The 922,746-nt window shown below is 70.1% G+C and carries 755 protein-coding genes, 9 tRNA genes, 1 other RNA gene and 7 pseudogenes (2 of these 772 running past the window's edge); 370 read left to right on the top strand and 402 right to left on the bottom strand.

Annotation, left to right across the window (positions count from 1 at the left end; translation table 11 throughout):
* From OWM54_RS02170 to OWM54_RS02185, 4 genes are all read right to left on the bottom strand, one after another.
* Window positions 1–1,205: the 5' portion of a hypothetical protein gene (locus tag OWM54_RS02170; protein WP_223751566.1), read on the bottom strand. 286 nt of this gene lie to the left of the window's left edge; only the first 1,205 of its 1,491 coding nucleotides appear in the window; the start codon lies at window positions 1,203–1,205; its stop codon lies off the left edge, out of view.
* 165 nt (window positions 1,206–1,370) lie between these two features.
* Window positions 1,371–5,252, bottom strand: a complete 3,882-nt coding sequence (locus tag OWM54_RS02175; protein WP_267696502.1) for a serine/threonine-protein kinase — start codon at window positions 5,250–5,252, stop codon at window positions 1,371–1,373.
* Between the two features lie 13 nt (window positions 5,253–5,265).
* Window positions 5,266–7,137 carry an OPT family oligopeptide transporter gene (locus OWM54_RS02180; protein ID WP_267696503.1) on the bottom strand — a complete coding sequence of 624 codons (1,872 nt, stop codon included), beginning with the start codon at window positions 7,135–7,137 and terminating at the stop codon, window positions 5,266–5,268.
* An 84-nt stretch (window positions 7,138–7,221) separates the two neighbouring features.
* Window positions 7,222–7,971, bottom strand: a complete 750-nt coding sequence (locus OWM54_RS02185; RefSeq protein ID WP_223751563.1) for a MerR family transcriptional regulator — start codon at window positions 7,969–7,971, stop codon at window positions 7,222–7,224.
* A 54-nt stretch (window positions 7,972–8,025) separates the two neighbouring features.
* Here OWM54_RS02185 and OWM54_RS02190 point away from each other — a divergent pair, with 54 nt between their 5' ends.
* Window positions 8,026–8,535: a GyrI-like domain-containing protein gene (locus OWM54_RS02190; RefSeq protein ID WP_223751562.1), complete on the top strand. Its 510-nt coding sequence runs from the start codon at window positions 8,026–8,028 to the stop codon at window positions 8,533–8,535.
* Window positions 8,536–8,594: 59 nt separating this feature from the next.
* A complete protein-coding gene (locus OWM54_RS02195; RefSeq protein WP_267696504.1) occupies window positions 8,595–9,971 on the top strand; it encodes a hypothetical protein in 1,377 nt (458 codons plus the stop codon).
* An 11-nt stretch (window positions 9,972–9,982) separates the two neighbouring features.
* Here the strand turns inward: OWM54_RS02195 and OWM54_RS02200 are convergent, their stop codons facing one another.
* The 29 genes from OWM54_RS02200 to OWM54_RS02340 all read right to left on the bottom strand — a co-directional run bounded on the left by OWM54_RS02200 (window position 9,983) and on the right by OWM54_RS02340 (window position 35,288).
* Window positions 9,983–10,987, bottom strand: a complete 1,005-nt coding sequence (locus OWM54_RS02200; protein ID WP_267696505.1) for a carbohydrate kinase family protein — start codon at window positions 10,985–10,987, stop codon at window positions 9,983–9,985.
* A gap of 34 nt (window positions 10,988–11,021) precedes the next feature.
* Window positions 11,022–11,756 (bottom strand): DNA repair protein RecO, encoded by a 735-nt coding sequence (gene recO / locus OWM54_RS02205; protein ID WP_141326210.1) that lies wholly within the window; start codon window positions 11,754–11,756, stop codon window positions 11,022–11,024.
* Window positions 11,757–11,764: 8 nt separating this feature from the next.
* Window positions 11,765–12,151, bottom strand: coding sequence for a helix-turn-helix domain-containing protein (locus OWM54_RS02210; protein WP_223751559.1), 387 nt, complete (start codon window positions 12,149–12,151; stop codon window positions 11,765–11,767).
* Window positions 12,152–12,173: 22 nt separating this feature from the next.
* Window positions 12,174–12,935 (bottom strand): social motility TPR repeat lipoprotein Tgl, encoded by a 762-nt coding sequence (gene tgl / locus OWM54_RS02215; protein WP_141326208.1) that lies wholly within the window; start codon window positions 12,933–12,935, stop codon window positions 12,174–12,176.
* A gap of 33 nt (window positions 12,936–12,968) precedes the next feature.
* On the bottom strand, window positions 12,969–13,433 hold the full coding sequence (locus tag OWM54_RS02220) for a hypothetical protein (RefSeq protein ID WP_046713319.1): 465 nt from the start codon (window positions 13,431–13,433) through the stop codon (window positions 12,969–12,971).
* Window positions 13,434–13,458: 25 nt separating this feature from the next.
* Window positions 13,459–14,187 (bottom strand): hypothetical protein, encoded by a 729-nt coding sequence (locus OWM54_RS02225; protein WP_267696506.1) that lies wholly within the window; start codon window positions 14,185–14,187, stop codon window positions 13,459–13,461.
* Window positions 14,188–14,316: 129 nt separating this feature from the next.
* Window positions 14,317–15,057, bottom strand: a complete 741-nt coding sequence (locus tag OWM54_RS02230; protein WP_141326206.1) for a lytic transglycosylase domain-containing protein — start codon at window positions 15,055–15,057, stop codon at window positions 14,317–14,319.
* A complete protein-coding gene (locus tag OWM54_RS02235; RefSeq protein WP_141326205.1) occupies window positions 15,054–15,404 on the bottom strand; it encodes a phasin family protein in 351 nt (116 codons plus the stop codon). Before OWM54_RS02235 ends, OWM54_RS02230 begins: the two co-directional genes overlap by 4 nt.
* 171 nt (window positions 15,405–15,575) lie before the next feature.
* Window positions 15,576–16,067 carry a hypothetical protein gene (locus OWM54_RS02240; protein ID WP_223751556.1) on the bottom strand — a complete coding sequence of 164 codons (492 nt, stop codon included), beginning with the start codon at window positions 16,065–16,067 and terminating at the stop codon, window positions 15,576–15,578.
* Window positions 16,068–16,285: 218 nt separating this feature from the next.
* Complete coding sequence (rpoC, locus tag OWM54_RS02245) at window positions 16,286–20,500, bottom strand: DNA-directed RNA polymerase subunit beta' (RefSeq protein ID WP_141326203.1); 4,215 nt, start codon at window positions 20,498–20,500, stop codon at window positions 16,286–16,288.
* Between the two features lie 133 nt (window positions 20,501–20,633).
* The gene (rpoB, locus tag OWM54_RS02250) at window positions 20,634–24,863 is read right to left on the bottom strand and encodes a DNA-directed RNA polymerase subunit beta (protein WP_223751555.1); all 4,230 of its coding nucleotides are present in this window, start codon (window positions 24,861–24,863) and stop codon (window positions 20,634–20,636) included.
* A 178-nt stretch (window positions 24,864–25,041) separates the two neighbouring features.
* A complete protein-coding gene (gene rplL, locus OWM54_RS02255; protein WP_046713313.1) occupies window positions 25,042–25,413 on the bottom strand; it encodes a 50S ribosomal protein L7/L12 in 372 nt (123 codons plus the stop codon).
* Between the two features lie 99 nt (window positions 25,414–25,512).
* Window positions 25,513–26,034 carry a 50S ribosomal protein L10 gene (rplJ, locus tag OWM54_RS02260; RefSeq protein WP_141326200.1) on the bottom strand — a complete coding sequence of 174 codons (522 nt, stop codon included), beginning with the start codon at window positions 26,032–26,034 and terminating at the stop codon, window positions 25,513–25,515.
* A gap of 387 nt (window positions 26,035–26,421) precedes the next feature.
* The gene (gene rplA / locus OWM54_RS02265; protein ID WP_267696507.1) at window positions 26,422–27,132 is read right to left on the bottom strand and encodes a 50S ribosomal protein L1; all 711 of its coding nucleotides are present in this window, start codon (window positions 27,130–27,132) and stop codon (window positions 26,422–26,424) included.
* A gap of 34 nt (window positions 27,133–27,166) precedes the next feature.
* Entirely contained in the window at window positions 27,167–27,613 is a 447-nt protein-coding gene (gene rplK, locus OWM54_RS02270) for a 50S ribosomal protein L11 (protein WP_015349101.1), read from the bottom strand.
* A 134-nt stretch (window positions 27,614–27,747) separates the two neighbouring features.
* On the bottom strand, window positions 27,748–28,290 hold the full coding sequence (gene nusG, locus OWM54_RS02275; RefSeq protein ID WP_046713309.1) for a transcription termination/antitermination protein NusG: 543 nt from the start codon (window positions 28,288–28,290) through the stop codon (window positions 27,748–27,750).
* Window positions 28,290–28,733 (bottom strand): preprotein translocase subunit SecE, encoded by a 444-nt coding sequence (gene secE / locus OWM54_RS02280; RefSeq protein WP_223751553.1) that lies wholly within the window; start codon window positions 28,731–28,733, stop codon window positions 28,290–28,292. Before secE ends, nusG begins: the two co-directional genes overlap by 1 nt.
* Window positions 28,734–28,834: 101 nt before the next feature.
* Window positions 28,835–28,910 (bottom strand) — tRNA-Trp (locus OWM54_RS02285).
* Window positions 28,911–28,933: 23 nt separating this feature from the next.
* Entirely contained in the window at window positions 28,934–29,098 is a 165-nt protein-coding gene (gene rpmG / locus OWM54_RS02290) for a 50S ribosomal protein L33 (RefSeq protein ID WP_015349099.1), read from the bottom strand.
* 101 nt (window positions 29,099–29,199) lie between these two features.
* Entirely contained in the window at window positions 29,200–30,390 is a 1,191-nt protein-coding gene (tuf, locus tag OWM54_RS02295) for an elongation factor Tu (protein ID WP_267696508.1), read from the bottom strand.
* 17 nt (window positions 30,391–30,407) lie between these two features.
* Window positions 30,408–30,483, bottom strand: a tRNA-Thr gene (locus OWM54_RS02300).
* Between the two features lie 26 nt (window positions 30,484–30,509).
* Window positions 30,510–30,585, bottom strand: a tRNA-Gly gene (locus tag OWM54_RS02305).
* Between the two features lie 9 nt (window positions 30,586–30,594).
* Window positions 30,595–30,678, bottom strand: a tRNA-Tyr gene (locus OWM54_RS02310).
* A gap of 76 nt (window positions 30,679–30,754) precedes the next feature.
* Window positions 30,755–30,827: transfer RNA gene (locus OWM54_RS02315), tRNA-Thr, on the bottom strand.
* A 128-nt stretch (window positions 30,828–30,955) separates the two neighbouring features.
* Window positions 30,956–31,762, bottom strand: a complete 807-nt coding sequence (rlmB, locus tag OWM54_RS02320; RefSeq protein ID WP_223751716.1) for a 23S rRNA (guanosine(2251)-2'-O)-methyltransferase RlmB — start codon at window positions 31,760–31,762, stop codon at window positions 30,956–30,958.
* 5 nt (window positions 31,763–31,767) lie between these two features.
* Window positions 31,768–32,217, bottom strand: coding sequence for a hypothetical protein (locus OWM54_RS02325; RefSeq protein ID WP_267696509.1), 450 nt, complete (start codon window positions 32,215–32,217; stop codon window positions 31,768–31,770).
* A 63-nt stretch (window positions 32,218–32,280) separates the two neighbouring features.
* Window positions 32,281–33,276 carry an ATP-grasp domain-containing protein gene (locus OWM54_RS02330; RefSeq protein WP_223751718.1) on the bottom strand — a complete coding sequence of 332 codons (996 nt, stop codon included), beginning with the start codon at window positions 33,274–33,276 and terminating at the stop codon, window positions 32,281–32,283.
* 84 nt (window positions 33,277–33,360) lie between these two features.
* The gene (gene cglB / locus OWM54_RS02335; protein ID WP_223751719.1) at window positions 33,361–34,644 is read right to left on the bottom strand and encodes an adventurous gliding motility lipoprotein CglB; all 1,284 of its coding nucleotides are present in this window, start codon (window positions 34,642–34,644) and stop codon (window positions 33,361–33,363) included.
* A 251-nt stretch (window positions 34,645–34,895) separates the two neighbouring features.
* Entirely contained in the window at window positions 34,896–35,288 is a 393-nt protein-coding gene (locus OWM54_RS02340) for a hypothetical protein (protein WP_223784642.1), read from the bottom strand.
* A gap of 87 nt (window positions 35,289–35,375) precedes the next feature.
* On the opposite strand from OWM54_RS02340, the gene OWM54_RS02345 reads away from it, so the two are divergent.
* The 4 genes from OWM54_RS02345 to hrpB all read left to right on the top strand — a co-directional run bounded on the left by OWM54_RS02345 (window position 35,376) and on the right by hrpB (window position 41,362).
* Window positions 35,376–36,014: a HEAT repeat domain-containing protein gene (locus OWM54_RS02345; RefSeq protein ID WP_223751721.1), complete on the top strand. Its 639-nt coding sequence runs from the start codon at window positions 35,376–35,378 to the stop codon at window positions 36,012–36,014.
* 34 nt (window positions 36,015–36,048) lie between these two features.
* A complete protein-coding gene (locus tag OWM54_RS02350) occupies window positions 36,049–36,753 on the top strand; it encodes an HAD family hydrolase (RefSeq protein ID WP_267696510.1) in 705 nt (234 codons plus the stop codon).
* A gap of 71 nt (window positions 36,754–36,824) precedes the next feature.
* A complete protein-coding gene (locus OWM54_RS02355) occupies window positions 36,825–38,492 on the top strand; it encodes a hypothetical protein (protein WP_267696511.1) in 1,668 nt (555 codons plus the stop codon).
* A gap of 305 nt (window positions 38,493–38,797) precedes the next feature.
* On the top strand, window positions 38,798–41,362 hold the full coding sequence (hrpB, locus tag OWM54_RS02360) for an ATP-dependent helicase HrpB (protein WP_223784645.1): 2,565 nt from the start codon (window positions 38,798–38,800) through the stop codon (window positions 41,360–41,362).
* Between the two features lie 12 nt (window positions 41,363–41,374).
* Here hrpB and OWM54_RS02365 read toward each other — a convergent pair whose 3' ends face one another.
* Window positions 41,375–41,851, bottom strand: coding sequence for a GNAT family N-acetyltransferase (locus tag OWM54_RS02365; protein WP_141332227.1), 477 nt, complete (start codon window positions 41,849–41,851; stop codon window positions 41,375–41,377).
* Between the two features lie 78 nt (window positions 41,852–41,929).
* On the opposite strand from OWM54_RS02365, the gene OWM54_RS02370 reads away from it, so the two are divergent.
* The 3 genes from OWM54_RS02370 to OWM54_RS02380 all read left to right on the top strand — a co-directional run bounded on the left by OWM54_RS02370 (window position 41,930) and on the right by OWM54_RS02380 (window position 45,098).
* A complete protein-coding gene (locus OWM54_RS02370; RefSeq protein WP_223751725.1) occupies window positions 41,930–43,099 on the top strand; it encodes an MFS transporter in 1,170 nt (389 codons plus the stop codon).
* 14 nt (window positions 43,100–43,113) lie between these two features.
* Window positions 43,114–44,166, top strand: a complete 1,053-nt coding sequence (locus tag OWM54_RS02375) for a hypothetical protein (protein ID WP_141332229.1) — start codon at window positions 43,114–43,116, stop codon at window positions 44,164–44,166.
* A gap of 122 nt (window positions 44,167–44,288) precedes the next feature.
* Window positions 44,289–45,098: a hypothetical protein gene (locus tag OWM54_RS02380; protein WP_267696512.1), complete on the top strand. Its 810-nt coding sequence runs from the start codon at window positions 44,289–44,291 to the stop codon at window positions 45,096–45,098.
* Window positions 45,099–45,188: 90 nt separating this feature from the next.
* Here OWM54_RS02380 and fdxA read toward each other — a convergent pair whose 3' ends face one another.
* The 4 genes from fdxA to OWM54_RS02400 all read right to left on the bottom strand — a co-directional run bounded on the left by fdxA (window position 45,189) and on the right by OWM54_RS02400 (window position 48,397).
* Complete coding sequence (gene fdxA / locus OWM54_RS02385; protein WP_223751727.1) at window positions 45,189–45,524, bottom strand: ferredoxin FdxA; 336 nt, start codon at window positions 45,522–45,524, stop codon at window positions 45,189–45,191.
* A 108-nt stretch (window positions 45,525–45,632) separates the two neighbouring features.
* Window positions 45,633–46,721, bottom strand: coding sequence for an aspartate-semialdehyde dehydrogenase (gene asd, locus OWM54_RS02390; protein WP_267696513.1), 1,089 nt, complete (start codon window positions 46,719–46,721; stop codon window positions 45,633–45,635).
* 73 nt (window positions 46,722–46,794) lie between these two features.
* Window positions 46,795–47,148: a rhodanese-like domain-containing protein gene (locus OWM54_RS02395; RefSeq protein ID WP_223751729.1), complete on the bottom strand. Its 354-nt coding sequence runs from the start codon at window positions 47,146–47,148 to the stop codon at window positions 46,795–46,797.
* 97 nt (window positions 47,149–47,245) lie between these two features.
* Window positions 47,246–48,397 carry an acyl-CoA dehydrogenase family protein gene (locus tag OWM54_RS02400; protein ID WP_267696514.1) on the bottom strand — a complete coding sequence of 384 codons (1,152 nt, stop codon included), beginning with the start codon at window positions 48,395–48,397 and terminating at the stop codon, window positions 47,246–47,248.
* A 160-nt stretch (window positions 48,398–48,557) separates the two neighbouring features.
* Here OWM54_RS02400 and OWM54_RS02405 point away from each other — a divergent pair.
* Window positions 48,558–48,629 (top strand) — tRNA-Cys (locus tag OWM54_RS02405).
* A gap of 98 nt (window positions 48,630–48,727) precedes the next feature.
* On the opposite strand, the gene OWM54_RS02410 is transcribed toward OWM54_RS02405, so the two are convergent.
* Window positions 48,728–50,380, bottom strand: a complete 1,653-nt coding sequence (locus tag OWM54_RS02410) for a right-handed parallel beta-helix repeat-containing protein (RefSeq protein WP_267696515.1) — start codon at window positions 50,378–50,380, stop codon at window positions 48,728–48,730.
* A 120-nt stretch (window positions 50,381–50,500) separates the two neighbouring features.
* Here OWM54_RS02410 and OWM54_RS02415 point away from each other — a divergent pair, with 120 nt between their 5' ends.
* The 3 genes from OWM54_RS02415 to OWM54_RS02425 all read left to right on the top strand — a co-directional run bounded on the left by OWM54_RS02415 (window position 50,501) and on the right by OWM54_RS02425 (window position 54,650).
* Window positions 50,501–52,282, top strand: a complete 1,782-nt coding sequence (locus OWM54_RS02415; RefSeq protein WP_267696516.1) for a SpoIID/LytB domain-containing protein — start codon at window positions 50,501–50,503, stop codon at window positions 52,280–52,282.
* Between the two features lie 121 nt (window positions 52,283–52,403).
* Entirely contained in the window at window positions 52,404–53,648 is a 1,245-nt protein-coding gene (locus tag OWM54_RS02420; protein ID WP_223751733.1) for an energy transducer TonB, read from the top strand.
* Between the two features lie 63 nt (window positions 53,649–53,711).
* On the top strand, window positions 53,712–54,650 hold the full coding sequence (locus OWM54_RS02425) for a cation diffusion facilitator family transporter (RefSeq protein ID WP_223751734.1): 939 nt from the start codon (window positions 53,712–53,714) through the stop codon (window positions 54,648–54,650).
* A gap of 83 nt (window positions 54,651–54,733) precedes the next feature.
* Here OWM54_RS02425 and gcvP read toward each other — a convergent pair whose 3' ends face one another.
* From gcvP to gcvT, 3 genes are all read right to left on the bottom strand, one after another.
* On the bottom strand, window positions 54,734–57,643 hold the full coding sequence (gcvP, locus tag OWM54_RS02430) for an aminomethyl-transferring glycine dehydrogenase (RefSeq protein ID WP_267696517.1): 2,910 nt from the start codon (window positions 57,641–57,643) through the stop codon (window positions 54,734–54,736).
* 88 nt (window positions 57,644–57,731) lie between these two features.
* Complete coding sequence (gene gcvH, locus OWM54_RS02435) at window positions 57,732–58,124, bottom strand: glycine cleavage system protein GcvH (protein WP_267696518.1); 393 nt, start codon at window positions 58,122–58,124, stop codon at window positions 57,732–57,734.
* A gap of 30 nt (window positions 58,125–58,154) precedes the next feature.
* Window positions 58,155–59,240 (bottom strand): glycine cleavage system aminomethyltransferase GcvT, encoded by a 1,086-nt coding sequence (gene gcvT, locus OWM54_RS02440; protein ID WP_223784651.1) that lies wholly within the window; start codon window positions 59,238–59,240, stop codon window positions 58,155–58,157.
* Between the two features lie 95 nt (window positions 59,241–59,335).
* On the opposite strand from gcvT, the gene metF reads away from it, so the two are divergent.
* The 4 genes from metF (at window position 59,336) to OWM54_RS02460 (ending at window position 62,043) form a co-directional block, all read left to right on the top strand.
* Window positions 59,336–60,208, top strand: coding sequence for a methylenetetrahydrofolate reductase [NAD(P)H] (metF, locus tag OWM54_RS02445; protein ID WP_223751738.1), 873 nt, complete (start codon window positions 59,336–59,338; stop codon window positions 60,206–60,208).
* On the top strand, window positions 60,205–60,627 hold the full coding sequence (locus OWM54_RS02450; RefSeq protein WP_223751739.1) for a hypothetical protein: 423 nt from the start codon (window positions 60,205–60,207) through the stop codon (window positions 60,625–60,627). The genes metF and OWM54_RS02450 overlap by 4 nt, the downstream gene beginning before the upstream one ends.
* A gap of 177 nt (window positions 60,628–60,804) precedes the next feature.
* Entirely contained in the window at window positions 60,805–61,356 is a 552-nt protein-coding gene (locus tag OWM54_RS02455) for a hypothetical protein (RefSeq protein ID WP_267696519.1), read from the top strand.
* 174 nt (window positions 61,357–61,530) lie between these two features.
* Entirely contained in the window at window positions 61,531–62,043 is a 513-nt protein-coding gene (locus OWM54_RS02460; protein ID WP_267696520.1) for a hypothetical protein, read from the top strand.
* A gap of 9 nt (window positions 62,044–62,052) precedes the next feature.
* Here OWM54_RS02460 and OWM54_RS02465 read toward each other — a convergent pair whose 3' ends face one another.
* Complete coding sequence (locus OWM54_RS02465; RefSeq protein ID WP_267696521.1) at window positions 62,053–63,498, bottom strand: sensor histidine kinase; 1,446 nt, start codon at window positions 63,496–63,498, stop codon at window positions 62,053–62,055.
* A gap of 494 nt (window positions 63,499–63,992) precedes the next feature.
* Window positions 63,993–64,949, bottom strand: a complete 957-nt coding sequence (locus tag OWM54_RS02470) for an ADP-ribosylglycohydrolase family protein (protein WP_267696522.1) — start codon at window positions 64,947–64,949, stop codon at window positions 63,993–63,995.
* Between the two features lie 270 nt (window positions 64,950–65,219).
* Between OWM54_RS02470 and OWM54_RS02475 the strand changes: the two genes are divergently transcribed.
* The 3 genes from OWM54_RS02475 (at window position 65,220) to OWM54_RS02485 (ending at window position 68,122) form a co-directional block, all read left to right on the top strand.
* Window positions 65,220–66,428 (top strand): OmpA family protein, encoded by a 1,209-nt coding sequence (locus OWM54_RS02475; RefSeq protein ID WP_267696523.1) that lies wholly within the window; start codon window positions 65,220–65,222, stop codon window positions 66,426–66,428.
* 406 nt (window positions 66,429–66,834) lie between these two features.
* On the top strand, window positions 66,835–67,455 hold the full coding sequence (locus OWM54_RS02480; RefSeq protein WP_046713278.1) for a TIGR02265 family protein: 621 nt from the start codon (window positions 66,835–66,837) through the stop codon (window positions 67,453–67,455).
* A gap of 31 nt (window positions 67,456–67,486) precedes the next feature.
* Window positions 67,487–68,122 (top strand): TIGR02265 family protein, encoded by a 636-nt coding sequence (locus OWM54_RS02485; protein ID WP_223751745.1) that lies wholly within the window; start codon window positions 67,487–67,489, stop codon window positions 68,120–68,122.
* Window positions 68,123–68,144: 22 nt separating this feature from the next.
* Here the strand turns inward: OWM54_RS02485 and OWM54_RS02490 are convergent, their stop codons facing one another.
* Window positions 68,145–69,260, bottom strand: a complete 1,116-nt coding sequence (locus tag OWM54_RS02490) for an esterase/lipase family protein (RefSeq protein WP_267696524.1) — start codon at window positions 69,258–69,260, stop codon at window positions 68,145–68,147.
* A gap of 315 nt (window positions 69,261–69,575) precedes the next feature.
* Entirely contained in the window at window positions 69,576–70,439 is an 864-nt protein-coding gene (folD, locus tag OWM54_RS02495; RefSeq protein ID WP_223784657.1) for a bifunctional methylenetetrahydrofolate dehydrogenase/methenyltetrahydrofolate cyclohydrolase FolD, read from the bottom strand.
* A gap of 82 nt (window positions 70,440–70,521) precedes the next feature.
* Here folD and OWM54_RS02500 point away from each other — a divergent pair, with 82 nt between their 5' ends.
* The 4 genes from OWM54_RS02500 to OWM54_RS02515 are packed head-to-tail and all read left to right on the top strand — an operon-like array spanning window position 70,522 to window position 74,260.
* Window positions 70,522–71,316, top strand: a complete 795-nt coding sequence (locus OWM54_RS02500) for a TerB family tellurite resistance protein (protein ID WP_324289039.1) — start codon at window positions 70,522–70,524, stop codon at window positions 71,314–71,316.
* Window positions 71,317–71,361: 45 nt separating this feature from the next.
* Window positions 71,362–72,096, top strand: coding sequence for a Smr/MutS family protein (locus tag OWM54_RS02505; protein WP_223751749.1), 735 nt, complete (start codon window positions 71,362–71,364; stop codon window positions 72,094–72,096).
* A gap of 46 nt (window positions 72,097–72,142) precedes the next feature.
* Window positions 72,143–73,138 (top strand): hypothetical protein, encoded by a 996-nt coding sequence (locus OWM54_RS02510; RefSeq protein ID WP_046713272.1) that lies wholly within the window; start codon window positions 72,143–72,145, stop codon window positions 73,136–73,138.
* 9 nt (window positions 73,139–73,147) lie between these two features.
* Window positions 73,148–74,260, top strand: coding sequence for a quinone-dependent dihydroorotate dehydrogenase (locus OWM54_RS02515; protein ID WP_223751750.1), 1,113 nt, complete (start codon window positions 73,148–73,150; stop codon window positions 74,258–74,260).
* A 131-nt stretch (window positions 74,261–74,391) separates the two neighbouring features.
* Here the strand turns inward: OWM54_RS02515 and OWM54_RS02520 are convergent, their stop codons facing one another.
* The 6 genes from OWM54_RS02520 to OWM54_RS02545 form a co-directional block, all read right to left on the bottom strand.
* Window positions 74,392–75,078 (bottom strand): DUF4097 family beta strand repeat-containing protein, encoded by a 687-nt coding sequence (locus tag OWM54_RS02520; protein WP_267696525.1) that lies wholly within the window; start codon window positions 75,076–75,078, stop codon window positions 74,392–74,394.
* 106 nt (window positions 75,079–75,184) lie between these two features.
* The gene (gene exoK, locus OWM54_RS02525) at window positions 75,185–76,333 is read right to left on the bottom strand and encodes a spore coat polysaccharide biosynthesis glycosyltransferase ExoK (RefSeq protein ID WP_223751752.1); all 1,149 of its coding nucleotides are present in this window, start codon (window positions 76,331–76,333) and stop codon (window positions 75,185–75,187) included.
* A complete protein-coding gene (gene exoJ, locus OWM54_RS02530) occupies window positions 76,323–77,609 on the bottom strand; it encodes a spore coat polysaccharide polymerase ExoJ (RefSeq protein ID WP_223751753.1) in 1,287 nt (428 codons plus the stop codon). The genes exoK and exoJ overlap by 11 nt, the downstream gene beginning before the upstream one ends.
* A gap of 150 nt (window positions 77,610–77,759) precedes the next feature.
* Entirely contained in the window at window positions 77,760–79,427 is a 1,668-nt protein-coding gene (locus tag OWM54_RS02535; RefSeq protein ID WP_223784659.1) for a DUF6178 family protein, read from the bottom strand.
* A 72-nt stretch (window positions 79,428–79,499) separates the two neighbouring features.
* Window positions 79,500–80,147 carry a ribosome biogenesis GTP-binding protein YihA/YsxC gene (yihA, locus tag OWM54_RS02540; RefSeq protein ID WP_141332450.1) on the bottom strand — a complete coding sequence of 216 codons (648 nt, stop codon included), beginning with the start codon at window positions 80,145–80,147 and terminating at the stop codon, window positions 79,500–79,502.
* 7 nt (window positions 80,148–80,154) lie between these two features.
* Complete coding sequence (locus OWM54_RS02545; RefSeq protein WP_141332449.1) at window positions 80,155–80,661, bottom strand: cytochrome c3 family protein; 507 nt, start codon at window positions 80,659–80,661, stop codon at window positions 80,155–80,157.
* A 133-nt stretch (window positions 80,662–80,794) separates the two neighbouring features.
* On the opposite strand from OWM54_RS02545, the gene OWM54_RS02550 reads away from it, so the two are divergent.
* The 6 genes from OWM54_RS02550 to OWM54_RS02575 are packed head-to-tail and all read left to right on the top strand — an operon-like array spanning window position 80,795 to window position 84,504.
* Window positions 80,795–81,259: a hypothetical protein gene (locus OWM54_RS02550; protein WP_223751755.1), complete on the top strand. Its 465-nt coding sequence runs from the start codon at window positions 80,795–80,797 to the stop codon at window positions 81,257–81,259.
* Window positions 81,260–81,269: 10 nt separating this feature from the next.
* Window positions 81,270–81,866, top strand: a complete 597-nt coding sequence (gene coaE, locus OWM54_RS02555) for a dephospho-CoA kinase (protein ID WP_223784660.1) — start codon at window positions 81,270–81,272, stop codon at window positions 81,864–81,866.
* A 23-nt stretch (window positions 81,867–81,889) separates the two neighbouring features.
* Complete coding sequence (locus OWM54_RS02560; RefSeq protein WP_194869521.1) at window positions 81,890–83,020, top strand: SDR family oxidoreductase; 1,131 nt, start codon at window positions 81,890–81,892, stop codon at window positions 83,018–83,020.
* Window positions 83,021–83,067: 47 nt separating this feature from the next.
* On the top strand, window positions 83,068–83,463 hold the full coding sequence (locus OWM54_RS02565) for a MaoC/PaaZ C-terminal domain-containing protein (protein ID WP_141332446.1): 396 nt from the start codon (window positions 83,068–83,070) through the stop codon (window positions 83,461–83,463).
* A gap of 6 nt (window positions 83,464–83,469) precedes the next feature.
* A complete protein-coding gene (locus tag OWM54_RS02570; protein WP_141332445.1) occupies window positions 83,470–83,952 on the top strand; it encodes an FAS1-like dehydratase domain-containing protein in 483 nt (160 codons plus the stop codon).
* Between the two features lie 15 nt (window positions 83,953–83,967).
* Entirely contained in the window at window positions 83,968–84,504 is a 537-nt protein-coding gene (locus OWM54_RS02575) for an AAA family ATPase (protein ID WP_267696526.1), read from the top strand.
* 33 nt (window positions 84,505–84,537) lie between these two features.
* Here the strand turns inward: OWM54_RS02575 and OWM54_RS02580 are convergent, their stop codons facing one another.
* The 9 genes from OWM54_RS02580 to OWM54_RS02620 all read right to left on the bottom strand — a co-directional run bounded on the left by OWM54_RS02580 (window position 84,538) and on the right by OWM54_RS02620 (window position 96,042).
* Complete coding sequence (locus tag OWM54_RS02580; protein ID WP_267696527.1) at window positions 84,538–85,239, bottom strand: bleomycin resistance protein; 702 nt, start codon at window positions 85,237–85,239, stop codon at window positions 84,538–84,540.
* A gap of 122 nt (window positions 85,240–85,361) precedes the next feature.
* Entirely contained in the window at window positions 85,362–86,180 is an 819-nt protein-coding gene (locus OWM54_RS02585; RefSeq protein WP_223784663.1) for a tetratricopeptide repeat protein, read from the bottom strand.
* Entirely contained in the window at window positions 86,181–88,022 is a 1,842-nt protein-coding gene (gene dnaK / locus OWM54_RS02590; protein WP_141329672.1) for a molecular chaperone DnaK, read from the bottom strand. It abuts the gene before it with no gap.
* A 20-nt stretch (window positions 88,023–88,042) separates the two neighbouring features.
* The gene (locus OWM54_RS02595) at window positions 88,043–89,401 is read right to left on the bottom strand and encodes a J domain-containing protein (protein ID WP_267696528.1); all 1,359 of its coding nucleotides are present in this window, start codon (window positions 89,399–89,401) and stop codon (window positions 88,043–88,045) included.
* A 111-nt stretch (window positions 89,402–89,512) separates the two neighbouring features.
* Window positions 89,513–90,748 carry an aspartate aminotransferase family protein gene (locus OWM54_RS02600; RefSeq protein WP_046713256.1) on the bottom strand — a complete coding sequence of 412 codons (1,236 nt, stop codon included), beginning with the start codon at window positions 90,746–90,748 and terminating at the stop codon, window positions 89,513–89,515.
* Window positions 90,749–90,794: 46 nt separating this feature from the next.
* Window positions 90,795–92,201, bottom strand: coding sequence for an ATP-dependent protease ATPase subunit HslU (gene hslU, locus OWM54_RS02605; protein WP_267696529.1), 1,407 nt, complete (start codon window positions 92,199–92,201; stop codon window positions 90,795–90,797).
* Between the two features lie 10 nt (window positions 92,202–92,211).
* Complete coding sequence (gene hslV, locus OWM54_RS02610; protein ID WP_223751764.1) at window positions 92,212–92,739, bottom strand: ATP-dependent protease subunit HslV; 528 nt, start codon at window positions 92,737–92,739, stop codon at window positions 92,212–92,214.
* A gap of 72 nt (window positions 92,740–92,811) precedes the next feature.
* A complete protein-coding gene (locus OWM54_RS02615) occupies window positions 92,812–93,714 on the bottom strand; it encodes a tyrosine recombinase XerC (protein WP_223751765.1) in 903 nt (300 codons plus the stop codon).
* A 60-nt stretch (window positions 93,715–93,774) separates the two neighbouring features.
* Complete coding sequence (locus tag OWM54_RS02620; RefSeq protein WP_267696530.1) at window positions 93,775–96,042, bottom strand: kinesin; 2,268 nt, start codon at window positions 96,040–96,042, stop codon at window positions 93,775–93,777.
* A 194-nt stretch (window positions 96,043–96,236) separates the two neighbouring features.
* Between OWM54_RS02620 and OWM54_RS02625 the strand changes: the two genes are divergently transcribed.
* Window positions 96,237–96,548 carry a hypothetical protein gene (locus tag OWM54_RS02625; protein ID WP_267696531.1) on the top strand — a complete coding sequence of 104 codons (312 nt, stop codon included), beginning with the start codon at window positions 96,237–96,239 and terminating at the stop codon, window positions 96,546–96,548.
* 18 nt (window positions 96,549–96,566) lie between these two features.
* Here OWM54_RS02625 and OWM54_RS02630 read toward each other — a convergent pair whose 3' ends face one another.
* Window positions 96,567–98,225, bottom strand: coding sequence for a gliding motility protein (locus OWM54_RS02630; RefSeq protein ID WP_267696532.1), 1,659 nt, complete (start codon window positions 98,223–98,225; stop codon window positions 96,567–96,569).
* A complete protein-coding gene (gene trmFO / locus OWM54_RS02635; RefSeq protein WP_223751769.1) occupies window positions 98,222–99,595 on the bottom strand; it encodes a methylenetetrahydrofolate--tRNA-(uracil(54)-C(5))-methyltransferase (FADH(2)-oxidizing) TrmFO in 1,374 nt (457 codons plus the stop codon). Before trmFO ends, OWM54_RS02630 begins: the two co-directional genes overlap by 4 nt.
* 286 nt (window positions 99,596–99,881) lie before the next feature.
* Between trmFO and OWM54_RS02640 the strand changes: the two genes are divergently transcribed.
* Complete coding sequence (locus OWM54_RS02640) at window positions 99,882–100,268, top strand: TraR/DksA family transcriptional regulator (protein WP_141329652.1); 387 nt, start codon at window positions 99,882–99,884, stop codon at window positions 100,266–100,268.
* Window positions 100,269–100,325: 57 nt separating this feature from the next.
* Here OWM54_RS02640 and OWM54_RS02645 read toward each other — a convergent pair whose 3' ends face one another.
* The 8 genes from OWM54_RS02645 to pgeF all read right to left on the bottom strand — a co-directional run bounded on the left by OWM54_RS02645 (window position 100,326) and on the right by pgeF (window position 109,094).
* Window positions 100,326–100,907, bottom strand: coding sequence for an ExbD/TolR family protein (locus tag OWM54_RS02645; RefSeq protein ID WP_267696533.1), 582 nt, complete (start codon window positions 100,905–100,907; stop codon window positions 100,326–100,328).
* 3 nt (window positions 100,908–100,910) lie between these two features.
* Window positions 100,911–101,432, bottom strand: a complete 522-nt coding sequence (locus OWM54_RS02650) for an ExbD/TolR family protein (RefSeq protein WP_074957437.1) — start codon at window positions 101,430–101,432, stop codon at window positions 100,911–100,913.
* A 20-nt stretch (window positions 101,433–101,452) separates the two neighbouring features.
* A complete protein-coding gene (locus tag OWM54_RS02655; RefSeq protein ID WP_223784669.1) occupies window positions 101,453–102,193 on the bottom strand; it encodes a MotA/TolQ/ExbB proton channel family protein in 741 nt (246 codons plus the stop codon).
* A gap of 75 nt (window positions 102,194–102,268) precedes the next feature.
* Complete coding sequence (gene topA, locus OWM54_RS02670; RefSeq protein WP_223751771.1) at window positions 102,269–104,845, bottom strand: type I DNA topoisomerase; 2,577 nt, start codon at window positions 104,843–104,845, stop codon at window positions 102,269–102,271.
* An 11-nt stretch (window positions 104,846–104,856) separates the two neighbouring features.
* The gene (locus tag OWM54_RS02675; RefSeq protein ID WP_267696534.1) at window positions 104,857–105,978 is read right to left on the bottom strand and encodes a DNA-processing protein DprA; all 1,122 of its coding nucleotides are present in this window, start codon (window positions 105,976–105,978) and stop codon (window positions 104,857–104,859) included.
* A gap of 135 nt (window positions 105,979–106,113) precedes the next feature.
* Window positions 106,114–107,346 carry a LysM peptidoglycan-binding domain-containing protein gene (locus OWM54_RS02680; RefSeq protein ID WP_194869556.1) on the bottom strand — a complete coding sequence of 411 codons (1,233 nt, stop codon included), beginning with the start codon at window positions 107,344–107,346 and terminating at the stop codon, window positions 106,114–106,116.
* Between the two features lie 26 nt (window positions 107,347–107,372).
* Complete coding sequence (locus tag OWM54_RS02685; protein ID WP_141332706.1) at window positions 107,373–108,245, bottom strand: tetratricopeptide repeat protein; 873 nt, start codon at window positions 108,243–108,245, stop codon at window positions 107,373–107,375.
* Window positions 108,246–108,329: 84 nt separating this feature from the next.
* Window positions 108,330–109,094 (bottom strand): peptidoglycan editing factor PgeF, encoded by a 765-nt coding sequence (pgeF, locus tag OWM54_RS02690; protein WP_267696536.1) that lies wholly within the window; start codon window positions 109,092–109,094, stop codon window positions 108,330–108,332.
* A 192-nt stretch (window positions 109,095–109,286) separates the two neighbouring features.
* On the opposite strand from pgeF, the gene OWM54_RS02695 reads away from it, so the two are divergent.
* Entirely contained in the window at window positions 109,287–111,212 is a 1,926-nt protein-coding gene (locus tag OWM54_RS02695; protein WP_267696537.1) for a sensor domain-containing diguanylate cyclase, read from the top strand.
* A 20-nt stretch (window positions 111,213–111,232) separates the two neighbouring features.
* Here the strand turns inward: OWM54_RS02695 and OWM54_RS02700 are convergent, their stop codons facing one another.
* The 4 genes from OWM54_RS02700 to OWM54_RS02715 all read right to left on the bottom strand — a co-directional run bounded on the left by OWM54_RS02700 (window position 111,233) and on the right by OWM54_RS02715 (window position 117,473).
* The gene (locus tag OWM54_RS02700) at window positions 111,233–111,826 is read right to left on the bottom strand and encodes an SGNH/GDSL hydrolase family protein (RefSeq protein WP_267696538.1); all 594 of its coding nucleotides are present in this window, start codon (window positions 111,824–111,826) and stop codon (window positions 111,233–111,235) included.
* A 16-nt stretch (window positions 111,827–111,842) separates the two neighbouring features.
* Window positions 111,843–113,300 carry a trypsin-like peptidase domain-containing protein gene (locus OWM54_RS02705; protein WP_267696539.1) on the bottom strand — a complete coding sequence of 486 codons (1,458 nt, stop codon included), beginning with the start codon at window positions 113,298–113,300 and terminating at the stop codon, window positions 111,843–111,845.
* A gap of 77 nt (window positions 113,301–113,377) precedes the next feature.
* Window positions 113,378–114,967, bottom strand: a complete 1,590-nt coding sequence (locus OWM54_RS02710; RefSeq protein ID WP_267696540.1) for a glycoside hydrolase family 57 protein — start codon at window positions 114,965–114,967, stop codon at window positions 113,378–113,380.
* 25 nt (window positions 114,968–114,992) lie between these two features.
* Window positions 114,993–117,473 carry a DUF4912 domain-containing protein gene (locus OWM54_RS02715; protein WP_267696541.1) on the bottom strand — a complete coding sequence of 827 codons (2,481 nt, stop codon included), beginning with the start codon at window positions 117,471–117,473 and terminating at the stop codon, window positions 114,993–114,995.
* Between the two features lie 133 nt (window positions 117,474–117,606).
* Here OWM54_RS02715 and OWM54_RS02720 point away from each other — a divergent pair, with 133 nt between their 5' ends.
* Both OWM54_RS02720 and OWM54_RS02725 read left to right on the top strand, forming a co-directional pair.
* Window positions 117,607–121,386, top strand: coding sequence for a glycosyltransferase (locus OWM54_RS02720; protein ID WP_267696542.1), 3,780 nt, complete (start codon window positions 117,607–117,609; stop codon window positions 121,384–121,386).
* A gap of 99 nt (window positions 121,387–121,485) precedes the next feature.
* Entirely contained in the window at window positions 121,486–125,985 is a 4,500-nt protein-coding gene (locus tag OWM54_RS02725; protein WP_223750047.1) for a response regulator, read from the top strand.
* A 164-nt stretch (window positions 125,986–126,149) separates the two neighbouring features.
* Here the strand turns inward: OWM54_RS02725 and OWM54_RS02730 are convergent, their stop codons facing one another.
* Window positions 126,150–126,356 (bottom strand): hypothetical protein, encoded by a 207-nt coding sequence (locus OWM54_RS02730; protein ID WP_223750048.1) that lies wholly within the window; start codon window positions 126,354–126,356, stop codon window positions 126,150–126,152.
* A 211-nt stretch (window positions 126,357–126,567) separates the two neighbouring features.
* Between OWM54_RS02730 and OWM54_RS02735 the strand changes: the two genes are divergently transcribed.
* The 8 genes from OWM54_RS02735 (at window position 126,568) to OWM54_RS02770 (ending at window position 136,696) form a co-directional block, all read left to right on the top strand.
* Window positions 126,568–127,506: an AAA family ATPase gene (locus OWM54_RS02735; protein ID WP_141322822.1), complete on the top strand. Its 939-nt coding sequence runs from the start codon at window positions 126,568–126,570 to the stop codon at window positions 127,504–127,506.
* Between the two features lie 93 nt (window positions 127,507–127,599).
* On the top strand, window positions 127,600–129,015 hold the full coding sequence (locus OWM54_RS02740) for a patatin-like phospholipase family protein (RefSeq protein ID WP_223750049.1): 1,416 nt from the start codon (window positions 127,600–127,602) through the stop codon (window positions 129,013–129,015).
* A gap of 93 nt (window positions 129,016–129,108) precedes the next feature.
* The gene (locus OWM54_RS02745) at window positions 129,109–130,056 is read left to right on the top strand and encodes a branched-chain amino acid transaminase (RefSeq protein ID WP_267696543.1); all 948 of its coding nucleotides are present in this window, start codon (window positions 129,109–129,111) and stop codon (window positions 130,054–130,056) included.
* A 153-nt stretch (window positions 130,057–130,209) separates the two neighbouring features.
* Window positions 130,210–131,547: an AAA family ATPase gene (locus OWM54_RS02750; RefSeq protein WP_141322819.1), complete on the top strand. Its 1,338-nt coding sequence runs from the start codon at window positions 130,210–130,212 to the stop codon at window positions 131,545–131,547.
* 114 nt (window positions 131,548–131,661) lie between these two features.
* Window positions 131,662–132,504 carry a Fic family protein gene (locus OWM54_RS02755; protein ID WP_141322818.1) on the top strand — a complete coding sequence of 281 codons (843 nt, stop codon included), beginning with the start codon at window positions 131,662–131,664 and terminating at the stop codon, window positions 132,502–132,504.
* A 219-nt stretch (window positions 132,505–132,723) separates the two neighbouring features.
* On the top strand, window positions 132,724–133,845 hold the full coding sequence (locus OWM54_RS02760; protein ID WP_223784676.1) for a DHH family phosphoesterase: 1,122 nt from the start codon (window positions 132,724–132,726) through the stop codon (window positions 133,843–133,845).
* The gene (locus OWM54_RS02765; RefSeq protein WP_267696544.1) at window positions 133,842–134,987 is read left to right on the top strand and encodes a cysteine desulfurase family protein; all 1,146 of its coding nucleotides are present in this window, start codon (window positions 133,842–133,844) and stop codon (window positions 134,985–134,987) included. The genes OWM54_RS02760 and OWM54_RS02765 overlap by 4 nt, the downstream gene beginning before the upstream one ends.
* 179 nt (window positions 134,988–135,166) lie before the next feature.
* Window positions 135,167–136,696, top strand: coding sequence for a right-handed parallel beta-helix repeat-containing protein (locus tag OWM54_RS02770; RefSeq protein WP_267696545.1), 1,530 nt, complete (start codon window positions 135,167–135,169; stop codon window positions 136,694–136,696).
* A gap of 36 nt (window positions 136,697–136,732) precedes the next feature.
* Here OWM54_RS02770 and OWM54_RS02775 read toward each other — a convergent pair whose 3' ends face one another.
* From OWM54_RS02775 to OWM54_RS02785, 3 genes are all read right to left on the bottom strand, one after another.
* Window positions 136,733–136,915 carry a hypothetical protein gene (locus tag OWM54_RS02775; protein WP_223750054.1) on the bottom strand — a complete coding sequence of 61 codons (183 nt, stop codon included), beginning with the start codon at window positions 136,913–136,915 and terminating at the stop codon, window positions 136,733–136,735.
* Between the two features lie 120 nt (window positions 136,916–137,035).
* On the bottom strand, window positions 137,036–138,019 hold the full coding sequence (locus tag OWM54_RS02780) for a serine/threonine-protein kinase (RefSeq protein ID WP_223750055.1): 984 nt from the start codon (window positions 138,017–138,019) through the stop codon (window positions 137,036–137,038).
* Entirely contained in the window at window positions 138,016–138,948 is a 933-nt protein-coding gene (locus tag OWM54_RS02785; RefSeq protein ID WP_141322812.1) for a tetratricopeptide repeat protein, read from the bottom strand. The genes OWM54_RS02780 and OWM54_RS02785 overlap by 4 nt, the downstream gene beginning before the upstream one ends.
* A gap of 196 nt (window positions 138,949–139,144) precedes the next feature.
* On the opposite strand from OWM54_RS02785, the gene ssrS reads away from it, so the two are divergent.
* From ssrS to OWM54_RS02810, 5 genes are all read left to right on the top strand, one after another.
* A non-coding RNA gene (gene ssrS / locus OWM54_RS02790) (6S RNA) lies at window positions 139,145–139,340 on the top strand.
* Window positions 139,341–139,359: 19 nt separating this feature from the next.
* On the top strand, window positions 139,360–139,986 hold the full coding sequence (locus tag OWM54_RS02795; RefSeq protein WP_141322811.1) for a 5-formyltetrahydrofolate cyclo-ligase: 627 nt from the start codon (window positions 139,360–139,362) through the stop codon (window positions 139,984–139,986).
* Entirely contained in the window at window positions 139,983–140,774 is a 792-nt protein-coding gene (locus OWM54_RS02800) for a TIGR00282 family metallophosphoesterase (protein WP_141322810.1), read from the top strand. The genes OWM54_RS02795 and OWM54_RS02800 overlap by 4 nt, the downstream gene beginning before the upstream one ends.
* A gap of 59 nt (window positions 140,775–140,833) precedes the next feature.
* Window positions 140,834–142,096: a tyrosine--tRNA ligase gene (gene tyrS, locus OWM54_RS02805; protein ID WP_223750057.1), complete on the top strand. Its 1,263-nt coding sequence runs from the start codon at window positions 140,834–140,836 to the stop codon at window positions 142,094–142,096.
* 100 nt (window positions 142,097–142,196) lie between these two features.
* On the top strand, window positions 142,197–143,333 hold the full coding sequence (locus OWM54_RS02810; RefSeq protein WP_267696547.1) for a hypothetical protein: 1,137 nt from the start codon (window positions 142,197–142,199) through the stop codon (window positions 143,331–143,333).
* 327 nt (window positions 143,334–143,660) lie between these two features.
* Here the strand turns inward: OWM54_RS02810 and OWM54_RS02815 are convergent, their stop codons facing one another.
* Genes OWM54_RS02815 through OWM54_RS02825 form a run of 3 tightly spaced genes read right to left on the bottom strand, consistent with a single transcriptional unit; the run spans window position 143,661 to window position 151,862 of the window.
* Entirely contained in the window at window positions 143,661–145,055 is a 1,395-nt protein-coding gene (locus tag OWM54_RS02815) for a hypothetical protein (RefSeq protein ID WP_267696548.1), read from the bottom strand.
* Between the two features lie 56 nt (window positions 145,056–145,111).
* Window positions 145,112–151,165: an alpha-2-macroglobulin family protein gene (locus OWM54_RS02820; RefSeq protein ID WP_267696549.1), complete on the bottom strand. Its 6,054-nt coding sequence runs from the start codon at window positions 151,163–151,165 to the stop codon at window positions 145,112–145,114.
* Window positions 151,166–151,214: 49 nt separating this feature from the next.
* Window positions 151,215–151,862, bottom strand: coding sequence for an RlmE family RNA methyltransferase (locus OWM54_RS02825; RefSeq protein WP_267696550.1), 648 nt, complete (start codon window positions 151,860–151,862; stop codon window positions 151,215–151,217).
* Between the two features lie 52 nt (window positions 151,863–151,914).
* Between OWM54_RS02825 and OWM54_RS02830 the strand changes: the two genes are divergently transcribed.
* From OWM54_RS02830 to OWM54_RS02840, 3 genes are read left to right on the top strand one after another with little or no spacing between them, the layout of a single operon-like run.
* The gene (locus OWM54_RS02830; protein WP_267696551.1) at window positions 151,915–152,355 is read left to right on the top strand and encodes a hypothetical protein; all 441 of its coding nucleotides are present in this window, start codon (window positions 151,915–151,917) and stop codon (window positions 152,353–152,355) included.
* 60 nt (window positions 152,356–152,415) lie between these two features.
* On the top strand, window positions 152,416–152,703 hold the full coding sequence (locus OWM54_RS02835) for a hypothetical protein (RefSeq protein ID WP_046713217.1): 288 nt from the start codon (window positions 152,416–152,418) through the stop codon (window positions 152,701–152,703).
* A gap of 36 nt (window positions 152,704–152,739) precedes the next feature.
* A complete protein-coding gene (locus OWM54_RS02840) occupies window positions 152,740–153,036 on the top strand; it encodes a hypothetical protein (RefSeq protein ID WP_223750063.1) in 297 nt (98 codons plus the stop codon).
* Window positions 153,037–153,094: 58 nt separating this feature from the next.
* Here OWM54_RS02840 and OWM54_RS02845 read toward each other — a convergent pair whose 3' ends face one another.
* The gene (locus OWM54_RS02845) at window positions 153,095–154,234 is read right to left on the bottom strand and encodes an acyl-CoA dehydrogenase family protein (RefSeq protein ID WP_141322803.1); all 1,140 of its coding nucleotides are present in this window, start codon (window positions 154,232–154,234) and stop codon (window positions 153,095–153,097) included.
* Between the two features lie 350 nt (window positions 154,235–154,584).
* Here OWM54_RS02845 and OWM54_RS02850 point away from each other — a divergent pair, with 350 nt between their 5' ends.
* The 4 genes from OWM54_RS02850 to OWM54_RS02865 are packed head-to-tail and all read left to right on the top strand — an operon-like array spanning window position 154,585 to window position 160,607.
* Window positions 154,585–155,670, top strand: coding sequence for an efflux RND transporter periplasmic adaptor subunit (locus OWM54_RS02850; RefSeq protein WP_255653572.1), 1,086 nt, complete (start codon window positions 154,585–154,587; stop codon window positions 155,668–155,670).
* A 41-nt stretch (window positions 155,671–155,711) separates the two neighbouring features.
* Window positions 155,712–158,858 carry an efflux RND transporter permease subunit gene (locus OWM54_RS02855; RefSeq protein WP_223784683.1) on the top strand — a complete coding sequence of 1,049 codons (3,147 nt, stop codon included), beginning with the start codon at window positions 155,712–155,714 and terminating at the stop codon, window positions 158,856–158,858.
* The gene (locus OWM54_RS02860; RefSeq protein WP_141322801.1) at window positions 158,858–159,427 is read left to right on the top strand and encodes a MarR family winged helix-turn-helix transcriptional regulator; all 570 of its coding nucleotides are present in this window, start codon (window positions 158,858–158,860) and stop codon (window positions 159,425–159,427) included. The genes OWM54_RS02855 and OWM54_RS02860 overlap by 1 nt, the downstream gene beginning before the upstream one ends.
* Window position 159,428: 1 nt before the next feature.
* Window positions 159,429–160,607, top strand: coding sequence for a hypothetical protein (locus tag OWM54_RS02865; protein WP_267696552.1), 1,179 nt, complete (start codon window positions 159,429–159,431; stop codon window positions 160,605–160,607).
* Here OWM54_RS02865 and OWM54_RS02870 read toward each other — a convergent pair.
* From OWM54_RS02870 to OWM54_RS02880, 3 genes are all read right to left on the bottom strand, one after another.
* Window positions 160,573–161,742: a CaiB/BaiF CoA transferase family protein gene (locus tag OWM54_RS02870; protein WP_267696553.1), complete on the bottom strand. Its 1,170-nt coding sequence runs from the start codon at window positions 161,740–161,742 to the stop codon at window positions 160,573–160,575. The two genes, OWM54_RS02865 and OWM54_RS02870, sit on opposite strands and share 35 nt — an antisense overlap.
* Window positions 161,743–161,837: 95 nt before the next feature.
* On the bottom strand, window positions 161,838–162,167 hold the full coding sequence (locus OWM54_RS02875) for an SCP2 sterol-binding domain-containing protein (RefSeq protein WP_223750067.1): 330 nt from the start codon (window positions 162,165–162,167) through the stop codon (window positions 161,838–161,840).
* A 98-nt stretch (window positions 162,168–162,265) separates the two neighbouring features.
* Window positions 162,266–162,634 carry a response regulator gene (locus OWM54_RS02880; protein ID WP_174816746.1) on the bottom strand — a complete coding sequence of 123 codons (369 nt, stop codon included), beginning with the start codon at window positions 162,632–162,634 and terminating at the stop codon, window positions 162,266–162,268.
* Window positions 162,635–162,858: 224 nt separating this feature from the next.
* On the opposite strand from OWM54_RS02880, the gene OWM54_RS02885 reads away from it, so the two are divergent.
* Entirely contained in the window at window positions 162,859–163,863 is a 1,005-nt protein-coding gene (locus OWM54_RS02885) for a sensor histidine kinase (protein ID WP_223750068.1), read from the top strand.
* An 88-nt stretch (window positions 163,864–163,951) separates the two neighbouring features.
* The gene (tatA, locus tag OWM54_RS02890) at window positions 163,952–164,176 is read left to right on the top strand and encodes a twin-arginine translocase TatA/TatE family subunit (protein WP_223750069.1); all 225 of its coding nucleotides are present in this window, start codon (window positions 163,952–163,954) and stop codon (window positions 164,174–164,176) included.
* Between the two features lie 133 nt (window positions 164,177–164,309).
* Here tatA and OWM54_RS02895 read toward each other — a convergent pair whose 3' ends face one another.
* The 6 genes from OWM54_RS02895 to OWM54_RS02920 form a co-directional block, all read right to left on the bottom strand.
* Complete coding sequence (locus OWM54_RS02895; RefSeq protein ID WP_141322796.1) at window positions 164,310–166,178, bottom strand: AMP-dependent synthetase/ligase; 1,869 nt, start codon at window positions 166,176–166,178, stop codon at window positions 164,310–164,312.
* On the bottom strand, window positions 166,175–166,915 hold the full coding sequence (locus tag OWM54_RS02900; RefSeq protein WP_267696554.1) for a tetratricopeptide repeat protein: 741 nt from the start codon (window positions 166,913–166,915) through the stop codon (window positions 166,175–166,177). The genes OWM54_RS02895 and OWM54_RS02900 overlap by 4 nt, the downstream gene beginning before the upstream one ends.
* Window positions 166,916–167,065: 150 nt before the next feature.
* Window positions 167,066–167,803 (bottom strand): sigma-70 family RNA polymerase sigma factor, encoded by a 738-nt coding sequence (locus OWM54_RS02905; protein WP_046713205.1) that lies wholly within the window; start codon window positions 167,801–167,803, stop codon window positions 167,066–167,068.
* A 226-nt stretch (window positions 167,804–168,029) separates the two neighbouring features.
* The gene (locus OWM54_RS02910) at window positions 168,030–169,454 is read right to left on the bottom strand and encodes an FAD-binding oxidoreductase (protein WP_267696555.1); all 1,425 of its coding nucleotides are present in this window, start codon (window positions 169,452–169,454) and stop codon (window positions 168,030–168,032) included.
* Window positions 169,451–170,008, bottom strand: coding sequence for a GTP cyclohydrolase I (gene folE, locus OWM54_RS02915; protein ID WP_046713204.1), 558 nt, complete (start codon window positions 170,006–170,008; stop codon window positions 169,451–169,453). The genes OWM54_RS02910 and folE overlap by 4 nt, the downstream gene beginning before the upstream one ends.
* A gap of 106 nt (window positions 170,009–170,114) precedes the next feature.
* Window positions 170,115–170,474 (bottom strand): Rieske (2Fe-2S) protein, encoded by a 360-nt coding sequence (locus tag OWM54_RS02920; protein ID WP_267696556.1) that lies wholly within the window; start codon window positions 170,472–170,474, stop codon window positions 170,115–170,117.
* A 128-nt stretch (window positions 170,475–170,602) separates the two neighbouring features.
* Here OWM54_RS02920 and OWM54_RS02925 point away from each other — a divergent pair, with 128 nt between their 5' ends.
* The 7 genes from OWM54_RS02925 (at window position 170,603) to OWM54_RS02955 (ending at window position 177,546) form a co-directional block, all read left to right on the top strand.
* A complete protein-coding gene (locus tag OWM54_RS02925; RefSeq protein ID WP_267696557.1) occupies window positions 170,603–171,028 on the top strand; it encodes a hypothetical protein in 426 nt (141 codons plus the stop codon).
* Window positions 171,029–171,109: 81 nt separating this feature from the next.
* Entirely contained in the window at window positions 171,110–172,480 is a 1,371-nt protein-coding gene (locus OWM54_RS02930) for a zinc-regulated TonB-dependent outer membrane receptor (protein WP_267696558.1), read from the top strand.
* A 25-nt stretch (window positions 172,481–172,505) separates the two neighbouring features.
* Window positions 172,506–173,432 (top strand): metal ABC transporter substrate-binding protein, encoded by a 927-nt coding sequence (locus OWM54_RS02935; protein ID WP_267696559.1) that lies wholly within the window; start codon window positions 172,506–172,508, stop codon window positions 173,430–173,432.
* A 4-nt stretch (window positions 173,433–173,436) separates the two neighbouring features.
* Window positions 173,437–174,282 carry a hypothetical protein gene (locus OWM54_RS02940; protein WP_223750077.1) on the top strand — a complete coding sequence of 282 codons (846 nt, stop codon included), beginning with the start codon at window positions 173,437–173,439 and terminating at the stop codon, window positions 174,280–174,282.
* Window positions 174,269–175,090: a metal ABC transporter ATP-binding protein gene (locus OWM54_RS02945; protein WP_267696560.1), complete on the top strand. Its 822-nt coding sequence runs from the start codon at window positions 174,269–174,271 to the stop codon at window positions 175,088–175,090. The genes OWM54_RS02940 and OWM54_RS02945 overlap by 14 nt, the downstream gene beginning before the upstream one ends.
* Window positions 175,071–175,946: a metal ABC transporter permease gene (locus OWM54_RS02950; protein WP_267696561.1), complete on the top strand. Its 876-nt coding sequence runs from the start codon at window positions 175,071–175,073 to the stop codon at window positions 175,944–175,946. Before OWM54_RS02945 ends, OWM54_RS02950 begins: the two co-directional genes overlap by 20 nt.
* A 103-nt stretch (window positions 175,947–176,049) precedes the next feature.
* Complete coding sequence (locus OWM54_RS02955; RefSeq protein ID WP_267696562.1) at window positions 176,050–177,546, top strand: hypothetical protein; 1,497 nt, start codon at window positions 176,050–176,052, stop codon at window positions 177,544–177,546.
* Between the two features lie 3 nt (window positions 177,547–177,549).
* Here the strand turns inward: OWM54_RS02955 and OWM54_RS02960 are convergent, their stop codons facing one another.
* From OWM54_RS02960 to OWM54_RS02990, 7 genes are all read right to left on the bottom strand, one after another.
* The gene (locus OWM54_RS02960) at window positions 177,550–178,098 is read right to left on the bottom strand and encodes an isochorismatase family protein (protein WP_267696563.1); all 549 of its coding nucleotides are present in this window, start codon (window positions 178,096–178,098) and stop codon (window positions 177,550–177,552) included.
* 63 nt (window positions 178,099–178,161) lie between these two features.
* A complete protein-coding gene (locus OWM54_RS02965; protein WP_267696564.1) occupies window positions 178,162–178,590 on the bottom strand; it encodes a MerC domain-containing protein in 429 nt (142 codons plus the stop codon).
* Window positions 178,587–180,311 carry a hypothetical protein gene (locus OWM54_RS02970; protein ID WP_267696565.1) on the bottom strand — a complete coding sequence of 575 codons (1,725 nt, stop codon included), beginning with the start codon at window positions 180,309–180,311 and terminating at the stop codon, window positions 178,587–178,589. Before OWM54_RS02970 ends, OWM54_RS02965 begins: the two co-directional genes overlap by 4 nt.
* Complete coding sequence (locus OWM54_RS02975; protein ID WP_267696566.1) at window positions 180,283–180,924, bottom strand: hypothetical protein; 642 nt, start codon at window positions 180,922–180,924, stop codon at window positions 180,283–180,285. Before OWM54_RS02975 ends, OWM54_RS02970 begins: the two co-directional genes overlap by 29 nt.
* Before the next feature lie 14 nt (window positions 180,925–180,938).
* Window positions 180,939–181,322: a hypothetical protein gene (locus OWM54_RS02980; RefSeq protein WP_223750084.1), complete on the bottom strand. Its 384-nt coding sequence runs from the start codon at window positions 181,320–181,322 to the stop codon at window positions 180,939–180,941.
* Between the two features lie 96 nt (window positions 181,323–181,418).
* Window positions 181,419–181,910 carry a hypothetical protein gene (locus OWM54_RS02985; protein WP_267696567.1) on the bottom strand — a complete coding sequence of 164 codons (492 nt, stop codon included), beginning with the start codon at window positions 181,908–181,910 and terminating at the stop codon, window positions 181,419–181,421.
* Between the two features lie 299 nt (window positions 181,911–182,209).
* Window positions 182,210–182,644, bottom strand: coding sequence for a hypothetical protein (locus tag OWM54_RS02990; protein WP_046713191.1), 435 nt, complete (start codon window positions 182,642–182,644; stop codon window positions 182,210–182,212).
* 224 nt (window positions 182,645–182,868) lie between these two features.
* Here OWM54_RS02990 and OWM54_RS02995 point away from each other — a divergent pair, with 224 nt between their 5' ends.
* The 3 genes from OWM54_RS02995 to OWM54_RS03005 all read left to right on the top strand — a co-directional run bounded on the left by OWM54_RS02995 (window position 182,869) and on the right by OWM54_RS03005 (window position 186,442).
* Complete coding sequence (locus tag OWM54_RS02995) at window positions 182,869–184,341, top strand: hypothetical protein (RefSeq protein ID WP_267696568.1); 1,473 nt, start codon at window positions 182,869–182,871, stop codon at window positions 184,339–184,341.
* A 99-nt stretch (window positions 184,342–184,440) separates the two neighbouring features.
* Window positions 184,441–185,151: a Bax inhibitor-1/YccA family protein gene (locus OWM54_RS03000; RefSeq protein ID WP_046713189.1), complete on the top strand. Its 711-nt coding sequence runs from the start codon at window positions 184,441–184,443 to the stop codon at window positions 185,149–185,151.
* Window positions 185,152–185,290: 139 nt separating this feature from the next.
* Window positions 185,291–186,442 (top strand): lytic polysaccharide monooxygenase, encoded by a 1,152-nt coding sequence (locus OWM54_RS03005; RefSeq protein WP_267696569.1) that lies wholly within the window; start codon window positions 185,291–185,293, stop codon window positions 186,440–186,442.
* A gap of 76 nt (window positions 186,443–186,518) precedes the next feature.
* Here the strand turns inward: OWM54_RS03005 and OWM54_RS03010 are convergent, their stop codons facing one another.
* Window positions 186,519–186,860: a (2Fe-2S) ferredoxin domain-containing protein gene (locus OWM54_RS03010; protein WP_223750089.1), complete on the bottom strand. Its 342-nt coding sequence runs from the start codon at window positions 186,858–186,860 to the stop codon at window positions 186,519–186,521.
* 604 nt (window positions 186,861–187,464) lie between these two features.
* Here OWM54_RS03010 and OWM54_RS03015 point away from each other — a divergent pair.
* Window positions 187,465–190,254 (top strand): vitamin B12-dependent ribonucleotide reductase, encoded by a 2,790-nt coding sequence (locus tag OWM54_RS03015; RefSeq protein ID WP_267696570.1) that lies wholly within the window; start codon window positions 187,465–187,467, stop codon window positions 190,252–190,254.
* Between the two features lie 174 nt (window positions 190,255–190,428).
* On the opposite strand, the gene OWM54_RS03020 is transcribed toward OWM54_RS03015, so the two are convergent.
* A complete protein-coding gene (locus OWM54_RS03020; RefSeq protein ID WP_267696571.1) occupies window positions 190,429–196,002 on the bottom strand; it encodes a hypothetical protein in 5,574 nt (1,857 codons plus the stop codon).
* Window positions 196,003–196,337: 335 nt separating this feature from the next.
* Here OWM54_RS03020 and OWM54_RS03025 point away from each other — a divergent pair, with 335 nt between their 5' ends.
* Window positions 196,338–198,278 carry a serine protease gene (locus OWM54_RS03025; protein WP_267696572.1) on the top strand — a complete coding sequence of 647 codons (1,941 nt, stop codon included), beginning with the start codon at window positions 196,338–196,340 and terminating at the stop codon, window positions 198,276–198,278.
* A 97-nt stretch (window positions 198,279–198,375) separates the two neighbouring features.
* On the opposite strand, the gene OWM54_RS03030 is transcribed toward OWM54_RS03025, so the two are convergent.
* Together OWM54_RS03030 and OWM54_RS03035 are read right to left on the bottom strand one after the other, a co-directional pair.
* Entirely contained in the window at window positions 198,376–199,770 is a 1,395-nt protein-coding gene (locus tag OWM54_RS03030) for an undecaprenyl-phosphate glucose phosphotransferase (protein WP_223750093.1), read from the bottom strand.
* A gap of 218 nt (window positions 199,771–199,988) precedes the next feature.
* The gene (locus OWM54_RS03035; RefSeq protein WP_267696573.1) at window positions 199,989–201,131 is read right to left on the bottom strand and encodes a glycosyltransferase; all 1,143 of its coding nucleotides are present in this window, start codon (window positions 201,129–201,131) and stop codon (window positions 199,989–199,991) included.
* A gap of 82 nt (window positions 201,132–201,213) precedes the next feature.
* Between OWM54_RS03035 and OWM54_RS03040 the strand changes: the two genes are divergently transcribed.
* A complete protein-coding gene (locus tag OWM54_RS03040) occupies window positions 201,214–202,329 on the top strand; it encodes a glycosyltransferase family 4 protein (RefSeq protein WP_420715309.1) in 1,116 nt (371 codons plus the stop codon).
* Between the two features lie 162 nt (window positions 202,330–202,491).
* On the opposite strand, the gene OWM54_RS03045 is transcribed toward OWM54_RS03040, so the two are convergent.
* The 13 genes from OWM54_RS03045 to pssA all read right to left on the bottom strand — a co-directional run bounded on the left by OWM54_RS03045 (window position 202,492) and on the right by pssA (window position 222,439).
* Window positions 202,492–203,796: an O-antigen ligase family protein gene (locus tag OWM54_RS03045; RefSeq protein WP_324289040.1), complete on the bottom strand. Its 1,305-nt coding sequence runs from the start codon at window positions 203,794–203,796 to the stop codon at window positions 202,492–202,494.
* Window positions 203,797–203,809: 13 nt separating this feature from the next.
* Complete coding sequence (locus OWM54_RS03050) at window positions 203,810–204,925, bottom strand: LptF/LptG family permease (RefSeq protein ID WP_223750096.1); 1,116 nt, start codon at window positions 204,923–204,925, stop codon at window positions 203,810–203,812.
* Window positions 204,922–206,031 carry an LptF/LptG family permease gene (locus OWM54_RS03055; RefSeq protein ID WP_223750097.1) on the bottom strand — a complete coding sequence of 370 codons (1,110 nt, stop codon included), beginning with the start codon at window positions 206,029–206,031 and terminating at the stop codon, window positions 204,922–204,924. Before OWM54_RS03055 ends, OWM54_RS03050 begins: the two co-directional genes overlap by 4 nt.
* Window positions 206,028–207,293, bottom strand: coding sequence for a phosphoribosylamine--glycine ligase (gene purD / locus OWM54_RS03060; protein ID WP_267696575.1), 1,266 nt, complete (start codon window positions 207,291–207,293; stop codon window positions 206,028–206,030). The genes OWM54_RS03055 and purD overlap by 4 nt, the downstream gene beginning before the upstream one ends.
* Window position 207,294: 1 nt before the next feature.
* On the bottom strand, window positions 207,295–210,129 hold the full coding sequence (locus OWM54_RS03065; RefSeq protein ID WP_267696576.1) for a zinc-ribbon domain-containing protein: 2,835 nt from the start codon (window positions 210,127–210,129) through the stop codon (window positions 207,295–207,297).
* Between the two features lie 3 nt (window positions 210,130–210,132).
* Window positions 210,133–211,677 carry a bifunctional phosphoribosylaminoimidazolecarboxamide formyltransferase/IMP cyclohydrolase gene (gene purH, locus OWM54_RS03070; protein ID WP_223750100.1) on the bottom strand — a complete coding sequence of 515 codons (1,545 nt, stop codon included), beginning with the start codon at window positions 211,675–211,677 and terminating at the stop codon, window positions 210,133–210,135.
* Between the two features lie 104 nt (window positions 211,678–211,781).
* Entirely contained in the window at window positions 211,782–212,273 is a 492-nt protein-coding gene (locus OWM54_RS03075) for a sigma factor-like helix-turn-helix DNA-binding protein (RefSeq protein ID WP_141322767.1), read from the bottom strand.
* 55 nt (window positions 212,274–212,328) lie between these two features.
* A complete protein-coding gene (locus OWM54_RS03080) occupies window positions 212,329–212,853 on the bottom strand; it encodes a MerR family transcriptional regulator (protein WP_223750101.1) in 525 nt (174 codons plus the stop codon).
* A gap of 378 nt (window positions 212,854–213,231) precedes the next feature.
* Window positions 213,232–215,496, bottom strand: a complete 2,265-nt coding sequence (locus OWM54_RS03085) for a serine/threonine protein kinase (protein ID WP_267696577.1) — start codon at window positions 215,494–215,496, stop codon at window positions 213,232–213,234.
* A 22-nt stretch (window positions 215,497–215,518) separates the two neighbouring features.
* Window positions 215,519–217,990: a serine/threonine-protein kinase gene (locus tag OWM54_RS03090; RefSeq protein WP_223784699.1), complete on the bottom strand. Its 2,472-nt coding sequence runs from the start codon at window positions 217,988–217,990 to the stop codon at window positions 215,519–215,521.
* A 147-nt stretch (window positions 217,991–218,137) separates the two neighbouring features.
* Window positions 218,138–218,482: a hypothetical protein gene (locus OWM54_RS03095; protein ID WP_046713170.1), complete on the bottom strand. Its 345-nt coding sequence runs from the start codon at window positions 218,480–218,482 to the stop codon at window positions 218,138–218,140.
* 197 nt (window positions 218,483–218,679) lie between these two features.
* On the bottom strand, window positions 218,680–221,631 hold the full coding sequence (locus OWM54_RS03100) for a choice-of-anchor D domain-containing protein (RefSeq protein ID WP_267696578.1): 2,952 nt from the start codon (window positions 221,629–221,631) through the stop codon (window positions 218,680–218,682).
* A gap of 163 nt (window positions 221,632–221,794) precedes the next feature.
* Window positions 221,795–222,439: a CDP-diacylglycerol--serine O-phosphatidyltransferase gene (gene pssA, locus OWM54_RS03105; RefSeq protein ID WP_267696579.1), complete on the bottom strand. Its 645-nt coding sequence runs from the start codon at window positions 222,437–222,439 to the stop codon at window positions 221,795–221,797.
* A 154-nt stretch (window positions 222,440–222,593) separates the two neighbouring features.
* Between pssA and OWM54_RS03110 the strand changes: the two genes are divergently transcribed.
* Both OWM54_RS03110 and OWM54_RS03115 read left to right on the top strand, forming a co-directional pair.
* Window positions 222,594–225,110 carry a penicillin acylase family protein gene (locus OWM54_RS03110; RefSeq protein WP_267696580.1) on the top strand — a complete coding sequence of 839 codons (2,517 nt, stop codon included), beginning with the start codon at window positions 222,594–222,596 and terminating at the stop codon, window positions 225,108–225,110.
* A gap of 374 nt (window positions 225,111–225,484) precedes the next feature.
* Window positions 225,485–225,934 carry a DofA protein gene (locus OWM54_RS03115; protein WP_141322761.1) on the top strand — a complete coding sequence of 150 codons (450 nt, stop codon included), beginning with the start codon at window positions 225,485–225,487 and terminating at the stop codon, window positions 225,932–225,934.
* A 27-nt stretch (window positions 225,935–225,961) separates the two neighbouring features.
* On the opposite strand, the gene OWM54_RS03120 is transcribed toward OWM54_RS03115, so the two are convergent.
* Window positions 225,962–226,780, bottom strand: coding sequence for a ThiF family adenylyltransferase (locus tag OWM54_RS03120; RefSeq protein WP_223750107.1), 819 nt, complete (start codon window positions 226,778–226,780; stop codon window positions 225,962–225,964).
* A 497-nt stretch (window positions 226,781–227,277) separates the two neighbouring features.
* On the opposite strand from OWM54_RS03120, the gene OWM54_RS03125 reads away from it, so the two are divergent.
* Window positions 227,278–228,636 carry a hypothetical protein gene (locus tag OWM54_RS03125; RefSeq protein ID WP_223750108.1) on the top strand — a complete coding sequence of 453 codons (1,359 nt, stop codon included), beginning with the start codon at window positions 227,278–227,280 and terminating at the stop codon, window positions 228,634–228,636.
* 10 nt (window positions 228,637–228,646) lie between these two features.
* On the opposite strand, the gene OWM54_RS03130 is transcribed toward OWM54_RS03125, so the two are convergent.
* Together OWM54_RS03130 and OWM54_RS03135 are read right to left on the bottom strand one after the other, a co-directional pair.
* Window positions 228,647–230,434: a sigma 54-interacting transcriptional regulator gene (locus OWM54_RS03130; protein WP_223750109.1), complete on the bottom strand. Its 1,788-nt coding sequence runs from the start codon at window positions 230,432–230,434 to the stop codon at window positions 228,647–228,649.
* Window positions 230,435–230,566: 132 nt separating this feature from the next.
* The gene (locus OWM54_RS03135) at window positions 230,567–231,172 is read right to left on the bottom strand and encodes a GNAT family N-acetyltransferase (protein WP_267696581.1); all 606 of its coding nucleotides are present in this window, start codon (window positions 231,170–231,172) and stop codon (window positions 230,567–230,569) included.
* 460 nt (window positions 231,173–231,632) lie between these two features.
* Here OWM54_RS03135 and OWM54_RS03140 point away from each other — a divergent pair, with 460 nt between their 5' ends.
* From OWM54_RS03140 to OWM54_RS03180, 9 genes are read left to right on the top strand one after another with little or no spacing between them, the layout of a single operon-like run.
* A complete protein-coding gene (locus OWM54_RS03140) occupies window positions 231,633–232,337 on the top strand; it encodes a hypothetical protein (protein ID WP_267696582.1) in 705 nt (234 codons plus the stop codon).
* Between the two features lie 3 nt (window positions 232,338–232,340).
* On the top strand, window positions 232,341–233,135 hold the full coding sequence (locus OWM54_RS03145) for a DUF4126 domain-containing protein (RefSeq protein ID WP_267696583.1): 795 nt from the start codon (window positions 232,341–232,343) through the stop codon (window positions 233,133–233,135).
* Window positions 233,136–233,159: 24 nt separating this feature from the next.
* Complete coding sequence (locus OWM54_RS03150) at window positions 233,160–233,786, top strand: 4Fe-4S single cluster domain-containing protein (RefSeq protein ID WP_267696584.1); 627 nt, start codon at window positions 233,160–233,162, stop codon at window positions 233,784–233,786.
* The gene (locus OWM54_RS03155) at window positions 233,783–234,868 is read left to right on the top strand and encodes a hypothetical protein (protein ID WP_267696585.1); all 1,086 of its coding nucleotides are present in this window, start codon (window positions 233,783–233,785) and stop codon (window positions 234,866–234,868) included. Before OWM54_RS03150 ends, OWM54_RS03155 begins: the two co-directional genes overlap by 4 nt.
* Window positions 234,865–235,431, top strand: a complete 567-nt coding sequence (locus OWM54_RS03160; protein WP_223750115.1) for a hypothetical protein — start codon at window positions 234,865–234,867, stop codon at window positions 235,429–235,431. The genes OWM54_RS03155 and OWM54_RS03160 overlap by 4 nt, the downstream gene beginning before the upstream one ends.
* The gene (locus OWM54_RS03165; RefSeq protein WP_267696586.1) at window positions 235,428–237,545 is read left to right on the top strand and encodes an AAA family ATPase; all 2,118 of its coding nucleotides are present in this window, start codon (window positions 235,428–235,430) and stop codon (window positions 237,543–237,545) included. The genes OWM54_RS03160 and OWM54_RS03165 overlap by 4 nt, the downstream gene beginning before the upstream one ends.
* A complete protein-coding gene (locus OWM54_RS03170) occupies window positions 237,538–237,804 on the top strand; it encodes a hypothetical protein (RefSeq protein ID WP_046713159.1) in 267 nt (88 codons plus the stop codon). Before OWM54_RS03165 ends, OWM54_RS03170 begins: the two co-directional genes overlap by 8 nt.
* Complete coding sequence (locus OWM54_RS03175; protein WP_267696587.1) at window positions 237,804–241,070, top strand: hypothetical protein; 3,267 nt, start codon at window positions 237,804–237,806, stop codon at window positions 241,068–241,070. Before OWM54_RS03170 ends, OWM54_RS03175 begins: the two co-directional genes overlap by 1 nt.
* Window positions 241,067–242,113 carry an AAA family ATPase gene (locus OWM54_RS03180; protein ID WP_267696588.1) on the top strand — a complete coding sequence of 349 codons (1,047 nt, stop codon included), beginning with the start codon at window positions 241,067–241,069 and terminating at the stop codon, window positions 242,111–242,113. Before OWM54_RS03175 ends, OWM54_RS03180 begins: the two co-directional genes overlap by 4 nt.
* A 48-nt stretch (window positions 242,114–242,161) precedes the next feature.
* Here OWM54_RS03180 and OWM54_RS03185 read toward each other — a convergent pair whose 3' ends face one another.
* Entirely contained in the window at window positions 242,162–243,634 is a 1,473-nt protein-coding gene (locus tag OWM54_RS03185) for a hypothetical protein (RefSeq protein WP_223784711.1), read from the bottom strand.
* A 204-nt stretch (window positions 243,635–243,838) separates the two neighbouring features.
* Here OWM54_RS03185 and OWM54_RS03190 point away from each other — a divergent pair, with 204 nt between their 5' ends.
* The 5 genes from OWM54_RS03190 (at window position 243,839) to OWM54_RS03210 (ending at window position 250,738) form a co-directional block, all read left to right on the top strand.
* A complete protein-coding gene (locus tag OWM54_RS03190; protein WP_267696589.1) occupies window positions 243,839–245,329 on the top strand; it encodes a hypothetical protein in 1,491 nt (496 codons plus the stop codon).
* Between the two features lie 43 nt (window positions 245,330–245,372).
* The gene (locus OWM54_RS03195) at window positions 245,373–246,731 is read left to right on the top strand and encodes a WGR domain-containing protein (protein WP_267696590.1); all 1,359 of its coding nucleotides are present in this window, start codon (window positions 245,373–245,375) and stop codon (window positions 246,729–246,731) included.
* Between the two features lie 7 nt (window positions 246,732–246,738).
* Window positions 246,739–247,890, top strand: coding sequence for an STM4014 family protein (locus OWM54_RS03200; RefSeq protein WP_267696591.1), 1,152 nt, complete (start codon window positions 246,739–246,741; stop codon window positions 247,888–247,890).
* A gap of 94 nt (window positions 247,891–247,984) precedes the next feature.
* Entirely contained in the window at window positions 247,985–249,193 is a 1,209-nt protein-coding gene (locus tag OWM54_RS03205) for a hypothetical protein (protein WP_267696592.1), read from the top strand.
* A gap of 210 nt (window positions 249,194–249,403) precedes the next feature.
* A complete protein-coding gene (locus OWM54_RS03210) occupies window positions 249,404–250,738 on the top strand; it encodes a reverse transcriptase family protein (protein ID WP_267696593.1) in 1,335 nt (444 codons plus the stop codon).
* A 56-nt stretch (window positions 250,739–250,794) separates the two neighbouring features.
* On the opposite strand, the gene OWM54_RS03215 is transcribed toward OWM54_RS03210, so the two are convergent.
* From OWM54_RS03215 to OWM54_RS43335, 12 genes and pseudogenes are all read right to left on the bottom strand, one after another.
* Entirely contained in the window at window positions 250,795–253,941 is a 3,147-nt protein-coding gene (locus OWM54_RS03215; protein ID WP_267696594.1) for an efflux RND transporter permease subunit, read from the bottom strand.
* A gap of 12 nt (window positions 253,942–253,953) precedes the next feature.
* Window positions 253,954–255,117, bottom strand: coding sequence for an efflux RND transporter periplasmic adaptor subunit (locus OWM54_RS03220; RefSeq protein WP_324289041.1), 1,164 nt, complete (start codon window positions 255,115–255,117; stop codon window positions 253,954–253,956).
* A gap of 361 nt (window positions 255,118–255,478) precedes the next feature.
* A complete protein-coding gene (locus tag OWM54_RS03225; protein ID WP_223750125.1) occupies window positions 255,479–256,396 on the bottom strand; it encodes an alpha/beta hydrolase-fold protein in 918 nt (305 codons plus the stop codon).
* Window positions 256,397–256,630: 234 nt separating this feature from the next.
* Window positions 256,631–257,515 (bottom strand): STM4011 family radical SAM protein, encoded by an 885-nt coding sequence (locus tag OWM54_RS03230; RefSeq protein ID WP_267696595.1) that lies wholly within the window; start codon window positions 257,513–257,515, stop codon window positions 256,631–256,633.
* Window positions 257,512–258,828, bottom strand: coding sequence for an STM4012 family radical SAM protein (locus OWM54_RS03235; RefSeq protein ID WP_267701082.1), 1,317 nt, complete (start codon window positions 258,826–258,828; stop codon window positions 257,512–257,514). The genes OWM54_RS03230 and OWM54_RS03235 overlap by 4 nt, the downstream gene beginning before the upstream one ends.
* Before the next feature lie 11 nt (window positions 258,829–258,839).
* Window positions 258,840–259,634 carry an STM4013/SEN3800 family hydrolase gene (locus OWM54_RS03240; RefSeq protein ID WP_267696596.1) on the bottom strand — a complete coding sequence of 265 codons (795 nt, stop codon included), beginning with the start codon at window positions 259,632–259,634 and terminating at the stop codon, window positions 258,840–258,842.
* Window positions 259,625–260,380 (bottom strand): HAD family hydrolase, encoded by a 756-nt coding sequence (locus OWM54_RS03245; RefSeq protein WP_267696597.1) that lies wholly within the window; start codon window positions 260,378–260,380, stop codon window positions 259,625–259,627. Before OWM54_RS03245 ends, OWM54_RS03240 begins: the two co-directional genes overlap by 10 nt.
* 42 nt (window positions 260,381–260,422) lie before the next feature.
* Entirely contained in the window at window positions 260,423–261,568 is a 1,146-nt protein-coding gene (locus tag OWM54_RS03250) for an LOG family protein (RefSeq protein ID WP_223750129.1), read from the bottom strand.
* Between the two features lie 37 nt (window positions 261,569–261,605).
* Window positions 261,606–262,565, bottom strand: coding sequence for a L,D-transpeptidase family protein (locus tag OWM54_RS03255; RefSeq protein WP_267696598.1), 960 nt, complete (start codon window positions 262,563–262,565; stop codon window positions 261,606–261,608).
* A gap of 47 nt (window positions 262,566–262,612) precedes the next feature.
* Entirely contained in the window at window positions 262,613–263,608 is a 996-nt protein-coding gene (locus OWM54_RS43325; RefSeq protein ID WP_370640413.1) for a tetratricopeptide repeat protein, read from the bottom strand.
* A 551-nt stretch (window positions 263,609–264,159) separates the two neighbouring features.
* A complete protein-coding gene (locus OWM54_RS43330) occupies window positions 264,160–264,243 on the bottom strand; it encodes an SWIM zinc finger family protein (RefSeq protein ID WP_223750207.1) in 84 nt (27 codons plus the stop codon).
* Window positions 264,239–265,063, bottom strand: a pseudogene (locus OWM54_RS43335) (ATP-binding protein); the annotation flags it as partial. The gene OWM54_RS43330 and the pseudogene OWM54_RS43335, both read right to left, overlap by 5 nt.
* Window positions 265,064–265,300: 237 nt before the next feature.
* On the opposite strand from OWM54_RS43335, the gene OWM54_RS03265 reads away from it, so the two are divergent.
* The 5 genes from OWM54_RS03265 to OWM54_RS03285 all read left to right on the top strand — a co-directional run bounded on the left by OWM54_RS03265 (window position 265,301) and on the right by OWM54_RS03285 (window position 270,334).
* Window positions 265,301–266,545 (top strand): heparin lyase I family protein, encoded by a 1,245-nt coding sequence (locus tag OWM54_RS03265; protein ID WP_223784719.1) that lies wholly within the window; start codon window positions 265,301–265,303, stop codon window positions 266,543–266,545.
* A 92-nt stretch (window positions 266,546–266,637) separates the two neighbouring features.
* The gene (locus OWM54_RS03270) at window positions 266,638–266,955 is read left to right on the top strand and encodes an antibiotic biosynthesis monooxygenase (protein ID WP_141327140.1); all 318 of its coding nucleotides are present in this window, start codon (window positions 266,638–266,640) and stop codon (window positions 266,953–266,955) included.
* Window positions 266,952–268,127, top strand: coding sequence for an iron-containing alcohol dehydrogenase (locus tag OWM54_RS03275; protein WP_420715311.1), 1,176 nt, complete (start codon window positions 266,952–266,954; stop codon window positions 268,125–268,127). The genes OWM54_RS03270 and OWM54_RS03275 overlap by 4 nt, the downstream gene beginning before the upstream one ends.
* Before the next feature lie 24 nt (window positions 268,128–268,151).
* A complete protein-coding gene (locus OWM54_RS03280; RefSeq protein WP_141327136.1) occupies window positions 268,152–268,889 on the top strand; it encodes a dienelactone hydrolase family protein in 738 nt (245 codons plus the stop codon).
* 287 nt (window positions 268,890–269,176) lie between these two features.
* Window positions 269,177–270,334 (top strand): hypothetical protein, encoded by a 1,158-nt coding sequence (locus tag OWM54_RS03285; RefSeq protein ID WP_267696601.1) that lies wholly within the window; start codon window positions 269,177–269,179, stop codon window positions 270,332–270,334.
* Here the strand turns inward: OWM54_RS03285 and OWM54_RS03290 are convergent.
* Complete coding sequence (locus OWM54_RS03290; RefSeq protein WP_223750134.1) at window positions 270,322–271,851, bottom strand: pyridoxal phosphate-dependent decarboxylase family protein; 1,530 nt, start codon at window positions 271,849–271,851, stop codon at window positions 270,322–270,324. The genes OWM54_RS03285 and OWM54_RS03290 overlap by 13 nt on opposite strands.
* 17 nt (window positions 271,852–271,868) lie before the next feature.
* Entirely contained in the window at window positions 271,869–273,467 is a 1,599-nt protein-coding gene (locus OWM54_RS03295) for a xylulokinase (protein ID WP_223750135.1), read from the bottom strand.
* A 169-nt stretch (window positions 273,468–273,636) separates the two neighbouring features.
* Between OWM54_RS03295 and OWM54_RS03300 the strand changes: the two genes are divergently transcribed.
* Window positions 273,637–275,133, top strand: coding sequence for an ArnT family glycosyltransferase (locus OWM54_RS03300; protein ID WP_223750136.1), 1,497 nt, complete (start codon window positions 273,637–273,639; stop codon window positions 275,131–275,133).
* A gap of 260 nt (window positions 275,134–275,393) precedes the next feature.
* Window positions 275,394–278,996 carry an endopeptidase gene (locus tag OWM54_RS03305; protein WP_223784726.1) on the top strand — a complete coding sequence of 1,201 codons (3,603 nt, stop codon included), beginning with the start codon at window positions 275,394–275,396 and terminating at the stop codon, window positions 278,994–278,996.
* A 110-nt stretch (window positions 278,997–279,106) separates the two neighbouring features.
* Here the strand turns inward: OWM54_RS03305 and OWM54_RS03310 are convergent, their stop codons facing one another.
* Window positions 279,107–280,279 (bottom strand): AI-2E family transporter, encoded by a 1,173-nt coding sequence (locus OWM54_RS03310; RefSeq protein ID WP_223784727.1) that lies wholly within the window; start codon window positions 280,277–280,279, stop codon window positions 279,107–279,109.
* Window positions 280,280–280,587: 308 nt separating this feature from the next.
* On the opposite strand from OWM54_RS03310, the gene OWM54_RS03315 reads away from it, so the two are divergent.
* On the top strand, window positions 280,588–280,917 hold the full coding sequence (locus tag OWM54_RS03315) for a hypothetical protein (RefSeq protein ID WP_267696602.1): 330 nt from the start codon (window positions 280,588–280,590) through the stop codon (window positions 280,915–280,917).
* 111 nt (window positions 280,918–281,028) lie between these two features.
* Complete coding sequence (locus tag OWM54_RS03320; protein WP_223750140.1) at window positions 281,029–281,451, top strand: cupin domain-containing protein; 423 nt, start codon at window positions 281,029–281,031, stop codon at window positions 281,449–281,451.
* 25 nt (window positions 281,452–281,476) lie between these two features.
* Here OWM54_RS03320 and OWM54_RS03325 read toward each other — a convergent pair whose 3' ends face one another.
* The 3 genes from OWM54_RS03325 to OWM54_RS03335 are packed head-to-tail and all read right to left on the bottom strand — an operon-like array spanning window position 281,477 to window position 286,452.
* Window positions 281,477–284,038 carry a polynucleotide kinase-phosphatase gene (locus OWM54_RS03325; protein ID WP_267696603.1) on the bottom strand — a complete coding sequence of 854 codons (2,562 nt, stop codon included), beginning with the start codon at window positions 284,036–284,038 and terminating at the stop codon, window positions 281,477–281,479.
* The gene (locus OWM54_RS03330) at window positions 284,035–285,438 is read right to left on the bottom strand and encodes a 3' terminal RNA ribose 2'-O-methyltransferase Hen1 (RefSeq protein ID WP_223750142.1); all 1,404 of its coding nucleotides are present in this window, start codon (window positions 285,436–285,438) and stop codon (window positions 284,035–284,037) included. The genes OWM54_RS03325 and OWM54_RS03330 overlap by 4 nt, the downstream gene beginning before the upstream one ends.
* Window positions 285,439–286,452 (bottom strand): hypothetical protein, encoded by a 1,014-nt coding sequence (locus OWM54_RS03335; RefSeq protein ID WP_267696604.1) that lies wholly within the window; start codon window positions 286,450–286,452, stop codon window positions 285,439–285,441.
* A gap of 174 nt (window positions 286,453–286,626) precedes the next feature.
* Between OWM54_RS03335 and OWM54_RS03340 the strand changes: the two genes are divergently transcribed.
* The 3 genes from OWM54_RS03340 to OWM54_RS03350 all read left to right on the top strand — a co-directional run bounded on the left by OWM54_RS03340 (window position 286,627) and on the right by OWM54_RS03350 (window position 292,024).
* The gene (locus OWM54_RS03340; RefSeq protein WP_267696605.1) at window positions 286,627–288,819 is read left to right on the top strand and encodes a lamin tail domain-containing protein; all 2,193 of its coding nucleotides are present in this window, start codon (window positions 286,627–286,629) and stop codon (window positions 288,817–288,819) included.
* An 84-nt stretch (window positions 288,820–288,903) separates the two neighbouring features.
* Window positions 288,904–290,187: a P1 family peptidase gene (locus tag OWM54_RS03345; protein WP_267696606.1), complete on the top strand. Its 1,284-nt coding sequence runs from the start codon at window positions 288,904–288,906 to the stop codon at window positions 290,185–290,187.
* 136 nt (window positions 290,188–290,323) lie between these two features.
* Entirely contained in the window at window positions 290,324–292,024 is a 1,701-nt protein-coding gene (locus OWM54_RS03350; protein WP_267696607.1) for a hypothetical protein, read from the top strand.
* An 11-nt stretch (window positions 292,025–292,035) separates the two neighbouring features.
* Here the strand turns inward: OWM54_RS03350 and OWM54_RS03355 are convergent, their stop codons facing one another.
* The 3 genes from OWM54_RS03355 to OWM54_RS03365 all read right to left on the bottom strand — a co-directional run bounded on the left by OWM54_RS03355 (window position 292,036) and on the right by OWM54_RS03365 (window position 298,889).
* The gene (locus OWM54_RS03355; protein ID WP_267701083.1) at window positions 292,036–293,793 is read right to left on the bottom strand and encodes a DUF885 domain-containing protein; all 1,758 of its coding nucleotides are present in this window, start codon (window positions 293,791–293,793) and stop codon (window positions 292,036–292,038) included.
* Between the two features lie 35 nt (window positions 293,794–293,828).
* Window positions 293,829–296,783 carry a DEAD/DEAH box helicase gene (locus tag OWM54_RS03360; protein ID WP_267696608.1) on the bottom strand — a complete coding sequence of 985 codons (2,955 nt, stop codon included), beginning with the start codon at window positions 296,781–296,783 and terminating at the stop codon, window positions 293,829–293,831.
* 69 nt (window positions 296,784–296,852) lie between these two features.
* A complete protein-coding gene (locus OWM54_RS03365) occupies window positions 296,853–298,889 on the bottom strand; it encodes a membrane dipeptidase (protein WP_223750209.1) in 2,037 nt (678 codons plus the stop codon).
* A 271-nt stretch (window positions 298,890–299,160) separates the two neighbouring features.
* Between OWM54_RS03365 and OWM54_RS03370 the strand changes: the two genes are divergently transcribed.
* The gene (locus tag OWM54_RS03370; protein ID WP_267696609.1) at window positions 299,161–300,621 is read left to right on the top strand and encodes an amidase; all 1,461 of its coding nucleotides are present in this window, start codon (window positions 299,161–299,163) and stop codon (window positions 300,619–300,621) included.
* Between the two features lie 179 nt (window positions 300,622–300,800).
* On the opposite strand, the gene OWM54_RS03375 is transcribed toward OWM54_RS03370, so the two are convergent.
* The 12 genes from OWM54_RS03375 to OWM54_RS03430 all read right to left on the bottom strand — a co-directional run bounded on the left by OWM54_RS03375 (window position 300,801) and on the right by OWM54_RS03430 (window position 311,815).
* Window positions 300,801–301,283 carry a hypothetical protein gene (locus OWM54_RS03375; protein ID WP_267696610.1) on the bottom strand — a complete coding sequence of 161 codons (483 nt, stop codon included), beginning with the start codon at window positions 301,281–301,283 and terminating at the stop codon, window positions 300,801–300,803.
* Between the two features lie 12 nt (window positions 301,284–301,295).
* Complete coding sequence (locus OWM54_RS03380) at window positions 301,296–301,754, bottom strand: hypothetical protein (protein ID WP_223784736.1); 459 nt, start codon at window positions 301,752–301,754, stop codon at window positions 301,296–301,298.
* Entirely contained in the window at window positions 301,726–302,187 is a 462-nt protein-coding gene (locus OWM54_RS03385; protein WP_223750150.1) for a hypothetical protein, read from the bottom strand. The genes OWM54_RS03380 and OWM54_RS03385 overlap by 29 nt, the downstream gene beginning before the upstream one ends.
* A gap of 9 nt (window positions 302,188–302,196) precedes the next feature.
* Complete coding sequence (locus OWM54_RS03390) at window positions 302,197–302,631, bottom strand: acyl-CoA thioesterase (protein ID WP_223750151.1); 435 nt, start codon at window positions 302,629–302,631, stop codon at window positions 302,197–302,199.
* 16 nt (window positions 302,632–302,647) lie between these two features.
* The gene (locus OWM54_RS03395) at window positions 302,648–303,967 is read right to left on the bottom strand and encodes a hydroxyacid-oxoacid transhydrogenase (RefSeq protein WP_223750152.1); all 1,320 of its coding nucleotides are present in this window, start codon (window positions 303,965–303,967) and stop codon (window positions 302,648–302,650) included.
* 66 nt (window positions 303,968–304,033) lie between these two features.
* A complete protein-coding gene (locus tag OWM54_RS03400) occupies window positions 304,034–304,975 on the bottom strand; it encodes a serine hydrolase (protein ID WP_223750153.1) in 942 nt (313 codons plus the stop codon).
* The gene (locus OWM54_RS03405; RefSeq protein ID WP_267696611.1) at window positions 304,975–305,505 is read right to left on the bottom strand and encodes a hypothetical protein; all 531 of its coding nucleotides are present in this window, start codon (window positions 305,503–305,505) and stop codon (window positions 304,975–304,977) included. Before OWM54_RS03405 ends, OWM54_RS03400 begins: the two co-directional genes overlap by 1 nt.
* Before the next feature lie 21 nt (window positions 305,506–305,526).
* Window positions 305,527–307,386, bottom strand: a complete 1,860-nt coding sequence (locus OWM54_RS03410; RefSeq protein WP_267696612.1) for a hypothetical protein — start codon at window positions 307,384–307,386, stop codon at window positions 305,527–305,529.
* A gap of 4 nt (window positions 307,387–307,390) precedes the next feature.
* A complete protein-coding gene (locus OWM54_RS03415) occupies window positions 307,391–308,143 on the bottom strand; it encodes a protein phosphatase 2C domain-containing protein (RefSeq protein ID WP_267696613.1) in 753 nt (250 codons plus the stop codon).
* 2 nt (window positions 308,144–308,145) lie between these two features.
* Window positions 308,146–308,985, bottom strand: a complete 840-nt coding sequence (locus OWM54_RS03420) for a vWA domain-containing protein (protein WP_267696614.1) — start codon at window positions 308,983–308,985, stop codon at window positions 308,146–308,148.
* Window positions 308,986–309,110: 125 nt separating this feature from the next.
* A complete protein-coding gene (locus tag OWM54_RS03425; protein WP_267696615.1) occupies window positions 309,111–310,313 on the bottom strand; it encodes a M20/M25/M40 family metallo-hydrolase in 1,203 nt (400 codons plus the stop codon).
* A 272-nt stretch (window positions 310,314–310,585) separates the two neighbouring features.
* On the bottom strand, window positions 310,586–311,815 hold the full coding sequence (locus tag OWM54_RS03430) for a mechanosensitive ion channel family protein (protein ID WP_223750158.1): 1,230 nt from the start codon (window positions 311,813–311,815) through the stop codon (window positions 310,586–310,588).
* 263 nt (window positions 311,816–312,078) lie between these two features.
* Here OWM54_RS03430 and OWM54_RS03435 point away from each other — a divergent pair, with 263 nt between their 5' ends.
* Window positions 312,079–313,305, top strand: a complete 1,227-nt coding sequence (locus OWM54_RS03435; RefSeq protein ID WP_267696616.1) for an endonuclease/exonuclease/phosphatase family protein — start codon at window positions 312,079–312,081, stop codon at window positions 313,303–313,305.
* A gap of 7 nt (window positions 313,306–313,312) precedes the next feature.
* On the opposite strand, the gene OWM54_RS03440 is transcribed toward OWM54_RS03435, so the two are convergent.
* Genes OWM54_RS03440 through OWM54_RS03450 form a run of 3 tightly spaced genes read right to left on the bottom strand, consistent with a single transcriptional unit; the run spans window position 313,313 to window position 316,746 of the window.
* Entirely contained in the window at window positions 313,313–313,627 is a 315-nt protein-coding gene (locus OWM54_RS03440) for a hypothetical protein (protein ID WP_267696617.1), read from the bottom strand.
* Between the two features lie 31 nt (window positions 313,628–313,658).
* Window positions 313,659–315,107, bottom strand: a complete 1,449-nt coding sequence (locus tag OWM54_RS03445; RefSeq protein WP_267696618.1) for an aldehyde dehydrogenase family protein — start codon at window positions 315,105–315,107, stop codon at window positions 313,659–313,661.
* The gene (locus tag OWM54_RS03450; RefSeq protein ID WP_074957532.1) at window positions 315,097–316,746 is read right to left on the bottom strand and encodes an acetolactate synthase large subunit; all 1,650 of its coding nucleotides are present in this window, start codon (window positions 316,744–316,746) and stop codon (window positions 315,097–315,099) included. Before OWM54_RS03450 ends, OWM54_RS03445 begins: the two co-directional genes overlap by 11 nt.
* Before the next feature lie 104 nt (window positions 316,747–316,850).
* Here OWM54_RS03450 and OWM54_RS03455 point away from each other — a divergent pair, with 104 nt between their 5' ends.
* The 3 genes from OWM54_RS03455 (at window position 316,851) to OWM54_RS03465 (ending at window position 319,114) form a co-directional block, all read left to right on the top strand.
* The gene (locus tag OWM54_RS03455; RefSeq protein ID WP_267696619.1) at window positions 316,851–317,735 is read left to right on the top strand and encodes a LysR substrate-binding domain-containing protein; all 885 of its coding nucleotides are present in this window, start codon (window positions 316,851–316,853) and stop codon (window positions 317,733–317,735) included.
* 132 nt (window positions 317,736–317,867) lie between these two features.
* The gene (locus OWM54_RS03460) at window positions 317,868–318,263 is read left to right on the top strand and encodes a VOC family protein (RefSeq protein ID WP_223750164.1); all 396 of its coding nucleotides are present in this window, start codon (window positions 317,868–317,870) and stop codon (window positions 318,261–318,263) included.
* A 53-nt stretch (window positions 318,264–318,316) separates the two neighbouring features.
* On the top strand, window positions 318,317–319,114 hold the full coding sequence (locus OWM54_RS03465; protein WP_267696620.1) for a phytanoyl-CoA dioxygenase family protein: 798 nt from the start codon (window positions 318,317–318,319) through the stop codon (window positions 319,112–319,114).
* A gap of 217 nt (window positions 319,115–319,331) precedes the next feature.
* On the opposite strand, the gene OWM54_RS03470 is transcribed toward OWM54_RS03465, so the two are convergent.
* Entirely contained in the window at window positions 319,332–320,027 is a 696-nt protein-coding gene (locus OWM54_RS03470) for a sigma-70 family RNA polymerase sigma factor (protein ID WP_141325817.1), read from the bottom strand.
* 38 nt (window positions 320,028–320,065) lie between these two features.
* Between OWM54_RS03470 and OWM54_RS03475 the strand changes: the two genes are divergently transcribed.
* A complete protein-coding gene (locus OWM54_RS03475) occupies window positions 320,066–322,990 on the top strand; it encodes a tetratricopeptide repeat protein (RefSeq protein ID WP_267696621.1) in 2,925 nt (974 codons plus the stop codon).
* Entirely contained in the window at window positions 322,974–323,543 is a 570-nt protein-coding gene (locus OWM54_RS03480) for a GNAT family N-acetyltransferase (protein ID WP_223784751.1), read from the top strand. Before OWM54_RS03475 ends, OWM54_RS03480 begins: the two co-directional genes overlap by 17 nt.
* A 6-nt stretch (window positions 323,544–323,549) precedes the next feature.
* On the opposite strand, the gene OWM54_RS03485 is transcribed toward OWM54_RS03480, so the two are convergent.
* Window positions 323,550–323,894 carry a hypothetical protein gene (locus tag OWM54_RS03485; protein WP_267696622.1) on the bottom strand — a complete coding sequence of 115 codons (345 nt, stop codon included), beginning with the start codon at window positions 323,892–323,894 and terminating at the stop codon, window positions 323,550–323,552.
* A 713-nt stretch (window positions 323,895–324,607) separates the two neighbouring features.
* Between OWM54_RS03485 and OWM54_RS03490 the strand changes: the two genes are divergently transcribed.
* From OWM54_RS03490 to OWM54_RS03585, 20 genes are all read left to right on the top strand, one after another.
* On the top strand, window positions 324,608–325,339 hold the full coding sequence (locus OWM54_RS03490) for a beta-ketoacyl synthase chain length factor (protein ID WP_267696623.1): 732 nt from the start codon (window positions 324,608–324,610) through the stop codon (window positions 325,337–325,339).
* Window positions 325,332–326,111 carry a lysophospholipid acyltransferase family protein gene (locus tag OWM54_RS03495; protein WP_267696624.1) on the top strand — a complete coding sequence of 260 codons (780 nt, stop codon included), beginning with the start codon at window positions 325,332–325,334 and terminating at the stop codon, window positions 326,109–326,111. The genes OWM54_RS03490 and OWM54_RS03495 overlap by 8 nt, the downstream gene beginning before the upstream one ends.
* Window positions 326,098–326,358 carry a phosphopantetheine-binding protein gene (locus tag OWM54_RS03500; RefSeq protein WP_046713101.1) on the top strand — a complete coding sequence of 87 codons (261 nt, stop codon included), beginning with the start codon at window positions 326,098–326,100 and terminating at the stop codon, window positions 326,356–326,358. The genes OWM54_RS03495 and OWM54_RS03500 overlap by 14 nt, the downstream gene beginning before the upstream one ends.
* 29 nt (window positions 326,359–326,387) lie before the next feature.
* Window positions 326,388–326,654: an acyl carrier protein gene (locus OWM54_RS03505; protein ID WP_223750172.1), complete on the top strand. Its 267-nt coding sequence runs from the start codon at window positions 326,388–326,390 to the stop codon at window positions 326,652–326,654.
* Window positions 326,651–327,202 (top strand): hypothetical protein, encoded by a 552-nt coding sequence (locus OWM54_RS03510; protein WP_267696625.1) that lies wholly within the window; start codon window positions 326,651–326,653, stop codon window positions 327,200–327,202. Before OWM54_RS03505 ends, OWM54_RS03510 begins: the two co-directional genes overlap by 4 nt.
* Window positions 327,195–328,889: an AMP-binding protein gene (locus OWM54_RS03515; RefSeq protein ID WP_267696626.1), complete on the top strand. Its 1,695-nt coding sequence runs from the start codon at window positions 327,195–327,197 to the stop codon at window positions 328,887–328,889. The genes OWM54_RS03510 and OWM54_RS03515 overlap by 8 nt, the downstream gene beginning before the upstream one ends.
* Window positions 328,886–329,623 carry a glycosyltransferase family 2 protein gene (locus OWM54_RS03520; protein WP_267696627.1) on the top strand — a complete coding sequence of 246 codons (738 nt, stop codon included), beginning with the start codon at window positions 328,886–328,888 and terminating at the stop codon, window positions 329,621–329,623. The genes OWM54_RS03515 and OWM54_RS03520 overlap by 4 nt, the downstream gene beginning before the upstream one ends.
* Window positions 329,620–330,564, top strand: coding sequence for an acyltransferase (locus tag OWM54_RS03525; RefSeq protein WP_223750176.1), 945 nt, complete (start codon window positions 329,620–329,622; stop codon window positions 330,562–330,564). The genes OWM54_RS03520 and OWM54_RS03525 overlap by 4 nt, the downstream gene beginning before the upstream one ends.
* The gene (locus OWM54_RS03530) at window positions 330,539–332,095 is read left to right on the top strand and encodes an HAL/PAL/TAL family ammonia-lyase (protein WP_267696628.1); all 1,557 of its coding nucleotides are present in this window, start codon (window positions 330,539–330,541) and stop codon (window positions 332,093–332,095) included. Before OWM54_RS03525 ends, OWM54_RS03530 begins: the two co-directional genes overlap by 26 nt.
* A complete protein-coding gene (locus OWM54_RS03535) occupies window positions 332,085–332,504 on the top strand; it encodes an acyl-CoA thioesterase (protein WP_046713096.1) in 420 nt (139 codons plus the stop codon). Before OWM54_RS03530 ends, OWM54_RS03535 begins: the two co-directional genes overlap by 11 nt.
* The gene (locus tag OWM54_RS03540) at window positions 332,501–333,109 is read left to right on the top strand and encodes a LolA family protein (protein WP_267696629.1); all 609 of its coding nucleotides are present in this window, start codon (window positions 332,501–332,503) and stop codon (window positions 333,107–333,109) included. The genes OWM54_RS03535 and OWM54_RS03540 overlap by 4 nt, the downstream gene beginning before the upstream one ends.
* Complete coding sequence (locus OWM54_RS03545; RefSeq protein WP_267696630.1) at window positions 333,099–335,396, top strand: MMPL family transporter; 2,298 nt, start codon at window positions 333,099–333,101, stop codon at window positions 335,394–335,396. Before OWM54_RS03540 ends, OWM54_RS03545 begins: the two co-directional genes overlap by 11 nt.
* Window positions 335,393–336,622 (top strand): NAD(P)/FAD-dependent oxidoreductase, encoded by a 1,230-nt coding sequence (locus OWM54_RS03550; protein ID WP_267696631.1) that lies wholly within the window; start codon window positions 335,393–335,395, stop codon window positions 336,620–336,622. The genes OWM54_RS03545 and OWM54_RS03550 overlap by 4 nt, the downstream gene beginning before the upstream one ends.
* A complete protein-coding gene (locus tag OWM54_RS03555) occupies window positions 336,610–337,176 on the top strand; it encodes a DUF3261 domain-containing protein (protein WP_223750181.1) in 567 nt (188 codons plus the stop codon). Before OWM54_RS03550 ends, OWM54_RS03555 begins: the two co-directional genes overlap by 13 nt.
* A gap of 4 nt (window positions 337,177–337,180) precedes the next feature.
* On the top strand, window positions 337,181–338,359 hold the full coding sequence (locus tag OWM54_RS03560) for a beta-ketoacyl-ACP synthase (RefSeq protein WP_267696632.1): 1,179 nt from the start codon (window positions 337,181–337,183) through the stop codon (window positions 338,357–338,359).
* Window positions 338,359–338,823 (top strand): 3-hydroxylacyl-ACP dehydratase, encoded by a 465-nt coding sequence (locus OWM54_RS03565; RefSeq protein WP_141325833.1) that lies wholly within the window; start codon window positions 338,359–338,361, stop codon window positions 338,821–338,823. Before OWM54_RS03560 ends, OWM54_RS03565 begins: the two co-directional genes overlap by 1 nt.
* A complete protein-coding gene (gene fabG, locus OWM54_RS03570) occupies window positions 338,816–339,547 on the top strand; it encodes a 3-oxoacyl-ACP reductase FabG (RefSeq protein ID WP_267696633.1) in 732 nt (243 codons plus the stop codon). The genes OWM54_RS03565 and fabG overlap by 8 nt, the downstream gene beginning before the upstream one ends.
* Window positions 339,544–340,782, top strand: coding sequence for a beta-ketoacyl-ACP synthase (locus OWM54_RS03575; protein WP_141325835.1), 1,239 nt, complete (start codon window positions 339,544–339,546; stop codon window positions 340,780–340,782). The genes fabG and OWM54_RS03575 overlap by 4 nt, the downstream gene beginning before the upstream one ends.
* A gap of 11 nt (window positions 340,783–340,793) precedes the next feature.
* On the top strand, window positions 340,794–341,237 hold the full coding sequence (locus OWM54_RS03580) for an excinuclease ATPase subunit (RefSeq protein WP_223750184.1): 444 nt from the start codon (window positions 340,794–340,796) through the stop codon (window positions 341,235–341,237).
* Between the two features lie 102 nt (window positions 341,238–341,339).
* Window positions 341,340–343,112, top strand: a complete 1,773-nt coding sequence (locus OWM54_RS03585; RefSeq protein WP_267696634.1) for a serine/threonine-protein kinase — start codon at window positions 341,340–341,342, stop codon at window positions 343,110–343,112.
* A 210-nt stretch (window positions 343,113–343,322) separates the two neighbouring features.
* On the opposite strand, the gene OWM54_RS03590 is transcribed toward OWM54_RS03585, so the two are convergent.
* The 5 genes from OWM54_RS03590 to OWM54_RS03610 form a co-directional block, all read right to left on the bottom strand.
* Window positions 343,323–344,135: a DUF429 domain-containing protein gene (locus OWM54_RS03590; protein ID WP_267696635.1), complete on the bottom strand. Its 813-nt coding sequence runs from the start codon at window positions 344,133–344,135 to the stop codon at window positions 343,323–343,325.
* Window positions 344,136–344,171: 36 nt separating this feature from the next.
* Window positions 344,172–344,579 carry a hypothetical protein gene (locus OWM54_RS03595; protein WP_267696636.1) on the bottom strand — a complete coding sequence of 136 codons (408 nt, stop codon included), beginning with the start codon at window positions 344,577–344,579 and terminating at the stop codon, window positions 344,172–344,174.
* Window positions 344,580–344,663: 84 nt separating this feature from the next.
* Window positions 344,664–345,266: a TetR/AcrR family transcriptional regulator gene (locus OWM54_RS03600; protein WP_223750188.1), complete on the bottom strand. Its 603-nt coding sequence runs from the start codon at window positions 345,264–345,266 to the stop codon at window positions 344,664–344,666.
* Window positions 345,267–345,375: 109 nt separating this feature from the next.
* Entirely contained in the window at window positions 345,376–345,861 is a 486-nt protein-coding gene (locus tag OWM54_RS03605) for a hypothetical protein (RefSeq protein ID WP_267696637.1), read from the bottom strand.
* A gap of 36 nt (window positions 345,862–345,897) precedes the next feature.
* Complete coding sequence (locus OWM54_RS03610) at window positions 345,898–346,599, bottom strand: DUF6585 family protein (RefSeq protein ID WP_223750190.1); 702 nt, start codon at window positions 346,597–346,599, stop codon at window positions 345,898–345,900.
* 399 nt (window positions 346,600–346,998) lie between these two features.
* Here OWM54_RS03610 and OWM54_RS03615 point away from each other — a divergent pair, with 399 nt between their 5' ends.
* The 5 genes from OWM54_RS03615 (at window position 346,999) to OWM54_RS03635 (ending at window position 350,691) form a co-directional block, all read left to right on the top strand.
* Complete coding sequence (locus OWM54_RS03615; protein ID WP_223785978.1) at window positions 346,999–347,727, top strand: hypothetical protein; 729 nt, start codon at window positions 346,999–347,001, stop codon at window positions 347,725–347,727.
* A 38-nt stretch (window positions 347,728–347,765) separates the two neighbouring features.
* A complete protein-coding gene (locus OWM54_RS03620) occupies window positions 347,766–349,376 on the top strand; it encodes a sigma-54 dependent transcriptional regulator (RefSeq protein ID WP_324289043.1) in 1,611 nt (536 codons plus the stop codon).
* A gap of 60 nt (window positions 349,377–349,436) precedes the next feature.
* The gene (locus OWM54_RS03625) at window positions 349,437–349,781 is read left to right on the top strand and encodes a hypothetical protein (protein WP_223750192.1); all 345 of its coding nucleotides are present in this window, start codon (window positions 349,437–349,439) and stop codon (window positions 349,779–349,781) included.
* 130 nt (window positions 349,782–349,911) lie between these two features.
* Window positions 349,912–350,232: a hypothetical protein gene (locus tag OWM54_RS03630; RefSeq protein WP_267696638.1), complete on the top strand. Its 321-nt coding sequence runs from the start codon at window positions 349,912–349,914 to the stop codon at window positions 350,230–350,232.
* Between the two features lie 72 nt (window positions 350,233–350,304).
* Entirely contained in the window at window positions 350,305–350,691 is a 387-nt protein-coding gene (locus OWM54_RS03635) for a hypothetical protein (protein WP_267696639.1), read from the top strand.
* Here OWM54_RS03635 and OWM54_RS03640 read toward each other — a convergent pair.
* Together OWM54_RS03640 and OWM54_RS03645 are read right to left on the bottom strand one after the other, a co-directional pair.
* Window positions 350,681–354,316: a serine/threonine-protein kinase gene (locus OWM54_RS03640; protein ID WP_267696640.1), complete on the bottom strand. Its 3,636-nt coding sequence runs from the start codon at window positions 354,314–354,316 to the stop codon at window positions 350,681–350,683. The two genes, OWM54_RS03635 and OWM54_RS03640, sit on opposite strands and share 11 nt — an antisense overlap.
* 507 nt (window positions 354,317–354,823) lie before the next feature.
* Entirely contained in the window at window positions 354,824–356,236 is a 1,413-nt protein-coding gene (locus tag OWM54_RS03645) for a serine hydrolase domain-containing protein (protein WP_267696641.1), read from the bottom strand.
* Between the two features lie 130 nt (window positions 356,237–356,366).
* Between OWM54_RS03645 and OWM54_RS03650 the strand changes: the two genes are divergently transcribed.
* Window positions 356,367–356,588, top strand: a complete 222-nt coding sequence (locus OWM54_RS03650; RefSeq protein WP_223785983.1) for a hypothetical protein — start codon at window positions 356,367–356,369, stop codon at window positions 356,586–356,588.
* A gap of 8 nt (window positions 356,589–356,596) precedes the next feature.
* On the opposite strand, the gene OWM54_RS03655 is transcribed toward OWM54_RS03650, so the two are convergent.
* Both OWM54_RS03655 and OWM54_RS03660 read right to left on the bottom strand, forming a co-directional pair.
* The gene (locus OWM54_RS03655; RefSeq protein ID WP_223785984.1) at window positions 356,597–357,034 is read right to left on the bottom strand and encodes a hypothetical protein; all 438 of its coding nucleotides are present in this window, start codon (window positions 357,032–357,034) and stop codon (window positions 356,597–356,599) included.
* Between the two features lie 458 nt (window positions 357,035–357,492).
* Window positions 357,493–357,822 carry a hypothetical protein gene (locus OWM54_RS03660; protein ID WP_223785985.1) on the bottom strand — a complete coding sequence of 110 codons (330 nt, stop codon included), beginning with the start codon at window positions 357,820–357,822 and terminating at the stop codon, window positions 357,493–357,495.
* A gap of 596 nt (window positions 357,823–358,418) precedes the next feature.
* Here OWM54_RS03660 and OWM54_RS03665 point away from each other — a divergent pair.
* Complete coding sequence (locus tag OWM54_RS03665; RefSeq protein WP_267696642.1) at window positions 358,419–360,797, top strand: Ig-like domain-containing protein; 2,379 nt, start codon at window positions 358,419–358,421, stop codon at window positions 360,795–360,797.
* A gap of 358 nt (window positions 360,798–361,155) precedes the next feature.
* Here OWM54_RS03665 and OWM54_RS03670 read toward each other — a convergent pair whose 3' ends face one another.
* Window positions 361,156–361,773 (bottom strand): S41 family peptidase, encoded by a 618-nt coding sequence (locus tag OWM54_RS03670; RefSeq protein ID WP_324289044.1) that lies wholly within the window; start codon window positions 361,771–361,773, stop codon window positions 361,156–361,158.
* Window positions 361,774–362,405: 632 nt separating this feature from the next.
* Between OWM54_RS03670 and OWM54_RS03675 the strand changes: the two genes are divergently transcribed.
* Complete coding sequence (locus tag OWM54_RS03675) at window positions 362,406–362,543, top strand: hypothetical protein (RefSeq protein WP_223785987.1); 138 nt, start codon at window positions 362,406–362,408, stop codon at window positions 362,541–362,543.
* Between the two features lie 381 nt (window positions 362,544–362,924).
* Complete coding sequence (locus OWM54_RS03680; RefSeq protein WP_267696644.1) at window positions 362,925–363,317, top strand: hypothetical protein; 393 nt, start codon at window positions 362,925–362,927, stop codon at window positions 363,315–363,317.
* Here OWM54_RS03680 and OWM54_RS43340 read toward each other — a convergent pair.
* Window positions 363,279–363,581, bottom strand: a complete 303-nt coding sequence (locus OWM54_RS43340) for a transposase family protein (protein ID WP_420715312.1) — start codon at window positions 363,579–363,581, stop codon at window positions 363,279–363,281. The genes OWM54_RS03680 and OWM54_RS43340 overlap by 39 nt on opposite strands.
* 822 nt (window positions 363,582–364,403) lie before the next feature.
* Between OWM54_RS43340 and OWM54_RS03685 the strand changes: the two genes are divergently transcribed.
* Window positions 364,404–365,216, top strand: a complete 813-nt coding sequence (locus OWM54_RS03685) for a hypothetical protein (protein WP_267696645.1) — start codon at window positions 364,404–364,406, stop codon at window positions 365,214–365,216.
* A 229-nt stretch (window positions 365,217–365,445) separates the two neighbouring features.
* Here OWM54_RS03685 and OWM54_RS03690 read toward each other — a convergent pair whose 3' ends face one another.
* Window positions 365,446–366,936 carry a hypothetical protein gene (locus tag OWM54_RS03690; protein WP_267696646.1) on the bottom strand — a complete coding sequence of 497 codons (1,491 nt, stop codon included), beginning with the start codon at window positions 366,934–366,936 and terminating at the stop codon, window positions 365,446–365,448.
* The gene (locus tag OWM54_RS03695) at window positions 366,933–367,982 is read right to left on the bottom strand and encodes a protein kinase domain-containing protein (protein ID WP_267696647.1); all 1,050 of its coding nucleotides are present in this window, start codon (window positions 367,980–367,982) and stop codon (window positions 366,933–366,935) included. The genes OWM54_RS03690 and OWM54_RS03695 overlap by 4 nt, the downstream gene beginning before the upstream one ends.
* A gap of 112 nt (window positions 367,983–368,094) precedes the next feature.
* On the opposite strand from OWM54_RS03695, the gene OWM54_RS03700 reads away from it, so the two are divergent.
* The 5 genes and pseudogenes from OWM54_RS03700 to istA all read left to right on the top strand — a co-directional run.
* Entirely contained in the window at window positions 368,095–368,499 is a 405-nt protein-coding gene (locus tag OWM54_RS03700) for a transposase (protein ID WP_267696648.1), read from the top strand.
* A 729-nt stretch (window positions 368,500–369,228) separates the two neighbouring features.
* A complete protein-coding gene (gene tnpA / locus OWM54_RS03705) occupies window positions 369,229–369,564 on the top strand; it encodes an IS66 family insertion sequence element accessory protein TnpA (protein ID WP_267696649.1) in 336 nt (111 codons plus the stop codon).
* Window positions 369,564–369,875, top strand: a pseudogene (tnpB, locus tag OWM54_RS43345) (IS66 family insertion sequence element accessory protein TnpB); the annotation flags it as partial. The gene tnpA and the pseudogene tnpB, both read left to right, overlap by 1 nt.
* 86 nt (window positions 369,876–369,961) lie before the next feature.
* Window positions 369,962–371,440 (top strand): IS66 family transposase, encoded by a 1,479-nt coding sequence (gene tnpC / locus OWM54_RS03710; RefSeq protein WP_267696650.1) that lies wholly within the window; start codon window positions 369,962–369,964, stop codon window positions 371,438–371,440.
* A pseudogene (istA, locus tag OWM54_RS03715) lies at window positions 371,415–372,449 on the top strand (IS21 family transposase); the annotation flags it as partial. The gene tnpC and the pseudogene istA, both read left to right, overlap by 26 nt.
* A 21-nt stretch (window positions 372,450–372,470) precedes the next feature.
* Here istA and OWM54_RS03720 read toward each other — a convergent pair.
* Window positions 372,471–372,935 (bottom strand): annotated as a pseudogene (locus OWM54_RS03720) (transposase); the annotation flags it as partial.
* Between OWM54_RS03720 and OWM54_RS43350 the strand changes: the two are divergent.
* The 3 genes and pseudogenes from OWM54_RS43350 to OWM54_RS03730 all read left to right on the top strand — a co-directional run.
* Window positions 372,918–373,343: pseudogene (locus OWM54_RS43350) on the top strand (ATP-binding protein); the annotation flags it as partial. The pseudogenes OWM54_RS03720 and OWM54_RS43350 overlap by 18 nt on opposite strands.
* 31 nt (window positions 373,344–373,374) lie before the next feature.
* A complete protein-coding gene (locus tag OWM54_RS43210) occupies window positions 373,375–373,635 on the top strand; it encodes an ATP-binding protein (protein ID WP_324289045.1) in 261 nt (86 codons plus the stop codon).
* An 82-nt stretch (window positions 373,636–373,717) separates the two neighbouring features.
* Window positions 373,718–374,184: pseudogene (locus OWM54_RS03730) on the top strand (IS3 family transposase); the annotation flags it as partial.
* A 227-nt stretch (window positions 374,185–374,411) separates the two neighbouring features.
* On the opposite strand, the gene OWM54_RS03735 reads toward OWM54_RS03730, so the two are convergent.
* The 6 genes from OWM54_RS03735 to OWM54_RS03760 all read right to left on the bottom strand — a co-directional run bounded on the left by OWM54_RS03735 (window position 374,412) and on the right by OWM54_RS03760 (window position 381,113).
* Window positions 374,412–374,493: transfer RNA gene (locus OWM54_RS03735), tRNA-Leu, on the bottom strand.
* An 88-nt stretch (window positions 374,494–374,581) separates the two neighbouring features.
* Complete coding sequence (gene secG, locus OWM54_RS03740) at window positions 374,582–374,998, bottom strand: preprotein translocase subunit SecG (protein ID WP_046713064.1); 417 nt, start codon at window positions 374,996–374,998, stop codon at window positions 374,582–374,584.
* Between the two features lie 87 nt (window positions 374,999–375,085).
* Complete coding sequence (tpiA, locus tag OWM54_RS03745) at window positions 375,086–375,859, bottom strand: triose-phosphate isomerase (protein ID WP_046713063.1); 774 nt, start codon at window positions 375,857–375,859, stop codon at window positions 375,086–375,088.
* Between the two features lie 57 nt (window positions 375,860–375,916).
* Window positions 375,917–377,104 carry a phosphoglycerate kinase gene (locus OWM54_RS03750; RefSeq protein WP_223746901.1) on the bottom strand — a complete coding sequence of 396 codons (1,188 nt, stop codon included), beginning with the start codon at window positions 377,102–377,104 and terminating at the stop codon, window positions 375,917–375,919.
* Between the two features lie 27 nt (window positions 377,105–377,131).
* The gene (gene gap / locus OWM54_RS03755; protein ID WP_141323170.1) at window positions 377,132–378,142 is read right to left on the bottom strand and encodes a type I glyceraldehyde-3-phosphate dehydrogenase; all 1,011 of its coding nucleotides are present in this window, start codon (window positions 378,140–378,142) and stop codon (window positions 377,132–377,134) included.
* Window positions 378,143–378,245: 103 nt separating this feature from the next.
* Entirely contained in the window at window positions 378,246–381,113 is a 2,868-nt protein-coding gene (locus tag OWM54_RS03760) for an N-acetylmuramoyl-L-alanine amidase (protein WP_267696651.1), read from the bottom strand.
* Window positions 381,114–381,191: 78 nt separating this feature from the next.
* Here OWM54_RS03760 and OWM54_RS03765 point away from each other — a divergent pair, with 78 nt between their 5' ends.
* Window positions 381,192–381,875 carry a diacylglycerol kinase family protein gene (locus tag OWM54_RS03765; RefSeq protein ID WP_141323168.1) on the top strand — a complete coding sequence of 228 codons (684 nt, stop codon included), beginning with the start codon at window positions 381,192–381,194 and terminating at the stop codon, window positions 381,873–381,875.
* 107 nt (window positions 381,876–381,982) lie between these two features.
* On the opposite strand, the gene OWM54_RS03770 is transcribed toward OWM54_RS03765, so the two are convergent.
* Complete coding sequence (locus OWM54_RS03770) at window positions 381,983–382,186, bottom strand: hypothetical protein (protein ID WP_174816750.1); 204 nt, start codon at window positions 382,184–382,186, stop codon at window positions 381,983–381,985.
* A gap of 331 nt (window positions 382,187–382,517) precedes the next feature.
* On the opposite strand from OWM54_RS03770, the gene OWM54_RS03775 reads away from it, so the two are divergent.
* From OWM54_RS03775 to OWM54_RS03795, 5 genes are all read left to right on the top strand, one after another.
* Window positions 382,518–384,113, top strand: a complete 1,596-nt coding sequence (locus OWM54_RS03775; RefSeq protein WP_267701085.1) for an NAD(P)/FAD-dependent oxidoreductase — start codon at window positions 382,518–382,520, stop codon at window positions 384,111–384,113.
* 33 nt (window positions 384,114–384,146) lie between these two features.
* Complete coding sequence (locus OWM54_RS03780; protein WP_141323166.1) at window positions 384,147–384,515, top strand: hypothetical protein; 369 nt, start codon at window positions 384,147–384,149, stop codon at window positions 384,513–384,515.
* A gap of 113 nt (window positions 384,516–384,628) precedes the next feature.
* Window positions 384,629–385,768: a class I SAM-dependent rRNA methyltransferase gene (locus tag OWM54_RS03785; RefSeq protein ID WP_223746898.1), complete on the top strand. Its 1,140-nt coding sequence runs from the start codon at window positions 384,629–384,631 to the stop codon at window positions 385,766–385,768.
* A 50-nt stretch (window positions 385,769–385,818) separates the two neighbouring features.
* The gene (locus tag OWM54_RS03790) at window positions 385,819–387,336 is read left to right on the top strand and encodes a 3'-5' exoribonuclease YhaM family protein (RefSeq protein WP_267696652.1); all 1,518 of its coding nucleotides are present in this window, start codon (window positions 385,819–385,821) and stop codon (window positions 387,334–387,336) included.
* A gap of 6 nt (window positions 387,337–387,342) precedes the next feature.
* On the top strand, window positions 387,343–389,298 hold the full coding sequence (locus tag OWM54_RS03795) for an HD domain-containing phosphohydrolase (RefSeq protein ID WP_267696653.1): 1,956 nt from the start codon (window positions 387,343–387,345) through the stop codon (window positions 389,296–389,298).
* Here the strand turns inward: OWM54_RS03795 and OWM54_RS03800 are convergent.
* The 3 genes from OWM54_RS03800 to metG form a co-directional block, all read right to left on the bottom strand.
* Window positions 389,285–390,061 carry a TatD family hydrolase gene (locus OWM54_RS03800; protein WP_046713053.1) on the bottom strand — a complete coding sequence of 259 codons (777 nt, stop codon included), beginning with the start codon at window positions 390,059–390,061 and terminating at the stop codon, window positions 389,285–389,287. The two genes, OWM54_RS03795 and OWM54_RS03800, sit on opposite strands and share 14 nt — an antisense overlap.
* Entirely contained in the window at window positions 390,058–391,032 is a 975-nt protein-coding gene (locus OWM54_RS03805; protein WP_223746894.1) for a HEAT repeat domain-containing protein, read from the bottom strand. Before OWM54_RS03805 ends, OWM54_RS03800 begins: the two co-directional genes overlap by 4 nt.
* Window positions 391,033–391,123: 91 nt before the next feature.
* Entirely contained in the window at window positions 391,124–393,238 is a 2,115-nt protein-coding gene (gene metG, locus OWM54_RS03810; RefSeq protein WP_267696654.1) for a methionine--tRNA ligase, read from the bottom strand.
* A gap of 114 nt (window positions 393,239–393,352) precedes the next feature.
* Here metG and OWM54_RS03815 point away from each other — a divergent pair, with 114 nt between their 5' ends.
* Window positions 393,353–394,162 carry an NRDE family protein gene (locus OWM54_RS03815; protein WP_267696655.1) on the top strand — a complete coding sequence of 270 codons (810 nt, stop codon included), beginning with the start codon at window positions 393,353–393,355 and terminating at the stop codon, window positions 394,160–394,162.
* Here OWM54_RS03815 and OWM54_RS03820 read toward each other — a convergent pair.
* The 4 genes from OWM54_RS03820 to holB form a co-directional block, all read right to left on the bottom strand.
* Window positions 394,122–394,673 (bottom strand): AraC family ligand binding domain-containing protein, encoded by a 552-nt coding sequence (locus OWM54_RS03820; RefSeq protein ID WP_223746891.1) that lies wholly within the window; start codon window positions 394,671–394,673, stop codon window positions 394,122–394,124. The genes OWM54_RS03815 and OWM54_RS03820 overlap by 41 nt on opposite strands.
* A 101-nt stretch (window positions 394,674–394,774) precedes the next feature.
* Entirely contained in the window at window positions 394,775–395,236 is a 462-nt protein-coding gene (locus OWM54_RS03825) for a hypothetical protein (RefSeq protein WP_248541594.1), read from the bottom strand.
* A 62-nt stretch (window positions 395,237–395,298) separates the two neighbouring features.
* Window positions 395,299–396,615 carry a DNA polymerase III subunit delta gene (gene holA, locus OWM54_RS03830; protein WP_141323157.1) on the bottom strand — a complete coding sequence of 439 codons (1,317 nt, stop codon included), beginning with the start codon at window positions 396,613–396,615 and terminating at the stop codon, window positions 395,299–395,301.
* Entirely contained in the window at window positions 396,612–397,646 is a 1,035-nt protein-coding gene (gene holB / locus OWM54_RS03835; protein ID WP_223746890.1) for a DNA polymerase III subunit delta', read from the bottom strand. Before holB ends, holA begins: the two co-directional genes overlap by 4 nt.
* Before the next feature lie 82 nt (window positions 397,647–397,728).
* On the opposite strand from holB, the gene OWM54_RS03840 reads away from it, so the two are divergent.
* The 10 genes from OWM54_RS03840 to nadE all read left to right on the top strand — a co-directional run bounded on the left by OWM54_RS03840 (window position 397,729) and on the right by nadE (window position 409,932).
* Window positions 397,729–399,225 carry a mechanosensitive ion channel family protein gene (locus OWM54_RS03840; protein ID WP_267696656.1) on the top strand — a complete coding sequence of 499 codons (1,497 nt, stop codon included), beginning with the start codon at window positions 397,729–397,731 and terminating at the stop codon, window positions 399,223–399,225.
* Window positions 399,226–399,393: 168 nt separating this feature from the next.
* Window positions 399,394–400,074, top strand: coding sequence for a hypothetical protein (locus OWM54_RS03845; RefSeq protein ID WP_141323154.1), 681 nt, complete (start codon window positions 399,394–399,396; stop codon window positions 400,072–400,074).
* Window positions 400,075–400,222: 148 nt separating this feature from the next.
* A complete protein-coding gene (locus OWM54_RS03850) occupies window positions 400,223–402,628 on the top strand; it encodes an ABC transporter permease (protein ID WP_267696657.1) in 2,406 nt (801 codons plus the stop codon).
* A gap of 187 nt (window positions 402,629–402,815) precedes the next feature.
* Window positions 402,816–403,679, top strand: coding sequence for a hypothetical protein (locus OWM54_RS03855; RefSeq protein WP_223746886.1), 864 nt, complete (start codon window positions 402,816–402,818; stop codon window positions 403,677–403,679).
* Window positions 403,680–403,725: 46 nt separating this feature from the next.
* Window positions 403,726–404,229: an acyltransferase gene (locus tag OWM54_RS03860; protein ID WP_223746885.1), complete on the top strand. Its 504-nt coding sequence runs from the start codon at window positions 403,726–403,728 to the stop codon at window positions 404,227–404,229.
* Window positions 404,226–404,816, top strand: a complete 591-nt coding sequence (locus OWM54_RS03865; protein WP_141323150.1) for an acyltransferase — start codon at window positions 404,226–404,228, stop codon at window positions 404,814–404,816. The genes OWM54_RS03860 and OWM54_RS03865 overlap by 4 nt, the downstream gene beginning before the upstream one ends.
* Window positions 404,817–404,907: 91 nt before the next feature.
* On the top strand, window positions 404,908–405,162 hold the full coding sequence (locus OWM54_RS03870; RefSeq protein WP_141323149.1) for an acyl carrier protein: 255 nt from the start codon (window positions 404,908–404,910) through the stop codon (window positions 405,160–405,162).
* An 11-nt stretch (window positions 405,163–405,173) separates the two neighbouring features.
* On the top strand, window positions 405,174–407,141 hold the full coding sequence (gene asnB, locus OWM54_RS03875) for an asparagine synthase (glutamine-hydrolyzing) (protein ID WP_267696658.1): 1,968 nt from the start codon (window positions 405,174–405,176) through the stop codon (window positions 407,139–407,141).
* A gap of 195 nt (window positions 407,142–407,336) precedes the next feature.
* Window positions 407,337–408,914 carry a class I adenylate-forming enzyme family protein gene (locus OWM54_RS03880; protein WP_267696659.1) on the top strand — a complete coding sequence of 526 codons (1,578 nt, stop codon included), beginning with the start codon at window positions 407,337–407,339 and terminating at the stop codon, window positions 408,912–408,914.
* A gap of 22 nt (window positions 408,915–408,936) precedes the next feature.
* Entirely contained in the window at window positions 408,937–409,932 is a 996-nt protein-coding gene (nadE, locus tag OWM54_RS03885) for an NAD(+) synthase (RefSeq protein WP_046713037.1), read from the top strand.
* Window positions 409,933–409,997: 65 nt separating this feature from the next.
* Here nadE and OWM54_RS03890 read toward each other — a convergent pair whose 3' ends face one another.
* Complete coding sequence (locus OWM54_RS03890; RefSeq protein WP_267696660.1) at window positions 409,998–410,990, bottom strand: hypothetical protein; 993 nt, start codon at window positions 410,988–410,990, stop codon at window positions 409,998–410,000.
* A 168-nt stretch (window positions 410,991–411,158) separates the two neighbouring features.
* On the opposite strand from OWM54_RS03890, the gene OWM54_RS03895 reads away from it, so the two are divergent.
* The 3 genes from OWM54_RS03895 (at window position 411,159) to OWM54_RS03905 (ending at window position 413,791) form a co-directional block, all read left to right on the top strand.
* Window positions 411,159–412,604: a C39 family peptidase gene (locus OWM54_RS03895; RefSeq protein ID WP_141323144.1), complete on the top strand. Its 1,446-nt coding sequence runs from the start codon at window positions 411,159–411,161 to the stop codon at window positions 412,602–412,604.
* A gap of 100 nt (window positions 412,605–412,704) precedes the next feature.
* Window positions 412,705–412,911, top strand: coding sequence for a hypothetical protein (locus tag OWM54_RS03900; protein ID WP_046713034.1), 207 nt, complete (start codon window positions 412,705–412,707; stop codon window positions 412,909–412,911).
* Between the two features lie 124 nt (window positions 412,912–413,035).
* Entirely contained in the window at window positions 413,036–413,791 is a 756-nt protein-coding gene (locus tag OWM54_RS03905; protein ID WP_267696661.1) for a hypothetical protein, read from the top strand.
* Between the two features lie 963 nt (window positions 413,792–414,754).
* Here the strand turns inward: OWM54_RS03905 and OWM54_RS03910 are convergent.
* Window positions 414,755–419,680, bottom strand: coding sequence for a myxosortase-dependent M36 family metallopeptidase (locus OWM54_RS03910; RefSeq protein ID WP_267696662.1), 4,926 nt, complete (start codon window positions 419,678–419,680; stop codon window positions 414,755–414,757).
* Between the two features lie 228 nt (window positions 419,681–419,908).
* Complete coding sequence (locus tag OWM54_RS03915; protein ID WP_267696663.1) at window positions 419,909–420,649, bottom strand: pyridoxal-phosphate dependent enzyme; 741 nt, start codon at window positions 420,647–420,649, stop codon at window positions 419,909–419,911.
* A 230-nt stretch (window positions 420,650–420,879) separates the two neighbouring features.
* On the opposite strand from OWM54_RS03915, the gene OWM54_RS03920 reads away from it, so the two are divergent.
* The 3 genes from OWM54_RS03920 to OWM54_RS03930 all read left to right on the top strand — a co-directional run bounded on the left by OWM54_RS03920 (window position 420,880) and on the right by OWM54_RS03930 (window position 424,344).
* Entirely contained in the window at window positions 420,880–422,709 is a 1,830-nt protein-coding gene (locus OWM54_RS03920) for a sensor histidine kinase (protein ID WP_223782935.1), read from the top strand.
* Window positions 422,706–423,422 carry a response regulator transcription factor gene (locus OWM54_RS03925; RefSeq protein WP_223746875.1) on the top strand — a complete coding sequence of 239 codons (717 nt, stop codon included), beginning with the start codon at window positions 422,706–422,708 and terminating at the stop codon, window positions 423,420–423,422. The genes OWM54_RS03920 and OWM54_RS03925 overlap by 4 nt, the downstream gene beginning before the upstream one ends.
* Window positions 423,423–423,588: 166 nt before the next feature.
* Window positions 423,589–424,344, top strand: a complete 756-nt coding sequence (locus OWM54_RS03930; RefSeq protein WP_267696664.1) for an energy transducer TonB — start codon at window positions 423,589–423,591, stop codon at window positions 424,342–424,344.
* 15 nt (window positions 424,345–424,359) lie between these two features.
* Here the strand turns inward: OWM54_RS03930 and OWM54_RS03935 are convergent, their stop codons facing one another.
* Window positions 424,360–425,478 carry a tetratricopeptide repeat protein gene (locus OWM54_RS03935; RefSeq protein WP_267696665.1) on the bottom strand — a complete coding sequence of 373 codons (1,119 nt, stop codon included), beginning with the start codon at window positions 425,476–425,478 and terminating at the stop codon, window positions 424,360–424,362.
* Window positions 425,479–425,698: 220 nt separating this feature from the next.
* Here OWM54_RS03935 and OWM54_RS03940 point away from each other — a divergent pair, with 220 nt between their 5' ends.
* Window positions 425,699–427,186: a phytoene desaturase family protein gene (locus OWM54_RS03940; RefSeq protein ID WP_267696666.1), complete on the top strand. Its 1,488-nt coding sequence runs from the start codon at window positions 425,699–425,701 to the stop codon at window positions 427,184–427,186.
* A gap of 10 nt (window positions 427,187–427,196) precedes the next feature.
* On the opposite strand, the gene OWM54_RS03945 is transcribed toward OWM54_RS03940, so the two are convergent.
* The 7 genes from OWM54_RS03945 to OWM54_RS03975 form a co-directional block, all read right to left on the bottom strand.
* Window positions 427,197–428,351 (bottom strand): hypothetical protein, encoded by a 1,155-nt coding sequence (locus OWM54_RS03945; RefSeq protein WP_267696667.1) that lies wholly within the window; start codon window positions 428,349–428,351, stop codon window positions 427,197–427,199.
* Window positions 428,348–430,240, bottom strand: coding sequence for a hybrid sensor histidine kinase/response regulator (locus tag OWM54_RS03950; protein WP_267696668.1), 1,893 nt, complete (start codon window positions 430,238–430,240; stop codon window positions 428,348–428,350). The genes OWM54_RS03945 and OWM54_RS03950 overlap by 4 nt, the downstream gene beginning before the upstream one ends.
* 94 nt (window positions 430,241–430,334) lie before the next feature.
* Window positions 430,335–431,315, bottom strand: coding sequence for a TIGR02757 family protein (locus OWM54_RS03955; protein ID WP_223746869.1), 981 nt, complete (start codon window positions 431,313–431,315; stop codon window positions 430,335–430,337).
* 130 nt (window positions 431,316–431,445) lie between these two features.
* Complete coding sequence (locus OWM54_RS03960) at window positions 431,446–433,479, bottom strand: M20/M25/M40 family metallo-hydrolase (protein ID WP_267696669.1); 2,034 nt, start codon at window positions 433,477–433,479, stop codon at window positions 431,446–431,448.
* A 177-nt stretch (window positions 433,480–433,656) separates the two neighbouring features.
* Complete coding sequence (locus OWM54_RS03965; RefSeq protein ID WP_223746923.1) at window positions 433,657–434,124, bottom strand: MogA/MoaB family molybdenum cofactor biosynthesis protein; 468 nt, start codon at window positions 434,122–434,124, stop codon at window positions 433,657–433,659.
* On the bottom strand, window positions 434,100–434,492 hold the full coding sequence (locus tag OWM54_RS03970; RefSeq protein ID WP_267696670.1) for a hypothetical protein: 393 nt from the start codon (window positions 434,490–434,492) through the stop codon (window positions 434,100–434,102). Before OWM54_RS03970 ends, OWM54_RS03965 begins: the two co-directional genes overlap by 25 nt.
* A gap of 162 nt (window positions 434,493–434,654) precedes the next feature.
* The gene (locus OWM54_RS03975) at window positions 434,655–434,972 is read right to left on the bottom strand and encodes a Rieske (2Fe-2S) protein (RefSeq protein WP_141329915.1); all 318 of its coding nucleotides are present in this window, start codon (window positions 434,970–434,972) and stop codon (window positions 434,655–434,657) included.
* Window positions 434,973–435,050: 78 nt separating this feature from the next.
* On the opposite strand from OWM54_RS03975, the gene polX reads away from it, so the two are divergent.
* The 4 genes from polX (at window position 435,051) to OWM54_RS03995 (ending at window position 440,546) form a co-directional block, all read left to right on the top strand.
* Window positions 435,051–436,793, top strand: coding sequence for a DNA polymerase/3'-5' exonuclease PolX (polX, locus tag OWM54_RS03980; RefSeq protein WP_267696671.1), 1,743 nt, complete (start codon window positions 435,051–435,053; stop codon window positions 436,791–436,793).
* Window positions 436,794–436,812: 19 nt separating this feature from the next.
* Window positions 436,813–437,436 carry a serine protease gene (locus OWM54_RS03985; protein ID WP_223746866.1) on the top strand — a complete coding sequence of 208 codons (624 nt, stop codon included), beginning with the start codon at window positions 436,813–436,815 and terminating at the stop codon, window positions 437,434–437,436.
* Entirely contained in the window at window positions 437,433–438,161 is a 729-nt protein-coding gene (mrtX, locus tag OWM54_RS03990; RefSeq protein ID WP_223746865.1) for a myxosortase MrtX, read from the top strand. The genes OWM54_RS03985 and mrtX overlap by 4 nt, the downstream gene beginning before the upstream one ends.
* A gap of 288 nt (window positions 438,162–438,449) precedes the next feature.
* The gene (locus tag OWM54_RS03995) at window positions 438,450–440,546 is read left to right on the top strand and encodes a M4 family metallopeptidase (protein ID WP_223746864.1); all 2,097 of its coding nucleotides are present in this window, start codon (window positions 438,450–438,452) and stop codon (window positions 440,544–440,546) included.
* Here the strand turns inward: OWM54_RS03995 and OWM54_RS04000 are convergent.
* The 7 genes from OWM54_RS04000 to OWM54_RS04030 form a co-directional block, all read right to left on the bottom strand.
* A complete protein-coding gene (locus OWM54_RS04000) occupies window positions 440,543–441,952 on the bottom strand; it encodes a S28 family serine protease (RefSeq protein ID WP_267696672.1) in 1,410 nt (469 codons plus the stop codon). The genes OWM54_RS03995 and OWM54_RS04000 overlap by 4 nt on opposite strands.
* A gap of 93 nt (window positions 441,953–442,045) precedes the next feature.
* Window positions 442,046–442,384, bottom strand: coding sequence for a DUF1330 domain-containing protein (locus OWM54_RS04005; RefSeq protein ID WP_141329927.1), 339 nt, complete (start codon window positions 442,382–442,384; stop codon window positions 442,046–442,048).
* 24 nt (window positions 442,385–442,408) lie between these two features.
* On the bottom strand, window positions 442,409–444,157 hold the full coding sequence (locus OWM54_RS04010) for a GYF domain-containing protein (protein ID WP_267696673.1): 1,749 nt from the start codon (window positions 444,155–444,157) through the stop codon (window positions 442,409–442,411).
* 212 nt (window positions 444,158–444,369) lie between these two features.
* Window positions 444,370–444,630, bottom strand: a complete 261-nt coding sequence (locus OWM54_RS04015; protein WP_223746860.1) for a hypothetical protein — start codon at window positions 444,628–444,630, stop codon at window positions 444,370–444,372.
* 13 nt (window positions 444,631–444,643) lie between these two features.
* Entirely contained in the window at window positions 444,644–446,059 is a 1,416-nt protein-coding gene (locus OWM54_RS04020; protein ID WP_267696674.1) for an NAD(P)(+) transhydrogenase (Re/Si-specific) subunit beta, read from the bottom strand.
* A complete protein-coding gene (locus tag OWM54_RS04025) occupies window positions 446,056–446,349 on the bottom strand; it encodes an NAD(P) transhydrogenase subunit alpha (protein ID WP_046713014.1) in 294 nt (97 codons plus the stop codon). Before OWM54_RS04025 ends, OWM54_RS04020 begins: the two co-directional genes overlap by 4 nt.
* A 1-nt stretch (window position 446,350) precedes the next feature.
* The gene (locus tag OWM54_RS04030; protein ID WP_267701086.1) at window positions 446,351–447,490 is read right to left on the bottom strand and encodes a Re/Si-specific NAD(P)(+) transhydrogenase subunit alpha; all 1,140 of its coding nucleotides are present in this window, start codon (window positions 447,488–447,490) and stop codon (window positions 446,351–446,353) included.
* Between the two features lie 265 nt (window positions 447,491–447,755).
* Here OWM54_RS04030 and OWM54_RS04035 point away from each other — a divergent pair, with 265 nt between their 5' ends.
* From OWM54_RS04035 to OWM54_RS04115, 17 genes are all read left to right on the top strand, one after another.
* Entirely contained in the window at window positions 447,756–449,477 is a 1,722-nt protein-coding gene (locus OWM54_RS04035; protein ID WP_267696675.1) for an AMP-binding protein, read from the top strand.
* 183 nt (window positions 449,478–449,660) lie between these two features.
* A complete protein-coding gene (locus tag OWM54_RS04040) occupies window positions 449,661–450,047 on the top strand; it encodes a DUF4280 domain-containing protein (RefSeq protein WP_223746858.1) in 387 nt (128 codons plus the stop codon).
* The gene (locus tag OWM54_RS04045; protein ID WP_267696676.1) at window positions 450,040–451,089 is read left to right on the top strand and encodes a type VI secretion system protein IglI family protein; all 1,050 of its coding nucleotides are present in this window, start codon (window positions 450,040–450,042) and stop codon (window positions 451,087–451,089) included. The genes OWM54_RS04040 and OWM54_RS04045 overlap by 8 nt, the downstream gene beginning before the upstream one ends.
* Before the next feature lie 4 nt (window positions 451,090–451,093).
* On the top strand, window positions 451,094–451,987 hold the full coding sequence (locus tag OWM54_RS04050) for a hypothetical protein (protein WP_223782948.1): 894 nt from the start codon (window positions 451,094–451,096) through the stop codon (window positions 451,985–451,987).
* A 63-nt stretch (window positions 451,988–452,050) separates the two neighbouring features.
* Entirely contained in the window at window positions 452,051–452,641 is a 591-nt protein-coding gene (gene tssB / locus OWM54_RS04055) for a type VI secretion system contractile sheath small subunit (protein WP_141325432.1), read from the top strand.
* Between the two features lie 46 nt (window positions 452,642–452,687).
* A complete protein-coding gene (gene tssC, locus OWM54_RS04060; protein WP_141325434.1) occupies window positions 452,688–454,178 on the top strand; it encodes a type VI secretion system contractile sheath large subunit in 1,491 nt (496 codons plus the stop codon).
* A gap of 54 nt (window positions 454,179–454,232) precedes the next feature.
* Window positions 454,233–454,811 (top strand): hypothetical protein, encoded by a 579-nt coding sequence (locus OWM54_RS04065; RefSeq protein WP_248541569.1) that lies wholly within the window; start codon window positions 454,233–454,235, stop codon window positions 454,809–454,811.
* 23 nt (window positions 454,812–454,834) lie between these two features.
* Window positions 454,835–456,085 carry a type VI secretion system baseplate subunit TssK gene (gene tssK / locus OWM54_RS04070; protein ID WP_248541568.1) on the top strand — a complete coding sequence of 417 codons (1,251 nt, stop codon included), beginning with the start codon at window positions 454,835–454,837 and terminating at the stop codon, window positions 456,083–456,085.
* A 1-nt stretch (window position 456,086) separates the two neighbouring features.
* Complete coding sequence (gene tssE, locus OWM54_RS04075; protein ID WP_141325439.1) at window positions 456,087–456,488, top strand: type VI secretion system baseplate subunit TssE; 402 nt, start codon at window positions 456,087–456,089, stop codon at window positions 456,486–456,488.
* Window positions 456,485–458,134 (top strand): hypothetical protein, encoded by a 1,650-nt coding sequence (locus tag OWM54_RS04080; RefSeq protein ID WP_267696677.1) that lies wholly within the window; start codon window positions 456,485–456,487, stop codon window positions 458,132–458,134. The genes tssE and OWM54_RS04080 overlap by 4 nt, the downstream gene beginning before the upstream one ends.
* Before the next feature lie 24 nt (window positions 458,135–458,158).
* Window positions 458,159–458,761 (top strand): hypothetical protein, encoded by a 603-nt coding sequence (locus OWM54_RS04085; RefSeq protein ID WP_046713003.1) that lies wholly within the window; start codon window positions 458,159–458,161, stop codon window positions 458,759–458,761.
* 13 nt (window positions 458,762–458,774) lie between these two features.
* Window positions 458,775–460,421 carry a type VI secretion system baseplate subunit TssF gene (locus OWM54_RS04090; RefSeq protein ID WP_141325443.1) on the top strand — a complete coding sequence of 549 codons (1,647 nt, stop codon included), beginning with the start codon at window positions 458,775–458,777 and terminating at the stop codon, window positions 460,419–460,421.
* 5 nt (window positions 460,422–460,426) lie between these two features.
* Entirely contained in the window at window positions 460,427–461,059 is a 633-nt protein-coding gene (locus OWM54_RS04095) for a DotU family type IV/VI secretion system protein (protein WP_223746849.1), read from the top strand.
* 7 nt (window positions 461,060–461,066) lie between these two features.
* Entirely contained in the window at window positions 461,067–461,375 is a 309-nt protein-coding gene (locus tag OWM54_RS04100; protein ID WP_223746848.1) for a hypothetical protein, read from the top strand.
* Window positions 461,376–461,379: 4 nt separating this feature from the next.
* Window positions 461,380–465,255 carry a type VI secretion IcmF C-terminal domain-containing protein gene (locus OWM54_RS04105; RefSeq protein WP_223746847.1) on the top strand — a complete coding sequence of 1,292 codons (3,876 nt, stop codon included), beginning with the start codon at window positions 461,380–461,382 and terminating at the stop codon, window positions 465,253–465,255.
* The gene (locus OWM54_RS04110) at window positions 465,252–465,773 is read left to right on the top strand and encodes a hypothetical protein (protein WP_046712999.1); all 522 of its coding nucleotides are present in this window, start codon (window positions 465,252–465,254) and stop codon (window positions 465,771–465,773) included. The genes OWM54_RS04105 and OWM54_RS04110 overlap by 4 nt, the downstream gene beginning before the upstream one ends.
* Before the next feature lie 102 nt (window positions 465,774–465,875).
* A complete protein-coding gene (locus OWM54_RS04115) occupies window positions 465,876–467,129 on the top strand; it encodes a hypothetical protein (protein WP_267696678.1) in 1,254 nt (417 codons plus the stop codon).
* 48 nt (window positions 467,130–467,177) lie between these two features.
* On the opposite strand, the gene OWM54_RS04120 is transcribed toward OWM54_RS04115, so the two are convergent.
* A complete protein-coding gene (locus OWM54_RS04120; RefSeq protein ID WP_267696679.1) occupies window positions 467,178–468,827 on the bottom strand; it encodes a hypothetical protein in 1,650 nt (549 codons plus the stop codon).
* Between the two features lie 46 nt (window positions 468,828–468,873).
* Window positions 468,874–470,118: a hypothetical protein gene (locus OWM54_RS04125; protein ID WP_267696680.1), complete on the bottom strand. Its 1,245-nt coding sequence runs from the start codon at window positions 470,116–470,118 to the stop codon at window positions 468,874–468,876.
* A 918-nt stretch (window positions 470,119–471,036) separates the two neighbouring features.
* Here OWM54_RS04125 and OWM54_RS04130 point away from each other — a divergent pair.
* Both OWM54_RS04130 and OWM54_RS04135 read left to right on the top strand, forming a co-directional pair.
* Window positions 471,037–472,482, top strand: a complete 1,446-nt coding sequence (locus tag OWM54_RS04130; protein WP_267696681.1) for an OmpA family protein — start codon at window positions 471,037–471,039, stop codon at window positions 472,480–472,482.
* Window positions 472,479–480,398 carry an Ig-like domain-containing protein gene (locus OWM54_RS04135; RefSeq protein WP_267696682.1) on the top strand — a complete coding sequence of 2,640 codons (7,920 nt, stop codon included), beginning with the start codon at window positions 472,479–472,481 and terminating at the stop codon, window positions 480,396–480,398. The genes OWM54_RS04130 and OWM54_RS04135 overlap by 4 nt, the downstream gene beginning before the upstream one ends.
* Before the next feature lie 56 nt (window positions 480,399–480,454).
* On the opposite strand, the gene OWM54_RS04140 is transcribed toward OWM54_RS04135, so the two are convergent.
* From OWM54_RS04140 to OWM54_RS04175, 8 genes are all read right to left on the bottom strand, one after another.
* A complete protein-coding gene (locus OWM54_RS04140; RefSeq protein ID WP_223746841.1) occupies window positions 480,455–481,090 on the bottom strand; it encodes a hypothetical protein in 636 nt (211 codons plus the stop codon).
* Window positions 481,091–481,246: 156 nt separating this feature from the next.
* The gene (locus tag OWM54_RS04145; RefSeq protein ID WP_223746840.1) at window positions 481,247–481,669 is read right to left on the bottom strand and encodes a hypothetical protein; all 423 of its coding nucleotides are present in this window, start codon (window positions 481,667–481,669) and stop codon (window positions 481,247–481,249) included.
* Between the two features lie 30 nt (window positions 481,670–481,699).
* Window positions 481,700–482,371, bottom strand: a complete 672-nt coding sequence (locus OWM54_RS04150) for an STAS domain-containing protein (protein ID WP_223746839.1) — start codon at window positions 482,369–482,371, stop codon at window positions 481,700–481,702.
* A 21-nt stretch (window positions 482,372–482,392) separates the two neighbouring features.
* Window positions 482,393–482,881 (bottom strand): STAS domain-containing protein, encoded by a 489-nt coding sequence (locus OWM54_RS04155; protein ID WP_223782960.1) that lies wholly within the window; start codon window positions 482,879–482,881, stop codon window positions 482,393–482,395.
* Window positions 482,878–483,453: a SpoIIE family protein phosphatase gene (locus tag OWM54_RS04160; RefSeq protein ID WP_223746837.1), complete on the bottom strand. Its 576-nt coding sequence runs from the start codon at window positions 483,451–483,453 to the stop codon at window positions 482,878–482,880. The genes OWM54_RS04155 and OWM54_RS04160 overlap by 4 nt, the downstream gene beginning before the upstream one ends.
* Window positions 483,444–484,133 carry an ATP-binding protein gene (locus OWM54_RS04165; protein ID WP_267701087.1) on the bottom strand — a complete coding sequence of 230 codons (690 nt, stop codon included), beginning with the start codon at window positions 484,131–484,133 and terminating at the stop codon, window positions 483,444–483,446. Before OWM54_RS04165 ends, OWM54_RS04160 begins: the two co-directional genes overlap by 10 nt.
* Window positions 484,130–484,510, bottom strand: coding sequence for an ATP-binding protein (locus tag OWM54_RS04170; protein WP_267696683.1), 381 nt, complete (start codon window positions 484,508–484,510; stop codon window positions 484,130–484,132). Before OWM54_RS04170 ends, OWM54_RS04165 begins: the two co-directional genes overlap by 4 nt.
* Window positions 484,511–484,860: 350 nt before the next feature.
* Window positions 484,861–485,697 carry a class II glutamine amidotransferase gene (locus OWM54_RS04175; protein WP_223746835.1) on the bottom strand — a complete coding sequence of 279 codons (837 nt, stop codon included), beginning with the start codon at window positions 485,695–485,697 and terminating at the stop codon, window positions 484,861–484,863.
* Window positions 485,698–485,897: 200 nt separating this feature from the next.
* Here OWM54_RS04175 and dnaK (OWM54_RS04180) point away from each other — a divergent pair, with 200 nt between their 5' ends.
* The 3 genes from dnaK (OWM54_RS04180) to OWM54_RS04190 all read left to right on the top strand — a co-directional run bounded on the left by dnaK (OWM54_RS04180) (window position 485,898) and on the right by OWM54_RS04190 (window position 490,538).
* Window positions 485,898–487,505, top strand: a complete 1,608-nt coding sequence (gene dnaK / locus OWM54_RS04180; RefSeq protein ID WP_046712988.1) for a molecular chaperone DnaK — start codon at window positions 485,898–485,900, stop codon at window positions 487,503–487,505.
* 1,257 nt (window positions 487,506–488,762) lie between these two features.
* Window positions 488,763–489,749, top strand: a complete 987-nt coding sequence (locus tag OWM54_RS04185; protein ID WP_267696684.1) for a J domain-containing protein — start codon at window positions 488,763–488,765, stop codon at window positions 489,747–489,749.
* 21 nt (window positions 489,750–489,770) lie between these two features.
* Window positions 489,771–490,538, top strand: a complete 768-nt coding sequence (locus OWM54_RS04190; protein ID WP_267696685.1) for a CvpA family protein — start codon at window positions 489,771–489,773, stop codon at window positions 490,536–490,538.
* On the opposite strand, the gene clpX is transcribed toward OWM54_RS04190, so the two are convergent.
* Window positions 490,528–491,604 (bottom strand): ATP-dependent Clp protease ATP-binding subunit ClpX, encoded by a 1,077-nt coding sequence (gene clpX / locus OWM54_RS04195; protein WP_267696686.1) that lies wholly within the window; start codon window positions 491,602–491,604, stop codon window positions 490,528–490,530. The genes OWM54_RS04190 and clpX overlap by 11 nt on opposite strands.
* Before the next feature lie 227 nt (window positions 491,605–491,831).
* Here clpX and speA point away from each other — a divergent pair, with 227 nt between their 5' ends.
* Complete coding sequence (gene speA / locus OWM54_RS04200) at window positions 491,832–493,838, top strand: biosynthetic arginine decarboxylase (protein WP_046712985.1); 2,007 nt, start codon at window positions 491,832–491,834, stop codon at window positions 493,836–493,838.
* A 79-nt stretch (window positions 493,839–493,917) separates the two neighbouring features.
* Here the strand turns inward: speA and OWM54_RS04205 are convergent, their stop codons facing one another.
* The 4 genes from OWM54_RS04205 to OWM54_RS04220 all read right to left on the bottom strand — a co-directional run bounded on the left by OWM54_RS04205 (window position 493,918) and on the right by OWM54_RS04220 (window position 495,829).
* Window positions 493,918–494,445: a hypothetical protein gene (locus OWM54_RS04205; RefSeq protein WP_223746832.1), complete on the bottom strand. Its 528-nt coding sequence runs from the start codon at window positions 494,443–494,445 to the stop codon at window positions 493,918–493,920.
* A gap of 105 nt (window positions 494,446–494,550) precedes the next feature.
* Entirely contained in the window at window positions 494,551–494,985 is a 435-nt protein-coding gene (locus tag OWM54_RS04210; RefSeq protein WP_223746831.1) for an OsmC family protein, read from the bottom strand.
* Between the two features lie 91 nt (window positions 494,986–495,076).
* Entirely contained in the window at window positions 495,077–495,346 is a 270-nt protein-coding gene (locus tag OWM54_RS04215; RefSeq protein ID WP_223746830.1) for a hypothetical protein, read from the bottom strand.
* Between the two features lie 12 nt (window positions 495,347–495,358).
* Window positions 495,359–495,829, bottom strand: a complete 471-nt coding sequence (locus OWM54_RS04220; RefSeq protein ID WP_223746829.1) for an RrF2 family transcriptional regulator — start codon at window positions 495,827–495,829, stop codon at window positions 495,359–495,361.
* An 82-nt stretch (window positions 495,830–495,911) separates the two neighbouring features.
* Here OWM54_RS04220 and OWM54_RS04225 point away from each other — a divergent pair, with 82 nt between their 5' ends.
* From OWM54_RS04225 to OWM54_RS04235, 3 genes are all read left to right on the top strand, one after another.
* Window positions 495,912–496,730, top strand: a complete 819-nt coding sequence (locus OWM54_RS04225; protein ID WP_046712980.1) for a PHP domain-containing protein — start codon at window positions 495,912–495,914, stop codon at window positions 496,728–496,730.
* Window positions 496,731–496,863: 133 nt separating this feature from the next.
* Entirely contained in the window at window positions 496,864–498,531 is a 1,668-nt protein-coding gene (locus OWM54_RS04230; RefSeq protein WP_267696687.1) for an arylsulfatase, read from the top strand.
* A 122-nt stretch (window positions 498,532–498,653) separates the two neighbouring features.
* On the top strand, window positions 498,654–498,878 hold the full coding sequence (locus OWM54_RS04235) for an amphi-Trp domain-containing protein (RefSeq protein ID WP_046712978.1): 225 nt from the start codon (window positions 498,654–498,656) through the stop codon (window positions 498,876–498,878).
* 3 nt (window positions 498,879–498,881) lie between these two features.
* Here OWM54_RS04235 and OWM54_RS04240 read toward each other — a convergent pair whose 3' ends face one another.
* Window positions 498,882–500,447, bottom strand: a complete 1,566-nt coding sequence (locus tag OWM54_RS04240) for a methyl-accepting chemotaxis protein (protein ID WP_267696688.1) — start codon at window positions 500,445–500,447, stop codon at window positions 498,882–498,884.
* A gap of 248 nt (window positions 500,448–500,695) precedes the next feature.
* Here OWM54_RS04240 and OWM54_RS04245 point away from each other — a divergent pair, with 248 nt between their 5' ends.
* Window positions 500,696–501,067, top strand: coding sequence for an NADH-quinone oxidoreductase subunit A (locus OWM54_RS04245; RefSeq protein WP_046712976.1), 372 nt, complete (start codon window positions 500,696–500,698; stop codon window positions 501,065–501,067).
* 6 nt (window positions 501,068–501,073) lie between these two features.
* Window positions 501,074–501,637 carry an NADH-quinone oxidoreductase subunit B gene (locus OWM54_RS04250; RefSeq protein WP_046712975.1) on the top strand — a complete coding sequence of 188 codons (564 nt, stop codon included), beginning with the start codon at window positions 501,074–501,076 and terminating at the stop codon, window positions 501,635–501,637.
* An 83-nt stretch (window positions 501,638–501,720) separates the two neighbouring features.
* Here OWM54_RS04250 and OWM54_RS04255 read toward each other — a convergent pair whose 3' ends face one another.
* Both OWM54_RS04255 and OWM54_RS04260 read right to left on the bottom strand, forming a co-directional pair.
* Window positions 501,721–502,197 (bottom strand): PaaI family thioesterase, encoded by a 477-nt coding sequence (locus tag OWM54_RS04255; RefSeq protein ID WP_141326249.1) that lies wholly within the window; start codon window positions 502,195–502,197, stop codon window positions 501,721–501,723.
* Complete coding sequence (locus tag OWM54_RS04260) at window positions 502,079–504,217, bottom strand: sulfatase-like hydrolase/transferase (RefSeq protein ID WP_267696689.1); 2,139 nt, start codon at window positions 504,215–504,217, stop codon at window positions 502,079–502,081. The genes OWM54_RS04255 and OWM54_RS04260 overlap by 119 nt, the downstream gene beginning before the upstream one ends.
* A gap of 124 nt (window positions 504,218–504,341) precedes the next feature.
* On the opposite strand from OWM54_RS04260, the gene OWM54_RS04265 reads away from it, so the two are divergent.
* The 7 genes from OWM54_RS04265 to OWM54_RS04295 all read left to right on the top strand — a co-directional run bounded on the left by OWM54_RS04265 (window position 504,342) and on the right by OWM54_RS04295 (window position 512,280).
* Complete coding sequence (locus OWM54_RS04265; RefSeq protein ID WP_324289050.1) at window positions 504,342–505,574, top strand: adenylate/guanylate cyclase domain-containing protein; 1,233 nt, start codon at window positions 504,342–504,344, stop codon at window positions 505,572–505,574.
* Between the two features lie 180 nt (window positions 505,575–505,754).
* Window positions 505,755–506,273: an NADH-quinone oxidoreductase subunit C gene (locus tag OWM54_RS04270; protein ID WP_223746920.1), complete on the top strand. Its 519-nt coding sequence runs from the start codon at window positions 505,755–505,757 to the stop codon at window positions 506,271–506,273.
* 10 nt (window positions 506,274–506,283) lie between these two features.
* Entirely contained in the window at window positions 506,284–507,543 is a 1,260-nt protein-coding gene (nuoD, locus tag OWM54_RS04275) for an NADH dehydrogenase (quinone) subunit D (RefSeq protein ID WP_223746825.1), read from the top strand.
* Window positions 507,540–509,426: a 2Fe-2S iron-sulfur cluster-binding protein gene (locus OWM54_RS04280; protein ID WP_223746824.1), complete on the top strand. Its 1,887-nt coding sequence runs from the start codon at window positions 507,540–507,542 to the stop codon at window positions 509,424–509,426. The genes nuoD and OWM54_RS04280 overlap by 4 nt, the downstream gene beginning before the upstream one ends.
* A 2-nt stretch (window positions 509,427–509,428) precedes the next feature.
* On the top strand, window positions 509,429–510,853 hold the full coding sequence (locus tag OWM54_RS04285; protein ID WP_223746823.1) for a complex I subunit 1/NuoH family protein: 1,425 nt from the start codon (window positions 509,429–509,431) through the stop codon (window positions 510,851–510,853).
* A 29-nt stretch (window positions 510,854–510,882) separates the two neighbouring features.
* Window positions 510,883–511,662: a NuoI/complex I 23 kDa subunit family protein gene (locus tag OWM54_RS04290; RefSeq protein ID WP_141326255.1), complete on the top strand. Its 780-nt coding sequence runs from the start codon at window positions 510,883–510,885 to the stop codon at window positions 511,660–511,662.
* A 249-nt stretch (window positions 511,663–511,911) separates the two neighbouring features.
* Window positions 511,912–512,280 carry a (2Fe-2S) ferredoxin domain-containing protein gene (locus OWM54_RS04295; protein WP_074957626.1) on the top strand — a complete coding sequence of 123 codons (369 nt, stop codon included), beginning with the start codon at window positions 511,912–511,914 and terminating at the stop codon, window positions 512,278–512,280.
* A gap of 15 nt (window positions 512,281–512,295) precedes the next feature.
* Here OWM54_RS04295 and OWM54_RS04300 read toward each other — a convergent pair whose 3' ends face one another.
* The gene (locus OWM54_RS04300; RefSeq protein ID WP_267701089.1) at window positions 512,296–514,833 is read right to left on the bottom strand and encodes an adenylate/guanylate cyclase domain-containing protein; all 2,538 of its coding nucleotides are present in this window, start codon (window positions 514,831–514,833) and stop codon (window positions 512,296–512,298) included.
* Between the two features lie 167 nt (window positions 514,834–515,000).
* Here OWM54_RS04300 and OWM54_RS04305 point away from each other — a divergent pair, with 167 nt between their 5' ends.
* From OWM54_RS04305 to OWM54_RS04315, 3 genes are all read left to right on the top strand, one after another.
* Window positions 515,001–515,870 (top strand): hypothetical protein, encoded by an 870-nt coding sequence (locus OWM54_RS04305; protein WP_267696691.1) that lies wholly within the window; start codon window positions 515,001–515,003, stop codon window positions 515,868–515,870.
* Window positions 515,871–516,594: 724 nt separating this feature from the next.
* Window positions 516,595–517,614 carry a ParA family protein gene (locus OWM54_RS04310; protein ID WP_324289051.1) on the top strand — a complete coding sequence of 340 codons (1,020 nt, stop codon included), beginning with the start codon at window positions 516,595–516,597 and terminating at the stop codon, window positions 517,612–517,614.
* On the top strand, window positions 517,611–518,357 hold the full coding sequence (locus OWM54_RS04315) for a hypothetical protein (RefSeq protein WP_267696692.1): 747 nt from the start codon (window positions 517,611–517,613) through the stop codon (window positions 518,355–518,357). Before OWM54_RS04310 ends, OWM54_RS04315 begins: the two co-directional genes overlap by 4 nt.
* A 119-nt stretch (window positions 518,358–518,476) precedes the next feature.
* On the opposite strand, the gene OWM54_RS04320 is transcribed toward OWM54_RS04315, so the two are convergent.
* The 8 genes from OWM54_RS04320 to OWM54_RS04355 form a co-directional block, all read right to left on the bottom strand.
* A complete protein-coding gene (locus OWM54_RS04320) occupies window positions 518,477–519,370 on the bottom strand; it encodes a hypothetical protein (RefSeq protein WP_267696693.1) in 894 nt (297 codons plus the stop codon).
* A gap of 199 nt (window positions 519,371–519,569) precedes the next feature.
* Window positions 519,570–519,863 carry a YtxH domain-containing protein gene (locus tag OWM54_RS04325; RefSeq protein WP_223746819.1) on the bottom strand — a complete coding sequence of 98 codons (294 nt, stop codon included), beginning with the start codon at window positions 519,861–519,863 and terminating at the stop codon, window positions 519,570–519,572.
* A gap of 46 nt (window positions 519,864–519,909) precedes the next feature.
* Window positions 519,910–520,362, bottom strand: coding sequence for a hypothetical protein (locus OWM54_RS04330; protein ID WP_046712965.1), 453 nt, complete (start codon window positions 520,360–520,362; stop codon window positions 519,910–519,912).
* 35 nt (window positions 520,363–520,397) lie between these two features.
* Entirely contained in the window at window positions 520,398–520,598 is a 201-nt protein-coding gene (locus OWM54_RS04335) for a hypothetical protein (protein WP_046712964.1), read from the bottom strand.
* 60 nt (window positions 520,599–520,658) lie between these two features.
* Window positions 520,659–520,880: a DUF3618 domain-containing protein gene (locus OWM54_RS04340; protein ID WP_046712963.1), complete on the bottom strand. Its 222-nt coding sequence runs from the start codon at window positions 520,878–520,880 to the stop codon at window positions 520,659–520,661.
* Complete coding sequence (locus OWM54_RS04345) at window positions 520,870–521,331, bottom strand: phage holin family protein (RefSeq protein ID WP_267696694.1); 462 nt, start codon at window positions 521,329–521,331, stop codon at window positions 520,870–520,872. Before OWM54_RS04345 ends, OWM54_RS04340 begins: the two co-directional genes overlap by 11 nt.
* Before the next feature lie 140 nt (window positions 521,332–521,471).
* Window positions 521,472–522,239 (bottom strand): endonuclease/exonuclease/phosphatase family protein, encoded by a 768-nt coding sequence (locus OWM54_RS04350; RefSeq protein ID WP_223746815.1) that lies wholly within the window; start codon window positions 522,237–522,239, stop codon window positions 521,472–521,474.
* Between the two features lie 10 nt (window positions 522,240–522,249).
* Window positions 522,250–522,795, bottom strand: coding sequence for a hypothetical protein (locus tag OWM54_RS04355; RefSeq protein ID WP_267696695.1), 546 nt, complete (start codon window positions 522,793–522,795; stop codon window positions 522,250–522,252).
* A 306-nt stretch (window positions 522,796–523,101) separates the two neighbouring features.
* Here OWM54_RS04355 and OWM54_RS04360 point away from each other — a divergent pair, with 306 nt between their 5' ends.
* A complete protein-coding gene (locus OWM54_RS04360) occupies window positions 523,102–524,091 on the top strand; it encodes a M23 family metallopeptidase (protein WP_223746814.1) in 990 nt (329 codons plus the stop codon).
* 10 nt (window positions 524,092–524,101) lie between these two features.
* Here OWM54_RS04360 and OWM54_RS04365 read toward each other — a convergent pair whose 3' ends face one another.
* The 11 genes from OWM54_RS04365 to OWM54_RS04415 all read right to left on the bottom strand — a co-directional run bounded on the left by OWM54_RS04365 (window position 524,102) and on the right by OWM54_RS04415 (window position 537,032).
* Complete coding sequence (locus OWM54_RS04365; RefSeq protein WP_141329842.1) at window positions 524,102–524,896, bottom strand: enoyl-CoA hydratase/isomerase family protein; 795 nt, start codon at window positions 524,894–524,896, stop codon at window positions 524,102–524,104.
* On the bottom strand, window positions 524,833–525,546 hold the full coding sequence (locus OWM54_RS04370) for a TetR/AcrR family transcriptional regulator (RefSeq protein WP_223746813.1): 714 nt from the start codon (window positions 525,544–525,546) through the stop codon (window positions 524,833–524,835). Before OWM54_RS04370 ends, OWM54_RS04365 begins: the two co-directional genes overlap by 64 nt.
* A 107-nt stretch (window positions 525,547–525,653) precedes the next feature.
* Window positions 525,654–527,105 (bottom strand): hypothetical protein, encoded by a 1,452-nt coding sequence (locus OWM54_RS04375; RefSeq protein ID WP_228557133.1) that lies wholly within the window; start codon window positions 527,103–527,105, stop codon window positions 525,654–525,656.
* Between the two features lie 245 nt (window positions 527,106–527,350).
* Window positions 527,351–527,701, bottom strand: a complete 351-nt coding sequence (locus tag OWM54_RS04380) for a helix-turn-helix domain-containing protein (RefSeq protein ID WP_141329836.1) — start codon at window positions 527,699–527,701, stop codon at window positions 527,351–527,353.
* Between the two features lie 58 nt (window positions 527,702–527,759).
* Entirely contained in the window at window positions 527,760–530,417 is a 2,658-nt protein-coding gene (locus tag OWM54_RS04385; RefSeq protein WP_267696696.1) for an LPS-assembly protein LptD, read from the bottom strand.
* A gap of 46 nt (window positions 530,418–530,463) precedes the next feature.
* Window positions 530,464–531,837 carry an AMIN domain-containing protein gene (locus OWM54_RS04390; protein WP_267696697.1) on the bottom strand — a complete coding sequence of 458 codons (1,374 nt, stop codon included), beginning with the start codon at window positions 531,835–531,837 and terminating at the stop codon, window positions 530,464–530,466.
* Between the two features lie 90 nt (window positions 531,838–531,927).
* On the bottom strand, window positions 531,928–533,202 hold the full coding sequence (locus OWM54_RS04395) for an alpha/beta hydrolase (protein ID WP_141329830.1): 1,275 nt from the start codon (window positions 533,200–533,202) through the stop codon (window positions 531,928–531,930).
* A gap of 174 nt (window positions 533,203–533,376) precedes the next feature.
* Entirely contained in the window at window positions 533,377–534,660 is a 1,284-nt protein-coding gene (locus OWM54_RS04400; RefSeq protein ID WP_267696698.1) for a bifunctional folylpolyglutamate synthase/dihydrofolate synthase, read from the bottom strand.
* A gap of 25 nt (window positions 534,661–534,685) precedes the next feature.
* Complete coding sequence (gene accD / locus OWM54_RS04405) at window positions 534,686–535,537, bottom strand: acetyl-CoA carboxylase, carboxyltransferase subunit beta (RefSeq protein WP_223746808.1); 852 nt, start codon at window positions 535,535–535,537, stop codon at window positions 534,686–534,688.
* 81 nt (window positions 535,538–535,618) lie between these two features.
* Window positions 535,619–536,374, bottom strand: a complete 756-nt coding sequence (locus tag OWM54_RS04410; protein ID WP_141329826.1) for an MBL fold metallo-hydrolase — start codon at window positions 536,372–536,374, stop codon at window positions 535,619–535,621.
* 1 nt (window position 536,375) lies between these two features.
* Window positions 536,376–537,032: a Crp/Fnr family transcriptional regulator gene (locus OWM54_RS04415; RefSeq protein WP_267701091.1), complete on the bottom strand. Its 657-nt coding sequence runs from the start codon at window positions 537,030–537,032 to the stop codon at window positions 536,376–536,378.
* A 152-nt stretch (window positions 537,033–537,184) separates the two neighbouring features.
* Between OWM54_RS04415 and purM the strand changes: the two genes are divergently transcribed.
* From purM to OWM54_RS04430, 3 genes are read left to right on the top strand one after another with little or no spacing between them, the layout of a single operon-like run.
* Window positions 537,185–538,222, top strand: a complete 1,038-nt coding sequence (purM, locus tag OWM54_RS04420; protein ID WP_267696699.1) for a phosphoribosylformylglycinamidine cyclo-ligase — start codon at window positions 537,185–537,187, stop codon at window positions 538,220–538,222.
* The gene (gene purN, locus OWM54_RS04425; RefSeq protein ID WP_267696700.1) at window positions 538,219–538,884 is read left to right on the top strand and encodes a phosphoribosylglycinamide formyltransferase; all 666 of its coding nucleotides are present in this window, start codon (window positions 538,219–538,221) and stop codon (window positions 538,882–538,884) included. The genes purM and purN overlap by 4 nt, the downstream gene beginning before the upstream one ends.
* Entirely contained in the window at window positions 538,881–539,504 is a 624-nt protein-coding gene (locus OWM54_RS04430; RefSeq protein WP_223782978.1) for a DUF523 domain-containing protein, read from the top strand. The genes purN and OWM54_RS04430 overlap by 4 nt, the downstream gene beginning before the upstream one ends.
* 230 nt (window positions 539,505–539,734) lie before the next feature.
* Here OWM54_RS04430 and OWM54_RS04435 read toward each other — a convergent pair whose 3' ends face one another.
* Window positions 539,735–540,208, bottom strand: coding sequence for a MarR family winged helix-turn-helix transcriptional regulator (locus tag OWM54_RS04435; protein ID WP_223746804.1), 474 nt, complete (start codon window positions 540,206–540,208; stop codon window positions 539,735–539,737).
* 95 nt (window positions 540,209–540,303) lie between these two features.
* Here OWM54_RS04435 and OWM54_RS04440 point away from each other — a divergent pair, with 95 nt between their 5' ends.
* Window positions 540,304–541,113, top strand: coding sequence for an alpha/beta fold hydrolase (locus tag OWM54_RS04440; RefSeq protein WP_267696701.1), 810 nt, complete (start codon window positions 540,304–540,306; stop codon window positions 541,111–541,113).
* Window positions 541,114–541,117: 4 nt separating this feature from the next.
* Here OWM54_RS04440 and OWM54_RS04445 read toward each other — a convergent pair whose 3' ends face one another.
* Window positions 541,118–542,197 (bottom strand): enoyl-CoA hydratase/isomerase family protein, encoded by a 1,080-nt coding sequence (locus OWM54_RS04445; protein ID WP_267696702.1) that lies wholly within the window; start codon window positions 542,195–542,197, stop codon window positions 541,118–541,120.
* Window positions 542,198–542,282: 85 nt separating this feature from the next.
* Here OWM54_RS04445 and OWM54_RS04450 point away from each other — a divergent pair, with 85 nt between their 5' ends.
* From OWM54_RS04450 to OWM54_RS04480, 7 genes are all read left to right on the top strand, one after another.
* Complete coding sequence (locus tag OWM54_RS04450; RefSeq protein ID WP_267696703.1) at window positions 542,283–542,969, top strand: HAD family hydrolase; 687 nt, start codon at window positions 542,283–542,285, stop codon at window positions 542,967–542,969.
* Between the two features lie 76 nt (window positions 542,970–543,045).
* On the top strand, window positions 543,046–544,569 hold the full coding sequence (locus OWM54_RS04455; RefSeq protein ID WP_267696704.1) for an NAD(P)-binding protein: 1,524 nt from the start codon (window positions 543,046–543,048) through the stop codon (window positions 544,567–544,569).
* A 105-nt stretch (window positions 544,570–544,674) separates the two neighbouring features.
* Entirely contained in the window at window positions 544,675–544,866 is a 192-nt protein-coding gene (gene rpmB, locus OWM54_RS04460; RefSeq protein WP_043403428.1) for a 50S ribosomal protein L28, read from the top strand.
* Window positions 544,867–544,882: 16 nt separating this feature from the next.
* Window positions 544,883–545,857 carry an N-acetylmuramic acid 6-phosphate etherase gene (locus OWM54_RS04465; protein ID WP_267696705.1) on the top strand — a complete coding sequence of 325 codons (975 nt, stop codon included), beginning with the start codon at window positions 544,883–544,885 and terminating at the stop codon, window positions 545,855–545,857.
* 10 nt (window positions 545,858–545,867) lie between these two features.
* Window positions 545,868–546,830 carry an anhydro-N-acetylmuramic acid kinase gene (locus tag OWM54_RS04470; RefSeq protein ID WP_267696706.1) on the top strand — a complete coding sequence of 321 codons (963 nt, stop codon included), beginning with the start codon at window positions 545,868–545,870 and terminating at the stop codon, window positions 546,828–546,830.
* On the top strand, window positions 546,728–547,021 hold the full coding sequence (locus OWM54_RS04475; protein ID WP_267696707.1) for an anhydro-N-acetylmuramic acid kinase: 294 nt from the start codon (window positions 546,728–546,730) through the stop codon (window positions 547,019–547,021). The genes OWM54_RS04470 and OWM54_RS04475 overlap by 103 nt, the downstream gene beginning before the upstream one ends.
* Entirely contained in the window at window positions 547,018–548,217 is a 1,200-nt protein-coding gene (locus OWM54_RS04480) for a GTP-binding protein (RefSeq protein WP_223746797.1), read from the top strand. Before OWM54_RS04475 ends, OWM54_RS04480 begins: the two co-directional genes overlap by 4 nt.
* Window positions 548,218–548,238: 21 nt before the next feature.
* On the opposite strand, the gene OWM54_RS04485 is transcribed toward OWM54_RS04480, so the two are convergent.
* Window positions 548,239–549,324, bottom strand: a complete 1,086-nt coding sequence (locus OWM54_RS04485; RefSeq protein ID WP_141332905.1) for a DUF4388 domain-containing protein — start codon at window positions 549,322–549,324, stop codon at window positions 548,239–548,241.
* Between the two features lie 32 nt (window positions 549,325–549,356).
* Here OWM54_RS04485 and OWM54_RS04490 point away from each other — a divergent pair, with 32 nt between their 5' ends.
* From OWM54_RS04490 to OWM54_RS04500, 3 genes are all read left to right on the top strand, one after another.
* Entirely contained in the window at window positions 549,357–550,292 is a 936-nt protein-coding gene (locus OWM54_RS04490; protein WP_267696708.1) for a metalloenzyme, read from the top strand.
* 68 nt (window positions 550,293–550,360) lie between these two features.
* Complete coding sequence (locus tag OWM54_RS04495) at window positions 550,361–551,239, top strand: hypothetical protein (protein WP_267696709.1); 879 nt, start codon at window positions 550,361–550,363, stop codon at window positions 551,237–551,239.
* 145 nt (window positions 551,240–551,384) lie between these two features.
* Complete coding sequence (locus OWM54_RS04500) at window positions 551,385–553,241, top strand: hybrid sensor histidine kinase/response regulator (RefSeq protein WP_267696710.1); 1,857 nt, start codon at window positions 551,385–551,387, stop codon at window positions 553,239–553,241.
* Window positions 553,242–553,252: 11 nt separating this feature from the next.
* On the opposite strand, the gene OWM54_RS04505 is transcribed toward OWM54_RS04500, so the two are convergent.
* From OWM54_RS04505 to OWM54_RS04520, 4 genes are all read right to left on the bottom strand, one after another.
* Window positions 553,253–554,182: an OmpA family protein gene (locus OWM54_RS04505; protein ID WP_267696711.1), complete on the bottom strand. Its 930-nt coding sequence runs from the start codon at window positions 554,180–554,182 to the stop codon at window positions 553,253–553,255.
* Window positions 554,183–554,299: 117 nt separating this feature from the next.
* Window positions 554,300–555,985, bottom strand: a complete 1,686-nt coding sequence (locus OWM54_RS04510) for a TldD/PmbA family protein (RefSeq protein WP_267696712.1) — start codon at window positions 555,983–555,985, stop codon at window positions 554,300–554,302.
* Between the two features lie 174 nt (window positions 555,986–556,159).
* Window positions 556,160–557,479 carry a nucleotide sugar dehydrogenase gene (locus tag OWM54_RS04515; protein ID WP_305070650.1) on the bottom strand — a complete coding sequence of 440 codons (1,320 nt, stop codon included), beginning with the start codon at window positions 557,477–557,479 and terminating at the stop codon, window positions 556,160–556,162.
* A 67-nt stretch (window positions 557,480–557,546) separates the two neighbouring features.
* Window positions 557,547–559,622 carry an alginate lyase family protein gene (locus OWM54_RS04520; RefSeq protein WP_267696713.1) on the bottom strand — a complete coding sequence of 692 codons (2,076 nt, stop codon included), beginning with the start codon at window positions 559,620–559,622 and terminating at the stop codon, window positions 557,547–557,549.
* Between the two features lie 204 nt (window positions 559,623–559,826).
* Here OWM54_RS04520 and OWM54_RS04525 point away from each other — a divergent pair, with 204 nt between their 5' ends.
* The gene (locus tag OWM54_RS04525; RefSeq protein ID WP_267696714.1) at window positions 559,827–560,837 is read left to right on the top strand and encodes a histidine kinase dimerization/phospho-acceptor domain-containing protein; all 1,011 of its coding nucleotides are present in this window, start codon (window positions 559,827–559,829) and stop codon (window positions 560,835–560,837) included.
* Window positions 560,838–561,032: 195 nt separating this feature from the next.
* On the opposite strand, the gene OWM54_RS04530 is transcribed toward OWM54_RS04525, so the two are convergent.
* Genes OWM54_RS04530 through OWM54_RS04555 form a run of 6 tightly spaced genes read right to left on the bottom strand, consistent with a single transcriptional unit; the run spans window position 561,033 to window position 568,206 of the window.
* Window positions 561,033–563,579, bottom strand: a complete 2,547-nt coding sequence (locus OWM54_RS04530; RefSeq protein WP_267696715.1) for a hybrid sensor histidine kinase/response regulator — start codon at window positions 563,577–563,579, stop codon at window positions 561,033–561,035.
* A 9-nt stretch (window positions 563,580–563,588) separates the two neighbouring features.
* On the bottom strand, window positions 563,589–564,149 hold the full coding sequence (locus OWM54_RS04535; protein WP_141323265.1) for a chemotaxis protein CheW: 561 nt from the start codon (window positions 564,147–564,149) through the stop codon (window positions 563,589–563,591).
* 7 nt (window positions 564,150–564,156) lie between these two features.
* Complete coding sequence (locus tag OWM54_RS04540) at window positions 564,157–564,564, bottom strand: response regulator (protein ID WP_141323264.1); 408 nt, start codon at window positions 564,562–564,564, stop codon at window positions 564,157–564,159.
* A complete protein-coding gene (locus tag OWM54_RS04545) occupies window positions 564,561–566,165 on the bottom strand; it encodes a methyl-accepting chemotaxis protein (protein WP_370640331.1) in 1,605 nt (534 codons plus the stop codon). Before OWM54_RS04545 ends, OWM54_RS04540 begins: the two co-directional genes overlap by 4 nt.
* A 29-nt stretch (window positions 566,166–566,194) precedes the next feature.
* Window positions 566,195–567,646 carry a CheR family methyltransferase gene (locus OWM54_RS04550; RefSeq protein WP_223746788.1) on the bottom strand — a complete coding sequence of 484 codons (1,452 nt, stop codon included), beginning with the start codon at window positions 567,644–567,646 and terminating at the stop codon, window positions 566,195–566,197.
* The gene (locus OWM54_RS04555; RefSeq protein ID WP_074957366.1) at window positions 567,643–568,206 is read right to left on the bottom strand and encodes a chemotaxis protein CheW; all 564 of its coding nucleotides are present in this window, start codon (window positions 568,204–568,206) and stop codon (window positions 567,643–567,645) included. Before OWM54_RS04555 ends, OWM54_RS04550 begins: the two co-directional genes overlap by 4 nt.
* A gap of 246 nt (window positions 568,207–568,452) precedes the next feature.
* Here OWM54_RS04555 and OWM54_RS04560 point away from each other — a divergent pair, with 246 nt between their 5' ends.
* Window positions 568,453–570,495 carry a protein kinase domain-containing protein gene (locus OWM54_RS04560; RefSeq protein ID WP_267696716.1) on the top strand — a complete coding sequence of 681 codons (2,043 nt, stop codon included), beginning with the start codon at window positions 568,453–568,455 and terminating at the stop codon, window positions 570,493–570,495.
* 74 nt (window positions 570,496–570,569) lie between these two features.
* On the opposite strand, the gene OWM54_RS04565 is transcribed toward OWM54_RS04560, so the two are convergent.
* From OWM54_RS04565 to OWM54_RS04575, 3 genes are read right to left on the bottom strand one after another with little or no spacing between them, the layout of a single operon-like run.
* Entirely contained in the window at window positions 570,570–571,475 is a 906-nt protein-coding gene (locus OWM54_RS04565) for a myxosortase-dependent metalloprotease, MXAN_2677/MXAN_2678 family (RefSeq protein ID WP_267696717.1), read from the bottom strand.
* Entirely contained in the window at window positions 571,472–572,371 is a 900-nt protein-coding gene (locus OWM54_RS04570) for a myxosortase-dependent metalloprotease, MXAN_2677/MXAN_2678 family (protein WP_223746785.1), read from the bottom strand. The genes OWM54_RS04565 and OWM54_RS04570 overlap by 4 nt, the downstream gene beginning before the upstream one ends.
* Entirely contained in the window at window positions 572,368–572,934 is a 567-nt protein-coding gene (locus OWM54_RS04575; protein WP_223746784.1) for a hypothetical protein, read from the bottom strand. Before OWM54_RS04575 ends, OWM54_RS04570 begins: the two co-directional genes overlap by 4 nt.
* 89 nt (window positions 572,935–573,023) lie before the next feature.
* Between OWM54_RS04575 and gltX the strand changes: the two genes are divergently transcribed.
* The 5 genes from gltX (at window position 573,024) to OWM54_RS04600 (ending at window position 575,996) form a co-directional block, all read left to right on the top strand.
* On the top strand, window positions 573,024–574,463 hold the full coding sequence (gene gltX / locus OWM54_RS04580; protein ID WP_267696718.1) for a glutamate--tRNA ligase: 1,440 nt from the start codon (window positions 573,024–573,026) through the stop codon (window positions 574,461–574,463).
* Between the two features lie 77 nt (window positions 574,464–574,540).
* On the top strand, window positions 574,541–574,927 hold the full coding sequence (locus tag OWM54_RS04585; RefSeq protein ID WP_223746782.1) for a hypothetical protein: 387 nt from the start codon (window positions 574,541–574,543) through the stop codon (window positions 574,925–574,927).
* A 76-nt stretch (window positions 574,928–575,003) separates the two neighbouring features.
* Window positions 575,004–575,074: transfer RNA gene (locus OWM54_RS04590), tRNA-Gln, on the top strand.
* Window positions 575,075–575,184: 110 nt separating this feature from the next.
* A tRNA-Glu gene (locus OWM54_RS04595) sits at window positions 575,185–575,256 on the top strand.
* 59 nt (window positions 575,257–575,315) lie between these two features.
* Window positions 575,316–575,996, top strand: coding sequence for a DUF2625 family protein (locus OWM54_RS04600; RefSeq protein WP_267696719.1), 681 nt, complete (start codon window positions 575,316–575,318; stop codon window positions 575,994–575,996).
* A 9-nt stretch (window positions 575,997–576,005) separates the two neighbouring features.
* Here OWM54_RS04600 and OWM54_RS04605 read toward each other — a convergent pair whose 3' ends face one another.
* Window positions 576,006–576,977: a response regulator gene (locus OWM54_RS04605; RefSeq protein ID WP_194869019.1), complete on the bottom strand. Its 972-nt coding sequence runs from the start codon at window positions 576,975–576,977 to the stop codon at window positions 576,006–576,008.
* Window positions 576,978–577,035: 58 nt separating this feature from the next.
* Between OWM54_RS04605 and OWM54_RS04610 the strand changes: the two genes are divergently transcribed.
* Window positions 577,036–577,632: a hypothetical protein gene (locus tag OWM54_RS04610; RefSeq protein WP_141323249.1), complete on the top strand. Its 597-nt coding sequence runs from the start codon at window positions 577,036–577,038 to the stop codon at window positions 577,630–577,632.
* Here OWM54_RS04610 and OWM54_RS04615 read toward each other — a convergent pair.
* Window positions 577,604–578,761 carry a sensor histidine kinase gene (locus OWM54_RS04615; protein WP_141323248.1) on the bottom strand — a complete coding sequence of 386 codons (1,158 nt, stop codon included), beginning with the start codon at window positions 578,759–578,761 and terminating at the stop codon, window positions 577,604–577,606. The genes OWM54_RS04610 and OWM54_RS04615 overlap by 29 nt on opposite strands.
* A 238-nt stretch (window positions 578,762–578,999) precedes the next feature.
* Window positions 579,000–579,302, bottom strand: a complete 303-nt coding sequence (locus tag OWM54_RS04620) for a DUF2795 domain-containing protein (protein ID WP_223746780.1) — start codon at window positions 579,300–579,302, stop codon at window positions 579,000–579,002.
* A 178-nt stretch (window positions 579,303–579,480) separates the two neighbouring features.
* On the opposite strand from OWM54_RS04620, the gene OWM54_RS04625 reads away from it, so the two are divergent.
* Complete coding sequence (locus OWM54_RS04625) at window positions 579,481–579,726, top strand: hypothetical protein (RefSeq protein ID WP_223782999.1); 246 nt, start codon at window positions 579,481–579,483, stop codon at window positions 579,724–579,726.
* Window positions 579,727–579,796: 70 nt separating this feature from the next.
* Here the strand turns inward: OWM54_RS04625 and OWM54_RS04630 are convergent, their stop codons facing one another.
* The 8 genes and pseudogenes from OWM54_RS04630 to OWM54_RS04665 form a co-directional block, all read right to left on the bottom strand.
* A complete protein-coding gene (locus tag OWM54_RS04630) occupies window positions 579,797–581,422 on the bottom strand; it encodes a pyruvate dehydrogenase complex dihydrolipoamide acetyltransferase (RefSeq protein WP_267696720.1) in 1,626 nt (541 codons plus the stop codon).
* 5 nt (window positions 581,423–581,427) lie between these two features.
* A pseudogene (locus tag OWM54_RS04635) lies at window positions 581,428–582,423 on the bottom strand (pyruvate dehydrogenase complex E1 component subunit beta); the annotation flags it as partial.
* Window positions 582,424–582,465: 42 nt separating this feature from the next.
* The gene (pdhA, locus tag OWM54_RS04640) at window positions 582,466–583,590 is read right to left on the bottom strand and encodes a pyruvate dehydrogenase (acetyl-transferring) E1 component subunit alpha (protein WP_223746916.1); all 1,125 of its coding nucleotides are present in this window, start codon (window positions 583,588–583,590) and stop codon (window positions 582,466–582,468) included.
* Window positions 583,591–583,724: 134 nt separating this feature from the next.
* The gene (locus OWM54_RS04645; RefSeq protein WP_267696721.1) at window positions 583,725–584,471 is read right to left on the bottom strand and encodes a hypothetical protein; all 747 of its coding nucleotides are present in this window, start codon (window positions 584,469–584,471) and stop codon (window positions 583,725–583,727) included.
* 55 nt (window positions 584,472–584,526) lie between these two features.
* Window positions 584,527–585,663, bottom strand: a complete 1,137-nt coding sequence (locus OWM54_RS04650; RefSeq protein ID WP_267696722.1) for a hypothetical protein — start codon at window positions 585,661–585,663, stop codon at window positions 584,527–584,529.
* Window positions 585,618–586,091: a hypothetical protein gene (locus OWM54_RS04655; RefSeq protein WP_267696723.1), complete on the bottom strand. Its 474-nt coding sequence runs from the start codon at window positions 586,089–586,091 to the stop codon at window positions 585,618–585,620. Before OWM54_RS04655 ends, OWM54_RS04650 begins: the two co-directional genes overlap by 46 nt.
* A gap of 72 nt (window positions 586,092–586,163) precedes the next feature.
* Window positions 586,164–587,624, bottom strand: a complete 1,461-nt coding sequence (locus tag OWM54_RS04660) for an MFS transporter (protein ID WP_223746776.1) — start codon at window positions 587,622–587,624, stop codon at window positions 586,164–586,166.
* Window positions 587,625–587,699: 75 nt separating this feature from the next.
* Window positions 587,700–588,380 carry an NUDIX hydrolase gene (locus OWM54_RS04665; RefSeq protein ID WP_141323239.1) on the bottom strand — a complete coding sequence of 227 codons (681 nt, stop codon included), beginning with the start codon at window positions 588,378–588,380 and terminating at the stop codon, window positions 587,700–587,702.
* Between the two features lie 141 nt (window positions 588,381–588,521).
* Here OWM54_RS04665 and OWM54_RS04670 point away from each other — a divergent pair, with 141 nt between their 5' ends.
* The 4 genes from OWM54_RS04670 (at window position 588,522) to OWM54_RS04685 (ending at window position 595,831) form a co-directional block, all read left to right on the top strand.
* Window positions 588,522–591,035 (top strand): bifunctional metallophosphatase/5'-nucleotidase, encoded by a 2,514-nt coding sequence (locus OWM54_RS04670; RefSeq protein WP_267696724.1) that lies wholly within the window; start codon window positions 588,522–588,524, stop codon window positions 591,033–591,035.
* Complete coding sequence (locus OWM54_RS04675) at window positions 591,032–593,038, top strand: hypothetical protein (RefSeq protein ID WP_223783006.1); 2,007 nt, start codon at window positions 591,032–591,034, stop codon at window positions 593,036–593,038. The genes OWM54_RS04670 and OWM54_RS04675 overlap by 4 nt, the downstream gene beginning before the upstream one ends.
* Before the next feature lie 79 nt (window positions 593,039–593,117).
* On the top strand, window positions 593,118–594,650 hold the full coding sequence (locus OWM54_RS04680; RefSeq protein ID WP_141323235.1) for a hypothetical protein: 1,533 nt from the start codon (window positions 593,118–593,120) through the stop codon (window positions 594,648–594,650).
* A 620-nt stretch (window positions 594,651–595,270) separates the two neighbouring features.
* Window positions 595,271–595,831: a DDE-type integrase/transposase/recombinase gene (locus tag OWM54_RS04685; RefSeq protein WP_267696725.1), complete on the top strand. Its 561-nt coding sequence runs from the start codon at window positions 595,271–595,273 to the stop codon at window positions 595,829–595,831.
* A 233-nt stretch (window positions 595,832–596,064) separates the two neighbouring features.
* Here OWM54_RS04685 and OWM54_RS04690 read toward each other — a convergent pair whose 3' ends face one another.
* The 3 genes from OWM54_RS04690 to OWM54_RS04700 all read right to left on the bottom strand — a co-directional run bounded on the left by OWM54_RS04690 (window position 596,065) and on the right by OWM54_RS04700 (window position 604,439).
* Window positions 596,065–596,355 (bottom strand): hypothetical protein, encoded by a 291-nt coding sequence (locus OWM54_RS04690; RefSeq protein ID WP_267696726.1) that lies wholly within the window; start codon window positions 596,353–596,355, stop codon window positions 596,065–596,067.
* A 9-nt stretch (window positions 596,356–596,364) separates the two neighbouring features.
* Window positions 596,365–603,468 (bottom strand): polymorphic toxin-type HINT domain-containing protein, encoded by a 7,104-nt coding sequence (locus tag OWM54_RS04695; protein ID WP_267696727.1) that lies wholly within the window; start codon window positions 603,466–603,468, stop codon window positions 596,365–596,367.
* A 113-nt stretch (window positions 603,469–603,581) separates the two neighbouring features.
* A complete protein-coding gene (locus tag OWM54_RS04700) occupies window positions 603,582–604,439 on the bottom strand; it encodes a hypothetical protein (RefSeq protein WP_267696728.1) in 858 nt (285 codons plus the stop codon).
* A 568-nt stretch (window positions 604,440–605,007) separates the two neighbouring features.
* On the opposite strand from OWM54_RS04700, the gene OWM54_RS04705 reads away from it, so the two are divergent.
* On the top strand, window positions 605,008–606,453 hold the full coding sequence (locus OWM54_RS04705) for a hypothetical protein (protein ID WP_267696729.1): 1,446 nt from the start codon (window positions 605,008–605,010) through the stop codon (window positions 606,451–606,453).
* Window positions 606,454–606,505: 52 nt separating this feature from the next.
* Here OWM54_RS04705 and OWM54_RS04710 read toward each other — a convergent pair whose 3' ends face one another.
* The 7 genes from OWM54_RS04710 to OWM54_RS04740 all read right to left on the bottom strand — a co-directional run bounded on the left by OWM54_RS04710 (window position 606,506) and on the right by OWM54_RS04740 (window position 614,532).
* Window positions 606,506–608,350 carry a GspE/PulE family protein gene (locus OWM54_RS04710; protein ID WP_223746769.1) on the bottom strand — a complete coding sequence of 615 codons (1,845 nt, stop codon included), beginning with the start codon at window positions 608,348–608,350 and terminating at the stop codon, window positions 606,506–606,508.
* Window positions 608,335–610,131, bottom strand: a complete 1,797-nt coding sequence (locus tag OWM54_RS04715) for an adhesin (protein ID WP_267696730.1) — start codon at window positions 610,129–610,131, stop codon at window positions 608,335–608,337. Before OWM54_RS04715 ends, OWM54_RS04710 begins: the two co-directional genes overlap by 16 nt.
* Before the next feature lie 118 nt (window positions 610,132–610,249).
* A complete protein-coding gene (locus tag OWM54_RS04720; protein ID WP_267696731.1) occupies window positions 610,250–610,984 on the bottom strand; it encodes a uroporphyrinogen-III synthase in 735 nt (244 codons plus the stop codon).
* A gap of 42 nt (window positions 610,985–611,026) precedes the next feature.
* Window positions 611,027–611,968 (bottom strand): hydroxymethylbilane synthase, encoded by a 942-nt coding sequence (hemC, locus tag OWM54_RS04725; RefSeq protein WP_267696732.1) that lies wholly within the window; start codon window positions 611,966–611,968, stop codon window positions 611,027–611,029.
* The gene (gene hemA / locus OWM54_RS04730; RefSeq protein ID WP_223746766.1) at window positions 611,965–613,299 is read right to left on the bottom strand and encodes a glutamyl-tRNA reductase; all 1,335 of its coding nucleotides are present in this window, start codon (window positions 613,297–613,299) and stop codon (window positions 611,965–611,967) included. Before hemA ends, hemC begins: the two co-directional genes overlap by 4 nt.
* Before the next feature lie 2 nt (window positions 613,300–613,301).
* Window positions 613,302–614,117 carry a cytochrome C assembly family protein gene (locus tag OWM54_RS04735; RefSeq protein ID WP_141323221.1) on the bottom strand — a complete coding sequence of 272 codons (816 nt, stop codon included), beginning with the start codon at window positions 614,115–614,117 and terminating at the stop codon, window positions 613,302–613,304.
* Window positions 614,118–614,151: 34 nt separating this feature from the next.
* A complete protein-coding gene (locus OWM54_RS04740; protein WP_194869015.1) occupies window positions 614,152–614,532 on the bottom strand; it encodes a hypothetical protein in 381 nt (126 codons plus the stop codon).
* A 179-nt stretch (window positions 614,533–614,711) separates the two neighbouring features.
* Between OWM54_RS04740 and trxA (OWM54_RS04745) the strand changes: the two genes are divergently transcribed.
* Together trxA (OWM54_RS04745) and OWM54_RS04750 are read left to right on the top strand one after the other, a co-directional pair.
* Complete coding sequence (trxA, locus tag OWM54_RS04745; protein ID WP_223746765.1) at window positions 614,712–615,041, top strand: thioredoxin; 330 nt, start codon at window positions 614,712–614,714, stop codon at window positions 615,039–615,041.
* A 471-nt stretch (window positions 615,042–615,512) separates the two neighbouring features.
* Entirely contained in the window at window positions 615,513–615,842 is a 330-nt protein-coding gene (locus tag OWM54_RS04750; protein ID WP_046712903.1) for a hypothetical protein, read from the top strand.
* A 116-nt stretch (window positions 615,843–615,958) separates the two neighbouring features.
* Here the strand turns inward: OWM54_RS04750 and OWM54_RS04755 are convergent, their stop codons facing one another.
* From OWM54_RS04755 to mreC, 5 genes are all read right to left on the bottom strand, one after another.
* On the bottom strand, window positions 615,959–616,645 hold the full coding sequence (locus tag OWM54_RS04755) for a PilZ domain-containing protein (RefSeq protein ID WP_267696733.1): 687 nt from the start codon (window positions 616,643–616,645) through the stop codon (window positions 615,959–615,961).
* A gap of 137 nt (window positions 616,646–616,782) precedes the next feature.
* Complete coding sequence (gene rodA / locus OWM54_RS04760) at window positions 616,783–617,934, bottom strand: rod shape-determining protein RodA (RefSeq protein WP_267696734.1); 1,152 nt, start codon at window positions 617,932–617,934, stop codon at window positions 616,783–616,785.
* The gene (gene mrdA, locus OWM54_RS04765) at window positions 617,918–619,957 is read right to left on the bottom strand and encodes a penicillin-binding protein 2 (protein WP_267696735.1); all 2,040 of its coding nucleotides are present in this window, start codon (window positions 619,955–619,957) and stop codon (window positions 617,918–617,920) included. The genes rodA and mrdA overlap by 17 nt, the downstream gene beginning before the upstream one ends.
* Window positions 619,954–620,454: a hypothetical protein gene (locus OWM54_RS04770; protein WP_141323212.1), complete on the bottom strand. Its 501-nt coding sequence runs from the start codon at window positions 620,452–620,454 to the stop codon at window positions 619,954–619,956. The genes mrdA and OWM54_RS04770 overlap by 4 nt, the downstream gene beginning before the upstream one ends.
* Entirely contained in the window at window positions 620,451–621,311 is an 861-nt protein-coding gene (gene mreC, locus OWM54_RS04775) for a rod shape-determining protein MreC (RefSeq protein ID WP_141323211.1), read from the bottom strand. Before mreC ends, OWM54_RS04770 begins: the two co-directional genes overlap by 4 nt.
* A 218-nt stretch (window positions 621,312–621,529) precedes the next feature.
* Between mreC and OWM54_RS04780 the strand changes: the two genes are divergently transcribed.
* A complete protein-coding gene (locus OWM54_RS04780) occupies window positions 621,530–623,098 on the top strand; it encodes a peptidylprolyl isomerase (protein ID WP_174816718.1) in 1,569 nt (522 codons plus the stop codon).
* A gap of 83 nt (window positions 623,099–623,181) precedes the next feature.
* On the opposite strand, the gene OWM54_RS04785 is transcribed toward OWM54_RS04780, so the two are convergent.
* A complete protein-coding gene (locus tag OWM54_RS04785; protein WP_141323208.1) occupies window positions 623,182–624,276 on the bottom strand; it encodes a sensor domain-containing diguanylate cyclase in 1,095 nt (364 codons plus the stop codon).
* Between the two features lie 50 nt (window positions 624,277–624,326).
* Here OWM54_RS04785 and OWM54_RS04790 point away from each other — a divergent pair, with 50 nt between their 5' ends.
* Together OWM54_RS04790 and OWM54_RS04795 are read left to right on the top strand one after the other, a co-directional pair.
* Window positions 624,327–624,926 (top strand): Maf family protein, encoded by a 600-nt coding sequence (locus OWM54_RS04790; protein WP_223783014.1) that lies wholly within the window; start codon window positions 624,327–624,329, stop codon window positions 624,924–624,926.
* A complete protein-coding gene (locus OWM54_RS04795) occupies window positions 624,923–625,594 on the top strand; it encodes a YggS family pyridoxal phosphate-dependent enzyme (RefSeq protein ID WP_267696736.1) in 672 nt (223 codons plus the stop codon). The genes OWM54_RS04790 and OWM54_RS04795 overlap by 4 nt, the downstream gene beginning before the upstream one ends.
* A gap of 15 nt (window positions 625,595–625,609) precedes the next feature.
* On the opposite strand, the gene OWM54_RS04800 is transcribed toward OWM54_RS04795, so the two are convergent.
* Window positions 625,610–625,819 (bottom strand): hypothetical protein, encoded by a 210-nt coding sequence (locus OWM54_RS04800; protein ID WP_141323204.1) that lies wholly within the window; start codon window positions 625,817–625,819, stop codon window positions 625,610–625,612.
* A gap of 330 nt (window positions 625,820–626,149) precedes the next feature.
* Here OWM54_RS04800 and OWM54_RS04805 point away from each other — a divergent pair, with 330 nt between their 5' ends.
* The 6 genes from OWM54_RS04805 (at window position 626,150) to OWM54_RS04830 (ending at window position 633,731) form a co-directional block, all read left to right on the top strand.
* Window positions 626,150–626,956, top strand: a complete 807-nt coding sequence (locus OWM54_RS04805; protein ID WP_223746759.1) for a DUF3108 domain-containing protein — start codon at window positions 626,150–626,152, stop codon at window positions 626,954–626,956.
* A gap of 25 nt (window positions 626,957–626,981) precedes the next feature.
* Window positions 626,982–628,673 carry a DUF4091 domain-containing protein gene (locus OWM54_RS04810; RefSeq protein ID WP_267696737.1) on the top strand — a complete coding sequence of 564 codons (1,692 nt, stop codon included), beginning with the start codon at window positions 626,982–626,984 and terminating at the stop codon, window positions 628,671–628,673.
* Window positions 628,674–628,695: 22 nt separating this feature from the next.
* Window positions 628,696–629,610: a DUF3108 domain-containing protein gene (locus OWM54_RS04815; RefSeq protein WP_223783017.1), complete on the top strand. Its 915-nt coding sequence runs from the start codon at window positions 628,696–628,698 to the stop codon at window positions 629,608–629,610.
* 136 nt (window positions 629,611–629,746) lie between these two features.
* A complete protein-coding gene (locus OWM54_RS04820; protein WP_223783018.1) occupies window positions 629,747–631,219 on the top strand; it encodes a hypothetical protein in 1,473 nt (490 codons plus the stop codon).
* Window positions 631,220–631,262: 43 nt separating this feature from the next.
* Window positions 631,263–632,366 carry an imelysin family protein gene (locus OWM54_RS04825; protein WP_223783019.1) on the top strand — a complete coding sequence of 368 codons (1,104 nt, stop codon included), beginning with the start codon at window positions 631,263–631,265 and terminating at the stop codon, window positions 632,364–632,366.
* Window positions 632,367–632,393: 27 nt separating this feature from the next.
* Complete coding sequence (locus OWM54_RS04830; RefSeq protein ID WP_267696738.1) at window positions 632,394–633,731, top strand: di-heme oxidoredictase family protein; 1,338 nt, start codon at window positions 632,394–632,396, stop codon at window positions 633,729–633,731.
* A gap of 32 nt (window positions 633,732–633,763) precedes the next feature.
* Here OWM54_RS04830 and OWM54_RS04835 read toward each other — a convergent pair whose 3' ends face one another.
* Window positions 633,764–634,657 (bottom strand): LysR family transcriptional regulator, encoded by an 894-nt coding sequence (locus tag OWM54_RS04835; protein ID WP_223783020.1) that lies wholly within the window; start codon window positions 634,655–634,657, stop codon window positions 633,764–633,766.
* Window positions 634,658–634,765: 108 nt separating this feature from the next.
* On the opposite strand from OWM54_RS04835, the gene OWM54_RS04840 reads away from it, so the two are divergent.
* Window positions 634,766–635,665, top strand: a complete 900-nt coding sequence (locus OWM54_RS04840) for an SDR family oxidoreductase (RefSeq protein WP_267696739.1) — start codon at window positions 634,766–634,768, stop codon at window positions 635,663–635,665.
* A 64-nt stretch (window positions 635,666–635,729) separates the two neighbouring features.
* Window positions 635,730–636,092, top strand: coding sequence for a hypothetical protein (locus tag OWM54_RS04845; RefSeq protein ID WP_174816719.1), 363 nt, complete (start codon window positions 635,730–635,732; stop codon window positions 636,090–636,092).
* Between the two features lie 153 nt (window positions 636,093–636,245).
* Here the strand turns inward: OWM54_RS04845 and OWM54_RS04850 are convergent, their stop codons facing one another.
* The 6 genes from OWM54_RS04850 to cysS all read right to left on the bottom strand — a co-directional run bounded on the left by OWM54_RS04850 (window position 636,246) and on the right by cysS (window position 645,813).
* Entirely contained in the window at window positions 636,246–637,733 is a 1,488-nt protein-coding gene (locus OWM54_RS04850; RefSeq protein ID WP_267696740.1) for a hypothetical protein, read from the bottom strand.
* A 71-nt stretch (window positions 637,734–637,804) separates the two neighbouring features.
* Complete coding sequence (locus OWM54_RS04855; protein ID WP_046712884.1) at window positions 637,805–638,323, bottom strand: DUF507 family protein; 519 nt, start codon at window positions 638,321–638,323, stop codon at window positions 637,805–637,807.
* Between the two features lie 136 nt (window positions 638,324–638,459).
* Window positions 638,460–640,400, bottom strand: coding sequence for an excinuclease ABC subunit UvrC (gene uvrC, locus OWM54_RS04860; protein ID WP_141325214.1), 1,941 nt, complete (start codon window positions 640,398–640,400; stop codon window positions 638,460–638,462).
* Between the two features lie 12 nt (window positions 640,401–640,412).
* Window positions 640,413–642,515 carry an excinuclease ABC subunit UvrB gene (gene uvrB, locus OWM54_RS04865; RefSeq protein WP_267696741.1) on the bottom strand — a complete coding sequence of 701 codons (2,103 nt, stop codon included), beginning with the start codon at window positions 642,513–642,515 and terminating at the stop codon, window positions 640,413–640,415.
* 83 nt (window positions 642,516–642,598) lie between these two features.
* The gene (locus tag OWM54_RS04870) at window positions 642,599–644,296 is read right to left on the bottom strand and encodes a M28 family peptidase (protein ID WP_223746747.1); all 1,698 of its coding nucleotides are present in this window, start codon (window positions 644,294–644,296) and stop codon (window positions 642,599–642,601) included.
* Between the two features lie 44 nt (window positions 644,297–644,340).
* Entirely contained in the window at window positions 644,341–645,813 is a 1,473-nt protein-coding gene (cysS, locus tag OWM54_RS04875; RefSeq protein WP_370640330.1) for a cysteine--tRNA ligase, read from the bottom strand.
* A 192-nt stretch (window positions 645,814–646,005) separates the two neighbouring features.
* On the opposite strand from cysS, the gene OWM54_RS04880 reads away from it, so the two are divergent.
* Window positions 646,006–647,841 carry an FHA domain-containing protein gene (locus OWM54_RS04880; protein ID WP_267696742.1) on the top strand — a complete coding sequence of 612 codons (1,836 nt, stop codon included), beginning with the start codon at window positions 646,006–646,008 and terminating at the stop codon, window positions 647,839–647,841.
* Here OWM54_RS04880 and OWM54_RS04885 read toward each other — a convergent pair.
* Both OWM54_RS04885 and OWM54_RS04890 read right to left on the bottom strand, forming a co-directional pair.
* Window positions 647,804–648,469 (bottom strand): hypothetical protein, encoded by a 666-nt coding sequence (locus OWM54_RS04885; protein ID WP_223783027.1) that lies wholly within the window; start codon window positions 648,467–648,469, stop codon window positions 647,804–647,806. The genes OWM54_RS04880 and OWM54_RS04885 overlap by 38 nt on opposite strands.
* Window positions 648,470–648,541: 72 nt before the next feature.
* On the bottom strand, window positions 648,542–649,036 hold the full coding sequence (locus OWM54_RS04890) for a CarD family transcriptional regulator (protein WP_013939202.1): 495 nt from the start codon (window positions 649,034–649,036) through the stop codon (window positions 648,542–648,544).
* A gap of 191 nt (window positions 649,037–649,227) precedes the next feature.
* Here OWM54_RS04890 and OWM54_RS04895 point away from each other — a divergent pair, with 191 nt between their 5' ends.
* A complete protein-coding gene (locus tag OWM54_RS04895; RefSeq protein WP_267696743.1) occupies window positions 649,228–651,687 on the top strand; it encodes a DNA internalization-related competence protein ComEC/Rec2 in 2,460 nt (819 codons plus the stop codon).
* 4 nt (window positions 651,688–651,691) lie between these two features.
* On the top strand, window positions 651,692–651,946 hold the full coding sequence (locus OWM54_RS04900; RefSeq protein WP_141325209.1) for a hypothetical protein: 255 nt from the start codon (window positions 651,692–651,694) through the stop codon (window positions 651,944–651,946).
* 18 nt (window positions 651,947–651,964) lie between these two features.
* Here the strand turns inward: OWM54_RS04900 and OWM54_RS04905 are convergent, their stop codons facing one another.
* The gene (locus tag OWM54_RS04905) at window positions 651,965–653,161 is read right to left on the bottom strand and encodes a carbohydrate-binding family 9-like protein (RefSeq protein ID WP_267696744.1); all 1,197 of its coding nucleotides are present in this window, start codon (window positions 653,159–653,161) and stop codon (window positions 651,965–651,967) included.
* A gap of 152 nt (window positions 653,162–653,313) precedes the next feature.
* On the opposite strand from OWM54_RS04905, the gene OWM54_RS04910 reads away from it, so the two are divergent.
* The 4 genes from OWM54_RS04910 to OWM54_RS04925 all read left to right on the top strand — a co-directional run bounded on the left by OWM54_RS04910 (window position 653,314) and on the right by OWM54_RS04925 (window position 656,410).
* Complete coding sequence (locus OWM54_RS04910; protein ID WP_267696745.1) at window positions 653,314–653,922, top strand: LppP/LprE family lipoprotein; 609 nt, start codon at window positions 653,314–653,316, stop codon at window positions 653,920–653,922.
* A 19-nt stretch (window positions 653,923–653,941) separates the two neighbouring features.
* The gene (locus tag OWM54_RS04915) at window positions 653,942–654,655 is read left to right on the top strand and encodes a hypothetical protein (protein WP_223746740.1); all 714 of its coding nucleotides are present in this window, start codon (window positions 653,942–653,944) and stop codon (window positions 654,653–654,655) included.
* A 64-nt stretch (window positions 654,656–654,719) separates the two neighbouring features.
* Complete coding sequence (locus OWM54_RS04920) at window positions 654,720–655,475, top strand: YqjF family protein (protein ID WP_223746739.1); 756 nt, start codon at window positions 654,720–654,722, stop codon at window positions 655,473–655,475.
* Between the two features lie 110 nt (window positions 655,476–655,585).
* The gene (locus OWM54_RS04925; protein ID WP_223746738.1) at window positions 655,586–656,410 is read left to right on the top strand and encodes an FHA domain-containing protein; all 825 of its coding nucleotides are present in this window, start codon (window positions 655,586–655,588) and stop codon (window positions 656,408–656,410) included.
* Between the two features lie 4 nt (window positions 656,411–656,414).
* On the opposite strand, the gene OWM54_RS04930 is transcribed toward OWM54_RS04925, so the two are convergent.
* The 7 genes from OWM54_RS04930 to OWM54_RS04960 all read right to left on the bottom strand — a co-directional run bounded on the left by OWM54_RS04930 (window position 656,415) and on the right by OWM54_RS04960 (window position 668,891).
* On the bottom strand, window positions 656,415–656,846 hold the full coding sequence (locus OWM54_RS04930) for a PH domain-containing protein (protein ID WP_141325203.1): 432 nt from the start codon (window positions 656,844–656,846) through the stop codon (window positions 656,415–656,417).
* Window positions 656,847–656,909: 63 nt separating this feature from the next.
* Window positions 656,910–658,535 carry a tetratricopeptide repeat protein gene (locus tag OWM54_RS04935; protein WP_324289180.1) on the bottom strand — a complete coding sequence of 542 codons (1,626 nt, stop codon included), beginning with the start codon at window positions 658,533–658,535 and terminating at the stop codon, window positions 656,910–656,912.
* Window positions 658,536–658,639: 104 nt separating this feature from the next.
* Window positions 658,640–659,950: an adenylosuccinate synthase gene (locus tag OWM54_RS04940; RefSeq protein ID WP_046712872.1), complete on the bottom strand. Its 1,311-nt coding sequence runs from the start codon at window positions 659,948–659,950 to the stop codon at window positions 658,640–658,642.
* A gap of 12 nt (window positions 659,951–659,962) precedes the next feature.
* The gene (locus tag OWM54_RS04945; protein WP_267696747.1) at window positions 659,963–663,628 is read right to left on the bottom strand and encodes a UvrD-helicase domain-containing protein; all 3,666 of its coding nucleotides are present in this window, start codon (window positions 663,626–663,628) and stop codon (window positions 659,963–659,965) included.
* On the bottom strand, window positions 663,625–666,864 hold the full coding sequence (locus OWM54_RS04950; protein WP_267696748.1) for a PD-(D/E)XK nuclease family protein: 3,240 nt from the start codon (window positions 666,862–666,864) through the stop codon (window positions 663,625–663,627). The genes OWM54_RS04945 and OWM54_RS04950 overlap by 4 nt, the downstream gene beginning before the upstream one ends.
* Before the next feature lie 195 nt (window positions 666,865–667,059).
* Window positions 667,060–667,863: a GNAT family N-acetyltransferase gene (locus OWM54_RS04955; RefSeq protein ID WP_267696749.1), complete on the bottom strand. Its 804-nt coding sequence runs from the start codon at window positions 667,861–667,863 to the stop codon at window positions 667,060–667,062.
* Between the two features lie 32 nt (window positions 667,864–667,895).
* Complete coding sequence (locus OWM54_RS04960; protein ID WP_267696750.1) at window positions 667,896–668,891, bottom strand: LysR family transcriptional regulator; 996 nt, start codon at window positions 668,889–668,891, stop codon at window positions 667,896–667,898.
* Window positions 668,892–668,999: 108 nt separating this feature from the next.
* On the opposite strand from OWM54_RS04960, the gene OWM54_RS04965 reads away from it, so the two are divergent.
* Window positions 669,000–670,061 carry an SMP-30/gluconolactonase/LRE family protein gene (locus OWM54_RS04965; protein WP_267696751.1) on the top strand — a complete coding sequence of 354 codons (1,062 nt, stop codon included), beginning with the start codon at window positions 669,000–669,002 and terminating at the stop codon, window positions 670,059–670,061.
* Between the two features lie 47 nt (window positions 670,062–670,108).
* Here OWM54_RS04965 and OWM54_RS04970 read toward each other — a convergent pair whose 3' ends face one another.
* Both OWM54_RS04970 and trxA (OWM54_RS04975) read right to left on the bottom strand, forming a co-directional pair.
* A complete protein-coding gene (locus OWM54_RS04970; protein ID WP_267696752.1) occupies window positions 670,109–671,698 on the bottom strand; it encodes an FHA domain-containing protein in 1,590 nt (529 codons plus the stop codon).
* Between the two features lie 3 nt (window positions 671,699–671,701).
* On the bottom strand, window positions 671,702–674,008 hold the full coding sequence (gene trxA, locus OWM54_RS04975; RefSeq protein ID WP_267696753.1) for a thioredoxin: 2,307 nt from the start codon (window positions 674,006–674,008) through the stop codon (window positions 671,702–671,704).
* Window positions 674,009–674,080: 72 nt separating this feature from the next.
* On the opposite strand from trxA (OWM54_RS04975), the gene OWM54_RS04980 reads away from it, so the two are divergent.
* Together OWM54_RS04980 and OWM54_RS04985 are read left to right on the top strand one after the other, a co-directional pair.
* Window positions 674,081–674,998 (top strand): phosphatase PAP2 family protein, encoded by a 918-nt coding sequence (locus OWM54_RS04980; RefSeq protein WP_267696754.1) that lies wholly within the window; start codon window positions 674,081–674,083, stop codon window positions 674,996–674,998.
* Window positions 674,999–675,042: 44 nt separating this feature from the next.
* Window positions 675,043–676,221 (top strand): dienelactone hydrolase family protein, encoded by a 1,179-nt coding sequence (locus OWM54_RS04985; RefSeq protein ID WP_267696755.1) that lies wholly within the window; start codon window positions 675,043–675,045, stop codon window positions 676,219–676,221.
* A gap of 6 nt (window positions 676,222–676,227) precedes the next feature.
* Here OWM54_RS04985 and OWM54_RS04990 read toward each other — a convergent pair whose 3' ends face one another.
* The 3 genes from OWM54_RS04990 to OWM54_RS05000 all read right to left on the bottom strand — a co-directional run bounded on the left by OWM54_RS04990 (window position 676,228) and on the right by OWM54_RS05000 (window position 681,460).
* Entirely contained in the window at window positions 676,228–677,139 is a 912-nt protein-coding gene (locus OWM54_RS04990; RefSeq protein WP_223746915.1) for a metallophosphoesterase, read from the bottom strand.
* A gap of 194 nt (window positions 677,140–677,333) precedes the next feature.
* On the bottom strand, window positions 677,334–680,279 hold the full coding sequence (locus OWM54_RS04995; protein ID WP_267696756.1) for a choice-of-anchor D domain-containing protein: 2,946 nt from the start codon (window positions 680,277–680,279) through the stop codon (window positions 677,334–677,336).
* Between the two features lie 275 nt (window positions 680,280–680,554).
* On the bottom strand, window positions 680,555–681,460 hold the full coding sequence (locus tag OWM54_RS05000) for a DMT family transporter (protein WP_267696757.1): 906 nt from the start codon (window positions 681,458–681,460) through the stop codon (window positions 680,555–680,557).
* Between the two features lie 181 nt (window positions 681,461–681,641).
* Here OWM54_RS05000 and uvrA point away from each other — a divergent pair, with 181 nt between their 5' ends.
* Together uvrA and OWM54_RS05010 are read left to right on the top strand one after the other, a co-directional pair.
* Complete coding sequence (uvrA, locus tag OWM54_RS05005; protein ID WP_267696758.1) at window positions 681,642–684,542, top strand: excinuclease ABC subunit UvrA; 2,901 nt, start codon at window positions 681,642–681,644, stop codon at window positions 684,540–684,542.
* 474 nt (window positions 684,543–685,016) lie between these two features.
* Window positions 685,017–686,465, top strand: a complete 1,449-nt coding sequence (locus OWM54_RS05010) for a POT family MFS transporter (protein ID WP_223746724.1) — start codon at window positions 685,017–685,019, stop codon at window positions 686,463–686,465.
* Between the two features lie 117 nt (window positions 686,466–686,582).
* Here the strand turns inward: OWM54_RS05010 and OWM54_RS05015 are convergent, their stop codons facing one another.
* The 4 genes from OWM54_RS05015 to OWM54_RS05030 all read right to left on the bottom strand — a co-directional run bounded on the left by OWM54_RS05015 (window position 686,583) and on the right by OWM54_RS05030 (window position 694,272).
* Window positions 686,583–687,977, bottom strand: coding sequence for a peptide MFS transporter (locus OWM54_RS05015; protein ID WP_223746723.1), 1,395 nt, complete (start codon window positions 687,975–687,977; stop codon window positions 686,583–686,585).
* 177 nt (window positions 687,978–688,154) lie between these two features.
* Window positions 688,155–691,073 carry an ATP-binding protein gene (locus OWM54_RS05020; protein ID WP_255652796.1) on the bottom strand — a complete coding sequence of 973 codons (2,919 nt, stop codon included), beginning with the start codon at window positions 691,071–691,073 and terminating at the stop codon, window positions 688,155–688,157.
* A complete protein-coding gene (locus tag OWM54_RS05025) occupies window positions 691,070–691,858 on the bottom strand; it encodes a methyltransferase domain-containing protein (RefSeq protein ID WP_194869298.1) in 789 nt (262 codons plus the stop codon). The genes OWM54_RS05020 and OWM54_RS05025 overlap by 4 nt, the downstream gene beginning before the upstream one ends.
* Window positions 691,849–694,272: a PilZ domain-containing protein gene (locus OWM54_RS05030; protein ID WP_223746722.1), complete on the bottom strand. Its 2,424-nt coding sequence runs from the start codon at window positions 694,270–694,272 to the stop codon at window positions 691,849–691,851. The genes OWM54_RS05025 and OWM54_RS05030 overlap by 10 nt, the downstream gene beginning before the upstream one ends.
* Before the next feature lie 369 nt (window positions 694,273–694,641).
* On the opposite strand from OWM54_RS05030, the gene nadA reads away from it, so the two are divergent.
* The 3 genes from nadA (at window position 694,642) to OWM54_RS05045 (ending at window position 697,071) form a co-directional block, all read left to right on the top strand.
* On the top strand, window positions 694,642–695,574 hold the full coding sequence (nadA, locus tag OWM54_RS05035; protein WP_046712852.1) for a quinolinate synthase NadA: 933 nt from the start codon (window positions 694,642–694,644) through the stop codon (window positions 695,572–695,574).
* A 77-nt stretch (window positions 695,575–695,651) separates the two neighbouring features.
* Window positions 695,652–696,251, top strand: a complete 600-nt coding sequence (locus OWM54_RS05040) for a hypothetical protein (protein ID WP_046712851.1) — start codon at window positions 695,652–695,654, stop codon at window positions 696,249–696,251.
* Between the two features lie 7 nt (window positions 696,252–696,258).
* Window positions 696,259–697,071, top strand: coding sequence for a class I SAM-dependent methyltransferase (locus tag OWM54_RS05045; RefSeq protein WP_267696759.1), 813 nt, complete (start codon window positions 696,259–696,261; stop codon window positions 697,069–697,071).
* On the opposite strand, the gene OWM54_RS05050 is transcribed toward OWM54_RS05045, so the two are convergent.
* Complete coding sequence (locus OWM54_RS05050; protein WP_223746720.1) at window positions 697,064–697,450, bottom strand: metallothionein; 387 nt, start codon at window positions 697,448–697,450, stop codon at window positions 697,064–697,066. The two genes, OWM54_RS05045 and OWM54_RS05050, sit on opposite strands and share 8 nt — an antisense overlap.
* A gap of 172 nt (window positions 697,451–697,622) precedes the next feature.
* Here OWM54_RS05050 and OWM54_RS05055 point away from each other — a divergent pair, with 172 nt between their 5' ends.
* Together OWM54_RS05055 and OWM54_RS05060 are read left to right on the top strand one after the other, a co-directional pair.
* Entirely contained in the window at window positions 697,623–699,188 is a 1,566-nt protein-coding gene (locus OWM54_RS05055) for a hypothetical protein (RefSeq protein WP_267696760.1), read from the top strand.
* Window positions 699,189–699,648: 460 nt separating this feature from the next.
* The gene (locus OWM54_RS05060) at window positions 699,649–700,872 is read left to right on the top strand and encodes a hypothetical protein (protein WP_267696761.1); all 1,224 of its coding nucleotides are present in this window, start codon (window positions 699,649–699,651) and stop codon (window positions 700,870–700,872) included.
* A gap of 22 nt (window positions 700,873–700,894) precedes the next feature.
* On the opposite strand, the gene OWM54_RS05065 is transcribed toward OWM54_RS05060, so the two are convergent.
* From OWM54_RS05065 to OWM54_RS05075, 3 genes are all read right to left on the bottom strand, one after another.
* Complete coding sequence (locus OWM54_RS05065; protein WP_141332795.1) at window positions 700,895–701,701, bottom strand: hypothetical protein; 807 nt, start codon at window positions 701,699–701,701, stop codon at window positions 700,895–700,897.
* Between the two features lie 156 nt (window positions 701,702–701,857).
* Complete coding sequence (locus OWM54_RS05070) at window positions 701,858–704,596, bottom strand: protein kinase domain-containing protein (RefSeq protein WP_267696762.1); 2,739 nt, start codon at window positions 704,594–704,596, stop codon at window positions 701,858–701,860.
* A 204-nt stretch (window positions 704,597–704,800) separates the two neighbouring features.
* Window positions 704,801–705,880, bottom strand: coding sequence for a hypothetical protein (locus OWM54_RS05075; RefSeq protein ID WP_141332796.1), 1,080 nt, complete (start codon window positions 705,878–705,880; stop codon window positions 704,801–704,803).
* A gap of 150 nt (window positions 705,881–706,030) precedes the next feature.
* On the opposite strand from OWM54_RS05075, the gene OWM54_RS05080 reads away from it, so the two are divergent.
* Genes OWM54_RS05080 through OWM54_RS05090 form a run of 3 tightly spaced genes read left to right on the top strand, consistent with a single transcriptional unit; the run spans window position 706,031 to window position 708,193 of the window.
* On the top strand, window positions 706,031–706,849 hold the full coding sequence (locus OWM54_RS05080; RefSeq protein WP_223746716.1) for a glycerophosphodiester phosphodiesterase: 819 nt from the start codon (window positions 706,031–706,033) through the stop codon (window positions 706,847–706,849).
* 11 nt (window positions 706,850–706,860) lie between these two features.
* Complete coding sequence (locus tag OWM54_RS05085; RefSeq protein ID WP_223746715.1) at window positions 706,861–707,619, top strand: deoxynucleoside kinase; 759 nt, start codon at window positions 706,861–706,863, stop codon at window positions 707,617–707,619.
* 55 nt (window positions 707,620–707,674) lie between these two features.
* Window positions 707,675–708,193, top strand: a complete 519-nt coding sequence (locus OWM54_RS05090) for an acyl-CoA thioesterase (protein ID WP_046712842.1) — start codon at window positions 707,675–707,677, stop codon at window positions 708,191–708,193.
* Window positions 708,194–708,280: 87 nt separating this feature from the next.
* On the opposite strand, the gene OWM54_RS05095 is transcribed toward OWM54_RS05090, so the two are convergent.
* On the bottom strand, window positions 708,281–708,670 hold the full coding sequence (locus OWM54_RS05095; RefSeq protein ID WP_223746714.1) for a HesB/IscA family protein: 390 nt from the start codon (window positions 708,668–708,670) through the stop codon (window positions 708,281–708,283).
* A 134-nt stretch (window positions 708,671–708,804) separates the two neighbouring features.
* Here OWM54_RS05095 and moeB point away from each other — a divergent pair, with 134 nt between their 5' ends.
* Window positions 708,805–709,965, top strand: coding sequence for a molybdopterin-synthase adenylyltransferase MoeB (gene moeB / locus OWM54_RS05100; RefSeq protein ID WP_223783050.1), 1,161 nt, complete (start codon window positions 708,805–708,807; stop codon window positions 709,963–709,965).
* Window positions 709,966–709,973: 8 nt separating this feature from the next.
* Window positions 709,974–710,306, top strand: coding sequence for a rhodanese-like domain-containing protein (locus tag OWM54_RS05105; RefSeq protein ID WP_223746712.1), 333 nt, complete (start codon window positions 709,974–709,976; stop codon window positions 710,304–710,306).
* Between the two features lie 27 nt (window positions 710,307–710,333).
* Here the strand turns inward: OWM54_RS05105 and OWM54_RS05110 are convergent, their stop codons facing one another.
* Window positions 710,334–712,658, bottom strand: a complete 2,325-nt coding sequence (locus OWM54_RS05110; RefSeq protein WP_267696763.1) for a serine/threonine-protein kinase — start codon at window positions 712,656–712,658, stop codon at window positions 710,334–710,336.
* A gap of 91 nt (window positions 712,659–712,749) precedes the next feature.
* Here OWM54_RS05110 and OWM54_RS05115 point away from each other — a divergent pair, with 91 nt between their 5' ends.
* The 14 genes from OWM54_RS05115 to OWM54_RS05180 all read left to right on the top strand — a co-directional run bounded on the left by OWM54_RS05115 (window position 712,750) and on the right by OWM54_RS05180 (window position 728,405).
* Entirely contained in the window at window positions 712,750–713,391 is a 642-nt protein-coding gene (locus tag OWM54_RS05115) for a hypothetical protein (protein ID WP_267696764.1), read from the top strand.
* Between the two features lie 312 nt (window positions 713,392–713,703).
* Window positions 713,704–714,933: a hypothetical protein gene (locus tag OWM54_RS05120; RefSeq protein ID WP_420715314.1), complete on the top strand. Its 1,230-nt coding sequence runs from the start codon at window positions 713,704–713,706 to the stop codon at window positions 714,931–714,933.
* 15 nt (window positions 714,934–714,948) lie between these two features.
* Window positions 714,949–715,662 carry a VTC domain-containing protein gene (locus OWM54_RS05125; RefSeq protein ID WP_267696766.1) on the top strand — a complete coding sequence of 238 codons (714 nt, stop codon included), beginning with the start codon at window positions 714,949–714,951 and terminating at the stop codon, window positions 715,660–715,662.
* 5 nt (window positions 715,663–715,667) lie between these two features.
* Window positions 715,668–717,380 (top strand): dTMP kinase, encoded by a 1,713-nt coding sequence (gene tmk / locus OWM54_RS05130; protein WP_267696767.1) that lies wholly within the window; start codon window positions 715,668–715,670, stop codon window positions 717,378–717,380.
* Window positions 717,381–717,395: 15 nt separating this feature from the next.
* The gene (locus OWM54_RS05135) at window positions 717,396–718,100 is read left to right on the top strand and encodes a DUF4956 domain-containing protein (protein ID WP_223746706.1); all 705 of its coding nucleotides are present in this window, start codon (window positions 717,396–717,398) and stop codon (window positions 718,098–718,100) included.
* Window positions 718,097–718,879, top strand: a complete 783-nt coding sequence (locus tag OWM54_RS05140) for a hypothetical protein (RefSeq protein WP_223746705.1) — start codon at window positions 718,097–718,099, stop codon at window positions 718,877–718,879. Before OWM54_RS05135 ends, OWM54_RS05140 begins: the two co-directional genes overlap by 4 nt.
* A gap of 132 nt (window positions 718,880–719,011) precedes the next feature.
* Complete coding sequence (locus OWM54_RS05145; protein WP_267696768.1) at window positions 719,012–720,637, top strand: metallophosphoesterase; 1,626 nt, start codon at window positions 719,012–719,014, stop codon at window positions 720,635–720,637.
* 133 nt (window positions 720,638–720,770) lie between these two features.
* A complete protein-coding gene (locus OWM54_RS05150) occupies window positions 720,771–722,204 on the top strand; it encodes an RsmB/NOP family class I SAM-dependent RNA methyltransferase (protein ID WP_223746703.1) in 1,434 nt (477 codons plus the stop codon).
* A gap of 25 nt (window positions 722,205–722,229) precedes the next feature.
* The gene (locus OWM54_RS05155; RefSeq protein WP_267696769.1) at window positions 722,230–724,008 is read left to right on the top strand and encodes a M61 family metallopeptidase; all 1,779 of its coding nucleotides are present in this window, start codon (window positions 722,230–722,232) and stop codon (window positions 724,006–724,008) included.
* Window positions 724,009–724,020: 12 nt separating this feature from the next.
* Window positions 724,021–725,472, top strand: coding sequence for a hypothetical protein (locus OWM54_RS05160; protein WP_267696770.1), 1,452 nt, complete (start codon window positions 724,021–724,023; stop codon window positions 725,470–725,472).
* Window positions 725,473–725,537: 65 nt separating this feature from the next.
* Window positions 725,538–725,906, top strand: a complete 369-nt coding sequence (locus tag OWM54_RS05165) for a carboxypeptidase-like regulatory domain-containing protein (protein WP_223746700.1) — start codon at window positions 725,538–725,540, stop codon at window positions 725,904–725,906.
* A gap of 282 nt (window positions 725,907–726,188) precedes the next feature.
* Window positions 726,189–727,073 carry a ribonuclease HII gene (locus OWM54_RS05170; protein WP_223746699.1) on the top strand — a complete coding sequence of 295 codons (885 nt, stop codon included), beginning with the start codon at window positions 726,189–726,191 and terminating at the stop codon, window positions 727,071–727,073.
* The gene (locus OWM54_RS05175) at window positions 727,070–727,705 is read left to right on the top strand and encodes a hypothetical protein (RefSeq protein WP_267696771.1); all 636 of its coding nucleotides are present in this window, start codon (window positions 727,070–727,072) and stop codon (window positions 727,703–727,705) included. Before OWM54_RS05170 ends, OWM54_RS05175 begins: the two co-directional genes overlap by 4 nt.
* A 61-nt stretch (window positions 727,706–727,766) precedes the next feature.
* On the top strand, window positions 727,767–728,405 hold the full coding sequence (locus OWM54_RS05180; RefSeq protein WP_223783054.1) for a histidine phosphatase family protein: 639 nt from the start codon (window positions 727,767–727,769) through the stop codon (window positions 728,403–728,405).
* A gap of 268 nt (window positions 728,406–728,673) precedes the next feature.
* On the opposite strand, the gene OWM54_RS05185 is transcribed toward OWM54_RS05180, so the two are convergent.
* The 3 genes from OWM54_RS05185 to OWM54_RS05195 all read right to left on the bottom strand — a co-directional run bounded on the left by OWM54_RS05185 (window position 728,674) and on the right by OWM54_RS05195 (window position 732,805).
* The gene (locus OWM54_RS05185) at window positions 728,674–730,029 is read right to left on the bottom strand and encodes an aminotransferase class I/II-fold pyridoxal phosphate-dependent enzyme (protein ID WP_223746697.1); all 1,356 of its coding nucleotides are present in this window, start codon (window positions 730,027–730,029) and stop codon (window positions 728,674–728,676) included.
* A 273-nt stretch (window positions 730,030–730,302) separates the two neighbouring features.
* Complete coding sequence (gene acs / locus OWM54_RS05190; RefSeq protein WP_267696772.1) at window positions 730,303–732,258, bottom strand: acetate--CoA ligase; 1,956 nt, start codon at window positions 732,256–732,258, stop codon at window positions 730,303–730,305.
* Window positions 732,259–732,325: 67 nt separating this feature from the next.
* Window positions 732,326–732,805: a hypothetical protein gene (locus OWM54_RS05195; RefSeq protein ID WP_223746695.1), complete on the bottom strand. Its 480-nt coding sequence runs from the start codon at window positions 732,803–732,805 to the stop codon at window positions 732,326–732,328.
* A 70-nt stretch (window positions 732,806–732,875) separates the two neighbouring features.
* Here OWM54_RS05195 and OWM54_RS05200 point away from each other — a divergent pair, with 70 nt between their 5' ends.
* The 3 genes from OWM54_RS05200 (at window position 732,876) to OWM54_RS05210 (ending at window position 735,846) form a co-directional block, all read left to right on the top strand.
* Window positions 732,876–733,298: an NUDIX domain-containing protein gene (locus OWM54_RS05200; RefSeq protein ID WP_223746694.1), complete on the top strand. Its 423-nt coding sequence runs from the start codon at window positions 732,876–732,878 to the stop codon at window positions 733,296–733,298.
* A 15-nt stretch (window positions 733,299–733,313) separates the two neighbouring features.
* On the top strand, window positions 733,314–735,032 hold the full coding sequence (locus OWM54_RS05205) for a M50 family metallopeptidase (RefSeq protein ID WP_267696773.1): 1,719 nt from the start codon (window positions 733,314–733,316) through the stop codon (window positions 735,030–735,032).
* 130 nt (window positions 735,033–735,162) lie between these two features.
* A complete protein-coding gene (locus tag OWM54_RS05210; protein WP_267696775.1) occupies window positions 735,163–735,846 on the top strand; it encodes a hypothetical protein in 684 nt (227 codons plus the stop codon).
* An 8-nt stretch (window positions 735,847–735,854) separates the two neighbouring features.
* Here the strand turns inward: OWM54_RS05210 and moaD are convergent, their stop codons facing one another.
* From moaD to OWM54_RS05265, 11 genes are all read right to left on the bottom strand, one after another.
* Window positions 735,855–736,529: a molybdopterin converting factor subunit 1 gene (gene moaD / locus OWM54_RS05215; RefSeq protein ID WP_267696777.1), complete on the bottom strand. Its 675-nt coding sequence runs from the start codon at window positions 736,527–736,529 to the stop codon at window positions 735,855–735,857.
* Window positions 736,526–738,388, bottom strand: coding sequence for a PKD domain-containing protein (locus tag OWM54_RS05220; protein WP_267696778.1), 1,863 nt, complete (start codon window positions 738,386–738,388; stop codon window positions 736,526–736,528). Before OWM54_RS05220 ends, moaD begins: the two co-directional genes overlap by 4 nt.
* 6 nt (window positions 738,389–738,394) lie before the next feature.
* Window positions 738,395–739,123 (bottom strand): MXAN_2562 family outer membrane beta-barrel protein, encoded by a 729-nt coding sequence (locus OWM54_RS05225; protein ID WP_223746690.1) that lies wholly within the window; start codon window positions 739,121–739,123, stop codon window positions 738,395–738,397.
* Complete coding sequence (locus tag OWM54_RS05230; protein ID WP_255652794.1) at window positions 739,120–740,016, bottom strand: MXAN_2561 family MXYO-CTERM-anchored protein; 897 nt, start codon at window positions 740,014–740,016, stop codon at window positions 739,120–739,122. The genes OWM54_RS05225 and OWM54_RS05230 overlap by 4 nt, the downstream gene beginning before the upstream one ends.
* Before the next feature lie 125 nt (window positions 740,017–740,141).
* Complete coding sequence (locus OWM54_RS05235; RefSeq protein ID WP_223746688.1) at window positions 740,142–741,170, bottom strand: aspartate-semialdehyde dehydrogenase; 1,029 nt, start codon at window positions 741,168–741,170, stop codon at window positions 740,142–740,144.
* Window positions 741,171–741,230: 60 nt separating this feature from the next.
* Window positions 741,231–741,965, bottom strand: coding sequence for a tRNA (adenosine(37)-N6)-threonylcarbamoyltransferase complex dimerization subunit type 1 TsaB (gene tsaB / locus OWM54_RS05240; protein WP_248541446.1), 735 nt, complete (start codon window positions 741,963–741,965; stop codon window positions 741,231–741,233).
* Between the two features lie 9 nt (window positions 741,966–741,974).
* Complete coding sequence (locus OWM54_RS05245) at window positions 741,975–742,466, bottom strand: septal ring lytic transglycosylase RlpA family protein (RefSeq protein WP_141326585.1); 492 nt, start codon at window positions 742,464–742,466, stop codon at window positions 741,975–741,977.
* A gap of 7 nt (window positions 742,467–742,473) precedes the next feature.
* Window positions 742,474–744,114, bottom strand: a complete 1,641-nt coding sequence (gene rseP / locus OWM54_RS05250; protein WP_141326587.1) for an RIP metalloprotease RseP — start codon at window positions 744,112–744,114, stop codon at window positions 742,474–742,476.
* 84 nt (window positions 744,115–744,198) lie between these two features.
* Window positions 744,199–745,029: a phosphatidate cytidylyltransferase gene (locus tag OWM54_RS05255; RefSeq protein ID WP_267696779.1), complete on the bottom strand. Its 831-nt coding sequence runs from the start codon at window positions 745,027–745,029 to the stop codon at window positions 744,199–744,201.
* A complete protein-coding gene (locus tag OWM54_RS05260) occupies window positions 745,026–745,817 on the bottom strand; it encodes an isoprenyl transferase (protein WP_223746684.1) in 792 nt (263 codons plus the stop codon). Before OWM54_RS05260 ends, OWM54_RS05255 begins: the two co-directional genes overlap by 4 nt.
* A gap of 154 nt (window positions 745,818–745,971) precedes the next feature.
* Window positions 745,972–746,931, bottom strand: a complete 960-nt coding sequence (locus OWM54_RS05265) for an SDR family oxidoreductase (protein WP_267696780.1) — start codon at window positions 746,929–746,931, stop codon at window positions 745,972–745,974.
* Window positions 746,932–747,047: 116 nt separating this feature from the next.
* On the opposite strand from OWM54_RS05265, the gene OWM54_RS05270 reads away from it, so the two are divergent.
* On the top strand, window positions 747,048–748,019 hold the full coding sequence (locus OWM54_RS05270) for a helix-turn-helix transcriptional regulator (RefSeq protein WP_267696781.1): 972 nt from the start codon (window positions 747,048–747,050) through the stop codon (window positions 748,017–748,019).
* 243 nt (window positions 748,020–748,262) lie between these two features.
* Window positions 748,263–748,868, top strand: coding sequence for a putative metal-binding motif-containing protein (locus OWM54_RS05275; protein WP_223746681.1), 606 nt, complete (start codon window positions 748,263–748,265; stop codon window positions 748,866–748,868).
* A gap of 34 nt (window positions 748,869–748,902) precedes the next feature.
* Here the strand turns inward: OWM54_RS05275 and OWM54_RS05280 are convergent, their stop codons facing one another.
* A complete protein-coding gene (locus tag OWM54_RS05280) occupies window positions 748,903–750,975 on the bottom strand; it encodes a serine/threonine protein kinase (RefSeq protein WP_267696782.1) in 2,073 nt (690 codons plus the stop codon).
* A 130-nt stretch (window positions 750,976–751,105) separates the two neighbouring features.
* Here OWM54_RS05280 and OWM54_RS05285 point away from each other — a divergent pair, with 130 nt between their 5' ends.
* Together OWM54_RS05285 and OWM54_RS05290 are read left to right on the top strand one after the other, a co-directional pair.
* Window positions 751,106–752,233, top strand: a complete 1,128-nt coding sequence (locus OWM54_RS05285; RefSeq protein ID WP_267696783.1) for a serine/threonine-protein kinase — start codon at window positions 751,106–751,108, stop codon at window positions 752,231–752,233.
* Entirely contained in the window at window positions 752,230–753,204 is a 975-nt protein-coding gene (locus OWM54_RS05290; protein ID WP_141332995.1) for an RluA family pseudouridine synthase, read from the top strand. Before OWM54_RS05285 ends, OWM54_RS05290 begins: the two co-directional genes overlap by 4 nt.
* Here the strand turns inward: OWM54_RS05290 and OWM54_RS05295 are convergent.
* Both OWM54_RS05295 and OWM54_RS05300 read right to left on the bottom strand, forming a co-directional pair.
* Window positions 753,185–754,861: a serine/threonine-protein kinase gene (locus OWM54_RS05295; RefSeq protein WP_267696784.1), complete on the bottom strand. Its 1,677-nt coding sequence runs from the start codon at window positions 754,859–754,861 to the stop codon at window positions 753,185–753,187. The genes OWM54_RS05290 and OWM54_RS05295 overlap by 20 nt on opposite strands.
* A 147-nt stretch (window positions 754,862–755,008) precedes the next feature.
* Window positions 755,009–755,422, bottom strand: coding sequence for a secondary thiamine-phosphate synthase enzyme YjbQ (locus tag OWM54_RS05300; RefSeq protein ID WP_223746677.1), 414 nt, complete (start codon window positions 755,420–755,422; stop codon window positions 755,009–755,011).
* 333 nt (window positions 755,423–755,755) lie between these two features.
* On the opposite strand from OWM54_RS05300, the gene OWM54_RS05305 reads away from it, so the two are divergent.
* Entirely contained in the window at window positions 755,756–756,763 is a 1,008-nt protein-coding gene (locus OWM54_RS05305) for a terpene synthase family protein (RefSeq protein ID WP_267696785.1), read from the top strand.
* Between the two features lie 169 nt (window positions 756,764–756,932).
* Here the strand turns inward: OWM54_RS05305 and OWM54_RS05310 are convergent, their stop codons facing one another.
* Window positions 756,933–757,229 (bottom strand): hypothetical protein, encoded by a 297-nt coding sequence (locus tag OWM54_RS05310; protein ID WP_267696786.1) that lies wholly within the window; start codon window positions 757,227–757,229, stop codon window positions 756,933–756,935.
* A gap of 117 nt (window positions 757,230–757,346) precedes the next feature.
* The gene (locus OWM54_RS05315; RefSeq protein ID WP_267696787.1) at window positions 757,347–757,949 is read right to left on the bottom strand and encodes a hypothetical protein; all 603 of its coding nucleotides are present in this window, start codon (window positions 757,947–757,949) and stop codon (window positions 757,347–757,349) included.
* A 458-nt stretch (window positions 757,950–758,407) separates the two neighbouring features.
* On the opposite strand from OWM54_RS05315, the gene rpsD reads away from it, so the two are divergent.
* Window positions 758,408–759,040: a 30S ribosomal protein S4 gene (rpsD, locus tag OWM54_RS05320; protein ID WP_223746673.1), complete on the top strand. Its 633-nt coding sequence runs from the start codon at window positions 758,408–758,410 to the stop codon at window positions 759,038–759,040.
* A 58-nt stretch (window positions 759,041–759,098) separates the two neighbouring features.
* Here rpsD and OWM54_RS05325 read toward each other — a convergent pair whose 3' ends face one another.
* Together OWM54_RS05325 and OWM54_RS05330 are read right to left on the bottom strand one after the other, a co-directional pair.
* Window positions 759,099–759,728 (bottom strand): HAD hydrolase-like protein, encoded by a 630-nt coding sequence (locus tag OWM54_RS05325; RefSeq protein WP_267696788.1) that lies wholly within the window; start codon window positions 759,726–759,728, stop codon window positions 759,099–759,101.
* Between the two features lie 64 nt (window positions 759,729–759,792).
* Window positions 759,793–760,713: a LysR family transcriptional regulator gene (locus OWM54_RS05330; RefSeq protein WP_267696789.1), complete on the bottom strand. Its 921-nt coding sequence runs from the start codon at window positions 760,711–760,713 to the stop codon at window positions 759,793–759,795.
* An 81-nt stretch (window positions 760,714–760,794) separates the two neighbouring features.
* On the opposite strand from OWM54_RS05330, the gene OWM54_RS05335 reads away from it, so the two are divergent.
* Both OWM54_RS05335 and dinB read left to right on the top strand, forming a co-directional pair.
* Window positions 760,795–761,778: an aldo/keto reductase gene (locus OWM54_RS05335; RefSeq protein ID WP_267696790.1), complete on the top strand. Its 984-nt coding sequence runs from the start codon at window positions 760,795–760,797 to the stop codon at window positions 761,776–761,778.
* A 58-nt stretch (window positions 761,779–761,836) separates the two neighbouring features.
* On the top strand, window positions 761,837–763,045 hold the full coding sequence (gene dinB / locus OWM54_RS05340) for a DNA polymerase IV (protein ID WP_267696791.1): 1,209 nt from the start codon (window positions 761,837–761,839) through the stop codon (window positions 763,043–763,045).
* Window positions 763,046–763,054: 9 nt separating this feature from the next.
* On the opposite strand, the gene OWM54_RS05345 is transcribed toward dinB, so the two are convergent.
* The 8 genes from OWM54_RS05345 to OWM54_RS05380 form a co-directional block, all read right to left on the bottom strand.
* A complete protein-coding gene (locus OWM54_RS05345; protein ID WP_267696792.1) occupies window positions 763,055–763,987 on the bottom strand; it encodes a DMT family transporter in 933 nt (310 codons plus the stop codon).
* The gene (gene pcnB / locus OWM54_RS05350; RefSeq protein ID WP_223746667.1) at window positions 763,984–765,696 is read right to left on the bottom strand and encodes a polynucleotide adenylyltransferase PcnB; all 1,713 of its coding nucleotides are present in this window, start codon (window positions 765,694–765,696) and stop codon (window positions 763,984–763,986) included. Before pcnB ends, OWM54_RS05345 begins: the two co-directional genes overlap by 4 nt.
* 512 nt (window positions 765,697–766,208) lie before the next feature.
* Complete coding sequence (locus OWM54_RS05355; RefSeq protein WP_046712794.1) at window positions 766,209–767,258, bottom strand: phosphatase domain-containing protein; 1,050 nt, start codon at window positions 767,256–767,258, stop codon at window positions 766,209–766,211.
* Window positions 767,255–768,301, bottom strand: a complete 1,047-nt coding sequence (gene plsX, locus OWM54_RS05360; protein WP_194869621.1) for a phosphate acyltransferase PlsX — start codon at window positions 768,299–768,301, stop codon at window positions 767,255–767,257. The genes OWM54_RS05355 and plsX overlap by 4 nt, the downstream gene beginning before the upstream one ends.
* 1 nt (window position 768,302) lies before the next feature.
* Window positions 768,303–769,583, bottom strand: a complete 1,281-nt coding sequence (locus OWM54_RS05365; RefSeq protein ID WP_223746666.1) for an MFS transporter — start codon at window positions 769,581–769,583, stop codon at window positions 768,303–768,305.
* A 115-nt stretch (window positions 769,584–769,698) separates the two neighbouring features.
* A complete protein-coding gene (gene gltC, locus OWM54_RS05370; protein ID WP_420715317.1) occupies window positions 769,699–771,747 on the bottom strand; it encodes an adventurous gliding motility protein GltC in 2,049 nt (682 codons plus the stop codon).
* Window positions 771,744–772,526 (bottom strand): outer membrane beta-barrel domain-containing protein, encoded by a 783-nt coding sequence (locus OWM54_RS05375; RefSeq protein WP_267696793.1) that lies wholly within the window; start codon window positions 772,524–772,526, stop codon window positions 771,744–771,746. Before OWM54_RS05375 ends, gltC begins: the two co-directional genes overlap by 4 nt.
* Window positions 772,523–773,347 carry an outer membrane beta-barrel domain-containing protein gene (locus OWM54_RS05380; RefSeq protein WP_141333108.1) on the bottom strand — a complete coding sequence of 275 codons (825 nt, stop codon included), beginning with the start codon at window positions 773,345–773,347 and terminating at the stop codon, window positions 772,523–772,525. Before OWM54_RS05380 ends, OWM54_RS05375 begins: the two co-directional genes overlap by 4 nt.
* Before the next feature lie 264 nt (window positions 773,348–773,611).
* Between OWM54_RS05380 and cglC the strand changes: the two genes are divergently transcribed.
* The gene (cglC, locus tag OWM54_RS05385; RefSeq protein ID WP_141332137.1) at window positions 773,612–774,145 is read left to right on the top strand and encodes an adventurous gliding motility lipoprotein CglC; all 534 of its coding nucleotides are present in this window, start codon (window positions 773,612–773,614) and stop codon (window positions 774,143–774,145) included.
* An 87-nt stretch (window positions 774,146–774,232) separates the two neighbouring features.
* Window positions 774,233–775,648: a vWA domain-containing protein gene (locus tag OWM54_RS05390; protein ID WP_223746664.1), complete on the top strand. Its 1,416-nt coding sequence runs from the start codon at window positions 774,233–774,235 to the stop codon at window positions 775,646–775,648.
* Window positions 775,649–775,740: 92 nt separating this feature from the next.
* On the opposite strand, the gene OWM54_RS05395 is transcribed toward OWM54_RS05390, so the two are convergent.
* Complete coding sequence (locus OWM54_RS05395) at window positions 775,741–776,955, bottom strand: hypothetical protein (RefSeq protein ID WP_267696794.1); 1,215 nt, start codon at window positions 776,953–776,955, stop codon at window positions 775,741–775,743.
* A 210-nt stretch (window positions 776,956–777,165) separates the two neighbouring features.
* On the opposite strand from OWM54_RS05395, the gene purE reads away from it, so the two are divergent.
* The 3 genes from purE to ybaK are packed head-to-tail and all read left to right on the top strand — an operon-like array spanning window position 777,166 to window position 779,283.
* Window positions 777,166–777,663, top strand: a complete 498-nt coding sequence (gene purE / locus OWM54_RS05400) for a 5-(carboxyamino)imidazole ribonucleotide mutase (RefSeq protein ID WP_046712787.1) — start codon at window positions 777,166–777,168, stop codon at window positions 777,661–777,663.
* On the top strand, window positions 777,660–778,802 hold the full coding sequence (gene purK / locus OWM54_RS05405) for a 5-(carboxyamino)imidazole ribonucleotide synthase (RefSeq protein WP_223783070.1): 1,143 nt from the start codon (window positions 777,660–777,662) through the stop codon (window positions 778,800–778,802). Before purE ends, purK begins: the two co-directional genes overlap by 4 nt.
* Before the next feature lie 4 nt (window positions 778,803–778,806).
* Entirely contained in the window at window positions 778,807–779,283 is a 477-nt protein-coding gene (gene ybaK, locus OWM54_RS05410) for a Cys-tRNA(Pro) deacylase (protein WP_223746661.1), read from the top strand.
* 13 nt (window positions 779,284–779,296) lie between these two features.
* On the opposite strand, the gene OWM54_RS05415 is transcribed toward ybaK, so the two are convergent.
* The gene (locus OWM54_RS05415; protein WP_174816724.1) at window positions 779,297–780,325 is read right to left on the bottom strand and encodes a zinc-binding dehydrogenase; all 1,029 of its coding nucleotides are present in this window, start codon (window positions 780,323–780,325) and stop codon (window positions 779,297–779,299) included.
* 73 nt (window positions 780,326–780,398) lie between these two features.
* Between OWM54_RS05415 and OWM54_RS05420 the strand changes: the two genes are divergently transcribed.
* Complete coding sequence (locus tag OWM54_RS05420; RefSeq protein ID WP_267696795.1) at window positions 780,399–781,604, top strand: hypothetical protein; 1,206 nt, start codon at window positions 780,399–780,401, stop codon at window positions 781,602–781,604.
* A 135-nt stretch (window positions 781,605–781,739) separates the two neighbouring features.
* Window positions 781,740–782,942, top strand: a complete 1,203-nt coding sequence (locus OWM54_RS05425; RefSeq protein WP_223783071.1) for an EAL domain-containing protein — start codon at window positions 781,740–781,742, stop codon at window positions 782,940–782,942.
* Between the two features lie 281 nt (window positions 782,943–783,223).
* Here the strand turns inward: OWM54_RS05425 and OWM54_RS05430 are convergent, their stop codons facing one another.
* From OWM54_RS05430 to plpQ, 4 genes are all read right to left on the bottom strand, one after another.
* On the bottom strand, window positions 783,224–784,894 hold the full coding sequence (locus OWM54_RS05430) for a hypothetical protein (RefSeq protein WP_267696796.1): 1,671 nt from the start codon (window positions 784,892–784,894) through the stop codon (window positions 783,224–783,226).
* 30 nt (window positions 784,895–784,924) lie between these two features.
* Window positions 784,925–787,273, bottom strand: a complete 2,349-nt coding sequence (locus OWM54_RS05435) for a PhoX family protein (protein WP_267696797.1) — start codon at window positions 787,271–787,273, stop codon at window positions 784,925–784,927.
* A 155-nt stretch (window positions 787,274–787,428) separates the two neighbouring features.
* A complete protein-coding gene (locus OWM54_RS05440; protein ID WP_267696798.1) occupies window positions 787,429–787,983 on the bottom strand; it encodes a DUF192 domain-containing protein in 555 nt (184 codons plus the stop codon).
* Window positions 787,980–788,381 (bottom strand): motility regulator PlpA, encoded by a 402-nt coding sequence (gene plpQ, locus OWM54_RS05445; RefSeq protein ID WP_046712779.1) that lies wholly within the window; start codon window positions 788,379–788,381, stop codon window positions 787,980–787,982. The genes OWM54_RS05440 and plpQ overlap by 4 nt, the downstream gene beginning before the upstream one ends.
* Window positions 788,382–788,406: 25 nt before the next feature.
* On the opposite strand from plpQ, the gene OWM54_RS05450 reads away from it, so the two are divergent.
* The 3 genes from OWM54_RS05450 to OWM54_RS05460 all read left to right on the top strand — a co-directional run bounded on the left by OWM54_RS05450 (window position 788,407) and on the right by OWM54_RS05460 (window position 791,900).
* The gene (locus tag OWM54_RS05450; protein WP_267696799.1) at window positions 788,407–790,767 is read left to right on the top strand and encodes a hypothetical protein; all 2,361 of its coding nucleotides are present in this window, start codon (window positions 788,407–788,409) and stop codon (window positions 790,765–790,767) included.
* Window positions 790,768–790,832: 65 nt separating this feature from the next.
* On the top strand, window positions 790,833–791,360 hold the full coding sequence (locus OWM54_RS05455; RefSeq protein WP_223746654.1) for a hypothetical protein: 528 nt from the start codon (window positions 790,833–790,835) through the stop codon (window positions 791,358–791,360).
* A gap of 72 nt (window positions 791,361–791,432) precedes the next feature.
* Window positions 791,433–791,900 (top strand): nuclear transport factor 2 family protein, encoded by a 468-nt coding sequence (locus OWM54_RS05460; protein WP_141332359.1) that lies wholly within the window; start codon window positions 791,433–791,435, stop codon window positions 791,898–791,900.
* A 4-nt stretch (window positions 791,901–791,904) separates the two neighbouring features.
* On the opposite strand, the gene OWM54_RS05465 is transcribed toward OWM54_RS05460, so the two are convergent.
* A complete protein-coding gene (locus OWM54_RS05465) occupies window positions 791,905–792,876 on the bottom strand; it encodes a homoserine kinase (protein ID WP_267696800.1) in 972 nt (323 codons plus the stop codon).
* Between the two features lie 92 nt (window positions 792,877–792,968).
* Here OWM54_RS05465 and OWM54_RS05470 point away from each other — a divergent pair, with 92 nt between their 5' ends.
* Complete coding sequence (locus OWM54_RS05470; protein ID WP_267696801.1) at window positions 792,969–794,549, top strand: tetratricopeptide repeat protein; 1,581 nt, start codon at window positions 792,969–792,971, stop codon at window positions 794,547–794,549.
* An 18-nt stretch (window positions 794,550–794,567) separates the two neighbouring features.
* Here the strand turns inward: OWM54_RS05470 and OWM54_RS05475 are convergent, their stop codons facing one another.
* From OWM54_RS05475 to OWM54_RS05485, 3 genes are read right to left on the bottom strand one after another with little or no spacing between them, the layout of a single operon-like run.
* Window positions 794,568–795,062: a hypothetical protein gene (locus tag OWM54_RS05475; protein ID WP_046712773.1), complete on the bottom strand. Its 495-nt coding sequence runs from the start codon at window positions 795,060–795,062 to the stop codon at window positions 794,568–794,570.
* Between the two features lie 7 nt (window positions 795,063–795,069).
* A complete protein-coding gene (locus OWM54_RS05480) occupies window positions 795,070–796,401 on the bottom strand; it encodes a cyclic nucleotide-binding domain-containing protein (protein ID WP_223746651.1) in 1,332 nt (443 codons plus the stop codon).
* A gap of 37 nt (window positions 796,402–796,438) precedes the next feature.
* Window positions 796,439–798,457 (bottom strand): FHA domain-containing protein, encoded by a 2,019-nt coding sequence (locus OWM54_RS05485; protein WP_223746650.1) that lies wholly within the window; start codon window positions 798,455–798,457, stop codon window positions 796,439–796,441.
* A gap of 254 nt (window positions 798,458–798,711) precedes the next feature.
* Here OWM54_RS05485 and OWM54_RS05490 point away from each other — a divergent pair, with 254 nt between their 5' ends.
* The 20 genes from OWM54_RS05490 to OWM54_RS05585 all read left to right on the top strand — a co-directional run bounded on the left by OWM54_RS05490 (window position 798,712) and on the right by OWM54_RS05585 (window position 821,417).
* The gene (locus OWM54_RS05490) at window positions 798,712–800,190 is read left to right on the top strand and encodes a TldD/PmbA family protein (protein WP_267696802.1); all 1,479 of its coding nucleotides are present in this window, start codon (window positions 798,712–798,714) and stop codon (window positions 800,188–800,190) included.
* 18 nt (window positions 800,191–800,208) lie between these two features.
* The gene (locus tag OWM54_RS05495; RefSeq protein ID WP_267696803.1) at window positions 800,209–801,555 is read left to right on the top strand and encodes a TldD/PmbA family protein; all 1,347 of its coding nucleotides are present in this window, start codon (window positions 800,209–800,211) and stop codon (window positions 801,553–801,555) included.
* A gap of 125 nt (window positions 801,556–801,680) precedes the next feature.
* A complete protein-coding gene (locus OWM54_RS05500) occupies window positions 801,681–802,691 on the top strand; it encodes a ParB N-terminal domain-containing protein (RefSeq protein ID WP_223746647.1) in 1,011 nt (336 codons plus the stop codon).
* A 33-nt stretch (window positions 802,692–802,724) separates the two neighbouring features.
* Window positions 802,725–804,116: a sigma-54-dependent transcriptional regulator gene (locus OWM54_RS05505; protein ID WP_141323066.1), complete on the top strand. Its 1,392-nt coding sequence runs from the start codon at window positions 802,725–802,727 to the stop codon at window positions 804,114–804,116.
* Window positions 804,117–804,311: 195 nt separating this feature from the next.
* Window positions 804,312–805,214, top strand: coding sequence for a type II secretion system protein GspC (gene gspC, locus OWM54_RS05510; RefSeq protein ID WP_046712766.1), 903 nt, complete (start codon window positions 804,312–804,314; stop codon window positions 805,212–805,214).
* A gap of 24 nt (window positions 805,215–805,238) precedes the next feature.
* Window positions 805,239–807,851, top strand: coding sequence for a type II secretion system secretin GspD (gene gspD / locus OWM54_RS05515; protein ID WP_223746646.1), 2,613 nt, complete (start codon window positions 805,239–805,241; stop codon window positions 807,849–807,851).
* Between the two features lie 5 nt (window positions 807,852–807,856).
* Window positions 807,857–809,671, top strand: coding sequence for a type II secretion system ATPase GspE (gspE, locus tag OWM54_RS05520; protein WP_223746645.1), 1,815 nt, complete (start codon window positions 807,857–807,859; stop codon window positions 809,669–809,671).
* Window positions 809,672–809,711: 40 nt separating this feature from the next.
* Entirely contained in the window at window positions 809,712–810,968 is a 1,257-nt protein-coding gene (gspF, locus tag OWM54_RS05525; RefSeq protein ID WP_223746644.1) for a type II secretion system inner membrane protein GspF, read from the top strand.
* Window positions 810,969–810,980: 12 nt separating this feature from the next.
* Window positions 810,981–811,136, top strand: coding sequence for a hypothetical protein (locus OWM54_RS05530; RefSeq protein ID WP_170300454.1), 156 nt, complete (start codon window positions 810,981–810,983; stop codon window positions 811,134–811,136).
* Window positions 811,137–811,194: 58 nt separating this feature from the next.
* Complete coding sequence (gene gspG / locus OWM54_RS05535; protein WP_267696804.1) at window positions 811,195–811,623, top strand: type II secretion system major pseudopilin GspG; 429 nt, start codon at window positions 811,195–811,197, stop codon at window positions 811,621–811,623.
* Window positions 811,624–811,660: 37 nt separating this feature from the next.
* Window positions 811,661–812,107 (top strand): type II secretion system protein GspG, encoded by a 447-nt coding sequence (locus OWM54_RS05540; RefSeq protein WP_267696805.1) that lies wholly within the window; start codon window positions 811,661–811,663, stop codon window positions 812,105–812,107.
* A complete protein-coding gene (locus tag OWM54_RS05545; protein WP_223783085.1) occupies window positions 812,104–812,832 on the top strand; it encodes a prepilin-type N-terminal cleavage/methylation domain-containing protein in 729 nt (242 codons plus the stop codon). Before OWM54_RS05540 ends, OWM54_RS05545 begins: the two co-directional genes overlap by 4 nt.
* The gene (locus OWM54_RS05550; RefSeq protein ID WP_267696806.1) at window positions 812,829–813,743 is read left to right on the top strand and encodes a type IV pilus modification PilV family protein; all 915 of its coding nucleotides are present in this window, start codon (window positions 812,829–812,831) and stop codon (window positions 813,741–813,743) included. Before OWM54_RS05545 ends, OWM54_RS05550 begins: the two co-directional genes overlap by 4 nt.
* Window positions 813,740–814,411 (top strand): type II secretion system protein GspJ, encoded by a 672-nt coding sequence (locus tag OWM54_RS05555; protein WP_223783086.1) that lies wholly within the window; start codon window positions 813,740–813,742, stop codon window positions 814,409–814,411. Before OWM54_RS05550 ends, OWM54_RS05555 begins: the two co-directional genes overlap by 4 nt.
* On the top strand, window positions 814,411–815,796 hold the full coding sequence (locus OWM54_RS05560) for a general secretion pathway protein GspK (protein ID WP_223746638.1): 1,386 nt from the start codon (window positions 814,411–814,413) through the stop codon (window positions 815,794–815,796). Before OWM54_RS05555 ends, OWM54_RS05560 begins: the two co-directional genes overlap by 1 nt.
* 1 nt (window position 815,797) lies before the next feature.
* A complete protein-coding gene (gene pilM / locus OWM54_RS05565) occupies window positions 815,798–817,402 on the top strand; it encodes a pilus assembly protein PilM (protein WP_223746637.1) in 1,605 nt (534 codons plus the stop codon).
* 2 nt (window positions 817,403–817,404) lie between these two features.
* Entirely contained in the window at window positions 817,405–817,959 is a 555-nt protein-coding gene (gene gspM, locus OWM54_RS05570) for a type II secretion system protein GspM (RefSeq protein ID WP_223746636.1), read from the top strand.
* Between the two features lie 4 nt (window positions 817,960–817,963).
* Complete coding sequence (gspN, locus tag OWM54_RS05575) at window positions 817,964–818,935, top strand: type II secretion system protein GspN (protein ID WP_046712754.1); 972 nt, start codon at window positions 817,964–817,966, stop codon at window positions 818,933–818,935.
* A gap of 93 nt (window positions 818,936–819,028) precedes the next feature.
* Window positions 819,029–820,669: a sigma 54-interacting transcriptional regulator gene (locus tag OWM54_RS05580; RefSeq protein ID WP_267696812.1), complete on the top strand. Its 1,641-nt coding sequence runs from the start codon at window positions 819,029–819,031 to the stop codon at window positions 820,667–820,669.
* A 238-nt stretch (window positions 820,670–820,907) separates the two neighbouring features.
* Window positions 820,908–821,417 (top strand): RNA polymerase sigma factor, encoded by a 510-nt coding sequence (locus tag OWM54_RS05585; RefSeq protein WP_141323075.1) that lies wholly within the window; start codon window positions 820,908–820,910, stop codon window positions 821,415–821,417.
* 5 nt (window positions 821,418–821,422) lie between these two features.
* On the opposite strand, the gene OWM54_RS05590 is transcribed toward OWM54_RS05585, so the two are convergent.
* Both OWM54_RS05590 and OWM54_RS05595 read right to left on the bottom strand, forming a co-directional pair.
* Window positions 821,423–822,085, bottom strand: a complete 663-nt coding sequence (locus OWM54_RS05590) for a high-potential iron-sulfur protein (protein WP_223746633.1) — start codon at window positions 822,083–822,085, stop codon at window positions 821,423–821,425.
* Window positions 822,085–824,262, bottom strand: a complete 2,178-nt coding sequence (locus tag OWM54_RS05595; RefSeq protein ID WP_267696813.1) for a S46 family peptidase — start codon at window positions 824,260–824,262, stop codon at window positions 822,085–822,087. The genes OWM54_RS05590 and OWM54_RS05595 overlap by 1 nt, the downstream gene beginning before the upstream one ends.
* 140 nt (window positions 824,263–824,402) lie before the next feature.
* Here OWM54_RS05595 and OWM54_RS05600 point away from each other — a divergent pair, with 140 nt between their 5' ends.
* Window positions 824,403–825,140 (top strand): M50 family metallopeptidase, encoded by a 738-nt coding sequence (locus OWM54_RS05600; protein WP_046712749.1) that lies wholly within the window; start codon window positions 824,403–824,405, stop codon window positions 825,138–825,140.
* Between the two features lie 140 nt (window positions 825,141–825,280).
* The gene (locus tag OWM54_RS05605) at window positions 825,281–825,544 is read left to right on the top strand and encodes a hypothetical protein (RefSeq protein WP_267696815.1); all 264 of its coding nucleotides are present in this window, start codon (window positions 825,281–825,283) and stop codon (window positions 825,542–825,544) included.
* Window positions 825,545–825,653: 109 nt separating this feature from the next.
* Here the strand turns inward: OWM54_RS05605 and OWM54_RS05610 are convergent, their stop codons facing one another.
* The gene (locus OWM54_RS05610; protein ID WP_267696816.1) at window positions 825,654–826,580 is read right to left on the bottom strand and encodes a hypothetical protein; all 927 of its coding nucleotides are present in this window, start codon (window positions 826,578–826,580) and stop codon (window positions 825,654–825,656) included.
* Window positions 826,581–826,766: 186 nt separating this feature from the next.
* Between OWM54_RS05610 and OWM54_RS05615 the strand changes: the two genes are divergently transcribed.
* Entirely contained in the window at window positions 826,767–827,663 is an 897-nt protein-coding gene (locus OWM54_RS05615) for a PHB depolymerase family esterase (RefSeq protein ID WP_267696817.1), read from the top strand.
* Window positions 827,664–827,717: 54 nt separating this feature from the next.
* On the opposite strand, the gene OWM54_RS05620 is transcribed toward OWM54_RS05615, so the two are convergent.
* Window positions 827,718–828,374, bottom strand: coding sequence for an MBL fold metallo-hydrolase (locus OWM54_RS05620; RefSeq protein WP_141323050.1), 657 nt, complete (start codon window positions 828,372–828,374; stop codon window positions 827,718–827,720).
* Window positions 828,375–828,470: 96 nt separating this feature from the next.
* Here OWM54_RS05620 and OWM54_RS05625 point away from each other — a divergent pair, with 96 nt between their 5' ends.
* The 18 genes from OWM54_RS05625 to OWM54_RS05710 all read left to right on the top strand — a co-directional run bounded on the left by OWM54_RS05625 (window position 828,471) and on the right by OWM54_RS05710 (window position 853,691).
* Window positions 828,471–829,142 carry a hypothetical protein gene (locus tag OWM54_RS05625; protein ID WP_223746630.1) on the top strand — a complete coding sequence of 224 codons (672 nt, stop codon included), beginning with the start codon at window positions 828,471–828,473 and terminating at the stop codon, window positions 829,140–829,142.
* A 211-nt stretch (window positions 829,143–829,353) separates the two neighbouring features.
* The gene (locus OWM54_RS05630; RefSeq protein WP_267696818.1) at window positions 829,354–829,869 is read left to right on the top strand and encodes a TlpA family protein disulfide reductase; all 516 of its coding nucleotides are present in this window, start codon (window positions 829,354–829,356) and stop codon (window positions 829,867–829,869) included.
* Between the two features lie 35 nt (window positions 829,870–829,904).
* Window positions 829,905–830,210, top strand: coding sequence for a hypothetical protein (locus OWM54_RS05635; RefSeq protein ID WP_248541408.1), 306 nt, complete (start codon window positions 829,905–829,907; stop codon window positions 830,208–830,210).
* A 159-nt stretch (window positions 830,211–830,369) separates the two neighbouring features.
* On the top strand, window positions 830,370–830,642 hold the full coding sequence (locus OWM54_RS05640; RefSeq protein ID WP_267696819.1) for a hypothetical protein: 273 nt from the start codon (window positions 830,370–830,372) through the stop codon (window positions 830,640–830,642).
* Window positions 830,643–832,187 carry an efflux RND transporter periplasmic adaptor subunit gene (locus OWM54_RS05645; protein ID WP_267696821.1) on the top strand — a complete coding sequence of 515 codons (1,545 nt, stop codon included), beginning with the start codon at window positions 830,643–830,645 and terminating at the stop codon, window positions 832,185–832,187.
* A 3-nt stretch (window positions 832,188–832,190) separates the two neighbouring features.
* Window positions 832,191–835,325, top strand: coding sequence for an efflux RND transporter permease subunit (locus OWM54_RS05650; protein WP_267696823.1), 3,135 nt, complete (start codon window positions 832,191–832,193; stop codon window positions 835,323–835,325).
* Window positions 835,326–835,700: 375 nt separating this feature from the next.
* Window positions 835,701–838,073 (top strand): DNA gyrase/topoisomerase IV subunit A, encoded by a 2,373-nt coding sequence (locus OWM54_RS05655; protein WP_267696825.1) that lies wholly within the window; start codon window positions 835,701–835,703, stop codon window positions 838,071–838,073.
* Between the two features lie 12 nt (window positions 838,074–838,085).
* Window positions 838,086–840,017, top strand: coding sequence for a DNA gyrase/topoisomerase IV subunit B (locus OWM54_RS05660; RefSeq protein WP_223746623.1), 1,932 nt, complete (start codon window positions 838,086–838,088; stop codon window positions 840,015–840,017).
* A gap of 104 nt (window positions 840,018–840,121) precedes the next feature.
* Window positions 840,122–841,645, top strand: coding sequence for a PEGA domain-containing protein (locus OWM54_RS05665; protein WP_267696827.1), 1,524 nt, complete (start codon window positions 840,122–840,124; stop codon window positions 841,643–841,645).
* Between the two features lie 56 nt (window positions 841,646–841,701).
* The gene (locus OWM54_RS05670) at window positions 841,702–842,913 is read left to right on the top strand and encodes a PEGA domain-containing protein (RefSeq protein ID WP_267696829.1); all 1,212 of its coding nucleotides are present in this window, start codon (window positions 841,702–841,704) and stop codon (window positions 842,911–842,913) included.
* Between the two features lie 48 nt (window positions 842,914–842,961).
* A complete protein-coding gene (sppA, locus tag OWM54_RS05675) occupies window positions 842,962–845,439 on the top strand; it encodes a signal peptide peptidase SppA (protein WP_267696831.1) in 2,478 nt (825 codons plus the stop codon).
* A gap of 262 nt (window positions 845,440–845,701) precedes the next feature.
* Window positions 845,702–847,264: a transcription termination factor Rho gene (gene rho, locus OWM54_RS05680; RefSeq protein ID WP_267696832.1), complete on the top strand. Its 1,563-nt coding sequence runs from the start codon at window positions 845,702–845,704 to the stop codon at window positions 847,262–847,264.
* A gap of 51 nt (window positions 847,265–847,315) precedes the next feature.
* Window positions 847,316–847,585 (top strand): hypothetical protein, encoded by a 270-nt coding sequence (locus tag OWM54_RS05685; RefSeq protein ID WP_141323038.1) that lies wholly within the window; start codon window positions 847,316–847,318, stop codon window positions 847,583–847,585.
* A gap of 3 nt (window positions 847,586–847,588) precedes the next feature.
* A complete protein-coding gene (locus tag OWM54_RS05690) occupies window positions 847,589–849,472 on the top strand; it encodes a DUF4129 domain-containing protein (RefSeq protein ID WP_267696833.1) in 1,884 nt (627 codons plus the stop codon).
* Between the two features lie 89 nt (window positions 849,473–849,561).
* Window positions 849,562–850,845, top strand: coding sequence for a DUF4350 domain-containing protein (locus tag OWM54_RS05695; protein ID WP_267696834.1), 1,284 nt, complete (start codon window positions 849,562–849,564; stop codon window positions 850,843–850,845).
* On the top strand, window positions 850,842–851,840 hold the full coding sequence (locus OWM54_RS05700; protein WP_267696836.1) for an AAA family ATPase: 999 nt from the start codon (window positions 850,842–850,844) through the stop codon (window positions 851,838–851,840). Before OWM54_RS05695 ends, OWM54_RS05700 begins: the two co-directional genes overlap by 4 nt.
* On the top strand, window positions 851,837–853,144 hold the full coding sequence (locus OWM54_RS05705) for a DUF58 domain-containing protein (protein ID WP_267696838.1): 1,308 nt from the start codon (window positions 851,837–851,839) through the stop codon (window positions 853,142–853,144). The genes OWM54_RS05700 and OWM54_RS05705 overlap by 4 nt, the downstream gene beginning before the upstream one ends.
* Before the next feature lie 7 nt (window positions 853,145–853,151).
* A complete protein-coding gene (locus OWM54_RS05710) occupies window positions 853,152–853,691 on the top strand; it encodes a GNAT family N-acetyltransferase (RefSeq protein ID WP_223746614.1) in 540 nt (179 codons plus the stop codon).
* On the opposite strand, the gene OWM54_RS05715 is transcribed toward OWM54_RS05710, so the two are convergent.
* Together OWM54_RS05715 and OWM54_RS05720 are read right to left on the bottom strand one after the other, a co-directional pair.
* Entirely contained in the window at window positions 853,648–854,088 is a 441-nt protein-coding gene (locus OWM54_RS05715) for an inorganic diphosphatase (protein ID WP_267696839.1), read from the bottom strand. The two genes, OWM54_RS05710 and OWM54_RS05715, sit on opposite strands and share 44 nt — an antisense overlap.
* A 39-nt stretch (window positions 854,089–854,127) precedes the next feature.
* Window positions 854,128–855,144, bottom strand: coding sequence for a stage II sporulation protein M (locus OWM54_RS05720; protein WP_267696841.1), 1,017 nt, complete (start codon window positions 855,142–855,144; stop codon window positions 854,128–854,130).
* Window positions 855,145–855,276: 132 nt separating this feature from the next.
* Here OWM54_RS05720 and OWM54_RS05725 point away from each other — a divergent pair, with 132 nt between their 5' ends.
* The gene (locus tag OWM54_RS05725) at window positions 855,277–856,728 is read left to right on the top strand and encodes a hypothetical protein (protein ID WP_223746611.1); all 1,452 of its coding nucleotides are present in this window, start codon (window positions 855,277–855,279) and stop codon (window positions 856,726–856,728) included.
* Window positions 856,729–856,842: 114 nt separating this feature from the next.
* Here the strand turns inward: OWM54_RS05725 and OWM54_RS05730 are convergent, their stop codons facing one another.
* Window positions 856,843–858,402 (bottom strand): bifunctional metallophosphatase/5'-nucleotidase, encoded by a 1,560-nt coding sequence (locus OWM54_RS05730; protein ID WP_223746610.1) that lies wholly within the window; start codon window positions 858,400–858,402, stop codon window positions 856,843–856,845.
* A gap of 204 nt (window positions 858,403–858,606) precedes the next feature.
* Between OWM54_RS05730 and OWM54_RS05735 the strand changes: the two genes are divergently transcribed.
* A complete protein-coding gene (locus tag OWM54_RS05735) occupies window positions 858,607–860,391 on the top strand; it encodes a hypothetical protein (protein WP_267696843.1) in 1,785 nt (594 codons plus the stop codon).
* A 252-nt stretch (window positions 860,392–860,643) separates the two neighbouring features.
* On the opposite strand, the gene OWM54_RS05740 is transcribed toward OWM54_RS05735, so the two are convergent.
* Window positions 860,644–863,772, bottom strand: coding sequence for a cyclic nucleotide-binding domain-containing protein (locus OWM54_RS05740; protein WP_267696845.1), 3,129 nt, complete (start codon window positions 863,770–863,772; stop codon window positions 860,644–860,646).
* A 151-nt stretch (window positions 863,773–863,923) separates the two neighbouring features.
* Between OWM54_RS05740 and OWM54_RS05745 the strand changes: the two genes are divergently transcribed.
* Window positions 863,924–864,727, top strand: a complete 804-nt coding sequence (locus OWM54_RS05745) for an RDD family protein (RefSeq protein ID WP_267696847.1) — start codon at window positions 863,924–863,926, stop codon at window positions 864,725–864,727.
* Here the strand turns inward: OWM54_RS05745 and OWM54_RS05750 are convergent.
* Window positions 864,724–865,242: an outer membrane beta-barrel protein gene (locus OWM54_RS05750; protein WP_223746608.1), complete on the bottom strand. Its 519-nt coding sequence runs from the start codon at window positions 865,240–865,242 to the stop codon at window positions 864,724–864,726. The two genes, OWM54_RS05745 and OWM54_RS05750, sit on opposite strands and share 4 nt — an antisense overlap.
* A gap of 100 nt (window positions 865,243–865,342) precedes the next feature.
* Between OWM54_RS05750 and OWM54_RS05755 the strand changes: the two genes are divergently transcribed.
* On the top strand, window positions 865,343–866,404 hold the full coding sequence (locus OWM54_RS05755; protein ID WP_194868999.1) for a tetratricopeptide repeat protein: 1,062 nt from the start codon (window positions 865,343–865,345) through the stop codon (window positions 866,402–866,404).
* Between the two features lie 34 nt (window positions 866,405–866,438).
* Window positions 866,439–867,488, top strand: coding sequence for an FHA domain-containing protein (locus OWM54_RS05760; protein ID WP_267696849.1), 1,050 nt, complete (start codon window positions 866,439–866,441; stop codon window positions 867,486–867,488).
* A gap of 54 nt (window positions 867,489–867,542) precedes the next feature.
* Here OWM54_RS05760 and OWM54_RS05765 read toward each other — a convergent pair whose 3' ends face one another.
* From OWM54_RS05765 to OWM54_RS05900, 28 genes are all read right to left on the bottom strand, one after another.
* On the bottom strand, window positions 867,543–868,064 hold the full coding sequence (locus OWM54_RS05765) for a tetratricopeptide repeat protein (RefSeq protein WP_370640324.1): 522 nt from the start codon (window positions 868,062–868,064) through the stop codon (window positions 867,543–867,545).
* 44 nt (window positions 868,065–868,108) lie between these two features.
* Entirely contained in the window at window positions 868,109–869,191 is a 1,083-nt protein-coding gene (locus OWM54_RS05770; RefSeq protein ID WP_223746604.1) for a DUF1521 domain-containing protein, read from the bottom strand.
* Window positions 869,192–869,353: 162 nt separating this feature from the next.
* Window positions 869,354–871,477, bottom strand: a complete 2,124-nt coding sequence (sctV, locus tag OWM54_RS05775; RefSeq protein WP_223746603.1) for a type III secretion system export apparatus subunit SctV — start codon at window positions 871,475–871,477, stop codon at window positions 869,354–869,356.
* A gap of 97 nt (window positions 871,478–871,574) precedes the next feature.
* On the bottom strand, window positions 871,575–872,057 hold the full coding sequence (locus OWM54_RS05780; RefSeq protein ID WP_223746602.1) for a tetratricopeptide repeat protein: 483 nt from the start codon (window positions 872,055–872,057) through the stop codon (window positions 871,575–871,577).
* Window positions 872,058–872,145: 88 nt separating this feature from the next.
* Window positions 872,146–872,604, bottom strand: a complete 459-nt coding sequence (locus tag OWM54_RS05785; RefSeq protein ID WP_223746601.1) for a hypothetical protein — start codon at window positions 872,602–872,604, stop codon at window positions 872,146–872,148.
* Between the two features lie 164 nt (window positions 872,605–872,768).
* Window positions 872,769–872,984, bottom strand: coding sequence for a hypothetical protein (locus OWM54_RS05790; protein WP_223746600.1), 216 nt, complete (start codon window positions 872,982–872,984; stop codon window positions 872,769–872,771).
* A gap of 155 nt (window positions 872,985–873,139) precedes the next feature.
* A complete protein-coding gene (locus tag OWM54_RS05795; RefSeq protein ID WP_223746599.1) occupies window positions 873,140–873,733 on the bottom strand; it encodes a hypothetical protein in 594 nt (197 codons plus the stop codon).
* Window positions 873,734–873,855: 122 nt separating this feature from the next.
* Window positions 873,856–874,320 (bottom strand): SycD/LcrH family type III secretion system chaperone, encoded by a 465-nt coding sequence (locus OWM54_RS05800; RefSeq protein WP_074957228.1) that lies wholly within the window; start codon window positions 874,318–874,320, stop codon window positions 873,856–873,858.
* A gap of 4 nt (window positions 874,321–874,324) precedes the next feature.
* Entirely contained in the window at window positions 874,325–874,804 is a 480-nt protein-coding gene (locus OWM54_RS05805) for a hypothetical protein (RefSeq protein ID WP_141323022.1), read from the bottom strand.
* A 53-nt stretch (window positions 874,805–874,857) separates the two neighbouring features.
* Complete coding sequence (locus OWM54_RS05810) at window positions 874,858–875,139, bottom strand: EscU/YscU/HrcU family type III secretion system export apparatus switch protein (RefSeq protein WP_141323021.1); 282 nt, start codon at window positions 875,137–875,139, stop codon at window positions 874,858–874,860.
* 46 nt (window positions 875,140–875,185) lie between these two features.
* Entirely contained in the window at window positions 875,186–876,268 is a 1,083-nt protein-coding gene (gene sctU, locus OWM54_RS05815) for a type III secretion system export apparatus subunit SctU (RefSeq protein ID WP_267696851.1), read from the bottom strand.
* Between the two features lie 22 nt (window positions 876,269–876,290).
* Window positions 876,291–877,109, bottom strand: coding sequence for a flagellar biosynthetic protein FliR (locus OWM54_RS05820; RefSeq protein WP_046712712.1), 819 nt, complete (start codon window positions 877,107–877,109; stop codon window positions 876,291–876,293).
* Window positions 877,106–877,369 carry a flagellar biosynthesis protein FliQ gene (gene fliQ / locus OWM54_RS05825; protein WP_223746596.1) on the bottom strand — a complete coding sequence of 88 codons (264 nt, stop codon included), beginning with the start codon at window positions 877,367–877,369 and terminating at the stop codon, window positions 877,106–877,108. Before fliQ ends, OWM54_RS05820 begins: the two co-directional genes overlap by 4 nt.
* 13 nt (window positions 877,370–877,382) lie before the next feature.
* Complete coding sequence (gene sctR, locus OWM54_RS05830) at window positions 877,383–878,210, bottom strand: type III secretion system export apparatus subunit SctR (protein WP_223746595.1); 828 nt, start codon at window positions 878,208–878,210, stop codon at window positions 877,383–877,385.
* A 13-nt stretch (window positions 878,211–878,223) separates the two neighbouring features.
* A complete protein-coding gene (locus OWM54_RS05835) occupies window positions 878,224–878,877 on the bottom strand; it encodes a FliO/MopB family protein (RefSeq protein ID WP_267696852.1) in 654 nt (217 codons plus the stop codon).
* A gap of 86 nt (window positions 878,878–878,963) precedes the next feature.
* Window positions 878,964–880,388, bottom strand: a complete 1,425-nt coding sequence (gene sctQ / locus OWM54_RS05840; RefSeq protein ID WP_267696853.1) for a type III secretion system cytoplasmic ring protein SctQ — start codon at window positions 880,386–880,388, stop codon at window positions 878,964–878,966.
* Entirely contained in the window at window positions 880,385–881,281 is an 897-nt protein-coding gene (locus OWM54_RS05845; protein WP_267696854.1) for a flagellar hook-length control protein FliK, read from the bottom strand. Before OWM54_RS05845 ends, sctQ begins: the two co-directional genes overlap by 4 nt.
* Before the next feature lie 33 nt (window positions 881,282–881,314).
* Window positions 881,315–881,803 (bottom strand): flagellar assembly protein FliH, encoded by a 489-nt coding sequence (locus OWM54_RS05850; RefSeq protein ID WP_046712706.1) that lies wholly within the window; start codon window positions 881,801–881,803, stop codon window positions 881,315–881,317.
* A gap of 86 nt (window positions 881,804–881,889) precedes the next feature.
* Window positions 881,890–883,203 carry a type III secretion system ATPase SctN gene (sctN, locus tag OWM54_RS05855; RefSeq protein ID WP_141323014.1) on the bottom strand — a complete coding sequence of 438 codons (1,314 nt, stop codon included), beginning with the start codon at window positions 883,201–883,203 and terminating at the stop codon, window positions 881,890–881,892.
* 25 nt (window positions 883,204–883,228) lie between these two features.
* Window positions 883,229–883,903, bottom strand: a complete 675-nt coding sequence (locus OWM54_RS05860; protein WP_141323013.1) for a FliH/SctL family protein — start codon at window positions 883,901–883,903, stop codon at window positions 883,229–883,231.
* 24 nt (window positions 883,904–883,927) lie between these two features.
* Complete coding sequence (locus OWM54_RS05865) at window positions 883,928–886,306, bottom strand: hypothetical protein (RefSeq protein WP_267696855.1); 2,379 nt, start codon at window positions 886,304–886,306, stop codon at window positions 883,928–883,930.
* A 76-nt stretch (window positions 886,307–886,382) separates the two neighbouring features.
* Window positions 886,383–887,198 carry a type III secretion protein gene (locus OWM54_RS05870; protein ID WP_141333049.1) on the bottom strand — a complete coding sequence of 272 codons (816 nt, stop codon included), beginning with the start codon at window positions 887,196–887,198 and terminating at the stop codon, window positions 886,383–886,385.
* A gap of 103 nt (window positions 887,199–887,301) precedes the next feature.
* Entirely contained in the window at window positions 887,302–887,853 is a 552-nt protein-coding gene (locus OWM54_RS05875; RefSeq protein WP_223746590.1) for an ATP-dependent helicase HrpB, read from the bottom strand.
* Window positions 887,735–888,571 carry a sigma-70 family RNA polymerase sigma factor gene (locus OWM54_RS05880; protein ID WP_223746589.1) on the bottom strand — a complete coding sequence of 279 codons (837 nt, stop codon included), beginning with the start codon at window positions 888,569–888,571 and terminating at the stop codon, window positions 887,735–887,737. Before OWM54_RS05880 ends, OWM54_RS05875 begins: the two co-directional genes overlap by 119 nt.
* A 7-nt stretch (window positions 888,572–888,578) precedes the next feature.
* Window positions 888,579–888,971, bottom strand: a complete 393-nt coding sequence (locus OWM54_RS05885; protein ID WP_223746588.1) for a hypothetical protein — start codon at window positions 888,969–888,971, stop codon at window positions 888,579–888,581.
* Window positions 888,972–888,990: 19 nt separating this feature from the next.
* On the bottom strand, window positions 888,991–889,425 hold the full coding sequence (locus OWM54_RS05890; RefSeq protein WP_046712699.1) for a tetratricopeptide repeat protein: 435 nt from the start codon (window positions 889,423–889,425) through the stop codon (window positions 888,991–888,993).
* Between the two features lie 92 nt (window positions 889,426–889,517).
* Window positions 889,518–890,087: a hypothetical protein gene (locus tag OWM54_RS05895; protein ID WP_223746587.1), complete on the bottom strand. Its 570-nt coding sequence runs from the start codon at window positions 890,085–890,087 to the stop codon at window positions 889,518–889,520.
* Between the two features lie 135 nt (window positions 890,088–890,222).
* Window positions 890,223–890,504, bottom strand: a complete 282-nt coding sequence (locus tag OWM54_RS05900; RefSeq protein WP_046712697.1) for a hypothetical protein — start codon at window positions 890,502–890,504, stop codon at window positions 890,223–890,225.
* Window positions 890,505–890,779: 275 nt separating this feature from the next.
* Between OWM54_RS05900 and OWM54_RS05905 the strand changes: the two genes are divergently transcribed.
* The 8 genes from OWM54_RS05905 (at window position 890,780) to OWM54_RS05940 (ending at window position 900,324) form a co-directional block, all read left to right on the top strand.
* Window positions 890,780–891,412 carry a hypothetical protein gene (locus OWM54_RS05905; RefSeq protein WP_223783104.1) on the top strand — a complete coding sequence of 211 codons (633 nt, stop codon included), beginning with the start codon at window positions 890,780–890,782 and terminating at the stop codon, window positions 891,410–891,412.
* 235 nt (window positions 891,413–891,647) lie between these two features.
* Window positions 891,648–892,148 (top strand): GbsR/MarR family transcriptional regulator, encoded by a 501-nt coding sequence (locus tag OWM54_RS05910; protein ID WP_223746585.1) that lies wholly within the window; start codon window positions 891,648–891,650, stop codon window positions 892,146–892,148.
* The gene (locus OWM54_RS05915; protein WP_141330673.1) at window positions 892,145–892,894 is read left to right on the top strand and encodes an ABC transporter ATP-binding protein; all 750 of its coding nucleotides are present in this window, start codon (window positions 892,145–892,147) and stop codon (window positions 892,892–892,894) included. Before OWM54_RS05910 ends, OWM54_RS05915 begins: the two co-directional genes overlap by 4 nt.
* 1 nt (window position 892,895) lies before the next feature.
* A complete protein-coding gene (locus OWM54_RS05920; RefSeq protein WP_223746584.1) occupies window positions 892,896–895,004 on the top strand; it encodes an ABC transporter permease in 2,109 nt (702 codons plus the stop codon).
* Window positions 895,005–895,007: 3 nt separating this feature from the next.
* Window positions 895,008–896,309, top strand: a complete 1,302-nt coding sequence (locus OWM54_RS05925) for an ABC transporter permease (protein ID WP_223746583.1) — start codon at window positions 895,008–895,010, stop codon at window positions 896,307–896,309.
* A gap of 5 nt (window positions 896,310–896,314) precedes the next feature.
* Window positions 896,315–897,097 carry an outer membrane lipoprotein-sorting protein gene (locus OWM54_RS05930; protein WP_141330679.1) on the top strand — a complete coding sequence of 261 codons (783 nt, stop codon included), beginning with the start codon at window positions 896,315–896,317 and terminating at the stop codon, window positions 897,095–897,097.
* A complete protein-coding gene (locus tag OWM54_RS05935) occupies window positions 897,094–898,737 on the top strand; it encodes a hypothetical protein (protein WP_223746582.1) in 1,644 nt (547 codons plus the stop codon). Before OWM54_RS05930 ends, OWM54_RS05935 begins: the two co-directional genes overlap by 4 nt.
* Window positions 898,738–898,902: 165 nt before the next feature.
* Window positions 898,903–900,324: a hypothetical protein gene (locus tag OWM54_RS05940; protein WP_267696856.1), complete on the top strand. Its 1,422-nt coding sequence runs from the start codon at window positions 898,903–898,905 to the stop codon at window positions 900,322–900,324.
* A 71-nt stretch (window positions 900,325–900,395) separates the two neighbouring features.
* Here the strand turns inward: OWM54_RS05940 and OWM54_RS05945 are convergent, their stop codons facing one another.
* Window positions 900,396–901,847, bottom strand: coding sequence for an LVIVD repeat-containing protein (locus OWM54_RS05945; RefSeq protein ID WP_267696857.1), 1,452 nt, complete (start codon window positions 901,845–901,847; stop codon window positions 900,396–900,398).
* 188 nt (window positions 901,848–902,035) lie between these two features.
* Between OWM54_RS05945 and OWM54_RS05950 the strand changes: the two genes are divergently transcribed.
* The gene (locus tag OWM54_RS05950) at window positions 902,036–905,587 is read left to right on the top strand and encodes a tolB protein precursor protein (RefSeq protein WP_267696858.1); all 3,552 of its coding nucleotides are present in this window, start codon (window positions 902,036–902,038) and stop codon (window positions 905,585–905,587) included.
* Window positions 905,588–905,638: 51 nt separating this feature from the next.
* On the opposite strand, the gene OWM54_RS05955 is transcribed toward OWM54_RS05950, so the two are convergent.
* Entirely contained in the window at window positions 905,639–906,106 is a 468-nt protein-coding gene (locus OWM54_RS05955; RefSeq protein ID WP_223746578.1) for a YgaP family membrane protein, read from the bottom strand.
* Window positions 906,107–906,446: 340 nt separating this feature from the next.
* Here OWM54_RS05955 and OWM54_RS05960 point away from each other — a divergent pair, with 340 nt between their 5' ends.
* Window positions 906,447–908,237, top strand: coding sequence for a CotH kinase family protein (locus OWM54_RS05960; protein WP_223746577.1), 1,791 nt, complete (start codon window positions 906,447–906,449; stop codon window positions 908,235–908,237).
* 24 nt (window positions 908,238–908,261) lie between these two features.
* Here OWM54_RS05960 and pbpC read toward each other — a convergent pair whose 3' ends face one another.
* Together pbpC and OWM54_RS05970 are read right to left on the bottom strand one after the other, a co-directional pair.
* Window positions 908,262–910,634, bottom strand: coding sequence for a penicillin-binding protein 1C (gene pbpC, locus OWM54_RS05965; RefSeq protein ID WP_267696859.1), 2,373 nt, complete (start codon window positions 910,632–910,634; stop codon window positions 908,262–908,264).
* Between the two features lies 1 nt (window position 910,635).
* Window positions 910,636–916,389: an alpha-2-macroglobulin family protein gene (locus OWM54_RS05970; RefSeq protein WP_267696860.1), complete on the bottom strand. Its 5,754-nt coding sequence runs from the start codon at window positions 916,387–916,389 to the stop codon at window positions 910,636–910,638.
* A 251-nt stretch (window positions 916,390–916,640) separates the two neighbouring features.
* On the opposite strand from OWM54_RS05970, the gene OWM54_RS05975 reads away from it, so the two are divergent.
* Complete coding sequence (locus OWM54_RS05975) at window positions 916,641–917,354, top strand: RNA methyltransferase (protein ID WP_141330634.1); 714 nt, start codon at window positions 916,641–916,643, stop codon at window positions 917,352–917,354.
* Here the strand turns inward: OWM54_RS05975 and OWM54_RS05980 are convergent.
* Together OWM54_RS05980 and OWM54_RS05985 are read right to left on the bottom strand one after the other, a co-directional pair.
* A complete protein-coding gene (locus tag OWM54_RS05980) occupies window positions 917,351–917,593 on the bottom strand; it encodes a hypothetical protein (protein ID WP_141330632.1) in 243 nt (80 codons plus the stop codon). The genes OWM54_RS05975 and OWM54_RS05980 overlap by 4 nt on opposite strands.
* Before the next feature lie 116 nt (window positions 917,594–917,709).
* The gene (locus tag OWM54_RS05985; RefSeq protein WP_267696861.1) at window positions 917,710–918,693 is read right to left on the bottom strand and encodes a DUF1028 domain-containing protein; all 984 of its coding nucleotides are present in this window, start codon (window positions 918,691–918,693) and stop codon (window positions 917,710–917,712) included.
* A 131-nt stretch (window positions 918,694–918,824) separates the two neighbouring features.
* Between OWM54_RS05985 and OWM54_RS05990 the strand changes: the two genes are divergently transcribed.
* From OWM54_RS05990 to OWM54_RS06000, 3 genes are all read left to right on the top strand, one after another.
* A complete protein-coding gene (locus tag OWM54_RS05990) occupies window positions 918,825–919,037 on the top strand; it encodes a hypothetical protein (RefSeq protein ID WP_267696862.1) in 213 nt (70 codons plus the stop codon).
* Between the two features lie 136 nt (window positions 919,038–919,173).
* Window positions 919,174–920,817, top strand: a complete 1,644-nt coding sequence (locus OWM54_RS05995) for a sensor histidine kinase (RefSeq protein WP_267696863.1) — start codon at window positions 919,174–919,176, stop codon at window positions 920,815–920,817.
* Window positions 920,814–921,743 (top strand): response regulator, encoded by a 930-nt coding sequence (locus tag OWM54_RS06000; RefSeq protein WP_141330626.1) that lies wholly within the window; start codon window positions 920,814–920,816, stop codon window positions 921,741–921,743. Before OWM54_RS05995 ends, OWM54_RS06000 begins: the two co-directional genes overlap by 4 nt.
* Window positions 921,744–921,769: 26 nt before the next feature.
* On the opposite strand, the gene OWM54_RS06005 is transcribed toward OWM54_RS06000, so the two are convergent.
* Both OWM54_RS06005 and OWM54_RS06010 read right to left on the bottom strand, forming a co-directional pair.
* Window positions 921,770–922,099, bottom strand: coding sequence for a YnfA family protein (locus tag OWM54_RS06005; RefSeq protein WP_223783114.1), 330 nt, complete (start codon window positions 922,097–922,099; stop codon window positions 921,770–921,772).
* Between the two features lie 90 nt (window positions 922,100–922,189).
* Window positions 922,190–922,746, bottom strand: partial view of an alpha/beta fold hydrolase gene (locus tag OWM54_RS06010; protein ID WP_267696864.1) — the 3' portion only. The gene runs 448 nt beyond the window's last position; 557 of the gene's 1,005 nt are visible here — the last part of the coding sequence; its start codon lies beyond the right edge, outside the window — the gene reads right to left on this strand; its stop codon occupies window positions 922,190–922,192.

The raw sequence follows: 922,746 nt of genomic DNA on the forward strand, positions 1-922,746 counted from the left end.
GCCGCGCCGTTGCTCCACTGCGGGTCGTAACAGGAGTACATCCGCTTGTAGATGGCACCATCCACCACCGCGTCATCTCCCACCACGCGATAGCGCGTGATGTCGCCCTGGCGGACCTCCTCCACGTACACCTGCGTGGCCAGCGCCTTCGAGTCGAAGATGTTGCCGTAGAAGGCGCCCTCGCGAACGCCGAAGACCTCGGCCTCCGCCAGCGGATACGCCGCCAGCTCGGAGGAGTCCGCGGCCACGCTCGCGACGCCGCTGTCGTTGCTGTCATACGGCGCCGTCATCACGCTGAAGTATCCCTCCGCCGGGCAGGTGAAGCCGACCACCGGCCCCGTGCCGGAGCAGCTGGACTCCGACTCGCCGAGCGCCGTGTCGCTGGCGGAGCCACAGCCCACCACGCCCGAGCAGACCCGCAGCGCCATGCGCCCGCCGGTCGAGGCCCCCAGCGTCGGCCCCGGGCAGGAGACGGCGCCGCCCGCCCCGACCCAGACCTGCGAGCCGGGCAGACAGGAGCCGATACCGTCCGGCGTCCACCCGCAGTCGCGCTGCGCGCCCGTCTCGCCCTCATGGCAGCCCTCGAAGCTCGGCAGCTTCGTCGCCGTGGTCGGGTCGTACTCCGCCGGCCGCGACACCGGCTCCAGGTAGAAGATGCTCGGGTTGCCGGAGACCTCGCCGCGGATGGACAGCTCCACGCGGCGGCCGAACGCGTTGTTGCGCGCCAGCAGGCACGCGGAGACGCGGTTGAGGCAATCGGGCGTCGGGGCCGACGTCAGCCACGACGTACACAGGCCCGCCTTGCCCTGCCACAGGTTGGCGCCCGGCGTCGGCCCGCGAGGGTTGTAGTACCAGAGCACCTGGTTGGGCCCCAGCGCGCAGCTCACCAGGTAGCTCATGAACGTCTGGGCATCCGGATCATGCAGCTGCTTGCGGATGTACGCGTCCCCTCCCGATGCGCTGAACAGGTCCTGCAGCTTCTGCGTCGCCAACATCCGGTTGGCCAGCGCGTTGGTGGAGAGGGCGTTGAGGACCAGCGCATCCGTGGACAGCGAGTTCGCGATGCGAATCTCCGCCCGGCTCTCCCCGACGTCGGACGTCGGGGCGTCGGCGACGGGCACGCTGCTCCCTCCCCCACAGCCGGCCAGGGCCAACAACAGCAAGGACACGACACCCGACGGGGCGCGACGGACAGTGACACCCATGGACGCTCCTCCAGTGAAAAACATGAAATTGGAGAAATACCCCCCCACTGAAGCACGCTCCAGGCCAGCCGCGCCGCCCGTCACCTTGCCGGCGGGAAACCACCCTGGGAGGTCGTCCGCTGTAGCGTGGGAGGTCACTCCCCGGCGGGTTTGTGACGTCCCGCGCTACACCCGCCCCACCGTGTCGCGCAGGGCCTCCCAGCGGGTCCGCCAGAGCGGAGCGGAGGCGATGGCGCTCTCGGCGCGGGTCAGCCACGTGCGGGCTTCGTCCGGGAGGTTGGAGCGGAAGGCGGAGTGGGCGGCCTGGAGCAGCAGCTCCGCCTTCTCGTCGGGAGAGGCCAGCTCGCGGGCCTCGTCCTCCAGCGCCGTCCATGCGGGCGACTCATGCACTCCGCCTCCGCGCTCGGCCTCGCGCACCTGGAGCTCCACCAGCTTGCGCATGACGGCGGTGGGCGGCAGCGAGGCGGGCGGGCAATGGAACTCAATCCAGCGCAGCTGGCGGGACGCCTCCTCCCAATCGCCGAGCGCCACGCCGATGCGCGCGAGCAGCAGCGCGTCCACGGGCACCGGATGTTCGAGGAAGAAGCGCACGCCGAGCTCATGGGCCCGGCGCGCCAACGGGAGCGCCTCCTGCAGGCGCCCCTGCATGTAGAGCACCTCGGCGAGGTTGAAGGTGGACCAGCGCTCCACCTGCGCGTGTCCCAGCTCGCGTCCCAGGCCCATCGCGCGCCGCAGGTCCTCCTCCATCCTCGCCACATCGCCCTGCCCCAGCCACAGGAGCACGCGGTTGATGAGCGTGGCGGCCAGGTGCAGCGCGTCGCCCGCGGCCTCGCAGCGGGCCAGGGCCTCCTCGAAGCGCGACGCGGCCTCCTCCGTGCGCTCGAGGAACGTCAGCGACGAGCCCAGCATGGTGAGGGCCACCACCAGGGTCTCGTGCTCCCTGGCGCGCTCGGCGCCCTCGATGACGGAGTCGAGGATGCGGGCCGCATTGCCCCACTCCCCCTGGCGCACGTGCAACCGTCCTCGGGCCAGGGTGCAGCGCAGGGACAGGCGCGGGTCGTCGAGCTGCTCGATGCGCTCCAGCGCCTCGCGAGCACAGAGCGTCGAGCCCTCCACGTCCTCCATCCAGTCGCGCGCGGTGGCCTCCTCCAGGAGCAGGTCCACGCACAGGGCCTTGTCGCCGCGGACCTCCGCCAGGGCGCGCGCGGCGGCCAGGTCACCGAGCCCTTCGTGGAAGCGCTGGAGGCGATGGCGCACGCGTCCTCGTCCCGCGAGGGCCCGTGCCCGCTGCTCGGAGTCGCGGTCCGGCAGCAGCGCGAGCGCGCGGGTGTAGAGCTGCTCGGCCTCCACGGAGCGGTGCGCGCGGCGTGACTCCTCGGCCAACACGAGGAACGCGGTGGCGGCCTCGTCGTGCGCGCCGCAGGCCGCGGCGTGGAGGGCGCGACGATGACGTTCGACGGGTGAATCCCCGGTGGTCGCCAGTCGCGCGGCGGCATGCAGCGCACGCCGAGTCACCGGAGGCAGGAGCGCTTCGATGGACTCGCGCAGCAAGGGGTGACGGAACGCGAAGCGGCCCAGGCCCACGGGCCTGAGGAGCCCCGCGCGCGCCAGACGCTGCAGGCCCGCGCCCGCGTCCAGGGAGGTGGCCATGCCCACGCCCTCCTCCGCGGGCCCGAGGTGTCGCAAGGCCGCGTCCACGCGCTCGACCTCCAGCTCCGTGCCGAGCACCGCGCACAGTCGCGCGAGCCCGCCGTACGCATCCGGCAGTCCATCCAGCGCGCGACTGGCGAGCCGCTGGAAGAGCGGCGTCACGGACACGTCGAGCAGCGCGTCCGGGGCGATGTACCAACCGCCCCCGGGCGAGGCCCTCAGCGCGCCCGCGGTCCGCAGGGCCACGGCCAGCTCGACGAGCGACAGCGGCACGCCCTGGGCCAGCTGCTCCAATCGCGCGAGCACCGGCTCCGGGATGTGCTCGGCGGGACGCAGCAGGTGCAGCATCAGCGCGCGACTGGCCTCGGGAGGCAACGGCGGCAGGACATGTCGAGCGGCGCTCGCGCTGCGCTCGCCCAGGTGGGGCCGCAGGCCGAGCAGCGCCGGTCGAGCGACGACGCAGACCCAGAGCGGCGCGGACGCGCCCGTGAGCGTGGCGACCTCCAGCGCGTCGAGCGTCGTCGGGTCCGCCAGGTGCGCATCATCCAGCAGCAGCACCCGGGGCAGCTCGCGAGCACGGTGACGAAGCGCTTCGGCGAGCCAGCGCGCCGCCGCGTGACGTGCGTCCGCGAGCGGGACGCCGCTGGTCCTGGGAGACTCGGGCAGCGGCGAGGGCCCGTCGACGAGAGCGGCGCGCAGGGTCTCGAGCAGCGCCTCCGGCGAGCGGACGTCCGGAGCCGTGGCGCGCAAGCGGATGACCTGGGCCTGGCCGCTCGACTCCAACCGCGCGGCGAGCGCTTCGATGACGCGCGACTTGCCGAGCCCCACGTCCGCGGTGACGACCGAGAAGCCCGGGACGCTCTCCGAGAGGCTGCGGAACGCCTCCTTCGCCAGGGACTCCAGCAGGTCCTCGCGGCCGAAGAGCGGAGGCGGTTCGGAGGAGGCGCTGGACGCCGCGCTGTCGAGCAGTCTCAGCCGCCCCACGTCCGAGGTGGAGTCCAGGAGGCTCGCGGTGTCGCGGCCCACGGCCTCGGTGGCGCTGGAGTCCAGGCGCGCTGCCGCGGCCTCCGTGACGCGCGTCTCACCGGGCACCCATGTCTGCGGCCACCAGTCCGCGGGCGAGTCCAGCGCGGCCCCCGCCAATCGCAACGTGGACGCACCGACGCGCACGTGCAGCTCCGCCAGATGGAGCACGGCCGAGGCCTCCGACTCCTCGAGCAGCTTCCTCGCGGCGAGCGCGCCCGCGCGCACGTTCGCCTCGGCGGTGAGCGACTCCGCGAAGGCGATGACGTAGCCACCGGGCCTCACGCGCGCGATGAGCCCTCCGCGCGGTTCGATGGCGGCCTTCACCGCGTCCAACGCCAGCGGTGTGTGGAGCCCGAGCAGTGCCACCTGCCGAGGGCCCGCGCCCGACGAGAGCGGCTGCTGCGGGGACACGGCCTCGCCCGGCGCGACGGGGCCGAGCGCGGTGGTGGCGCGACATGCGGCGTCGAAGGCCGCGAGCACGTCGGGGGCCCTGGCGAAGCGCTCCAGCGGCGACTTGGCCAGACAGGAGCGGAGGACATCGTCGAGCGCGGCGGGGACCTCCGCGCGCTCGGAGACCTTCGGCGGGCGCAGGCTGACGTGTCCGTGGCGGATCTGCTCCGGGCTGCCGACGAAGGGCGGCGCGCCCGTGAGCAGCTCGAAGAGGACGATGCCCAGCGAGTAGATGTCGGCGGGCGTGCTGGCCAGACGCGCGTCCAGACACTGCTCCGGAGCCATGTACAACGGCGTGCCCAGCCGCTGCCCCGCGGGCGTCACTCCGGGCGGGAGCGCGTCCGCGTCGTCCGGGTCCTCGAGGTCGTGGAAGCGCGCGAGCCCCAGGTCGAGGAGGCTCAGCGCGCCACCCTCGCGCAGGAAGATGTTCTCCGGCTTGAGGTCGCGGTGCGCCACGCCTGCCGCGTGCATGTGCTCCAGCGCCGAGCACAAGCCACGGAGCAGCTCCCGCACGCGCGGCAGCGACGCGGCGCCTGTGCCCGGCAGCGCCGCCATCCACGCCGCGAGCGTCTGCCCGTGCAGGTGCTCCATCACCAGGAACGGTCGTCCGCGCGCGACGCCGTGCTCCAGCAGCTCCGGGACGATGGGAGCCCCCACGCGCCGCAGCGCCGCGGCCTCGCGCGCGAAGCGCTCGTGATGCGGCCCATGCCCGACCTTGAGCGCCACCTCGCGACCGTCCGAGTCGCGATACGCGGTGAACACCTGCGAGAAGCCACCACGCCCCAGCGGCGCGGCGCCGCGCACGCCCGGCACGTCCGTGAGCGTCAGTGTCCCGGCGAGCGAGCCGCCTGGAACACTCGCGCCGTGCACGGGACAAGCCGCGCCCGGAGCAAGGCGACGGTGACAGTTCAGGCAGCGCATCGGTGAGGAGACGCTACCAGAGCGACTGCGACAGGACGATGGCGACGCCCACCAGCCCCTCGCCCGCGATGCAGCCCGCCGCGAGCGTCACCACCCGCCCTTCGGCTGTCGTGGATTTCACGTAGCTCACGACTCCGGAGATGACGCCGCCCAGGAAGAAACCGAGCGCGTACGACGCGGGCAGCAGACAAGCCAACCCCATGCCCAGGGGCGAAGGTATCCACCGGCCCCACCGTGCGGGGAGCAGTCGCTCGGCGAGCACGAGGAGCGCCGCCAGGAGCGAGGCCCACCCGACCGCGGCGCGGGTCATCGGCGGCAGGCTGTCGAGGCCCGAGGCGAGGATGCGCGCGACACCCGCCGTGCTGAAGACACCGGGTGCGGGGAAGCGCTCGCCGCCCAGCGCCTCCGCGTTCGGCACGAGCAGGAAGAACAGCGGAACCACCGCGAGCGCGCCGATGCCCGAGCCGATCAACTGCGCGAGGAACAAGCGACGGGGGTGGGCCCCCAGCAGGTGTCCCGTCTTCAAGTCGGTGAGCAGGTCCGCGGACGACGACGCCGTGTTCACGGTGATGCCCGCCGTGGCGAGGTTGGCCTGCACCTGGTTCGGCAGCAGCACCCCGTACGTCACCTGCGTCACCTGCCCCAGGGCGCCCACCGGCGTCGAGTCCGTCTCGCCGGTGACGCGACAGGAGATGAGGCACAGCGCGAAGGACATCGCCACGGCGAGCGCTCCGTGCGCCACGGGAACCCCGAAGCCGACGTACGCCACGGCGACGGACGCGGGCGTCAGCACGACGAGCCCCGTGAGCAACCAGCTTCGCGGAACCTGCAGCGCATCCACCGGATGCGGCCTTCCGGGCGTTCGGGAGAGGACACCGCGGAGGGCACGACCCACGACACGGCCCTGGAGCAGGAAGTGCAGCAGCGAGCCGACGACGAGCGCGGCGGTGCCGGGCCACAGGCTCCACTCGAGGTAGCTCCCCTCCTTCGCGTCGACCACGCCCGAGGCGAACACGCGGGGCGCGACGACGCCGTGGATGAGCACCGCGCCCAGCAGCATCGACGTCGTGATGCGCGGCCCCAGCAGCACGCCGGCGCCGATGGGCAGCAGGCTCAGCTCCAGTCCGAAGCCCAGGCGCTCCAGGGTGAGTCCACGCCAGGTCCCCGGCAAGGGCACGGAGACAGGCAGCTTCCCCCACGCATCGCGTGCCAGCGTGACGAGTCCGGAGAAGAGCCCGCCACCGCCGAGCAGTCGCAACCGGGAGGACGCCTCCGAATCCGTGCCATGCATGGCGCGGATGGTGGTCGCCGCGGCGGTGCCTGAAGCGAAGGGCAGCTGCTCATGGTCCACGAGCTGTCGCTTGAAGGGCACGGCGAACAGGACACCGAGCGCGGACAGGAAGAAGGTCCACGCGAGCAGCATCGGCCCTGAGGGATGGTGTCCGGTGACGACGAGCCACGCGCCCTGCACGGACACGAGCGCGCCACCGGTGGCATAGCCCGCGGCCGAGGCGACCGCCTGCGCGTTACACGTCTCCAGCGGAGACAGCGGCGCGCCCGCGACGCCGGGCACCAGGCGCCGGAACAATCCATGGGCGCCCTGCGCGAGCAGCACGGCGGTGATGGCGACACCGAAGACGATGCCCGTCTTGAGGCCGACGTAGAGGTTGGTGGCACAGGTGACCAGACCGATGGCCGCGCCCAACAGCACAGAGCGCAGCGTGAGCTGCGGCAGTCGGTCTCCCTGGTACACATGCTCCAGCCAGTACGAATCCGTCGCCTCGGGCGAGTCCCCTGGGATGCTCAGCAGGGTCAATGACGCGGCGGACGGCGAGAGCGGAGGCGCCGTTGCCTCGGGCGATGCTTGAGGGGGGGACAAGGCCATGGGCCTCTCCATCTTTCCACCCCGCCCTCTTCCGCACGAGCCCCTCCCGTCGCTTCCAGGTGGACACGCGGTGACCGGGAGGCTTCAGCGACGCTGCACGGCCAACATGAGCAGGTAGCGGTCCGGCGTTCCGGGAAGGTAACGCTCCAGGTGGAGAGCGCCTGGACGGAAGCCCAGCTCGTCGAGGAAGCGGAACACGCGGTGCGCGGCCACGTCGTCGCGCAGGCCGCACTCCAAGGTGGCGAAGAGCGTGGGCGGGACCTCCTGACGCCGCGCCCCCGCGGGAGTCCGCCTGCTCGCCTTGATGCGGAACCCGACCTCCCCCGACAGCGTCCCATCCTGGGAGTCGAGCGTCCTCACATAGCCACCGGTGAGCACCGGCACGCCCCGTTGCTGGAGGGCCCGCTTCCTGGAGGCCACCTCGGCGCGGAACGGGAGCGGCGCCTCGTCCGCGCTCGCGGGAAACCAGACAAGGACGGAAGGCTCGTTCCAGTGCTCCAGATGCAGCGGGGGGCGCTCGGGTGTCAAACCGCGCAGGTACTGGTTCGCGACCTGGAGCGAGAGCAGCCTCGCGGCCATCTCCTGGCGCCATGAGGACAGCATCGCCTCTCTCGCGCGGACGTCCTTGCGGAGGAAGTCGCGGATGGCGCGCAGGGGGATGCCCGCGGCGCGAAGGCTCCCGAGGAAGCGCGCCTCCGCGACCTGCTTGGGCGAATACGCGCGATAGCCATTCTCCTGTCGCCCGGCGGGGACGAGCAGGCCCTTGCGCTCGTAGAAGCGCAGGGCGCTCGCGGAGATGCCACAGCGTTCGGAGAACTGGGAAATCGACAGCATGCGACGACATTCTCCTGGAGCTTCAACCAGGTTCAAGGTGCAGGGTATGGCCGCATGAACATCTCCATCGTCTCCCTGGGTGGGCTGTGCCTGGTCGGCCTCAAGGTCGTGGGGCGCCGCAGCGAGCTGAGCCACCGCGTCCCCCTGGCGTGGCTCGAGCTCGTCGCGCGCCTGGGCTCCATTCCCAACGCCGTGAATCCGGACGTGCTCTACGGCGTGTTCCCGGAGAGCGACCACCTGAAGGAGAGCGTCGACGGTGTCTACACGTACAGCGTCTGCGTCCAGGTCCGTCACCTCGGCTCCGTTCCCGAAGGGATGGACGGTCGGGAGCTCCCTCCGCGCGAGTACGCCTTGGCGACGGCGCTGGGCGAGGCATCCGCCATCGACGCGGCGTACATGGGGCTCGCGCAGTGGGAGACGGCGCAAGAGCGGAAGACGGATGTGGGAGCGGACTGTCTGGAGCGCTACGAGCGTCGCCGACAGTGGGTGACGCCCCCCTACGAGCGCTTCGACTACGACATCCTGCGGCCCTTGCTCGCCAGCAAGTCGCCCAGGAATGGGTGAGCGTCGAGCCTGGACACGCTGGCTTGCCTCGTGCGGAAGCGCTTTCCTAGCCTGTCCGCATGAGCTCGACATTCAGACCTTCATCCTCCCTGTTGCTGTTGAGCCTGGTGCCGGCCTGCGGTGCGCCGGGCGAGTCGGAGGTGACGGAGCGCTTACCCGTCGGACAACGGGAGCTGCTCGGAGCGAGTGAGCTTGTGCCGGCCCCCTGGACCTCCACGTACGGAGGCATCGAGGGCTTCGGGGACGTGGCGGTGCAGTCGAGCGGACAGGTGGCGTTCGTGGCCACGTCGTCGTGGGACATCCTCGTGGCGCGGTTCGACCCGAGCGGTCAGCCCCTCTGGGCGAGGCGCTTCGGTGACGAGAACTACCAGCAGGCCACGGGCCTCGCGGTGGATGGCGCGGGCAACATCGTCATCACGGGGGATTACTGGGGCTCGCTCGACTTCGGTGGAGGTCCCCTGCCCTGCCGTGGTGAGCCGGGCGTCCCGAGCGCGTTCCTGGCGAAGTTCGACGCGCAGGGCACGCACGTCTGGAGCCGCTGCTTCGGGGACGGCGGACAGCAGCAGACGGGCTCGCTCGTCACGGCGAGCAACGGCGACGTGCTGGTGAGCGGATACTTCGAGCGCTTCATCGACTACGGCACCGGACCGATACCCGGGACGGGTGCGCTGAATCAGTTCGTCGCGAGGCTCGCCGGAGACACCGGTGCCCTCGTCTGGCACAGCCAATACGAAGCGGGCACGGCCACCGCGCTCACGTCGTTGGCGCTGGATGCCCAGGACAACCTCTACCTCAGCAGCGGCTTCCTGGACGTGCTGTCGGTCGCCGGCATGCCCTGGCTCACGACGCCGGGCTTCAACGTCTACGTGATGAAGCTGGACGCGCATGGCCTGCCCCTCTGGGCGAAGGGCTACGGCGAGCTGCGGAGCCAGACGCTCTGGCGGCTGGCCGCGGACCCTCAGGGCCAGGTCGTCGCGACGGGCGCATTCATCGGCACGGTGAACCATGGCGGCGGACCGCTCTTCAGCGCGGACGGTGACGTGTTCGTCTCCGCGTTCGACGGTGATGGCAACAACCGCTGGAGCCGGAGCTTCGGCGGGGCCGGGTTCGACTGGGCCTACGACGTGGACGTCGACCCCCTGGGCAGCCCCGTGGTGACGGGCACGTTCACCAGCCGCATCGACTTCGGTGACGGGCCCCTGACGAGCGCGGGAGGCGATGATGTCTACGTGGTGAAGCTCGGTCGTGACGGCGAGACGTGGTGGAGCCGAGGCTTCGGCGATCTGCGCAACCAGTCCGCGATGCGCGTCGCCACGGCGGGCCGACGGGATGTCGTCCTGTGGGGACGGCTGCTCGGCACGTTGGACTTCGGCTCGGGTCCGGTGACGGGGATGTCGCCCACGGACTCGTTCCTGACGCGCGTCTCGCCGGAGTAGACGCGAACCGCTCAGCGAGCGTCAGGTCGGGAGGGCCACACCGAGGAGAGCTCCTCCGCGCGTGGCAGGCCCTCCACCGCGCCGGGCTTCTCGACGACCCGCGCCCCCACGGCGCACGCGAAGGTCGCCAGCACCACCAGCTCCTCGCGCGTGGCGGACTCCAGCGCACGGGTGCCGCCGTACCAGCGCACCAGCCCGTGCAGGAGCCCCGCGACGAAGCCATCCCCCGCGCCCGTGGTGTCGACCACCCGGGTTCGAGGCGCCGGCACGTGGACGTCCTCGCCCTTCCAGCGAAACAGCGCGCCCCGCTCGCCGAGCGTCACCACCGGCAGCCTCACGCCCATGCCGGACAGTCGCGTGAGCGCCTCCTGGGGGGACTCCGTGCCGGTGACGAAGCCGATCTCCTCCTCGGACAGCTTCACCACGGTGCACAGCGGCAGCATCCGCGCGAGCAGCGTCTTGAGCTGCGTGGGGTCCTCCCACGCGTGCAGCCGCAGGTTCGGATCACAGCTGACGATGCGGTCCGCCTCGCGCGCCAGGCCGAGCATCCGCACCGTCGCCAGTTGGGCATCCTCACGCTGCAGGGAGTTGGAGCCGCAGTGCACCGCGCGGGCGCGCAGCAGGAAGTCCGCGTCCACGTCGGTCTGCCCCAGGAGGAACTCCGCGGAGCGGGTGCGGAAGAAGGTGAAGCTGCGCTCCCCTTTCGCATCCAGGGAGATGAACACCAGGCCGGTGCGCGCCTCCGTCGTCTGTCGCAGGTGGCTCACGTCCACGCCCTCGCGGGACAGGCTGTCCTTGAGGAAGTGGCCGAACTCGTCCGAGCCCACCACGCCGAGCATCGCCGGCTTCAGCCCCAGCCTCGCCAGCCCCACGGAGACGTTGGCGGGAGAGCCACCGGGACACGGGTGCCACGCGGGCACGTCGCGCACGAGCTTGCCCTGCTCGGAGGGAAGGAAGTCCACCAGCGTCTCACCGAAGCACACCACGTCCAGCGGCGACTCCTGCCCCTCGCTCATGTGACCTCTCTCGTGTGACGGCTTCGGACCCGCGTCAGTCCAGCCCCACCTGGGCCATGAAGTCCACGCTCTTGAGGCGTCGTCCCAGGTGGTGGGCGATGAAGACGTTGAGCAGTCCGCGCGCGCGGGCACGAAGGTCCGCGGGAAGCGGCGTGCGGGCCCCTTCCTGGAGCGCTCGCAGCCCGGACAGCAGCGCGGACGGGACGAGCACCGCCTCCCGAGCACGGGCGCTGCACGGCTCGCACACCGCGCCCCCGTGCGCCTGGTCGAACCGGGGCCGCTCACCGGGCGCTCCGCCACACAGCGAGCACGCATCGAAGCGTGGCATCAGGCCCGCGTGGGCCAGCGCCGCCAGCTCGAAGGCCAGGAGCGACGTGGGCCCCGCCTCCTTCGCATCCAGGCGGCCCAGGTAGCCCTCCAGCAGGATGAAGAGCTCCGGGTGCGGTTCGTGGTCGCGCGTCAGCTCGCGGCACAGCTCCACCGCGTACAGGGCCCGGGCGATGAGCGACAGGTCCTCGCGCGCGGCGTAGTACCCGGCGACGATGTCCGTGGAGTCCAGCCGCACCGTGGAGCCGCGCGTCTCGACGATGTGCACGCGCAGCCGCATGAACGGCTCCAGCGCGCCCGCGAAGCGCCGCTTGCTCTTGCGCGCCCCCGCGGCGAAGGCCGTCAGCTTCCCATGCTCGCGCGTCAGCAGCGTGACGAGCCGGTCCGACTCGCCGTAGTCCACGGTGGACAGCACGAGCGCATCGTCGTCGTAGCGCTCCATGGCGTCATTCAACGCGCGAGCGGAGAAGGAAGCTTCCCGCTCAGCACGAGGAACACGTAGAGGCCCAGCGCCAGGGCCACCAGGAGGACGGACAGCCCCACGTAGGCCCGCTTGCGGCGCTCCTGCTCCAGCTGCGCGGGCGACGGCGCCGGCACCGAGCGGTCCACCTCCTCGTACCGGAGGATGGCCTCCTCGGGGGACAGGCCAATCACCTGGGCGTAGGCCTTGATGTAGTTCACCACGAAGATGCGCGAGGGCAGCCGCTCCACCTGCCCTGCCTCGAGCGCGGCGATGAGCGTCGGGGGAATCTTGGTCTCTCGCGCGACATCCTCGCGAGACATGCCTCGAAGCTCCCGCTGCTGGCTGAGGTACTTGCCGAAGTCGACGTGGTCCACGGTGCGCCCAGATAGCAGAAGACTAGAGCTTTTCGAGCAGCCTTCGGCAGTCGTCCTTCAGCTCCTGTTCTCCCGCCTTCGCCTTGGCCTCGCAAGTGGAGAAGGCCTGCCGGGCCCCTTCCGCCTGCCCCTGCTTCGCCAGACACACGCCCTCGCGCATGTGGGCATCGGCCGCGTCCGGGCAGTTCTCGCGGTAGCGGGAGAAGTTACGGCACGACTCGTCCAGCTTGCCCGTCTCGTCGAAGATGATGCCCAGGTTGCGGTAGCCCATGCAGAAGCCGGGGTTGGTCGTCACCGCCGCCTTGAGGCTCCCCACGGCCCGCTGCGTGTCGCCCTTCTTGTAGAAGGCCCAGCCCATGTTGCCCTGCGCGATGTACGGCGTCACGTAGAGCATGTCGTTGAGGACCTGCTCGTACAGCTTGATGGCCTCGTCGTAGCGCCCCTGGTCCAGGTGCACGTTGGCCAGGTTCGTGCGGGCCTCGGAGAAGGTGGGACGCACCTTCAACGCGCGCTCGTAGTGGCCAATGGCCTCGGCCGGGCGCGCGAAGACGAGGTGCAGCAGGATGCCGATGGCGTTGTTCGCCTCCGGATAGTCGGGATCACTCTCCAGCGACACCTGCAGCTCGCGCAGCGCGTCCTGGACGTGGCCTTGCTGCTGGGCCTGGAGCGCCAGGTCGTAGTGGATCTCCGCCTTGCGGCGCTCCTTCTCCGTGGGGACATGGGCACAGCCGGCGAGCGCGAGCACGAGCGCGAGTGGGCGGAACGCGGAGGCGAAGCGGAGCATGGGGCGGTTCTCGACGACGGGGGTGAGCAAGACTCAGAAGGCCGCGAGGAAGCGGCCCAGGGTGGTGGTGACGTTCTTCTTCTCTTCGGCGCGAGCCTTCACCGCGGGCACCAGCGTGGGGTCCTTGAAGAAGACCGGCAGCGTCTTGAGCCACTCGTCCTGCTGCTCCGGGGGCTGACCGCGCCAGTTGGCGTCATCCATCATGAAGCCGAGCGACTCGACGAAGGCGAGCGCGTCCGACTCGTCCTCGCGGTACTCGTCCGCCGTCGTGTTGCGGCGGCCGGACAGGTACACCGCGCAATCCTCGGCCTCCGCCAGGTAGAGGTACACGAAGACGGCCGCGCCCTGCCCTCCGCGCAGCCCCACGACGAACGCCTGCGCCGGCCCGGCCTGCTTGCCGGGGATGGCCACGTGCGGCGTGTTGAGCGAGGTGTGCAGCGCGAGGATCTGCTCGCGCGTCGCGGGAAGGCCGCGGTAGCGCTCATCCAGGTTGAACACGTCGTGTCTCCGAGAGTCTCGCCCCTCAGCGCGTGGTGAGGGTGAACTCCTGCGTGAGGTCCTTCGACTCCGCCGCCGACGTCTGGAAGCGGATGAGCGGGTTGTCGATCATCACGTTGCCACCGCCCTCGTTGCCCTCGCCAATGATGACCCGGAACAGGTGCTTGGGCGAATCGCTGCGCTTGGAACCGGTGGAAATCTTCCGGGCCATCAGCATCACCTGGTTCGCCCCGGGCTTGAGGTGCTGGGTGATGTCCGCGACCACCTGGTCCTCGTTGCCGCGCAGCTTCCGCAGCCACCGGGAGTTCACGTACACGTCGATGTCGTACTCCGTCATCCCGGGCACCGTCTGCTCCGTCACCAGCCAGTAGCGCTGGGTGATGCGCGTCGGCTGGGTGGCCGTGGCCACCGCCGGCTGGGCCGAGGCCATCCCCGCCGTGGGTACCGCCTGCGCCGCCGGAGCCGCCGTGGCGGCGCCACCCGCGGGCACGGCCTGCGCGACGCTCGGCGTGGGGACCGCGGCCTGGGCGGGAGCCGCCGGAGCGGGCGTCGTCACCGTCGAGACGCGGTAGCCCGCCGCCTCGATGTGGACGTTGCCGGACTCGTCGATGCGGACGGTGGCCTTCTCGAACTTCTGGTTGGTGACGCCGTCGATCAACACGCCGTTGAGATAGACGGAACCCGCCAGGGTGCTCAGCGGGGCCAGCGCCACCAGGGTGGCGACGAGCGCCGCGCGCGAAAAGGGACGATGCATGGGTTCACTCCTCGGAATCTTCAACAGTCCCGGGCACTTGCAACGCTTAGCGCACCCTGGGGACCGGGACAAGGCGCACATGCCTCCGCTTGGAGCGGCCATGGCGCGGCGAGATTCACACGGGGTGTATCAAGGCGTGGGGACGGCGTCCGCCTCGCGCTGGGCGAGCGCCCAGTCTCCGCCCAGGCCATGGCCCTCGCGGAAGCGGCGGAAGTCGCGCCGGACGGCCCGGGGGTAGCGCCGGAAGCGGTCCAGTTCGCCCTGCTTGATGGCATTGCGGATGCGGGTGGGGCCGGCGTTGTAGGCCATCAGCGCCAGCTCCAGGTCGCCGCCGAAGCGGTCCTGCAGCGAGCGCAGGTAGCGGATGCCCAGCCGCACGCACAGCGCCGTGTCGGCCGTCACCTCTTCCCGGGAGAGGCGAAGGCCCTCCTTCTCCGCCAGGAAGTGGAGCGTGCTGGGCTTGATCTGCATCAGCCCCCGCGCGCCCTTCTCGGACACCGCCTCCTCGGCGAAGTCCGACTCCACGTCGATGAGGGCCAGCACCAGGAGCGGATCATACCCCGCCGTCCGGGCCTCCTCGGCGATGGCGTTGCCGAGCTGCCGGCGCAGGGTGAGGCCCAGGCCCGGAGCGCGCCGCGCGAGCACGAGGTCGATGAGGGACGCCTCCGGAGAGGGGCTCTCGGCGACCACGCGCTCGGACAGGACAGGCTGGACCGAGCGCTCCTCCAGCAGCGGCACCAGCCGCGCGGACACGACGAGCGCCACCCCCGCCAGCAGGGGGAGTCGGGAACAGCCTGAGCTCAGAGCGTGGAGAGATTCGAAGAAACGCGTCGCGAACGACCTCCCGCCCGTGGGGGCGGGAGAAGTCACTTGCGTTGCTCCAGGGCCTGGATGCGCTCGGCCACGCGCTCCAACCGGGAGCCGAACGCCTGGAGCTCCTCGCGACGGGGCAGCTTCATCCTGGTGAGGGCCGTGCGAACCCGGTCCTCCACGTTGTGCTCCAGATCCCTACGGTGGCCGGCCAGGCGGTCCGAGAAGGCCTGGGCCTGGCGCTTCACCTCGTCCTGGCTCCAGCCGGCCACGGACGCCACCTTCTGCACCGCGCGGGAGGCCTCCTCTTCGGCCGTGCTGACCGCGAGGAGCGCCTGACTCCAGATGCGCTCAAAAGTTTCCGCGACAGGGTTCTTCTCTCGGGGGGCCTCGGGCTTGTTGTCCAATGGGTCTCTCCGGGAGGGGGTGTACCAGACCCGTGGGCCTGGAACAGTCGAACGGACCTGCCACGTAATCACACCCCCGGGGTGAAGGAAACGAGAACGAGCCCCCTCCCCTGCCTCATGTCCACTCGTGGAGTGGGAAGGGGGCACCATGCGTCAACCACGCATCGCTGTTCAGGCGCGGGGAGAGGAGTCCGTGCCCTTCGAGGCACCCGAGCGTCGGATGGGCTTCAAGAGCGAGTCCACCTTGCGCGACAGCTTGGACAGCTCCTTGTTGAGCTCCTGCAGCTGGGACTGGCTGGCCACGCCCACCGCGCCCACCACCTTGGTCTGCAGCCCGTCCAGGCGCTTCTTCAGCTCGGCGCCGGCCGCGTCCACCTTCTTGCCCAGCTCCTTCACGCGCGGGTCCGTCAGCAGCTCACCGGCCTGGAACTTGGTCCACAGGGCCTGGGCCTCCTTCGTGGCCTCCTGGCGGCGGGCGTCCAGCGCCTTCACCACCTTGCCCGCCTCACCCTCCAGCTCCTCGATGCGCTTCTGCGCCTGCGCGAGCTGGGCCTTGAGAAAGACCTCCACGTTGGAGAAACCGCTCTTCGCCGCCTCGGCGCTCGCGTCCACCGCGGGGGTCGTCTCCTCGTGCTTCGTCTCCGCCTGCTTCGTCGTGGCCATGTGTCGTCCTCCCCTTTTCACCCGGCATCGCCGGGCAGTAACCCAGTGAGTCAAAAACTCTCCGCGCAAAACATAACGCGGCGCGCCATGACCGTCAAGGACGACGTCCCGGAAAGCCCGACTAACTGGGTCTGAAAATGAAACCGCCGCCCCGGCACGAAGACCGGAGCGGCGGGAGGACTGCACCCAGGCTCGCCCGAGGGGCGGCCTGGCGAGCGCTAGGCGGCGCCCGTCGTCTGGGTGCCTTCCGGACGGGGAGCCGGAGCGGACAGGGGCCCACCATCGCCGTGGGCACCGGCCAGCGCGGCCTCCATCTCGTTGACCTCGTCGGTCGGGCTCTCCACCTCGATGTCGAGGTGCTTGTAGTTCGGCAGACCCGTACCGGCGGGGATGAGCCGACCCATGATGACGTTCTCCTTGAGGCCGCGCAGGTAGTCCACCTTGCCGTTGATGGCGGCCTCGGTGAGCACCTTGGTGGTCTCCTGGAAGGAGGACGCCGAGATGAACGACTCGGTGGAGAGCGAGGCCTTGGTGATGCCGAGCAGCAGCGGCTCACCCACGGCCGGGCGCTTGCCCTCGGCCATGATCTTCTCGTTCTCCTCCTCGAACACCCACTTCTCCACCTGCTCGTCGACCAGGAAGTTGGTGTCGCCCACATCCGTGACGCGCACCCGGCGCAGCATCTGCCGGACGATGGTCTCGATGTGCTTGTCGTTAATCTTCACGCCCTGGAGGCGGTAGACCTCCTGCACTTCGTCCACTAGGTAGCGCGCGAGCTCCTTCTCGCCCAGGACCTTGAGGATGTCGTGCGGGTTGGCCGCGCCGTCCATCATCGCCTCGCCGGCCTTCACGCGGTCGCCGGAGTGGACGCTGATGTTCTTGCCCTTGGAGATCAAATACTCCTTGGCCAGGTCCGTGCGCTGCTCGCCGTTCACCTCGGGGGTGATGATGAGCTTGCGCTTGCCCTTGGTGTCCTTGCCGAACGACACCACGCCGTCGATCTCCGCGATGGCCGCGGCATCCTTCGGCTTGCGCGCCTCGAACAGCTCGGCCACGCGGGGCAGACCGCCCGTGATGTCCTTCGTCTTGGTCGTCTCGCGCGGCACCTTGGCGATGACCTCGCCCGGGTGGATCTCATCGCCGTCGTTGACGGTGATGATGGAGCCCTGCGGCAGGAAGTAGCTCGCCGGGTTGCGGGACGAGGGCAGGTCCTTCGTGTTGCCCTGGGCGTCGCGGATGGAGACGCGCGGACGCGCCTCCGGGTCCTTCGACTCGATGACCGTCTTGCGCGACAGACCCGTCACTTCGTCCAGGGTCTCGGACATCGTCACGCCCTCGATGATGTCCTCGTAGCGCACGGTACCGCCCACCTCGGTGAGCAGCGGGATGGCGAACGGATCCCACTCCGCCAGCAGCGTGCTCGCCTCGATGCGCTGGCCTTCCTTCACCAGGATGCGGGCGCCGTAGATGACCTGGTAGCGCTCGCGCTCGCGGCCGGAGTCGTCGACGACGACCAGCTCGCCGTTGCGGTTCATCGCCACGAGCGTGCCGTCCGTCTTCTGCACCGTGATGAGGCCCGCGAACTTCACGCTACCGGCGTACCGGTTCTCCAGGCTGGACTGCTCCGCGCGCCGCGTCGCCGCGCCACCGATGTGGAACGTGCGCATCGTCAGCTGCGTACCCGGCTCACCGATGGACTGCGCCGCGATGACACCCACGGCCTCGCCCACGGACACCTTGCGGCCACGCGCCAGGTCACGGCCGTAGCACTCCACGCAGATGCCGCGCTTGGCCTGGCACGTGAGCACCGAGCGGATCTTCACCTTGTCCAGGCCGCTGTTCTCGATGCGGCGGACGCGGTCCTCGTCGATCTCCTCGTTGGCGCGCACCAGCACCTCGCCCGTGACGGGGTCGAGGATGTCGTCCAGGGCCACGCGGCCCAGGATGCGCTCGCCGAGCGGCTCGATGATCTCACCACCCTCGACCAGGGCCCCGATGAACAGACCGTCCATGGTGCCGCAGTCGTACTCGTTGATGATGGCGTCCTGCGCCACGTCAACGAGACGGCGGGTGAGGTAACCGGAGTTGGCCGTCTTGAGCGCCGTGTCCGCCAGACCCTTGCGGGCGCCGTGCGTGGAGATGAAGTACTGGAGCACCGAGAGACCCTCGCGGAAGTTCGCGGTGATGGGCGTCTCGATGATTTCGCCGGACGGCTTCGCCATCAGTCCGCGCATACCGGCGAGCTGACGGATCTGCTGGGCGCTACCACGCGCGCCCGAGTCGGCCATGATGTAGATGGGGTTGAACGACGGCTGCTTGCGCGACTCCCGCTTGCCGTCCTTCTCCCGCGAGGCCTCCTCCTGGGAGATCTGCTGCATCATCTCCTGGGCGACCTTCTCCGTCACCTCGGCCCAGATATCGATGACCTTGTTGTAGCGCTCGCCGTCGGTGATGAGACCCTCGAGGTACTGGTTCTCGATCTCCGACACCTCCTTGCCCGCGTAGTCCAGGAACTCCTGCTTCTTCGCGGGGATGATCATGTCCTTCAGCGCGATGGAGATACCGGCGCGCGTGGCGTTGAAGTAGCCGAGGCTGCGGATGCGGTCCGCGAGCAGCACCGTCTCCTTCTCACCCGTCAGGCGGTAGCAGAGGTCGATGAGGCCGCCGAGCGACTTCTTGTCGAGCACCTTGTTGATGGCGTCGAAGCCCACGCGGCGGGGAACCACCTCCCACAGCAGGACACGGCCGACGGTGGTCTCCTTGCGCTTGCCGTCGATGCGGCAGACCACCTTCGCCTGCAGGTGCACCTCGCCGTGGTCGTACGCGGCGCGGACCTCGTCGGGCGAGCTGAACACGCGGCCCTCGCCGTTGGCGAACTCGCGGGCTCGGGTCATGTAGTAGATGCCGAGCACCATGTCCTGCGTCGGGACGATGATGGGCTTGCCGTTCGCGGGGCTGAGGATGTTGTTCGTCGACATCATCAGCACGCGGGCCTCCATCTGAGCCTCGATGGAGAGCGGCACGTGCACGGCCATCTGGTCACCGTCGAAGTCGGCGTTGAACGCCGCGCAGACGAGCGGGTGCAGCTGGATGGCCTTGCCCTCGATGAGCACGGGCTCGAAGGCCTGCATGCCCAGGCGGTGCAGCGTGGGCGCGCGGTTGAGGAGCACCGGGTGCTCGCGGATGACGTCCTCGAGGATGTCCCAGACCTCGGGACGCTCCTTCTCCACCATCTTCTTGGCCGACTTGATGGTGGTGACGTAGCCCTTCTCTTCGAGCTTGTTGTAGATGAACGGCTTGAACAGCTCGAGCGCCATGATCTTCGGCAGGCCGCACTGGTGCAGGCGCAGCTCGGGACCGACGACGATGACGGAGCGGCCCGAGTAGTCCACGCGCTTGCCGAGCAGGTTCTGGCGGAACCGGCCCTGCTTGCCCTTGAGCATGTCGGACAGCGACTTGAGCGGGCGCTTGTTGGGGCCCGTGATCGTCTTGCCGCGGCGGCCGTTGTCGAACAGCGCGTCGACGGCCTCCTGCAGCATCCGCTTCTCGTTGCGGATGATGATGTCCGGAGCGTTGAGCTCCTGCAGGCGCTTGAGACGGTTGTTGCGGTTGATGACGCGGCGGTACAGGTCGTTCAGGTCGGAGGTCGCGAAGCGGCCACCGTCGAGGGGAACGAGCGGGCGCAGGTCCGGCGGGATGACCGGAATCACGTCCAGCATCATCCACTCGGGCTTGTTGCCGGAGACGCGGAACGCCTCGGCCACCTTCAGGCGCTTGGCGTACTTCTTCCGCTTCGCCTCGCTGGTGGTCTCGCGCATGTCCTTGCGCAGCGCCTCGGACAGCTTCTCCACGTCCAGGCCCTTGAGCATCTCGCGGACGGCCTCGCCGCCCATGCCCGTGGTGAAGGAGTCCTCACCGTGCTCCTGGTAGAGCCGGTGCATCTTCTCCTCGCTGATGAGCTCACCGGCCTGCAGCGGCGTCGACTTGGGGTCGAGGACGATGTAGCTCTCGCAGTAGAGGACCTTCTCCAGCTCCTTGAGCGTGATGTCGAGCAGGTTGCCGATGCGGCTGGGCAGCGACTTGAGGAACCAGATGTGGGCCACCGGCGTGGCCAGGGTGATGTGACCCAGGCGCTCGCGGCGGACCTTCGACTGGATGACCTCCACGCCACACTTCTCACACACCACGCCACGGTGCTTCATGCGCTTGTACTTGCCGCAGTTGCACTCGTAGTCCTTCACCGGCCCGAAGATGCGGGCGCAGAACAGGCCGTCACGCTCCGGCTTGAACGTGCGGTAGTTGATGGTCTCGGGCTTCTTCACCTCACCGTGCGACCACTGGCGGATCTTGTCGGGCGACGCCAGCGCGATGCGAATGGCGTTGAACGACAACGGGTCCTTCGGCTTCTCGAAGAAGTTGAAAATGTCCTTCACGTTGCCTCCGAAATCTCGTGAGGCGTCCCCCGTGGGGAACGCCAGCTGATTCGGGCCCCCGCCCCGGACCCGGCCGCGCCCACCCCCTCACGGGGTGGCGGGCGGCCGGTCAGGCGGGCGCGCCGGCTCTAACTCAGGCCTCGGTCCCGGTCTTGCGCTCCTCGCCGTCACCGCCGCCGAGGAAGTCGCCGCCGAAGCTGCGCTGCCGCTCCGGGGGGGCGCTCTCGAGCAGCTCGACGTCCAGCGCGAGCGACTGGAGCTCCTTGAGGAGCACGTTGAACGACTCGGGCAGGCCGCTCTCCAGGACGTTGTCGCCCTTGACGATGGCCTCGTACATGCGCGTGCGGCCCACCACGTCGTCCGACTTGACGGTGAGGAACTCCTGCAGCGTGTACGCCGCGCCGTAGGCCTCCATCGCCCAGACTTCCATCTCGCCCAGACGCTGACCGCCGAACTGCGCCTTGCCGCCCAGCGGCTGCTGGGTGACCAGGGAGTAGGGCCCGATGGAACGCGCGTGGATCTTCTCGTCCACCAGGTGGTGCAGCTTGAGCATGTACATCACGCCCACGGTGACGTTCTGGTCGAACGGCTCACCCGTGCGGCCGTCGAAGAGCACCATCTGGCCCGTGCGGGGCAGCTTGCCCTCGTCGAGCAGCTGGTGGATCTCCAGCTCCTGGGCGCCGTCGAACACCGGCGTCGCCACGTGGATGCCGCGCTTGGAGCGACGGCACAGCTGGCGGATCTCCTCCTCGTCCAGCTTGTCGAGGAACGCCGCGAACGGGGTCTCCGCGCCGTAGATGACCTTGAGGCGCTCCTTGATGGCCTCCGCGCCCCAGTTGTCCTCCACGTAGCGCTGCAGCGCCTCGCCGGTGCCCTTGGCGGCCCAGCCCAGGTGCGTCTCGAGGATCTGCCCGATGTTCATGCGGCTGGGAACGCCGAGCGGGTTGAGGACGATGTCCACCGGACGGCCGTCCTCCAGGTACGGCATGTCCTCCTCGGGGAGGATGCGGGACACGACGCCCTTGTTTCCGTGGCGGCCGGCCATCTTGTCGCCCACGGCCAGCTTGCGCTTGATGGCGACGTACACCTTCACCATCTTGATGACGCCCGGAGGCAGCTCGTCGCCCTTCTTGATGCGGGCGATCTTCTCGCCGAAGGCCAGCTTCACGGCCTCCTTCGTCTCCTCCAGGTTGCGCAGGATGTCGCGCACGCGGGAGTCGAGCGGGTCACCGACGGAGATCTCACCCCAGTACTTGTAGGGCACCGTGGCCAGCAGCGCGTCGTCGAGGATGTCCCCCTTCTTCAGGAGGATCTTCCCCTTGTCGTCCACGAGCTTGCCCTGGACCTCCTTGCCGCGGACCAGCGCGCGGATGCGGCCGATGGCGCTGTCCTGGAGGACCTTGATCTCGTCGTTCTGGTCCTTGAGGAGCTTCGCCTCCTCCATGGACTCGATCTGCTTGGCGCGCTCGTCCTTCTCCACGCCCTTGCGGCTGAACACCTTGGCGTTGATGACGGTGCCCACCACGCCCGGGGGCACGCGCAGGGAGCTGTCGCGCACGTCGCCGGCCTTCTCGCCGAAGATGGCTCGCAGGAGCTTCTCTTCGGGAGACAGCTGGGTCTCGCCCTTCGGGGTGATCTTGCCCACCAGCACGTCGCCCGGCTTCACCTCGGCGCCGATGCGGATGATGCCGGACTCGTCGAGGTCCTTGAGGGCCTCCTCACCCACGTTCGGGATGTCGCGGGTGATCTCCTCCTTGCCCAGCTTGGTGTCGCGCGCGATGCACTCGAACTCCTCGATGTGGATCGACGTGAAGACGTCGTCCTTGAGGATGCGCTCGCTGATGAGGATGGAGTCCTCGAAGTTGTAGCCCTGCCACGGCATGAACGCGACGACCACGTTCTGCCCCAGCGCCAGCTCGCCCGTCTCGGTGGCCGGGCCGTCGGCGATGACGTCACCCTTCCGGACCTTGTCGCCCTTGCTGATGATGGGCTTCTGGTTGAGGCAGGTGTTCTGGTTGGAGCGCTGGTACTTGAGCAGGTTGTAGATGTCGACCTCGCTCGACACGTCGCTCAGCGAGGCCGGCACGTCCGCCTTCACCACGATGCGGCCGGCGTCCACGCTCTCCACCGTGCCGTCACGGCGCGCGACACACGTCACGCCCGAGTCGCGCGCGACGATGGCCTCGATGCCCGTGCCCACCAGCGGAGCGCTGGTGCGCAGCAGCGGAACCGCCTGGCGCTGCATGTTCGAGCCCATGAGGGCGCGGTTGGCGTCGTCGTTCTCCAGGAACGGGATGAGCGACGCGGCCACCGACACCAGCTGGTTCGGCGACACGTCCATCAGGTCCACGTCCTCGGCGCGCGCCTGGACGAACTCACCGCCGCGGCGGCTGGACACGAGCGCGTTGACGAACTTGCCCTTCTTGTCCGTCTCCGCGTTCGCCTGCGCGATGGTGTGCTTCTCCTCCTCGAGCGCCGAGTAGAAGGCCACGTCCGTCGTCACCACGCCGGCGTCGACCTTGCGGTACGGCGTCTCCACGAAGCCGAACTCGTTGACGCGCGCGTAGGTTGACAAGGACGCGATGAGGCCGATGTTCGGACCTTCCGGCGTCTCGATGGGGCAGATGCGGCCGTAGTGCGTCGGGTGGACGTCGCGGACCTCGAAGCCCGCGCGCTCACGCGTGAGGCCGCCGGGCCCGAGCGCGGACAGACGACGCTTGTGCGTGACCTCGGACAGGGGGTTCGTCTGGTCCATGAACTGCGACAGCTGGCTGGACCCGAAGAACTCCTTGATGACCGCGGTGACGGGCTTGGCGTTGATGAGGTCGTGCGGCATGAGCGTCTCGATCTCCTGGAGGCTCATGCGCTCCTTGATCGCCCGCTCCATGCGAACCAGACCGATGCGGTACTGGTTCTCGAGCAGCTCGCCCACCGCGCGCACGCGCCGGTTGCCAAGGTGGTCGATGTCGTCGATGGTGCCCTTGCCGTTCTTCAGATCGATCAGGTAGCGGATCACCTCGAGGATGTCCCGCTTGGTGAGGATCTGCCCGTCGAGCGGCTCCTCGAGGCCGAACTTGAAGTTCAGCTTGAGGCGCCCCACCTTGGACAGGTCGTAGCGCTCGGGGTTGAAGAACAGGTTCGTGAACAGGTTGATGGCCGTCTCGGGCGTCGGCGGATCGCCAGGACGCAGACGACGGTAGATCTCCATGATGGACTGCTCGGGCGTCTCGAGCTTGTCCAACATGAGCGTCTCACGCAGGTAGGGACCCACGTTGAGGTTGTCGATGAAGAGGACCTTGAACTCCTTGATGTTGCGCTTGAGGAGCTCGTCCACCTTCTCCTGCGAGACTTCCTCGTTGCACTCGAGGATGACCTCGCCGGTGTTCTCGTCCACCACGTCGTACGCGGACACCTTCGTGAAGAGCTCGTCCGCGTCGATGGGGAGCGTCTTCATCTTCGCCGCCTCGAGCTTCTTGATGGCGACGCGGGTGAACTTGCGGTTCTTCTTGACGATCAGCTCACCCGTCTTCGTCTTGATGTCGCGGGTGGCGCGCTGGCCCGGGAGCAGCTCCAGCTCGACGCTCTTCTCGAAGTCCGTCGCGCTCTGGAGGTAGATGGTCTCCGTGGCGTAGTAGTAGTTGAGGATCTCCTCGGTGGAACCCTTGAACTCCAGCGGGTTCTTCTTCGCGGTGTCGCTGACGGCGCCCAGGGCGCGGATGAGCACCGTGGCGGGCAGCTTGCGACGCCGGTCGATGCGCACGTACAGCAGGTCCTTGTGGTCGAACTCGAAGTCGATCCACGAACCGCGGTAGGGGATGATGCGGGCGTTGTAGAGCAGCTTGCCCGACGAGTGGCTCTTGCCCTTGTCGTGGTCGAAGAACGCGCCCGGGCTGCGGTGCAGCTGGCTGACGACCACGCGCTCCGTGCCGTTGATGATGAAGGTGCCGTTCTGGGTCATCAGCGGGATTTCCCCGAAGTAGACCTCCTGCTCCTTCACGTCGCGGATGGACTGCGCGCCGGTCTCCTCATCCTTGTCCCACACCACCAGGCGAACGACGACCTTGATGGGGGCGGAATAGGTCATGCCACGCTGGTGGCACTCATCGACGTCGTACTTCGGCTTCTCCAGGTGGTAGCTGACGAACTCCAGCGACGACGTCTCGTTGAAATCCCGAATCGGGAAAACCGAGTTGAAGACACCCTGAAGGCCGATGTCCTCACGCTTCTCCGGGGCGATATCGGCCTGGAGGAACTTCTCGTAGGACTGCTTCTGGATGTTGATAAGATTGGGAATGTCGATGATCTTCGCGATCTTCGCGAAGGTCTTCCGCACGCGGAAATTGTTCTGGATCTGCGTCGGCATTCTGGCTCCGGGGACGGCTGCTCGGGCGGGGCAAACTTCAGTAACGCGCGGCGGCGCCGGGAAATTTGCAACGGTCAAATGGGCAAAGCCGGCAGCCCCCCTACTGGGAGCGCCGGCCTGCTCATCCGGTCAGGAGGCTGCTTGGAAATTCCCGGAAACCAAGCAGCCCCTGTACGACTTACTTGATGTCGACGGTGGCGCCAGCGGCAACGAGCTGGTCCTTGATCTTCTTGGCGTCGTCCTTGTTGACGCCCTCCTTGACCGTCTTGGGCGCGCCCTCGACCAGGTCCTTGGCCTCCTTCAGGCCCAGGCCGGTGATCGCGCGGATCTCCTTGATGACGTTGATCTTGTTGGCGCCGGCGTTCGACAGCACCACCGTGAACTCCGTCTTCTCCTCGACCGGGGCGGCGGCCACGGCGGCGGGGCCGGCGGCAACGGCAACGGCGGCGGCGGAGACGCCCCACTTCTCCTCGAGGGCCTTCACCAGGTTGGCGGCCTCGATGATGGTCAGGCCGGAGAGCTGCTCAACGATTGCATTCAGGTCAGCCATGGAACTCGTCCTTCTGGGTTTGACTAACGGCCTGCGTCCCCGTGGGAGCTGTGGCCGTCAAGGTTGGTGTAGAAAAACTTCTCGGATGAATCAGGAAAACTAACCCTGCGCCTTGTCCGCGTGGGCCTGAACGACCCGCGCGAGCTGGGAACCCGGGGCGGCAATCGTCCGAACCAGCTTGCCAGCCGGCTGGTTGAGCATGCCGAGCAGCTGCGCCCGGAGCTCGTTGAGACCCGGCAGCTTCGCCAGCTGCTTGACGCCGTTGACGTCGACCTTGCGGCCGTCGACCACGGCGGTGCGGATCTTGATCTTGTCCTCGAGGTCCTTCGTGAACTCGGTCAGGATCTTCGCCGGGGCCACCACGTCGCCGTAGCTCAGGCACAGAGCCACCGGACCCGTGAAGTCATCAGCGATGACAGCCACGTCCGTGCCCTGCGCGGCACGGCGCGCCAGCGTGTTCTTGATGACCTTGTACTCGACGCCGCCCTCGCGGAACTTCTTGCGCAGCTTCGTCACCGTCTCCACATCCACCTTGGAGAACTCCGCGACGATGGCCGACTTGGTCCGCGAGAACTTCTCGTGGAGCTCCTTGATCATCTCCTCCTTCTCGCTCTTCAGCACTTTGACTCACCTCCTTCTTGGCCCGTCTTCCGACGGGCGTGATGCCTGGGCCAAAGTGGCAGAGCGAGAGGAGCCTCCGAGAGACACCACACCGCACCTCCAGTCTCGGCAGGGCTGGCCTTGCGGCCGTTTGAACCCGACAGAGGAAGCCACGCCCCGACCGGTTGTCCGGTTCCCAACGGGGCACTTCTCCTCTGACCGGGTCCCTGCTGTCATGAACCAGGTCGAAGCGCACGCCTCATGACGTGGCGCTCCAATTGCAAAAGCCGGGGGCCTATACCCCCGGCTTCGGCAAAGATCCAGAACTTTCGAACCTGAGACGTCAGGCAGGCGGCAGCTCTGACTCCCCCACTGCGGGGAAGTGAGCACCGCCCGCCTGCTGGCCGCCTAGCGGTGGCGGGCCAGAATCTCCTGGGTATCGATCTTGATGCCCGGGCCCATCGTGGTGGAGATGGCGATGCCCTTCAGGTACACGCCCTTGGCGGTGGCCGGCTTGAGCTTCATCACCAGGTCCAGCAGCGCGTTGAAGTTGCCCTCGAGCTTGTCCACCGAGAAGGAGGACTTGCCCATCTTCGCGTGGACGATGCCGGCCTTCTCCGCGCGGAAGTCGACCTTACCGCCCTTGGCGTCGCGGATGGCCTTGGCCACGTCCATGGTCACCGTGCCGACCTTCGGGTTCGGCATGAGGCCACGAGGACCGAGCACCTTACCGAGGCGACCCACGATACCCATCATGTCCGGGGTGGCGATGACGGTGTCGAAGTCGAGGAAGCCCTCCTCGATGCGCTTCTGGAGGTCCTCCGCGCCGACGATGTCCGCGCCCGCGTTGCCAGCCTCGGTGGCGCGCTCGCCCTTGGCGAACACGGCCACGCGCACGGTGGCGCCCGTACCGTTCGGGAGGACCACGGCGCCACGGACCATCTGGTCCGCGTGCTTCGGGTCCACACCCAGGTTGATGGCCACGTCGACCGTCTGGTCGTACTTCGACGCGCGCGCATCCACCGTCTTCTTCAGCAGCGCGAAACCCTCGGCCACCGTGTAACGCTTCTCGCGGTCCACCAGCGCGGCGGCCGCCCGGAACTTCTTCCCATTAGCCATGACAGAAATCCTCGTCCGTGAGTGGGGCGGCGGCCTAGCCGACGACGTCGATGCCCATGGAGCGCGCGGTGCCAGCAATGGTGTTCATGCAGGCCTCGAGCGACGCGGCGGTGGTGTCCTGAATCTTCTTCTTGGCGATCTCCTCGAGCTGCGCGCGGGTGATCTGCCCCACCTTCTCCTTGCCAGGCTTCTTCGCTCCCGAGCCCTTCTTCTTCTCGGTGTGCAGGCCCGCCGCCTTCTTGATGAGGACGGCCGCCGGAGGCGTCTTGAGGATGAACGTGAAGGAGCGGTCCTGATAGACGGTGATGATCACCGGGATGATCAGCCCCTCCTTGGCCTCCGCCTGCGTCTTCGCGTTGAACTGCTTGCAGAACTCCATGATGTTCACGCCCTGCTGACCGAGCGCGGGGCCGATCGGCGGGGCGGGGTTCGCCTTGCCGGCGGGAATCTGCAGCTTGACCTGACCTGTGACCTTCTTCATCGGCTGACAACTGCCTTTCGAGGGGGTGGTCCAGACGGGCCTCCAGACGGGGAGGCTCTCCCACCCATGGGACCGCGTCCTGACGGACGCGGAAGTACCGCGAGGCGCGCTCTATCCGAGTCGCCCGCGAAAAACTAGCCGGTGGTCTTCTCCACCTGCATGAAGTCCAGCTCCACGGGGGTGGCGCGACCGAAGATGCTCACGAGCACCTTCACGCGACCCTTCTCCGCGTTGACCTCTTCCACCGTGCCGTTGAAGTTGGCGAACGGGCCGTCCACCACACGCACCGTGTCGCCGTCGTCGAACTGCACCTTGGGCTTGGGCTTGAGCGTGCCCTCGGAGATCTGCGACGTGAGGTTCGCGACCTCCTTCTCCGAGATGGGCCGCGGCTGCTCGTTCTGCCCCGTCCCCGGGAAGCCGGTGATCTTCGGCGTGTTCTTCACCAGGTGGAGCGTCCGGTCGTTCAGCTCCATCTGCACGAAGATGTAGCCAGGGAAGAACTTGCGGCGAGAGGTCTTCTTCTCGCCCTTCACCATCTCCACGACCTGCTCCATGGGGATGAGGATCTCACCGAACTGGTCCTGGAGCCCCTCGAGGCGGATCTTCTCCTCCAGGCTCTTCTTCGCCTGGTTCTCGAAGTTCGAGTAGGTGTGGACCACGAACCATTTCATCGCCATTACAGCTTCCCCCACAGGGACGGCAGCCACTCCACCATCAAGTTGTATGCGACGGTGTCGATGCAGAAGAGCAGCACCGCGGCCACGAGCGAGGCGACGACCACGGCCACGGTCGACGTCCGGGTCTCCGGCCAGGTAGGCCAGGACACCTTCATCAGCTCGGACGCGACCTCCATGGAGAGGGTGTGCGTCTTGGGGTGGAAGTAGCCGGCCAGTGCGAGGCCCACGGCCGCCAGGTAGCCCACGAGCGTGGACACCTTCCAGTCCAACCCCTCGACGAGCACCGCATCGGGCCATCCGAAGCTGGCCCACAGCGCTCCGAACAAGCGCTCCAGGAACAGCGCCAGGATGATGCCGGCGAGGAGGTAGAAGATGACCACGAGCCGCTTCGGATCCATCGCCGAGCGGTTAGCCTGCTGGCTGGCCTCTGATGCCGTCGCCATGGTGCCTCACGAGGTACTGCGAAAGCGAAATTTCACGAACTGCGGAAACACAGGAACCCCCGGTACCTCCAGGTACCGGGGGCCCCGCTCCCACTGAGACTTGGCAGGCCAGGAGGGATTCGAACCCCCAACACGCGGATTTGGAGACCGCTGCTCTACCGTTGGAGCTACTGGCCTAGAATCTCTCAGGAACTACCGACCTAGACCTTACCTTCCTTGTGGTCCGTATGCTTGCGGCATCGCGAGCAGAACTTGCTCAGCTCGAGCTTGTCCTGGCTCTTCCGCTTGTTCTTCGTGGTCGTATAGTTCCGCTCCTTGCACACCGTGCACTCGAGCGAAATGATGGAACGATTGCCCTTCGGCATGGCCTACCTCTTCAGACACGGAAGGGGAAGGTTACCATCAGGCACCTTCCCCTCGGAATCCGGTGTTTGGGGCCAGGGAGCTTGAAAGCTCCCCGGGCGGGTTACTCGATGACTTCCGCCACGACGCCAGCGCCCACCGTGCGGCCACCCTCGCGAACGGCGAAGCGCAGCTCCTTCTCCATCGCGACAGGGGTGATCAGCTCCACCTCGATCGCGATGTTGTCGCCCGGCATCACCATCTCCACGTTCTCCGGCAGCTTCACCGTTCCCGTCACGTCCGTCGTGCGGAAGTAGAACTGGGGACGGTAGCCCTTGAAGAACGGGGTGTGGCGACCACCCTCTTCCTTCGACAGCACGTAGATCTGCGCCTTGAACTTGGTGTGCGGCGTGATGCTGCCAGGCTTGGCAATCACCTGCCCACGCTCCATGTCCTCACGCTTCAGGCCGCGGACCAGCGCGCCGATGTTGTCGCCCGCCATGCCCTCGTCCAGCAGCTTGCGGAACATCTCCACGCCCGTGACCACGGTCTTCTGCGTCGGGCGCAGGCCGACGACCTCGACCTCCTCGCCGACCTTGATCTTGCCACGCTCCACGCGGCCCGTCGCCACCGTTCCACGGCCGGCGATGGAGAACACGTCCTCCACCGGCATCAGGAAGGGCTTGTCCGTCGCGCGCTGCGGCGTCGGGATGTAGCTGTCCACCGCCGCCATCAGCTTCAGGATGGCCGGCTCGCCGATGTCGCTCGTGTCACCCTCGAGCGCCTTCACCGCGGAGCCCGGGATGATGGGGATGGTGTCGCCGGGGAACTCGTACTTCTTCAGGAGGTCACGCACCTCCATCTCCACCAGCTCGCGCAGCTCCGGGTCGTCCAGCAGGTCCACCTTGTTCAGGAAGACCACGATGTACGGAACACCGACCTGGCGCGCCAGCAGGATGTGCTCACGCGTCTGGGGCATCGGGCCGTCCGCCGCCGACACCACCAGAATCGCGCCGTCCATCTGCGCCGCGCCCGTGATCATGTTCTTCACGTAGTCGGCGTGGCCCGGACAGTCGACGTGCGCGTAGTGACGGTTCGCCGTCTGGTACTCCACGTGCGCCGTCGAAATCGTGATGCCGCGCTCGCGCTCTTCCGGCGCCTTGTCGATCTGGTCGTACGCCAGGAACGTGGCGCCGCCCGTCTTCGCCAGCACCTTCGTGATGGCCGCCGTCAGCGACGTCTTGCCGTGGTCCACGTGTCCGATCGTGCCGATGTTCACGTGGGGCTTGTTACGCTCGAACTTCTCCTTGGCCATGACACTCCTCTAAAAAATGGAGCCCTGAACCAGGATTGAACTGGTGACCTCATCCTTACCAAGGATGCGCTCTGCCAACTGAGCTATCAGGGCTTGGCGATGCTATGAACTACAACGTTTGGAGCGGGAAATGGGATTCGAACCCACGACATTCAGCTTGGAAGGCTGACGCTCTACCAACTGAGCTATTCCCGCAATGCCGAGTGGAGGGAGATGGATTCGAACCATCGAAGGCGTAGAGCCGGCAGATTTACAGTCTGCTCCCTTTGGCCGCTTGGGTATCCCTCCAGAATTTTGAACCACCGACTTCAACTGCCCCCCGCACTGCTCGTCCCGGGCCCTCATCCGCGGCCCCGTCCTGCTTGGCCGGCGGCGGGACTTGAACCCGCGACCTACTGATTACAAATCAGTTGCTCTACCGACTGAGCTACACCGGCACTCATCGGCTCCTGCCCTACCCTACCTGCACCGAAGCCGTCAACCACCCGACTCCGATGTGCGAGGCGCGCCCTTTTAGAAGTCCCCATCACCCAAGTCAAGGAGATTGATCCCGGGTTCAGACCGACTAACGGGAGGAGCTGCTCCCCCGCTGGCGGGCGACCTCGTATAGCAGAATGCCGGCCGAAACGGACGCATTGAGTGAACCGACCTGACCCGCCATGGGAATCCGCAGGCGGTGGTCGCAGTGCTTGAGCACACCCTCCCTCACCCCTCCCCCCTCGGCGCCCACGACGAGGGCCAGGGGGCCGTCCAGCCGGGCGCTCCACATGGGCTCGGTCGCGTCCACGTCGGCCGCGGCCACCCAGAGCCCTGCCTCCTTCAGTTGCTCCAGGGCGCGCGAGATGTTCACCACCCGGGCGATGAGGCAGTGCTCCACCGCTCCGGCGGACGCCTTGGCCACCGTCCCCGTCACCTGGACGGCCCGGTCCTTGGCGATGACCACCCCATGGGCCCCGAGCGCATGGGCCGACCGGATGATGGCCCCCAGGTTGTGCGGATCCTGGATGCCGTCGAGCACGACCACGAGCGCGGGCCGCTTGCTGGCCTGGGCCGCGTCGAGGAGGTCCTCGAGTTCCGCGTACTTGAAGCCCCGGAGCTCCAGCACCACGCCCTGGTGCACGCCGCCGTCGGCCATCACGGCCAGCCGCTCGCGCGACACCTTCTCGACGCGGACGCCCGCGTCCCGGGCGCGGCTGAGCAGCTCCCCCGCGGCCTTGGCCGCGAGCTGTCCCTCCACGATGAACAACCGCTCGACCTCATCCGGCCGGGCCCGCAGGGCCTCGAGGACCGGATTCACCCCATAGACGTGCCGCGCGGAGGAATCTCCCCCCTCGCGCTCGCCTCGACCACCTCGGGAGGAACGCTCACGCATGGGGACTAGAGGACCTCGACAGGGACGGAGAGGGTCTTCTGCTGACGCGCGCAGATCTTCTCCGTGCAGATGAAGAAGACGAGCTTGGCGTCCACCGAGCCCTTGCCCGCGGCGACCGCGGTGAAGGGGACCTCGAAGCGGGGGTCGGCGAACTCCTGACCCGCGGCCTTCTTGGAGACCGAGTCCTCGCGGCCCAGCTTCTCCTTGGCCACGGTGAGCTGGGTGCCCTTCACGTCCAGCTTCAGCGGGGCCTCCTCGGAGACATGCGCGCCGGACTTCGTCTTCACCGAGACCACGAACACGCCCTTCTCTCCCGCCTTCACCTGGGAGGAGGAGCCGTCGGTGGACACGTCATAGAGGCTGGCGGGGTCCACCTCGTTCGCGGACGCCGGGGCCGCCCAGACGCAGGCCACCAGCAGGGCGGCGACGGAGGTGACGCTTCGGATGTGCGACATGGCTGGGTCTCCTGGATGCGGGGGTTGCGTATCACGCCTCGACGTGAGGTGCCGGGATTCTGTTCACGCGCCCTCCGAGCCGCTCCGCGGCGCACGGCTCGCGCGCTTCTTGCGCGGTGATGGGACGAGGGCACTCGCGAGCGGGCTCGGTGGGAGCAGGTCCGGCATCGACACAGGCTCCGCGCCCGCGACCAGCTCCTCGGCCCGGATGATGATGGGGGTGGCCAGGTCCATGCCCGTCACCGCCTCCATCTCCGGCAGCGCGGGAGAGCTGTTCACCTCGAAGACCTTGGACTGGCCCTGGACGTCCAGGAGGTCCACGGCCGCGACCTCCAGGCCCACCAGCCGGGTGGCCTTCTCCGCCGTGGCCCGCTGCCCCGGGGACAGGTCCATCTCCTCCAGACGCGCGCCCTTGATGAGCGTGTGGGCGAGCCGGCCCGGGCGAGGACGCCTGCGGACGGCCGCGATCGCCCTGCCGCCCACCACCAGCACGCGCACATCCTGGCTGGTGCTCTTCACGTACTCCTGCATCACCAGGTTGTGCCCCAGGCCCAGCACCGCCTCGAGCGCGGCCTCCAGGGACTGGAGGCTCTCGCACACCATCACCCCGTGCTTCTCCTGCCCCTGCAGCAGCTTCACCAGGACGGGGACACCGCCCACCAGGCCCACCATCTCCTTGAGCTGGGCGGCGTCGCGCGCCATCACCGTGGCGGGGATGTCGATGCCGTGCGCGGACAACAGCTGCAGCGAGCGCATCTTGCTGCGCGACTGCGCGATGGCCTGCGCGTGGTTCACCAGCGGCACGCCGTGGAGCGCGAACTGGTTCACCACCGCCAGGCCATAGGTGTTGATGGACTGGGCGATGCGCGGCAGCACCACGTCGGTGGGCGCCAGCTTCTTGCGGTCGTAATAGAGGGTGGCGCTTCCCCCTCCATCCAGGTGCATCTGCACCCGGAGAGGGTTGAGAACGCGGAGCTGATGCCCCCTCGCGCGCCCCGCCTCGACAAGACGTCGGGTGGACGGAATGGAAGCGGAGCGCGAGAGAAGGGTGACTTTCATGGGCAGGGGCGGCAACCGGGCCGGAGGCGGACGGGACCTATAATCCCCACCACCCCCGGGGTAAAGCCGCCCCCGGCCGCCTGCTCAGCGCTGACGGATGGCGCGGATCTCGATCTTGATGGGATCTTCCGGGCGCGAGTTCTTGATGCGGTCGCACGTGGCGCCGTTGAAGAGCACACCTTCGTCCGTGAGGCTCCACGTCCCATCACCCGCCTGGAGCCGCTCTTCCTCGACGTACACGACGATGAGCTGGGGGTTGGACGGCAGCTGCGGGCCCTTCAGGGGGATCAGGCACGGCTCGGGGTTGATGACTTCCTTGCTGATGCGCTCGAGCGCCGCCGCGAGCTCCTCTTGGTTGCCCGCCTGGTAGAAGGTCCGGCTGCACAGGCCTGTCGCCGCGATGCAGGTGTCATTGGCGCCGCACGCCGTCGGGTCATCCGCGCAGGAGCGGGCGAAGCCACCCGCCGCGGCCATGGCCTGCAGCACCGCGGTGCCCTCGCCCGTCGCGGTCTCCGCGCCGAAGCCGATGACGATGGTCGTCACGCCTGCGGCCTTCAACTCCTGAACCGCCGTCACGGAGGCGTTCGTGTCCAGGCAGCCGCGCCGCTCGAAGGCGGTGCCCGCCGTGGAGCAACCGGTGGCGGAGATGGTGCACTTGCACTGGGCCGGGTTCTCCGCACCGGAGTACTCATTGGCCTCATTGCAGTTGGGCAGACCATCCGTCAGCAGGATGACGAAGTTCTTGCGGTCCGGGTCCTTCAACGCCTCCAGGCTTCCGACGAACCGGAGGCTGCCACTGGTGGGCGTGCCGCCGATGGGCTGCCCCGTGCCGAAGTTGGGGATGCCCTGGAGGATGGCGTTGATGGAGTTGGCGTGCTCGAGCAGCGAGCCGTCGTCCTCGACTGCGGGAAGGTCCTTGCGCACGGACGTCGCCGAGGCCTTGGTGCACGCCTCGACGCCCGAGTTGCCCGTGGCCTCCGGGTAGGTCGTCAGGCCGAAGCGCACGAACGGACCGCTGGTCGCGAGGAACTGGGGGACGGCGGCCTGGAGATCCGTCCAGCGCGTGGGGCACGTGTCCGTGGGGCACGCCAGCGACTGGCCGCACACCACCAGGTTGCCCTGGTTGTTGCGCACCATGCAGGTGGGCTCGCTCGGATTCACCGGCAGCGTCATGGAGCCGGAGACGTCCACCAACAGCATGATGTTGGGCTTGCTCGACAGGGCCGAGATGGTCTCCTCGACCGTCGTCTGCGCGATGGCGAGCGGCTCCACCGGCTCGAAGTCGTAGGACTGACAGCCCGTGACGACGCCTGCGAGGGCGCCCAGAGCAAGGGCGCTCAGGCTCAGGAGGTTCAACTTGGCGCGCATAGGTGATGAATTCCTTCTGCTTCTATGGGGGGACGCGGAGCTCCGCGCGGCCGGGCTCTTCAGGGGGACGGCTTGGGCGCAAGAGTAACGCGTGACTCCCCCTGGAGGCTACAGCCTCAAGAGGAGGGGTCCGAGGGTTCGGATGAGACTGCGAGGTTACAGCAGGAGCCGACGCGCCTCGTCGACAGGCGCACACCCGGAGCGGAGCAGACGACATTGTCGCCTGCCTGGCGCGCCTCGGGGTGGAGTGGCTAGAGCGACAGCGTGCGGGCGCCCTGCGTGAGGCGCCAGAGGGAGGCGAGCCCCATCACCTCGTCCAGGGCGCCACTCAGTGCCTCCGGCGGGTAGCCACACAGGCGCACCGTGGTGTCGCAGGCGATCAACCTCGCCCCCAGCGCCCTCGCCTCCTCCAGCATCTTCGCGGGGGCCAGCACGCCCAGCCTCTCACCTCGCGCGTGCTCCTCCCGCTCGCGCTCGCCGTCGGGGTGACCGAAGGTTCCGTCCACCCAGGCACGGAGGGCATCGAAGGCGAGGACGAAGTAGACCTCGTCCCCCATGGCCACCGCGGTGATGCCCATGGAGGCGGCCTGGAACGCCGGCTCATACGTGGCGTGCTGCAGAAAGAAGAAGACCCGTCCAGCCATCGACGAAGCACCTTACCGGGGTTCGAGTCCGGGCGGGCAAAAGGCGTATAACCCTGGACCTCCCCCCTCCCCTCGCCGAGGCGCCCCATGTCGACCCCGACCTCGCCGCCCCCCTCCACCTTCGCTCCTCGCGCCACGCGGGGACGACGATGGCGCGCCCTCGTGCTCGGCGCCGGACTGCTGGCCACCTCCGCTGGCTCCGCGCTGGCCTACTCCCGGGGCGCTGGCGAGCCTCCTCCCACGGCCACTCCTCCTCGCGACCTGCGCGCGCAGGTGGAGTCCCTGCTCGATGCCTCCCAGGGCACACCGCGCGACGAGCAACTCCGACGGCTCGGGCCTCAGGCCGTGCCTGTCCTCAGCTCGCTGGTGATGGATGGCTCCGCGCCCTCGACGCGACGGGCCCGGGCCGTGGCCTCGCTGGCATTGGTGGACCCGACGCAGAGCGCGCACTCCATCCAGGAGGTGCTGGAGGACGCACGCGCTCCCGCGGACGTTCGCGCGAGCGCCGCGGGAGCCCTGGCGCGCTGCCTGGGAATCGACGCCATTCCTTCGCTCTCCGCCCGCCTCACGGACCAGCAGGAGCCCGTGCGGGAGGCCGTCGCCCTGGCGCTCGGACGGCTCGGCGGACAGCAGGTCCGACAGGCACTCGAGGAGCGACTCCCCTTGGAGGAGCGTCCCCTCGTGCGAGAGGCGCTCCAGCGCGGCCTCAGCCTCGCGGAGCCGTGACTCGGCGCTCGCCTCGGCCCGAGCCTTCCGTTAGATGGGGTCCATGCGTCCCACGGTCCTCCTGTTCGATATCGACGGCACCCTCATCACCACTGGCGGCGCGGGCCGCCGCGCCATGGACCGTGCCTTCGAGCAGCTCCACGGCCGCCGCGATGCGTGCGACTCGTTCCCCATGTCCGGCATGACCGACCGGGGCATCGTCCGGAAGGCCCTGCGCGTCATCGGCGTCGAGGACACCGAAGCGGCCATCGACGCGGGCATCGCCGCCTACCTCACGCACCTGGCGGACGAGGTGCGGAAGGTCGATGCGCAGCGCTACCTCGTCTACCCCGGCATGCGAGAGGCCGTGCAGGCGGCGCGTGGCCTCGAGGGCTTCGCGGTGGGACTGGGGACCGGCAACGTGCGCGAGGGCGCTCGCGTGAAGCTGGAGCGCGTCGGCATCCATGACCAGTTCGCCTTCGGTGGCTTCGGCTGCGACCACGAGGACCGCGTGGAGCTCATCCGCCGGGGCGCGGAGGCGGGCGCGGCGCTGCTCGGGGTGCCTCGCGACGAGTGCCGGGTGGTCATCATCGGCGACACCCCCAAGGACGTCGACGCGGCCCTGGGCATCGGCGCCGAGTGCATCGGCGTGGGGACCGGGACCTTCACCGCCGAGGCCCTGTTGAAGGCCGGCGCTCACGCGGCCTTCGCCGACTTCTCGCACCGCGACGCCCTTCCGACCCTGCTCGGCCGAAGCTGAGGCCCCCGCCCGCGCTCGGAGCCGAGCCCGGGCTGTGGTATCTCCCGCCGCCCTTCCGAGGAGCCCGCCGCATGTCATCCACGCTCGAGTCCTATGAGCTCATCCGCTTCGCCGAGGCCTTCGAGGCACGGCTCGCCACCGCGGGGGAGATGCTCGCTGGCCGCCCCGGCCTCGATGCCGAGAAGAGCTGGCTGGCCACCGCCCTGGAGCTGGTGCGCACCACCCGCGCTCCCGCCGCTGGGGTCGTCGACCGGGTGAAGGACCTGCCCGAGCTCGATGAGGCCCGCGAGGAGTTCGCCTTCCACCAGCAAGGCCTGTGGGTCGATGCGCTGGAGAAGCTGCACGCGGGCATCACCTTCACCGCGAGCAGCCGCGCCCCCGTCATCGAGGCGCTCTTCCCCCACCTCAAGTTCGCGCAGCTCCGCCGCGCCCCCCGGGACACCATCTTCGAGTACGCGACCTCCTACGACCGTCGCACCCGCAGCGCCTACGTCACGCGCATCTTCGCTCGCGACGACTTCGCGCTCGTCCGGCCCGTGATGGAGCAGGTGGCCACGGCGCACGCCGCCTGGCGCTCCAGTCATGAGCCCGCGCCGCTGTCCCCGGAACAGGAGGCGGTGCTGCGCGAGGAACTGGTCAACCTCGGCCGCAAGCTGGAAGTGGCGCTGCGCCAGGCGCGTCTTCTCTCCGAGGCCGCGCTCGTTCCCGTGCCCAGCGTCCATGAGGCCGCGGCGCTCGGACTCAAGCCCAAGCGCCGCGCGGGACGCGGTCTCGCTCCGTCCGACGAGGGACTCGGCGCGCTCGACCTCGAGCCCTCGGACTCCATGGAGCCCACCGAGGCTGAGCTCGCCGAGGTCGCCGCGCTCGACTCTCCTCTCGAGGAGGGTGACGCGCCGCCCGCAGCTCCGCTCGAGACATCCGGGGTGGAGCAGCCGGCTCTCGATGAGCCCACCGAGGCGATGGAGGGAGACTCCGCGGACCTCGCCACCTCGTACGATGCGGACTCCGCCACTGTTGACAACGACGTGGCAGATACAACCGAGAATACCGATGGGGGCTCCGAGGAACACGTGAACGGGCGCGCCACGGCCGCCGTCATGACGGCCCCTATCGCGACAGGCGCGCATGCAACGGCGGAGGAGCCCCGCGTGAAGGCGGGTCGCGGACCCCGACGTCCTTCGGGTACGGCCGAAACCGGCGCGGCCACCACCCGCGCTGCGTCGACGCCGGGTGTCCATCTGGGTGTGGCCGACGCGGGGGCAGATGCGCCTCCCGTCGCTTCGACACAGGACGCTCGGCATGGTGCGACCACCCACTCGGGCTCCACTGAGGACACGGCCTCTGTTTCGATGGGTTCCGAGGAAGCGGCTTCAAGCCCGAGCGATGGAGCGGCTTCTTCCGAAGGGCCTCGCGGCTCGACGGGACGTGGACGGAGGCGTGAGGGCGGAACGAACCTGACGGCGAATGACAGCGCGGGTTCGGGCGACACAGGCACCTCGGCTCCACGCGGCCGGCGAGGCACAGGCGCATCCCCGGGCGCCCCATCCGGTTCCGGAGAGGACACGGGTGGCACTCCTCGTGGCCGGAAGCGTGAGTCGAGCGACGACACCGAGGCCTCCCAGGAGCACCGCACTCGCGGTGCCCGAGACTCCGAGGCGGCTCGGGCGCAGGCCCCTTCCGTGCGGAAGAAGCGAAACGCGACGTCACCTTCCGGCGGGGCGGGCAGCGAGACACCGTGAGCGAGCCTCCGCGCGCGTTGAGCGGAGACCGGACATGACGGATGCCGACCGCCCCTTCCAGCGGGCTTCTCCACATTGGCGAGGCCCGTTCACCCATGCGAGCCCAAGGCGTGCGCGAGAGCACACCGGCCAGGATGGATGCCGCCCTTCCGTACTGCGAGCCGCACGCGCCATCGTGCGGCGCCCCGTGAGCGAGCCCCGGCTCGCGCCTGAATGGATGCCGCCCTTCCCCACTGCGTGCCGCACGCGCCATTGTGCGACGCCCCGTGAGCGAGCCCCGGCTCGCCCCTGAGAGGACACCCGCCATGGCGGATGCCACCCTTCCCATCGACCCGCTCCTCCCGGAGATCGTCTCCACGCTGCGCGGCGCTCGCTCGCTCGTGCTCGAAGCACCTCCCGGCGCGGGCAAGACGACCCGAGTCCCCCGCGCCCTGCTCGAAGCCGGTCTCGGCGCGGGCAAGGAGATCGTCGTCCTCCAGCCGCGCCGACTGCCCACCCGGCTCGCCGCCCAGCGTGTCTCCGAGGAGCTCGGCGAGCGCGTGGGAGAAACTGTCGGCTACCAGGTCCGCTTCGAGGATGTCCGCAGCGCGAAGACGCGCATGTCCTTCGTCACCGAGGGCGTCCTCGGCCGACGCCTCCTCTCCGACCCCACCCTCCGCGACGTCGGCATCGTCGTGCTCGATGAGTTCCACGAGCGCCACCTGTCCGCCGACATCTCCCTCGCGATGCTCCGTCGACTCCAGGAGACGCGTCGCCCGGACCTCAAGCTCGTCGTCATGTCCGCGACCCTGGAGGCCGAACCCGTCCGGGCGTACCTCGGAGGTTGTCCCTCTCTTCGCTCCCAGGGACGCCGCTTCGACGTGAGCGTCGAATACCTCCCGACTCCCGATGACCGGCACCTGGACCAGCAGGTCCTCTCCGGCATCAAGCGCCTGTTCACCCAGGGCGTCGACGGCGATGTGCTCGTCTTCCTCCCCGGCGCCGGAGAGATCCGCCGCACCCGCGACGCCTGCGCCGAGTTCGCCGAACGCCACGACACCGACGTCCTCCCCCTCCACGGCGACCTGTCCCCCGCGGAGCAGGACCGCGCCGTGCGCAGGAGCTCGCGCCGGAAGATCATCCTCTCCACCAACGTGGCCGAGACCTCCGTCACCATCGACGGCGTCGCCGTGGTCATCGACACGGGCCTCGCGCGCGTGGCCAGCCACTCGCCCTGGTCAGGACTCCCCACGCTCAAGCTGTCCAAGGTCAGCCGCGCCTCCGCCGTCCAGCGCGCAGGCCGCGCCGGCCGCACCCGCGCCGGGCACTGCCTTCGCCTCTACACCCAGCACGACTTCGACGGTCGCCCGGAACAGGACGCGCCCGAGATCCGCCGCATGGACCTGGCGGAGACCATCCTGTCCCTTCGCGCCTCCGGCGTGACCGACCTGACCGCCTTCCCCTTCTTCGAGCCACCTCCCACCGCCTCGCTCGACGCGGCGGAGACGCTGCTGCGTCGCCTCGGCGCGGTGGATGCCAAGGGGGCCGTCACCGACGTGGGCCAGCGCCTCCTGCGCTTCCCTGTCCACCCGCGCCAGGCTCGCATCATCGTCGAAGGCGAGCGACGCGGTGTCGGCGCCGACGCGGCCACCCTCGCGGCCCTCATGGGCGAGCGCGACATCCGCCGCGAGGCTCGCGCCAACCTCGGGGGTGGCCAGCGCGCCGCCGCCGTCGTCAGTGGCCCCTCGGATCTGCTCGAGCTCCTCGAACGCTTCCGCGAAGCCGAGCGCTCCAACTTCTCCTCCGGACGCCTCCACTCCCTCTCGCTCGAACAGGGCGCGGTGCAGTCCGTGGACCGCGTGCAGAAGCAGCTCCGCCGCGCCGTGCGAAGCCAGGGCGAGCGCCCGCACCGACCCGAGGACGTGGAACAGGCCCTCATGCTCAGCGTCCTCGCGGGCTACCCGGACCGCGTCGCGCGACGTCGTCGACCCCGCGCGCCCGAGCTGCTGCTCTTCGGCGGCGGCACCGCGTCCCTCTCCGAGCTGAGCGTCGTCCAGGACGCGGACCTGATGGTCGCCGCGGACGCGGAGGAGCGCCCCGGCCGCGGCGCCGTGGTGCGACTGGCCAGCGCCGTGGAGCCCGAGTGGCTGCTGGACCTCTACCCGGAGACGCTCGAGGAGGTGGACACCCTCCAGTGGAACGCCGAGGCGCGCCGCGTGGAGCGCCTCACCCGCCTGTCCTACGGCAACCTCGTCCTCGAGGAGACCCGAACGCCCGCGCCCGCCTCCGAGGCCACCGCGCGCGTCCTCGTCGAAGCCGCGCTCGCCGCCGGCCCCGGCCGCTTCGCCGAGCCCGAGGCGCTGGAGCAATGGCGCACCCGCGTGGCCCTGCTCGCCCAGGCCTTCCCCGAGGCGAAGTTCCCCACCGTCGACGACACCTTCCTGCGCGATGCGCTCGCGTCCCTGTGCTCGGACGCGCGCAGCTTCAAGGACCTGGAGGGCGTCTCGCTGCTCGACGCGCTCTACGCGCGCCTCACCTCGGAACAGCAGCGACTGCTCGCCACACACGCTCCCGAGCGCGTCACCCTCCCGGGCGGCCGGGGCGTCAAGGTGAACTACGAGCCGGGCAAGCCGCCCTGGGTGGAGTCACGGCTCCAGGACTTCTTCGGGATGGCGCAGGGGCCCAGCGTGTGCGCGGGCCGCGTGCCGCTGGTGCTGCACCTGCTCGCGCCCAACATGCGCGCCGTGCAGGTGACGACCGACCTGGCGGGTTTCTGGGAGCGACACTACCCGGCGCTGCGCAAGGAGCTGGGGCGCAAGTACCCGCGCCACTCCTGGCCGGAGGACCCCAGGCACGCACAGCCTCCCGCGCCCCGTCCTCCGCGCCGCTGAAACCACGGCCACCTAGAAGCGCTTGCGCATCTCCAGGTGGTCGATGCCGCCCTCGAGGAACACGGTGCCCACCTCGGTGTAGCCGTGCTTCTTGTAGAACTCGAGCGCGTAGAGCTGCGCGTGCAGCATGATGCCCTTGACCCCGCGGCGGACCGCTTCCGCCTCCAGGGTCGTCAAAAGCAGCGAGCCCACGCGGGCCTTGCGATGCGCCTGCAGCACCGCCATGCGCCCCACCTGCCCCCAGGGGCCCTGCTCGCCCTCGGGCGCTTGAGGCAACATCACCAGCCGCCCCGTGCCGATGGCGTGGCCTCCCTGGTGGGCGATGATGTGGTACGCGTTCGCGTCCTCGGCATCGCGCTCGATGCCCTCGGGGACGTGCTGCTCCTCGATGAACACCACCTCGCGGATGGCGAGCGCCTGCATGAGCTCCGCCTCGTCCCGGATCTGGGCGACGGTGACGGGCGCGGAAATGTCCGTGGAACTGGCCATGTCGAGGGCAAGGTACACAAAAGGCAGCGAGGTCAACAGGCGGAAAAGCACCCGGACATGTCAAGGTCCCAACCGTCCATGAGCCCCCGCCCCGTCGCCAGCCGCCTGCCGCTGGCGGGCTTCTACTTCCTCTACTTCGCCGCGGTGGGCATCGTCCTCCCGTTCCTGCCCGCCTGGTTCAAGTCGCTGTCGCTGTCCGCGACGCAGGTGGGGCTGCTCCTGTGCCTCAGCCCCTTGGCCTCCCTGCTCGTTCCGCCGATGTGGGGCCACCTCGCCGACCGCACCGGCCGTGCGTCCCGGGTCCTCACCGTGCTGGCGCTCGGCGCGGCGCTCGCCTTCGCGCTCGTGGGCCGCGCGCGGACCTTCGACACGCTCGTGCCGGCCATGGCGCTGTACGCGTGCTTCGTCTGCGCCTTCACGCCCCTCATGGACAGCCTCACCCTGCACCATGTCGCGCGCACCGGGGACAGCTTCGCGCACGTGCGGCTTTTCGGCTCCGTGGGGTTCATCACCTCGACGGTGCTCTTCGGCTGGCTCGTCACGGGCGTGAACGAGTGGGTGGTCCTGGTCCCGCTCGCGCTGCTGTCCGCGCTCGTGCCCTGGAGCTTCACCCTGCGGGACACCGCCGCGCCCAGCCGGGGCCTGAGCCCGCTGGCGGGCCTGGCGCTCCTGAGACACCCGGACCTGCGCTGGCTGCTCGCCGCCACCAGCCTGCATTGGATGGCGTGCGCGCCCTTCCACGGGACCTTCTCCATCCACGTCATGTCGCTGGGCCTGTCGCCCGCGGTGGTCGGCACGGTGGCGGGCATCGGCGTCATCGCGGAGGTGGCGGTGATGGCGTTCTACTCGCGCGTGGCCAAGGACACCGCGCCGCGCGTCGTGCTGGCCGTGGCCTTCGTCGCGAGCGCGGTGCGCTGGGGCGGCATGGCCCTGGTGTCGTCCCCCGAGGGCATGGTGCTGATAGCGCCCTTGCACGGGATGACCTTCGGTGCGTTCTACGTGGCCAGCGTGGCGTTCCTGTCGCGACGCGTGCCCCCGGAGCTGCGCGCGTCCGGGCAGGCGCTGTTCGCGGCGTTCACCTTCGGACTCGGCGGACTGGTGGGCTACCTGTCGTCGGGAGTGGGCTACGACTGGCTCGGCGGCCACCGGCTCTTCGCGGTGGCAGGCGTGGTGGAGCTGGTCGCCGCGGGCCTGGTCCTGCGGGCGTCCGCCGTGCCCGCCCCACTCTCCACGACGAGCCCGGGATGATAGGCTGCCGGGTGATGCGTACCGCCCGACTGCTCGTCCTCGCCCTGGGGCTGCTGGCCAGCCCCGCACTCGCCCAGCCCGAGTTCTTCTTCGGCACCGGAGAGGCTCCCGTCTTCCGCGAGGAGGCCATCGACAAACGCTTCCTGCGCACGCGCCTGTTCCAGGCCCTGGACCAGGGCACCGCCGACGCCAACTGCGCGCAGGTGGTGGGCGCGTACCTGACGCTGCTCGGCGAGGTGGGCACGCAGTTCCACAAGCGCGACGAGAACTTCATGCTGGATCCGGCGCTCGTGCAGGCGCTGAACACCCAGCTGGTGACGGACCGCTTCCCGGGCAACAGCTACTTCGTCACCATGGTGCGACGGGTGCTCATCGACAAGCAGCTGCGCCCCGACTGGTTGAAGACGGCCGAGTCGCTCGTCCCCTACTACCCGGCCATCGACATGGCACGGCTGCGCTTCCTCGCCGACGGCACGAAGCCGGTGGACAGCTTCCTGCTCACGCTGCCGGTGCTGCGAGAGCGGTACAAGGAGGAGGTCCAGCGGGTGAACTCGGTGGCCGTCTCCACCGCCGAGGCCCTGTTCCGCGACAACTACCTGGACCACGAGCTGGCGTTCAGCGGCCTGGAGCTGGTGGACGTGAAGCTGGAGAAGCCCAAGAAGAAGAAGCTCAAGAAGGGCGAGGAGCCGGAGCCGGAGCGCATGGTGGCCCGCCTCATCTGGACGGAGCCCGAGCCCGCGCCGACGGCGACCTACGAGTTCCAGTTCGGCAAGCCGCGCAAGCGCGAGCGCGTGGAGGTCGTCGCCATCCTCCAGGACAAGCAGTACGTGGACCTCAACAAGCTGCTCAAGGGCAACACCGTCCTCGTGAGGGGTCGCTTCTGGGAGTACAAGAAGGGCCTGTCGTCCATCGAGCTGCGCGACGCGCTCCTCTTCCAGGAGCGGGACTGGGCGCGCATCGGCGGGCTCGTGGAGCCCATGGCGCTGGCCTCCTGTCCCCTGGCTGTCAACGACCTGACCGGCATCGCACCGGTGCAGCCCGGAGCGTTCGGCTCGAAGCCGCGCTGAAGGCCCATCCCACGCCAGAGCCTGGACCTCCATCGGCTGGGACGGTGACGCCACCGTCCCATGGGGAGCCTTTTGGCATGACCGCTGCTTCGTGTCGCCCCCGCACTCCAGCGAGGGATGACATGAAGGTCGACACCGACGCCTCCACCGACAGCGGTACCTCCACCCGACGGCCCGCCGACGGCGAGCGCTTCCAGCGAGCCCTCCAGGAGTCCGCTTCCCGCCGCCCCTCGGCCCCCCCGCCCCGGCCCGCGCCCGGCGAGCCCAGGGCCTCTCCAGGCGTAAAGGCGCGCCCGCCGAGCCTCCCGCTCGGAGCCCGGAGCCTCGCCACCGTCCGGACCACCACCACCGTGCTCTCGACCTCCCGCGGGGTGCTGGCCAGTCCCGAGCGGCTGGGCATGGTCCGACAGGCGATGCACGTCGAGTCCCACCGGCTGGGTGCGGTGCGGAGTGAAGCGCAGGTCCTGAATCAGGAGCGGACCGAGCAGCGCCTCACGGAGCTCGTCGTCCGGGAGGTCTCCCGTCAGGCGGCGCAGCTCCCCACGACGCCCGGGTCGAGCACTCCCAGGACCGAGCCCGTCCCCGTGGACAACCCACGGCTGGTCCCTACCCAGGAGGGCCCGCTTCCGGAGGCGCGGCAGTTGGCCCCGGCGTCGACGGGAGCAAGCCCACCCGAGCCACCGAGCCGCGTGGAGTCGACCCTGGAGGTCATCGAGCGCATCGAGGTCCTGGTGAAGTCACAGCGCCCCGCGCTGAGCCTCAGCGTCCGAGGCAGCCTGCACGCCACGGTGGAGGTGGAGCGGACGGGTCCCCGTGAAGTCTCGCTGCGCATCCAGGGCCACCAGGGGCCCGTCCCCGACACGGAGCTCACCCGACTGCGCGAGGCCCTGGAGGCACGCGGGCTCCGGCTGCGTTCGCTGAGCGCGGGCTGAATGAGGCGCCCCGCAATGGCGAAGGCCCTCGCGCCGGAAACAAGCGGGAGGGCCTTCTCGAGACTCACGGGCGCGACAGGCGCCAGCGGACTACTTGCCGGGCGCGTCACTCAGGAGGGAGCGCTTGTCCTCCTTGTCCTTGTACTCCTCGGCCTCGGGGAGGGACGTCTTCTTCTCCGCGATGTTGGGCCACTTGGACGAGAAGTCCGCGTTCAGCGCCTTGTAGTCCTTCCACTTCGCGGGGAGCTCGGTCTCCGGGAAGATGGCCTTGGTGGGGCACACGGGCTCGCACGCGCCACAGTCGATGCACTCGTCCGGGTGGATGACCAGGAAGTTCGCACCCTCGTAGAAACAGTTGACCGGGCAGACCTCGACACAGTCTGTGTACTTGCACTTGATGCAAGGGTCCGCGACGACGTAGGCCATGAAAGCTCTCCTCTAGAAATCTTCAGCGCGTCCGTGGGCGCGCAGACTAATGGTTCGTTACAGGGATGGCACCCTGAATTTGTGCCATCGGTCCGACGCGCGGCGGTGTCAGCCGAGCAACCCCTGGGCCCGCAGCTGCTCGGCCACCAGGATGGACCCACGCGCCGCTCCCATCTTCGTATTGTGGGAGACGAGCACGTACTTGAAGCCGTTCTCCAGGACACCATCCTCGCGCACGCGTCCGACGGTGGTGGCCATGCCTCCATGGGTCTCCCGGTCCAACCGGGGCTGAGGACGGAACGGGTCGTCCAGCACCTCGATCCACCGGGGGGGCGAGGACGGCAGGTCACGGGCCACCTCGGCGCCGCGCCACTCGCGCATCGCCTGGGTGACTTCAGCCACCGTGGCCTTGGTGCCCAGCGAGACGAAGACGGACTCGGTGTGGCCCTCCATCACGGCCACGCGGGTGCAGGTGCAGGAGACCCGGAGGTCGTGGGGCGTGAGGGCGGAGCCGTCCTGGCCCAACGCGCCGAGGATCTTCTTCGTCTCCACCTCGACCTTGTGCTCCTCCTTGGGGATGTAGGGGATGACGTTGTCGAGGATGTCCATGCCGATGACGCCCGGCGAGCGGCCGGCGCCGGACATGGCCTGCAGGCTGGTCATCAGCACGGCCTTCACACCGAAGCGCTCGACGAGCGGCGCGAGCGTCACGGCCAGGCCCGTCGTCGTGCAGTTGGGGCTGGGGACTATGAAGCCCTTCCAGCCGCGGCGGCGCTGCTGCTCGCGCACGAGCGGCGCGTGCGAGGCGTTGACGGGCGGGATGAGCAGCGGGACGTCGTCCTCGTAGCGGAAGGCGCTCGCGGCGGAGAAGACGGGGATGTCCCGGGCCAGCCGGGGCTCCAGCTCACGCGCGACGTCCGCCTCCACGGCGGAGAAGACCAGGTCGTAGTCCTGGGCCTGGAGCGCGTCGCCGCTGACCACCTGCATGCGGGCGATTTCAGGCGAGAGCGGCTCGGAGACGAACCACGCCGTCATGCCGTTGGCCGTGCGCAGGGCGTCCCCGTAGGATTTGCCCGCCGAGCGAGGCGACGCGGCCAGGCCGGTCAGCTCGATGAAGGGGTGGTTCCTGAGGGCGGCGATGAACTGCTGCCCCGCGAGTCCGGTGGCGCCGATGAGGGCGGCACGAAGCTTGGCCATGGGAACGGTTCTCCAAGGGAGGAAGTCCGCCGCTCCATACACCCTTTGACGACGCACCGCATCCAGGAGAAACCTAACGATGCAGGCCCGCCACCTGGGCCCGGACGTGACGCTCGGTGGGATAGCCCCCGCGAATCCAGGCGGGGAGGCCTCCGTCGAGGCAGACGGCCTTGCGCCCGTGCATGCGCAGCAGGCGACAGACGCGGCGCACATCCGAGCCGTCCGGCGCGCCGCCACAGAGGACGATGAGCTCGTCGTCGGGCAGCATCCGGTGGTCCCGGGCCACCTCCGTGGGCAACATCCTCAGGGCACCGGGGATGTGCAAGTCGTGGTGCTCCCAGTCGAAGGGGGCCCGGCAGTCGATGACGAGCAGCTCGTCATCTCCCAGCCGCAGGTACAGCTCGGTACACAGGATGGTGGGCTCCACCAACACCTCCGCGGGGGCTCTCCGGTCTCAACCCGGGGCCCCCGGGGCCTCTTCCGTCCCGCCTGGTCGCCTGCCCCTCCCCCACGTCCCGAACGGCCTACAGGCCGAGCTGCTTGGCGATGATTTCGTTCATCACCTCGCTGGCGCCGCCGCCGATGGGCCCCAGGCGGGCGTCGCGCCAGTGACGCTGGATGTCGTACTCCATCATGTAGCCGGCGCCGCCGTGGAGCTGCAGGCACTCGTCCGCGACGCGGCACGCCGTCTCGGTGGCCACCTTCTTGGCCATGGAGGTCTGGGCGACGGCCCACTCCCCCGCCGCGTGCAGCCGGAGCGCGTGGTAGGTGAGCTGGCGCGCGCACTCGCGGGCGGTGAACAGGTCCGCCAGCTTGTGCCGCACCACCTGCATCTGGCTGAGCGACTGGCCGAAGGCGCGGCGCGACTTCACGTGCTCGACGACGCGCTCCAGCATGTCCTCCATGGCGCCCACCGCGCCCAGCGCGAGCGACAGGCGCTCCCACTGGAAGTTGCCCATGATCTGCGAGAAGCCCTGGTCCTCCACCCCCAGCAGGTTCTCCGCGGGGATCCGGCAGTCCTCGAAGAACAGCTCGGCGGTGTCCGAGGCGCGCCAGCCCAGCTTCTTGAGCTTGCGGCTCACCGTGAAGCCCGGCGTGTCCTTCTCCACCACCAGCATGGACAGGCCCTTGTGGCCCCTGGAGGGGTCCGTCTTCACGGCCAGGACGATGAAGTCCGCGCGCACGCCGTTGGTGATGTACGTCTTGGAGCCGTTGACGACGTAGTGCGCCCCGTCACGGCGCGCGGTGGTGCGCAGCCCCGCGACGTCCGAGCCGGCGTCCGGCTCCGTGATTCCGAGCGCGCCGATCTTCTCGCCGCGAATCGCGGGGGCGAGCCACCGGCGCTTCTGCGCGTCCGTGCCGAACAGGTGCAGCGGTCCGGTGGAGATGGTGAACTGGGCGCCCAGGCCCGCGGACACCCCACCCGAGCCGCAGCGGCCCAGCTCCTCCAGGAGCACCGCCTCGTAGAGCACGCCGGCGTCCGTGCCGCCGTACGCCTCCGGGTACTTCAGGCCCAGGAAGCCCAGCTCGCCGAAGCGCGCGAAGAGCTCCCGGGGGAACTCCTCCGCCTCCTCCCAGCGCGCCACGTGGGGGAGGATCTCCTTCTCCACCACCGCCCTCACCGTACGGCGAAAGGCCTCGTGCTCCTCCTGGTACACCCCATGCCCATGCAGCATCACGCGACTCCTCGGTCGTCTCGAGCACGCGACGTCCACCCGAGGCGGACATCACCGTTTCCGCGCGAATCGTACCGTCACGTCAGGACCCGGGGGCCGGTTCCGTTGATTCCTTGACCGGGTGGTGGCTGGCTGCGTATAAACCCGGCCCCAAGTCGTCGGCGCCATAGCCAAGTGGTAAGGCAAAGGTCTGCAAAACCTTCATTCCCCGGTTCGAATCCGGGTGGCGCCTCATAGACAAGGCCCGATGCGGAGAGTCGCTCCGCATCGGGCCTTTTCATTTCCGGGCGTCAGGTGCGCCCTCCCCCGCGGAGCAGGCCGTCGGCCGGGTCAGCAGCCCATCTCGACGGCGCCGATGTCGGGGGCGCCGCCGCAGAACGGCAGGCCCACGTCGACGCCCCGGTCCACGGCCTGGGGACCGGGACCGAAGGCCTCGCCCAGGTCGGCGGAGCCGCTGGAGGACGACGCGTCCCCGGTGGTGGCGAGGAACTGCTCGGTCCCCACCATGGCGCCCTGGCTCTTGAACTGGCCGCTGGCCGCGAAGAGGTTGTTGCCCAGCTTCAGGCCCGGCGCCTGACCGCCCAGGTCCACGGCGACGGAGCCATCCAGGATGTTGTTCTGCACCACCGCGGACTGGGTGGGGCCGCCGGTGCCGTGGCCGATGATGAGGCCGGTCGTCGTGCCGGTGACGGTGTTGTTCACCACCACGGTGCCCTGGGAGTTCTCCAGGCGGATGCCGGTGCCCTCGCCGCCGTTGGCGTTGGAGATGCCGTGCACGCGGTTGCGGCGCACGACGATGCCGGAGGGCACGGGGCCCTCGTGGTTGCCACCCACGGAGATGCCCTTGGCGCCGTCGTAGATTTCATTGTCCTCCACCAGCACGTTGCTCGCGGAGTAGTGGATGACGACGACGTCCCCCTTCGCGGTGCTCGAGGGGCGGAACTGGTGCATGCGGTTGTTGCGGATGACCACGCCGTAGCAGGTCTTGATGTCCACCGCGTTCTCACGGTTGGCGTAGAAGTGGTTGTTCTCCACGACGAGGCCATCCGCGGGCGGCAGCGAGCTGAAGCCCTCCGGCCCCAGGCACTGCACGGAGTCGCCCGAGTTCGAGTGGATGTCGTTGTTGCGCACGGTGATGTCCTTGGACGTGGGCTGCACGACGACGCCGTGCGAGTCCTGGTTGCCCGTCGTCTTCAGGAAGTCGTGGATGTGGTTGTTCTCGATGATGGCGCCCGTGGCCTTGTTGAAGGTCGTCACGGCCGCGCCGCCGCCGCCGTGGTGCAGGTGGGAGTTCACCAGCATGGAGCCGGTGACGTCGCCCTCGAAGGTGACACCGAAGATGGGCTGGCGCTGCACGTCCAGCTCGAACCCGTCGATGACCCAGTGCGGCTGACGCACCTGCACCATGCCGCCGCTGCCGGGGCCCGGGACGATGCGCGGGCTGCCCTCGCCCTGCAGCGTGATCTTCGCGCCCTCGGTGCCCGCCTTCGCGTTGGCGCCGATGATGACGCGCTCGGCGTAGGTGCCGGCCTGCACGCGGATGACCTCACCGGGGCCCGCGAGGCTCACGGCCCTGGTGATGGTCTTCAGCGGCTGCGCGGCGCTGCCGTCCCCGTTGTCGTCGCCCGAGGGGCTCACCACCCACTCGCGGGTGAAGGACTGCGCGGACGCGGAGGCGGGCGCGAGCCCGTTCGCCTGGATGCCCGGCTGCGGCGAGGGCGTGGCGATGACGGCGTGGTCCGCATGGTCCGGCAACGCCTCCACGGGAGTCCCCGCCACGGGCTGCACGCCGATGGCCGGCAGGCTGCCCGTCGTGGGCTGCGACGCGGGCGCGCGCGTCGTGGAGACGCCAGGGATGTTCGGCGTGGGAACGAAGGCATCCAGGCCCGCTGCGTGAGCGGTCGTACCGAGCATGAGCAGGCTGGTGGCCACGGCGGCCACGGGAGTCTTCAGCTTCAGGAAGTTGCCTTTGGAAATTCGCATGAGCAGGACCAACGCGAGACGCGCCGCGTTCTATTCGCCACAGGACAAGTGGACCCGGACGGGCTCACGGGCGTCCGGTCCGTGACACGCCCCGGACTGACGGGTACGGTGTCGCCCCCCGTGCGCACCGCCGTCCCGCTCCTGCTCTCCGCCCTGCTGCTCGCCACCTGCGCGAGCCCCAAGCCGCCGTCCCGAACCACCACCCCGGTGGACGGGCGAGCGGACGAGCGCCAGGAGGTGCCCGTCGACGCGGGCACGCAGCCGCCCGTGGACGCAGGGGTCGCGGACGCGGGCGAGGAGCCCCCTGCTCCCGCGCCGCTCCCGGACGCGCTGTCGCAGGGCATCCCCGGTCCGGGAGAGCTCAAGCGCCTGGACTTCCGAGGCGGAGAGCCCCGGCTGCCCATCCGCCTCATGGAGGGCCGGCGCGAGGCGACGTTCTCGCCCCGAGGGCGGATGCGGATGCGCTTCGGCGGGCCGGAGGACAAGGTGCTGGACGCGGCGGCGGGCACGCGGTGGACGGTGCGCGTGACGCAGGCGGAGGCCGCGGTGCTGTCCGCGCGGGTGCAGCTGAGCGAGCACCGCTTCGCGGACAAGGAGGGTCTGGCCGCGGCGCAGGAGGAGTGGAAGGCGCGAGGCCTCGCGGTGCGCACGCACGTGCTGGGCGCGGTGTACGGCATCGCGGGCAAGGTCATCGACAACCGGCGCACGCTGCTGCTCGTCGACGAGACGCTCACGCCCGAGGAGGCGGCGGCGCGACAGGCGGAGCTGTTGCGCACGTTCGGCGTGCGCACGACGCTGTTCGAGGAGGCGAAGACGCCGGGGCGCGGCATCCTCGAGGTGCGCGACGAGTCCGGCGCGGTGGTGGGGCTGGCGCAGGACCGGCTGGACACGGAGACGCCGGACGGCGCGGGCTTCGACGTGCGCCAGGTGGAGTTCGGCGTGGGCTACGACTTCCACGGCTTCGAGGACCGCACGTTCCGGGGCTCGCTCCAGTTCGCCGTGGACCGCGCGGGCCTGCTCGCGGTGGTCAACGTGGTGCCCCTGGAGGACCTGCTCAAGGGCCTGGTGCCGGCGGAGATCTTCGCGCGCGCCCACTCGGAGGCGCTCAAGGCCCAGGCCGTCACCGCGCGCGGCGAGGTGCTCGCGAAGGTGGGCATCAAGCACCTGGCGGACCCGTACCTGCTCTGCTCGGAGCAGCACTGCGCGGTGTACCGGGGACGCACGGGAGAGGCGGCCAGCACCACCGCCGCGGTGGAGGCCACCCGGGGCGAGGCGCTCTTCAGCGCGGAGGGCCGGCTGGTGGACTCCGTCTACAGCGCGGTGTGCGGCGGCCACACGGAGGACAACGACATCGTCTGGGGCGGCCCTCCGGACCCGAGTCTCCGGGGACGTCCGGACATCCTCGTGCCGGTGGCCTCGGGCCCCTCCCCTTCCCGCCTGGCCGCGTGGCTGGCCACGTCGGAGGTCGGGGCCGCCTGCCGGCTCTCCAGCTTCGCGCAGCCGAGCAAGTTCCGCTGGGAGAAGCGCTTCACGGCGGCCCAGGTGGACGCGCTGGTGGCCCGGCTGGGCGTGGGCCGCGTGCAGGCGATGGAGCTGACCGAGCGGGGCGTGTCCGGCCGGGCGCGGGTGCTGACGCTGTCCGGGGACAAGGGGGCCACGCAGGTGCGTGGAGAGCTGAACATCCGCAGGCTCTTCGGGATGCTCAACAGCAGCATGGCCCTGGTGGACGCCGAGCGGGACGCCGAGGGCCGGCCCACCCACTGGCTTTTCCGTGGCGGCGGCTGGGGCCACGGAGTAGGGATGTGTCAGACTGGCGCCATCGGCCGAGCCGAGGCCGGACATCGCTACCAGGACATCCTCCGCCACTACTTCAATGGTGCTGAAGTCGCCCCCATCTACTGAGCTCGAAAAAGGGGCGCGCGCGGGGAACCGTGCACGTTTCGCGAATGTCCCTCCCAGTCCACCTGTTCTGCCGCGAACGGGACGGGACTAGGCAGCGGGCCCGGAGGTTTATCATCGCGCCGTGAGCACGGGTTCTTCTCCCACAGACTGGCGCCGCAAGCGGCGGCGAGGCTCTCCGTGGCGCTTGGTCGCCGCGGTGGTGCTCGCCCTGCTGGTGCACGGCGGCTACCTGGCCGTCGTCCTGTTCACCGGGACACTCCCGGTGACGCCCCGTGAGCGCAAGGCCGTCACCCGCCCTCCCACCTCCGTGGCCGTCCGGCCGATGACGGAATCCCAGTGGGCGAAGAACCGGGGCCAGGCGAACACCAAGACGCAGCCCAACCTGTCCAGCCGGCCGCGCGTCGAGGAGAAGAAGCCCGAGGAGAAGAAGCCGGAGACGCGCCCCCAGGGACAGGTGGTGGACCTGGCGCCGGGCAACGAGCAGGAGGCCCCGGACGCCAAGTACCTGGCCGAGCACAACAACCGCGTCGACAAGGAGACGCGGGCCCGCGAGCAGACGCCCTTCTACCGCAACGCCATGCCCCAGCGCACCGCGCCCCAGAAGCAGGACGGCGCGGACGTGGAGCCCACGGCGCCGCGCATCGCCGGCAACAACGGCATGGGCAACGATGATCGGCCCCTGGCCGAGGGCGGACAGAAGTTCGCGTTCGAGATCCCCGACATCCACAAGAAGAACGAGGTGAAGGTGAAGTCGGACCCCACCTCGCCGGGTGGCGTCGCGGTGAACAACCAGACCGAGAGCGACGAGCTGACGGGCAACTCGAAGCGGCTGCGCATCCAGCCCGGCACGGGCGGAGAGGAAGAAGGCTCCGCGGGGCGCGTGGGCTCGCCGGGAATCGCCGCGCTGATGCCCTCGCGCGCGGCCATGGACAAGGTGCTGGGCGCCGCGCCCAATGACCACCTGAAGGACGTGGAGGAGGGCGACGGCACCCTGCTCAACTCGCGCGAGTGGAAGTACGCCAGCTTCTTCAACCGCGTGAAGCAGAGCGTGGGCATGCACTGGAACCCGAACGAGTCGCTGCGCCGCAGGGACCCGACGGGCCGCACGTACTCCGGTCGCGACAGGCACACGCTGTTGGAGATCACCCTCGACGAGAAGGGCCGCATCACCGACATCCAGGTGGAGAAGAGCAGCGGCCTGGACTTCCTGGACATGGAGGCGGTGTCCTCGTTCCAGCGCGCGCAGCCCTTCCCCAACCCGCCGCCAGGCCTGTTGGGTGACGACTCCCGGGTGCGCTTCTCCTTCGGGTTCTTCCTGGAGATGGGCGGCGGGCCCCGCATGCGGTTGTTCCGCCAACCCAACTGACGTCGCGCGGAACACGCGGCAGGTCCTCGCGCCCGAGCGCGGTTCTGGTTACGGTGCCGCGCCGTGGACACGACCCTCGCCGACCGGAGCGCCGCGCTCCAGCAACGCAGCCAGCGCATCCGCGGGGTGCTGCTCGCCATCCTCGCGGCCAACTGGGTGGTGGCGGGCGCGAAGCTCGTCTTCGGCCTGCTGAGCCAGTCCGCCGCGGTGACGGCCGACGGCCTGCACTCCTTCATCGACGGCGGCTCCAACGTGCTGGGGCTGGTCGCCATGGGCGTGGCCTCTCGGCCCGCGGACGCGGACCATCCCTACGGACACGGCAAGTTCGAGGCGCTCGCGTCGCTGGGCATCGGCGCGATGATTGGCATCGGCATGTTGGAGCTGGGGCGCATGGCGCTCGACTCGCTCCTGCATGACGTGCACGCGCAGGTGACGCCCGCCATGGCGGTGGTGATGGGGCTGACGCTCGTGGTCAACATCACGGTGACGCGCGTGGAGAGCCACTACGGGCGCAAGTACCAGAGCAGCCTGTTGATGGCGGACGCGAGCCACACGATGTCCGACGTCTACGTCTCGCTGGCGGTGCTCGCGTCGCTGGGGCTGGTGGCGCTGGGCTACCCGAAGGCGGACGGCATCATCGCGCTGGGCGTCATGGTCTTCGTCGCGTGGGTGGCCTACGGCATCGTCCGGCAGGCGGTGGGCATCCTCTCCGACACGGCGCGGTTGGACCCCGCGCAGGTGGCGCAGCACACCATGGGCGTGGCGGGCGTGCGCAGCTGCCGCGACGTGCGCAGCCGGGGCATGGAGGAGAGCGTCTACGTCGACCTGAAGATCGAGGTCGACCCGAACCTCACCACCGCCCAGGCCCACGAGGTGGCGGACCGCGTGGAGCGCACGCTGCACACCGCGTATCCCCAGGTGGTGGACGTGGTGGTGCACGTGGAGCCCGAGCACGACGGCGCCTCGGCACACGCGCGGGCCCCGGCCACCGAGTCCCACTGAAGCCAGTCCCCGCAACGACAAGGGCCGCCTCCCGCTGAGGGAGACGGCCCTTCGGTGTCACGCTCGAGCCCCGAGGGCCCGCGTCAGGCGACGGCGGGCTTGGGCTCCGGCGTCATGTAGTCCTCGATGGGCGGGCACGAGCACACGAGCTTGCGGTCCCCGAGCACGTTGTTGAGGCGGCCCACGGACGGCCAGAACTTGTTCTCGCGCACCCACGCCGCCGGGAACACGGCGAGCTCGCGCGAGTACGGACGGTTCCACTCCGGCCCGGTGATGACGCGAGCGGTGTGGGGCGCGTTCTTCAGGACGTTGTTGTCCTTGGGCATGCGCCCCTCCTCCACGTCGCGAATCTCCTGGCGGATGGCGATCATCGCGTCGCAGAAGCGGTCCAGCTCCGCGCGGGACTCGCTCTCCGTCGGTTCGATCATCAGCGTGCCGGCCACGGGGAAGGACACCGTCGGCGCGTGGAAGCCGTAGTCCATCAACCGCTTGGCCACGTCCTCCACCTCGACGCCGGAGGTCTTCTTCAGCGGGCGCAGGTCGACGATGCACTCGTGCGCCACCCTGCCCCGCTTGCCGCGGTACAGCACCGGGAAGTGCGGCTGGAGCCGCTCGGCGATGTAGTTGGCGTTGAGGATGGCCAGCTTCGTGGCGCGGGTGAGGCCCTCGCCGCCCATCATCGAGATGTAGACCCAGGAGATGAGCAGGATGCTCGCGCTGCCCCACGGGGCCGCGGAGATGGCGCCGATGCCGTCCGAGCCGCCCGTCTGGATGACCGGGTGCCCCGGCAGGTGCTTGACCAGGTGGCTGGCCACGCAGATGGGCCCCATGCCCGGGCCGCCGCCGCCGTGCGGGATGCAGAACGTCTTGTGCAGGTTGATGTGGCAGACGTCCGCACCGACGAGGCCCGGCGCGGTGAGCCCCACCTGCGCGTTGAGGTTGGCGCCGTCCATGTAAACCTGGCCGCCGCGCTCGTGGATGATGGAGCAGATCTCCTTGATCTCCTCCTCGAACACGCCGTGCGTGGACGGGTACGTCACCATCAGCGCCGCCAGCTTGTCCTTGTGCTCCTCGGCGCGGGCGCGCAGGTCCGCCACGTCGATGTTGCCGTTCTCATCGCACTTCGTGACGACGACCTTGTAGCCGGCCATCACGGCGGAGGCTGGGTTGGTGCCGTGCGCGGAGGACGGGATGAGGCACACGTCGCGGTGCCCCTGGCCCCGGCCCTGGTGGTACGCGCGGATGACCAGGAGGCCCGCGTACTCGCCCTGGCTGCCGGCGTTGGGCTGCAGCGAGCAGCCCGCGAAGCCGGTGATGGCGGAGAGCATCTGCTCCAGCTGCTCGAAGATGACCTTGTAGCCGGCCGCCTGCGAGGTGGGCGCGAACGGGTGCAGCCGGCCGAACTGCGGCCACGTCACCGGAATCATCTCCGCGGTGGCGTTGAGCTTCATGGTGCAGCTGCCCAGCGGAATCATCGAGTGCGTCAAGGACAGGTCCTTGGCCTCGAGCCGCCGGATGTAGCGCAGCATCTCCGTCTCGGAGTGGTAGCTGTTGAAGACGCTGTGCGTGAGGAACTCGCTCCGGCGGCGCAGCTCCGGGGAGATGGAGCTCTCCACGTTGGCGCCCACGTCGTCCAGCGACGGCACCTGGGAGGCCTTGCCCGCGCCGGTGGCGAAGGCGGTGAGGATGGCCTCCACGTCGGACGCGCGCGTCGTCTCGTCCAGGGCCACGCCCAGGGTCTTCTCGTCGATGCGGCGGAAGTTCATCCGCGCGGACTCCGCCGCCGCCAGCACCGCGCGCACCTGCGGCGCCGTCAGCTCCACGCACAGCGTGTCGAAGTACTGCTCGTGCCGCGTCTTCAGGCCCAGCTTCGCCAGGCCCCGCGCCAGCACCACCGTCAGCCCGTGTACGCGCTCGGCGATGGCCTTGAGCCCCTTGGGCCCGTGGTAGACGGCGTACATGCTGGCGATGACGGCCAGCAGCACCTGCGCGGTGCAGATGTTGCTCGTCGCCTTCTCGCGGCGGATGTGCTGCTCGCGCGTCTGCAGCGCCATGCGCAGCGCGCGCCGGCCCTGCGCGTCCTCGGACACGCCGATGAGCCGGCCCGGCATCACGCGGGTGTACGCGTTCTTCGTCGCGAAGTAGCCCGCGTGCGGACCGCCGTACCCCATGGGCACGCCGAAGCGCTGCGCGCTGCCCACCGCCACGTCCGCGCCGAACTCGCCCGGGGGCGTCAACAGCGTGAGGCTGAGCAGGTCCGCGGCGACGATGAGCAGGCCGCCCGCGGCGTGAACCTTCTCGCCGAACGCGCGGTAGTCCACCACCGCGCCGTCCGTGGCCGGGTACTGCACCAGCGCGCCCACGTACTTCTTCGCCGTCAGGTCCACCGTGCGGTGGTCGCCGACGACGATTTCGACGCCCAGCGGCTCGGCGCGGGTGCGCACCACGTCCACCGTCTGCGGGTGGCACGCCTCGGAGATGAAGAAGGCGACGCCCGCGTCCTCCCCCTTGACGTGCAGGGCCAGCGACATGGCCTCGGCGGCGGCGGTGCCCTCGTCGAGCAGCGACGCGTTGGCGACCTCCAGCCCCGTCAGGTCCATCACCACCGTCTGGAAGTTGAGCAGCGCCTCCAGCCGACCCTGGGCGATCTCCGCCTGGTAGGGCGTGTACTGCGTGTACCAGCCCGGGTTCTGGAAGATGTTGCGCAGGATGACGTTGGGCGTGTGCGTGTCGTGGTAGCCCATGCCGATGTAGGACCGGAACACCTGGTTCTTCGCGGCGATGGTCTCCAGCTGCGCGAGCAGCTCGTGCTCTCCGCGCGCCTGCCCCAGCCGCAGCGGCTCCTTGGAGCGGATGGCCGGGGGCACGGTCTGGTCGATGAAGGCATCGAGCGAGTCCACGCCCAGCGCGGACAGCATCTGCTTCAGCTCCTGCTCATCCGGACCGATGTGCCGGCCGGCGAACGACTCCTGGTACTTCCAGTTCAGGGACATGGCGGTGGTGACTCGCTGGCGACTCGAAGACATCCGAGTCGGAAAATTCGAGGACCGTCACTAACAACGGCCGCTCGGCGTTTCCCTCTCAGGCGTTCTTGAGCAGCTCGGCGTAGGCGGCGGCGTCCAGCAGCTCGCCCAGCTGGCTGCTGTCCGAGAGCTCGAGCTCGATGATCCACCCCTCACCGTAGGGGTCCTCATTGAGCGTCTCGGGGCTCGCGGTGAGCTCCTCGTTCACCTTGGTGATGGTGCCGGACAGGGGGCTGAACAGCTCGGAGACGGCCTTCACGGACTCGACGGTGCCGAAGGGCTTGCCCTTCTCCAGCTTGGCGCCTGACTTGGGCAGCTCCACGTAGACGACGTCACCCAGGGTGCTCTGGGCGTGGTGGGTGATGCCCACCACCACCTTGTTGCCCTCGATACGGGCCCACTCGTGCTCTGCGGTGTACTTCAGGTCGCCGGGAATGTTCGCGTCGGACATGGGGTGCTCCTGCCAGGGGGCGGGAAGGGTTCAGGACTTCTTGAGGAAGGGCGTCTTGACGACGACGGCGGGCACGGCGCGGCCGCGGATCTCCACGTCGAACGTGGAGCCTTCGGCGGACAGCTCCGTGGGGACGTAGCCGATGCCGATGGGCTTCTTCACCGTGGGGCCCATGGTGCCGCTGGTGGTCTCGCCCACCAGGGTGCCGTCCTTCTTGATGGGGTAGCCGTGGCGGGGGATGCCGGCGCCGGTCAGCTCGAAGCCCACCAGCTTGCGCTTCACGCCCGCGGCCTTCTGGGCCACCAGCGCGTCCTTGCCGATGAAGCCGCCCGCCTTGTCCAGCTTGACGATCCACCCCAGGCCCGCCTCCAGCGCGGTGTGGGCATCGTCGATGTCGTTGCCGTAGAGGGCGTACTTCATCTCCGTGCGCAGGCTGTCGCGCGCGCCCAGGCCGCAGGGCTTGACGCCGTCCTGCTGGCCTTCCGTGAGCAGCGCGCTCCACAGGGCCGCCGCGTCACCCGGAGCGCAGTACAGCTCGAAGCCGTCCTCGCCCGTGTAGCCGGTGCGGGAGATGATGGCGGGCTTGCCGGCGACCTCGCCCTCGGCGAAGCGGTAGGTGCCCACCTTGGACACGTCCGTCTTCGTCAGCCGCTGCACCAGGCCCACCGCCTTGGGGCCCTGCACGGCGATCTGCGCGTACTCGTCGCCCCGGTCCACGGGGGTGACGCCGCGCGCGTGCTCCTTCATCCACGCGAAGTCCTTCTCGCGGTTGCTGGCGTTGACGCAGATGAGGATGCGCTCGGGGCTGAAGCGGTAGGCGACGACGTCGTCGACGAAGCCTCCCTGCTCGTTGAGCAGGCCCGCATAGACCGCCTGGCCGTCCGCGATGCGGGCGAGGTCATTGGAGATGAGGCCGTTGACCGTCTCCAGCGCGCCCGGGCCTTTGAACTCCACCTCGCCCATGTGCGACACGTCGAAGAGGCCGACGGCGTTGCGCACCGCCTCATGCTCGGCGATGACAGAGGAATACTGCACGGGCATGTCCCAGCCCGCGAAGTCGACCATCCGAGCGCCCAGCGCGCGGTGGGCCTCGTTGAGCGGCGTACGCCGGGTCATCGGCTTCTCCTGAAGGGGGGATGAAAACGGCGCGGACTATAGCCGCGCACCTTCGCCGATCAAGGCCGACGCGGAACGTCTACACTGGGTCCGACATGAAGATTCGTAATCGGTTGAATCCGTCCAACCCTTGCTTCTCCTTCGAGTTCTTCCCCCCGAAGACGGACGAGGGGGTGGCCAACCTGCTCCGGACGCTGGAGGACCTGGCGCCCCTGGAGCCGGGGTTCGTGTCCGTCACGTACGGCGCCGGCGGCAGCACCCGCGACAGGACGCTGGAGCTGGTCAGCCGCATCAAGCAGCAGACGGGCATCGAGGCGATGGCCCACCTGACGTGCGTGGGGCACACCCGGGAGGAGCTGCGGGACGTGCTCCAGCGCCTGGCCGACGCGAAGCTGGACAACGTGCTGGTGCTGCGCGGGGACCCGCCCCAGGGCCAGACGACCTTCCAGCCCACCGAGGGCGGCTTCTCCTATGCGTCGGAGCTGGTGCGATTCATCCGAGAAGAGGATTTCAACTTCTGCCTGGGGGGCGCGTGCTATCCGGAGGGCCACGTGGAGACGGCCTCCCGTGACGACGACCTGCGTCATCTGAAGGCGAAGGTCGACGCGGGGCTGGACTTCGTCGTGACGCAGCTGTTCTTCGACAACGCGTTCTACTTCGACTTCGTGGAGCGGGCCCGCCGCGCGGGCATCAACATCCCCATCGTCCCCGGCATCATGCCCATCACCAACTACGAGCAGGTGCAGCGCTTCACGCGCATGTGCGGAGCCACGGTGCCCATGCGCCTGGGGCTCCAGTTGGAGCGGGTGAAGGACCAGCCGGAGGCGCTGGTGCAGCTGGGCGTGGCGCACGCGACGGTGCAGTGCATGGAGCTGCTGTCGCGCGGCGTGCCCGGCATCCACTTCTATACGCTCAACAAGTCCCCGGCGACGCGGATGATCGTGAGCGCCCTTCGAGCCCATCTATGAGCGGTCCTGGTCTCCATCTTCCCCCCGATGATCCCCGCTACAAGGTCGTGGAGATCATCCGGGCCCCGGCCTTCTTCCTGCTGTGCACCGGGGTGCTGAACGTCTTCTTCAACCTGGCGGGCTTCGTGCTGGCCGCGATGCACGTGACGTCGCCGCTGGTGCCAGCGGGCGCACCCGCGACGACGCTGGAGCTGAGCTGGTCACTGGCGCTGATGCTGGTGGTGGGCATCCTGTGCGGCGTGCTCTCCGCGTGGGGCGCGATGAGCGCGATGAACCTCAAGGGCTACGGGCTGGCCACGGTGGGCGGAATCACGGCGCTCTACATCCTGTCGCCCGCGTGTGTCGTCGGCGTGCCGGTGGCCATCTGGATGCTCTTCACGCTGCGCCGCGAGGGCGTGCGTGAGGCGTTCCGGAGCTGACGGACGGCGCGCGCAAGGGGCACGGAGGAGCCGACAGTCATCCGGCACCCGTGGTCCGGGTGATGGGGACCGGGTGGGGCAGCACTCATTCGGAGCCCCGATGACCGGCCCATCCAGCGTGTCGGCCCGGGGTGCTGGACCGGATGCACCGTCCAGCCCAGTCCTCACGGAGCCGTCATGTCGCCGCGTCACCTGCTGTCCATCCTTCCCGCGCTGCTCGCCGCCGTCCTGCTGCACGCCGCCCCCGCCTCCGCCCAGGTCCAGCTCACGGACATCACCTGCAAGGGGACCGTGAAGCAGACGTGGACGCCGGGGTTGAAGGTGCTGCCCGCGGACGTGCGCTACACGAACGACACGGACTTCACCGAGTGCACGTCGGCGTCCACCGGCATCACCTCCGGGAGGATCCGCGTCGACGAGACGTTCAACAACAGCTGCCTGGCCAATATCGAGCGGGTCGAGGCGGTCATCGAGTGGAGCGACGGGAGCAGGTCCACCGTCTCGCTGCTGGGCATCGGCGTGAACGTCGTGGGCAACCTGCAGATCTTCACCTCGCTCGGCCGGGTGACGTCGGGTCAGTTCGAGGGCGGCCTGGTGTCCCTCACCAACGCGTTCGCCGCCCGGGACTTCCTGCCGTGCCTGACCCCCATGGGCCTGAGGGCACTGCAGGGCAGGACGGCCCTCATCATCAACACGCCGTCACTGCCGCTGCCGCTGCCCCAGCCTTGACGCGGCGGACCGCGCGAGCTTCCGCGCGGCCGATTCCCGACAGGCGCATGGGACCGAAAGGCGGACTGGTGACGCTCCCGGAGGGGCACCACTCATCCGGCGTCCCCGCACCGCCACTGGCGAGCGAGGCACGGACGGCTCACCCCGAGCCGTCCGTTTCCACGGAGCCGACCCATGCCCTCGAAACTCCTCCCCGTCCTCCTGGCCCCGCTCGTCCTCTTCACCCCACCCGCCCGGGCGCAGGTGGGCATGACGGACCTGACGTGCACCGGCGCCGCCTATCAGGCGTGGGACCCGGGCCTGCGGCTGTCGAACCGGGACGTCACCTACTCGAACGAGACGACCTACGAGCGCTGCTCCTCGAGCGATCCGCTCGTCACCTCGGGCAGGCTGGTGGCGCTGGCCCGGCACACCACCAGCTGCGCGTCCAACCTGGGCCCCCTCCAGGCCACCGTGACGTGGGACGACGGCTCCATGTCCACCTTCTCCGTCCAGGGCGCGGGCATCCACAACATCGACGGGACGCGCGCCTACGTGTCCATCGGCATGGTGACGGAGGGCCGCTTCCAGGGCGACGCGGTGGTGATGACCCACGCGCTCTCCACCATGGACCTGGCGCCGTGCCTGTACTCGGGCCTCCACTCGCTGTCGGGCCCGACGACGCTGCGGCTCACCCGGCTGTTCTGAGCCGGGCCGTCACGACGGACAGGCGACACCGCTCGCAGCCTGCGTCCCGGGCAGGCTGACCGTGAAGACGCTGCCCTCCCCCTCGCGGCTCTCCACCCGGAGCGTGCCGCCGTGCTGCCGGAGGGTGGAGGACACCACCGTCAGGCCCAGGCCGGTGCCGTGCTCCTTGGTGGTGAAGAGCGGCTCGAAGATGCGCTCCAGCACGCTCGCCGGAATCCCATCCCCATTGTCGGCCACGCGGATGTGGAAGGCGCGCCCGGTGGCCATCTCCGCGGAGACCTCCACCCTGCCCTCGCGCCCTTGCGGCATGGCCTCCACCGCGTTCTGCACCAGGTTGATGAGCACCTTGCGCAAGAGCTCGCGGTCCACCCAGGGCGGCTCCAGGCCCACGGACACGTGGTTGACCACGTGCACGGCCTCGCGCGCGGGCACCAGGTCGATGACCTCCTCCACCAGCCCATGCAGCGAGCACGGCTGGAGCACCAGCGGCCTGTCACGCACCAGCTCCAGCATCTCCGACGTGAGGCTGGCGCAGACGGACAGCTCCCGCTCGATGATGCCCAGGAAGCGCTGGATCCGCTCGTCTTCCTGCGCGCCACTCACGCTGCGCAGCCGCCGCACCACCGCCGCGTTCGCCGTGCGCGCCGCGGCCAGGGGGTTTCGCAGCTCGTGGCTCACCGTCGCGGTGAGCTGCCCCACCGTCGCGAGCTTCTCCATCCGGGCCACCCGCTCCCGCGAGTCGCGCAGCTCCCGGCCACTGTTCTCCACCAGGCGCACGCGCTCCTGCCGCTCGCGCTCACACGCCCGCTCCAGCAACACCTGCCGCTCCGCGACGCGCGTCATCTCGCGCACCGCGCCCTGACACGCGAGCACCAGCACCGCATCCACCAGCCCCACCCAGAACGTCAGCTCCAGCGCGCCCCACGTCGGCCCGCCCGCGAACGCGGCCCCAGGCTCCGGCCAGCCGATGCTGCGCGCCACGTGCACCACCACCGCCGTCACCCCCGCCGTCACCAGCACGCGGGTGTCCCGGTAGAAGCTCAGGAGCGCCAGCGAGCCGAAGACATGGAAGTACGTCTCCAGCCTCCCACCCGACAGGTGCACGAGCAGCACGGACCACAGCACCTGCGACACCGCCATCACCTGCCGCGTCACCACCGCGCCCGGCCGCAGGAACGCCAGCGTCACCGGGATGATGGACAGGGGCCCGCCCAACAACACCGCCCCCCAGAAGGGCTGGGGCGACAGGTGCGGCTCCGGCCCCCAGGAGGGCATGGACGTCACCCACGCGAGGCCGAGCGCGAAGAGCCACTGGCCCACCATCAGCCCCAGGCACAGCCGGTCCGCGCGGGCCCGCACCGCGGCCAGGTACTCCGCCACCACCGCTCGCACACGCGCCGCCATCGCCCCATCGGACGACAGCGAGGCCAGCCGCCCGGACTCCGTCGTCGGCACGGTGGGACTCGAGCGGGACTCCCGCTTGCCCGCATGAGCCGACGTCGCCCGGCCCACGAGCGATTCCACTTCAAGATTGGTCGCCATCCTCAGGCTCACCCCGGCCGTACTGGCCCCTCAGGATCCGCGCCATCTTAACGCGACGCACCTATCCAGCAATACAGTTATTTCCACTTAGACCGGTTGTGGTACCGACGACATCTTCGTCGCGCTCCAGGACCAGCCGACACCCTGGCTGCAATGACAGGCATTGTACCCAGGTACAATTCCAAAGCCAGACGTCCACACATCCACACAATCCCGTTTTGAATCGAGTTGCAGGAAATCACCCGGGTCATATCATCCGCGCGTGGTGCTGGCGTAAGGACCCGGCTCGAAGCCTGTCGGAGTCAGAAGGGCGATTCCAACCCGGGCCCGAGGTCCCGCCGACGGCTGGCGTTGGTTCAGGGCTCCGCTCCGCCCCCGGGGGGGTGGGCGGAGTGGAGCCCGTGGTTTCACTGCGCCGAGGGGCTCGCGTGGTGCGCCAGCAGCTTGCGCAGCAGCGGCGCCACCAGCTCGGTGCCCCGCATGGCCGAGCGCCAGCGCGAAGGAATCGCCCCCACGCCCCCGAGCACGCCCGCGATTCCGCCGGCCACCGCGGCCGTGGTGTCGGTGTCGTGGCCCAGGCGGATGGCACCGCGGACCACGCCTTCAAAGTCACCGCCCGTGGCCACGCAGTCGCGCGCCGAGCGCAGGCAGTCCACCACGTAGCCGGTGCCGTGGCCCGGCATGTCCTCGGCGCCGAGCGGGAGGATGGCGCCGTCCAGCTCCTCGCGGGCCTCGCTGCCCGGTGGGTACAGCGCGCGCATGCCCGACACGGCCTCGGCCCAGGGACGCGCGGCGCCCTCCAGCGCACGGCGGGCCCAAAGACAGTACAGGGCGCAACACACGCGAGCGCGCACGTGGCCATGTGTCACCAGGGACTGGTGCATCGCGTCCGAGGCGAGCTGGGCGTCACTGCCCCGGTGCCACAGGGCCAGCGGCAGCACGCGCATCAAGGAGCCGTTGCCGTTGTCCTGGACGCCCGAGGGGCCGGCGCTCGTGGCGGGGGCGCCGGCGCGAAACATCGCCAGGGCCCGGTCCGTCTGGATGCCCACGTCGAAGACCTGCCCGTCCACGGCCAGGTAGCCCCACTCGCGCCAGTTCACCAGCCGCCGGCCCAGGTCGTCCAGGTCCAGGTGGCCCTTGAAGAGCAACGAGTCCAGCAGGCACAGCGCATGGGCGCCGTCGTCCGACCACGTCCCCGCCAGCACGCCCGGGTGCGCGCGGTGGAAGCCCGCGGGCGGCTCCAGCTCGATGTCGCGCGCCGGGGGAATCGCCTCCGGAGCGTGGAACTCATAGGGCACCCCCAGGGCATCTCCCACGAGCAACCCCCAGAGCCCGCCCTCCAGCCGCTCCTCACGCGATGGCACGCTCGTCCTCCCTCGAACCGACAGGAGGCGACGCTCCCGCCGAGCCCTCCCGGCGTCAAGCCCCGCCAGCGGCCTGGCTGGACGCATGCGGCCGGACGGGCGGAGGCCTCCGCGCCCGAGCGCGACATCGGGGCGATGTGCCCTGGCGACGCGCTCCGCACCTTCGTTCCCTGAAGAGTCGTTCGCACCGGAGCCCGGAGCTCCATGCCGTCCGAGAGCGACTCCCCGCACCGGGGCGACTGGTGCCGAACGAAGCGGAGGAGAAATCACATGTTCAACCTCATCGACATGGTGCGTGAGCGTTTCACGGGCAACGTGATGCAGAAGATGGGGTCCTCGCTGGGTGAGGACCCGATGTCGCTGGGCCGGGCCCTGCCGGGCGCCATCGCCGCGATTGGCGGGAGCGTGGCGGAGCGGGGCTCCACCGAGGGCGGCGCGCAGCGGCTCTTGTCCCAGCTCAACGAAGGCGGCTTCACGGGGCCCAACGCGGGCAACGAGGACATCTTCGCGCCGGACATGGCCGAGCGCGGACAGGGCATGCTCAGCGGGCTGTTCGGCGACAAGCTGGGCGCCGTCTCCAGCGCGCTGGGCCGCACGGGCGGCTTCAGCAACAGCAGGTCCGCCACGGGGATGATGGCCATGGTGGCGCCCATGGTGATGGGGGTCATCGGCAAGCACGTGCGCGACAACCGCATGGGCGCCTCCGGCCTGTCGCAGCTGTTGGGCGGCCAGCGATCCCTGCTCGCGGCGGCGATGCCCGCGGGCCTGGGCAGCATCCTGGGCATGGGCGGCGCGGGGCCCCGCGTCGTCGAGGAGGTCCAGGAGGCGCGCTCCATCCCCACGGTGGAGACGGTGCGCCGGCAGCAGCCCATCGAGCGGATGCCCGTGCACCATGACGAGCCCAAGAAGCGCAACCTGGGCTGGGTCATCCCGGTGGCGCTGCTCGCGCTCCTGGCCGGGTGGTTCCTCACCCGCTCGCGGCGCGACGAGCCCCGCCGGCAGCAGGCCAGCGTCACCCAGCCGGCGCCGCGCCAGCAGACGGACACCGGCGTGGGCGGCGCGGGCACCGCGGGCATGAGCACGCCCACCATCGCCCGGGACGCGCAGACGATGCGCCAGGCCATCGAGGGGGGCGCGAAGAGCTTCGTGCTCGCCGGCGTGGGCTTCGAGGAGGGCTCCGCGCGCCTGACGCCGCAGAGCGACGCGAGCGTGGGGCAGCTGGCCTCCGTGCTGCGCGAGAAGCCCAACGCGCGCGTGCGCATCGAGGGGCACACCGACTCCACCGGCGACGCGAACGTGAACCGGCAGCTGGCCCAGCAGCGCGCGGAGGCGGTGCGCTCGGCGCTCGTCGCGGACGGCATCTCCGCCAACCGCTTGGACGTGGCCGCCGTGGGCTCCGGGCAGCCGGTGGCGTCCAACGACACGGCGCAGGGGCGCGACATGAACCGCCGCATCGAGGTCCAGGTCCTGAGCCGCTGAAGCGCCCTCCCCTCCCTGGGCATCCAGGCCCCTCGCGCGAGCCCTCGCGCGGGGGGCTTGTCGCATCGCGGCGTCCGCCCTGGATGCCTTTTCCATGCGACACGCCCCGTCAGGCCCCGTTTCCTCCAGGCGTGGTCCTCGAGGAACGACCAGAAAACGCCAGAACGCCCCCGGCCCGCAGCGCGGGCTGTGCATTGGCCGTCACCTCGCGCCAAGGCCGTCCCCACGTGTCGCGCCCTCGCGCTCCGTCTGGAGGCGCCCTCAACTGTCCCCACAAGGACAGCGCACACCGACTCGCGTCGCAGCCAGGCGGGCTTTCCAGGCTACGCGGTTTGCCTCACTTTCAAGGGGAGGCAGCCCGGGCGCGAAGTGGCGCGGGTCGCGAGTTCCATGACGGGGGGAGTCCATGACTGTGATTGCGTTCCGGAGCCGGGAGAGGGAGGTCCTGGACCCTGGCTGTGAGCTGGAGCGCCGGCTGGGGCTGGCCGCGAGCGAGGACCGCGCGCGCGGCATGTTCTTCCTGGGCGTGCTGGACGTGGTGCGGCGCGAGGCGGGTGAGACGCAGGCGGCGCGATGTCTGGCGGCGTCCGGGGAGCGGCGCTTCGTGCCGTTCTTCCTCTACCCCGTCAGCGCGTTCCTGCGGATGTCCTTCGCGGCGGCGGAGATCCTGGCGCCAAGGTTGGGAGGCTTCGAGACGGCGATGCGCATCATCGGCGCGCAGGCCACCCATGACTTCCTGGACTCGGTGGTGGGGCGCAGCTTCCTGATGCTGGCGGCGGGAGATCCGCGTCGGCTCGTGAACAACCTGCCGTCGGGCTACCGCACGGCCGTCACGTACGGCGAGCGCCATGTCACGTGGAAGGGCCACCAGGAGGGCTGCATCAACGTGTTCAGGGACTTCATGCCGCACACCTACCACGAGGGGGTGTTGCTGGCGGTGTTGCAGGCGGTGGGCACGCGGGTGGCGCGGGTGCGTGGACGACCGCTGAGCCTCCTGGATTGCGAGTACGTCGTGTCCTGGGCGTAGGAAGCGACGCAATCTCATCCGGGACATGGACGTGAGCACGCAATCGGAAGAGGCGGCGCAGGCGGGCTCCGAGCCCGGCAGGGTGGTGGATCCGCTCACGCAGCTCGCGCGGAGGCTGGCCTCGGCCACCGCCCAGGACAAGACGCGGGGCATGTTCTTCCTGGGCACGCTGGACGTGGTGCGCGCCATCGCCGGCGAGGCGACGCGGGAGCGCTGCGCGCGGGCCTCGAAGGAGCGCAGGTTCGTCCCGTTCTTCCTCTACCCCGTCAATGACTTCCTGCGGCTGACGTACTGCGCGGCGGGGTTGCTCGCGCCCCGGCTGGGGGGCTTCGACGCGGCGATGAAGACCCTGGGCGAGAAGGCCACGAAGGACTTCCTGGAGTCCGCGGTGGGCCGCACGCTCTTGAGCGTGGCCAATGGCTCACCGCGGAGGCTGGTGGACAACATGCCGTGGGGTTACGCGGCGTCCGTCAGCTACGGGAAGCGGACCGTGTCATGGAGCAGCGAGCGCGAGGGGTGCCTGCACGTGCGTGGGGACTTCATGCCGCCGCCGTATCACCACGGCGTGCTGAGGGCGGCGCTCGAGGCCCTCGGCGCGCGACACGTGCGCATCGAGGGCCGCGAGCTGGAGCTGCTCGACTGTGATTACTCGTTGTCCTGGGAGTGAGGCGCCACGCGCACGGCGGCGGTCACTCGTTCTGGCTGATGTACTGGATGATGGCCGCGTAGAACGAGCGCTCGCTGAAGAGGTCCGGCCCGAAGCCCACGACATCCAGGTGGTCCTGGTCGATGACGCTGGACAGGGACGTCATCTGCGCGGGGCCCGGCGCGTTCAGGTCCGTGACGGGGCCGAGGGACGCATCCACGGTGACGGCGCCCAGGCCCAGCAGGTTCTCGGTGTAGCGCAGGCGCGGGCCCATCTGCTGCGAGTTGATGCCGACGACGCCGTCGTCATCGCGCTCGTCGCGGATGCCGTCGCCCTGCCCCGCGGCGCCGTCATTGTCGCAGTCATCCACGCAGTACTCATCCCCGTCGATGTCATAGACGGTCTTCTGGACGAGCAGGAAGACGGGGCTGACGTCCAACCCCGCCTGCGCGGTCATCAACGACGCGTAGTGGGACGCGTAGCGCGGGTCCATGGGGTGGTTCTGGTTGAACGCCTTCGCGCCGGTGGTGACGCCGTCATTGGCGTCGTAGTCGTCGTAGACGAGCTGCTTGAGGGCCGCGAAGCCGTCATTGCCCGCCTCGTAGATGATGTTCCCGTAGACCGCCGCCAGGATGTTGGCCAGCTCCGTCACGGTGGGGTTCAGGTCCAGCACGAACTTCGCCACGGGCGAGCCCCGATGCGGCGAGGAGACGCTCACCAGGACATCCACCACGGGCCGTCCCCGCCGCTCGGCGAGCACCCGCGCCGCCTTGCGCGCGTCGATTCCGCCCTGCGAGTGACCGATGAGGTTCACCCGCGCCGCGCCCGTCGTCGCCAGCACGCCCTCGATGTCGGACGCCAGGTCCAGCCCGCGGACATCCGAGTTGTGGAAGGCCAGGACCTGCGCGGCGAAGGCCTTCTGTCCGGGATTCAGGAAGGGATTGCAGGCCAGCTCCAGCAGCTCGTCACAGGCGTCTCCCACGAAGCTGCCCAGCTCGTCCCCGAAGTAGTCGAGCACCAGCAGCTTGTCGAACCCGGCAAGGCCATGCGCGAAGACCACCGGATGTTGCGTGCGCTGTGCGCGCTGGGCCCACGCCGTCTGCGGCCCCGCGATGAACCAGACACAGGCCAGCAGTCCCACGCTTCGAATGACATTCATGTCGCGACTCCATGCCCGCGGCACTCGCCGGGCGCAACGCCATGCGGGCATCCCCCTTTCCCGCACGGCTCGTGTCCGGCCCGCTGAAACCAGGCAGGGGCCCGCCGACGGTCAAGGTGCGGCGCGAGACGACGGGCCAGGGTGGCCCGGGCGGAGGACTCGCCGGTGAGCGTCTGTCTTTCTTACGAGGGAGCCGCCGACGGCGCGGGCATGGGCGCCAGCGACGTCCTGAAACACACACACCCGCCATGATGCCTCACGGAGGCGTTCACTCCGTGAGTCTGTCAATGGGAGAAAAGGACAACCACCGTCGGTTCAAGCCGAGGAAGGGCCCCCGCCACGCACCGCGGCCTCGAGCGTGTTGCGGATGAGCATGGCGATGGTCATGGGCCCCACGCCGCCGGGCACGGGGGTGATGAACGACGCGCGCTCGGCGGCGGCCTGGAACTCCACGTCCCCCACCAGCTTGCCGTCCTCCTCCTTGCGGTTCATCCCCACGTCGATGACGACGGCGCCGGGCTTGATCCACGCGCCCTTCACCAGCTCCCGCACGCCCGCGGCCACCACGAGGATGTCCGCGCGGGACACCTCGGAAGGCAGGTCACTCTTGCTGTGGCACAGGGTGACGGTGGCGTTGCGCTGCAGGAGCATCAGCGCCATGGGCTTGCCCACGATGTTGCTGCGCCCCACCACCACCGCGCGCTTGCCGGAGGGCTCGCAGCCGATCTCCTCCAACAGGCGCATCACCCCCAGCGGCGTGCACGCGCGCGTCGCGGGACGGCCCAGCACCAGGTTGCCCGCGTTGAGGGGATGGAAGCCGTCCACGTCCTTCTCCGGCCGCACCGCGGAGATGATGACATCCGGGTCGATGTGCCGGGGCAGGGGCAGCTGCACCAGGACGCCGTGCACGGCGGGGTCCTCGTTGAGGCGACGCACCAGCGCGAGCAATTCGTCCTGGGAGACGGTGGAGTCGCGGTGGTGCTCCCAGGAGCGGAAGCCCACCTCCTCGGCCGCCTTCTTCTTGCCGGTGACGTACGTCTTGGACGCGGGGTCCTCCCCTACCCGCACCACCGCGAGCCCGGGGACCAGGCCCTGCTCCGCCTTGAGGCGGTCCACCTCCGCCTTCACCTCCGCCCGGACGCGCGCCGCCACTGCCTTGCCATCGATCAACTGGGCCATAGGTCACCCCACTCTATGAGAGACTCCCCGGCGAGCAGGGAGGTAAACGGCGGCCATGGGCTCAGGAAAAGTGCTGGGGGCGATGATAGGTCTCATGGTCGGGCTGCTCATCGGCAGTCCCTGGGCCATCATCCTGCTCGGTGTCGTCGGCGGCGTCGTCGGCCACCGCTTCGACGAGATGAACGCCCTGCCCGCCGAGTCCCCCGACGCGCTCGCGGACTTCCCACCCCTGGCCCACCCGGGCTTCAGCGCCCCCAACGCGCCACTCGACGCGCGCTCCGTGCAGGAGGAGGCCGACGCCCACCTCACCCGCAGCCTGTGCGCGCTCTTCGTCGAGGTGGCCCGCGCCGACGGGGAGGTGCGGCGCGAGGAGGTGAAGGAGATCCGCCGCTACTTCGAGGAGGTCCTCAAGTACGGCCCGGACTCTCTCGACTTCGTGCGCGGCCGCCTCAAGGACTTCATCGCCGTGCCGCCCGACCTGGAGGACGCCGCGGCCGCCTGCCAGGAGGCCCTGCCGTCACTCGAGCGGCGGCGCCTGCTGGACGCGCTGTACGAGCTGTCGCTGGTGGACGGGGCGCTGCAGCGCTCCGAGCGCGAGGTGCTCGCCCGCGTGGGCGACGCGCTGGGCCTGTCCGCCGACGAGCAGCGCGCCATCGCCGCGCTGCACCTGGGGGACGCCTCGGCCCACTACGAGGCGCTCGGGCTGTCCTCCGGCGCCACGGACTCCGAGGTGAAGAGCGCCTTCCGCCGGCTCGCGGCCGAGCTGCACCCGGACAAGCATGCCCACCTGAAGGGCGAGGACGCCGACGAGGTGGCCCGCCGCTTCCAGGAGGTCCGCGACGCCTACGAGGAAATCCGACGCCTGCGCGGCCTGTAGCCCTGGGTTACAACCCGCGCGAGCGACTCGAAGAGAAAGCCCCCCATGAGCCAGCACCGCAAGCCGCCCCCGCCCAAGAAGAAGGAAGAGGCCTTCCACAACAACCCCTTCAAGAGCGCCATCAAGGGCATCCAGGAGCAGGAGAAGAAGGAGAAGGAGGCCCAGGCCCGCGCGGCGGAGGAGGCTCGCAAGCAGAAGGCGCCCCCGCCCGCCGCCCCCGCGCGCAAGAGCCAGGCCGCGCACGAGAGCCCCGAGGACGAGGCGTCCCTCTTCTTCTCCGCCATGGACGGCGTGGCGCAGATCACCCACCGCGGCGAGCCCCCCAAGTCCAACCCCCGCCTGCCGGAGCTGGTGGACGAGAACGCGGAGGCGCTCGCGGAGCTGAGCGAGCTGGTCGCCGGCGGCCCGGGCGAGTTCGACATCGCCGAGGTGGGCGAGCACATCGAGGGCCTGGGGCCCGGCGTCGACCGCAACCTGCTGCGCTCGCTCCGGCGCGGGGACTTCTCCATCCAGGGGCAGCTGGACTTGCACGGCATGACGCAGCTGGAGGCCCGCGCCGCGCTGGAGCGTTTCCTGTCCGACAGCCGCCGCGCCCGCCGCCGCTGCGTGCTGGTGGTCCACGGCCGCGGTTTGCACTCCAAGCAACAGCTGCCGGTGTTGAAGGAGCTGCTCAAGGCGTGGCTCGCGCAGAAGCGCATCAACGCGGCGGTGCTGGCGTTCTGCACCGCACGTCCGCAAGACGGTGGGACGGGGGCGCTGTACCTGCTGCTGCGCAGGTGACGGCCGTATCCTTTACGCGCGCCCGGCACTGTGCATACATGCCGCCATGGCACGCGAACTGATCGACCTGCACATCCACGTGGGCGGCTCGGTGGCCCCCCACATCCTCTGGTCCATCGCCCATCAGCAAGGCTTCAAGCTCCCCGTCAAGACGTACTTCGACTTCGTGGAGCTCATCACCTCCCGTCCGGGCAAGGTGGGCAGCCTGGATGACTACCTGAAGATCCTCCACACCTGGACGGAGAAGATCCAGTCGTCGCCGAGCGCGATCGAACGCTCCGTCTACGAGATCATCGGCAAGGAGTACCGCGGCAGCCGGGTGACGCAGATCGAGCTGCGCTTCAACCCGATGAAGCGCAACCTGCACTCGGAGCTGGACCTGGACCACATCATCCACGCCGCGCTGCGCGGCATGGACCGGGCGGTGCTCGAGTACGGCGTGAAGGTGGGCTTCATCTTCTGCCTGGCGCGCGAGTTCGACCACCGGCTCAACAGCATCCTCGTGGACAAGGCCATCAAGTACCGCACGCGCGGCGTGTACGGCATCGACCTGGCCGGCACGGAGACGAACGCGATGGAGCTCAAGCCGGAGGTGGTGGCCCAGTACGAGGACCTCTTCGGCCGGGCGCGCAAGGCGGGCCTGAAGTGCACGGTGCACACGGGTGAGACGAAGGGCACGGGCGCCGAGGGCGTCATGTCCGTGGTGGACAAGCTCAAGCCGCACCGCATCGGCCATGGCATCCGCGCGGCCTATGACGAGAACGCGATGAAGGTGCTGCGCGAGCAGGACATCGTCCTGGAGCTGTGCCCCACCTCCAACCTGCACACCAAGGCGGTGGAGGGCATCGAGGAGCTGCGCCACATCGTCCGGACGTTCTGGGACCGCAAGGTGAAGTTCACCATCAACACCGACGGCCCCTACCTGCTCGAGACGGACATGCGCCGGGAGATCGAGCTCATCGAGAGCCACGGCATCCTCACGCCGGAGCAGGTGGACCAGACGCTGGCGTGGGCGCGCCAGGCGTCGTTCATCCCGGGCTGAGCAGCGAGCATGTACGGACTGACTCGCTCGCTGCTCTTCAAGCTGGACGCCGAACGCGCGCACCGGCTGGGGCTCTGGGGCCTGCGCCAGCTGGGGCACTCGCGCGACCTGTGCGAGTCCCTGCGGGAGCGGGCGCTGGAGGGCGTGCCGGCCTCGCTCGCGGTGGAGGTCGCCGGGCTGCGCTTCGCCCACCCGGTGGCCCTGGCCGCGGGCCTGGACAAGGACGCGGAGGCGGTGGACGGCCTGTTCGCCTGCGGCTTCTCCGCCGTGGAGGTGGGCACCGTCACCCCCCGCCCCCAGCCCGGCAACCCGACGCCCCGCCTGTTCCGCCTGCCGGAGCACCAGGCCGTCATCAACCGCATGGGCTTCAACAACCACGGCGCCGCCGTGGCCGCCCAGCACCTGCGCGCGCGCACCTGGCACCCCGGCCCCGTGGGCGTGAACCTGGGCAAGAACAAGGACACGCCGCTGGAGCGCGCGGTGGAGGACTACGTCGCGTGCGTGGACGCGCTCGGGCCCCTGGGAGACTACGTGGTGGTCAACGCGTCGTCCCCCAACACGCCGGGCCTGCGCAAGCTGCAGGAGCCGGAGGTGCTGTCGGCGCTCCTGGGCACGGTGCGGGCGCGGCTGGACACCGTGGCGCCGGGCAAGCCGCTGTTCCTCAAGATCGCCCCGGACCTGACGCCCGAGGCGGTGGACGAGGTGGTGGACGTGGCGCTGGCCCAGAAGCTCGCCGGCCTCATCGCCACCAACACCACGGTGGCCCGGCCCTTCGAGCACCCGCTCGCGAAGGAGGCCGGCGGCCTGTCCGGCGCGCCCGTGCGTGAGGCCTCCAACGCCGTCATCGCGCGCGCGTACCAGCGCTCGGGCGGGAAGCTGCCCATCATCGGCGTGGGCGGCGTCTTCACCGCGGCGGACGTGTTCCAGAAGCTGCGCGCGGGCGCGTCCCTGGTGCAGGTCTACACGGGCTTCATCTACGAGGGGCCGGGCATGGTGCGGGGGCTTCTGCCCACGCTGGCCCAGATGCTCGAGAGGGATGGGTACCAGAGCGTCGCCCAGTTGGTGGGCGCGGATCACCGCGGAGACCCGGGCACCGTCCAGGGCGACGACGACGCGCCCTGAAACACGAAGGGCCCCTCGCTCCGCCATGGGAGGACGAGGGGCCCCGCGTAAAAAAGTGAGCGCTCGCCGGCGCCTTGGAGTTTCACCGGCGAGCGCCCCGGGCCGTCTGACTTGGAGACGGGCCTCGAAAGCTATTCCTGGACGGTCAGCGAGCCTCCGACAGTGCTCACTTCCACCGTGTGGGTGCCCGCGCCATAGGTCTTCTTCTTCGACCCGAGGCTGACAGAGCTCCCGTTGAAACTGCCCCCCACGGAACTGAATTCCACCCGCGCGTCCGCTCGCTCCGGCAGCTTCAGCCGGACGTTGCCCGACACCGTGCTGACCTCCGTGTCCTCGAGCTTCCGGGGAGCCAGTACCACCTCCCCTTCAACGCTGCTCACCGACAAACGTCGCTCCGAGCCGTTCACTTCCACACGGCCGTTGACGGTGGAGTGCTTCTGCGGGCCCGTCACCCCCTTCACCACCACCCCCGCGTTCACCACCGACACTTCCAGCTCCGACGCCTTCGGCACCTTCACCACGAAGCGCATCGCCCCCGCCGTGCCCTTGCACGACTGCCACCGCTCCTCGCAGGGGCCGCAGCACGCCCTCGCCCGCACCTCGTCACCCTCCTGGGTGACCTCGACATCCATCCGAGGACCAGAATCTCCGGGATTTTCCGGAACAGCCTCGATTACCACACTATTCCCGTCTACCGCATCTACGCGAACGGCGCCATTAACATTGGACAGGTGAACCTGAGGGGTTCCGTCCGTGTCGAACTTCCAGGTCTGGGTCGCCGGCGCGGCGGCGAGGATGGCCAGGAGGGGCAGCAACATGGCGGGTGCTCCGAGGTAGGGTAGGTCCACCCCACCCTACGGAGGAGCCGGCCCCCCATTGCCGGCGAACGACGCGAAGTATCCACGGCGGTCTGACATTCCCTGGCTAGTGGCCGTGTACCACCCGTTGATACAGCGCGTCATGGAGGCGGATCAGCCGCTCCAGGGACAGCTCGCGGGCGACGAAGTCCCGGGCGGAGCGGCCCATGCGACGGGCCTTCTCGGGGTCCGAGAGGAGCTGGCTGATGGCCTGGGCGAGCTGGGCGGGGCGCTCGGGCGGGACGACGAGCCCGCGCTCGCCATCGCGCACCAGGTCGGTGTTGCCGCCCACGCGTGTCACGACCATGGGCAGGCCCGCGGCCATGCCCTCCATGACGGCGTTGGACATGCCCTCGGCGCTGGAGCACAGCACGCCCACGGTGGCGCGAGACAGGATGGCGGCCACGTCCGTGCGGTGACGCAGGAAGTGGACGGTGTCGGAGACGCCCAGCTCCGCGGCCAGCTTCTCCAGGCCCTTCCTGCGGGGGCCGTCGCCCACGAGGAAGGCATGCAGCGGCGTGCCGCCGTGGTGGAGCATGGCCAGGGCGAGCAGCAGGTCCTCCTGGCGCTTCACCGGGTGGTTCATGTTGGCCACGTGCACGAGCACCGGCGCGTCACCGGTGTCCGGCAGCGGCGCCTTGAGGCCCTCGCGCATGCGCGCATCGAAGCGGGCCAGGTCCAGGCCGTTGTGGATGACGGACACGCGGGAGGCGGACAGGCCCTCCTCCTCCACCAGCATGCGCCGGATGGCCTCCGCGTTGGCCACCACGTGGTCCGCCATGGCCGTCAGCCGCGAGTGCACGGCGCGCCGGGCGGTGCCCTGCCAGTGGGACAAGTCCAACCGGCCGACGATGACCTTCACGCCGGCGAGCTTCGCGGCGGGCACGGCGATGAGCGTGGAGTAGAAGTCGTGCACGTGGACCAGGTCCACGCGGTTGGACTTCAGCCACCGGGCCATGCGCATCACCTGGTACGCGGTGTTCGGCTGCGCGACGGAGCCCTTGAGCGGGAAGCTCTCCGCGGTGTGGCCCAGCTTCCACACCGCGCCCATCAGCGGCCCCGCGTCCTCGAGCACGGCGACCTGGAGCTGGTAGCTGGGGGGCAGGCCCCGGAGCAGCTCCAGCACCTGCACCTCCGTCCCGCCGATGTGGAACGAGCGGGTGAACTGCACCAGGCGCATGGGCCTGGCCCCCATCATCACCTCTTCACGCCGCATGTCCCGACCCCTCCCACGCCCCCACCGGTGCGGCGGACGAGCGCCCCTCTGGCACACCCAGCGACTCCTTGGCCTCCTCCGCCCGGGCGATGCGGTGCGCGGCGGCCGCCAGGCCGAAGAGCACGTAGCAGTGCGCGGACAGGATGTAGCCGGAGAACAAGTCACACACGAGATAGCCGGCCACCGAGGCCGACAGCGCTCGCGCCATCCACCCCATCGTGCGGCTGGCCGACGCGGCGAAGGCCCCGCCCGACGCGCCTCCCGCGAACACCAGGAAGAAGGCCAGGCCCACCCAGCCCAGCTCTCCGATGACGTCCAGGAAGATGTTGTGCGCCACGTACGCGCGCGTCGCCTCCGGAGGCGCGTACTCCGCCCACGCGTAGCGGAAGCTGCCCGCGCCCACGCCCAACAGCGGCTTGTCCAGGCTCATGCGGCTGGCCACCTGCCACGCGTAGACGCGGCCCATGGCGGACGCGTCCTCGTGGAAGGCCGCCACCGTCTCGTTGCGCGCCCAGAAGCTCTCCGGCGCGAACACCACCAGGCCCACCACGAAGAGCGAGCCCACGACGATGGCCTGGATGCGGCGCTTCTCACGGAAGGCCCACAGGCCCATCGCCACGGTCAGGCCGATGAAGCCACCGCGCGAGTGCGACAGGACGATGGCCACCACCGCCAGCACCGCCGCCACCAGACAGGCAATCCGCCACACCCAGGCGCTGCCCTTGCGGGCCACGAAGGCCACCGCCAGCGGCACCACCAGCACCAGGTTCATGGCCATGTGGTTCGGGTCCGCGTACACGCCCACCCAGCGCGCGCGGAAGCCCTCCACCAGGTCCTCCCCCACCATGTACCAGTTGATGACGCCGATGGACGTCACCACGGAGGCCAGCACCATGGCGCCGCACACGACGACCAGCCGCTTGCCGCTGGTGATGACGTTGACGAGCGTCAGGTAGATGGCCGTCAGCTTCAAGAGCTCGATGCCCGTGTAGCGCGCGACCTCCGCGTTCACCGCCCACGACACGGACAGGACCGCCAGCGAGGAGAAGCCGATGAGCGCCCACCCTCGCGCTCCGTCCAGGTAGAGCGGCTCGCCGCGCCCCAACCTGCGAATCAACATCAAACCCGCCGCCACCACCGACGTCATCAGCGCCAGCCGCAGCGGCGCCATGGCCGGAATCCATTCGCCCGGCACCGCGTACATCACCGCGGCGAAAGCGGTCAGCGAATAGAAGGCCCACACGTCACGGCGCTGCCCCTGCTCTCCCGGCACCATGTCCCTCCTCCTCTGGCAGTCACGCGCGTACACCTCCGCGTGGGGCTGCCTGAAAGCAGAGGGCGTGCCAGGAGTCGGGCTCGCAACCGCCTGGATCTCCACGGGCCCGGAGGGCCTCCGGCGCCCGGAGACCCTCCCAGGCTGAAAAAGCTACGGGACCGGGCCGCTCTCCATCGGGAGCACTTCGGAGGCCACGGGGCTCCACGTCGTGTCCTCGAGCCACGCCGCGCCCAGCTCCTCCAGCAGCTTCGCGAGCGTCACGCCCACCATGCGGCGCAGCTCCTCGCGGGCCGTCTGGGGCACCGCGCCCTCCAGCCCCGCCAGCGCGCGTTCAGCCGCGGACGCATGCAGCCGGGGCGCCTGCGGGGTGCCCTCGAAGAGACGGGCGCCCAGCTCCGCCCCACGGCCCAGGGGCACGGGGCGCGCTTCCGCCCGGCCGTCCAGGATGGCCATGGCCACCACGGCGGCGAACAGGCGCGGGACGCCCAGCGACTCGAGCGGCGCGCCGAAGCGGGCCACGGCCTGGCGCGCCGCCTCGGGCGTCCCGCCCAGCACCCCGCGCAGCACGTCCACCTGCGCCTCCGCGCGCGTGAGCACCGCCTCGCTGGCGGAAATCTCCCGCAGGGAGCGGAAGGGCACGGGCTCCGCGCCCTCCACCTTCAGCGCGCGACGGGGGCGCTTGCGGCGCAGGGCCTCCAGCGCGGCGGCCTCCTCCGGCAGCACCAGCAGCACGCCGTCCACCACGGCGCCGGGAGACTTCGCCAGCCGGTCCGCGCGGTACTTGAGCTGGAGCGTCAGCGTGAAGCCCGTCTGGAAGACGCGCCTGAGGGGCACGTCGCGCAGCACCTCCGTCGCCTGCGAGGGGTCCGCGCCCGTCAGGTACTCCAGGCCGAGCGACAGGGAGTCGCGCGTCATCTCCCCCACGCGGCGCACGGCGTCCAGGTCGCCCGGGTCCTCCAGCTCCGCGACCAGCGCCGCGTTGGCGACGCCGGCGAGCTCGTCCTCGGCGTTCTGCCGCTCCAGCGTCGTCAGGCCCCGGAAGGACGCATCGAGGTAGTCCACGTGGCCCTGCGAAGCGGCCAGCGCGCTGGTGACGAGGGGCTTCTTCGGCGCGGCCAGGTCCACGCGACTGAAGAGCGCCACCGCGTCCTCCAGCGACGGGAAGCCCATGTCCACCAGGCGCCCCCTGCGGAACTGGAAGGCCGTCTCCTCCAGCTCACCAGGAATCTCCCAGCGCACGGCCTCCAGCAGGCGCACGGCCTCGAAGGGGTTCTCCGCGATGAGGTCGTTGACGAGCGCGCGCACGGCGGACATCTCCACGCCCTCGGCGGTGATCTCCACCAGGTAGCGCCCCTCGGGCGTCTCCAGCGTCACGCCCTGCGGGTTGACGTCCGGGTTCTCCTCCCGGTCATGCAGCACGACGAACTCGCGCAGCACCAGCTCCAGCACCTCCAGGTCCAGCGCGTGCAGCTTGCGCAGGTACTCGGCGGTGTCGTCGAAGCCGCCGCGCGCGGCGCGCAGCCACGTGAGCGCGGCGTGCGGGTCCACCTTGTCGCGCTTCCACGCGCCCAGGTCCACGAAGGCGCGGAACTGCGCGGGGGACGCGAGCTGTACCAGCTCCGTCGCGTCCGCCAGGCCCACCTCCTGGATGGTGAGGTAGAGGCTCTCCGGAGGCAGCGCGCGCACCACCGCGCCCGCATCCGCGCCCTCCAGCAGCGCTTCCATCCGCCGCCGGGGCGACAGCCCCATCAACCGCTGCTGCAGCTCGCGCAAGGCGAGCTGCGAATCCCTGCCATTTCCCTTGCCGTTCTCGGACACGGCGGCGTGCCTACCACAGGGCCCCTCCCACCGGGAGGGGAACCCCGCCCAAGCGGCCACTACCCGATGGAGTCAGTCCGGGTCCTGGGCGGCTTCCGCGCGCACCCTCGAGGCGCGGCCGAAGGTGTCCAGCAGCGCGCCCCAGACCTCGTCCACGCCCCGCCGCTCCGTGGAGGAGAAGGGCAGCACCGCCTCCAGCGGCAGGTCCATCAGCTTCGCCAGCTCCTGGAGCCGGGGGCGCGTCTTCGCCTTGGTGAGGCGGTCGATCTTGGTGGCGACCACCATCACCTTGCGCTTGTGGGCCTGGAGGTAGTCGAGCGTGGCCAGGTCGTCCGGCGTGGGACCCACCTCCGCGTCGATGATGCTCACCACGACCTCCAGGCGGTGCCGCTTCTCCAGGTAGGTGGTGATCATCTTCTCCCACTGGGCCTTGTCCGTCTTGCTGGCGCGGGCGAAGCCGTAGCCGGGCAGATCGCACAGGCGCACCTGGTAGCGGGCGGTGCCGCGCTCCAGGTCCACGTCGAAGAAGTTGAGCGTGCGCGTGCGTCCGGGGGTGTTCGACACGCGCACCAGCTTCTTGCGGTGGGTGAGCGTGTTGATCATGGAGGACTTGCCCACGTTGGAGCGGCCCACGAAGGCCACCTCCGCGGTGTGCCCCTGCGGATAGCCCTTGGGCTCCACGGCGGTGATGACGAAGCGGGCGTCGAGAATCTTGATCACGTTGCGGCTATTTCTTCGCGGTGGCGGGAGGAGGCGTCGCCGGGGTCGCCTCGGTCCGGGCGGCCCTGCGGGCGCGCTCGGCGGACCAATGGTCGATGGCCTTCAGCGACTCCTTGAAATCGAACGGCCGCAGGGAGGGCGAGGAGGCGTCATGGCAGGAGCGGCACTGCTTCTCGGATGGGTCCACCAGCCCCACCAGCCGCGCCAGCTCCGGGTCCTTCATCACGTACTCCGGCGAGTAGTACTGCCCCCCACCGTGACATGTCTCACAGCTCACACTCGCCTGCGTCTGGGCCACCTGATCCGGCGAGTGGCATGACAGGCAGCGGCCGTCCTTCTGCTGCTGCTCGGACAGGGAGCTCACGGCCCGGGCGTGCTTGGACTGCATCCACGCCTCGTAGGCCTCCGGGTGGCAGCCCTTGCAGCTGTCAGCGCCGACGAAATCAGCCGCCCCCGCCACGCCGCAGAGGGCCAGCAGGAGGACGGGCAGGAGCCGGATGCCAGGAGCGCGCATGACCTCGCGAAGTAACACTCCCCCCCGGACGGGGCAAGGCGTCTCGTGGTTGAATGCCAGCGGGAATCGTCCGTTGAAAAGAGAGGGCAGCGCTTGAGCCCCGCCCGCCCTTTCCATTAGGGAGGATGTCGTGATGAGGACCTTGATTGCGCTCGCCGTGGTGGCCGTCTCCCTTCCCGCTGTCGCCAAGCCCTGGCAGGGCGTGGAGCCCGGCGTCACGAAGAAGGACGAGGTGGTCAAGAAGTTCGGTGAGCCCTCGCGCACCGTGAGCCAGGACGGCAAGGAGACCATCGCCTACCTGGGCAAGGAGGCCATCAAGGGCACCAGCCAGGCACAGTTCAAGGTGGATGCCGGCGGGGTCATCGAGCGCATCGACGTGTTCCCCGGGCCCATCATCGACAAGGAGACCATCGAGACGAGCTACGGCCCCGCGTGCCCCTCGGGTCCGGTGCCCTCGGCGCCCTGCTACCAGCGCAAGCTGACGGACGACTTCCGCACCTACTTCCTCTACCCCAAGCTGGGGCTGGCCATCTTCTTCAACGAGGACGGCAAGACGGTGCAGTCGCTCACGTTCACCACGCAGAAGGCCGCGAAGTAGGTCCGCGCCCGTGCACGTCTTCGGGCTGACGGGCGGCATCTCCTCCGGCAAGAGCACCGTCACCCGGATGCTGCGGGAGCTGGGCGCGGAGGTGCTCGACGCGGACGTGCTCGCCCGCGAGGTGGTGGAGCCGGGCACCCCGGGGCTGGCCGCCATCGCCGAGCGCTTCCCCGGCGTGGTGGGCCCGGACGGCCGGCTGGACCGGGCGAAGCTGGGCGCGCGCGTCTTCGGGAACGACGAGGAGCGCGCCGCCCTCAACGCCATCACCCACCCCCGGGTGCGGGAGGCCTTCCTCGAGAAGGTCCAGGCCCTGGAGGCCCGGGGCGTCACCCGGGTGGTCTACGACGTCCCGCTGCTCGTGGAGTCCGGGATGCACGCCTGGATGGAGGGCACGGCGGTGGTGTGGGTGCCCCGGGACGTGCAGAAGGCGCGGCTGATGGCGCGCGACGGGCTGGACGCGGCGGCGGCGGAGGCGCGGCTGGCCTCCCAGCTCCCCCTGGACGACAAGCGGGCGGTGGCCACGTGGGTCATCGACAACAGCGGGGATCTGACGTCCACCCGGGAGCAGGTGGAGTCGGTCTGGCGCGCCATGCTCGCGCGCGGCTGACGGGCGAGTATGCTGCGCGCGCAATGAGCGAGACGCGCAAGAAGGCCGGCGGCGGGACGTACTTCATCACCGGCTACCCCGGGTTCATCGGCAAGCGGCTGGTGGAGCACATCGCCCGGGAGGACCCCAAGGGCCACGTGTACGCGCTGGTCCAGCCCAAGGCGCTGAAGGAGGCCCAGAAGCACGCCTCCAAGCTGAAGGGCGCCACCGTGGAGCTGCTCACCGGCGACGTGGTGGACATGCACCTGGGCCTGTCGGGCGAGGAGTACCAGCGCCTGTGCGAGCGGGTGACGGACATCTTCCACCTGGCCGCCGTCGCGCAGCTGGGCGTGCCCAAGGACACCGCATGGCGCGTCAACGTGGACGGCACGCGCAACATGCTGGAGCTGGCGCGCGACTGCGAGCACCTGGCGCGCTTCAACCACTTCTCCACCTGCTACGTGTCCGGAGACCGGCTGGGCGTCATCGCCGAGGACGAGCTGGACCGGGGCCAGGGCTTCAGGAACCCGTACGAGGAGACCAAGTTCCAGGCCGAGCGGCTGGTGACGCGCGCGGGGGCGACGCTGCCCGTGACGGTGTACCGGCCCTCCAGCGTGGTGGGCGACTCGCGCACGGGGGAGATCGACAAGTTCGAGGGGCCCTACTACCTGGGCATCCTGCTGGTGACGTCGCCGCTCGTCGTGCCGCTGCCCCTGCCGGGCAACGGCGTGGCGCCGCTGAACGTGGTGCCGGTGGACTTCGTGGTGGAGGCGGTGTGGCGGCTGTCGAAGGACCCTCGCGCGGCGGGGCGCACCTTCCACCTGGTGGACCCGAATCCCATGAGCGCGCGGCGCGTGTACGAGCTCATCGCGGAGAAGGCGAACAAGAAGCTGCCGCGCTTCAACCTGTCCGCGCGCGCCGCCGACGTGATGCTGCGGCTGCCGGTGCTGGAGAAGCTGGCGCGTCCGCAGCGCGCGGCCATCAGCTACGTGAACCACCTGGCCATCTACAACTGCCACAACACGCTGGAGCTGCTCGATGGCTCGGGGGTGCGCTGCCCTCCCCTGTCGTCGTATCTGGACCAGCTGGTGGCGTACGTGCGGGAGCAGTACCGCAAGCGCCGCGAGGGCTCCGAGGTGGAGGACCCGCTGGACCAGGGCACCGCGACGGGGTGAGTTCGTGGGCTGGGCGTGGGGCCGGCCGTGCTAGACAAGACGGCCTCATGGCACGCACGTTCCAGGTAGGCGACACCTTCACGCATGTCCGCGAGTGCGACCTGTACCGGCCGATCTACTACGCGGGCGCATCCGGGGACTTCAATCCCATCCACATCGACCCGGAGGTCGGCAAGGTGGCCGGCCTGGGGGGCGTCATCCTCCAGGGGTTGTGCACCCTGGGCTGGGCGGTGGAGGCCGTGGCGGTCTTCGTGGGAGACCCGGGCCGCATCCGCAGGGTGAAGGTGCGCTTCTCGCGCCCCGTGCGCCCCGAGGACACCGTGACGTTCGAGGGCAAGGTGACGTCCATCGAGGGCGACCGGATGGTCACCGAAGTCACCGCCACCAATCAGCGCGGCGAGGCCGTCCTCAAGGGCGCCGTCGTCGAAGCCTCCCTGGGATAGACCACCATGGCCATCGACAAGCGCTTCATCGGCCGGGAATACGGCCCGTACACGTACACGATTGGCGCGGAGAAGCTGCGCGAGTTCGCGCTGGCGCTCGGCGGCGCGCACCCGGCCGCGGGCACGCCGGGCGAGGCTCCCGCGCACGTCAGTCCCCTCCTCCACGACGAGCAGGCCGCGAAGGCGGGGCCGTATGGGGATTTGATTGCGTTCCCCAGCTTCGCCGTCGTCTTCGCCATCCGGCCCTTCGGCTCGGCGGTGGCGGACCCGGAGCTGGGCGTGAATCTGCTGATGCTGGTGCATGGCGAGCAGGAGCTGGAGTTCCTGGACGTCATGCGTCCGGGCGATGTGATGACCACCACGGGCCGCATCGCGAACATCTATGAGAAGGCGGGCATGGAGTTCGTCGTCGTCACCAGCGAGTCGCGCAACCAGCGCGGCGACGTGGTGGTGAAGGGCACCTGGACCGCCGTCATCCGCGGTTCGTAGTCCCCCGCTCGCGCCATGAGGATCGCCTTCTGCGGTACCCATCGCGCGGGCAAGTCGACGCTCCTCGAGGAGCTGGCGGAGCTGCTGCCCTCTTCCTACGTGACGGTGGATGAGCCGTACCACCAGCTGGAGGAAGAGGGGCACGAGTTCGCGCAGCCCCCGTCCCTGGAGGACTTCGAGGCGCAGCTGGTTCGCTCCCTCGAGAACCTGGCGGAGGAGGACGGGCGCGACGTGTTGTTCGACCGGTGCCCCGTGGACTTCCTCGGCTACCTGCGGGCCCACGAGGACGGTGACGCGTTCGACCTGGACGCGTGGCTGCCGCGGGTGCGCGAGGCCCTGCGCAAGCTCGACCTGGTGGTGTTCGTCGGCATCGAGTCGCCGGATCGGATCGCGCTCTCCGCCTCGGAGGACGCGGAGCTGCGGCAAGCCGTGGATGAGACGTTGAAGGAGCTGCTCCTCGACGACCCGCATGGGCTCGGCGTGGCGGTGCTCGAAGTCGAGGGGAGTCCGAGGACACGCGCGAAGCAGATCCTCGAGCACCTCTCACGGTAACGAGGCGCCCGCCGCGGACCATGGGCTGACGGCTCAGACTCGGAGGAGGCGCTCCAGGGACTCACGCTCGTCCTGCAGGGAGCCCCGCTCCGGCTTCGACAAGGTCAGGGAGTCCAGCTCTCGCAGCAGGGACTTCGCCCTCGGCGCGTCGTCCAGCACCACGGCCAACTCAGCGCGCGCCAGGCATGCGCGTGCCCGCTCCACCCCCGTCCCGCCGTCGGGCTTCTTCAGCGCGACATCGAGGACCTTGGCCGCGGAGGCATCGTCGTTCTTGAAGTCGCGCAAGCGGCGCGCGGTCTTCAGCGCCTTGGCCAGGGCGGACTGGGGCTCCTGCCCGTCATCCCCGTGGCCCGAGGGCTCGTCACGACGGATGAAGATGACCGAGTTCCCAGAGGGGTCGACGATGGTGAAGCGCGACTGCCCCGTCCGCATCCGGGTGATTCGGGGGACGCCACGCAGCGGCAGCTTTCCGTACTGCTCGCGCAAGGCGCTCGCGAAGTGCTCGTGCAGACGTTCGACCTCGTCCACGATGATGAGACAGGTGCTGAAGGCCGTCGCCGGGTCCAGGCCCTTCAGGCCGAAGAAGTGGAGATGAGCGCCCCCTCGTCGGGCCGCCGCGTAGGGATTCGGCGTGCGCTGCTGGTACGTCACGTCGAAGCCCAGCAAGCCGTAGAACGCGAGCGTCGACTCCAGTTCCACACAGGGCAACGCCGGGATGCTGGCATCCGCGTGCATGGCAGGTACTCCTCTTCAACGGCGGTCCTGGAAAGCCGCACGACAAGACAGGAACCTGTCATCCAGACAGCCAGCTGTCAATCAGGCCAGGCAGAATGAAGGTGCGGCAGCCGAATCGGGACTCAGGCGGCGGCGATGACGCCTTCGTCGAGGAGCTGCGCGAGGATGCGGGCGGTATCCAGCCGCGTCATCCCCGACAGTGAGAACAGGTCCTCGAACGTCACGGCGCCGTCGATCTGCGCGAGCACGAAGCCCGCGCGGTGGTCCAGGCTGAGCCAGATGATGTCGTCGGCCTGGAGCCGGACGCGAGGCACCCGCCCCAGGTCTCCGAGCTTCGACTCCAGCATCGCCATCAGCATCCGCTCGCTGCGCGCCCGCAGCGCCTCGACGCGAGGGTCTCCGGGCGCCAGCTCCTGCGCCTTGAACAGCAGATCCACCGCGCCCGAGTGGTCATCCAGCTCCAGCAGGTCCGCCGCCCCGCGCAGCAGCCGCTCCAGCTCGCTCTCCGTGGCGGGGACGCCGTACTCGTCCGTCTCGCCTTCGGGGATGCCGTACTCCTGCGTCGTGGACTCGTCGCGCGCGAGCAACTCCAGCACGTCGCTCCCCGGAGTGGGCTCGTCGACGTCGGGAATCAGCACGCTGGGAGAGCGCTCCTCGTCCTCCTCGTCCAGCGGCCCGCCCTCCCCTTCCGCCCACGCCCCCCAGTCACCCTCCAGCGACGCCAACGGCGTGCCGCGCGTCCCCGCATCCAACGGCCCCGGCGAGAACGGTGAGCTCTTCCCTGGCGAGGCCTCCAGCGAGGCGAGGCAATCCCGCGCGCGGACGTTCTGCGGGTCCAGCTCCAGCGCCCGCTCGAAGAGCTTCTGCGCGCCCTGGGCATCGCCGCTCAGGCGCAGCCACAGTCCGGCCTCGACGAGCTGGTTGGCGCGCTGGCTGCCCATCTATCGCCCCACACCGCCACGCGCGGAGCCCTTGAGCTGCGCCAGACACCCGGCGAGCAGCTCACACGCCCGGCCCAGCGCGGCCACGTCCTCGTTGGCGCGGACCTGGCGCGCGTGCTCCAGCACCTGCTCGGCCCGAGGCACCGCGTCCGGCGTCAGCCCACCACCGCCCGGCAACAGCCTCGCCCGCGTCAGCGCGTCCATGACGTCGCGCGCGAGCGTGTCCAGCTCCACGCGCTTGACCTTCAGCTCCTCGGAGATGCGCGCGGCCATGAGGTAGCCGCGCTGCTCGTCCATGATGCGCTTGAGCTCCTCCTCGGTGAGGCCGCTGGACGCGGTGACGGTGATGGACTGGCGCAGCCCCGTCTCCCTGTCGCGCGCGGAGACGGACACGATGCCCTCCGCGTTGATGTCGAACGTCACCTCGATCTCCACCTGCCCGCGGAGCGCCTCACGCAGGCCGGTGAGGACGAACTCGCCCAACAGCTCGTTCTGGTGCGCCAGCTCGTGCTCGCCCTGGAGCACCATGATCTTCACCAGCCGCTGGAAGTCCTTCGACGTCGCGAAGACCTCCGTGGCGGACGTGGGCACCGTGGTGTTCTTCGGGATGATGCGCCGCACGAAGCCCCCGGCGATGGCCACGCCCAGGCTCTGGGGCGTGACGTCCAGGAGCAGCAGCTCGCTCTCCTGCGCCACCAGCGCGTGCGCCTGCACCGCCGCGCCCAGGGCCACGACCTCCTCGGGGTGCACGCCCTTGCACGGCTCGCGGCGGAAGTAGCCGCGCACCGCCTCCACCACCTTCGGCATGCGCGACATGCCGCCGACCAGGATGACCTCCTTCAGCTCCGACGCGCGCACCCCCGCCTCGCCCAGCACCTCCGTGGTGATGCCCACCACGCGCTCGGCCAGGTCCGCCGTCAGGTCCTCCAGCTTCTCTCGCGACAGCGCCGCCTGCAGGTGCAGCGCCGCGCCTCCACCCGGGGGCGTGCTGATGAACGGCAGGTTGATCTGCGCCTCGCGCACGCTGGACAGCTCGACCTTCGCCTTCTCCGCCGCGTCCTTGAGCCGCTGCAACGCCATGCGGTCCTTGCGCAGGTCGATGCCGTGCTCCTTCGCGAAGCCGAAGACGAGCCACTCGATGATGCGGTTGTCCCAGTCCTCGCCGCCCAGGTACGTGTCGCCGCCCGTCCCCACCACGTCGAAGACGCCCTGGTTGATCTCCAGCACCGACACGTCGAACGTGCCGCCGCCCAGGTCCAACACCGCCACGCGGCCGTTCACCGTGCGGCTGAAGCCGTACGCCAGCGCCGCCGCCGTGGGCTCGTTGATGATGCGCAGCACGTCCAGCCCGGCGATGCGGCCCGCGTCCTTCGTCGCCTGGCGCTGGGCGTCGTTGAAGTACGCCGGCACCGTGACCACGGCCTTCGTCACCGGCCTGCCGAAGTGCGCCTCCGCGTCCGCCTTCAGCTCCTGGAGGATCATCGCGCTGATCTCCGGGACGGACAGGTCCTTGCCCCCCATCCGGATGCGCAAATCGTCGTGCTGTCCGACGACCACCTCGTAGGGCAGCGAGCGCAGCGCGTCCTGCACCTCGTGCGAGGAGAACTTCCGGCCGATGAGCCGCTTGGCGGCGTACACCGTCTCCTGCGGGTTGGTGATGGCCTGGCGCTTGGCGATGCCGCCCACCAGGCGCTTGCCGTTCTTCGACACCGCCACCACCGACGGCGTCAGCGCCATGCCGGTGCGGTTCTTGATGACGATGGGCTGCCCGTCCTGGACGGTCGCGACGATGCTGTTCGTCGTGCCCAGGTCGATGCCAATGAGAGGTTCGGACTCAGCCATGGGTGAGCGTGCTCATCCTACTAGAACGTCCAGCGCAGCTTCTTGAGCGCCGCCTTGGCCTCGGCGTTGTCGGGGTCCAGCTTCGCCGCGTCCTCGAAGACCCGCTTGGCCTGCTTCTTGGCCCCTGACTCCATCAGCACCCGTCCCAACAACACCTGGTGCTCCACACGCCCCGGCAGGAGGTCCACGGCGCGCTGCGCCAGGACGCGCACCTCTCCGACATCCTGGCCCTGCTGAAGCCCCAGCTTCGCCGAGCGGAAGGCCGCCTCGGCGCTCTGGTTGTCCAGCGAGAAGGCGAGCCGGTACGCCGCGAGCGCCCCGACGTCGTCCCCGTGCTGCTCCAGCTCCCGCCCCCGCGTCACCTCGACGGAGGCCCGCTGCTCGTCGTGACGGCGGCGCGCCTCCACCAGCAGCGTCGCCACCTCGCGGTTCTTCGGGTCCATCGTCTGGACCTGGTGGAAGTCCTGGTACGCGCGCTCCCAGTCCCCTCGGGCCACGGCCGCCTTGCCCCGGGCCACCAGCTCCGTCAGGCGCACGTTCTTGGCCATGTACGGGTGACGGGCGAGCCGGGCCTGTCGCTCGGCGCGCCGGGCCTCCGACTCCGCGTCGTTCACCGGTGGCGGTGCGGGCGCGCGCGGCGGCGGCGGCGCGGGCCGGGCCATGCGCAGGGGCGAGGGCGCGGGCGGAGGCGTGAGGCCAATGGGCGTCAGCTCCGTGGCCGGATACGAGGCCGCGGCTGGAGCCGGCGAGGAGGCCACGGGCGGCGGTGTCGAGGGAGCCGAGGCGGCGGCGGAGGCCTGTGCGAGCGCCGGGTTCGCCTTGAGGTACGCGTCGCGCTTGTCCTGCTGGCTGAGGACGTTGTGGGCGTCGGTGAGCTTGCGGAAGATGCGCTCCATCCGCGCGCGGAAGCTGCCCAGGTTCTTGCCGAAGTAGCGGTCCGGGTGGAAGCGGCGCGACGCGTTGTAATACGCCTGCTTCACCTCGGTGGCGGGAGCGCCCGGACGCAGGCCGAGGACGGCGAAGTAGTCCAGGCCGTCCAGCGCGCGCTCCAGGTCGATGATCTCCTTCTTGCGCTCCGGCTCGAGGTCCACCTCCTCGGCCATCGCCGCGTCCACGGCGGGCGCCGGCTGGTTTCGCTGCACCACGCGCGCCGGGACGATGGCGCCCTTGGCGCGCAGCGCCAGCAGCACGGCGATGGTGCGCGCCTCACCCAGGGTGGAACGTGACAGCACCTGGTCGATGCGCTCCACCCTGCCGACGAGCGACAACACGCCCGCCTCCTCCGGCGAGAGCTGGAGGCGAGCGAGGTCCAGGTTGGGCACGGTGGCGATGTGGTCCGTCCGGGCCCCCAGGCCGACAATCGTGTTTGACGCGCTCACAGGACGGTCCGCTGAAGGGTTGCCGAATGGAACAGCCTAGGTTTGGGGGACGCGGGGCGTCAAACACCCAGTGTCCCCCAACCCGCGGCTCCGGCCGAGGGGAGGCCGCCCTCAGAGGGCGGTCAGCACCCGCTCGATGATGGCCAGGCTCTGGTCCAGCTCCTCCCGGCTGATGGTGAACGGAGGGGCGAAGCGCACGGTCCGCTCCCCCGCGGCGTTGCCGAGCACCCCCGCCTCGCGCAGCTTGCCGAGCACCTGGGGCGCGTCGCGGTCCATCTCCAGGCCCACCAGCAGGCCCTGGCCCCGGACCTCCACCACGCGGCCCGCGGGCAGCCGGGACTGGATGCCCCGCAGCTTCTCCAGGAAGTACGCCCCCTTGGAGTTCACCTCGTCGAGGAAGCCCGGCTGGCGGATGACCTTCAGCACCGCGTTGGCGGCGGCGGCGGCCACCAGGTTGCCACCGAAGGTGGACCCGTGGCTGCCGGGCACCATGCTCGCGCCCACGTCGTCGCGGCACAGCATGGCGCCGATGGGCAGGCCGTTGCCCAGCGCCTTGGCCATGCTGATGGCGTCCGGGAGGATGCCGTCGCGCATGAAGCCGAACGGGATGCCCGTGCGCCCCATGCCCGTCTGGATTTCATCCACCAGCAACAGCAGGCCCTTCTCGTCGCACAGCGCCCGCAGGCCCTTGAGGAAGCCCGCGGGAGCCTGACGCACCCCGCCCTCGCCCTGGACGGGCTCCACCAGGATGGCGGCCGTGGTGGGCTTCACCGCGGCGCGCACCGCGTCCAGGTCCCCGTAGGGCACGTGGTGGAAGCCCGCGGGCAGCGGCTCGAAGCCCGCGTGGTACTTCGGCTGTCCGGTGGCCGTGACGGTGGCCAGGGTGCGGCCGTGGAAGCTGCGCTCGAAGGTGATGACCTCGAAGCGCTCCGGCGTGCCCCGGTCCTTCATCACCTTGCGGGCCAGCTTCAGCAGGGCCTCGTTCGCCTCCGCGCCCGAGTTGCAGAAGAACGCGCGCGACAGGCCGCTCCACTCGCACAGCTGCGCCGCCAGGTCGATCTGCGGCTGCGAGTAGAACGCGTTGGAGACGTGCCACAGGGTGTCCAGCTGCGCGTGCGCCGCCGCCACCACGTCCGGGTGACAGTGCCCGAGCGCGCACGTGGCCACGCCCCCGATGAGGTCCAGGTACTCCCGCCCATCCGCGTCCCACACGCGCGTACCCTGCCCACGTGCCAGGACGATGGGCTGCTGCTTGTAGTTCTGCAGCAGGTGGTGGCGGGCCTTCTGGATGAGGGTGTCGTTGGAGCTGGGGGCGGCCGAGGGCACGGGTTGCGGCAAGGGAGTCAACCTTCCTTGTGGTGAGGGCACTGCGGTGTGCGCGCCATATAGCGCGCTAGAGGATGTAGCGCGACAGGTCCTCGTCCTGGACGATGGCGCCCAGCCGCTCGCGCACATAATTGCCGTCCACCTGGAAGTCCCGGGGGCCCAGCTCGCTGGCGGAGAAGGAGACCTCGTCGAGCAGCCGCTCGAGCACGGTGTGCAGGCGGCGAGCGCCGATGTTCTGCGTGCGCTCGTTCGCCTGCTGGGCGATGCGCGCCAGCTCCGTCACCGCGTCGTCCGTGAAGGACAGGCGCACGCCCTCGGTGGAGAGCAGCGCGGTGTACTGGCGCAAGAGGGAGTTCTTCGGCTCGCGCAGGATTCGGATGAGGTCGTCGCCGGAGAGCGGCTCCAGCTCCACGCGGATGGGGAAGCGGCCCTGCAGCTCCGGGATGAGGTCGCTGGGCTTGGAGACGTGGAAGGCGCCCGCGGCGATGAAGAGCATGTGGTCCGTCTTCACCATGCCGTACTTGGTGTTGACGGTGGAGCCCTCGACGATGGGGAGGATGTCGCGCTGCACGCCCTCGCGCGAGACGTCCGGGCCTCCCCCGCCCTTGCCGCCGCCGTCGCGGCTGGCGATCTTGTCGATCTCGTCGATGAACACGATGCCGCTCGACTCGGCGCGCACCACCGCCTCGCGCTGGACGCGGTCCGGGTCCACCAGCTTCTGGGCCTCCTCCTGACGCAGGAACTGGAGCGCCTCCGGCACGCGCACCCGACGCCTGCGCGTCTTGCTCATGCCGGGCATGTTCTTGAAGAGGTCCTGCAGGTTGACGCCGATCTCCTCCATGCCCTGGCCGGAGAAGCCGCGCATGAAGGTGGGCGCGCTGTCGCTCGTCTCCACCTCCACGAACTGGTCATCCAGCGTGCCCGCGCGCAGCTGGGCGCGCAGCTTCTCGCGCTCGTGGTCGCCCAGGCGCTGGGGCGCGGGCTGCGCAGGCGGCGGCGCGAAGCCGAACGGCGGCGGCGAGGACGGCGTGCGCGGCGCGCCGTTGTTCTGGAGCAGCTCCATCAGCCGGTCCTCGGCGAGCTCCTCCGCGCGGGGGCGGACCTTCTCCGTCTCCTCCTCGCGCACCAGGCCGATGGCGGCCTCGACGAGGTCGCGGATCATCGACTCCACGTCGCGGCCCACGTAGCCCACCTCCGTGAACTTGGAGGCCTCCACCTTGACGAACGGCGCCTGCGCCAGCTTCGCGAGCCGGCGGGCGATCTCCGTCTTCCCCACGCCGGTGGGGCCGATCATGATGATGTTCTTCGGGTGGATCTCGTCGCGCAGGTCGTCGGAGACCTGCTGGCGGCGCCAGCGGTTGCGCAGGGCGATGGCCACCGCGCGCTTGGCGGCGTTCTGCCCGACGATGTAGCGGTCCAGCTCGCCCACCACCTCGCGAGGCGTGAAGGCGGACGTCTTGCGCGATTCGGCCACGGGGAGGCTCCTAGAGCTCTTCGATGGAGATGTTGGAGTTGGTGTAGATGTCGATTTCGCCCGCGATGGAGAGCGACTGCTGCGCCACCTCGCGAGCGGTCAGCTGCGTGTGGGCCATCAGCGCCCGGGCGGCGGCGAACGCGTAGGGGCCTCCGCTGCCCACCGCGGCGATGCCGTGGTCCGGCTCGATGACGTCCCCGGCGCCGGACAGGATGAACGTCTTGTCCTTGTCCGCGACGACGAGCAGCGCCTCCAGCCGGCGCAGGAAGCGGTCCGTGCGCCAGTCCTTGCCCAGCTCGACGCAGGCGCGCGCCATGTTCTTCTGGTGCTCCTTGAGCTTGCCCTCGAAGCGCTCGAACAGGGTGAAGGCATCGGCGGTGCTGCCCGCGAACCCGGCGAGGACCTGCCCCTCGCCCAGCTTGCGGACCTTCTTCGCCGTGTTCTTCATCACCGTCTTTTCGAGCGAGACCTGACCGTCGCTGGCGATGGCGACCTTTCCGTCGCGTCGCACACAGAGGATGGTGGTGCCGTGGAACATGGAGCGGGTTTAACAAGCCGCGCCCCGCGTTTCCAAGGAACACCGCCCGCCTGTCCGCTCCCGCACCGTTTCTCAGGCGCGGGGGTGGGCGGCGTCGTAGACCTGCTGGAGCTGCTCCCAGCTGACGTGGGTATACCGCTGCGTGGTGGACAGGCTCGCGTGGCCCAGCAGCTCCTGGATGCTGCGGATGTCCGCGCCCCCACCGAGCAGGTGCGTGGCGAACGAGTGACGCAACGCGTGCGGACTCACCTTGCGCGCCAGCGCGCACTTGAGCACGTGCTGGTCCAGGTGTCGGCGGATGCTCCGAGGCGTCAGCCGGCCGCCGCGGAAGTTGAGGAAGATGGCCTCCGGCGCCTGCCCCGGCCTGGGCTCCGCGAGCAGCTCACCCCGGCGCGCCAGGTACGCCTCCAGCGAGCGGATGGCCTGCGCGTTGACGGGCACCAGGCGCTCCTTGCTGCCCTTGCCCATGACCCGGACGATGCGGCCGCTCCGGTCCACGGCGAGCAGGTCCAGGTCACACAGCTCGCTGATGCGCAGCCCGCCGCCGTAGAGCATCTCCAGGATGGCCTTGTCGCGCAGGCCGAGCACGGACTTCAAGTCGTGCACGTCGAGCAGCGCGAAGACCTCCTCCACCGGCAGCACCTTGGGGAGCGCCTTGGGCAGTTTCGGGCTCTTCACCAGCTTGGCGGGGCTGGCGGGCAAGAGCTTCTGGCGCACCAGGTACTTGTAGAAGGACTTGATGGAGGCCAGGCGCCGCGCGCGGCTGGCGGGCGCGTGGTCCACGCTCAGGGTGCCCAGGTAGCCGCGAATCGCCGCGTGCGTGCCGGCGAGCAGGGACGACTTCATCCGCTCGACCAGGTAGCGCTCGTAGTCCACCAGGTCGACCAGGTAGTTGCGCACCGTGTGCGGGGACGAGCCCTTCTCGTCCTCCAGGTGGACCCGGAACTTCTCCAAGAGCGGCGACAGGTTCGTCATGGCGAGGTCGAGCGTAGGGGGCCCGGAGAGCCTCGCAAGATTCCGGGCCCCACGAAACCCCTACTTCGTCGGCACGGCCGGGGCGGTGGGCACGACGACCGGCGCGACGGGAGGCGTGGGCAGCAGCGCCACGCACGTGGCGTCCGACAGCCAGGCCTTCTGGCACATCCAGGTGAGGATGGGGTTGCGCACCTGCCAGAGCAGGATGAACAGCACCAGCGCCGCGAGCCCCAGGCGGGACCACCAGGACAGCCCCTCCTGCTCGCCATCCTCGTCCTGCTGGGCGAGCAGCGCCGGGCGGACCATGTCTCGGTGGTCCACCCGCGCGCCCTTGGGCAGCCGGGGCCGGCGCGTCACCAGCGTGGACAGCCCGCGCGTGAGCATCAGCCGATCATTGAGCGCCCAGCCGGAGCCCTCCAGCAGCAGCGCCAGGTTGCGCCGACGCAGCTTCAGCCAGCCGAGCAGCCCCGCCGGCGCCATCACCGCGATGGCGATGAGCGACGCGGCCGTGATGACGTCCCCCAGCGTCAGGGACTTCACCTGCGAGACGATGAACGCGAACGAGGAGCCGAGCGCCGCGGCCGCGATGCTGCCGGCCGCGATGACCCCCGCGAGCCCGCCAGGCGCCGCCGCGGGAGCGGGAGCGGGCGCCGCCGTGGCCGGAGCCGGGGGCGCGGTGGGGGATGGGGCCGCGGCCACCGTCTTCGCGTAGCCCTCCTCCAGCGTCGCGTCGAAGGTCTTCTCGCCCGCGGTGGCCATGCCCTCCACCTTGCTGGTGATGAAGCCGGCCATGCGCGTGAAGGGCATGGTCATCGACTCCCACAGCGACACGGGCTGACGGATGACGTGCGTGACCGTGGCGTCGTGCTCCTGGTTGTCCACGTCGTAGAAGACGCCGCGCTTGCCCACGACGAGGTCGGTGCTGCGGCCGCGCGTGACGGGCACCGCCACCTCGTAGCCGGGCGTGCCGTCCTTGGGCGCGACCATCACGTAGAGGATGCACGTGGTGCCCTGGCTCGTCAGCGCGGCGTGCTCGGCGCGGTTCTTGGCGAGCACCGACAGCGTGTACTTGCGCCCGCCGAGGATGAGCGTCCCGCGCTCCATCAGCGCCGGGGCCTTGGGCAGGTACAGGTTGGGCATGCTGATGAAGTTGTTGGCGAACACCAGCAGCCATCGCTGGTAGAGCACCAGTCGCTCCAGCTCGATGATGGACGCGAGCGTGGGCGCCAGCGCGAGGTCCGCCTGGCTCGCGGCGTCGAGCGCATCCACGTCCGCGAGCGACACCGTCTCCAGCGAGCCGGCCAGCTTGTGCAGGGGGCTCGCGTCGCGCGTCGCGAACCACGCGAGCACCGCGTCCGCCTTCGCCACCAGCTCGCGCCACGCCGTGTCCGTCAGGCGCTCCGGGTCCCCCGTCAGCGGCGCCGCGACGTCGCGACGGAACGCCTGGAGCTGCTCGTACGCGGGGCCGCGCAAGAGGCGCGACCACTCGAGCACACCCGCCGCGTCGGGAGGAGCAATCGGCAGGTCGCCCGCGGCCTTGCCCAGCGCGGCCGTGTCACCGAGCACGCCCTCCACCCGCTCCGCGCGCAGCCGCAGGGCCGCCGCCGCCTCGGGCTGCGCGGCGACGAGCCGGCACTGCAGGAAGTACGCGTCCAGGAGCGGCGCCACCTCGCGGATGCGCTTCGCGCGCGCCTCGCTCTCCTCGCCCCAGACGAAGACGTCGCCGCGCTTGCCCAGGTGCGTGAGCAGCGCCTGACGCTCGTCGCGGAAGCGCTGGAGCATGGGCTTGTCGACGCCCGCCTCCCCCGCGCGGTTCTTCACCTCGGGGAAGGACGCCATGATGTCGCGGGCGAGCGGACGCAGGGACTCCGGCAGCCGATCCGGGGCGATGATGCCGTCGCCGTTCTGCCCCGCCTTGCGCAGCGCCTCGTCGCTGGCGCGGACCTGGGCCAGGGAGATTCGGCCCGTGTCCGCCGCGCCCACGGTGCGCAGGATCATCTCCGCCGCGCTCCGCAGCGGGGCCCCCTCCGAGGACAGCGCGTTGAGCTCCAGCACGTCGCTGCTCGCGTCCGCGCCGCGCCGGTCCTTCAGGTGTCGCGCGGCCCAGTCCACCGCGCTGCGGACCTCCGCCACGCGGACTCGGCCATTGCCATCCGTGTCGAGGAACTTGAGGAAGGCCGGGTCACAGCTCAAGCCCTCCAAAGGGCACGCCGTGGCAATCCACTGCGTCTCGGGGATGCGCGAGGCCTCCACGAGCACGTCGAAGGTGGGGATGTCGACCTGGAGCGAGCCGCCATAGCGGCGATACGTGAGCGGAGTCGAAGTCATGCGCGCCGCGGACCTAAGCACACCCGAGGACCCTCGGGCGACACCGAGCGAGGGGCTCCTGGGTTGTCATCCCGGACCCGGTGTCTGCGGGCCAGGACGACGGCGCGGGCCAAGCCATCGGAACGACGTGCCTCCCGCTGGCGAGGCCCCTGCACCCGTCGGCGGCACACCGCTTCACCTCCGCGAGGGAGCCGATGCACACCGCCGCCACCACCGAGTACGACGACCGTTTCCACCTGAGCCGCAAGCGCTACTTCCAGCTGCTCGCGCTCTCCAGTCTCTGGTTCACGGTGAACAACACCCCACTGCTGCCCGTGGGGTTCTTCTTCGCGCTGCGCTTCGTGGGCGCCAACTACGAGACGACCTTCTTCCACTCGCTGCGCACCGGCCACAAGGTGGTGCTCGCATGCCTGGGCGTGGCGCTCTTCTCCGTGCTCGCCTTCGGCCCGCACGCGGGCTTCAGCATCGGGGACGGAGGCGTGAGCTTCCAGCTCACGCTCCGGTGAGTCCCGAGGTCCTCCGGGTCAGGGCAGCGCGCTCACGCTGTAGACGCCCGCCTTGGGCCCCTGCGCGATGATATAGACGGCGCGCGAGTCCTCCTTGCCGCCGAAGTACACGGGCACCTGGACGCCCTGGTCCAGCGGCTTTCGCGCCTGCGTCTTCGCGTCGTACACGGCGATGTCGTACGTGTCCGAGTCCATGCGGGCGTACGTGGCCAGCACGCGCTTGCCATCCGTGGACAGCTTGTAGCTGAAGATGCCCTGGAGCCACGTCTGCGGCTCGGCCTTCTGGGGCAGCTCCAGCGCCTTGAAGTCACACGCGCGGCCGTTGCGGATGCAGTTCGAGCGGAACACCACCTGGCCGTTGCCCGGCATGAAGCCGTAGCCGAACACGCCCCGGTGCACCTTCTCCGCCTTCTCCGCGCCCAGCGGATAGAGCATCAGGTCCACCGAGTACTCGGGCTTGAGGAAGCGCGAGAGGAACGCAACGTAGCGCGCGTCCGAGCCCCACACGAAGTTGGGCACCCGGTCCCCCACCCGCTTGGGCGCGCCGTCCGGCAGCGACGCCACCGCCATCAACCCCGCGCGCGCCGTCACGTCGTACTTGTCCAGGAAGCCCACCGCCTGCGAGTCCGGCGAGAAGGCGAAGGTCTCCACGCGCTCGCCCACCTTGCGGCCCGGGCCGCCCGCCGCGGGGCCCACGTACAAGTCTCCCGGCACGTCCGGCTTGCCGTTCTCCGAGCGCGCCAGCCACTTGCCGTCCGGAGAGAAGCCGAACGACTGCGACGCGACGGCCAGCCGCTTCGGCTTCTCCGCGGGCAGCTCCGCCAGGTAGAGGTCATAGAGCCCGCGCACGGACTCGCTGCGCACCTGGAAGGCCACGCGCTGGCCATCCGGCGACACCGAGTAGTCGCCCACCTGGTCCGCCAGCTTGCGCGGCGCGGCCTCCGGCTTGTCCACGGTGACGACCGCCAGTCCGCCCGCCGCGGACAGCCGCCGCTTGAACAGGAGCGCCTTGCCGTCGGCGGTGAACTGCGCCGTGCTCACCTCGGCCGCCACGTCGACGAAGGGCCCCGCGGGCAGCGGCCCCAGCTTCAGCTTGCCGCCGTCGACGAACGCCACCTTCGTTCCATCCGGCGAGGGCAGCATGTAGCTGACCGCCGTGCCGAGCACCGCCGGCTCCGCCTTCGCGTCGTCGAGCGTCGCCACGTTGAGCGTGCCCGACTGCGAGGCCGGGTTGTAGCCGGTGAGGTACAGCGCGTAGCGCGAGTCGGCCGAGAACAAGAGCCCGCCCGGCACGTTCGTCACGCTGTCGCCCAGCTTGCGAGGCTCCCCTCCCTCCACCGGCACCACGCGCAGCTCGCCCAGCAGCATCTGCGGCGGCACGCCGTCCAGCCGGGGCTTCTGCCCGTTCATCAGGTACGTGGCGAAGCGCCCATCCGACGTGAGCCGCAGGTCCGCCGCGCGGCCCGCGTCCAGCAGCAGCCCCTGCCCCGCGCCCGTCGGAGCCCGCCCGGTGGGGCTCGGCGCGGCCGGCGCGCTCGGCGCCGCCGCCGAGGGCGTCGCGGCCGACGGGCTCCCCGCCGGCTTCGCGTCCTCGCTCTTCTTGCATCCGCCGCCAGCCACCACGAGCGAGGCGACCAGCCCCGCGCCCAGAAGTCGTCCCAGCCTCGGCCGAATCATGCGCTCCTCTGCTCCTCGTGCTCCGGGGCGCCCGATGCCGGGACACCCGCGTGTGGCAGCCACGCCGCCAGGTCCGTCCTCGCGCGGGCCGAATACGCCACCCGCTTCTCCGCCTTCTTCATCCGCCCCGTCAGCGGCGGGAAGAGGCCGAAGATGATGTTGGAGGGCTGATGCGGGTAGTCCGGCGGGTGCGCTTCGCCCGTCACATGCCGGAACAGCGCGCCCAGCGCCGTCGTCGCCGGGGGCGGAACCCACGGCTTGCCGCTCAGCCGCGCATGCAGCGCCAGCGCCACCAGATAGCCGCACGCCGCGCTCTCCACGTACCCCTCCACGCCCGACACCTGCCCCGCGAAGAACACCCGGGGCTCGCTCTTGAGCGACAGGTCGCTCGACAACAGGCGCGGCGAGTCGATGAACGTGTTGCGGTGGATCTGCCCCATCCGCAGGAAGTCCGCGTTCTGCAGGCCCGGGATGCAGGTGGTGAAGATGCGCTTCTGCTCACCCCACGTCAGGCGCGTCTGGAAGCCCACCATGTTCCACGCCGTGCCCGCGCGGTCCTCCATGCGCAGCTGCACCACGGCATGGGGCTCCTTGCCCGTGCGCGGGTCCCTCAGCCCCACCGGCTTCATCGGCCCGTAGGCCAGCGTGTCGTCGCCGCGTTCCGCCATCACCTCGATGGGCAGACAGCCTTCGAAGTATTTCGGTTCCTCGAAACTGTGCGGAACCACCTTCTGGCCCGCCTTCAGCTCCGCGATGAACCGGTAGTACTCCTCGCGGTTCATCGGCAGGTTCAGGTAGTCGTCCCCGCCGCCCTTGCCATAGCGGCTCTGCCGGAAGGCCACCGTCAGGTCGATGGAGTCCGCCGACAGGATGGGGGCGATGGAGTCGTAGAAATAGAGCTTCTGCCCCACGTGCCGCTCCAGCTCGCGCGTCAGGGCGTCGGACGTCAGCGGCCCGGTGGCCACCACCACGGGGCCCTCCTCGGGCAGCGTCTCCACCTCGCCCGCCACCAGCTCCACGCCGCCGGAGTTCCTCAGCGCCTGGGTGATGGCCTGGGAGAACCCCTCGCGCTCCACCGCCAGCGCGTCGCCCGCGGGCACCCGGTGCGCATCCGCGCTCGACAGCACCACCGAGCCCAAATCCCGCAGCTCCGCGTGCAGCAGGCCGATGGCGCTCTCCGGGTTGTCCGAGCGCAGCGAGTTGCTGCACACCAGCTCCGCGAGCGAATCCGACTTGTGCGCTGGCGAGCGCTTGTGGGGCTTCATCTCGCGCAGCACCACCGGCACGCCCCTGCGGGCGAGCTGGTACGCGCACTCCGTGCCCGCGAGACCGCCGCCAATCACCGTCACCCGCTGCTTCACGTCCGACATCCGCGTCCTCCCGGGAGCGCCCACGCGCGCGTGCCCGTCAGCCAACAGTTAGCAGGACTGGCACGCCCTGTCCCGACCGTGAATCCACGAGCGTCAACCCGTCGTCGGGGACAGGCCGCCGTGTCCGCCCGCCCGCCCCCCGAGCCACCTTTGCCCCCCGTTGGAAGGCGCGGTTTCCGCACCTGGGTTGCACCCCTACGTTTCTCGCGTTCGTCGCTCGGGGCCGCGTGCTTCCGAGCGAGCGCAAGACGCACTCGAAGCAGCATCCACGAAGACGAGGCCCATCATGAGCCGAGCCCAAGACTTGCTGAGGGTACGCGAGATACTCCAGCGCCGCAGGCGGGAAATCCTCACCACGAGCGACGGCGCGCACCGCGAGCTGACGGCGCTCAAGGAGCAGGAGCGCGACCCCGAATACGAGGAGCAGGCCCAGTCGGAGCTGGCGGACTACACCCTGTCCAGCCTGATGGAGGCCCAGCGGCGTGAAATCATGCTCATCGACGCCGCGCTGCGGCGCATGGACATGGGCGTCTTCGGCGAGTGCGTGGACTGCGGCCAGGAGATCTCCAAGGAGCGCCTGGAGGCCCTGCCCTTCGCCATCCGCTGCGAGGAGGACGCCACCGCGCACGAGCAGGAGATGCGCGGCGGCCACTACGCCACGCCGTCCCTCTAGGCGACGCGGGACACGGACACGGGCCGGGCGCTCCCTGACTCACGCCAGGGGGCGCCTTCAGTCTCCGTCCTTCGTGAGGACGACGAAGCGGTAGTTCTCCAGCTCGTTCTGTCCCGCCGTGTAGAGCACGCTCAGGAGCATGTCGTACGGCACCTTGCGGTCCGCGATGACGGACAGCTCCTGGCTGAAGGGCGCCTGCGGATTGCGCTCCGCGATGTACTTGAGCTTCTCCACTTCCTTCTTCAGCCGCGCGTCGAGCGGGAGCACCAGCCGGCCCTGGAGGGCCTCGGCCGGGAGCTGACCGTTCACCAGCCGCAGCACCTCGCGCTCGCCCACGAGGATGCTCTTGGGGGTGATCGTGACGGCCACCGTGTCCCGGGGCGTCGCGCGCGTGGTGGACACGGGGGGACGCACGTCCTCGGACGCCGTCACCGCCGCGGAGGACGAGGCGAAGGACTTGAGCAGGAACACCAGGAGGATGGTCATCATGTCCATCATCGCGGTGATGTTCAGCTCCTTGATCTCCCCCGCCGCCTCGCGCTCCTTGCGCTTCTTGCGCGCCAGGGCCCGGCGGTAGCGCAGCCGCGCGAGGGCCTCCTCGTCGACGACCTCCGGCACGTGCGGCAGCGTCTCGGCCATGGCTCAGGTCCCCGCCAGCGTGACGTCGGGGAACAGCAGGCGGCGCTGCGCGCCCTGCTCCTCGCGGATGGCGTCCATCGTCTGGATGAGCGCGTCGTAGGGGATGTCCGCGTCCGCGCCGACGATGACCTTGGTCTCCTTGGGGAACTCCGACTTGATCTTCACCATCCACGCGTTGAGCGCGGCGTAGTCGAAGTCACCGTCGGCGCGGGTGGGCACCGTGGGCGCCCCGGCCTCGCCGAGGATGGCGTTCTCGCTGCTGACGAAGTGACCCTTGCGCGAGATGAGCACCGACAAGGTCAGCTTCGGCTCGTCGCTCGCCGACTCCTGCGTCATGCCCGCCGACGGAGGGCCGTACGCCGGCGCGCTCACGTTCAGGATGCCGAACGAGGCCAGGCCGGTGATCGACAGCAGCATGAAGATGATGAGGTTCATGAGGATGTCGAGGTACGGGACGACGTTCAGCTCGCCCGACTCCTCTTCCTCGCGGACCTTCAGCTTGCGGCGGGAGTAGTAGAACGCCATGGACGCGCGCTCCGCCCGCGCTACGACGCGCGAGCCTCGAGCTCCGTCGCCGCCGGGTCCACGCCGCCGCGCCGCGACAGCAGGTTCTCCAGCTTCAGCGCGTGCAGCTCCAGGCTCTCCACCATGCCCTTGGCGTACGACGTCAGGAACAGGTGGAACACGATGCACAGCACCGCGATGGAGAGCGCGAAGGCCGTGTTGTTCATCGCCTTGGAGATGCCCTCCGACAGGAGCACCTGCTTCTGCTCCGCCGGCACATTGCCCAGCGCCTGGAAGGTCCCGATGAGGCCGAAGATGGTGCCCACCAGGCCCACCAGCGTGGCGATGTTCGCCAGGGACCACAGCCAGGGGATGCGCTTCGTCACGTGCGGGCTGTACTCGACGATGGCCTCCTCCACGCCCTTGGCCACCTCGATCTCACCCCGGTTGGCGTTCACCAGCCCCGCGCGGATGACCTTCGCCAGCGGCGCGTTGGGCGCCATGGCGCAGACCTTCACCGCCCGGTCCAGGTTGCCGCTGCGCACCAGCTTGGAGATCTGCTCCATGAAGGGCGCGGGGTTCAGGTTGTAGCGGAACACCAGCGTGACGATGCGCTCGGTGGCCACCGCCAGCGCGCACGCCAGCCAGAACAGGTTCACGAACATGAACGGACCGCCATCCTTGAAGAACTTGATGACGGAGTCCGTGACACCCAGCTTGCCGGCGTCCGCGGCCGCGAGGCTCGCGTTGACCAGCCACTCGCTGACCACCGAGGAAATCATTGGCCGGGTTGTAGGGCGGGCCCGCCGAAGCTGTCAAGCCACGGACGGGCCAGCCCCCTGTAAACACTTGGGTTTTCAGGCAGCCGAGCTGGTCCCCGGGTCCGTGGGGACGCCCGGCTGCTCCGCGACCTCCCGCCGGTAGTCGCACTCCTTGTTGGGGCAGGAGATGTACGCCCCGTCCCGCTTGGAGAACTTCTGCAGCAGGTACGGCGAGGCGCACTGGGGGCAGGACTCGGCGAGCGGCCGGTCCCAGGCGGCGAAGCGGCAGTCGGGGTAGCGGTTGCAGCCGAAGAAGATCTTCCCCCGGCCGCTGCGGCGCTCCGTCAGGTAGCCCTGCTTGCACTCCGGGCAGTTGACGCCGATGGAGATGGGCTTGGAGGTCTTGCAGTCCGGGTAGCCCGAGCACGCCATGAAGCGCCCGAAGCGGCCGCGCTTGATGACCATGGGCTTGCCGCACTTCTCGCACAGCTCGTCCGTCGTCTCCTCCTCGACGATGACGATCTTCCCCTCGGCGTCCCGCTTGAAGTCCTTGGTGTTCTTGCAGTCGGGGTAGTTCGAACAGGCGAGGAAGTGCCCCATCTTTCCGAACTTGATGACGAAGTGGTTGCCGCACTTCTCACAGGCGATGTCGGTCTTGATCTCCTCGCGCTTGACGTCGCGCATCTCCGCCTTCGCCTTCTCGAGCGTGTCCTTGAAGGGCCCGTAGAAGTCGCGCAGCACCGCCACCCACTTTGCGCCGCCCTCGGAGATCTGATCGAGCTTCTCCTCCATCGTCGCCGTGAAGGTGACGTCCAGCTCGTGGGGGAAGTGCTTGACGAGCATCTCGTTCGTCATCTGCCCCAGGTCCGTGGGCCGGAAGCGGCTCTCCAGCTTCTCCACGTACTTCTTGTCCTGGATGGTGGAGAGGATGGCCGCGTACGTGGACGGCCGGCCGATGCCCTTCTCCTCCAGCTCCTTCACCAGCGTGGCCTCGCTGAAGCGCGGGGGCGGCTGGGTGAAGTGCTGCTCGTGCACGAGCTTCTGCAGCCCCAGCTTGTCGCCGTCGTTGAGCACCGGCAGGTCGCCCACCGCGTCGGCGCCGTCCGCGCTCTCGTCACCGGCGGCCTTGGCCTTCTCCTTCTCCGCCTCCTCCTCCGGCGTCAGGCCCGCGCCGTACACCGCGAGGTAGCCGGGGAACTTCAGCGTGCTGCCGGAGGCGCGGAACGTGGCCCGGCCCGCGGCGATGTCCGCGCTCGTCTGGTCGTACACGGCGGGCTTCATCTGGCACGCCACGAACCGGTTCCAGATGAGCTCGTAGAGCCGGAACATGTCCTGCTCGTCCATCGCGTCGAAGAACGGGCGCACCCGCTCCGGCGGGTACTCCAGCGACGTGGGGCGGATGGCCTCGTGGGCGTCCTGCGCGCTCTTGCGCGACTTGTAGACCACCGGCTCCTCGGGCAGGTACTCCGCGCCGTACTTCGTGCCGATCATCTCCCGCACCTGCTTCACGGCGTCGTCCGACAGACGCGTGGAGTCCGTGCGCATGTACGTGATGAGCGCCGTCTGGCCCTCCTCGCCGAGGGGCACGCCCTCGTAGAGCTTCTGGGCCAGCGTCATCGTCTTCTTCGCGGTGAAGGACAGCCGGTTGGCCGCCTCCTGCTGGAGCTTGGACGTGATGAAGGGCGCGGGCGCGTTGCGGCGGCGCTCGCGGCGGTCCACCTTGGCCACGTTGAAGGCGGCGCCCTGCAGCTCGGCGACGAGCGCCTCCGTGTTGACGCGGTCCTTCAGCTCCACCTTCTTGCCGTCCACCTTGGACAGCTTGGCCTTGAACGGCGGCGGGCCGGACGGGCCCTCCAGGAGCGCGTCCAGCGTCCAGTACTCCTCGGGGACGAAGGCCTTGATCTCCGCCTCGCGCTCCACGATGAGCCGCACCGCCACCGACTGCACGCGGCCGGCGGACAGGCCCCGGCGGATCTTCTGCCAGAGCAGCGGGGAGATCTGATAGCCCACCAGACGGTCCAGGATGCGGCGCGTCTGCTGCGAGTCGTAGTTGTCCTGGTTCAGCTCGCGCGGCTGGGCGATGGCTTCCTGGATGGCCTTCTTGGTGATTTCGTTGAAGGTCACCCGCATCGCGTCCGGGTGCGCCAGCTCTTCCTTGATGTGCCACGCAATGGCCTCGCCCTCGCGGTCGGGGTCCGTGGCCAGGAAGACCTTGTCGGCGGACTTCGCCATCTTCTTCAGCTCGTTGAGCACCTTCTCCTTGCCCTTGATGACCTCGTACTCGGGCTGGAAGTCGTGCTCGACGTCGACGCCGATCTTGCTCTTGGGCAGGTCCTTCACGTGCCCCACGGAGGCCTTCACCGTGTAGCCGGAGCCCAGGTACTTCTTGATGGTCTTCGCCTTCGCGGGCGACTCCACGACGACCAGGTAGTGCGGCCCCTTGCCGCGAGGCGTGGCCTCCTCCTCCGCATCCGCCTCCACGGAGGGCAGCGCGTCGTCGTCACCCTTCTTCGTCGCGCGCCGACGGGCGGCCGTCTTCTTCGCCGCGGCCTTCTTGGCCGCAGGCTTCTTCTTGGCGGCGGTGCGACCGGCCGCCTTGCCGGCTGCCTTGCGGGGCGCCTTCTCCTCGGTCGCCTCGGTCTCTTCCGCCTTCTTCTTCGTCCGCGTGGCCATGACTCTCCTACCTAGAGCTTCTCGTACAACCTGCCCGGGTGCTGGAGGACCAGCCCCGTCATCTCCAGCTCCACCAGCGCGCTCACCAGCGCGGCCGGCGTGAGGGTGCTCCCGGCCAGCACCTCGTCGAACGTCCGGGGAATCCGGTCCAACACCGCATAGGCCCCGCGTGCTTCCGCGGAGAGCCGGGCCCAGCAATCCTCCCTGCCCGGCGCCACCATCCACCCAGGGTCAACACCCACCGCCCGCCAGACGTCCTTCACGTCCAGGCACGCGCTCGCGTGGCCCTCTCGCAACAGCGCGTTGCAGCCCGCCGCCCCCTCCTGCCGCACGTCCCCGGGCATCGCGAGGACGGGCCGTCCCTGCGCCCGCCCCGCCCGGGCCGTGTACAGACTCCCCGACTCCGCCCCCGCCCTCACCACCAGGACCGCATCCGATGCGCCGGAGATGAGGCGGTTGCGCCGGGGGAACGTCGTGGTGCTCGCCCGGACCCCAGGCGGCAGCTCGCTGAAGAACACCCCACCCCGCTCCAGGAAGTGGGGCAGCAGGCGGGCCTGCGCCGGGTCCAACGCGTCCAGCGCCGACCCCAGGAACGCCCAGGTCTCCCCTCCCGCATCCAGCGCGCCCCAGTGACACGCCCGGTCCACGCCCGCCGCCGCTCCGGAGACCACCCCCACCCCGCCCTCGGCCACCTGACGGGCCAGCGAGCGGGCGAACGGCAGGAAGCCCTGGTCCGGACGCCGGCTGCCCACCATCGCCACCCGCCGGCGCGGGGGGCCCGGCTGGCCCCGGAAGAACAGCAGCGGCGGCGCGTCCTCCACGTCCCGCAGCCGCTCCGGGTAGGCCCGCTCGTCGGCGAACGCCACCCGCGTGCCGCTCGTCCGACACAGCTCCAGGAGTCGCTCCGCCACGGCCGGCAGCCCCGCCACCGCCGCCAGCCTCTGGCGGACCTGTGGGGAAACCGGCGCGTCGGACACCCAGTCCCGTACAGGAGTCGAGGCCAGGGGCGCCAGGCGACCGTCGGCGAACGCGCGCAGGGCGACCAGCGTCCTCGGCCCCAGGCCGGGAACGGCCCAGAGCGCCAGGCACGCCTGCTGCTCCGCCGTGAGGCTGTCCGTCTCAGCGTCCGCCATACCAACCCCCACTCGAGACCCACCTATATAGAAGATGGGTCCCCTGGGAGGGGCGCGACACATAAACACCGGGCCGCCACCGGTCAAGCACTCAACCCCTCCGGCGTGGAGGGGGATGCACTTTTCCTGCCGGACTCAGCGGCTGGCGCTGGTCGCCGGCGCGGCGCCGCTCGGACGCATGAGCGCGCGATCTCCCGTGGAGACCTCTTCCAGGGAGTTCATCATGAGGCAGTTGTTCGTGCGCTCCTTCACCTCGGTCACCATGCACGTGCCGATGCGCTCCCAGGGCAGCGCCTTGTCCGCCTCCGACTGGGCCGGCACGACCTTCTTGCCCAGCACCGCGCGCGCCGGATCCCCCTGGCGCAGGATGACGAAGGTGTTGCCCAGCTGCACGCCGTCCGCGCTGCCCTTGTCCAGGACGATGGTGTTGTGCTCGCCCAGGAGCGTCAGGTACGGCACCAGCGAGGTGATGACCGTGGCGTTGAGGTCCTTGGAGTTCGTGTTCGGACGCGGGGCCACGCGCTCGGTGAGCTTCTCGCCGTAGGGGCCCACCAGGAAGCCGCGCTCGATGCCGTCCCAGGTGTCGACGATCTGCGCCGTCACCAGGCCCTTGTCCACGCGCACCACGCGCAGCGTGCCCGCGAAGTCCGTCAGGTAGCCCAGCTTGGCGCCCGTGCGCGGGTGGTGCACCGCCTGCGTGGTGTGGAACACGACGTAGCGGTCGCCCACCTTCGCGTCCGCCTTGCGCTTGAAGCGCACGTAGACGTTGTCCGGGAAGGACAGCATGTGCGCGCCGTTGGGCGAGCCCTCGATGCGGCCCGCCTCGTCCAGCTCACGCGGCGTCACGAAGCCCTGCGTCGTCACGGGGCGCGACGAGGACACGTCGTAGCCGATCTTCCCCGTCACGGTGACGGTGTTGTCGGCGAGCTCCGTGGGCGCGACCACGTCCCCGGGGTCCTGCTCGGTCTCCACGCGCTGGGGGACCTCCTCGCCGGAGCCGAAGAAGCGCACCTGGTTGCCCGGGTAGATCCAATGCGGGTTGGCGATCTCCGGGTTGTAGGACCAGACCTTCGGCCAGTACCAGGGGCTGTCCAGGTAGCGCTGGGACAGGTCCCACAGCGTGTCGCCCTCCTGCACCGTGTGGACGGTGCCCGGCGCGCTCTCGCGGCCCCTGGGCGCGCCCGGGGGCAGCTGCACGGTGGTGCCGCCGGAAGGAGGCTCGGGGGCCTCGTCCATGACGTCGGCGCCTTCAGTCTCTCCGCCAGCCTCCGTGTCGTCCTGCTCGCCACCCTCCTGCTGCGCGAGCGCGCTCCAGGCGGGGGCGACGGCGAGGCTCAACATCAGCGAGGTGAGGATCCGGGAGCGCATCGCACGACTTCCTTTCGATGAAGACTTCACTGCGAGAGCGCGGCGAGCCGCTGCTCCGCCTGCGTGGCGGCGGCCGTCCCCGGGAACTGGGTGACGACGCGCGTGTAGAGAGCCCGGGCATCCGCGGCCTGGTTGAGCCGCACCCGACACTCGGCGAGCCGGAGCATGCCGTCCAACACGGCGTCCCCGGCGGGATAGGTGGCGATCAGCCGCTCGAACGTGCTGGCGGCGTCCTTGAAGTCGTTGAGCCCCATCTGCCCCAGCCCGCTGAAGTACAGCGCGTTGTCCGCGCGCGGGTGGCGGGGGTTCTCCTCGGAGAAGCGGCGCAGGCGCTGCACGCCCCCCTCCACGTTGCCGGTGCGCAGCATGGACACGTACTTCTCGTAGTCCGCGTCGAGCACGTCCGGGTCCGGCTGGTCCGCGGGGTCCTCGCCCCGCGTGCTCACCATGGTGGCGCCGCCCGAGGAGGAGATGGAGGCCACGGGCGCGGAGTCCTCGCCCACCGGGCTGATGAACATCTCCATCTGCTCGGAGTCCGGCTCCACCACCGCCACCTGCGTGTTCAGCCTGGGCGCGGGCTCGAAGCGCGGCTTGAGCTTCACCACGGACAGCTCCGGCGTGGACATCAGCGCCCCACCCGACTCCACCGCCGTGACGGGCACCGTCGCGGAGGAAGCGGGCCGGGCGGCGCTGGGAGCCGTGCGCGCGCGGTCCACCGCGGCGTGGGCCTCCAGGCGCTCCAACCGCTCCACCAGCCGGGACTGCGACTCACGCAGCGCGCGCACCTCGGCCGTCAGCGCCCCGACGTCCGCCTGGGAGGCGGCGTTGTTGGCACAGGCGCACAGCGCGCACAGCGGCGCGGCGACGAGCAGGCGGAAGATGACGGAGCGCGCGAGCACGGGCCTCGATGGACGCAAGGGAATTCCCCCGCGAGGATAGGAAGGCACGTCCAAGAGCGTCAAGAAAACGGCCGGAAGCCGCCCCTAGAACCGGTTCACCACCAGGTTCAGGTGCCGTCCGGTGCGCCCCGCGTCACGGCGGTGGGAGAAGAACCGCGAGGGCTCGCACGCGGTACAGGCCTGTAGCACGTCCACGTGCTCCGGCCGCAGCCCCGCGCCCACCAGCGACCTCCGCACCGCCCGGCTCAGGTCCAGCCGGACGCGGCCAGAGCGTTCCACCTCCACGACGTCCGCGCCGAAGCGCTGCGTGAAGCGCTGCCCCAGCTCCCGCGACACCTCGTAGCAGCAGCGCTGGATGGAAGGCCCCACCGCCGCGAGCAGCCGCTCCGGCCGGGCCCCCCGCGCCACCAGCGCCTCCACGGCGCGCGCGCTGATGAGCAGGTCCGTCCCCTTCCACCCCGAGTGGATCGCCGCCACGCGCCGCCCGTCCGGGTCCACCAACACCACCGGCACACAGTCCGCCGTCCCCACCGCCACCCAGGTGCCAGGGACTTGCGTCCACAGCGCGTCCGCCTCGCCCTCCACCGGCCGCAGGGCTTCATCCACCTGCTCGACGCGCGCCTCCAGCACCACGTCGCCATGCACTTGTGACACGCGGGACAGCGCGCCCAGCGGAGCCCCCGCCGCGCCCGCGAGCCGGCGCAGGTTCTCCTCCACCTTCTCGCGCGCGTCTCCGGTGGAGAAGCCCAGGTTCAGCGAGGAGAACGGGCCTTCGGACACTCCCCCCGCGCGCGTCGCGAAGCCGTGAGGGACTGGCAGGAGTCGGGACGTCAGCAACTCAATCGACATGGGGAAGCCTCTTCTAACCTCCCCTCCCCGCGCGACGCACGCGGACGTCGGCTCGCGCCAGCCGGATGCGCCAACGGAATGATAAATTTCCCATGGAAGTACGTTTGACAGTCCGCGTCAGCCCATTGACAATTCCGCGGACTCTTCGTGAAACGAGTGTCGTCTTTTCGAACGAAGTGACGCGAACGCGCCATGCCCCTGGGTCCCGACACCGTAGGCCGGAAGCTCCTCTGGAGCATCGCTCTGCCGGGCCTGGTGGTGGCGCTGCTGGGGGTCGGTCACTTCTGGCGCGAGGCCCGGGTGGCGGTGCAGGACGCCACGCAGGTGGAGTCGCTCGCGCTCGCGGAGTTCGTCGCCTCCACCTTCATGCTGCCGCAGCCTCCTGGCGCCCCGGCGCACGGGGCGGTGACGGAGGTGCTGCACTCGGACACGCGGCTGTTCCGCTCGGTCGAGGACGTGCGCGTGCTGACGGCGGACGGCATCATCCGCTGGTCTCGCAACCCGTCCGAGGTGGGCACCAGGCACCGCGAGGCCGCCAGGCTCACCCGCCCCGGGCCGGAGACGGCGCGCTCGGCGGACGGCGTCACGGAGGTGGTGCGCCCCCTGGGCGGACCGGAGTGCGGCGGCTGTCACACGCGCGGCGAGGTCCCTGGTGAGAGCGTGCTGCAGATGCGGATGTTGGAGCCCGCGCTGCACCAGCAGCTCACGCACGTGTTCGGCGGCGCGCTGGCGTCCATGGCGCTGTTCGCCATCCTGCTCGCGCTGGTCATCGCGCTCTCGCTGCACTTCAACCTCACGCGGCCGCTGCGTCGGCTGAGCGCGGCGATGGGGCGCGCGGAGGCCGGAGACCTGCTGGTGCGCGCGGACGTGCGCGGCACGGATGAAATCGCCCGGCTGGGCGCCGCCTTCAACCAGATGCTCGCGCGGCTCACCGCCATGAAGGCGGAGGAGATCGACACCCACCGAGATCTGGAGCTGGTGAAGGAGAAGCTCGCGCTCAAGGACGAGCTCGAGGACCGCCTGCGGGAGCTGTCGCTGCTGTTCGACATCACCCGCTCGCTCAACGACACGCTGGAGCTGGACGAGCTGCTCGACGGCGTCACCCGGCTGGTGGTGGAGCGGCTGCAGATCCCCGAGTTCTCCATCATGCTCCTCAACCCGGAGGGCGCGCTGGAGGTGCGGCAGGCGTGGCCGGAGCACCGTGGCTCCGAGGGCCTCACCTTCGCCCTGGGCGAGGGCGCGTGTGGACGCGCGGCGCAGACGCACAAGGCGGTGTACCTGCCGGACGTGGCGGACCCGACGAGCATCTTCGCGCGCCGCGGGCTGTCGGCGGACGCGCTGAACACGGGCGCGCTGCTGGCGGTGCCCATGGTGCACGCGGGCACGCTCCTGGGCGTGGTGAACTTCCAGCGGCCGCACATCGCCAGCTTCTCCGCAGGCGAAATCGAGCTGCTCACCGCCGTGGCGGACATCGCCGCGGCCGCGGTGAAGAACGCGCGGCTGCACGCGGAGACGGTGAAGCTCACCATGACGGACCCGCTGACAGGGGTCCCCAACCGGCGCCACCTGTTCCAGCGCATGGAGCTGGAGCTGGCGCGGGCGCAGCGCTTCGGCACGCCGCTGGCGCTGCTCATGGTGGACGTGGACCACTTCAAGCGCCTCAATGACCTGGCGGGCCACCGCGTGGGTGACGAGACGCTCCGCCGCGTCTGCGACATCCTGCGCACGCGCGTGCGCAAGGTGGACACGCTGGCGCGCTACGGCGGCGAGGAGTTCGTCCTGCTGCTGCCACAGACCACCAAGCAGGACGCCATGGACGTGGCGGAGAAGCTGCGGCGCGCGGTGGCGGAGCACCTGGTGCTCTCGCAGCCGGGGCTGCCCGGAGGACACGTCACCGTCTCCGTCGGCGTGGCCCACTTCCCCAGCGACGCCTCCACGCAGGAGGGCCTGGTCGACAGCGCGGACGCGGCCCTCTATTGCAGCAAGCGCACGGGCCGCAACCGCAGCACGGCGTTCGAGGTGGGGATGGAGATCCACCCCGGCCGTGAGCGCGGCCCCCACGCGCCTCCCGCGGAGGCCGCCGCGTCGACGCCTCCCGGTGGCGTGGCCAAGGCCTGAAACCGGGGTACCCCACCGCTTCAGCGCGATACGAGCGTGCGCACCGTGGGCAGCATCAGGTCCGCCCACTCCTCGTACCCCTCCTCCGAGGGATGGAACCCGTCCTGCGAGAAGAAGTGCGCCGAGCGCGGGAACATCTCACGGCTGGCCGAGTGCAGGTCCACCAGGTGCAGCCCCTCCGCGCGCGCCACCTCGGCGATGGCGGCGTTGAAGGGCTCGATGCGGCCCTCGTAGAGGGTGCTCGGCACCATCCGCGCAATCGGCGCCAGCGCCATGTCCGCGATGTTCACCAGCACGAGCGGCGCACCGGTCTGCTTGAGCCTGCGAGCGATCCGCTCCAGGTCCTCGCGGAAGTCCTCCAGCGCGGTGCCGCGCCAGAGGTCGTTGGTGCCCACGCCCAGGGTCACCAGCGTCGGCTGCGCGGCCACCGCCGCCTTGACCTGGCCGGTGAAGACATCCCGGATGCGCGCGCCGCTGACGCCCAGGTTCGTCAAGCCGAGTGACAGGCCATCACGGCGCAACCGCGAGGCGAGGCGCTCCGGATAGCCCCCTCCCCGCGTCGCGCCCACGCCCACCGCCGTGCTGTCTCCGAGCGAGACGTAGTTGACGCTCATGTGCGCCATCCCCCCGCTACGGCACGCGCAGCGCGCGCAGCAGGCGGCCACCACCCGGCCCCGTCACGCGCAGCAGCAGCGTGCTGCCCGCAGGCGCGGCGCGAATCACCTTGGCCAGGTCATCCGCCCGGGCCACCGGCTTGCGATTGACCTCCACCACCAGCATGCCCGCCTCGAGCTGCGCGCGGTCCGCGGGAGAGCCAGGCACCACGTCGGTGATGAGCGCGCCCTGGCGGTCCGTGAAGCCCGCCTGCTGCGCCGTGCGCGCATCCAGGTTCTGCAGGCTGACGCCCACGCGGCGGGAGCTCTCCTGCGACTCGTCCCCCTCCTGCTTGCGAGCGGCCACGCCCTCCAGGTCCGGCCGCGTGCCGAGCGTCACCTTCACGTCCTGCTTCTTGCCCTCGCGGAACACCGTCAGCGTGGACGTGCTGCCCGGCCGCTTGAGCGCCACCGTGCGCGTGAGCTGGCCGCTGGACGTCACCTGCTGCCCGTCGATGGCGGTGACGACGTCGTCGGACTTCAGCCCCGCCTTCGCCGCGGGAGAGCCCGGGTTCACCTGCGTGAGGATGGCGCCCTCGGTGACGGGCAGCTTGAGCGCGCCCGCCAGGTCGCGCGTCAAATCCTGGATGCCGACGCCCAGCCACGCGCGCGTGACAGAGCCGTCCTTCTCCAGCTGCGGCACCAGCGCCTTCACCAGGTTGCTGGGCACCGCGAAGCCGATGCCGGTGCCACCGCCGACGATGGCCGTGTTGATGCCGACGACCTCGCCCTTCATGTTGAACAGCGGACCACCGGAGTTGCCCGGGTTGATGGCGGCATCCGTCTGGAGGAACTCGTCGTACTGGCTCGCGCCGATGTCGCGGGCGCGCGCCGAGACGATGCCCAGGCTGACGCTGGAGGCCAGGCCGAACGGGTTGCCGATGGCGACCACCCAGTCCCCCACGCGCAGCGCGTCCGAGTCGCCCAGCTTCACCGTGGGCAGCCCCTCCACCTTGTCCTTGAGCTTCACCAGCGCGACGTCCGTCAGCGGATCCCTGCCCACCACGGTGCCGGCGAACGAGCGCCCGTCATCCAGGCGCACGGTGATGGAGACGGCGCCCTCCACCACGTGGTTGTTCGTGAGGACGATGCCCGTCGGCTCGATGATGAACCCCGAGCCCGCGCCCTGGCGCAGCGGCTCCCGCCCGCCCCTCCCGCCGCCGAAGAAGCGGTCGAAGAGCGGGTTGTCATCCATGCCACCGCCCATGCCCCGGGGACCGCCGCCCCCGCGCGCCTGCACGTCCACGTTGACGACGGCGGACTTCACCGACTCCACCAGCGGGGCCAGCGACGGCAGCGCCTGCGCCTCCCGCGTCGCGGGCTGGAGGTTGCCCGGCGCGGTCTGCGCCGGAGCCTGGGCCCAGGAGACCGACGGGACGGCGAGCAGGAGCGCGCCGACCAGGGCCCTGCGGAACATGACGGGAGAACGGTTCATATGCACCCCAAGCTAAAGCCGAAATGCGGTCCCGCAAGCGAAACGGCCTGTGGGCGGTCATCCAGCGGAACGTGGTGTCAGCCGGGCTGGTAGAGGCGGTAGTCCAGCTCCGGGAAGACGTTGTCGCGCGCCTCCAGCCCGGTGAGCCAGGGCTCGTCCAGGGTACCCGCGCGCAGCTCGTCGTGCAGGCGGAGGAAGTGGCGCACGTGCTCCTGGGTGCGGCGCTTGGCGTAGTCCACCATGGTGCCCGTCTTCATGATGAAGGCCCAGTCGGAGCTCTGGGCGAGCAGCAGCTCGCGAGCGGCCTGGTTGAGCGCGCGGCGCTGCGAATCGGTGGCCTCCGGGAAGTCCCGGGCCAGCTCCACCATCTTCCGAGCGCAGTGGTTCAGGTGGCGGTAGACCCAGTCGTTGCTGTCGTCCAGCCACATGTGCGCGTAGCCGCCCGCGCCCCACGAGGACATCGGCGGCGTGGCCACCTGGTTCTCGGGGTGGTCTCGCAGGTCGTCCGCCGGCGTCACCAGGTCGAAGGTGGACCGGGCGCGCGCGGCCTGACGGATGAAGGACTCGAGGAACCACGGCCCCTCGAACCACCAGTGGCCGAAGAGCTCCGCGTCGTACGGGGCCACCACCACGGGCTTGCGGCCCCCGAGCCGCGAGGCGAGGTACTCGAGCTGCCGCTGCCGGTTGAAGAGGAAGTTGCCGGCGTGGACCTCGGCGCGTGCGCGGGCTCGCGCGGGGTCATAGGGCTGCTTGTCGTTCGTCTTGCCGGTGATGCGGTAGTACTTGAAGCCCGTGTTCTTCCGGTCCCCCGTGGGTTGGATGTACGGGCGGATGTAGTCCAGCTCCAGGTCCCAGCCGATGTCCCGGTAGAACTCGCGGTACTCGGGGTCGCCGGGGTAGCCGTACTCGGAGCTCCAGACCTGCTGACTGCTCTCGGGGTCTCTCGCGTACGCGGCGACGCCGGCCTCGGTGAAGATGGGCGCGTAGGGCCCGTGGAGCGGGCGCGGCGTGGCGTCCGTGAGGCCGTGCGTGTCGACGAAGAAGTACCGGATGCGCTCGGCGGCGAGCACGCGCTCCAGGCCCGGGAAGTAGCCGCACTCGGCCAGCCAGATGCCCGCGGGGTCCTTCCCGAAGTTCTGCCGGTAGTGGTTGGCGGCGACCGACACCTGCGCGCGCACGGCCTCGGGCACCTGCTGCATCAGCGGCAGGAAGCCGTGGGTCGCGTTGCACGTGAGGATGTCCAGGTGGCCCGCGTCCTGGAGTCGGCGGAACGCGGAGACGAGGTCTCCCCGGTAGCGGTCATGGAAGGCGCGGCGCAGCGACTCGAAGTGGTCGCGATGGAAGCGCGCCAGGGGACCGAAGGTGGCGTCGGTCCTCGTGCGATGGACCTCGCGCTCGCCCAGCTCACACAGCTGCTCGAGCTTCCTCGCGTAGCGCTTCATCAACAGCTCGTCGCGCAGCATGGTGACGAGCGTGGGCGACAGCGTCATCGCCAGGCGGAACGGGACTCCATCCTCCGCCAGGGAATCGAACGCGAGCAGCAGCGGGAGGTAGGTCTCGGAGATGGCCTCGTAGAGCCAGTCCTCCTCGAGGAAGTCCTCGTGCTCGGGATGACGGACGAACGGCAGGTGCGCGTGGAGGACGAGAGAAAGGGAGCCCAGGCTCATGGTCGGTCGGGAGGTCCGTGGAGGTTCACGAGCGGCCGCCGCCCGAGGGCGGCTTCCGATGCGAGGGCTCGTTCGAGACAGCGGGTGGAGGACTCCTGACCTCCAGGACGCGCTCGGAGGCGGCGCGGTCCCTGGCGTCCGACGACCCGGAAGGCGCGTCGAAGAAGCCCGACACGGGGATGACCGACGCGGGCTCGTCGTGTCGCGGCGGCGCGGGCTCGCGAGTCTCTCGTGGGCGTGCCTCGAAGTAGCCGGACTCCGGCGAGGTGGGCGTCCCTGCGCCGGGGAGCTCTCGGGTACCCCGTGGCGCCTCGCTGTTCGCCGGTGTGGCCGCACCAGACACCCCAGGGCCCTGGTGAAGGTCCGGGCCCTCGCGCGAGGACGTGTCCCCATAGCGCAGGTCCGAGGCCTCGAAGGCTCGCGGGCTGGGCTCGACGTGGCGGGACGCCGCCACATCGCCATGACGGGGCCCCGCAACGACCACGGGCGACGCGAGGGGCATGAAGTCCGAGCTGGTCAGCGCGCGTGGAGGTGACACGAGGTACTGCCAGCCCGCGGCGTCGCTGTAGGCCCAATCCGATGCACCCGAGGCTCTCGGAGGTGACTCCAGATAGCGCCAGCCGGACGCTCCGGGGACGTGCGCGGAGGCATCGAAGTACCGCATGTCCGACGCGCCCGGAGCGCGCGGGGGCGATTCAAAGTATCTCCGGTCGGACGGCGACGGTGGCGCGGTGCCACCCGCGACGTCGATGTAGCGCATGTCCGATGCGCCAGGAGCTCGACCGACCTCCAGATACGCATACGTGGGGCGAGGACCTTCGACGGGTGGACGGGCGCCTTCGAGCCTGCCCACCGAGGGCGACTGATATCGCTGGTCCGAAGCCCCCGGAGCCCGCGGCGGCCCCACTTCGAGATACACGAGCGTGCGCGGCGCGGGAGGCGCGAGGGGCGGCTGCTCCGCGTAGCGCATGTCCGAGGCCCCGGCCATCCGAGCCTGGGCTTCGAGGTAGCGCTGCGAGGCGACGTAACGCTGATCCGAGGCTCCCGGCGCGCGTCCGATGCCGGCGAGGTGCGGGCCCGAGGATTCACCTGGAAGCACACCCTCGACGTCGAAGCGCTCGCGGTGGACGACGGGGATGTCCTTCATCCCCGCGCTTCCTGGCAGCTCCACGCGATGCCACGTGACGTACTCGCGCTCCTCCACCGGAGGCACCTGGCGCCTGGGAACGGGAGGCGCCTCGGGCTCCACGGGGACCGGGCGACGCATGAACCGCACGGAGGTGTCGGTCGACACGCCCGCCGGAGGAAGTGCAACCCGGTTGCTGGAACCACCGATTCTACGCGAACGACCATCGCGCCCGAGGAAGTGTGCCTCGATGCGGTACAGACGTCCGGAGGGCAGCCCGTGGATGTAGTAACCGCGCGTCTCGAGCACGCAGTCGAGCTCGCGCACGAGCGCGTCTCCGTCGAAGACCCGCAGCACGGCGCGAGGGGAATCGAGGTCACGCATCGCGCGCGTCCGCGTCGCGGCGCTGAAGTCCCAGAGCGCGAAGAGCGTGTTCGGGTCTCTCGCGAGCAGCAACACCGTGTCGTCCTGGTACTCGGAGGGCAGCGCATCCCGCGCGGAAGTGTGTCCCTCGCCTCGCTCCGCGGACACGGGCGGGTGCTCGACCTTCTCCTGGAGGTGATGACGTCGGGCCTCGCTCTCGCCAGCGACACGGGCGACGAAGAAGCCTTCGATGACCGGCTCCGCGCGATGCTGCTCGACGGGAGCAGGTGCGGGCGGCGTCGCCTGGGATGACTCGGGGGCGCCCATCGGCGCCGAAGGCGTGGGTGCCGAGCCCTCGGCCTCCGCCCTCGCGGGTTCACGAGGCGCTCGAGGCTTGGGCGGAAAGTTCACCACCTGCGCGGGCCGCGCCGAGGGAGGACTGCCGGGCTTCTCGGAGGCGCGCTTCGCGGCCACGCGCTTGGGTGCGGACACCCTCCCCTGCTCCGAGGGCTCCTCCGCCCGGGAACGACCTGGCTTCGGCTTCGACTCGGCGGGCGCCTTCGCCACCGTCACCGGGGACGCCCGAGTCGCCCGCTTCGAGGCCAGCGCGTCCTTCGTGGCGCCACCGAGAGACGTCGGGGCCTTGGCCTTGGCGGACACGGCCGGGGCCTTCGACGCGGCGGTCTTCATCAGGGGCGCCGCCTTCGTGGGGGGCCGGGCCCTGGCGGTCTTGGACGCCGGCGCTGGAGCCTTGGCCGCGGCGGCCTTCACCGGCGGAGCGGGTCGGGTCGCGATTTTCGCCGGGACCGGAGTTTTTTCAGCCGGGGCCTTCTTCGCGGCGGCCTTCTTCCCGGGAATCCTGATGCCCGCCAGCCGGGCGAGCTTCGCCAGCGCGGGCACGAAGGCGGCCAGGGCGGCGATCAACTCTTCCTTCTTGAGCTTGCTGTATCCGCTCCCCAGGTGCTTCCGAGCCAGCTCTCGCAGGGAGCCGACGGTGACGCTCTTGAGGTCGTCCATAGGCACCGTTCGCCTTTAGGTCGCTGGCACTGGAGGGTCAACGTGCCAGCATTGCTTGTGTTCGTCGCCCGACCCCCTCAGCTTCTCATCAACCGATGACACCCACGATGCGGCTGGGTATTCTGCCCCCGCTTTGAGCGACCTGCCCAGACTGCTCCTGTGCAGCTTCGACGTCATCCCCGGCCCATCCGGCTCGTCACGCCGTTTGACCGAGTACCTCAAGGCGTTGCCCGACCGCTTCTCTGTGGTGGTGCTATCGGCGAAGACGCCTGACCACTCCCATATCGAGAAGTACCAGGGCGCTCGGCTGCTGCGCGTGCCGGTAGGCTCGGGGGACCTCGCCTCGCGAATCCAGGCCTTCGAGCGGGCCGTCCGGCGCCAGCTCGAGAGCGAGGACTATGCGCTCGCCCACTTCACGGACCCCTTCGGGGGCTACGCGTTGTGCGAGCTCAAGGGGGACTACGGCTACCGCCTCATCTACGAGGCGCAGACCTTCCCGTCCCAGGAGCTGCGCTACACGCACCCGCAGACGGAGGGCGACCGGCGCTTCCTGTCGAAGGTCCGCAGGCAGGAGCTGTTCTGCCTGATGAACGCGGACCGCATCATCACCGGCTCCGAGACGACGCGCTCGTACATCCAGTCCCTCGGCGCGAGCGAGGACCTCATCCGTGTCGTGCGCGCCCCCGTGGACCTGGGGCCCTTCTCGCCCGACGTGCTGGGCGCTCCGGATGGGGAGCCGCTGCGGCTGATGTACCTGGGCAGTCACGTGGGCTGGCAGGGGCTGCCCACGCTGCTGCGCGCGGTGGCGCTGGCGGCGAAGCAGGTGGAGGTGCGGCTGACGCTCGTGGGCGCGCAGCACCCGGACTGGCAGCCGCACCTGGACGAGCTGGTGAAGGAGCTCGGCCTGAAGGACCAGGTGGAGTTCCAGCCGCCGGTGCACCACGACGACGTGGCGAAGGTGCTGGCGCTGGCGGACGTGGGAGTGCTGGCGCTCGACGATGTGGAGCGCAACCGGCTGCAGGGCGGACCGCTGGCGAAGGTGTCCGAGTACTGCGCCGCGGGCCGGCCCATCATCGCCGCCGACCTGCCGGTGTGCCGCGAGCTCATCCCGGCGGACGCGGCGGTGTTCTTCCCCGTCGGCGACAGCCAGGCGATGGCGGCCCGCATCGTCGAGCTGGCGCGCGACGTTCCTCGGCGAATCGAGCTGGGGCAGCGGGCGCGGGAGCACGCCGAGTCGGCGCTCGACGCGGGGGTCATCCGCGGGCAGCTGCTGGATATCTACGACTCGCTGTTGGACAAGCGCTCGGTCCCCGTGTCGGGCCGGAGCGAGGATGACCTGCCCGCGGCGACGATGGTGACGGGCACGCCGACCAGCCGGCTCGCGTCGCTGCTGCCGCCCGACAGCGGGCGCATCAAGATTCCGCAGCCGGCGAAGCGAGACCCCGTCGAGGAGAAGCCCGCCGAGCCCCCGTCCGAGGTGGCCGCCGAGGAGCCCCCCGTGGTGATGGGGATGGTGCTCGAGGACGGGTTCGATACGCGGCTCATCAAGACGGAGCCGGACGCGCGACCCATCGAGCCTCCCGTCGTCATGGGGCTGCCGCTGCGTGAGCGCGCCGCACAGACGTCGACTCCGGGCGCAGCTTCGTCGACCTCGGCCCCGACGACTTCCGAGCCCACGCCGGTGACGGCGCAGGGCATCCCTCCGGATCCGACACCGGTCACGCCCCGTCGCACGACGGAGCCCGAGGAGCCGGAGCAGGACGCGCCTGAAGCCTCACCTCGTCGCGAGGATGCACGCGAGGAGGACGCGGCGGAGGAGCGGCTGTCGAAGGTCCCGCCGCATGGGACGCCCCGGCTTGGCGATGAGCCACCGGCGCCGACGCCCGTGGAGTCACAATCGGCGAGGTTCCCGGGCGAGTCGCGCGAGGAACCGGGCGGGAAGGAGGCCCGTGATGAGCGCGCCGAGGAGCCTCCGTCGCCGACGCCCGTGGTTCGCGCGCCGGCTCCGCTTCCGATGGATGAGCCGCCGTCCCCCACGCCCATCATCCGCATGCCGGCCTCGTTGAAGGATGACCGGGGCGCGATGGCGCGGGACGGGGGGCCGTATTCCAACGGCCGCCATTCGACGCGGGAGGAGCCGCCCTCGCCGACGCCGGTGGTCCGGGCGCCGGCGCCGCTGCCGTTCGACGAGCCGCCCTCGCCCACCCCCATCGTCAAGGCGCCCGCGCCGCTGCCGTTCGACGAGCCGCCCTCGCCCACGCCCATTGTTCGCAGCCCTCTCGCCTCGCGAGCGGAGGACGACGCACCAGCACCGACTCCGATCATCCCCGCGCGCTCGGTGCTCGCGAGTCGGAGCACGTCCGCACGGGTCGAGACACCGTCGCGTCGGATGGCGCCGCTCACTCCGCAGACGAAGGGCTCACCCGACGGAGACCGCGGATCGACGCGAGTCGACTCAGAGCGTCCGTCGGTTCGTGGTGCGCCCGTACCGGATCCGGAGCGTCCCGCGGGGCGCGCGGGCGCGACAACTGACTCCGAGCCCCCCTCGGTTCGCGGCACGCCACTCCTCGACGCGGAGCGCCCCAACGGGCGCGCGGGGGTGGATTCCGAACGTCCCTCCGTCCGAGGCACTCTCGCGCCCGAACCCGAGCGTCCCTCTGCGCGGGGTATGCCCGCGCCTGAACCCGAGCGTCCCTCCGGGCGTACACCCTCCGTCACGGATGAGCGTCCCTCCGCGCGGGGCACGCCGGCTCCTGAACCCGAGCGTCCCTCCGGGCGTACACCCTCCATCACGGATGAGCGTCCCTCCGCGCGAGGCACGCCGGCTCCTGAACCCGAGCGTCCCAACGGACGCACGGGTGTGGACTCGGAGCGCCCCTCCGTCCGAGGCACCCCCGTCCCCGACCCGGAACGGCCCTCCGGGCGCACTCCGACGGTCCCCGAGCCCGAACGGGCCTCCGTGCGCGTCCCGAATCCCGACTCGGAGCGGCCCTCGGTCCGAAGCGCCCTGCCGGAGCTGACCGCTCGCGGTCACTCCACGGACCCGGATCGCAACACCCCGCGCCCCTCCGGCATCGTCGAACCGGAACGTCCTCGCACGGGTGAGACGGATCGGCTCCCGCCGCTCGTCCGTCCTAGCCCGCCGCCCGACCTCTCGCGCAGCGGATCACGCGGCAGCGCGCTCGACCCGGATCGCCCTCCGCCCATCCTCACCCCGGGAGCCGGCACCCCTTCCGTCGGAAAGTCCTCCCTGCTGGGCGACCTGCCGCCGCCCGACACCGACCGAGGACCTCCCGTCCTCAGCCCCTCCAGCGACGCCGACCGGCCCCCCTCCCTCCCCCCTCGCGCCACCAGCGCCCCGCCGCCCGTTCCCCGGCAGCGGCCGCCGCGCCTCTTGTCCATCGACGGGCCCCCTCGACTGGAGCCCGTCGACACCTCCGCGTCCCGCCCCGGCCTGCCCGCCATCAGGTCCCCCGAAGCCGAGGACGAACCGGAGGAGATCTCCGAGGACGAGGCCCACGCCATCGAGGATGGCGAGGAGGCGGGCCCCACTCCGCCCCACTCGCGCCCACGTCTGGACGATGAACCGGACGAAATCAGCAGCGACGAGGTCGAGGACGCCGAGGTCTCCGCCAGCAGCGCCGCCCAGCTCGTCGACGACGAGGACGACCTCCAGGAAGCCGACGCGGACCCCATCCCCGACGAGGACGAGGGCCCCCCGCCCGAGCCGCTCTCCTCGACGCTGAACCCCTGGTTCGCCCAGCTCGCCCACGGCTACTGTCCACCGGAAGGCACTCAGTTCGCGCGCCACACGCCCCCCACCACCTTCCCGGGGCGGGACGACGACGCGGATCCATCCCGAACGCCCTCCGCCCCCCGTGCACCAGGCGTCGTTCGCGGCAAGAGCTCGTGAAGCAGCCAACCGAGCACCCTCCGGAAAGTTTCCAAGCGTCGCTCCCGCCCAGTAGGATGTCGCGGTTTTCACTGCACTTTTTACGGGTGAAAGGGCTTCATGGAGCGCCGCGTCCTCATCGTTGAAAGCCAGAACGACTTCGCCCTCAGCATGGCGACCGTGCTCAAGAGCGCGGGTTACCAGACCGCCATGGCGGCGACCGCGACGGATGCGCAGCGCGAGCTGGAGAAGCGCCGACCGGATCTCGTCGTCCTTCGGGCCGAGCTTCCGGATCAATCCGGTTTCACGCTGTGCGGGCAGATCAAGAAGGGCAAGTGGGGCCAGAACCTCAAGGTCCTGCTCCTCTCCTCCGACACGGGCGTCGAGGGCCTCACGCAGCACCGGCAGACGCCGGGCGCCGCGGACGGCTACCTCGTCATCCCCTTCGAGATGGGGGAGCTGGCCACGATGAGCACGGGCATCATGCCGCCGGGCCAGGACGAGTCGGACGCCTCGCTCGACGCCGCGCTCGCCGGTAACGCGCCGCGCGAGGCGCCGCCCCCCATGCCAGGCATCCGAACCAACGCCGGCGGTCCGCCCAAGCTCCCCAAGCGCGAGCGCCGCAGCGCGATGACCGAGGAGGACCGTGCCTTCCTGGACCGCGCCTTCCAGTCCATCGCCGACCGCAAGGCGGAGCTGCTCGCCGAGTCGCGTCAGCTCAAGCGCCCGCCCCCGCGCCGCGAGCTGATGGGCACGCCGGAGGGGAAGATCCAGATCCTCCGCGACGAGCTCAAGACGCGCGAGGCCCAGCTGGCCCGCCTCTCCGAGATCTGGAGCGTGCGCGAGCGCGAGCTGCTCTCCGGCGAGGACCGCCTCCACGAGAAGGACGTGGAGCTGCAGGGCCTCAAGATGCAGGTGGACGATCTGCTGCGGCGCTTCAACGAGGCCCAGCAGGCGATGCTCCAGAAGGAGCGCGAGCACGGCGCCACCGTCGACGACCTGCTGCTGCAGAAGTTCTCCTCGGAGAAGGACCTCATCGAGGTCGTCGCCTCCAAGGAGAAGGACATCAACCTGCTGCGCAAGGAGGTCCACAACCGCGACGACGACCTCGCGCGGCGGGGCGCCGAGCTGGAGCACCTGCGCGGCGAATACGAGAAGCTCGACAAGCACCTCAACGTCGTCACGTTGGAGTTCGAGGTCAAGGAGCAGAAGCTCCAGGACAGCGTGCGCGCGCACGAGGCCGAAGAGGCCCGGCTGGGCAAGCGCGGTGACGACTTCGAGGCGGAGCTGGGCCGCACCATCAGCGAGCGCGACCAGCGCTACGCCGAGCTGGACGGCGAGATTCAGGCCCTCCAGGAGCGGCTGCAGCAGACCGAGCAGGAGCGCGACTCCACCGTGCGCGGCCTGGAGACGCGCGCCGCCTCCGCCGAGGAGCACGGCGCCCGCGCCGACGCGGAGATCACCCGGCTGAACGCGGAGCGCGACGCGCTCGAGGCGAGGCTCAGCCAGCAGGTGGCGGATCTCGAGACGGACCTCGCGCGCACCACCGGCGAGCGGGATCAGCTCCGGCTGGACAAGGACGCCCAGGAGGCGGAGCTCAGCCAGCGCATCGAGGACCGCGACGCCAAGATCTCGGCGTTGGACCGCGAGCTGTCGGAGACCATCGCCCGCAACGAGCGCACCGAGGCGGACCTCAACTCCAGCATCCAGCAGCAGTTGGAGCGCATCGGCGAGCTGGAGGGCGAGGTCGAGGCCGTCAAGGCCCACCTGGCCGACCGCGAGGCCGAGCTCACCGGTGAGCTGCAGGCGCTCACCGAGGCGAAGAACGCGCTGGAGGAGGACCTCACCGGCCGCCTGGAGGCGCTGCGCGTCGCCAAGGACGCGCTGGAGGAGGACCTCACCCGCCAGCTCGAAGAGGTCCGCGCCGCCAAGGCGGAGCAGGAGGCCGACCTCACAGGTCAAATCCAGGCCCTCACCTCGCAGCTCGAGGCGGCCCAGAACCAGGGCGAGCAGCTCCAGGCCCGCGTCGCGTCCCTCGAGGACACCGTCGCCCAGCGCGAGTCCACCATCGAGGGACTCCAGGGTGATGTCGCCACGCGCGACCAGCGCATCTCCGAGCTGACCGGAGACCTGGAGGCCACCAGCCAGACGCTGGCGCAGACGCAGGGCACGCTCGCGCAGACCGAGCAGCAGCTCGCGGACACGCAGGGCACCCTCGCCTCCACCGAGCAGTCGCTGTCCGAGACGCGCGGCGAGCTGGAGGCCACCAGCCAGTCGCTGTCCGAGACGCAGACGCGCCTGGCCCAGACGGAGGAGGCGCTGTCCTCCACGCGCGGGGAGCTGGACGCCACCAGCCAGACGCTCGCGCAGACGCAGGACACCCTCTCCCGCACCGAGCAGCAGCTCGCGGACACGCAGAACACGCTCGCCACCACGGAGCAGTCGCTCTCCGAGACGCGCGGCGAGCTGGACGCCACCAGCCAGACGCTGGCGCAGACCCAAGGGACGCTCGCTCAGACCGAGCAGCAGCTCACGCAGACCGAACAGCAGCTCGCGCAGACCCAGGGGACGCTCGCCAACACGGAGCAGTCGCTCTCCGAGACGCGCGGGGAGCTGGATGCGACGAGCCAGACGCTGGCGCAGACCCAGGACACGCTGGCGCGCACCGAGCAGCAGCTGGCGCAGACACAAGGCACGCTCTCCCAGACCGAGGGCAGCCTGGCCGAGACGCGCGGCGAGCTGGAGGCCACCAGCCAGACGCTCACCCAGACGCAGAACACGCTGGAGGAGACGCGCGACGAGCTGGGCACCACCACCGCGCAGCGGGATCAGCTCAAGCTGGAGCTGGACGAGACGCGCGCCGTGCTCCAGGAGACGCAGGCCTCGCTGTCCCGGACCACGGGCGAGAGGAACCAGCGCATCGCCGAGCTCCAGGCCCTGGGCGAGGCCAAGGACGCGCTGGAGCAGCTGCTCACCGGCCAGATTGGCCAGCTGCGCGGCGAACTGTCTGAGACGCTGGGCAACTACGAGGCCGAGCGCGCCGCGCACGAGAAGCTCGCCGCCGAGACGAGCGCCACCATCGAGGCGCTCACCGGCGAGCGTGACGGGCTGCGCTCGGAGCTGGAGGCCACCAGCCAGACGCTGGAACAGGTGCAGGGCCAGCTCGCCGCCACCCGCGACGCCCTGTCGCGCGAGCAGCAGGCGCACACCACCAGCCGTCAGCAGGCGGCCAGCACCCAGTCCGCGCTGGAGGGCGAGCTCAACGAGGCGCGCAACCAGGCGGAGGAGCTGGGCGAGCAGCTCACCATCACCAAGCACGAGCTGGGCGCCCGCGTCGCGGACGTCACCCAGCTCACCGCGCAGCTCGCCCAGGTGGAGGACACCCGCGCGAACCTCAAGGAGCGCCTGGACACCCTCACCGAGGAGTCCCAGCGCCGCGAGGAGCTGCTCCAGAACGACCTGGCCACCAAGGGCAAGGAGCTCTCGGACACGCTGCGCAAGCTCACCCAGGTGACGCAGGAGAAGATGCGTCAGGCCGAGGTGCTCAACCGCGAGGTCGCCACCCGCACCGAGCAGGTCAAGGCCCTGGAGACCAAGCTCCAGACGCAGGCCACCGACGCCAAGCGCCACGCGGACGGGCTCGGCCAGCAGATGGCCGGCCTGAACAACCAGCTGGAGCTGGCGAAGAAGGCGCTCGGCGAGCGCGAGGAGCAGCTGCGCGCGGCGGGCACCAGCCACCAGAAGCTGACCCAGGAGCGCGACGGCCTGGCAGGACAGCTCCAGCAGGCGCAGGCGGCCCAGGCTCAAGCGGCCCAGGCCTGGCAGCAGGAGCGCGCCGAGGCGAAGCGCGCGTCCGACGAGCTGGCGGCGAAGCTGGCCAAGGCCGAGCAGCGCATCGCCCAGCTCACCCAGGAGGCCCAGGCGAAGGCGGCCGACGCGGACGCCAAGGCCAAGGACCTGCAGGCCCAGCTCGCCACCCGCACCAAGAAGGTGCAGGACCTGGAGCTGGCGGTGGAGAACGCGCAGGGCGCCAAGGCCCGCGCGGAGAAGGACCTGGCCGCCAAGGTGGCCGCCGCCGAGGGCAAGGCCAACGAGGCCGCCGCCCGCCTCGCCACCGCCCAGAAGGAGCGCAAGGACCTGGAGGCCCGCCAGCTGCGCGAAATCGAGGAGCTCAACACCAAGCAGAAGGCGGAGCTCGAGCGGCGCGAGGCCATCAAGACGCAGGAGGTCACCCGCCTGCAGCAGTCCGTCCAGGAGAAGAGCAAGGCGCTCAAGGTCGCCGAGCTGGAGCTGGCTCGCTACAAGAGCAAGGCCCCCGCCGCCACGCCCGCCCCCGTCGCCGCCAAGGCCGCCAAGGCCCCGGCGCCCGTCGAGGACGACGACCTGGCCACCCGGCCTCAGCTCAACCAGGTCATCCCCGCGGCCGCGGCCCCCGCTCCCGCCAAGGCCGCCAAGGCCGCCGCGAAGCCCGCCGCCGCGAAGAAGGCCGCTCCCGCCCCCGCCCCGCTGGGTGGCGACGAGTCGGAGCCCACGGACCGCACCATGGTCATCCAGCTGCCCACCCAGGCCGCCAAGGAGGATGACGACTGGACGGCCCTGGTGGACGAGCTGGACAAGTAGCGGGCCTGGGGCCGCCTCACGTGGGGCGGCCCCGCCGGCTTCCCGTCACCCTGGCTGTCTGGAGTCCCGGCATCCGCCGGAAGGCCGGCGGTCCGCCGACCCGGAGGGCTTCGGGAGCGACTCGCCTGGAGCCGCGACATCCGTGCCCTACCTGGGTGAAAAACTCAGAGGACGGCGCGCGCGTCGCGCACCAGCTCCTTGAAGTGCAGTGAGGCGAGGACGTCGCGGAGGGAGGCCTCACGGCCCACGCTGTGCGCCTGCGCCTGCGCCTCGCGCCAGCGGGCCATCAGCGTCCGCAGCGTGATGTACGCCAGCAGCAGCGGGAAGCCTCCCGGCAACAGGAGCACCGCCACCGCCATCACCATCCTCATCCACGCCCACACCATGACCACGGACCTCGCTGCTTTCCCTTCGTGAGTTGCGCCACTGAGATGCACGGTGCGTGCCCACGGTGCGCAAATAATTTCCCTCCCTTTTCCGCAGGGTTGGGGACCAGCGGGGCAAGAGAGCCGCGACGTGGGGGTGAGGATCCTGGCATTTTTGCCGCAGTCGCCTGAAAGGCCCTCGGTTAAGTTCCGCCGCGTGAGCACCCCAGAGACGGCCAAGGTCCGCGGATTCGACAGCGTCGCGGACGCAGAGAAGCAGCTCGAGCAGGTGGGATACCTGCCTTCACCGGAGATCGCCACCGCGGCCTTCCTGGCGGACCGGATGGACAAGCCCATCCTGGTGGAGGGCCCCGCGGGCGTGGGCAAGACGGAGCTGGCGCGCGCCATGGCCGCCGCGCTGGGCCGCGAGCTCATCCGGCTCCAGTGCTACGAGGGCCTGGACGAGGCCAAGGCGCTCTACGAGTGGGAGTACGCCAAGCAGCTGCTCTACACCCAGCTGCTCAAGGACAAGATTGGGGAGATGGTGGAGGGCACCCAGTCGCTGGCGGAGGCCGCGGACCGGCTGGCGTCCGGCGACGCGGTGTTCTTCTCCGAGCGCTTCCTGTTGCCCCGCCCCATCCTGCGCGCGCAGCTCTCCGAGCGCCCCGCCCTGCTGCTGGTGGACGAGATCGACAAGGCGGACCCGGAGTTCGAGGCCTTCCTGCTGGAGGTCCTCTCCGACAACGCCGTCACGATTCCGGAGCTGGGCACGTTCCGGGCGAAGCACATCCCGCGCGTGCTGCTCACGTCCAACGCCGCGCGCGAGCTGTCGGACGCGCTCAAGCGCCGCTGCCTGCACCTGCACATCGACTTCCCGGACCGCGAGCGCGAGCTGCGCATCGTCCGCTCCCGGCTGCCCCAGGTGCCGCAGGTGCTCGCCGAGCAGGTGGTGGAGGCCGTCGCCGCCATCCGCGCGCTGGACTTGAAGAAGGCTCCCTCCATCAGCGAGACGCTGGACTGGGCGCAGAGCCTGGTGCTGCTCAACGCGGACCAGCTCACCTCGGACGTGGTGGCCTCCACGCTCAACCTCGTCCTCAAGTACGAAGGCGACATCGAGAAGGCGCGCGCCAACCTGCCGCAGATCGCCCAGGCGTGAGGTGCGTCGGGACACCCGGCTCCGCGTGAGCCGGGGCATCCGTCCACCGGTGTATGCTCGGGCGGCCCGCTCTCCTCGAGGCCCTGGCCGCTCGTGCTCCTGAAGGAACGCTTCCAGATCAACCGCCCGCTCGAGCAGCAGGAGCTGACGCTCGTGCGCGCGTGCGTGGACGGCCCCGGCCTGCTCGACGCGCGCGAGGAAGCCGTGCTGCGCACCGCCCTGTCGCTCGCGAAGCTCTACAAGGTCCAGCACGGCGGCCTCGACGTGGGCGTGGGCGCGCAGCTCACCCCTTTCCGTGAGGAGGTGGAGCGGCGGCTCGGCCCGGTGCTGAACGGCGCGAGGCCTCCCACGAGGGACAGGCTGGTGCCGCACGTGAGGGACTTGCGCGAGCACGCGGCCCGCGCGCGCGATGGAGTCCTCGCGCGACTGCGGGGACGTGTACCGCCCGAGGCGCTGGACCGGGAGCTGCGGCACAAGGAGCTCGTCATGGTGACGGGCGGCGGAGGCGGCACCGCCTTCGTGTACCTGGGCGTGATGAGCCTGCTGGCCGAGCACGCGCTGGAGCCCCGGCTGCTCGCGGGCGCGTCGATGGGCGCGGTGCTCGCACTGATGCGCTCGCGCATGGCGCGCTTCGACCCCACGGAGATGATCAACATCGTCCGGGGCCTGTCCTTCCGGAAGCTCTTCCGCTTCATCTCCACGGAGAGCCGCTACGGCCTGCCCGCCGCGCTGCGGCTGTTCCTGCGCGCGGGCCTGGGCCGCTTCTTCGGCGCGGGCCCCGAGGGCAGCGGCATGCGGCTCAAGGACCTCCCCGTCCCCACGCTCATCGCCGTGGGCGGCATCCGTCGGGGCATGCTCCCCAGGCCGCTCGAGTATTACGAGCGCCTGCTCGGCACCAGCCCCCTGGGGCTGCTCGACCCCGTGGGGGTCGCGCGCCGCATCCAGGCCGCCATGGGCGCCATGGCCGAGCTCTTCACGCGCCCCGAAATCACGATGCGCCTGCACCTGGGCGCCGACGACGCGAGCGGCGAGTTCGACGCGCTCGACGCCGCGGGCTTCTCCTCCGCCCTGCCCGGCGTCATCCACTACGACGTGCTGCGCGAGGACCCGCGCATGCACTCGCTGCTCGACGGGCTGATGGCGCACCACGGCATCGCGCGCTTCATCGACGGCGGCCTCGTCGACAACCTCCCCGCCAAGGCCGCCTGGAAGGCCGTGGCCAAGGGGCGCATCGGCACGCGCAACACCTTCATCCTCGCGCTGGACGGCTTCGCGCCGCGACTCGCCACGCCCTTCTGGCTGCCGCTGCAGCGGCTCGCGGCGATGACGGTGGCGCCCAACCTGCCCTACGCGCATCACATCAAGCGCTTCCCTCGCACGCTCTCACCGCTCGACGTCGTGCCCTCCGTGGAGCTCGCCTCCAAGGCCCTCCACTTCGGCCGCAAGGCCATGGCGGACGACCTGCCGTGGCTCCGACGCATGCTGACCCCCTTGCCCGCCGTGCTCTGAATTCCGGGGAACGGCTTTCACGCTTTGACCTCATAGCGTGTGGTGGCTAGAAGGGCGGGGCAGTTCCACTTTTCAGGGCGAAGGAACCCCCGCATGAGCTCCACCTCGACCAGCGTATTGCGTGCCGACCAGATCTGGCTCGACGGCAAATTGGTGAAATGGGACGAGGGCCATGTCCATGTGATGACGCACGCCCTCCACTATGGGCTGGGCGCGTTCGAGGGCATCCGCGCGTACCGCACGCATGATGGCCGCCTGGCGGTGTTCCGCCTGCGTGAGCACATCCGCCGGCTGCTCGACTCGGCGCACATCATCATGCTGAAGATTCCGTACTCCGAGGACGAGCTGGTCGAGGCGTGCCTGGACGTGCTGCGCAAGCAGAAGGACCTGTTCGCCAACGGCGCGTACCTGAGGCCGGTGGCCTTCATGGGCGACGGCGCCATGGGCCTGGGCGCCGTCAACCCCACCCGCGTCGCCGTGACGGCGTGGGATTGGGGCGCGTACCTGGGCGACAAGGGCATCCGCGAGGGCATCCGCGCCAAGGTGAGCTCCTTCACCCGCATGCACGTCAACGTGAACATGGTGCGCGGCAAGATCTCGGGCCAGTACGTCAACTCCATCCTCGCCAAGCGCGAGGCGGTGCTCGGCGGCTATGACGAGGCCATCCTCCTGGACATCAGCGGCTTCGTGGCCGAGGCGTCCGGCGAGAACATCTTCATGGTGAACAAGAAGGGCGTCATCAAGACGCCGCCCCTGTCCTCGCCCATCCTCGACGGCATCACCCGCGACACCGTGCTGAAGATCTTGCGCGACAGCGGCCGCGAAGTGGACGAGGTCACCTTCACCCGCGACGCGCTCTACATCTGCAACGAGATCTTCTTCACGGGCACCGCCGCGGAAATCACCCCGGTGCGCGAGGTGGACGACCGCATGGTCGGCACCGGCAAGCCCGGCCCCATCGGCACCTTCGTGCAGGAGACGTACTTCCGCACCGTCCGGGGCCAGGAGCCGCGCTACGCCGAGTGGCTCACCTACGTCTGACGCTCCACCCGTCCGGCTCCCGGCGCCCCTGACGGCCCGGGAGCCCGACGTCCCTTCCTCCACCCGAGGGCCCCGACGCCCCGGTGACGGAAGACCCTCCCCCCCATCGTCGCCTGCCCTCCACCCACCGGATTGGGCTAGAAAGGGCCCCCGATGGCACCCGCCGGCCCCGCATACGACGACAATCCATTCAAGCTAGAGAACCCGTCCATCCTGGACATCGCCCCGGCCGAGCCGAAGACGGTGGAGGAGACGGGGCTCAAGATGGGCCTGCTCGCGGACATCGCGCTCAAGTTCCTCTACTACTCCGGTACGGGCACCGGCATGGGCATCGCCGACGAGATGCGGCTGCCGTGGCCGGGCGTCATCGAGCACGTGGTGGATTTCCTCGCCACGGAGAAGCTGGTGGACCTGCGGGGTGGCAAGGGCTTCGGCCGCGCCTCGGTGGAGTTCATCCTCACGGAGAAGGGCCGCGAGTACGCGCGCGACGCGCTCACCCGCACCACCTACGTGGGCCCCGCCCCCGTCCCCATCGAGCAGTACAACGCGCTCATCACCAGCCAGACCGAGGAGACGCCCGTCGTCAGCCAGGAGGAGCTGGTGATGGCGCTCAGCCACCTCACCGTGCCCGCGGAGCTGATGGACAAGCTGGGCCCGGCGGTGAACTCCGGCCGCTCGCTCTTCCTCTACGGCCCGCCCGGCAACGGCAAGACGAGCCTGGCCGAGGCCGTCTCCCACATGTTCGGCGGCGAGGTGTACGTCCCGCACTGCCTGGAGATCGGCAATCAGATCATCCAGGTGCATGACCACCTCATCCACACCCCCGTCCCGCTGGAGCTGGGCCGCGACACCTCCGGCCGCCGGCAGACCTTCGAGATGGACAACCGGTGGATGCTCTGCCGCAGACCCGCCGTCGTCGTCGGCGGCGAGCTCACGCTGGAGACGCTCGACCTCATCTACTCGGAGAGCACCCGCTTCTACGAGGCCCCGTTCCAGGTGAAGGCCAACGGCGGCATGCTCCTCATCGACGACTTCGGCCGCCAGAAGGTCCACCCCACGGACCTGCTCAACCGGTGGATCGTCCCCCTCGAGAAGCGCGTCGACTTCCTTACCCTGCATACCGGGAAGAAGTTCGAAATCCCGTTTGATCAGCTTCTCGTGTTTTCAACGAATCTTGATCCGAAGGAGCTGGTGGACGAGGCCTTCCTGCGGCGCATCAAGTACAAGATTGAGGTCACGAATCCGGACGAGGAGTCCTACCGGGAGATCTTCCGCCGGGTGTGCGAGGCGGCGGGAATCCCCTATGTGGACCAGGCCGTCACGTACCTCATCGAGCACTACTACAAGCCGCGGACCATGCAGCTGCGCGCCTGTCACCCCCGGGACCTGGTGGGACTCATCAAGGACGCGGCGCGCTACCGGCAGATCCCGCCCGCCCTCTCCAAGGACCTGCTCGACCAGGCGTGCGAGGTCTTCCTCGTCAATCTCTAACGGAATTCGTTGTTACAACCGTGCGGAATTTCTAGAATCCGCATGCCGTTGTATCGCTCGGCCGCACGCTATGGCCACTCTTGGGTGGCTCGGCGCAAGAAGGAGCCGCAGTCCGTGAAGGAACGCTACCAGGACATCGACGAGAAGAACGAGGCGCTGCGCGATTACCTCGAGATCTTCAAGGACAAGCAGCAGGCGCGTGACTTCCTCGAGCAGTTCGAGATGTCGTGGATCTACCACGACGCCGCGTTGGAAGGCGTGGTCTACACCCACCAGGAGCTGAAGGCCGCGCTGTATCCGCAACGCGCGAGCGCCGAGGCCTCGATGATTCCGGTGGTGCTCGAGATCCGCAACCACAAGGCCGTCTGCGACTTCATCCGCGAGGAAGCCGCGGGCGCCAAGAAGCAGGCGCAGATCACCCTCACCACCATCAAGCGGATGCACGACCTCTTCCTCGGGAACACCCCCGAGGCGCTGGCCGAGCGCGCGCGCATGGAGCGACGGGAGCGCACCGAGAAGGAGCTCGCCAAGGAGCGTGAGCGCTCGGGGCTGCGCAAGGACATGCCGCTGCACCGCACGTACTTCCACGACATCCACCAGCCCGCGAAGATCCAGCCCGCGCTGGAGAAGCTGGTGGACTACACGGCCAGCGCGGAGTTCCGCGAGTTCCACCCCATCAAGCAGGCCGCCACGGTGCAGCACATGTTCCTGCAGATCTTCCCCTTCACCGAGCACAGCGGGAAGGTGGGGCGCATGTGCAGCAACCTCATCCTGTTGCGCAACAACTACATGCCCGCGGTCATCCACTCCATCGATCGGCAGCGCTATTACGAGTGCTTCCGCGGCCCGGCGGCGCAGTTCCGCACGGTGCTGATGGACGCGATGGAGAACTCGCTCGACAACGGCGTGAAGTACTTCCGGGACCTGGGCCGCAAGTACAAGGCCATCAACAACTAGGTCCCCTCCCGCCAGGAAGACCAGGCCCCCTCCGGCCGGCAAGGCCCGCCGCCGGAAGGGCGGGCCTCCGCACCCGGGGCAGGAAGGCGTCCGGGCACCCGGTCTTCCGCCCCCGCGTGAACGTCGGCCGGGGCATCTGCAACTTTGGTGTGCGGCAGACACCCCGCACCCGCCGGCCCCTCGAAACCGGGAGCCGGAGGAAGTAAAGAAGACCACTCCATGCCCGTGACACAGTCCTTCAACAGCCGCCGTGCCCAGGGAGCCTCGGGGGGCGAGCTGACGGAGCCTCCGCCACCGCGACTGGCCCTGCTGTCGGCGCGGGACAAGCTGGAGCGGCTGCTCGAGGTGGCCAAGGGCCATCGCAAGGCGCTCATCCTCACCCACGACAACCCGGATCCGGACTCGCTGGCCGCCGCGGTGGCGCTCGCCCAACTGCTCGAGCGCCGGGCGAACCTGGAGGCCCAGGTGGGCTACGGGGGCATCATCGGCCGGGCGGAGAACATCGCCTTCGTGAAGGTGCTGCGGCTGCCCGTCTCGCACGTGTCGCAGCTGGACTTCGACGAGTACGACCTCTTCGGGCTGGTGGACACGCAGCCCAAGGTGGGCAACCACTCGCTGCCCGCGCGCATGGAGGCGCACCTGGTGGTGGACCACCATCCGCTGCGTGAGGAGAGCCTGGCCTCGCCGTTCGCGGACGTGGGCGGCGACTTCGGCGCCACGTCCACCATGCTGGTGGAGTACCTGCGCGCCGCGCGCGTGGAGCCCTCGGTGGAGGTGGCCACCGCGCTGTTCTACGGCATCAAGGCGGACACGCGCGACCTGGGCCGCGAGACGACTCAGACGGACATCGACAGCTACCTGTGGCTGTTCCCGCGCATGGACAAGTCGATGCTCGCGCAGATCGAGCACCCGGAGCTGCCGGCGCGCTACTTCCAGCTGTACCACACGGCCTTCGAGCGGGCGAAGGTGTACGGCACCGCCATCGTCACCGACCTGGAGGAGGTCTACTCCCCGGACATGGTGGCCGAGGTCGCCGAGCGGCTGATGTTCCTCGAGGGCACCAAGTGGTCGCTGGCCTTCGGCACGTACCGCAACCAGCTCTACTTCAGCCTGCGCGTGAAGGACCGGCGGATGAACGCGGGCCGGCTCATCCGGGAGATCTTCGAGGACTACGGCGGCTCGTCCGGCGGCCACGGCAGCATGGCGGGCGCGCGGCTGCCGTTGTCGGGCAAGGCGGCGCAGCGCAAGGCGCTCAAGCGCGAGCTGGTGAACCGCTTCCTCGATGCCTTCGGCGTCGCCGACGAGCGGCCCGTGTCGCTGCTGTCCGCGCAGGACTCGTGATCTACTGGGACCACAACGCCGCCGCGCCCGTGCGCGCGGAGGTGGCCTCGCTGCTCGCGCGCGCCTTCTCGCAAGGGGGCCACGGCAACGCCTCCAGCGTGCACGCGGCCGGCCGCGAGGCCCGCGCCAGGCTGGATGCCGCCCGGGCCCGGGTGGCGCGGGTGCTGGGCTGCGAGCCGAAGGAAGTCTGCTTCACCGCCTCCGGCAGCGAGGCGGACGCGCTCGCGCTGGTGGGCGCCTTCCACGCGCGTCCCGTGGCGGAGCGACGCCGCGTGGTGACGTCCTCGGTGGAGCACCCCGCCCTGCTCGGCGCGGTGGCGCGGCTGGAGCAAGAGGGCGCGCAGGTGGTGCGGGTGGCGCCGGGCGCGGACGGGCGGGTGCGTGAGGAGGACCTGCTCGCGGCGCTGACGCCGGACACCGCGCTGTGCTCGCTGATGTGGGCCAACAACGAGACGGGCGTGGTGCAGCCCGCGGCGGAGCTCTCGCGCGCGTGTCGCAAGCAGGGCGTGCTCTTCCACACGGACGCGGTGCAGGCGGCGGGCAAGGTGCCGCTGTCGTTGCGCGAGGTGGACGCGGACCTCCTGTCCCTGTCCGCGCACAAGTTCGGCGGCCCCTCGGGGGTCGGCGTGCTGGTGGTGCGCAAGGGCGTGGACGTGCGGGCCCTCACGCCGGGACACCAGGAGGGGGGCCGGCGCGGAGGGACGCAGAACATCCCGCATGCGGAAGCCCTCGCGCTCGCGCTGGAGCTGGCCGCGAGCGAGCAGCCCCAGGTGGCCTCGCGCGTCGGCGCGCTGAGAGACGCCTTCGAGCAGGCGGTGCTCGCGCAGGTGCCGGGCGTGGTGGTCAATGGCGCGGGCGCGCCGCGCGTGCCCAACACCAGCAACCTGCGCTTCGAGGGGGTCGAGGGCGAGGCGCTGCTCATCGCGTTGGACCTCGAGGGCATCTGCGTGTCGATGGGCGCCGCGTGTGCCTCCGGAACGCTGACGCCCTCGCATGTGCTCCGGGCCATGGGCCTGTCGGCGGCCGAGGCCCAAGGCAGCCTGCGCTTCAGCCTGGGCTCCGAGACACGCGAGGAGGACGTGCGACAGGTCGTCGACGCCCTGCGTCGTCACGTCCCCACCGTCAGGGCGCTCTCGGGCTGAAGCCGGCGTGGCCCGGCGTGCTTGCAGGGTGCAAGGCGCGATTGACGCGGCCGCCCATCACGCGCGCGAGCATCCGGCGTTGAATGCCCCATCCCCCCTGGGGTGCATGGACCTTGAACATGCCCGCTCCGGTGGAAACCATTCTTTCCGCTGCCGATGCACGGGGGGAACACATGGGGATGGGCTCAGGGGGGAAGCAGTGGCTGACGCATCGACTCGCGGTGCTCGCGGGTGCGCTCGCGCTCGCGTGCGCGCCGGGCTCGGGACAGGAGGGCGCCTCGCCGACGGAGGACGTCACGCGGGCCGCGAGCGCGCCGACGCCGCTGTGGGACGAGGACGCGATGCCGCTCGAGGCCGCGAGTGCTTTTAGAGATCGCTGCCCGGGGCCGGAGGCGGCGCTCGGCGCCACGCTCCACGTCGCGAACCTGGGACCTCGGGATGCCGAGGCGCCGCTCGGCTCTCGCGCCAATCCCTTCACCACCATCATGGCGGCGGTGAGGGAGGCACAGCCAGGGAACATCATCCAGGTCCACGCGGGCATCTATCCGGAGCAGGTCGCCATCACGCCGCTGAAGGCGCGCGCCGGCACGGCCTCCGCGCCCATCGTGCTGCGAGGTGAGCGCGCCGCGCGCCCCATCATCGTCCCCTCCGCCACCGACGTGGGCAGCCTGGTGATGCTGAGCCAGCCCTATTGGGTGGTCGAGTTCGTCGAGGTCGACGTGCGCGAGCGGCCCTCGTTCGCGGCGTTGTTCGAGAACGACACCACCTGCACGCAGCTCACCGATTCGGTGCTCCACGGCGGGCGCGCGGGAGGTGGCGTGGTCGTCAGCGACGCCTCACGGCTGCTCATCTCCGGCAACAAGGTGCATGACTTCTCGCGATGGGGTCAGGACTCCCACGCCGTCGTGGTGAAGGGGGCGTCGCGCGAGGTCTTCATCGTGGGGAACGATCTGCATGACGCCTCGGGAGACGCCGTGCAGTGCCAGCCCAACGAGGGCCGCCCCTCCGCGCTCTTCATCGAGGGGAACCAGATGCACGACTGCGGGGAGAACGGCATCGACGTGAAGGCGTGTGACGACCTGGCCATCCAGGGCAACGTGTTCTTCCGCTTCCCGAACCTGGAGCGCTTCCCCTGGCAGGCGACGACGTCGGCGGCGGAGGCGGTGCTGGTGCACGAGGACGCCACGAACATCCGCATCATCGGCAACGCCATCTTCCTGGCGGGGAGGGGCATCTCCATCGGCGGCCTCTCCCCCGTGGACAATCCCGTCGACGTGCTGGTGAAGGGCAACGTGGTGACGGACATCTTCAACTTCGCGAACCGGGCCAATGGCCAGGGCATCCGCATCGTGCGGGCGCACCGGGTGCGGGTGCTCGACAACATCATCGAGCGGACGGAGGACTCGGGGCTGCGGCTCGCCGCGGACGAGCCGCTCGTCGTCACGGACCTGCAGGTCTACGGCAACACGCTGCGCGACATGACGAGCTTCGTGAAGCTGGGACGCGACACCGCCCGCCCCGGACTGCGGATGGACCGCAATCGCTACGAGGGGACGGACGGCAAGTTCAGCGCCTTCGGACTCCTCTCCATCGGCACCTTCACCACCTGGCAGAACCGGCTGGCCCCCTTCAACCTGGAACAGGGCTCCTCGCTCATCACCGCCGAGCCCGACGATGGGCAATCACCGCCCATGGTCGGCGAGGAGTGACACGTCGCCCGCGGCGCGGTGAGCGGCGCCTGGGCGCTACCACGGTTGATCGGGCAGCGACTTCTCGCGCACCTCTTCGTCCGGCTGGCCGTAGCCCGGCATCCCGTCCTCGCGAGGCTCCTCGGGCCGGGCGGGCAGCCGCTCGGGCTGCTCCTCACGCGTCTTGCGCTCGGGGGCGGACTCTTCGGGCTTCGGCGGCGGGGGCTTCTGGGTGGCCATGGCGGTCCTCGCGAGGGGGCGCCGCGCGCACCTTGGCGCGGCATGCGAGGAGGTTCGTCATCCCCGCGCCCTCGTGGGACTGCCAGCGCCGAGGCGACAGCGGGGCGCGTGGCCGCTCCCCTACTCCGTGCCCGAGGAAGGCGGGGGCACCACCACCGCGGGCATGATGTCGCTGGCGCCGAACAGCCCGCGCACCACCGCGGCGATGGCCAGCGGCGTCCCCACGCGCTCGTCGTAATGCGGCGCGAGCGCCTGGGCGAAGGACTCCGCCGTGGTGAACCGGTCCTCGGGGCGCTCGGAGAAGGCGCGCCGCACGACGTCCTCGAGCGCCTCGGGAACCTCCGGACGCAGCTCGCGCAGCGGCCGGTACGCGCGGGAGCGGATGGCCTGGAAGACCTCGTCCGGCGTGGCGCCCGTGAAGGGGCGCTCCAGGGTGAGCAGCTCGTAGAGCACCACCGTCGCCGCCCACAGGTCCGCCTCCGGGCTCACCTCGCCCAGCAGCGACTCCGGGGAGAGGTAGTACGGCTTGCCCAGCACCTCCCCCTCCTGGAGCTTGCCGTCCACGAGCACGCGCGAGACGCCGAAGTCCCCCAGCTTGATCTCCCCCACGCGGGAGATGAACAGGTTCGACGGGGACACGTCGCAGTGGACGATGCCCAGCGGCTCGCCCTGCGCGCCGGTGGCGGAGTGCGCGTACGCCAGCGCCTCCAGCAGCACCTTGCCCAGGTACACCGCGAAGTCGAGCGGCAGGGGGATGCCTCGCACCTTGCAGCGGCGGAGGATCTGCCCCAGGTCCCGCCCGTCCACCAGCTCCATGACGATGAAGTAGATGCCCTCCAGCTCACCGGCATCCAACACCGTCACGATGTTCGGGTGGTGCAGCTGCTTGGACAGCTGCGCCTCGCGCGAGAACAACGTCACCGAGTCCGGGTCCGCCGTCAGCGCCGGCAAGAGCCGCTTGAGCGCGACGGTCCACCCCTCGCGCGGGCCCGACAGCACCCGCGCGCGGTACACCTCCGCCATGCCGCCCTTGCCGAGCACGGAGAGGATTTCATAGGGGCCGAAGACCCGCTGGGCTTTCGGAGGCGAAGGCGTCTGGCTCACGGGCTCGAGCTTCCGGCTCCCGCCGACTCGCGGCCCGGCGCGCGCTTGCGATTCTTCACCGTCTTCTGCACCTGCTCGATGTCCGCGGCGAGCGCCCGCACCAGCACCGCCTCCCAGGGCTTCGGACTCTCCGGCGCCCAGTTCAGCTCCAGCGCCCGGCGCAGCAGCGGCACCACGCGCCCCTTGAAGCCCTGCTGCTCCGCCGCGTACGCCTGCCACGCGTAGACATCCGGCCGCGACGGAGGCACCGGGCGGATCCGCTCCAGGTACTCCACCGCCCGGACGGCGTTGCCCGAGCCCAGGTTGCTGGCGGCCATGCCCACCAGCGCGTCGATGTCCTTGTTGTCCTCGGCCAGCGCCGCCTCGAAGCGCGCCCGGGCCATGTCCCACTTGCCGTTCGCCAGCAGGTTCTGCCCCAGCTCCACCGGCCGGGTCCCCAGGGGCTGGGGCCGCGCCGCCGCGGCCTCCTTCGCCGGCGCCAGGGACGCCTCCACCTCATCGGGGGGCGCCGCGGGCACCTCCTCCTCGCGCTCCACCGGCTCCGCCCCCCGGACTCCGCGCAGCGTCAGCACCGAGTCCTTCAACCCGGGCGAGTGACACTTGGGCGGCAGCCGGAAGTGCGCGCTGAGCACCAGCGAGTTGGGGTTGTAGACGGCCAGCGCCGTGAAGGGCCTCACCCCCACGCAGTCCGGCGGGGGGCCCTCCAGGCAGAGCTGCACCGTGGCCACCAGGACGTTGCCCTGGAACTCTCCGGACAGGACTTCCGTGCCAGGGGCGAACTTGCAGCCACCTCCGGACCCGGCGGACAAGCCCACCAGGCGCTCGCCTTCCATGTGCAGGTCCACCTGCCCGTAGGTATCCCCCTGGTAGGGGCCTGCGAGCTTCGGTCCCGCCCAGGCGAGGCCGGAGGCGACGGAAAGAGCCGTCACGAGTCCCTTGTTTAGAAGCGAGGGCGGCATGTGCGGGGTGTGGGGGACTGCCATCATAGGGGGCCTGCGCCCGCCTTGTAAACGCGCGAGGATGCCTTGACCTCGCGGCTTCCCATCCTTATCATTTCAAAAGGTGGTCGCGAGTTTTCGCTGTAATTTCGGGACCTTGGTGGCACTGTAGCTTTGTTTCAAGGGCTGTCCCCTGCGGGGCGCGTGATGCCCAGCAGAAATTCGAACCGATACGTCCATTCCGGGGTCCGTTTCGGTCGCCATGTGCAAGCCCTCCCTCCTCACGGGGGATGAGGGAAGCCTGCGGCGGCATGATTTCGGTTCCCACCTGGCTTTTGAGGGTTCAATGGACGCTGGGCACACGGCCATGCGGCGGGGGACTTTTTCTGCGGAGCGGCGGCGGTGAGCGAGACGGTGGTGGAAGAGGCGGCGGCGGCGAGGAAGCAGACGCTGCGGGATGAGTTGACGGCGCGCCGCAAGGCGATGACGCCCGATCTCATCGATACGCGGGGTCTCAAGGTCCAATCTCGATTCCTGGCGACGAAGTATTACGAGAAGGCGCGGTACGTGGCGCTCTACGCCCCCATCAAGGGCGAGGTCCCCACGCAGGACATCCTCAAGGCGGCGCTGCAGGACGGGAAGATCGTCTGCTACCCGCTCTCCCATGTGCACGGGCGGATCCTCTCCTTCCGGGCCATCAAGTCCGAGCTGGAGCTGGAGCCCGGGCGACTGGGCGTGAGGGAGCCGACGAACGCGTCGGATCTCATCGCGGTGGAGCAGATCGACCTGTTCGTGGTGCCAGGACTGGGCTTCACGGAGGACGGCAAGCGGCTGGGGCGCGGAGGCGGCTACTACGACGCCACCCTGCGCGCGGCGAGTCCCCGGAGCCGGCGCGTGGGACTGGCCTTCAAGGAGCAGCTCGTGTCGGTGCTGCCCACGACGGGTGACGACGTGGACATGGACCTCGTGGTGACCGAGTCCGAGGTCCACCGCGGCCTGCATCGCGAGCCAGAGTTCCTGGATACGTGAAGGTCCTCTTCATGGGAGACGTGGTGGGTCGTCCGGGGCTTCAAGCCGTCCGCGCCCTCCTGCCACGCCTGAAGGCCACCCATGGCATCGAAGTGACCATCGCCAACGCGGAGAACAGCGACCAGGGTGCCGGCATCTCTCCGGAGACGGCCGACACCCTGCTGTCCGCGGGCGTGGACCTGCTCACGAGCGGCAACCACTTCTGGTCCAAGAAATCCATCATCCCCTGGGTGACGGCGCGGCCGGACAAGCTGCTCCGGCCCGCCAACTATCCCAAGGACACCCCGGGCAAGGGCCATGGCCTGGTGACGCTCCCGGACGGGCGCGCGCTGGGTGTCATCAACCTGGAGGGTCGCGTCTTCATGCGTCCCCACGACAACCCCTTCGAGGTGGTGCTGGGGTTGGTGGAGGAGCTGAAGGCGCGCACGCCGTGCGTCCTCGTGGACATGCACTGCGAGGCCTCCAGCGAGAAGAACGCCATGGGGGCGCACCTGGACGGGCGGGTGTCCGTCGTGGTGGGCACGCACACGCACGTGCAGACGGCGGACGAGCGAATCCTCCCCGGCGGCACGGCCTTCATCACCGACGTGGGCATGTGTGGCCCGCTCGACTCCGTCATCGGGATGAAGAAGGAGCAGTCGCTGGCGCGGTTCCTGGGGCAGAAGCACGCGCCCTATGAAGTGGCCGAGCGGCTCGTCTACCTGCAGGGCGTGGTGGTGGACATCGACGACGCCACCGGCCGCGGCCGGAGCATCGAGCGCGTGCGCGTCCACCTGCCGGGTACCTGAACTTCCGGAAGCGGAAGGCTCGCGTGCAGGGCGGGGGTTTCGGTTATGGTCCGCCGGCCATGAATCAGGACGCACTGCGCAAGGCGACCCCCGAGGAGCAGTTCGAAGAAGTCACCCGCGGCACGGTGGACCTCCACTCGCCCGAGGACCTGAAGAAGAAGCTCCAGTATTCGTATGACTCGGGCAAGCCGCTGGTCATCAAGGCGGGGTTCGACCCGAGCCGGCCGGACCTGCACCTGGGCCACTCGCTGCTGCTCACGCGCATGCGGCGCTTCCAGGACTTCGGCCACTCGGTGGTGTTCCTCATCGGCGACTTCACGGCGCTGATTGGAGACCCCACGGGGCGCAACGCCACGCGCCCGGCGCTCACCCGCGACGAGGTGAAGGCGAACGCGGAGACGTACAAGCAGCAGGTCTTCAAGGTGCTGGACGCGGACAAGACGACGGTCCGCTTCAACTCCGAGTGGCTCGACAAGCTCGGCACCGAGGGGATGATCCGCCTGGCGTCGCGCTACTCGCTGCAGCGCATGCTGGAGCGCGACGACTTCAAGAAGCGCCACCGGGACAACGTCTCCATCGCCATCCACGAGCTGCTCTACCCGCTGCTGCAGGGCTACGACTCCGTGGCGCTGAAGTCGGACGTGGAGCTGGGCGCGACGGACCAGCTCTTCAACCTGCTGGTGGGCCGGCAGCTCATGCGCGAGGAGAGCATGGCCCCGCAGGTCATCATGACGGGCCCCATCCTCGAGGGCCTGGGCGCCCGCCTCATCGACGGGAAGATCGTCGGCGACAAGATGTCCAAGAGCCTGGACAACTACGTGGGCGTCAGCGAGCCGGCGGACACCATGTTCGGCAAGCTGATGAGCATCACCGACGACCTGATGTGGCGCTACTACGAGCTGCTCTCGTCGAAGACGCTCAAGGAGGTCACCGAGCTGAAGGCCAAGGTGGCCAGCGGCGAGGTGCACCCCAAGGCCGCGAAGGTGGCCTTCGCCCGGGAGATGACGGCGCGCTTCCACGACGAGGAGGCGGGCCGCAAGGCGGAGGAGGACTTCGAGAAGCGCTTCGCGAAGAAAGAGCTGTCCGCGGACGCGCTGCCCCAGGTGGACGTGTCGCTGGGCGGCGCGCCGACGCTGCCGCTGACGAAGGTGCTGGCCGAGGCGAAGCTGGTGGCGTCCTCGACCGAGGGCCGGAAGATGCTGGCCCAGGGCGGCGTGCGGGTGAACGGCGAGAAGGCCACGGACCCGAAGGCGGAGCTGTCCGCCGGCGAGTACACGCTCCAGGTGGGCAAGCTGAAGGCGGCGCGCGTCAAGCTGGCGTGAATTCCCTCCGGGGGTGGTGCGTCCCTGGTGGCCGAGGAGTGGCCCGTCCCGTCCCTCGTGTCGAGGGGCGGGGTGGGATTGGGATACAGTCCCGCGCACCATGCGTCTTTCCGCCGCCCTGAGCCTCGGTCTGCTGCTGAGCGCCCTCCCCGCCCTCGCGGGCCCGGGCGCGTTCGTCTCCGAGTCCTCCGTCGACGCGGTGGAGCAGCCCGAGTCCTCCCGCGTCGTCTTCACCGTCGAGGCTGGGAAGACGTATCCGTTGCTCAAGAAGGGCGGCCCTGCCCGGGCGTGGTGCAAGCTGCGGGGCCCCTCCGCCGAGGGCTGGGTGCTGTGCGAGGGCGCCGAGGAGTCCGCGGCCCCTTCAGCCCCGAGCGCGGCCACGCTGGCGGCGGCGGACCGGGCGGAGGCCTCCGAGCGCGCACGCAGTCGTGAGAAGCAGTTGGCGGAGCGAGAGGAGGAGAGTCGCGCGCCTGTCGTCGTCACCGCGCCGAGCGCCGAGGCTCCCCGGTATGCCGCCGAGACGAAGCCCGCCGTGTCGTGGAAGCCGGCCTCGGGCTGCGCCACGACGTGCTCGCGAGAGCCGCTGTTCGCCAGGCCCCCTCCCCTGTCGGCGATGGACCGGGAGGTGTTGGATTTGTGCCCCGCGCGGCCGGACGTGAGCGTGAGCGCGGCGGACGTGCGGCGCTTCGTCGCCCGGCACTACGACGACTCGCGGCTCCAGACGGCGCTGTCCGCTGCGGGGCGCCCTGGAAACCGGCAGGCGAACATCGACTGGCTGACGAGCCTGTGGGTGAGCACGGGGCCGCGCAACGCCTTCACGCACGTGTTCTGTGGGGACGACTGGCAGCGCGGTCCCATTGGCGGGCTGCACTTCCTGCCGCGCTACGCCCAGCTCGAGGCGGAGGGACGCATCTGCTACGGCGGCCCGGTGCGCGGAGGTTCCGCGAAGACGAAGGAGCAGTACCTCATCCGCTTCCAGGGCGTGGCCCCGTGGTCTTGTGGCGAGAAGCGCGTGGGCGGGTTCACCGACTCGCAGGACGCGGTGGGCCTGATGTCGATCGGGACGCGGGCCTTCGCGCGCTGCTGCGCTCGGGATGGGGCGAAGAAGGAAGGTGGCGTGTACGCAGCGAAGGACCTGGGCAACACGCGCTGGCAGATCTGGTGCGGCACGCGCAACGGCACCTACGGCATCGCGACGCTGCACCCCACGGACAACGCCGCCACCTGCGGCGAGTAGCCGCTTGGCAGCACCGAAGGCTTCGCCACACGCCCCCCACCGACAACGCCGCCGCCTGCGGCGAGGAGCCGCTCCGTTCGCGGACCACCTCGAGAGGCACACGATGTGCCTCATGGCGCCACTCCGCCATCCCACGGACCACGCCGCCTCCCGCGGTGAGTAGCCGCTCAGCTCGCGGACTGCCTCGACAGGCACGCGACTCATGGGGCCACTTCAGCAGTCGCACGCCCCCTGGTCACCACGGCCCCCCTCAGGGACGCGGAAGCTCGCGCCTGGACGGACCAGGCGGCCACCGCCGCGAGGTCGATGACGTCCCCGACAGTGCCCTCAGGGCGCGACGTACTCGCGTGGCCGGTAGCCCAGCCGGGTGACCTCGAGCTGCCCGTGCGCGAGCGGGTCCTGGAACACGCAGACCAGGTCGGTCCTGTCCTCGCAGGCCGAGGGCACCATCCACTTGGTGATGCGCTGGATGAGCTCGTCGGTCATCGTCCTGTCCGCGAAGCGCTCGTAGCGGACATGGATGAAGCGCGACAGCGCCAGAGGAGCCATCCACGACGTCGTCGCCACGGTGATGGGGAAGATGTCCACGCCGAAGCTGTCCACCTGGAGCCACGGCGTCGCGTTGTGTGGGAAGGGGCGCGTCGGGAGCACGCCGCTGTTCACGTACACATCGACGTCCTCGCGCGCGGGCCACCCTTCCAGCTTCGATGTGTCCCCTCGCCCCGACTCATCGAGTCCTGACTCGAGCGTCGTGAAGAAGCCCACGCGAAGCCGGTTCGGGTACTCCGCCGACGGGTAGTCGTAGGGGTAATCCAGCGGGTCCGTGGCGTCGATCGCCGCCTGCGCGGTGAAGACGCCGGGGGTCGCGAAGAGCACCTGCGCGATGGGGGCGTAGGCGGCCAGCTTCGCGCGGAGGACCTCCACTCCCGGCGCCTCTCCCGAGCAGTACCGGGGCCAGGCGCGCCGCAGGGAGTCGACCGTCTCGCCCAGGCTCAGGTTCACGAAGCGGACGCCATGTCGCTCGATGACGCCCCGCAGCCCCGTGGCCGCGCGCTGAGCCCTGCCCCTCAGTCGCTCCAGGGCGCCCGGCTCACCCGTGGGCTCGCAGAACTCCGAGCGCGACAGTTCATACAGGCCCGGATGGTCCATCACGACGATGGGCTGCCGGGGATTGGCCTCCACCAACAGGGAGAACACCGTGCTGCCGTGTCCCACGCTCTGTCGACCCTGCTCGGGATAGTGGGCCCGCAGCGGCTCCGCCAGCGCGCGCAACGCCTCGGCCGGGATGAAGTCCTCGGTGGCGAACGTGGTCAGTGCCTCGTGGAACCTGGGGGGAACCAGCCACCCCGGGTCCGCCGCAACGACGTCACCGCCCTCCAGCGCCCGGTAGTACCCGAGGAGTCGATTGCGATAGCGTAGCGCCCTCGCGGGCAACGTCGGGAAGTCGTCGACGATGAGCAATGCTTCGCCCGTGCTGTCCTTCATGGCGAAGTCGCGCGTCGGCGCGAACGGCACCGTCACGCGGGGACAGCCGCGGGTGTCCTCCCCCTGGTAGCACGTATCCGAGAGGATCTCCGTCCTCAGGGCCTCCAGTCGCGCGGCGCGCTCGGGTGACAGCCGGTACTCGGGCGCGGGCCTCTCCGCACCACCGTCGGAGCACGCCAAACCGAGACACAGCAGCAGCCACCCACCCGACCGACACAGACCGCGCGACAAGGACATGACGACACTCGCTCCCAGGGGACCCGGGCCCGCCCGGCCCGGGCCCTGGAGCGAGCCTACTTCGCGGCCCCCACCGTGATCACCGCTCCCGACGAGTACGCGGTGAACTCCGGCGCGTACATGGACTGCACGGTGGCGGGCCCCACGCGGAACGTCCCCGCCATGTTGGCGCGCAGCCGGTATTTGAAGGTGTATTCACCCGCGGGCAGCCACTCGAAGAAGAAGTTCGAGCCGGAGTCCCGCGTCTCCTCGTACCAGACGATGCCCAGGTCCCACCGGTGCCGCGACTGCGCGTTCTCCGGCTCCAGGCCCGCCGCGCGCGGATCCCTCAGGTGGACGTACTCCGCCGCGTGCCTGGTGCGCAGCGACAGCTGCACCTCCACCTCGTCACCCGGGGCAATCATCGCCCCTTCCTTCAGCGGCTGGAGCACCACCTGCTTGCCCTCGCGCTCGCGACGGAAGTAGCGCCGCGACACCTGGAAGAAGTCACCCCGGTCCTCGTCCGGCAGCTTCTCCGTGGAGAAGTGCCACGTGGCCGACGCGAAGGCGAAGCCCTGGGTCGTCTTCTCCACCACCACGCTGCTCATGGTCTCCGGCTGGAGCTCCGGCCCGGGCACCACGACCTGGTTCTTCTTCCCCGTGTACGCGTCCGGCGCGAACTCCATCCGCACCACGCGCGGGCCCACCGTCACCTTCGCGTCCTCGCGGATGCCCAGCGCACCCTCGGCCTCCAGGTACTTCACCAGCGCGTAGAGCGCCTCGGCCGTGGCCCGCGTGGACTTCCAGTGGTTGAGCTTCTTGTCGAGCAGCAGCCACTGCACCAGTCCCTCGCGTCGGGAGTCCTTGGGCCGCAGCTCCGTCAGCGTGCGCAGCGCGAAGGCGTGCGTCTCCGTGGTGTCGTTGTACCAGAGCCAGCTGCGGTCCTCGGGGGCCCAGTACGTGCCCAGCTCCTCGCTCGTCTTCGCCGAGTCCATCACGCTGTCCCAGACCTTCAGCGCGTCCGGGTTGCGCCCGGCGCGCTTGAGCGTCAGGGCCAGGTAGCCCTTCAGGTACGGCGAGTGCTTCTTCCAGTGCGTGAAGCTGAAGGCGAGCATCGCCTTGCGCTCGTCCTCGGTCAGCGCGTCGCCCGTGTAGCTCGCGTTCGGATAGTTGGACGCCACGTAGTTGAGGAAGGTGAGGAACTCCCAGCCCACCCCCTTCTTCATCAGCTTCTCGGAGTACTCCTCGCGGTAATGCCGGGCCACGTACTCCCAGGCACGGCTCGTCATGTCCGCCGGGACCTCCACGCCGTACTCCATGGCGCGCGACAGGCCGTGCAGGATGTAGAGCGTCATGTACGGCGACGGCGGGCCACCCGGCCACCAGGGGAAGCCGCCGCTGGACGTCTGCGCCTTGCGCAGCTTCGCCATCGCCGAGTCCCGCTCCGCCCGAGCCACCTTCGGGTCCAGCACCTTCACCAGGCCCGCGTTGCCCTCGCGGCCGCCCTTGGCCAGCTCGAGCCAGGGCGTCTCCTCCAGGGCCATCTTCCGGTTGGGGTCCACCGCGTCCCAGGTCTCGAACTGGGTCTCCCGCTGGCTCATCTCCTTCGCCATCTTCGCGACGGCCGGGTACTTGTCGTAGAGGCTGCCCAGGATGCCGGAGGACACGAAGCGGTTGAGCGTCTGCTCCGAGCACTCGTAGGGGTAGTCCACCAGGTAAGGCAGCGCCTGGAGCGCGGAGTAGAAGAGCTGCGTGTCCACCGTGACGACGAGCTGCTCGTTCACCCGCGTGGAATCTCCACCCTTCTTCAAGTCGTCGAAGCGCATCGTCTTCGAGCCCGGGCCCTTGAGCGTCACGAAGCGCGACTGCGCCAGGTGCACGCGGCCGGGAAGCACGGGCAAGGGCCGCAGCTCTCCGTCGCTCAAATCCCCGGAGCGGGCCTCCACGCGGAAGGCCACCTGGCCCACGCGCGTCGGCGTGGTGAGCGGGAAGCGCAGGCTGGTCCCCCGCCCCGCCGCCACCGTGAAGGCCTGCGACGCGTTCTTCACGCCGAACTCCGACAGCAGGCTCTTGCGAGTATCCGGGTCGACGATGTCCAGCGTGAGCGTGCCCTGCTTCTGCTGCTCGGAGGCGTTGTTCACCACCACCTCCAGCACCGCGCGGTCTCCCTCGCGCAGGAAGCGCGGCACGTACGGCCGCACCATGAGTTCCTTGATGCTGCGCGTGGTGCGCTGGGCCGAGCCCCCCTTCAAGTCCCTCGTGAGGCCGTGGACCCAGACATTCCAGGCCGTCACCGAGTCGGGCACCGTGAACTCCAACGACGCGGACCCGTCGTTGCCCGTGATGAGGTGCGGCACCCAGAACGCCGTCTCCGCGAAGTTGGAGCGCAGCCCGCTGGACGGCGCCTCGGCCTGACCGCCGCCCGGGTTGGGCTTCTCGGCCTTCGCCTTCTGCTCCATCGGCGGCGCCGGAGGCGGCGGAGGAGGAGGAGCCCCCGGAGCATCCTGCTCGCGCATCACCCTCGACTCGTTCCGGACCATCTCCGGAGCCGCCGCGGACGGACTGGCGACACCCCCGAAGCTCATGCGCGAGGACCGGTGCCGACGCCCGGGTCCTCCCACGCCGTAGCCGTCATCGAACCGCAGCCGGTCCGACGAAGGCTGCGTCCACGAGGAGAACTCGCCGTAACCCTGTGACACCAGCCACTGGGCATGCGACATGGACAGCGAGGTCCCCAGCTCCACCGCCGTCGCGCGGTTGGGATAGAGGCTGGAGGCGCTCGGCGGCGAGTGCGGCGCGAACAGGTCCAGCGACTGGTCGTACATATACGCGAGCAGCTCCGCGGCGCCCGCCTCCACCTTCGCGCCCTTCGGGCCCTTCACCGTCACGCGCCAGGTCTCCTTCGCGCCGGGGCGGATCTTGTCGCGGAACGTGGAGAACTCCAGCTGCAGCTCCTTGTTGTCCCACGGGACGAAGACGTGCTCGGTGAAGCGCACGAACTGCCAGTCACGCACGGCCACGAGCACCGCGGTGAAGCCGCCGCGCATCGCCTCCGTCACCGGAATCTCCACCACCGACGCGCCCTCGCCCGCCACCAGCGCCTTGCGCAGGATGCGCGTGTCTCCCTGGTACAGGTCCAACACCAGCGGCTGTCCCTCGAAGCCGGACGTGGCCAGCAGCCGCGCCTTCTCGCCCACGCGCACCGAGGACCGCTCCACCACCAGCGCCGCGGCGAGCTCGGCCGGCGACTTCGTTCCGGCCACCAGCAGCTCGCGCGCCACGGTGAAGGTCTGCCCGAAGGCGTCCTTCGTCTCGTAGTGCAGCCGATAGGCGCCCGCCTCGAGCGCGGGCAGCGTCACCTTGGCCACGCCGTCCTGACCGTGCTGGACACTGCCCTTGGCGCGCTCCGCGCCATCCGCCCAACGGGCCAGCACCGATTCGGGCTTGTAGTCCTGCGCCCAGCGCGGCTGGAGCGCGTCCCCCGGCGTGGGCGAAGGCGCGGCGGCGGGGTCTTCCTTCAGGTTCGGCGGCGTGGGAATCGGCTCGTCCGCCGGCAGCAGCGGCTGCGCGGGCTGCTTGAGCGCCACCAGGCGCCAGCGTCCCTCACCGGGCTGCGGCGCGCCGTCCAGCGTGGAGCGGACCAGCCGCACCTCCGACCTCGCGCCCTGGGACAGGAAGCCCGTGTCCGTCTCCACGCGGCCCTCCACCGCGACGAAGCCCAGGCGGAACGCCCGCTCCGCCGAGCGCGTCTCGCCGCCCTCGTCGGTGGCATCCGCCTCCACGCGGTAGCGCCACGTCAGCCCGGGCGTGCTCGCGGAGCGCTCGTCCGCCTCCGGCGTGAACGTGATGTCGAAGCCGCCGTCCTCCTTCACCGACGACGAGCCCGCGGCGACCAGCTGCCGCTGCTGCGAGATGAAGCGCGTGTCGTACCACCACCACCAGGGCAGCACCGGCTCGCGGTACGCGCGCCAGCGCACCGTGCCGGACGCCACGGGCAGCCCGAAGTAGTAGCGCGCTTCGCCCTTGAAGGTCGCCGGCCGGTTGAGCCGCATCGGCGAGTCCGGGTCCTTCAGCGTCACCTCGAAGGTCGGCCGCTTGTACTCCTCCACGCGCACCGCCGCGCTGCCACCCGACTCGACCTGGACCTGCCACGCGCCCAGCAGCCGGCCCGTGGGAATGGTGAACTCGCCCGCCGCCGAGCCGAAGTCGTTCGTGCGGACCTCCTTCGACGCGACCTCCTGGTAGTTCGGGTCCATCAGCCGCACCTTCACCGAGGTGTGCGGCATCGTCTCGTAGCGCGACTGGCTCGTCTGTCCGCTGTACGCCACCACCTTCCACTGCAGCTTCTGCAGCGGCCGGTAGACGCTGCGGTCCGTGAAGACGAGCGACGACACGACCTGCTGCGGCTCCGAGAAGGGATAGAAGTTCACCCCGTTGAGCAGCATCAGCGCGGACTTACCCTCGCCCAGCACCACGATGTAGCTCTGGTAGTTCTGGCCCTTGGGCGCGTCGAACGACACCTCGCCCTGGGCATTGCTCTTCGCCCGGGCCACGGTGCGCGGGCCCTGGCGGTAGTCCATCTGGACCAGACGCACGGCCACGTCCGGCGCGGCGACGCCCGTGTCGCCCTTCACGATGCGCGCGTCCACGCCCCGGCCGCGGATGTTGCGGGTGATGGCCACCCACGGCGTCACCGACAGGAACGACGCCTGGATGCGGTTGCCCTTCTCACGAAAGTCCTCCCGCGCGGACGCGACGATGACGTACGTGCCCACGTCCTTCAGCGGCGGCGTGACGAAGGTGCGGTGCGGCTGGAAGTCGGGCGTGGCGGGCAGCTGCGTGGTCCACGTGGCCACGGGCTTCGTGCTCCGGACGAGGCGCAGGAGCGCGTCCCCGTACGGCAGCAGGTTGTAGTCGTCGATCTTCTTCAGCCGCGCCTCGACATCCAGCGGGTACGCCCGGAAGTGGAGCGCCGGCACGTTGCGGTGCGTGACCTCCACCGAGCGACGGTTCGCGCCGTCCGACTGCATGGAGACGACACGGAAGTCCGGCGCCTCCAGCGACTCCACCAGCGTCCGGCACCGCGAGGCGCCCAGCGACTTGGGGAACGCCGCCATGCCCGCCTTGCCGAGCGCGTGCGCCCGCACCGCGTGGCCCGCCGCGTTCTCCTGCTCCGCCAGGAGCCCCTGCCCCATGGACCACCAGGGCACGTCCTTGAACCCCGCCAGGTGCGCGGTCAGGTGCTCGCGGATGCGCGCGCGGTCCTCCGCGTCGGTGATGTGCTGATGCAGGACCTCGTAGCGACGCAGCCGCGCCTCCAGCGCCGCCTCGCGCCGTCCGCCCGCGCGGTGCCAGGACTCCAGATCCCCCAGCACCGCGGCCACCTTCACCAGCGGGTGGATGTTCGGGTCCGTCAGGTCCACCACCGGCGTGCCCTCCAGCAGCGAGCGCAGGTCCAGCTTGAAGACCTCGTTGGCCTGCTCGGGCAACCAGTGCGTGCTGTCGGCGAGCAGCTCCACGCGCAGGTACGTGACGGCGTCGCGCAGCGTGGGCCGGATGCCTTCCGGGTACGTGTTCAGCTGCAGGTACTCGGACAGCGCCTTCACCGGCTCCTGGCCCAGCGCCTGCCGCTGCTTCCAGAGGTCCTCGTACGCGCGCTGCGCCTCGGTGATGAGCTGCGAGTACGTCCACGCCTTCAGGTCCACCGGCCCCGAGGACGCCACCTGCTCGCGCTGCCGGACCTCCCAGCTGTAGACGCGCGCGTACGTGACGAGCGAGTTGGCGTAGTAGAGGTTCAGCGCGGCGCGAGACAGCTGCCCCTTGGGCCAGGGCTCCTCGCGCAGGAAGCGCACCGCCGTCTCGTACCCGTGCAGCGCCCTGCGCAGGCGCACCGTGCGGAGCAGCGCGCGCGTCCACTCGGCCTCGTCCTGACCTTCACGCGCCTTGATGAGCCGGGCCTCCGCGCCCTTCGCGGCGGCCTCGTACTGCTGATTCGACTCCAGCGCGTCGATGTCCTTCCACGAGGGAGGCGCCTTCGCCGCCGCGGCGCCGAGCGCGGGCGGGGCGAAGAGCAGCAGGGACACGAACAACAGCGCGACAGTGGATGCCCAGGTGCGGAGGGTGTGGTGCATGGTCGGCACTCTAGACACAGGTGGCCGCCCCACCGTTCCACAATGCGGATCAACTCGCGGGGGGCGTCCCCTCCGACGGCGCCTTGCGGCGCAGCCCCACCAGGTAGACCTCCATGCTGGCGCCGCGCGTCGCCTCGGGGCGCACCACCTTCACCTCCTCGAAGAGGGCGCGCACCTGGTCGCGGAAGTCCTCGAAGTCGCCCCCCATGAACACCTTCGCCACGAAGGACGAGCCGGGCCGGCCCCGCTTCTGGGCCAGCTCCAGCGCCTTGCCCGCCAGCCGCAGGCTGCGCGCCTCATCCGTGGCCTTGATGCCGCTCGTCTTGGGCGCCATGTCGGAGATGACCGCGTCGAAGAGGCCGTCATGCAGCGCGGTGAGCTTCGCGTCGAAGTCGTCCGCGAGCACGTCCAGCACCGCCGTGCGCACGTGCCGCTGGGTGAAGGGACGGATGGCGACGATGTCCACGCCAATCACCTGCCCCGTGCCTCCCACCGCGTCCGCGAGGATCTGGAGGAACCCTCCAGGCGCGGCCCCCAGGTCCAGCACCACATGGCCCTTCTTCACCATGGGGAAGCGTTTGATGAGCTCGTCGACCTTGAAGGCGGACCTCGCTCGGAGGCCCTCCTGCTTGGCTTTCTGGAAATAGTGGTCTTTAGGACGGTAGGGCTTGCCCATGTCAGGGGGGCTCCCTACCATCCGCTACTGTCTTCGGGAAGCCGGGGCAGGCGTGGGTGTCGAGGCCCGCGCAATGGCGATTCCGGAGGACGAGGCGATGGGCACCCGGAGCTTGACGCTGGCGCTGTGCTTCACCCTGCTCTCCTCGGGCGGGGCGGTCTACTGCTACACCCGGGCGGATGCGCTCCAGGTGCAGGGGCAGTGGCTGATGGAGCGCGGCACCGCCCAGGCCCAGGAGTACGCCCAGCGGCTGGACGACAAGGCCGCCGCCGCCCAGCTCAAGACGTTCTCCGAGCGCCGCGGGGTGATGGAGAAGGCGCACCTGTGGGAGCGCGGGATGATGCTGGCCGTGCTGGCCGCCGCCCTGTCCCTGGTGGGTGCCTACGTGCTGTTCCTCCTCAAGCGCCTGGATGACCAGCTCCTGGATGCCCTCGGGGAGCTGCGCCCCTCCGCGCCGACCTCGCCCGCTCCCTCGGAGCGCACGCCGGCGCTCGTGTCCAGCCTCCAACGGTAGGCCTCCCGGCCGTCACGCCACGCTGGCAGAATGTCCCCCTGCTCTTTCGCGGAGGTGGTCATGGCCGGCTGTGCGCACTGTGGACACACGCTCGACATCATCGCCAACCAGGTCGGCCGCAGCGACACGTGTCCGAAGTGTGACGAGGACGTGCGCTCGTGCCGCAACTGCCGGCACTACGACGCGAGCTTCGCCAAGGAGTGCAAGGAGCCCTTCGCGGAGGTGCCCTCCGACAAGGACGGCGCCAACTTCTGCGAGCTGTTCCAGATTGGCGAGGGCGGCCTGCACGCGAAGGCGAGCCGCGACGCGCTCATGAGCGCCGCCGAGGCCCTGTTCCGCAAGCGATGAAACGCCCCACGGCGGGCCCGTGATAGACGCTCGGGCATGAACCGAAAGCTCATCGGACTGCTCGCGCTGCTCGTGCTCCCCGGCTGCGTCACCGTCGCCGCCACCACCGCCGCCGTGCCCAAGGAGCGGGCCACGGAGTGCGTGAAGATCTGCACCGACCTGGACATGGAGTTGGGCGCGTTGGTCATCATCCGCAACTCCGCGGGGTGCGTGTGCTCCCCCAAGGGCAAGCCGGCGACCCCCGAGGACATGGGCGCGGCGGCGGCGGGAGCGGTGCTCGACGACGAGCAGCAGAGCGGCACCTACGCCTCGCAGCAGGGCGGCGTCCGCTGAAGGAGCACGCCCGGGCGGACCGGACACCACCGTCCGCCCGAGCCGTGCTCACGGCCTCCTAGAAGCCGTAGAGCTTGGAGATGATCTCCTTCATCACCTCGGAGGTGCCGCCGCCGATGGTGATGAGGCGCACGTCGCGCCACATGCGGGCGACGGGCGTCTCCTCCACGTAGCCCATGCCGCCGTAGAACTGCTGGGCGTCGTAGGCCACACGCTGGGCCAGGTCGCCCGCGAACAGCTTCGCCATGGAGATCTCCTTCACCGGGTTCTCCTTCCGGTCGAAGAGGTCCACCGCGTGGTACGTCAGCCGCCTGGCCGCCTCGATGGCCGTCAGGTGCTCCACGAACTTGTGGCGCCACACCTGGAACTTCATCAGCGGCCGGCCGAACGCCTCGCGCTCGTTGCCGTACTGGATGGCGTCCTCCATCATCCGCTCCATGCCGGCCACCGCGGTGATGGCGCCCACCAGGCGCTCGCCCTGGAAGTTCGTCATGATGTGGTAGAAGCCCTCGTTCTCCTCCCCCAGCACGTAGCGCGCGGGGATGCGGCAGTCCTCGAAGTACAGGACGGCCGTGTCCGAGGACAGGTTGCCCACCTTGTCGAGCTTCTTGGAGACGCCGAAGCCCTTCACGTCCGTGGGGAACGTCACCAAAGAAATGCCGCCGTAGCCGGCCTCACCCGTGCGCACCGCCAGCGTGATGAAGTCCGCGCGCGTGCCGTTGGTGATCCACATCTTCGAGCCGTTGATGACGTAGTCGTCGCCGTCCCTGCGCGCCGTCGTCTTGAGGCTCGCCACGTCCGAGCCGCAGCCCGGCTCGCTCACGCCCAGCGCGGCGATCTTCTCGCCCTTGAGCGCCGGCTCCAGGAACTCCTTCTTCTGCTCGTCGGTGCCGATCTCGTTGATGATGGGCGTGGCCATCTGGCTCTGCACCAGGAGCGCCATGTTCACGCCCGCGTTCTTGCTGTAGCTGAGCTCCTCGCAGAACGCCGTGACGTACCAGTAGTCCAGTCCACTGCCGCCGAAGCGTGGATCATGGTTGATGCCGAGGAAGCCCAGCTCCGCGCACTTCTTGAACAGCTCGCGCGGGAAGATGCCGGCCCGGTCCCACTCCAGCCCGTACGGCGCCATCTCCTTGTCGACGAAGGCTCGCACCGTCCTGCGAAACGCCTCGTGCTCCTCGGTGAACGGGTTCGGCATGCACGCTCCTCCCTGGAGAAATCCGGGGGGTACCTCGGGGGATTGATTCGCGAATCAATACGCAGCCCCGTCCGGTGGGCAACACCCGTGACGCAACCGGCAAGGTGACGCAGTGAGCCAACCCGCTCGCCCTCCGGGGCAGGTCCCGCAGAAAGTCCTGCTTGCCCGGTAAGCGGGCGTTAGGTAGGCGCGGCAGGAGATAGTCCGCATCACGGAGTATCCCCTTGACAGACAGTTCAGTCTCTGTAGTTTCTGGGGCGCAGACTTTCCATGGCATCAAGCCGGAGCAGCGACCTGGAGGAGTCCAGGTCACGCGAGCCGGCAGGAGCAGGACGATCGTGATTCGACGCATGTGGATGGCCGCGGTGCTGGCGGCGGTGATTTCGACGGGCTGCGGCAAGGGTGGAGCCCAGCCGACCCTGCCCCAGCAGACGGGCCCGGCGGCGATGGGCGTGAAGGCGATTGCGCCCGCCACGGAGCTGGAGGCCAGCGTGACGCGCGTCACCGGTCAGGTCCGCTCCAAGCAGGAGGCGACGCTCAGCCCGCAGGCCAGCGGCACCATCGCGAAGATGCTGGTGAAGGTGGGCGACAAGGTGAAGAAGGGCCAGGCGCTGGCGGTGCTGGACACCTCCAACATCCTCATCGGCGTGGAGCAGGCGCGCGCGGTGAAGGCGGCGGCGGAGGCCGGGCTGCAGCTGGCGACGAACAACCTGGAGCGCACCCGCAAGGTGGCCGAGGGTGGCGGCATCGCGGCGGCCGGCCTGGACCAGGCGGAGATCGGCCAGAAGCAGGCGGCGGCCCAGGCGGCCCAGGCCACGGCGGCGCTGCGCATGGCAGAGGAGAACCTGCGCGACATGACCATCGTCGCCCCGTTCGATGGTGTCATCACGGCCCGGCTCAAGAACCTGGGTGACTCGGTGGCCATGACGCCGCCCACCGCGGTGTTCACCCTGGTGGACACCACGGGCCTGGAGGTCCGCGCGCTCGTGCCCGAGTCCGTCGTGGACAAGGTCAAGCCCGGCGTGAAGACGCACGGCACGGTGAGCCCCAGCGGCATGCGCTTCGAGGTGCAGGTGGCCACGGTGGGCGCGGTGGTGGACGCCACCAACCGCACCGTGGAGGTGCTGGCGGACGTGGTGGGTGAGACGACCAACCCCCTGCGCCCCGGCGCGCTGGTGGACCTGGACTTCTCCAACGTCGCGGAGCAGGCGGACGACAAGGGCCTGTTCCTGCCGACGCAGGCCGTCTCCGCGCGAGGCCAGGACGGCTTCGTGTGGGTGGTGCAGGACGGCACCGTGCGCAAGCGCGACGTGCGCGTGGAGCGCGTGCTCCCCGGCTACGTGCGCGTCCTCCAGGGACTCAGCGCGGACGAGCGCGTGCTCGCCGACTCCTCCCTGGACGTGAAGGAGGGCACGGCCGTCCGCGTGGTGCAGTGACGCCCTGCCCTTCCCCTTCGAGACTTATAGGGAGCTGCTGAATGAGCCCACTCAAGACATTCATTTCACGACCCATCTTCACCGCCATGTTGATGATGGCGGTGGTCGTGTTCGGCATCAACGCGTACCCGCGCATCGGCGTGGACCAGTTCCCGGACGTCGACTTCCCCGTCGTCACGGTGACGACGGTGCTGCCCGGCGCGGACCCGGAGACCATCGAGAAGAACGTCAGTGATCCGCTGGAAGAGGCGCTCAACACGCTCAACGGCGTGGAGCAGCTTCGCTCCATCAACATGGAGAGCGTGTCGCAGATCGTCGTGCGCTTCACGCTGGACACGGCGGTCGACGTGGCGGCGCAGGACGTGCGTGATCGCGTCCAGGCGACGCTGAGCAAGCTGCCGAACGAAATCGAGACGCCCGTCGTCGAGAAGTTCGACATCGGCGCGGCGCCCATCGTCACCCTGTCGCTGTCCGGCGCGCTGCCCATCCAGGAGCTGACGCGGACGGCCGAGGACATCGTCAAGCCGGCGCTGCAGCGTCAGCCGGGCGTGGGCAGCATCGACGTGACGGGTGGCCGGGAGCGTGAAATCCAGCTCGTGGTGGACCCGGACCGCCTGCGCGGCTTCGGCATGGCCATCAGCGACGTGAGCCAGGCGGTCAAGGCGCAGAGCCTGGACATGCCGGGTGGTCGCACCATGGACTCGGGCCGCGAGCGCGTGCTGCGCCTGACGTCCGAGGCCAAGAGCGTGGACGACATCCGCAACATCATCCTCACCAACACCAACGGCGCGCCGGTGCGCGTGCGTGACGTGGCGGACGTGGTGGACGGCCCGGAGGAGGCGCGCGGCGCGGCGAAGAACGGCGACCGGAGCGCGGTGGCGCTCATCGTGCGCAAGCAGTCCGGCTCCAACACGGTGCAGGTGGCCGAGCTCATCAAGGAGTCGCTGGCGGACATCAACAAGCAGCTGCCCGAGGGCATCCTCATCGAGACGGTGTCGGACAACTCGCGGTTCATCCGCTCGTCCATCGCGTCGGTGCAGTTCGACCTGGTGCTCGGCGGTGTGCTCGCCGTGCTCATCGTGCTGGTGTTCCTGCGCAACCTGAACTCGACCATCGTCGCCGCGATTGCCCTGCCGGTGTCCATCGTCGGCACGTTCGCCGTGATGGCCGCGCTGGGCTTCACGTTCAACATGATCACCATGCTGGCGCTGACGCTCTCCATCGGTCTGCTCATCGACGACGCCATCGTGGTCATCGAGAACATCGTGCGTCACATGGAGGAGGGTAAGTCCCCCATGCAGGCGGCCATGGACGGCGCCGGGCAGATCGCCGTCGCGGTGCTCGCGGTGACGCTGGCCATCGTGGCGGTGTTCATCCCCGTGGCCTTCATGGACGGCATGATGGGCAAGTTCTTCTACCAGTTCGGCGTCACGGTGGCGGTGGCCACGCTCATCTCCTACGCCGTGTCCATGACGCTCACGCCGATGATGTCGTCGCGCCTGCTTCGTCACCACGGCCAGCCGACGGGCATCTCCGCGAAGGTGGAGAAGGTGCTGGTGGGCATGGAGACCGGCTACCGCAACCTGCTGGCCGGCATCCTGCGTCGCCGGGCGCTGACGCTGGTCATCGCGGTGGGCGTGCTCTTCGCCACCTTCGCGATGGCGCGCTTCCTGAAGTTCACGTTCATCCCCGAGCAGGACAACGGCAACATCAAGATGACGGTGGAGCTGCCCATCGGCTCGACGCTGCAGGAGACGCAGGCGGAGCTGGACCGGCTCGACGCCGTCATCCGGCCGTTGCCGGGCATCGCCTCCACCTTCGCCACCGCCGGTGGCGGCGTTCAGGAGGAGGTGCACAAGGGTGAGCTGCTCATCAACCTGGTGAACGTGAAGCTGCGCGGCTACACGCAGGGCGAGCTCAAGACGTACCTGCGCCAGAACATCAAGGCGCCTCCTGGCGTCCACCTCGCGGTGCAGGACATCTCGCCGGTGGCCGGTGGCGGCTCGCGCACGCAGGCGGTGCAGTTCAACCTGCGCGGCGACAACTGGCAGCAGCTCATCGAGACCGCCGACAAGGTGAAGGCGGCCATGGCCAAGAACCCGGGCCTGGTGGACGTCGACTCCACGTACCGCTCGGGCAAGCCGCAGTACGACGTGGAGGTGGACCGCGAGCGCGCCGCCGCCCTCGGCGTGCCGGCCGCGTCCCTGGGCGCCACGCTGCGTGCCTTCCTCGGCCGCGACAAGTTCATGGACTACCGCGAGGGGGGCGAGACGTACGAGGTGAAGCTGAGCCTGCCGCCCTCCACGCTGGCGTCCGCGGACTCGCTGGGCAAGCTCACGGTGCGCTCGCCGAGCGGCCAGCTGGTGGAGCTGCGCAACCTGGCGAAGATCACCCCGGCCGACGGTCCGGTGCAGATCGACCGCGAGGCGCAGAAGCGGCAGATCACCCTGCTGGCCAACCTGGCCAGCGGCTACCAGCTCTCCGAGGCCATCGCGTTCATGAACACGACGGCGCAGGAGCTGGCGCCCGCGGGCGTCATCCACGACTTCGAGGGCAACGCGAAGGAGCTCGGCAAGGCGGTGACGGCGTTCGTCTCCGCGCTGCTGCTCGGCATCATCCTCGTGTACATGATTCTCGCGGCCCAGTTCGAGAGCCTGGTCCACCCGTTCACCATCATGCTGTCCCTGCCCTTCGCCTTCATCGGCGCCATCGGCGCGCTGCTCATCACCGGGCAGGCCATGTCCATGTTCGCCCTCATCGGCGTCATCATGCTCATGGGTCTGGTGGTGAAGAACGGCATCCTCCTGGTGGACTTCACGCTGCAGCTTCGTGAGGAGGGCAAGTCGGCCACGGAGGCGCTGCTCGGCGCCGCCCCGGTGCGTCTGCGTCCCATCCTCATGACCACCATCGCGATGATCGCCGGCATGGTGCCGGTGGCCATCGCCCGCGGCGACGGCGCCGAGACGCGCGCGCCCATGGCCATCACCATCATCGGCGGTCTCATCACCTCCACGGTGCTGACGCTGGCCGTGGTGCCGGTGGTGTACTCGCTGCTGGATCAGCTCACGGAGAAGTTCAAGCGCAAGAAGGGCCCGGGCTCCGCTCCGGACCACGGCACGCCGCACGCCGTGGACCCGCACAGCGGCAAGCCCGCGGTGGCCGCCGCCGCGCGAGTGGAGACGGCCTGATGCGAGTGCCGGCCAACAGACCGGCCCTCCGCGTGCAGCCGACGGGCGCGGGCGAGGAGGAGCTGGAGTCCACCGAGGATTCGGGCGCGGCCTACGAGGCGCCCCCCGAGGAGGACACCTCCACGCCCGCGTCGCGGCGGCTGCACGACCTCATCATCCAGCTCGGGCGCTACCGCTCGTTGAGGGATCCGCTGCACGGAATCTGCGAGAGCAACCAGCTCACCCCCACGCAGATCCACGTGCTGATGTGGCTGGGCAACGACGGCCCCACGCACGTGGGCGTCCTGGCCCAGCGGGTCGGAATCACGAAGAAGACCATCACCGGCGTGGTGGACCGGCTGGAGGACATGAAGATGGTGGAGCGCACGAGGGACGCCGAGGACCGGCGCGCCGTCGTCGCGCAGCTCACCCCGGAGGGCGTCAAGCTCTTCACCCTCATCAGCCGCAGCGTGGACCAGGGGCTGCGGCGGATGCTGGACCTGCTTCCCCCCGATGACCAGGAGGCCCTCTTCGGCCTCCTGGAGCGGGTGCTGAAGCGGCTCGGGACCACGCCCGAGCAGGCCATCTAGGATGGACGAGCGCGCGTCGGTGGCGACCTCCGCCCGACGCGCGCTCCGTCTCCTGGCGTGCATCCCCTGTCTCCTCTTCACCCCGCAGGTTCGAGCCGAGCCCTCGCCGCTCGCGCGTGAGCTGGCGTCCAGGTGCCGTGCGTGGGCCTCGGATGCACGGGCTCCGTGGGCGCTCGCGCATGGCATGGCGCTGGACGGGCGTGCGTTCCGCGCGGCGGATGGACGGCTCGCCGCCGAGGTCGTGGTGGCGGACTTCCTGCGCCAGGCGCCCGCGCGAGAGCAGACCGCGGCGAGCCGGGCGGACGTCTACTTCGAGTCGTTCACGTCCGACGGCACACCGGTGGAGCCGCACCCCGCGCTCCAGGTGAAGACGCTGCTCGCCTCCGGGTTGCCCTTGTCACAGCGCTTCAAGACGGACTGGGGCGAGGTGACGCTGCGGGAGTTGGTGGAGGACGTGAAGCGCGACTTCCGCATGGCGCAGGTGGAGTCCGGTGAGAGCGCGTGGATGTTGGAGGCGCTCTCGCTGAGCTCGCGGCCCGGGGATTCGTTCCGTGACTCGACGGGGCAGCGGGTGCGCGTGGATGAGGTGATGACCCGTGCGCTCACGGCGCTGGAGACGGCGAACGCGGAGCTGGCCGAGGGGATGAAGGCGAAGCGGCCCGAGGTGCCCAAGCGGGGCCAGGGCATCTACGCGCATCCGTGTGGCGGGCTGCACTACTTCCAGGCCGTGGCCGGCTGGGCGCGGCATGCCTCGGTGCGCACGGCATGGAGACAACGGCTCGCGGCCCAGGTGAACGTGCTGCTGTATCGGCTGGATTCGGAGACGCGGCAGTACGAGACCGCGTGGGCCTCGGCGCCCGCGGAGCGCGAGCGCGTCCTCGCGCAGATGCTGAAGTTCCAGGGGCATCTGCTGGAAACCCTCGGGCGATTGAGGGAGGACACGGGCTGGCGCCCTACCCCCGCACAGCAGCAGACGGTGGAGCGGGCACGCCGGTACCTGGAGAACACGGTGCGCCGGATGGACCAGACGGGCCTGCTCGCCGCCCCCGCGGCGGTGGCCGGGCGCGACCCGCAGCTCGCGCTCGACCTGGTGGGCGATACCTGTCACGCCGCTCGAGGAGAGTCCTTCTGGAGCCCCCGAGAGCTCACACGCCCAGCCGCGCCATCTCCTCCTCGGTGAAGCCCGCCTCCGAGAGCACCTCGCGCGAGTGCTGTCCCAACCCGGGCGGCTCGCGCAGCGGCGTGGGCCCCATGCGCAGCGGCGTCAGCAGGTGCGTCACCTTGCCCAGCCTGGAGTCCTCCGCCTCGACGAAGAGCCCCCGGGCACGCAGCTGCGCGTCCTTCAGCACGTCGTCCCCTTCGGCCACCGGCTCCACGCACAGGTCCGAGCCGGCGAACCGCTCCGCCCAGTGCGCCAGCGGCTTCGAGGCGAACAGCTTCGTCAGCTCCGCCTTCACCCGCGCGCCCGCCTCCCCTGGCGCGTACGCGTCCTCCATCAGGTCCGGCCGCTCCAGCCGCTCGCACACGCCCGAGAAGAACTTGGGCTCCAGCGCGCCCACCGCCAGCCACCGGTCGTCCGCCGTGCGGTACAGGCCGTAGCACGCATACCCGCCGTTGAGCGCCTCGCGCCCGCGCTCCAGGGGCGCGCCCTGCTCACCCATGAAGAGCCGCGCCGCCAGGTGCATGTGCAGGAACGCCGTGGCCCCGTCCGTCATCGACACGTCCACGAACCGGCCCAGCCCCGTGCGCTCGCGCTCGTACAGCGCGGCCAGGATGCCCACCAGCGCGAAGAGGCTGCCGCCACCGATGTCGCCCATCTGCACGCCCGGGAACGCCGGCGCACCGCCCGCCTCGCCGCCGTAACCCAGAAGCCCCGCCCGGGCGATGTAGTTCAGGTCATGCCCCGCCTTGAGCCGGTCCGGCCCCGTCTGGCCGTACCCGGAGATGGAGCAGAAGACGAGCCGGGGGTTCTCCGCGCGCAGCACCGCCTCCCCCACGCCCAGCTTGTCCATGCCCCCCGGACGGAAGCTCTCCACCAGCACGTCGTGCGTGCGCGCGAGCTTCTTGAGCGCCTCACGCCCCTCGGGCGTCTTGAGGTTCAACGTCAACGAGCGCTTGTTCCGGTTGAGCCCGTAGAACAGCGCCCCCACGTCGTCACGCGACGGCGGCATCGCCCGGACGTAGTCACCGCCCTCCGGCTCCTCCACCTTCACCACCGTGGCACCCAGGTCCGCCAGCACCAGCGTGGCGTAGGGACCGGGCAACAGGCGCGACAGGTCCAACACGCGCAAACCCTTCAGCGGCAACGTCGACATGGGAGTCTCTCCAGGAGGTGCTCGGGGGCCCGAAACGACACGCGGCGCGCTCCCGAGGACGGGGGCGCGCCGCACATGACTCACTCAAACGGCCATCAGCCCAGGATCTTCGCCAGCTTCATCGCGAGACCCATGTCCATGGGCTTGAACTTCAGCTTGCCCTGCATGGCCGCCATCTGGGGGTTGAGCGTCTTGTTCTTGATCTTCACGAAGTCGTCGTTGCTCACGAGGATGGTCATCTTCGACGCACCTTCGTGGCCGGCGGAGACCCAGCCCTCGGACTTGGTCAGGTCCAGCGTCCACTTCCCGCCACCCTCACCGGAGACGTCGAAGTGGATGATGGCGTTGACCTCCTTCGCCAGCTCCGGCTTCGCCGTGAGCTTCTGCGGAATCTCGGTCTCGATGATTTCCTTCGCGGTCGTCATGGGGCGCTCCTTGGCCTGGTCGTTGATTGGAGAATCAAGACGGGGGGACCGTAATGTCGCCCCCCTGGCAGGTCAAGGCATCAGATGCGCCGTGTTCATCACGCGCTGGTCGTGTTCGCGGCCGACGAGGGCAGTGAGCGGCGCACCATGTTGAGCAGATCATTGAGCTCGAACGGCTTGGCCAGGTGCCCCACCGCGCCGATGTCCTGGGCCTTGCTGCCCACGTTGCGGTCCGCGCTGAGGACGATGATGGGGATTTCCGCGTGCGTCGTGGGCCGCTGGCGCATGCGCTGGGCGAACTCCCACCCGTCCATCACCGGCATCATCAAGTCCAGCAGGATGAGGTGGGGGGGCTCCGGCTCGAGGCGCTCCAGGGCCTCCTTGCCGTTGCGCGCGCGGCGGATGACGAAGCCCTCGGCCTCGAGGATTTCGGAGAGGGCTTCGAGGATGTCCGGATCATCGTCCACGACGAGGACGACGGGGGCACCATCAGGCTGTGTGTTAGGCGGAGTCAGGGCAGTCTCCCTCGGTGCGACGCTGGGGATTCTTCCACCATCCTCCCACCCGGCGGCGCAACAAAAACGCGCTCCCCGCACGCGACGGGGGTGCACGTTGCAAAACCGACAGTCACGCCCCACCCTTTCCGTGACCTGCTGGACGGGAGGTGGAAAACGTGAGGAGCCCAGGGGAGATGGGAGCTGGCAGCACGGCGGAAGCGCCTGGCCTCGTCCTCGTCCCCACGCAGGGGCCCCCGCGCCTGCTGGGCGGCCTGCTGCTCGAGCATCTGGGCCTCCAGGCGCTGCCCGGGGACGTGAGCTCCCTGGACGCCCTGCTGGGCGCCGCCGGCTTCCAGCGCCGCATGGGGGACGCGCGCCTCTGGGAGAAGGACGACGACCACGTCCTGCTCGCGGGCGAGGAGTCCCTGGGCGACGGGGGGCGCCTGTTCTGGACCTTCCCCGTGGCGTGGGACGAGGCCGACAACCGCCGGCGGGTGCGCTACCTGGGCATGGCGTCCCACGACCTGCGCGGCTCGCTGGCCAACATCCGCTCCTATGCCGCGCTGCTGCTCAACGGCCGCTCGCCGCTGGAGCCCAAGGTGCAGCGCGGGCTGGAGACCATCCTGCGCAACGCGGACCGCTCGCTGTCCTTCTCGCAGGACTTCTTCGACTCCAGCCGCGCCGACCTGGGCTCGCTCGCCTGCGAGCCGGAGCGCCAGCCCCTGTTGCCCCTGCTGGACGCGGCGGTGGAGCGGCAGCGCGCGGCGGCCACCGCCGCCAACGTGGCGCTCGTGCTGGACCTGGACCCGAGCGAGGCCCAGCCCGAGGTGAGCGTGGACGGCGCCCGCATCCAGCACGCCCTGGAGGCCTTCATCCTCTACCAGCTCTCCCGCGCCCAGCCCGGCGAGGTCATCCACCTGCGCATCCATCCCGGCGCGCCCCGGGTGCGGGTGGAGGTGCGCCGCGAGGGGGTGCCCCTGTCGGACGAGGACGCCTCGGCGGTGTTCCGGCGCGAGGAGCGGGCCTTCCGGGAGAAGAAGCTGGAGGATCCGCTGCGCATCTACCTGGCCCGCCAGGAGGTGGAGGCGCACGGGGGGAGCGTGGGGGTGGAGACGGATCCGTCCGGCAGCTCCCTCTTCATCACCCTGACGGCGGTGCCGGGGGCCACGCTCGCAGAGGCAGCGGCCCTCCAGGCATGACACGTCCGCTCTTGCTGGCGGTCCAAGGCGCCCCCCGGTATGCTCCGCCCGTTTTCACGAAGGAGCCGTGATGCTGGGGCTGAAGCCGATGGAACTTCTTCTCATCCTGTTTGTGCTGCTGCTCCTCTTCGGGGCCACGCGGCTGCCGCAGCTCGGCTCGTCCCTGGGCAGCGCGATTCGCAACTTCAAGCGCGGCTTCGGCGGCGAGGAGGACGCGGGGACGCCCGGCGCCGACAAGAAGGGCGGCAACCTGGCCAGCGGCGGCAACGTGGACAAGGACGTGAAGTCCTCGTCCCCCAGCAGCCACGCCTGAGCCCCGCTTCCTGAAGCACCCTTGAAGCGCGACGCCCGCTCCACCCCTCCTCAAGGGGCCGAGCGGGCGTTGACGTTTCCACCGGCCAGCCGGGCCCCCGGTCGACCGCACCGGGGGCGAGCGGCCTTGAGCGCTACTCGACGACGGCCACGTTGTCGTACATGGCGTCGATCTGCGCCTTGTACTTCTGGCTGCACACCTTGCGCTTCACCTTGAGGGTGGGCGTCAGCTCGCCGGACTCCTGGGTGAAGTCGGCGGACATGATGGTGAAGCGCTTGATGGTGGCGTACGGCGGCGAGTCCGCGTTCACCTTGTCCAGCACCGCCTTCACGGCCGCGTGGACCTCGGGGCGCTTGGCGTTCTCCGCGTAGCTGCCCACCGGGGCGCCCTTCTCCTCCAGCAGCTTCTTCGCCGTGTCCTCGCCCACGGTGATGAGCGCCACCAGGTACGGGCGCTTGTCGCCGTACACCATGGCCTGGCTGAGGATGGGGAAGGTCTTGAGCGTGTTCTCGATGTTCTGCGGCGCCACGTTCTTGCCGCCCGCGGTGACGATGATGTCCTTCTTGCGGTCGGTGATGCGCAGGTAGCCGTCCGAGTCCAGCTCACCGATGTCCCCGGTGTGGAACCAGCCGTCCGCCTCCAGGACCTCGGCCGTGGCCGTGTCGTTCTTGTAGTAGCCCTTCATGATGCAGGGGCCACGGGCGAGCACCTCGCCGTCGGAGGCGATCTTCACCTCGGTGCCCGGCATGGCGGGGCCCACGGTGCCGATCTTGATCTTGTTCGGGCGGTTCGCGTTGGTGGGCGCGGCCGTCTCCGTCAGGCCGTAGCCCTCCACCACCTTGAAGCCGAGCAGGTCGAAGAAGTAGCCGATCTTCCGCGACAGCGGCGCGCCGCCGGAGACGAACAGGCGCATGTTGCCGCCCAGCTTCTCGTCCAGCGTGCCGCGCACCTTGGTGAACACCAGCTTCTTGGCCAGGGTGAACGCCAGGCCGTCGTAGTCGCGGCCCTGCTGCTTCGCCTCGACGTACTCGTCGAACAGCTTGAAGGCCCAGCGCGCCATCCGGCCCTTGAGGCCCGGGGCCGACGTGCCGTTGGACACCACCGTGTTGTAGACCTTCTCGAACACGCGCGGCACCGACGGCAGCACCGTGGGGCGCGTCTCCACGATGTTCGCCATCAGCTTGTCCACCGACTCCGCGATGATGAGCCGGAAGCCCATGGACAACCACGCCGCCTTCACCACCTGCGCGAACACGTGCGCCAGCGGCAGGAACAGCATGACCGCGTCGCTGGGCTCCATCATCCCGATGGCCTGCACCGCGTGCGCCTGGTACGTCCAGTTGCCGTGCGTGAGGATGGCGCCCTTCGGGTCACCCGTGGTGCCCGAGGTGTAGATGAGACAGTTGGTGTCCTCGGACTTCACCGAGGCCACCCGCTCCTCGAAGGACGCCGGGTTGGCCTGGTGCGCCTCGCGGCCCTGGGCCATCACGTCCGCCAGCGCGACCTCCTGGCCGCCCGCCACGGCGCCCTCGAAGACGATGACCTTCTGGACGGTGGGGCACTCGGCCAGCTTCTGCCGCACGCGCGTCAGGCGGCCCGCCTGCTTGGCATCCTTCTCGTCATTGTCCACGAAGACGAAGGACGTCTCCGAGTGCTTGATGACGTAGCGGAACTCGTCCGGGAGGTTGGACGAATAGATGGGGACGGTGATGGCCTGCGCCGCCGTGATCGCCAGGTCCGCGACGATCCACATGAGGCTGGTGTTGGCGAACAGCGCCACCCGGTCCCCGGGCTTCACGCCCTGCGCCACCAGGCCCGCGGACAACGCCTTCACGTCGTCCAGCACCTGCCCGAAACTCACGTCCTGCCAGCGGCCGTCCTTCTTGTGCGTCACACCCGCCTTGGAGGCGTTCTGCGCGCGCTGGATCAGCAACTGGACCAGGTTTCCCTCCTGCGCTCCGGCCGCCGAAGCCGAAGGTCCTACCTGATTCTCTGCTCTCACTTGAGCTCCTCCTCGATGTCGGCTTCGACCTTCTTCGCCCACTCCTGGATGCGCCGTCCCTCCGAGGGGTCGTACGCGACGCTGCCCTGCTTCACCTTCTGGATGGCGTTGCGCGCCTCCTTCGCCTTGTCGTCCCTGAGGAGCGTCTCGGCCAGGAAGTAGTATGCGCGCAACATCTCCGGATGCTGCTGGATGGCCTTCTCGTAATACTCGGCCGACTTCTTGAGGTCCCGCTTGGGCCAGGGCAGCTCGTAGTAGTAGCGCCCCTTGGCCAGCAGCGGCGCGGCGCCGTAGAAGCCGGAGTCCAGCTTGATGGCCGCGTCGAGCCGCTCGTTGAACTTGCCTTCAAGGCCCTCGCCCAGCGCCTTCATCACCCCCACTGCTTGAGAGTAGGCGCCAATCCCCGCCGCCGCGAAGTAGTGGCCTTCCACGCGGTTGGGGGCCAGCTTGACGGCCTTCTCCGCCACGTCCCACGTCTGCCGGCCGAGCACCTTCTTGAGCTTCTCGCTCGCGGCCCCGTCCGCCTGCCACTGGAGCTGTCGCGCCTGGCGCCACACCAGCTCGAAGTCGTCCGGCGTCACCGACAGCGCCGCCTTGAGCTCGGCCTCCAGCGCCTTGCCACCCTCCGCCTCGCCACGTCGCTCATGCAGGGCATCCAGCCGAGCGAGCAATTCCGGCTCCGCCGCCCGTGCCGAAACCGCCACGAACGAGCACAAGGCGAATAAAATCAAGCGCATGGCGGGTGGGCTTAGCACGCACGCTCGGTTGCACGCAAACGACCAGGACCGACTTTTCCACCAAACAGAAGGGGCGGGTCCAGCCAGGGTAGAAGACCCCGCCAGTCCCGCCCCATTCGAGCGCCTCCCCAGGTGGGGAAGCGAGGTGGCTCAGGCCACGTCCTGCAGGGCCTGCTCCTCGTTCTCGTTGAACGCCGAGAGGTAGCGCTCGAGGAACGTCTTCGTCTTGAGCTCCACCTGGCGCACGCGCTCGCGCGACACGCCCCAGCGCTGCCCCAGCTCCTCCAGCGTCAGCGGCTTGTCCTGCGTCAGCCGCTCCGTGAGGATGTCCCAGCCCAGGTCGCCGATGCGCTTGCGCACCTTGGTGAGCGCGTCCTGGATTTCGGTGTCCTGCTCGTTCGACAGGAACACGTCCTGGGGCGACGGCCCGTTGTCCTCCAGCCGGTCCAGGAAGGTCGTCTCGCCTTCCTCGTCGATGGAGGCGTCGAGCGAGAAGTCCACCATGCTGCCCCGCTCGGCCTCGCCGCCGCGCACCTGGCTGCGGTTGTCCTTCAGATAGCGGGTGATGTAGGCGCGAATCCACCACACCGCGTACGTCGCGAAGCGCACGTTCTTCTTCGGATCGAAATGCTCGATTGCCTTCATCAGGCCGACGTTGCCTTCCTGGACGAGGTCATCCAGGCGAGCGCCGCGATTGGCGAACTTCTTCGCGACGGCGACAACGAAAGCCAGGTTGGAGGTGGCGAGCGTCTGCCTCGCCGACTCGTCGCCCTTGCGAGCGCGCCGAGCCAGCTCGTACTCCTGCTCGCGAGTCAGTTGCTGGTGTCCCCCCAGCTGACGCAGGTATTGCGACAGGCCCTCCGCCGCAAACTTCGTCGAGTTGGCCATGATTTCCCGTCCTCCGTTCGATGCCGGACGCGCCGTCCCCGCCGACTCGCGTCCACCTGTCTCTAGGACGCCCAACGAGCGAAAGGGTTTCTCATTCCATCGCCGAAAGTCGTTTCGACTGTCGAACTTCGCCCTCACGCGGACGCAAGGCTTGCGCTTCCGCTGACTTGCAAGGTCGAGAAGCACCGACTCCCACGGCGATGGCCGCGACGCGGCCACTCACTCATCAACGTTTGAGCGCGGGGAAGATTTTCTCGGGATTGAGCAGCCCTGATGGGTCGAAGAAGGCCTTGAGCCGCCGCTGCAATTCCAGCAGCGCTGGCTGCTGTTCGAGCGCGAGAAATTCCCGCTTCGCGAGGCCCACACCATGCTCGCCTGTGATCGTCCCGCCCAGCTCCACCGTCATCAACAACATGCGGCGCAGCGCCTCATCCACCAGCGGGCGTTGATGCGGGCCTTCATAGAGGATGTTGGCGTGGAGGTTCCCATCGCCCGCATGGCCATACGTGGCCACGGTGAGGCCCAGCTGGGCGCCCATCGCCTTCAAGCGCTCGATGACCTCGGGGATTCTCGAACGTGGGACGACGATGTCCTCGGAGACCTTGCGCGGCTTGAGCGCGCGGAGCGCGGGGGAGATGACCCGACGCACGGCCCACAGTTTCTCGCGTTGGGAATCATCCTGCGCGACGAGTGTTTGGCTGGCTCCCTGCTGTGCGCAGATGTCGCCGAGGCGTGACAGCTCCTCCAACAAACCCTCTGCGCCGTGGCCATCGACCTCGGCGATGAGGGCCGCGCCCGCGCCGGGTGGGAACTGGAAGCCGCGTCCGTCCACCGCGCGCAGGGCCACGTCGTCGATGAGCTCCAGGCATCGGGGCAACAGGCCCGCCGCGAGCACGGCCGACACCGCGCGGGCCGCGTCCAGCACCGACGGAAAGACGACCAGGGCGGTCAGCACTTTTCGTGGGAGCGGAATGAGCTGGAGGGTGATTTCGGTGGCCACGCCCAGCGTGCCCTCGGAGCCGACGAAGAGGCCCACCAGGTCGTAGCCGGCCACGCCCTTGATGGTGCGCCGCCCCACCTTGACGACCTCGCCGTCCGGGAGCACCCACTCCAGGCCGATGACGTAGTCGCGCGTGACGCCGTACTTCAGCGCGCGCGGGCCGCCCGCGTTCTCCGCGACGTTGCCGCCCAGCGTGCACGACTCCCAGGAGTTGGGGTCCGGTGGATAGAAGAGCCCCACGGCCTCCACGGCCTTCATCAGGTCGCCCGTCACCACGCCGGGCTCCACCACCGCGGTGAGGTCCTCCACGGAGATGGAGCGGATGCGGTTCATGCGCTCCAGGCTCACCGCCACGCCGCCGCACAGGGGCAGCGAGCCACCACTCTTGCCCGTGCGCGCGCCACACGGCGTGTAGGGGACTCCGTGCGCCACGCAGGCCTTGAAGATGGCGGAGACCTGCGCGGTGTCCTCGGGGAACACGACGACATCCGGAGGGAAGATGCCGCTGTCGGACTCGTCCCGCGCGTAGGCGGCGAGCGTGGCCTCGTCGCGCTTCAGCTGCCCGGCGGCGAGCACCCGCGAGAGCGCCTCGCACACGCGCTCCACCCGCTCGGGCTCCACGCGGTCCGGCCGCGCGGACACGTCACTCATCGCCGCGCCCCGAGCCGCGCCCACAGCTCGCGTCGCAGCGCACCGTCGCTGCGCAGCTCGCCTTCATAGGCCTCCGCGTGGGTGATGGCGTCGCGCTGCTGGGGACCGCGCATGCGCAGGCACGCCTGCTCCGCCTCGATGATGCACGCGGTGGCGGGGCTGCCCAGCTCACGGGCCAGGGAGCCCGCGACCTCGCGCGCCAGGTCCTCCTGGAGGATGAGCCGGTGCGCGAAGCAGTCCACCAGCGCGGACAGGCCGCCGAAGCCCGCCACGTGCTTGCCCGGGACGTACGCCACATGCGCGACGCCCGTCACCGGCAACAGGTGGTGCGGACACATGGAATGGAAGCGCAGGCCCGTCACCACCACCAGCTCACGCGACGAGCCGCGCGGCGCGGAGAACGTCTTGCCCAGCACCTCACCGGGCGTCTGGGCATAGCCGTCCAGGAACTCGCGGCTCCAGGCGTCGGCCACGCGCTTGGGGGTGTCCACCAGGTTCTCGTCATCCATCGGCAGGCCGGCGGCCCGGAGGAAGGCCTCCACCGCGCTCGCCATGGCGACGGGGTCTGGCACGCTGGCGAAGGACCTGGAGGCAGGGACTCCGCGGGGACGGACTTTGGACGAGCTCACGGGGCAAGGACTCCTGCGGGGGTGCGGGCGCTCAACGGCCGGGCACCCTATCCGATGCGGCGATGAGGATCTCCCCACCTCGCACGAGCACGTCGTAGATGCGAACCTTCGCGTCCGGGCGCCAGGGGCACAGCCCCGTGCGGACATCGAATGGCCAGGCGTGCAGGGGACAGTGCAGCAGCGTCCCCTCCAGATCTCCCTCATGGAGCGAGCCGCCACGGTGGGGACAGGTGTCCTCCAGCGCGTGCACCTGCCCGTCGACCCGCACCAGGGCCACCCGGGTGTCTCCCACCTGGACCACGGCGCGACCGCGTGCGTCCAACGCGGTGAGCCGCGCCACCGGAATGAAGCGTCCGTCCGGTTGTCCTTCCTCCATCCAGGTCTCTCCCATGCCCTGTCCCACCAGGGCCTTCCCGCGTGAATGCGGTGACACGAGTATGCGTCCCACCACCGTGCTAGCCTGCCTTGACTCTCCCGGGGGCCGTCAGTAGAGCACCCGGGCCTCCCCCCTTCCCGCCGATGACCCAGCGCGCCCATACCTTCGCCCGCGGCACCGCGACGCTGTTGGTCGTGCTGTGGGCGTTGCAGCCGCTGGGGACCCTGCTCCACGCCCGGGACGCGCACGCGCACCGCTTCTGTCCCGAGCACCAGACCTTCGAGGAGACGGCCAAGGGCACGGGTGCCATCCAGGCCCGGCTCGCCCCGGAGAAGCTGGCGCAGCTGACCGCCGTTCCTCCCTCGGGCACGGACTCCAACCGGCCGACCCACGAGACGTGCCCCATCCTCACGTCGAGCTCGCGCGACGAGGGGTGGTTCGTCGCGCCCTCCTCGTGGGTCCTCGCGCGGCTCGTGGTGAGCCGTCCCGCCACCGCGCCGCCCCACGTCACCCCTCCCCTCTCCGTCCTCGACACCGCGCCCAAGTCCTCGCCGCCCGCGCACGCCTGAGTCGCGTCCGCAGTGAGCTTGCAGGTCCTGTGCTGTGGGGCGCCACGCGCACGCGTGCGTCCCGTCCGAGGAGCATCACCGGTGTCATCCGTTCCACGTCGTCCGCACGGCGCGCTTTTCGCCGTGTCCCTCTCCGTCCTGTTGTCCACGGCCACGGCCGCGGCGCAGGAGCTTTCCCCACCCTCTCCCGATGCGGGCGTCCCCGCGTCGGACGCGCCCACCGCCGAGCCCGACGCCGGCCCTTCCTCCGACCTGCCCGCCGGCCTGACGCCGGAGGAGATGGCTCAAATCGAGAAGGCCTTCGGCGGCGACACGCAGCAGGGCGTGCCCGCCAGCACCTCCGCCGCGCCGGATGCCACACCCGGCGGGGGCTTTCCGCTGTCCATCCCTGGCGCGAGCAGCGGCACCAACTTCCTGGACATGAGCTTCATCCTGGATGTGGCCGCGGCGGCCTTCACGTCCAAGGAGCCGCTGCAGGGCGGCGCGCATGACCCCACGCGCAACGGCTTCAACCTGCAGCAGTTGGAGCTGTCCATCGGCTCGGTGGTGGACCCGTACTTCCGCTTCGACGCGAACATCGTCTACAGCCAGTTCGGCGTCGAAATCGAGGAGGCCTACGGCACCACGCTGGCGCTCCCCGCGAGCCTCCAGGTGCGCGCGGGTCAGTTCCTCACCCGCTTCGGCCGGCTCAACGCCACGCACCCGCACGCGTGGGACTTCGTGGACCAGCCCTTCGCGATGAGCCGCGTCTTCGGCGGCGAGGGCAACCGGGGCCTGGGCGTGGAGCTGTCGTGGCTCACGCCACTGCCCTGGTTCGTCGAGGTGACGGGCAGCCTCACCGACGCCACCGGCGAGGCCACCGCGCGCAGCTTCCTGGCGTCCTCGGGCGACCGCGTGTTGTCGCCGTTGGACCTGCAGGCCACGGGCGTCGTGAAGCAGTTCTTCCCGCTGTCGGACGACCTGTCCTTCATGTGGGGTCTGTCCGGCGCCACGGGCCCCAACCCCACCGGCTACCGCAACCGCACGGACATCTTCGGCACCGACCTGTACCTGCGCTACCGCCCGATCACGGAGGCGAGCAACACGCTGGTGTCGCTGCAGGTGGAGGCGCTCTACCGACGCAGGCAGGTGCCCGGCGACGTGCTGACGGACTTCAACTCCTACGCCCAGCTCGCGTGGCGCTTCTCACAGCGGTGGGCCACCGCCGCGCGCTACGAGCTGGGGACCGCGGCCAAGGGTGAGGACGGCCAGGTGGCCGTGGACCCGTTGGACCCGGAGTGGACGAAGCGTCGCGACCGCGTCTCGGTGAACCTCACCTTCTGGCCCACCGAGTTCTCCCGCCTCCGCTTCCAGGCCGCGCGTGACAACGCACGGTGGCGCGACGAGGCGGACTACTCGGCGTTCCTCGCCCTCGAACTGGTCACGGGTGCCCATGGCGCCCATGCGTTCTGAACCTCTTTCACGGGAGCCCTTCCCCATGCGTTCTCTTCGATTCGTCGCGGCCCTGTGCGCCGCCCTCTGTGTGCTCGCCGCCGCCCCCGCGCTCGCGGCCGTCAATGTCGTCACCACCCTGCCGGACCTCGCCGCGCTGACCAAGGCGGTGGGCGGAGACCTGGTCAAGGTGCAGTCCATGGCGCTCGGGACGCAGGACCCGCACCGCGTCGACGCCAAGCCCAGCCTCGCGCTCGCGCTGCGCAACGCGGACCTGCTCGTCTGCGTGGGACTGGACCTGGAGGTGGGCTGGCTGCCGAACCTCCAGACCGGCTCGCGCAACCCGCGCATCCAGCAGGGCAACCCGGGCTTCCTCAACGCCTCGCAGTTCGTGCGGCTGCTCGAGGTGCCCCCCACCAAGGTGGACCGCAGCGAGGGCGACGTGCACCCCGGCGGCAACCCCCACTACCTCTACGACCCGAGGCAGGGCGCGGCCGTGGCGCGCGGAATCGCCGAGCGGCTGGCCCAGCTCGACTCCAAGAACGCGGCCACCTACCGCGCCAACGCGGCGAAGCTGACGGCGGACCTGGATGCGGCGCGCGTGGAGTGGGAGAAGCGGCTGGCGGGCCTGAAGGGCGCGCCCGTGGTCGCCTTCCACCGGACGACGGCGTACCTAGCGGACTGGCTCGGCTTCGACGCCATCGCGTTCCTGGAGCCCAAGCCGGGCATCCCGCCCAACCCGTCGCACGTGGCCGGCGTGCTGGTGCTCGCGCGTCAGCGCAAGGCGCGCATGGTGCTCATCGAGAGCTACTACAACGACCGCGAGGCGAAGATGCTCGCCGGCATGATTCCGGCGCCGCTCGTCGTCCTCCACGGCGGCACGGACTTCCGCGCGGGCGAGACGTACCTCCAGCACATCAACGAGATGGTGGGCAACCTGGAGAAGGGCCTCAACGCCGGGAAGGGGGGCTGACGCCATGAAGCTTGGACGACTGCTTCCCCTGTTGTTGCTGTCCGGCTGCGCGCTGGACGCGGGCGAGGGCTTCGCCGTGCTCGAGCCCACCGTCCACGCGACGTATGTCCCGGCGGTCTCGCGCGACGCGGGCAATGGCTTCCAGCGCCTCGCGTCGGACTACCAGCTGCGACTGGACTCGGCCGCGCTGGGCGTCTCGCATGTCGAGCTGGTGGGTGGCTCGGGCGGTGGTGGGCCGACGACGTTCGACCCCGCCAATCCGCCTCCGGGTTATTCGCTGTGCCACAACGGCCACTGTCACAGCGACAGCGGCGCGCTCGTGGACTACGAGGACATCGAGGCGGAGCTGGGCGGCGGCGCGTCCTCGTCCGTGGTGGCCGCGCTGCACGTGGATGGCACGCTGGACCTGCTGACGTCGGCGGCGACGCCGGTGGAGTGCGAGCCGGACTGCGAGCTGCCTCGCACCGCGCTGTCCCGCGGCGTCTGGGAGGTGACGGCCGTCACGCTGACGGGCGTCGTGCGCGACTCGCGCGCCAGCCCCAGACTCCAGGAGGTGCCCTTCCGGCTCACGCTCGAGTCCACGGGCGGCGAGGAGGCCGAGCCGCTGTTCACCGTGACGGGGGACGTGGACGTCCCGTCGGACCGGGAGCACAAGCCGCGCGTGAAGCTGGACCTGTCGCTCGCGGTGCCGCCGAGCATCTTCGACACGGTGGACTGGGCCCAGGTGACGCCCGGCGCGGACGGCGTGCTGGACCTGGGCACGGCCGCGAACGAGGCGACCCGCAAGGCGCTGCTCGCGGAGCTGGCGGAGCTGACACCCCAGGCGGAGGTCCGACGTGAAGACCGATGAGCCCGTGCCCTCCGAGGGCACCGCGCACGCCGTGTCGCCGACCTTCACCGTGGGCGAGCCGCTGCTCACCTGCACGGAGCTGGTCATCGGCTACAACGACAAGGCCATGCTGCCGCCCATCAACATGGTCATCCGCCGCGGCCAGTTCATCGCCGTCGTCGGTCGCAACGGCTCCGGCAAGAGCACCTGGTTCAAGACGCTGCTGGGCATGCTCGAGCCGGTGTCGGGCACCATCTCCCGGAGCCATCCGACGATGCGCAGCGCGTACGTGCCGCAGACGTCCAGCATCGACTCCATCCTCCCACTGCGGGCGCGGGAGCTGACGGCTTGGGGCCGGCTGCGCGGGTGGAGCTTCTTGTGGCCCTTCGCGCGCAAGTCGGAGCGCGACGCGGTGGAGGTGGCGCTGGAGACGGCGGGCGCGAAGGCCATCGCCAACAAGCCCTACCGCGAGCTGTCCGAGGGACAGAAGCAGCGCACGCTGCTGGCCCGCCTCATCGCCACCGAGGCGGACCTGGTGCTGCTGGACGAGCCCACCGCCGCGATGGACGCCGTCGCCGAGCGCGAGACGATGCAGCGGCTGTGCTCGCTCGCGCGTGAGCGGGGCCTGGGCGTGGTGGTGGTGTGCCACGACCTGGAGGTCGCCGCCGAGCACGCGGACGTGCTGCTCTTCGTGGACCGGGAGACCTCCGCCTTCGTCGTGGGCGACGCGCGCACCGTGTTCTGCCACCCCGCCTTCCGTCGTCAGTACGGCGACGAGTACTGCCACCGCGCTCCCGAGGGACCCCACCGTGGACCCGATGCTCGCTGAACCCTCCCAGTGGCAGCAGTTCGTCGAGGGGTTCGAGCTGTTCAGAGACCCGCTCCTGTGCGCGCTCCTGGCCGGGGGCGTGCTGGGCTTCCTGAGCGTCTACGTCGTGCTCCGGCGCATGGTGTTCGTCAGCGCCGCGGTGGCCCAGTCCGCCGGCCTGGGCGTGGCGCTCGCGTTCTATGCGGGCATCCACCTGGGCTTCGAGGTGGAGCCCGTCATCGGCGCCACCGCGCTCGCCCTGCTCGCGACGATGCTGCTCATGATGGACCCCACGCGGCTGCGCCTGACGCGTGAGAGCCTGCTGGGCATGGCCTATGCCCTGTCCGGCGGCGCGGCCATCCTCGTGGGAGACCGCATCGCCCAGGAGTCTCACGACATCCAGGGCATCCTCTTCGGCACCGCCGTGCTGGTGACCCCCGAGCAACTGCGCACCGTGGCCGTCGCGGGCATCGCGGTGATGACGCTCCACCTGTGGTGGTATCGAGGCATCACCTTCGCGAGCTTCGACCGCATCGGCGCGCTGGTGCAGGGGCTGCCGGTGCGCCTGCTCGACGGCGTGCTGATGGTGTCCATCGGCGTCATGGTGGGCGTGTGCGCGCGGGCCCTGGGCGCCCTGCCCGTGTTCGCGTTCTCCACGCTGTCCGCCATCGCCGCGCTGATGTTGGACCTGCGGCTGCCGTGGACCTTCGTCGTGGCGACGCTCGCGGGCATCGTCTCCGGCGTGGGTGGCTACATGTTCGCCTACTTCTTCGACTTCCCGGTGGGCGGCTCGCAGACGGTGGTCGCCGCGCTCCTGGTCGGCGTGGCCATGGGTGCACGCGCACTCATCCAGCTCGTTCTGCGCAGAGCCAGTTGAAACCCGTGCGTGCCGGGTGAGGGGTATCCCCCGGCGCGCAGATATGCACCCGCGCGAAGGCCGTTCCCCGTTCATCCCAGCGATGAATGACGCGAGGTTGCACATGGAGCCGCGAAGCGGGTGGTGGTGTCTCGTCTGGCTGCTGTTCGTGGGGTGCGCCCATGCCCCCCGCTCCGGGGAGCCTGACACGCCGAAGTTCGAGCACGTCTTCCAGAAACCCCTGGAGGAGGCGCTGGCCGTCACGCGGGAGCTGCTCGCCAACCGCGGCATGACCTTCGAACAGACGGAGGACCCGCACCAGCTGCTCACCACCTGGGAGGTCCGTGACTCCATGCGGACGGCGAACAACACCTATACCCGCTATCTGGTGACGGGCATCGCCGTGGGTCCGCGCCAGTCCGTGGTCCGCGTATTCAAGTCGACCTTCCAGTCGTCCGGGAACGACGCCAGTCGCGGCGACCACTGGTGGAAGATTCTCTGGGAGCGCGCGGAGATGGACATTCAGAGCCCTGCCCAGTTCCAGACCGGCCTCCAGCGTGCCATGCCGCGCAGAGGCGGCCCCATCGAGCTGCGCAACGCGCTCAAGGGGACCCGAGACCTGGACCTGGAGAAGGAGCTGACGCTGCGGCTGGAGTCCGGCCCGTCGCTGGAGGTGGTGAGCGGGAACGTGAAGGAGGACCCGCGTCCACCGGCTCCCGTGCGCGACTCGGACTTCTATCTCACGCGCTGGAAGGAGGACGGCGTGAAGGAGGGCCCCTGCGCAGAGACGATGCGAGGGCTGCATGAGCTCCTGGCTCCGGGGCTCACACTGCTGGTGGGCGAGCAGCTGGGCTCACGCGAGGCGCCCGCAGTCGTGGGCGAGCTGGTGTGTCAGGTGGCCGAGCTGGGGCTGCCCGTCGCGCTGGGCGTGTCCATCCCTCGCAAGGAGCAGGAGCGGCTGGACCGCTACCTCGCGAGCCCCGGTGCGCCGGCGGACCAGGACGCGCTGCTCGAGGGGCGCTTCTGGCATCGGCCCTATCAGGACGGCCGCAGCAGCCGGGCCATCCTGGACCTCATCGACCGCGTGCGCGCGATGCGGTTCGCGGGGCTCGCGGTGTCGCTGGTGGCGTATGACACGGACCTGAAGGGCGGCAGCGAGCGGGACCAGGCGCAGGCGGACCTCTGGAATCGTCGCAGGCAGGCGCTCAAGGACGAGGTGCAGGTGGTCCTCGCGGGCAACACGCACACGCGCACCGTCGCGGGCACGCCGTGGGACAAGGCCTTCACGCCCATGGCCCACCTGCTGAAGGCCTCGCGGCTCGTCGTGCTGGAGATGAGCTACGCGCAGGGCACGCGGTGGGGGTGTGACCTGGACCGCGCCGGGAAGATCCAGTGCGGCTTCGTCGGCGCGACGCCCAGCGGACGCGTGGCGGCGCGGCCGGGCCTGTCGCCCCACATCACCCTGTTCGAGGCACCCACGCCCGAGGGCACACATGGACTGCTCTACGTGGGCGAGCTGTCGCCGTCGCTCCCGGCCATCTCGCCCCACAAGGAAGCACCGCCGCCCACGAACATCCGGCCGCCTCGGCCGATGCGCGACGACAAGCCGCCCATGTTCTAGGCGTCAGCGGACCGCGGTGGAGATAGCCTTGAACTCGGGCGTGCCCGCGCGCCCGAGCACGTCGAACAAGGCAGTCTCCACCGTCGCCACCACGGCGCCCGCGTCGCGGCACAGCTCCAGCCCCACCCGGCGGTCCTCCGTCGAGCGCGACAGCAGCGCGTCCGCCAGCAGCACGGGCAGCAGCCCCTTCTGCGCCAGGTCCCTCGCCGTCTGGAAGACGCAGATGTGCGTCTCCATTCCCGCGATGAGCACCTGCTTGCGCTCACCCAGCTGCGCGAGCACGTCCGGCACCGCGGCGCTGAACTCGAGCTTCTCCACGGCCTTGTAGCTCTTCAGGAACATCTTCAGGAGCGAGTGCGTGGGCCCCAGCCCCTGCGGGTATTGCTCCGTGACGATGATGGGCAGCCCCAGCGCGCGGGCCCCCTGGATGGCCGCGTTGGTGCGCGCGAGCATCCGGTCCAGTGCGTCGCGCTCCATGGCCGCGCACAGGCGCTCCTGGACATCGACGATGAGCAGCGCGGTCTGGTCCTGCGTGAGACGGAAGGTGGCCATGCCCCCTCCTCGCGCGAATGGCGCGGGGCCGTCAAGCGCGAGGCACGGTGGACGCCCGACGCCTCACGCTTCGGCGCGGGCCGCTTCGGGCGGACAACACTCGCGGCACAGCGTCCGGTTGCGACCATGCGCCACGGCCAACAGCACGCCGCCGCCCACGGTGAGTCCCACCTCCCACGCCTCGTCCGCGCCCTCGGGCACCAGGAAGGCCCCGGCGCCGAGCAACCCGAGCCCTCCCACCGCGAGCACCGGCACCCACGCGCGGCGATGCAGCCGCCACCCCGGGAGGAAGGCCGCGAGCGCTCCGAGCAACGCCAACGCCAGCAGCCCGCGGTGAGCCCCCTCCCCGCCCAGCCACCCCACCAGCGCCGCGGGCAACAGCCCGAGCACCGCGGGGAGCACCAGGCAATGCACGACACACAACGCGGAGAGCAGCTGTCCCACGCCATCCCAGCGCGAGGGCGCGACGGCGCTCCGTTCAAGAGAGCTCAACAGGACACCTTCTCCAGGGAACGGAAGTCGGGAGGAACCGGGGGCGGCGCCTCCGCCGTGTGGACCAGTCGCAGGATGCGCCCGCGGCCGGAGATGTACGTGCGCGCGCGCCGCAGCTCCGGCAGGTGCTCGTCCGCGTCACGCCACCGCTCCAGGAAGCGCTCGAAGTCCTGCACCGCGAGCACCCGCTCCCCCATCGCCACGTGCGTCTCCGCCAGGAGCAGCCGGTAGTGGCCACACGCGGGGCGCTCCTCCACCAGCGCGCGCGCCAGCTCCAGCGCCTTCTGCTCGCGCTCGCCGCGCAGCCGCGCCCGGGCCAGCGTCTCCCGCGCGGGGCGGGAGAAGGCCGAGGGCCCCGCGGTCCGCAGCCGCCGCTCCATGCGCCACGCGCGCACCAGCGTGGCCTCGGCGCGGCCACCATCACCCCGGCGTGACTCCAGCGCGCCGCGCAGCTCCTGCTCGGCCACCTCCACGACGCGGGCGACATCGCGCGGACACAGCTGCCGTCCCTCGGCGCGGCGCAGCTCGGACAGGGGCGCGTGCAGCAGCGCGAGCGCATCACACGCGCGCTCCACCTCCGAGAGTCGGCCGGCATCCATCGCGTTGATGCCGCGCGTGTACAGGCGCAGGCCATCGCGCAGGCCCCGCTCGGCCGCGGAGAGCTCGCCCGAAAGCTCCAGGGGCACGTCCGCCGCCGCGCGGCAGAAGCCGAAGCGCAGGTGCGTGGACACCAGCGTGGACGCCGCGAACAGGAGCGCCTGGGGCTCGGCGCCCGCGGACTCCACGCGCTGACGCAGCCGCCGCGCCCACGTCTGCGCGTCACTGTACTGCCCCGCCTCCGCGCAGCCCTGGCTGAGCAGTCGCATGGCCAGCTCCGCGCACGGCGCGAAGGACGCGGGCAGCGACTCCGCCGCCAGGTACGCGTCATCCGTCTCCACGACGGCCTCCAGCACCCGATAGGCCGCGTCCGTCTCCCCCAGCCGGCTCAGCAACCGCCCCGACGCCAGCAGCGCGGGGCTCGCTCCAGGCGCGAGCCGGGGCAGTCGCAGCGCGCTCTCGTGCGCCGCTTCGGGGCGGGAGCTCGGCAGCGTCGCGCACACCCAGGCGAAGTGGACGCCCACGTGGTCCGGACTCGTGCGCATCAAGTCCCGCAACATCGCCTGCGCGTAGGGCTGGCCCTGTCCAGGGCGGCCGTCCGGCTCGTAGCCGTCCACGAGGAAGCCCGCGAGCAGCAGCTTCGCCTCGACGTCCTCGGGATAGCGGTCGATGAGGCTCTCCATCTCGCGGATGAAGGCATGGCGACCGTTGGCGGGCCCCTTGTCCGACAGCAGGCTGGCCGCGACGATGTAGCGCTGCTCCAGGTCCGGCAGGCCCTCGCTCAGCGCGAGCGCGCGGGCCATGGCCTCGGCGCGAGCGGCCGCGAAGCGCGCTCCCGGCCCGCGCGTCAGGGCCAGGCCCCACCACGCCATGGCCAGCTCCGGGTCGTGCCGCGCCGCCTCCGCGAAGGCGCGGCGGGCCTCCGAGCCCCAGCCCAGGTGCAGGAGGCTCAAGCCCTGGTCGAACCAGGCCTGCGCCAGCGGCACACGCGTGCTCACCTTCAGGTGCGAGGCGCCCAGTCCCTCGCGCAGCCGGGGACGCGGAAGCGCCTCGTCCGCGACGTCCTCCCAGGCGGCCTGGACGTAGACGGATGGCTCATCGTTGCGCAGCAGTCGCGACAGCATGATGTCCTCCCAGTGCCCCGGCATCCGAGGCGCCACAGGCTTCGAATTCACAACCCAGTGAGCGAATGCGCGCGCCGAGCCGCCACCACGCGGCGGCCAGCGCTTCCGGCGGAACCGGAGACGCCTTGCGCCGCGACGCGACGCACGCACGCCTCCAGTCCAGTCCCACTTCCCGCAGCACCCAGTCCTCGTGCCCGGCCAACCACTCGGCGAGCTCCACCAGACACTGGTGGACCTCCCGCCGCTCTCCGACGGTGGCCGGAGCCCGCGAGGGGCCCAGCTCACTCGCCTGGAAGGCCGGACGCGCCGGCGCGTGCTCGAGCCAGCGAGGGGCGAAGCCGTCCCGTGGGACGAAGACGGCCTGACCGCACTCGCACAGCGCACCGAAGCCCCAGAGCGACAGCCTTCCGCCGTGCGCCAGCGCGACGGAGTAGGCGCTCTGCCCCTCCACGCCCTCGGGCCGCTCGTGACGCGTGAGCCCTCGACGCAAGAGGAGGTTCCCCTCCGGGCAGCGCACATCCTGTCCGAGACACCACATGGTGACGTCGAACAGGCGGTCCGCGTCCCGGAGGACGTCGCGAGGAAGCAGCTGAAGGGCCTCGGTTCCAGACATGGGGTCTCCGGGGCTCAGCTCGCGGACTTCTTCGCGGGGGCGCCGGAGCGGATGGCCGTGTCACCGAACAGGGCCTTGGAGTCCACCGCCGCGCCGCCCTTCTTCGACAGCACCGCGTTGATGGCCCGCACCAGCTTTCCGCGCACCTTGCGGGGCAACGGCTTGTCCTCGAGCGCAGCCTGGAGCTGCTGCGAGCTCACACCCCGGCCGCTCTTCGGCTTGGCGAGCGACAGCTCCGTGTAGCTCTTGCCCTGCGTCTCCTTGTCCCGCCGCTTCGAGGTCCGCTTGCGCGCGAGCGCGCGGCCATCACTCCCCTGCGCCTCCAGCTGACGGGACAGGCGCAGCAACGCGTCGGAGGCAATCTGCTTCTCGGTCAGGAACTGCTGAAAGGTACCCATGGTCTTCTCTCCAGGAGGGGCCGGCCGGAAGGCCGACCCCGGATTCGGTTGAGGCAGGACACGAGGCCCCTCGCGAGGCCCCGGACACGCGGCCGGCTAGTGCTCGTGGCCCTCGTGCGACGCCTCCTCGATGACGAGGTTCACGGACGCGGCGGTGGTGGGGCCGAAGGTGAAGGTGAACGTGCCGACGGACAGCGGGACGACGTGGCGACCCTTGATGTCGGTGCAGGACTCGGAGCTCTTGGCGCTCTCCTCGATCTCCACCGCCGCGCCGCTGGCGTCGGTGATGACCACCGGCACGTCCGCGCTCAGGTAGAGGACGTAGTCGGTGGCCTCCGCCGCGGCGAACGACACCGAGCCCCGACGGCCGCCCGCGCCATCCACCAGCGAGATGTCGTAGCGGCGGTGGTCGTTCGACACGGAGGGCGGCGTGCCCGTCAGCGTGGCGTTGACGGCCGTGGACGGGCCCTCGGCCAGGTGCTCGCACCCCTCGACATCGACGTCCTCTTCGTGCGGCTCGTCGTCACCGCAGGCGGTGGTCAGGAGCGCGGTGGACATCAGGAGGGCGGCCAGAAGCTTCTTGTTCATGTGTGTAGCTCCACGTGGATGGACTGCGGATACCCAGCCACCAACGCCGCCACGGACCCCACCCGCGAGGGCAGAGCCAAGACAGACATGGGCGACAGGGTGGGAATCGCGCGAACCGTGCGCGACACGGGGGGCGAGAGCGTGCACGCAGGGGAAACGAGTCATCCGGCGGCGCGTCGCGCGACGTCTGACGCGGGGCTCCGAATTCCGGAGCCGGACGTCAGGTGTCGACCACGGACCGCGGCCTTCTCACGGCATGGCTGTGCCGGGAGCGAGGGACGCGCACCCTGGGTGCTGACTCAGGCGCGAGGCGGAGAGGCCTTGGGGGCCAGGTGCAGACGGGCCACGGGCTCCGCGTGGAAGCGGAACACGGCCAGCGCCGGCGAGGAACGGGTGGGCACCCGGGTGATGACCGGGGTGACCTCTGTCGGAGGAGGACCCTCGCGACGGATCAACGTGTGGACGCAGTGGGCCTCGGAGCCGTGGCCCGCAGGAGCGTCGTCACGAGAAGTCAGCCGGACGTCGTCGAAGGACTCCTCGGCGACGGGGGCGGTGTGCGAGCCCCCCTCCTCCACGTGGACCACCTCACCGTGCTCCAGACACGTGGCGTGCTGGACCATGGCGAAGTGGAGCACCGTCCCCATGTACGCCAGCGCACACACAGCCGCGAGCGGCAGCGCCAGGAGGCGCGACCGGACGAGACGCGAGGGCAGCGAGTGGAGGGAGCGGCTCACGGTGATAGGGATTCCAGCGTTGAACGCAACGCGGTTGTAAGCCAGACGGAGCGCGCGTGCAAGTCACACGAGCGAGTCCGTGGCGCGCGCGGGCCCCGCTGCTTGTTGGCGCGCGCGCCGTGAGGGGCCGTGCAGGCGGCGCGCCGATGGACCGGTGAGCCTGTCCGCGCATAGGTTCGCCGCCCCGGGCAGGCCCCGGCATCTCGAGAAGGACAGAAACACCCGTGCAAGAGCTCATCGACGTGCTGCGACATCAGGCGCGCCACTTCGCGCCCGAACTCGCGCAGCTCGCGTACAAGCGCGGACTGGCCGTCACCCAGTCGGACGGCACCACGCGCCCCATCCCCATCACCGCGACGCCCGTCATCCTCGACGCCGCGGAGATCCGCCGCCGCGCGGAGCTGTCCGCGCACCTGGCCTCCGCCACGGTGAAGATGGCGCGCGCGTGGCTCGCCGCGCCCGACGCCGAGCTCCTGCTGGCCTCGCTCTCCCCGCTCGAGCGCGCGCTCGCGGAGCGCACCTGGCCCCAGGCGGTGCGGCTGGCCACCACGCGCGTGGACTACTTCGTCTCCGGCGGAAAGCCGTGGGCGCTGGAGGTCAACGCGACCATTCCAGCCATGCAGGGCTACTCGGACATCGCGGCCCGCACGTTCATCGAGGTGGTGGCGCGCCACTTCCGCTATCCGGAGAAGGCGCTGTCCTCGCTGCTCACGCTCAACGGCAGCAACGCGCTGGCGCTCTATCGCTCGCTGTTGGACGGGTACGCCGCCGAGCGCCCTGGCCGGTTCCCGGACACGGTGGCGCTGCTGTGCCGCCGCAACGACGCGCAGATTTCAGAGCTGCGGTGGCTGTGCGAGCGCTTCCGGGAGTTCGGCGCCGACGCGGACATCGTGCACCCGGATGAGGTGTCCGGTGATGCGACGTTCGAGGCGCGCGGCAAGAAGTACGACCTGGTCTACCGCCACCTCTTCGTGCGGCGGCTGGAGCAGCAGCCCTCGCCGTGGGTCGAGGACTTCCTCGCCACGGTGCCCGGCAAGAAGGCCGTGTTCCTCAACCCGCCCGCGTCGCAGGTCGAGGTGAAGTCCACCTTCGCGCGCCTGTCGCAGGCGCTGGCGGAGCCCGAGCTCGCCGAGGCCGCGGGGCTCACCCCCACGGAGCTGGAGGCCATCCGCGCCTCCGTTCCCTGGACGCGGCTGTTCCGCGCGGGCCCGACGACGGGGCCGGATGGGACGAAGCTGGACGACGTGGTGGCGGAGGTGGCGCGCAACCCCGCCCGCTTCGTGCTCAAGCGGGCGTGGGACTACGGCGGCAAGGCCGTGTTCCTCGGCCGCTCGGCGGGCACGGTGCCGTACACCGAGCGCGTGACGGCGGCGTATGGCGAGCCCCTGGGCTGGCCGGAGCTGTGCGCACGCGCGGCGAGCGACCCGACGGGCGGCGGCTTCGTGGTGCAGGAGATCGTCGACTCTCCCCCCGAGGACCACCTGCTGGTGGAGCCGCATGGGACGGTGCTGCCCACGTCGTTCTTCGTGGACTACTCGGCCTACGCGTCCGTGGGGCTGGCGAAGCAGCCCGCCTGGGGCGGCGTGTGCCGGGGCTCCATGGCGGAAATCGTGAATATCGTGGGCGGCGGCGGCGTGCTGCCCCTCATCACCACCGAGGTCGCCTCGAAGCTTTTGCTCGCGTGGAAGGCGATTTAAGGAAGGGCCTCAGCCAGGGTCCGCGCACGCCCGGGTCGAAGACGCTATAAGCAGTGGCGCCGCCGGGGCGGGTCCCCGGCGCGAAAGGATACGATTCAAATGGCCTGGGAAACTTCCGGATGGCAGACGGCCGAGAGCGACTCGGTCAACTCCGTCCTGGTGCAGGAGTCGAAGCGCGCGTTCATGACGCGCGTGCATGGTTGGATGTTCGCGGGGCTGCTGCTCACGGGCGTGATGGCCATGGTGACGCTGAGCAACGAGGCGCTCCTGCGCACGGTGCTCGAGTGGCGGTTCGGGTTCATGATCGCGCAGTTGGGCGCGGTGTTCGCGCTGTCGTTCCTGGCGCCCCGCCTGTCGGGCCCGGCGGCCGCGGCCCTGTTCCTGGGCTACTCCGCGCTCACGGGGATGACGTTCTCCATCCTCTTCCTCGTCTACACGGCGGGCAGCATCGCGCAGGCGTTCTTCCTGACGGCGGGCGTCTATGGCGCCATGGCGCTGTACGGCACGGTGACCAAGAAGGACCTGAGCGCCTGGGGCACGTTCCTCTTCATGGGCCTCATCGGCGTGGTGCTGGCCGGCCTGGTCAACCTCTTCATGCGCAGTGACATGATGTCGTTCGTCATCGCGTGCGCGTCGGTCCTCGTGTTCGCGGGTCTGACGGCGTACGACACGCAGAAGCTGCGGGAGATGCACGCCAACACCGGCTACAGCAGCGCGGCCACGGTGAGCATCGTCGGCGCGCTGACCTTGTACCTGGACTTCATCAACCTGTTCCTCGCCATCCTCCGGTTGCTCGGCCGCCGTCGGTAGTCAGGCAGGCGACAACCCTCCGTTCGCGACGAGCGGCGGCACGGCCCATGTGGGCACGTGTCGCCGCTTTTTTATTGGGGCGTGTTTGACCCGATTGCCGGCCCTCCCTGCTCCATCCGTGGGCACAGGAGGAAACCCCATGCAGAGGTCTCTCGCATCATCCCTCGTCGCGCTGTCCCTGTTGTCCTCGAGCCTGGCGTCCGCGCACGGCTCCATGGAGGTGCCGCTCAGCCGCGTCTACAGCTGCTTCAAGGAAGGACCGGAGACGCCCAAGTCCGCGGCGTGCAAGGCCGCCATCCAGAGTGGCGGCACCCAGGCGCTCTATGACTGGAACGGTGTCCGGCAAGGCAACGCCAACGGCCGCCACCGCGAGCTCATCGCGGACGGCAAGCTGTGCAGCGCGGCCAACGAGAGCCACCGGGGCCTGGACCTGGCGCGCACGGACTGGCCCGCGACGCTCATCTCGCCGGACGCGAACAGCCGCTTCGACTTCGTCTTCCACGCGACGGCGGTGCACGCGACCGCGTACTTCCACCTCTACGTCACGAAGGAGGGCTACAACCCCGCGCTGCCGCTGAAGTGGTCGGACCTGGAGGCCTCGCCCTTCTGCACGCTGACGGCGCCGTCCGCCCCGCAGAACAACCGCTATCGATTCACCTGTCCGTTCCCCCAGGGGCGCACCGGCCAGCACGTCATCTACGCCATCTGGCAGCGCTCCGACAGCCCGGAGGCCTTCTACGCGTGCACCGACGTGAAGTTCAGCAACACGCCCCCGCCCCCCACCACGTGGAAGGAGCTGGGCGCGGTGCAGGCGCGCGAGGACCTGGCCGCGCAGAGCAAGGTGACGCTGCGCCTGTTCGACAGCGGCGGTCGTGACGCGGAGACGCACCCGCTGACGCTCTCCGCCGCGACGCCCGCGGCCACGTGGATCTACCAGCTGGCCCAGCAGGTGAACGCCACCTCCAGCCGGGTGCAGGTGGGTGAGCTCCAGACGAACGGCACCGTGCGGCCGGCCAACAGCGCCACCGCGAACCGCGTCTACTCGCGCGAGGCGAGCGACTCGTTCCAGCTCGACATCGAGAAGCCCACGGGCGGCGGCGGGGACCCGGCGCAGTATAAGTATCCCAATGGCATCGACAGCTACGTGGCGGGGACGCTGGTCGAGGGGACCAACGGCAGCATCTACCGGTGCAAGCCCTTCCCCTACTCCGGCTGGTGCAAGGGCTCCGCGCCGTACTACGCGCCCGGCACGGGCAGCCACTGGAGCGACGCGTGGGAGTTCGTGCGCTGAAGGAGCGCTCGAGGTCGGTCCCGACGCGATGACGCAGTGGATGGGCGGGGGGGTGCCGGGGGCCAGGTGCCTTGCGTCAGCTCCCCGCTTTCTCCTTGCGGGAGAACGGCATCAGCAGCCGCTCCACGGGGCGGCCGTTCATCAGGTGCTCCTCGACGATCTCGCGCACGTCCTCCACCTTCACGCCCGCGTACCAGGAGCCCTCCGGGTAGATGACGACGGACACGCCGAAGGCGCAGGTGTCCAGGCACCCCGCGGCGTTGGCGCGCATGCGGCCCTTCACCCCGCGCTTGTCGAGCTCCTCCTTGAACGCGGCGCGCACCTCCTCCGCGCCCTTGGTGGCGCAACACCCCTTGGGGTGTCCGTCCGGTCGACGGTTGGTGCAGACGAAAACGTGGCGCTGGAAGGGAGGAGGCATGCTGGCCTCCTAACGCGCCGGATGTCCGAAATCGACCCCCTCCTGGCCACCCGGCGACGGGACTGTCGAGCGGCGGGCGCGCGGATCATCGTCCCCACTTGTGGCATCGCGGATCCCATGCACAGACTTTCAGCAAACGTCCCCCAGTGATCACGCCCGTTTGCATCGGAGTGACGATACATGTCTCGCACGCTGTTATCCGTCAAGGTAGAGCCTGGCTTGCGGTGCCGGCGCCAAGGGTCTAGATCCGCCCTTGCACGCCCTCCGAGCTACAGGTTGCTACGTCCTCTGCCCGCACGGACGGCAGCGGGATAGAGCCCATTTAGTTGTGTGTGCGACAAGGCGCAGCACTACCAATGGGGTCTGAGCTGTTCCTTGATCAGCCGAGGCGAAGCGCGTATTGATCCCGGCCGCCCGGTCCTCGGCCGGGCAATCTCCACAACGGAAGTCCGGGGCCAGCTGCCCCCCACGCACCGCTCGCGAGCCTGATCCAGTGCCGCTCACGCCTGTCCGCGTGACGTCCCTGGAACCTCCGGAATCTCGCGCGTTTAGCGTTGCGCAAAATTTTGCATTCCAACTCAGAGTGAACCCGGAGGGTGGCGACATGGAGAAGGAACTGAGTTCGAAGGCCCTGATCAACGGCAAGGAGCGCCGTGCGGCACGCAGCAAGCCGAAGGGGGTTTCGACGGGGCTGGGCCTGGAGCGCTACTTCACGACGCCGGGCGTGGACCCCGCGGACGAGCTGGCGTGGGAGTACCGCAGCGCGAGCATCACCGGTGAGGACGGCAAGGCCGTCTTCGAGCAGAAGAACATCGAGGTCCCCCGCTCCTGGTCGATGCTGGCCACCAACGTCGTCGCCTCGAAGTATTTCCGCGGCACGCCGGGCACGCCCGAGCGCGAGACGAGCGTGCGCAAGCTGGTGGCGCGCGTGGTGGACACCCTCACCCGCTGGGGCGTGGAGGGCGGCTACTTCGCCACGGACGTGGACAAGGAGACCTTCCACGCCGAGCTGACGCACCTGCTCCTGCGCCAGAAGGCCTCGTTCAACTCCCCCGTCTGGTTCAACGTCGGCGTGGAGGCGCAGCCCCAGTGCTCGGCGTGCTTCATCAACAGCGTGGATGACTCCATGGAGTCCATCCTCACGCTGGCCCGTACGGAGGGCATGCTCTTCAAGTACGGCAGCGGCACCGGCAGCAACCTCTCCACCATCCGGGGCAGCAAGGAGCTGCTCGCGGGCGGAGGCACCGCGTCCGGCCCGGTGTCGTTCATGCGCGGCTTCGACGCCTTCGCCGGCGTCATCAAGAGCGGCGGCAAGACGCGCCGCGCGGCGAAGATGGTCATCCTCAACGCGGACCACCCGGACGTGCTCGAGTTCATCCGCTGCAAGTCCGCCGAGGAGAAGAAGGCCTGGGCCCTCATCGAGGCCGGGTATGACCCGTCCTTCAACGGTGAGGCCTATGCCTCGGTGTTCTTCCAGAACTCCAACAACTCCGTGCGCGTCACCGACGACTTCATGAAGGCCGTCGTCTCGGATGGCCCCTGGCAGACGCGCGCCGTGCGCGACGGCTCTCCCCTGGACACCTACCGGGCGCGCGACGTGTTCCGCGAGATCGCCGAGGCCGCGCACCTGTGCGGTGACCCGGGCATGCAGTTCGACACCACCGTCAACGGCTGGCACACGTGCTCGACCACCGCGCGCATCAACGCGTCGAATCCGTGCTCCGAGTACATGTTCCTGGACGATTCGGCGTGCAACCTGGCGTCGCTGAACCTGATGCACTTCCGCGACATCGCGGGTGACTTCGACGTGGCCGCCTTCAAGCACGCCGTCGACGTCATGCTCATGGCGCAGGAGATCATCGTCGGCTTCTCGCGCTACCCCACCGAGCGCATCGCCAAGAACAGCCACGACTACCGGCCGTTGGGGCTGGGCTTCGCGAACCTGGGCGCGCTGCTGATGGCGTCGGGCCTGCCGTATGACTCGGATGCGGGCCGCAACTACGCGGCCGCCATCACCTCGCTGATGTGCGGCGAGGCCTACGCGATGAGCGCGCGACTGGCCGAGAAGCAGGGCCCCTTCGCCGGCTACGCGAAGAACGCCGAGCCCATGCTCGGTGTCATCCGCAAGCACCGCAAGGCCGCCTACAGCGTCCCCCAGGCGGGCGTCACGGCCGACCTGCACGCCGCGCAGAAGGCCGCGTGGGACTCGGCGCTCGCCCTCGGTGAGGTCCATGGATTCCGCAACAGCCAGGTCACCGTGCTCGCCCCCACCGGCACCATCGGCTTCATGATGGACTGCGACACCACCGGCATCGAGCCCGACATCGCGCTCATCAAGTACAAGAAGCTGGTCGGCGGCGGGATGCTGAAGATCGTCAACCAGACGGTGCCGCAGGCGCTCGAGAAGCTGGGCTACCCCCAGACGCAGGCCCAGGACATCGTCGCCGCCCTGGACAAGGCCGACACCATCGAGGGCGCTCCCCACCTCAAGCCCGAGCACCTTTCCGTCTTCGACTGCGCCTTCAAGCCCGCCAACGGCTCTCGCAGCATCCACTGGATGGGCCACATCCAGATGATGGAGGCCTGCCAGCCCTTCCTCTCCGGCGCCATCTCCAAGACCGTCAACATGCCCTCGGACTCCACCGTGGAGGACATCGAGAAGGCGTACATGGAGTCGTGGAAGCGCGGCCTGAAGGCCGTCGCCGTCTACCGCGATGGTTGCAAGCGCACCCAGCCGCTCAACACGTCGAAGGCCGGCGTGAAGGACACGCGCAAGGCCGAGGCGGCCCCCGTGGTGGAGCCGGCCGTGAAGCCGGAGCCTCGCGCGGTGCGCCGTCGCCTGCCGGACGAGCGCCGCTCCATCACCCACAAGTTCTCGATTGGCGGCCACGAGGGCTACCTCACGGTCGGCATGTACGAGGATGGCTCGCCGGGCGAGCTGTTCATCGTCATGGCGAAGGAGGGCTCGGTGGTCAGCGGGTTGATGGACAGCTTCGCCACCAGCATCTCCCTGGCGCTCCAGTACGGCGTCCCGCTGAAGGTCATGGTGGACAAGCTGAGCCACACCCGCTTCGAGCCGAGCGGCTTCACGGGCAACCCCGCCATCCCCATCGCCAAGTCCATCACCGACTACATCTTCCGGTGGCTCGAGCTGAAGTTCCTGCCGAGCGAGGACCTGGTGGAGGACGCGGTCCTGTCTCCCGCGGAGGGCGCGTCCAAGCAGCCCGCCCTGCCCGCCCAGGCGGCCTCGTTGTCGCTCCCGTCGACGAACACGCGCACGACGTGGCTCAACCAGGCGGATGCCCCGCCCTGCCACACCTGCGGCGCCATCATGGTCCGCAGTGGCGCTTGCTATAAGTGCGGCAACTGCGGCGCGACCAGCGGCTGCAGCTGAACCTCACGCGATGAGCTGAAGCACTCGAGGGCTCCGGAGCGCTGCTTCCGGGGCCCTCGCTGTTCTCGCGCTCGCGGCGGCGGCCACGCGGGTGGCGCGGTACGCCCGCCGTGCTCACTTGGGGCGCGAGGTCCGTGGATGCGGGACCTCGCGCGGGAGCGGACGATGCGTGGCTCAGTCCGCCCGGGTCGCGGGCAGCCGGTCGTAGACCTCCGAGGCCTTCGCGGACACTCGCGTCAGCTCGTCGAGCGTCGTGGTGGCCACCTGCGCGCCTCCCGAATCCGCGACGACGAACGCCACGGGACGCCCACGGGCGCGGATGGGGACGACGAGCAGGTGTGACGTGGGCCCACCGAGCGCGGCGAAGATGGCCTCGTCCTGGACGCAGGACGGAGCATCGAAGCTGCTGGGCCCCAGCTGGCCGAGCGCGGACACGAGCAGCGACGGGGCCTCCAGGTCCACCTTGAGCGAGGCCACCGCGGGGCTGTCACTCCCCGGCCCCCATGCATGGCCGACGCGCACGAGCCCGAAGCTCTCCCCGAGCAGGAAGGCTCGCTGGAATCGACCCGCGCAGTAGGCGATCAACACCTTGCCGAGCACGCCTTGTGAGCCGACGTCATCGAGCGCCGTGAGGACCTGGTCCGCGGAGACCCTGGGGCCGTCGGGGCTCGCGTCTGGAGTGGACTCGTCCGCGGCGGCCAGCAGCGTCGTCAGTGCCTCCGAGGGAGCACGGGCCTGGGGCTGCCAGGGCTGCTGGATGAAGTCCCAGGCGGAGGCGAGGGGAAGCTCCGTGGTGGCGCCCGCTGGCGCCGCCGGACGAGCGTTGCCCTCGAGGTCCACCGCGCGGTCCTCCCACGTGTTCTCCGCGGAGAGACCGATGGTTCCGTTGCCTTCGGCCCCCTGCCACCCGACGAACTCCCACGTGGACGCGAGCTGCATCGGCGCATCGTCCGCCGCTGGAAGTTCGTCCAACTCGATGGCCGCGCGGCGCAGCGGGACGGGCCTGGGGGGCGGCGCCGAGGGCGTGGGCTCCGCGTCGGGCACCTGGGGCTCGCGCAGGGCAATCACCTCGGCGCCCGAGTGGGGACTGGGTGACGGTGGAGCCACGGGAGCCGAAGCCACGGTCGCGGAGCCGGAGGACTCACCGTGGGATGCGAGCATCGTGCCCGCGGCCTCGAGGGTCAGGGTCTCCCCCACGTCGCCCTCGACGGGCACGGAGGACGACGCACCCGAGTCAATCGCGGAGGCTGGCGTGTCCTGGGCAACCGGGCTCGCGTCACCGAGCGTTGCCTTCATGAGCTTCCAGTGTTCGACCGACGGCGCTTCCGTGCTGTCGGATGCGGCGGCGCCCGAGTGCTCGGCCTCGGGGACCTCCGGTGACGACGGGACCTCGGAGTAAGGCTTCACCTCGGTTTCGTCGAGGTAGGCCACCGCGGAGGACGACTGGACCTCGGGAGCGCTCGACGTCTCCGCGTTGCGCGTCTCTGTCGCGTCGTTCGATAGCGCGGCGGTCTGGAGCGCTCGTGCAGCCGACCCGGTGGTCGATGTGAGAGGCACCTCAGGCGCTGCGCTGTCATCGGACTGCGCGGAGATGGAAGGGGCATCAACGCTCGGCTCGAGCGTGGAGACCTCGCTGGAAGACCGCGCGACGGTTTGGGACGACTCGTCGACAGCTCGGCGCTCTTCCGGCGTGGTCCTCGCCTCTCGCGCGGCAGGCTCCACATCCACGGAAGCCCCCGTGACCTTCGACTCCGGCTGCGCGACATCACCCCAGTCATCAAGCGGGCTCGCGTCCTGGCCGGTGATGCGGCCGTCCGCCCCGGAGACACCCTCCGCCAAGGGACGCGCGGAAGGCGCACGGTCGGAAGCCGCGGCGCTCGAATCGACCTCGACCGTCTGGAGCGAACTGCCCTGTGCTGTCTGCGATTCGACCGCGAACGGCGCGGAGGCAATCACCGAGGCGAGGGCCACGTCCGAAACCGTCTCGACATCAGCTGGTGCGGCCCCGTCCAGCGTCGGCACATCGGAGCCCGTGGTGGACGGCGCCACCACCGCGCCCTCCCCGACTTCTTCAGGAGTGGAGAGCCGAACCGCCTCGGCATCCTCGGACGACGATGCGGCTGCGTCCTTGTCCGCGGGAGCGACGTGTTCCTCCAGTTGGGCAGGGACCGGCACATCGGTCGTCGCAGCCGCGCCCTCTCCTTCGAGCGGGTGGGCCGCGCGCGACGTGGCACCGGCCTCATGCGATGAGGCGGGCTCGACCCCATCGACCTGCGCGTTATCACGTGCCTCGATGCGTTCGTCCGCCACACCGGGTTGCGCGAGGTGCGTCTGCGCTCCGCTCAACGGCTCGGGGTGCTTGGCGACGGTCTCGTGCGAGGCGACTTCGCCGCTCGGCGCAGGCTCAGTTCGAGCACCCGCGTCACCCTCACTCCACGGTGACCCGGAGACGTCGGACGTCGTGGCCTGCGGCGACTTCTCCGCGGCACGTTCCCCAGGAGGGAGCTCCTCCTCGGACACGTCCCCCCGTGTCGGGTCGCTCGCGGCTTCGACGTTCAGCGCTGGAGCCGAGCCCGCTGCCGTCGGAGGACTCGCTGCTGCGGCCGCATCGTCCAGCCCCTGCGTGTTCGACGACGCGAGCCCCGCCACTTGCGCAGGTCCATCGTCGAGAGCACCGAGCGCCGCTGGAGAGACGTCACGTGCGTCTGTCTCGCGAACCGACGAGACCTCGGAGGCATCCGCGGCCTTCGCCGGCCCATCGTCGAGAGCGCTGTGCCCCGCTTGAGGGACCCCAGGTGCTCCACCCTCACGAACCGCGGAGACCTCGGAGCCATCCGAGGCTTGCGCCTGACTGCCTTCGCGAGCGCTGAGCACCTCGCTGGAGACTTCGAGCGCGCCTCCATCGAGGACCGCTCCGGCCACGGAGGCATCCGGGCCCGAAGCGGACTGGCTGTCCTCCGTGGAGAGAATCTCCGGACCCGACTCAGACTCCACGCGCGCATCGAGCGCGCTCGGAGGAGCCTGCGAGACATCGCCGACCGAAGGCGTTGCGGGTCCGATGCTCGACGGAACGGAGCTGGCGGCGGCGTGCGGTGGCGCTCCTCTTGGCGCCATCCCCGGAGGTTGTGGCGCGGCGATTCCCTTCATGCCCGGAGGCGGCTGCTGCCCCATCGACGGACGCGGCGCTGCACCGCCCACGTCGGGAGTCATGCCGCCCATGGGCTGGGGCGGACGCACCGTTCCTGGAGGCGGTGGCGCTCCGGGTCCTCCGGACATCGAGGGAGGTCGTCCCCCTTGCATTCCGGGAGGCATCGCACCGTGCGGTGGTCCGGGGACCGTGGGGAAGCCCGTTCCCGAGGGAGGGCGCGCACCCGACATGCCTGGAGGCACGGGGCCTTGTGGGGCCCCCATGCTCGGCATGCCCGGGTTCGAAGGACGCGTCCCCACGACCCCCGGAGGCACCGGCCCCTGCGGTCCCGGACCGCCCGCTCCCAGCGGAGGACGAGGTCCCATCCCAGGAGGCACGGGCCCGGGCACCGTGGGAACTCCCGTACGCGACGGAGGCCGTGCCCCCGTCATCCCAGGAGGCACGGGCCCCGACGGAGGCCGAGCGTTCATCATCCCAGGAGGTGCGGAGCCAGGCCCCCCCATCGACCCCGGAGCAGGCGCGGCCCCAGGCATCGGCGGCGCCCCTGGTCCCGGAGGCGGCCCGCCCACGCCCTGCGCGGGTCTCGCCACCATTCCAGGCGGCAGCCCCTGACCTCCCGCTCCGGGTCCGCCCGGAACAGGAGGCCCTCCCTGAACGGAAGGCATGCCGCTGCTCGACGGAGGCCGGGCCCCCATCGTTCCAGGGGGCCCACCAGGTCCACCAGCGACAGGTCCACCTCCAGGCGCCCTGGGCGGGACAGCCCCCTGCACCGAGGGCACTCCACTGCTCGAGGGAGGACGCGCGCTTGGCATCCCAGGCGGCCCCACGGGGCCCGGTCCACCCGGCATCCCAGGAGGCACAGGGCCAGGAACCACGGCCATGCCCGCGCTCGACGGAGGTCTCGCTCCGCTCATCCCTGGAGGAACAGGTCCCTGCGCACCGGACACGACGGGAATCCCCACCCCCGACGGCCGGGCACTCGCGAGCCCCGGCGGGACAGCCCCTGGGCCCCCCGGCGCGCCGGTGTTCGGAGGAGGCCTTGCGCCTGGCGCGGCGGCCGGTCCCCATCCCGGTGACGCAGGCGGCTTCGCGCCTTGAGGCGCCGCGGACGGAGCCACCACCGGAGCGCCCAGGCCCGGCTGCGGCCGCGCTCCCGGTCCCGCCACGGGCCCCAAAGGCACCGCCCCCTGCGTCGCCACGGCCGGCTCGGCAATGCCACCCGCGGCAGCGGACGGCCGCGCCGCAGCCCCCATCCCCGAAGGAATCCCACCCTGCGGTCCCGAGGCAGCGGCCTCCACGACTCCACCGGGAGCAGACGGCGGTCGCGCGGCCATCGCCGGAGACACCGGCGCCTGCGGCTCCACGGGTGCGCCTCCGGCTCCAGGTCCACGAACCGGAGGCAGCCCCGCGCCACCAGGCCCCGCCGCCCGGGCCAACCCCGGAGGTTGGACCGGAGACCACTGCCCCGCGGACTGTCGCGACACCATGCCCGGCGGTTGAGCGGATTGTCCCCCCTGTCCCTCGGGGTTGCCGGCGAGCACCGGGCTCCTCGGGGCGGGAGTCTCCACCACCTCCTCCATCACCCCTTCGAGCACCTCCTCGGTGTCCACCACATCGAGCTCCTCGGTGGGCTCGATTTCCTCCGCCGCCTCGAACTCCTCCTCGGGTTCGATCTCCTCCGCCTCCTCAATCGGCGCGGGAGGAATCGCCGGAGGCAGCCGAGGCGGCTCCGCCGGCGCGAGCCGAGGCGGAGGCCCCGACGGCCGAGCCCCTCGCGCCGCGTCCACGGACGCCAACTGGGGCGGCCCCGGAGGCCGGGCCGACGCCGCGGGCCCCAGCACCGGTGGCCCGGACTTCGTCACCACCGCCGCGGGCGCCTCCGACGCATCCCCCAGCAGCCCCCCCGTTGGCGCCAGCACCGGGCTCGCTCCCGTCCACGGCGTCTCTTCCGTCGTCGCGTCGTCAGAGTCGTCACTCAGGAACTGCCCGGGCGCCAATCCACCGAACATCCCCTCCGTCCCCGGAGCGGCCCGCACGGGCGCGGGCGGGGGCGGAGACTCGGGCTGCTCCACCACCCCGCCCCGCGTCTGCACGGGCGGGGCCGCGGGACGAGGCGGCGGCGCCGGAGCCAACCGCCGGGCCGTCGCCATGCTCAACGAGCGCGACTCGCGCCGGATGCCATAGCGCTGGGCCTGGTAGTGGAACAGCCGCAGCTCGGGCGTGATGTGCGGGAGGATTCGCAGGCCCGTGATGAACCCCAGCGCGTCCGTGTGCTGGATTTCGAAGGGGCTCGCCATGGCCACCCTCAGCCGGCGCCCCTCCTGTCCCAGCGGGAAGGCCAGGTGCTTCTCCGCGAGCGCCGCCGGAAGCAACGTGAGCGTCGCGTCCGTGACGGCCTCGAAGTCGGCCTCCTGCGCCACCGGGTAGCGGGTCTGCTCCCCCAGCACCATCGCCAGGGTGTCGATGTCCAGCATCTCCAGCTCGACGAGGATGGAGCCCAGCCGCCCACCGTAGATGAGCTGTGCCTTCAGGGCTTCGTCGAGCTGCGCCTGCGAGAGGAGGCCCTTGCGGACCAGGATTGCTCCGAGCTTTTCGGCCATGCCCCCCGGAGTCTAGACGGCTTCGCCCCACACCGGACCGGCCCCCGTGCGCCCTCGCGTCATTTCGCCCAGGTCCGCGGGTACCTCGCACACAACCCGGCGGCAACAATCGCGCTCCGTGTGAAATCAGACGGGCGCCCAACCTGCCTGCCCTCCCCCCGAGACAGTGTCAGTTCCGCGTCCAGGACCCTTGCTCCCGGCAAACGCCGCCAGGCCCACATCCCATCGCCTTGTTGCAACCGGGTACTCAACTGCGAGTCGGGGTCCTACGTGACTGCCGCTATAACGGTGCGTGCAGCCCACGCTGCGAAGTCCCATCCCCTGCAGGAGAACCGATGAAACGATTCCAGCTCGCAGGTCTCGTCGCCGCGCTGTCGCTCAGCGCGCCGGCGGCGCTGGCCTCGGCGCCCGTGTGTGAGGCGACCGTGTCGCCCGCCTCCCAGCGCGCCACGAAGGTCGGCGAAGACGTGCACCGGCGTTTCGAGTCGGCCCATCCCTACGCCACCCCGGAGCTGCGCACACGAAGCGGTCCGCTCCACACCGACGTCATCACCCACCCGGGCGCCGCGTACATCGCCGCGCACTTCGAGCGGCTGGAACTCGCGGAAGGCGACTTCGTCGTGGTGCGCGCCCCGGACGGCTCGCGCTCCAAGCGCTACGACAACCGCCACCCGGGCGCGCGCGACGGCTTCTGGGCCCTGCACATCCCCGGCGACACGGCCATCATCGAGCTGCACAGCGCCGACCACCCCGGCCGCCAGGGCATCCTGAACCAGTACGGCTACAGCATCGACCGGTTCGCGCGCGGCTACACCAACCAGGAGATGGGCTTCACCTCCGAGCTGAACAAGGCCGTCTGTGGCGCGGACGACTCGCGCTGGGCGCCCTGTTACGCCGCCAGCGACCCCACCCTCTATGGCCGCGCCCGCCCCGTGGCGCGCCTGCTCATCGGCGGCTCCAGCGCGTGCACCGGTTGGCTCGTGGGCAGCCAGGGTCACGTCATGACGAACCAGCACTGCATCGCCACCGCGAGCGACGCGCAGAACACCGACTTCGAGTTCATGGCGGAGGGCGCCAGCTGCGCCACGAGCTGCGGCAGCTGGTTCGGCTGCCCCGGCCACGTCATCTCCGGCGGCACCCTGGTCCAGGCGGACGCGCCCCGTGACTACGCGCTGGTACGGCTGGCGGTGAATCCCACCAACAGCTTCGGCTACCTCCAGCTTCGCGGCTCGGGCGCGGTGGTGAACGAGCGCATCTACGTCCCGCAGCACCCCGCCGGGTACGGGAAGAAGATCGCCGTCGCCTCCACGGATTCGTCCGACGCGTCCGGCTTCGCGGAGATCTACAGCCTCAACGAGCCGGCCTGCCAGTCCGGCGGCCCCAACGACGTGGGCTACTTCGCGGACACGCAGGGCGGCTCCTCGGGCTCGCCCGTGATTGGCCACGGCGACCACCTGGTGGTGTCACTGCACCACTGCGCCAACTGCCCCAACCGCGGCGTGCCCATCCAGGCCGTCATCAGCCATCTGGGCGCGAACCTGCCCACGTGCGCCCTGCCCGCCGCCGGCTGCCCCAACTCCAACGGCGACGGCACGCCGCCCCCGGAGGAGCCGCCTCCGCCGGCCAACTCCTTCGTGTACACGGCCTCCAACACCAGCGACGCCCAGCAGAACACGACCAACAAGCGCATCGCCCTCACCGCCGGCCAGACGCTCACCGTGGCCACCTGCGGCCTGACGGGCGCGAAGACGTCCGGGGACACCTTCCTGCGCCTGCACAACCCGTCCGGCACCTCCGTGGCCGCCAACGACGACGCCTGCGGCGGACGGGGCTCCAGCATCACCCACACCGCCACCGCCACCGGCGAGTACGAGGTGCGCGCGGGCTGCTACGCGAGCGGGAGCTGCGGCGGCACCGTGGTGTGGGAGGTCTCCGGCGGAGGCAATCCCCCCACGCCCCCCACCTCCGGCACCTTCCAGTACAACGGGACGAACACCGACAGCGCCCAGCGCAACACCACCAACCGGGACGTCGTCGTCACCGCGGGCAAGACGCTCCTGGTCGCCACCTGCGGCCTGCCGAACACGTCCTTCAGCGGGGACACCTTCCTGCGCCTCTACGGCAACGGGGCGCAGGTCGCGGCGAACGATGACGCGTGCGGGGGCCGGGGCTCCAGCGTGAGCTACACCGCCACCGCCAACGGCACGGTCCAGATTCGCGCGGGCTGCTACACCAGCGGGACGTGCAGCGGCACGGTGGTCTGGAACCTCCAGTAGCGCGGGTTGGGCTCCACGGTGCGTCGGGCCCTCGGAATTCCACGGCCCGGCGCGGGCGGGGGCCTCGGATTTCCGAGGCCCGCTCGCCCTCCCGACGTCAGTAGGCGTTCTTCGAGAGGAAGCCGCCGAGCGCGGTGCGCACGAGGATCTTCAGGTCCATCAGGAGCGACCAGTTCTCGATGTAGTACAGGTCGTACTCGATGCGCTTCTCGATGCACGTCTGGCCGCGCAGGCCGTTGATCTGCGCCCAGCCGGTGATGCCCGCCTTCACCTTGTGCCGCAGGTGGTAGCGCGGAATCTGGCGCTTGAACTCCTCGATGAAGACGGGGCGCTCGGGGCGAGGGCCCACGAGGCTCATGTCCCCCGTCAGCACGTTGAAGAACTGCGGCAGCTCATCCAGCGAGTACTTGCGCAGGAACGTGCCGATGACGGTGCGGCGCGGGTCGTCCTTGCGCGCCATCATCGCCCCGGAGTGCTCGGCGTCCACGCGCATGGTGCGGAACTTGAGGATGGAGAAGGTGCGCCCGTCCATCCCCATGCGCTCCTGGCGATAGAGCACCGGCCCGCGGCTGGTCAGCCGCACGGCGATCGCGGTGGCCAGGATGAGCGGCGAGGTGGCGAGGATGGCCAGGAGCGAGAAGAGGATGTCGAACGCCCGCTTGGCCACCCGGCTCCAGCCCTCCATCGGGTCGCCCTGCAGCCGGATGATGGGCAGGCCGCCGAACTCCTCCAGGCCGCCATACAGGGTGATGTACTGGTAGAGGTCCGGGACGACGCGGACGTCCACGGTGCGCAGCGCCAGCTGCTCCATGAGCTGCTTGACGTGGGCCTGCTCCTGCAGCGGCAGCGCGAGGATGACCTGGTCCACCGGGTGCGCGTCCAGCACGCGCTCCACGTCGCCCACGTGGCCAATCACGCGCACGCCGTTGACGTACTGGCCCACCTTCTCCGGCCGCAGCGACAGAAGGCCCGTCACCCGGAAGCCCAGCTCCTTGTGGACCTCCACCGTCTCCACCACGCGCTGCCCCAGCTCCCCCGCGCCGATGACGAGGATGGACTTCAGGTTGTGGCCCCGCCGGCGCACCTCGCTGAGCACGTAGCGGAACGCCAGCCGGCTGCACGTGACCAGCACGAAGGCGTAGACGACGAAGATGACCAGCGTCAGGCGCGAGTAGCGCTCGCGCACGAAGTAGGTCACCGCCACCAGGATGAGCGTCGCGGTGATGGTGGACTTGAAGACCTCGAACACCTCACCGGTGTTCGTCCGGGAGCGGATGGCCGCGTACAGCCGCGACTGCTTGAAGGTCACCGGGAAGATGACCAGCAGCATCAGCAGGAAGACGAACGAGTCCTCCCAGGGAGGGATGCCCTCCGTGACGGGGACGATGCCCGAGAACCGCGTGGCGTACGCCAAGGCGAACGCCAGCGCGAGCATCACCATGTCCGCGACAACCTTGATGGACGTGTAGAAGCGCTGGAGACGACTGAACACGCCTGGACTCCTGTAACCTGGTCAACGGGGCGCCACCCCACTGCAAGACTCGCACCCTGGTCCGACGAGCACGCGCCCTGCCCGACTCCCTCTGACGAGACGGCCTCCTAACACGGAAAAACGCGTGAAACCAATGGGTTACCTCCACCCCGGCTGGACAATGGTGGGCAGAGGACACAGCCCGTCGATGAAAGACGGAGGTGGGGATGACAGCCGCGTCACACCGCCGTGGCGCGGGTTGTGGATTTCGTCGACAGGCTGAGGAGCGACTCCACTTCGCGGAGCATCGCCTGCTGGAAGGAGGCGCGGCTGAAGCGCTCGGCCTGCGAGCGGGCCTCTCGGGGACTGAAGCTCGCTTCCCAGGAATCGAAGCGGCGGACGGCCTCCGACAACGACGCGGGTGTCTGTTCTGAAAAGAACAGTCCGGTGCGGCTGTTCACCGTCTCCAACGCGCCGCCCTTGGCGAAGGCGATGACGGGGCGGCCGGTGGCCTGGGCCTCCAGCGGGGTGATGCCGAAGTCCTCCTCGGGCGTGAAGATGAGGGCGCGGGCGTCCCGGTACAAGGACGGCAGGGCGTCATCGGAGACGTTGCCCAGGAAGCGGATGTTCGGCGGCGGAGCGCCGGAGGTGAGCCGCGCGGCCTCCTGGCCGGTGCCGACCACCCAGAGGGGAACGCCCAGCTCGCGGAAGGCCTCGAGCGCGATGTCCAGCCGCTTGTAGGGCGCGAAGGCGCCGAGCCACAGGAAGTATCCGCCGCGTCCCCCGCCCTCCAGCGGCGACCGGGTGAAGCGCTCCAGGTCCACCGGGGGATGCACGACGGTGGCCTCGCGCCCCCAGAAGCGCTGGAGCTTGCCGGCGACGTGGTGGCTGTTGGCCACGAAGCGGTCCACGCGCGCCGCCGAGGCGCGGTCCCAGCGCCGCAGCCAGGGCCGCACCGCGTGCGCCGCCGCGCGCACGGGCAGCCGGGCGCGGCCGGGGCCGAAGTAGTCGTCGAACAAATCCCACATGTACCGCATGGGCGCGTGCACGTAGCTCAGGTGCGGCACCCCCGCGGGCGCGCGCAGGCCCTTGGCCACGCAGTGGCTGGAGGACAGCACCAGGTCGTAGTGCCCCTGGAGGCGCAGCGACTCGATGGCCCGGGGCATCAGGGGCAGCAGGTGCCGGTAGCGGCCGTGGACGCCGGGGATGTGCTGGAGGAACGAGGTGAAGATGCGCCGGGACTCGATGGCGGGGGACTGGGTGCCCGGCTGGTGGATGAGGGTGTAGATGTCCGCGTCGGGCAGTGCTTCGCAGAGCGCGTCGAGCACGCGCTCTCCCCCGCGGTGGGTGACCAACCAATCGTGGACCAGGGCGACCTTCACGAGGGCGGCTTCTAGCACCCCCCATGCCGTGCACGGCCAGCAACATGAAGCAGGTGGCTGCCTGCCCCCACGAGGGCCGCGCGTGTGGTACGCGGGAAGCGTGGCTCAAGTCCTCCTCGACCTGCGCATGGTGCGCGGCCGGCTGCATGGAATCGCTCGCTACGCGCTGGAGCTGGCGCGACGTGTGCCGCTCCTCGCGCCGGACCTGCGCTTCTCCGCGCTGGTGCCACCCGAGGGGCTCCCCTCGGACCTGGGGGTGCTCGCGCCCCGGATCCCGCTGCACCGCTCGCTCGCGGGCTTCCTCTCGCCGGTGGAGCAGGCCGCGCTGGCGGCGGAGCTGACGAAGCTGTCACCGGACGTCTTCCACGCCACGTCGTTCTCGCTGCCGCTGTTCTGGCGCGGTCCGCTGGTCGCCACGCTGCATGATGCCAACCACGTCGCGCTCGCCCGCGAGTACACGCCGGCGCAGGCGCTCTACTACCGGCTGGTGGTGGGTCCTCGCGCGAGGCGGGCCTCGGCGCTGGTGACGGTGTCCGAGTTCTCCCGGGAGGAGCTGGCGCGGCACCTGGGGCTGTCGCCCTATCGGCTGCAGGTGATCCACAACGGCGTGGACCCGAGCTTCCAGCCGCCGTCCCCGGTGGAGGCCCGCGCGTTCCGCGAGCGGCACGAGCTGCCCGCGCGCTACGTGGCCGCGGTGGGCAACGCGAAGCGGTTCAAGAACCTGGAGCTGCTGCGCCACTTCGCCGCGGACCTGCCGGTGCCCATCGTCCTGCTGGCCGGCAAGGGCGCGGTGGCGCACGAGCTGGGGCTGCACGAGAACGTCCTGGACCTCGAGGAGCTGCCCGAGTCTCAGATGCCGCTGTTCTATGGCGCCGCGGCGGCGCTGCTGTTGCCCTCGAAGTACGAGGGCTTCGGGCTGCCCGCGCTCGAGGCGATGGCGACCGGGTGCCCGGTGCTCGCGGCGGACGCGACGGCGCTGCCCGAGGTGGTGGGGGGCGCCGCGTTGAGGCTGCCTCCGGATGACCCGCACGCCTGGCGCGAGGCGACGCTGCGAGTCCTGCGCGACGATGCGCTGCGCGCGGAGTTGATGGAGCTGGGACGCGAGCGCGCCGCGCGCTTCACCTGGGACGAGTGTGCTCGGCGCACCGTCGCCGTGTACCGGCGTGTCCTCGAGAACCGCGCGCCCTCCGCCACCTGAGGAGTCGACCGACGTCACGCCTGCACGTCGCATCCCGCGGGCGGCGACACCTGTTCCTCACGCGGCCTCGAAGCAATTCATGGCGCGAGCCATGGAAAAGCCCTGACACGCGACGACGCGCCAGGCCGAGGCAGGGCGGCGACACGCAACGCCGCTCGGACCTCACTCGCGCGCGGCGGGCGCCGGCGCGGCGGGCCGACGTGGCGCCGCGCCGCGAAGCACCCCGCTCCCCTCGCACAGCCCCAGTCCCCACACGAGCGCGAACGACAGGTGCACGCTGGAGTGGAACGGCAGGTAGTGCACGAGCGCGAGGATGTGGAAGCCCACGAACGAGAGCAGCGCGCCGGTGGCCGCGATCGACCCCGCGCGGTGTCGACGGATGAGCGCCCAGCCCAACAGGCCGTGCACCGTGAGCATCAACACCAGCCCCACCAGCCCCGTCTCGGCCCACACCGTGAGCCAGAGGTTGTGCGAGTCCGTGGCCAGCAGGTCCGTGATGCCCGACTCGTCCTGCCGCGCGAGCACCGCCGCCTTGTGGTTGCCGAAGCCCACGCCCACCCAGGGGTGGTCCTGGACGAGGCTCCAACCCACCGTCATCGCCAGCTCGCGCTCGCCGCCGTAGATGTTGTCCGCCGCCTTCCCCAGGCGCGCGCGCCACGCGGGAGACGCAAGCACGACGACAATCAATCCGGCGATGAGACCCAGCCCCACCCTGCGCGCCAGGCCGCTCACGAGCAGCAGCAGCGCCACCACGCTCACCATCAACGCCGCGCCGAGCGCCGCGCGCGCGAACGCGTTGTAGATGGACACCAACATGCCCAGCACCACCACGCCCGCCATCAGCCGACGGCGCGCGACCTCGGAGCCTCCGAGGATGGCCAGCGCGGGCCCCAGCGCGGCGATGGCGCCGTGCGCGAAGCGCAACCGGTGGAAGAAGATACCGCCCGCCGCGTAGCGCGGTGAGGCCTCCGTGCCGAAGTTCTCGTGCAGCCGGGCCAGGTTCAGCTTCAGGAACGCGGGGGGCTCCCAGGGCCAGCGCACGCGGTTCTGGAAGACGCCCAGGCCCGCCGCGAACAACCACCCGCCCAACACCGTCCCGGCAAGCGCCAACCAGGGCACCCCCACCGAGCCCACGCACGCCACCGCCGCGCCCGCCACCGCGTCGAGCACCTGCCCGTAGCGGGAGCTCCGCGGCCACGCCGCCGCCGCGCCCGTCATGAGCGCGAGCGCGGGCGACACCACCTGCCACGCGCACAAGGCCACGCTCGCCAGGACATACGCGCGCACGTCCCTGGCGAGCACGAGCCTCCGCTTCGCCAACAGCACCAGCGAGAGCAGCACCGCGGCGGACGCGGCCACCTGCAGCACGACCTCCGCCAGCACGAGTCCCACGGCCCAGGCGAGCAGCACTCCGGCCACGACGCGACGAAGAAGAATCTCCAGCCGGGGCTGGGAGGGTTGGTCCATGAGGGGGTTCACGCTATCTCACGGCGAGCCAACGACGGGGCACGTGAAGAAACCCCTCCCGACGGAGCCAGAGCGCGGCGGCCACCAGCACGAGGATGACGGGGGGTGTCCACGCCGCCACCGGGGGTGACAGGCGCTCCGTCAGCACCAACGTGCGGCACACCATCATCAGGCCCCACATGCCCACCGCCACGAGCAGGCCCTCGACGATGGCGGCGGTGAGGTGGCCCTTGCGGCTGTTTCGCAGCGCCAGCCCCACCCCCAGCAGCGCGGCCGGCAGCGCCGCCAGCGGATAGGCGAAGCGGTTGTGCAGCGCGAGCTCGAACTGCTTGGTGGCGAGCCCCACCTCGCGCCGCGCGACGATCTGCTCGCGCAGCTCCCGCACGCGCATCTGCTCCGGACGGCCCGGGCGGATGCGGAAGGCCGAGGCGGCGATGCCCAGCTCGTACTCCGCGCTCTCCAGGCTCTTCACCGCCGTGTCCTGCTCCCCGCTGAACGTGCGCTCCACCACGCCCGTCAGTCGCCAGCGGTTGCCGTCCAGCCACTCCATGCGCGCCGCGTCCAGTCGGCTTCGCAGCTCGAACTCGCGCGACAGGGTGAAGATGGACACATCCTGGAAGCCCTCCTGCGCGCTGCCCGCGCGGAGGAAGAAGATGCGGTCCCCTCGGCGGAACCACTGCTTCGGCGTGTAGTAGAAGCGCCAGTCCCCCCAGCGGTTGAAGCGCTGGGTGGTGATTTCGTCCACGCGGCGCCCGGCGTGCGTCGCCACGACCTCGTCGAAGACCACCAGGCCCGAGCAGGCCAACAGGCCGAACGCCAGCACCGGCATGTACAGCGCGGAGGGGCCGAAGGTCAGCGCGCGGATGGCCGTCACCTCCCCCTGCTTGCGCAGCGCGGACACCGTGGTGCCCGCGGCCAACAGCAGCGCGGCCGGCCCCAGCTGCTGGACGGCCATCAGCGCCTTGTAGCCGTAGAGCTTCGCCGCGTCCGTCACCCAGCCCGGGCCCGTGTACGTCTTCGCCCGGTCCACGAAGTCCACCACCACGAACACGAGCACCAGGCCGCCGAGGATTCCCAGCGCGAAGCGCACGTACGTCCGCAGCACATAGCCGAAGAGCGTCAGTCTCACCGGACCGTCCCCGAGCGGCTCACCCGATACAGGGCCACCGCCCCCACCACCATGAACACGACGTTGGCCAGCTGTCCCGCGAGCGCCGCCGGCAGCTTGCCCTGCTGTCCCAGCTGCTCGAAGGCCCGGCTGAGCAGGTAGTACAGGACGTAGCCACCCAGCGTCAGCAGGTAGCCCCACGCGCGGCCCGCCTGTCGCCGACCGATGGCCAGCGGCGTGCCCAGCAGCGCGAACGCGATGGGCGCCAGCGCGCCCCCCAATCGGCTGTGCAGCGCCATCCGGAAGCCTCGCGCGTCGCCGCCCTGCGCCTCCGCCTCGCTCGCCGCCTGCATCAACTCCACCGGCGTCAGCTCCTCCTTCGCGGAGGTGAAGCGGCCCCGCTTGCCCATGGACGCACCCACGCCCACGCTGATCTCCGCGCCATCGAAGTGGATGACGCTGTAGTCCTCGCTCGCGCGCCCGGAGCGGTGCACCTCGCCGTCCTCCAGCGCGAAGCGCAGCACCTCGCCGCTGTTGGACGTGCCCACCTGTCCGCGATGCGCCAGCACGAGCAGGGGCGAGCTCGCCTCGCGGTCATCGTGCAGCAGCACGTTCGTCCACTTGCCGTCCGCGGACACCTTCTCCGCGTACAGCGTCAGGTCACTCAGGTCCTCGTAGAAGGTCCCCGACTTCACGTCGCCCACGACGTTCTTGCGGATGACCTCGCTCACCAGCTCCTTCACGCCGGTGAGCCCCCACGGCTGCGCGGTGGAGGTGATGAGCAGCATGAGCGCGCTGAGCGCCACCGCGATGCCCATGGGCGCCGCGAGCAGCCGCGAGGGCCCCACGCCCAACGCCTGGAGCGCCGTCAGCTCGCGGTCCTCGCCCAGCCGCCCCAGCCCCAGCAGGATGGCCAGCAGGAAGGCGATGGGCAGCGCCATCATCAGGAAGTGCGGCGTCAGGTACGCCACCAGCCGGCCCAGGTCCGTCAGCGTCACGGACGAACCCAAGAGCACGTCCGTGCCCCGCAGGAACTGCATCACGAAGAGCAGCAGGAACATGAAGGCCACCCAGACACCGAGCGGCACCAGCAGCTCCTTGAGCAGATAACGCGAGATGCGCGTCACGGCGTCGCCTTCAGCCCCTTCGCGCCGATATCACGACGGAAGTGCATGCCCTCGAAGCGGACCGCCTCCACCGCCGCGTAGGCGCGCTCCCGCGCCCGCGCCAGGTCCTCGCCCCGGGCGCACACCGTCAGCACGCGTCCGCCACTGGTCACCAGCGCCCCACCCCGCTCCTCCGCGCCCGCGATGAACACCAACGCGTCCGCCGGCACCGCGTCCACCCCGTCGATGCGCTGCCCCTTGCGCGGGGACTCGGGATAACCCTCCGCCGCCACCACCACGCCCACCGAAGCGCCGGACGCGGCCACCAGCGGCCTCGACTCCAGCTGCCCCCGCGCGCACGCATCCACCAGCGGCAGCAGGTCCTCCCCCAGCTGCATCATCAACACCTGCGTCTCCGGGTCTCCGAAGCGCGCGTTGAACTCCAGCACCTTGGGGCCGCTCCGCGTGAGCATCAGCCCCGCGTACAGCACGCCCCGGAACGCAAGCCCGCGCCGACGCAGCACCGCCAGCGTGGGCGCGATGACGCTCTCGCCCACCTCCGCCAGCTGCCGCGCGTCCAGGAAGGGCGCCGGGCTGTAGGCCCCCATGCCGCCCGTGTTCGGACCGGTGTCGCCATCCCCCACGCGCTTGTGGTCCTGTGACAGGGGCAGCATCACGTAGCGCTCGCCGTCGCAGAGCGCCATGGCGGAGACCTCCTCGCCCTCGAGCAGCTCCTCCAGCACCATGCGCTGACCCGACGAGCCCAGGGCCGCCACGGCCCGCACCGCCTCGCGCGCGGCCTCCACGTCATGCGCGACGATGACGCCCTTGCCCGCGGCCAGCCCGTCCGCCTTGACGACGATGCGGCCCTGCGCCACCGCGTAGGCCTCCGCCTCCGCCGCGTCCGTGAAGGTCCGGAAGGCCGCCGTGGGCACGCCCGCCTCGGCCATGATCTCCTTGGCGAAGGCCTTGGAGCCCTCGATGAGCGCGGCGCCCGCCACCGGTCCGAAGCAGGCGATGCCCGCCTTCGCCAGCGCGTCCGCCACCCCCGCCACCAGCGGCGCCTCCGGCCCCACCACCACCAGGTCCACCGACTCGCGCTTCGCCAGCGCCACCACCTCGTCCGGCGAGTCCGCCTTCACCGGCACGTTCGTGGCCAGCTTCGCGGTGCCCGGGTTGCCCGGGGCACACCACAGCCGCGTCAGGCGCGGGCTCTGCGACAGCTTCCACGCCAGCGCGTGCTCACGGCCTCCGGAACCCAGCAACAGGACCTTCACATCCACCTCATCTGTCCAACAGGTAGAGCATCCGTTTGGCGGGGAGGTACTCGGGGTCCAACCCCACCACGCTCACGAGTTCCTTGCGCGCCTCGGCTCGCCGCTGCGTGGACTCCAGCTCCGCCAGCCGCACCCTCGCGGACCAGAGCGTGGGAGACAACCCCAGCGCATCCCGCAGCGCGCGCTTGGCGGGCTCCACCTGACGGCCCTCCGCCAGCGCCCAGCCATGCGCCAGGTGCGCCACCGGGTGCTGCCGCCCCGCCGACACCGCGCGCGCCGACAGCGCCCGCGCCTCCGTGGTGTTGCCCTTGCGCGAGGCGATGAGCGAGCGGTACGCCAGCGCGTCCGCGTTGTTCGCGTCCGACTCCAGCACGTCGCGCAGGTGCCGGTCCGCCGCGTCCAGATCCCCCTGGTGGAAGCGCAGGACGCCCTCGTAGAGGGAGGGGCCGGGGTCATCGGGGTTCTGCGCGAGCGCGAGGATGGTGCCCTCCACGCCCCTCACCGTCTCCGCGGGCCGCAGCCAGAAGCGCGTGCTCACGGGCCGGGGCTCCAGCCGCAGCGGGTCCGCCGCCAGGGCCTGCTTCAGCACCCGGAACGCCTCCGTGCTCCGCTTCGCCGCGGCCTCGGCCACGCCCGCCAGCAACTGCGCGTCCAGCCGCCGCGCATCCAGGCTCGTCGCCGTCTGGAAGCGCTCCAGGGCCTCCAGGGGCTTCTTCTCCACGAGCAGCAGGCGGCCCTCCAGCACCGCCTCCAGCGCGCGGTCCTCGAGCCGACCCTTGATGCCGTCCAGGTGCTTGCGCGCCCTCGCCGCGTCGCGCTGCTCCAGCGCCACCAGGAAGACCTGCAGGTGCGCCTCGGGCAGCTCCTTCGCCAGGCCCAGCGCCTCTTCCGCGGCCTTCACGCCCGCTTCGCTGTTGCCCGCGGCGCGCTCGGCGGCGGCCAGGTGCACGAGCACCTGCGCCACGTCGCGGTGGTCATGTCGCTCGCGCGTCTTCAACAGCGCCCGCAGCTCTCGCACGCCCGCGGCGGCATTGCCCTCCGCCTGATAGCGCAGCACCGCGAGCGGCAGCAGCGCCCGCAGCTCCCCGGGGTCCGCCTTCACGCGCGCCTCGTACAGCTTGCGCGCCTCCTGCGGCTCACCGACCTCCTGGTAGATGCGTGACGTGGCCGCCAGGCTGTCCCAGTCCCGGGGGTCCGCCGTCAGGCGCTTGCGCAGCGTCTCCAGCGCGAGCTTGTACTCACCCGCGGACTCGTGCGCGAGCGCCCGGTAGTACTGGATGCGCTTGAGGTCCGGAGCGAGCTTCTGCGCCATGCCGAACTGCTGGTCCGCCAGCCCCCCGGACGACGACAGGTAGACGCGGCCCATCACCAGATGCGCCTCCGCCTTCTGCGCATCCGTCGCCTTCGCGTGCGCCAGCGACTCCTCCGCCAGCACCCGGGCCCGCTCACGCGGCGCGCTCTGCCGCGAGCGCGTCAGCAACAGGTTCGCCTCCGCCAGGAGCAGTTGGGGCACGCGCCCAGCGCGCGACTGGGCGGCCTCGACCAGCTCGCTCGCCTCCTTGAAGGCCCCGTCATCCAACCCCGCGCCGCGCCCCAGCGCGAGCGACTGGACATAGCCCGCGATGGCCTCGTCGCTGCGAGGGTCCAGCAACAACGCCTGCTGGAAGGACTCCTCGGCCTCCGTGTACGCGGAGCGCTCCTCGCGGGCCAGCTGCCGCCGGCCGTCCTCGAGTCGCTGCGCGCTCGTGCCCTCCAGCTCCAGGTACTTCAGCTTCCAGCGCGGGAGCACCGTCTGGATGACCTCGGGGATGGGCGCCACGACGGGCGTCGCGGCCGCCTGCCGCGCCTCTTCCTGATGCTGCAGGTAGAAGTAGCCGCCCACCCCCGCGCCACCGAGCACGAGCACCAGCCCGCCCACCAATCCCCAGCGCCCCCCACCGCCCGACGAGCCCTGCTTCTGCGCGGAGCCCGAGCGCACGTTGGACGGCGGACGCGCCGCGGCGCGCTTGCCACTGCGCGGCTCCGCGCCCAGCTCCGGCGCGGGCGGGCCCCGCATCGAGCTCACGTCGTCCCGCATGCTCTGCCCCAGCGAGGCGTCCACCCCACCTTCCTCGGGCGCGGTGAGCGGGGGCAGGAAGTCCATGCTTCCCGGAGCGGCGACGGGCGCGGCCGACTTGGGCGCACTGCCCGCGGACTCGCGCTGACGGCACGCATCACAGATGCCGAGCGCCTGGTCGAACGGGTCGACGAGCGGCTTGTTGCAGGTGCGGCACCCCATCGTCGCCGGCTTCGGCGCGGCGGCAGCGGCGGGCGGAGGCGCGGCGGGACGCGGCGGCGCCACGGAGACAGGCACCGCGCCGGGCTCCGAGGAGATGCGAGCCACGGGCGCGGGCGGCGAGGTGGGCGCGGGCCCCAGGAAGTCGAGCAGCGGATCCGCTCCCGCCGAGGGCGCCGGCGCGGGCCCGCCCAGGTCGGCGAACGGGTCCACCGGCGGCGCGCTGCTCGGCGAGGGCTCCGGCATCGCACCGAAGTCTCCGAACAGGTCGGCCTCCGGCGCCGCGGCCTTCGCGGGCCGGGCCGGAGCGGCGGGCGCCTGCGCGGGCGTCGGCGCCGGGGCGCCGAAGTCACCGAACAGGTCATCCGCGGGAGGCGGCGCGGAGGAAGCGGGCGCCGCGGGACGTGACGGGGCCGCTGGCGCGTCCTGTGAAGGCGCGGCCGAGGGATCCCGCCGGACGAGCTGCAGGTTGCGGCAGCGGGGACATTGCGCGCGGACGCCCTTTGCCGTGATCAGTCGATCATCGATGGCATAGGCGGCGGCGCATTTCTGGCAGACGATGCGCATGAGTCAGTGCCGGAAGTGTCGCACTCCGGTCACCACCATGGCCATCCCATGTTCGTCCGCGGCGGCGATGACCTCCGCATCCCGAACAGAGCCGCCCGGCTGGATGACGCAGGTCGCACCCGCCCGGGCCGCCTCGTCCAGGCCGTCCCGGAAGGGGAAGAAGGCGTCCGAGGCCACGGCGCTCCCCTGGAGGGCCGCTCCGCCGCGCTGCATCGCGATTCGGACCGAGTCCACCCGGTTCGTCTGTCCGCCGCCCTGCGCCAACAGCTGGCTGCCCGAGGCGAAGACGATGGCGTTGCTCTTGACGTGCTTGCACACCTTCCAGGCGAAGCGCAGGGCGCGCTCCTCGTCCGGTGTGGGGGCCCGCTTGGACACCACCTTCCACCCCAGCTCCGGCTCCACCGCGTCCCGGTCCATCAGCAGCAGGCCTCCGGACACGCTCCGGCCGTCCAGTTGGGCCCTTGGCCGCGCGGTCGGAGACGCGAGCGCCGCGCCCGCCTCCAAGAGCCGCAGGTTCTTCTTGGCCGCCAGCACCTGCAGCGCCGCCTGCGAGTACGAGGGGGCGATGACCGCCTCCAGGAACGTCTCCGCCATCGCCTGCGCGGTGGCCTCGTCCACCTCGCGGTTGAACGCCACGATGCCGCCGAACGCGGAGGTCTCATCCACCGCCCGCGCCGTGCGGTACGCCTTCACCAGCGCGTCATCCACCGCCACGCCGCACGGCGTGTTGTGCTTGATGATGACCGCGGCGGGCCGCTCGGCGAACTCGAGCGCCAGGCCCAGCGCCGCGTCCAGGTCCAGGATGTTGTTGTACGAGAGCTCCTTGCCCTGGAGCACCTTGGCGAAGCCCACCGTCGGCTCCGAGGGCGCCGAGTGCTCGCGGTAGAAAGCACCGCGCTGGTGCGGGTTCTCCCCGTAGCGAAGGTCCTGCGCCTTCTTGAACGACAGCGACAGCTCTCCGGGGAAGGGCTCGCTTGCCTGCGCGGACAGCCACGCGGAGATGGACGCGTCGTAGGCCGCCGTGTGCGCGAACGCCTTGCGCATCAGCTTGCGCCGCGTCGCCTCGCCCACCGCCTTGTGCTGCTCCAGCTCCGCGAGCACCGACGGATAGTCGTCCGGGTCCACCACCACGGCCACGTGGCGGAAGTTCTTCGCGGAGGCGCGCACCATCGCCGGCCCGCCGATATCAATCTGCTCGATGACGTCCGCCTCCGCCGCGCCCGACGCCACCGTCTGACGGAACGGATACAGGTTCACCGCGACCAGGGAGATGGGCTCGATGCCGTGCGCCTTCATCTCCTCGCGGTCCGCCTCCAGCTCCAGGCGGCCGAGGATGCCGCCGTGGATGCGCGGGTGGAGCGTCTTCACGCGGCCGCCGAGAATCTCGGGACTCTGCGTGTGCTCGGACACCTGGGAGGCGGGGATGCCGGCGCCCTTGAGCGCCTCCAAGGTTCCCCCCGTCGACAGCAACCGGAACCCCAGGTGAACCAGCCCCTGGGCGAAGGGAACCAGACCGCGCTTATCGGAAACGCTGAGGAGTGCCAGCACGTGTGCGCCTCGGTGTGCGGGAAGCGGCGGTACTAGCAACCACCCCCTGGGGTGTCAACGCAACACGTCGGCGCGACGTTGGCGGCACCAGGCCGCCGGTCGATTCAGGGCTTGCGGGCCGAGACAGGAGGCTCGGCCTCGGTGGCCTCGCGCAGCTTCATCAGCCCGCGCGTCTCCACCTGGCGGATGCGCTCACGGGTGAGGTTCATGATCTCCCCCACCTCCTCGAGCGTGATGCCGCCCTTCTCCGCCACGTCCAGGGCGCAGGTGTGCTCCAGCTCCCAGATCTCCTTGTCCGGGAAGTTGAGCTTGATGGACCCCGTCTCCGGGTTCACGTCCAGATACAGGTTGTGCTTGCAGGAGACGAACATGCACGGACGCGGTCCGTTCACGCAGTCCGCGCGCGTGCGCGGCCGGGTGTCGTCCATCTGCTTGAGCAGGTCCGCCTCTTCCGGGTCCACCTGCCCGGTGAGCCGACGGCGGCGCAAATCACGCGCCATCTCCTTGCGCGACATCGTCTTGGACCGTCGGCGCTCCTGCGCCAGGTCCTCTTGCGCCTGGTCTCCGCCCTCCTCCACTTGCTTCACTTCCGACATGTCCCCTCCACGTGAGGCCAGTCTAACCGGGTCCACCGGTTGCAGGGCCGGCATCTTATTGCGAACTCATCGTTTCGTCTTCGCGTGCGGTCACCGCGCTGCCCAGCCGGGCCACGTCCCGGACCAGATCCTGCGCTCTTTGCCGCAGCGTTGCCAACTCCGCCTCGAGCGAACGTCGATGCTCCCCCCCGAAGGCGCGCTCTCCCAACTCCTCCTGGAGCCCATCCAATAGACCGCCGAGGTCGCGTTCCACCTGGTCGATGTGGTTGCGGTGGAAGACGAAGGACTTCTTGATGTCCTCCAGGGTGTGCCCCTCCGCCATCATCTTCTTGATGACATTGATCCGGCGCACCGCTTCCACGGGGTAGAGCCCCAGGCTCCCCTGGTGCTTCCCCTTCCGCCCCACCCGGCGACTCCTCGGTAGCAACCCCGCCTGGACGTACTTGCGGAAGGTCGCCTCCGACAGCCTCACGCCCCTCGGACGAAAGATTTCAAGGATGGCGCTCGCGGGCAGACCGCCCGCGTTCTCGCGCTCGATCCGAGCAATCTCGTCGGGAGCCAACAGGTCCATCGGTTCCATTGAATATAAGCCACTCAGTAGAGGACACTGAGTGCCAGAAACGACCATTCGGTGTCAAGGCAGACCGCTACAGGGCTGTTGTGCTGTCGGCCTGTTCACGCTTTCGAGAAAGACGGCGAGTGCGCCCGCGCCCGAGCGGACGGCGCTTCGAACGGAGTGCTCGCGGACCCGGAGGACCCCTCGGTTTTCCACGAGGCGACGCGCGACGCGGGGTGACGGGAGACCCGGCGTGCGACTCGGACGCGGAGTGATGCGGACGAAGCGGGGCTCCGTCACGCGTGGCGCGAGGGCGGAACGGGGATGCAGTCGGGCCGGGTCAGCTCACGGCGCGCGGCGCAGACGACGCGATGCTTCGGGGGGCGACGTCGCCGCGGAGGTTCAACGACCGCGCGGCGGTCGGAACTCTCGCGTCACCGTGCCGCCCGCGGAGAGGGTGATGACGAAGAGCTTCTCGCCCGCGGGATGATGGAAGAGCAGCTTGTAGGTGCCCGGCGCGAGCTTGAAGGTCGCTCGGCCGGAGACTTCGCCCAGCTTCCGTCCGTCGAGGAAGACCGTGGCATACGGCGTGGCCCGGACGAGCAGCGTGCCCGTGCTCGCGGGGACCTGCGACGAGGGCTCGGGGACGGAGTCTCCTCCCTTCGAGGGAGGCGGTCCCGCCGCGAGCACCTCCTCGCGCTTCATCCCCTCGACCTCGGCCTCTGAATCGGCGGACGAGGGCTCCACCACCGGGCTCGCGGCGTCACCGGTCTCCACGTCGGCCTTCGGCGCGGTGGGAGCCTGCCCCGTGCCACCCCGCGCGCTGAACTCGCTCGGCGCGGGAACGGCCTCGGGCGGAGTCTTCACCGCGGAGGTGGAAGGGGTCTGCGTGCCCGTCGGCACCGGGTTCCATCGGTCCTGGGTCACCACGATGGCGGACACGAGCAGCGACAGGCCCAGGCTGCCGACGAGCAGCCACGTCCTCGGTCGCCGCGACTTCGAGGTCGAAGCGCTGCCCGGCGAGGAATCGGTGACGGTGGGGACCTCACTGCCCGACAGGGACTGTGGCCCCCCTGCCCGCGCATCGGGCACCGCGACGTGGTTCCCGTCCGTCGAGGTCCGCGCACGGCCCTGGCTCGCGTCTCGTTGCGCCCAGGCTCCCGAGTCTCCCTCACCGACGGGCTCCGGAGCACCCTCCGGCCGGGGCGAGGATGTCGCCGCCCCCCCGGACACGTCGGAGACCGCGTCGTCATGCTCCGCGAGTGAGTCCCGTCGCGAGACAGCGGCCACGTCGCCCGGACGGCTCGGCGTCCGAGCGGGCACCGCCGACACGCCGGAGGTCTCCTTCTCGAGCGGCAACGCAACCGAGGGGGTCCCCTCCGGGCGGCTCGGGCGCACCGAGGCCAGCGGCGCGGCCACGGGAGGAAGCGAAGACGGCGTGGGCCTGCGAGGCACCGGCGACGACGCCACCGCCGGCAGCGGCATCATCGGCGTGGCCATGGGCGGCAACGGGACGAGCGGCGCCTCCATCACGGCCTCGTCGCGCCGGGGCAGCACGAAGGTGGACGCGTCGAAGTCCTCGTCGGGCGAGGACGGCGCCCCACCCGTCCGCCCCGGCCTCATCACCGCGGTGGGCTCCCTGCGCGACGGAGCCAGCGGCGCGACGTCCTCGTCGTCACCCTCGGGCCCCTGCTCGCCCGGCAGCACCTGCGTGCGCTCCTGCACCGCGGGCAGCGCCATGGTGGGCGTCGTGGGGAACAGCCGCCGCAGGAAGCCCGCCAGGTCCGTGTCATCCACGGAGCGGGCGTGCCGCAACACGCACTGCGCCAGGGCGCGCTCCAGCTCTCCCGCCGTCTGGAACCGCGCGGCCGGCTCCCTCTCCAGCGCGCGCATCACCACCGCGTCCAGCTCCTCGGGCACCTCCGGGTTGAGCCGCGCCGGGGGCGGGATGACGCTGTGCTGCACCGCCCGCAGCACCGCCAGCTCTGAGTCCCCGTCGAACAGCCGCCCGCCCGTCAGCATCTCCCACAGCACCACGCCCAGCGCGAACAGGTCCGTTCGCGAGTCCACGTCCTCGCCCCGCGACTGCTCCGGGGACATGTACGCGAACTTGCCCTTGAGCATCCCCGGCTGCGTGAGCTTCTTGCCCGCCTTGGCGATGCCGAAGTCCGTCAGCTTCACCGCGCCGTCGTACGAGAGCAGCACGTTGTGCGGCGTCACGTCGCGGTGCACCAGGTCCAGCGGGTGCCCGTTCACCTTCAGCCGGTGCGCGTAGTGCAGCCCCCGGGCGACCTCCGCGCCGATGTGCGCCACCAGCACCGGCGGCATCGGCTCCATCAGCTCCTTGCACTTGCGCCGCAGCTCCCACAGCGAGCAGCCGCGCACGTACTCCATCGCCAGGTAGTACGTGTCCTCGTGCTTGTCGAAGTCGAAGATCTGCACCACGTTCGCGTGGTTGAGCCGCGAGGCCAGCCGGGCCTCCGCGATGAACATCCCCACGAACTCCGGGTCGCTCGCCAGGAACGCGCGCACCCGCTTGATGACCACTTCCTTCTCGAAGCCCTCCGCGCCCCGGGCGGTGCAGAGGTAGATCTCCGCCATCCCGCCCTCCGCGAGCTTGCGGCGGACGACATACTTGCCGATCTGCGTACCGGCGAGGAGCGTCAAGGGAGCTTCCGGAGCATGTGCGCTATTCGAACTTCACGCTCACGACGTTCAGGTCGATGGGCTTCACTTCGATACGTCGACTGAGCGTCTTCTTGAGGTCGGGATTGAAGAATTTGCAGTCATAGCTGCCAACGCGCAGCTCTACCGCCTCGAAGGGCGTCTCGCCCAGCTTCTTCCCTCCACACGTCACCTCGGCCCACGGCCTGACGGCGAAGCGCACCTTCGCCATCCGCGTCTCCGCGCGGACCTCCTGCCGGGGCGGACGAGGCGGCGTCACCACCGGGGCCACCCTCGCCTCAGGCTGCAGCGTGAAGCGCTCCACCTGCTCCGGCCCCGAGCCCACCGTCACGGTGCGCTCCAGCGGGTGGTGCTTCGCGGCCTCCACCCGGACGGCCAGCGCCACGCCCGGCGCGGACTCCACCACCAGCGGCGCCGCACCCTGCTGGCGCCCATCCACGTACACGAGCGCCTGCGCGGGCTGCGCCTCCAGCCGCAGGCGGACCTTCTGGGCGACCTGCGCGGGAGGCGCCTCCACGGGCGCCTGCTCCGGCTCGGCCACGGGCTTCTTCTCCGCCGGCGCCACCGACACCAGCTTCAGCACGCCCAGCGGCAAAGGCCCCGAGGCCTGCACCTCCAGCTCCGTCCTCAGCTCCTGGTAGCCCTCCAGGGACACCACGAGCGCGTAGCGCCCCTCGGGCATCCCCGGCAGCGTCAGCGGCGTGCGCTCGGGCAACTCGCGCCCGTCGAACACCACCCGCGCGCCCGCGGGCTCGGTCTCCAGCCGCGCCTGCACCGGCGCCGACTCGCCCGGCTTCATCCACGCCCACAGCAGCACCAGCACCACCAGCCCCAACCCCACCGCGGGGATCCACCAGCCCAGCCGTGACGTGGTCGCCTGCGACACCTCGCCCGTGCGCGCCGCGCCCTTCTTGCGCCCCGGCCGCGACATGCCCAGCGACAAGGTGGGCGCGTCCTCCTCCTGCTCCTCATCCTCCTCACGCGGCACTGGCAGCGCCAGGCGGGAGGGCCTCGAGGGTGACGCCACCTCCGGCAGCGCCAGGCGGGAGGGCCGCGACGGCGTCGACGCCAGCTCCGGCATCGCCAGCGTGGGCGCGTCCTCCTCCACGTGGTGGCCGTGGTGCACGACGACGGGCACGGCCCGCGTCGGCGGCCTGCCCTCGGGCTTGGGCTCGGTGGCCGCCTTCACGTCCGTCAGCGTGGCCCGGGACGCCGCGCGCCCGTCCATCGTCGGCGCGTCCTCCTCCACCCGCGGCGCCGCCGGCACCGCGCCCAGCCCCGAGCGCGACGCCCGCTCCGGCGCGGACGACGACTCCAACGCCCGGCGCTGGCCCGTCAGCCGGCCCGCCGGTGACTCCAGCTCGATGCGCCCCGTGTTCCGCGTCTGCCCGCGAGGCCTGAGCGCCGCCGTCTCTCCCTCGGGCGCCACCGCCGAGCGCGACAACGACGGCCGCAGCCCGCTCCTGCGCGGGCCCTGCTCCTGGCGCCCGGAGCCCGACGCGGGGTCGGAGTCCTCCATCGGCACCTCGCCCGAGCGCGCCTCCGACGCCAGCCGCTCCGCGTAGATGTCCTTCATGTACACGGCGACGTGCGCCGTGGACGAGGGCAGCCGGTTCGCGCTCAGCCAGTCCTCGAGCGCCAGTTGCAGGTGGACCGCCTCCTGGTAGCGGTCCACCGGGTCCTTCGCGAGCGCCTTGAGGACGATGGCGTCCAGGTCCTGCGGCACCCGGGGGTTCACCTGCGAGGGCGGCAGCACCTTGCACTCGGCCACCGCCGCCAGCGTCTGGATGTCGCTGGGGCGCTTGAACAGGCGCGTGCAGGTGAGCAGCTCGTACAGCACCACGCCCAAGGCGAAGATGTCCGCCCGGCAGTCCACGCGCTGACCCGCGGCCTGCTCCGGCGACATGTACGAATACTTCCCCTTCAGCACGCCCGAGCGCGTGACGGTGGCCTGGTCCGCCGCCTTGGCGATACCGAAGTCCACCACCTTCACCCCACCCTCGAACGTCACCAGGATGTTCTGCGGGGACACGTCGCGGTGGACGATGCCCAGGGGCCGCCCCGTCGACGGGTCCGTGCGCTTGTGCGCGTAGTCCAGGCCCGAGCACGCCTCGATGAGGATGCGGCACACCAGCGGCACCGGCACCGGCTGCCCCATCGCCTCCGACTGCTTCCAGATGCGCCGCAGGTCGTCGCCGTGGATGTACTCCATGGCGATGAAGAACGAGTCGTCCTGCGCGCCCAGGTCGAAGATCTGCACCACGTTCGCGTGGTTCAGCCTCGCGGCGATGCGTGCCTCGTCCAGGAACATCTTGACGAAGTCGTCGTTCTCCGCGAGGTGCGGGAGGATCCGCTTCACCACCACCAGCTTCTCGAAGCCCTCCGGGCCCTGCTGGCGCGCGAGATAAAGCTGCGCCATCCCGCCCATGGCGAGTCGCTTCAGGAGCTGGTACCTGCCATACGTTTCAATGGTCACGGCGACCTGACCGGCACTCCCACAGGGATACCCACGGCCCGTGGCCTACCGGAATCCGGGCGCGGCGAAGTCCCGAGCGTAAGCCCACACGACAGGGGGGTCAAACCCTTGTAGGCATGGCGGAACCGGTTAATCGCGGCCCGCGCGCTACCGCCGGGCCACCCGGACCTCGCGCGTCTCGCGCATCAGCGCCTCCAGCTCGTCCAGGTGCCGCTTGAGCACCGGCATCAGCACCGGCGCCCGGTCCACCCGGTCGAACAGGTCCAGGACCCGGTCCACCTTGCGCTCGATTTCCTGGGCTCGCGCCGGAGAGATGCGGCGCAGGAGCAGGTCGGCGCCGGCCTCCATCAGGGCGCGGGCGACGGCATCCCGGGAAGCGAGCGGCTCCTCCTTGCGGCGGCCCTCGCCCTGGATGACCCGCAGGCCCGGCGAGCGCGCCGCGCTGGGGCGGGCCGGGCTCGTCGTCTTGGTTCCTTCGGAGTCTGGGGACATCACCGGGTGCCTCCTCGGCGGGAGCGGGTACGACCTCAGGGTACACACCGTGAGGAGCGCTCCAATTTTCTGGTCATCCGCACAGGCGGAAGCAGACCTGTAGCACCCGGGACCGACATGAACGTCGAGGGCCGGATGACCGGCCCTTCGACTGGCTCACACCTCCTGTCTGGAAGCCCCCGCCCGCGCCCGCCTGCTCACCCGGCGTCGCACGAGCGGCGGTAGCTGATGGACACCTTGGCGCCCGGCGCCGGCACGTTGGTGAAGACCACGCTGTTGGTGGGCGCGTCGTAGCGCCAGCCCGTCGTCACCGGGGCGCCGTTGACCGTCACCGTCACGCTGCCCGGCTCCGGCGAGTCGCTCAGCGGGAAGCGGTCCTGGGCGGAGAAGGCCTTGTTGGCCACCGCGGACAGGAGCGGGCCGTAGTTGGCCGCGCAGACGTTCATCACCTCGCCGCCGGTGCGCGCGGTGGCCTCCGCGTAGCGCGTGCCCGTGCCGCCCGCGGTGCCGCACGCCGTCGCCGTGGGGGCGATGGCGTAGAACGTCGCGCGCTGGGGCTGGTTCTGCCCCTTGAGCTGCTGGGCCCACGCCACGTAGGTGTCCACCGCGTCCGGCGAGTGATCATCCTCGTCGCCCACGAACACCACCACCAGGGCGGCCGCGTCGCGCAGGAAGCCCAGGTTGCCGTCGCGCGGCAGGGACGTGCGCGGATCATCCGCGTTGTTCACCAGGGGCGGCGACAGCGCCCGCCGCATCGCCTCGAAGCCCTGCTCCACCTGGGCGCACTGCCCCACCTGCACGTTCTGCTGCAGCAGCGTCGTCAGGTTCGGCGTGTTCTGGGTGAGGATGCGCGGCCGGGCGTTGTCCGCCGGGAAGAAGCGGCCGGCCTCGCCCCCCTGGGCGCCGCCCGGGCACGCGTTGGAGACGCTGGTGATGCCCGTCGTCGTGACGGCCACGTGCAGGTCCACCTGCTTGGCCAGCGCCGCGTCCACGAAGGACGGAATCGCCGACACGAGCCGCGGGTGCTCCTCCACCATGGACGCGGTGTTGTCCACGACGAAGAGCACGTCCACCTTGCTCACGTCCTGCTGGGTGAAGTGGTCCGTCTTGTCCGTGCGCTTGGAGGACTCGCCGATGAGCGGCACCAGCAGCGGCGCGGCCAGGTCGTCGGAGCTCACGAACAGGGGCGACAGGTTCATGCCGTACACCTGCGCGGTGTAGTCCAGGTCCACCGTGAAGGCCTCGCCCGGCTGCAGCGTGAAGGGCAGCGGCGTGGGCACGCCGCTCACGGAGAACTCGCCGTCCGTGGTGCCCGGGCCAATCCACACGTTGGACACCGACACGGGCATGGTGCACGCGTTGAGGTAGTTCACCTCGCGCGGCTCGGGCGGACAGTCGCGCCGCGCCACGCCCCAGTCCACGTACCAGGGCGACGGGATGAGGCACGTCGCCTGCGCGTTGGCGATGAGCGGCACCAGCACCACCGGGTTGGCCGGCTCCATCTGCTCCACCTGCAGCGTGCCCGCGAAGGTGCCGCCGGTGACGGGCATCTGCACCGCCACCTGGAAGCTGAACCAGTCGCCCGGGTAGATGATGACGCCGAACAGGTCCCCACCCGGCATGCGGAACACGCCGCCGTCGCTGTCGCGCAGCTGGATGTTCTTCACCGGGCACAGGTCACGCCCCTTGTTCTCCAGCTTCACGCCCAGCACCGCGCCCCGCCCCGGCGGCACCGTGCCGAAGTCCAGCGCCATGGGAGTGATCGCCAGCTCGCAGGGCGCGTGCGCCAGGGCCGTGCCGCGGAAGTCCATCTGCACCGTGGCCGCGGAGTACGCGTTCGTCGTCATCACCAGCACGCCCGACGCGGAGCCCGTGCGCGTGGGCTCGTAGAAGACGGGGATGTTGATCTCCTGCCCCGGCTGCAGCGTGTGCGGCATGGCCAAGGGCGTGTGGTTGAACTGCGCTGGTCCCGAGGGGTCCGGCTGCCAGGTGAGCGACTCCAGCGTGAGCGCGCCCGCGTTGGACGAGCCGCAGTTCTTCACGTTGACCATGACGCGCGTCTTGGAGCCCAACGGCTGCATGCCGAAGTCGTGCGTCACCGGCGACACGCACAGCTCCGCCGCGCCGCCGAAGCCCTTGAGCTTCACGTCCGTCGTCGGGTGGCGCTTGCTCACCACGTGGTAGCGCGCCATGTCCTCCGCGGGCCCCATGTGGCCGGGGCTGTAGCGCACCTGGAACCCGCGCACCTCGCCGGGCTGGAGCACCAGCGGGAAGCCCGTGTTCGCCTGCGAATAGGACAGGTCCAGCCCGTCCAGCGTGAGCTGGTTCACCGTCATGGGCTCGGTGCTGATGTTGCGGATGCGCGACTCGCGGAAGGCCTCGCGGTCCACCGGCACCGCGGCGAAGTCGAGGACCGGGGGCTCGGCCACCACCGCCTGCTCCAGCGACTCGGCCGCCACCAGCACCGGCACGTCCGCGCAGCCCCGGCACGGCGTGAGCGCCAGCGCCACCTGCTTGCGGCCCACCTTCACCGGGTTGAACTGGATGGGCAGCTCCACCTTGGCGCCCGGCTCCACCACCACGGACTTCGCCACGAACTCGTCCTTGTCCGCGCCGACCAGCCGGGGCGTCACCTCCACCGCCAGCTCCGTGGGGTTCTCCAGCGACAGCGCCAGCGTCTTGCTGGAGTCCGCCTCGATGCGCCCGAAGTCCAGCGAGCGCGGCGACACCCGCGCCCACGCGTCCACGCCCGAGCCCGTCAGCGGGATGCGCAAGAGCGGCTCGATGCGCGTGTCCGAGCGCACCACCAGCATCGCCGGCTGCCCACCCTCCTTCGTCGGCGCGAAGCGCACCTTCAGCGACGCCGCGCTCCCAGGCACCAGGCTGTGGGGCACGTCGCTGGTGAACTCCGCCCGGTAGGCGCCTTCCGGCCCCTCCACCCAGACCTCGTTCACGTCCACCGGCGCACGTCCCACGTTGCGCAGGGAGATCTCCGTCTCGCGCGCGTCGTAGAGCGCCACCTTCTGGAAATCCATCCCGCCCGGGGTCGCCGTCAACCGCCCGTCCGCGAGCGTCGAGCGCTCGCGATCCGCGCACCCCGCAACCAGCCCCAACACCGCGAGGGCCCAAATGCCCCAGCGCCCCGTCATGGCTTCCACCCCTTCCCCGCGCCCATCGCCCTGTGCCGCTTGCTTGCCGCCAGTGAGGCAGCCGAGCGGACCCGATGGCGAAACTAGGCACCCACCCAGGGGCGGGCAACCACCCACGAGGGCCAATCCCGGTGTCAGGGGGGCCTACGACGTCCGGTTTCCCTCAAATCTTCGGGATGCGCAGCGTCTTGGAGATCATCGCGCTGCCGCTGGCCGCGTACAGCAGCACCAACGGGTGCAGCACCAGCGGCCCCACCTCCCAGGTGCCGCCCAACAGCGCATCGCCGATGCGGCCCATGTAGGTGGCCACCGCCAGCACCATCACCAGGGCCAGGCTGGTGGGGATGGGCGTGCCCTCGAAGTACTTCACCTTCCCCGTCGGGTCGGCCAGCTCCGCCGACGTGACGTTGAAGCGCGCCAGCCGGCTGATGCCGCACGCCACGAAGTACAGCAGCACCGCCACGTCCAGCGCCCCGCGCATCCCCACCGCGAACGCCAGCGCCGCCGGCGCCATCCCGAAGGAGATGACGTCCGCCAGCGAGTCCAGGTCCGCGCCCAGCGGCGACTTCTTGAAGCGCCACCGGGCGATGCGTCCATCCAGGAAGTCCATCACCAGCGCCAGGGGCATCAGCGCGAAGGCCACCCACATCCAATGCACCTGCCCCGTCGCCAGGTACTGCATCGCGGCGAGGATGGTCCCCGCTCCCGCGAAGCCGTTGCCCAGCGTCACGAAGTCGGCGAGCACGAAGGTGCGGATCATCGAGAAGTGGCGGCGCGGGCGGCGGGCTCGCGGCTGCTCGGTCGTCATATGCGCGCTCTCCTAGCACAGTGAACCCTCACTGCCGGTCCCTCGCTGTCGTGTTTCATGCCGCGGTGCGTCTGAGTTCAGGCTCTCAGGAATCGTCGAGTTCGAGAAAACTTTTGACGGCTGAATCAGCCCCTTCCTACGCTCGACGACTGCCATGCATCCAAACCCAACCGTGTCCTCCCCGCGAGGGGCGTCCTGGAAGTCCGGGCGCTCTCGCTGGCACCTCACCCTTTTCGCCGGCGTGAGCCTGGCGCTCGCCACCGCCTGTGGTGAGGATGATGACGGCAAGCCCACCCCGCCAGCGCCGGAGGAGCCCGCGAAGTACGAGGCCACCATCCGCCGCACCGCGCATGGCATCCCCCACATCATCGCGGATGACCTGGGCAGCCTGTCCTATGGCCAGGGCTTCGCCTTCGCCAAGGACCACGTCTGCATCCTGTCGGATCAGATCCTCAAGGTCCGCGGCGAGCGCGCCCGCTACCTGGGCGCGGGCCCGGGCAACACGTACGCGGGCAGCGACTTCGGCTACCGGGTGCTGGCGCTGGACAAGAAGGCGGAGGCCGCCTTCCCCAAGCTGCCCACGGACGTGCAGGAGATGTTCAACGGCTACGTGGCGGGCTTCAACCGCTACGTGAAGGAGACGCCGCCGGACAAGCTCCCCGCGCCCTGCACGAACGCGCCCTGGGTCAAGCCCATCAGCGCGGTGGACCTGCTGGCCTATGACATCAGCGTCGGCCTCGCTGGCAGCAGCTACCAGCTCATCCTCGCCATCGCCGCGGCCACGCCCCCCATCCCGGGCGCCGGCAGCGAGGGCCGCCCCGCCCCCGGCAGCTTCAAGGTGGAGCGCCCCGAGTGGAGCAGCGTGGGCAGCAACGGCTGGGCCATCGGCGCGGACCGCTCGGCGTCCGGCCACGGCATGGTGGTGGCCAACCCCCACTTCCCCTGGGAGGGTGAGCTCAAGCTGTGGGAGAGCCAGCTGACCGTCCCCGGCCAGCTCAACGTCTACGGCGTGGGCCTGCTCGGCGTGCCCGCGGTGCTCATCGGCTTCAACGAGCACGTGGCCTGGACGCACACGTTCTCCTCCGGCCAGCGCATGACGCTCTACGGGCTGCAGCTCGTCCCCGGCAACCCCACCCGCTACAAGTACGGCACCGAGGAGCGGGACATGGTGGCCCAGGACATCACCATCCTGGTGAAGCTGCCCGAAGGCTCGCTCACGCACATCACGCAGCGCTTCTACAGCAGCCACTACGGCCCCGTCATCGTCATCCCCGGCACCGCGCCGTGGACCGCGCAGTCGGTGCTCACCTACCGCGACGCCAACCTGGACAACACCCAGCTGGTCAGCCAGTTCGTGGGGATGAACCGGGCCAAGAGCCTGGAGGAGTTCCAGAACGTCTACGCCACCGTCCAGGGCATCCCCTGGGTCAACACCATGGCCGCCGACCGCGCGGGCAACGTCTGGTACACCGACGCGACGCCCACCCCCAACCTGTCGCCCGTCGCCATCGGCACCTGGCGCGCGGCCTCCGCCGGCGCGGCCCCGACGACGGCCGCCATCTGGAACAGCATGGGCCTGGTGCTGCTCGACGGCAGCAACCCGGAGAACGAGTGGCGTGACGCCGAGGGCGCGCGCGGCCCCGGCCTGGTCCCCTTCAGCGGCGTGCCCAAGCTCGCCCGCCGCGACTTCGTCTTCAACGCCAACGACAGCTACTGGCTGGCGAACCCGAACCAGCCGCTCACGGGCTTCTCCCCCATGCACGGCCTGGAGAACGTGGGCCAGACGCCGCGCACGCGCATCAACGCCAAGCTCCTGATGGAGGAGAACGGCGCGTCGGGCGCGGACAACAAGTTCACCGTGGCGGAGCTGGAGAACGCCATCCTCAGCAACCGGGGCATGGTCTCCGAGCTGCTCAAGGACCAGGTGGTGGCGCGCTGCACGGGCGTGACGACGGTGCAGTACAACACCACGCAGATCGACATCCGCGCGGGCTGCGCGGCGCTCACGGCCTGGGACGGCCTGTTCAACGCGGACAGCCGCGGCGCGGCGCTGTTCCGCGAGTTCTCCGGTCACCACACCATGGGCACGCTGTCCAACGGTGGCACCCTGTTCGCGGTGCCCTTCAACGCCGCGGAGCCCCTGGCCACGCCGCACACGCTGGCGGCCGCTCCCGCGACGGGCTCGGACCCGGTGCTGCTCGCCCTGGCCGCGGCCGTCTACCGGCTGCAGGTCGCCGGCATCCCCGTGGACGCGCCGCTGGGTGAGTCGCAGTACTCCACCCGCGTGGACGGCAAGAAGATCCCCATCCACGGCGGCGGCAGCTACGACGGCACGGCGAACATCGTGTCGTGGGGCACGCTCAAGTCCACCACGCCGGACTCCGACTACAGCGCGGTGCGCGGCAGCACGGTCATCAACTCCCGGACCAACCTCACCGACCAGGGCTACGTCATCAACAACGGCAGCAGCTTCATCATGGCCATGGGCTTCACCGACACGGGCGTCGAGGGCCGCGCGGTGCTGACCTACAGCGAGTCCAGCGACAAGAGCTCGCCGTACTACGCCGACCAGACGGAGCTGTTCTCCAACAAGCAGTGGCGCAACATCGTCTTCACCGAGGAGGCCATCAACGCCGCCAAGGTCGAGGAGACGAAGATCTCCGGCAACTAGCCCCAAGCCGTCCGGGCGCTCGCTCCTCGCGTGAGGCAGCGCCCCCTTGAAGCACCCGAGGCCCCTGCCCTTCCACGGCGGGGGCCTTCTTTTTTCAGGTGCGTGGGGGACACCGCCCCGCACCTTCCCGGGCCGGCCCTCGGAAGCCCGCAGTCCACCACGCGACAGCGGCGGGGGCGCGGGCAACCTCGGGACGACACTCGGCGAGACGCGGGGACGAGCCCCGTGTCCAGCGGGTGATGCCCGCCCTCGTGGGCGGCTGGCGTCACGGCGGGGCGAACCCAGGATGCGCGGGCAGACCGCCCGGCACCGCCAGCAGCACGCGGTGAAACGGCCCCGGGGGCACCGGTACTGCGAAGGAGCGGAAGTGCACCATGACGACGACACCCGTCTTCAAGACAGCCATCATCGACAGGGTCTTCTTCTTGCGGTGGGAGTCCCCTCCCGACCCACAGGACATCCAGCGCGTGTTCCAGCAGATGCGCGACGCCCACGCGAGGCCCGAGCCACCCCTGGTGCTGGTGGCGAGCCTGTCCTCCAGGTCCGCGGTCCCCAACAGCGAGCAGCGCTCGAACCTGTCCGCGTTCCAGTCGGATGCGCGGCCGCTGTTCACGGAGATCCACGCCATCGTCGAGGGCAATGACCTGCAGTACAACCTCCAGCGCGTCATCATCGCCGGCATCAACATCGTCACGCGCACCTACGACAAGACGCTCCAGCGCGTGCACCAGCGCGCCGAACAGGTGGCGCCGCTGCTCTCCGACACCCTGGGCGTGGACGGGCCCCGGGTCATCGAGGAGGCCAAAAGGCGCGGCGTGGTGTGAGCCACCTGCACGCGCGTCGGCCCGCACTCACGCGGGCTGGCGCGCGGGCTCCTCGCTCCGGGGCCTCGCGCGGGCCTTGACGTAGCGGTGGTCGAAGAGGTCCACGTAGAGGTACTCCGGCCACGACACCATGGTGTGGGCGCCGAGCATCACCCCCCGCATCAGCTCGCTCACCATCATCCCCGCCGCGGTGGTGGCCCCCACGACACAGGTGGGCGCGGGCCCCTTGCCCGCGAAGCACGCCTCCATGGCGGCCTGATGCAGGTAGTCGCCCAGATGCGGGATGATGGCCGGCAGGTCCACGCGGCCATCCGGAAGGATGTACAGCTCCTCGTACAGCGGGGCATCCGGTTGGAAGACATGCAACGCCGCCCCGAACCCCAGCATCAACCCCGTCATCGCCGGGACGCCGCGCTCGCGGCACGCCTTGTGGAGGGCCTGCTTGGCGCGCGCGCCCGCGATGTCGATGACCTCCACCACGTAGTCCACCGGCGGCAGCACCTGGGTGCCCGCCAGCACGTCGGTGACGTTGTCCTCGGTGATGCCCTCGTGGACCAGCCGCAGGCGCAGGTCCGGGTGGATGTCCAGGCACATGCGCCCCACCACGTCCACCTTGGACGCGCCGAGCGTGCTCTCGAAGCACCCCACCTGCCGGTTCATGTTGTGGACCTCGTAGGTGTCGAAGTCGGCGAGCGTCAGGCACCCCACGCCCAGCCGCGCCAGGTCCACCGCGCACTGGCCTCCGGCCCCTCCCACCCCGGCGACGAGGACGTGCGTGCGGGCCAGACGCGCCATCACCTCGGCGCTCACCACTCCCAGATTGCGCTCGAAACGGGGCTCCACCATGACGCCTCCCCTTTCTTTCCCGGGAGCGTCGAGGTGTGCGTGCGACGTGTCGCCCTCGCGTCATCCCAGGGCCCGTCGATGTGGTCCTCGTCCCCCGCTCCCGGGAGGGGCTGGCGGCCCGGGATGTTCACCAGTCCGCCTCCCCCGGGGACGGTGTCCGGCGCACGGCACTCGGCACGTCCGACAGCCTCAGCCATCCGCCCCGCGCCACACCCGTGATGTGCCTGCTTCAGTCGTGAAGCGGGGTCTTTCCCACCGCACCCGCCAGGGCATGTCAGACGGTTGCTTCACAGTGGACACCAGGCGTGAAGTCCAGGGATAGGAGACACTCCGCGAGTTTCGTGTGTTCAAACTCTGGCGTGGATTCTGCTCAGCGGGTGACACGGCACGGAGGAGCCAGGACACCGACGCGCGGCCTCCTCCGAACCCCTCTTCTTCGATTCGAGGTCCCTATGCGTTTGAGGTTCAGCCTTCTTGTCTGTCTGACATTCTTGTCATTGGGTTGTGGGAATTCCGAGCCGCCCGCCACGCCGGAGGCGCTGCGGGACAGCGCGACGGAGGCGCTCGCGACGAACGGCTCCGAGCTGTTGGGTGTGGCGGGCCCCGCCACCGCGCGGCACGCGACGCGCGAGGTGCTCTTCGGAGACCTGGCGCACTACCGCTTCGAGCTCCAGGTGGGGCCCGGTGAGCATGACGTGGTGACGGTGCACCGCGTGGTGCGGGAGAACGCGCCCTGGTGGCCCGCACGGACGCAGCGGGCGGTGTTCATGCTGCACGGCGACGCGTGGGGTTTCGACGCCGCGTTCCTGTCGAGCGTGGGCTCCGCGCACGTGCCGCGCGAGCAGTCCATCGCCGCGTACCTGGCGGAGGAGGGCGTGGACGTGTGGGGCATGGACATGCGGTGGGTGGGCGTGCCCGCCGGTCAGCAGGACTTCTCCTTCATGGCCGGGTGGAACCTGGGCACGCATGCGAAGGACCTGGGCGCCAGCATCCTCCTGGCCAAGGCGCTGCGGCTGACGAATGGAAGCCTGGGCTCGCTGCACCTGCTCGCCTGGAGCCGCGGCGCCATGGTCGCGTATGCCTATCTGAACGACGAGGCGCGGCTGCCCAGGGGGCTGCGCCAGGTGGATGGGTTCATCCCCGTGGACATGGTGATGCGGCATGCCCCGCAGAACGCGGAGCAGCGGGCCTGGGCGTGCGGGCGTCACGCGGCGATGAAGGCCCGGCGGGACTCGGGCATCTACGAGGGTGGGCTGCTCGGCGCGGCGCCGGGAATCACGCTGCAGGCCATCGGCCAGCTCGCGGCCCTGGCGCCGTCGGCGCCGTCCCCGCTCTTGCCGGATGATGTCTTCGGCCCCGGCACGGGTCGGCCCACCAACCGCCGGGCGGCCATCGTCTCCGCCGCGGCCACGGGCGCGCTGCTCAAGCCGCTGGAGCCGCTCGCCCCGGGCTACCACCTGCTGGCGGGCAAGGCGGACGAGACGGGACTGCCGGGCAGCCTGACGTACACGTCCGAGGCCTACCTCTACGAGTACGCCCAGCGCGCGGCGCCCTACCAGAGCCTCAACGAGGTGGTGGAGTCGGATGCGTGGACGTGCGGGCTGGAGGTGCCCTACGACGACCGGCTGAGCCAGGTGAAGCTGCCCGTGCTGTACGTGGGCGCGGGCGGCGGCGTGGGTGAGTACGGGGTGTTCTCCACGTCGCTCCTGGGGAGCAACGACGTGGTGTCCCTCATCGTGAGGGACCACCCGGTGGCCGAGCGCGCGCTCGACTTCGGTCACGCGGACCTGTTCCTCGCGGCCAGCGCCCGTCAGCGGGTGTGGCGTCCCATCCTCCAGTGGGTGCGCGCCCACTGACGCCCGGACGTCAGTCCTGCTTCCACAGGCCGTGGCGCCGGGCCCGGCGGCCCAGCGTCACCGGGTCCATGCCCAGCGCCATGGCCGCGCGTCGGAGCACCCCGCCGTGGCGCTCGAGCGCCTCGCGGATGAGCTCACGCTCCACCCGCTCCAGTCGCGCGCGCAAGGAGCCGTCTCCCGCCAGTTCGTTCCGGGGCGGGGACGCGGACGCCAGGCTCGGCGGCAACAGCCGGCGCGACACCACCTCCCCCGGCCGCGACAGCAGCACGGCGCGCTCCAGCACGTTGCGCAGCTCGCGCACGTTGCCCGGCCACGGGTAGGCCCGCAGCATGTCCTCCACCTCCTGGGACATGCCGCTGGCCGAGCGGCGCAGGGTGCGGTTGAACAGGCCCAGGAAGTAGCGCGCCAGCTCCGGGATGTCCTCGGGCCGCTCGCGCAAGGGCGGGATGTCGATGGTGAAGCTGTTGAGCCGGTAGAACAGGTCCGCGCGGAAGCGCCCCGCGCGCACCTCCTCGCCCAGGTCCTTGTTGCTCGCGGCCAGCACCCGCACGTCCACGTGGCGCACCTGGGTGCCGCCCACCGGACGCACGTCGCCCGTCTCCAACACACGCAGGAGCTTCGCCTGCAGGTTGGGGGTGGTGTTCTCGATCTCATCCAGGAAGATGGTGCCGCCGTTGGCCAGGACGAACAGGCCCGGGTGGTCCGCCACCGCGCCGGTGAAGGCGCCCTTCACGTGGCCGAACAGCTCGCTCTCCAGCAGCGTCTCCGTGAGCGCGCCGCAGTCCTGGATGACCAGCGGGGCCTCGCCGCGCCCGCTGAGGCGGTGGACGATGCGCGAGAGCACCTCCTTGCCCGTGCCCGTCTCGCCCTGCAGCAGGACCGCCACGCGGTGCGGAGCGACCAGCCGCACCATCTCCATCACCCGCTGCATGGCGGCGCTGCGCAGGCCCACCTCCTCCTCACCCCGTGCCCCCGACACCGAGGGCAGGGCCTGCGACAGCGCGCGCTCACGCAGGAGGTTGCGCTCGAGCTCCAGCGCCATGCGCCACTGTTCGGTGCGCACGCCCCGCTCGCGGCCTGCCTGGAGCACGGCTTGGAGCACGGCCTCGGGAGGGGGAGACTCACCGAGCGCGCGGAAGACGAGCCCCGCGTTGAACAGGGCCACCAGTCGCTCGGGCGCGGCGGGCGCGCAGTAGATGATGCGCGAGGTCAGGTCGGAGGGTGGCCCCGCGGAGGACAGGTCCACGTCCTCGGCCGGCGTGCCCAGCCCCGCGACCAACGACAGCGCGCGCTCCTCGTCACGGCCGCAGACCAGCAGCGCCGCCGCGTCGCCACGGGCCAGGAGCGCCTGGGCCTCCTCGGCGCTCGACGCGAAGTGTGGCACCGCCTGGCCCTCGAGCGCTGCCCGCACGTCCTGGGCCTCCTCGTCGCTGGCGAACGCCACCACCACGTGGAGCCGCGCGGTGGCCAGATAGCGCGCCAGCTTCACCCCGTCCGAGTCCTCGAAGGCGTGGAAGAAGACGCCGAGCGCCGTCACCGGGCCGCCCGTCTCGTGCCGCCAGCGCACGTCGCCCCGGGCGCGGATGTGCTCGCCCGAGTCCGGCAGGGAGAAGGACAGCTCCACGGACTCGCCCTCGCACGGGCCTTCCTGCGGGCCGCGCGGCGTGGCGATGAGGCCGATGCCGGTCTCGCTGATGTTGACGGCCCAGCACCCAGGGAGCGCGGGCTGCGTCACCACCTTCACGTACAACGGCTTGCGTTCGCTTCGAGGGGCGTAGGCGGACACAGGCCGCGTCATGACGCCCGCAGTCTACTTCACGGATGAAGCCTTGCTGGGAAATTGCGGCGGCAGGGGAAAGACAATGTCGCCGTCCGGTCGTCGAGGGGCGGTGCGGGCGAGCCCGGTGGCGGGGTGAGGGTGGAAGCCGACTCAGGGCCGCTCGGGGTGGAGCAGCAGGCCCATGAGGAGGTCGTCGACCCAGACGCCCTCCTCGGTGCGGAGGAAGTCACGGCGCGTGCCCTCGAGGACGAAACCGAACGAGCGATACAGGGCCTGGGCGCGAGGGTTGTCGCCCCGGACCTGGAGCTCCACGCGGTGGATTCTGTCGCCGTTCACGTCGCGATGGGCGCGCAGCCACGCGAGCAGGTGATGCATCAGCGCGCGACCCACGCCCAGGCCCTGGGCGTCGGGGTGGACGCCGATGCCGAGCACGCCGCCGTGGCGCAGCATCCGGTAGCTCGGCCTCAGGAAGGAGGCCTCGCCCAGGAGCGCGCCTCCGGGTGCGGTGGCGACGAGTGGGAACGCGGTGCCGTCCTGACGGTGGAGCCCCCCGGCCTCACGTCGGGCGGTGAAGGCGGCCGCGTCCGCGGGCAGCTCGTCCGGCAGCTTCACCAGCCCCTCGCGAGCCTGGACGACGGCGCGCTCCAGTTCGAACAACGCGGGTCCATCCTCGGGCGTCGCCTCCCGGATGAGACAGGGACGACCCTCCTTCAGCGACAGCGACACGGGCGAAAAGCGCATCGGTGCATCCTTCATCGAGCAAGACTCCAGGGGGAGAGAAGACAGGGGGTCGCCTCACTCGGCAAGAGCACCCTCTCGAAAAGAGGCATGGCCATGGGATGACGAGATGACCGAGGGCACTTCTTCAAGCGCGACGACCGGAGAGACAGTCGACATGGGCTGGAGAGATAGCGCAGGCCCCCTTCAGCAGGAGCAGCCGCCGGGGGAGCATCGACCTGGAATGGCGAGGCAACAGGGCCGCCCCTCGTTCCGCACGCTCCACCCATGGAACGCCCCTCCTTCGACGAGAGCGCCGCTGATGACGAGCCTGTCGACACGGGCTGGCGAGACGGCAGGAAGGCCCCTCCCTCAGTGAGCACGCTCCCGGTAACGGACCTGTCGACATGGGAGGTCGCGACGGGGTGCGGAGACCGGACCTGACTCGCTCGCGGGTTCGGGGCATGATGCGCGCACGCAGATGAGGGGGAGTCCCATCTTGACGATGACCACCACCGCGAGCCCTCGCGGCGAGGAACACGAGCTCGCGCTGCTGCTCGGCGGACGCTGTCGGCGCTGCGCCGAGCGGATTCCGGGAGGCACCGCGCTGCGCGGCCGCCCCTGCCCTCGCTGTGCCGAGGCCACGCTGCCCAGCCCCGAGGACCGGGAGGTGCTCCACCAGCTCGCCACCCAGCGCGCCACGGTGCGCCTGAGCGTCGCGGTGGTGGGCGTCGCCGCAGCGGCCCTGGTGGCCAGCTGGGTGCCGCTGCTCACGTCGTGCCTCCTGGTCGCCGCGCTCGTGTGGCTTCGCGTGACGCTGGTGACCCCCGCGCTCCAGCTCCTCTCGCTCCAGCGCAAGCTCGTCGCACGCTGGACGCTGCGGCTGGCCGCGGGCTGCTTCGTGGCGCTGTCCGTCCTCCTGCTGGAGCTCCTGACGCTGGTGCCCGGCCTGGGCGCGCTGGCGAAGGTGGCGCTGAGCGCGGGACAGGTCGCCGTGGCGGGGCTCTTCGCGCGTCGCTACCTGGCGTGGCAGACCGGACGCGAAGCCCGGGGCGTGCCCGTCGCCTGGTGGGAGCTGGGGCTGCTCGTAGCGTGGATGCTCCTGCTACTCGCCTTCACCACGGCGTCGGTGCTGCTGGTGCTCTACGTGCTCCAGTCCCTGGGGTTCGTGAAGGAGTTCCTCGTCATGCCGGTGGGAGGCTGAGCGATGCTCACGTACGCCCTCGTCTCGCAGGCCATCGGCCTGAGCGGTGCTTCGGGGACTCGCGCGGGAGGCAGCCTGCTGCTGCTCGCGCTGGCCGCGCATGCGCAGTACCTCACGCTGCCTCCTGAGCTGACGTGGCTCGCCACGCCGCAGGCGCTCGGCGCCATGGTGGCCCTGCTCGCGTTCGAGATGTACACGCAGCGCGACAGCGACCTGCGCATGGTGCTCGGCCTCGCGCAGTTCGCGTTGAGCGCGGGCAGCGGCGCCACGGTGGCGCTCGCCTCCGTGGGCGTGGGCACCGAGAATCTCCCGCCCTGGGCCGTGGGCGCGGTGGGCGCCTTCGTCGCCGTGTCCACGCTGTCGCTGCGCCAGTGGCTGCACACGCGCGTGGACCAACTGGAGACGGAGGTCCTGCGCCCCCGGAAGTGGCTCCTGCGCATCGAGGACTGCTTCGGACTGGGACTCGCGGCGGTCGCCATCCTCTGGGCCCCGCTCGCCCTGGTGCTCGTCCTGCTGTTCACCCTGGCCTGCGCCGTGGCCGGCTGGTTCGCCTACCGGCTGGAGGCACGTGGCCGGCGCCCCTGCCCCGCCGGCTGTGGCGCGCGCATCCGACAGGAGGCCTCGCGCTGTCCGAAGTGTCACGCGGATGTGCCCGTCGCTCGGACGCTGGACCTGCGGCTCGCGGGCCGGATGCGGGACGCGCTCCAGAACGCGCTGGGCGCCGGGACTTCCGGTGTTTCCCACGCGGACCCGAGCGTCCGGCGCGGCGGCGGCAAGCTCCCCTCCCGACTGGGGTGATGCGCGGCCCGCGCCGTTCCTGGCATGCTGCGCCCCTCCGCCATGTCCTCGAGCCCGGACACGTCCTCGACCGGCCCGGTGCTCCGGGTCGCCCAGCAGGTTCCTCGCACCGAGGCGGAGGGCCCTGGCCGCCGCTTCGCGCTCTGGGTCCAGGGCTGTCCGCTGCGCTGCCCCGGCTGCTGCAATCCGGAGATGTTCGCGATGGAGCGCGGCACCGTCGTCACGGTGGAAGCCATGGCGGCCCGGGTGCTCGCGACGCCCGGCATCGAGGGCCTCACGATCCTGGGCGGTGAGCCCTTCTCCCAAGCAGACGCCGTGGCGGAGCTGTGTGAGCGCGTCCGCGCCGGCGGGCTCAGCACCCTCGTCTTCACCGGCTACACGCTGGCCGAGCTGAAGGCGCAGGGCCGCCCCGGAGTCGAGCGCCTGCTCGCCTCGCTGGACCTGCTGGTGGATGGGCGCTACGAGAAGGACCAGCCGGAGACGCGCCGGCGGTGGATCGGCTCTCGCAACCAGGTCATGCACTTCCTCACCCCGCGCTACGTCCCGGAGGACCCGACGTTCACCGCGCCGAACACGGCCGAGGTCCATCTCATCGAGGGGCGCATCATCGTCAACGGCTGGCCCGACCTCGCGGACCGACTGCGCCCATGACGCGCGTCTCGCCCTCCGAGCACCGGCTGCTCACGCTCGCGCGCGCCATCCTGGGCCAGGGCCCCTACGTGGCCGTGGAGGACTTGTTCCGGGGCAGTCACGTCTGCCCTCCCCAGCTCGGCCCCGCGGCGCTCTCCGCGCTGAGGGATTTGCTGTCCAAGGGCGCCGTGCTCGCCCTCGCGCGAATGGGCGGGGGTCGCAAGCGCCGTCACCTGCCCTCCACCTCCGGAACGACGCGGCTCTGGGAGCGACACCCGCCCCGCCCGCTCCACTTCTCCGCGCTCTGCTTCCACACCCTGCGCTGGCTGGTGGAGCAGCCGCTCACCGTCCCCGACCACCGCCCCCTGGACGTCGACGCGCCCCCGACACTCGCGGATGAGTTGCTCCTGTACCTGTGCTGCCGGATGCTCGCGGGGACCTCCTGCGCGCCGGCGCTGGGCAAGGAGCCACAGTTCCGCCGCTCCGCCCTGTGCCGGCTCGGGTTCCCCGACGTGTTCGCCTCCGTGTCCGATTCGCTCTCGGCCGACGACTTCGCGCCGCTGCTCGCCGAGGGTGGCTGGCTCCTGGAGGCCGTCCAGGACGAGCTGGCCCTGCGCTGGCGGAAGATGGAGGAGTCCAAGAGCCGGCGAATCGAACCCCGGGAGCTCGTCGAGCTGGGGGCCTCGCAGACGCGGGTGCTGGACGCCTTCTTCGATGCGCTGGACCGCGCGCGCCGAAGAGACCTCGCGAGCTTCCTGCTGGACGCGCTGCGCCCCCTCGTGGACCAGCCCGCGGCCCGCTGGGTGGCCCACCTGTCGCCGCGCGCGCCGCTGGGCGCGAAGGTCGAGGCACGCCGTGGCGCTGGCGCGGGATTGCGTGCCCTGGCCCGACTGGCGCGGTGGGACCAGGAGCACCGCGCGGTGCGCTTCTTCGACGATGACCACGATGACGCCCAGCTGCTGCTCTCCGAGTGGTCCTCTTTCGGCGACGCGGGCTTCCGGCTCGCGGCGGACCGGGAGCGAGAGCTGGGCTCGGACCTGATGGTTTCCTCCGAGGTCCCCGAGGACGGGGCCTCTTCGACTTTCACCGGGAGCGCCCCATGAGCCGCGCCTATCGCATCTCCGTCTCCGAGTCCCTCAACCGCATCGTCCACGCCGACGACGGCGTGTGCTCCAAGCTGGAGCTGTTGCCGCTGCTGTCGCGCGAGGAGACGGCGGGCCTGCTCGCCGCGGACCTCGCCGCGCGAGGCTTCGTCCAGGAAGGCGACGTGGCGGTGCGCACGGAGGCGGACGGCGTGCGCGTGGCCGTGGACGTCACCACCGGCGAGGTCAGCGTCACGCTCGCGGCCCAGCAGGAGGTGGAGCTGACGGCCGTGGGCGAGGTCCTCACCAATGCCCCCTCCGGCACCGAGGCCACGCAGAAGCTCGCCCGGGAGAAGGCACGCGCGAAGCTGGAGGACCGCGCCCAGGACGCCACGGAGGCGCTGCGCGAGGAGGTCACTCGCAAGCTGGAGGGCCGCCTGCGCGACCTCAAGGCGGAGCTGGACGCCATCTCCAACAAGGTGACGGCGGAGGCGCTCAAGGTGCGCGCCTCCCAGCTCGGCACGGTGGAGGAGATCCACGAGGACGCGGCGACGGGCTCGCTCACCATCAAGGTCCGCGTATGAGCCAGCGCATCCCCGAGGACTCGCTCCCCACGGAGCTGACGCCGTTCCAGGCGGTCGAGGCCGCGTACCCCGCGGAGCTGGAGCGCACGCGCGAGGCGCTCCTGCGCGGCCTTCCCGTCATGGTGGAGGCGGACAAGGAGCTGACGCCCTACTTCTACAAGTGCCTGCGAGACAGGCTGAAGAAGGACGGCAAGCAGTTCCTCTATCTGGACGGGCGCGCCGCCGCGGAGCCGCCTCCGGGCATGCCCGCGCCCAGCATGATGGCCACGCTCATCAGCCAGTTGCGGGACGCGGTGCGCGGCGCGGTGCGAGAGCGCATCGTCGTGCTGCCGCACCTCGACCTGCTCACCACCAGCAGCGGAGGGCTCACCTCCGAGGCACGCGAGGTGATTCCGCTGCTCTACGAGAACCCGGAGATGGTCTGGGTCGGCTTCAAGGACCCGTCCTTCCCGCTGCCTCGGGTCATCGAGAACCTGTTCCCGCACAAGGAGACCCTCCTCGGCGTGAGCCGCGAGCGGCTGCGCCACCTGGTCACCCAGCGCGAGTGCCGCAAGTTCGGCCGGGGCCTCCAGCCCTACGTGCTCTACAAGCACGTGTCCGGAGTGAACGCCGTCCGCCTGCGTCGGCTGCTCGGCGCCATCACCGGCGAGGACTATCCGAGCGACGCGCGGCCCGCGTACGCGCAGCTCCGCTCGGCCACGCTGAGCGGCTCGCTGAACGTGCCGGACCTGGACCTGCGGGCGGACATCGGCGGCTACACGCAGGTGAAGGACCGCCTCCAGCGCGAAATCCTCGACGTGCTCGCGCACAAGGACACGCTGTCGGACCCGGAGGCGGTGAAGCGTGTCGAGGGGCTGCTCCCGCGCGGGATGATCTTCTGGGGCCCGCCGGGCACGGGCAAGACGCTCTTCGCCAAGGCCATGGCGTCCTCGCTGGGCGCGGCGGTGCTCGTGGTGAGCGGCCCGGAGCTCAAGAGCCGCTGGGTGGGCGAGAGCGAGGAGAACCTCCGGCAGATCTTCGTCCGGGCCCGGCAGGCGGCGCCGAGCATCATCATCTTCGACGAGCTGGACTCGTTCGCCTCCGCGCGTGGGACCTATACGGGCTCCGGCGTGGAGCACTCGATGGTGAACCAGCTGCTCACGGAGATGGACGGCTTTCGCAAGGAGGAGCTCGTCTTCGTGGTGGGCACCACCAACTTCGTGGAGTCGCTGGACCCCGCGCTCCTGCGGCCGGGGCGCTTCGAGTTCCAGCTGTGCATCCCCTACCCCAACAACACGGACCGCCGGGCCATCCTGTCCATCTACAACGAGAAGCTGGCCCTGGGCATGACCGAGCGCGCGCTGGACTACGCGGTGAAGCGCACCGGAGACCGCGTCGAGGGCACGGGCACGCGCTTCTCCGGTGACCACATCCAGGCGCTGTGCCGCGCGCTCGCGCGACGCCGGCTGCGTGAAGGGGCCCAGCTGCCCACCGAGCCCGTGGACGTCGAGCGCGCCCTCACCGACTACCTGGACCGGCCCGCGCTCACGCCCACCGAGGAGCGCGTCGTCGCCACGCACGAGGCCGGCCACGCGGTGTGCGCGCTGTTCTGCCCCAGCGCTCCCGCCATCGACCGCATCAGCATCCGCGGTGACCTGGCGGGCACGCTCGGCTTCGTGCAGTACGCGGACCCCGCGCATCGCCACGTCGTCACCCGGGGGCAGCTGCTCGACAGCATCTGCATGCTCTTCGGCGGACGCGAGGCGGAGGCGCTGCTGCTCGAGGACCTGTCCATCGGCAGCGCGCATGATCTGGAGCGCGCAACGGAGATCGCCCGCGAGCTGGTGGAGGAATTGGGCATGGGCGGCGACGGCCTGCCCGTGCGCCGCTTCGACGCGCCGGGCAGGAACGCGGACCGACACGCGCTCTCCGATGCGACGCGCGGCACGCTGGAGGCGGCCACCCTGGAGGTGCTCGAGGTGCAGCGGGCCCGGGCGCGCGACATCCTGCGCCGCGAGAAGCCCCGCCTCGTCGCGCTGCGGGATTTGCTCCTGGAGCGCAAGGTGTTGGACCGCGAGGCATTCGTCCACCTGGCGCCCGAGGCGGCGCCCAAGAAGGAGCCGGCCCATGGCTAGTCTCATCCTCCGCCTGCTCGTCAATCCCCAGACGGGCCGCAAGGACGTCGTCATCCAGTACGAGAGCGACTCCGACGCGCTGCCCATGGAGCACGAGGACGAGCACCGCCGCCTCGTGGACCAGCTCATCGCCGGGGGCGCGTTGAAGGCGTCGGAGCTGGGCCAGGTCATCGTCCAGCGCGACACGCCGTCCGGCCAGGCCGCGAACCCCGAGTCCACGTCCGACGGCAACGCCGAGAAGGTGAGCCAGAAGGCCTGATGTCCACGCTCGTCTTTCCCACCCGGGAAGCGCTCCACCTCGCGCTGACCTCCCGGCTCGTCCCTCCCGAAGTCCAGGCCGCGCCGGCCCATCACCACACCCGCGCCGAGGGCCCGCTCTTCGTCACGCCCCACGCGCCGCTGCCGAAGGCCGCGCTCGCGGAGCTGGCCGCGTTCGGCGTCCGCGTCGACGCGAAGGCCCCTCGCGGTGAGGCCATGGTGCGCTGCTGGGCGGAGCTGCTGCCCACCCACCGCGTCCCGCTGGAGGGCGTGCTCCCCGGCACGGTGATGTTCCTGCCCACCGACGCGGACGGGCTGCTCGCGCTCGCGGGTGAGCTGCTGCGCCTGGGATGCGACCGACAGGAGCTCTGCTTCGCGAAGGGCGAGGCGGGCTCGCGGGCGCTGCTGCGCGCGGTGGCGCCTCCGTACTTCACGCTCACGGGCGCCCTCGACCGCGCGGGCGGGCTGCGCGCCTTCGTCCCCGCCGTCCCGGGTCAGACGTCCGTCTGGGTGGAGCTGGGGCATGTGCATCCGCTGGCGCGAACGCTCCAGCCCGCCGCCGGCAACGTGCTGCTCATCCCGGGCGAGGGCGCGTGGCTGACGGCCGCGGATGGCCCCTGGCTGGACCTGTACCAGCTCACGGACTTGCGGCTCCCGGAGCCCGCGCGGGCCTGGGAGCCCCTGCCCGCGCCCGGCCGGCTGTCCGTCCCGCTGCGCCTCACCCGCGCCGCGCGCACCGAGGCCGCGAGCCTCTGGGTGCTGCGAGAGAACGCCGTGGCCCAGGTGGAGTCACTCGTCCACACGCTGCCCGAGCCCGTGCTCGCGCAGCTCCGCTTCGCGGTGACGGGTCCACCGGACGCGCCCTGCATCATCCTGCGCGCGCGCGCCGGCCGGGAGCGACCTCCGGAGCTGGGCCTGTCCGCGCTGGCCTATGCGCCGCTGCCGCAGGTCGCGGAGCTGTACCTGCCGTGCGACGGACTGCTGGAGCCGCCCGTGCGCAAGGAGCGGCTGCGCGCGCTGCTCGTCCCCACGCCGGAGACGGTGACGTGGCTGCACCCCACGGGGGACGGAGGCTTCCGCGCCGAGCGCATCTGCGAGAAGGCCTTCCAGCCGCTCGAGACCTGGGTGGACTACGTGGTGGACGCGAGCGCCGTCGCGCTGGAGCCCTGGATGAAGGGCGCGACGTTCGACTTCGACGCCATCGAGCTCGCCGACGGGGAGTGGATTCCCGGCACCTCGCGCGCCCCGTCCGCGGAGAAGAAGCCCAAGGACGCGCAGCCCTCGCGGACGGAGCGCCGCGCCCATGACACCGCCGGGCCCGAGCCCGTCGCGGAGCCCTCGCGCAAGGCCTCGAAGAAGGCGGCCACGAAGGCCCCGAGCGCGCCGCTCGTCCCCCTCGCGCCCGAGCGACAGGGCGCGGCGGCCGAGGCGCTCGCCCGCGCGGAGAAGGACTTCCTCGCGCTGGACGTCCCGGCCGATGCCCCCGAGCGACAGGCGCTGTGGGTGCGCATGGCGGAGCTGCAGGTGCAGCTCGGACGCGCTCGCGAGGCGACCCTGTGCTGGACCCGCGCGCTGTGGAGCGCGACGGGCGATGAGGCCACCGAGCTGGCCGAGCGCTGGGCCCGCGCCGAGACTCGCAATGGCCAGCCCCCCGAGCAGCTGTTGACCCGGGACACGCCGTCGGAGGACGACGTCCGCGGCCTCGCGAGCGCGCTCGTGCACGCGGCGCGCGCATCGGGCGGGGCGACCTTCAGCGACGTCCCGACGGTCCAGCGCTGGCTGGACAAGCACGACACCGCGCTCGACGTGCGCACGCTGTGGCTGTCCCGCGCGGCGCTGGACAAGCTCGCGGGGGGAGATCCGCTGAGCCTCGCGAAGGCGGGAGACCGGGTGCAGGAGATGCTCCAGCGCGGCCTCTCCCTGTCGCGCGACGTGCCGCTCTTCCTGCGCGGAGGCACGGACGCGGCGCTGCTGCCCCGGCTGGCGACGCACCTGACGACGCTCCTGGACCGCTTCGAGCGCACCACGCGCCGACGCTCGTCGGTGGAAGCCCCCACCGCGCTCACCCAGGCCTATGTCCGCCTCGTCTTCGCCTGCGGCCTCGCACGGGTGGGCCAGCCGGAGCACGCGCGCACGCTGGTGGAGGCGGCCACGGCGGCGCTCTCCAAGTCGGACCCCATCCACGGCTTCCTCGTCCGGGCGTACGGCGCGCGCGTGACGCAGGCCATGGAGGGCGAGCCCCTGGAGACGCCGCTCCCCGCGGACATCGCCGCGGAGCTCAACGCGCTGGTCACCTTCCAGCGGTACAAGGTGGACCGGCTGCGCCAGGGCTCCGGACTGCTGGAGCCCAGCGAGCGACTGGACCCGGCGCGCGCCTTCGGACGCGGGACGCGCGACCTGCGTGGTGAGGAGTTCGCCGCGCTGCGAGACATCCGCGACCCGGAGGTCGTCGACCACGAGGTGCGCCAGCTCGTCCAGCGCGCCACCGGGGCGAAGCTGAACGCGGCCGAACGACAGCGGCTCATCGGCGGGCTGCTGGAGACGCTGCCCCGGCTCCCGATGGCGCGCGCGCTGCCGTTGATGGACTCGCTCGTGTCCGCGGTGGACACGCTGCCGGGCGAGGTGCAGGCGCGGCTGCTCGGAGACGCGCTCGCGCTGGCGGCGCTCTTCGGCCGGGTGGACCGCGCCACCACCTTCGCGGGACGCCTGCGCACCGTGCTGGCGGGCCTGCCGCCCGACTCCCACGCGTGGAGCGCGGGCATCCTGGAGGCGAGCCTGCGCGGTCTGCGTCGGGTGGGCCTGACGCGCGAGGCGGGCGACCTGGTGGAGGCGACGCGCGGCCTGCTGACGCAGCCCAAGACGCCGGTGGCCGCGCGACTCGGCGTCGCGTCCGGCATGGCCTTCGTCGGCCGCATGCAGGAGGCGCTGCCCGTGTTCGACGCCGCGTTCGAGGCGCTCGATGCGCTGAAGGGCACGCTCCCGGAGCGGCTGGCGCTGATGCGCAGCCTCGCGGGAGCGCTGTCCCATGCGCCCGCGGACCTGGCGCTGTCGGGCCTGGCGCGCCTGTCCGAGGTGCTGCCCCTGGTGACGGACAGCTACAACACCAACAGCCACTTCTGCCTCTCGGTGGTGGAGCTGGCGGACATGCTGGTGCTGGGACACGTGGAAGTGGCGCGCGGCTCGGGTGAGCGCGCGCGTGGTTGGTTGGATGAGGATGAGTTCCTGGTGCGACGACGCATCCATCAGGAGTTGGAGGAGCGTCTATGAGCAGTGTTCCCCGGCGTGAGGAGCCCGCCGCCGACCCCATCTCCGCGCTGACGTTCGATGCGCTGTCGCGCGAGGCCCAGGGGCTGAGAGACCGACTCAACCGCTTCCGTCAGGCGCTGGGGCGGCACTTCGTGGGCAAGCAGACCCTGGTGGACTTGATGACGGTGGCGGCGGTGGCCCAGGAGCCGCTGCTGCTCGTGGGCCCTCCGGGCACGGCCAAGTCGGACCTGGTGCTCAAGTTCCGCGAGGCGCTGCGCATCCCCTCCGAGGACTACTTCGAGTACCTGCTGACGCGCTTCACCGAGCCGTCGGAGGTGCTGGGCCCCATCGACATCAACCTGCTGCGACAGGGGCGCTACATCCGGCGCGAGGGCGGCAAGCTGCCCACCGCCCGGCTCGTCTTCCTGGACGAGGTCTTCAAGGCGAGCTCCGCCATCCTCAACGCGCTGCTCACGGTCATCAACGAGCGCAAGTTCTACCAGGACGGCGCGCCGCAGCCGGTGCGCCTCAAGGTGCTCTTCGCCGCCACCAACGAGCTGCCCGAGCACGCGGAGCTGGGCGCGCTCAAGGACCGCTTCTGCCTCAAGGCCGCGTGCCGGCCAGTGCAGGACCGCTACTTCCTGGAGCTGCTCGACTCGGGCCTGGAATCGCAGACGAACCGGGAGCTGAACCAGAAGCCCTGGGCGGAGGGGCACGCCACGCTGGAGGACGTGCTCAAGGCGCACCGCTACCTGACGCTGATGATGGGCCGCAAGGAGGCCGGGCCGGATGGACGCGAGCTGAGAGACCGCGACCTGTTCTTCCGCGACGAGCTCTTGCGTGAGTTCCGCCGCGTGGTGCAGACGCTGACGCGCGAGGACGGCGTGTTCATCAGCGACCGCAAGCTCGTGAAGCTCTACCGGCTCCTGCGCACGCGCGCGTGGATCTTCCACGGCGGCGCGGTGGAGCGGCAGGACCTCCAGCTCCTCTCCTACCTGGGAGAGACGCGAGAGGAGATCGACCTGCTCGAGGAGAAGGTGCCCCGGCTGCTCGGCCTGACGTGAGCACGGCGGGAGCGGAAGGCGCCCTGCCCTCCGCTCCCGTCCCTTCGGCTACGGCGTGCAGCTCACGTTCGAGGGCATGGCCCAGAGCTGGTGGTAGCCCGTGTCATCCCTCGCGCCGAAGTAGATGCGGTTGCCCACCCGGGCGAACGCGGTCGCCAGATGCGTGCGCGACGGGCTCGTGGTGATTTCGGACGAGGTCTCGTCGGTGCCGTAGGACACCCACGGCACCGCGAAGGAGCCCTCGCCGCCCGCGGTGAACACCACCCCGCCATTGTCCGCGGCGATGAGCGGAGACCAGTACTCGTCGGAGGTGCTCAGCGCCGCGGGAACCCGCCGCGTCGTCGCGGCCGTCCCCTGCGTCACCCACAGCCACACCCTGCGCGGCGCCGGACCCGACGTCCCGATGGCGACGGAGAAGTAGAGCGTGTCCCCCGAACGCACGACGCCCTGGACGTAGGTCCCCGCATCCGGGTCATTCCCCCATGGGTTCTCCAACTGGGTGACGTTCGCCTTCCCGCCCCCCGCCAGCGACACGCTGGAGAGCGTCATGATGGGCAGGTAGGCGCTGTCCACCAGGTACACCGAGCCGCCCAGCGAGCCGAGCATCAGCATGCGCTTGCCGAAGGTCTCCAGCCGCACCGTTCCCGCGGCCGTCCCGTCCGTCTTCCAGACCTCCGTGTTGCCGCCATCCAGCAGGGTGAACAGCCCCACGGCGCCATCCTGCGTGGTGCCCACGTCCATCACGGGGACCTGTCCGGCATCCAGCTTCTTGACGAAGACCGTTCCGCCCGCGGTGCCATCCGTGCGCCACAGCGACGTGCCGTCCGTCGCATTGGACATGAAGAAGAAGTGCGCGCTCGTGGTCCGCACGTATCTCTCAGACAGCGTGCTCAGCACGCCCAGGTTCACCTCCATCCGCGTGCCGGGCTCCGTGCCATCCGTGCGCCACAGCTCCACCTGCGTCCGGGGCGGCGTGAGCACCTGCCGGGTGCGGAAGAACGACGCGCTGTTGCCCCACACGGAGACCTGCGACATCGCCGTGCCCTCCGGCCCGGGTGTCACGTCCTTCAGCAGCCGCGTGCCAACCTCCGTCCCGTCCGACACCCACGGCTCGCGGCCCGACTCCGGCGTGTAGACGGTGAACAGCAGCTTGTCGCCGAGCGGCGCCCGGGTGGACAACGCGCGCTCGGGCCACATCGCGGAGAAGGCGCGGACCTGCACGGTGCTGCCCTCGGTGCCCTGCGTGCGCCACAGCACGGAGGCGCCGTCGGGGTAGTTCACGGTGAAGTACGTCGTGCCCTGCACGCCCAGGAAGCCGAAGGGCGACAGCCCCGCGAACGGCGGAGGCTCGGGCGTCCCTGGGGGAATGACGACCTTCACCCGCTGCGCGCCACCGGTCGGGCATGACGGTGCCAGCAGCGGCGCTTCCGCCGTGCTCACGGGACTCTCCGCCCTCGCCTCCGGTCCTCCGCAGCCCAGGGCCCCCAGCAACATCACCGCCCAGCCAGACTTCGCGCGCATGTGGCCTCCTCTCCCGCGAGGGAGCAAGGAAGCGAGGGTGGGAACCGACCCTGGGCTGGACAACTGCCCCGAAGTCGCAGGGGCCTGTCCGCGTCGAGACAGGGACCGCTCCTCCGGTCCCCTGCCGAAACCACGGCGCCTGGGCGCCGCGCACCGACACGCCCCTGCATCCGCCCCCAGCGGGAAGTGATACATGGTGGACGCATGGGAGTCCCCGAGCCGCGAGCCCCCCAGGACCTGGAACGCTGGTTGTGCGCGGGGCTCTGCCTCTCACGGCAGGAGGGGCTCGACGCGGAGGCGCTCGCCGCGAGCATCCCCGGGCTGAGGGCCATGCTCGAGGAGGCCCCCACGCTCCCGCCGCCCGCGCTCATCGCCGACCTGGGGCGGCTCGTCTCGGGGCAACCTCCCGCACCCTCCCTCCCCATCCCGGACACCCTGCCCCGCCTGCGCGACGCCGTGCGGGCCTACGACGACCACGTCCTCGCGCGCCTGGCCGCCGAGCCCACCCTGGAGGCCGTGTCCGCCGCGCTGGCCCGCGTGCCCCAGGCCCTGCGGCCCAAGGGCCTGGCCTTCCTCGTCGGCCGCGTGCTCACGCGCATGGGCTTCACCTCGGGCACGCCCGTCAGCCCCGCGCTGGCGCGGCGCATCCTCGAGAAGCCACCGGGTGAACTGTTGCAATCGGGATACGGCGCCCTGCGCGAGCGGGACTCCGCGCTCGAGTCGCTCGCCCGGGGCTACGAGGCGCTGGCCACCGGGGCGCGTCGCGCCAGCGCCCTGCTCGGCGACGCCGAGGTCTTCACGCTGGAGAACCTGGAGCACCTGAAGGGCAAGGCACAGCGCCTGGCGTTGGAGCAGGCCGTGGAGGCCGCCGAGTCCCTGTCGCGCACGCTGCCGCCGCGTCTGCGCGCGCGCGCCGTCTCGCAGGGCCCCGCGCCCACCGCGCTGGAGGACGAGGCCGCGTTCCCGCAAGGAGGCTTCTCGTCGGTCTCCAACGTGGGCAGCCTGGAGAACCTGGTCACCTCCGAGCTCGTCTACATGGAGGACGAGCCCACGCTCGACTTGTTCGACGTGCGCTACGTCGAGGGCGAGCTGCTCTACTACACGCGCGACGAGAGCCTCGCGGTGCGCCGCCGTCGGGTGCTCGTGTTCCTGCTGCCCGTGAGCCTCGCGGACGCGCGCGTGAAGGACAGCGGCGTGAGCTGGCAGCGCGCCGTGCTGGCCCTGGGGCTGGTGCTCTGCCTGGTGCGGCGGCTCTCCGTGTGGCTCGGAGACCAGGACCTGCGCTTCCAGGTCGCCTTCCCCTGGGAGGGACAGGGCCCCCACCCGCTCGAGGCCGAGCGCGGCTTGTGCGAGCTGCTCCTGCGCGAGTGGCGCGCCCGCGGCACGGTTGAGATTCTCACGCCGCGAGACAATGAGCAGGTGTTGGAGCAGGTGCGCGTCGACGCGAAGCGGGCACGCGTGGACGTGCTGTGGCTCGACGCGGTCCGTCAGTCGCCGCTCGACACGCGCGGGTTGCCCACGCACGTGAGCGTGCACCGGGTGGACCTGAGCGGACCGAGCCCCCGGGTGCAGACGTCTCGACCGGGTGTCCCCGCGCAGGGAATTCCGGAAGACGGGCGGGAAGGGCGCGCGCCCGAGACGCCCTGGGAAGCCTGGATGGGCGCGACGCTTGAGCTTGCGCGAGGGCTTCTCTAGCTTCCGGTCGGACGCGCCACGCTCGGCGCAGGAGAGGACGGCCATGCCGCGGTACGAGTTCAAGGAAGGCAGCTCCAGCAAGTTCTGGGAGATCAAGCTCGAGGGCGACTCCTTCACCACGCGTTGGGGCCGCATCGGCACCGACGGCCAGGAGAAGACGCAGTCGTTCGACTCCGACGAGAAGGCCCAGAAGGAGTACGACAAGCTCGTCCGTGAGAAGGAGAAGAAGGGCTACGAGCTGGTGGGCGACGGCGAGGGCGGCGACGACGACGACGAGGGCGAGGCCGTCGAGGGCAAGTCGAACCCGGAGCTCGAGGCCGCCATCCAGAAGGACCCGGACAACGTCGACGCGTACCTCGTCTATGGCGACTGGCTCCAGGCTCAGGGCGACCCGCGCGGCGAGCTCATCGCGCTGCAGCACGCGCTCTCCAAGGCGTCCGGCGCCGAGGCCACCGCGCTCAAGAAGCAGGTGTCCGCGCACATCAAGAAGCACAAGGCACTGCTGCTCGGCGCCATGGCGAAGGGTTGGAGCGACGAGGAGATCACCCTCGAGTGGCACCTGGGCTTCATCCGCTCGGCGCGCCTGGGCCGCAAGGAGTACGACTCCGAGTTCGACGTGGGCGAGGGCGTCAAGACGCTGCTGACGCACCCGTCGGGGCGCTTCCTGCGCTCGCTCGCGGTGGGCATCGTCGACGCCTCGGATGGCGAGAACAGCTACGAGCCCGTCCTGGAGGCCCTGCAGGAGGCGCCCCCCAAGGGGCTCGAGCACCTGTTCCTGGGCGACTTCGAGTACCCGGACGAGACCGAGATCTCCTGGTCCTACGTGAACGACGTCTCGGCGCTCTACAAGCTGGTGCCGAACCTGCGCTCGCTGCGGCTGCGCGGCGCGGGCGCGGACCTGGGCGACATCGACCTGCCGGAGCTGCGCGAGTTCACCATCGAGACGGGCGGCCTGCCGCTGGGCGCGGTGAAGTCCATCGCCAGCGCGAAGTGGCCCAAGCTGGAGAAGCTGGAGGTGTGGTTCGGCCAGGACAGCTACGGCGCCGAGGGCGGCGTGGCGGACATCCAGCCCATCCTCGACGGCAAGGGCCTGTCGAACCTCAAGGTGCTGGGCCTGCGCAACTCGGAGTTCACCAATGACCTGGTCAAGGTGCTGCCGACCGCGAAGGTGCTCCCCCAGCTTGAGAAGCTGGACCTGTCCATGGGCTGTCTGACGGACGAGGGCGCGAAGACGCTCGCGGAGAACGCGGCGGCCTTCAAGCACCTCAAGCACCTGGACCTGACGGAGAACACGCTCACCGACGCGGGGGCGAAGCTGGTGGCGAAGCTCGCCGGCACCGTGGCCGCGGGCAACCAGCGCGATTACGACCCCGAGTACCACTACGCCGCGGTGGGCGAGTAGTCCTCCCATGTCCGCGTTGCCCGGCTTCATCGTCATCGGCAACGCGGAGAACCGGCGCGTCTCGCTGTTCCAGGACGCGCTGGACCGTCAGGGCCTGCCGCCCGCGAAGGTGGTGCCCTGGCGGGAGCTGCTGGAGTCCCCTGCCCGCCTCGCCGAGCTCCCCGACACGGACGCGTTCGTCCGCATCGACGCCGCGGGCGAGAGCTGGGAGGTGGAGAAGGGCCTGTTGAAGCGGGGCTACGAGGACGCGCTCGCGCACGGGGGACAGGTGCTCACCCCCGATGAGGTCGACGCGCTCGTCGAGGACCACGGGCGCATCCTCGCCCCCCGGCAGGGACACCTCGGCTTCCTGCGCGTCCTCTCGGAATTGGAGGCCGTGTTCCGCGAGCGCCCGTCGTGGCGGGTGCTCCAGTCGCCCGCGAGCATCCGGGACTTGTTCGACAAGCGCGTCACCTCGCGCCACTACGCCGCGCTGGGCGTGCCCGTGCCGGAGCCCCTGGACGGGGTGACGGACGTGGCATCGCTGCGCGAGCGCATGGACGAGGAGGGCTGGCGCGAGGTGTTCGTGAAGGTGTCCTGCGGCTCGTCCGCGTCGTGCCTGGGCATCTTCCGGCGACTTCGCGGCCACGAGTCGCTGGTGACCACCGTCGAGCAGTCGCCGAGGGGCTGGTTCAACACGCTCAAGGTGCGCCGCATCCGCGAGCCGGAGCCGCTGGAGCAGGTGCTCGGCTTCCTCTTGCGCGAGGGCTCGCAGGTGGAGCGCTCGATTCCGAAGGCGCGGCTGGGCGGAGACCTCTTCGACTGTCGGGTGCTGGCGGTGCGCGGCGAGCCCGCGTTCATCGTGGTGCGCCAGAGCCGGCTGCCCATCACCAACCTGCACCTGGGCGGCTGGCGCGGAGAGCTGGAGGAGTTGGAGGCGGCGGTACCCCGGAACGAATGGGACGCGGCGATGGAGAGCTGCCGCCAGGTGGCGGGCGCCCATGACTGCCTGCACGTCGGCATCGACCTCATGTTCGAGGAGTACTTCACCGGGCACCGCGTGCTGGAGGCGAATGCCTTCGGTGACCTGCTGCCCGGCCTGAAGCGCGATGGCCTCACCGTGTACGAGTGGGAGATTCGCGAGGCCCTGCGGGCCGCTGGCTTCGACGTGCCCGCCTGACACCTCCGTCGCAAAGACAGGCACGGACGCGAAAGAGCGGTTTATCCGCCTCACCGGGCCTAGAGTGCGAACCTTTCTCGAGGAAGGTTCCGCCATGAATTGGAAAGCGTCACTCGGTGCGTTGCTCTTCACGTTGACGGCCTGCTCGGAGTCTCCGGACCCGACGCCCACGCCGCCCCGGCCGATGAAGGCCGTGTTGTTCCCGTACATCCCGGACACGGTGGGGGACGGCTTCGCGAGCCTCGCGGCGCGGCTCGAAGCGGACTTCGAGCGGGAGCACTCGGACATCGACCTGGACATCGTGTTCGATGCCAACCTGGATGTGTATGACCTGGATGATGGCGGCACGCTGAACCAGCTGCTCGGCTCGGGCCCCTCGGCGGCGCAGGTGGTGGAGGTGGACACGCTCATCCTGGGCTCACTGGTGTCGAAGGGCTGGATTCAGCCGGTGACGCCGGCGGCGGGCACGGTGCATCCGGCGGCCGAGGAGGCGGTGCGCATCTCCGGCACCAGCTACGGCATGCCCACGTACCTGTGCACCTACGTGGTGTACTCGCACAGCACGAACATCCGCTCCGCCACGAATGGCGCGACGCTGGTGGACATCCTGCGAGAGGTCTCTCCTGGCAAGCGGCCGCTGGCGGCGAACTTCGACGGGAGCTGGACGCTGCCCTCCTCGTACATCGACGCGTGGGGAGACACGCACCCGGCGGACGCCCTGCCCGGCGCGCTGTCGTTGCCGCTGGATGCGACGACGCTGACCCCGTTCGAGACCGTGGTGGACAGCTGCGCGATGGAGCCCGGCGTCAACCCGTGCCTGGATGGGACGTACGCGGACAACACGGCGGCGGAGGAGGCGTTCGCCACGGAGCAGGCCAACGGGTTCATGGGCTACACCGAGCGCCTGGTGCCCATCCTGAAGGCCCGGCCGGGGATGGCGTTGCCGGACGTCGTCTCGGTGCCGCTGGGTGGCGGCTCGGCGCCCACCGTGTTCGTGGACGCGCTGGTGGTCAACGCGGGCTGCACGGGCACGTGCGCGGAGGACGCGAAGGCGCTCACCTCGTTCCTGGGGAGTCCCGAGGTGCGCGGCCTCATCGCCTTCAGCGGCGAGGGACCGCAGGGCACCCTGCCCCGCTACCTGCTCCAGGCCAACCGCGCCTTCTACCAGCAGGAGCCCGCGCGCTCGGACCCGATGTACCGCAAGTTCGAGCCGCTCATCCACGGCGCGCGGCCCTTCCCCAGCCAGGGCTTCCCGGAGAACCGCAAGGCGATGCAAGCCGCCCTGTTGGAGGCGTTGAAGTAGTAGGGTCCGCCTCGCCATGCGGCGGCTCGGAAACCCAGCGCGTAGACGGTCCGTGGTGACACGGCCCTCTGCATCTCCGGGGTACCCCCGGGGACTCTTCATGAGGAACACACTCCCACGCGAGGCCGGTATCGCGGCGAGCCGCGAGTCTGGCCACGCCGGACGGGACAGGTGGGCCCGAGCCGCCGCATGGCACCCGGAGGCCCGGACGTGAGCACGCGCCACCCCGTGGCGGCGGCGCTCGCGTCCGCGTTCCTCGCGGGCCCCTGGACTCGAGCGGGACTGAGGGAACGAGGCGCCCATGTCGTGAGCGGCCGCCCGCGCTGGCTCGTGCCCGTCGTCCGCGGCATCCTGAGGTACTTTCCTCGCCCGCCCCACGCCCGCATCGAGCTGCTCACCGAGCTGCTCGCCACCCGCCCAGCGCTCATCCGCGCCTGCGGCAACAGCGCCGAGCCCATCCGCATCCACCATTGGCTGGACGCGGAGCCTCAGATGGGCCGGCGGCCCTGGCCCGTTCCCGAGCTGACGACGCAGGCAGCCCTCGCGGAGTGGCTCGGGGTGACGGATGCGCAGCTCGGCTGGCTCGTGGATGGCTCGGGCTTCGAGCGCACGTCGCGTCCCGGCCAGTGGCGACGCTATCGCTACTTCTGGATTCCCAAGCGCACGGGAGGCAAGCGGCTCCTGGAGCAGCCAGGGCTGGACCTCGCGCGACTTCAGCGCAAGGTGCTGCACGACATCCTGGACGTCATCCCTCCCCACGCGGCTGCTCGCGGATTCGTCCGGGGTCTTGGGGTGAAGGACTTCGCGGAGCCGCACGTGGGCCGGGCCGTGGTGGTGCGCGTGGACCTGGAGGACTTCTTCCACGCGGTGCGGCCCGCGCAGGTGTGGGGCGTGTTCCGGACCGCCGGCTATCCCGATGGCGTCGTCAACGCGCTCGCCGGGCTCTGCACCAATCGGACGCCGGGCGCCGTCGTTGAACAGGCACGCCGGGCCGAGAGCGCACAGGAGCTTGACGCCTGCTGGCGACTGTCGCGCAGGCTCTCCGCGAGACACCTCCCGCAAGGAGCGCCCACGTCACCAGCGCTCGCGAACCTCGCGGCGTATCGACTCGATGTCCGCCTGTCCGCGCTCGCGGCGACGCTGGGCGCCCGGTACACGCGCTACGCGGATGACCTGGCCTTCTCCGGTGACGAAGCCCTGGCGCGACGCGTGCGCAGGCTGCTCGCGTGCGTGACGCGCATCATCCGCGAGGAGGGCTTCACCGTGCGCCAGGGGAAGACGCGCGTGATGCACCAGGGCCAGCAGCAGCGGCTCGCGGGCGTCGTGGTGAACGCGCACCCCACCGTCCCTCGCGAGGACTACGAGCGCCTGAAGGCCGTGCTGCACCTGTGCCGCACACGCGGCCCCGAGAGCCAGAACACCGAGCAGCATCCCGACTTCCGCGCGCACCTGCTCGGGAGGATTGCCTGGGTGGAGCATCTGCACCCGGCGCGAGGAGCCCGCTTGAGGGCCACCTTCGAGCGCATCACCTGGGCGTCGGAATGAAAAGAGGCCGCCGACAACGCGCCGGCGGCCTCTTCGGGCTTCACGTCGTCCCAGGCTCAGGACGTCGCGTGTGAGTCATCCACGGGAGCCGAGGACTCCGTCTTGCGTCGGGTGAACAGGCGCTGCACCACGACGAAGAACAGCGGCACGAAGAAGATTCCGAGCAACGTGCCCACCAGCATGCCGCCGAGCACGCCCGTGCCGATGGCCCGCTGAGCACCGGCGCCCGCGCCCGAGGCGATGGCCAGCGGCACCACGCCGAAGCCGAACGCCAGCGACGTCATCAGGATGGGCCGCAGACGCGCACGCACCGCGAGCAGCGTGGCCTCCACCAGCTCCATGCCCTTCTCGACGTTCTCCTTCGCGAACTCCACGATGAGGATGGCGTTCTTGCTCGACAACCCCACCGTGGTCAGCATGGCCACCTGGAAGTAGACGTCGCGGTCCATGCCTCGCATGAAGCTGCCCAGCACCGTGCCGAGGATGCCCAGCGGCGCCACCAGCAGCACCGCCGTCGGGATGGTCCAGCTCTCGTACATGGCCGCCAGACACAGGAACACCAGGAGCAGCGACAGCGTGTACAAGAGCGGCGTCTGCGAGCCCGCCTGCCGCTCCTGATACGACTGGCCCGTCCACTCCAGGCTGAAGCCCGGCGGCAGCTGCGCCACCATCTGCTCCACCGCGGCCATGGCATCGCCGGAGCTCACTCCGGGCGCCGCCTCACCGGTCAACTCCATGGCCGACACGCCGTTGAAGCGCTCGAGCCGGGGAGAACCCGAGCCCCACCGCACGCTCGCGAACGCGGGGAACGGAACCATCTCCCCCTTCGTGTTGCGCACGGACCACCGGCTGAAGTCCTCCGGCACCATGCGGAACGGAGCGTCCGCCTGGATGAACACCCGCTTCACGCGGCCCCGGTCGATGAAGTCGTCGATGTATTGACCGCCCCACGCCGCCGTCAGCGTGTTGTTGATGTCCGCCGTGGAGAGCCCCAGCGCGGTCGCCTTCGCCACGTCCACGTCCACGCGGAACTGCGGCGTGTCCTCCTGGCCGTTGGGCCGCACGTAGGCAATCAGCGGGTTCTGCATCGCCGCGCCCATGAACTGGTTGCGCGCGGCCGTCAGCGCCTCGTGCCCCTGTCCGATGTTGTCCTTGAGGAAGAACGTGAAGCCGGCCGAGTTGCCCAGCTCCGCCACCGCGGGCGGCGGGAAGGCGAACGCGAGCGCGTCTTCAATCTGCCCCAGGGCCCCCGCGGCGCGCCCCGCCACCGCGTTGACGCCCAGCTCCGCCGACTTGCGCTCCTTCCAGTCCCGCAGGTTGATGAACGCGATGCCGGCGTTCTGACCGCTGCCGGCGAAGCTGAAGCCCTGCACGCTGAAGAGCGCCTTGACGGAGTCCTTCTCGTTCTCCAGGAAGTGGTCCTCCAGCTGCTCGATGACCTTCATCGTGCGCTCCTGCGTGGCGCCCACCGGCGTCTGCACCAGGGCGAACAGGAAGCCCTGGTCCTCGGACGGGAGGAACGAGGTGGGCAGCTTGAGGAACAGCACCACCATCAGCGCGACCATGGCCACGAAGGCGACCATGAAGCTCCACGCCCGGCCCAGGATGCCCTTCACCACCGACTGGTAGCGGGCGTTGCTCCAGTCGAACGCGCGGTTGAACGCGCCGAAGAAGCCCTTGCTCGCCGCGTGGTGGCCCTTGGGAATGGGCTTGAGCAGCGTGGCGCACAAGGCCGGCGTGAGCACCAGCGCCACCAGCACCGACAGCGCCATGGACGTCACGATGGTCACCGAGAACTGCCGGTAGATGACGCCCGTGGAGCCCGCCAGGAACGCCATGGGGATGAACACCGCGGAGAGCACCACGCCGATGCCCACCAGCGCGCTGGTGATCTGCGACATCGACTTGCGCGTGGCCTCCTTGGGGGACAGCCCCTCCTCGCTCATCACGCGCTCGACGTTCTCCACCACGACGATGGCGTCATCCACGAGCAGGCCGATGGCGAGCACCATCGCGAACATGGTGAGCATGTTCGCCGAGTACCCCAGCGCGGTGAGCACGCCGATGGTGCCCAACAGCACCACCGGCACCGCGATGGTGGGGATGAGCGTGGCGCGGAAGTTCTGCAGGAACAGGTACATCACCAGGAACACCAGGAGGATGGCCTCCAGCAGCGTGGAGACCACGCCCTGGATGGCGACCCGGACGAACGGCGTGGTGTCGAACGGCACCACCGCCTTGAGTCCCTTGGGCAGCGTCGGCTCCATCTCCTTGAGGGCCGCCGCCACGCCCTGCGCGGTGTCCAGGGCGTTGGCGCCCGTGGCCAGCGACACGGCGATGCCCGTGGCGGGCTTGCCGTTGTAGCGGCTGATGACGCTGTAGTCCTCGGAGCCCAGCTCCACGCGGGCCACGTCGCCCAGCCGCAGCACCGAGCCGTCCGCGTTGCCTCGCAGGACGATGTTCCGGAACTGCTCCGGCGTCTGGAGGCGGTCCTGCGCCGTCACCGTGGCGTTGAGCTGCTGGCCCTTCACCGCGGGCGTGCCGCCCAGCTGGCCCACCACCACCTGCTGGTTCTGCCCGCGGATGGCGCCGATGACGTCCGTGGGCGTCAGCGCGTAGGTGTCCAGCTTGTTGGGGTCCAGCCAGATGCGCATGGCGTACTTCGTGCCGAACACCTGCGTGCTGCCCACGCCCGGGACGCGGGAGATGGGGTCCACCATGTTGGTGGCGACGAAGTCCTGGATGTCGTCACCGCCCATGCTGCCGTCCTCGGACACGAAGCCGATGACCTGCAGGAAGCCCGAGGCCGCCTTGGTGACGGCGATGCCCTGCTGCTGCACGGCCTGCGGGAGTAGCGGCGTGGCCAGCTGCAGCTTGTTCTGCACCTGCACCTGCGCGATGTCCGGGTCGGTGCCGTTGGCGAACGTGAGGGTGATGGTCGCCGCGCCGTTCGACTCGCTGGTCGACGACATGTAGAGCAGGTTGTCGAGCCCCTTCATCGTCTGCTCGATGACCTGCGTGACGGAGTCCTCGATGGCCTTCGCCGAGGCGCCCGGGTACACGGCGCCCACCGTCACGGTCGGCGGAGCGATGATGGGGTACTGCGCGATGGGCAGCCGGGTGATGGAGAGCGCGCCAGCCATCATGATGATGATGGCGAGGACCCACGCGAAGATGGGTCGATCAATGAAGAATCTTGCCATGGCCGCGTTCCGTCACTGGTTGGGAGCCGGCGGGACGAGGGGCGCGGCTTCGCCCCCCTTCGTCTCTGTCGGCGGGGCTTCCGTCGCCTGGACGGGCATGCCCGGCTGGATCTTCTGGAGGCCGGAGATGATGACGCGGTCGCCCTCGGACAGGCCGCTGTCCACGAGCCAGCGGTCTCCCACGGTGCGGCTCACCGCGACGGTGCGCGGCTCCACCTTGCCGTCCTTGCCCACCACGAGCGCGGAGGCGTTGCCCTTCGCGTCGCGCGCGATGCCCTGCTGCGGGACCAGCAGGCCCTCCTGACGCAGGCCGTTGCCCACGAGCGCGCGCACGTACATGCCGGGCAGGAGCATCTGGTCGGGATTGGGGACGGTGATGCGCAGCGCGAAGGTGCCGGTGCCCGGGTCCACCGTCACGTCGGAGAACGTGAGCGAGCCGGGGTGGGCATAGCGGCTGCCGTCCTCCAACAGGAGCGTGACGGGCGTGCTGTCGGTGGGCTTGAGCGTGCCGGCGCTGAGCTCCTTGCGCAGGCGGAGCAGCTCGCTGCTCGACTGGGTCAGGTCGACGTAGAGCGGGTCCAGCTGCTGCACGACGGCGAGCGCCTGCGGCTGGTTGGCGGTGACGAGCGCGCCCTGGGTGACGGACGACTTGCCGATGCGACCGGCGATGGGCGAGGTGATGCGCGCGTGTCCGAGCGTCACGCCGGCGCGCTGGACGGCGGCCTGCGCGGCCTTGACGTCCGCCTCCGCCTGGGCGAGCGCGGCGACGGCCTTCTCGTTGTCGGCGGGGGTGACGGCCTCGAGCTTGAACAGCTCGGCGGAGCGCTTGGTGGAGAGGGCGACCGAGGTCAGCGTCGCCTGGGCGCGCTCCAGCGCGGCCTTGGCGCTGGCGTAGTCGGCGCGGTAGGTGGCGTCATCGAGCTCATAGAGGGCCTGGCCCTCCTTCACCTGGCCGCCCTCGGTGAAGAGCCGCCGCTGGACCAGGCCGTTGACCTGGGGGCGGACCTCCGCGACGAGGAACGCCTGGGTGCGCCCGGGCAGCTCGCGCGTGAGCAGCACGGACTCCGACTTGAGGGTGACGACGGTGACGGGGGCGGCCTGGGGAGCCTGCTGCTGCTGTTGCTGCTGCTCGGCGGGCTTCTCACAGGCGACGAGCAGCACGGCGCCAGACAGCATTCCAACGAACGCCGGCGTGAGCCGACGTGAACGAGACCACATGAAGTCCTCGGGGGTGGGGGACTGAAACGGGCGGCCGAAATCCTTCCGGCGCGGCCTCTCCTCTACCGAATACGCGCGCTCATGCCACCAAATCCGCATGCGCCCGGAGTGAATCCTCCGGAGCGACGTCAGCAATTCGCGGCGGACGAAATCCCGCTGGAATCCTGACAGGAGTTGTGTGCACGCGAGATTTCCGGTTGTGCGGCGTGCACGCGTTTTCGAGCACGACGAACGGTCGTTCTCGGGCGCGACACGCGCACGTCACGGAGGTGAGGACGGGCGCCACCCCACGAGGGCGCCCGTCCTCAGGAGCCGGAGCTCAGGGCACCGACGCGCGCTGCTGCGCGAGGAGCCAGTCCCAGAAGGCGTAGTTGTTGTAGGTCTGGGTCCAGCAGTCATGCGCGCTGCCGGGAATCACGGTGAGCCGGGCCTGGAGGTTGCCCGTCGACACGTAACCCGGCTGGGACGTCCACACGTTGCTCGCGGCGCCGGCGAACAGGTACGTCAGCGTCGCGGACGGCTGCGGCACCGTCACCATCTGTCCCTGGTTGAAGTTCTTCGTCACGCCCATCAGCCACGAGCGCTCGGCCAGCAGCGAGTTGCCATCCGCGAACGAGTGCACGGCCCACACCGGCACGTTCTTCAGCTGGGTGATGGTGGGGCCCGGGCCGCCGATGTTGGTCGCCATGGGCGCGAGCGCCGCCAGGCGGTGGCCGTACGTATACGCGTACTGCCAGGCGCCATAGCCGCCGTAGCTCAGGCCCGTGACGTAGATGCGGGACAGGTCCACGCGGTAGTTCGCCACGATGAAGTCGACGAAGGCGTTGACCTCGGCGGGGACCCAGTTCGTCGCCGCCTGCGGCGTGAAGATCATCACCTGCTTCTGACCGAAGTACGTCTTGGCCGTGGGCTCGTGGCGGATCTTCTTCAGCGCCCCGTTGGCCGTGCCCTTCTCGAACAGGGCCGCCTCGTTCTGCGCGGTGCCGAACTCACCCCGGCCGTTGAGGTGGATGATGACCGGGTAGCGCGTCTCCGGAGACGTCAGGTAGCCGGGCGGCAGGTACTCGACGTAGCCATACAGCGTGCCCGTGCTCGCGGGCATGCGCGTCACGAGCTGGTCCTCGGTGGTGACGGTGAGCCGCGAGCCCTGCGCCTCCAGGGACTCGTGCTCCCCCAGCTCCCCTCCGCAAGCAACAACCCCCATCACGAAACACAGCAACATCCAACGTAGCAGCATGGTGTGCTCTCCAGGGTGAACGACGGTAGGCACCTGGAGTCTGCACAAAAGCTGGAATCCCGGAAACAGCCACAGCCCTGCTGATACAATCGGGATTCAAATGCGACACGAGGGCCGTCGACGCACCTGGCCCCCGCTGCCCTCACATCAACCGCCCCAATAGCCCCGGGCAATGCAGGTGCAGCGCACAAACAGACGCGCCATGTCTTGCTTTGCGGCCGCGACGCCCAGGCTTCAGCGACTCGCGACAGGCTCACGCCGCCACAGCGGCTCGGCCGGCACGCGCTCCAGGATTCCGGAGCCGAAGACCCGGTCCAGCTCCAGGTAGTCCATGTGCACATAGCCGATGTGACAGCCACAGGTCGCCTTCGAGCACGGTCGGGGACGCAGCGCCTGGTCGAAGTCCGGCGCGTAGATGTTGCCAATCGCCTCGTCGATGAAGTGACACCGCCGCGCCGTGCCCTCCCCGTCCACGGAGATGACCGACTCCCCTCCCCTGCACGCCTTCCCCAGGCTCGGGTGACGCACGTTGTTCACCGGGAACAGGGGGTCCAACCGCGTGAAGCGCGCCACGTCCTCGGGCGTGTAGGGCTCCTCCTGCCCGTCCTTCACCGCGTTGATCCACAGGTACGTCTCGGCCGGCAGCTCGCGGCGCAGCGTCTCCGCCTCCTCCACGAAGCGCAGGAAGCCCACCACGCCCACGCTGTGCCGGACGCCCAGCGACACCAACGTCTCACACTGCTTCAGGAAGCGCGGCCGCTTCGTCCACTCCGGGTGGTACGTCGCCCAGAGGCCCAGCTTCTCCGCGCGGCAGTCCTTCACCCAGTCCAGCCGACACGACAGGTTCGTCTGCGCCGCCACCCGCTCCACGTGCGGCAGATGCGTCAGCCGCGCCAGCGCCTGCTGATACCAGGGCCAGATGAGCGCCTCACCCCACGGCGTGAAGAACACCGACACCGTGTCCTTCGTGCGCGCCTCCACCCACGCGATGAACCGCTCCAGGTCCGCGCGGTCCTTCGCCAGCTCCTCGTCCGTGTGCTTCCACTTCCCGAACGGGCAGTACTCGCAGCCGTAGTTGCAGCTCGACAACGGCCCCCGATAGAGCACCGTGAGCTTCATCGCCAGGCGTACTCCGACGACAGCGCGCGCACCCCGTCCGAATGCAGCCACGGACCAATCAAGTCCGAGCGCTCCACCCCCGCCGCCGTCAGCCGCAGCCCCGTGGCGTCCCTGCGCCCCAGGCCGTGCGCCTCCAGCTCCAACAGCTCCGGGAAGTCCTCCAGCACCTCCGCGCCGAACCGCGCCCGGTACGCCGCCAGGTCCACTCCTTCCGCGAGCAGCGACAACAACATGAACCTGCGCCGCCGCTCCCCCTCGTCCAACCGGAAGCCGTACCCCACCTCTCCAAAGGACTCCGCCGTCCGAGCGCTGTACGACGCGATGATGTTGCGCACCTCGCGCGAGCCCACCGCGTACTCGGACGAGTAATGCACCGCCCCCGTGTACGAGCGCGCCCCGCAGCCCAGCCCCACCATCCCGTCCTCCTGGCAGCGGTACACCGGGCCCCCCGCGTCCGGCGCGTGCTTCGCGCGGAACATGCGCATCGACACCTGCGTGTACCCCTGCGACAGGAGGAAGTCCCGGCCCGTGCGGTACAGCGACAGCCGCAGGTCATCCCATGCGCGCGCCTTCTTCCCCAGGAAGGTCAAGGGGCGCACGTACAGGGGATACAGGTAGATCTCCTCGGGCGAGAAGCGCAGCGTCTCCCGCAGCGAGTACAGGAAGCTCTCCGGCGTCTGCCCCTCCATCCCATAGATGAGGTCCAGGTTCAGCGTCGGGAAGCCCGTCGAGCGGATGAGGTCCAGCGCCGACTCCACCTGCGCCGTCTTCTGCGGACGCTTCACCGCGGCCACCTCCGCCTCGATGAAGCTCTGCACGCCCATGCTCACCCGGTCCGTGCCCCGCGACCGCAGCGTCCGCAGCTTCTCCGCGTCCACCGTCTCCGGCGACACCTCCACCGACACCGGGATGTTCCGAGGGTCCGCCCCCAGCACCTTCTCCGCCAGGTCGAACACCTTGTTCAATCCCGTCACGTCCAGCAGCGTCGGCGTGCCTCCGCCCAGCGCCAGCCTGGCGAAGCTCGCCCGGCCCAGCGCGTCCTTCACCCGCTGCGTCTCGCGCTCCAGCGCGCCCAGATACCCGTCCACCACGTCCTGCCTGGGGCCCGCCGCGGTGAACAGGTTGCAGAACCCGCAGCGCATCTCGCAGAACGGGACGTGGAAGTAGAGGAACAGCGCGTCGCGCCGCTCCTCGGCCCACACCGACTCCAACGAGAGGGGCGGCGTGAAGGGCCGGTAGGCCGTCTTGTGCGGGTACCCATACAGGTACGCCACGTACGGCGACTCTCCCAACATCTGCTCCAGGCGCGTCATGGTGCGGGCTCTCACGGCAGGGTGAACTCCGCGTAGGGGACCGTCCAGACGACGGGGTGACCCACGCGGTGACCGTTATAACCGTCCTCGCCGTACGCCGTGCCGTGGTCCGAGCAGACGATGCAGAAAGCCGGCCCCCGCCGCCGCAGCGCGGCGAACAGGGGAGGGAGCTGACTGTCCACGTATTCCAGGGCTGCCGCGTGGGTCTCCCGCGAGTCCTCGCTGGCGCCCGGCAGGTAATGACGGTTGGGCTGGTGGAGCGCGGAGATGTTGATGAACAGGAAGATTCGCTGTTGCCTCGGGAGGGCGTCCAGGCGACGGACCGCCAGGGCCACCTGGTGCTCGGTCGAGCGGGGCTCGCGCACCCCCAGCTCCGGCGCCCAGTGGCTCTCCGCGAACAGGCCCGGCAACACGTTGCCCAGCGGGTTCAGCTTGTTGAAGAAGCCCACGCCGCCGATGCACACCGTGTGGTAGCCGCGCCCCGCGAGCCCCGTCACCAGGTCCGGCGCATCCAGTACGCACGTCCCCTGCCCCGTCGTCTCACTGCCCTCGAAGCGCATCGCGAACAAGCGCGGGTGGCGGCCCGGACGCGCGGGGGTGGGAAGAAAGCCCGCGAAGAAGGCGTGGTGCGCGGCGTAGGTGAAGCTCGCCGGCGAGTGCCGCTCCTCCCACTGTCCTCCAGGCAGGAGCGCGGCCAGGTTCGGGATGCGCCCCGAGGCGGCCAGCTCGGTGGCCACGTCGTGGCGCAAGGTGTCCAGCGTGAGGAAGAGCAGGTCGTGCGAGCCGACCACCTGGTTCATGTCCATGACGAGAGCACCCGCTCGAGGTCCCGCACGGCCGTGGAGACGCGCTCCACGGTGAAGTCGGGCGGAGGCAGCGACGCGGGCCACTCGCGCCCGTGCGACACCCAGCACGTGGTGATGCCCAGCCGCCCCGCGCCGACGATGTCGCGCACCGGGTCATCGCCCACGTGGAGCACCTCCGAGGGCGCGCGGTTCACGTGCTTCAGCGCCGCCTGGAAGATGGCCGGGTCGGGCTTCTCCACGCCCACCTCGCTGGAGAAGAAGCCCTGCGGCACGCAGTGGTAGAGCCCGGCGTGGAGCAGCTTCATGCGCTGCGTGTCCGCCGCGCCGTTGGACACCACCACCACGGGCTGACGGCCCGCCCGCGCGGCGAGCCACGCCACCAGCTCCGGGTCCGACGTCACCTGCCGCGCCAGCCCCACGTGGAACTCCGCGCGCAGCGCCTTCTCGGAGAGCCCCACCGGGAAGCGCTCGAGCAGGTCCTGGAAGAACGCCTGCCGGTCGCGCCCACCCCGCTCGTCGAGCCCGCGCAAGGTGGCCAGGTCCTCGGCGCGACGGTGCGCGGGGAAGACGTCCGGGAAGCGGGCCATGAAGCTCTCGAAGTAGCGCGTGAAGGCGCCCCCTCGGTCGACCAACGTGTCGTCGACGTCGAAGAAGAGCGCCTTCGGACGCACCGGGCCGTACTTCCCGAAGGCCCGGGGCTTGTCCATCCAGCGTCTGTCCGCGTACTGCCCACCCTTCTTTCGCATCGCACCCTCCCGTGCCTCACCGCGCGGGTGAAGTCCAGCGGCTCAGCTGGCGGCCGGCGATGAGCGGTCGTACGCCCGCAGCGCCTCGACGACCTCCTCGCGTGAGTCCGTGAGGAGCAGGTGCCGCGCGTACTCGTGGCCCTGCGCGAGCTGCGCCAGCAGCGGGTACACCGGGCGGGTGCGCGTCCAGAACTCCCGGCCCAGGAAGATCATCGGGCTGATGACGCCCACGCTGTTGTAGTGATTCTGGCAGGCGTCCTGGAAGACCTCCTGGATGGTGCCGGCACTGCCGGGCGCGTACACGATGCCGCCCTTGGCGATGGTGAGCAGGCCGTCCTCGCGCACGCTGTTGGCGAAGTACTTGGCGATGTGCGTGGCGAAGGGGTTGGGCGGCTCGTGGCCATAGTGCCACGTGGGGATGCCCAGGCTCGAGCAGGCGAAGACGTCCTTGGGTCCGAGGGGGAACGCGCCGCGCACCTCGAAGGCCCGCGCCAGCCACTCGCGGTCCGTATAGCTGGGGGCCCTGGCGAGGATCTCGAGCCCCGCGTCGAGCTCCGCCTCCGTGCGCGTGGCGAACCAGGCGCCCACGTGTGTGGCCTCCATCGCGCCGGGGCCGCCGCCGCTCACCAGGAAGAAGCCCGCGCGCGTCAGCTCGCGCGACAGCGTGGCCACCTCGCGATAGTCGGGCATGCCGCGCTTCATGGAGTGCCCGCCCATGATGGCCACCACCTTGCGCGGCGGCCCCGCCTTGAAGAGCAGGCCCTCCATCGCGTCCGTCACCGCGTGGTCATGCAGCCGCTGCGCGAGCGTCTCCAGCAGCGTCGGCGGCGTGCCCCGGCCGTGGGATTCCCAGTGGCGATAGATGCGCGCGTCGAGCGTGTCCTCGTACGTCTCCGGGCGCGCCGGGTCGAAGCCCGCGTACAGCTCCTCCGGCGTGTAGAGCGTGCCCCGGTACGGCTGATAGGGCACCCCGGAGATGGGCGGGAAGACGAGCGCGCCGTGGGCGAGCGCCGCCTGGAGCGCGTCCTTCTCCAGCTCGCAGCCCAGGAACACGGTGCCCGCCAGCGGCAGCGTGCCCAGCTCGCGCGTGTAGCGCCTCAGGTCCAACCCCTGGATGACGACGTTGGCGAGGCTGTGTCCCTCGCGAAGATGCCGCTCGAAGGCCTCGGGAGTCTCTAGCTCGATCACCCCGGAAGGATTCCACGCCTCGCGGCCGTCTTGAAGGCTAGAAGAGGACCACCATGGTGCCCTTGGGCATCTGCTCGTACAGCCTGGTGATGTCCCCCGGGTGGAACACGACGCAGCCCCAGGACAGCCGCCCGCCGCTCTCCTCCAGGGACCACTCGCCCGACCAGCCGTGGAACCCGATGCCGCTGCCCAGCCGGGTGCTCGCGTCCGTCGCCTCGCGCGCCGTCCACGCGCGCGCAATCCCCTGGCGCGCCTTCTCCGTGAGCCACCCGCGCCTCACGCCCCGGCTCGCGTCCCACGGGTTCGGGTAGTTCACCCGCAGCCAGTGGCCGCCGTAATAGGCCGCGTACGGCCCGGTGATGTTCCCGCGCACCGTCTGCACGATGAAGTACATGCCCACGGGCGTGCGGTTGTCGCCTCGCTCCTGCTTGGGTCCCTCGCCCTGGCCGAAGCCCACCTCCACCCTCGCCCGCTCGACGCCCCGCTCGTACAACCGGAGTTCGTTCCGAGCGTGCGAGATGAGCACCAGCACCGGCTCCTCCAACGGCTGCGGCAGGCGGGCCCGCTCCCGGGTGAAGCGCCGGGCCTCCGCCGGGGACAGCTCGCGGTCCGTGTGCAGCACCACCGAGGCCCGCGGCCCCACGCGCCCGAGCACCTGTCCACGGGACACCCCGGCTCCGCGCTCAAGCGACACCGACGCCAGTCCCGAGTACACGGCGCGCACGCGCTGGAGCTCGTGGTTCTCGTGATACAGATGTTCCAGGGTGACACTTTCGCCCGTGGCCTCCACCACGCGGCCTCGCGCCAGGGAGCGCGCCTCGGCGCCGGGCTTCGCGCCGCCCAGGTCCGCCCACGCCTCGAACCCGTCCGTGGGAGCGTGGGCCGGACGCAGCCAGGCCTCGAAGACATCCGGCGCCTCGGCGAGCGCGCGTGGGGTGACCAGGGCGAACAGGAGGCAGGACAGGAGCCCGCCATGACGGAGCACGAATCGAGGCACGTGTCCTGGACACTCGGGCCGCGCCGACGGTTCCGTCAACCCCCTCGTCAGCGCCGGGCCTCCAGCGCGCGCAGGGCCGCCTGGGCCTGGAGCAGCTCCGGGTGGGCATTGGCCGCGGCGGCGTCCTGCGCGGCCAGCCGCAACTGTCGCGCGGCCTCCTCGCGCTCTCCCAGCCGCAGGTGGGCACGCCCCAGGGCGCAGCGCAGGAGCGACTTCAGCTTCCGGTCTCCCAGCATCCCCGCGAGCTGGAGTCCCCGGACGGCGTCCTCCTTCGCCAGCTCCGGCGCGTCCGCCTGGCTGTGCAAGAGCGCGAGGCCATGGTGCGTGTACGCCATGCCGCCCCGGTCCCCCGTGCGCGCCTTCGAGTCCAGCGCGAGCTGGAAGTAGTGCACCGCGCGCTCACGGTCCCCCGAGCGCGCGTAGGCATCCCCCAGGTTGAACAGCGCCGTGGAGTGCTCCCACGTGTCCCCCGCGCGCTCGGTCCAGCGCAGCACCGCCGCGTACTCCGCCGTGGCCTGCTCCGCGCGCCCCTGCCGCATCAGCAGCATCCCCATGGCGCGGTGCAGGGACGCCTCCGCGCTCGCCCGGCCCACGCCGTCCTGCCCCGACACCTGGAGCAGCCGCGCGCGCGCGCTCCCCAGCCGCGCCTCCGCCTCGGTGAAGCGGCCCAGCCAGCACAGCGCGAGCGAGGACAGCGCGTCCAACGAAGCGGCGGCGACGAGCGCCTCCTCGGACGACTCCTCCACGACGCCCACCTCGCCCAGCGCCACCACCTCCTCGTGGCGCTCCAGCGACAACACCACCGAGACCAGCTTGCTCAAGCACTGGAGCCGCCCGGCCGTCCCCCCGCGTCCCCCCACCTCGTCGAGGGACAGGGCGATGCGCCACGCGGACTCCGCCTCCCCCCGCTCCCCCGCCAGCCGGTGCGCATCCCCCATCCGCTCCCACAACACCCGCCCCCACTGACACGCGGACTCCAATGACAGCCGCGAGGACACCTCCAGCGCGAAGCGGTACACCTCCAGCGCGGCCGCGGGCTCCATCGCGGCCAGGTTCCACCCGGCGACCTCCAACAGGTGCGGCAGCGCGCGCTCCGGCCGCTTCGCCCCCAGCCAGTGACGGGCCACCTCCGCGCACGCGCGCCGACGCGTCTCCTCGGAGAGCGCCTCGTAGGCCTCCGCCACGCGCGCGTGCAAGGCCACCCGCTCCGCTTCCGTCCACGTCGCCTCGAGCCCCGGCGCCCGCGTCGCGCTCGCGTAGCGGCCTCCCGAGACGGGCGTGAGCCACCCGCCCGACTCCAACCCCGCGAGCGACGCGAAGCCCCCCACGAGCGCGCCCAGCACCGCCCGGGGGAAACACGGCCCCAGCAACGCGCCCACCCGCAGCGCCTCGCGCCGCGCGTCCGACAGCGCCTGGAACCGGGCCGACACCACCTGCTCCGCCGTCGCGGGCAACGGCTCCAGCGGCGACTCCTCGTGGAGCGCGAGCGCCTGCAACAACCTGCGCGGATGGCCCGCGCCCACGCGCAAGAGCGCCTCCCGCGGCAGGCCCGCGGGCAGGCGCGCGGAGACCAGCGTGGCGGCCTCGCTCGCGCTCAACGCTCCCACCTCCAGCACCTCGGCCGGTGGCGGCACGGACGCCCCCGTGCGCTCCAGCACGAGCACGAGCACCGGCGCATGCGCCAGCCGCGTCACCAGCACCTCGAGCATCGCCCGGCTGAGGCCATCCGCGTGCTGCCAGTCCTCCAGGACGAGGACGCGCGGCGTCCGGTGTGGCAGCAGCGCATGGCAGAGCGCGTCGAGCAGGGCGATGCTCTCCGCGGAGAGGCTCGCGGGCACGCCTCGCCACCGCCGCCCCTCCAGCCACCCCGCCACCCGCTCCGCCTCGGCGCTCGACATGCGCCCCACGCCCGCCACCGGCCGCAGCGAGCGCGTGGCGTCCAGCAGGTCCAACAGCGGCCCCGCCGGAGTCCCTGGATGGGCCAGGCCGCTGCCCTCCCAGATGTCGAAGCGGTGCGCGGACAGCGACTCCACCAGCGCGTCCTTCAGCCTCGACTTGCCGATGCCCTCTTCTCCCACCAGCCAGATGGCCCGCCCCAGCCCCCGGCGCGCCTCCTCGGCGCACCACTTCAGCCGCTCCAGGTGCGCCAGCCGCCCCACGAGCGGCGGCTGACACGAGGCGAGCCCCCAGCGGCGCACCCCGCCCGCCAGGGGCGCGAGCAGCAGCGCGCGCGGGCACGTGGAGAGACCCGGGGAAAGTCGTGTCCCACAGGCCAGGCACACGCCCGACGACGCGGTCATGAGCACCTCCAGAGCCCGAACCTCTAACGCCACGGCCCCTTCACGCGCCTCGCGCCCGGGGGCTGTGCGTCTGTATTGAATCCGCCTGTGGGCCTGCCCTCCAGGCCACCGCACGCACGCACGCCCCCGCTGGATGTATGCCCTTTCCCTCACGGCATGGATGGGCTCGCCACCAATGCCAGACATTTCCAGCGCCATCGCCCAGACCCACACGTCGAGTATGCGCGCCGCGTTTCCTGCCCAGCAGGCAGGCTCGACGAGAACTGTTGAATACGAAATAAAATGAGGCGATGGTTGTCCTCCGCTGCAACGCGGCGAACCCCCGCCGTGACCTTGGAGAAGCCCCGCAACTGAAATCACTCGTCCGCCCGTCGTGAGACGTCGCCGGACACACTCCCCGTCTGTCTGTTTTTGAATCCCCCCAGAGGTTCCCACATGAAGCAGTCTCTTCTGCTGGCCGGCGCGTTGCTCGGCCTTGGCGCCACCGCGTGCGGTCCCCAGGACTACAATGAGCTGGGAGAGGCCCCCTCCGGCGCGGAGGCCACCGCGTTCGCGACGTCCGCCGCCGCGCTGACCGCCTCCAACTGCACGCAGCTCACGGCCACCTCCGTCATCGCCAAGGGCCACGACGGCAATGTGCCGGCCAACACGATGGATGACCGGCTCGACACGCGCTGGAGCATGCTCGGCAAGGGCGCGTGGATCGACTACGACCTGGGCGCCATCAAGTCGATCTCCGGCGTCACGGTGGCATGGCACGAGGGCAACACGCGCTCCAACACCTTCACCGTGTCGGTGTCGCCGGATGGCTATACGTACACGCAGGTCTACAGCGGCACGAGCGCGCTGCAGACCGCGGCGCAGACGTACTCCTTCGGCACCACGTCGGCGCGCCGGGTGCGCATCACCGTCATGGGCAACACCGTGAACGACTGGGCGTCCATCGCGGAGGCCCGCGCCTGCGGCAGCACCGTGACGTCCCCGCCTCCGCCCACCGGCAGCAGCGTGGTGTGGGTGGGTGACTTCGAGACGGGAGACCGCACCCAGTGGACGCGCGCGCAGATGGTGAGCTCGGACCGGCTGGCGCTGGTGTCCTCACCCAAGCGCCAGGGCGGCTACGCGCTGAAGGCCACGGTGAAGAAGGGCGATGACCCCATCAACTCCAGCGGCAACCGCAACGAGCTGGTGCGCATGACGAAGGAGCCGTCCGGCTCCGAGTACTACTACCGCTGGAGCACGATGTTCGACTCCACGTTCCCCAACGTGAACACGTGGCAGCTGTTCACGCAGTGGCACCAGGAGAGCGACACGGTGGGCGGCTCGCCGCCGGTGGAGTTCTACGTCTACGGCAACGAGGTCCGGCTGAACATCGGCGGCAACCCGGGCACCATCGTCTGGCGGGCGCCGCTGGTGCGCGCCAGGTGGATGGACTTCATCTTCCACGTGCGCTGGTCGGCGGACGCGAAGGTGGGCTTCGTGGAGCTGTACGTGGACGGCAAGCTGGTGCTGCCCAAGCGCTACATCGCCACGCAGTACCCGGGACAGGTCAACTACCTGAAGATCGGCCTGTACCGGAACGACACCATCACCCCCACCGGCATCGTCTACCACGATGGATGGGTGATGGCGCGCAAGCTCGAGGACGTGCTGAGCCCCACGGCCATCGTCAAGGCGCCGTAGCCCGGCGACGGCTGTACGGCACTCCACACGGTTTCAACCTCCGGGCCCGGGTCGCGTCCCCACGCGGCCCGGGCCCGGAGTAGTTTCGGGGCATGCCCAACACCCTGCGGGTCGTCCATGTCCACGTCCACGTGAAGCCCGAGCACGTGGACGCCTTCCGGGAAGCCACCCTGGCCAACGCGCGCGAGAGCGTGAAGGAGCCGGGGGTCGCGCGCTTCGATGTCATCCAGGACAGCGAGGACGCCACGCGGTTCGTGCTCGTGGAGGTGTACCGGAGCGCCGAGGCACCGGCCGCGCACAAGGACACGGCGCACTACCTGCGCTGGCGCGACACGGTGGCGCCGATGATGGCGGAGCCGCGCACCAGCCGGAAGTACGTGAACCTGTTCCCCGAGGACGCCGGGTGGTGACGGCGGGCCCCGCGGTCTTCGAGTTCGCCACCGCCACGCGGATTGTCTTCGGACCGGGCAGGTTGTCGGAGGCCCCCGCGTTGGTGCGCGGCCTGGGCGCGGAGCGCGTGTTGCTCGTGACAGGGAAGAACCCCGGGCGTGCGCACGGGCTCCAGACGGCGCTGGAGGCGCAGGGGTTGGTGGTGAGCACGTTCTCGGTGGAGGGCGAGCCCACGGTGGACGTGGTGCGACGTGGGCTGTCGGTGCTCGCGGCGGCGAGATGTGAGGCGGTGGTGGCGCTGGGAGGTGGCAGCGCGCTCGACGCGGGCAAGGCACTCGCCGCGCTGGCGACGCAGCGGGGCGACCCGCTGGACTACCTGGAGGTCATCGGCCGCGGACAGCCGCTCACCGGGGTGGCCCTCCCCTTCCTGGCGATTCCGACCACGGCGGGCACGGGGTCGGAGGTGACACGCAACGCGGTGCTGGGGTCGAAGGAGGCGCAGGTGAAGGCGAGCCTGCGCGGACCGCAGCTGCTGCCGCGGGTGGCGTTGGTGGACCCGGACCTGCTCATCGGCGCGCCGCCGTCGGTGCTCGCGTCCAGTGGCATGGATGCGTTGTCGCAGCTCATCGAGCCGTTCCTCTCCGCGCGCGCCAATCCGCTCACGGACGCATTGGCGCGTGAGGGGTTGCGTCGGTCCGCGCGCTCGCTGCGCCGGGCTGTGTTGTCGACGGAGCCGGATGCCGAGGCCCGCGAGGACCTGGCGCTGGCCAGCCTCTTCGGTGGACTGTGTCTGGCCAACTCGGGGCTGGGTGCGGTGCATGGCTTCGCGGCGCCGCTCGGAGGCATGTTCGATGCGCCGCATGGCGCGGTCTGCGCGGCGCTGCTCTCCGCGGTGCTCGAGACCAATCTGCGCGCGCTGCGGGAGCGTGCTCCCGAGCACCCGGCGCTGCCGCGTTACCGGGAGCTGGCGACGCTGCTCACGGGCCGCGAGGGAGCGAGCGCCGAGGATGCCATCGAATGGGTGGAGTCCTTGCGAGGAGCGCTGAGCATCCCTGGCCTGGCTCGTCATGGGCTGACCGTGGAGCGGGTGCCGGAGCTGGTGACGAAGGCGCGCGCCGCGAGCAGCATGAAGGCCAACCCGCTTCCACTCACTGACGCGGAGCTCACGCACATCGCCACCCGTGCGCTGTAGCCCCCGGCATTCACGAGGAACCCTATGGAAGACATCGACCTCGACACGCCTGATGGAACGATGGACGCGAAGCTGTTCCAGCCCGAAGGACGCGGCCCTTGGCCCGCCGTGCTGCTGCTCACGGACGCGATGGGCATCCGCCCCGCCTTCGAGCACGCGGCCCAGCGGCTCGCGGACGCCGGCTTTGTCGTGCTGCTGCCCAATGTCTTCTATCGCGAGGGGCGCGCCGCGACCTTGGACTTGAACGGCTCCTTCGCGGATGAGGCCTTCCGCAAGCGCATCTACGCGCTCATCGCCACGCTGACGCCGGAGCGCGTGCGCACGGACGGCGCGGCGGAGCTGGACTTCCTCGCGCGGCTTCCTCAGGTGCGTGGCCCCAAGGTCGGCGTCGCCGGCTACTGCATGAGCGGCGGCATCGCCGTGCGGCTGGCCGCGGACTTCCCTGACGTCATCGCCGCCGCCGTGTCCAATCATGGCGGTCGACTCGCGACGGACTCGCCGGACAGTCCTCACCTGCGCCTGGGCGACGTGAAGGGCGAGCTCGTCTTCGGCCACGCGGACCAGGACGCCTCCATGCCGGCTGATGCCATCCAGCGACTGGAAGCAGCGCTGAAGGCGGCCGGCGTGCGACACCAGTCCCGACTCCACGTGGGAGCCCGCCACGGCTACGCGGTGGAGGACTCGGCCGCCTATCAGCCCGAGGCCGCCGAGGAACACTGGCGCGAGCTGCTCGACGTCATGGGACGCACGCTGGCGAAGTGAGGCCCACCCGAGGCCCTCTTGCCAGCAAATCGCGGGAGCGTTATTCGTACGCCCATGGTTCGCGTCGTGATTGCTCGTCGATTTAGCCGCCCCCCGGCCCCCTTCGGGTGTCGGGAGGCCGTGCTGCTCTGAGCGCGCACGCACCTCTCGTTGGCGAAACGCCGTCTGGCGCGACGCCCACCCGGAGCCGCCGGGGGGGCATCCGAGGCCGGTGACGCCTGGCGGACTCCTCGCTCGGCGTGCCGGAGACCGCTGCGTTTCCCGTTCGCTTCCGAGAGGTCTTCCCCATGTCGTCCCTTCCCATCGCCGTCCTCAGCGCCGAGGAGCTTCGGCGCGCCCTGTCCGTTCGCGATTTGACCGACCCCGCCTCGGGTCCTCACGCCCTCCAGCTCCTCGTCGCCTCCGCGCTCGACGCCCTGCGCACCGCCTGGCGCTGCGAGGTCCTGACGCATCGACAAAGCCCCGTCGTCTCCATCGCCGACAACTACGACCGCCTCCACTACCCACCCGGAGGCGTCGCCCGCGACGCGCGCTACACCCGATACGTCTGTGACACCGCCCTTTTGCGCTCGCAGACCTCCGCCATGATTCCCGGCGTCCTGCGCCGCCTCGCCTCCTCCCCACCCGAGGACGTACTGGTCGCCTGTCCCGGCCTCGTCTATCGACGCGACTGCATCGACCGGCTCCACACCGGCGAGCCCCATCAGATGGACCTGTGGCGCATCCGCCGTGGCCCGCCCCTCACCCCCCAGGACCTGCGCCAGATGATCGCCACCGTGGTCCAGGCACTCCTCCCCGGACGCGAGCTGAAGCTCACCGACGCCGTGCACCCGTACACGACGGACGGCCTGCAGATCGACGTCCGGGACGGCGACGACTGGGTGGAGATCGGCGAGTGCGGCCTCGCGCTCCCCGCCCTGCTCGCCGAGAGCGGCCTGGAGGCGGGCCCCGTCACCGGACTCGCCATGGGCCTGGGACTCGACCGCATCCTCATGCTGCGCAAGGGCCTGGACGACATCCGGCTCCTGCGCTCCACCGACCCACGCATCGCCACGCAGCTGTTGGACCTGACGCCCTATCAGCCCGTGTCCTCGATGCCCGCCGTGCGCCGCGACATGTCCCTGGTCATCGACGAGCACCGCACGGCGGAGGAGCTGGGCGACGCCGTCCGCGCCGCGCTGGGCGCACGGGCGGAGCTGGTGGAGAGCGTCGAGGTGGTGAGCCAGACGCCCTACGCCGAGCTCCACCCCAACGCGGTGAAGCGCCTGGCCCTCCGCCCGGACCAGAAGAACGTCCTCCTACGCGTGGTGCTGCGCTCCCTGGAGCGAACCCTCACGCATGACGAGTGCAACGAGCTGCGCGACGACATCTACGCCACGCTGCACCAGGGGACCACGTGGGAGTGGGCCGCGCGCCCACGTCCCAGAGCGCCTCAGACCTTGTAGAGCAGGTCCATGTACTTCTTGAGCAAGTCGCTCACGAGGCCACGGAAGGGGACGGCGGCGGCCATGCCGTAGACGGGCGCCATCGTCCCCTTCTGGCCGGGGTTCGCCTTCACGTGGTCCACGGCGGCGCGCAGGTCCGACAGGAAGCGCTCCGCCACGCCCGGCTGCGCGTGCCGCAACGTCACGCACAGGTGCACCGCCGCGGGCTTGTGCAACCCGTTGAGGCTCCACCCCTGCTCACCCAACCGCTCCATCACCTTGAAGATGTCCACCGTCTCGGAGCCGAACGCGATGACGAACAGCGGGTCCCCCAGCACGTGCAGCTCGGGGATGGCGCGGATGCCTTGCTTGATCGTATCCGCCGTCTCGAGGATGCGGCGTGTGGCCTCCAGGTAGCCCTGCTCCCCCATGCTGACCAGCGACGCCCACGCCACCGCGATGAGCGCGCCGGGACGACTGCCGGAGAACGTGGGCGAGAAGTAGATGCCGCCGGGCCACTCCGTGGCCGTGAAGTACTGATGCGAGCGCAGCTCGGTGCCCCGGTACAACACCACCGACGAGCCCTTCGCCGCGTAACCGAACTTGTGCGTGTCCGCGGACATCGACGTCACGCCCGGCAGCCGGAAGTCGAACGGCGGCACCTCGCGCCCCAGCTTCCTCGCGAAGGGCAACACGAAGCCGCCCAGGCACGCGTCGGTGTGGAAGCCGATGCGCTTCTTGCGCGCCAGCTCGGACAGCTCGGCGATCGGGTCGATGACACCGTGGGGAAAACCCGGCGCCGAGCCGATGAGCACGATGGTGTTGCGCGTGATGGCCTTCTTCGTCGCGGCCACGTCCGCGCGGTAGTCGGCCCCCACCGGCACGCGCACCATCTTCACGCCGAAGTAGTGCGCCGCCTTGTCGAAGGCCGGGTGCGCGCTGGAGGGCGCCACCATCTCCGGCTTCGTGATTCCCTTCGTCTCCCGCGCCCAGTCCCGGTACGTCTTGATGGCGAGCATGATGCTCTCGGTGCCACCCGAGGACATCGAGCCACAGACGTGCTCGGAGGCCGGGCGCCCCGCGTTCGCCGCGTCCGCGCCCAACATCGTCGCGGCCATGGCGATGACCTCGGCCTCGAACTTGGTGGCGCTCGGCCACAGGTCCGCGTGCAGCGGATTGCTCTGCGAGTGCAGCGCGTAGACGCGGTTGAGGAAGTCGATGTGCTCCGAGTCGCCGCTGTACACGGCGCCGGACACCTTGCCGTCCCGCCAGCGCGCCTCCTCCTGCGACTCCAGCGCCTGCAGCTCGCGCAGCACCTCCTCGCGCGAGCGCCCCGTCACCGGCAGCCGGTCGAACGCGGGCATCTTGCCCCGGTACGGCTTGAGCCCTCCCTCCAGCTCCGACAGCAGCGTGTCCGTCTCCTTCGAGAGCAGGTCGCGCACCAGCGGCACGGCCTTGAGATAGCGCTCGGCCGCCGACAGCAGGCGGGGCGGGACGTGGTTCAGCAGGTTCAGCGACTTGGGGTCGGGCAATGCCATGCGCGGCTCCTGGGCCTTCAGGCGCTTCGCGCGCGGTTGAGCCGCGCGAAGATGGCCTTGTTGCTCTTGTAGAGGTTGACGAATTCGCGGAACAGCTCGTCGTACAGCGCGCGGTTCGCGGGGTCCGGCTCGAAGGTCCGCGCCACGGGGACGAGCGCGGGCAGCTGCTCCACCGTCAGCTCCCCCAGCGCCACGGCCGCCTGGAACGCGGCGCCGCGCGCGTTGGCCAGCACCGGCTCGTCCACCTGTTGGATGGAGCGGCCCAGCACGTCCGCGTGAATCTGGCACCAGAGCGCCGAGCGCGCCCCTCCGCCGATGATGCGCAGCGACTCCAGCTTGCGCCCGACGAACTGCTCCACGTAGGTGAACAGCCAGCGCGAGTTGAAGGCCACGCCCTCCATCACCGCGCGCACCAGGTGCGCCCGCGTCGTCTTCAGCGACTGGTTGAAGAACCCGCCGCGCAGCGACTTGTCGTCCACCGGGCTGCGCTCGCCGTTGAGCCAGGGCAGGAAGATGAGCCTGTCACTTCCGGCGGGCACCTGGCTCGCCTCGCGCTCCATCAACCGGTACACCTCCGCGGAGTCCTCCTCCTGTCCCTCGGGCCGGCCCGCCTGGCCATACAGGATGTTGTCCTTGAGGAAGGTGAGGCAGATGCCCGCGGACTCCTGCTCGTTGGCGAGCAGGTAGCGCCCCGGCAGCGCCGACGGCACGGACGCCATCTGGTGGAACAGGTCCGACTTCTTGTACGGCACGTGGCAGCACAGCCACGACGACGTGCCCACGCACAGGTGCGCCTCGAAGTCGCGCACCGCGCCCGAGCCCACCGCCGCGGCGAGGATGTCCGGCGCCCCCGTCACCACCCGCACGTCCTCGCTCAGCCCCAGCTCGCTCGCGGCCCGGGGGCTCAGCGGCCCCAGCACGCTCGCGGCGGGCACCAGGTCCGGCAGCTTCTCGCGGTGCAGGCCCGACATGCGCAACAGCCCCGCGTCGTAGTCCACGCGGCCCAGCGTCCGATTGTCCGTCACCCAGTGCAGGGTGATGGAGTCGTACGACGCCGCGAAGCGTCCGCTCAGCTTCAGGTTGAGCCAGTCCTTGGGCTCCAGGAACTTGTACGTCGCGCGGTAGACCTCCGGGTGCTCCGCCTGGAGGTAGAGGATGTGGCCCACCGGGTCCTTCCCGGACAGGCTCGGCACGCCGCCCGTCAGGCGGATCCACTGGAACAGCCGCGTGACGCCATAGCCCTCGATGGGCACCAGGCCTCCCGCCACGCGCTTCACATGAGGCGCCCCGCGCGAGTCCATCCAGATGAGCGCCGGACGCAGCGGCGTCCCCTGCTCGTCCACCGCCACCGTGCCGGACCACTGCGAGCTGCAGTTGACGCCGATGATGTCGCGCGCGGACACCGTCCCCGCGCCGAGCAGCCTGCGCGTGCCCCGCACGATGGCGCTCCACCACGCCTCCGGGTCCTGCTCCGCGCCGCCGTCCGGCAACAAATCCAGCGCCAGCGGCTCCACCTCGCCCCCGAGGATGCGCCCGCGCAGCGTGACGACCGCCAGCTTCACGGCGGAGGTGCCCAGGTCGATGGCCAGGATGGACTTGTCACCTGCGTGGGACACTCGGCCCTCCGAGCCGGAATGGGGAGCCGCCCGAGCACGACGGCGGGCCGGACTCTAGGAAGCGCGTCGTGCCCCTTGCCATCCACAAGTCGGGGCAAGGGCGCTTTTCTGAACGACGGGCCCCGCCCCGGGCCTTGGTGCTAGCGTGCACGCCTCCCCTGGGGGTGGCATGCGCCGGTTCGTCGTCAGCGCGAGGGAGCTGTGGCAGCGGCACCCGGTGGCGCTGGGTGTCGCGGTGACGTTCTCGCTCAGCCTGCTGTTGCGCTGGCTGTATCTCCAGTCCGCGCCGGACCGCGCCTGGCCCTTCTCCATCTTCTTCTACGGCGACTCGCGCTTCTTCCACACGTACGCGCTCGAGCACGCCCGGGGACTGGAGAGCTCCGCCACCCTGCCCTACCACCCGCCCCTGTTCCCGTGGCTCCTGGGCCTGCTGTACCGCGTGCTGGGCGAGCCCCAGGGCAACGCCTATCCGTACAAGCTGTGCCTCGCCGCGCTCAGCGCCTCCACCGTGGCGCTGTCGTGGACGTGGTGGCGGGGCCTGCTGGGCACCGCGTGGAGCTTCGTGGCCGCGGGCCTGTTCGCCGCGAGCTTCGGCTGGCTGGTGCTGTCCACCACGTACAGCAACGAGGTCCTGTACGCCTTCTTCCTCACCGCCACGCTCGCGCTCGTGCTGCGCCACCGCGCGGGGCCCACGCCCGTCGGCGCCGTGCTGCTGGGACTCGCGATGGGACTGGGCTCGCTCACCCGCGCCGAGCACCTGTACCTGTGGCCCTTCCTGCTCGCGTGGGCCTGGCTGTACCGGGGCTCCACGCCGCTGACGTCGCTGGCCACCCGCTGGGGCGCCGCGGTGCTCGTGTCCGCGCTGGTGCTCGCACCGTGGGCCCTGCGCAACGCGCGCGTGCTCCAGGAACTCAACGCGAGCACGCCCGCGCTGGAGCCCCTGCCCGTCATGGCGCCCGTCACCGTGTACGGCCCCATCAACTTCGCCATGGCGAACCACGCCGGCGCCACCGGCGGCTTCACCCCGGACTCCGTCAACCAGCTGGGCCAGGACGGCCACCTGGACGTGGCCAACACCGCCCAGCGACACCTGCTCCTGCACGGCTACGCGGTGGGCCTGGCGTGGATGCGCGAGCACCCCGCCGACGCCGCGCGGCTGTGGAGCGCCAAGCTGGGACGGTGGCTGGATGGACTGAGCCTGGGCCTGGGCGCGTCCAACCTGCCCTCGGGCCTGAGCGGCTCGCGCGCGCCCGTGGACCTCTTCGTCCCCGAGGGCGGCGCGCTCAAGTGGCCGCTCGTCGCGCTCCTCGTCGCGGGCGTCCTGTTGTCCGTGACGCCCCGCTGGCGCGCCTTCAGCCTGCTGTCGCTCGTCGTCCTGCACCGGGCGCTCATCACCGCCGCCTTCTTCGGCTACACGCGCGGCCTGCTCACCATCTTCCCCGCCCTGCTCCCGCTGCTGCTGCTGCCCCTCGTCGCGCTCACCGCGCGAAGGCCCGCGCTCGCCCTGCGCGTGCCCGCGGTCGCGGGCGTCCTGCTGCTCCTGTTGTGGGTGGAGGCCGGGGCGCTCGCGCTCGGCGCGCCCCGCGGCTTCATGGCCAGCGGCAGCACGGACCGCACCAGCGGCAAGCTCATCCAGGACGACTGGGTGCGCATCTGGCCGAAGTGAGCCAGAACAACCTGTCAATAAAATTTGGATGAGGGTGGCACAAATACGCGCCCAGCGCCATAGCGGTATTCACTTAGGGTGCGTCGAAGTGTTCGCCAGTCAACACTCCTACCCCGCGTTTTCCCTAGAGCACATGTCTGGAACGAATCTCTGGGAATAAGCCATATTCAATTTTCTGCGGGGCATCAGTAAGGCGTCTGCGGGCTCCGCACCGGAGCCTTCGGGGTCCGCCCCTCGGGACCCCCATAGAGGAGAACCGCATGCGCCACACCCAGGTGTCAGCAGCATGTCTTGCCTTGCTCCTGTCAGGGACGAGCTGGGCGGTCCAGCCCCCCCAGGCGGGACCGAGCGCCGTCGCCGACAAGGCCTTCTTCAAGCCGGAGTTCTACCTTCCCATCCAGAACATGCCGCTGCAGCAGGCCCAGCAGACGCTGGACAAGGCGGCGGTGGGAGGCTGGGACGACTTCTTCAAGCGCAACGGGAGGGACTTCCGCGTCCACATCGACCCTCGCACCGGCACGCCGTCGGGCATCGAGGGCGCCTACCCCATCATCCCCGGCAAGGGCGTGCGCAACCGCGTCACGCTCGACAGCGTGCGCGAGGCCATCGGCCGCTCCGTGGCGGAGGTGGACGAGTCCGTCGTGGGTGACCTGGTGTTCAAGTACATCGCGGACAACCAGGCCGCCTTCAACCTCGACGTGATGCAGATGAGCGCGCCGCGCGTCACGAAGATCAACGACAACCTCTGGCAGGTGCACATCGGCCAGGTGGTCAACGGCATCCCCGTGCGCCACGCGCGCATCGCGGCGACCATCAGCCACGGCAACCTCATCCTCGTCGGCACCGAGGCGTGGGCCACGGTGGGCATCGAGACCCGCCCGGCGCTCTCCGCCGGTGACGCGCTGGTGGCCGGCAACGGCTTCGTGGGCCTGAACACCAGCCCCCAGGGCCTGTGGCAGCAGCCCACGCTGGAGATCGCCCCCGTCGCGCCGGAAGGTGAGTCCTTCGCCGGCGCCGTGGGCACCGGCTACAAGCACCAGCTGGTCTACGCCTACGGGTTCCAGGACCCGGACAGCCACCAGCGCTGGAAGGTCACGGTGGACGCGAACTCGGGCGAGACGCTCGCCATCGAGGACGACAACCACTACTTCGACGCGCAGATCAACGGCGGCATCTACCCGTCCACGAACATCGGCACGTGCACGGACAACACCGTGTGCGGCACCATCAAGCCCAACTCTCCCATGCCCTGGGCGAACACGGGCCTGGCCTCACCGAACAACTTCACCGACGGCGCCGGCATCTTCAACTACAGCTCCGGCACCGTCACCACGTCGCTCGCCGGTCGCTACGTCCGCGTGTCCGACAGCTGCGGCGCCATCAACGTCAGCTCCACCACGGGCAACATCGCCCTGGGCGGCGTGAACAACGACCACGACTGCACCGTGCCCACCGGCACGTCCGCGGGCAACACCGCCGCGTCGCGCTCCAGCTTCTACGAGCTCAACAAGCTGGCGGAGCAGGCCCGCGGCTACCTGCCCAACAACACGTGGCTGCAGCAGCAGCTGCTCGCCAACGTGAACATCAACAGCACGTGCAACGCCTTCTGGAACGGCACGTCGGTCAACTTCTACCGCAGCGGCGGCGGCTGCCGGAACACGGGTGAGATTGGCGCCGTGTTCGACCACGAGTGGGGCCACGGCCTGGATGACTTCGACGCCAACGGCTCGCTGTCCAGCTCCAGCGAGGGCTACGCGGACATCGCGGCCATCTACCGCCTGCAGACCTCCTGCGTCGGCTACGGCTTCTTCCACACGACCAACCTGGGCTGCGGCCAGACGCCGGACGGCTCGGGCTACAACCAGCAGGAGTCGCAGGTCTCCGGCTACAAGTGGTGCGACACGCGCTGCTCCGGCGTGCGCGACTCCGACTGGGGCGCGGCGCTCTACGCCACCCCGTCCGCCCCGACGCTGGTGCCGGCGCCCCCGGCCACCCCGCAGAACTTCGTGTGCCCCATGTGCTCCTCCGGCACGGGCCCCTGCAGCAAGCAGGTGCACTGCGCCGCGTCGCCCGCGCGTCAGGCCGCCTGGGACCTGGTCGCTCGTGACCTGACGGCCGCGCCGTTCAACTACGACTCCAACACGGCGTTCATCGTCGGCAACAAGCTGTTCTACCAGGGCTCCGGCAACATCGGCGCCTGGCACGCCTGCAACTGCTCGGGCGGCACGTCCGACGGCTGCGGCTCCACCAACGGCTACATGCAGTGGCTGGCGGCGGACGACGACAACGGCAACCTGAACGACGGCACGCCGCACATGACGGCCATCCACGCCGCGTTCAACCGTCACAACATCGCCTGTAACACCATCACCCCGGTGAACTCCGGTTGTTCGTCCGGTCCCACCGCGGCGCCCACGCACACCGCGACGCCGGGTGACGGCCAGGTGGCCCTCAACTGGACGGCCTCCGCGGGCGCCACGGAGTACTGGGTGATGAAGACCGAGGGCATGGGCTGCGACTTCGGCAAGGCGAAGGTCGCCACCGTCTCCGGCACCAGCTACACGGACACCGAGGTCGCCAACGGCCGCGAGTACTGCTACTCCATCGTCCCCGCGTCCTCCAACGCCTGCTACGGCGCGGCGAGCACCTGCTCGTGCACCACGCCGGTCTGCGCGGCGCCGGGCGTCGCCACCCTGTCCACGCCGTCCAACGGCGCCACCGGCGCGGAGCTGGCCACGGTGCTGGACTGGAACGACGTGACGGGCGCGTCCACGTACGAGGTGCAGGTCTCCACCAGCCCCACGTTCGCCACGGTGGTGGCGTCCGCCAACTCGCTGGTGGGCAGCACCTGGACGGTGACGCCGTCGCTCAACGTGAACACGACCTACTACTGGCGCGTGCGCGCGAACAACTCGTGCGGCGGCGTGGGCACCTGGTCCACGGCGTCCAGCTTCACCACGCGCGGCTGCGTGGCGCTCTCCGCGCCCACGCTCGCGTCCCCGGCGGATGGCGCCACGGGCGTGGCCTCGGCCACGGCGCTGGACTGGACCGACGTGCCGAGCGCGGCGACGTACGAGGTGCAGGTGGCCACGGACGCGGGCTTCGCCAACATCGTCCGCTCCGCCAACGCGCTGACCACCAGCAACTGGACGGTGTCCCCCAACCTGAGCAGCGCCACGACGTACTACTGGCGGGCCCGGGCGGCGGACGTCTGCGGCACCAGCGCCTTCAGCGCCGTGCGCAGCTTCACCACGTCCACCGTCTGCACGCCGACGCTCGCCACGTTCGACACCACCCGCCAGGCCCCCACGTGCGGCACGGTGTGCGGCTGCGACACCGGCCCCACGCTGGTCAACGGCCGCGGCTCGATGTCCGGCGGTATCGAGCCGAACCAGCCGAACACCATCAATGACTCGTGCGCGGACGGCACCTCCGGCTCCTACCACGGCGACGAGAGCATCGACCGGGTCGTCATCAAGACGGTCGACCAGGGTCCGTTCGCCGCGGGCAAGCAGGTGACGGTGGAGGTCACGGTGTGGTGCTACAGCACCGGCTCCTCCGACTTCTTCGACCTGTACTACACGACCAACGCCGCGTCCCCGACGTGGACGGCCCTGGTCACCGGCGTGGTCTGCCCGGCGGGAGGCGTGCAGAAGTTCACGCACACGTTCAACCTGGCCAACACGGCGGGCACGCACGCCATCCGCCCGCAGTTCCGGTTCACCGGCACGGCGAGCGCCTGCGCCAGCGGCAGCTACAACGATCGCGACGACATGGTCTTCTCCGTCGGCGCGGCCGTGGCCTCCGCGGACTCGGGCAAGTCCACCACGTCCCAGGGCCGCGCGGCTCCCGCCGGCCGCTGACCGACGCCTCCCGTCCCCTCCGGTGCAAGCGGGCCGGAGGGACGCGGGTGAGTGACAGCAGGGATGGATGACGAGGGCTTCCGGGCGGTCCGCCGGAGGCCCTCTGTCTTTCAGTGGCGCTCGCCGGGGCCCTGCTCCGACGGAGGCTCGCCGCCTTCCAGCGGGCCCGCGAGCAACAGCCCCTCCTCCACCGCGCCCTTGCCCACCTGGCGGCGCGCGCGCTCGCGGTGGTGGGCGCGCCTGAAGCGCAGCTGCCGCTCGCGGAGGACCTCCTGGAGCAGCACCTGCGCGGCGGCGGCCAGCGGCACGGCGATGACCGCGCCGAGCAGCCCCGCCAGGGCGCCACCACACAGCACCACCAGCGAGATGAGCAGCGGGTTCATCCGGATGGCGCGCCGCTGCACCATGGGGCCCAGCACGTTGGACTCAATCTGGTTGTAGACGACGAAGATGATCAGCGCGATGACCGCCGAGCGGAACCCCACGGTGGCCAGCGTGGTGAGGCTCACCAGCACACCGCTGACGATGCTGCCGATGTAGGGGATGACGCCCAGCACCATCACCGCCAGCCCCAACGGCAGGAAGTACGGCACGCCCTGGGCGAGCGCGACGATGGCCGCCACCACGCCGCCGATGGTCATCACGAACAGGGTGCCGGCGATGTAGTTGCTCACCGCCTCGCGCATGCGGCCCACCAGTTGGCGCACGTGGTGCTGCCGCCGCGGCGCCACCCACTGGAGGATGCTCTCGTACAGTTCGCCGCCGAACAGCAGGCCGAACACGGTGAGCGCCACCACCGTGATTCCACCGGCGAGCAGTCCCAGGGAGGAGGACAGCACGCCCACCGCGCGACCCGCCAGGTCCAGCGGCTCGAAGCGCAGCAGCTCCTCCGGCTTCAGCTCGAAGCCGTAGCGCGTCCCCAGCTCCTGGAGCCACTTCGACTGGGAGAGCTTCTCCAACAGCCCCGGCGCGGACTGGACCAGGCCCTCCAACTGCTGCACCAGCGCGGGCACCAGCGTCCCCACCAGCACGCCCATCAACCCCAGCAGGAGCAGCGCCACCGCCGCCACGCCCAGGCCGCGGCGCACGCCCCAGCGCTCCAGCCTGCGCACCAGCGGGTCCAGCGCGAGCGACAGCAGGAGCACGACGGCCAGCAGCGTCAGGAGCGGATAGAGCCTGCGCAGCACCAGCCAGCAGACCGCGAGCAACAGCACCTGAAGCCCCACGGCCCACACCGTGCGGGCGGGCACGTAGACGGGGAGCTGGCGTCCTGAGTCCTTCATGCGCGACAAGGTAGGAAGTGGCGCGCCGCCAGTCAGTCCCCCACCCACACGAGCGCGGGACGCTCGCGCGCACGAGCGCCCGGGCCCAGGGGCGTCGACGCTCGGTATCTCGTGGAGCAGGCGGACGGCCGAGCCCCCGTGCGCGCGCTGACTCCACGGGGCGGTTGGCGGCGCGCCGGAACGAACCTGTGCCGTGAGGGTGCTGGCGCCCCACCCTTCAGTCCGACAGCGACGGGACACAACCGGACTGCGCCATGTCCGATAATCTTCAAGCAGACCTGGAATCACGCCCGGAAGGAGGCGACGCGATGTGGGTCGAAGCCATCGTCATGCCCCGAGAGAAGCCCGCGGAGGTTCGAGCCGCTCCACGCGGCGCGGCCAGGCGTGCGTCCGCGGCCGCGCCCCTGGAGAGCCGCGCGGCCATCCACCAGCGTGCGGGGGAGGAGAGCCGCCAGTTCCGCGACCAGGTGCTCGGCTTCCTGCGGGCGCACCAGTTGATGAGCGCGGTGCGCTGGGTGAGCGAGCCCGGGGTGTTTCCGTTGGTGACGCTGCACTGCACACGCGGCGTGCTGGAGCGGCTGCGCCGCGAGCCGGGCTTCGAGGCGGGCCAGGCCATGTCGTTGGAGCTGACGACCTGAGGCCCTGTCGCGCCCCGGGAGCATCCCTACGTTTCCCTTGAGACATCACAGTCGGGCCACGGGTTCCGGGGCGCTCCGGCGCTCCTCCGCAGGCTCGCAGGGGGGAACATCATGAGCGAGCTCAGCATCAAGCGCTTCTCCACGCCCGACGAGCGTCGGCCGTTCGCCGACCACGGGCACGCGGAGATTCTCCGCTTCGACGACGACACGACGGTGGGAAGGGTCGTCTTCGAGCCGGGTTGGAAGTGGTCCCAGGACGTCAAGCCGCTGGCGGGAACCGACTCCTGCCAGGTGGCGCACGCCTGCTACATCGTCAGCGGGCGCATGGTGATCCGGATGGATGACGGCACCGAGCTCGAAGCGGGCCCGGGAGACGTGGCCATCATCCCGCCGGGCCATGATGGCTGGGTGATTGGCGACGAGCCCTGCATCGCGGTGGACTTCGAGGGCATGGGCCACTACGCGGAGCGCGGCGCGTCCCAGGGCCGCGCGCGCGTGCAGTCCTCCACCCAGCAGCCGCCGGGCGTTCACTGACTCGGGGAGCGGGGCGGGCCCTCGGCTACAGCCGGGGGTCCACCGGTTCACTCTCCAGCGCGAGCACGCCGAAGACACACTCGTGCACGCGCCGCAGCGGCTCCCGGCGCACGAAGCGCTCCAGCGCCTCCAGGCCCAGTGACAGCTCCCGCATGGCCAGCGAGCGCTTGGTGGACACGCCCCGCTGGCGCAGGCGCGACAGGTGCTCGGGCGCGGTGTACTCGGGGCCGTAGATGATGCGCAGGTAGTCGGGCCCGCGGCACTTGATGGCCGGCTGGAGGTAGCCCTTCTTGCCACGCGCCACATAAGCCCGGGGCTTCACCACCATGCCCTCGCCGCCGTTCGCCGTCAGCGACTCCCACCACCGCGTCGCCGCCGCCACCTCCTCCGCGTCCGCCAGCGACACCACGCGATAGGGCGTGGCCACCAGCCACCCGGCATCCGCGCGGCACACCCTGGCCAGCGACTCCATGTGCCACACGTGGTCCTTGTCCGTGTGCACGGCGCCCTCCGTCGCCAGCAGGTGGAACGGCGCGAGCCGCACGTCCTCCAGCGAAGCCACCGGCCAGCAGTAGCGCCGATAGGCCGCGACATAGCGCCCCACGCCGTCCGCCTTGCGCTCGAAGCGGCTCACCAGCGCCGACATGTCCAGCCCCCGCGCCGCCGCCTGGGCCACCGCCTCCCGGGCCGCGCCCACCGAGGCCAACGCCGCCGCGCCCACCGCCGCGTACTGTTCGCGCACCAGCTCCCGCGCCTTCAGCGACCACGGCATCAGCTCGCAGTCCAGGCAGGCCCAGTCCGTCTGGTGCTCCCCCCAGAACCCGGAGGCGTCGAAGGCCGCGCCCAGCCGCGCCAGGAACGCCGCCTCCAGCGCCTCGTCCTGGAAGAACCGCCGCCCGGTCCGCGTGTAGCACGCGCCCCGCTCGTCCCCATCGAGTCCGAAGCGCCGCCGGCCCACGTCCGCGTCGCGGCACAGCACGACGACGGCGCGCGAGCCCATGTGCTTCTCCTCGCACACCACCTCCAGCACGCCCTCGCGCTGGTAGTAGGCGAACGCCTCCTCCGGGTGCTCCAGGAGCCCGGGGCGCGCGCTCGTCTCCGACGGCGACATGGTGGGCGGCAGGTAGATGAGCCACTTGGGGTGCACCGCGAAGCGGCTCATCACCTCCAGCGCGGCCGCGGCGTTCTCCTCGCGGAGGGTGATGTTGCGCATCAGCCCCGTGGTCACGATGCGCTTGCCCAGCACGTCCGCCACGTCGAGCACGTCGTCGTCCTGCTGCTGCGCCGTCAGCGCGGCGGGAGCGCCTCCGATGCCCGGCGGCCTGCGCGCCTCGCAGTACACGCGCGCCGCCTGCACGGAGCACAGCTCCCGCTCCGGATAGCGCAGCGCCGTCAGCTTCCCGCCGTAGACACAGCCGGTGTCCACGCAGAGCGTGTTGTTGAGCCACTCGGCCTCCGGCACGGGCGTGTGGCCGTAGACCACCATCGCCTTGCCCCGGTACTCGGAGGCCCAGTCGTGGCGGACGGGCAGCCCGTACTCGTCCGTCTCGCCCGTCGTCTCGCCGTAGAGCGCGAAGTCGCGCACCTTGCCCGAGCCGCGCCCCTGCATGGACTCCTTGAGCCCCGCGTGCGCGACCACGAGCCTTCCACCGTCCAGCACGTAGTGGGACACCAGCCCGTCGATGAACTTCACCACCTGGGCGCGGAACTCCGGAGGCTCGCGCTCGAGCTGCTCCATCGACTCCGCGAGGCCGTGGGACAGCTTGACGTCACCGCCCCGCAGCTTCCGCATCAGCTTGATTTCGTGGTTGCCCGGCACGCACAGCGCCGTGCCCGCCTCCACCATCCCCATCACCAGCCGCAGCACCCCGACGACTCCCGGCCCCCGGTCCACCAGGTCGCCCAGGAACACCACCTTGCGGCCCTCGGGCGGGCGCACGTCGAAACCGGGGTCCCCCACCGGTTGGGGCGTGACGACGTAGCCCAGCTTCGTCAGCAGCAGCACCAGCTCGTCCAGACACCCGTGGATGTCGCCGATGATGTCGAAGGGCCCCGTCTCCTGCTTGCGGTTGTTCCACAGCGGCTGACGCTCGATGACCAGGTCCTCGAGCTGCTCGGGCTTGAGGATGTGGACGTGGCGGAAGCCCTCGCGCTCCAGGCCGCGCAGGGACTGGCGCAGCTGCTGGAGCTGGTGGCGCACCACCCGGAGCCCGAACTGGCGGTTGGGCCGCAGCGCGTTGCGCGCGTGGCAGGTGGCCTCGGGCACGTCCAGGACGATGACCACCGGCAGCACGTGGTACTCGCGCGCCAGGGCCACCAGCGGCTTGCGCGCCTCGGGCTGGGTGTTGGTCGCGTCGATGACCGTCAGCCGGCCGCGCGCCAGCCGCTTCGCCGCGATGAAGCGCAGCACGTCGAACGCGTCGCGCGTCGCGTCCTGGTCGTTCTCGTCGTCGGACACGAAGCCGCGGCAGGTGTCGGACGAGAGGACCTCCGTCGGGAGGAAGTGCTTGCGCGCGAAGGTGGACTTGCCGGCGCCAGAGGGGCCGACGAGCAGGACCAGGGACAGCTCGGGAAGGGAGATTTTCATCGTGTGAACACCGCCATCTGGGTCGGCGCGCCGACCTCCGCATCCAGCGTCCCGACGGGCACGAAGCGCACGCCGTAGCCGAAGCGCTCCGCCTGCCGCCGCGCCCAGGACTCGAACTGCGCCCGCGTCCACTCGAAGCGGTGGTCCTTGTGCCGGAACGCGCCCGGGGCCAGGCCCTCGAAGCGCACGTTGTATTCCGCGTTGGGCGTCGTCAGCACCACGACGCCCGGACGCGCCCACTCGAACAGCACCCGCTCGAACGCGGCCAGCCGGGACGGCTCCAGGTGCTCGATGACCTCCACCACCGTCGCGGCGTCATGGCCCGAGAGCCGCGCGTCCCGGTACAGCAGCGAGCCTTGCAGCAGCTGGATGCGCTGACGTTGGAGGTCGGGGAGCCGCTCCAGCTTCAGCCGCTCGGCGGCGACCTCCAGCGCCCGCGTGGACACGTCCATGCCGGTGATGCGCGTGAAGCGACGCTCCTGGAGCAAGGCCCGCAGGAGCTTGCCCTCGCCGCAGCCCACGTCCACCACCGACGCCGCGCCCTGCTCGACGAGCGCCGTCAGCACGGCCTCCCGCCGCTGCTCGTCCAGGCTGACCCGCCGCTCCAGCGTGGCCTCGGCCTCGTCGCGGGCCGTCTCGACCGCGTCCGTCACACCGGTGTCCTCGCCCTCCAGCAGACGCGACATCGCCTCGCGCGCGAGGCTGCGCTGGTGGCGCAGGTAGCGCCGCGTGATGACCTCCCGCTCCGGATGCGACGCGAGCCAGCCCTCGCCGTGGCGCAGGAGCTTGTCGATCTCATCCTCCGTCACCCAGTAGTGCTTGTCGTCGTCCAGCACCGGCACCAGCACGTACAGGTGGCTGAGCAGGTCCGACAGCGGCTTGTCCCCCTGGAGCGTCACCGTGAAGTAGCGGCTGGGCCCCCACTCCGGCACCGTCTCGTCGAGCACATGGCGGGTGGCTGTCACGGTGTAGCCGAGCGGCTCGAAGAGGCGCCGCAGGAAGGGCTCGCCTCCACGACACGGCAGCACGGACAGCCGCGCGGTGAGCGGCAGCGCCCGGGACGCCAGCTCGGGCCGCTCGCGGCTGCGGCCGGAGAGGGCCGCGCCGAAGACGCGCGAGAGCGCCACGCTCAGGAACGACGAGGCCACGTAGGGGCGGTCATTGACGTACTGCTCCAGCGCGCCGCCGTCGCCGGAGGGGCCCTTGCGCTCGCGCACCAGCGCCACCGGGTCCACCTCCAACAGGAGCGCGGCCGTGCAGCGCTGCTCGGTCGCCTCCGGGTAGAAGACGTGCGCCGTGCCGAACGACACGTCGAACGACTGGGGCTTGTGCGGGCTCTTGTGCAGCAGGTAGCCCAGGTCCGTCGCGGGAGAGTGGGTCGTCGAGAGTGTCAGGAGCATTCAGTGCCAGACCCGGGCCGAGGCCACGAGGGTGTCGAGGTCGATGCGAAACGCGCGAGTGCCTTCGCCGCCATACAACCAGGGCCCACGCCCGCGCATCCACGTGGGCTGCCAGCGCTCGCCGTCCGGGTCCACGAAGACGAAGGTCCCCGCGGAGGCCAACGTCTTCTCGCGGCGACCGTGCAGCACGTACAGCTCGAACTGGGAGCGCGCCGAATACGAGCCGCCGAACAACACGTGCGTAGAGCCCACCGCCATCGCGCTCGCTCCCGCGACGGGTGTCTTCCAGGTCACCGGCTTCGCGCCGTCGCGCAGCCGCACCAGCGGGAAGTCCGTGTAGAAGTACAGCCAGGTCTCGTCGTCCGACGCGACGTTGAGCGCATAGCAGTCGATGATGATGTCCGTCCCGGCGGCGCGCGGGTCGAACTCACTCAAGCGCCGCCCCATCGCATCGAATTGCACCAGCCCGCTGCGGCCGATGGGCTCGCTGTCGATGTCACCCTGACCCCAACCCCGGTTGCCGAGCACACCTTCGTCGAAGTAGCTCACCCACAGCCGACCATCGCCCGTGGCCTGGATGTCCTGGATGCCATCACCGAGCGTCAGTTCGCGCCGGGCCACGCCTTGTCGCGAGTAGACGATGGCGTTGCGCGCGTGGGCGTCCTTGTCCACGTAGGCGCACCGGGCCCCCGCCAGCAGCAGGTCTCCATCGGGCAGGGGTTGGACGAAGTGGAAGTTGAGGCGCTCGGGTGGAAGGAGGATGGACTCGGGCTCGGCGTCTGGGGAGGGATAGCGCAGGACCTCGTAGGACTGCGGAGCGTCCGCGTGGGACTTGGCGAACGAGGCACCTCCTGGAGTGAAGGACATCCGGTCGTCGCGCTTGCCGTCCAGTGCCACGAGCCACAGGTCGAGGTCGGGCCCAACTCCCTGCGCCACCACCTCCCGGCCCGCCAGGGCCTCCGAGAAATCGACGAAACACGGCACCTCGAGATGGGTCAACTCGCGTTCTGACATGGCTTTTTCCTGGTCTGGGAACCGAGCTCGGGGGGGGCCGGTTTCGAGGCCGCAGACGCCAGGTCCGGAGGGGACCTGACGCTCCCCGCGGGCGCACACCTCCCCCCATGACAGGCACTCGCGCTACAGTGGAAACACCCCCCGCGCGCTTCGTTCCCAGTTTCGGAGCACTTCATGTTTCCGCATCGCGCCCTCGCGCCGCTGCTCGTTCTCCTCGCATTGGCTGCTTGCTCGTCCGACCCCAAGCCGGGTCCGGACACCGACCCCACCGACCAGACCGATGCGGGGCACACCACCGATGGTGGCCCGCGCCCGGACGCGGGCTTCGAGCCTGATGGAGGTCCCCTTCCCGACTCCGGCACGGACATCGACGCGGGCCCCATCCCCGACTCCGGCACGGACATCGACGCGGGCACGCTCCCCGACTCCGGCACGCTCCCCGACGCCGGCACGCTCCCCGACGCTGGCCCCGAGCCGCTCGTCGTCACCACCACGTCGCTGCCGCAGGCCGCCCGGGGCAAGCCGTACTTCCACTCGCTCGCCGCGTCCGGCGGCATCGGGTCGGTGACCTGGAGCATCACCCTCGGCGCGCTGCCGGACGGACTCCAGCTCGCATCCTCGAGCGGCGACCTCTCCGGGACGCCCACCATCGCGGGCAGCTTCGACCTCGTCGTCACCGCGACGGACGGCGAGCAGCGCACCGCCTCGCGCTCGCTGACGTTGACCGTCACCGCGCCAACGCCCGCCATCCTCAAGCTGGGCCAGTACAACCTCACCTACTTCGGCTCCGACACCCAGGGCCCTCCCGACGCGCAGCAGGTGGAGAAAGCGCGCGACGTGATGCTCGAGGTGGACGCCAACCTGTGGGCCCTGGTCGAGATGGTCGACGCCAATGACTTCCAGGCCCTCAAGAGCCAGCTGCCACGCTTCCGGGGCTTCCTCGCCAACGACCCCGCCTACGTGACGGGCAGCACCTCGCCGTACGGCGCCTCCTCGCAGAAGCCAGGAATCCTCTACGACAGCTCCCTCACCTTCCAGCACGCGGAGCTGCTGCGCCTGGGAGACCTGAACGACTTCGCCAACCGCCCGCCCCTGCGCGTGGACTTCCTCACCGAAATCCAGGGCACCCGGACGCCGCTCACCGTCATCGTCGTGCACATGCGCGCGGAGAGCGCCGACCCCACCGGACCTCGCGCCGCGCGGGAGCGCGCGAGCGCCGCGCTCAAGACGTACCTGGACCAGAACCTCGCCGGCCAGCACGTGTTCGTGGTGGGCGACTGGAACGACGACGTGGACGAGTCCATCACCCTGGACCCGGACACCCAGCAGCCCCTGCCCACGCCGTACCAGAACTTCGTCTCCGACGCGGAGCACTACACCTTCATCACCCGCGAGCTGTCGCTCGACGGCGAGGCCACCTCCATCGGCTTCGAGAACGTCGTCGACCACACCCTGGCCAGCGGCCCGCTCGCCGCCCGCCATGTCCCCGGCTCCACCGAGGTCATCCACGCCGACGAGTGGGTGCCCGACTACCTGGAGACGCTCAGCGACCACCGCCCCGTCGTCAGCAGCTACGCGCTCAGCTCGGTGACCCAGCCCTTCATCCGCATCGAGGAGCCCGTGGGAGGCCAGAATCCGCACCCGCCCGGCAGCCCGCTCGAGGTGCTCTGGCACGCCTGGGGTGTCGACCACGTGCACCTGGACGTCTCCATGGACGGCGGCGCGACCTGGGCCCGCGCGGAGCTCTTCCTCTCCGCGGCCGTGGGGAGGACCACCTGGACGCTCCCCTCCACCGCGACGAGCAACCTCCGCGTGCGCCTGGTGGACACGTCCGACGCGAGCCTGTTCGACGTGAACGACGCGCCCATCGTCGTGGCCGAGCCCTCGGGCCGCGTCATCATCAACGAGGTGCTCGCCAACGAGCCGCTCATCAACAACACCAACAACGTCGCCTACGAGTTCGTGGAGCTGGTCAACGTCGGCGGCGGCCCGGTGGACCTCTCCGGCTGGAGCGTCTCCGACTCGGCGCTCTCCCGGCACGTGTTCCCCGCGGGCACGACGCTGGCGGCGGGCAAGGCGCTGGTCGTGTTCGGCGGCGCCGCGGGCATCCCCCCGGGGCGGACGAACGCCGTGGTGGCCAGCACCGGAGCCCTGGGCCTGTCCAACAGCAGCGACACCGTCTCCGTGCGCCGGCAGGACGCCACCCTCGTGGACCAGTACGCGTACTCCTCCACCGTGGACAACCTCTCCGACAACCGCTCGCCGGACGCGGACCCGAACGTCACCACGTTCAAGCCGCACAACGTCGTGTCCCCCACGGGCCTCACCTCGTCGCCGGGTCTGCGCGCGGACGGCACCGCGTTCTGACGCGGTGCGAGGGCGCCCGGAATGACGCGGGCGCCCTCATCCCCGCGCTACACGACCACCGCGCGGAGGAGTAGGAAGCGGTGCATGCGCACCCTGCTCTCCTCTTCCGTGCTGCTGTCGCTGCTGCTGACTCCCACGCTCGGCGCCGCCCAGGCCGAGCGCCCCAGGCCTCGAGCCAGGGACCTGGGCATCACCTTCGGGGGGCAATCAGGCCCCCTCAACGCCATCACCGACGTGCCGGGCGTGGAGGTGGGCCACACCACGCTCATCTCCGGCCAGGGCCGCATCGAAGCGGGCAAGGGCCCCGTGCGCACCGGCGTCACCGCCGTGCTGCCCCGAGGCAAGGCCAACGTGGGCGAGCCCGTCTTCGCCTCCACCTACGCCCTCAACGGCAACGGCGAGATGACCGGCACGCACTGGATTCAGGAGTCCGGTGAGCTCAACGGCCCGGTGATGATCACCAACACCAACGACATCAGCGCCGTGCGCGAGGCCGTCATCACCTGGGCGGTGAAGAAGGACCTCGCGTGGGACCTGGGCCTGCCCGTCGTCGCGGAGACGTGGGACGGCATGCTGCACGACGTATATGGCTTCCACGTCAAGCCCGAGCACGCGCACCAGGCGCTCGAGACGGCGCGCACCGGCCCCGTCCCGGAGGGCTCCGTGGGCGGCGGCACGGGCATGGTGTGCCACAACTTCAAGGGCGGCATCGGCACCGCGTCGCGCAAGCTGCCCGAGTCCGCTGGCGGCTACACGCTTGGGGTGCTGGTGCAATGCAACTACGGCTCGCGCCGCCTCTTCTCCGTCGAGGGCGTGCCCGTGGGTGAGGAACTCCCGGACCAGCGGCCGTGCTTCCTCGGCTCCCAGAAACCCAGCAGCCCCATGATGCAGGCGGTGCCGTCCTGCGACGCGAAGGGCGCCCCGTCCAAGGTACCCAACCCCTTCGAGGGCGCGGGCTCCATCATCGTCATCGTCGCCACGGACGCGCCGCTCCTGCCCCACCAGCTCAACCGGCTCGCCCGCCGCGTGCCGCTGGGCATCGCCAAGATGGGCGGCCTGGGTGAGAACTACTCGGGCGACATCTTCCTCGCCTTCTCCACCCAGCACCTGAAGCCGCCGACCCAGGCACACGTCGCCAACGTGGCGGTGCTCGGAAATGATCGCCTCAACCCCCTCTTCGCGGCCACCGTCCAGGCCACGCAGGAGGCCATCCTCAACTCCATGCTGGCCTCCGACACCATGACCGGGGCGGACAACATCCGCGTCTTCGGCCTGCCGCACGACGGCCTGGTCAAGGCGATGAAGAAGTACGGACGGCTCAAGCCCGCCGCGCCCGCGCCGGCGACCCGCAAGACGGCGAAGCCCTGACCGGACTCGGGCGGCGGCTCGCATGGGCTCCAGGCGGCCACTCGGAGACCCACCCGCCGTCGCCCGGGCCACAGTCATTCTTTGTCATGCAAGTATCGAGTGACGACATTGTCACGTCCGTGATTAAGGAACGGGAATGCGCTTCTCGTTCTTCGCGACTTCCACCACCCTGAAGAAGCTCTATGCCCCCGAGATGTCCAAGGTCCTCCTGGCCGGAGGATTCAATGGATACTGGAACTTCGGGGACATCCTCATGCTGCAGGGCGCCGTGCGCTGGCACCTGGGGCGCAAGGAGTCGGCGGTCGTCTCCATCCACGAGCTGGGGCGGGTGCAGGACGCGCAGTACCTGCGTCAGCTCCCCGTGGTGCTCGGGACGGAGGACTTCGTCTTCTTCTCCTCGGACAGCGGGGACACCGCGTCCACCAAGGCCCGGGAGCTGGGCCTGGAGCCCGTGTCGCCCACGCGCCTGAGGGGCGCGGCCCGGCTGCACGTCTATGGCGGCGGCTACTTCAATGGCCGCTGGGGCGACGGGATGCTGTCGCTCGTGGAGTCGCTGCTGCACGCCTGGCTGCCGGGGCACTACGTGCTGTCGGGGCTGCAGGTCGGTCCGGAGTTCGCGAGCCGGCTGGCCGCGCACGCGCACCAATGGCAACCGCTGCTGCTCGGGTGTCGGGACCCCGAGTCCGTCCAGGCGTTGGTGGAGCATGGCGCCCCGGCGCTCCTGTCCGGGGATGACGCGCTCGAGGAACTGGACCGCGCGGCCCAGGAGGCCTCGCGTCAGGAGCCCCGGACGAAGGCGCCCGGTCGCTTCGCGCTGCACATGAACCTGTCCACCTACGCGTATACGGACCCCGGCGTGGACCCGGACTCGCTGCCGCCTCCCGCCGCGACGATGAACGAGCAACTCCAGGCGCTGCGCGCGCACTTCGGCGAGGCCGCGGCGCCGGTGGTGCTCAATGCGTATATCGACGAGCGCCCCGTGGTGGAGGACAGCCTCGCGGCCATGCGCAAGACGGCCTTCACGGAGCACTTCCCGCAGGCGGACGTGGTGGACCTGGTGGGGCTGCTCTTCCAGGGGCGCCTGTCCCAGGCGGTGGAGCGCATCCGCGAGTGCGAGGCGCTCGTCGCGTCCTCGTACCACGTGACGCTGCTGGGCAAGGTGTCCGGCGTGCCCAGCCACCTGTTCGCCTTCAACGAATACTACCGGCAGAAGAAGGCGGGGCTGGCCGAGTCGGAGGCGTCGCTGAAGGACTTCCTCGACGGCGGCCTGCCATCGTCGGTGGAGCGCGGCGGCGCATACATCGAGGAGCAGCGGAGGCTCCGGCGCGAGTGGCTGTCACGGCTGGAGGCGAGCCTCGCGCAGCCGGTGGCCAACGTGAACTGGGTGTCGCGCGCGGCGACGTGGCTGGAGGAGGTCCGCGCCGAGCTGCGGCAGGAGAAGCAGCTGCGCACCGAGGAGACCCACGCGACGCGCTCCGCGCTCGAGGAGCTCCAGGCGCGCCACCACGCCCTGCTCGCGCGCTGCGAGGCGGGTGAGGCGCGGGTGAGGGAGCTGGAGCAGCAGCTCGCCCACCGGGACGCGGAGGGCACGGCGCTCAGGGGAGAGCTGCACGGCGTGCGCGAGCTGCTCGCGTCGAAGGAGTTCGAGCTCGAGTGCTCCACGAGGCGCGAGGAGGAGCTGCGCGCCAGCTACGAGGCCCTGCTCACCACCGAGCCGCCCCTGCGCCACCGACTGGTGGATGACCTGAATGACCGGCTCATCAAGTCCGCCGGAGGCCAGCGCGCGCACCGGGCCATCAAGCACCTGGTGCGCGTCACCGTGGGGCGCGGCAAGTAGCCCGCGCTCCCCTACTTCGCGAGGGCCTTCTGGCGGGCCACCCACGCGTCCACCTTGCGCTCGAGCACGTCGAGCGGCAGCGAGCCGCTCAGCAGCACCACGTCGTGGAACTCGCGCACGTCGAAGCGCTCACCCAGCGAGGCCTCGGCGCGGGTGCGCAGCTCGCGAATCTTGAGCTGCCCCACTTTGTACGCCAGCGCCTGTCCCGGCCAGGCGATGTAGCGGTCCACCTCGTTGGTGATGTCCAACGCCTGGCGGGGCGCGTTCTCCATGAAGTAGTCGAGCGCCTGCTGACGCGTCCACTGCTTCGCGTGCATGCCCGTGTCCACCACCAGCCGCACCGCGCGCCACATGTCGTACGAGAGCTGGCCGAACTTGTCGTACGGGTTCTCGTACAGGCCCATCTCGTCGCCGAGCGTCTCGCAGTACAACGCCCAGCCCTCGCCGTACGCCACGTAGTAGCCGAAGCGGCGGAAGTCCGGCAGCGCCGTCTGCTCGGTGGCCAGGGACGTCTGCAGGTGATGCCCGGGCACGGCCTCGTGCAGCGTGAGGGGCACCATCTCCCAGTGCGGCCGCGTCTCCGGACGGTACAGGTTCACCAGGTACGTGCCAGGGCGCGAGCCGTCCGAGGAGCCCGCGTAATAGAAGCCCGTCGTCACGTCCGGCGCCATGGCCTCCGGCGTCGGCTCCACCGCGTACGGCTGCCGGGGCAGCGTCTTGAACAGCCGCACCAGCAGCGGGTCGATCTGCTTGGCCAGGCTCCGGTAGCGCATCAACAGCTCTTCACCGGTGCGCGAGTAGAAGCGCGGGTCCGTGCGCAGGAACTGGAAGAACTCCGGCAGCGTGCCCTTGAAGCCCGTGCGCTTCATGATGGCGTCCATCTCCGCCCGGATGCGCTTCACCTCCGACAACCCGAGCGCGTGGATCTCCTCGGGCGTCAGCGACGTGGTGGTGAACCGGCGCGCGAAGAAGCCGTACGCGGCCTCGCCGTCGGGGAACTGCCAGATGCCCACCGCCTCGGGCGCTCCGGGCAGGTACTCCTCGACCAGGAAGCGGTGGAAGGCACGCAGCGCGGGCACCACGCCCTCGCGCACCGCCTTCTGCCCCGCCGCCGCCAGACGCTGCTGGTCCTGGGCGGACAGCTTCGCGGGGAAGCGCAGGAAGGGCGTGTAGAAGCCGCTCTTCGTCGGGTCCTCCACCAGTTGCCGCTCGATCTGCGGCGGCACGCGCTGGAGGATGACGCGCGGGTGCACCTTCTTCTGGCGCACCCCCTCGCGCATCAGCGCCGTCACCTGCTCCACGTAGGTCCGAAAGCCCTCCAGCCGGGCCACCCAGTCCTCGTAGTCCTTCACCGTGTCGAAGCGCAGCGTGTCCGCGAGCTGGTAGGCCGTCTGCACGCCCGGAGGCTGGCGGATGCCCTCGGGGATGCCGCCCACCTGGTTGACGGGCAGCAGGTGCCAGCCGAAGCGGAACTCCTCCAGCCACGTCTCGTGCTCCTTGCGGAACAGGTCCAGGTTGAGCTGGTCCTCCTCGGACAGCTTCGCGCGGTCCACCTTCTTCAGCTGCTCGAGCACCTGGCGCGAGTGCGTGTTGTCCGCCTGGAGCGCGGTGAGGCTCAGGTCATCCCAGCGCGTGTTCCAGCGCCGGTCTCCGGCGACGGACGCGTACGTCGGGCTGCGCTCCAGCTGGTATTGCCAGTCGCGCTCGAGGATGGTGCGCAGCGTGGTGGCCGCGTCCTGCTTCTTGGCTTCGGCATCCATGGACAGCATCAGGAAGAACCCCAGGGTGAGTCCGAGCAACCGCTTCACGAGAACAGCTCCAGCAGGTCTTCACGGGTGATGGCCGCCGCGCCGCCGGCCTCGCTCAGCGCGGCCTCCATCAGCGCGCGCTTCTTGTCCTGCAGCCCGAGGATGCGCTCCTCGACGGTGCCCTGCGACACCAGCCGGTAGACGTTCACGGGCCGCTCCTGGCCGATGCGATGCGCGCGGTCCGCCGCCTGCGCCTCCGCGGCCGGGTTCCACCACGGGTCCACCAGGAACACGTGGTCGGCCGCCGTCAGGTTCAAGCCCGTGCCGCCCGCCTTCAGCGACATGAGCAGCACCGGCGGGCCATCGTCCGCCTGGAAGCGCGCCGTCACCTCGCCCCGGTTCGCCGTGCTGCCGTCCAGCCGGTCGAAGCCGATGCCCGCGCGCTTGAGCGCCGGCTCGATGAGGTCCAGCAGCGACGTCCACTGCGAGAACACCAGCGCCTTGTGGCCCTCCGACACCGCCGTGTCGAGCGCCTCCACGAGCGTGTCCACCTTCGACGACGAGGTGGCCTTCTGCCCGGGCACCAGCGCCGGGTGGCACGCGGCCTGACGCAGGCGCAGGAGCGCCTCCAGCGCCTTGAGCACGCTGCCGCCCTCGTTGAGCAGGGCCACCACCTCCGCGCGCGTGGCCGCCATCACCGCGTCGTAGATGGAGCGCTCGCGCTCATCCAGCGACACGTGCATCACCGACTCGATGCGCGGCGGCAGCTCCGGCGCCACGTCGCGCTTGAGGCGGCGCAGCACGAAGGGACGGATGCGGCGGCGCAGCTCGCTCGCGGCGCCCGCGTTGCCCTCGGAGATGGGGCGCGCGAGCTTCTCCTCGAACTGCCGCCGTCCGCCGAGCAGGCCCGGGTTGGTGAAGTGCATCAGGCTCCACAGCTCGTCCAGGCGGTTCTCCAGCGGCGTGCCGCTGAGCGCCAGCCGGAAGCCGGACTTGATGCCGAAGGCGGCGCGCGCCACCTGGCTCTCCGGGTTCTTGATGGCCTGCGCCTCGTCCAGCACCACCATGGCCCAGTCCTGCGCGCCCAGCACCGCCGCGTCCAGGCGCAGGATGGAATACGTGGTGAGCGTCACGTCCGCCGCCGCGTCCAGCGCGCGGCCGGGGCCGTGGTAGACGCAGACCTTCAGCGAGGGACGGAAGCGCTTGAGCTCCGCCGCCCAGTTGGGCAGCACGCTGGTGGGGCACACCACGAGCGAGCCCTTTCCCAGGACGCAGATGGTCTGGAGCGTCTTTCCCAGGCCCATGTCGTCCGCGAGGATGCCGCCCAGGCCCGCGCTCTTGAGGAAGCCCAGCCAGCTCACGCCCGTCTGCTGGTAGTGGCGCAGCGACGCGTTGAGCTCCTCCGGCAACACCGGCGGCGGCAGCTTCTCGAAGCCCTCGACGAGCGGCGCCAGCTTGTCCAGGCCCGGCGGAGGCGGCTGCTCCAGCGTCTCGCACAGCTGCGACAGCTGCGGCAGCGCGTGGTTGGACACGCGGCCATCCGACTGACGCGCGGCCAGGAGGTCCGCCACGCGCTGGCCGTTCTTCTCCAGCCACGCGCGAGGCAAGGGCGCCCAGCCCCCGCCCACCAGCGGCACCAGGCCCAGCCCCTCCTGCCACGCGCGCACCACCGCGGCCGCGTCCACCGAGCGCGTCTCGCCGCCCTTGCCCCCCTCCACCTGGAAGTCGAGCGTGAAGCGCACCTCCGGCACGCCGAGCGCGTTGGTGGCACCCTCCACGGACAACGAGGGCTTGAGCCGCACGTCCGGGCTCACCACCGACGCGCCGTCACCGGCGAGGTCCCCGCCCCACCGCCGCAGCTTGTCCGCCCAGCGCACCATCTCCGGCGCCTGCACCGTCACCCGGCGGCCCGGCACCAGGTTCAGCTCCTCGCGCAGCTCGTGCACCAGGCGCTGCTCCACGGCCTCGTCGCGCAGCGGCACCGCGCCGCGCAGGTACACCATGCGGCCGTTGTCGATGCGCACCGCCGGCGGCGCGCCGTAGACCAGCGTCGGCAGCACCGACAGCCCGGACTCCAGCTGGTGCAGCTCCAGCAGGATGCGCGGCTTGAGCTCGCGGTCGATGGACGGCACCCGCTTCGTGCGCACGTCCACGGGCATGCGACGCCCCAGCTCCGGCAGCACCTTGGAGGTCAGCTCGCCGAGCTGCTCCGCGCCGTAGGTGCGGACGATGGGCAGGTTGTTGAGCCACGGGCCCGTCATGCCCGTCTCGCCCAGCCGCGCCAGCGCGTCCCCCACCAGCGCGACGCCGGGGCTCACCACCTCCGTCACGCGGGAGTCCCTCGCCACCGTCACCACCAGCTGCCCGCCACGCTCCTCCACCAGCGCCCGGGGCACGACGACCTCGTCGGGGATGGCCACGGGGCGGCCATCGAGCAGCACGTTGCGCGCCTGCACCAGGACCTTGAGCAGCGCCTCCAGCGTCTCGGGGGCCAGGGCGCCGCGCGTGCGGCGCTGCTCGAGGATGCGGTCGGCCAGCAGGTCGGCCTGCTCCACCTGGAGCTGCGCGGCCTGCGCCGGCTTCGCCATGTACGAGGCGAGGCTGCCGTCGAGCGCCTCCTCGCGTCCGTCCGCGTGGGCCAGCGTGCGCTTGAGCTGGAGGCCGTCGCCCGTGCGCGCGAAGTGGTACACCACGCGCGACCAGCGGGTGGCCGCCGTCTCCATGGGCGCGTCCGTCTTCTCCGCCTGCTGGAGCGACAGGGCCGCGGCCACCACGTGCTCGCACGGGTCCACGCGGCTGGGGCAGTCACACTCCCAGGCCTCGTCGGCCGGATAGAGCGTCACCGTGAAGGGAACCGGGCGCCCCGACGAGCGCACCCTCAGCTCCAGCTCGCTCTCCGTCTTCGACTGGAGGACCACCGCCCCGGCGCGGGAGAGGTTCACTCCGTTGGACCAGATACCGGGGCGGGCTTCCTTCCGGACGGCTTCGAGCAGTTGGACGGTGGCGGACATAGGGGATGGGAACTCCCTACGCCCCCGGGGTGCGCCGCGCAACGGCGATGCGCACCCCGGCCCCCCGGCTCAGCCGCAGGTCAGCGTCCAGCGGCAGCTACCCGACAAGCACTCCTTCCCGTACAGGCAGGTGGCCCCTCGGGCCTTCTTCGGCTGGCACTTGCCGCTGTTGAGACCCCAACCACAGTACTGCGTCGACGCGCAGTCGGCCTCCTCGTCGCAGATGCAGGTGCCGGAGCTGTTGCAGCCGGACGCGGTGCACGCGTCGCTGATGCACTCCTCCTTGAAGCGGCAGGACTCGCCCACGGCCTTGGAGTCCGGCGCGTAGCGCACGCCGCACAAGAGCGGGTACTGCGTCTCGCGGGTGGCCTTGTCCACGTAGGTGGCCACGCCGCTGGTGTCGATGTCCGCCGCCGCGTCCGCCATGCCCGTGCGCGGGTTCACGGCGCGCTCCCACGTCTTCAGGAACGTCTCCGCCGAGCCCGACAGGCCCGCGGTGTTCGCGCCCACGCGGCCCAAATCCTTGAGCAGGTCCGGCAGGTAGCCCACGTGCGCGAGGCCGTACTCGTCGAAGCCCGTGCCCAGGCGCGTGGGGCCGGCGACGTTCTGCTGCCGCAGGTGCGCGTCCGCCTCCGCCTGGAACGTGGCCGAGCATGCGCCGTTGTTGCCGAAGCGCGGACGGGTCTGCTGGATGAAGCCGTTCAGGTCCGCGCCGAAGGCCATGGGCACCTTGAGGCCCTGGCGGCCGAACTCGACCGCCTGCGCCAAGGAGCGCGTGGAGCCGTGGCAGTTGTTGGCCACGCCCGAGCGCGAGTACGTGCGCGTCTCGTCATGCGCCGTGCGCAGGCCGAAGATGCCGCCCGTCTGGCGCAGGTAGCGCACCACCCACGCGGGCGTGGTCTTCTCGTCGTCCGCCAGCTTCGGGTTCATCACCTCGCGGAAGTGGCCGTGGGAGATGACCAGCGGGTAGTACGTGTTCGCCTGCGCCAGGGCGAAGGCGTCCTGCAGGCCCTTCTCCGACAGGTGCGCCACGTCGATGAGCATCCCGCGGCTCATCATCGCCTGCACCAGCGCCTTGCCGTCCGCGGTGAGGCCCTTGGTGTTGCGGCAGTTGCCCGCCGCGTCGCGGTACACGTCGAAGCCGAGCGTCATCGTGTCCGTCGTCACGCCGCAGTCGGTGTCCACGTGGCACGTCTCCAGGAACTGCGCGGCCTGGAAGATGGCGTTGTGCAGCGCCGCGCCGCCGAAGCGGTTGTCCAGCTGGTGCACCGGCTGGAGCGAGCGCACACCCAACGAATAGAAGCGGTCCAGCTCCGTGCGCCAGTCCTTGGTGCCGAACAGCTTGCTCGTCTCGATGGAGAGCACCATGGCGAGCTTGCCGGAGGCGATGATGTTGCGCGCGTGCGAGGGCGTCAGGGCGATCTCCACCCAGTCGTTGCGCGCGTCGAAGTCACGCGCCATCTGGAGCTGGAGCTCCACGTCCACCATCTCGTCGCACGGCCGCGAGATGTTCTGGTACGGCAACACCTTGCAGAGGAACTCGTTGCTGACCAGCGACACCATCACCAGCGACATGCCGCCCTGGTGCGCCTGCCGCAGCCACCCCTCCCACGACTGCTGATGGGCGATGGTGTCCCAGCGCGGCCACTGGGTGTTGACGGACATGCGGCCCAGGTGGATGCCGGTGTCGCCCTCGGTGCCCTCAATCTTGCCGATGAACTCCGAGCCCACCGCGCCGCCCAGGCCGAAGAGCGCCGCGAGCAGCGGGTTGCCGCCCAGGTTGATGCCTCCCGAGTTCGGGCACAGGTTGAGCAGGTTGCTCAAGTCCATGCGCACGCGGGCGTGGTCGCTCTCCGGAAGGCCGCCGTCACAGCTCGTCAGCGAGCCGGTGTGGCTGCCGTGGAACCAGCCACCGCCGAAGGCCTCCTCCGCGAACATGTGGTGGTGCAGCTCCGCGAAGCCCGGGGCCGTCAGCGGCTGGGATTCGGACTCGGTCGCGGGCGCTTCGGACGGCGCCTCCTCCTGCACGGGACCGCAGGCGAGCCCCAGACACAGGCTCAAGGGAAGAAGGGCCAGGACACCCTGGCGTCGATGACGCGGGGACATGAACATAAGCGGGGGATTCCTTCTCGGGATGCGGGCGGATGGCTCCGCGGCCGCGGTGGTGAGGATACTCCTCGCTCAACGCGCATTTCGAGCCGCGTCCGTGCTGCTTGAAACATTCGGTGACAGTTGTCGCCGCCTTGCGTCATCGGCTTCGCGTGGTGGTGCGGTGGCGACCCGGCGCGGCGCGCGCGAGCAGCGGCGAGAGGGGTAGCGGTATCCTCTCGCGCCGCACCTGGGCCGCGTCCCGTCGGCCGGTGCGCCACGAGGACTCATGCACCTGGACGACTACACGCGATACGACGCGCTGGGGCTGGCGGAGCTGGTGCGTCAGAAGGAAGTCAGCCCCGACGAGCTGCTGCGCGCGGCGCTGGAGGCCATCGCCCGCGTCAATCCGAAGCTGAACGCGGTCATCGACGTCCGGGAAGCCGACGCGCGCGAGGCCTTGAAGCGGGGGGTGGCCGATGGGCCCTTCCGTGGGGTGCCCTTCCTCATCAAGGACCTGGTGGTGCACGCCGCGGGAATCCCCACGGAGCTGGGCAGCCGGCTGGCGCGTGGCCTGGTGCTCCCGCATGACACGGTGTTGATGGAGCGCTATCGCCGCTCGGGCATGGTGCTGATGGGGCGGACGAACACGCCGGAGTTCGGCAACAACGCGACCACGGAGCCGGTGACGTACGGCCCCACGCGCAACCCGTGGGACCTGTCGCGCAGCCCGGGTGGCTCGAGCGGCGGCTCGGCGGCGGCGGTGGCGTCGGGCATCGTCCCGGTGGCGCACGGCAACGATGGCGGCGGCTCGCTGCGCATCCCGGCCTCGCTGTGCGGTGTGTTCGGCTTGAAGCCCACGCGCGGGCGCGTCTCGGTGGGTCCGGACGGGGGCGACGCGGTCAACGGCCTGGGCATCGAGCATGTCATTACCCGCTCGGTGCGCGACAGCGCGGCGATGCTGGATGCCACGCAGGGCGCGGCGCCGGGTGACCCGTACTACGCGCCGCCGCCGGAGCGGCCGTTCCTGGAGGAGGTGCGTCGGGAGCCGGGGAAGCTGCGCATCGCGATTTCACGCAAGGCGGCGTCGGGCGTGCCGGTGCACCCGGACAACGTGGCGGCGGTGGAGGACGCGGCGAAGCTGTGCGCGTCGCTGGGGCACGACATCGTGGAGGCCGCGCCCGTCTACGACGACGCGGTCCTGGTGGAGGCCATGGTGTCGGTGTGGTGCGCGAGCAACGCGGCGCTCGCGGAGATGCTCGGCGGGGCGCTGGGGCGCACGCTGGGGCCGGACACACTGGAGGCCACGACGTGGGCCGCCGTGGAGCACGGACGGCGTCTGCGCGCGCTGGACCTGCAGGCGGCGTTCGCGGTCTTCAACCAGGTGAGCCGCGTGGTGGGCGCGTTCTTCGTGGACCACGACGCGCTGCTGACGCCCACCGTGGCCGTGCCGCCCTACCCGCTCGGCGTGCTGGACTCGAACAAGCCCATGGGCGCGGGCGAGTGGTACCGGCACGTCTTCACGCTGATTCCCTTCACGCCGCTCTTCAACGTGACGGGACAGCCGGCCATGTCCGTGCCCCTGCACTGGAACGCGCAGGGTCTGCCCATCGGCGTGCAGTTCGTCGGCCGCTTCGCGGAGGAGGCCACCCTGTTCCGGCTCGCGGGCCAGCTGGAGCACGCCCGCCCCTGGTCCGTGCGCAGGCCGCCCGTGCACGCGGCGCAGGCGCCGGAGAACCTCTCCGCCTGACCCAAAGCCGGAGTGGGCGCGCTCCACCCCCTGGTAGCGACCGGCCCCCGATAAAAACCGTCGGGTCATCCAGCTCCCGGCCCTGTCCATCCAGCGGGGCTCCCAAGGACCAGGTGCCTGGCTGCACGGCGTCGGGGAGCCGGAAGTATCGGGTCAGCCTGACGGACATCCTAGCGACCTCACTCGCCTCGAGACGGAAACTGTCGAAGCCCAGGCTCCAGGCGCGGCAGGTATCGGCCGAGTCCATCCATCACCAGGGCCTCGATTCGGACCACGGTCCGGTCGGGCCCGATGACGAGCGTCTCGACGCGCTGGAACTGGGAGGTCTCACGCCGCCGCTCCTTGATTTCAGACCAGGGGATGAGCAGCGGCGGATGGAACGGTGTGAAGCTGGGCATCATCGCGAGATAGAGCCCCGCTTCACTCGCGCCCACCGTCAGGCAGCGGTTGTAGTGCGTCCAGCCCATCCGCCCGGTCGACATCTTCATGAACAGGTCCGGCCGGGGCGCGCTCGTCCGGTAGCGCTTCGCGAGCCCGGACCAGCCGCCCTTGACCGACGCGAAGAACGAGATGCCCACGAGGCCCAGCACGAACAACGGAGGAAACAGCCAGCCCGGTAAGGCCCCCGTCGCCAGCAGGAGCATGTCTCGTGACTCCAGCATCTGAATCCCTCCTCACTCGCCCCGGCGCGGAGCACGCGCCCAGAGCACATCCCAGGTCAGCTCCAACCCCGCGGAGCCGGGGGTCTCGATGACGACCTGCACCTCGGTGGCCGCCACCTGTGCCCCCTCCGCCCTGGCCCGATTGAAGAGCTGCTGGAGCAGCTTCGGCCCATCGACATACGTCGCGAAGAGGAACCCCGAGGCGCCCACCGGCGTCAGCGGCTCCGCCTCCGGAGAGTCCACCCCCAACCCCCACGCGGCCAGCAGCTCGTCGTACAGCTCATCCAGGTCATACAGCGGCGCATGAATCCCCAGCGCGCCACAGCCACACTCCCACCCGAAGCTCCCCGCCAGCGCGCCCTCCTCGAGCAGCCGCCCCTTCGCCGGCGCGGCGCACAGCCCGCACGACACCGGGGGCACCTCCCCCACCAGCTCCCGCTGCTCATCGAAGACGAGTCTGAACGCGTCCATCGCGGCCGTCCTCCAGGTAGGGAGTGAGCGACTCCATCGCGGACGAGGGAACCGTCAGCCGAAGGTGCGTCGGGCCGAGGAGGAGCGTGTCGGTCCACCAGAACAGGAACTGCTTGCGCTCCCACGCACGAATCTCCGACCAGGGGATGCGCAGCGGGGAATGGGAGAGCCGCAGCGGCAGGATGGGACACAGGTAGAGCCCTCGCGCGTCGCCTCCCATCCGGAGACAATTGTTATACGAGGTCCACCCCAACCGGGCCGAGCGCAACCACCGCATCGACTCGGGCCGGTCCTCGGTGTCCGTCGCGAAGTCCCGCGCCAGCCCACGCCAGCCACTCATCCACGACAAGCCCCACATCACGAACGCGAACCACAGCGCCGCGAGCGGCAGGATGAGCACGAGAGCAGGACCTGACAGGGACAGGGACGCCATGACACCTCCCTAGGCGGGCGCTACCAACCGCGAAAGCGCTTCTCTCAATCGCTCGGGAATCGCCGTGGACTTGCGCGTCTGTCGGTCCACGAACACATGGACGAAGTGGCCGTGGGCCGCGGCCTCCGCCTCGCCCTCCTTGAAGATGCCAATCCCATACGTCACCGAGCGCGTGCCCAGCTTGTCCACCCGCAGCCCCGCCCGGAGGCGGTCCGGATACGCAAGCGGCGCGCGGTACTGGCACTTCGACTCCACCACCAACCCGATGATGGGGCTCGCGTGGATGTCCAGCCCCCCCTCGTGGATGAGGTAGTGGTTCGCCACGGTGTCGAAGTAGCTGTAGTACGTGACGTTGTTGATGTGACCGTAGACGTCATTGTCCATCCACCGCGTGGTGATGGGCAGGAAGTAGGTGTAGCGCTCGGCGGTCTCGACGTCACTCACGGCACAATCCCTCTCATCACGGCGACCAGTACCCCAGGGCCTGCTGGAAGAGCCCTTCCAGCACCGGCCGCGTCATCTCTCGGGGCGCGTTCTGGAGCAGGCGCTGCTGGGGCAGCGCCCCCGACGCGAGCGCCGATACGTCCTCCTGCGTGTACCCCACCCCTCGAAGCCCGTTCGGCATCCCCACCGCGCGCATGATGCGGATGAGCTTGTCCGCCAGCACCTCGCCCGCGTCCCCAGGCCCCGCGCCCCGCGCGTCCGCGCCCAGCCACGTGGCCGCCTCCAGATGACGCTCCGGGCTCTCGGCCGCCGTGTAGCGGAACACCGCCGGCGCGTTGAGGATGACCGCCATGCCGTGTGGCACCAGCGGCTCCTCCTGGGGATAACCCGAGGGACGGAAGTCCCGCACCCGCCCCGCCACCGCGTACGCCATGCCGTGCGGCGCATGCACGCCCGCGTTGCCGAACGCGATGCCCGCCAGCGTCGCCGCCCACATCAACTGCTCTCGAGCCTCGTGGTCCGTCGCGTCCGCCACACCCCGCTCCAGATACAGCCCCATCAACCGCAGCGCCTCACGACAGCCCAGATCACTCCAGGGATTCGCCCCCTGACTCATCGGCCGCAGCGTCGGACGCGCGGGCGCGGGCCGGCGCACATAGGCCCGGGCCGTATAGCTCTCCAGCGCGTGGGACAGGACATCCAGTCCACTGGCCGCCACGACCTCGCCCGGCAGCGTGGCGGTGCAGTCCGGGTCCACCAGCGCCTCGGTGGGCCGCAGCGCGTTCGACGCGATGCCCGTCTTCGCGCCCAGCGAGCGCAAATCGAAGATGGTGATGCCCGTCACCTCGCTGCCCGTGCCGGACGTGGTGGGACACGCGATGTGGGGCTTGAGCGGCCCGGGCACCGGCCGGCCCTCGCCCACCGGCGCATTCACGTACGTCAGGAAGTCGGACGGCCAGGTGGCGAAGAGGTTCGCCGCCTTGCACGTGTCGATGACGGAGCCACCGCCCAGCGAGACATAGCCATCCGGACGCAGGTCCGCGGCGAAGCGGATTGCCTCCAGGAAGGACTGGTCCGTGGGCTCGATGCTCACGTCCTTGAAGACGCCAAACTCCAGCCCCGCCGCGCGCAGCGACTCCACCACGGTGCCGAAGATGGGCAGCCTGGCCACCCCCGCGTCGGTGAAGAGCGCCACGCGCCGCATCCCGAGCGCCCTCGCCCTGTCCCCCACCTCCGACAGGCAGCCCCGTCCGAAGGTGACGCGCGAGGACTCCATGGTGAAGGCGGAGTCACATCCCTCCCCCACCTCCTGGTAGTGGCAGCACCCGAAGCCCATGACGTCCTCCCGCGAGGGTCCAGGCCGCAATCTACCGTGGCTCGACGCCCCAGGGGCGCGCCGTCGTCAGCAGTCGTAGTCGGGAGGTGTCCCCCCGTCCTCGATGACCACCGGCGCGGGGCCGCCCCGCTTCGCCAGCGCCTCTCCGCAGTCGAGCGATGCCTCCCCCGACAGCGTGCGGTAGAGCACACATGACGCGCGCTCGACGAAGAACGCCTGACGTGGCCAGTCCGGCCCGCGCGCCACCAGGATGGCCACCGTGTAGTGCCCGCCGTCCGGCAGCCGCACCACGCCCACCTCGTTGAGCACGTTGTAGCGCGCGTCGTCCGAGCAGCACCCCGGAGGCAGCCACCCCGCCTTGTGCCGCAAGCTCGCGCGGGCCTTCGCCGGCAGGCGCGTGCCCAGCCACCCACCGCAGCCCTCGCGAGGCGTCAGCTCCATCCACTTCAACAGGCGCGACGTCGGCCGGGGCTTCAGCAGCTCGCCCGCCGCCAGGCGATGGAGGAAGGCCACCGCGTCCGCCGCGCAGAGGTAGTTGTCGTTCCCCATCACCTTCGGGGAGTTGGTGGCCCAGCGCGGCTTGCCGTAGTTCCACTTCGTCAGCGCGGTGTTCTTCACCTCGAGCGAGCGCAGATAGTCGTTGATGGCGTCCGGCCCACCCACCAGGTCGATGACCGCGCCCGAGGCCTCGTTGTCCGAGGTGCGGAAGACCTTCTCCGCCAGCGGGGCCACCTTCTTCTCCTCGGCCTTCTTCAGCGCCGCGGCCACCCAGAACACCTTGGCCGAGCTCGCGGAGATGTGCGGCACCGTGTCCGAGAACCCGGCGTACTCCCCCGTCCTCGAGTCCCGCACCGCCAACGCGATGTCCGAGCCCGGCGACAGGCTCGCCGCCTCCGCCGCCAGCGAGTCCACGACGGACTGGAGCGAAGCACGCGCGGGGCCCGCATCCGTCGCCTGAGCGGTCCCCACCGCGAGCAGCCCCAGCACCAACGCTCCCACCCGAAACATCAGCGCTCCACCTGGGGCTGCGGCGTGGTGAGCGGAATCCCCGCGGCCGCCACGTACGCGCCGTAGTCATAGGGAGGCAGGCGCTGGGCGCCGTCGTAGTCGAAGTCCACCACGCCGGTGAGCGTCACGCCCTTGTCCACCGCGGCCGAGGAGGCCAGCAGGTGGAAGTCCTTCGCCGACGCGTCCCTGAAGCTCGCCGCCGACAGCTGCGTGGACACCAGGTTCGCCCTCGCGAGCGGGTCCAGGCACGCCGTGTTGTTGCCATTGCCCGCGTGCGTCGTCGGCGCGCCCGCGACGATGTTGTTGGAGCAGGTGACGTTGAAGCGCGTCCCCGTCCGGGCTCCGAGGATGATGTTGTTCATCACCAGCGAGCCGCCCAGGCCCTGGAACATGATGCGCTCGGGGCCCGCGCTGGAGCCATCCCCCCAGATGGAGCCGCTGCCAGCGCCGATGAGCTCCGAGCACCCGCCCCCCACGACGAGGACTGCCCATCCCACGGCCGCAGTGAAGATGCTCGAGCGAGTCGTCATGGACCTGCTCAATACAACTTTTCACGGTTTGTCGGGAGTCTCCTGAAAGAGCCAGCCGAGGAAATGGGCGAATTGGCTGGAGCCGTAGGCGGCGAGCGCGCATTCGGCGACGAGCTCACGCGAGCCCTCGACGACGAGGTCATGTCGCGTCTGAGCGAGCGCGCGGTCCACCTCGGTGAGCGGACTCACCTGCGTCCGCAGCAGCTCGATGAGCGCGGCGGCCCGGGACATGGCCTCACGGAAGGCCCTGGAGAGGACGCCAGAGGTCCGAGCCTGGGCCGCCGCGGTGTCCTCCTCCGCCTCCAGCGCGGCGCGGCGCTCGTCGAACCGGGCCTCGAGCGCAGCCAGGCGCTGCTTGAAGCGCAGCAGCGCCTCGTCGCGCGCGCGGGCTGAGAGCGATTGTTGAAGCTCCGCGTCGTCCTCCCAGCGTCGACGTTCGACCTCCAGGTCCTTGCGAGCGTTGAGCTCCTCGCGATCCACCTGCGCCCGCCGTCCCTCGATGCGCTCCAGCTCGGAGCTGTCCACGTCGAGGTTGCGTCGACGCACGTCCTCCATCCACGCGTGCAGGGCGTCCTGCTCCGTGAGCAATGGGGAGCGCGCGGCCTGGGACTCGCGCAGGACGGCGGGACGGGACTGGGTCAGCCGACGCAGCTGCTCCTCCAACCGGACTCGCGCCGTGGCCGCCTCGGTCCGCTGGCGTTCCCACGCGAGGCGCTCGCGCGCCAGTGCGTCGCGCAGGTACAGCGCTCGACTTCGCACCGCCCCCACGCTCCCGACGAACCCCGCGCCCAGCAGCCACCACGGCGAGAACACCACGGCGGGCACCAGGCCCAGCGCCGCGGTGACCAGCAGCCCGCCGACCATGCCGCGCTCCAGCGAGCCCTCGCGGGAGAACTCCCGCACCACGGGCTTGTCGAGGGGAAGGAACCGCGACAGCTCGCGCAGCCAGGCCATCGTCGGCGACGCCTCGCCCGCCCTGGGCGGCGACACGTCCAGCGACACCTCGGGCACCGCGTCGGCGGGCATCGCCAGCAGTCGCGACAACATGGGGGCCACGTACTCGCGCACCCGCGCGTGGGGCGAGGTCCGCAGCGCCTGGAGCAGCGGGGAGCGCTCCGGCTCGACGAAGTCCCTGCGGCGCAACAGCAGACAGTCATCCCCGCCCTGGAAGCGCTCCCAGAGCGACGGCTCGTGCGCGAGCGCCACGAGCGACAGCCACACCACCCAGCCCGAGAAGTGGTCCAGCCGCAGGTCGAAGAACGCCGCGTCGCGGCCGGGGTGCTGGTAGTTCGGGTGACCCGTCTCGTGGCCCGTGCGCCCGACCAGCGCGGGTACACACATGCCGTCGTAATCGATGAGCCGCAGCCCCCGCTCCGTGACGAGCACATTGCCGTGCTGCAAATCGCCATGCGCGATGCCGGCGTCACGCAGGGCCGACAGCAGCCCCAGCCACTGCGCGGCGAGCCTGAACAACGTCAGCGGCTCATGCAGGTGTCGGCCGACGTAGCGCTCCAGGGACTCGCCCTGCACCCACTCCATCATGACGATGGGCAGCCAACGGCCACGGACGTGGATGCCACGAGGCTGGAACCAGACTCCCACGGACGATGGCAGCCAGCGCTGCTCCAGATGCCGCCGGATCTCGAGGTAGCGCGACTCCTGGTCCCGGGGATACGGGCGCGTGAAGCAGCGCACGGCGTAGACCTGGTCGCCGCAGGTCACCTTGTACGTGGTGGCGAAGTTGCCCGCGCGAGGCCGGGGCAGCCCCGCCATCGCCCCCGTCCCCTGCTCGACGACGCCCGCCTTCAGCCGAGCGTCGGAGAAGGCCTGTCCCGGATGCTGGAGGGCGGCTTGATAGTCGCTGTCGGAAGGCAGGGCCATGACGTCACGCCCCCACCGACAGGCGCATCAGCGTGGTGTCGTCATTGCGGATGCTCCGCGCCGCGCGCAGGCCCGCCACGAACGACTCGAATGAAGCCCGGGCGGGCAACGCCAGCCAGGGCCGCGCTCCCCGCTCATGCTCCCCCAGGAACCAGTGGGCCAGCGCATCCGTCATCAGGAGCAGCATGTCACCCGCGCGCACCTCGCCCGTCGCCCCGCGCGCCTGCTCGACGACGCGCGCGTTCTGCGCGCCGTGCGTGGACACCAGGAAGGGACGCGAGCCGAACGACGACGCGAGCTCCAGGGGGAAGCTCCGCACCAGCTGCTCGTCGCGCACCTGGAACAGGCAGGAGTCCCCCACGGCCAGCGCGGACCATGTGCCCACGACGCCGTCCCCTCGCGCCGGCGTCCCCGCGAGGCTCACGCCCAGCAGCGTGGCGAAGGCCCCCTCGCGGAGCTTCTCCTCGGCGTACCAGGGCAGCTTGCGCCCCTCGACCTCCACGAGCCAGCGACGCTGCAGTCCTGGCAACGCCTGGAGCAGGTCCGGGGGCGCCCGCAGCGGGCCCTGGGCGAACTCACGCGCGAGCAGCCGCGCCCACAGACCGGAGAAGAGGCTCTCCGTCGCCCCGTCCGCGACGGCCACGTGCAGCGTGTCCTCTTCGATGACACAGGCGTGCTCGGGCGCCGCGGCGTCCTCGTTCTCCGAGGGCGCGTTGCCGTCCTTCTGGACGCCCATCACCTCGAGCCCGATTCGCATGCTCAACGCAGGTTGCTCGGCCGCGTCCCGATGTTCAGGAACTTGATGAGCGAGAGGATGTCCGCGTTGAAGACGAAGCCGCGCGCGCCCTCTCGCACCGCGTGGCCCTCGTCCCTGGCCGCGGCGAGCATGCCCTGGGTAAGCGGGCTGGAGAGCGCGAAGAGCCTGCGCGCGTGCGCGTCCGGCAGGTTCGTCTCCGAGTCGGGGAACTGGATGGGCACGGCCGGGTTCGAGGACAGGTGCACGTTGAGCAGCAGCACCGCGCCGTCCGCGCCCTGCACCGAGCGGAGCGCCGCCGCGGCCTCCGTCGGGTCTCCATCCGTGGGCTCGCCGTCGGAGATGTTCACCACGATGGGCGGGAAGCTCTCCGGGTGCTCGCGCCTCCAGGCCGTCACCAGCTCGCGGGCCCGGAGGAGCACCTCGCACATGGGCGTGGGACCGTGCGCGTGCGGCTCGACCCAGATGGGGAAGCGGACCTTCTCGCGCACCAGGCCCCCCATCCCGTCCTCGCGCTCGCGCGTGCGCTCCTCCAGCCTCGCGGGCGCATGCCCCACCTCGCTGATGGGCACCAGCCCCCGCCCCGCGAGCGCGCCGGAGAAGGACGGGGCGACCTTCTCGCCATACCCGAGCACACCCAGGTGGAAGTAGTCCCGGATGCCCTCCTCGCGGGCGCACCGCACCACCAGGTTCTGCAGCAGGCGGTTGGTGACGTCCGCCACACCCTCGGCCTTCTTGCGCGTGCCGCCCTGCCCCCCGAAGGGGTCGTCCATCGACCCCGACTGGTCGATGAGCAGCAGGATGCAAGCGGGCTGGGTGCGGCTGATCTCCGACGAGTAGGCCATGGGTCCTCGCACTGCGCGGTCCGAGCTGCGCGCGCGAGCCTACAGTGCCCCCCTGCCGACGGGGACGACGATTCGACGCCCTCCGCCGCGCCCCGGGACAGCCGGCGCGGCGGAGGACGGACGGCCTAGTTCGTGGTGCCCTTGGCCAGCTCACCCACGAAGCCCGCGGCGATGCGCGAGAACTTCAGGGCGTGGTTGGCGTTGTTGCCCGACTGGGCAATCGTGTCGTTGACCGTGTGGATGTAGGGGTTGCCCGAGCTGACCGTCGACTCGTGCGGGATGGAGGCGGCGAAGCCCTGGGCCGTCCACGACGCGTGGTCCGAGCACGCGTAGCCACACGTGGTGTCGCGCTGGACGATGCCACCGCCGTAGGTGGTGATGATGTTGCGCAGGAACGTGTTCTGCGCCGAGTTGGTGTAGTCCGTGACCACGCCCACGTCGTGCGTGTTGGTGGACCGCTTGTAGTTGGTCATGTCCAGCTGGAGCACGCCCACCACGTTGATGCCGTTGTTCTTGTGCCAGGCGGCGATCTCCTTCGAGCCGCGCAGGCCGACCTCTTCGGCCGCGTAGCCGATGAACTTCACCGTGCGCAGCGGACGGTAGTTGCAGGACACCGCGGCGCGGATGACCTCCGTGAAGGACGCGATGCCGGAGGCGTTGTCATCCGCGCCAGGCGCCGTGGAGCCCGAGGAGATGGAGTCCAGGTGGCCGCCCACCACCACCACCTCGCTGGCCAGCGTGGAGCCAGGGATGGTGAGGACCACGGAGGGCTGCGCCCACGCCGCGTGGGTGAACAGCGACGCGGTGATGTCGCTGCGCGACGCGGCGATGTTCGCCCAGAGGGTGCGCAGCGCGTTCGCCGCGTTCACGCCCGTCGTGTGCGTGTAGTAGCGCGTGGTGTACCCCGACAGCGTGGTGATGGTGGAGCGCACGCCGGGCTCGGTCAGCCGGCCGATCATGCAGTTGACGGCGGTGGCGTTGTCGATGGTGTACGTCACCAGCTCCTGCGTGGCCGCCAGCGGCTCGGGCACCAGCGACTTCTCCGCCTCGTCCCGGGTCTCGAACGTGACGAAGCCCGCACACCGGTTGAACTTCTCGTGCATGACGTGGGCGATGCGCTCCAGCTGCGACTCGCGCACCGCAATCACCGACACCTCCTTCTTCGTCAGCGACGGAGGCGGCATCTTCCAGCCTTCCTTCGCGAACGCCTCTGCCACGGGCTCCATGGCGTCGGCGCCCAACGAAATCCACAGCTCCCGGTCCTCGGCCCCCGCGAACGACGCGGTAGGGCTCAGCAACATCAGGGCAAACGGAATCAACCGCTTCATGGGCAGCGCTCCTTGCTGGGTGGGTGGTGCGTCGCGGATCACCGCGGCCAGCCGCATCGCACGGCCTCCGCGTGTGGACTCCACATGGCGCGCGCACTGCTGCCGCGCGCGCCCTCGGGAGACGGAACCGCACTTTCCGCTTAATCCGCGATTGCGGACAACCTACCCCACCCCGGAGACGCAGGGTGAACTATTCACCACTCAACAAACACGCCCCGTATGGGAGCCGCGCCTCCACGGGCCCACCTGCACGGCCGTGGAGTGCGGGCCAGTCACTCGCTGGGGAGCACGGCCACCACATTCGTGCCCGGCCGGGCGCCGTTGTGGGAGGACGGCTCGTGCTCGGTGAGGCAGGCCTCGGTGCGGACCATGGGCAGGCCGTAGGGCTGCTCGCGCAGGAAGGCCATCAGCCGCTCGCGCACCAGGCACCGCAGGTCGAACGCCTTGCCGGAGTCCGCCGCGCTCACCAGGGCGCGCAGCTTCATGGTGCGCTCGGACATGTCCGTCACCTGCAGCCCGCCCACCTTGCCGTCCCACAGCCCGTTGGACTCCTGCTCCAGGATGCGCCGCAGCTCGGCGCGGACCGCGGGCACGTCCGTGCGGAAGTCCACGTAGAACTCCGCGGTGCCCATGATGTCCGGAGACACCTTGCTCCAGTTCTGGAAGGGCTTCTCCAGGAAGTGGCCCATGGGAATCACCAGCCGGCGCAAATCCCACACCTTCACCACCACGTACGTGAGGGTGATCTCCTCCACCCACCCCCACTCGTTCTCCACGATGACGGTGTCGCCGATGCGGATGGGCTGGGTGATGGACAGCTGGATGCCGGCCAGCAGCGTGGAGATGGACTTCTGCGCCGCCAGGCCGATGAACAGGCCGGCGATGCCCGCCGAGGCGAGCAGCGACACGCCCACGTTCCGCACCGCCTCGAACTGCAGCAGCATCAGCGACGCGCCGATGAGCACCACGGCGACCTCGACGACCCGCCGCAGCACCGCCAGCTGCGTGCGCAGGCCGCGGGCCCGGCCCACGTTGCCGCCCTTCTCCTCGCGCACCACCGTCTGCTCGACGAAGCCCGCGGCGAGCTTCACGAAGCGCAAGAGGAACCACGCCACCGCCACCAGGCCCACCGAGCGCGTCACCAGCTCCACGCCGTGCTTCGCCACCGGCGGCAGCTTCAGCGCCCACAGCCCCGAGGCCACCAACACCGCGAACAGCACGTAGCGCGTGGGGCCTCGCGCGGACGTCGCCAGCTGGTCATCCCAGCCCGACTTCGTCATGGCGGTGGCCCGGTCCACCAACCTGAGCACCAGCCACTCGAGGGCCCGCCCCAACAGCCACGCCCCCACGAACAGCACCGCCAGCCCCGCCCACTGCCACAGCTCCAGGCCCCACGCGCTGCCCTCGGGCACCGGGACGGGCAACGGAGGCGGCGGGGCGCTCGCCACGGGTGCTTCGGGAGTCGCGGCGGAGAGCCAGGGCAAGGGGATGGAACGCACCATGTCTGGGACCTTTCGAGTCGGGGCGCACGGCGAGCCCCGGTCCCGCGCCTCCCTCTCGCGTGGACTCCGTGCTCCCGGGCTTAATGTTTGAGGTCAAACCTACTAACGGTACGAGCGGGGATGGTCCAGGACCTTTTTGGAGGGAGGTTCCCCTGGACCCGGCGCGGCTTTCCGGGATGACCGGGTTGAGGGAGACTCGGGCCCACGCTGTCCACGCGGAACCACGGCCCGGGCCGTGTGCTTCCTGAGCGCAGGAGATGGTGATGAGCATCTGGAATGTCGCGGGCCATTGGGCCCGGAGCGTCGTTCAGCAGCCGCCCGCCCCCTCCACGGCCAACGAGGCGCGGCCCAAGGATGGCGCGGGCGCGGCGTCGGGCTCGGCGCAGGCGAAGGACTCCTTCACGCCGTCTCCGTCACCGGGCCCCAGCCCCACGCGGCCGGACTTGTCTGGGGGAGCGAACGAGGGGCCGAGCGGCTACTCGAAGCCGGTGCACGCGGACGAGCTGCCGGACATCCAGAACGGCACGGGGGTGCTGACGCTGAACCTGGCCAACGGCGCGGGCTCCGAGTACCGCACGGCGAAGAACCGCGAGGAGCAGGCGGAGCTCATCCGCGAGACGGGCGCGACCATCGCCGGGTTCCAGGAGGTGGACATCGGCGTGGACCGCAGCGGGAACGCGAACACGGCGTTGGACATCGCGCGGCACCTGAACCCGGCGTTCGAGGCGTTCAAGTCGGGCACGGTGCCCACGGTGGGGCTGCACGAGGACGCGCCGGCCACGGCGATCCGCAAGGGCGCGGATGGGACGACGCTGTACCAGACGCCCGAGGGGACGCTGGTGACGGGCGAGTCGTTCTCCGGGGACGACAGGAGCATCAAGGGCGACACGGGCGCGGACGCGACGTACGGCAACGCCATCTACGTGGGGGCGCCGGACAAGGTGGTGGACGCGTACACGGTGACGCTGCCGGCGGCGGAGTCCGGAGGGCCCGCGGTGTCGACGAAGGAGGACCTGGCGGCGCTGGGAGACGGCAAGCTGACGGAGTCCGAGCGCAAGGCGCTGGGGGAGCGCAACGAGGCGCTCAGGAAGAACAGTCCCTCCGAGCCGCGCACGGCGCTGGTGACGCGCGTGGTGGGGCCGGATGGCCAGGAGAAGAGCATCATCAACGTGCACCTGGCCGCGGGGAAGGAAGGCGCGGGGCTGCGTGAGAAGCAGCTCCAGTTCCTCGCGGAGGTGGCGCGCGCGGAGGCCAAGGGGCCGCCGGCGCGCGAGCTGGTGGTGATGGGAGACTTCAACGACTCGACCGAGAACGTGGGCAAGGCGCTCGAGGGCGCGGGGCTGCACCGCGTGGTCGGCGGCAAGAAGGCCAACGGCGACAACTTCGACCAGGTCTGGGTGTCGGGCGGGCTGGACACGCACAACGCCGCGCAGGTGAAGACGGACGGCGTGAGCGACCACGCGCACGCCGGTTACGCCATCATCCGCTGACGTGGGGTCACTCGATGACCTTGACGTACTGTGCACCGCCGGCCTTCAGGTAGTCGGCGATGCGCTGGACGATGACCTCGCGCTCCGCGTCGGTGACCTTCTTGCCGTCGTCCCAGCGCCGGATGGACTTCTTGACGATGAAGCCGAAGCCGGCGCTGAACTCGAACAGCAGGGCCCTGTCGTTCTGCTGGTAGAAGCCCATCTCGCCGCGGCCGAGCGCCGTGACGCGGTACTCCTCCGAGTCACTCACGCGCACGCGGAGCCCCCGGGAGGGCTCCTCCTTCTTGATGCGCTCGATGAAGTCGCGCTCGTCCTGGTCCATCCGGGCATCTTGGCCACGCTCGCGCCGCGCCTCAATCCTCCTGGGGCGCGCGCTGGCGCAGCACCAGCAACCGCAGCTCGGTCATGTCCTCGATGGCGTACTTCACGCCCTCGCGCCCCAGGCCGGAGCCCTTCACGCCGCCGTAGGGCATGGTGTCCACGCGGAAGCTCGGCACGTCCCCCACCACCACGCCGCCCACCTCCAGCTCGTCCCAGGCGTGCATCGCCCGTGAGAGGTCGTTGGTGAAGAGCCCTGCCTGGAGCCCGTACCGCCCCGCGTTGACCTCGGCCATCGCCTCCGTGAAGGACGTGAAGGGCTGCAAGAGCACCACCGGACCGAACGCCTCCTCCGCGCTCAGCGGCGCGTCCTCGGGCACCCCCTCCAGCACCGTGGCCTCCAGCAGCGCCCCCTTGCGTCCACCGCCCGTCAGCACCCGGGCACCCCGCTCCACCGCGTCCTGGATCCACCCCTCGAGCCGCTTCGCCGCCGGCTCGTCGATCATCGGCCCCAGCGTCGTCGCCTCGTCCCGAGGGTTCCCCGAGCGCAGCGCCCGCGCCCGCGCGACGATGAGCGCCTTGAATGCGTCGTAGTGCGACGCATGCACCAGCACCCGCTGCACCGAGATGCAGCTCTGCCCCGACTGGAAGAACGCCCCGAGCGCCACGCGGTCCGCCACCGCCTCCAGCGGCGCGCCCGGCTCGCGGTCCACCACGCACGCCGCGTTGCCGCCCAGCTCCAGCACCACCTTCTTGCGCCCCGCGCGCGCCTTGAGCTCCCAGCCCACCTTCTCCGAGCCCGTGAACGACAGGAGCTTCAGCCGCTCGTCCTCGATGAGCGGACCGATGTCCTTCAGCGTCGGCGTGACGACGGAGAACGCGCCCTCGGGCAGGTCCGTCTCCGCGAGCACCTCCGCCAGAATCATCGCGCTCACGGGCGTGCGGTCCGACGGCTTCAGGATGAACGGGCAGCCCGCGGCAATCGCGGGGGCGACCTTGTGCGCCACCAGGTTGAGCGGGAAGTTGAATGGCGTGATGAGAGACACGGGCCCCACCGGCACCCGACGCGTGAAGCCCCGATAACCCTCGGCCCGCGCGGACACCTCCAGGTTCAGCACCTCGCCGCCCCCGCGCACCGCCTCCTCGGCGGCGGCCTTGAAGGTCTCGATGAGCCGCGTCACCTCGCCGCGCGCGTCGCGCAGGGGCTTGCCCGCCTCGATGCAGAGGACCCGGGCCAGCTCCTCCGCGCGCGCCTGGAAGCGACGCACGCAGTGCTCCAGCACCGCCTGTCGGGCATGCGCGGGCAGCCGCCGCATCGGCCCCGCCGCGCGCACCGCGGCGGCGATGGCCTCCTCCACCGCGGCCGCGTCCGAGAGCGCGACGCGCGTCACCACCTCGCCCGAGTACTTGTCCACCACGGGCAGGTCCGTGTTCGGCCAGCGCGGCCGGTTGGCCACGTAGTACGGGTAGCGTTCAGCCAACATGGAGCACCTCGCCTTCCTTCTCCCCGACGCCGAGCGCGCGGGTGTTGTCCGAGTAGTCGATGGGCAGGTCGATGACATGCACGCCGCCCGACTCCAGGCAGCGTGACAGGGTGGAGCCGAACTCCGACGCGCTCGTGGGTCGATGCCCCCTGGCGCCGTACGCCTCCGCGTAGCGGACGAAGTCGGGGTTGCCCAACGCCATACCGAAATCCGGCAGGCCCATCTCCCCCTGCTTCCAGCGAATCATCCCGTAGCCGTCGTCACGCACGACGACCACCGTCAGGTCCAGCCCCAGCCGCACCGCCGTCTCCAGCTCCTGCGAGTTCATCATGAACCCACCGTCACCGCAGACCGCCACCACCTTGCGGCGCGGATGCACCAGCTTCGCCGCAATCGCGGAGGGCAGCCCCGCCCCCATCGTCGCGAGCGCGTTGTCCAACAGGAGCGTGTTGGGCCGCCGCGTGCGGTAGTACCGGGCGAACCACAGCTTGTACATGCCATTGTCCAGGCACACGATGCCGTCATCCGGCAGCGCGCGGCGCACCTCCGCCACCAGCCGCGCGGGGTAGATGGGGAAGCGGTCATCCGCCGCGCCTCGCGCCAGCTGCGCCTCCAGCCCCGCCCGGGCCTTCTCGAACGGCGCGAAGTCCCAGCTCGCCCCACGCTGTCCCAGACCCTCCGCGATGCGCCACACGGCGTTGGCGATGTCCCCCGTCACCTCCAGCTTCGGGAAGTAGACCGGGTCCACCTCCGCCGAGGAGAAGTTCAGGTGGACAACGGCGCGGCTGCTGTCGCGCATCACGAACGGCGGCTTCTCGATGACGTCGTGTCCCACGTTGATGATGCAGTCGGACATCTCGATGGCGCGGTGGACGAAGTCTCCGTCCGACAGCGCGGCGGTGCCCATCCACAGCGGGTGGGACTCATCGACGACGCCCTTGCCCATCTGCGTGCTCGAGAAGGGAATCCCCACCCGGTCCACCAGGACGCGCAGCATCTCCGAGGTGAGCTTCCGGTTCGCGCCCGCGCCCACCATCAGCAGCGGCCGGCGCGCGGAGGCAATCGTCTCCACCGCCCGCGCGATGGAGCCCTCGTCCGCCACGGGCCTGCGCCACGCGCTGGGCGCGAGCAACGGCGCCTCGGTGGCCTCGCGCGCGACGTCCTCGGGCAATTCCAGATGGGTGGCGCCGGGGCGCTCCTCCTCCGCGCGGCGGAAGGCCTCGCGCACGGCGGACGGGACGTGCTCCGCGGAGACGAGCGTGCGCGTCAGCTTGGTGAGCGGGCGCATCATCCCCACCACGTCGACAATCTGGAAGTGGCCCTGCTTGCTCGCCTTGATGGGCTTCTGCCCGGTGAGCATCACCATGGGCATGGCGCCCAGTTGCGCGTACGCGGCGGGCGTGACGAGGTTGGTGGCGCCCGGCCCCAGCGTCGCCAGGGTGACGCCCGCCTTGCCGGTCAGCCGCCCCCACGTCGCCGCCATGAAGCCGGCCGCCTGCTCGTGGCGGGTCAGCACCAGCTTCAGGCTGGAGCCGCGCATCGACTCCAAGAGGTCCAGATTCTCCTCGCCGGGCAGCCCGAAGACGTAGCGCACGCCCTCGGCCTCCAGCGCTTTGACGAACAGGTCCGATGCCTTCATCTCGCGGTCCTTCCTTCTGGTGACACCGAAGTTCTACGGACCGGGCTCGATTCGTACATTCGTTTGTTCGCATCGCTTCGATAGGCACCATCTATGATGGACCCATGGAGCTCCGACACCTGCGCTACTTCACCGCCGTGGCGGACACGCTGCACTTCGGCCGGGCCGCGCGGCGGGTACACGTCTCGCAGCCCACGCTGTCCCAGCAGATCCGCCAGCTGGAGGAGGAGCTACAGACGCCCCTCTTCGAGCGCTCCCGCGCGGGCGTGCGCCTGACGCAGGCCGGAGAGCTGTTCCGCAGCTACGCGTCGCGCGCGTTGGAGGACGTGGACGCGGGACGGATGGCGGTGGGCGCGCTGCGAGGCCTGGCCACGGGCGCGCTGCGCGTGGGCTATCCCCCCAGCATGCGAGGCCTGGTTGTCCCCGCGCTCGCCGCCGTCCTGCGCCGGCACCCCGGCCTCGCGCTCAGCGCGGAGGAGCTGGTGGTGCGCAGGATGGAGCGGCGCTTGACGGACGGAAAGCTGGACGTGGGGCTGGGCTACGCACCGGCGCGCGCGCCGGACCTGGACACGGAGCCGGTGTTCGACAGCCGGCTCGCGCTCGTCGTCGCGCGAGGCCACGGGCTGGCGGGCGCGGAGACGGTGGGCGTGAAGCAGCTCACGGACGAGCCCTTCGCCCTGCTCTCCCCGGGCCTGCGGGTGCGCTCGCGCGTGGACGCGTACTTCGCCACGCTGCGGCTGTCCCCACGCATCGCGCTCGAGTCCAACGCCGTGGGCACGGTGCTCGCCATCGTCCGCGCGGGGCTCGCCGTCACGGTGTTGCCCGAGCCGCGCCTGGCCGACGTGGAGCGACTGGTCGTCAAGCGACTGTCCCCGGCGCCCCGCTCCGAGCTGGCCGCCCTCCTCTGGCGCAAGGGTGCGCCCCGAGCCCCCGCCGCCGAGCTGTTCGCCGCCGAGGTCCGCGCCCGCGCCAGGGAGTCTGGAAGCTGACCCACTTCATGCCCGAGCCGCACTCACAACCAGATGGTTGACTGTCCCGCCTCCATCGCTATTCTCAACGAAATGGTTGAACGTCACGCGGGAGGTCCGCGTCGACGACGTTGTCCCCTCTTGGAGGAACCGATGCGCATCTCGATGAATAGCGTGTTCGTCGACGACCAGGCCAAGGCCCAGAAGTTCTACACGGAGAAGCTGGGCTTCGTGACGAAGGTGGACGTGCCCGCGGGCGGAGCGCGCTGGCTGACGGTGGTGTCGCCGGACGACCCGAACGGCACGGAGCTGCTGCTGGAGCCCAACGGGCACCCGGCGGCGACGGCGTACCAGAAGGCCATCTTCGCGGATGGCATCCCCGCCACGGCCTTCACGTCGACGAACATCCACGAGGAATATGAGCGACTGAAGGCACGCGGCGTGGTGTTCACCAAGGCGCCCACCCAGTTCGGGCCCGCCATCATCGCCACGTTCGAGGACACCTGCGGCAATCTCATCCAGATGCTCCAGGTCGTGGGACAGCCCTGACGTCCCCGCGCGGGACCTGTCAGGATCAGCGCGTCCCTCCGTCCCCGCGCCCCATGCCCCCTGAATCCTCCCCGGTCCTGAGTGCGTCCCAGCTTCAACAGTTCATCGAGCAGGGCTTCGTCCGGCTCGATGACGCCTTCCCGAAGGAGGTCGCCGCCGAGGCGCGCGCCCTCCTCTGGAAGGACACCGGCTGTTCACCCGACGACCCTTCGAGCTGGACCCGCCCCGTGGTCCGGCTCGGCGAGTACACGCAGGACGTCTTCCGCGCGGCCGCGAACACCCCGAGGCTGAAGTCCGCGTACGACCAGCTCGTCGGCTTCGAGCGATGGTGGCCGAGGATGAGCCTGGGCTCCTTCCCGGTCCGCTTCCCCAGCACCGAAAACCCCGGTGACGACGGCTGGCACGTCGACGTCAGCTTCCCTCCACCGGGCGGCACCGACTCCTTCTTCGAGTGGCGCAGCAACGTCTCCACCCAGGGGCGCGCGCTCCTGATGCTCTTCTTGTTCTCCGACGTCGGAGAGAGCGACGCTCCCACGCGACTCCGTGTCGGCTCGCATCACGACGTCGCGCGGATGCTGGCCCCCATGGGCGATGCGGGCCTTTCGTTCATGGAGCTGGCGCAGCGGATGGAGCAGACGGCGTCACGACCGGAGGCGCTGGCCACGGGCGACGCGGGGACCGTCTACCTCTGCCATCCGTTCATCGCCCACGCCGCGCAGCCGCACCGGGGCACCCGCCCCCGCTTCATGGCGCAGCCTCCCCTCTTCCCTCGCAAGCCCTTCGACCTGGAGAAGGACGACTGCCCCCTGGTGGTCGCCATCCGACAGGCGCTCGCGACGACGAAGGCCTGAGCGCACGCTCGAACAAGGAGCGTGGAGAGGCCCCCCGCGGACCTTCTCCACGCTCCCCTCGAATTCCCGACCAGGAGCGGTCAGCCGTCCCCGGGTCCGCGCAGGGGGTGTGGGGAAGCAAGCGCGGTATCGGGGCACATCACCCTCTCGACACGCCCCGGCGCGAAGTGGCGCATTCGCGCCTCACTTTTCCCCAAGAATCCGGGCGCGCCAGCGCTCAAGACGGCGTCGCGTCGCGCATCACCGAGCGGATGCTCAGGTCCAGCTGACTCTGGAGCACCCGCAGCAAACTGGTGAGCCCCTCGGAGTTCTCGCCCAGCCGGGCCGCGAGCCGCTCGCGCACGTCCTGCCGCAGCCGCTCGCGGAACTGCGCCAGCCACCGCTTCACCGTGGAGCGGTCCACCTGGTACGCGCGGGCAATCTGCGCCGTGCCCATGCCCTCCACCAGGTGCAGCCGCAGCAGCGTCCGCCCCCGAGGCTCCAGCGCGCCGAGCGCCTCCTGGAACGCCACCGTGAAGTCCTCGCGGTAGCGCTCCTGGATGAAGCGCCGGTCCATGTCCACGTCTTGAACGCTCGTCTCCGCGAGCTTGGAGTCATCCAGGTCGAGCGAAATCTTCCGCTCCCGCATCAGGTTGAGCGCGGTGCGCAGGGCGGCCACGCGGAGCCACGCCAGCAACGAGCCCTGCCCCTCGTAGTCGGCGATGCGCGGCGCGCGCTCTCCGCTGGGAAGGAAAAGCTTCACGCGCAGCAACTGGAGCGCCTCATCCGCCACCGTGACTTCCAGCCCCCGGTGCAGCAGCGCCTTGCGGAGCGACGGGATGAAGCGCGACTCGAACTCGGTCAGGGCGCTGGCGTCCTGCCGCGCGCAGGCGCGCGCGAAGGCCAGGTCCTCTTCATGCTCGGAGCCACTCATCGTCTTGACCGCCCACGTCGGTTATCTTCGCCACGGTCATGGAATGCATCGAGACACGACGACTCTTCGCCTTCGCACTGGGTGAGCTGGACGTCGAAGCGACGCATGAGGTGGAGCAGCATCTTGATTCCTGCGCCTCCTGTCGAGCACTCCTGGCGGAGGCCGCGCGTTCGCGGGACGAGGAGGCAAGCCCTCCGTCCTCCACGCCCGCGACGCCCACCTCCGCGCGCTCGTGGATCGAGCGCGGGGCGCTGCTCGGGCGCTACGTGGTGCTCGAGCGCATCGGCTCCGGGGGCATGGGCGTCGTCCACGCGGCGTATGACCCGGAGCTGGACCGGCGCGTCGCGCTCAAGCTGATCCGCATCGACTCCAGCAGCTCCGCCCACCTCGAGCGCGCCCAGGCGCGGCTGTTGCGCGAGGCCCAGGCCACCGCCCGCGTCATCCACCCGAACGTCATCACCATCCACGACGTGGGCCGCTTCGGTGAGCACGTCTTCCTGGCCATGGAGCTGGTGGACGGCACCACGCTGCGCGCGCACATCCGCGCGAGCAAGGGCCCCAAGGACTGGCGCGAGACGCTGGGCCTGTTCATCCAGGCCGGGCGCGGGCTCGCGGCGGCGCACGCGCAGGGGCTGGTGCACCGGGACTTCAAGCCCGACAACGCGCTCGTCGGCAAGGACGGGCGCGTGCGCATCACCGACTTCGGGCTGGCGCGCATCGTCGAGGGCGTCGAGGACACGCCCACGCCCACCCCGAGCGGCCCGCCCGCCCCGCTGCGCAGCGAGTGGCACACCCGCTCGGACATGGTGCTGGGAACGCCGGCCTACATGGCGCCCGAGCAGAAGCGCGGCGAGCCCTCCGACGCGCGCAGCGACCAGTACAGCTTCTGCGTCGCGCTGCACGAGGCCCTCTATGGCAAGCGCCCCTTCACCCCGGCCGAGCCCGCGAGCCCCGGCACGCAGCTGCCTGTCCGCGTGCCGCCCGGACCTCGGCCACCACCGGGCTCGGATGTCCCGGTGTGGCTGCATCAGGTGTTGCTGCGAGGACTCGCCGCCTCGCCGGAGGCGCGCCACGAATCCATGGACGCGCTTTTGCGCGGGCTCAGCCATGCCCCCGGGACCCGGTGGCGCCGCGCCGCGCTCGCCACGGCCGCAGGGCTGGTGTTGCTCGTGGGAGGCGCCGTCCTGCACCGCACCACGTCCGCGTCGCCCTGCGCCAGCAACGAGCAGGCCCTCGTCGGCGTCTGGGATGAGGCCCGCGGGGCCGCCGTGCGCGCGCGCTTCACCCAGAGCCCCCTGCCCTACGCCGCGGGCGCGTGGAGCGAAGTGGAGCGCACGTTGAACGGCCAGGCACGGGCCTGGCTCACCGCGAGCCACGAGGCGTGTGTCGCCACGCGCGTGAAGGGACAGCAGACGGAGCGGCTGCTCGAGCGACAGGTCATCTGCCTGGACCAGCGGCTCAAGGACCTGGGCGCCGTGGTGGACACGCTCGCCGCCGCGGACGCGCAGGTCATCCAGAACGCGACGCGCGTGGTGCACTCGCTGGAGAGCGTGTCCGTCTGCGCCAACCTGGCCGCGCTGGCCGCGCCCGAGCCGCCGCCCGCGGACGAGGCCAGCCAGAAGCGCATGGAGGCCCTGCGCACCCGACGGGCCCAGGTGCGCGCGAAGCTCAACGCGGGCCAGGTCGCGCCCGCGCTCCTGCTGGCGAACGAGGTGGCGGCCGAGGCCCACGCCATCGGCTACGGGCCGCTCGAGGCGGAGGTGCTGGACCTGCTCGCCGAGACGCAGGGGAAGAACCTCGCGTACCGCGACGCCATCAAGACCCTGCACCAGGCCATCCAGGTGGCCACCGCCAGTCGCCATGACCGACAGGCCGCCGAGTCGTGGGCGGGGATGATCCGCCTGCTCAGCCTGGTGGGGCCGGAGGTGGACCCGGACGGCGCCGTGCCCGGACACGCGGAGGCGGCGCTGCGCAGGCTGGGCGGCGACGCGCGCATCGAGGCGATGTACTTCCGCAACCTCGCCAGCCTCCACCGCAGGCGCGGGCGACGCGAGGAGGCGCTGGCCGCGAGCCAGCGCGCGGTGGAGCTGGCGCGCAAGCTCTACACCTCGAACGAGCCGGAGCTCGGCACGGCGCTGTTGACCATGGGCCACGCGCTCCACGAGTTCGACCGCCACGCGGAGGGGCTTCGCTTCCTCACCGAGGCGGAGGCCATCTACCGGGAGAAGTACGGCCCCGAGCATCCGTACCTCGCCACCGTGCTCAGCAACCTCGCCGTCTTCAACGTGCGGCTCGGCGACATCGAGGCCGCGCTCCGATACGGACGGGAGGCGCTGGCCATCAACCAGCGCGTCTACGGCGAGGAGAGCGAGGCGGTGGCCAGCGCGTACCACAACCTGGCGGGGTTCCTGATGGAGCAGGGGCGCCCGGAGGAGAGCCTCCAGCACTACATCAAGGCGGCGCGCATCCACGAGAAGGTGCAGGGCCCCGACGCCAGCGACGTGGGCGCGTCCCTCTCACGCATGGGCCTGGTGCTGGCCTCGCTGGGGCGGCACGAGGAGGCGCTGAAGCACCACCAGCGCGCGGTGACCATCCGCGAGAAGCGCTACGGTCCCCAGGATGCCCGGGTGGGGATGGAGCTGATGAACGTCGCCGATGACCACCTGGGCCTGGGGGAGTCGCGCAAGGCCATCCCCCTGCTGGAGCGGGCCCTCGGCCTGCTCGAACAGCCCTCCGCCGAGCGCTACGCCGATGAGCTGGCCAGCGCCCGCTACTCGATGGCCCGAGCGCTCGAGGCCGAGCCCGGCCAGCGCCAGCGCGCCCTCACGCTGGCGAACGCCGCGCAGCGCTACAACCAGTCCCACCTGCCCGCCCGTACCCAGCAGTTCAAGGACGTCGAGCGCTGGCTCGTGCGACACACCGCGCCTCGTCTATCCTCCCAGCACCATGGCAAGCCCCTATGAGGTGACGGCGGTGCGCGGTCCGTCGGAGCTCCCGCGAATCCTGGAGCTGCAGCGCAGGAACCTGAAGCAGGTGCTCGAGGATGACGAGATGCGCTCGCAAGGCTTCGTCACCGTGGAGCACGACGTGACGGCCCTGGAGCAGATGCACGCGCTGGCGCCCAGCATCGTCGCGCACCACGGCGACGAGCTGGTGGCGTACGCGCTGACGATGCCCCGCGAGTGCCGGGCGCTGATGCCCCTGCTCGTCCCGATGTTCGACCTGCTCGACACGCTGGAGTACCGGGGGCGCGCGCTGCGAGAGCAGCGCTTCTACGTCATGGGGCAGGTCTGCGTGGACAAGGCCCACCGGGGCAAGGGGCTCTTCGACCAGCTCTACGCGAAGCACCGGGAGCTCTACCGCGGCCGCTTCGACCTGCTCGTCACCGAGGTGTCCGCGCGCAACACGCGCTCCCTACGCGCCCACGAGCGCGTGGGCTTCAGGACGCTGCACACCTATCGCGACGCCACGGACGAGTGGGCCGTGGTGGCGTGGGACTGGAGCGCGGCGCCCTGACGCCGGCTACCACCACGCGGAGCAGCGCCCCGTGCTCGTGTTGCACAGCCGCAGCAGGAAGCGCTGGACGCCCGAGTACTCGCCGCTCCAGGCCGCGTTGAAGACGTAGCCGTCCGCGTAGAACTGGAGCCGGGTGCCGCTGGCGTGGCTGCTGGTGGACCACGTGCCCCGATAGACGCCACCGCCCATCGCCGTCCACGTCTTGCAGACGTTCGCCCGGCGGTTCCCGGGCGCGGTCAGCGTGGTGCAGGCCCGCGCCAGCTCCGGGGCGGCGTCGGGAGGCGCCTCGGGGACGGGTTGTGAACCGGCGACACCCGCCGCGGCGAGGATGCCTGCGAGGACCTGGAACATGGTGTGACGCTCCTGCCCGGGGCCCGTGCGGCCCACAGCGGGCTGTCGAGGGAGCGGCCAAGCTGCCTCCGGTCATGCATCGCGGCAACGAGCCCCGAAGGGACGGCCACGCGCCGACGCGTGACACCTGACTGCGGGACAGCTGCGCATGCGGGCGCGCGGGGACCGCCTCCGTCGCCCGGGAGGAGCGGACCGCCGCCGTATGTCATTGCCCCGCGTGTCATCCCGGCCCGGCGCACGCTTCGCGCCAACGCGCTCCGCCCGGTTTCTTCGAAAGCGCGGGGCCCGCGGCGTCGATTCCTCCCTGGCGGAAATCACGGGGTCCGGCCGCTTGCGCAGTCCCTCGGTGATCCGGGTCGTCATCACACCATGGGAAACCACGAGGTCTCTCCTACCCTCTACCACCCAGGGTCTGGAGGCGGCGCACGGGGCGTCACCATTCCGGACGGCACGCTCGCGCGCTCGTGGCCCAGGGCCCTCGACGCGGAATCGACCCGTGGGCGGGCGCCGGCCACCTCCCCACCGGCCATGCGAGCGCGCCATCCGCCCCACCCCTCTCGGCCCGGTGCGGGCGCGGCGTAGCATGAGCGAGTGAATGCGCGGGTGCCCTGTCTCGTCCTCGGAGGCAACGCCCCATCGGAGCCAATTGTCTCGTATATGATGCTTTGGTAGAGGACCGCCGCAGGCAGCACCCGCCTTTCTTCCCCGCCATCATGGTTTTTTCCGTCCACCACTGGGCCGCGTGGGCTCCTGGGCTTTTCGGGCAAGACGCCTGGAGGTCCTGGCTCTCCAAGCCCCATCCACTCCCGTCCGAGGGGACGCCTCCCCTGACGGAGATGCCGCCGATGATGCGCCGTCGGGTGGACAGGCTGGGCCGCATCGCGCTCCAGGCGGCGTACACGTGCCAGGCGGACGCCCCCGCGTGTCCCCTGGTGTTCGCGTCCCGCCATGGGGACATGGGCCGCTCGGTGGACCTGCTGGAGCAGCTCGCGAAGTCCACCCCGCTGTCGCCCACGTCCTTCAGCCTGTCGGTGCACAACGCCATCGGCGGGCTGTACTCCATCGCCCGGGGGGATTTGACGGCACAGAGCGCGGTGGCCGCGGGCGCGGAGACGGTGGAGGCCGCCTTCGTGGAGGCGTGCGGGCTGCTCGGCGAGGGCGCTCCGGAGGTCGTCGTCATCGTCTACGACGAGCCCCGCCCCGCGCCCTTCCAGCACTTCCCGGAGCAGACGTCCCTGGCGCACGCCTGGGCCTGCAGCGTGAGGCCCGCGGGCGACGGCCCGCGCTTCCGGCTGTCCTGCGGCGCCGCGGAGGGTGTCCATCCCGCGCCGACGCCGGAGGGGCTCCCGGAGGAGCTGTCCGTGCTGCGCTTCCTCGTCCTGGGCGACGCGCGCTTGGAGCGGGTCCTGGGCTCGCGCCTGTGGCGGTGGGAACGCGATGTCTGAGCGCCTCAACTATTACTGGCGCGTGTTCGCCACGGGCTTCTGCTTCGCCACCTTCGGGCTGGGCGGGCTGGCCCTGCGCATCTTCTTCTTCCCGCTGCTGTCGCTGCTGGTGCGCGACCGACCCCGGCGCACGCGGCTGGCCCGGCTGGCGGTGCACCACTCGTTCCGCCTCTTCATCGAGCTGATGCGCGTGGTGGGCGTGCTCGCCTACCGCATCGAGGGCGTGGAGAAGCTCGCGCGCCCCGGCCTGCTCATCCTCGCCAACCACCCCACGCTCATCGACGTGGTGTTCCTCATCTCGCTGGTGCCCAACGCGGACTGCGTGGTGAAGGCGAGCCTGGCCAGCAACCCCTTCACCCGGGGGCCCGTGGAGGCCACCGGCTACCTGTGCAACGACTCCGGCCCGGAGCTGGTCAAGGCGTGCATCGCGTCCGTGAAGGCGGGCAACAACCTCATCATCTTTCCCGAGGGCACCCGCACGCCGGTGACGGGGCCCATGAAGCTGCAGCGCGGCGCGGCCAACATCGCGGTGCGCGGGCCCTGTGACATCACCCCCGTCACCATCCGCTGCCAGCCGCTGAGCCTCACCAAGGGCCTGCCCTGGTGGCGCGTGCCCCCCTCGAAGATGAACTTCACCATCGTGGTCCAGGACGACATCCAGGTCGCGTCCATGGTCGACGAAGCGCACGGAGAGGCGCTCGCGGCCCGCCATCTCACCGAGAGATTGCACGACTACTTCTCCACGGAGACACAACGTCATGCAGGTGCTTGAGCAGGAGATAAAGAAGCTGGTCATCGAGACCTTGAATCTCGAGGACGTCAAACCCGAGGACATCGACCCGGGTGCGCCGCTGTTCGTCGAGGGCCTGGGGCTGGACTCCATCGATGCCCTGGAGCTCGGCCTGGCGCTGCAGAAGACCTATGGCGTCGCCCTGGCGAGCGACTCCCAGGAGAACCGTCGTCACTTCGCCAGCGTGCGCGCCCTCGCGACCTTCGTGAGCGCCCACCGCAAGTCCTGAGCATCCACCATTCATTCGAGGGGGCCCTTATGCACCACATGACCAAGAACCAGCTCTTCGAGAACCTGCGCACGCTCCTGCAGGACACCTTCGACATCGACCCGGCGCGAATCACCCCCGAGGCCCGCCTCCGGGACGACCTGGACATCGACAGCATCGACGCGGTGGACCTGCTGGTGAAGCTCAAGCCCGTGACGGGCAAGCGCATCTCGCCGGAGGTCTTCAAGTCGGTCCGCACCATCCAGGACGTCGTCGACGCGCTGCACAGCCTGCTCGACGAATCCGTGGCGGCGTGAAGCACCTGCGTCCAGCGCTGCTCGGCGTGCTGAGCCTCGCGTACCCGCTCTTGATGTACAGCGGGCTGGGCCGGTTCGAGCCTCGCTGGATGGCGATACCCCTGGTGCTCATGGCCGTCCTGCGCGCCGTGGCCACGAAGGAGCGCGTGTGGCTCGTCACCGCCGCGCTCGCGCTCGTGCTCGCGGGCACCAGCATGCTGGGCAACCACGCCCTGCCGCTGAAGCTCTATCCGGTGCTCGTGAACTCGATGCTGCTCGCCGTCTTCGCCACCAGCCTGGTGTATCCGCCCACCGTCATCGAGCGGCTGGCGCGGCTGCGCGAGCCCCAGCTCCCGGCCTCGGGCGTGGCCTACACGCGGCGGGTGACGCAGGTGTGGTGCGGCTTCTTCGTCGTCAACGGCGGCATCGCGCTCGCCACGGCCCTGTGGGCGAGCGACGCCACGTGGGCGCTGTACAATGGGCTCATCTCCTACGGCTTGATGGGGCTGCTCTTCGCCGGCGAGTGGCTGGTGCGCCGACGCGTGAGGGCGGGCCACGTCCATGGCTGAGAGCGTCGCCCTCGAAGAGCTCCTCACCCACGGCCGCCCCTCCGACTTCCCGGTGGCGCTGCGGGACGGGCACGTGCTGGGGTTCGCGGCCTTCCAGGCCCGGGCCGCCGGCTGGCGCGCGGCCTTCGAGCGGCGCGAGGGTCGGCGCCTGGCGCTGTACTTCGAGGACACGTACGAGTTCGCCGCCGCGCTCCTGGGCGCCTGGCACGCGGGGAAGTGTGTCTACCTGCCGTCCGACCTCCAGCCCGCCACGCTGGAGCGGCTCGCGCGCGAGGTGGAGGGCTTCGCCGGACAGGTCCCCGCCTCGCTCTCCCCGCTCGTGCCCGAGGAGGCCCGGCGCTCCGACTGGAGGCCGCTGTCCTCGGGGGCGCGCTCGCTGGTGGTCTACACCTCCGGCTCCAGCGGCGAGCCCGCGGCCATCGACAAGCACCTGGGCCAGCTCACGCGCGAGGTCCACACGCTGGGCCGCCTCTTCGACGCGCGCGTCGGCGACGCCCGCGTGCTCGCCACCGTCTCGCATCAGCACATCTACGGGCTCTTGTTCCGGGTGCTCTGGCCGCTGACGGCGGGCCGGCCCTTCCTCGCGCGGAGCCTGCCGTATCCGGAGGAGCTGCTCGCGGAGCTGACGAAGGGCCCCTCCGTGCTCGTGGCCAGCCCCGCCCACCTCAAGCGGCTGCCCGGGACGCTGGCGTGGGAGGGCGCTCGCGGGAACCTTCGCGCGGTGTACTCGTCCGGAGGGCCGCTTCCCACCGAGGCGCTGCACGCGTGCCGGACGCTCCTGGGTCAGGCGCCGGTGGAGGTCTACGGCAGCTCGGAGACGGGCGGCATCGCGTGGCGACAGCGCTCGCGCGAGGACGACGCGGGCTGGACGCTGATGCCGGGCCTGGAGGTCCGCCTGGAGGACGACGCGCTCGCGGTCCGCTCCCCGCACCTGCCTGAGGACGGCTGGTTCCAGACCGAGGACCGGGCGCGGCTCCTGCCGGAGGGCTTCGAGCTGCTGGGGCGCAAGGACCGCCTGCTCAAGCTCGAGGAGAAGCGCGTGTCGCTGAGCGCCATGGAGCGAACGCTCGTGGCGGGCGGGCTCCTCACCGAGGCGCGCGTGGTGCCGCTGCAAGAGGGCCTGCGGGTGACGCTCGCGGTGGTGGCGGTGCCCACGGCCGCTGGCGGGAGGCTCCTCACGGGACAGGGCAAGCGCTCGCTGAACCAGGCCCTGCGGGAACAGCTGACCCACGGCTTCGAGCCTGCTGTCCTTCCGCGTCGATTCCGGTATCTGGAGGCGATGCCAGTCAACAGCCAGGGCAAATCCACCGAGGCGGCACTCACCGCCCTCTTCGACTCCCGCAGGCCGCCCCTGCGCGTGCTCGAGCAGGGTCCGGAGAAGGCCGTGCTGAGCCTGGAGACGCCGGCGAGCCTGCCCCAGTTCAAGGGCCACTTCCCCCAGAAGGCCATCCTGCCCGGCGTGGCGCAGATTGAATGGGCCATCCAGTTCGCCCGCGAGCTGTTCACGCTGCCGCCCCACTTCCTGCGCATGGAGGTGGTGAAGTTCCAGCAGCTCATCGTCCCCGAGACGCAGGTGACGCTGGAGCTGACGTGGAGCGCGACCAAGGGCAGCCTCCACTTCAAGTACACCTCCGAGGCCGGCACCCACGGGAGCGGCCGCATCCTGTTCACCGAGGTCCACGGATGAAGGTCTGCGCGGTGATTCCCGTCTACAACCACGGCGAGGCCGTGGGCGCGGTGGTGCACGCCGTGCGCTCGCATGGACTGCCGTGCGTGCTGGTGGACGACGGCAGCGAGCCGGGCTGCGCGCGGGTGCTGGACTCGCTCGCGGAAGCGGACGCGTCCGGTGTCTCCGTGGTGCGCCTGCCCCAGAACGAGGGCAAGGGCGGCGCGATGATGGCGGGCCTCAAGGCGGCCCAGGCCGCGGGCTACAGCCACGCGCTGCAGATCGACGCCGACGGTCAGCACGACACCGGCGACATCCCGCGCTTCCTGGAGCTGGCGAAGGGCGCGCCCGACAAGCTCGTCTGCGGCACGCCCGTGTACGACGAGTCGGTGCCCAAGGGCCGGCTGTACGGCCGCTACGCCACGCACATCTGGGTGTGGATCAACACGCTGTCCCTGGCCATCCGCGACTCGATGTGCGGCTTCCGCGTCTATCCGCTGGCGCCCACCGTGGCGCTCATCGACCAGGTGCGCATCGGCAAGCGGATGGACTTCGACGTGGAGGTGCTGGTGCGGCTGTACTGGCGGGGGATGGGCATCCTCAACCAGCCCACCCGCGTGCGCTACCCCACCGACGGCATCTCCCACTTCGACGTGCTCTGGGACAACGTGCGCATCTCCGGCATGCACGCGAAGCTGTTCTTCGGGATGCTGGCGCGGCTGCCGCTGCTCCTCTGGAGGAAGGTCTCCTCATGAGGGCGCGGCACTGGGCGGAGATGGGAGAGAGCACGTTCGTGCTCGGCATCTGGCTCCTGTACTGGGTCCACCGGCTCCTGGGCCGCTGGCCGTTCCGCCTGTGCCTGTACCCCGTCGTGTTCGTCCACTGGCTGTCGCGCCCCGTGGTCCGCGACGCGTCGCTGCAGTACCTCACGCGCGTCCAGGCGGCCACGGGCGCCATCGGCCACACGCCGGGCCGGAAGGACAGCCTCAAGCACCTGGTGACCTTCGCGGAGACGATGCTCGACAAGCTGCTCGCCGTCAGCGGCCGCTACCGCTTCGAGCAGGTCCGCACCGAGGGGCGCGAGCAGTTCTACGAGGTCGTGAAGCAGGGCAAGGGCGGCATCATCGTCACCGCGCACATGGGCTGCCTGGAGCTGTGCCGGGCCATGGCGGAGAAGCGCGGCGAGGTGAAGCTCCACATCCTGGTGCACACCCGCCACGCCGAGCAGTTCAACCGGCTGCTCAAGCGGCTCAACCCCGACAGCATGTTCCAGCTGGTGGAAGTCACGGACATGGGGCCCGGCACCGCCGTGGCGCTGGAGAAGTACGTGGCGGCGGGCGAGTTCGTGGTGATTGCCGGGGACCGCGTGCCGGTGAACGCCAGCCAGACGGTGGACGTGGAGTTCCTGGGGCACCCGGCCGCCTTCCCCGTGGGGCCGTACGTGCTGGCCTCGCTGTTCAAGTGCCCGCTGTACCTGCTGGGCTGCATCCACGAGAACGGCGGATACACCATCCACTTCGAGTGCCTGGCGGAGAAGGTCGAGCTGCCCAGAGGCAGGCGCGTGCCCGCGCTGACGGAGCACGCCAGGCGTTATGCCGGACAGGTGACGGCGCTCTTGAAGCGCTCACCGTTCGATTGGTTCAACTTCTTTCCCTTCTGGGATCAGGCGAATGTCTCCGCCAGGAATCAAGAGTGAGCGCGCGGTCCGGTTCGATGGGAGCCGGCTCGCCATCGAGGACGTGTCCGCGCTGTCGCGCCGCGAGCGCGAAGCCGAGCTGAGCACCGCCGCGGAGTTCCGGGGACGCATCACCCGGGGCGCGGAGTTCCTGGACCGGCTCTTGGCCGAGGACGGGCACATCTACGGGGTGACGACGGGGTACGGAGACTCGTGCACCGTCACCATCCCCCCGGAGCTGGTGGCCGAGCTGCCGCACCACCTCTACGCCTACCATGGCATCGGCGCGGGCCGCTTCCTCACCCCCGAGGAGACGCGCGCGGTGCTCGCGGCCCGGCTGGCGTCGCTGTCGCAGGGCGTGTCCGGCGTGGGCCTGGGGCTGCTCCACCAACTGGAGCAGTTCCTGCGCCTGGACATCCTGCCGCTGATTCCGGCCGAGGGCTCGGTGGGCGCCAGCGGTGACCTGACGCCCCTGTCCTATGTGGCCGCCGCGCTGTGCGGTGAGCGCGAAGTCCTCCACCGGGGCGAGCGCCGTCCCGCGGCCGAGGTGCTGGCGAAGCATGGGCTTTCGCCCCTGAGGCTGCGCCCCAAGGAGGGGCTGGCCATCATGAACGGTACGGCGGTGATGACCGCCCTGGCCTGCCTCGCGTGGGAGCGCGCGGAGTACCTGAGCCGGCTGGCCACGCGGCTGACGGCCTTCAACGTGGTGGCGAGCGCCGGCAACGCGCACCACTTCGACGAGGCCCTGTTCGCCGTCAAGCCGCACGTGGGCCAGCAGCGCGTGGCCGCGAGGCTGCGGCAGGACCTGGCCACCGAGCGCCCCAGCCGCAACGAGCAGCGCCTGCAAGACCGCTACTCGCTGCGCTGCGCGCCCCACGTCATCGGCGTGCTCGAGGACGCCCTGCCCTTCTTCCGCGCGCAGATTGAGAACGAGCTCAACAGCGCCAACGACAACCCGCTCATCGACCCGGACAGCGAGCGGGTGCTGCACGGCGGGCACTTCTACGGCGGCCACATCGCCTTCACCATGGACGGGCTGAAGAACGCGGTGGCCAACGTGGCGGACCTCTTGGACCGTCAGCTCGCGCTGCTGGTGGACACCCGCTACAACCACGGCCTGCCGTCCAACCTCTCCGGGGCGACGGGCCCGCGCGCGGCCATCAACCACGGCCTCAAGGCGGTGCAGCTCAGCGTGTCCGCGTGGACGGCGGAGGCGCTCAAGCAGACGATGCCCGCGTCCGTCTTCTCCCGCTCCACCGAGTGCCACAACCAGGACAAGGTGAGCATGGGCACCATCGCCGCGCGCGACTGCCTGCGCGTCCTGGAGCTGTCCGAGCAGGTGGTGGCCGCCATGCTCATCGCGGCGCGTCAGGGAATCGCGCTGCGGCAACGCGTTGCTCAAGGTTTGAATCTCACGGCGTCTCTGGCGTCGATGCAGGCCGAGCTGGAGCAGCGAATCCCGTTGGTGGTGGAGGACCGCGCGTTGGACCGTGAGCTGCAAGCGCTGCTGGGGGCCATCCGCGCCCGTGAGTGGAGGCTCTATGAAGCCTGACCTCAGCCACGAAATCGAGCTGACGCCGCCCTTCCATGACATCGACCTGATGGAGGTCGTCTGGCATGGCCACTACGTGAAGTACCTGGAGCTGGCGCGGTGCGCGCTCCTGGCGAAGTTCGACTACGACTACCCGCAGATGCTGGCGTCCGGCTACGCGTGGCCCGTGGTGGACATGCGGCTGAAGTACGTGCGCTCGGCGACGTACGGGAAGGCGCTCAGGATTCGCGCCGAAATCACCGAGTGGGAGAACCGGCTGCGCATCGACTACGTGCTGCGCGACGCGGCCACGGGCCAGAAGGTGAACCAGGCCCACACCATCCAGGTCGCCGTGTCCATCGCCACCAAGGAGATGCTGTACGTCTGTCCGCCGGTGCTCTGGCAGCGGCTGGGGGTGAAGCCCGAATGAAGCGCGTGCTCCTGCTCGTGGCGCTGCTCTGGGGAGCGGCGGCGAGCGCCCGTGACGTCGTGTCCCAGGTCCGCGAGCGGCTCGTGGATGTGCCGCTGCTGCGCGGCGACTTCGAGCAGAAGAAGACGGTCTCCGGCTTCAAGAAGCCGCTGGTGTCGCGCGGGGTCTTCCTCCTGTCGCGCGAACAGGGCGTGCTGTGGGACACGAAGGCGCCCTTCGCCTCCACCCTCACGCTGACGCGCAAGTCGCTGAGCGCCGAGCAGGGCACGGGCGCGGCGGCGTACCACCTGGACGCGAGCAAGGAGCCGGGGCTCGCCGCGGTGAACGAGGTGATGTTCGCGCTGCTGTCCGGCGACGTGAAGGCGCTCTCCAAGCGCTTCAAGGTCGAGGGGGAGCTGGTGGGCGCGGCGGGCTGGAAGCTGACGCTCACGCCCACGGACACGGGCCTGCAGCGCGTGTTCCGGAGCATCCACCTGGAGGGCGACCAGTACGTGCGGCGAGTGCAACTGGAGGAGGCCCGAGGCGACTCGAGCGTCATCCTCTTCGACAAGCTGAGCCAGACGCCTCCTCCCAGCGACGCGGAAGCCGGACGCCTTGCGAAATAAGTGGGCCATCCTGTGGCTGCTCGTGGTGCTCGTCGTGGGCGCGCACCAGGTCCGGTTCTGGCGCTCGGCGCGCCTGGACACGGATGTGCTGGCGCTGCTGCCCGAGGACGAGCAGGCCCCCGAGGTCGGCGCCGCCACGCGCAAGCTCGCCGACCAGGCCGGCCGTGAGCTGGTGATGCTGGTGGGCGCGGCGGACTGGGACTCGGCCCAGCGCGCGGCGGACGTGGTCAAGGCGGAGCTGTCGCGCGAGGATTCGCCGCTGAAGGCCTCCGCGCTGGATGCGTCCTCGCTGGAGACGGCGCTGGAGCTCTACCGCCCCTATCGCGACAGGCTGCTCACCGCCTCGCAGCGCGAGTGGCTGGCGAAGGCGAGCCCGGAGGAGCTGGGCGGCACCGCGCTGATGAAGCTGTACCAGCCCGCGGGCCCCAAGCTGACGGACTGGGAGGCGGACCCGCTGGGCCTGTGGCCCGACTGGTGGGCGGCGCGCGCATCGGAGAGCACCGCGCGTCCGCGGGATGGACGCCTGTGGTTGTCGGGCGAGGGGCGTGAGTGGGTGCTGCTCGCGTGGCACAGCCAGGTGTCCGCCTTCGCGCTGGGCGACGAGGGGAACATCACCTCCGCGGTGGCGCGAGCGCGCGCGACCATGGAGGCCCAGGTGCCCGGCAGCCGGATGGTGTCCGCGGGCGTGCCGCTGTACGCGGAGGCCGCCGCGTCCCAGGCCAGCTCGGAGATGTCCACCATCGGCATCGGCTCGCTCGCGGCGGTGCTGTTGCTCGTCTGGCTCACGTTCCGCTCGGTGCGGCCCATCGTCCTGGTCGGCGTGTCGCTGGCGCTCGGGTGCGCCGTGGCGCTGAGCGTCACGGCCCTGGTCTTCGAGCGGGTGCACCTGCTCACCCTGGTGTTCGGCTCCAGCCTGGTGGGCGTGGCGGAGGACTACGGCTTCCACTACTTCGCCGCGCGCCAGGGCAGGCCGCCCTCGGAGCGCTGGCCGCTGATGCGCGGCCTCCTGCCTGGCATGGTGCTGGCGCTCGCCACCAGCGTGGTGGCGTACCTGGCGCTGGGCGTGGCGCCCTTCCCCGGCCTGCGGCAGATGGCGCTCTTCTCCGCCACGGGCCTGGTCGCCGCGTTCCTCACCGTCGCGTGCTGGTTCCCCCTGCTGGACACGGGTGAGCTGCCGGTGACGTCCTTCGCCACCCGCTTCGGCGCGTCGCTGTCGCGCTGGCCGCGCTTCACGCACACGCCCGCGTGGTGGGTGGGCACGGCGGTGCTCGGCCTGTTCGTCGTCGGCGGCCTGTGGCGGCTGGGCACGCGCGACGACGTGCGCCAGCTCCAGAACGCGCCCGCGCACCTCATCTCCGACCAGCGCGAATTGGGGCGCCTGCTCGGCCTGCCCAGCCCCGCCCAGTTCTTCCTGGTGGGCGGTGACGACGCGGAGCAGGTACTGGAGCGGGAGGCCGCGCTCAAGGCGAAGCTGGACCCGCTCGTCATGCAGAAGGTGCTCTCGGGCTACCGCGCGGTGTCGGACTGGCTGCCCAGCATGGCGCGGCAGCGCGCGGACGCGGAGCTGAGCGCGCGCGCGGAGGCGCAGGCGGTGGCCGCGGTGGCCGAGGCCACGGGCGAGGCCCCCACGCGCGCCCGCTTCGCCGACGACGTGTTCACCCCCGAGCGGCTGTTGGCCAGCCCCGCCTCGGCGGCCATCCGCCAGCAGTGGCTGGGCCAGCTGGGCGACGGCCACTTCAGCATCGTCATGCTGCGCGGGCTCAATGACCCGTCCGTGCTGCCGCGCGTGGCCGATGCCGCACAGGGGCTGGAGGGCGTGCGCTGGGTGGACAAGACGCGGGAGATCTCCAGCCTGCTGGAGCGCTACCGCCGGCTCATGGGCGGGCTCATCGTGCTGGGCTACGTCGCGGTGCTGCTGCTGCTCGTCGCGCGCTTCGGCCGACAGGCCTGGCGGGCGTGGGTGCCCACCGCGCTGGGGACACTGGTGACGCTGGCCTGCTTCGGCTGGGTCGGCGAGCCGCTCCAGCTCTTCACGGTGCTCGGCTTCATGCTCCTTTTGGGCATGGGCGTGGACTACGGCATCTTCATGCTGGAGCACCCCGGGGACAACTCCGCCTGGCTCGCGGTGGCGCTGGCGGGCGTGAGCACCCTGCTCTCCTTCGGACTCCTGGGACTCTCCGCCACGCCGGCGCTGCGCTCCTTCGGACTCACCATGTTGTTGGGCGAAGTCACCATCTGGGTGTTCACGCCCTGTTGCAGACTGCCATCAGGCAAGGACGTGTCGTGAAGATCGAAAAAACGGAAGTCGTCATCATCGGGGCGGGTCCGTCGGGTTCAGTGGCGGCGGGCATCCTGCGCAAACAAGGCCGTCAGGTGTTGATCCTGGAGCGCGAGGAATTCCCCCGCTTCTCCATCGGAGAGAGCCTGTTGCCGCAGAGCATGCAGTACATCGAGGAAGCGGGGATGCTCCGCGACGTCGTGGAGGCGGGCTTCCAGTACAAGAACGGCGCGTCCTTCGTACGCGGCGACAAGTACACCGACTTCGACTTCCGCGAGAAGTCCTCCCAGGGCTGGGGCACCACGTACCAGGTGCAGCGCGCACACTTCGACCACGTGCTGGCGCTCGCCGCCGAGCGCATGGGCGCCACGCTGCGCTTCCGCCACACCGTGGAGTCCGTGGACGTCTCCGGCCCCACGCCGGAGCTGACGGCGCGCGGCCCCGACGGTGAGCCCTACCGCGTCCAGGCCCGCTTCCTGCTCGACGCCAGCGGCTTCGGCCGCGTGCTGCCCCGCCTCCTGTCGCTGGAGACGCCGTCCAACTTCCCGGTGCGCGGCGCGCTCTTCACGCACGTGGAGGACCGCGTCGCGCCGGGCACGTTCGACCGCAGCAAGATCCGCATCACCGTGCACCCCCAGCACGTGCACGTCTGGTACTGGACCATCCCCTTCTCCAACGGGCGCTGCTCGCTGGGCGTGGTGGCCAGGCGCGAGTACCTGGAGCAGTTCAAGGGCACGGAGACCGAGCGGCTCAAGGCCATCGTCGCCGAGGACCCTTCGCTGTCCGGCCTCCTGAAGGACGCCGTCTGGGACACGCCCGCGCGCGCCATCACCGGCTACGCGGCCAACGTGAAGTCGCTGTGGGGCAACGGCTTCGCGCTGCTCGGCAACGCGGGCGAGTTCCTGGACCCCGTCTTCTCCTCGGGCGTCACCATCGCCGTGAAGTCCGCGAGCCTGGCGGCGAAGTGCATCGCCCGGGAGTTCGCGGGTGAGAAGGTCGACTGGGAGGCCGACTACGCGGTGCCCCTCAAGGGCGGCGTGGACACGTTCCGCACCTTCGTCGAGTCCTGGTACCAGGGCGGCTTCCAGGACGTCATCTTCCACCCCAACGCCTCGCCCGAGGTGCGCAAGATGATCTCCGCCATCCTCGCCGGCTACGCGTGGGACAAGGAGAACCCCTTCGTGGCCGACAGCAAGCGCCGGCTCGGCGTGCTCGAGAAGCTGTGCGCGGCCTGAGCGCAACCCTCGCCCTGGTGGGGCTCGCCTCCTGCGTCACCCCGGCCCCGCGCCGGGGCGCGCCGGAGGTGGCCTTGCCCGCGCTCGCCCTGCCGCCGGCCTCGCTCGGCGCCAGCGTCAGCCTGACGCAGCGGCTGAGCTTCGCCCACGAGTTGGACCCGGGCGGCCCGCGCTCGCTGGAGGCCCTGCTGGAGGTCGACCCGGCGGCGCTGCGCCTGGCCGGCTTCGCGCTGGGCCAGCGGGTCTTCACCATGGAGTGGGACGGTGAGCGGCTGGAGGAGCAGCGGGACGCGCGGGTGCCCGAGCAGTTCCAGGCTCGGACGGTGCTGCGCGACATCCAGTGGGTCTACTGGCCCGCCCCCGCGGTGCGGGATGCGCTCCCGCCAGGATGGACGCTCGAGGACGGCCCGGGCCAGCGGGTCCTGCGGTATGGAGACAAGGAGTGGATGTCGGTGCGCTATGGTGGAGAGCCCCGCTGGAAGGGCCGCGCGGAGCTGGTCAACGCGGCGGAACACTACCGGCTGACCATCGACTCCCAACCCACGGAGGAGTGAGCCCGTGACGCCGCCCGTCTTCCTCAACCACCTCGGCGTGGTGTGCGCCCTGGGCCATGGCACCACCGAGGTGGCCCAGGCCCTCTTCGGCACCCAGCCGACGGGCGTGGCCCCCAGCCCCGACTTCGCCTCCCGCGTGCTGCACGTGGGGCAGGTCACCTCGCCGCTCGTGGCCACGGACGCGCTGCCGGTGCACCTGCGGAGCCGCAACAACGCGCTCCTGCTCACCGCGCTCGCCCAGGTGCGTCCCGCCGTGGACGAGGCCCTGCTGCGCTACGGGCCCCAGCGCGTGGCCGTGGTCCTGGGCACCAGCACCTCCGGCATCGGCGAGAGCGAGGCCGCCATCAAGGTCCGCGAGGCCACGGGCGAGCTGCCCGCGCACTTCGACGTGCGACAACAGGAATTGGGCTCGCCCGCGCTGGCGCTCAACCACGTGCTCGGGGTGAAGGGGCCCTCGTTCGTCATCTCCACCGCGTGCTCGTCCAGCGCCAAGTCCCTGGCCACCGCGGCCCGGCTCCTGCGCTCGGGAATCGCCGACGCGGTCATCACCGGCGGCGCGGACGCGCTGTGCGCCTTCACCGTGGCGGGCTTCGCCTCGCTCGACTCGGTGAGCGAGGCCCGGTGCAACCCGATGAGCGTCCACCGCCGGGGCATCAACATCGGGGAAGGCGCGGCGCTGTTCCTGATGACGCGCGAGCCGGGGCCCGTGCGGCTCGCGGGCTGGGGCGAGTCCTCCGACGCTCACCACCTCTCCGCGCCCGAGCCCGGGGGACGGGGCGCCCTGGTCGCCATGCGGACGGCGATGGAGCGCGCGGGCGTGACGGCGGCCGACGTGGGCTACGTCAACCTCCACGGCACGGCGACGCCGCAGAACGACGCCATGGAGAGCCGCGCGGTGGCCTCGCTCCTGGGGCAGGCCGTGCCGTGCAGTTCCACCAAGCCGCTCACCGGGCACACGCTGGGGGCCGCGGGCGCGCTGGAGGCGGCCCTGTGCTGGCTGACGCTCACCGACGCCCACGGGCGGCTTCCGCCCCACTGGTGGGACGGCGAGGCGGACCCGGAGCTGCCCGCGCTGGCGCTGGTGAAGCCGGGAACGGCGCTGGGGCGCCCGCCGCGCTATGTCCTGAGCAACTCCTTCGCCTTCGGCGGCAGCAACGCCGCGCTTCTGTTGGGGACGGCCTGATGCGCACGCCCATTGCCTTCGACATCTCGGAGATTGTCCCCCACGCCGACCGCATGCGGCTGATAGACAGGGCGGTGGAAGGCGACGAGGAGGGCCTGGTGGCCGAGGTGACGCTGCGCGAGGACTGCCTCTTCCAGGAAGGGGGCGAGGTGGGCGGCTGGGTGGGCATCGAGTTCATGGCCCAGGCCATCGCCGCCTACGCCGGCTGGCGGCAGCGGCTGCAGGGACAGCCCCAGCGGATGGGCTTCCTCCTGGGCACGCGCAAGTACGAGTGCAGCCGCCCGTCGTTCAAGGTGGGCGAGCACCTTCGCATCGAGGTCCGCCGACAATTCTGGACGGACGAGGGCATGAGCCAGTTCGACTGCACCCTGGGCGTGGGCGGGGAGACGGTGGCCACCGCGGCGCTGACGGTGTTCCAGCCGCCGGCCTCGGTGGACCTGACGAAGGTGGGCAAGGATGAGTGAGAAGACGGTACTGGTGACGGGCTCCAGCCGGGGCATCGGCCGCGCCATTGCCCTGCGGCTGGCGCGCGACGGCTTCGACGTCGTGGTGCACTGCCGCGCCAAGGCGGAGGAGGCGGAGGCGGTGGCCGCGGGCGTGCGCGAGCTGGGCCGCGCGTCGCGGGTGCTGCGCTTCGACGTGGCCGACCGCGCCGACACGGAGAAGGTGCTGCTCGCGGACATCGAGGCCCACGGCTGCTACTACGGCGTGGTGTGCAACGCGGGCATCGCCCGGGACAACGCCTTCCCCGCCATGCCCGCGGAGGACTGGGACGCGGTCATCCACACCAACCTGGACGCGTTCTACAACGTGCTCAACCCGCTGAGCATGCCGCTGGTGCGCAGGCGCAAGCCCGGGCGCATCGTCACGCTGTCCTCGGTGTCCGGCCTCATGGGCAACCGGGGCCAGGTGAACTACAGCGCGGCGAAGGCGGGCATCATCGGCGCCACGAAGGCGCTGGCGGTGGAGCTGGCCAGCCGTGGAATCACGGTGAATTGCGTGGCGCCGGGCCTCATCGACACGGAGATGGTGGAGCCGCACGTCGTCGAGGAGGCGCTGAAGATGATTCCGGCGAAGCGGCTGGGCAGGCCCGAGGAGGTCGCCGCCGCGGTGAGCTTCCTGATGAGCGAGGACGCCGCGTACGTCACGCGGCAGGTCATCTCCGTGAATGGAGGGCTGCTGGGATGAAGCGGGTCGTCGTCACGGGCGTGGGCGCGCTGAGCCCCCTGGGCCATGACTGGCCGCAGGTGGAGGCCCGGCTCAGGTCGCTGCGCAATGCCGTGCAGGTCATCGAGGACTGGAAGCAGTACGAGGGGCTCAACACCCAGGTGGGCGCGCCCACCGCGCCGTTCGAGCTGCCGCCGCAGACCTACTCGCGCAAGACGATGCGCGGCATGGGCCGGGTGGCGCTGCTGGCCACGCGCGCCAGTGAGCTGGCGCTCGTCGACGCGGGGCTCCTGGGCGACGCGCTGCTCTCCAGCGGGAGGATGGGCGTGTCGTACGGCTCGTCCACCGGCTCGCCGCCGAGCATCGGCGACTTCGGCCGGATGCTGATGAACAAGAGCACCGAGGGCATCACCGCCACGTCCTACGTGCGCTCCATGTCCCATACGGCCGCCGTCAACATCGGCGTCTTCTTCGGGCTCACCGGGCGCATCATCACCACGTCGAGCGCGTGCACGTCCGGCAGCCAGGGCATCGGCTACGCGTACGAGGCCATCAAGATGGGCCGGCAGGTGGCCATGCTCGCCGGAGGCGCCGAGGAGCTGGACGCCACCGGCGCCGCCGTGTTCGACACCCTGTTCGCCACCAGCACGAAGAGCAACGGCACCCCGGAGCTGACGCCCCGCCCCTTCCACGCCCAGCGCGACGGCCTGGTGCTCGGCGAGGGCGCGTGCACGCTGGTGCTGGAGGAGCTGGAGCACGCCCGGGCCCGGGGCGCGCGCATCTACGCGGAGCTCATCGGCTACGGGACCAACAGCGACGGGCGCCACATCACCCAGCCGCACTCGGAGACCATGGCCCTGGCGATGCGACTGGCCCTGGAGGACGCGGGCGTGGAGCCGGGCGCGGTGGCCTACGTCAACGCGCACGGCACCGCCACCGACACGGGCGACGTGGCGGAGAGCGTGGCCACGAACCAGGTCTTCGGCGAGCGGATGCCCATCTCGTCCCTCAAGAGCTACATGGGACACACGCTGGGCGCCTGCGGCGCGCTGGAGGCGTGGATGACGGTGGAGATGATGCGCTCGGAGTGGTTCGCCCCCACGCTCCATCTGGATGAAGCGTCGGTGGACCCCCGCTGCGCCCCGCTGGACTACGTGACGGGAAATGGCCGAAGGATCCAGGCCGACGTCGTCATGTCGAACAACTTCGCCTTCGGTGGCATCAACACCTCGTTGATCTTCCGCCGGTGGCAGTGACGGAGAACTCCATGAAGAAGGCAATGCTGCTGTCGCTGCTCGCGCTCACCGTCTCCACCCCGGCCCTGGCGCGCGACACCGTGGTCATGATTCCGCTCAAGGAAGTCCTGGCCATGCCCCAGGCCCAGGAGAAGCTGGACGGCACGGTGCGCTTCTACCTGGCCGGCGCCAAGACGCCCGACATCGTCAAGGAGATGGGCGAGGACGTCTCCAACAAGAAGACCAACGGCCTCAACAAGTCCGACGAGGAGGGCTGCAAGTGGGCCACCCTCTCCGCGCTCATCGCCCTGCAGGAGGGCGCCAAGAAGCGCGGCGCCAACGCCGTGGTCGGCATCGTCAGCTACTACAAGAAGAACGAGCTGCAGCACGCGACCGAGATCGAGTGCCACGCCGGCACCTTCGCCATCGGCGTCGCCCTCAAGGGCACGTACGCGAAGGTCGCGGGCAAGAAGTAGCGCCTTTCCACGGGGGTCCTCGACCACCCCGGTGGCTTGGTTTGAGCCCCGTCCAAGTCGTAATTCGCGAGGAGCGGGAGGCCTGGACTAGGCTCCCGCGTCGTGACGCCCTACACGATGTTGCATCTGGCATTGGCCGGCGCCTTCCTGGTGCTCGCGCTGGTGCACCTGGCGACGTGGGGCGCGGTGCGCTCCCAGCGGGTGCAGCTGTGGCTGGCCACGAGCTTCCTGGGCTTCGCGGCGCTGAGCTTCTCCACCGGCGTGACGAGCCACGAGGCGGGGCGGCTGTTCATCGACACGCGGCCCTGGTTGCTGTTGGGCGCGCTGATGGCCATCCCCCTGCCCTACACGCTGCTGCGGGTGCTGTGGGCGCTGTTGGACCTGCCGCTGACGCCCTGGCGCAAGGTGTTGGTGGCGCTGGCGGTGGCCTTCGGCGCGCTGCGCATCGTGGACGTGCTGGGCTCGGTGCTTTCGAGCGCGAGCGTGCGGATGACGCCGGCGGAGCTGGGCCAGGCGACCTCCAGCCTGGGGTTGCCCATGTTCTGGTTGCTCGCCTTCACGGTGGGCGGGACGTGGGCGGTGGAGGCGCTGCGGGCGCTCAAGCGGCGCGGGGCCATGGCGGTGGCGGTGCTGTTCGCCGCGCTGTGCGCGCTCGGCATCCTGGGGCGGGAGCTGGCGGTGGACCTGGGGTGGACGCAGGGGCCGTCCTTGACGACGCTGGTGGGGATTCCTTTCCTGATGCTGGCGACGACGGCGCTGGCCATCCTCACCGCGCGCTCGCTGCGGGGCGCGGACCTGGGCACGGGCATCCACCGCTACCGGCGCCTGTCGCGGTTGGGGCGTGGCGGGATGGGCGAGGTGTGGCTCGCGGTGCGCACGGGACGGGCGGGGTTCCACCGGCTGGTGGTGCTCAAGCGGATGGTCGACGAGGGGGGCGAGGACCTCGCGGTGCGGCTGCAGCGATTCATCGGCGAGGCGCGTACGGCGGCCAGGCTGCATCACCCGAACATCGTCTCCGTGCATGACCTGGGACAGGTCGACGGCGCGTGGTTCATCGTCATGGAGTACCTGAGCGGCGTGAATGCGCTGAAGCTCGCGCGGCAGGTGCGGCGCGGGAGCGTGGTGCCGCTCGAGGTGGTGGTGGAGATCTGCGTGCAGGCGCTGCGGGGGCTCGCGTACGCGCACGAGCGCGGCGTCATCCACCGGGACATCAGCGCGGACAACCTGGTGGTGACGTTCGACGGCGTGGTGAAGGTGGTGGACTTCGGCATCGCGCACGGGCTGGGCGCGCCGCAGGAGTCGTCCGTGTCCACCGCGTCCGTGCCCGCGCTGAGCCACCTCACCCAGGAGGGGGATGTCATCGGCAAGGTCGCGTACATGCCGCCCGAGCGGAGGGCGGGGGCCCCGGCGACGGTGTCCGGGGATGTGTATGCGCTCGGCTGCGTGCTGCATGAGCTGCTGTGGGGTGAGCTGCCGGGCATCGGCATGAGCCTCCAGCAGCGCGCGCTGTGGGATGGGCCCGAGGCGGCCGAGGTGAACCGGAAGCTGCGGGCCATCGTCGACCGGGCGCTGCACCCCATGCCCGCGCGGCGCTTCGAGGATGCGCGGCAGATGGAGCTGGCGCTGGAGGCCCTGAGGCCCGCGCTGCCTGCGGTGAATCTGGCGCGGTGGCTGCGCGAGGACTTCGTGGAGAAGTACGCGCATGAGTGCGCGCTCGCGGACTTGAGCGACCCCACGCCCGAGCAGGTGGAGGCGCTCCAGTCGCGCGCGCCCGGGGTGGCTCCGGTGGAGCTCGTCCCCACCCAGCTGGTGGCGCCAGTGGAGGCCGCGCCCACGGAGCTGCAGGCCACGCGCAAGCTGCGCGCCCCGAGCTGATGAAGCCGAGCGGCTCGTGCCAGCATGGCGTCAACAGAAGCCATGCCGCGAGCGGCACGCCGAGCCTCGAGGTCCTCATCGCTCCGACATGGCACAGACCAGGGCCGCCCCTGGTGAGCTGCGGCGTGCGCGCTCCGAGCCGGAGCGCCCCTCGCGGCGTGGGGACGGAGGACCTCGTCGGTTGCGAGTGCCGCGCGTCTCCTCGGGGCGCTATGGGCCGGGGCGCTCCTGTACCGGGTAGATCCACCCTTCTCCCGAGCGCACCACGGAGGCGGGAGCACCACTGAACCCCGAGGCCCAGGCCGACGCGGCCGACAGCGCCGCGAGGAGCGAATCGAGCGCGTCGCCATCCGCGTCGGAGACCAGGGTGAGCTGGTCGCGGGTGGAGATGACCAGCCCGGTGGATGCACGAACGCATCGGAGGAGGTCGCGGCGGCGCTCGGCGAAGTCGCGGCCCTTGTATGTCCTGGGCAATCCCAACCAGCGGACGACCTCGGCGGGGAGCACCTCCACCACCGCCGGCCCGGGGTGCATGCTCCACGGAGGAACGGCCCCGCGCCAGCCCGCGAGCGCACGCAGGCCCCAGTACGTCTGTCTGAACATGCGCAGGTTCGTGGGCGCGAACGGCGCCGAGCACGTCAGGTCCGTGACGCGCTTCTTCTCCGGCCCCACCGCGTCCCTGAACGCTTCAGCCGAGGCATGCGCCTTCGCCACCGCGGCCCCCAACCGCGAGGGGCCCGTCACGGGGAGCCCCAGGCGCCGGAGCTGGCTCGCCTCCAGGCTGAAGCAGAAGTCGAGCCCGGCCACGTCGGCGCCGTGGGACGACAACCAGGGCCCCAGCCCCTCCGCCACCACGAGCGCGCCTCCGGAGGAGAACGGGCGCACGAGCGACACGAGCCTCGCCCGCCCCGCCTCGAACTCCACGGTGGCGGCCCAGACCTTCCGGTGGGCGTGGACCGCGCCACTCCAGTCCACTCCCACCGCGCGCCCCTGCCGCGGGAGCCACATGCGGCGCGACGTCACGACCCGAAGCTCCCGCGCACGCTCACCCCAAGGGCCTCAGAAGTAGAGCCACCGCGCGCCCGTGGGCGAGCTCGAATACGCCGAGCACAGCAACGCGTCCGCGAAGCCACTGCCACTACAGCACGCCATCTGCGTCCCAATCTGACTGCGCAGGCAGGACTGGTTCGCATACTGGCTGCACGCGGGCAGCCCCGAGCAGGCGGACTGGGAGCACGCCGTGAACACCCCATCACACGTGACGCCCTGCCCGTCCGTGCCCGAGCACGTCGTCCCCGAACACGACACGGACGTGGACCCGGGACACGACACGGAACAGACGGCGAGCTGGGAATGCGTCGCGCCCTCCTCCGAAGGCGCCGCGGAGCCGGGCTCCAGCTCCGCTCCACCACATCCGATGAACGAAAGCGCGACGAACAACGCCAACATGACTCCCGACGGCTTCATGTGCGTACCCCCGGCTTGGACGGACAGCCGCGCGACTCTAACGCGCGAGGTCCGGGAGTTCGATGTGCCCCGCCCCACTCACCCTCACGATGAAGTGTCATCGGAAACGGGTGACCGCATCGTCAGCCCACGAAGCACCAGCTCGAGCATCTCCGAGAGCGCCGCACGCTGACGGGCGCCCTCCGCTGACGTGAGGAGCATTCCGGTGATGCCGTGGAGCCCGGCCAACAGCCCCATCGCGACGCTCCGGGGCTCGCGGACGACGAAGGCCCCCCGCGCCTTCCCCTCGACGATGATGGACTCCAGCAGCGCGAGCTCCCGCGCCCGGTCCTCCCGGAGGAAGGGCTCGGCGACGGGGATGAACTCCAGCATCGCGGTTTCAGGGAGCGAGAGCGTCCGCGTGACGCGCGTGAGCTGCGCCTCGCGCACCTCGATGAACGTGCGCAGCTTCGCTTCCGGAGTCGCCGCCCTGCGCACCGCAGCCTCCAGGTGGACGAGCGCCTCGCCCCGGTTGCGGTCGATGACGGCGCCGAGCAGCGCCTCCTTGCTCTCGAAGTGGAGGTAGACGGTCCCCTTGCCGATGCCCGCGCGCTTCGCGATGTCCTCGATGGAGGTCTTCTTGAAGCCGAGCCGGGAGAAGCTGTCCGTGGCGGCGTCGAGAATCGCGGTGCGGTGCTCGGAGCTCATGCCCCGAGGGTAGACCGGAGGGCCGGTCCCCCCAAGCGACACGAAGCGCCCCGTGCCACGCGCACACGGGGACGGCCGGCCGCCTGGAGACAGGAGGCGAGCGAGGGCTTCAGCGCTGGCTGTAGCGGTCGCAGGTGGCCAGGTACTCGTCGCTCGACATGTCGAGCGCGGCCACGCGGTACTGCTTGCCCTTGGGCTTCTTCAGCGTGGTCTTGATGACCACGAACTTCCCGATGGGGATGCCCATGTACGACTGGTCGAGGTAGGTGTTCTCCTCGATGTGCTCCCAGGCGATGTGCACGCCATCCGCGAAGTGGATGCCGTCGTGGCCGATGGTGAGCCCGGGCTGGTCCATCTTGCCCAGCACCATCGGCTTGATGCAGTTGACCAGCATCACCAGACAGCCGAACAGGATGAGCCCGGCGATGGCGAGCACGGCGGCGCCCTTGTCACGCGCGGCGAACGCGAGGTAGCCGAAGAACGCCGTGGCCACCACCCAGATGACGGTGCCGATGACGAGCTTCGTGCGCGAGTAGTAGAAATGCTGGGGCTGGTTCGACTTCGCCTTCGACTGAGCGGATCGGTAGAGTTCCATGATGTGCTGCCTGACGGTGGGGTGAGGACGAAAAGCTCAGCCGGCGAGCCGGTCTGAGAGGTAGGAGAACAGGACGGGCGCGTTGACGAGCTTCTCCTCGTCGATCTTGTGCAGCCGACCGTTCGCGAGGATGTGCAGCTCCCGAGTGGAGACGCCCTGCTCGAAGTCGTCCTGCAGCCGCAGCGACTCGATGTCCTCCCACTCGATGAGCTTCTTCTTGAAGACCAGCCCCTCGGCGCGGATCCACAGCGGACCGAAGCGCACCTCTTCGCCGCGAGCCACCTGGCGACGGATGGCCGGCAGCAGCATGGAGACGACCTGCTGGGTGACCACGGCCTCCAACTCGTCCGAGTCACTCCACAGGTGCAGCCGCAGCCGGTACTTGCTGTCGCGGTGCGCGAGGATGAGGCACTCGTTGTTGTGCTCGCGCACGATGCTCGTCATGTCGCGCCACAGGACGGACTTCTTGCCCACGTGGATGCCGCGGGCGTCGAGCACCAGCGAGTTCGGCGAGAGCAGCCACGCGAACAGGTCGCCCGCGCGCCAGAGAATCAGATAGAGCCCACACGGGATGCCGAGCAGCGCGAAGGCGAACCCCGTCTGACTGCGCACCATCCCCTTCACCATGTCCGCGGGCAGCAGATGGATGCCCGAGGGCGTGAGCATCATCGCGAGCGCGAAGTAGATGAGGACGAGTCCCCCCGCCAGCCAGGACAGGGTGTGCGTGGGGAAGACCAATGAGTGCGAGTACTTCAGGGGACGACTCCCAGCGGGCCGACCGGGGCACGAGCCTCAGCGAACGTTCGGTCACCTATAAAGGAGTGCGGGCGATTTTTCGACCCCGAAACACTCTCCGCGACACCGCCTCATTTGGGAGTCAGGCTTTCCAAGCCAGCCCTGTTGGACGCGCAGGGAAATGCAGCCCGGCTCCGCCTGCCGTCTCACACGGTGAGACTCACCCTCCGCGAATGCGCGGGTAGCTCCAGGGAGTGTGTCCAGGACATGCCGTGGACATGTCGTCGACACGCCAGGTCTTCGAGGCCGCCCTCCACGGGGCCGTCGGGGTGCGTGGCACATGTCCTGCTCTCGACAGGCTCGGCGTGAGCGACACGCCGGTCCCCACTCCTGGAGAGAGCAATGGCTTCCTATCAATGGAACGACGGCCACATCCTGACGTTGTCCCAAGGCGACACCGCGAGCTGCGCGGGCGGACTCAACAAGGATCTGCTCCATGCGCTCTTCTTCTACAACAGCGCGCAGAACGAGACCGGCGCCACGCTGACCGTCGTGTGGAAGAACAGCGAGGCGCCCGTGACGGTGCGAGTGCCCGGCACCAACGCGAAGCAGGGGCTGGCGTCGCTGTTCTTCGTGTCGGGTGACGACACCAACAACGTCTCGGTGGGCATGAGCAACAACCAGCCTGGAGCCCAGGTGCAGTGCTTCATCGGGAGCGTCAAGATGCCCACCAACACCACGGGCCTCAACAACACGCTGCTGGAGGCGGATGGGAAGCTGCATCCCCTCAAGACGTTCACGCGGTACCACACCGCGCCCCAGCCCTCCTGGTACCAGGGACAGCTGCAGAGCAACGTCAATCAGTTCATGTCCGTCCAGTTCACCTCCAAGAAGGCGACCGTCAACCTCGTGAACAGCCAGGTGGAGCCCACGAGCGCGTTCTATTACGCGACCTCCCGGCTCAAGGACCTGGTGCAGATCAACCGCGCCGAGTCCCAGACACTGCAGTGGAACCTCCAGGGCAACGGGGAGCAGGTGGTGTGGATCAACGCGACCAGCCTCCAGAACTCACAGACTGCGTCCATCGCCTTGCAGAGCCTCGCCTCGCTCTACAAGCTGGTCCAGGACTAGCGCCTCCGCGGGTGGGAAGCCGGCTACAATGCCAGCTCGTGTCCCGGCCCCCTCTCGTCTCCCCTCCATCGCCCCAGCTCCTCGCGGATGTCTCGACGGCCGCGGAGCCCCCGCGCCGGGGCGGTGAGCCCATGCACCACCCGGCGGCGGTATTGACGCTCGTCGCCCATCCCCAGCTCGCCCGGGTGGGCGAGCGGCGGGTGCTCGAGGACCTCCTCGCGGGGCAGGAGTGGGTCCTCTCGCGCAACGCTCCGGACTTCACGCCCGCGTCCAGCGCCTTCGGTGCGCCGCTGGGGGACCCGTTCCTGAGCCGCAAGCCCTTCCTCCGGTTCAATCGCACGCAGACAGGGATTCGCGTCAGCGTGGGGCCCGAGACCCGGTGCACATCGGACGGCGTGCCACTGCGGGACTCGCGCGAGTGGGACCTGGAGGCGGTGCGCTCGGGGGTGCCCCTGGAGCTGGCGGGGCGACTCGTCCTGCTGCTGCATCTGTGCGAACCCGGACCATCCACCGCGCTCGCATCGCCGGGCATGGTGGGAGAGAGTGTGGGATTGCGCCGGGTGCGCAAGGACATCCAGCGCGTGGCGGACCTGGACCTGTGTGTCCTCATCCGGGGTGAGACGGGGACCGGAAAGGAATTGGTCGCCCAGGCGCTCCACCAGCAGGGCCCGCGCGCGAGGAAGCCCTTCCTGAGCATCAACCTGGGCGCCATCCCCAGGGAGCTCGCGGCGGCGGAGCTGTTCGGCGCCGCCAAGGGGGCCTTCACCGGGGCGAACCAGGCACGTGATGGTTTCTTCCGCGCCGCCCAGGGCGGCACCCTCTTCCTGGATGAAATCGGCGAGGCCTCCGCCGAGCTCCAGGTCATGCTCCTGCGAGTCCTGGAGACGGGTGAGCTGTTCCCCGTCGGCGCCAGCACGCCGGTTCGCACGGACGTGAGGCTGGTCGCCGCCACGGACGCGGACCTCGAGACCCACATCCGCGACGGCCGCTTCAAGGCGCCGCTGCTCCACCGGCTCGCGGGCTATGAAATCCAGCTGCCGCCCCTGCGCGAGCGCCGCGAGGACATCGCCCCGTTGTTCCTCCACTTCGCCCGGGAGGCGTTGGAGTCCATCGGGGAGTCGCATCGACTGACGCCGGGAGACCCCTACCAGGAGCCCTGGTTGCCACCGGCGCTCGCGGTCCGGCTGCTGCGCCATTCCTGGCCCGGGAACATCCGCCAGCTGCGCAACGTCGCGCGACAGCTCGTGGTCGGCAGCCGGGGACAATCCCAGCTGGAGCTGGGCCCGCGGCTCGCACAGGAGCTGGAGTCTCCCCTGCCCCTCGCGCGGCCTCCGGCTCCCGCGTCGCCTGACGCCGAGCCCCTCACCCGCCGCAAGTCCACGGAGGTGACGGAGCCGGAGCTGCTCGAGGCCCTGCGCGCGCACGAGTGGGACGTCAAGCGCGCCGCGGACCACCTGGGAATCCCCCGCTCGTCCATCTACAACCTCATCGAGCGCAGCCCGGTCATCCGGCTCGCCGGGGACTTGAGCGTGGAGGAGCTCACCCGCTGCTTCCACGAGTGCCAGGGTGACCTCGACACCATGGTCCGCCGCCTGGAAGTCTCCCGGCGCGCGCTCAGCCGTCGCATCAAGGAGCTGGGGCTCGGCTGACCCGATGACGGGGCCCCTGGATTGCAATCACATCGTGCCTCTCACGAAGTGGAGGCATGGATGAGCAATCCCCTTCCCAAGAAGCAACCACTGGCACCCGCCCCGGGCCTCGAAACCCTCGAGGCCGAGCCGGATCTCTGGAGCCTCGACGGCACGGGCTATCAGCCCGGCCAGGTCATTCCCATCCCAGGGCATGCCTCGGTCGAACTCGAGGCGTCGCCTCAGTTCATCAAACCGCAGCTCTATCTGGATGGCTCCCCCGTCGGGGACGGGGCCATCATCATGGGCCTGGCCCCCGGCATGCACCCGGTCGAATGCACATACACGGGCGAGGGCGACGTCGCTGGAGACCTCACGGGGACCCTCAACGTCGGCACCGGCACCGATGACGACGCACACAAGTAAGCAGGGCGAAAGCGAGGCCAGGATGAGCACCCCAGCTCCTCAGCGCCCCCTGGAGAGACACGCCGATTACCGCATCGAACTCAGGGACGATGGCTGGTATCTCAACAACGTGAAGTCGCCCCGCCAAGGCATGAGCATCCCAGCGGGCCGCGAAAACACCCTCCTGTTCACAATCACGGCCGGGACCCGCTCCATCCTCGAGGACGTACCTGTCCAGCTCCACATCGGACTCAGCGGCGCGGCAGCCGCCCTCCACACCCCCGTCCGCCTGAACACCCTGCTTCCCGACGTCCTGCCCTCCGGGAGCTACCTGCTCACGGTCTACTCCTCGGAGAAGAAGCTGCTGGGTGACATGACGGGGACGTTGAACGTCGGAAAGGGTGGAGATGAGCCCCCATCCTCGGTGTCGCCACGAGCAGCGGGCGTGGACGACTCCAGCCAGGGTCGCTGAACCCGAGCCGCACGAATGGGCGGGGCCCGTGGATTGCACATCCCGGGCACTTCTCACATCACGGAGGTGTGCATGGGGATTCCACCCAAACAGAGACAAGACCCGGCGCGCGGTGGACTCGACGTCATCAAGGCCACGCGGCAGTACTGGCTCCACAACGAGAAACCGGTCAAGGACGGTAGAATCAACGTCACGGCGGGCAGCACCCATGTGCTCCTGTTCATGACCGCACACGACCTCGGAGATGCTCGAATCCAGCTCCGGACGCAAGGCTTCGACTCGCGTCCGCCTGTCGACCTCTTCGTCCCGAAGAACGTCCCCATTCCAGACTTCCTGCCCGCGGGGCAATACACGATCACCTGCCAGTTCCTAGACGTCCTGGCTGGCGAAATCACCGGGACGTTGAACGTCGGCATGGGGACCGAGGAGCCCCGCGGAAACTCCCACGTCAACGCGTGAGCGTGGCGCCCCGCGGCTCCCGTCCGTTCGACCAACGGGGGGCAAGATTCGGGTTGCGGGAGAGCGCCAGGTTCAACGCCTCCCGCGCCTGAAGCCGCGCCCTTCGGGAGTCCTCACCCTCTCCTGGCGTGAGCTCCGCCCTCGCCAGGAGCAGGCCCGCGCGGTGGGCCTGTGCGTTGGGCCATCCGGGCCTCGCCTCCAGCGCCTCGTCCACGCGGAGGAGACCTCGCTCCAGCAGGGCCTTCGCGTCCGCGCCCCGCCCGGCGCTCCACGCCGCCCAATCCAGACAGAGCCGCACGAAGGCCAGCCGGAAGTCATGGCGCTCGGGAGCAAGCTTCAGGGCCTCATCGAACGCTCGCGCCGAGGCCTCGAAGTCCTCATCCTTCCCCTGCCCCTTCGATGCACGCCAGCGGGCGAGGACCGCGAGCCGCTCCCCCTGCCCGCTCCAGGCCTCCGCCAGCCGGGGGTTGTGCTTCAGGGCCTTCTGGAGCGCGTCCTCCGCGCGCCTCAACGCAGGGCCCGGGTCTCTACCTCGTACCAGGTCCTCCGCGGCCCCCTGCACCTCGCTGGTGCCCAGATTGGACCAGGGCTGGGCATGCTCCGGCGCCAGCACCACGGCCTGCTGGTAGGCCTCCAGCGCCGCGCGGAGGCTCACGCCCGGGTCCTTCCCCGCCTCGCGCAGGTGCAGGGTCCGCACGGCGTGCACCTCGCCCAGGTTGTTGAGCGCGGGGAGCCACTTGGGCGCCACCTCGAGCGCCTTCTCATAGCTCGCCTGGGCCTGGGCCAGCAGCGGCTCCGAGGCCTCGCCGCGCTCCCACGCATCCTCCGCCAGCCGTCGGAGCACCCGTCCCACGCCGTTGTGGAGGTGGGGCAGTCGCGGATTGATGCCCAATCCCTGGCGGTACAGCTCCAGCGCGGCGTTCAGCTCCGGCTCCGGGTCTCCGCCCGAGTTCCGTCGGCGCGCCGCCAGGAGGATATGGACCTCGCCTCCATAGAAGAACGCCACCACGTGTCTGGGATTGATGCGTCGGCCCTCGGCCAGGGCATCGCGCGCCCGGGACAGGTCCTCCTCCTGCTCCGCGCCGTGCGAACCCTCGGCCCGGGTGATGTATGCGATGGCCAGATTGATGTACGGCTCGGGCAGTCGAGGGTCGAGCGCGATGGCCTCGCGATAGGCCTCCATGGCCCTCCCACGGGCTGCCCGCGAGGACAGCCCCGCCTGCTCCTCGTACTCCGCCCATTCCTTGTGGAGCAGCCCTCGCTGGTTGTGGAACCCGTGGTCTCGCTGCCCGGGAGCGATTCCCTCCAGCATCGCCAGGGCCTCGCGGAAGCGCTCGCGCGGGTCGCCTCCGTGCTCCCGGCGGGACTGTCCCCACTGGAGCAGGACGTTGACCAGCTCGAGCCGCGCCTCGGGCCGCTGGGGTGCGAGCGCCAGCGCGGCCCGCAGGCGCTCGGAGGACTTCTGGAGCAGCGCCTCCAGGTCCACGCCATGGCGGCCCCGGTCCTCGGCCCAGCGACGATGGAAGCGCGCCTCCAGGACGAGCGACTCATAGTCCTCGGGTGAGGCGGCCAGCGCCCGCGCGACGGAGGCGAGCCCCCGCTCGTAGGCGGGCCCCACATCGCCCTTGTCGTAGAGCTCCATCAACAGCACCGCGTACTCGAGCCCAGCCAGGGCCCGATGCGACGCGGGCAGACTCTCGGCGATGGCGATGGCCCGGGAGTAGGCGCCGCGAGCGGCCTCGAAGTCGCGCAGCGCCTCCTCACGCGCACCGGAGGTGCCCTTGCGAGTCGCGCGAGCCACCAGGATGTCCCCGCGCAGCATCGGCGCCTCGTGGAGCCAGGGCTGCTGGGTGCCCAGCGTGTCCAGCAGACCGAGGGCCTCGTCCAGGCGCCCTTCGTAGAAGGCCAGCAGGGCCGTGCCGTACTCGGGAGCGAGCCCCTCCGCGCCCTGGCTCTGGCGCAGGTACGCGAGCGCCGGGTCTCGATAGTCGCGCTCCAGATCACTCAGGCGAGCCTGTCGTTGCTCGGGAGAGCGCAGGCGCTCGGCCTCGAGCAGGTGCTCCCGGTAGAGCTGCCCCATCACCAGGGCCAGGGACTGGGCCACGCGGGGCTCACGGAAGTCCGCGCTCCAGGCGGACTCCAGGGAGCGGCGGGCCTGGGCGAGGTCGCCCAGCGCGAGGGCGCCTCGTCCCAGCGCGTAGTGTCCGGGGCCCTGGGCGCTCGGCCCACCCGTGTCGATTTCGGCGGCGAGCACCTCCATCCGCTCGCGCAACCTGCGCTGGTCCTCGCGCGTATCGTGCAGCGGGGCGAGCGCGGAGTAGCGCGCCAGGGCCTCGATGCGCTCCACCTGCTCGGTGAAGCGGCGGGCCAGGCGCTCACGCACCGAGGCCTCATGGCGAGCCAATGCCACCTGCCCGAGGGCGCTCGCGACGACCAGGAGCATCGCGGCGGCCACTGCCACGCGGCGCCAGTGTTTGCGCAATCGCTTGCGGAGCTGGTAGCTGGCGCCCCGGTGCGCGCGCACGGGCTCGCCCGAGAGGTAGCGCTCCAAATCCTCCGCGAGCGCGCGCGCCGAGTCGTAGCGAGCGGAGCGGTCCTTCTCCAGACACTTGAGGGTGATGGCCTCCAGGTCCTCGGGGATGGCCTTGTCCAGCATCCGGGGTGGCCGAGGCTCCGCGGTGCGCAATTGCTCCAGCACCTCCAGGGCCGTGTGCCCCTCGAATGGAGCATGCCCGGTGAGGAGGAAGTAGAGGCTGGCGCCCAGACTGTAGACATCCGCGCGGCGGTCCAGCGAGGCGTGCTCGCCGCGGGCCTGCTCGGGGGCCATGTAGTGGGGCGTGCCCAGCAGCGTCCCATCCAGGGTGGTGCTCGCGGACCAGTCACGGGCGAGGCCGAAGTCCATGACATAGGGCTTCAGCGTGCCGTCATCGGCGCGCTCCACCATGATGTTGGAGGGCTTCAGGTCGCGATGGATGAGGCCCACGCGATGCGCCTCGTGCACGCCGAGCGCGGCATCCCGGAGCACCATCACCCGCTGCTCCAGGCGCAGCGACGGAGCGAGCGTGCCGAGGGGTTGCCCGTCGATGAACCGCATGGCGATGAAGACCTTGTTCTGGACCTCACCGACCTCATAGACCTCGCAGACGCGCTCGTGACTCACGCGGGCCTGGGCGCGGGCCTCCGCGATGAAGCGGCGCGTGAGCCACGACGACTCGTCGCGGACGAACTTGAGCGCCACCTGACGTCGCAGGCGCGGGTCCCACGCGAGGAACACGCGCCCCATGCCGCCCTGCCCCAGGAGCCGGACGGGCTGGTAGCGGTCCCACCCGGGCACGGGGAAGTCCTCGGGCGCTATCGCGCTCCGTGCCTCGACGGGAGGCGACACCGTGACCGTGTCGTCGGGAGAAGGGCCCGCCGCGGGGTTCGGAGCCGGGTGACTGGACAGGTCCTGACGCAGCGCCGCCAGCGTCTGCGCGGAGAGCCGCCCACGCTCCAGCAGGAGCTGGAGGGGGCTCTTCCCCATCCGGAGCGCCTCCTCGCGAATCGCAGTCACCTCGTCCCGGGTGAGCAGGCCTTCAGCCAGCGCCACCCCGAGCAACGGCTCATCACCATCCTGGACAGCCATGGGACCCCGCGGTCAGGAACAGGCAACAACCCTCCACGGGTGCCTAGCATGCCCTGAGCGGGACAGGTCTGGGAGGGGGCCCCGCACGTCCCCGCGCTACAGCGCAGGTCCGGGGAGCCCCAGGCCCGCATGGGCCGCCTTGGAGCGCCCCAGGTCGAGCCCAGGTGTCGAGCTCCGAGACATCCTCGAACATCCACTCGCCCGCAGACACAGGGAGCGTCCCTCTTCGAACACCCTCCTTGAAGCCGACTTCAGCTCGTTTGGGACGTGTTTCATGAATCACCCCACACAAGGAGCACCACCACGCTGCGTTCGACCTCCCACCACAGGTTGACTCTGGGACTGCTGGCCCTGTGCTTGTCGTGGCATCCCCCGTCGCTCACGCGGAAGACCTCCTGCCGGGCAACCCCATCACGGGGCCACTGCTCTTCAACCTGAGATGCGCCCAATGTCATAGCACCGCCCCGGGGACCAACCCGCTGGCCGCATGGGCCTCCAGGGCCTTCGCTACTTCTTCAGCTCGTTCATGCCGAACAGGGACACGCGGCCATCCGGGATGAGCGACACCTTGTACACGTAGGTGTCGGTGCCGAAGTCCACCAGGTACGTGTAGACGCGGTCATCGCCCACCACCTCTCGCTGGGCGAGCCGCAACTTCCCCGTGGGCCCCAGCTTCTTCAGGCGCTCCGTGAAATGCGGCAGCGCCTCCGAGGCGAGCCACGGCGGCGCGTAGGCGAAGCGGGCCTTGTCCACCGTCCCCGCCCTCACCTCCTCGAGGAACGCCGTCAGCTGGGCGGTGACCTGCGGCTCGGTGTCCTCGACGGCGGCGAGCTTCGGCGGACCGAGCGCCGGGTTGACGATGGCGGCGATGCCCTCGGTGAACCGCCCGGGGCTGGCCTGCGCCGTGTTCGCCAGCACGATGATGGACAGCGAGTTCCCCTCGTAGTGAGAGTAGTTGGCGCGGAAGCCCTGCCACGCGCCACCGTGCTGGTGCAGCGGCTTGCCATTGCGCTCCAGCAGCTGCCAGCCGAATCCATAGGGATGCGTGGCGCCGCTGTTGAGCCGCACGGGTGAGAGGATCTCGCGCCAGCTCTCCTCGCTCAAGAGCGCGCGCTTCCGCACGGCGGTGTCCCACGCCAGCAGGTCCTTCACGGAGAAGTAGAGCGCTCCGTCTCCCGTCGTGTTGAGTGACGGGGACACCCAGGTCTGGTGCTTGGGCGTGCCCTTCACCAACTGATAACCGGACGAGCGGTTGGGGATGATGTCGGCCTCGCTGATGCCGCGCGCCGTCTTCATGCCCGCGGGCTTGAAGACCTTCGCGTCCAGGACATCGACATACGTCGTGCCCGTGATGCGATTCACCAGCAGGCCCAGCAGGACATAGCCGGAGTTGCTGTAGCTGAAGCGCAGGCCCGCCGGGAACTCCAGGGGCAGCGTGTAGATGAACCGCGCGAACTCCTCGTCCGTGTAGTCCTTGCGCTCGTCGAGCTTCCCCTCCAGGTCCTGGATGCCGGACGTGTGCGTCAACAGGTGGCGCACGGTGATGGGCGCCCAGGACGCGGGGGCGTCCGGGAAGTGCTTCGTGATGGAGTCGGACAGCGACACCCTGCCCGCCTCCACCTGCGCCATCACCGCCATGGCGGTGAACATCTTCCCCACCGAGCCCGACTGGAAGAGCGTGTCCGTCCCCACGGGGACGCGGTGCTCCAGGTCGGCGGAGCCGTACCCCTTCGCGAGCACGACGCGCCCATTGTGCACCACGCCCACCGCGAGCCCCACCACGCCCTGGCGCTTCTGCTCCGCCTGGACGAACGCGTCGATGCGCCCGCGCAACGAGCCCTGCGCCAGCGCGGGCCCCGCCGCGAGGAGGACACCAAGGATGACGCCGAAGATCCGCCTCTGCCCCGAACGACCTTGCATGAAAGCTCCTGCGCGAGAACACCCCTGTGGCCCTACGCAATGACTGCAACAGGATTGCGCTTCTTGGCAGGTCTCCGCCTGCCCCCTGCCCCTGCAGGGAGGATAGCCCCGCTCCACGCAAGCCCTCCGAATGAATTCGCGCGCCCCCGCGCCCTGGGGGCCTCACGCTCATGTCAGCGAAACTGTCTACCGGAGGACCACGCCCGCGACGCCGCGGCCCAAGACGTTCGCCAATGCCGCCCCCGCCCTGCACAGCGGCATCGCGCGGCGCCGGGCCATCGACTTCCCCAGCCTGGACGCCATCGTGTGGATGAGCCCCTCGAACCAGGACGTGCTCGTCTACCGCCTGTGAGGCGACGCTCAGAACCGGCCGCCCAACCCCAACGTCATCCCGCCCTGGGTCACCGAGACCAGGGGTTGCAGGTGGACGTCCGAGGGGGCCGGCGGCGCGCTGTTGGCGGCATGGGACAGCTCATGGCCCACGAAGGACCCCAGGACCGAGCCCACCAGGGCGACCGAAGGGACGATGATGAAGTCGCCCTTCTCCACCAGGAGCAGAGACACCACGGCGCCTGTCCCCGCGCCGGCCCCGGCCCCCAGGAGCGTTCCGCTCCACGTCCCCTTTCCATCCAGGATGCGTGATCCCCACATGATGCCGATGGGCGCGCCCACGGCGGCGCCCACGAGGAAGCCCGCAGCTGCATTGTCGATGCACGCACCGATTCCCGAGCGGGATTGACACGACGCATTGCCCACGAAGAAGCCGGGGAGCCCCATCGATAAGGATGTCACGGACATGGCGCCAATCTCCACCGCGATGCGGGCACTCGTGCGAAGCGCCGCTGCGTCGGATGACGGGGCCGCCTCCCGAGGCGGAATGCTCGTGGCTCCATCCGGAAGGGGCGCTTCAGCGGCCCCGGGGCCCTCGCCGGACGCGAGCGCGAGGCGCGGGGAGAGGAACAGCAGTGAAAACAGCAAGGACGATGTCGACAAGAGTCGTGCCGTGATGACGAACATGCGCATGCGCCACTGCAAGCCAGGAGCCCTTCCGAGCCCCGAGGAGTTTCCAGCGGATGCGCGGCGCGCTCACGCGACGTGGTGCCTGGCATGTGCAGCCCGGTGCACACTCCCGGCCCGGGTGCGAAGCCCGTTGTGCGGCGACAGGCCGAGGCGGCCGATGAGGAGCGAGGAACCCTCGGCGCCTCATCTCGAAGGGGGCCACGCGTGGCGGCCCCACCAGCACCGAGGCTCCGCGGTTACGGCAGACAGTCCGCGCAGGAGCCGGACAACCGGGTGTTGGCGATGAAGGCGTCATAGTCCGCCTGGGTGGTGAGGACCGCGGAGCCGAAGTCCGCGTAGACGGCCCAGAGCGAGGGCGTGGCCGCCGCGCCCTCGAAGGTTCCGCGATAGTAGTCCACCCCATTGTTCGTCTGGATGAAGCTCCACCCGTGGTTGCGATTCCAGGGGCGGCAGCTGGCGTGGGTCACCATGTAGCTCTTCGTGGGATTGCCCCCGCGCCCCTTCCACAGGTAGCACGCATTCGCGGGCGCCTGGGAGGGAGGCGTCTGCGCTTCAGCGCCAGACATCAAGAGGCAGCTTCCCAGTGCGAGGAAGGACAAGGAGCGGCGAGGCATCATCGGTCATCTCCGGTAGAGCCCGGGTCGTCGGGCGGGAGTCCGCACTGCAAACCTCACACCCGGAGATGAAGAAGCACGGGCCCGGTGACCCCGTTCGCGGCCTGGGTCCACGCCGCGTGGTTTGACATGTCAAGGGAAGGATTTGACGTGTCAGGAGCGGGGTCGTGACGCCAGGCCGAGGATGCTGGATGTCTGCCCTAGCGCCCGAGAATTGACGGTATTCCTGGTATCACGACAGGCAATGCGCTATGAGTCGCCGGGTCGTCTCCGAGCCGCTCCTGGTCAGGGTCACTGAAGGCCCCGTCACGAGCATGTCTGAATCGAGCCCCTGAGAACGCGAAGCGCTGTCGACACCTGTCGTTGACATGTGTCCATGGCACTCGAGTGCCTGGCGGCTGGTGGCCGGAGGACGTTGGCCATTCATGTATTGCGCGACGAGACGTCGGTCGCAAGAAGAGCTGTCGTTCAATCCACGAGGGGGATGGTCCATTCCGGGCATCATCTTGCTCCTCGGGGGGAGTCCATCGATGCGAAGTGGTCCTGGGATGACGTGGTCATGGGGGCTCGGCGTGACGCTGGCCCTGTCGCTGGCGGCGTGCGGTGCGGAACCCGTGGTGGAGGAGCAGGTCCGTGCTCCGGAGCCCGGGATGTCGCAATCCGGGGAGGCGGCGTTGACGTGGGACCCGTATGCGGACGCGGTGGCGTCGGGCACCAACGCGGCGGTGCTCAACGCGAGCGCGGCGCTGGGCGCTCCGGACGGGAGGGCGGCGACCCTGCTGGGCCTGCTCAACGCGGCGCTGGTGCTGGACCTGGGCCAGGGTGAAGAAGGGACCGGGGACCTGCGCGTCTACTACCAGGGCCTGTCGCTGGCGCTGGTGGCCCAGGTGGACTTCCTGAAGGCGGATGGGACCTTCATCGGCTCCAGCCCGCTGCACCTGGTCGAGCTGGGCCTGGGGACCCATATCGCGGTGGCGAGGTACCCTGGGAACGTGCCCTATCGCTACGTGCGCCTGAAGGGGGCGCTCGCCGTGTATCTGGTGGACGCGGTGGAGACGTCGCTGCGGGTCATCTGTGGGGACGGCGTGCTGGACGGGTACGAAGTCTGTGACGACGGCAATCAGCGCTCCGGAGACGGCTGCAGCAGTGTCTGCGAGGTCGAGCCGGGCTACACCTGCACGGGACAGCCGAGCGTCTGCGACAACAACCGCGCCCCCACCGTCGAGCCCGTCCAGGCGACCACCCCCGAGGACACCGCGGTGGACATCACCCTCCCCGCGACGGATCCGGATGGCGACGCGCTGACCTACACGTTCACCCTGCCCGACCATGGCACGCTCACGGGCACGGGAGCCGTGGTGACGTACACCCCGAACGCGAACTTCAACGGGACGGATGCGTTCCAGGTCACGGTCTCGGACGGGAAGAAACAGGCGAGGGCCACCGTCACCGTCACGGTGACGCCGGTCAACGACGCGCCCGTGGCGACCTCCGCGGCGGTGACGGTGAACCACAACACGTCGACGCCCGTCACCGTGGTGGCCACGGACGTGGACGGGGATGTGCTGGGCTTCACGGTGACGACGCCGCCCGCCCACGGGACCTTGTCCGGGACGGGGGCCCAGCTGCTCTACACGCCGAACGCGGACTACCAGGGGACGGACGCGTTCACCTTCACGGCCAACGACGGCGTGCTGACGTCGAACACGGCCACCGTCAGCATCACCGTCCGGGGGCCGCCGGTCTGCGGTGACGGCTTCGTCGACTCGGGCGAGGTGTGCGACGACGGCAACCGGGCCGCGGGCGATGGCTGTCGAGCGGACTGTCAGGGCCTGGAGGTGTGCGGCGACGGCCTGGTCGACAGCGCGGCGGGAGAGCAGTGCGATGATGGCGGGACGACGCCGGGAGATGGCTGCGACGCCGAGTGCCAGCTGGACGCCTTCTCGAACATTCCTCCCACGCTCATCAGCGGGACGCTGAACTGCACCACGGCCAATTCGAACACGGGCCGCAAGGCCGCGGTGGACGCCCTGGGGCGCTTCTACGTCGTCATGCTCTGCGGTGGCTCGGTCCATGTCAGCGTGAGCGCGGACCGGGGCTTCACCTGGGTAGGGCCGACGCCGCTGGGCATCACCGACGCGGCGGAGGTCGCCATCGAGGGCGGCCCCACGGGGACCGCGTATGTGGCGGCCACGAGCGCGGGCTCGCTGCTGTTCACCCGGACCGTGGACGCGGGGACGAGCTGGGAGGCGCCGCGAAGCCTCGGCAACGCGGGCAACCCCACCGTCAGCCTGGATTCGACCGGCGACGCGGTCTACGTCGCCGTCTCACGAGGCGGCGCGGGGGTGCGCGTCCTGCGCAACTTCGCGCGCGGCACGGGCGACTTCAGCGTGACGGACGTGGACCAGAACAATGCCTTCTTCGACGTACTCGTGGACAAGATCAGCGGCGATGTCTTCTCGGTGAGCGATGACCCGACGTTCCGCATCCGTCGGAGCAGCGATCAGGGGACGAGCTTCGGTCCGCAGAGCTCGCCGCCGGGGCAGGCGTTCTTCTCGGACTGGACGGGCTCCAACGGGTTCATCTACGTCACGGGCTCCTTCGGGGACGACAACGTGGATGTCATCCCGGTGTCCGCGCCGGGGACGAGCATCCAGGTGACGGGCCTGCCCACGGATGTCTCTCCGGCTCCTGTCCGGTCGATTGACGCGGACGCACTCGGCAACGGCTACATCGTCACGCAGCGGGGGACGGGCAACATCCAGTTGGACCGGATGCTCGTGGGGGCGACGTTGATTCAGCCCACGGACGCCAGGACCATCGGGCCGGGCAACGTGCCCGCGGTCGCCGCGCTCCCGTCGAACGGCGGCGCCTTGGTGGCGTACACGAACGGCACCAGCGTCTACGCCTCGGTGGTGGTGTACTGAACGTCCGGTCGCGCGCCTCCTGCTCATTGTGGGAGGCGCGCGGTTGCCGTTCCTGTTGAAGGTTGTCTTCAGGCCGCAGCGCACGGTGAAGGCGCCCCCAGAGACTGTCGTCACGAATCGCACGTGCCGGGCAACACCGGGTCTCCATGCGGGCCCGTGCCGCCCCGGCGCAATGTGGCTTCGCGGCATGGTCCTCTTCCGAGATGCGTCCTGGGTCATCCAGTCCGAGTCCACGCAGGAGCTGCGCCCCACGGCTCCTCCGGTCAGTCACCGTGGCGATGAAGCACGGTATCGCGGCCCTCTCGTGACGCCGCGCCCCGGGCCCAACGTGTCCGTGCGCGTGAACGCGGAGCCCGGTTCACCGGAGGCGTTGGAGCACTTCCTCGAGCGCCTGGTCGGCGGGGACCAGGATGTCGGGGGTGATGCCAACGCCCTCCCAGTCCTTTCCCGTGTCGGGGTCCAGGGTCCGCCCGACGGGGAGGACCACGGCCAGCGAGTCCCCGAGCGGTTGTGGGCAGGCGAAGTGATTGGCCCCTGCCGTGGTCTCGCCCACCAGGGTCGCGCGCTCCGTGCGCTGGAGGGCCAGCGCCAGGTGCTCGGCCGCGGACGCGGTCCGGCTGGAGACGAGGTAGAAGACCCGCGCGCCGAAGAGGCGTGACTCCGTCGTGTGGGGGTGCACGCGGTGCTCCCGCCGATGGATTCCCTCGGGCCCATGGCCCTCGCGCATCAGGACGTCCCCGGGCGGCCCGCATTCGAGCTCGAGGTTGCGCCGTGGGGTGTCCAAGTACGCCAGGAGGGCCTCCTGCTCGAAGAGATAGGACAGCAGGACGTTCATCTCGCGAGGGCCTCCGCCGCGATGGGTCCGCGCATCGAGGATGAGCGCCTTGGCCGTCGCATGCTCTCTTATGAACCGGCCCACCGCGGCGACCGACCTCTCGTCGCCGGGGAAGGCATTGATATGGACGCACAACACCACGGTCAGCAGCTACTCAGGCAGGGGGCCACCGCTAACAGTCTTCTGCGTGCACTTGCCAGAACAGCCATTTCCAGAGCAACTGAAGGGCGTACATGAGCCATTCATATGCGCCTGACACCCATAGCCACTGCACGACGGTCCGCTGCACTCAAGGATGCACTCCACCTTTCCCGGCTCCGGCAGCGGATCATTGAGAGAGGAGTTCACCCACACGACATCCACAGTCGAGACCGTCTTGTCCTTCGACACCCGCACGGTCCTCGTCTCCCCTACCTGGTAGACGGACACATCAGGTCGCGCGAGATACTCCCGAAGTTTCGGGTCCGTCTCATCCGTCACGATTCCGGTACACGTCCCCGAGACTTCGTTCGGCTCCTCAGCTGTCACGAGCCCACTCGATAGCGCTACCGCCAGGAACAGCCACCTCATGCTTGACCGCATGTATTCTCCCTGAGAAAGCGCACACAAACTCGCGCTTAACTAGAATATAGCGCAAATGCATCGATACTGCTACCAAACAACATATGCCATCATGATGCAAATAACCCTCAGTGGTTTTGACTCTTGAGCAGCTACCACCCCGAGGCTCCTACCCTGCCACCTCCTGGAACTCCGCGCTGACGTCGTGGGCGTTGAGTTCCTTCACGCTGGTGGACCAGCTCTCGCAGACGACGCGGTGTACCCGCGCGCCGGCCCCGGTGAAGGTGAGCGCCGCGCCCGCCGCTGGGGCAGCGGCGAAGGTGACAAGCCCCGAGGCGGAGAGCGCGTAGCCCGTCCCAGCGACGAGCGTAACGGACCGGGGTAATGGATCGCAGGCGGGTCACCCAAGGTGTTCGTAGCGGGGGCGGCCAAGCGGACCGCAATCAGGAGCAGTCGGGGCGGCGGTCCGTTCCACCCTGAAGACCGTTGGAAGAAACGCAGTTGGCGGGGGCGAGAGCGCCTACCGGGCCAGTCATCCCGTGCATCTTCGCGAGTCCAAGAGCACCGCCCCGCGGTGCGGCCAGGGACGCGCGCGGATGAGCTACCGGAGAGTCGACATGGACAGGTTGCGAGAGTGGGTGCGGTTGCACCGCATGGGGGCGGGTGCGCGCGAAGTGGCCTGGTTGTTGGGAATGGGTCCGAATACGGAGAGGGAGTACCGAGCGGCCCTCGTGAGGGCCGGCGCACTGGAAGGCCCCGTGGACGAGGTGCCCGAGTTGGAAGTGCTCAAGGCCCTGGTGCAGGAGTACCTGCCGTCCAAGGTGTCACCGCAGCAGACGTCCTCGCTGGTGCCCTGGCAGGAGCGGGTAGAGGCGCTGCTGAGCCAAGGACTGGGGCCGCGAGCCATTCACGACAGGCTCCGGCTGGAGGTGGAGGACTTCACGGCGAGCGCCTCGCCGGTGAAGCGGATGGTGCGCCAGTTGCGCAAGGCGCGTGGCGTACGGGCCGAGGACGTGGCCATCCCCCAGGCGGACTCCACGTCCTACCCGGGCGTCAACGTCTCGGCCCTCCCCTTTGGCCGCTTTTCAGGGGACCTTCATTGGCCGGTTTTGGGTGACCACTGAGGCCCAGGCGATGGCCGCGAGCGAATACAGCTTCCTGCCCAGCACCTGCGAGGGAACGACTGTCTGCGACACGCCACACCTACGGCAGCGGTAGCGTCGCACGCGCAACTCCACGAGGACGGGCGACGCGCCAACCTCCAGTGGCCCACGTACCTGGCGGCTCCGGCTTCCATGCCCATGAAGCCCCAGCGGCTCTCCCACAGGGCGGCTCGCCGCGACGCACGCGGCGCAGCTCGCCGGACGTACCGCAGAGACGGATGGCATCTGCGCAACCCAGGACTTGACGCCGACGCGCGTCCGTACGACTCCTTGGGGGCCTCGCTTCTCTCTCACACGTTGAGCGGGGCGCTCGACCTGTGAGCGTGTTGCCGCACGCTCCAGGTCACCTTTCTCTCACGCGAGCTGGCGAACACCGCCGCGCCCCGTCCTCTCAGGGCCCCGTGGATTACCTCACGCAGCGTGGCGCGCCAGAATCCGGCTCTCTGCTGGACTCCGCACGGACTGCAACATCCCTTCCCGGCAACCAACGCGCTCGTCGCGACCGCGCTCTCCATCAACCACTTCGCTCAGCAACACCGAGGACGAGCTGCCTGAGTTGGTTGGCCCGTATCGAAGCGTGGCGGGGATGAGGATTGACCCCACGAGGGTGGGAAGCGCGAGGGTCTTCCGCACCTGGGGATGGTCAACCGGTCTCATCGTCTCCGAGGCCATCAAGACCGCCCTGGCATTCGCACGCGTCACGGGCGCCGCCTTCGAGGACGTTTAGGCACACCCGCTCGCAGTGATGCCCACGGGCGTTGAGCACAGCACTGCCTGCTCCTCGATGTCCTCCTTCGAAACACAGCGGCCCTCATCGCAATCACTGCCGGGAGTGGCAAGACTTGCCGCCGTCCTCTCGGCAACCCTTGCCGTTCCCCACGGCCGTCCTCTCTGAGTGGCCATTGGCATTCGGGTTGCTCTACCCGGGCTCACTCCGTGCCGCGGAGCCGCATGGTGCGGTGTCCCGGCTCGGAGCCCCCTCGGCCATGCTCGGCGGACGGTCGCTCCGCTCGCGCATGGCTGTCATTGAAAGGACCGGGTCTCTCCGTGCGCAACCTCCTCCTCGCCCTCCCGCTCGCCACCCTCACCGCCGCCTGTGGCGGTGAGCCCCTCGCACCCGAGACGCCCTCGGTCGCCGATGAGGCCACCGGCCAGGCCGCGCAACAGGTCACCCTCGACGGCACCTATACGTGGCGCGTCAATGAGATCTCCTTCACCTCCTCGGCCATCGGCTCGGCCACCAACCGCACCTGCTTCCTCAGCGCTCTCGGCGGCAGCCTCCAGGAGAACCCCTCCAACGACGGAGTCCGGAGCTTCGCCGGAGTCAACATCTTCGAGGACCGGTGGCTCATCGTCGTGAGGCAGAACGCGGACGCGGCCCTCTCCACCACCGTCAGGTGTGTCAATACCGCCGCCAACCGCACCGCCGAGGTCTCCTGGTCCAACGGCGAGGCCGCCAAGGTCCTGGGCGCCATGACGGCCGACCGCCGCTGCTTCCTCACCCGGGTTGAGGCCTCCGGCGCCTTCAACTCCACCTCCGAATACGTCCGCGTCTGGAACGACGGCCTCAACTGGTACCTCGGGGGTGACCTCGCCGACGCGGGTGGCGCCCGCGCCATCTGCGTCGACATCCCCGAGAGCGTCGGCAATGGGTGGCAGTTGATCTCCGGCTCCGGCGGCCAGAGCACGGACCTCGCCTACAACCCCGGCGGCGTCGCCTGCTTCCTCTCCGGCATCGGCGGCCGTTTCAACCAGGACAGCTACTCGGACGGCGTGAGCGTCGACTACAACTCCGGCACCCGCACCTGGGAGATGGCCCTCTCCCCCTTCAAGCGTGGCTGGGCCCACTGCGTCAAGTAATCCCTCTCACCCCAAGGCCTGGGTCCGTCTACAGCGGGCCAAGGCCCCTCTCCCAGACATCCCTCACCGCGCTCAAGTCATCGAAGCCGCACCCCGTCGCCCCCGCGATGACCGTCTCCACCAACTGAAACCCATACCCGCAACCGCTCACGCCACGTCGCTGACCGGACGGACACTTTCTCAAGCTTCACGTGGCCCGAAAACCCAGGAAATGCCAGGAGTTCACAGATCACAATGGCTGTTCCAAACGATGTAGCAGCAGGAGAAGGTCTGGGTCGCGACTTCCTTTTAACCTAGCACGCAACTCAACAAGCGCGTCATTTGCACCAAGGACCCCAGCCAATCGCTCTTCACGCGCCAAGAATAGTCGTGCCATCAGCGCAAACTTCCCCTCCCCCTGTCTCTCAAACAAATCAATCGCAACCCGATATAACTCCCGACCCTCACCAAGACTACCACGCCGAAATGCCACCAAACCAGCCGTTGCAACAAGCACAGCAGAGATTCTAGCGTCACCAGTCGGCCCTGCAGCTCGGCCCAGGAAATACTCGGCTTTCTTAATCTGTCCTCGACTAGCCAGGGTGAACGCAATATTATTAAGAAGCAATTTGTCGCGCGGATTTGCAACCAGTGAGACTTCCAGCATGCGTTCCGCTTCGACATAGTCTTCAAGCAATATCGAGGCAACATAAGAACCAAAGGCTGCGGGCTCTCTTGAAAACGGCTCATCCCTAAGCCATTTCCAAGCATCGTCGAGAGCCCTCCCATGCTTACCCAAACTCAGATTTCTCTTCGCACTAGCCTCAAAGGCTCGCGGAGTAGCAAAAGCGCTCTCCTCAAGCAGCAAAACATGTCCCCGCCTTTCTGCCCACTCGGCCTGAGCGACCGCATTGTCGGAGGGACGCATAAGCGACAATCGAAACAGCTTCTTTGCAGCCTTAGTATTACCTGCCTCGAGTTCCAATGTACCGAGTGCGCTCGCAAGCTCAGTAACCTCAGACTCAGACCAACTCTTCCGCCCGATCGACTTCATGGCGAAACGGGCATGCGTGGACGTATGCCCCGTTAGCGAGGTTGTTGCGATTTCTGCCGCCAGGATCCATGGGTCCAGTTCCAGATTGGCTCTAGATCCAAGCCACTTTGCCGCACGCTCCGCCTCGCCTACATGTACAAAGAAACGAGCGGCTCCACGAGCAATGAATCTACTAGAGGGAGCAAGTGCCGTTGCGGCATCTAGTGGGCGTCTAGCCTTGTCATTCAGGCCCAGAGAACTGTATGCGTGCGCCAAATCCAACCAAGCAATCGGATCTCGGGGCCCTCGGCGAGTTGCCATTCTAAGATTCTTGACCTTCTCTGCAAAAAAACTTCTCTCCACATTCAGCAAAACCTCTCTCGATTTTCCTTCCCCCTCATGCAAGGCAAGCAGATCTTCTGCCATACAACGCAGCGGACTCTCTGACTGTGCCTGCAACACAAATCTAGCCGCCTCCACCCCAGCAGCCATCTTATCATAAACAAGCGCACTGCCAATCAACTCCGCCGCAGCGGTAATTGTCTTTTCATGCTCCCAAACTACTTTCTTTTCATTCAAATACTCTTCATCCAAAGGCGGCCTAACCTGAGTTCCCTCACCAGCCAACTCCCTCTGATCAAGCGTTTCATCAAAGTCACGCCAGCGCGGAAGGATTCGTCGATTTTTCTCGTGAACAGGAAGAGTCATCGCAGCCCCATGGTTTCCGCCCGGTGAGCAAGATAATTGAGACGCGATATATATATCTCAAGCGAGTACTGAGCCTTTCCGCCGCGCAGTCTTGGAACGCCTCTCTCGCGAGGGTCTGGCTCACACTGCTCCCTGACGAATCGAGCAATCTCTGCTGCGTGAGCGTAGCCTGTTGCAGCTACGCCGGCTTCGAAGTCGACGAGAACCTCCTCGAAGGCATGCCTCAAAAAAGGAACAACATCCTTATAAAGACCACTCCACCTGCCAGGGCGGTGGGAAACATTAAGCTTAACAATAATGGCCGCCGTAATATTTGTCAGCCCAAAAAGAAAGGCGGTGAGATTCCCAAGATGGTATAGGTCACATCCAAGTCTGCGGGGCTCCCACTCCGCTGGAGAGTGGCCATAGTGACACTCTATCGGCTGGTATCCAGGATCCCCAGCAAAAGGGAGCTTGTCGTGGGGCATGGGCACGCCCGCACGCACAACGCGGCCCAGATCGGCAATCCTTGCCTCTTTTCGCCCAAACGTCAGCACATTGGATGGCTTCAGATCTTGATGCGCAATTTTTACTTTGTGCAACTGGCTCAATCCAACAGCTACATGATGCAAGGTATTTAGCCTCCATGCCATTTCGATCGTACCTACAGACAACAGGTGCTTTCGAATATCGCCGTCAGCCAAAGCAAAAATAATATAATCGACAGGTATTATTGCCGCAGGACTTGGGTCGCGATAGGAGCCGTAGTCTATGGCAGTTACGATCTTATCCATGCGCATTGACTTACACACATCGAGCACATCGCGCTCAAAGTTGTAAGCCGTTGTTAGCGCCTGCAGTGCGCGAGCAACGTCGGGCACAGTGAGTGCGCGCGAGTAATCCAGTGCCTTAAGGAAGCCTTTTCGCCCATCAGTATTATCAACCAAGTACCCTACAGAAAAACTCCCGCCCGTTGCCCCTAGAGGCAAGGGAAGCAAAGTCTTGACAGTCCACCCACCCTTGAGCTGGACCCCTGTAAGATTACGCGCCAGCACTGTCATCTCCATCCCCCAAACACCTGATTCGAGACGCTATCGAAGGTAGCTCATCTTTCACTCCCATTCTAGGAGTGAGCGCCCTCCGCTTCCGGCCCCCCTCGATGCGATGGAAGGGTGTACGATGTCGGAGAGCGAGAAGAACCAGAGGCGACGACGGCGTAGCTTCAACCCGGAATTCAAAGCCGGGGCGGTGAAGCTCGTGCTGGAGGAGGGCAAGTCCGTCGTGGAAGTGGCGAAGGACTTGGACCTGACCGAGACCGCCTTCCGCAGGTGGTTAGAACAGGCTAAGACGGACAAGGGCCTCGGCAAGCCGGACGCTCTCACAAGCGAGGAGCACGCGGAACTCTCCGAGCCGCGCAAACGAGTGCGCCAGCTCAAGCGGGAGCGAGATCTCCAAAAGGACGGCCGCCTTCTTCGTGAAGGAGATGGAGTGAAGTTCCGCTTCAGCCCCGAGGAGAAGGCCTCGCTGCTAGTCGCCTTCATGTGCCGCCAGCTCGGTGTTTCGCGCACTGGCGACTACACCTAATCAAAGAGGCCCGAGTCACAGAGAGAGAAGGGCGACCGCCACCTCACCGCGGAGGTGATGGTAGTGCATCGTGCAAGCCGTGGGACGTACGACACCACGCGTCTATACGGAGTTGTGCGTGCGAGGCCACCGCGTCCCCCAGAAACGCGTCGCGCGGAGCATGTGGCAGGAGGGCTTGACGGCACGCCAAAGGCGCCCCTTCGTGCGGACCACCGACAGCGAGCACGCCCATCCGGTCGATCCCAACGTCGTGGCGCGTGACTTCCGGCCTCCATCGCCAACCCTCAGTGGTCACCCAAAACCGGCCAATGAAGGTCCCCTGAAAAGCGGCCAAAGGGGAGGGCCGAGACGTTGACGCCCGGGTAGGACGTGGAGTCCGCCTGGGGGATGGGCAACGTCTTGAGCGACGAGAAGCAGCAGCAGGTCATCGCCCTGGGTCGGTTGGGCTGGAGTCTGAGACGAATCGAGGAGGCGACGGGGGTCCGCCGTGAGACGGCCAGCGGCTACCTGAAGGCGGCGGGAGTGGGAGTGCGTCCGCCGCGCCGGTGGGGCAAGACAAAACCGGCCAATGAGGGGACCACCGAGGTGCGTCCCGCGGGCGAGGAGCCCTCCTCGGGAGCAAAACCGGCCAATGAGGGGACCCCCGACGCCGCTCCACGCAGTCGCGCGGCTGTAAGCGACCGACGGCCGGCGTCCTGAGCCGAGGTGGCTTCGCCGGTTCACTGGGGCATGAGACGCCCCAATCCGGATGAGTGGAAGCAGTTGGTGGAGGAGTTCGAGGCGAGCGGACTGACGCAGAAGGAGTTCGCGGTCCGGCACCAGGTCTCGCTCGGAGGCTTCCAGTACTGGCGGTACAAGAAGTCGCGGGCCACGCCGGTCCGGCGGTCCGAGACGGCAGGCCGTCCGCGAGCCGCGTTTCTTCCCGTGGAGGTGGTCGCATCCCCCGCGCCGCGAGTCCGAGAAGGACTGCTGCTCGAGGTGGCGCTGCCGCGCGGGCTCCTCCTGCGCTTCCCGGAGGGCACGCAGGCCGAGTACCTCGCGCACCTGGTGGCGGTGCTCGGCTGATGCTGCTGTTGCCCCGGGCGGTGCGAATCCTGCTGGCACGTGAGCCCGCCGACATGAGGAACAGCATCGATGGGCTGGCGGCGATTGTGCGTGCCGAGTGGAAAGAGAACCTCTACGCCGGCCACCTCTTCGTCTTCGTCTCGCGGCGAGGGGACAAGGTGAAGATTCTCTCCTGGGACGCGGGCGGCTTCGTCCTCACCTACAAGCGCTTGGAGCAGGGCCGCTTCCGCCTGCCTGCCTTCGTCGGGGACGCGTTGGGAGTGCAGTTGGACGCCACCCAGTTGTCCATGCTGCTGGACGGAATCGACGTCACGCACGTCCGCAGAGCAGGCAAGTGGGCGCCGCCCCCCGGTGCCGAGGCAATGCCCGCCACGGGTGGGCTGGTTCTCCCAGACAGATGGCAGCGCTCTCCCAGACGCACCAGTGCGAGTGGCGTGAGCGAGCCGAAGGGCTCGAGCGGGAGAACCTCACCCTCAAGCAGCGCATGGGCAGCATCGAATCCCAGCTCGCGCTCCTCCAGCGCACCGTCTTCGGCAAGAAGAGCGAGAAGCTCCCCCGTGTCGAGGACGAGCTGCGCAAGGCCCCGGGCGCGCCCCTCAGGTCGCGGGAAGCGACGCTGAAGGAGAGGCGCCTCAAGCGCGAGGCGCGCGCGACACTGCCCGAGAGGGTGATTCACCACCGTGTTCCCGACGAGGCCCGGCGGTGTCCGTCCTGCGGCGGCACGGAGCTCAAGCCGCTGGGCCCCGGCAAGCGCACCGAGCTCCTCGAGTATGTGCCCGCGCACGTGGAGCGGCAGGTCCACCTGCGAGAGACACTCGCCTGCCCGTGCGGTGCGGGCATTGTCACCGCGCCCGCGCCGAAGGCCATTGAGCAGGGCCGGTACGGCCCGGGCTTGCTGGCGCACGTGGTGACGGCGAAGTGCTGCGACTCGATTCCGCTGTATCGCCAGGCCAAGGCCCTCGCACGAGCGGGCATGCCCATCGCGCGCACCACGCTGTGCGACATCTTCCACGAGGTGGGCCGAGCCACGGCGCCGCTCGGCGAGCGCCTCTTGGCCCTGGTGGCAGAGGCCCGTCTGGTGCACGCCGACGAGACGCCCCAACGCGTGCTGGACGAGGGCAAGGCGCGCCGGGCATACGTCTGGACATTCCGCACCGACGAGCTCATCGCCTACGTCCACAGCGCCAGTCGCTCCGGCGTGACGCCCATGGACGTCCTCGGAGGAACCCAGGGCTACCTGCTGGTGGATGGCTATACGGGCTACAACCGCGTGACGTTGCCGGAGGGGCGGGTCCGCGTGGGCTGCTGGGCTCACGTGCGCCGCAAATTCTTCGACGCCCTGCCCACCGCCCCCGAGTCCAGGACGGCGCTCGACTTCATCCTCGCGCTGTACCACGTCGAGCACTCGGCCCGAGAGGCGGGGACGCTCGGCACGCAGGCGCACCTCCACGCTCGCCGCACGACCAGCGCGCGTGTCCTCGAGCAACTGGCCACGTGGGTGGATGAACAGCTTCCACTCCACCCGCCGAAGAGTCCTCTGGGCATGGCCCTTCGCTACACGAAGGGACAATGGGACGCCCTGACGCGATTTGTGGAGTGCCCCAGCCTGCCTCTCGACAACAACGCCGCGGAGCGAGCGCTACGCGCCATGGCCCTGGGCAGGAAGAACTATCTCTTCGTCGGCAATGACGAGGCAGGTCGCAACCTGGCGGGGCTGAGTTCCCTGGTCGCCACGTGCGAGGCCAACGGCGTCAACCCCGAGGCGTACCTCGCCGACGTGCTGATGCGCCTGGGCAGCCACCCCGCGTCACGCCTGGACGAGTTGCTGCCGCACCGCTGGCAACCGGCCTCTGCCTCCTCGCCAGACTCCTCCTGAAGTCACGCAGGCCTCGGCGTCGAAGAACTCGGTGCGCGGCTATCACGCGGCGCGAACGGAAGGGTGCACCCTTCGAACGCCGCCCGTCGGTCGGTTACGCGCGGCTGTCAGACACCTGAGGGCGAGCATCGTCGCCCCGTACGTGGACCTGGTGCAGCAGCGACTGGAGGTGGGCCGCAACGCACGCGCCGTCTACGAGGAGCTCGTCGACACGCAGGGCTACACGGGCAGCTACATCAGCGTGCGTCGCTTCGTGCGCACGCTGAGGGACAGCCAGGGCCCGGAGGCCAAGGCCGTCATCCACACGGCGCCCGGAGAGGAAGCGCAGGTGGACTACGGGGAGGGGCCCATGGTGCGCCACCCGGAGACGGGGAAGTACCGGCGCACGCGCATGTTCGTCCTGACGCTGGGCTACAGCCGCAAGTCGGTGAGGCTGTTGTGCTGGAAGTCTTCCAGCCGGACGTGGGCGCAGTTGCACGAGGAGGCGTTCCGCCGGCTGGGAGGTGTGGCGCGCACGGTGGTGCTGGACAACCTGCGAGAGGGCGTGCTGGCGGCGGACGTGTACGAGCCGGCTCTCAATCCCCTCTTCCGCGACGTGCTGGCCCACTACGGCGCCACGGCCCTGCCAGCCCGGGTCCGCCCCCCGGACAGGAAGGGCAAGGTGGAGTCGGCGGTGGGGCACGCGCAGCGCACGCCGCTCAAAGGCCTGCGCTTCGAGTCCCTGCAGGACGCACAGGCCTACCTCGACGCGTGGGAGGCGCGGTGGGCGGACACCCGCATCCACGGCACCACCAAGCGCCAGGTGGCGGCCATGTTCAGCGAGGAGTGCCCGAAGCTGCTGCCCCTGCCGGTGGAGCCCTTCCGGTACTACGCCTTCGGCGAGCGCGTGGTGCACCTGGACGGGCACGTCGAGGTGGAGGGCGCGTACTACTCGGTGCCCCCGGGCCACATCGGCCGCAAGCTGCACGTGCAGTGGGACAGTCTCCACGTGCGTCCGGTGAGCGTCAAGGTAGTTGTCGCGTGAGAGGTTTCAGCCGGCGTCCCTCACTTCCTGCAGAGGCAGGATGAGGTTGGGCGCGGGGTTGAGGCGCACGGGGCCTACCGGTGACCAGTCGCGCGTGCCGCGACTCCAGCGCTCGGGGTGACGGGCTTGCGCACGTTGGTATACCCCGTGGCGTCGAGCCAGCAGTGCCGTCTCGCGGCCGAAGTGCCTGTCGTCGGGTGTGACGAATCGGATGGCCGAATGTCGGTGCTCGGTGTTGTACCAGTCCACGAAGCGCGTCACCCAGTCGTGCGCGTTCTCGACGGAGGCGAAGGGCCTCAGGGGAAAGCTGGGGCGGTACTTCAGCGTACGGAAGAGGGCCTCGGAGAAGGCGTTGTCGTCCGAGACGCGGGGCCGGCTGAAGGACGGCGTGACGCCCAGCCACTGGAGGGTGGCCAGTAGCGTGGCGCCCTTCATCGGACCGCCGTTGTCCGAGTGCAGCACCAGGCCCTCGAGGCGCGCCTGCTCCAGGCCCAGGCCGAGAAGCTCGCTCCGCTCGACTTCCTCTCCGCGCTCGTCAACGACGAGCTGACACGTCGAAGCGACAGCTTCATCCAACGCCGCCTGAAGCAGGGCGCCTTCCGCGACGCGGGCAAGACGCTCGACGGCTTCGACTTCGACTTCAACAAGAAGATGAATCGCCGCCTCGTCTTCGAGCTGGCCACCGGCGGCTTCGTGGAGCGGCGCGAGGACGCGCTCTTCCTCGGCCCTCCGGGCACCGGCAAGAGTCACATCGCCCAGGCCATCGGCCGCGCCGTCATCCAATCCCAGGGCCACCGCGTCCTCTACCGCGAAGCCCACCACCTGCTCGAGGAGCTGGCCGAGTCCAGCCTCGAGGGCACCCGACGACAGAAGCTCGATGCGCTCACCAGCGCCCCGCTGCTCGTCATCGATGACCTCGGCATGCGCAAGCTGCCCGCCAACCGCCGCAGAGGACCTGCTCGAGCTCATCATGCGCCGCTACGAGAAGGCTTCCACCCTCATCACCTCCAACAGGCCCGTGGAGGATTGGGGGAAGCTCCTGGGCGACAACGCCGCCGTGGCCGCCATGCTCGACCGGCTTCTGCACCATGCCCACGTCGTCCAATTCGGCCCTCGAAGCTGGCGCACCAAGGGGGCCATGGAGTTGCGGTCCGCCGAGTCCGCAGGGTAGGAGTCCCCCTGTCTCGGCCCTCTCTCTTTGGCCGGTTTTGACGGGACCCTCTTTGGCCGGTTTTCACCTGACCATTGAGGCCAACTACACTTGGGCAGGCGACATCACCTACGTGTGGACCGCCGAGGGATGGCTTTACTTGGCAATGGTGCTGGACCTCTTCAGTCGCCGCGTCGTGGGCTGGAGCATGACAGAGCGTATTGACTGGCACCTGGACTTCTCGGCTCTCGACATGGTGTTCGCGGCGCACAAGGCCCATGCGCTGTACCACTCCGATAGGGGACGCCAGTGATGATTACCGAGCGCGTCTGGCGCAGAGTGGCGTCACCTGCTCGATGAGCCGCAAGGGCAATTGCTGGGACAACGCCGTGGAGGAGACTGAGGAGAATTTCTTCAGCAGCCCGAAGATCGAACTGGTCCATACACGTAGCTTCCGGACGCGCGGAGGCGAAGCTCGCGCTGTTCGAGTACATGGCGGTGCTCAACAACCGCAGGCGCCGTCACTCCTCACTCGGTTATGTCAATCCCGCCGAGTACGAGCACGGCTGAGGTGAAGAGGTAGGCAGCGTAGCCGACCTGCCCGCCGAAGCGGGTGACGCTCACGCCACGCTCGACAGGATGATGCGGCACGCACGCTGGAGCCCTGGCAGCCAACATGAAGCCGTGAAGGCTCTCGACAGCCCCGCGAGGGGCACATTGGGGGCACATGAACAGGACGCCATCGGCTGAAAATGAAAAAGCCCCCAAGTCCTAGGGACTTGGAGGCTCTTTCGGGTTGCCCAGGGCGGGATTCGAACCCGCACACCTTTCGGCGCCACCCCCTCAAGATGGTGTGTCTACCAGTTCCACCACCTGGGCGTTGCTGCGCGGACCATCTACAGGACCGCTTCGGATCACGCAACGAGATTCTAACCGCTGCGTGCTCCGATTTGTTTCAACCGGCCCCTCAGGGAGCCGGGGTCGGCGCGGGGGCCTGCTGGCCCTCGGCCGGAGCCGCCTCACCGCGCGGCTGCTCCACCGTCCCAGGGGCCGCCTGCTGACCCGCCGGAGACGACGTCTCACCCGCCGCAGGAGCCGGCGCCGCGGGAGCCGCCGGAGCGGGCGCCGCGATGGAACCGCCCGCCGCCACCGAGGACTTCAGGCCGACGAAGGACAGGCCCAGCGACGTGAAGAAGAACATCGCCGCGCACACGCCGGTGAGCTTGCTCAGGAAGGTCACCGCGCCACGACCACCAAAGGCACTCGTGGCCGCGCCGCCGCCGAGGGCCGAGCCCATGCCAGCGTCCTTACCCGGCTGCAGCAGGATGACGAAGATCATGAACACGCACACGAGGACGTGCACGATCGTGACGAAGGTCAGCATGTGGAGTTTTCCGAACGTTCCGTGAAAAGAGGGCGCACCTTATTGCAGAAAACAGTGCGCCGATAGCACCAAATCGCGCGCACTACCCTACCGGGCCGCCTGGATGATGGCCGCGAAATCGCCGACCTTCAGGCTCGCCCCCCCCACCAGCGCCCCGTCCACGTCCGGCTGCCCCAGCAATTCCGCGGCGTTATCCGGCTTCACACTGCCGCCGTACTGGATGCGCACCTGGGCGGCCGTCTGTTCGCCGTACAGCCGGCCCACCAGCGCCCGGATGGCCGCGTGGACCTCCTGCGCCTGCGCCGACGTCGCGTTGCGCCCCGTCCCAATCGCCCACACCGGCTCGTACGCCAGCACGAAGCCCGCCACGTCCTTCGCCTCGAAGCCCTCCAGCCCTCCCCGGACCTGGCGCTCCACCACCTCCAACGTCCGGTTCGCCTCGCGCTCCGCCAGCGTCTCGCCCACGCAGAGGATGGGCGTCATCTTCGCGGCCAGCACCGCCTTGGCCTTCTTGTTCACCGTCTCGTCCGTCTCGCCGAACAGCTGCCGGCGCTCCGAGTGCCCCACGATGACGTAGGCACACCCGAGCTCCGCCAGCATCGGCGCGGACACCTCGCCGGTGAACGCCCCCGACGACTCCCAGTGGCAGTTCTGCGCCGCCAGCTGCAACGGCGCGCCCTCCAGCGCGACGTGCACCGCCTGCAGCGCCAGGTACGTCGGCGCCACCACCACCTCCACCACATCCCCCACGGAGGTCACCGCCCCCCGCAGCTCACGGACCAGCGCCAGGGCCTCCGGCACCGTCTTGTTCATCTTCCAGTTGCCGGCGACGATCTTCCGACGTCGAGACGAGACGGCCATGTGTCACTCCCCCAGCGCTGTGGATGTGGTGGTGCTGCTGCTTGGGCGCGACGGAGACTACCGCGTCTCCAGCGCCTTGATGCCCGGAAGCTCGCGGCCTTCCAGGAACTCCAACGAGGCCCCGCCGCCCGTGGACACGTGGCTGAGCTGCTCCGCCAGCCCCATCTGCTCCACGGCCGCCGCGCTGTCCCCGCCGCCAATCACGGTGATGGCCTGCTTGTTGTTCGCCATGGCCGTGCCCACCGAGCGCGTGCCCTCGGCGAACTTCGCCACCTCGAACAAGCCCATGGGCCCGTTCCACACCACCGTGCGCGCGTCGCGGATGTGCTGCGTGAACAGCGAGCGCGTCTTCGGACCGATGTCCAGGCCCATCATGTCCTTGGGCACCGCGTTGTCCGGCGTCTCCTGCGCGGAGCTCTTCTCCGTCGGCTCGGTGCCGACGATGTGGTCCACCGGGAGGACGATGGGCGTCTTCAGCCGGTGCGCCGCCTCGAGCAGGCGCGTGGCCAAGGACAGCTTGTCCTCCTCGACGCGGGACTTGCCCACCTCCACGCCCTGCGCCTTCAGGAACGTGTACGCCATCGCCCCGCCCACCAGGAGCGCGTCCACCTTGGGCAGCAGGTTCTCGATGACCTTGATCTTGTCGCTCACCTTCGAGCCACCCAGGATGGCCACGAAGGGCTTCTCCGGCGTCTTCAGCACGCGGCCCAGGTACTCGATCTCCTTCTTCATCAGGAGGCCCGCCGCCTTCTCCTTCACGAAGGGCACCATGCCCGCCGTGGAGGCATGGGCGCGGTGCGCGGTGCCGAAGGCGTCGTTGACGTAGACGTCCGCCAGCGCGGCCAGCTCGCGCGCGAAGGCCTCGTCGTTGGCCTCCTCCTCCTTGTGGAAGCGCAGGTTCTCCAGCACCACCACCTGCCCCTCCTTCAGCTCCTTCACCTGCTTCTTCACGCCGTCGCCCACGCAGTCATCCGTGAGGATGACCTCGTGCTTGCCGCCGAGCAGGTCGGCCAGCCGCACGGCGACCGGCTCGAGCGACAGCTTGGGGTCCGGTCCCTTCGGACGTCCCAGGTGGGAGGCCAGGATGACCTTGCCGCCCAATTCCAGCGCGCGGCGGATGGTGGGCAGCGCCTCACGGATGCGGGTGTCGTCCGTCACCTTCCGGCCGTCGAGCGGGACGTTGAAGTCCACGCGGATGAAGGTGCGCTTGCCCGTGAGTTGCAGCTCGTCGATGTAGCGGATCATCTTGGCTCTCCCTGGACCGGAAACGGACTACACGCCCTTCGACACGAGGAACTTCGCCGTGTCGACCATGCGGTTGGAGAAGCCCCACTCGTTGTCGTACCAGGCCATGACCTTCAGCATGTTGTCGCCCATCACGAAGCAGTTGGTGGAGTCGAAGATGGCCGAGTGCGGGTTGCCGTTGTAGTCCACCGACACCGTCTGCGCGTCGCTGAACTCCAGGATGCCCTTGAGCGGGCCGGCGGCGGCCGCGCGGTAGGCCTCCACCACGGCCTCCTGGGTGATCTTCTTCTCGGTGTTCACCGTCAGGTCCACCAGGGACACGTTCGGCGTGGGGACGCGGACGGCCAGGCCGTGCATCTTGCCCTTGAGCTGCGGAATCACCTCGCCGATGGCCTTCGCGGCGCCGGTGCTGGTGGGAATCATGGAGAGCGCGGCGGCGCGGGCGCGGCGCATGTCCTCGTGCGTGAGGTCCAGGATGCGCTGGTCGTTGGTGTAGCTGTGCACCGTCGTCATCAGGCCCTTCTCGATGCCGAAGTTGTCCACCAGCACCTTGGCGATGGGCGCCAGGCAGTTGGTGGTGCACGAGGCGTTGGAGATGATGTGGTGCTTGGACGCGTCGTACTCGCCGTGGTTGATGCCGTAGGCGATGGTCAGGTCCGGGCCCTTGGCCGGCGCGGAGATGAGGACCTTCTTGGCGCCCGCCTTCAGGTGCTTCTCGGCGCCCTCGCGGCCGGTGAAGCGGCCGGTGCACTCGAGCACCACGTCCACGTTCAGGCTCTTCCAGGGCAGCGCCGTGGGGTCCTTCTCCGCGGTGACGATGATCTCCTTGCCGTCCACCACGATGCCCTTGTCCGTCGCCTTCACCTCACCCGGCCAGGTGCGGTGCACGGAGTCGTACTTGAACAGGTGCGCCAGGGCGGCGGGCTTGTCCAGGTCGTTGATGGCGACGATCTCCAGGTCTTCCTTGCGGCTGAGCGCGGCGCGGAGGATGCAGCGACCGATGCGTCCAAACCCGTTGATGGCGATGCGAGTGGCCATGTGCGTGTCTCCTTAGAAGAGGTGGGCGCGAAAGGCGCGCCCACGAACGGTTTTCACGTCAGAAAACGAGGGCCGCCGACCGTAGGCACGCGGCCCCGCTGAGTCAACGCTTCAGGTCGCTCGTGCGACGGCGCGCGCGTCGAAGCTGAACAATCACCCCGACCAACAGCCACAGCCCCGCGCCCGTTCCCCCGCCGGCCCCGCAGCCGCAGCCCGAGTCGCCCAGCGGATGGTAGAACTGCGGCAGCACGTCCAGGACGATGGGCTCGGGGGGCTCGGGAGGCTCGGGCTCCTCGGGAGGATGCGGGTTCACCCCGCGCGGCGCCACGCACCCGCTCAACAGGCCGGGCCCCGTCTCGCCGGAATCCCCGACGGGCGGCGAGCCCGGCGCGGGGAAGCCCGCGCGCACCAGGAACGCGGACAACAGCCGCGCCCGCGCCGCCCGGTCCACCACCGCCTCGAAGGGGACCCCCAACAGCAGCACCTGCCCCGCGGGCATGGAGAACACCCCCGCCCCCAGCTCCGTCCCCGCGTACCGCACCACCGCCGAGCCGCCCGAGGCCGGGATGAGCAAATCGGTGGACCCCACCGGATAGGCGCCCCGGGTGCCGTCGTCCAGGGTCACGCCCGTCCAATCCGCCAGGAAGTCTCCCGGCACTCCCTCCACGCTCCGAGGCGGCGCGCCGGTCCCCACCGAAGCCCGGAGGATGTCCGTGAGGAAGGCCTTGTCGTCCGCGTCCCCCACCGACAGGGCGGACGCCACCTGGCTGCCCGACAGCAGCAGATGTCCACCGCCCATCACATACGCGCGCAGCGTATCCTGTTCGGCGCGCGTCAGTCCGGCGCCGGCAGCGCCACCCCGCCCGGTGAACCAGTCCACCACCCGGTAGCCCGCTCCGACGGACACCAGCCCCGCCGCCACCGCCCCGCTCGTCGCGCTGTCGAAGGCCACGCCCGACTGGCTCATCGCGTCCCCGTGGCGGCGCACGTACGTGCCGTCGTTCATCGTCTCCAGGAGCACCCGCAGCGGGGCCTCCAGGTCATACGCGTCCAGCGCCTCGCCGCACGCCAGCGCGGAGTCCAGCCGCTCGAAGGCGTTGACCACCAGCGCCGGGGGCGCGTCCCCCGAGCGCACGCCGACGATGGCGGACGGGAAGCCCTCGCCGCCCGCGCTCACCGCCGCGACGCGGAAGTAGCGCGAGACGCCCGCCGCCAGCGGCACGCTCAGGCTCGTCCCTGACACCTCGGTGCCGTCGTCCCAGGCCTGGCCGTCCTCGCTCTGGTAGACGCGGTACGCGGTGGGCGCATCGCGCCCCTCCTCGTCCGGGCTGGCCTGGGGCGCGGCCCAGCGCACCTCCACCGTGCCGGCCGAGACGTTGCGCGCCACCACCGCGTCGGGGGCCTCGGGCGGCAGCGTCACCGCCACGCCGTCCCGCGCGGCGTAGTACTTGATGAGGCCCTGGAGGATGGCGCGCGCGGCGACGCGGCGGAACGCCGGCTCCTTCAGCCGGTTCGAGTCCGCCACCGCGTCGTGGTACGCGATCTCCAGCAGCACCGACGGCATCTCCGGGTTGTGCATGGGGTTGACCTCGCCCAGGTTCGCCGAGCGCAGGTTGCGCACGCGCCACGTCGGGTCGACCTCGCGCTTGAGGTCCGTGCCCAGTTCGTCCAACAGCGCCCGCCCCAGCACGTCGCTGCCGGGCACGCCGGTGAAGTTGAGCGTGCCGTCCACCGGGTTCGGCCCGTAGACATAGGCCTCGGTGCCCACCACGTTGCCGGTGGTGGAGGCGTTGGTGTGCCAGGCCACGTACACCGCGTCCTCCCCCTCCTCGTGCAGCCACGCGGCGAAGCGCGCGCGGGCCGTCACGTCCGCGTTGCGCTCGTTGGCGATGGCGTTGGCTCCGGTGGGCGCGTACACCGTCGCGGGCGCGCCGCTGAACTGCACGTGGTAGCGCGCGGCCTCCTCGTAGCGGGGACGCGACAGCGCGGCCATCTGCGCGTCGCCGATGACGCCCGAGCCTCCGCCGAAGCGCACCGCGTCCACCGACACCGTGGCGCCCTCCTCCGCGTCGTTCATCAGCACCACCGCAGCGCGCTCCGGCCCCGCGTTCGCCTTGAAGAAGAAGCGGCCCAGGAGCACCCACGTCCCGCCGTGGCGGCGCTGGTTGACGCGGAAGTGGCTCTCGCCGCCCGCGTGGCGCACGACGTAGTGCGCGTTCTCGGTGCGCGTGGGCGCCGCGCCATAGGAGACGTACACGTGGTAGTTGCCGTCCGCGGGCACCACGGGAGCCCACGTGGCCGTGGCCGTGGACGTCTGCGTGGTGAGCAGCTCCCGCGTGGTGCCCTGCGTGAAGGGCTCCACGCCGTTGCCCATGGGGAAGGCAGGCGTCGCCCAACCCTTCTGCTCCGTCGCGCGGAACAGCCCCGTGTCCCCCGCCTCCGAGTAGCCCGCGGCGCCATCGTCCACGATGACCATGCGCGAGTTCAGGTCCGCCTCGCGCACCGGCACCACCGTGGCGCCCGCGCCCATCAACATGGGCAACAGGTACTGGTTCACCACCTCGGCGGAGATGAGGTCCTCCACCACCGCCCACGTGTTGGGCCGCTGCGTGGCCCAGCGCGACAGCGTGGGCGCCCGGTAGAAGCCGTGGCCGGGGCTCAGGTAGATGACCTTCCCGGACAGCGCGCCCGCCCGCGTCCGCGTCTGGGGCACCCCCGCGAGCGAGGCCTTCGTCGAGCCGTCCCGCTGCTCGCGCCGCACCACGGGGGCGTCGGAGGCGCTCAGCTTCCTCGCCTCGTGCGCGCGGCGGGTCGGCGCCGGCAGGTACACCGCGTCCGGGGGCTCCAGGCCACAGGCGCCCACTTCGCCCTCGTGGGTGTGCACGGGGGCCTGGGCGGCGGCGAGGGTGGAGGTCAACAGGAGGGCCAGCAGCACGCCACCTGGACGCGCCCGGAAGAAGTCGGTGCTCATGGCCGCCGACCTTACCCATTCACATCTCCACGGCAATCGGACCCGTGAGTGCTAGCCTGCCCGTCCCTTCAGGTTCCGATGACCGTACCTGCCCGGCCACCTCCTACCTTCCCTCCCCGTCGCGGCTCGGGGTTCCTCGCCTCGTTCGGCCATGCCTGGGCGGGCCTCATCCACACCGTCGTGTACCAGCGCAACATGCGCCTGCACCTCATCTCCGCCGTGCTGGTGGGGCTGGTGGGCAGCGGCATCCCCCTGGGGCTCGCCGAGAAGGTCACGCTCATCTTCTGCGTGCTGCTCATCTTCTTCGCGGAAATCCTGAACAGCGCGCTGGAGCACCTGGTGGACCTGGCCGTCCAGCAGTTCGACGAGAAGGCCCGGCTCACCAAGGACGCGGCCGCCGCGGGCGTGCTGGTGCTCGCGCTGGGCACGGTGGTCATCTTCGCCGCCATCCTCGTGCACAACTGGGAGACGGTGCGCACAAGCACCGACGCCATCGTCCGCCAGGTGGCGCTCGGCCTGCCCTTGACGGCGTGCGTGGTGGTGCTGGTGCTGCCCCAGCGAAGGCCCGTCGGCGTGGACGTGGGCGCCTTCGTGGCGGGCGGCGTGCTGCTCGCGTTCCTGGCCCAGTACACGGCCAGCACCGTGTTCACCGCGATGACGGCGGGGCTGCTCTTCGTCGCGGGCTCGGCGGCCTACACCCGCCGACGCGAAGCGGGCTCTCCAGGGGCGCCAGCGGGCGATTCGGCGGTCAACCGGACATAAAAAAACCGGCTGACGCCGGTCCACCACCACCTCAGGGGGCGGGAGCCCCGGAACCCGTCCGGAGCTCGCTCACCCGCCGAGGGTCGCTTGGGGTGAGTCTCGCACGCTCAGGCGCGCTGACGCCACTCGGAGCCCTGCTCCGGGGACGCAGGCACGGCGACGGCCTTGTCGCCTTCCTTCAGGTCCGAGGTCACCAGATCGAGCAGCTCCGTGGCGATACCGATGACCTGGTGCGGCGTGTAGCCGCTGGCGCGAAGCTGGTTGAAGAAGGTGCGCGCCAGGATCCGGGTGCCCTTTTGATCGGTGCTCACAGTCAATGCCTCCAAATTTGGGGGCGGCGCGAACAACGAGGGCCGCCGGCTAATCACTCGAGCCTTGTTCTTCAACCCCCGTGCCAGTCGTTCTCTTCCAAACGGATTCACCAGCAGTTCCCAGGGGTTGAAGAGCCGTGAGGGTCGGCATGGGGTGAATCGGGGTGCGAAGGGGGCTACGCACCCGGGGGAACCCCCGAGGGAACTGGATGGCCGGGTGCATCACGAGGTACGCACCCGTTCCGCGGCCTCGAGCCCCTCGTGGTTTCAAGTGCTTGCAATCTTTCAGCGGGGTGGAGCAGAACGCGCCCCCCACCAGGAGCGAATGGCAATGGCGTATCGGGTGAACAACATCGGGCTGTGGCTGGACGAGCCGGAGGAGCTGCTCGGTCAGCGGGCCGCGGAGAAGCTGGGCGTCACCCGCTCCGACCTGGCCTCCGTGCGGGTGGTGCGCTCCGTGCTGGATGCGCGCAAGAAGGGCAGCCCGCGCTACATCTACACGCTGGAGGTGGAGATGGCGCCGGGGCGCAAGCCCAGGCAGCTGCCGCCGGACGTGGGCGAGGCGCCGCCGCCCCCCGAGCCGCTGACGTCGGTGAAGCCGCCCGAGCAGTGGCCCATCATCATCGGCACGGGCCCCGCGGGGTTGTTCGCCGCGCTGGGGCTGCTGGAGCGCGGCGTGAAGAGCATCCTCATCGAGCGGGGACGCGAGGTGGTGGCGCGGCGCAAGGACGTGGCGAAGCTGATGCGCGACGGCACGTTGGACCCGGAGAGCAACATGAACTTCGGGGAGGGCGGCGCCGGCGCGTACACGGACGGCAAGCTGTCCACGCGCATCAACCACCCCATGGTGCGCAAGGTCATCGAGGCCTTCGCCCGCTACGGCGCGCCGGACGCCATCCTGGTCGAGGGCAAGCCGCACATCGGCTCGGACCTGCTGCCGGGCGCGGTGGCGAAGCTGCGCGAGGAGCTCATCGCCGGCGGCTGCGAGGTGCACTTCGGCCAGCGCGTGGACGACCTCGTCTACAAGGACGGCCGCGTCGCGGGCGTGAAGCTCGCGGACGGGCGCACGCTGGAGAGCGACCGCGTCATCCTGGCCCCCGGCAACTCCGCGCGGGAGCTGTACGAGCGCTTCGCCGCCGACGGCCGCGTCAGCGTGGAGGCCAAGCCCTTCGCGCTGGGCTTCCGCGCCGAGCACCCGCAGACGCTCATCAACGGCATCCAGTACGGCAGCGCCGCGAAGAACCCGAAGCTGCCCCCCGCCGACTACAAGCTCGCGGAGAACCTGGACGTCGACGGCGAGGTGCGCGGCGTCTACTCGTTCTGCATGTGCCCGGGCGGAATCGTGGTGCCCACGCCCACCGAGGACGGGCTGCAGTGCACCAATGGCATGAGCAACTCGCGCCGCAACGCGCGCTACGCCAACGCGGGCATCGTCGTCTCCGTCTCCGTGGCGGACTTCGAGCGCGAGGGCTTCCACGGACCGTTGGCTGGTTTGCAGTTCCAGCGGCACTGGGAGCAGAAGGCGTACGAGCTGGGCGGCGGGAAGTTCTTCGCCCCCGCGCAGACGATTCCGGACTACCTGGCCGGGCGCGTGAAGAAGGACCCGGGCGGCACCAGCTACCGTCCGGGCCTTGCGCACGTGGACCTGAACCGGCTGTTCCCGGAGCGGCTCACCACGTCCCTCAAGCAGGCGCTGAAGACCTTCGACCGGAAGATGCGCGGCTTCATCAGCGACGAGGGCAAGCTCATCGGCATCGAGAGCCGCACGTCGTCCCCCGTGCGAATCACCCGCGGCGAGGACCTGCAGTCGGTGTCCTGCAAGGGCCTGTACCCCGCGGGCGAGGGGTGCGGCTATGCGGGCGGCATCGTCTCGTCGGCCATTGATGGATTGCGCGTCGCGGAGCAGATTGCCACCGAGCTGGCGTGAGCCACGCCCGCGCCCCAGAGAGGGAGCCCTGCCATGCGTTACGTCGTGCGCACTCCGGATGGTGAGCTGACCTACCCCAGCCTCCTGGACGTGGAGCGCGCCTACGTCCAGGGCCTGGTGGACGCCGATGACGAGGTGCGGGAGGAGACCTCCCAGACGTGGCGCAAGGCGGGCAGCCTGCCGGTGCTCGCGCGCGCGAAGTCGCCGTCCTCGGGGCTGGCGGCGCGGGGCCAGTGGCTCACGGTGGCGGGCGCGGTGCTGGTGGGCGCGCTGGCCCTGTCGCTGGTGCTGCGCGACTCCTGGCACCTGCGCATCCTGGGAATCGTCCTGGCCCTGGTGGTCAGCTCGCTGCTCACGCGGGTGACGTTCAAGGCCTTCAAGCGGCCTCCGCCCCAGGCCTGAGGCCCGCCTCCTCCCCTGCTCTCCAGCCGGAGGGCCCGACGCCCGCCGACATCGGCAAGCGCACGGCCCATCTTGTCCGCTGGAAGTCAGCCACGCGAGAGGGGAGGACGCACTTGCTCAGCACCTACCTGTCCAAAGATGCCGCCCGCCGACTGCGCCATGGAGCCCCCTGGTTGCGCCGGGAGGACATCGTCTCCATGGAGGGAACGCCCCAACCCGGCGAGCCCGTGCAGCTGCGGGACGAGGACGGCGCGGTGCTCGGGCTGGGGGACGTGGACCTGGAGGCCTCGCTCGCGGTGCGGCGGCTGGGCATGCCGGACGAGGCGGTGGAGGGGCTGATTCCGCGCCACCTGCGCCGCGCCTTCGAGCGCCGGGGCCGCATGGTGGACGACCCGCGCTTCTGCCGGGTGGTGAACGATGACGGGGACGGTCTGCCCGGCCTCATCGTGGACCGGTACGACACCCACTTCGTGGTGCAGACGCTGACGCGCTCCATGGACGCCCGGCACCAGGACATCACCCGCGCGCTGGTGGAGGTGACGGGGGCCAGCTCGGTGCTGCTGCGCAACGACTCCCCGCGCAGGAAAGCCCTGGGACTGTCCACCCAGCGCCCCCATGTCCTCTACGGCACCCCACCCCGCTGGTGCCGGCTGCTGGAGCTGGGCGCCAGGTTCACCGTGGACCTCACGTACGGCCAGGGCACGGGCTACGCCTATGACCAGCGGGAGCTGCGCCGCGTGGTGGGCCGCATGGCCTGGGATGGCCGGGTGCTGGACGCCGCCTGCAACGTGGGCGGGCTGTTCGTGCACGCGGGCCTGCACGGGGCGCGGCACATCCTCGCCTTCGACGCGGACGCGGACGCGGCGGACCTGGCGCGCGAGAACGCCGAGGCGAACGGGCTTCTGGGGCGCGTGCTGGTGGAGAAGGGCACCGCGCTGCAGGCCCTGCGCGCGGTGCGGGAGACCTTCGACCTGGTGCTGCTGGACACACTCCGGGTGGCGACCGAGGAGGAGTTCGTGGAGCACCTGCGGTACGCGCTGCGACGCACCCGGCATGGGGGCCGGCTGATGGTGGTCGGCTATCACCCACCCCTGGCGTTCGGCGGCTTCGACGAGCTGGTGGCCACCGCGTGCGAGGCGGAGGCGCGAATCGCCACCCGGCTGGCCCGGCCCGGACTGCCTCCGGACCACCCGACGCTGGTGGGCTCCCCCGGCGCGGAGTACCTGGACACGGTGGCGCTGGAGGTGAGCTGACGCGGGAAAGCACCGCTCCGCCGTGGGGAGTGCTAGTGTCCGCGCCCGCGATGACCAACGAAAACGCCCCCCAGACCGCGACCTCCACCCCGGCGGATTCCGTCGAGACCGTCCGCAAGGTGTACGCGGCCGACCTGCGTGAGAAGGACCGCGTCCACACCGTCTTCCGCGTCACCAAGAAGGAGAAGGTGACGGCCCGCAGCGGCAAGGTGTTCCTGGCCCTGACGCTCGTCGACAAGAGCGGCGAGGTGGACGCGCGCGTGTTCGACAAGGTCGACGTGCTCGAGCCGTCCTTCCAGTCCGGCGACTTCGTGCTCGTCCAGGGCAACGTCATCCAGTTCCACGGCCGCACGCAGGTGGTGGTGGAGGGCCTGGAGCGCCTGGACCCCGAGCCCCTGGACCCCAAGGAGTTCGAGCCGCCCCCGGCGCCTCCCGCCGAGGCCAAGGCCGCCCCGGAGGCGAAGCCCGCCGCCGAGCCGCGCGCCGAGAAGGCCGACAAGGGTGAGAAGAGCGAGAAGAGCGAGCCCCGTCACGACGGCGGCGGTGGCGCCCGGGCCGCGGGCCTCATCCGCGAGCTCATCAACGAGCGCATCAACGATCCGTTCGTGAAGCAGCTCCTGATTGCGTTCCTGGACGACCCGCAGGTGTCCGCGGGGCTGCCGGTGGCGCCGGCCGCCAAGGGCATGCACCACGCGTGGCGCGGCGGCCTGGCCGAGCACCTGCTGTCGGTGATGCGGCTGACCCTGCGGGTGGCGGACCACTACCCCATGGCGGACCGGGACCTGCTGCTGGCGGGCGCGTTCCTGCACGACGTGATGAAGGTGGCCGAAATCTCGCCGGACAAGGGCTTCGACTACACCGACGAGGGCAAGCTCGTGGGCCACTTGGTGATGACGGCCCAGAAGATCCGCGAGAAGACGCTGTCCATCCCCGGCTTCCCGCCGCTGCTCGAGAACCACCTCACGCACCTGGCCATCTCGCACCACGGGCAGCTGGAGTACGGCAGCCCCAAGGTGCCGATGACCATCGAGGCGCACATCGTCCACGCGCTCGACTCGCTCGACTCGCGCATCGCCTCGTGGCTGGAGGCCATGCAGCGCGACTCGAACGAGAAGTGGACGGACGTGCTGCGCCACTACGACCGGCAGCTCTGGAAGGGCCCCCTGCCCACCGTGCGCGGCCGCGGCCCCGTCGAGGGTGGCGGCGGTGGTGGCGGTGGCCGCCGCAAGTCGCGCGAGGAGAAGCGCAAGAACCGGGGCGACAAGGCTCCGCAGCAGCAGGCCCCTTCGCAGGAGGGCGGCGCGCCGGTGGTGGCGCGTGAGGAGCAGCAGCCGCAGCAGCGTCCTCCCCGCCGCGAGCGGCCGCCTCGCGAGGACCGGCCTCCCCGCGAGGACCGTCCGCCGCGCGAGGAGCGCGCCCGGGACGAGCAGCGCGCGCCCCGCGAGGAGCGTCCGCCGCGTCCGCCGAGGGATCCGAACAGCCTGCCGAAGGAGCTGACCTTCAAGCCCTTCAGCGCGCTGACGACGCTCTCGGGCGACAAGAGTGGCGAGGGTTCGTCGGAAAGCTGAGTCGTCATGGCGAAGAAGCTGGGTGAGCGCCTCATCGAGGCGGGGCTCGTCAACGCCGGGGCCGTGGAGCAGGCCCTGGAGCACCAGAAGATCACCGGCCACAAGCTGGGGGACTGTCTGGTGGAGCTGGGGCTCCTCCAGGAAGCGGCGCTCTTGCGCTTCCTGGCCGCGGAGTTCCAGACGCGCTTCGTGAGCGCGGACAAGCTGGCCAAGGCGAAGATCGCCACCGAGGTGCTCGACAGGCTCCCGGTGCGACTCGCCGAGGCGCAGAACGTGCTGCCCCTGGCGGTGGACCCGGACCGGAAGCTGTTGTCCGTGGTCGCCGCCGAGCCGCAGAACAAGGCGCTGATGGACGAGATTGCCCTCGTCACGGGCATGTCGGAGGTCTACGCGTACGTGGGCCTGCGCGGCGCCATCGCCGCGGCCATCCGCAAGCACTACTACGGCGACCCCACCGCGTTCGCCGCGCTGCTGGAGGCCGCGAGCGCGCAGTCCGGCCCCGCCGAGTCCACGTCGCGCGCCGGCGCGCCGGAGCACAACCGCACGTCCACCAGCAACCGCAGCAGCCTGTCCTTCCGCATGGAGACGGACCCGCGCATGCGGGTGCAGCGTCCCAGCGGCGGCACGCAGGTGGCCGGTCGTCCGTCGTCCACGCAGCGGCGCGAGCCGGGTGGCCCGCGCGGGCTGGTCAGCGACATCGACTACGTGGAGACGCTGGGCATCCTCGTGGGGCTGCTGGAGCAGGACCGCCAGCGGCACCGGGGACACTCCGCGCAGCTGGCGCGGCAGGCGGGCATCGTCGGTCAGCGCATGGGCATGCCCCACAAGGAGCTGGCCGCGCTGTCCATCGCCGCGTACCTGCACGACCTGGGCAAGCCGTCCGAGCGGCACTTCTCGCTGGCGAGCAACGCCGTCAACTCGGAGTGGAAGGCGCAGGCCCGCGCCGCGTGCCGCGCGCCCACGAAGCTGTTCGAGACGGTGCACCTGCCCGCGCAGGTCAACACCATCCTGGCGCAGCTGTATGAGGCCTGGGATGGCTCGGGCACGCCCCAGGGCGCCAAGGGAGAGGAGATCACCCTGGGCGCGCGCATCCTCGCGGCGGTGGACAGCTTCCTGGAGCTGACCAAGAACCCCGGCAACGCGCTGGGCAAGGCCCTGCCCAAGGAGCAGGCCCTGGAGCACCTGCGCACGAACGCGGGCGTGCTCTACGACCCGGTGGTCGCGGACATCGTCATCCAGCTGCAGAGCGGCGAGCTGCTCCGTCACCGACTGGAGAGCGAGGGCCGGCAGGTGCTCGTGGTGGAGCCGGACGAGACGGCTCGCGGCGAGCTGCTGGAGGCCGTGCTCAAGCAGGGGCTGGTGGCCCACGCGCTGTCCACGCAGGAGGGCGCGCAGGATGGCCTCGCCCGGCAGGACTGCGATGTCCTGGTGGTGAGCCTGCGCCTGGGTCAGCAGGAGGTGTTGGATCTGCTCCAGCAGGCCCGCTCCGCGCCGGAGACGGCGGGGCTGCCCATCGCGGTGGTGGGTGAGCCGGATGCGCCCACGCGCGAGCGGCTGATGATGGGCGGCGCGACGGAGCTGCTGCCTCCCGGGGACAAGTCCCTCGTCGCCAAGGCGGTGCGCGCGCTGCTCGAGGACCGGGTGCTGCACAACGGCCCGGGTCGCGTGGTGCGTGGCAGCTTCGACGAGCTGCCTCCGAAGGAGCTGCTGCGCACGCTGGGCAGCGCGAGGAAGAGCGGCAAGCTCAACCTGCGTCAGCACACGCTGGAGGGCTCGATGCACCTGGAGAGCGGCCGCGTCGTGTTCGCTTCATTCGGCGGACACACGGGAGAGCCCGCGCTCCAGGCGCTCTTGAAGCTCAAGCAGGCCGACTTCCAGTACGACCCGGACGCGCTGCTGCTGGACGTGCCGCAGATGGACCAGGACCTCCAGGCCCTGGCCGGCGGCGTCAGCGCAGGTTGAGGTTGAAGAGGGCGGCGGCGTTGGCGGTGGTGACCTCGGTCACCGTCTCCAGCGTCACGCCCTTGAGCTCCGCCAGCTTCCGCGCGGTCTCCACCACGTGCGAGGGCTCGTTCTTGCGCCCCCGGTGCGGCACGGGCGCCAGGTACGGGCTGTCGGTCTCCACCATCAGCCTGTCGAGCGGCGCGAAGCGCACCGCGTCCTGCAGCGCCTCCGTCTTCTTGTAGGTGATGACGCCGGAGAGCGAGAGGTAGAAGCCCCGGTCCAGGTAGCGCCGCGCGGCGTCGGTGTCTCCGGTGAAGCAGTGGATGACGCCCTTGGGCACGCCCACCTCGCCGAGAATCGCGTCGCAGTCCTCGTGCGCGTCACGCACGTGCACCACCAGCGGCTTGCCCAGCTTCACGGCCAGCTCGCACTGGTGTCGGAAGATGCGCGCCTGCGCCTCCCGGGGCGAGTGGTCGTAGTAGTAGTCCAGGCCCGCCTCGCCCACGGCGCGGACCTCGGGCCGGGCGCAGGTGCGCTCCAGCGTGGCCAGGTCGTCCTCCGTGGCGCGCGCGGCCTCGTGCGGATGGATGCCGAGCGTGGGCGAGAGGAACTCCGGATGCGCGGCGGCCAGCTCCAGCGCGTTGCCCCACTCGCCAGGACCGTGGAACTGGCCCACGACGATGGCGTGGATGAGGCCCGCGGCGCGCGCGCGCTCCAGCACCGGGGCCGCGTCCGCGAAGTCCTTCACTTCCAGGTGGCAGTGCGCATCCACCAGTCTCATGTCCCCTCCTGAAACAAGTCGTCCAGTTCCTGCCGTGCCTCGGGTGAGGTGAAGGTGCTCACCGCCGCGCGCACGTGCTCGCGGCCCTCGGGGAGGCCCAATCTCCAGAGCCCATCCGCCGCGTCCAGCCGGTCCTCCTCCTGGGCGCTCACGTCCCGCAGCAGCGCGAGCAGCCAGGGCAAGGCCCGCTCGTCCCCCAGGCGCCCCAGGCCGCGCGCGGCGGCACCCCGGCAGGAGTCCTTCGGGTCATCGAGGATGGCCTTCAAACGCTCCAGCGCGCCGGGCGCCTTCACCTCGCCGAGCAGCTCCACCGCGAGCGCGCGGTCCTGACTCCACTTCTTGCGCGAGCGCTGGAGCAGGTGCGCCGCGCCGTCGGCGTCACCCAGCCGGGCGAGGACTCCCGCGGCCTGCGTCTTGTCGAAGGCGGGGAGCAGCCAGCGGCCGAACAGCTTCTTCACCGCGGGCAGCGCGCGAGCGTCCTCGAGCTCCGCCAGTGCACCCAGGGCGCGGAAGCGGAGCAGGTCCGCGTCCAGCGCGTCGATGAGCACCTCGAGCCCCGCGGGGTGCTTGAGGGCGGCGATGCCTCGCGCGGCCTCGAAGCGCACCTCGGGGACGGAGTCCTCCAGCATGCCCGCGAGCGCACCGCGCAGCTCGGGACGGGCCATGTCCGCCAGTCGGCCCGTGGCCTCCAGGCGCACCAGCGACTCCTCATCGCGAAGCCGCGAGATGAGCAGCGCGATCGCCTCTTCTTGAGGCAGCACCACGGTGGCCAGCGCGATGCCCGAGCGCTTCACCTCGGGCTGCGCGTCCGACAGCATCCGCGGCACGACCTCCGTGAACTCGGGCGCGCGCGAGGGCACCTCCGCCGCGAGGTGATGGAGTTGCTCGGCCGCCTCCGCGCGAAACGCGGGGCGCTTCTCGTTCTCCAGCGCCAGCAAGGCCCGGTCCCGCTCCGCACGCCAATCCGTCACGTCCCATCACCTCGCTTGCCCGACAGCGTCCGCTTCGAGCACCTCGAGCGAACTGGGGCAGGGGGTTACCACCCTGCCCCGTCCGCGCCGACTACTTCACGTCGCTGCCCGGCGGCACGTTGCCCGGATCCAACAAGGACAGGTCCTTGCCGCCCGGCCCCGCCGTCAGGAGCATGCCGCGCGACGAGATGCCCTTGAGGCTGCGGGGCTTCAGGTTCGCCACCACCACGACGTTGCGCCCCACCAGCGACTCCGGCGCGAACGCCTCGGCGATGCCCGAGACGATGGTGCGCGGCCCCGTCGCCTCGCCCACGTCCACCGTGAGCTTCAGCAGCTTGTCCGCCTTGGGGACCTTCTCCGCCGCGAGCACCTTGCCCGACTTGAGCACCACCTTGGCGAAGTCCGCGTACTCGATCTCAGCGGACGCCTCCCCTGCGCCCTCCGTCGCCTGCGTGACGGGCGCGGCCTCGGCCGGCTTCTTCTCCACCTTCTTCTCCTTGCCACCTTCGGCCTTCTTCGCCTCCACCGCCGGAGCCGGCGCGCCGCCCGCGGGCAGCGAGAGGATGGCGTTGACGCGCTCCTCCTCCAGCCGGGGCAACAGCGGCTCCGGGGTACCGATGGGACGGCTGCGGTCCAGCAGCGGATACTTCGCGCCCTCCAGCGCCTGGAACGTGAGCGGCGGCGCGCCCAGCTGCGCGAACAGCTTCTCGGACAACCTCGGCGTCACCGGGGCGAGCAACGCGCCCAGCAGGTACACGACGTCCGCCGCGTCGGAGAGGTCCGCGCGCGCCGCCTCCGCGTCCTTCTTCACCAGCGCCCACGGCGCCTGCGCCTGGACGAAGGCATTCGCCGCCGACGCGATGTCCGTGATGACGCGGATGGCGTTGCGGTACTCGAGCTTCTCGAACGCCTCGCGCACCTCGCCAACCCGGGCCAGCACCGACTCCACCAGCGCGCGTCCAGGACCCTCGGCCCGGCCCGGCGCCAGCTTCCCACCCAGCGGCCCCGCCAGGAGCGACAGCGCGCGGTTGGCCAGGTTGCCCACGTTGTTGACCAGCTCCCCGTTCACCCGCAGACGGAAGTCCTTGAGGTTGAGGTCCAGGTCCTCCACGCCCGCGCCCAGGTTGGCCGCGTAGAAGTAGCGCAGGTAGCTGGGGTCCAGCTGGGCCAGGTAGTCGCGCGCGGAGACGAAGTTGCCGCGCGTCTTCGACATCTTCTCCCCGTTGAGCGTCAGGTGCCCGTGGACCTTGATCTCACTCGGCACATGCAGCCCGGCCACGTCCAGCACCGCGGGCCAGAACAGCGCGTGGAAGTAGACGATGTCCTTGCCGATGAAGTGGACGATGCGCGCGCCGCTGTCCTTGCTCCAGTAGTCCAGCGCGCTCTGCGCCTTGCCCGTCTCCTTCGCCCACTTCTCCGTCGTGGCGATGTAGCCGATGGGCGCGTCCAGCCAGACGTAGAAGTACTTGTCCGTCTCGCCGGGAATGGCGAAGCCGAAGTAGGGCCCGTCGCGGCTGATGTCCCAGTCCGCGAGCCCCTTCTCGAAGAAGCCCTGTAGCTGCGTCGCGAGCCCCGGGTGGAGGAAGCCCGGCTTGCGCAGCAGCGCCTGCAGGAAGTCCGCGTGCCGCGACAGCTTGAAGAACAGGTGCGCCGACGACTTGCGCACCGGCGGCGTGCCACACAGCGAGCAGTGCGGGTCGATGAGGTCCGTGGGGCTGTACGCCTTGCCACACTTCTCACAGACGTCACCGTATTGGTCCGGCGCCTTGCAGTTGGGACAGGTGCCCTTGATGAAGCGGTCCGGCAGGAACCGGCGGTCCTTCTCGCAGTACGCCTGTTCGACGTCCTTGCGCTCGATGTCGCCCTTCTCCTTCAGCCGCCCGTAGATGAGCTCCGCGTAGTGGCGGTTCTCCGGCGAGTTGGTGGAGTGGAAGGAGTCGAAGCGCACGTCCAGGTCGTGGAAGTCCTTCTGGTGCTCGTCCTGGAAGCGGGCGATGAACTCCTCGGGCTTGAGCCCGTGCTTCGCCGCGTTGAGCTCGATGGGCGTGCCGTGCGTGTCGTCCGCGCAGAAGTAGACGACGTCCTTGCCGCATGAGCGGAGGAAGCGCACGTAGATATCGGTCTGGATGTACTCGACGGCGTGCCCGAGATGGATGGGGCCGTTCGCGTACGGAAGCGCACTGGTGACGAGGATTCTCTCCGCCATGGACTCTCCTGGGGGCGGCGGACATTAGCCGCTCGGGGGGCCGAGGTCATCGACGGCGTGGGGCCGCGCGCACGAATGCACGACGGAGCCGGGGATGTTATCGACCGGATACGAATGTGCACCATCGTCATCCTTCGTCAGGTCCACCCCGAATGGCCGCTGGTGCTCGCGGCCAACCGGGACGAGTTCTACGCACGTCCCACGACGGGCCCCCAGGTCCTGCTCGAGTCCCCTCGCGCCGTCGGCGGACGGGACGTGGAGCGCGGCGGGACGTGGATGGGAGTGACTAACGAGGGCCTCTTCGTGGGCCTGACGAACCAGCGCGGCGGACAGGGGAAGGGCCCGGCCCCCCGCTCGAGGGGAGAGGTGGTCCTCCAGGCCCTGCGGGCCGCCAGCGTGGAGGGCATCGAGCGCTACCTGGACACGCTGTCCGGCGAGGACTTCCTCCCCTTCAACCTCCTCTACGGCGATGCCCGGACGCTGCGGGTCGCCTACGCCAGGACGGGCCAGGCCGAGCTGCGGCGCGAGGACGTCCCCCCAGGCATCCACGTGCTCCCCAATGACGTGCTCGACAGTCCGGAGCTCCCCAAGGTGGCGCGAGCCCGGATGCTCGCCGCCGAGCTGCCGCACGAGCCCTGGCCCCGGTTCGAATCCGGGCTCAAGGCCCTGCTCGGGGACGACCTGCTGCCCCCGGAGAGCGGGACGCCGCGCCCCGCGCCCGGGGAGTCGCTGCCCCCCGACTTCCTGCGTCGCCTGCAGGCGCTCTGCATCCATACGCCCGCCTATGGCACGCGCTGGTCCTCCATCGTCGCCCTGGCTCCGGGACGCGTGGGGCATTACCTGGTGTCGCAGTCCGCGCCGTGCGAGGGCCCCTGGGAGGACATCACGGGGATGCTCGATGTCCCCCCTCCCACGACGCGCTGAGCCCGCGGCGCCCCTCGCCCAGGCGCGCCAGCAACCGTGAGAGCAGGGGCCACGGGTGCGCGCCCTGCTCGGCGCCGAGCCCGCGCAGCGCGCGATGCAGCGCCACGAAGTCCCGCGCCACGTCCGGGTCGTCGAGCACGGCGCCCCCTCCGGGAAAGAGGTCGTCGACGAGCGCCACGTCCTCGTCTTCCCATACACGGCGCGACGGCGGCCTGAGCAGGGCCACCGGCACGAGCATCCCGCACAGCACCCCGGGGCGACCGCTCTCGGCGTGCAGCGCGTGGACCTCGCCCGGGGGAATCACGACGAGGCTTCCGGGCGGCGCCATCAGCCGGACACCTCCGCAGCACACCTGCTGGACATGCCCCGCGTCCAGCGTGAGCTGGAGCTCGTCATGGACATGCAGGGCCTGCGTGGTGGCGCGGCCACTCACCCGATACAGCACCAGTCCCGGGTATGTGCCGGGTCGCCAGACCTGCGCCGTCGCATGCCCGTCCCACTCCGTCACCATCTCCCGCTCCCCGCGTCGATGTACGGGAAGCTAGACGCCGATGTGGGTTCGGCGCAGCCAGCCCCCGGGACACAGGCCGTGTCGCCGGGCCGGCACTCGCCTCAGGCCGGACCGGCGGGCGCGGGCTCGCCCACGAGGACGCGTGCCCGGCCGTCCATGGAGAGCTTCACCTCCTCGACAGTGCCGAAGCCGGACTCTCGCGCCAGCTCCGCCAGGTGACGCATCCACGGGTTGTAGGGCATCCCGTTGTCCGAGCAGCACGGCACCACGGCGAACGGCAGCCGATGTCTCGCCGCGTATTCGATGATGACCCGCGTGGCGCCGTCCGGATGCATGCCCACCACCAGCTCCGCCTCGCACGGCTCGTCCAGCGTGAAGATGCGCTGGGCATACGTCACCGGCAGGTGCTTGTGCCGCAAGTCGAAGGTGGTGACGGCGCGGCCCCGCCGCGTCAAGGCCTCGTTGAGACGCCCCTGCCCTCCCGCCACGTCGAAGACGCGAGGGGCAACGAAGCGCGACACGATGAAGTCCGCGAAGAGGTCGAAGCGACGCTTGTCCGCCATACGCGGCCTCCTCTACCCGAGCCGGACTCCGAGTGCACGTCCCAGTGTGCCCGCCCGCTCCCTCAGGCGCCGAGACACACCGTAGCCAGGAGCCGCTCGATGACCAGCCGCCCGTTGCCCGAGGACTTCAAGGACAGGTCCGCCTCCGCGCACGCCACCAGCGCGCCCAGCAGCTCCTTGCGCTCGTAGCCCGCGGCCGCCTTCATGCTGAAGGTGAGCGCCCACGCGTTGGGCATCTTGCGCCGGGTGCCCTTCAGCTCCGCCTCCAGCTTGGGGAACACCCGGGCCTCCACGTCCTTCGCGGTGCGCGGCGGCGTGCCTCCCGCGTAGCGCGTCAGCCACTCGTGGCTCTCCAGCAGCGTACGGACGATGGAGGCCACCGCGCCCAACAGCTGCAGCGCGTGCGTGCCCTGCCCCATCGCGTCCTCCGCGTAGGACAGCGCGCCGCGGAAGTCGCGCTTCTGGAGCGCCTCCGACAGCTCGAAGAACTCCTCCTCGCGCGCGTGGTGCACCAGCATCACCACGTCGGAGCGTTCGATTGCGGGGCCCTCCGAGTACGTGGCGAGCTTCTCCAGCTCCGACTGCAACAGGCGGATGTTGCCGCCCACGCGCTCCTTGAGCTCCTCCAGCGCGCCGGGCCCCAGCTTCTTCTTGAAGGGCGCCAGGAACTCCTTGGCGATGTCGGAGAGGTCCAGGTCCTTGTGGCGCGCGGCCACCTTGCGCTCGACGACGTGGCCCTTGTCCTGCGCCAGCTTCACCAGCGGGTTCTTCGCGTCCACCTCCGTGGCCGCCATCACCAGCGCGTGTCCCGCAGGCGCGCCCTTCTGGATGAGCTCGATGAGCGCGGTGGCGTCACCCTCCGGGGCGCTGATGCGCTCCTCCTTGCAGAAGGCCGCGGCCTCCTTCAGGAACGCCACGTCCGCCTCGGCGAGGTCGACGTTCAGTTCCTCCTTCCACTGCTCCACCGACGGCGCCCTGGACGCGGATGGGTCCAGCTGGTCCACGCCCCAGCCCGCGCGCGCCGCCAGCGCCAGCAGCCGCCGCGCGCCCTCCTTGCGCTTGCCCGCCTTCCACGCCTCGCGCGCCTTGGCGAGCGGGTCTCCCCGCCCCTTCTTCGGCGCGAGGAACTCCGGGTCCCTCACCACCACGACCTTGCGGCCGGGGAACAGCGGCATCGTGGCCAGCTCCTGCGCCACCTCGCGCGGGCTGCCCGCGTCCAGCGTGACCAGGTTGAGGCCCACCGCCGCGTCGGGCACCAGCACCTTGACCAGCTCGTCGGCGCCCTTTCGGACCAGGAACTCCTCGCCCCACAGCAGGTACAGGGGCGAAAGCTTCCCGGCCTTCACGCCCGCCAGCACGTCATCCAGCTCCGAGCTCATCGGGACGTCTCCGTGAACAGGTCGATGAGCATCCGCTCCAGCTGCAGCCGGGGCGCGCCGTTGCGGGCCACCGCCGCGCGCGCGCCGTCGAGCAGCGCGTGGCGACGGTGCAGCCACGCATCGGACAGGCGCGCGCCCACCTCCACCGCCAGTTGGCGCAGGTCGCGGTTCGCCAGCGCGTCCTCGCGTCCCACCTTGGCCAGGGCCACGTCGCGCGTCCAGAGCGTCAACAGCTCCAGCGTCGCCTCCGCGTCCTCGCGCGAGCCGCCGTGCTCGTCCGCGAAGCGCAGGAGCCCCACCGCGTTGTCGCCGCGCAGGTTCTCGAAGGCCGTCACCACGTCCTTGCGCCGGGCGAGCGCCTCCACGTCCAGCGACAGCGCGCGGCCCAGGCTGCCTCCGGCCATGATGGCCGCCAGCTGCGCGGTGTCCGCGTCCAGCTTGCGCTCGGTGCGCACGCGCTCGGCGACCAGCTCCACCGGCAGCGGGCCGAAGTGCACCTTGCTGCACCGGCTGCGGATGGTGGGCAAGAGCTTGTCCATGGCGCTGGCCACCAGCACCAGCGTGGTGTCCGCGGGCGGCTCCTCCAGCGTCTTGAGGAACGCGTTCTGCGCCTGCACGTTCATCGCCTGCGCGGAGACGAGGATGGCCACCTTGCGGCGCGACTCCAGGCCGCGCAGGGCCAGCCGCTCCTGCAGCTGGCGGATCTGCTCCACGCGCAAGTCCCGGCTCGGCGTGCCCGTGAAGTCCGAGCGCCCCGCGAGGCCCCGCGACACGCGCTCGTCGTCCGGCATCACCCAGGTGACGTCCGGGTGGAGGCCGCGCGAGACGCGCGTGCAGCTGGCGCAGGTGCCGCAGCCCACGTCCGGCTGCTCGGGGCAGGTGAGCGCCTGGGCCAGGCCCACGGCCGCTCGCTCCTTGCCCACGCCCTCCGGCCCCGCGAAGAGATACGCGTGGTGCACCGCGCCGGAGCGAAGTGCCGCCTGAAGTGAATCAATCGCGCGGGGCTGTCCCAGCACCGATGCGAGGGTCATGGCGCGTGTATCCCCGCTTGCGCGCCACGCGTCAACCGCTGCCTTGACCCCCCATGTACGCGCGGGAGAGAGTCAGGGGGCCTTGCTGCCTTTCCTCCAGAGCAATCTGTCCCTGGCCGTCGGCGCGATATTGGCGCTGGTGCTGCTGGGAACCCGGGCCTCCAGCCAGGACGCGGACCTGAAGCGGGACCTCACCGGGGCCCTGCGGCTGATGGTGATGTTCCTCATCCTGCGCGTGGGCGCCTGGGCGCTGCCCGCCACCACGCCGCCCGGGCCGATGAAGGCGCTGCAGGTCGCCTGGATGCTGACGTTCGCCTTCGGCGTCATCCGCGCGGGCGTGGGCTTCGGCCTGAAGCTGGCCCGGCTGCGCTCGACGTCGGTGGGGACGCCGAAGATCCTCCGCAACGTCATCGACTTCCTGCTCTACACGCTCGCCGCGGTGCCCATCGTCCAGACGCAGCTGGACCTGGACCTGACGGGCCTGGTCGCCACGTCCGCGGTGCTGTCGGTGGTCATCGGTCTGGCGCTCCAGGAGACGCTGGGCAACCTCTTCGCGGGCCTGTCCCTGCAGTTGGACAAGCCCTTCGAGGTCGGCGACTTCGTGCGCATCGGCGAGCACGTGGGGCGCGTGGCGCAGGTCAACTGGCGCTCCATCCGCATCATGACGTTCCGCCGTGAGCTGGTGACGCTGCCCAACTCCATGGTGGCCAAGGAGCAGCTCAAGACGTTCAACCAGGACCGCGAGCCGGTGGGCGTGGACATGCAGGTGCGCGCCACGTACGAAACGCCGCCCAACGTGATGAAGGCGGCCCTGCTGGACGTGGCGCGGGAGATTCCGCAGGTGCTGGTGGACCCGCCGCCCATCGCCCGCACGCTCGCGTTCGATGAGCAGTCGGTGCGCTACATGCTGCGCTTCTTCGTGAACGACTTCTCGCTCGCGGACGCGACCATCGCGGAGGTGCACACGCGCCTGTGGTACCGGATGCGGCGCGACGGAATCGAGCCGCCCGTGCCCCAGCGCGTGGTGCGCATGCGCGAGGACGCGGCCCGGCCGGAGCTGCCCGCGCACACCGTGCTGCGCCTGTTGCGCGCGGTGGACCTGTTCGAGCCGCTGAAGGACGCGGACCTGGAGCGGCTGGGCCAGGAGGTCCACGTGCGCCGCTTCGGCCGCGACGAGCACATCATCCAGGAGGGCGATGACGGCCGGACGTTCTACGTGCTCGCCTCGGGCGAGGTCAGCGTGCGCGCCGGCAAGTCCCAGTCCGAGGTGACGCGGCTGGGCCAGGGCGGCTACTTCGGCGAGATGTCGCTGCTCACCGGCGAGAAGCGCGCCGCCACCGTGGTGGCCCTGGAGGACTCGCTGCTGCTCGAGGTGGACCGGCCCACCTTCGCGCGGCTGTTCGGCGAGCACCCCAACCTGGCCCGACAGCTGTCCTCCATCCTCGCGCAGCGGCGCACCCAGCTGCGCGCCGTGGCCCAGGCCAGCGGCACCACCGGCGACCCCATCCCCGCCGAGGTGGGCCGCATCCTCGGCCGCCTGCGCCAGATCTTCGGCCTGCACGGCTCCCACCACGAGTAGCCCGCACCGGGCCCGGAAAGGCTCCCTTTCCACCCCGGTCGTGCCCGCCCGCCCTACCTGTCAGGGCGTGCATTTCCAGGGGCCTCCGGGCCGCCCCGCCCCCGAGGGAATGTCAGACCCTTCCGGTAGTCTCTCTTCATTCCCGCTACCGGAAAGGAAGTCGTCGACATGACCACCCCTCGTGAGAACCCGTGTGTCTCGGTCAACCAGCTCGGCCAGTACCTCACCGGAACGCCGTCGCTGCGAAAGCGCATCATCCAGGGGCAGAAGAACCCGGTGGACCCCCAGTACCTGCGCTACCCCGCGGCGGCCCAGGCCATCACCGAGTTCCTCTGCGAAGGCCGGGACGAGGTCATCCTGCGCTACCACCAGCGGCGGCTGCTCAACGCCCAGGCGGACTCCGACTTCGACGCGCACCGGCTCGCCCTGTGCGCGGAGGCGCTCCAGCGCTGCCTCGTCGCCACGGAGGACCTGGCCACCCGCGCCGTGGCCAGCCCCGCGGACCCGGAGCTCGCGCCCCTGGAGCTCGCCGGCGTCGCCGTGAAGGTGCGCCCCGAGGTCCTCCTCCGAGGCGTGGACGCGCGCGGGCAGATGCGCTCGGGCGTGCTGAAGCTCTACTTCTCCAAGCACACGCCGCTCGACGAGCGAGCCGGCCAGTACATCGCCACCGTGCTCCAGCTCTTCGCCGAGGAGCGGCTGGAGCAGCAGGGGCCCGTGGACCCGCGCCTGGTGGGCGTCTTCGACGTGTTCGCCGGCCGCCTGTTCGTCGCGCCGAAGGCCCGCCAGCGCCGGCTCCAGGACGTCGTGCTCGCCTGCGAGGAGATCGCCGGCCGCTGGAACTTCCACTGACGGCCCGCGGGGCCCGTGTCCGCTTCCGGGACACGGGCTTCCCGCATCCGCGAACGGCGCGGGGCCCGGGGCGGGCCTCCCTCCAGGGAACCTGGGGGGTTGCCTCGCTCCAGGCGGGCTGGCATGGCCTTCGCTTCGGGGGCCCGCCATGGACTCGCTTCGTCAGGACTTCCGCTACGCGCTGCGCACGTTGAGGCACACGCCGGGCTTCACCCTGGCCGCCGTGGTGACGCTCGCGCTGGCCATCGGCGCGAACACCGTCCTCTTCAGCGCCATCCACGCGATGCTGCTCAAGCCCCTGCCCTTCCAGGCGCCGGAGGCGCTCGTGCGGCTGTGGTGCCAGCAGCTGGACTTCCCGCAGGCGTCCGTGTCCCCGCCGGAGCTGCTCGGCTGGCGGGAGCATGGCCAGTCGTTCGCGCAGCTGGCCGGCTTCGCCCGTCGGGACATGAGCCGCACGGGGGCGGACTCCGCCGAGCGCGTCCGCGCGGCCCGCGTCACCCCCAACTTCTTCCAGACGCTCGGCGTGACACCCACGCAGGGGCGCGACTTCCGGGACGAGGACGCGCAGCCGGGCAATCCCCCGGGCAGCGTGGTGGTGAGCCATGCCTTCTGGAAGAAGGCGCTGGGCGGAGCCTCGGACGCGGTGGGCGGGACGGTGCGGTTGGACGGGCGCACGTACACCGTCGCGGGCGTGCTGCCGGAGGGCTTCACCTTCCCGGAGTTCTCCGAGGACGTCGACGTGTGGCTGCCCAACTGGCTGGACCCGGAGTCGCACGGCAACCACTACATGAGCGTCATCGGGCGGATGGCCCCGGGCGTCACGCTGGAGGCGGCGACGGCGGACCTGGCGCGGGTGGCCCAGCTCATCGCCCGGCCGGGCGCGCCGGGCGAGAAGGCCCACGGCGTGACGACGGACCTGTGGCAGCGCTACCTCACGTCCACCTCGCGGCCGGTGCTGTGGGCGCTCTGGGCCGCGGTGGGCTTCGTGCTGCTCATCGCCTGCGCCAACGTGGCCAACCTCCTGTTGGTGCGAGCGCTGGCGCGGCAGCGGGACGGCGCCATCCGCGCGGCGCTCGGGGCCAGCCGGGGTCGGCGCATCCAGCAGGCGCTGGCGGAGAGCGTGCTCCTGGGCCTCGTCGGCGGGCTGGTGGGCCTCCTGCTCGTCATGTGGGGCATGGAGCTGGTGCGCGCGCTCCTGCCAGCCTCGATGCTGCGCATGACGCCGGTGGAGCTGAGCGTGCCCGCGCTGCTGTTCAGCGTGGCGCTGTCGCTCGGCGCCGGGTTGCTCTTCGGCCTGGCGCCCGCGCTGCACACCTCCGGTGCGGACGTCCTGCCGCTGCTCAAGCAGTCCGGGAGCGCGGCGGGCGCGCGCGCCAATCACCCGCTGCGCAACGGGCTGGTGGCCGTGCAGCTGGCGCTGGCGCTGGTGCTGCTGGTGGGCACGGTGCTGATGGTGCAGACGCTGCGCAACCTGCAGGCGGTGGACCCCGGCTTCGACGCGGAGCGGGTGCTGCATGCGCGGCTGGCGCTGCCGGACCTCAAGTATGGCGGCCCCGACCAGCAGCGCGGCTTCTTCGCCGACTACCTCGAGCGCCTGCGCGCGCTGCCGGACGTGGAGAGCGTGGGCATGGTCAACGACGCGCCGCTGGGGGGCACCAACTCCAACGGTGACTTCACGCTGGAGGGGGCGCCGCGGGACTCGGGGCTGCGCTACGTCACCGAGTACCGGGTGGCCTCGCCGGGCTACTTCCGGGCCCTGCGCGTCGCGCTGCGCGAGGGACGCGACTTCGACGGCCGCGACTCGGAGAAGGGCGCCCCCAGCGTCATCGTCAACGAGGCCTTCGTGCGCAAGTTCCTCGGCGGCGGCGAGGCGCTGGGCCGCAGGGTTCGCCTGGGCTGGAGCGACAACGAGCCCTTCCGCGACATCGTCGGCGTGGTGGCGGACGTGCGTCACAACCGCCTGACGGAGCCCGCCCAGCCGGAGACCTACCTGCCGTACGAGCAGTACCCGGTGCGCACCATGTCCATCCTGCTGCGCACCTCGCGCGAGCCCTCCGCCCTGGTGGCCGCCGTGCGCCAGGAGCTCAAGGCCGTGGACGCGGAGCAGCCCGCGTACGACGTGGCCCCCTTCGTCGACCGGATGGACCGGCAGGTATCCCGGCCCCTGGCGACGGCGCGGCTGCTCGCGGCCTTCGCGGCGCTCGCCGTGGTGCTCGCGGGCGTGGGCGTCTATGGCGTCATGGCCTACGCGGTGGGCCAGCGCACCCGGGAGCTGGGAATCCGCCTGGCATTGGGCGCCCACCCCAGACAGGTGCTCGGGCTGGTGATGCGTCAGGGCCTCATGCTCACGCTCCTGGGCGTGGGGGTGGGCCTGCTGGCGGCCTTCGGCTGCATGCGCCTGCTCGCGGCGCTCCTCTATGGCGTGAAGGCCCACGAGCCGGGCGTGTTCCTGGGAGTCGCGGCGGCGCTGGGGTTGGTGTCGCTCCTGGCCACGTGGATTCCCGCGCTGCGCGCCAGTCGGGTGTCACCGTCCGTGTCACTGCGCGCGGAGTAGCTTCCGCCGCTGGCGGAACGCCGCGCCCAGGCAGCTTCAAGGCCCCGCCACGGGCCCGCGCCAGCTCGGCGGGCAGGCATGGGGTGACTTCGCCCCAGCCCCTGCGTTCCACGCGTTTACGGGCACCAGCGGACGTCCTGCTCGGCTGCCCTTTGACGCTTGCCGACGGAAGGGTTTAAGAGTCCGCATGCACTTCGACTGGACGTTTCTGGTTCGCGTGAGCGTGCTGGCTTTGCCCGCCATGCTGCTGATGGCGTTGCACGGCGCGGTGGCGCAGGCCTCCGCGCCGAGCGCTCCGCTGGAGAAGCTGTCGGGTCGTCGCATCTTCTTCGGCCACCAGTCGGTGGGCGGCAACATCCTGGACGGCGTCAAGGCGCTGCCCAACTCGGCCCAGGGCGTGGTGCCGCGCGTGGTGGAGGTGCAGAGCCCCACGGAGTCGCTGGCCCCCGGCACCCTGGCGCACGCCATGGTGGGACAGAACGAGAAGCCCGAGTCGAAGATCGCCGACTTCGAGCGGCTGATGGACGCGGGGCTCGCGAAGTCGACGGACGTGGCCTTCTTCAAGTTCTGCTACATCGACATCAACGGGGCCACGGACACGCGCGCGCTGTTCGAGAAGTACCGCGTGGCCATGGAGGGTCTGAAGGCGCGCCACCCCGGCACCACCTTCGTGCACGTGACGGCGCCGCTCACCACGGTGCAGCGCGGCGCGAAGGCGTGGCTGAAGGAGCTGCTCGGCCGGCCCGTCTGGGGCGTGGCGGAGAACGTGCAGCGCGAGACGTTCAACGAGCTGATGCGCAAGACGTACGCGGACAAGGAGCCCCTGTTCGACCTGGCGCGCCTGGAGTCCACCGCGCCCGACGGCTCGCGGGAGACGTACGAGCTCAATGGCCAGACGTGGCCGGCCATGGTGCCGGGCTACTCGGATGACGGCGGCCACCTGAACGCGGCGGCCCAGAAGCGCCTGGCCACCGAGCTGCTCAACTTCCTGGCCGGCCTGCCCGCGCCCGTGGTGCAGCCTCCCATCCCCGCGGTCCAGGCCACGCCGTGACATGAGGCCGTTACATCAATCACTGTCGCGCGAGTGGGGGAAGCTCATGGCGCGCCTGAAGTTGAGGCGCTGTCAGGAGATAGGGGACTCGCCCACGGTGCTGGGCCGCGTGTGGATCCACGGCGCGGGCCGGGTGCTCGTGGGACACCGCGTGGTGCTGGATGGCCGGCTGGCGCCCATCGAGCTGCATGCCATGTCGCCCCAGAGCGTCATCATCCTGGGGGACGAGGCCCACATCGAGGGAGGCGCGTCGCTGGAGGCGCTCAGCTCGATTTCGGTGGGCCGGGGCGCCCGGCTGGGGCCGTTCAGCAAGGTGATGGACAACCAACACCACCCGCTGAGGGGAAACCGCCATGAGCGGCCTCCGTCGGTGCCCCTGGTCATCGAGGAGGGCGTGACGGTGGGCAGTCGTGCCATCCTGTTGCCGGGCGCGCAGCTGCAGAAGGGCTGCACCGTGGCGCCCGGCACCGTCATCTCGCGTCGGATTCCGGCGGGGGTGACGGTGGGGGGAGCGCCCGCGAGGGTGCTGCGCAGGGAGGTGATGGGATGACGTCGCGTAGCCCATTCGTCCGGATTCCCGAAGTGGTCGCCCAGTTGGAGGAGATGGGCCGGGCGGCCCGGCCTCGCGCGGAGCGCGCGGTGGCGATGGTGCGCGCGCGCTGGCAGTTCCGCGCCGTCCAGTCGCTGGGGCGCAACGTGGCGGCCTATGGGCCGGTGAGCGTGCACAACGAAGGGGAGATGGTCCTCGGGGATCGGCTGACGTTCTCCGGCGGGATGCTGCCCAGCTCGCTCGTGTGCCACCCGGGTGGCCAGCTCACCATCGGGAACGAGACGCAGTTCAACTACGGGGTGTGCCTGGAGGCCTGGCGCTCGGTGAGCGTGGGGGCCCGGTGCATGTTCGCGTCGTTCGTGCGCGTGGGAGACCGGGATGGGCTCCACACCGCGCCCATCATCATCGAGGACGATGTCTGGGTGGCGCACGGCGCCATCATCATGCCCGGCGTGCGCGTGGGAGCGCGCTCGGTGGTCGCCGCCGGGAGCATCGTCACCCAGGACGTGCCGCCCGACACGCTGGCCATGGGCAACCCCGCGCGCAACATGAGCCTGGAGCTGGTTTCCCGCGACACGGGCAGCTGAGCACCTCAAGTCTTCGTCCCGGGCGCGTCTTGCTTCGCGCCCGGCTTGTTCCATCACTTCACCACCGCACTTCCAGACAGGACGTCCTACCGTGAGCATTCGTGAACGCATCCGTACCTTCATCGTCGACACGTTCTTCGTGGACGACTTCGGCGATGACGACTCCTTCCTGCGCAAGGGGCTCATCGACTCCACGGGGATGATGGAGCTGGTGGCGTTCCTGGAGTCGGACTTCGGCATCAAGCTGGAGGACAAGGAGCTGGTTCCGGAGAACCTGGACTCGCTGACGCGCGTGGTGGCGTTCGTCGAGCGCAAGCAGAACCAGCGCCTGCCGCAAGCGGGCTGAAAGAGCGCGCCATGTGTGGCATCGCGGGATTCACCTACCCGGCGGGAGGGGGCGCCGGGGCCGAGGCGGGCGAGCGGCTGGTCCGGATGACGGCGAGCATCCGTCACCGGGGCCCGGACGCGCAGCGGGCGTTGGTGTTGAACGGGGTGGCCCTGGGCCACACGCGGCTGTCCATCGTGGACCTGGAGGGGGGCCACCAGCCGATGCGTGACGCGGCGACGGGGCTCACCGTCGTCTTCAACGGGGAGATCTTCAACCACGTGGAGCTGCGCGAGCAGCTCGCCGGGCGGTATGCGTTCCGCACGCGCTCGGACACGGAGGTCATCCTCGCGGCGTTCCTCACGTGGGGCATCGACTGTGTGCGCCGGTTCGAGGGGCAGTGGGCCTTCGCGCTGTGGGACCCGAGGGACTCCACGCTGTGGATGTCTCGCGACAGGGTGGGCATCTGCCCGCTGTATTACGCGGAGCTGCCGGGTGGGCAGCTCGCGTTCGGCTCGGAGGCCAAGGCGCTGTTCGCCAGCGGGCTGGTGACGCCCGCGCTGGACGCGCGGGGGCTGAAGCAGACGTTCCAGCTGTGGTCGCCGGTGGCGCCGCGCACGTCGTTCGAGGGGGTGCGGCTGCTGCCGCCCGCGCACTCGGCCCGGTTCCGCGCGGGGGTGCTGGAGACGTTCAGGTATTGGGACCTGGATTTCGGCGTGGAGCCGAGCACGGCCAGCGACGCGCGCATCCAGGAGGAGCTGGGCGAGGCGTTGGAGCGCGCGGTGCGGCTGCGGCTGCGCGCGGATGTGCCGGTGGCGGCGTACCTGTCGGGCGGGTTGGACTCGAGCCTCTTGTGCGCGCTGGCGCAGGGGCAGTTGGGTGGGACGCTGCGGACGTTCTCGGTGGGCTTCGCGCACGCGCGGTTCGACGAGCGCGAGCACCAGGCCGCGGTGGCCGGGGAGCTTCGCACGGAGCACCGCGTGGTGGAGATGCGCGACGGGGACATCGGCACGCTGGTGCCCGGCGTCATCTTCCACGCGGAGCAGGCGATGATGCGCTCGGCGCCCGCGCCGTTCCTGCGGCTGAGCGAGTGGGTGCGGCAGAACGGCATCCGTGTGGTGCTCACGGGGGAGGGCTCGGACGAGATGTTCCTGGGCTACGACCTGTTCAAGGAGACGAAGGTCCGGCAGTTCTGGGCGCGGCAGCCGGCGTCGAAGTGGCGGCCGCTGCTGCTTCGTCGGCTCTACCCCACCCTGTCGGTGAGCCAGCAGAACGTGGAGCTGCTGCGCGAGTTCTTCGGCATGGGGTTGGAGGACCCGGGCAGCCTGGGCTTCTCGCACCTGGTGCGGTGGGCGAACAGCGGGCGGATCTCGCGCTTCCTGGCGCCGGACTTCGCGGCGAGCGTGGCGGACGAGGAGCCGACGGCGTCGGTGCTCTCGACGGTGCCCGCACACGTGGCCCGCTGGCGGCCGCTGGCGCGCGCGCAGTACCTGGAGGCGAAGACGCTGCTGTCGGGATACCTGCTGTCGGCGCAGGGAGACCGGATGCTGCTGGGCAACGCGGTGGAGGGACGCTTCCCGTTCCTCGACACGTCGGTGATGGAGCTGGCGGCACGCATCCCCGAGCGCATGCGGCTCAAGGGGCTGGACGAGAAGCACGTGCTCAAGCGCTACGCGAAGGGCCGTGTTCCGGCGTCCATCCTGGAGCGCAGCAAGTTCCCGTACCGTGCGCCCATCGCCGGAGCGCTGGTGGGACCGGAGGCGCCCGCGTGGGCGAGGGAGCTGCTCGCGCCCGAGGCCGTGGCGAAGGTAGGGGTGTTCGACGCGCGCAAGACGGAGCGGCTCGTGGCCAAGCTGCGCGCGCCCAACGCGGCGGAGAGCGAGGCGGACACCATGGCGCTGTTCGCCATTGCGTCCACGCAGTTGCTCGCGCACCACTTCCTCACGCCGCGCGCACCGCCGCGGGCGGACCTCGACGCCGTGGTGCTGGAGGCGGCATGAGCGGCAGTGATGCTCACGTGCGGAGCGCTGGTGCGTCCGCACATGTCCTGCATCGGGAGGTCGCGTGAACACTCGCGACGGTCTCGCGCCTCGCCGCAACCACAGATGTCCCGCATCGGAAGGTCGCGTGATTACTCGCGACCTCCCCGCGCACATCTTCGCCGCGATTAAACCAGCCGTGCTTCAGGAGGTCGCGTGAGCGCGACGGACTCCGCACCAGCGTGGGTCATGGCCCACGCGCAGCGCACCCCCACGGCCTCGGCGGTGGACTCGCCGTGGACCCGGCTCACGTACTCGCAGCTCGCGGAGCGGATGACGGCGCTCGCGGGGCACCTGCGTTCCTCGGGCGTCTCAGCCGGAGACAAGGTTCTCATCGCCCTGCCCCTCGGCTCGGCGGGCGCGGTGGCAGGGCTCGCGGTGCAGGCCCTGGGAGCATGCGCGGTGGAGCTCGACCGTGAGACGGGCGCGACATCCGTGGACGCCATCCTCGCGCAGACGGGCGCGCGACAGGCCTTCGTCTTCGGACAGGACGCGCGCAAGTGGACCGGCAAGCCGGGCCTGACACACGTGTATGTGATTCACGCCACTCGTCCACCGGAGCGGATGCTCCAGGCGCTCGCGCCCGCGACCTGCACGTGGGTGCAAGAGGACGGCGCGGTGGACCCCGAGGCAAAGGCAGCGCCGCTGGGCGCCCTGCCCACCACGCCCTCCCACGCCCACGCGTCCATCGTCTACACCTCCGGCAGCACCGGCACGCCCCGAGGCGTCATCCAGACCTTCGGCAACATCGCCGCCAACACGCGCTCCATCGTCGAGTACCTGGGCCTGTCCTCACGAGACAGGGCGCACCTGGTCCTCCCGCTGCACTACTGCTACGGCAAGAGCGTCCTCCAGACACACCTGCTCGTGGGCGGCTCGGTGTTCCTGGACCCGCGCTTCATGTACCCACAAGTGGTGCTGGAGGCGATGGCCCAGGAGCGCAGCACCGGCTTCGCGGGCGTCCCCCTCACCTTCGAGTTGCTCAAGCGCCAGGCCGGCGCGGAGGCCCTCTCCAAGCTGCGCCTGCGCTACGCCACCCAGGCCGGCGGCGGCATGTCCCCGGACACCATCCAGTGGACGCGCGAAGCCCTCTACCCCGCCGAGCTGTACGTCATGTACGGCCAGACCGAGGCCACGGCGCGACTGAGCTACCTGCCCCCGACACGGGCCGCTGAGAAAGCGGGCTCCATCGGCGTGGCGATTCCCGGTGTCGAGCTGCGGGTGGTCGGCGAGGACGGCAAGGCGCTCCCCACGGGCGAGACAGGCCACCTGGTCGCGCGCGGCGCCAACGTGACGCCGGGCTACCTGGGCGCCCCCGAGGAGACCGCGGCCATCCTGCGCGACGGCTGGCTGTGGACCGGAGACCTGGCCTGGCGCGACGCGGAGGGCTTCATCTTCCTGGTGGGACGCGCGAAGGAGATCCTCAAGGTCGGCGGCCACCGGGTGAGCCCGGCGGAGCTGGAGCATCAGCTCGCGAGGCACCCATCGGTGCGCGAGGTGGCCGTCGTGGGAGTCCCGGACCCGCTGGGCGGCGAGGCGGCCTGCGCCGTGGTCGTGCTCCAGGAAGGAGCCGCAGTCGAGGAGGACACGCTGCGGCGCTTCTGCAGGGAATCGCTGCCGGCGCACAAGGTGCCCCGGCACGTGGTGTTCACGGACGCGCTGCCGCGAGGGCCCAGTGGGAAGGTGCTCAAGGCGGAGCTGCGCACCCAATATTCATCCATCGGTTCGTCGTGAAGGGTTCGAGAGGGGTCACACAATGAAGTTTTCCAAGCAGGTGTTGGAGCTGGACTGGGAGGCGAAGGCGGCCGAGCTGTCCGAGGGGCTGCGCGAGACGGTGCTCAAGAAGCTGCGCAAGCGCGGCCTCGTCGTGGCCATCTCCGGCGGCATCGACTCCGCGTGTGTCGCGGCCCTGGCCGTGCGGGCCCTGGGCCCCGAGCGCGTCTTCGGCATCCTCCTGCCCGAGCGCGACTCCAGCGGCTGGAGCTCGCAGCTGGGCCGCAAGCTCTGCGAGAAGCTGGGAATCAAATACCAGCTCCACGACATCGCCCCCATCCTCGAGGCCGCCGGCTGCTATCGCCAGCGCGACGAGGCCGTGCGCTCCGTCTTCCCGGAGTTCACCCCGGACATGAAGTGGAAGATTGTCATGCACGGCGACCGGCTCAACACGGACGCGGTGAACTTCTTCTACGTCGTGGTGCAAGTGAATGGCGAGGAGCGCCGCTTCCGGCTGCCGCCCCAGGCCTATACCCAGATTGTCGCCGCGACGAACTTCAAGCAGCGCACGCGGAAGATGATGGATTACTTCCACGCGGACCGTCTGAACTTCGCGGTGGCGGGCACGCCCAACCGTCTGGAGTATGACCAGGGCTTCTTCGTCAAGCTGGGCGACGGCGCCGCGGACGTGAAGCCCATCGCCGGCCTCTACAAAACCCAGACATATCAACTGGCCAGGCACCTGGGCGTCATCGAGGAGATCACCAGCGGCGAGCCGACGACGGACACCTTCAGCCTCCCCCAGTCGCAGGAGGACTTCTATTTCTCCGTGCACTACTCGCAGCTGGACCTGCTCATGTGGGCCAAGAACCACGACGTGCCCACGGACGAGGCCGCGCAGGTGATGGGCCTGACGCCCACCCAGGTGCAGCGCGTCTACGACGACATCGACCAGAAGCGCCGCAGCACGGCCTACCTGCACTCGCCGCCGCTCTTGCTGGAGAAGGTGCCGGAGCTGGAGCCGTTCAAGCTCGGCTGAAGCACGACGCCGTGCCAAAGAGACGGGAGGCGCCCTCGCCTCCCGTCCCTCGCGAACAGGGGCGACTACTCCTCCTCTTCGCAGACCTCCGCCTTCACCGGGATGTCCTTGCGCGCGTCGTCACGCACGTAGAGATACCCCTCGCGGAAATAGTCCTTCCCGCCCTGCACGCGCATCACGTTGCGCTTCGCGTCGGTGACGGTCCACTTCAGCGTCTCGCTGGAACCGCTCGGATAGGCCACCTGCAGCGTCGAGCCGCCGCGGGCCTCGGACTTCACGGACTTCACCTGGCCCTTCAGGTCATCCTGGCCGAAGTCGATGAGGATGGACCCGGCCGCGTCCACCGTCACCGAGGGCGTGTTCGCCCCGCACCACTCCTCGATGAGGTAGCCCTTGCCCTTGCGGCGCACCTGGAGCCACTTGCCGGCCAGGGCCTTGAGCGCCCCGGACGACGCGGCCTCGACGCCGGCCGCCTGCGTCCCGCAGTCCAGCTCACCACCCGGCAACAGGCCCGTGACGACCTGTGTCCCCTTCACCACGCGCACGGGCACCACGTCCGGCAACGGTGACGCGGCGTGCGCCTCCACCTTGTCCCCGCTCACCACCGTGGGCCCCTGCCGACTCCCATCCAGCGGCTGCAGGCGCGCCTCCTTCGCCTTCACCGTGCACGTCGACAGCGCTCGGCTGAATGGCCGCGAGAAGCTGTCCTGTCCGGACCACCCCGCACCGCAGCAGTCCGTCCCAGGCCCCTTCAGCACCAGCTTGTTGGGCTCCAGATCCAGCGTCCATTTCCCCTGGGACTGGAAGGTCGTCAGGGCCCACGACTTCGGAGAGGTCTTCTTCTGGACAGCGAAGGTGCATTCACAGGCCCCCATGCTCTGGCCCTGCGGAAAAGTTGACTCGTATTGAACGAGCGTCTGCCCATCCCCCTCGAGCACCACGAGGGTGCCGCCCTGCTTGGCATAGACACCCGTGAGCGGCTGTTGCTGCGCGGCCGCGAGGCCCGCCCACAGACACAATGCCGCGCCAGTCACGAGTCCGTAACGCAGTGCATTCATTCGCGACTCCTTGTGTGGATTCACCCAGACAGGGCGACTCCTATCGCTCTCCGAACCCGGAAGTCAGGCCAAACCGACCTGGGTCGCCGCAACTCTTTTTCTCAGCCGCCGACAATCGGTCATCAGTCGTTCCCACACCCCCCTGTTCTCCACTCGTGGAGTGACCCCATGTCTCCTCGCATCGAGCGTCGCCAGCAGACGTACTCGCCCACCTCCGCGCAGGCCGAGGGCCTGCCGCAGGGCCGCGACGCGCAGCTCAACCTCCAGCAGCTCTGGCCGTACATCGAGAAGTACGCGCAGAAGTACGGCGCGGACCCGAAGGTGCTCGCGGGCATCGTCGCGCAGGAGTCCTCGTTCAAGAACCACGGCGTGCACGCGGACGGCACGGGCCACGGGCTCATCGGCCTGGACGACAACGGCCTGCTGCCCTCGTTCGAGAAGTGGTCCGGCATGCAGGTGGGCCGGGGGGCGAACGCCAAGACGATTCCGCCCGAGAAGCAGATGGAGTTCCTGGCGAAGACGATTGGTGAGCTCACCAAGAAGCACGGCAGCGGCATGGCGGCCGCGCGCGAGTGGCACCGGGGCGCGGGCAACATGAACGACGCGCGGGGCTACGACTACCAGAACAAGATCCAGAACCACATGAGCCGGCTGTTCCCGGGCGGCAAGACGCCGAGCGGGACGACGGCCAACGTGCCCGACACCACGGTGGGTGGCACGGACACGTCGAAGCCGGGCAACAAGCCGGGGCTCTCGCCGGGCAAGACGGACGACTCGCGCACGCCCGTGGCGGCGTCGGACCGGGAGATCAAGAAGGGCGACACGCTGTGGGGCATCGCCTCCGAGCTCAAGGCCAAGGGCATGGAGGGCTCGCACTGGGATGTCATCAACCAGATCCGCCAGCTCAACCCGAAGATCACCGACCCCAACCTCATCTTCGCGGGCGACACGCTGAAGCTGCCGGGTATCGCGGGCAAGGACCAGAGCACCTTCACGCCGGGCACGAACAAGCCGGGCCCGGTGGACCTGAACCCCAAGCCCACGGGCCCGCAGGCCACGGACGGCGCCGCGCCGGTGACGGGTGACGGCCGCGTGGACCCGAGCAAGGTCCCGCAGATCAGCCAGTACAGCCCGGCGGGCAAGGACGGCTCGTATACGAATGGCCCGGCCAACTGCGGCCCCACGTCCATGGCGCAGATCGCGCGTGCCTTTGGATACGGCAAGGACATGACGGATGCCCAGCTCATCAACCACCTGGGCCGGATTGGCGGCACGTCGGGTAACGGCACGGACGTCAACGGCATCGCGAAGATGGCCAAGGCGATGGGCAAGGACGCCGTGACGAAGGGCCCGGGCGCCAACGTGGAGTGGATCGCCGACCAGCTCAAGCAGGGCAAGCTGGTGGTGGCCAACGGCGACTACCACGCGATGCCGCCGCACCAGAACGAGGGCCGCACGTCCGGCCACTACGTCACGGTGGCGGGCATGGATGCCAAGGGCAACTTCATCGTGCGCGACCCGGCGGACGCGAACGTGAAGACGATTACGCCCGAGCAGATGCGGCACTTCCTGAACTCCAACCCCAACGGCGGCTACCAGATGTCCATCGGGTGAGATGACCCGACTTTGGATGGAGTGAAGTAGGCTTCGAGCGGACCGGCACTCCGGTGAGGGTGTCGGTCCGTCCGCGTTTCCACACCCCGAGGACTCCCAGATGACGCAGAGCAAGCAGACGCAGACCTGCATTTCCTGCAAGAAGACCGAGGGCGGCGAGGTGGTCGGCTCCACCTATGTCTCCACGGGTGACAACGGGATGATCGTCCGCTTCTGGATGTGCGACGAGTGCGCTCTGCCGCTGGGTCCGGGTCAGGGCCCCATCGACATGGACGACCCGGCGAAGGCCGAGCAGCCCCGGAGCTGAAGCTGCGGGCCCTCGGGCGAGGAGCCGCGCGAGGGCCTGACCACGAGGGTGGCGACGACGGGGTGGAGCAAGGTGGGCGCGACAGGGTATGGAATACGTCGCTGCCGTCCCCGTCGGAGAAGCCATGAACAAGCTACTGGGTCCCGCCTCCTTCGTCCTCGCCTCGGCCGCGCTCGCGGTGGCCCTCTGGGCCCCCGGGCGTGTCGAGGCGCCCTCCCCCTCCCAGACGCCCGAGCCCGTTGCCGAGCGGCCCGCGAACCAGGAGGCCCTGGAGCGGCGCATCCAGGCGCTCGAGGACACCACGCTGAGCCTGTCGCGGCGCCTGATGGAGCTGGAGAAGCAGCCCGGCACGGGTGTGGCGCCAGCGGGCGGAGGCACCGCGGTGGCGGCGGGCGAGCTGGAGCAGCTGCGCAACGAGGTGCGCGGGCTGATGGCGGGCGAGACGCTGACGACGGAGGGCGGGCGTGAGGCGCTGAAGGACGCGATGCGCTCGGTGCAGCAGGAGATGCGCACCGAGCAGCTCAACCGGCGCCAGGAGGAGTGGATGCAGGCGCAGGTCCGCGGGCAGGAGCAGCGCCAGGAGCGGGTGAAGCGGCTGGTGTCCGAGGCGAAGCTGAACTACTCGCAGGAGCAGGAGCTGACGCGCCGGCTGGAGCAGGAGGAAACCTCCCGAAACACCCTGTTCGACGAGGTCCGCGCCGGGACGAAGTCCGCGCGTGACATCCGCCAGGCACTGCGAGCCCAGCGCGAGGAGACGGACCAGGTCATGAAGGGAATGCTCGACGCGGAGCAGCTGGCCAAGTACCAGGTCATGCGGCGCGAGGAGCAGATGAACTCCCGCCCCCGCGGACCTCGCGAGGGCCGCTTCGGCGACCAGTGACGCAATGACTCATACGGAGGTCTGTGATTGCAAAGACAGACCTCCGCGGAAATGCGCGAGAGCGCCATTCAATGTCACGAACCAGGACCTCCATTGCCATCCTCGGCGGCTTTCTCCTGGGGATTCTCTCAAGCATCATTGCTCGGGATTACATTCTGGACGGGTGGTATGGCCCCGCCCAGTTCGTCGTGCTCGACGAAGACATTGAGTTGAGCGATGGGCAGCGCCAGGGAATGACCTGCCCGGGCCCTCCCGGTGGAGGCATCCTCGCGGGCACGCCACTCGTGGTCCGTGCCCATGGCGCGAAGAAACTCGTTGAGCTGCGATTCACCTACTACGGGAAGGATCTCCCCAGCACGATTGACGCAGCCGACGCTCCCGCGAACAGGCGGAGAACCCGGTGTGTCAATCCCTGGGAGCAGAGCACTCCCGAGTAGGAGCGCCGTCGCCCGCCCCTCCGCGCCATGCAAGTCGTTGAGCGCGCACGAGCTTGCGCGCCGAGGCCGCTACTTCGTCATGGTCGGCGGCATCCGGCGCGGGTCGCACGCAATGCCAGGGCATCCCTTGCTGTCGCCGCAGCTCCCGTCGCAGCACAGGTACTGACCTTCCGGGCAGACCGTGCGCCCGGCGTCCACTTCCGGCTCTGCCACCCGGGGGCGCTCCTTCGACTCCGGCACGTCCGCCGACGTGGATGCCTCGGCAGCGGACGCTGTCTCCGGCGCCGAGGCGGCGTCACGACGCTGCTCCTCCCCTCCCCCCTTGCACCCGAGCGCCCACACCATTGCCACACAGCACGTCCACCGCAGCGCCTGATTCCACGTCCTGGTCATCCGCACCCTCACTTCCTCCCCGAGCACCTCGCACGCGAGCCCGTTGAAAAACAAGGGGCGGCCCCGGAAGACATCCCGGGACCGCCCCTCACACTCCGCTCGCCGACCTCACACGCGGGCCGGCGGGCTCATTTCATGACTTGCGACGACGGCGCAGCGCGAGGCCCAACATGGCCAGGGCCGGCAGCAGCGCGCTGGTGGCGCTACCACCCGCCGCGGTGCAGCCGCCGCTGTCCGTCAGGTTGCGCACCGTCACCGCCACGTCCACCGTGTCGCTGTTGGCCACGCCGTCGTTCGCCCGGACGCGGAACAGGAAGATGGTCGTCTCGGAGACCTCGGGCGCCACGAAGTAGGCCTCGGCCGTCTCCGCCTTCTCCAGCTTCACCGTGGGACCCGCGACCTGCACCCAGCGGTACGTCAGCTCGTCACCATCGGCGTCCGTGCCCGTGGCCGTGAGCTTCACGCCCGAGCCCTCGTGCACCGTGTAGCTCGACGTCGCGCTCACCACCGGCTTGGTGTTGGTGCGCGTCACTGTGACCGTCACCGTGCTCGCCGCGCTGGCCTGCCCCGCGGCCGTGGCCACCAGGCTGAACGTCAGGTCGACGGAGTTCCCCGTCACGCTCGGCGCCGTGAAGGTCGCGGTGGCCGCATCGGCCCCCGTGAGCGTCACGGACGGACCCGCCGTCTGGGTCCACGCGTAGGTGATGGTGTCGCCATCCTCGTCGGTGGCGCTGCCGTTCAGCGTCACCTGGCTGCCCTGGTTGACCGTCTGGTTCTCACCCGCGTTCGCCACGGGAGCACGGTCCACGTTGCGCACGGTGATGGTGATGGTCGCCGGAGCGCTCGCGGCGATGCCGTCGCTGGCGACCAGGGTGAAGGTGAAGGCCGTGTCCGCCGTCACCTCGGGAGGCGTGAAGGTCGGCGTGGCGCTGGTGTCGTCATCCAGCTCCACCGCCGGGCCCGCCGTCTGCGTCCAGGCGAAGTCGAGCGGCTCGCCGTCCGCATCCGACGACCCCGTCGCGTCGAGCGTGACGCTGCCCGAGCGCTCGTCCACCGTCGTGGGGCCGTTGTCCTTCACGCGGGCCACCGCGACGGGCGCCGCGTTCACGTTGTTGACCAGGACCTGCACCACGCGCGGGTGGCTGGAGTCCGTGCCATCGCTCACCACGAGCTGGAACGTGAAGATGGTGGCCGCGGGAACCTCCGCCGTGAAGCTCGGGGTCGCCGTGTCGGCGCCCGTGAGCGTCACCGCGGGGCCGCCAATCTGGGTCCACGCGTACGTCAGCGTGCTGCCCGCGACGGCATCCGGATCGAAGCTCGCGGAGCCGTTGAGCGTGATGACGCGCAGCGTGCGCGTCCCGTTCGGGTTGACGATGTACTCCGTCACCGTCTGGGAGATGCCCGGCTCGGCGATGGGCGCCACGTTGCACGTCCCAGAGCCCGTCTCCGCGACGCGCGAGTAGAACGGCGTGGTGTTCGTGATGCCCGTGACGCGGATGTTCGCCACATCCCAGCCGTACGCACCCACGAAGCCATCCGTGCCCAGGCGGAAGCGCAGGCGCACCTGGTGTCCGCCGAAGATGCGACCGAAGTTGGTCTGGGCCGGGATGAAGCTGGGGTAGTTCGTGCTCATGCGCACGTAACCCGGCCAGCCACCGACGTACGGATTGCCCGTGTCGATGTTGCCCTGGTTCGTGAGCCGCGCCCGCTCGGCCGCGGACAGATACAGGTACCAGTTCTCCCACGGCCCCTCGTCGACGGAGACCTCGATGACGCCCGCGTCGAAGTGCACCCACTGGCCCGAGACGACGGCGGACTCGAACGAGTGGCGGTGGTAGAAGGACAGCACGAAGTTCTGGCCCTGGGCGACGTCGAACAGCGGCGACGTCAGGCGGATGTCACGCGACTCCGACTCGTTCGCCGCGTGCCAGTAGCCCGTGGTGGCGTGACCGTTCTGCCACAGCGGACGGTAGTTGAACGTGGAGTTCGTCCAGCTCGTGTTCTGCGTCTCGACGTAGTCCGTGTCCGAGGAGTTGGCGACCTCGTCGTAGTTCACGTTGGAGCGGAACTCGTGGACCGTCCCACCCTGCAGCAGGGTGATGGGGAAGGTCACGTCCACACCCAGCACGGCGAGCGCGCCGCTCGCCTGCGCCGGCGCCGCCGTCAGGGAGACGGGGATGCTCGCCACCGCGGTGCTGCCACGCGCGATGTTGCCGAACGTCAGCGTGCTCCCGCCGCCGAAGGTCGCCTCGACCCCCGCGCTCGACTCGTTGAAGGCCGCCGTGGCCGTCACACCGTTGACGCTCTCGGCGCCCACGTTGCGCAGCGTGACGCGCAGGATGCCCGTCTCGCCGGCATCCAGGATGCCGTCCTTGTCGCAGCCCACGGAGGAGTCATCCAGCGTGACGCTCACGACCTCGAGCGCGTTGCCGGTGTGGTAGCTCTCCACCACGCCGATGTGGTCGGCGCTGTCGCGGTCCGCCACCCGGGCGCCGAAGCCGGCGCCGCGCTTGGCGAACGCGGCCACGAAGCGCTGGTAGTCGGCGGGGTCGGCCGCGGCGACGACGGACAGCAGCGCGTCACGACCCTCGAGGAAGGTCGGAGACGACGGGGTGGCCTTGTACGACGCCACCAGGTAGCGCTTCATGCGGTCCTGCGCCTCGCTGAACGGGTGCGCATTGAGCAGGCTGGCGTAGCACTCCCACAGCATCGTGGCCCAGACCTCGCCGGAGTTGTGCACCTCGGCGTTGTTGGAGCCCGCGTAGTCGGGGTTCGACGGGACGTTGGCGGGAATCGTCGTGCCGTCCGCCATGTGGCGCAGGGTCAGGCCGTTCTTGGTCAGGTCCGTGCTGAACGGGACGCGGCGGATGCCCCAGTAGTAGCCGTTGTTGCGGCCACCGGCCTGGGTGTAGCCCGCCATGCCGTACGTGCCCTGCCAGTTGTTGTTGCCAGCGCGGTTGCGGTCCTCCTCGCGGACGGACAGCAGCATCGCGTGGAAGTCGCCCCAGCCCTCGCCCATGGAGCCGCCCTGGTTGTTCGTCAAGCCAGAGCTGTTACCCACGAGGCGGTTGGAGATGTAGTGCCCCCACTCGTGCGCGATGATCTCGTTGTCGAGCGTACCGTCGCGATCCAGGTCCGCGTTGCGGCGCAGGCGGCCCTTGACGGACGCTGACTCCAGCGCCGTACGCCAGGCATCGCCGTCCGGCTTGGACACCATCAGCGCGGGGACGGTGATCGCGTTGTCGATCGCCGCGACGCCGCTGGCGCCCATCGTGCCCAGCACGCCCGCGGCGCTGTTGGTGATGATGACGGCCACGGCGCCCGCGTTCTGGGCGTTGAGGACCTTGTACGCGAAGCTGCAGTTTCCGCGCTCGATGAGGGCGACCTTGCCCGTGAAGAGCTTCTGACCGCCGTACGGGTCAGCGCCGTTCGCGTCCGCGCAGCCCAGGCGGTAGCCCAAGGCAATCGCCGGGTCCTCGTGCGTGGGAGGCACGACGAAGTCCGCGGAGACGTCGTACACCCGCTGGCCGAACGACGCGTTGTACGTCAGGTAGCCGCGGGCGATGGGCGACGGCTCGGAGACGGTGAGCTCGGCGACGCCATCGAAGATGTACTGCTGCATGCGGGGACGCGCGCCGTCGGCCGGGGTGGCCATGTTGGCGTTGTTGCGACCGCCGAAGTCCTGCGCCTCGACGCGGAGGCTGTCGCCCTCCAGACCGCCGCGCCCGTAGTTGCTCATCTGGGCGTTGCCGGAGGCCTCGTCGAAGCCCGCGTCGTAGAACCAGTCGTGCAGGAAGTTGGTGACGTAGAACAGGTTCACCACCGCCGCCAGTCGCTGCTCGGAGCTGGACGCCGGGGACTTCGTCACGTCGAACGTGTAGTCGAACGTCCGCGAGCCCGCGTTGCTCAGCGGCGCACGCAGGTCGATGCCCTCCTGGTAGCCGTCAGTGCCGCCCAGGTCCGCGTACGCGTCGACGTTGTTGCCCGTCGTCACCTGCGCGTTGGCCGGCAGCCACGGGTCGTCCTTGCTGAACGGGAAGTTCTGCAGGGTGACCAGGTTGGACGGGTTGTCCAGGGGCTCCTGGTGGCCGTCGGGCGTGCCCGTGGGGTGCGGCGTGGCGTCGTTGCCCTGGGGACCGTCGTAGGGCAGCTTGGTCGTCGGGTCCGCCCACACGCGGTAGGTGAAGGCCTCCGACTTCGTCAGGTCGTGCTTGAAGAGGACCGAGCCGTCCTGCGCGTTGACCACGAAGGCGACGTAGTTCGCGTCCGGGTTGCTCGCCAGGCCCGCGTTGATCTCCACGTAGTACGCGGGGACCAGGCCGTCCGGCAGCGGGAAGAGGACCTTCTTCGCGCGCGGCGCATCGCCGAAGCCGTGCGTGGAGAGCAGGTTGCGGTCCACCTGGTAGTGGCTGTAGTCGCCCTGCGAGCCCGCTGGCGCCAGCGCCCGGGCATCCAGCGACGCCCCCGTCACGTCCTGGAACGCGCGCGCAATCGCCTGCGGCGCCGAGACGCGGAAGGCCGAGGCCTGGGCGTTCTTCTCGTCATCCTTGTTGCGCGGCTGGAGGTAGCCGGAGATGGCCACGAGCTGCTGGCTCGGGTCCATCACCACCTTGACCTCGTTGCGGAACACCTCGATGCCGTTGACCCGACGACCGTAGGTCGCGATGACCGCGCCGTCGTTGTCCTTGGGCAGGTGCACCTGGCGCAGCTCCGCGCCATCCACATCCGTCGAGTTCAGGCGGTACAGGTCCGCCACGCCACGCAGGTGCTCGCGCGCCGAGGCATTGACACTCGCCTTGGTCAGGGGACGCGCGGCCTTCGGGGCCGACGTCGCGTTCAGGGCGCGCTCGCTGAAGACGAACGTCGGGACGCCCAGGCGGCCTTCCACGCTGTTGATGCGCAGCCCGCGCTGGGGTGCGTTCGCCGCGGACGAAGGCAGGGAGCGATCCGCCGGGGAGCGGAGGAAGGCATCGACCGAGGCCCCTCGCGCGGAGACCGGCGGGGACCACATCAGCACGGCGAGCACGGCGCTCACTGTGCCCATCCAGAGACGCTTCATGAACGACAACCTCTTTCGGGGGTTTGAGGAGGAGGGCCCCTCGCCGTCGGACGCCTGCTCGGCTGGGGCGTCCAGAGGTTATTTACTATTTTGTTATGAACACAATAGGCCCCCCTGAACTCACTCCCTCAGGGTGCCAGCAAACCCAGGATAGACGCTAAGCCTGACGGCCAATGCCAGGAATTCACGTCTAGGATTATTCCCAGACGCGAATCCGGGCGCGCGGCGTCACCCGAACGGTGGCCGGGCGTTGTGGCCGATGACGAGCATCTCCTCCGGGTGCGTCTCCGCGCGAGCATACGTCAGAAGCGCGGCGAGGCTATCGGAGTGCTTGGGGGCGGCCGTCTCCAGCATCACCTCCTCGCGGTGGGGATGGAACAGGTCCTCCTTGCCCAGGTTCTGCTCCTGCCACCGGCGCCAGCCCGGCAGCGACGAGCCCTTCGCGGGCTGGAGGCCCACCACCTCATAGCCCTGGGGTGTGAAGGCGCGGTGCAGGCCCACCAGCGTGGCGCCGGTGCCGAAGCCGCACACCACCCGCCGCACGGAGGGGAAGGCGTCCCGGACGAAGTCGCGCAGCTCGCCCGCCCAGCCCTCCACGCACCCCACGAGGGCGCCATTGGAGAGCTGCCGGGGCCAGCACCAGCCCTGACGCTCGTAGCCCAGGGCCACCTCCCAGGCCTCGGACAGCCGGCGCACGGTGCGCACCTCGCCGCCGAAGCCCTGGTCTCGCAGGTACGCGGCGCCGGCCGTGTCGGTGAGCGCGAGCACGGGCAGCCCCCGCTCGCGGCCCAGCGCGTCGAGCGCGAGCGAGGACGAGGAGCCGGACAGCTCCACGAGTCCACACGCACCCTCCGGCACCGTCTCCAGGTAGCGGGAGAAGGTGAGGTACTTCAGACCACCGGAGGGAAGCTCTCCCCCCCACAGCACCACCGGCCCTTCGGGGGACAGCCGTGACAGGGGAAAGTACATGGGCGGACCTCCCTCCATTGAGTGAGGGCCCCGCGTGGACTCCTCGGGCCCACGACGCAAGCTCGGCACCCTCTTGCATTGTCGGCCAGTCCCCTCCCCTCGCGGCTGTCATCCCGTGGACCGCGAGCCCGGCCGTCCGCCCGCCAGGGACACTGGCCCCGTCCCCGGGGGTGATGTGAAAGCGCTCCCGAAGCCAGGGGCTGTGCGATAGTGGCCCGCAGCGAAAACGCATGCTGCGCCGGCTCCTCCCCACCCTCGTGGCCCTGGGCTGTGGGCTCCTCGCCCTCGGTTGGGGGCTGGTGAGCCTCCAGCGCATCTTCACGCGCGAGCGTGAGGACGCGCACGCGCAGGTGCGCTCGCGCCGGGACGCGCTGGCGCACGCCGCCACGGAGTCGCTGCGCCAGGTGCTCGCGCGGCAGTTGGAGGAGCAGGTCTCCGCCATCCACGCCGCCGTGGACAACCCGCTCGCGCCGGGCGAGGGCTTCTACCTCCAGTTCCGCGGCCACCAGTTCCTCCCCCGCCTCACCCGTCCCCTGCCCGGCCACGACATGCCCGCGCGCGCGCTGTACGAGACGCTCGCGGACCAGCTGCGGGACGGCGCCACGCCCGGCCCGTGGGAGGCGCGCCTGGCCCGGCTGCGCGCGGCCGAGTCCGCGCTCCGGGAGGGCAGCCCCGCGCGAGCCACGGCGATGGTGGAGGAGCTCTTGCGCTACCACGCCAACCACGCACTGCCCGCGGACCAGGAGCTGCCCTTCCTGCTGCTGGCGGTGGAGCACCTGCAGCAGGGGGCCCGCTCCACGCCGCTGGTGCGCTCGCTGCTTCGCGAGGGGCTGCCGGAGGAGTTCGGCGGCATCGGCCGAGGCGCGGGGCTGCAGCGGGACCTGCTGCGCGAGCGCTCGCGCTTCACGCAGGCGGACTTCGACTTCCTGCAGGCGCGCATCCTCCTGTTGAGCAGCGCCCTGGGCGAGCCCATGGGGGACTTCCTGGAGCGCTCGAGAGAGACGGGCGCGGGCGCGCTGGTGATGCCCGAGCAGTTGGTGGAGCCCACGCTGCTGGGCCAGCAGTGGTACGTGGAGCCCCGGGGCGAGGTCGTCTACGGCATCGCGGTGGACATCGCCGCGCAGTTGGTCCCCATCGCCGAGGACATGCGGGCGCGCGGCCTGTTCGGCAACGGCGGTCAGGTGCGGCTGGTGGGCGACCGCCCGGCGATTCCGGTCCGCGAGCTGCCCGTGCGCGTGGACCTGCCCGAGTGGTCCCGCGCGGAGGTGGACATCGAGGCCCGCTACGGCCTGAAGACGCTGCTGGTGGCGGTGTGCGGCGTGCTGGCCGCGGCCATCGTCGCGCTCGCCGTCGTGTCTCAGCAGCGCAAGTACCGCTTCCTCGAGCTCAAGAGCGACTTCGTCGCCACCGTGTCGCACGAGCTGCGCACGCCCCTGGCCTCCATCCGGCTGATGGGTGAGACGCTGGAGCGCAGGCTGGCGCACGCGCCCGAGGTGCGCGACTACCCGACGCGCATCGTCCAGGCCGCGGACGGGTTGCACTTCCTGGTGGAGAACATCCTGTCGTTCAACCGCATCGACAAGGGGCGCTGGACGCTGCGCCCCTCACGGGTGCGGCTGGAGGAGCTGGTCAACCCGCTGCGCGATGACCTGGCCGCGGCCACCTCCACGCCGGTGGAGCTGACCACGGACCTGAACGACGCGGAGCTGGAGGCGGACCCCACGCTCCTGCGACTGCTCTTCTCCAACCTGGGCCGCAACGCGTGTGCGTACAACCAACGCACGCCGGTGCGCCTGTCGGTGAGCGCCCGGGTGATTGAAGGCCACGGCTGCACGGTGCTCTTCCGCGACAACGGCGTGGGCATCCCGGATTATGAATGGGAGAACGTCTTCCAGGACTTCTATCGGTTGACGCCTCCCGGACAGGATGTCCACGGTAGCGGCCTGGGACTGGCGCTCTGCCGCAAAATCATGAAGCTGCACCACGGCGACATCCAGGTGGCCTCGTCCACGCCCGAGGGCACCACGTTCGCGCTGACCTTTCACGAGCCGCGTCGATGACCACCACCTCCACACCCTCCACCACCCGTCCCACCATCCTCATCGTCGAGGACGACGCCCACCTGCGCGTGGGCCTGCGGGACAACCTGCTGGACGAGGGCTACGTCGTCTCCGAGGCCCCGAGCGCGCGAGACGCGGAGCCGCTCCTGCGCGAGCGCGAGTTCGACCTGCTCATCCTGGACGTCATGCTCCCGGGCGAGGACGGCTACAGCTTCTGCCGGCGCCTGCGGGCGCAAGGGGTGAAGAGCCTGGTGATGATGCTCACCGCGCGCTCGCTCGAGGACGACATCGTCCGCGGGTTCGAGGCGGGGGCACAGGACTACCTCACCAAGCCCTACCGGTTGAGGGAGCTGCTCGCGCGGGTGGGCGCGCTGGTGCGCCGTGCGGGCACGGCCCCGGCGCAGGTGACGACGTTCGGCGGGTACTCGCTGGACCTGGGACGCCGCACGGTGACGAAGCCGGATGGCACGGGCGTGGAGCTGACGCGCACGGAGTTCGACCTGCTCGCCTACCTCCTGCGCCACCGCGAGCGCGCGCTGCCCCGGGGAGAAATCCTGGACGCGGTGTGGGGCCGTGACGTGGTGGTGGACCCGCGCACGGTGGACAACTTCGTCTCCAGTCTGAAGAAGAAGCTCGGGTGGACGAGCGCCTCCGGTTTCAGCATCCACACGCTGCGCGGTGTGGGGTACCGGATGGAGGTCTCGTCACCATGACGCAACCATGACCAACAGATGGACGGCCCTTCGCCATCGCCCACCCGGGACTTCGTAGTTTGAATCCTGCGTGGACGGGGCGCTCCGAAGCCAAGACGCCCACGCCGGAGAGACGCCGCATGGCGTGGTGGACCTCCGGGAGCGCCCATCGGGGAGGAGGCCTTCCATGTTCAAGTCGGTCATCGAGCGGCAGCGAGCTGGACGTCTGGGTGCTGGGATGGGGTGGTCCGTCGCCGTGCACGCGGCGCTCTTCGGCGCGGTCCTGGTCATCTCCGCGCGGCCCGCCGAAGTGCCGCCCGAGCCGGATCCGGATCTCGTCATGAAGTTCATGGCGCGTCCGCAGGTGGCCAAGGGCTACGCGGCGCCGGCGCAGCCCAAGACGCAGGCCCCGCCGCCCAAGACGCGCAAGCCCAAGCGCGACACCTTCCCCACGCAGATCAACCCGATACCGGTGGATCCCAAGCCCGTCGACGTGGATCCGGAGCCGGTGGCGAACACCACGGATACGGGTGACACCGAGCCCACGGGCGTCCCGGGCGGTCATCCGGAAGGAGATCCGAACAGCATCGCCACCAACGTGCCCTACATCCCCAACCTGCCCTCGGGCGGCAACGGAGACGCCACCGGTGAGGACGTCATCCCGTTCGGCGGAGGCATGACGCCGCCGGTGCTCATGGGTGGCCAGCCGCTCGACTACACGGAGCAGGCCCGCATGGCGCGCGTGGAAGGCACGGTCATCGCCAAGTGCGTCATCACCCGCGAGGGCGACGTGCGCGACTGCCGCATCATCAAGGGCATGGCGCACATGGATGAGCACGTCACGGAGGCGCTGCACACCCGGCGCTACAGCCCCGTGAAGTTCCAGGGCAAGGCCGTGAGCGTCTCCTACGTGTTCACGCTCCGCTTCAAGCTGCCGCGCTAGTCACGCGACGGGGCCTCACAGGTCGTAGTTGCCCACCGATGACGCCGGCACCAGCACGTGCTTGAGCACGTAGGTCTTGAGGCGCTGGCGCATGTCGTCATCGAGGGTGAGCACGACCTGGGGGTGCACCCGGGCCCCCACCTCGAAGAGCACGGCCTGCATCAACAGGCCCTCCTCGGTGATGCGGGACAGCCGCTCCAGCGTGGGGTCCGAGCGCTCCGTCTCGCCCTTCTTCTTCTGGTTCTCGTGGACGAGCAGCGCCGAGCCCAGGCACTCCATCTCCTCGAGCGACGTGAAGTGCTCCTTCGTGGTGCCCGTCATCTCCTGGCGGTGTGACGGCTCTCCCAGCCACAGCGCCTTGCAGTTGGCGAAGGCGAACCACGCCGGGTCGTGGTCGGGGTCGAACTGGATGGAGATCTCCTCGCCGTCCCGCTCCGCGTAGCCACGAGGGACGATGACGTCCTCGCGCACCACCAACCCCAGGCCCGCGTTGGCGCGGAAGAACTGGCGGATGACAGGGTAGCGAGGGTTGAGCACCAGGCACCACGCCCACGACTCCAGGGCCTCCTCGAAGCGTCCGAGCCGCGCGAGCGCGTTGCCCAGGAAGAACCACGAGCGGTGGTCATTCGGGTTGAGGCGCGTGGCCTGCTGGTAGTGCCCCAGCGCCGTGGCCGAGTCGCCCGCGAAGTACGCCGCGTCGCCGCGGAAGTTCCACGCGAAATAGCACTGCGGGCACACGCTCGTGGCCTTCTCGTACAGCTTCCCCGCCTCCTCGTAGCGCTTGGCCTGGAAGTGCGGCTCGGCCTCGTCGAGCAGCGCTCGCGCCTCGGGGCTCTCGGGCCACTCGACGATGACGCGCTCGCCGCCCTGCTCCACCACGCGCGGCGCCTCGAGCGCCTGCACGCGCTGCGGCCAGAGCTGGTCCGCCCAGCCACCCGGCGGTGAGTCCTTCCCGTCGATGCGATACGTCACCGGCGAGTCCTCGATGCGCTTGATGATTTCGGCGGGATTGAGGAACGGAGGCCGCTTCGAGGGCTCCGGTGCGGCGGCGGCCTGGGGCTCCGGGTTGCTCCTGGGGGCGGAGGCGCAACCGGCCACGAGCACGAGGCAGAGGACGGCGAGGAGGCGGTGCACGGGAGCCCTTTCAGTGAGCAGTCGACAACAGTCTACGCCCTCCCCGCGCCAGCCTCCTGGCTCCGGCCTCGAATCGAAACGATTTCTCCGCACGGATTCCACGGCTCGGCCCGGGCGAGTCGAGGCGCACACCAGTGTCAGGAGCCCCACCCTTGTGACGAAAGAGTCGCCCCCCTGGCGTGGACCCGTTAGGAGGTCCGCCCCTGGACTCGACCTGGAGATGTCGGACTTGGATTACGACGTGGTGGTGGTGGGCGCGGGGTTCGGAGGGCTCGCCACGGCGCTGGAGCTGAGCCGGCGAGGTGCGCGTGTGGCGCTGTGCGAGTCGCTCAGCTATCCCGGGGGCTGCGCCAGCACGTTTCGTCGCGGCGGCTTCGCGTTCGAGTCGGGCGCGACGTTGTTCTCCGGCTTCGAACCCCATCAGCTCTTCGGTCGCTGGATTCGCGAGCACGCGCTTGACGTGACGGTGGACTGGCTGGACCCCGTGGTGGAGCTGCGCACACCCGGGCTGCGGTTGCCGGTGACACGAGACCGGGCCCGCTTCATCGAGTCCCTGTGCGCCCTGCCGGAAGCGCCCGCACCCGCGATTCGTCGCCTGTTCGACCTCCAGTCCCAGGTGGCCGGCGCGCTCTGGGCCCTGTTCGATGACCCGGACCTGCTGCCACCCTTCGACCTTCGCGCGCTCTTCCGTCACGCCGCGCGGCTGCATCGCTATGCGCCCCTCGCGCGGTGGCTCGGGCGTCCGCTCGGAGCGGTGCTGGAGCACCTCGGCCTCTCGCGCTTCACTCCGCTGCGGACCTACCTGGATGCCCTCTGTCAGATCACCGTGCAGTGCTCGGCCGCGGAAGCGGAGACACCGTTCGCGCTCGCGGCGATGGACTACTACTGGCGAGGCACGGGCCACGTCCGGGGCGGCATCGGACAGCTCGCGTGGGCCCTGGCCCGAGCGATGGAGGCCCGCGGTGGAACGCTGATGCTGGCGAACCGCGTGAAAGGCCTGTCCCGTCAGCCAGGACACTGGCAGGTCGATACCCGTCGAGGCGTGCTCCGGGCCCGACACGTGGTGGCCAATCTGCTGCCGGGAGGACTGATGCGCCTCGCGGGCCTGTCACCCGAGCGCGTCGGCTCGATGCGTGTGTTGTCGGAGCGTGTCGCCGAGGGCTGGGGCGCGGCGATGCTCTATCTCGTCATCAAGGCGCCCGACGCGGTGTCACGCGAGGCGAGCCACCTGGAGCTCGTGCGTGACGAGCAGGCTCCGTTCATCGAGGGCAACCACGTCTTCATGTCCATCAGCGGCGAGGAGGACACGGGCCGTGCACCCGAGGGACATCGCACGGTGACGACGTCCACGCATGTGCCCCTGCGCAAGCTGGGGGCGATGTCCACCGAGGAGCAGGGGCGCTACATCGCGGACATCCAGGCACGCATGCGCGAGTCGCTGGAGCAGCTCACGCCCGAGTGGATGCCCCACGTCACCAAGGTCCTCCCGGCCTCCCCGCGCACCTTCCAACGCTTCACCCAGCGGGAGTCCGGCGCGGTGGGCGGCGTCCCCCGTCGCGCGGGCCTGAGCCACTACCGACAGCTGGGCCCGCTGCGTGTCATGAAGGGCCTCTGGCTGGTGGGTGACTCGGCGTTCCCCGGACAGAGCACCCTGGCCACGGCGGTGGGCGGCGTGCGCACGGCGGCGAGCGTCGCGAGCGAGAGCTGAGCCGCCCCCCTCACTCGTCCAGCAGGCTCGCCCAGAAGCCGACCATCCGCACCATGTCCGCCGCGCCCGCCTTCTTGTCCACCTCCGCGTGGCTGATGAGCGGCGTGGAGAGCTGATGGACCTCCGTGTACGGCCGCAGCGCCTGGGCCAGCAGCACCGACTCCATGGACGGAATCACCGTGTCGCCCGCGCCATGCAGCAGATAGACGGGCGAGGCCGGCGCGGGTGAGCGAGCCGGAGACATCGACGGGTCCGCGGCGAACTCACGCACCAGCGGCAACAACAACGGCCCCAGCGCCGCCACGTTCCGAAAATTCACATAGCCCATCAACTTCGACGCGGGCTCGGGCATCCGTGTCTCCAGCACCCGTGCGTGCGCGAACGTCTCCTCCGCCAGCTTGCGGTCCGTCTGCGTCTGGTGCGAGGCCCGCAGGAACGTGCGGATGCCCTCGCGCAGCGGCTCCACCTGCTCGGGAGGCACCAACCGGTCCGCCACGTTGAGGAGGATGATGACCACGCCATAGTCATGCGGCGTCAGGTGCGAGCCATCGGGGAGCTGACCGCTGCACAGGAAGGTCAGCACCCGGGGCAGGTCACCATGACCTCCGAACGAGAGCGTGGAGGCCACCTTGTCCCGGAGCGCGGGCCGTCCCGCTGCGACCACGGAGAGCCCGCCCGAGAAGCTGATGCCGAACAGGTCCACCTTCCCGCCCGGCGCCAGGTCCTCGCGGCCGCTCACCCACCGGGCCGCGTCCTCGATGATGTCCGGGAGGCGCGGGGTGATTTCGTAGCGCAGCAGGTCCGGCGGCTCGGGCGACAGCACCATCTGCCCGCCCCGGGCCAGGTCCTCCGCCAGCTTCACCAGGCGCGGCTCGTCGATGCCATCCGCGTGCACGCCCGAGGTCAGCACCACCGTGCGCCCTCGCACCTCGCGCGGGCGATACAGCCGCGCGCGGACCTCGCCATGCCGGGTGGGGACCCGCAGCTCGCTCTTCTCGAACGGAGCGTTGCGAAACCCCGCCACGGCCTCCGGCACCGGACCCTGCATCCCGGCGGCGCGCACCACGAAGGACAACCCACGAAGCCAGTCGGCGCCCACGAACACCAGGGCCCCGAGCATCGCCACCAGGCCGATGCCCACCCACCGCCAGGTCTTGCGCTTCATGGGAACAGGTGCTCCACGAAGGTGCACAGGCGCTCGCGCTCGAAGGGCTTCTCCAAGAGCCCTCGCGAGTGGCGCCCCACGAACTCCCGCGCCTGCGCGGTGAAGGCCCCACCCGTCATCAGCCCGGTGCGCAGCACCAGCTCCGGCGCCAGCCGCTCCAGCTCCACCACGAAGTCCATTCCGCTCATGCCCGGCATCATCAGGTCACACAGGATGGCATCGAATCGCTCGCCGGTGGACAACCGTCTCAGCGCCTCGCGCGCGTCCTGCACCGCGTGCACCTCGTACACATCCCGCACCAGCCGGCTCACCGAGTTGCCCACGGACGGCTCGTCGTCGATGAGCAGCAGCCTCTTGCGCATGGCCAGCGGCACCACGTTGCCCAGCACCGGGGACTCCGGCGCGGCGACGGTGCCCACCGCGAGCGCGGGCAGCACCACGCGGAAGGTGCTCCCCCACCCCTGCGCGCTGCTCACCTCGATGCGCCCGCCCATCGCCTGCACCAGCGTGAGGCAGATGGACAACCCCAGCCCCGTGCCCTCCCCCACCGGCCGCGTGGTGAAGAACGGGTCGAAGATGCGGCGTTGCACCTCCGGCGCCATGCCATGCCCGTTGTCGCTGACCTCCAGCTCCACCTGGCCCGCGCGCCCGGTGCGCAGGCTGACGCGCACGCGGTTCTCCTCGGCCGGCCGCTCGGGCAACGACTGGAGCGCGTTGACCAGCAGGTTGAGCACCACCTGCCCCAACCGCACCTCGTTGCCGTGCACGGGCGGCACGCGCTCCAGGGTGCACACCATGCGCGCGCGGTGCGTCAGCTCGTTGCGCACCAGCCGCAGCGCGCCCTCCACCGCCCGCACAACGTCCACCGGTCCGTGTCGCTCCTCGTCGCCTCGGGCGAAGGTGCGCAGGTCCCGGACGATGGCGCAGACGCGGCCCGCGCCGTCGAGCGCCTCCGCCACCACCTCTCGCAGCTCCGGCAGTTGCTCGGCGGACAGCTCCGGCAGCGCGAGCAGATCCCTCACGTACGCGAGATTGGAGCTGACATAGGCCAGCGGGTTGTTGATTTCGTGCGCCACGCCTGCGGCCAGCGTGCCCACCGACGCCATCCGCTCGGCGAGCAGCAGCTGCGACTCCAGGCGCTTCTGGTCGGTGATGTCCCGGATGATGCAGACGAGGAAGGCCTCCCCGGCGCCGTCGAACCCGGCCTTCTTCGTCATCAGGACGCGGGCCAGCCCCGTCCTGTCGGTGAGCGTCTCCTCGCTCTCGTCGGGGCCCCCCGTGAGGAAGACCCGCTCGTCGTTGCGCCAGAAGCTGTCCGCCTCGTGCGCGGCGACGAACTCGTGGTCGGAGCGCCCCAGCAGCGCCTCCGCCGGATGTCCCATGACGCGGCAGAAGGCCTGGTTGACCGCCACCCAGCGGTGCTGCCGGTCCTTGACGAAGAGCGGCTCCGGCACCGCGTCCAGCGCGCTGCGCAGGAACGTGTTGGCGCGGCGCAGGGCCCGGACATCATGCGCCTCCGTGTCCGAGGCCAGCCGTCGACGCAGCGCCACCACCCGCGCGCCCCAGCCCGAGCCCCCCGAGGCCACGCACTCGTCGGCGCCCGCCTCCGCCAGCGCCTCGGTCTGCGCATCGTCCCGCGAGGTGAGCACCACCAGGTGCGTGCGGGCCACCACGCGCAGCGCATGCAGGCGGCGCACGTCCTCGAGCAGGGCGTCCAGCGGCCCTCCCGCATCCCACGCCACCAGCAGCCCCTCCTCCACCGGAGCGGCGATGACATCGGCCCCCGTCACGCTCAACACATGGCAGGACGGGCTCGCCCCCGACGCGCGCAGGCCGCGCTCCACCGCTTCCACCACCGCCGCAGGCACCGACACCAGTGTCGCGAGCACCGCATCACGCTCCTCGGCCCGGGCAGGCCCTGATGTCCCCGTGGAATTCACACGCAGACACCCGGCCGGATTGCAGCGTTCCCTCATGCAGGAATCAACGACGTTCCCTTCCGGACATTGCGCGGCCCTTGAGCCGCGAGGCACTGGGGACCCGTCGGGTCGCCCCCGCCACCACGTCCGGCCCGACATGGCAGGCAGGCAGCAGCGGGCACCGCTCGCAGTTCTCCGGGAGCGGCCGGGCCGGACACGCGCCACTCATTCCATAGTGGCAGAGCGCGAAGTCGTAGCGGACGGGGTCGGCCGCATCCAACGCCCGCAGCGACGCCGTCACCTCCTCCGCCGTCCGCCACGTCAGGTCCGTGCGACGCGTCAGGCCCAGGTGTCCGGCGATGCGGCCGATGTGCGTGTCCAACGGAATCAGCAGCGCCGAAGCGGGCACACGCTTCCAGATGCCGAAGTCCACCGTGTCCGGTCCGCGCACCATCCACCGCAGGAACAGGTTCAACCGCTTGGCCGCGCCCGGCCCCAGCGGCGAGGGCAACAGGTGGTGAAGCCCCCGCTCGGGTCCCATCGCCTCGCGCAGGGGCTCCATGGGGAGGCGGCGCAGCGCGGTGGTGAAGGCGCTCAAGCCGCCGTGCAGCGAGCCCTCGGCCGCAAGTCCCCTCACGAACAGCGACTCCAGGCTGCCGTGCTCCCGCAGCGCCTGGCCCATGCCGAGCAGCAGCACCGCCAAATCAGTGCCCACGTTGAAGCGGTACACGAAGCCCGTCAGCAGGGCCTTGGCGCCAGCGACGTCCAGCTTCCGCACGAAGTCCGCGGGCGACGGGCCCATCCGCTTCAGGAGCGAGTCCACCTTGGGACGGAACAGGTCCGCGCGCCCGTAGGCCAGACAGGCGGCGAGCAGCGCGGAGACCTCGATGTCGCGGGCGTCCTGGTAGCGGTGGGGGAACTCCACCGGGTCGAACCCGATGCGGGCGCGGGCATCCGTGGAAGCCAGCACGGCGTCGAGCCGGGGGCGCAGGTGCTGCACTGCCCGAGGGCTCAGGCCAGGGTGCGTCTTCGAGCGGCGTGTCACGTCGGGGCTCCCAAATGTTCCTGGAACGGCGGCCCGCCGCCCACGCTTCCCGAGCCCACATGGGGCCCGGGAGTCCCGCGCCTCCTCCAGCGAATCAGGAGGAGGCACGGGAGGGCATCCTACGACACGGCTACGGGCTGACGGCGAACACGATGTCGTCGTGGTCGTCGTAGGCGCCCGCGTAGCACGGCGTGGCGCTGCCCTGCTTGCGGAAGCGCGCGCGCACGACCTGGTTGGCGCCGGCCGGCAGCGTGAAGGTGGCCGACAGCGTGTGCTGACCGCCCGCCGGAGGCGCCAGCGTGGTGATCTTCGTCCACACCGGGTTGCTGGCGTCGGGCGCGTGGTACAGGTCCAGCTTGTCCGGGCGCGCGGCCAGGGCCCACACGGTGGCCTCGATGAGCACCGTCTCACCGGCGGCGAAGGGGTTGCCGCTCACGGTGGACACCTTGATGCGGTCGTTCGACTCATCGAAGTGGAAGGTGCCGTTGATGCCGTCGGCGCACGAGTTGTTGACGGTGTTGGGGCCGTTCGCCTCGGGCCCCAGGCTCGCGCGGCCGACGAGCAGCGTCGTGGAGTCACACACGTTGGACACGTTGGCGCAGCGCGGGACGCGCAGCACCGGGTCGTAGATGGCGTTGCCGGAGGAGTTGCTGGTGGTCACCGTGACGGGGGCGCTGTCGGTGGTGTTGCCGATGAGGTCATAGGCCCGGGCGACGACGGCGTGGCTGCCATTGGCGATGACGGCGGTGTTCCACGCGATGGAGTACGGGGACGTGGTCGCGGTGCCGACGACGGCGCCGTCCACCAGGAACTCCACGCGGCTGATGCCCTGGTTGTCCTGCGCGTTGGCGCTGGCGGTGACGGTGCCGGACACGGTGGTGCCCGCCGACGGTGCGGTGAGCGACACGGTGGGCGCCACGGGGTCGGACAGCGTGGCGGTGCCCTTGGCGAGCTCGACCATGTACGCGCCCGCGACCTTGGCGAACTTGAGCGCGTGGTTCGCGTTGTTGCCGCTCACCGCGAGGGTGTCGTTCGCGGTGTGGATGGTGCTGTTGTGCTGCCCCATCATCGCCTCGAACGGGATGGAGGCCGCGAAGCCCGCCGCGTTCCAGGATGCGTGGTCCGAGCAGCCGTAGCCACACGCCGAGGTGGCCTGCTGCACGCCGGCGACATAGGTGGAGATCAGGCTGCCGATGAACGCGTTCTGCGCCGCGTTGGTGAAGTCCGTCATCAGCACGACGTCGGCCACGGAGCCCTTGTAGTTCGTCATGTCGAGCTGGAGGACGCCGACGACCTTGTCGCCCTCGTTCTTGGCCTTGTCGGCGATCTCCTTGGAGCCGCGCAGGCCCACCTCCTCGGCGGCGTAGGCCATGAACTTCACCGTGCGCAGCGGCTGGTAGTTGGAGGCCATGGCCACGCGGATGACCTCGGACAACGTCGAGATGCCGGACGCGTTGTCATCCGCGCCGGGGGCCGCGGAGCCCGACAGGTTGGTGGAGTCCAGGTGGCCACCCAGGACGACGATCTCCTCGTCTCCCGCCGGCACCTGCTGCGTGCCCTGGATGGTCAGGATGACGGACGGCTGCGCCCACAACGCGTGGGTGAAGAGCTCCACGGTGACGTCGCCGCCGGTCTGCGCTCGCGCGCCGGCATAACCCGCCCACAGGTCCCGCACCCACGTGGCGGCGGCCACGCCATGGGTGGACGTGTAGTAACGCGTGGGGAACTGCGTCGAGAGGTACTGGATGTTGGCGTGGATGTTCGTCGCGGCCATGCCGCCGATGAGCGTGTTGACCACCGGGGCCTTGTCCAGCGAGTACGTCACCGCCAGCGAGGGGGCCAGCGCGGGCGCACCTTCGATGGCCAGCTCCGCGAGCGCGTCCGCTTCCGTCTCGTGGTAGAGGAAGCCGCCACAGCGCTTGAGCTTCTCGTGCATCACCTCGGAGACGAGGTCGATGCGCGACTCGGGCAGCTTCATCGCGACGACGTCGCCCTGGCGCCCCGCGAGCGCCGGAACCCGCTCTCCGGCCACGATGAACGCGGCGTTCACCTCCGTGACGGCATCCGCGCCGAGGGTGATCCACACCTCGCGCTCCGGCGCCTTCGCGTACGCCGAGACACAGCCAAGCATCAACGCCAACGAACCCAGTCGTTTCATATGCATGGGGCTCCTCCTCTCCGGGAGGGTCAACTTTGAAGGGACGACCAACGGGACCTATTCGCGACAGAGCAGCGAATTACGTATACTCTGCGTAAACATTTCCCGTGGGTCAATCCTCAAGCCCCTGGCAATAAGGGAAAGCCGCAATAACTCTCGCGCGATGAAAAAACCGCGCGTTCGTTACCGGGTCAGCTCCCGAACGGCGTGGCCCAGCTCGGGGAGGATGAGCGCCTCCAGCGCGAGCCGTACGGCTTGCGGCGAGCCCGGCAGGGCGAAGATCATCATTCCCTGATACGTGCCGGCGGTCGCGCGCGACATCATGGCCGGGCTGCCAATCTGCTTGTACGAGAGCATGCGGAACAGCTCACCGAAGCCGGGGAGCTCCTTCTCGAACAGACCTCGCAGCGTCTCCACCGTGGTGTCGCGCCGACCGATGCCGGTGCCCCCGGTGAAGAGGATGGCCCGGGCGCCCACCGACTGGGCCTCCGCCACCGCCTGCCGGATAGCCTCCGGGTCGTCCTTCACGACGACGTAGCCGGCGACGCCGTGGCCCGCGGACTCGAGGCCCTCGCGCAGCACCCTGCCGCTCGCGTCACGTGAGGCATCGCGGCTGTCGGAGCACGTCACCACGAAGGTGCTGACGTGCACCGGCGCACGCGACTTGTGCTCGTGCGAGACGCTTGCCGCACCGTGCTCGTGTCCGTGGCCGTGGGCATGAGCGTGCCCATCCTCGTGGCCGTGGCCGTGGGCGTGCCCATGCTCGTGGCCGTGGCCGTGGCCGTGCCCATGCTCGTGTCCGTGGCCGTGGGCATGAGCGTGCCCATGCTCGTGGCCGTGGCCGTGGCCGTGGGCATGAGCGTGCCCATGCTCGTGGCCGTGGTCATGAGCGTGCTCATGCTCGTGGCCGTGGCGGTGTTCGTGGTCATGACCGTGGCCGTGCTCATGCGAGTGCCCGTGGTCATGCGCGTGCGCGGCGTCATGACCGTGTCGGTGGTCATGCGCGTGCTCGTGCTCATGCGCGTGCTCGTGCTCATGCGCGTGTTCGTGGGAATGCACCACGCCATCCTCATGGGTGTGGGGATGTTCGTGGTGGTGCTCGTGCCGATGCGAGGGCGGCGTGCCGCCGTGGTCATGGTCGTCGTGTGCCATGAGGAGGAGACTCCGGTGCCGGAGGCACGTCAGGTGTTGTCGGGAAGCTCGACGACGAGGGCGCCGTCCTGGACCTCGACGCTCACTGTCGGCTGGTCGTCACAGACCCCGGGCGAGGTCTCGTTCCTCCCCGTGTCCATGTCGAAGCCGACCTCATGGCACGGGCAGACGACCATGTTGTCCTCGATGCGTCCGCCCGACAGCAGACAGCCCGCGTGGTTGCACCAGTCATCAAGGCCCTTGTAACGGCCGTGAATCTTCGCGATGCAGACATTGCGCTTGCCGACTTCGTAGCCGCGCATTTCCCTCTCGGCGAAGTCCGCCGGTCCGAGCTTGATCTTCGTCATCGCCGCCCTTTTCCCACAACGAGAAGCAAGCTGCACCCCCGTTCCCCGGGCATTACCTTCTTCCAGGTGACCTCTGACGTGACCCCGCCCATCGTCGACAAAGCCACCGTTGCCCAGGTCCTCCGGGACATCTCCCTGCTGCTCCAGCTCCAGGGCGAGAACGGCTTCCGCTCCCGTGCCTACGACATGGGGGCCGACCGCATCCTCGGCCTCACCCAGGAACTGGGCCCCCTCGTCGCCGAGGGCCGCCTGGAGAGCCTGCCGGGCATCGGCCCCGCGCTCGCCGAGAAGATCACCGAGCTGGTGACCACCGGACGGATGACCTACTTCGAGGAGCTGCGGGCGAAGTTCCCTCCCGGACTCCTGGAGCTGATGAAGCTGCCGGACATCGGCCCGCGCAAGGTCGCCACCCTCTGGAAGGAGCTGGGCATCGGCAGCGTCGAGGCGCTGGAGCAGGCCTGCCGCGAGGGGCGCGTGAAGCAGCTCAAGGGCTTCGGCGAGAAGAGCCAGGCGAAGATCCTCGAGGGCATCACCCTGTATCGCCGCGCCCGCGGCGAGCGGAAGCTGCTGGGAGACGTGCTCCCCATCGCCGAGGGCCTGCTGGAGCGCGTACGCGCCTCCCCCGGGGTCATCCGCGCCAGCCTGGGCGGCAGCGTGCGCCGCCGCGCCGAGACGGTGGCGGACGTGGACATCATCGCCTCCGCCGCGGACCCCGGCCCCGTGCTGGACGCGCTCGCCACCTCCCCCGGCGTGGCCACCGTGATTGGCAAGGGCGACAGCAAGTGCTCCGTTCGCATGGAGGCCGGCGACCTCCAGGTGGACCTGCGCGTGCTCCCCGACGAGGACTTCGCCACCGCCCTGCACCACTTCACCGGCTCCAAGGCCCACCACATCCGCCTGCGCAACCTGGGCCACGAGCGCGGCATGAAGATCTCCGAGTGGGGCGTGCACCGCGACGACGGCACCAAGCTGCCCGTCGCGGACGAGGCCGCGCTCTACGCGCTGCTCGACATGCAGTTCGTCCCGCCGGAGCTGCGCGAGGACAACGGCGAGGTGGAGGCCGCGCGCGCGGGCAAGCTGCCCACCGACCTGGTGACGATGGAGGACCTGCAGGGCGCCGTGCACGCCCACTCCACCTGGTCCGACGGCCGCAACACGCTCGAGGAGATGGCGCTCGCCGCCAAGGCCCTGGGGCTGAAGTACCTCACGATCACCGAGCACAGCGAGGCGGCCATCTACGCGGGCGGCCTCAAGGTGGAGGCGCTCGAGCGCCAGTGGGAGGAGATCGACCGCGTCAACGCCGCCGTCCCCGGCATGCGCCTGCTCAAGGGCATCGAGGTGGACATCCTCGAGTCCGGCGCGCTCGACTACGACGACAAGGTGCTCGAGAAGCTGGAGGTGGTCATCGCCTCCATCCACGTGCGCCACTCCATGGACGAGGACCAGATGACGAAGCGGGTCCTCACCGCGCTGGACAACCCGCACCTGCACATCCTCGGGCACCCCACCGGCCGGCTGCTCCAGAGCCGCGAGCCCTATCCCCTGCGCATGGACGAGGTGCTCGAGCACGCCGCCCGGCGCGGCGTCGCGGTGGAGATCAACGGCAAGCCCGCGCGGCTGGACATCAAGGCCGAGTATGTCCGCAAGGCGGTGCAGTTGGGCGTGAAGCTGGTGGTGAGCTGCGACGCACACCGCCGCGAGGACCTGGCCAACCTGGCCTTCGGGGTCGCCACCGCCCGGCGGGGCTGGGCCCGCAAGCAGGACGTGCTCAACACCCAGAGCGCCGAGCGCTTCCTCACCGCGCTGCGCGCCGGGCGGTGATAGGCTGCCTGGCGCGCCGATGTCCCGCCTGTCCCCGCTCGTCCTCTCACTGTGTCTCCTCGCCCTGCCCGCCGTCGCGGCGGACAAGGCGCGCCCCTCGCGCGCGGACCTCCAGCGCGTGCTGGAGCAGCACACCCGCTCCGTGGTGAAGGTCACCGGCCCCCAGCGCACCGGCCACGGCGTCATCGTGGGCGCCGCCGGACAGGTGCTCACCTCCGTGGAGCCCGTGGGCGAGGAGTATGTCGGCCTCCAGGTCGCCACCGTGGAGCACGCGGGCCAGGCCCTGCCGGCGCGCGTCCTGCTCGCCAACGGCGCGCTGAAGGTCGCCGTCGTCGCGGCGCCGGATGGCGCGTACCCCGCGGTGGCGGTGCGGCTGCTCAAGGACGGCGACAGCCTGGAGGGACGCTGGGTGGTGGGCGTGGTGCCCGGCACCCGGGGCCGTCCCGCGAAGCCGACGGCGGCCCAGGTCTCCCGCGCGACGGCGCCCTTCTATGACGTGCCCCTCGCCCTTCCTCCCGGCAGCCCCGTGTTCGACGGGGACGGCAGGCTGGTGGCGGTGGTGGTGCAGCGCACCCGGCGCGGCTGCAGGGTGCTGCCCATGGGCGAGGTGAAGGTGACGCTCGCCTCCGCGGACGGACCATGACCCAGCAGTCGGTGGCGACTCCCTGGCGCCCCAGCGCCGTGCAGGAAGCCGTGGGCCTGTGGGCCCTGGGCTTCGCGGGCATCATCGCCTCGTTCCTCGCCTTCGGCGGCACCAGCATCCCCAAGCTGGTGGCCACGGTGGGCTTCCTCTACCTGCCCCTCATCCCCATGCGCTGGCGGGACGAGGACTACCGCGACTACGGCCTGTCCGCCCGCGCGTGGCGCGAAGACCTGGTGTTGTTCCTCAAGGTCTCCGCGCTGGTGGGCCCGCTGTTCTTCCTCGCGTTCGCCGGCTTCGTGGAGCTGCTGCCCCACCTGCCCGAGTCACTCGCGCGACACCTCACGCCCCTGGGCGGCGAGGTCCACTTCCGCCTCCGGCTGCCGCCGCGCTTCGGCGAGTGGGTGGTGGATCAGCTCTTCGTCGTGGCCCTGCCCGAGGAGTTCTTCTACCGGGGCTATCTGCAGGCGCGCCTGCGCGACGCCTGGCCCCAGGGCCGCAAGTTCCTCGGCGCCCGGCTGGGGCCCGCCTTCTGGGTGACCGCCCTGCTCTTCGCCCTGGGCCACCTGGCCATCTTCCAGACCTGGCGGCTGTCGGTCTTCTTCCCCGCCCTGCTGTTCGGCTGGATGCGCGAGCGCACCGGCACCGTCGTCGGCGCCGCCCTCTTCCACGCCGCCTGCAACCTCTTCGTGCGCGTGCTCGAGGCGTCCTTCTTCGGCGGGCCCTGATCCACCCCGAAGCCCCGGAAGAACCCCTTTCCATGCCGGTGAGGCTGGAAAAATCCTGGGATAATTCACGGTTAATTCGGCTTCGCGGTCCGGAAACCGGCCGGGGTGGTCTCACACCCCCAGAGTGACGGCCAGCACTCCGTGTCCTCAAAACCGCTTGAAAACACTGAAACACGGGCTGAAACAAGCCGACAAACCCGAAATGGCGCGTCGCAGCAGGGTGGGCGGCAACTCCATGTGACGTGGGTGCGACAATTCTCGCATCCCCCGCTGTGAATGAGCTTTGAAATGACCATCCGCCGAGTCGACACCAAGCCCGTCAGCGTTCGCCCCGCGACCACCGAGACCCAGCCCAAGAACACCGCGAAGGCGGCCAGCACCCCGCTGCAGACCAAGGACGGCTTCGGCCCCGCGGCGCGCACGACGGACCTGGCGCGCGCGGAGAAGACGCTGACGCAGGTCCCCGCCGGCCCGGGCCGTCTGGCGCTGCAGAGCCCCGAGGCGCAGAAGGCCGTGCAGACCTCGCTCAGCCACCTCAACCCGCTCAAGGGCGCGCAGACGCTGATGGCGCAGCAGCCCGCGTTCGCGGCCGCCAACGTGGAGAAGGACGCGCTGGGCATGACGCACGTGCGTCTGGACCGCGTTCACGAGGGCGTGAAGGTCTTCGGCGAGCAGGTCATCACGCACCTGGACAAGGACGGCAAGGTGACGAGCGTCACCGGCGAGCAGTCCGTGGTCCCCGAGGGCCTGGGCAAGGAGCTGCCCAAGCTGAACACCCAGTCCGCCATCGACATCGCGCGCAAGGAGTTCGGCGGCAAGCCGGACAAGCAGCCGCACGCCGAGCGCGTCATCTACCAGGACAAGGCCGGTGAGTATCACTCCGCCTACCGCGTGCAGATGTCGCAGATCGAGGGCCAGGACCGCCCCCGCAAGATGAACTACCTGGTGGATGCGAACACCGGGAAGATCTTCGAGTCGTACAACGAGATCGGCGGCTTCTACGGCTCCAACAAGGGCCTGCCGAAGGCGGGCGTGTCGGCCGGGCAGATCTCCGCGACGAACACCACCAAGGCGGAGATCGCCGACAACAGCACCGTGACGTCCAAGGTCAAGGTGGACCAGGACGGCACCATCGAGAGCCTGAAGCTGGACCTGGACATCGCCCACACGTTCAAGGGCGACCTGAAGGTCACGCTGACCAGCCCCTCGGGCAAGAGCGCGGTGGTGCACAACCGCGCCGGTGGCAGCGCGGACGACGTGAAGGGCACGTTCGACCTGAGCGACTTCGCCGGTGAGTCGGCCAAGGGCGAGTGGACGCTGACGGTCGAGGACAAGGCCAAGCGCGACACGGGCACGCTCAACGGCTGGGGCATCAGCATCACCCCGAAGGAAGTGCCCCCCGAGCCCGGCAGCAAGGCGGACGACACGTCGCTGTACAGCGGCAAGGTGGCGCTGGACACCAAGCAGCAGCCGGACGGCACGTACACGCTCGAGGACAGCACGCGCGGCAAGGGCGTGAACACCTACGACGCGATGAACAAGTCGACGGCGTCGGGCAAGACGCAGCTGACGGACGACAACGACGTCTGGGGCGAGGCCACCGACGGCCAGCGCACCAAGGCGGGCGTGGACGCGCACTACGGCGCGGCGATGACGTACGACTTCCTCAAGGAGGTCCTCGGCCGTGACTCCATCGACGGCGCGGGCGAGGCGCTCAACTCCTTCGTCCACGTGCGCACCAACTACGTGAACGCGTTCTGGGACGGCACGAAGATGAGCTACGGCGACGGCGACGGCAAGACGTCCGGCCCGCTCACCGCGCTGGACATCGCCGGCCACGAGATCGCCCACGGCCTGACGGAGCGCACCGCCGGCCTCATCTACCGCAACGAGTCCGGTGGTCTGAACGAGGCGTTCAGCGACATCATGGGCGCGGGCGTGGAGTGGTACGCGTCCACGAAGAACCCGGCCGTGAAGTTCAACTGGACGGTGGGCGAGACGGCCTGGACGCCGACGAACGGCGACTCCGAGGACGGCCTGCGCTACATGGACGACCCGAAGCGGGACAACTACTCCATCGACAACTACAAGGACTACCCGAAGCAGACGGAGGTCCACGGCTCCAGCGGCATCGCGAACAACGCGTTCTACCTGCTGGCCAACGGCGGCACGAACCGCACGTCGCAGATCGAGGTCAAGGACGGCATCGGCATGGACAAGGGCCTGAAGATCTACTACCGCGCCCTGGCCCACTACATGACGCCGAACACCACGTTCGCCCAGGCCCGCGCCGCCACCGTCCAGGCGGCCACGGACCTGTACGGCGCGGACTCGACTGAGGTGGCGAAGGTCAAGGAGAGCTGGACCGCCGTCGGCGTGAACTAGCGCTGACGTGAGCCGGGAGGACGGGGGCCGAACTCCTCGCCCTCCGGCTCCAGTCGCCAGGATTGTGATTGCAGTCCCGAGGCCCGGGACTCCGCGCCAGCCCACTGGCGAAGGAGTACCTGGGCCTCGTTGCGTTCGGCGACGGGCAGCTGGGAGATGCGCGCGCCGTGGTTGCCCGCGGGCACGGTGTACAGCGCGGACTCACGCGCGCCTCCCAGCTCCACGGCCGCCGCCGTCCACGGGTCCTGCCCGCCGTAGACGAACATCAAGCGCTCGCCCTCGCGCGAGACCCAGTCCTGGATGTCCGGCATGGCGTTCTCCACGAAGGTGGCCGTCACGCCCTGGGGCAGGTACGTCGCCGGCACGTCGGTGCCCGGGAAGCGCAGCAGGTCCGCCAGGTGGGACTCGAACGGCCGGGGGAAGCCCAGCTCCGCGGCGGCCTGGTAGTAGTAGGGCCCGTAGGCGTCCACGTCCGCGTCCGCGAAGAAGGCGAGCCCCACGCGCCCGTCCAGTTCGTCCATGAGCGCGGCGTCGCTCGCCGTGGCGGGGGGCACGGTGTCGCAGCGCGAGAGGCTGTCGTACTGCCAGAAATAGAAGAAGTGCTCGATGAGGGCGTGCTCGAAGGCGCGCTCCAGGCCCAGGTGCGTGAAGGAGAGCGCCTGCTCACGGGCGCGCGTCTCCATCAGTGCCAGCATCGCCTCGCGCCGGCCGAGGGCCGCGCGCTGGAAGGCCTTCAATCGCTCACGGCACTCCGCGGTGCCGACGGACTCCTGGAAGGCGACGAAGCGCGCGTCGTCGTAGCGGGCGAGCGGCGCCACGTACGCCACCGTCCCGTCCACGTCGTCCGGGTAGAAGCGCCGGAAGAACACCATCGTCTCGCCGCCCTTGCTGGCGCCGGTGGAGATCCACTTCCGGGGATACAGCGGCTTGAAGGCCTGGACGACGCGGTGGAAGTCGTCCGCGGACTGCTTGATGGTGAGCAGGCTCCAGTCCGCGGGCGACGGGCGGCTGGGGCCGAAGAAGCGGTGCTCCAGCGAGAGCTGGTTGGCGTCGAGCAGCTGCGTGGGCTCGCGCCGCGAGGCCTGGAGCGAGACGAAGTAGCCGCCGGCGTAGAGCACCATGGGGCGGTCGCTGGAGACATGCAGCAGCGTCATGCGCTGGCGGAAGCGCGGGCCGTCCGGGCGGGTGTGGTCCGCGGGCTGCTCGAACTCCATGACGAAGAAGCGGGCCGACGGGGGGAACTGCGCGTCCAGGGCCTCCTCGCGCACCGTCAGGCCGGGGATGGCGGACAGGCGCGCGAGGATGTCCTCCTCGACGACGGGGTCTCCGTCATCACAAGCCCAAGACAGACAGGCGGCGAGAGCGAGGGCAAGAAGCCCACGACGCAGGACAGGCTCGGCGGACATGACGCTCCAGTTCGCACCGCTCCGCTCGCGCCGGGACGACGCGCGGGACGGGCTCGGGCGTGGAGGCTACTCCGATTCGGCGCAAGGGCCCGCTCAGGGCGCCAGCGTGGAGACGCCGGCGACCACCGGGAGGCCCTCGTCGCGCGGCAGGCCGTCCATCAACAACATCATCGTGTGGGCGCTCGCGTGGCGCAGCGCCTTCGCGGCGGCGTACTCGGGCGAGGACCACCAGGAGCGGGCCTGCTCGACGTTGGGGAACTCGAGGATGACGAAGCGCGGCGGCTGCCACGTCCCCTCGAGCGCCTCCGTCGCCCCACCCCGGACCAGGTAGCGCCCGCCGTACCGCGCGATGGAGGGCGGCGCCAGCTGCCGGTAGCGCTCATACGTCTGCACGTCATGCACCGCGATTTCGACGACGACGTAGGCAGGCATGGGCGCTCTCCTGTCGGTGGGCTTTCAGAACACGAACGGGAACCGCACGGGCCCCCCCTGCTCCTGGTGCTTGGGGAAGTCCCACGCACGGACCTTGGCCTCGATGCAGCGAGCGAACGACGTGCCCCGCAGTGACGCCGTCTCGGTGACGACCTCCGACACCTCGCCACTGGGGAGGATGGACCAGCGCACGACGACGCGCGTGCCCTCGTCCACCGGGCGCGGCTTCACGTTCGCGCACGCGGTGACCTCGCCCTTCTTGGCGAGCACGACCTCGAAGACGTCCGACTGGGTGAGCGACAGGCGCGGGTTCTGGATGGGCGCCACCGGCGGGATGTAGACGGACGGAGGCGGCTCACGCTTGCGCGGCCCCGACGCCGGGCCCGACAGCTCGCGCGCATAGGCCGCGTCCGGTCCCAGGTCGCTCTCCAGGTCCCCGAAGTCATCCTCCGCCGCCGCGGGCGCCTCGGCGGGCGTGGGCGCGGGCGCGGTGGACCGGGAGGACAGCTTCACGTCGGCGGCGCGGGAGCTCGGCGACACGGGCGGCGCGGCCTCCACGTCCCGCTCCTGGCGCGACGTGCGAGAGATGCCGCTCACCTCGGCCGCGAGCCCGCCACCCGACGCGGGCACCACCGGCACCGAGCCACCCCGCTCCACGGTGACGACCCCCGTGAGCGAGGGACGCGAGGGCGCGCTCGCCGTCGCGACGGCGCCTCCGGCTGGAATCACGGCGCCACCGCCGGGCGCCCCCACGGCCGAGCGCGCGAGCGCGTCCGCCACGGCGGGCGCGGGAGGCTTCGCCGCGACTTCGCGAGGCGTCTCGACGAGCACGGGCGCCACGGACAGCTCGGCCGGCACCTGTGCCATCGGAGCCGGCGCCACGGCGGGCACGGCCGGAGCCACCGGAGCCGGAGCGGGCGCCGCGGGCGGCTCGGACTTCATGAACGCGGGCAGGTTGAAGCGCGACAGCAGCTGCGAGGCCCCGAAACCCGAGCCGAACAGGCCCATGACGATGGCCACCGTGACGCCTCCGGCGACGCCGCCGGCCAGCGTGAACCACCAGCCACCCAGCCTCCACTTCGCCTCGACCTGCTCGGTGGCCGCCGTCACCTCGGCCAGCACCGCGTGGGCGCCCACCGGGTCCACCGGCACCGAAGCGGCGGGAGCGGGAGCACCCGGCGCGGCGGGTGACGCCACCACGGCCCACGCGGGAATGCCCGAGACATCCGCCTCGCTCACGGCCGCGAGCCCCGGCGCGCCCGGCAGCTCCGTCAGGGCGGCGTCCAGGGCCGCGCTGAGCTCCTGCGCCGCCGGCATCAGCGCCTCGACCAGCTCCGGCACCTGGCTCACCGGCACCCAGGCCTGGAAGCCCGCGCGCCAGCACAGCGTCTCCGGCCGCAGCTCGCCGCGCGCCCAGGGCTCCTTGAGGGCCTCCGCGTCGAAGGGGCCCGAGGGCTGGGCGCCCAGGGCGAGGAACCAGGCGTGGTTCGCCGCGATGGGCGGCGTGGGCGTGGCGTCCTCCTCCACCAGCACGGAGGACACGAGCGAGCGACGCACACCCTTGTGCAGCCGCTCCTCGTTCACGTCGTTGCGGGCGCGCGCGTTGGCCGCCGCCACGCGGGGGTTCTTGTCCGTGCGCAGCTTGCTGACGAAGACGTCGAGCTCCGCCTCGGACACCCCGCCGAACACAGGGGTGCCTCCGCCGTCCGGCTCGTGGGGGCCCGCGGTTGTTTCATCCGGCTGGGACTTACCGTCCCGTGAATCGCCGACCATTCGCCAGCTCCTTGCTTCCACCACGCCCCGACGCCATCAGAACCCCAACAATGGAATGCCGACGCGCGATTTCGTCAACGGGGAGTCTCTGCGCGAAGGTGGCCAGGGTCCACACTCAAGAAGGAGAGGGGGCGGAAATCTCCATTCTCACGCCGAATCACGAGACACACCACCGCACATCTCCCCACGCATGAGGCAGAAGACCTCCAGTCTCACTCGACACAGAGGTGCTTCTCCAGGACGAGGAAGGTAGGCGCGGGGAAGCCCGGGTGGGTGCCTTGGGAGAGGAGCTGGTAGCCCAGCCGGCCATACCAGACGTGGTGGTCCTCCAGCTCTCGGCGGACCGCGGCCTCCGTCTTGCCGTGAGCGCTGGAGGGTGGCTCCAGCCGCCCCCGGTACTCCTCGAACGACTCGCGCAGCAGGCGGGCGAGGAGCGCGGCGTCGTCCGAGGTCGCTTCGCGCGGAAGGGGCATGCGCCCTTTCTAGCTACTCCTTGAGCGCGGAGGTGAACTGCATCAGCGTCTTCTTCGCGTCCCCCAGCACCATCATCGTGTTGGAGCGGACGAAGAGCTCGTTCTCGATGCCGGCGAAGCCCGCGTTGAGCGAGCGCTTGAGCACGACACACGTCTTGGCCAGGTCCGCGGAGAGGATGGGCATGCCGTAGATGGGGCTGCTCTGGTTGCTGCGCGCGGCCGGGTTGACGACGTCGTTGGCGCCCACCACCAGCGCGACGTCCGTGGCGGTGAAGTCGTCGTTGATGACGTCCAGGTCGAACAGGTGGTCGTACGGCACGTTGGCTTCCGCCAGGAGCACGTTCATGTGGCCCGGCATGCGGCCCGCCACCGGGTGGATGGCGTAGCGCACGTCACAGCCGTTGGCCTGGAGGACGTTGGCCAGGTCCCGCACCGCGTGCTGCGCCTGCGACACGGCCATGCCGTAGCCCGGCACGACGATGACGGAGCGCGCGGCGCGCAGCACCTCGGCGGCCTCCTCCACGCTGCCCACGTTGGGCGCGGGGCCCGAGGGCTGCGCCCCTTCCGTGACGGCCTTCGCCTCCGGCACCGCGCCGAACGCGCCGAAGAGCACGTTGGAGAACGAGCGGTTCATCGCCTTGGACATCATCATGCCCAGGAGGAAGCCGGAGAAGCCGTCCAGCGCGCCGCAGATGATGAGCACGTTGTTGCCCAGCGCGAAGCCCGTGGCCGCCGCCGCGAGGCCCGCGTACGAGTTGAGCAAGCAGATGACCACCGGCATGTCCGCGCCGCCGATGGGCAGCACCAGCAGCACGCCCAGCAATACCCCCAGGGCGGCCACCAGGTAGAAGGCCCACGCCGAGCCCGGCGAATACACGAGCAGGCCAATCAGCCCCAGCGTGCCGACAATCATGAGCAGGTTGGAGAGGTTCTGCCCGGGATAGGTGACGGGCCGTCCGGTGATGAAGCCCTGCAGCTTGCCGAACGCCATCAAGCTCCCGGTGAAGGTCAACGCGCCGAGCACCACCTCCAGCCCCGTGGCCGAGATCTGGAGCGTGGTCATCTGGGGGCCGCCGTGCTGGAGGTACTCGACGACGCCCACCAGTCCCACCGCGAGTCCACCGAAGGCATGCGAGAGCGCGATGCGCTCCGGCATCTTCGTCATGGGAATCCACAGGCCCATGCCCGTGCCCACCGCCGAGCCGATGAGCAGCGCCGCGACAATCCACTCCCAGCGCACGATGACGTGCGTCACGCCCACGCCGTACAGCAGCGTGCCGGCCACCGCGGCCACCATGCCCACTTCCGCCAGGAACACGCCCCGCCGGGCCGTCTGCGCGTCGCCCAGATCCTTCAGGCCCATCACGAAGAGGATGGAGGCGAGCAGGTACAGCAGCTGGACGAACGTCTCGGTGAGCGAGAGGGTCATCGCGCGCCGCCCTTCTTCTTGAACATGCGCAGCATGCGGTCGGTGATGAGGAAGCCGCCCACCACGTTGATGGTCGCCGCCAGCACCGCCACCGCGCCGAGCACCGTGGACACCGTGCCGTAGTGCCCGCCGGCCGCCAGCAGCGAGCCCACCAGGGAGATGCCGGAGATGGCGTTGGTGAAGGCCATCAGCGGCGTGTGCAGCAGGTGCGGGACCTTGGAGATGACCTGGTAGCCCGTGAAGGCCGCCAGGAAGAAGACATACAGGCCGAAGATCAACGTCAATGACATGTCAGCCCTCCCTCATCGCCACATCCGCCACGGCGGGGTGGACCACCTCGCCGCCGCGGGTGATGAGCATGCCCTTCACGATTTCATCCGAGACATCCAGCTTCAGCACGTTGTCCTTGTCGGTGACGTGCGCGAGCAGCTTCTCCATGTTGCGCGAGTACATGGCGCTGGCGTGCACGGAGAGCTGGCTGGGCAGGTTGCGCTCACCGACGATGGTGACGCCGAAGTCCGTGCGATAGCGCTCCCCCACCCGCGTCAGCTCGCAGTTGCCGCCCTGCTCCGCGGCGATGTCCACCACCACCGAGCCGCTCTTCATCCGCCGCACCATGTCCGCGGGCAGCAGCACCGGCGCGCGTCGTCCGGGAATCTGCGCCGTGGTGATGACCGCGTCCGACTTCGCCACGTGCTGGGCGAGCACCTCCGCCTGCTTGCGTTGGGCCTCCTCGCCCAGCTCCTTCGCGTAGCCGCCCGAGCCCGCCGCGTCCTCGATGTCGATGTTCACGAAGCGCGCGCCCAGGCTCTCCACCTGCTCCTTCACCACCTTGCGCACGTCGTACGCCTCCACCACCGCGCCCAGCCGGCGCGCCGTGGCGATGGCCTGCAAGCCGGCGACGCCCGCCCCCAGCACCAGCACCTTCGCGGGAGGAATGGTGCCCGCGGCGGTCATCAACATGGGGAACAGCCGGGGCAGCGCCTCCGCCGCGAGCACCACCGCGCGGTACCCCGCGATGGTCGCCTGCGAGCTGAGCACATCCATCATCTGCGCCAGCGTCGTGCGCGGCACCATGTCCGCCGCCAGCAGCGTCACCCGCCGCTTCGCCAGCGCCCTGGCCAGCGCCGGATTCGCCAGCGGATAGGCCAGGCTCACCAGCACCGAGTCCGGCCGCAGCCGCTCCACCTCCGCGTCATCCGGAGGCTGGACCTTCAGCAGCACCTCCGCTTTCGCATACAGCGCGTCGGCGCTCGGCTCGATGCGCGCGCCCGCCGCGTGGAGCTCCTCGTCGGAGCACTCCGCGCCCAGGCCCGCGCCGCTCTCGACCACCACTTCGTGCTTCCTGCCGACGAGGCGTTTCACGCTCTCCGCCACGAGCGCGACCCGCCTTTCGCCCGGCACCGTTTCACGGGGGATGGCGATGATCATGCGGGGCAGCAAAGCCCATCCCCTCCACCCGATTCAATCCCAGCCACGCAGGCTTGTTGGCAATTCCAGTCAAGCTCGGCCGCGTCACGACTGTTGGCAATGCAAGCCATTGCCCCCACCCTAGTGGATACCCCCGAGCCCCACCCCACCCCGCGTCCACCCGCTCCGTCGGAGCGGCCGCGCGTTTCACCGACGGCCCGAGTCTTGCCTGCGGGTGGCCCCACGCGTCCGCCGCGTCGCGTAGACTCCCTCCGAGAACGCCACCATGCCCTTCGACCTCCGGGAAATCCTCCGCCAGACGGAAGCCACGACCAGCGACGGAGCCCTTCCGGCCTGGCTGCGCGACAGCTGGAGCGACGCGCCTGGCTTCATCGCCACGCTCGCCGCCCACCACGCCAGCCGGGGTGGACCCGCGCCCAAGAGCCGCCCGGGCCAGCACCACGACTTCTTCCACGACCTGGTCGTCCGTCACGCGGACTCCACCGCGCCCGCGCTGCGCACCTGGGACGGCGCCCGGTGGCAGCTGCTCGGCTACCGCGAGCTGGCGGACCGGGCCTCGCGCCGCGCCGCCGAGTGGGCCGCCCAGGGCGTCAAGGCGGGCGCCAGGGTCGCGCTGGTGCATCCACTGGGGCCGGAGCTGCTCGTGTCCCTGCTGGCCTCACTGAAGCTGGGCGCGTGCGTCAGCGTGCTGCCCCCCACCGGCACCCACTTCCTGGCCCGCAGGCTCGCGCGCCTGGAGCCCGCCCACATCTCCGCGGAGGCCCACCAGGCCCCGCTCATCAAGGGCCATGAGGCGCTCCTCCTGCGCTCCAAGGGCGACGTCGCGCCCGGCTTCACGTCCCACACGTACAAGCCCGGGGACACCGTGGCCCTGCTGTTCTCCCCGCTCGTCGACCCGCCGGACACGCCCGTCCCCCTCACGGCCGAGCGGGCGTGGAACGGCGCCCTGGTCGACGGGCTGCTCACCTTCGGCCTGGGCGCCGGGGACGCCTTCGCCGCGCCCGGCTTCCACTTCCTCCAGCACCAGCCCGCGCTCCTCTTCGCCACGCTCTTGCGCGGCGCCACCTATGTCCACCTGGAGCCCGCGGAGGTGGAGCGCGCGCCCGCGCGGCTCACGGAGCTGCCCCTGCGCTCGCTCGGCGTCTCCCCCGCGCTGCGCGAGGCGCTGGTCCGCGCCAACAAGGGGGCCTTGCGCGGCGTGGCCCACTGGTTCCGCTCCGCCGATGACGCGCTCGACTGGGAGTCGTGGCGCGACTGGATGCGCCAGTGCGACGTGGCCAACGTGCCCCACACCCACGTGCTCATCGACGCGGCCGAGGGCGGCGCGGTGCTCGCGTCCCGCCGGCACACCGGCGAGCTCCACACCGCCCTGGCCCCCTCGCCGGGCCGCGCCTGGGCCTTCAAGGACCTCAACCTGAGCGGCCAGGAGGCCGCCGGGGACGTGGGCCTCTTCACGCCGCTGCCCGACAAGGGCCGCCCCCCGCCCTTCGTCCTGCTCACCCGCCAGCGCGAGCAGTACCTGTTCTCCGGCACCCGCGACACGCGCCGCGAGGGCCGCGTCTACCCCTCCGCCGAGGTCATCGAGGCGCTCGCCGACCTGCCCTTCTGCCACGGCGCGTCCGTCACCCCCGCCGCCTCCGCGGGCACCTCGCGCCACGCACCCCACGTCTTGATCCTCTTCACCGGGGCGGAGGACGCGGAAGCCTTCGCGAAGGAGCAGGACGCGCGCCGCGTCGAAGTGAGACGCAGGCTGGAGCTGCGCCTGGGCGCCGAGCACCTGCCGGACCGCGTCGAGCTCTTCCCCCTGCTCCCCCACCGGACGAAGGAGGGGCGCATCGACGAGGCCTGGTGCCGCGCCCAGTACCTGATCGGCGCCCTCCATCAGAAGTCCACGGATCCGATGTTCCAGGCCCTCACCGCGCTGCGCGGCCGCCTGCGGGAGAGCGTCCGGGCCCCGGGCGAGGACGAGCGTACAGGCTCGCGGTAATCCACGCGTACGCGCCGGACGCGCCCGCGTTCGTCGACAACGCGCACCGCCAACGCGCCGCAGCCCCCGACGGGGGTCCCCAGAGGGAAGCGCGGCTGTCCACTGGCTGGCACGACTCGCGCAATGGGGTGGCTCCGCGTCAGGCGCTCCATCCCGGAGCCCGGGACGCGCGCGAGGTGGACCATGGGTGCCCAGGTCGTCATGGGAGCGATGCTGCAATGCAGCTTCGGCGTCGCCCCCTCGTCGCTGGTGGTGCTGCCCGCCAACAAGGTGGTGGGCCCGACGCCCGCGGCCAACATCCTCGACAGCAAGCCCCTGGTGAACATCCTGCCCTTCGGGATGTGCCAGTCGCTGGCCAACCCCACGGTGGCGGCGGCGACGGCGGCGGCCCTGGGCGTGCTCACCCCCATGCCCTGCATCCCCGCCACCGCGGCGCCGTGGGTGCCCGGCTGCCCCAAGCTGCTGCTCGGCAGCGCCCCGGCGCTGGAGAGCAACTCGAAGCTGATGTGCTCGTACGGCGGCGTCATCCAGATCGTCTCCCCCGGACAGGTGAAGGTCATCGATGGCTGACGCGGCCCTCACCCTGGCGCCCTTCGACGGCACCCTCCTCGAGAAGCTCCTCGAGGGAGCTCCTCCCGCGCCCGCGCCGGACGGCGAGCCCGACGCCCGCGTCGAGGCCGTCACGGAGGCGGTCGCCAGCGGCGAATACGCCCAGGCCGCCCGCGGCGCGGAGGCGCTGCTGCGCGAGGGCCAGCGCGACACGCGGCTCGTCGGCATCTACCTCTTCGGCGGGTTCCAGGAGCGCGGCCTCCTGGCGATGCCGGGGATGTTCCACTCCATCCACCACCTGCTCACCGACAGCCTCCCCGCGTTCGGCCCGGAGTCCAAGCGCGACATCTTCCTGGAGAGCGGCCTGCGCTGGCTGTTGCGCTCCATCAACAAGCACCTGGCCCACCACGAGAAGAAGCAGGACGCCACGTGGCGGCGCTGGTGCGAGGCCGACATCCGCGCGCCGCTCGAGGAGGCGCTCGCGCTGGGCGACGCCATCCTCACCGCCATCCCCGCCACGCTGCCCAAGAACGGCTGCGAGGAGCCCTTCCGCAACCTGACGCACTGGCTGCGCCGCCACATGGAGGCCCTGCCCCCGCCCGCGCCCGTCACGCTCGTGCCCCCGCCCGCTCCGGAGCCCGTGGCCGTCGCCGCGCAGCCCGTGGCCGTCGCGCCGCCGGCGGCCCCCACGCAGCCCGCGCCCGTCGCCGTCGCCGCGCAGCCCGTCGTCGCGCCGCCGCCCGGCGTGCCCATCTCTCCGCAGCTCGCGCTGCTCATCCGCAAGCTGGAGGCCTTCACCCTCCTGCTCGAGAAGGGCGAGCTGCCCAAGGCGGGCGTGGTGGCCTCGGACGTCATGGCCACGGTGGAGCGGTTCGACCCGCGCGTGTTCCTGCCGTCGCTCTTCACCCGCTTCTTCGCGGGCCTCAGCAGCCACGCGCACCAGCTGGAACCCTTCCTGCAAGAGGCCGACTCGCTGTCGATGCGAGCGCTCGAGCAGCTCTACCGCGTCGACCTGGACGCGTTCATCGCGCAGCAGCCGCCCGGCGGCGGAGAGGAGGACTGACGTCATGCAGCAGCACCCACCCCAGCCCCCCGTCCGCCTCGCCCCCGTCGAGGAGCGCATCCGCGAGCACGCCGGCGCGTTCGACATGCCGGCCCTGCTGGAGCTGCTCTCGAAAGAGGGCTACGGCCCGGACGACGTGGAGCTCAAGAGCCACCGCGGCACCGTGCACGCGCCCCGGCTCATCCAGTCCGTCGACTTCGCGCGCAACCCGCGCCGCGCCATCATCACCGTCCACCTGGGACTGCTCAGCGTCCAGTCGCCCCTGCCCTCCTTCTTCCTGAAGGCCATGGAGTCGCTGGAGCACGACGCCATGGAGAGCTTCCTGGGCTACTTCGACCACCTGCTGCTCAAGGCGCGCTTCGCCGGCCTGTTCCCCGAGCGTGACGGGGCGCTGCTCCCCGGCTGGGAGTCCGCCGCCGCGCACCGCCTGCGCCTCTTGCGCCCCGGCTGTCCCTCCACGCTGCACTGGCTGTTCTCCCAGGCATATCCGGAGGCGGAGGTCCGCGTTCGCCGCGCCACCCGCCGCCAGCGCATCGACACGCGCGGCATCCGGCTGGGCGGCGCGGCGTTGGGTGACGGCACCGCGATGGGCGGCTTCGCCACCGTGCCCACCGGCGGCCTGGAGGCGTGGCTCCACGTCAACGAGTCCTTCTGTGGCACCGGCGCCGCCTGGGCCGTGGAGGCGCGCCGCCGCCTGCGCTCGCGCGTGCTGCCGCACCTGGTGGACACGCCCGTGTTCCTCACCGTCGCGCTGGTCATCAGGGATCAGCACGGCCACGCCCGCGTCGAGGACACCAGTCACCTCGGCTACGAGCCCATCATCGGCGGCCCCGAGGAGGACCGGCAGGTCGTCCTGTTCTCCGGCGACACCGCCCCCAGAGCTTCACCCCCGCAGTGACGTGCAGCACCCCGGCACGTCGCCGGGCAAGAAAGGCCTTCAAACCGAGGGAGTAACGTAGCCATGTCAATCCAGGATCAGTTGCCCAAGTCACGAATCACGCTCACCTACCGCACCACCATCAACGGCGAGCAGGAGACGGTGAACCTGCCCCTGCGTCTGCTGATGCTGGGTGACTTCTCGCTCGGCTCCTCCGAGGACCGCAAGGTGGACCTCGAGGCGCGCAAGCTGCGCTCCGTCAATGGCAAGAACCTCGACGAGCTGATGAAGGACATGAAGATGTCCGTCAGCTTCCAGGTGCCCAACCGCATCAACCCGGATGTGGAGGCGGACCTGAACGTCGAGCTGCCCATCGACCGGATGAAGTCCTTCCACCCGGACGAGATCGTCAACCACGTGCCGAAGCTCAAGGCGCTGCGGCTGCTCAAGAAGCTCTTGCTGGAGATGCAGTCGAGCATCGACAACCAGAAGGCGCTGCGCAGCATGGTCTACGAGCTGTTCTCCAACAAGGACGCGCTCAAGGCCGTGCTCGCCGAGCTCAAGGACTACGAGTCGCTGCGTCTGCCGGGCAAGCCCGCGCTCTCCTCCGACGCGACGCCCGCCGCCGCCACCCAGCCGGCCACCGTCTCCGAGCCCGCCACCGTGAAGGCGTAAGGGCCCGCTTCCTCAACCCACCCTTTTCCATCTCAAGGTAACCGTCATGGCTGAAACCTCCTATCTGCCTGGGTTGTTCAAGAGCGTGCGGCTGGAGCGTCCCACGGACGCCAAGCCGATGATCTCCGAGAAGTTCGTCCCCACGCTGGACGAGAAGGAAGTCACCATCGAGGCGCGCTTCATGTCCGCGCTCGCCGCCCTGGTGCAGAACGTCACGCCCGCGGAGACCGACTCGGGCGACGCGCTGCGCTTCGACAAGGGCAAGGTGCTCGACGTCGTCAGCCGCATCGACTCGATGATCGACGACCAGATGAACGAGATCCTCCACCACGAGCGCTTCCAGCAGATGGAGTCGGCGTGGCGCGGTCTGGACGACCTGGTCGCCAACACCAACTTCAAGGCGAACATCGCCATCGACCTCCTGGACGCCGCGCGCGACGAGCTGGGTCAGGACTTCGAGAACAACTCCGCGGACGTGTTCGCCGGGGCGCTGTTCGACAAGGTCTACATCCAGGAGTACGACCAGTACGGCGGCCGTCCCTTCGGCGCGATGATTGGCCTGTACGAGTTCTCCTCCTCGCCCGGCGACATCAAGTGGCTGCGCGCGATGGGCAAGGTGGCCAACGCCGCGCACTGCCCCTTCGTCGCCGCCGTGAGCCCCAAGTTCTTCGGCTGCGAGAAGGTCGAGGAGATGGAGGCCATCAAGGACCTGGAGGGCGCGCTCGCCCACCCGCGCTACGGCAAGTGGAACGAGCTGCGCGACAGCGAGGAGGCCGCGTACCTGGGCCTGACCTTCCCGCGCTACGTGCTGCGCCTGCCCTGGCACCCGGACAAGAACCCCTGCGACGACCTGCACTTCACGGAGAACGCGCAGGGCGACTCCAGCAAGTACCTGTGGGGCAACTCGTCCGTGCTCTTCGCCCGCAACATGGTGAAGGCGTTCGAGAACTCCGGCTGGTGCCAGTCCATCCGCGGCCCCAAGGGCGGCGGCCTCATCACCGGCCTGCCCGTGGACACGTTCTTCCTGCGCGGCCAGGAGGAGCTCAAGGCCCCGGTGGAGATCGCCATCCCGGACTACCGCGAGTTCGAGTTCGCGCGGTGCGGCTTCATGCCGCTGGTGTACCGCAAGGGCACCAGCGAGGCGACGTTCTTCAGCACCCAGTCCGCCAAGGTCTCCAAGCGGTTCAAGGACCCGAAGGACTCGGAGAACTCGCAGCTCGTCACGAACATGGCGTACACGTTCTCCATCACCCGCCTGGCGCACTACGTGAAGTGCATCATGCGCGACAACATCGGCTCCACGGCGGATGCGCCCTACATCCAGCGGCAGATCGACGCGTGGCTCGCCGGCTACGTCACCACGGTGGCCAGCCCCGACGACCTGACGGTGCGCCGCTTCCCGTTCAAGGCCACCAACGTGATGGTGGAGCAGCGCACCGGAGAGATCGGCTGGTACGACTGCAAGGTCGCCGTGCTGCCGCACATCCAGTTCGAGGGCCTCAACGTGGAGCTCATGCTGGAGTCCCGGCTCGGCTGAAGTCCCCCCGCTGCAAACCCACCAAGCAGTCCCACCCAAATGCAGGAGTGAGTCATGCCTCAGTTCGCCCGAGACCTGGATGTGTACCAGGGCTACAACTTCAAGAAGGACAAGCAGTCCCCCGTCGGCTACATCCTGTCCATCTCCATCGGCGGTGAAGCGCTGGTGGCGGACCAGGAGACGCTGAAGGACCCGGAGCAGCCGGACAAGGCCCTGGCCTCCAAGGCCGTGGCGGTGCTCAACAACTACCTGTGGGAGACGGGCGTCACCGACGCGCTGTACTTCTCCGGGCAGATCTCCACCGCCAACAAGCAGAAGATCTCCGAGATGCTGCTGGGCAGCTTCTCCAACATCGAAGTGGTCGTGAAGTACGTCATCTACGAGTACGACCCGCTCGCGAAGAAGTACTTCAAGTCCAACTTCGTGGACGCGGACCTCAACGGCCTGCTCGAGAAGAACGGCGACGCGCTGAACATCGCCGTGGCGGAGAACGAGTCGCGTGAGGTGCAGTCGCCCAAGAACTTCACGTTCCAGATCGGCGTGAAGCCCAAGACGCTGGAGCAGTCCATCAACGTCGCGGCGGCGTCCTCGAAGAACATCGTGAAGAAGTGGGGCGTCACGGAGACGGCCTAGTCGTCCTGCGGTAAGAAAGTCCCATGCCCCCCTTCAAGCTCGCCCGGGTCCGGTGGCACGTCGGTCAGACGCTGCTGCCGGAGCACTTCGAGGCCCAGGAAGAATCACTGGAGGCCCAGGTCCGCCTCCAGGCTTCGCTGTCCGGTACGCCGAGTCATGGCGTGGCGGCCATGGCCTGGAGCGAGCCACTGCTGGCGGGTGGAAGCCTGTCCATTGCCACGTTGACGGCGGTGACCCCCGCCGGCTTCGTGGTGGATGTGCCGGGCAACGCGGTGCTGCCGCCCTTCTCGCTCGAGGGGACCGGCCGCGCCGAGGCCACCGTCTACCTGCACGTGCTGGGGGGCAGCCAGGGCGCGGCGGGGGTGCGGCTGTACGCGGAGGACCCGCCGGTGGTGGAGCGGGTCATGCGTCGGCTGCGCCTGTCCGCGGAGCCCGTGCTGGACGGGGCCATCGACACGCTGCCGCTGGCCGTGTTCCGGCGGGACACCGAGGGCGTGTGGGGACTGACGGAGGACCTGGTGCCTCCGCTGCTGCTCGTCGGTCCCCACCCGTTCCTCTCGGCCCTCCTCGTCAGACTCGATGACCTGCTGGAGCAGGCGCGGCTGCAGCTCATCGCGCGCCTGTCCGACAGCTACCTGCGCTCGGACCGGCTCACCAACGCCCGCCGCGCGCTGTGCGAGGTGCAGCGGCTGCAGGCGCTGCGCGGCGACATGACGCGCCACATCTCACCCCACCCGTACGTCTTCTTCGACGCGCTCCGGGACCTGTACTTCGAGTCCTGCTGCTACCTGGAGATGATGCCGGACGCGGACCTGCCCACGTACCAGCACGACAGCCCGGGCAAGGGCCTCATCCGCTGGGTGGAGCTGCTCACGCGCGCGCTCCAGCCGGAGTCCACGCGCGCCACCCATCGCTCGTTCACCGCGCGCGACGGGCAGTTCATCTTCTCGCCGCTGCCGCCCGAGGTGCTGGAGAGCGGCGAGCTGTACATGCTGGTGCAGCGCAAGCGGGCCGGAGAGCCTTTGGTCGTGGACGGCGTGAAGCTGGCGGGGCCCTCGCGCCTGGCCACGGTGCGGCGCATGGCCCTCAAGGGCATCCCGTTCCACCACGTCCCGCACCCCTCGTTCCCGCATGCGCTGGGACCCGAGATAGACTGGTACCAGCTCGTGCAGGGCGAGGAGTGGCAGTTCGCGCTGCGCGAGAATGGCCTGGCCTTCTACGCCACCCCGGCGTTGCAGGGAGCCCAGGTGTCCCTCTTCTGGCGCAGGGCGTGACATGGGCCGAGCCTCCTTCCTCGACAAGTTCGCCACCCGCGCCGACTCCGCTCGCGCGTCCGGCAAGAAGGGCCACAGCGAGCTGGAGCACGTGGTGCGCAACCTGGAGGCCGTGCTCAACACCAAGGAGGGCTACGGCTTCTTCCGCCGCGACTTCGGCCTGGGTGAGTACACGGAGAAGTACGGCACGCGGGAGCTGGTGGAGACGCTCACCCGCGAGCTGACCGAGGAGATTTCGCGCCACGAGCCGCGCCTGTCGGACGTGGAGTTGACGATGCGCGGGCGCGACGCGGGGCTGTGGCTGCACTTCGGCCTGGTCGGCACGGTGGGCCAGGAGCGCCGCAAGCTGCGCCTGCGCTTCGACACCCTCAGCGGCAACGTCCGCGTGGAGGAGGAGCCATGAAGGCCGACAGCTTCGCGGACCGGCTCAAGGTCGCCGTCACGCTCACCGCCGGCGGCACCGCGCACGTCATCCCTCCAGGGGACGTGAAGTCCTTCGCGCTGACCCTGCGCTCGTTCGGCTTCGAGGGCCGCGTGGCCTTCGACCTCGCGGACAACACGTCCGCGGGCGGCCTGGAGAAGGACACGCTGAAGGCGGCGTTCCTGGAGCAGGACCTGATGGAGGTCCAGCTGGAGCTGACGGCGGTGCACACCGACGCGGCGCCCCAGCCCGCGCTCACGTCGCTGAAGGTGAAGGGCCTGGTGTCGGAGCGCTCGCTGGTGGAGGTGCCCGGCGTGCCCCGTCCCGGCGCCCCGCTGCTGCACCGGCGCTACGAGGTGACGTTCCAGGACGCGGCGGCGCTGCTGTGGAGCCAGCACTTCCCCTGCGTGCTCTACACGCAGAAGACGATGAAGGACGTGCTGGACGCGCACAAGGGCACGCACATCCCGCTCGTCTACGACTGGAGCGCGGTGCTGGACGCCACCTGCCCGCAGCTGTTCCTGGGCCTGACGCCCGAGCACGGCGCCAGCTTCTACGACTTCCTCCTCTGGTACGTGGACACGCGCGACGGCGTGCTCGCGTACGACTACACGGCGGCGAAGTACAAGCTGTCCACCGCGAAGGCCGCGGAGGGCACGCCCGTGAAGCTGTGGGGCCCGGACGTGGACCAGGTCACCGTGCGCTTCCCGGAGGTCCCCCGCCACGAGGTGACGGTGCTCAACGCGGTGGCCGAGGGCCCCGCCACCCGGCCCATCAACCAGCAGAGCGCCGTCACCGGCATCCGGCACGACGTGCTGCTGCGCACGCCCATCACCAACGAGGTGGACGCGCGGGTGACGCTGGAGACCGCCCGCCTCAAGGTCCGGGGCAAGGAGGTGGAGCTCGGCTGGAAGCGCTTCCCCGCCACCGCCCTGGTGCCCGGCTCGCTCGTCAAGCTGCCCACCACGGAGGCGTGGGCCGCGGCGGGGCTGGCCGGCGGCGAGACGTTCCGGGTGCGCACCCTGGCGTTGCGAGGGGACGCGCTCGCGTCCACCCCGGACGCGGAGCACCTGTCGAAGAACGGGGGCTTCGAGTTCCAGATGGCCACGCTCCTGGAGCCCCAGGCGGAGAAGTGGGTGGACCTGCCGCCCTACCTGCCGCCCACCTGGCCCCGGTACGTGGAGGGCCTCATCGTCAGCGAGATGGGGGACGAGCCCCACGAGACGTGGCAGGCCTACACCGACTCCAAGACGTCGCAGGACGGGTACAAGGTGAAGATTCCCCTCTGGGCGAATCAAATCGTCACCCTGCCCTTCAACCCCAACCTGCTGCCCGGCCACTTCTACTTCCCGGCCTACAAGGGAGAGCGCGTGCTGGTGGGGCTGGACTTCCAGAAGGCCTGGCTCAAGCGCTTCCTGGACTGGCGCGACACGGCGCGCATGCCGGCCGACGGCCAGGGGACGCATCTCTTGGTGGGCAAGACGCCGGAGAACGGCACGTCCATGAAGCACTCCTACGTGGACGGCAAGCCGGTCTTCCTCTTGCAGAGAACCAACGCCAAGGACACGGCCCGCATCGAAATCAAGGAGGGGACGCTGGTCATCCGCGTGAAGGAAGAGCCCGCTTAAGGCGGCTGGAGGCGTGAAGGAGCCATGGGAACGCTGGTCTGCACCATCGAGCTGGACAAAGTGAAGGGCATCACCGTCACGGTGGACAATGCCGACGCGAACATCGTCCAGACGGTGACGATGGACGGCACCGCCATCACCCTGAAGGTCGCCGGGCCGAGCGACACCAGCACCGTCGTGCAGAAGGCCGACAGCATCGTCGTCACCGTCAAGGACTTCAAGGTCGACGCCCAGACGATAACGCTCCTGTCCAAGGGCACCTCGGAGTGGACGAGCCAGGACACGCTGAAGGTGACGAGCACGAAGGACATGAGCCTCACCACCCAGGCGAAGCTCACCCAGACGGCCACCCAGGACGCGAGCATCAGCTCCTCGGCGAAGGTCAACGTGGAGGCCACCCAGGCGCTGGCGCTCAAGGGCCTGACGGCTTCCATGGAGGCCACCGGCGGCGAGGCCAAGATTGAAGGCCTGACGCTGAAGGCCGCGGGCAAGACGGACACGCAGGTGACGGGGCTGAATGTCAAGGTGGCGGGGCAAGCCGCGCTGGACCTGGAAGCCCAGGGAATGGCCAACCTCAAGGCATCCGGTATCACCAGCGTCTCGGGCGCGCTCGTGAAGTTGGGGTAAGGAGTCATTCAAGATGACCCGCCCGAAGGACCGGCTGCACCAGGACTTCCTCGAGGAGATGGCCTCCCTCGAGCGCTTCCGCCAACGCTTCCACGAGCGCTACCCCGCCGCCCCCCTGGAGCGGGAGGACCCGGACGTGCGCCGCCTCATCGAGGCGATGGCGTTCTTCTCCGTGCAGACGCGCCACGCGACGCTGCACAACCTGCGCTCCACGTGGCGCCGGCTGTTCGCCGGCTTCTTCGACTTCCTCCTGGAGCCCCTGCCCACGCGCGCGGTGGTGCAGGCGCAGCCCATGGGGAAGATGGGCGAGGCGGTGCTCCTGCCCCGCGGCACCGAGCTGCGGCTGTCGCCCGCCGAGGGTGAGCCCGGCGCCTTCCGCCTCCAGCGCGACCTGCGCGTGCTGCCCATCACCCTGGAGTCCACCGAGGTGCGCCCGCTGGTGAGGGGTGGCCACCGGCTGATGCTCCACTTCGAGTCGCGGCACGAGCGCGCGGACGCCATCGGCACGATGAGCCTGCACGTGCGCCACCTGGACGAGTACCTGCCGTCCCTGGCGGTGTTCCACGCGCTGCGCCAGCACCTGCGCGAGGTCAGCGTGGTGTACGGGCCGCCCGCGGACGAGCACGTCACGGGCGAGCGGTGCGAGGTGTCGTTCGACCGGGAGCCGCCGGCGCCGGACGACTCGGAGACCTTCACCCACCCGCTGCAGCGGCTGCGCTCGTTCTTCCTCTTCCCGGAGACGGAGCTCTTCCTCCACGTCGCGGTGCCGCCGTCGCGCGGCGGGTGGCGGCGCTTCAGCCTGTGCTTCGACCTGGCGCAGGCGTGGACGGTGGGGCGCTCCCACCGGCCCGACTTCCTGGTGCCCTTCGCGGTGCCGGTGGAGAACCTGCGCGCGGAGCCCGCACAGGTCATCACCACGGACGGCACCCGCTCCGAGCACCCCATCCGCAACATGAGCGCGGGGCGGGAGCTGGCGCTGCACTCGGTGACGGGCGTGTTCGAGATGACCAAGACGGGGCTCGCGCCGCTCAGGCCCGCGCACCTGCCCGGCAGCGGCCCCGGCTACGAGGTGGAGGAGGTGCCGTCGGAGAACGGCCCCTCCCCGCACCTGGTGCTGCGCATGCCGGAGGCCTTCACCACGCCGCGCAAGCTGGTGGTGGAGGCGCTGTGGCACCAGCCGCGCTTCGCCTCCGAAGCGTCGGGGCGGATGACGGTGAGCGTGCCGGCGCGCCACATCGAGGGCCTGGAGTGGCGGCTGGTCGGCCAGCTCCAGCCGGACCGGGAGAGCCCCCTGAGGGATGACCTGACGGCGCTCACCCAGCTGCTCGCCTGGAAGGCCCAGGCCACGCTGGGACTGGACGAGCTGCGCTCGGTGCTCCAGCACCTGGGCACCCCCTCCGAGGGCCCCTTCCGCCGGTGTCTGCCGCTGTTGCGGGAGATGAGCGTGTCGCGGGTGCCCGACAGCGCCATGAAGGGCTCCGGGCTGAGGAACGTGTACGAGGTGGTGCTGGAGCCCTTCGAGGAGGGCTTCGAGCCGCTGGTGGTGACGTTCCTGACGCGGGTCCGAGATTTGCTGGATGCGTGGAACCACGAGGCGACGGTGGAGCTGAAGGCGACCATCGCCGGCCAAGGTCCCCTCGCCATCCCTGGAGCCTCCTGATGAAGATGACGCACTGGAAAGCCATTCTCCTGGCCTACCGCCACGTGGAGGAGCTGCTCGAGCGGGAGCTGGGCACGGTGAATCTGGACCCCGCCCTGCGCGAGCACCTGTCCGAGGGCGCCCTGGACGCGATGTCCCGCACGCTGATGGCCGAGGTGGACGCCCTGCGCGCGGCGCTGGAGACCGACCTGCGCCACGACGACGTGGAGAAGGTGCTCCAGCCCTTCGCCTTCCTGGTGGACGAGAAGGTGCTCGCCCGCCTATCGAACGAGGACGCGCAGCACTGGCCGCTCCTGCAGCTGCGTGCGTTCGGCGTGGACGCGGGCGGCGACCTGTTCTTCGAGCTGGCGGACACCGCGCTGAGGCGCCCGGACACGGCGCCGCTGCTCTTCGAGATGCTGCACTTCTGCCTCACCGCGGGCTTCATCGGCCGGCACGTGGGCCACCCGGCGCGGCTGCGCGACTACCGCGAGCAGCTGGCGGCCCGCATCCCCCGGCCGGAGACGCAGGTGGGCGAGGCGCACACGGAGGCCGCGCCCCCGCCTCCCACCCTGTACGACTTCCCCTGGCGCTACTACGCCGTGACGGTGTCCATCATCATCGCGGTGCCGGTGGTGCTCTGGCACCTGTCCAACTGAGGCCCGCGTGACGACTCCCCCCGGCGTCCGGAAGGACGCGAGTGCGTCCCGTCAGAACGTGGCCGAGCTGGTGGAGCGGCTCCAGAAGGCCCTGACCTCGTCGCTGGGGAGCCTGGCCGAGGGGACGGTGCCCCTCGTGGACGTGCTCCGCGAGGGGGCGAAGGCCCTGGAACCCGGCCCCGGAGGCAAGCGGTTGTCACCCAAGGAGCGGGAGGCATGGGGTGTGCAACTGGAGGCCACACTGGAGCGACTGGAGGACGTGATGGAAGGCCTCCAGCTCGCGGTCCGCGCGCAAGCGGGCGGGAAGAGGGACTAGAGCCATGGCGGGCGAGAAGAACCCCGTTGCCGCGGCCGCGAGCGCGGCGACGACGACAGCGGACGCGGCGCGACCCTATCTGACGTGGATATTGATAGGGCTCGGGGTGCTGCTCGCCTTGGCGCTCGTCGTCGGGCTGGTGTGGTGGTGGAGGAAGCGCCGGCGGGTGGCGCCGAAGGTGGAGACGCGCAAGCGGCTGGACACCGGCGCGCTGGTGCGCATCCGCAAGCAGTTCCTGAACGCGCTGCCGCTGCGCTACCGCGTGGCGGTGCTGGACTTCCCCACGGTGGTGGTGCTCGGGCCGGCGGGCGCGGGCAAGACGACGCTCATCGACCTGGAGGTGGACTGGCGGCGGCAGGAGCGGCAGTTCATGCCCAGCCACACCTCGGACCCGCTGCTCCAGATGTTCCTGGGGCCGGACAAGGTGGTTCACGAGGTGTCGGCGTCGCTGCTGGAGGACGACTCGCAGGAGGCGCGCCGCGCGCTCAGCCGGCTGTGGAAGTCGAGCTTCCGTCGGCAGAAGGGGCGCGTCGTGGTGGCGCTGGACGCGCGGTGGCTCGCGGAGACGCCGCCGGACGAGGTGCGCCGGGTCATCCAGCTGGTGCGCGGGAAGATCAACCTGCTGTCCGAGGCGAGCCGGGGCTCGGTGGAGACGCGCCTGTGCCTGACGCACATGGACTCGCTGGTGGGCTTCTCGGACTTCGCCCAGCTCTTGCGCAGCCATGGCATCCCCCTGCACTGGGACGTGCCGCCCTCGGGTGAGGAGGGCCGGCTGGCCGCGGGGCTGCAGCCCCTGGAGCAGTACTTCGCGCTGGGCCTGGTCTCGTTGTCGGTGGACGCCTTCGGACGGTTGGAGGAGTTCTACGCGCGCGGCGGTGAGTCCTTCGCGGCGCTCGCCAGGTTCGTGACGGGGCTGGTGGAGGGCGGCACGCTGTCCTACCGCCCGGAGCTGACGCGGGTGTACGTGTCGTCGCCGGCGGCGGACGCGCGCTCCGCGGGGGTGTTCGCCATCGCGGCGGAGAAGCGCAACGTGGAGCTGCGCGCGCGCTACCGCGGCAAGCACCTGCGCAGGTGCGCGGCGCTGCTCGCGCTGGGCGTGCTCCCGGTGGTGGCGGCGTACGGGAACTTCTACAACCGCCTGGCCGAGGCCCAGCGGCACATGGAGGACTTCGAGTCCACGGTGCAGCGGCTGGGGCAGCAGCACCTGACGGCGTCCGGCGAGGTGGTGGTGGACAAGGGCCAGGGCGCGATGCAGGCCATGGACGCCCTGCTCTCCGCGGCGCGCTACTTCCCGCTCTTGAGCAACAGCTTCCAGGACGAGCAGGAGGTGCTGCGCGCGCAGCTGTCCAACACGGTGCGCCTGTCCTATCTCAAGCCGCTGCTCGAGTCCTGCCAGGAGCAGTGCCAGCGCTGTGGCCCGCTCATCCCGGGCTGCGCCTCGACGGAGCTGGTGGGCAGCCGCTCGCTGTGGGCGGCGTCGCACGCGGAGGAGCGCTGCGAGCGCGAGACGCTCTGCCGTCCCGAGCAGATGCTGCACCTGATGGCGGTGGCGCGCGCCTCGCGCACCGACGACATGGGGCGCTTCATCCTGTCGTACCTGGATGGCCAGTACCGCAAGCGCTGGAACTGGGCGGCGGACGCGCTGAGCCTGCTGGGGACCCGCGCCACGGAGAAGGGCGGCGACTGGATGGAGGCCACGGGGCTGCGCGAGGAGGTGGTGGGCGACTACATCATCTCCAGCGACCAGGCGTGGCGCACGGGCCTGCAGACGCAAGGCCAGGTGCCGTGGATGCGCTGGCCCTACGAGTGGCTGTCCGAGGAGAGCTACCTGGGCCCGTGGAGAGACCATCTCATCAAGCTGCAGCTGGTGCTGAGCGCGCGGGAGATGGACCTGGAGCGGTGGCGCTCGCTGGCGAGCGAGCGGCAGCGGCTGAAGCTGACCTTGGCGCAGAGCATGGCGTACACGTCCGCGCACAAGGTGCTGGCGCTGCTGGACGCGTCCGGCGCGCCGGAGAGCCAGGCGACCCTCAAGGGCGTGGACAACACGCTCGTCGCGCTCGACTGGCTGCGCGAGCACGAGCCGATGCTGTCCGCGGTGCTGCGCATGGAGGATGAAATCGACGCGGGCCTGAAGGCCGCGGCGGAGATGTCCACCGCGGAGCTGCTCACGCGCACCGGTGGCCTCTTCGTGCCCGCCAACGGCGACGCGCGCCTGGAGGTCCGGGTGATGCAGCAGTCCTTCGAGTTCCGTCCGAAGGAGCTGTCGCGCTCCCTGCTGGACAAGCTGCTGCGGCAGATCGAGCAGGGCCAGCGGCCCTTCAGCCGGACCTCGATGGGGCTGCCGCCGGGCGCGGTGGCGTCCGCGGCCGAGGCCGGGCTGGGGCTGTCGATGGAGGACGCGCTGGACGTGGGCGCGGTGGACGCCCTGCCCTCGCGCCGCGGCGTGGAGTGGCTGACGTTCGAGACGGACATCAAGCCGCTGGTGGACGAGTTCACCCTGCGCATGGCGGACTCGAAGCTGTCGCGCGCGGAGGCCGCGCAGCGCCAGGGCTACGTGCTCAAGAAGGTGGCCAACTTCGGGCAGCGCTACCGGCAGGACCTGCTGGTGAAGTACCGCGACTACCGCTTCACGGCGCTGACGACGACGCTGGCCTCGGAGCTGTCCTCGGTGACGCAGCCGACCTCCGAGCTGGTGGCGATGCTGCGCGAGGTGGCCACGGGGGCGGGAATCGGCCCCATGGAGGGTCCCTACTACGAGCCGCTGCGCCAGGAGCTGTCGCTGTTCCGGCCCATCGTGCAGCTCATGACGCCGGACAAGGACGGACAGACGGCGCAGCTGGCGGCGTACCTGCTGCTGGTGTCGCAGCTGCACACGGAGGTGTCGGGGTTCAGCGCGCCGCCGGCGGCCGGGGCCGCGCGCACCATCGTCCCCGCGTCCCTGCGCTCGGGCGCGGAGGAGACGCCCGCGTCGAACGAGGACGGCGGACGCCAGCTGACAGACCTGCTCTCCCCGCTGGGCCGCGTGGGCCTGTCCATGCTGCTCGACGAGGAGGGCTCCTACCTGCGCCGCGTGGACGAGTGGCTGGACAAGCAGGGCATCCTCGGCGAGCTGCGCCGGCCGTTCCGCGAGCCCTTCCTGATGACGCGGGAGCTGGGCCGGGCCGAGCTGGAGCGCGTGCTGGAGGAGCAGTGGGAGTGGCGCTTCCGCACGCTGCTGACGCCGCTCTTGCGTCGCTACCCGTTCGCGGTGGAGGCGAGCCAGGAGCTGGACCCGACGGAGCTGGAGGTGCTCAAGCGCAAGGACGGCGCCTTCTGGCAGTTCGTGGCGCAGGTGCTCTCGCCGGTGGTGGAGGAGCGCGGCACGGAGTGGATGCTGCGCCGGCCGCTGCGTCAGCAGCTCGCCGTCCCGCCGCGCATGCTGGTGATGCTCGGCCGGCTGTCGAAGCTGGCGAAGCTCTTGTGGACCGAGGAGGGCAAGCCGCAGCCGCTGCAGCTCCAGGTGCGCCCGCTGCCGCTGCCGCCGTCGGGGGAGAACGGCTTCGTCACCATGTCCTTCCTGAAGTGCGGTGAGGCGGCGGCGTTCGGCTTCAACCAGACGCCCGCGTGGCAGGACTTCGCGCTGGCGTGGTGGGAGCCGCGCTCGGCCTCCGTCGGCGTCGAGCTGCGCGTGCCGGGCCGCGAGGCCAAGCGCTACCGCTCCACGGAGCTGTCGCGCTCGTCGTGGAACTGCTTCCGCATCCTGGATGCCGCCACGTTCGACGCCGAGCAGAACGCCATCTGGCCGCTGCCGGGCCCGGATGGCTCACAACACTCGGAGATTCGATTGCGCTTCGGCATGCGTGGCGGCCCCTGGACGCTGTTCCAGGAGGTGACGCGATGAGGTTCCCCTGGCTGTTGATGCTGGCGCTGGCCCTGGGGACGGTGGCGTGCGCGCCCACGCACCTGTCCATCCACGTGAACTCGCCCCAGGGGACGAACCAGGGGCGGCCGCTGCACATGGTGGTGCGCGCGGTGGACTCGCAGCGGTACATGACGGAGTTCTACGCCGACGTAGCCGAGCGCGTGGTGCACCCCGATGACTCGGTGGTGCAGACGCTCGTCATCTACCCGGGCGAGAAGACCCAGACGCGGGTGAAGATTCCGGAGGAGTCTCCCCTGGCCATCTCCTTCCTGTTCACCACGCCGGACGGCGCGTGGCAGGTGCTGCTCGACTCGCCCATTCCGGGGCGCGTGGACATCGAGCTGGAGGAGAGCCGCATCCGCACGGATGCGCCGTCGAAGCGCAAGAAGCCCAAGGGTGAGCCCAAGAAGGAGGAGCCACCCAAGTTCGAGCCGCCGAAGGTCGAGCCCCCCAAGGTCGAGGGTCCGAAGGTCGAGGCCCCCTCCGCCGGGAAGTAGCCGGGCCGCGCCCACGAACCACCCTCTTCCCTCCGGCGAGAGCCATGGCTCTCGCTGCTGGGAGACGTGTGTCGCACGCAGTCCCCTCCAGGAGCGGAGTCCATGCCCTACACTGACGTGCAGTTCATCGGCTACCACCACCAGCTTGGCTATGACGTGAAGAACGGAGGCGGCCCCCACCGCATCTGGGGAGGCGCGTATCACCTGCTCCCCGGAGGAGGCCCCGTCTTCACCCTCTGGCAGGGCAAGGGGACGCAATCCTACAAGGGACACCCCAATGACCGCACGGACCTGACGCACCGCTGCTCCTTCGTCAAGTCAGCCATCATGAGGGCCTCCAACAGCCCGCATCTCGACGACAGGGACTCCACGCTCAAGGTGTTCTTGATGCCGGAGTTCTTCTTCCGGGGCGCGAAGGGCGGCTACCAGTTCGACCTCATCAGCCAGGTGCTCTCGGACTTCCGTCGGTGGACCTTCAACGCGCGCAATGATCGCTTCCGCGGCTGGGTGTTCGTGCTGGGGACCATCATCGGGTACCTGGACGAGTACGACGCCGTCGTCACGAATCGGAAGACCGGCGTGGAGGTCTTCAACATCGCCCTCATCCAGCAAGGCGGATACCTGAACTCCGACGGCAAGCATGATCGGCTCGTCTACAAGGAGCAGGTCTCCGGCATCGACTACATCAACGACAGCTGGATGCAGGTCGACGGACCGGGGAACGTGCTGGGCCGCGGCGACAACCGGGGCCGTATCCTCCTGGGCAACAAGAACAGGTACCGCCCCACGATTCCGACGCGGGGCTCGCATGATCCCATGTCCCAGGTGGCCACCCGGAGCGTGAACCGCAGTGAGTGGTCCACCAACCCGTTGCAGGGCGGATGCAACTTCCGTCTGGGCGCCCGTGGAGAGGCCATCAACGAGGTGAGCTTCGGCGTGGAGGTGTGCCTGGACCACCTGTCGGCCCGGATGAAGAACACGGACGAGGCCGAGACCATCGGAGAGCTCGAGCCGATGATCCAGCTCATCCCCTCCGCGGGCATGGACATCAAGGACAACGCCGTCGCCGTGACGGACACGGGCTATGTCTTCAACGTCGACGGGCTGAGGACTCCCGGGAGCACGCCCCCCGCCATCGAGCTGAAGCGATGGGACGCGGGCACGAGCACCACGGCGGCGCTGGAGGGCCTGGGGAGCTTCGCTGTCCACAGCGTCCCCAACCCCGTGGTGGGTGGAGTGCCGCTCAACCCCCTCACCTACTTCGCGTCGGCGGGCAATCTGAAGATCTACCGCGCCCGCCCCATGCCGCCCCAGGTCACCGTCGAGAGCCCGCTCGCCGCCCTGTTCGGCCCCTGAGGTCCGCCCGAGCCCCCCCGGTGTGCCGCGCCAGCGGGGCTCGGAGTCTCAGGCCTTCGACGGGCGCTTGAGGCCCGGCGCGGTGGCCGTCCTCGCGCCGAGCTCCGCCTCCGCGCGGCCCTCGGCCTCGGACTTCAGCGCGGCCTCGGACGTAGGAGCCCGGGCCTGGGCCTCCGCTTCGGCCTTCGCCTGGGTGGACTCGACCTGGGCCTTGGCCTCCGCCTCCGCCTTCGCCTGGGCGGACTCCGCCTGCGCCTTCGCGGACTCCGCCTGCGCCTTCGCGGACTCCGCCTGCGCCTTCGCGGACTCGACCTGGGCCCGCGCGGCCGCCTCGCCCGCGGCCAGCTTCTGCTCCACCGAGGACGCCGTCGGAATCGGCCGCGCCTCCAGTGCATCCAGCTCCGCGTTCACGCTGCTCGTCGTCGCGTCGACCTGGGACTTCAGCGTCGCGCGCGTCGAGGTGACCTGGTTCTCGGCCGAGGCCCGCGCGGTCTCCACCTGCGCCTGCGCGGCCTGCGCGCCCGCGTCCACCTGCTCCTGCAGCGTGGGCAGTTGGGACTTCACCTGCGTCTTCACCGCGTCCACGCGCGCGGCCATCTGGTCCTGCACCGTCGTCACCTGGGCGATGGCCTGGTCCTTCGCCGTGCCCACCTGGGTGACGGCGGCCGCGACGGCCTGGTCCATCTGCGCGCTGACGGGCTCGACCTGCTGGAGGACGGTCTGCTTGAGCGTGTCCACCTGCTGGACCAGCTGCTTCTGCACCGTCTCCACCTGCGCGAGCGCCTGCGTGCGCACCTGGTCCACCTGGGTGAGCACCTGGTCCTGGAGCGTGCCCATCTGCGTCGTCATCTGCGTGGAGAACGTGCCCAGCTGCGTGGTGATCTGCGTCACCACCTGCTGGATGGCCTGCACCGCGGGCGTCACCAGGGGCTTGGGCAGGTTCGCCGCGGGAATGGCATCCAGGAGCGTGTTCACCTTGGTGAGCAGCGCCTCCAGCGAACCAACGAGCGTCTGGTACAGCGTCTGGAGTTGCTCCAGCACCGCGGGCAGCGGCGTGAAGAGGGCCAGCACCTGCTCCTTGAGCGCGGCGAGCTTCTCCACGACGGCGTCCAGCGTCGCCATCGCCGTGTCCACCGCCATCTTCAGCGGCTCGCGGATGGCGGCGACCGAGGCCAGCGCGCCCGCGACCAGCGTCTCCAGCGCCTCGTTGGCCTGCTTGATGAGCGAGTCCACCTGCGCCTGCGCGGGGACGATGGCCTTCTCCACCGCCTCCACCTGCCCCGTCAGCGACTGCACCTGCGTGGACAACGTCGCCTCGAGCGCTCCCAGTGACGTCGCCGCGCCGTCCTTCGCGGACGTCAGCGAGCCCCCCGCCCCACCCTCCAGGCTCGCGAGGCTCGACGCCATCGACTGGGACGTGCCATCCACCCGGGAGCGCAGCGGCGCCAGCTGCTCGCGCATCCGCTCCGCCTCCGGCTGCTTCGTCGCCGCGAGCTTCGCGTCGAGCGCGTCGATGCGCGCGAGCAGCCCCGTCAGCGGAGGCTCCAGCTCCGGACGAATCGAGGCGATGAGCGCGGTGACGCCCTCCGCCATGGACTCGATGGCCGAGCGTGCGTCACCGATGCGGGCCACGCCCCCCGAGCCCGTCGTCTCCAGGTCTCCCCGCAGCTCCGCCAGCGTGCCCAGCAGTGCCTTCACGACTCGACCCCCATTCCCGGAGAATCACCCCATCGCGCGAGTGTCGTCACTTGAGCTGCTCCAGCGCCGCGCGGGCCTCGGAGGCCGCGCGGGTGAGCGAGGACGTGCGTCCCTCCAGCCCGGAGAGCGCGCCCTTGAGCTCGGCCTTCGCCTCGGAGACCTTCGCGGAGACCTCGGCCTGCGCGGACTCGAGCGCCGCCTGCGTCTCGGACGACGCCCCGTCCAGCTTCGCCTGCGAGCTGCCCGAGGCCACCCGGTACGCGGCGGTCGTCTCCCCCATCGCGCCGCCGACCCCCGCCGAGAGGTCCGCGCGCGCGGTCTCCACCTGCGGCGAGACATCGAACGTGGGCGTGACGGACGCGGCGCCGGGCAGCTCCTTCGTCCGGAACATCATCGTGCCCTCGGCCATGCGCACCGTCTCGGTGTCCGGCCCCGAGGTGCGCTCCAGGTGCCACACGGGCTTCATGTCCTGGAAGTCGTGGACGATGGAAGTCTGGCTGGTGTCGTTCTTCCCCAGGAGGATGCCGTCCCCCTGCCCGTCCTGCGGCAGTCGCGCCGCGTCCGCCCAGTCCAGGTGACGGTGGAGCTCCGCCCGGTCGAAGTGCAGCGCCACCAGCACGCGCGCGTTCTTGTACGGCGGGAAGTAGAAGTGGCCCGGGAAGAAGCCCGGCTCCGCCGGCACGCTCACGTCCTTGTTCCACAGCGGCACCTTCACGCGCCACGTGAGCACCGACGTCTTCTTGTCCTCGGACAGCAGGTAGATGCGGTCCTTCTCCCCGCCTCCGGGGCTGAGCACCTTGCCCTCGACGTGGATGGGATAGCGAGGCGCGTGGTGCGCGGGCAGCGACACCGTCGTGTCCGAAGCGCGCTCCGCCAACAGCGACATCTCCACCTCGAACCCCGTGTCCTTCAGCTGCAGCCCCGCGTGTGGCCCCTCATCGAGCGTCCGCGCCGACAAGGAGAGCTCCACCACGCGGAGGTCCTCGCCGCTCCCCACCACCGAGGCGCCCCACAGCGGCCCCTCCAACCGCAGCCCGGCCCACGGGCTCACCGGCACGGTGGGAAAGTGGCCGAACGTCATCCGGTACCTGCGCTGCGGGACGCGCAGCCGGTTGACCTCGAGCGCCTGGCGCTGCTCCACCACGGACACGATGGGCGTGCGCACCAGGTGGTCCTGATGGATGCCCGCGACGCCCGCACCCTTGCTCGCGGGGACCTCCAGCGTGGAGGCCTTGAGCGTGGAGGCGTTGAGCACCCGCGCCGCGTTGCGAGGGATGGCGGGGAGGACCACGTCCAGCCGCTCACCTTCGTGCGCGACAGCGGCTTCGCGCCGCTCACCGGAGGCTTGCGTCCCCACAGCCCGTACTGGTCCTTCACGCAGTCATAGGCCCACACACCACCCCGCGTGTCCGCGAGCCACGCGACGAAGTCGTACAGGCCCACGCCCGGCGCGTCCTCGCCCAGCGCCAGGCACACCAGGGGCCGCTTCTCGTCGAGCACGTCCCAGTCGAAGTCGAAGGTGAACGCCCCCGCGGTGTGCTCCGTCAACAGCGTCTTCAGCGCGAAGTCCGTGCGCAGCTCCGTGGGGCGGTGCTGGCGCCAGAGCACGCGCGCGGCGTCCTCGAACACCACGGTGTAGCGCCGGAAGCGCACCGGCGCGCCGCCCAGCGGGCCATGGGTCCGGGCCTCCAGCGAGCGCTCCCGGGCCAGGCCATGGAGGATGAGCGGCTTGGGTGGGGGCTGGGGGACGGGGTAGCCGCCGGAGATGGACAGCTTCACGTCCAGGAGGTCCGGGGTGGCGAAGGCCGTGAAGAGCGGCCCGTCGTCCTTCTCCAGACCGGTCCAGAAGCTCACCTCCGCGGTGAACCCATGGGGCTGGAGGTCCACGGAGAAGGCCTCCACCTGCCCCCCCGGGATGACGAAGGACTGCCCGCCCAGGGTCAGGGTGAGGGACAGCGCGAGTCGTTCCTGGAAGGCCATGCGCCGGCCTCCGCTTGCCCTTTCCGTGCCAGCGCTTCCCCTGGGGAGGACCCCGCCTGAGCGCCGCTCCTGCGGTCCTCCCGGACGCAGCCGCGTTCCGCCGGTACGCAGCCCGGACCCTCCCCCGGGGTGCTCGCGACACGCCCCCTCCCGCGCGCCTCCTTGGTACGTGCCTTGCTCTCAGGCCGAGCCGGCGCGTGTCCGCGGGCTGTCTCCCGCATGAGCACCAATGTCGGTCATGCGCCATGGGACGCGGATGAGTGGGTGGTGCCTCACGTGGCAACGGATGGGGACGCTGGCGCTGCTGCTGCTGGCGCCCGGCGCGTTCGCCCAGGAGCCGGCGGCGCTGCCCGCCTTCTTGATGGAGCGGCTGGAGATCAACCCAGGTCCCGGCCCCCTCGCGACGGGCGGTGGCACCGTGCTGCGCGCGGCCGAGCTCCGGGTGCTCATCCTGGGGCACTACCAGCACGAGCCCATGACCCTCAACGCGAAGGGCGAGACGATGCCCATCCTGACGAGCCGCACGACGGGCGTGCTCGCGGTGGCGCTCGGCTTGAGCTCGCGGCTGCAGATCGACGCGCGAATCCCGGTGCTGACCCAGCGTGAGGGAGACGACCTGGCCTCGCAGGGGCTGCTGGGGCCCACGCGGCACGGCGTGGGCTCTCCGCGCGTGGGCGCGCGGGTGGGCCTGTTGCGCACGGAGGAGGACGACGCGGTGGACCTCGCCTCGGAGGTGAGCGTCTATCTGCCGTTCGGGACGCAGGGCGCGTTCGCGCGGGGCGCCGACACGAGCATCCTGGCGCGCGTCATGGTGGGCGGCATGCTGGGCTCCATCCTGGCGCCGTCGTTCGAGCTGGGCGTGCTGGTGCGGCGCGGAGTCACCATCGAGGTCCCCACGCTGGAGGCGCGCGAGCTGGGCAGCGAGCTGCGCCTGGGCGCGGGCCTGATGACCACGGGGGCGCCGCTGCGCGCGGAGGTGGCGATCAACGCGGCGCTCTCCTGGAAGCAGGCGCGGGGCGCGGTGGAGGTGCTGGGCGGCGCGCGCTATGCGCCGCGCGAGGGCGTGGAGCTGTTCGCGCTGGGCGGCCTGGGCTTCGGCTCGGAGCCGGGCATCCCGCTGTTCCGCCTGGTCGCCGGCGTGGCGTTCAACTCGCTGCTGGGCGAGGACACGCGGCCCGACAGTGACACGAGCATCGTGCACGAGTCCGTGCCGCTGCCCACGCCCGCGCCGAACCGGCGCGTGTCGGACATGCAGGGCTCGATGATTCCCAACCCCGGCGAGGCCTCGCCCGTCGCGAACGTGTCCCGGGACAAGTTCGTGCTCGACGGCCGCGTGTACTTCCGCGTCGGGAGCGCGGAGCTGCCCGAGTCCTCGCCGGACCTGGAGCGCGCCGTGGAGCTGATGCTGACCAACCCGTCGGTGAAGCTGATGACGGTGGATGGACACACGGACGACTCGGCCACGGAGACCTTCAACCCACGGCTGGGTCGCGCCCGCGCGGAGGCCGTGTGGCGCTACCTGGTGGAGCGTGGTGTCTCTCCCCAGAAGCTGCGATTGCGCAGCTACGGCCCGGAGCATCCCGCACAGAGCAACGGAACCGTCGAGGGGCGCGAGAAGAACCGCCGGGTCGAGCTCCTCCTCATGCTGCCGACGAACCTGGAAGCCACGCCATGAAATCACTGAGATGGTTGCACCTTCTGACCTGCGTCGTGGCGTTGGGCGCGCACTCCGCGTTCGCCGAAGCGGATGTCTTCGGCCTGGGCGAGGCGCGGGACGAGTCCCTCACGGTCCCCGCCAACTCGAGTCAGGTCGTCAATCACTACGCGGCGGTGACGGGCCCGGTGCGCAAGGGCGACCGCCAGCTGCGCGTGGAGACGCTCGAGGGCTTCGCCGCGGGCGACCTGGTGATGGTGTTGCAGAGCGCGGCCGCGGGTCCCGTGGCCGCCCTGTCGCTCTCCACCTTCACGTACGGTCCGCGCGAGGAGAGCCCGCTGGGCCAGTGGGAGCTGGCGCGGGTGTCGCGCGCGAAGGACGGCGTGCTGCTGCTCGCGCGTCCGGTGCTCAATGACTTCGCCTTCCCGGGCACGCAGGTCATCCGCGTGCCGGAGTTCCAGGCCGTCACCATCCACCCCACGGGCGAAGTGAGGGCGCGCGCCTGGAATGGCTCGTCCGGCGGCGTGGTGGCCTTCCTCGTCGCGGACACGCTGCACAACAACGGCGTCATCACCGCGAGCGGCGCGGGCCCGCAGAGCGGCTCGACGAGCGGCGGCGGCGTGGTCTTCTTCCGCGCGCGCAAGCTCACGGGCGCGGGGCGCATCGAGGCCGACGCGCGGGCCTGGCCGTGGGAGCTGGAGGGGCTCACCCAGGGCGGCGCGGGCGGCAGCATCTCCGCGCGGCTGGTGGAGAGCGCGGACTGTGAGGCGCTGCTGGCGAGGAGCGCGGGCAGCGTGCTGCTGCAGGCCGCGAACCTCCGGGGCTGCCCGGTGTTCGTGGCGTCGGAGGTCTCGGGCGCCAAGGCCTCGGCGGCGCGCGCCGGGGAGGAAGGTGGCGCGACGCTTCTGGAGCACGGGCTCGTCATCCCCGCGCGTCCGGTCATCACCGCGCCGGGAGACGGCGCCAACGTGAAGGCCCAGTCCCCGCGCGTCACGGGCACCGCGGACCCGGGCGCCACCGTGCACGTGAAGCTGGGCAACACCGACCAGCCCACCACGCCCGAGCGCGAGCTGCCCGCCTCGGTGGTCAGCGAGTCCGGCGCGTTCTCCATCGAGGTGCCCGGCCGCCTGGAGGATGGCCTGTACGCCGTCACGGCGCACACGGAGCTGGAGGGGCTCGCGAGCCCCACGAGCGACCCGGTCTACTTCTCCGTGGAGGCGCTGCTCGCCCCCGCGGCGCCCGTCATCGAGGTGCCCCTGGCGAACGCGAAGGTGGGCGTGGCCGGCACGGGCTTCTCCGGCACCGCGGAGACGGACAGCACGGTGACCGTCACGATCGGCACGCTCGAGTGGCAGGCCCTCACGGGCGCGGATGGCCGGTGGTCGGTGCCGACGAAGACGGACCTCGATGACGGCACGCACACCGCCTCCGTCACCGCCACGAACGAGGACAACGAGACGGGGCCGACCGCGACCGTCACCTTCACCGTCGACACGACGCCGCCGGGCGTGCCCGTCATCTCCACCCCGGCCGCGAACGCCCAGGTGGGCACCGCCGGCACGGGCTTCTCCGGCACCGCCGAGGCGGGCAGCACGGTGAAGGTCACGGTCAATGGCATCACGTGGACCACCACGACGGCCGTGGGTGGGACCTGGTCCATCGCCGCCCAGACGACCATCGCGGAGGGCAGCCGCACCGCCTCCGTCACCGCCACCGACGCCACCGGCAACATCAGTCCGGCGGCGACGGTCACCTTCACCGTCGACCGGACGCCGCCAGGCGCGCCCGTCATCTCCACGCCGCTCGCGAACACCCAGGTGGGCACCGCGGGCACGGGCTTCTCCGGCACCGCCGAGCCGAACAGCACCGTGACGGTCACGGTCAATGGCACCTCGTGGACCGCCACGACGACCGCGGGCGGCACCTGGTCCGTTCCGACGAAGACGACCATCGCGGAGGGCAGCCGCACCGCCTCCGTCACCGCCAGGGACGCGGCGGGCAACACCAGCACCGCGGCGTCCGTCAGCTTCACCGTCGACACCACGGCTCCGGACAGGCCCGTCGTCACGACGCCCGCCGCGGGCTCCACCGTGGGCACGGCCGGCACGGGCTTCTCCGGCACCGCCGAGGCGGGCAGCACCGTGACGGTCACCGTCAGCGGAGAGTCGTGGACGGCCACCACCACGGCCGGTGGCGCCTGGTCCATCCCCACGCAGACGACCCTTCCGGCGGGCAGCCAGACCGCCTCCGTCACCGCCACCGACGCCGCGGGCAACGACAGCACCGCGAGGACGGTCACCTTCACCGTCGACAAGACGCCCCCCGCCGCGCCGGTCATCAGCGCGCCCGCCGAGGACGCCGTGGTCGGTCCGACGGGGCTGACCTTCTCGGGAACGGCCACCGCCACCCATCAGGTGCGGGTGAGCCTGGATGGAAACGTGGTCGACACCGTCACCGTGCCCGCCAACGGGCGCTGGAGCGTGCCGGCCAACAGCACGCCCGCCAACGGAAGCCACGTCGTCACCGCCACCGCCACCAACAACATCGGCAACACCAGCGCCACCACCACGCGCAACTTCACCGTCGATGCGACGCCTCCGGCGGCGCCCGTCGTCACCACGCCCACCGCGGGTCAGGTGGTGGGCACGGCCGGCACGGGCTTCTCCGGCACCGCCGAGGCAGGCAGCACGGTGACCGTCACGGTCAACGGCACCTCGTGGACGGCCACGGCCGCGGCCAACGGCGCCTGGTCCGTTCCGACGAAGACGACCATCGCGGAGGGCAGCCGCACCGCCTCCGTCACGGCCACGGACACGTTCGGCAACGTCAGCGTGGCGACGACGGTCGCCTTCACCGTCGACCTCACGGCGCCGGCGAGGCCCGTCGTCACGACGCCCGTGGAGGGCTCCACCGTGGGCATGGCCGGCACGGGCTTCTCCGGCACCGCCGAGGCGGGCAGCACGGTGACGGTCACGGTGGGCGCCCAGACGTGGACGGCCACGGCCACCGTGGGGGGCGCCTGGTCCGTCCCCGTCCAGACGGACATCCCCGCGGGGTCCCGCGTCGCGTCCGTCACCGCCACCGACGCCGCGGGCAACGTCAGCGCCGCGAGGACGGTCAACTTCACCGTCAACAAGACGCCCGCCAGCGCGCCCACCATCACCACGCCCACCACCGCGACGCCCGTGGGTCCGGTGGGGCTGACCATCTCGGGGACGGCCACCGCCACCAACCGCGTGACGGTGAACCTGGACGGCAACCTGGTCGACACCGTCACCGCCGCGGCCAACGGGCTGTGGAGCGTGACGGTCAGCAGCACCCTCAGCGAGGGCCAGCACACCGTCACCGCCCTCTCCACCGATGGGATTGGCAACACCAGCTCCACCACCTCGCGCACCTTCACCGTCGACGCGACGGCTCCCGCCGTGCCCGTCGTCACGACGCCCGCGCCGGGCACCCGCGTGGGCCGGAGCGGAATCAGCTTCTCCGGCACCGCGGAGGTGGGCAGCCAGGTGCGGGTCACCGTCGGCAGCGCGTCGTGGACGGCCACGGCCGCCGCCAACGGCGCCTGGTCCGTCCCCGCGCAGACGACCATCGCGGATGGCAGCCACACCGCCTCCATCACCGCCACGGACACCGCCGGCAACGTCAGCGAGGCGACGACGGTCAACTTCATCATCGACACCACGCCTCCCGGAGTGCCCGTCGTCACGACGCCCGCGGAGGGCGCCGTGGTGGGCACCGCCGGCACGGGCTTCTCCGGCACCGCGGACGCCAACAGCACCGTGAGCGTCACGGTGGGCGCCCAGACGTGGACGGCCACGACCAGCGCCGGTGGCACCTGGTCCGTCCCGGTGAAGACGAACATCCCCGAGGGCGCGCAGAGCGCCTCCGTCACCGCCTCCGACAGCCTGGGCAACGTCAGCGCCGCGAGGACGGTCACCTTCACCGTCAACAAGACGCCCGCCGTCGCGCCCACCATCACCGCCCCCGCCAACAACGCCGTGGTGGGCCCGGCCGGCACCGCGTTCACGGGAATGGCCACGCTGGGCAACCAGGTGACGGTCCACCTGGATGATGTGCTGCTCGGCACCGTCACCGCGGCGGCCAACGGGCAGTGGACGGTGAGCTTCAGCGGAACCCTCACGGAGGGAACGCACAAGGTCACCGCCGTCGCCACCAACGAGCTGGGCAACAGCAGCTCCACCACCACGTCGAACTTCACCGTCGACCTGACGCCTCCGCCCGCGCCAGTCATCGAGACGCCCGCCACGGGCGCCCGGGTGGGCACGGCCGGCACGGGCTTCTCCGGCACCGCGGTCGCGGGCACCCTCGTGAGGGTCTCCGTCGGCAGCGCCTCGTGGACGACCACCACGGCCGCCAACGGCCGCTGGTCCATCGCCGCGCAGACGAGCCTCCCCGATGGCAGCCGCACCGCCTCCGTCACCGCCACGGACCCCGCGGGCAACACCAGCGCGGCCACGACGGTGACGTTCATCGTCGACACGGTGCCTCCGGCCGCGCCGACCATCGAGACGCCCGCCGCGGGCGCCCGGGTGGGTCCGGCGGGCACGGGCTTCTCCGGCACCGCCGAGCTGGGCACCTTGGTGACGGTCAACGTCGGCGCGCTCGCCTGGACGGCCACGACGGGCGCGGATGGCCGCTGGAGCGTCGCGACGACGACGGCCATCCCGGATGGCGCGCAGACGGCCTCCGTCACCGCCACCGACGAGACCGGCAACGTCAGCGGAGCGACGGAGGTCCTCTTCAACGTCGACACCCAGAGGCCGGCGCTGCCCCTGGTGGAGGTCCCCGCCGAGGGGGCCCACGTGGGCCCCGCGGGGACGGGCTTCTCCGGCACCGCCGAGGCGAACAGCACGGTGAAGGTCGTCGTGGGCGCGCTCGAGTGGACGACCACCGCGGCCGCCAACGGCCGCTGGTCCATCCCGACGAGGACGGACATCCCCGAGGGCGCTCGCACCGCGTCCGTCACCGCCACCGATGCCACCGGCAACGTCAGCGACGCGCGTGAGGTCCACTTCACCATCGACAAGACGGCGCCGAGCGAGCCGGTCATCGTGACGCCCGCCGCGGGCGCCCGGGTGGGCACGGCTGGCACGGGCTTCTCCGGCACGGCCGAGGCCGGCAGCACGGTGAAGGTCGTCGTGGGCGCGCTCAACTGGAGCGCCACGACCAGCTCGGATGGCGAATGGGCCATCGCACCGGTGACGACCCTCGCGGATGGCAACCGCACCGCGTCCGTCACCGCCACCGACGCCGCGGGCAACGTCAGCGCCGCCGTGACGCGCTCCTTCACCGTCGACACCACGCCGCCCGCCATCCCCGTCATCGAGACGCCCATCGGAGGCGCCCAGATTGGCGTCGCGGGCACGGGCTTCTCCGGCACGGCCGAGGCCGGCAGCACGGTGAAGGTCGTCGTGGGCGCGCTCAACTGGAGCACCACCGCGGGCCCTGACACCCGGTGGACCGTCTCCGTGCAGACGAACATCCCGGATGGCAGCCGCACCGCCTCCGTCACCGCCACCGACGCCACCGGCAACGTCAGCAGCGCCGCCCAGGTCACGTTCAACGTGGACACGACGAAGCCCGACGTGCCCGTCATCGTGACGCCCGCCAACGCGGCCCGGGTGGGCGTCGCCGGCACGGCCTTCAGCGGCACCGCCGAGCCGACGAGCCGGGTGGACGTCGTCGTGGGCACGCTGTCGTGGACGACCACGACCGCCGCCGACGGGCAGTGGACGATCCCGACGAAGACCAACATCCCGGACGGCGAGCACACCGCGGTGGTCACCGCCACCGACGCGCTCAACAACAAGAGCGACCCGGCGACGCGCATCTTCTCCGTCGACACCACGCCTCCGGCGAAGCCCATCATCACCACCCCCAGGGCCGACACCGTCGTGGGGACCGCGGGCACGACCATCGAGGGAGAGGCGGAGGCCGGAAGCACGGTGGTCGTCACCATCAACGGTGTCGCGTCCCCCGCCGTCCAGGCCGGCGCCAGCCGCATCTGGACCCTGCCCACGCAGGTCTTCACCACCAGCGGCATCTACAACCTGAGCGTCACCGCCACCGACGCCACGGGGAACAAGAGCGACGCCACCGTCGACACGTTCCGGGTGGACGTCACCCCGCCGAACCCGCCCGTCATCCTGCTGCCGAACTCCGGCATCCTGGTGGGCAGCGCGGGCGTGGACTTCTCGGGGACGGCCGAGGCGGGAAGCACCGTGGAGCTCTTCATCGAGGGCAACCTCCGCGTCAACGCGCGGGTGGTGGCGGGCTCCAATGGGACGTGGATCATGACCAGGGTCACCACCATCCCCGGGGGCGAGCACACGGTGACGGCCAAGTCGACGGATGCCGCGGGCAACATCAGCGCCGCGTCCAATGGCATCGACCTGGAGGTCGACGTCACGCCCCCCAACCGCCCCACCATCACCTATCCCGTGGACGGGACGGCCATCACCTCCGCGCGCCCCACCATCACCGGCACGGGGGACGTGGGAACCACCATCATCCTCGCCATCGACGGTGACGAGCGCGGCAGCACGCTGACCACGACGGTGGGAGAGGGCGGGACCTGGTCCTTCACCTCGCCCTCGCTGTCGCAGGGCCCCCACGACCTCACGGCAAGGGCGCGGGACACGGCGGCGAACCTGAGCGAGCCGTCCCTCCCGGTCCGCTTCACGGTGGACTCCGGCTTCAACCCTCCGCTGGTCGTCGCGTCGCCCAAGGAGGGGGATGTCCTCACCCTGGCCAGGCCGCGCTTCATGGGGACCTCGGAGCCGAACAGCATCATCACCATCACCCTGGACGGCAAGCCGCTGCCGAGCGTCACCGCGGACGCCGCGAACAACTGGAGCTACGAGCCCCTGGAGCCCCTGGCCAACGGCGTCCACGAGTTCTCCGTGGAGGCGCGGGACGCGGCGGGCAACACGGCGCGGATGGCCGTGCGCAGGTTCACCCTGGACCTGGAGGACCCCACGCCCCCCGTGCTGCTGTCGCCGGCGCCGGGCGCGCTGCTGCGCTCCCGCCGGCCCTCGATTCGAGGCACCGCCCAGCCCCAGTGCCGGCTCACCGTCCACCTGAACGACCAACCCCAGACGCCCACCATCACCGTCAACGGCGCGGGTGAGTGGTCGTTCACGCCCACCGCCGACCTGACCGAGGGCGCGTACACCGTCACGGCGGACTGCCTGGATGCGTTCGACCGGCGCGGAGAGAAGGCCGAGGCGCGCACCTTCACGGTGGACGCCACCGCGCCGGGAGCGCCGCTCATCATCACGCCGACGGAGGGCAGCATCCTCGGCCGGAGCTTCGATACCGTCACCGGCACGGCCGAGGCGGGCACGACGCTCACCGCGGAGCTCAACGGCCTGGTGGTGGGCACCGCCATGGCCAATGATAGAGGCGAGTGGACGCTCGTCGTGGACAAGGCCACGGTGCACGGAGACCAGGCCCTGCGCGTGTACTCGGTGGATGCCGCGGGCAACACGGGCACCCGCTCCGACCCGCGCCTGTTCCGGTTGGACTTCATCCCCCCCGTGACGACGTTGACCGGCGGCCCCACGGGCACCAGCACGCTCGCCAACGTCACCTTCATCCTGGACACGTCCGAGGAGGTCGCCAGCTTCCGGTGCTCGGTGGATGGCAAGGACCCGGAGCCCTGCGCGAAGGAGCTCACGCTGCGCAACCTGGCGGAGGGAGACCACACGCTGGACGTCTGGGCGACGGACTTCGCGGGCAACGTGGAGGTGGCGCCCGCCCATCGCGCCTGGCACACCATCCGCCCCAGTCTGGTGGAGGGCGGCGGCGTGGGCTGCGCGTCGACGGGCGGCAGTCCCCTGGAGGTGTTCGGGTGGCTGCTGTGCGTCGCGGCGCCGGGCCTGGTGGCGATGTTCCGCCGCCGGCGCTGAACGGACGCGCGATGGACGAGGCGCTCGCCCCAACGCACAGGGGCGAGCGCTTCACGTCACTGGATGACGAACGAGCCCACGTAGTCGTTCGTGTACCCCAGCGGGCCCTGGCCGCCGTTCATGTACCAGCCGTCGTTCAGGTAGATGCCGATGAACCAGTACGACGCGTAGACCAGGTAGGTGCCCGCCGACAGGCCGTACGTGTGGGTGACCTCCTGCTCGTGCGCGATGACGCAGTTGTCGTGCGAGTGGTGCGTCTGGTGCGTCTTCACCAGGTTGCCCAGCGTGTCGTAGATGTAGAAGTTCACCTTGGTGCTCGGCGCGACGACGCCGCTGAAGGTGAGCGAGCCGCCCGGGCTCAGCGGGCTGGTGTAGCTCATCGACACGTAGCTCGACTGCCGGCACCAGTCCCTGGGGCGCCCGTAGGCCAGCGGGTACAGGGGGATGTTGGCGTTGATGTAGACGGGCGGCGTGGTGTTCTGCACCGTGCTGATGGTGACGGGCGTGGAGCCTCCGCCGCAGCCACCACAGCCACCTCCCCCCGGCTCCTCCTCTCCGGGGTCCGGGAGGGGCGGGAGTTCCTGCACGCTCGTGTCGAGCGAACCGGGCGCATCCTCCGGCGGGGGCTCTCCGCACGCGGTGAGCAGGGAGGCGAGGCACAGCGAGGCAAGGGCCGTACGCAACAGCTTCATGGGGTTCATCTCCGGGCTGACGCTGGCGCGCCTGTCGCGCCAGGACGCGGGACAGGCTCGGCGCCTTCGCGCCGCTCCCCCCTCGTTCACCTGGAGGTCGGCACCCGGGGATTTTCTTTGCATCGAGGGGTGACGATTTCTTCCCCCCTGCCCCGCTCAGGAGGCGCGGGAGACCGCCTGCGCCCGCGCGCGGAGGTCCGCCACCCAGGCGCGGGCCTGGTCCTCCGTGTCCACCATGCCGAACGGCGCGCTCCGCGTCCGCCCCAGCAGCAGGGAGGCGCGGCCCATCATGTTCGCCATGGTGCGCAGCGAGAAGCTGGCGCCGAAGATGACGGTGCCGGCGAAGGGCATCACCTCCGGCGTCTCGCTCAAGATGCGGCGCGCCTCGGAGGTGATGCTCGAGGTCCGCCGCGAGTCATTGATGAGATAGAGCGTGGGGTGCGTCCCGCGCAGCTCCTCGGCCACGCCGGCCAGGTCATGGATGAGCTTGACGTCGAACGGGCCCACGTTGACGAGCCGCACGATGTCCGGCGACTCGAGCCACACCTTGCTGTCACCGAACGTCCACATGCGAACCATGTCGTGTCTCCTCCAGCGGCCGCGAGGGCTTCAGCGGTGGGGGCCCGCGCCGCGGCCATTCAGGTGCAGGAAACAGTCGCGCAGGCCTTCCTTGAGGCTGCCGAGCGTCTTCACCTCCCGCAGGTCCACGCCAATCTGGACCAGCGTCTGCGCAATCGCCGGGCGGATGCCCGTCACCACGCAGTAGGCGCCGAGCAGCCGCGCCGAGCCCACCATCTTGATGAAGTGGTTGGCCGTCATCGTGTCCACCACCTCCACGCCGGTGATGTCGATGATGACGCAGCGGGCCTTGCCCTGGACCACGCGGTGCAGGAGCCGCTCGGTCATCTCCATGGCGCGCTGGGTGTCCACCACGCCGACGATGGGCAGCGTGAGGATGTCGTCCCACAGCTCGATGATGGGCGTGGACAAGTCCCGGATGGCGTCGCGCTGCCGGTCGATGGTGGACAGCTTCTCCTCCAGCTCGCGGTGGCTCGCCGCCAGACGCGTGAGCGCCTCCTCGTGCTCGCGGCGGGTGGAGGCCAGCTCGCGCACGAAGATGTTGAGCGTCTCCTCCAGCGCCGCCAGCTCGTCCTGCTCGCGGATGTCGATGGTGGTGCGCGCGGAGGAGAACTCCCCCACCGAGATGAGCGACAGCACGTCGATGATGCGGCCGATGCGCTCGGGGGCGATGGACAGCGGAGCGGACGGGGTGTGGCTCATGGCGCCTCCTTCGGACGACGGTCAGACGACGGTGCGCGGGGACGCCGGGGCGACAAGGCCGAGCATCTCGTCGGCCAGCCGCTGCGCCTGCTCCCGCTCGGACTCCTCCGTGCGCGCGCCCACCGCCCGGACGCCGAGCAGCGCCAGGCCCTCCTCCAGCCCCAGCGCCGTCTCCACGCCGTCCAGCTGGATGCCCATGCTCTGCAGCGTGAGCGCCACGTCCGCGCCCATGCCGCACAGCACGGTGCGCGTGCCCATCAGCCGGGCCGAGCCCGCCAGCCGCGCCAGCACCGCGCACAGGTGGCTGTCCACCAGCCACAGGCCGGAGATGTCCACCACCATCCCCCTGGCGCCGGTGCGCTGGATGTCGCGCAGCACGTCCGAGCAGAGCTGCGCGGCCTGCGCGTCGGTGATGTCGCCCTGCAGGGGGACGATGAGCTGTCCCCACAGGGGGATGATGGGGATGCGCGACAGGTCACGCGAGGACAGGGGGGATTCGGGGTGGCTCATGAAGGCTCCACGTCCGCCACCAGCACGGTGGCGTCATCGGTGGCGCGGCCGAAGCGCTCCAGGAGCACCGCGCAGGCCGCGTCGGGGGGCTGGCCGCGGACCTGCTCCAGGTCCAGGCGGAAGCTCAGCCCGTCTGAGAAGAGGACCAGCCGGTCCTTGGGCAACAGCGGCGTGGACACGGTGCGCAGCGTCCGGAACGACTGGCCCAGGATGCCCGGCGTGGGGAGCACCGGCACCCGCGTGCCCAGCGTGCGCAGCTCCACGTTGCCCACGCCGCCCGCGTGCAGGACGCTCCCGTCGAACAGGGCCAGCATCACCGCGGAGCCCCGGCCGTGCTTGAGCGCCACGTGCAGCGCGGCCACCAGCTCCTCCACCGAGGACGTCAGCGGCATCCGCGTCAGGCACTGCGTGGCGGCCGCCGTCGCCAGGGCCGCGGCGGGCCCGTGGCCCAGCGAGTCCACCACCGCGAGCAGCGTGACGCCCGGCCCGGAGCGCACCACCACGCCGTCGCCGTTCTCCACCTCGCCCGGCTTGGGCCGCGTCAGGTGGGCGACGGCGAGCCTCACAGCCACACCTCGAACTCCACCTGGGTGCCAGAGGGGCCGGTCTTCACCTCGAACCTGTCCGCCAGCCGCTTGACGCCCAGGATGCCCAGGCCCATGCCCGTCTTGCTCCGATAGGTGCCGGACAGCACGCGCTCCAGCTCGGGGATGCCCTTGCCCTGGTCCTCGGCGCGCACGCGCAGCAGCTTGCGCGGCGCCTGCACCGGGATGAGCTGGATGGTGCCGCCGCCGGCATAGGACACCTGGTTGCGCGCCAGCTCGCTCACCGCCGTCGCGACCTTCTGGCACTCGTAGCCGCGGCCGCCCATGGCCTCGCACAGGGCGCGCGCCGCGAGCCGCGCCTGGCTGGCGTCCGCCTCCGTGCGCACCTGATACGTCGTGGGCCGCGCCTCCACCGGAGCGCTGGACGTCGCCGAGGGCTCGCGCAGCCCCAGGCCGCTGGGCACGGTGGCCGTCGCCAGCAGCGCCTTGAGCCGCGCGGACAGGTCCGGCCGCCTCGACGGGTCCACGAAGTGCCGCGTGGCCGGCTCCAGCGCCTCGATGACCCGGGGCAGCTCCGCCGTGCCCAGCGTGTCCGCGCTCAACCGCAGCGGCTCCAGCGTCCCCCTGAGCACGAGCCTCGCGGCGGTCTCCGACATGAAGTGCTGGAGGACACCGAGCAGCTGCGAACTGGTCCCACCACGACTCACCACGGCTTGCTTGCCTCCAGCTTCATGCGCTTGCGTGCGAACACTTCCAGGCCCCCGCCCTCGCGGTTGGACACACGGACCTCGTCCGTCAGTCGCCGCACCGCCGCGCCGCCCTCACCCAGGCTCTCTCCGGGCAGCGGCCCGGGCCGGCCCTCGCGGCCCAGGAAGAGCCGCTCCGGCTCCGCCATGCCCGGGCCCCGGTCGCGCGCGCGGATGCACAGCCAGCAGTCCTCGCGCCACAGCTCCACCGTGCCGCCCACCCGCGTGTGGCGCACCAGGTTGGTGGCCAGCTCGCTCACCACCACCGCCACCTCCGCGCTGGACGCCGCCGACAGCCCCGACTCGCGCGCGAAGCGCCGGCTCAAAGAGGCAGCCACCACGGCATCCACGGGATGTCGGACGGTCACCGACAGGTGCGGGTCCAGCGAGGCGGAGGCAGGCAGAGGCGACGGCAAAGGGCTCGTTCCCGGAGTAAATCCCTTGGGATTACGCGGGTATGAGGCAACGAATCTCGAAGCCTTGTAAAGCGGTTCACAATCCACCCACGGATTGGGCTTCCGTTCTCTGGAAGAGGTGTCTAGAATCCGGGGTTTTTGCTTTTTCGCTTCTGGGCTTCACCGGCTTCGGCCAGGAAGCGCTGGGATTTCCCCGCTCGGCCCCATCGCGACGGGGCGCGGAGGACCCACGCGCCCCGAGCGGGACTGCGAGCGGGAGGGCGACTCCGGGCTCAGTGGCCCTGGAGCAGGTGGACCTGCAAGTCCAGGCCCACGGCGAGCGTGGTGCCACGAGGCAGCTCCACCCAGCTGCCGGGGCGCTGGAGGTGGCTCGCCACGACGACGGTGCGACGACGGCGGTGCGCGCCGACAGCGGGCTGACTCTCCGGGGTGCTCGCCGTCACGCCGCAGGGCTCGCACTCCGCCCCGCCCTCCAGCCGCGAGTAGTAGAGCGGCTCCTCGCCGCAGCGGCTCGCCACGAGCAGGAGCCCGTTGGTGGCCACCAGGTTGAGCGTGGAGGCGCGGGGGATGCCCAGCTCCATGGAGCGCTTGACGACCTCGCGCGCGGTGTCCGCCAGGAGGCGTCCGGCGACCTGGGGCTCCAGGCGCGGATCATCCGTGCGGCCGACGTCGCGCAGCTGACGCAGGAAGAGCGCGAAGAGGACCTCGCTGTCGGTGCCGCCGCGCACCTGACGCTGGAGGTGCTCGGGGAGCGAGGCCATCAACGGCCCACGGAGCTGCTCGAACCCGCTGATGGCGCCCTGATGGGCGAACAGCCACCGGCGCGAGCGGAAGGGTTGGGTGTTCTCCTCGAGCGACGCGCCCAGGGGCAGCCGGCCCGCGTGGAACAGGAGCGCTTCGGACTCGGTGGGTGGGGCGAGCGACTCCAGCGAGGGAACCTCCTCCACGTCGGCGAGCCGCCGCAGCAGGACCTCGTCCTGGGCATACGCGCCCACCCCCATCGCGTTCGCTCGAGGCTCCGTCTGGACGAGCACCTGTCCGGCGAGCCGGGAGAGCTCGCACCTCAGCAGGTTCGGGTCGGACGTGAGGGCGGCGAGGACGACGGACATGAGGGAGAACTCCTTTGCTTCATAGATAATGACGTCCCCTCCCCCCCTCAAGCCAGCGAGCCCGTCCCCTTAACAGCCCGCTAAGTACCTGAAATGGCTGGGGTTTACATTGAACGAACATTGACACGTCGTTGGGAGGCTCCTAACCTCCGGGCGCTTCACCGACGGCCTCGGGCTTCGAGACCTTCACCGGAGATGGAATGTCGGACGACATCGCAATCGGCATCGACCTCGGCACGTCGTACTCGTGCGTGTCGGTGGTCCAGGACGGGCAGCCCATCGTCATCCCCAACGAGTGGGGTGAGACGACGCATGCCTCCTGCGTGTCCTTCCTCGAGGACGGCTCGGTGCTGGTGGGCAACGCCGCCAAGAAGAACATCATCACCAGCCCCGAGACGACGGTGTACTCGGCGAAGCGGCTCATCGGCCGGTACTACTTCTCCGATGAGGTGAAGAAGGCCCAGGCGGTGATGCCGTACCGGATCGTCGAGGGCGAGAACAACTCGGTGCGCATCGGGGTGCGCGAGCGCGCGTACTCGCTGCCGGAGATCTCCGCGCTGGTGCTCAAGGAGATGAAGGCCGTCGCGGAGACGTACCTGGGCCGCGAGGTGACGAAGGCCGTCGTCACGGTCCCCGCGTACTTCAACGACAACCAGCGCCAGGCGACCAAGGACGCGGGGCGCATCGCGGGGCTGGAGGTGCTGCGCATCCTCAACGAGCCCACCGCGGCGGCGCTCGCGTACGGCTTCGGCCGGGACGTCAACCAGCGCGTCGTCGTCTACGACCTGGGCGGCGGCACGTTCGACGTGTCCATCCTGGAGATCGGCAAGGACGTCTTCGAGGTGCTGGCGACGGCGGGTGACACGTACCTGGGCGGCGACGACTTCGACGACCGCATCATGACGTACCTGGCGGACGACTTCCTGAACAAGACGCGGCTGGACCTGAGGCAGAACAAGTTCTGCCTGCAGATGCTCAAGGAGGCCGCGGAGAAGGCGAAGATCGACGTGGGGCAGACGGGCTCGGCGGACATCCTCTGCCAGGGCATCTGCCAGGACGCGCAGGGCAACGTGATGGACCTGCGCAACACGCTCAACCAGGACCAGTTCAACAAGATGGTGATGGACCTGGTGCAGCGCACGTTCAAGGTCTGCGACGAGGCGCTGCAGAGCGCGCGGCTGACCGCGGCGGACATCGACGCGGTCATCCTGGTGGGCGGGCCCACGCGGCTGCCCATCATCCGCAACTCGGTGAAGCACTACTTCCAGAAGGCGCCGCTGGAGGGAATCAACCCGGACCAGGTCGTGGCGATGGGGGCCGCGCTCCAGTCGCACGCGCTGCTCGACAGCAAGACGGAGACGTTCCTGGTGGACGTCACGCCGCTGACGCTGCGCATCGGCACGGTGGGTGGGTACACCGAGAAGATCATCGACAAGAACACGCCGGTCCCCATCGACCGCTCGAAGGCGTTCACCACCAGCCGTGACGGGCAGGAGAAGGTGAAGATCCGCGTGTACCAGGGAGAGTCCAACCGGGCCGACGAGTGCGAGATGCTCGGCGAGTTCGAGTTCGCGGGCTTCCGCATCGGGTATCGCGGTGAGGTGAAGATCGAGGTCACCTTCGAGATCAACACCGACGGCCTGGTGAACGTGTCCGCGTGCGACACGGAGACGGGTCAGAAGACGTCGACGACGATTACGCTGTCCTCGGGCATGTCCGAGGCGGACATCCAGAAGTCCATCCAGGCGAACCGGAGCACCCGGCTGGCTGGGCACAACAACTCCGACCTGCCCGCCGTGGCCCAGTAGACGAGCGCGATGTCCGAGCCTACCGATCCCAGCTCCGGCAAGCCGCCGGGAAGCCCGCCCGGGACACCGGCGGCTTCCTCGCGACCGGCCATTCCACGGATGACGGCGGCCTCGCCGGTACCGCCCACGCCCGCCCCCGTGGCGAAGCCTCCGGCGGCGCCTGGCGCGCCGGTGCCCCCGGGTGCGAAGCCTCCGGGCGTCGCGGCGCCGGCCGTGCCCCAGGCCCAGCGGCCCACCGTGTCCATCCCCGCCGTCACCGCGCCGGTGCCCCAGCGGATGAGCGCCACGGGGATTCCCGCGGTGGGCGCGCCCGCGTCCACGACGCCCGCGGGTGCCCGGCCCACCGTGGCCGCGATCCCCGCCATCGGTGCGCAGCCCGCGCGCCCGGCCACGCCCCCTGCCCCCGGCGTCCCTCCACCGGCGCCCCGCGTCCCGGGTGTCGCGCCCATGACACCGGCGCCCGTGGCGCCACCTCGCGCGCCGGGAGCCGGCCCTGCCTCGGGTGCCGTGCCGACGGTGGCGCCCGCTGGCGTGCCCGGCCTTGGCACGTCTGCCGTGCCGACGGTGGCGCCCGCTGGCGTGCCCCGTGCTCCGACAGGCACTCCGCAGCCCCCCGCGCCCGTGGCTCCTCCTCGCGCGCCCGGCGTCGGGACGGGTGCCGTGCCGACGGTGGCGCCCGCGGGAGTGCCCCGTGCCGCGGTCGGCACACCGCCGACGCCCGCGCCCATCGTTCCTCCTCGCGCGCCTGGCATCACGGCCGGTGCCGTGCCGACGGTGGCGCCCGCGGGAGTGCCTCGTGCTCCGGTCGGCACTCCACCGACGCCCGCGCCCGTCGCGGCATTGATCCCTCCTCCTCCGCCCGTCCAGGCTGTTGCCTCGTCTCCCGGAGCCATCGTTCCGCCGCCTCCGCCCGTCGCAGCCGGAATGCCTCCGCCGCCGCCGGGCTCAGGCCCCGCGCCGAGGGCCACTCCGGTCGGACTGACGCCGCCGCCTCCTCCAGGCTCGGGCCCCGCGCCGAGGGGAACCCCTGTCGGGCTGACGCCTCCCGATTCTGGCTCCGCGCCGCGAGGGACTCCCGTCGGACTGACGCCGCCGATGCCCCCCGGCTCGGGCCCCGCTCCGAGGGGAACTCCGGTCGGACTGACGCCGCCGACGCCAGTTCCCGTCGCGGGCGCACCTCGCGCGGCGCCCGCGAACCGTCCTCCCTCGGGAGCCGTTCCCGCCATCTCCCCGGTCGTTCCGCCCATCGCGCCGGCGGTGCCCTCCATCGCCCCGGCCACGGGCGCCCCAGCGGTGCCCTCCATCGCCCCGGCCACGGGCGCCCCAGCGGTGCCCTCCATCGCTCCGGCCACGGGTGCCCCCGCCGCGCCGCGCGGTCCGGCCCTGACGCCGCGCCCGCCTCCGACGCTCGCCGTCGGGCAGGTCGCCCCACCGCCGCCTCCACCCTCGGTCCCCGCGCATCGCCCCGGCGCCCGGCCCACCATGTCGCTGCCGGCCATCGCGCCGTCGGACCTCTCGCCGCGGCCTCCCGTCCCGGGCATCCCGCCGGTCACCGCGCCCCGCGTGCCCGCCGTCAGCCCGCTGGTCCCGTCCGTGGCGCCGATGACGCCGCCGCCCCCGCCACCGGGCGCGCTGTCACCGCCTCCTCCGCCGAGCGCCGCCAAGGGCCCGGGGCTCGACGAGCACCAGCTCGCGGACCTCGCGTCGCGCTGCGCGAAGCTGGAGCAGCTCGACTACTTCGAGGTGCTCCTGCTGGAGCGCACGGCCACGCCCGCGGACATCAAGAAGGCGTTCTACCGGGAGAGCCGCACCTACCACCCGGACCGCTTCTTCCACATCACGGACAAGCAGCTCAAGGAGCAGGTCCACGAGCTCTACAAGCGCGTCACCGAGGCCTACTACGTCCTGCGCGACGACACGAAGCGCAAGAAGTACGTCACCGACGTGACGGGCCCCGAGCGCGCCCAGAAGCTGCGCTTCACCGAGGCCTCCGAGGCGGAGACCAAGGCCGCCGCCAAGAAGGAGCAGGAAGAACAGATCGGCACCCACCCCAAGGGCCGCCAGTTCTACCAGCAGGCGCAGAAGGACATCGACGCGGGCAACTGGTCCGCCGCCGAGCGCAACCTCAAGATGGCCCTCACCTACGAGCCCTCCAACGCGCGCTACAAGGAGAACCTCGCGGAGGCCCAGAAGCGCCTCCAGGAAGAAGCCAAGGGCAAGGGCGACTCGTTCAAGATCCGCTGACGCCCCGCGCCCCGACTCGCCATGGTCATCGACCTCGTCATCCTGGGCCTGGTGCTGTTCTTCGGCATGATCGGCGCCTTCACCGGCGCCTCCCGCCAGGTCGCCAACTGGGTGGGGCTGGCGCTGGGCTACTTCGCGTCGCGCAAGCTGGGGCCCCTGCTCGCCCCCCGGTTCGCCGAGGCCGTGGACGGCCCGCTCGTCGTGGGCCTCGTGCTGGGCACCGCGCTCCTGTTCGTCTGCGTCTGGCTCACGGTGCGCTACGCCCTGGGCGCGCTGCTCGCGCGCTTCCTCGCCACCGGAAAGGACAACGAGGACCGGAGCATCGACCGCCTCCTGGGCTTCATCCTGGGCGCGGCCAAGACGGCCGCCTTCGCGTGGTTCGTCCTCAGCGCCATGTCCTTCTTCGAGCAGCACGTGGTCATCGCCGGCAAGCGCGTGGGCGTGTCCCCCAAGGACTCGCTCGCCGTGTCCGCCGCGCGCCGCTACAACCTCTTCGAGATGAGCCAGTTCGCCCCCATGGAGGACATGGTGGCGGTGGCCCGCGCCAGCACCGACCCGGAGCGCTCCCAGAAGCTCAAGAACGACCCGGCCTACAAGGCCCTGCGCAAGGACCCGCGCTTCCAGCGCCTGCTCCAGGATGACCAGGTGAAGCAGGCGCTCGCCCGGGGTGACACCGCCGCGCTGCTGCGCAACGACCTGGTCCTCCAGCTCATCCAGGACCCGGACATCGCCGCGAGGCTGGGCGCCGCCGCCCAGGCCTCGGAGCGTGACGCGGACGTCACACGTTGAGCTCCACGGCGTCCAGCGTCGCCAGCCTCGGGCGCACGTAGTCCGCGTCCACCTTCACCTGCCGACGCCGCCGCTCGGGGGCCTCGAACATGATGTCCGCCATCACGTGCTCCAGGATGGAGCGCAACCCGCGCGCCCCCAGCCCGCGCGCCACCGAGTAGTGCACCACCTCGCGCAGCGCCCCGTCGTCGAAGTCCAGCTCCAGCTCGTCCATGGCGAGCAGCTCGCGGAACTCGCGGATGATGGAGTCCGGCGGCTCGGTGAGCACGCGGATGAGGTCCGCCTCGCCCAACAAATCCAGCTGCACCACCACCGGCAGGCGCCCGAGGAACTCCGCCAGCATGCCGAACTCCACCAGCTGCTTGGTGCCAATGCGCTTCTTCGCGCGCCGGAAGCGCTCGTCCGCGCCGAAGCCCAGGGGCCGTCCCCCGCCGGGCTCGTCCCCGTAGTCGTGCAAGTCACTGAACGTGCCCGCGCAGATGAAGAGGATGTCCCGGGTGTCCACCTGGACGAAGTCACTCTTGTTCCACGCCTGCGTGACGTTCAGGGGGACATAGACCTCGCGCCCCTCCAGGAGCTTGAGCAGTCCCTGCTGGACGCCCTCGCCGCCGATGTCGCGGCTGCCCGCGCCGTTGCGAGCCCCCTGCGAGCGCCGGGCGATCTTGTCCACCTCGTCCACGAAGATGATGCCCCGCTGCGTGTCCTCGACGGAGTGGTTCGCCTTGAGCAGCAGGTCGGAGATCATCACCTCCACGTCCTTCCCGTAGTAGCCGGCCTCCGTGTACTCGGTGGCGTCCACCGTGGTGAACGGGACGTGGAGGATTTCCGCCAGGTTGCGGGCGATGTGGGTCTTCCCGCTCCCCGTGGGGCCGATGAGCAGGATGTTGGATTTCTTGATGAGGGACTGACGGCGCAGGCGTCGGGCCTGCACCCGCTTGAGGTGGTTGTGGGCGGCGATGGCCACCGCGCGCTTGGCGGCGTCCTGGCCGATGACGTACCGGTCCAGTCGCTCGTAGATCTCCCGAGGGGTCAGCGGCGCTTCTTCCCTACGTGCGGACGACTCCATGTACCCTTCCCTTCTATCCACGCGTCCTCCCGACACTCCGGACAAAGGGTAGGAATCGGATGGAAGGTCCGCCCGCCAGGACAGGGGCCCCAGCGGGACGTCTGCCTGGCCGCTCGCTCCACTTTCAGGCGGCTGTTGAATGCCGGGGGGCTTTCCTATAGTTCCCGCGCCCCTCCACTGTTGACTGGAGTCCACCCTCTCTCTTCCCAGGGAGCCTCGAACCGCCGATGCCCGCAAACGCCCCTCCGCACCGCTGGACCCTCGCTGACGCGCACGAGCTCTATGGAATCCGGAACTGGGGCTCGCCCTACTTCGGCATCAACGACAAGGGTCACGTCTGCGTCCACCCGGACGGGCCCCAGGCCCCCAGCATGGACCTGAAGGACCTGGTGGACGAAGTGCGCCGCCGCGGCATCGGTCTGCCGCTGCTGCTGCGCTTCACGGACGTGCTGCGCCACCGCGTCGTCCACCTCAACGAGGCCTTCCGCAAGGCCATGGCCGACCAGGGCTTCAAGGGCGGCTACCGGGGTGTCTACCCCATCAAGGTGAACCAGCACCGCTACGTGGTGGAGACCATCATCGAGGCGGGCAAGGGCTACAACTACGGCCTGGAGGCCGGCAGCAAGCCCGAGCTGATGGCGGTGATGGCGCTGTTGGAGAACGAGGACGCGCTCGTCATCTGCAACGGCTACAAGGACGAGGAGTACATCGAGACGGCGCTGTTCTATTCGCGCCTGGGCCGCAACGTCATCCTCGTGGTGGAGAAGCCCAGCGAGCTGCCCCTCATCGCCGAGGTGGCGCGTCGCACGGGCATCACCCCGCGGCTGGGCATGCGCGTGAAGCTGTCCACGCGCGGCGCCGGCAAGTGGGAGGCCAGCGGCGGAGATCGCTCCAAGTTCGGCCTGTCCTCCTCCGAGCTGATGAGCTGCATCGCCTTCATGAAGGACACGGGCCTGTTGCCCGCGTTCGAGCTCTTGCACTTCCACCTGGGGAGCCAGATCTCCAACATCCGCAACGTGAAGAACGCGCTGCGCGAGGTGGGCTGCTTCTACGTGGAGGTGGCGCGGCAGGGCGCGCCGCTGAAGTACCTGGACGTGGGCGGCGGCCTGGGCGTGGACTACGACGGCTCCCAGACGAACTTCGCCTCCTCCATGAACTACACGACGGAGGAGTACGCCAACGACGTGGTGTTCGGCGTGATGGAGGCGTGTGACCGGGCCGGCGTGCCGCACCCGACGCTCGTCTCCGAGTCGGGCCGCGCCGTCGTCGCGCACCACGCGGTGCTGGTGGTGGACGTGCTGGGCACCAGCGAGTTCGACCCGGCGCAGCTGCCGGACAAGGTGGACGACAAGGCGCCCTCCGTGGTGCGCAACCTCCTGTCCACCTTCCGCGAGGTGACGAACAAGAACCTGCTGGAGGCGTGGCACGACGCGCAGGACGCCAAGGAGGAGAGCCTCACCCTCTTCTCGCTGGGCCACCTGTCGCTCGAGCAGCGCGTGGCGGCCGAGAACATCTACTGGGCCACCTGCCACAAGATCATGCGCATCGCGAAGGAGGCGGGCGAGATCCCGGAGGAGCTCGAGTCGCTGGAGAAGGCGCTGAGCGACACGTACTTCTGCAACTTCTCCGTGTTCCAGTCGCTGCCGGACTCGTGGGCCATCGACCAGCTGTTCCCGATGATGCCCATCCACCGTCTGGCGGAGAAGCCGACGCGCCGCGCGACGCTGGCGGACATCACCTGCGACTCCGACGGGAAGATCGAGCACTTCATCGACAAGCGCGAGGTGAAGGACGCGCTGGAGCTGCACGCGCTCAACGACGACGACTACTACCTGGGCATCTTCCTGGTGGGCGCGTACCAGGAGATCCTCGGCGACCTGCACAACCTCTTCGGTGACACGCACACCGTGCAGGTGTCGCTGGCGCCCAACGGGGGCTACCTCATCGACCACGTCGTCGCGGGCGACACGGTGACGGAGGTGCTCAACTACGTCAGCTACAACAAGGACGACCTGGTCGCCCGGCTGCGCAAGTTCACGGAGATGGCCCTGCGCCAGGGCCGCATCTCCCTGGACGAGTCGCGCACCCTGCTGCGCATGTACGAGGACGGCCTGTCCGGTTACACGTACCTGGAGCGCGGCGTGGACGCGAGCTTCGCGGGCAGCGCCAGCCAGCTGCGCCTGGTGCCGCAGCCGGACGCCACCCGGCCTCCGGTGTCGCCCTCGGGCACCTGACGCCCCTGCCGTGACAGGTGACTGAAAGCCCCCACGCCCTCCGCCGCGAAAGCGCCGGGGGGCGTGGTGTCCGCGGCCCTCAGTAGCTGGCGATGGGCGTCTCGCCCGAGCCGAACGCCATGGGCTCGTCGGCGAAGGCCACGTCCGAGGCGCGGGCCCTCAGGCGCTGGAGCGCGGCCTTCTGCAGCTCGCCTCGGGCGATGAGCGACTCGAAGTCGAACGGCGCGAGCCGCGTGTCCTTCCGCTGGAGTCGCGCCAGCGTGGTCCACAGGGACAGCCGCCCCTCGGTGGCGGTGCACAGCCCCTCCAGCTCCACCAGCCGACTCAACGGCGAGTAGCGCACCCAGGAGCCGTTGAGCTTCAGCCGGGCGGCCTTCTCCACCACCCACGCGACGCGGGACTTGAGTGGATCTCTTCGCAGCTCCAGCGCGCCCATCACCGCCTCGAGCATGCGCTGGTCCTCGCGCAGCTCCGGGACGAGGGTGGCCAGGAAGTGGCCCACGAGGTTGCTGTGGTTCTCCGACTCGGTGCGCCGGGCCAGCTCGATGCCGGCCACGGAGCCCGCGTGGTGGTCGTTGAGGTAGATGCCCAGGCGCTTCGCGTCCATGCCCCTCTCCGGGTTGGGAGTGCCGTCGTGAAGACTCTTCACGACGAAGCCCCCTGGCAGCGAAGGCCAGGAGGCTCCCGTGTACACCGAGCGGGCGGGCGCTCTTCAGTCCGGGTAGCTGAACGTCATCGGCAGCTTCAGCTCGGGGTGGAGGCTGCGCGCCACCGGACACTCGCGGCCCACCTGCTCCAGCCGGGCGCGGTGCTCGGCGGACAGGCCCGCGGGCATCTGCAGGTCCACGACGAGCTCACCGATGCGGCGCGGCGGCGGCGTCATGCGCTTCTCCACGCGGCCGCGAATCTCGCCCAGGGAGATGCCCTCTCGCGAGGCGAACAGGTGCATCGTCGTCACCGCGCAGGCCAGCAGCGCGGCGCCCACCAGGTCCGTGGGGGAGAAGCTGCCACCGGTGCCGCCGTTGTCCCGGGGGGCCTCCGTCTGCAGCTCCGTGGTGGACGGGCCGTGGGTGAGCTTCGTCTTGAACTGGGGGTGGCTGACCAGGGTCATCACCACGCCGGTGGCGGGGGGCTGTTGCTGGCTCATGTCGTTCTCTCCTCGGGCCGGGTGACTTCGGGGGCGCTCCACTCACGGGGCGCTCCAGCAGCTTCATCATCCACGGCGCGAGGGGGCGCGCCTACTTGTTCCGCTTGCCGCGGCGCGCGGACTTCCGCTCGGGGGCGGGCGCGCTCAGCAGCCGCTCCCGCACGGCCTCGGGGGACAGGTCCCCGGTGTCCGCCACCACACAGGAGACGTACGCCAGCTCCGCGAGGGCCCGGCGGGCGCGCTCGCGCTCGGCGGAGTCCTTGGAGCCCAGCGCGTCCGAGGCCGCGGCCACGTAGCTGCTGGCGAGCGACTCGAAGAGGTACACCCGGTTCTCGATGCTCGACTCGGATTTCTTGGCCATGGGCCGGGCAGTCTAGGCCCGCGCGGCCAGGGACAGCGAGTCGGCGGGCGGCGAGCCCTTCAGCTCTGTCATCGCCAGACGGTCCAGCGTGGTGGAGCGGTACACCTCCAACATCCGCTGCTGGCCCAGCTTCCACACGCCGTACATGGTGCAGCTCCCGGTGGCCCGGCAGCCGTCATGCTGTGTGTCCTGGCAGACGTTGACGTTGACGGGGCCTTCCACCGCCTCGATGACGTCCAGGAAGGTCACCTCCCGTGCGGGGCGCGCCAGGGCGTAGCCACCGTGGGCGCCGCGGGTGGAGCGCACCAGCTTGCGCGAGAGGAGGACCTTGAGGATCTTGGCGAGGAAGTCCTCGGGCACGTCCATGCGCCGGGCAATCTCCCGGAAGGGGACCATGCGCTCCAGCGGCTGAGAGGCCAGGAAGGTCATGGCCCTCAGTCCGTATTCAATCTTCCGGGAGATCTGGAGTGGGTGCTGCGGCATCGCCCTTGACGTGGCTCGTGGTTTGAAGAAGAGCCTAGGTCGCGACAGTGCGGCTTTCAACCGCTCGCCCCTGGAGACCGATGTGATCGACCTGCACTCCCACACCACCGCCAGCGACGGGCAGTACACGCCCACGCAGTTGCTCGAGCGCGCCCGGGCCGCGGGCGTGACGGTGTTGTCGGTGACGGACCACGACACGGTCGCGGGGCTCGCCGAGGCGAAGGCCGCCGCGCTCGCGAACGGCGTGGAGCTGGTGCCCGGCATCGAGATCTCCGCCTTCGTGCTGGGCCGCGAGGTGCACATCCTCGGGCACTTCGTGAGGCCGGAGGACGAGGACCTCGCGCGCTTCGCGCAGCGGCTGCGTGGTGAGCGCGAGCAGCGGATGGAGGCGATGGTCGCGAGGATGCAGCAGCTGGGCTTCCCCGTCCGCATGGAGCACGTGCGCGCCATCGCCGGTGACGCGCAGCTGGGGCGGCCGCACCTGGCGCGCGTGTTGGTGGACCAGGGTTGGGCGGTGGACATGAAGGCCGCGTTCGACCGGTTCCTGGGGACGCGGGGCATGGCGTGGGTGGAGCGCTTCAAGCTGGACGGCGCGGACGCCATCCGCCTCATCCGCAAGGCGGGCGGGACGGCGACGCTGGCGCATCCGGGCTCGTCGAAGGTGGAGCGCATGGAGCTGCGCGAGCTGGTGAAGGCGGGCCTCGCGGGGCTGGAGGTGCTGCACGCGGACCACAACCCCGCGCTGAAGCAGAAGTACCTGGCGCTGGCGAAGGAGCACGACCTGGTGCCGACGTCGGGCAGCGACTTCCACGGCGAGGCGGTGTCGGCCGACCACAAGCTGGGCAGCGCCGCCATGCCGCCGGAGCTGTTCGCGAAGCTGCGCTCGCGCGCCACGGCCTGAGCCTTCGGGCTGAAGCGCCGCTCGCTCGCGCGCCTGGGCCAGCCCCTGGGACGAGGTCCAGTCCCCTCCTCCGCCTCACCATTCCGAAGGCCGGACGGAGTCGACCGACGGCGGGCGATGGGGGAGCAGGCACATGGCATCCAGCGGGAAATCCAAGAGCAATGGCAATGGCAATGGGCACGGCAAGCAGCCGGCGCGCAAGCCGAACATCCTGGTCATCTGGGGCGATGACATCGGCCTGTGGAACATCAGCGCCTACAACCAGGGGATGATGGGCTACCGCACGCCCAACATCGACCGCATCGCCCGCGAGGGCGCGATGATGACGGACTGCTATGGCCAGCAGAGCTGCACCGCGGGCCGCGCGGCCTTCATCACCGGCATGAACCCGCTGCGCACGGGCCTGACCACCATCGGCATGCCGGGCGCGGACTACGGCCTCCAGGACTCCGACCCGACCATCGCGGAGATGCTCAAGCCGCAAGGCTACGTGTGTGGCCAGTTCGGCAAGAACCACCTGGGGGACTCGAACCGCTACCTGCCCACGGTGCACGGCTTCGACGAGTTCCACGGCAACCTCTACCACCTCAACGCGGAGAACGAGCCCGAGTGCCCCGACTACCCGAAGGACCCGGCGTTCAAGGAGCGCTTCGGTCCGCGCGGCGTGCTGCACTGCTGGGCCACGGACCGGGATGACCCGACGGAGGATCCCCGCTGGGGCCGCGTGGGCCGCCAGAAGATCGAGGACACGGGCCCGCTCACCAAGAAGCGCATGGAGACGGTGGACGAGGAGTTCCTCAAGTCCTCGCTGTCCTTCATGGAGCGCGCGGCGAAGGACGACAAGCCGTTCTTCATCTGGCACAACACCACGCGCACCCACGTGTGGACGTTCCTCCAGGAGAAGTACCGCAACAAGACGGGCAAGGGGCTCTACGCGGACGCGATGACGGAGCTGGACGACCACGTGGGCGTGCTGCTCGCGAAGCTGGATGAGCTGGGCATCGCGGACAACACCATCGTCGTGTTCTCCACCGACAACGGCGTGGAGAAGATGGGCTGGCCGGACGGTGGCAACGCGCCCTTCCGGGGCGAGAAGGGCTCCACGTGGGAGGGCGGCGTGCGCGTGCCCTGCGTGGTCCGCTGGCCGGGCGTCATCGAGCCGGGCACCGTCATCAACGACATCTTCGCCCACGAGGACTGGATGCCCACCTTCGTCGCGGCGGCGGGCGGCCCCGAGGACCTGGTGGAGAAGTGCAAGGCGGGTCACACGGTGGGGAAGAAGAAGTTCCGCGTCCACCTGGACGGGTATGACCAGCGCGGCCTGCTCGCGGGCAAGGAGCCGGGGCGGCGGCACGAGTTCATCTACGTGCTCGACAGCGGCAACCTCGCGGCGGTGCGCTACGACGACTGGAAGGTCATCTTCAGCTACCAGGACGGCCGGGGCCCGGACATGTGGTTCAGCGGCAAGCGCTTCAATCCGGCGTGGCCCTACCTCGTCAACCTGCGCTCGGACCCGTTCGAGGAGGGGCTCTTCTCCGGCTTGTACACGCAGTGGTACGGCGAGCGGATGTTCCTCTTCGTCCCGGCGCAGGTGCTGGTGAAGCGGTTCGCGGAGAGCCTCATCGACTACATCCCGAGCCAGGCCCCAGGCAGCCTCAGCGTCGGCAACTTGAAGGAGCGGGTGAAGGAGAAGATCAAGGAGGCCCAGCGCGACGACCGCACCGAGGTCGGCGACCAGGTGATGTCGCTGGCCAACGAGGTGGAGCAGGCGCTGCACCGCTTCCAGCAGAGCCACGCCTGAGCGGACGCTTGCCATGAGGGCCCGTGAAGCCACCGTGCTTCACGGGCCCTCCCGTGTCGCGGGCCCGTTTTCCGACAGGCCCGGAGTTCGACGGTGCGGGACCTCGCTGGCAGGATGGGGCGATGGCCAAACGACCCGAGCGAGACATCGAGAAGACGTACCCGCGCGCGCAGTTCGTCGCGAAGCTGCGCCGGCTGGCGGACGCGCTGGAGAAGGGCAAGGCGTTCAGCATCCAGGTGGCCGGCGAGCGGCTGCACGTGCCCGCCGACGCGTACTTCAGCGTCGAGCACGAGCGAGAGGGCGCAGTGGACGAGCTGGAGCTCCAGGTCCGCTGGAAGCGCGAGTAGCCCTCAGCCGCGCGTCGTCTTGAAGCGGGTGGTGACGGTGGTGAGCCCCTCCGCCACCGCCTGCAGGTCCTGCGCGATGCGGGTGGTGCGCCCGGTCGCGTCCACGCCCTGCTTCACCAGCTCCGCCACGTTGCGCGCGCCCTGCACGGCCTGCTCGCTGGACTGACGCTGCTGCCGCGTGGCAATCGTGATCTGCCGCGCGGCCTCGCTGGTGCCACGCGCCAGCTCGACGATGCGCTGGAACACCGAGGACGCCTGCTCCGCGACCTCGACGCCGCGATCACTCGTCGCCATGCCCACGCGAGCCTTCGACGCGGCCTCCTCGCCGGAGTCCTGCACCTTCTCGACGATGCGGCCGATATCGCGCGCGGACGCGGACACGTTCTCCGCCAGCTTGCGCATCTCCGCGGCCACCAGCGAGAAGCCCCGCCCCACCTCGCCCGCCTTGGTGCCCTCCAGCGCCGCGTTGAGCGCGAGCAGGTCCGAGCGCTCCGCCACCTGGTTGATGACGTGGGCGATCTTCGACACCTGCTGCAGGTCCTGGTTGAGGCCGACGATGGCGTCCGCCACGCCCTTGGATTCGGTGCGGATGTCGTTGATGCCCGCCACCACCTGGGCGACGACGGCCATCGCCTCGGCCACCGCCTCGTGCGTGCGCCGGGCGCTCGACTCCACCACCTCCGTGGAGGAGGAGATCTGCTCGGCCGTGCGGCTCAGCTCCTCGAACGTCGCGGCGATCTGCTGCGCGTAGGCCGCCTGCTGGCTGATGACGTGCTCCTGGTCCGCGGACGCGCCCAACAGTCCCCGCGATGCGCCGGAGAGCTGCTCCGTGCGCGACACCAGCTCCAGCACCGTGATTCGCAGCGTGCCGAGCATCTTGTTGAAGGACTCCGCCATCAGCCGGACCTCGCCCGTCGCGGGCACGTCCAGCTCCATGCGCGACACATCGCCCCGTGCCACGTCCCGCACCACCTCCGTCACCTGCGACACGGGGTCGACGATGGTCCTGCCGATGAGCACGGCCAACAGGAGCCCCAGGCCCAGAGCGCCCACCAGCCCCACCACCACGGAGCCCTTGAGCTCCGTGACGGACGCCGCCGCCTCGTCCAGCCCCAGGCCCACGACATAGGTCCGCTCGCCGCTCGCGCACCGCAGCGACACCTCGCGCAGGCCGATGAGCGACGTGACGCAGCCCTCGAGCACCCGGAGCGTCGGCCCCCGCGCGTGCTCCGGCAACCGCGCCAGCGACGCGTACACGGGGCGACCGTCCGGACCAAGCAGTCCCTGGTAGCTCACCGTGAAGCCTGCGTCGCCGTCCGCGTCACGCGCCTCCACCCGCGCGAGCACCGTCTCCAGCCGTGCCTGCGCCTCCCGCGAGCCGTCCCACTGGAGCACCGCCGGATGCTGCGCCACCAGGGAGCCCAGCACCCGGGCGCGCTTCTGCAGCAAGTCGAGTGAGACCTCGCGCTGTCGGGCGGAGAAGTTCCAGATGCACAGGCCCATCACCGTGAGGCAAGGCACCAGCACCGCGATGGCCACCTGCATCCGCAAGCCGAGCCGGCCCCACATGCCCTCTTCCTCTCCCCAAGTGCAGCGCTGATCGCCCGCCTGCGCGGGCCGCACGACGGTAGGCGTCCGTCCCCGCGAGCGTCAAACGCGCCCCCTTGGAGCGACATCCGAGGAGACATCCGCCAGCCCCCTGCCCGCCCCGGCGGGGACCAGCCGCGCTTTTCGTCGTCATCTCAAGGGGTTGCGGCGCCGGGTTGGGGACTTTCCCTTTGACATGGGTGAGCGGGTGTCATTAGGTTCCGCGCGCGATGACTCCCTCTCCCCTCTCGCCCTATCTGCCCCTGGCGGTGGTGCTGCTGCTGGCCGGCATCATGGGCGTCGCGATTCCTTTCATCACCTCGCTGCTGGGCCCCAAGCGCCCGAGCGCCATCAAGTCGACCGCCTTCGAGGCCGGCTCCGAGTCGAGTGGCCCGGCACGTCAGCGGTTCGCGGTGAAGTTCTACGTCGTCGCGCTGTTGTTCATCGTGTTCGACGTCGAAGCGGTGTTCATGTACCCCTGGGCGGTGAACTTCCAGGCGCTCGGTTGGTTCGGGTACATGGAGATGCTCGTCTTCGCGGTGACCCTCGTGGTGGGGCTCATCTACGTGTGGAAGAAGGGCGCCCTGGATTGGGAGAGCTGAACCATCATGGCTGATGCAGACATCGCTCCAGTGCTGACGACCCGCCGTGACGAGGCCATGGGCTTCTTCCAGCGGATGGTCTCCAAGGGCCTGGGTTGGGCCCGCAAGTACTCGCTGTTCACCTACCCGTACGCCACCGCCTGCTGCGGCATGGAGTACATGTCCGTGGCGGCCAGCCGTCACGACATCGCGCGCTTCGGCGCGGAGTTCCCGCGCTTCTCGCCCCGGCAGGCGGACCTCCTGATGGTGGTGGGCACCATCAACCTGAAGCAGGCGCCCATCCTCAAGCGCGTGTACGAGCAGATGACCGAGCCCAAGTGGGTCGTGTCGTTCGGCGTGTGCGCGTCCTCGGGCGGCTTCTACGACAACTACGCGGTGCTCCAGGGCATCGACCGCATCCTCCCGGTGGACGTCTACATCCCCGGCTGCCCGCCCCGCCCGGAGCAGGTGCTGGACGGTCTCATGCTGCTCCAGGACAAGATCGCCAACCAGGTCCACCGCATCGCCGACCGCGAGCAGCCCAACCCCACCGCGGCCCGGCACGACCTGCTCATCTCCATGGGCAAGTAGTCCACCCGAAGCCCACGAAGTACCCCCGGGGCCCCGCGTGCCACCCTCTCGAAGGGCGGCGTCGGGGCCCCTGGTTTTTGCGCTCACCAACGGTGGTACGCGGGGTGGCCCTCCTTCACCGCGACGAAGGTGCCCCGGCACAGCGCCGTCACCTTGCCGCCCGCGGTGAGGGTGCCCTCGATCACCGCGCGGTCGCCCTTGATCTCGACGGGCTTCGCCTCCAGCCGCACCGGCCCCGACATGGGCGTGGGGCGCTTGAGGGTGATGGTGTAGTCGGCGGTGACGGTGCACGGCGGAGACGCCGCGCCCTGCGCCTTCATCAGGTGGTACGCCGCCGTCCAGTTGCAGTGACAGTCCAGCAGCGCGCCGATGATTCCGCCGTTGAGCACGCCGGGGAAGGCCTGGTGATGCTCGGAGGGCGTCCACTCGGCGACGACGAGCTCACCCTCCGCGCGGCTGCGGATGCGCAGGCCCTGGGTGTTGGCCGGGCCGCAGCCGAAACAGCTGTTGTGAGGGGCGTACTGTTCCTGAAGGGACGGGGTGTCTGGGGTCGTCGACATGGCCCGCCACCTTACGCGAGTCCCCCGCCCCCGTCCGTCCCTGCACCGCGTCCAGCCATGCCTCCAACGCCAGCGCGTCCAGGCCCTCACAGTCCCCCGTGCACACGCGCAGCACGGAGCCATCCGCCCGAGGACGGTCCACCCACCAGCGCTGCCCGTCGTACGCTCCCCGGTCCTTCTCCAGCACCACCGCCGTGTGCGCCGTGTCGCTCAGCTCCACCACGCCGTCGGGGCGGATGCGGTACGCGTCGAACGCGCGCGGCGCCCCGGGCCAGTGCCCCTCGTCGAAGACCTCTGGCGATACGTGCGTGAAGCCCGTCTCCGCGTACAGCGCGAGCGGCGCCGCCGTCTCGCCACGGAGCAACGGCCCGAGCGACACGCCATCCGCGCCGCGCAGCGCGGGCAGGCCCGACAGCTCTAGCAGCGTGGGCCCCACGTCGACCAGGCGCACCAGCGAATCGAGCGTGGCCGGCGTCGCGCCTCGACCTCCCGCGGGCTTCACCGCGAGCAGGATGCGGTTCTCCAGCTCCGACAGCCGGGCCCCGTGCACCGGCGTGGCGCCCGCGAGGTCCGGGCGGTCCTCGTGGAAGCTCTCGCCATGGTCCGACACCAGGACGATGAGCGCGTCGTCGTAGCGGCCCGAGCGGCGCAGCGCCTCCAGCATCAGCCCCACCTGCGCGTCCGCCTGGGCGATCAGCTCGTCGTAGAGCGCCTCCGCGCCCTCCCGGCTCCAGCCGCCCTTGGCCCCGGGCGACACCGGCGCGAAGTGCATGCGCAGCCGCCGCTCCAGCGGCTCGGACGCGGACACGAAGCGCCGATAGAACGGGTGCACCGGGTCCCCGGGGAAGTGCGCCGCGGTGGCGTGGAAGGCGAACAGCGTGGGCCCCTGCCCCGCCTCCTCGAGCAGCCGCGACGTCAGCCGCTCCGCGTAGCCCATGGGGTCGTGGATGCCCGCCAGCGCGCGGTTGTCGATGAACTCCGGCACCCACGCGGCGCCTGGCGCGTGGTCCGCGAACACGCCCAGCGCCCGGTAGCGCAGCTTCTCGAGGAGGAAGTTCACCGCCCCGCGTGGCGGCTGCAACCGGGTGGCGAAACCGGACGACGGCCCCTCGGCGTGGAAGCGCGAGCAGTCGGTGGCGAACACCGTGCGCCAGCCCGCGCGCGCGAAGGTCTCCGCGAAGGTGGGCTGCAGTTGCATCCGGGATTCCGCCGTCAGCGCGTAGCGGACCCCCGTCTCGTGCGGCCAGCGCGCGGTGAGCAGCGAGCGCCACGCGGGCTCCGTCTGCGCCACCGGCGTGTACGCCTTCGTGAACAACGTGGACTCCGCCACGAAGCGGTCCACATGCGGCGCCACCGCTCGCGTCCCGCCCAGGCTCGCGAGCCGGTCCGGCCGGAACGCATCGATGCCGATGAGCACCACCAACGGATGCTTGTCGCTGGCCACCCAGCCGCCCGCGCGCGTCGCCACGAACAGCACCACGCCACCCGCCAGCACCGCGCCGCCCAGCCGCGCCCTCCGCCGCCACGTGTCCTGCCGGTAGAGCCACACGCCGACGTGCAGCAGCGCGAGCAGCCCCGCCGCGAGCCTCGGGTGCCAGGGCTCGCCATGGTCCACCAGCCACGCCAGCACCGGCCTCACCGCCGGCAGGTCATCGAACAACGCGGGCCGGGCGATGGCGCGGTCCCACGCCAGCAGCAGCGCGAGCCCGAGCCACCCCGCCAGCGTGGCCAGGACGCCACCCCGGCCCCAGACGCGCGCGAGCGCCCAGGCCACCGCCGCGAGGCCCATGCCCGCCACGACGTAGACGGCCGCCACGCGCGCCAGGAGCCCCGGGAGCACGGGTCGCACCGCCGCCGACAGCGCCGCATAGGGACCGTCCACCGGGATGTCCACGCCCACGAGGCCGGAGCGCAGAAGCCACCAGGTCTCCCCGGCGAACAGCGCGAGTCCCAGCCCCAGGCCCAGGGCGAGGCGCCAGACGAGCGGGCGGAGGGGGTGCGAGGAAGAGGACTCGACCATGCAGGGCGTGTATACCGCAATGAGAGAGGCCCGCGAGCCATGGCCCTTTCCGGCCCGGTAGGCGCAGCGCTCGCGGATGGGGGGAGCCCTGCGGCCCAACGCGCCAGAAGGCATCGAGGACTCGGTGAACCGCGCCCTCGACGGCGAGCGCCACCGCAACGCGCGCCAGCTCGCGTGGATCCGCTTCGTCGCCATCACGGTGATGTTCGGCATCTCCGCCACCCTGGGCCTCTTCGTGGGCAAGGCCGACTGGGCCGAGTACCTGGCCCCCCTGAGCGTGTACTGGCTGTGCACCGCGGGCGTGCTCATCGCGGTGGCCCGCTCGCCCCGGGCCGTGCGCTGGGCGGGCCTGTCCGTGGCCTTCATCGACGTGCCCGCGGTGTACTGGCTCCAGAGCCACGCCATCCCCGTGTCCCCCTCCCCCGGGGGCGTCGCGGGCTTCACGCTCGGCATCTACGCGGTGCTGGTGCTGCTGGCCGCCCTGTCCCTGCGCAATACGGTGACGCTCGTCGTCACCGCCTTCGCCGCCGTCGCCGAGACGGCCCTCCAGCACCAGGCCGGCATCGGCGTGGGCGCGCAGCTGGCCGCCGTCGTCATGCTCTCCGTGGCCGCCGCCGGCTCGCGCCACCTGCTCAACCGCATCCGCGCCCTGTCCGCCGCCGTCTCCGAGGAGGAGCTCAAGCGCGCCCGGCTGGGCCGCTACTTCGCCCCCGCCGTGGCCGAGCGCCTCCAGCGCCTCGCCTCCCCCGAGCCCGAGCTGCGCGAGGTCACCGTCCTCTTCGCCGACATCCGCGACTTCACCGCCATGAGCGAGCACCTGCCCCCGGGCGAGGTGGTGAAGCTCCTCAACGCCTACTACGGCCGCATGGTGGAGGTGGTGTTCCGCCACGGCGGAACGCTGGACAAGTTCATCGGGGACGCACTCATGGTGTACTTCGGCGCGCCCCTGGCCGACGCGGAGCACGCCTCCCGGGCGGTGCGGTGCGCGCTGGACATGGTGAGCGAGCTGGAGGGGTTCAACGCGGAGCGGGCCCTCCAGGGCGTCCCGGCCCTGCGCATGGGGGTGGGCATCCACACGGGCCCCGTGGTGCTGGGGAACATCGGCTCCACGGCCCGGCGCCTGGACTACACCGCCATCGGCGACACGGTGAACCTGGCCAGCCGCATCGAGGGGCTCACCAAGAAGGCCGGAGTGCCCGTCCTCGTGTCCCAGGCGACCCGGGAGCAGGCGGGAGCCCGGTTCGGCTGGGAGCCGGTGGGACAGGCCCTGGTGGCCGGCAAGAGCCAGCCGGTGGCCACCTTCGTCCCCCTGGCGACGGGCCCCTCGCTGGCCCGGGGACCGGGCTCGGCGGCCTGATTTCCGCCCCGGCGGACGATCCGTGAGCCTCCCCGGACGCCGCGTGCGCAACGCTGGCTTCTGGGCTTCCTAAGTGGCCTACATGGTTGAGGGTTTACGTTGACGCCCCCCTTCTGGGCTCCTTATAAAGCCGCGGATTCTTCTCCCTCAGTCATTGGGTCCCCCTTGAGCACTTTCGCGTTGGACAGGGTCTCCGCCCACTTCCCCGAGGCGGTGGTGGAGCGCTACGTGGACCGGGCCGGTGGCGCCTGGGCCGTGATCCATGCCGACTCACTGCCGAAGGTCGCCGCGTTCCTGAAGAACGACGAGGAGCTGCAGTTCAAGCTGTTCGGCTCCGTCGACGCCGTGGACCGGTTGCACCTGGCGGAGAACGACCCGCGCTTCGAGGTCGTCTACTTCCTCTACTCCCTCAAGCGTCACGAGCACGTGCGGCTCAAGGTGCGCGTGAGCGAGCACCAGGCCGTGCTGCCCTCGCTGGTCCCGCTCTACCGCGGCGCCAACTGGTGGGAGCGCCTGGTCTGGGACTTCTACGGCATCCGCTTCGACGGGCACCCGGACCTGCGCCGCATCCTCCTGTACGAGGAGTTCCAGGGCCACCCGCTGCGCAAGGACTACGCGCTGAGGGACCGCCAGCCGCTCATCCCGGAGCGCCCCATCAAGGACATCTTCCGCGGTCCCGGCACCAGCGGGCACTCCTGAGGACGACACCATGGCCGACAGCCACAACGTTGAAGTGAAGGGCCACAATCCGGACACGGACGGCTCGCTGCCGCCCGAGGGCTCGGAGCTGGAGGCGCACCTCCAGGCCAAGCACATGGTCATCAACATGGGCCCGTCCCACCCCGCCACGCACGGCACCGTGCGGCTGAAGGTGGAGCTGGACGGCGAGACCATCGTCAAGATCGACCCGGAGATCGGCTTCCTCCACCGCGGCTTCCAGAAGAGCTGCGAGAACGTCACCTGGACGCAGTGCCTGCCGTACACGGACCGGCTCAACTACCTGTCCGCGATGATGAACAACTTCGGGTTCCTCAACGCCGTCGAGAAGCTCATCGGCCTGGAGATTCCGGAGCGCGCCCAGTACATCCGCGTCATCGGCAGCGAGCTGCACCGGCTGACGGACCACCTGACGTGCGTGGGCGCCACCGGCCTGGAGATGGGCGGCTTCGCGCCGTTCCTCTACGGCATGGAGGCCCGCGAGCTCATCCAGGACCGCGTCACGGAGCTGACCGGCGCGCGCCTCACCACCAGCTTCGGCCGCGTGGGTGGCATCAACCGCGACCTGCCGGACGGCTGGGCGGACAAGGTCCGCAAGACGCTCACCCGCACGGAGGAGCTGCTGGTGGAGATGGACGGGTTGCTCACGCGCAACCGCATCTTCGTCGACCGCACCAAGGGCACCGGCATCATCAGCGCCGACGACGCCATCGACTACGGCTGGACGGGCCCCGCCCTGCGCGCCTGCGGCGTGGACCACGACCTGCGCAAGGCGAAGCCGTACTGGGTCTACGACCGCTTCGACTTCGACATCCCGGTGGGCGAGCACGGCGACAACTACGACCGCTACCTCGTCCGCATGGAGGAGATGCGTCAGTCCATCCGCATCCTGCGCCAGGCGCTCGACACCATCCCGGCGGGTCCCATCATCGTGGATGACTGGCGCATCGCGCTGCCGCCCAAGCCCGAGGTGTACGGAACCATCGAGGGCGTGATGGCGCACTTCAAGCTCGTCATGGAGGGCATCCAGGTGCCCCCCGGCGAGGCCTATGACGCGACGGAGGCCTCGAACGGCGAGCTGGGCTGGTACCTGGTGAGCGACGGGCGCGGTCGCCCGTACAAGGTGCACGTGCGCGCGCCGGGCTTCCCGGTGCTCGCGGCGGTGCCCCACATCATCGAGGGGAAGATGCTGGCGGACCTCATCCCCACGTTTGACACCATCAACATGATTGGCGGCGAGGTCGAGCAGTGAGCGACAACGACACGAAGAAGCCGACCGGTGACGCGCAGCCGCCCCCCAAGGGCGCGCCTACGGACACCCCCGCGGCGAAGATCGGTCCCGAGCCCTCCAACCCTCCGGCCGGTCCGAAGATGGACACGCCCCCCGCGGCGGCCAGCAGCGTCACGCCGCCGCCCAAGGCCGCGGCGCCCGCGGGCCCGCCGCCCAAGCCCGCGCCGAAGAACCCGGGCTTCGTCACCTGCACCATCGACGGCAAGGAAGTCGTGGTGAAGCCGGGGACGAACATGATCGAGGCGGCCAAGACGGTCGGCTCGGACATCCCCTACTACTGCTACCACCCGCGCCTCTCCATCGCGGCCAACTGCCGCATCTGCCTCATCGAGGCGTCCAACGCGCCGAAGCTCGTGCCCGCGTGCCAGACGCCGCTGGCCGAGGGCGTGGCCGTCAAGACGACGACGCCCAAGGTGAAGGAGCAGCAGCGCGCGGTGATGGAGTTCCTGCTGCTCAACCACCCGGTCGACTGCTCCATCTGCGACCAGGCCGGTGAGTGCAAGCTGCAGGACTACTACATGAAGTACGACTACCGCCCCTCGCGGCTCGAGGGCGGCAAGACGCTGAAGAACAAGCGCAAGGTCCTGGGCCCCCGCGTGGTGCTGGACCAGGAGCGCTGCATCATGTGCACCCGCTGCGTGCGCGTGATGAACGAGATCGCCAAGGAGCCGCAGCTGGGCGTGTTCGGCCGCGGCAGCCACGAGCGCATCGACGTGTTCCCGGGCAACGAGCTGGACAGCGACTACTCGATGAACACCGTGGACGTCTGCCCGGTGGGCGCGCTGCTCAGCCGCGACTTCCGCTTCAAGGCGCGCGCGTGGTTCCTGTCCGCCACGCCGTCCATCTGCACCGGCTGCGCGAAGGGCTGCAACACGTACGTGGACTGGATGTCGCAGGACACCTACCGCATCCGTCCTCGCGAGAACGAGGAGATCAACAAGAGCTGGATGTGTGACCAGGGCCGGCTCATGTACAAGTCCTTCAACCTGGGCCGCGTGCTCCAGGCGAGGGTGGGCCGCGCGACGGGCCAGTCCGGCTCCGAGGCCGTGCCGGTGGTGACGCGCAAGGAGGCCGCGCAGGCCGCCGCCAAGGCGCTCAAGCCGCTGGTGGGCTCGGGCAAGCTCGCGGTGCTCGCCTCGCCGGTGTCCTCCAACGAGGAGCTGCTGGCGGGCCTCACGTTCGCCAAGGCGACGCTGGGCCTCACCACCGTCTACGTGGGCGGTCGTCCGGCGGGCAAGGCGGACCACTTCCTGAAGACGGCGGACAAGAACCCCAACCGCAAGGGCCTGGAGTGGATCGCCAAGGGCCTGGGCCTGAAGGTGGAGACCTACGAGTCGCTCACCCAGGCGCTCTCCAAGGGCCAGGTGAAGGGGCTGTACGCCATCGGCACCGAGGTGCCCGGTGACGTGGAGGCCTTCGCCAGCGCGGTGGCCTCACTGGACGTCTTCGTGGTCCAGGAGAAGAACGAGTCGCCCATCACGGCGCAGGCCACGGTGCTCCTGCCCGCGTCCATCCACGTGGAGGACGAGGGCTCGTTCACGCAGATGGACGGGATGACCCAGCGCTTCCGCAAGGCGTACCCGCCCAAGGGCGACGTCATCCCCGGCTGGAAGTGGGCCGCGGAGCTGACGCGCGAGCTGGGCGGCGAGGCGCCGACCTGGAGCAGCGCGCGGGACGTGTGGCGCGAGCTGTCCGGCAAGGTGGCCGAGTTCGCGGAGTTCAACTGGGACAAGGCGTCTCCGCCGGACCGGGAGAAGCCGGGTATCAATCCGCTGCCGACGGGCGCCGACGGGCGTCCTCCGGGCTACCGTGAGTTCGGTGCTCCCCGGGTGAGGGGTATCTAGCGATGAAGCGCGTTCTGACTGTCCTCTTCGCGATGGGCTTCATCGTCGCGACGCTCGCGGGAGTCTCGGCGGCGGCCTATGCGGTCGGAGGCCTGGCCGAGAAGTATTGGTTCGCGGGCGCCAGCCGCCTGTCGAACATCCTGTTCCTGATGCTCGTCTTCGTGATGATCATCGCGACGCTGCTCACCATCGCCGAGCGCAAGTGGAGCGCGCTCATGCAGGACCGCGTGGGCCCCAACCGCGCGCGCATCAACCTGCCCGGCATCCGCAACCGCTCCCTGGCCGGTCTCCCGCACATCCTCACGGACGTGCTGAAGATGCTGACCAAGGAGGACTTCATCCCGGGCACGGCGAACACGTTCATGTTCAAGCTGGGCCCCATCCTCGCGTTCGCGCCGGTGTTCGCGCTGTTCGCGGTGGTGCCCGCCGGCCCCTCCGTCAATGTGTTCGGCCACAACGTGGACATGGTGGTGGCGACGCCGGACTTCGGCGTGCTGTACCTGCTGGCCATCGCGTCGCTGGCCGTCTACGGCACGGCGCTCGCCGGCTGGGCCTCCAACAACAAGTTCGCGCTCCTGGGCGGCGTCCGCGCCTCCTCCCAGATGATCTCCTACGAGGTCGCGCTGGGCCTGTCGCTGGTCGGCCTGTTCATGGCGTTCTCCTCGCTGCAGCTGCCGACGCTGGTCGGCACGCTGGGGCTGGACGGCGCGCAGGCCACGGGCCAGGCGCAGTACCTGTGGCGCACCGAGGGCGGGTTCGACCTGGGCATCCCGGCGTGGGGCTTCCTGCTGCAGCCCATCGGGTTCATCGGCTTCTTCGCCGCGTCCTTCGCGGAGACCAAGCGCGCCCCGTTCGACGTGCCGGAAGGCGAGTCGGAGATCATCGGCTACTTCGTGGAGTACTCCGGCATGAAGTTCGGCCTGTTCATGATCTCCGAGTTCGTGGAGGTCGTGGTGCTGGCCGGCGTGACGACGGCGCTGTTCTTCGGCGGCCACCACCTGCCCTTCGGCAACGAGTGGCTGGCGAGCCAGCCGCTGATGCAGGAGCACGGGTGGCTGTACGGCACCATCCTGGGCACGGTGTTCTGGGTGAAGGTGGTCTTCCTCATCTGGATCCAGCTGGTCATCCGCTGGACGTTCCCCCGCTTCCGCTACGACCAGATCCAGACGCTGGGCTGGAAGATCCTCCTGCCGCTGGCGCTGGCCAACGTGTTCATCACGGGCGCGCTGGTGCTGTGGGATCCGTCCCTGCGGGCGCTGGCCATCTTCGGCATGCTGGAGATTGGCGTGTTCGTGGTGCTGACGATGACGAAGAAGGCAGACGCGGCGGAGGGTGGTGCGCACGGAGCGCACGGCGCCCACGGCCATGACCACGGGCACGACGCGCATGGGCTGCCGTCCCACGCCAGCGCGGCGTCCTCGCACTAGCTCCCGGCCCGACCAAGGTAGACACCATCATGGCCATCAAGGTTACGAAGGTCACCCAGGACCCCCGGACGGACATCCGCGAGCGGATGTACATCCCGGGGCTGCTGCACGGGTTGGCCATCACCACGAAGCACTTCTTCCGCAACCTCTTCGGCACGCGTGACACGAACACGCAGGTGCAGGACCGCACGGGCACCAGCCTGATGACGACGGTCGAGTACCCCGAGGAGAAGCCCATCTACCCGGAGGGCTACCGCGGTCTGCACCGGCTGGTTCCGCGCGAGGACGGCAAGCCGCGCTGCGTGGCCTGCTACATGTGCGCGACCATCTGCCCGGCGCAGTGCATCTACATCGAGGCGGGCGAGTACGAGGAGTCGGACGCGGACGGCGAGTCGCGCGTCATCGAGAAGTACCCGACCCAGTTCGTCATCGACGAGCTGCGCTGCATCGTCTGTGGCCTGTGCGTGGACGCGTGCCCGAAGGACGCCATCCGCATGGACACGTACATGCACACGCCCTCCGAGTACACGCGGCAGAACTTCGTCTACGACATCCCGAAGCTCTTGAAGGGCCCGGCGGTGTCGCACCCCTCGGACCCGTGGAACAAGCGCGACGGCTCCGAGGAGCCGCACCACGTGCACAAGGAGGCCCACACGCGCATCGGCGAGGGCCTGGTGCAGCTCAAGACGCCGCACCACCTGGGCGCGGGGCATGACCACCACGCGCCGCACGGCAAGGGCGCGGTGGCGCACGGGCAGACGGTGGTGACGCAGCAGGGTCCCATCCAGGTGACGAAGTTCCTGAAGTAGATCCATCCAGACGTCCCGCGCGTAGGGACTGGTAGCAAGCACGGCCCGCCTCCCGCTCCTCGAGCGGCAGGCGGGCCGGTGTCATTTCGGGGCGCGGGTGATGACGTTGCAGCTCTTCAGTGGACCTGGCGTCTGGCGTCCAGGCGGCCGTCCCGTGGGGCGGCGTGGAGTGCGTTCAGGCGCACAGAGGCGGGGGCTCGTGGCTATCGCCCGACGTGGGGCCTGCGTAGGGTGGGTGCTGTCTTGGCGATGAAGCGCTACCGCTTGTCGGTGTGCAAGGGGTCGACCTGCAAGGCCGGCGGCGCGGATGACGTGTACGCGACGGCCCGCACGGAGCTGGGCGCCCAGGGACTGGTGCCACGCTGCGAGCTGTACCGGGGCGGCTGCTACGGCTTCTGCCACATGGGGCCCAACGTGGTGGTCCGCGAGGACACCGGCCGACGCAGGGACCCGCTGTCTCCCGAGGACTACCAGCTCATGGGGTGGGACGGAGAGGTGTACTACTCCGAGATGACGCCTGAGAAGATGCGCCGCGTGGTGAGCGAGCACATCGCGAAGGACGCGCCCATCGTGGAGCTGTTCGGGCAACCGGACACGCCGGCGCCAGACGACGGCTGAGCGGCCCGCGCGGACTCAGGCGGCGATGGCCGGCGCGTCCCCTTCCTCCAGGCCGTGCACGCCGTCCCACTCCGCGGGCGGCGGCGTGACGAGGAAGCGCGCGCAGCGGGCCGCGTACACGGCGGAGACGGAGTCCTTGAAATCGGTGGCGGAGCGCTCGAACAGCGCATGCGCCTCCGGGAAGCGGCGCTGGTGGTACGCCGTCAGCGCGCGCTCGTACACGGCGAGCTGCTCCTGCTGGGGCGTGGTGATTTCACCCTTGCGCCCCACCAGCTCGTGCACACGCAGCGGCTCCGCGCGGCCCTTGAGGCGCACCCGGTCCACCACGCGGAACACGTAGTTGTCCCCCGCGAGCGTCACCGTGCCATCACCCACGAGCACGTAGGTGCCGTACACCTTGTTGAGCGACTCCAGCCGCGCGGCCAGGCCCACCGCGTCACCCAGCACGGTGTAGTTGGACTTCAGCTCGCTACCCATGTCGCCCACCACGACTTCGCCCGTGTCCACGCCGGCGCGGAAGCTCAGGCGGCGCCCGTACTTCTTCTCCCAGGCGTCCTGCCGCGCCGCGAGCACCTCGCGCATCTTGAGCGCGGCCTCACAGGCCAGGTGCGCATGGCGCTCGGTGCGCACCGGCGCGCCCCAGAACGCCATCACCGAGTCGCCGATGTACTTGTCCATCTGCCCCGCCGTGGAGCGCACCACCGCCGCCATCTCCAGCAGGTACTCGTTGAAGAGCCCCACCAGCTGCTCGGGCGTCATGCCCTCCGACAGCCGCGTGAAGCCCTCGATGTCGCAGATGTACACCGACATCCGCCGGCGCTCCGGGCGCATCAGGCTCAGGTCACGCGTCACCAGCCGCGCCACCTCCGGGCTCACGTACCGGCCGAGCGCCGCCTGCACGAAGTCGCGGATCTGCTGCTCGTTGCGGAAGGCGTAGACGGTGGTGACGGCGAACGCGCCCACCATGGCCAGCAGCGGCCCCGCCATGGCCACCCACAGCCGCTGCTCGATGAACACGTAGCTAGCCGCCGCCGTGTAGCCCGCCCCCGCGAGCCCCAGTCCGCTCACGTAGAGCAACGCGCCCCGCAGCGAGCGCAGCAGGAAGCTCAGCGACAGCGCGAGGAAGGCCCCCAGGAAGGCCAGCCCCATGGTGAGCGCCAGGTCGTGGTCCGCCGGGGCGCGGGAGATGCCCTCGGAGCGCAGGATGTTCGCCAGCGCCTGTCCCAGGATGGCGCCGCCCGGCGTCTCCGGACCGATGGGCGTGGCCCGCATGTGCCCGGACTCGCCCGCCGTCCGCGTGAGGACGACGGTGCGCCCCTCCAAATCGTTGTCGAACCGCGCGGGGCGCTCGTCCGCGACGTCGAACACGTTGAGCAGCACGTTCCACGCGCGGATGGAGCGGGACAACGAGCCGCGTGAGCCCCGCCCCGCCGTCGGCGCATCCCAGCGCATCAGGCTGAAACCCGAGTCATCCATGGGCACCGAGTACTCGTCCCCCACGTGCAGCCGCCCGTTCGCGTAGCGGAGCGTGCGCGTGTTGGCCAGGCGCATCGCGGCGGCGAGCGGCAGCGATGGCAGCACGTGGCGACCATCCCTCGCCGTGTAGACCACCAGGTGCGGGATGCCGCGCACCACTCCATCCGGGTCCGCCGTCAGCGTGACGGCGCCGTACCCCGCACCTCCACCCAACAGTGGCGCCACCGGGTGCTGGAGCTGGCGCACCTCCAGGAGCTTCGACGTGTCCAGCCCGTCGACCTGGACCTCCGCCAACGAGACGAACAGGTCCGTGGGGCCCACGCGGAACGTGTCGTCCGACGCGCGCCGCTCGGCGATGACGGCCCCGGGAGCGCCCAGCCGCGAGCCCAGCGACTTCGCGTCCGCCTCGTCCGTGGCGCCGCCCCAGACCTCCACCTGGTTGCCCGCGGGGATGACGAAGGCGGGCCGCTGCACCGCGAGCACCGTCTGCGTCCGCTCGCGGGCCTCACTGATGCCGGGGAACGTGCCCACCTTCACCCGGTACGGCCACAGGCGGCTGGCCGGCGGCAGCACGCGCGCGCCCTGGCTCTCCCAGGAGAACGACAGCAGCGCCTTGCCCGGGTCGCGCTCGAGGAACTCGCGGAAGGACGCGTCATCGCTCGACGTGGCGCCGAGCGACAGCTTCGGGTTGACGCAGGCGTTGGGACTCAGCTCCGGGAAGGGCAGGTCCAACAGCACCAGCAGGGCCCCCTCCTCCACCAGCCGGTGGGCCATGGCGCCGACGAGCTGCCGGGGCCAGGGCTGCGTGGCGACCCCGGGACGGTCGTCCTGACGGGCCTCGGCGAGCGTCTCGTCGTCGATGGCCACCACCACGGCCTCGTCCGGCCGCTCCGAGCGCGCGCCGAGCTCCAGCACGCGCCAGTCGTAGGTGCGGCGCTCCAGCCCCTCCAGCCAGCCCTGCGCCGCCTCCACCGCGCCCGAGGGAACCCACGTGGGCGAGTCCTCGCGCGGCGCCGCCGGCTGGGGCGCCCGCAGGTACACGAGGATGCCCAGCACGCAGCCGAAGAAGACGGCCATCGCCAGTGAGAAGCCGAGCCGCTTGAAGAAACGCCAGCTCGCGAAGTGTACGCGGTGTGCTTGCACGGGTGCGCGGGAGGATACCCCGAGATTCCCCAGCGCGCGGGGTCTGTCACGAGCCCCTGCTATGCTCGCCGCCCCCGTCACACACCCCAGGAAGACTCCTGATGAAACGCATCCTCATGTCCGCCGCCGTCACCGCCCTCTTCCTCGCTCCCCTGGCGTGCGACCTGGAGAAGACGGGGGCCCAGCTCACCGCCGAGCACGTCATGGTGGGCACCCTGCTGGCCACGCCCGAGGTGGAGGTCTCGGCCCTGGCGCTCGCCGGCGTCGACGGAGGGGTCTTCGTCCCGGATGGGGGCGACAACATCGTGATTCCGGCCCAGACGGCCGCGCTCGTGTTCTTCGGCACGCGCTCCGGAGAGAACTCGCAGCCCTCGGGCGTGACGGGCGCCACCGCGACGCTCCAGCCCCAGGGTGGGCAGGCGACGGTGCTGAACGAGGACGGCTCGGGCAGCTACAGCCGCACCAACGTGGGCGGGAGTGACTCGGGGCTGACGTACGCCTCCGGCGCCACCTACCAGTTCATCGCCGCGCGCAACGGCACGCGCTACGTGGGCCAGGTGGACGACGCGCCCGTGCAGGAGGCCATCACCCGGTTCCATCCGCCCGAGGGCTTCGTGCGCCACGCGTCCGGCACGGCGCTCAGCTTCGAGCGCGCCGCCGTCTCGGGCGGCAAGGAGCGCACGCTGGGCTTCGTCACCGTGGTGCCCCTGGGCTCGGACGGCTCCAAGGGCGAGCCCACGTATTCCAACGTGCCCACCACGCCGGTGGAGTTCCTCCAGCTGGTCGCGGTGCCGGGCTCGTACCGCGAGGCCCAGGTGACGATTCCGGGCTCGGCCTTCCCGCAGTCCAGCAAGACGTACCTGGTCATCTTCCAGGCCGTGCGCCTGGGCGGCGCCGAGTCCGACAACCTGTTCATCGGCAGCGCCCTGCTCGCGGGCACCGCCGACGTGGGCGTCATCCGGACGAACTGATCAAGCAACCATCATTTGAACGAAGTGCCTTCAACCAGTATCTACTTAGACACGCCAACCAACCAGGCCCTACCACAATGAGCGATTCTCCATTCCTACCACCCATCTTCTCAACTGACGATTCATCATCAAAGGAACTCCAGGCTCTCCAGCAAATCATCAGCACACTAGCGCCTCTAAGTGTCGAAGCCCGCCAACGCATCCTTGATTCAGCGACAACGTTCCTACGCATCGACGTCCACGTCAGGCACATAGCCGACAAGCAAACGCAAACACACCCAACAAATACTCAACACCCCTCCAAGACACACAGCACTCAACACACTCCCTTCTCGCAAGAAACAACCATAACAGCCAAGGACTTCCTCCTGGACAAGCAGCCCAAAACCGACGTCGAGAGAGTTGCCTGCCTTGCATATTACCTCACGCACTACAAAGCAGCACCTCACTTTAAAACTCTTGATCTCAGCATTCTCAACACAGAAGCCGCCCAGCCGAAATTTGCAAACACAGCTTATGCAGCCAACAACGCTACAAAGCTCGGATATCTAGCTCCCGCAGCCAAGGGCCAGCGGCAACTCAGTGCCGCTGGAGAGCGCTTCGTAAGGGCACTCCCTGATCGAACAGCAGCCAAAGCTGCCATGGAGGCAATCCGTCGCAAGCCCCGAAGCAAGCGCCCTCGCGGGGCATCAAACGGTAGCGAAGACTAACCAGGAGCGTCCTTGTGCGACCACGCAGACCCGTCAAAAAGAACAAACTGATTCGCATCAGCATTTTCAATCATAAGGGAGGCGTTGGAAAGACCACTCTCACGATGAACTTGGCCGCAACACTGGCGAACAGCGGCAAGCGGGTTCTACTAGTTGACACAGACCCACAATGCAACCTCACGTCCTACCTCATCGCAGACGAGGCCGTAGACAATCTTCTCGATAACGCAGACACCTCTGACGGGCAGACCATTTGGTCGGCCATTCGGCCGATATCCGAAGCAACAGGGGGCATCAAACTCATTCGCCCGCTCCCTACAAGCACAACCAATCTCTTTCTGCTTCCTGGCGACATACGCCTATCTGAATTCGAGGTTGACCTCGCCGAATTTTGGGGACAGTGCCTTCAACGCAAACCCAAAGGATTCCGGGGCACCGCGGCAATTAGCGAACTCATAGGCCAAATTGCCGACGAGTATCAGATCGACTACGTCTTTTATGATTCGGGCCCTAACATTGGCCCACTCAATCGTTCCATCATCCTCGACTGCAACTACTTCATCATCCCAGTCGCATGCGATCTGTTCTCACTAAGAGCACTGAAGACGCTCGGTAGGACGATCTCCTCCTGGATAACTGACTGGTCAACCATCTCTGACCTAGCTCCAGCAGACACCTATCTGCTTTCTGGGAAGCCGCGGTTTCTTGGCTATGTTCCGGGTGGATTCCGTGTTTACGGTGGAGAAGTTGCCACTGGGCCTTCTCACTATCTGTCGAAAATCGAGAAAGAAGTTCACAGCCAAGTCGTTTCCATTCTGCGGAAAATCGACCCAGAGTTGGCCGTCGGAAGCATTTCTAACTTCAAACTAGGAGAACTCAGGCACTTCGGAGCTCTTGTTCCGTCGTCACAGCTACATGGTCTCCCCCTCTACTCAGTCCAAGCAGGAACTCCTGAGCAGCGTGGACAAGCACGTTCTGCACTCACAGCGTTAGCAACCAAAGTAGCGGCTCGCATCAATGGAGTCCCAGGATGAGAACAAGCAAGCTCTCGCGCGCAGAGCAGAAACTCATTAACGAGACTGTAGAGGCCTACAAGACTCACCAGCCCGCCATTTCACTCTTCCAGAACCAGCTACTGCTGGCTCTAAACGGAGCCTCTAAGCTCACCCCCCTTGTGCATTCAATTAGGTCCCGCCTCAAAGACTCGACACATTTACAGGACAAGCTCGAACGAAAGCTGTCCAGGTGCAAGGGCGAATCAAAGCCATTCAACATAACCCCCGAAAACCTACTAACAACAATCAACGATCTCGTTGGCGTCAGAATCCTGCACCTCTACACAAGGCAAATTGAGGCCATTGACGCTGCGCTCCGCGAGATTCTCGCAGAAAACCAATACACACTCATCGAAGGCCCATTCGCCAGAACGTGGGACAACGAGTCTAGAGACTTCTTTCGCAACTGCAAAATAGAAACTCAAGACAGCGCTTCTCTCTACACAAGCGTCCACTATGTCATTGGCTCTGCATCGAGAACCAAAGTAACCGCTGAGATTCAGGTCCGAACGTTAATGGAAGAAGTGTGGGGCGAGGTGGATCACAAAATGAACTACCCACACCCTGCCGCTAGCCTTCCGTGCCGAGAGCAGCTCAAGGTTCTTGCCCGAGTGACTTCAAGCGCAACTCGACTGGTGGACTCCATCTTTCTGACGCTTGGCGACCACGCAACAGCAAACCAAGCGTCTGTAACTAAGCCTAAGCGCCGGCCCAAGAAGTAGCTGACAAGGCAGGCCACTCGCTGGTGGGCCTTAACCCAGACACATACGAATCCATAGTCACTACAGCCACAAACCAGAGCGGGTCGCTAATCAGTAACCAATGAGTGGAAAATGACGAATCAGCCCGCTTCGATGTCCAGCTCGATGCGCCCCGACAGCTTGAGGCGCAGGAGGTGGCCGGCGAAGCGCTCCGACTCCTCTCGCGAGAGGACGTTGCGGAAGCTCGCGCCGTCCGCCACCTCGACCTCCAGCACCGCGCCTCGCTGGAGGAGCCGGAAGAAGTCCTCGTCCCCACCGGGCCGGGGGATGGACAGCGGCAGCATCCCCTTGAGCGGGAGGACCTCTTCGCCTGCGCGCACCCGAGCCACCAGGGCCGCGGCGTCGGGCCTCACGTCACCGGGGGCCACGCCCTCCTCCGGATAGAGCGGCGCCGGAGCCAGCGCCACATCCTCCGTCGAGTCGTCGAGCAGGAAGCCGTAGCGCGACGGAATCCGCCCGGTGAAGAGCATGCACAGCAGCACGGGCGTGTCGCCCGACACGCGCTCCAGATGGAGGATGGAGCGCTCCGCGCCCACGCGACGGAGCAGCAACGTCAGGCGCGGGCGATGGACCGACAGGTGGCGCATAGCCCGGTCCTTCAGCGTCGCGCGGATCTCCGCGAAGGCGGACGCATAGCCCGCCTCCGTCTCGGCCTCGCGCGCAGCCAGCGCCTCGCGCGTCCTCGCGAGCTTCTCCTCCGCGTCGCGAAGGAAGTCCCCCGCGGACGCGGGCGCGAGCCCTGGCTCCGAAGAGGCCGACGGCTCGAGCCCCGCGGCGCGCACCGCGCCCAGGAGGAACGAGCCCTGCTGCGTCAGCCGCTCGCGCTCCTCGCGGAACCTCGCGACGGACGCGGCGTGCTCCTGCCTCAGCTCCAGCCATGCTTCGTATCCGGACTCGAGCGTCTCCAGCACGCGCAGCCTCGCCAGCGCCGCCTCCGGTCCCACCGCCCCGTCACCCTTTGCCAGGTCACTCACGAGGGCGGAGTCTACACCCGCTTCGCGCCCGCCCCTGCCTTCACGAAGGACCCGACCCGAGGCGATGCAGGCCCGTTCTGCCTCGCCGTCGCCCGGCCACGGACAAACCCCGAGACGACGAAGGCCCCCACCCGCCTTCGCGGATGAGGGCCCTCACGTCGAGCACCGTCCACGTGGCGCGAAGCCACGGGACACGGGCTCACGCCGTGCGAGACACGGACGACTGCGTGCCCTGCGCCGGGGCGCTCTCGCCGCGGTTCAGCTGGTTGGTCAGGTACTCCTGGCCGGTCTGCAGCTTCTGGCGCAGGTCGTCCCGCAGCTGGGTGCCCGGCTTGGGAGCCAGCAGCAGCCCCAGGCCCGCGCCCACCAGCAGGCCGGCCGCGAAGGCGCCGATCACCGGCAGCACGTCCTCCGCCGCGCTGCGACGGCTCTCCAGGCCGATGAGGTTGAGCAGGTCGTCCTTGTCCATCTTCTTCAGGGCGTTCAGGTTCATGCGCGACTCCAATGGAAGGTGAAACGGCGGGGGAACGAAGACAACCCTAGTAGGACGGAGGACGGGGCGTGCCCGCAACCGACGCATCCGCGGACGCGGCGCCGGGCTCCCGCGACACGGCGGAGCTCACCGCGCCGCGACCCGCCTGGTAGCCCTGGAACGCCGTCTCGGCCATGCCCAAGAGCTCGTCCTTCACGAAGGGCAGCGCCGCCAGCCGCACGCCCAACCGGAGCATGCGCGCCGTCAGCGGCGTGAACAGCCCCCCGCCCAGCACGTAGCCCACGCCCAGCGCGGCGGCGATCATCCCGTACGGGTTGCGCTCCACGCGCCCGCGCAGGTCCAGCGACTGGCCCAGGTCATCGACAGCGCCCCTGGCATCACTCCAGAGCTGCTGCGCCTCCGAGCCAATCTGGTCCACCCGCTGGCCGAACCCCGCGTCCGTGCCCGAGGGCCGCGACGAAGGGTTGCCATTGCCTGAAGCCCCTGGATAGTTCGTCATGAGTGTCCTCTCTCGTCTGCCGTCCCAGGACGGCTTCAGCGGCGGGAAGCGATGCGGCCGACCAGGAAGCCCACGGCCACCGCGCCCAACAGACACGTGCCGGGGTTGGCGCGGATGAAGCTCACCACGCGGTGGTTCATGTCCACCAGGTTCTGCCGGGCCTCGTCGAGCTGCGGCAACACCTGGTCCTGGAGCTGCCGGGCCCGGTCGGCCACCTGCTGCGGATTCATGTCCATGAACGTGCTCTCCTCGATTCGAAAAGTGGAACTGCGAAAGTCCTGGGGGCCCACGCGCCTTCAGCGACGCGAGCCCAGCAACATCCCCACCGCGAACGCCGCCCCCACGCACGCGTAGGGATGACGGCGCACCCACTCGCGCCAGTCGGCGGCGACCGCCACCTCCTCGCGCAGCGCGCTCACCGACGTGGCCAGCTCCGCGCGCGTCCGCTCGATGTCCTGACGGAGCATCGCGCTCGTGCGAGGCCCCATCGGCTTGGGATGTCCATTGCTAGCGCCCATGCGGGGGCTCCTTGAAGAGTTGACCGTCCCCGCCCTGGAGCGCGTTGCCCAGGGCCACGGGGGCCGGCGCGGTGAGCACCGCCATGCTGCGCGACAGCTCGTCCGTGGTGTCGTCCATCATCCGTCGTGTCTTCAGCTTGTGCAGCGCCCAGGCCACGCCGCCACCACCCGCCACCAGGTTGAGCAGCGCCACCACGCCGAACGCTCCCGCCCACCCCAGCCAGCGAACCAGCACCGCCGCGAGCGCCGCGCACGCGAAGGCATAGCCCACCAGGATGAAGGGCACGAAGGCGGCGATCATCGCCACGTTCATGCTCGCGGACTTCAGGTCCTCCTCGAGCTCCAGGCGCGCCAGCTGTAGGTGCTGGGTCACCAGCCGACTGAAGCTGTCCGCCATGCGGCCGACGAGCGCGGTGAGCCCACGCTCCGTCTGTTCGCTCCCCACGTGCATTCACTCTCCGGCCGGCGCTCGCGTCCTCACAGAAGTGGCGCCAACCTAGGCACCCCTGCCCTTTGGGACAACCTCCCCGAGGCGTTTCTGTCCGGCGTTCACAAGCGTCAGCCACTCAACGTGACGCCGGCTCCCGCACGCTAACCGATGAGCTGCACCGGATGAGAGTCGGACGTGCGCGTCGAGAGAATGGGCGCCTGGAAGCGCAAGACGAGGGGAAGGTGGTCCGAGGCCACCCGGCTGAGTTCGGTGCGGTGCGGAAAGATCCGAAGCGGCCGGACGCCCGCGTCCACGTAGATGCGGTCCAGCCTCAGCATGGGCCACCGCGTGGGATAGGTGCGCGCGGGCGTGCCCAGCTCCAGCGCGGCGTCGTGGATGGCCTTGCGCACCAGCGAGGGCACCGCGCCGTTGCCCCAGTAGTTGAAGTCCCCGCACACCACGGCCGGGTCCTTGCGCACGGCGTCCCTCAGGATGTCCGAGCCGAGCAGCAGCGCCTCCTGCCGTCGCCGCTCCGACACCCGCAGGCCCAGATGGAGCGAGAACACGTGGAGCTGCTGACCCGCGCCGATGTCCAGGTCGCACCGCAGCGCGCCCCGGGGCTCGCGCCGCCTCACGCTCAAGTCGTAGTTCTTCGAGTGGAGGATGGGCAGCCGGGTGAGGATGGCGTTGCCGTAGCGGCGGCCGTTGCGCACGACGTTGGGGCCGAAGGCCATGTGCATGCCGAGCATGTCCGCCAGGTGCTCGGGCTGGTCATCGCGCGAGGTGCGGCCGCGGAAGTCGCCCACCTCCTGCAGGGCGACGATGTCCGCGCCCACCTCGCGCAGCACCTCACCCACGCGGCCCAGGTCGAACCGGCCGTCCGTCCCGATGCCGCTGTGGATGTTGTACGAGACGAGCGTCAGCTCCACGCGCGCGGGCTCAGCCGTGGAGGGGATTGAGGCGCCGCGCCGCCAGCCGCACCACCTCCAGCGGCAGCGCCGCCAGCCGGGCCACGGCCTTCGCCGCGTCCCCCAGTCCGCCCTTGAGCGTCTGGAGCTGCCGGCCCGCCTCGTCGAGCAGGTCCGGGAGCCGGCCACGAGGAGGCTGCTCGCGCGTGGGCGGCAGCGCGCCGATGGGCGTGGTGCTCCGGATGACGGGCTCCTCCGCCGCCTTGCGCTGCTGCGCCTTCTCACGCGAGGCGCGCTTCGTCGCGCGCTGCGCGGGCGCCGAGGTGCCGTGGGAGAACTTCCCGTCCGGATCCAGGCGGGCCAGCTCCTGGAGCTGCGCCTCCATCTGTCGGGCGTTGTAGAGGTCCTCCGTCTCCGCGAAGGACTTGCCGTAGTGCACTCCCTCGCGCGCCGCCAGTTCCTCTGGCTGCGCACGGGACTGCGCCAGGTGCGCCTTGTCCCGTCGACGCAGGCTGCGGCTCTGCTTCGGCAGCGTCTTCGGAACCTGGAAATGGTCGAAGCTATAGGGACGAGGCATCCGCGAATCTCCGAAAAGTAATTGGGTCCGAGCAGAAGCTAGGAAGCCTGGAGGCGCGCCGGTACGGCTTGACGCCACGACGTGCAGCCGGCTGCCTGCCCTCCAGCCCGTCGGGCCGCGATTCCGCGCCCCTGCGTCGCTCAAGTGCCGACAAATCCAGGCGCGTCCCGCTGGCCCGGTGAGCAGCCGACGAGGCAGTGTTCAGCAGGCGACCCGCCGGGCGCTCCCGGGCAGAGAAGCAGGCATCCGACGCGCGGATTTCTCACCCTGGGAAGAGTCCGGCCATCCGTGGTGTAAAGAACGCCCATGGCTCCGCACCCCGCCCGCTGGTTTCATTCCGCGCCATCCCACCTGCTGCTCGTGCTGCTCGCCCTCGGTGCGAAGGCCCAGGCCTCCGAGCCGACGCCCACGTCCGCGGCCCTCTCCTCCTCCGCGTCGACGACGGCCCAGGTCCAGCCGCTGCTGTCGCTCCAGCCCGGCTCGGCGCGTCCGGGAGACCCCGTCATCGTGACGGTGCGGGGCATGGCGGGGATGCCCACGGGCACGCTCGCGGGACGTCCGCTGCGCTTCTTCGCGTGGGGAGACGGCTTCCTCGCGGTGACGGGCCTGCCGGTGGAGCTGACGCCGGGCACCGCTCCCGTGCTCGTGGTGGGCCCCGGCTCGGCCGAGGGCGCGCCGCTGGAGCTCACGGGCACGCTGGACATCGTCGAGCCGGGCTACCCCTCGCGCGAGCTGAAGGTGTCGGGCAAGTACGTGGCGCCGCCTGCCTCCGTGAAGGCGCGCATGGCCGCGGACCGACGCGCCTTCGCCGCCGCCTTCGCGCAGCCGTTCAGCGCGCCCCACTTCGCCCAGAACTTCGCGTGGCCCCGGCAGGACCGCATCACCGCGCCCTTCGGCGACCGGCGCACGTTCAACGGCAAGCTGTCCAGCCAGCACTTCGGCGTGGACATCGACGGAGACCCGGGCGCGCCCGTGCTGGCCAGCAACGAGGGCACCGTGGTGATGGCGCGCGACAACTACTCCGCCGGCAAGACGGTGCTGGTGCACCACGGCGGAGACCTCTTCACCGCGTACTTCCACCTGTCGCGCATCCAGGTGAAGCAGGGCGACAAGCTCCAGCAGGGTCAGCAGCTGGGCCTGGTGGGCAGCACCGGCCGCGTCACCGGCCCCCACCTCCATTGGGGCGTGAAGGTGGACGGCATCTGGGTGGACGGCGAGTCGCTGCTGCGCCTGGACTTCTTCCCGCCCGCCCTCCCCGCCGTCGCCAGCGGGGAGACACGTCTGGGCACGCCCTGACGGCGCGCGGCTAGCGGTCGTTCCACTTCGGCGGGCGCTTCTCCAGGAAGGCGGAGACGCCCTCGCCCGCGTCGTCCGCGAGCACGTTGAGCGACAGCTGGGACGCGAGGAACTCCAGCGCGGCCGGCAGCGGCAGGTCCTCCGCGGTGAAGAAGGCCCGGCGCCCCAGCGCGAGCACCGCCTGGCTCTTGCCGGCGAGCTTCCCCGCCAGCGCCGCCACCGCCCCGTCCAGCTCCGCGGCGGGCACCACGCGGTTGACCAGCCCCAGCGCGAGCGCCTCGCGCGCGGGCAGCTTGTCCCCGGTCAGCACCAGCTCCAGCGCGCGCTTGCGGCCCACGTGACGCTGCAGGAGCGCCATCATCATCATCGGGAACAGGCCCACGTCGATCTCGGGCGTGCCGAAGTCCGCGCCCTCCACCGCCACGGCGAGGTCACACGCGAGCACCAGCCCCAGCCCGCCCGCCAGCGCGTGCCCGTTGACGCGCGCCACGGTGGGCTTGCGCGCCTCCTGGAACCGGGCCAGCAGCTTCCCGTAGGAGCGGCGGCCATCGTGCGTGGCGAGGAAGCCGCCGTCGCCGGCCATCTGCCCCAGATCCCCGCCCGCGCAGAAGACCTTCTCGCCCGCGCCGGTGAGCACCACCACGCGCACGGCGGGGTCCGCGTCCGCGCGGTCCAGCCCGTCCATCAGCGCCTTCACCACCGTGGGCGACAGGGCGTTGCGCGCCCGGGGCCGGTCGATGGTCAGGTGCGCTTGGGGACCTTGGACTTCGTAGCGGACTTCTCCGACGACTTCTCCGGCTTCCATGCAGGGGACTCCGCGCCTGGCGACGCGTCGGCCAGGACGCCGTGAAGGAAGGTTTCGGCGATCTGCGCCTTCGCGCGCTCCAAAGCCTGGGTGTCGCGCGCGTCGGCCAGCCCCGTGACGAAGGCCGTCAGCCCCATCTCGATGGCGCCGAAGAGCAGCGCGGACGACAGGAGCGGGTCCGTGTCCGAGCGCAGCTCCCCCGCCTCCTTCGCCCGGGTGAACAGCTCCGAGGACAGGCGGATGGCGTCCACGAAGGCCGTCTGCCGGTTGATGCGGGAGCCCGCGGGGCTGCGGGCAATCTCCAGGATGAGGACCTTCACCGCGCGCGGGTCCACCCGGTACGCCTCGAAGGCCACGTCCACCACGCCGCGCACCTTCTGCGCCAGCGCCCCCTCGCCCTCCACCACCGCGCGCACGCGCGTGACGAAGCCGCTCCAGCCCGTGTCGAACACGGTCTCCAGCAGCTCATCCTTGTTCTTGAAGTAGTGGTACACGAGGCCGTAGGCGACGCCGGCCTCCTTGGCCACGTCCGCGATGCGGCACCCGTGATAGCCCTTGCGGGCGAACACATCGATGGCCGCCCGCAGGATGGTCCGGCGGCGTTCGCTCTCGCGGTTGCCGTTGTCCGCCGCCGACTTGCTCTGGCCCACGACGTCCTCCACCGGCCGGTTGATTCTTCAATCAGCCGAGGTGGACCCTACGGACGTGGGCTCCCGGGGTCAATGGGTACTTCACCGGGAGCCCGCGTCCACCGCGTCTAGAGCACGGTGCCCGTCACGGTGGGGGCGACGACCTGGACCTTGTGGCCGTCGAGCTGGGCGGCCGTGTACGTGCAGACCGCGTCCGACTTCCAGGGGATGGGCTGGGGGAACGGCCCCGGCTGAGGCTCCTGGGAGACGTCGTGCTTGTCCTTGATGAGGTAGCGCACGACGGCGTACGACGGGTAGGTCAGCGGGATGGCGCCGGTGATGGCCGGCTCGATTTCAATCGGGCCCTCCGCGCCGGAGTTGCAGCCGTCACCCTGCGAGTTCTGGGCGATCATGTTGAACCACGGGTCCGCCACCAGGAACGTGGCGCTGGCCGAGCCGAAGTGGTCGATGGCGACGTTGGTGGCCGGAGGCGGCGGGGAGATCTGACGCACCGTGTCCGGACGGTCCAGCGAGTGCGGCACGCCGGTCCAGAGGATGCGCTCCTGCACCCAGATGAGCGTGCTGGTGTCGTGGACGCCGTTCTTGCCATCCCAGCGGCCGTTGCCGTTGGTGTCGACGAAGCGCTCGCCCGCGTCCCAGGTGCCGTTGTCGTTATTGTCGACGAAGGGCTCGGTCAGGTCCACGAAGGCCTCGCCCGTGTCCCACTGGCCGTTGTTGTTGTCGTCGCTGAAGGCCTCCTCGCCGGAGGTGACGGCGATGAGCGAGACCAGGTTGTCGCGCGGGTTGTTGATCTTGTTGGGGCGGATGGGGTCGGCACGCTGGGGCTCCGGCCGGTTCGACTGCGGCTGCGGCGGGGTGCCGTGCGCGGCCAGCGGGTTCTGCTCCCACAGGAAGGGCTGCATCCACAGCGGCGCCAGATACTCACCCGTGTGGGTGGCGTCGTTGGTGGGGTTCCAGGTGAACTCACCCGGGTCCACGTCCTGCGGCAGGGGCAGCGAGGTCTTGTAGAGCACCTGCGCGTTGCCCACGACGTCCGTGAGAGACGTGGCGGTGGGGCCGATGGTGCCGGCCTCCGTCAGGAAGGACACCTGGGCGCCCTCGATGCCGTCGCCGTTGCGATCACCCACGTGGGCGATGCAGTTCACCTTCACGCCGGCGATGAGCGAGCGGGCCTCGTCCCACGCGCCGATGGCGTGGTGCAGACCGGAGGCCTCACCGGACCACGAACCACACTGGAAGGTGAGCTGGCGGGAGCTCGAGTTGGTGCCGGCGAAGCTGATGACCGGGGAGATGACCGACTTGGCCTCCGCTCCCTCACCCGCCGAGGCGACCACCACCACGGAGGTGACACGGCCTCCCGTGGCCGTCACCTGCATGGACACGATGCCGTCCCCGGGGTTGGTCGTCCCCTCGGCCGGCGACAGTTGGACCCCCGGCACCTCCGACTGCAGTGAGAACCGCACCTGCGTGCCGGCCTGCGGCATGCCACGCGAGTCCACCGCCCGGAAACGCAGGGTGGTGATCTCACCCAGACGCGGCCTGGCCGGATTCTGATCCACGAATTCAAGCGTGGCGGGAGCTGGCGAGGAACACGCCAACAACACCATGCTCGTGAGGGCCATCCACGAGGCAAGACCCGGACGCATCAGCGAAGACTCCTTGGACGAAGAAGGAAGCACGCTGTGCGCACGCGGCGCACAGCGCATTTCCGCCATCTTCCCGGTCTACCTACCGTCCAGTCAAGGACAGGACAGGAGGACCGAGGGGCCCCTTGCGTCCGGCCAGGGACCCCGAGGGGTGGGATTCAGGCGATGGTGCCGCTGAACATCACCCGGGCGACCCCGAGCAGGCGGTCCACGTCCCGTGCGGTGAGGCCCCGGGCGCGCGCGAAGTCAGACAGGGGACGCAGCAGGTCCTCCGTCTGGGCAAGGGTCTGCTCCGTTCCCGTGAACAACTCTCCCAGGCTGACGCCAAGGGCGTTGGCCAGGGCGGCGAGGGTCTCCACATGAGGGACACGCTCGCCGCGTTCGATCATGGAAAGGAAGGAGACGCTGATCTGAGCCCGCTCCGCGAGCTCTTCCTGCGTCCACCGCTCCGGCCTCTGCGTACGAAGCTCGCGGATGCGCTGGCCGATTCGTTTTCCGAGGTCCGACACGAAATACTTCTCCTGGCTGCTTGGGGGTTGTGGAACCACCATTCACCTTCGGTGATTCCTAGCCGCCCGAACCGAACGATCCCAACCCAGTGACGCTGAAATTCACACCGGAAAATTCCAGTCCGATATCACGTCTGAGGGTCACCACCCCTTCAATGCGCCAGCAATTACACGCTGGCCCATATGACACGCCCAGTGTCTGCTGGGCGAAGGGCTTCAACGCCTCTTGGTTTGTTGGATCCTGGTAGAGGGGCTGCACCAGGGCTTCGTACCGCACCCCGAGGCCAAATCCGAGCGTCAAACGCGTACCCGCGATGAGAGCCTGGGCCCGCTCGGCCGTGGGGAGGCCGGGCGTTTCTCGGGATACGCTGCCTACCAGGGCATCCAGGGGGCGGCGGATGGAATCCGGGCCCAGGGCGTTGGGGATTTCACCCCGGTCGATGGCCGCCTGGGCGGTGGTGAGGATGTCGTCGTAGCGCGCGTAGAGCGCCTGGCCCTTGCCGTTGTCGATGTTGAAGTCGCCGGTGATCTGGGTGACGCGCCCCGAGTTGGGGTCGAAGCGAACCATCCCACCGGCGGTGAGCATTCCCAGGCTCGTCGTCAGGCGCGCGAAGGTGTCACGGAGGACCGGCTCGGGATCTCCGAGCTTGTTCGCGGCGGGTGCGTAACGCGTCAGGTCGAACCCCTGGCCGATGCGCAGCCGCAGCGGCTCGCGGTAAGCGTTGCCCACCTTGACGCGCAGCGTCTGGTCCACGGCGAAGACGCCCTGGAGGAAGCCCCGCGTGCGGCCATCCAGGTCCAGGGGCACGGCGGCGTCGACCTCGTCGTAGGGCTGGGCGAACCCAGGCCCCCGCTGCGCGCCCGCGGACGGCACGTGGCCCCAGCCGCCCGGCACGTAGCGCAGCTCCAGCGAGGGCGCGAAGGAGTGCCGGTAGCGGTTCTTCTCCCCGTCCCACGTGCGCGTGAGCTGGGTGTCCACGAGCAGGCCCGCGATGGGGTAGCCGCGCTGCCACGTCCTGCCCGAGTACTCGCCGGCCCAGACGTCCTGGCGCACGCCCAGCGACGGCGTCACCCGCGCCACGTCGCCCAGGGGGATGGACGTGGCGAGCCGGGAGGTGAGGTCGATGCGATCTCTCGCCTCGCGGTCTCGTGTGTCGAAGAGGCCGTTGCCCTGCCCCGGGTCCACCGGGTACGTCGGGTCCGTGTAGTGGTAGCCCAGCGGGAGGTAGATGCCATCGCGGCGGAAGATGCCGTCGACGCCCTCGTCCCCGAACCCGCCCGTCATGGGGGCCAGGCGGGTGAACTCGGCGCGCAGCCCTCCGACGATGCCGCCGAACAGGGGGCGCTCCGGCAGCGCGTAGACGACGCCGGGCAGGCGCTGGAAGGTCACCGGCGAGGGCAGGTCCGGCCGCAGCGGGTCCACCTGGGACGGCACGCGGTTGTCCTGGAAGAAGCGATAGGGCCAGCGGATGTCCTGGCGCAGGGACACATCCAGACCCGCGTACGAGTCCTCCTGGCGGCGGAACACGGTGGCGGTGCTGCGCAGGTAGTCGAGGCCCTGGAGGATGACGTCGGCGGTGAGGTCGCGCGTGTAGTTGCCGTCCGACACGAACGACGCGTCCACCCGGTCGTACCAACCGGAGCCCAGGTCCTGGAAGTGCTGCCAGGACGCCTCGCCGCGCCAGCCCCGGGGCACGTCGACGTAGGTATAGGCGTCGGGCGCTCCTTCTGGGTACAGGTAGAAGTCACCAGTCCGAGGGTCTCGCAGAGGGCGGGAGTCGTGCAGCACGCCGAGCGACACCCGGCCTCGGGCCGTCTCGCTGGGCACATAACGGAACTCCGTGCGCAACCGCGGGCCCTTCACGCCAAACAGCCGAGGCTCCTGGGTTTCGAACCTGGCGCCCTCCGGCCCCCGCAGCACCGTCTGGTCCGACGAGCCGAAGAAGTAGCCCGGGGTGAAGGTCATGTCGTAGCTGCGCCCCAACGTGAGGAAGAACGGCTGCTCGAGGCTGAAGCCGCTCTGCCCCGAGAAGTTCGGGTTGGGGATGAGGAAGCCCGTGCGGCGCTCGGCCAGGGGCAGGTACACCCAGGGCAGCGCGAAGATGGGGACGGACTCCACGTACACCACGGGCCACGACAGGGTGGCGCGCTCGCCGAGGATGACGTTGGCGGACCGGGCCTCCATGCGCCAGGTGGGCTCCCCCGGGCCGCACTCGCACGGGGTGAAGGCCAGGTCGTCCACGGTGAAGGCGTTGGGCCCGGTGCGGCGGATGCGGGTGCCGCTGAGGATGATGGGCGTCTCGCCCATGGAGCGCAGCTCCTCGGGCGTCTTCGCCGCGAGCATCGCCTCCTGGGTGACGCCCTTCTTCTGCATGAAGAGGCCGCCCTGGAGCGTGGCCTCGAAGGAGCGGATGTCCACCCTGACGTCATCCGCGACGGCCGCCATGCCGCCGGGGCCCACGAACATGACGTTGCCGGTGGCGGTGGCCACCTGGTTCGCCTCGTCGTAGGTCACCTCGTCCGAGCGCAGCAGCATCTCGCCGGTGCGCAGCTCGCAGTGGCCGCGCGCGGTGAGGACCTGCTTGTCGGCCTCGTAGGTGAGGAAGTCGGCGGCCAGCTCCACCGTCTCGCCGGAGGGGAGCTGGACCTGGGTGGCGAGCGGAATCTGCGCCGAGGAGACCAGCAGCGCGGCGGCGAGCGGAACGAGGAGGCTCATTCAGGGGTGCAAGGTATGCCGCGCCACGGCCGCGCGGGGGCCCTTATCACCGAGCGGTGCGCTGAAAATCCAACGAAATGACGTTCCCGTCCTGCTGAGCCTGCACCGGAGCCTGCTGCCGCAGCTGCACGGTGACGCGCACGTTGCGGCCTTCCGCGTCCGCGTCAACCCGGGTGACGGGCGAGTTGAAGTAGGACGTGTCCAGCGGCCGGGTGTTGTTGCTCAGGTCGATGCGGCTGTTCTCCAGCTCCAGCACCACCGCGTTGCCCGTCTCGCTCACGCTGTAGCGCACCGGCTCGTTGGTCCGGATGAAGACGCGCGACACCCCACCCTGCTGCTGGAAGCCCACCAGCGTCATCGTCTTGCGACGCGAGGACACCTCGGCCGAACCGCCGCTCGACACCTCGCGGCGCTCCCGGGGCTGGGCCATGGCGACGCGCTCCTGCTGGCGGCGCTCTCGCTCGGCGCGGGCCTCCTCCTCGCGCTGACGGCGGGCCTCGGCGGCCTCCTCCTTCGCGGCCTGGGCGGCGGCGCGCTTCTCCTCGGCGGCCGTCTTCGCTGCGGCGCGAGCGTCCTCTTGTTGACGCTTCTTCTCGTCGGCGGCGGCCTGGGCGGTGGCGCGGCGCTCATCGGCGGCGGCCTCGGCGGCGGCACGGGCCTCCTCCTCCTGGCGCTTCCTGTCGTCGGCGGCGGCCTTCGCGGAGGCCTGGGCCTCGGCCTCCTGGCGCTTCCTGTCGTCGGCGGCGGCCTGGGCGGCGCGCTGCTCCTCCTCGCGCTGGGCCGCGGCGCGGGCCTCGGCCTCCTGCTGGCGCTGGCGCTCGGCGTCGGCGTCCTGCTGAGCGCGGGCCGTGGCCTCGGCGGCGGCCTTCTCCTGGGCCTGGCGCTCGGCCTCGGCGCGAGCGGCGGCCTCGGCGGCGGCCTTCTCCTGGGCCTGGCGCTCGGCCTCGGCGCGAGCGGCGGCCTCGGCGGCGGAGCCATCCGTAGCGGGCTGGGCGGCGGGCTGGGTGGGCGCGGCCTGGGCCACGGCCTGACCCGCGCCTCCGACGACCTTGATGACGAGCTGGCTGTCGGTGGCCTGGATGTCGGTCTCCACCTCGCGCTCGAAGCCGATGAGCACGCGGGCGATGGCGGAGTCATCCGAGCCGTAGCTGGCGGTGCGGATGCCCGTCACCGTGCCATTGCCCACCTGCGTCTCCTCGGGGACGCCGTTGAAGACGGCCTCCGCGATGTCGATGACGAGCCGGGGCGGGTCGGTCATCGTGAAGGTGGTGAAGTTCGCCTTCTTCGAGCCGGAGATGGTCACCGTCCCGCCATTCACCTGCACGCTGGTGATGGTGTTCAGGTTCGCCGCCGGAGCCTGCGCGAGCGCCATGCAAGGCACGAGCACCACACCGAGCAGCCACACCGCTGAGGCCTTCATCGACCACTCCCCTTCACGTTGACAGTGGGCTCGGATGCTAACACGCGCCCATCACCCTCCAACTTTCCAGCCACACCGCCGCGCGAAGGGCTAGCGCAGGCGAGGCAGGGACGGCGCGCGGTTGCGGTGCGTGCGCGCGTACTCGATGAGGTTCTTGATGTCGTAGCAGATCTGCCGGATGTCGTGCCCCATCGTCAGCTCGATGTGGCTGTTGCCCTTGACCGGCCGCCACAGCAGGTACTCGCTCTTGGCCGCGCGGTACACGCTCCGGGTGGACTCCACCGAGGCGAGCGGATCCATGTCCCCGAAGATGATGGCCATGGGGATGTGGATCTTCTCGAAGCCGCGCTTGAAGTCGTAGCCGGTGCGGTAGCAGACCATCTCCCCGCGGCGGATCCACCGGGCGAACTGCTCGATGACCTTGCGAGGCTCGCGCTCGCCGCCCTCGCGCAGGAGCCACCGGATGTCGTCGGCGCCCACGCGCTCCGGGTTGATGAGCCGGTTGAGCCGCGTGGTGAGCTGTTGATACAGCGGCGAGTCCTCCGCCTTGCCAATCTGCCGCTCGACGAACTTGAGGATGAGGTCCACGGGCACCGCGTCGAAGCGCAGCTTGCGGCGCTCCTCCGGCACCAGCTTGCGGCCCAGCTTCGCGTTGAACGCGCCCACGCCGCGCGACAGGAGCTTCTTGCCCAGGCCGTTGACGTCCCCGCCCAGGTTCACCCCCGCGAGCGTCATGTCGATCATCCCCGCGAGCATGGGCGCGCCGTGCGCGAGCATGCGCAGCGCCATGAAGCCCCGCCCCAGGTCCGCGGGCGAGCCGATGGTGATGAGGCCCTCGAAGTCGTCGTGGATGCCCGTGTAGCCGTAGCCCAGCATCCCGCCCATGGAGTGGCCGCAGTAGAAGATGCGCTCGCGGCGGGTGATGCGCTTGACGCCCGACACGGCGGCCGGCAGGTCGTAGAGGAAATAGCTGTCCAGGTCCCAGCCGTAGTCCAGGTCCGGCGGCAGCGGGCGCTTGAAGCGCTCGGCGCGCTCCTTCTGGAAGGCGATGGAGCTCTTGCCGTGGCCGCGCAGCTCCAGGATGTGGATGTCCACGCCGAAGAAGAGCAGGTTCTTGACGAACTGGCCGCTCGTCCACGTGTGACGGTTCTGCGAGAAGCCATGCACCAGCAGCAGCGGCTCGCCGAACAGCGGCTGGGCGAACGGTTGCTTCACCGGACGGTAGCGCGTGATGACCAGCGACCAGCCGTCCGCCGTCTCCACCACGTACTTCGTCTTCGTGTAAAGCGCCCGGAAGTCGACTTCGTCGATGGACGGGATGGCGGGTCCCGTGGTGGTCGCGGCTCTCCAGTCCGGCAGGCGCATGCCTTGAATCTACGGCGGCTGATGCAACGCGCCAAGGATTCCCCCTCGGCCCGTGTGTCTTGCCCGTCCTGGACGCAAGGCCCATCCTGGAAGGTCACCCGCTGCAGGCGGGCCTCGGCGCGCCCTGCCCCGCTGCCCCAGGTCCCTGTCGGGAAGGTGGCGTGAACCGACCCCTCAGGGAGTCCCCAGTCGCGCCCGCACCATGCCCACCAGGAACAGCGAGCCGGTGCACAGCACCAGTCCCTCCGGGCCCGCGCGCCGCCGGGCCTCCGCGAGCGCCGCGTCCACGTCCGGCCAGGCGGTGACGTCCGGCACCAGGGCGCGCGCCTCGTCGAGATAGGCCGTGGGTGGAAGCGAGCGGGACGTCTCCAGGGGCGTCAGCTGCACGGAGGCACACGCGGGGAAGAGGGCCCGCATCATCGGCCCCCGATCCTTGTCCGCCACCACGCCGAAGACACAGTGGACCGGGCGCCCCGTGTACAGCGCGCGCAGGGACGCGAGCAGCACCTCCACCCCCGCCGGGTTGTGAGCGCCATCCAGGAGCACGACCGGTCGCTCGCCCACCTCCTCCAGCCGTCCAGGCCAGCGCGCCGAGCCGAGCCCCACCTTCGCCTCCTCGCTCGAGACCGCCACGCCACGCGAGGACAGGCTCTCCAGGCAGGCCAGCGCCACCGCCGCGTTCTGGACCTGATGGGGGCCTCGAAGCGACACACGCAGCCGCTCCAGCCGCCACGCCACGCCCTGGTACGTGAGGCTCCCATCAGGCTGCCGCCGCGCCTCGAAGTCCCGCCCCTCCACGACGAGGGGCACGCCGAGCACCCGCGCGCGGGCCTCGATGGCCTCCAGCGCCTCGGGGGCCTGCCGGGCGACGACGCAGGGCACGCCGGGCTTGAGGATTCCGGCCTTCTCGCCGGCGATCGCGGCCAGGGTCTTGCCCAGGTACTCCATGTGGTCGAACGAGACGGGGGTGATGGCCGTCACGGTGGAGGGCGCGGCGGTGGTCGCGTCCAGCCGGCCGCCCAGCCCCGTCTCCAACACGACGACGTCCACGCCCACGCGCGCGAAGTGCCACAGCGCCACGACGGTGCCGAACTCGAAGTACGTCATCGGCTCGGCGACGGCGGACGGGTAGCGCTCCAGCACGTCGAGGATGGCGCGGCCGAAGTCCTCGTCGGAGATGTCCTCGCCGCCCACGCGGATGCGCTCGTTGACGCGCACCAGGTGCGGGGACGTGTAGAGGCCCACGCGGTGGCCCGCGGCCTGGAGCGCGGTGGCGGCGAAGGCGCAGGTGCTGCCCTTGCCGTTGGTGCCGGCGACGTGCAGCACCGGATAGCGGCGCTCGGGGTGGCCCAGGGCCTCGAGCGCCTCGCTCACCCGCTCCAGCCCCAGCTTGATGCCGGAGGGGTTGAGCCGCGAGAGGAAGGCGAGTGCTTCCTCCGGTGTCCTGGGCGCGCTCATGAGGGATGCCGATGAGCGCGCGGGCTCAGCCCAGCAGGCCGAGGATCTGCCCCAGCCGGGCGCGCAGGTCCTTGCGGTTGACGATGTTGTCGATCATCCCGTGCTCCAGCAGGAACTCCGAGCGCTGGAAGCCCTCGGGCAGCTTCTGGCGGATGGTCTGCTCGATGACGCGCGGACCGGCGAAGCCGATGAGCGCCTTGGGCTCGGCGAGGATGACGTCCCCCAGCCAGGAGAACGAGGCCGCCACGCCGCCCGTCGTCGGGTGCAGCAGCACGGAGATGTAGGGCTTGTTACCCGTGCGGAAGCGGGCGATGGCCGCGGAGGTCTTCGCCATCTGCATCAGCGAGAAGATGCCCTCCTGCATGCGCGCGCCGCCGGACGCCGAGAAGATGAGCGCGGAGCACTTCAGGTCATGCGCGCGCTCGAAGGTCCTCGCCACCTTCTCGCCCACCACCGAGCCCATGGAGCCGCCCATGAACTCGAAGACGAACGCGCCCACGGACACCGGGTGCCCGCCGATGCGGCCCACGCCGGAGATGAACGCGTCGTTCTCCTCCAGGCTCTTGCGCGTGGTCTTCAGCCGGTCCTTGTACTTCTTCGAGTCACTGAACCCGAGCGGGTCCTGCGGCTCCAGCTCCTTGTCGAACTCCTCGAAGCTGTCCGGATCCAACAGCGTCGCCAGCCGCGCGCGCGCGTTCCAGGGGTGGTGGTGGTCGCAGTGCGGACACACCATCCAGTTCTTCTCCAGCTCCTGCCGGTAGATGATTTCGTCGCAGCTCTCGCACTTGGCCCACAGGCCCTCCATGCGAGACGGTCCGGGCTCGGGCTGCTGCTGGGTGTCGACGGCGATGCGCGGCTTCTTCGAAAACCAGGCCATGAGAACGGCGGGGGTTAATCCGCCCGTCCCCGCCCGTCAACCGTTCCGTGTGGCGCGATGCGTCGCCGCCCGGGGGACGGGCTAGAACTCGAACACGTCGTTGAGCTCCAGCACCTCCACCGGCATGCTCGCCAGTTCCTTCTTGAGCTGGGCCACGAAGGCCGGCTTGAGGTGGTAGAGCATCACCGAGGCCCCGTTGCGCTCGAACTTGCGCAGCTCCAGCCCCAGGGTGTGGGGCGTCAGGTGGCCGGAGATGTCGGCCAGCGACTGGAGGGCGTTGGGGAAGGAGGTCTCCAGGAGGAGGGCCTTGAGGTTCTTCGTCTCGTTCAGGGCCTTCCAGAGCTTGTCGGTGGGCCCGGTGTCCCCGCTCATGGCGAGCGTGCTCTTGCCGTTGGAGATGATGAAGCCGCAGGACTCCACGGGGTGGCTCACCGGGACGCTGCGCACGGTGTAGGGCCCCACCTGGAAGGTGCCGCCGGCGCGGAAGGTCTGGATGCGCAGGACGGGGTTGGCCTTGGTCGGGATGCGGGTGAAGTCCGGCCAGAGGGCGTTGTTGAACATGTTCTCGCGCAGGGCCTTGGCGCACTCGCGAGAGGCGTGGATGGTGACGGGCTTGTCCCGGCGACCGATGACCAGGTCCGCCATCAGCGGCAGGTCCTTCACGTGGTCGAAGTGGCTGTGGCCCACGAGCACGTGGTCCACCCGGCACAGCTCGTCCAACGAGAGCGTCCCCGTCAGGGCGCCCGCATCGAGCGCCAGCACGTCATCGACGAGGAAGCACGTGCTCTTGCACGTGGGGAGCTCGCCACCGTGGCAGCCGAGGACGCGGAGCTTCACGCTAGAGGTCTCCGAACTTCCACTTCATCTCCAGGTATTGGAGGAAGTCGTGGAGTCTGGCCGTGTCATACACGGTGACTCGGTCACCACTGCGTGAGATGAGGCCCGCGCGGACCAGCCGCTCCAGCACGTTGCGCACCGCGGGCTCGCCCACGCCAATCTGGCGGGGCATCTCGCGGACGACGAAGTCGATGTCCGTCCCCGTCCCCTCATCGGAGGGACGGCCGCGCGACTGGGTGGTCTGGATGAGCTGGTGCACCACCCGGCTGGCCGGATCATTGTGCAGCAGGTTCTCGATCTGGGCGTCCGCCTCCGACAGGCGCTCGGCCAGCTTCTTGATCATCCGGACGGCGATCTCGGCGTTGCCGCGGATCATCGCCTCGAACGTCTTGGGGTCGATGACCAGCAGCCGGGCGTCCTCGTTGACCACCGCGGACGCGTTGCGGGGCTTGTTGGAGATGATGGCCATCTCCCCGAAGAACTCACCGGGCCCCAGCACGGCCAGGACCTTCTCCACGTCGCGCACGCGCTTGGAGATGGAGACCTTGCCCGCCTGGATGACGAACATCTCCCGGCCCGCCTCTCCCTCACGGAAGAGTTCGGTGCCCTTTGGGAATTCCTTGCCGAAACGTTGAAAGAGGGTTTCCTCGGCGCCCATCCTGCGAGGAGTCAATCAGCCCCTCCCCCCCTGGTCAAATTACCTTTTGTACGGACCGGTGGGACACACCGTGCGTCCGGGCTCGCCGCAAACCCGACACCGGGGTTTCGGAGTCCGAGACAACGGACGTCGGGGCCGATAGAAGGCCGCCCGTGGGAACGACCTACAAAGACTCCGGAGTGGACATCGAGGCCGGCGACGCGTTTGTCGACCGAATCAAGCCCTACGCCGCGCGCACGATGCGTCCGGAGGTCGTCGCGGGAGTCGGCGGCTTCGGGGGGCTGTTCGCGCTGCCGCCCGGCAAGTACCGCGAGCCGGTGCTGGTGGCGGGCACGGACGGGGTGGGCACCAAGCTGAAGGTGGCCTTCGCCGCGGGCCGGCACGGCACGGTGGGCATCGACCTGGTGGCGATGTCGGTGAACGACATCCTCACGTGCGGCGCGGAGCCGCTGTTCTTCCTGGACTACTTCGCCACGGGCCGCCTGGAGGTGGACGCGGCGGCGGAGGTGGTGAAGGGAATCGCCCAGGGCTGCGAGCAGGCCGGGTGCACGCTGCTCGGCGGCGAGACGGCGGAGATGCCGGGCTTCTACGCGCGGGGCGAGTACGACCTGGCGGGCTTCTGCGTCGGCGTGGTGGAGCGCTCGGCCATCATCGACGGCAAGAGCGTGAAGCCCGGGGACGCGCTCATCGGGTTGACGTCGTCGGGGCTGCACAGCAACGGCTACTCGCTGGCGCGCAAGGTGCTGCTGGAGAACGCGAAGCTCGCGCTGGACGCGACGCCCGAGGGGCTGGGCCGCTCGTTGGGTGACGCGCTGCTGGAGCCCACGCGCATCTACGTGAAGGACGCGCTGGCGCTGACGCAGGCGGTGAAGGTGAAGGGCATGGCGCACATCACCGGCAGCGGCATTCCGGGCAACCTGCCCCGGTGCCTGCCGGACGGGACGCGCGCGGTGCTGAGCGAGAAGTCCTGGGTGAAGCCGCCCATCTTCGACCTCATCGCGAAGCTGGGGAGCGTGGCGCGCGACGAGATGTTCAGCACGTTCAACATGGGCCTGGGCCTCATCGTGGTGGTGGCGCAGGAGGACGTGGCGCAGGCGCTCGAGGTGCTGCGCGCGCGGGGCGTGGAGGCGTCCGAGGTGGGCCGGGTGGAGGCGGGCTCGGGCGAGGCCACGGCGGTCATCGAGCCATGAGCACGGCGCGGGTCCGGCTGGGCGTGCTCGTCAGCGGCGGCGGGAGCAACCTGCAGGCGTTGCTCGACGCGTGCGCGCGCGAGGACTTCCCGGCCGAGGTGGCCTGCGTGGTGTCGAACGTGCCCACGGCCCATGCGCTGGAGCGGGCGCGGGCCGCGGGCGTCCCGGCGGTGGTGGTGGACCACAAGGCGCATGCGAGCAAGGCCGCGTTCGAGGCGGCGATTCTCGAGGCGCTGGGCGCGGCGGGCGTGCAGTGGGTGTGCCTGGCGGGGTTCATGCGGCTGCTCAGCGCGGACTTCCTGGGGCGGTTCGCCGGGAGGGTGCTGAACATCCACCCTTCCCTGCTGCCGTCGTTCCCCGGGCTGCATGCTCAGCGGCAGGCGCTGGAGCGGGGCGTGAAGGTGGCCGGGTGCACGGTGCACTTCGTGGACGCGGGCACGGACACGGGGCCCATCATCGGACAGGCCGCGGTGCCGGTGCTGCCGGACGATGACGAGAAGAGCCTGAGCGCGCGCATCCTCGTCGAGGAGCATCGGCTGTATCCGTTGGCCGTGCGGCTCGCGGTGACGGGCCAGGTGACGCTGGATGGGGTGAGGACGCGGGTGGCCGCGGCGCCGACCATGGGCGAGCTGGCCCTGCGCAGCCCTGGGGCGACGAAGTGAAGCGTGAGGACGCGCGGGCCGGTACGCGCCTCGCTGCCTCGGTGGATGGTGACGCCGACGGTCCGCGCCAGGAACAGACGGACGGGGGCGGCGTGGCCCACTCCGCGAGCGCGGGCTGTCACGAACGTGCACGCGAGGTTCCGTCCCAGGAAGCGCGCCGCGCGGCCCTTCGCGAGGCCCCCGTGGTGATGGTGAGCGCGTGCCTCCTGGGCGAAGCGTGCCGCTACGACGGCCGCTCGCAGCGCTCGGAGCGAGTGCTCGCGGCCCTCGAGGGCAAGGCGGTCGTGCCCATCTGTCCCGAGGTCGCCTCGGGGCTCCCCATCCCTCGTCCTCCCGTCGACCTGCGAGGCGGCACGGGCGTCGACGTCTGGGCGGGACAGGCTCGCGCGGTGGAACGCGAGGCGCGAACGGACCGCACCGAGGACTTCCAGCGGGGAGCCCAGCTCGCGCTCGAGGCCGCGCGACGCTTCGACGTGACGGTCGCGCTGCTCAAGGAGAAGAGCCCCTCCTGCGGGAGCCAGCGCGTCTACGAGTCCGGAGTGCTGCGCTCGGGAGAAGGCATCACCACGGCCCTGCTTCGCGCCGAGGACATCACCGTCGTCAGCGACGAAGAGCTGTAGCCAGCAACCTCCGGAGGGCACCCACCGGCTTCACTGGCGAGGCTCGCGCCACCGAAGCCCGGCTGCGAGCCCTCACATCGCCTGAAGAGGCGCGGCTGTCGGCTCCGTGCGCGCATCCCGACGCCGAGACTGGCCCAGCGGGTCCGCGCCACCGACGTCGGCAACGAGGCCCTCTCGTTCGCCGCCGCCAGGCATCACGGCCCCCATTCACGAGGAGCATGCCACGCGCCTCAATCCTGCGCCTTGAGCACCTCGAGCAGCCGGGTCAACAGCCCGTGCAGCTCCCGCGTCTCCTCCGCGCCCAGGCGCTTCGCCACGCGCCGGTCGATCTCCACCAGCTTCGTCGTCCCGTGCCGCATGGCCGCGATGCCCTTCTCCGTCAGGAGGACCCGCCTCGCGCGGGCGTCATCAGGGTCCGGTTCAATCCGCACCGCGCCGAACTCCGCGAGCTCCGCGATGACGGGCTGCACCGCCTGCTTCGTCACCCCCAGGCTGCGCGCGAGTTCGGTGATTCGCACGCCGTCCGGATTCTCCAGGTACGGGAGGATGCGCGCGTGCACCTCGCGCATCATGGGATAGCCGGCCTCGCTGTTGACCGCCTGCATCCCCAACTCGTTGAACAACTGCCCACATCGGATGAGCACGTAACCCAGGCTGCTGGCCTGAAGCTTCTTCACGTCCTCGAGCGCGTCCTTCCTCTTCATCCAGTCAAGTGTACTTGACTTTATTGGTCAAGAACCATTGACTATCTGCCATGCAAGTTCCCGCATGGGTCGACCGAGAGGCGTTTCCCTTCAGCGTGCGTGAGGTGGCAGGACTGTCCGTGGTGGACGTGGGCCAGGGGCCGCCCATCGTCTTCGTGCACGGAACGCCCACCTGGTCCTTCGAGTGGCGCGCGCTCATCCGCGTCTGCTCCGCCACGCACCGCTGCATCGCGGTGGACCACCTGGGCTTCGGCCTGTCGCCCCGACCTCCGGACGCGGACTACTCGCCCGAGGCCCACGCGCGCCGCTTCGCCGCGCTCATCGAGGCGCTGAACCTGCCCCGCTTCACCCTGGTGGCACACGACTTCGGCGGCCCCATCTCGCTCGACTTCGCGCTCTCCCATCCGGAGCGCATCGAGCGCGTGGTGCTCATCAACACCATCGCCTGGCCCTTCATCGACGAGCCCTCGCTCGCCCGGGGCGCGCGAATGGCAGGGGGCGGGCTCTTCCGCTGGCTGTACCGGAACCTGAACCTGTCCTTCATCATCGCCAAGTCGGCCTGGGGCAAGGGCCCGCGTCCCGCGAAGGTGTGGAACCAGTACACCTCCGCGTTCCCGGACGCCGACTCACGCGAGCGCGTGCTCTGGGCCCTCGCCAAGAGCCTCAGCGCCTCCACGCCCTTCTTCCAGTCCCTCTGGGAGCGGCGTGAGCGGTTCGCGAAGACGCCCATCCACTTCATCTGGGGCCTGCGTGACGCGGCCTTCCCGCCCGTGGTCCTGGAGCGGTTCCGGAAGGCCTGGCCTCACGCCACCGTGGACACGCTCCCTGACGCGGGCCACTGGCCCCACGAGGAGTCGCCGGAGGCCTGCATCGACTTCCTGAAGCAGGCCCTGAAGCGGGCTTGAGCCCTCAGCTCCGCGACAGCACCAGCTCATCCCCCTCCGAGGACGCGAAGCACGCCTCCACGTCCGCCTCGGAGACGTCGCCCAGCGTTCCCGGGTGCCAGCGCGGCTTGTGGTCCTTGTCCACCAGCACCGCGCGGATGCCCTCGCGGAAGTCGGCCCGCGCCGTCATGGCCTGGCTCAGCCGGTACTCCACCGACAGCATCTCGTCATAGTCGCGCGTGCGGCCCATGCGCAGCTGACGCAGCGTCACCTTCAGGCTCGTGGGGCACATGCGCACGAGCGTGGCCCACGTCTCCTGCGCCCACGCCGTCCCTTCCGCCTCCAGCGCCTGCTGGATGTCCTCCACCCGCTCCGCCGCGAAGCACCGGTCCATCGCCACGTGCTGCGTCCCCAGCACCGACGTCCCCGCGTCCGCGTGGAAGCCCTTCAGCACCCGCTCCACCACCGCGCTCGCCAGGCCCTCGCCCCACTCGGCGCCCACCAGCGCCTCCAGCACCGTCTCCAGCCGCGCCGACTCCACGAAGTGTGTCCCGTAGCCGAGCCACATCGCGTCCGCCGCGCCGCACCGCGCGCCCGTCAGGCCCAGGTACGTCCCCGACTCGCCCGGGAAGCGCGGCAGGAACCAGCCTCCGCCCACGTCCGGGAACAGGCCAATCCCCGTCTCCGGCATCGCCAGCACCAGCTTCTCGGTGACGACGCGGTACACCCCATGGATGGACAGGCCCAGCCCGCCACCCATGCAGATTCCGTCCACGAGCGAGATGTACGGCTTGCCGAAGTGGTGGATGAGGTGGTTCAGCGTGTACTCGGCGCGGAAGAACTCCCGCGACAATCGCTCCGCGCCGGCCGGTCGGGGCTCCGCCTGGGAAGCCGCCACGGCGCGCACGTCCCCACCCGCGCAGAAGGCCCGCCCGCCCGCTCCCCGGACGACCACGGCCTTCACCGCGGGGTCCGCACGCCAGGCCTCCAGCTGGGGCAGCAGCCGCCGGCACATCTCCAGATTCAACGCATTGAGCGCCTTGGGCCGGTCCAACGTCACCACCCCCACCGCGCCTCGCATCTCTGTCCGCACGCCGTCGCTCATGTGAGGCCCGAATATCAGTCCTCCCGAGCAGGCGCGCACGATTCGGCCGCTCGCGGGTCCCCAGCCGCGCTATGGGTGGGAAACCATGACACCTTCCGACGCGCCCCTCCGAGCCGCCGTCTTCGACATGGACGGCACCCTCGTCGACAACATGGTGTTCCACAACCAGGCGTGGGTGGCGCTCGCGCGCAAGCTCGGCCTGTCGCTCACCGCCGAGGACTTCCAGACGCGCTTCGCGGGCCGGAAGAACGAAGAAATCCTCCCCGAGCTCCTCGGCCGCGCCCTGGACGCGGAGGAGCTCCAGCGCCTGGCCGACGAGAAGGAGGGCCACTACCGCACCCTCTACCGGCCCCACCTGCGGCTGCACCGCGGCGCGGAGGCGCTCCTGTCCCGACTGCGCGCGGCGGGCATCCCCATGGCCATCGCCACCGCCGCGCCGGAGGGCAACCGCGCGCTGGTCATCGACGGCCTGGGCCTGCGCCCCGTCTTCCAGCGCATCGTCGGCGCCGAGGAGGTCTCCCGGGGCAAGCCCTTCCCGGACATCTTCCTGGCCGCCGCGCGCGGGCTGGGCGTGGACCCTTCCGAGTGCCTCGCCTTCGAGGACGCCATCCTCGGCGTCATGTCCGCCCGGGACGCGGGCATGCCGGTGGTGGGCATCACCACCACGACGACGGCCGTCCAGCTGCGCCAGGCCGGCGCCCAGTGGACGCTCCCGGACTTCACCACCTTCCCGCCCGAGCTGGAGGCCCGCCTCTTCGGCGCGGGAGGCTGAGGGCTCCGAGCACCCACCCTCTTGCCTCGTCAAAAGGGAGCCAGCCGGGGGGACGTTGTGTAGTGTTGCGCGCCGCATGACGTCCGCAGCCAAACTCAAGCTTCCCTCGGGCCCGTCGCGGCACGTGTACGACGTCATCGTGCTGGGCAGCCAGCTCGGTGGCGCGCTCGCCGCGGCGCTGCTGGCCAAGCGCAGCCACCGCGTCCTCTGGGTCGAGCACGACGGCATGGGCCCGGGCTACGAGCACGGCGGCTACGTGCTCCCCTACGCGCCCTTCGTCGCGCCCCCGCTCAAGGCCATGCCCGCGGTGGAGGAGGCCCTCACCGAGCTGGGCCTCACCACCACCGTGCAGCGCGCGCTGCGCCCCCACACGCCCGAGCTCCAGCTGGTCCTGCCCAGGAACCGCATGGACCTGCACGCCGACGCCGCCCGCCGCAAGGCCGAGGTGACGCGCGAGCTGGGCGAAGAGGGCGAGGCGCTCCTGGGCGCCCTGGCCGGCACCACCGCCCAGCACGAGGCGAGCGACGCCTTCTTCAAGGCCCAGCCCGCCCTGCCCCCGGACGGGTTCTTCGAGGGCTGGGGGCTCAAGAAGCTCATCAAGGCCCACCCCGGCCTGGAGAGCGCGCCCCGGCTGACCTCGGACACCCCCGCGGCCGCGTTGCTCCGCGGGCTGCGCCCCTTCATCAACCACCTGGACAAGCCCGAGTCGCCCCTGGCGCTCACCCGGCCCCTGTCCCAGGTGCTGTCGGCCCCCTCCTCCTTCCAGGGCGGCCACGACGGCCTGCGAGAGCTGCTCACGCGGCGCCTGGCGGAGCTGGGCGGAGACGTGCTCGGCCGCGACAGCCCCTCGGGCTTCATCGTCGATGAGCTGTCCTTCGACGGCAGCAAGTTCGCGGGCGTGAAGCTGGTGCGCTCGGACACGCTCTACCGCGCCTCCTGCCTCGTCGCCGCCACCGACTCCGGCGCGCTGCGCAGGCTGGTGACGGACAAGAAGCACCACCGCGGCCTGCTCGAGCACCTGGACCAGTCCACCACGAAGTCCCTGCTCTTCACCGTCAACTGGGTGGTGCCCGAGTCCGCGCTCCCCCGGGGCATGGGGGAGCTGACGCTCGTGGACACGCAGGACGCGGAGCTGGGCCCCATGCTGCTGCAGCTCCACCCGGCGCGCACCACCGCCTCGGGCGGCAAGGAGGGCAAGGACGTGGAGGGCGTGCGCGTGGTCTGCGCCGGCGTCTTCGTCCCCGCGTCCGCGCGGGAGCTGGGCGACGAGCACCTGCAGGGGCTGGCCGTGCGCATCGACGGGCAGCTCGACGCGCTGATGCCCTTCACCGCGCCCCATCGCCTGCTTCGCTCGGTCCCCTACCTGGACGCCAGCGGCTCCCGCGGGACGCGGCTGATGCCCCATCCCCTCTACAGCTTCGAGTCGGAAGCCTTCCTGGGCGTCACCGGTTTGCCCCAGCGCACCCCGGTGAAGAACCTGCTGCTCGCGGGCCGCGAGGTGCTCCCGGGCCTGGGCCTGGAGGGCGAGCTGCTCGCGGGCGTCCGGGCCGCCAGGCTCGTTCAGGACATGTTGAAGAAGAAGGATCCGCTCAAGGGCTGATCCAAAACGGCTGAAAGGCTGGATTTCCAAGCGGCTTTCTGGCAGGTTCCGCCGCTCTTTAATCGGCAGGCGTCCAACGCCCCAGTTTTCAAGGAGTTAGAGGTCATGGCGTGGAAGTGTGACATCTGTGGCAAGCGTCCGCTCGTCGGCAACAACGTCAGCCACGCGAACAACAAGACCAAGAAGCGGACCCTCCCGAACCTCCAGAAGATTCGGGCCAGCGTCGAGGGTCGCACGGAGCGCGTTCTGGCCTGCACCCGCTGCATCAAAGCGGGCAAGGTGACCAAGGCAGCTTGAAGTCTGGCGCTCGGGGGTGGGTTCCTCTCGCGCTTCATTCACGAAACTCCCTCCCACCGAGCGGCTTCACCCCCGCGCGGACGGCCTGGATCTGCTTTCTCTCGGGTCGGTCGTCCGCCGGTTACATGACGAGGACGTTGTCGCCGTCCGTGCGGTTCGCCCCGCGCTGCCCGCTGTCGCCCAAGCCGCGACGGCCGTGGTCGCCGCGTTGCGGGCGGGCGGACGGCTCCTCTACATCGGCGCGGGCACGAGTGGACGTCTCGGCGTCCTCGACGCCAGCGAGTGTCCTCCGACCTTCGGCAGCGCCCCCACCCAGGTCCAGGCCCGCATCGCGGGTGGACGCCGGGCGATGACGCATGCCGTGGAGGGCGCCGAGGACGACGTCGAGGCGGGCGTCCGGGACGTGGCGGACTTCGCCGCGAGCCCCCGGGATGTCGTCTGCGGCATCTCCGCGAGTGCTTCCACTCCCTATGTCCGCGGCGCGCTGCGCGAGGCGAAGCGGCGAGGTGCCCACACGGTGCTGGTGTGCTGCAACCCGCCTGGCACTCGCGCGGACGTGGACACGCTGGTGCTGGCGCGCACGGGGCCGGAGCTGGTGGCGGGCTCCACGCGGCTGAAGGCCGGCACGGCGACGAAGCTCCTCCTGAATGCCATCACCACCGCGGCCTTCGTGGCGCTGGGCCGGGTGTACCGGGGCCGGATGGTGGGCATGCGCCCCGTCAACGCGAAGCTGCGGGCCCGCGCCGCGCGCATGGTGGCCGAGCTGACCGGGCTTCCCGGCGAGGACGCGGAGGCGCTGCTCGCGAAGGCCCGGGGCGAGGTGCGGGTCGCGGTGGCCATGGCCTTCACGGGCCTGGGCGCCCGGGAGGCCCGGAAGCGTCTGGAGGAGAACGGCTTGCGCGCGCTCGGCCGCTCCGGACGTAAGGGCGAGCACGCATCGGCCGCCCGCCCGCCCGCTCCCCGAAAGCGGCGTGTGGGGACCGGGCCTTAGACTTGGAGGCATGCGCCTTCCGCCTCCCCTCTCCGATTCCGAGCGCCCGCGCCTGTGCATCGGGCTTTTGTCCGGCACCAGCGCGGACGCGGTGGAGGCCGCGCTGTGCGAAGTGACTGGAACGGGCGGCGGCGCGCGGCTGCGGCTGTTGTCCCACGTCTCGGCGCCCTTCCCTTCGGACGTGGTGGCGCGGATGCTGGGGCCCCAGGACGCGCACTCGCTCAGCCGGCTCGACTTCGAGCTGGGGGAGTACTTCGCCCGCGCCGCGCTCCAGGTGATGGAGCAGGCGGGCGTGGCGCGCTCGGACGTGGCCGCCATCGGCTCCCACGGCCAGACGATGGCCCACCATCCCCCGGGCACCACCGAGGTGCCCTCCACCCTGCAGATCGGCGAGCCGTCCGTCATCGCCGAGCTGACGGGCCTGCCCGTCGTCAGCGACTTCCGCACCCGGGACGTGGCCGCCGGGGGCCATGGCGCGCCGCTGGTGCCCTACTTCGACTGGGTGGCCTTCCGCGGTCTCCAGGCCCCTCGCGCGCTCCAGAACCTGGGCGGCATCGCCAACGTGTCCGTCGTCGGGCCGCGCCTGGACGACACCTTCGCGTTCGACACCGGCCCCGGGAACATGGTGCTGGACGGCCTGGCCCGGCGCGCGACGCACAACCGGCTGGCGTGTGACCTGGACGGGACGCTCTCCGGCCAGGGCCGGGTGATTCCGGAGCTGCTCGAGGAGCTGCTCACCGACGACTTCCTCGCCCGACCGCCTCCGAAGAGCACGGGACGTGAGCGCTACGGAGACGCACTGGTGGAGCGGCTCTGGACGATTCACCGGACCGGGCGAATGACCTGCTGGCCACCGCGTTGGAGCTCACCGTGGAGAGCACCGCGCGCGCCTACGAAACCTGGGTTTTTCCCCGAGCGCCGGACCTGGAGGCGATGTACGTCTCCGGGGGCGGTACACGGAATCCCCGGTTGATGGCGCGGCTCGAAGCGCGACTGGCTCCCCTCCCCGTGCGCCGGCTTGATAGCCTTGGATTTCCAGAAGGCGCGAAGGAAGCGGCCTTGTTCGCCCTGCTGGCCGCCGAGTACCTCGTGGGAACCCCCGCGAATGTCCCGTCCGCAACTGGCGCGAAGCGTCGAGTCGTTCTAGGAAAGCTGACACCGTGAGCAGCGTGAACCTGATGGCCCGCGAGGTGGCCGCCAAAATCGTCTTCTATGGACCTGGTTTGTCCGGGAAGACGACCTCGCTGCGGAAGATCTACGAAACCGTCCGGCCCGCGCACCGGGGCGAGATGATGTCCATCGCCACCGAGGGGGACCGGACCCTCTTCTTCGACTTCCTCCCCGTGAAGGTGGAGCGCGTCGGGGACTGCTCGGTGCGGCTGGCGCTGTACACCGTGCCCGGCCAGGTCTTCTACAACGCGACCCGGAAGCTGGTGCTCCAGGGCGCCGACGGCGTCGTCTTCGTGGCGGACTCGCAGCCGGAGGCCATGGACGCCAACCGCGAGTCGCTGGCGAACCTGGAGGAGAACCTCTTCGAGCACGGCATCCGGTTGGACCGCTTCCCGCTGGTGATGCAGTGGAACAAGCGCGACCTGGACCACGTGCTGCCCGTGGAGCAGCTGCGCCAGGAGCTCAACCCGCGCGGCGTGCCCGACTTCGAGACCGCGGCCACCAACGGCCGGGGCGTGCTCGACACGCTCAAGGCGATCACCCGGCTGGTCATCAAGGACCTGCGCGCCAAGCGCATCGTCCCGCCGCCCCGCCCCGTGGCGCCCGCCGGCGGCGCTCAGCCCGCGGGCCTGGAGGCCCAGCTCGCCCAGCACCTGCAGCACCGCCAGCCCCCGTCCGCGCCCCCCGTGGCGATGTCCGGCGGCCACGCTCCCGCGATGGCGGTGATCCCCAACACGCCCGTGCCGCATCGGCCGTCGGGCTCGTTCCCCGCCATCGCCCCTCCGCCCCGCGTGGAGCCGGTGACGCCGCCGCCCGTGGCGCCCGCCGTCATGGCTCCGGCCATGGTGGCCCAGCCCGCGGGCCCCAAGCTGCTGGGCGCCGCGAGCGCGCTGGCGCCGGGGGACTTGTTCGACCACGCGCGCGCCGCCGAGGCCGCGTTCATGGCGGGCAACTACTCCACCTGCGTCACCGCGTGCACGGACGCCATCCGGCGCGCGCTCGCGTACGCGGGCGAGGGCACGCTGGCGCAGCAGGCGTTCCTGTTGCGCATGGATGGCGCGGACCTGCTGCGCGTGCAGGGCCTCTCCACCCAGTCGCACCTGCGCGTGGACGACGCGGCCTTCGCGCTCTACGTGCTGATGCAGTCCTTCGCGCGGCTCAACGCGGTGGGCCTGCCCGCGTCGGAGTAGGCCGCGCCCCGCCGCCCCTCTTCAGCGAGGGGCGGTGAGCTGGAGCAGCCCCATCCGGAGCAGCTTCGCCAGCGTCTTGAGCGTCTCCAGCTCCCGCGAGGGGCTGGCCAGGACGATGGTGGACACATCCCACGTCCCGCTCACCAGGCCCGCGATCTGCCGCTCCTCGGGCTTGAGCAACGCCATGCCCTGAGGGTCGTGCACGACGACGGGAATCAGGAGCGGCGGCATGTCCGAGTAGAGCGCGGCCACGTGCTCGCGCTGCACCAGCCGGGCGAACTCGCGCACACGCCGGTCCGCGGGGTCGCTCGCGAGCAGGGACGCGCAGACGATGCCCGCCGCGTCGTACTGGCCCTCGCGCATCAGCACCGCGCCCTTCTCCAGCATCTCCGCCACCGGGTCCGCCTCCACCTGCGGCGCGCCCTCCACCTCCACCAGCTTCGAGCGGAGCAGCTCGTACACCCGCCGCGTCACCGACGAGCGCGACACGCCCATCGACAGCCGCAGCCGCCCCAGGTTCTGCGGCGTGGCGCACAGCCCCAGGATGATTCTGTGCATCAGCGGCTGGCTGGGGCTCGGCGGCGCCAGCGCGCGCACGCTGAGCGCGTCGATGGGCAGCGCCTTGTCCACGTCCGGCTGCTCATCCACCCAGCGCAAGGACTCGAAGAGCAGCTCGCGGATGCCCATGTCCGACGGCACCCAGTCCTCGCCTGAGCGGTCCGCGTCCTCCGTCCAGTGGAACGTGCCGCGCCCTGCAATCGTCAAGTCCGTCATCGCCGCGAACAGCTCCTCGCGGCCGAGGTCGCGAATCCAACGTGCCTGGATGCCGTGCACATCGAAGGCGGCGTCCACGTCGGGCGTGCGCGACAGCTCATCGAAGGCGGCGAGCACCTTGGTGCCCGAGGCCAGCTTCGCCAGCGCGAGCAGCCGGGCCACGCGGCCACGGAGCCCCTCGGAGGCGGTGGCCCCCACCTGGCCGGAGAGCAGGAAGAGCTTCCGCTCGCCGGCCTCCCAGGAGAGCTGGAGCGTGCCCGTCTTGCGGGAGCTGTCCAACCATTGAAGGAACTCGGGAAGCGGGTAGCTGAAGAGGTCGCCGTGGAGGGCCATGCGGTATGCGTTCGAGGATACAGTCACGAGCCGTGCGCGTCGCGCTCCTCTTCATCGATGGCGTGGGCATCGGCCGGAAGGACCCGGCCATCAACCCGCTCGCCCACCGTGAGCACCTGCTTTCCCGCTTCCAGGATGCCCCGAGCCCCGCGCTGCCCGATGGCGGCCTGTGTATCCCGGTGGACACGACCTTCGGTGTGTCCGGTCGGCCCCAGTCCGCTTCCAATCAGACGGCCATCCTCACCGGAGAGCCCGCGCCTGCCCTCCTCGGCCAGCACGTGCTGGGCTACCCCAACGCGGCCCTGCGCGCGCTGCTCGCCGAGCGCTCCATCGTCAAGCGCCTGCGCGCCGCCGGCCGCGAGGCCACGTTCGCCACCGCCTACCCCGCCGCGTACCTGGACGCGCTCGGGGTCCTCCGGCGCCCCACCACCTCGCCTCCGGAGTTCACCCCGCCCCCCGAGGCCCGCCGCCGCCTGAAGCCCTCCGCCGCCAAGCTGGCCTTCGCCGCGGGCGACGTGCCGCTGCGCACGCTGGAGGACGCACGCTCCGGGGACGGCCTCACGCCCGACATCACCGGCGCCCACGCGCGCGCCTTCGGACTGCCCGCTCCCGAGCGCACGCCCGAGCAGGCCGCGGACATCTTCTGGCGCGTGGCGATGGGCGCGGACTTCACCTACTTCGAGCACTACCTCGCGGACGAGGCCGGACACGCCCAGGACTTCACCGCCGCCCACACCGCGCTGGACACCTTCGACGCCTTCCTGCGCGCCGTGCTCGCCACGCGCCCCGCCGACGCGCGCCTCATGGTGTGCAGCGACCACGGCAACGTGGAGGACCTGTCCACGCGCGGACACACGCTCCACCCCGTCCCCGTGCTCTACTTCGGGCCTCCCTCGCCGGAGGTGGAGGCGCTCTCCACCGTCGCCGACGTGGGACGCACGGTGATGCGCTGGCTGGCAGTGGAGTGACGCTCGTGACGAGGGGATGGATGCGCGGACAGGGACGAGCGGGCCTCCTCGTCGTGGGGGCGGCCCTCATGGCCATGCTCGCCGGATGTCAGGCCCCGCGCCGCAGCACGGTGGACATCTCCCCCGCCGCCGCCCCGGGCGCCCTCGCGAAGACCACCGCGCTGCCCACCTCCAGCGGCGCGCGAATCACCCTCGAGTTCCAGCCGCGCGACACCGCCGCCGCAGACCAGGTGCGGCTGGCCGTCGAGCGCGCCCTGCCCCGGATGGCGCGCTGGGGCACGTTCGATGACTCGGTCTCCATCATCATCCACCCCAACCACGCCGCCCTGGAGCGCGCCGCCAACCGCCCCAACCACGACTTCCTCAGGGCCTGGGCCCGCTACGAGCAGATTGAGCTGCAGAGCCCGCGCACGTGGACGCTCATGGGCGCCAGCCAGTCCCAGGTGGACGAGCTGCTCTTGCACGAGCTCACCCACAGCCTGATGTACCAGGTGGCCTCGGACCGGCTGGGCTGGACGCGCAAGCGCATCCCCCTGTGGTTCCGCGAGGGCATGGCCTCGTACACCGCCGAGCAGGGCTACCGCACCGCGTCCCTGGAGGACCTGGCCCGCTACTACGGCCTCCACCCGCAGGCGGACCCGCTGGCCCAGGCGGACTCGCTCTACCGTCGCGAGAGCGACATCGTCTACAGCGCCGCCCACCACGCCTTCACCTTCCTGGTCCGCCGCTACGGCGAGCCCGTGGCCCGGGGCGTCCTGCGCGTCATGAGCCAGGGCCCCGACTTCCCGGAGGCCTTCGCCCAGGCCGTGGGCCTGTCCCAGGAAGCCTTCCTCCGGGACTTCCGCCGCTACGTCCAATGGCGCGGCTTCAAGGGCGGACGCCTGCTCCGCCCCTACTCCTTCCCCACCCCGGACCACCTCACCCTCCCGCCCCCTCCCTCCCTCTGAGCCCGCATCACCACCTTTCGCCCGGTTGAAGTTTTCAAAACTGCACACTGGATGCAGAGAACAAACCAGTGGCACTATTCCGGCGCGACTGAAATCCACGTGACGGGTTGGGGAAGCCCGTGCGGGGAGTGTGGAGGGGGTATCGATGACGGAGCAGCCGCGGAACAGCCCGGAGCTGTCCGCCGATGCAGCGGACTCGAGGACCTTGCTGGAGCGACTCCAGCGGTCCGCCGACGTCCTGGAGAACCTCAGCGGAGCGCGGGCCCCGGAGCTGTCCGAGGGCACGTCCGCGGCGTTGCGGCAGGAGGCCGCGGCGCTGCGGCGCATGCGTGGGGAGCTGGGGCTCTTGCTCAAGAGCTGGTCGCTGCTCACGGACACGTCCCAGAAGCTGCTCAACCTGCCTCCGGACGAGCTGGAGTCGGGGGTGCGCGCGGCGCTGGAGGTGTTGGGACGGAACATCGACGCGCAGCGCGGCTACGTCACCCTGCTGTCGGAAGACGGCGAGCACCTGTCGGAGGCGTACGAGTGGTTCTCGCCCGGCATGAAGGCCCATGGGCTCGCGCAGCACCGCGGCCGCTCGCTGGTGGGCTTCCCCTGGTCGCTCGATGAGCTGCGCGCGGGGCGCATGGTGACGGTGACGGACGCGGGCCGGCTGCCGCCCGAGGCCGTCGAGGCGAAGCGCGTCTGCGCCCTGCTGGGCGTGCGCTCGTACATCACCGCGCCGCTGCTGCTCGCCGGAAGGCTGCTCGGGTGGATGGGCTTCGACTCGGTGGACGCCGCGCGCGAGTGGACGCCCGAGGAGCGGCACCTGATGCGGCTGACGGCCCATGTGGTGGTCAGCGCGGTGGACCGCAAGCGCCGGGACGCGCAGCTGTTGCAGGAGAAGGAGCGCGAGCAGCGCGCGCAGTCGCTGGGCATCCTCGCGGCGGGGCTGGCGCACGAGATCAACAACCCGCTGGCGTACGCGACGGGCAACCTGGAGTACCTGCGCGAGCGGCTGCCCGACGTGAGCGAGCCGACGGACGCGGAGTGCCTCCAAGTCCTGGACGAGGCGCTCGAGGGCACGCTGCGCATCCAGCGCATCGTCGCGGACCTCAAGGCGCTGTCCTCCACGCAGGTGGAGGCCACGGAGCCGGTGGACCTCAAGGCCGTCACCGAGAGCACGCTGCGGATGGCGGCCAACCAGCTCCGTCACAAGGCGCAGGTGGTGAGGGACTACGGCGAGGACGAGCCTCGGGTCCGGGGTACGTCGACGAAGCTGGGCCAGGTGCTGCTCAACCTGGTGCTCAACGCGGCGCACGCCATCCCCGAGGGCCACGTCTCCGAGAACCGCATCACCGTGAGCCTGCGCACCGACGCCACCGAGGTGCGGCTCGCCGTCTCCGACACGGGCTGCGGAATCGCTCCAGACGTCCTGCCGCGCATCTTCGACCCGCTCTTCACCACGCGCCGCGCGGGTGAGGGCATGGGCATGGGGCTGGCCATCTGCCGCGACATCGTCACGGCGCTGGGAGGACGCATCGACGTGCGCAGCGAGCCCGGGCGAGGCACCACGGTGGAGGTCACCCTGCCACGCGCCGAGGCCCCCGTGCCGCTCGCGCCGAGCCTCCAATCCCTCGCCCGCTCCGAGGGCCGACGGGTGCTGGTGGTGGACGATGAGCCGCGCGTGCTGGACCTGATGCGGCGCTTGTTGCGCGGCCACGAGCTGGTCACCGTGCCGGATGGACGCGCGGCACTGGCGCGACTGAGCGGGGACAGCGCCTTCGACGTCATCCTGTGTGACTTGATGATGCCGGAGCTGACGGGTGTGGACGTGTACCAGGCGGTCCGCGACGCCTGGCCGGGCCTGCACGAGCGCATCGTCTTCATCAGCGGCGGCGCCTTCACGCCGGAGACCAAGCGCTTCCTCCAGGAAGTGAAGAACCCGGTGCTCGCCAAGCCCTTCGATGCCCGGCACCTGCGCGACGCGGTGATGGCCGTGGCCCTCCCCCCTCGGGACTGAGGGCCTGGGCGTCAGGGCGGCGACGACTCCACGAGCAGCTCCACCCGGCGGCTGCGCGCCATGCACCCCGGGGTGCCGTCATTGCACGGAGGCAGGTCCGCGCCCTGGGTCTCCAGGACGAGCCGCGCGCCCTCGATGCCGAGCGCCTGGAGCTTCGCGGCCACGGACTGCGCGCGGCCCAGGCCCAGCGAGGCGTTGACGGACTCGGGACCGAGGATGTCCGCGTGTCCGCGCAGCCGGACGCGCAGCCGCGGCCCCCGGTGGAGACACTCCGCCGCGCGCAGCAGCGAGGCCTCGCCCTCCGCCGAGAGCCGGGTGTCGAAGAAGGCGAAGAAGACGGGCTCGAGCTCGCAAGACACGGCAGGCGCGACGACCTCCGCGATGGACGCGGTGGCGGGACGCTCGGGCGAGAGTCGACGCGCCTCCGCGAGGACCTCGTCGACGACACGCGCGGCCACTTCGTCGGGGAGCGGCGTGTTCACCACGGGACCGTACTCGATTCCGACGATGGCCTCCTGAGGCTGTCCCAGGAGCATGAAGGCCGGGCGCTGCTGCCAGTGCAGGGTGACCCCGTCGCGCTCGTAGGCCGTCGAGGTGACTCGCACCGTGTCACCAGGACGCGCGTCGATGGTGACGCGGCCACGCATCACGAAGCGGTACGCATCCACGTACGAGAAGACCGACGAGCGCCCCTCGTACACCACCGACACGTCGAGCCAGCGCAGCCCCAGGGGCAGCACGTGTCGAGGACCCGCGGCCCCCGTGGACGGCAAGGTCCGCCCATCCAGCGTGTAGTCCACGGAGACGAGCTCCCAGAATCCCTCCTGGCTGAGCCGATCATCGTGCGCCAGTTCCAGCCACGCATCGCCCGTCGCCACGGGCTCGGCCCCCGCGCTCCCCGATACGAGGCTGGCGAGCAGGAGGAGACACGTCGCGAGCACGCGAGCCCCTGAGCCCGGGTCCTCGAGACACCGGACCCGTGACACCGGACTTCGCCTCTCGCGCAGCGGATTGCCCACGACGTGCCCCCCTTCTGGACCCTCGAACCGGAGCGTGCCTCAGGGTTTCTGGACAGGCGGCGGAGCCTGCTGCGCCGCTGGGCTCGGGAGGAGGGGCGGACGGTCCTTGCCCTCCACCGCGCGCTGCAGCTCGATCTCCTGCAGCAGCGCCGCCGGCGCCACCGTGGACACCGGCACGTTCCCGCTCTCCGCGCCGCAGAAGCCGTTGAAGATGCCGCGCTTCTGCCCCGTGGCGATGATGCGGTTCACCGCGGACAGCGGCGTGCCGACGATCTCCACGCCGCGCACCAGCGTCTCCTTCCCCGTCTTCACATCCACCCGGTACACCATGCGCGGCACGCCCTTGAAGGCCTGGTAGCCATAGCTGGACGTGTTCGTGTTGCCACCGGTGATGTCGCGGATGATGAGGCCGTACGGCTTGCCCTGCTTCTTCGCCTCGTCGATGAGCATCTGCTTGAGCTTCTCGTCGCTCACCTGACGCGTGCTCTCCACCATGAGGTTCGCCATGCGCGCCACCGGCTTGAGCGTGCCCTGGCTGCGACCGTGCCCGTTCGACCGGAGGAAGCCCTCCACCGGCCGGCGTCCCAGCAGGTAGTTGCGCAGCACGCCCTTCTCCACCAGCGTCACCCGCTGCCCCTTCACGCCCTCCTCGTCGTAGAGGTAGTAGCCGTTGAGCGGCTCCCCCGCGAGCGAGCGCTGCGAAGGGTCATCATGGATGGACAGGAATGAGGGCAGCACCAGCTTGCCCACCTGCCCCTTGAAGGTCTTCCCCTCGTTGTCGCCGTCCTGCCGGTCTCCCTCCAGCCGGTGGCCCACCGTCTCGTGGAAGAGCACGCCGGAGGCCTCGGGCGCGAGGATGGCGGGGCCCGTGTACGGGTCGATGGCCGGCGCCTGTCGCAGCGCCAGCAGCTCCTCGATGACCTTCGCCGCGGACTGACGGATGCGCTCGTCGTCCGGCAGCCCCGCCTCCGTGGGCGCGTAGAAGTCCCGCGAGTCATCCAGCAGCTGTCCGTCCGGCGCCCGCGTCACCGCGGAGACGTGGAGCCCGTACAGCGTCTCCTCCGTCACCAGCCGCGTGCCCTCCGTGGACACGAACAGCCGCGTCACCTTGTCGGCGGTGATGCGCACCTCCGAGTCGAACAGCTCCGGATGCGCGTTGAACTGCGCGGACACCTCGCGCGCCACCTTCACCCAGCGCGCCCGGTCGAACGGACGGGCCACCGGCGGCTGGACGAAGGTGCTCGGCTTCTCCTTCGTGAAGGAGGCGGGCCGCTTCGGGTCCTCCACCGAGTACACGTCCTCGCCCTTCTTCTTCAGGAACTGGAAGAGCGCGGACTTGTACTTCTCGTCCGTGAGCAGCCACAGCGACGTGCGCAGCGCCAGGGGCGAGTCATCCAGCGGCCCCTCCTTGCGCGCCGTGTAGCTGGTGCCCTTGGTGGAGAAGGAGAACTCCAGCCCTTCCGCGACGGAGCTGTCGAAGGCGTAGTCGCCCACGCGGGCGTCGACGTACAGCCGCCGCTCCCGGTAGCCGTCGTCCATGAAGATGGCGCCAAAGCGCGCGGCCACGACCTCCTGCTCGTAGTCCTTGAGCTGGTAGCTCATGAAGTACGGTGGCTCGTGGCTCTGCAGCTTGAGCTGTTGTTGGTTGCGCGAAAGCTCGCTCGACATGGCGTCGAGGAGCACCTGGCGCGAGTCGGTCTGCGCGGGTGCCGCCGCCAGCAACATGGCCGAGGCCACCAGCAGGGGGAGAACGGGTCGGGTGAGGGCTGTCACGCCCCCCACTGTACCCAAACCACCCCGCAAGACGAGCAGGTCCGCTGACTCCAGGTGCCCCTCCCGACACCTGGAGTCGCGAACCCCTGCCCGGAGGGTCGACTTCCGGGCCCAGGCTCGTCTGCCTTACGCCTTCGTCACCTTCTCGCGGCCCTGGGGCACGCCCTTGGTGGCGTTGCGCGTGTCAATCACACACGTCGCGTTGGCCACCACGGCGGCGTAGTCGATGTTGGTGTGGTCCGTGAGGATGAGGACCGCGTCGTACTCGCCGAGCTTCTCCGGCTCGAGCGGGACGGACTTCATCTCCATGTTGAAGCCGTGGCCCTTGTGCAGCTCCGGCACGTACGGGTCGTGGTAGCTGAGCTCCGCGCCCTTCTCCGCCAGCAGCGTCATGATGCGCAGGGACGGACTCTCGCGCATGTCGTCGATGTCCTTCTTGTACGCCGCGCCCAGGCACAGCACCTTCGCGCCGTTGAGCGTCTTCTTCGCCTTGTTGAGCGCCTCCATGGTGCGCTGCACCACGTAGTACGGCATCTGCCAGTTCACCTCGCCGGCCAGCTCGATGAACTTGGTGTGGAACTCGTACTCGCGCGCCTTCCACGTCAGGTAGAACGGGTCGATGGGGATGCAGTGACCGCCCAGACCCGGGCCCGGGTAGAACGGCTGGAAGCCGAAGGGCTTGGTGCTCGCGGCCTGGATGACCTCCCACACGTCCACGTTCATGCGGTCGCAGAGCATCTTCATCTCGTTGACCATGGCGATGTTGACGCAGCGGTAGATGTTCTCCAGCAGCTTGGCGAGCTCCGCCACGCGCGTGGAGGACACCGGCACCACTTCCTTCAGCGCGCTGCCGTACAGCGCCGCCGCGACCTCGGAGCACTCGGGCGAGTAGCCGCCGACGATCTTCGGAATCGTCTTGGTGTTGAAGCTCTTGTTGCCCGGGTCCTCGCGCTCGGGGCTGAAGGCCAGGTGGAAGTCCACGCCCGCCTTGAGGCCGTTCTTCTCCAGGATCGGCTTGAGCACCTCCTCGGTGGTGCCCGGGTACGTGGTGGACTCCAGGATGAAGAGCTGACCGCGGCGCACGTGCGGCGCGAGCGACTCACCCGTCTGGATGATGTAGCTCATGTCCGGCTCACGCGAGGCCGTCAGCGGCGTGGGCACGCAGATGATGACGCAGTCCAGCTCCTTGGACCGGGAGAAGTCCCCGGTGGCCTTCAGCTTGCCCGCCTTCGTCAGCTCCGCCAGCGGCGCGCTGGGGATGTGCTTGATGTAGCTCTCGCCCTTCTCGATCTTGTCGAGCTTGCGCTTGTCGACATCGAGCCCCACGACCGGGAAGCCGGCCTCGGCGAACGCCATGCCCAGGGGAAGACCCACGTACCCCAGCCCCACCACACCGACCTTCGCCTCCCGCCGACGAATCCGCTCCAGCAGCGGGCTGCCCACCATCACCCTCATCGTCCTCACCTCTCCTGATGCGACGTGCCGCAGAGCGGTCACGCCCCGACCCGAACACTCACCTGAAGACCACGACCCACTTCAAACTCGACGGAGGCTTCACCTGCCCCCGGAACTCCACCGTCACCGCGGGCACCACCCGCCCGTAGCCGGGCGAATAGCGCGAGGGCACCACCTGCGACTCCAGGCCCTCTTCCAGCAGAATCCATGCGAGCGGCGCCCCCTCCGGGCCCAGCTCCACCGCGACGGGCGAGAACACCAGCGGCTCCTCCGCCGCGCGCTGCGCCCGCGCGAGCACCTGCGCGTCCGGCGTCACCCGCCGGGCCTGCTCATCGGGAAGATGAAAGCGTCCAACGACTTCGTGAAGCCCCGTACCGATGAAGGAGTCCCGCCCCGCCAGCGAGCGCTCGCGCCGGTCCAACCGGAACGTGCGCTCGATGCCGACCGGGGCCGGCAGCAGGCGGTAACCATCATGGCGGGCCCGCAATCTGTCCACGGTGGCGCCAGGAAGGAAGGCCACCACGCGCGCTTTGGCTTCCTCGGGCAGCGCGAACAGCCGGGCCTTGTCGAGCGTGGCCTGCTCCGCGCCATCCACCTGCACGGTGTTGTGCGCGGCGGTGCCGCGGAACGCGTTGCGCATCGCCGGGTCGCGCGTGTACGAGCCCGTGCCCGGGTCGACGATGACGGGACGGCCGCCCAGGTGCAGCTCGAAGGAGAGCTTGTCGTTGTGGCTGTGGCCGCCCACCCCGCGCTGGCCCTGCTTTCCCGCGCTCACGGTGACGACGGCGCCCGCGCCGCGCAGCACGTGGAAGCCGCCCTCCGGGAAGCTGATGGACCGCGGCGCCGCGCCCGGTGACAGGCGCTGGTAGCGCTCCAGGCCCACGTGCCCGAGCAGCCACGCGGCCTCGTCCGGGAGCTCGCCGCCCGCCAGGGCCGCGTCTCCGAAGAGCGCCGCGCCCAGGCCCACCAGGTAGCCCTGCTCCATGTCGCCGCGGTCTCGCAGCGGGAAGACGCGGCCGGAGTCGTTGTCGCCAATCTGCGGCGCCAGGCCCGTCTCGGAGGACCACGCGCGCACCGCGTGGAACATGCGCTTGAGCCGCGTCTCGTAGGCCGTGCCCAGCGCCACGCCCGCGCCCCGCGCCACCAGCAGCGCCAGGGTGAACAGCTCCACCGAGAGACGGTGGTAGGGAATGGAGCCCTCGAAGGAGGTGCCCTCGACGTGGACCTGCGCGGACATCTGCTCGCACAGGCCGGCCACCGCCAGCGCCACCTGGCGCGAGGCACCGGGCAGCTCCGGGAACAGCAGGCCGACGACGAGCAGGCCCACGTGGTTGGAGACCAGGTGGTTGTTGGGCACCGCGCCCCGGTCCTCGAGGTGGGCCTCCACCCAGGACATGTGGTCCGCGAGCGAGCCGAGCAGCGGCACCAGGAACTCCGCGCGGCGCACCTCGGGCGCGTCGGCGAACATGGCCAGGGCCTGCGCCAGGTTGGCTCCGCGCAGCGCCACCTCCATGGCACAGGACCACTGCACGCCCTGCCCCACGGGATTGGCCTGGAGGAAGTCGAGCACCTGCATCACGAAGGCGGAGGCCAGCCGCGAGCGCTCACGGCGAGAGGTCTCCACCCAGTAGCCCTGCGCCAGCGCGATGACGCTGTCGAGCCGCCCCATCACCCAGGGGTACTTCGGGTCATTCCCCTTCGACAGGAGCGGCATCCGCTCCACCGGCGCCAGCGGATAGCGGTGGCCGCTGAGCACGTCGAGCGACCAGTCCACCGGCTTGCCCTCGCCGAAGACGACGCGCGTGCCGAAGACGTCCCACTCCTGACGGAGCGCGGCCTGGGCCCGGGCGATGGCGCGCTCACGCGCGCCTGGAATCGTGGAGAGCGCGGCGAGCACGGACTCGCGCTGGGACACCTCGCACCATGCGCGCGAGGTGCGGCTGTTGAGCGCCTTCTGGGCCAGCTCCTCCGCGCGAGTCACGCCGAACGCGCTCAACAGCCGCACCTCATCGGTGCGCTCACGCCGTCGGTATCGTGCCTGCCGTGCCACGCCCTGCACACGCCGCACGGCGCTGAGGGCCAAGGCCCCCGGAGCCAGTCTGGCGATTGCCGCGTAGTAGTCGAGAGTCCCCATCAGTCCCTTCCGCCGCCCGTCGCAGAGGCCGTTAGCAAGGGTCCGGCCAAGGGGGCTCTCCGAGGAGTTGAGCGGGTTTGGGCGATCATCCCGCCCCGCGGGACGGTAAAAAGTCGGGAGGTCGCCGAGGAGCATGGGTAAAGGATTGCCGGGTGTCGGCGCCTTGTTTGCCCACCCTGGGCAGTGTTGCGCCCTGGAGGTGCCGTGCCCATACCTCTGCGCGTGCAAGTGGGTGCTCGGAGTGGGCGGAGCGTCGACCCGGATGTCGACGCGGGGGTGGAACAGGCGCTCGTGGCGGTGGCCGAGCGGGCCCTGTGCCGTGGTGCCCACGCGGGCATGGAGTTGTTGCTGCGCGAGACGCTCCGATTGACGGGGGCCTCCGGCGCGGCGCTCTTCGATGGACGCGTCTGCGTGGCGCGCGCGGGCACGGGCATTCCGCTTCCCATGTCCGGTGGTGGACGGATGCTCAAGGTCTGGCCCGAGCGCGCGGACGGCGCAGTGCTCGAACGGCTGTCCGCCTTCGGGAGCGCGCTGCTCGCGGCGCGTGCGCGGGAGTCGGCCGCGAACGCACGTCATACGAAGCTGCTGGCCCAGCGCAGGGAGCTGGAGCGCGAGGTGGCCCGGTGGGAGCAGCGCCGCTCACACGCCGCCCATGACCTCAGGACCCCCTTGATGGTCATCAAGGGCTATCTGGACATGATGATGAAGGGCATCGCCGGGCCGATGAACGCGACGGTGCAGCGCTACCTGGACCGGATGATGCGCGCGGCGCAGGACCAGCGGGCGCTCATCGACCATCGACTGGGACGCGGAGCAGTCACGGACCTGCGGCCCTTCTTGCACACGGCCTTCGGTCCCGCGTCGCGACACGCGCAACGGTGCACGGTGACGATGGCGCTGCCGGAGCGTCCCCTGCTGGTGAAGGGAGCCCGCATCGAGGTGGAGACCTGGATGCGGGCGATGGCGCGCGGGCTCGCGTCGACGCGCGCCACCGCGATGGACCTCCAGGTCGAGGCGTTCGAGCCGACGAGCAGCTGGCGGGTGCTCGCGATGACTCGGGGCGGAGAGACTCCCTCGGCCAAGGCCCTCACACGGATGAGGGAGCTGACGCGCCGGCTCGGAGGAACCCTGGAGGCGCCGACCGACGAGGAGCCGCGCTGGGTCGCGCGACTTCCGGCGGAGCTCGGACCTCCCGGCGCCGCCGTCACGGGCTGAGCGATTCGCGGGCCCGCCCGCTCCCAGCATCGCGCCTCCACCCGACCATCTCGCGAGTCGCGCGTCGGGCCTGCCTGGAACGGCCGGGCGCGACGCCCCGGCCGCTGCTCGGCAAGAGCGCCTTTCCATTCCGACGCGGGGCTCATCGCCACGGGTCGGGACAGGCCACCGAAGCCGATTCCCCGACTCGAGCCGCTACGCCGCGTTCGCGGGCAGGAGCTGTCGCACCAGCTCCAGCAGCCTGCCGCGCTCCACCTCGCGCTTGACGAGGTAGCCATCCGCGCCCGCCTCGAGTCCCGCGGCGCGGTCCTCGGGGCTGTCGAGCGAGGTGACGAGGATGATGGGCGTGGAGTGCAGCGTCGGGTGTGACTTGATGCGCCGCGCGAGCCCGACACCATCCAGCCGAGGCATCTGCCAATCGCTCACCACGAGCTGGCACGACGTGCGCTCCAGGATGCCCCAGGCCTCCTCGCCGTCCGCCGCCGTCACCACCGGGAAGCCGGCGATCTCCAGCAGCGACTTCATCGCGAAGCGCGTCGTGAGCGCGTCGTCGCACACGAGGATGCGCGGACGACGCGACTCCGTCGCCATCGAGCGCGTCTCCGGCCTCGCCGCGCGCACGAGCTCCGGCGCGTTGAGCACCGGCACCACGCGTCCGTCATCCAGCACCGCCGCGCCAGCCAGATGCCGCACGCTCTGCAGATGCTTGCCCAGCGAGCGCACGACAATCTCCTGCTGCCCCACCACCTCGTCGATGGCGTACAGCACCTTGTCCCCACCCACGACGACCAGCGCCGCCGTCTGCACGCGGCCCGACTCGATGGCGAGCGGCAGCCGGGGCAGCCCGATGGCCTCCGCCAGCGGGAGGAACGTGAGCTGCGAGCCATCCACACGCGCCACCACGCGCCCGGCCACCGTGCCCACGTCGTCCGGCGTGAGGCGCATCACGCGCTCCACGCTGTCGGACGGAATCGCGGACACCGTCGTGCCCGTGCGCACCAGCAGCCCCAGCGCCGCGGCCAGCGTCAGCGGCAGGTCCACGGTGAAGCGCGTCCCCCGCCCGGCCCAGAACTCCACATCCACCGAACCCTGGAGCCGCGCCGCCGTGGCCTGCACCACGTCCAGCCCCACGCCCCGGCCCGACGTCGCCGTCACCTGCTCACGCGTGGAGAAGCCCGGCTGGAACACCAGCCGCGCGGCCTGCGCGTCGGACAGCTTCGCGGCCGCGTCCTCCGTCAACAGGCCCCGGCGCACGGCCGTGGCCCTCACGCGCTCGGGAGACAGCCCGTAACCATCGTCCTCCACCACCACGGCGATGCGCGCGCCCCGGGGCTCCACGCGCACCGTCAGCCGCCCCGTCTCGGACTTGCCCGCCTGGCGGCGCTCGTCCGGCGTCTCGAGCCCATGGTCGATGGCGTTGCGCACCAGGTGCAGCAGCGGGTCCTTGAGCGCATCCAGGATGCGCCGGTCCAACCGGACCTCGCCGCCCGCCAGCTCCAGCGCCACGTCCTTGTTCAGCCGCGCGGACACCTCGCGCACGGTGCGACGCAAGGGCTCCAGCAGCTGCGAGGCGGGCACCATGCGCAGGTCCCGCAGGTCATCGCGCGCCACCTGCGCCACCAGCGCGAGCTGCTCGCTGTCCCGGTGCGCCTCGCGCGACACCTCCAGCAGGCGCTTCTGCATGCTCCGCATCAGCGTCACGCCCGAGCGCAGTGAATCCAGCGCCGCGCCACCGCCTCCCGCGAGCGTCAGCTCCGACGCGGCGCGCTCCAGTTGACGCAGCACCTCGTGCGTCCCATCCGACAACGCGCGGTAGCTCTCCGAGCGCCGCGCCTGCTGGGAGCGCCCCGCCACGAGCAGCTCCACCTGGAGCGCCAGCGAGTCCAGCGTCTTCACCGCCACGCGCACCGTGTGGTCCGTCGAGGCCCGGGCCTCCTGCTGCACGGGCGCCTGCTGCGCACCGGACGCGCCGTTCTCCACGGCCACCGGCACCGCGCGCAACGTCTCCACCGCGCGCGCCACCGCTTGCGGCGGCCGCTCGTGCTCGAGCTGTCCGCGCAGGTCCACCAGCGTGCCCGCGACCTCGGAGGCCGCGAGACTCGCCGCGTCGCCTCCCGGCTCCATGCGCGCGAACCCCAGCGCGGCGGACTCGGACAGCGTGGCCAGCCGCGCGGAGCCGGCCTCCAGGGCCTGCACCTTCAGCCCGCGCGCCCGCTCCATCGCCTTGCGCACCACGGCCGCGCGGTCCGGCACGTCCGGCGAGCACAGCGCGCCGAGCGCGGCCTCCAGGAACTCCAGCGCCTCCAGCCCCTTCGCCGCGAGCCCGGACAGCACCGCGGCCGACTCGGGCAGCACCACGTCGCGGCCCAGCGACTTGAGCAGCCCGGCCAGGCCATCCACCTGGGGCGCCTGTCCCGCGTCGCCCCGGGCCATGGCGGCCTCGATGCCGGACAGGCCGCGCAGCATGGACTCCACCGCGTCGCGAGGAAGGCCGTCATCCGTGCGGATGTGGGTCAGCCCGTCCTCGATGGCGTGCACCACCTGCTCGATGTCGTCGAGCCCCAGGCTCGCCGCCGAGCCCTTGAGGCTGTGCACCAATCGCTTGAGCGAGGGCAGGAGGTCCGCCTCGCGCTCGTTCGAGGGGCCCTCCAACCCGAGCACCTTCGCTCCAATGGCTTGGATCTGCTCACGCGTCTCCGCGGAGAAGACCGGCCAGATGCTGCGCAAGAGCTGCGGATCCATGTCGCGCCCCTATTCCTGCGCCTGCCGTCCCGCGGCCGGGCCCCCGAGCTGCTCCAGCTCCAGCACCGTCAGCCGGTCCGGAGTCAGGTACAGGAAGGGTCCCGGCGGGGGCTGCGAGAGCTCCGACTTCGGCAACTCCTTACGCCCCTCCACCGTCTCCGCCGCCAGGCCGAAGCACTCCTCGTCCACCTCCACCACCACGATCTTGCCCAGGTCCGACATGCCGCCGCCCTCCAGCCCCAGCAGCTGGCGGAGGTCCAGCACCGGCACCACGCGCGAGCGGCTGGCCAGCGCGCCCAGCACGTGCCGCGGCGCCCCGGGCAGCGAGGAGATGCCACGCGCCTCGAGCACATGGTCCACGTGCTCGATTCGGACCGCGTAGCGCTCCCCGCCCACCTGGAAGGCGAGCACGGACAGCACCTCTTGATGCTCCTCGTGACGAGACTCGGCCAGGGCGCGAGCGCGCGCGCCGAGCACCTCGCGGCGCTTGTCCACGCTCACCCCGGTCGTCCCGAGCTGGGGCCTGGGCCCCGTGGAGTCCTTGCTCACCTTGACCTCGTCACCCGGCATGGGCTCGTCACTTCGTCGCGGGCAGCTTCAACATGTCACGCACCTTCGAGCGCAGGTCGTCCACCGACACCGGCTTGTTGAGGAAGGCGCTCGCCCCCACCAGCTGTCCCTTCTTGCGACTCGCGTCGTCCTTCAGGGAGGTGAGCAGCATGAAGGGCGTGTCATGCAGGTTGGAGTCGGCGCGCACCGCCGCGCACAGGGCGAAGCCGTCCATCTCCGGCATCTGCACGTCGGAGATGATGAGGTCCGGCCTGTACTCGCGCGCCTTGTTCAGCCCCACCGCTCCGTTGGGGGCGTCGACAAACTCCAGGCCCCAGCCCATCAGGTAGACCTGGAGCAGATTGGTGATGGTCTTCGTGTCCTCCACGATGAGGACCTTCAAGGACTTTCGTTCCGTCGCCACATTCACATTCATAGCTGGTACCTACCCACCAGGTCCGAGAAGCGCTTCGAGAGATTGGTCAGGTTTCCAGCCACCTGTTCGATGCGTCGCGTCCCGATGACGGAGTCTCCCATGGCCGACGTCAGCTCGCCCATCGCCGCGGCGATCTGCTCCACGCCAATCGTCTGCTGCCGGGTATTGCCCGCGATCTGTCGCGCCGCACCGGACGATTCGCGAATGACTTCGGACAGTCCGAGGATGGCGTTGCCCGCGCCGCGCGCCAGCTCCATCGCCGCCTGCGCCCGGCGGCTGCCTTCTTCCGTGGCCGTGACGGCCGCGCGCGTTCCCTTCTGCACTTCGTTGAGAAGTCCGCGCACCTGCTCCGCGGCCAGCCGGGACTGCTCCGCCAGCGTGCGCATCTCCGTGGCCACCACCGCGAAGCCCCGCCCGTGCTCGCCCGCCTTCGCCGCCTCGATGGAGGCGTTGAGCGCCAGCAGGTTCGACTGCTCGGCCACGTCCTTCACCGTGCTGATGATGTCGCCAATCTGGAGCGTGCGCTCGTTCAAATCCGTGATGGAGAGCGCGATGGCCTTCACCTGCTCGCCCAGCTTCTCCATGCCGGACACGCTCTCCGACACCACCTTCTGGCCTTCGGCGCTGAGCGTCTCCGACTTCTGCGTCTGGGAGATGACCGAGTCCGCGTAGGCCGTGGCCTGCTTGGATGTCTGGGCAATCTCCGCCACCGTGGTGCTCGTCTCGCTGATGGCGGACGCCTGCTGGTGCGCCATGGCGGACTGCTGCGAGGACGTCGTCAGCACACCCGCCGCCTCCTTCTCCATCTCCGCCGCCGCGCCCTTCAGGTCCTCGAGCAGGTGCGCGAGCCCCTCCGACATGGCCGCGAAGCTGCGCGACACCGCGCCAATCTCGTCGTTGGCCTCGGTGTCGAAGCGCTGGCGCAGGTTGCCCCCGGCGATTCCCGCCGCCGCGTGCGACAGTCGCTCCAGCGGCACGACGAGCAGCCCGGACAAGAACCACGACGCCACCAGGCACGCGGCCAGGATGAAGACGCCGAGCACCAACGTGAAGCGCGTGGTGCCTCGCAGCGCGTTGGTGAGCGCCTCCTCGTGGAGCGCCACCTGCACGGTGCCCACCCGGCGCGAGGCGCCTGCCTGCGGCGCCACCACGGGGGTGGAGGACTCCACCACCGCCTCGTCGTTGATGACCAGCCGGCGCTCCACCGCGGTGTCTCCCTCGGCGGACGGCTGATCCGCGCCCGCGAAGCGCTCCGCGGCGACCTCCGCGAGCAGCTCACCCTTCGCGTCGCGGACCAGCACGTAGGCCACGTCCGGGACATGGCGCAGGACACCGTGCGCCGTGGACTGCAGGCGGCTGGCGTCCGGGCTGGCCGACAGCATGGGCGTGAGCGTCTTCGCCAGCTCCTCGCTCACCGCGTGCGAGCGCCGGGACAAGTCCTCCCGCTGCGCGTTGCTCATCTGCATCCAGAAGGCGAGCACGAGGATGCCCGCCACGAGCACACCCGTCACGCCCGTGACGGCGACAATCTTGAAGCGCAGGCTGAGGCGGCCCATCGCGAGCAGCCCTGGCAGCGTCAGCTTCGTCTTCTCGAGGTCCACGTTGACTCCCACGGGCGAAAGCGCGCGCGCTAGCGCGCGCCCTGCCATCCAGCCTGAGTTCTGGGTACCAGGGCCTGTCGCAGGCCGCCGGCGGTCATCGTCTCCACCCCACGCAGCGGGTGTTCATCATCCAGCCCGTCGAGCGAGCGCAGCGCGTTCTGTCGCGCGCGCTCCGCGTCCTCGGGCCGGTCCATGCGTCCGTAGAGCGCCACCAGCGTCGCGTGACCGAGCGCCAACCGGGGCTCCAGGTACAGCGCCTTGCGCACCGCCTCCACCGCGCCGTTCAAGTCCCCGCGCCCCTCCGCCACCATGGCCAGCAGCAGGTACGCCTCCGGCACCAACGCCTTCGCCGCCTCGCGCGCGAGCGCCTCGGCCTCCTCGAAGCGGCCCGAGCGGGCCGCGTCCAGCGCGCGCTCCATGGGCCCCGTGGCGCTCCCGCTCGAAGCGGGCACGGCCTGCGGGCCCCGCGCCTCTCCCGCGCCCTGGGGTTTGTGCGGGCCTGTGGCGATGGCGGACAGGCTCACGACGGGCATCTCGGTCCCCGAGGGCGTGCGCGCCGGTTGGGTCGAGCCCCCCTCCCCCAGCGCCGAGGGACGCGCCGCGGCCCGCGCCGCCGTGCGAAGCAGCGCCTGGGCCGCGTCGCGCACGGCCCGGGGCGTGGGCGGCGCGGGCCGCGTCCAACCCGGAGGCGGCACCCTCAACGCCACGCTGCCCTCGGCATCCACCGTCTCCAGCCCCAGCCCGTTGGTGAGCGGCACCTCGGCGGGCGACACGAACAACAGCCCGCCCGGCGCGAGCACGGAGACGAAGTGCGTGAGCACCTGGCGCACCAGCTCGGGCGGGAAGTAGATGAGGACGTTGCGGCAGAAGATGGCGCTCGGCGCGCTCACGGGCGGCGGCTCGTTGGCCAGGTTGTGGCGGCGGAACTCCACCGAGCGGCGAACCTGCGCGACGACGGAGAGCTGATCGCCCTGCGGCTCCAGGTAGCGGCGCTCCAGCTCCGGCTCGATGTGCCGCAGCGACCACGGGCCGTAGAGCCCCGCGCGCGCGCGGTCCAGCGCCCGGTTGGACACATCCGTGGCGAGCACCCGGAAGCGGCCCTCGGGGACGCCCGCCGCGAGCAACGCCATGGCGATGCTGTACGGCTCCTCGCCCGTGGCGCAGCCCGCGCTCCACACCTGGAAGAACGGCCCCGCCGGCGGCACGGCCAGCCGCGCCAGCGTGCGCAGGTGCTCGGGGTGACGGAAGAAGTACGTCTCGCCGATGACGGCGTGCTCGATGAAGGTCTCCACCGCCTGCGCGTCGCGGCGCAACAGCCCGCGCAGGAACGACGCGGGCGCAAGGCCCCGCGCCTCCGACGAGCGCGCGAGCGCCGTCTCCAACGTGCGGCGCAGGCTGTGCGCGAGCGTCAGGCCGCAGGCGGCCCGGAGGACCTCCTCCACCTGGATGAGCGTCGCGTCATCGAGGACGGCCTCGCTCACGCCCCCTCCGACCCCACCAACACCGCCGAGACGCGCAGCAACGGCCGCACCCCTTCGGGCGTCCGGCACAGGCCCGCCATCAACCCCGTCCGGTCCCACGGCAAAGTCACCGTGCCATCGGGAGTGCCCTCCACCAACGTGGGCGCCTCCACCAGATCCCTGACACGGTCCACCAGCACGGCCACCGGGCGCGCGCCCTTGCAGATGACCAGGTGCGCATCCAGCTCCGGCTGCCGCGTCACGCCCAGCAGCACCGCCAGGTCGACCGCGACGGCCGGGTTGCCTCGATAGATGAAGGTGCCCGCGACATGGGGCGGCGCCCCCGGCAGCGGCTCCAGTTCCACCAATCGCACCACCTCCTGCACGGCGTCCGCCGCGAGCAGCGCGCTGGTGCCCGCCGCGTCCAGGGTGAGGAAGAGCCCCGGCAGTCGCAGCTCTCCCGACAGGGAGATCAACTCCTGACGCAGCCGCGCCTGCTCGAGCTCCAGCGCACCCAGTCGCTCCTCGACGGAGGCCCGGCGCACCTGTGTGTCCACGGGGTTGTTGGGGGTGTCTGCCATGGGGACGGCCCCGCCCGCTTCAGCCCTGGCGCGCGGGTCGACTCACGCTAGTCCGGGCCAGGAATAACCGTCAATGCGGGGTCAAACTGACCGTCCCCCATCCGACGCGGCGGATGTGTGTCCTCAGCCGCCTCGACAGGTCGGGTGTCCACCAGGCGGGGAGTGCGTCCGGAAGTGAAGATATGGTTTGATGCGGACCCGGCACACTCCTGGAGAATCCATGTTGCTTGTTGTCAGGGGGTACGAATGATCAAGGGCGACTCGCCGAACCCCGAGACGCCTGGCGCGCCGGGCGCGGATCCGCTCATCGGTCGCACCCTGAACGGCCGCTTCAGCATCCTGGAGCCCCTGGGTGTCGGAGGAATGGGCAAGGTCTACCGCGCCCTGCAGGCCCCCCTGGAGCGAGTGGTCGCGCTCAAGGTGCTCAACCCCAGCTTCCCCAGCAGCAGGGATCCAGGCTTCCAGAAGCGCTTCCTGCGCGAGGCGTCGCTGACGTCGAAGCTGCGCCATCCCAACACCGTCACCGTCATCGACTATGGCCAGACGGACGACGGCATCTTCTACATCGCCATGGAGTACCTGGACGGTCGCACGCTGGCCCAGGTGCTCGGGCAGGTAGGGCCGCTGTCCTGGTCGCGCTCGGTGGCCATCGCGCAGCAGATCTGCCGCTCGCTGCGCGAGGCGCACAGCCTGGGCATCGTCCACCGCGACCTGAAGCCCGCCAACATCATGCTGCTCAACGAGCAGGATCAGGACCTGGTGAAGGTCCTGGACTTCGGGCTCGTGAAGTCGGTGGCGGCGCCGCAGGAGGGGCAGATCTCCCCGGAGATCACCCAGAACGGCACGTTCCTCGGCTCGCCGCAGTACATGGCGCCCGAGCAGGCGCGCAACGCGACGGACGCGCGCAGCGACGTGTACTCGCTGGGCATCGTCCTCTTCCAGATGCTGATGGGCCGGCCGCCGTTCATCGCGCGCGACCACATCGAGCTCATCTTCGCCCACTACAAGGAAGCCCCGCCCACCTTCCAGCAGCTGCGTCCGGACCTCGCGATTCCGCCCGAAATCGAGGGCGTGGTGCGCCGCTGCCTGGAGAAGGACCCGGCGCGCCGCTTCCAGACGATGGACGAGATGCTGGAGGGCCTGCGCGAGGCGAGCATGTCCGCGGGCGGCAACAGCGGCATCTTCAAGCGCCCCGGCGGCGCGACGACGACGGGCCCCTACCCCTCTCCGCTGTTCTCCAGCGTCGGCAGCGCGTCCACCGAGTCGGGTGACACCATCGCCGTGGACATCAGCGTCGAGGTGCCGGTGGCGGTGCAGCGCGCCCGGCAGCGCACGCTGCTCATGGGCGGGCTCGGCGGCGTGGTGGTCGCTGGCCTCATCGCGGGCGGCGCGGTGCTCTTCATGGGCAACAAGGAGACGCCCAAGCCCGCCGAGCCGACGCCCGCCGCCGTCGCGCAGGCGCCGGCGCAGGTGGCTCCCGCGGCGCAGGCGGCGCCCACGCCCGCGGGCAACCAGAAGGTCCGCTTCAAGCTGATGAGCCAGCCCAGCGGCGCGCGCGTGTTCTACCGGGGCAAGGAGCGCGGCGTGACGCCGTTCACCCTGGAGCTGCCGCCGGGTGAGGATGGCACCATCACCGTCGAGCTGACGTTCGCGCTCGAGGGCTACCAGATGGAGACCGTCGTCACGGGCGGCTCCGGTGACGTGGTGCTGTCGCAGAAGCTGCAGAAGCGCCGCGGCGGTCGGGGCGGCGGAGTGGAGGTGGCGACCGCCTCCTCGTCGTCCTCGGATGACGTCGACGTGCCCGAGCCCGTGGCCACGCCCGGGGGCATGTCCGCGCCGGTGATGCTCGCGCCCACGCAGGCGCCCGCGGAGCCGGCCGTTCCCCCCACGGCGGGCGCGGTGGGCGCGGCGGCGGCCACGCAGGCCAAGGGCGTGTCGGGCGGGCTGACGGTGCCCGTGCTGCCCACGGCGGCGCTGGCCTCCGCGCGCGGCGACGTGCTGCCCTACAACGAGGACATGCCCCGGCCGGAGATGATCGACCAGAGCAAGGACCTCATCTACACGCGCGAGGCGATGGCGGCGAAGGCGGAGGGTGTGATGATCACCCGCTGCACCATCACCACCAAGGGCCGCGTGGAGAAGTGCCGCGTCATCAAGACGGTGCAGTACATGGAGAAGGCCGTGCTGGACTCGCTCCAGTCTCGCACCTACAAGCCCGTCATCTACCAGGGCCATCCGGTGAACGTGGACTACACCTTCAGCATGCGCCTGGTGGCTCCGCGCCGCTGAGGTCCGTCAGGCCCTTCGAGGACGTGAGCGCCGCCCCCGGTCTTCCGGCAAGGGCGGCGCTCCTGTCTCGGGCCTCAGCCGCGCCGCCGCCGTGTACGCAGTAGCGCGAGCGCCGCCAGCCAGCCTCCGGCGACGACCGCGCCCGGCGCCGAGGCGCAGCCGGTGCCGCGCCCGTCTCCCAAGAGGGCCAGCCCCGTGTTCTTCATGATGCACTGATTGGGCGGCAGCCCCTTCGGGTAGATGGAGCAGAAGCCCTCGGCGGAGCCCGCGTCGATGATGCGCTTCTGCGTCTCACCGAGCGGCGCGGTGCGCTCCATCGTCGCGCCTGGATAGGGCACGTGGTCCAGCCCCACCACGTGGCCAATCTCGTGCGTCATGGTGTTCTGCAGGTCCATGGCCACGCAGTCGACGGACTCGGAGCCCTCCACGCACGGCGGAGCGTCCACCGTGGTGAAGAGGTACCCCGCCGCGTTGACCTCGATGTCCGCGTCCCACACCCGCCCGCTCTCGACGCCGTGGGAGGAGATGGTGATGGCCAGCGTGCGCGAGTCCTCGTCCCAGCACGCGTACTTGTTGCCGCAGGTCATCTCCGTCCAGCACGCGTCGTCTTCAGGGGCGACGTCGAAGCAGTACGTCTCACGGAAGGTGATGATGTTGTAGTTGGACGCGGGGTCCTCCTTCACGTACCCCACCTCCACCTTCCCCTCCCAATCCCTGCCCCGGCGGAACGTGTAGTCGCTGCACGTCGCGGCCACGCGCCGCCACGACTCGAAGGAGGCCTCGATGGCGGCCACCTCCGTGTCGCCCGGCGTGCGCGCGCTGCCGGCGGCATCCAGGTGGTAGACGTACTCGGGGGCGGGCCAGACCAGACACATGCGGCCGTTCCCGTTCGCCGTGGTGCGGCGGTAGGGATACGTGTCCTGAGCCACGGCGGGCGCGCTGGTGACGAGCGTCAGCGCGAGCACCAGGGGCCTTCTCACGAGCGGCCCTCCGCCGCGCCGCGCCTGCGCCGACGCAGCCACGCCCACGCGAGCAGCGCCGGCCCCATCGACGTCGCGGTGGCGCCCGTCGCGGAGCAGCCCTTGTCGCCCACGGGGCCGCCCACCAGCGTGTCCATCGCCGGGTGGAAGTCGGACTGGCTGGGCTTGCCCTTCGGATAGACGTCGCAGACGAAGTCGCGCGAGCCCGGGTCGATTTCGCGCTTGGACACCTCGCCCGGCGGCGCGCTCGGGAACATGGTCGAGCCCGTCACGCGCGTGTGGTCCAACCCGATGAAGTGGCCAATCTCGTGCGTGGCGGTGTTCTGCACGTCGGTGGCGACGCAGTTGCTCTGCCCCTGCGCCGTGCACGGAGGCCCGTCCACCGCGGTGAAGAAGTACCGGCTCGCGTTGAAGGAGATGTCCGAGTCGTAGATGATGCCCGAGCGCTTGTCATACGTGGTGAGGGTGATGGCGAGCGTGCCGTCGTCGTCATCCCAGCAGTCGTGCTGGTTCGCGCACGTCTCCTCTTTCCAGCAGGGGTCGGTCGACTGCACCAGCCCGCTGCAGTTCTGGGTGCGGAAGAGCACCACGTTGTGGTTCGTCTTGCCGCGCAGGTAGCCCACCTCCCGCGAGTCCACCAGCGGCCCCTCCCGCAGCGACAGGTTGCCGCAGGAGGTGAAGATGTCCTGCCAGCTCTGGAAGGAGGCGCGGATGGCCTGGAACTCGGTCTCCCCCGGCGTGACGGGGTTGCCGTCGCGGTTCAGGTTCCAGGTGACGAGCGGCACCGTCCAGTACAGCGCCTGGGTGGAGGGGTCTCCCGCCGTCACGCGGCTGCGCACGTACGGGTCGAACTGTCCGACGGCCATGAGCGTGAGCAGCGTGGCCACGGGCATCACGGCGTGGACCCCTTCTTCAGCGCGGCGCGCACGGTGGCCTTCAGCTCCTCCAGCGTCCGGGGCTTCTGCGTGGCCGTCGTGGGCTTGCGCGTGACGGGGTCCAGCAGCAGCGCGTCGGAGTGCTCGGGGATGACCATGGCGGGCTTGCCGGCCTCGTCGCGGCGCACCTGGAACTTGCCCTGGGCCATGCCGGCGACGCGGAAGGCGGAGGCGCCGCGCTTGCGCAGGAAGACGACCACCTCCTCGTCCTTCTTGAAGGTCGCCAGGCCATGCACCGTCTGGCCGACGTCGCCCACCTCGCCTCCTGGCTGCGTGACGAGCACCGTGTTGCCCGGCTGGCCCTTGAGCGGGTCGGTCACCTGGACCTCGATGTCGGTGACGATGCGCCGACCATCCCCGCTCCAGCGGCTCTCCACGCGGCGCACGACGCCATGAACGACGGCATCCGCTTCCTGGGAGAGCTGCGTCACGTCCACGCGAAGCTGCGTGGTCGCGGACGCGGTCCATCCCCCCAGGAGCGCCACCGTCAACATTCCCAAGCGAAATCGCTGACGAATCGACATACGCGTTATCTCCCTCGGGGCGCACCATACCTCAGCGCGCCCATCCGCGTTGACCCCTCGACCGCCTCCCTGCTAATCCGCGCGCCCGTATGACTTCCGCCCCTCGCGTCCGCTTCGCTCCGTCTCCCACCGGATACCTCCACATCGGCGGTGCCCGGACGGCGTTGATGAACTACCTGCAGGCCCGCCGCTACGGCGGCACCTTCATCGTCCGCATGGAGGACACGGACCGCGTGCGCTCCACGCAGGAGTCGGTGCAGGCCATCCTCGACGGCCTCGAGTGGCTGGGCATCGACTGGGACGAGGGCCCCGGCAAGGAGGGCCCTCACGCGCCCTACTTCCAGACCCAGCGCCTGGACACCTATCGCGAGCACTCCCAGCGCCTCCTGGCCGAGGGCAAGGCCTACCGCTGCTACTGCACCCGGCAGGACCTGGAGGCGCAGCGCGAGGCGGCCGAGAAGGCCGGCGCCTTCTACAAGTACCCGGGCACGTGCCGTGAGCTGAAGGGCCCGCCCGAGGGCCGCCGCGAGGAGGAGGCCGTCATCCGCTTCAAGATGCCCTCCACCGAGGGCACCGTGTCGTTCGACGACAAGGCGCTGGGCGTCATCACCAAGCCCTACTCGGACCTGGACGACTGGGTCATGCTGCGCGCGGACGGCATCCCCCTCTACAACTTCGGCTGCGTCATCGACGACCACCTGATGGACATCACGCTGGTGGCGCGCGGGCAGGAGCACGTCAACTCCACCTTCCCGCAGCTGATGCTCTACATGGCGCTGGGCTGGAAGCCGCCCGAGTTCGCGCACCTGCCGCTCATCCTCGGACCGGACCGCGAGAAGCTCTCCAAGCGCAAGCACCCCGAGGCGGACGTGATGCTGCACAAGCGCACGGGCATCCTGCCGGAGGCGCTCAACAACTTCATCATCCGGTTGGGCTGGAGCCACGGCAACGACGAGGTCATCAGCCGCGAGCAGATGAAGGAGTGGTTCGACTTCTCCGGCGTCGGCACCACCTCCGGCGTGTGGAATCCGGAGAAGCTGCTGTGGCTCAACCAGCAGTGGATGAAGGAGCTGCCGGAGGCCACCGTCGCGGAGCGGCTGGTGCCCTTCCTCGAGGCCAAGGGCTTCCAGGTGAAGGGCGACTCGCGCCTGGTGCCGCTGGTGCACGCGCTCAAGGAGCGCTCGCGCACGCTGGAGGAGATGGCGACCACCGCGTCGCTCTACTTCCGCTCCGGCGTCACGCTGGACGAGAAGGCCGCGGCCAAGCACCTCACGGGGGACTCGCTGGGGCTCTTGCGCAAGGTGCGCGACGGCATCGCCGCGCTGCCGGAGTGGACGGTGGAGGCGCTGGACGGCGTGGTGAAGTCCGTCAGCGAGTCCTCCAGCGTGGGCATGGGCAAGGTGGCACAGCCCGTGCGGGTCGCCATCACAGGCAACACCACGAGCCCGGGCATCGGCGAGACGCTGCTGCTCGCGGGTCGTGACGAGGCCCTGCGCCGCATCGACGCCGCCCTGGCGCGCGGCGCGTGACCTCCGCCTCACGAAGCGGTGGACGTTCCCCGCATCGGCCCCTATCTTCGCGAGCCATGATGCGAGCGCTTGACACCATGAGACAGCGTTTTTATAAGGCGCGCCCGCTCGGCGCGTTGATGTGTGCGCTCTGGGCGGTGGTGGCGAGCGCCGAGGTGGTCAGTGGCGCCCAGCTCCCGGACGGCTCCCAGAAGGTGGGGGAGAATCGGTACCGGGCGCCGAAAGACTTCGAGGCGACGTTGGATTACTACCGCTCGGTCTACTCGACGAGCAGTTATCCTCGGAGGCAGATCGTCAACCAGCCGGGCGTGAAGGCGGTCCACATCACCAACCCCTCGGGGAAGAACTTCGCGGGGCTGAATATTTACGAGGCGAACGAGGAAGTTCGCATCTACATCGTCCCGACGCAGCAAGCGGCCAAGCCGGCGAAGAAGCCGGAGCCCAAGTCAGGGAAGAAGAAGTAGAGCAGTCAGCAGGAAACGCCCACCGAAGTTGTTGCAGTCGATGGGCGGTGTTGGTAGTAGAGGCAGCCGCAGTGATTGGGGAATCGTCTAACGGCAGGACAGCAGACTCTGACTCTGCTTATCTAGGTTCGAATCCTAGTTCCCCAGCTCGCAGCACCGCAGTCCGCAGCAAAAAAGCTCGAATCAAGATGGTTGACGAGAGCTGAAGCAGGATGTAGGAAGCAGCAGCAGAAACACGGTGGTTGCAGCGAAATGTCGGCCCTGTCGTCTAGCGGTTAGGACGGTGCCCTCTCACGGCACAAACTCGGGTTCGAATCCCGGCAGGGTCACTCAGACGCCGCCTTCTGAAAAGAAGGCGGCGTTTTGTTTTTCCGGAGTGGGGTGACACATGCGGCCGCTCGAGGCGTTGCTCGAAACCGAGGACCCCGCGTGGCCGTTGGTGCGGGAGTGGTTGGGCTCGGCGAGCCACCCGGTCGAGGTCCTGCCTCGCGACGAAGCCGCCGCCGGAGCTGTGCTCCACCTGCTTCAGGTGACGACGCGCTCTCCCCTGGGCGCGGTGGCCTACGAGACAGGGGGCCTGCTCGTCGACGGGGGCTGGCTCCGAATCCTGGGCGGCGGAGGCCCGCGCATGCGCGGCAGTCTGGCGACGTGGAATGCGCTGGGCCCGCATCCCGCGGTGGCTGCGACCCGGGGAATGCTGCTCGTGGCCCATGATGTCCTCGGCGGCTTCTTCGCGCTCGACGGCGGGGCACTCGGCGAAGGGCGAGGCGGCGCGTTCTACTTCGCGCCCGACACGCTTCGCTGGGAGGACCTGGGGCGCGGCTACTCGGACCTGCTGGCCTTCTTCCTCTCTGGAGACCTCGCCGGGTTCTATGGCGCGTACCGCGCGGCCGGCTGGAGCGAAGAGGCCTCGAGGCTCTCACCGGATGAGGGCTTCTCCCTCCACCCTCCCCTCTGGACGGCCGACGGCAAGGACCTCACCCAGGTGTCTCGACGGGCTGTGCCCATGACGGAGCTGCTGGCGCTTCAGCTCGACCTCGCACGCCAGCTCGACGCCGGCGAGGCCTGAAGCACCCGCTCAAGCCGACGGCGCGAGGATGCTCTGGCGGAACGCGGAGAGCGCGGCGGCCAGTCGGTCCTGGGCTCGCTGGACACCCCGGCGCAACAGCAGCATCCGCACCTTCTCCGGCAGGACACTGGCGCCCTGCGTGGTGCCGAAGCCCACCAGGTCCATGCGCAGCGTGATGGCCTCCAGCAGGTCACCCAGGTCCGCCTCGGGACTGGCCAGCAGCAGCACATCCGGCGGCCGGCTCTGCAGGCGCTCCGCCAGCGTTCGCCACTGAGGGTCCCCCGTCTCCACCACCACGACGTCCACCTCTTCGAGCTCCGGCGCGTACGGCGGCAGCTCCCGCACCTCGAACCCGGACTCGCGCAGCGACTCCAGCGCCTCGGCGCTGCCCACCACCGCCACGCGGCCCGCCTGGACCTGGCGTGACGACTCCTCGTAGGCCCGGAGCTCCTCCTCCAGCGCCACGTGCGCGGGCTCCGGCGCGTCCTGCCCGGCGGCCAGCAGCGCGGCGGCCTCCCGGGCCACCTCCCGCGCCTGCTCGCGGACTCGCGTCCCGGACGTGCGCCGCTCCAGCGCCGCGCGCACCTTGGCGCGCAGCACCCGCAGGTCATCGAAGGGCTTGAGGATGTAGTCGCTCGCCCCCGCCGCGAAGGCCGCGATGACGGACTCGCTGCTCGCGTAGGCGGTGATCATCAGCGCCTCCAGCGTGGGCTGCAGCGTCCGCGCCTGCGCGACGAGCTCCACCCCGCCCATGCCGGGCAGATTCTTGTCCGTCACCAGCACGTCGATGCGCTGCTCACGCAGTATCGGCAGCGCCTCCTCCGCGCTCGCCGCCACCAGCACCACGAGGTCCGACTCGCGCTCCAACAAGCGGGCGCAGATGTCGAGCACGACGGGCTCGTCGTCCACCACCAACACCGTCGAGGCGAGCGTTCCCCCCTCCCCACCGTCGCCCTCACCGGTCTCGAACGGGAGATCCATGGCTTTGGAGATTCGCACAGCTTCACGCGGACTTCGAGGCTCGCATGCGGGGACCGGTATGCTTATGCCCGTGGCGAGCTTCGAGGACGCGTTGCAGGAGAATCGGGTGCCCCCGCTGTTGGGCGACGTGCGCCTGCGTTACGACGGGGGCCGGCTGGTGGGGGAATCCCGCCCGCCCCGGTGGGATGCGCGCATGCTGCCGGGCCTGTGTGTCGGTGTCGCCGTGGGCTGCGCCCTGGGCGCCGCCGTCCTGGTGGGACAGGAGAAGGGCTCGCTCCCGGCCGCCTCCGCCACCCTGGCCCTGGTGGCCGCGGCCCTGGTGGGAGCCGCCCTCCGGCTCGAGTCGAAGCTCGGCCGCCGCCGCTTCGTGCTCCACTTCCGCTCGGAGACCCTGCGAGTCGAGCGACTGGCGTGGACTCCCGGCGCCACCCGCACGGAGCTCATCCCCTTCGACGAGGTCCGCGCCGTGCACATCGTCGAGCGCACCGGCTCCGGCTACGCGCTGGTCGTGGAGTACGGCCCCCAGGGCGCCCAGGCCCGGCGCGCCGTGCTGGTGGAGAAGGTGCGCCACGCGGAGGGAGAGACGCTCCACCGCGTGTGGCGCATGCTCAGCAACGCCTTCGGCCTCAGAGGGGCGGGGCTCGCCGGAGGGTGATTTCGATGTCCGTGCCCTCGCCGGGCGTGGACGACAGCCGCAGGTTGCCTCCCGCCTGCGCCACCAGCTCGCGGCAGATGGACAGGCCCAGGCCCGTGCCGATTCCCACCGGCTTCGTCGTGAACAGCGGCTGGAACACGCGCTCCTGCAGGTCCACGGGGATGCCGCAGCCGTTGTCCGCCACCGTCAGCACCACGTCGTCGGGCCGCACCGCCCAGCGCACCTCGATGCGCCCCTGCCGCCCCGTGCCCGACATGGCCTGCGCGGCGTTCACCACGAGGTTGAGCAGCACCTGGCACAGCTTCACCGGCCCGAAGATGACGCGCACCGCCTCGCCGTTGCTCGTCAGCCGTGCCCTGTCCCGCACCTCCGCCCGCGCCAGCTTCACCGCGAAGGAGACCACCTCGGCCACGTCCGCGGTGGCCTCCATGTCCTCGCCGCGCGCCTGGGCCCTCAGGCCCAGCGCCACCTGACGCAGGTGCTCGGCGCCGTCCGCCAGGTCCTTGATGAGCGCGGGCAGGTCCTCCACCGTCTCCGCCACCGACGGGTTCGGGTCCGAAGACAGGTGCTTGGACACGTACTGGATGACGCTCGTCAAATCCCGCTGCAGCGAGGACACGTTCTGCGACAGGTAGCCCACCGGGCCCATCAGCTCGTGCGCGATGCCCGCCGTCACCTGCCCCAGCGTGGCCAGACGCTCCGACTTCATCATCCGCCCTTCCACCTCGCGGATGCGCAGCTCCAGCCGGGCAATCTTCAGCGCGTCGTCCAGAGCCGCCTGCAGCTCCGAGCGGTCCCACGGCTTGACGAAGTAGCGCGTCACCTGGCCGCGGTTCACCGCGTCGATGACCGCCTGCATGTCCGCGTATGCCGTGACGAGCATGCGCTTGGCGTCGGGGGCAATCGAACGCGCGCGCTCCAGCAGCTCCACGCCCGTCATCCCCGGCATCCGCTGGTCGGAGAGGATGACGCCAATCTCGCCCTTGCGCTGCTCGAGCAACGCCAGCGCCTCGCTGGGAGACGCGCTGCGGAAGATGCGGAAGCGCTGTCCGAAGTTCGCGTCGAAGACCCGCAGGTTCAGCGCGTCATCGTCGACGTACAGCACCGCGGGTAGTTCAGACGGGTTCATGACGCTCCTCCTGGCCGGCTATCCCTCAAAGAGGCCAGGCTGGTGCCGCCTAGAATAGCGCCTCCTCCGACTCCCTTTCTGCTGGGTGCCGACGGAACCGTCCCCCCGGGACGTAATGCCTCGCGAACTCTAGACCAACCAGACAGGTTTGACCCCCAGGAAAATCCAGACGAGTGCCCGTCACCCTGCCCGCTCACCGGGCATGCCGGCGACGGGAGGGCGCAGGAGGAGTGAGGGTTCAGCGAGTGGAGGTGAGGACGGGCGCGGGTGTGTCCGGGGACGCCAGGGCATCACCGGTGTCCTGCTCCAGGGCCACGGCCACCGCGTCCACGGAGGCGAAGCGGCCCCTGGGGAGGGCGCCCAACAGCGAGAGCACCGTGGGCGGGGCCTCGTTCTCACGAGCCACCCAGGTGAGCTCTTCCGCGGTGAGGGGGAACACCGCGCCGAGCAGGGCCTGATGCAGCGACTGCGCGAGAGGCAGCGGCGGGCCCACCCGCTCCTCCAACTCCGACACACCCTGGACAAGCCGTTCGCGTGTCATGTCGTCGTTCATTTGGACGAAGTTAAGCAGCGAACCGATTCGGCTGCCGGCCTTTTTTTCGTGCCCGCCCAGCAACCGGGAGAGCGGGCCACGCAGCGGGCCCCGGGTGGCCACCTTCCGCGGGGCGCCCCACCGTTAATCGCGCAACTTCACACGCACCCTCAGGAGGGACTTCGTCATGGCGCACCAGGACAAGCCCGACGACAAGCCGCGCAAGGCGGGCAGTGACGCGGATTACGCCGAGCGCATCGACCACGTGGAGGCCACGCGCCCCGAGCCCTGGCCCGGAATCCGCGGACGCTCGCACGAGGATGAGCAGGAGCTCCCCACCGGCACGCCGCGCGAGCAGCAGGCCCGGGTGACGGAGGCGCAACGCAAGCTCGAGGAGGAAGAGGCGGGCGAGCGCGAGCCCACCCGCGAGTAGAAACGAGAGGGCCCGCTCCCAGCCGCTCCGGGGACGGAGCGAGGAAGCGGGCCACTCACCTGCAAGCAGCCTAGAAGAGCAGCCGCGTGGGGTGCTCCAGCAGGCCGCGCAGCTCGCGGAGGAACTCCGCGCCGATGGCACCGTCGACGATGCGGTGGTCGCACGACAGCGTGGCCGACATCATCTTGCGGATGACCATCTGCCCGTCGCGCACCACGACCTTGTCCGTCACCGCGCCCACCGCGAGGATGGAGGCCTGCGGCGGGTTGATGATGGCGGCGAAGTTGTCGATGCCGTACATGCCCAGGTTGCTCACGGTGATGGAGCCGCCCGTGTACTCCTCGGGCTTGAGGGCCCGCTTGCGCGCGCGCTCCGCCAGCTCGCGAATCTCCGTGGACAGCGCCTGCAGCCCCTTGGTGTCCGCGTCGCGGACGATGGGGGTGATGAGGCCCTGCTCCAGCGCCACCGCGATGCCCACGTCCACCGAGCCGTGGTGGATGACCTGGTCACCCTGCAGCGACACGTTGACCTTCGGGTAGCGGCGCACGGCCATGGCCACGGCCTTCACGATGAGGTCGTTGACGGAGACCTTGAGGTCCATCGCCTTTGCCTCCTCGCGCACCTTCACCGCGGCGTCCATCTCCACCTCGATGGTGAGGTAGAAGTGCGGCACGCCGGGCTTCACCTCCGTCATCCGCTGCGCGATGACCTTGCGCATGGAGGACAGGGGCTCGGTGCGGGACTCCGCGCGCGCCACCGTCGGCGCCGAGGGGCCCTTCCTCGCGGCCGGCGCGGAGGGCGCCTGCGCGGGGGCCTTCGCTCCACCCTTGGCCAGCGCCTCCTCGATGTCGCGCTTCACCACGCGACCCGAGGGACCCGAGCCCTGCACCTGCGCGATGTCCAGCCCGCGCGCCTGGGCAATCTTCTTGGCGAGCGGACTGGCCCGCACCCGGCGTCCCCCACCGGACGCGGAAGGCGCCTGGGGAGCGGGAGCCTGGACCGGCTGCGCGGCGGGAGCGGCCTTGGGGGCCTCGGGCGCGGCGGCCTTCGGCGCGGGAGCGGCGGCGGCCGCCTTGCCCCCCTTGGGCGTGAGGTACGCGATGGGCGAGCCGACCGGGGCCGTCTGGTTCTCACCGACGACGATCTCCGCCAGCGTCCCGTCGTCGTAGGCCTCGATCTCCAGGTTGGACTTGTCCGTCTCCAGCTCGGCCAGGGCCTCGCCGGAGGAGACCTTGTCCCCCACCTTCTTCAACCACTTGACGATCTTCCCCTCCGTCATCGTCGGGGACAGGCTCGGCAACTGGATGGCGATACGGTCCCCACCACCGGACGCGGCGGGCGCGGCAGCGGGCTTGGGGGCCTCGGGCGCGGCGGCCTTCGGCGCGGGAGCGGCGGCGGGCGCGGGAGCCGGCGCGGCGGCCTTCGGCGCGGGCGCGCCTCCGGCAGCGACCTTCTCGCCCTTCGCGCCGACATAGGCGATGGGCGCGCCGACGGGGGCCGTCTGGTTCTCGCCGACGACGATCTCCAGCAGGTAGCCGTCGTCGTACGCCTCGATCTCCAGGTTGGACTTGTCCGTCTCCAGCTCGGCGATGGCCTCACCGGAGGAGACCTTGTCCCCCACCTTCTTCAGCCACTTGACGATCTTCCCCTCCGTCATCGTCGGGGACAGGCTCGGCATCTGAATGGGCGTGGCCATACGGGTCAGGCTCCCTCGCGGTACAGCACCTTCTTCACCGCCGCGATGATCTTGGGCGCGTCCGGCTGCGTCGCGTTCTCCAGGTTCGCCGCGTAGGACATGTTCACGTCGAGCCCCGTCACGCGCTCCACCGGCGCATCCAGGTCGTCGAACGCCTTGGACTGGATGATGTCCACCACCGAGGCGCCCACACCCGCCAGCGCCCAGCCCTCCTCCACGATGACGGCGCGGTTCGTCTTGCGCACGCTCGCGAGGATGGCCTCCTCATCCAGCGGCCTCAACGTGCGCAGGTCCAGGACCTCCGCGTTGATGCCCTCCTTCGCCAACTCCTCGGCCGCCTGCATGCAGAAGTAATACATGCGGCTCCAGGTGATGATGGTGACGTCCGTGCCCTCGCGCTTCACGTCCGCCTTGCCCAGCGGCACCACGTGCTCGCCCTCGGGCACCTCGCCCTTGAGCGCGTAGAGCCGCTCGCCCTCGAACATGATGACCGGGTTCTCGTCCCGGATGGCCGCCTTGAGCATGCCCTTGGCGTCCGCGGGCGTGGCCGGAGCAATCACCTTCAGGCCGGGGAAGTGCGCGTAGTTGGCCTCCAACGCCTGGCTGTGCTGGCTGGACAGCCGGCCGCCGGCGCCGCCCGGGCCCCGGAACACGATGGGGCAGCGCAGCTGGCCGCCGGACATGTGGCGCAGCTTGGCCGCGTTGTTGACGATCTGGTCCATCGCCAGGATGGCGAAGTTCCACGTCATCATCTCCACCACCGGACGCAGGCCCACCATGGCCGCGCCCACGCTCATTCCACCGAAGCCCAGCTCGGAGATGGGCGCGTCGATGATGCGCGCGCTCCCGAACCGGTCCAGCAGTCCCTGCGACACCTTGAAGGCGCCGTTGTAGCGGCCCACCTCCTCGCCAATCAGGAAGACGTTGGCGTCGCGCTCCATCTCCTCGGCGAGCGCCTGGTTCAGGGCCTCGCGGTACATCAACTCGGGCATCGTCGGCTCCGACTCGAAATCAAAAAGGGTTGGGGTGTGACGGGCCGGGCACTAGTTGCTCAGGCCCGCCTTCTTGTCCGCGGCTTCCGCCTGCTCGCGCGGCTCCAGGTCCCAGGTGACCTTCAGCTCCTGGCCGCTCGGGTACTTCGGCCAGTTCGTCACCTTCACGCCCAGCACGCGCTCACGCGGGCGAACGTCCTCCTCGCCCGGCTCGACGATGGTGTCGCGCCACAGCTCCTCCAGGCTCGGCTCCGGGGACTCGTCCGCGAACTTCACCGCGGCGTCCACCTGCGCCTTCACCTCTTCCTCGATGCGCTCGAAGTCCGCGTCCGCCCCCAGGCCATTCTTGATGGCGTAGTCGCGCAGCTTGGGGATGGGGTCGTTCTTGCGCTCCTCCTCCACCTCCTGCTTGGTGCGATAGTTGGCCGGGTCCGCCATCGAGTGGCCACGGAAGCGGTACGTGTTCGCCTCCAGCAGCACCGGGCCCTTGCCCGCGCGGCACCACGCGGCCGCGTCCTTCACGGCCTCGTACATCTTCAGCACGTCCATGCCGTCCACCGGCTCGCCGCGCATGTCGTACGCCGCGGCGCGCTTGTAGATCTCCGGCACCGCCGACGTGCGCGCGATGGCCGTGCCCATGCCGTAGCGGTTGTTCTCGCAGATGTAGATGACCGGCAGCTTCCACTTGGACGCCATGTTGAACGTCTCGTGGAGCGCGCCCTGGTTGGCCGCCGCGTCGCCGAAATAGCAGACCGTCACGCGGTCCTCGTTGCGATAGCGGCTGGCGAAGGCCATGCCGGCCGCGAGCGGAATCTGCCCGCCGACGATGCCGTAGCCCCCGTAGAAGTGGTGCTCGATGTCGAAGATGTGCATCGAGCCGCCCTTGCCCTTGCTATAGCCGGAGCCCCGGCCGAACAGCTCCGCCATCACCATGCCCGCGTCGCTGCCGCGCGCCAGGGGCTGGCCGTGGTCGCGGTAGGCGCTGAGCATGTAGTCGTCCTGGCGGATGGCCTCCACGGGCCCCACCGCCACCGCCTCCTGCCCGATGTACAGGTGGCAGAAGCCGGCGATCTTCCCCAGCGTGTACTGCTGACCCGCGCGCTCCTCGAAACGGCGGATGAGGTACATCTTCCGGTACATCGTCAACAGCTGTTCTTTCGAGTACGGGCTGGCCACCGCGGGTGCCTCCATGCAGGCCGTCCCTCCTCACCCGGGGACGGCGAATGCCGTGCGCCTCATAGCGCGCGGACCTGGGACTTCAAAGCCTTTCAAACCCCGCGCCCTTCCCCCGAAAATTCAGGCGCGGTGCGTCAGGAAACCAGCGTGAAGTGCGGCACGCTGATGATGCCGTCCAGCAGCGTCACGGCCCGGCCGGAATGATCCGTGGCCAGATGAATGACGGTGGCGTCGGGGAAGCGGCGCCGGTAGTCGTTGGCGTGGGTGGGCTCGTTGTCGAAGGCGGCCACCACGGTCCCCAGCCGGCCCAGTTGCGCATGGGCCTCGCGCTTGAACGCATCGTCGTCGTCGTAGGGCGCGGGCTTCATCACGAGCATCACCCGCTCCCCATCCGGCACGGCCATGCCGAGCCGGCGCATGCAGGCGACGGAGCCCCCGCGCATGCCCTCGTGACGGCCCGTGACGTAGACGAGCCGGGCGCCGGTGCCCACCACCGCGTGCGTGAAGGCCGCCGCGCCGTCGATGGCCTCGTCCACCGCGCAGTACTCGCTGGTGAAGAAGCGCTCGCCCCAGAAGTGGCGCGCGGGCTCGAAGTGCCGCTCCACCAGGGCCGCCTCCAGGCCGCACGCGCGCATCGCCTCGCGCATGTCCCAGCCGGAGTTCCAATGGTGGGCCTTGCACGTGGACAGCGGCTCCACCGCGTGCGCCGTGCCGTATTCCCGGAGGATGCGCGCCTGGCGCTCCCGGTTGTCGAGCAGGGTGGAGTCCAGGTCGAACGCCAGCACCGCCTGCTCCCCGAGCGAGCGGGCCTTGGCCAGGATGGCGTGGAGGCTGTCGCGCCAGTCGTCGCGGATGCGCTTCTTGAAGTCTTCGTGGGCCATGAGCGCGGCGAACATTACCCGCGCGGGCCGCCGAGCGCCGCCGAAACCGCCCGACTCAGGCGGCCGACTGCCAGGGCATGGGGCCAGGGGGCGCCCCGGCCGCCGTGTCCGCGAAGCGCAGCATGCGCTGGATGCCGTTGCGGTCCAGCACCAGCCGCACCAACTGCGTGCTCTCCTGGCGCCGGTCCGTCTCCTCCTCCTCGACGGTGAAGCGCAGCACGACGTCCACCGGATAACGCTTGGCGCCCCGGATGTGACCCACGGACAGGTCCGCCAGGTCCACGTACTCGAGCGCCAGCTCCGGCTCGTCCATGTCGCGCAGGAAGCGCTCCACGTTGAAGCGCAGGATGTCCGTCACGCCCGACAGGCCCCGCTCCGTGCGCGGCAGGAGCCGGGCGTCCAGGATGATGTGCTTCTGGTAGCGGATGACCGTCTCGGTCAGCTCGCCCTGGGACACGGTGAGGAAGTCGTCCTGGTGGCGCAGCGAGGCCACCGAGTCGGGGACCTTGGGCGCGTAGTCCACGCGCTCCTCGCACGTGCCGATGGTCCGCCCCGTCACCGGGTCCACCAGGTCCGCGGTGCGGTCCGACAGGTGCGTGGCCGCCACCCGGCTGAGCACCCGGCGCAGGCCCTCCTTGATGCGGTCCTTCATCATGTAGCCGACCACGGCGATGAGGAAGAAGTTGAGGCTCACCTGCGTGAAGCGGATCTGCGCCCACAGCGCCACCGCCGTCGCGAAGGCCATGGCGATGCCCGCCGCCAGCGCGAAGAGCACCTCCTCCCAGCCCTGCCGCTTCTGCCGCCGGCGCGAGGACAGGAAGAGCACGTTCATGCAGAACTTCTTCAGCATGCCCAGCCGCTGGATGTACTCCTCGTTGTCCCCCGTGGGGCTCAGCACGCTGCGAAGCCGGTGCTCCTTGCGGTAGGACTCCTCGCGCAGCACCGCCTCCATCAGCCCCTTGCGAAGCTGCAGCCACGGCTCCCCACGCGGAAGCGCCTTCATGTCCGCCACCGCGCGCCGGAAGCCGTTCTCCACCAGCAGGCTCACGTACTCGTCCACCAGCCGCAGCGACGCACGCGAGCGCTCCTGCAGCCGCAGCTCCCCCACCGAGCGCAGCCACTGCCGGAAGCGCGCGAGCACCTCGGTCACCCCCGCCTGCATCGCCACCACGTCCGACTCAGCGTCGCGCACGCCTCCGTGGGCAGCGCCACCGGCCCCTCGCAGCGCGTCTCCACGCCCGTGGCGAAGCGCCTGAGCGCCCCGCGCAGCACGCACGACAGGAGCTTCGCCTGGTAGACGATGTCCTTCTCCGAGCCCAGCCCCGTGCGCAGCCACGCCTCCAGCCGCACCAGCGGCGAGGCGTCCGACGTGAGCAGCTCCTGCACCGCCATCACCGGCGTCTTGAAGCGCACGTAGTTGTGGATGTCCGCGTAGAAGTCCGCGCGGGGGTACGTCTCCGCGTCGATGTTCAGGCTCCCCGGGAGGAACAGATGCGCCTCCACCAGGTAGCGCGTCTCGTCCGCCCCCGAGGGCTGGTACTCGAGCTTGATCTCGAACTGCTTCCGGTCGTGAACCTCGAAGCGGCTCTGCAGTGGCAGTGGGGCGGGTACCTGGGACACGTCCACACTCTACGTCACAACCCTGTCACGGGGGAGTGACGCCCCCGTGACGTCCTGCGGTCCACAACGGCCTCAGCCTCCCGTACCGGTCTTGGGAGTCGCAACCGGTTGGGTGACCACCGAGGCCCCCCCGACGGGCGCCGTCTTCGGCTGCGGGCGGGCATTCCACACCCGCGTGGCCAACAGCAGGCCCGCGAAGGACAGGGGCAGCATGGCCAGGGGCCAGTTGCCCCAGTTGTTGGGGTCCTTGGCCACCTCCCCTGCCGGGAGGATGCGCCCCAGCAGGATGGATTGGAGGGCGGTGCCCGCGTACACGGCGCCGTCGATGATGCCCACCGCGAGGCCCGCGTTCTTCTTGCCGCCGAAGTCCATGCTCGCCGTGCCCGACAGCATGCCGTGCACGCCGATGACACACAGGGACATGAAGATGACCGTCCAGCCGAGCGCCGGGCTGTTGAGCAGGAACAGCGTGGCCACCGCGCCCAGGCTCATGCCCGCGTAGAGCACCGCCGACACCGGCCCGCGCCGCGAGTCGAACACGCGGTCGCTGATGACGCCGGCGAACATGCCGCCGGTGATGCCCGCGACACACAGCAGCATGCCCCAGTTGGCCGCGACGAACGCCTCCGACAGGCCCGTCGCCTTCGCGAACTTGGGGTACCACTGCATGATGGCGTTGCGCATGAAGCCGCTGCAGAACTCCACCATCAGGATGATGATGATGGTGCGGTTGCTGATCATCTTCTTGAACACTTCCCACACGCTGCTGGACGCCGCCTCGCCGCTGGACGCGTCCGCGGTGTCGAAGTCCGGGTGGCCCGTGTGGCTGGGCGTGTCGCGGATGACGAAGAAGTCCAGCACCACGAAGGCCGCGAGGATCGCCGCCGGCACGAAGAACACCCAGTACGTGGGCGCCGCCTTGGCGATGAAGCGGCTCCAGTCGTAGGCGAAGTAGACGCCCAGCGAGATGAGGATGCCGAAGACGCCGCCCAGCTGACCGCGCTCGCGCACATGGAACCAGGACGCGTTCACCTTGACGATGGAGACCGCGCCGAAGCTCTGGAAGTACATGTTGACGGCGTAGAGGAACGACAGCGTCCCCACGATGCCGCCCGGCGGCTGCCAGCCCTCGGTGAGGACCTTGTAGACCACCACGCCCATCAGCACGTTGGCCACCGACGAGCCCGCGGCCGACAAGAGGATGGTCTTGCGGCCCCCGAGCCTGTCGGTCAGCGGTCCGTTGAGCAGGAACGCGCAGCCGTAGACGAGCGTGCCCCAGAAGAAGATGGTGCCGAAGTCCGCGTTGGACGTGTGGCCCTTCATCGCGCTGGTGGCTTCGTTGAGGTTGTAGCGCCCCATGTAGAGGAACGCGTACGTCATCCCCAGCGGGAACCAGTTGAAGAAGCGGCGTCGGCGGAAGGCGTCCGTGTGGCCCAGCTCCACCTTGGGCAGCCGCGCGAGCACGAGCGCGATGGCTCCCAGCAGGATGAGAATGGGCAACAGGTTGGCCAGCCACGGGGGCAGCGACGACATGCAGCGACCTCGGCAGTGGAGTGCGAAAACGCCGCGCACCCTACCCCGGCCGCCGCCCCCGGAGAAACTCCGTGCTCATCCCAATCGGGCGAGCAACCTCGTGAGCGCCACCTCCGTCTTCGCGTCCGGGATGTCCCCGCGCCGGCACGCCTCCAGCACCTCCCCCAGCGGGCGCCAGTGCAGCTGCGTCCCCTCCTCCAGGGGCGAGCCGTCTCCCTCGGGCTCCTCCTGCGACACGTCCGTGACGTCCACCGCCGCGGGGAAGACCTTCTCCGACAGGATGCCCGGCGCCAGGAAGAACGAGCCGCCCAACAGCTGGATGTCCTCGGGCCGCACCGGATAGCCCGCCTCCTCGTGGACCTCCGCCGCCGCGCGCTTCTTGAGGCCCTCCTCGCCCTTGTCCTCGGGCTCGAGCAGGCCGGCGACGATCTCCTCCACCCGCAGGTAGCCCGTGCCCGGGTCCGGCACCGTCATCGCGTCGCGTTGATCCTTCCGGAAGTACGCCGCGGGCCGGAGGTTCATCCGCGTCAGGACCTCGAGTCCCGCCGCACCGCGTCGATAGACGAGCACGGCGACGGCATCCAACCGGGGCCGGTCCACCACGTCGACGCGGTACACGGACGACGAGGAGCCATCCGCGCGTCGGTTGCGACACCGCAGCCGCTTCACTCGGAGGAAGCCTTCGTCGCAGCGCGCCGTAGACGAGAAATCCTCGATGATCTCGATGTCAGTCACACTGGAATGACGCTGCCGCATGTCTGCTTGCTCTCCGTGAAGGGGGGCCTGAATAGGGGGACTGTACGAATGCCATGGCGGCGTTGCTTGCCCGCCCGTGTCCGATACCGTACCTTGCGCCCGCTTTACTCCCGACGTCCTACCGAAACACGGAATCTCCTGATGCGTCGCCTCCTGCTCGGCCTCTTCTGCGCCCTGGTCTCGGCCTCATGCATGCCAGTGATGGAAGGCCAGGACTACAACCTCGAGGGGCAGGAGGTGCGGCTGACGCTCCTTCATACCTCGGACATCCACTCACGCCTCATCCCCTACGACTTCGCGCCGCTGAAGACGGACCAGGACCTGGGACTCATCCCGGAGGCCGGCCCGTTCGGTGGCGCCACGCGCATGGCCGCGGTGCTCAAGCGCGAGCGCGCCAAGGGTGAGCGGGTGCTGCACGTCGACTCGGGCGACTGCTTCCAGGGCGCCCCCATCTTCAACCTCAACAACGGTGAAGTGGAGTTCCGCTTCCTGTCGCAGGCCCGGCTGGACGCCGCGGTCATCGGCAACCACGAGTTCGACGCGGGCGCGCTGAACTTCACCAACCAGGCCAAGCAGTTCGCCTCGTTCCCGCTGCTCGCCGCCAACTACAACTGGAATGACTGGCGGCAGAACGGCAGCAACGAGACGGCGCTGGAGGCCGCGCCGTACACCATCCGCAACGTGAAGGGCCTGCGCGTCGCCATCATTGGCATGGCGAACATCTCCTCGCTCAACTCCATCGTCGAGGGTGGCAACAGCCTCCAGGTGACGCCGCTGGAGCAGAACGAGGTGGTGCGCGCGTACGTGGACCTGCTGCGGCCGGTCTCCGACCTCATCGTCATCGTCAGCCACCTGGGCCTCACCGAGGACCAGGACGTCATCCAGGGCTACGAGGCCTATTACGAGTACGGCCGCGCCCGCTCCTTCATCCGCCGCGAGAAGAACCCGTGGCAGGTGCTCGAGTGGTTCGGCCCCGAGGGCAACGACAAGTCCGTGGTGCGCGTCCAGATTCCGGGCGTCAGCGGCGTGGACGTGGTGATGGGCGGCCACCTGCACGTGGTGCTCAACCCGCCGCAGCTGCTCGCGGACCCCAGCGGCCGCAAGGTGGTGCTCTCGCACTCCGGCGCGTTCGCCAAGTACGTGGGCCGGCTGGAGCTGGTCGTGAAGATGCCGACGGAGCTCGGCGCTGGTGAGGGCGGCGAGGTCGTCAGCCAGGACTACCGCGTGTTCCCGCTCGACAGGCTCTGGTGTGACGAGGCCATGCGCAAGTACCGGTATGACTCGAACATCTTCTGGGAGGATGGCCAGTTCATCCAGACCCCCGAGGTCCGCGCGGCCATGGAGGCCTGCGAGGCCCAGGAGGACCGCCAGACGACGCACCTGCTCCAACCCTACATCATCGGCATGGACATGCGGCTGCAGCTCACGAACATCTTCTCCTACGCGCCCACGGACGTGACGCGCCGGAACAACTCCACGGGTGGCGACTCGCCCCTGGGCAACATCGCCGCGGACTCGATGCGCAAGCGTCGCCGCGTCGATGCGCAGATGGCGCTCACCAACTCGCTGGGCATCCGCGACAACCTCTATGCGGGCGTCATCACCCAGGAGTCGATGTTCAACGTGTTCCCCTTCGAGAACACCATCAACATCATGTACCTCTCCGGCAAGGAGATGCAGGAGATGTTCAACTTCGTCGCCGAGCGCTCCGCCGAGCGCGGCTGCGTCAGCCAGGCGCAGATCTCCGGCGCGAAGTTCACCATGGACTGCGCCCAGGTGCAGATCAACGACCTGCGCACCCCCTGCAACCTGGCCCTGAAGGGCGCCGACTGTCCCGCCCAGAGCCGCACGGGTCACGCGCCCTGGCAGTGCATCCAGGACGAGAGCAGCTCCTCCGACCGGGGCCGCTGCTACGCGAATCCCGGCACGGACATCTCGATCGGCCCCGAGCCGCTCAACCCGTTCGGCACCTACCGCGTGGCGGTGAACGACTACATCGCGAAGGGCGGCTCGGGCTTCAACGTGCTCAAGCGCAACACCACGCGCCAGGAGACGGGCATCTCGCTGCGTGACTCGCTCATCGGCTACATGCAGGACTTCTGCACCTGCGACGACATCAACGCGGGCTACGCGACGCGCGGCAACAAGCCGGGGGCACAGAGCTGTGGCAACCTCGTGAACGGCCAGTGGGTGGTCAACGACCGACTGCGCGCCGCGTGCCGCGAGATGCAGGACTACAAGAACGAGCTGGACGTGCGCGTCGGAAGCTGCACGTGCGGTGAGCTGCTGCGCAACGGCTTCGACCCGTCGGGCTGCGGCGTCGATACGGTCACCAACCCCGACCAGGCCCGCGCGGCCTGTATCTCCGGCAAGCAGGTGGGAACCTGCACCTGCGGAGACCTGGCCGCCCGCGGCTACAATCCTGCGGGTTGCAACATCCCCGACGTGGACACGCCCGAGGAGGCGCAGGCCGCTTGCGCGGTGTCGCCCGGTCCGTTCACGGGCCGCTGTGACTGCCGGGAGATCATCAGCGGCAGCAACCCCGTGTGCGGCACGGTGACCCAGCAGCTTCGCAACTTCTGTGACAACCCGACGGCGATGCCCATCGCCGACGCGGTGGATGACGGCCGCATCGGCCGGAGGGTGGAGCAATGAAGCGATTCGCTTTCCTGTCGGCGGTGGCCCTCGTCGCCGCGGGTTGTTACACCGACGAGACGCCCCAGCCCACCGGCCTCTCCTCGTTCAAGGTGACGGTGAAGGGCTTCTACGTCGCGGACTCCAACCCGCGCACGGCCGTGCCGGTGGTGGCGGAGTGTGCGACCGCGCACGGCGGAGGCAACCAGGCGGCGGTTCCCCTGGAGCTCCGCGGCACCAAGGACTGCCGGCTCGCCATGCCCCGCAGCGCGGTGGACGTGGACATCGACATCCAGGCGCTGGACGTGAAGGGCCAGCCCATGGAGTCGTTCAACGGCCCGGTGTCGTTCCGCACCGTCCCCGGCAACCTGACGGGTCCCTACCGCTACCGCTGGGTGCAGCTGACCAACGGCGTGGGCTCGGGCACCGTGCGCTCCTCCCAGCTCTACGGTGAGGCCCACGTGTGGGTCGAGGACGATCCGGTCGAGGTCGACTACGCGGATGGCGCCGTCGTCGACGGAGAGCTCCCGGTGGAGCCCGCCCAGCGCACCGCGGCCACGGGCCTGTCGCGCTCAGTGTTCTTCGAGGAGCCGACCATCTCCACGGTGCAGGTGCCGCAGAACAGCGACCAGCTCACCGCGTACGCCGGCACGTTCATGCGGATTGGCCGTGCGCCTGAGGCGGGTGCTCCCCTCCTGCAGAACTGCGAGCCGGATGATCCGAACCACAACCAGCCGGTGACGCTGTTGGTGACGGGCATGGACCCCAGCGGCTTCTTCGTGACGGACCTGACGGCCTGCCGCGTGCGCGAGGGCAGCATCCCCGGCGCCAACACCCAGACGGCGGAGCCCTCCGGCTTCTTCCCGGGCCGCTTCAACTCCATCTACATCTACAACTACTCCTACCCCGAGGGCCTGGACACCGGTGACCTGCTCTGGTCCATCGCGGGCTCGGTGCAGGAGTTCACCGCCACCACGCAGCTCACCTTCCCGTCGTGGAGCATCCGCGAGAAGGTCCGCCTGCTGCCGCAGTCGGAGTGGAACAAGTACCTGGCCCTGGCGCCTCCGACGGAGATCAACGGCCGGCTGTGTGGCCTCAGCGGCTCGCCCTACATCTCGGACGTGATGTGCGGCTATAGCTACGGCAACTACAAGATGGAGGGCCTGGAGTCCTCGCTGGTGAAGGTGCGCCGGGTGAAGTTCCCCACGGTGTTCCGCAACTGCGACGCCAATGGCAACGGCACCGTGCCCTTCTTCTGCCCTGACGCCCGCAACGGCGTCTTCGGCGCCTGCGGCGCGGACACGCCCAATGATCCGGACGTCCCCGAGCGTCAGTGCAATGTCGACTGCACACTGGGCATGGGCGAGTACCGCAACCAGATCTGCGCGGAGAAGAACACCTACGACAGCTTCGGGCAGTTCGTGGTGGAGATGGTCCCCATGGGCGCTCCCGAGGCGGGGCTGGACGACTCCGTGCCAGGCCGGCTGCACACGATCAACGCCGCGCCGCCGGTGGCTCCCGCCACCGAGGCGTGGACGCGCTCGACCAATACGTACAGCATCGGCGTGACGCTCAACATCTGGTGTGACAAGGCGACGAACGTGCGCTTCGGCAGCACGAGCGCCCCGGGCCCCGCGAGCAACGTCGCGCTGCCCGCAGCCACCCGCCTGGAGCACCTGATGGGCGACAACCAGATGGTGGTGTGGGTCTCCGTCGCGGACCCTGCCAACGGCGCGGCCCGCTGCACGGTGAGCCAGAACCAGAAGGCTCGCATCAACCTGGTGACGAAGGACGCGGTCCCCGACCTGGTGGTCAACTGCAACGAGCAGGACCCGGACGCGGAGCTGGCCCGGCAGTGCAAGCTCTTGCACGAGGCCACCTTCGACATCGTGGGCCACATGCGCCACGTGAGCGCGGCGCGCCCCCGGTGGATCATCCTGCCGCGGAGCCAGGACGACCTCTGCTGCTATCCCGGCCCGGGGCTGGAGTGCCCGAAGCCCATCAAGCCTTGCGTGAATCCTTAGACTTTTGACGAGCTCGTGCCCCGGTTCCACCGGGGCGCAGGGAGGAGCGTTCCAAGCGGGCGCTCCGTGGAGAGGGACATTGAAAACGCTGCAGAAGCTGGCCCTGTCGGGGCTTATCTCCTTGAGTGCGCCCGCCTGGGCCAGTGACTTCGTGGACACGCGTCTGTCGTTCGTCTTCGCGGACGACAACGTGCTTGCGGGTTCGGGTGAGACGACGCCCAACAGCCCCAATGCGCGGTTTGGCGCGGGTAACCAGAACACCCAGTTCTACGACAACTTCAACACCCGGTTCTCCGGCTTCGAGTCGCTCTCGAACGTGGTGCTCTACAAGAAGGCGCCCGCCTTCTTCGAGGGACTGACGACGGAGGCGGCCCTGACGCTGCTGGTGCTCGAGCGCCCCAGCGGTCAGGTGGCCATCCAGGACAACTCCAGCTACATCCGGCTCAACTACCAGCCGCCGGGCTGGGGTGAGAAGGAAGGCATCTCGCTGGTGGGCTTCCCGGTGTCCGCGGATCGCTTCCGTCTGGGCTATGCGTACCGCATCTCCTGGGGTGGCAGCGGCGCGTTCACCACGCGTTCGGCGACCAACGGCGTGCCCGGCGCGAAGCTGCAGATTACGCGGGACCGGTGGTACGCGTACGTCGGTGGCAAGACGGCGCTGGTGCAGAACGAGCTCATCCTCGAGGAGGAGACGCTCTACGGTGTGATGGCGGGCGCGGGCTGGGACATCCTGGACACGCTGCGCATCGAGGCGGGCGGCGGCTACTTCCAGAAGGGCCTGGTGCCGGGTCTCGCCACGCTGGGCGTGGAGGCGCCGGTGAACGCGGCTGGCGTGTCCGGTCAGGTCGTCTACCACGTGGGTGTGCCGGTCGGCACGAGCGTGGACTTCCGGCTCTACAAGAACGACCCGGAGATCTACGAGCGGTTCTTCGCGCCCGAGCAGTACCCGGGTGGCCTGTCCTACTCCGTGTCGCTCGAGGGCAGCTACCTGTCCCAGACGCTGGAGAAGCCGGACACGTTCGGTGCGACGCAGCCGCAGGGAGCCACGGCGCTGGCGCTGCAGGCGCGCGCGAAGCTGGGCTTCCTGCGCATGAGCCTGCTGGGCCTGTACCGCAGCCTCTCGTTCATCCAGTTCGACGTGCCGGGCTTCCCCCCGTTCCAGGACTTCCCCGAGGGTACGAAGCTGAACCCGGAGATGTTCCTGGCGCTGGGCGCGGACTACCACCTGCCCGAGCTGCACTTCACGCCGGGCTTTATCGTGGGCGTGCAGCGTCCGGCGTCGTTCCGCAGCCCCACCCCGCTGCTGGGCGGCAACGACACGCCGCCGAGCCTGGCGGGGACGCGCACGGTGGTGGTGCGTGACGTGAACATGCTGAGCATCCTGCCGGAGACGTGCGGTGGCTCTGGCTCGTGCGAGGCGGAGCCCATCTACTCGGCGAAGGCGACGTTCCGCTGGGATCTGTCCGACTCCGTCGCGGCGGTCGGCGAGGTCTACTACACGTACGACACGAACCGGACCACGTTCCGTGACGACATCACGGGCGTCGCGCAGCCGACGTTCGAGAAGCCGCACGCGCTGGGCTTCAACACGCTGCTGCAGGCGCGCTTCTAGAACTCACTCGCGCTGAAGCCAGACGGCCCGGTTCCCTTCCCTGGGAGCCGGGCCGTTGTCGTTCGTGGGCATCGTATGAAGCACCTCGCGTCGAGCCTATTGCGAATCACCCACCGCCTCAGACGACCACTCGAGCAATGCATGCCCGCCCAGAAGTAGTCGTCGCGACGACCACCACGACGCAAGAGGCTGTACCGCACCGGGTTGTTGAGACACCAGGTTGGTTGCAATCAGGCCGCCTGCTTCGACTGCATCAGCTCTCATCGGGCCTGACTCGGCGAGAGGAAATGGTGACGCTTCAGCAGCCAGTGCTCGTTGTGCCAGTGGTCCCGCTCCAGCAGCGGCCTCAGAAGGTCCCCCCTGTGGCAGGGAAGTTGTCGCCTCCTGGCCAAGGGCGTGCGCCTGGAGGTTGTCTGCGAGCGGCTGGGCGTGGCTGCGCGCACCATTCAGCGGTGAGTACGTGGCCAGCGAGGCGAGCGTCTACCGGGTGCTGCGCGAAGCCGGGCAACTGCCCCACCGCGGCCATACCAAGGCGCCCTCGCCCAGGCCCCGGGCCGCGCACACCGCCACCCGCCCCCAACCAAGTATGGAGCTGGGACATCACCTACCTGAAGGGCCCGGTGAAGGGCGCCTTCCTCTACCTGTACCTGGTGGTGGACGTCTTCAGCCGCCGCGTCATGGGCTTCGCGGTGCACGAGGAGGAATCGTCCGAGCTCGCCTCGGCCCTCATCCGTCGCTCCTGGCAGGAGGCGGGCTGCCCCGAGGGCCTGGTGCTGCACTCGGACAACGGCGGGCCGATGAAGGGCGCCACGCTTCTGGCCAGCCTTCAGTGGCTGGGCGTCACGCCGTCCTTCAACCGACCCCGCGTCTCGGATGACAATGCCTTCTCCGAGGCCCTCTTCCGTACGCTGAAGTACCGCCCCAGCTTTCCCCAGAGGCCCTTCGCCTCCGCCGAGAACGCGCACGACTGGGTGACGCGCTTCGTGGGCTGGTACAACACTGAGCACCTACATTCGACCATCCGATTCGTCACACCCGACGACAGGCACTTCGGCCGCGAGACGGCGCTGCTGGCCCGACGCCACAGGGTGTACCAGCGTGCCCGAGCCCGTCACCCCGAGCGCTGGAACTTCTTCCGCCACTCGCTCACCGCCGCGGTAGCCACCCAGCTCTCAAGATAGCGCGTCGACCTCCTTGCCCTTGAGCAGCCGGAGCACGGCCTCCCTCTTCCGCGTCGCCGAAAACCGACGGCACGCTGCGGTCCTGGCTTACTTCTGCTTCTTCACGTCCACGTCACGAGGGGGAGGCTATCCCCCAGAGAGGTGTCTCAGGAATCCCAGGGGCGGAAGATTCCCCGTTCGTGACGCCGAGAAGTCATCGGACCCTGCTGCGAAAACAGCTGCCTTGTCCACCTTCACGACGGAGAGGCATCGACCAACTGAAACTCGTGCAAGAATTCAACACGCAGATCGCCATCCACGAACAAGAAGCCAGAGTTCGTCACCTCGATTCGAGGAGACGAAACTTTCCACCAGGTGCGTCCCCAAATCCCCACGCACCCAATCAACACCAAGTAGACACGGTGGCTGCCATCCGCGACACTCAGCTCAATAACGAGCTTATCGTGCGTTGAGGTGTAGCTCCACACCTGAGCTGTCCCGCCGATATAGGCTGAAAGTGCGGCTCCGGTTCTGACCAAGTCCATGTGACGCCTCTATTTCAGCGCGGGGGGCGGAACAACCACGCCACCCGGTCCGTAGAATGTCGTCTTCGACAACAAATTCGGGCTCGTAAGGACTTTATGAAGTTCCCAGGCAGTGATCGTGTGATCGCCGAATGTCGGATTGAGCGCGTACTGCCTGAACCGTGCGAGATCGAACTGATCGAGATTGAAGTGGATATGACGAGCATTCTGCATGTGCTCAACCAGGGTTGCCTCTAGACGCTCCATGCTGCCCGGCCACCACGTTCCTTCCAGTTGACCATAGGTCTTGGCATTCACGCGCTCAGAAAAGCGCTTGAGCAAGAGCGGGCTTCCCGTTTCACGATGTTTGGCGAGCCCCAATGCCATGTCGAAGGCCCCCTCGACCGCTTCGCCCCCCGCGCTAATAGCTGAGGTGTTGTGCACCCAGGTGGATAGCTCCCCCACGAAGTACGTGTGCGCGCCATCGACCTCGAAGTTGTAGACAGTCTCCCGCCCCGGCACGGACTGGAGCGAAGCGACCAGGACTCGATTCCCGGTTGCGGTCTCGAGTTCGTCTCCAGGAGAGAGCGCCTGAGCCTCGACCCAGCCCTGGCCCGAAACCCAGAACGGATGCTCCGCAGTGACGCCCAGGACATCGAGCGAACCCGCATCTCCGGAGATGACCTCCACCATGAACACAGCCCGCATCGGACGAACGAAGGTCCGCGTCACCTGATGCCAGCCAGGCACCTGGGTCTTCTCGTCCCAGGCCCAGACCCAGTCGCCTTCCCTCACATCTTCGATGGGCAACGGCCCGGCCAGTGTGAGCACCGGAGTGCCCGCGATGAAGCACCCGCCTCCGAGCAGGACTCCTTCGAGCCCCCTCAATCCACCGCTCCCTGCAGCTCGTAGTGTCACTGCTCCATCAATGATCGCCGCACGAAGCGCCGCCCCCCCCAGACGTGCGATGCCACGCGTGGCCATATCAATCGCCACGATCTCCAGGCCCCACACAAGTCCTTTACCCGCGAGGAGGCGGTAGTGGTTGAAGACCGCCGTCTGCCGCTCATGCTCGGTGCCATAGAACTCAGGCAGGGCTGGGGACGGGGCGAGCGGCCGCAGCGAGCCCTTCATGGCACGCTCCATGACGAGCCGCTGGTTCTCGGCCCCCTGCGCCCGCGCCCTGGCTCCGTTCTGGTCCGCGGACTGAGAGCCGTCCGGAGGCGGCGTCCCCCACTGCGCGGCGCCCACGCCCTGCTCCCCGAAGATCTCCGTCGGATCGTACCGAGGCGCCGTCACCACGGTCTCCCCCCCTAAGGACAAGTCTGCTCCCTCCGCCTCGAACCCCGTCGGATCGGTCCACCTGAGCGGGTTGTTCAGCGTGTAGGCATACCGATTGTAGGACTGCCCATCCTGAGGGAACTGGATGAACGGGTCCGGCGTGAGGAAGCGCGCGGTCTCCGGGTCGTAGATGCGCCCGCCCATGTTCACCAGGCCGAACTCGTCATCACTCTCATGCCCGGTGAAGCTCTTCCTCACCGCTCCCGAGGCCACGGAAGCCGCCACGGGCAAGGCGTGAGGCAGGCGCCCATCCCCGAACGGCTCGAACTTCATCCGCTCGCCATCGAGCACGTTGCCCAGCGCGTCCACCACGCGCTCGGTGGACCCCAGGTGGTCTCCCAGCAGATACAACGTCTGATCGGCCCCGCCGTCCACCCAGTGGACCTGCGCGACAGGACGCCCACCGCCCGTCACGTAGAAGATGTGCTGCGTCTGGCCCCCTTGCTGGCGCTTCTCGTAGAGACTGCCGACGTAGGTCGTCACACCGCCCAGGCTGCTGCGCTTGAGGACGCGGCTCTGCCCGCCGTCGTACTTGAAGCTCACCTCCCGCCCCGGACCGGTGATCTGCTTCGGGAGATCGAACGCGGTGTAGCTCACATTCCGACCAGGGGCGCTCACCTGGTTGCCGCTGGCGTCGTAGCCGTAGCTCCCCAACTGGGTCTGCTTCACCGCGTGAGGCCCCGCACCCGCCCCCGTGTACGTGCCCGTCGTCGCCGTCCCGCTGCCCTCCAGCACACGGCGCTCCAGCAGGTTCCCCAGGTCGTCGTAGCGATACTCCAACGCGGACCTGCGGCAGTTCTGGAAGACGGTCCATTTGGTCAGCCGGTCCAGCGTGTCGTACTCGAAGTCCTCCGTCGTCCGCGCGAGCGTGTCGCCACGGCTCTTGAGGTTCCCTTCCAGATCCCACTCGTAGGCCAACCCCTGAAGCACGGTGCTCGCACGGCGTGAATCGATGAAGCGCAAGCGCCCGCGCAAGTCATGGCGGCGAGAGGTCACCACATCGTTTCCAAGCTGCTCGGCCGTCAACTGCCCGAAGTCGTCGTGCGCCTGCGCCGTCCAGAACGCCTTCGTCGCGGACGGGGCACGGACGTCCTTCAGGAAGCCGTAATCCGTATAGGCGTGCACCAGGGAGAAGCGCCGCGCCCCGACCTGGGGATAGAGCAACGTCGAGAGCCGCCCGTTCGTGTCATAGGTCCGATTGACGGTGTAGGCCGCTCCCTCGATGGTCCAGGTGCTCTGCTCCAGCAGTCCCTGCCCGTTGTACAGGTGCGAGACCGTCACGCCATCCGGACTGGTCGAACTGGTCAGCGCGCCCTTCAGGTCCGTGTCCCACTCCTGGGTATACGCACCATCGTTCGTGGTCACCCGGACCTGTCGCCCCAGCGCATCGTAGGTCTCGTAGAGCGTCTGGTGGCCATTGCCGTCAGTCTCGACGCGAGGCTCGCCGAACGCGTTGTAGCTGACGGTGGTCACGCCCGAGTCGGGGTCCGTCACCTTCGTCCGACGGCCTCGCACGTCGTGCTCGAGCACGACCACGTTGCCCTGGGAGTCCGTCACCCGCCGAAGGACGCCGAAGGGGCCGTACTCGTACGTCGTGCGAATCTCCCGCCCACTCGCGTCGTAGGCACTGCTCGCCACGGCCTGCCCCACTGCGTTGGCCACCTGCGTGGTCTTGTTCCCCCGCTCATCTAGCGTGGTCGTCGTCAGCCCCACGTAGGAGTTCGTCACGGTGCCGCCCTCCGGCGCGGTGAGCGTCAGGCGTCGTCCCAACAGGTCATGGGTCGCCACCAGGTAGCGCGCCGGAGCCGTGCCCGAGAAGGGACGCGACATGCGCGTCTTCTGCCCCAACTCGTCGTACTCGCTGCGCACCGTGATGACGCGTCCATCGAACCCCCGGGTCTCGCGGCGAATCTCCCGGCCATAGTTGTCGACCGTGGTCGCGACCTCCTGGCCACCGAGCGTCCGGGTGGTGACACGCATCCAGCCCAGGGAGTCCGCGCCGTAGCTGACAAGCTCGGTCTCCCCCGATGGAGATACCGTGCTGCGGAGACGTCCGAAGCCGTCTCGCTTGTGATGCGTCAACAGCCCGTTGGCGTCCTCGATGACCAAGGGAGCATCGAGCCCAGGATGATAGGCGACGCGGCCGCGATGTCCCGCCGCATTGAACGTCGTCACGGGGAGCAGGTGCTCGGTCGGGTCGAACTGCGTGGTCTCCACCCGCGTCGTGCCGGAGCCCGTAAGCTCCACACGCTCCACCAGGCCGAACGCGTCGCGGCCGTAGGTGGCCGTCAGCATCTCGTCGACGCTCCCCGAGGGCTCCTGCACCGTGCGGGTCACCAGGCCGCGGCTGTCATAGTCATGCGTCTCGACCCTCGACCGGGTCAGCCCATCGGCCGTGGTGCTCGTGGTGACCACTCGACGGGGAAGCCCGATGAGCCAGGACGTCGCCAGGTTGTCGATGAGCGGCACTTCCTTCCGGGCCGACCACGTGCGTCCGGACAGGACTCCCCCGACGACTTCGTCCTCGAGCACTTCGGACACCGTGTCGTTGCCGTAGGCGTCATTCGTCCGGGTCTGTCGGCTCCGTCGGACCAGCGAAAGCGTCGTCCCGGTTCCCTCCCGATATTCATCCGTCACCAGGCTCGGATAGAGGAAGGGGCGCTGCGCCGCGCTGGTGCCAACGGTGTACTGGAACGAGCGCTGGTGCTGGTGCTTCAGTCCGGACGCCAGGGTGATGTCCGTCGTCTCCGTCACGGGGCGCCCCGCGCGCAGGTAGAGGCCGACATCCTTCGTCTGATTGTCGTAGGTGGTGACGGTCGTGGCGTTCGTCCGCGGGTTGAGGACCGTGCGCTTCGCGAAGCCCAACCAACCGCGTCCCTGCACATCTCCTCGGGCCGCCTCATAGCTGTAGTAGAGCGTGTTGAAGCGATTGAGCTGGGTCCCATCGTCGAGCCCCGACTCCACGACGACCCACATGTTCGTCGGGCACCGTTGCGGATAGGTGCACGTCCCGGCCGTATAGATGCGGGGCTGTCCCGACTCCGCGGGCTGTTGGAGGAAGTGCTGGTAGCGGACCGTCACGGCCTTGCCGTGCTTGCCGACCCGGACGGAGGTCAGGGCATCCGGAAGCTCTCCCCGGCGGACATAGACCTTGAGCAGGCCATAGTTCGGACGATTTCCATTCTCGATGCTGAGGTCATCCTCCATCTGGATGATGTCCGCCAAGCCATCACCATTCGCATCCAGGACGTGGGAGAACCGCTGTCCGTATCCATAGATGGCCGATGACGACGTACCTCCCGTGGACTGGCCGACCAGGATGTCCAGCTCCCGGGGTTCGAAGTGGTCATCACGACTCAGCAGGACCCACATCTTCGTGCGCGTCGTGCCATTGGCGTTGGTTGCACCGGAGTCCGTCAGCAACAGGTCCTGCCGACCATCCCGATCGAAATCGAGGATCCTCACGCCCGGGTCGAGCCCCTTTTGAGTGGGCTGAATCCACGACGGGCTGAGTTCATGCAGGTCGGACAGGTCCTGCCACACGGGAGGAAGAAACCCGTTGCCCGTGTTGATGAAGATGCCGACGTCTCCCGGGAACTTCTGTCCCAGCTCCGTCTCACGCTCACGGCGGGCGCTCACCGCATCCGCGAGGCCGTCCCCGTTCACATCCAGGAACCAAGTCCTGTTGTAGATCCTCCTCGCCCCCGTGTTCGGCCCGCTGGCCACGGGCACCGCGGGAAGCGCCGTCGGAACGATGTTCGATACGCCCGGCGCACCGAGCCCCACCGAGAAGTACTGGGAGGAATAGCCATCGCTGGTGGGATGCGCTCCCGCGCGAACCAGCACCTCGGTGCTGCCGTCACCATCGACATCGACGGTGTAACCCGCATGGTCGATACCCGAGGCGAGCGGGATCTGCGTGTAGGTCGACAGGGACAACCCACCGAGATTCATCCGGTACGCCCAGGTGAAGGGCTGAGGCGCCTGGGTCGAACGGAAGAGCTCCGGCATGCCGTCGCCATTGAGGTCGGCCACATGCATCACCGGGATTCGCGAACGCGAGCTGCTGACGGGCTCCCACCAGAACTGATGGATTTCCGTCGCCTCGATGCCCGCGGACACGAACTTCGTCCCATCGAACGAGTAGAGCTGGAACTTGCCATTCTGTCCGGTCCAGTCCGCTCGCTCGACGACGATGACCTCGGGGATGCCATCCCCGTTCATGTCGGCGATGCGGAGGTCGTCGTCGCTGTTTCCAACCTTGGAGACAGGCAACTTCGCTTCCGTCGCGGGACCGTAGATCCCTACTCCCGTCGCCAGCCGGTAGTACCAGACCGAGTCGCCCAGTTCGATTCTCGTGCCGTTGCCATCGGTCACCGGCCCCGCCGTGTCATTGCGGCGATAGAGGAGGTCGTCGCGCCCGTCGCCGTTGATGTCCAGCGTGTGCAGCGTCCAGAAATCCTGGACCCCCTGAATGAGAGAGCCGCCCGCAGTGTGCAACGGCGCCCCCCGGGTCTTCACGTCGCGGATGGGGACAAACGTGCTGCCAGACTGCTCCGACGCCGTCACGACGTTGAAGTCCTGGAGCGACACGACGGGGTCGTCACAGTCGTTATCCGGACTCGCACTGCAGTCGATGCCCGGCGTGTAGTCGAAGTCGAGAGGATCCCGGCAGATACCCTGGCCATCACACTCGAAAACCTGCTCGAGGAGGCTGCGACGGGTGACGCGCGCGGTGCGATACCTCAGCTCGAAGGAGCGCAGCAGGACGTCGTCCACCGTGGACGGCGACGACGCGAGTCCTGGGCCATACATGTTGATGCGCGATAGACGCTGGGCCGATCGGAGCTTGAGTCCCGACACGAAGCGGACCTCGACATCCGGGCGAGTGGTCGCGTCGTAGGCGAATCGGACACTGCGCCGCCTCATCGCCCCCGTGGCATCGCTCGTGTGTCCGGTGTAGTCGATGCGCTCCGGAACGTGCTCATAACCGGTGGTGGCGCCTCCACTCAGCAGGTAGCGGATCCGCAGGTCGTTGCCAGCCCGGTCGCGAACCTCGGACAGCGCCCAGCCCAATCGGACCGGCGTCGCCTCCACACCTTGCGTGACGACTCCCGTCACGGGGTCCGCGCTGACGCTCAGTCGGTGTCCTTCCAGTCGGGAATGCGTCTCCGCATACCGTCCGTAGGACATGATGCGCCCGTCCTTCTGGTGCGCCTCGAAGTAGTCCGGCGCGCCAGTGCCATCCAGGTAGGCCAGGACCTTGGTGAAGGATTCGACCTCCGTCCTGTACTCGATGAGGTTCGCGCCACTGGAGACGACCACCAACCGCTGACCATCCAGACAAAAGGCATCCGTTGGAAGGAACCGAACGGGCGCGGTCAGACCGTCCTGCGCGAAGGTCCTCCGGCAGCGAGAAATTTGGGAGAATCCCTTCAGCTCCCAGCCCACTCCAAGCAGACCATTGTCGGCACGGCTGTGATAGGCCAGCGAGAGCCGGGGCTCCACTCCACCTCGCCCCGAAGGGCTCCAGAGCGGAATCGAGTAGGTCGCCGCACCATCCGAGGTCACCTCGAACTGTGCATCCACCATCATCGGTGTGGTGCCCGTCGACTTCTGCTCGGTGGGCAGGATGGACGAGGCCGGAATGCTCAGGGGGGCATCACTGAGCTGGCGGACGACTCGCGATGCGCGAGCGTCCTTCGGGTCCGACGACTCCGTCGGTGTTCCGCAACCACTCAGCCCCAGAACCAGGCAGAGACTCGAGACGAATGACGACGTGACGCGCTTCATGGCCAACGTCCTTGTGGGTCGGAAGACCCGGATTGAAGCTCGAATGAGGGAGTACCTCGGCATCCACCGCCCAAGTGGGCGGAGGCGCCGAGACCGCAGATTCAAGATGTCCGTCAGGGCGCGAAGCTCGCGCCGCAAGGGCCGCAGTCGAGCGGCCCACCGCATCCATCCGTGATGACGCCGCAGGTGACGGACTGCTGCGCGCAGGTCCTGGGAACACACGCCCCGACACACACGTTGTTATTGCAGAGCTGCCCCGTCCCGCAGGTGCCGCAGTTCAGCATCGCGCCACAACCATCCGGAATGGTCCCGCAGCTCTTGCCCTGGGCGGCACAGGTGGTCGGCGCGCATGTGCACGCCCCTGTGTCCATGCGGCAGATGCCATTCTCGTCGATGACGCCATCACAGTCGTCATCCAGGCCATTGCAGGCCTCCGCGGGAGCATTGCAGACGCCGGACCAGAAAACGGAGAGGCAGGCCTCCGTCGACCCCGGACAAGCGCCCCCTGGGCCCACACAGCTCCGGGTCAGGGTATAGGGCCCCTTGCCTGGCGCGTTGTTGATGATCCCGTCCTGGTTGTCGTCGCAGCCATTACACCGCTCTTCGGTGGGCGTGTCGCGCGTGCACGGACCGGCCGTCCCATCCTCGGCACACCACCGCCTTGCGGCATGTCCATCACAGTCGTCGGAACAAGAAAGGAACTGGGTGCCCACCTGAACCTTGCAGACGAGCTGTCCCCCGACACAGTGCATCTTGCCGAAGCATCCGTTCTGCTTGGCGTCACAGATGATGGTCGGGACGTAGTCCTCATCGATCAAGCCGTCGCCATCATCGTCGCAACCATTGCAGTTGTTGTCCTGCGCCAGGTAAGCGGTGCAGGAGTTCGAGATTACGGAGCCTTCCGCAGTGCACCGGCGCGTTCCCGTACGTCCACAGACAGAACAGGTTGCGGTGGAGGTGCCGTCGAACATCTCGCAATCACTCCAGTACAAGTCACAGGTCATCCTGCCGTTGCAGGAATTCACCGTACAGGCCTTGGAGCCACCTGGAGGAGAGCATGCGCCTCTCGCATCCGACGCCAGCACTCCGACGAGGAGCATGCTCAAACACGACAAGGCCTGAATGATGCGCTTTCCGACTCTGATGCCTTGTCCCCTCCTCCGCGTGGTGGTCGCAATGGTTGGAGAGCCAATAGAGGACGTAACCGCGAGAGCTGTCGGAGCAGACATGATCGATTTTCCGTCCTACAAGTTGAAACGCTCAAAAGTCAACATCTGCTGTCAGGCCACCCTTGATTCCAGACGAAAGCTCAGTTCAGGCAAGCGTCAAGGCAGACTCTCAATCACAGTGCTCCCTGACGGAAAGTCACCCAGAGACACAGCGCCAACACGCTCCGGCGTCGTCCGAAGCCGTTCCATGAGTCTCCCGACCAGACTGTGCCCCAGGCCCCGTATAGGTCGCGGGCGCGCATCCGCGTCCCGGACGACCAGGAGCAGCATGGGGGCTGTCCCAGGGTCGCGCCGCCTCGTGAGGAGTGTCATGCGTCGCGTCTGTGCAGGGCTGGTGGTGGCGATGTTGGGGGGAGTGGGCTGTGGGGATTCGACGGAGGGAGGTGCGGGTCCCAAGCAGGAATCGGACTTCACGTCTCAAGAGTCCTTCTTCAAGGGAGGCTCACGCATCAAGGTCCGGCGGATGACCACGACCGACGGCTTGCGCTGGTCGGAGGCAACCTACGACGCCGCACGCCTCCGTCCCTGCACCTGGCAGCCCGTGGCACCCGACGGAGACCTCTACTGCCTGAGTGACAACCTCCACCGAATCGCCCGGAACGAGCCCCCCTTCTACCTCGACGCGAGCTGCACCGAGGAAGGTGTCATCTCCGCGAATCCGCTGCCCGCGGGAACCATCCTCTCGAAGGAAGCACCGCCTCCCGGAGTCCTCCAGCAACTGTTCCACCTGGGCGCCCGTGTCACCGGCTCCGTCTACCTCCGTGACACTTCCGGGGGCTGTCACGCCCTCCCGGGCAACGCCTCGCGAGCGGCCTACCGTTTCGGTGACGAGGTCACCGGCAACACGTTCGTGAAGGGCGTCTTGCGCCAGCACGTGTCCCGGGAGGGCATCGCGGCCCACTTCGTCGAAGGCGAGGATGGCTCCTTCAGCCTCCATCACCTCGAAGCCACCGAGCACGGCGTCACCTGCGCTGTTCAGCGGGCCCAGGACGCGTCACAGCGGTGCCTGCCCTCGGGTCAGGACGTCGCCATCGCGGCCATCGGTGGACTATCTGCGGACGCGAGCTGCAGCGAGCCCGTCTTCATTGCGCCCTCCTGCAATGCGCCCCGCTTCGCCGTCGAACACCCCGCGAGCCGATGCGAGACCGGAGCCAGCGCGTTCTCCACCGGCCCTGTGACGACGGAGCTGTATGCCAGGTCCGAGAACGGGACCTGCATGGAGTCATCCCTCGGCCCGAACGGACCCTGCCTCCATCGCGCCGGACAGGAGATTCCCCCCACGAGCTGGCCTGAAGCCAGGCACGTCGACATGCAGACCCATGGTCGCCTCGTCGTGCGCGGAGCCCGAATGAATGACTCGCTCCATGTCCCGATGGGTTTGTTCGACACCCAGTTGGACGCGGACTGCCACTTCGAGGCGGACACGAGCGGACAACCGCGTTGCTTCCCCACCACGCCCGCCTTCCACCTCGGGCTCTACGCGGATGCCTCGTGCACCCAAGCCCTGGCGCAGACCTACGAGGAGCACTGCTACACGGGCCCGTATGCCGTCGTCGCGGCCACCACGGCAGGAGACGCGCACCGCGCCTTCCACCTGGGCGCCCGTCATCAGGGCCCCACGTACGCCAAAATCATGCTCACAGGTCAGCCGACCCGCTGCGCCGAAGTCTCCACGCCCGCCACCAGCAAGCGCTGGTTCCTCGGCGAGGAGCTCCCCGCCAGTGCGCTGGTCCCAGGCAGGGCCACCCTCGACTGAAGCCCGTTCGTCCCGAGGCCCAGGCGCACGGTGAAACACCGTGCGCCCGTCCTCACGCGGACGTCATCCGCACCACTTCGTCGAACGCGGTGAGCCCCTGCGCCAGCTTTCTCACGGCGGCCTCGCGCAGCGTCCGCATCCCTCCGAGCCGAGCCACCTCCACCAGCTTCTCGTACGGGGCCTCGCGGGAGATGTGCTCCCGCAGCTCCCTGCCCGTGGTGACGATTTCAAAGACACCCGTGCGTCCGATGAAGCCCGTGCCACGGCAGCGCACGCAGCCCGCGCCCTTGAGCAATCGCACGCCCCCGGGGAGCAGCGGCAACGGCGCCTGGAGCGCCAGGAGCTCGTCGGGCGTCAACGACGTCTCCTCCGCGCAATGACTGCACACCCGCCGCAGCAGGCGCTGTGCCATCACCCCGAGCAGACTCTGCGCCAGCAGGAACGACGGCACGCCCAAATCCCGCATGCGCGCCACCGCGCCAAGTGCGTCGTTGGTGTGCAACGTGGACAGCACCAGGTGGCCGGTGAGCGCGGACTGGATGGCGTTCTCCGCCGTCTCCGCGTCGCGAATCTCGCCCACCATGATGACGTCCGGGTCCTGGCGCAGGATGTGCCGCAACGCCCCGGCGAAATCCAGCCCCACCTTGGGCTGCACCTGCACCTGGTTGAACGCGTCCCACACCATCTCGATGGGGTCTTCAATCGTGGTGACGTTGACGTCCGGCCCCGCCAGCGCCTTGAGCGCCGAGTACAGCGTCGTCGTCTTGCCACTGCCTGTCGGGCCCGTCACCAGGATGAGCCCGTGCGGCTGGTCGATCCACGACTCGAAGTTGGCCTTCTCGTCCGGCTCGAAGCCGAGCTGGGCGATGTCCTGCACCAACGTCTCCGGGTCGAAGATGCGGATGACCACCTTCTCGCCGAAGGCCGTGGGCAACGTGCTGACACGCAGCTCCACCTCGCGCCCATCCCGCTCCGTCTTGATGCGCCCGTCCTGTGGCTTGCGCTTCTCCGAGATGTCGATGCGCGAGAGCATCTTCACGCGCGACACAATCGGCGGATGCACCTGCGCCGGCAACGAATACACCGGATGCAACACGCCATCGATGCGCAGCCGCACCACGCTCGTGGCGCGCTTGGGCTCGATGTGGATATCCGAGGCGCGGTTGTCGAACGCGTAGCGCAGCAGGTAGTCCACCGCCTGCACCACGGGCCGGTCCGACGCCTCCAGCTCCTGCGTCCCGCTCAAGGAGACGAGCTGCTCGAAGTTGGAGACCTGTGCCCCACCCGACGCCGCGCTGAAGTCATCCGCCGCCCGCGCGAGCGTCTTCTTGAAGCCGTAGATGTCGGAGATGGACTTGAGGATGTCCGCCTTCGAGCTGAGCACCGGCTCCACCGGCAGCCCCGTCAGCCGGTGGAAGCTCTCGAACAGCTCCCGGTCGAACGGGTTCGCCACCGCGACCACCAGGCGCCCCTGCGGCGTGCGCTCCAGCGGCAGCAGCACGTGCTTCTGCGCATAGGGCCGCGACACCGTGCGCGTGGCCAGCCCCATGTCCAGCTTCAGCGGGTCGATCTTCCGGTACGTCAGCCCCGAGGCGCGCGCGGCGGCCTCGGTGACGCGGTCCTCGTCCAGCACGCCGCGGCCATTGGCCAACGGCACCTGGAACGCGGCCACCACCTCCACCGGGGACACGTCGTAGCGCGCGGCGTCCTTGCCGCTCGCCGCGGTCTGCGCCTTGAGCACACGCGCTCGCGCCGCGGGCTCCTTCGCGAGCACCTCCTGGGCCTGCTGGGGCGTCAACAGCCCCTGGCCGACGAGCGCCTCCAGGACGAAGAGCGTGGTGAAGTCCACCCGGCTCCTCACGGCAGACGCATTCGGGCCGCTCACGGCTTGTGCCACGTCCTTCTCCTTCCAGCCACCAGCAGCAACAGGACCAATCCCCCCAGGAAGGCCGCCGCCGACACGGGCGCGCCCTGGCAGCCACAGCCGTCCGGACCACCCGGGCCCTTCGGCGGCCCCGCGTCCACGGGCGGCGGAGGCGGCGTGCCCGCGTCGTTGCACAGCGTGCACGAGCCCGCGTCCGGCTTGGCCAGCGGATCGTAACAGGTGCCCGCGGCCGAGCAGAGCATGGAGGGCGCGCAGTCCTTCTCCGTCCGGCAGACGGGCAGACAGGCGGAGCTGCCCTGCTCCACCGTGCCGCACCTCAACGTCGCGTCACACGACGTCGCCGAGCAGGCCCGGACACACGCCCGCTCACCGTCCTTGTTCACCACCTGGCACGACGTCCCACCCGGGCACGCGCACGCCGCCACCGAGCACGGCTGCGCGCAGACGCCCTCCGTCCCCCCTTCCGCGACCAGGCAGTACTGGTTGGTGCCGCACTGCGCATCCGCCGTGCACGCATCCCCCACCTGCCTGCCCGCCGTCTGCCGAGGCACGCAGACGCGGTCGCACGTCCTGCAGACGGAGTTGCTGTCGCAATCCGCATCACCATAGCAACCGGGGACGCAGAGGTTCCCCTCGGGGCGCGTCTCGCAGGTGTAGCCGGGCCGACAGTCGCTCCCGCCGGGCATACAGGTCTTCAGACAGATGGAGCCCTGACCGGGGACGTCCGAGCACTCGGCGCCCGCGGGGCACGAGCCCGCGCCGCTGCAGGTCTCCGTGCAATAGCCCATGTCCCACCGGTCGAACTCCCCGTTGCCCGAGGGCGGGTCCACCGGCGCGATGCAGACGCCGTTGGTGTTGCCACAGCTGCGCGGGCCCGGCGTGCACTCGCGGCCCACGGGCGTGACACCGTCGGGCAGCGCCGGAAGACAGGCCTTCGTATAGCCATTCACCAACGAGGAGTCGCGGCAGACATAGGGCGCGGGGCACTCGCCGGAGGTGTTGCCAAAGCAGCCCTTCGCGCAGACCTTCAGGTCCTTGCCCGACACCGTGGACGGCGCGGTGACACACGTCAGGCCCGTGGTGCACGTGCCGCTCTCGCACGGGGAGCCGACCGCCCCCGTCTTCGGATAGAAGCGGCACAGCGCCGTCCTGTCGTAGTCCGCCAGCTGCCGCCGCGTCACGCCCGTGGGCAGGTCGAAGAACATCACCGCGCCAATGGCCTCGAAGCTGTCACCAAGCCCCAGGCAGTGGCCGATCTCGTGGGTCAGCACACTCTGGATGTCCATGCGCCCCGCCGGCGTGGGCGTCAGCGTGGACCAGGCGTAGTTCACCGCGTTGAGATAGACATCACACTGGTACACGTAGCCGCCGAAAGTCAGCGCCCTCGCGGCCGCGGGCCTGTCGCCTCCGTTGAGCGTGTCCTGAAAGTGAATATCGGTCGCGCTCGTCACCCAGATGGGAACGACGTTGAAGCGGTCCCCCGGGTCATCGACGTTCGCCATGGGCGAGCCCGTCGTCGCCACGCCGCCGTCCGCCGGGAAGGAGAACGTGGGCCACGCGCAGGTCGTCCCCTGCCAGGTCTCGAAAGCCGCGCGACTGGCCGCCGTCACCAGGGCCAGGTCATTGCCGGCGGGCTGGGCCGCACGCCCGTCCACGTAGAAGACGAAGGGGTCCGACGGCGTGCTGAGCACCCGGTACCCCAGGTCCCTGTATTCCAGCACCTGCTGCGCCGCCGCCGTGGCGGCCAACAACAGCCCAAGTACGACGGCGCTCCGCTGCGAACCTCGATTCATCGATGAGACCCCTCCCACGTCGCCTGACTCCCGGCATGCGGCCGGCAGGGCGATGGGAAGGCCAGTCTACTCGCGAACGATTCGCCTCGTGGCACCCACGCTGCTTTCCGCCCGGAACTCAGTTCCCCCGGACGGCGCGCACCGTGGCGTCCACCAGCGACTCGGGCGTGGGTCGCTCGGCGATGGCCGAGGCCGGCAGCCCCAGTTGCTCCAGCGCCGAGGCCGTCGTCGGACCGATGGCCACCACCCGCGCGGCGCCCAACCGCTCGCGCCCCGCGGCCTCCAGGAAGGCCTCCGCCGTGCGCGGCGAGGCGAACACCGCCACGTCGGGCGGCGAGGCCCCCAGCAGCTCCAGCGCCTCCAGCGGCAGCTCCGCCGGCAGCGAGCGGTAGGCCGTCACCCGCGTGACGAGCACCCCGGCCTCCCGCAGCGCGTCCTCCAGCTCGCGCCGACCGTCCTCCGCCGCGGGCAGCAGCACCTCGTCTCCGGACTGCAGGCCGTCCTTGAGCATCTCGAACAGCGCCTGCCCCGTGCCCTCCTCGGGCTCCGCGGCCACGTCCAGCCCATAGCCCTTCACCGCGCGCGCGGTGCGAGGCCCCACCGCCGCCAGCTTCACGCGGGAGAGCCTGTCGGACGTGCCCGCCTCCCGGAGCGCGTCCAGCAGCGCGTCCACCGCGGACGGGCTCGCGAACACCACCCAGCGGTAGCGCTGGATGTGCTCCGCGGCCGACGCCAGCGGGCGCGGGTCCTCCGGAGGACGCAGCTCCAGCAGCGGGAGGCTGAGCACCTCCGCGCCCTCGTCCTCCAGGAGGAAGCACAGCTCTTCGGCCCGCTCACGCGGGCGCGTCACCAAGACTCGGATGCCTTCCAGTCGCCGTTCCACGCGCGCGGCAGTCTAGGGCCGCGCGCCCGGGCGGCGAGCGAAATCACGCAGGATGTCCGCCGCGCCACGCGACAGCAGGTCGTCCGCGAGCGCCTCGCCCAGCTCGGCCGCCTTCGCCACGGGGCCACGCACCTCGCCCCGCACCACGTGTGCGCCATCCGGCCGGCCCACGAGTCCTCGCAGGTGCACCTTGCCCTCCGACACCGTGGCATGCCCCGCCAGCGGCACCGTGCAGCCGCCCTCCAGCTTCGCCAGCAGCGCCCGCTCCGCCGTCACCGCCACCCGCGTCGTCGCGTGCTCCAGCGGCGCGAGCAGACCGCACACCCGCGCGTCCGCCCCGCGGCACTGGATGGCGAGCACCCCCTGCCCCACCGCTGGCAGGCTCACGTCGGTGGACAGCACCTCCGTGATGACGTGCTCCAGCCCCAGTCGCTTGAGCCCCGCGTGCGCCAACAGCGCGCCGGCGAGCCCCAGCTCCTTCGTCTTCGCCAGACGCGTCTGCACGTTGCCGCGCACGCTCACGATCTCGAGGTCCGGCCGACGCGAGCGCAGGATGCAGCTGCGGCGCAGCGAGGACGTCCCCACGCGCGCGCCCTGGGGCAGCGCGTCCACCGTCGTCTGGCCCGCGGTGCCGCAGAAGGCATCCCGCGGGTCCTCGCGCTCGGGCACCGCCGCGAGCACCAGCCCCTCGGGCAGCTCGGATGTCATGTCCTTCAGGCTGTGCACCGCGATGTCGGCGCGCCCGTCGATGAGCGCCTGTTCAATCTCCTTCACGAACAGGCCCTTGCCGCCCACCGAGGACAGGGGCGCGGACAGGAAGCGGTCCCCCTCGGTGGTCATCTCGACGAAGGACACCTCGAGGCCCGGGTGGTGGGACTTCAGGAGCGCGCCCACGTGACGCGCCTGCCAGAGCGCCAGCGGGCTCTGCCGGGTGGCGATGCGCACGGACGTCATCGCTTCGCCCCCGTGGCCACCTGCGCCGGGCCCTGCGCGGACAGGGCCTGCGGCTGCTGCTCCGCCGCCTCCAGCTCCGCCTCGAGCAACCCGAACAGCTCCGCGGCCGCGCCCGCCAGCCGGTTGCCCTCGCCCTCCGGCCCCACCGCGCGCAGGCGCGAGGTCGGCTCGTGCAACAGCTTGTTGACGATGGCGCGCCCCATGGCCTCGATGCTCTTGCGCTGCTTGTCCGTCAACCCATCCCCCAGCGACGTCAACGTCCGCTCCACCTCGGCGCGGGCAATCCCCTCCGCGCGTTGCCGCAACCTCGCCAGCACCGGCATCCCCTCGCGCAGCGCGCGCTCCTTGACGAAGCGCGCCACCTCCTGCGCCACCAATACCCCGGCCTTGTGCGCCTCCTCGGCGCGCGCGGCCGCGTTGTCCGCGACGAACTTCTGGATGTCGTCCACGTCGTAGGCGTGCACCCAGTCCAGCGTGCCCACCCCGGGGTCGATGTCGCGCGGCACCGCCAGGTCCACCATGAACAGCGGGCGGCCACGGCGCGCCTTGCCCACCGCGCCCACATTGTCCCGCGTGAACAGCGGCACCGGCGACGCCGTGCTGCACACCACCACGTCCGCCGCCGTCAGCAGCGTGAAGAGCTCCTCGAAGGGCCGCGCCGTCCCGCCCACCTCGGCCGCCAGCGCCTCCGCGCGCGCCAGGGTGCGGTTGGTGATGAAGAGCTTCGTCGCGCCCGCCTGCTGCAGGTGCCGCGCCGCCAGCTCTCCCATCTCCCCCGCCCCCACCACCAGCACCGTCTTGCCCTTCAGCCCGTCGAACACCTTGCTCGCCAGCTGCACCGCCGCGGACGCCATGGACGTCGCCGCGCGGCCGATGGCCGTCTCGGTGCGCACCCGCTTGGCGCAGCCGAACGCCGCCGCGCACGCCCGCGTCAGCTCACCCCGCACCGCGCCCGCGCCCTGCCCGCGCTCGAACGCGTCCTTCACCTGGCCGAGGATCTGCGCCTCGCCCAGCACCATGGAGTCCAGGCTGGACGCCACGCGGAACAGGTGGATGAGCGCGGCCTCGCCCCGGTGCTCATACAGGTGCTCGGCCGCCTCGGGCCCGCCCAGCGCCTGCAGCTCCGACACGGCGCGCTCCCGGGCCACGCCCCCATCCGGCGCGGACAGATACACCTCCACCCGGTTGCAGGTGGAGACCCACAACACCTCCACCGGGGCCTGCGCCAGCTTCTGCAGCACCTCCACCTGACGCGCTTCGGACAAGGCCAGCCGCTCGCGCACCACCAGGGGCGCCGTGCGGTGGGACAGGCCAATGCAGACGAGCTCCATACTCAGGGAATCCTCATGACGGCGGCCGCGGTCGGCGTCGCGTCATACGAGGTGAGGAAGGACACCAGCACCAGGCAGAAGCCCGCCATGGTCAGCAATGCCACACGCCTCCCACGCCAGCCGGCGAAGATGCGCGCGTTGACCAGCGCCGCGAACACCGCCCACGCCACCACCGTGGCGATGGACTTGCCATCCCACTGCCAACCCACCGTGGTCGTCACGAAGAAGGCCCCCGTCGCCAGGGTGATCGACAGCGCGATGAAGCCCCACACCACCAACCGCCGGTTGAGGGTGTCCAGGAACTCCAGCGACGGCAGCCGCGCGAACAACAGCCCGAAGCGCTTGGCCCGCACCTGCCGCTCCATCAGCAGGTACATGACCCCCACCCCCGCGGCCACCGCGAACGCCGCCAGCCCCAACAGCGCCAGCGAGATGTGCAGCGGCAACAAGGGCTGGCGCACGCCGGGAGGCAACGGCGACTGGCCCCCGTGCAGCAGCAGGCCGGGCAGGAGCACCGTCACCGCCAGCGGCGTCAGGAACGCGCCGATGACGGGCCTGCGGTAGCGCACGTCCAGTGCCAGGAAGATGGCGAGCAGCAGGAAGGCCAGCGCGGAGAAGCCCTGCGCCAGGCCCACCGGACGGCCGCCCTGGGCGCCCAACAGCTCGAACAGGGCCACGCCGTGGAGCACCAGCCCCCCGCCCACCAGGACGCGACCGGCCATGGCCAGCCCTTCCGACTGGCGGACGAGGTAGGCGAGGTAGGCCACGGCGGCGATGCCGTAGGCGTGGCAGGCGAGCGATACGAGCGTGTGGCTCATGGAATCAGGCTCATAACCGCGGCAGACAGGCGAATCAGCCCATCTTGTTGAGGAGGAACGCCGCCAACAGGTCCGTCTCCGAATCGGGTTTCTTCCCCGCCGCCTCCGGCTTCGGAGCGCCGGAGGGGACCTCCGTCACATACCCTGGAACGACCTCGTAGGCGGACTCCCCCACCAGCACCGAGTCGGCCATCTGCTCGGCCCCCAGTCGGGAGAGCTGCTCCTCGGTCTTCACCTTGGCCACCAGGCCGTGGGTGTCCTCGCCCGACACCAGTTGCAGGAAATGCACGGCCGGTGAGACGGCGAAGGCCGTTCCACCCTCGGCCATGACCACCAGCCGGCCGTCACGCAGGTCCGCTTTGTCAGCCAGTGCCCACTCCTCGAGCTGGGCCTGGGGCAGGAAGAGCTTCGTCACGCCCGCCAGCCTACACCAGCGCCGCGCCCGGGGGGCGGATGATCCTTCCAGGTGAAACCCCGGGCTGCCGGCCGCATCATTGCGGGCGGACTGGCCCCGGCCCACCGGTTCTTGCAGCCCCACGAGGCGCGTACTAGACGACGCGCCATGCAGGCCACAGAGGGCCCCAAGGAGACATCATGGCAGGCGACAACGTGACGAATGTCGGAGATGGCGACTTCAAGCAGCAGGTGCTGGACTCCGAGCAGCCCGTGCTGGTGGATTTCTGGGCGACCTGGTGCGCGCCGTGCCGCGCCATCGCGCCCTCCATCGACGCGCTCGCCGAGCAGTACAAGGGCCAGGTGAAGTTCACCAAGCTCAACATCGACGACAACCAGGGCACGCCGCAGAACTACGGCATCCGGTCCATCCCCACGCTGCTCGTCTTCAAGGGCGGCCAGGTCGTGGAGCAGATCGTCGGCGCCGTCCCCAAGGCGCGCATCGAGGACGCCCTCAAGAAGGCGCTGTAGACCTCCGAGCGCCGGGCACGGGCCTGGCGGGTCGAGGCCAATGCCTCCCGCCCACGCCCTGTCCGGCGCTTCGTCGTACGGCCAGACGCCCCACCCCGTTTCGTTTCCGGGACGAATCAACCCGCGCTCCGCTCCTTCGCGTGACGCGCTTCGTCTCGCACCCAGCGTGAGTCCCTTGCGCGGCCCCGCCAATCCCACGCCACGCGCACGCAAACTTTTCGTGCCCTCTCAGCGATTTCTCAGACTTCGCGCCATTTTCACCCGCGCGGACAAATCCACCGCGATGCGCAAATCAGCACGCATGGCACGTGTGGGAAACACGTATCCCTTTGCAGTCGTGTCACCAATTTTTCGGGACGACTTGCGAGTCATGAGAGACCCCTCCCAGGCTGTATTGACAACGTTGACATCCACCGCCAAATAAGCGCATTGGGAGTCTTGCTTTGTTTGACTGTTTTCACGGGAGTTTTCATGGCACGACCACGTAAGGAGTTGTCGAAGGTCCCCCTGACCCCCGCCATGGTGAATTGGGCGGAGGCGCTGGGTGACGCGATTGGCCGAGGCGTCCTCCGCGCGATGAACCAGGGCATGCCGCTGTCGAGCGGCTCGGGGAGCAGCAATGCGCTGTCGGCGAGCCGTCGGCGCGGCCGTCCGCCCAAGGCCCTTGCGGGCAACATGGTGGCGGCGGACCGGCGTTGCACGATGCCGGATTGCACGCGCGAGCAGCGCTCGAAGGGGCTGTGTTCAGCCCATTACCAGGCGGAGCGGCGTCGCTTGTTGGCGGGTGGCAAGCCCGCCTGAGACACGGCGGTACGCGGTGGCGCCCACGGCCCTGGGCGAGCCACCCGCCGTCAATGCGTGTCAGGGGTGGGCATTCCCTCGCATGACGGGCAGGCTCGCGAGGGAGGGACGATGCGTCACTTCGCCTGCCAGGGGTCCGCTTCCGTGCTCGTCGCCTTGAGCAGCTCCCAGGCCGAAAGCACATCCACCACCCGCTCCAGCTCATTGGGCAGCGAGCGCGCCCGCTGCGAGCGCAGGTAGTCCTCCGCGAAGGCCCGCAGGCGGTTGCCCACGAAGAGCCGGGCCAGGGCCACCTCCGTCTGTCCACTGAAGTCGAGGAAGCGGATGCCGAAGCCGCTGCGGCCCCCGGGGCCGTCCTCGCGCTCCTCGCGGACGATTTCGGCCCGGGCCCGCACGGGCGCGGCGCCGGGCTCCAGCGAGAAGCTCACGCCCAGCACCGTCCCCAAGGGCAGGTAGAAGGTGCTCTCCAGGAAGGCGCCGCTGACGCTGACGTTGATGGACGCTAGGCTCGCCGCGAACCGGCGCCCGCCCTGGTCGTCATCCACCCAGACCTCGAAGCGCGTCGTCAGCTGCGCCCGCGGGAACTCCCGGTGCTCGGGCTCCCCCTGGTTCTTCTCGATGACGGGCAACAGCGCCGCCACGGGCGTGGGGGCCACCGAGGGAGGCCTGCGAGGCTCCTCCTTCACCGGAGCGCCCGGCCTGGCCACCACCGTCGCCGCCGGGGGCTTCACGTCCCTGGCCACCTGGGGAAGCTCCGCCACGCGGACACTCCCCGTCGCCTTCTGCCCACCCTTCCTCTGCATGCCTGACCTCCACCGGCCCGGGAGGGCTTCACCCTCCCCCCGGAATTGGTGGGTTGATTCATACACCACCCTGGGCCGGGCGCCGAGCGCTCGTGACGACCTCGTGAGTCTCCCGTCGTCGCGCGGCTCGCGATGTCTCAGAACATGTGACGACGCATGCTGATGTTCACCAGCAATCCAATGCTGAGCATCACGGACATCATGGAAGACCCGCCATAACTCATCAGCGGCAGGGTGATGCCCGTCACGGGCAGCAGGCCGATGACCATGCCGATGTTCTCGAACACCTGCCAGAAGAGCATGGCCACGACGCCCACGGCGACGAAGGCGCCGAACCTGTCCCGGGCGCTGAACCCCACCCCCAGGCCGAAGATGAAGATGGCGCCATAGAGCACCAGCAGGAGGGTGCACAGCACGAAGCCGTGCTCCTCCGCCCACACCGAGAAGATGAAGTCGGTGTGCTGCTCGGGCAGGAAGCGCAGGCCCGTCTGGGTGCCCTCGCGCCAGCCCTTGCCGGACACGCCGCCGCTGCCCACGGCGATCTTCGACTGCGCCGCGTGGTAGCCGCTGCCGCGCAGGTCCGCCTCCGGATCCAACCACCCGGAGATGCGCTGGCTCTGGTGCTTCTTCAGGTGGTGCCGGACGATGGTGGGCCGGGGCTCCGGCACCTCGCGGATGTAGTCGTTCCAGATGACGATGGCGCCCGCGAGCACCCCCGCCACCAGCGTGGCCACCAGGTACCAGCGCACCTTGCCGAAGAGGATGACGGTGAGCGAGGACAGGCCGATCATCAGCGCGGTGCCCAGGTCCGGCTGCACCAGCACCAGCACGAAGGGCACGCCCACCACCACCAGCGGCTTCCACAGCCGCACCAGGCCGTAGGACGGCTCATTGGGGCGGAAGTCGTCGTGGTAGACCTTGGCCAGCATCAGCACGACGCCAATCTTCATGAACTCCGCGGGTTGCAGGCGGAACGGGCCGATGGCGAACCAGCTCTCGGCGCCCTTGGCCGTGTGGCCGACGAAGCGCAGCGCGATGAGCGCCAGGATGTTGGCGACGTAGATGGGCATCGCCATGCGTTGGATCCAGCGGTAGTCCACCAGGCACACCACCAGCACCGCGACGATGCCCAGGCCCAGGTACAGGGCCTGGCTGGACCACACCGGCGCCAGCGGAGGACGCGACGCGGAGGCCAGGTTCCAGATGCCCAGCAGGGCCACGGCCAGCACGCAGAAGATGAGCCCCCACGGCACGTGGGGAACCATCCGCCGCTCAATCCTGAGTTGCATGCCTGTCCTCGGACTCCTCGTCGCCCGGAAGCTGCGTGGGGGGGCGCACGCCGCGCGTCATGGCCGCCTCGTCGGGAGACGGCGGGCGGAACATCGACGGGGTGTAGGGCTGGTTGGGACGCGGCGGCGGCGCCGTGGCGTCCAGCTTCTTCAGGTCCAGGTACTTCTGGATGACGGCCAGCGCCGTGGGCGCCGCGTCCGAGCCGCCGTGGCCGCCGTGCTCGTTGAGCACCACCACCGCGATTTCGGGATGGTCCGCCGGGGCGAAGCCCGCGAACCAGGCATGGTCTCTCTCGAAGAAGCTCATCTGGTGCGTCTTCAGGCGGATGGCGCCCAGGCGCGCCACCTGCGCGGTGCCCGTCTTCGCCGCCACCTTCACGTCCAGGTCGCGCATGTACTTCAGGCGCGAGCGGTACGACGTGCCGCCCGGCTCATGGGCCACCTTCACCAGGCCGTCGATGACGGCCTTCAGGTGCGCGGGCGGCAGGTCCACCCGACGGACGACCTCCGGCTTGAACTCCTCGATGACCTGGCCGTCCAGGTTCTCCAGCCGCTGCACCATCTGCGGCTTGTACAGCGTGCCGCCGTTGGCGATGGCCGCGTACATCAGCGCGAGCTGCAGCGGCGTGACGTTGTTGTCACCCTGGCCGATGGCGCTGTTGAGCGCCATGCCCTTGGTGTAGCCGCCGGGCGAGGCTTTGTCGTGGTACGCGCTGGTCGGCATGATGCCGGGCACCTCCGCCACCACGTTGATGCCGGTGGGGCTGCCCAGGCCCAGCGACTTGCCCATCTCGCCAATCGGGTCCAGGCCGATGGTGTCCGCCACCTTGTAGAACCAGGTGTCGCAGGAGCTCTTCATCGCGTCCAGGCCGTCGACGTGGCCGTGGCCTCGGTCCAGGTGGCAGCGCCAGGTGCGCGCGCCCAGCCGGTAGCCGCCGGGGCAGTTCACCACCGTCTCAGGACGGAACGCGCCGGACTTGAACGCCGCCAGCGCGGTGACGACCTTGAACGTGGAGCCCGGGCTGTAGTGCTCGGCCGCCACGCGGTTGACCATGGGCTCCAGCGGATCGCGCGACAGCTGTGCCATCTGCGTGGGCGTCACGCGGCCCGTCAGGAGGTTGGGGTCGAAGCCGGGCCGGGACACCAGCGCGCGGATGAAGCCCGTGTGCACGTCGATGGCGACCACCGCGCCGGTGACACCGGGGAAGGCGCGCTCGGCCTCCTCCTGCAGGCGCATGTCGATGGAGAGCACCAGGTTGCTGCCCGCCTTGGGCTGCACCACGGCGTTGTCGCCCAGCTTGACGTTGAGCTCTTCAATCTTCTGGCCGCGCGCGTTCACCACTTCCTTGCGCACGCCGTCCTGGCCGCGCAGGCGCTGCTCGAAGTAGCGCTCCAGGCCGCGCCGGCCGATGTAGTCCCCCAACGCGTAGCGCGCGCCGTCGCCGTTGAGCCGCTCGAGCTCGTCCTGGGTGATTTCGTTCATGTAGCCCAGCACGTGCGACAGCACCGTGTGGGTCCGGTAGAAGCGGTGCGGGACGGGCGCCACCTCCACGCCGTCCAGGATGTCCCGGCGCGCCGCCAGCCGATCATACTCGTCGCGCGTCAGGTCCACGCGCACCGGCACCGGCTGGAAGGGCGCGTTGCGGCGGCCCTGGCGCACCAGGTCCTCCACCTTCTTCGCCTGGTCCGCGTCCCACTGGAGCAGCTCCGCCAGCCGGGGGATGACCTGCGCGAAGCAGTCCGTGCAGAACGCGGGCGTGACGACGGCGTCGAAGGACGGGCGGCTGTCGACGAGGATGGTGCCGCGCGCGTCCTTGATGACGCCGCGGTCGGCGCGCAGCCGCACCTCCTTGACGAAGTTCGCCACGCTCTTGGCGGAGTACTCCTCGCCGCGGGTGATCTGCAGCCGGTAGAGCTGGATGGACAACAGGGCCAGGCCCGCCGTCATGGCCAGGCCCAGCCACAGGAAGCGCCGGCGCAGCTCGCGGCCCGGCGTCGTGTTGCCCAGCGTGGGGGGCGTCACCTCAGCAACCCCGCCGGACGGTCCTGCGCGGCCTCGAAGCGGCGCAGGAGCGGGAAGAGCGCCAGCGCCGCCAGCCCCGTGAGCGCCACCTGCAGCGGCAGCCCCGCGAGCGCCGGCGCCGTGCCGCCGTCCTTCACCGTCAGCCAGGTGAAGAAGGCCGCGAGCAGGCCATGCCCCACGTCCGCGCCCATGGCGAACAGCGCGAACGACACCGCGCCGCGCACGTCCACGAAGGTGGACACCAGCCGCCCGACGAGGAAGGTGAACACGGCCAGGAAGGTGAACAGCCCCGTGGGCTGGCCGCTCATCAGGTCCAGCAGGTAGCCCACCGCGAACGCGGAGAAGGCCCCTTCGAGCAGCGTGGCGCGCAGCGCGAGGAACGCCACCAGCACCACGGTGACGTCGATGCGGCCCAGCACGAGCCCCGCCTGCTTGACGACCACGGACTCCAACGTGAGCAGCGCCAGCGCGATGCCCACCGTCACCAGGAACTTCATTTCGACGCACCCTCCGCCGCGCTGCCCTGCGCCATCGCCTTGTAGGGACTGCCCACCACCAGCACCTCCTCCAGCTTGCTGGTGTCCACCGCCGGCACGATGTCCGCGCCCTGGAACATGCCGTGCTCCTTCTTCTCCAGGTTCGTCACCCGGCCCACCACCAGGCCCGGAGGATAGATGCCATCCGTGCCGGAGGTGATGATGAGGTCGCCGTTGTCCACGTCCTCGGTGCGCAGCATGTTCTCCAGCTTGAGCGGCCCGCTGCCCGCCCCCGACGCCGTGCCCCGCGCCCGGGAGCGCTGCACCAGCACCGCCACCCGGCTCTGCGTGTCCGTCACCAGCGCCACGTCCGAATAGCTGGAGGTCGCCCGGATGACCTGCCCCACGATTCCGTCCGGCGTCACCACCGACATGCCCCGGAACACCCCGTCCTTCTCCCCGCCGCTGATGCGCACCGACAACAGCTTCGCCACCGGGTTGACGCCCACCACCCGCGCCGGAATCTCCGGCCCCGGCGCCACCTCCGCGTACCCCAACAGCTTGCGCAGCCGCTCGTTCTCCGTGCGCGACTCCCCCAGGGCCTGCACCGAGGCGCGCAACTGGAGGTTCTCCAGCCGCAGCGCGTCATTCTCCTGCCGGACCCCGCGCAGATCGAGGTAGTGGCGCACCGCGGACACCGAGCCCTCGATGGTGGCGGTGAGCGCCTGCTGCACGGGCGAGGTGATGGCGATGACCGCCCGGTCGATGGGGTTGGGGTCCCTGCCCTTGCGCCCGCTCAGCAGGAAGGCGACCAGCGGGTAGAGGAGCAGGACGCCGACAATCAGGGGACGCCGGTATCGCTTGAGGAGCGACAGCACAGAGGGGAATTCCGGGGTGGGAGGAGGAAGCGGAGGGAGGGGGTGCGGCTAAACTCTCTAAATCGCTTGCATTTTCTGGTGCAGTGTCCTAGGCAGTCAAGGCCCGCGAGGGGGGTGGTCGCTGGTCCGCCACCCTTCAGCCGGGCTACCAACAACACCGCGTCGCGAGTCCTTCCGCACGACTTTTCTCGGCGCGTTTGCTCTCCGAAGTGACGACAATGGACGGTCTGAACCCCCGGAAGGTCCTCTCCCTGCTGTTCATCATCGGCATCGCGGTGGTGTTCACGCTGCAATTCGGGCCGGGCAGCACCGGCTTCGGCGCCTCGGGTCCGGTGACGGCACCCGGCTCGGTGGCCACCGTGAACGGCAAGGAGATCCCGCTGCGCGACTTCGCCACGGCCTGGGCCCGGCAGATGAGCTTCCTGCGAGCGCAGGGCAGCCCCATCCCCGAGTCCGTGGCCCGCCAGTTCGGCATGCACAACCAGGTGCTCGACAGGCTGGTGAACACGGAGTTGCTCGCCCAGGCGGCCGAGCAGCGCGGCATCACCCCCTCTGATGAAGAGCTGCGCAAGCTCATCCATCAGAACACGGACTTCCACGCCAAGGAGGGCGGGTTCGACTTCGCGCGCTACCAGCAGGTGCTGCGCGACTTCTACCGGAAGACGCCGCCGGAGTTCGAGACGGAGCTGCGCCGGCAGCTGGCCGCGCAGAAGATGATGGAGGTCGTCCGCGCCAACGCCACCGTGTCCGACGACGAGGTGCGCGCGCGCTACGAGAAGGACGGCAACCAGGCCAAGGTCGTCTTCGCGCGCTTCCTCCCCACCATGTACGCGGACAAGGTCGCAGCCCCCACGCCCGCGCAGCTGACGGAGTGGAAGAAGGCGCACGAGAAGGAGATCAAGGACTACTTCGAGGCCAACCGCTTCGTGTACCAGCAGCCCGAGCGCATCCGCGCGCGCCAGGTGCTGGTGAAGCTGCCCCCGGAGGCGACCGCCGAGCAGAAGGCGGAGGCCCTCAAGAAGGCGGAGGCGCTGAAGAAGGAGATCGACGGCGGCAAGGACTTCGCGCAGGTGGCGCGTGACTCCAGCGAGGACCCGGGCAGCAAGGCGCGCGGTGGCGACCTGGGCTGGGTGGAGCGCGGCAGCTGGGAGCCGGTGCTGGCGGACGCGGCGTTCGCGCTCAAGGCGGGCGAGGTGACGGCGCCGGTGGAGACGAAGTTCGGCGTGCACCTGGTGAAGGTGGAGGAGAAGCAGGCGGCCCAGGACAAGAAGCTGGAGGAGGTCCAGGACGAGATCGCCACCACGCTCTTCAAGCAGGAGCGCGCCAAGGAGACGGCGAAGGCGGAGGCCCAGAAAGCGCTGGCCACGGTGCAGGGTGGCAAGACGCTCAAGGAGCTCTTCCCCGCGGAGAAGGAGCAGCCGGCGCTCCTGCGCTTCGAGACGGAGACCCGTCCGGAGGCGGTGGAGACGGACAGCTTCACGGCCGAGGGTGAGGCCGTGCCGCACCTGGGCCCCGCGCCCGCGCTGGTGAAGGCGGCCTTCGCGGTGAGCGCGCCCCAGGTGCTGGGCGAGGTCTTCCCGGTGGGCGAGGGCTTCGTGGTGGCGCAGGTGGTGGAGCGCCAGAAGCCGGACACCGCGGGCTTCGAGCAGAAGAAGGACGCGCTGCGCGTGCAGGCCCAGCAGGCCAAGCAGATTGAAGTGACGGAGTCCTTCCTCAAGGCGCTGAAGAAGGGCGGCAACGTGGTGACCAACCCCGAGGCCATCGACTCGGTGGTCGGCGCCGGGTAAGTCACCCGCTTCAGCTGACAGCACGTGAGGGCCGGGCCGAGGGACTTCCCTCCCCGGCCCTCTCGCTTTTGCAGGGCCCGTGTTCAGCGCACCGGGAAGTCGGAGCCGCCGGAGGGCGTGTCCGGGCCCGGAGGCTCCGCGACGCAGAGGGCATCCCGGCCCCGGGCCTTGGCGCCGTACATGGCGAAGTCCGCGGAGCGGATGAGGTCCAGCGCGGAGGTGGCGTGGTCCGGATAGGTGGCCACGCCGACGCTGGCGGTGACGCGCACGTCCAGGCCGTGCTCCTGGAGGAAGGAGCGCCCGCGGAAGGCCTCACAGACCTTCTGGCCGATGTGCGCGGCGCCGTCCTGGTCCGTCTCCACGAGGAGGATGGCGAACTCGTCGCCCCCGTAGCGGAACACGGCGTCCAGCCCATTGCGCCCCAGGGACATGAGCAAATCGCCCACCTCCTTCAGCGTGGCGCTGCCCATGAGGTGGCCGAACCTGTCGTTGACGCTCTTGAAGTGGTCCAGGTCCAGGAACACGAGCGACAGCGGGTGGCGGAAGCGCGCCGAGCGCTTCACCTCCGTGTCCAGGAGCGCGCGCAGGTGCCGGGCGTTGTAGCAGCCGGTGTGCTCGTCGGTGATGGTGAGCTCCTGCACCCGGCGGAAGTTGCGCGCGTTCTCAATCGCGATGGCCGCGTAGTCCGCGATGGCCGTCAGCGTGGTGAGGTCGTCGTTGGAGAACGGCGGGTCCGTGGGGCCGTTGACCAGCTCGATGACGCCCAGCACGTGCCCGCGCGACAGGAGCGGCACGGCGAGGATGGAGCGGGTGTGGAAGGCGGAGGCCTCGTCGAAGCGGGGCGCGAAGCTGGGGTCCCCGCCCACGTCGTGCACCAGCCGGGCGACCCCGGAGGAGAACACGGCCCCGGCGATGCCCTCACCGGGGTTGAGCTGCAGGCCCTTGAGGACGCCGGCGCCCTCGCCCACCGCGATTTCGAAGTAGAGCTTCCCGGTGCGCTCGTCCTGGAGGATGAGGGACCAGTTGCGAGGCAGCAGCAGGCTGCTGACCTTCTGCATGACGAGCGCGAGCACCTCGCGCAGCTCCAGCGTGGACGTCAACGCCTTCGCCATCTCGTTGTAGGCGGCCAGTTGCTCCACCGTCCGCTTCATGGCCGACAGGAGGTCCGCGGGATTCATCCGTAGAGTCCACTCCGAGGCGCAAGTCTGCTAAGGCCTGGAGCCGTAACATGCACACGCACGCTGATCAAACGTTGCTCGTCCTGGCCTCCGGTTCTCCCCGCCGTCGGGACTTCCTGTCGCAACTGGGGCTCACTTTTACCGTCTCCGCGGCGGACATCGACGAGACACCCCACCCAGGCGAGGAGGCGGCCGCCTACGTCCTGCGGCTGGCGCGAGAGAAGGCCCGCGTGGTGGCCGGGCGCTCCCCTGGCGCCTTCGTCCTCGCGGCGGACACCACGGTGGCGCTGGGCATGACGCTGTTGGGCAAGCCCCAGGACCCGGCCGAGGCTCGCGCCATGCTCACCAGCCTGTCCGGCAAGACGCACGATGTGTACACGGGCGTCGCGCTCGCGGGGCGGCATGAAGAGGCGCTCGCGGTCCACACGCGCGTCACCTTCCGTGAGCTGAGCGCCGGAGAAATCGACTGGTACGTGGGCACGGGCGAGCCGGTGGACCGGGCGGGCGCCTACGCCATCCAGGGCAAGGGGGGCTTCCTCGTCGCGCGCATCGAGGGCAGCCCCACCAACGTCGTCGGCCTGCCGCTGGGCGAGACGCTCGCGCTGCTGACACGCGCCGGCGTGCCCCTGGCCTGGAAGCCCGCGCCATGAGCACGGGCGTCGCGGAGCGGCTGGCGTCGGTGAAGGAGCGCATCGCGAAGGCGTGCGAGCGCGCGGGGCGTCCGGTGGAGTCGGTGACGCTGGTGGCCGTGTCCAAGCTCAAGCCGGCGGCGCTCATCCGCGAGGCATACGCCGCGGGTCAGCGCGACTTCGGGGAGAACTACGCGCAGGAGCTGCGCGACAAGGCCCAGGAGCTGTCGGACCTGGAGGGCCTGCGCTGGCACGCCATCGGTCCCCTGCAGACGAACAAGGTGAAGTACGTGGCGAAGGTGGCCAGCGCCTTCCATGCGTTGGACCGGCTGGAGGTGGCGCGCGAGCTGTCCAAGCGGCGCGAGGGCACCTCGCCCCTGCCCTGCTACGTCGAGGTCAACGTGGGCGGGGAGTCCACCAAGTCGGGCCTGGAGCCCGCCGCCCTGCCCGACTTCCTGGGCCAGGCGCGCGCGCTGCCGGGCCTCACGCTGGTGGGGCTGATGTCGCTGCCGCCGCCCACGGACGACGTGGCCCGCGCGCGCGGTTATTTCGACGCGCTGCGCGAGCTGGCGCGGAGCCATGGCCTGCCCGGGCTGTCCATGGGCACCACGCACGACTTCGAGCTGGCAATCGAGGCGGGCGCCACGCTGGTGCGGGTGGGCACCGCCCTCTTCGGCGAGCGGGACTGAGGGCCGGCGCGCGGGTCAGATCTCCTTGAACTTCGCGCGGCCCTCCGCGCTGATCTTCACCTTGTACTCGCAGCCGCAGTAGTTGCAGCGCAGCTCGTCCCCGTCCCCGAAGCCATCGTGCACGGGGTTGTTGGCGTCGCAGCCCGGACAGTCGAACTCCTTGAGGCGGCCGCCCTTGGTCGTCTCCTTGGCGTCGTCGTCGTCGAAATCGTAGTCACCGGCCATGTTCCCGCGTCTCCAGGGCAAGGGGGCGACCTCCAGCCGGGGCCGCCTTCTCTTCGGGAGGCTAGCAGCGGTGTCGGCCGGTGGACACGCCCGGCGCGCCGCAGGGCGGCCGGGTTCAGGGGGCCGGGAGGCGCCGTGGGGCCCCTCCGTGCGAGACTCATGTCCCCTTCCGCCCCTCAGGTCGCCCCCACGACGAGGGAGCGGGCGTCCATTGAATGCCCGCCGCATAGGCACGTCGATGGGAAATGTGGAGTGGCGGGAATGGTTCGGGGGCATGGCCTGGCGAGTAGCAGGCGGGCTACTTAACTTCCTTGCGATGGAGCTCACTCGATGCGTGCGCAGTCCAATTGGGGGTTCGCGGCGGTGGTTGCGGGCCTGGTCTGGTCGGCGGCTGCCCTGGGCCAGGAGTCTTCCGCGAACCCGGCGTTCGGCCCCGGTGAGCAGGCGCAGTATCGCGTGAAGTACCTGGGCATGACAGCGGGCACCGCGCAGGTGACGGTGGGCGCGCCCATGAAGCAGTGGGGCGAGGACGTGTGGCCCATCGTCGCGGTGGCGCGCTCGGACGCGCTCATCGGCGTGTGGCCCATCAAGGACAAGTTCGTCTCCTACTGGAAGGCGGACACCCAGCGCGTGGTGGGCAGTGACTTGCACGCGGACGAGAACGGCAAGCGCCGCCGCCAGCGCATCAAGCTGCAGCCGGATGGCAAGAGTGTCTTCGTCGTCAAGCAGAAGGAGGGCGAGGCGCCGCGCGAGTCCACCGCCGAGGTGGCCGAGGGCACGCTCGACGTGACGGGGGCGACGTTCGCGCTGCGCAACCGAGAGCTCGTCGTGGGCGGCGAGTACGCCTACCCGGTGTTCACCGGCAGCAAGAGCTTCACCATGCGCGCCAAGGTGGAGTCGCGCGAGACCTTGAAGACGGAGCTGGGGACGCAGGAGGTCTTCAAGACGCGGGTGCAGGCGGAGTTCGGCGGCAGCCTGACGTCGAAGCGGGACATGTTCGTCTACCTCACCACGGACGCGCGGCATGTCCCGGTGCGAATCGAGGCGGACTTCGCGCTCGGCACGGTGGTGGCGGAAATCACCGACTACCAGCCGGGGCGGACGATGGCGGTGGCGAGCGCGGAGAGCGGTGGGTAGCACCGCTGGAGAGTGAAGGGGGCGGATGGGCGCGGGATGGGCGTGGGTGGTGATGGCGGCGCTGGCCGCCACGCCGGAGCCGAGGGTGGTGTCTCCCCTGGTCAAGGTGCGCCCGGGCTCCGCCTTCGCGTCGCGCCCCGTGGCCCGCCTGAGCGTGGCCCGCGGCGAGTGCGAGGGCACGCAGGTGGTGCTGCCCGACTCGGCCCGTCGCCTGAAGGTGAAGCCGCTGCTGCTCGGCGGTCCGTCGGACGCGCTGCGCGCGGACATCTGGCGCGTGGGCTACCTGGATGTCGAGGTGCCCTCCAACTCGGAGGGGGACGTGGGCCCGTGGCCCGATGCCCTGTTGCCGCTCGGCGCGCCCGAGCGTGACGACGCCCCACCCCGCCCCGTCGTGCTCTACGTGGAGGTCTGCGCGAAGGAGGACCAGACGCCGGGCACCTATCAGGGTCGCCTGCGCGCGAGCTTCAACAAGCTGGAGCACGTGAGCGTCCCCTTCACGGTGGAGGTGCAGCCCTTCGCGCTGCCGGCGACGTCCTCGCTCGCCACCAGCTTCGGCATCTCCCTGTACAGCATCGCCCGGGGCCACGGGCTCACCCCCGAGTCACCGGAGGCCCGCGAGCTCTTGCGCGACTACGCGCGCGTGCTGCTGGAGCACCGCGTGAGCGCGCATGGCCTGAGCATGACGCCGCCGTCCGTGCGCTTCGAGGGCGACACGCCCATCATCGACTGGAGCGACTACGACGCGGAGATGGCGCCCTTCCTCGACGGGAGCCTGCTGGTGTCGGGTGCGCGCTTCACCACGTCGGACGTGCGCGACAGCCGCAAGGCGGACACCGAGGAGCGCAAGGTCGCGTACTACCGCGCGTTCGCCGAGCACTACCGGACGAAGGGCTGGCCCGCGCAGCTCTTCTTCTACGCCAAGGACGAGCCGAAGCCGGAGGACGTGCCGCTCGTGCTCGCGCAGTCGCGCCGCGTGCGCGCCGCCGGGGGCAGCCGCGTGCTCATCACCACGCCCATGGAGGAGCCGCTCGCGAGCGCCGCCGACATCCTCGCGCCCACGCTCAACTGCTTCTTCCCCCGCCCCGGCCCCCAGACCTGCCGCGCCGTGCACACCATGGCCCAGATGCGCGAGCAGCTTCCCGAAGGCACCCGTATCTGGTGGTACCAGAGCTGCAACTCGCATGGCTGTGATGGGGGCCCGTCCCAGAAGCGTGCCCAGGAGAAGAGCTACAGCGGTTGGGCCTCGTACATGGTGGACCACCCCGCCGTGCTCAACCGCGCCATGGGCCTGCTCGCCTTCACGAGCGGCGTGGACGGTGAGCTCTATTTCGACACCGTCTTCGCCTACAACACCAAGCACGACGTCTGGACCGACGTGTTCGAGTTCGGTGGCAACGGCGACGGCACCCTCTTCTACCCAGGCACGCCCGGCCGCCTGGGAGGTTTCCGACACCACCCCGTGGCGTCCCTGCGCCTCAAGCACCTGCGCGACGGACTGGAGGACTACGAGTACCTCCGGCTGCTCTCCGCGCTGGGGGACGAGGCCTTCGCGAAAGACGCGGCGCGCAAGCTCGTGAGGTCCGGTTGGGACATCCGCCGGGATGCGCGAGAATGGGCGCAGGTCCGCCAGCTCGTGACGGCGAGGCTCCGGCAGCGGTGGTTGGCATCAGAATTCGCGAAGCGTCCGGGCCGTCACACGCCCAAGAGCACCCCGTAGTTTCTCTCTGGAAGGAAGAAGGATGAGCACCCTGCGCACCCTCCTGGCGACCTGCCTGATGCTGACCTCCGGCGGTGCCGCCTGGGCCCAGCTCCCCGACACCGAGGCCGACAAGCCCGAGGGTGAGAAGCCCGCCGAGGCCACCGAAGCCAAGCCCGACGAAGCCCCCATCACCGTGGAGCCCTGCGCGCAGGCGCTGCCCGCGCTGCGCATGCCGCTCACGTTCATGCCCGGCGAGGTGCTCGAGTTCGACCTGGACGCCATGGGCGCGCAGGCCGGCAAGATGACCCTGCGCGTCCAGAAGCCGCAGGACGGCCAGATTCCCGTGCTCGCGCAGGCGGAGACCAACTCCTTCTTCTCCAAGGTCCGCCGCGTGCGCGGCAGCGCCACCACCTGGCTCAACCCGCGCACGCTGCGCCCCAAGCGCTACGTCGAGGACGCCACCGAGAACGAGATGCGCCGCAAGGTGGAGGTCGCCTTCACCCACAAGGACCGCGCCATCAAGGTGGACTACCAGATCGGCCAGCGCCCCAAGGGCCAGTACAACTACACCTACGACAAGGACGGCCTGGACGTGGCCGGCTCCATCTACCTGCTGCGTCAGCTCCCCCTCGAGGAGAACCTCTCCGTCTGCTTCGACGTGTACGGCGTGCGCCGGCTGTGGCGCATGCAGGGCCAGGTGCTCAAGAAGGAGAAGGTCACCACGCCGCTGGGCCAGTTCGACGCCTGGCACCTGGTGGGCACCGCCGTCCGCCTGGACCGCCCCAAGCAGAAGCGCGAGGTGCACGTGTGGCTCTCCGACGACGCGCGCCGCCTGCCGCTCGCCGCCGTGGGCACGCTGGACCTGGGCGCCGTGCGCGCCACCCTCACCTCCGTCAGCCGCCCCGGCGAGAAGCGCCAGGAGGCCGGCCCCGGCAAGGAGGAGATGAAGTGGTGATGTCCAACTGCTGAGAAAAGAAGACACGGCTCGAGGAGAGGCCCGGTGGACGGAGTTCCCGGGCCTTTCTCTTTGAACCGAAATTGATTCTGGTTTGCAAAATCAAAATCATGAGCGTAGGGTGCGCGCCGCTCCGATGCGCCCACGCTCTTGTCTTGTCTCGTCGTCGTTCCTGCTCTGTTCCACCCTGCTGCTCTCCACGACGGTCGCCCGCGCCCAGGATTCGGCCGGTGCTCCGGTGGTCTCCGCGGCACCGCCGAGTGATTCGCCCGAGGGGCCCGTCGCCTCGGCTCCATCGGCCGAGCAACCCGAGCAGCCCGCGCCGTCCCCCGCCGCCCAGGAGCCCGCGCCCGTCAGCGCAGCGCCCGCTCCCGCGGCCCTGAGTCGGGCGCGGCCGAACATCGACACGTTCGTCACCGCCTACGGTGAGCTGCTGTTCGGCTATCACAACTACGGGTTGAACCAGAACCGGACGGGTGGCGCGCAGCGCGACTCGCGGCTGGAGTTCGATACCACGCGCTTCGTGCTCGAGATGAAGGGCGCGCTGCCGGACTACGGGCTCGAGGTGGAAGTCGAGGTCGAGTTCGAGCACGGCGGCACCGGCACCGCGATGGAGCTCGAGTACGAGGAGTTCGGCGAGTTCGACCAGGAGCTGGACAAGGGTGGAGAGATCCTCGTCGAGGAGCTCTACATCTCGAAGAAGCTCGGCGACCACGCGGCGCTCGCGGTGGGCCGCTTCTACGTGGCGGTGGGCACGCTGAGCGAGTTCTCGCGCCCCACCGACTACCTGGGCACCCTCCGCGACGAGGCGGAGACGGGCATCATCCCCAACACGTGGGACGAGATGGGCCTGCGGCTGCGCTACAAGTTCCCCTGGGGCCTGCGGCTGACGGGACAGCTGGTCAACGGGCTGGACTCCACGGGCTTCAGCTCGCAGCTGTGGGCGGTGGGCGGCCACCAGCGCCGCTTCGAGGTGCAGCGCGCCACGGACATGGCCCTGGTGTTCCGCGCGGACGTCACCCACTTCGACGGGTTCATCTTCGGCGTGTCCGCCTACCACGGCGACACCACGCGCAACCGTCCCAAGGCGGACCTGGTGAAGAGCTGCGAGGAGGCGAATGATCGCGAGGTCGCCCCGTGCGGCTACGTGTCCGCGCCGCTGACGCTGCTGGACGTGCACCTGTCCGTGTCCAAGGGCCCGTGGAGCGCGAAGGGCATGGTGATGTACGGCCACCTGAAGAACGCGGAGCTCGTCTCGCAGCGCAACGCGCGCCTGTCGAACCTGCTGGGCGTGATGCGCACGCCGGTGTCCGACAACGCGTTGGCCGCGTGGGGAGAGCTCGGCTACGACATCGCGTCGGTGGTGGGCCTGAGCAACTCGCACCACCTGTTCCCGTTCGTCCGCTACGACTACGTGGACACGCAGTTCAAGCCGCGCGCGGAGCTGTACGACAACCCCCGCTTCCGCCGGACCGTCTACACGGTGGGCGTGGCCTACAACCTGCTCAACACGGTGTACGCGAAGCTCGACTTCGGGCACCGCCGCATGGGCTCGGGCGCCTTCCGGCCGGAGAACACCCTGCGCCTCGCCACCGGCTTCAACTACTGACGCGGCCCTCCCCGTGTCCCCTCCCCCCAACGAAAGGTCAGTCATGAAGCGTACGTCCCTGCCCCTGCGTCTGGCGCTCGCGCCCGCGCTCCTCACCGGCTCGCTGTTCCTCGCGGCCTGCGGCGATGATGATTCCAACACCCCCAACGAGGGCGACTCCAAGGTCACCTCGGAGCTGGTCGTCACGTTCGCGGACAAGGTCGTGGTGCCGACCTATGCGCGGCTGGCCACGCGGCTGACGGAGCTGGACGCGGCCTGCGTCGCGCTCGCGACGGCGCCCACGACGGAGAAGCTGACGGCGGCCAAGGCGGCCTGGCGCGCGGCGCGCATCCCCTGGGAGCAGAGCGAGGGCTTCCTCTTCGGCCCCGTGGACAGCTTCGGCTATGACCCGGCGCTGGACAGCTGGCCGGTGAGCCACACCGAGTTGGAGGCGGTGCTGGCCAACAACGCCGCCCTCACCCAGCAGTACGTGAGCAACCTCAAGAACGAGCAGAAGGGCTTCCACACGCTGGAGTACCTCATCTACGGCGATGGCGGCACCAAGACGGTCGAGCAGCTGACGCCCCGCGAGCTGGAGTACGTCACGGCCCTGTCCGCGGAGCTCAAGGCCGTGGGACAGCTGCTGCACGGCGCGTGGGCGCAGGCGCACGACGGCAACCCGCCGTTCCGTGACACGCTCGCGACGGCGGGTCAGTCCGGCAACACCGCGTATCCGTCCGTGGAGGCCGCCGCCCAGGAGATCGTCGGTGGCATCACCACCATCCTGGACGAGGTCGCCAACGGGAAGATCGCCGAGCCCTACGACACCAGGGACCCGGACGTGGTGGAGAGCCAGTTCGCGTACAACTCGCTGGAGGACTTCAGCAACAACATCCGCAGCGTGGAGAACGCGTACCTGGGTCACCTGCAGGGCGAGGCCAAGACGGGCATGTCGCTGCGTGACGTAGTGGGCGTGGACAGCGCGCTCGACGCGAAGATCCGCCAGCAGATCGCCGGCTCCATCAGCGCCCTGGCTGCCGTCCGCGAGCCGTTCCGCGACTCCATCCGTGACGAGACGGAGCGCCCGAAGATCGCCGCCGCGCAGGAGGCCATCCGCGCCCTGCACGACACCTTCCAGGGCGAGGTCCTGCCCCTGCTGTCGAAGTGATGTAGGAACTCAGGCCAGGTGAACGCCATGCGACGTGCGGTGATGCTGGGAGCCCTGCTGCTGTGGTCCGCCGGTTGTGGCGAGGAGGCGCCGATGGTGCCCCTGGAGCCACCGAGAGCGGGCGGGGCCACCACCGTCGACAACCGCACGTCGCAGGCGTTCGCGCAGCCGGCCGCGAACCTGCGTCCCGAGTACGACCGGCTGCACCGTGCGGGCGACGCGGCGTTCGCGGCCATCTTCGTCCCGGCGCCCTCGCGGGTGAACCCGGGGCTCGGGCCCACGTACAACAACGTCTCCTGCAACGGCTGTCACCTGCGCAACGGGCGCGGCATGCCGGTGATGGGGCCCACAGCGCAGCGCACCCAGCTCCTCGTGCGCGTGAGCCTGCCGGAGGGCGTGCCCGACCATCCTCACGGCGCGGTGCCCGTCCCCGGACTGGGGCTCCAGGTGCGTGACCAGTCCATCTACGGCCAGGTGCCGCCGGCCTCGCTCACGCTGTCGTGGCTGGAGCACACCGGACAGTACCCGGATGGCACGCCGTACACGCTGCGCTCGCCGAGCGTGCGCATCGTCAAGTCGGATGACTCGGCGCTGCCGGAGGACATGATGATGTCGCTGCGGCTTCCTCCGCCCGTCTTCGGACTGGGGCTGCTGGAGGCCGTCCCCATCGAGGCGCTGCGCGCGCTCGAGGACCCGGATGACCGGGACGGTGACGGCATCTCCGGACGGCTGAACGAGGTCTGGGACGTGGCGCTGCGCACGCTGTTGCCCGGGCGCTTCGGCTGGAAGGCGAACAGCCCGCACCTGCTGCAGCAGTCCGCCGAGGCGTACTTCAACGACATGGGGATCAGCAGCCCGCTCTTCCCGGAGCCGGACGGGACGCACGAAATCACCGCCGACATCCTGCAGGCGGCCGTCTTCTATTCCGAGTCGCTCGGCGTCCCCGCGCGCACCGCGCTGGAGGACCCCGTCGTCCAACGCGGCGAGAAGCTGTTCCGCGCGCTGGGCTGCGAGTCCTGCCACCGCGAGACGCTGGAGACGGGCGAGGCCGCCTACGAGGAGCTCGCCTTCCAGCGCATCCATCCGTACACGGACATGCTGCTGCACGACATGGGGCCGGAGCTCGCGGACGGACGGCCGGATGGCGCGGCCACGGGCACGGAGTGGCGCACGCCCGCGCTGTGGGGCCTGGGCCTGACGCACACGGTGCTGCCCTACTCCGGCTTCCTGCACGACGGCCGGGCCCGGACCATCGAAGAGGCGGTGCTGTGGCACGGCGGCGAGGCGCTCACCGCGCGCGACGGCTTCCACCGTCTGTCCGCCGATGACCGCGCCGCGGTGCTCAAGTTCCTCGGCTCGCTCTGAGGTGAGCGCGGCGGGAGTGTCCGCTCCCGGCCTCACATCGGGAAGGAGCGCTGCTTCAGCGTCTCGAGGAGGAAGTCGCGGAAGGCGGCGACCTTGCGAGGCATGTGCCGCTCCGCGGTGGAGACGAACCACACGCTCCCCGCCGGCATGCTCCACTTCGGAAGCAGCGCGACGAGTCGCCCCTCGGCGACCTCCGGTTCCGCGAGCATCGTCGGCAGGAACCCGATGCCCGCGCCCTGACGAAGCACCTCCCGCATGAAGAACATGTCGTCGCAGACGATGGCCCCATCCTGCGGCATGACGAGCGTCTCGCCGGGCCCCACGAGCCGGAAGGGCATGGGCGAGCGGAAGGACACCCAGGTGTGGCTGGAGAGTTCGCGAGGATGGCGCGGCATGCTCCGGCGCGCGAGATACGCCGGCGACGCATAGAGCCGCAGGGAGAGCGTCCCGAGGCGGCGGGCGCGCAGCGACGAGTCCTTCAACGGGGCGATGGCCAGTCGCAGCGCGGCATCGAAGCCCTCCGCGACCAGGTCCACGACGCGATTGTCCAGGTGCAGGTCCACCTTCACCGCGGGATAGCGCGCCACGAAGCGGGTGATGACCTCCGCGAGCACCGTGGTCCCCCAGTCCACCACCGACGTCAGCCGCAGCACGCCTGACGGCTCCTCCTCCAGTTCCGGCAGCTCCCCCACGGACTTGCGCAGCGCGAGCAGCATCGGGGACACCCGCTCGTAGAGCGCCTGTCCCGCGGTGCTGAGCGACACCCGGCGCGTGGTGCGGTGGATGAGCTGCACACCGAGCGAGGACTCCAGGCGGGCGATGCCCCGACTCACCGACGACTTGGGCAGGCCCAGCTTCTTCGCCGCGCTGGAGAAGCTGGCGCCCTCGGCGACGGCGACGAAGAGGGTGAGCTGGTTCAGGTCCATTGTTCCTCCCGTGGAACAGTATGCTCCAGCGGGCCGCATTGTGCAGGACGCCGGGCGGCGCTACCCATGAGCCGGAGCCAATGTCGCTCCCTCGCTCTGGAGATTCACATGACGGCCACATCCCCCACCCTGCTCGTCACCGGCGCCTCCGGCCATCTGGGCCGCCGCGTCGTGGAACTGCTCCTCGAGGCCAGGAAGGGGCCTCTCATCGTCACCACGCGCGAGCCGTCGAAGCTCGCGGACCTGGCGGCGCGCGGCGTCGTGGTGCGCAAGGCGGACTTCGATGACGCGTCGACGCTGGACGCGGCGTTCGCCGGCGCGGAGCGACTGTTGCTCGTCAGCACGGACTCGCTCGATGTTCCTGGCCGCCGAATCACCCAGCATCGCCATGCCGTGGAGGCCGCGCGGCGCGTGGGGGTGAAGCACGTCGTGTACACGTCGCTGACGCGGCCGGAGCCCGACTCGCCCATCACGCTCGCCAAGGACCACTGGGCCACGGAGCAGGCGCTGGCGGCGAGCGGACTGGGCTTCACCGTGCTGCGCAACAACGTCTACATGGAGATGCTCTTGCACAGCCTGCCCCAGGCCGTCGCGCAGGGGCGGCTCGTCACGGCGACCGGGACGGGGGCCACGGCGTATGTCACGCGCGAGGACTGTGCCCGGGCGGCGGTGGCGGCGCTCGCCTCCTCGTACGAGGGACAGCGCGTGCTGGAAATCACCGGGCCGTCGGCGGTGACGCAGGCGGAGCTGGCGCGGTTCGCAGGTGAGGTGTCGGGGCGCCCCGTCGAGTCCATCGCCGTGGACACCGCGAGCCTCGCCGCGGGCCTGGTGGCGCACGGGTTGCCCGCACCGATGGCGGAGGCCTACGCGTCGTTCGACGCGGCCGTGGCACAGGGACGCATGAGTGGAGTGAGCACGGCCATCGCCGACCTCACCGGGCACGCGCCCGTCGACATCCGCGACTTCCTGTCGGCCCATCGCGCGGTGTTCGCGGCGAAGGGACACTGAGGGGCGGAGGCCCCGCGGGGGTGGGAAAATTGACGGGGTGCTACGGGCCTGTAGCGTCGAGCCCATGCCCCCTCTCGCCCTCGCCGCCCCCGTGCTCTCGCGCCAGGCCGACCCGGTCCGAGTGGCGACCGAACGCCTCGCTCGCGCGCTCCCCGCTCGCACCGACGCGGCGGTGCTCGTCGACCTGCTGGAGGACGATTTGAGGGAAGGGCTGGACGCGCTCGGTGACGTCGAAGCGCACTTCCACGATGTGTTGAGCACGCTGCGCGGCGCGACGTTGTCACCGGTGAACCTCATCAACACCGGGGATGACCTTCGCGTCCTCGAGCGGCTCGACGAGCTGCACGACGTCGTCGTCCAGATTCGCAAGCGATTGGCCCAGGCGGCCGCGATGGCGCATCAGGGCGCGCCCTCGCGGGTTCGCTGACCGCCGACACCATTCGCGCTGTCACGTCGACACCGGGCCGTCGCCCGCCTGCGCCGCGAGGCGGATGCACAGGCGATGACGGCTTTCGCGGAGCGGCACCGCGAGCAACGAACGCTCGCGGCGCACCCTCTCATGTCTCTACAGACCCGTGCCTCAATTCGCTGGAGCCGCGCCGCCGGGTGCTGACGTCGCGGGCACGGCACTGGCCGGGGCAGGCGCCGCATTGGCCGGAGCAGGCGTCGCGGGCAGTGTCGTGGCGGACCCCGCGTTCAACGGCGTGGGAGACCCGAAGAGCGGCGGCGCGGGCGCGGCATTCAGTGGCGTGGGCGTTCCGAGCAGCCCCGGCGGCGGTGAGCCCGGCGCCGCATTGAGCGGCGGCGCCGTCGCGAGGATGCCCGGACTCACCTGCGACGTGCCCAGGAACGCATCGAAGCTCGGCGACGTCACCGAGGGCACCGGCACCGAGAACGACCCCGTGGTCGCCAGGCTCGACGTCGTCCCCGAGGAGCCGAAGAACCCAGGCGCCGTCCCCACCGGCGACGCGCCCGTCGTCAGCACCCCCTCCGCCGCGAGCGTCGGGCTCGTCGTCGGTGTCCCCAACGTCACCCCCGAGATGTTCACCGGCGGCTCCGCCACCACGCTCGTGGGGAAGCCGCCACTCACCACCGCGGGCGACTCGGGCTCCGTCACATCGGCCGTCCCCGTCCCCACCGTGGCGCCTCCCCGCACCACCGTGCCGCCCTGCCCCCCGCCCACGAACACCCGACTGCCCCCGGGCGTCCCCACCTCCGGCGCCAACACGGACGTTCCCGTCGCCAGGCCACTGCCACCCGTGGCCGCCGGCTGCGGAAGGATGGGCGGCAGGCCAGGCGCGACGTTCGCCGGCACGGGCGTCAGCCGCGTCGGGTCCACCGTCAGATTCCCCGTGTTCTCCACCACCGCCACCGAGCGCACCGGAACCCCGGCCACCTCGATGGCCACGTCCTCGAACACGAACTGCACGAAGCCCCGACGCTCGACGTCCGTCGGCAGGTTGTACGCGAGCACCACCAGCTCCGTGTCCCCCGCCCGCGCCTGACGCAGCATCCGGTGCGTCGAGTCATCCGCGAACGCCCCCGCGTCCAACGCCGCCACGTGGATGAGCGCCGTGTCCGTCAGCAACCGGCCATCACGCCACACGCGCCCCACACCCCACACCGCCACCGCCGCATGGGAGCGGGTCATGACCGACCACCCCAGCCCGCTGTCCCCGTAGATGGGCACGTTCAGGAGCACGCCGCCGCCCACCGTGTGGCGGGGTGCCGGGGGCAAGCTGGACGAGGCCTGGGAACGGGCCTGGGCGGGCGGGAAACCGGCCTGGGCGAGCTCCACCCGGTACTCGGTGTTCCCCAGCCGGAACGTCGCCTGGAAGGCCGCCTTGTCGCCGTACGTGGCCTGGGCCAGGTCCACCCGGTCCTCCACGGTGAGCTCGGCGCTCCCCGTGCCGGATTCGGCCAGGTCCGTGAAGGGCAAGGGTCCCTGGATGAAGAAGCCGTCCGGTCGCTCGGTCCCCGCGCTGGCCTCCCGGCCCTCGAACGTGAACCCGCCTGGCCCGGCGGCCAGTACTCCGGACAAAAGAAGCGTGGTGAGAGGTCCCGCCATCGACGCTGCCTCCTTGTGCAACAAGGTAGGCAGCGGAGCGGGGAACGACAGTCCCCTCTCTCCAAAGAAGACTAGATGAGGCCCCGCGCGCGGCGGATCTGCTCCACCGTCTTGTTGTACTCGATCTCGAAGCTGCTCGTTCCCTCCTGCAGGTGCTTCAGGCGGGAGCGCGCCTCCTTGTCGATGTCCTCGTCCACGTCCAGGTGCTTCTTCATCACCACGTGGATCTTCTGACGCAGCGAGTTATCCGCCGAGAAGACCTCTTCGACATTCCGGCTGATGAGCAGGAACTCGATCATCTGGTTGATGACGTATTCGATGCCCTCGTCGCCCATCTTGAAGCCGCGGACATCCGCCATCTCGCGCTTCACCTGGTTGAACTTGGAGGGGTCGTATCCGCGACGCTCCAGCGCCTCGCGCGTCGCCTGGTTCACACGCTCTTCGTTCGCGAGGTACTCACGCATGATGGCCGAAAGGTCCATCTCGGCGTCCGCCACGCGCATCGGCTCCACCTCGATGTCCCCATCCTGCATGAGCCGTTGAATCGTCTCTCGCGAAATGATCGGGATCACCTTCGGATACAGCCTCATGTCGGTCCCTCGCCCTCTTTGGAGCTGCTCGAATCGTCAACCGCTATAAATCAGCGCGGAGCCCAGTCGCAATTAAAAACCCCAGGAACGTCGCGGTTCCAGCGCGCTTCCCCCCGCAGTCTGCAGCGGAAATTAATCACGCCGCACCGGGTGGCGACCCTCCCCGTGATTTTTCGTGCGAGGGTTCGGTGGCGTCATCCAGGGAAGCCTCCCGGACGGGGTCCTCGGCCTCTTCGTCGGGGTGTCCATGAAGCCCCGCATGGACCCGCTCCGCCACCGCCGGACCGACGACTTCCGCCAGCTCCTCGATGCTCGCCTCACCCACGCGCTTGAGCGAGCCGAAGTGCTTGAGGAGCGCCTTGCGCCGCACCTCCCCCACCCCCGGGATGTCCTCCAGCGCCGAGCGCACCCGGCTCTTTCGCAGCACCTGTTTCTGGAAGGTGATGGCGAAGCGGTGCGCCTCATCCCGCATGCGCGTCAGCATGAACATCTCCGCCGAGTTCTGCGCCAGCACGATGGGGTCCTTTCGCCCCACGACGAACACCCGCTCGGGGCTGCGAGCGCTCTCCGCGTCCCGGTCGAAAACTTCCAGGTCACGGCTCTTGGCCAGGCCCACCACGTCCACCGTGTCCACGCCCAAATCCTTCATGGCCGCGTGCGCGCTGGCGAGCTGGCCCTTGCCGCCGTCGATGACGAGCAGGTCCGGCAGGTCGCCGTCCTCCTGGCCGCGCTTGAGCCGGCGCGTGACGACCTCGTACATGCTGGCGAAGTCGTCCTGCTTCTCCAGCGTCTTGATCTTGTACTTCCGGTAGCGGGACTTGTCGGCCTCGCCATCCGTCACGGCCACCTGGGAGGCGACGATGGCGGAGCCCTGGAAGTGGGAGATGTCGAAGCACTCCATGCGGCGCGGGAAGTTGCGCAGGCCCAGCCGCTGCTGGAGGCGGGAGAGCACCTGGTCGGTCTCATCCTTGGTGCGCCGGCGCTCGATGAAGGCCTGCTCGGCGTTCTTCTCCGCCATCTTCACCAGCTCGTGCTTCTCCCCTCGCTTGGGGACCATGACGCGCACGCGCTCGCCCTTCCGCTCGGTGAGCAGGCCCTCCAGGCCCGCCAGGCCGTCCTCCGGCTCCAGCGGCAGCAGGACCTCCTCCGGCACGAAGCTGCCCTGGTCGTAGTAGAGGTTCACGAACGAGGCGAGCAGCTCCTCGTTGGGGAACTCCTGGCTGCCGAAGGGGAACGCCTGCCCGCCGTTGAGGCGGCCCTGACGGACCCAGAGGACGTAGAACAGGATGCGGTCCCCCTCGCGGTAGAGGGCGAACACGTCCTGGTCCTTGAAGTCCGTGGTGGCGACCTTCTGACGCTCCAGGCTTCGTTCAATGGCGAGCAGTTGGTCGCGCACCCGCGCGGCCTCCTCGAACTTCAGGTCCTGCGCCGCGCGCTTCATCCGCAGCCGCAGGCCCTCCACCAGCTCGCTCGCCTTGCCCTCCAGGAACATGACGACCTCGTCCACGCTGCGACGGTAGTCGTCCTCGGGGACCGGGTAGACGCAAGGGGCCGGGCAGCGGCCGATCTGGAACAACAGACAGGGGCGCTTGCGGTTGGCCAGCACGTGGTCCGTGCAGGTGCGCAGCCGGAAGTAGCGGTTGATGATGCGCAGCGTCTCGCGGATGGCGCCGGCGCTGGAGTACGGGCCGAAGTAGCGCGCGCCGTCGCGCTCGTACTTTCGGACGACCTCCAGGCGCGGATACGCGTGGGTGCGGTCCAGGCGCAGCGAGATGAACTGCTTGTCGTCCTTGAGCAGGACGTTGAAGCGCGGGCGGTGCTTCTTGATGAGCTCGTTCTCGAGGAGCAGCGCCTCCTTCTCGTTGTGGACGAGCACCGTCTCCAGGTCGCCGAGCAGCTCGTCGAGCAGCGACACGAAGACGCGCGTGTCCCCCGTGCGCGTGAAGTACGAGCGCACGCGGCTGCGCAGGTTGATGGCCTTGCCCACGTAGATGATCTGCCCGCGGCGGTCCTTCATCAGGTACACGCCGGGCTCGGTGGGGAGGGCGTCGAGCTTCTCCTGGAGCTTCACGTCCATGACAGGCGCCTCCTAGCGGCGCGGCTTCGCCCGTGACGAACGACCCCGGCCCCGGCCCTTCTTCGGCGCGTCGTCCTCCTTGGCCTTCGCCGGGCCCTTGAGCAGCGAGCGCGACGCGGGCTTGAGGCCCAGGTCCATGTCCTTGAGCAGTTGCACCTTGTCCCGGTACTCGGCGGCCTTCTCGAACTCCATCGACTCGGCGGCCCGGTGCATGTCCTGGGTGAACTCCTCGATGAGGCGCTTGAGCTCCTTCGACTCGAGCACGTCGTCCTCGCCCTCGGCCGCCATGGGCAGCGCGCCGGCGGACTCGGCGTCGTAGAGGTGCTCGGACAGGTCCGTGATGTTGCTCTTGACGGAGCGCGGGGTGATGCCGTGGTCCTTGTTGTACTGGCGTTGGATGTCCCGGCGACGGGAGGTCTCCTCCAGCGCCTTCTTCATCGAGTCGGTGACGGAGTCCGCGTACATGATGACGCGGCCGTTCAGGTTGCGCGCCGCGCGGCCGATGGTCTGGATGAGCGACACGTGGCTGCGCAGGAAGCCCTCCTTGTCCGCGTCGAGGATGGCCACCAGCGACACCTCGGGGATGTCCAGGCCCTCGCGCAGGAGGTTGATGCCCACCAGCACGTCGAACTCGCCCTTGCGAAGGTCGCGGATGATGGCCGTGCGTTCAATCGCGTCGATGTCCGAGTGCAGGTAGCGCACGCGCACGCCCACGTCCGCGTAGTACTCGGTGAGGTCCTCGGCCATGCGCTTGGTGAGCGTCGTCACCAGGACGCGCTCGTTGCGGCTGACGCGGACGCGCACCTCCTCGAGCAGGTCATCGACCTGGTTGCCGACAGGGCGCGTCTCCACCTCCGGGTCCGTCAGGCCCGTGGGGCGGATGATCTGCTCCACCACCACGCCCTGGGACTTCTGCAGCTCGTACTCGGACGGCGTCGCGGAGACGAAGACGGCCTGCGGCACCAGCTCCTCGAACTCGCCGAACTTCAGCGGCCGGTTGTCCAGCGCGCTGGGCATGCGGAAGCCGAAGTTGACCAGCGTCTCCTTGCGCGCGCGGTCTCCCCGGTACATGGCGCCGATCTGCGGCACCGTCTGGTGGCTCTCGTCGATGAGCACCAACAGGTTGCGCGGGAAGTAGTCGATGAGGCACGGCGGCGGCTCGCCCGGGGCCCGCCCCGAGAAGTGCCGTGAGTAGTTCTCGATGCCGTTGCAGTAGCCGACCTGCTCCATCATCTCCAGGTCGAACATGGTGCGCTGCTCCAGCCGCTGCGCCTCCAGCAGCTTGCCCTCGCGCTTGAAGATGCCGAGCTGCTCGGCCAGCTCGTCGCGGATGGTCTGGATGGCGCGCCTGCGCGAGTCCTCGCCGGCGACGTAGTGGCTGGCGGGGAAGATGACGACCTTGTCCAGCACGCCGAGCGTCACGCCGCGCAGCGGGTCGAACTCGGTGATGCGCTCCACCTCGTCGCCGAAGAAGCTCACGCGGATGGCGCGCTCCTCCTCGTAGGCGGGGAACACCTCCACGGTGTCGCCGCGCGCGCGGAAGGTGCCGCGGTGGAAGTCCATGTCGTTGCGCTCGTACTGGGACTCGACGAGCCGGCGCATGAACGCGTCGCGCTCCATCTCCCCGCCCTGGTCCACGCGCACCGCCAGGTCCACGTAGCTGCGCGCCGTGCCCAGGCCGTAGATGCAGGAGACGCTGGCGACAATCACGACGTCGTCGCGCGTGCGCAGCGAGTGCGTGGCCGAGTGGCGCATGCGCTCGATGTTGTCGTTGATGGACGAGTCCTTCTCGATGAAGGTGTCCGTCGACGGGACGTAGGCCTCGGGCTGGTAGTAGTCGTAGTACGAGACGAAGTACTCGACGGCGTTGTTCGGGAAGAGCGACTTGAACTCGCCGTAGAGCTGGGCGGCCAGCGTCTTGTTGTGCGCGATGACCAGCGTGGGCCGCTGCACGTTGGCGATGATGTTCGCCATGGTGAACGTCTTGCCGGAACCGGTGACGCCCAGGAGCGTCTGGTAGCGGTCGCCCCGCTGCACGCCCTCCGTGAGCTCGCCAATGGCCCTCGGCTGGTCGCCCTCGGGCTGGTGGTCGCTGACGATCTGGAACTCAGGCATATCCGCGAGGTTTAACACCCTCGCGGAGGACGCACTGCACATTTGTACCCGCCCGTCGACCGGCGGACGGAGCGCCCCCTGCCCTACTTCGAGGCGCCTTCCGACGGGGGCGTCCTGGGCGCCTCCAGCGCCTTCAAGGCCGCCAGGCGGGCCGCCTCGAACTCGTCGCCCTTGTTCCAGCGCGGCAGCTCCGGCACGCGGGCCACGTGGGCCCCCAAGAGGAAGAACAGTCGGGCGTCCTCCACCGCGCCGGACATGTCCCAGTCCGCGCGCAGCTCGTCGGAAGGCTGGTGGTAGTGCTTGGCCTCCCACGCCTCGCGCTGCTGGCGGCCCCAGCCCTCCGGCTTGCCGATGAAGTCCATGCCGCTGCCGAAGTAGGCGGCGGGGATGCCCTGGCGCGCGAAGTTGAACTGGTCCGAGCGGTAGAAGAAGCCCCGGTCCGACAGCTGGTCCGCCTTCACCACGCGGCCCTGCGTCTTCGCCAGCGCCGTGATGACCGCGTCCAGGTTGGACTTGCCCAGGCCGATGACGGTGATGTCGCGCGTGCGTCCGTGGATGTTGGCGCCGTCGATGTTGACGTTGGCGGCGATGCGGCCGGCGGGCACGGGCGGATGCTCCGCGAGGTACTGCGAGCCCAACAGGCCCTGCTCCTCCGCGGCCACCGCGGCGAAGAGGATGGAGCGGCGCGGGGCCTTGGGCAGCGAGCGGTAGGCACGCGCCACCGACAGCATCGCGGACACGCCCGCCGCGTTGTCGAGCGCGCCGTTGTAGATGGTGTCCTCGCCCGGCTTGCCGCCCTCCTTCCTGCCCAGGTGGTCGTGATGCGCGCTGTAGAGCACCACCTCGTTGGACAGCTTCGCGTCGCTGCCGGGCAGCAGCGCCAGCACGTTCGCGGTGGGCCTGCGGCGCACCTCGTTGGCGAAGCGCGTGGACACCGTCACGCCCAGCGGCACGGGCTGGAAGTCGCGCGACTGGGCGGCGGCGCGCAGCGTCTCCAGGTCGCGCCCCGCGAGCTGCAGCACCCGGCGCGTGGCGTCCTCCGTCGTCCACGCCTTCACCTGGAGGCGGGGGCCGGTGGTGGCGGGCAGCTCGAACTGCTCACCCGTCCACGACGACTGGACCACCTGCCACGGATAGCCGGCGCTCTGCGTGGTGTGCAGGATGATGGCGCCCGCCGCGCCCACCTTCGCCGCCTGCTCGTACTTGTAATCCCAGCGGCCGTACCACAGCCGCGTGCGGCCGCCGAAGATGCGCGGGTCATCCTCCGGGTCGCTGTTGAGGATGAGCAGCGTCTTGCCGCGCACGTCCATCCCCTTGAAGTCGTCCCACTCGTACTCGGGCGCCTGGATGCCGTAGCCCACGAAGACGAGCTCGGAGGCGTCCAGCCGCGCCTCGGGGCTCTGCACGCCCGACACCGCGATGAAGTCCTCGTGGAACTTCAGCTCCGCGCTGCCCAGGGGCGCGCGCACGGAGATCGCCTGGGGATGGCCGGTGACGCCCACCAGGTCGAAGGGCTGGAAGAACGTGCCGTCCGAGCCCGCGGGCTTCAGGCCCAGGGCCTCGAACTGCGAGGCGATGTACGCCTGTCCCAGCGCGTCGCCCCGGGTGCCGGGTCCGCGTCCCTCGAGCAGGTCGTGCGCGAGGAAGCGGATGTGCGCGCGCAGCACGTCCGGGTCGATGGTGCCCGCGGCCGTCTTCTCGGCGGGCGTGACGAGGGGCGCGCGCTGGGCGAGCGCGGGAGCGGAGGCCAGGGCCAGCAGCAGTGACAGCAGGTGCTTCATGGTGCCCCGAGCCCTAACACGAAGGCCCGGGGCACCGCAGCCCTTCAGCCCTGCGCGGCCGCCACCTTCCACGAGGTGCCGGCGGGCGTATCCATGATTTCCACGCCCTTCTCCTTCAGCGTGGTCCGCACCCGGTCCGCGGCGGCGAAGTCCTTGGCCGCCCGAGCGGCCGTCCGCTCACCGAGCAGCCGCTCCACCTCCGCCACGTCGATGCCCCGCTCGCGCACGGCGCGCTCACGCCGGCGCAAGAGCCACGCGCTCGAGTCGTCCTCGAACAGGCCGAGCACGCCGGACACCTTGCGCACGTCCTCGCGCAGCGCGCGCAGCGTGCGCCCGACGAGCGCCTTGTCCTTCACCGGCGGCTTGTCGGTCAGCTCGTTCATCAGGCCGAACAGCCCCGACAGCGCGCCCAGGCCGCCCGCGCTGTTGAAGTCGTCGTCCATGGCGCACTCGAACTCGGCGAGGAAGCGGTGCGGGTCGCCGTGCACCGGCCCGTCGCCGAAGTCCTTGCCGGCGAGCCGCTCGTCCACCTTGCGCAGGGTCTCGTAGAAGTACTCCATGCGCGCCTCCGCGTCGGCCAGGGCCTTGTCGGAGAAGCTGAGCGGGTGGCGGTAGTGCGTGGAGAGGAAGAAGAAGCGCAGGGCCTCCGCGTCCACGCGCTGGAGCGCGTCGCGCAGGCGCACCACGTTGCCCAGCGACTTGGACATCTTCGCGCCTTCCAGGTCCAGGAAGCCGCAGTGCATCCAGTACTTCGCGAACTCCACCCCGTTGGCGGACTCGCTCTGGGCGATTTCGTTCTCGTGGTGGGGGAAGATGAGGTCCAGCGCGCCGCCGTGGATGTCGAACGTCTCACCCAGGTACTTCGCGCTCATCGCCGAGCACTCGATGTGCCAGCCCGGACGCCCCGGGCCCCAGGGGCTCTCCCACGCGGGCTCGCCGGGCTTGGCCGCCTTCCACAGCGCGAAGTCGAGCGGCTCGCGCTTCTGGTCGCCGGGCTGCACGCGCTCGCCCACGCACAGGTCTTCCAGGTGGCGCTTGGACAGCTTCGCGTAGTCCTTGTCCGCGCTGACGGAGAAGTACACGTCGCCCTGGGACGCGTAGGCAAAGCCCTTGTCCACGAGCTTCTGGATGATGCCGATGATTTCCGGCAGGTGGTCGCTCACCTTGGGCGCCACGTCCGGCTCCAGCATGTGCAGCGCCTTGGCGTCCTCGCGGAAGAGCTCGACGTAGCGCGCCGCCAGCGCCACCGGGGCCTCGCCCGTCTCCTGGGCGGCCTTGATGATTTTGTCGTCCACGTCCGTGAAGTTCCGGACATAACGAACCTGGAGCCCCCGGTACCGGAGGTAGCGGACCACCACGTCGAACGACGTGAAGGTGCGAGCATTCCCGATATGGATGTAACTGTAGACCGTGGGCCCACAGACATAGACCCCCACGCAGCCCGGGACAGAGGGCTGCAAGAGCTCCTTCTGCATGGTCATCGTGTTGAAGAGCCGGATGGTGGGGGGAGTCGTCACTTGCGCCATTCCTCCTGGAGGTCCGTCTTTGTGCGTGTGGCCGCCACTCTAGATTCCCGGTCCCTGTACAGGCCAGCATTCACGGGGTCTTGAATCCGGAAGGGCTGGGGGAAACCATCGGACCTGGACAACTTCGGACGCCCAGGCCCTGAGAACCTTCCAGCCGGTCCTCAATCAGCGAGAATGGTGTTCATGGCTCCACCGAATCCCAAGCGCCCGCCCCGCCCTCCCCGCCCGCCGGGTTCGCAGGCGCCGAAGGAGCCCGAGGTGGAGCTGCCCTTCGACGACGACGAGGTGGCGCCCCTGCAGGCCGATGACCCGCGTCCCCAGCGCGTGCCCCAGTATCCGGCGGGCCCGCGCAAGGCGCCCCGTCAGGGCTCGGGCAAGGGCCGCGACAAGGCGGACCGGGAGCTATCGCCCAGGTTCGACTGGGGCCGCGAGTACTCGAACCCCGGTCATCCGCCGGCCTTCCTGTACGTCGAGCGCGGCCCTGGCATCGGGCAGCTGGTGCCGGTGCAGCAGGGCTCGCTGGTGTTGGGGCGGTCCTCGTCCTCGGACCTGAGGCTGCAGCACCCGTCCATCAGCCGGCGGCACGCGCAGGTCATCCGCACCGGGGACCAGTTCCTCCTGAAGGACCTGGGCAGCCAGAACGGCACCTTCCTCAACCGCGTCCGCGTCACGGGCGAGGTCGAGGTGATGTCGGGCGACGAAATCACCCTGGGCAACGCGCTGCTGCGGCTGCGCGGCCCCGGAGGCACGCCCGCCGCGGGTCTGCCTGCCATCTCCCAGGCCCTGCCTCCGCCCGTGCCTCGCAAGCGAGGGCTGGGGCCGCTGGGCGTGGGGCTCGTCGCCGCGGGCGTGGGCTCCACCGTGGCCGCGCTGGTGACGGTGCTGGCCGTGGGGCTGAGCTCGAGTCGCGCGGTGAATCCCACCGAGGGCGCGACGACGAACGCGGGCGCGACGACGGCGAGCGGCGATACGAATGCCGAGCCGCCCCTGCTCGTGGACCCGGGCAATGCGCGCGCCGTGACGGGACGCGCGGTCGACGAGGGTCCTGGCGGAGAGCACGCTGGCACCGCGAAGGTCGAGCGGACCGCCTCGGACGAAGGCTCGGGCACGAAGCGCCCCTCGTCGCCGGCTGGACTCAGCGCCCGCGACATCGCCGGGAATGGCAACCGGGGCGCACAGCAGGACACCGGCTCGCGGGGTTCGCGGACCGACGAGGTCTCGGACGGTCAGCGCGCCGCCGGCTCCGCCAACACGGTCGCGGCCACCGGCATGAGCGCCCGGGACATCGCCTCGGGAGCGGGCCGCTCGCCGTCGAGCAACACGGTTGCGTCTCCAGCCCCGAGCGCCCGGGACATCGCCTCGGGTGCGAGCCGTGGCGCATCCCCGGGCAGCTCCGTTGCATCCACGAGCCCGAGCGCCCGGGACATCGCCTCGGGCGCGAGCCGGGGCTCGCCGCCGGCCAGCACCGTTGCATCGCCGAGTCCGAGCGCCCGGGACATCGCCTCGGGCGCAGTCCGGCCGAGCAGTGCCAGCGCGGACGTGGAGGTGGCGGCCTTCCCCGAACCCACCGCCCCCAAGGCCGCGCCGTCGAAGCCCACGGGCCCCGTGACGGAGGCGGACGTCCTGCGCCTCTACGAAGCCAATGACCTGGCTGGCGCGATGGACCTGGCCAAGGGCGCCCGCCTCAACACGCTCCACGCCCAGCTCGTGCGCTTCGAGGCCACCAGCGCCGAGTCCCGCAAGGCGCTCGCGAAGGGCGACACGGCGCGCGCCATCTCCCAGCTCGCGCTGGCGACGCAGATCGACCAGGAGCTCTCCAAGGGCTGGAGCCTGCAGGGGCCGCAGCTGCGCAAGCAGCTCTCCATCCTGTACGTCCGCTCCGGCGTGGACCACGTGAAGGCCCACGACTCGAGCGCCGCGCGGGCCGCCTTCCAGCAGGCCCTCAAGTACGACTCGGGCAACCGCAGCGCCATCGAGGGCCTCAGGCGTCTGGAGACCACCGCCGAGTCAGCCCCCTGACCAGCAGCACCGCGTTCAACACCGCGAACGCGAGCAGCGCCAGGGCCACCAGCACCCGCCCCCGGTCCTCACCGGGGCGCTCCCCCTCGATGAGCAGCCACAGCCGGCCCTCGTGGGGCTGAAGCTCTCCCATGCCCTTCAACAACGCGAGCGCGTCCCGGTAGCGAGGCGCGTCCTCCTGCGCCAGGAGCCGCCCCCGGATGGCGAAGGGCCGCGAGTCCGGTGAAGGCGGAGGCCGGCCCTCCACCCAGTCCTCCCCGGGCAACGCGAGCCTGCGCACCACGAACGGAGACTCGCGCAGGCCCACCAGGACGAACGTCGCGCCGCCCTCGCGCTCGTAGGCGCCCCGCGCGGTGGGGATGCCATGCACCTGGGCGTAGCGGTTGGAGACCAGCGCGTCGAACCGGTAGTCCCCCTCCGCGCCCAACGTGAGCGGAGCGGCCGGGGAGAAGACATACGCCAGCTCTCGACGCTGCATCGCCAGCAGCGCAAGGCTCACCACGATGCCCAGCACCGCGGCCAGCGGCCTGACGCCCACGCGACGGCGCGCGAGCCTCGTCTCCAGCTCGGCGATGCGAAGGTCCCGCTCGGCCCGCGCCGACGCGGAGGAGGATGACGGCTCAATCATGACGCACAAACACGAAGCCCCGAGCTCCCTGTGAGGGAACCCGGGGCGGGAGTGTCGGGCTGGAGGCCCGGATCAGGCCAGGTTGAAGATCTTCTTCAGGTCCGACTCGATCTCTTCCTCGGAGCAGTCCTTCGCCAGCGACAGCTCCTTGATGAGCAGCGAGCGCGCGGTGTCGAGCATCTTGCGCTCGCCGAACGACAGGTCCTTGTCGCCCTTCAGGAGGTAGAGGTCACGCAGCACCTCGGCGATCTCGAAGACGGAGCCCGTCTTGATCTTCTCCATGTACTCCCGGTACCGACGGTTCCAGGTGGTGGAGTCGACCGAGATGTCCTTCTCCTTGAGGATGGAATAGACCTGCTTCACATCCTCCTCGCTGATGATCTCCCGGAGGCCGACCGACCCGACCTTGTTGATCGGGATCATGATCCGCATCCCGTTCTCCAGGATGCGCAGCACGTAGAACGACTGGCGCTGCCCGGCCACTTCGGTGTGCTCGATACCCATCACCTCACCGACGCCCTGGCCTGGATAAACCGCCTTGTCACCAGTCTTGAAGCTGGTCTGCACTAACTGCCTCCTTGAAAGACTCGCAACCGGCCTTCCATCAACAAGCCGGGCACTACTACCACAAACCACATCAACGGGCAACGATAACGCCTTGACCACCCAGAACGCGTCCGACTACGTTGTCGGTTTTCGTACGCGATGACGCTCGGTGTGCGAGCTGGCGTGACGGACGGTGCAGGTCGGGGTGGTGGGTGGAACGTTACGCTTGGCGCGACCTGGGGACGCGTCCCCTCTTCTTTCCTTCGTTGAGCCTGCTGCTGGGCGCTCTCTGGTCACCCGGAACGGATGGCTCGGCGGAGCTATTTCTGGTCTGCGGGGTTTTGCTGGGACTGGTCGGCCTGGCGCTCGCCCGGCTGCCTGGTGCTCACCTGGCGGTCCTGGGGGCACTCTGGATGGCGGGAGCCGGCCTGTCGCACTGGGAGGCCCGGGTGCGGGTGCCCGCGTCCCTCCAGGGCGGCGGCGAGGCGGTGCTGGAGGGCGAGGCGGAGCGGGTGGACGCCGTGGAGGGCGGCACGCGCGTGCGGCTCGTGGTGGCCCGGGCGGGACCCTCGGAGACGGCGCTCGAGCCGGCCCGGTTCAAGGTGAACCTGACGTTGCGTGGAGCGCCCCTGGCGTTGCTGCCGGGCCAGCGGCTCCGAGCGCGGACGCGGCTCTCCCCGGACGCTCCGGCGGCCAACCCGGGTGAGAAGGACTTCTCCTCGGTCCGGCGGCGACAGGGCGTGGCCTTCACCGGGTCCACGAGCGCGGAGCGGGTGCTGGTGTTGTCGCTCGCGTCGACGTGGCGGTGGAGCCTGGAGGACACGCGCGAGCGGCTCGCGGAGCAGACGCACCGGGTGGCGCCGTCGCGGGACTCGGCGGCCCTCTTCCTGACGTTGGCGGCGGGGCGCCGGGCGGAGCTGGATGCAGGGTGGGAGGACGCGTTCTCACGCGCGGGCCTCGCGCACGTGCTCAGCGTGAGCGGGCTGCATGTCGCGGCGCTCGCGTTGATGACGCTCGCGGTGCTGCGGCGGTTGCTGGTGAGAGCGGGCGCGCGGTGGCGGATGGTGGATGCGCGTCGGGTGGCGGCTCCGGCGGCCGTGCCCTTCGTCTGGGCCTACGTGCTGTTCACCGGGAACCAGCCTCCGGCGGTGCGCTCGGCGGTGATGGCCACCGTGGTGCTGTTGGGGCTGGCGTGGTGGAAGCGCGCGGATGGACTCAACGGCCTCAGCGCCGCGGCCCTGGTGCTGGGCTTGTGGGCGCCCTCCAGCGTGGAGGACCTGTCCTTGCGGCTGTCGTTCCTGGCGGTCTTCGGCCTGGTCGTGCTCGTGCCCGCGCTGAGGCTGGCGCTCCCCCTGGCGCCCGCGGACCCTCGCGAGCCTCGCCGATGGGTGCGGTGGTGGCACCAGTCGCGCGAGGCCATGGCGCAGACGCTGTGCGCGAGCGGCGCGGCCACGCTCGCGGGGCTGCCCGTGGTGGCCTCGGCCTTCGGACGGGTGAGCCTGGCGGGGCTCCTGTCCAATGTCGTCGCCCTGCCCCTCTGTGGCCTGCTCACGGGGCTGGCGGCGGGAGGGGCGGCGTTGTTCGTCATCTCGCCCGTGGTGGCCACGCCCGTGCTGTGGGCGGGCGCGTGGGCGTCGGAGGCGCTGCTGTGGGTGACGCGCGTGTTCGCGGCCATGCCCCTGGCCTCGGTGGAGGTGCCGTCGCTGGGCCTCTGGGCCGCGCCGTATGCGCTGGGATTGCTGGTGTGGGCCCTGGGCGCGGGGCGGTGGAGACACGGCCTGTGGCTCACGCCCGCGGCGCTCGTCGCCACCGTGCTCGTGCCCCGGGTGATGCCGCAGCCGGGCCTGCGCGTCACCTTCCTCTCCGTGGGGCAAGGAGACGCCGTGGTGCTCAGCTCGAGGGGACACCATGCGCTGGTGGACGGCGGCGGCGCGCCCAACGGCGCGGACACGGGCACGCGCTTCGTGCTGCCCTACCTGCGCCACCAGGGTATCTCCGCGTTGGATTTGACGGTGCTGTCCCATCCGCACCCGGACCACGCGCTGGGATTGATATCGACCCTGGGACAGGTGCCCACCGCGCGCCTGTGGCTGCCCGCGGGTGACGAGGGCGGTCCCCTGTCACGGCAGGTGGTGAAGGCGGCGGGCAGCGCACGTGTCGAGGAGGTGGAGGCGGGCCATCCGCCGCTTCGCCTGGGAGACGCGACGGTGGAGGTGCTGGGGCCGCCCGGCCCGACGGAGCGGGAGCTGCTGGAGGGCGTCAATGACCGCAGCGTGGTGCTGCGCGTGCGCCATGGCGACGTCACGGTGCTCCTGCCCGGCGACATGGAGCACGACGCGGAGGAGCTGCTGACGGAAGGCCTGGGCCCGGTGACGGTGATGAAGGCACCCCACCATGGCTCCCGGACATCCTCCACCCAGGCGCTGCTGGAGCGGGTGCGCCCCCAGCACGTCGTCTTCTGCGTCGGCCGGCGCAACCGCTTCGGCTTCCCCCACCCGGAGGTCGAGGCGCGCTACCGTGCCCTGGGCAGCGAGTGTTGGCGGACGGACATCGACGGCGCCGTCACGGTGGAGAGTGATGGGCGGGAAGTCCGGCTGGTCCCTCACCTGACGCGCGAGCCGGAGCCCTCCGCGCCACGACTTGCCGCGGGGGAGCGTCATTCCCATCGTTGAGTCGATGATTCCCGAGGACATCGACCTGCGGCAGTTGACGGCGGACCTGAAGTCCAAGCTCGGCCCTGGAGAGCCCGTGGGCTACCTGCGCGGCAAGTCGCTCATGCGCGACCTGCTCGTGGACCTGAAGGGGTACTCGCAACAGGAGGCCGAGGAGCTCATCGATACGCTCGAGCTCCAGGGCTTCCTCCGCTTCCTGGGCGACACCTCCGAGCGCTCCGTCGCGGATGCCCAGTGGGACATCACCCCGCACGCCTGAGCGCGGGGGCGCCGCCCCTCACTGGAACGTCAGCCACCCGAAGCGCGGCAGCGCGTGGAAGTCACCGACGAAGAGCGGTGAGAAGGCCTGGCCTTCCACCGTCTTCCGGCCGTGGTGCTCCAGCCGATAGAGATTGAAGCGCCACTTGTCCCCAGGTCGCGGCGGCACCCGGGGCACCTCCGCGAGCTTCGCGAAGGGGATGCGCATCTCCACGGACCAGCCCTCGTCCTTGTCGGAGGCGTCATCCAGCGTGCCGCGCACCTTCACGGCGGACGTCAGCCCCGAGTCCCACGACAGGTCCATGCCCTGCCGACGCGCGGGGAAGTACGCGTCGAACTGGACGTTGTGCGGTGACACCTGCAGCTCGTTGTACGTGCGCCCGTCCGCGTTGGCGTCGAGGAAGATCTCCACCACCTCCTGCTCGTAGATGGGGTCGTCGCGCTTGCGCAGCGTGCCCCAGACGTCCGGGTCCTCGCAGTCGAAGGCCACGTACAGGTACGCGTCGTCGTAGGCCAGGCGCGCCTCGGTGCGCAGCCGCACCGCGCGCCCGTCGAAGCTGCCCTTCAGCACCACCGGCGTCGCCGTCTTCCAGACCGCGTCATCGAGCACGCCGTCCAGCCTGGGCGCCGTCTCGGCCCGGCGCACGACGTACTCGGGGAGCGCCGGCGCGGCGCCGCCGAGCTGGGGCCCGAGCATCCGGTTCGCGCCGTCCTGGGCGGAGGCGTCGTCCACGGCCAGCCGCTCGTCGCCGCGCCAGAAGCCCAGCATGACCCGCGCGGGGGCGTTGGGCATGGGCACGACATGGACATCCTCGATGACCTTGCCCACCGGCCACGTGGCCAACGGCGCGGCGCCGTCCTGGATTTCGTGGTCCGCGTTGACGACCATGCCGCCGCTCGCCACGTCCACCACGTGGACGAAGAAGCCGTAGCCCTGGGGCGGCTGCGCGCGCGCCTGGAAGTAGTGCGAGAGCTGGACCTGCTGCCCCGGGGCGGCGTTCGCGGGCGTCACCTTCGAGCCCAGGTACACCACCGAGCCGCCGGCGAACGTCGTGCCCGCGCGGAAGGTCAGGTCCGAGGGCGCGGCGTCCAGGATGCGGGCGCGGGCAGGCTCCGGCAGACGCTGCGTGCGCGGCTTGGGGCCCGCCTGTTCATCGCGGCACGCGGCCACGGAACACGAGAGGGTCAGGAAGAGGACGATGGAGGAAGTGCGCATCGGCGGCGGCCATCCTAGCGGCCTTCCCGCGGCGAGGTGGGCTCCATCGCGCCTGCGTTCGACCCGGGCGGCCCTCCGCTCACCTGCCCGCCCGCGCGTCCCACGTCCCCTTCGCGCGCGACAGGGCCATCTTGCTTCCGGAGGTCTCGCCCATGTCGCGACGTCGAGTGCTCATCCCCGCCGTCCTGCTGCTCTGGGCGGCCCCCGCCCTGGCCGCGTCGCCCGCCGCGCCCCAGGCCAGCGGCTCCGCGTGGGTGGACAAGCAGCCCCTGGCGTCATGGAACGTGTCGGGGGCCGCGCTGCCCAAGCCGCCTCGTGGCGATGGCCAGTCCCTGCGCACGGGCCCCTGCGCGAAGCTCGCGCGCAAGCCCACCACCGCGTCGGACCGGGCCGTGGTGAAGGCGGGCTGGACGCTGCTGGGCGCGCTGCAGGTCTACGACACGACGGAGGTCATCACCGCCGCGGCCGAGGGGGACGGCCAGTGCCGCGCCATGGGCTACCAGGTGTTCGTCTTCGTCGACGGCCGCTTCGCGGGCACATTGTCGCCGGAGCCCATGTCGGACCGGTTCGACGGAGCGCTCGGGGACGTGCGGCTGGTGGACGCGAAGAGCCTGTCGGGCGCGGTGCGCCGCTACTCGGAGGAGGATCCGCTGTGCTGTCCGTCCCGACAGGCCTCCGTCGACTACGAAATCCGGCCCGGACCCAAGGGGCCCGTGGTGACGGCGACCTCGGCCACCACACAGCCGACGTCCTCGCCGTGACAGGACCTGGAGGCCCCGCATGAGCACGTCCTCCCCGGCTCCCCACGAGTTCCACAAGGAGCTCGCCGACGCCATCCTCCACCTGCGCCCCGCGCGAGAGCGCAGGCGTGAGTACATGGTGGAGCTGCTCGCCACCGTGCTGCTCGCGCTCGCCACCGTCGGCTCCGCGTGGAGCGCGTACCAGGCCACCCGCTGGAGCGGCGAGCAGTCCTACGAATACAGCAAGGCGAACGCGCTGCGCTCCGAGGCCGTCCGCGCCGCCAACGAGATGGCGCTGCTCGTCGAGGTGGACACGAGCACCTTCGGGAACTGGGCCGCCGCGTGGAGCGACGGCGACGAGAAGCGGGCGCGGTTCTTCGAGCAGCGCTTCCGCGAGGAGTTCCGCCCCGCCTTCGAGGCGTGGCGCGCGGAGGGCCTCTTGCAAGGCGTCGCGCCGCCGGACACACCCTTCACGCGGCCCGAATACTACCCGGCGCCTCGCGAGCGCAGCCGGCTGCTGAACGAAGAGGCGTCAGCGACCTTCGACAAGGCGCGGGAGGCCACCCAGAACGGCGACAACTTCACCTTCTGCGTCGTGCTCTTCGCCTCCGTCCTCTTCTTCGCGGGCGTGGCCACGAAGCTCGACCACCCGTCGCTGAAGCTCTCGCTGCTCGCCCTGGGTGTGGTGATGATGGTGGTCGCGAGCGCGTACATGTTCTCGCTCCCACAGAACATCGGCTTCCGACTCCGGTAAGGCGGAGTTCGGGGCCCGCGACGGCGGCCCGGACACGCGGGCCCGGCGCGGATTACGAAGGGACATGAGCCCCTTCCTGACAGCCACGTGGCGCTACCTCGTGATGCTCAACTACGAGGTGGACCCGAAGGTGCTCGCGCCGCTCGTCCCCCGAGGCACGGAGCTGGACACGTGGCGAGGCAAGGCCTTCGCCAGCATGGTGGGCTTCCGCTTCCTCGACACGCGCGTGCGCGGGCTCGCGGTGCCCTTCCATCGCGACTTCGACGAGGTCAACCTCCGCTACTACGTGCGCCACCGTGGACCCGAGGGATGGCGACGGGGCGTGGCCTTCGTGCGGGAGCTCGTCCCCCGGTGGGCCATCGCGACGGTGGCGCGCGTCGTCTACAACGAGCCGTACCTGGCGCTGCCCATGCGGCACCTCGTGGAGATGGACGGCGCCGAGCAGGGCGCACCGGGCCGCCTGGAGTACGGCTGGAAGCACGAGGGCCGCTGGCATCGACTCGCGGCGCGCACGCGGGGCACTCCCCTGCCCAGCGCTCCGGGTTCGCAGGAGGAGTTCATCACCGAGCACTACTGGGGCTACACGCCCCAGCGCGACGGAGGCAGCGCGGAGTACCGCGTGGAGCACCCGCGCTGGTCCGTGTGGCGCGCCGAGGACCCCGTCTTCGAGTGCGACGTGGCGAAGCTGTACGGCGAGCGCTTCGTGCCCTTCCTGCGGGGCACGCCCGCCTCCGCGTTCGTCGCGGATGGCTCCGCGGTGGCCGTCCATCCTGGCGCGCGCGTGTCGGAAGTGGACACTTCCCGCGACCCGGCCGCCTGAGCCGTCTCGCGGCGAGGACGGGCCGGGCCAGCGCCCGGGACGCACCCAAGCGCCAAGCACGCGAATCCCCGTGCGCCAGGGCGGTCCACCCGTTGCTCCAGCCCCGGGTCATGCGCTTCGAATTCCAGCACCTGGGCACCACCACGCCCTTCGAATTGCCCGAGGGCCATCACCTGCTGGGCGGCGGTCCCGAGGACCATGTCCGCCTGGAGGCCCTGCCGCCCCACCTCTTGTCCCTGCACATCGAGGGGCAGCGGCTCATGGTGGAGGCGACCCGGACCTTCGACGTCAACGGGGTGCTCGTGCCTCCGGGCGTGTCCAGGCTGGTGCTCCCCGGCGAGGTGGTGGGCCTGCCCGACACGATGCGCCTGAGTGTCCTCCCGGAGACACCCGAGCAGCGCGCCCAGGGCACTGTCGCCGTGCTCAAGGGGCTGCTCACGGGCCTGGACGCGGCCCCTTCCCGCGCGGCCACCCTCACCTGCCTGACGGGACTGGACGTGGGCCGGATGCACGCGCTCGCGGACGCCCGCACGGACCTCGGTCGGGGACAAGAAGCCACGCTGCGCCTTCGCGACAGGTCCGTGTCCCGCAATCACGCGCGCATCCACCACGAAGAAGGTGTGTTCGTCCTGGAGGACCTGGGCAGTCCCAACGGCGTCTACGTCAACGGGGAGCGCGTCCAGGAGCCCGTGACGCTGTGCGATGGCGACGTGCTGGAGCTGGGGCGCACGCTGCTGCGCTTCCAGGCGGCCCTGGACGAGGCGCCCGCGGAGCCGGCCGCCCCGGAATCCCCCGAGCAGAGCCTCTCCGACACGGGGCCGGCGCAGACGGCGCCTCCTCGGCGGAAGGCTCGCGCGGAGTGGTGGTTCATCGGGCTGGGAGGCACCGCGGCGCTGGCGGGACTGCTCGTCACCTACCTCCTGATGACGACCTAGCGCGTCAACCCGGCAGCGGCGCCAACCCCGCGCGTTCGACGAGAATCCGGGCGAGCTTCTGGTGATGCAGGAAGAAGCTGGTGAAGTGGACGAATCCCCACTGTCCCCGGATGGCGTAGACGGTGACGGGGCCGGGCAGCACGTCCACGTTGCGGATGTCCGAGAACGCGAAGCGCCGGGTGCGGACCATGCCCCGGTAGGTGATGCCCCGGGCGTCCACGACGATGAGCGTGCGCGCGTAGTACGCGAGCGAGACGCCGAAGAAGAGGATGAAGAAGCCCGCTGAGAGGAAGGTCTTCAGCGGCACCCCTTCGAACTTGAAGAGGTAGAGCAGCACCGCCACCCAGAGCAGACCCGCCGCCGCCATCGCAGCCGAGAGGCTACGACGAGGGCGAAAGACCTGCCGTCCGTTCATCTCCGCGTCGCGCCCGGTCATGCCTCCAAATTAATGCTTGGGGCTGACAGGATCCACCTGCCCCCCGGCCCGCCTGGCCGCCGGTCAACGCAGCTTCACGGCCTTCTGTCGAGATTCCTCCTGGAGCTGGGGACGGACGTCCGCGGCCGACGAGGCGGCATAGCGCTCGTAGAGCCCCCGTGCCTCCGCGTTGCGCCCCAGGGCACGGTAGGACTCGGCCAACCCGTACAGGGGGGACGCCGCCTGGGGCTCCAGCTCCATCGCGAACTGATAGTCCGCCGCGGCCTCCGCGTAGCGCCGCAGGCCGATGTTGGCGCTGCCGCGCGCGGTGTAGGCCACCGCGAGCATGGGCTCCAACTGGATGGCCTGCGTCAGGTGCGTCAGCGCCGTGGCGAAGTCGCGCGAGCCGATGCGCTGCACGCCCTGCTCATAGGCCCTCCGGGCCTGCGCCCGTGTCGTCTCCGCGACAGGTCCGGAGCCCGGGGCCTGTCCCGCCGCCTGCGGCGACGCGCCCGACTGCGCCATCTTCGTCCGCGCCCGCGCGATGTTGTCCTGCGCGCTCTGACGGATGGCCGCGTCCTTCGTGAGCTGGATGGCGGACTCCCACTTCTCCACCGCCTGCCCGTAGTAGCCGAGCACCGCCAACGCGTTGCCCAGCTTGAACAAGGCCTCCACATGGCCCTCGTCCGCGTGCGACGCATCCAGGAACGCGAAGGCCGCCTCGCGGTAGCGGCGCTCCTTCATCAGCGCGTCGCCGTCCCGGATGCGCGCCGCCGCCAGCGCGGGGTTCGGCGTGCGCGCCTGCGCGACCTCGGCCGAGGGCTTCGACGGGAAGGGCACCGGCTCCTGCGCCGAGGGCGTCGAAGCCGGCGAGGCCACGGCGGTGCCCGGGGGCGTCCCCTTCTCGCGCAGGTCCGCGCCGTCGGCCGTCGCCACAGCGGGAGGTGTCACTGGCGTGACGCCCGGGGTGCTCGTCGGAGGCGGCGCCTCGGCGACGCGCGGGAGCGGCTTCGGAGTCTCGGGCGAGGCGCCGAGGGTGCTCGTCGGAGGCGGCGCCTCGGCGACGCGGGGGAGCGGCTTCGGGGACTCGGGCGAGGCGCCGAGGGTGCTCGTCGGAGGCGGCGCCGCGACGCCGCGCGGGAGCGGCTTCGAAGACTCGGGCGGCAGGGGCGAGGCGCCGAGCGACTTCAGGTAGCCGCGCGCCTTCTGGACCCAGATCTGCTCCGAGGGCCGGTTCTCACGGGCGATGTAGCCCTGATACGCGGCGATGGCCTGGGGCTTGTCGCCGAGCTGGCGGTGGCTCTCCGCGAGGCCGTAGTAGCCGTCCGCGTCGTCCGGCTCGAGCTCGACATAGCGCCCGTAGGCGCGGGCGGCGGTGGCGGCGTCCCCGGCCTTGCGCGCGGCATAGCCCAGGTTGAAGTACGCCATCTTGTGCAGCGGGTCCGCCTGCGTGGCCTCGCCGAAGCGCGCGATGGCGTCCTTCAGCTTGCCCTGGCGGAAGGCCACGCTGCCCAGGCCGTTGAGCGCGGGGGCATAGCCCGGAGTGGCGGCCAGTGCTTCGCGGTATGCGGCGGCCGCCTCGTCCAGACGGCCGGCGCCCAGGGCGGACTCGCCGCGAGCAAAGGCGGCCCGGGCGGGCTCGGAGGGCTCCGCGGCACCGAGCAGCAGCACCGCGGACAGGACGACGACGGACTTGCGCACCAGGTGCATGACGTCCCCCAAGGGGTTGCACCGGTTGCCGTAGCAGAAACCGGGGACGACGTCACGATGCGCCCACACCCCCGGTGGGAGTTTCTCCGAGGGTGTGGCCCGTCTCAGCTGCGGAAGGGGTTCTGCAGCAGCACCGTCTCGCCGCGGTCGGCGCCCACGGAGACGCACACCACGGGCACGCCGCTGACCTCTTCCACGCGGCGCACGTAGCGCTTCGCGTTCTCCGGCAGCTCGTCGAAGCTGCGCACGCCGGCGAGGTTCTCCTCCCAGCCGGGCAGCGTCTCGTAGATGGGCTTGACGCGCGCCAGGTCCTCGTAGTCGCCGGGCAGCTCGGTGATCTTCTCGCCGTCCAGGTCGTACGCGTTGCAGATCTGCAGCGACTTCAGGCCGCTGAGCACGTCGAGCTTGGTGAGCGCCATGCCCCACAGGCCGTTGACGCGCGCCGCGTAGCGCAGCACCACGCCGTCCAGCCAGCCGCAGCGGCGGGGACGACCGGTGGTGGCGCCGAACTCGTCACCCACCTTGCGCAGCTGGTCGCCGATGGCGTCGCTGAGCTCCGTGGGGAACGGACCGCCGCCGACGCGCGTGGTGTAGGCCTTGCTGATGCCCATCACCTTGTCGATGGCCGTCGGGCCCAGGCCCGAGCCCACCGCGGCGTTGCCCGCCACGCAGTTGGACGACGTGACGAAGGGATAGGTGCCGTGGTCCACGTCGAGCAGCGTGCCCTGCGCGCCCTCGAAGAGGATGCGCGCGCCGCGGCGCACCTGGCCGGCGAGGTACAGCGAGGCGTCGTGCACGTAGGGCTTGAGCCGCTCACCCAGCCCGGAGAACTCCGCGAGCACCTGGGGCACCTCGAGCTGGGGCACCGGCACGCCCGCCTTGCCGCACAGCTCCCGGAGCTCCTCGAGGGCCTGGGGCAGCCGCTCCTCGATGCGCTTGCGCAGGCGCTCGGGGTTGAGCAAGTCCCGCATGCGGATGCCCCGGCGCGCCACCTTGTCCTCGTAGGACGGGCCGATACCGCGGCCGGTGGTGCCGATGGCGCTGCCACCGCGGGCCTTCTCGCGGAAGCTGTCCAGCAGCTTGTGCCACGGGAAGATGACGTGGGCATTGTCGGAGATGATGAGCTGCGAGTCCTCCTTGAGGAAGCCGCGCGCCTTGAGCGCGTCGATCTCCCCCACGAGCACCGCCGGGTCCACCACCACTCCGTTGCCAATGACACACGTCTTGCCCTGGTGGAGGATGCCCGAGGGAATCAGGTGCAGGACCGTCTTCTGGCCCCCCACCACGAGCGTATGCCCCGCGTTGTTGCCGCCCTGGAAGCGGACGACCAACTGGGCATGCTCGGTGAGCAGGTCCACGACCTTGCCCTTCCCTTCATCTCCCCACTGCGCTCCGATGACGACGACGTTCGGCATGGTGCCCGCCGCTTAGCACGCGAGAGGGGCCGGGTGACAGTGTTCCGAGAAGCCACAATGCAGGGCCTGGCAGGTCGCCCTCTCTCGTCCCACCCAGGCGCCACGCACCTCCCCCCGTGCCAGGGCCCGCGTCGCGTCCGCGAGCCGCCTGGCGGCCTCCTCGGGGCGCGCCGCGTCCGCCCGCCACTCGGGCTCCGGGCGCTCCTCCCCCAGGAAGACGACGCCCACACGCACGGGGACGCCCGCTCGCACCATCCGTCGCGCCGCCAGCTCCAGCGCGTCCAGCTCGTGGGCGTACGCGGCCGCTCCCAACGGATGCCGTCCGCCCGACTTGTAGGTCACCACCACCGCCTCGCCGCGAGGTGACTCCCAGAGGACATCCATCTCACCCTCCAGGGAGATGCCCTCGTCCACCACCAGGCTGAAGGCCAGGCCCCGGTGCACGCCGCGCGGCGGGGACTCCGCCAGCATCCGGGCGAAGTCGGTGGCGAGCCAGCGCTCCGCCGTGCCCAGGACCGCCTCCATGCCCGGGTCCTCCGCCAACGCGCCCGCCTCGCGCAGCAAGGCCTCCAGGTGCGCGCGGCGCTCCGTGACGTCCACGTCACGGGCCGAGCACAGTCGCAAATCAGAGGTGCTCAGCAGATGGCGCACCAGCTCCGCGGGGCTGCGTTCAGGGAGCCAGCCCTCCGGCTCGACGACGAGCGGGGTCTCTCGCGGCGCCACCTCCCACGGCCACGGCGCGCCGCGCAGTCCCAGGCGGTGCACGTAGTGGAAGCGGCGTGGACAGGTAATGAAGTCCTGCACGGCGCTCACGGGCGCGCTGAGGGACGCCGCTGACTCGGGCAGGTCCAGCGTGCCGCCGCGCACGCGCAGCAACGCGGCCTCGACACGGGCCTCCGCGCGCGCCAGCGCCTCGGGCCCCGGCGGCTCCGGGTCCCTGGGTGGAGGCAGCTCGTCCACGTCCACGTCCGTGACGAGCTCGCGCGTGGTGACGTCCTCCAGCCGGGCGTCGACGAGGTGCCACCACGAATCCTTGCCCGCACGTGGCTCTTCTCCACCGGAGAGCACCAGCAAGTCCCTGGCGCGGGTGAGCGCCACGTAGAGCAGGCGGCGATACTCGGCGTCCTCGCGGGCCTTGAGCTCCTGGCGCACCGCCTCGAAGCGGTTGGACGTGTAGCCGTCCAGCGAGTCGGGCACCCAGGGGCGCAGGGCGATGCCGTGCGAGCGCTCGAAGTGCGCGCGGGCGGAGGTGCTCCGGCGTCGACCGCCCATGCCGGGCACGACGACGATGGGCCACTCCAGGCCCTTGGCGCGGTGGATGGTGAGCAGTTGCACCGCGCGCGGGTCTCCGGCGTCGAGCAGGTCCGCCTGGGCTTCGTTCGGGGAGGACTCGGCCAGCATGCGCAGCTCGCGGGCGAAGGCCACGCACCCGCCCGAGCCCCGCTCGTCGCGACGCGAGGCCAACGCGAGCAGCTTCTCCACGTTGGCGCTCGCCTGCTCCGCATAGGGAGAGCCCGCGAGCGCCTCGCGGTAGCCCGTCAGGTCCAGCGCGGAGAGCAACAGCTCCCTCACGCCCAACCGGTCCCGCTCCCGGCACAGCGCGGGCAAGGCCTCCAGGAAGGTCTTCAGGCGCGGACGTTCACGCTCCGGCAGGGTGGCGAGCACCTCGTCGTCCGTCAGTCGAGGTGACGCCAGCGACAACGGCTGCTCCCCGGCGAGCAGGAACAAGGTCGCGTCCGACAGGCCCACCAGCGGCGAGCGCAGCACGGCGGCGAAGGCGAGCGCGTCCTCCGTGTCCGCCAGCAGCGCCAGCAGCGAGGCCAGGTCGAGCACCTCCTGCGCGCCGTAGAACCCTCGTCCACGCAGCACCCGATGCGGCACACCGTGGCGGATGAGCGCCTGCCGGTACACCTCCAGGTGCGTGAAGGTCCGGAAGAGCATCGCCACGTCGCCACCGCGCGCGGGACGTGAGCCCTCGCCATCCTCGCGAGCCACCGTGGGGAGCGCACCGGGCGCGAGCAGGATGCGCAGCCGCCTCGCGGTGCAGTCCGCGTCCAGCCATCGCAGGTCTCCGGCGGTCTCCTGCTCCTCCAGGTGGAGTCGCTCCACCACGGGGGCCTCGGTGAGCGAGGCGCGCACGGGTGACAGGTCGTCCTCCTCGGGGACGTAGACGACCTCGAACGGACGGGGCGCGTGCGCATCCGCCGCCACCAGCACCCCGGCGAAGGCGTGGTTGAAGAAGGACAACAGGCCCGGCACCGAGCGGCGGTTGTGCTGGAGGAAGCCGCGCGTGCCGCCCTCCTCCTCCACCTTCTTCGACAGCAGCGTGAAGACGGAGACGTCCGCGCCACGGAACTCGTAGATGGACTGCTTGCGATCTCCCACCGCGCAGAGGAACGCGGGCTCCAGCGGCAGCGCGGACGGCAGGTCCATCTCCGGCGTCAGCTCGCGAGGCCCCCCCTCGCGCTTCTCCGCGAGCAGCAGCACCAGCTCCAACTGGAGCCGGTTGGTGTCCTGGAACTCGTCCACCAGGAGGGCGCCCACGCGCTCCTGCACCTGCCGGCGGAACTCGGGATGGTCCCGCAGCAGGTCGCGCGCCTTGACGAGCAGCGAGGTGAAGTCGAACACGTTGCGGCGGGCGAACTCCGCGTCGTGCCGGCTCTCCACGCGTCCCAGCAGCTCGCGGAAGGTCTCCTCGAAGGGCGCGGTGTGCCACGCGGCCCACGCATCGACGAGCATGCGCACCGAGCCGTCCGTCTTGCCCTTGTAGATGCGCCAGTACAGCTCGCGCACCGGCCCCGCGGCGCCCTTGCTGAGCCGCGCGATGTTGCGCGTGTCCGTCGCGAAGCAGGCGCGCAACCACGGGTAGCGGTCTCCCTTCTGGAAGTTCTCCGCCGTCATCCCGTTGAGCGCCTTCTCCAGCGCGCCCACCAACTGGCTCCACTCGCCCTTGGCGTCCAGTGCTCGCACTTCCATGCACAGGCGCAGGCACTCCTTCAGCGCGTCGTCGAACTCCTCGCGGGCCTGCGCCACGTCGGCCACCGCCGCGGAGGCCGCGCGCAGCCCCTCCTCGCGCAGCTTGCCGTAGACCGACACCAGCGCGGCGACCAGACCATCGGAGAACCCGGAGCCGGAGAAGCCCAGCTCCTGACACAGCTCACGCACGCGCGCGTCACCCGCTTCCAGCGCATCGAGCACGACGCGCTCGCACACGTCCTGCACCAGACTGGACGCCTCGAGTTCGTCGAGCACCTCGAAGCTCGGGTCGATGCCCACCGCCGGTGGCGCGCGTCGCAGCAACTGACCGCAGAGCGAGTGGAACGTGCCCACCGTGGCCGCGCCCATCTCCTCGCGCAGCTGGCGCCACGCCTCGGGCAACGGGAACGGGCGGTCCAGCCGGGAGAGCGAGGCGCGCAGCTCCACCTCCTGGTCCAGCTTCGCCTCGCCCTGCGCCAGCCCGTCCAGACGCATCCTCAGGCGCGCGCGCATCTCCGCCGCGGCCTTGTCGGTGAAGGTCAGCATGCACAACCGCGCGGGGCGCAAGGGGCCCCCCGCCTCGCGCGCGCCCGCGAGCAGGTGCAGCGTCATCGTCACCAGGCTGTACGTCTTGCCCGCGCCGGCGCCCGCCATGAGCGCCAGGTTGCGCTCCAGCGCGAGGATGGAAGGGGCCGTGCTCAACTCCCCTCCTCCGTCATCCGCCGCTCGGTGATGCGGCACACGGCGCGGAAGCCGCAGGAGCCACAGTCCTGGGGCCGCGCGGCGAACTGGCCCTCGCGCAGCGTGCGCACCAGCGACTCCACGGCGTTGGGCAGGTTGCGCCCGCCTTCCTTCTCCGCCACCTTCGCGCGCACCTCGGGGTCCGTGGACAACAGCTCGTCCAGCTCCTGCGCGGGGACCACCTCCGACAGGTGGATGGTGTTGCCCGTGCGCAGCGAGAACCACGCGGCCTGGCTCGCGTTCTGGTGGCCGCTCTCGCGCGCGGCGAAGAGGTACAGCGGCAGCTGGAAGTCGGATGTGAGCAGCCGCTTCTTCAGCTCGTTCTTGTCCAGGCGCCCGGACTTGTAGTCGATGACACCCACCTCCGAGCCGGACACGTCGAGCCGGTCGATCTTCCCCTCGAAGACGATGGCGTCACCGTCGATGGGCAACATGACGTGGCGCCACCGGTCGTCCTCGGCGGCGGGGCCGAACTGGAGCTCGAAGCCCTCCGGCACCATCCGCTCGAAGGGCAGCCCGCGCCGCTCATCCACCAGGATTCGACGCGCCATCGCCCGCGCGCGCTCGTGCGCCAGCTTCCACAGCGCGGGGTGCCCCACGTGGTGGAACTTCTCGAAGTGCGCCACCGCGGACTGGAGCGCGGAGTCCAGCACCTCCTCGGGGATCTCCTCCGGAGCCTTGCCGAGCAGTTGGTGCTGCTTGAGCGATTGGAAGACCTCCTCCACGACGCGGTGCCAGAAGGTGCCGCGCCCGCGCGCGTCGAACTCCTCGCCCGGGCGGTCCGGCTCCGTCACCTTCAGGCCGTACGTGAGGAAGCCCTGGAAGCCGCAGTTGCCGAAGCGCGCGAGCGCGGACGCGGACAGGGGCCGCGTCAGGTCGAAGCGGAAGGCCTCGCGCAACGACGCGCGCATCGTGTTGGCATCCACCGAGCCCGTGTACTTCCCGGGCTTGCGGTCCGGCTCCCCGAAGAAGTGCAGCCGCTCCACCTCCACCAGCGATAGCTCATGTGCGCCCGAGTACCAGGCCTCCCGGTCGAAGCGATCCTTGAGCCGAGACGCCGCCGGGTCCGGCTCGGTGACGCGCAGCTTTGGATGCGCCAGGACCTCGAGCGCCACGCAGCGCCGCAGCTCCGACTCGGTAAGCACCTCGTCTAGCGGCGGGATGGGCGGCAACGAGCGCGGCGTCCACTTCAGCGCGGTGAGCCGGCGCACCTCCTCCAGGAACGAGGACGGCACCTGCTCCTGTCCACCCGCTCCCTCCACCGCGAAGGACAGGCTCAGCGTCTCCTCCGCCGCGGCGAGCGCGCTGGCGAACAACAGGCGGTCCTCGGTGAGCCGCCACGCCGCGCGGTCCTCGAACTCGCCGCCGGTCAGTCGGAACACGTCACGGCCCAGGTGCTGATTGAGCGCCGAGCGCTCCGCGTCCGCGAGCAACGGCGAGGGCACATCCCGTCCCGGGAAGCGTCCCTCGGTGAGCCCCGCGATGAAGAGATGACGGAAGGAGCGTCCAGGAACCTCCGCCGCCTCCAGCACCTCCACCGCAGCGCCCCTGGGGCCTCGCGCGGGCAGGTACGCCTCCGACATCGCATCGCGCAGCCATCGACCGAACGTGCGCCGACGCAGCACCGGGCCACCGCCCACCGCCTTCATCGTCCGCAGCAGTCCCTGGACGCGCTGCCGCAGCGCCTCGCGCGCGGCCTCGTCTCGCGACCGCGCATCCAGCGCCCGCTCCGCCAGTCCACCTTCCGCGCGGGACTCCAAGGGCCCCTCGGAGTCCATCAACCCCAACTGCTCCACCACGTGCCACCACGCGGCCAACTGTTCAGCAACGGGCGCCTTCTCGGGAATGCGCCGGCAGGCATTCAGCAACAGGCCGCAGCGTTCACGCAGCACCCGCACCGACTGGATGCGCGCGCTGCCGTCCTTCTTCTGTGCGCCCTGGAGCGCCTGGAGACGACGCGCGAGGCCTTCGAGGCGCACGTCGTAGGCACCGCGTCCTCGCAGCGCGCCCAGGCGGTCGTCCCGCACGGCGGCCAGCGCGAAGAGGCTCGCCGGCGACTCCGGACCTCCGCGCGACAGGATGTGCGCGTAGCGACTGCCCACCAGCTCCGCCACGCGCTCGGCGGGGAAGCCGTCCTCCACCAGCAGCGGCAGGTCCAACGCCAGACGCACCGGCCCGGCCAACGAGAGCGGCTCGCCCCAGGGCAGTCGCACCGGCACGCCCAGCTCACCGAGCGACTCGGCGAGCCACCCCGCCTCCGCCCCCAGCTCACGGTATGCAATCGCGATGTCCGACGGCGCGGCCCCTTCCGCGATGAGCCGGCGCACGTCCCTGGCCACCAGTCGCGCCTCCTCGCGCGCCGTGGCCGCGCTCCACACGCGAGGCTGGGTCTTCGCGTCCTCGAGCACATTGCGCGGCGCCCGGGGCGAGAAGGCGAAGCGCCCCAGGTCGATGAACGGCCGGGACTCGAAGGTGACGTCCGCCTTGAAGAGGTCCACGTGCGGCATGGACTCGCCGCGGTTCTCGAAGGCGCGGAACAGCGAGGCCAGGGCCGCGTCCGCGACCGGCGAGCCACCCACCGGCGTCTCCACCCGGAGCGTCACGCGTCGCGACTCACACGCCGCCGCCAACGCCAGCAGGAGCTCCAGGCCGGACGGGCGCACGTCGTAGACCCCGTGCAAAACCAGCGTCCCCACGCCATCCCAGCTCACCGGCCACGCGCCCCGGCCCAGCGCCTCGCGCGCCCCGCGCAGCACGTCCTCGCGGTCCGCGAGCCCCAGCTCCGCCAGCTTCTGCTCGTACAGGTGATACAGCCGGGCGAGCACCCGCACGTGCTTCTGCCGCTCGGGCGGGAGGACCTCCACCGCGTCCTGGAGCTCCCGGGGTGACAGGCGCCCGGCCTTCAGGTCCAGCACCACCTCCAGCCCCGCGCGCGCGAAGGCCGGCTCCCGGACGTACTCTCCGAAGTGCGTGTTGCCCAGCTGCGGCCCCAGCGAGGACATCACCGCGCGCGCCAGCACCGCCGGGCACGGACGCCGGTTCAGCTCGCGAGCCCCGCCCAGCGCGACGAGCAGCTCCTCCCAGGTGAGCAGGTCCCGGCCCACCGCCAGCCCCCGGGCGTTCCCTTCCGCGCGCAACGCGGCCTGACGCCGGCTGGCGTCGGGGAACACATGGAGGGTACGGACGGGGCGGGCCATGGATGCGTGGAGTCTAGAACGACCGGACGGGTCGCTTTCATGCTCGATTCCTCACTCCGCGCCCAGTGTGTTCGTGAGCCCGCCTGCCTGCCCACCTGTTTCCCACGGTTGGCCCGCGAACCGGACCTCCTTGACCGGCTTACCCAGAAGCCCTGGAGCTTCCGGGTGGCCCTTGCGCCCTGGAGCGGGTGCGCGTCAGAAGGTGTGCGCCAGTTCGAGCTGCGAGAGCGCCGGGTAGGTGAAGCCCTCGCCCAGGAAGAAGCGGTCACACAGGCCCTCGGGGACGATGGCGCTCACCGCCAGGGGCTTGCCGGGATGCTCGGCGGCCAGGGCCCTCAGCAGCCTCCTCCCGGCGCCCTTTCCTCGGGCCGAGGGCTCCACCACCAGCGAGCGCAGACCGAGCGTGGGCGCGGCGACATCCGCCACCACCGCGAAGGCGGGACCGAGTCGGAAGGCCTTCGCCGGGGACGACAAGCCCATCACCGTCGCCGCGTCGAGCTGCCATGGCAGGCCCGCGGGCAGGAGCTTCGCACACTCGCGCGGGTCCACTTCCTCCAGCGCTCCGGGCTCAGGCGTCGGCGTCCCCGTGAAGCCCACCAGTCGCCGCATGCGTTGGAAGCCCAGGCGCTCGTAGAGCTTCACCGCGGGCGCGTTCTGCTCGATGACCTCCAGCACCATCCGCGCATCTCCGCGCGCTCGTGCGGAGTCCAGCAAGGGACGCAGCATCTCCCCGCCCAGTCCCTGCCCTCTCCGGCTGGGAACGATGCCCATGCCCGCGACCCGGCTGACGTTGCCCCGTCGCGCCATCAGCACGAGGCCCACCGCCTCACCACCCACGCGAGCGACCCGGCTCTCCGTCAACGAGATGTGCTCGCTTCGCACGCGCGCATCGAAGGCTTGCGGCGCATCGGGCACCGGGACGAAGTAGCCCTCGAAGGCGCGCGCGAACAGCGTGGACAGCGACAGGAAAGACCCCTCGGACGCGGGAACGAGGTCCATGGCAATCGGCTCCGAAGCCTGAGGCTCGCGATTCATTCCACGCCACGCTGCCGCAGCGACACCCCGCCGGCAACCCCTTGCTTCCGCGCCCGACGGGGCCTCTTTGCTCCCGAGCGCTCCCAGGGTTCACCCACCAGTCGCTCCGCGAGGAAGTCGACGAACACACGCGCCTTGGGCGCCACCAGTCTGCTGGGAGGATGCACGGCGAACAGGCCCACCTCCGGCAGGGCCCAGTCCTCCAGCATCCGGATGAGCCGGCCCGTCCGCAGGTCGTCATCCACCAGGAACGTGGCGAGCGCCGCGACACCACAACCGCCGAGCGCGGCCAGCCGCAGCGCCTCCGCGTTGTCCGTGCGCAAGACGGGATGGATGCGCACGGTGGTCCGCTCCACGCCACGCACCAGGGTCCACGTCTCTCCGTCCTGGAAATGGGAGAACTGGAGACACGGATGCGACGCGAGGTCACCGGGCTGGGCCAGCGCCTCGCGGCCCCTCGGATAGCGCGGAGCCGCCACCAGGAATCGACGAATCGTCGCCAGCCGTCGAGCCACGAGGCTCGAGTCCGGCAGCGCGCCAATCCGAATGGCCACATCGAACTCCTCCTCGACGAGGTTGACGTAGCGGTCCTGGAAGGAGAGCTCCAACGTGATGCGCGGATAGCGGCGCATGAAGTCCGGAACGAGCGGCGCGATTTGACGCTGACCGAAGAGATTGGGCACGGCCACGCGCAGCCGCCCTCTCGGCGCTCCTCCGTAGCCGGACACCAGGGCATCCGCCTCTTCGAGGCGCTGGAGGACATCCGTGCATCGCTCCAGATACAGGGCGCCCGCCTCCGTGAGGGAGACCCGGCGCGTCGTGCGTCTCAACAACGCGGCGCCGAGCGCGGCCTCCAACCGAGCGACCCGTCGACTCAGCGTGGACGCGCTCACCCGCAGCTCCCGCGCCGCGTCCGCGAAGCTCAGCGCGCGCGCCACGGCCGAAAAGGCCAGCATGTCCTCCAGCCGATCTCTCAACTCCAAGCGCTCCACGCCTCCCTCCGATTGTTGCATCTCGCGCACGAGTGTCGTGCCCGGCGCCCCGATGATGCCGGGTCGCTCGCGGGCTATGCACCACGCGTCCTCCTGGGAGTCCATCTCATGTGCCCACTGCCGCTCGCGAGTGTCTTGTCGACGCTGCTGCTCACCACCTCCCCCGCGACCCCGCCGCACTCGAAGGCCCGCGCTTCGGGTGCCGTGACACCCGCCTCCGCGAGCACCACGCCCGGCCCGCATGGCTTCGAGCGCATGTCGCTCCCCTCGGGCTTCACGGTGCCCAACGGCATCGCCGTGGATGACCAGGGAACGCTCTATGTCGGCTCCGTGGCGGATGGCCGGGTGCTCCGACGTGTCGCTGGCGGTGACTGGACGGAGTTCTTTCCGGGCTCCGAGCAGGTGTTCTCCGTGACGAGCCTCCGTCTGGACGCGCCTCGAAACCTGCTGTGGGGGACGTCTCCCGACGCCATGGGACTGCTGAGACCCCAGGGCGTCGCGGGTGGACGGGGGGCTCGCGTCTTCGCGCTCGACGCTCGCTCGGGCGCGCTGCTCAAGGTCATCCCGCTTCCCGCGGGCGCGCTCGGCAATGACCTCGCCGTGGCTCCGGATGGCGGCCTGTATGTCACGGATAGCCACCGCGCCGCCGTGCTGTACCTGCGGCCCGACAGCGAGGCGTGGGAGACATGGGTGATGGATCCACGCTTCAGCGCTCGCGGCCCCGGGATGAGTGCGGTGGGGCCAGCGGGGATCGCGCTCGCGCCCGATGGAAGCACGCTCGTCATCAACACCTTCGGCCCAGGTCGGCTCTTCGTGATTCGTCCTGGAGCCAGGGGACAGGGTCCGAGCGTCCGTGAAGTCTCGCTGCCGCGCCGCCTGGAGAATCCGGACGGCATGCGCTTCGCGCCAGACGGACGCCTGCTGCTCGTCGAGGGCGCGACACAGAGCGGCGACGGGCGGCTCGTCCGTATCGACGTCCTGGGCAAGTCCCGGGGCGCGAAGGTCCTGGAGGTGCTCGCATCGGGGATGGAGTCCCCGGTGAATCTCACCGTGTCCGACGAGGGGACGGTCTGGGTCACCGAAGCGAGACTCCGCGACCGCATCCTTCGAGGTCCGGAGGCCGCATTGCCCCAGGTCTTCTGGGTCGCCTCGCTGCCCCTTCCCCGCTGACACCGCCTCCACGGACGTGACGTCCGTGGAGGCGGAGAGGGTCCGCGTTACGACTCGGTGGTCAGCGAGAAGGTGATGCGGATGCCGCCCAGCAGGTACTCCTCGCCATCGGAGACCTGACGGCGCGCGATGCGCGTGTTGTCGAACCAGGTGCCGTTCGAGGACTTGAGGTCCTCGATGAAGACCTCGTCGCCGTCGCGCAGGATCACCGCGTGCTCACGCGAGACCCTGGCGGACTTCACCATCAGGTCCGCGCTGGGACCCCGGCCGATGATGAACCGCTCGCGAGCGACCAGCACCGGCTCGCCATCGTCGAGCTTCACGTGCACCTTCAGCTCCGGCGGAGCCTGCACGATGATGGTCTTGTCCGGCTTGCCCGCCGGCGCCTTCGGCTCGGGCTTCGCCTCCGTCACCAGGTCGGAGGAGTCTTCGTCCACGAACGCTGGCTCGGCGGAAGATGCTGCCGCCTTGCCGACGGCGGGCTTGCCGACCGCGGCCTTGCCTGCGATTGCATTGGCTGGGATTGGCTTGCCTGCCGCCGCCTTGCCTGCGGCCGGCTTCGCATCCTCGTCTGCATCGGAATCGTCGTCCGCATCGGAATCGTCGTCCGAGTCCTCGTCGGAATCGTCGTCGCCGGAGTCCTTCTCATCCGCGTCGCCATCCGAGTCCTCGTCGGAATCGTCGTCGCCGGAGTCCTTCTCATCCGCGTCGCCATCCGAGTCCTCGTCATCGTCCGAGTCCTCATCGGAATCGTCGTCCGAGTCGTCATCGGAACCATCGTCCGAGTCCTCGTCGGCATCGTCATCGGAATCGTCGTCCGAGTCCTCGTCGGCATCGTCATCCGAGTCGTCATCGGGCTTCGCGTCGACGGGCTCGACCAGACGGTCGACGTCACCCACGATGTCTCGGACGCGCGCGGCGACAGCTTCGCGCAGTTCGGCCTCGTCGACCGTGGGCTCCTTCTCCGTGGCGGGCTCGTCCTCGGAGTCCTCGGAACCCTCCGCTTCCTCGTCGTCGGAGTCCTTGGCGCTTCCAGCGGCCTTCGCCTCGGCACCCTCCGCGTCGTCGGCCCCGGGAGTTCCTTCGTGCTCCCCGGTCTTGGACTCTTCTTCGTCGGTGTCCGCGAGCGCGACGACCGGAGGCGGCTGAACCTCCACCGACTGGTCCACGGCGCGCACTACTTCGCGAACACGCTCGGCGACCGCTTCGGACTCGGCGCCCTTCGGAGCCTCTACCTCAGCGGACTCATTGGCCACGTCCGCGACCTTCGCGGAGCCAGGTGCCTTCATCGGAGGCACCGTCGCGGGAGGTGTGGCCACCGGCTCCGCTGCCGCTGGAGCAGCAGTCACCGCGGGCGCCGCGGGCACTGAGACGGGGGCGCTGACCGCGGGCGTCGCCACTGCCGCTGGCGTCGCCACGGGCGTCCGCGCGACCACAGGCGCGGCCACCACGGCCGGCGCGCTGCCCGTCTCGGTGAGGCTCACCTGCGTGGGCTGGATGAACCCGAACTGCCGCGCGAGCGAGAAGAGCGCCTGATTGACGAGGACATCGCGGTCCACGCCCATCTCGCGGCTCATCGTCTCCAGCGCCTTCCACAGCGGGTCGGCGATCTCGACCTGTCGAGGCGTGCGGTTCATGGCTCAGCTCCCCCTCAGGTTGTCCTGCCAGGGCGAAACGTTGTGGCTGTCCGTCAGCCAATAGAACATCGCCTGCATCTCCGCGTAGTGCTGCTCCGCGATGCCCAGGAGGTTCGGGTGCAGGGCGTCGATCTCCACGCCCGCGAACTCGAAGCCCGCCGCGCCCGACGCCTGCGCGCCACGGCCGCCCGTCACCTTGCGGTCCCGCACCCGCCAGTGTCGCTGGCTCGACATGCCCGCCGCCTGTCCGAAGTCCGCCGGAGGCGCCACCTTCTTCGGCAGCACCACCTTCGACTCCCCACAGGCCCACAACAGCCACGTGAGCGCGTTCCAGTCTCCACGCGCCAGCCGGATGAGGTCCGGCAGGCCCATGCCCGCCACGCTCAGCGTCTCGTCGACGGAGACCGAGTCCTCCCCAATCTCCACCTCCTCCTCGGCCAGCTCCACCGGCCCCGCCGGCAACAGGGCGGACACGTCCGGCGGCATCCACGGCAGCACGGCGCCGGGCTTGAAGCGCCCCAGCAGCGCGGCGCGGACGAGCTGCAGCCGCGTGGCGTACTTCTGGACGATGCGCACGATGGCGTCGAGCGTCTGCGCGGGCTTCTCCGGCAGGTCCTCGTAGGTCGACACCGGCTTCTGCTTCGCCGGCCAGAAGTCGAACACCGGGAACAGCGCCCGCGCGTACGTCCCCAGGAACGTGGCCGTCCCCGGCTCCGCCTTCGCCAGCGCCTCCGCGTCCTTCAACGCGTGCGCGTCCATGCCCATGTTCAACAGGACCAGGCCTCGGGTGAAGAGGAACGCCGTGCGCTCCGGAGCGACCAGCAGCGCCGCGTTCACGAAGTCCAGCGCCGCCCTCGGCCGGTCCAGCTGGTCCAGCCGCACCGCATGGGCCCGCAGCAGCATGCCCGCGTCACCACCGCGCACCAGCGTCTCCGCCAGCGCCGAGCTGGAGTCCGCCGCGTTCTGCAGCGCCTCGCCCGCCGTGGCCTTCGCGTTGTCCGGCGTCCTCGGCAGCGCCACGCGCTCCATCAACTCGAGGAACGGCGCCACCTGCTGGTCCATCGCCACCGAGCGCGCCAGCGCCAGGAGCGCCTCGCGGTGCTTGCGCGCCGCCACGCACGTGGCCGCGTACTCACGCCAGGCCTCCGCGCTCCGGGGCACGTTGGAGAAGACCGGCGACGCTGACAGCTCCGCCTCCTCCTGCGCGACGCCCAGGTCCCGCGTCAACACCACCTGCCGGTCCGCGTCCAGCAGCGTCCACGTCCCACAGGCCACGTCCTGCTCGTACCGGCCCTCGTCGAACCTGACACGCGGGTCCAGGTACTCGTCCTTCGCCAGCGAGCGATAGGCGCCGTGGCGCTGCCCCTCGACGAACTCGCCCTCCCACAACAGCTGGCCGTCCTGGAGCCAGAAGCGCGCGAGCCCGTGGCGCTCGCCGTCGGTGTTCAGCTCGACGTGGGACCACTGGTTCAGGTCCTCGCGAAGCTCCGCCTCCAGCGGGATTCCCTCGGGACGGTCGGGGTACGGCTCGCCGGTGGACGGCACCACGCGGCGGTCCTGGCCGTCATAGTGCGTCACGCCGGTGACGCGGCCGTGCTCGTACACCATCACCGTCTTGCGAACGAGCGTGGAGACCCCGTTCTCGTGCATGCGCTCCGTGGTGAACTTCTCGGACGCGTACCAGGTGCGCGGCCCGTGAAGCTCCCCCTTCACGAAGTCGCCGTCCTGGGAGACCTCACCGCTCTCGTGGAAGCGCTTGAAGGGGCCGTGGGGCTTGTCGTTCTCGAAGCTGCACTCGTTGCAGAGCGTGCCGTCCGCGCGCCAGTACTTGTAGGGCCCCTGCTTGCGCCCCTTGGGGTCCGTGGCGCCGTACACCCATTCGCTGTCGCCCTCGTCCCACGTCGCCTCGGGGTGCACCCCGGGCGGGACGATGCCCTGCTCGGTCAGCTTCTTGTTCTCCTCGGCCTGCTTCGCGTAGGCGACGTCCAGCGTCTTGAGCGACTTGACCAGCGCGTCCAGCCGGCCCGGCGACATGGCTCCACTGGAGCGGTGCACCACCGTGCCATCCTTGAACGCCATCAGCGTGGGGATGGACTGGATCTGGAACCGGCCCGACAGCTCCTGCTGCGCCTCCGTGTCCACCTTGCCGAACACGACGTCCGGGTGCTTCTCCGCGGTGGTGGCATAGGTCGGCGCGAAGTTGCGGCACGGGCCACACCACTCCGCCCAGAAGTCCACCAGGACCAACCCTGGCTTGCCAGTCATCTGTTCGAAGGTCTCGGCCGTCAGGTCGACGGGGTGCGTACTCACGATGAAGCCTCGGATGCGAATGGGAGTCGGACGCTTGTAGTCAAACCCTTCGCGCCGCGCCAGCGTCGCCCTATGCTGCGCGCCGTGCGCCCGTCCTTTCCCATTCTCGCACTCACTGCGATCCTCGCGCTCTTTCCGCTGACTCCGGCCCTGGCCCAGCCCGCGGGGGACGCCCCTCGTCTGCACGAGCTGAAGTTCGACTGGGCTCGCGACGGCGTCATCACCGGCTCGGCCGCCGTCCTCTGGATTTCGAGCGAGGCGCTCTTCAAGAGCGACCTGGCGCCCGCGACATGCCGCTGGTGTGACCGGGCGCCGGACGGGACGGACCGACTCAACAGATTGGACCGCTGGGGCCGGGGACTCGCGGGGAACACGGAGGCGTCCCGGCACCGCGCGGGGCACTGGAGCAACATCATCGGCTTCGGCGTGCTGCCCGCCGGGGTCATGGGTCTGCAGTACGCGGTGGGCCGAGGCTCGGACAGCCCGAACCGGTTCTTCGCGCAGGACGCGACCATCATCCTGGAGAGCGCCATGCTGGCGACGCTCGCGAACCAGACGGTGAAGTTCCTGGTCGGCCGTGAGCGCCCCTTCGTCCACGTGCTGCCCGAGGACCAGAAGCGCCTCACCGACCAACCCAGCGACAACAACCTGTCCTTCTACAGCGGGCACACCAACCTGGCCTTCTCGCTGGTGGTGTCCGCGGGCACGGTGGCCGCGCTGCGCGGCTACGAGAACCAGGCGTGGATCTGGGCCGTGGGACTGCCGCTCGCCACCTCCGTGGGACTGCTGCGCATGGGCGCCGACAAGCACTACCTCACCGACGTGGCCACGGGCGCCGTGATGGGCGCGGCCTTCGGCGTCGCGGTGCCCCTGCTGTTGCATGGCCGGACCGGCGGCGTGGAGTCCAGCGCCGCGCGTCGCTCCCCGACCGCCGCCCGGCTGATGCCCGTCGCCGGCGCGCGCATGGCTGGCTTCTCGGGCGTGTTCTGAGGCCCGCCATCCGCGGAGGTCCCGGGCAGGCGTGGCGCGCGGGCGTGCTGGCGCTGGTGCTCCTCGCCGGCTGCAACTCCGCGAGCCGCTTCGCGCCCAGCTACCTGCTCGTGCCGCCCCAACCCTTCATCACCGCGCCGCCCATCTGGGGCCCGGTGGAGGCGGGGCATTGGAGCGTCGGGATGCGCGTGCAGGCCATCGCCGCCACGCCGGAGGACCCCTCGGCGCTCCAGCTCACGGTCTGGTACCCGACGCGGGAGAGCGACGCGGCGACGCGCCTGCACTATCGCGACTACGTGGGACTCATGGGCTTCGAGTCCGAACCCGAGACGCCTCGCGACGAGGCGCGCGCCACCCAGGCCGTCACCCTCTACGAGCAGCAGCTCATCGACCTGGGCGTGCCCGAGGAGAGCACCGCCGCGTGGCTCGACACGCCCATGACGGCCACGCCTCACGCGCCGCCCGCGCCGGGACGCTTCCCGCTCGTGCTGGTGGCGCAGGGCCGGCACCACTCCGCCCACCATCAGGCCGTGTTGGTCGAGTACCTGGCGAGCCACGGCTACGTGGTGGCCACCACGCCCTCGCCCACTCGCGCAGGGCCGCCCGGGCCGCTCGTCGACGTGCTCGCCACCGCGAAACGGCAGGCGCGGGAGCTGGAGCGCGCGCTGCGCGTGCTCCGCGCGGATGCGCGCATCGACACCTCGCGCGTGGCCGTCATCGGGCACAGCCTGGGTGCTCGCGCGGCCTTCCTGTTCGCGCTCGCGCATCCCGAGGCGGGCGCGCTGGTGAGCCTGGATGGGGGCATCGGGACCCGGCGCGGCAAGGAGTGGTTGAAGGGCCTGCCGGACTTCCAGCCGGAGCGGGTCCAGGTCCCCCTGCTGCACCTGTTCCAGGAGGACGACGCCGTGGTGGTGCCCGACTTCGAGCTGCTCGAGTCGCTGCGCGGCGCGCATCGGTGGATGGTTCGAATCCCCGGCATGCGCCACGTGGGCTTCACCAGCGTGGGCGCCGCCGCCACGCTGGCGCCGGGGGTGGTGTCGGCGGAGACGGCGAAGGCGGTGGCCCGGGGCTGGGCCACGACGGCGGACGTTACGCGCAGGTTCCTGGACGCCACCGTGCGACGCAGGCTCGTGCGGCCCACCGCGCCGCCTCCGTCCGCCAGCGCCCTGCTCACACCGGACACGGACGCGCTGCTCGAGCACTGGGAGCCCGGCCAGCCCTGAGCCGCGCTACATCACGCCCGCGGGAGCCTCGTCGCCGTCGTGCCCTCCCTCCACGACGGGCAGCCGGGACAAATCCCAGCGGCGCCCCGGCTCCCAGGCGACGGCGCCGGACACCCCCCAGCCGACGCGCACGACCTCTCGGCCCTCGTACTCCAGCCAGAAGACGGACTCCTCGGGGCGCGTGGCCTGGTCCAGGCAGGCGATGCGCGTCGCGGGGCGGCCCGCGCCCTCCAGCGTCACCGCGAAGGCCTTGTGCGAGTGTCCACACAAGAGCCACTTCGGCTGCACCGTGTCCACCAGGCGGCGCGTCACGCCATTGCCAATCCAGTACGAGGGCAAGGGCCGGGGCGGCGAGGGATTCTCCTCCCGCGCGCGCTGGACGATGCCCCGGGGCCACTCGTGCACGAGCATCAGGTCCACGTCCCTGAGCGACATCACCCGCTCCACCTCCGCGGTGCGGAAGTAGCCCGCCTGCTTCATCAGGTCCTGCGTGACGGGGCGCTTCAAGGGCTGGTCGATGAAGCGCGGCGCGTGGATGCCGGACAGGAAGCCCACGCGCAGCCCGGAGAGCTCGCGCACGCCGGCGCGGCCCAGGTAGGTGACGCCCGGCGCCAGCTCGCCCCCGTCCTGGAAGTCGTGCAGCGCCTCGAAGTCCTCGTTGTTGCCGCCGATGAAGTACAGCGGCCGCTTCACGCGGCGGACGCCGTCCGCGTACTCGGCGAACTCCGCGGGCATGGTCCGCTTGGCGGCCTTGCGCCGATGGTCGTCCGCGCGGCGGAACGCCTCCACGTCCCCCACCGCGAGCACCATCGACACCGGCCGACCACGCGACTGCTCCAGCGCGTCCAACCACGTCTCCACGCGGTGGAAGCGACCGTGGACGTCACCCAGGGCGGCAACCAGGAGGGGCTCCGGCATCACCCCGGAAGGCTGCACCCGCGCATCCACCCTGTCGAGTCATCCCTGCCCCATGGGACGCAAGGCTGACAGAAAACCCACACTTCAGCTCAACGCAGCCATGAAGGAAGCACTCGCCAGAATCAATCACAGACAAACGCCGCGCCCCTCCGAGAAGAAGCGCGGCGCCGTCACACCTTGGACTCACGTGAGCGCTAGTTGCAGCCCAGCGGGTACGTCACCTCCACCAGCGAGCCCGGCGCGGGAGCGGAGTCCCGGTCGAAGATGATGCTGTTGGTGCGCGCGTCGTACTCCCAGCCCGACAGCACCTGCACGCCGTCCACGTGGACCACGATTCGCGTGGTGTCCGCGGGCTCCTCGGACAGGGGGAACTTGCGGTTGGGGCCGAAGGCGCTGTTGGAGAGCTTCTCCAGGGACGCGGCCCAGTTGGGCGTGCAGATGCTCTCCACCACGCCGCCCGTGGTGTTCGCCAGCTGGATGTAGCGGCTGCCGGCGCTGCTCGACGTGGGGCAGGTGGCCAGGTCCATGGGGCCGACAATCGCGTTGATGCTGAGCTTCGCCTTGTCGTTGCCCTTCAGCGCCAGGAAGTACGTCTCGTAGAAGGACACCGGCTGCGAGCTGAAGTCCTCCTCGTCCGACAGGAAGATGATGGCCAGCTTCGCGTCCTCGCGCAGGAACCCACCGTTGCCGTCGTTGGGCAGCGGCGTGCGGGCGTCATCCAGGTTGTAGAGCAGCGGGTCCGACAGGGCGCGGTGCGCCGCGTCCAAGCCCTGCTCGTTCCAGTGACACACGCCCACGCGGGTGTTGTCCGCGAACACCGCGGCCGCGTTGGGCGTGTCCGGCGTGATGATGCGGGGGCGCGAGCCGTCCACGGGGAACAGGCGCCCGTTCTCGCCGCCCTGCGCGCCGCCCGGGCACTCGGACCAGCCGCCCGGGGACTCGTCCAGGCCCGTCGTGGTGACGCCGATGCGGTAGTCCACCGCCGCCGCGCTCGCCGCGCTCAGGAAGGCCGCGAAGTTCTGCCCCAGGCTCTGCTGCTCCTCCATCATCGAGCCCGAGTTATCCACCACGAAGAGCACGTCCACCTTCGCCTTCGACTCCTGGAAGAAGCGGTCCGTCTGCTCCGCCTTCGTCACGCCCCGGCCCAACAGGCCCGCCGTGTACTCGCTCCCATCCTCCAGCCGGAAGCGCACCGCCGCCGCGTCGTCGCCGTCGTCCGTCGGCGTGTAGCGCGCCGTCAGCTTCACCCGCCCGCCCGCGGCAATCGAGGACGGGAAGGCGCTCGCCGACTCCACCGAGAACTCCTCGCCCGCCTGCTCCAGCGTCATCTCGGCCACCTTCACCGGGCCGATGCACTCGTTGATGGCGACCAGCTCCCGGGTGCGAGGTCCACACGACAGCTTGGTGACGCCGAAGTCCACCGTCGTCGGCTGCAGCGCGAAGCAGCCCTTCACGCCCTCGCCCACGAGCGACACCAGCGGGTGCCCCAGCGTCGGGTGGTTCACCCACGCCTCCGCGAGGCCCTCGAAGGGCCCCTCCTCCTCCGGCTTGAAGCGCACCACCAGCGTGGCCTTCTGGCCCGGCTCGAGCACGTGGTTGGGCACCGACTGCGCGAGGAAGGACGGGTCCGAGCCCGCCACCAGCTGCATGGACGCCAGGTAGCACGCCTCCGTGCCGGTGTTGCGCAACGTCACCCCCAGCCCCACCTCCGCGCCCACCGGCACCTTCCCGAACTTCAGCTGCTGCGGCAGCGAGTACTGGCACGGCTTGAAGGCGCGCCCCTCGCCCTTGAGCGTCACGCCCTCCGTGGACGTGGTGCTCCCGGCGCGCACGCTCACCGCGAGCTGCCCCTCGCTCCGACCCGCCGCGCCCACACGCGGGCTGAAGGTGATGCCCACGAAGGCCGACTGGCCCGCGGGCACCGTCACGCTGGCCGGCGCCTGCGCCAGGGTGAAGTAGCCGCCCTGCGCCGTCGTCAGGTTCAGGTTGTTGACGAGCACGCTGTCACGGCAGCGGTTGATGACCTCCACCGGCCGCGTCGCCGTCATGCCCTCGGCCACCACGCCGAAGTCCAAGTCACGCGGCTTCACCGCCACGCAGGACGTGCCGCCCTCGCCCGCGAGCGACACCTTGGGGCCCGGCGCCGAGGAGCCCTGCTCGCGCACGCCCACCTCCACGCGCCCCTCGCCCGCGCGCCCCAGCACCACCGGGGTGAAGGCCACGCGCACCTCCACGCTCGCGCCCGCCGCCAGGAGGCCGCCGCTGAGCACGGGCTCGCTCACCACGCGGTACACGCCGCCCGGGTTGACCTGCAGCTCCACGCCGGACCAGCGCAGGGACTCAGTGCCCTGGTTGCGCACGGTGATGGACTGCTCCGCGCTGGCGCCCAGCGCCACGCGCCCGAAGTCCAGCCGCAGCGGCGTCACCTCCAGCTTGGACGCCACGCCCATGCCCTTGAGCGGCACCACCGCCGGCTCGCAGCCGTCGCACACGGCGATGTGCAGCTCCGCCGCGGCCGCGCCCAGACGCCGGGGAGCGAAGGCCACCGACAGCACCCGCTCCTCGCCCGGCGCCAGCGTGGGCGCCTCGCCATGCTCCGCGGTGAACTGGTCCAGGTCCGCGCCCTGCACCGACACCGCCAAGGGCGTCTCCACGTCGGAGGGGTTCTTCACCGTCACCTGGCGCATCTCCACGAAGCCCATGGCCACGTTGCCGAAGTCCAGCTCCGTCAGCGGCACCTCCACGAAGGCCTTCACGCCCCGGCCCGACACCGGCACCTGCCCCTGGGCGTCCGCGTCCGTGATGAGCTCCAGCGAGCCCTGCACCGAGCCCTCGACCTCGGGCTTGAAGTGCACCTCGATTTCGCGCTCGGCGCCGGCGCCCAGCGTGAAGGGCTCGAACGGCGGCACCGTGACATTGGGGATGGTGGAGGTGGCGCCCTCCACGCGGTAGGACGCGCGGCCGCCGTTGGTCACCTTCAGCTTGAAGCTCTTGGTGCGGCCCAGCGCGGCGGGGCCGAAGTCGATGGTCTCGGGGCGCACCACGAAGGCGCTCTTCGCCCGCTGCGACGACGGGCGCTCACACCCCGTCCCCACCACCAACGCCACCGCCACCCACGCCACCCAGAACAGACGTCTCATCGTTGCTGCCTCCCCACGACTCCCGAGCCCGGATTCCGCACGGCCTCGCACCCGCGCGATTCCGGCGGAGGGGGCGCTTTGCAACCCAGGTGCCCGACGCATGGCGGCGACAGACGTCCACCGGCCAACGTGGCAACTCTTGGGCGTGGCTGGGAAAAGGGGTTCTCCGCCGTGGGAAGAACGTTTCCCTGGGGGCGGGTGGGACTGGAATTACTTCAGGAACGCCAGGTGACAGTCGGGACAAACCACCAGCCCGCCGTGGGCACCCGAGCGCCTCAGGGCGCGGGCTTCGACTGCGGGGCGCGCAGGCGCTCCAGCACGCCCGTTCCCCAGAGGACGCCCACCATGCACACCAGGGCGCCCGTCACGGCCAGGGGCGAGACGGCCTCATCCAACAGCAGCGCCGCCAGCACCCACGAGAAGACCGGCGTCGACTGGGTGGCGACCCCGCCGGCCACCGCGGTGACGTAGCCCAGGGCATACGTGAAGGCCATCTGCGCCACCACGGAGGAAACCCCCACGCCCAACAGCGGAAGCACGACATCCCAGCCGAGCGGCCTCCAGTCCGCGAGCGCGAAGGGCAGGCTGAAGAGCAGGCCGAACAGACAGAAGGAGAGGAACACCGTGGCCGCGTCCGTCTCGTGCCTGAGCGCGCGGATGACCACCACGGCCGCGCCGCCCAGCACCGCCGACGCCATGCCCGCCCACGCGCCCAGCCCCAGGGTCAGCGACACGTCCTGGGCCACCGTGCTCCACATGACCAGCCCCGCGCCCGCCGTGGTGAGCACGAGGCCCGCCAGCAGCGCCCCCGTCACGCGCTCGCCCAGGAACATCCAACCGATGATGGCCGCGTAGATGGGCCAGCACGCGTTGAGCAGCACCGCGGGCCCCACCGACATCCGGTCCAGCGCCACGAAGTAGAGGTAGACGGCCGCGCCGCCGAAGATGCCGCGCAGCGCCCACAGGTGGACGCGCCCGAAGCGGGGCCTGCGCCGCATCAGCGGGAAGAACAGCGCGAGGAACAGCAGGCCGATGGCGAAGCGCCCGGACGCCACCTGGCCCGGGGACAGGCGGCCGGCCAGCAGGCGGGTGCACAGCGCCATGACCGCGAACAGCACGCTCGCGAACACGAGCAGCGGCGTGCCGCGGTAGCGCACGGGGAGGACCCAGCGAGAGGACATAGGAGGAGGCGCCCCTCTACCGGAATCCCGGTCGGGGCTCCAGCGGCCCCGGGTCGCCCGCTCGGGCGGCCGGCGCGGGTGGGAGTGGGCGCGCAACGCCACGCGTTGAGGACCATCCACCCTCCTCTCCAGGTTTTTCCACTACCGGAACACCTATTCAGTGGTAGATCGCCCGCCCATCATGTCCGAGCCCGACGTCATCTCCCTCCGAGGCGCCAAGGAGCACAACCTCAAGAACGTCTCCCTGGACATCCCCAAGAAGAAGCTGGTCGTCTTCACGGGGGTCTCCGGGTCCGGCAAGAGCTCGCTCGCCTTCGACACGCTCTACGCGGAAGGCCAGCGCCGCTACGTCGAGAGCCTCTCCGCCTACGCCCGTCAGTTCCTGGGGCAGATGGAGAAGCCCAAGTACGACACCATCCGGGGCCTGTCGCCCACCATCTCCATCGAGCAGAAGGCGGCCAGCAACAACCCCCGCTCGACGGTGGGCACCGTCACCGAGGTGCACGACTACCTGCGCGTGCTCTACGCCTCCATCGGCGTGCAGCACTGCCCCAACTGCGGCCGCAAGGTCGGCAAGCAGAGCGCGCAACAGATTGTCGACGAAATCCTGAAGATGCCCTCGGGCAGCAAGCTCCAGGTGCTGGCGCCGCTGGTGACGAACCGCAAGGGCGAGCACAAGGACCTGCTCACCGAGGCGCAGAAGCGCGGCTTCTCCCGCGCGCGCATCGACGGGGCGCTCAAGAGCCTGGAGGAGCGCATCGAGCTGGACAAGAAGTCCAAGCACGACATCGAGCTGGTCATCGACCGGCTGGTGCTCAAGGCGGACATCAAGACGCGGCTGACGGACTCGGTGGAGACCGCGCTGCGCGAGGGCAAGGGCACGCTCATCATCACCAACGAGACGGGCGCGGCGAGCGCCGACCGGGTGATGAGCGAGCTCAACGCGTGCCCCGCCTGCGGCATCTCCTTCGGGGATTTGACGCCCGCGTCGTTCTCCTTCAACAACCCGCTGGGCATGTGCACGGACTGCAACGGCCTGGGCACCCGGCCGGAGATGGACCCGGACCTCATCGTGCCGGACCCGTCTCGCAGCATCCGCGACGGCGCCATCGAGCCCTGGGCCAACGGGATGAACCGCGGCGAGGGCTGGACGGCGGACTTCGTGGAGAGCCTGTCCAAGGCGTTCAAGATTGATCTGGACGTGCCCTACGGGAAGCTGTCGAAGCGCGAGCGCGACACGCTGATGAACGGCGCCAAGGGCAAGAGCTTCACCGTCGAGTGGGGCGACAACGGCAAGTACAAGATGGAGTGGGAGGGACTCGTCGAGCGCATGATGCGCAACTTCAAGACGACGACGTCCGAGGCCCGCCGCACCGAGCTGCAGAAGTACTTCAGCAACAAGCCCTGCCCCACCTGCAAGGGCGAGCGCCTGCGCCCCGAGAGCCGCGCGGTGAAGGTCCACGCGCACTCGATTGTCGAGCTGAGCCGGCTGACCATCGCGGACGCGCTCGCGTTCCTGGGCGCGCTGGCCCTGTCCGAGCACGAGCGGAAGATCGCCACCGAGCTGCTCAAGGAGATCCGCAGCCGCCTGTCGTTCCTGGTCGACGTGGGCCTGGGCTACCTGATGCTGGACCGCACCGCGTCCACGCTGTCGGGCGGCGAGAGCCAGCGCATCCGGCTGGCGTCCCAGATGGGCAGCGAGCTGACGGGCGTCATCTACATCCTGGACGAGCCCTCCATCGGCCTGCACCAGCGCGACAACGGCAAGCTGCTCACCACGCTCAAGCGCCTGAGGGATTTGGGCAACTCCGTCATCGTCGTGGAGCACGACGAGGAGACGATGGAGGACGCGGACTGGCTGGTGGACTTCGGCCCGGGCGCGGGGGAGCTGGGCGGCCAGGTGGTGTCCCAGGGCACGCCCAAGCAGGTGATGGCGGACGAGAACAGCCTCACCGGCGGCTACCTCTCCGGGCGGCTGGAGATTGAAATCCCCGAGCAGCGCCGCGCGCCCAATCCCAAGCACCAGCTGGTGATTCAAGGCGCGAAGGAGAACAACCTCCGGGACGTGGACGCGGTGATTCCGCTGGGCATCTTCACCGCCGTCACCGGCGTGTCCGGCGCGGGCAAGTCCACGCTCATCAACGAGATCCTCTACCCCGCCCTGGCCAAGCACCTGTACGACAGCCGCGAGTCGCCCGGGAAGCACAAGGCGGTGCTGGGCTTCGAGCACCTGGACAAGGTCATCGACATCGACCAGCGGCCCATCGGCCGCACGCCGCGCAGCAACCCCGCCACGTACACCAAGGTGTTCGACGCCATCCGCGAGGTGTTCGCGATGACGCCGGAGGCGCGCGCGTTCGGCTACGGGCCGGGCCGCTTCAGCTTCAACATCAAGGGCGGCCGCTGCGAGTCGTGCGAGGGCGACGGCGTCAAGCTGGTGGAGATGCACTTCCTGGCGGACGTGTACGTGCCCTGCGAGGTCTGCAACGGCAAGCGCTTCAACGAGGCGACGCTGCGCGTGCGCTACAAGGGCAAGAACATCGCGGAGACGCTCGACATGAGCGTGCGCGAGGCCCAGGAGCACTTCGGCGCGCACAAGGACATCATGCGCGTGCTGCAGACGCTGGGCGACGTGGGCCTGGGCTACATCCGCCTGGGACAGCCCTCCCCCACCCTGTCCGGCGGCGAGGCCCAGCGCATCAAGCTGGCGCGCGAGCTGGCGCGCGTGGCCACCGGCCGCACGCTCTACATCCTGGACGAGCCCACCACGGGCCTGCACTTCGAGGACATCCGCAAGCTCTTGTCCGTGCTCAACCGGCTGGTGGCCGCCGGCAACAGCGTGCTCGTCATCGAGCACAACCTGGATGTCATCAAGAGCGCGGACTGGCTCATCGACATGGGCCCCGAGGGCGGCGCCGGCGGAGGCCAGGTGCTGGCCGTGGGCACCCCGGAGAGCGTGGCCAAGGTGCAGGCCAGCCACACCGGCCGCTACCTGGCGCACGTGCTGGGCAAGTCCCGGCGCGCCCGCGTGGGCAAGCGCGTGGCGGACACGAGGCCCGCGCAGCCCGGCGCGACGGGCTGATTACACACACCGGCCGCTTCCAGAACATGGAGCGGGGGGCGGGGGTGCCTTCATTCACCCCCTACCCCCCGTCCACCTTGGAGGAAGACTTCACAGGTGGGGTGTGAGACGCGAAATCAGTTTCAGCCGCGTGTCATATGATAGGGCCTCATCAATTCCTGTCAAACAGGCCCAGCCCGCTTAAGTTGCATCGATCAACACGCACTCGCATCGGAACGCGCGGGGCAAGCTCGCAGGAGAATTCCGGTGCGACTGCGCCGCGGGCGCGGGGCACGCGACGCACGCCGCATCGCGGCAGGGCAAGGCAGGCAGCCCGCGCCAAGGCCGCCCCACCGTGTGGGGAGGGGCCGCTCGGGGTGGCGGAGTGACGTGGGACGCGGGCCTTCGGTGGAGTCCGGCGCGCGCGTTGGGTAGGGTTGGGCCCCTTGCCTTCCAGGCGCCCCCACCTTTCGCCACCAGGGAGCACCCCGACTCATGGCTGAGAGTCCCGCGGTACCGCAGAACAACAAGTTCCCGCCGCAGATACCCTTCATCATCGGCAACGAGGCGTGTGAGCGCTTCAGCTTCTACGGGATGCGGAACATCCTCACGGTGTTCCTCATCGACTACCTGCTACGCAACGCGGTGCCCGACACGGGGCTGCGCGAGGCCCAGGGCAAGAGCCTGATGCACACCTTCATGGCGGGGGTGTACTTCTTCCCGCTCATCGGTGGGTACCTGGCGGACCGCTTCTTCGGGAAGTACCGCACCATCCTCTGGCTGAGCATCGTCTACTGCATCGGCCACGCGCTGCTGGCCGTCTTCGAGAACAACGCCACGGGCTTCTACACGGGCCTGGCGCTGATCGCCGTGGGCAGCGGCGGCATCAAGCCGTGCGTCGCGGCGATGGCGGGAGATCAGTTCAACGAGTCCAACAGCCACCTGGTGAAGAAGCTCTTCGCCATCTTCTACTGGACCATCAACTTCGGCTCGTTCTTCGCGTCGCTGTTCATCCCGCTGTTGCTCAAGAACTTCGGCCCGTCGGTCGCCTTCGGAATCCCGGGCGTGCTGATGTTCATCGCGACGGTCATCTTCTGGGCGGGCCGGCGCCACTACGTGATGGTGCCGCCGACGGGGGCCAACCCGCACTCGTTCCTCAAGGTGGTGAGCAGCGCGCTGAAGAACCGGGGCCAGGGCGGCCACTGGCTGGACGGCGCCAAGTCCACGCACCCCGACGAGGCCGTGGAGGGCGCCAAGGCGGTGTTCCGGGTGAGCGGGCTGATGCTGCCCTTCGTGCCCTTCTTCTGGATGCTGTTCGACCAGAAGGCGTCCACGTGGGTGGTGCAGGCGCGCTCCATGGACCTGAACGTGGCCGGGTACGAGTTCCAGCCCAGCCAGATGCAGTTCGTCAACCCCATGCTGGTGATGCTGCTCATCCCCTTCCTGACGGCGGTGGTGTACCCGCTGTTCCAGCGCTCGGGGTGGGAGCTGACGCCGCTGCGGCGCATGCCGCTGGGGCTCGTCTTCGGGGCGGTGTCGTTCATCATCGCCGGCTTCTTCCAGGTGGCGATGGAGGGCGGCACGACGCTGAACATCGCGTGGCAGATTCTGCCGTACGTGGTGCTGACGCTCGGCGAAATCCTGATGTCCACCACGGGCCTGGAGTTCGCGTACACGCAGGCGCCCCGGCAGATGAAGGGCACCATCCAGAGCGTGTGGCTGGTGACGAACACGCTGGCCAACGTGGCGGTGGCCATCGCCGCGGCGCTCAACGTCTTCTCCGGCTCCGGCCAGTTCTTCTTCTACGCGGGCATGGCCCTGGTCGCCGCCGTGGGCATGGCGCTGGTGGCCCGCCGCTACGTGGTGCGCGACTGGTACCAGACCTCCGCGCCGCTCCCCACCGAGGAGCGCAGCGCGGCGGGAATCACGGCGAAGTCGGCCTGAGAAAACAGCGACGCCGGAGCCCTCCACCTGAGAGGCGCTCCGGCGTCGGGTGCTTCGTCGAAGCCAAGGGGCGCGCTTCTCCTTTCCAGGGAGGCGCGCCCCTCGTCGTTTCCGGACTCAGGCCGCGGCCACCGAGGAGCCGCCCTGGGCCTGCTCGTGGGTGGCGGAGGCGGGCTTCACCTCGTCGGTGCCGTGCATCATCTTCTTCAGCACCGGCGAGACGACCAGGAGGATGAGGCCGGCGATGCCCGTGCCGATGGAGATGTAGAGGAACACGTCGAACTCGCCCAGCTTCTCCGAGTAGCCGCCGATGACGCCGGACAGCTTGTTGGCCGCCGCGTTCGCCAGGAACCACACGCCCATCATCGCGGAGACGATGCGCTGGGGCGCGACCTTGGTCACCATGGAGAGGCCCACCGGGGACAGGCACAGCTCGCCCATGGTGTGGAACAGGTACGCCAGGATGACCCAGTACGCGGCCGCCTTGCCTGCGTCCGCGCTCTGGTTGGAGGCGCCCAGCATGAAGACGAAGCCGACGGAGAGGAACACCAGCCCCATGCCCATCTTCACCGGGATGCTCGGGTCCTTGCCGCGCGCGGCCAGCCACCCCCACAGCCCCGCGAACACCGGCGCCAGCGCGACGATGAAGAGCGAGTTGAAGTTCTGGAACCAGGTGGTGGGGACCTCGGCGCCGAACAGGTGACGGTCCACCTTCTCGTTCGTGTAGAGGTTCATCAGACCGCCGGCCTGCTCGAAGCCCGCCCAGAAGGCGACGACGAAGAGGGCGATGATGAAGATGACGATGATGCGGTCGATTTCATCGCGGCTGAAGCCCTTCTTCTCCCCGCCGCCCTGCGCCGCCTGCGCCTGCGGCGTGGGCTTCACGGGCGCCAGGCCCACGTCGCCCAGCAGCTTCTTCTGCAGCGCGAGGAAGGCGATGAGGCCCAGGAACATGCCCACGCCCGCGGAGCCGAAGCCCCAGTGCCAGCCGACCTTCTCACCCAGCGTGCCGCAGATGAAGTTGCCGAGCATCGCGCCCAGGTTGATGCCCATGTAGAAGATGGTGAAGGCACCATCCCGACGGCCGTCACCCGGCGCGTACAGCCCGCCCACCATGGTGGAGATGTTCGGCTTGAAGAAGCCGTTGCCGATGATGAGGAAGCCCAGGCCCACGTAGAACATCATCACGCTGGGGAGCGCGAGGACCAGGTGGCCTATCATCATCAACACGCCACCGAGCACCACCGCCCGGCGCTGCCCCATGAAGCGGTCCGCGATGAAGCCGCCGACGATGGGCGTCAGGTACACTAGGCCGGTGTACGTTCCGTAGAGGCTGAGCGCTTCGCTCTTGGTCCACCCGAAGCCCCCGTTGACCTGGCTCGTGAGGAATAGGACGAGCAGGCCGCGCATGCCGTAATACGACATGCGCTCCCACATTTCGGTGAAGAACAGGAGGTACAACCCTCGCGGGTGCCCCTGACGGGCAGCGCCCGCGGCTACGGTTCCTTGCATGCCGAGGTTTCCTTCGGTGGGTGGATGGGGGTGTGACGTAAAGAGCACTTGACTGTAGCAGACCCAACGACAGCCGTGCGTGAGTGGACAACGGGGACGGCCGAGAATTCCCCCGCCCCCCGCCCCGCCCTCCGGACGTCACGCCGCGCCGAGTCGAGCCTCCGCCCGTGAAGGGGCTCAGCCCAGCCGGCCCACGCGGGGCTCGGACTGTCCCTCGGCGCCGCCGTTCGACGAGGAGCGCCCCGGCGGACGCAGGGGCAGTCGCACCTCCACCTGGGTGCCCTTGCCCGGCGCGCTGCTCAAGTGGATGCGGCCGCCGTGGCGCACGACGATGCGCCGGCTCAGGGCCAGCCCCAGCCCCGTGCCCTCCCCCGCGGCACGGGTGGAGAAGAAGGGCTGGAACAGCCGCTCCATGTCCTCCTGGCGGATGCCCACGCCGTTGTCGCTGATGGTGACGACGGCCTCGTCCCCCTGGCAGGCCGTGGCCACGCGCACCCGGCCGTGCTCGCCCACCGCGCGCAGCGCGTTGTCCAGCAGGTTGAGCCACACCTGGTTGAGCGAGCCCGGGTCTCCCTGCACCGGCAGCGTGCACTCGTAGGCGCGCTCCACCGTCACGCCCGAAGGCACGCGCCACATGAGCACGCCCAGCGTGGAGTCCAGCAGCGTGTCCAGGGACAGCATCACCGGCGTGTCGGTGGTGCGGGTGAAGGACAGCAGCGACTCGGCGAGGTGGCGGATGCGCTGGCCGCACTCCTCCATCACCTCCACCATGGCGCGGCTCATCTGCGCGTCCGGCGTGTCGGCCACCAGCACCTCTTTCAGCGGCGTCAGCGCGTTCATCAGCCCGTTGAGCGGGTTTCTGACCTCGTGCGCGAAGCCGGAGGTGAGCAGGCCGATGGCCGCCAGCCGCTCGTTCTCCGCGGAGCGGATGGCCGCCTCGCGCAGGCGCAGCTGCGTCTCGATTCGCGCCAGGAGCTCGCGCGGGCTGAAGGGCTTGCCCAGGTAGTCGTTGGCGCCCGTGCCCAGGGCCTCCACCTTCGCGGAGACCTCCTGGCGCGCGGTGAGGAGGATGACGGGGATGTCCACCGTCTGCGGATGCGAGCGCAGGGCCTCGAGCATCTGCAGCCCCGAGAGCACCGGCATCATCACGTCCGACACGATGAGCTCCGGCCGCTCGGCCAGCGCGCGCTGGCGGCCCTCCTCGCCGTTGACGGCCTCCATCACCCGGTAGTGCTGCTTGAGCAGCCCCGCGATGAAGCCGCGAATCTCCGCGTCGTCCTCCACCACCAGGATGCGGGGCGCGTCCGGCCCCGGCCCGGCGTGATCCCTGGCCGGCAGCGCGGAGGCGTTGCGCCCGTTGTCCGGCACGCCCGCGTCCAGCGAGGGGTACGAGCCCGAGATTCGCCGCTCGCGCCGCACCGGCATCTCCGCGCGGCGCCGCTCGCGCAGCTCCTCGCGGATGTGCGCTCTCCCCTTGGGCAGGCGCACGTGGAAGGTGGAGCCCTGGCCCAGCTCGCTCGTCACGTGGATGCCGCCCTCGTGCAGCTCCAGCGTCTCCTTCACCAGCGCCAGGCCGATGCCCGTGCCGCCGAAGCGGCGGGTGCCGCTGTTGTCCGCCTGGGCGAAGCGGTCGAAGATGACCTTCGTGTCCGGGGCGGAGATGCCCTGGCCGGTGTCCACCACGTCCACCCAGACGTCCTTCTCGTCCTCGTGCACGCGCACCGTCACCCCGCCGGCCTGGGTGAACTTCAGCGCGTTGGACAACAGGTTCTGGAAGACGATGTCCATGCGCTCGTGGTCCACCTCCACGGGCGTCACCGTCTGGCCCTCCAGCTTCAGCCACACGCCCTGCCGCTCCGCCATCGCGAGGAACGGGGGCAGCACGGTGCTCAGGAAGGCGTGCAGCTCCAGGGGCTGGTAGCGCAGCCGCGCCTTGCCCGACTCGAGCTGGGCCAGGTCCAGCAGGTTGTTGATGAGGCGAAGCAGGCGCTGCGCGCTGCGCTCCATGGTGGCCACGTGCTGCATGACCACCTCCGGGTTGTTCTCCTCGCCCCGGCGCTCCAGCGACTCGAGCGTCAGCAGGATGAGCGTGAGCGGCGTGCGCAGCTCGTGGCTGACGTTGTCGAAGAACTCGCTCTTGAGCCGGTCCAGCTCCTGCTGGCGCACCAGCGCGTCACCCAGCTTGCCGTTGGCCTCCTTCAGCTCCTGGGTGCGCTCGGCCACGCGGTCCTCGAGGGCCACGTTGGCGCGGAAGATCTCGTCGTAGCGCTGCTGCAGCTCCGACAGCGAGCCCATGATGGCCTGGTTCTGCGAGCGCAGCGCCTCGTCCTTGCCCTTCAGCTCGCGCCGCCCGTCCAGCCAGCCGCCCACCGCGAAGCCCGCCGTGGCGAGCGCCCCCACGCAGAACACCGGGTGGCCCAGCCCCACCGCCGTCGCGGCCAGGCCACACACCGTGCCCAGCACCAGGCCCAGGTGGTGCCCCCACAGCGACGGAGGGTCCGTCCACGTCAGGTGGTAGCGGCACGCGGGCGCGCCGTGCACCTGGCACTCCAGCTCCCGCACCTCCGCGGGCGCCAGGCCCCAGATGGTGGGGAACGACGCGAACTGGCCCATGCGCAGCTCGCAGATGTTGCGGTCCTGCTCGACGATGCTGCTGCGGTACGTCAGGTCCAGCCGCTCGCGCTCCAGCCGCTCCACGGTGAAGTGGCCCACGCGGTTATAGCTGGGGGAGAACTCAATGGTCTGCCGGTAGCACATGCGCGGCGAGCCGACCGCGCGCAGCATGTAGAAGACGAAGCCGAGCGCCTGGGGCGACGCGGTGAACAGCCCCGCCTGCCGCATGAACTGCGGGTCCCCCGACTCCTGCTGGAGCATCGCCGCCACGCGCTCCAGGAAGCGCAGCGAGACGAAGTTCGTCGGCGTGCGCATGTACTCCAGCGGCAGACCGAAGCCGTGGCGCGCCCAGGCGCGCTGGAGCCGCTCACCGCCGTAGCGCTGCTCGAAGTACAAGAGCAGCGTGGAGGTGGCGCGGGTCCCCACCTCGGGCGCGTTGTCGGGCGTCTGCGCATCCTCCCGCTGTGGGGCACTGTCACTCAAGGCCGGGTTCCCTCCGTCACCAGCGTCACCGCATACTTGAGTCCGGCGGGGTCCGCCAACATGGCCAGGAAGTCGCGGCAGTGGGCCTGGTACGGCTCCAGGCCTCCGAAGGCGGGCGCGGCCACCGGGGCCAGCGCGGCGAAGCGCACCTCCCAGTCCCGCATCAGCCGGGCGTCCGCGGCCCCGGCCACCAGGTAGAACGGCAGCAGGTGCACCTTCACGTCCACGAGTCCCGCCTCGCGGAACTCCGAGAAGAGCTTGCGCCCGACGTGCAGATCGAACCCCCTCGTGGCCAGCGCGTCGACGATGCGCTGGGTGCCGTCACGCAGCGCGTCGGAGAAGGGCCAGTTCTGGAAGCCCAGCCCGTCGATGTCCGACACCACCACCTTGCCGCCCGGCCGGGTGACGCGCATCAGCTCCGCGAGCGCCACGGGCCGGTCCGGCAGGTACTCGAAGACGTACTGGCTCCAGACGTAGTCCACCGACGCGTCCGGCAGCCCGGTGCGGCGGATGTCCGCCTGATGGAAGCGCAGCCAGGGACGGTGGGCGTTGCGCAGGGAGGCCTCGCGCAGCCGGTCCTCGTTGAGGTCCACGCCCGTCACGTGGCCGGTGGGGCCGACCAGGTCCGCCATCGTCTCGGAGATGCCGCCGGGGCCGCAGCCCGCGTCGAGCGCGCGCGCCCCGGTGCCAAGCCCCGTGGCGCCCAGGAGGGTCCGCATGTTGTCGGACGCGCCTTCCTGCGCGAGCAGCCGACGTCCCTCTTCCGTGGACTCCATCAAGTACATGAAGGGTCCTCGGGTGACGGCTGGGCGGAGGCGCGGCGCGGGCGGCTGAGCCGCTCGAAGAGCGAGCGCCACAAGTCACACCAGCGGCGGACCATGGAGCGGTGGAAGATCCACTCGCAGAAGCGCCCCTGCCCCACGAAGCCCATCGACGCGAGCAGCGGCGCGTCCTCGTCCGCCACCAGGCCCACCGCCGAGGGCCGGCCGCGCGCGCGGGCGTGGGCGATGCACCGGTGGACCAGGGCTTCCAGCGCCTGCTTCGCCAGCGGATGCGAGCGGTCCGCCACCTCCAGCCAGAAGCCGTTGGTGACCTCGATGTAGCTCAGGCCCGGGGAGGCCTCCTCCACCAGCGCCAGCGCCAGGGGGCCGTGCTCCCCGTCCACCACGAACATGCGCCGGTCCCGGTACAGCCCCGCGGCCGCGAAGCGCGCGCGCATCTGGTCCTCCGCGTCCGGCTCCGCCTGGAGGTCCTCCGCCAGCACGCGGACCACCTCGCCCCGGGCGCGCAGGTGCGCCTCCAGCCAGGCGCGGTCCGCCTGCGTCCCCTCGCGCACCGTCAGCGTCGTCGCCGGGGCCTGGGGCGCCAGCTCCAGGGGCAGCCGCATGTAGTGGAAGGCGCGCAGCATGCTGAAGCCGCGGTTCTCCATGACGCGGGCCAGCCACGTGCCCAGCCGGTTGGGCCACCGGTTGTCGCTGCGCCACATGTAGCGCAGGAACTCCACGTCCTCGATGGCCTCGCCCATCTCCACCGCGAGCGCCGTCAGGTCGTTGGCGATCTGCTCGTGCCGGTGGTAGCCGGGCCGCACCGCCAGGTGCTGCACCAGCCACGAGCGCGAGTGCATCCTCAAGCCGCCCACGTGGCCCATGATGGCGCCCGCGTCCGCGTAGAGGATGGAGCGGCCCAGGTCCTTGGCCTCCGCGAGCCGCCGGTGGGTGTGCTCCAGCGCGTCCAGGTAGCCCGCCTCGCCGCCGAAGGGGTAGTCCGGATGGAAGGTGTAGTGGGACTCCTCCATCATCTTCCAGATGTCCGCCAGCTTCTCCTGGCCGCCGTCGCGCGAGGCCCCGCTGCGCGACGCCATGAAGGCGTCATGGATGGCGTCGCGAATCTTCGTCGGCACCTCGAGCAGCCGCACGCCGCAGCGGTACGGACGCAGGCTCCGGTCGAACCGGCTGTCGGTGTTGACCGCGTCCACCGAGCGGACCTCCGCGCGGCACGGCACCTCCGAGCCGTCCGGCAACAGGAGCGACACGTCCAGCTGGGAGCCGGCGGGCAGCACCTCGCAGGACGCGTCGAACGGGAACGCGAAGCCGCGGCCGCTCAGGTCCAGCACCGAGCGGGTGATGCGCTCGCCGTTGATGGGCGCGTGGAAGGTGACGAGGAAGCGGTGGTCGGGCCCCAGCCGGAAGCGCTGCAGGCCGCGGCGGTTCTGCAGCCCCACCGAGCGCGGCACGCTCAGCGCCACGTCGTTGTCGCCCCGGCGCAGCACGCTGGTGGCGCCCGAGTAGCTCTGCCCGCCGACCTCGAAGGAGAGCTGCAGCACGTCCCCCACGTCCGCGGGGAACGCGCCGTCATTGAAGCCGCGCAGCACCGCGCGCCCGTCCTGCAGCTCCACCACGGGCGCGTCCAGGCGGAAGTGCGAGGACGGGGTGTCCAGGTAGTGCAGCCAGATGGGCGTCTCGCGGCGCACCGCCTTGCGCAGGAGCGCCAGGACGATGACCGGGTCCCTCATGCGCGAGGACGGCGCCGTCACCGGCTCGTCCAGGCCCTCGCCCCAGGTGATGCCCAGGCGCAGGTAGGGCTGCTGGGTGGCGTGGACCTGCTGGGCGTGGCGGATGAACGCGCGCGGGACCTGGAGCACCGTCTTGCCGTGGCGCTCGAAGACCAGGTCCTCCAGCGCGGTGCCCTGGATGAACGCGCCGATGGACGCGGTGAGCGGCACGCGCAGCGCGGCGCCGAAGTTGCCCACGTCCAGGCAGCCGGCGGGGTACGTCACGCCGTTGAGCCGGAAGCGCACCGCCAGGGTGCTGGCGGGCGTCACCCGGGCCGAGGAGCGGTGCTGGAGGATGCTGGTGAGCCGGCGGCCCAGCTCCGACACGGTGAGGCTGTCATCCAGCGTATTGAAGACATGCCCTTCGGCCGCGGTCTCCACGAGCTCCTCGAGCCCCTGGCGGTCCGACTGCGAACAGACGAAGACGCGCACGGCCTCGGGCGCGGCCCGGTCGACATGTCTCAAGAAGCGCCGCGCGTTCTCCGGAGGAGCGATGATGAGGGTGGGCGCCGTGGACTCCATGCGCCGCGTGGCTTCCACCTGGGACTCCACCGCGACAACCCGGTGGACGCCCAGGACCTCGGCCAGCGCGGCGCGCCGGCCCTCGTTCGGATGCACAATCAGGACGTCCTGAGTGGGGACACTCATGCTCTCTCCTCGACGGGAAAGGCGTTCAAATGGAGAAGGGGCAGGGCCATTGCCTGCCCACGGCCACGGGTCCGGTGCCGCCCCCTCTCCACCAGCCGATCGCGTGTTCTCGACCCCGAATGTGTGGCTTGTCCAAGCTCGACAGCAAGGCGACTGCTCCCCCGGGCCGACCCGGAGGATTGCGCGCAGTCTACCCTCTCCGCGCCGTCAGGTGATGCGGGCATGCGCCTCGCTTGCACGAAGTGGGACGGTGGCAGAGTCGACCCAGGGAACGCCAGCGCCGGCCATCCGTCCGCCCGGCAGCCAACTTCCGACGATGTGGCCCAACCCCGCCGGGCGAGTTAAGTGTCGACCAGGCAAGGAGGTGCCATGGGCACCGAGGTGGATTACGCGCGGGAAATCGAGGAGCTCAAGCGTTCCATGAACGCTGTGATTCTTGCGCACTACTACCAGGAGAGCGAAGTCCAGGACGTGGCGGACTTCGTCGGGGACAGCCTCGCGTTGGCGCAGGCGGCGGAGCGCACCCAGGCGGACGTCATCGTCTTCTGTGGCGTGCACTTCATGGCGGAGACCGCGAAAATCCTGAATCCCTCGCGGCAGGTGCTGTTGCCGGACCTGAAGGCGGGCTGTTCGCTGTCGGACCGGTGTCCGCCGGCGGCCTTCAAGGTCTTCAAGGAGAAGCATCCGGGCGCCTTCGTGGTGAGCTACGTGAACAGCTCCGCCGCGGTGAAGGCGATGAGCGACGTCATCTGCACGTCCTCCAACGCGGTGAAAATCGTCAACCAGGTCCCCCGCGACCGGCAGATCCTCTTCGCGCCGGACCAGCACCTGGGCCGCCACGTCATGAAGCAGACGGGGCGGGACATGGTGCTGTGGCCGGGCAGCTGCATCGTCCACGAAATCTTCAGCGAAAAGAAGCTGGTGGAGCTGAAGGTCCTCCACCCGGACGCGGAGGTGGTGGCCCATCCGGAGTGCGAGGCGCCGGTGCTGCGGCACGCGGACTTCATCGGCTCGACGAAGGGCATCCTCGACCACGTCATCAAGAGCCCGAAAGAGAAGTTCATCGTCGTGACGGAGGCGGGCATCCTCCATCAGATGAAGAAGGGCGCGCCGCACAAGCACTTCATCCCCGCGCCGCCGGACAACGGCTGCGCGTGCAACGAGTGCCCGTACATGCGGCTCAACACGATGGAGAAGCTCTGGAAGTGCATGAAGGAGCGCACGCCGGAGCTGACGATGCCGGAGGACCTGCGGGAGGCGGCCCGCGCTCCGTTGCAGCTCATGCTGGAGTGGTCCAGATAGAGCGGAATCTGTCGTCACAGCGGACATTTGCCAACTCGCGTCTTGCGCTGGGAAGGCCAGGGTGCAATGGAGCATCCGTGGCCTTCCGATTTCTCGCAGTTCCGTCGCACCGACTGGTGGAGCATCCCCAGTCGCTGCCGGTCGATGAGCGCCTCGAGCCGGACCTGCCGCCGGTCCATGAGGCGGTGGAGCGCGCCCTGTCAGGCGCCGAGTTCCGTGACATGCGCGCGAAGGACCGCCTGCGCGCCCTGCTGCAGGGCGACAAGCCTCCGAAGCTGGGCGCGCCCGAGGCGGGGTTCGGCGCCTCGGCGGTGTTCGCGCAGCCTCCCCAGGATTTGCCGGCGCTCTTGCGTCTGGCGGATGAGCTGGAGGGCCTGGCGCGGCGCGAGGCCGGTGAGCGCGCGCTGGTGTGGAAGTGCGGCGACTGCGGCGCCCGGTACGCGGTGCCGGTGGCGCTGGTGCGCCAGGTGTCCATCCGCTGCGAGCGGTGCGGCACCCCGGTGGAGCTCAACGCCACGCGCAGCCTCGGCGAGGAGTCCCTCATCGACCCCTTCCAGGGCGCGGTGAACGACAGCCGCAGGGAGCTGGCCGCCTTCTTCCGCGAGGCGATGGCGCGGGGCTGGCCGGTGCTCGTGGCCGAGGACCGGCGCGTCACCCCCCCGCCGCCCCAGGCCTGACGTCCGGGTGCGGCACGCGCTCGTCCAGCTCCTTCGCTGCCCCCGCTGTCGCAAGGGCGCGCTGCGTCCCGAGGCGCCCGCGCCGGTGTTGCTCTTCGGCCCGCTGCGTTGTCCGGAGTGCCGCACCAGCTACCCGGTGGCCGAGGGCGTCGCGGACCTGGTGCTGGAGCCTCCCGCCTCCGCCGGCCTGCAGCGCGGGCTGGAGAACCGCTGGGTGGCGCGCTCCTACGAGCGCTACGTGCGCCCCACCCTCCAACGCGCGCTCCTGCGTCAGCCGCTCGACGCGGACAGCGAGTACCTGCTCTACCGCAGCCTGCTGGGCACGCCCGACGGGCCGGTGCTGGATCTGGGCTGCGGCACGGGGCTGGTGGCGCGCAGGCTCGCGCGTGAGCCGGGCTTCCCGCCCGTCGCCGGACAGGACGTGAGCCCCGCGATGCTGGAGGAAGGCATGGCGCAGGCGCGCGAGGCGGGCGCGACGGTGGACTTCCTGCGAGCCCAGGCGCCCTACCTCCCCTTCCAGGACGGAGCGCTGGGGGCGGTGTTGATGGTGGACTCGCTCCACTACGTGGAGGACCTGGGCCGGCTGATGCTGGAGGTGGCGCGGGCGCTGCGGCCCGGGGGACGCTGGGTGGCGAGCACGTATGCGCCGCCGGGGTCCGCGTCGGGGCTGCTCCACCGTCGCGCGGGGCTCCATCCCAGGACCGAGGCCACGCTGCGCGCGGCGGTCGGGGCGGCGGGGCTGGTGCGCTTCGAGCGCGTGGCGCTGCCGCCGCTGCTGGTGCTCAAGGCGGAGAAGGCCTCCGCCGAGACGCTCAGATGAAGATGCCGGCGGACGCGTCGGTGCGGCGCGCCTCGTCCAGCTTCAGCTCCGCGGGCTGGCCGCGCAGCGCGTCCATCACCTGCCGCTTGGGCTTGCAGCGGGCGCACTCACACGTGCCCTTCTTGCACGTGCAGTCCGCCTTGCTGCCGCACTGACACTTCGCGGCCATCAGCGAGTCGAGCGCGTCGAGCGGGCGCTCCTGCTCGCCCGTGGCGGGGCGGGCCTCGGCGGCCTTCGTGTCCGGGGCGGGCGTCTGGGCCTTCTCGGCCTTGGCTCGCGCGGCCTGGGCGTGGGCCTCGCAGGCGCTCGCCGCTCGGGGCGCGAGCATCAGCAGACCGCTGGCCAGCGCCGCAACCATCATCGTCGCGTTGCGTGTCATGTGCGCGCTCCTCGAGGGGCCCTCGCCCCCCGTGCTCCGGCGCCTATAGCGCAGGCCCCAACGACTGCCAAGGTCGACGGCCATACCTTTGTCTACCTCGCCGCGTCACGTCGAGCGTCTCTGTTGGCTGCTCGCCGGGCAGGGAAGCGGCGCGTACAGTCCTGCCCCTCTCGTGACGAACTCCAACGCTCGCTTTATTCACGTGACGGCCCTGGTGCTCGGCGCCCTGCCCCTGTGGGTGTCCCGCCACCTGCCCATGGTGGACCTGCCGCAGCACCTGTACCTCATCTCGGTGCTCCACCGGCTGGATGACCCGAGCACGCTGTACCCGCAGCTCTTCGAGGCGCGGCACGCGTTGACCCCGTACCTGGGGTACTACTACCTGGTCAGCGCGCTGAACTGGCTGCTGCCGCTGGATTTGGCCAACCGCGTCTTCCTCACCGCCTACGTGGTGGGCCTGCCGCTGAGCCTGGGCTTCCTGCTGCGCTCGCTGGGCAGGCCCACGTGGCCGTCGCTGCTCGCGCTGCCCTTCGCGTACGGAGACAGCTTCGGCTGGGGCTTCATCAACTACTGCGCCGCGCTGCCGCTGACGTTGCTGTGCTGTGGCTTCTTCGTGCGCGCGCTGGAGGACGCCCCCCGGCGCAGACGCTGGGCGGCGTGGCTGGCCGGGTGCCTGGTCGCGGTGCTGCTGTTCCATGTGCAGGCCTTCGGGTTCCTCGCCTTCGGGCTGCCCTGGCTGCTCGTCACCACGGCGGTGCCGGAGGACGCCACGGCGCGGGGACTCGTCGCGAGGCTGAAGCCCCGGGTGCCGGCGCTCCTGGGCGTGGTGCCCGGGGTCGCGCTGTTCCTCGGCTGGGTGGTGCTGCGCTTCGGTGAGCCGCCCGACATCCAGCCGGGGGCGCCGTGGAAGGCGTGGGGGCCGACGTTCTCGCCGCAGAACCTGGGGTGGAAGAGCTTCGCGCAGAACCGCGCGGAGCTGTTCGACGTGCTCGCCAACACCCTGCGGGATGGCTCGGACCGGTGGGCGATGTACGCGGTGGGCGCGGTGGCGCTGGCGGGTTGGGTGGCGGGGCTGGTGCGGCCGGAGGCTGGGAGCTCTCGGGGCTGGGTGACGCGCTCGCGGCTGCTGGGGTTGGGCGGGCTGGCGCTGGCCCTCTACTTCCTGCTGCCGTTCGACATCCGGGGATACGTCTACTACCTGAACACGCGCTATGCGCACCTGGCGGCCGCGCTGCTGGTGGCCACCGCGCCGGCGACGGTGGCGTCGTGGCGGGTGCCGCTGCGATGGGCCGCGGGGGCGTGCGCGCTGGTGCTGGCCGTCACGCTGGGCCGGGGCTTCCGCGCGTTCTCACGCGAGGTGGCGGAGTGGGAGGGGCTGGTGTCGGCGACGGCGTCGAAGCCCCGGGTCATGGGGCTCGTCTACGACCCGGGCTCGCGCGTGGTCCGCTTTCCGGTGTTCATCCACTCGGCGGCGGTGCTCGCGCGCGAGCGCGGGGGTGTGCCCAACTTCACGTTCGCGTCCACGCCGCACTCGCCGCTGAAGTATCGCGGCGAGGTGCCGCCCACCTTCCCTTCCGAGTGGCGGCCCCAGGACGTGGATTGGGACAGGCAGGGCGCCTGGTACGACACCTTCGTGGTGCGCGGCGCCCACCCGTCCCAGGTGTTCGGCGCGAGGCTCCAGTCGGAGTTCGCCATCGTCGGGCAGTCGGGCCGCAGCTGGCTGGTGCGCAGGCGCTGAGCGCGGGGTCCGAGGTGTTCGGCGCGAGGCTCCAGGTGAGGCGCGCCACCACCAGGTCGCGGCCCACAGGTGCGCTGGCGCGAAGCGCGGATTTCGAGTTGGTTGGCAGAGGGCTCCGCCTCGTGCTCACGCGCATCAGCTCGACGGGCCGCAGTCGGCGGGTGCGCAGATGCTGAGCATGGCTTCCCAGGTGGGTGGCAGAAGGCTCCGCCTGGCGCTCACGCGCATCAGCTCGACGGGCCGCAGTCGGCGGGTGCGCAGATGCTGAGCACGCCTTCCGAGGCGTTCAGAGCAAGGCTCCGCTCGACGCTCACCGACGTCGGCCCGGCGTCGGGCGTCGACACCACCACGACACTCACACCCGAGCGCCGCGTCCCGCGCCGTCCCGAGTGTGGGCCAGTGGTCGCGCGCCCCGCACGGGCGATGCCCCGAGACACACGGCGCGCGGTACAAGGCCCCCATGAAATCCCCCGCCTCGGACCCTCGCTCCCTGCTGGACGCACTTCGCGCCGGCACCGCCCTGCCGGACCTCCCCGCCGACAAGGTGGAGGCCGCCCGCGCCCTCGCGCGCGAGGGCCACGTCGCCACGCCCGCCGAGCTGGAAGCCCTGCCCGAGCCCCTCGCCGCCGCCGTCCTCGAAGCCTCCGTGCTCGCCGGCCAGCCCGCGCTCGCGGAAGCCCTGTCCGCCTCCTCGGTGAAGCCGCTGGCCAAGCTCGCCAAGAAGGCCCTGTACCGCCTGCGCTCGCGCGGTGTCGCGGTGGCCGAGGCCCCGCGCGCCGCCCCCACCGAGTCCCCCGCCCCCGCTCCCGCGAGCGACGCCCTCCCCGCCCTCGCCAGCATCATCACCGGCCGGGGCGAGCGGGCCCTCGTCCTGGGCCGCGCCATTCGCGGCGGCGGCATCGAGGTGGTGCAAGCCCTGCTCACCGACGAGCACGGCGTCATCCAGCTCCAGTTGGGCGAGAAGGGCCGGGGCGCGTGGCGCCGCGTCATCAAGGAGGGCCTGGAGCAGGGGGGCACCATGGAGCTGCCCGTGGATGAGGCCGCCGCCCTGCTCGCCGAGGCCGCCGGACTCAACCTGCGCACCCACACCCCGTTCCCCGAAGGCCTGGACGTCGCCCTGCGCCACTTCGGCGTCCAGCCGCAGCTCGAGCCCACCACCCTCCCCGCTCCCGAGCCCGACGACATCCGCCGCTCGCGCGAGGGCGACCTCCTGCACGAGACGGCCGAGATGGCCGCGTGGCTTCCGCCCGAGCCCGTGGTGAAGCGCCTGCTGGTGAAGCTGGACGAAGTCGTCGTCAGCCCCCTGGCCCTCAGCGACGTGCAGCGACAGGACCAGCTCCAGTCCGCCGTGGCCTCCGTGGCGCGGGACTTCTTCTCCCCGGACATGGCCCGGCGCTACGCCCTGCGACTGTGGAGGATGGCGGACTTCTTCGAGCGCACCGAGCGGACCCGGGAGGCCGACGTGGCCCGGGGAGAGGCGCGGCGCCTGTTCCACGGCGCCGACCAGCCCTTCTCCCGCTTCGCCGAGCGCCTCTTCGAGAAGGTCGTCGGCCTGGTGGCGGCCGCGGGAGCCCGCGCCGAGACCGCCACCCAGCGAGCCCCCGGAGCCCGGGAGCCCACCGCGTCCGCCGAGGCCGCCCCCTCTCAGGAGCGGCGCAGTCCAGGCGGACTCATCCTCCCCTGAAGCCCCGGGGAGGCCCCGCGCCTCACTCCGGTGAGACGCGGGCGCGCAGCAGCAGGTCCAGGTTCTCCTGCTCCCAGGCCTGGGCCCGCGAGTAGTCGTGGAAGCGCTTCTCGTGCTCCATGAGCTCGGGCGGATGGATGCACCGCCGCCCGTCCTCACCCCGCCGGGTCCGGTAGATGTGGTGGAGCATCTCGTGGAAGACGATCCACTCCACGAAGTAGCGGGGCACCACCGGCTGGTCCAACGCCGGATGGATGCGGATGACCTTCGAGTCCGCCGAGTAGGAGCCCATCTTGATGCTCTTGCGCGGCCCCTTCACCCGGGGCGCCGGCCCGTAGGTGATGGCCGCGTCGATGCGCCGGCCGAAGTACCGCTCGTTGAGCCGGTCGAAGATGCGCTCCAGATCGTGCGTCCGCCCCGTCGGCTCCAGCCGGATGCGCTTGCGCATCTGCGCCGGGGACAGCCGCCGGATGTAGCTGCGGTTGCGCTCGATGTAGCGGTCCAACAACGCGCTCGCCTCCGGGTCCCCCTTGCGCACGAAGCTGGCGAGCGCCTGCACCACGTCGTCGGGCGCCGCCAGGAACATGTGGTGCAGCCGAAGCCGCCACATCGCTCGCTGACGTTGGAAGGTCAGCATCGTGTGCGTGTTGTCGTGGACCTCCACCGCCACCTTCGCGCGCAGACGCGTGCGGAGGCGGCGTTCGAGCACGCGTCTCCAGACCTTCAAGAGCCGGTTCGGTTCCGGCGCGACAGGAAGCTGTCGCACTACCCGCCCGGCCGTGTAACTCCTCTTCGTCACGATGTTTTTCTGCTTCTTGAGGCGCGCCATGGAGCGCCGGATTCTACGGCCCCGTCTGACATGCGCAATGCGCTCGCCAAGCGGAAAACCTAGGAAATCCAACGACTTAATGGCACTCAAGCCCACCCGGTCCCACTTGTCCGCTCCTGGGGGAGGCCCGCCCATACGGGCAAATGCCCGTCCCGACTAGCGACGCGGTTTGCAGGGCACCGGGAGGACGAGCGGACCCGGGTTCGCCTGCTCGATGAGGTAGGATTTCGTCCCCCGTCCGGTCCTCCGGCCGGGGCAGTCAAAATCGACCCGGAGTGGGCCGGGGGGCAGGCTGACGAGCCGATTGACGGGCAGCCGCTCGCCCCCCTCCTGGCGCAGGACCGTCTTCGGGGGCCCCTCGAAGCGGACCTCCACCAGCGAAGGCGGTGCGGGCTCGACCTTCGCGGGGAGCTCGGGCGCGGCGGCGACGCCCGGTGTCGGGGCCGGCGCCTCGGGCGTCGAGGGCGCGGGGGCGATGCCCGCGGCGGGATGCGCGGTGACCACCGGGGCGGCGGCTACGGGCGGCGGATTCGCGGAGCGCACCGGCACCGTGACGGCCGACGGCTTCTCCTCGAGCGCCTTCTGGGAGAGGTCCCGCGGCGGGATGGACAGGGGCGTGGGGCCCTTGAGCCGGGTGTAGAGGCCCCAGCACACCAGGCTCAGCAGCACCAGCAGGAGCAGCCCGCCGACGACGACCAGCACCAGCCCTCGCGAGCCGGTGCGCGCGGGGGTCGCGCTCGTGTCGGAGTAGTCGTAGCCACCGCCGTACCCCATGGTGGACTCGTCGTCCTCGCCATCGCGCAGCGAGGCCGTGGGGCTGGTGAGCGCGCCCGACATGCTGGAGTCGGTGTGGAAGTGGTCGTCGTCGTCCCCCACGGCCACGGCCGAGGCGCGCGCCGCGGGCATCAGCGGCCGGGAGGCGGCGCGGTGGCTCACCGTCGCCGGGGTGATGGACACCGACGGCTCCAGCTCCACCGAGGACATGCGCCGCATGGGCGTCGTCAGCGACACCGACTCGGACGTCTCCACGTCCACCGAGGACATGCGCCGCATGGGCGTCGTCAGCGACACCGACTGCGAGGCCTCCTCGTCCAGGGGCGACAAGCGCCGCATGGGCGTGGTGAGCGACACCGAGGCCTCCGCGTCCACCACCGACTGACGGCGGATGGGCATCGTCATGTCGCCGGGGCCGTCATCCAGGTCCCGCGGAACCGGCGTGGGCGAGCGGCGCGGCGGCGCGGCCACGGGCGGGGAGGACAGGCGACGCGCGCGCGCGTCCGTGGGCGTGCGGGGGACGGGCCCTTCCGCGAGCGCCGCCGCGCGCGGCGAGGGAGGAGGCTCCAGCGGCGCGACGGCGCGAGGCGGCGGCTCCACCGGCAGCGGCCCCGACGCCGCGCGCCTGGCGGGCGTGGGCGGCGCGGTGAGCGGCTCCGGGGTGATGGGGCCTCGCTGCGCGGAGGACACCTCCGAGTGCGTGCTGGAGCGCCGCGCGGGAGGAGGCGGCGTGCGGCCCCGGCTGCGCTGGGGAATGGTGGACTCGCCGTCACCGGCGTCCTCGTCCTCCTCGTCCCGGAGCTGCGACAGCACCGAGTACCCCGTGGGCGCCGTGCGCACGGCGGTGGACATCTCCGAGTCCACGTCCTCGTCCACGGGAGGCGCGCTCCGGGCGCCGCTCGGCAGCTCGCGCGGGCGCGCCATCTGCGTGGCCGGCTCGGGCTCGTCCCGGTAGCTGGCGGCGGGCAGCCCGTCCGCGGAGTTGCGACGCGGCGTGGGGCGCGCGGTGAGCCCAGGCGCGGAAGCAGGCGCCGGCTCCGCCATGGGCGTGGTGGAGGACAGCGTGGGCCCGGTGACCTCCAGCGGCGGCAGGCGCTGGGGCATGGACGAATCCAGCACCCGGTTGCCCGCCATGGGCACGGTGGCGTTCATGCGGCCCGCGGGCTTGGACACCGGGATGTGGAGGATGGTGCGCTCCTCCTCCTCGCCCATCAGCCGCGCGATGTAGTCGGCCACGTCCAGGCTCTGCTGCAGCGAGCCCGACGCGAGGAACGCCTCCAGCTCCGCGTGCACCACCGACGCGCGCGGGTAGCGCTGGTTGCGGTCCTTCGTCAGGCACCGCATGACGATGCGCGACAGCTCCAGCGGATAGTCCGGGCGCAAGAGGTGCGGCGGCGTCGGGTCCTCGAAGCGGATGGCGTAGAGGATTCCCTCCGTCGTCGGCTTGGAGAAGGGCTGCTTGCCGGTGGTGATTTCGTACAGCATGGTCCCCAGCGCGAAGATGTCCGCGCGGTGATCCAACCGCTCCTGCGACACCTGCTCCGGCGCCAGGTAGAGGAACTTTCCCTTGATGACGCCCGGCTTGCTGCGCTCCATGAACGCGCCGGCCTTGGCGATGCCGAAGTCGACCAGCTTGACGCGCCCGTCGTAGCCGATCATCACGTTCTGCGGGCTGACGTCCCGGTGGATGAGCTCCAGCGGGCGGCCGTCCACGCCCCGGCTCTGGTGCGCGTAGTCCAGCCCCGACGCCACCAGCGAGCAGATGCGCGCCGCCACGCCGCACGGCACCGTCGCCCCGAACTTGAACTCCTCCAGCACCACGTGGCGGAGGTCCACGCCCTCCACGAACTCCATGGCGATGAAGATGTTGTCGCCCTCCTTCCCCAGCTCGTGCACCTGCACGATGTTGGGGTGGTGCAGTTGGGCGGCGATGCGCGCCTCGTCCAGGAACATCTGGACGAACTCCGGCTCCTCCGAGAGGTACGGGAGGATGCGCTTGAGGACCACCAGCTCCGGATCCGGCGGACGCTGCGCCAGGAACAGCTCCGCCATCCCACCCACGGCGAGCCGCTTGATCAGCAGGTACTTTCCGAACGGGATGGCCGTCTGGGGCGAGCTCACGGAGGGAACGAGGCGTCTGACAGGGTGGGACAGGTTGGACTTTTCCCGAGCTTACCCACAATCAAAGGGTTGGGGGAGCCGGGGGCCCACATCGACCGGTAGCGGACACCGTCCTGGGGCGCCCGTCCAAAAAGAAGCCGCCCCTCCCGGCACGGGCGAGGGGCGGCGACTGCGCGGATCATCCCCGGGGGGATGGGCCTGGAACTACGGCGCCGCGACGGTGCCGACCATGTCCGGGTCGCAGTTCATCGGGTACAGCACGTAGGTGAACTTGTTCTCCGTGCCGGGGATGACGCCGTCGCCGTAGTCGTTGCACGTGAAGCGGGTGCCGGCGTCAGTGGTGGTCGTGCCGCCGTCCACGCACGGGGTGTTGGTGAAGGTCTCCCAGACGCCGCGGATGCCGTTGGGGAACGTCACCGTGCCGCCGTCATCCGCGGACACGCGCAGGTCGCAGGTCTGGTAGGTCTTGTAGTTCGCCACCAGCACGCCGCCGGTCACCTCGAAGCCCAGGTAGTTGTCGTTCGTCGGATCATCCGGGTACTGACGGAAGGCCGGGGGACGGGCGTTGGTGATGGTGATGGGGCCCGGGATGTGGACGCGCGAGCCGGCGTACTCGGGGTTGGGCTGGGCGGTGCCGCCCTCGGCGTTGCCGAAGTTCGCGGGCGCCTCGTTGTCCGCCAGCACCTGGCCGGAGCCGCGCTTGTTGAAGGCGATCTTCCCGGTCGCGCCACTCACGTTGAGGCGGAAGTCGTTCTTGATGACCGGACGGTACGCGTCACGGCCGGCGGGCACGTTGTCGTCCCCGTCCGGGAGGAACTCACGGTACAGGCCCGTGATGTCCAGCACGTCGCCGACCACGGGCTCGTACTTGCCCGCGACGGTGGTCTCGTGGTCGGTGTAGTACTTGTCGACGTAGATGCCCTCCTTCGGGAAGCACGGGCTCACCACCCAGAAGCGGGCGATGATGTCACCGGAGCTGCCCTTCTGGATGTTGCTCACCGCCGTCACCACCACGTTGTTCAGCGAGACCCGGTCGCCACGCTCCGCGGTGGTGCGCAGCACGCCGATGGGGCCCATGCCATTGACCGGGGCCGGACACGAGGACGGGCCCGCGTCAGGAGGGCCCGCGTCAGGGGGGCCCGCGTCGCCACATGCCCCCGTGCAGCCAGGACCGGAGTCGGGCGTACCGTTGTCGTCATCGTCACGACCAGAGCAGCCCGCCACGGAGGCCAGTACAGCCGTGGCGACCAGCGCCGCCGCGCCAAGCGTCTTGCGCAGTTGCATTTCTCGTTTCTCCATTCTTGTCGCGGCGCCAGGGGTTGATGTCGACGCCGGTCGGTCCGAGGATGTCGGCCTTATACCGGCGCCCGGAGGGGGCCGGCAAGGAACCCCCTCCCCCGCAGGTGACACCCGCGTGAAATCAGGGAACAACCCATGAGAGCCCCGCCCGCTTTTCTCCGAGGACTGCGGCCCACGCTGCACATCTCGCACCGCGGCGGCGCGCTGCTCGCGCCCGAGAACACGTTGGAAGCCTTCCGTCAGGCCGTGGAACGGTTCCGCACGGACATGCTGGAATTGGATGTGCACGTGACGCGCGACGGCGAAATCGTCGTGGCGCATGACGACACATTGCAGCGCTGCACGGATGGCATCGGACAACTGGCCGCGCTCTCGCTCTCCGAGCTGAAGCGATTGGACGCGGGGTATGGCTTTACCCCGGATGAAGGCCAGACGTTCCCGTTCCGGGGTCGGGGCGTGCGCATCCCCACACTCAGAGAGGTGCTGCGGGCCTTCCCGGGCCTGCGCCTCAACGTGGAGCTCAAGCCGGACGTGCCCGGGCAGGAGGAGCTGCTCGCCCGGTTGCTCGAGGACGAGGGCGCCGTGGACCGCGTCTGCCTGGGCAGCGAGCAGGACGCCGTGGGGGAGCGGCTCGCGGCGCGGCTGCCGGACGCGTGTCACTTCTATCCGCGTGAAGCGCTGGCCGCGCTGGTCATCGGGATGCGGAGCGGCGAGCCGCCGCCGGAGGACCCGCGCTACACGGTGCTCGACATGCCGCTGTACTTCGGCGAGGTGCGGCTGGTGGACGCGCAATTCCTGCGCGAGTGCGCCGAGCGCGGCAAGTGGGTCAACGTCTGGACGGTGGACGATGCGGCGGAGATGACCCGCCTCATCGAAGAAGGGGTCGGCGGCATCATGACCGACCGGCCGGACCTGCTGAGGCAGCGAATGGACGCCACCACCAAGGCGGGTTAAGCCCCGGTTCCATGCCTCGTTCCAGCTCGCGCCCGTCCCCCTCCCCGGCCGCTGCCCCGAAGCCCTCCGACACCCCCGCCGAGACGTCCGCGCCGCGCGCGCGCAACGCGGTGAAGACGGCGGCGAAGACGAAGGTGAAGGCCCCCAAGGGGCGGCGCTTCGTGGCGCTCGCGGGCAACATCGGCGCGGGCAAGACGACAGCGGCGAAGATGCTCAGCCAGAGCTTCGGCTACGAGCTGTTCGACGAGCCCGTCATCGACAACCGCTTCCTGCGTGACTACTACGCGGACATGTCGCGCTGGTCCTTCACGCTCCAGCTCGAGTTCCTCATCCGCCGCGTGGAGCACCACGAGCTCATCCACTCGTACCGCCGCAGCTGCGTGCAGGACCGCACGCTGTACGAGGACCCCGAAATCTTCGCCAAGTACCTGCACGGCCTGGGGCACATGACGAACGCGGAGCTGGACCTGTACTACGAGTACTTCCAGCGGCTGTCGCGCCACATCATCCGCCCGGACAAGGTCATCTGCTTCGAGGTGGGCAGCGTGGACGTGCTGCTGGAGCGCATCCGCACCCGGGGCCGCGAGGAGGAGAAGGGCATCCGTCCGCAGTTCCTGCGAGGGCTCAACGGCTACTACGCCTCCTTCCCCCAGGTGCTGCAGGAGAAGTACGGCGTGGAGACCCTGGTGATGGATGTCTCACGCCAGGACATCCGCAAGGGCCGCGGGCGCGAGGAGTTCCTGGACCGCATCTCCACCTTCCTGGCATGAGACGCGGCGGGGCCTTCGTCATGGGCCCGTCGTCTCTGTCTGGAAGGTGTGAGTGATGTCGGATTTGACGCCCAAGCGAGCCAAGGACACCGAGGTGGTGATGACACAGCTCATCCTGCCTCCTGACGCCAACAACCTGAACGCCGCGTTCGGCGGGAAGGTGATGGAGTGGATCGACATCTGCGGCGCGGTGGCCGCCCAGCGCCACTGCCGGCAGGTGGTGGTGACGGCCTCCATGGATGACCTGCACTTCCACGCGCCCATCAAGGTGGGCTGGGTGGCGCTGTTGCACTCGCGCGTGCTGGCCGCCTTCCGCACGTCCATGGAGGTGGGCGTCACGGTGCACGCGGAGAACCCGCTCACCGGCGAGCGCACGCTCACCACCAGCGCGCTGCTCACCTTCGTGGCCATCGACAAGGACGGCAAGCGCGTCCCCGTGCCGCCGCTCCTGATGGAGTCGGACACGGAGAAGGAGGCCTTCCGCGAGGCCGAGGCCCGCCGCGCGCAGCGGCTCGCGCGTCAGAAGGAGAACCAGTCCTGGTTGAAGGTGATGCAGCCCATCGCCGGGGCCTGAGGGCCCGCTCGGCGAAGCGGCGGACTCGACGAGGGCGGCGGTGCTGCCACCGCCCTCGCCGTGAGGACGTCGAGCGACGGATGCGGCTCAGGTCGTGAACGACGTGCCGCAGCCGCAGGAGGACTTCGCGTTCGGGTTGTTGAACTTGAAGCCCGCGCCCGTGATCGCGGAGACGTAGTCGATCTCCGTGCCGGCCAGGTACTGGCTGCTCATGCCGTCGGTGGCGAGCTTCACGCCGTCCTGCTCCCAGACGCTGTCGCCGGCCTTGGTCTCCTTGACCAGGTTCAGGTCGTAGCCCAGGCCGCTGCAGCCGGCGGGGACGACGCGGATGGAGAAGAAGTAGCCCTCGAAGCCCTGGGCCTTGATGACCTCCTTCACCTGCCGGACGGCGGCCTCCGTCAAACGCACCGCCGTCGGGGGCGCGGACTGGGGGGCCGTCGAGGTGGCGGAAGCGGGGGTCGTGGTCGTCGTATCCATGTCGGAAAAATCTCCTCTCAAACCGACCTTTATAACGCCCGGGGCCGGAAAATCCATGGGAGCGGCCGCTCGTCCGCCCCGGGACACTTCATCCCGCACGGGCCCGCCCCCGGGCCTCGGGTTATACCGGCCCCATGGCGCCCACCTTCCGAGAGCTGCTGGCCGGAGTGAAACAGGAGATTCGCGAAGTCACCGTGGACGAGGTGAAGCGCCTCCTGGACGCCCGGGCCCCGGTGAAGCTCGTGGACGTGAGGGAGGCGGACGAGTACGCGGGCGGCCGGCTGCCGGGCGCGGTGCACATCCCCCGGGGCTACCTGGAGCTGCGCATCGAGGAGCGCGCGGGCCGGGACGAGGACCTCATCGTCTACTGCGCGGGCGGCACCCGCTCGGCGCTGGCGGTGAGGACGCTCAAGGAGCTGGGCTACACGCGCGTGGCGTCGCTCGCGGGCGGCTACAACCGCTGGAGCGACGCGGCCCTGCCCGTGGAGAAGCCCTTCGTGCTCTCCGCTGAACAGAAGGAGCGCTACCGCCGCCACCTCATCCTCCCGGAGGTGGGCGAGGAGGGTCAGGCGCGCCTCTTGAAGTCCCGGGTGCTGCTGATGGGGGCGGGGGGCCTGGGCTCCCCGGCGGCGCTGTACCTGGCGGCCGCGGGCGTGGGGACCCTGGGCATCGTCGACTCGGACGTGGTGGACCTGAGCAACCTGCAGCGGCAGGTGCTGCACACCCAGGAGCGCCGGGGCCAGCCCAAGGTGGTCAGCGCCCGCGCCGCGATTGAAGCCCTCAACCCGGACGTGAAGGTGGTGCCCTTCCAGGAGCGCCTGACGTCACAGAACGTGCTGCGCGTGCTGGACGGCTTCGACCTGGTCCTCGACGGCGGCGACAACTTCCCCACCCGCTACCTGCTCAACGACGCGTGCCTCATGCGCGGGCTGCCCAACATCCACGGCTCGGTGTTCCGCTTCGAGGGCCAGGTGACGACCTTCGTGCCGGGACAGGGCCCCTGCTACCGCTGCCTCTACCCCGCCCCGCCGCCGCCGGAGCTCGCGCCCTCGTGCGCGGAGGCGGGCGTGCTCGGCGTGTTGCCGGGCCTCATCGGCCTGCTCCAGGCCAACGAGGCCCTCAAGCTCATCCTCGGGAAGGGAGAGCCGCTCGTCGGCCGGCTGCTGACGTTCGACGCGCTGGGCACCCGCTTCCAGGAGCTCAAGCTGCGCCGCGACGCGCAGTGCCCCGTGTGCTCGCCCGGCGCGAAGGTGGAGCTCATCGACTACGAGCGCTTCTGCGCCACCGCCCACTGACACCCGCCATGCCCATCCCCGAAATCACCCCCGCCCGTCTCGCCCAGCTCCTCGAAGGCCCTGTCGAGACCCGCCCCGCCCTGCTGGACGTGCGCTTCCCGCATGAGCACGAGTACGTGGCGCTCCCCGACTCCGTGCTCATCCCGCTGCCGGAGCTGGACGAGCGCGCCGATGAGTTGGAGGCGCTGCGAGGCCGCCCCGTCGTCGTCTACTGCCACCACGGCGTGCGCAGCCTGGATGGCGCCGCGTACCTGCTGTCACGGGGACTGGAGGCGGTGTCGCTGCGCGGGGGCATCGACCTGTACTCGCTCCAGGTCGACCCTTCCCTGCCGCGCTACTGAAGTCCGGGGGCGCCCGCGAGCGAGCCGCTACCCGATGAAGGCCGACAGGTCCTGCGTCTCCTTCTGGACCGAGTTCGGCTTGATGTCGACCTCGAACAGGAAGGGCTCCTTGAGCGGCCCGCCGATGAGCTCGAGCTTGTGCTTGCCCTCCATGAGGTCGATCTTCAGGCCCTTGCCGCCGCCGCCCTGGTACAGGCCCACGTCCTGCCCCCGGCGGCGCACGGTGATGCCGCGCACCGTCTCGGGCTTGAGGAGCAGTTGCAGCGAGCCGCGACGGAACTCCTGGGTGAGCACCTTGGCCTCGCCCGGCACGCCGAAGGCCAGCGTGTCCGTGTCCTCGGTGTAGATGCCCTGCTGCTCGTTCTCCAGGATGAGCGTGTCCTGCAGGTGCGCGCCCGACACCAGCGTCAGCGGCGTCAGGCCCAGCTCGGTGACGGGCTGCGAGCTGCCGCAGCGCTCCGTGTGCCGCACGGACACCTTCACCCGCTCGTTGGTGTTGACGGTGAGCCGCACGCCCTGCCCGTCCGACGCCGTGGCGCTGAGCACCGCGAGGATGGGCTTGTGGAAGATGGCCACCACCGCGAGCATGCCCACGATGAAGCCCAGCATGGCGATGTTGCGCCTGGCCACCGGCTGGCCCGCGTGGCGGCGCGCGTCCTTCGCCAGCGCGCGGTCCACCTCGTCCTCCTCCCGCACCGCGGGCGCGGAGGCGAGCGAGACGCGGGAGCGTGACGGCGGCGGCGGCGAGGGCATCTCCGCGCGGCTGGAGGTGCGCCGACGCGGCGGGGCCTCCGGCGCGGACACCTGCGACTGCATCCCCGTGCGGCGGCGCGGCGGCGGCGAGGGCTCCGGCGGCGGCAGCATGGTCCGCTCGTCGTCGTCCTCGTCCTCCATCCGCGTGCGCTCGTCCAGGTCCAGCGACGCGGAGGTGCGCGAGCGGCGCGGCGCGGGCGGCTCCACGTCCACCACCGGCGCGGCGCGCGTCATGGAGCGGCGAGGCGGAGGCGGCGCGGGCTCGGGAGGCTCTCCCGGATTCGTCGCGGCGCTGCGCAGGTCCGAGCGCGAGCTGGTGCGGGCCACCTGCGTCACGTTGGCGCTGCTCGGCCGGCGCATCGAGTCCGACGTCCCACCCCGGCGGCGGTTCGGCGCCTCCATGACGCCGGACGGCGCATCCCACTCGCCCGGGTCCTCCTCCACCACCGGCTGCGGCACCGCGCCCGTGCGACGCGCGGGAGGCGGCGGCGCGGAGCGGGACGGCGCGGCGCGGCCCCGCTCGCGCGGAGAGGACGACTCACCCGGAGGCGCCTCCCAGCTCATGTCCGACGACGACGCGCGCCCCCGGCCCCGCTCCTGCTGCGGCGGGGGTGGCGGCGCGGAGCCGCCGGACTCCTCGTCCGCCAGCACCACCTGCCCCTGGGCCTTCTCCTCGGACAGGCGGTCCGCGAACAGCGTCTCCATCAGCTCGGAGATCTGCACCGAGCCCGCCACCCAGCGCTGGCCGACGAGGATCTCCTCGAGCGCCGTCTGGAACTGGCGCGCGTCCCGGTAGCGGTCATCCGAGCTCTTGGCGACGGCCCGCATCACCACCGGGTCCATCTCCTCCGGCACGTCCGCCACCTGCGACGGCGGCTGGATGGCGCACTCCATGGCGGCCTGGAGCGTGGCCAGCTCCGACTCCCGCTTCAGGGGGCGCACGCCGGTGAGCAGCTCGTACAGCACCAGGCCGATGGCGAAGATGTCCGCGCGCCCGTCCAGGGGCTTTCCGGCCGCCTGCTCCGGCGCCATGTACGCGAACTTGCCCTTGATGGCGCCCGACTTGGTGAGCGACGCCTGATCCGCCGCCTTGGCGATGCCGAAGTCCACCAGCTTCACCGAGCCGTCGAAGCTGATGAGGATGTTCTGCGGCGAGATGTCCCGGTGCACCACGCGCAGCGGCCGGCCCGCGTCGTCCGTGCGGCTGTGCGCGTAGTGCAGGCCCTCGCACGCCGCGGCGACGATGCGGATGGCCAGGGGCCGGGCGATCCACTGCCCCGCGCTGGCCGCCTTGCGCATCACCCGGCCCAGGTCCTCGCCGTGGATGAACTCCATGGCGATGTAGTAGGTGCCGTTCGCCTCGCCGAACTCGTAGACCTGGGCGATGTTCGGATGGTTGAAGCGCGCCGCGATGAGCGCCTCGTTCCGGAACATCTCCACGAACTCACGGTCCTCCGCCAGGTGCGGGAGGATGCGCTTGACGACGAGGTTCTTGTGGAATCCCTCGATGCCCGTCTGGCGCGCAAGCCACACCTCGGCCATGCCGCCGGTGGCAAGCTTCTTCAGGAGCTGATATTTCCCGAAAGATTGAGGGTTCATCCCGGGTCTCTGGCCGGGGGAGTTGGCTCAGGTGGAATGCGTCAGGGCTCGGCATCCTAGAGGACAGCGGTCGCCGAGGCAAAGGTGGCATGTGTGGAGATCGACTGGCGCGCTGATTGCCTGCCTGCTCACGACGGGTGCGGTCGCGGCCACTCCGGGTGCGGATCAACTCCGCACCGAGCGCCGCGGTGACGTCCTGGAGCTGCGCTGGGCGGACGCCGAGGAGCGGCTGCAGGGTACGCTTCACCCCGCCATGCCCCGCGAGGGCGAGCCCGCGATGCTGTCCCTGCACGTGGGCGCCTTCCAGGGCGCGGAGTTCACCGGGCCGCTGACGCTGACCCTGCACCTGAAGGGCTCCCCCTCGCAGCTGACGCGCACGCTGACGTACGACGGGGTCAACTGGCACACGCCGCTGGAGTTCGACGAGCCGGGGCTCTACGAGCTGGAGGTCCGCTACCAGAACACGCGGCTCAAGGTCCTCACGGGCCACATCACCGTGGCCTCCACGCCCCTGCCCCGCGACCTGAGCTGGGCGCTGGTCATCGGCGGCTCGGGCCTGGTGCTCGCGATGGGCGTGAGGGGCGCGCTCAAGCGCCTGCGGGGTACGCCCCCGCCCACCGGAACGTCCGACGTCGGCGCTCCGCCCGCCGTCATCCCACCAGTGCAGGCGTCCTCGTCCACCGAGCCCCCCGACGCCACCGCACCGGCGCCGGATGCGGCGTCCAACCGGTAACTCCTTCCACCGGCTGATCGACATTCGTACAGGGATGGGTGCCCACGAAGTGGAACTTTCGTTCCCACCGAGGGCTTCGTAACGCCCGCGTCACGACGTTTTCGAGCCCTCTGACGGGCTTGCGTCGCCCACCGCCGTCCGCCACCCGACGTTGTCCAGTCGGGCACCGCTGTTGCACAAGCGCTCTGTCGGCTGCGACGGGGAGGCGGGGACATGGGTGGGTGGCGGTTGGATGATCTGGGGAGGCGGGGTCTCCTCGTCGCGGTCCTCGTGGGTGGACCGGCGTGGGCGACCCCGGCACCCGAGGGTGGCGTGGAGGCAGCGGCCTCCGGTTCCGCCGCCTCGGTGGACTCGCTCTCGGGCGGCGTGGTGGATGGCGTGGAGCCCGTGGACGCGGGGCCCCCCGAGGGCTCCGAGCCGCTGGAGCCCACGCCGGGCCTGACGGAGGGCGCGCTGGCGCAGGCGCTGCCGCCGCGCATCCAACCCGGTGACTCACCGGACGCGGCGCCCCCGACGCCGACCACGAGCGCGGCGCCCACCGTCGAGCCCGCCAAGACGGCGGCGGAGCAGAAGAAGAAAAAGAAGAGGAAGCCCGGCGCGCAGCAGGAGGACTCCATCGGCGAGGACGCCACCGCGCTGGACGACACGCCGGACGACGAAATCCAGACGGTGCGCGTGTTCGGCCGCGTCTATGCGCAGGCCAGCGCGGACCAGCGCGAGAAGTACGCGCGCACGCTGAGCATCAACTCGGCGCGCGTGGGCGTGGCGACGTCGCTGCCCAACCTGGAGGCCGAGGTGAGCGCGGACCTGGCCGACTCGAACATGCTCAAGGACGCCTTCGTGCGGCTGTCCGACGACAACAAGCGCTTCCGCCTCTATGGCGGCCAGTTCAAGTCGCCCTTCCTCCAGCGCCGGCTGGAGGGCGCGTGGAGCCTGCCCATCCAGGGGCGCGGACTCGTGGAGGACTACCTGGGAGACGTGCACGAGCTGGGCGGCCGTCGGCTGGGGCTGATGGGCGAGGTGCGCTTGAAGGGCCTGTGGGACCTGCGCGTCTCCGCGGGCGCGTTCCAGGGCTCGCGCGACGAGCTGGGCGTGCGCACCAAGGAGGACCTGGCCGGACGCATCACCGTGCGTCCGCTCAAGAAGATGCTCACCCTGGGCGTCAGCACGTACGTGGCGGAGGCGCTGGACCGCGCGCGCAGGCACGCGATGGCGGCCGACGCGGAGCTGAAGTTCGGAGCGTTCCACGTCACGGGGGAGGTCGTCACGGGCCGGCTGCCGGTGGGGCCGTTCACCGCGCAACTGCTGCTGGCGAGCTGGACGCTCCCGGTGACGACGGAGTGGGCCCTCCAGCCGGTGGTGGGCGCGGAGGGACTGCAGCTGCGGGGGGATGTGGAGGGCCGGGGCCACTCGTTGCTCGGGGGTCTCAACCTGTTGTTGGGGAGTCGGTTCCGGGGGCAGTTCCAGGTGGAGCGCGCGCTGCGGCCGGGGGACGAGGCGCCGGGCCTCGAGTACTCGCTGCAGCTCGCCACCCGCTTCTAATCACGGAGACACGCCATGCTCTCGTTCGCCGAGGGGGAAGTGACCAGGCTCCGGCGTGAGTTCAAGCTGGTGCTGGAGGAGGAGACGGCGCTCGCGCTGTGCGCGCGCCTGACGCGGGAGTTGAAGGGACAGGTGCCCGAGCCCACGCGCATCGTGTCCGTCTACTTCGACCGGCCGGGCTGCCCTTTGGCGTCGCGCGCGCTGCGCACGCCGGAGGACTGCCTCAAGGTCCGCACGAAGGAGTACTCACCGGACGTGGGCGCGGGGGGCGTGGAGCGCGTGGTGCTGGAGGTGAAGCGCGAGCGCCATGGACTCACACAGAAGCGGCGCGTCTGGGTGCCGCGCTCGGACCTGGGGCGTGTGCTCAGGGGCGGCGCGCGGCTGTTGCCGCTCATCACCGGAGGCAGCCTGCAGCCGGTGCTGGCGGTGACGTATCAGCGCCACGTGTATCAGGCGTCGCAGGCGTGGCGGGTGACGGTGGACCGGGACATCGGCTACCACCAGATTGCCCCGGAGCTGGCCATGTCCCAGCTTGCGCTGACGAGCGAGCGGCTGGGGCCGCCCTTCTTCCGCGAGGGCCGCGTGGTGGTGGAGGTGAAGCACCTGGGGGAGGAGCTGCCCGACTGGCTGTCGTCGCTCAATCCGGGCGGCGCGCCGACGTACAGCAAGTTCGCAGAGGGGATGGCGAGGGCACATGCCTTCGCCGTGGATGGGGTCGCGAGGGGATAGGCACCGTGTTCATCGACTTCGAGGGGATTGACGGCAGCGGCAAGACGACGCTCTCCAACCTGTTGGCCGGGAGGTTGAAGAAGCTCGGCTACCGGGTGGCGCACGCACGGGAAGGAGGCGAGCTGCGCTCGTCCACGGCCCGGCGCGTGCGGGAGCTGACGCGGGACGCTCGCCTGTTGGAGATGTCACCGCGCGCGGAGTTCTTCCTCAACCTGGCGCGCGACGCGCAGCAGTTGGAGGAGGTCGTGGCGCCCGCGTTGTCGCGGGGCGAGGTGTGCATCACGGACCGCTACCTGTACTCGCAGCTGGCGCTGAGCGGCGGGGGCCGGGGGCTGCCCATGTCGGAGCTCAAGCCCGCGTGCGAGCTGGCCTCGCAGGGCCTGTGGCCGGACCTGGTCATCCTGGTGGACGTGGACCCGGACCTGGCCCGCTGGCGCAAGCGGCTGGGCAAGGCGCTGACGAACAAGAGCGAGGCGGGCGACAGCCGCAAGGGCATGGTGGGCGCGGGCCTGGCGGTGCGCGTGCGCGAGTCCTTCCTCGCGCTGGCGAAGGAGGACCCGCGGCGCTGGCTCATCATCGAGAACAACGACGCGCCGCTGCACGTGCTGGAGCAGCGCCTGGTGGACGCGGTGGTGGCGCGGCTGGAGGGTCGGGACACGCCCGTGCAGCGCATCGTCCCCGCCCCCGCGTCGGTGCCCACGGGCCCCGTCGAGGTGGAGAACGTCGAGGCCCGCTTCTTCCAGGCGCTCGACACGGTGGAGCCGCGCGAGCCGGCGCTGGCGGTGTGGATGCTGGGCGGCCTGCCCGGGCTCGCCGCGCATCAGCGACGACTGGACTTCGTGGAGCGCTTCCCCGCCCTCACGGCGCGGGGCCTCCAGGGCCTGGATGACGCGCCCGCGTGGACGCTGCGCGAGGTGCTCGCGCCGCTGGCGCCGGCCCAGGTGGCGGCGAGCCTCCTGGGCCAGACGGGCGCCCGCGCGGCGATGCTGCGGGAGCGGCTGTATGCCCAGGCGCCCGCGGAGGCGCTGCAGGGCCTCAAGGGCGACAGCTCGCCCCAGGCGTGGAGCCTGCGCGAGCGCGGCGTGCGCGACGGGAAGCTGAGCGACGTGCTGCTGGGCCTCTCCGGCGTGGACGGCGAGGAGTCCTGGGTGGTGCGCGAGGCGGGCATGCAGCGGGGGCTGTACGCGGAGGTGGCCCGCAGCCTGGGGGGACTCTCCGACGCCCGCGCGGACGCGCTGCGCGAGGCGCTGCTGCCCCACGACAGGCTCGCGGTGCTGCGCGGGACGCAGGGACTGGACACGCCGGTGGCCCGCGGCCTGCGCGAGGCGCTGGCGGACAAGGCCACCAAGCTGGTGATGCGCTCCCTGACGGGGCTCTCCACCGAGGAGGCCTGGGCGCTGCGCGAGCGCGCCGCGCCGAAGACGAAGGAGGCGCTGGACTCGGTGGACGGGATGAACGACCCGCGGGCGTGGCGCCTGCGGGTGACGCACGCGAGCCGCTGGCCGGCCACCGTGCTCTCCTCGCTCAAGGGCCTGCCCGTGGGACCCGAGGCGCGCGTGCTCATCCAGCGCGTGCTGGAGGCCCATCCCCGGAAGCTGCCCGCGCTGCGCAACGCCTACGCCGTCATCGCCACCGCGGCGGCGCTCGATACCCGGGCCACGCAGGCCCGCGCGAGCCGCCCGGCGGTGGATGCACCCACGCAGCAGGTCGAGCTCTGAGGGAACACACACACCATGGAGGCCTCCATTCCGGCGTTCCTCGAGAGCGCCAAGTCGGAGCTGAACAGCCTGTCCATCACCGTGATGCTGCCGCGGATGCTCGCGGCGGCGCTCATCGGCACGGTGCTGTCGCTGCGGCCCTGGCGGCTGGTCATGCGCCGGGCCCTGCCGAAGGCGGACATGATTCAAGCGCAGGTGCTGCTGTGCGCGGCGGCGGCGGTCATCACCGCCGTCATCGGTGACAGCGTGGCCAAGGCCTTCGGCCTGGTGGGCCTGGGCGGCTTCGTGCGCTTCCGCTCCGGCCTCAAGGATCCGCGCGACGCGGCCATCCTGTTCCTGATGATTGGCCTGGGCATGGCGTGCGGCCACGGCAGCCTGGGGCTGGCGGGCGTGGGCACCGTGTTCGTGGCGGCGCTGCTGTTCGTGCTGGACCTGTTCAACCGCGAGGCGCCCTCGGCGCCGAAGCAGCGGCTGCTGGTGTCCGCCCAGGCCGATGACCTGGTGGGCGCGGAGGCGTCGCTGAGGAGCGCGCTCGGGGAGCGCAACGTGATGGTGAAGAGCTGCGCGCTCGACTTCGACGGGCGGCGGCTGGAGCTGGAAGTGGAGGAGCCCGTGCCCGGCTCGCTGACGGCGGCGCTGGGACGGACGGAGGGCATGCCCCTGCGGGGGCTGCGGTGGACGGCGGTAGGCCCCAAGGGGACACGGGAGGAGCTGACATGACGCGCAGGTGGGTGGTCGCGCTCGCGGCCGGATGGTTGCTCGTGGGATGTGGTGGTGGAGGGAGCCTGCCGGGCGCCGGCCCTGGTGCGTCCAACCCGGACGGAGACGTGGGCCTGCCGGGGGACTCGCAGAACCCCGACCCGTCGAACCCGGACCCGGCGGCCACCACGCTGTGGCCGCTGTCGACGGGCTCCGTCTGGGTCTACGACATCCAGGACCCGGTGCACGGCAGGTTCCAGAAGCGGGTGGAGGTGCTCGGCCCGCGCGACGTGCCGGGCGCCCCGGCGGGGACGACGGGCGTGCTGGTGCACAGCCGGCAGGACCGCGTGGCCACGGGCATCCTCTACGAGGAGTACTCGTGGCAGCTCGAGCAGAGCAACGGCCTCGTCGTGCGCCTGCGCGAGGAGGACCACCGCGACGGCGTCCAGGTGCGCACCACCACGTGGAGCCCGGCGACGGTGAAGTCGCTGGCGCGCGCGCCCACGACGGTGCCCTGGGCCTACACCAGCGCCGTGCAGGAGTTCACGGTGCTGGGTGACGGCAGCAAGGACGACAGCGACCCGACCTACACGTGGCGCGTCCTGGAGGTGGGCGTGACGGTGCAGACGCGCGCCGGCACCTTCACCAACGCCGTGAAGGTCCGCCGCGACAAGCTCAACGACGCGGGCGAGGTGAAGGAGGGCAAGGAGCGCACGTACTGGCTGGTGCCGGGCATCGGCAAGGTGCGCGAGGAGGGCGAGCGCACCGAGGACCTGGCCTCCTACGACATCAAGAAGTAGCGCCTGTCCGCTGTCCCAGTGACGGGCGTGCGAGGGCTCGCCTCGCCGCCCGCTCCTTGGCGGGAAGGTTGGATGAAGGTCGCGGAGTGAACGGTTGGGCCTCCGTCCCGAGATGGTTCGGGAGGAGGCTGCATGCATCGGAAGAACCGCTTCACCCCACTTCCCCTCGCCGTGGCCCTGACGTTGGTGTCGGGCATGGCCTCTGCGGGCGTCCTCGCTCGCGACCCTTATCTGCAGAAAGTCGGTCCCGACACGGCCCTGGTGGCGTTCCGCCTGGCGGCCAACTGCTCGCCCGAGGTGCGCTACGGCGTGGGAGCGACCAATGAGGTCGCCCGCTCGAACGACTCGGGCAAGGCCCACGCGGTGGTGCTCACGGGGCTCAAGCCCGGCACCGAGTACACCTATGAGGTCAGCGCCTGCGGCCTGAAGACGCCGGCCAAGAGCTTCAGGACGGCGCCCGTGCCCGGCACGCGCCGCGTGCACTTCGCCGCCATGGGTGACTTCGGCACGGGCGGCTCGGACCAGCGGCGCGTGACGGCCCGGATGGTCCAGACGAAGCCCGAGCTCTTCGTCGCCCTGGGCGACAACGCCTACCCGGACGGCACCGAGGCCGACTTCCAGGAGCACCTCTTCGTGCCCATGGCGGAGCTGCTCTCGCAGGTGCCGCTGTTCGCCTCGCCCGGCAATCACGAGTACGTGACGAACCAGGGCCAGCCGTACCTGGACAACCTCTACATGCCCACCAACAACCCGGAGGGCACGGAGCGCTACTACTCGTTCGACTGGGGGCACGTGCACTTCGTGTCGCTCGACTCCAACTGCGCCATCGGCCTGTCGTCCGCGGAGCGCTGCTCGCTGGCCAGGCAGAAGGCGTGGCTGGAGACGGACCTGGCCGGCACCACGCAGCCGTGGAAGGTCGTCTTCTTCCACCACCCGCCCTGGTCCAGCGGCGAGCACGGCTCGCAGCTCACCATGCGCCGCCAGTTCGCCCCCCTGTTCGAGAAGTACGGCGTGGACCTGGTGCTCACCGGGCATGACCACAACTACGAGCGCAGCAAGCCGATGAAGGGCGACGACGTGGCGTCCTCGGGCGGCATCCCCTACCTGGTGGTGGGTGGCGGCGGCGCGACACTGCGCGCGTTCGACACCAGCCAGCCGGCCTGGAGCGCCATGCGCGACAACAAGGCGTATGGCTTCCTGGACGTGGAGGTGGTCGACGGGCTGCTCACCGCGAACCTCCTGACGACGGACGGCAAGGTGCTCGACAGCCTCACGCTGCGCAAGGACCTGCCGCCCGTGGAAGAGCCGCCCCCGACGGACGCGCTGAGCGTCACCGTGGAGGGCGAGCGCGGCGTGGCCCCCCACCGCGCGCTCTTCCTGGCGACCACGACTCCGGACGTCCCGGTGAGCTGGGACTTCGGCGACGGCGGCTCGGCCCAGGGCCGCTCCGCGGAGCACACCTACGCCAAGGCGGGCCAGTACACCGTGACGGCCACCGCCACGTTCGGCGCGGTGACGCGCACCGCCACGTCCGTGGTGACCGTCACCTCCGCGTCCGGCGGCGGAGGCGGGGGCACCGACGCGGGCACGCCCGACGAGCGCCCCACGCCCACCCTGCCCGGCACGCCCGGCACCGAGGATGAGCCCGGCGGCGGCTCCGGAGGCTGCGCCGCGGGCCCCGCCGCCACCCTCCTCCCCCTGGCGGGGCTGCTGTTCGCCGGGCTGATGCGTCGGCGCCGGCCCGGCCGCTCCGACTGAAATCCCCCCGCCCTCCCCCCAGGCGCGGGCATCCCCGGGTGTGTCGGCGGGCGCGAAGGGCGTCCGGCGGCCACCCGGGTTTGCTTTCCCCGCTTGTCAACCCGCCCCGGGGATGCAAAGGCCCCTGCACGTCATGGCTCCCCCATCCAAGTCCCGCCGCTTCGCGCGGCCGTCCACGAAGAAGAAGTCCCCCTCCCCTTCGTCCGGAAAGAAGAAGCTCACGGCCGCCGAGCGCGAGCGCTCCACGCGTCCGCTGCGCGAGGACCTGGTGCTCCAGGCCTGCCTGGAGGCATACGCGCTGGTGCGCCACGAAGGCCGGCTGTCGGACCGGGCGCTGGACTTCACCCTGCGCCGCAAGGCCAACCTCTACTCGTCGGAGCGCCGCGCCGTCGCCGAGCGCGTCTATGCCCTGCTGCGCCGCCAGCGCACCGTGGACTTCCTCCTGTCGCGCGCCCACCCGCGCTTCGACTCGCTGGACGCGACGCGGCAGGACGTGCTGCGCCTGGCCACCTCGCGCGTGCTGCACGGCGAGCCCCTCGCCGACGTGGCGCGCACCTCCTCGCTGGCGCCCGGTGACGCACAGGCCCTCTCCGCCCTGCCCCAGGCCGCCGCGGCGCTGGAGGCCCTGCCGGAGAAGAAGCGCTTCCCCATCGCCGCGTCGCTGCCGGACTTCCTCGCCGAGCGCTTCCTCGCGCTGTACGGCAAGGACGCCGCCCGCGCCGCCGAGGCGATGAACGAGCGCGCCCCGCTCACCGTGCGCGCCAACCTCCTGAAGGAGGACCGGGACGCCTTGGCGAAGCGACTCGCCGCCGCGGAGGTGGAGTCGAAGCCCACGGCCCTGTCGCCCATGGGCCTGCACCTGGAGACGCGCCTCAACGTCTTCGCGCTGGAGAGCTTCCGCGAGGGCTTCCTGGAGATCCAGGACGAGGGCAGCCAGCTGCTCGGCATGCTGGTGGACGCGCCGCCCACGCGCGTCGTCGATGCGTGCGCGGGCGCGGGCGGCAAGACGCTCCAGCTGGCCGCGCAGATGAAGAACCGCGGTGACCTCCACGCGCTCGACATCGACGAGCGGCGGATGGAGGACCTCAAGAAGCGCGCGCGCCGCGCGGGGGTGCACAACGTGCGCGCCCAGCTCATCCCCGCGGAGGGGCCGGAGGTGGACACCGCGCTGGAGGCGCTGGTGGGCAAGGCGGACCGGGTGCTGGTGGACGCGCCCTGCAGCGGCACCGGGACGTTCCGCCGCAAGCCGGACGCGCGCTACCGCCTGACGCCGGAGGATTTGGAGACCCACGCCGCCCGGCAGAAGGCGCTGCTGGAGCGCTTCTCGCGGATGGTGAAGCCCGGCGGCCGGCTCATCTACGGCACGTGCAGCGTGCTGCGCGAGGAGAACGAGGCCGTCGTCGAGGACTTCCTCGCCCGCCACCCCGAGTACAGCGTGCGCCCCGTCGCGGAGCTGTTGGGCGCGGAGCTGGGAGCAAAGCTCGGCCCCGGCCCGTTCCTCAGGCTGGCGCCCCACACCCACGGCACCGACGGCTTCTTCGCGGCCGTCCTCGTCCGGGCGAAGTAGCCTGCCCGGGAAGAAAGGCCCGGCCATGTCCCCCACCGTCGTCCGCTACCGCGTCAGCCTGCCCCGGCCCCACACCCACCTGCTTGAGGTGGAGGCCACCTTCCCCGAGGGCGCAGCCTCCCTCGACGCGCGGATGCCGGTGTGGACGCCGGGCAGCTACCTGGTGCGCGAGTTCGCGCGGCACGTCCAGGACGTCACCGCGTCGACGGGGGACGGGACGCCCCTGCCGGTGCGGCGGGTGGACAAGCAGACGTGGCGGGTGGACGCCCAGGGCCAGGCCGTCACGCTGCGCTACCGCGTCTACTGCAACGAGCTGACGGTGCGCACCAGCCACGTGGACGGCACGCACGCGTACCTCAACGGCGCCTGCGTGTTCCTCTACACGGACGCGACGCGCGAGCTGGAGCACCACGTCACGGTGGAGGCGCCGGCGGGCTGGACGTCGTTCTGCGCCCTGGGCCAGCGCGACGGGGCCTTCGTGGCGAACGACTACGACACACTGGTGGACAGCCCCATCGAGGTGGGTCCGCACACGCCGCTGACCTTCACCGTGGCGGGCGTGTCCCACGAAGTCGTCGTCTGGGGCGACACGCCGGCGGACCCGGAGCGGTTGTGCTCCGACTTCCAGCGGCTGTGCGAGGTGCAGGCGCGGCTGTTCGGCGGGCTGCCCATGCCGCGCTACGTGTTCCTCCTGTACCTGACGGACAAGGGCCGCGGCGGCCTGGAGCACCAGGCCAGCACCGCCCTGCTCTTCCCGCGCACGGGCCTGTCCACGGGGCGCGGCTGGGAGGACCTGCTCACGCTGGCCGCGCACGAGTACTTCCACCTGTGGATGGTGAAGCGGGTGAAGCCCCGAGCGCTGGTGCCCTTCGACTACTCGAGGGAGAACTACACCGCGCTCCTGTGGGCCTTCGAGGGCACCACCGCGTACTACGACAACCTCATCGTCCGCCGCGCGGGGCTGATGTCCGCGCAGCGCTACCTCACGCGCCTGGGCGAGACGCTCACGGCGCTGCACTCCACGCCGGGCCGACGCACGCAGACGCTCGCGGAGGCGTCGCTGGTGAGCTGGGTGAAGCACTACCGGCCCGACGAGAACTCGCCCAACAGCGCCATCTCCTACTACCTGAAGGGCGAGGTGGTGTCGGCGCTGCTGGACCTGGAGATTCGCCGCGCCACCCGCGACGCGCGCGGGCTGGATGACGTGATGCGGCTGTTGTGGGAGCGCCACGGCGACGGCTCCGGAGTGGGCGAGGACGGCGTGGAGGCGGCCGCGAGCGAGGTGGCGGGCGTGGACCTGTCGGCCTTCTTCGAGCGGGCGCTGCGCACGACGGAGGAGTTGGACTACTCGGTCCTCTCGCACGTGGGCCTGGAGGCGAACTTCCGCCCGCGAGAGTCCGCCAGTGACAGAGGCGGCACGCCGCCCAAGGGCAAGGCCACGGAGGCGCGCCCCAAGGGGTGGCTGGGCCTGACGCTCAAGGGGAGCGCCACGGTGGCCACGGTGCTGGACGGCTCACCGGCACAGGACGCGGGGCTGTACGCGGAGGACGACGTGGTGGCGCTGGACGGCTGGAAGGCGGACGGCGCCGCGCTCGTCGCCCGGTGCGAGGACAAGCGCCCCGGCGAGACGGTGCGCGTGACGGTGTTCCGCCGGGACAGGCTCCTGGAGGTGCCGGTGGTGCTGGGCGCCAAGCCCGCGGAGGCGGTGTGGCTGTCGCGCGTGGACAGGCCCACCGAGGCCCAGAAGGCCGCGTACCAGTCCTGGCTCGGCGCCCCCTGGGACGAGGCCCCCGGCGCGGCATAGGCTGCGGGGGACATGTCCTCCGCCTCCATCGCCTGTCGCCAACATCCCCGGGAGCTCGCCGGTTGGCAGTGCCAGTCCTGCGGCGCATCCCTGTGCCCGGAGTGCGCCGTGGGGCGCCGCGTCCAGACGGTGGAGCTGGTGGGGTGCGGCCTGTGCGGAGGCGACACGGAGGTGCTCCACCTCCACCGCGACGTGGTGCCCTTCACCCGTCGGCTGCGCAAGGCCTGGCGCTACCCCTTCTCCGCCGCGGGCCTGCAGTTGCTCGTCGCGCTGAGCATCTTCCTGGGCATGGTGGGGTGGCTGGCGGAGAACTCCTTCCTCGTCATGCGGCCGCCGCTCATCGCCTTCTATGGCGGCCTGTTCTGGGCGACCTTCTTCGGGCTCGTGCGCGAGACGGCGCGCGGCGACACGTCGCTCGACATCCCGGACTTCAGCGACATCTTCCGTGACGCGCTGCTGCCCGGCCTGCGCGGCCTGCTGGTGTTCCTGGTGGCCGGGTTGCCGTCGCTCGTCTACGGGCTGTGGGCACACCCGGGTGGCAGCGCGAAGCTGGACATGTTCGCGTGGTTCATCCAGTGGCGGATGCCGCCGGGGCTGACGGCGGACCCCGTGTTCTGGCTGCTCGTGGGGGTGGGCTGTCTGTGGCTGCCCATGGGGCTGTTGCTCGCGGCGTCGGAGCACCCCGTCTCGCACATGCTCAACCCGGCCATGGTGCTGCGGCTGGCGCGCGGCCTGGGCTCCGACTACCTGGTGGCCTGCGCCGCGCTCGCGGGGCTGCTCGTCGTCCATGGCGCCGCGCACGTGCTCGCGGTGGCCGTGCGCGCGCTGGGCCTGGTCTTCATCTCCCGCTTCCTCGCGGAGGCCATCACGCTGGTGGTGCCCTTCCTGGCGGCGCACGTGCTGGGCCTCTTGCTGTACGTGCGCGGAGACCGCGTGGGCTACGGCGAGCCGAGCGACTACGTGGCGCCCGTGCTGGGGAACGCCCAGCCCAGCCGGGGGTCCGCCCCGCTGGGGGGAGCCGGCGTGCAGCGGGACACTCCCGCGCGGGAAGCGGAGTCCCCCGGAGAGGAAACACCCGGCGCACCCGTGGGCGCCGACGAGCGGCTCGCCGCCCTCGCGCTGGCGGTGGGTGGGCGCGACGTGGCCCGGGCGCTGGAGCTGTATGCCGCGCTGGAGCAACTGCCCGCCGCGAGGGTGCCCTCCGAGCACCACCTGTTCATCGGCCAGGCCGCGGCGGTGGAAGGAAACTTCCCACTGGCTGTCACCGCGCTGGAACGCGCCGCGGACGTGGCACCGGATTCGCCCACCGCGCCCAGGGCGCTCGTCATGCTGGCGCGCGTGCTGGGTGAGCGGATGAATGACGCGGCGCGCGCGGAGGAGGTCTACCAGTACGTGCAACACCGCTATCCGGATACCCAGGCCGCGAGATTCGCGAGCGAGCGCAGCCGGCCCCGGCCTGATTGAACCGGGCATTGCCGCGCGCGGGCATCGGCATCACCTTCCCGTGCATGATTCGGGCGTGTGGATGGGTGGGTGGGCTCCTCGGACTCGGCATGTTGCTGTCCGGCTGTGACGACGCGCCTCGCATGTCGCGAGGCCATGACGAGTGCGAGACGACGCTGATGGCCGTGCGCGTGGCCGTCGTCTCCGCGGACGGCGCCCGCGTGCGCGGCGCCACCGTCACCGCCACCAACGTGGCCTCCAACGTCAGCATCTCCGGCGTCACCGGCTCCGACGGCGTCACCACCGCCGTCAACGAGACGCTGGCGCCCAGCCCGGTGCGAGTCACGGCCACCGCCGGCTCCAAGGTGTCCCCCGCCTCCCACGTGGAGTGGGTGTGTGACACCTGCAACTGCGTCCCCGAGCCGTCCGAATTGACCCTGGAGTTGAGCCCCTGACAGGCCCTCGGGCCTCCAACTTCCCGGACATCTCACGGATTTCCATGTGAGATGGCACCGCAGAGGTTGTGTTCGGCCGGTCCGATGCGGTACGGCTTGGAGCCATGCGTCAGACCCGCATGCTCGCCACCTCCCCCCTCTTCCTCGTCCTCGGAGCCTCCCAGCGTGCGGGCGCTCCCGTGTGTACGGCGGTGGGGACGTGTTGTGGCGGGAGCCGCGTTCCCCCCCTGGGGAGCCCCGCGTGGCGTCCTACCGTTCCGGTAGCTCTTCGGGTCCGCCAGCATGTCCATCGATAGCCGGGAGCAGTGGCTCCAGTGCGCGCTCGGCGAGCTGACCGAGCGCTTCGTCAACCAGGCACACCCCATCCCCTCGGGCCTGCTGGAGGCGCTGGACGCGGACCCGCGTCGAGGCGCCCAGTCCCTGGCGCGGCGCATCCGCGCGAGGCAGGAGCGCAACCGCTCGGAGGGCCAGCGGCTGCGGCACCTGCTGCGCTTCGAGACGGAGCTGTGGGAGCAGGGGCTCGTGCACGTGGCGGGGGTGGACGAGGCGGGCATGGCGCCGCTCGCGGGCCCCGTCGTGGCGGCCGCCGCGGTGCTGCCCAGGAGCTACCGGCTCAAGGGCCTGGACGACTCCAAGAAGGTGCTGGACGCGCAGAAGCGCGAGGCGCTGGCGGAGTCGCTCAAGCGCGACGTCGTCGCCTGGGCGGTGGGCCGGGCGGAGGTCGAGGAGATCGACCAGCTCAACATCTACCACGCGGGGCTGTTGGCCATGCGCCGCGCGGTGGAGGGGCTGGGGCTCAAGCCCGACTACGTGTTGGTGGATGCGCGGACGATTCCGCAGTGCCCGGCGCCGCAGCGAGGAATCATCAAGGGTGACTCGCTCTCGATGAGCATCGCCGCGGCGTCCATCCTGGCCAAGACGACGCGCGACCGGCTGATGGCGGAGCTGGACCAACGCTACCCGGGCTACGGCCTGGCCGACCACAAGGGTTACCCGACGGCGCGCCACGTCCAGGCGCTGCGGGAGAAGGGAGTGCTGCCCATCCACCGACGCAGCTTCGGTCCGGTGAAGGAGGTGCTCGGGCTGGTGGAGCCCGGTGAGCCGTCCCCTGCTCAGGCGGAGCTGTTCCGCGTGGAGCCCATCGCGACGACGAGGCGCAAGTCATGAGCACGGACCGAGACATCGACGGTTGGCTGTCGGAGCGGGGCATCACCCTCACGGACGCGAAGCTGCGCGCGCGAGCGGTGCTGGAGGAGGCGGGCCTCACCCGTCCCGGCAAGGCGCGGATGAGCGAGCCCAAGCTGCTCAAGGCGGCCCAGGTGCTGGACGGGCGGTTCTTCCCCGTGTGCTCGGATGGGGCGTGCGTGAAGGTGGCCCAGGCGAGCGGCCGGGAGCCCTTGCGCGTGGAGCCTCGCAGCCACTGCGCCAGGTGCGGGGGTTCGGCGAACCACCGGGCGGAGGTGGCCTTCGTGGAGACGTGTCAACGGCTCGGCGTGAGCAAGGTGGTGGTGGTGGGAGGCTCGCCCGCGGTGCGCGAGGAGCTGGAGTCGAAGCTCGGGCCGCACATCGACCTGCGCATGGTGGACGGCACGGAGCGGCGCACGTCGGACCGGGCCCGCAGTGACTTGGAGTGGGCGGACCTGGTGCTGGTGTGGGGCGCCACGGAGCTGCACCACAAGGTGAGCGGGCACTACACGCATGGAGGCCCGGCCTACAGTCGCAAGGTCGTCCACGTGGTGCGTCGGGGAGTGGCCGCGCTGCTCGAGGAGGGCATGACGCACCTGGAGCGGGCACGCTGAACCGCCAACAGTGCCGCACGGAGCCCTTGCCCCGTGCGGCCGGCGCCGTCAGTCTTCCGGGATGAAGACCGAGCTCATCCTGCTGCGGCACGGCGAGACGGAGTGGAACGCGAAGGGGCTCTTGCAGGGCCACCAGGACAGCCCGCTGAGCCCCGAGGGCGTGCGGCAGGCGGACGCGCTCGCGGCGCGGCTGGTGACGGTGTCCTTCAGCGCGCTGTATTGCAGTGATCTGGGCCGGGCGGTGCAGACGGCGAGGCGCATCGCCGCGCGCACGGGGCACGACGTGCGCCCGGATGCCCGGCTGCGCGAGCGGGGGCTGGGCGTCCTGGAGGGGCTCACCCGCGAGGAGGCGAGCCGCCGTCACCCGGAGGTCTTCGGCGCGTACGCCACCAACGCCCCGGACTTCGTCGTCCCCGGTGGGGAGAGCACGTCCCAGCGGCTGGGCCACGCGGTGGAGTGCCTGGGCGAGGTCGGCACCCGCCATGCGGGCGAGCGCGTGGTGGTGGTGATGCACGGCGGCGTGCTGAGCAGCTTCTTCCGCCACAGCCTGGGCATTCCGCCGGCCACGCCCCGCGCCTTCTCGGTGCTCAACGCGTGTTGGAACCAGTTCGACTACCACCAGGGCGCGTTCCGCCTGGTGACGTGGGGCGACATCACCCACCTCAAGGAGCTGAGCGCGGACGACTCCTCCGCGCGCTGAGGAGATCTCCGCACGCCTCGGAGGTGTCGCGCGACCTGACCGCCACGCGGCACCCGGACGCAGTGGAAGGCGCGCGGCGCCTCATCAGCACGGGGCCTCGCGCCCTCCACGCGCCAAGATGCGGGCGGTGGAAGGTGCGCTGCGCCTCATCAGCACGGGGCCTCGCGCCCTCCACACGCAACGACGCGGGCTCTCGACGAGGGGAGCGTCAGCCCAGGACCGCGCCCTGCGCCCTCCAACTGGAACGGCGCGGGGCCTCGTTGACGCGTCAGACCTCGGCGCGCTTGCCCGACTCGGCGCGCGCGGTGCGCAGGGGGCTCTGCTGCGGCGCCTCCACGAACTCGCGCGCCTCCGCCACCGCGCGCAGCACCACCTCGGCGCCGAGCTTCATCTGCTCCACCGAGTGCGACGACATCACCTGCATGCGGAAGCGAGACTCGCGGATGCGCACCGCGGGGTACTCCACCATGTTGGGGAACACGCCGCGCTCGAACACGAGCCTGCCCGCGACCCTCGCGACCTTCGGGTCGCCCACCGGTACGGGCACCACGTTGGAGGGCTCCCCCAGACACTTCACCCCGCCCTCGGCGAACGCGGCGCGCAGCGCGAGGATGTTCTCCATCGCCTTCGCGCGCAGCACCTCGCCCTCGTCCGAGCGGACGATGCGCAATGACTCGAGCGCCACCGCCGCCTGCACCGGAAGGATGGCATTGGAGAAGATGTGCGGCCCGCCCATGACCCGCACGAACTGGCGCACCGCCGGCGAGCGCGTCGCCACGAAGCCACCGTTCGACGAGAACGTCTTGGAGAACGAGCCCACCACCAGGTCCACCTTCCCCAACAGCCCCTGCGCGCCCAGGCTGCCCGTGCCGCGAGGGCCCAGCGCGCCCAGATCATGCGCCACGTCCACCAGCAGCGTCGCGCCGAACTCGTGGCAGAGGTTCTGCAGCTCCTCGATGCGAGGAATGTCCGAGTCCATGGAGAACAGGCCCTCGGTGACCACGAGGATGCCATTGGCCGTGTCGTGGGCGCGCAGTTCCTGGAGCTTGCGGCGCATCGCGCGGTTGCTCAGGTGCGGCACCCGGCTCACCTTCTGCGTCGCCGCGCTGGCGCCCTGCTGGAGGCTCGCGTGCGACAGCGCGTCCAGCACCACGTGGTCCTCCGGACGCACCAGCCCCGCGATGGCGCCGAAGCCCGCGCCCCACCCCGTCGCGAACAGCGCCACGTACGGCATCTCCAGATGCTCTCCGAGCGCCTGCTCCAGTTGGAGTCCCGGCGTCGTGTTGCCACCGAACATCCCGGAGCCGGCGCTGTGCACGCCGTAGTCCCGGATGGACCGATGCGCCGCCTCGACCACCGCTGGATGCGTGGACAATGACAGATAGTCCTGCGAGCCGAAGTTCACCCCGTGCCGCGCCACCCCACCCTCGCTGCGCACGCCACACTCAGCGGTCGGCGCGCCCTCCAGGCTGCGCGAGTACGGCCACAATCCTGTCTGTCGCCGTGACTCCTGCCATTGGAAGAACGCCTCCGTCCGAGCCAGCAGATCAGGGCCGGTCGGATGCGTGTAATTGGCGATGAAATGGGTGAACAACGGCGAATCGAGCTGATCGCGTAGATTCATGAACACATCCGAGGGGGAGGGGGAACGACGCTGGAACAGGACCTGGCACGTCGCGCTCGGGGGGTGAGCGCGGCCTTTAATGCCCCTGTATCTTTCCAGTGTCAACAACTCCTCAACACCCGGATATTTCGAATTATGAGTGCGGACCAACCTTCATACGTTGGGTGAAATCCGATTGCGTTTCAAACCCTCGGAGTCCTGTCGTTGTAACACGACGTGACACATCCATCTTGAGAAGCGGAGGGCCCATGGGACCCTCCGCGCCTCCATGCGCTACTCGTCGTTCTGCTGGAGCGCCGCGAGGACATTGAGGTCCTCGAGCGTGGTGGTGTCTCCCGATGCCTGCTTGCCCGCGGCGACGTCGCGCAGGAGCCGCCGCATGATCTTCCCGGAGCGTGTCTTGGGTAGCGCCTCCGCGAAGCGGATCTCATCCGGCCGCGCGATGGCGCCAATCTCCTTGGAGACGTGCTGGGCCAATTCCTTCTTCAGCTCCGGTGAGGGCACGTTGCCCTGCTTGAGCGTGACGAAGGCCACGAGCGCGGTGCCCTTGAGGTCATCGGGGCGGCCCACGACGGCGGCCTCGGACACGAGCTTGTGGGCGACGAGCGCGCTCTCCACCTCGGCGGTGCCAAGCCGGTGGCCCGCGACATTGACGACGTCGTCCACGCGGCCCATCAGCCAGAAGTAGCCGTCCATGTCCGTGCGCGCGCCGTCGCCGGTGAAGTACTTGCCGGGCAGCTCGCTGAAGTACGTTCGCACGTAGCGGTCCGGGTCGCCGTACACGGTGCGCAGCATGGAGGGCCACGGCCTCGTGACGAAGAGCAGGCCGCCCTGCCCCTTCGGCACCGCGTTGCCCGCGCGGTCCAGGATCTCCGCGTGGATGCCGGGCAGCGGCAGCGTGGCCGAGCCGGGCTTGGTGGGCGTCGCGCCCGGCAGCGGCGAAATCATGATGCCGCCCGTCTCCGTCTGCCACCACGTGTCCACGACGGGGCAGCGGCCCTGACCGATGACGTCGCGGTACCACATCCACGCCTCGGGGTTGATGGGCTCGCCCACGCTGCCCAGCAGGCGCAGCGAGGACAGGTTCTTCTTGCGCGGGTGCTCGTCGCCCAATCGCATGAAGGCGCGGATGGCCGTGGGCGCGGTGTAGAGGATGGTGGCCCTGTAGCGCTCGATGATGTCCCAGAAGCGGTCCGGCCCCGGGTGCGTGGGCGCGCCCTCGTAGATGACGGTGGTGGCGCCGTTCATCAGCGGCCCGTAGACGACGTAGCTGTGGCCCGTCACCCAGCCCACGTCGGCGGTGCACCAGTAGACGTCATCCTCGCGCAAGTCGAACACCCAGCGCGTGGTGAGCGAGGCGACCACCGCGTAGCCCGCCGTGGTGTGCAGCACGCCCTTGGGCTTCCCGGTGGAGCCGGACGTGTAGAGGATGAACAGCGGGTGCTCGCTCTCCACCCACTCCGGCTCGCACGTGTCGGACTGGCCGTTGACCAGCATGTCCCACGCCACCATGCGCGGGTCGGTGAGCGCCAGCGCGTCTCCCGTGCGGCGCGCCACCACGACCTTCTCCACGCTGGGCATGTTCTTCAGCGCGGCCTCCACGTTCTTGAGCAGCGGCACCACCGCGCCCTTGCGCCAGCCGCCGTCCGCGGTGAGCACCACCTTGGCGCCCGCGTCCTTCATGCGCTCCTGGAGCGCCTCCGCGGAGAAGCCGCCGAACACCACCGAGTGCACCGCGCCGATGCGCGCGCACGCCAGCATCGCCATCGCGGCCTCGGGCACCATGGGCAGGTAGATGCCCACGCGGTCCCCCTTCTTGACGCCCAGGGACTTCAGCCCGTTGGCCAGCCGGTTCACCTCGACGGCGAGCTGCCCGTACGTGAGGGTGCGCCGGTCTCCGGGCTCACCCTCGAAGAGGATGGCGGGCTTGTCGCGGCGCGTGGCCAGGTGCCGGTCCAGACAGTTGTAGGCCAGGTTGGTGCGCCCCTCGACGAACCAGCGCGCGTGTGGCGGCTTCCAGTCGAGCACCGTCTGGAAGGGCTCCTTCCAGTAGAGCTCCTCGCGAGCGCGCTCGCCCCAGTACTTGTCCGGATCTCGAGCGGCCTCGTCCCACAGCCGCTGGTAGTCCTCCATGCTCTTCAGGTGAGCACACTGGGAGAACTCCTGGGGCGGTGGGAAGACGCGGGTCTCGGTCAGGACCGAGGAGATTTCTTGCTGCGTTTCAGCCATGGGCTCCTCCGCAGAGTGGGCGACAACCCCTCTGTTCTAGGAACCCCGGAGGCCGGGCTCAAGCACGCTATTCGCAGCGATTCGCTTCCTTGACGGCTTCAAAACGCATCCACAGCTCGCACGCGCACTCGGCGGGCCGCTGCTCGGACGCGTAGCGCACCCGCATCGCCCCGTCGAAGCGCGTCTCGCACTGCGTCGTCGCGTCGATGTGGATGCTGGCTTCATCCAGCAGACAGTCCACCCCGCGCACGGGCGTGGCGGCGTTGATGGTGGTGCCGTCGATGGCGAAGTCATCGCCCTCGGCGAGGAAGTAGCCGATGAGCTGCGTGTCGAGCAGCCCGAAGTTCAGGCGCACCACGCGGCCGGTGACCTGCAGGCTGCCGCGGAACAAGTCGCGGTTGGCGTCGTAGAGGCCGCAGTCGTCGCGGAAGATCTCCACGGGAGTGAACTCGTAGTCGCCCGCTTCCTGGACGAAGGGCAGGCAGCCCGACATGGCGCTCACGAGGAGGGCGGGCACGAGCAGGCGGAAGCGTCTCGGGGTGGACACGGGGCGCACCATACCCCACGAATGCATCGAGTGCAGTGCGCTCGTGGCGGTCGGGGTTAGAGTGGCCCCCATGCCCGAATACCGCAACCCCAAGCCCACCGTGGACTGCATCATCGAGCTGGCCGGTGGACGCATCGTCCTCATCCGCCGCGCGAACCCGCCCATCGGCTGGGCGCTGCCGGGGGGATTCGTGGACGAGGGCGAGCCCCTGGACGCGGCGGCCATCCGGGAGGTCAAGGAGGAGACCGGGCTGGAGGTGAAGCTGGTGGAGCAGTTCTTCACGTACTCGGACCCGAAGAGGGACCCGCGGCAGCACACGCTGTCGACGGTGTACATCGGCACGGCGGACGGTGAGCCGAAGGGCTCGGATGACGCGGCGGAGGCCCGCACGTTCGCGCTGGACGCGCTGCCGTCGGACCTGTGCTTCGACCACGGCACCATCCTCTCCGACTACCGGACGTACAAGCAGACCGGGCAGCGGCGGAAGCTGTAGGGAGCGCCGTCCAGGATGCACTACGCGCTCGTCCTGCTGGCCCTCGGAGGGCTGTTGGCCCTGCATGAGCTGGGGCACCTCGTCGCCGCGCGGCTGCTCGGGGTGCGGGTGCCCCGCTTCGTGTTCGGCTTCGGTCCGCCCATGGCGTCCTTCCGGTTGGGGGGGACGCAGTTCGTCGTGGGCGCGGTGCCGCTGGGCGCCACGGTGCACATCCAGGGGATGAATCCCCACCGCTCGGAGGTCGCGGAGGCCGCGAGCTTCCGGACGCTGGGGCCCCTGCGGCGCGCGCTCATCATCCTGGCGGGGCCGCTGTCCAACTACCTGTTCGCGCTGGGCGTGCTGTTCGCGCTCTACACGTCGGGCACCCACGTCGTGGTGCCGCTGACGGTGGGCACGGTGCGGCCGGGCTCGGAGGCGGCGCGGGCGCAGTTGCTGCCCGGGGACCGCATCGACTCGGTGAACGGTCAGGCGCTGCGCAGCTGGACGGAGTTCGTGGAGAAGGTGGCGGTGGGCGTGGGCAGCACGCTGGAGCTGCGGGTGGACCGGCACGGCGAGCAGCGCACGGTGACGGTGCGACCGCGCGCGGACGAGCGTGGCGAGGGACGCATCGGCGTGAGCCAGCAGTACGTGTACCGCACGCATGCGCCGGGCGAGGCGCTGAGGCACGCGACGGTGCACACGATGAACCTCGCGGCCGAGGGCGTGACGATGTTCACGCGGCTGGCGAAGGGAGAACAGGCGCGGGGTGGACCGACGGGCCCCGGGGCGCTGGTGCGGCAGGAGTCGTCCGATGCGGCGTCGTCGGGGCTGGACTCGGTGCTGCGGGCGCTGGTGGCCGCGTCGCTGGCGCTCGCGCTGCTGACCTTGCTGCCGATTCCGGGGCTGGATGGCGGGCGCGTCGTGCTGTTGCTGGTGGAGGCGGTGAGTGGTCGCAAGCTGCCGCCTCGCGTGGAGACGGTGGCGCAGACGGTGGGGTTCCTCGCGAGCGCGACGGTCATCGTCGCGGTGGCGTTCGCGGAGATTCGCGGGGCGCTCCCCGAGCGGTTCAGGTCGGAGTCCGCGTCACCCGCGACGACGGGACCCGGTGGCACCACGGCCGGAGCGCCCCCCACGACGGGAGCGAGTGCACCTCCCATCGGAGCGTCCTCGGGAGCGACGGCCCCTGGCGGCGGCGCACCCGCGGGAACGGCGCTTCCCACGACCGCGACACCGGGCGGCACGGGCCCTGGAGGACCTGTGGCTCCGCCTGTCGCCAGCTCGGGAGCAGCAGCTGCGACGGGAACCAAGGCAGCACCCGCTGCGCCAACGCCAGTGACAGGCGCACCGGCAGGAGTTGATTCGCGCGGCGTGACGGTCCCCGCCTCCGGAGCGGCGAGCGCGCTCAATCCAGCCGGGAGCAGCGGCGGGGGCGCATCCCCCACAACGAGCGCGCCGCCACCCACGGGCTCCGCGACGACCACGAACGCGGGAGCCGCGGCAACGCCCGCCACGACAGCCGGGGCGACGGACACACCCGCGAACAGCGCGACGCCAGCAGGTGCGCCGTCGGGCCTTCCGACGACCACGCCTGCGCCACACGGCGCGGACGCACAAACACCCGCGGCGAGCCCATCGTCCACGCCTCCTCCCGCGAGCCCTCCACCCACGACGCCACCTCCGCCACCCGCCGAGTCCGGAACGAAGGACGCCCCCTCCTCCGACGGTCCCTCGGTGATGGGCAGGACGACAGCCTGAAATCCCCTGCCCCGGAACCCGCGCGGGGAACCGCGAGCCTCCCCTGGTTGTCGGGCAAGCGGGCGGACGCTTCCTGTCCACCTGTGGGCTTCCGGGCCCGATGATGCGGCCGACAGGCGGCGGGACGCATATGCTTACGCGCGAGATGAGCACCAAGGCCAAGGCGGACGGCGGGCTGTACTTCGAACTGTACTGGGGCGAGAACCTGGCCGAGGCCTGGAGCTACGGGCGCGAGCAGACGCGGGTCCACGCCGCGCCGGATGAGAAGGCGCCCCTGCCCCTCTACGGCTTCACCCTCCCGGAAGAGCCATTCCTCATGGCCGAGCGCACCGAGCGCGGCTGGCGCATCCACCTGCCCCCCAAGGTCCAGGTCGAGCACAAGCAGCGCGGAGACGCCTTCGCCGCCCTCCCTGGCTCCCAGCTCGTCCAGGACCAGGGCCGCGCCTCCGTGACGCTCGCGGACGGCATGACGCTGCGCCTCACCGAGGGACAGCTGTCCCTGCTCGTCCAGGCCTCCGTCGTGAAGGAGCGCGTCGGCCCCCTCCAGTGGAAGGACATGGGCTGGCTCGCCATCGTCGGCCTGCTCTTCCTGAGCCTGCCCGTGGGCTTCCTCATCGCGGGCCCCACGCCCGAGCGCGCCGCCGAGTCCAACGCCCGCGCCCTCCAGCTCGCCGCCGAGAAGGAGGCCGCGCGTCGCAAGGCCATGGGCCTGGACACCCCCATGCGCCCCATCACCGATGCCGAGCGCGAGCAGCAGCAAGCGGCGGACGCGGGCCCCGAGGTCAACATCCCCGCCAGCTTCCGGATGCGCTGACGAAGGCCTCACGGCCCCAGGCCGACCCACACCTCCCCATCCTCGAAGAACTCCTTCTTCCAGATGGGCACGTCCTGCTTGAGCCGCTCGATGGCGTGCTCACAGCCCCGGAAGGCCTCCTTGCGATGCGGCGCCGCGGCGGCGATGACCACCGCCAGCTCCCCCGGCACCAGCACGCCCACGCGGTGCACGATGGCCAGCCGCACGCCCGGCCATGACGTCGCGGCCTCCGCGCCAATCTCCGCCAGCTTCTTCTCGGCCATCGGCGCGTAGGCCTCGTACTCCAGCCGCAACACGCGCCGCCCCTTCGTCGCGTCGCGCACCGAGCCGCTGAAGGTGACGAGCCCGCCGTACGCCTCGCCCCCCACCGCCTCCACCACCTCCGCCAACCGCAGCGGCCGCTCCAACACGCGGAACAGCCCCGGCGAGCCACCCGCCACGGGAGGAATCAACGCCACCTCCGCGCCCGCCCGCACCGGCGCCTCCGCGCCCACGAACTCCTGGTCCACCGCCACGCGCAGGTGCGGCAGCAACGGAGCAAGCCCCGGATGCGCCGCCGCGAGCAGTTGGAGAACCACCTCCACCGTCGCGCCCTCGGGCACCTCCACGCGCTCCCGGGCCGTCCCCGCGCGCTCCCTCGCGGCGGCGAAGTACAGCACGGTGACAGCGCCGCCCGGGCTCACTTCCACTCCTGTCCCGCGCGAGCGTTCTCCCTCAATCGCAGACTCCCCTTCAGCCGCGCGCCGCCCTCGGCCAGCGAGAAGTCCAGGAAGCCCGAGTCCAGCGGCGTGAAGCCCTCCAGCACCGCCTTGATGAGCGCCTGCGCCGACGCCAGTCGCTCCGCGGGCACGCCCGGCAGCGACTCCTGCGCATCCAGCTCCGCGCGCAGCCGCCCCAGGTCCGCCATCACCGACAGGTGCCCCGCGCCGAACGCCTCACCGCCGAAGCGCTCGCGCAGCGACTTGCCGACATCGCCGCGAGGACGCCCCTCCAAAGGCTCACCGGCGATCAACGTGGCGCGCTCGGGGCCGATGCGAAGCTGCACCGGCTGCCCCCACAGGAGCGTCTTGTAGAGCCGGCCGCCGGGAATCTTCTCCATCGCGAAGCGCAGCGACGAGCCCTGCGCGCGCTCATCGAGCAGCCGCAGCACCGGCTCCACGGAGGTGAGGCCCGCGTCGATGAGGACGGTGCCCCGAGGCTCGGGCCGCTGGTTGCGCACGAAGTTCCGCAGGAAGCCCGGTGCATCGAAGTACACCAGCATCGCGACGTCACCACGCAGCGCCTTCAACAGCGCCTCCGCGTCCAGTCCCCGCGCGCGCCACCGCTCCACCATCCGCTCGCGACGCGGCGAGCCCGGCGCGCCGAACGCCAGCTTCGCCAGCTCCTCGGGGGGCACGGAGAGCTGCGCGGCGGCCACCGGCCCCAACCCGCTCTCCGCCATCAGCGCGGAAGGCGGCGCGCTCGCGCCCTGCAACAGCGGCCGCGTGGACGACAGGAACCCATCCAGCGACACGTGCTCGGGGCGCACCGTCATCGAGGCGAAGAAGCCCCGCACCGGACCCTCCTCCTCACCCTCGTCGAGCCTCGGTGCGCCCGTGTACAGGTAGACATTCCCCTCGCCCACCTTGGGACGCAGCTCGTTGAGCAGCGCCACCTCGGACATCCCGGGCCCCGTCAGCTCCGTCACCGCCCGACGCACCAACTGCACGTCCGCGACGGCCGGCCGCGGCGGCTCCACCGCGAGCACCTCCAGCGGCACGCCCTCCTCCCCCTCCTCGTCGTCCTCCGCCTCCGGCCCGTCGGGAATCGCCAGGTACAGGTAGCCCCGATCAACGAACAGCAGCATCGGCTCGCTGCCATCCTGCGGCACCACGCGCATGGCGCCATCATCGGTGGGCATCACCTGGTGGCCGGAGCTCTCCAGCTCGCTCGCCACCGCGGACATCGCCGCGTCGGGCTCCGTGATGCCCAGCACCGCCACCACGCCGTCGAACTCCGGCAGGATGAACAGGCCGAAGCCCTCCTCGGGGTCCACGACGCTCGAGCCCTGCGTCAGGCTCTGCAACACGATCGACACCAGGGGTGCCTCGCGCAGCGCCTCCTCCGCCTCCTCGGGGCCGATGAGTCGCTCGTGGAAGTCCACCAGCGGCTCCACGTTGCCCTGCAGCCGGGGCATCCACAGCACCGTCTGCGCGTCTCCCGGCACCGCGCGCAGCAACGGGCGCGGCACCACGGTGAGCCGCACGCGCCCCACCTCCTGGCCCTCGTGCAGCGCGCGCACGGTGTACGCGCCGGGCCGGGCGAAGGCGTGCGACAGCTGGGCGCCCTGCTTCGCGGGAGTCCCGTCGCCGACATCCCAGGAGAGGGCCTGCGCGCCCTTCTCCCCGGAGCCCAGCGTCACGGGCACGCCCGTCTCCACCGTGCGGTCCTCCCCCAGGTCCGTGCGCACCGCTCGCCGACAGCCGGGGCCCGTCAGGCCCACGGCGGTCAACAGGAGGAACAGCGTGACGGACCGACGGACGGAGCGCGGGGAGTGCGGCATGAGCCGCTAATAGTCCAGCGCGAGTCCGAACATCCAGCGCCGGCTGGACAAGTTCAGCCCCTTCCCTCCGAAATCGTCCACATCCGCGTAGGTGTACTCGGCGAACAGGTAGCTGTGGTTCACCCCCAGCCCCGAGTCGAAGTCGCGAGCGAAGCGCGGCTGCAGCACGTCCAGCAGGAACGCCAGGCCCGCCGTGCCGCCCCAGCCCCACTTGCCGCCCTTGCCGGTGACGCCGCCGGAGACCTCGGTGTCGCTGCCCTTCGTCACCCACCAGGGCGAGTAGATGAGGCCCAGCTTGCCGTACGGCACCAGCGGGATGCCCCACTCGAAGGCCGCGTAGTCGAACTTGTAGAAGAGGTTGAACGCGAGCGGCACCACCTTGATGGCCGTGCGCTCCGCCGCGTCTCCACCGCCGTCCGCCAGCTTCGCCGCGCCGTACTTCTCGCCGTAGCCCGCCGACACGCCGACGCCCGCGGTGCCGATGCCCTGGTAGAAGTAGCGCTGGAACTCCAGCTCCACGAGCAGCAGCGACGAGTCGCCGAAGGTGTCCTTGTAGGGCGTGCCCCCCAGGCCCTTCTCCTCGTCGATGAGCGGCTTGTAGCCCCCCAGGCGGAAGATGATGCCGCCGGTGCGGGGGGACTCGACCAGATCCGGAGACACCACGCCTGCGTCCTGCGCCCACGCGGGCAGCGCGGCGAACGCCACGGCCACACCCAGGCCCCATGCCCGACTCATGACTGCTTCCTCCTCGACACCGTCCAGAAGCCCAGGGCCGCCACCACGGCGCCCACGGCAAGTCCGCCACCTCCCGCCCCACACCCGCCCGTCTCCGCGCCCTGCGCGCCCCGGTACGCCGCCCAGAAGCCATTGCTCGCGATGGGAGTCCCCGTCGCCAGCGGCGACGGCTCGCTCTGGTTGCCCGCCTTGTCCAGCGCGAACACCCGCACGCCGTACTCCACGCCGTTCTCCAGGTTGTCCATGCGGAACAGCGTGTTCGACGACGTCTGCTCCTTGGAGCGCACCACGTCGCCCGCGGTGGTGCTGCCACCATCCTCACCCGCCACCAGCTTCACCACCTCCACCTTCATCTGCGACGAGTCGCTCGGCGCCGTCACGTCCACGCTCAGCGCGGTGTCCAGGCCCGTCACCGTCGGCAGGATGGGCGCCGCGGGAGGCTTGGGGTCCAAGGTCAGGGTGATGGCCGGCGTGCCCACGCTCGTCGCGGTCGCCTCGCACGTCGTCCCGGTGCTGTTGAACGGCCGCACGGACGCGCACAGCTTGAAGCTCTTGTTCTCCGTCTGGGCCTCGCACGTCTGGCCCGCCTTGGTGAGCGCCTCGCTGACGTTCAGGCTCACCGTGCCCGTCGTCACCGACGAGGACCGCTCGATCTCCTCCAGCGTCACCTCGCTCGAGCTCGGTGTGTCCGAGCACGTGTCCGGGGACAGCCAGATGTAGAGCGTGTCGCACTGGTTGGTCGCCTGACGTTGCCAGGTGACCTGGGTGACCTTGGCGCAGTCGGCCTTGGAGACGACGATTTCGTTGCCCTGGCTTCCCGAGACCGAGAAGGTCACGGTCTGCCCCAGGGCGGTCGACGCGGAGAGCAAAAGCAAGGCGAGTGTGAGGCGCATGGGTAGCCGGACGCTAGCAAGCGGGGGGCCACACACAACGCCTTCCGACAGGCCCTTTTTCGGACGTTTCGAGCCGACCTGGCGCGCCAAACAGGCAGGGCGGCCCCCACGGCCGTGCCAATTTGTCAGACGGGACGCTCGACCAGCTTCAGGCCGGCCTCCACCAGGTTGAGGGCGGCGCCCCGGGTGGCGTTGTCCACCGCGGCGAAGAGCGTCACCCACTCGGGGGCCTGGGGGAAGGCGCGCACCCGGCCCACGTGCACCGTGGGGTCCGACGTGACGAGCATGGGCATGGGGTAGATGCGCTCGCCAGGGGCGTCCAGCACCTTGAGGGCCGGGGACGTCTTGAGCGCGGCGCGCACCTGCTCCACCGGGCCCGCCTTCTTGAGCTGCACGTGGAGCGACAGGCCGTGGCCGTAGAAGCTGGGCACCTGCACCGCGGTGCCGGCCAGCACCGGCGCCTCGCCCCGGGACGCGAACAGGCGCGCGGCCTCCAGCGTCCAGCCCGCCTCCTCCTCCGTCCAGGGCGAGTTCACCATGAAGCCGCCCACCTGCGGCACCAGGTTGAAGCCCACGCGGTGGGGGAACGCGTGCGGCTCCGGCTCGCGCCCGGACAACAGGTCCGCGGTCTGCTTCTCCAGCTCCGCCACGCCGCGCACGCCCGCGCTGGACACCCCCATCATCGCCGTCACCTGCGTGCGCACCACGCCGAAGGCCCTGCGCAAGGGCTCCACCACGTGCACCGCCGCGGTGGTGACGGCGCCCGGCAGGCACACCACCCGCCCCTTCGTCACCTGCGCCAGCGCCTCCGTGTTGAAGCCCGGCAGCACCAGGGGCACGTTGCCGTCGCTCCGGAACGCGGAGCTGATGTCCACCACCCACGCGCCGGAGGCCTGCGCCGCGGGCGCCAGCGTGCGCGACACCTCCGCGGGCGTGGCCAGCAGCACCAGCCCCACGCCGCGGAAGACGTCCGGCGCGGCGCGCTCCACCTCGATGGAGTCCTCGCCGTACTCCACCTCCAGGCCCTTCGAGCGCTCGGAGCCGAAGGCGCGCACCTGCTCGGCGGGCACGTCCCGCGCGTACAACGCGGCCAGCACCTCGCGGCCCACCACGCCGGTGGCACCCACCACGGCAATCTGCAAGTCGTTCTTCATGACGCGTCCTCGTGCGTGCGTGACTCCTCCAGGCGCAAGCAGCGTCCCGGAAGGAGGGCCTCAGTCGTCCTTCAGCCGCGCCGTGGGCACCGGCCCCGGCAGCGGAGGGAACTTCGGATTGCGCTCCGGCTCGGAGGCGCGCACGTAGTGCGGCTCCATGGAGAAGAGCGCCTCCAGCGAGAAGGTCTCCGGCATGCGGGCAAGCCGCACCAGCTCCACCGCCGACGGGAAGTCGTGCCCGGACAAGAGCCGCTCGGGCGCCACGCCGTGGGACTCGAGCGCCGCGCGGTAGTCCACCAGCGCGGGCCCCAGCGCCACCGCGCGGGGCTCGGCGGCCATGCGCTGGGCCACCTCCTGGGGCGACATGGCGGTCTCCGGCTCCAGCGCCTCCACCGTCCCGCCGCGCCGCACGTAGACGCCCAGGTACAGGTCATCCTTGCGCGCCACGGCCAGCACGTGGAGCGGCACGTCCTCGGGCCCCTCCATCGCCACCGCCGCCAGCGACGACGCGCCCGCCACCTTGAGGCCCGCCGCGTACGCCAGCGACTTCACCGTGGCCAGGCCGATGCGCAGGCCCGTGAACGAGCCGGGTCCCAGGCCCACCACCAGCCCCTCCAGCGCCGCGAGCTTCACGTCGTGCCGCGCGAGCAGCTCCCCCACCACGCCGGGCAGGGCCTCGCTCTGCTTGATGGGCGGACGCACCACCTGGTGCTCCACGACGCGCACGCCGTCCGGCCCCCGCTCCACCAGGGCGAGCGACATCGTCAGCGTGGAGGTGTCCAGCGCGAGGAACATGGGCGCTCCCTACACCGGCGCGGCCCACATTGCTTGGGGAATCTCCGACACGGTGTCATCGGGGCAGCGATACAGCCGCACGCGCACCACGCCCTTGTCCAGCATCCCCAGCTTGGACGCGGCGGCCTTGGACACGTCGATGATGCGGCCCTCGACGTAGGGCCCCCGGTCGTTGATGCGCACCTGCACGGAGCGGCCGTTCTCCATGTTGACCACCTTCATGCAGGAGCCGAAGCGCGCCTTCTTGTGCGCGGCCGTGAGCGCGTTCTGGTTGAAGCGCTCCCCGCTCGCGGTGGGCCGGCCGTGCAGCCCGGGGCCGTAGAACGACGCCAGCCCCTCGCCCAGGTAGGAGCGCGGCATCTGCTCGCGCCGAGTCACGCCCGGAGTCGAACCGGAGCGCGTCCGGGTCTCCTCGTCGCGAGAGTCCGGCTTCGCCGCGCGCGAGGCGCACGCGGTGGAGAAGCCCAGCGCCAGCAGGAGGACGACGGTGCTCGCGCGCATGGGGCCTCTATCGGGTGATGTCGTTGGTGAAGACCAGCAGCATGAGCAGGAAGAGCAGCGCCAGGCCCACCATGTTCGCGGCCTCGCGGACCCGCGTGGGGATGGGGCGGCGGCGGATGCCCTCCCACGCCGCGGACAGCAGCGCGAAGCCATCCAGCACGGGGATGGGCAGCAGGTTCATCACGCCCAGGTTGATGGAGATGATGGCCATCAGGTGCAGGAACGAGTCGAGCCCCTGCTCGGCGCTCTTCGCCGCCAGCTGGTACATCATGATGGGACCGCCCACCGAGGACAGCGGCACGTCGCGCGTGAACAGCCCCGCGAGCACCTTCACCATCTGCCCGACAATCTTCGGCACCACGACGGCCGCCTGCTTGAACGCGGCGGCGGGCCCCAGGTGCACCGTCACCTCGTCCACCTTCGGCGCGTCCGCGTCCATCAGCGCCCAGCCGCGCGCCCCCAGCGCCAGCCGCGAGGTCTCCTGCCCCATCGCGTCCTCGCTCTTGAGCGGCGCCTGCGCCAGCTTCTCGGTGTGCTCGCCGCCCTTCGCGTCGCGCCACGTCAGCGTGAAGGGCTGGTCCTTCAGCTCGGTGAGCTCGTTCTCCATCATCCGCAGCGACTGCACGGGCTTGCCGTTGAACGCGACGATGAGGTCTCCGGGCGCAAGGCCCGCCTTCTGCGCCACGCTGCCAGGGGCCACCGTCGCGACGTACGTGTCCGCGGCCTCCGCGCCCACCGCCGCCAGGCCCACGCCCGGCTGCCGGGGCACCGTCACCTCGACGAGGGCGGGCACCTGGCCCGTCACCACGCCGGCCTCCACCGTGGACATGCGCCGCACCACCAGCTTCAGCGGCTCACCCTCCGGATGCCGGCCCAGCTCCTGGTACAGCCGCGCCTCGTCCGGCACGTGCACGCCGTTGACGCTCAGCACCCGGTCGAAGGTGCGCAGGCCCGCGGCCTCCGCCGGCGAGCCCGCTCGCACGCCCACCAAGGGCGGCTTGGACACCGGCGCCACGCCGATGAGGCCCCGCTCCACCGTGTCGATGGGCGACGTCTCCGTGCTCTTCTTCGGCGTCACCGTCAGCGTCACCGGCTGGCCGCCCCGGTCCACGACGATGGGGATGGGCCGCTCGAAGCGCCCCACGAAGGTCTCCCGCATGTCGTCGAAGGTGCGAACCGACTCGCCCTCCACCGACAGGACGCGGTCGCCGGGGCGCATGCCGGACAGCTCCGCCGGGCTGCCGGGCTCCACGAAGCCCACCAGGGTGGACGTGGCCTGGTGCGGGCCCAGGAAGACGAAGAAATAGACCAGCACCGGGAAGATGAGGTTGAAGGCCGGCCCCGCCAGGACGATGAGCCCCCGCTTCCAGGGCGGCTGTGCCAGGAAGCCCCGCTTCGCCTCGTCCGGGCTGAGCTCCTCGTGGGGCAAATCCCCCGCCATCTTCACGTACCCGCCCAGCGGCAGGATGGCGATCTGATACTCCGTCTCACCCTTGATGAAGCCGATGAGCTTGGGCCCGAAGCCGATGGAGAACTTGAGGACCTTCACCCCGCAGGCCTTCGCCACGAGGAAATGGCCGAGCTCGTGCACTGTCACGAGCACGCCGAGCAGCAGGATGAAGAACCCCAGGTTCTGAAGTGAGGGCATGGCGGCAAGAGTAATCGTGTACCCCCGGACGGACAACGCACATCCGGGGCCGCCAGCCAGCCAGCCGAGCGAAATCTCACGCTTCTACGGCAGGAGCCCTCGCACGAACTGCACGTAGACGAACACCAGGGGTGCGTTGAAGAGCAAGGCGTCGATGCGGTCCAACACCCCGCCGTGCCCCGGGATGAGGAACCCCGAGTCCTTCACGCCGTACGCCCGCTTGAGCATGGACTCGCACAAGTCACCGACGGGGCCCAGCAGGCCACCGGCGATGCCCAGGATGACGCAGTCCCACACGGTGAAGACGGGGAAGAAGAAGCCCCGGGCGATGAACATGCCGCCCACCGAGCCGAGCATGCCGCCGAAGAAGCCCTCCCACGTCTTGTTCGGGCTCACCTCGGGGTAGAGCTTGTGGCGCCCCATGAAGCGGCCGAAGAAGTAGGCGGCGGTATCGTTGGCCCAGGTGATCGTCAGCGCGCAGATGACCCACGCGAGGCCATGGTCGGGCAGCAGGCGCAGCGCCGACAGCGCGGTGAGGCCCACGGCGCCATACAGGAAGCCGTTGACCAGGTGGGCCGTGCGCGTGGGGGCCTCGGCGAGCGGGCCCTTGAACAGGTGGAAGATCCACGCGAAGAACGCGAAGACGATGGTGAGCCAGAAGGCCATCTCACCCGTGCGCGCCGCGTCCCTCAGGGGCAGGAAGGGCAGCACCGCCGCGAAGGCCATGCCCACCCACGCGGCCGCGTTCAGCCGCTTCTGCACGATGAGGTAGTACTCCCCCACGCACGCCGCAGCGGCGAGGCCGAGCAGGCCCGCGCTCCACACACCGCCCAGGAAGAGCAGCACCAGCACCAACGGCAGGAGCGTCAACGCCGTCACGATGCGTACGACGAGGTTCTTGTTCTTGTCGTTCACGCCTTGGCCCGCTGAGGGGGGTCTTCCCGCTTCACCTGCGCCGTCGTCAACCCGAAGCGCCGCTCACGCTGCTGGTACTGCGACACGCATCGCAGGAACTCGTCGGTGCGGAAGTCCGGCCAGAGCGCGTCGGTGAAGCACAGCTCCGCGTACGCCATCTGCCAGAGCAGGAAGTTGGACACGCGCAGCTCGCCGCTGGTCCGCACCATCAGGTCCAGGGGCGGCAGGCCATTGGTCCAGAGGAAGGACTCGAAGTCGGCCTCCTCGACGCGGTCCGCCGCCAGCTCCCCCCGGGTGATGGCCTGGGCCATCCGCTGGGCGGCGCGGAGGATCTCCTCCCGGCCGCCGTAGGACAGCGCCAGCGACAGCACCATCCCCGTGTTGTGGCGGGAGTCGGCGATGAGCCGCTCCAGCGGGTCCTTCACGAACCGGGGCAGCCGGTCCACGTCACCCACCGCGTTGAGTCGGATGCCGTTGTCGAGGATCTCGGCGCGCTCGCGCTCCAGGTAGTCGCGCAGCAGGTCCATCAGGCCCGCGACCTCCTCGGCGGGGCGGGCCCAGTTCTGCGAGGAGAAGGCGTAGAGGGTCAGGGCCTGGATGCCCAGGCGGCGGGCGGTGCGGGTCACCTCACGCACACTGGCGCTGCCCTCGCGGTGCCCCTCCAGTCGGTCCAGACCCCGCGACTCCGCCCACCGACCGTTGCCATCCATGATGATGCCCACGTGGCGCGGCATGGGCCGGGCCTTGACCTGATTTTCGAGGGCGGAAACCACTAGGGGGCGTTCCATTCGAGCCGCGCACCCTACCGGCGACACCGCGCCGCGTCCACGCCAGCGTGGTCCAACCGTCACCCCCGGCCCCTGGTCGGTCGCCCGGCCCCGGTGAGCGGCCCCGGGGCTCGCGCGCATGTGGGCACAGGTGCGCGAGCCCGGGGATGGGGGCTCAGGATTCGGGCCAGTTCGGGCGGAGGGCCTCGATGGGACTCTGTCCCCAGGTGGCGTACCGGGCCTCGTCGGCGACGGGGTAAGGCAGCCCGTGGGTGCGGGTGAAGTGATCCACCCAGTGCGGCTGGGAGCCGTCCACATCGGTGAAGCCGTACTCGCGGGCCAGGGCCCAGGAGCTGTGGACGCGGCCGGCCTTGGAGGCGACGTTGGGGTCGGCGGCGAGCGCGGCGACGGCGCGCCCCACGTAGGCGGGCGTCTCGGAGGCGATGAAGTCCGGGTCCACCTTCGTGCCGTCGCGCCAGTTGGCCTCGGTGACGCCGAAGTGCTCGAGCATCTCCTCGGAGCGCAGGAAGCCCGGCGTCACGGCGAGCGCGGTGAGGCCCGTGCGGCGCAAGTCCCGGGACATGGCGAAGGCGAGCCGGATGACGGCCATCTTCAGCACGTCGTAGAGGACGTGGCCCCGGTAGGCGAAGTGGTCTCCGTCGGTGATTTCGACGATGAGCCCCTGGTTGCGCGGGAGCATGAGGGGGACGGCGTGGCGGCTGGTGATGACGTGCGTGAGCACGGCGCGCTCCAGCATGGTGCGTGCGTCCGGGATGGACTGCTTCCAGAAGGGCTGGCCGAAGTGGGTGAGCCGGTCGCAGCCCCAGATGTCGTTGACCAGGATGTCCAGGCGGCCCTGTTCCTGCTGGATGCGCTCGCACAGGGAGATGACCTCCTCCTCCACGGTGTGGTCGCAGCGCACGGGGATGCCGTGGCCACCGAGCGCCGTGACCTGCTCGGCGGTCTCCTCGAGGGTCTCCGGGCGGGAGTCTCCCGAGGCGGGTCGGCCCCGGACGCTGCGACCGGTGCAGTAGACGGTGGCGCCGGCCTCGCCCAGGCGGGTGGCGATTCCGCGTCCCGCGCCTCGGGTGGCGCCGGCGACCAGGGCGATGCGGCCTTCGAGTGGCTTCTTCATGGGGTGTCTCCTCACGGACCGACCGGGGTGGCCGGCGATGGGGCGCACCGTACGGGGGGCAATATGACAACCTCTGTCATGTTGGTTCCGTACCATTCACGGCGGAGGTCTTTCCGATGCGCGCCGACCGACTCGTCAGCCTGATGATGCTGTTGCAGAGTCGCCCGAAGCTGACCGCGGGCGAGCTGGCGCGTGAGCTCCAGGTCTCCGCGCGGACCATCCACCGAGACCTCGACGCCCTGTCTGCCTCGGGCGTGCCCGTGTATGCGACGCGCGGCTCGGAAGGCGGAGTGGCGTTGCTCGAGGGGTGGAAGACGCAGCTGACGGGCCTGACGCGCGCGGAGCTGCACGCGCTGGCGGCGATGAGCGCGGCGCCGGGAGGGTTGGGGGACATCGGGTTGAGCGCGCCGCTGCGCAGCGGGTTGGTGAAGCTGGCGGCGGCACTGCCCGCGTTGCAGCAGCCGGCGCTGGAGTACGCGCGGCAGCGGCTGCATGTGGACGCATCGGGTTGGTTCGCGGAGCGGGAGTCCGTGCCCCATCTGGAGGATCTGCGCGAGGCGGCGTGGGAGAACCGGCGGGTGTCGCTGAGTTACCGGGACTTCGATGGGAAGCGTGGGCGGCGACAGGTGGAGCCGTACGCGCTCGTGTTGAAGGCGGACCGCTGGTACCTGGTCGCGGGGACGGAGGCCGGCACGCGGGTGTACCGGGGCTCGCGCATCGACGGGGTGAAGGTGCGTGCGGAGACCTTCGAGCGCCCCGCGCGGTTCGACCTGCCCGCGTTCTGGAAGGAGTGGTGCGCGCGCTTCGCGGAGAAGCGGGCACAGTACGAGGTGACGCTGCGATTGACGCCAGAGGCGGAAGGCCTGCTGCGGCGGATTCGCCCTCCGGTGGATGGCGTCCGGTTCGACGCGGGGGATGCTACCCACGGACGAAAGACAGTCACCGTCGACTTCGAGCGTGAGTCCATCGCGATGGACCAACTGTGCGCGGTGGGCCAGGGATTCGAGGTCATCGAGCCCCGGGCGCTCCGGGTGCGGTTCATTGCCTTGGCGAAGGCGGTCCTGGAAACCCATCAAGGCGAGGGATGAGGGCTGGGAGGCATGTTAGCCTCGCAGGGACATGAGCAGTCATTCGGGTCCAGGGGCACCTTCCTGGCATCGGTTGCGCGGGCCTCGCATGTGCCCTCGCGTGGGGAGTCTCACCCGTCCTTCTGAACGTCACGAGGTCTCGCGGCCATGAGATGTGCATCCATCCTGTCCCTGTTGCTCGCCTCTTCCTGCTCCGCGCCGAGCCTTTCCGAACCCAACTCGGACTGCGACAGGAAGCCCGATGTGACCCGAGTGTTCGAGGTAGGCACCACCGAGGCGGTGCTGGGCGACGGCTCGGGTTGTCGAGTGGTGGCCGTCTCCACCGCGCTCCTCGGCTTCACGCCAGGCTGTCTGAGATTGCATGCGAGGGACGCCGCGAGTGACAAGGAGTTCATCGCGGATGTGACCGACCTCCGTGCGCGCCAGGCGAGGGACCTCCGCGTGGCGTTCCTCCCTCCTGACTCGTGGTCCTCCGACATCGGCGTCACGGTCCGCTCGTTCGAACAGCGCTGCGACGGAGTCCAGATCGGCGTCTTCCACCAGGGAGTCACCGTGCGACCCGGGCAGGTGGTCCCGGCGTCCATGACCCTCGATGGCCGGGATGCCGACAATGACGGGTTCGTCGCCAGGAACTTCGGAGGCTCCGACTGCCGGGACGACCTGGCCACCGTCTTCCCCGGCGCCCCCGAGCTGTGCAACGGCCAGGACGACAATTGCGACAGCGTCCAGGACGAGGGTTACCCCAACCTCGGCTCCGCGTGCCTGGATGCCAACACCCAATGCGCGGGCACCTACCAATGCTCCCCGGAGCAGGACTCGACCGTCTGCGTCCCTTCGGGTTCGTGCTGACGGAGTGGCCCCAGGACCTCGAAGCGGCGTGAGCCTACTCCGCTTCGAAGTTGTGCTTGATGACCTTGGTCTCCCCTGCCCCCACCTCCACGGTGACATGTTGTGTCTTCTGGAGGTCGGGGTTGTGCAGCTTGATGCGGTGCTTTCCCGCCGGGACTTCCTTGGGGGCGAACGGCGTCGGCCCCAATTCCTGGTCATTCAGCGTGACGACGGCATAGGGCCGGATGCGGAACTCCAGTGTCCCCTTGCCCACGCGCACCGGAGGCTTCGCACGGGCCGCGGGCTTCGCTTCGAACACGGGAATCTGCGAGGGCTTCTGCCCCACGGGGCTCGCGGCCCCTTGCGCCGGCCGAGGAGCGACGGCGGCCGGCGGCTCCACGTTGGCTCCTCCCGCCTGAGCCACCCTGGGAGGCTTTGCCTGCGCCGGCTCCGTTCCCTTCACGACCTCCACCGGATTCCCAGCAGGCGCGCCGGAGGGCGGAGCGACGTTTGCACGCTCAGGCAGAACCTCCTGCCCATTGGGGGCCTGAACCACCGGGGCCGCCACCTCGGGTGACTTCGCGACCTGGGCCACGCCCTCGCGCACAGGCGCCGTCACCGACTCGCGCTTCGTCGCGACCGGCAGCGGCGGCGGGTTCACGAACTTCGGAGACTCCTCGCGCGTGGCCAGCACCAGACCGCCGCCCACCACGAGCACCACTCCCGCCGCCATGACTCCGAGCAACCACCCACGCCCCGGGCCCATCGGCGCGGAGACCTGCACCCCCGTGGAGATGTGGTCCTCATCCGACGCCCCCGCGTCCGTCCGCACGCGGTCATTCGCATCCCGCTCGGCCTCGGCGCCCTGCGCCACCTCCGCGGCCCCCGCGAGCGACGCGGCCTTCCACCCGTCATCCGCCCCACGAACCTGCCCCGCCATCCCCGCCTGCGCCGGCAAGGCATGCCGCGAGCTCCCCCGCTTCCCCTTCTCCCGCGCCTCCACCGGAACAGGCCGGGCCTGCGCCACCTCGCCGCCCATCACCCCGCGCACCGACAGCGGCATGGGCGTGGTCGGCGACGTCGAATCCACCACCGCCGGCAGCGGCGTGGTCTTCATCGGCCGCTCCTCCACGGGCGCGGACATCGACCGGGGCGCGCTCGCGGGCTTCGGCGGCGTCATGCCCACGGGCGCCACCACCCCCGCGGCGGGCGTGCCCCCGACCTCCGCCATCACCTTCGCCACGAACTGCGAGAGCTGGTACGCCCCCACCGGCTCGCCCGACGACAGCAGATAGCGCTCCAGGTCCGACTGGAGCGCGCGGCAGTCCGGATAGCGCGCGTCGCGCTCCTTCATCAACGCCAGCTCGAGAATCCTGCGCAGCGGCTCGGGCACATCGGCCCGGCGCGCCTCCACCGGCACGAAGGGCTCGAACAGGATGGCCTGCATCGTGCTCGCCTCGGTGGTGGCCTCGAACGGGCGCTTGCCCGTGAGCAGCTCGTACAGCACCACCCCCAGCGCATACACATCCACGCGGCGGTCCAGGGGACTGGCGCGCAGCTGCTCCGGCGGCATGTACGCCACCTTCCCCTTCACCACGCCCGTCTGCGTGCGATGCCCCTGCCCCGCCACCTTCGCCACGCCGAAGTCCACCACCTTCACCGCGCCCTGCCGAGACACCAGGATGTTGTCCGGGCTCACGTCGCGGTGGATGAGCCCCAACGGCTCCCCCGTCGCCGCGTCACTGAACTCGTGCGCGAACGCCAGCCCCTCCGCCGCCTGCGCCACCAGCTTCGCGCACACCACCGGCGGCAACGGCTGCTCCGACGCGCGCTTCACCAGCCGCCGCAACGTGGGCCCGTCGATGAACTCCATCGCCAGGAAGTAGCTGCCGTCCGCCTCACCGAAGTCGAAGATTTGAACGATGTTCGGGTGCTCGAGCTGCGCGGCCAGCCGCGCCTCGCCCAGGAACATCTCCACGAACGCGGGGTCCTCCGCCAGATGCGGGAGGATGCGCTTCAAGACGAGCGTCTTCTCGAACCCCATGGGGCCAGCGGCCTTCGCGAGGAAGACCTCCGCCATGCCCCCCGAGGCAAGCTTCCGGACGAGTTGATACTTCCCGACTTGCATTGGGCTGAAGGTTCTCCCAGGTTTTCCCGGAAAAGTGAAATCCCTCCCCGAGTGTTCTGCCCAGGACCATGCAGCCGAGCGTCAACGAGTTTGCCCTGGCGCGACCGGCTCCGTAGGATCCGCGCCACGCATGCCCCCGAAGCTCATCGGTCCCTACCGCGTCCTGGAGACGCTCGGCAGCGGCGGGGCTGGCACCGTGTACCGGGCCCTGGACCGCCGCAGCAACGACGAAGTCGCCCTGAAGCTGCTCTCGGCCGGCCCGACGCTGGACGAGCGCGCGGCGCGGCGGCTCGCGCGCGAATTCGAGACGCTGGCGGACCTGTCCCACCCCAACGTGGTGAAGGTCTTCGAGGCGGGGGTCCACCAGGGCTGGCCCTACCTGGCCATGGAGCTCATCGAGGGGCTCACGCTGCGCCACTACCTGGAGATTCGCGGGGACGACCTCTTGTCGCCCAGCAGCTCCAGCGCGCCCCGGAGCCTGTTGTCCGTGCGGCGCACGGCGGACGACGACTTCGGGGTGGGCAGCGACTCGGACCTGGACCTGCCGGGGGACTCGCGCTCGGGGCACGAGGGCCTGTTCAGCATGGACGCCTTCAACGAGGAGCCCCCGAGCGAGGAGCTGCGCAGCTACGGCGCGGAGGACAACCAGGACGCGCTGGACTCGGACGACTCGCTGGAGGGGTTTGACGTGCCCGCCCCCGCGCCCCGCAAGCCCGCGGACGACGCCCGGGCGCCGCGCGTGGAGGACCTCAACCGGCCCGAGCGCATGGGGCGGCTGAAGGACACCATGCTCCAGCTGTGCGAGGCGCTGGCGTACATCCACGGGCACGGCCTGGTGCACCGCGACCTCAAGCCCTCCAACGTCATGGTGGACGAGGACCGGCAGGTGCGGCTGATGGACTTCGGCCTGGCGAAGTTCCTCGCGGACGACGTGGCGATTACAGAGGCCGGCAAGATGGTGGGCACGTACCGCTACATGGCGCCGGAGCAGATTCTCGGAGAGCCGCTGGATGGACGCTCGGACCTGTACAGCCTGGGCGTCATCCTCTATGAGCTGCTGAGCGGGCGGCCCCCCTTCGACGCGAAGACGCCGCACGAGTTGTGGCGGCAGGTGTTGGAGACGGAGCCTCCGCCCGTATTGGCGTTGAACCTTCATGGGGACCCGCAGTTCGCGCGGGTGGCCCACCGCCTCATCCGCAAGGAGCCGGACGACCGGTTCCAGACGGCCGAGGAAGTCTACGAGGCACTTTCCGAGTGAGCACCTCCCAGCTTCACACCTTCACGGTGGCCGCCGACAAGGCGGGCCAGCGCGTGGACCTCTTCGTGGGCGAGGCGCTGAGCCTGTCGCGTGCCCGCCTCAAGCGACTCTTCGAGTCCGGCGCGGTGAAGGTGAACGGCCGCGCGGCGAAGAAGGGCCTGACGTTGGTGGAGGGCCAGGCCGTGGCCGTCGTCCTCGAGGAGGAGACGCGCGAGGCGGTGCCGGACCAGGACTTCCCGCTCACGGTGCTGCACGAGGACGCGGAGCTGGTGTTCGTGGACAAGCCCGCGGGCCGGCCCTCGCACCCGCTGCAGTCGGGGGAGACGGGCACGGTGGCCAACGCGCTCGTGGCGCGCTACCCCGAGTGCGCGCAGGCGTCGGTGGACCCGCGCGAGGGCGGGCTGTGCCACCGGCTGGACGTGGAGACGTCGGGCGTGGTGGTGGCGGCGCGCACGAGAGCGGCCTGGAACACGGTGCGCGAGGCGTTTGGTGAGCGCGCGGTGGACAAGCGCTATCTGGCGCTGGTGACGGGGCCGCTGGTGGACGAGGGCGACATCGAGCTGCCGCTGCGTCACCACCCGCGCCATCCGGACCGGGTGGAGCCCGCGCCGTACGGTGCCGAGGACGCGCGCGAGGCGGTGTCTCGCTTCCGAGTGCTGTCGCGCGCCGGAGAGCACAGCGTGGTGGAGGTGCGCATCCTCACGGGCGTGCTGCACCAGGTGCGCGCGCATCTGGCGGGCATCGGCGCGCCCATCGTCGGGGACACGCTGTATGGCGGGCGCGAGGCGCCGGAGCTGGGGCGCTTCTTCCTGCACGCGCGGGCGCTGGGGCTGTCGCATCCGGTGACGAAGAAGCCCCTGCATGTGACCAGTCCCCTGCCCCCGGAGCTGCGCGCGGAGCTGGAGCGGCTGGGATTGCCGCTGCCGCGTGGCGAGCACGGCGACGCGAGCGTCAGTTCCCCAGCGACTTGAGCATCGCCCTGACTTCATTGGCGGAGGCCCCGGAGGGCTCCAGCTTCAAGTACTGGTTGTAGGCCCGTGCCGCCTCGGAGTTCTTGCCGATGGACTGGTACGCCATGCCGAGCGACAGCCAGGCTCGGGCGTTCTTCTCGTCGTTCCGGACCACGTCCGCCAGCAGCTTCGTGGCCTCGCGGAAGGCGGACTCGGACTCGAAGCCGTTCGTCAGGGCGATTCCCAGTCCGGCCTTGGCCTCCGTGGAGTCGGGCTTGAGGCCCAGCGCCTTGCGGTAGCTCGCGGCCGCGGACTTGAAGCGATTGCCCACCGTGGCGCTCTTCGCCTGCTTGATGAGGTTGGCGTATTCGCCCTCCGAGTCCACGGAAGCCTGGGCGACCGCGGGGAGCGGCACCGCGGGCGCCTCCGCGACGGGGGCCTCCGTGGCCCGGGGCTTCACAGGACGAGCCTCCACGACGCGAATGGGCGCCGTCGGAGTCACCGGCATGGACGCTGGCGCTCGTTCGGACAGACGCCAGACCGCGAACCCGAGCCCTCCCAGGAGCAGACAGGCCGCGCCGAGCCCGATGCCCGACAGACGTCGGACACCCCGAGGAGCCTGGGTGGATGCCCCCGTCTCCATCAAGGCCTCCGGCGCGGTGTTGATGGCTCGCGGAGATGTGGGGCGGGCCAGCGCTTCGCTGAATGCGGCGGGAACCTGGGGCGGGCGCCCCTCCTCACGCAACTCCCGTGCGAACAGCGTCTGGACGAGCCACGCCACGGACATCGGGGAGAAGCGAGGTGTGGTGGCATAGAGAAAGCCGGAGAGCGCTTCCGCGAAGGCGTGCGCTGACTCGAAGCGCTCCTCACGATGCACCGCGAGGGCCTTCTGGAGGATCTCCTCCAACTCGACTGGCAGCTCCGGCCGCAGAGAGCGCGGCGACGGGAACCGGCCCTCCTGGAGCTGGTGCATGACGACGTACGAGGGCCCTTCGAGCGGAAGCCGACCGCACAGCAATTGATAGAGCACGACTCCGGTCGCCCAGACATCCGTGCGAGCGTCGACCTCCTCTCCGCGCGCCTGTTCCGGGGAGAAGAAGAGGTACTTGCCCTTCACGACGCCGGGCTCCGTGTTGAAGCCTCTCAGCTCCCGCGCCTTGGCGATACCGAAGTCGACGATCTTCACCTGCCCTTCGTAGCTGACCAGGATGTTCTCGGGAGAGATGTCGCGGTGCACCAGGTCCAGGCTGACGCCGCGATTGTCCACACGGGTGTGCGCGTAATGCAGCCCCCGACAGACCTCCAGCGTGATGAAGACAGCCTGGGCGATGGGGATGGACGCCAGTCCCGGCTGATGCGAACGCTTGAGGATCCGGTCGAGGGGCTGACCATCCACCAACTCCATCGCCAGGAAGTGCTCGCCGTCCGCCTGACCGAAGTCGAAGACCTGGGCGATGTTGCCATGAGAGAGCGAGGCGGAGATGCGCGCCTCGCTGATGAACATCTGGAGGAAACCCTCATCCTGCGCGTATTCGGGCAGCACCTTCTTGATGAGCACCGACTTCGTCACGCCGGCCTCGCCCACCAGACGCGCACGCCACGTCTCCGCCATGCCGCCCTTGCCCAATCTCGACACCAACGTGTAGCGCCCCAACGCCTTGGCAGTCACGGAGTCCATGGGAAGGCAATGTAGTCGTTGAGCGCGCGTCCTCCCAGTCCCCGCAATGGAATACAGCTCAGAACGGAGACTCGCGGGAGCCGCGCGCCAAGAGGCATCTTCTCCGGGCTGCGCGACCGGATGCGCGACAACCAGGCCCACCCCCCACTACTCGCCCATCACCTTGACGATGACGCGCTTGCGCCGCTGTCCATCGAACTCCGCGTAGAAGACCTGCTGCCACGGGCCCAGGTCCAGCTTGCCCGCGGTGACGGGGATGATGACCTGGTGGTGGACGAGCATCGACTTGAGGTGCGCGTCACCATTGTCCTCGCCCGTCCCGTGGTGGCGATAATCCGGTCCGAAGGGCGCGAGCTTCTGGAGCCACTCCCAGATGTCCTCGTGCAGTCCGGACTCGTCGTCGTTGACGAAGACTCCCGCCGTGATGTGCATGGCGGAGACCAGCACCATTCCCTCCTGGATGCCGCTCTTGCGCACCAGCGAGGCCACGGTGTCCGTCAGGCGCACCAGCTCCCGGCGCTGCTTCGTCTCGAACCAGAGGTACTCGGTCAGGGTCTTCATGCGCCACACGATAGCCGAGCCCCCCAGGCCTCGCTGCGGGGAGCACCCCGGCCCGCAGCACGAAGCAGACTTCCCCGCAGCCTCCTCGCTCCGCCCGAGAAGCATGCAACACATTGCGAATCATTCAAACCATCCTCATACTGACGACACCCCGCCTCAAACCCTCCCTTTTCCAGGAACGCACGCGCGCCCCTTCCGCGTCCCTGCGAATGGGTCGCTGAAGCGGCCTGGAGGGCAAGCAGGGTCTGCGAAGCGGGATTCCAACAGTCCGTCCGTCCTGCACGAACTCACGAGGCCCCGCGACGGCACGTCACGTGCGAAAGGATGAACACCGTGAACGAGAACCTCGCCGCTCAACTGGAGCACATCCAGTACCCCACCTTCACCTTTCCGTGGTCTGGCGCGTGCGCGCCATTCGCCGAGGCCGTTGATCAGGAGGCGCTGCGCTGGGCACAGACGCAGGGGCTCATCATCTCCGAGATACAGCTGGCCCGGCACGCCCGGGGGAAGTACGGCTGGCTCATGGCCCGCTGCTATCCGCATGCGGACCGCGAGCTGGTGCAACTCCTCACGGACTTCGTCCTTTGGTACTTCATCGTGGACGACCTCTTCGTGGACAGGGTGGACGCCGTCGCTCAGGAGACACTCCCCAATCTCACGGCGATTCTGGACATCATCGATTTCGACCACGCGTCCGCGACACCTCGCTTCGGAGAGATGGCGTTCCTGGGTATCTGCCAGCGGATGCGAGCACGGCTCGACCCAGAGCACTTCGAGCGCTTCGCTCACGGGATTCGGCTGTGGGGCTCCGCCGCAGGACTCCAGATTCTATGCAACATCATGAAGGAGCCCTTGGCCCAACGCTCTTATGAGGCGCTCCGCCGATACGTCGGCGGCGTGTTGCCCTGCCTCGCCTTGTGCGATGCGGCGAACGCCGGGAAGGTCTCCGCCGCCGAGTACCATCAGTTCGGCGTCCAGCGACTCATCCACCACACCATCAACATCGTCATCTGGAACAATGACATCCACAGCATGGCAGTGGAGGCGCTGCACCCAAGCCAGGTGCGGAACATGGTCAGCCTCCACGTTGCCCGAGGACATACGCTCCAGGAGGGCGTCGACTTCACCGCCCGAAAGGTCCGCGAGGAAATGCTTCTGTTCCAACAGCGGGCAAACCAGCTGGAGCAAGGGGCGAGCAGACAACTCCAGGGCTTCATCTCCGGCTTGCGCGATTGGCTCCACGGCTACAACGAATGGGCGGACGTCGACACCCAGCGCTATTCATTGCACCACGCGGAGCAGGACCCCGACGACAACGGCGTCCTGCTCGCGGCCCGCTGACACGCCGCTACAGGCTCAGAGACAATCGAACACGAGCGTATCGGGCAACAGCCTACCCCAGATGACGCTCGCCTTCATTCGACTCTCCAACAGGCTTCGGGTTGAGCAACACGACAACGGCCCGCCCAGGAATCACCGGACGGACCGCCTTCGACTCACACGCGCCTCCTCAGTCTTCCGGGATGCTGACCGGCGGGATGCAGGCATTCGTGGACTGGGAGTAGGTCGAGGTCGTGCCCCAGCTCGTCCAGGAGCCACAACCGCATCCCCGGTAGCCCACGATGCGCAAGCGCGTCGAGGAGGTGTAATAGACGGTCCCCGCCGACGTGATGCTGCAGTCGGGAACCAGGCCCTCACGTGACGTGGACTCCTGCTCCCCGACAGCTTCCTCCGAGGGGCCACCACAACCCGCCAGCATCAACCCCACCACAAGCAACGCACCGCTGACGAACCTTCCAGCCTGCATTCGTGCCTCCAGGGACTGTTTTTCGGGGGGTACGGCCTCTCCACCCTAACACACCCAGAGTGCGCCCTGCCCATGTGGGCCCACGGAGCCAGACACCCCGCGGGCCCACCTCCTGCGTCAGTAGGCGTAGTAGACGGGCGGCGTCGTGCTGGTGAAATAGTTGTAGTACGTGGCCACGTAGTTGCTGCCGCTGCCCGTCTCCCCCGGGAGCGGGCCCGTCTTCGTCCCGTAGACCACCAGCGTGGCGCCGGCGTCCGTCTTGTCCAGGTTGCAGACATTGACGTTGCCCGCGCCGAAGTTCACCACGATGGTGTCGTCGCGCACCTTCCCGAGCGTCGCCACGTCGATGTGATTGACGCGGCACTGCGTGTTGGCACTGCCGCTCGGGGAGCCCTTCGTCGAGTAGGCCGTCGCCAGCCCCACGCCCGTGCCCAGCACGGCGATGTGCGGCGTGTTGTAGGAGCGACCCAGCTCCACGCTGCCCGCCGCGTAGGGACACGTGCCGGACGCGGCGCGCGTCAGGGTGATGGCGTAGCGCGGAGGCAGCTCCCCGGGAATCACCGCCGAGGAGATGGTGAAGCTACAGCCCCCGAAGGAGCTGGTCGTCAGCGCGTCCTCACGCGCGCCCAACGACTCCTCGGGCGAGGACTGCTCGGGACCACCACAGGCGGACAGGGACACGGCGGCGCAAGCCCAGACAAGCTTCTTGAAGACAGTCATTTCTTGAGTCTCTCCGGGAAAGGGAGGACCGCGACTCTATGCCCTTCCCGCAACCCCTCACAACACAGGCCGCTGTAACCCGTTCCGACACACCCGCGTCAAGAATGACCAACCCACGCAAATCGCAAGACACGGTGTCTCGACGGACCACCCGTCCGCTGTCCTCGAAAACCTCTACAAAGGCAGACACATCTCGCGGCAGCCCGCATCAAGACCGGGTCAACCGCAACCACGGCGCCACCCGCCAACCTCGGCGAATCCGCCGGCACCACCGCCCAACCCGCCACGCCCCACGCCGCACGCCCTCCCCTCCACATCCTCCGCGAAGCGCCCCACACACGGAGTCCACGCCCCCCCTTGACCCACGGACCGGTTTCACGATACTGATCTTGATATCGATACTGATTATCAAAATCAACTGAGCCTGACAGCATCGGGCCGGACGTGGAGGACACGACGTGGCGCGTGACTTGGGACCAAGGGGCAAGATGTGCCGGCGACTGGGGATTCCCCTGTCGCGAATCACCGCGAAGGATCCGGACAAGGACCCGGTGCTGCGCAGGCCCTACCCGCCCGGCCAGCACGGCGCCACGGCGCGCATGGGCAACAGCGACTTCGCGCGCCGCCTGCGTGAGAAGCAGAAGCTGAAGCTCTACTACGGCCTCCTGGAGAAGCAGTGCCGGCGCGCGTTCATGGAGGCGCGCCGCTCGCCCGGCAACACGGGCACGGTGCTGCTGCAGTTGCTCGAGAGCCGGCTGGACTCGCTCATCCTGCGCGCGGGGCTGGCCACCAGCATCCGCCAGGCGCGCCAGTTCGTGCGCCACGGCTACTTCCAGGTCAACGGCGCCGCGACGGACATCCCCAGCTTCCGCGTCAAGCCGGGCAGCGAGGTGAAGTACCACGCCGCGCACCTGAAGCTGGCCATCGTCCGGGAGTCGTTCGAGCGCATGAAGGGCCGCAACGTGCCGCCCTACGTGCAGGTGCTCGGCGACGGCGAGGGCGTGCGCTACGTGCGCCTGCCCGAGCGCGAGGAGATCCCCGTCGACGTGAACGAGCCGTTCATCGTCGAGTTCTACGCGCAGCGCAGCTGACCGGCGCAATCCCCGAGCGGAGGGCGGGCCCCGCGGGCCGCCCCTCCGCCCGTGTGTTTCAGCCCAGGAGCGCGGCGCGCAGCTCGTCCAGGGTGCGGAACAGCCGGTCCGGCGAGTGCCGGGCCAGCGCCTCCGGCAGCGTGTAGCCCCACGCCACCGCCGCCGCGGGGATGCCCGCCTCCCGGGCCGCGTCGAGGTCGCGAATCTCGTCGCCCACGGAGAGGACCTCCCCGGGGCTGACCTTCACGCGCTTCACCATGCGACGGAACTTGGCGGCCTTCCCGAAGAGGGCGGCGCCACAGTCGAAGTGCGCCACGGCCCGGGTGCACTCCCCCAGCACCGCGCGCACGGAGGCCTCGCTGTCGGAGCTGATGATGGCCACCGTGACGCCCGCGGCCTTCAGGTCCGCGAGCAGCTCCGGCACCCCGGGGAACAGCGGCGTCGACGACGCGGCCGCCAGCTTCTCCTTGCGCATGTGGCTGACGATGGAGGGCAGCCGCCACAGGGGCACCTTCGCCTTCGCCAGGATGTCGTGGCCGGACAGCCCCCGGAGCGCCTCCAGCTCCTCGGGCGACAGGCGCTTGAACCCGAAGCGGTCGGCCACGTCGTTCAAGATGGAGCGGAACCACGGCAGCGAGTCCGCCAGGGTGCCGTCGAAGTCGAAGATGACCAGTCGAAAGGGCGTCATGCGGGGCGCTCCGTCGGTGGGCGGGGGTCCACCGGGGAGCGACGCGAAGTCATAGCAGAACCGCTCAGGTCGAGGGCCCCTGGCTCCGGGCAATCCGGACCACGTGTTCGCGGATGAAGCGCAGGGCCTCGTCGTCCTCGGACGTGACGCGCCAGAACAGCTCCAGGGGCGAGCCCTCCACCGCGAAGGGAAGCTTCACCGTCCGCAGCGCCGGGCGCAACGCCACCACCTGGCGCGCCACCCTCCCCGGCACCGTGGCCAGCAGCGCGCTCCCCTCCACCAGCTCCCCCACCCCGTGGAACGAGGGAATCGACACGCGCACCTTGCGCTGGAGTCCCAGCGCGTCCTCCACCACGCCGCGCAAGTCGCCGTTGTACGAGACGATGACGTGCTCGTGCTCCAGGTAGCGCTCCAGCGTGAAGCGCTTGCCGGGCCGCGCGTGGCGTGGGTCGTAGAGACAGACGAAGCCCTCGTGGAAGAGCTTCAGCCTGCAGATGTTCGGCGGCAGCTCGTCCGCCACCGTCATCGCCACGTCCACCGCGGACGTGCTCAACAGCGCCCCCACGTTCCGGAACTGCGCGGGCAGCACCACCAGCCGCATCCTCGGCGCCTCGCGCGCGAGGACCGCCAGCAGCCGGGGGAGCAGCCACGCCTCGCTCGCGTCGGAGAGCCCCAGGCGCACGGTGCGCTCGCTCGTGCCGGGGTCGAACGCCGCCGGGGATAAGGCCGCCTCCACCAGCGCCTCCAGGTGGGGCCTCGCCGTGGCGAGCAGCTTCCGGCCCCGCGCGCTCAACGCCAGTCCCCGTCCGCTGCGCACGAACAAGGGAGCTCCCACGGCCTCCGTCAGCCGCCGGAGCGCCGCGCTCACCGCCGGCTGGGTGAGGTACAGCCGAGCGGCCGCCGCCGTGACACTGCCCGCCTCCGCCACCACGACGAAGACTCGGAGAAGGTTGAGGTCGAGCGACTTCTCATAGAGGGCGTTCATGTGAGGAATCCATCCTATTGATTGGATTCAATCATGGCGATGCCTCACCTTTGCCGTGTCGCAACGAACCAGGAGGCGCACATGGACACGAAGCACACGGTGAAGCTGGGGAGCACGGGACCGGAGGTCTTCCGGCTCGGACTGGGCTGCATGGGCATGTCCGGGATGTACGGAGCGGCGGATGAAGCGGAGAGCCTCCGCACCATCCACGCGGCCCTGGAGCGCGGCGTGACGCTGCTCGACACCGGGGACTTCTACGGCATGGGCCACAACGAGCTGCTCGTGGGTCGCGCCATCGCCGGACGCCGCGAGAAGGTGCAGCTGTCGGTCAAGTTCGGCGCGATGCGCGGACCGGACGGCAGCTGGGGCGGCATGGACCTGCGCCCCGCGGCCGTGAAGAACTTCGCCGCCTACTCACTCAAGCGCCTGGGCGTGGACGTCATCGACATCTACCGGCCCGCCCGCCTGGACCCGAACGTCCCCATCGAGGAGACCGTCGGCGCCATCGCCGAGCTGGTGAAGGCCGGCTACGTGCGGCACATCGCCCTGTCGGAGGTCGGCGCGGAGACGGTGCGGCGCGCCCAGCGCGTGCATCCCATCGTCGACGTGCAGTTGGAATACTCCCTCGCCAGCCGGGGCCCGGAGACGAGCCTCTTCCCCGCGCTCAGGGAGCTGGGCGTGGGCGCCACGCTCTACGGCGTCCTCTCGCGCGGCCTGCTCACCGGCAGCAAGCCCACCGGCGCGGGGGACTTCCGCGCGCACCTGCCCCGCTTCAGCGGCGAGCACCGCGCCACGAACGAGGCCTCGGTGCAGGCGCTGCATCGCTTCGCCCAGGAGCGGGGCCTGTCGCCCGCACAGCTCGCCATCGCCTGGGTGCTCGCGCGTCAGCCCGGCTTCGTCCCCATCATCGGCGCCCGGCGCGTCTCCCAGCTCGAGGACGCGCTCGCCGCCCTGGCACGTCCGCTGTCCCGTGAGGACGTCTCCGCCCTCGAGTCTCTGGTGGCTTTCACCGGCGAGCGGTATGGGGCCGAGCAGATGCACATGCTCGACAGCGAGCGCCCCTGACCTGGAGCGTCCTACGAGTCCGGAAACGTCAGACAGAGCCGGTAGAGTGGCTCCTGCAATGAGAGCCATCATCCACGTGGACATGGACGCTTTCTATGCGTCCGTGGAGCAGCGGGACAACCCGGCCCTGAAGGGCAAACCGCTCATCGTGGGCGGGCATGCGCAGCGGGGCGTCGTCGTCGCCGCGTCCTACGAAGTCAGGCCCTTCGGCGTGCGCAGCGCCATGCCCATGGCCCGCGCGGTGAAGGCCGCGCCGCACGCCATCGTGGTGAAGCCTCGCTTCCCCGCGTACGCGGAGGCCAGCGAGCAGGTCTTCGCCATCTTCGAGCGCTACACGCCGCTCATCGAGCCCTTGTCGCTGGACGAGGCCTTCCTGGACGTCACCGCCTCGGTGGGCCTGTTCGGCGCGCCCTCGGACATCGCGCGGCGCATCCGCAAGGACATCGCGGACGAGCTCCAGCTGCCCTCCTCCGCGGGCATCGCCACGGTGAAGTTCGTGGCGAAGATCGCCTCCGACCTGGCCAAGCCCAACGGCCAGCGGGAGGTGCGCGCCGAGGAGACGGTGGCCTTCCTCGCGGGGCTGCCGGTGTCGCGGCTGTGGGGCGTGGGGCCCAAGACGGAGGAGGCGCTCCAGCGCGCGGGGCTGAAGACCATCGGCGACGTGTCCACGAAGGACGTGGCCTGGCTGGAGCAGCGGCTGGGCACCAGCGGCCGGCACCTGTGGGAGCTGGCCCAGGGCATCGACGCGCGCGACGTCGTGCCGGACCGCGCCGCCAAGAGCGTGGGCGCCGAGGACACCTTCGAGGAGGACCTCGTCGGCGTGGAGGCCTTGAAGCCACACATCCACGCGCAGGCCCTGCGGGTGGCGCGGCGGCTGAGGCGCGCGGGCGTGCAGGGGCGCGTGGTGCAGCTCAAGCTGAAGCTGTCCGACTTCACCCTGCTCACCCGCCGCACCACGCTGCGCGAGGTGACGGATGATGGGCAGACGCTCTACCGCGCGGCGCTGGAGCTGCTGGAGCGCGCGCACGAGGGCAAGCCCATCCGCCTCACCGGGGTGAGCGTGCAGCTCGACGAGGCCCCACCGCAGCTGGGCCTCTTCCCGGCCGCGCCGCCGCGCACGGCCAGGCTCAACGCCGCGCTGGACCGCATCGCCGACCGCTTCGGCAGCAAGGCGATTACGACGGCGGACATCGCGGGCAGCGACGCCCCCAGCGACGACGCGCACCGCTCCGAGCGCCCCGTGGACAAGGCGCCCCCGAAGCGCTGAAGCCTCGCCTCAGTCCGCCGCGGGCACCATGTCGGGCGGAGGCGGCTGCCGCGCGGCCTCGTCCCGCGACATCACCAGCACGCCCACCAGCGCGAGCCCTCCCCCCACGAGCTGCACCCAGTCCGGCGTCTCGCCGAGCAGCGGCACCGCCCACAGTGTGGACAGCACGGGCTCCCCCAGCGACGCCACCGCCACGAAGGGCGCGGACAGGTGGCGCACGGAGGCGTTGAGCAGCGAGTGGCCGATGAGCTGCGGCACCAGCGCCAGCCCCAGCAACACCCACCACGTGCGCGACGAGAAGCCCGTCAGCGGCGAGTCGACGAAGCCGTGCGCCAGCATCAGCGCCGCCGCCGCCACCGCGTAGACGACGCCCACGTACGTGCCCAGCGACATGGACTCGCGCACGCGGCGGCCCACGACGAAGTACACCGCCGCCAGGATGGCCCCGGCCACGGCGAGCAAATCCCCCCACAGCGCCGTGCCGCCGGCCGCGAAGTCCCGCGCGCCGATGAGCACGCTGCCCGACAGGCACAGCACCAGCGCCGCCACGCCCCGCGAGCCCACGCGCTCCGACAGCGCGAGCCACGCGAACAGCGTCACCCACACCGGCTGCGTGGTGACGAGCGACACGGAGCTGGCCACGGTGGTGTACTGGAGCGACGCAATCCACGTCGCGAAGTGCAGCGCCAGCGCGAGCCCCGACACCAGGAGCCAGACCCACGTGCGCACGGAGAAGGACGCCAGCTCCGAGCGCCCTCGCACCAACGCCAGCGCCAGGAGCGGCGCCGCGGCGAAGGTGAGGCGCCACGCGGAGATGGCCAGCGACGGGGCCTCGGCGAAGCGGATGAGCGGCGCGGCCCAGGACACGGCCACGACGCCCAGCACCAACCCGCCGTAGACGCGCGCACGGGACACGTCCGCGCGCGGCGCCTGGATGCTCACGCCTCGCCGGCGCCCGAGCCGGAAGAACCCGCCGAGGCGGCCCCTTCACCGGAGGAACGACGGCGACGACGACGGCGGCGGCGCTTGCGCTGACCACCAGGCTCCGAGCCACCCTCGCCCTCCGAGGACTCGGCGCGCGGCGGCGGCACCTCGCCGGCCTTCCACGCCTCCAGCTGCTCACGGCCCTCGCCAGTGGCCTCCACCGACATCTCGAACACGGTGAGCGCCTCACCGAACAGCGGGTGCCGACGGAAGGCCGCGCTCTTGCGACGGCGCTCCCCCGACAGCGTGCGCTGGGCGAGCAGCAGCATGCGGCAGCGCTCGGCGATGCGGCGCGGCAGCCGGGCCGACTGCACGAAGCCCGCGAGCAGCTCCTCCACCACCTGCGACACCGACGGACGGCCCCCATCCTGCGGCTCGGCCGGAGGCCCGGAGTGGCTGATGGGCACCAGCAGCGCGGCCAGGAGGATGGCGTCGTCGAGCGGCTCGCCCGCGGCCACCCGGCGGTCCAGCGCCTGGGCGAAGGCGTAGAAGGTCTTCTCGCCCTCCTTGCCGTGCTGCTTGAGGTACGCGTTGACGGGCGGCAACAGCAGCTTCAGCGCGTCGAGCGCGTCCAGCAGCTTGAGCGCGGGCGCGGACACCCCGCCGCGGATGAGGCGGAAGGTCTCCTCCAACAGGCGCGCGGGCGCGCAGCGCGGCAGGTCCTCCACCGCGCCCTCCATCGCCGCGTACGTGCGCGACTCGATGTCCAGGTCCAGCTTCGCCGCGAAGCGCACGGCGCGGAGGATTCGCACCGGGTCCTCGCGCATGCGCACCTCGGGGTCGCCGATGGTGCGGATGAAGCGCTCGTCCAAATCACGCCGGCCGCGGACGTAGTCGATGACCCGCCCCTCGCTCACGTCGTAGAACAGGCCGTTGATGGTGAAGTCACGGCGGCGCGCGTCCTGCTGCGCGGTGCCGAAGACGTTGTCGTGGGTGATGAGCAGGTCATCCCCGCCGTTGTCGCCCTCGTCCTCCGGCGCGGCCGGCGAGGCGGCCTCCAGCTCCGTGGGGTTCGCGCGGAAGGTGGAGACCTCGATGATCTTCCCACCCTTGAAGTAGACGTGCGCCAGCCGGAAGCGCCGGCCGATGAGCCGGCAGTTGCGGAAGATGGCGCGCACCTCGTTCGGGTGCGCGCTGGTGGCCACGTCGAAGTCCTTGGGCTTGCGGCCCAGGAGCAGATCGCGCACGCAGCCGCCCACCAGGTACGCCTGGTGCCCGTGCTGATGCAGCCGCAGCACCACCTTGAGCGCGTCCGGGTCCAGTTCGTCCGGGTCGATCTCCGCCGGCTCGCCGGTGGAGCGCACGTGGGGCGCGTGCAGCTCGCGCTCGTAGGGGGTCGGCTCGGGCTCGGGCTCGAGCACGGTGGGCACCTGCTCCACCTCTTCGTCGGCGGCGGCCTCGGCCGCGTCCTGCGCCTCGGCGGCGGCGAGCACCTCCTCGACGGCGCCCAGGCCCGTGTCGTCGAGCGCGTCCGCCTCGTCGTCGTCATCCTCGTCGTCGTCCGCCTCGTCCTCCGACGGGGGCTCCGGCGCGCGGGCGGTGGGGGCCGACTGGGCCAGCAGGGGGGATGGGGACTCGACCTCGGAAGGGGCTGAAGCAGTGGCCTCGTTCTCGGGGGCGGTCGCCTGTTCCGAGGGGGCCGCCGTCAGCTCCAGATTGGAAGACATGTAGGAAACCTCTTGGTCGCCGCGCCTGGAGCCCACTGCCGCCTCGAAGGAGGCAACCTCGCGCGCGTCAAAATCGGGCGCAGGTGGCAGTGGACCGCCGGCAGGCGGCGGTTCAGTCAAAACTCGCGTCATCGCCTTGGACACCCCGCATGGGGCGCTTCAGGGGCAGCCGTCTATAGCGCATCCGCCCCGGGAGGGAGTAGCGCCCTTTCAGCGAGCCCACCGGGCAGGTGGAGTGACAGTGCCCCACCCTCCGCTCGTCCGGCGAGAAGGGGCTCATCCGCGCATTCGAAGCAGCGTCGAAGGACATCCGGTTCCAGTTCGCTCCAGGCCGTCAATAAGGTCCGCCACGAGTATCGACCTGGGAGCCGGACACCGGCCCCCGGCCCGAGGCCCGCCCACGGACTCTGCCTGGGTATCAACACTGGTACGGACCGAAACGTTCTGGAAACGTCCCAAGCACCGGGCGCCCGGCCCCCTGGACAGAGGGCGGGCGGGCGACCCGGGCGGCCCTACCCACCAGGTGAGGGCCGGGTGCGCCCCTTGTGGTTGCGGGGCAGCGCGTGGTGGATGAGGGACACGTAGTCCACCGCCTGCACCGGCGGCGGGGGCGGCGGGGTCCCCAGGGCGGCCAGCCGCTTGCTGAAGGCGGACAGGATGTCCGGCATCGGACGCATGGCGGCCAGGAGCTTGTTGGGCCCCTCCAGCGCCTGGGACAGCGCCACCGCCGCCTGCTGCAGCGGCAGGCCCCGGCGCAAGAGGTCCTGGAAGGAGTTGGAGAGGGTGATGATGTTGTGCCCGGCCGTCTGCACCATCTCCACGGCGATCTTCAGCACCTGGGGCGCGGACAGGTGGCCGTCCGCCAGCAGCACCAGGGCCGCCTGGAAGTAGTTGAAGATGGGCACCACGCGCGGCCCGTAGGGCGTGAAGTGCGCGGGCGGCGTCAGCTTGTCCAGGTGGATGAAGATGCGCCGCACCGGGTCCGCCACCGGAATCTGCTTCCACGCCGCGCGCACCCGCTCCGCGTCGTCCGGGTACACCCCGCCCGCCTCCAGCACCTGGGACAGCACCCGCTCGTCCACGCGCCCCGCGATGAGGTCCGCGAAGAGCGAGTAGATGAACGCGTCCGCCTCCGCGTCGTCCCCGAAGAGGACCTCCTCCGCCTCCGCGGGCGCCTTCACCCGGCTCTCGAGAATCGCCGGCAGCTTGTAGCCCACCTGCCCGCGCAGGGCCCGGAAGCGGCCGCGCAGGAGGTTGCCCACGTTGTCCTTGAGGACGAACTCGTCCCAGCGCACGCCGTCCAGCTTGAGCTTCTCCTCCAGCACCGCGCGCATCTGCTTGGGGCTGCCGGAGACGATGCACAGCCGCGAGTCGCCGCTCTCCGACAGCTCGCGGATGAGCGCGCTCGCCCCCGGGACGGCGACCTTCTCGTGCGCCTTCTGGAACGCGGTGCGCAGCAGGTCGCGGAGCGAGTCGAAGTCGGTCTGGAGGTACGTCTTGTCCAGGTCCCAGCGGTAGATGCGCCGCGGAGGCCGCGGATCGATACGGTCCGGCAGACTCACTTCTGGAGGCCTTCCCGGATGGCGTTGCCCAGGTTGTTGGCCACCACCTTGGCGGCCACCTTGCCCGCGTTGGCGATGGCGTGCGCCTTGGAGCGCCCGTGCGCCTTGATGAAGATGCGGTCGAACCCGAGGATGGGCGCGCCCCCGTACTGGTTCCAGTCGGTGATGTCCTTGATGCGCTGGATGCCGCTGGACAGCATGGCCAGGCCCGCGCGCCAGCGCAGGCTCTCCTTGTAGGCGTACTGGGCCAGCTCCACCACGGTCTCGTGCACGCCCTCCAGCATCTTCAGGCACACGTTGCCCACGAAGCCGTCCGTGACGATGACGTCCGCGGTGCCCTTCGGGATGTCGATGCCCTCCACGTTGCCGATGAAGTGGATGTCCTTCATCTCCGACAGCCGCGCGTGCGCCTCCACCACCCGGGGCGGGCCCTTCTGGGGCTCCACGCCGTTGGACAGGAGCGCCACCTTGGGCCGCTCGTTGCGGGAGATGATGCGCGCGTAGTTCGAGCCCATGACGGCGAACGTCACCAGGTCATCCGCGGTGGCCTCCACCGTCGCGCCCACGTCGAGGATGAGGGAGAACGGGTCCTCCTTCGCGCCGCGCACCGAGCGCGTGGGGTACACCGTGGCGAGCGCCGCGCGGCGCACCCCGGGGATGAGCTGGAAGTGACGCGCGCACGCGAGCACGCCCGCGCCCGTGTTGCCCGCGGACACCAGCGCCTGCGCCTCGCCCTCGGCGACGAGCCGGGCCGCCACCGCCACCGAGGCGTTGGGCTTGCGCGCCAGCGCCTCGCCGGGCTTCTCGTCCATGCCCACGAAGTCCGAGGCGTGCTGGACGGAGATGCGCTCGCCGTTGTGCTTCGTCTCCGCGAGCGCGTTGTCGATGAGGGTGCGGTCCCCCACCAGCAACGCATGGATGTGCGGTGAGTCCAGGGAGAGCTGCGCGGCGCCGCGCACCACCTCCGCGGGCCCATGGTCCGTCCCCATCACGTCGAAGGCAATCGTCACGGGCTGCGGCTGCTTGACCACCATGGCCTCCATCTTACGACCTTTGTTGGGCCCTCGCGCCTGCCATTCTTGCCTGCCCCACCAACGAGGCGGCCACCAGGGCCCCCACGACGAGCATTCCCGCCGCCGTGCCGTACGGCGCCCCGGGCCCCAAACGGGTGAAGAGCCACCCGCCCAGCGCCGGGCCCACGATTCTCCCCAGCGAGCCCGCCGCCTGGAAGCCCCCCAGGGCCGCGCCCAGCCGGTCCGCCGGCGCGTGGAGCGACACCAGCGCGGACAGGCACGGGTTCGTCAGGGCCGAGCCCACCGCCAACAGCCCCATCACGGGGAACAGCCACCCGTACGTGGGCGCCACCGGCAACAGCGCCAGCCCCATCGCCGTCACCGCGAAGCCCGCCAGGGCCACCCGCGCCTCCCGCCCGGAGCCGCCCCCCTCCTTGCCCACCAGCCGGCGCACCACCCCGCCCTGCACCAGCGCGCTCAGGATCCCCACCACGGCGAAGAGCCAGCCGGCGCGAAGGCTCGCCTCCCTCAGCACCGCCGCGTCCGTGCGCACCGCGTGCAGGAACAGCCCCCCCTCCTCCAGCGCCACCGGCCCCGAGGACAGGAAGCGCGTCAGCAGGTAGACGGAGAAGGTGCCCTCCATCTGGGCGAAGGCCGTGGTGAACAGCAGCATCAGCACCAGGCACTTCGCGACGACGGGCAGCCGCAGCGCCTGGGAGACGCCCTTGAGCGTGCGCGCGTGGCCCTCCGGCCCGCCCGGCGCGCGCGACTCCGGCAGGAACAGGTACGTGCAGACCAGGTTCACGGCCACCAGCCCCGCGGCGAACAGGCCGATGGCCAGGTTGCCGCCCCACGCGCCCAGAAAGCCCCCGAGCGCGGGCCCCAGCACGAAGCCCAGCCCGAAGGCCGCGCCGATGACGCCCATCCCGCGCGCCCGCTCCTCCGGCCTGGTGATGTCCGCCACCACCGCCTGCGCCGTGGCGATGTTGCCGCCGGAGATGCCGTCGATGACGCGCGCCAGGAACAACAGCGGCAGCGAGTGCGCCACGGCGAACAGCAGGTAGCCCAGGAGCGAGCCCACCTGGCTGGCCAGGAGCACGGGCCTGCGGCCGTACCTGTCCGACAGCCGCCCGAGCACCGGCGCCGCGATGAGCTGCATCAACGAGAAGACGGAGATGAGCAGGCCCACCGTGAACGGCGACGCCCCGAACTTCACTCCGTACACGCCCAGCTGCGGAATCAGGATGCCGAACCCGATGAGGTCCAGCGACACGATTCCGAAGACGACGCGCAGTGACGCCGTCCGGCTCACCCGTAGCTCCCTTTGCCTGAAATGAAAAACCGCCGGAGCGCGGAAGATAGCGCTCCGGCGGTCGAAAAGGCGCTCCGTGCGAGCCCCCCGCGACGATTCGACGCGGGGCCTCCCGCTACTGGGCCTCCGCCGACTGGACGTTGCGGTTCGCCGAGTCGCGGTCGATGCAGCCCTTGGTCAGCGTGTACTGGTACGTGCCCAGCTCGTCGCGCCAGTACTCACCCTCGTACGGCCAGTAGAGCTGGTCGTCCGCCACCGCCACGGAGAAGCGGTACTTCTTGACGATGGCCGTGCGGCCGCCCGCCTTGAGCTGCTCCTCCAGGAACTCCTTCTCCTTCGTGGTGGTCTCGAACTTGATGCGCAGGCCGTTGGCGAGCAGCTGCTTGAGCGCCACGAGCTCCGTCTCCAGCTTGCCCTTGGCCATGATGCCGGCCTTGGAGATGAGGCTCAGGCGCTGCACCTTCAGCTCCTCCAGCAGCTGCTTGGACAGCTCGGAGTACTTGAAGGTGTCGCCGCGGCTGGCGAAGGCGTCCATCTCCCCCTCCAGCTCGAGGATGGAGTCGTTCGTCTTGCGCAGGTCCTGGTCCGTGAGGGCCAGGCGGAGGATGCGCTCCAGGATGAGGTCGGTGTCGTTCTTCTCCAGCCCCTCCTTGTTCTTCTTCTGCACGTCCGCCAGCACCGAGTAGTAGGCCGAGGCCTCCATGTCCTTCTTCACCAGGCCCTCGAGCTGGTCATGCACCGGCAGGTACGTGCGCTCGAAGTCCTGGAGGATGATGTTCGACTCGCGGTAGCGGCAGTTCTCGTAATAGATGACCGCCTTGAGGATGAGCGCCTCCGGGAAGTACTCCTCGCGGAAGAAGGGCGACGACAACGTAATCAGGTTGCCCAGCGCCTGCTCGTACTGGCCCACGCGGTAGTTGGCCCAGCTCGACTCGAAGAGCGACTCCAGCCACTGCGTGTTCCCGCGCTCCACCTTGCCCAGGTAGAACAGCGCGTAGCGGTTCTGCTGCATGCCGTAGTGCGTCCGGGCCAGCTGCATGAACGCCAGCTCGCGCAGGGACTTGTCCGCCTTGGCCTGGTCCGCGGACTTGCCGGCCACCGGGCGGGTGAGGCGCACCACCTCCTTCATCGCCTCCACCGACGCGAGCATCTCCCCGTTGCCGCGCTTGGACGCCGCGTCCTTCTGACGGCTGCCGTTGCGGAACGACGCGATGCCGTCCAGGTAGCGGGCGCGGGGATAGAACACGTCCGTCTTCGGGATGAGCAGCGTCAGCCGCTTCACCTCGGCGAAGCTCTTGTCCGCGTCCGCCGTCTGGCCCACCTGGTCCAGCGCGCGGCCGCGCACGAAGTGGTAGCGCGCCAGCAGGTACCGGAACTCGTTGCGGTACTTCTCCGGGAACTCCTGGTTCGCGTGCCGGGCGATCTCATCGAGGATGACGGTCTCGTTCTTCGTCTTGCGGCTGATGAAGAACAGCCACTCCAGGCTCGTCTTGAAGAACTTGGTCGAGGGCCCCAGCGAGAGGATCTTCGAGAACTCGCCGAGCGACGAGTGGTACATGCCCATGCGGTAGAGCGACTTGGCCAGCACGTAGCGCGCCTCGGTGTGCAGACCCGCCAGCTTCGGGTCCGCCAGCAGCTCGTGGGCCGCCATGGAGGCCTTCTCGTACTCGTCGTTCTTGAAGAGGCTGACGGCCACGTCCAGGCGCTGACGGTCCGCCGTCTTGCCCGACACGTCCACCGCGTCGAAGGACATGGTGGGCGCGGGCGTCTTGGGGGCCTCCTGCTGCGTCAGGTCCAGCCCGAAGCCGCCGGAGCTGTCCTGCGCGGGCGGGGCCGCGGGCGTGGGCGCCGGAGGCGTGGGCGTCGTGGCGGCGGGCGTCGCCGCCGGAGCCGTGACGGCTGAGGGAGCGGCCTCCGCGGGCGCGGGGATCGGCTCGTCATCGGGAGCCTCCACCACCGCGGGAGCGGACTTGCCGCGCCCGGTCTTCTTCTTGCCCTTGGCGGACTTGGAGCCCTTGGACGAGGTCGCGCCCTTCTTCTTCTTCTTGGACTTGGACTGACCGCCCAGGTCCAGACCCTCGAAGCTCTGGGCGTAGGATGGAGCCGTCCACGCGAGCGCGAGCCCGAGGACGGCGAGACGGATGAGCCTGAAGGAACGCATCATGACTCGGGGTTGGACGAGGGGAAGAAGAAGGACACACCCAGCTCGAACATCAGCTGGTTGCGCAGGTAGCTGTCGGAGGTGCGGCTCTTCTCGACGTAGATGAGGTCGCGCACCTCGGTGCGCAGCGACACCCAGCGGTTGAAGAAGAAGCGCAGGCCCACGCCCACGTTGCCGCCGGGCGTCAGGTAGTCCTTCGCCAGCAGGCCCGTGGTGTCATCCAGGTCCGGGCCCCGGTACTGGACGACGGACGCGCCGACGACGCCGTAGAGGTCGAAGTGGACGAACTTCTCGGCGAGCAGCGACAGCTTGCCGTAGATGGGCGCCCACTGGAGGTCCACGCCCCCCATGAGCTTGAGCTGCCCGGGCGCCTGACCGTCCAGATCCTTCATCGTCGGAGACGAGCAGCCCCGCGTGGAGCCGTCCGTGCCGTCGGAGAAGGTGCAGATCTGCGCCGCGCCCGCCACCGACGTCAACGCGTAGCCCAGCCGCAGGCTGACGCCGAGCGTCTCCATGGGGTGGTAGGTCAGCGTGCCGCCGAAGATGTACTTGGTGAAGAAGGCGTCGCGCAGCGACAGCGTCGCGGACGGGCTGAACTCGAAGCGCCCCTTCTTCAGGAACACGTGGCCGGACACCGGACGCACCCGCTCACGCAGGGGTCCCAGGCGGTCCTTGTCCACTTCCGACACGTCGCCGGCCTCCTCCTCCTCGGAGGCCTGCGCGTGCGCGAGCACCGGCGCCATCAGACACAGCGCGAGCAGCCAACGGAAGACGGGCTTCATTCCGCGTCCCTCCCCGTCGAACGGAAGGGCAGGAACAGCGAGATGCCGGCGTTGAGGGTCATGACGTTCTGCACGGCGCCCTTGGCGCTGCCCAGGGGCTGATCCACATAGGAGGTGTTGATGAGCGCCACGTTCACCGCGATCCAGTCCTGGGCGACGAAGCGCATGCCCAGGCCCAGGTCCGCGGCCGGGTTGAGCCCGCGGCCCGGCAGCGACGAGGTCTCCGTGTTCACCACGCCCGCGCCCGCCAGCAGGTAGCCGTCGAAGTGGAGAATGGAGTTGAGGAACGCCACCTTGCCGTACAGCGGGCTCCACTCCACGTCGCCCATGGCGGACCACTGGGGCACCGAGTTGTAGATCTTGCTGTTGAAGGTGCGCTTGGCGGTGCGCACGTCGTCGGACGGCACCACCTGCATCACCGAGCCGCGCGCGGAGATGGCCAGCGTGTCCGCCAGGTAGTACGCGCCTCGCACCGACGCGCCCACCTTCGAGTAGAACGGATCGTTGACGGAGATGCTGATGAGCGGCGTCAGCTCGAACCGGCCCTTCTTCCGGTACACCTTGCGCTGGACGCTCTTCACCCGGTCCTCCTGGGTGATGTCCGTCAGCGGCATCAAGGCCTCGGGAGGCGGAGCCTCCTCCTCGACGGGGCGCGTGGCCGTGCTCGCGGGCGCGGCCTCCTCCGCCGGCGGTGGCGTGGTGGACTCTTCCGACTTGGGCTGGGTCTCTTCCGTGAGGTCGAGTCCCATGCCCTCCTGGCTCTGCGCGGATGCCAGACCAGGCACCAGGCACAGCGCGAGCAGCAACGTGTGGCGATTCAAACCGGGGGCTCCGTGGGGGAGGGGGGGAAAGACTCCACCGGGGGGTTCAGCGCGACTCTTTCTGCTTCGCCATCCTATCGGTCGTATTCCCGAGCGGCAACCGCCCTTGTGATGCCTGTCTGCCCTGTATCTCTCCGGTATTCCTGCACAATTCCAGGGCGGACAGTGCGACTCGAGGGTCGTTGGCACGGGGAGGTGCTGTGCTACCCTGGGGAGCGCTGAGCGTGGCCCCTCCACGCCCCTCCCCCCTTTTGAAGAGGTCTCATGAAGATGTCCGTCCGAGCCGCGTTCCTCGCGACCACCGTGTTCGTGCTGGCGGGATGCAAGGTCAGCAGCGAAATCGGCAAGCCCTGCACCCTGGTGCGCAAGGCGGCCACGCCGCAGGAGGAGGCCGAGTATCCGACGGGTGCGGTGCCGGTGCTGGAGAGCGAGGTGGCGGATCGCCAGGACTTCATCTCCTTCGGCTCCGTGGAGTGCGAGGACCTCATCTGCGTGCGGGATCAGGAGTACCCGCGAGCCCGCACCGAGGAAGGTGAAGTGAACCTGACGGCGCCGGCGCGCGGCTACTGCAGCAAGCCCTGCATCGACGGGGCGAGCGCCAGCGCGTGTGAGGTGAAGGACACCACGGACGTGGAGCCCAACCTCCCCAAGCGCATGACGTGCCGCTCGCTGCTGCTGGACCAGGAGACGCTGGAGGCGCTGCGCTCCGCGGACGAGGACTTCTATCGGAACACCTTCGGCGAGAACAACTCGCCCTTCTTCTGCGCCGGGCGCCTGGGCACCTCGCAGGGTGGGTGACACTTTCCGGCGCGGGGGATAGACCTTTTCCCCGCGCTGGTTCGTAAAGGCAGGGCCCGCGTCCTCAACGCCCAGGAGCCCTGCCACATGAATCGAACGGTCCTCTTCCTCTCCCTGGCCGGAGTCCTGGCCCTCACCGCGCTGGTGTTGGGCCTTCCCCAGGTGGGCGCTCCGAAGACGCAGCCCGTGGTGGTGGTGGAGCCGCCGCCCAGGCCCCCTCCCCTGACGGGCGCGCCCGGCTCGCTGACGATGACCAGCCGCCTGTCGCACCCGTACGTCCCCGCGGGCAGCTCGGAGCTGTTCGCCACGGTGGACCTGATGGGCGCGGAGGTGCCGGGGGCGAAGCGCAGCCCGGTGAACCTGGCGCTGGTCATCGACCGGTCGGGCTCCATGAGCGGCTACAAGCTGGCGCAGGCCAAGCAGGCCGCGCGGCACCTCATCGGGCTGATGCGGGAGGAGGACCGGCTGGCCATCGTCCACTACGGCTCGGACGTGAAGAGCCTGCCGGCGGCGCTCGCCACGCCCGCGCAGCGCGAGCGGATGCTCCAGTACGTGGACGGCATCTGGGATGACGGCGGCACCAACATCGCCGCGGGCCTGTCCGCGGGCCGCTTCCAGCTGTCCACCGCGCAGTCCTCGTTCCGCGTCAACCGCCTCATCCTGATGAGCGACGGGCAGCCCACGGAGGGAATCACCGACGACGAGGGCCTCGAGCGCCAGGTGCAGGAGCTGCGCGCGTCCGGAATCACGGTGAGCGCCATCGGCGTGGGCACCGACTTCAACGAGGACCTGATGCAGGCCTTCGCCGAGTACGGCGCGGGCGCGTACGGCTTCCTCGAGGACGCAAGCCAGCTGGCCGCCCTCTTCCAGAAGGATTTGCAGCAGGCCTCCACGACGGTGGCGCGCGGCGTGACGCTCACCTTCACGCTGCCGTCCGGCACGTCGCTGGGCGAGGTGATGGGCTACAACGCGCGGCAGTCCGGCAACCAGGTGACGGTGTCGCTGCCGGACTTCTCCGCCGGCCAGCTGGAGCGCGTCGTCGTCAGGCTGGTGACGACGGGCCAGGCCGTGGGCAGCACCGTGCGCGTGACGGACGTGTCCCTGAGCTACTCGGACCTCATCCGCCAGGCCCCGGTGGAGGACAACGCCGCGCTGTCCGCGGTGGTGACGGACCGGCAGGAGGAGGTCCTCGCGCGCCAGGACAAGGACGCCACGGTGTACGCGGTGCGGGCACGCAGCGCGGCGAACCTCCAGAAGGCCGCCGAGGCCCTGCGTGACGGCCGCCGCGAGGAGGCCAAGGGCTACATCCAGCAGAACCAGGTGATGCTGCAGGAGGCCGGCGCGGTGGCCAGCCCCGCCGCGGTGGCCGCGGACCTGGCCGAGCAGCAGGCGACGCTGGACGAGTACAGCAGCGCCGGCAGCGAGGAGGAGCTGCGCTCGGCGGTGAAGAAGTCCAAGGTGAAGGCCCTGAAGGGCTTCGGCAAGGTGGGCTCCACGTACTGAAGCGCCCACGCATCGCCCCCCGGGCAAGCACCCCACCCCGTCCCGCCGCGCACACGTGGCGAGGCGGGGTGCGTCGCTTCAGGGCGATGGACTCAGTAGCAGAGGTACGAGTCCATCCAGTGGGCGTGCGGGTCCGCGCTCTCGTCGAAGGGCACGGAGATCTTGTTGGCGCAGCGGCCCATCGGCGACCAGACGAAGTTCAGGGCGGAGGTCGGCGGCAGGCAGAGGTAGTTGTCGTTCCACCCCGTCGCCACGCCCTCCCCGTTCATCCAGATGCGCGTGCAGCGCATGCCCGAGATGGGCCCGCCCAGGCTCCAGCGAATCCCGACGTCGCGCTGGGCGCACAGGTAGTTGTCGAGCCACGTGCCCGCCACGTCGGACGTCTCCGTGAGCGCCGTGCAGACCTTCCCCGGCATCTGCCCCGCGGAGGAGAACTCCAGGTTCACCGGCACCTCGTGGTAGCAGAGGTAGTTGTCGTCCCAGGTATAGGGGTCGTCCGCCTCCAGCAGCTGGGTGCACAGGCGCCCCGGCAGCGGGCCCGCCGACGAATAGGAGAACATCGCTTCCGCCTCCGGGGGCACGCACAGGTAGTTGTCGTGCCACGCGTTGTACGCCGGCTCCGCGGACTCGTGGATCTGGGTGCAGCGCATGCCGGGCAGCTCGCCGTTGATGCTCCAGCGCAGGCCGATGTCCTTGTTCGTGCACAGGTGGTTGTCCGTCCATCCTCCCGCGGCGTCGGCCGGCTCGTTCATCGACGTGCAGCTCATCCCCGCGATGGGGCCCGACGCGCTGAACGCCATCACCAGCGGCGCCTCCAGGCAGAGGTAGTTGTCGCTCCACCCGTAGGGGTCCTCGGGCTCGTGGAAGCGGATGCACTCCTTGCCCGGCAGCGGCCCCGTGCTCGACCAGGTCATGGTGAGCGGCGAGTCGTGGGGGACGCACAGGCGCTTGTCGAACCAAAGAGCGGGGTCCCCTCGCTCGGTCATCTCGATGCAACGCAGGTCCGGCCAGGGGAACGTCGTGTCCCCGTCGTACCAGAAGAACCCGAGGTCCGTCGGAGAGCACAGGTAGTTGTCGTCCCAGCCGTGCGGGTCGAAGGTCGCGGCGATGCGCAGGCAGTGCATCCCGGCGATGGGGCCACTCGCGCTGAAGACCACGCCGTGGAAGCTCGTGAACCCGGAGGTCAGGGGCGAGCCCACCGAGCGCTCCGCGGGCGCCGACGGCTCGGGTTCTCCACTCCCCGCCTGACACCCCAGGCCCAGCCAGACACAGAGAAGTCCGAGAGCGAACGCTCGATGAACCACCACGCGATGCAAGGCTCTTTTCATCAGAATAATCTGACATACCTGTATTACAGGTGGCCAGTCGGAGACTTGGGACGGAACGAAGCGAGCGAGCGCACCCACCGTGCGCACGGGCGTGGCCGGGTCAGTTCCAGGTTGACCGTCGGAATCGCCCGGCCCTATCTCCGCGTTCCTCCAGCCTTCGGCCGGAGAGCGCATGGAGGCGTGGACCGAATGGCGAGCGGCAACACCCCCTGGGTCGGGGTCATCATGGGCGGCAAAAGCGACCTGGAGTACCTGCAGCCGGGCATCGACGTGTTGAAGGAGCTGGGCATCCCGCACGAGGTGCGGGTGGTCTCCGCGCACCGCACGCCGGACTGGATGATGGAGTACGCGTCCACGGCCGAGTCACGCGGGCTGTCGCTCATCATCGCCGCCGCGGGGGGCGCGGCGCACCTGCCGGGCATGGTGTCCGCGAAGACGCTCCTGCCGGTCATCGGCGTGCCCATGCCCACCACGCTGCTCAACGGCATCGACGCGCTGCTCTCCATCGTGCAGATGCCCAAGGGCGTGCCGGTGGGGACGCAGGCCATCGGCAAGCCGGGCGCCGCCAACGCCGCGCTGCACGCCGCGTCCATCCTGGCGCTGAAGTACCCGGAGCTGCGCGAGCGGCTGGCCGCGTGGCGCAAGGCGCGCACCGACGAGGTGCTCGCGCACCGGGAGCTGTCATGAGCCCGCGCGTGGTGCTCCCTGGTGGGACGATTGGCATCCTCGGCGGAGGGCAGCTGGGGCGGATGATGGCGCTGGCCGCGCGCACGCTCGGCTTCCAGGTGCAGGCGTTGGACCCGGACCCGACGTGCCCCTCGCGCTCCGTGGTGGACCGCTGCCTCACCGCGTCCTTCGGGGACATCGCCGCCGCGGAGGAGCTGGCGAAGGGCTGCGACACGGTGACGCTCGAAATCGAGAAGGTGCCGCTCGCCACGCTGGAGGCGGTGGCGCGCCATGCGCCCATGCGGCCGGGCGCGTCCGTGCTGAACATCATCCAGCACCGCGGCCGGCAGAAGGGCTGGCTCGCCAGGGGCGGCTTCCCCGTGGGGCCGTGGCGCGAGGCGCACTCCGCCGAAGAGCTGGCCCAGGCCATCCAGGCGCTGGGCGGGCGGTGCTTCGTGAAGTCCAGCGAGGGCGGCTACGACGGGCGCGGGCAGGTGGAGGTGAAGACCGCGGGTGAGGCCGCCTCCGCGTGGCGTGAGCTGGGTGAGCGCTCCGTCGTCGTCGAGGCCGCGTTGGAATTGGAGTCGGAGCTGTCCGTGCTGGTGGCGCGCAGCCCCAAGGGCGAGCTCGCGGTGTACCCGCCGGCCTTCAACCACCACGAGGAGCGCATCCTCGCGTGGTCGCTGCTGCCGGGCCCCCTGCCGGAGAAGGTCTCCGCGAAGGCCACGGAGCTGGCGCGCGCCATCACCGACGCGCTGCAGGTGGAGGGCCTGTTGGTGCTGGAGCTGTTCCTGCTGCGCGACGGCACGGTGCTCGTCAACGAGCTGGCGCCCCGTCCGCACAACAGCTTCCACTCCACGGAGGTCGCGTGCCTCACCTCGCAGTTCGAGCAGGCGGTGCGCGCGGCGTGCAACCTGCCCCTGGGCTCGGTGGAGGTGGTGCGCCCGGCGGCCATCGTCAACCTGCTGGGCGACCTGTGGCTGCGCGAGGGCGGGCCGCGCTTCGAGGACGCGCTGGCGCTGCCCGGCGTGCGGCTGCACCTGTATGGCAAGCGCGAGGCGCGCAAGGGACGCAAGATGGGGCACCTGTCCGCGGTGGGCACCACGCCCGAGGATGCCCTCGCGCGGGTGAAGGCCGCGGCCGCCGTTCTCGGGGTGTGACGCGATGAAGACGAACGCCGCCCGGCTGCTCGACTCGCTGGGCGTGAAGTACTCGCTGCGCGACTACGAGGTCGACCCGGAGGACCTCTCCGCGGAGACCGTGGCCGCCAAGGTGGGCATGCCCGCCGAGCAGGTCTTCAAGACGCTCGTCGCGAGAGGAGACCGCACCGGCGTGTTGATGGCGGTGGTGCCCGGCAACGCGGAGCTGGACCTGAAGGCGCTGGCCCGGCTGAGCGGGGACCGCAAGGTGGACACGGTGCCGCTCAAGGAGCTGCAGCCGCTCACCGGCTACGTGCGCGGCGGCTGTACGGCCATCGGCGGCAAGAAGGACTACCCGGTCTTCGTCGACGAGACGCTGGAGCTGTTCGACGAGGTGGCCGTCTCCGCGGGCGTGCGAGGCACGCAGCTCGTGCTGGCCCCGGCCGACTACCTGCGCGTGACCAAGGGCAAGGTCGGCCCCATCTCGCGCGACAAGGCCTGAGCGCGGGCCTTCGTCAGGTCAGCGAGCCCTGCGCGGGCATGAAGAGCACCTTGCCGGACGTCATGTCCGCGGAGGCAATCTTCACCGCCTCGCCCGCGGACTCGAGCGGCAGCCGCGCGCGCACGGGCGTCTCCAGCTCGCGGCCCACCAGCGCGGGCACGCCCATCAGCGCCTTGAGCTGCTCGCGGCCGAAGCCCCGGCGCGCCCACTCCGACAGCGCGAAGCCGTCCACCGTCTTGCGTCCGAAGATGACGTCGCCCGGGTCGAACCGGCACTCCTGCTCCGACAGCGCGCCGTACACCGTGACGTGCCCGCCCTCGGGCAACGCGCTCAGCAGTTGCCCCGTCAGTCGCCCCGCCACCGCGTCGAAGGCGAGCGTCACCTTGAGCTCGTGACACATGAGCCGCAGTCGCTCCTGGAACTCGGGCTCGTCGCTGCTCAGCACGTGCTCGACGCCCAGGCCGCGAAGGAGCTCCACCTGCTCCTTTCGCCGCACCACGTGCACCATGGCCACGTTCCGACGACGGGCCAGCGAGCCCAGCATCCGCCCCACGCTGCTCGCCGCGCCCGTCTGCGCGAGCGCCACGTGGCCGCCCTCCTTCGCGCGCTCCATCAGCACCCACGCGGTGAAGGGGTTGACGAAGAGGCTGGCGCCCTGCTCCACGGAGATGTGGGCGCGCAGCGGGATGCACTGCTGCAGCGGAACCACGGCGTACTCGGCCCACAGGCCATCCCCGCCCACCGGGGCCACGCACGCCACGCGGCGCCCCACCAGCAGCTGCCCCGCGAGGCTCCCCGCGGACACCACGGTGCCGCTGCCCTCGAAGCCCGGCACCACGGGCAGCGCGTTGCGCACGCCGTACTGGCCCCGCACGAACTGGAGGTCCGCGGGGTTGATGGGCGAGGCGGCCATGCGCACCAGCACCTGCCCCGCGGTGGGACGCGGCACGGCGCGGGTCTGGACCTGGAGGGACTCGGGGCGCCCGTCATAGGCGTGGAGGACCAGCGCGCGCATCGCCACGGGGACCGGGGGGGTTCTCATTGCGGCAGACCTTTTAATTCGGCCGTGCGTGAAAGGGGGAGCCCCTTGCCCTGCCCCCACGCTCGGAGTGTCGATGAACGCCACCATTTTGCAGTTGCACCACCGCGAAGCCTTCGAGCGGACCGTGACGAGGGCGCTGGCCGCGGGCGCGGGCGCGGGGCTGGTGCAGCTCGTCACGGCGAGGCTGGGGGTGCCGTTGCCGTTGGCGTGGCTGGTGCCGGCGGCCGTGGTGCTGGCGTGCGCGCAGGGCGACAAGTGGGACCGCGTGCTGTTGGGAGGACTGGGCGTGTTGCTGACGTCGGTGCCGTATGGGCTGGGGATGGCGCCCGCGTGGACGGTGGCCTGCAGCGCGGCGGCGGCGGGCTCGCTGCTGGTGCGTGCGCGGCTGAGCGAGAAGGGCGTGGAGGGACAGGTGGCGGAGGCGCGCCCCACCCTCGTGCACCTGGGCCTGGGGGCGCTGTTGGGCGCGGGGCTCACGCTCGCCGGCTCGGAGATTGCCCGGGTGTTCTCCGCGCGGCTGGCGGACCTGGCCACGCCCGCGCTGCTCGCGGCGGGGGCGACGGGCGCCATCCTGGGGCTCTTCGTGGGACTGAGCTCGGTGGCCGCGCACCTGGCGCTCACGGCGGACCCGGTGGAGGCGCGCGCGGAGGAGCTGATTCCTCGGCTCGCGGGGGACTTCCGGACGCAGTGCGAGCGGGCGCTCGCGCTGTATCGCCAGTGCGGGCAGTCGCTCGCGCTGTTGCCGCGAGAGCCCGCGCGAGAGGAGCTGGCCCGCACGCTGGCGCGCATCACCCGCGACGCGGTGGAGCTGGCCTCCGAGTGGGCGGGCGTGGAGTCTCAGCTCGAGGAGCGCGCGCAGGCGGAGCTGCGGGCCGAGCGTGAGGAGTTGGAGCGCGCCGCGCGAGCCACCACGGACGCGGTGGCCCGCAGGCAGTTGGAGGTGGCCGCCGCGTCGCTCGCGGAGGAGGTGGAGCGACTGGGGGAGCTGAAGGTGCGGCGTGAGCGAATCCTCGCGAGGCTGCGCTCCGAAGTGGCGTTGCTGGAGCGCGCGCGCGTGGCGCTGTTGTCGCTGCGCAGCGGACAGGCGCAGCTCAAGGCCGCGGAGCTGTCATCCCTCGCGCGACGCTTCCGCGCGCTGTCCTCCGTGCAGTGGGAAGAGGGGCAGGGACTGGACGCCGTGGCCTCGCAGGCCACCCTCGCGCATGTCCCCGAACCCGTCCAACCCGTCGGGGAGGAGGCTCCTTCGGAGGCCCAAACCGCTCGGATTCGTACGTCCTGAGCGAGGAATTCCCGGATATCGGACACGGGTAGAGGGGGGAACGGGCGCTGTCTCGCACGCTGAGTGGTGGTTGTGGTGGTGGTTCGCAGGCATGAACTGTAGACGTGGGTAGCGTCAGGTAACATTTGCCCCGTCATGACCCACCCCCTCGTCCGACAGCCCGGTCTGATTCCCCTCTGGTTGTGGAACGGCACCGAGCCTGGGGTGACCTCCGCGTTCCAGCCCATCGTGGATCTGCGCACGGGAGAGGTCATCGGGTACGAGGTGCTGTCGCGCGGACAGGGCTCGCTCGAGTCACCGCACGAGCTGTTCACGCACGCGCGGGTCTCCGGCTACACGTGGGAGCTGGAGCGCGCGTGCTGGACGTCGGCGCTGCGCTGCATCTCGAAGCTGCCGGAGGACCAGCGGCGCGCGCCGTTCTTCTTCAACGTGAGCCCGGATGTGTTGAGCGACCCGCGCTTCGGGGATGGCTCGACGCTGGCGCTGTTGGAGCGGCATGGGTTGGGGCCTCGGCATCTGGTGCTGGAGATCACCGAGAAGGCGGTCATCGAGGATGGCGCGCTGTTGCAGCGGCTGACGCGGGAGTGCGCGGCGCAGGGCTTCGGGCTCGCGCTGGATGACTTCGGCGCGGGGCACTCGGGGCTGGTGACGCTGGTGCACTGCGTCCCGCGATTCATCAAGCTGGACCAGGCGCTGGTGCGGGACATCCATCTGCACGCGTACCGGCAGCACCTGGTGAAGTCGCTGGTGGACTTCTCGTCGAGCGTGGACGCCATCCTCATCGCCGAGGGCGTGGAGACGTGGGAGGAGATGACGGTGCTGCTGCGGCTGGGCATCCGTCACGCGCAGGGCTACCTGCTCGCGCGTCCGACGCCGAGCCCCATGCGTCCGGCCGAGGCGTTCGAGTCGCGGCGGCGCGAGGCGATGCGCGCCCTGCTCCTGCGTGAGCGCGCGGATGACACGACGGTCGGAGGACTGGTCATCCGGCGCGCGACGGTGGATGTGTCCGCGACAGTGGACACGGTGAACGACGTGTTCCGCGACGCGCCGCAGGCGGACCACGTGGTGGTGCTCGAGGGTGCACGGCCCCGCGCGCTGGTGACGCGGCGGAACCTCGCGTCATGGGTTCCCGGCAGTGCGGTGCATGCGCCCTCGCTCATCATCGAGGACCAGGTCGCGGTGACGGCGCTCGTGGGGCTCGCGATGGCGCGGCCTCCGGAGGCGGTCTACGAGCCGGTGGTCGTCACGGATGCGCAGGGACAGTTCCTGGGCACCGTGACGATGAAGCAGTTGCTGCTGCGTGCCACCGAGCTCGCCGAGCGCCCCGCCGCGAAGTAGCAGCGGGACTGCGCGGACACACGGAGTCCGACGCGCCAAAGCCGCGACCGCGCGTCGCAGCGCGACAAGGCGACGCCGCTCGCGAGGCGTCACCACCTGAAACCAGATGCTCGACCCTCGGTAGCACCGGCGCGTGTTCGCGCCTCGGCGCGTCTTCGGAGTTCAGCGGTCACGAACTCGATGGAGCCCCTACGCTCCGCCGAGGTGAAGGACCTCCGTCCGCGTGAGCGTCACCCGCCTTCGCCGATGACGCTCACGCGTGAGGCCACGAGCCCCGCGACTTACTCCCACGCCAGGTGCAGCCGGCCGTCCTCGAAGATGAGGCCCGCGTCCTCGAGCCCCGTGGAGCCGTTCTCCACCGAGGGCAGCACGTTCGTCGGCGGCGCCAGCAACGTGTCGCGCCCCTTCGTGAAGCCCTGCTCGCGAACCAGCGCCATGTACGCCCGCCCCAGCGCCAGCGCCCGCTCACGCGACGGCGTCAGCAGCCACGCCAGGTCCTTGTCCCCTCCCACCGAGGCCCGACGCACGGAGGGCTCATCCACCTTCCCGTCCGCGAAGAAGCGCGCGAGCAGCTCCTCGTTCGCCCGGAACTCGTCGCCGCCCTTCACCCGCTCGAAGTACGTGAGCACCTCCGGCTTCGCGTGCCCCGCCTGCGGCACGTCCGCGATGCCACGCAGGTCCTGGTGCCGCCAGCCTTCCCTCCCCGGCACCTTGCGCGGGAAGCCGAAGGTCTGGTCCACCGTCACCCCCAGGTTCGTGTGACAGCCCATGCAGAACACGTGCTCCTCCATCGTCTGCACGCGCAGCCGCCCCCTCGCATCCTCGATGAAGCCCTGCAGTCTCCAGCCGAACTCGTTGATGAGGCCCAGCTCCGGCGTGCCCGGGAACGCGGGCAACCGGTTGCGCATCTTCTTCTCCTGCTCCGCGCCGTAGAACGCCATCACCTGGTCGCCGGCGTACTCCTCGTCCTTGCGCGAGTAGCGGACCTCCTTCATCCGCGTGGACAACAGCGCGGGCGCATCCGGGTCCACGTACCGCACGGTGTGCAGGAACTCGACACCGCGCGGGTAGAAGTCGCGCCGCACCTTCACTTTCGCAGCGGCCCCCGCGTAGTGGGTCGGCAGTCCGCGCACCACCTCCACACCCCGGGCCAGCACTCCATCTCCATCCAGGTCCACCCCACCCGCGCGCTCGTCCACCGGCTCCACCCGGCGTCGTGACTTCGCCGCGTCCAGCAGCGCCGGGTCCACCGTCATCGCCGCCTCCAGGATGGCAAGGTTGAGCCGATACACCTCGCGCGACGGCTGTCCTCCCGCATCACGACGGAACGCCTCCGGGAGCCGGATGAACACATCATCCGTGCTGCCATTCGTCGGCCAGAACGTCCCGAGGAACGGCTTGTAGCGCACGGCCCTCCAGCCACTGCCGTCCTGGGCGAACCCCTCCGCGTCGAACCCACGCGAGAGGTCCAGGTCCGGCACCCAGCCCTTGAACCCGCCGGGCCGCCGCATCAACGCCTCGCGCAGCGGCGCGTAGTTGTCCTCGCGGATGTAGCGCAGCACCTCGTCGTCGGAGATGGCCTTCATCGCCCGCGAGCGGTCCATGAAGAGGTTGCTCCACTGGTTGAGCAACCCGACGTCGCTGAAGGCGTACTCGGCCTGCAGCGACTCGTCGTCCATCGTATTGAAGCCGACGCCGCCCGTGTGACACGTCCAGCACGGATTCGAGACGCCCTCCGTCTTCGTGTAGCACATGGACGGAATGGGAGCCTCGCGGTTGGCCACCGTGCTCCCGCTCGCCAGGGCTTGCGCGAGCGGGTCGAAGGGAGGCTCCCCCCGTGAGGGCGTGGACGTCCCCCGCTGACGCCACACCGCCGCGGATGCGAGCAGACTTCCCAGCGCGAGCAACAACCCCAAGGCGGCTCGCGCGCCTCCCTTCGACATGAGCGACATCGGTGGCGTCCCTCGTGGATTCCCGCGTGACTACGGCCAGACGCTGTAGCTGTCCTCGCCCGGGTGCTGGACGCTGACGAACAGCGTCTTCATGTCCGCGCTGAACGCGGGCCCGGTGGCCTCCGCGTCGCTCGGCATGGACAGCACGCGGAACGCGCGACGGAAGTGCGCGTTGCCCCGGTGTGCCGGCTTCTGGTTCAGGTAGTAGACACCGTCGGCCACCTTGTTGACGCCGAAGTTGCCGTCCGTGCCGAACCACACGCCGCCGTCACGGTCGATGACGAGGTTGTCCGGCTTGGCCGCGGAGAACTCCGGCGCCGCACTGGTCGCCGCCGTCTCGCCCTTCCACACGCGGAAGTACGCGAAGGTCTTCGAGCCCCCTGGCGCCGCAGGGTTCGCCTCGCGGATGCCGAAGATGGAGCCCACACGGTCCACCGCTCGGTTGTCCGTGGCGGCGCGCGCCTTGGTCACCCACACCCCATCCTGCCCTCGCGTCGCGGTGGCGACCCGGCCCTGCTGGTCCAACGCCGTCGGGTCTCCGTGCTCGGTGAAGGCCACGTACAACAGCGGCGTGCCGCTCGGGTCCTTGGGGTTCCACTCCAGGTCCTCGGGACGGTTCAGCTCCATCACGCCGACCTTGTTCGCCGCCGTCCACAGCAGCTTGCGCACCTGGTCGTCATCCGTGAAGCCGCCAATCGCGTTGTAGCTGACGTCGCGCAGCGCGGCGCCCACCGTCATCGTGGGCACGCCGAGCGCCTCGCCGTTGGGCGTCAGGTCCGCGCTGTCCAGGCTCAGCTCCACCCAGCGCCCCTGCCCCGGCGCCTCCTCCGTCGGGATGGCGCCACCCACCAGCGTGTCACCGGTGGCGTTGTTCAGGCCCGCGAAGTGCGCCGCGTAGACCTTGCCCTCATCGAGCAGCGCGCGCGTCTGCGCCTTCGTCATCCCCGCCGTGTACGGGCGGCTCGAGACGAACTTGAAGATGCGGCCACCGCGGCGGTCATCACCGCCGTAGATGACGATGGGCTGCCCCTCCAGCAGCTTCCAGCTCGCGTCCACGACGAAGGCCGCGTTCTCCCAGCGCGCGCGGCCCATGACGCCCAGCTTGCGGTGCCCCGCGCCCGGCTTCGTCGCGTCCTTGCCGTACCAGAGGTCCGCGGGCTGGCCCGGGTCGATCTCCGTGAGGAAGCCGTGGCCGTCCTTGCGGTGCGTGGAGCGCGTGTCCGAGCTGACCATGTCGCCGGACGCGGGCGCCGAGAAGTCGGGCGCGAGCGGCGCGCCGGCCTGCATGCCGGGCGCGGTGGGGACCCAGTCGTTCTTCGACGTCCACAGGCCACCCTCGGGGTCGCCGTAGACGCCCTGCACGTTCTCCTCCCCTGTGAAAATGGTGCCCCACGGCGTCTGCCCGCCCGAGCAGTTGGAGTGCGTGCCCGCCACCACGCCCTCGGCCAGGGGCGCGCCGGAGTCATCGGTGTCCACACCGGACAGCCGCAGGCCCACCACCTTCGCCAGCGTGGCGCTGGAGGCGTCGTAGCGCAGGTTCGCCGCGTTGCGGTCCACGGCCCACTCACCGGTGGACGGGTCCTGCACCACGCGAATCCAGGTGCCGCCGACCTGCTTCTTCCATTCCTTGTTGTAGGCGACGAGCGCGTCGTCCTGCCACGTGGTGCCGTCCGTCACCGTGTTGGACAACGTGCCGGTGCTGCGCAGGAAGCGCGCGAAGTCCAGGTGCTGGCCGATGGGCGCCGTGCCCACGCGCGGCTTCGTGCCGGAGATGTACTCGTGGTTGATCCACATCCATCCCGCCGCGCCGCTCCCGTTGAACTGGGGCGCGTTGTCCCCCGAGGCCCACCCATCCCCGAAGAACGCGATGTAGTCGACGTTCGCGCCGAAGCGCGCCCCCGCCTTGCTGAAGGTGATGGGGTCCATCCACTTGATGACCGTGGTGGAGTACAGGCCCGGCACCGTGCGCACCGTGTCCGTCGACGCGGGCGGCAGCGGGAACACCAGCGGCGAGGGCAGCGTGCCCGCCACCACCTGGTCCACGCGCGACTTCACGTACTCGGCCAGGTTCGTCGCGCCCGTGCCCAGGTCCCCCCGGAACGTCAGCGCGATGACCGAGGACAAGGGCGTACCCGCCTCCACGCCGGGCGCCCGCGTCACCGCGCCGGGCCCTGGCTGCCCCTGCGAGCCCGGACCCGCCGGCCCCTGCGGACCCGCGGGCCCTGGAGCACCGTCACCCCCCGGGGCGCCATCCCCGCCGGGCGCGCCATCCTGCCCGTTCGCGCCAGCGGGGCCCGTGTCCCCCTCACAGGCGACGAAGGACAACGAGCTGCCCAGAAGCACCGCACCGGTCGCGAGCCGCAACAGACGAGAAGACATGAGCCACTTCCTCCAGGGGTTCGCGTCGCGCTCGCATGCGGGCGAACGGACGCGAGCGAATCCTGAGGAGGCTGTGTGGCGACGGCTTGTTCAGTGCGTCACTTCTTCATCACGTCACGGCCCCATGACGTCACGCGCGAGCAACGTCGCGCGCGTCACGGGTCGATGCGGAGGTTGGACACGCCCTCGAACTCCACCGGCGAGCCCTTGCGCAAGCCGACCTTCTCCGCCCAGCCGCCCGGCACCTCCAGCACGTACTGGCTGGGCGCGCCCACCGAGCGTGTCTCCATCGACCTGGGCACCGCGCGCGACACGATGCCCGCGATGCGCAGGTCCGCGGTGATGAAGATGATGTCCAGCGGGATGAGCGTGTTGCGCATCCAGAAGCCCTGCATCGACTCCTGGGGGAACAGGAACAGCATCCCCTTGCCCTCGGCGAACTCCGTGCGCCACATCATCCCGCGCTCTCGCGAGTCGCGCGTGGCGGCCACCTCCACCTCCACCCGGTGCACGCCCCCGAAGGCGTCCTTGAGCCGCACGTGCGCGCGCGGCAGCGTGGGGCCCACGTAGTCCTTCGCGGTGACATCGGTGACGGGAGGCTTCACGGGCGCGGGGGGCGTGGACGAGGGCTGCCGGCCCTGCGCCTCCTGCTGACAGGCGCAGAGCGCGAGCGACAGGAGGACCAGGCCGAGCCGACGCGGGGTCTTCATGGGTGCTGGGGGTGCAGCGGCTTGTTGAGCAGCTTCTCGGTCAGCTCGGGCCCCAGGCTGTCGGACATGAGCCGCTCCACCACGGTCTCGAACTCCACCCGCTGCGTGTCGCTGCTGTAGATGAACCGGATGCCCATGCCCGGCTCGTCGCCGTCCGCCTTGGACCAGACGACCTCGCCGAGCAGCTCGAACGGCGCCTCCCGGTGGGGCACCGTCAACTTGAAGAGGAAGCGCGTGCCGATGGGCAGCGGCTTCTTCGTCTTGATGAACGTGCCGCCCTTGCTGATGTTCTTCGTGTAGTCCGCGAAGAACGAGTTGAGCTTCTTGTAGTCGACCTTCAGCTCGATGGGCGCGCGCCCGTGCTGGCGGTGCTCGGGACCTGTCTTCTGTTCGGACATGCGGCCCGGGAGTATAGGGGAGGCCATGGAGCAAGTCCTCACCCGTGCCCGCGCCTTGATGCGTCGCCCGGCCGTCCTGGCCCCCCTGCTCCTCCTGGCGGGCGGAGGCTCGGCGCTCGTCCTCCTCCCCCTCTTCGGCGTCCCCGGCTTCGAGCTGGGCCTGGCCCTGGCCATCGCCGTGGGGCTGCTCGGCGGGGGGACGGGCGTGGCCGCCGCCGCCCAGGAGCGTCGGATCCTCCTCGGCCAGGAGCCCCGCCCCCCCGGCGCCCTGCGCCCGGACGCCCCCGGCACCGCCGTGACCCGCGCCCTGGGTGCGGCCCTGCTCCTCAACGTGGCGGCGCTGGTGCCCCCCTTCCTCACCTCCACCGTCTTCGCGTGGCTGCGCACCGCGTGTGACCCCTTCGAGCTGGTGGGTTTCTATCCCATGCTCACCCTCCCCTCGGCCGTGCTGGCCTCGGCCTCCGGGGTGCTGTGCGGCCTGGGGGCTCGCCGGCCCTCGCGGGGCGTGGGGCTGCATGTGCTCCTGGTGCTGCTGTCGCTGGTGCCCACGGTGTGGCCCATCGTCGCCGGCCCCCAGGTCTTCGCCTTCAACCACTACCTGGGACATCTCCCCGGCCCCCTCTACGACGAGGCCCTGGTGATGACGCCCGCGCTCGGCTGGTTCCGGCTGGAGACCCTCTTGTGGGCCTGGGTCCTCGCGGGCCTGGCCACCGCGTTCCTCAAGGTGGACTCGGGGCACCTGTCGCGAGCGGCCCCGCGCGTGGGCGTGCTCGTGGGACTCCTGCTGCCCGTCGTGGCCATCGGCTTCCTGGAGGTGAAGGGGCCCCAGCTGCGCACCCGGATGACGGACGCGTACCTGGCCGAGACGCTGGGCGGCGTGCGCGACACGGAGCACTTCCGGCTGCACTACCCCCGGGGCAAGTCGCGCGAGGACGTGGACCGGATGGCCCGCGACATGGAGTTCCGCTGGACGCAGGTCCAGCGCTTCCTGGGCGTGGCCCCCACCGAGCGCATCCGCGTGTGGCTGTATCGCAACGAGGAGGAGAAGCAGCGGCTGGTGGGCGCCGGCCGCACGCAGTACGCGAAGCCCTGGCGCCACGAGCTGCACATCCAGGACAAGCCCTTCCCCCACTCCACGCTGCACCACGAGCTGGCCCACGTCATGGCCGCGCCCGCTGGCAGCGGTCCCTTCCGCGTCACCACGCGCCTGGGCCTGTGGCCCCTCATGGGCGTCATCGAGGGGTTCGCCGTCGCCGCGGACGGCCCCGCGCAGGGGGACCTCACGCTGCACCAGTGGGCCGCGGGCATGCGCCGTCAGAAGCTGGCGCCCGACATGCGCAAGCTGATGGGGCCGGAGGGCTTCTACCAATCCGCCCCCGCGCGCGCGTACACCGTCGCGGGCTCCTTCCTCCTGTACCTCGCTGACACCTATGGCTCGGACAGGCTGCGCGCGCTCTACGCGCACGCGGACTTCCAGGAGGCCTATGGGCGGCCCCTCGACGAGCTCGTCGGTGAGTGGGAGCGCCATGTCGACGCCCTGCCCCTGGACGACGCCGCCGTGGCCCGCGCCTTCGCGCGCTTCCGCGCTGGCAGCCTCTTCAGCCGCGCCTGTGCGCGCGAGGTGGCCCGCCTCACCGAGCCCGCCCGCGCCTCGCTCGTGACGGACCCGTCGGACGCGCTGGAGCGCTACACCCGCGCCGCCACCCTCCAGCCCGAGGAGCCCGCCTACCGCCTGGGCGAGGCCGCCGCCCTCTCCGCGCTGGAGCGCTACGACGAAGCCACCACCGTGCTCACCACGCTCGCGGGCAAGGTGAAGGGCCAGAATGTCTCCGAGGCCGAGGTGGCCATGGCGCTGGCCGACGTGGAGACCCGCCGCGAGCGACCCGAGCAGGCCCGCGCGCACCTGGACACGGTGCTAACCCTGGACGCCACACCGGATTTGACGCGCACCGCCCAGGTGAAGCTCGCCGCGCTGGAGTCCACGGCGCGCCGCGCCGGCATCGACGCGTACTTCCTGGCGCCCAAGGAGGAGCTGCGGCTCGTGCTCCTGTCGCGCGCCCTGCAGGCCCTGCCCTCGGACCCGTACCTCAACTACCTGCTGGGCCGCAGGCTGCAGCAGGTGGGCTCCCCCGTCCTGGCCGGCGAGTCGCTGCAACGTGCGCTGTCGGACGATTCGCTGCCCCTGTCCCTGCGCCGCGAGGCCTTGCGCCTGAAGGTGGAGGCTTCCTATCTCTCGGGCGACTGCGGCGCGGTGCGCCACGAGGTGGGTGTCCTCCCGGACTTCGGCACGGCCTTCAAGGCCACCGCCCAGGAGTGGGTGGAGCGGTGTGATTTCGAGGAGAAGACCTTCCGGGGCGTGCTCGTGCCACGACAGGCTTTCCGCTAGCCGCGCTTTCCGCTAGGCAGGCAGCCCACACAGCGGCGACGAGCCAGGTCATCAGGAGGGAAGCGATGCGGTTCGAGACGAGGCAGCGAATCCAGGGGACGGTGGACGAGGTGGAGCGCGCGCTCCTCGACGAGCGGTACTTCGAGTTCCTGCTCAAGCACCATGGCGTGCTGCTGGAGCTCCAGCCGCTCGAGGTGAAGGCCGAGGGTGACGTGGTCCGCCGCCGGGTGCGCTACCGCCCCAAGCCCGTCATCGAGAGCATCGGCCCCAAGCGCGTGCCCCCCGAGTGGTTCGCCTTCATCGAGTCGTCCACCTACGACAAGCGCCGCAAGGAGCTCACGTTCACCAACGTGCCCACGTCCCACACCATCTCCAAGATGCTGGTGAACACGGGCACGCTGCGCTTCCGTGACCTGGGCGCGGGCCAGACGGAGCGCTCGCTGGACGGCGAGATCTCCCTCAAGCTGCCCTTCCTGATGAAGCCCCTGGCGCTCATCGGCGAGAAGGTCATCCAGGGCGAGGGCCTGAAGATCCTCGACAACGAGATTCCCGTCCTCAACCGCTTCATCTCCGAGGTCATCCGCAAGGGCTGAGGCACGCGAAGTGCAGGCGGGGCCGTGGGGAATGGGTTGACTTCCTCCGCATTGTCTTCGTAAGGCCCCGCCATGCTCTACCGCTTCCTCGCCATCTGCGCCCTGTCCCTCCTGGCCGCCTGCGCTCCGAAGCGCATCCCCGGCACTGAAATCGACGACACCGACGAGACCCGCGCCATTTTGGCAGTGATGGAGGCCTATCGGTCTGCCATCGAGGCACGCGACGCCCACGCCATCCAGGCGCTGGTGTCGAAGGACTTCCGCGAGGACGCCGGCACGCCGAGTGATCCCGAGGACGACCTCACCGCGGCGAACCTGGGCCCGTACCTGGAGACGCTCTTCCCGCAGCTCCAGTCGCCCAAGGTGGAGATGGAGGTGCGCAAGGTCCAGGTGGGCAAGGACATCGCCACGGCCATCTACTACTGGAAGCTGAACTTCCGGATGCCCGGCCTCACCTCGCGCCCGCAGAAGGAGGCGGAGCTGGAGCAGATGGTGTTCCGGCTCGAGGGCAACCAGTGGAAGATCCTCACCGGCATCTGAGGCCTCACAGCCCCAGGAGCGCCGCGTAGCCCTGGGGGCCCATGGCCGTGAGCGCGCGGGCCCGGGTCAGGTAGGTGCGGTAGTCCTTGCGCACCAGCTTGTCCGCGGGCAACGCGGACAGGTGGTAGTCCCGGATGCGGCTCGCGGTGAAGCGCACCGCCCCGAAGAGCGCGTGGCCGAAGAGGCTCTCGCGCTCCACCGGGGCCAGCGGGCGGACATCCTGGTAGCCGCGCACCAGCGCGCGACACAGCTCCGGCAGGTATTGCCCGCCGTCGAAGCACCAGGCGTTCAACGTGATGACCAGGTCCAGGCCATAGGCCTCGCGGCAGGCCATCTCGAAGTCGAAGAAGGCGCCCACGCTGTCGCCCAGCCACTTCACGTTGTCGGTGAAGAGGTCCGCGTGGATGACGCCGAGCGGCTCCAGGCCCTGTCGCCGTGACTCCACGTGGGTGAGCATCCCCTCCAGCTCTCCTGAGAGCGATGACAGCGTCGGGTCCGGGTGGCGCGCCAGCTCCACCAGCCACCCGCGCACCACCTGGGGGGAGTACGGGTTCTCGCGGCTGCCGCCGAAGGACTGGGTGTCGCGGTGCAGCTTGCCCAGCTCGGTGCCCAGCCGCTCCAGGTGCTCGGCGGTGAGGCCCGGGTGGCGCTTCTCCTCACCGGGGAGCCAGCGGAAGACGCTCACGCGGCCGCCCGCGAGCTCGACGAAGGTGGCGCCCTCGCGCGTGGTGAGCTGCACGGGCGAGGGGAAGTGGTGCGCGGCCAGGTGCGCGAGCAGCGCGGACTCGAAGCGCAGGTCGTCCGAGGAGCGCACCGTCGTGTGGCGGACGAAGTAGCGGCCGGTGTCGGTCTCCAACCGGTGGTTGGTGTTGATGGAGCCCTGGGGGATGGGCGTCACGCCGAGCACGTTTCCCAGCCCGAAGGTCTCTGCGATGCGCGTGAAGACGTCGGGGGACAGCACCGTGTGGACCGCCATTGCTCACTCCTCCCGTGCTCCGGGCTCCGTCCATTGACACCCGCGAGGGGCGTACCTAATAGCATCCAACTCCAGCGCGGGGAGACAGGTCCATGAGCACCGAAGGTCACGGCGACTGGAAGCGACGCGAGAGTTGGAAGAGCGCGCTGACGCAGGTGGCGGTGGTGGCGGTGGTGCTCGCGGGCGCCGTGGCCTACTTCGTCCACCGGGGAACGGTGCGAAGGGAGACGGAGGAGCACCTGCGCGCGGCCCGCGCCGCCGCGCTGCGAGGCAATCCGTCCGACTTGACGCGCGCCATGGCGGAGCTGGAGAAGCTCTTCCAGTTGGACTCCGACGCCCGCGACGCGCAGGCGCTGGCCGCCGACATCCAGACGGTGCTGTGGCTGGAGCACCATCAGCCCGGCGCGGATGCGCGGGCCCGTGAATACCTGGCCCGGGCCGAGGCGCTCGACTCGCGCTCCGGTGAACGGCATGGCGCCCGCGCGCTGCATCTGCTCGCGGAGGGCAAGACGGCCGAGGCGGAGAAGTACCTGGCGGACCTGCAGACGCAAGGGGCCAACAGCCCCCGGCTCACGCTGGCGCAGGCGTTCACGCTGCAGGCGAAGGGGGATCTGCCCGGCGCGCGTCAGGCCTTCGCCCGCGCGGCGGAGAACGCGTATCGGGATCCGCGCTTCACCACGGCGTACGGGGAGGCGCTGCTGGACGAGGGGCAGCCCGCCCAGGCGGTGGAGGCGTTCGAGAAGGCGACGAGCGTGAACCCGGACCACCTGATGGCGCGGCTGGGCATGGGGCTGGCGCACGCGTACCAGGGCAAGAAGCTGGAGGAGGCCGAGCGCGCGCTCGCCACGGCCCAGGAGAAGCAGGCGGAGCTGACGCCCGCGCTCACGTCGCGCGCTGGGGCGCTGAAGGCGGAGCTGGCGTTGTCGCGTGGCGCCGCGGACCAGGCGCTCCAGGAGGCGGATGCGGCGCTGAAGGCCGTGCCGGATGACGTACATGCGCTCTTCGCACGAGCGCGAGCGCTGGCCGCGCGCAAGGTGCCCGAGGCGCGGGGCGCGTTCGAGGCCGCGGTGGCGAAGCGCAAGACGGCGCCCCTGCTCTACCTGGACGGCGCTCGCAGCTTGCAGGCCTCGGGTGACACCACGGGCGCGCTGGCGCTGCTGGATGCGTATGAGGGCGCGTTCGGGGCCATCCAGGTGGCGTCCGCGGACGGGAAGAAGGTCCCGCTGCTGGAGCAGGACGGCCGCTACTGGCTGGCGCGCGGCGGGCTGCTGGAGGCAGCGGAGCGGCAGGACGATGCGCTCGTCGCCTACGACAAGGCGATTGCAGCCAAGGGCGTGGGGCTGGCAAAGGCGCAGTACGCCAAGGGCGCGCTGCTGGTGCGGCGCAAGGACTACGAGGGCGCCAAGGCGCTGCTCGCGGTGATCGCGCCGGACACGGGCGCGGGCTCGTTGCCGGAGGCTTACAGCGCCATGGGCGACCTGCTCTTCGCGCAGAGCGCGTACGCGGCGGGCTGCCAGCACTACTACTTCGGGCTGGTGCGCGCGCGGGCGCAGGGCATGCCTCGCGAGGAGCTGGCCTCGCGCATCGACACGGTGAAAAAGGGCCTGGAGACCGCGGGCCAGGGCGCCATGGCCAAGGCCTGGTTGAACGAGACGGGCGCCCTGCTCCAGTGAGGCGCCCGCCGCGAGCGGCTACAGCAACTCCGTCGCCTCGAGCGGCCGGTACTTCGCGCGAACCACGCGCCACTCGCCGTCGGCTTCCTTCTCGAACGTCCCCTCGATGAGGTACGCGTTCAGCACGCTGTCGGCCGCCAGGTCCTTCACGCTCTCCGCCTGCGAGCGGCCGAAGATGAAGCGCGCCTGGAAGTCACCTTGCGTGGGCGAGACCTCGTGGACCTCCAGGTTCGTCGTGAAGATGCGGACCCACTGACCGCGCAGCACCTGCCCGGTGAGGATGCCGCGCACCTGCCGCGAGTCCATGCCGCCGTCTGTCTTGAAGCGCTCGGACACGCCCTCCATCACCTTGCTGATGTCCTTGGCCTCCGCGGCCCGCGTCATCGTGATGACCTGACGCGTGACGGCCTCCGGGACACCGGGCTCGTGGCGCGGCCAGAAATAGAGCACCGCTCCGGCCGCCACCAACGCCAGCGCCACGCCCACCACCCGCGAACGCGACAACGTCACCATGCGCTCCTCACGCCGCCTCGGGCTCGAGCACCAGCTCGTCCGCGTCGATGATCTCGGCGGGCCGCAGCGCCTCGCCAATCTGCTTCAGCCGCCGGTCCGAGAGCTGCTCCAGGTACGTCCGGATGTGCGGGAACGCCTGCACCAGCGCATGGAACGCGTTGCGCTCCAGGAACGCCGCCGCCGTCTTGCGCGTGGCCACCACCGTCGCCGAGGCGCGCAGCCCCGTCAGCAGCGAAATCTCCCCCGCCACATCACCCTCGCGCAGCACGCCCAGCGTCACCGTGCCGCCCGCCGGGTCCTCCTTCTGCACCACCAGCTCACCGGCCAGCACCAGGAACAGCCCCGGCGAGTGCTCGCCCTCCACCAGCACCTTCTCGTGCCCCTGCAGCGCGCGGAAGGTGAAGCGCTGCAGCAGCGCGCCCCGCTCCGACTCCGGCAGCGTCTGGAACATGGGCGAGGTGGCCATCAGGTTCCGCGCCATGCGCTGCTGCGCGAAGTCCGCCAACACCTGCGGCACCGCCGGGTGGCTCTTGGCCACCGCGTTGAGGTGCTCGCGGCGAATCTCGAAGACCTCCGTGTCGGACACCGCGGACACCGTCGCCGTCGGCGGCGCGCCCGTCAAAAGAGCAATCTCCCCGAAGATGGACCCGCCGCCGAGGAAGCCTAGCGTGCGCGCCTCACCCTCCATCTGCCGCGTCACCTCCGCCTTGCCGGCGACGAGCACGTAGAGGTGGTCGGCGGGCTCGCCCTCGCGGCTCACCACCTCCTCGGGACGCACCCGGCGCCACGCCATGCGGCCCACCAGGTCGATGAACGCGTCCCGGTCCAGGTCCGCGAACAGCGGCAGCGGAGGACGGCTGTTCGGATCCGCGGAGCCACCCGGATCCGGCGCGGCCAGCACCTCGATGGCGCGGTTGGAGAGCTCCTCTCCAGCCAGCCCCATCAGGTCCGTCTCCACCTTCCCGTCGTACAGCGTCTCGGGCGGCAGGGGCGGCGGCACCACGGCGCGACCCGGCGCGCTGCGCACCGCGCGCGAGTGGACGCGGATCAGCGTCTCCTTCAACCGCCGCTCGTTGGGCGCCAGGTCCAACCCCAGCTTGCACGCGGCCATCGCGGACAGCAGGTAGTCGCGACGCAAGAGGCCCTCGGCCGTCGCGTGGTACGACGTGACGGCGCGCTCGCGCTCACCCAGCTCGGCCAGACACCGGGACGCCATCATCCGGGAGCGGTGGTCGGCGGGAACCCGGCGCACCGCCTCCGCGAACACGGCGAGGGCGCGCTCGAACTGGCGCTCCTCGATGAGGTCCATCCCGAGCTCACGCAGCGACGACTCGCTCATCCCATCTCCCCACGTACGAACGTTGTTGGCGAGCGCCTCACGGCTGTATCTCGCTCAGGTACATCTCGGCCTTGCGCTTCGTATCCGAACCCTCGGCCGCCGTCTCGATGACGACCTTGAACTTCTCCGCGGCGGAGCGAGGGTCCCGGTCGCGCTCGATATACGCGCGCATGTACAGCTCCTCCACCTTCTTGCTCAGGTCGTCCAAGCCATCCCGCGCCCGACGATCTCCCGGGTTGAGGCGCAGGGCCTCGCGGAAGTTGCTGCCCGCCGCCGCCAGGTCACCCTTCTTCAGCGCCGCCTGCCCCGCCGCCAGCGCCGCCGACGCGAGCTGCTCGTCCAGCGTGCGCCCCAGCGAGCCGTCGAAGCCGATCTGCCGGTACAGCTCCGCCGCGCGGCGCAGGGGCTTGGACGCGGACTCCAGCGCATTGGACGCGAGCTTCTTCTGCGCGTCGTCCAGCGCGCGCTGGAACTGGGGAATCAACGTCTTGAGCTGGCGCGAGCGGTCCTTCACGTCCTTGTCCGCCTTGTACTTCTCCACCACGCGGTCGCACTCGAGCACCGCGCGCTGGTAGTCGCCGCCGTTGAAGCGCCGCTCCACGTCCGTGAAGGCCTCCGCGATGAAGCGCTTGCGCTCCTCCTTGGCCCGCTCCTCGTTGCGCTCCCGGCTGGCCCTGTCCCGCACCGCGCTGTCCCGGGCCTCCTTGGCCAGCTCCGCCTGCAGGTCCTGCAGCTTCTGCGAGTACGCGGGCCGGTTGAGCTCCGGCACCTGCTCCAGCAGCGACTGGGCCGTGGCGACGTCACGCGCCGCGAGCGCCTCCTCCATCTTCTGGATGCGCCACAGCTCGTCCTTCGTCTTGACCTCCTGCTCCAGCTTGCGCCGCACGTCGTCCGTCTTGGCGGTGCCCTGGGGCGTCTCGGACAGCTTCTGGCGGGCCCCCTCGAAGTCGTTGGCGTCGATGAGCTCGCGCACGGCCTGGAAGGACTGCTGCACGAGCAGCTCCTTCGCCGCCGCCTTGCCCAGGCCTTCGTCGTCCGCGCCCGGGCGCAGCTTCTCCGCCTCCTCCACCAGCTTCACCGCGCCGGCGAAGTCGTCCGAGCGCACCGCCTCGCGCGCCTTCTGCATCAGGAGCTTCGAGCGCTCCACGTTGGGGTCCACCGGAGGCGGGGGCGGCGGTCCCGAGGGGATGAGCATCAGCCCCAGCATGAGCAGCACCACCACGCCACCGCCCACGCCGATGAGCAGCTTCGCCTTCGAGTTCCCTCCGCCGCCGGTGACGGCGCTGCGCGGAGGCGGACGCGGCCGGGGAATCGCGATGGCGCCCTTGCCCTTCTTCACGCCGCTGGCGTCGCGGTTCTTCTCCTTCAGCTCGTCCGGCATCCGGTAGTTGGCGTTGGTCGCCTCGTTGAGCCGCGGATCATTCGGGTCCACGTCGGTGCCCCGGGACGCACCCGCCGCCTTGCGCGCCTCGTCGCGGTCCTTCGCGGCCTCCTCGCGCTCGCGCTTCTCCTCCGCCTCGCGGGCCTCCGCCTGCGCGCGCAGCTCCTTGATCTGCTCCGCCTCGTCCACGAAGCGAAGGCGCGTCTTGCCGATGGCGATCTCATCCCCGTGCTTCAGGGTGCACTCGTCCACGCGCTGATCATTCACCTGGGTGCCGGAGATGCTGCCCAGGTCTCGCATCGCCACGCCGCCCTGGCCGTAGATGAGCTCCAGGTGCCGGCGCGACACGGACTGGTCATCCAGCACGAAGTCGCAGTCCTTGCCGCGCCCCACCACCATGCGCACGCCCTGGAAGCGCTTCTTGCGCCCGCGGTCCGGCCCCGCCAGCACCAGCATCTGCACCGGCGGCCCGGCGCGCGTGGCGTCCGCGTTGTCGTCCTCCTCCTCCTGGCGACGCCGGGACTCCTCGCGCACGTCGGACACCGAGGCCACCCGCGTCTCGTCCGTGCGCGAGCGCGGCGGCTCGGCGTCCCCGTAGAGCTCCGGGTTGGCGGGGCCGTCGGGCTGGCCCTCGTCTCCGGAGGGTGGCGCGGCGAAGTCCTCGTCGGAGGACACCTCGCGCGGAGGGCGGCCCCGGGAAGAGGGCTTACCTCCGGCACCAGGGCGAGGGGGGGATGGAGGACGAGCAGGCATGGGGTCGGGTCCAGGTCTCCGAAACGTCCGGCATCTTAAAGCGGCGCCACCACGGTGGGAATGCGACAAGCCCGCCCTTGGGGAAAGAAGCGGGGCCATTGTCCGTTGCTCAGGACGTTTCCCCCTCCTATGTAGGTTCCCACACCCCCAACGATTCACCGAGGGAGTCCCGCAAAATGCCCCGAGTGTCCGCGCCGGCCCGGCGTGCCTCCACCTCCCAGCTCGCCCCCCTGGCGGCCCGCCTCGTCGCGCCCGCCCCCCTGCTGCCCCAGGCGCTGCTCGAGCGGCTGCTGGCCGTGGCCATGGAGCGCGGCGGAGACTTCGCCGAGGTCTACGTGGAGCGCACCCACAGCACCAGCGTCGTGCTGGAGGAGTCGCGCATCAAGAGCGCCCAGACGGGCCTCATCCAGGGCGTGGGCGTGCGGGTCATCTCCGGGGGCAAGGTGGGCTACGCCTTCTCCGACGACTGGGACGAGCCCGCGCTGCTGCGGGCCGCCTCCACCGCGGCGATGATCGCCCAGGGAACCGGCTCCGAGCGGGCCTTCCCCGTCTCACGCATCGCCGTGCCCAGCCACTACCGCGTCCCCACCCCGCTGGCCGACGTGGAGGTGTCCCTCAAGGCCTCCCTGCTGACCCGCGCGGACAAGGCCGCCCGCGCGTTCGACTCGCGGGTGACCCAGGTCAACGGCGCCTACGTGGACCAGACGCGCCGCATCGCCGTGGCCAACACCGAGGGCCGCTACACCGAGGACACCCAGGATTTGTGCCGCATGTCCATCCAGGTGGTGGCGCAGGGCAAGAAGAACGAGCGGCGCACGGGCTCGTACGGCGGCGGAGGCCGGGTGCCCTTCACCCACTGGGCGACGTTCCCTCCCGAGGACGTGGGCCGCGAGGCCGCGAGGCAGGCGGTGGCCACGCTGGGCGCGGTGGACTGCGCGGCGGGCCCGCAGACGGTGGTGCTGGCGCCGGGCTGGAGCGGAATCCTGCTGCACGAGGCGGTGGGCCATGGCCTGGAGGCGGACTTCATCCGCAAGGGCACGTCGCTGTTCGCCGGCAAGCTGGGACAGAAGGTCGCCTCGGAGTTGGTGACGGTCATCGACGACGGCACGGTGTCCAGCGGGCGCGGCTCCATCAACATCGACGACGAGGGCACGCCCGGTGAGCGCAAGGTCCTCATCGAGAACGGCGTGCTCAAGGGCTACCTCTACGACAGCCTCAACGCGAAGCTGATGGGCCAGCGCTCCACCGGCAGCGGGCGGCGCGAGTCCTTCAAGCACCTGCCCATTCCGCGCATGACGAACACCTTCCTCGCGCCGGGCAACCACCACCCCGAGGACATCCTCAAGGAGGTGAAGCGCGGGCTGTACTGCGCCACGTTCGGCGGCGGTCAGGTGGACATCAGCAACGGCAACTTCGTGTTCGAGGTGAGCGAGGCGTATCAAATCGAGGACGGCAAGCTGGGCCGTCCGGTGAAGAACGCCATCCTCATCGGCGTGGGGCCGGAGGCGCTCAAGAACGTGTCCCGCGTGGGGTGCGACCCGCAGCCGGACCCGGGCATGGGCGTGTGCGGAAAGAACGGCCAGTCGATGCCCGTGGGCGTGGGCCTGCCCACCGTGCGCATCGACAACGTCACCGTCGGCGGAACCCAGGTCTGAAGAGAGAGCACCGACACCATGGACTACCAGAAGCTCGCGAAGCGAATCGTCCAGCGCGCCACCAAGAAGGGCGCCCGCCAGGCCGAGGCCTTCATCGAGGTCAGCCGCCAGAGCACCGTGCGCGTGCGCGAAGGGCAGATCGAGGACCTCACCCAGTCCACCGCCAAGGGCGTGGGCCTGCGCGTGGTGACGAAGGACCGGCTCGGGTTCGCCTTCACGTCGGACTTCGAGCCCTCGGGCATCGACCTGCTCGTGGACCAGGCCCTGAAGCTGGCCGAGGCCGCCGCGCCCAACAAGCTCAACGGCCTGCCCGGCGCTCGGGACCTGGGCCGCTTCGGCGACACCGGCGCGCTGTACGACGAGGCCGTGGCCAACCTGCCCGGCGATTGGAAGGTGAAGGCCGCGCTGGAGATGGAGAAGGCGGGCCGCGCGGAGGACTCGCGCGTCAGCACCTTCAACGCGGTGGGCGCCGGGGACTTCGTGTCGGAGGTCTACGTCGCGTCGTCGGAAGGCATGGCCGGAGGCTACTCGGGCACGTACGTGTTCATGTACGCCATGCCCGTGGCCGCCGCGGACGGACAGCTCCAGAAGGGCTACTGGCTCGACTACAAGCGCTTCCTGGGTGACCTGGAGTCGCCCGAGTCCATCGGCCGCGAGGCGACGCGTCGCGCGGTGCGGATGCTGGGCGCCAGGCGCGTGAAGACGCAGCAGGTGCCGGTGCTGTTCGACCCGCTCGTCACCGCGTCCTTCATGTCCGGCGTGGCCAAGGCCGCCAGCGGCAACGCCGTGCACCAGCAGGCCAGCATGCTGGCGTCGCTCAAGGGCAAGCGCCTGGCCTCCGAGCACGTCACGCTGGTGGACAACGGCCTGCTGCCCCGAGGCCTCGCCACCGCGCCCTTCGACGGTGAAGGCGTGCCCACGCGGCGCACACCCATCATCGACCGGGGCGTCATGTCGAGCTTCCTCTACGACGCGTTCACCGCGCGCAAGGCGAAGGCGCGGCCCACGGGCAACGCCAAGCGCGGCTACAACGCGCTGCCGAGCATCGGCACCACCAACCTCTACCTGGAGCCGGGCACGGCCTCGCCCGAGGAGCTCATCCAGGGCGTGGACCGGGGCCTCTACGTCACGTCCCTGCTCGGCCACGGCGCCAACCCCGTCACGGGCGAGCTGTCCGCGGGAGCCAACGGCCTGTGGATTGAGAACGGCGAGCTGACGCACGCGGTGCAGGAGGTCACCGTGGCGGGCAACGTGCTGAAGATGCTCCAGGACCTGGACGGCGTGGGGAACGACCTCCAGTTCCGCGGAGGCACGGTGGGCGCGCCCACTGTCCGCTTCCGACAGCTCACCCTGTCGGGAGGGTAGCCCTACCTGCCGCGTCCCCCTAGCGTGGGCGACGCCCGAGCGCTCCTCCTCCCCCACTCGCTGGGGGAGGACGTGTCAGGGTCTCCTGCTACATCACTCGTCCGCAGCGCGAGGAGGACGCACCCATGGCAGCGAAGTCCGCACGCAAGAGCGCCGCAGCGAAGAAGCCCGCCGCCGCCCCCAGGAAGCCCCGCCGCAAGAAGGCGGAACCGAAGTCGCGCGGCCTGTCTCCCCAGGACGTGGCCAGCGACTCGGTGGAGTACCCCACGGAGATTCTCGAGGCGGTGCGCACCGACGGCGGCGAGGTGCTCGGCGTCTATCGCGACCCCTTGGGCGGACATCCGGTGGTGCTCGCGGTGCTGCCCATCGACAAGGTGGAGCCCACCCCCTACCAGCGTGATTTGTCCGAGCCCCACGTGAAGCGGCTCGCCAGCGCCATGGAGCGGCTGGACCGCTTCCTGGACCCCGTCATCGCCGTGCGCAAGGAGGGCCGCTACTGGACGCCCAACGGCAACCACCGCCTGCACGCGAGCAAGCTGCTGGGCGCCAAGGCCATCGTCGCGCTGCTGCTGCCCGACGAGGACGTGGCCTATCAAATCCTCGCGCTCAACACGGAGAAGGCCCACAACCTCAAGGAGCGCTCGCTCGAGGTGGTGCGCATGTACCGGGGGCTCGTGGGCGCGGGCCGCGCGGGCAAGGAGTCCGCCTTCGCGCACCTGTTCGAGGAGCCCGCCTTCATCACGCTCGGCGCCGCGTACGAGAAGCGCCCCCGCTACTCCGCGGGCGCCTACCACCCCTTCGTCAAGGCGGTGGAGGACTTCATGGACGTGCCGCTGGAGGACGCGCTGAAGGTGCGCGACGCCCGCGCGGACCGCCTGCTGGAGCTCGATGACGCCGTCGTCGCCGTCGTCGACTCCCTCAAGGCCAAGGGACTGCAGAGCCCCTACCTCAAGAACTTCGTGGTCGCGCGCATCAACTTCCTGCGCTTCAAGAAGAACGGCGGCAAGCCCGACTTCGACGACACCGTGGACCGGATGCTCGCCAGCGCGCGCAAGTTCAACGTCGACTCCGTCAAGCGCGAGGACATCGGCCGCATGGGCGGAGGCCCCGTGGAGGCGGACGAGGAGCACGCCTGACGGGAACGGGTATTGCATAGTGCGGCCCCCACCATGACCACCTCCACCGTCCTCGTCGTCGACGACGACCGCGCCAACCTCGACTCCGTGACGCGCATCTTCCAGCGGGAGAACATGGCCACGCTCTCCGCGGCCAACGGCACGGAGGCCCTGGAGCTTTTGCGCCGCCCCGAAGTCACGGTGATGGTGACGGACCTGATGATGCCCGGCATGGACGGGCAGGAGCTCTTGCGCGCCGCGCGCACCATCCGCCCCGACGTGGAGGTGGTGCTGATGACCGCCTACGGCACGGTGGAGACGGCCGTGGCGGCGATGAAGGACGGCGCCTACGACTTCATCACCAAGCCGCTCAAGCGCCACTCGCTGGTGAAGGCGGTGCAGAAGGCGCTGGAGAAGCGCGCGCTCGTCTCGGAGAACCAGACGCTCAAGGCGAAGCTGGCGGAGATGAGCGCCCAGGGCGGGCGCAGCATGGTGGGCCAGTCCCCCGCCTTCCGCGCCATGCTGGACACCATCCGCCAGGCCGCGCCCTCCACCGCCACGGTGCTGCTGCTGGGTGAGTCGGGCACGGGCAAGGAGCTGGCGGCGCGCTCGGTGCACGAGTACTCCAGCCGCGCCAAGGGCGCGTTCGTCGCCGTCAACTGCGGCGCGCTGCCGGAGAACATCCTGGAGGCGGAGCTGTTCGGCGTGGAGCGCGGCGCCTTCACCGGCGCGGTGGCCCGGCGCGAGGGCCGCTTCGAGCGCGCCCACGGCGGCACCCTCTTCCTGGACGAAGTCGGCGAGATGCCGCTGCCCGCGCAGGTGAAGCTCCTGCGCGCGCTGGCCGAGGGCGAAATCGAGCGGCTGGGCGGCACCCAGACGGTGAAGGTGGACGTGCGGCTGGTGGCCGCCACCAACAAGGATTTGCAGAAGGAGGTGGCCGAGGGCCGCTTCCGCGAGGACCTCTACTACCGGCTCAACGTGGTGGAGATCCGCGTGCCCGCGCTCGCCTCGCGCCGCGAGGACATCCCGCTCTTGGCGGACGCGTTCCTGCGCCGCTTCGCCGCGAAGAACGGCAAGGCGCTGCGCGGCTTCTCGCCGGAGGCGCTGCAGACGCTGGAGAACTACGCCTGGCCCGGCAACGTGCGGGAGCTGGAGCACGCCGTCGAGCGCGCGGTGGTGCTGGCGCGGGGCGAGGTGCTGGAGGCCAGCGACCTGCCCGAGTCGGTGCGCAAGGGCCCGCTCGGCGCCGCCACCCAGCTGGTCATCCCCATCGGCACGCCCATGGAGGAGGTGGAGCGCCGGGTGATCCACGAGACGCTGCGCCACACCAAGGGCGACAAGACGCTGGCCGCCCGGCTGCTGGGCATCGCCGCCCGCACCATCTACCGCAAGCTGGAGCGCGAGCAGTCCTCCGGCGGCGAGCCCTCCGCCGGAAGCGACGACTGACAGGCCGTCACAAAGGCCCCCACCCTGCTTTGACAATTTGTCCCAAGCCCTGGAGCAGCCCGCTCCCCTGCCTGGGGTGCCCGCCCTTTTCGGAATAATTACGCGTGCTTGGCCGTCCCCTTGGGATGGCCCGTCTGACCCGAGGGTGGCACCTGCCTTGCTCTTCCCGGGTCCGGCTTTCTTCTCGGAAGCGTGATGGAACTCTTCTTTCGCAAATACTTCTGGACGGTGAACCTGCTGTTCATCCTCCTCGTCGCGCTGCTGGCGGCGAAGACGGTGAACCTGTTCGTCGAATCCTCCATCTCCCCCGTGCCGTCCTCGGGGGCCACCGCGCGTGCGCCGACGAACCGGCCCGCGCAGGCGGCGCTCGCGCTGCCGGACATGGAGGGCCTGTCGCGGGTGACGGGCATCAAGATTCCCGAGCCGGAAGTCGCGGTGAGGGAGCCCACGACGCCGGAGGTGGACCCCAACGCCGCCCCGGTGAAGAGCGGCCTCAGGGTGAAGCTGCTCGGCACGCTCGTCGCGAGCAACCCGGACTGGTCCTTCGCGTCGGTCCAGGACATGGTGACGCAGCGCTCGCAGACGTACATGGTGGGCAACGCCCTGCAGGGCGCCACCGTGCTCGAAATCGAGCGTGAGCGCGTCATCATCCTCAACGGGGGCCGCAAGGAGTTCATCGACGGCAACCCGGGTGACGGCGCCCAGGCCTTCACCCCGCCGACGCCTCCGGTGGCGCAGACCAACACCGCGTCCCCCAGCGGCATCCGCGCCGTCAGCGACAACGAGTACGAAGTGCCGCGCGCGGAGATCGACAAGACGCTCAACAACCTCAACGACGTGGCCATGCAGGCGCGCATCGTTCCGGCCTTCAAGGACGGTCAGGCGGTGGGGTTCAAGCTCTTCTCCATCCGCCCGGATTCCATCTACTCGAAGATCGGCGTCCAGAACGGCGACGTCATCCGCCGCATCAACGGGTTCGACCTCAACAGCCCCGAGAAGGCGCTCGAGGTCTACTCGAAGATGAAGGACTCCTCCCGCATCGAAATCGAGATCGAGCGCAACGGCGCGCCGATCCGCAAGTCCTACAACGTCCGTTAAACCCCACGTCGCGCCCGCTCCTCCATGAAGACGCTCCCGTCCTGGATGCTCTGCCTGTGCCTCGCGCTCGCCGTCCCCGCGCAGGCCCAGCGCCGCCCCACCCCGCCCGGCACCTCCGCGCCTTCCGCGCCCGGTGAGCGGACCATCACGCCCCAGTCCCCCGGCGCCGCCGAGGAGGCCAATCAAGGGCCCCGCCGTACGCCCACGTGCGAGGAGGCCCGGCGCAACGCGCGCTACGGCATCTACTTCGACAAGGTGGAGATCGAGAAGCTGGTGCAGACGGTGGCGGACGCCACCTGCCGCACGTTCATCCTCCCGGAGAACGTGCGCGGGAAGATCTCCATCATCGGCCCGGAGAACGGCCGCGTGGAGGTGGACGCGGACGCGTTCTACTCCGCGTTCCTCGCCTCGCTCGACGCCAACGGCCTGGCCGTCTACCAGTACGGCCGCTTCATGAAGATCGTCGACAAGCGCTCGGCGAAGCAGAACCCCATCCCCACCATCGTCGAGGACGGCCAGCCGTACACCACCAACGAGCAGATGGTGACCAAGCTGTTCCGCATCCGCAACGTGGAGGTGGAGCCGCTGCGCGGCGTGCTGCAGCAGCTGGTGTCCAAGGACGGCGACACCATCCCGTACCCGCCCGACACCATCATCGTCAACGACGTGGGCTCCAACATCCACCGCCTGGAGCGGCTCATCAACCAGCTGGACTCGCGCGCCGCCAGCGACGAGCTGCGCGTCATCCAGGTGCAGTACGCGAGCGCCCAGGACGTGGCCGGCACGGTGCAGAAGCTGTTCGAGAGCAAGGGCGCGCGCCCCGGCGCCACCCGCCCCGGCAACTTCACCCAGGGCGTGCCGCCCGCGGGTCAGCCCGGCGGTGAGATTGTCGCCCAGCCCTCCCAGGGCGGCGAGTCCGCCGGTGGCCCGGTGACGCTGTCGCAGATCATCCCGGACGAGCGCACCAACAAGCTCATCATCGTGGCGAGCCCCGCCGCGTTCGAGCGCATCCAGGAGATCGTCACCCAGCTCGACATCCCGTCCGGCACGGGCGGCCGCATCAACGTCTACTATCTGGAGAACGCCAACGCGGAGGAGCTGGCGAGCACGCTGCAGTCGCTGGCGCAGGGCACGGCCAACCGTCCCCGCACGCCGGGCGCCCCCAACCTCCCCCCGGGCATGCCGCGCGGCAACGCGCCCACGCAGGCCGCGGAGCTGTTCAGCGGCGAGGTGAAGATCTCCGCCGACAAGGGCACCAACTCGCTCGTCATCGTCGCCAGCCAGTCGGACTACAAGAACATCGTCCAGGTCATCCAGCAGCTCGACACGCCCCGTCGCCAGGTGTTCGTCGAGGCCGTCATCATGGAGGTGAACCTGGACCGCAATGCCGAGTACGGCGTCAACCTGCACAGCGGCTTCTCGCTGCAGACGGATGACGGCGCGGTGCCCGGCCTCATCGGCACCAACAACACCGGCTCGGGCCTGCCCCCGTCGCTGAGCCTGGCGAACCTGGCGTCCTTCGGCGGCTTCCTCGCGGGCCTGCAGGGCCCCGTCATCCCCGCGCTGGAGAAGCTGGGCCTGGACATCCCCGCCTTCGGCGTGGTGCTGCACGCGATGCAGCAGAGCTCCGACGTGAACGTGCTGTCCACGCCGCACATCCTCACCAGCGACAACGAGGAGGCGGAGATCACCGTGGGCCAGAACGTGCCCTTCCAGTCCGGCTTCTCGCCCTCGTCGCTGGGCACGGGCGTGGGCACCGGCACCGCCGGCGGCGCGGGCGGCCTGAACACGTCGCTGCTCGGCGCGCTGGGCGGCCTGGGCTCGCTGTACGCGCCCATCCAGCGTCAGAACGTGGAGCTGAAGCTGACGGTGAAGCCGCAGATCAACGAGAGCGACTACATCCGCATGGTCATCACCGAGCAGACGGAGGAGATCGCCTCCAACGACGCGGTGCTCGGCCCGACCACCAGCAAGCGCAGCGCGAAGACGACCGTCATCGCCAAGGACCAGGAGACGGTGGTGCTGGGCGGCATCATGCAGGACCGCACCATCGAGTCCGTCACCAAGGTCCCGGTGCTGGGCGACATCCCCATCATCGGCAACTTCTTCCGCGAGACGACGCGCAAGAAGACGAAGACGAACCTGCTCCTGTTCCTGACGCCCTACATCATCCGGGGCCCCGAGGACTTCCGCGTCATCTTCGAGCGCAAGATGAAGGAGCGTCAGCAGTTCGTGGAGCAGTTCTACGGCCAGGTGCCCGGCTACGACGTGGCGGTGGACTTCAGCCGCAAGCCCGGCCCGCTGTCCAAGATGAACCAGGCCGTCCTGCGCGAGCGCCAGCGCGCGGAGAATGGCGGCCCGGGCGTGTCGGGTGAGCGCGTCATCTCGCCGAACTCGTCGGCGCCGTCCCGCTCCAACACCCCGCCGGCCGGCCGCTCGAACAGCGTGCCGCCCGCGCGGGGCCCGGCCCCCGTGTCGCCCGAGCCCGAGGTGCGGGAAGCGCCGCTGCCTCCCGCCGGTTCCGAAGAGTCAGCCCCCGCGACTCCGGCGCCGCAGACGCCCGAAGCGCCGGCTCCGGAGTCCACCGGAGACGCGTCGCCCGAGCGCCTGCGCATCCAGCCCGAGACCGGGGAATAGAGCCCATGAACGTGACCGCAGACCCCACTCTCGCCACCGCCGCGTCCGGCGCGGCCCCTGCCCGGAACGACTCCACCCAGGTCGTCTCCCACGGCCAGGCCTTCCTGTGCGGCAGGCCGCTGGGGGAGATCCTCCGCGCGCTCGTCCCCTCGCTCACCGAGGAGAAGCTGCGCGAGGCGCTCGCCCTCCAGGAGGAGAAGGGCGGACGCATCGGTGAGGTCCTGGTGGGGCTCAAGGCGGTCAGCGCCGAGGACGTCGCCAAGGCGCTGGGACACCAGCTGGACCTGCCCTACCTGGCGCGCATCTTCACCGAAGAGGTGGACGCGGAGCTGGTCAAGCGCATCCCCATCAACTTCGCCAAGCAGGCGCACATCCTCCCGCTGTCGCTGGAGAACGACAGCGTGGTCCTGGCGGTGGCGGACCCGCTGGACACGTCCGCGCTGGACCACGCGCGGCTGCTGCTGGGCCAGAGCATCAGCCCCCGGCTGGCGCTCGACACCACCATCACCGACGCCATCAACAGCGTCTATGACCGCTCCATCAACGAGGCCGAGCAGCTGGTCGACGAGATGGAGACGCAGGACCTGGACGCCATCGCCCACGAGCTGGACGAGCCGCAGGACCTGCTGGACACGGACGACGAGGCCCCGGTCATCCGGCTGGTGAACTCGGTGCTCTTCCGCGCCGCCAAGGAGCGCGCGAGCGATATCCACATCGAGCCCATGGAGCGCGAGCTGCTCGTGCGCTTCCGCGTGGACGGCGTGCTGCAGGAGGTCATCAAGCCGCCCAAGCGCTACCAGAACGCCATCGTCAGCCGCGTGAAGGTGATGGGGCAGCTCAACATCGCCGAGAAGCGCCTGCCGCAGGACGGCCGCATCCGCATCAAGCTGGCCGGCCGCGACATCGACATCCGTCTGTCCACCATCCCCACCACCAACGGGGAGCGCATCGTCATGCGTCTGCTGGACAAGACGGCGACGCTGCTGGACCTGGCGGAGATCGGCATGAGCCAGGTGACGCTCCACGCCATGGAAGCCGTCATCAAGCGCTCGCACGGCATCATCCTCGTCACCGGCCCCACGGGCTCCGGCAAGACGACGACGCTCTACGGCGCGCTGTCGAAGATCAACACCCCGGACCTCAACATCCTCACCGTCGAGGACCCGGTGGAGTACCAGCTCAAGGGGATTGGCCAGATGGCCATCAACCCCAAGATCGGCCTCACCTTCGCCCAAGGCCTGCGCTCCTTCCTGCGCCAGGACCCGGACGTCATCATGGTCGGTGAGATCCGCGACAAGGAGACGGCGGAGATCGCCATCCAGGCCTCGCTCACGGGCCATCTGGTGCTCTCCACGGTCCACACCAATGACGCGGCCGGCGCCGTCACCCGTCTGGTGGACATGGGCGTGGAGCCGTTCCTCGTGGCGTCGTCGCTCACGGGCATCCTCGCCCAGCGCCTGGTGCGCCGCGTGTGCCCGGACTGCCGCGCGCCCTACCAGCCCACGGACGCGGAGCTGAAGGAGATCGGCCACTCGCGCGCCTCCTTCAAGGAGCGCTACGGCACCGAGCGCATCTACAAGGCCGTCGGCTGCCCCACCTGCAACCGCAACGGCTACCGAGGCCGTACGGGCATCTACGAGTTCCTGCCCGTGGACGACGACGTGCGCCAGCTCGTACTGAAGAACGTGGACGCCTCCACCATCAAGAAGTCCGCCACCTCCAAGGGGATGATCACCCTGCTCGAGGACGGCGCGCGCAAGATTGCGCTGGGGGAGACGACCATCGCCGAGGTGCTGAGCATCACCCAGGAGGACATGTAACCGACAGCTCCTCCCTGGGAGGGGCCGGGGTCATCGAGCCATGCCGGTCTTCGAGTACAGAGGTCTCAACTCCGCGGGCAAGCAGATCAAGGGCCTGCTGGAAGCCGACTCGCCCAAGACGCTGCGCTCCAAGCTGCGCGCCGACGGCATCTTCCTCACGGACGTGCTCGCCCAGGCGGAGGGCAGCCGGGGCGCGGTGTCCAAGGGCGCCAACGCCGCGCAGGTGGCGCGCGACATCGACCTGCGCAAGCTGGGCCGGGGCCGCGTCAACACCGACGACGTGGCCATCTTCACCCGGCAGCTGTCCACGCTGCTGGGCGCCGGCGTCACGCTGGTGGAGTCGCTCACCGCCCTGGTGGACCAGGTGGAGAAGGAGCGCTTCAAGCGCGCCCTCTCCGACATCAAGCAGCGCGTCAACGAGGGCTCGTCCCTGGCGGACGCGCTGGGACAGCACCCCAAGATCTTCCCCAGCATCTACGTGAACATGGTGCGCGCGGGCGAGGCGTCCGGCGCCCTGGACGCGGTGCTCACGCGCCTGGCCGACTTCACGGAGAACCAGGCCCGGCTGCAGCAGAAGATCCTCAGCACCATGCTCTACCCCGCCATCATGATGGTGGTGGGCGGCGGCATCCTGGTGGCGCTGATGGTGTTCGTCGTCCCGAAGGTGACGAAGATCTTCGAGACGATGAAGGCCACGCTGCCATTGAGCACGCGGATGCTCATCGCCACGAGCAACTTCTTCCAGGACTGGTGGTTCATCGCCGTCCCGGTGATGGTGCTGTGCGGCTGGCTGTTCATGCGCTGGACGGTGAGCCCCAAGGGCAAGCCCAAGTGGGACCGCTTCACGCTCAAGGCGCCCGTGGTGGGCAACCTGGTGCGGCTGCTCTCCATCTCCCGCTTCGCCCGCACGCTGTCCACGCTGCTCAAGAGCGGCGTCCCGCTCCTGGCGGCCATGGACATCGTCAAGGCGGTGATGACGAACACCGTGCTGGCGGAGGTCGTCGAGAAGGCCCGCGACTCCATCCGCGAGGGCGAGAGCATCGCCAACCCGCTCAAGCGCTCCGGGGAGTTCCCGCCGCTCGTCTACCACATGGTCGCCATCGGCGAGCGCTCCGGTCAGCTCGAGGAGATGCTCACCAACGTGGCGGACAACTACGAGACGCAGGTGAACGTGCGCATCGGCGCCCTCACCTCGCTGCTCGAGCCCCTGCTCATCGTGGTGATGGGCGCGGTGATTGCATTCGTCGCGCTCTCCATCCTGATGCCGATCCTCCAGGTGAACTCGGCCATCCGGTGAGGTGCGACGCCCATGACGAATGAGACGTTAGACCGTTGGATTCAGCGTGTGACGCTGGCGGCGATGATCGCCGTCGCCGCGGCGCTGGTGACGGTGGGGGCCCGGCTGTACGGCCCCCGGGCCGCCGTGCCCCCTCCCGGAGTGGTGGACGTCCCCCGGGTCCCCTGACAGGAAGTCCAGAACACGAAGCGGTGGCTTGCCAGAAAGTCACCCCGAGGTGAGAGACATGAACAAGACGAACCAGAACACCCAGCAGCAGCGCCGCCGTCGCAACCGCCGGGGCATGACGCTCATCGAAATCATGGTGGTCATCACCATCCTCGGCCTCATCGCCGCCGCCGTCGGCGTGGCGGTGATTCCCCAGCTCGAGGCGGCCCGTCGGGACCGGGCCTCCCTGGACATCAAGAACATCCAGGGTGCGCTGAAGCTCTACTACACGAAGAAGGGCAAGTACCCGGACACGTCGGCGGGCCTCAACGCGCTGGTGGAGACGCAGTCGCTGGAGTCGATGCCGAAGGACCCGTGGAACAACGACTACGTGTACCTCAATGAGGGCGGCAAGCCCGTCATCATCTCCTACGGCGCGGACGGCACGGCCGGCGGTGAGGGCAACGACGCGGACATCTCGTCCGCGGACGGGGCCGCCACCAAGTGAAGAACCGGCGCGCCCCGTGTGTTGACAGGACTTGGGTATGAACGAGCAGAGCGCAGTGACATCCCCGACGTCCTCACCCGCGGGGGGCGCCCGTCCGAACCGGTCGGGCCAGCTCATCCTGGGCGGCATCTTCCTGGTGGCCACGGTGCTGGCGTTCGCCCTCGTCTACGCGACGGAGGACCGGACGCTGGCGCCCGAGCAGCGGCGCGCCCGGACGGAGATCCGCAAGCTGGAGGGCATGTTCAAGGCGCACCACCGGCTGATGGGCCACTTCCCCTCCAAGGAGGAGGGCTTCACCCCGCTCATCGAGGCGAAGCTCATCGAGGGCGTGCCCAGTGATCCATGGGGCCACCCGTACGTCTACTGGATGGACGGCAAGAGCGGCGCCGTCATCTCGCTTGGCGCGGACGGCAAGCAGGGCGGCGCGGGGCTGGACGCGGACCTGAGCAGCGGAGGCGTGCTGGCGGACTGGGGGCAGCCATGACGCGGAGCACGGCGACGCGGCGGCGCCAGGAGCGCGGCCTGACGCTCATCGAGATCTCCATCGCCATCATCATCGTCGCGATGCTGTTCTCCGCGGCGGTGATGGGCATCGGCTCGCTCACCGGCGCCAAGGCCAAGGGCGCGGCCGGCGAGCTGGCCGGCACCATCCGCTCGCTCTACGACTCGGCGGCGCTGCGCGGCAAGACGTGCCGGCTGGTGTTCGAGATTCCGGAGGCCAAGGAGGAGAAGGCCACGCGCTACCACGCCGAGTGCGCGGAGAGCGGCGTGACGACGGCGAGGGACCGCGACACCGCCCTGCGCGACGAGAACTCCGAGAGGGATCGGGCCCGGCGCTCCAACCGGAGCGGCTCCGGCAACGGGCAGGAGCGGCGCAGCTACGTGGCCTCGGCCGGGGAGACGGTCAGCGCGCAGGACCTGATGGAGGCGGAGAAGCAGCGCGTGGAGAGCCAGTCGCGCTTCTCGTCCTTCACGTCGGAGGAGATTCCGCCGCGCGAGCTGCCCTCGGACGTGCGCGTGTCGGTGTGGACGCGCCAGCAGCGAGAGGCCGTGGACAGCGGCGTCGCGTATCTCTACTTCTTCCCGCAGGGCTACACGGAGAAGGCCTACGTCTACCTGAGCCAGGGCGACAACATCTGGACGCTGGACGTGTCCCCGCTCACCGGCAAGGTGAACATCGTGGGCGAGGCGCTGGAGGTGCCGCGATGAGACAGGCCCGGGGCTTCACGCTGCTGGAGGTCGTGGTGGCGCTGGCCATCCTCGGCCTCGCGCTGATGGCCATCTTCGACCTCAACGCGGGCGCGGTGGCCAACCACGTCTACACCAAGCGCCTGACGGTGGCCTCGCTGCTGGCGCGCTCGAAGATGACGGACGTGGAGCAGCAACTCTACGACGACGGCTTCACGCCCGACGACGACGAGGAGTCCGGCGACTTCTCCGACGAGGGCTGGCCCCAGTTCAAGTGGAAGGCGCGCATCATCGCGCCCAAGCTGGACGGCGTGTCACCCGACCAGCTCATCGGCGCGCTCTTCAACCTGCCCATCGGCGGGGACTCGAGCGACCCGATGAGCGGCATCGCCAGCCTCTTCGGCGGCGGTGGCGGCGGCGACAAGGATGGCAAGGGCGGCTCCAGCGGACCGCAGCCCGCGGGTGGCGGCCTGGGCGGCGCGGCCATGGGCATGGCGCAGCCCATGTTCACTCAGATGGTGCAGCAGCTCACCCAGACGGTGCGCGAGGTGCACCTCACGGTGTACTGGCAGGAGGGCACGCAGCTGGAGAGCATCGACCTGGTGACGCACGTGGTGTCGCTCGGTCCGGGCTCGGACAGGAACGGCGGCTTCACGCCCAACGCCGGTGGCCAGACGCCGGGCGCGGACAACCAGTGGGTGGACCCGGACAGCCCCGGGATGATCGTCCAGAACCCCATCCCCGGCCCCAACGGCGTCATGCTGCATCCGCAGACGCGCAAGCCGCTGATGCGCCGCTCGGAGTGGCTCAACCGGGCCAACGGCGGCCAGCAGGGCGGCCGTGGCGCGGGCGGCATCCTCCCGCCCGGCATGGGCGGCGGGCGTCCGCAGATTCCGAACCTGGGCGGCGGCCTGAGGAGGAACGACCGATGACCCGGCGCGTGCGTGGCTTCACGCTGATGGAGGTCATGGTGGCGGTGGCCATCACCGCCCTGATGGGCACGGTGGTGGCCATGGCCTTCCAGACGGGCCTGACGGCGAAGGAGACGGTGGAGGCGGACGCGGACCGCTACCGGCAGCTGCGGGTGGCGATGAACCGCATGTCGCGGGAGATCGGCTCCGCGTACGTCAGTGACCGGTTCGACCTGAAGCGCTTCCGGGACCAGCAGGACCGGCCCAGCAACTTCGTCGGGGAGAGCGACCGGCTCCTGTTCACCACGTTCGCGCACCAGCGGCTGTACACGGACGTGAAGGAGTCCGACCAGGCGGTGGTGGAGTACTTCGTGGACGCGTCCGAGGACAAGACGGCGCGCGGGCGACAGGACCTCAAGCGCCGGGTCAACCCGAACGTGGACGACCGCATGGACCGGGGCGGCACGACGGACGTGCTGCTGGAGGGCGTGAAGAAGCTGGAGTTCGAGTACTGGAACTCCGAGAAGAAGGAGTGGGATGACGAGTGGGACACCCGGCGCCCGGAGCAGAAGAGCATCCTGCCCACGCGCGTGCGGGTGACGGTGACGGCGGTGGACGAGACGGGCAAGGAAGCGCGCTACAGCACCCAGACGCGCATCATGTTGAACACGGAGCTGCCGAGGTACTGATGCCCCTGCCCTTCCCCAAGCAGACGTCCCGGCGACGTCCCAGGCCCGCCCCGCGCTCGGCGGCCGCGAACGAGCGGCGCTCGCGCGGCGTGGCGCTCATCATCGCGGTGGTGTCCATCGCGCTGCTCACCATCATCGCCACCGAGTTCGCCTACAACAGCCGCGTGGACCTGCAGCTCGCCGCCAACCAGCGCGACGAGGTCCGCGCGTACTACATGGCGCGCTCGGGCGTGGCGCTGTCGCGGCTGCTTTTGCGCTTCCAGAAGCAGGTGGACGCGACGCCCATCCCCAACCCCGCGTCGCTGCTCAGCGGCTTTCTGGGCGGCAACGTGGGCGCGCAGGGCAACACGCCCCAGCCCTCCAGCCTGAACCTCCAACTGTGGCGGATGGCGCGCGTGGACTGCCACATGCTCAAGGGCCTGGTGAAGAGCGAGGGCCTGGAGAACGGCAAGGAGGACGCGCCGCCCCTGGACCCGGTGGACGAGGACGACGGGAACTTCCGCATGGACGGCGAGGAGGACCCGGCGTCGAAGGAGATGTCGGCGCAGATGACGCGCCGCTCGTTCGGCGGCTTCGAGGGCTGCTTCCTGTCCACCATCTCCGACGAGGAGGAGAAGCTCAACGTCCACCGGCTGATGGCGGGCGCCGGCGACGCGCTGCCCACCGCGCTGCGCATGCTGGACATGCTCGAGGACAAGCGCTTCGAGTTCCTGTGGGAGCGCGACGACGCGAACAAGGTCCGCAGCAATCCGCAGGACGTGATGCTGGCCATCAAGGACTACGCGGACGACGACGAGACGGGCTCGGCCATCAACCGCAATGACCCGGTCAACCCCATGCCGTCCGGCTTCTCCGACGAGGGCTCGCCCTACAGCCGGTACGAGCCGAGCTACGAGCCGAAGAACGCGCGGTTCGACAGCGTCGACGAGCTGTACCGGGTGCACGGGGTGAATGACCAGTTCATGTCGGCCTTCCGTGACAGGCTCACGGTGTATCCGGACATCAACTCACGGCCCAACATCAACACGGACGACCCGGTGATGATGGGGCTGGCCATCATGTCGGTGGCGGACCCGGCGCGGCCGGACCCGCGCTTGAGGGACCCGGTGTTCCTCAACGAGCTCATCACCCGCATCCGCTCCGCGCGCATGTTCAGCTTCTTCGGCATGGCGGTGCAGGACTTCGTGGCGGTGGTGGAGAGCGCCGGCATCGTGGTGAATCCGGCCGTGAAGTCCAACGTGGCGGGCAACCGCCTCATCGGCGACAAGAGTCAGACGTTCACCATCAAATCCGTGGGAGAGGCGGGCAGCGTGCAGAAGACGCTGACCGCAGTGGTCCGGCTGGACGACACGCTGGGCAAGCTCCTGTACTGGAGAGAGGAATAGCATGGCCCGCATTCTTGGCCTCGATTTGGGCAGCCACGCCGTGAAGGGCGTGGTGCTGGAGGCGCGGACGAAGGGACACGCCACCCGGAGCTACGTGGAGGTGCGCCGTGCTCAGGAAGGCGAGCGCGCCGACACGCTGCGCGCCGCGGTGACGGAGCTGCTCGGCAAGCTGCCGCCGGGCCACGCCGACCAGGTGGTGGTCTCCCTGCCCGGCCCCGCGCTCATCACCCACACGCTGACCTTGCCGTTCTCTGACAGCAAGCGCATCGACGCGACGCTGCCGTTCGAGATCGGCAGCCAGCTCCCGTTCGACATCTCCGAGGTCGTCTACGACTACCAGGTCGTCGGCCACAAGGACCTGGAGGGCAAGGAGAGGGCGAGCGACCTGCTCGTCGGCGTGGTGCGCACCGAGGAGCTCAAGGCGCTGCTGGAGGTGCTGGCGGAGCTGAAGGTGGACCCGCGCGTCGTCACGCACCCCGGCCTCGCCTACCAGAACCTGCTCCAGCAGGCGGCGGGCCTCTTCGAGGGCGCGAACGAGGGCGGCGCGGTGGCCATCGTGGACCTGGGCCACGAGCGCACGTCGGTGGCCATCGGCACGCCGGGCACGGGCGTCCGCTTCGCGCGCACGTTCGCCGGCGGTGGCAAGGACCTGAGCAAGGCCCTGGCCACGGAGTTCCAGACGTCATTGGCGGAGGCGCACCACTGGAAGGAGCAGCACGGGGCGCTGGCCAGCGCGGCGAAGGGGCCGGACGCGGAGCGCGCGGCGGCGGCCTTCACCCGGGGGCTCCAGCCGGTCCTGCGCGAGCTGCGGCCCACGCTGAAGTCCTTCACCGCGCGCACCCGCCAGCAGGTGGGCGCGCTGGTGCTGTGTGGCGGCACCGCGCGGATGCCGGGACTCGCGGAGCAGCTCTCGCGGGACTTGAACCTGCCGGTGCGCGTGCTGGCGCTGCCGGCGGACACGACGGAGGCCATCGCCGCCGACGAGCAGCCGACGGCGGCGCAGGCGTACGCGCTCGCGCTGCGAGGCAACGCGACGGGGGCGCGCGCGCCGCGCTTCAACTACCGCCGGGGCGAGCTCGCCTTCAAGGGTGACTTCGACTACGTGAAGGACAAGCTGGGCCTCTTGGCATCCTTCGCGGCGACGCTGCTCTTGCTGCTCATCGCGTTCGGCGTGGTGCGCAACTCGGTGCTGTCGCGGCGCGAGGCGCAGGTGGACGCGGCGCTGTGCGAGACGACGCAGCGGATCCTGGGGCGGTGCGAGAAGGACTACAACCGCGCGCTCAACATGCTCAAGGGCGTGGAGAGCCCCGCGGCGGCGCTGCCGCGCATGTCCGCGGTCAACCTCCTGGCGGAGGTCACCGAGCACGTCCCCAAGGAAATCCCGGTGAAGTTCGACCGCATCCAGATTGATACCGAGCGCGTCATCCTCCAGGGGGAGACGGACTCCTCCAAGCAGGTGGACACGCTGTCCAACGCGCTCAGGAACCACGCCTGCTTCAAGGAAGTGAAGCAGGGCAAGGTGGAGCGCACGCGGGACGGACAGAAGGTGACGTTCCGTCTGGACGTCCAGGTGCAGTGCCCCGGGGCGGAAGGCGGGGAGAGCTAGTCATGGCCAGACTTCAGGAAGCACTCGCGCCGTTGCAGACGTGGTTCGAGCGGCTCAGCGAGCGTGAGCGGCGCATGGTGGCCATCGCCGGCACGGCGGTGGCGGTGTTCGTGGTGTTCGTGGTGCTGATGACGTTCGCCAACAGCGCGTCCGGCTACCGCAAGCGCACCGAGGACAAGCTGGGCAAGCTCCAGGAGGTGCAGGCGCTGGCGGCCAGCTATCGCGAGGCCCAGGCGTCGCGGCAGGCCGTGGAGACGCAGCTGACGTCCAGCAACGTGCAGCTGATCACCTACATCGAGGACAAGGCCACGGCGGCCGGGCTGCAGGTGCCCAACATGACGCCCAAGGGCGACGTGGGCATCGGCGACGGGAAGATCATGGAGAGCTCGGTGGAGCTGACGTTCTCCGACGTGGACCTCCGCAAGCTGACGGACTTCATGCGCACGGTGGAGAGCGGGCCGGGCGTGGTGAAGGTGAAGTACCTGCGCATCGAACCGAGGCCCAACGACACGCTGACGGCGTGGACGACGGTGGCCACCTACCGGATGAAGCAATAGCCCTATGTCCTCTGACTCCAAGCCCGCTCGTTGGAAGGTCATCCTGGGCTACGGCGCGTTCGCGCTCGTGGCCTTCATCCTCTGCCTGCTGCTCACCTTCCCGTACGAGACGGTGCGCGCGCGCATCATCAACGAGGCGGCGCAGGCGGGGCTGGCGGTGCGCATCGGCTCGCTGCGGCCGGGGCTGTCCGGCGTCACGGCCACCAACGTGCGGGTGAGCAAGCCGCCCCAGCCGTTGAGCGCGGACCTGCTCGGCAAGCTCATCAGCGGCGAGGGCCTGCCGGGCGCGGCGGAGCTGGGCGAGGCGGTCATCATCGACAGCCTGGCGGTGCGCCCCACCCTCTTCCCTCCGGGCGTGGCGGTGCGCGCCAACGCGATGGGCGGGACGGTGACGGCGTCGGTGGGGTTGCTGGGTGACTCGAAGGTGCGCGCGGACATCGACGGGCTCAAGGTCAGCGGCGGCAACCTGCCGGGCTTCCTCGGCGTGGACCTGGACGGCGTCATCAACGGCACGCTGGCCCTGACGCTGCCCAAGGGGAAGAGCCCGGAGCCGGACCTGTCCCTGGCGAACGGGGAGCTGCTGCTCGACACGCAGGGGCTCATCATCAAGGGTGGCAAGGCCTCCATTCCGATGGGCGGTGGCAACTCCATGCCCATGGACCTGCCGCAGGTGGCGCTCGGCGCGCTGGTGGGCCGTATCGACTTCGACAAGGGCCTGGGCACGGTGAAGGAGCTCAAGCTCAAGGGCGAGGACATCGAGGCGCTGGCCACGGGCACGCTGAAGCTGGGCAAGCGGCTGGAGTACAGCGAGCCGGCGATGGATGTGAACCTGCGGTTGGACCCGGAGGCGCAGAAGCGCCTGGGCCTGCTGGCGGCGGGCATCACCATCTTCCCTCCGGACAAGAAGGACCCGAGCTTCCGGGCGGCCAGGCTCGGCGGGTTCCTGAACCGGCCGACGTTCCTGCCCCGGCGGTAGCGGGCGACGGCTCGGGTGCGCCCTTCCCGGGGCGTGGTGGTTGAAGTCAGCGCGCCGGGACGTGTAAAGCGCGGGCGCACAGGAGGGCCGTGGATGCCGGAGCTGGTGTTTTTCCGTCGTGGCGAGGAGGTGTTGAGGGTGGGGGTGGACCGGGCGAGGTTGGTGCTCGGTCGCGGCGAGCAGAGCGACGTCGCCATCCCGGACCCGGAGGTGAGCCGTCAGCAGGTGGCGCTGCTGTGGGACGGCGTGGAGTGCCGGGTGCAGGACCTGTCGGGCAAGGGCACCACGGTGTCCGGCACGTCGATCACCGAGGCGGCGCTGCCGGACGGCGCGGACCTGGCGCTGGGCCAGTGGCGCGCGGTGTTCCGGCTGAGCGGCGGCGGCGAGGGGGCCGATGTGGCCACCGAGGTGGGGCACACCACGTCCATCCAGGCGCGTGACGCGCAGTCCCTGCGCTGGCAGCCGGCGCAGGTGCGCGTGAAGCAGGGCCCCAACGAGACGGTGCACCGGTTCTCGGGGGACAGCTTCACGGCGGGCAAGGACGCGGGGTGCGACCTGGTGCTCCAGGACCGGTTCGCGTCCAGCAAGCACCTGAAGGTGACGCGGCGGGACGGGACGTTCCACGTCGTGGACCTGCGCTCGACGAACGGCACGTGGCTGGGGCCGGTGCGGGTGTTCGAGGCGGAGGTGTCTTTGCCCACCACGCTGAGGGTGGGCGAGACGGAGCTGGTGCTCGAGGCGGCGGCGCCGGGCAACCGCAAGGAGCCGACGTCGTTCCACGGCATCATCGGGAGTGACAACGCGGTGAAGGGGCTGTCGGACCTCATCGAGCGGGTGGCGCCCTCCACGGCGGCGGTGACGATTCTCGGCGAGTCCGGCACGGGCAAGGAGCTGGTGGCGCGCGCCATCCACCAGTGCTCGCAGCGGGCCAACCGGCCGCTCATCCCCGTGAACTGCGCGGCCATCTCCAAGGAGCTCATCGAGAGCGAGCTGTTCGGACACGAGAAGGGCTCGTTCACGGGCGCGGCGAACGCGCGCAAGGGCGCCTTCGAGGAGGCGGACGGCGGCACGCTGTTCCTGGACGAGATTGGCGAGCTGCCGCTGGACTTGCAGGCGAAGCTGCTGCGCGCGCTGGAGAGCGGCGAGATCAAGCGGGTGGGCGCCAGCCGGCCGATGCACGTGGACGTGCGAGTGGTGGCGGCGACGAACCTGGACCTGCTGGCGGCGGCGCGCGAGGGCAAGTTCCGTGAGGACCTGTACTACCGCCTCTGCGTGATTCCGTTGCACCTGCCGCCCCTGCGCAGCCGCAAGGGGGATTTGCCGGCGCTGGCGGACCACTTCGTGAAGCTGTACTCGCCGCGAGGGCAGACGGTGAAGCTGTCCGCGTCCGCGATGGATCGGCTCCAGAACCACGCGTGGCCGGGCAACATCCGCGAGCTGCGCAACGTGGTGCACCGGGCGCTGCTCTTGCGCAAGGGGCCGGTCATCGACGCGAACGATTTGACGTTCGACCAGGAGATGAACAAGGAGACGGGCATCGCGGTGCCCGAGCTGCCGCCGGGGATGACGCTGGAGCAGATGCTGGAGAAGCTCGAGCGGCAGATCGTCGAGGCGGCGCTGCGCCGGTACAACAACAACCGCGAGCGCGTGGCCCGCGAGCTGGGCGTGGCCCGCTCCACCCTGTTCAAGCGCCTGAAGGACTGGGGCCTGACGAAGCAGGACGAGCAGGAGTAGGCGTCGTTGCTCCCGTGCCTCGCGGACATCGCGCGGGGCACGGGGAGCCCGCCATAGCGCCTGGAAAATACGCGCACGGCGAGAGGTCCTCGAAATGGGCCATGGTGCCACCCTGCCCTGAAGGGCGAGGTTCGTCGCGTCCGGTGAGAAAAAACCGTCACACAGGCGCGTAGACCCTTTTCGCGGGTGGTTCGTTCCAAGGGAGGTCCCCGCTGGGGTGCCCAGGAGCCCACCCGTGATGCACGCCGCCGCCATCGACCTTCCGCCCCTCACGCAGCTCTACAACGAGCACCGCGCCCGCGCGCTCGCCATCGCCCGCCGCATCGTCGGTGACGCGGATGACGCCGAGGACGTCGTGCAGGACGTCTTCGCCCGGCTCGCCTGGAAGTCGCCCGGCTACGGCGGGCGCGCCGCGTGGACCACGTGGCTCCACCGCGTCATGGTCAACAGCAGCATCAACTGGCTGCGCGCACGCAAGCGCCGCGAGCGCCTGAGCCATGAGCCCGCCGAGCCCCTCTCTCCCGAGCGGCAGGCCATGGGCACGCAGATGGAGCGGCACTTCACCGCCGCGCTCGAGGACATCAACGAGCAGCAGCGCCAGGTCCTCTACCTGCGCGAGGTCCGCGGCCTGACGTACCCCGAAATCGCGCGCCTCTTGCGCATCCCCGAGGGCACCGTGAAGAGCACCCTCCACCGCGCCCGGCAGCGCACCTTCGAGCTGCTCGAGGAGCGCGGCCAGCGCCCCTGAGGCACCTACTCGTCGCCCTTGGCGCCGACGAACTGGTCGCCCTTGTCCTTGAAGAGGACGTTGAAGCTGGTGAGCGAGCCGTACACGCGGGTGATGTAGCTCTGCATCTCCACCTTCTCCGCGTCGGACAGCTTCGGGTGCGCGTTGAGCTTCTGCTCGAGCACGCGCAGCCTGTCGCGCACCATGACGACCTTGTGGAACAGGTTGTCGATGGGCAAATCCTTCGCCTGCAGCTCCGGGTTGCCGGGGACCAGGCGCACCGTGCCGCCCTCCCACTTGCCCGCGAGCGGCGGCGCCTCGGCGAGGCCCGACGCCTCCCGGAAGATGTCCATCAGCTCTTCACGCGTCATGCTCAGCCCTTCCAGGTCGATGACTTCGTTGGGGTCCGCCACCCGCCGGCGAATCACCACCGGGGCCACGCTCCGGGCGGCGCGCTCGCGCGAGGGGGACTGCGCCGCCGGGGCCACGGCCGTGCCCCGGGGCGCGTACTTGTCACAGATGGGGGCGGACGGCGGAAACATCCCCCGAGACGACTGGAGCCGGCAGGGCCCCACCCACCCCCGGCGCTCATCCACCGAGTGAGGGCTCCACAGCTTGCAGTTGCCACACACCTGCTCTTCCGGCCGGAAGACAGGCAGTGCCAACGAGGTGTCCGCCGGCTCGGTCATCAGCGCGTCTCCCCCGCCACCGGCGGGCCCTTGCGCACGCCCAGCTCCCGCAGCAGGGCGTCCGCGTTCTCCACCTGGTCCAACATCCACAGCACGTAGCGCACGTCCACGTTGACGTTGCGCGCCACGTCCGGGTTGTAGCCGAAATCGTTGGCCACGTTCTCCCAGACGCGGTCGAAGTTCACGCCCACCAGCTGTCCCCGGCCGTTCACCGTGGGGCTTCCCGAGTTGCCACCCGTGGTGTCCGCGTCCGACAGGAAGTTCACCGGCACCTCCTTGAGCTTCTTGTCCGCCCACGCCCCATACCGCTTCGCCTCGGCCACCTTCGAGACGCGCTCGGGCACGTCGAAGGGCTCCTCGCCGGTGTGCTTGGCCAGCATGCCCGACAGCGTCGTCTGCGGCGTGTACACCGCGCCATCCCGCGGCGAGTAGCCCTGCACCTTGGCGAACGTCACCCGCAGCGTCCCGTTGGCGTCCGGCGCCACGGGCTTGCCCGCATGCGCCAGCACCGCCTTGCGCCAGTCGGGCCGCAGCCGCGACGACGCGCCGTCGCGCCGGTCCTGCGCCTCGTCCAGCGCCTCCTGCTCACGCGCCAGGTCCAGGCCGAACGCCAGGAGCGGGTCCTTGCGAGCCTGAAGCTGCGCGAGCGTCTCCGTGCCCATCTTCATCCGCTCGGCCAGCGTGAGCACCTGCGTGCCCGCGTACATCGCGTCCACCTTCGCCGCCACGTCCTTCTCCACGAACGTCTTGCCGAAGTGCTTGTCCACCGCGGCGATGCGCTCGTCCGCGCCCAGCGCCTGCGCGCGCCGCACGAAGGCCGTCAGGAGCCGCTTCTCCGCGGGCAGGAACACGTTCTTCTGCTCGCGCTCCAGGCGGTCCTTGATGCGCACCTGCTCGCGCTCCATGTACGCCGGGCGGCGCTCCAAATCGGGCTTCGCGCGCTCGGTGGCCAGCCGCGCCAGCGTCACCGCCAGCGACGGCCCCCGGGCGAGCCGGCCCGTGGCGCCGAGCAGGAACTCGCGCTCGAACACCTTCGAGGTGGCCTTCTGCTCGGCGAGCAGGGCCTCGCGGGCCTTCAGCGCCCCACCCCACTTCGCGCTGTTCTTCGTCGCCCAGGCCGCCACGGCCGCCTCGGCCTCGCGCTGCTTCTCCACGATGCGCCCGCGCTTGAGCCCCGCCAGTTGCCCGCCCGCGTTCTTGTGCACGTTGTGCAGGCCCTTGAGCGTGGAGGCCACGGCGATCTTCCCGGCCGGGTCCTTCTCTCCCTCCTCCTCGAGGATGCGGATGGCCTCGCCGAACACGTCGCGCATGCGCGGGTAGAGCCGCGACTGGCGCTCCGCCATCTCCTCCGCGAGCAGCGCGCGGTAGGTGCGGCCCGGGTAGCCCAGCACCATCACGAAGTCACCGGGCTTCACGCCCTCGGGGGACAGCGGGAAGAAGAACTCCGCCTTGTAGGGCACGTTCTTCTCGCTGTACGCCGCCGACGTCCCGTCCGGCGCGGTGTACGCCCGGAGGATGGCGAAGTCGCCGGTGTGGCGCGGCCACATCCAGTTGTCCTCCTCGCCGCCGTACTCACCCACCGCGCGGGGCGGGGCGTAGACGAGCCGCGAGTCCTGCAGCTCCACCGCGTCCACCAGCGTGTAGTTCACGCCGCCGTCGAACGTGGACACCTGACAGCGGGTGGCGGGGCGCTTCTCGCACTCGGCCACCAGCTCCTTCTGCTTGCGCTCGATGGCCCTGAAGCGGGCCGTGTCGTCCGCGCCCTCGGGAACCGCCGCCAACACCTGCGCCGTCACGTCCGTGAAGCTGCGAGGGACCTGCACGCGCGCGCCCTTGCCGGGCAGCTCGTCCTTGCGCTCCGTGGCCAAAAAGCCCTGGGTGATGAGGTCGCGCTGGGGGGTGCTGTGCTCCTGGATGATGCCGAAGGCGCAGTGGTGGTTGGTGATGACCAGGCCCGTGTCGGAGATGAAGGCGCCGGTGCACCCACCCACATTCACGGCGCCCGCGAGCAGGCCGGTGCCTCGCTTGGGGTCCCACAACTTCTTGGGGGGCACCTGGAGGCCTTGGGCGCGCAGCCACGCCGGGTCCAGTTCCAGGACCTGCTGGGGGGTCCACTTCCCTTCCCCGGCGAGCGCCGGGGCAGCCACGAGCGAGAGCAGGAGGAGCGTCTTCTTCATGCCCCATCCCTACCCCGTCCGGCGCCCGCAGGCGACATCCGCCTCACGTCACGACGCCCCGCGGCAAGCCAGGAGTTTCCCGGGAAGAGGGACCCGACTTAAGTGTTGGGGTGTCCCATGGTGGGGAGGCCCCGGTACCGATGAAGACCGCCAGCGGTGCACAGCTCGATTTCGGCCGCCTGGCCCTCCTGCTCGTCATGCTGGGGGTCGGCTGGTACTTCTGGTACTCGCCCGTCTTCTGGCCCCTGAAGTTGCTGGTGGTGATGATGCACGAGAGCGGGCACGCGCTCGCCACCCTGTTGGTGGGGGGCTCCGTGGACCGCATCCACCTCGCGGCCGACGAGTCGGGCTCCTGCCTGTCGCGCCTGCCGCCGGGCATGCTGCGGCAGATCGCCGTGTACTCGGGCGGCTACCTGGGCAGCGCGGTGGCCGGCGCGGGCCTCCTGCTCGCCACCTTCCGCTTCCGGCTGCGCCGGTGGGTGCTGGGGGCCGCGTGTGTGTGGCTGGTCGTGATGGGCCTGCTCTACGCGGGGGACGCCTTCACCCTGGCCTTCTGCGTGGGCACCGCCGCGGTCATGGGCATCGGCGCGAAGTGGCTGCCGGACGGCGCGGTGGACTTCGTCAACCTGTTCATCGCCGCCTTCACCGCGCTGTACGCCGTGTTCGACTTGCGCGACGACCTGTGGAACAGCGCCGTGCGCTCGCGCAGCGACGCGGCCCTGCTCGCGGACCTCACCTACGTGCCCGCCGTCGTGTGGGCCGCCCTGTGGACGCTGCTCGCGGTGGGCCTGCTCTCCATCGCCGCCTACCGCTCGCTCCACGCAAGGCCCCAGGGCCTGCAGATGCCCCCCGTGGGCTCCCGGGCCCGGAGGGCGTGACGGCCTCGCAGAACCCGAAACGCATGCAATCTTGAAGCAATTGCAAAACATCTGCAAAAGCAGACCAGGTCTTACTCCCCCTTGAAAGGCGTTGCCAGGAGAAGCGTCGTCCTCCACGTCGCCCTGGTGCTCCTGGCGGCGTGCGGTCCCGGCGTCGAAGAAGGCCTCCGTCCGCCCCTCGACGTGCAGCGCTCCGCGGTCAGCATCACCGCGCCGCCACCACGACGCTGACGTACCTGTTCGACGCCACCAGCGACACCTGGAGCTCCCTGCCCGGCGCCTCGGCCACGGGCACGTCGCCCATCCGCTTCACTGTGCACCCACAGGGCCCCCCCGACCTCGACGCGCCCACGTACAAGAGCCAGGCCTTCTGGGACTGGATGTTCGCCCTGCAGCGGCTGTAACCGGTTACAGGGCTATCGCTCCCGCGAGGCGAGGCAGGCGGGACTCCTGCGTCGCCGCCTGACTCGCCCCGGGGCGACAACCTTCCCGCCCGACAGGCCAGCCCCGGGCTCATTCGGAAGGAGGCTCGGCCACCAGTGTGTGCCACCGGTCATCGTGAATCCAGCCGACCGTCCGGTCCGCGAAGGACCACACGCCATCCCTGGCACCGCGAAGCACGGTGAACCGCAGCGAGTCCGAGTCCTCGATGGCCACCGGCTCCAGCGCGTCACCCACCACGCGGTCGATGCCTCCCAGGTGCGCCACGTAGACGTGGTCCTGGAACGTCGCGATACCCCAGTAGTCCCGCTCGGTGTCCAGCGGCCGGATGACCCGCCAGCTCGAGCCCTCGCTCACGAGGACGGCCCCTTCGCCACCGCAGACGGCATATCCGTCCTTCAACGCGCAGAGACTGTTGAAGCCCGACTCCAGGGGAAGTGCGACTCGGTGCCAGCGCGTCCCATCGAAGCGCGCCAGATGTCCCTCCGAGGTGACGACGCTGAAGTCGTCGCGGCCGTGGCCCGCGAGGTCCTCGATGGTGACGTCCGCGTCGTCGATGGTGAGCTGGGGCAACGCGGTGAAGACCTCGTCGTCCAGCACGTAGACCTGCCCCAGCGAGCCCGCGCAAAGGACATCCCCACCCAGGACACGCAGTCGACGCAGCGGCCCGAGCTCCTCGACCGACGGATTCTTGAACAGCCTGCGCGAGGCCTTCAGCTCCGCTCCCGTCTCGGGCGCCTTCCAGTCGAAGCGCACCACCGTCCCGCTCTCCCCCAGGACATAGGCCTGCCCCTCCTCGGTGGCATCCACGGAGAGCACCGCCTCACCGGACACGTCAAAGCCGAGCCACACACCACCCCTGCGCACGCCCACGCGATTGCGAGGGTTGTCGTAGTCGTCCCCCACCGTGCAGGCCGCGATGACCACCCCCGGAATGGGGCTCACTCCCTCCTGGATGAAGGCGTCCTTCAAGAAACTGGCATCCGTCTTTCCACTCATTCGTGTACGGCCTCCTCGGCCCTGTACTACCTCCTCGGCGCAACGCACCGCGAGCCAAGTCACGCGCCCACCCTCGTCCCCACTGAACACGGCGGTCACAATTCTTGAATTAACAGCAACACAAGAACAAATGCCGTAGCCTTGCCTTCCCCCCGGCCGTCACCCGCCCCCATTCGAGGTGACTCCATGAGAAGCATCGCACTCGCCACCTTCGTGGTGATCCTGACCGCCTGGGGTCCCGGGGCCGGCGAAGCCTCTTCCGCGAGGCTCGACACCCATCTCGCGTCCCTGCTCACCCCCGTGGAGGACCAGATTTCGGTCCACTTCCCGAGCACGAGCGGCGCTCCGCTTCCCTACGGGGAGTACATCCCTCCGGGTTACAACAGCTCCACCGAGCTGCATCCCGTCGTCATCCACCTCAATGGCATCGGCGAGCTGGGCGTGGCGGGGAACACGAGCGCGCTCTACGACGTCGTGACGCGCAATGGCGCGCTGAAGAACATCCGCAACAGCGCGACGTGGAAGGCGTACCACGGCGCGAAGAAGGCGCTCATCTTCGTCCCGCAGGCGGTGGACAACTACTCGCCCACGGAGATTCGCCCCTTCGTCCAGTTCATCGTCGCCAACTACCGGGTGGACCCCAAGCGCGTCTACCTGACGGGCTTGAGCATGGGCGGATGGGGCGCGTGGCGGTACGCGACGCTGTACGGCACGGAGCTGGCCGCGCTGGCGACGTTCGCGACCAACATCGGCGCGCCCGGCGACACCATCCCCGCGCTCAAGGAGGTGCCTGTCTGGGTGGGCAGCACCCATGGCGACCGCTGGGGCGAGCAGTCGTGGGTCCTGCCCGTGACGAAGAACTACAACCACTGGGCCTTCCCGCCCCTCGTGGCGTCCTCGCAGACGACCACGTACCTGTTCAACCGGACGGCTCCGGGCTGGACGTCGCAGCCGGGCTTCGTGACCACGGGCCACTCCATCGTCCGGTATGTGCTGTACCCCGGCAACGCGCACACCGGCTGGGGCGAGACCTACGGCCAGCAGTCCTTCTGGGACTGGCTGTTCGCCCAGCAGCGCCAGTAGCCCATCCCACGCCGACGAGACGGACCGGCGGAGCCCGTACGGGCCCCGGTCCGCTCACTTCCTCGGGCGCATGCGGAACGCGACGAACGAGGCGACGTCCGGGAAGGAGAAGTACGGGTTCTTCTGGCGCACCTCGCCCAGCGCCGCCACCGGGACGTCCGCGTAGTCGTGCCCCGGCCACAGGCGCGTGGAGTCCGGGACCTTCAGCAGCACCTGCGACAAGGAGCGGTACATCGCCTCCGGGTCGCCGCCGTTCATGTCGCACCGCCCGCACCCGTTGATGAACAGCGTGTCCCCGGACACGAGCGCGTCTCCGGCGAGCAGGCAGTGCGAGCCCGGCGTGTGCCCCGGCGTGTGCAGCGCGTGGAACGTCTCGGCGCCCACCGGCACCGCGTCTCCGGGCCCGAGCAGGCGCAGCGCGCCCGACAGCTCGCGCAGCTCCGCGGAGAACTCCACCTCCGCCCGCTGCGCGTAGACAGGCACGTCGTGTCGGGACAGCAAATCCGGCAGGCCGTTGATGTGGTCGAAGTGGCAGTGCGAGACGAACGCGCCGGCCAGGCGCTTGCCGTCCTCTTCCACTGCCCGTTCAATCGCATCCACGTCCCACGCCGGGTCCACCACCACGACGTCGGGCGAGTCCGCCGCGCCGACCAGGTAGACGAAGTTGTCCATGGGGCCCAGCTTGAGCTGACGCACGTAGGGATTCCGCATCTCTCACACCTCCCGGGGAGACTCTAACGCCCAAGACTTGAAGGCACGGGCGCTTCCCACTTGAATGGACGTCTTTTCCCTGGAGGTCCACACCCCGTGAAGCGCTCCCTGCCGTTGCTCGCCTGTACCCTCCTCGCCGGCTCGAGCGTCGTCGCCAAGGAACGGTCCACTTTCAAGTACACCGCGCCTCCGGACGGCGAGCGTCCGGTCATCGTCGACGCCGTCATCGCCCCTCAGGGCAGCGACTTCGCCATGCGCCTGCGCTTCGACAAGGAGCCGTGGGGCGAGGAATGCAAGAACCGCTGCGCCAACGCCACGCTGCTCATCGACGCGGACTCCAGCAAACAGACGGGCCTGAAGCTCGCGGCGGGGGCCCCGGGCAACGGCGCCGACCTGGCCGTCATCATCCAGGGCGTGCGGGAGTACGCGACGGAGAGCGGCAAGGGCGCCAAGAACTGGCTGCGCGTCAAGGTGCGCCTGCTCAACAACGAGGCGAGCAGCGTGGACGACGGCGAGCTGCTCGCCGAGCTGAGCCACAAGCACGACACCGACCGCATCCAGTCCGATGGGAAGACCGTCTACCTGCTCATCGACAGCACCCACCCGTCCATCCCCGCCGGCCGCAAGGCGCGCGTCGTCTACCAGCCGCCCGGTGGCAAGCCCATCCAGGCCAACGTGACGGGCCTGATTGGCGGAGGCGGCTCCAAGGGCAATGTGAAGATCTTCAAGGATGGCAACTGGGGCAAGGCGCCCAAGGCCGACCCCTGACGCCTCGGTCGCCACGCGTTTCGCGTCCTCGGGCCCCCAGTGGGCTCGAGGAGCGCGTGCGTCGGCGACAGTCCGTGAGTGGGGCCATTGAGCAGCATGTTCCGGGGGCCCGTCACGTCATCGCTTCCGGAGGTGCGCCTTGAAGGTGCTCGCGCGAGGCTCCCAGCTCGAGGGGCTTCACGGAGGTCGGTCGCACCTTCGAGTTCTTCGGGTGCGCCGCCCCGCCTTCGGTGCCGGTGTCGCCGCTCTGCTCCTCGCGTCGCCGCTCACAGCGTGTCGGACGGAGCCACCACCGCCGAGCTATCTCCGGGTCGAAGGAGCGGCCCCGCGGCTCGCGGAGGTCCCCGACTCGCGAGCCCTGCTGGTGGTCTTCTGGGCCACGTGGTGTCCACCCTGCCGCACCGAGACGCCGCGGTTGGTAGCGCTGGCCGAAGCGCCTCCTGACGCGCTGCGTGTCGTCGTCTTCAGCCACGACACGGAGGCGAAGGCGGTGGAGACGTTCCTCCAAGGGCCGCCACCCGCCGCGCTGCATCTGCGCCTGGACGAGGGACACCAGGTCGCCCGCGCGTTCGGCGTGGACACCCTGCCCCAGAGCTTCCTGGTGGTGGACGGGCGCCTGGTCGCTCGATTCGCGGGGCCTCGCGAGTGGGATTCCCGAGGCATGCGTCGCCTGCTGGAGAAGTTGATCCGCGAGCACCCACCTGGCGTGTCGGCCCCGTCGCGTTGACTCTCCACGGAGACCTTCAGTAAGCCTTCGGGTCGATGCGGTTCCTCCTGCGCACCCTCGCGCTCCTCCTCGTGCTGATGACGGGTGGCGTCTTCCAGACGCTCGCCTTCGCATCGGACACGCATGCGGATTGCGAAGAGGAGGCCGAGGAGGGGGACTGCTCGGACTGCGCCGCGGATTGCGCGCTGTGCCTCTGCTGTCCGCTGAGGGCCGCGCCCGCGCCGCTGCCCTTCGTGAGCCAGGTGGAGGAGCCGCTCGTCAGGCCCCCCATCCACGTCCACCCGGACGTGCTGCTCCCCGGCGGCGTGGGACGCGACATCTTCCAGCCTCCCAGAGCGTGACTCCGCCCCTCACGGGAGACGTGTGTCCAGCGAGTCCCCATCCCGGGTCTCGCGCGGACGCGCACGTCACCGTGCTGCCCCGCTGCAGCTGAAGCCACCCTCCGCGCACTCCCGCGCGGACATCCACCGCCGGGGCACCGCCCTGGCCGGAGTCATGTCATGCGTTCCATCCAGACCTTCGTGCTCGTCGTGTCCCTCGTGTCCGTCCCCGTCCTCTCCGCGTCGGCCGAGGAGTCCAAGCCCGCGCAGCAGTCGCAGGCCGCCGAGAAGCCCAAGTGTGAGCACGGCGTGCAGAAGTCCCTGTGCACGCGCTGCAATCCGAAGCTCGCTGCCGTCTTCAAGGCCAAGAACGACTGGTGCGCCGAGCACGAGCGCCCCGAGTCCCAGTGCTCCCTCTGCCACCCGGACCTCGCGAAGAAGGGCGTGAAGTAGATGGGCCCCTGCATCGGTCTCCTGGCGCTGGCGGGCCTGCTCTGTCTCGGCACCTCGTGCACGAAGTCCGCCCCGCCCGAGGTCGCGAAGAGCACACTCTCCGATGCGGGGCCCTCGTCCCCCGAGGCTCGCGCCGTCACGCTGTGCGAGCACGGCGTGCCCGCGGAGCTGTGCACGAAGTGCGACCCCGACCTCGTCGACGTCTACAAGGCCCAGGACGACTGGTGCGACGAGCACGGACTGCCCGAGTCCCACTGCCGTCAGTGCAACCCGTCGCTCTCCTTCACCGCGTCAGCCACTCCCGCCGACTGGTGCAAGGAGCACGCGGTCCCCGAATCGAAGTGCACCCAATGCAACCCGAAGCTGGTGGCGGGCTTCATCGCGGCGGGTGACTACTGCCGCGAGCATGGGTTCCCAGAATCAGTCTGTCCCTTCTGTCACCCGGAGCTCGTGAAGGCCGCGGGCGCCGAGAGGCCGCTGTTCCCCACGCCCGGCACACGTATCCGATTGGCCTCCACAGACACCGCGCGGGAGGCGGGACTCCAGACGCATCGACTCCAGCGCAGGCACTTCGCACGCTCGCTGGAGGTGGTGGGCCAGCTCACCTTCAACCAGAACCGATTGGCGCGGCTGTCCGCGCGAGGCGATGCGCTGGTGAGCGAGGTGCGCGTCGACGAGGGGGACGACGTCAAGGCGGGTCAGCCCCTGCTCGCGCTCACGTCGCCTTCCGTCGGACAGGACAAGGGTCGACTGTCCGCGGCCCTCGCGCGGCTGGAGACGGCTCGCGCGGCGCTCGCTCGGGAGCAGGAGCTGGTCGAGCGTGGCATCAGCCCTCGCAAGGATTTGGAGCAGGCCCGGGCCGAGCTCGCCGCGGCCGAGGGAGAGCGTGAGGCGGCTCGCGCGGCACTCAGCGCCGCGGGCGCGGAACAGGGAAGCAGCGAGGGGCGCTACAATCTCTCCGCGCCCTTCGCCGGGACGGTGGTGGCTCGCGACGCGGTGTCCGGCCGACATGTCGCCGCGGGACAGACGTTGCTCGAGGTCGCCGACCTCTCCACGCTCTGGGCCCTGCTCGAGATTCCCGAGGCGGACTCGGCCCAGGTGCGCGCGGGGCAGAAGGTCACCCTGAGCCTCGAGGGTCTTCCCGGAGAGGTCCGTGAGGCCACGCTCACCCGCGTGGGTGCCTCCGTGGACCGCGCCACCCGCACGGTGCGCGCCCGCGTCGAGTTGCCCAACCCCGACCGCGCCCTCAAGGCCGGCCTGTTCCTGCGCGCGCGGATTCAAGTGGCCGAGGAACACGAGGCGCTGATGGTGCCCCACTCCGCCATCCAGCGCGCCAAGGGACAGGTGCTCGTCTTCGTGAAGAAGGACGAGACACTCTACGAGCCTGTCCCCGTGGAGCTGGGCGCGGGCACACGTGACGAGGTCGAGGTGGTCAAGGGCCTGCGGCCCGGCATGGAGGTCGTCACCACGGGCGCCTTCCTGCTGAAGACCGAGGTGCTCAAGGACGCCATCGGCGCGGGCTGCTGCGAGGAAGGAGGCCCGTAGCCCATGCTCACGCGCATCATCGATGGGTCACTGGAGCACCGTGGCGCGGTGCTGGTCGGCACCGTGGCGCTCGTCATCTCGGGGCTGCTCGCGTTCCGGGCCTTGCCCCTCGATGCCTTCCCCGACACGACCCCCACGCAGGTGCAGGTCAACACGGTGGCGCCCGCGCTCTCGCCCGTCGAGGTGGAGCGGCAGCTCACCATTCCGCTCGAGCAGCAGCTCGCGGGACTGCCGCAGCTGGAAGAACTGCGCTCCATCTCCAAGTTCGGGCTGTCGCAGGTGACGCTCCAGTTCCGCGACGGCACGGATGTGTGGTTCGCGCGGCAGCAGGTCTCGGAGCGGATGGGCCGCGTGAAGATGCCTCCGGGAATCGAGGCCCCCACGCTCGGGCCCGTGGCGACGGGGCTGGGCGAGGTCTTCCACTACCTGGTCAAGAGCAGGAGCCGGAGCCTGGAGGAGCTGCGCACGCTGCACGACTGGGTCATCGCGCCCCAGCTGCGCGCGGTGCCCGGCGTGGCCGAGGTGAATGCGTGGGGAGGCCACGAGAAGCAGTGGCACGTGGTCGTGGAGCCGCAGCGACTCCGACAGTTCGACCTGTCGCTGGGCGACGTGTACCGGGCCCTGGAGGCGAACAACGCGAACGTGGGCGGCGGCATGGTGGAGCGCGGTGGTGGAGCGAGCCTGGTGCTCGGCATCGGTGTGCTGGAGGATGGCCGGGCCGTGGGCGACGTGGTGGTGGCCGCGCGAGACGGCGTGCCCGTGCGCGTGCGCGACGTGGCCCAGGTGGAGGTGGGGCACGAGATTCGTCGAGGCGCGACCACCGCGGACGGCGAGGGTGAGGTCGTCCTGGGCCTGGGCTTCATGCTCCTGGGCGAGAGCTCGCACGTGGTGACACGGGCGCTCGCTCGGCGCATGGACGAGGTGAAGCAGCGCCTGCCCGACGATGTGCAGGTGGACGTCGTCTACGAGCGCACGGAGCTGGTGGACCTGGTGCTGCGCACGGTGCGCACCAACCTGCTCGAAGGCGCGCTGCTGGTCATCGCCGTCCTCTTCCTCTTCCTGGGCAACTGGCGCGCGGGGCTCATCGTCGCCTCCGCCATTCCCCTGTCCCTGCTGTTCGCCTTCAGCGGCATGCTGCGCTTCGGCATCGCCGGCACCCTCATGTCCCTGGGCGCCATCGACTTCGGGCTGGTGGTGGACTCGTCTGTCATCCTCGTGGAGAACGCGGAGCGGCACCTGGAGGGGGCCCGCGACGGACGGAGCCTGAAACAGGTGGTGCGGGACGCGGCCGTGGAGGTCCGCAAGCCCACGCTCTTCGGTGAGCTCATCATCATGGTGGTGTACCTGCCCGTGCTCGCATTGGAGGGCGTGGAGGGGCGGCTGTTCCGTCCCATGGCGCTCACCGTCATCCTGGCCCTGCTGGGCAGCGTGCTGCTGTCGATGACGTTGATGCCGGTGCTCGCGTCGTTCGCGTTGGAGCGAGGCAAACGAGGACACCCCGAGCCGCGCCTCGTGCGCTGGCTGCAGCGGGGCTACCGGCCGCTGCTGGAGTGGAGCGTGTCCCATGCGCGCACGGTCCTCATCGTGGCGGGGCTGCTGGTGGTGGGCACGGGGCTGGCGGCCACGGGGCTCGGTCGCGAGTTCGTCCCGAGGCTGTCCGAGGGAACCCTCGTCATCAACACCGTGCGCCTGGCCGAGGTGTCCCTCACCGAGTCGGTGCGCTACGGCGGGCAGGTGGAGAAGGTGCTCCGGAGCCGGTTCCCCGACGAGGTGGCGCGCGTGTGGACCCGCACCGGGACGGCCGAGGTGGCGACGGACCCGATGGGCATCGAGCTGTCCGACGTGTTCGTCACGCTCCATCCCCGCGAGCAGTGGAAGCGCGCCGCGACGCAGGAGGAGCTGGTGGCGGAGATGAAGGCGGAGCTGGCGGACCTGCCCGGCATGCGCATGGCGTTCCTCCAGCCCATCGAGATGCGCGTCAATGAGATGATCGCCGGCGTGCGTGGGGACGTGGGCATCAAGCTGTTCGGCGATGACCTGGACGTGCTCAAGGCCAAGGCGCGCGAGCTGGAAGCGCTGGTGCGCGCGGTCCCCGGCGCCACGGACGTGACGCTGGAGCAGCTCACAGGTCAGCCCGTGCTGGAGGTCAGCGTGGACCGGGCCGCCATCGCGCGGCATGGCATCGCCGCGCGCGAGGTGCTCGACGTGGTGGAGGCGGTGGGCACCCGCGTGGTGGGCGAGGTCCGCGAGGGCGAGCGCCGCTTCGACCTGGCGGTGCGGCTGGCCGAGGCGTACCGCAATGAGCCCGCGAGGCTGGCCACCGTGCCCGTCACGGCGCCCGGAGGCGAACGCGTACCCCTGGGGCGACTGGCGACGATTCGCGAGGTGTCCGGCCCCACCACCCTGCAGCGCGAGTGGGGTCAGCGGCGCATCGTCATCCAGGCCAACGTGAGCGACGGAGACCTGGGCGGCTTCGTCGCCAACGTGCGCGACACGCTGGCGAAGGTGGAGCTGCCGCCGGGCTACCACCTCCGCTACGGCGGCCAGTTCCAGAACCTGGAGCGGGCCCAGGCACGGCTGGCCATCGTGGTGCCCATCGCGCTGGGACTCATCCTCGTGCTCCTCCACCTCACGTACCGTCGCTGGGTGGACACGCTGCGAATCTTCGCGGGCGTCCCCTTCGCGCTGATGGGTGGCGTGCTGGCGCTGCTCGCGCGCGGGCTGCCGTTCTCCATCTCCGCCGCGGTGGGCTTCATCGCCGTCAGCGGCGTGTCCGTGCTCGGGGACATGGTGCTGGTGTCCCGGCTGCGGCAGCTGCTCGGCCAGGGACGCGCGCTCCCGGAAGCCCTGCGCGAGGCCGCCGTCTCCCGACTGCGTCCGGTGCTGATGACGGCCTCGGTGGCGGCGCTCGGCTTCCTCCCCATGGCACTCAACACGGGCATCGGCGCGGAGGTCCAACGACCGCTGGCCACCGTGGTGGTGGGCGGCGTCCTGTCCTCCACCCTGCTGACGCTGCTGGTGCTCCCGGCGCTCTACTCGGTGCTCGGCGCAGGCCGGGGAGGCCGCCACGGAGGCGAGCGGACGCCCACCACCGAGCACCTTCCGAACCCGGAAGAGCAGACCCGCGCCGTGTCCTGACGAAGGCCCGTGACACGGCGCATCAAGGGGCGGCCGGGCAGCCGAACGGTCCCTGGGCGCCCTCCCCCCCGGGGTCCAAAGCCTCCCTCGCCGGCCCATCCTACCCGCACCCACCGTCCCGCCCGCCGGGGAGTCTCGCGTGCCCCGGCCGCCGGAATTTCAGGGGGTTACAGAGATGTTCCACTCGGAGGCAGGACTGCACGGAGATTCAGGTGGGACGCCTCGGAGTACGTGCAACCCCCCGAATTCGTTCCCTTTGTCAGGGGGGCATGGTAGTCCCGCCGCTTTGTTGAAGATTTCAGAGTCCATGGCGCGGAGTGCGCGAGTCACGCACCGCGTTCGGGTACGAGACGTTCTCACCTGGGTTCGAAGAGCATGCGCGCAGAAGGCGAATTGAAGACGCGAAAGAAGCAGGGAGGCTCCGGCGGCGGGGGTGGTGCCGCGGGTGCCGGTGGTGGGGGTGATGGGTTCGTCCCGGCCTCGCTGGCCGACGAGGCGCGTCGCCGGTACATCAACTACGCCCTGTCGGTCATCACCTCGCGCGCCCTGCCGGACGTGCGCGACGGCCTCAAGCCCGTGCAGCGCCGCATCCTGTACGGCATGTGGAACGACCTGAACCTGTCGTTCGACACGAAGTACCAGAAGTGCGCCCAGGTCGTCGGCGCCATCATGGGTCGCTACCACCCGCACGGCGACGCCTCCATCTACGACGCGCTCGTGCGCATGGCGCAGGACTTCTCCCTGCGCTACCCGCTGGTGGACGGCCACGGCAACTTCGGCTCGCTGGACGGCGACTCCGCCGCCGCCTACCGCTACACCGAGTGCCGCCTGGACAAGCTCGCCACCGAGATGCTCGGGGAGCTCGAGCGCAAGACGGTGGACTTCCGGCCCACCTACGACGGCACCCGCAACGAGCCCATCGTCATCCCCGCACGCGTGCCCCAGCTGCTGATGAACGGCACCACGGGCATCGCCGTGGGCATGGCGACCAACATCCCGCCCCACCACCTGGGCGAGTTGGTGGACGCGCTCGTGGCCCTCATCGAGACCCCGACGCTGCTCACCAAGGACCTGCTCAAGTGGGTCAAGGGACCGGACTTCCCCACCGGCGGGCAGATCCTCAACGACAAGAAGGAGCTGCGGGAGATCTACGAGACGGGCCAAGGCAGCGTCCGCATCCGTGGCGAGTGGGACACCGAGGAGCTCAAGCGCGGCGGGACGCAGATCATCATCACGTCCATCCCGTACACGGTGAACAAGTCCACCCTGGTCTCGAAGATCGGCGACCTGGTGCGCGAGCGGAAGCTGCCGCTCATCGTGGACGTGCGCGACGAGTCCACCAAGGACGTGCGCATCGTCCTGGAGCTCAAGAAGGACGCCAACGCCGAGCTGGTGATGGCGTACCTCTACAAGCACACGCCGCTGCAGACGACGTTCGGCGTGAACCTGACGTGTCTGGTCCCCAGCGAGGACAACCCGGAGGTCGGCACGCCGCGCCGGCTCAACCTCAAGGACATCCTCCAGCACTTCCTGGACTTCCGCTTCGCCGTCGTCACGCGCCGCTTCCAGCACGAGCTGGGCGAGCTGCAGAAGCGCGTGCACCTGCTCGAGGGCTTCGAGAAGGCCTACGACGCGCTGGATGAGATCATCCGCATCATCCGCCAGTCCGAGGGCAAGCAGGACGCGGCCCAGAAGCTGATGAAGCGCTTCCAGCTGGACGAGCTCCAGGTGGACGCCATCCTGGAGATGAAGCTCTACAAGCTGGCCCGCCTGGAGATCCTGGTCGTCCAGAAGGAGCTCAAGGAGAAGCGCGCGGAGATCAAGCGCATCGAGGGCATCCTCAAGGACAAGAAGAAGGTCTGGGCCACCGTCAAGGACGAGCTCGGGGAGATCAAGGGCCAGTACAACGACAAGCGCCGCACGAAGATCGGCGGCGCGGGCTCCGAGGAGGTGGAGTTCAACGCGGACGCGTTCATCGCGGACGAGGACGCCCACGTGGTCCTCACCCGCGACGGCTGGGTCAAGCGCGTACGCGAGGTGAAGGACCCGTCCTCCACCCGTCTGCGCGAGGGCGACGCGGTGATGGCGGTGCTGGCCGGCAGCCTCAAGGCCAACCTGGTGCTGTTCAGCAACTTCGGCACCGCGTACGTCACCCGCTTCAACGACATCCCGGCGTCCACCGGCTACGGCGACCCGGTGCAGAAGCTGTTCAAGTTCGACGACGGCGAGCGCGTGGTGGCCGCCTGGTCGCTGGACGCCCGGCTCGAGGCCCCGACGAAGCTGGTCGGCGTGACGAAGCAGGGCATGGGCATGCGCTTCCTCCTGGAGCCGCACCTGGAGGTCTCCACGCGCGCCGGCCGTCGCTACGCGAAGACGGGCGAGGGCGATGAGATCATCGGCGTGCGCGAGGCGGGAGAGAAGGACCTGCTCGCGGTGCTGACCAAGAAGACCAACGCCCTGGTGTGCAAGGTGGCAGAGGTCAATGAGCTGGCCGGCCCCGGCAAGGGCGTCACCGTCATCAAGGTGGATGACGATGACCAGGTGGTGGAGTTCCTGGTCAGCGCGCCCAACCAGAAGGACGCGAAGATCGATTTCGACACGCAGAAGGGCCGCAAGCTGCAGCTCGCTCCCGCCAAGTACGGGGTGACGGGCCGCGGCGGCAAGGGCCACGAGATGTCCAAGCGCGACGCGGTGGAGGACGTGGCCCGGCCCGTCGTCTTCATCCCGTTGCCCGAGAAGAAGGATTAGCCAGAGGACGCCATGGCGACGAAGAAGGAAAGCTACACAGGCGCGGACATCCAGGTCCTCGAGGGCCTGGAGCCGGTGCGCAAGCGCCCGGCCATGTACATCGGCGGCACCGACAGCACCGGTTATCACCACCTGCTGTGGGAGATCCTCGACAACTCGGTGGACGAGGTCATCAACAGCCACGCCACCACCGTCGAGGTCGTGCTCCACAAGGATGGCCGCAGCATCACCGTGGTGGACAACGGGCGCGGCATCCCCGTGGACATCATGCCCAAGCTCAAGAAGCCCGCCGTGGAGGTCATCCTCACGACGCTGCACGCGGGCGGCAAGTTCGAGCAGGGCAACTACATCCACTCCGGCGGTCTGCACGGCGTGGGCAGCTCGGTGGTCAACGCGCTCGCGCGCAAGCTGACGATTGAAATCAAGCGCGACGGCAAGAAGTACGTCCAGACGTACGCGCGCGGCAAGGCCACCAGCCAGCTGAAGGTGGACGGCGCCGCCCGCGGCACCGGCACCTCCATCACCTTCGAGCCGGACCCGGAGATCTTCGGCGAGAAGCTGAAGTTCGACGCGGAGCTGGTGCGCGAGCGGCTGGAGGCCAAGAGCTACCTGCACAAGGGGATGACGGTCATCTGGAAGGATGAGACCGCCAGCCCCGCGACGTCCGTCACGTACAAGCACGACGGCGGCATCGCCGAGTACCTCACCAAGGTGGTGGCCGAGCGGCAGAAGCCCCTGGTGCCGGCGGGCAGCGCCACGTTCTACCACTCGCGCGACAACGGCGTGCGGCTGGAGGCGTCGCTGGGCTGGACGGAGGCCACCGACGAGCACATCCGCTCGTACGTCAACGGCATCCCCACCAACATGGGCGGCACCCACGAGGCGGGCCTGCGCGGCGCCGTCGTCAAGGCGGTGCGCAACTACATCGAAACGCACGACCTGACGCCCAAGGGCGTGTCGCTCACCGCGGAGGACATCCGCGAGGGAATCACCGCGATTCTGTCCGTCTACGTGGTGGAGCCGCAGTTCCAGGGGCAGACGAAGTCGCGGCTGAACAACCCCGAGGTGACGGCCCAGGTGGACGGCGTGCTGCGTCCGGCCCTGGAGAAGTGGCTCAACGACAACAAGAGCGTCGCCGAGGCGGTGGTGGCCCGCATCATCCTGGCCGCCCGCGCCCGCGAGGCCAGCCGCGCCGCGTCCCAGGCCGTCAGCCGCAAGACGGCCGTCAGCCACCGGCTCAACCTGCCGGGCAAGCTGGCGGACTGCTCGTCCACGGACCCCAACGTCAGCGAGCTGTTCCTGGTGGAGGGTGACTCCGCAGGCGGCTCCGCCAAGCAGGGCCGGGACAGGCGCACCCAGGCCATCCTCCCCTTGCGCGGCAAGGTGCTCAACGCGGAGCAGGCGTCCACGGACAAGGTGGCCGGCAACAAGGAGCTCCAGGACATCGTCAGCGCGCTGGGCTGCGGCATCGGCGCGGACTTCGACATCTCCAAGCTGAGATACGGCCGCGTGTTCCTGCTGATGGACGCCGACAGCGACGGCCACCACATCGCCACGCTGCTGCTCACCTTCTTCTACCGCCACCTGCGCCCGCTCATCGAGAGCGGCGCCATCCACATCGCCCAGCCGCCCCTGTTCCGCGTGGACATCGGCAAGGAGACGTACTGGGCGCTGGACGAGGCGGACCGCGACCGCATCATCCGCGAGAAGGTCAAGGGCAACGCCAAGCCCAACATCATGCGGTTCAAGGGTCTGGGCGAGATGACGGCCGACGAGCTCAAGCAGACCACCCTGGACGTGAAGAACCGGATGAGCCTGCGGGTCACCATCGACAACCCCATCGAGACGGACCGCGTCATCAATGACCTGATGGGCCGGGACGTGAGCGCCCGCTTCCGGTTCATCATGGAGCGCGCCGGCGAGGTCGAGGCGCTGGACGTCTAGCCATCCGTCATCCTGCCGCGAGTCCCCGCCACCCCGGGTGTTGCCCCGAGGGCCGAGGCGGGGGCTCGTGACGGCCCTTTCTAGCTCGGCTAGATTCCGACGCCGTGAACACCTTTCGCCGACTCGCCCTGCTGCTCACGCTGCTGTTGGCCGTCCTCCCCGCCCACGCCCAGACGACGCGCAAGAAGGCCGCGCGCAAGAAGGCCACCCCTTCCAGCAAGGTGGTGAAGGCGAAGAAGAAGAAGCCCGGCATCAAGGGCCAGAAGAGCCCGGTCACCGCCGAGCCGACGGACGTCCAGGACGTCGAGTCGCCGCAGCCGCTCGTCTTCGGTGAGCCCGAGCAGCCCACGCCCCCGGCGAAGCCCGTCGGCACGGACAAGCCCACGGTGGCCACGCCCGTGCCGCCTCCGGCGACGAAGCCCCACGAGCCCGTCAATCCCAACGCGCGGCCCTCGCTGGCGAACACCCCCGCGGTGGCGTCCGGCACGGTGGCGCTGTTCTCGGTGGCCCGCACGCCGGCCGCCTCCGACGCCGCTGCCCGCCTGGAGGGGGAGCTGACGAGGCACCTGCAGCGCGGCGGGGACATCCCGTTCGTGGACCTGGGCACGGCCTTCCCTCCCCCGGAGCCGACGCCGCTGACGCAGGCGGATGGCCTCTACGACGAGGGCCGGGCCGCGTACGACAACCTGGACCCGGAGGCCGCGGAGACGAAGTTCCGCGCCGCCGCGGAGGCGTACGAGAAGTCCCCCGGCGACTTCCGCCCGGAGCGGCTGGGTGAGACGTACCTCTTCCTGGGCGCCGCCAGGCTGCTCAACGGCGACGCCGCGGGCGCGAAGGCGGCGTTCGTGCGCGCCGCGGTAGCCGAGCCCTCCACCCGTCCGGACAAGGCGCTCTTCGGACAGGACGTGCAGAAGGCCTTCGAGGACGCCCGCGCGGAGGTGGGCGCGCGCCCCGCCGGCACGCTGGTGGTGGAGTCCAAGCCCGCGGGCGCCAAGGTGAGCGTGCGGGGCCAGGAGCTGGGAGTGACGCCGCTGAGGGGCGTGACGGTCCCCGCCGGCCACCACGCCGTGGTGGTGACGCTGCCGGGCCACACGCCCCACGCCGAGTACACGGAGGTGAAGTCCGGCGCGAGCGCGCAGGTGAAGGCGGAGCTCAGCCCCGGGCCGGGACTGACGGCCATCCGCGACGCCTCCGTGCGCGCAGGTTCCCAGGCCGCCTTCGACAGCGAGACCTTGCCGCCGGACACCGCCGCCATCGCCGACCGGCTGGACGCGCGCTACGTGGTGGTGGCCGCCGTGTCGCAGGACAAGAAGGGCCGGCTCAAGGCGGAGCTCCAGGCGTGGGACGTGCGCACCCAGGCGCGGCTGCGCGGCGTGGACATCGACCTGTCGGGCCGCGAGCGCGACCAGAGCCCGGAGGCCGCCGCCCAGCAGGCGCGCGACTTCATCCAGGGCGCCATCTCCCCGCGCGTCGCCGAGAGCGGCGCGTCCGGCCAGTCCCTGCTCAAGCGGCCCTGGTTCTGGGCCGTCGTCGGAGGCGCCGCGGCCGTCACGGCGGGCGCCGTCTTCGTGGCGACCCAGGACAAGGGCCGCCCGTTCAACCCCATCACCGGAGGAACAGGCTTCTGAGCTCCGGGTTGAATGACGGTTCGCCCGCTCGCGTCGCTCGTTTCTGAGGTTACCCCATGAGAGCCCTCGTCCTCGCCCTGCTTCCCTCGCTCGCCCTGGCGGCGTCCCCCGCACCCGCGCGGCGCGCCACCAGCCTCCTCATCCCCATGGACCCCGCGGCCGAGTCCGGCAGCGTGAAGATGGAGGGCTACATGAACGAGGCGCTGGGGAACTTCGCCGGGTTCACCGTCCGCAAGTCCGAGGAGATCTTCGGCCTGCCCGCCGACCCCAACGCCCAGTCCGCGATGGAGCGCGCGCGCAAGGGCTACTCGGAGAGCGCCGCCGCCTTCGACAAGAAGGAGTACGACGACGCGGAGACGAAGGTGCGCGCCACGCTCAAGGAGCTGCAGAACGCTCCGGCGGCCATGCGCGGCTGCTCGCCTCTGTGCGAGTCGCTGGCGCTGTACGCGGCGCTGTTGCACCTGCGCGGTGACGTGGAGGAGGCGAAGCTGGTCCTCATCGACCTCATCGCCGTGTCCCCCACCTTCGAGCTCAACCCCAAGCGCTTCAGCCGGGACTTCATCGCCCTGCGCGTGCAGGTGGCCACCGGGCGCACCTCCCAGCTGCGCGGCAGCGCCACGGTGAAGTCGCGCCCCGCCGGCGCCCGCGTCTACGTGGACGGGGAGATGGCCGGGTACACGCCGGTGACGATTCCCGCGCTGACGGTGGGCAAGCACCTGCTGCGCGTCGAGCGGCCCGGCTTCCGCCAGTACGGCCAGCTCATGGAGGTGACGCCGGATGACGTGGAGGTGAGCACGGAGCTGGTGCCCACGGCCGCGTACAAGGCCTATGACGCGCAGCTGGACCGGGTGGCCAGCGAGGTGTCGCGCGGCATCAGCCAGGCCAACGGCGTCGCGGGGCTGGGCAAGTCGCTGGGCCTGGAGCGGGCCATGGTGGGCACGGTGAGGAGCCACGGCGAGGGCACCGAGCTCATCCTGGGCTACTACGACCTGCGCAACGGCCGGAAGCTGGGCGGCCGGCGCGTGGTGCTCCAGGGCGACGAGTTCGGTCAGCTCAAGTCGGAGATGGAGCGCATGGTGAATCAGCTGGTGAACACCAGCGAGGGCGGCGGGGAGAAGGTGGTGCGCAGCTCGGATCCGCTCGACAACCGGGGCGGCACCGAGGACTGGGGCGCCGAGGACCGCGGCGGCCGGACGCGCAAGCAGGAGAAGACGAAGAAGCCCGGGGATGATCCGCTCGACGGGGTGTCTGGAACCGAGGACTGGTGACACGAGGCGCTTGTCCCCGGACGGGCGATGCCTAGAGTCCGGGGCTCTATGCGCCTGCTCGCCCTCCTGCTGCTCCCGTCGCTCGCGCTCGCCCAGACGAGCTCCATCGTCCAGGCCCCCCTGCCCTCACGGGGGCTGACGTTGCCACCCACCGGCGCCGCGCTGGTGGACGAAGCCACGGCCCTGTCGCTCAACCCCGCGGGCCTGGGCTTCGTGCGCTCCGGTCAGCTGTTCTACCTGCACGAGCGCAACCTCGAGCAGGACAGCACCGCCGACGGCGTCTTCCTGGGCGCGAAGCTGTTGGGCCTGGGCCTGGGCGCGTCGATGGAGTGGATGCGCCCCCGCCACGGGCCGGACTACCGGCGCACGTCGCTGGGCCTGTCCCTGGGGGCCCCCACGCTGCAGCTGGGCGCGTCCTGGCACACGTTCGGCTCGGACGACGAGGACGTGGACTCGCTGGACACCTTCGACGTGGGCCTCACCGCCCGGCCCGCCCGCTACCTGTCGCTGGCGGCGGTGGCCAGGAACCTCAACGCCCCACGGGAGGGCGCCTTCAAGATCGAGCGCGCGTACGACTTCGGCCTGGGCCTGCGCCCGCTGGGCGAGCGCTTCACCCTGGGCGTGGACTGGCTCTTCTCGGAGGGAGCCTTCCGCCAGGGGCAGGCCACGTACACGCTGCAGGCGGAGGTGATTCCGGGCCTGCGGCTGGGCGGCGGCGTGTCCCACGGCTTCGTCGACGCGGTGCCCCTGGCGCTCCAGCTGGCCGTCACGGTGGACACCGGCCACCTGGGCCTCACCTACGCGGCGGGCGGCGGGGAGAACGGCACGAACCACGTGGCGCAGGTGCGCCTGTCCACGGAGAACTACCGCTCGCTGCGGCCGCCCGGCGGCGTGGTGACGATGCTGGACCTCAACGACGTGCTGGCGGGCGGCGGCAGTCCGCTGTTGTCGCTCTTGGGCGTGAGCGAGGCGGACCCGTTCCTCCGGCTGTCGCGGTGGCTGGACCTGGCGGCGAAGGACGAGCGGCTGTCGGGCGTGGTGCTGAAGATGGAGGGCCTGCCCGGCGTGGACTGGGGCAAGGCGGAGGAGCTGCGCCAGGCGGTGCTGCGGCTGCGCGCGTCCGGCAAGCGGGTGATGGCGGTGCTGCTGTCGGCGGATGACCTGGGCTACTTCGTGGCGTCCGCCGCCGAGCGCGTCTACGCGCTCCCCGAGTCGTCGCTGCCCATCAACGGCCTGGCCGCGAGCCTGCAGACGTACGGCGGGACGATGCAGAAGCTGGGCGTGACGTGGGACGTGGCGCGGGTGGGCAAGTACAAGACGGCGCCCGAGCAGCTCACCCTCACCGAGCCGAGCGAGGCCTCGCGCGAGGTGGTGAACGCCTACCTGGACAACGAGGTGGCCTGGTACGAGCGCGCCGTCACCCAGGCTCGCAACGTGCCGGTGGAGAAGCTGCACGAGCTGTGGGCCGCGGGGCTGGCCACGCCGCAGCTGGCGCTGAAGCTGGGCTTCCTGGACGGCCTCATCCTTCCCTCGGAGCTGGACGGCAAGGTGCGCGAGCTGGTGCCGGGCGGGCGCTTCAGCGCCACGTACGCGCCGCGCGACGAGCGCGAGGGCCGCTGGGGCACGCGCCGCCGCGTCGCGGTGGTGCCGGTGCTGGGGACGATTGCCGGCGGCAAGAGCCGCGAGGACCCGCTGGGCTTCAGCCGCATCGCCGGGGCGGAGACGGTGGTGCGGGCGCTGGAGGCGGCGAAGTCGGACCCGTCCGTGGTGGCCATCGTGCTGCGCGTGGACTCGGGCGGCGGCGAGGTGCTGGCCTCGTACCTGATGTACCAGGCGGTGGTGGACGCGGCGAAGGTGAAGCCCGTCATCGCCTCCATGGGCGACGCGGCGGCCTCCGGCGGCTACTACGCGGCCATGGGCGCCACGGAGGTGCTCGCGCTGCCCACGACGATCACCGGCAGCATCGGCGTCTTCTACTTCAAGCCCGCGCTGGAGGGCCTGTTGGGCGAGAAGCTCGGCGTGAGCCAGCAGACCCTCTCGCGCTCGCCCATGGCGGACGTCTTCGGCATGTGGAAGGCGTGGACGCCCGAGCAGCAGGCCGCGGTGCAGCAGTGGGTGGACACGTCCTATGACATGTTCATCACCGAGGTCGCCAAGGTGCGCAAGAAGGACAAGGCGGAGGTGGACGCCGTGGCGCGCGGCCGGGTGTGGAGCGGCAACGACGCCCTGGCGCGCGGGCTGGTAGACCGGCTGGGCGGCCTGCAGGAGGCGGTGGAGTCGGCCCGCCGGCACGCGGGCGTCCCCGCGTCGGAGGAGCTGGACCTGGTGCTGATGGGCGAGGCGCGCGGCTTCTTCTCCAGCCTGGGTGGGGAGCCGGGCGTGCAGGCGGCGCTCGCCCTGCTGCCCGCTCCGGTGGAGCCCTTCCCGTCCGCCCTGCGGGAGCTGGCGCGACAGGCGGGCGTGGACCTGGAGATGCTGCGCCCGGGGATGAAGGCGATGATGCCCTTCACCCTCACCGTCCGCTGAGCAACCCCCAGGCGGGCCGCGGGGTCGGCCCGCCAACACCGGGTGAAAAAACCGGGAGCGCCGCGAGGCTCCTCTGTTAGTGTTGTCTCCGCACCCCGGTCGGCCTTGGGCCACCAGGGTGTTCCAGGGACCGGCGGTTCGGCCTTTCGCGTATCTCGAAGGCCCCGCGCCCGGCTTCCTGTCCCACAGCCTGAGTCACCCTGCGTCCCCCCGCCCTCCCCTCGGGATGGCCCGTGAGGGGCGCACACGGTCTGGAAACCTCATGAGCGAAAACTCCGATAACCGCGACCCCCGTGATGCCACCCCGCCGCCCGCGGCTGCCCGTCCCGTCCCTCCTCCCGAGGCGGATGACGACGGCGACGAAGGCGACGACGAGGGTGGCGACGAGGGCGAAGGCGGAGGCGCCTCCGCGTCGGGCGGCCAGCCCGGCCAGCCCGGTCAGCCCGGGGGACGCCGCCGCCGTCGGCGCCGTCGTCGTCGTGGCGCGCAGGTGCTCTTCACGCCGGAGGGTCAGGCGTACCGCATGACGGCGGGCCCGGACGGCCAGCAGGTCCAGGTCTTCCTGACGCCGCAGGAGCTGGAGCAGTACAAGCAGCGCCAGGCGCAGCAGCAGCAACAGCAGGGCCAGCAGCAGCCCCAGCAACAGCAGCAGCATCAGGGCCACGGCGGCGGCCAGCAGCATCAGCGCCAGCACCACGGCGGCCAGGGTCAGGCGCAGCAGCAGTCCAACCTGGCGCCGGTGGAGGGCGTGCTGGACACCGAGGTCAAGGGGCCCAACGCGTTCCTGCGCCAGCTCAAGCGCAACCTGCTGGCGGCGCCGGACGACCCGGAGCTGCCCAAGAACCTGGTGCAGAAGCTGCGGCTGCGTCAGGGCCAGTACCTGACGGCCTTCGCGCAGATGCGCGGCAACAAGGGCATCATCCAGAAGGTGGACACGGTGGACGGCCGCCCGCTGGAGGGCGTGTCCCGGCTGCCGCACTTCGCGGACCTGACGTCGGTGGACCCCACCGAGCGGCTCAAGCTGGAGAACGGTCACAAGGAGATGGTGACCCGGGTGCTGGACCTCATCTCGCCCATCGGCAAGGGACAGCGCGCGCTCATCGTCGCGCCCCCGAAGACGGGCAAGACCATCATGCTCCAGCGCATCGCCCAGGCGGTCATCTCCAACCACCCGGAGGCGCACGTCATGGTGGTGCTCATCGACGAGCGGCCCGAGGAAGTGACGGACATGCGCCGCAGCATCAAGGCGGAGGTGCTCGCGTCCAGCTCGGACCGGCCCACCGGGGACCACCTCAAGGTGGCGGAGCTGGCGCTGGAGCGCGCCCGGCGCCTGGTGGAGACGGGCAAGGACGTGGTCATCCTGCTGGACTCGATTACGCGTCTGGCGCGCGCCTTCAACAAGGAGGTCGACAACTCCGGCCGCACCATGTCCGGCGGCGTGGACAGCCGCGCGCTGGAGCGCCCCAAGCGCATCTTCGGCGCCGCGCGGGCGACCGAGGAGGCGGGCTCGCTCACCATCATCGGCACGGCGCTCATCGACACCGGCAGCCGCATGGACGAGGTCATCTTCGAGGAGTTCAAGGGCACGGGTAACTCCGAGGTCACCCTGGACCGCCTGCTCGCCGAGAAGCGCGTCTTCCCCGCGGTCAACATCGCCCAGTCCGGCACGCGCAAGGAGGAGAAGCTCTTCACCCAGCGCGAGTACGAGAAGGTGAAGAAGCTGCGGCAGATGCTCTTCGCGGTGAAGCCCGTGGAGGCGATGGAGGCCCTGGTGAAGCGGCTGTCGCGCTACACCTACAACGACGAGTTCCTCGACGAGCTCTGAGGGGTGCGCTGGGGGTGGTGTGGCGGGCCCGGCTCTGCTTAAGGTGGCGGCATGATTCAGGGCTCGGGCCGCTGCCACTACCACCCGGAGCGCGCCGGCCTCGGTGTCTGCGTGGAGTGCCGGCGGGTCATCTGCCGGGAGTGCACCACGCAGTTCGAGGGCATCAACCGCTGCGCGAGCTGCCTGGGGCGACGCCTCCAGGCGCTCGAGGGCCCCGCCGAGCGACGCGAGTGGACGGTCGGCAGCGGCCTGCTCGCCGTGGCGGGCCTGGGCCTCGTCTGGGGGGCGGTCTACATGACGCTCCACCTGGTGATGGGCTGAGCCATGGCCGTCTCCGCGCTCGAGTTGCGGCCCCGGAACGCCATCGCGGTGATGGACGCGGCGCTGCGCCTGTGCGCCCGGAGCACGGGCGTCTGGGCCCTCACGCTGCCGGGGGGAGCCGCCGTCATCGCGTCCGTGCTGTACCTGGCGGAGGCGGCGCGGATGGGGCACTCGCTGGTGCTGCCGTCGCTGGCGTTCACCCTGGCGTGGTTCATGCGGGGCGTGGGCCAGAGCGCCGCCGCGCACCATGTGCAGGCGGTGTTGCTGGGCCCGGCGGAGCCGACCACGTGGGCCTCGCTGCAGGCGGTGCTGGCGAGGCTGCCCTCGGTCTTCGTCGCGGTGGCGTACCTCTTCGTCTTCAACTGGCTGCTGTTCAACCTGACGCTGGGCATCGCGTTCTTCGTCGTGTCGGCGCAGAGCGTGGGCTACGCGGCGGTGATGGAGGGGCGCGGCTCGGTGCTGCGGCTGTACGGGCAGTGCTCGCGGCTCCTGGGCCCGGCGCGAGGCACGGCGCTGAAGGTGCGCTTCCTCATGTCCGTGCAGGTGCTGGTGTTCTTCAACCTGCACATCGGCCTGAACTTCCTGCTCATGATGGCGCGCAAGCTGTTGGGCGTGGACCTGACGTTCGCGGAGCGTTACGCCTCGCTGGACAACATGCCGTGGCTGCTGTTCCTGGCCGCCCTCACCTTCACGCTGTTCGAGCCCGTGCGCGCCGCGGCGGCCACGCTGCTGCTCGTCGACGGGCGCGTGCGGCAGGAGGGGTTGGACCTGCTGGCCGCGGCGCAGCAACTGCCCCCGCGCTCCACGGGCAAGCCCCTGGGACAGCGGAGCGCGGCGATGCTCGCGGTGGTGTTGGGGCTGGGGCTGCTGATGGGCACGCCAGCACGGGCGCAGGAGGACGCGCTTCGCGCGCCCGTGACGTCGAGCCGCGAGGCCGTGCGTCGGCTGGGTCAGGTGGCCACGGTGTGCGAGGGCGCGGGTCCGGAGGAGGACGCGCGCTTCGAGAAGCTGGGGGCGCTGGGGACGGGTGAGCGCGGCAAGCTGGACCGGCTGGTGCGCGCGGTGGAGCGGCAGGCCTACGACGACGAGGACTGTGACTCGGCGCTGGGCACGCTGGAGCAGGGGCTGGAGCAGGGCTCGCGGACGGTGCAGGCGGCCGTGGATGCGCGACAGGCCTCGGCGCGGGCGCGGGACATCCTGGCGCGGCCGGAGTTCGCGGTGGCGCCGCCGGTGGAGAAGGCCGCCGAGGAGCCCCCGGAGCCGACCCAGCCTCCCGGCTGGTGGCGCCGCTTCACGACCTGGCTGGGGGAGTTCCTCAAGAAGCTCTTCGAGCGGGACGAGGCGCCGCCCACGCGGAACTTCACGCCGCCCGTCGTGTCCGGTGGCGCCGTGGCCAACACGCTGGTGGTGGTCATCGCGACGCTGACGGTGGCGGTGCTGCTGTATGTGCTCTGGAGCGCACTGAAGAAGAACGTGCGCCGCAAGGCGGGCGAGGGGCTGGAGGTGTCCACCCTGGACGCCTCGACGCTCGCGGGGGACGCGGGCCATGCGCTGTCGCGTCCGCCGGAGGGCTGGGCGCAGCTCGCGGACGAGCTGGCCGCGAAGGGCGAGTATCGCGAGGCGGTGCGCAGCCTCTACCTGGCGCTGCTGTCCCGACTGCACCGCGACGGCGCGATCCTCTACGACGTGACGCTGTCCAACTGGGACTACCTGAGCCAGTTCAAGGGGCGCATGGAGTGGAAGCCCCGCTTCCGGGAGCTGACGCTGCGCTTCGACTTCGCGTGGTACGGCAACACGCCGGTGGGAAGCAGCGGCTACCAGGAGTTCCGCGCCCTCAGCGCGCCGATGCTCGCCGCCCCCACGCCCCAGGAGGCCGCCGGTGCGTGACCGCCGCCTCGAGCTGATGGTGGGCCATGGGGTGCTCGCCGTGGTCAGTACGCCGATGCGCACCGCGCTCCCTCGCCAGGAGGCCACCGGTGCGTGACCGCCTCCCCTTGCTCGCGGTGGGCGGTCTGGTGCTCACCGTGGTGCTCGGTTCGATGCTGATCTCAAGCGCGCGTCGTGGCGAGTTCGCCGACACGCTGTCCACCTACCGCGCGCAGGAAGATGGCGCGCGCGCGCTGTACCTCCTGGCGGAGGAGAGCGGCCTGCCGGTGACTCGCCGCATGGCGGACCTGCGCATCGGCACGACGGGCTCGACGACGCCGGTGCTGCTCGCGGTGGAGGTGCAGGGCGCTCGCGAGGATGACCTGGAGCAGACGCAGCTCGCCGCCGAGCCGGACGCCGGTCTGGGTGACGAGGACGTGCCGCGCACGGGCTTCAACACCTTCCGCGCCAGCGCACTCGACGACCGCGAGGTGACGGAGCTGCTCACGCACGTGTCCGCGGGCGGCTCCGCCGTCTACGTCCCCTGGGGTTCGCGGGAGAACCCGCTGCTCGACGCCTTGAGCGTGAAGCTCATCAAGGCCGACACGACGCTGCCCATGCGCACGCTGGTGCCCCCCTTCCCCTCCCCCTACACGCTCGGCGTGGAGCGGGTGGAGGTGAAGGTGCAGGCGTACCTGGAGCTGCCGACGACCGCGGTGCCGGTCCTCGAGGACGAGCGCCTGGGACGCATGGTGGCGGCGGTGGTGCCTCACGGCCAGGGCCGGGTGCTGGTGCTGGGCGCACCGGAGCTGGCGATGAACGTGGCGCTGTCGCGCGCGGACAACGCGCAGTTCTGGCTCTCCGCCCTGGCGGCGCTGGGCCCCGGCCCGTACGAGTTCGACGAGTTCCACCACGGCTTCACCAACGAGCGCTCCGTCGTCGACTTCGCGCGCCGCTACGGCCTGCACTTCGCGGTGCTCCAGCTGCTCGCGGGCGTGGCGCTGTGGTCCGTGGCGCTCAAGCGCTTCGGCCGCCCCCGCCCTCCGCCCGAGTCCGTGCGCGTGGGCGCCACCGATGCCCTGTTCGCCATGGCGCGGCTGTACCGCGAGGGGCGCCACCACGGCTTCGCGGCGAAGCTGGTCGCCCGAGGGCTCACCCAGGAGTTCGCGCTGCACGCGGGCCTGCCCGCGCACGCGGCGCCCAAGGCCGTCTCGGAGGCGCTGCAGGAGCGCGGCCGGGAGGACCTCGCGCGCGGCCTGCGCGAAGTGGTCGGCCGGGCCGACACGGTGAACAACGACTCCGACCTCCAGCAGCTCACCGCGCGAGCGGCCACGCTGCGGCAAGGTCTCCACCCCGCCGGCCAGGTCCGGCGCAGCACTTCCGGTACCCCATGAACGCGAACGACCCCGCCTCCCCGCTCGTCCAGACCGGCTCCGCCGTGCAGGCCGCCCATGCCATCCGCGAGGGCGTGCTGCGCGAGGTGCGCAAGGCCGTGGTGGGCCAGGACGAGGTGCTGGAGCTGATGCTCTGCGGCCTCATCGCCGGCGGCCACGTGCTGCTGGAGGGCGTGCCCGGCGTGGCCAAGACGCTGATGGCCAAGGCGCTCGCGCGCAGCATCGGCTCCGACTTCAAGCGCATCCAGTTCACCCCGGACCTGATGCCCGCGGACATCCTGGGCACCAGCGTGTTCGACTTGAAGTCCCAGGGCTTCGTGCTCGTGAAGGGCCCCATCTTCACGGACCTGCTGCTGGCCGATGAAATCAACCGCGCCCCGGCCAAGACGCAGTCCGCGCTGCTGGAGGCCATGCAGGAGCGCGGCGTCTCGCTCGAGGGCCGAAACCTGCCGCTGTCCCCCCTCTTCACGGTGTTCGCCACGCAGAACCCGGTGGAGTCGGAGGGCACGTACCCGCTGCCCGAGGCGCAGTTGGACCGCTTCCTCCTGAAGATCGACGTGGGCTACCCCGCGCCCGAGGAGGAGGACGCCATCCTCGCCTCCGTGCACCGCGGCTTCGACGCCGGTGATTTGTCGCGCGCGGGCGTGCGCCCGGCGGTGACCAAGGAGGGCCTCCTGGGCGCGCGCGCCGCGCTCAACGAGGTCAACGTGGAGCCGCCGGTGCTGGGATACATCCGCAAGCTGGTGGCGGCGACGCGGACCTCCAGTCGCATCCGCCTGGGCGCGGGTCCTCGCGCCGGCGTGCACCTCTTGCTCGCGTCCAAGGCGCTGGCCGCGCTGCGCGGGCGCAACTTCGTCACGCCGGACGACGTGCGCTTCCTCGCGGGCCCCGTGCTGAAGCACCGGCTGCTGCTGTCGCCGGACGCGGAGCTGGACGGAGCCACGCCGTCGGACGTGCTGCGCGAGGTGGTGCAGGCGGTGGAGGTCCCCCGGTGATTCCCACCGGGCGCCTCTGGGCGCTGTTCGCGCTGCTGGCCGTGCCCATGATGGCCGCGGGGTTCTTCCCGGGCCTGGGCGGCGCCGTGCTGGCGTTGGACGCGCTGGCCCTGGCGCTCGCCGTGCTGGACTTCCTGTGGGCGCGCGCGGTGCGGCTGGAGGTCCGGCGCGTGTTGCCGCAGCGGCTCAACGTGGGCGTGCCCAACAAGGTGGAGCTGCGGCTGGTTCACCGGGGCGGCCGGATGGCGCGGGTGCGCGTCAAGGACGGCGTGCCGGAGTCCTTCACCGCCGTGCCCGACGAGGCCACGCTGGAGCTGCCCCCGGACAGCGAGACGCGCTGGGTGTACCGGGTGACGCCCGCCCGGCGCGGCCGCTTCGACTTCACGGAGGTGACCGCGCGGGTGTCGGGCCCGCTGGGGCTCGTCCTCCACGAGCGCGTGTTCCCCACCACGCAGACCCTCTCCGTATACCCGGACCTGCGAGGCGCCAGCCGGCTGCTCCTGTCCGGCGCCGCGCTGGACCTGGTGAACCTGGGCCTGCGGCAACTTCGCCGTGACGGGCGCGGCAGTGAGTTCGCGCGACTGCGCGACTACGCGCAGGGAGACAGCGCGCGCGACGTGGACTGGAAGGCCACGGCCCGTCGCGGACGGCCGGTGACGCGGGTGCTGGAGTCGGAGCGCTCGCAGTCCATCCTCATCTGCGTGGACGCGGGCCGCTCCATGGCCGCGCAGGTGGACGGGCTCACCAAGCTGGACCACGCGGTGAACGCCGCGCTCTTCCTCGCCTTCGTCGCCGTGCGCAACGGAGACCGGGTGGGGCTCGCCGTCTTCGCGGATGGCGTGAAGACGTACCTGCCGCCCGCGGCGGGGCGCACGCAGTACCGGAAGATGGTGGACGCGCTCTACTCCACGACGCCCAGCCTCACGTACGTGGACTACCTCGCCCTCTTCAAGGAGCTGAACGTCCGCCTCACCCGGCGCAGCCTGCTGTGCGTCTTCACGGACTTCCTCGACGAGGAGCAGGCGTCCACCATGGTGGCCCCGCTCCACCGGCTCGCGCGGCGGCACGTGCCCCTGTGCCTGTCGGTCAAGGACACCGCGCTGCAGAAGCTCCTGCGCACGCCGCCTCCGGGCCCCGAGGAGTCTTTCCAGCACGCCGTGGCCTCGGAGCTGCTCACGGACCGCGAGGTGCTCAAGGCGCGCGTGAGCCAGGGTGGCGTGCAGATGCTCGACGTGCAGCCGGATGACCTGAGCCTCGCGGCCGTCAACCGCTACCTCGACATCAAGGCCCGGGGCGTCCTCTAACCCCGACATGCACCCGCTCTTTCAATCCGGCGACGTCGCCGCGCACCGCATCGGCGACGCCGAGGCCGAGCGCTTCCAGCCGCTGATGGAGCGCTGCGAGGACTTCTTCCGTCTGTGCTACGGCCGCCCCGCGCGTGCGGACGAGGCCCTTCGACTCACCCTGGAGCGTCCTCCTGGCGTGACGCCCGAGGAGGGGCACCTGCTCGCCCTCGTGGACCCGACGGGCGCGTGGGTGGGCCTCTTCGAGGGGCTCCAGGACTTCCCGACGCGAGGCGAGGCGTACCTCGGCCTGCTGCTCCTGGAGCCCGGGGCGCGGGGACACGGGCTGGGCGCGGGGTTGCTCGCGGGCTACGAGGACTGGCTGCGCGCCTCGGGCCAGCACGTGCTGCGCGTGGGCGTGGCCGAGCCCAACCCGGCGGCGCTGCGCTTCTGGACGCGCGAGGGCTTCCAGCCGGAGACGTGGGTGGGGCCGATGGCGCTGGGCGAGCTGAGCTACCGCGTCCTCAGGATGCGGAAGACACTGACGGAACCGGCAGCCACCCCGTGAAGCGGGTGTCGGTGTCGTTGCCGCGCACCAGGTGCAGGCCCCGCTTGAAGAGCGCGTAGACGCGGAAGAAGGACTCCAGTCCCGCGCGCTCGGCGGCGCTCATCGGGGCCGCGCCGCAAATCACCTTCGGGTCGCCCTTGCCTGAGTCGACGAAGCCGAGCACACCCACCACCGGCAGCCGCACCCGCTGCCCGCGAGCGAGCCGCGCGCCCAGCACCACCGCGTCGAGCGGGTCCCCATCATCCGCCACGAGCCCCGGGATGCTGCCGTAGTTGTACGGACACGGCACCGGCGACACGAAGTCCACCGAGCCATCCGCCCGCCGCTTCACGAACGAGAAGCGGGGGCACTCGATGAGGACCTCGGGCAGGGGTGGCAGCGGGGGCAGGAGCAGCACCCGCCCCGTGTAGCACGGCCCCGTCGCCCACGATGCCCGTCAGGACGCCGGGGGAGCGTCCGGGCCCGGCCCGGCCGGGTGGGAGTCTCGGAGCCAGTCCGAGAACAGGTACGCATAGACGCCCGAGCCCACCACCAGGGCGAACGTCACCTTGAAGGCCACCGACAGCTTGGGCGGATGGATCTGCGACACGGTGCCCTCGATGAAGCCCGCGAGCACGAACAGCGCGAGCGTCCCGAACAGCAGCTTCACCGCCGTCACCGCCTCCAGGCGCAGCGCCTGTCCCCGGGTGAGACCCTTGGGGGCCACCAGCCCGCGCGCGATGACGAGCCCCGCCGCGCCCGCGATGCAGATGGCCGTCACCTCGGGGATGCCGTGCGGGAGGATCCACGCCCAGAACCAGCCGGCCATGCCCTTCGCCGCGTACACCTGCGCCAGCGCCCCCAGAAACAGTCCATTGACGAACAGCATGATGGCCGTGCCCAACCCCAGCGTCACGCCCAGGGCGAAGGCCAGGAAGGCCACCTGGATGTTGTGCGTGAAGAGGTACGACGAGAAATGGGCCTGCTGGTCGGCCGTCATCCCCTCGCCCTTCGCCTCGTCGGCGGCGCGCTGGACGGGGTCCAGGTCCAGGTGCTCGGCGGGCACCAGGTAGTGCGCCGCCTCCGGGTCCACCAGCATCCCCAGGTAGCCGAAGCCCCCGCCCGCGAGGAACAGCAGCACCGCGGCGAGGTACATGCGCACCTCGCGGTGGAAGAGCGCCGGGAAGCCCCGGGCCACGAAGCCCCACACGTCCGCGAACCGGGGACGCCGCCCCGGGTAGGTCAGCGCATAGGCCCGGCCCACCAAATCATTGAGGTACGCGCTCACGTCCGCCGAGCCGCTGCGCGCCCGGACCCAGAGCAGGTCGCTCGACACGGCGCGGTAGAGCTTCCCCAGCGTCCGCGCGTCCTCCAGGCTCAGGCCCCGGAGGCCCCGGGTCTCCGACTGGTCCAGCAGCCGTTCGAGCTTCTCCCAGCGAGGCCGGCGCGACGCGATGAACTCCGCCATCTCCATGCCGACACTCTAGCCCAGTGGGGAGGGATGCCCACCCTGCCCTACGGGCGTCAGTTGTGGGAAAACAGGAACATGACGTGTCGGCTGGCGTTGCTGGGGTGCCTTCTGGCCTGTGTGACGGGGTGCAGCTCCATGCGAGCACTGTGCCCCCTCGAGGGCGGCCGCCCCTGGGTGGAGGTGAAGAGCCCGCACTTCACCGTCCGCACGAACCTGGACGCGGAGACGTCCGCCGAGGCCGCGCGGGAGCTGGAGCTGATGCGCCAGGGCCTGCTGCAGGCCTGGGGCGGCAGCTTCGACCCGCCGGGCACGGTGGAGGTCATCGTCCTGCGCAACCGCCGGGAGCTCTCCGAGTTCACCCAGGTCAGCATCGAGGGCTTCTCCGCGACGATGGCCGAGGGCCCCGTGCTGGTGATGGCGGGCCACAGCTACGCGCTCAGCGAGGAGGGCGCGGACATCTCCACGCAGGCCCACGAGCTGACGCACTACCTCTCCCAGTTCGCGCTGGTGCGTCAGCCCCGCTGGCTGTCCGAGGGGCTGGCCACCTACCTGGAGACCATCGCCCTCAAGCCGGAGAAGCAGGAGGTGGTGCTGGGGGCGAAGCACGGCCCCTTCCTGGACATCGCCCGGCGCCAGGGCTGGCGCACGCTGGACGAGCTGTGGGAGTGGGACCGCCGCGGGCCGATGAGCAGCGCCGAGTCCCAGCAGTACTACGTGTCCGCGTGGCTCTGGGTGCACTTCTTCATCAGCCAGCACGCCGAGCGCTTCGAGCGCTTCCAGAAGCGGCTGATGGGCGGGGAGGACCCGCGCGTCGCCTGGGATGCGGCGTTCCACGGCGTGAAGGACCTGGCCGGACAGGTCCACGCCTACGCCCTGGGCACGGTGCCCATGCGCTCCCCGACCATCACCGCGCCGCTGCTGCCCGTCTCCGGGGACATCGACATCCGGCCCCTGGAGCCCGCGGAGGTGCACGCCATCCGCGCGCGCCTCTTCCTGATGACGCCGGGAGGCGCCACCCCCGAGGAGCGGCTGGAGAAGGCCGAGTTCGAGATGGCCCAGGCGCTGAAGGAGGACCCGGGCAACCTCACCGTGGCCCTGCTGCGCATCCGCAACACGGCCGAGCCGGAGGAGCAACTGGAGCTCGCGAGGGAGCTGGTGGGCCGCAGGCCCGAGAGCGGCAGGGCGTGGGACGCGCTCGCCCAGGCGCTGGATGCCGCGGGCTACGCGACGGAGGAACAGGAGGCCGCGAGGCTGCGCGCGGTGGAGTTGATTCCCGACAACGTCGCCGCGCAGGAGGGGCTCGCCCGCTACTACGCGCGCACGGCCCAGCCCGAGCGGGGACTGGCGGCGGCGCAGCGGGCCCTCGCCCTGGCGCCGGGGAACGCGAGCGTGCTGGACACGTACTCCACCATCCTCTTCCAGCTCGGCCGGTGCCAGGAGGCGCTCGCCACGCAGCAGCTCGCGGTGGAGGTCCTCTACGAGGGCACGCCGGTGCGGCTGAGCCAGACGGTGCACGACACGCTGGCCCGCTATGAGGCCGTGTGCGGCGCCGCACCTTCGGCGACCTCGCCCATCGGCGGCGAGTAGCCGCGCAGCCCAGGCCCCCGGGGCCACGTCCCCTGGGGCCCGCAACGACGAAGCGCCGGAGGAGCCCAGGTGGGAGCTCGTCCGGCGCCTCGTGAAGCCGCGCGTGGGCGCGGGTTACTTCAGCTGCTTCTCCAGCGGCTTCTTCTCGTTGGAGTCGAGCTGCTTGGTCCAGTCCACCACGGGCGTCTGCCACGCCATGCCCGTCTCGGTGGGCTCGGGGGCCAGCTTCTCGAACTCGAAGCCGTCACCGCCGAAGTACAGGTATTCGACGGTGGCGACCGTGTACTCCTTCGCGGGGTCCAGCGCCTTGCCCTTGGCGTCCTTGAACTTGCCCTTGCCCGCGGCGGTGAAGCCGGAGATGAGCGCGTTGGGGTTGGCCAGCTGCTTGGCCAGGTCCTCGCCCTTGAGCTTCACGACGAGCAGCGAGTTCTCGAACGGCATCACCGTGTAGATGCTGCCGCGAGTCACCGGGCCCGCCGGCAGGTCGCCGCGGATGCCGCCCTTGTTGAGGATGGCCGCGTCGGTGCCGAGCGACTCGCGCACCGCGCCCGCGACCCACTTCGCCATCTGCGGCGAGGCCTGGGGGATGCCCGTCTTGGTGAAGCCGATCTGCTGGCCCAGCACCTCGTCGAGCTGCGCCTTCCACTTGGCGACCAGCTGCGCGGTCTCGGCGTCGGGCGTGCCACCGGCCACGTCGACGAGCTTGCCCTCGAACTGGGTGACCTTCTCGCCCGCGGGCTTCGCCGGGTCGAAGGTGATGTGCGCGCGCAGGTACTTGGAGAAGCCGCGGTCCAGCGACGCGAAGATGGTGCCGTTCTCCTTCGAGTACACCTGCGCGGGGCAGCGGCCGCCGGCCACGAGCGCAAGCTTCCACTCGGGGTGCTTGGCGACCACCGGCTGAAGCTCGGTGACGCACGTGTCGGCCACGACGACGACGGTGTCCGCGCCGGCCTTGCGGGCCTCGGGGACGGCGCTGGCGAGCGCCTCCTCGTAACCGGTGACCTCGAGCCCGTCGGCGCGGCCGGCCATCGCCGTGCGCACGGTCTTCTCGGAGGCCAGGCCCACCACGCCGATCTTCAGGCCGCGACGGTCGAACACCTGGAACGCGGGCAGGGACATGTCACCCGCGAGCGCCGGGTCCTTCACGCGCAGGTTGGCGGCGAGGAAGGGGAAGCCGCCGGAGGCGCGGTTCTTGAGGAAGGCCTCCTTGCCGAACGCCAGCTCGTGGTTGCCCATGGCGGAGGCGGCGTAGCCCATGCGGCCCATGACCTCGGCCGTGGGGGCGCCCAGGAAGAAGGACGACAGGGCGGGCCCGTTCCAGTGGTCACCGGTGGCGAGCGCCAGGGTGCCCGAGTCCGCGCACGTGGCCTGGCCATCCTTCACGGGGCCCGGACAGTGCTTCTCGTTGTTCACCCATTGCCCGAGCAGCTCGGCGGCGCCGCCCTTGCCCTCGACGGGCTGGAGCTGGCCGAAGGTGCCGCCGGTGACCAGCAGCGTGACCTCGCTGGGCACCGCGGGCTTCGCGGGAGCGGCGTCCGGCTGTTCGGTGGCGGGCGCGGCGGGGGGAGGACTGCTCTTCTCGCAGCCGGCCAGAGCGCCGAGCGCGAGGACCAGCACGCCAGACAGGCGCGACTGGCGGGAGGGACGGAAGCGATAGCAGGGGGTCGAGTTCACAGCAGCGCCGTTTAGCACAACTCCGGACGTGATACGGTGGCCGGCGTGTCGGATCATTCGGCCCCTGAAGCCCCACCCTCACGCCGAGGAGAGCAGAGTCAGGACGCGGCGCGCGGGGAGAACCCTTCCGGTCGTACCTCGACCCAGCATTTCTGGGAAGAACTGCAAAAGGGAGCCACCCACTTCCAGGAGCATGGCTCCGGTGTGGGCCAGCAGGGTCGGCTGAGGCAGTTCGCGCATGGGATGAGCCTGCCGTTCCACATCGCCCGGGCCTTGTTGGCGGACTCCGCCGCGCGCTCCCGGTACCTGCGTGTGGGGATGATGCAGACGATGGTCGCCCTGGCGCTCGCGCTGACGTGCATGGGGTCGGCGAAGAAGGCCGCGAACGCGGTGGACGAGCGACGGGACGCGGCCGTCGAGGCGGAGGTCTCCCGGGTCATCCAGGCGGCCGCGCACGCCATGGCGGAGGACAAGGCGAAGGACGTCGACCCGGAGGTGATGGAACGCCTGCGCGAGCGGCGCCGACGACGCATCGCCGCCCGGGAGCGTGAGAAGCAGGAGGCCTCCGCGGGCCCCCAGGCCGGGGAGGAGACCTCCGTGGCACGGGGCACGGCCGTCGCAGAGGCCGAGGCCGCCGAGCAGGGTGACGGGGACGAGCCCACGGAAGCGCAGGCGGCGCCGGGTGACGAAGAGGAGGCCGCTGGACAGGAGCAAGCCTCCGGGACGGTGGCGCCAACGCACGTCGCGAAGAAGCCTGGCTCGACGTCCTCAGCCGGAACGACCGAGGCAGACTCGGAGGAGCAGTCGGCGCGAGATTCCCAGGCTCCCGCGGGGGCACGGCTCGCGGAGACCGCCATCCCGGGCACGCCCCCGACGGGGTCGGGCGCCATCGAGGACGCCCCCCAGAAGGCCCCGGAGAGCACCGAGGCCGTGCTGGATGACGTGGACTCTCTGCCCCCCGACGTGCGCGAGAGCCTCAAGGCCGCGAGCGCCGCCATGAAGCAGGCCATGGAGGCCGAGGCCGCACGCGACAAGGCCCTCGAGCAGCGGGTTCGCGACGTCGAGGCCGCGGCGAGCGGACTGGGCGACGGTGGACCGTCTCTCGCGAGTGCGCTGGGTGCGCTCATCGCCGAGGCGATCACGACGGAGGTCCAGCAGGGCGGCGCCGAGGAACAGGCTGTGGGTGGCGTCGCGGGAGCCCCCTCGTCGAGCAAGCCTCAAGAGAAGGTCGAGCCCTCTCCACAGGAGGAGGACGCCCTGCCCTTCCTCTCGTACAAGGGCTTCTCGTTGCTCAGCCTGCCGTTCTGGATCGCCCTGTTCGCGGCGATGCAGCTCGCGCAGTGGGTCATCATCGCGCTCTCACGCGACTACCACGACGTCATCTCGCGCGACGCAAGCCTGCTCACGCGCATCGAGCCGGAGGACGAGGCCTTCACGCCTCACGTCCGACTGAACGTGCAGTGGCTGCGCAAGAAGGTCCAGCGTCGGGTGCGCGCGATGCTCCTGTTCGCGGTGGGAGTCCCGGCCGCGGTCTTCGTCGCCTCGCCCTTGTTCTGCACGGGCTTGAGCGGACCGTTGCTCACGGCGATCACCTCGCTGTGGGGCATGTGGTGGCTGATGGTGTTCACCGCCGCCAAGAGCTGCCGCGCCTGGGATGAAGTGGAGGGACAGCGGCCTCCCTGGTTCCTGCGCGCGTGGACGACGCTCACCACCCGCGTGCCCGGCCTGCGGTGGGGGATTCTCCAGCGCTACGGCGCCATGTGGACCCAGCGCACGAGCGAGGTCTACGCGCCCGTCGCCTCGGTGGAGCGCCACCCCTGGGCGTACGCGGGCCTGTCCCTGGTCCGCTTCGTGGGCTCCTTCGCCCCACTGAAGTTCTTCGTGCGGCCGCTCATCCCCGTGGCCTCCGCGCACATCCTCCAGCACGAGCGTGCCCGCCGGCTCCCTCCCTCCAGCCCGGACCAGGACCACCCGGCCAAGGACGCCTGAGAGAGCGCGCCTCGTCACGGGGCGCAACGAACGACGCCGCCACCGCCACTCAGGCATCAACCTCACGGGCAGCCGCACGAAGCAGTCGGCACCTGGTCCCAGAGAAGCCGGAGCGCGGCGAGCCACTCAGGTGTCGCCGCCCCGGGAGCATGTCTACGTCATCGGCCCCAAGCCCTCGGACACGGCCCCCGCGGGCAGCGCCACGAACCCGTCGGCTCGAAGCCCTCGGTCAACCCGAGCACGCCGAGCCGCTCAGGCGTCTCCACCCCGGGTGCGCTTCTCCGTCGTCGGCGGCTCCGAGCCCTCGGGCGCGGGGCCCGTGGGCAGCGGCGGCGCGGTGGGAGCCGCGGGCGCGGTCATCTCCAGCCGCTCGCCCGTCTCGCGCGAGTCCGGCAGCGCGATGAGCGCCTGGAGCTGCAGGCTCACCGCGCGGAAGAACCCCGTGAGCAGCTCGGGCCGGTCCGCGAGCAGGTCCAGGAAGTCACGCCGGTCGATGATGAGCACCCGCGTGTCCACCGCGGCCACCATGTCCGTGGGACGCGGCGCGCCATCCAGCAGGCTCACCTCGCCGAAGGCCTGCTTGCCCTGGAAGCGCAGCACGTGCTCGCCGTCGTGGAACGCGTCGATGGCGCCGTCGACGATGACGTAGAGCGCGTCCCCCGGGTCGCCCTGCGCATAGATGCGCTCACCGGCGCGGAAGAAGCCCTCGCGGGCCACCGCGGCGATGGCCGCGATGTCATCCACGTCGCTCTGGGAGAAGACGCTCACGCCCTCCAGCTCGAACATCCGTTGGACAATGCGGTCGCTCAATTCACCCTCCTGCGGGAGCACGTCCAGCCCGTTCACCCGCGCGATGTGGCGGGCGCACGCGCGCAGCACCACGTCCTCGCTCTGCACCAGCGCCGCCAGCCTGCGCCACAGCCGCCCCGACGCCCCGGGAGGCAGCTCCCGGTGGTGCGCCTCCACCTGCTCCATCACCAGCTCCCGGTCCTCCTCGGAGAGCAGGTTGTCCAACAACTCCAACGCCAGCGCCCGCCGCCGCGCATCCTGCCCCACCAGGTTGTAGTGGATGCCGCGCATGCGGTGCGACGAGTCCAACAACCCCAGCAGGAAGAACGACAGCTCGAGCGCCTGGTCCAGCCGGTCGCCCACCGCGCGGGTGAGCAACGAGCCATCTCCCAACGCCGCGCGCACGTCGCGATAGGCCCCCACCAGCGCCCGATACGTGTCCCGCCGGCGGCCCAGCGCCTCGCGCACGCGGTCCACGTCCACCGGATGCTCGGGGTGCTCGTCGCGAAGCCGCGACAGCTGCGCGCCGATGCGGAAGTGCAGCGAGGCATCATCCCGCACGTTGGAGAACAGCAGCGCGTCCAGCGCCGCGGGCGTACCGATGCCCCGCAGCACGCGAGGCAGCTGCAGCCGCATCGCCAGCGGCGCCTTCTTGTTGTTGAGGTGCTCCTCCACCAGCGGCGTCACCGCGTCGCCCAACGCGATGAGCGCCTCGCGGGCCGTCTTGCGCTCCTCGCGCCACGTCAGGAAGGGCAACAGCCGGGGCGCGAGCTCCACGTAGCCGCCCTCCCCCACCGCGGCCAGCGTCACGCGCCGCACGGTGGTGTCCCCATCATCCAGATACCGGGCGAGCGGCCCCGCGAAGCGCGCGTCCTGGAGCCGCCCCAGCAGCTTCGCCACCTCACGGCGCTCCATCACCGGAGCCCCTTCACCGCGCGCGAGCAGCTCCTCCAGCGACGCCAGCGCCGCCGCGCTCCCCGTCGACTTCACCAGGGCGCCGATGGCCGCGCACCGCAGCCCCACGTCCGGGTGGTTGAGCAGCGCCGGCAACAGCCGCTCCGCCCGCTCCGGAGACAGCCGCGCCAGCGCCCACACGGCCTGGTCCCGAGGCCGACGAGGCCCCTCCTCCACCAATCGCTCCAGCACCGGCGCCAGCTCGCGAGCCTCCAGCTCCAGCGCCAGGGCCACGCCCCGCTCCAGCACGCGCTCATGCGGATGTCGCAGCAACGCCGGCAGGTGCTGCCGCAGCGACACCTCCGCCTGCTCCATCAAATCCACGGCGCGCAGCACGCGGTCCGGCATGGGGGCCGACAACGCCTCCGTCAACAGGCGCTGCTCCTCCTCCCCCTCCAGCGCCACCTCCTCTTCCTCATGAGCGCCCACCTGCTCACCCAGCGCCGCGACGTAGGCGGGCTTGAGCCGCACCAGGAGCAACCCGAGCGCCGCGCACATGGCCACCACGGCCACCGCCATCGACATGCCCGTGGCCGCGCGCCCCGCGCCGATGAGCAGCAGACCGGCCACCACCACGCCGCTCTTGCGCAAGAGCCCATCCACCGCCGCGCGCAGCCCCTCGCGCTGGTCATCCGGCACCGCCGCGTAGAGCAGCTGGATGCCCACCGGCAGGATGGAGTAGCTCACCGCCGTCTCCACCAGCCGCAACAGGTGCACCGGCCACAGGTCGGGCGTCACCAGCGTCGCCCCCGCCAACGGCGCGAGCACCAGCGGCACCAGCGCCACGTAGCGCAGGAGCCCCAGGCGCTTGAGCAGCCGCTGCGTCAACAACAGCTGGAACGCGACGCAGAACAGTCCAATCCACAGCTGCAGCGAGCCGAAGAGCGCCGCCAGCGCGTCCTCGCTGAGCTGGCCCTCCAGCCGGATGCGGAACAGGTAGTCGACGAAGGACGACAGCACCGCGAACGAGATGCCCAGCGCCGCGAGCACCTGCGCGTAGGGGCTCTCCGCCAGGTAGCTGAACGCCATGAACGACGTGGGCGCCGGACGCCCCCGGGGCGGAGGCGGCGGCTCACCGCGATACAGGTGGTGGAAGATGGCGCCCGCGGCCAAGAGCCCCAGCCCGCCGCTCACCACCATGGCCGGCGTGCCCAGCCGCTCCGCCAGCCCCTGGACCAGCAGACCTCCGACGATGCCGCCGCCCATGGCGAAGCCATTGAGCGCGGTGAAGGCGCGCCGGGCCTCGCGCGCATCGAAGGCGGACGCCATGCGCGCCCAGAACCGGAACGAAACGAACGTCGAGAACGTGTCCGCGAACAGGTACAGCGCCAGCGCCGACGTGCTCACGCCCACCGACAGCGCCACCGCCAGCCCCATCGACACCACACCGCCCAGCCCCGTCAGCACGCCCGGCGACTCGAACGGCGAGCCCGGCTTGAAGCGCGGCAGCACCGTCAGCGCCGCGGTGATGAGGGCACCCAACAGGTACAGGTAGGGCAGCGCCTGCGAGTCGAAACGCGACAACACCAGCGCGTTGGCCGCCGTCTTGAGCTGCGTCACCCCAGCGATGAGCGCGAACTGAAAGGCGGCCGCCGGCAAGAGGCGGCGGTTCCAGGATGAGGTGGCGGAGGGGGGCACGTTGCGCGAGGGGCGGCGAGGCTACCCCACCACCCCGACAGCCATGATTAACACAGACGCCCGTCCGCCCGCGCCCCCCACGGGGAACTCGCCGGGTGGTCGGCCAGGCAGGGCCCCCGAAGGGCTCACCTGGGAATACCCGCGGCCCCCCATGCGCCCCCGCATGCCCGGAGAGCCGGCTACACTGCCCGCCGTGACGACGGCCACCGACACCTTGCTGGACGGCACCCACACGGTGCTCACACCGGAGTACGTGGAGTTCCGCTTCACGCTCGCGGGCCTGTACTCGCGCTTCCTGGCGTGGCTCCTGGACTCGGTCATCGTCGTGGTCATCAGCCTCGCCGTCATCCTGGGGCTGAGCCTGGTCATGGCCGCCTTCCCCGGCGTCGCGAGCGCGCTGGGCATCGTCGTGTACTTCCTGGTGGACTGGGGCTACGGCATCACCCTGGAGACGCTCTGGAGCGGCCAGACGGTGGGCAAGCGCGCCCTGTCCCTGCGGGTCATCCAGGAGAGCGGCGTGCGCATCGGCTTCTACCACGCGGCGCTGCGCAACCTGGCCCGTCCCGTGGACCGGCTCCCCCTGCTGTACCTGGTGGGTGGCGTGACGGCGCTCGTCTCCGGCTCGCAGCAGCGGCTGGGGGACATGCTCGCCGGCACCATCGTCGTGCGGGAGCGGCGGCTGAAGGTGCCCTCCGCCATCAACGCCTCCGGCGAGGAGGGCCTGCTGACGGATCCGCTCTTCGTCTCACGCGTGAAGCGGCTGTCCACGGAGGAGCGGGAGCTGGTGCTCACCGCCGTCCTCCGCCGGGACGAGCTGCGCATGGAGGCCCGCCTGCGCCTGTTCGCCGCGCTCGGCGCACGGCTGCAGGACGCGCTGGCGATGGAGAAGCCCGCCCACCTGTCCGACGAGAAATGGACGCTGCTCGTCGCCGCGGCCCTCCTGCCCAAGCGCTAGAAGTACGCCGCCACGCCCGCCGACAACGTCAGCGAGTTCTGCGTCTTCTCGTTGAGCGCGATGTAGAAGTTGTACTGCGCCCTGAGCCCCACGCTCACCGAATCCGACATGAAGAAGTCCACGCCGGCATTGGGCCCGATGCCGACGAAGTTGCTCATGCTCTCCTTGAAGACGATGAGGTAGCTGATGTCGGAGCCGAGGTAGGGGCGGATGCTCTCCTCCATCAGCAGGTAGCGGATGCCCAGCGACGGGGCCAGGCCCACCACGCGCTTGCGCGCCGGGTCCGTCGTGTCGCGGGGGAAGGCCACCTTCGACAGGGACACCAGCTCGAAGCCGTTCTCGATGTAGAGGCTCGCGTCGATGCCCAGGAAGAAGGCGTCGTCCAACCCCTTGGTGCGGTTGAAGTCCATGTACCCCAGCGACAACCCGAGGCTGCGATTGGCGAACTGGGCGTGAGCCGGGGCCGCCCCGAGCAGGGCCAGCGCGAAGGTGAAAGCACAGAGCAAGGTACGCATGGGCGGCCACTCTAATCGTGCAACCCACCGAAATCAGCCCGGATTCAGGCCCCGCCGAGGCGTTGCGCCAAAGGAGGCGCTCTCCTACACTCGGTCGGCCATGCGTCTTGCCCGCCTCGTCACCGCGCTTTCCCTGGTCTGCACGCTTCCGCTCGCCGGCTGTCTGTCCACGCCGCCGCCGCATGAGCGCGCGCTCATCAACAACGAGCTCTGCGCCCAGGAGCTGCACGCCCAGAACCTGGTGAAGGCGGAGGTCTACTGCGACCTGGGACTGGAGTTCTCGCCCCAGTACGCGGACCTGTGGGCCAACAAGGGCATCATCGCGATGATGGCCGGCCGCAAGGACGACGCGAAGAAGCACTTCATCAAGGCCCTGCGCTACAACCAGGAGCACCTCCAGTCCTACCAGAACCTGGGCTACCTCTACGCGGAGGAGGGAGCCTACGGGAAGGCGCACGACAACTATCGTCGCGCCCTGAAGGTGAACCCGGACAACCTGGACACGCGCTACAGCCTCGCCGTCACGATGATGAAGATGAAGAAGTACACGGAGGCGAAGAAGGAGTTCCGCACCCTGCTCGCCATCAATCCGAACCTGGCCGCCGCCCACCACTCGCTGGGCATCATCGCCTTCGAGGAGGACCAGTACGAAGAGGCCGCCGAGCACATGGCCCAGTCCGCCGCGACGGACCCGAACAACCCCGACGTCTGGCACGACTACGGCAACACGCTGATGGAGCTGGGCCGCTTCGTCGACGCGCGCGAGGCCTTCGCCAACTGCATCCAGCTGGACGCCAAGCTGACCAGCTGCGTCAACAACCTCGCCCTGGCCCAGCGCAAGGCGGCGCTCACGGACGCGGGCCTGCGTGAGGTCAAGGACACCCAGCAGGCGGAGAACTCCGCCCCCGCGCTCTTCACCCTCGCCCGCACCTTCCGCGAGAAGGGGCTTCTGGCCGAGGAGGAGACCACCTACAAGAAGTGCGTGAAGCTGGATGGGAAGTACGCCCCCTGTCACTTCGGACTCTTCGAGCTCTTCCAGGACGCCAACAAGCACGAGCACGCCGAGGTGGCCTGCAAGAACTTCCTGAAGTATGCGACTTCCGAAGAGTTCCCCACCGAGTATCAGACGTGCGAGAAGTACCTGAGCAACGCGACGTTCTGATGCCCCGCAGTTCCCTGCAAGCACCACCCCCTCGATGAGCGTCCGTCTCACCGTCACGCAGCGCAGCGAGGCCGGAGCCAAGGGCACCGAGCACGTCCTCACCGAATCGGTCATCACGCTGGGGCGAGACAAGTCCTGCCAGGTGGTGCTGGCCCAGCAGGCGGTGTCGCGCAACCACGCGCGCATCTGCCAGGAGGGCACGCTCTTCTTCCTGGAGGACCTGGGCAGCGCCTATGGCACCCAGGTCAACGGCAAGCCCCTGCCCAAGGGCGAGAAGCGCCTCTTGCGCAACGGCGACGTCATCGCCATCGCGCAGTACGACGTGCGCTTCGACAAGGTGACGGAGCTCATCAACGGGGACGCCACGTCGGAGAAGACGTCCTTCATCGCGCGCGACAACCTGAAGGACGTGATGCGCGGACTGTCCTCCTCGGAGGAGCGCTACCTGCGCATCATGAACGGCCCCCGCGAGGGCGAGCGCATCGAAATCGCGGACGCGTCCGAGCTGGTCATCGGCCGGGACGAGAAGGAGGTGGACATCGTCCTCAAGGACGACCTCACCTCGCGCAAGCACGCGAAGATCCGCCGCGACTGGTCCGGAACCCACGTGGAGGACCTGGGCAGCCGCAACGGCATCAAGGTCAACAAGAAGCGGGTGAACCGCAAGGCGCTCAAGGACAACGACGAGGTGGAGGTGGGCGGCACGCGCTTCCTCTACGTCGACCCGGCCGAGCCCGCCGAGGAGCCCGTCCAGCTCGCCACCGACGTGAAGAAGGCCCCGCCTCCGTCGCCCTCGCGCCCCGCGCCGGTGCGCAAGGAGAAGCCTCAGGAGCCGGAGCCCGAGCCCGCTCCCCCGGAGCCGGAGCCCGAGCCCGCTCCCCCGGAGCCGGAACCCGAGCCCGAGCCCGGCCCCATCGAGGAGCCCATCCAGTCCTCCCAGGAGAACTCCGTCCCGGACGAGGTCGCTCCGGGCGGCGCCATGGCGATGCTCAAGGACAAGCAGAAGCTCGTCCCGCTCGTCGTCATGGGCGTGGTGGGGCTGGTGTTCCTGGTGCTGCTCATCGCCGTGGTCGCCGGCGCCTGAGGCGCGGGCGCGACCTGCGCGCCCGCACGCACTCACCGCGGGGACGGCGTCACGTCAGCGCTTCGGCCGGGCGGCCTTGAGCGTCTCGGCCTGCTTCTTCAGCGCGAGCAGCGTGCCCTTGGCGCGCTGGGTGGAGCGCTTCTTCAGGCCCGGGTCCAGCTCGATGGCCCGACTCAGGTCCTTGAGGCCCTCCGGGACGTTGCCCCGGCGCAGCAGGATTTCGCCGCGGCCCACCAGCGCGTCGCCGTGCGAGCCATCCAACGCGAGCGCGCGCTGGTAGGCGTCGAACGCGGCGTCCACGCGCTCCATCGTCAGCAGCGTGGCGGCCAGCTGGGTGTGGAAGGCGGGCTCCTGCGGCGCGGCCGCCGTCAGGCCCTGGAAGATGTCCAGCGCCAGCCGGGTGCGGCCGGCCTGGAGCATCTTGTGGCCCACGGCGGCGTACTCGAAGAGCCGCTCACGTGTCATTCCCAGGAACTGGCCCAGCTGGAGCTCGCCCTTGACGAGCTTGTCCACCAGGGCCTTCGGAATCCGCACGTCCGGCGTTCCACCGCTCTCCGGTTTGCCGCTCAAGACCACCTCGCGAGAGGCCCCTCGGACAGGGCCCCTCTTGTTGCCATGGGTCAGATGAAGATGTTGCTGCGCGGCTTGACCATATCATTCAGCGAGTTGATCTCATCCAGCGCCTTGAACATGTCGGCGACGGACTTGAAGCGGTCCTCGAGGGGCTGCTCCTTCTCGGACTCCTTCGGCTTGCCCAGCACGGCGAGGGCCTGGGTGATGTGGTCGTTCACCTTCTGCATCAGCGCGTCGCGCTGCTGGGTGACGTCCCCCGCCTTGGACGTGTCCTTCTTGTCCTTGGCCGGCTCGGGCAGCAGGTTGAGCACCGAGGGGGTGTCCTTGTACTGGAACTCCAGGTCCTTGCCGTGCTTGAAGGTGGCGCCGCCGCCCTCGTCGCCCAGGACTTCCTTGCCCTGGTTGGCCCAGTCGTCGGAGTCCTTGCCCATGACGAGCAGGTCCCGGCTGTTGTTCTGGAAGGTATCGTTCCACTGGAAGGCGACGGTCGTCTCGTAGCCGTCCTTGGTCAGCTCACCGACCTTGCCCTTGCCCTTGTCGATGTCCGTGACGGCGATGTGGTCCGCGCCGTTGGTGATGTCCAGCTTGCCCGTCACCGTCATCCCGTTGTTGCCCCAGGGCACGGTGGTGCAGTTGATCTCCGTCCCGTCCGGCAGCTGGAACGTGGTGTTGCGCTTGAAGTCGAACTTGCCGCCGTCGCTCTCGTCGACGTGCGGGTCGCCCCAGATGCGGGTGCTCTTGCCGTCCGGACCGGAGATCTTCCACTCGAACTGGCCCAGCTGCTCGATCTTGTAGCCGCCCGGCGTGGTGATGGTGCCCTTGTCGTCCACCTTCAGCTTGTCCGCCGGGCGGAAGGTGTTCTCGTCGATGAGCGGCTTCTCCGTGGGGAACACGTTGCCGGAGTCCACCGTCGCGGTCAGGTCGCTCACCCGGACCGGCTCGGTCGAGAACGAGTTCTCGCTGAGCTGGTTGAGCGCCTTCACCGCGGACTCGATGTCCGCGAACGCGCTCTCCACCGTCTTCTCGATGAGACCGAGGTTCTTCGTCAGCTCCGCATCGCTCAGCCCGACCTTCGTGCTGCCAGTGCTGAGGGTGCGGGAAGCGTTGCCGGCCTGATTGACACTCGTCATGACTTCCTCCCGAATCTCGGGGAATCCGCGCTGGAGAGCACGCACTCCCGCCTTCCTTCCATTGTCGGTGTCCTGCCTCGCGAGTTGCGTTGAAACGCGAGGATTCCGATCACGACGGCGGGGGTCGGAAGTGACGCCCCCGCGCCCTGCCCTGCCCCGGGACTACCGGGTGGAGATGCGGGCCACCGGCTGGATGTTCAGCTCGGGGGACAGCTCCTGGTAGCTCAGCACGGAGAACGAGGGGTTGAACTCGTACTCCAGCAGCTTGCGCACGTAGCGCCGGATGTCCATGGCGGTGAGGATGACGGGGCGCTGGGCGGACGGCGGCAGGTGGCCACACTCCGAGCGCACGGCCTGGACGATCTCCTGTGCCAGCTCCGGCTCGAGCGCCAGGTGCGCGCCCGCCGAGGTGCGCTTGATGGAGCCGCGGATGGCCTCCTCGATGTTGGGGTCCAGCAGGTAGACCACCAGCGTGCCGCTGCCGCGCGCGTACTTGTGGGAGATGTAGCGGCGCTGCGAGGCGCGGACGTGCTCGGTGAGCATCACGTTGTCCGCCTCCACCTGACCGTACTCCGACAGGGCCTGGAGGATGCCGCGCAGGTCACGGATGGAGATCTCCTCCTCCACCAGGCGCTGGAGGATGTCCGTGAGCTTCAGGACGTTGACGACCTTGGGGATGACCTCCTTGACGATGGCGGGGAAGGCCTTCTCCAGCTGCTCCAGCATCGTCTGCGTCTCCTGCACGCCGACGAACTCCCGCGCGTTGCGCCGGAGGATGGCCGCCACGTGGAGGATGATGTAGCCGGGCACGTCCCACGTCGTCAGGCCCGCGGCCTCCAGCGTGTCGCGGTGCTGCTCGGGCACCCACGCGGCCGGCTGGCGGGTGGCGGGGTTGATGGCCTCGAAGCCCTGGATGTTCATCAGGCGCAGGCGGTCCACCGTGTCGTTGACGAGCACGTGGCCCAGCGTGGCCTGCCCGGTGACGACGGGCACCTCGTTGATTTGAATCTGGTACGCCCCCGGCGGCAGCGACGAGTTGCCGCGCGCGCGCACGCCCGGGAAGCGGACTCCCAGCTCCACGAAGAGGCCATCGCGCATGAACGGGATGAGCTCGAAGAGGAACTTGCCGTTGTCCTGACGCGAGTCCACGTACGGCACCAGCGCGTCGGAGACCTCCAGGACGATGGGCGTGACGACGGGGATGAAGAGCTCGGAGTCCGGGTTCATCGGCTCCTTGGGCGCCGGCTCCGACGACATCGGCGTGCCCAGGTCCGACTCCATGGCCGGCCCGGCCTCCTCCACCATCTGCGCTTCCTTCTGCTTCTTGAGCATCGTCCACGCGCCGAAGCCCGCGCCGAAGCCCAACAGGAAGAAGGGAATCTTCGGCAGACCCGGCACCAGGCCCAGGATGATGAGCATGCCCGCGGCGATGGCGATGGCCTTCGGGTAGGCGGTGAGCTGGCTGCCCATGTCCTTGCCCAGGTGGGCCCCCTCCTCCTCGCCGCCGACGCGCGTCACGATGATGCCGGCGCAGGTGGAGATGAGGATGGCGGGAATCATGCCGACCAGGCCGTCACCGATGGTGAGCAGCGTGTACTTCTGGGCCGCGTCGGCCGCGGACATGCCCTTCTGCGTCACGCCGATGATGAGGCCACCGACGATGTTGACGACGGTGATGATGATGCTGGCGATGGCGTCGCCCTTGACGAACTTCATGGCGCCGTCCATGGCGCCGAACAGCTGGCTCTCGCGCTCCAGGTCGCGGCGCTTCTTCTTGCCCTGGTCCTGGTCGATGGAGCCCGCGCGCAGGTCCGCGTCGATGGACATCTGCTTGCCCGGCATCGCGTCCAGGGTGAAGCGCGCGGCCACTTCGGCGACGCGCTCCGAGCCCTTGGAGATGACGATGAAGTTCACGATGACCAGGATGAGGAACAGGATGGCGCCGACGACGAAGTTGCCCTGCACCACGAAGTTTCCGAAGGCGACCACCACCTCACCCGGATCTCCCGTCAGCAGGATGAGCCGCGTGGTGGAGATGGTCAGCGACAGCCGGAACATCGTGGTGATGAGCAGGAGCGTCGGGAACACCGACAGGTGCAGCGCCGCTGGCACGTAGAGGGACACCAGCAGCAGCACCACCGAGATGCTGATGTTCAGCGTCAGCAGCACGTCCAGCAGCAGCGGCGGCAGCGGGACGATCATCATCCCGACGATGGCCACCACGACAACAGCCAGGACGATGTCGGAGTACTTCGAGAGGAAGCTGTTCGGATTGGAGGCGGACATCAGAGGATACCCATCCTAGTCCGCGCCCGGCCCCGGGCCCAAGGGGGGCCTCACGAGCCGGGCGGGGGTGTTCCGTCCAGGGGGGAGACGGGGGGACTCAGGGACGCTCGGAGCCGGAGTCGCGCTCGGGGGCGCCGGACTGGGCCTCCTCCACGCTCTCCAGGGCGGCGGCCGCCAGCATCCGCGCGCGAGCGCTCAAGGGGTCCTTGCCCTCGGGGTCCAGGGACACCGCGTGGTTGAAGTCACGCGCCGCCTCCATCACCTTGCCCTGGCGCAGATGGACCTCACCCCGGTTGACGAACGGCGTCAGGTCCGAGGGGTCCAGCTCGATGGCCCGGTTGAAGAAGGCCTCCGCCTGGTCCAGGTTCTCCAGCGCCAGGTGGCAGGCGCCGAGGGCGGTCTGGAAGTACGCCTCCGAGCCATCCATCGCGGCCAGCTCCTCGAAGAGGGCCAGCGACTCCTGGAAGCGGCCTTCCTGGAACAGGTCGAAGCCCTGCGTGGCCCGCTCCAGCAGCGCCGGACCGGACAGCGGCTTCACATCATTCTCGGAGACCGGCGCCTTGGCTTGGGTCGTCGTCATCTGGACTCATTCCCGGGGCGGAACATGGAGGCGGCCTGGAGTCTAGCCCGCCTCCAGCAGGCCCACCAGTCAGGAGACGCCGAGCGAGCTAATCGTCGAAGCCGTCGCGCGTCTTCTGCAACTGCTTCTTCAGGTTGGCGATGGCCATGTCCACGCCCTTCTGGGCCACCACCGCGCTGAACATCTGCGCCTTGAAGCGGTCGTCGACGTGCTTGTCGATGTCCTTCAGGGACGCGTTGGGGTTCTGCTTCATGAAGCTGGCGACGTCCTCGTCCAGCTTCTTGGCGATGGTCTCCGACACGGAGTCGGGGAAGAAGCCGAGGAACGCCTTGTTCTCCAGGATCTTGTCCGTGCCCAGGGCGCTCGCGTAGTTGTCGCGGTCCGCGCCGGTCAGCTTGCTGGGGTCCTTCTTGCGGATTCCATCCATGGTGGCCTGCTGCTTGGCCCGCTCCGCAGCCGGATCCGACGGCGTCTGGGTGGAAGACTCGGACGCGGTCTTCTGCGTCGAGGAGGTATAGCGGGGACCGCCATTGACGGGAGCGACCATGGATTTCTCCAAAAGGTAGGGTTGAAGGAATTCTCGTGGAGCGGCGCGGAAAGTTTCGGACGCTCGGGGGCCGCGTGTCCACCGGCGGCCAGAAATGAACCGGCCCCGCAGCAGCTCGGAGAGCTGTTGCGAGGCCAGGGTGCTGCGACCAGCGCTGAACCGAATTAGCGCATGTTGCTGGTGATGGCGCTCTGCATCTTCTCGATGGCCTTCATCGAGTTGGAGATGAGCTCCACCAGCTTCGCCTCGCGCTGCATCTGCTCCTGCGCGCGGAGGAACGGCTGCTGATCCTTCGGGGCCGCCGCGATCATGTCGTTGGAGGCCTTGGAACCGGCCAGGATGCTGCTCGCAGCGGCGTTGAAGTTGGCAGAGATGCTCATGGACGTTCTCCTGTGATTAATTCGTGAGTGCTGCGAGGTGAAGTGCAGCGGCGGCTACAAAAAGATTATCGGGGGAGGGGGCCAGAAGTTTCCTGCGAATTATCCGGATCATTTCCGGCTTATCCGCCCGTCCCGGGTCCCCTCCGGAAACAGGCCTAACCCTTGATCTTTCCAAGGCTCGGGTTCTTCATCCAGGCCTTGAAACCCTCCAGCTTCTGCTGCTCCTGCTTCGGGTCCGCCGCGGGCGGAGGGGGGTTGGCCTCGGGGTCCAGCGCCAGGGCCCGGCGAGAAGAGCCGCTCTCGAAGCCATCCTTGGCGGCGGGGGCGCGGGCCGCGGCGGCCGGCGCCGCCGGTGCGGGGGCCGGCTGGGCGCTCGGAGGCGTGAACGCGAGCTTCGCGTGCATCTCCGGGTTCGCCTCCTTGACGGCGTTCTGGATGGTCATCCCGTAGGTGTTCAGGCGCTCCGACAGGTACGTCACCACCATGCCCAACGCGGGAGGCACCGGGAGGATGGGGTCGGCCATGAAGCGCTCGAGCGCGCTGGACACGTCGCCGTAGAGGCGCTCGTCGAACGGGGCGCCCGGCGTGGTGGACGACACCAGCATCTTCATGGTGCGGACGACCTGGAGGAAGGTGCCCTGGGCCGTCTTCGACTGCGTCTCCAGCTCCGCCAGCAGCTTCTCGCGCTTCTCCACCAGCGCCGCGGGCTCTGGCGGCAGCGCGCCCATCTTCGCCTTCTGCGTGCTCATCGAATGACTCTCCACCTCTCCACAAAGAGGGTTGGGGTGAGTGAACCCGGCGAGCCTAGCAGACTGTTCCAGGCTCACCTACCCGGCGTCTGGCCGAAGCCGGACGCCGGAGCGTGCTGGACTCAACGTCGGGTGAGCGCCGTCACCATGGCGCCGGCCTTGCGCACCACGGGATCATCCTGGGGCGTCATCGCCGCGGCGCGGCGAAGGTCCTCCAGCGCCTGCTGCTTCTGACCCAGGGCCAGCTTCACCTCGGCGCGGCCCACGTAGACGGAGGGGTCCTGCGGGGACAGCTTGGCGGCCACGTCGAAGGCGGCCAGGGCGCCCTGCCCGTTCCCGGCGGCCATCTCCACCACGCCCAGGGCCTTGGCGAAGTAGCCGTCCGTGGGGTTGACGGCGTACAGGCCCTGGAAGAGCGTGCGCGCCTCGTTGATGCGCCCCTGGTAGAAGAAGAAGTACGCCGTCTTGGCGATGGCGTAGAGCTCGTCGTTGGAGTAGCCGCGCACCTCGCGCAGCGTGGACTTGCCGTCCGCCCAACGCTGCAGCCGTGCCGCCAGCTGCGCCTCGTCCTGAGGGTCCTCCGGCATGGCGCTAGTAACCCTCGTCCTTCTGCTCCGCCCACATCCGGCGGATGATCTCCTTGGTCTCCTCGTTCACCTGGTCCACCAGGGTGAGCATGGAGGCCTCGCGCTGGAGCAGGGCCTTGAGGCGCTCCAGGCGGTCCGGCGAGGCGTTGATGCGCGACAGGCCGCGCTCCAGCAGGTGGCGCGACTCGTCGCTCCCCCGCCCCGCCACGCTGGCCAGGTGGGGCCTGTCACTGAAGCCCTCCAGGTCCGCCTCGTGTCCGCCGGGGTGCGGCGGCAGGGGCAGGCGGAGCTCCTCCGAGGAGTGCGCCGGACCGATGAAGTCCAGCAGCGCCGCGGACGCGAGCGCCGGGTTCTTGGGGTTGCCCGTCTTGCGCAGCTTCTTGCGGTCGACCTGGGACGGGTCGACCAGCCGCTCACGGACGCTGCGGGGTCCCCCCCAGGGCCACTGGGGTCCACCGGGGGGCTGATTGTTGATTCTGGCCATCGTCGATTCCGGAGCACACCCCAGACAGGGGGGGGCCGTCCAGCCCCCCTCGCCTACCTGCCGCCCGAGGCGGCCTGTTCCCGCTGGAGCTCGTAGATGAAGTTGAGGACCTCGGCCACCGCGTCGTACAGCTCCTCGGGCACCTCCTGGCCCACGTCCACCCGGTACAGCGCGTTGGCCAGGGGGATGTTGCGCATCACGGGGATGCCGTGCTCCTTGGCGATGGCGCGAATCTTCTCCGCCTTGAGCCGCAGGCCCTTGGCCACCACGCGCGGAGCGCCGTCCTTCTCCTTGTCGTACTTCAGCGCGATGGCGATTTCGGCGTCGTCACTCATGGGCAGCTCCGCGAAGTCCTGGCGATTGTAGCCCCACCCCACCCCGTCATGCGCGGGCCGCGGGGGCCTGGGGGGCGCCGTTCTTCAGCTCGTAGACGAAGTTGAGGACCTCGGCGACCGCGTCGTACAGCTCCTCCGGGACCTCGTGGCCCACCTCCACCCGCAGGAGCGCGTGCGCCAGCCGCACGTTGCGCAGCGTGGGGACCTCCTGCTCGCGGGCGATGCCCTTGATGCGCTCGGCCTTGTGGTCCACGCCCTTGGCGAGCACGCGGGGGGCGCCGTCCTTCTCCCGGTCGTACTTGAGGGCGACGGCCACGTGGTCGGGGTTGGTGACGATGACGTCCGCGTCCCGCACGGCCTCCATCTGCTGGCCCTCCATGATCTCCTGGTGGAACTCCTTGCGCTTGGCCTTGTGATGCGGGTCGCCCTCGCTCTCCTTGTACTCCTTCTTCACATCGTCCTTGGACATCATCATGTCCTTCATGAAGGACTTGCGCTGCCACCAGACGTCGAAGATGGCGAAGATGACGAAGAGCAGCGCCACGCGCGCGGCCACGCGTGTCACCAGCTCCCCCATGATGACCATGATGGTGTGCGTGTCCTGGCGCACCGTCTCCAGCACCATGGGCATCGCGTCGCGCACCACGCCGTAGACGACGTAGGCGGTGACGGAAATCTTGATGAGGTTCTTGAGCAGCTCCACCAGCGACTTCTTGCTGAACATGTTCTTCAACCCGGCCAGCGGGTTGAGCTTGTCCAGCTTGGGCATCAGCGGGTCCATGGTGAACAGGGAGCCCACCTGCAGGAACTCCATCAGCCCGCCAATCACCGCGCCTCCCAGGAGCACCGGCAGCGTCACCAGCAGCAGCGCCCGCACGCCCAGGTAGAGCAGTTGGCCCGTCGCGTCGGCCAGGTCTCCGCCCCGCGCCACGTGGTCGAAGCTGAAGAGGAAGAGACTGGAGATCTCCTTCTCGAGGTTGTCCCAGGTCGCCTTCACGGCGGCCAGGCCCACCACGAGCACCGCCACGCCGCTCAGGTCCTTGCTCTTCCAGACCTGCCCCTTCTTGCGAGAGTCGTCGAGCTTCTTCTGCGACGGCTCCTCTGTCTTGTCTCCACTATCGTCCGACATGGGCGCGAGGTTCCCGTGGGCGCTAGGCCAGCAGCCGAAGGGCGTCGTGGAGCACCTTCAGCATGTGGGCCAGCTCGTCCTGGATGCGGCCGATCAACGTCCCCAACACCAGGAAGGTGATGAGCACGCCGACGAGCGGCTTGATGGCCATGGAGATGAAGAACACCTGGATCTGCGGCGCCACGCGGTTGATGGCGCCCAGCGCCACGTCGGTGAGGAACGCGGCCAGCGTGGCGGGGGCCGCCAGGGCCAGGCTGACGCGCAGCATGTCCGCGAAGACGCGGATGAGCACGTCGAAGAAGGTCCACGAGCCCTGGCTGAAGCGCGGGAAGCCATCCAGCGGCACCGTGGTGAGGCTGTCCGCCAGGGCACGGATGACCAGGTGGTGGCCGTCCAGGGTGAGGAAGAGCACCACGGACAGCTGCACCTTCAGGTTGGAGAAGAGCGAGACCTGCTGCCCCAGCTGCGGCACGTAGAGCTGGGCGTTGTTGCTGCCGGACATGGTGTCCGCGAGCGTGCCGGCGATGCGCGCGGCCTCGAACACGCCGTTGACGACGAAGGCCATGGAGAAGCCGATGAAGATCTCCTTGGCCATCAGCGCGATGTACGGCAGCGCGCTCAGGGGGATGGTCGTCACCGAGTGCGCGATGGACGGATACAGGACGATGGCCAGCGTCAGGCCGATGCCCATCTTCATCTCCGTGGGCACCACCTCGCCGCCCAGGAACGGACTGAAGATGAGCACGGGCATCACCCGGCACATGAGCAGGGCGACCGTGAAGATGGCGGCGGAGAAGTTGGTCCGGGCAGCCAGCTCGGACACGAGTTCCGCGGCGTTCATTTGATGAGGGCGGGGAACCGGTCGAAGACGTGGAACGTGAAGCGCACCAGCTGGCCGCCGATCCACGGGCCCGTCATGGCGAGCACCCCGAAGACGATGATGACCTTGGGGGCGAAGGTGAGCGTCTGCTCCTGGATCTGCGTGGTCGCCTGGAACAGGGAGATCATGAAGCCCACCAACAGGCTCATCAACACCGGCGGGGCCGAGACCACGAGCACCAGGAACAGCGCTTCCTGGGTGATGAACGTGAGCTGGTTCATGGGTGCCTTCCTCTTACAGGTAGCCGACGACCAGGCCCTTGGCGATGAGGTACCAGCCGTCCACGAGCACGAACAGGAGCAGCTTGAAGGGCATGGAGATGGTGGTCGGCGACAGCATGTGCATGCCGAGCGCCAGCAGGATGTTGGCCACCACCATGTCGATGACGATGAACGGGACGAAGAGCAGGAAGCCAATCTGGAAGGCCTCCTTCAGTTCGGACACGACGAAGGCGGGGATGATGACCATGAAGTCCTCGCTCTTCACCGAGTCGCGGTCCTCACCCGTGCGCATCTTCTTGGCGAGGTTGTAGAAGAGCGAGCGGTCCTTCACGGTGACCTTCTTCATCAGCCACGCGCGCAGGGGCTCCTTGGCGCGGTCGGCGCCCTCCAGGAGCGTGCCCACCTTGGCGGAGGAGAAGTTGCCCGCGCCGCCGGTGTCCCAGATGTCCACCTCGGAGGCCCGGTACATGGAGGTGCCCACCGGGGCCATGATGTAGACGGTGAGGATGACAGCCAGGCCCGTAATCACCTGGGTGGGCGGAATCTGCTGGGTGCCCAGCGCCGAGCGGACGATGGAGAGGACGACGGAGATCTTCACGAAGCTCGTCACCATCATCAGCGCGAAGGGCACCAGGCCCATGGCGGCGAGCGCGAGGATGAGGACGAGGGGGCGCGAGGTGAAGGTGTCGGCGCTCACCGCTTCGTTGGCGACGGAGTCGGGGATGCCGCCCGGGCGCTTCTTCTGCGCGAGCGCGATGAAGGGATGCAGCGACACCACGGCCGCGAACAGCCAGGGCGCGACGCGCGGAAGACGAGGGAGGGCGGGTGTCAGGGCGTTCACGGGAAGGGGGCCATCAGGCGCCAGGGGGCTCGGACGACGAGCCCCCGGAGCGACGGGAAAGGAGCTTCTGGAGGAAAGGGCTGAGGGGAACCACGTTCGTCTGCGGGCGCTGTGCCCGGATGCGCTCGACGGCTTCCGCATCCAGCTTCGACAGCAACTGCAGGCCCGCCTCGCCGCCGCCCACCAACAGGTATTCGTCCGCGGCCTTCACCACGAAGAGCGCGCGCTTGGGGTCCAGGGGGAGCCGCTCCACCACGGAGACCACCGTCTGCCGCCCCGTCGAGGTGGACTGCAGGCCCATCAGCCGGCGAAGGCCCACGTTCAACGTCAGGTAGATGGACGCCACCACCGCGCCCAGGACCATCAGGGTGCGCACGAGCATCCAGCCCATGCTCTCCGGCTCCGCCTCCGCAGCCGCGGCGGCGTCGATGGACGGGTCCTCCCAGACGGGGGGCGAGGCAGGAGAAGGCGCGGCAGGAGAAGGCGCGGCCGGGGCGCCCTGCCCTGCCTGTGGCGGCGCCACGGCGTCCACGACCGCGGCCCCAGTGGGCGCGGCGGGAACGGGCGAGGGGCTCGCCGCGGGCGCCTGCGCCCACACGGACGCGGGCGCGAGCAGCAGCGTGACGCCCAGGGTCAGGCGCGGGAGGGGGTTGCGGAGGACTGCCATGGCTGGGGCGAGGCTAGTTCAAAGGCCGGAGGACCGCCACGGGCCCCGTCTGGCAGCCCGCTTGCTTCCAGTCCTCGCGAAGGTGCTCAGCTCGCCAACGTGGTGACGCGGACGCCGAGCTGGCCTTCCATCTCCACCAGCTCACCGCGGGCCACCACCTTGCCGTTGATGGACAGCTCCACCGGCTCGCCGGGGCCCCGGCTCAGCTCGATGACCTGACCGGCCCGCATGCCCACCACCTGCTCGGCGGTGACCGGGATGCGCGCCAGCTCCACGGCGATCTGCAGCGGCACGTCGCCCAGCAGGTCGCTTCCGTCCGGCTTGTTCACGTCGTCCAAGGGCGCCCCTTCGAGCTCCGGAGGAACGTCCAGCTCCGGGTTGGTGAAATCCTCTTCCTCGTCCCGCCCCCCACCCTCCTCGGTGGCCGAGCGCGGGTTCCCCGACTCCCCGGGGATGATGCGGGTGATGCGCGCCTGGTAGCGCCCGTCCTCGACGAAGACCTCGGCCTCGGCGTGCCCCGAGCGCCCCGCGCCCAGCCGCAGCTGCGCCGTGCCCGGCTCGCCCCGGTCCGGCCGCGCCGACAGCACGTCCACCAGGACCACGTCCTTGACGCGCAGGCTCGCCAGGTCCTGGCCGGTCAGCTCCGCCGTGCCAATCTCCGCCCGCAGCCACCCGCGCACCGCCGACAGCCGGCCCGCGTTCGCCGCCAGGTCCGCCTTGACGCGGGCGCGCCGCTGGGCGCTCTCCACCGCGGGCTCGGCCGCCTCCAGCACCGCCGCCGGCACCACCAGCCGCACCATGCCGCCGTGCGGTCCCAGCGTGGCGTTCAGGTGCACCGTCAACATCGGCCCGTCGTCCCCCAGGCGCGCGGACACCTCGTCCACGCCCCGGGCGACCCCGTCCAGCCTCGGGCGAGGCACGCCGGCCTGGAGCGCGGGCACCAGCACCCGCAGCGCCTCCAGGATGACGTAGCCCATCACGCCCTCCTCGATGTCCGTCAGGGGCCTCAAGCCCACCGTCTCGCCCGCGCCGCCCAACAGCAGGTCCACCGCCGTGTGCGCCAGCGCCAGCTCCACCTCGAGCACCGCCCGCCCCGGCAGCGCCCCGGGCGCCAGCACCGCGAGGAACGTCGGGTCCCCCAGGAAGCGGCGCAGCTCCGCCATGGGCCGCACCTGCACGGACTCCAGCGACAGGCCGACCTCCGCGTCGAAGAGCCCCTTGAGCCGGGCGGACACGCCCGTCAGCGTCCCCTCGTTGGGCGTCAGCCAGCGCAGCCGCTCGGCGAGCTGCCCCTGGGCGCGCGACACCTTCTCCAGCCCCTTGAACGTGAAGGGACGCCAGGCGCTCCGCGCGACCTTCTCCGGCCGCTCGACCTTCTCGGGACGCGGCTCCGCATTCTCCGGCGCGCCGGCCTTCTCGGGAGGAGGACGGACGGGCTTGAGGTTGCGCAGGTCCACGAGCATCGTGCGCTCGTGCACGCCCGGAGACTCGTCCTCCGGCTCCACGCTCATGTCTTCGCCTCGAAGCGGACCGTCTCGAGCTTCAGGCCCCGGCCCCCGAGCGCGGTGCGAAGCCCGTCGCTCTGCTCCTCGAGCATCTTCAGCACGTCACGGTTGGTGCCGCTGAAGGTGGCGGAGATCTTCCCGTTGCGCGCGCTGACCTTGATGGACAGGCCGTTGAGCACGTCCCCGCGCAGATCAATCTGGAACTCGGCCAGACCCGCGGCGTTCGTCCCCACGCGCACGCGGTCGACGATCTTCTGCGCGATTTCGCTCGCCATGGCGCGCAGCCGCTCGGAGCCCGCGGTGTCCTTGGGCTTGGCCACCGGCACCGGCGCCATCAGCGCGGGGTTGAAGCGGAAGCCCGCCCCCATCTCCGTGCCACCGCCGCCCTTCTTGTCCTCCTTGCCACCGCCGCCGCTGCCCTTGCCGCCCGCGTCCGCGTCCGCGCGGATGGCCGCGCCGCGCTCGGAGCTGACCTGCCCCAGGGCCGAGTCGGCCTTGTCCAGGTCCTTCTCCCGCCCCTCGGAGGTGCGCTGGGTCTCCTTGGCGTCCGAGGCGCGCGAGCCGGAGCGGGCCTCCGAGGTGTTCGTGTCCGCCCGACGCTGCGTCTGGGCCAGCGTGGAGGCGGGGTTGCCGCCCATCTGGGGCGGCTGCTGGAGGGCCTCGCCGAAGGTCTTCCCCTGCTGGGTCGCCTTGGCCAGCACCTGACGGGCCAGGCCTCCCGGCGTCTGCGGCGTCTGGGTGGGGGCCGTCGCCTGGGGCTGCGCCTGCGGGTGCATCAGCTTCTGGAAGGCGGACGTGCCCTCCTGGCGCTTCTTGGCCTGGCCCTCGGCGAGCTTCTTCTCCTGCATGATGCGCTCGGCCAGGCGCGCTGCTTCACGGTCGTCGTCGACACGGCTCATGACATCTTTCCCGAGGGATGGGGTGGCGGCAGGTTACTTGCGCTGCCGAGCCAGGAACAAGGCGTTGCCAATCTCCTCCTGGCTCAACTCCTCGCGCTGCTGGCGCTCATGCTTCACCTGCTTCTGCCAGGTCTCCTTGTGCTTCTCGATGGCCTTGAGCTCCTTGGCCGCCTCGGCCATCTCCCGGCGCCGCTGCTCGACCAGGCGCTCGGCCACCTTCACCGCCTCACGCTGACGCTCGACCTCCAGCGCCACCTGCGCCTCCTCGTCCTTCAGGCGCTCCTCGAAGCGGCCCATCATGTTCATGCCGTTGATGCCGGCACCCTTGGCCATGATCTCCTTGAGGTAGGCGGCGACCTTCTCCTTGCGCTCGCGCTTGCGTCGCTCCAGCTCGTCCATCAGACGCTGGAGCTCCACCTTCTCGCGCTCCAGGGCCTTGATGGCGTCGGAGAAGGCCTGCTCGGCCTCCTCCTTGGCCCGGGTCCGCATGTCCAGCAGGGTCTGCAACCGGTACGGGGGCATGGTGTCCCCATCCTACCCCGGTTTCCCGGAGGTGCACCCCCGTCCAGTGGACCAGGGGGCCCCAAGCCCACCCTCCTGGGTGGACCTCACTCGTCGAACAGCCCCACCAGCTGGCCCACCGTGTCCTCGAAGTCCGAGTTCGAGTGGGTGTCCTGCTTGAGGAAGTCGATGATGGAGTCGTACTTGTCGATGGCGTAGTCCGTGCGGGGGTCCGTGCCGTACTGGTAGGCCCCCAGCAGGATGAGGTCGCGCTGCTTCTCGTACGTGGAGAGCGTCTCGCGCAGCTTGCCCGCGGCCTTCTTGTGCTCCTTGGAGACGATGCCGCTCATCACGCGGCTGAGGCTGGCGAGCACGTCCATGGCGGGCCACTGGTTTCGCTCGCCCAGGGCGCGGTTGAGGATGAAGTGGCCGTCGAGAATACCGCGGACCTCGTCCGCGATGGGCTCCTCCATGTCACCGCCGGCCACCAGGCACGTGTAGATGGCGGTGCACTTGCCCTTCTGCGAGTTGCCCGTGCGCTCCAGGATGCGCGGCAGCATGGAGAACACGCTCGGCGGATAGCCCTGACGCGCCGGGGGCTCGCCCACCGCGAGGCCAATCTCACGCTGGGCTCGCGCCAGACGCGTCACCGTGTCGAGCATGAAGAGCACGTTGCCGCCGCGCTCGCGGAAGTACTCGGCGATGGCCGTGGCCACGTAGGCGGCGCGCAGACGCACCAGGCTGGGCTGGTCGGACGTGGCGCACACGAGCACGGAGCGCTTCATGCCCTCCTCGCCCATGGCGTCCTCGATGAACTCGCGCACCTCGCGACCACGCTCGCCGATGAGGGCGACGACGCAGAGGTCGGCCTTGGTGTTGCGCGCGATCTGCCCCATCAACGTCGACTTGCCGACGCCGGAGCCGGCGAAGAGGCCCACGCGCTGGCCCTCGCCCACGGTGAGCAGTCCGTCGATGCAGCGCACGCCCAGGGGCAGCGGCCGCTCGATGCGCTGACGCGTGAAGGGGTCCGGACAGTCGCGGTCCACGGACCAGTCGATGAGCCCCTCGTCCGGCAGGGGGCTGCCGTCCATCGGCTCGCCGATGCCGTTGAGCACGCGGCCCAGGAGCGCCTCGCCGCACTTGATGCTCAGCGGCTTGCCGGTGGGAATCACCTCGCTGTCCGGACCGATGCCGTACAGCTCACCCAGGGGCATGAGCATGACCTCGTCGCCCTGGAAGCCGACGACCTCGGCCTTCACGGCGCCGCGCGCGCGGCTCTTGATGAGCACCAGCTCGCCCACGCGGACGTTGGGGACGCTCGCCTTGATGATGAGGCCCGTCAGCTCGGTGACGCGGCCGCGGACGCGGACCGTCTGGGCGTCCTTGATGAGGTCGAGATAACGAGAGAGGTCGATGGCCATGGACGTGGGCTCCTTCCCGTCCCGGCTACGCCGGGCCTTCCTTCGGGCCGTTCTGGTCGGGCAAGAGCACGCTCTGGAGCATCTCCAACTGCGTGGGCAGCTGCGCGTCCACCGTGCCGAACTCCGTCTGGACGATGCAGCCCACCGGGGCCACCTCGGGGTCCTCCTTGATGGCCAGGTCCACCGCGCGACCGATGAGCTCCATCAACACCGGCTTCTTCGCGCGCAGCACCGCCGCCGTCTTGGGATGAACCCGCAGCACCATGGAGCGGGCGCTGCGCAGGTTGTCGATGGCCGCCGCGCACAGCTCCAGCATCAGGTCCGGGTCCTTCTCCAGGCTCCGGCCGATGATCTTCTCCCCGACGCGCAGCCCCAGCGCGATGACGTCCTGCTCGTAGGTGGCCAGGATCTCCCCCGCCTGCATCTTCGCCCGGAGGATGATCTCCGTGGCCTGGGCGAGCCCCTCCTGACGTCCCTCCTCGCGCGTCTTCACGAGGAGCGCCTCACGCTCCCGCTGCGCCTCCGCGAGGATGCGCTCCTTCTCGCGCTGCGCCTCCTCGAGGATGCCCTGGGCGCCCTGGCGCGCCTCGAAGACCTCGGCGTTCATCACCCCCGCGCGCGGAGGCCGCAACACCGGCCGCTCCGACACGACGGACGGCTCGGCCGTCCCGTCTCCCTTGATCACCTTGCCGATCGCCATGCGCCGCTCCTTGCGGGCCGGATGCTAGCGCGTTCCGCCGCGAGGTCCACGCCCGCCCGAGCCCGAGGACGAAGAGTCGTCCGTCCCGGACGGTGAACGTGGCCTGCGCTGCACGGACGTCCCCTCCTGCCCGCCCGCGGGCGCCTGCCCCGCGGAGGTGCCAGCCCGACCGGCCAGCACCCGAGGAGGCCGCTCCGCCCCACCCTCACGGGAGGGCTCGGGGCGCACCGCCGCGATGGAGACCGACGAGCGCGAGCGGAACACGCGAGAGACCTCCTGGGCCTCGGGGGCTTCGGGACGAGGCCGCACGCGGGACCCTGCCTCGGGGGGACGCTGGATGCGCGAGCCGCCGGCCGCGGGCGCCACGCGTGAGCCATCGCTCGCGGGCGCTACCCGGGAGCCCCCAGCGGCGGGCCCCACTCGCGAGCCATCACCGGCAGGCGCCACCCGCGAGCCCCCGACGGGCCCGATACGAGAGCCATCACCCGCGGGGCCCACTCGCGAGCCATCACCGGCAGGCGCCACGCGCGAGCCCCCGGCGGGCCCGATACGAGAGCCATCACCCGCGGGCCCGACTCGCGAGCCATCACCGGCAGGCGCCACGCGCGAGCCCCCGACAGGCGCCACCCGCGAGCCCCCGGCGGCTGGCCCCACACGGGAACCATCACCGGCGGGCGCCACCCGCGAGCCATCCCCCGCGGGCGCCACCCGCGAGCCCTCGGCGTCGGGCGCCACACGGGAACGCTCTCGGGCACCGGGAGGCAGGGGCTCACCAGCGGCCGCGCTCGAGGGGCGAGGGCCTCCCAGGCGCGACGGAGGCGGTCCGATGCGAGCACGCGCCGGGGCCTCGGGCGAGCCCGCGGCAGCGCTCGACGGACGAGGACGAGCCCCACCCTGTCCCAGGCGCGACGGAGGCGGTCCGATGCGGGCACCCTCCGGATCCACCCTTCCAGGTCGAGCGGACCGGGGGTCGGCTCCGGACGGCTCCCTGCGGGCCACCGGGGCCGAGGGGTCTCGCCGGGCTTCCCGGTGGTCCCCGGTGGCCTCCGGGGAGGCCCCAGGGTCACGGCGCGGCGGAATCCGATGCATCGCCGAGCCATCCGAGGCCCCGTCCTTGGGGCGCGCGACACGCGAGCCCTCGCGGCTGGACATGGCGCCCGCGTTCCTCGCGGCGCGCTCGGCCATGAAGTCGCGACGGACGGCGGGCGCCGCGCCAGGAGGACGACGAGAGACCGTCCCACCCTGTCCGGGCGCGGCCTTGGGAGCCCCCGGAGCGGGGCGCGCGGCGGCGGGCTCGCGGGGCGGAGGACTCGCACCCTCCCGCCCCGCGGGAGGCGCGGCATCCCGCCCCGAGGACGGCGCGGCGGGACGTGCGGCAGCGGCGGCAGCGGCGGCCTTGCGCGCGCCGGGCGGAGGCGGCAGCACCGCGGACTGACGCGGCGGGGGCGGCGTGGCCAGGCGCACCGGGCGCTCGATGAGCCCGCGCGAGGCGAGCCGCTCCAGGTCCATGACGATGTCCGTGCGGCCACCATCGCCCCGCGCCGCCTGCCGGTTTCGCTCCTCGCGCAGCCACTTCGCGATGAGCCCGCCGAACTCGCCCCGGTACTTCTCCACCATGCGCGCGGCGAACTCCGCGGACTGGGCCACGCACGCGCGCACCAGGCGCTGCACGCCCGCGCTGCGGATGGAGCCCGCCGGATTCCTCAGCGCATCGTGCTGCTCCAGCTGCGCGCGAGCGTCCTCCTCGGGCAGCTTGCGCGGCGCGTTCGCCGCCACCGACTTGGAGGCGAGCAGCTTCAGGTCCGGAGGCAGCGGCTCGAACAGGGCCTCGCGCTCCGCGTCGGGAAGCCCCGCCAGCGCCGGCCCCAGCACGCGCGCGCCCAACCGGTCGCACACCGTGAACAGCTCGCGCTGCGTCAGCAGGAGCACGTCGGAGAACTTGAACCCCGCGGACTGCGAGTCGCCCGTCTCGCGCGCCAGCGCCTCCTCGAGCTTCCACCGGACGATGTCGAGCACCTGGGGCCGCACCTCGCGGGTCAGCTTCACCCGAGGCGGCGGCAGGTGGCCTCGCACGGCCTCCGCCAGGGGCGCGGGCAGCGCGCGCAGGACGATCTCCACCAGCGCCCCGCGCTCGCGCTGCAGCAGCGCCGCCAGCCGCTCCGGCTCCGCGGTCCACAGCTGCCCGCGGCGGTCCTTCACCAGCCGCTTGATCTCCTGGACCAGCGCCGGGATGCGCTTGTCGCGAGGAATCTGGAGGATCTCCTGCGCGCGGTGGCGCAGGAGCTCACCTTCCTCCGTCGGGAGGTGCTCCATCGCGCCCAGGCTCTCCTGCCCGCCGAACGTCACGGCGGTCAGCAGCAGCATGCTCTGGCGCTTGTTGAGCGAGGTGAAGAACGAGTCCAAACGTCACCTCGCGGGCCCCACCGACGCCCGCTGGGAGGAAAGAAGGCGCCCCCCTCGAAGGGGGGCGCGGAACCGGTCAGGCCTCGGGCGGGCGGACCCGGGGGCGGGGGCCACGCGCCGTGGGGGCGTTGCCGCCGCCCCCGCGCATGATGGACCACGCCGTGACGCCCATCATCCCCAGGATGAGCGCGAAGGCTCCGGCGATCATCACCTTGAACTGGCTGGCGCTGGAGGCCGTCATGCGCAGACCCAGCACGTCCTGCTGCCGGTTCTCGTCGGTCTTCTCCGCCTTGGGTCCCAGCGCGGGCGTCATCAGCACCGTCACCGCGTCCGGCTTCATCTCCGGCACCGCCGTGGCGACGAACGCCTTCACCGCGTTGACGTCGATGGGCGGCTTGCCCTCCGCGCCGGGCCGGAACTTGATGAACACCGACGCGGACGGCATCGGCTTGTTCTCCGGCTGCGTCAGGTCGTTGTTCTCCGGGACGCTCACGATCGCGCGCGCCTCCAGCACGCCGTCGATCTGGTTGAGCGCGTTGGAGACCTCGCCGCCCATCGCCTTGAGGAGCATGGCGCGCTCCTCCGTGGCGGTGGGCACCATGCTTCCCTTGGCGAAGTGGGACAGGCCCTTCTCCACCGGACGCGGAAGCGAGTTGAGCTTGAGCAGCTCCGCGGCCTCGGCGGCATCCGTCTTGGGCACGGTGATCATGAACCGGACCTCGTTGCCGCCCTCCTCCTTCTCCTTCTTCGCGTTGATGCCGTTCTTGCTGAGCAGGACGTAGATTTCGTTGGCGTCCGCCTCACTCAGCTCGTGCTGGAGCTCAATGTGACAGCCCGTCACGAGCACGAGGGCGAGGAGCGGGGCGACAAACGCTTGCGGTCGGCGAATCATGGGCACGGGGAGCTTACTAGGGCCTCGGAAAACGCGGAAGGGCGCCCCCTCCAACCAGGAGGAGCCGCCCTTCGTCAAGCGCCACCAAGGACGGTGGACGGACTCAGACCTGCGTCTTGACGACGTCCTTGAGACCGGTGGTCGCCTTCTCCACCACCTTGCTCGTCAGGTCCAGCTGCTGGGTGTACTGATACATGGACGCCTGCAGGGAGAGCAGCTCCGCGTTGGAGAACTGCTTGCCGCTGGCGGCCTGGGAGATGATCTTCTCCAGGTTGCCCTGGCCCTTCTCCAGGTCACCGAGCACCTGCTCCATCATGTCGGTGGCCTTGGCCGTCTTGCCGGTCTCCGTCTTCGCGGCGACGGGCTCGGCCGCCTTCGCGGACACGGGCTGGGCGGCATTGGCGTTGACCTTGTTCAGGCCCGCCTTCTCCGTCTTGTTGACCGTCTCCACCTGACGGACCATGTCCGTCTTCTGCGTCGCCTGGGCCTTGTTCACGCCCTGCGCGGCGTCCACCTGACCGGCGCCCTGCGCCTTGTCAGCGAGAACTCCGTCGAACTTCGACGCGCCCTGCTTCGTCGTCTGCTGAGCGCCCTGATCCTGCAGCTTTTGCTGCGCCACCTGCGCCGCGGAGATGCCCGCCATCGGACCCGCCATGTGACAGCCTCCTTGCATCCGTCGAGGTCGGAGGAAGTTCCTCCTCCTCGTTCAAGAGTTCCTTGAGCCGGTCGATGGCGCGCGCATGAAGCCGAGACGCCCAACTCTTCGACTGCCCGATTTCCGCCCCCGCCTCTTCCAGCGTCCTGCCCTGGAAGTAGTACCCCTGAAGGAGCTTTCGCTCCTTCTCCGGGAGCTTCTCGATCGCCGCCCGCACCCGCGTCTTCAGCTGCTCCTGCTCCAGCCGGATGTCCACCGGCAGGGACTCGTCGGTGTAGCCCGCGCTGTCCGCACCCTCGAGGCTGGAGGCGAACACCATCGCCAGCCCCTGCACCGCATCCGAGATGTCACTGACATCATCGTCGAATGAGCTGCCGCGGTTGCTTGAGCCCGACTCGCGGTCCGACAAATTCCCCAAATAGGCCGCCGCCCGCTCCCCGACATACGCCGTCCGGGCGTCCGAGCCCCGCAGGACGCCCATCTTCCGAAGACCGTCGAAGATGGCGCCCTTGATGCGGTAGTGGGCGAAGGTGAGGAAGTTGGCGCCCACCTTCGGGTCGAAGCGCTCGGCGGCCTCCAGCAGGCCTATCTGTCCGTACGCCACCAGCTCGTCCAGCTCCAGCTGGGCGTTGAACTGCTTGCGCACGGTCGCCGCGAGGGACCGAACGTAGGGGCCGTACTTCGTGAGGATGGCCTGTCTGTCGTCGCCCAGTGGCAAGCGCTGCTCACTCGGCCTTGGACCACAGCCGCTCGAGAACCTGGTTCAGCCGCGGGTCATCCTGCAGTGCGTCCGCAATCTTCGTGGTGAGGGAGGAGGACTTCATGCGCAGCTTCTCCTTCAGGACCTCGGCGACCAACGCCCGGGTCGCCTCTTCCTTGCTCTTGAAGCCCCCGTTCTTCAGCCCGCGGGCAATCGCCATCGCCTGCGCGGCGACCGGATCCGCGGCCTGGGGGCCCTGGACGTTGCTGGAGCCTACCAGACCGGAGACTCCGACGAGAGACTCGGCCTTGTCCACCCGGGCGCCGAAAGCCCCACCCGCGGGCGCCGCGGACGACGGCCCCTTCGCGCCACCGGCGCGCCCCTTCCCTCCACCGCGTCCAACGCCACCGACAGCCATGGGTGAACCTCCCCTGCCCCTACTTCTTCGCGGGAGGCAGGACTCCCGCATCCTTCGCCTGGAGGAGCGCCTGCGCAAGACGCGCCCCGTCACCTTCCGGCTCCAGGTCGATGGCCGCCTTGAGCTCCTTGAGCGCCTCCGGCACCTTGCCCAGGAACAGGAGCGCCTCGCCCACATGCGCGCGCGGCAGCGACGCCTGCGGGGCCAGCCGCTGCGCGGAGCGGTAGGCCTGGAGCGCCTTGTCGTGACGGCCCTGCGCGAACTCCACGGCGCCCAGCCCCAGCTGCGGCACCTCGCTCTTGGGCATCAGCGCCGCGGCCCCGGCGAAGATCTCCTTCGCCTTGTCGAACTGTCCCATGTCCAGCCACAGGTAGCCGGCCTCCAGCAACACCATGGCCTGCTGGCGCCCCAGGGGGACCAGGCTGTTCGAGATCTCCGAGACGCTCTCCGCCATGGACTTCGCTCTTCCTTTCCGCGCCCGGCCAGGAGGGAAGCGGCGCCGCTCCCCTCCCCGCCGTGCTTCGGCCCGACCCAGGCCCTACGGGCCTAGCGGACGTTGCTGATGGAGTTCTTGATGCAATCGTGCCGCGACTTCATCACGTTGGAAATCGCCGTGAACGTCTGCGACTCCTGCTGGATGGCCGCCTGCAGGTTGAGCAGCTTGGAGTTCTCCGCCGCCATCTGGTTCAGGGAGAAGTTGCCGCCCACGGTGTCCGACGTGCTGGTGCCCAGCGCGCCCGTGCCCGGACCGGCCACGCCGCCGCCGATGCCACCGGCCACGCCGCTGATGCCCACCGCCGCGCCGCCCACGGAGGCGCCGCCCACGACACCGCCGCCGCCCGCGCCCACCGCGGTGCTCATCACGCCGGCGTAGGGGCCAGCGCCCGAGCCGCTCGTGTTGGACAGCGTGTGCACGGAGGAGACCGCCGCGGAGACGATCTGCCCGCCAGGAATCATGCCGGCCACCGCGCCGACGCCCGTGCCCACCGCGCCCGCCGCGCTGTTCAGCCCGTTGTGGAGCCGAGCGCCGAAGCCCGTCTCAGGGGTCTGGCGCGCCGTCGTGACGTGGGTGGAGAGCCGGATGCTGGGGCCCTGCATGCTGTTGATGTTCGCCATTTCATCCTCCAGGCGCTGCGAGAAGAAGAAGACAGAGCTCCCGGATGATCCAGTGCTCTTTCTCCCATTATCGTCCCGGCGCTCCGCCAGTTGCCTGCCCGGAGCCAAAAACCGTGACGAACGGGTAAAAGCCCGTCATTTCCGACCCTTGGCTCCCTTGGCCTCGGCGATCAGCCGCTCGCGGGTGTCCACCAGCAGCTCCAGCAGCTGCTCGGCGTGGGCCAGCGCGACCTGGGCCTTCTTGCCCACCTCCACCTTGGGGCCCTTGAGGCCGGCCAGGCCCTCCTTCACCGGGGCGAACAGCGCCCGGACGTCCTCCGCGGGGGTCGCCTCGAGCAGCGACTCGATTGCGGGGTACGACGGCGCCGGCAGCTCCTGCGGCGGGGGGGCGGACGACGGCTTGGCGGACGGGGGCATCGCGGAGGGGGTCTCCTGTCGGGCCCACGGCACCAGGGCCGCGGGACGCTTGCCACCCGGACGCTAGGGGAAAAGCGGCCCCTGCTTCAAGCCGCCTCCCATCCTGCCCCGTGGGATTGGCTGGCCCCAGGCCCACCGGCAGGGGAGGAACCGGGCACGCGCCAGCCTTGCTCCCCCAGCCCTGTCCCCTTCCACATCCGCACCTAGCTTTTGGAACAGCGGGGGATGACGCACCACACAACGCCCCCCGTCGCACTCACACAGGAGACTCTCCCATGAAGAAGCTGATCGGGATTTTCGCGGCGCTGGCGCTGGTCGGTTCCGGAACGGCCCTGGCGGGCGACGACAAGAACAAGCCCCAGACGGACACCTCGGCGCAGGGCGGCTCGGGCACCTCAGGTAGCACCAGCATGCCCCAGGACAGCACGATGCAGCCCGGCAGCTCCGTGGGCGGCTCGGGCTCCACCATGGGCTCCAGCGCCATGGGCCAGAAGGAGCTGAGCGGCAAGGTGGTGAAGACCGAGAGCAGCAAGGTCTTCGTGCAGGACGCGCAGGGCGCGGTGGTGCCGCTCGACATCGACAAGAGCACCATGTTCACCGACCCGACCCTGAAGAAGGCCAAGGACCTCAAGGAGGGCCAGGAGATCCGCGCCAGCTTCGAGGTGAAGGAGACCAAGAACATGGCCAAGAGCATCTCGCTGTCGGGCACCGGCGGCGCGGGCACGGACGTCATGACGCCGGACTCCTCCATCAACCAGGGCACGCCGCCGCAGGACAACGGCACCCTGGACCCCGGCGGCACCCTGGATGAGCCCGGCACCGGCGGCTCCGGCATGGACTCCAGCAAGAACCGGGACATGGGTGGCGACACCAGCGGTGACAAGAGCACCAGCCCCGACACGTACTAGCGCCCCCGGGCACACGCCCGCATGACGCCCTCTTCCCAGAGGGAATCCCAGGCCCACGGCCCCACCTGGCCGTGGGCCTTCGCTTCACCCGCCCCACCTGACGCCTCGGGGCGGTCCATTCACTTCATTCAGTATTGACTGAATGGTCTGAACGAACTAGATGCCGGGCGCCACCCTGGGCCCCGGCGGAAGCGCGTCGCGCGCGGCCCCCACGCGGGTGGGACGGAGGCCGTGCATGAAGGAGCTGGGCGTCGCGGAGCAGCGCTTCATCGAATCGATGGGGCTGTACTTCGAGCGACAGGGCGGCACGCGCATCGGCGGGCGCATCCACGCGCTGCTGATGCTGACGGACGAACCTTTGTCGCTGCAGCAGCTCGCGCGCGTGCTCAAGGTGAGCGCGGCCTCCGTGTCCACCAACATCCGCGCCAGCATGGCGATTGGACTGGTGGAGCCCGTCAGCGTGCCGGGAGACCGGCAGCACTACTACGTCGTCAACAGCAATGGCTGGGAGAGCCGGCTTCGCACCGCCGAGGACAGCGTCAAGGCGTTCGTCCGCGTGTGCCAGGAGGCCCTCTCCGTGCCGCAGCTCGCGAACAAGCACCACCTGCGCGAGGCGGCGGACTTCTGTGACTTCTACCTGGCCGAGATGGCCGGTATCGCCGAGCGGTGGCGAGCCTCGCGCGCCGCCCGCCCCACACCCCGCACTTCCAAGGCTTCGAAAGGACGCACCGCATGAATGGCGCTGTCGCGCAGTCTCCCATCGTCTCCATCACCCAGGTGACCAAGGACTACACCCTGGGCAAGGTGGTGGTCCCCGCGTTGAGGGGCGTGGACCTGCTGGTGCACCCCGGGGAGTTCATCTCCATCGCCGGCCCGTCCGGCAGCGGCAAGACGACGCTGCTCAACCTCATCGGCTGCGTGGACACCGCGACCTCGGGCGTGGTGAGCGTCGCGGGTCAGGACACCAAGCAGTTGAGTGAGCGTCAGCTCACGCACCTGCGCCTGCACACCATCGGCTTCATCTTCCAGTCGTTCAACCTGGTGTCGGTGCTCAGCGTCTTCCAGAACGTGGAGTTCCCGCTGCTCCTGCAGCGCAAGCTGGACAAGAACCAGCGCAAGGAGCGGGTGATGCAGCTGCTCGAGCAGGTGGGCCTGGCCGACCATGCGAAGCACCGCCCCAACGAGCTGTCCGGCGGCCAGCGTCAGCGCGTGGCGGTGGCGCGCGCGCTCGTCACCCGGCCGCAGCTGGTGCTCGCGGACGAGCCCACGGCGAACCTGGACTCGGTGACGGGCCAGCACATCATCGACCTGATGAAGGAGCTCAACCAGAAGGAGGGCACCACCTTCATCTTCTCCACGCACGACGCCAAGGTGATGAACCACGCGAACGCGGTGGTGCGCCTGGCGGACGGGAAGATCCTCGACCGGCTCACCCCCGCCGAGGCGAAGCGGGCCATGGCCGCGGGCGCGGAGGGGCACTGACATGGGGCAGCTCCGGTTGCTGTTGCAGGTGGCGTTGCGCAACCTGTTCACCAGCAAGATCAACATCCTCATCGGCGGCATCATCTTCTTCGGCACCCTGCTGGTGGTCGTGGGCGGCGCGCTGCTCGACAGCATGGACAGCGCGATGAGCCGCAGCATCATCGGCAGCGTCGCGGGCCACATCCAGGTCTACTCGGATGACTCCAAGGACGAGCTGAGCCTGTACGGCGGCATGAGCGGCGAGCCGGACCTGGCGGTGGTGGACGACTTCAGCCGCATCAAGCCGGTGCTGGAGAAGCACCCCAACGTGAAGACGGTGGTGCCCATGGGCACCAGCGGCGCGCTCATCACCTCCGGCAACACGGTGGACCTGACGCTCGCGCGGCTGCGCGACCTGTACAAGAAGCGCCAGACGGAGGGTGAGTCCCCTGCCCTTCGCGAGAACATCGACAGCGTGAAGGGCCACGTGCGGCAGATGGTGGCGCTGATGGAGGAGCAGCGGGCCAAGAGCCGCGAGCTGCTCACAGAGGCCGCCCAGGACCCCGTGGAGGTGGAGGCGCTGGCGCGCGCCCGCACCGACGCGTTCTGGAGCGCCTTCGAGGAGGACCCGTTCGGCTCGCTCGAGTTCCTGGAGAACCGCATCGCCCCGCAGCTGCCGGACGGCGACCTGCTGGACTTCCGCTACGTGGGAACGGACCTGGACGCGTTCCAGAAGTCGTTCGACCGCATGGAGGTCGTGGACGGACAGGCGGTGCCCGCGGGCAAGCGCGGCATGCTGATGTCCAAGTTCTATTACGAGAACTTCCTCAAGCTGAAGTCCGCGCTGCGCCTGGACAACATCAAGCAGGAGCGGGACGTCAACCAGAAGCGCATCGACACCGACCCGACCCTTCAGCGCTGGGTGAAGGAGAACCAGACCCAGACGCGGGAAATCCTCTTCCAGCTGGACCCGGTGAAGACGCGCCAGGCGGTGGAGCGGCTGCAGAAGGTGCTCGGCAGCCAGGAGCCATCGCTGGAGAAGCTCCTGTCGGAGTTCTTCACCACCACCGACGACAACTTCGACACGCGCTACCAGCAGTTCTACGCGGAGCTGGCGCCGCTGCTGGATTTGTACCGGCTGCGCATGGGGGACTCGCTCACCATCACCGCCTTCACGCGCACCGGCTACGTGCAGAGCATCAACGTGAAGGTCTACGGCACCTACCAGTTCAAGGGCCTGGAGAAGTCCTTCATGGCGGGCGCCATCAACCTGATGGACCTGATGACCTTCCGCGACCTCTACGGCTACCTGAGCCCGGAGCGCAAGGCGGAGATCACCGAGCTGCAGAAGGGCAGCGGCCTGAAGGAGCTGGACCGGGGCAGCGCGGAGGAGGCGCTCTTCGGCGAGGACAGCGGCAACACGCTGGTGGCGGACGCCACGCCCGGGCTCATCGAGGAGTCCAAGGTGTTCGAGGGCGGGCTGGGCGCGCTGGCCCGAGAGGACCTGGTGGCGCGCGTCTACTCGCAGCAGGAGATCGAACAGGGCGAGGCGCTCAGCGCGGCGGTCATCCTGAAGGACCCGGAGCAGCTGGACCGGACGATGGAGGAGCTGCGCGAGTCGACCCAGGCCGCGGGGCTCAAGCTGCGCGTGGTGTCCTGGCAGCAGGCCGCGGGCATCATCGGCCAGTTCGTGCTGATGGCGAAGCTGGTGCTGTACTTCGCGGTGTTCATCATCTTCGTGGTGGCGCTGGTCATCATCAACAACGCGATGATGATGGCGACGCTGCAGCGGGTGCGCGAGGTGGGGACGATGCGGGCCATCGGCGCGCAGCGCTCCTTCGTCTTGAGCATGGTGCTCATCGAGACGGTGCTGCTCGGGGCGGTGTTCGGCCTGGGCGGGGCGCTGGTGGGCAGCGGCATCATGAGCGCGCTGGGCAGCGCGGGCATCCCCGCCGGCAACGAGGCGCTGTACTTCTTCTTCTCCGGTCCCCGCCTCTACCCGACGTTGAGCGCCGGCAACCTCGTCGCGGCGTTCGTCATCGTCCTGTTGGTCTCCGCCATCTCCACCCTCTACCCCGCGTTCCTCGCGACGCGCGTCTCGCCCCTCCAGGCGATGCAGACGGACGAGTGACCCATGTTCCAGCTCTTCCTCATCGCATTCCGAAACCTCGGCACCCACCGGCGGCGCACGCTGCTGCTCGGCGGGGCCATCGCGGGTGTCACCGCGCTGCTCGTCATCCTCATGGGCCTGTCCACGGGCATGAAGGAGACGCTGCTGCGCTCGGCCACCATCCTGTCCACCGGCCACGTCAACGTGGGCGGCTTCTACAAGGTCACCGCCGGCCAGGCCGCGCCCGTGGTGACGTCCTACCCGAAGGTCATGGAGCTGGTCCGGAAGGAGATTCCGGAGCTCGACTACGCCGTCCAGCGCGGGCGCGGCTGGGCGAAGATCGTCAGCGAGAAGAGTTCCATGCAGGTGGGCATCGGCGGCGTCGACGTGAAGAACGAGCCAGGCCTCCACAAGGTCCTCCAGATTCGCGAGGGCTCGCTCGACGGGCTGTCGGAGTCCGGCACGGCGCTGCTGTTCGAGAAGCAGGCCAAGCGGCTGGAGGTGAAGGTGGGCGACACCATCACCATCTCCGCGCCCACCATGCGCGGCACCAACAACACGGTGGACGTGCGCGTGGCGGCCATCGCCGGTGACATGGGCATGATGAGCGACTTCAACATCTACGTCGAAGCCTCCACCCTGCGCTCGCTCTACCAACTGCGCGAGGACACCACCGGCGCGCTCTACCTGTACCTGAAGGACGTCTCGCAGGTGCCGCAGGTCCAGGCGCGGCTGCGCGAGGTGCTGGCCAAGGCCGGCTTCACCGTGATGGACAACGACCCGCGCGCGTTCTGGTTCAAGTTCGACGTCGTCAACCGCGAGGCGTGGACGGGCCAGAAGCTGGACATCACCAACTGGGAGGACGAGCTGTCCTTCATCACCTGGACGCTCACGGCGCTCAACGGGCTGACGGGCGTGCTCATCTTCGTGCTGCTGGTCATCATCGGCGTGGGCATCATGAACACGCTGTGGATCGCCATCCGCGAGCGCACCCGCGAGATTGGCACGCTGCGCGCGATTGGCATGCAGAGGACGCGCGTGGTGGCGATGTTCCTCTTCGAGGCGATGACGCTCGGGGCGCTGGGCACGCTGGTGGGGGCGCTGCTGGGCCTCGCGGTGTGCCTGGGCGTGACGGCCGCGAACGTGAGCGTCCCCGAGGTGGTGGCGATGTTCATCATGTCCGAGCGGCTGAACCTGGTGGTGGACGCGGGCGCGGTGGTGGGCGCCATGGTGTTCATCACGACCTGCACCACGCTCATCTCGTTGATTCCCTCCTTCCTCGCCGCGCGGCTCAAGCCGGTGACGGCGATGCACCACATCGGGTGATTTCCATGAGCCTCAAGAGCCTGCTGTCCGCCGCGGTCGTCACCGCGGCCCTGCTGTCCGCGCCCGTGGCCCTGGCCCTGGAGCCGGCCGTCATGACGCAGATGCTGGCGACCATCGACGATCGCCAGCGCAATGGTGGCGACTACAAGGCGCTCATCTATCTGGAGCAGAAGGAGAAGGACAAGACGGACAACGTGCGCGAGGCGTTCGTGTACCGACGCGACGCGGACGACAAGCTGATGATCCTCTTCAGCAAGCCCAAGACGGAGGCCGGCAAGGGCTACCTCCGCATGGACAAGAACCTCTGGAGCTACGACCCCAACGTGGGCAAGTGGGAGCGTCGCACGGAGCGCGAACGCATCGCCGGCACCGACAGCCGCCGCGCCGACTTCGACGAGTCCCGCCTGGCCGAGGAGTTCGACCCGACGTACGAGGGCGAGGCCAAGCTGGGCAAGTACACCGCGCACAAGCTGTCGCTCAAGGTGAAGCCCAACGTCGACGTGGCCTACCCCGTCGTGAAGCTGTGGGTGGACAAGGACTCCACCAACATCCTCAAGCGCGAGGAGTACGCGCTGTCCGGCCGGCTGATGCGCACCGCGCTCTACCCGCGCTGGAAGAAGATCTTCAGCGAGTCCAAGGGCGCCGACGTCTGGTTCCCCGAGGAGATCCGCATCTACGACGAGGTGGAGAAGGCCAACTCCACCATCATCCTCATCAAGTCGGTGGACCTGCGCTCGCTGGAGGCCAACCTCTTCACCAAGGCCTGGCTCGAGAGCAAGAGCCGATGAGCCCCCGCGCCCTCACCCTGGCCACGGCGCTGTCCGTGGCCCTCGTTGCTCCCGCCGCGCTGGGCCAGTCGGCGCAGCGGGACGACGATGCCTTGTTCGGCGGAGGGGACGACCCGCCCGCGCGAGCGGACCCGTCCTCGACGCCTCCCTCGGAGGCTCCGTCATCGGAGCGTCCGAGCGAGGATGCCCTGTTCGGCGGGGACTCGGAGCCCTCGGCGGACGCGGATGCCAGCAACACGGGCGACGCGACGGAGCGACAGCGTCCGCTGACGGAGGCGCCGCCGGAGCCTGGAGACCGGGACTCACGCTCGCTTTCGGGGCCGGCGACGCGCAGCGCGTTCGACTCCGAGGAGGCGGTGGATGATCCGCTGAAGATTGGCGGACAGTTCTACCTGCGCGGCTTCGCGGCCGCGACGCAGGGCACGTCCTTCGGCGATACGGCGTTCTCCGCGCCCACGCTGGTGGACGGGTACTTCGACGCGCGGCCCATGGACCGCCTGCGGGGCTTCGTGGTGGGCCGGTTGAGCTACGACCCCACCGTGTCCACGCAGTCGGGGACCGCGGGCGCCCTGGCGAATCCTCGCGTCCTCCTGGACCAGGCGTGGCTGCGCTTCGACATCGAGCGGACGGTGTTCCTCACCGTCGGCAAGCAGCACGTGAAGTGGGGCACGGGGCAGATCTGGAACCCCACCGACTTCCTGTCCCCGCAGCGGCGCAACCCGCTGGCCTTCGTCGACCTGCGCACCGGTGTGTCGATGCTGAAGGTCCATGTCCCCTGGGAGGCTCGGGGCTGGAACTTCTATGCGCTCGCGGTGATGGATGACCTGGGCACCGACACGGGCGTGCTCACGGACAACACCGGCGGCGTGCCTCGCGCGGGGGTGTCCGAGCCCGTCAACAGCCTGAGCCGCATCGGTGGCGCGCTGCGCGCCGAGGTGGTGCTGGGGCCCGCGGAGGTGGGCTTGAGCACGGTGGCCCAGCGGGGGCGCAAGCCCCGCTTCGGACTGGATGTGTCCTCCGCGCTGGGGCCCATCGATGTGTATGGCGAGGTGGCGCTGAAGAAGAGCACGGAGCAGCCGCTGTACCGCGTTCCTCCGGGGACCACGGCGGAGGATGTGCTCGCCAATCCCGACATCGTCGAGGCCTACTTCCCCTCGGGTCTCACGCCCCAGGTGACGACTGGCGCGAACTACAGCTTCGCGTACGGTGAGAATGACATCGCCGTGTTGGGCGTGGAGTATTTCTACAACTCGACGGGCTACACGAGCTCGTTCGGCTATCCGTTCCTGCTCTTCAAGCAGGCCTTCCAGCCGCTGTACACGGGGCGCCACTACGGCTCCGCGTACCTCTTCCTGGACCGCCCCGGCTCGCTCGAGCGGACGTCGTTCAACCTGTTCACGTTGAGCAACCTCTCGGACAAGTCGTACATCAGCCGGCTCAACGTCACCCACCGCGCGCTGAGCTATCTGACGGTGGAGGCGTACGGCGCGGTCCACTACGGCCACAAGGGTGGCGAGTTCCGCTTCGGCGGGTTCACGCTTCCTGGTGCGCCGGCGGGCGAAGGCGAGCCGCCCAATCCGCCGATCACCATCAACTACCCCACCTTCGAGCTGGGCGCGGGCCTGCGCATCAGCATCTGAGGCGGTGGTCAGCGGAGGGATTCGAGGGGCCGTGTTCCCGAGTGGGGACACGGCCCTTCGACTTCTCCCAGCGGGCGGCGGGGTGGTCGCACGTCGGGCATGCGAGCGAGGGGAAAGCGGGCCGCCGAGGTGCCGGAGAATTCGAGCAGTGAACACTCTGGCGACATGAACCTGTGGATCGCCCTCGCCGCGGGGTTGAGCGTCGCTCAGGGACAGAGCCAGACGCCCTACCCCTCTCCCATGGACCCGAACGTCCGCGACCCGGCCGCGGAGGCCCTGCGCGACGCGAACGAGCAGGCCGCCGAGGAGGCGGATGGCGCGTGGCTCCCCCCGAACTACGTCATCCAGCAGCCCACCGCGGACGGGACGACGCCGTACAGCGGCTATGTGGTGACGCCCGCCCTCCCCGATGGGACGGCACCGGCGACGCCGAGCGAGATCGCCGTCGACGAGACCTATCAGACCTATGTGCCCATCCCCGCGCAGGTGCAGGAGGGCACGGGCGGGAGCGGTGCGGAGCAGACGGAGAGCGCCGGTTCGACCGTGTCCGATACGGACCTGGGCGTCGGCGGTTCGGGTGATGTCGGCGATGAAGGGGGCGATGCTCGGGTGAATCAACCCGGAGGCTCGAATACGTCCGCGCTCTCACAGCCCGCCCCCGCTCCGCTGGGCGGACAGGATGTGACTGGCGCCTCGGGGAACTACGGCGCCGAGGCTCCGCAAGGCTCGGATGTAAGTGGACAGGTCGACGGTACGGGTGGCTCGGGTACGACGCCTCAGACCTCTGTTCCGAACGACCAGAGCGGCATCGGTGGCTCGGGCACGACGCCTCAGCCCTCGACGCAATCGGGCACGGGCGGCTCAGGCGCGCAGCCCGAGCCTCAAGACTCGCTGGGCGGCTTCGGTCCCACCGAGGCCGAGCAAGGCGGTGGCCAGGGCACCACGGGCACGTCGCCCGTCTCCCCGAACGGCACCGGTGGCTCGGGCTCGAACACCGTGCCTCAATCCACCGACACGCAGGGCACCTCCGTGCCGCAGAACAACAACGCCCCCTCCGGACAACAGCAGACCTCCGCGACCTCGAATCCCCCCGCTTCGAACGACACGGAGGTCGCGCAGTTGCGCGCCCGACTCGACGAGCTCGAGGAAGAGCTCCGGGCTCGCGACGACCAGATTGAACAGAACGCCGTCGCCACCCAGCAGCAGGTCGACACGTTCGGCGAGCGCGCCGTCGAGACCGAGCAATCACGCCAGCAGCGGCTCTCCGCGCTCCAGAGCGCCGGCGAATGGATGATGGCCGCCGACGCCGCCATCCAGCAGGGCGCGGATGACGTCGACGATGCCCTGGACATCGCCGACAGCGCCTTCGCGGAGATTCGCCAGAGCGCCGCTGCGTTCGGTCAGGGCAACGTCATCGTCCATGCGGACCGTGCCCGAGCGCTGCTCAACCTCGCTCGTGACGCGGCGGGACGCAGCGACGGATACGCCGCGCGGCTCGCGCTCCAGGAGGCCGGCATCGAGCTCAACCTCGCACGCGGCGCCAGCCTCGGCAGGAGCGGAACGGGCAACTCGCTGCTGTCGCCCTAGACTCCCACACAGCACCACGACCGCGTGAGGCGCCTCCAGCATGAGGCGCCTCACCGGAAGTCACGCCAGACTCAGGGCGCCGGCGTCTCGCGGAAGATGAGCAGACCCCGCGACGACTCCGTCGTGTAGATGTACCCGTCACCCGGGACCGCGATGGCGTTGAGCCCCTCGAAGAACGACAGGCCACGGCCCGCGTCCGTCTCGCGGTAGGTGTTGAAGTACGCCACCTGCCGAGGAACGCCGGGGTTGCTCACGTCCACCACCCGCAGACCGTCCTGGTAGTGCGCGACGTAGAGCTTCGTCCCCGACAGCGCCATCGCGCGCACGGAGACCTCCGGGCGGACCCGGAACTCCCCCACCTGGAGCGTGCTCGCCGGATTGGACACGTCCAGCACGCTGACGAACGACCCCCAGTCCTCACCACCCGAGAACACCAACGGACGCTCATTCACCGAGCCCACCGCCAACGAGCGGGACGAGATGCCTCCGAAGCGGCCCAGCAGCTTCGGCGCCGAGGGCGTCGTGATGTCCGACACCGTGACGCCGAACGTCCAGTTGCTCACGTAGAGCCGGTTCCCCACCGACACCACGTCGAAAGGCACCTCCCCGCTCAAAGGCTCGGCGCCCTCGATGAAGTAGCGCCTCAGCAGCTTCGGCTGCAGCGGCGTCGTCACGTCGAAGACCAACACCTCGCCGTTGGGCGCGGGCGACGCGGCGAACAGCAGGTTGCCGTTCAGCGCCAGGGAGCCCACCTCCACCGACGGGTCCGTCAACGAGCGCAGCACCACCGGCTTCTCCGGGTCCGCCACGTCGTAGATGACCAGGCCGCTCTTCTGGCTGGCCACGTACGCCAGCGTGCCGTGCACCACCAGGTCGTTGTAGACATCACTCGACGGCTTGGGGCCCGACAGCTTCCGGGTCTCCGACGGGACGCTCACGTCGTAGATGGCGAAGCCATCCTTGCCGAGCGTGACGTAGGCGCGGCCGCCCACCACCGTCAGCTCCTTGGGGACCAGTTCCTCTCCCAGGTGGATCTCGCGCACCAGCTCCACCCCGGAGCCCTCGACCTCGTCCGCCTTGCGCTGCAGGCGCGCCGCCTCGAACGTGCCCTGCAGGTCCAGCTCTCCGTCCACGCAACGACGGAAGGTGCCCTTCATGCGGCTGGGCGAGCTCGCCTCACAGCCGGCGAAGGCGTAGCGCACCGTGCGCTCGAACGGGTCGACCACGTCCGCGGCCAGGTAGTACGAGTCCTCCGTGTGCTGCTGCTCCGTCACGGTGAAGCCCAGCACCTTCGCGCCGTCCGCACCCGACAGACGCAGCGCGCCCGCCGAACCCGAGCCATCGTTCAGTTCGACATTGACGTTCCACACGCCCGCGGGTTGCAGGGCCGCGAGGCTTGAACGCTGACAGGACGACAGGTTGATGGCGGCAAGGTGACACTCCGCCTTGTTCTTGGAGTCCCCGTCCTTGCCGCAACCCAGGGCAAGGACCAGCGTGCTGCTCAGTACGAAGAGGCGTCTCATGACCCGTATGCATACCGGGCCATGCCACACAACGAAAGCCCCTCCCTCACTCTCCCCAAGGGATGCGGGACGCCCACCGTCGGGCAAGTAAACGGAAAGAAATAAACGAGGCCCTTGTATAGGCTCACTCCTGAGAGCGAGCCTCCCAGGAAGCCCTGTCTCGCCAGTACCCCACCCATGAGGTGTTCGTGAACCCCCGTCTCCTCGCTGCCGCCGCGCTGGCCCTGCTCCTGCCGGAGCTGGCGCTGGCCCAGGTCTTCGTCGTGCCTCGCCGCCCGGGCAAGACGCCGGTGAACAGCTACGAGTTCGAGTGGCGGCACGTCGACATCCTCGTCGGCCCCCAGGCCACGGGCGAAGAGGCCAGGCCTCCGGACAGGACGGCGCATGACCAGCCCCCTGGAGTCCAGGGTGGCGCCAACCCGGACGCCCCCACCGCCAACGCGGAGGCCGGAGACACGAAATCCCCGCCCTCCGGCGCGGCCGCGCCCACCGAGCCGTCCACCACGCTGTCGCCCAGCCCCGCACCCGAGCTCGTCCAGACCGAGGATGCCGGCCCCCCGCCCCCTCCGGGCGCTGTCGCCTCCAACGAGGACGGCGGCACGCCCCTGAGCACCGCCGCGCTCGGCGCCCCCGACGGAGGCATCGCGCTGGGCGACCCCGACGGAGGCCCCGCGCTGGGCGCGCCCGCGTTGGGAGGCCCCGCGCTGGGCGGCTCACCGGATGGAGGCTTCAACTACACCTACGCCAGGTCGCTGGGGGCGAAGGCCGGCGGGGTGCGCTTCTACTTCTACGAGCGTGAGCGCATCGTCGCCGAGCGCGCCGCGCCGCTCATCGAGGAGGCCTACCGCTACCTGGTGGACACGTTCCAGTACGTCCCCACGGAGACCTTCCCGTACATCCTCTACAGCAGCTACCAGGAGTTCCTGCAGACCAACCTCTTCCCGCTGTCCGAGGGTACCCTGGGTGTCACCAGCACCGAGGGTGACCTGAAGCTCACCCTGCCGTACCTGGGTGACCACCGGCTCTTCGAGGAGGTCAGCACGCACGAGCTCGCGCACCAGTTCACCATCCAGAAGGTGCGCACCGTGACGGAGCAGGCGAAGGTGTTCGGCGAGCCGCTCCAGGCCATCCCCCTGTGGTTCATCGAAGGCCTCGCGGAGTTCTACGCCAAGCGGGGCATGGACCCCGAGGCGGAGATGCTGGTCCGGGACCTGCTCGTGAACCCGGACCTCTACAAGGGCTACGCGTTCCTCGACTTCTTCTCCCCCGGGCCCTACGGCTACCTGTGGATCTACAAGGTCGGCCAGGTGCGCGTGGCCTTCCTCGAGGAGGAGTACGGCAAGGGCTTCATCCAGCGCGTGCTGGAGGAGTCGCCCCGGCTGGTGGGCGGCGCCAAGGACACGCCGTCGCTGAAGTTCGAGGAGCTGCTGGAGCGGCTGACGGGCGATGACCCGAAGCGGCTGTCGGCGCGGTTCGAGAACTGGCTGAAGCGGCGCGCGTACAAGACGTACCTGGGCTCGGAGCAGTCCGCGCCCGCGTTGGACCTGCTCGACAAGGCGCCCGGCTACATCACCGCGTTCACCAGCTCCCCGGACGGCTCGGTGCTGGCCATGCGCACCATCGTCCCGGAGACGGGCGAGAGCCGGCTGTACATGATGGACCCGCGCGCGCCGGACAAGAACGTGCGGGTGGCCAGCGACGGCATGCCGGGCGTGGAGTCGCTGCACCCCATCTCCGGCCGCAACTTCGCGCTGTCGAAGGACAAGCTGGCGTTCGTCGCGGAGATCACCGGGCGCGACGTCATCTACGTGCAGGACTACAAGCACACCGTGGAGAAGCGCTCCCAGGACGTGCTGGTGCGCCGCAACCCCATCCGCACCGGCATCGACCGGGAGGTGGGCACGTCGGTGAACCTGGAGCTGGGGGACCGCAAGACGTACCGCATCGACAAGCACGGGCTGCTCGCCGCGTACTCGCCGGCCATCTCCCCGGACGGCCGCTGGGTGGCCTTCATCGGCATCCAGGACGAGGGCCTGCGCGACGTGTACGTCATCGACCTGAACGCCAGCCCCGACGCCAAGCCGCTGCGGCTCACCGACGACGTGTTCTCCGAGCGCCAGGTGACGTGGGGCCCCGCGGGCATCGTCTTCACGTCGGATGCGACGTCTCACCGCAAGTTCAACCTCTTCCGCGTGAAGGTGGACGCGCCCCGCCAGGTGGAGCGGCTGACGAGCGAGGACCGCGACCACGCGGACCCGGTGGCGCTGGCGGACGGGCGCGTGTTCTTCACCGCCTTCAACAACAGCAGCTCCGACCTGCACGAGCTGATGGCGGACGGCCGCATCGTGCGGCGCACGGACCTGACCACGGGCGTGTTCGAGCCGGGTCCCGGCCCCGAGGGCAGCCTGTGGATGCTCTTCCACGTCTCCGGTGAGCGCAAGCCCGCGGTGCTCCGGCCGCCGCGCATGCTCGCGCTCGACGTGCCGCCCGAGCCGCCGCCCGAGCCGCCCAACCCGCTCGCGGTGCGCCCGCTCACGGACGCCACGCCCTACCGGCCCTTCGCCCGACAGAACCTGGAGTTCGGCCCCATCTTCGGCTTCGCGGGCGCGGGCGGCGGCGGCTTCGTCGGTCAGCTCTTCGCCGCGGCGAGCGACCGCATGCGGGACCACCAGTTCATCCTGACGCTGGCGGTGTACGGCAGCTTCGACCTCACCGACGGCTACATGCTCTACATCAACGACGAGCGCCGCACGACGTGGGGCGGCGGCCTCTTCCAGTCGCTGCGCTTCCGCGTGGACCAGACGTTCGACGACCTGCCCGTCTTCTTCACGTCGGCGGAGCGCTACTTCGGCGCGCTCGGCAGCCTGCGCTACCCGCTGAGCACCTTCCTGTTCATCCAGGGTGACCTGAGCGTGGGTGGCACCAAGTACTTCCTCGACGACGACACGGAGTTCCGCCTCTTCTTCCCGGACCGCAACGAGGCCAACCGGGAGCTCTTGTCGCTGTGGAACCAGAAGAACGGCTCCATCCGCTTCCAGACAGAGCTGAGCGGGCAGATCGGCTACGACAGCCTCAAGTACCACTACGCCACGGGCCCGCTGTCGGGCAGCTCCGCGCTGCTCGAGACGACGGTGGGCGTGCAGCCGTTCAACTCCGAGGCCTACGGCAACGTGCGCGTCGACGCCGAGCGCTACTTCCCCATCTACGGCCGCACGCACCTGTTCCTGCGCGGTGGCGCGGGCACCACGCTGGGCGGACGCTACGCGCGCTCCTACTTCCTGTCCTCGTTCGACACCCTGCGCGGCGTGAACTTCGGCGACGAGCGGTGGCTGTTGGGCCGCAACTTCGTCTACTCCACGCTGGAGCTGCAGCTGCCGCTCAACGACATCATCCGGGTGGCCTTCCTCAACGACCTGGAGGCGGTGGCTGGCGTCGACGTGGGCGGCGTGGGCAACAGCTCACGGGACTTGTGGGACCACCGCGTGCTGGACGCCGCCATCGGCTTCAACGTGTCGCTGGGGCCGCTCTTGATGCGCCTGCACTTCGCCCGTCCGCTCGACATCAACGCGGCCGCGGGCAAGCCGGACTCGGGCTGGGTGACGAACTTCTCGCTGGGCATCGCCGGCCTCAACGGCTTCTTCGACACGGCCGACACGGGCGCCAAGAACGGCGCGCCGCAGCCGTCCTCGCCCGCGCTGATGCCGGCGCTGGGTGGCGGCTACACCTCGCCCCGGCACTGAGAATCATCCAGGCCCCCGCTCGCGTGCTTTCGTGAGCGGGGGCAGGACAGGTCAGGACTGCGCGGCCACCAGCGCCGCGTTGGCGCGGGCCATGGGGCCGCCGTCATTGGGGATGCGCTCGAAGTCACCGCGCAGCGCCTTGATGGCGAACTTCTCCAGATCAATCTCCCGGCGCGTGCGGATGCCCAGGGCGCGCAAGGGAGCGGACAGGGGACCGAAGCCCAGGACCCCATGCTGGAGGAGCACGCCGGCGGCCACCGCGCTGAGCCACCGCCAGCCGCCGCCGTCCCGCCTGCCCAGCAGGAGGCCCAGCGCGCCGGCCACGGCGGTGCCCACCATGACGGCGCGGTTGAGGTCCCACTCGCGCTCCAGCGTCTGGAGGTAGCGGCTCATCTCCGGGCGGTCGGCGTGGGTCGCCATGTGCCGCACGCACGCCTCCACGTGCTCGTCGATACGACGGTTCACCATCAGCGGCGTGTGGCTGCGGGCGGAATCAGACGACTGGTTCCAGGTCTCCATCGCGTCTCCCTGTCGCGGCGCTCCCCTCTTCTCGATGAAGCTAGGGGCGCCACGGCGCGTCGGGAACAGCGACGGGTGGGAAGAGAAGTGGCTTCCCTGACTGCCTGCCTGCCCCGCCAGAGGGCCCGCTTCCGGGGGGGCCGCTCCCGCTCCGCCCCAGGAGACGACGCGCGGCGCGACGGGTCCTCTGCCCTCCAGGGTGGGGCGATTGACCGGACCAGGATGGGAAATCCCTTTCATCGACTTCCCACCCCATGGCCCCAAGGCGCAGTGGATTCGTCCACTACCGGGCAGCGCACCTTGGCCTCCATGAGGCACGCGCCTTGCTCAACCCCAGTCGATGACTCGCTCACGACTCTTGCTCTGTCTTCCATTGATGTGGATGTGGGCTTGTGGTTCCGAGGCCCCGTCTCCGCCGACGCAGGCGCCACCCGTCATCGAGGACCCGACACCGTCGAATCCGACGCCCGTGGACCCGACGCCGAATCCGACGCCCGAGGACCCGGGGCCGGTGGACCCGCCGCCGCCTCCTCCTCCACCACCGCCACCTCCGACGCCCGAGGCCCAGCGGCCCTACGTCATGCCGAAGCTGCAGACGAGCGTGCCCGAGTACGAGCTCATCATCCCTCCGGAGGCGATGAAGAAGTTCGCCGAGGACGTGTGGACGCCCGAGCAGGACGCCGTCTTCAAGGCCAAGGGGATGACGTACCCGGTGAAGGTGCGGCTGCGCGGCGCGTCCGCGCGGTTCTTCGACAAGAAGAGCTGGAACGTGAGCTTCGCGGACGGCACCCGCTTCGAGGGTCGCACGTCGCTCAACCTGGTGGCCGAGTTCGCCGACGCGTCCCTGCTGGCAGAGAAGATGGCCTTCGACCTGCTGGAGGCGATGCGCGTGCCCGCGTCCAAGGCGACGTACGTGCTCCTGACGGTCAACGGCAAGAACGAGGGCGTGTTCCTGGAAATCGAGCAGGTGAACAAGGCCTTCCTCAAGGCCCACGCCTTCGCGGATGACGACGCGACCATCTACCGATGCGGGTGGAAGGACTGCGAGATGAAGACGTGGAAGGTGCCCTACCAGGGCAACTGGACGAAGAAGACGAACGAGCGGCAGCCCGACGACGCGCTCGTCGCGATGATGGACGTCATCAACCACTCGCCGGAGCCCGAGTTCGCCGAGAGGCTGGGCAAGCATCTCCAGTTGGAGCACTACCTGCGCTCCATGGTGATGGACGCGCTGATGTCCAACAACTTCGTCGAGGACTCGGAGAGCTACTTCATCTACGACCGGGCCGTGGCGAAGTGGTCCTATGTGCCGTGGGACCTCAACAACGTGGACGCGCGCTGGTGGTACCTGAACCCGGTGCCCGACATGGCCACGAGCACCAACAGCATGCGCCACCCGCTGTTCAACTTCACGCTGTCCGACGCGTGGACGGAGAAGATGTACCTGCAGCGCAAGAACGAGTCGCAGTCCTACCCGGGCTACCTGCCCGTGTTCTCCAACCTGGCCACGCGCGTGCTGATGAACCCGGAGCTGCGCGGGCGGCTGGACGAGCGGCTGGAGAAGGCGCTGGACGAGCTGTTCAAGCCCGAGGTGCTCAACCCGTACATCGACGCGGTGCACGCGCTCATCGACTCGCACATGCGGACGGCCCCGTACATCGACTACGCGCGCTTCCACGCCAGCCGCGACTACATGAAGCGCTACGTCCGGGAGCGCCGGGCCTTCGTGGAGAAGGACTGGGCGCGGCTCAAGGCGCAGCGCTCGACGCTGGTGTTCGACGCGTTCGACCCGGTGGAGGGCTGGGTGGACGTGGCCAACCACGGCACCACGGCCGTGTCGCTCCAGGGCATGGTGCTGACCACCAACCTGCGGGTGAGCCTGGCGCAGAGCGACCATGCGCCCACGCAGGTGCGCGCGCCCATGGGCGCGGTGCTCCCGGCGCTCACCGTGGCCCCGGGCGCGAAGGTGCGGCTGAAGGCGTCCGAGCTGGGCATCCAGCTGCCCCCCAAGGGCGAGCTGGGCCTGTTCGACGGCAAGTCCGTGGTGGGCGTGAAGGACTTCCTCTTCTACGGCGCGCTGCCCTCGGGCCAGCAGTACCAGCGCGGCGAGGCGGGCTGGGAGGCCCGCTGAGAGCAGCGCCCTCGCGGCCGGGGCCTACCGCCGCTCGCGGACGACGAGCGTGCGGCGGGCGGTGAGGCCCCGGTCATCGGTGACGAGGATTTCGTGCGAGCCCACCGACGGCGTCCACCAGACCCGCTCGTCCGCGCGCGCCGAGCCGAGCAGCGCGCCGTCCACGAACCAGGTGAGCGCGCGCTCGTGCGAGGCCTCCGCCTCCAGCGGCACCTCCTGCTGGTTGGCGGGCACGCCCGGAATCAGCAGCGCGACGTGGCCGGGGGCCGGTGAGACGATGGAGGGCGCCGCCCGGGCGCCGCCGGGCTCACACCCCGGAGCGGGCGCGGGGGGCTCGGGCAGCCGGCGGTGCTGCTCCTCCAGCCAGCGGCGAATCGTCGCCGGCCACGTGACGAAGACACGCGACTCCGTCTTGCGCCCCGCGCTGCACGTGGGGCCCACGGACAGGCCCGTGGCCACGTCCACCTCCACGCGCTGGTGATACGGACACACCGCGGTGGGCACGGCCGAGCGGCGCGCGTGGACGTGCTTGCGCTGGGTGCACGCCTCCGTCGGCAGGTGCCCCGAGTACGCGCAGACCTCCACCCGCATCAGGTCCTCCGGCACCACCGTGTCGTCCTCGGGCAGCGAGCGGCCCCGGGGCCCCACGCCCTCGAGGATGTCGAACAGCACCGGGCCCGCCGCGTCCGCGCCCACCAGGTGCACGCTCGGCGCGTGGTTGAAGTTGCCCAGCCACACGACGGCGGTGTGCCGGGGGCCGGAGCCCGCGGCCCACGCGTCGCGGTGGCCGAAACTCGTGCCCGTCTTCCAGTGCACCCGCGCGGGCAGGCCCGTCAGCCGCCGCCGCTCCGGGAAGTCCGGCCGGTCCCTCAGCGCCAGCGCCTTGCGCGTCAGCCACGCGGCGCCTGGGGACATGACCTCCACCGGAGCCTCCGGCGGCTGGCCCTCTTCCAGGAGACGCAGCGGACGGGCGCGGCCATCTCCCGCGATGGCCACGTAGAGCCCGGCGACCTCCAGGGGCGTCAGCTCGATGCCACCCACGGCCGCGGACAGGCCATAGTGGCCCGGGTCCGGCACCAGGCTGGTGACACCCGAGGTCCTCAGCGCCGACAGGAAGCGCTCCACGCCCACGCGCTCGAGCAGCCGCACGAAGGGCATGTTGAGGGACTGGGACAGCGCGTACTCCAGGCGCACGAGCCCCAGGAAGCGGCCGTCGAAGTTGCGCGGCGCATAGCCGCCGTACGTCGTGGGGATGTCCGCCACGAGCTGCTCGGGGCCGGTGAGGCCCTGGTCGATGCCCATGGCGTACAGCAGCGGCTTGAGCGCCGAGCCCGGCGAGCGCGGCGTGGCGAAGCCGACAATCTGCCCGCCGTGCTCCGCGTCGAAGAAGTCGAAGTTGCCCACCAGCGCGAGCACCGCGCCCTGCTCCCGCTCCACCACCACCGCCGTGCCGTTGTGGATGCCCTTGGCCTTCAGCTCCCGGGCCGCGTCGCGCATCACCCGCTCCACCAGGCGCTGCGTGCCCCCATCCAGCGTGGTGGACAGCCGCGTCTGGCCGGGGCGCTGGGCCCTGAGCCACACGGCCACGTGGGGTGCCTCGCGAGGGAAGGCCTTGAGCCCGCCCGGCACGTCCGAGGCGCGCACGTCGGCGAGCACCTGCTCGGCGGGCACCCTCGCCTCCTCCGGTCCACGCGGAAGGGCCTCCGCCTCCAGCAGCCTGCGGGCCACGTCGTCGCGCGCAGCGCGCAGCCGCTCGCGGTTCTCCGGCGTGGGGAAGCGGCGGTTGGGGTTCTGCGGCACCGCCAGCAGCGTGGCGATTTCGGCCGGGCTCAGGTGCGCCGCGGTGTGGCCGAAGTACGCCAGGGCCGCGGCCTCCACGCCCTCCACGTTGCGCCCGTAGGGGACGAACTGGAGATAGGCCGCGAGCACCTCCTGCTTCGTCAGGCGCAGCTCCAGCTGCACCGCTCGCAGGGACTCCACGAGCTTCGAGGTGAAGGTGCGCGGCCGGGGCTCCAGCATGCGCACCAGCTGCATCGTCAGCGTGGAGGCTCCCGACACCCGGCGCCCCCGCGCCACGTTGAGCGCGGCGGCGCGCGCCACGGCGAGCGGGTCCACGCCGGGGTGTGAGTAGAAGCGCTTGTCCTCCAGCGCGAACAACGCCCGGAGGTAGGCCGGGTCGATGCGCTCGACGGGCGCGGCGATGCGCCAGCGCTCGTCGGGCGCGAGGAAGACGTGGGCCGGGGTGCCGTCGCGGTACTCCATCACCACCGAGGGTGGTGCGGAGAGCCGAGACGGCAGCGGCACGGACCATGCCGCCGCCACTCCCACCGCCGCGAGGAGCAAGAGCCCCGCGGCGGTCCAGAGGAGCTTCTTCAGGAGTGGACGGACGCGGCGCATGTCAGAGGAGGTTGTCCTTCCACGGGCCGGACACCTGCACCGTGCCGCCCGCCTCGCGGGCCCACAGGCGAGGGTCGTACATCGCCTCGGCCTCCGCCGTGGGCAGCGTGAAGGCACCCGCCGTCACCGCGCGCACCGCGTAGACAATCTTCTTCGACTCGCGGGCCCCCAGCGCGCCGAAGACCTCCATGCGGTCATCCCGGATGTTGACGTAGTCCGGGGCCCACAGCGCGTCCGCCTGCACCCAGTCCACCGAGCCGCCCCGGCCCAGCCGCGCGTTCTCGATCTCCCAGCCCGCGGGCAGCCGGTCGACCAGCGCGATGTTCTGCACCCGCTCGGCCGTGGTGTTGGTCAGCTCCAGCTCCACGTAGACCAGCTGCGCGAGCGCCACCGGCGCGCTCTTCAGGTCCACCTCCGAGCCATCCTGGCCGCGGTACTTGCGGCTGAGCTTCAGCCCCTCGCCCCCCACGCGCGGCGGGCCATCCGAGCGCACGCCCTCGCTGCTCAGCACGAGGAACAGCGTGCCCGCGGACTTCCCCTTCAGGTCGAGCTGGAGGCTCTTGCGCTCGCTCGCGCGGGCCAGCGCCCAGGTGCGGTCCGAGGCGCGCGCGTCCTTGGCCTGCTTCGCCACCACCTCCTTGCCATCCACCGTCAGCGTCGGCGGGGTGAAGCTGGTGGCCGCGCCCTTGAGGCGCTTGCCCAGACCGGTGATGCCCCAGACCAGCTCCTGCGTCGTGTACCAGGAGCTGGGGCTCGAGCTCAGCGCGCTGGCGACCATGGCGGCCAGGGGCTCACCCGCGGCGTCGGTGCCGAAGAGGTCCTGGTAGGTGCTCAGCATGAAGCCGCGCCGGCGTCGGTCCGAGTAGAAGGACCAGCTGTTGCTCCGCTCCTCGGTGACGGGCGACAGGTCAGGGCTGCGCAGCTCCTTCTCATAGCGGCGGTCTCCGGCGAGCCACAGCGCCGCCTTGAGCATGTAGTCCTCCTCCCGCTGTTCGCCCTTGAGCGGGGCCTTCTTCGCGCTCTCCGCGAGGGCGTCCACCAGCTTCTGCACACGCGCCTTGCGGCCCTTGCCGGACAGCGCCAGCACGTAGTGCATGTAGGCCTCCGAGCTGCCGTGGTAGTCCCGGACGTTCGCGTTGCCCTCCAGGGTGTTGAGCGTGTTGCCCATCCACAGGAGCGCGTCGTCCAGCCGGTCCTGCGGGACGGGGAACTTCTGCTTCTGCGCGTCCAGGAGCATGTGCGTCGCGTACGCGGTGCCCCACAGCTGCGGCTCCGTCGCGCCCGGCCAGTAGCCGAAGCCTCCCGACGGCGTCTGCATGGACAGCACGCGGTTGATGCCCGAGAGCACCATGTCTCCCACGTCCCCGTGCTTCTTCAGCGTGGGGTCCACCTGGTCCACCAGCTCCGACACGAACAGCAGCGGCCGCGTGGAGGACGTCGTCTGCTCGATGCAGCCGTACGGGTACTGCACCAGGTACGACAGGTGCTGGAGCGACTGCGCATAGGGATTGGCCGTCACCCACAGCGTCGAGCGCTCCGTGGTGGGCACCCACCCCTGCAGGTGCTTGGAGACATCCGTCACGCCCTGCGCCAGCTCGATGCGCTGCACGCGGCGCTCGCGAGGGCCGGACGGCGACAGCGGCACGTCCAGCGTCTCCTTCGACGTGTAGCCGCCGCCCTCCACCACCACGCTCAACCGCGCGGCGCCCACCGACTGCACCGCGCGGGCCTGGAAGACGAACGTGGTGGACTTGCCGTCCTCCACGCGCGCGCGGCCCTCGCTCTTGCCGAGCAGTTGCAGCGGTGACGCCGTGTCCGCGGGAAGGCTGAGCCCGGGCACCGGCAGTGACTCCGCGGCCAGCGTCACCTTCACGTCCTGCGCCTTGCCGGACAGGTTGGTGACGAAGACGGGCACCTGGATCTCGTCGTTCTGCGTGAGGAAGCGCGGCAGCGTCGTCTGGAGCACCAGCGGGTCCCTGACCAGCACCTGCGCGCTGGCGCGGCCCATGCGCTTGGGCCCCGCCGTCACCGCCATCACCCGCACCGCGCCCCGGTACTGCGGGAGCTGGAACGGCAGGCGCAGCTTGCCGTTGGCCGGCACCGGCACCACGCCGCTCCACAGGGCCACGGGCTTGACGGGCTGCACGCGGCCCGCGGCGTCCCCTTCCGCGTCACCACCGGTGGAGCGCGAGCTGCCGCCCGGGGGGACCAGCAGCGTCCATCCGATGGTCTCGAAGGTGTCCACGCCCAGGGCGCGCTTGGTGAAGATGTCCTTGAGCGGGTCCGGGCTCTGGAAGCGCGTGAGGGAGAGGATGCCCTCGTCCACCACGGCCACGGTGGCGAAGGTGGCGCCCTCGAGCGCGCCCAGGTCCAGGTCCACGGTGAGCGTGTCGTTGGAGCGGACCTCCTTGGGCACGTTCAGCGTGACTTGCTGCGTGTAGTCCACCGGCTCCAGCACGACGCTGGCCACGCCGAAGGCGCGGTCGGGCATGAAGGCCTCGGCGGACTCGAGGTGCGGGTCCTTCACCAGGAAGGTGCTCACGTAGACGTTGGGCGCGAACTGCTTGGGCGTGAAGCTCCACGTCACCTCGCCCGGCTCCACGGCCTTCCACTCGGTGGCGAGGACGCGGTCGGTCTCCGCGGTGAAGAGGATGCGGCCCTTGTACGGCGCCTTGAGCTTCACGTTGATGGGCTTGCCGACGACGGCCTTCGCGGGCACGGCCACGTCCAGCGACGTGGGCTTGAGCGGACGCGGCGTCTGGTCGACGCGCGAGCCCTCGCCCCACCAGTAGTAGCGGCCCTCTCCCTCCAGCTCCAGGTCCGTCTGCGCGTTGCCGGAGCGCACGCGCACCAGGTAGCCCGCGGCGTCCGCGCCCGGCGTGACGGTGAGGTTGAAGCGGCCGTCCACCACCTTCACCGTGGCGCTGCCCTCGCGCAGCGGCCTCAGGTAGCGCTGGTAGCGGTCATAGCCCTCGCCCTCGTCGTAGTAGTAGCCGTACTCCTCCTCCAGCCGCACGTACTCCACCTGCACGGTGGCCGGCGCCAGCGACGAGGACGCGACGAGCTTCCCGTCCCAGTCCACCACCACGCCGTTCACCGTGAAGGGCTTGCCCGCCTTCACCTTGCCCACGCTGGCCTGCAGACCCACGTAGTAGCGCTCCGGGTGCACGGGCACGCTGGCCTCGTTCACCGTGGAGCGGCCGCTGCCGGACTCGAACACGCTCGCGAGCGCGCTCAGTCGCGCGGCCCCGCGCAGCCCGCCCATGGCCGCCAGCGCCGGGCAGTGGATGAGCGCCTGGCCCTTCGCGTCCAGCGCGCCCTTCGCCTGGCCCAGCGTCACGGGGCGCGGCTCCTTGCCGTCCTGGCGCCACAGGCCGTAGGTGAACTGCGCGTTCTGCTTCGGCTTGAAGTCGGACGGCACCAGCCGGCAGTTGAGCTCCACGGGGCTGCCCTCGGCCGAGCCGCCGAACAGGTACGCGGCCTCCACGGCGACGGGAATCTCCACGCCCTGCACGTAGCCGGGGGCCTCCGCGGTGGCCGTCACCTTCATGCGCTCGGGGACGAACTCCTCCACGTTGAGGCCGTAGGAGGCCACCTCGCGGTCGGCGACCTTCAGCGTGACGCGGTAGTGGCCCGTGTCCTGGAACGCCTCGAAGGGCACGTCGAGCGAGACCAGGCCCGCGTCGTTCGTCTTGAGCGGCACCTTCTTGAGCTCGCGCTCGCGCGGGTCCACCACCACCAGCTCCACCGGCATGCCCGTGGGCGGCGCCAGGTCATCCTGGCCGCGCAGCACGCCCGCGATGTGCGCGGTGTCGCCGGGGCGGTACACGCCGCGGTCGGACCAGAGCGAGGCGCGGTAGGCCTTCTCGGAGCGGTACGGCTCGCCCTGCACGTCGGAGTTGGCGATCTCCGTCTTGAGCTCGTTGTACTTGAGGTACGTCATCTCGTCGCCCTGGCGCGCGATGAGCGCGAAGGGCTGGCTGTCATCCACGCCGCCCGGGGGCACGTTGAGCACGCACCCGTCCGCGCCCTTGGTGACGCAGCGGCTGACGGCCTGGCCGCTCTTCTTCACCAGCGAGACCTCCACGCCGGACACCGGGTCGGTGCTCTCGATGCCGAGCGCCCAGACCCACACCTCGCCCGCGTCCTTCGAGCCCGGCGCGGGCCCGCCCCGCTTGGCCACGAGGCTCAGGTCGGTGAGCAGCACGCGCGTGGCGGCCGACAAGTCGTTGCGCCGGACGGAGACCTCCACCAGGCCCCGCGTCGACGCGGGCACCAGGCTCGCGACGTCCAGGTACGTGGTGGTGAGCGTGTCCGAGGCCGACTGGAGCGGCAGCGTCTTCTTCACCACGAGGTTGGACGTGCGCTCGTCCGCCGTCTCGCGCTGGTCATCGCTCATCCAGAAGATGAGGTTCTCCGGCGGGACGTTGCGGACGGTGAGCTCCACGGCGTCCAGGTTCAGGTGCTGCAGGGGCAGGTTGCGCCACGCGCCGCGCGGCAGGTAGCGCCCCGCGGAGGTGAAGGAGAGCTGCGACTGGCGCGCGGGGATGGACAGCTCCTGCTCGAAGTCCGCCAGCAGCGTGCCGCCGCCCACGGACGTGGTGCCCGCGTCGATGCGCAGCGTGTACGTGCCGCGCTTGAAGTCGCCGAAGATGCGGAAGCCCTGCCGCGTGGGCGCCACGGAGACCTTCACCGGGGGCGTCACGTGGATGGAGGCCTCCGCCGTGGCGTCGTCCAGCACGCAGCCCTTGTTGCCCGACTCCCAGTAGTACGAGTCGTACTCCTGATAGTAGCGGGGGCTGGCCGGCGCCTCCGCGGCCACGTCACGGCAGGCCACCTCGAGGTAGTGCCCGCTGCTACCCTCCTTCCGGTTGACGCCGGTGATGTCCATGCGCTGGCCGCCGTGCAGGACGAAGGTGGCCTCGGCCGAGGGGGCGAGCGCCTTCGCGTCGGACGCGGCGGCGAGGCCCTGCTTGAGGGTGAAGCGCAGCGCGGCGGAGGGCTTGAGGCCGGGGCTCGCGAGCTCCGCGGTGACGGCGTTCGACATGCCGGCGACCGAGCGCCACTTCACGTCGGAGATGGGCTGGGTGCCCACCAGGAACGTGCCCTTGCCGCGCATGGCGCTGGGGGACACCGGACCGGAGAAGACGACGTCCACCTCGATGCGGCTCTTGGCCAGGTCCAGCTGCTTGGGCTGGATGCGGAGGAACTGGAAGGTGGGCGTCTTGAAGACGTGCTTCCAGGCGTCGTCGGAGGGCGCCTTCACCACGCCCGCGTCGGTCTCCAGCGAGACGACCTTGACGGTGTACTCGGTGCCGAAGGCGAAGGCCTGACCGGACGAGGTGTTGAACGTCAGCGTGGAGGGCCCGCTCCAGGTCAGGTTCCCGGCCACCTGCGGCGAGATGGAGACGACGGTGCCCGGCTTCACCTCGTGGTCATCGGGGCGCAGCGGCCGCGCCAGCTCGATGACGATGGACTGGGGCAGCACGCTCACCGCGCCCTGGGGGCGGATGATGGGGGTGACGGCCTCCGGCTTGGGCGGCACCTTCACGACGGCGGCGGTCGTCCCCGCGTCACCGCCGGAGACCGCGGGCGGCGCCGTGGTGGTGTCCGGGGTGCTCGGCGAGGAGGTGGCGGGCTGCTGCTCGTCCTTCTTGCAGCCGGAGATGGAGATGCCCAGGAGCAGCGCGGCGACGAGCCAGCTGGCGCGTCTGGCGCGCGGTGGCGGATTGGAGACGACGGACTGCGGACCCATGTTTCCTCCGGAAGGTGCCTGCTGTTCTTCATGCGACGTGCCGACGGCGCACACGCCAGGAAGCTTGGGGAGTGCGGTCGAACGCCCACGGCCCGCACGCGTCCCCCACGCGTCCTCGGGCCCACAGGGTGTACGCGGAGCCACACTCCCGGTGGCCTCCGAGCACGCACCCAGCGGTCGATGGCGCCACGCTATAGGAGGGCCACGCATCGGGGTCAACGCCCCCAGGGAAGCGGGTATGGTGGTCCGGCATGGTGCTGCCCGTCCGTTTCGTCCTGATGCGTCCGCGCAACGCGGAGAACCTGGGTGCCGCTGCTCGGGCGCTGAAGAACTGCGGCCTGTCGGATTGGGTCTGGGTGACGCCCGAGGTGGAGGATTTGACGCCCGCGCGCCGGCTGGCGGTCCATGCCGAGGACGTTCTCGACGGCGCGCGTCGCGCGGACACGCTGGAGGAGGCCATCTCCGACTGCGTGTGGGTGGTGGGGACCAGCTCGCGCAAGGTGGAGGGCAAGCGGCGCCTGGCCCCCCGCGCGGTGGCGGAGGAGTGGGTGTCGCGCTCGACACAGGGCACGGTGGCCGTGGTCTTCGGGGATGAGCGCAGCGGGCTCACCAACGCGGAGGTGGAGCGGTGCCATGACCTGTCCGCGGTGCCCACCGCGCCGGAGCAGCCCTCCATCAACCTGGCGCAGGCGGTGCTGCTGTACGCCTATGAGGTCCGCGTGGCCACGCTGGAGGCGCACGCCCCGCCGCCCGGACCCCTGCCGGTGGCGGCGACGGACACGGAGCTGGCGCAGGTGGAGTCGACGTTGGAGGGCGTGCTGAAGTCGGGCGGGTTCCTCATCGACGAGCAGCCGGGGCGCACGGGCCTGCGGGACCTGTTCGCGCCGCTGCGGCGCTCACGGCTGACGCGCAAGGAGGCGCGGCTGTGGCTGGCCGCGCTGCACACGCTGCGCAAGCGAGGCTAGACGGAGCGGCGGTAGCGAGGGGTGGCGCGCGGGGACCTGGGGGGCGGCGTCTTGCGCTTGCGGGCGAGCGCCACGGCGACCCACGCGAACACGGCCGCGGCCAGCACGAGCAGCGCCACCCAGTACCAGTAGCTGTGTCCCGTGGAGCCCTCGGGAGAGACAGACACCTCCTGCGGCACCTGCGCCAGCGCGAAGAGCGGGACGGTCAATGCGGCAAGTGGAGCCTGGGCGTCACTCATGGGCATCCTCGTCCAGGTAACCTCTCCATCCTCGCGGGCCGCTACAAGCCATGGGGCTCGCCGGGTCCGCGAGGTGGCGTGCCCACCGCTCGGGTCCCTGCTCGGTGGGCGCGGGGCTACTTCGCGTTCTTCAAGCGCGCGAGGAGCTTGGGGTCATCGGGGAGCAGGCCGGCGGCGGGCAGGCGGGTGAGGAGTTCGCGCCAGCGCGGGTCGGCGGCGTAGGCGCGCTGGAGCAGCGGCAGGGCCTGGTCCACGCGGCCCACGCCCACGAGGGAGATGGCGTGCCAGAAGGTCATCTCCGCGTTGCCCGGCGCGAGCTTCTCCGCGGAGGCGTAGGCGGCGAGGGCCGCGTCGATGTCCTTGTGCTCCAGGGCGAGGTCACCTTCGTTCATGAAGTTGTAGGCGCGCTGGAGGGTGACGAGGCGGCGGAGCTCCTTGAGGGGCTCGGGGTGGTCGTCGACGCGCAGGTCGAAGCGGCGGTCCATCCAGGGGCGGCCCGAGGGCTTCGCGGAGACGATGATGAGGGCGGCGGACTGCTTGCCGCGCAGGTCTCCGCCCTGGGTTTCGGCGGCCTCGAGCGCGGCGAGCATGCGCTCGGCGAGGTCTCCCTTGGAGGCGCGATAGGCCTTGGCCATGGCGGGCCAGACGCTGTCCTTCTGCATCATGTTGGCCTGGACGGAGAAGCCCTCGCCCACGAGGTGTCCGGCGGCGGCGATGCAGCTCGAGCCCGTGTGCGCGGAGACGCGGCCCTGGGCATCCACCATGGCGACCTGGCGCACCTGGCTGGCGGAGTCGGCGGCGAGCAGGCCCTTGAGGGCATCCGGGGCTGGTCGGCCCGCGCGCATGAGGTCCAGGCCGAGACGGCCGTAGGACGGATCGACGAAGGACTGGGTGGCGACGGCGCCCACGCCGGCCTCGGCCCAGGGGACGGTGGCGCCCACGGAGAACCAGTGGGATTGCACGGCGACGCCCAGGTCTCCTGTCGCCGGGTCCCGGGCGACGATGGAGTAGGTGTTCACGGGGCGGCGCGGCACGGCGGGGGGCTCGGCGGCCGCTGTGTGGAGGGACAGGAGCGCGAGGCAGAGGGCGAGTCGGGACATGCGGGGACTCCCACGGAGGAGGGGCGCAGGCTGAGCGAGGGGGCGTGCGACCGCAAGGCCCGACGCGGCATGGGGCGCGACGGCAGCCTTACCTTCGAGGAAGTCCTGAACCCACGCGAGGAGGACGCAGCATGGACCACATGCCCTATGAGTCGATGGAGGTCGGTGACGAGGAGCCGGGACAGAACGGCCGGCGACGGAGTTCTCCCGAGGAGGAGGCACCGGGGCGTACGCCCAAGTCGGCGGAGGCGGGTGGGCTCGAGGAGGAGCGCCGGATGCCTCAGGAGGAGCCCGGGAAGACACCTGGGAGCGCCGAGGGCGAGGACCCGGCTCCGCGGAGGTAGCAAGGAGGGTGTTCTCTTCGTCGGGTGGTTCCGACCGAGGCTCCGTGGAACATCTAAGCGCGCGCCATGTCACGACGCTTGGCCGCGCAGCGATGGGTTCCTATGCTCCCGCGCTCCTACGCGGGGGCTGTGCTCGATGTCGTTCCTCGAGGAGTTTACGAGTCATCTTCAGTCGATCGACGGACGTAATGGGGACGTGCAGTTCCGCCATGAGTCCGTGGTCGTTCCTGCACTGGTCAGGAAGCAGTTACTGAATGCGCTGGAGAAACTCCGGGCCATCGACCCCAAGAAGAGGTTGGCCCTTGCCTCCACCACACTGGTGGACTCCCTCAACGGGAATACGTCGAATCCCCAAGCACGCTTGGCAACGTGGCAGGAGCAGGACCGCGTAGTTCGGTTCGCGAAGCAACTCGAGAAGCTCCTACGCGACAGCTTTGCCCAGGAGGCTTCGCCTCTTGAGGTCCAGGAGTTACTCTGCGTTGCCATCGAGCGCTGTAACAGAGTCCCCTCCGCGCTGAGCAGCGAGATTCTCACGCTGGAATTGGATCGCCTCTCACGCATCGCGCTCTCCCGGGTCTTCGAGACGGTGACTCGTCACTTTGAGCTTGAGCCCGAGATCTATGCGAATCAGATCCGAGCTGTCCGAACGACTGCCGGGAGAACCACGCTCACCTCGATAGGAAGGGTCTTTCTCGAACTGATGGGGCGCGAATCCATTCGATGGCTTCTTCACGTCGAAGCCGCTCAATCGATCGACTTTGCAGATCCTTGGCGAGTCAGTCCAGAAGTCGCGATGGCGCTCCTTGACGACGCAGGAGCAGAATTTCCGGCGCTGCACGACGCAGAGTTCCCCTTTCAATGGCGGGTGCTGCTTCGCCTGGAGAGTCTTGGTCTCATTTACGTTTTCCCCGACAGCCAGAAGACAACCTTCAGCATCACGCCTACGGGCGCAGACCTACTTGCCGAGATTGCTCAACGAAGAGAGTCGCCCATGTCGATTCTCTCGAGTTCTCTCATCGCGGACATGACACTTTCGGCTACCGAGTCGGCGACGCGACGTTCCTCAACAGGAGGAACAGACTCCGCTCGCTCCAGTACGGCAGCCGAGGCGACATCGCGCCAAGCCCGGTTGGTCGCGCATGAACTCCGAAACACGTTGGTCCCCGTCAAGACCGCGCTGAACGCCATGTATCGCGAGCTTCTGGTCGGGGCACCGAGCGAAGTCCTCGCCCGGCGACGTGACCGTATCGACCGAGGCATGGACGCAACATTTCGGTTCATCGAACAACTGGTGGATCTCTCGAATCTCGCGGCAACACCAGTCCAGCCCTTTGAACCAATGACTGCGATTCGTGATGTCCTCACCAGCCTCGAACAGGAGACCGGTTATGGCTTCAACGCGGTGCTGAGCCCATCCCTCCCCCCTGTCTCCGGGCATCGCGCACGAATGGTGATGGCGCTCGCGAACATCCTACGGAACGCGACCCAGGCCACGCTCAAGGGTGCCGCGGTCATCCAGGTCCATGCCGAGACCGTCGACGCGGCGAAGGCCATCCGCATCACCGTCGAGGACAACGGACCCGGCGTCCCGGAGCACATGCGGCGGGCCATCTTCGACGAAGGGGTGTCCCTCCGCCCCGGGGGCAGTGGACTGGGCCTTGCTCTCGTGCGCGAGGTGTTCGAAAAGGAGATGAAGGGGCTGGTTGCCTGTGACGCGTCGCCACTCGGTGGGGCACGCTTCATCGTCCGCATCCCCGTCACTGGCGCGGAGCCCCTATGAAACCGTCCGGAAGAATCCTCATCGTCGACGACTCACCGGACTTCCTCGACACGTACAGGACCATCCTGGACACGGAGGGCCACACCGTCGTCACCGTCGAGGACGCGAAGTCCGCGCTCGCCAAGCTCGACGAGCGAGGCTGGGACCTCGTCCTCCTCGACCGGAAGCTCCAGGGGCGCTCGGGCCCGGATACGGGCCTGGACCTCATGCGCGACATCCAGGCGCGAGCCCCCAGCGCCAAGGTCATCCTCGTCACCGGCGTCGCGGACGCGGAGTCCGTCGAGCGCGCCTTCTCCAGTGGCGCCTACGACTACCTGGAGAAGAACGCGTACCTCGAGGCCATCCTCAAGATCAAGGTGCGCAATGCCCTGGAAGGCGCCCGCGAGCGACGCATGGCCGCCCTCGCCAATGGGAAGCGCGAAGAGGCCATCCGGGAACTCTGGCGAAGCGTCCAGACCGAGGCAGACCCCCACCGGAAGGGGCAACAACTCGAGGACCTCGTGGCCCTGCTCTTCAAGTCGATTCCCGGCTTCGAGCGCACGGAGACGAACCGCAAGAGCCTCGACGAGCAGATCGACATCCTCATCCCCAACGACTCGGCGGATCCGTTCTGGCAGCAGTCCCAGTCCCAGTACTTCCTGGGGGAGTGCAAGCACTGGGCGAAGCCCGTCGGCCCGACCGAGCTCGACTCCTTCCGCCTCGACATCAAGCGCCGCTTCGGCCGTTGCAAGCTGGGGTTCTTCATCGCCATCGGCGGCTTCACCGATGGGTTCAAGACCCGGCTCGCGGCGTCACGCGAGGACGATGCGCTCATCGTGACACTCGACGCGGCGCAGCTTGGCGAGCTGGTGGAAACCCGGGACCGCAACGCGAAGCTCAAGGATCTACACACCCGCGCGCTCATGGCCAGCACCCGGGACACCTGAGCCAACGAAGCGCGCCACCCTGCCCCTCAACGTCGAGGGGCCAGGATGATGATGGCCATGCCAGCGATGGCGACGAGCGCGCCCACGACATCCCATGGGGTGGGCCGCTCCCCCTCGACGAGCCAGAGCCACGCGAGCGCCACGGCGATGTAGACGCCTCCATAGGCGGCGTAGGTCCGCGCGGCGCCTGTCGGATGCAGCGTCAGCAGCCACGCGAAGAGCGCGAGGCTCGCGGCCGCGGGGACCAGCCACCACACGGAGCGCCCCTGCCGCAGCCAGAGATAGGGCAGATAGCAGCCCACGATCTCGGCCAGCGCCGTGAGGATGAAGAGCCCGAAAGCGCGCGCGAACAACATGATGAATGAGTCCCTAGGCCAGGGCCTATGCCACGGGGACTCGTACCATGCCCCCGCGACGCTTGCTCCGAACGGCGCGAGGCCTCCAGCTCATTGACCCGAGCGATGCACCGCGTCCCGGATGGCGCCCCGGAGCGCGGCACCCGACGTAATCACCGCGGAGATGTGTCCCGCGTCCACGATGCGCAGCTCGCTTCCAGGCCAGTGCGCATGGAGCGCGCGTGCTTCCGCCAAGGGAACGAAGGCATCCCTCGCGCACGCCAGGATGACGGCGGCGCTCGGCTTCACGGGCGGCGGCAACAGGCGCGCGCTCGCCGCGTCCAGGATGGTCGCGAGCCGCGTCCTCGCCTCCGTCTCGTCCGGCGAGCCCGCCAGCCTCCTGAAGTCGATGGAGCGCGAGTGCACGCCCTTCGTGAACACCGGCGCCGGCGAGGCCCCCGCCGCGAGCGCCGCGACGCCCACCGGCTCCGGAATCGTCGCCGCCGTCAACGCCGCCATGTACCCACCCATGCTGTAGCCCGCGACCGCGACGCGCTCGTAGCCCTCGCGCCGCGCATGAGCCACCAGCGCCCTCGCCTCCTCGATGGACGCGATGTTCATCTGGAGCTGCTCGCTCACCGTGCGGATGTGCGGCCCCTTCTGCCCCA

The sequence above is a fragment of the Myxococcus sp. MISCRS1 genome (assembly GCF_026626605.1).
Classification (GTDB): domain Bacteria; phylum Myxococcota; class Myxococcia; order Myxococcales; family Myxococcaceae; genus Myxococcus; species Myxococcus fulvus.

What these genes read in the sequence shown, in the direction of transcription:
- OWM54_RS02625 (WP_267696531.1), top strand. Translation starts at nt 96,237, where the DNA reads ATGCACACCGCCGCCACCACCGAGTACGACGACCGTTTCCACCTGAGC.
- OWM54_RS04515 (WP_305070650.1), bottom strand. Translation starts at nt 557,479, where the DNA reads ATGGTGGGCAGCCCGCTGCTGGAGCGGATTCGTCGGCGGGAGGCGAAG.
- OWM54_RS02370 (WP_223751725.1), top strand. Translation starts at nt 41,930, where the DNA reads ATGAGCCCCCGCCCCGTCGCCAGCCGCCTGCCGCTGGCGGGCTTCTAC.
- OWM54_RS03000 (WP_046713189.1), top strand. Translation starts at nt 184,441, where the DNA reads ATGGCCTGGGAAACTTCCGGATGGCAGACGGCCGAGAGCGACTCGGTC.
- hemA (WP_223746766.1), bottom strand. Translation starts at nt 613,299, where the DNA reads ATGGAGCTCGTCTGCATTGGCCTGTCCCACCGCACGGCGCCCCTGGTG.
- OWM54_RS04050 (WP_223782948.1), top strand. Translation starts at nt 451,094, where the DNA reads ATGCAGCAGCACCCACCCCAGCCCCCCGTCCGCCTCGCCCCCGTCGAG.
- OWM54_RS02975 (WP_267696566.1), bottom strand. Translation starts at nt 180,924, where the DNA reads ATGTCTGGAACCGAGGCCCTTCAGCTGCTTCCTCGCGACGTCCTCCGG.
- OWM54_RS05560 (WP_223746638.1), top strand. Translation starts at nt 814,411, where the DNA reads ATGCCCCTGCCCTTCCCCAAGCAGACGTCCCGGCGACGTCCCAGGCCC.
- OWM54_RS03135 (WP_267696581.1), bottom strand. Translation starts at nt 231,172, where the DNA reads ATGAAGGATGCACCGATGCGCTTTTCGCCCGTGTCGCTGTCGCTGAAG.
- rplL (WP_046713313.1), bottom strand. Translation starts at nt 25,413, where the DNA reads ATGGCTGACCTGAATGCAATCGTTGAGCAGCTCTCCGGCCTGACCATC.
- OWM54_RS03440 (WP_267696617.1), bottom strand. Translation starts at nt 313,627, where the DNA reads ATGGACCAGGACGAGCGCGACTTCATCGAGCGCATCAAGAAGGAGGAG.
- OWM54_RS05150 (WP_223746703.1), top strand. Translation starts at nt 720,771, where the DNA reads ATGGCTCCCCCATCCAAGTCCCGCCGCTTCGCGCGGCCGTCCACGAAG.
- OWM54_RS05690 (WP_267696833.1), top strand. Translation starts at nt 847,589, where the DNA reads ATGGCCGTCTCCGCGCTCGAGTTGCGGCCCCGGAACGCCATCGCGGTG.
- OWM54_RS43330 (WP_223750207.1), bottom strand. Translation starts at nt 264,243, where the DNA reads ATGCGCCGGTGCTCGTGCTCGTGCTGGAGCGCACGGGGGCGTCCGTGC.
- OWM54_RS02955 (WP_267696562.1), top strand. Translation starts at nt 176,050, where the DNA reads ATGGAGCCGCGAAGCGGGTGGTGGTGTCTCGTCTGGCTGCTGTTCGTG.
- OWM54_RS06005 (WP_223783114.1), bottom strand. Translation starts at nt 922,099, where the DNA reads ATGTTGTTCGCGCGCGCTTTCGGGCTCTTCATCCTCACGGCGCTGGCC.
- OWM54_RS04080 (WP_267696677.1), top strand. Translation starts at nt 456,485, where the DNA reads ATGAAGGCCGACAGCTTCGCGGACCGGCTCAAGGTCGCCGTCACGCTC.
- OWM54_RS04155 (WP_223782960.1), bottom strand. Translation starts at nt 482,881, where the DNA reads ATGAGCCACCCCGAATCCCCCCTGTCCTCGCGTGACCTGTCGCGCATC.
- hrpB (WP_223784645.1), top strand. Translation starts at nt 38,798, where the DNA reads ATGGCGGATGCCACCCTTCCCATCGACCCGCTCCTCCCGGAGATCGTC.
- OWM54_RS02850 (WP_255653572.1), top strand. Translation starts at nt 154,585, where the DNA reads ATGTGGATGGCCGCGGTGCTGGCGGCGGTGATTTCGACGGGCTGCGGC.
- OWM54_RS05285 (WP_267696783.1), top strand. Translation starts at nt 751,106, where the DNA reads ATGCCCCCGAAGCTCATCGGTCCCTACCGCGTCCTGGAGACGCTCGGC.
- OWM54_RS05925 (WP_223746583.1), top strand. Translation starts at nt 895,008, where the DNA reads ATGTTCCAGCTCTTCCTCATCGCATTCCGAAACCTCGGCACCCACCGG.
- OWM54_RS04920 (WP_223746739.1), top strand. Translation starts at nt 654,720, where the DNA reads ATGAGCCCCTTCCTGACAGCCACGTGGCGCTACCTCGTGATGCTCAAC.
- rpmB (WP_043403428.1), top strand. Translation starts at nt 544,675, where the DNA reads ATGGCGTGGAAGTGTGACATCTGTGGCAAGCGTCCGCTCGTCGGCAAC.
- OWM54_RS02810 (WP_267696547.1), top strand. Translation starts at nt 142,197, where the DNA reads ATGCGTCTTTCCGCCGCCCTGAGCCTCGGTCTGCTGCTGAGCGCCCTC.
- OWM54_RS05860 (WP_141323013.1), bottom strand. Translation starts at nt 883,903, where the DNA reads ATGGCGATCGGCAAGGTGATCAAGGGAGACGGGACGGCCGAGCCGTCC.
- OWM54_RS02350 (WP_267696510.1), top strand. Translation starts at nt 36,049, where the DNA reads ATGGGGTCCATGCGTCCCACGGTCCTCCTGTTCGATATCGACGGCACC.
- OWM54_RS02760 (WP_223784676.1), top strand. Translation starts at nt 132,724, where the DNA reads ATGCCCGTGACACAGTCCTTCAACAGCCGCCGTGCCCAGGGAGCCTCG.
- OWM54_RS03370 (WP_267696609.1), top strand. Translation starts at nt 299,161, where the DNA reads ATGCACCTGGACGACTACACGCGATACGACGCGCTGGGGCTGGCGGAG.
- OWM54_RS05420 (WP_267696795.1), top strand. Translation starts at nt 780,399, where the DNA reads ATGAACGCCACCATTTTGCAGTTGCACCACCGCGAAGCCTTCGAGCGG.
- sctU (WP_267696851.1), bottom strand. Translation starts at nt 876,268, where the DNA reads ATGTCGGACGATAGTGGAGACAAGACAGAGGAGCCGTCGCAGAAGAAG.
- OWM54_RS04175 (WP_223746835.1), bottom strand. Translation starts at nt 485,697, where the DNA reads ATGTCCGTCGTCCTCGCCGCCCTCACGTCCGACCCGAACCTGCTGAGG.
- OWM54_RS04040 (WP_223746858.1), top strand. Translation starts at nt 449,661, where the DNA reads ATGGGTGCCCAGGTCGTCATGGGAGCGATGCTGCAATGCAGCTTCGGC.
- OWM54_RS03860 (WP_223746885.1), top strand. Translation starts at nt 403,726, where the DNA reads ATGGCGCGCCTGAAGTTGAGGCGCTGTCAGGAGATAGGGGACTCGCCC.
- OWM54_RS05440 (WP_267696798.1), bottom strand. Translation starts at nt 787,983, where the DNA reads ATGAAGACCCCGCGTCGGCTCGGCCTGGTCCTCCTGTCGCTCGCGCTC.
- OWM54_RS04260 (WP_267696689.1), bottom strand. Translation starts at nt 504,217, where the DNA reads ATGGTCGAGTCCTCTTCCTCGCACCCCCTCCGCCCGCTCGTCTGGCGC.
- OWM54_RS03535 (WP_046713096.1), top strand. Translation starts at nt 332,085, where the DNA reads ATGAAGCCTGACCTCAGCCACGAAATCGAGCTGACGCCGCCCTTCCAT.
- OWM54_RS05820 (WP_046712712.1), bottom strand. Translation starts at nt 877,109, where the DNA reads ATGAACGCCGCGGAACTCGTGTCCGAGCTGGCTGCCCGGACCAACTTC.
- OWM54_RS04215 (WP_223746830.1), bottom strand. Translation starts at nt 495,346, where the DNA reads ATGGCCAAGAAATCCGAGTCGAGCATCGAGAACCGGGTGTACCTCTTC.
- OWM54_RS03075 (WP_141322767.1), bottom strand. Translation starts at nt 212,273, where the DNA reads ATGTCGGAAGTGAAGCAAGTGGAGGAGGGCGGAGACCAGGCGCAAGAG.
- OWM54_RS04005 (WP_141329927.1), bottom strand. Translation starts at nt 442,384, where the DNA reads ATGCCTGCCTACGTCGTCGTCGAAATCGCGGTGCATGACGTGCAGACG.
- OWM54_RS04290 (WP_141326255.1), top strand. Translation starts at nt 510,883, where the DNA reads ATGGCCATCAAGGTTACGAAGGTCACCCAGGACCCCCGGACGGACATC.
- OWM54_RS05955 (WP_223746578.1), bottom strand. Translation starts at nt 906,106, where the DNA reads ATGGAGACCTGGAACCAGTCGTCTGATTCCGCCCGCAGCCACACGCCG.
- gltX (WP_267696718.1), top strand. Translation starts at nt 573,024, where the DNA reads ATGACTTCCGCCCCTCGCGTCCGCTTCGCTCCGTCTCCCACCGGATAC.
- OWM54_RS04045 (WP_267696676.1), top strand. Translation starts at nt 450,040, where the DNA reads ATGGCTGACGCGGCCCTCACCCTGGCGCCCTTCGACGGCACCCTCCTC.
- OWM54_RS04950 (WP_267696748.1), bottom strand. Translation starts at nt 666,864, where the DNA reads ATGGCCCGCCCCGTCCGTACCCTCCATGTGTTCCCCGACGCCAGCCGG.
- topA (WP_223751771.1), bottom strand. Translation starts at nt 104,845, where the DNA reads ATGGCCACGCGGACGAAGAAGAAGGCGGAAGAGACCGAGGCGACCGAG.
- gcvT (WP_223784651.1), bottom strand. Translation starts at nt 59,240, where the DNA reads ATGACCCGGCGTACGCCGCTCAACGAGGCCCACCGCGCGCTGGGCGCT.
- OWM54_RS03325 (WP_267696603.1), bottom strand. Translation starts at nt 284,038, where the DNA reads ATGAAAATCTCCCTTCCCGAGCTGTCCCTGGTCCTGCTCGTCGGCCCC.
- OWM54_RS03540 (WP_267696629.1), top strand. Translation starts at nt 332,501, where the DNA reads ATGAAGCGCGTGCTCCTGCTCGTGGCGCTGCTCTGGGGAGCGGCGGCG.
- OWM54_RS02865 (WP_267696552.1), top strand. Translation starts at nt 159,429, where the DNA reads ATGGACGAGCGCGCGTCGGTGGCGACCTCCGCCCGACGCGCGCTCCGT.
- purN (WP_267696700.1), top strand. Translation starts at nt 538,219, where the DNA reads ATGAGCACGGCGCGGGTCCGGCTGGGCGTGCTCGTCAGCGGCGGCGGG.
- rho (WP_267696832.1), top strand. Translation starts at nt 845,702, where the DNA reads ATGAGCGAAAACTCCGATAACCGCGACCCCCGTGATGCCACCCCGCCG.
- OWM54_RS04255 (WP_141326249.1), bottom strand. Translation starts at nt 502,197, where the DNA reads ATGTCGACGACCCCAGACACCCCGTCCCTTCAGGAACAGTACGCCCCT.
- OWM54_RS05235 (WP_223746688.1), bottom strand. Translation starts at nt 741,170, where the DNA reads ATGAAGAACGACTTGCAGATTGCCGTGGTGGGTGCCACCGGCGTGGTG.
- OWM54_RS03265 (WP_223784719.1), top strand. Translation starts at nt 265,301, where the DNA reads ATGAAGCAGTCTCTTCTGCTGGCCGGCGCGTTGCTCGGCCTTGGCGCC.
- OWM54_RS05125 (WP_267696766.1), top strand. Translation starts at nt 714,949, where the DNA reads ATGCTCTCGTTCGCCGAGGGGGAAGTGACCAGGCTCCGGCGTGAGTTC.
- OWM54_RS04435 (WP_223746804.1), bottom strand. Translation starts at nt 540,208, where the DNA reads ATGAAGAGGAAGGACGCGCTCGAGGACGTGAAGAAGCTTCAGGCCAGC.
- OWM54_RS02355 (WP_267696511.1), top strand. Translation starts at nt 36,825, where the DNA reads ATGTCATCCACGCTCGAGTCCTATGAGCTCATCCGCTTCGCCGAGGCC.
- OWM54_RS05610 (WP_267696816.1), bottom strand. Translation starts at nt 826,580, where the DNA reads ATGAGTGGAAAGACGGATGCCAGTTTCTTGAAGGACGCCTTCATCCAG.
- gcvH (WP_267696518.1), bottom strand. Translation starts at nt 58,124, where the DNA reads ATGTCCGACGCGAACATTCCCGGCGACCTGAAGTACACCGCAGAGCAC.
- OWM54_RS05480 (WP_223746651.1), bottom strand. Translation starts at nt 796,401, where the DNA reads ATGAGCGAGTCGTCGCTGCGTGAGCTCGGGATGGACCTCATCGAGGAG.
- OWM54_RS02695 (WP_267696537.1), top strand. Translation starts at nt 109,287, where the DNA reads ATGCCCCTGGGTCCCGACACCGTAGGCCGGAAGCTCCTCTGGAGCATC.
- OWM54_RS05375 (WP_267696793.1), bottom strand. Translation starts at nt 772,526, where the DNA reads ATGAAGCCCGTCTTCCGTTGGCTGCTCGCGCTGTGTCTGATGGCGCCG.
- sctQ (WP_267696853.1), bottom strand. Translation starts at nt 880,388, where the DNA reads ATGAGCGTGGAGCCGGAGGACGAGTCTCCGGGCGTGCACGAGCGCACG.
- OWM54_RS05030 (WP_223746722.1), bottom strand. Translation starts at nt 694,272, where the DNA reads ATGAGTGTCCCCACTCAGGACGTCCTGATTGTGCATCCGAACGAGGGC.
- OWM54_RS04905 (WP_267696744.1), bottom strand. Translation starts at nt 653,161, where the DNA reads ATGCGCACTTCCTCCATCGTCCTCTTCCTGACCCTCTCGTGTTCCGTG.
- hemC (WP_267696732.1), bottom strand. Translation starts at nt 611,968, where the DNA reads ATGACGTCCGTGCGCATCGCCACCCGGCAGAGCCCGCTGGCGCTCTGG.
- OWM54_RS04915 (WP_223746740.1), top strand. Translation starts at nt 653,942, where the DNA reads ATGAGCACGTCCTCCCCGGCTCCCCACGAGTTCCACAAGGAGCTCGCC.
- trxA (WP_223746765.1), top strand. Translation starts at nt 614,712, where the DNA reads ATGGCAGGCGACAACGTGACGAATGTCGGAGATGGCGACTTCAAGCAG.
- OWM54_RS03240 (WP_267696596.1), bottom strand. Translation starts at nt 259,634, where the DNA reads ATGGACATGAACCAGGTGGTCGGCTCGCACGACCTGCTCTTCCTCACG.
- cglC (WP_141332137.1), top strand. Translation starts at nt 773,612, where the DNA reads ATGAAGATGTCCGTCCGAGCCGCGTTCCTCGCGACCACCGTGTTCGTG.
- OWM54_RS04520 (WP_267696713.1), bottom strand. Translation starts at nt 559,622, where the DNA reads ATGGGGACTCTCGACTACTACGCGGCAATCGCCAGACTGGCTCCGGGG.
- OWM54_RS43325 (WP_370640413.1), bottom strand. Translation starts at nt 263,608, where the DNA reads ATGGAGCCCGCGGCCGCGCTGGAGGTGTACCGCTTCGCGCTGGAGGTG.
- OWM54_RS03020 (WP_267696571.1), bottom strand. Translation starts at nt 196,002, where the DNA reads ATGGCCGAAAAGCTCGGAGCAATCCTGGTCCGCAAGGGCCTCCTCTCG.
- OWM54_RS05280 (WP_267696782.1), bottom strand. Translation starts at nt 750,975, where the DNA reads ATGCAAGTCGGGAAGTATCAACTCGTCCGGAAGCTTGCCTCGGGGGGC.
- OWM54_RS04855 (WP_046712884.1), bottom strand. Translation starts at nt 638,323, where the DNA reads ATGAGGCTGTATCCGAAGGTGATCCCGATCATTTCGCGAGAGACGATT.
- OWM54_RS03170 (WP_046713159.1), top strand. Translation starts at nt 237,538, where the DNA reads ATGGCTAGTCTCATCCTCCGCCTGCTCGTCAATCCCCAGACGGGCCGC.
- folD (WP_223784657.1), bottom strand. Translation starts at nt 70,439, where the DNA reads ATGGCCCAGTTGATCGATGGCAAGGCAGTGGCGGCGCGCGTCCGGGCG.
- OWM54_RS03150 (WP_267696584.1), top strand. Translation starts at nt 233,160, where the DNA reads ATGCTGCGCCCCTCCGCCATGTCCTCGAGCCCGGACACGTCCTCGACC.
- OWM54_RS04385 (WP_267696696.1), bottom strand. Translation starts at nt 530,417, where the DNA reads ATGAGCCTCCTCGTTCCGCTCGCCGCCGCGCTGCTGGTCTCCTCGGCG.
- OWM54_RS04360 (WP_223746814.1), top strand. Translation starts at nt 523,102, where the DNA reads ATGGCTCCGCACCCCGCCCGCTGGTTTCATTCCGCGCCATCCCACCTG.
- OWM54_RS04510 (WP_267696712.1), bottom strand. Translation starts at nt 555,985, where the DNA reads ATGTTGCTGGCGGCGGCACCCGCGCAGACCGACTCGCGCCAGGTGCTC.
- OWM54_RS04500 (WP_267696710.1), top strand. Translation starts at nt 551,385, where the DNA reads ATGACGGAGCAGCCGCGGAACAGCCCGGAGCTGTCCGCCGATGCAGCG.
- OWM54_RS02855 (WP_223784683.1), top strand. Translation starts at nt 155,712, where the DNA reads ATGAGCCCACTCAAGACATTCATTTCACGACCCATCTTCACCGCCATG.
- OWM54_RS05160 (WP_267696770.1), top strand. Translation starts at nt 724,021, where the DNA reads ATGTCCTCCGCCTCCATCGCCTGTCGCCAACATCCCCGGGAGCTCGCC.
- OWM54_RS04115 (WP_267696678.1), top strand. Translation starts at nt 465,876, where the DNA reads ATGCCCTACACTGACGTGCAGTTCATCGGCTACCACCACCAGCTTGGC.
- OWM54_RS06000 (WP_141330626.1), top strand. Translation starts at nt 920,814, where the DNA reads ATGAAACCGTCCGGAAGAATCCTCATCGTCGACGACTCACCGGACTTC.
- OWM54_RS03565 (WP_141325833.1), top strand. Translation starts at nt 338,359, where the DNA reads ATGCGCACGCCCATTGCCTTCGACATCTCGGAGATTGTCCCCCACGCC.
- OWM54_RS03270 (WP_141327140.1), top strand. Translation starts at nt 266,638, where the DNA reads ATGCCCAACACCCTGCGGGTCGTCCATGTCCACGTCCACGTGAAGCCC.
- OWM54_RS05640 (WP_267696819.1), top strand. Translation starts at nt 830,370, where the DNA reads ATGCGTTCCATCCAGACCTTCGTGCTCGTCGTGTCCCTCGTGTCCGTC.
- OWM54_RS04220 (WP_223746829.1), bottom strand. Translation starts at nt 495,829, where the DNA reads ATGCCGCAGCACCCACTCCAGATCTCCCGGAAGATTGAATACGGACTG.
- OWM54_RS05230 (WP_255652794.1), bottom strand. Translation starts at nt 740,016, where the DNA reads ATGCGCCTCACACTCGCCTTGCTTTTGCTCTCCGCGTCGACCGCCCTG.
- OWM54_RS04965 (WP_267696751.1), top strand. Translation starts at nt 669,000, where the DNA reads ATGTGCCCACTGCCGCTCGCGAGTGTCTTGTCGACGCTGCTGCTCACC.
- OWM54_RS04445 (WP_267696702.1), bottom strand. Translation starts at nt 542,197, where the DNA reads ATGAGCGACGGCGTGCGGACAGAGATGCGAGGCGCGGTGGGGGTGGTG.
- OWM54_RS02195 (WP_267696504.1), top strand. Translation starts at nt 8,595, where the DNA reads ATGAGCTCGACATTCAGACCTTCATCCTCCCTGTTGCTGTTGAGCCTG.
- OWM54_RS02185 (WP_223751563.1), bottom strand. Translation starts at nt 7,971, where the DNA reads ATGCTGTCGATTTCCCAGTTCTCCGAACGCTGTGGCATCTCCGCGAGC.
- OWM54_RS05745 (WP_267696847.1), top strand. Translation starts at nt 863,924, where the DNA reads ATGCGCCCCCGCATGCCCGGAGAGCCGGCTACACTGCCCGCCGTGACG.
- OWM54_RS02870 (WP_267696553.1), bottom strand. Translation starts at nt 161,742, where the DNA reads ATGTCGACGTTGCCGCTGAAGGGTTTGCGCGTGTTGGACCTGTCGCGC.
- OWM54_RS03155 (WP_267696585.1), top strand. Translation starts at nt 233,783, where the DNA reads ATGACGCGCGTCTCGCCCTCCGAGCACCGGCTGCTCACGCTCGCGCGC.
- OWM54_RS05835 (WP_267696852.1), bottom strand. Translation starts at nt 878,877, where the DNA reads ATGGCAGTCCTCCGCAACCCCCTCCCGCGCCTGACCCTGGGCGTCACG.
- OWM54_RS02910 (WP_267696555.1), bottom strand. Translation starts at nt 169,454, where the DNA reads ATGAGTGACGTGTCCGCGCGGCCGGACCGCGTGGAGCCCGAGCGGGTG.
- OWM54_RS04815 (WP_223783017.1), top strand. Translation starts at nt 628,696, where the DNA reads ATGAGCACCCTGCGCACCCTCCTGGCGACCTGCCTGATGCTGACCTCC.
- OWM54_RS05945 (WP_267696857.1), bottom strand. Translation starts at nt 901,847, where the DNA reads ATGAGACGCCTCTTCGTACTGAGCAGCACGCTGGTCCTTGCCCTGGGT.
- OWM54_RS04025 (WP_046713014.1), bottom strand. Translation starts at nt 446,349, where the DNA reads ATGTCATTGACGTTGATCTTCGGCCTGTATGTCTTCTTCCTGGCGGCC.
- OWM54_RS02815 (WP_267696548.1), bottom strand. Translation starts at nt 145,055, where the DNA reads ATGTCCTTGTCGCGCGGTCTGTGTCGGTCGGGTGGGTGGCTGCTGCTG.
- OWM54_RS04620 (WP_223746780.1), bottom strand. Translation starts at nt 579,302, where the DNA reads ATGACACGCGAACGGCTTGTCCAGGGTGTGTCGGAGTTGGAGGAGCGG.
- OWM54_RS03845 (WP_141323154.1), top strand. Translation starts at nt 399,394, where the DNA reads ATGACCACCCCTCGTGAGAACCCGTGTGTCTCGGTCAACCAGCTCGGC.
- OWM54_RS05900 (WP_046712697.1), bottom strand. Translation starts at nt 890,504, where the DNA reads ATGCCCCCGTCCGCCAAGCCGTCGTCCGCCCCCCCGCCGCAGGAGCTG.
- OWM54_RS05180 (WP_223783054.1), top strand. Translation starts at nt 727,767, where the DNA reads ATGAAGACCGAGCTCATCCTGCTGCGGCACGGCGAGACGGAGTGGAAC.
- OWM54_RS05885 (WP_223746588.1), bottom strand. Translation starts at nt 888,971, where the DNA reads ATGGCTGTCGGTGGCGTTGGACGCGGTGGAGGGAAGGGGCGCGCCGGT.
- OWM54_RS03015 (WP_267696570.1), top strand. Translation starts at nt 187,465, where the DNA reads ATGGAGAAGGAACTGAGTTCGAAGGCCCTGATCAACGGCAAGGAGCGC.
- OWM54_RS02860 (WP_141322801.1), top strand. Translation starts at nt 158,858, where the DNA reads ATGCGAGTGCCGGCCAACAGACCGGCCCTCCGCGTGCAGCCGACGGGC.
- pbpC (WP_267696859.1), bottom strand. Translation starts at nt 910,634, where the DNA reads ATGCGCCGCGTCCGTCCACTCCTGAAGAAGCTCCTCTGGACCGCCGCG.
- OWM54_RS05295 (WP_267696784.1), bottom strand. Translation starts at nt 754,861, where the DNA reads ATGGACTCCGTGACTGCCAAGGCGTTGGGGCGCTACACGTTGGTGTCG.
- OWM54_RS03430 (WP_223750158.1), bottom strand. Translation starts at nt 311,815, where the DNA reads ATGGTGCGTTCCATCCCCTTGCCCTGGCTCTCCGCCGCGACTCCCGAA.
- OWM54_RS03855 (WP_223746886.1), top strand. Translation starts at nt 402,816, where the DNA reads ATGCACTTCGACTGGACGTTTCTGGTTCGCGTGAGCGTGCTGGCTTTG.
- tnpA (WP_267696649.1), top strand. Translation starts at nt 369,229, where the DNA reads ATGAGACGCCCCAATCCGGATGAGTGGAAGCAGTTGGTGGAGGAGTTC.
- OWM54_RS05090 (WP_046712842.1), top strand. Translation starts at nt 707,675, where the DNA reads ATGTCGGATTTGACGCCCAAGCGAGCCAAGGACACCGAGGTGGTGATG.
- tnpC (WP_267696650.1), top strand. Translation starts at nt 369,962, where the DNA reads ATGGCAGCGCTCTCCCAGACGCACCAGTGCGAGTGGCGTGAGCGAGCC.
- OWM54_RS05225 (WP_223746690.1), bottom strand. Translation starts at nt 739,123, where the DNA reads ATGAGTCGGGCATGGGGCCTGGGTGTGGCCGTGGCGTTCGCCGCGCTG.
- holB (WP_223746890.1), bottom strand. Translation starts at nt 397,646, where the DNA reads ATGACCCTCGCATCGGTGCTGGGACAGCCCCGCGCGATTGATTCACTT.
- OWM54_RS02710 (WP_267696540.1), bottom strand. Translation starts at nt 114,967, where the DNA reads ATGAGCCTGGGCTCCCTTTCTCTCGTCCTCCACGCGCACCTGCCGTTC.
- OWM54_RS03960 (WP_267696669.1), bottom strand. Translation starts at nt 433,479, where the DNA reads ATGCATATGAAACGACTGGGTTCGTTGGCGTTGATGCTTGGCTGTGTC.
- OWM54_RS05935 (WP_223746582.1), top strand. Translation starts at nt 897,094, where the DNA reads ATGAGCCCCCGCGCCCTCACCCTGGCCACGGCGCTGTCCGTGGCCCTC.
- OWM54_RS03995 (WP_223746864.1), top strand. Translation starts at nt 438,450, where the DNA reads ATGACCATCCGCCGAGTCGACACCAAGCCCGTCAGCGTTCGCCCCGCG.
- OWM54_RS04990 (WP_223746915.1), bottom strand. Translation starts at nt 677,139, where the DNA reads ATGCCGGAGCCCCTCCTGGTTGCCGCCCTGGGTGACGTCCACGGTCGC.
- OWM54_RS04695 (WP_267696727.1), bottom strand. Translation starts at nt 603,468, where the DNA reads ATGAAGCGCGTCACGTCGTCATTCGTCTCGAGTCTCTGCCTGGTTCTG.
- OWM54_RS04135 (WP_267696682.1), top strand. Translation starts at nt 472,479, where the DNA reads ATGAAATCACTGAGATGGTTGCACCTTCTGACCTGCGTCGTGGCGTTG.
- metG (WP_267696654.1), bottom strand. Translation starts at nt 393,238, where the DNA reads ATGGCGGAGAGAATCCTCGTCACCAGTGCGCTTCCGTACGCGAACGGC.
- OWM54_RS04065 (WP_248541569.1), top strand. Translation starts at nt 454,233, where the DNA reads ATGCCTCAGTTCGCCCGAGACCTGGATGTGTACCAGGGCTACAACTTC.
- OWM54_RS03205 (WP_267696592.1), top strand. Translation starts at nt 247,985, where the DNA reads ATGAATTGGAAAGCGTCACTCGGTGCGTTGCTCTTCACGTTGACGGCC.
- pgeF (WP_267696536.1), bottom strand. Translation starts at nt 109,094, where the DNA reads ATGTCGATTGAGTTGCTGACGTCCCGACTCCTGCCAGTCCCTCACGGC.
- OWM54_RS05470 (WP_267696801.1), top strand. Translation starts at nt 792,969, where the DNA reads ATGAGCACCGAAGGTCACGGCGACTGGAAGCGACGCGAGAGTTGGAAG.
- gspD (WP_223746646.1), top strand. Translation starts at nt 805,239, where the DNA reads ATGAAGACGCTCCCGTCCTGGATGCTCTGCCTGTGCCTCGCGCTCGCC.
- OWM54_RS03495 (WP_267696624.1), top strand. Translation starts at nt 325,332, where the DNA reads ATGTCTGAGCGCCTCAACTATTACTGGCGCGTGTTCGCCACGGGCTTC.
- OWM54_RS03465 (WP_267696620.1), top strand. Translation starts at nt 318,317, where the DNA reads ATGCCCCCTGAATCCTCCCCGGTCCTGAGTGCGTCCCAGCTTCAACAG.
- OWM54_RS02240 (WP_223751556.1), bottom strand. Translation starts at nt 16,067, where the DNA reads ATGGCCACGACGAAGCAGGCGGAGACGAAGCACGAGGAGACGACCCCC.
- OWM54_RS05750 (WP_223746608.1), bottom strand. Translation starts at nt 865,242, where the DNA reads ATGCGTACCTTGCTCTGTGCTTTCACCTTCGCGCTGGCCCTGCTCGGG.
- OWM54_RS03635 (WP_267696639.1), top strand. Translation starts at nt 350,305, where the DNA reads ATGGGGATTCCACCCAAACAGAGACAAGACCCGGCGCGCGGTGGACTC.
- OWM54_RS04615 (WP_141323248.1), bottom strand. Translation starts at nt 578,761, where the DNA reads ATGAACCCGTCTGAACTACCCGCGGTGCTGTACGTCGACGATGACGCG.
- OWM54_RS05085 (WP_223746715.1), top strand. Translation starts at nt 706,861, where the DNA reads ATGCCTCGTTCCAGCTCGCGCCCGTCCCCCTCCCCGGCCGCTGCCCCG.
- OWM54_RS04820 (WP_223783018.1), top strand. Translation starts at nt 629,747, where the DNA reads ATGCGCCCACGCTCTTGTCTTGTCTCGTCGTCGTTCCTGCTCTGTTCC.
- OWM54_RS05000 (WP_267696757.1), bottom strand. Translation starts at nt 681,460, where the DNA reads ATGTCCTCTCGCTGGGTCCTCCCCGTGCGCTACCGCGGCACGCCGCTG.
- OWM54_RS05060 (WP_267696761.1), top strand. Translation starts at nt 699,649, where the DNA reads ATGAAATCCCCCGCCTCGGACCCTCGCTCCCTGCTGGACGCACTTCGC.
- OWM54_RS05720 (WP_267696841.1), bottom strand. Translation starts at nt 855,144, where the DNA reads ATGGAGATGGCGGAGTTCATCGCGTCGCGCCGGCCTCGCTGGGAGAAG.
- OWM54_RS04335 (WP_046712964.1), bottom strand. Translation starts at nt 520,598, where the DNA reads ATGGACATGAATCCGCAGCAGGTGGCCGACCGGGCCCGGCAGCTCCAG.
- pcnB (WP_223746667.1), bottom strand. Translation starts at nt 765,696, where the DNA reads ATGTCTTCCAATCTGGAGCTGACGGCGGCCCCCTCGGAACAGGCGACC.
- OWM54_RS03395 (WP_223750152.1), bottom strand. Translation starts at nt 303,967, where the DNA reads ATGGGCTTCGGGTGCTGCCACTACCAGGAGGTGGGGGAGGGATGTGAC.
- cglB (WP_223751719.1), bottom strand. Translation starts at nt 34,644, where the DNA reads ATGCGCGCCAAGTTGAACCTCCTGAGCCTGAGCGCCCTTGCTCTGGGC.
- gspC (WP_046712766.1), top strand. Translation starts at nt 804,312, where the DNA reads ATGGAACTCTTCTTTCGCAAATACTTCTGGACGGTGAACCTGCTGTTC.
- uvrC (WP_141325214.1), bottom strand. Translation starts at nt 640,400, where the DNA reads ATGGACGTGAAGCTCCAGGAGAAGCTCGACGCCCTCCCCACCGAGCCC.
- rplK (WP_015349101.1), bottom strand. Translation starts at nt 27,613, where the DNA reads ATGAAGAAGGTCACAGGTCAGGTCAAGCTGCAGATTCCCGCCGGCAAG.
- OWM54_RS04575 (WP_223746784.1), bottom strand. Translation starts at nt 572,934, where the DNA reads ATGTCGATTCGTCAGCGATTTCGCTTGGGAATGTTGACGGTGGCGCTC.
- OWM54_RS03455 (WP_267696619.1), top strand. Translation starts at nt 316,851, where the DNA reads ATGGAGCTCCGACACCTGCGCTACTTCACCGCCGTGGCGGACACGCTG.
- OWM54_RS03025 (WP_267696572.1), top strand. Translation starts at nt 196,338, where the DNA reads ATGAAACGATTCCAGCTCGCAGGTCTCGTCGCCGCGCTGTCGCTCAGC.
- OWM54_RS05725 (WP_223746611.1), top strand. Translation starts at nt 855,277, where the DNA reads ATGCGAGCACTGTGCCCCCTCGAGGGCGGCCGCCCCTGGGTGGAGGTG.
- OWM54_RS05505 (WP_141323066.1), top strand. Translation starts at nt 802,725, where the DNA reads ATGACCACCTCCACCGTCCTCGTCGTCGACGACGACCGCGCCAACCTC.
- OWM54_RS03245 (WP_267696597.1), bottom strand. Translation starts at nt 260,380, where the DNA reads ATGCGAAAGAAGGGTGGGCAGTACGCGGACAGACGCTGGATGGACAAG.
- OWM54_RS02545 (WP_141332449.1), bottom strand. Translation starts at nt 80,661, where the DNA reads ATGCGCGCTCCTGGCATCCGGCTCCTGCCCGTCCTCCTGCTGGCCCTC.
- OWM54_RS04810 (WP_267696737.1), top strand. Translation starts at nt 626,982, where the DNA reads ATGGGCGCGGGATGGGCGTGGGTGGTGATGGCGGCGCTGGCCGCCACG.
- OWM54_RS03660 (WP_223785985.1), bottom strand. Translation starts at nt 357,822, where the DNA reads ATGTCTGGCGCTGAAGCGCAGACGCCTCCCTCCCAGGCGCCCGCGAAT.
- OWM54_RS05050 (WP_223746720.1), bottom strand. Translation starts at nt 697,450, where the DNA reads ATGACACGCAACGCGACGATGATGGTTGCGGCGCTGGCCAGCGGTCTG.
- gspM (WP_223746636.1), top strand. Translation starts at nt 817,405, where the DNA reads ATGGCCAGACTTCAGGAAGCACTCGCGCCGTTGCAGACGTGGTTCGAG.
- OWM54_RS04610 (WP_141323249.1), top strand. Translation starts at nt 577,036, where the DNA reads ATGCTTATGCCCGTGGCGAGCTTCGAGGACGCGTTGCAGGAGAATCGG.
- OWM54_RS02875 (WP_223750067.1), bottom strand. Translation starts at nt 162,167, where the DNA reads ATGACGACCGCGAAGGAAATCATCGAGACCGAGATTCCGCAGAAGCTC.
- tuf (WP_267696508.1), bottom strand. Translation starts at nt 30,390, where the DNA reads ATGGCCAAGGAGAAGTTCGAGCGTAACAAGCCCCACGTGAACATCGGC.
- OWM54_RS03515 (WP_267696626.1), top strand. Translation starts at nt 327,195, where the DNA reads ATGGCTGAGAGCGTCGCCCTCGAAGAGCTCCTCACCCACGGCCGCCCC.
- accD (WP_223746808.1), bottom strand. Translation starts at nt 535,537, where the DNA reads ATGGCCTGGTTTTCGAAGAAGCCGCGCATCGCCGTCGACACCCAGCAG.
- OWM54_RS03490 (WP_267696623.1), top strand. Translation starts at nt 324,608, where the DNA reads ATGGTTTTTTCCGTCCACCACTGGGCCGCGTGGGCTCCTGGGCTTTTC.
- OWM54_RS02835 (WP_046713217.1), top strand. Translation starts at nt 152,416, where the DNA reads ATGGCCGGCTGTGCGCACTGTGGACACACGCTCGACATCATCGCCAAC.
- exoK (WP_223751752.1), bottom strand. Translation starts at nt 76,333, where the DNA reads ATGCGGCGTGAAGAGGTGATGATGGGGGCCAGGCCCATGCGCCTGGTG.
- exoJ (WP_223751753.1), bottom strand. Translation starts at nt 77,609, where the DNA reads ATGGTGCCGGGAGAGCAGGGGCAGCGCCGTGACGTGTGGGCCTTCTAT.
- OWM54_RS02845 (WP_141322803.1), bottom strand. Translation starts at nt 154,234, where the DNA reads ATGCCGAACCCGTTCACCGAGGAGCACGAGGCGTTTCGCAGGACGGTG.
- OWM54_RS04395 (WP_141329830.1), bottom strand. Translation starts at nt 533,202, where the DNA reads ATGCGCCTGCCGGACTGGAGAGCCGCGACCACCACGGGACCCGCCATC.
- OWM54_RS03505 (WP_223750172.1), top strand. Translation starts at nt 326,388, where the DNA reads ATGCACCACATGACCAAGAACCAGCTCTTCGAGAACCTGCGCACGCTC.
- OWM54_RS05500 (WP_223746647.1), top strand. Translation starts at nt 801,681, where the DNA reads ATGGCAGCGAAGTCCGCACGCAAGAGCGCCGCAGCGAAGAAGCCCGCC.
- sctV (WP_223746603.1), bottom strand. Translation starts at nt 871,477, where the DNA reads ATGTCCGCCTCCAATCCGAACAGCTTCCTCTCGAAGTACTCCGACATC.
- OWM54_RS04700 (WP_267696728.1), bottom strand. Translation starts at nt 604,439, where the DNA reads ATGTTCGACGGCACCTCCACCGCAACCTGTTCTGTCTGTGGACGTACG.
- OWM54_RS03975 (WP_141329915.1), bottom strand. Translation starts at nt 434,972, where the DNA reads ATGACGAAGATCAAGCTCGGACCGGCGGACTTCGCCGAGAGGGAAATG.
- OWM54_RS05770 (WP_223746604.1), bottom strand. Translation starts at nt 869,191, where the DNA reads ATGACGAGTGTCAATCAGGCCGGCAACGCTTCCCGCACCCTCAGCACT.
- ybaK (WP_223746661.1), top strand. Translation starts at nt 778,807, where the DNA reads ATGAAGACGAACGCCGCCCGGCTGCTCGACTCGCTGGGCGTGAAGTAC.
- OWM54_RS05080 (WP_223746716.1), top strand. Translation starts at nt 706,031, where the DNA reads ATGAGAGCCCCGCCCGCTTTTCTCCGAGGACTGCGGCCCACGCTGCAC.
- rlmB (WP_223751716.1), bottom strand. Translation starts at nt 31,762, where the DNA reads ATGCGTGAGCGTTCCTCCCGAGGTGGTCGAGGCGAGCGCGAGGGGGGA.
- OWM54_RS05895 (WP_223746587.1), bottom strand. Translation starts at nt 890,087, where the DNA reads ATGGCGAACATCAACAGCATGCAGGGCCCCAGCATCCGGCTCTCCACC.
- OWM54_RS02750 (WP_141322819.1), top strand. Translation starts at nt 130,210, where the DNA reads ATGGCACCCGCCGGCCCCGCATACGACGACAATCCATTCAAGCTAGAG.
- OWM54_RS03945 (WP_267696667.1), bottom strand. Translation starts at nt 428,351, where the DNA reads ATGAAGCGCAAGACCTGGCGGTGGGTGGGCATCGGCCTGGTGGCGATG.
- OWM54_RS05095 (WP_223746714.1), bottom strand. Translation starts at nt 708,670, where the DNA reads ATGGATACGACGACCACGACCCCCGCTTCCGCCACCTCGACGGCCCCC.
- OWM54_RS05785 (WP_223746601.1), bottom strand. Translation starts at nt 872,604, where the DNA reads ATGGTCGCTCCCGTCAATGGCGGTCCCCGCTATACCTCCTCGACGCAG.
- OWM54_RS03195 (WP_267696590.1), top strand. Translation starts at nt 245,373, where the DNA reads ATGCCGCGGTACGAGTTCAAGGAAGGCAGCTCCAGCAAGTTCTGGGAG.
- OWM54_RS02935 (WP_267696559.1), top strand. Translation starts at nt 172,506, where the DNA reads ATGCGTTCTCTTCGATTCGTCGCGGCCCTGTGCGCCGCCCTCTGTGTG.
- OWM54_RS04690 (WP_267696726.1), bottom strand. Translation starts at nt 596,355, where the DNA reads ATGGACTTGGTCAGAACCGGAGCCGCACTTTCAGCCTATATCGGCGGG.
- OWM54_RS04930 (WP_141325203.1), bottom strand. Translation starts at nt 656,846, where the DNA reads ATGACCGGGCGCGACGCGGAGATGAACGGACGGCAGGTCTTTCGCCCT.
- OWM54_RS04235 (WP_046712978.1), top strand. Translation starts at nt 498,654, where the DNA reads ATGGCCAAACGACCCGAGCGAGACATCGAGAAGACGTACCCGCGCGCG.
- speA (WP_046712985.1), top strand. Translation starts at nt 491,832, where the DNA reads ATGCCCGCAAACGCCCCTCCGCACCGCTGGACCCTCGCTGACGCGCAC.
- OWM54_RS02565 (WP_141332446.1), top strand. Translation starts at nt 83,068, where the DNA reads ATGGCACGCACGTTCCAGGTAGGCGACACCTTCACGCATGTCCGCGAG.
- OWM54_RS03415 (WP_267696613.1), bottom strand. Translation starts at nt 308,143, where the DNA reads ATGCGAATCGGGCTCGAGGTGATGGGCGTCCAGAAGGACGGCAACGCG.
- OWM54_RS03320 (WP_223750140.1), top strand. Translation starts at nt 281,029, where the DNA reads ATGAGCGAGCTCAGCATCAAGCGCTTCTCCACGCCCGACGAGCGTCGG.
- pilM (WP_223746637.1), top strand. Translation starts at nt 815,798, where the DNA reads ATGGCCCGCATTCTTGGCCTCGATTTGGGCAGCCACGCCGTGAAGGGC.
- OWM54_RS05010 (WP_223746724.1), top strand. Translation starts at nt 685,017, where the DNA reads ATGGCTGAGAGTCCCGCGGTACCGCAGAACAACAAGTTCCCGCCGCAG.
- OWM54_RS02775 (WP_223750054.1), bottom strand. Translation starts at nt 136,915, where the DNA reads ATGGCCACCCAGAAGCCCCCGCCGCCGAAGCCCGAAGAGTCCGCCCCC.
- rpmG (WP_015349099.1), bottom strand. Translation starts at nt 29,098, where the DNA reads ATGCCGAAGGGCAATCGTTCCATCATTTCGCTCGAGTGCACGGTGTGC.
- OWM54_RS03645 (WP_267696641.1), bottom strand. Translation starts at nt 356,236, where the DNA reads ATGCAAGGTCGTTCGGGGCAGAGGCGGATCTTCGGCGTCATCCTTGGT.
- OWM54_RS04020 (WP_267696674.1), bottom strand. Translation starts at nt 446,059, where the DNA reads ATGACCCTCTCGCTCACCGAGACGTTCGTCCAGCTGCTGTACCTGCTC.
- OWM54_RS02840 (WP_223750063.1), top strand. Translation starts at nt 152,740, where the DNA reads ATGAACCGAAAGCTCATCGGACTGCTCGCGCTGCTCGTGCTCCCCGGC.
- OWM54_RS03920 (WP_223782935.1), top strand. Translation starts at nt 420,880, where the DNA reads ATGCTGCGCCGGCTCCTCCCCACCCTCGTGGCCCTGGGCTGTGGGCTC.
- OWM54_RS03045 (WP_324289040.1), bottom strand. Translation starts at nt 203,796, where the DNA reads ATGGACCAACCCTCCCAGCCCCGGCTGGAGATTCTTCTTCGTCGCGTC.
- OWM54_RS02505 (WP_223751749.1), top strand. Translation starts at nt 71,362, where the DNA reads ATGAGCCAGCACCGCAAGCCGCCCCCGCCCAAGAAGAAGGAAGAGGCC.
- OWM54_RS04795 (WP_267696736.1), top strand. Translation starts at nt 624,923, where the DNA reads ATGAGCACGGGCGTCGCGGAGCGGCTGGCGTCGGTGAAGGAGCGCATC.
- OWM54_RS04400 (WP_267696698.1), bottom strand. Translation starts at nt 534,660, where the DNA reads ATGAGCGCGCCCAGGACACCGGAGGAAGCACTCGCCTTCCTCTCGCGG.
- OWM54_RS03435 (WP_267696616.1), top strand. Translation starts at nt 312,079, where the DNA reads ATGAGCATCTGGAATGTCGCGGGCCATTGGGCCCGGAGCGTCGTTCAG.
- OWM54_RS02705 (WP_267696539.1), bottom strand. Translation starts at nt 113,300, where the DNA reads ATGAACCGTTCTCCCGTCATGTTCCGCAGGGCCCTGGTCGGCGCGCTC.
- OWM54_RS03800 (WP_046713053.1), bottom strand. Translation starts at nt 390,061, where the DNA reads ATGAGACTGGTGGATGCGCACTGCCACCTGGAAGTGAAGGACTTCGCG.
- OWM54_RS03185 (WP_223784711.1), bottom strand. Translation starts at nt 243,634, where the DNA reads ATGCGCGCGAAGTCTGGCTGGGCGGTGATGTTGCTGGGGGCCCTGGGC.
- plpQ (WP_046712779.1), bottom strand. Translation starts at nt 788,381, where the DNA reads ATGTCCGAACAGAAGACAGGTCCCGAGCACCGCCAGCACGGGCGCGCG.
- OWM54_RS03425 (WP_267696615.1), bottom strand. Translation starts at nt 310,313, where the DNA reads ATGAAGCGGTTGATTCCGTTTGCCCTGATGTTGCTGAGCCCTACCGCG.
- OWM54_RS03330 (WP_223750142.1), bottom strand. Translation starts at nt 285,438, where the DNA reads ATGCTCCTGACACTCTCGACGACCCACTCTCCCGCGACGGACCTGGGC.
- OWM54_RS03825 (WP_248541594.1), bottom strand. Translation starts at nt 395,236, where the DNA reads ATGGCGGACAAGCGTCGCTTCGACCTCTTCGCGGACTTCATCGTGTCG.
- OWM54_RS02925 (WP_267696557.1), top strand. Translation starts at nt 170,603, where the DNA reads ATGACCCAGCGCGCCCATACCTTCGCCCGCGGCACCGCGACGCTGTTG.
- fliQ (WP_223746596.1), bottom strand. Translation starts at nt 877,369, where the DNA reads ATGAACCAGCTCACGTTCATCACCCAGGAAGCGCTGTTCCTGGTGCTC.
- OWM54_RS03110 (WP_267696580.1), top strand. Translation starts at nt 222,594, where the DNA reads ATGCATCCAAACCCAACCGTGTCCTCCCCGCGAGGGGCGTCCTGGAAG.
- OWM54_RS04130 (WP_267696681.1), top strand. Translation starts at nt 471,037, where the DNA reads ATGTCGGTCATGCGCCATGGGACGCGGATGAGTGGGTGGTGCCTCACG.
- OWM54_RS05595 (WP_267696813.1), bottom strand. Translation starts at nt 824,262, where the DNA reads ATGAAGAAGACGCTCCTCCTGCTCTCGCTCGTGGCTGCCCCGGCGCTC.
- OWM54_RS03925 (WP_223746875.1), top strand. Translation starts at nt 422,706, where the DNA reads ATGACCACCACCTCCACACCCTCCACCACCCGTCCCACCATCCTCATC.
- OWM54_RS05910 (WP_223746585.1), top strand. Translation starts at nt 891,648, where the DNA reads ATGAAGGAGCTGGGCGTCGCGGAGCAGCGCTTCATCGAATCGATGGGG.
- OWM54_RS03520 (WP_267696627.1), top strand. Translation starts at nt 328,886, where the DNA reads ATGAAGGTCTGCGCGGTGATTCCCGTCTACAACCACGGCGAGGCCGTG.
- dinB (WP_267696791.1), top strand. Translation starts at nt 761,837, where the DNA reads ATGAGAGCCATCATCCACGTGGACATGGACGCTTTCTATGCGTCCGTG.
- OWM54_RS05490 (WP_267696802.1), top strand. Translation starts at nt 798,712, where the DNA reads ATGCCCCGAGTGTCCGCGCCGGCCCGGCGTGCCTCCACCTCCCAGCTC.
- OWM54_RS05220 (WP_267696778.1), bottom strand. Translation starts at nt 738,388, where the DNA reads ATGCCGCACTCCCCGCGCTCCGTCCGTCGGTCCGTCACGCTGTTCCTC.
- OWM54_RS02900 (WP_267696554.1), bottom strand. Translation starts at nt 166,915, where the DNA reads ATGCGCTTGATTTTATTCGCCTTGTGCTCGTTCGTGGCGGTTTCGGCA.
- OWM54_RS03790 (WP_267696652.1), top strand. Translation starts at nt 385,819, where the DNA reads ATGACCAACGAAAACGCCCCCCAGACCGCGACCTCCACCCCGGCGGAT.
- OWM54_RS03575 (WP_141325835.1), top strand. Translation starts at nt 339,544, where the DNA reads ATGAAGCGGGTCGTCGTCACGGGCGTGGGCGCGCTGAGCCCCCTGGGC.
- OWM54_RS03445 (WP_267696618.1), bottom strand. Translation starts at nt 315,107, where the DNA reads ATGTTGGCTGAACGCTACCCGTACTACGTGGCCAACCGGCCGCGCTGG.
- secG (WP_046713064.1), bottom strand. Translation starts at nt 374,998, where the DNA reads ATGCTGACCTTCGTCACGATCGTGCACGTCCTCGTGTGCGTGTTCATG.
- OWM54_RS03850 (WP_267696657.1), top strand. Translation starts at nt 400,223, where the DNA reads ATGGACTCGCTTCGTCAGGACTTCCGCTACGCGCTGCGCACGTTGAGG.
- OWM54_RS04900 (WP_141325209.1), top strand. Translation starts at nt 651,692, where the DNA reads ATGATTCCCGAGGACATCGACCTGCGGCAGTTGACGGCGGACCTGAAG.
- OWM54_RS03450 (WP_074957532.1), bottom strand. Translation starts at nt 316,746, where the DNA reads ATGAAGGCATCGGACCTGTTCGTCAAAGCGCTGGAGGCCGAGGGCGTG.
- OWM54_RS05265 (WP_267696780.1), bottom strand. Translation starts at nt 746,931, where the DNA reads ATGAAGAAGCCACTCGAAGGCCGCATCGCCCTGGTCGCCGGCGCCACC.
- OWM54_RS05455 (WP_223746654.1), top strand. Translation starts at nt 790,833, where the DNA reads ATGCGGTTCGAGACGAGGCAGCGAATCCAGGGGACGGTGGACGAGGTG.
- OWM54_RS04785 (WP_141323208.1), bottom strand. Translation starts at nt 624,276, where the DNA reads ATGAATCCCGCGGACCTCCTGTCGGCCATGAAGCGGACGGTGGAGCAA.
- sppA (WP_267696831.1), top strand. Translation starts at nt 842,962, where the DNA reads ATGCGCCTGCTCGCCCTCCTGCTGCTCCCGTCGCTCGCGCTCGCCCAG.
- rplA (WP_267696507.1), bottom strand. Translation starts at nt 27,132, where the DNA reads ATGGCTAATGGGAAGAAGTTCCGGGCGGCCGCCGCGCTGGTGGACCGC.
- OWM54_RS03970 (WP_267696670.1), bottom strand. Translation starts at nt 434,492, where the DNA reads ATGAGCACGAGCACGCGCATGACCACCGACACGGTCATGACGCCGCGC.
- OWM54_RS05550 (WP_267696806.1), top strand. Translation starts at nt 812,829, where the DNA reads ATGAGACAGGCCCGGGGCTTCACGCTGCTGGAGGTCGTGGTGGCGCTG.
- OWM54_RS02475 (WP_267696523.1), top strand. Translation starts at nt 65,220, where the DNA reads ATGTTCAACCTCATCGACATGGTGCGTGAGCGTTTCACGGGCAACGTG.
- pssA (WP_267696579.1), bottom strand. Translation starts at nt 222,439, where the DNA reads ATGACGACCGAGCAGCCGCGAGCCCGCCGCCCGCGCCGCCACTTCTCG.
- OWM54_RS02455 (WP_267696519.1), top strand. Translation starts at nt 60,805, where the DNA reads ATGTCGCCGCGTCACCTGCTGTCCATCCTTCCCGCGCTGCTCGCCGCC.
- OWM54_RS05760 (WP_267696849.1), top strand. Translation starts at nt 866,439, where the DNA reads ATGAGCGTCCGTCTCACCGTCACGCAGCGCAGCGAGGCCGGAGCCAAG.
- OWM54_RS03215 (WP_267696594.1), bottom strand. Translation starts at nt 253,941, where the DNA reads ATGGCAAGATTCTTCATTGATCGACCCATCTTCGCGTGGGTCCTCGCC.
- OWM54_RS05140 (WP_223746705.1), top strand. Translation starts at nt 718,097, where the DNA reads ATGACGCGCAGGTGGGTGGTCGCGCTCGCGGCCGGATGGTTGCTCGTG.
- OWM54_RS03470 (WP_141325817.1), bottom strand. Translation starts at nt 320,027, where the DNA reads ATGAGTGGCTCCGAGCATGAAGAGGACCTGGCCTTCGCGCGCGCCTGC.
- OWM54_RS03485 (WP_267696622.1), bottom strand. Translation starts at nt 323,894, where the DNA reads ATGTTCCAGGTCCTCGCAGGCATCCTCGCCGCGGCGGGTGTCGCCGGT.
- tssC (WP_141325434.1), top strand. Translation starts at nt 452,688, where the DNA reads ATGGCTGAAACCTCCTATCTGCCTGGGTTGTTCAAGAGCGTGCGGCTG.
- tatA (WP_223750069.1), top strand. Translation starts at nt 163,952, where the DNA reads ATGGAACTTCTTCTCATCCTGTTTGTGCTGCTGCTCCTCTTCGGGGCC.
- OWM54_RS04540 (WP_141323264.1), bottom strand. Translation starts at nt 564,564, where the DNA reads ATGAATGTGAATGTGGCGACGGAACGAAAGTCCTTGAAGGTCCTCATC.
- OWM54_RS03385 (WP_223750150.1), bottom strand. Translation starts at nt 302,187, where the DNA reads ATGGCGTCCCTGTCCCTGTCAGGTCCTGCTCTCGTGCTCATCCTGCCG.
- OWM54_RS04325 (WP_223746819.1), bottom strand. Translation starts at nt 519,863, where the DNA reads ATGAACCTGAACGCCCTGAAGAAGATGGACAAGGACGACCTGCTCAAC.
- OWM54_RS03595 (WP_267696636.1), bottom strand. Translation starts at nt 344,579, where the DNA reads ATGAAGCCGTCGGGAGTCATGTTGGCGTTGTTCGTCGCGCTTTCGTTC.
- OWM54_RS03290 (WP_223750134.1), bottom strand. Translation starts at nt 271,851, where the DNA reads ATGGCATTGCCCGACCCCAAGTCGCTGAACCTGCTGAACCACGTCCCG.
- OWM54_RS04625 (WP_223782999.1), top strand. Translation starts at nt 579,481, where the DNA reads ATGGCGCACCAGGACAAGCCCGACGACAAGCCGCGCAAGGCGGGCAGT.
- OWM54_RS02985 (WP_267696567.1), bottom strand. Translation starts at nt 181,910, where the DNA reads ATGAACAAGAAGCTTCTGGCCGCCCTCCTGATGTCCACCGCGCTCCTG.
- OWM54_RS05110 (WP_267696763.1), bottom strand. Translation starts at nt 712,658, where the DNA reads ATGAACCCTCAATCTTTCGGGAAATATCAGCTCCTGAAGAAGCTTGCC.
- OWM54_RS05260 (WP_223746684.1), bottom strand. Translation starts at nt 745,817, where the DNA reads ATGGAACGCCCCCTAGTGGTTTCCGCCCTCGAAAATCAGGTCAAGGCC.
- OWM54_RS04530 (WP_267696715.1), bottom strand. Translation starts at nt 563,579, where the DNA reads ATGGATCCGCAGCTCTTGCGCAGCATCTGGCCGGTCTTCTCCGCGGAG.
- OWM54_RS05460 (WP_141332359.1), top strand. Translation starts at nt 791,433, where the DNA reads ATGCTCTACCGCTTCCTCGCCATCTGCGCCCTGTCCCTCCTGGCCGCC.
- OWM54_RS03165 (WP_267696586.1), top strand. Translation starts at nt 235,428, where the DNA reads ATGAGCCAGCGCATCCCCGAGGACTCGCTCCCCACGGAGCTGACGCCG.
- OWM54_RS04345 (WP_267696694.1), bottom strand. Translation starts at nt 521,331, where the DNA reads ATGCACGTGGGGAGCGAACAGACGGAGCGTGGGCTCACCGCGCTCGTC.
- OWM54_RS04665 (WP_141323239.1), bottom strand. Translation starts at nt 588,380, where the DNA reads ATGCGGCAGCGTCATTCCAGTGTGACTGACATCGAGATCATCGAGGAT.
- OWM54_RS03350 (WP_267696607.1), top strand. Translation starts at nt 290,324, where the DNA reads ATGCGCTTCTCGTTCTTCGCGACTTCCACCACCCTGAAGAAGCTCTAT.
- OWM54_RS03985 (WP_223746866.1), top strand. Translation starts at nt 436,813, where the DNA reads ATGTCCCGCCTGTCCCCGCTCGTCCTCTCACTGTGTCTCCTCGCCCTG.
- OWM54_RS02940 (WP_223750077.1), top strand. Translation starts at nt 173,437, where the DNA reads ATGAAGCTTGGACGACTGCTTCCCCTGTTGTTGCTGTCCGGCTGCGCG.
- OWM54_RS04295 (WP_074957626.1), top strand. Translation starts at nt 511,912, where the DNA reads ATGAAGCGCTACCGCTTGTCGGTGTGCAAGGGGTCGACCTGCAAGGCC.
- OWM54_RS05300 (WP_223746677.1), bottom strand. Translation starts at nt 755,422, where the DNA reads ATGAAGACCCTGACCGAGTACCTCTGGTTCGAGACGAAGCAGCGCCGG.
- OWM54_RS04470 (WP_267696706.1), top strand. Translation starts at nt 545,868, where the DNA reads ATGCGCCTTCCGCCTCCCCTCTCCGATTCCGAGCGCCCGCGCCTGTGC.
- OWM54_RS04190 (WP_267696685.1), top strand. Translation starts at nt 489,771, where the DNA reads ATGGTCATCGACCTCGTCATCCTGGGCCTGGTGCTGTTCTTCGGCATG.
- OWM54_RS03750 (WP_223746901.1), bottom strand. Translation starts at nt 377,104, where the DNA reads ATGATCCGCTACATCGACGAGCTGCAACTCACGGGCAAGCGCACCTTC.
- OWM54_RS02400 (WP_267696514.1), bottom strand. Translation starts at nt 48,397, where the DNA reads ATGCTGCATGGGCATGGGGTGTACCAGGAGGAGCACGAGGCCTTTCGC.
- OWM54_RS03600 (WP_223750188.1), bottom strand. Translation starts at nt 345,266, where the DNA reads ATGAGCTCCGAGCACCGCACCGCGATTCTCGACGCCGCCACGGACAGC.
- OWM54_RS05810 (WP_141323021.1), bottom strand. Translation starts at nt 875,139, where the DNA reads ATGAGTGACGACGCCGAAATCGCCATCGCGCTGAAGTACGACAAGGAG.
- OWM54_RS04355 (WP_267696695.1), bottom strand. Translation starts at nt 522,795, where the DNA reads ATGCCTCGTCCCTATAGCTTCGACCATTTCCAGGTTCCGAAGACGCTG.
- OWM54_RS02515 (WP_223751750.1), top strand. Translation starts at nt 73,148, where the DNA reads ATGTACGGACTGACTCGCTCGCTGCTCTTCAAGCTGGACGCCGAACGC.
- OWM54_RS05205 (WP_267696773.1), top strand. Translation starts at nt 733,314, where the DNA reads ATGCACTACGCGCTCGTCCTGCTGGCCCTCGGAGGGCTGTTGGCCCTG.
- OWM54_RS02375 (WP_141332229.1), top strand. Translation starts at nt 43,114, where the DNA reads ATGCGTACCGCCCGACTGCTCGTCCTCGCCCTGGGGCTGCTGGCCAGC.
- OWM54_RS03915 (WP_267696663.1), bottom strand. Translation starts at nt 420,649, where the DNA reads ATGTACTTTCCCCTGTCACGGCTGTCCCCCGAAGGGCCGGTGGTGCTG.
- OWM54_RS02630 (WP_267696532.1), bottom strand. Translation starts at nt 98,225, where the DNA reads ATGATTCGGCCGAGGCTGGGACGACTTCTGGGCGCGGGGCTGGTCGCC.
- OWM54_RS04450 (WP_267696703.1), top strand. Translation starts at nt 542,283, where the DNA reads ATGACACCTTCCGACGCGCCCCTCCGAGCCGCCGTCTTCGACATGGAC.
- OWM54_RS03795 (WP_267696653.1), top strand. Translation starts at nt 387,343, where the DNA reads ATGGCGAAGAAGCTGGGTGAGCGCCTCATCGAGGCGGGGCTCGTCAAC.
- dnaK (WP_141329672.1), bottom strand. Translation starts at nt 88,022, where the DNA reads ATGGCTGAGTCCGAACCTCTCATTGGCATCGACCTGGGCACGACGAAC.
- OWM54_RS43340 (WP_420715312.1), bottom strand. Translation starts at nt 363,581, where the DNA reads ATGCCATCCGTCTCTGCGGTACGTCCGGCGAGCTGCGCCGCGTGCGTC.
- OWM54_RS05270 (WP_267696781.1), top strand. Translation starts at nt 747,048, where the DNA reads ATGCGCGCCGACCGACTCGTCAGCCTGATGATGCTGTTGCAGAGTCGC.
- OWM54_RS03775 (WP_267701085.1), top strand. Translation starts at nt 382,518, where the DNA reads ATGGCGTATCGGGTGAACAACATCGGGCTGTGGCTGGACGAGCCGGAG.
- tssB (WP_141325432.1), top strand. Translation starts at nt 452,051, where the DNA reads ATGTCAATCCAGGATCAGTTGCCCAAGTCACGAATCACGCTCACCTAC.
- OWM54_RS02825 (WP_267696550.1), bottom strand. Translation starts at nt 151,862, where the DNA reads ATGGTAGGGAGCCCCCCTGACATGGGCAAGCCCTACCGTCCTAAAGAC.
- OWM54_RS05555 (WP_223783086.1), top strand. Translation starts at nt 813,740, where the DNA reads ATGACCCGGCGCGTGCGTGGCTTCACGCTGATGGAGGTCATGGTGGCG.
- OWM54_RS03820 (WP_223746891.1), bottom strand. Translation starts at nt 394,673, where the DNA reads ATGGTGACGGAGTGGGACGGGCATGCGACGGCGCAGGTCTGGCGACCC.
- OWM54_RS04935 (WP_324289180.1), bottom strand. Translation starts at nt 658,535, where the DNA reads ATGCACCTGGTGCGCAAGTCCGTCGTCGTCCTGTCCGCGGTGCTGCTG.
- OWM54_RS05330 (WP_267696789.1), bottom strand. Translation starts at nt 760,713, where the DNA reads ATGAACGCCCTCTATGAGAAGTCGCTCGACCTCAACCTTCTCCGAGTC.
- OWM54_RS03235 (WP_267701082.1), bottom strand. Translation starts at nt 258,828, where the DNA reads ATGACGCGCCTGGAGCAGATGTTGGGAGAGTCGCCGTACGTGGCGTAC.
- OWM54_RS04340 (WP_046712963.1), bottom strand. Translation starts at nt 520,880, where the DNA reads ATGGGCGCTAGCAATGGACATCCCAAGCCGATGGGGCCTCGCACGAGC.
- OWM54_RS05170 (WP_223746699.1), top strand. Translation starts at nt 726,189, where the DNA reads ATGTCCATCGATAGCCGGGAGCAGTGGCTCCAGTGCGCGCTCGGCGAG.
- OWM54_RS04970 (WP_267696752.1), bottom strand. Translation starts at nt 671,698, where the DNA reads ATGAACCGCACGCCTCGACAGGTCGAGATCGCCGACCCGCTGTGGAAG.
- OWM54_RS04030 (WP_267701086.1), bottom strand. Translation starts at nt 447,490, where the DNA reads ATGATCATCGCCATCCCCCGTGAAACGGTGCCGGGCGAAAGGCGGGTC.
- tyrS (WP_223750057.1), top strand. Translation starts at nt 140,834, where the DNA reads ATGAATCAGGACGCACTGCGCAAGGCGACCCCCGAGGAGCAGTTCGAA.
- OWM54_RS05325 (WP_267696788.1), bottom strand. Translation starts at nt 759,728, where the DNA reads ATGACGCCCTTTCGACTGGTCATCTTCGACTTCGACGGCACCCTGGCG.
- OWM54_RS03315 (WP_267696602.1), top strand. Translation starts at nt 280,588, where the DNA reads ATGTGGGTCGAAGCCATCGTCATGCCCCGAGAGAAGCCCGCGGAGGTT.
- OWM54_RS04630 (WP_267696720.1), bottom strand. Translation starts at nt 581,422, where the DNA reads ATGGCCACGCCCATTCAGATGCCGAGCCTGTCCCCGACGATGACGGAG.
- OWM54_RS05635 (WP_248541408.1), top strand. Translation starts at nt 829,905, where the DNA reads ATGCGGTTCCTCCTGCGCACCCTCGCGCTCCTCCTCGTGCTGATGACG.
- OWM54_RS04980 (WP_267696754.1), top strand. Translation starts at nt 674,081, where the DNA reads ATGCTGCGCGCCGTGCGCCCGTCCTTTCCCATTCTCGCACTCACTGCG.
- OWM54_RS04715 (WP_267696730.1), bottom strand. Translation starts at nt 610,131, where the DNA reads ATGAATCGAGGTTCGCAGCGGAGCGCCGTCGTACTTGGGCTGTTGTTG.
- OWM54_RS04605 (WP_194869019.1), bottom strand. Translation starts at nt 576,977, where the DNA reads ATGGATCTCCCGTTCGAGACCGGTGAGGGCGACGGTGGGGAGGGGGGA.
- OWM54_RS04705 (WP_267696729.1), top strand. Translation starts at nt 605,008, where the DNA reads ATGCGTCGCGTCTGTGCAGGGCTGGTGGTGGCGATGTTGGGGGGAGTG.
- OWM54_RS04800 (WP_141323204.1), bottom strand. Translation starts at nt 625,819, where the DNA reads ATGGCCGGTGACTACGATTTCGACGACGACGACGCCAAGGAGACGACC.
- OWM54_RS05600 (WP_046712749.1), top strand. Translation starts at nt 824,403, where the DNA reads ATGAAGACCGCCAGCGGTGCACAGCTCGATTTCGGCCGCCTGGCCCTC.
- OWM54_RS02640 (WP_141329652.1), top strand. Translation starts at nt 99,882, where the DNA reads ATGAGCCGAGCCCAAGACTTGCTGAGGGTACGCGAGATACTCCAGCGC.
- OWM54_RS03130 (WP_223750109.1), bottom strand. Translation starts at nt 230,434, where the DNA reads ATGACGCGGCCTGTGTCCGCCTACGCCCCTCGAAGCGAACGCAAGCCG.
- OWM54_RS04145 (WP_223746840.1), bottom strand. Translation starts at nt 481,669, where the DNA reads ATGGTTCGCATGTGGACGTTCGGTGACAGCAAGGTGTGGCTCGAGTCG.
- OWM54_RS02410 (WP_267696515.1), bottom strand. Translation starts at nt 50,380, where the DNA reads ATGCGAATTTCCAAAGGCAACTTCCTGAAGCTGAAGACTCCCGTGGCC.
- OWM54_RS04455 (WP_267696704.1), top strand. Translation starts at nt 543,046, where the DNA reads ATGACGTCCGCAGCCAAACTCAAGCTTCCCTCGGGCCCGTCGCGGCAC.
- OWM54_RS04755 (WP_267696733.1), bottom strand. Translation starts at nt 616,645, where the DNA reads ATGCAGAGGAAGGGTGGGCAGAAGGCGACGGGGAGTGTCCGCGTGGCG.
- OWM54_RS04925 (WP_223746738.1), top strand. Translation starts at nt 655,586, where the DNA reads ATGCGCTTCGAATTCCAGCACCTGGGCACCACCACGCCCTTCGAATTG.
- OWM54_RS02490 (WP_267696524.1), bottom strand. Translation starts at nt 69,260, where the DNA reads ATGAATGTCATTCGAAGCGTGGGACTGCTGGCCTGTGTCTGGTTCATC.
- OWM54_RS05475 (WP_046712773.1), bottom strand. Translation starts at nt 795,062, where the DNA reads ATGGTGACGTTGTCGCGTTCGCGGGTGGTGGGCGTGGCGCTGGCGTTG.
- OWM54_RS02655 (WP_223784669.1), bottom strand. Translation starts at nt 102,193, where the DNA reads ATGATTTCCTCGGTGGTCAGCGAGTGGCTGGTCAACGCGAGCCTCGCG.
- OWM54_RS04675 (WP_223783006.1), top strand. Translation starts at nt 591,032, where the DNA reads ATGAAGCGATTCGCTTTCCTGTCGGCGGTGGCCCTCGTCGCCGCGGGT.
- OWM54_RS05310 (WP_267696786.1), bottom strand. Translation starts at nt 757,229, where the DNA reads ATGCAGGCTGGAAGGTTCGTCAGCGGTGCGTTGCTTGTGGTGGGGTTG.
- folE (WP_046713204.1), bottom strand. Translation starts at nt 170,008, where the DNA reads ATGGCGAGCGCGGTGGAGGCCTTCCTCCGGGCCGCCGGCCTGCCGATG.
- OWM54_RS04140 (WP_223746841.1), bottom strand. Translation starts at nt 481,090, where the DNA reads ATGAAGCTGTTGCGTACGGCCCTTGCCTCGCTGTGCCTCGCCTCCCTG.
- OWM54_RS05425 (WP_223783071.1), top strand. Translation starts at nt 781,740, where the DNA reads ATGACCCACCCCCTCGTCCGACAGCCCGGTCTGATTCCCCTCTGGTTG.
- OWM54_RS04660 (WP_223746776.1), bottom strand. Translation starts at nt 587,624, where the DNA reads ATGTCGTCGCTGCCCCCGTGGCTGGCCAACCTGTTGCCCATTCTCATC.
- OWM54_RS04315 (WP_267696692.1), top strand. Translation starts at nt 517,611, where the DNA reads ATGAGAACAAGCAAGCTCTCGCGCGCAGAGCAGAAACTCATTAACGAG.
- OWM54_RS04000 (WP_267696672.1), bottom strand. Translation starts at nt 441,952, where the DNA reads ATGTCCGCCGAGCCTGTCCTGCGTCGTGGGCTTCTTGCCCTCGCTCTC.
- OWM54_RS05540 (WP_267696805.1), top strand. Translation starts at nt 811,661, where the DNA reads ATGAACGAGCAGAGCGCAGTGACATCCCCGACGTCCTCACCCGCGGGG.
- OWM54_RS04150 (WP_223746839.1), bottom strand. Translation starts at nt 482,371, where the DNA reads ATGAGCCACACCCCGTCCGCTCCGCTGTCCATCGCCCCCGAGCGCATC.
- OWM54_RS04870 (WP_223746747.1), bottom strand. Translation starts at nt 644,296, where the DNA reads ATGAAGCACCTGCTGTCACTGCTGCTGGCCCTGGCCTCCGCTCCCGCG.
- OWM54_RS04495 (WP_267696709.1), top strand. Translation starts at nt 550,361, where the DNA reads ATGGCCATGCTCGCCGGATGTCAGGCCCCGCGCCGCAGCACGGTGGAC.
- OWM54_RS05075 (WP_141332796.1), bottom strand. Translation starts at nt 705,880, where the DNA reads ATGCAACTGCGCAAGACGCTTGGCGCGGCGGCGCTGGTCGCCACGGCT.
- OWM54_RS03630 (WP_267696638.1), top strand. Translation starts at nt 349,912, where the DNA reads ATGAGCATCCCAGCGGGCCGCGAAAACACCCTCCTGTTCACAATCACG.
- OWM54_RS04825 (WP_223783019.1), top strand. Translation starts at nt 631,263, where the DNA reads ATGAAGCGTACGTCCCTGCCCCTGCGTCTGGCGCTCGCGCCCGCGCTC.
- OWM54_RS05025 (WP_194869298.1), bottom strand. Translation starts at nt 691,858, where the DNA reads ATGTACTTGATGGAGTCCACGGAAGAGGGACGTCGGCTGCTCGCGCAG.
- OWM54_RS05990 (WP_267696862.1), top strand. Translation starts at nt 918,825, where the DNA reads ATGGACCACATGCCCTATGAGTCGATGGAGGTCGGTGACGAGGAGCCG.
- OWM54_RS04850 (WP_267696740.1), bottom strand. Translation starts at nt 637,733, where the DNA reads ATGGCGGGACCTCTCACCACGCTTCTTTTGTCCGGAGTACTGGCCGCC.
- recO (WP_141326210.1), bottom strand. Translation starts at nt 11,756, where the DNA reads ATGGAGCGCTACGACGACGATGCGCTCGTGCTGTCCACCGTGGACTAC.
- OWM54_RS03360 (WP_267696608.1), bottom strand. Translation starts at nt 296,783, where the DNA reads ATGTCCGCCACCGTCCAACTGCTCGAAGCCGTCCGGAAGGAAGCCCGC.
- OWM54_RS04770 (WP_141323212.1), bottom strand. Translation starts at nt 620,454, where the DNA reads ATGAAGTTCCTGGTGACGGTGGGCATCGCGCTGGCGCTGCTCACGTTG.
- OWM54_RS02885 (WP_223750068.1), top strand. Translation starts at nt 162,859, where the DNA reads ATGGGAGCTGGCAGCACGGCGGAAGCGCCTGGCCTCGTCCTCGTCCCC.
- metF (WP_223751738.1), top strand. Translation starts at nt 59,336, where the DNA reads ATGAAGATTCGTAATCGGTTGAATCCGTCCAACCCTTGCTTCTCCTTC.
- OWM54_RS05145 (WP_267696768.1), top strand. Translation starts at nt 719,012, where the DNA reads ATGCATCGGAAGAACCGCTTCACCCCACTTCCCCTCGCCGTGGCCCTG.
- OWM54_RS05580 (WP_267696812.1), top strand. Translation starts at nt 819,029, where the DNA reads ATGCCGGAGCTGGTGTTTTTCCGTCGTGGCGAGGAGGTGTTGAGGGTG.
- OWM54_RS05585 (WP_141323075.1), top strand. Translation starts at nt 820,908, where the DNA reads ATGCACGCCGCCGCCATCGACCTTCCGCCCCTCACGCAGCTCTACAAC.
- OWM54_RS05970 (WP_267696860.1), bottom strand. Translation starts at nt 916,389, where the DNA reads ATGGGTCCGCAGTCCGTCGTCTCCAATCCGCCACCGCGCGCCAGACGC.
- OWM54_RS02650 (WP_074957437.1), bottom strand. Translation starts at nt 101,432, where the DNA reads ATGGCGTTCTACTACTCCCGCCGCAAGCTGAAGGTCCGCGAGGAAGAG.
- OWM54_RS05930 (WP_141330679.1), top strand. Translation starts at nt 896,315, where the DNA reads ATGAGCCTCAAGAGCCTGCTGTCCGCCGCGGTCGTCACCGCGGCCCTG.
- OWM54_RS05870 (WP_141333049.1), bottom strand. Translation starts at nt 887,198, where the DNA reads ATGATTCGCCGACCGCAAGCGTTTGTCGCCCCGCTCCTCGCCCTCGTG.
- OWM54_RS03340 (WP_267696605.1), top strand. Translation starts at nt 286,627, where the DNA reads ATGTTTCCGCATCGCGCCCTCGCGCCGCTGCTCGTTCTCCTCGCATTG.
- OWM54_RS02480 (WP_046713278.1), top strand. Translation starts at nt 66,835, where the DNA reads ATGACTGTGATTGCGTTCCGGAGCCGGGAGAGGGAGGTCCTGGACCCT.
- OWM54_RS03530 (WP_267696628.1), top strand. Translation starts at nt 330,539, where the DNA reads ATGTCTCCGCCAGGAATCAAGAGTGAGCGCGCGGTCCGGTTCGATGGG.
- OWM54_RS02510 (WP_046713272.1), top strand. Translation starts at nt 72,143, where the DNA reads ATGGCACGCGAACTGATCGACCTGCACATCCACGTGGGCGGCTCGGTG.
- OWM54_RS04035 (WP_267696675.1), top strand. Translation starts at nt 447,756, where the DNA reads ATGCCCTTCGACCTCCGGGAAATCCTCCGCCAGACGGAAGCCACGACC.
- OWM54_RS04555 (WP_074957366.1), bottom strand. Translation starts at nt 568,206, where the DNA reads ATGGCAGACACCCCCAACAACCCCGTGGACACACAGGTGCGCCGGGCC.
- OWM54_RS05685 (WP_141323038.1), top strand. Translation starts at nt 847,316, where the DNA reads ATGATTCAGGGCTCGGGCCGCTGCCACTACCACCCGGAGCGCGCCGGC.
- OWM54_RS03765 (WP_141323168.1), top strand. Translation starts at nt 381,192, where the DNA reads ATGACCGTACCTGCCCGGCCACCTCCTACCTTCCCTCCCCGTCGCGGC.
- OWM54_RS03665 (WP_267696642.1), top strand. Translation starts at nt 358,419, where the DNA reads ATGACGTGGTCATGGGGGCTCGGCGTGACGCTGGCCCTGTCGCTGGCG.
- OWM54_RS02580 (WP_267696527.1), bottom strand. Translation starts at nt 85,239, where the DNA reads ATGCACGCGGATGCCAGCATCCCGGCGTTGCCCTGTGTGGAACTGGAG.
- OWM54_RS05435 (WP_267696797.1), bottom strand. Translation starts at nt 787,273, where the DNA reads ATGTCTTCTCGTCTGTTGCGGCTCGCGACCGGTGCGGTGCTTCTGGGC.
- OWM54_RS03780 (WP_141323166.1), top strand. Translation starts at nt 384,147, where the DNA reads ATGCGTTACGTCGTGCGCACTCCGGATGGTGAGCTGACCTACCCCAGC.
- OWM54_RS02550 (WP_223751755.1), top strand. Translation starts at nt 80,795, where the DNA reads ATGAGGACCTTGATTGCGCTCGCCGTGGTGGCCGTCTCCCTTCCCGCT.
- OWM54_RS03080 (WP_223750101.1), bottom strand. Translation starts at nt 212,853, where the DNA reads ATGGAACCGATGGACCTGTTGGCTCCCGACGAGATTGCTCGGATCGAG.
- OWM54_RS05620 (WP_141323050.1), bottom strand. Translation starts at nt 828,374, where the DNA reads ATGCGGAATCCCTACGTGCGTCAGCTCAAGCTGGGCCCCATGGACAAC.
- OWM54_RS02175 (WP_267696502.1), bottom strand. Translation starts at nt 5,252, where the DNA reads ATGCGCTGCCTGAACTGTCACCGTCGCCTTGCTCCGGGCGCGGCTTGT.
- tssE (WP_141325439.1), top strand. Translation starts at nt 456,087, where the DNA reads ATGGGCCGAGCCTCCTTCCTCGACAAGTTCGCCACCCGCGCCGACTCC.
- OWM54_RS03355 (WP_267701083.1), bottom strand. Translation starts at nt 293,793, where the DNA reads ATGCTGTCCATGGATGCCGAAGCCAAGAAGCAGGACGCGGCCACCACG.
- OWM54_RS02770 (WP_267696545.1), top strand. Translation starts at nt 135,167, where the DNA reads ATGGGCTCAGGGGGGAAGCAGTGGCTGACGCATCGACTCGCGGTGCTC.
- OWM54_RS03895 (WP_141323144.1), top strand. Translation starts at nt 411,159, where the DNA reads ATGTCTCCTCGCATCGAGCGTCGCCAGCAGACGTACTCGCCCACCTCC.
- OWM54_RS03640 (WP_267696640.1), bottom strand. Translation starts at nt 354,316, where the DNA reads ATGGCTGTCCAGGATGGTGATGAGCCGTTGCTCGGGGTGGCGCTGGCT.
- OWM54_RS05430 (WP_267696796.1), bottom strand. Translation starts at nt 784,894, where the DNA reads ATGTCGCTCATGTCGAAGGGAGGCGCGCGAGCCGCCTTGGGGTTGTTG.
- OWM54_RS04010 (WP_267696673.1), bottom strand. Translation starts at nt 444,157, where the DNA reads ATGGTCGGCGATTCACGGGACGGTAAGTCCCAGCCGGATGAAACAACC.
- gltC (WP_420715317.1), bottom strand. Translation starts at nt 771,747, where the DNA reads ATGATGCGTTCCTTCAGGCTCATCCGTCTCGCCGTCCTCGGGCTCGCG.
- OWM54_RS02575 (WP_267696526.1), top strand. Translation starts at nt 83,968, where the DNA reads ATGAGGATCGCCTTCTGCGGTACCCATCGCGCGGGCAAGTCGACGCTC.
- OWM54_RS03175 (WP_267696587.1), top strand. Translation starts at nt 237,804, where the DNA reads ATGTCCACGCTCGTCTTTCCCACCCGGGAAGCGCTCCACCTCGCGCTG.
- OWM54_RS02450 (WP_223751739.1), top strand. Translation starts at nt 60,205, where the DNA reads ATGAGCGGTCCTGGTCTCCATCTTCCCCCCGATGATCCCCGCTACAAG.
- OWM54_RS05530 (WP_170300454.1), top strand. Translation starts at nt 810,981, where the DNA reads ATGACGAATGAGACGTTAGACCGTTGGATTCAGCGTGTGACGCTGGCG.
- OWM54_RS05495 (WP_267696803.1), top strand. Translation starts at nt 800,209, where the DNA reads ATGGACTACCAGAAGCTCGCGAAGCGAATCGTCCAGCGCGCCACCAAG.
- OWM54_RS02745 (WP_267696543.1), top strand. Translation starts at nt 129,109, where the DNA reads ATGAGCTCCACCTCGACCAGCGTATTGCGTGCCGACCAGATCTGGCTC.
- OWM54_RS04090 (WP_141325443.1), top strand. Translation starts at nt 458,775, where the DNA reads ATGACCCGCCCGAAGGACCGGCTGCACCAGGACTTCCTCGAGGAGATG.
- OWM54_RS03120 (WP_223750107.1), bottom strand. Translation starts at nt 226,780, where the DNA reads ATGGTGGAGCCCCGTTTCGAGCGCAATCTGGGAGTGGTGAGCGCCGAG.
- OWM54_RS04830 (WP_267696738.1), top strand. Translation starts at nt 632,394, where the DNA reads ATGCGACGTGCGGTGATGCTGGGAGCCCTGCTGCTGTGGTCCGCCGGT.
- OWM54_RS04085 (WP_046713003.1), top strand. Translation starts at nt 458,159, where the DNA reads ATGGGAACGCTGGTCTGCACCATCGAGCTGGACAAAGTGAAGGGCATC.
- OWM54_RS02345 (WP_223751721.1), top strand. Translation starts at nt 35,376, where the DNA reads ATGTCGACCCCGACCTCGCCGCCCCCCTCCACCTTCGCTCCTCGCGCC.
- tsaB (WP_248541446.1), bottom strand. Translation starts at nt 741,965, where the DNA reads ATGTTCCTCGCGCTGGACACCTCCACGCTGACGATGTCGCTCGCCCTG.
- asnB (WP_267696658.1), top strand. Translation starts at nt 405,174, where the DNA reads ATGTGTGGCATCGCGGGATTCACCTACCCGGCGGGAGGGGGCGCCGGG.
- OWM54_RS02380 (WP_267696512.1), top strand. Translation starts at nt 44,289, where the DNA reads ATGAAGGTCGACACCGACGCCTCCACCGACAGCGGTACCTCCACCCGA.
- OWM54_RS05805 (WP_141323022.1), bottom strand. Translation starts at nt 874,804, where the DNA reads ATGGCCAGAATCAACAATCAGCCCCCCGGTGGACCCCAGTGGCCCTGG.
- OWM54_RS03460 (WP_223750164.1), top strand. Translation starts at nt 317,868, where the DNA reads ATGCGCATCTCGATGAATAGCGTGTTCGTCGACGACCAGGCCAAGGCC.
- OWM54_RS05590 (WP_223746633.1), bottom strand. Translation starts at nt 822,085, where the DNA reads ATGACCGAGCCGGCGGACACCTCGTTGGCACTGCCTGTCTTCCGGCCG.
- OWM54_RS03815 (WP_267696655.1), top strand. Translation starts at nt 393,353, where the DNA reads ATGTGCACCATCGTCATCCTTCGTCAGGTCCACCCCGAATGGCCGCTG.
- OWM54_RS04015 (WP_223746860.1), bottom strand. Translation starts at nt 444,630, where the DNA reads ATGCCCCTTCCGCGCGAAGCGACCTCGGACGACGCCGCGCTCCTCGCC.
- asd (WP_267696513.1), bottom strand. Translation starts at nt 46,721, where the DNA reads ATGGCCAAGCTTCGTGCCGCCCTCATCGGCGCCACCGGACTCGCGGGG.
- nadE (WP_046713037.1), top strand. Translation starts at nt 408,937, where the DNA reads ATGAAGTTTTCCAAGCAGGTGTTGGAGCTGGACTGGGAGGCGAAGGCG.
- OWM54_RS04330 (WP_046712965.1), bottom strand. Translation starts at nt 520,362, where the DNA reads ATGACGAACTATCCAGGGGCTTCAGGCAATGGCAACCCTTCGTCGCGG.
- OWM54_RS04645 (WP_267696721.1), bottom strand. Translation starts at nt 584,471, where the DNA reads ATGGCCCACGAAGACTTCAAGAAGCGCATCCGCGACGACTGGCGCGAC.
- OWM54_RS03365 (WP_223750209.1), bottom strand. Translation starts at nt 298,889, where the DNA reads ATGTCCCCGCGTCATCGACGCCAGGGTGTCCTGGCCCTTCTTCCCTTG.
- OWM54_RS05465 (WP_267696800.1), bottom strand. Translation starts at nt 792,876, where the DNA reads ATGGCGGTCCACACGGTGCTGTCCCCCGACGTCTTCACGCGCATCGCA.
- OWM54_RS04095 (WP_223746849.1), top strand. Translation starts at nt 460,427, where the DNA reads ATGACGCACTGGAAAGCCATTCTCCTGGCCTACCGCCACGTGGAGGAG.
- uvrA (WP_267696758.1), top strand. Translation starts at nt 681,642, where the DNA reads ATGTCCGAGCCCGACGTCATCTCCCTCCGAGGCGCCAAGGAGCACAAC.
- OWM54_RS05185 (WP_223746697.1), bottom strand. Translation starts at nt 730,029, where the DNA reads ATGAATCTACGCGATCAGCTCGATTCGCCGTTGTTCACCCATTTCATC.
- OWM54_RS05615 (WP_267696817.1), top strand. Translation starts at nt 826,767, where the DNA reads ATGAGAAGCATCGCACTCGCCACCTTCGTGGTGATCCTGACCGCCTGG.
- gspE (WP_223746645.1), top strand. Translation starts at nt 807,857, where the DNA reads ATGAACGTGACCGCAGACCCCACTCTCGCCACCGCCGCGTCCGGCGCG.
- OWM54_RS05700 (WP_267696836.1), top strand. Translation starts at nt 850,842, where the DNA reads ATGAACGCGAACGACCCCGCCTCCCCGCTCGTCCAGACCGGCTCCGCC.
- OWM54_RS03380 (WP_223784736.1), bottom strand. Translation starts at nt 301,754, where the DNA reads ATGGACGCGTTCAGACTCGTCTTCGATGAGCAGCGGGAGCTGGTGGGG.
- purK (WP_223783070.1), top strand. Translation starts at nt 777,660, where the DNA reads ATGAGCCCGCGCGTGGTGCTCCCTGGTGGGACGATTGGCATCCTCGGC.
- OWM54_RS03200 (WP_267696591.1), top strand. Translation starts at nt 246,739, where the DNA reads ATGTCCGCGTTGCCCGGCTTCATCGTCATCGGCAACGCGGAGAACCGG.
- OWM54_RS03690 (WP_267696646.1), bottom strand. Translation starts at nt 366,936, where the DNA reads ATGACTCTTCCTGTTCACGAGAAAAATCGACGAATCCTTCCGCGCTGG.
- OWM54_RS02960 (WP_267696563.1), bottom strand. Translation starts at nt 178,098, where the DNA reads ATGGCCACCTTCCGTCTCACGCAGGACCAGACCGCGCTGCTCATCGTC.
- OWM54_RS05995 (WP_267696863.1), top strand. Translation starts at nt 919,174, where the DNA reads ATGTCGTTCCTCGAGGAGTTTACGAGTCATCTTCAGTCGATCGACGGA.
- OWM54_RS05660 (WP_223746623.1), top strand. Translation starts at nt 838,086, where the DNA reads ATGGCGACGAAGAAGGAAAGCTACACAGGCGCGGACATCCAGGTCCTC.
- OWM54_RS03500 (WP_046713101.1), top strand. Translation starts at nt 326,098, where the DNA reads ATGCAGGTGCTTGAGCAGGAGATAAAGAAGCTGGTCATCGAGACCTTG.
- OWM54_RS02905 (WP_046713205.1), bottom strand. Translation starts at nt 167,803, where the DNA reads ATGGCCAACTCGACGAAGTTTGCGGCGGAGGGCCTGTCGCAATACCTG.
- OWM54_RS02645 (WP_267696533.1), bottom strand. Translation starts at nt 100,907, where the DNA reads ATGGCCGAGACGCTGCCGCACGTGCCGGAGGTCGTCGACGAGGAGGCC.
- OWM54_RS05850 (WP_046712706.1), bottom strand. Translation starts at nt 881,803, where the DNA reads ATGCCCCCGTACCGGTTGCAGACCCTGCTGGACATGCGGACCCGGGCC.
- OWM54_RS05175 (WP_267696771.1), top strand. Translation starts at nt 727,070, where the DNA reads ATGAGCACGGACCGAGACATCGACGGTTGGCTGTCGGAGCGGGGCATC.
- OWM54_RS03940 (WP_267696666.1), top strand. Translation starts at nt 425,699, where the DNA reads ATGTCGGACTTGGATTACGACGTGGTGGTGGTGGGCGCGGGGTTCGGA.
- OWM54_RS03625 (WP_223750192.1), top strand. Translation starts at nt 349,437, where the DNA reads ATGAGCAATCCCCTTCCCAAGAAGCAACCACTGGCACCCGCCCCGGGC.
- secE (WP_223751553.1), bottom strand. Translation starts at nt 28,733, where the DNA reads ATGGCGACGGCATCAGAGGCCAGCCAGCAGGCTAACCGCTCGGCGATG.
- OWM54_RS02715 (WP_267696541.1), bottom strand. Translation starts at nt 117,473, where the DNA reads ATGGACGACCTCAAGAGCGTCACCGTCGGCTCCCTGCGAGAGCTGGCT.
- OWM54_RS04880 (WP_267696742.1), top strand. Translation starts at nt 646,006, where the DNA reads ATGGCTCCACCGAATCCCAAGCGCCCGCCCCGCCCTCCCCGCCCGCCG.
- OWM54_RS02980 (WP_223750084.1), bottom strand. Translation starts at nt 181,322, where the DNA reads ATGGGTACCTTTCAGCAGTTCCTGACCGAGAAGCAGATTGCCTCCGAC.
- OWM54_RS03410 (WP_267696612.1), bottom strand. Translation starts at nt 307,386, where the DNA reads ATGGCCCTGCCTTCCGACAGCGACTATCAAGCCGCCCTCCAGCATCCG.
- OWM54_RS04390 (WP_267696697.1), bottom strand. Translation starts at nt 531,837, where the DNA reads ATGAAGGCCTCAGCGGTGTGGCTGCTCGGTGTGGTGCTCGTGCCTTGC.
- OWM54_RS05415 (WP_174816724.1), bottom strand. Translation starts at nt 780,325, where the DNA reads ATGAGAACCCCCCCGGTCCCCGTGGCGATGCGCGCGCTGGTCCTCCAC.
- OWM54_RS05155 (WP_267696769.1), top strand. Translation starts at nt 722,230, where the DNA reads ATGTCCCCCACCGTCGTCCGCTACCGCGTCAGCCTGCCCCGGCCCCAC.
- OWM54_RS04995 (WP_267696756.1), bottom strand. Translation starts at nt 680,279, where the DNA reads ATGAGACGTCTGTTCTGGGTGGCGTGGGTGGCGGTGGCGTTGGTGGTG.
- OWM54_RS04790 (WP_223783014.1), top strand. Translation starts at nt 624,327, where the DNA reads ATGCACACGCACGCTGATCAAACGTTGCTCGTCCTGGCCTCCGGTTCT.
- OWM54_RS04670 (WP_267696724.1), top strand. Translation starts at nt 588,522, where the DNA reads ATGCGTCGCCTCCTGCTCGGCCTCTTCTGCGCCCTGGTCTCGGCCTCA.
- OWM54_RS03225 (WP_223750125.1), bottom strand. Translation starts at nt 256,396, where the DNA reads ATGCTGCTACGTTGGATGTTGCTGTGTTTCGTGATGGGGGTTGTTGCT.
- rpoB (WP_223751555.1), bottom strand. Translation starts at nt 24,863, where the DNA reads ATGCCGACGCAGATCCAGAACAATTTCCGCGTGCGGAAGACCTTCGCG.
- OWM54_RS04205 (WP_223746832.1), bottom strand. Translation starts at nt 494,445, where the DNA reads ATGGACGCGAAGCGCCTGGGCATCTACCTCAACGACCACCACGCGGGC.
- OWM54_RS02830 (WP_267696551.1), top strand. Translation starts at nt 151,915, where the DNA reads ATGGCGATTCCGGAGGACGAGGCGATGGGCACCCGGAGCTTGACGCTG.
- mrtX (WP_223746865.1), top strand. Translation starts at nt 437,433, where the DNA reads ATGACCCAGCAGTCGGTGGCGACTCCCTGGCGCCCCAGCGCCGTGCAG.
- OWM54_RS05780 (WP_223746602.1), bottom strand. Translation starts at nt 872,057, where the DNA reads ATGACGACGACCCAAGCCAAGGCGCCGGTCTCCGAGAATGATGTGAAG.
- OWM54_RS04285 (WP_223746823.1), top strand. Translation starts at nt 509,429, where the DNA reads ATGAAGCGCGTTCTGACTGTCCTCTTCGCGATGGGCTTCATCGTCGCG.
- OWM54_RS04885 (WP_223783027.1), bottom strand. Translation starts at nt 648,469, where the DNA reads ATGATTGAGCCGTCATCCTCCTCCGCGTCGGCGCGGGCCGAGCGGGAC.
- OWM54_RS02675 (WP_267696534.1), bottom strand. Translation starts at nt 105,978, where the DNA reads ATGGCGGACGCTGAGACGGACAGCCTCACGGCGGAGCAGCAGGCGTGC.
- OWM54_RS05795 (WP_223746599.1), bottom strand. Translation starts at nt 873,733, where the DNA reads ATGAGCACGCAGAAGGCGAAGATGGGCGCGCTGCCGCCAGAGCCCGCG.
- OWM54_RS05790 (WP_223746600.1), bottom strand. Translation starts at nt 872,984, where the DNA reads ATGAGCATCTCTGCCAACTTCAACGCCGCTGCGAGCAGCATCCTGGCC.
- uvrB (WP_267696741.1), bottom strand. Translation starts at nt 642,515, where the DNA reads ATGCCTGAGTTCCAGATCGTCAGCGACCACCAGCCCGAGGGCGACCAG.
- OWM54_RS02620 (WP_267696530.1), bottom strand. Translation starts at nt 96,042, where the DNA reads ATGACTTCGACTCCGCTCACGTATCGCCGCTATGGCGGCTCGCTCCAG.
- gap (WP_141323170.1), bottom strand. Translation starts at nt 378,142, where the DNA reads ATGGCCACTCGCATCGCCATCAACGGGTTTGGACGCATCGGTCGCTGC.
- OWM54_RS02700 (WP_267696538.1), bottom strand. Translation starts at nt 111,826, where the DNA reads ATGAGCGTCAACTACGTCTCGCTCGGAGACAGCACGGCGGTGGGCGTG.
- OWM54_RS03190 (WP_267696589.1), top strand. Translation starts at nt 243,839, where the DNA reads ATGGGAGTCCCCGAGCCGCGAGCCCCCCAGGACCTGGAACGCTGGTTG.
- OWM54_RS05315 (WP_267696787.1), bottom strand. Translation starts at nt 757,949, where the DNA reads ATGACTGTCTTCAAGAAGCTTGTCTGGGCTTGCGCCGCCGTGTCCCTG.
- OWM54_RS03335 (WP_267696604.1), bottom strand. Translation starts at nt 286,452, where the DNA reads ATGTCAGAACGCGAGTTGACCCATCTCGAGGTGCCGTGTTTCGTCGAT.
- OWM54_RS03220 (WP_324289041.1), bottom strand. Translation starts at nt 255,117, where the DNA reads ATGCTGTCTGGCGCCGTGCTGCTCGTCGCCTGTGAGAAGCCCGCCGAG.
- OWM54_RS05015 (WP_223746723.1), bottom strand. Translation starts at nt 687,977, where the DNA reads ATGCAAGGAACCGTAGCCGCGGGCGCTGCCCGTCAGGGGCACCCGCGA.
- OWM54_RS03900 (WP_046713034.1), top strand. Translation starts at nt 412,705, where the DNA reads ATGACGCAGAGCAAGCAGACGCAGACCTGCATTTCCTGCAAGAAGACC.
- OWM54_RS03420 (WP_267696614.1), bottom strand. Translation starts at nt 308,985, where the DNA reads ATGGCCTACTCGTCGGAGATCAGCCGCACCCAGCCCGCTTGCATCCTG.
- acs (WP_267696772.1), bottom strand. Translation starts at nt 732,258, where the DNA reads ATGGCTGAAACGCAGCAAGAAATCTCCTCGGTCCTGACCGAGACCCGC.
- OWM54_RS04535 (WP_141323265.1), bottom strand. Translation starts at nt 564,149, where the DNA reads ATGCCGGGTGACGAGGTCAAGGTGAGCAAGGACTCCACGGGGCCCAGG.
- OWM54_RS03760 (WP_267696651.1), bottom strand. Translation starts at nt 381,113, where the DNA reads ATGAGCACCGACTTCTTCCGGGCGCGTCCAGGTGGCGTGCTGCTGGCC.
- OWM54_RS03305 (WP_223784726.1), top strand. Translation starts at nt 275,394, where the DNA reads ATGCGCCACACCCAGGTGTCAGCAGCATGTCTTGCCTTGCTCCTGTCA.
- gspF (WP_223746644.1), top strand. Translation starts at nt 809,712, where the DNA reads ATGCCGGTCTTCGAGTACAGAGGTCTCAACTCCGCGGGCAAGCAGATC.
- OWM54_RS03375 (WP_267696610.1), bottom strand. Translation starts at nt 301,283, where the DNA reads ATGCTGGAGTCACGAGACATGCTCCTGCTGGCGACGGGGGCCTTACCG.
- OWM54_RS05670 (WP_267696829.1), top strand. Translation starts at nt 841,702, where the DNA reads ATGAGAGCCCTCGTCCTCGCCCTGCTTCCCTCGCTCGCCCTGGCGGCG.
- fabG (WP_267696633.1), top strand. Translation starts at nt 338,816, where the DNA reads ATGAGTGAGAAGACGGTACTGGTGACGGGCTCCAGCCGGGGCATCGGC.
- OWM54_RS04845 (WP_174816719.1), top strand. Translation starts at nt 635,730, where the DNA reads ATGCCCCCTCTCGCCCTCGCCGCCCCCGTGCTCTCGCGCCAGGCCGAC.
- OWM54_RS02520 (WP_267696525.1), bottom strand. Translation starts at nt 75,078, where the DNA reads ATGTTGCTGCCCCTCCTGGCCATCCTCGCCGCCGCGCCGGCGACCCAG.
- OWM54_RS03310 (WP_223784727.1), bottom strand. Translation starts at nt 280,279, where the DNA reads ATGAAGGACTCAGGACGCCAGCTCCCCGTCTACGTGCCCGCCCGCACG.
- OWM54_RS05960 (WP_223746577.1), top strand. Translation starts at nt 906,447, where the DNA reads ATGACTCGCTCACGACTCTTGCTCTGTCTTCCATTGATGTGGATGTGG.
- OWM54_RS03890 (WP_267696660.1), bottom strand. Translation starts at nt 410,990, where the DNA reads ATGAATGCACTGCGTTACGGACTCGTGACTGGCGCGGCATTGTGTCTG.
- dnaK (WP_046712988.1), top strand. Translation starts at nt 485,898, where the DNA reads ATGTCGGACGACATCGCAATCGGCATCGACCTCGGCACGTCGTACTCG.
- OWM54_RS04560 (WP_267696716.1), top strand. Translation starts at nt 568,453, where the DNA reads ATGATCAAGGGCGACTCGCCGAACCCCGAGACGCCTGGCGCGCCGGGC.
- moeB (WP_223783050.1), top strand. Translation starts at nt 708,805, where the DNA reads ATGGCGCCCACCTTCCGAGAGCTGCTGGCCGGAGTGAAACAGGAGATT.
- rseP (WP_141326587.1), bottom strand. Translation starts at nt 744,114, where the DNA reads ATGCCCTCACTTCAGAACCTGGGGTTCTTCATCCTGCTGCTCGGCGTG.
- OWM54_RS02680 (WP_194869556.1), bottom strand. Translation starts at nt 107,346, where the DNA reads ATGCGCTCCCGGATCCTCACCTCGCTGATGTTGAGCCTCGCCGTCGCC.
- sctN (WP_141323014.1), bottom strand. Translation starts at nt 883,203, where the DNA reads ATGGCCATCGACCTCTCTCGTTATCTCGACCTCATCAAGGACGCCCAG.
- OWM54_RS03405 (WP_267696611.1), bottom strand. Translation starts at nt 305,505, where the DNA reads ATGACGACTCGCTCGAGCATCTTCACTGCGGCCGTGGGATGGGCAGTC.
- OWM54_RS05450 (WP_267696799.1), top strand. Translation starts at nt 788,407, where the DNA reads ATGGAGCAAGTCCTCACCCGTGCCCGCGCCTTGATGCGTCGCCCGGCC.
- OWM54_RS02970 (WP_267696565.1), bottom strand. Translation starts at nt 180,311, where the DNA reads ATGCTGTCGCGACTGCTGCGCAACGATGAGCCATCCGTCTACGTCCAG.
- OWM54_RS04940 (WP_046712872.1), bottom strand. Translation starts at nt 659,950, where the DNA reads ATGCCGAACGTCGTCGTCATCGGAGCGCAGTGGGGAGATGAAGGGAAG.
- OWM54_RS04600 (WP_267696719.1), top strand. Translation starts at nt 575,316, where the DNA reads ATGCGGCCGCTCGAGGCGTTGCTCGAAACCGAGGACCCCGCGTGGCCG.
- OWM54_RS04750 (WP_046712903.1), top strand. Translation starts at nt 615,513, where the DNA reads ATGGCACGACCACGTAAGGAGTTGTCGAAGGTCCCCCTGACCCCCGCC.
- OWM54_RS02920 (WP_267696556.1), bottom strand. Translation starts at nt 170,474, where the DNA reads ATGGGAGAGACCTGGATGGAGGAAGGACAACCGGACGGACGCTTCATT.
- OWM54_RS43210 (WP_324289045.1), top strand. Translation starts at nt 373,375, where the DNA reads ATGACCTCGGCATGCGCAAGCTGCCCGCCAACCGCCGCAGAGGACCTG.
- OWM54_RS05335 (WP_267696790.1), top strand. Translation starts at nt 760,795, where the DNA reads ATGGACACGAAGCACACGGTGAAGCTGGGGAGCACGGGACCGGAGGTC.
- OWM54_RS02615 (WP_223751765.1), bottom strand. Translation starts at nt 93,714, where the DNA reads ATGACGAACCTGTCGCCGCTCTTGGAGAAGTTCCGGGTCCACCTGGAG.
- OWM54_RS05210 (WP_267696775.1), top strand. Translation starts at nt 735,163, where the DNA reads ATGCTTACGCGCGAGATGAGCACCAAGGCCAAGGCGGACGGCGGGCTG.
- OWM54_RS04780 (WP_174816718.1), top strand. Translation starts at nt 621,530, where the DNA reads ATGGACGGTCTGAACCCCCGGAAGGTCCTCTCCCTGCTGTTCATCATC.
- OWM54_RS05710 (WP_223746614.1), top strand. Translation starts at nt 853,152, where the DNA reads ATGCACCCGCTCTTTCAATCCGGCGACGTCGCCGCGCACCGCATCGGC.
- OWM54_RS03700 (WP_267696648.1), top strand. Translation starts at nt 368,095, where the DNA reads ATGTCGGAGAGCGAGAAGAACCAGAGGCGACGACGGCGTAGCTTCAAC.
- OWM54_RS03480 (WP_223784751.1), top strand. Translation starts at nt 322,974, where the DNA reads ATGGCAAGCCCCTATGAGGTGACGGCGGTGCGCGGTCCGTCGGAGCTC.
- holA (WP_141323157.1), bottom strand. Translation starts at nt 396,615, where the DNA reads ATGAGCTCGGAGCTGGATGACGTGCTGGCGGGCGTGAAGGCCGGGAAG.
- OWM54_RS05650 (WP_267696823.1), top strand. Translation starts at nt 832,191, where the DNA reads ATGCTCACGCGCATCATCGATGGGTCACTGGAGCACCGTGGCGCGGTG.
- OWM54_RS05890 (WP_046712699.1), bottom strand. Translation starts at nt 889,425, where the DNA reads ATGGCGGAGAGCGTCTCGGAGATCTCGAACAGCCTGGTCCCCCTGGGG.
- clpX (WP_267696686.1), bottom strand. Translation starts at nt 491,604, where the DNA reads ATGGAGTCGTCCGCACGTAGGGAAGAAGCGCCGCTGACCCCTCGGGAG.
- OWM54_RS02570 (WP_141332445.1), top strand. Translation starts at nt 83,470, where the DNA reads ATGGCCATCGACAAGCGCTTCATCGGCCGGGAATACGGCCCGTACACG.
- OWM54_RS04585 (WP_223746782.1), top strand. Translation starts at nt 574,541, where the DNA reads ATGAGACAGCGTTTTTATAAGGCGCGCCCGCTCGGCGCGTTGATGTGT.
- OWM54_RS03400 (WP_223750153.1), bottom strand. Translation starts at nt 304,975, where the DNA reads ATGTTTCGGGTGGGAGCGTTGGTGCTGGGGCTGCTCGCGGTGGGGACC.
- OWM54_RS03615 (WP_223785978.1), top strand. Translation starts at nt 346,999, where the DNA reads ATGGCTTCCTATCAATGGAACGACGGCCACATCCTGACGTTGTCCCAA.
- OWM54_RS04105 (WP_223746847.1), top strand. Translation starts at nt 461,380, where the DNA reads ATGGCGGGCGAGAAGAACCCCGTTGCCGCGGCCGCGAGCGCGGCGACG.
- OWM54_RS03285 (WP_267696601.1), top strand. Translation starts at nt 269,177, where the DNA reads ATGTCGTCCCTTCCCATCGCCGTCCTCAGCGCCGAGGAGCTTCGGCGC.
- tpiA (WP_046713063.1), bottom strand. Translation starts at nt 375,859, where the DNA reads ATGGCCGTCTCGTCTCGACGTCGGAAGATCGTCGCCGGCAACTGGAAG.
- OWM54_RS03180 (WP_267696588.1), top strand. Translation starts at nt 241,067, where the DNA reads ATGAGCAGTGTTCCCCGGCGTGAGGAGCCCGCCGCCGACCCCATCTCC.
- OWM54_RS04415 (WP_267701091.1), bottom strand. Translation starts at nt 537,032, where the DNA reads ATGGGCGCCGAGGAAACCCTCTTTCAACGTTTCGGCAAGGAATTCCCA.
- gcvP (WP_267696517.1), bottom strand. Translation starts at nt 57,643, where the DNA reads ATGTCCCTGAACTGGAAGTACCAGGAGTCGTTCGCCGGCCGGCACATC.
- OWM54_RS03065 (WP_267696576.1), bottom strand. Translation starts at nt 210,129, where the DNA reads ATGCGCATCGTCTGCCAGAAATGCGCCGCCGCCTATGCCATCGATGAT.
- OWM54_RS05985 (WP_267696861.1), bottom strand. Translation starts at nt 918,693, where the DNA reads ATGTCCCGACTCGCCCTCTGCCTCGCGCTCCTGTCCCTCCACACAGCG.
- OWM54_RS04240 (WP_267696688.1), bottom strand. Translation starts at nt 500,447, where the DNA reads ATGTGGGGCCGGCTCGGCTTGCGGATGCAGGTGGCCATCGCGGTGCTG.
- OWM54_RS03905 (WP_267696661.1), top strand. Translation starts at nt 413,036, where the DNA reads ATGAACAAGCTACTGGGTCCCGCCTCCTTCGTCCTCGCCTCGGCCGCG.
- rodA (WP_267696734.1), bottom strand. Translation starts at nt 617,934, where the DNA reads ATGCAACTCAGGATTGAGCGGCGGATGGTTCCCCACGTGCCGTGGGGG.
- OWM54_RS04250 (WP_046712975.1), top strand. Translation starts at nt 501,074, where the DNA reads ATGGCTGATGCAGACATCGCTCCAGTGCTGACGACCCGCCGTGACGAG.
- OWM54_RS05755 (WP_194868999.1), top strand. Translation starts at nt 865,343, where the DNA reads ATGCGTCTTGCCCGCCTCGTCACCGCGCTTTCCCTGGTCTGCACGCTT.
- OWM54_RS04735 (WP_141323221.1), bottom strand. Translation starts at nt 614,117, where the DNA reads ATGAGCCACACGCTCGTATCGCTCGCCTGCCACGCCTACGGCATCGCC.
- OWM54_RS05245 (WP_141326585.1), bottom strand. Translation starts at nt 742,466, where the DNA reads ATGCGCGCGAGCACCGTCGTCCTCCTGCTGGCGCTGGGCTTCTCCACC.
- OWM54_RS05105 (WP_223746712.1), top strand. Translation starts at nt 709,974, where the DNA reads ATGCCCATCCCCGAAATCACCCCCGCCCGTCTCGCCCAGCTCCTCGAA.
- OWM54_RS03160 (WP_223750115.1), top strand. Translation starts at nt 234,865, where the DNA reads ATGAGCCGCGCCTATCGCATCTCCGTCTCCGAGTCCCTCAACCGCATC.
- OWM54_RS03695 (WP_267696647.1), bottom strand. Translation starts at nt 367,982, where the DNA reads ATGGAGATGACAGTGCTGGCGCGTAATCTTACAGGGGTCCAGCTCAAG.
- OWM54_RS05390 (WP_223746664.1), top strand. Translation starts at nt 774,233, where the DNA reads ATGAATCGAACGGTCCTCTTCCTCTCCCTGGCCGGAGTCCTGGCCCTC.
- OWM54_RS04910 (WP_267696745.1), top strand. Translation starts at nt 653,314, where the DNA reads ATGTCGCGACGTCGAGTGCTCATCCCCGCCGTCCTGCTGCTCTGGGCG.
- OWM54_RS05940 (WP_267696856.1), top strand. Translation starts at nt 898,903, where the DNA reads ATGAACCTGTGGATCGCCCTCGCCGCGGGGTTGAGCGTCGCTCAGGGA.
- OWM54_RS02190 (WP_223751562.1), top strand. Translation starts at nt 8,026, where the DNA reads ATGAACATCTCCATCGTCTCCCTGGGTGGGCTGTGCCTGGTCGGCCTC.
- OWM54_RS05920 (WP_223746584.1), top strand. Translation starts at nt 892,896, where the DNA reads ATGGGGCAGCTCCGGTTGCTGTTGCAGGTGGCGTTGCGCAACCTGTTC.
- OWM54_RS05065 (WP_141332795.1), bottom strand. Translation starts at nt 701,701, where the DNA reads ATGGCGCGCCTCAAGAAGCAGAAAAACATCGTGACGAAGAGGAGTTAC.
- OWM54_RS03605 (WP_267696637.1), bottom strand. Translation starts at nt 345,861, where the DNA reads ATGGAACTCTACCGATCCGCTCAGTCGAAGGCGAAGTCGAACCAGCCC.
- OWM54_RS02325 (WP_267696509.1), bottom strand. Translation starts at nt 32,217, where the DNA reads ATGTCGCACATCCGAAGCGTCACCTCCGTCGCCGCCCTGCTGGTGGCC.
- OWM54_RS03910 (WP_267696662.1), bottom strand. Translation starts at nt 419,680, where the DNA reads ATGAAGCGTCTCTGGATGGGCACAGTGAGCGCCGTGCTCGCCGTGCTG.
- OWM54_RS04835 (WP_223783020.1), bottom strand. Translation starts at nt 634,657, where the DNA reads ATGGACCTGAACCAGCTCACCCTCTTCGTCGCCGTCGCCGAGGGCGCC.
- OWM54_RS05975 (WP_141330634.1), top strand. Translation starts at nt 916,641, where the DNA reads ATGGTGCTGCCCGTCCGTTTCGTCCTGATGCGTCCGCGCAACGCGGAG.
- gspG (WP_267696804.1), top strand. Translation starts at nt 811,195, where the DNA reads ATGAACAAGACGAACCAGAACACCCAGCAGCAGCGCCGCCGTCGCAAC.
- OWM54_RS04955 (WP_267696749.1), bottom strand. Translation starts at nt 667,863, where the DNA reads ATGGACCTCGTTCCCGCGTCCGAGGGGTCTTTCCTGTCGCTGTCCACG.
- OWM54_RS03100 (WP_267696578.1), bottom strand. Translation starts at nt 221,631, where the DNA reads ATGACGGGGCGCTGGGGCATTTGGGCCCTCGCGGTGTTGGGGCTGGTT.
- OWM54_RS03095 (WP_046713170.1), bottom strand. Translation starts at nt 218,482, where the DNA reads ATGTCCCCAGACTCCGAAGGAACCAAGACGACGAGCCCGGCCCGCCCC.
- OWM54_RS03930 (WP_267696664.1), top strand. Translation starts at nt 423,589, where the DNA reads ATGTTCAAGTCGGTCATCGAGCGGCAGCGAGCTGGACGTCTGGGTGCT.
- OWM54_RS05545 (WP_223783085.1), top strand. Translation starts at nt 812,104, where the DNA reads ATGACGCGGAGCACGGCGACGCGGCGGCGCCAGGAGCGCGGCCTGACG.
- OWM54_RS02560 (WP_194869521.1), top strand. Translation starts at nt 81,890, where the DNA reads ATGAGCGAGACGCGCAAGAAGGCCGGCGGCGGGACGTACTTCATCACC.
- fdxA (WP_223751727.1), bottom strand. Translation starts at nt 45,524, where the DNA reads ATGGCCTACGTCGTCGCGGACCCTTGCATCAAGTGCAAGTACACAGAC.
- OWM54_RS02225 (WP_267696506.1), bottom strand. Translation starts at nt 14,187, where the DNA reads ATGCATCGTCCCTTTTCGCGCGCGGCGCTCGTCGCCACCCTGGTGGCG.
- OWM54_RS05200 (WP_223746694.1), top strand. Translation starts at nt 732,876, where the DNA reads ATGCCCGAATACCGCAACCCCAAGCCCACCGTGGACTGCATCATCGAG.
- OWM54_RS02365 (WP_141332227.1), bottom strand. Translation starts at nt 41,851, where the DNA reads ATGGCCAGTTCCACGGACATTTCCGCGCCCGTCACCGTCGCCCAGATC.
- tgl (WP_141326208.1), bottom strand. Translation starts at nt 12,935, where the DNA reads ATGCTCCGCTTCGCCTCCGCGTTCCGCCCACTCGCGCTCGTGCTCGCG.
- OWM54_RS03145 (WP_267696583.1), top strand. Translation starts at nt 232,341, where the DNA reads ATGCTCACGTACGCCCTCGTCTCGCAGGCCATCGGCCTGAGCGGTGCT.
- OWM54_RS05645 (WP_267696821.1), top strand. Translation starts at nt 830,643, where the DNA reads ATGGGCCCCTGCATCGGTCTCCTGGCGCTGGCGGGCCTGCTCTGTCTC.
- OWM54_RS02725 (WP_223750047.1), top strand. Translation starts at nt 121,486, where the DNA reads ATGGAGCGCCGCGTCCTCATCGTTGAAAGCCAGAACGACTTCGCCCTC.
- OWM54_RS03475 (WP_267696621.1), top strand. Translation starts at nt 320,066, where the DNA reads ATGGAATGCATCGAGACACGACGACTCTTCGCCTTCGCACTGGGTGAG.
- plsX (WP_194869621.1), bottom strand. Translation starts at nt 768,301, where the DNA reads ATGGAGGCCATGGTGGTCAAGCAGCCGCAGCCCGTGACGATTGCCTTC.
- gspN (WP_046712754.1), top strand. Translation starts at nt 817,964, where the DNA reads ATGTCCTCTGACTCCAAGCCCGCTCGTTGGAAGGTCATCCTGGGCTAC.
- hslV (WP_223751764.1), bottom strand. Translation starts at nt 92,739, where the DNA reads ATGTTCCACGGCACCACCATCCTCTGTGTGCGACGCGACGGAAAGGTC.
- OWM54_RS02180 (WP_267696503.1), bottom strand. Translation starts at nt 7,137, where the DNA reads ATGGCCTTGTCCCCCCCTCAAGCATCGCCCGAGGCAACGGCGCCTCCG.
- OWM54_RS04485 (WP_141332905.1), bottom strand. Translation starts at nt 549,324, where the DNA reads ATGGCCCTCCACGGCGACCTCTTCAGCTACCCGCTTCCCGAGTTCCTT.
- OWM54_RS03655 (WP_223785984.1), bottom strand. Translation starts at nt 357,034, where the DNA reads ATGTCCGTGACATCCTTATCGATGGGGCTCCCCGGCTTCTTCGTGGGC.
- OWM54_RS05135 (WP_223746706.1), top strand. Translation starts at nt 717,396, where the DNA reads ATGGAGGCCTCCATTCCGGCGTTCCTCGAGAGCGCCAAGTCGGAGCTG.
- purE (WP_046712787.1), top strand. Translation starts at nt 777,166, where the DNA reads ATGGCGAGCGGCAACACCCCCTGGGTCGGGGTCATCATGGGCGGCAAA.
- OWM54_RS04840 (WP_267696739.1), top strand. Translation starts at nt 634,766, where the DNA reads ATGACGGCCACATCCCCCACCCTGCTCGTCACCGGCGCCTCCGGCCAT.
- OWM54_RS04230 (WP_267696687.1), top strand. Translation starts at nt 496,864, where the DNA reads ATGGCATCCAGCGGGAAATCCAAGAGCAATGGCAATGGCAATGGGCAC.
- OWM54_RS02340 (WP_223784642.1), bottom strand. Translation starts at nt 35,288, where the DNA reads ATGGCTGGACGGGTCTTCTTCTTTCTGCAGCACGCCACGTATGAGCCG.
- trmFO (WP_223751769.1), bottom strand. Translation starts at nt 99,595, where the DNA reads ATGTCGGACGTGAAGCAGCGGGTGACGGTGATTGGCGGCGGTCTCGCG.
- OWM54_RS03650 (WP_223785983.1), top strand. Translation starts at nt 356,367, where the DNA reads ATGAATTCGCGCGCCCCCGCGCCCTGGGGGCCTCACGCTCATGTCAGC.
- OWM54_RS05875 (WP_223746590.1), bottom strand. Translation starts at nt 887,853, where the DNA reads ATGGCGGGTCCGATGGCGGGCATCTCCGCGGCGCAGGTGGCGCAGCAA.
- OWM54_RS03005 (WP_267696569.1), top strand. Translation starts at nt 185,291, where the DNA reads ATGCAGAGGTCTCTCGCATCATCCCTCGTCGCGCTGTCCCTGTTGTCC.
- OWM54_RS04305 (WP_267696691.1), top strand. Translation starts at nt 515,001, where the DNA reads ATGAAACGCATCCTCATGTCCGCCGCCGTCACCGCCCTCTTCCTCGCT.
- OWM54_RS02585 (WP_223784663.1), bottom strand. Translation starts at nt 86,180, where the DNA reads ATGGGCAGCCAGCGCGCCAACCAGCTCGTCGAGGCCGGACTGTGGCTG.
- OWM54_RS05655 (WP_267696825.1), top strand. Translation starts at nt 835,701, where the DNA reads ATGCGCGCAGAAGGCGAATTGAAGACGCGAAAGAAGCAGGGAGGCTCC.
- OWM54_RS03345 (WP_267696606.1), top strand. Translation starts at nt 288,904, where the DNA reads ATGCGCACCCTGCTCTCCTCTTCCGTGCTGCTGTCGCTGCTGCTGACT.
- tssK (WP_248541568.1), top strand. Translation starts at nt 454,835, where the DNA reads ATGCCCCCCTTCAAGCTCGCCCGGGTCCGGTGGCACGTCGGTCAGACG.
- OWM54_RS03010 (WP_223750089.1), bottom strand. Translation starts at nt 186,860, where the DNA reads ATGCCTCCTCCCTTCCAGCGCCACGTTTTCGTCTGCACCAACCGTCGA.
- OWM54_RS05845 (WP_267696854.1), bottom strand. Translation starts at nt 881,281, where the DNA reads ATGAGCCGTGTCGACGACGACCGTGAAGCAGCGCGCCTGGCCGAGCGC.
- OWM54_RS02820 (WP_267696549.1), bottom strand. Translation starts at nt 151,165, where the DNA reads ATGCACCACACCCTCCGCACCTGGGCATCCACTGTCGCGCTGTTGTTC.
- OWM54_RS03525 (WP_223750176.1), top strand. Translation starts at nt 329,620, where the DNA reads ATGAGGGCGCGGCACTGGGCGGAGATGGGAGAGAGCACGTTCGTGCTC.
- OWM54_RS05905 (WP_223783104.1), top strand. Translation starts at nt 890,780, where the DNA reads ATGAAGAAGCTGATCGGGATTTTCGCGGCGCTGGCGCTGGTCGGTTCC.
- nadA (WP_046712852.1), top strand. Translation starts at nt 694,642, where the DNA reads ATGGGCACCGAGGTGGATTACGCGCGGGAAATCGAGGAGCTCAAGCGT.
- OWM54_RS02330 (WP_223751718.1), bottom strand. Translation starts at nt 33,276, where the DNA reads ATGAAAGTCACCCTTCTCTCGCGCTCCGCTTCCATTCCGTCCACCCGA.
- OWM54_RS05800 (WP_074957228.1), bottom strand. Translation starts at nt 874,320, where the DNA reads ATGCCGGAGGACCCTCAGGACGAGGCGCAGCTGGCGGCACGGCTGCAG.
- OWM54_RS02730 (WP_223750048.1), bottom strand. Translation starts at nt 126,356, where the DNA reads ATGAGGATGGTGATGGCGGTGGCGGTGCTCCTGTTGCCGGGAGGCTTC.
- OWM54_RS02500 (WP_324289039.1), top strand. Translation starts at nt 70,522, where the DNA reads ATGATAGGTCTCATGGTCGGGCTGCTCATCGGCAGTCCCTGGGCCATC.
- OWM54_RS02200 (WP_267696505.1), bottom strand. Translation starts at nt 10,987, where the DNA reads ATGAGCGAGGGGCAGGAGTCGCCGCTGGACGTGGTGTGCTTCGGTGAG.
- OWM54_RS04300 (WP_267701089.1), bottom strand. Translation starts at nt 514,833, where the DNA reads ATGGCCGTCTTCTTCGGCTGCGTGCTGGGCATCCTCGTGTACCTGCGG.
- OWM54_RS03580 (WP_223750184.1), top strand. Translation starts at nt 340,794, where the DNA reads ATGAAGAAGGCAATGCTGCTGTCGCTGCTCGCGCTCACCGTCTCCACC.
- OWM54_RS03115 (WP_141322761.1), top strand. Translation starts at nt 225,485, where the DNA reads ATGACGACGACACCCGTCTTCAAGACAGCCATCATCGACAGGGTCTTC.
- OWM54_RS03230 (WP_267696595.1), bottom strand. Translation starts at nt 257,515, where the DNA reads ATGAAGCTCACGGTGCTCTATCGGGGGCCGTTGTCGAGCTGCAACTAC.
- OWM54_RS03865 (WP_141323150.1), top strand. Translation starts at nt 404,226, where the DNA reads ATGACGTCGCGTAGCCCATTCGTCCGGATTCCCGAAGTGGTCGCCCAG.
- OWM54_RS04245 (WP_046712976.1), top strand. Translation starts at nt 500,696, where the DNA reads ATGACTCCCTCTCCCCTCTCGCCCTATCTGCCCCTGGCGGTGGTGCTG.
- OWM54_RS03300 (WP_223750136.1), top strand. Translation starts at nt 273,637, where the DNA reads ATGCGCCGGTTCGTCGTCAGCGCGAGGGAGCTGTGGCAGCGGCACCCG.
- nusG (WP_046713309.1), bottom strand. Translation starts at nt 28,290, where the DNA reads ATGGCGATGAAATGGTTCGTGGTCCACACCTACTCGAACTTCGAGAAC.
- OWM54_RS05915 (WP_141330673.1), top strand. Translation starts at nt 892,145, where the DNA reads ATGAATGGCGCTGTCGCGCAGTCTCCCATCGTCTCCATCACCCAGGTG.
- OWM54_RS04210 (WP_223746831.1), bottom strand. Translation starts at nt 494,985, where the DNA reads ATGAGCCAGCAACAGCCCCCCGCCACCGGCGTGGTGATGACCCTGGTC.
- OWM54_RS03280 (WP_141327136.1), top strand. Translation starts at nt 268,152, where the DNA reads ATGGAAGACATCGACCTCGACACGCCTGATGGAACGATGGACGCGAAG.
- nuoD (WP_223746825.1), top strand. Translation starts at nt 506,284, where the DNA reads ATGGCCGACAGCCACAACGTTGAAGTGAAGGGCCACAATCCGGACACG.
- OWM54_RS04110 (WP_046712999.1), top strand. Translation starts at nt 465,252, where the DNA reads ATGAGGTTCCCCTGGCTGTTGATGCTGGCGCTGGCCCTGGGGACGGTG.
- OWM54_RS05980 (WP_141330632.1), bottom strand. Translation starts at nt 917,593, where the DNA reads ATGAGTGACGCCCAGGCTCCACTTGCCGCATTGACCGTCCCGCTCTTC.
- OWM54_RS02460 (WP_267696520.1), top strand. Translation starts at nt 61,531, where the DNA reads ATGCCCTCGAAACTCCTCCCCGTCCTCCTGGCCCCGCTCGTCCTCTTC.
- OWM54_RS04365 (WP_141329842.1), bottom strand. Translation starts at nt 524,896, where the DNA reads ATGGAAGCCGGAGAAGTCGTCGGAGAAGTCCGCTACGAAGTCCAAGGT.
- OWM54_RS04805 (WP_223746759.1), top strand. Translation starts at nt 626,150, where the DNA reads ATGCGTGCGCAGTCCAATTGGGGGTTCGCGGCGGTGGTTGCGGGCCTG.